Source organism: Brevibacillus sp. JB24b, assembly GCF_051713385.1.
GTDB lineage: Bacteria > Bacillota > Bacilli > Brevibacillales > Brevibacillaceae > Brevibacillus_B > Brevibacillus_B laterosporus.
Genome location: NZ_JBNVQV010000001.1, coordinates 2,031,201 through 2,953,946, shown reverse-complemented (window position 1 = coordinate 2,953,946; position 922,746 = coordinate 2,031,201). Strand labels below are relative to the sequence as shown.

At 39.5% G+C, this 922,746-nt stretch carries 752 protein-coding genes, 1 tRNA gene, 45 pseudogenes, 5 riboswitches and 2 other annotated features (2 of these 805 running past the window's edge); of the genes and pseudogenes, 238 read left to right on the top strand and 560 right to left on the bottom strand.

Annotated features, from left to right (window positions below; genetic code table 11):
* Positions 1 to 1,267 carry the 3' portion of a ribonuclease H-like domain-containing protein gene (locus ACQV1I_RS13860; RefSeq protein WP_236645770.1) on the top strand. It extends 83 nt beyond the left edge of the window, so 1,267 of the gene's 1,350 nt are visible here — the last part of the coding sequence; the start codon falls outside the window, past its left edge; its stop codon occupies positions 1,265 to 1,267.
* A gap of 234 nt (positions 1,268 to 1,501) precedes the next feature.
* Here ACQV1I_RS13860 and ACQV1I_RS13855 read toward each other — a convergent pair whose 3' ends face one another.
* A complete protein-coding gene (locus tag ACQV1I_RS13855; protein WP_116333944.1) occupies positions 1,502 to 1,981 on the bottom strand; it encodes a DinB family protein in 480 nt (159 codons plus the stop codon).
* Positions 1,982 to 2,298: 317 nt separating this feature from the next.
* Between ACQV1I_RS13855 and ACQV1I_RS13850 the strand changes: the two genes are divergently transcribed.
* The 5 genes from ACQV1I_RS13850 to ACQV1I_RS13830 all read left to right on the top strand — a co-directional run bounded on the left by ACQV1I_RS13850 (position 2,299) and on the right by ACQV1I_RS13830 (position 53,981).
* A complete protein-coding gene (locus ACQV1I_RS13850; protein WP_094700046.1) occupies positions 2,299 to 2,838 on the top strand; it encodes a GNAT family N-acetyltransferase in 540 nt (179 codons plus the stop codon).
* Positions 2,839 to 3,579: 741 nt separating this feature from the next.
* A complete protein-coding gene (locus tag ACQV1I_RS13845; RefSeq protein ID WP_116333943.1) occupies positions 3,580 to 5,376 on the top strand; it encodes an ABC transporter ATP-binding protein in 1,797 nt (598 codons plus the stop codon).
* A gap of 14 nt (positions 5,377 to 5,390) precedes the next feature.
* The gene (locus ACQV1I_RS13840) at positions 5,391 to 7,181 is read left to right on the top strand and encodes an ABC transporter ATP-binding protein (protein ID WP_116333942.1); all 1,791 of its coding nucleotides are present in this window, start codon (positions 5,391 to 5,393) and stop codon (positions 7,179 to 7,181) included.
* Positions 7,182 to 7,724: 543 nt separating this feature from the next.
* Positions 7,725 to 44,264, top strand: coding sequence for a non-ribosomal peptide synthase/polyketide synthase (locus ACQV1I_RS13835; protein WP_116333941.1), 36,540 nt, complete (start codon positions 7,725 to 7,727; stop codon positions 44,262 to 44,264).
* A 177-nt stretch (positions 44,265 to 44,441) separates the two neighbouring features.
* Positions 44,442 to 53,981, top strand: a complete 9,540-nt coding sequence (locus ACQV1I_RS13830; protein ID WP_116333940.1) for a non-ribosomal peptide synthetase — start codon at positions 44,442 to 44,444, stop codon at positions 53,979 to 53,981.
* 198 nt (positions 53,982 to 54,179) lie between these two features.
* Here the strand turns inward: ACQV1I_RS13830 and ACQV1I_RS13825 are convergent, their stop codons facing one another.
* Together ACQV1I_RS13825 and ACQV1I_RS13820 are read right to left on the bottom strand one after the other, a co-directional pair.
* Complete coding sequence (locus tag ACQV1I_RS13825; protein ID WP_094700051.1) at positions 54,180 to 55,631, bottom strand: MFS transporter; 1,452 nt, start codon at positions 55,629 to 55,631, stop codon at positions 54,180 to 54,182.
* Positions 55,632 to 55,661: 30 nt separating this feature from the next.
* Positions 55,662 to 56,054, bottom strand: a complete 393-nt coding sequence (locus ACQV1I_RS13820) for an AT hook motif family protein (RefSeq protein WP_094700052.1) — start codon at positions 56,052 to 56,054, stop codon at positions 55,662 to 55,664.
* A 414-nt stretch (positions 56,055 to 56,468) separates the two neighbouring features.
* On the opposite strand from ACQV1I_RS13820, the gene fdhF reads away from it, so the two are divergent.
* The 4 genes from fdhF to ACQV1I_RS13800 all read left to right on the top strand — a co-directional run bounded on the left by fdhF (position 56,469) and on the right by ACQV1I_RS13800 (position 62,753).
* Positions 56,469 to 59,414: a formate dehydrogenase subunit alpha gene (fdhF, locus tag ACQV1I_RS13815; protein WP_201747408.1), complete on the top strand. Its 2,946-nt coding sequence runs from the start codon at positions 56,469 to 56,471 to the stop codon at positions 59,412 to 59,414.
* Positions 59,414 to 59,908: a DUF1641 domain-containing protein gene (locus ACQV1I_RS13810; RefSeq protein ID WP_094700054.1), complete on the top strand. Its 495-nt coding sequence runs from the start codon at positions 59,414 to 59,416 to the stop codon at positions 59,906 to 59,908. The genes fdhF and ACQV1I_RS13810 overlap by 1 nt, the downstream gene beginning before the upstream one ends.
* A gap of 470 nt (positions 59,909 to 60,378) precedes the next feature.
* Positions 60,379 to 61,578 (top strand): dicarboxylate/amino acid:cation symporter, encoded by a 1,200-nt coding sequence (locus tag ACQV1I_RS13805; protein WP_116333938.1) that lies wholly within the window; start codon positions 60,379 to 60,381, stop codon positions 61,576 to 61,578.
* A gap of 185 nt (positions 61,579 to 61,763) precedes the next feature.
* Positions 61,764 to 62,753 (top strand): acrylyl-CoA reductase family protein, encoded by a 990-nt coding sequence (locus ACQV1I_RS13800; protein WP_094700056.1) that lies wholly within the window; start codon positions 61,764 to 61,766, stop codon positions 62,751 to 62,753.
* 163 nt (positions 62,754 to 62,916) lie between these two features.
* Here the strand turns inward: ACQV1I_RS13800 and ACQV1I_RS13795 are convergent, their stop codons facing one another.
* Both ACQV1I_RS13795 and ACQV1I_RS13790 read right to left on the bottom strand, forming a co-directional pair.
* On the bottom strand, positions 62,917 to 63,741 hold the full coding sequence (locus tag ACQV1I_RS13795) for an MBL fold metallo-hydrolase (protein WP_116333937.1): 825 nt from the start codon (positions 63,739 to 63,741) through the stop codon (positions 62,917 to 62,919).
* Between the two features lie 181 nt (positions 63,742 to 63,922).
* On the bottom strand, positions 63,923 to 64,723 hold the full coding sequence (locus ACQV1I_RS13790; RefSeq protein WP_116333936.1) for a DUF2785 domain-containing protein: 801 nt from the start codon (positions 64,721 to 64,723) through the stop codon (positions 63,923 to 63,925).
* 116 nt (positions 64,724 to 64,839) lie between these two features.
* Here ACQV1I_RS13790 and ACQV1I_RS13785 point away from each other — a divergent pair, with 116 nt between their 5' ends.
* Positions 64,840 to 65,022: a hypothetical protein gene (locus ACQV1I_RS13785; protein WP_116333935.1), complete on the top strand. Its 183-nt coding sequence runs from the start codon at positions 64,840 to 64,842 to the stop codon at positions 65,020 to 65,022.
* A 3-nt stretch (positions 65,023 to 65,025) separates the two neighbouring features.
* On the opposite strand, the gene ACQV1I_RS13780 is transcribed toward ACQV1I_RS13785, so the two are convergent.
* Positions 65,026 to 65,271, bottom strand: coding sequence for a hypothetical protein (locus tag ACQV1I_RS13780; protein WP_116333934.1), 246 nt, complete (start codon positions 65,269 to 65,271; stop codon positions 65,026 to 65,028).
* An 83-nt stretch (positions 65,272 to 65,354) separates the two neighbouring features.
* Between ACQV1I_RS13780 and ACQV1I_RS13775 the strand changes: the two genes are divergently transcribed.
* Positions 65,355 to 65,507: a DUF6877 family protein gene (locus ACQV1I_RS13775; RefSeq protein WP_201747406.1), complete on the top strand. Its 153-nt coding sequence runs from the start codon at positions 65,355 to 65,357 to the stop codon at positions 65,505 to 65,507.
* Positions 65,508 to 65,651: 144 nt separating this feature from the next.
* Here ACQV1I_RS13775 and ACQV1I_RS13770 read toward each other — a convergent pair whose 3' ends face one another.
* Entirely contained in the window at positions 65,652 to 66,062 is a 411-nt protein-coding gene (locus ACQV1I_RS13770; protein ID WP_236645769.1) for a hypothetical protein, read from the bottom strand.
* 165 nt (positions 66,063 to 66,227) lie between these two features.
* Positions 66,228 to 66,800: a histidine phosphatase family protein gene (locus ACQV1I_RS13765; RefSeq protein ID WP_116333933.1), complete on the bottom strand. Its 573-nt coding sequence runs from the start codon at positions 66,798 to 66,800 to the stop codon at positions 66,228 to 66,230.
* A gap of 512 nt (positions 66,801 to 67,312) precedes the next feature.
* Between ACQV1I_RS13765 and ACQV1I_RS13760 the strand changes: the two are divergent.
* A pseudogene (locus ACQV1I_RS13760) lies at positions 67,313 to 67,498 on the top strand (IS4 family transposase); the annotation flags it as partial.
* A gap of 48 nt (positions 67,499 to 67,546) precedes the next feature.
* Here the strand turns inward: ACQV1I_RS13760 and ACQV1I_RS13755 are convergent.
* The 3 genes and pseudogenes from ACQV1I_RS13755 to ACQV1I_RS13745 form a co-directional block, all read right to left on the bottom strand.
* Positions 67,547 to 67,738, bottom strand: a complete 192-nt coding sequence (locus ACQV1I_RS13755) for a hypothetical protein (protein ID WP_094700083.1) — start codon at positions 67,736 to 67,738, stop codon at positions 67,547 to 67,549.
* The gene (locus ACQV1I_RS13750; RefSeq protein WP_094700061.1) at positions 67,735 to 67,920 is read right to left on the bottom strand and encodes a hypothetical protein; all 186 of its coding nucleotides are present in this window, start codon (positions 67,918 to 67,920) and stop codon (positions 67,735 to 67,737) included. Before ACQV1I_RS13750 ends, ACQV1I_RS13755 begins: the two co-directional genes overlap by 4 nt.
* Before the next feature lie 36 nt (positions 67,921 to 67,956).
* Positions 67,957 to 68,067: pseudogene (locus tag ACQV1I_RS13745) on the bottom strand (binary toxin-like calcium binding domain-containing protein); the annotation flags it as partial.
* A 688-nt stretch (positions 68,068 to 68,755) separates the two neighbouring features.
* Between ACQV1I_RS13745 and ACQV1I_RS13740 the strand changes: the two are divergent.
* From ACQV1I_RS13740 to ACQV1I_RS13730, 3 genes are read left to right on the top strand one after another with little or no spacing between them, the layout of a single operon-like run.
* Complete coding sequence (locus ACQV1I_RS13740; protein ID WP_116333932.1) at positions 68,756 to 70,798, top strand: fibronectin type III domain-containing protein; 2,043 nt, start codon at positions 68,756 to 68,758, stop codon at positions 70,796 to 70,798.
* A 22-nt stretch (positions 70,799 to 70,820) separates the two neighbouring features.
* Positions 70,821 to 76,136, top strand: coding sequence for an RHS repeat-associated core domain-containing protein (locus tag ACQV1I_RS13735; RefSeq protein WP_438769382.1), 5,316 nt, complete (start codon positions 70,821 to 70,823; stop codon positions 76,134 to 76,136).
* A 26-nt stretch (positions 76,137 to 76,162) separates the two neighbouring features.
* Entirely contained in the window at positions 76,163 to 76,492 is a 330-nt protein-coding gene (locus ACQV1I_RS13730) for a hypothetical protein (protein WP_116333930.1), read from the top strand.
* Positions 76,493 to 76,868: 376 nt separating this feature from the next.
* On the opposite strand, the pseudogene ACQV1I_RS13725 reads toward ACQV1I_RS13730, so the two are convergent.
* A pseudogene (locus tag ACQV1I_RS13725) lies at positions 76,869 to 77,612 on the bottom strand (IS3 family transposase); the annotation flags it as partial.
* Here ACQV1I_RS13725 and ACQV1I_RS13720 point away from each other — a divergent pair.
* From ACQV1I_RS13720 to ACQV1I_RS13700, 5 genes and pseudogenes are all read left to right on the top strand, one after another.
* A pseudogene (locus tag ACQV1I_RS13720) lies at positions 77,586 to 78,539 on the top strand (RHS repeat-associated core domain-containing protein); the annotation flags it as partial. The pseudogenes ACQV1I_RS13725 and ACQV1I_RS13720 sit on opposite strands and share 27 nt — an antisense overlap.
* Entirely contained in the window at positions 78,536 to 79,129 is a 594-nt protein-coding gene (locus ACQV1I_RS13715) for a hypothetical protein (protein ID WP_116333928.1), read from the top strand. The pseudogene ACQV1I_RS13720 and the gene ACQV1I_RS13715, both read left to right, overlap by 4 nt.
* 511 nt (positions 79,130 to 79,640) lie before the next feature.
* Positions 79,641 to 79,889 carry a hypothetical protein gene (locus ACQV1I_RS13710; protein ID WP_236645768.1) on the top strand — a complete coding sequence of 83 codons (249 nt, stop codon included), beginning with the start codon at positions 79,641 to 79,643 and terminating at the stop codon, positions 79,887 to 79,889.
* Positions 79,890 to 79,940: 51 nt separating this feature from the next.
* Positions 79,941 to 80,303, top strand: a complete 363-nt coding sequence (locus tag ACQV1I_RS13705; RefSeq protein ID WP_236645767.1) for a hypothetical protein — start codon at positions 79,941 to 79,943, stop codon at positions 80,301 to 80,303.
* Between the two features lie 287 nt (positions 80,304 to 80,590).
* Complete coding sequence (locus ACQV1I_RS13700; protein WP_094700066.1) at positions 80,591 to 80,965, top strand: DUF423 domain-containing protein; 375 nt, start codon at positions 80,591 to 80,593, stop codon at positions 80,963 to 80,965.
* A gap of 196 nt (positions 80,966 to 81,161) precedes the next feature.
* Here ACQV1I_RS13700 and mgtA read toward each other — a convergent pair whose 3' ends face one another.
* Together mgtA and ACQV1I_RS13690 are read right to left on the bottom strand one after the other, a co-directional pair.
* Entirely contained in the window at positions 81,162 to 83,765 is a 2,604-nt protein-coding gene (mgtA, locus tag ACQV1I_RS13695) for a magnesium-translocating P-type ATPase (protein WP_116333927.1), read from the bottom strand.
* Positions 83,766 to 84,090: 325 nt separating this feature from the next.
* A riboswitch (M-box (ykoK) riboswitch) is annotated at positions 84,091 to 84,267 on the bottom strand.
* A gap of 110 nt (positions 84,268 to 84,377) precedes the next feature.
* Positions 84,378 to 85,535 (bottom strand): 1-propanol dehydrogenase PduQ, encoded by a 1,158-nt coding sequence (locus tag ACQV1I_RS13690; protein WP_094700068.1) that lies wholly within the window; start codon positions 85,533 to 85,535, stop codon positions 84,378 to 84,380.
* A gap of 204 nt (positions 85,536 to 85,739) precedes the next feature.
* Between ACQV1I_RS13690 and ACQV1I_RS13685 the strand changes: the two genes are divergently transcribed.
* The 17 genes from ACQV1I_RS13685 to ACQV1I_RS13605 all read left to right on the top strand — a co-directional run bounded on the left by ACQV1I_RS13685 (position 85,740) and on the right by ACQV1I_RS13605 (position 101,352).
* Positions 85,740 to 86,084, top strand: coding sequence for a BMC domain-containing protein (locus ACQV1I_RS13685; RefSeq protein WP_018669941.1), 345 nt, complete (start codon positions 85,740 to 85,742; stop codon positions 86,082 to 86,084).
* 2 nt (positions 86,085 to 86,086) lie between these two features.
* On the top strand, positions 86,087 to 86,527 hold the full coding sequence (locus ACQV1I_RS13680; protein ID WP_116333926.1) for a EutP/PduV family microcompartment system protein: 441 nt from the start codon (positions 86,087 to 86,089) through the stop codon (positions 86,525 to 86,527).
* Positions 86,528 to 86,539: 12 nt separating this feature from the next.
* Entirely contained in the window at positions 86,540 to 87,973 is a 1,434-nt protein-coding gene (eutA, locus tag ACQV1I_RS13675; RefSeq protein ID WP_116333925.1) for an ethanolamine ammonia-lyase reactivating factor EutA, read from the top strand.
* Between the two features lie 19 nt (positions 87,974 to 87,992).
* Entirely contained in the window at positions 87,993 to 89,357 is a 1,365-nt protein-coding gene (locus tag ACQV1I_RS13670) for an ethanolamine ammonia-lyase subunit EutB (RefSeq protein WP_094700070.1), read from the top strand.
* A gap of 17 nt (positions 89,358 to 89,374) precedes the next feature.
* Positions 89,375 to 90,307: an ethanolamine ammonia-lyase subunit EutC gene (gene eutC / locus ACQV1I_RS13665; RefSeq protein ID WP_018669945.1), complete on the top strand. Its 933-nt coding sequence runs from the start codon at positions 89,375 to 89,377 to the stop codon at positions 90,305 to 90,307.
* Between the two features lie 31 nt (positions 90,308 to 90,338).
* Positions 90,339 to 90,992, top strand: coding sequence for an ethanolamine utilization microcompartment protein EutL (gene eutL / locus ACQV1I_RS13660; protein ID WP_018669946.1), 654 nt, complete (start codon positions 90,339 to 90,341; stop codon positions 90,990 to 90,992).
* Positions 90,993 to 91,008: 16 nt separating this feature from the next.
* Positions 91,009 to 91,662, top strand: a complete 654-nt coding sequence (locus ACQV1I_RS13655) for a BMC domain-containing protein (protein ID WP_094700071.1) — start codon at positions 91,009 to 91,011, stop codon at positions 91,660 to 91,662.
* Positions 91,659 to 93,140, top strand: a complete 1,482-nt coding sequence (locus ACQV1I_RS13650; RefSeq protein ID WP_094700072.1) for an acetaldehyde dehydrogenase (acetylating) — start codon at positions 91,659 to 91,661, stop codon at positions 93,138 to 93,140. The genes ACQV1I_RS13655 and ACQV1I_RS13650 overlap by 4 nt, the downstream gene beginning before the upstream one ends.
* A gap of 43 nt (positions 93,141 to 93,183) precedes the next feature.
* Entirely contained in the window at positions 93,184 to 93,477 is a 294-nt protein-coding gene (eutM, locus tag ACQV1I_RS13645) for an ethanolamine utilization microcompartment protein EutM (protein WP_018669949.1), read from the top strand.
* A gap of 120 nt (positions 93,478 to 93,597) precedes the next feature.
* Complete coding sequence (gene pduL, locus ACQV1I_RS13640; RefSeq protein WP_018669950.1) at positions 93,598 to 94,224, top strand: phosphate propanoyltransferase; 627 nt, start codon at positions 93,598 to 93,600, stop codon at positions 94,222 to 94,224.
* 5 nt (positions 94,225 to 94,229) lie between these two features.
* A complete protein-coding gene (locus tag ACQV1I_RS13635) occupies positions 94,230 to 95,066 on the top strand; it encodes a hypothetical protein (RefSeq protein WP_116333924.1) in 837 nt (278 codons plus the stop codon).
* Entirely contained in the window at positions 95,063 to 95,353 is a 291-nt protein-coding gene (locus tag ACQV1I_RS13630; RefSeq protein ID WP_018669952.1) for a EutN/CcmL family microcompartment protein, read from the top strand. The genes ACQV1I_RS13635 and ACQV1I_RS13630 overlap by 4 nt, the downstream gene beginning before the upstream one ends.
* Complete coding sequence (gene eutH, locus ACQV1I_RS13625; RefSeq protein ID WP_018669953.1) at positions 95,350 to 96,450, top strand: ethanolamine utilization protein EutH; 1,101 nt, start codon at positions 95,350 to 95,352, stop codon at positions 96,448 to 96,450. Before ACQV1I_RS13630 ends, eutH begins: the two co-directional genes overlap by 4 nt.
* Entirely contained in the window at positions 96,451 to 96,909 is a 459-nt protein-coding gene (locus ACQV1I_RS13620; protein ID WP_018669954.1) for a cupin domain-containing protein, read from the top strand.
* A 514-nt stretch (positions 96,910 to 97,423) separates the two neighbouring features.
* The gene (locus ACQV1I_RS13615; RefSeq protein ID WP_116334013.1) at positions 97,424 to 98,647 is read left to right on the top strand and encodes a M20 metallopeptidase family protein; all 1,224 of its coding nucleotides are present in this window, start codon (positions 97,424 to 97,426) and stop codon (positions 98,645 to 98,647) included.
* 360 nt (positions 98,648 to 99,007) lie between these two features.
* Positions 99,008 to 100,207: an MFS transporter gene (locus ACQV1I_RS13610; RefSeq protein WP_116333923.1), complete on the top strand. Its 1,200-nt coding sequence runs from the start codon at positions 99,008 to 99,010 to the stop codon at positions 100,205 to 100,207.
* 416 nt (positions 100,208 to 100,623) lie between these two features.
* Entirely contained in the window at positions 100,624 to 101,352 is a 729-nt protein-coding gene (locus ACQV1I_RS13605; protein ID WP_116333922.1) for a YwiC-like family protein, read from the top strand.
* A 245-nt stretch (positions 101,353 to 101,597) separates the two neighbouring features.
* Here ACQV1I_RS13605 and ACQV1I_RS13600 read toward each other — a convergent pair whose 3' ends face one another.
* Positions 101,598 to 102,011: a hypothetical protein gene (locus ACQV1I_RS13600; protein WP_104031485.1), complete on the bottom strand. Its 414-nt coding sequence runs from the start codon at positions 102,009 to 102,011 to the stop codon at positions 101,598 to 101,600.
* A gap of 594 nt (positions 102,012 to 102,605) precedes the next feature.
* On the opposite strand from ACQV1I_RS13600, the gene ACQV1I_RS13595 reads away from it, so the two are divergent.
* The 6 genes from ACQV1I_RS13595 to ACQV1I_RS13570 all read left to right on the top strand — a co-directional run bounded on the left by ACQV1I_RS13595 (position 102,606) and on the right by ACQV1I_RS13570 (position 106,707).
* The gene (locus ACQV1I_RS13595) at positions 102,606 to 103,169 is read left to right on the top strand and encodes an NADAR family protein (RefSeq protein WP_094702425.1); all 564 of its coding nucleotides are present in this window, start codon (positions 102,606 to 102,608) and stop codon (positions 103,167 to 103,169) included.
* Between the two features lie 272 nt (positions 103,170 to 103,441).
* On the top strand, positions 103,442 to 104,365 hold the full coding sequence (locus ACQV1I_RS13590) for a DUF7638 domain-containing protein (RefSeq protein WP_116333921.1): 924 nt from the start codon (positions 103,442 to 103,444) through the stop codon (positions 104,363 to 104,365).
* Positions 104,366 to 104,501: 136 nt separating this feature from the next.
* Complete coding sequence (locus ACQV1I_RS13585) at positions 104,502 to 104,972, top strand: hypothetical protein (RefSeq protein WP_116333920.1); 471 nt, start codon at positions 104,502 to 104,504, stop codon at positions 104,970 to 104,972.
* Complete coding sequence (locus ACQV1I_RS13580; protein WP_116333919.1) at positions 104,965 to 105,489, top strand: hypothetical protein; 525 nt, start codon at positions 104,965 to 104,967, stop codon at positions 105,487 to 105,489. Before ACQV1I_RS13585 ends, ACQV1I_RS13580 begins: the two co-directional genes overlap by 8 nt.
* Positions 105,490 to 105,528: 39 nt before the next feature.
* Entirely contained in the window at positions 105,529 to 106,128 is a 600-nt protein-coding gene (locus ACQV1I_RS13575; RefSeq protein ID WP_161555080.1) for a DUF2625 family protein, read from the top strand.
* A gap of 282 nt (positions 106,129 to 106,410) precedes the next feature.
* The gene (locus ACQV1I_RS13570; RefSeq protein ID WP_236645766.1) at positions 106,411 to 106,707 is read left to right on the top strand and encodes a hypothetical protein; all 297 of its coding nucleotides are present in this window, start codon (positions 106,411 to 106,413) and stop codon (positions 106,705 to 106,707) included.
* Positions 106,708 to 106,930: 223 nt separating this feature from the next.
* Here the strand turns inward: ACQV1I_RS13570 and ACQV1I_RS13565 are convergent, their stop codons facing one another.
* Positions 106,931 to 107,410 (bottom strand): hypothetical protein, encoded by a 480-nt coding sequence (locus ACQV1I_RS13565; protein ID WP_094702415.1) that lies wholly within the window; start codon positions 107,408 to 107,410, stop codon positions 106,931 to 106,933.
* A 139-nt stretch (positions 107,411 to 107,549) separates the two neighbouring features.
* Positions 107,550 to 107,732 carry a cold-shock protein gene (locus ACQV1I_RS13560; protein ID WP_018669968.1) on the bottom strand — a complete coding sequence of 61 codons (183 nt, stop codon included), beginning with the start codon at positions 107,730 to 107,732 and terminating at the stop codon, positions 107,550 to 107,552.
* A 242-nt stretch (positions 107,733 to 107,974) separates the two neighbouring features.
* Here ACQV1I_RS13560 and fni point away from each other — a divergent pair, with 242 nt between their 5' ends.
* Entirely contained in the window at positions 107,975 to 109,036 is a 1,062-nt protein-coding gene (fni, locus tag ACQV1I_RS13555; protein ID WP_094702413.1) for a type 2 isopentenyl-diphosphate Delta-isomerase, read from the top strand.
* 99 nt (positions 109,037 to 109,135) lie between these two features.
* Positions 109,136 to 110,371: an MDR family MFS transporter gene (locus tag ACQV1I_RS13550; RefSeq protein WP_094702411.1), complete on the top strand. Its 1,236-nt coding sequence runs from the start codon at positions 109,136 to 109,138 to the stop codon at positions 110,369 to 110,371.
* A gap of 91 nt (positions 110,372 to 110,462) precedes the next feature.
* Here ACQV1I_RS13550 and ACQV1I_RS13545 read toward each other — a convergent pair whose 3' ends face one another.
* Positions 110,463 to 110,834 (bottom strand): YxeA family protein, encoded by a 372-nt coding sequence (locus ACQV1I_RS13545; RefSeq protein WP_094702409.1) that lies wholly within the window; start codon positions 110,832 to 110,834, stop codon positions 110,463 to 110,465.
* A 177-nt stretch (positions 110,835 to 111,011) separates the two neighbouring features.
* On the opposite strand from ACQV1I_RS13545, the gene ACQV1I_RS13540 reads away from it, so the two are divergent.
* A complete protein-coding gene (locus tag ACQV1I_RS13540) occupies positions 111,012 to 111,980 on the top strand; it encodes a YbgA family protein (RefSeq protein ID WP_018669972.1) in 969 nt (322 codons plus the stop codon).
* 366 nt (positions 111,981 to 112,346) lie between these two features.
* Here the strand turns inward: ACQV1I_RS13540 and ACQV1I_RS13535 are convergent, their stop codons facing one another.
* Entirely contained in the window at positions 112,347 to 112,502 is a 156-nt protein-coding gene (locus ACQV1I_RS13535) for a hypothetical protein (protein WP_161555079.1), read from the bottom strand.
* 392 nt (positions 112,503 to 112,894) lie between these two features.
* Here ACQV1I_RS13535 and ACQV1I_RS13530 point away from each other — a divergent pair, with 392 nt between their 5' ends.
* The 12 genes from ACQV1I_RS13530 (at position 112,895) to abc-f (ending at position 126,000) form a co-directional block, all read left to right on the top strand.
* Entirely contained in the window at positions 112,895 to 113,263 is a 369-nt protein-coding gene (locus ACQV1I_RS13530; protein ID WP_176452481.1) for a heterocycloanthracin/sonorensin family bacteriocin, read from the top strand.
* A gap of 179 nt (positions 113,264 to 113,442) precedes the next feature.
* The gene (locus ACQV1I_RS13525; RefSeq protein WP_438769362.1) at positions 113,443 to 115,380 is read left to right on the top strand and encodes a putative thiazole-containing bacteriocin maturation protein; all 1,938 of its coding nucleotides are present in this window, start codon (positions 113,443 to 113,445) and stop codon (positions 115,378 to 115,380) included.
* Entirely contained in the window at positions 115,377 to 117,320 is a 1,944-nt protein-coding gene (locus ACQV1I_RS13520; RefSeq protein ID WP_116333916.1) for a TOMM precursor leader peptide-binding protein, read from the top strand. Before ACQV1I_RS13525 ends, ACQV1I_RS13520 begins: the two co-directional genes overlap by 4 nt.
* A gap of 22 nt (positions 117,321 to 117,342) precedes the next feature.
* Complete coding sequence (locus ACQV1I_RS13515) at positions 117,343 to 118,923, top strand: SagB family peptide dehydrogenase (RefSeq protein ID WP_116333915.1); 1,581 nt, start codon at positions 117,343 to 117,345, stop codon at positions 118,921 to 118,923.
* Positions 118,924 to 119,302: 379 nt separating this feature from the next.
* Entirely contained in the window at positions 119,303 to 119,521 is a 219-nt protein-coding gene (locus ACQV1I_RS13510; RefSeq protein WP_438769358.1) for a hypothetical protein, read from the top strand.
* 351 nt (positions 119,522 to 119,872) lie between these two features.
* Positions 119,873 to 120,250: an IS200/IS605 family transposase gene (gene tnpA, locus ACQV1I_RS13505; RefSeq protein ID WP_116333913.1), complete on the top strand. Its 378-nt coding sequence runs from the start codon at positions 119,873 to 119,875 to the stop codon at positions 120,248 to 120,250.
* A 329-nt stretch (positions 120,251 to 120,579) separates the two neighbouring features.
* A complete protein-coding gene (locus tag ACQV1I_RS13500) occupies positions 120,580 to 121,017 on the top strand; it encodes a hypothetical protein (protein ID WP_236645765.1) in 438 nt (145 codons plus the stop codon).
* Positions 120,965 to 121,201, top strand: coding sequence for a transposase (locus ACQV1I_RS13495; protein ID WP_328588838.1), 237 nt, complete (start codon positions 120,965 to 120,967; stop codon positions 121,199 to 121,201). The genes ACQV1I_RS13500 and ACQV1I_RS13495 overlap by 53 nt, the downstream gene beginning before the upstream one ends.
* Positions 121,202 to 121,384: 183 nt before the next feature.
* On the top strand, positions 121,385 to 122,659 hold the full coding sequence (locus ACQV1I_RS13490; RefSeq protein ID WP_116333912.1) for a Zn-dependent hydrolase: 1,275 nt from the start codon (positions 121,385 to 121,387) through the stop codon (positions 122,657 to 122,659).
* A gap of 49 nt (positions 122,660 to 122,708) precedes the next feature.
* On the top strand, positions 122,709 to 123,506 hold the full coding sequence (locus ACQV1I_RS13485; RefSeq protein ID WP_116333911.1) for an EcsC family protein: 798 nt from the start codon (positions 122,709 to 122,711) through the stop codon (positions 123,504 to 123,506).
* Positions 123,507 to 123,607: 101 nt separating this feature from the next.
* Entirely contained in the window at positions 123,608 to 123,751 is a 144-nt protein-coding gene (locus ACQV1I_RS13480; RefSeq protein ID WP_176452480.1) for a hypothetical protein, read from the top strand.
* A gap of 197 nt (positions 123,752 to 123,948) precedes the next feature.
* On the top strand, positions 123,949 to 126,000 hold the full coding sequence (gene abc-f, locus ACQV1I_RS13475; RefSeq protein ID WP_116333910.1) for a ribosomal protection-like ABC-F family protein: 2,052 nt from the start codon (positions 123,949 to 123,951) through the stop codon (positions 125,998 to 126,000).
* Positions 126,001 to 126,160: 160 nt separating this feature from the next.
* Here abc-f and xerS read toward each other — a convergent pair whose 3' ends face one another.
* Positions 126,161 to 127,282 (bottom strand): tyrosine recombinase XerS, encoded by a 1,122-nt coding sequence (gene xerS, locus ACQV1I_RS13470; RefSeq protein ID WP_094702396.1) that lies wholly within the window; start codon positions 127,280 to 127,282, stop codon positions 126,161 to 126,163.
* Positions 127,283 to 127,784: 502 nt separating this feature from the next.
* Positions 127,785 to 127,980: riboswitch (cobalamin riboswitch) on the top strand.
* Positions 127,981 to 128,179: 199 nt separating this feature from the next.
* On the opposite strand from xerS, the gene nrdI reads away from it, so the two are divergent.
* The 5 genes from nrdI (at position 128,180) to ACQV1I_RS13445 (ending at position 133,514) form a co-directional block, all read left to right on the top strand.
* Complete coding sequence (nrdI, locus tag ACQV1I_RS13465; RefSeq protein WP_018674404.1) at positions 128,180 to 128,605, top strand: class Ib ribonucleoside-diphosphate reductase assembly flavoprotein NrdI; 426 nt, start codon at positions 128,180 to 128,182, stop codon at positions 128,603 to 128,605.
* The gene (gene nrdE / locus ACQV1I_RS13460; RefSeq protein ID WP_236645775.1) at positions 128,571 to 130,625 is read left to right on the top strand and encodes a class 1b ribonucleoside-diphosphate reductase subunit alpha; all 2,055 of its coding nucleotides are present in this window, start codon (positions 128,571 to 128,573) and stop codon (positions 130,623 to 130,625) included. Before nrdI ends, nrdE begins: the two co-directional genes overlap by 35 nt.
* A 15-nt stretch (positions 130,626 to 130,640) precedes the next feature.
* Positions 130,641 to 131,633 (top strand): class 1b ribonucleoside-diphosphate reductase subunit beta, encoded by a 993-nt coding sequence (gene nrdF / locus ACQV1I_RS13455; RefSeq protein WP_094702392.1) that lies wholly within the window; start codon positions 130,641 to 130,643, stop codon positions 131,631 to 131,633.
* 222 nt (positions 131,634 to 131,855) lie between these two features.
* On the top strand, positions 131,856 to 132,521 hold the full coding sequence (locus ACQV1I_RS13450; protein ID WP_116333908.1) for a GntR family transcriptional regulator: 666 nt from the start codon (positions 131,856 to 131,858) through the stop codon (positions 132,519 to 132,521).
* Between the two features lie 36 nt (positions 132,522 to 132,557).
* Complete coding sequence (locus ACQV1I_RS13445; RefSeq protein WP_116333907.1) at positions 132,558 to 133,514, top strand: bile acid:sodium symporter family protein; 957 nt, start codon at positions 132,558 to 132,560, stop codon at positions 133,512 to 133,514.
* On the opposite strand, the gene ACQV1I_RS13440 is transcribed toward ACQV1I_RS13445, so the two are convergent.
* Positions 133,395 to 133,667, bottom strand: a complete 273-nt coding sequence (locus ACQV1I_RS13440) for a LuxR C-terminal-related transcriptional regulator (protein WP_328588841.1) — start codon at positions 133,665 to 133,667, stop codon at positions 133,395 to 133,397. The genes ACQV1I_RS13445 and ACQV1I_RS13440 overlap by 120 nt on opposite strands.
* A 957-nt stretch (positions 133,668 to 134,624) precedes the next feature.
* On the opposite strand from ACQV1I_RS13440, the gene ACQV1I_RS13435 reads away from it, so the two are divergent.
* The 8 genes from ACQV1I_RS13435 (at position 134,625) to ACQV1I_RS13400 (ending at position 143,582) form a co-directional block, all read left to right on the top strand.
* Complete coding sequence (locus ACQV1I_RS13435) at positions 134,625 to 135,890, top strand: efflux RND transporter periplasmic adaptor subunit (protein ID WP_116335474.1); 1,266 nt, start codon at positions 134,625 to 134,627, stop codon at positions 135,888 to 135,890.
* A gap of 14 nt (positions 135,891 to 135,904) precedes the next feature.
* Complete coding sequence (locus ACQV1I_RS13430; RefSeq protein ID WP_438769063.1) at positions 135,905 to 136,627, top strand: ABC transporter ATP-binding protein; 723 nt, start codon at positions 135,905 to 135,907, stop codon at positions 136,625 to 136,627.
* A complete protein-coding gene (locus ACQV1I_RS13425; protein ID WP_438769348.1) occupies positions 136,624 to 137,814 on the top strand; it encodes an ABC transporter permease in 1,191 nt (396 codons plus the stop codon). Before ACQV1I_RS13430 ends, ACQV1I_RS13425 begins: the two co-directional genes overlap by 4 nt.
* A gap of 343 nt (positions 137,815 to 138,157) precedes the next feature.
* Positions 138,158 to 139,633 (top strand): spore germination protein, encoded by a 1,476-nt coding sequence (locus ACQV1I_RS13420; protein WP_116335198.1) that lies wholly within the window; start codon positions 138,158 to 138,160, stop codon positions 139,631 to 139,633.
* Entirely contained in the window at positions 139,630 to 140,733 is a 1,104-nt protein-coding gene (locus tag ACQV1I_RS13415; protein ID WP_116335199.1) for a GerAB/ArcD/ProY family transporter, read from the top strand. Before ACQV1I_RS13420 ends, ACQV1I_RS13415 begins: the two co-directional genes overlap by 4 nt.
* Entirely contained in the window at positions 140,733 to 141,851 is a 1,119-nt protein-coding gene (locus tag ACQV1I_RS13410; RefSeq protein ID WP_116335200.1) for a Ger(x)C family spore germination protein, read from the top strand. The genes ACQV1I_RS13415 and ACQV1I_RS13410 overlap by 1 nt, the downstream gene beginning before the upstream one ends.
* 467 nt (positions 141,852 to 142,318) lie before the next feature.
* The gene (locus ACQV1I_RS13405) at positions 142,319 to 142,711 is read left to right on the top strand and encodes an Rrf2 family transcriptional regulator (protein WP_116335201.1); all 393 of its coding nucleotides are present in this window, start codon (positions 142,319 to 142,321) and stop codon (positions 142,709 to 142,711) included.
* A gap of 268 nt (positions 142,712 to 142,979) precedes the next feature.
* Positions 142,980 to 143,582 carry a class I SAM-dependent methyltransferase gene (locus ACQV1I_RS13400; protein ID WP_116335202.1) on the top strand — a complete coding sequence of 201 codons (603 nt, stop codon included), beginning with the start codon at positions 142,980 to 142,982 and terminating at the stop codon, positions 143,580 to 143,582.
* A gap of 153 nt (positions 143,583 to 143,735) precedes the next feature.
* On the opposite strand, the gene ACQV1I_RS13395 is transcribed toward ACQV1I_RS13400, so the two are convergent.
* From ACQV1I_RS13395 to ACQV1I_RS13360, 8 genes are all read right to left on the bottom strand, one after another.
* Entirely contained in the window at positions 143,736 to 144,701 is a 966-nt protein-coding gene (locus ACQV1I_RS13395; protein ID WP_116335203.1) for an ABC transporter ATP-binding protein, read from the bottom strand.
* Positions 144,698 to 145,783, bottom strand: coding sequence for an ABC transporter ATP-binding protein (locus tag ACQV1I_RS13390; protein WP_236645915.1), 1,086 nt, complete (start codon positions 145,781 to 145,783; stop codon positions 144,698 to 144,700). The genes ACQV1I_RS13395 and ACQV1I_RS13390 overlap by 4 nt, the downstream gene beginning before the upstream one ends.
* An 11-nt stretch (positions 145,784 to 145,794) precedes the next feature.
* Positions 145,795 to 146,721: an oligopeptide ABC transporter permease gene (gene opp4C / locus ACQV1I_RS13385; protein WP_116335204.1), complete on the bottom strand. Its 927-nt coding sequence runs from the start codon at positions 146,719 to 146,721 to the stop codon at positions 145,795 to 145,797.
* 11 nt (positions 146,722 to 146,732) lie between these two features.
* Positions 146,733 to 147,689, bottom strand: coding sequence for an ABC transporter permease (locus ACQV1I_RS13380; protein WP_018672859.1), 957 nt, complete (start codon positions 147,687 to 147,689; stop codon positions 146,733 to 146,735).
* 117 nt (positions 147,690 to 147,806) lie between these two features.
* Positions 147,807 to 149,552, bottom strand: a complete 1,746-nt coding sequence (locus tag ACQV1I_RS13375; protein WP_116335205.1) for an ABC transporter substrate-binding protein — start codon at positions 149,550 to 149,552, stop codon at positions 147,807 to 147,809.
* A gap of 240 nt (positions 149,553 to 149,792) precedes the next feature.
* Complete coding sequence (locus ACQV1I_RS13370; protein ID WP_018672861.1) at positions 149,793 to 150,362, bottom strand: manganese catalase family protein; 570 nt, start codon at positions 150,360 to 150,362, stop codon at positions 149,793 to 149,795.
* A 16-nt stretch (positions 150,363 to 150,378) separates the two neighbouring features.
* Positions 150,379 to 150,660, bottom strand: a complete 282-nt coding sequence (locus ACQV1I_RS13365; RefSeq protein ID WP_018672862.1) for a spore coat protein CotJB — start codon at positions 150,658 to 150,660, stop codon at positions 150,379 to 150,381.
* A 2-nt stretch (positions 150,661 to 150,662) separates the two neighbouring features.
* The gene (locus tag ACQV1I_RS13360; protein ID WP_018672863.1) at positions 150,663 to 150,878 is read right to left on the bottom strand and encodes a spore coat associated protein CotJA; all 216 of its coding nucleotides are present in this window, start codon (positions 150,876 to 150,878) and stop codon (positions 150,663 to 150,665) included.
* 305 nt (positions 150,879 to 151,183) lie between these two features.
* Positions 151,184 to 151,379: riboswitch (cobalamin riboswitch) on the top strand.
* Positions 151,380 to 151,543: 164 nt separating this feature from the next.
* On the opposite strand from ACQV1I_RS13360, the gene metE reads away from it, so the two are divergent.
* From metE to ACQV1I_RS13295, 13 genes are all read left to right on the top strand, one after another.
* Positions 151,544 to 153,850 carry a 5-methyltetrahydropteroyltriglutamate--homocysteine S-methyltransferase gene (gene metE / locus ACQV1I_RS13355; RefSeq protein ID WP_116335206.1) on the top strand — a complete coding sequence of 769 codons (2,307 nt, stop codon included), beginning with the start codon at positions 151,544 to 151,546 and terminating at the stop codon, positions 153,848 to 153,850.
* A 536-nt stretch (positions 153,851 to 154,386) separates the two neighbouring features.
* A complete protein-coding gene (locus ACQV1I_RS13350) occupies positions 154,387 to 156,111 on the top strand; it encodes an ABC transporter ATP-binding protein (RefSeq protein ID WP_116335207.1) in 1,725 nt (574 codons plus the stop codon).
* A gap of 396 nt (positions 156,112 to 156,507) precedes the next feature.
* Positions 156,508 to 157,563, top strand: coding sequence for a FecCD family ABC transporter permease (locus ACQV1I_RS13345; protein WP_094701729.1), 1,056 nt, complete (start codon positions 156,508 to 156,510; stop codon positions 157,561 to 157,563).
* Positions 157,563 to 158,585, top strand: a complete 1,023-nt coding sequence (locus tag ACQV1I_RS13340; protein WP_116335208.1) for a FecCD family ABC transporter permease — start codon at positions 157,563 to 157,565, stop codon at positions 158,583 to 158,585. Before ACQV1I_RS13345 ends, ACQV1I_RS13340 begins: the two co-directional genes overlap by 1 nt.
* A gap of 1,057 nt (positions 158,586 to 159,642) precedes the next feature.
* On the top strand, positions 159,643 to 160,938 hold the full coding sequence (locus ACQV1I_RS13335; protein ID WP_094701727.1) for a hydroxymethylglutaryl-CoA reductase: 1,296 nt from the start codon (positions 159,643 to 159,645) through the stop codon (positions 160,936 to 160,938).
* Positions 160,931 to 161,857 carry a UbiA family prenyltransferase gene (locus ACQV1I_RS13330; RefSeq protein ID WP_116335209.1) on the top strand — a complete coding sequence of 309 codons (927 nt, stop codon included), beginning with the start codon at positions 160,931 to 160,933 and terminating at the stop codon, positions 161,855 to 161,857. The genes ACQV1I_RS13335 and ACQV1I_RS13330 overlap by 8 nt, the downstream gene beginning before the upstream one ends.
* Positions 161,858 to 161,878: 21 nt before the next feature.
* The gene (locus ACQV1I_RS13325) at positions 161,879 to 164,557 is read left to right on the top strand and encodes a PEP/pyruvate-binding domain-containing protein (RefSeq protein ID WP_116335210.1); all 2,679 of its coding nucleotides are present in this window, start codon (positions 161,879 to 161,881) and stop codon (positions 164,555 to 164,557) included.
* Positions 164,550 to 165,692: a DUF3419 family protein gene (locus tag ACQV1I_RS13320; protein WP_094701725.1), complete on the top strand. Its 1,143-nt coding sequence runs from the start codon at positions 164,550 to 164,552 to the stop codon at positions 165,690 to 165,692. The genes ACQV1I_RS13325 and ACQV1I_RS13320 overlap by 8 nt, the downstream gene beginning before the upstream one ends.
* On the top strand, positions 165,689 to 167,008 hold the full coding sequence (locus ACQV1I_RS13315) for a diacylglycerol/polyprenol kinase family protein (protein ID WP_438769333.1): 1,320 nt from the start codon (positions 165,689 to 165,691) through the stop codon (positions 167,006 to 167,008). The genes ACQV1I_RS13320 and ACQV1I_RS13315 overlap by 4 nt, the downstream gene beginning before the upstream one ends.
* Before the next feature lie 33 nt (positions 167,009 to 167,041).
* The gene (locus ACQV1I_RS13310) at positions 167,042 to 168,070 is read left to right on the top strand and encodes a GNAT family N-acetyltransferase (protein ID WP_116335212.1); all 1,029 of its coding nucleotides are present in this window, start codon (positions 167,042 to 167,044) and stop codon (positions 168,068 to 168,070) included.
* Complete coding sequence (locus ACQV1I_RS13305; protein ID WP_116335213.1) at positions 168,067 to 169,665, top strand: AMP-binding protein; 1,599 nt, start codon at positions 168,067 to 168,069, stop codon at positions 169,663 to 169,665. The genes ACQV1I_RS13310 and ACQV1I_RS13305 overlap by 4 nt, the downstream gene beginning before the upstream one ends.
* 10 nt (positions 169,666 to 169,675) lie before the next feature.
* Positions 169,676 to 169,834 carry a cytochrome P450 gene (locus tag ACQV1I_RS13300; RefSeq protein ID WP_236645916.1) on the top strand — a complete coding sequence of 53 codons (159 nt, stop codon included), beginning with the start codon at positions 169,676 to 169,678 and terminating at the stop codon, positions 169,832 to 169,834.
* A gap of 8 nt (positions 169,835 to 169,842) precedes the next feature.
* Entirely contained in the window at positions 169,843 to 170,007 is a 165-nt protein-coding gene (locus tag ACQV1I_RS13295) for a cytochrome P450 (protein ID WP_116335214.1), read from the top strand.
* 691 nt (positions 170,008 to 170,698) lie between these two features.
* Here the strand turns inward: ACQV1I_RS13295 and ACQV1I_RS13290 are convergent.
* Positions 170,699 to 171,361: a hypothetical protein gene (locus ACQV1I_RS13290; protein WP_116335215.1), complete on the bottom strand. Its 663-nt coding sequence runs from the start codon at positions 171,359 to 171,361 to the stop codon at positions 170,699 to 170,701.
* Positions 171,362 to 171,576: 215 nt separating this feature from the next.
* On the opposite strand from ACQV1I_RS13290, the gene ACQV1I_RS13285 reads away from it, so the two are divergent.
* The 7 genes from ACQV1I_RS13285 to ACQV1I_RS13255 all read left to right on the top strand — a co-directional run bounded on the left by ACQV1I_RS13285 (position 171,577) and on the right by ACQV1I_RS13255 (position 179,529).
* Positions 171,577 to 172,593 carry a helix-turn-helix transcriptional regulator gene (locus ACQV1I_RS13285; RefSeq protein ID WP_116335216.1) on the top strand — a complete coding sequence of 339 codons (1,017 nt, stop codon included), beginning with the start codon at positions 171,577 to 171,579 and terminating at the stop codon, positions 172,591 to 172,593.
* A 100-nt stretch (positions 172,594 to 172,693) separates the two neighbouring features.
* Complete coding sequence (locus tag ACQV1I_RS13280; RefSeq protein ID WP_116335217.1) at positions 172,694 to 173,182, top strand: DinB family protein; 489 nt, start codon at positions 172,694 to 172,696, stop codon at positions 173,180 to 173,182.
* Positions 173,183 to 173,414: 232 nt separating this feature from the next.
* Entirely contained in the window at positions 173,415 to 174,488 is a 1,074-nt protein-coding gene (locus ACQV1I_RS13275; RefSeq protein ID WP_094701717.1) for a DmpA family aminopeptidase, read from the top strand.
* Between the two features lie 282 nt (positions 174,489 to 174,770).
* Positions 174,771 to 175,199, top strand: coding sequence for an SRPBCC family protein (locus ACQV1I_RS13270; RefSeq protein ID WP_094701716.1), 429 nt, complete (start codon positions 174,771 to 174,773; stop codon positions 175,197 to 175,199).
* A 1-nt stretch (position 175,200) separates the two neighbouring features.
* Positions 175,201 to 175,524 carry an ArsR/SmtB family transcription factor gene (locus ACQV1I_RS13265; RefSeq protein WP_094701715.1) on the top strand — a complete coding sequence of 108 codons (324 nt, stop codon included), beginning with the start codon at positions 175,201 to 175,203 and terminating at the stop codon, positions 175,522 to 175,524.
* A gap of 644 nt (positions 175,525 to 176,168) precedes the next feature.
* Positions 176,169 to 176,738, top strand: a complete 570-nt coding sequence (locus ACQV1I_RS13260) for a TetR/AcrR family transcriptional regulator (protein ID WP_094701714.1) — start codon at positions 176,169 to 176,171, stop codon at positions 176,736 to 176,738.
* A 70-nt stretch (positions 176,739 to 176,808) separates the two neighbouring features.
* A complete protein-coding gene (locus tag ACQV1I_RS13255; protein WP_116335218.1) occupies positions 176,809 to 179,529 on the top strand; it encodes a bifunctional cytochrome P450/NADPH--P450 reductase in 2,721 nt (906 codons plus the stop codon).
* Positions 179,530 to 179,873: 344 nt separating this feature from the next.
* On the opposite strand, the gene ACQV1I_RS13250 is transcribed toward ACQV1I_RS13255, so the two are convergent.
* On the bottom strand, positions 179,874 to 180,551 hold the full coding sequence (locus ACQV1I_RS13250; protein WP_018672887.1) for a TetR/AcrR family transcriptional regulator: 678 nt from the start codon (positions 180,549 to 180,551) through the stop codon (positions 179,874 to 179,876).
* Positions 180,552 to 180,728: 177 nt separating this feature from the next.
* Here ACQV1I_RS13250 and ACQV1I_RS13245 point away from each other — a divergent pair, with 177 nt between their 5' ends.
* The 10 genes and pseudogenes from ACQV1I_RS13245 (at position 180,729) to ACQV1I_RS13200 (ending at position 227,144) form a co-directional block, all read left to right on the top strand.
* Positions 180,729 to 181,745, top strand: a complete 1,017-nt coding sequence (locus ACQV1I_RS13245) for an NADP-dependent oxidoreductase (RefSeq protein ID WP_116335219.1) — start codon at positions 180,729 to 180,731, stop codon at positions 181,743 to 181,745.
* 715 nt (positions 181,746 to 182,460) lie between these two features.
* A pseudogene (locus tag ACQV1I_RS13240) lies at positions 182,461 to 185,688 on the top strand (non-ribosomal peptide synthetase); the annotation flags it as partial.
* A gap of 103 nt (positions 185,689 to 185,791) precedes the next feature.
* Positions 185,792 to 196,558, top strand: coding sequence for a non-ribosomal peptide synthetase (locus ACQV1I_RS13235; protein ID WP_116335221.1), 10,767 nt, complete (start codon positions 185,792 to 185,794; stop codon positions 196,556 to 196,558).
* 103 nt (positions 196,559 to 196,661) lie between these two features.
* Positions 196,662 to 216,125: a non-ribosomal peptide synthase/polyketide synthase gene (locus ACQV1I_RS13230; RefSeq protein WP_116335222.1), complete on the top strand. Its 19,464-nt coding sequence runs from the start codon at positions 196,662 to 196,664 to the stop codon at positions 216,123 to 216,125.
* 98 nt (positions 216,126 to 216,223) lie between these two features.
* Positions 216,224 to 218,026 (top strand): ABC transporter ATP-binding protein, encoded by a 1,803-nt coding sequence (locus tag ACQV1I_RS13225; RefSeq protein ID WP_116335223.1) that lies wholly within the window; start codon positions 216,224 to 216,226, stop codon positions 218,024 to 218,026.
* Positions 218,017 to 219,795, top strand: coding sequence for an ABC transporter ATP-binding protein (locus ACQV1I_RS13220; protein ID WP_116335224.1), 1,779 nt, complete (start codon positions 218,017 to 218,019; stop codon positions 219,793 to 219,795). Before ACQV1I_RS13225 ends, ACQV1I_RS13220 begins: the two co-directional genes overlap by 10 nt.
* A gap of 107 nt (positions 219,796 to 219,902) precedes the next feature.
* Positions 219,903 to 220,153, top strand: a binding site (T-box leader).
* 390 nt (positions 220,154 to 220,543) lie between these two features.
* The gene (brnQ, locus tag ACQV1I_RS13215; protein ID WP_094701706.1) at positions 220,544 to 221,920 is read left to right on the top strand and encodes a branched-chain amino acid transport system II carrier protein; all 1,377 of its coding nucleotides are present in this window, start codon (positions 220,544 to 220,546) and stop codon (positions 221,918 to 221,920) included.
* Between the two features lie 118 nt (positions 221,921 to 222,038).
* Positions 222,039 to 222,443 carry a hypothetical protein gene (locus ACQV1I_RS13210; RefSeq protein ID WP_161555134.1) on the top strand — a complete coding sequence of 135 codons (405 nt, stop codon included), beginning with the start codon at positions 222,039 to 222,041 and terminating at the stop codon, positions 222,441 to 222,443.
* Positions 222,444 to 222,932: 489 nt separating this feature from the next.
* Positions 222,933 to 225,404 carry a binary toxin-like calcium binding domain-containing protein gene (locus ACQV1I_RS13205; RefSeq protein ID WP_438769323.1) on the top strand — a complete coding sequence of 824 codons (2,472 nt, stop codon included), beginning with the start codon at positions 222,933 to 222,935 and terminating at the stop codon, positions 225,402 to 225,404.
* A 237-nt stretch (positions 225,405 to 225,641) separates the two neighbouring features.
* Positions 225,642 to 227,144: an anthrax toxin lethal factor-related metalloendopeptidase gene (locus ACQV1I_RS13200; protein WP_116334608.1), complete on the top strand. Its 1,503-nt coding sequence runs from the start codon at positions 225,642 to 225,644 to the stop codon at positions 227,142 to 227,144.
* 101 nt (positions 227,145 to 227,245) lie between these two features.
* Here the strand turns inward: ACQV1I_RS13200 and ACQV1I_RS13195 are convergent, their stop codons facing one another.
* Both ACQV1I_RS13195 and ACQV1I_RS13190 read right to left on the bottom strand, forming a co-directional pair.
* A complete protein-coding gene (locus ACQV1I_RS13195) occupies positions 227,246 to 227,653 on the bottom strand; it encodes a DUF3221 domain-containing protein (RefSeq protein ID WP_116334609.1) in 408 nt (135 codons plus the stop codon).
* A gap of 277 nt (positions 227,654 to 227,930) precedes the next feature.
* Positions 227,931 to 228,527 (bottom strand): hypothetical protein, encoded by a 597-nt coding sequence (locus ACQV1I_RS13190; RefSeq protein WP_104068004.1) that lies wholly within the window; start codon positions 228,525 to 228,527, stop codon positions 227,931 to 227,933.
* Between the two features lie 198 nt (positions 228,528 to 228,725).
* On the opposite strand from ACQV1I_RS13190, the gene ACQV1I_RS13185 reads away from it, so the two are divergent.
* From ACQV1I_RS13185 to ACQV1I_RS13110, 16 genes and pseudogenes are all read left to right on the top strand, one after another.
* A complete protein-coding gene (locus ACQV1I_RS13185) occupies positions 228,726 to 229,400 on the top strand; it encodes a DUF1232 domain-containing protein (protein ID WP_116334610.1) in 675 nt (224 codons plus the stop codon).
* Between the two features lie 387 nt (positions 229,401 to 229,787).
* Complete coding sequence (locus ACQV1I_RS13180) at positions 229,788 to 230,165, top strand: helix-turn-helix transcriptional regulator (RefSeq protein WP_094701502.1); 378 nt, start codon at positions 229,788 to 229,790, stop codon at positions 230,163 to 230,165.
* A 73-nt stretch (positions 230,166 to 230,238) separates the two neighbouring features.
* Positions 230,239 to 230,685 (top strand): annotated as a pseudogene (locus ACQV1I_RS13175) (M24 family metallopeptidase); the annotation flags it as partial.
* Positions 230,686 to 230,865: 180 nt separating this feature from the next.
* Positions 230,866 to 232,401 (top strand): FAD-dependent oxidoreductase, encoded by a 1,536-nt coding sequence (locus ACQV1I_RS13170; RefSeq protein ID WP_116334611.1) that lies wholly within the window; start codon positions 230,866 to 230,868, stop codon positions 232,399 to 232,401.
* 755 nt (positions 232,402 to 233,156) lie between these two features.
* Positions 233,157 to 252,329, top strand: coding sequence for a non-ribosomal peptide synthase/polyketide synthase (locus tag ACQV1I_RS13165; RefSeq protein WP_116334612.1), 19,173 nt, complete (start codon positions 233,157 to 233,159; stop codon positions 252,327 to 252,329).
* 87 nt (positions 252,330 to 252,416) lie between these two features.
* The gene (locus tag ACQV1I_RS13160) at positions 252,417 to 253,718 is read left to right on the top strand and encodes an MFS transporter (RefSeq protein WP_116334613.1); all 1,302 of its coding nucleotides are present in this window, start codon (positions 252,417 to 252,419) and stop codon (positions 253,716 to 253,718) included.
* Positions 253,719 to 254,061: 343 nt separating this feature from the next.
* Positions 254,062 to 254,826: a YheC/YheD family protein gene (locus ACQV1I_RS13155; RefSeq protein ID WP_116334614.1), complete on the top strand. Its 765-nt coding sequence runs from the start codon at positions 254,062 to 254,064 to the stop codon at positions 254,824 to 254,826.
* Positions 254,827 to 255,222: 396 nt separating this feature from the next.
* Positions 255,223 to 255,678: a DUF6386 family protein gene (locus ACQV1I_RS13150; RefSeq protein ID WP_116334615.1), complete on the top strand. Its 456-nt coding sequence runs from the start codon at positions 255,223 to 255,225 to the stop codon at positions 255,676 to 255,678.
* A 363-nt stretch (positions 255,679 to 256,041) separates the two neighbouring features.
* Positions 256,042 to 256,527, top strand: coding sequence for a DUF6097 family protein (locus ACQV1I_RS13145; protein WP_116334616.1), 486 nt, complete (start codon positions 256,042 to 256,044; stop codon positions 256,525 to 256,527).
* A gap of 134 nt (positions 256,528 to 256,661) precedes the next feature.
* Positions 256,662 to 256,733: pseudogene (locus ACQV1I_RS13140) on the top strand (recombinase family protein); the annotation flags it as partial.
* Positions 256,734 to 256,850: 117 nt separating this feature from the next.
* A complete protein-coding gene (locus tag ACQV1I_RS13135) occupies positions 256,851 to 257,174 on the top strand; it encodes an ArsR/SmtB family transcription factor (protein ID WP_094701491.1) in 324 nt (107 codons plus the stop codon).
* A 38-nt stretch (positions 257,175 to 257,212) separates the two neighbouring features.
* Complete coding sequence (gene arsB, locus ACQV1I_RS13130) at positions 257,213 to 258,268, top strand: ACR3 family arsenite efflux transporter (protein WP_094701490.1); 1,056 nt, start codon at positions 257,213 to 257,215, stop codon at positions 258,266 to 258,268.
* A gap of 7 nt (positions 258,269 to 258,275) precedes the next feature.
* Positions 258,276 to 258,336: pseudogene (locus tag ACQV1I_RS13125) on the top strand (arsenate reductase); the annotation flags it as partial.
* A gap of 73 nt (positions 258,337 to 258,409) precedes the next feature.
* Positions 258,410 to 259,198, top strand: coding sequence for an arsenite methyltransferase (locus tag ACQV1I_RS13120; RefSeq protein ID WP_116334617.1), 789 nt, complete (start codon positions 258,410 to 258,412; stop codon positions 259,196 to 259,198).
* Positions 259,199 to 260,494: 1,296 nt separating this feature from the next.
* Positions 260,495 to 261,964: a BglG family transcription antiterminator gene (locus ACQV1I_RS13115; RefSeq protein ID WP_094701485.1), complete on the top strand. Its 1,470-nt coding sequence runs from the start codon at positions 260,495 to 260,497 to the stop codon at positions 261,962 to 261,964.
* 560 nt (positions 261,965 to 262,524) lie between these two features.
* Positions 262,525 to 263,382 carry an ETX/MTX2 family pore-forming toxin gene (locus ACQV1I_RS13110; RefSeq protein ID WP_438769967.1) on the top strand — a complete coding sequence of 286 codons (858 nt, stop codon included), beginning with the start codon at positions 262,525 to 262,527 and terminating at the stop codon, positions 263,380 to 263,382.
* 216 nt (positions 263,383 to 263,598) lie between these two features.
* On the opposite strand, the gene cyoE is transcribed toward ACQV1I_RS13110, so the two are convergent.
* The 6 genes from cyoE to ACQV1I_RS13080 form a co-directional block, all read right to left on the bottom strand.
* Complete coding sequence (gene cyoE / locus ACQV1I_RS13105) at positions 263,599 to 264,453, bottom strand: heme o synthase (protein WP_116334618.1); 855 nt, start codon at positions 264,451 to 264,453, stop codon at positions 263,599 to 263,601.
* Positions 264,454 to 264,712: 259 nt separating this feature from the next.
* Positions 264,713 to 265,723 (bottom strand): methyltransferase domain-containing protein, encoded by a 1,011-nt coding sequence (locus ACQV1I_RS13100; RefSeq protein WP_161555099.1) that lies wholly within the window; start codon positions 265,721 to 265,723, stop codon positions 264,713 to 264,715.
* Between the two features lie 16 nt (positions 265,724 to 265,739).
* Entirely contained in the window at positions 265,740 to 269,684 is a 3,945-nt protein-coding gene (locus ACQV1I_RS13095) for a non-ribosomal peptide synthetase (RefSeq protein ID WP_116334620.1), read from the bottom strand.
* Positions 269,681 to 270,919 carry a MupA/Atu3671 family FMN-dependent luciferase-like monooxygenase gene (locus tag ACQV1I_RS13090; RefSeq protein WP_116334662.1) on the bottom strand — a complete coding sequence of 413 codons (1,239 nt, stop codon included), beginning with the start codon at positions 270,917 to 270,919 and terminating at the stop codon, positions 269,681 to 269,683. Before ACQV1I_RS13090 ends, ACQV1I_RS13095 begins: the two co-directional genes overlap by 4 nt.
* A 15-nt stretch (positions 270,920 to 270,934) precedes the next feature.
* Entirely contained in the window at positions 270,935 to 275,596 is a 4,662-nt protein-coding gene (locus tag ACQV1I_RS13085; RefSeq protein WP_116334621.1) for a type I polyketide synthase, read from the bottom strand.
* Positions 275,597 to 275,602: 6 nt separating this feature from the next.
* Complete coding sequence (locus ACQV1I_RS13080; RefSeq protein WP_116334622.1) at positions 275,603 to 278,875, bottom strand: non-ribosomal peptide synthetase; 3,273 nt, start codon at positions 278,873 to 278,875, stop codon at positions 275,603 to 275,605.
* 379 nt (positions 278,876 to 279,254) lie between these two features.
* On the opposite strand from ACQV1I_RS13080, the gene ACQV1I_RS13075 reads away from it, so the two are divergent.
* From ACQV1I_RS13075 to ACQV1I_RS13060, 4 genes and pseudogenes are all read left to right on the top strand, one after another.
* Complete coding sequence (locus ACQV1I_RS13075; protein WP_018673015.1) at positions 279,255 to 279,773, top strand: hypothetical protein; 519 nt, start codon at positions 279,255 to 279,257, stop codon at positions 279,771 to 279,773.
* Positions 279,774 to 280,386: 613 nt separating this feature from the next.
* Complete coding sequence (ric, locus tag ACQV1I_RS13070; RefSeq protein WP_094701478.1) at positions 280,387 to 281,094, top strand: iron-sulfur cluster repair di-iron protein; 708 nt, start codon at positions 280,387 to 280,389, stop codon at positions 281,092 to 281,094.
* Positions 281,095 to 281,460: 366 nt separating this feature from the next.
* Positions 281,461 to 282,150, top strand: coding sequence for a Crp/Fnr family transcriptional regulator (locus tag ACQV1I_RS13065; RefSeq protein ID WP_094701477.1), 690 nt, complete (start codon positions 281,461 to 281,463; stop codon positions 282,148 to 282,150).
* 511 nt (positions 282,151 to 282,661) lie between these two features.
* Positions 282,662 to 283,890 (top strand): annotated as a pseudogene (locus ACQV1I_RS13060) (DUF438 domain-containing protein).
* Between the two features lie 245 nt (positions 283,891 to 284,135).
* Here ACQV1I_RS13060 and fabZ read toward each other — a convergent pair.
* Positions 284,136 to 284,561 carry a 3-hydroxyacyl-ACP dehydratase FabZ gene (gene fabZ / locus ACQV1I_RS13055; protein WP_018673011.1) on the bottom strand — a complete coding sequence of 142 codons (426 nt, stop codon included), beginning with the start codon at positions 284,559 to 284,561 and terminating at the stop codon, positions 284,136 to 284,138.
* A 303-nt stretch (positions 284,562 to 284,864) separates the two neighbouring features.
* Between fabZ and ACQV1I_RS13050 the strand changes: the two genes are divergently transcribed.
* Entirely contained in the window at positions 284,865 to 285,251 is a 387-nt protein-coding gene (locus ACQV1I_RS13050) for a YmaF family protein (protein WP_094701475.1), read from the top strand.
* Positions 285,252 to 285,375: 124 nt separating this feature from the next.
* On the opposite strand, the gene ACQV1I_RS13045 is transcribed toward ACQV1I_RS13050, so the two are convergent.
* The 13 genes from ACQV1I_RS13045 to ACQV1I_RS12985 all read right to left on the bottom strand — a co-directional run bounded on the left by ACQV1I_RS13045 (position 285,376) and on the right by ACQV1I_RS12985 (position 301,657).
* Positions 285,376 to 286,209, bottom strand: a complete 834-nt coding sequence (locus tag ACQV1I_RS13045) for a DUF2935 domain-containing protein (protein ID WP_116334623.1) — start codon at positions 286,207 to 286,209, stop codon at positions 285,376 to 285,378.
* Between the two features lie 154 nt (positions 286,210 to 286,363).
* Positions 286,364 to 287,353: a DUF2167 domain-containing protein gene (locus tag ACQV1I_RS13040; RefSeq protein WP_116334624.1), complete on the bottom strand. Its 990-nt coding sequence runs from the start codon at positions 287,351 to 287,353 to the stop codon at positions 286,364 to 286,366.
* 453 nt (positions 287,354 to 287,806) lie between these two features.
* The gene (locus tag ACQV1I_RS13035) at positions 287,807 to 288,787 is read right to left on the bottom strand and encodes a glycerophosphodiester phosphodiesterase family protein (protein ID WP_018673006.1); all 981 of its coding nucleotides are present in this window, start codon (positions 288,785 to 288,787) and stop codon (positions 287,807 to 287,809) included.
* 245 nt (positions 288,788 to 289,032) lie between these two features.
* Positions 289,033 to 289,992 carry a carbamate kinase gene (arcC, locus tag ACQV1I_RS13030; protein WP_018673005.1) on the bottom strand — a complete coding sequence of 320 codons (960 nt, stop codon included), beginning with the start codon at positions 289,990 to 289,992 and terminating at the stop codon, positions 289,033 to 289,035.
* On the bottom strand, positions 289,974 to 290,888 hold the full coding sequence (locus ACQV1I_RS13025; protein WP_116334625.1) for a DUF2877 domain-containing protein: 915 nt from the start codon (positions 290,886 to 290,888) through the stop codon (positions 289,974 to 289,976). The genes arcC and ACQV1I_RS13025 overlap by 19 nt, the downstream gene beginning before the upstream one ends.
* Before the next feature lie 26 nt (positions 290,889 to 290,914).
* The gene (locus ACQV1I_RS13020) at positions 290,915 to 292,180 is read right to left on the bottom strand and encodes a DUF1116 domain-containing protein (protein WP_094701470.1); all 1,266 of its coding nucleotides are present in this window, start codon (positions 292,178 to 292,180) and stop codon (positions 290,915 to 290,917) included.
* Positions 292,181 to 292,267: 87 nt separating this feature from the next.
* Entirely contained in the window at positions 292,268 to 294,010 is a 1,743-nt protein-coding gene (fdrA, locus tag ACQV1I_RS13015; protein ID WP_116334626.1) for an acyl-CoA synthetase FdrA, read from the bottom strand.
* A 121-nt stretch (positions 294,011 to 294,131) separates the two neighbouring features.
* The gene (allD, locus tag ACQV1I_RS13010; protein WP_094701468.1) at positions 294,132 to 295,181 is read right to left on the bottom strand and encodes an ureidoglycolate dehydrogenase; all 1,050 of its coding nucleotides are present in this window, start codon (positions 295,179 to 295,181) and stop codon (positions 294,132 to 294,134) included.
* 36 nt (positions 295,182 to 295,217) lie between these two features.
* A complete protein-coding gene (allD, locus tag ACQV1I_RS13005) occupies positions 295,218 to 296,267 on the bottom strand; it encodes an ureidoglycolate dehydrogenase (protein WP_116334663.1) in 1,050 nt (349 codons plus the stop codon).
* Between the two features lie 120 nt (positions 296,268 to 296,387).
* On the bottom strand, positions 296,388 to 297,152 hold the full coding sequence (allE, locus tag ACQV1I_RS13000) for a (S)-ureidoglycine aminohydrolase (RefSeq protein ID WP_116334627.1): 765 nt from the start codon (positions 297,150 to 297,152) through the stop codon (positions 296,388 to 296,390).
* A gap of 66 nt (positions 297,153 to 297,218) precedes the next feature.
* Positions 297,219 to 298,502, bottom strand: a complete 1,284-nt coding sequence (locus ACQV1I_RS12995; protein WP_018672998.1) for an MFS transporter — start codon at positions 298,500 to 298,502, stop codon at positions 297,219 to 297,221.
* A 56-nt stretch (positions 298,503 to 298,558) separates the two neighbouring features.
* Positions 298,559 to 299,791: an allantoate deiminase gene (allC, locus tag ACQV1I_RS12990; protein ID WP_094701466.1), complete on the bottom strand. Its 1,233-nt coding sequence runs from the start codon at positions 299,789 to 299,791 to the stop codon at positions 298,559 to 298,561.
* Between the two features lie 183 nt (positions 299,792 to 299,974).
* A complete protein-coding gene (locus ACQV1I_RS12985; RefSeq protein WP_236645849.1) occupies positions 299,975 to 301,657 on the bottom strand; it encodes a PucR family transcriptional regulator in 1,683 nt (560 codons plus the stop codon).
* Positions 301,658 to 301,859: 202 nt separating this feature from the next.
* On the opposite strand from ACQV1I_RS12985, the gene ACQV1I_RS12980 reads away from it, so the two are divergent.
* The gene (locus ACQV1I_RS12980) at positions 301,860 to 302,726 is read left to right on the top strand and encodes an alpha/beta hydrolase (RefSeq protein ID WP_116334629.1); all 867 of its coding nucleotides are present in this window, start codon (positions 301,860 to 301,862) and stop codon (positions 302,724 to 302,726) included.
* 511 nt (positions 302,727 to 303,237) lie between these two features.
* Here the strand turns inward: ACQV1I_RS12980 and ACQV1I_RS12975 are convergent.
* The 6 genes and pseudogenes from ACQV1I_RS12975 to ACQV1I_RS12950 all read right to left on the bottom strand — a co-directional run.
* A pseudogene (locus ACQV1I_RS12975) lies at positions 303,238 to 303,362 on the bottom strand (thioredoxin reductase); the annotation flags it as partial.
* Between the two features lie 13 nt (positions 303,363 to 303,375).
* Complete coding sequence (locus ACQV1I_RS12970; RefSeq protein ID WP_116334630.1) at positions 303,376 to 304,368, bottom strand: ABC transporter substrate-binding protein; 993 nt, start codon at positions 304,366 to 304,368, stop codon at positions 303,376 to 303,378.
* Positions 304,369 to 304,463: 95 nt separating this feature from the next.
* Positions 304,464 to 305,771, bottom strand: a complete 1,308-nt coding sequence (locus ACQV1I_RS12965) for an NtaA/DmoA family FMN-dependent monooxygenase (RefSeq protein ID WP_116334631.1) — start codon at positions 305,769 to 305,771, stop codon at positions 304,464 to 304,466.
* A 562-nt stretch (positions 305,772 to 306,333) separates the two neighbouring features.
* Complete coding sequence (locus tag ACQV1I_RS12960) at positions 306,334 to 307,164, bottom strand: helix-turn-helix domain-containing protein (protein WP_116334632.1); 831 nt, start codon at positions 307,162 to 307,164, stop codon at positions 306,334 to 306,336.
* Positions 307,165 to 307,727: 563 nt separating this feature from the next.
* Entirely contained in the window at positions 307,728 to 309,491 is a 1,764-nt protein-coding gene (gene dhaK, locus ACQV1I_RS12955; RefSeq protein ID WP_094701460.1) for a dihydroxyacetone kinase subunit DhaK, read from the bottom strand.
* Position 309,492: 1 nt separating this feature from the next.
* Positions 309,493 to 310,626 carry a glycerol dehydrogenase gene (locus ACQV1I_RS12950; RefSeq protein ID WP_104032559.1) on the bottom strand — a complete coding sequence of 378 codons (1,134 nt, stop codon included), beginning with the start codon at positions 310,624 to 310,626 and terminating at the stop codon, positions 309,493 to 309,495.
* Positions 310,627 to 310,824: 198 nt separating this feature from the next.
* Between ACQV1I_RS12950 and ACQV1I_RS12945 the strand changes: the two genes are divergently transcribed.
* Complete coding sequence (locus ACQV1I_RS12945; protein WP_116334633.1) at positions 310,825 to 311,847, top strand: PocR ligand-binding domain-containing protein; 1,023 nt, start codon at positions 310,825 to 310,827, stop codon at positions 311,845 to 311,847.
* 369 nt (positions 311,848 to 312,216) lie between these two features.
* On the opposite strand, the gene ACQV1I_RS12940 is transcribed toward ACQV1I_RS12945, so the two are convergent.
* Positions 312,217 to 312,771 (bottom strand): helix-turn-helix domain-containing protein, encoded by a 555-nt coding sequence (locus ACQV1I_RS12940; protein WP_094702528.1) that lies wholly within the window; start codon positions 312,769 to 312,771, stop codon positions 312,217 to 312,219.
* A gap of 113 nt (positions 312,772 to 312,884) precedes the next feature.
* On the opposite strand from ACQV1I_RS12940, the gene ACQV1I_RS12935 reads away from it, so the two are divergent.
* A complete protein-coding gene (locus ACQV1I_RS12935) occupies positions 312,885 to 313,469 on the top strand; it encodes a LysE family transporter (RefSeq protein WP_094702530.1) in 585 nt (194 codons plus the stop codon).
* Positions 313,470 to 314,235: 766 nt separating this feature from the next.
* On the opposite strand, the gene shc is transcribed toward ACQV1I_RS12935, so the two are convergent.
* Complete coding sequence (gene shc / locus ACQV1I_RS12930) at positions 314,236 to 316,128, bottom strand: squalene--hopene cyclase (RefSeq protein WP_116334634.1); 1,893 nt, start codon at positions 316,126 to 316,128, stop codon at positions 314,236 to 314,238.
* A gap of 93 nt (positions 316,129 to 316,221) precedes the next feature.
* On the opposite strand from shc, the gene ACQV1I_RS12925 reads away from it, so the two are divergent.
* Together ACQV1I_RS12925 and ACQV1I_RS12920 are read left to right on the top strand one after the other, a co-directional pair.
* On the top strand, positions 316,222 to 317,409 hold the full coding sequence (locus tag ACQV1I_RS12925) for a DUF2515 domain-containing protein (RefSeq protein WP_116334635.1): 1,188 nt from the start codon (positions 316,222 to 316,224) through the stop codon (positions 317,407 to 317,409).
* Positions 317,330 to 317,815 (top strand): CBO0543 family protein, encoded by a 486-nt coding sequence (locus ACQV1I_RS12920; protein WP_328588853.1) that lies wholly within the window; start codon positions 317,330 to 317,332, stop codon positions 317,813 to 317,815. Before ACQV1I_RS12925 ends, ACQV1I_RS12920 begins: the two co-directional genes overlap by 80 nt.
* Positions 317,816 to 318,213: 398 nt before the next feature.
* Here the strand turns inward: ACQV1I_RS12920 and ACQV1I_RS12915 are convergent.
* From ACQV1I_RS12915 to ACQV1I_RS12885, 7 genes and pseudogenes are all read right to left on the bottom strand, one after another.
* Positions 318,214 to 318,872: pseudogene (locus ACQV1I_RS12915) on the bottom strand (ankyrin repeat domain-containing protein).
* A 110-nt stretch (positions 318,873 to 318,982) separates the two neighbouring features.
* Entirely contained in the window at positions 318,983 to 320,464 is a 1,482-nt protein-coding gene (locus ACQV1I_RS12910) for an S-layer homology domain-containing protein (protein WP_116334636.1), read from the bottom strand.
* Between the two features lie 132 nt (positions 320,465 to 320,596).
* Complete coding sequence (locus ACQV1I_RS12905; protein ID WP_116334637.1) at positions 320,597 to 321,292, bottom strand: response regulator transcription factor; 696 nt, start codon at positions 321,290 to 321,292, stop codon at positions 320,597 to 320,599.
* Positions 321,289 to 322,770, bottom strand: coding sequence for a sensor histidine kinase (locus ACQV1I_RS12900; protein ID WP_116334638.1), 1,482 nt, complete (start codon positions 322,768 to 322,770; stop codon positions 321,289 to 321,291). The genes ACQV1I_RS12905 and ACQV1I_RS12900 overlap by 4 nt, the downstream gene beginning before the upstream one ends.
* A gap of 62 nt (positions 322,771 to 322,832) precedes the next feature.
* Positions 322,833 to 323,036 (bottom strand): LysR family transcriptional regulator substrate-binding protein, encoded by a 204-nt coding sequence (locus tag ACQV1I_RS12895; RefSeq protein ID WP_236645851.1) that lies wholly within the window; start codon positions 323,034 to 323,036, stop codon positions 322,833 to 322,835.
* 846 nt (positions 323,037 to 323,882) lie between these two features.
* Positions 323,883 to 324,242 carry a hypothetical protein gene (locus tag ACQV1I_RS12890; RefSeq protein ID WP_116334639.1) on the bottom strand — a complete coding sequence of 120 codons (360 nt, stop codon included), beginning with the start codon at positions 324,240 to 324,242 and terminating at the stop codon, positions 323,883 to 323,885.
* A gap of 628 nt (positions 324,243 to 324,870) precedes the next feature.
* Positions 324,871 to 325,137 (bottom strand): hypothetical protein, encoded by a 267-nt coding sequence (locus ACQV1I_RS12885; protein WP_094702549.1) that lies wholly within the window; start codon positions 325,135 to 325,137, stop codon positions 324,871 to 324,873.
* A 168-nt stretch (positions 325,138 to 325,305) separates the two neighbouring features.
* Here ACQV1I_RS12885 and ACQV1I_RS12880 point away from each other — a divergent pair, with 168 nt between their 5' ends.
* Both ACQV1I_RS12880 and ACQV1I_RS12875 read left to right on the top strand, forming a co-directional pair.
* Positions 325,306 to 325,572, top strand: a complete 267-nt coding sequence (locus ACQV1I_RS12880) for a uracil phosphoribosyltransferase (protein WP_236645852.1) — start codon at positions 325,306 to 325,308, stop codon at positions 325,570 to 325,572.
* Between the two features lie 154 nt (positions 325,573 to 325,726).
* Complete coding sequence (locus ACQV1I_RS12875) at positions 325,727 to 326,251, top strand: hypothetical protein (RefSeq protein ID WP_438769306.1); 525 nt, start codon at positions 325,727 to 325,729, stop codon at positions 326,249 to 326,251.
* An 83-nt stretch (positions 326,252 to 326,334) separates the two neighbouring features.
* Here ACQV1I_RS12875 and ACQV1I_RS12870 read toward each other — a convergent pair whose 3' ends face one another.
* The 8 genes and pseudogenes from ACQV1I_RS12870 to ACQV1I_RS12835 all read right to left on the bottom strand — a co-directional run bounded on the left by ACQV1I_RS12870 (position 326,335) and on the right by ACQV1I_RS12835 (position 335,697).
* On the bottom strand, positions 326,335 to 326,664 hold the full coding sequence (locus ACQV1I_RS12870) for a hypothetical protein (protein ID WP_236645853.1): 330 nt from the start codon (positions 326,662 to 326,664) through the stop codon (positions 326,335 to 326,337).
* Between the two features lie 688 nt (positions 326,665 to 327,352).
* Positions 327,353 to 328,705 carry a glycosyltransferase family 2 protein gene (locus ACQV1I_RS12865; protein ID WP_116334640.1) on the bottom strand — a complete coding sequence of 451 codons (1,353 nt, stop codon included), beginning with the start codon at positions 328,703 to 328,705 and terminating at the stop codon, positions 327,353 to 327,355.
* Between the two features lie 204 nt (positions 328,706 to 328,909).
* A pseudogene (locus ACQV1I_RS12860) lies at positions 328,910 to 329,508 on the bottom strand (transposase); the annotation flags it as partial.
* Positions 329,471 to 330,889: an RHS repeat domain-containing protein gene (locus ACQV1I_RS12855; RefSeq protein WP_438769966.1), complete on the bottom strand. Its 1,419-nt coding sequence runs from the start codon at positions 330,887 to 330,889 to the stop codon at positions 329,471 to 329,473. The gene ACQV1I_RS12855 and the pseudogene ACQV1I_RS12860, both read right to left, overlap by 38 nt.
* Before the next feature lie 767 nt (positions 330,890 to 331,656).
* Entirely contained in the window at positions 331,657 to 331,818 is a 162-nt protein-coding gene (locus tag ACQV1I_RS12850; protein ID WP_161555101.1) for a hypothetical protein, read from the bottom strand.
* Positions 331,819 to 332,355: 537 nt separating this feature from the next.
* The gene (locus ACQV1I_RS12845) at positions 332,356 to 333,834 is read right to left on the bottom strand and encodes an Lsa family ABC-F type ribosomal protection protein (protein ID WP_094702553.1); all 1,479 of its coding nucleotides are present in this window, start codon (positions 333,832 to 333,834) and stop codon (positions 332,356 to 332,358) included.
* A 488-nt stretch (positions 333,835 to 334,322) separates the two neighbouring features.
* Positions 334,323 to 335,378 carry a Cfr family 23S rRNA (adenine(2503)-C(8))-methyltransferase gene (locus tag ACQV1I_RS12840; protein ID WP_116334641.1) on the bottom strand — a complete coding sequence of 352 codons (1,056 nt, stop codon included), beginning with the start codon at positions 335,376 to 335,378 and terminating at the stop codon, positions 334,323 to 334,325.
* A 172-nt stretch (positions 335,379 to 335,550) separates the two neighbouring features.
* A complete protein-coding gene (locus ACQV1I_RS12835) occupies positions 335,551 to 335,697 on the bottom strand; it encodes a hypothetical protein (RefSeq protein WP_176452472.1) in 147 nt (48 codons plus the stop codon).
* Between the two features lie 161 nt (positions 335,698 to 335,858).
* On the opposite strand from ACQV1I_RS12835, the pseudogene ACQV1I_RS12830 reads away from it, so the two are divergent.
* Positions 335,859 to 336,539, top strand: a pseudogene (locus tag ACQV1I_RS12830) (Tn3 family transposase); the annotation flags it as partial.
* 105 nt (positions 336,540 to 336,644) lie between these two features.
* On the opposite strand, the gene ACQV1I_RS12825 reads toward ACQV1I_RS12830, so the two are convergent.
* The 7 genes and pseudogenes from ACQV1I_RS12825 to ACQV1I_RS12795 form a co-directional block, all read right to left on the bottom strand.
* The gene (locus ACQV1I_RS12825; protein ID WP_116334642.1) at positions 336,645 to 337,346 is read right to left on the bottom strand and encodes a DUF4367 domain-containing protein; all 702 of its coding nucleotides are present in this window, start codon (positions 337,344 to 337,346) and stop codon (positions 336,645 to 336,647) included.
* Positions 337,330 to 337,827: a sigma-70 family RNA polymerase sigma factor gene (locus ACQV1I_RS12820; RefSeq protein ID WP_094702174.1), complete on the bottom strand. Its 498-nt coding sequence runs from the start codon at positions 337,825 to 337,827 to the stop codon at positions 337,330 to 337,332. Before ACQV1I_RS12820 ends, ACQV1I_RS12825 begins: the two co-directional genes overlap by 17 nt.
* 99 nt (positions 337,828 to 337,926) lie before the next feature.
* Positions 337,927 to 338,844 (bottom strand): stalk domain-containing protein, encoded by a 918-nt coding sequence (locus ACQV1I_RS12815; RefSeq protein WP_116334643.1) that lies wholly within the window; start codon positions 338,842 to 338,844, stop codon positions 337,927 to 337,929.
* Positions 338,845 to 339,614: 770 nt separating this feature from the next.
* Positions 339,615 to 340,810 (bottom strand): annotated as a pseudogene (locus ACQV1I_RS12810) (IS4 family transposase).
* Positions 340,811 to 341,012: 202 nt separating this feature from the next.
* Positions 341,013 to 341,744 (bottom strand): annotated as a pseudogene (locus ACQV1I_RS12805) (NADPH-dependent F420 reductase).
* A 146-nt stretch (positions 341,745 to 341,890) separates the two neighbouring features.
* Positions 341,891 to 342,795 (bottom strand): annotated as a pseudogene (locus ACQV1I_RS12800) (MFS transporter); the annotation flags it as partial.
* A 129-nt stretch (positions 342,796 to 342,924) separates the two neighbouring features.
* Positions 342,925 to 343,353, bottom strand: coding sequence for a MarR family winged helix-turn-helix transcriptional regulator (locus ACQV1I_RS12795; protein WP_116334665.1), 429 nt, complete (start codon positions 343,351 to 343,353; stop codon positions 342,925 to 342,927).
* A 312-nt stretch (positions 343,354 to 343,665) separates the two neighbouring features.
* On the opposite strand from ACQV1I_RS12795, the gene ACQV1I_RS12790 reads away from it, so the two are divergent.
* Entirely contained in the window at positions 343,666 to 343,815 is a 150-nt protein-coding gene (locus ACQV1I_RS12790) for a hypothetical protein (RefSeq protein ID WP_161555102.1), read from the top strand.
* Positions 343,816 to 343,819: 4 nt separating this feature from the next.
* On the opposite strand, the gene ACQV1I_RS12785 is transcribed toward ACQV1I_RS12790, so the two are convergent.
* The 9 genes and pseudogenes from ACQV1I_RS12785 to ACQV1I_RS12745 all read right to left on the bottom strand — a co-directional run bounded on the left by ACQV1I_RS12785 (position 343,820) and on the right by ACQV1I_RS12745 (position 353,184).
* Complete coding sequence (locus tag ACQV1I_RS12785) at positions 343,820 to 344,005, bottom strand: hypothetical protein (protein WP_236645854.1); 186 nt, start codon at positions 344,003 to 344,005, stop codon at positions 343,820 to 343,822.
* Positions 344,006 to 344,400: 395 nt separating this feature from the next.
* On the bottom strand, positions 344,401 to 345,585 hold the full coding sequence (locus tag ACQV1I_RS12780) for an inositol-3-phosphate synthase (RefSeq protein WP_116334645.1): 1,185 nt from the start codon (positions 345,583 to 345,585) through the stop codon (positions 344,401 to 344,403).
* Positions 345,582 to 346,913, bottom strand: a complete 1,332-nt coding sequence (locus ACQV1I_RS12775) for an alkaline phosphatase family protein (protein WP_116334666.1) — start codon at positions 346,911 to 346,913, stop codon at positions 345,582 to 345,584. The genes ACQV1I_RS12780 and ACQV1I_RS12775 overlap by 4 nt, the downstream gene beginning before the upstream one ends.
* A 32-nt stretch (positions 346,914 to 346,945) precedes the next feature.
* Positions 346,946 to 347,824: a UbiA-like protein EboC gene (eboC, locus tag ACQV1I_RS12770; protein ID WP_094702128.1), complete on the bottom strand. Its 879-nt coding sequence runs from the start codon at positions 347,822 to 347,824 to the stop codon at positions 346,946 to 346,948.
* Complete coding sequence (locus ACQV1I_RS12765; RefSeq protein ID WP_116334646.1) at positions 347,821 to 348,651, bottom strand: sugar phosphate isomerase/epimerase family protein; 831 nt, start codon at positions 348,649 to 348,651, stop codon at positions 347,821 to 347,823. The genes eboC and ACQV1I_RS12765 overlap by 4 nt, the downstream gene beginning before the upstream one ends.
* A gap of 14 nt (positions 348,652 to 348,665) precedes the next feature.
* Positions 348,666 to 349,463, bottom strand: coding sequence for a TatD family hydrolase (locus ACQV1I_RS12760; RefSeq protein ID WP_116334647.1), 798 nt, complete (start codon positions 349,461 to 349,463; stop codon positions 348,666 to 348,668).
* 13 nt (positions 349,464 to 349,476) lie between these two features.
* Positions 349,477 to 350,328, bottom strand: a complete 852-nt coding sequence (locus ACQV1I_RS12755) for a sugar phosphate isomerase/epimerase family protein (RefSeq protein WP_094702134.1) — start codon at positions 350,326 to 350,328, stop codon at positions 349,477 to 349,479.
* A 73-nt stretch (positions 350,329 to 350,401) separates the two neighbouring features.
* Positions 350,402 to 350,874, bottom strand: a pseudogene (locus ACQV1I_RS12750) (hypothetical protein).
* An 879-nt stretch (positions 350,875 to 351,753) separates the two neighbouring features.
* Positions 351,754 to 353,184: a PQQ-dependent sugar dehydrogenase gene (locus tag ACQV1I_RS12745; RefSeq protein WP_116334648.1), complete on the bottom strand. Its 1,431-nt coding sequence runs from the start codon at positions 353,182 to 353,184 to the stop codon at positions 351,754 to 351,756.
* A gap of 814 nt (positions 353,185 to 353,998) precedes the next feature.
* Here ACQV1I_RS12745 and ACQV1I_RS12740 point away from each other — a divergent pair.
* The gene (locus ACQV1I_RS12740) at positions 353,999 to 354,136 is read left to right on the top strand and encodes a hypothetical protein (RefSeq protein ID WP_161555103.1); all 138 of its coding nucleotides are present in this window, start codon (positions 353,999 to 354,001) and stop codon (positions 354,134 to 354,136) included.
* A gap of 964 nt (positions 354,137 to 355,100) precedes the next feature.
* On the opposite strand, the gene ACQV1I_RS12735 is transcribed toward ACQV1I_RS12740, so the two are convergent.
* The 19 genes and pseudogenes from ACQV1I_RS12735 to ACQV1I_RS12645 all read right to left on the bottom strand — a co-directional run bounded on the left by ACQV1I_RS12735 (position 355,101) and on the right by ACQV1I_RS12645 (position 369,412).
* Positions 355,101 to 356,138, bottom strand: a complete 1,038-nt coding sequence (locus tag ACQV1I_RS12735) for a BclA C-terminal domain-containing protein (protein ID WP_438769298.1) — start codon at positions 356,136 to 356,138, stop codon at positions 355,101 to 355,103.
* Between the two features lie 474 nt (positions 356,139 to 356,612).
* Entirely contained in the window at positions 356,613 to 357,608 is a 996-nt protein-coding gene (locus ACQV1I_RS12730; RefSeq protein ID WP_116334650.1) for a BclA C-terminal domain-containing protein, read from the bottom strand.
* 364 nt (positions 357,609 to 357,972) lie between these two features.
* Positions 357,973 to 358,171: pseudogene (locus ACQV1I_RS12725) on the bottom strand (DUF2785 domain-containing protein); the annotation flags it as partial.
* Positions 358,172 to 358,495: 324 nt separating this feature from the next.
* Entirely contained in the window at positions 358,496 to 359,401 is a 906-nt protein-coding gene (locus tag ACQV1I_RS12720; protein WP_116334651.1) for a DUF3854 domain-containing protein, read from the bottom strand.
* The gene (locus tag ACQV1I_RS12715) at positions 359,379 to 359,849 is read right to left on the bottom strand and encodes a CHC2 zinc finger domain-containing protein (protein ID WP_116334652.1); all 471 of its coding nucleotides are present in this window, start codon (positions 359,847 to 359,849) and stop codon (positions 359,379 to 359,381) included. The genes ACQV1I_RS12720 and ACQV1I_RS12715 overlap by 23 nt, the downstream gene beginning before the upstream one ends.
* Positions 359,850 to 360,450: 601 nt before the next feature.
* Positions 360,451 to 360,594, bottom strand: a complete 144-nt coding sequence (locus ACQV1I_RS12710) for a hypothetical protein (RefSeq protein WP_201747423.1) — start codon at positions 360,592 to 360,594, stop codon at positions 360,451 to 360,453.
* A 30-nt stretch (positions 360,595 to 360,624) separates the two neighbouring features.
* The gene (locus ACQV1I_RS12705; RefSeq protein WP_116334653.1) at positions 360,625 to 361,080 is read right to left on the bottom strand and encodes a hypothetical protein; all 456 of its coding nucleotides are present in this window, start codon (positions 361,078 to 361,080) and stop codon (positions 360,625 to 360,627) included.
* A gap of 235 nt (positions 361,081 to 361,315) precedes the next feature.
* Positions 361,316 to 361,396: a hypothetical protein gene (locus tag ACQV1I_RS12700; RefSeq protein WP_328588856.1), complete on the bottom strand. Its 81-nt coding sequence runs from the start codon at positions 361,394 to 361,396 to the stop codon at positions 361,316 to 361,318.
* Positions 361,397 to 361,787: 391 nt separating this feature from the next.
* Positions 361,788 to 362,000, bottom strand: coding sequence for a hypothetical protein (locus tag ACQV1I_RS12695; protein ID WP_094702152.1), 213 nt, complete (start codon positions 361,998 to 362,000; stop codon positions 361,788 to 361,790).
* Between the two features lie 2 nt (positions 362,001 to 362,002).
* The gene (locus ACQV1I_RS12690; protein WP_116334655.1) at positions 362,003 to 363,403 is read right to left on the bottom strand and encodes a sensor histidine kinase; all 1,401 of its coding nucleotides are present in this window, start codon (positions 363,401 to 363,403) and stop codon (positions 362,003 to 362,005) included.
* The gene (locus tag ACQV1I_RS12685; protein WP_094702156.1) at positions 363,400 to 364,107 is read right to left on the bottom strand and encodes a response regulator transcription factor; all 708 of its coding nucleotides are present in this window, start codon (positions 364,105 to 364,107) and stop codon (positions 363,400 to 363,402) included. Before ACQV1I_RS12685 ends, ACQV1I_RS12690 begins: the two co-directional genes overlap by 4 nt.
* A gap of 59 nt (positions 364,108 to 364,166) precedes the next feature.
* A complete protein-coding gene (locus tag ACQV1I_RS12680) occupies positions 364,167 to 364,391 on the bottom strand; it encodes a hypothetical protein (RefSeq protein ID WP_094702158.1) in 225 nt (74 codons plus the stop codon).
* 5 nt (positions 364,392 to 364,396) lie between these two features.
* Positions 364,397 to 364,639: a hypothetical protein gene (locus ACQV1I_RS12675; RefSeq protein ID WP_116334656.1), complete on the bottom strand. Its 243-nt coding sequence runs from the start codon at positions 364,637 to 364,639 to the stop codon at positions 364,397 to 364,399.
* Between the two features lie 72 nt (positions 364,640 to 364,711).
* Complete coding sequence (locus ACQV1I_RS12670) at positions 364,712 to 364,978, bottom strand: hypothetical protein (protein ID WP_094702162.1); 267 nt, start codon at positions 364,976 to 364,978, stop codon at positions 364,712 to 364,714.
* A 3-nt stretch (positions 364,979 to 364,981) separates the two neighbouring features.
* A complete protein-coding gene (locus ACQV1I_RS12665; protein WP_094702164.1) occupies positions 364,982 to 365,188 on the bottom strand; it encodes a DUF2933 domain-containing protein in 207 nt (68 codons plus the stop codon).
* Positions 365,189 to 365,861: 673 nt separating this feature from the next.
* Positions 365,862 to 367,487: a multicopper oxidase family protein gene (locus ACQV1I_RS12660; protein ID WP_094702166.1), complete on the bottom strand. Its 1,626-nt coding sequence runs from the start codon at positions 367,485 to 367,487 to the stop codon at positions 365,862 to 365,864.
* Positions 367,488 to 368,105: 618 nt separating this feature from the next.
* On the bottom strand, positions 368,106 to 368,492 hold the full coding sequence (locus tag ACQV1I_RS12655) for a hypothetical protein (RefSeq protein ID WP_236645857.1): 387 nt from the start codon (positions 368,490 to 368,492) through the stop codon (positions 368,106 to 368,108).
* A gap of 138 nt (positions 368,493 to 368,630) precedes the next feature.
* Complete coding sequence (locus tag ACQV1I_RS12650; RefSeq protein WP_236645858.1) at positions 368,631 to 369,197, bottom strand: hypothetical protein; 567 nt, start codon at positions 369,195 to 369,197, stop codon at positions 368,631 to 368,633.
* The gene (locus ACQV1I_RS12645; RefSeq protein WP_236645859.1) at positions 369,176 to 369,412 is read right to left on the bottom strand and encodes a hypothetical protein; all 237 of its coding nucleotides are present in this window, start codon (positions 369,410 to 369,412) and stop codon (positions 369,176 to 369,178) included. The genes ACQV1I_RS12650 and ACQV1I_RS12645 overlap by 22 nt, the downstream gene beginning before the upstream one ends.
* Before the next feature lie 1,436 nt (positions 369,413 to 370,848).
* Here ACQV1I_RS12645 and ACQV1I_RS12640 point away from each other — a divergent pair.
* Genes ACQV1I_RS12640 through ACQV1I_RS12630 form a run of 3 tightly spaced genes read left to right on the top strand, consistent with a single transcriptional unit; the run spans position 370,849 to position 372,854 of the window.
* Positions 370,849 to 371,331 (top strand): DUF2975 domain-containing protein, encoded by a 483-nt coding sequence (locus tag ACQV1I_RS12640; protein ID WP_104031226.1) that lies wholly within the window; start codon positions 370,849 to 370,851, stop codon positions 371,329 to 371,331.
* Between the two features lie 11 nt (positions 371,332 to 371,342).
* Complete coding sequence (locus ACQV1I_RS12635) at positions 371,343 to 371,558, top strand: helix-turn-helix domain-containing protein (protein ID WP_017153334.1); 216 nt, start codon at positions 371,343 to 371,345, stop codon at positions 371,556 to 371,558.
* Positions 371,559 to 371,606: 48 nt separating this feature from the next.
* Entirely contained in the window at positions 371,607 to 372,854 is a 1,248-nt protein-coding gene (locus ACQV1I_RS12630) for a DUF4153 domain-containing protein (protein ID WP_116334657.1), read from the top strand.
* Positions 372,855 to 373,656: 802 nt separating this feature from the next.
* On the opposite strand, the gene ACQV1I_RS12625 is transcribed toward ACQV1I_RS12630, so the two are convergent.
* The 4 genes from ACQV1I_RS12625 to ACQV1I_RS12610 all read right to left on the bottom strand — a co-directional run bounded on the left by ACQV1I_RS12625 (position 373,657) and on the right by ACQV1I_RS12610 (position 377,009).
* The gene (locus tag ACQV1I_RS12625) at positions 373,657 to 373,923 is read right to left on the bottom strand and encodes a hypothetical protein (RefSeq protein ID WP_116334658.1); all 267 of its coding nucleotides are present in this window, start codon (positions 373,921 to 373,923) and stop codon (positions 373,657 to 373,659) included.
* The gene (locus tag ACQV1I_RS12620; protein WP_236645865.1) at positions 373,901 to 374,275 is read right to left on the bottom strand and encodes a GNAT family N-acetyltransferase; all 375 of its coding nucleotides are present in this window, start codon (positions 374,273 to 374,275) and stop codon (positions 373,901 to 373,903) included. The genes ACQV1I_RS12625 and ACQV1I_RS12620 overlap by 23 nt, the downstream gene beginning before the upstream one ends.
* 285 nt (positions 374,276 to 374,560) lie before the next feature.
* Positions 374,561 to 375,421 carry a PhzF family phenazine biosynthesis protein gene (locus ACQV1I_RS12615; RefSeq protein ID WP_116334659.1) on the bottom strand — a complete coding sequence of 287 codons (861 nt, stop codon included), beginning with the start codon at positions 375,419 to 375,421 and terminating at the stop codon, positions 374,561 to 374,563.
* 199 nt (positions 375,422 to 375,620) lie between these two features.
* Positions 375,621 to 377,009 (bottom strand): PLP-dependent aminotransferase family protein, encoded by a 1,389-nt coding sequence (locus ACQV1I_RS12610; protein WP_116334660.1) that lies wholly within the window; start codon positions 377,007 to 377,009, stop codon positions 375,621 to 375,623.
* A gap of 152 nt (positions 377,010 to 377,161) precedes the next feature.
* On the opposite strand from ACQV1I_RS12610, the pseudogene ACQV1I_RS12605 reads away from it, so the two are divergent.
* Positions 377,162 to 377,485: pseudogene (locus ACQV1I_RS12605) on the top strand (Tn3 family transposase); the annotation flags it as partial.
* A gap of 93 nt (positions 377,486 to 377,578) precedes the next feature.
* Here the strand turns inward: ACQV1I_RS12605 and ACQV1I_RS12600 are convergent.
* On the bottom strand, positions 377,579 to 378,343 hold the full coding sequence (locus ACQV1I_RS12600; RefSeq protein ID WP_116334661.1) for a hypothetical protein: 765 nt from the start codon (positions 378,341 to 378,343) through the stop codon (positions 377,579 to 377,581).
* Between the two features lie 205 nt (positions 378,344 to 378,548).
* Between ACQV1I_RS12600 and ACQV1I_RS12595 the strand changes: the two genes are divergently transcribed.
* Both ACQV1I_RS12595 and ACQV1I_RS12590 read left to right on the top strand, forming a co-directional pair.
* The gene (locus tag ACQV1I_RS12595) at positions 378,549 to 380,405 is read left to right on the top strand and encodes a serine hydrolase (RefSeq protein WP_236645860.1); all 1,857 of its coding nucleotides are present in this window, start codon (positions 378,549 to 378,551) and stop codon (positions 380,403 to 380,405) included.
* Positions 380,406 to 380,509: 104 nt separating this feature from the next.
* Positions 380,510 to 380,656, top strand: coding sequence for a hypothetical protein (locus ACQV1I_RS12590; protein WP_161555104.1), 147 nt, complete (start codon positions 380,510 to 380,512; stop codon positions 380,654 to 380,656).
* A 1,328-nt stretch (positions 380,657 to 381,984) separates the two neighbouring features.
* Here ACQV1I_RS12590 and ACQV1I_RS12585 read toward each other — a convergent pair.
* Complete coding sequence (locus tag ACQV1I_RS12585; protein WP_094702517.1) at positions 381,985 to 382,374, bottom strand: hypothetical protein; 390 nt, start codon at positions 382,372 to 382,374, stop codon at positions 381,985 to 381,987.
* 102 nt (positions 382,375 to 382,476) lie between these two features.
* On the opposite strand from ACQV1I_RS12585, the pseudogene ACQV1I_RS12580 reads away from it, so the two are divergent.
* From ACQV1I_RS12580 to ACQV1I_RS12570, 3 genes and pseudogenes are all read left to right on the top strand, one after another.
* A pseudogene (locus ACQV1I_RS12580) lies at positions 382,477 to 383,537 on the top strand (IS3 family transposase); the annotation flags it as partial.
* A 541-nt stretch (positions 383,538 to 384,078) separates the two neighbouring features.
* Positions 384,079 to 384,525: pseudogene (locus ACQV1I_RS12575) on the top strand (transposase); the annotation flags it as partial.
* A gap of 110 nt (positions 384,526 to 384,635) precedes the next feature.
* The gene (locus ACQV1I_RS12570; protein WP_094702520.1) at positions 384,636 to 385,589 is read left to right on the top strand and encodes an ETX/MTX2 family pore-forming toxin; all 954 of its coding nucleotides are present in this window, start codon (positions 384,636 to 384,638) and stop codon (positions 385,587 to 385,589) included.
* 281 nt (positions 385,590 to 385,870) lie between these two features.
* Here ACQV1I_RS12570 and ACQV1I_RS12565 read toward each other — a convergent pair.
* From ACQV1I_RS12565 to ACQV1I_RS12530, 8 genes and pseudogenes are all read right to left on the bottom strand, one after another.
* Positions 385,871 to 386,249 (bottom strand): annotated as a pseudogene (locus tag ACQV1I_RS12565) (glycerophosphodiester phosphodiesterase family protein); the annotation flags it as partial.
* Positions 386,239 to 386,343 (bottom strand): annotated as a pseudogene (locus tag ACQV1I_RS12560) (D-lactate dehydrogenase VanH-E); the annotation flags it as partial. The pseudogenes ACQV1I_RS12565 and ACQV1I_RS12560, both read right to left, overlap by 11 nt.
* A 99-nt stretch (positions 386,344 to 386,442) precedes the next feature.
* The gene (gene vanZ-F / locus ACQV1I_RS12555; protein ID WP_094702522.1) at positions 386,443 to 387,063 is read right to left on the bottom strand and encodes a glycopeptide resistance protein VanZ-F; all 621 of its coding nucleotides are present in this window, start codon (positions 387,061 to 387,063) and stop codon (positions 386,443 to 386,445) included.
* A 60-nt stretch (positions 387,064 to 387,123) separates the two neighbouring features.
* A pseudogene (locus ACQV1I_RS12550) lies at positions 387,124 to 387,373 on the bottom strand (D-Ala-D-Ala carboxypeptidase VanY); the annotation flags it as partial.
* Positions 387,363 to 387,671: pseudogene (locus ACQV1I_RS12545) on the bottom strand (D-lactate dehydrogenase VanH-E); the annotation flags it as partial. The pseudogenes ACQV1I_RS12550 and ACQV1I_RS12545, both read right to left, overlap by 11 nt.
* Before the next feature lie 314 nt (positions 387,672 to 387,985).
* Positions 387,986 to 388,120: pseudogene (locus ACQV1I_RS12540) on the bottom strand (VanW family protein); the annotation flags it as partial.
* Positions 388,121 to 388,312: 192 nt separating this feature from the next.
* Positions 388,313 to 388,697, bottom strand: a pseudogene (locus ACQV1I_RS12535) (ATP-binding protein); the annotation flags it as partial.
* Between the two features lie 945 nt (positions 388,698 to 389,642).
* Positions 389,643 to 389,867, bottom strand: a complete 225-nt coding sequence (locus ACQV1I_RS12530; RefSeq protein ID WP_116335396.1) for a helix-turn-helix domain-containing protein — start codon at positions 389,865 to 389,867, stop codon at positions 389,643 to 389,645.
* A 454-nt stretch (positions 389,868 to 390,321) separates the two neighbouring features.
* On the opposite strand from ACQV1I_RS12530, the gene ACQV1I_RS12525 reads away from it, so the two are divergent.
* Positions 390,322 to 390,852: a hypothetical protein gene (locus tag ACQV1I_RS12525; RefSeq protein WP_116335397.1), complete on the top strand. Its 531-nt coding sequence runs from the start codon at positions 390,322 to 390,324 to the stop codon at positions 390,850 to 390,852.
* Positions 390,853 to 391,524: 672 nt separating this feature from the next.
* Here ACQV1I_RS12525 and ACQV1I_RS12520 read toward each other — a convergent pair.
* From ACQV1I_RS12520 to ACQV1I_RS12505, 4 genes are all read right to left on the bottom strand, one after another.
* Positions 391,525 to 391,668, bottom strand: a complete 144-nt coding sequence (locus ACQV1I_RS12520; RefSeq protein WP_236645943.1) for a hypothetical protein — start codon at positions 391,666 to 391,668, stop codon at positions 391,525 to 391,527.
* A gap of 465 nt (positions 391,669 to 392,133) precedes the next feature.
* Complete coding sequence (locus tag ACQV1I_RS12515; RefSeq protein ID WP_161555166.1) at positions 392,134 to 392,691, bottom strand: N-acetylmuramoyl-L-alanine amidase family protein; 558 nt, start codon at positions 392,689 to 392,691, stop codon at positions 392,134 to 392,136.
* Positions 392,692 to 392,801: 110 nt separating this feature from the next.
* The gene (locus ACQV1I_RS12510) at positions 392,802 to 393,335 is read right to left on the bottom strand and encodes a hypothetical protein (RefSeq protein ID WP_116335399.1); all 534 of its coding nucleotides are present in this window, start codon (positions 393,333 to 393,335) and stop codon (positions 392,802 to 392,804) included.
* 113 nt (positions 393,336 to 393,448) lie between these two features.
* Positions 393,449 to 394,012 carry a YdcF family protein gene (locus ACQV1I_RS12505; protein ID WP_236645944.1) on the bottom strand — a complete coding sequence of 188 codons (564 nt, stop codon included), beginning with the start codon at positions 394,010 to 394,012 and terminating at the stop codon, positions 393,449 to 393,451.
* A 170-nt stretch (positions 394,013 to 394,182) separates the two neighbouring features.
* Here ACQV1I_RS12505 and ACQV1I_RS12500 point away from each other — a divergent pair, with 170 nt between their 5' ends.
* On the top strand, positions 394,183 to 394,554 hold the full coding sequence (locus tag ACQV1I_RS12500; RefSeq protein WP_116335400.1) for a hypothetical protein: 372 nt from the start codon (positions 394,183 to 394,185) through the stop codon (positions 394,552 to 394,554).
* A 205-nt stretch (positions 394,555 to 394,759) separates the two neighbouring features.
* On the opposite strand, the gene ACQV1I_RS12495 is transcribed toward ACQV1I_RS12500, so the two are convergent.
* From ACQV1I_RS12495 to ACQV1I_RS12450, 10 genes and pseudogenes are all read right to left on the bottom strand, one after another.
* Entirely contained in the window at positions 394,760 to 394,981 is a 222-nt protein-coding gene (locus tag ACQV1I_RS12495) for a hypothetical protein (RefSeq protein WP_116335401.1), read from the bottom strand.
* A gap of 170 nt (positions 394,982 to 395,151) precedes the next feature.
* Positions 395,152 to 396,300, bottom strand: a pseudogene (locus tag ACQV1I_RS12490) (IS3 family transposase).
* 415 nt (positions 396,301 to 396,715) lie between these two features.
* Positions 396,716 to 397,120, bottom strand: coding sequence for a DUF3021 domain-containing protein (locus ACQV1I_RS12485; RefSeq protein WP_268878094.1), 405 nt, complete (start codon positions 397,118 to 397,120; stop codon positions 396,716 to 396,718).
* Positions 397,117 to 397,635, bottom strand: coding sequence for a hypothetical protein (locus ACQV1I_RS12480; protein ID WP_116335466.1), 519 nt, complete (start codon positions 397,633 to 397,635; stop codon positions 397,117 to 397,119). Before ACQV1I_RS12480 ends, ACQV1I_RS12485 begins: the two co-directional genes overlap by 4 nt.
* An 86-nt stretch (positions 397,636 to 397,721) precedes the next feature.
* Entirely contained in the window at positions 397,722 to 398,189 is a 468-nt protein-coding gene (locus tag ACQV1I_RS12475) for a LytTR family DNA-binding domain-containing protein (RefSeq protein WP_116335467.1), read from the bottom strand.
* Between the two features lie 483 nt (positions 398,190 to 398,672).
* Positions 398,673 to 398,999, bottom strand: coding sequence for a hypothetical protein (locus ACQV1I_RS12470; protein ID WP_116335468.1), 327 nt, complete (start codon positions 398,997 to 398,999; stop codon positions 398,673 to 398,675).
* 5 nt (positions 399,000 to 399,004) lie between these two features.
* Positions 399,005 to 399,133 carry a hypothetical protein gene (locus ACQV1I_RS12465; RefSeq protein WP_255193860.1) on the bottom strand — a complete coding sequence of 43 codons (129 nt, stop codon included), beginning with the start codon at positions 399,131 to 399,133 and terminating at the stop codon, positions 399,005 to 399,007.
* Positions 399,134 to 399,769: 636 nt separating this feature from the next.
* A complete protein-coding gene (gene motB / locus ACQV1I_RS12460; RefSeq protein ID WP_438769284.1) occupies positions 399,770 to 400,564 on the bottom strand; it encodes a flagellar motor protein MotB in 795 nt (264 codons plus the stop codon).
* On the bottom strand, positions 400,557 to 401,360 hold the full coding sequence (gene motA / locus ACQV1I_RS12455) for a flagellar motor stator protein MotA (RefSeq protein ID WP_438769282.1): 804 nt from the start codon (positions 401,358 to 401,360) through the stop codon (positions 400,557 to 400,559). The genes motB and motA overlap by 8 nt, the downstream gene beginning before the upstream one ends.
* Before the next feature lie 292 nt (positions 401,361 to 401,652).
* Positions 401,653 to 401,933, bottom strand: a pseudogene (locus tag ACQV1I_RS12450) (proline dehydrogenase family protein); the annotation flags it as partial.
* A gap of 100 nt (positions 401,934 to 402,033) precedes the next feature.
* On the opposite strand from ACQV1I_RS12450, the pseudogene ACQV1I_RS12445 reads away from it, so the two are divergent.
* Positions 402,034 to 402,078: pseudogene (locus tag ACQV1I_RS12445) on the top strand (hypothetical protein); the annotation flags it as partial.
* Positions 402,079 to 402,108: 30 nt separating this feature from the next.
* Complete coding sequence (locus ACQV1I_RS12440) at positions 402,109 to 402,261, top strand: hypothetical protein (RefSeq protein WP_236645842.1); 153 nt, start codon at positions 402,109 to 402,111, stop codon at positions 402,259 to 402,261.
* A gap of 911 nt (positions 402,262 to 403,172) precedes the next feature.
* Here ACQV1I_RS12440 and ACQV1I_RS12435 read toward each other — a convergent pair.
* The 10 genes and pseudogenes from ACQV1I_RS12435 to blaOXA form a co-directional block, all read right to left on the bottom strand.
* Positions 403,173 to 403,760, bottom strand: coding sequence for a GrpB family protein (locus ACQV1I_RS12435; RefSeq protein WP_094702034.1), 588 nt, complete (start codon positions 403,758 to 403,760; stop codon positions 403,173 to 403,175).
* 748 nt (positions 403,761 to 404,508) lie between these two features.
* The gene (locus ACQV1I_RS12430; RefSeq protein WP_116334543.1) at positions 404,509 to 405,339 is read right to left on the bottom strand and encodes a GNAT family N-acetyltransferase; all 831 of its coding nucleotides are present in this window, start codon (positions 405,337 to 405,339) and stop codon (positions 404,509 to 404,511) included.
* 200 nt (positions 405,340 to 405,539) lie between these two features.
* Positions 405,540 to 406,001 carry a GNAT family N-acetyltransferase gene (locus ACQV1I_RS12425; RefSeq protein ID WP_116334456.1) on the bottom strand — a complete coding sequence of 154 codons (462 nt, stop codon included), beginning with the start codon at positions 405,999 to 406,001 and terminating at the stop codon, positions 405,540 to 405,542.
* 553 nt (positions 406,002 to 406,554) lie between these two features.
* Positions 406,555 to 407,784, bottom strand: a complete 1,230-nt coding sequence (locus ACQV1I_RS12420) for a hypothetical protein (RefSeq protein ID WP_236645825.1) — start codon at positions 407,782 to 407,784, stop codon at positions 406,555 to 406,557.
* A 6-nt stretch (positions 407,785 to 407,790) separates the two neighbouring features.
* Positions 407,791 to 407,994 (bottom strand): annotated as a pseudogene (locus tag ACQV1I_RS12415) (M56 family metallopeptidase); the annotation flags it as partial.
* A 584-nt stretch (positions 407,995 to 408,578) separates the two neighbouring features.
* The gene (locus ACQV1I_RS12410; protein ID WP_116334458.1) at positions 408,579 to 408,971 is read right to left on the bottom strand and encodes a hypothetical protein; all 393 of its coding nucleotides are present in this window, start codon (positions 408,969 to 408,971) and stop codon (positions 408,579 to 408,581) included.
* A gap of 251 nt (positions 408,972 to 409,222) precedes the next feature.
* On the bottom strand, positions 409,223 to 409,894 hold the full coding sequence (locus ACQV1I_RS12405) for a sigma-70 family RNA polymerase sigma factor (protein WP_116334459.1): 672 nt from the start codon (positions 409,892 to 409,894) through the stop codon (positions 409,223 to 409,225).
* Positions 409,895 to 410,181: 287 nt separating this feature from the next.
* Positions 410,182 to 410,499: an HAAS domain-containing protein gene (locus ACQV1I_RS12400; protein WP_116334460.1), complete on the bottom strand. Its 318-nt coding sequence runs from the start codon at positions 410,497 to 410,499 to the stop codon at positions 410,182 to 410,184.
* Positions 410,500 to 410,638: 139 nt separating this feature from the next.
* Positions 410,639 to 411,511, bottom strand: coding sequence for a MurR/RpiR family transcriptional regulator (locus tag ACQV1I_RS12395; RefSeq protein ID WP_236645826.1), 873 nt, complete (start codon positions 411,509 to 411,511; stop codon positions 410,639 to 410,641).
* A 1,981-nt stretch (positions 411,512 to 413,492) separates the two neighbouring features.
* Complete coding sequence (blaOXA, locus tag ACQV1I_RS12390; RefSeq protein WP_376786118.1) at positions 413,493 to 414,299, bottom strand: class D beta-lactamase; 807 nt, start codon at positions 414,297 to 414,299, stop codon at positions 413,493 to 413,495.
* A gap of 273 nt (positions 414,300 to 414,572) precedes the next feature.
* Between blaOXA and ACQV1I_RS12385 the strand changes: the two are divergent.
* Positions 414,573 to 414,752 (top strand): annotated as a pseudogene (locus ACQV1I_RS12385) (IS5/IS1182 family transposase); the annotation flags it as partial.
* A gap of 974 nt (positions 414,753 to 415,726) precedes the next feature.
* Here ACQV1I_RS12385 and ACQV1I_RS12380 read toward each other — a convergent pair.
* The 4 genes and pseudogenes from ACQV1I_RS12380 to ACQV1I_RS12365 all read right to left on the bottom strand — a co-directional run bounded on the left by ACQV1I_RS12380 (position 415,727) and on the right by ACQV1I_RS12365 (position 419,129).
* Positions 415,727 to 415,906, bottom strand: a complete 180-nt coding sequence (locus ACQV1I_RS12380; protein WP_116334462.1) for a hypothetical protein — start codon at positions 415,904 to 415,906, stop codon at positions 415,727 to 415,729.
* A gap of 318 nt (positions 415,907 to 416,224) precedes the next feature.
* Positions 416,225 to 416,410: pseudogene (locus ACQV1I_RS12375) on the bottom strand (MBL fold metallo-hydrolase); the annotation flags it as partial.
* A gap of 298 nt (positions 416,411 to 416,708) precedes the next feature.
* Positions 416,709 to 417,911: a macrolide family glycosyltransferase gene (locus ACQV1I_RS12370; protein WP_116334463.1), complete on the bottom strand. Its 1,203-nt coding sequence runs from the start codon at positions 417,909 to 417,911 to the stop codon at positions 416,709 to 416,711.
* Between the two features lie 345 nt (positions 417,912 to 418,256).
* Complete coding sequence (locus tag ACQV1I_RS12365; RefSeq protein WP_116334464.1) at positions 418,257 to 419,129, bottom strand: LysR family transcriptional regulator; 873 nt, start codon at positions 419,127 to 419,129, stop codon at positions 418,257 to 418,259.
* Between the two features lie 133 nt (positions 419,130 to 419,262).
* On the opposite strand from ACQV1I_RS12365, the gene ACQV1I_RS12360 reads away from it, so the two are divergent.
* Both ACQV1I_RS12360 and ACQV1I_RS12355 read left to right on the top strand, forming a co-directional pair.
* Positions 419,263 to 419,838, top strand: a complete 576-nt coding sequence (locus ACQV1I_RS12360; protein ID WP_116334465.1) for a LysE family transporter — start codon at positions 419,263 to 419,265, stop codon at positions 419,836 to 419,838.
* Positions 419,839 to 419,966: 128 nt separating this feature from the next.
* A pseudogene (locus tag ACQV1I_RS12355) lies at positions 419,967 to 420,427 on the top strand (transposase); the annotation flags it as partial.
* A 389-nt stretch (positions 420,428 to 420,816) separates the two neighbouring features.
* Here the strand turns inward: ACQV1I_RS12355 and ACQV1I_RS12350 are convergent.
* From ACQV1I_RS12350 to ACQV1I_RS12335, 4 genes are all read right to left on the bottom strand, one after another.
* Positions 420,817 to 421,158 (bottom strand): hypothetical protein, encoded by a 342-nt coding sequence (locus tag ACQV1I_RS12350; RefSeq protein ID WP_116334468.1) that lies wholly within the window; start codon positions 421,156 to 421,158, stop codon positions 420,817 to 420,819.
* A 337-nt stretch (positions 421,159 to 421,495) separates the two neighbouring features.
* Entirely contained in the window at positions 421,496 to 424,099 is a 2,604-nt protein-coding gene (mngB, locus tag ACQV1I_RS12345) for a mannosylglycerate hydrolase (protein WP_116334469.1), read from the bottom strand.
* 39 nt (positions 424,100 to 424,138) lie between these two features.
* A complete protein-coding gene (gene mngA / locus ACQV1I_RS12340) occupies positions 424,139 to 426,055 on the bottom strand; it encodes a PTS 2-O-a-mannosyl-D-glycerate transporter subunit IIABC (protein WP_116334470.1) in 1,917 nt (638 codons plus the stop codon).
* A 132-nt stretch (positions 426,056 to 426,187) separates the two neighbouring features.
* Positions 426,188 to 426,922: a MurR/RpiR family transcriptional regulator gene (locus tag ACQV1I_RS12335; protein ID WP_094702008.1), complete on the bottom strand. Its 735-nt coding sequence runs from the start codon at positions 426,920 to 426,922 to the stop codon at positions 426,188 to 426,190.
* A gap of 517 nt (positions 426,923 to 427,439) precedes the next feature.
* Here ACQV1I_RS12335 and ACQV1I_RS12330 point away from each other — a divergent pair.
* A complete protein-coding gene (locus ACQV1I_RS12330; protein ID WP_116334471.1) occupies positions 427,440 to 428,063 on the top strand; it encodes a class I SAM-dependent methyltransferase in 624 nt (207 codons plus the stop codon).
* Between the two features lie 141 nt (positions 428,064 to 428,204).
* Here ACQV1I_RS12330 and ACQV1I_RS12325 read toward each other — a convergent pair.
* The 7 genes and pseudogenes from ACQV1I_RS12325 to hutG all read right to left on the bottom strand — a co-directional run.
* Positions 428,205 to 428,366: pseudogene (locus ACQV1I_RS12325) on the bottom strand (FtsX-like permease family protein); the annotation flags it as partial.
* Between the two features lie 262 nt (positions 428,367 to 428,628).
* Positions 428,629 to 428,745: a hypothetical protein gene (locus tag ACQV1I_RS12320; RefSeq protein ID WP_236645839.1), complete on the bottom strand. Its 117-nt coding sequence runs from the start codon at positions 428,743 to 428,745 to the stop codon at positions 428,629 to 428,631.
* Between the two features lie 427 nt (positions 428,746 to 429,172).
* Positions 429,173 to 429,574 carry a hypothetical protein gene (locus tag ACQV1I_RS12315; protein ID WP_116334472.1) on the bottom strand — a complete coding sequence of 134 codons (402 nt, stop codon included), beginning with the start codon at positions 429,572 to 429,574 and terminating at the stop codon, positions 429,173 to 429,175.
* Positions 429,575 to 430,074: 500 nt separating this feature from the next.
* Entirely contained in the window at positions 430,075 to 430,182 is a 108-nt protein-coding gene (locus tag ACQV1I_RS12310) for an AbfB domain-containing protein (RefSeq protein WP_094702002.1), read from the bottom strand.
* Between the two features lie 373 nt (positions 430,183 to 430,555).
* Positions 430,556 to 432,034, bottom strand: coding sequence for an Lsa family ABC-F type ribosomal protection protein (locus ACQV1I_RS12305; RefSeq protein WP_116334545.1), 1,479 nt, complete (start codon positions 432,032 to 432,034; stop codon positions 430,556 to 430,558).
* A gap of 849 nt (positions 432,035 to 432,883) precedes the next feature.
* A complete protein-coding gene (gene gltS, locus ACQV1I_RS12300) occupies positions 432,884 to 434,071 on the bottom strand; it encodes a sodium/glutamate symporter (RefSeq protein WP_094702000.1) in 1,188 nt (395 codons plus the stop codon).
* Positions 434,055 to 435,041, bottom strand: a complete 987-nt coding sequence (gene hutG, locus ACQV1I_RS12295; RefSeq protein WP_116334474.1) for a formimidoylglutamase — start codon at positions 435,039 to 435,041, stop codon at positions 434,055 to 434,057. Before hutG ends, gltS begins: the two co-directional genes overlap by 17 nt.
* Before the next feature lie 117 nt (positions 435,042 to 435,158).
* Here hutG and ACQV1I_RS12290 point away from each other — a divergent pair, with 117 nt between their 5' ends.
* Positions 435,159 to 436,046 carry a LysR family transcriptional regulator gene (locus ACQV1I_RS12290; protein WP_094701996.1) on the top strand — a complete coding sequence of 296 codons (888 nt, stop codon included), beginning with the start codon at positions 435,159 to 435,161 and terminating at the stop codon, positions 436,044 to 436,046.
* Between the two features lie 389 nt (positions 436,047 to 436,435).
* On the opposite strand, the gene ACQV1I_RS12285 is transcribed toward ACQV1I_RS12290, so the two are convergent.
* The gene (locus ACQV1I_RS12285) at positions 436,436 to 439,078 is read right to left on the bottom strand and encodes an Ig-like domain-containing protein (RefSeq protein WP_094701994.1); all 2,643 of its coding nucleotides are present in this window, start codon (positions 439,076 to 439,078) and stop codon (positions 436,436 to 436,438) included.
* A gap of 645 nt (positions 439,079 to 439,723) precedes the next feature.
* Complete coding sequence (locus ACQV1I_RS12280) at positions 439,724 to 439,906, bottom strand: hypothetical protein (RefSeq protein ID WP_176452470.1); 183 nt, start codon at positions 439,904 to 439,906, stop codon at positions 439,724 to 439,726.
* 756 nt (positions 439,907 to 440,662) lie between these two features.
* Here ACQV1I_RS12280 and ACQV1I_RS12275 point away from each other — a divergent pair.
* Positions 440,663 to 441,220, top strand: coding sequence for a cysteine hydrolase family protein (locus ACQV1I_RS12275; RefSeq protein WP_116334475.1), 558 nt, complete (start codon positions 440,663 to 440,665; stop codon positions 441,218 to 441,220).
* A gap of 222 nt (positions 441,221 to 441,442) precedes the next feature.
* Positions 441,443 to 442,027 carry a GNAT family N-acetyltransferase gene (locus ACQV1I_RS12270; protein WP_201747421.1) on the top strand — a complete coding sequence of 195 codons (585 nt, stop codon included), beginning with the start codon at positions 441,443 to 441,445 and terminating at the stop codon, positions 442,025 to 442,027.
* Between the two features lie 59 nt (positions 442,028 to 442,086).
* Here the strand turns inward: ACQV1I_RS12270 and sdaAA are convergent, their stop codons facing one another.
* The 3 genes from sdaAA to ACQV1I_RS12255 are packed head-to-tail and all read right to left on the bottom strand — an operon-like array spanning position 442,087 to position 444,735.
* Entirely contained in the window at positions 442,087 to 442,965 is an 879-nt protein-coding gene (gene sdaAA / locus ACQV1I_RS12265) for an L-serine ammonia-lyase, iron-sulfur-dependent, subunit alpha (protein WP_116334477.1), read from the bottom strand.
* Between the two features lie 17 nt (positions 442,966 to 442,982).
* Entirely contained in the window at positions 442,983 to 443,642 is a 660-nt protein-coding gene (gene sdaAB / locus ACQV1I_RS12260; protein WP_018674213.1) for an L-serine ammonia-lyase, iron-sulfur-dependent subunit beta, read from the bottom strand.
* Between the two features lie 49 nt (positions 443,643 to 443,691).
* Positions 443,692 to 444,735 (bottom strand): PTS sugar transporter subunit IIC, encoded by a 1,044-nt coding sequence (locus ACQV1I_RS12255; RefSeq protein ID WP_094701990.1) that lies wholly within the window; start codon positions 444,733 to 444,735, stop codon positions 443,692 to 443,694.
* A gap of 379 nt (positions 444,736 to 445,114) precedes the next feature.
* Here ACQV1I_RS12255 and ACQV1I_RS12250 point away from each other — a divergent pair.
* Positions 445,115 to 446,263, top strand: a pseudogene (locus tag ACQV1I_RS12250) (IS3 family transposase).
* An 81-nt stretch (positions 446,264 to 446,344) separates the two neighbouring features.
* On the opposite strand, the gene ACQV1I_RS12245 reads toward ACQV1I_RS12250, so the two are convergent.
* A complete protein-coding gene (locus ACQV1I_RS12245; protein WP_094701986.1) occupies positions 446,345 to 446,722 on the bottom strand; it encodes a CDI toxin immunity protein in 378 nt (125 codons plus the stop codon).
* 18 nt (positions 446,723 to 446,740) lie between these two features.
* Positions 446,741 to 447,349: pseudogene (locus ACQV1I_RS12240) on the bottom strand (RHS repeat-associated core domain-containing protein); the annotation flags it as partial.
* Between the two features lie 475 nt (positions 447,350 to 447,824).
* Between ACQV1I_RS12240 and ACQV1I_RS12235 the strand changes: the two are divergent.
* Positions 447,825 to 448,005: pseudogene (locus ACQV1I_RS12235) on the top strand (IS256 family transposase); the annotation flags it as partial.
* A 156-nt stretch (positions 448,006 to 448,161) separates the two neighbouring features.
* Here the strand turns inward: ACQV1I_RS12235 and ACQV1I_RS12230 are convergent.
* From ACQV1I_RS12230 to ACQV1I_RS12210, 5 genes are all read right to left on the bottom strand, one after another.
* Complete coding sequence (locus ACQV1I_RS12230) at positions 448,162 to 448,704, bottom strand: hypothetical protein (RefSeq protein ID WP_116334479.1); 543 nt, start codon at positions 448,702 to 448,704, stop codon at positions 448,162 to 448,164.
* Positions 448,705 to 448,725: 21 nt separating this feature from the next.
* Positions 448,726 to 449,550, bottom strand: a complete 825-nt coding sequence (locus tag ACQV1I_RS12225; protein WP_236645828.1) for an RHS repeat domain-containing protein — start codon at positions 449,548 to 449,550, stop codon at positions 448,726 to 448,728.
* Between the two features lie 53 nt (positions 449,551 to 449,603).
* Positions 449,604 to 449,930 (bottom strand): hypothetical protein, encoded by a 327-nt coding sequence (locus tag ACQV1I_RS12220; protein WP_236645829.1) that lies wholly within the window; start codon positions 449,928 to 449,930, stop codon positions 449,604 to 449,606.
* 166 nt (positions 449,931 to 450,096) lie between these two features.
* Positions 450,097 to 450,663, bottom strand: a complete 567-nt coding sequence (locus ACQV1I_RS12215) for a hypothetical protein (protein WP_116334480.1) — start codon at positions 450,661 to 450,663, stop codon at positions 450,097 to 450,099.
* Positions 450,656 to 456,580 carry a toxin C-terminal domain-containing protein gene (locus ACQV1I_RS12210; protein WP_116334481.1) on the bottom strand — a complete coding sequence of 1,975 codons (5,925 nt, stop codon included), beginning with the start codon at positions 456,578 to 456,580 and terminating at the stop codon, positions 450,656 to 450,658. The genes ACQV1I_RS12215 and ACQV1I_RS12210 overlap by 8 nt, the downstream gene beginning before the upstream one ends.
* A 694-nt stretch (positions 456,581 to 457,274) precedes the next feature.
* Here ACQV1I_RS12210 and ACQV1I_RS12205 point away from each other — a divergent pair.
* Both ACQV1I_RS12205 and ACQV1I_RS12200 read left to right on the top strand, forming a co-directional pair.
* Positions 457,275 to 458,684, top strand: a complete 1,410-nt coding sequence (locus ACQV1I_RS12205) for a GH1 family beta-glucosidase (protein WP_116334482.1) — start codon at positions 457,275 to 457,277, stop codon at positions 458,682 to 458,684.
* 30 nt (positions 458,685 to 458,714) lie between these two features.
* Positions 458,715 to 459,422 (top strand): GntR family transcriptional regulator, encoded by a 708-nt coding sequence (locus ACQV1I_RS12200; protein ID WP_094702431.1) that lies wholly within the window; start codon positions 458,715 to 458,717, stop codon positions 459,420 to 459,422.
* Positions 459,423 to 459,870: 448 nt separating this feature from the next.
* Here the strand turns inward: ACQV1I_RS12200 and ACQV1I_RS12195 are convergent.
* Positions 459,871 to 460,362, bottom strand: a pseudogene (locus tag ACQV1I_RS12195) (PhzF family phenazine biosynthesis protein); the annotation flags it as partial.
* A gap of 99 nt (positions 460,363 to 460,461) precedes the next feature.
* Here ACQV1I_RS12195 and ACQV1I_RS12190 point away from each other — a divergent pair.
* On the top strand, positions 460,462 to 461,856 hold the full coding sequence (locus ACQV1I_RS12190) for a PLP-dependent aminotransferase family protein (RefSeq protein WP_328588852.1): 1,395 nt from the start codon (positions 460,462 to 460,464) through the stop codon (positions 461,854 to 461,856).
* 310 nt (positions 461,857 to 462,166) lie between these two features.
* On the opposite strand, the gene ACQV1I_RS12185 is transcribed toward ACQV1I_RS12190, so the two are convergent.
* The 6 genes from ACQV1I_RS12185 to ACQV1I_RS12160 all read right to left on the bottom strand — a co-directional run bounded on the left by ACQV1I_RS12185 (position 462,167) and on the right by ACQV1I_RS12160 (position 469,567).
* Entirely contained in the window at positions 462,167 to 463,507 is a 1,341-nt protein-coding gene (locus ACQV1I_RS12185; protein WP_094702433.1) for a sodium-dependent transporter, read from the bottom strand.
* A 114-nt stretch (positions 463,508 to 463,621) separates the two neighbouring features.
* Positions 463,622 to 463,871, bottom strand: a binding site (T-box leader).
* A 261-nt stretch (positions 463,872 to 464,132) separates the two neighbouring features.
* The gene (gene ribH / locus ACQV1I_RS12180) at positions 464,133 to 464,615 is read right to left on the bottom strand and encodes a 6,7-dimethyl-8-ribityllumazine synthase (protein WP_026315097.1); all 483 of its coding nucleotides are present in this window, start codon (positions 464,613 to 464,615) and stop codon (positions 464,133 to 464,135) included.
* 19 nt (positions 464,616 to 464,634) lie between these two features.
* Positions 464,635 to 465,831 (bottom strand): bifunctional 3,4-dihydroxy-2-butanone-4-phosphate synthase/GTP cyclohydrolase II, encoded by a 1,197-nt coding sequence (locus tag ACQV1I_RS12175; RefSeq protein WP_094702435.1) that lies wholly within the window; start codon positions 465,829 to 465,831, stop codon positions 464,635 to 464,637.
* A 27-nt stretch (positions 465,832 to 465,858) separates the two neighbouring features.
* On the bottom strand, positions 465,859 to 466,533 hold the full coding sequence (locus tag ACQV1I_RS12170) for a riboflavin synthase (RefSeq protein ID WP_116334484.1): 675 nt from the start codon (positions 466,531 to 466,533) through the stop codon (positions 465,859 to 465,861).
* 15 nt (positions 466,534 to 466,548) lie between these two features.
* The gene (gene ribD, locus ACQV1I_RS12165; protein ID WP_116334485.1) at positions 466,549 to 467,703 is read right to left on the bottom strand and encodes a bifunctional diaminohydroxyphosphoribosylaminopyrimidine deaminase/5-amino-6-(5-phosphoribosylamino)uracil reductase RibD; all 1,155 of its coding nucleotides are present in this window, start codon (positions 467,701 to 467,703) and stop codon (positions 466,549 to 466,551) included.
* Between the two features lie 319 nt (positions 467,704 to 468,022).
* Positions 468,023 to 468,162, bottom strand: a riboswitch (FMN riboswitch).
* A 193-nt stretch (positions 468,163 to 468,355) separates the two neighbouring features.
* On the bottom strand, positions 468,356 to 469,567 hold the full coding sequence (locus ACQV1I_RS12160) for an MFS transporter (protein WP_116334486.1): 1,212 nt from the start codon (positions 469,565 to 469,567) through the stop codon (positions 468,356 to 468,358).
* Between the two features lie 304 nt (positions 469,568 to 469,871).
* On the opposite strand from ACQV1I_RS12160, the gene ACQV1I_RS12155 reads away from it, so the two are divergent.
* On the top strand, positions 469,872 to 470,480 hold the full coding sequence (locus ACQV1I_RS12155; protein WP_116334487.1) for a TetR/AcrR family transcriptional regulator: 609 nt from the start codon (positions 469,872 to 469,874) through the stop codon (positions 470,478 to 470,480).
* 194 nt (positions 470,481 to 470,674) lie between these two features.
* Here ACQV1I_RS12155 and ACQV1I_RS12150 read toward each other — a convergent pair whose 3' ends face one another.
* Complete coding sequence (locus ACQV1I_RS12150) at positions 470,675 to 471,058, bottom strand: VOC family protein (RefSeq protein WP_104033091.1); 384 nt, start codon at positions 471,056 to 471,058, stop codon at positions 470,675 to 470,677.
* Between the two features lie 332 nt (positions 471,059 to 471,390).
* Here ACQV1I_RS12150 and ACQV1I_RS12145 point away from each other — a divergent pair, with 332 nt between their 5' ends.
* The 5 genes from ACQV1I_RS12145 (at position 471,391) to nadE (ending at position 475,964) form a co-directional block, all read left to right on the top strand.
* Positions 471,391 to 472,167 carry an NUDIX hydrolase gene (locus tag ACQV1I_RS12145; protein ID WP_116334488.1) on the top strand — a complete coding sequence of 259 codons (777 nt, stop codon included), beginning with the start codon at positions 471,391 to 471,393 and terminating at the stop codon, positions 472,165 to 472,167.
* Between the two features lie 76 nt (positions 472,168 to 472,243).
* Positions 472,244 to 472,798 (top strand): cysteine hydrolase family protein, encoded by a 555-nt coding sequence (locus ACQV1I_RS12140; protein WP_094702449.1) that lies wholly within the window; start codon positions 472,244 to 472,246, stop codon positions 472,796 to 472,798.
* Positions 472,799 to 472,854: 56 nt separating this feature from the next.
* A complete protein-coding gene (locus ACQV1I_RS12135; RefSeq protein WP_116334489.1) occupies positions 472,855 to 474,489 on the top strand; it encodes a nicotinate phosphoribosyltransferase in 1,635 nt (544 codons plus the stop codon).
* Between the two features lie 13 nt (positions 474,490 to 474,502).
* The gene (gene nadD, locus ACQV1I_RS12130; protein WP_094702453.1) at positions 474,503 to 475,141 is read left to right on the top strand and encodes a nicotinate (nicotinamide) nucleotide adenylyltransferase; all 639 of its coding nucleotides are present in this window, start codon (positions 474,503 to 474,505) and stop codon (positions 475,139 to 475,141) included.
* A 1-nt stretch (position 475,142) separates the two neighbouring features.
* Positions 475,143 to 475,964, top strand: a complete 822-nt coding sequence (gene nadE, locus ACQV1I_RS12125) for an ammonia-dependent NAD(+) synthetase (protein WP_116334490.1) — start codon at positions 475,143 to 475,145, stop codon at positions 475,962 to 475,964.
* Positions 475,965 to 476,235: 271 nt separating this feature from the next.
* On the opposite strand, the gene ACQV1I_RS12120 is transcribed toward nadE, so the two are convergent.
* The 22 genes from ACQV1I_RS12120 to ACQV1I_RS12015 form a co-directional block, all read right to left on the bottom strand.
* Positions 476,236 to 476,625 (bottom strand): DUF6941 family protein, encoded by a 390-nt coding sequence (locus ACQV1I_RS12120; protein WP_116334491.1) that lies wholly within the window; start codon positions 476,623 to 476,625, stop codon positions 476,236 to 476,238.
* A 26-nt stretch (positions 476,626 to 476,651) separates the two neighbouring features.
* Positions 476,652 to 477,068: a hypothetical protein gene (locus ACQV1I_RS12115; protein WP_116334492.1), complete on the bottom strand. Its 417-nt coding sequence runs from the start codon at positions 477,066 to 477,068 to the stop codon at positions 476,652 to 476,654.
* On the bottom strand, positions 477,065 to 477,595 hold the full coding sequence (locus tag ACQV1I_RS12110) for a MauE/DoxX family redox-associated membrane protein (protein ID WP_438769964.1): 531 nt from the start codon (positions 477,593 to 477,595) through the stop codon (positions 477,065 to 477,067). Before ACQV1I_RS12110 ends, ACQV1I_RS12115 begins: the two co-directional genes overlap by 4 nt.
* Positions 477,595 to 478,029 carry a peroxiredoxin family protein gene (locus tag ACQV1I_RS12105; RefSeq protein WP_116334493.1) on the bottom strand — a complete coding sequence of 145 codons (435 nt, stop codon included), beginning with the start codon at positions 478,027 to 478,029 and terminating at the stop codon, positions 477,595 to 477,597. The genes ACQV1I_RS12110 and ACQV1I_RS12105 overlap by 1 nt, the downstream gene beginning before the upstream one ends.
* Before the next feature lie 4 nt (positions 478,030 to 478,033).
* On the bottom strand, positions 478,034 to 479,815 hold the full coding sequence (locus ACQV1I_RS12100) for an ABC transporter ATP-binding protein (protein ID WP_236645831.1): 1,782 nt from the start codon (positions 479,813 to 479,815) through the stop codon (positions 478,034 to 478,036).
* A 71-nt stretch (positions 479,816 to 479,886) separates the two neighbouring features.
* The gene (locus tag ACQV1I_RS12095) at positions 479,887 to 480,372 is read right to left on the bottom strand and encodes a hypothetical protein (RefSeq protein WP_116334495.1); all 486 of its coding nucleotides are present in this window, start codon (positions 480,370 to 480,372) and stop codon (positions 479,887 to 479,889) included.
* Positions 480,373 to 480,464: 92 nt separating this feature from the next.
* Positions 480,465 to 480,623: a laterosporulin family class IId bacteriocin gene (locus ACQV1I_RS12090; protein ID WP_161555094.1), complete on the bottom strand. Its 159-nt coding sequence runs from the start codon at positions 480,621 to 480,623 to the stop codon at positions 480,465 to 480,467.
* Between the two features lie 252 nt (positions 480,624 to 480,875).
* On the bottom strand, positions 480,876 to 481,535 hold the full coding sequence (locus tag ACQV1I_RS12085; RefSeq protein ID WP_236645840.1) for a helix-turn-helix transcriptional regulator: 660 nt from the start codon (positions 481,533 to 481,535) through the stop codon (positions 480,876 to 480,878).
* Positions 481,536 to 482,150: 615 nt separating this feature from the next.
* Positions 482,151 to 483,083: a hypothetical protein gene (locus ACQV1I_RS12080; RefSeq protein ID WP_116334497.1), complete on the bottom strand. Its 933-nt coding sequence runs from the start codon at positions 483,081 to 483,083 to the stop codon at positions 482,151 to 482,153.
* Positions 483,084 to 483,223: 140 nt separating this feature from the next.
* Positions 483,224 to 483,772, bottom strand: a complete 549-nt coding sequence (locus tag ACQV1I_RS12075; protein WP_236645832.1) for a DUF4241 domain-containing protein — start codon at positions 483,770 to 483,772, stop codon at positions 483,224 to 483,226.
* 161 nt (positions 483,773 to 483,933) lie between these two features.
* The gene (locus ACQV1I_RS12070; protein ID WP_018670964.1) at positions 483,934 to 484,224 is read right to left on the bottom strand and encodes a hypothetical protein; all 291 of its coding nucleotides are present in this window, start codon (positions 484,222 to 484,224) and stop codon (positions 483,934 to 483,936) included.
* 245 nt (positions 484,225 to 484,469) lie between these two features.
* A complete protein-coding gene (locus tag ACQV1I_RS12065; protein WP_116334498.1) occupies positions 484,470 to 484,889 on the bottom strand; it encodes a MarR family winged helix-turn-helix transcriptional regulator in 420 nt (139 codons plus the stop codon).
* Between the two features lie 195 nt (positions 484,890 to 485,084).
* Complete coding sequence (locus ACQV1I_RS12060) at positions 485,085 to 485,570, bottom strand: GAF domain-containing protein (RefSeq protein ID WP_104065437.1); 486 nt, start codon at positions 485,568 to 485,570, stop codon at positions 485,085 to 485,087.
* A 244-nt stretch (positions 485,571 to 485,814) separates the two neighbouring features.
* Positions 485,815 to 486,684 carry a GNAT family N-acetyltransferase gene (locus ACQV1I_RS12055; RefSeq protein ID WP_116334499.1) on the bottom strand — a complete coding sequence of 290 codons (870 nt, stop codon included), beginning with the start codon at positions 486,682 to 486,684 and terminating at the stop codon, positions 485,815 to 485,817.
* Between the two features lie 12 nt (positions 486,685 to 486,696).
* Positions 486,697 to 487,119 carry a MarR family winged helix-turn-helix transcriptional regulator gene (locus ACQV1I_RS12050; RefSeq protein WP_094701588.1) on the bottom strand — a complete coding sequence of 141 codons (423 nt, stop codon included), beginning with the start codon at positions 487,117 to 487,119 and terminating at the stop codon, positions 486,697 to 486,699.
* Positions 487,120 to 487,141: 22 nt separating this feature from the next.
* Positions 487,142 to 487,681 carry a hypothetical protein gene (locus ACQV1I_RS12045; protein ID WP_236645833.1) on the bottom strand — a complete coding sequence of 180 codons (540 nt, stop codon included), beginning with the start codon at positions 487,679 to 487,681 and terminating at the stop codon, positions 487,142 to 487,144.
* Positions 487,675 to 487,899, bottom strand: coding sequence for a hypothetical protein (locus tag ACQV1I_RS12040; protein WP_236645834.1), 225 nt, complete (start codon positions 487,897 to 487,899; stop codon positions 487,675 to 487,677). Before ACQV1I_RS12040 ends, ACQV1I_RS12045 begins: the two co-directional genes overlap by 7 nt.
* A gap of 293 nt (positions 487,900 to 488,192) precedes the next feature.
* Positions 488,193 to 491,477, bottom strand: coding sequence for a collagenase (locus ACQV1I_RS12035; protein ID WP_116334500.1), 3,285 nt, complete (start codon positions 491,475 to 491,477; stop codon positions 488,193 to 488,195).
* A gap of 432 nt (positions 491,478 to 491,909) precedes the next feature.
* Positions 491,910 to 492,731: an SPL family radical SAM protein gene (locus tag ACQV1I_RS12030; RefSeq protein ID WP_116334501.1), complete on the bottom strand. Its 822-nt coding sequence runs from the start codon at positions 492,729 to 492,731 to the stop codon at positions 491,910 to 491,912.
* 64 nt (positions 492,732 to 492,795) lie between these two features.
* The gene (locus ACQV1I_RS12025; protein WP_116334502.1) at positions 492,796 to 493,509 is read right to left on the bottom strand and encodes a 2OG-Fe(II) oxygenase; all 714 of its coding nucleotides are present in this window, start codon (positions 493,507 to 493,509) and stop codon (positions 492,796 to 492,798) included.
* Complete coding sequence (locus ACQV1I_RS12020) at positions 493,502 to 494,050, bottom strand: methylated-DNA--[protein]-cysteine S-methyltransferase (RefSeq protein ID WP_116334503.1); 549 nt, start codon at positions 494,048 to 494,050, stop codon at positions 493,502 to 493,504. Before ACQV1I_RS12020 ends, ACQV1I_RS12025 begins: the two co-directional genes overlap by 8 nt.
* Entirely contained in the window at positions 494,034 to 494,654 is a 621-nt protein-coding gene (locus ACQV1I_RS12015; protein ID WP_116334548.1) for a bifunctional transcriptional activator/DNA repair enzyme AdaA, read from the bottom strand. The genes ACQV1I_RS12020 and ACQV1I_RS12015 overlap by 17 nt, the downstream gene beginning before the upstream one ends.
* A 144-nt stretch (positions 494,655 to 494,798) precedes the next feature.
* Here ACQV1I_RS12015 and ACQV1I_RS12010 point away from each other — a divergent pair, with 144 nt between their 5' ends.
* Positions 494,799 to 495,905, top strand: coding sequence for an Ada metal-binding domain-containing protein (locus ACQV1I_RS12010; RefSeq protein ID WP_116334504.1), 1,107 nt, complete (start codon positions 494,799 to 494,801; stop codon positions 495,903 to 495,905).
* A gap of 312 nt (positions 495,906 to 496,217) precedes the next feature.
* Here ACQV1I_RS12010 and ACQV1I_RS12005 read toward each other — a convergent pair whose 3' ends face one another.
* The 8 genes from ACQV1I_RS12005 to ACQV1I_RS11970 all read right to left on the bottom strand — a co-directional run bounded on the left by ACQV1I_RS12005 (position 496,218) and on the right by ACQV1I_RS11970 (position 502,840).
* Complete coding sequence (locus ACQV1I_RS12005) at positions 496,218 to 497,144, bottom strand: DMT family transporter (protein WP_116334505.1); 927 nt, start codon at positions 497,142 to 497,144, stop codon at positions 496,218 to 496,220.
* A 42-nt stretch (positions 497,145 to 497,186) separates the two neighbouring features.
* Entirely contained in the window at positions 497,187 to 497,855 is a 669-nt protein-coding gene (locus tag ACQV1I_RS12000; RefSeq protein WP_116334506.1) for a GntR family transcriptional regulator, read from the bottom strand.
* A 301-nt stretch (positions 497,856 to 498,156) separates the two neighbouring features.
* Complete coding sequence (namA, locus tag ACQV1I_RS11995) at positions 498,157 to 499,173, bottom strand: NADPH dehydrogenase NamA (protein WP_116334507.1); 1,017 nt, start codon at positions 499,171 to 499,173, stop codon at positions 498,157 to 498,159.
* A 48-nt stretch (positions 499,174 to 499,221) separates the two neighbouring features.
* Positions 499,222 to 499,545, bottom strand: coding sequence for a hypothetical protein (locus ACQV1I_RS11990; protein WP_116334508.1), 324 nt, complete (start codon positions 499,543 to 499,545; stop codon positions 499,222 to 499,224).
* A 117-nt stretch (positions 499,546 to 499,662) separates the two neighbouring features.
* Positions 499,663 to 499,968: an ArsR/SmtB family transcription factor gene (locus ACQV1I_RS11985; RefSeq protein ID WP_018670981.1), complete on the bottom strand. Its 306-nt coding sequence runs from the start codon at positions 499,966 to 499,968 to the stop codon at positions 499,663 to 499,665.
* Between the two features lie 54 nt (positions 499,969 to 500,022).
* Positions 500,023 to 500,574, bottom strand: coding sequence for a phosphodiesterase (yfcE, locus tag ACQV1I_RS11980; RefSeq protein WP_094701599.1), 552 nt, complete (start codon positions 500,572 to 500,574; stop codon positions 500,023 to 500,025).
* A gap of 51 nt (positions 500,575 to 500,625) precedes the next feature.
* Positions 500,626 to 501,462: a protein phosphatase 2C domain-containing protein gene (locus tag ACQV1I_RS11975; RefSeq protein WP_094701600.1), complete on the bottom strand. Its 837-nt coding sequence runs from the start codon at positions 501,460 to 501,462 to the stop codon at positions 500,626 to 500,628.
* 151 nt (positions 501,463 to 501,613) lie between these two features.
* Positions 501,614 to 502,840 (bottom strand): D-alanyl-D-alanine carboxypeptidase family protein, encoded by a 1,227-nt coding sequence (locus ACQV1I_RS11970; RefSeq protein WP_094701601.1) that lies wholly within the window; start codon positions 502,838 to 502,840, stop codon positions 501,614 to 501,616.
* Between the two features lie 187 nt (positions 502,841 to 503,027).
* Between ACQV1I_RS11970 and ACQV1I_RS11965 the strand changes: the two genes are divergently transcribed.
* Positions 503,028 to 504,407, top strand: a complete 1,380-nt coding sequence (locus ACQV1I_RS11965; RefSeq protein WP_116334509.1) for a class II fumarate hydratase — start codon at positions 503,028 to 503,030, stop codon at positions 504,405 to 504,407.
* A 92-nt stretch (positions 504,408 to 504,499) separates the two neighbouring features.
* Here ACQV1I_RS11965 and ACQV1I_RS11960 read toward each other — a convergent pair whose 3' ends face one another.
* The 9 genes from ACQV1I_RS11960 to ACQV1I_RS11920 all read right to left on the bottom strand — a co-directional run bounded on the left by ACQV1I_RS11960 (position 504,500) and on the right by ACQV1I_RS11920 (position 511,762).
* Positions 504,500 to 505,333, bottom strand: coding sequence for a GTP pyrophosphokinase (locus ACQV1I_RS11960; RefSeq protein WP_094701603.1), 834 nt, complete (start codon positions 505,331 to 505,333; stop codon positions 504,500 to 504,502).
* Positions 505,334 to 505,473: 140 nt separating this feature from the next.
* The gene (cbiB, locus tag ACQV1I_RS11955; protein WP_018670987.1) at positions 505,474 to 506,460 is read right to left on the bottom strand and encodes an adenosylcobinamide-phosphate synthase CbiB; all 987 of its coding nucleotides are present in this window, start codon (positions 506,458 to 506,460) and stop codon (positions 505,474 to 505,476) included.
* Between the two features lie 2 nt (positions 506,461 to 506,462).
* Complete coding sequence (locus tag ACQV1I_RS11950; protein ID WP_116334510.1) at positions 506,463 to 507,158, bottom strand: adenosylcobinamide amidohydrolase; 696 nt, start codon at positions 507,156 to 507,158, stop codon at positions 506,463 to 506,465.
* Complete coding sequence (locus ACQV1I_RS11945) at positions 507,146 to 507,766, bottom strand: histidine phosphatase family protein (protein WP_094701605.1); 621 nt, start codon at positions 507,764 to 507,766, stop codon at positions 507,146 to 507,148. Before ACQV1I_RS11945 ends, ACQV1I_RS11950 begins: the two co-directional genes overlap by 13 nt.
* Positions 507,760 to 508,530 (bottom strand): adenosylcobinamide-GDP ribazoletransferase, encoded by a 771-nt coding sequence (cobS, locus tag ACQV1I_RS11940; protein ID WP_094701606.1) that lies wholly within the window; start codon positions 508,528 to 508,530, stop codon positions 507,760 to 507,762. Before cobS ends, ACQV1I_RS11945 begins: the two co-directional genes overlap by 7 nt.
* Positions 508,527 to 509,123 carry a bifunctional adenosylcobinamide kinase/adenosylcobinamide-phosphate guanylyltransferase gene (gene cobU, locus ACQV1I_RS11935; protein ID WP_094701607.1) on the bottom strand — a complete coding sequence of 199 codons (597 nt, stop codon included), beginning with the start codon at positions 509,121 to 509,123 and terminating at the stop codon, positions 508,527 to 508,529. The genes cobS and cobU overlap by 4 nt, the downstream gene beginning before the upstream one ends.
* 16 nt (positions 509,124 to 509,139) lie before the next feature.
* Entirely contained in the window at positions 509,140 to 510,249 is a 1,110-nt protein-coding gene (cobD, locus tag ACQV1I_RS11930) for a threonine-phosphate decarboxylase CobD (RefSeq protein WP_236645835.1), read from the bottom strand.
* A 40-nt stretch (positions 510,250 to 510,289) separates the two neighbouring features.
* Positions 510,290 to 511,354: a nicotinate-nucleotide--dimethylbenzimidazole phosphoribosyltransferase gene (gene cobT, locus ACQV1I_RS11925; RefSeq protein WP_094701609.1), complete on the bottom strand. Its 1,065-nt coding sequence runs from the start codon at positions 511,352 to 511,354 to the stop codon at positions 510,290 to 510,292.
* A gap of 132 nt (positions 511,355 to 511,486) precedes the next feature.
* Positions 511,487 to 511,762 carry a hypothetical protein gene (locus ACQV1I_RS11920; protein WP_116334511.1) on the bottom strand — a complete coding sequence of 92 codons (276 nt, stop codon included), beginning with the start codon at positions 511,760 to 511,762 and terminating at the stop codon, positions 511,487 to 511,489.
* A 237-nt stretch (positions 511,763 to 511,999) separates the two neighbouring features.
* Here ACQV1I_RS11920 and ACQV1I_RS11915 point away from each other — a divergent pair, with 237 nt between their 5' ends.
* The gene (locus ACQV1I_RS11915; RefSeq protein WP_116334512.1) at positions 512,000 to 512,941 is read left to right on the top strand and encodes a hypothetical protein; all 942 of its coding nucleotides are present in this window, start codon (positions 512,000 to 512,002) and stop codon (positions 512,939 to 512,941) included.
* A 42-nt stretch (positions 512,942 to 512,983) separates the two neighbouring features.
* Positions 512,984 to 513,652 carry a DUF2642 domain-containing protein gene (locus ACQV1I_RS11910; protein ID WP_116334513.1) on the top strand — a complete coding sequence of 223 codons (669 nt, stop codon included), beginning with the start codon at positions 512,984 to 512,986 and terminating at the stop codon, positions 513,650 to 513,652.
* 105 nt (positions 513,653 to 513,757) lie between these two features.
* Here ACQV1I_RS11910 and ACQV1I_RS11905 read toward each other — a convergent pair whose 3' ends face one another.
* Positions 513,758 to 513,958: an alpha/beta-type small acid-soluble spore protein gene (locus ACQV1I_RS11905; protein WP_018670996.1), complete on the bottom strand. Its 201-nt coding sequence runs from the start codon at positions 513,956 to 513,958 to the stop codon at positions 513,758 to 513,760.
* Between the two features lie 263 nt (positions 513,959 to 514,221).
* Here ACQV1I_RS11905 and ACQV1I_RS11900 point away from each other — a divergent pair, with 263 nt between their 5' ends.
* Positions 514,222 to 515,094: a 5'-3' exonuclease gene (locus tag ACQV1I_RS11900; protein WP_094701660.1), complete on the top strand. Its 873-nt coding sequence runs from the start codon at positions 514,222 to 514,224 to the stop codon at positions 515,092 to 515,094.
* An 85-nt stretch (positions 515,095 to 515,179) separates the two neighbouring features.
* On the opposite strand, the gene ACQV1I_RS11895 is transcribed toward ACQV1I_RS11900, so the two are convergent.
* A complete protein-coding gene (locus ACQV1I_RS11895) occupies positions 515,180 to 516,934 on the bottom strand; it encodes a vWA domain-containing protein (protein WP_116334514.1) in 1,755 nt (584 codons plus the stop codon).
* Between the two features lie 15 nt (positions 516,935 to 516,949).
* A complete protein-coding gene (locus ACQV1I_RS11890) occupies positions 516,950 to 518,254 on the bottom strand; it encodes an AAA family ATPase (RefSeq protein WP_116334515.1) in 1,305 nt (434 codons plus the stop codon).
* A gap of 141 nt (positions 518,255 to 518,395) precedes the next feature.
* On the opposite strand from ACQV1I_RS11890, the gene ACQV1I_RS11885 reads away from it, so the two are divergent.
* Positions 518,396 to 518,581 (top strand): hypothetical protein, encoded by a 186-nt coding sequence (locus ACQV1I_RS11885; protein ID WP_094701615.1) that lies wholly within the window; start codon positions 518,396 to 518,398, stop codon positions 518,579 to 518,581.
* A 189-nt stretch (positions 518,582 to 518,770) separates the two neighbouring features.
* Here ACQV1I_RS11885 and ACQV1I_RS11880 read toward each other — a convergent pair whose 3' ends face one another.
* The 16 genes and pseudogenes from ACQV1I_RS11880 to ACQV1I_RS11805 form a co-directional block, all read right to left on the bottom strand.
* Positions 518,771 to 520,246 carry a protein adenylyltransferase SelO gene (locus tag ACQV1I_RS11880; RefSeq protein ID WP_094701616.1) on the bottom strand — a complete coding sequence of 492 codons (1,476 nt, stop codon included), beginning with the start codon at positions 520,244 to 520,246 and terminating at the stop codon, positions 518,771 to 518,773.
* Positions 520,247 to 520,764: 518 nt separating this feature from the next.
* Positions 520,765 to 522,183 carry a thioether cross-link-forming SCIFF peptide maturase gene (gene scfB, locus ACQV1I_RS11875; RefSeq protein ID WP_116334516.1) on the bottom strand — a complete coding sequence of 473 codons (1,419 nt, stop codon included), beginning with the start codon at positions 522,181 to 522,183 and terminating at the stop codon, positions 520,765 to 520,767.
* 78 nt (positions 522,184 to 522,261) lie between these two features.
* Positions 522,262 to 522,411: a six-cysteine ranthipeptide SCIFF gene (gene scfA, locus ACQV1I_RS11870; RefSeq protein WP_116334517.1), complete on the bottom strand. Its 150-nt coding sequence runs from the start codon at positions 522,409 to 522,411 to the stop codon at positions 522,262 to 522,264.
* 331 nt (positions 522,412 to 522,742) lie between these two features.
* Positions 522,743 to 522,894 (bottom strand): annotated as a pseudogene (locus tag ACQV1I_RS11865) (thioredoxin reductase); the annotation flags it as partial.
* Positions 522,895 to 522,962: 68 nt separating this feature from the next.
* A complete protein-coding gene (locus tag ACQV1I_RS11860; protein WP_161555095.1) occupies positions 522,963 to 523,103 on the bottom strand; it encodes a hypothetical protein in 141 nt (46 codons plus the stop codon).
* Between the two features lie 569 nt (positions 523,104 to 523,672).
* Complete coding sequence (locus ACQV1I_RS11855) at positions 523,673 to 524,371, bottom strand: hypothetical protein (protein ID WP_116334518.1); 699 nt, start codon at positions 524,369 to 524,371, stop codon at positions 523,673 to 523,675.
* Positions 524,372 to 525,051: 680 nt separating this feature from the next.
* Positions 525,052 to 526,338, bottom strand: a complete 1,287-nt coding sequence (locus tag ACQV1I_RS11850) for a helix-turn-helix domain-containing protein (protein ID WP_116334519.1) — start codon at positions 526,336 to 526,338, stop codon at positions 525,052 to 525,054.
* A gap of 485 nt (positions 526,339 to 526,823) precedes the next feature.
* A complete protein-coding gene (locus ACQV1I_RS11845; RefSeq protein WP_094701620.1) occupies positions 526,824 to 527,438 on the bottom strand; it encodes an NUDIX domain-containing protein in 615 nt (204 codons plus the stop codon).
* A gap of 35 nt (positions 527,439 to 527,473) precedes the next feature.
* Positions 527,474 to 527,659, bottom strand: coding sequence for a hypothetical protein (locus tag ACQV1I_RS11840; protein WP_094701621.1), 186 nt, complete (start codon positions 527,657 to 527,659; stop codon positions 527,474 to 527,476).
* Between the two features lie 533 nt (positions 527,660 to 528,192).
* A complete protein-coding gene (locus ACQV1I_RS11835; RefSeq protein ID WP_094701622.1) occupies positions 528,193 to 528,927 on the bottom strand; it encodes a hypothetical protein in 735 nt (244 codons plus the stop codon).
* A 368-nt stretch (positions 528,928 to 529,295) separates the two neighbouring features.
* On the bottom strand, positions 529,296 to 529,985 hold the full coding sequence (locus ACQV1I_RS11830) for a helix-turn-helix transcriptional regulator (RefSeq protein WP_116334520.1): 690 nt from the start codon (positions 529,983 to 529,985) through the stop codon (positions 529,296 to 529,298).
* 91 nt (positions 529,986 to 530,076) lie between these two features.
* Entirely contained in the window at positions 530,077 to 530,691 is a 615-nt protein-coding gene (locus tag ACQV1I_RS11825; RefSeq protein WP_018671012.1) for a superoxide dismutase, read from the bottom strand.
* Positions 530,692 to 531,223: 532 nt separating this feature from the next.
* Complete coding sequence (locus tag ACQV1I_RS11820; RefSeq protein ID WP_116334521.1) at positions 531,224 to 532,003, bottom strand: nucleotidyltransferase domain-containing protein; 780 nt, start codon at positions 532,001 to 532,003, stop codon at positions 531,224 to 531,226.
* 92 nt (positions 532,004 to 532,095) lie between these two features.
* The gene (locus ACQV1I_RS11815; RefSeq protein ID WP_116334522.1) at positions 532,096 to 532,707 is read right to left on the bottom strand and encodes a hypothetical protein; all 612 of its coding nucleotides are present in this window, start codon (positions 532,705 to 532,707) and stop codon (positions 532,096 to 532,098) included.
* A gap of 316 nt (positions 532,708 to 533,023) precedes the next feature.
* Positions 533,024 to 534,991, bottom strand: coding sequence for an AraC family transcriptional regulator (locus ACQV1I_RS11810; RefSeq protein ID WP_116334523.1), 1,968 nt, complete (start codon positions 534,989 to 534,991; stop codon positions 533,024 to 533,026).
* Between the two features lie 74 nt (positions 534,992 to 535,065).
* Positions 535,066 to 535,227, bottom strand: coding sequence for a hypothetical protein (locus tag ACQV1I_RS11805; protein WP_161555096.1), 162 nt, complete (start codon positions 535,225 to 535,227; stop codon positions 535,066 to 535,068).
* 259 nt (positions 535,228 to 535,486) lie between these two features.
* Between ACQV1I_RS11805 and ACQV1I_RS11800 the strand changes: the two genes are divergently transcribed.
* Complete coding sequence (locus ACQV1I_RS11800) at positions 535,487 to 536,311, top strand: CPBP family intramembrane glutamic endopeptidase (protein WP_116334524.1); 825 nt, start codon at positions 535,487 to 535,489, stop codon at positions 536,309 to 536,311.
* Between the two features lie 192 nt (positions 536,312 to 536,503).
* Here the strand turns inward: ACQV1I_RS11800 and ACQV1I_RS11795 are convergent, their stop codons facing one another.
* The 3 genes from ACQV1I_RS11795 to ACQV1I_RS11785 form a co-directional block, all read right to left on the bottom strand.
* Positions 536,504 to 537,091, bottom strand: coding sequence for a hypothetical protein (locus tag ACQV1I_RS11795; RefSeq protein ID WP_018671018.1), 588 nt, complete (start codon positions 537,089 to 537,091; stop codon positions 536,504 to 536,506).
* 272 nt (positions 537,092 to 537,363) lie between these two features.
* Positions 537,364 to 537,906 carry an RNA 2'-phosphotransferase gene (locus tag ACQV1I_RS11790; RefSeq protein ID WP_116334525.1) on the bottom strand — a complete coding sequence of 181 codons (543 nt, stop codon included), beginning with the start codon at positions 537,904 to 537,906 and terminating at the stop codon, positions 537,364 to 537,366.
* Positions 537,907 to 537,959: 53 nt separating this feature from the next.
* A complete protein-coding gene (locus ACQV1I_RS11785; RefSeq protein WP_116334526.1) occupies positions 537,960 to 538,427 on the bottom strand; it encodes a hypothetical protein in 468 nt (155 codons plus the stop codon).
* 348 nt (positions 538,428 to 538,775) lie between these two features.
* Here ACQV1I_RS11785 and ACQV1I_RS11780 point away from each other — a divergent pair, with 348 nt between their 5' ends.
* The 4 genes from ACQV1I_RS11780 to ACQV1I_RS11765 all read left to right on the top strand — a co-directional run bounded on the left by ACQV1I_RS11780 (position 538,776) and on the right by ACQV1I_RS11765 (position 542,108).
* On the top strand, positions 538,776 to 539,009 hold the full coding sequence (locus ACQV1I_RS11780; protein ID WP_236645836.1) for a hypothetical protein: 234 nt from the start codon (positions 538,776 to 538,778) through the stop codon (positions 539,007 to 539,009).
* A gap of 531 nt (positions 539,010 to 539,540) precedes the next feature.
* Positions 539,541 to 540,230, top strand: a complete 690-nt coding sequence (locus ACQV1I_RS11775) for a VOC family protein (protein ID WP_116334527.1) — start codon at positions 539,541 to 539,543, stop codon at positions 540,228 to 540,230.
* Positions 540,231 to 540,510: 280 nt separating this feature from the next.
* Positions 540,511 to 540,936: a VOC family protein gene (locus tag ACQV1I_RS11770; RefSeq protein ID WP_094701632.1), complete on the top strand. Its 426-nt coding sequence runs from the start codon at positions 540,511 to 540,513 to the stop codon at positions 540,934 to 540,936.
* Positions 540,937 to 541,589: 653 nt separating this feature from the next.
* Positions 541,590 to 542,108 carry a hypothetical protein gene (locus ACQV1I_RS11765; RefSeq protein ID WP_104032807.1) on the top strand — a complete coding sequence of 173 codons (519 nt, stop codon included), beginning with the start codon at positions 541,590 to 541,592 and terminating at the stop codon, positions 542,106 to 542,108.
* Between the two features lie 344 nt (positions 542,109 to 542,452).
* Here the strand turns inward: ACQV1I_RS11765 and ACQV1I_RS11760 are convergent.
* Positions 542,453 to 542,602, bottom strand: a pseudogene (locus tag ACQV1I_RS11760) (YolD-like family protein); the annotation flags it as partial.
* Positions 542,603 to 542,885: 283 nt separating this feature from the next.
* Between ACQV1I_RS11760 and ACQV1I_RS11755 the strand changes: the two are divergent.
* The gene (locus ACQV1I_RS11755) at positions 542,886 to 543,074 is read left to right on the top strand and encodes a hypothetical protein (RefSeq protein ID WP_236645837.1); all 189 of its coding nucleotides are present in this window, start codon (positions 542,886 to 542,888) and stop codon (positions 543,072 to 543,074) included.
* A gap of 567 nt (positions 543,075 to 543,641) precedes the next feature.
* Here the strand turns inward: ACQV1I_RS11755 and ACQV1I_RS11750 are convergent.
* The 41 genes from ACQV1I_RS11750 to ACQV1I_RS11550 all read right to left on the bottom strand — a co-directional run bounded on the left by ACQV1I_RS11750 (position 543,642) and on the right by ACQV1I_RS11550 (position 592,301).
* Positions 543,642 to 544,181 carry a GNAT family N-acetyltransferase gene (locus ACQV1I_RS11750; RefSeq protein WP_116334529.1) on the bottom strand — a complete coding sequence of 180 codons (540 nt, stop codon included), beginning with the start codon at positions 544,179 to 544,181 and terminating at the stop codon, positions 543,642 to 543,644.
* A 312-nt stretch (positions 544,182 to 544,493) separates the two neighbouring features.
* On the bottom strand, positions 544,494 to 545,678 hold the full coding sequence (locus ACQV1I_RS11745) for an MFS transporter (protein ID WP_438769242.1): 1,185 nt from the start codon (positions 545,676 to 545,678) through the stop codon (positions 544,494 to 544,496).
* A gap of 36 nt (positions 545,679 to 545,714) precedes the next feature.
* Positions 545,715 to 546,686 (bottom strand): ABC transporter substrate-binding protein, encoded by a 972-nt coding sequence (locus ACQV1I_RS11740; protein ID WP_116334530.1) that lies wholly within the window; start codon positions 546,684 to 546,686, stop codon positions 545,715 to 545,717.
* Between the two features lie 354 nt (positions 546,687 to 547,040).
* Positions 547,041 to 548,024 (bottom strand): helix-turn-helix transcriptional regulator, encoded by a 984-nt coding sequence (locus ACQV1I_RS11735; protein WP_116334531.1) that lies wholly within the window; start codon positions 548,022 to 548,024, stop codon positions 547,041 to 547,043.
* Between the two features lie 233 nt (positions 548,025 to 548,257).
* Entirely contained in the window at positions 548,258 to 549,310 is a 1,053-nt protein-coding gene (locus ACQV1I_RS11730; protein ID WP_116334532.1) for a sigma-70 family RNA polymerase sigma factor, read from the bottom strand.
* A 359-nt stretch (positions 549,311 to 549,669) separates the two neighbouring features.
* Entirely contained in the window at positions 549,670 to 550,167 is a 498-nt protein-coding gene (locus ACQV1I_RS11725; RefSeq protein WP_236645838.1) for a lytic transglycosylase domain-containing protein, read from the bottom strand.
* On the bottom strand, positions 550,148 to 550,309 hold the full coding sequence (locus ACQV1I_RS11720; RefSeq protein WP_161555097.1) for a hypothetical protein: 162 nt from the start codon (positions 550,307 to 550,309) through the stop codon (positions 550,148 to 550,150). Before ACQV1I_RS11720 ends, ACQV1I_RS11725 begins: the two co-directional genes overlap by 20 nt.
* Positions 550,310 to 550,390: 81 nt before the next feature.
* The gene (locus ACQV1I_RS11715; RefSeq protein WP_018671030.1) at positions 550,391 to 550,636 is read right to left on the bottom strand and encodes a hypothetical protein; all 246 of its coding nucleotides are present in this window, start codon (positions 550,634 to 550,636) and stop codon (positions 550,391 to 550,393) included.
* Complete coding sequence (locus ACQV1I_RS11710; RefSeq protein ID WP_116334533.1) at positions 550,633 to 550,920, bottom strand: hypothetical protein; 288 nt, start codon at positions 550,918 to 550,920, stop codon at positions 550,633 to 550,635. The genes ACQV1I_RS11715 and ACQV1I_RS11710 overlap by 4 nt, the downstream gene beginning before the upstream one ends.
* Before the next feature lie 39 nt (positions 550,921 to 550,959).
* Entirely contained in the window at positions 550,960 to 551,298 is a 339-nt protein-coding gene (locus tag ACQV1I_RS11705) for a hypothetical protein (RefSeq protein ID WP_104148515.1), read from the bottom strand.
* 110 nt (positions 551,299 to 551,408) lie between these two features.
* Positions 551,409 to 551,738 carry a hypothetical protein gene (locus tag ACQV1I_RS11700; RefSeq protein ID WP_116334534.1) on the bottom strand — a complete coding sequence of 110 codons (330 nt, stop codon included), beginning with the start codon at positions 551,736 to 551,738 and terminating at the stop codon, positions 551,409 to 551,411.
* Entirely contained in the window at positions 551,738 to 552,043 is a 306-nt protein-coding gene (locus ACQV1I_RS11695) for a hypothetical protein (protein WP_116334535.1), read from the bottom strand. Before ACQV1I_RS11695 ends, ACQV1I_RS11700 begins: the two co-directional genes overlap by 1 nt.
* Position 552,044: 1 nt before the next feature.
* On the bottom strand, positions 552,045 to 552,278 hold the full coding sequence (locus ACQV1I_RS11690) for a hypothetical protein (RefSeq protein WP_104032796.1): 234 nt from the start codon (positions 552,276 to 552,278) through the stop codon (positions 552,045 to 552,047).
* A gap of 31 nt (positions 552,279 to 552,309) precedes the next feature.
* Positions 552,310 to 552,528: a hypothetical protein gene (locus ACQV1I_RS11685; protein ID WP_094701643.1), complete on the bottom strand. Its 219-nt coding sequence runs from the start codon at positions 552,526 to 552,528 to the stop codon at positions 552,310 to 552,312.
* 5 nt (positions 552,529 to 552,533) lie between these two features.
* Positions 552,534 to 553,661, bottom strand: a complete 1,128-nt coding sequence (locus ACQV1I_RS11680) for a hypothetical protein (protein WP_116334536.1) — start codon at positions 553,659 to 553,661, stop codon at positions 552,534 to 552,536.
* A 374-nt stretch (positions 553,662 to 554,035) separates the two neighbouring features.
* The gene (locus ACQV1I_RS11675; protein ID WP_116334537.1) at positions 554,036 to 554,569 is read right to left on the bottom strand and encodes a sigma-70 family RNA polymerase sigma factor; all 534 of its coding nucleotides are present in this window, start codon (positions 554,567 to 554,569) and stop codon (positions 554,036 to 554,038) included.
* A gap of 717 nt (positions 554,570 to 555,286) precedes the next feature.
* The gene (locus tag ACQV1I_RS11670; protein ID WP_094701646.1) at positions 555,287 to 555,586 is read right to left on the bottom strand and encodes a hypothetical protein; all 300 of its coding nucleotides are present in this window, start codon (positions 555,584 to 555,586) and stop codon (positions 555,287 to 555,289) included.
* The gene (locus tag ACQV1I_RS11665) at positions 555,583 to 556,230 is read right to left on the bottom strand and encodes an N-acetylmuramoyl-L-alanine amidase (protein ID WP_116334538.1); all 648 of its coding nucleotides are present in this window, start codon (positions 556,228 to 556,230) and stop codon (positions 555,583 to 555,585) included. The genes ACQV1I_RS11670 and ACQV1I_RS11665 overlap by 4 nt, the downstream gene beginning before the upstream one ends.
* Positions 556,231 to 556,342: 112 nt before the next feature.
* The gene (locus tag ACQV1I_RS11660; RefSeq protein ID WP_094701648.1) at positions 556,343 to 556,654 is read right to left on the bottom strand and encodes a hypothetical protein; all 312 of its coding nucleotides are present in this window, start codon (positions 556,652 to 556,654) and stop codon (positions 556,343 to 556,345) included.
* A gap of 221 nt (positions 556,655 to 556,875) precedes the next feature.
* Complete coding sequence (locus ACQV1I_RS11655; RefSeq protein ID WP_116334539.1) at positions 556,876 to 560,676, bottom strand: DNRLRE domain-containing protein; 3,801 nt, start codon at positions 560,674 to 560,676, stop codon at positions 556,876 to 556,878.
* A 37-nt stretch (positions 560,677 to 560,713) separates the two neighbouring features.
* Positions 560,714 to 563,704: a filamentous hemagglutinin gene (locus tag ACQV1I_RS11650; protein ID WP_116334540.1), complete on the bottom strand. Its 2,991-nt coding sequence runs from the start codon at positions 563,702 to 563,704 to the stop codon at positions 560,714 to 560,716.
* Complete coding sequence (locus ACQV1I_RS11645) at positions 563,689 to 564,306, bottom strand: hypothetical protein (protein WP_094701651.1); 618 nt, start codon at positions 564,304 to 564,306, stop codon at positions 563,689 to 563,691. Before ACQV1I_RS11645 ends, ACQV1I_RS11650 begins: the two co-directional genes overlap by 16 nt.
* 42 nt (positions 564,307 to 564,348) lie before the next feature.
* Positions 564,349 to 564,840: a hypothetical protein gene (locus ACQV1I_RS11640; protein WP_003337268.1), complete on the bottom strand. Its 492-nt coding sequence runs from the start codon at positions 564,838 to 564,840 to the stop codon at positions 564,349 to 564,351.
* A gap of 250 nt (positions 564,841 to 565,090) precedes the next feature.
* Positions 565,091 to 566,323: a hypothetical protein gene (locus ACQV1I_RS11635; RefSeq protein WP_094701652.1), complete on the bottom strand. Its 1,233-nt coding sequence runs from the start codon at positions 566,321 to 566,323 to the stop codon at positions 565,091 to 565,093.
* Positions 566,324 to 566,397: 74 nt separating this feature from the next.
* Positions 566,398 to 567,231, bottom strand: coding sequence for a hypothetical protein (locus ACQV1I_RS11630; RefSeq protein WP_116334541.1), 834 nt, complete (start codon positions 567,229 to 567,231; stop codon positions 566,398 to 566,400).
* Between the two features lie 15 nt (positions 567,232 to 567,246).
* Complete coding sequence (locus tag ACQV1I_RS11625; RefSeq protein WP_116334542.1) at positions 567,247 to 568,365, bottom strand: cell adhesion protein; 1,119 nt, start codon at positions 568,363 to 568,365, stop codon at positions 567,247 to 567,249.
* On the bottom strand, positions 568,341 to 572,390 hold the full coding sequence (locus ACQV1I_RS11620) for a hypothetical protein (RefSeq protein WP_438769232.1): 4,050 nt from the start codon (positions 572,388 to 572,390) through the stop codon (positions 568,341 to 568,343). The genes ACQV1I_RS11625 and ACQV1I_RS11620 overlap by 25 nt, the downstream gene beginning before the upstream one ends.
* 21 nt (positions 572,391 to 572,411) lie before the next feature.
* The gene (locus ACQV1I_RS11615) at positions 572,412 to 574,247 is read right to left on the bottom strand and encodes a hypothetical protein (protein ID WP_116334358.1); all 1,836 of its coding nucleotides are present in this window, start codon (positions 574,245 to 574,247) and stop codon (positions 572,412 to 572,414) included.
* 34 nt (positions 574,248 to 574,281) lie between these two features.
* The gene (locus ACQV1I_RS11610) at positions 574,282 to 575,703 is read right to left on the bottom strand and encodes a hypothetical protein (RefSeq protein WP_116334359.1); all 1,422 of its coding nucleotides are present in this window, start codon (positions 575,701 to 575,703) and stop codon (positions 574,282 to 574,284) included.
* Between the two features lie 40 nt (positions 575,704 to 575,743).
* A complete protein-coding gene (locus ACQV1I_RS11605; RefSeq protein WP_116334360.1) occupies positions 575,744 to 578,404 on the bottom strand; it encodes a PKD domain-containing protein in 2,661 nt (886 codons plus the stop codon).
* A 16-nt stretch (positions 578,405 to 578,420) separates the two neighbouring features.
* Positions 578,421 to 578,807 carry a Low copy number virion structural protein gene (locus tag ACQV1I_RS11600; RefSeq protein WP_094702575.1) on the bottom strand — a complete coding sequence of 129 codons (387 nt, stop codon included), beginning with the start codon at positions 578,805 to 578,807 and terminating at the stop codon, positions 578,421 to 578,423.
* Positions 578,808 to 578,809: 2 nt separating this feature from the next.
* Positions 578,810 to 579,226 carry a hypothetical protein gene (locus ACQV1I_RS11595; protein WP_116334361.1) on the bottom strand — a complete coding sequence of 139 codons (417 nt, stop codon included), beginning with the start codon at positions 579,224 to 579,226 and terminating at the stop codon, positions 578,810 to 578,812.
* 127 nt (positions 579,227 to 579,353) lie between these two features.
* The gene (locus ACQV1I_RS11590) at positions 579,354 to 582,815 is read right to left on the bottom strand and encodes a peptidoglycan DD-metalloendopeptidase family protein (RefSeq protein ID WP_116334362.1); all 3,462 of its coding nucleotides are present in this window, start codon (positions 582,813 to 582,815) and stop codon (positions 579,354 to 579,356) included.
* Between the two features lie 10 nt (positions 582,816 to 582,825).
* Positions 582,826 to 583,878, bottom strand: a complete 1,053-nt coding sequence (locus ACQV1I_RS11585) for a hypothetical protein (protein WP_116334363.1) — start codon at positions 583,876 to 583,878, stop codon at positions 582,826 to 582,828.
* Complete coding sequence (locus ACQV1I_RS11580) at positions 583,878 to 584,495, bottom strand: S-layer homology domain-containing protein (protein WP_104033721.1); 618 nt, start codon at positions 584,493 to 584,495, stop codon at positions 583,878 to 583,880. Before ACQV1I_RS11580 ends, ACQV1I_RS11585 begins: the two co-directional genes overlap by 1 nt.
* Before the next feature lie 123 nt (positions 584,496 to 584,618).
* Complete coding sequence (locus ACQV1I_RS11575; protein ID WP_236645813.1) at positions 584,619 to 589,103, bottom strand: hypothetical protein; 4,485 nt, start codon at positions 589,101 to 589,103, stop codon at positions 584,619 to 584,621.
* Between the two features lie 65 nt (positions 589,104 to 589,168).
* The gene (locus ACQV1I_RS11570; RefSeq protein ID WP_018671057.1) at positions 589,169 to 589,324 is read right to left on the bottom strand and encodes a hypothetical protein; all 156 of its coding nucleotides are present in this window, start codon (positions 589,322 to 589,324) and stop codon (positions 589,169 to 589,171) included.
* 185 nt (positions 589,325 to 589,509) lie between these two features.
* The gene (locus tag ACQV1I_RS11565) at positions 589,510 to 589,995 is read right to left on the bottom strand and encodes a DNA polymerase III subunit gamma/tau (protein ID WP_236645814.1); all 486 of its coding nucleotides are present in this window, start codon (positions 589,993 to 589,995) and stop codon (positions 589,510 to 589,512) included.
* 160 nt (positions 589,996 to 590,155) lie between these two features.
* The gene (locus ACQV1I_RS11560) at positions 590,156 to 591,214 is read right to left on the bottom strand and encodes a hypothetical protein (RefSeq protein WP_094702591.1); all 1,059 of its coding nucleotides are present in this window, start codon (positions 591,212 to 591,214) and stop codon (positions 590,156 to 590,158) included.
* 368 nt (positions 591,215 to 591,582) lie between these two features.
* Positions 591,583 to 591,843, bottom strand: a complete 261-nt coding sequence (locus tag ACQV1I_RS11555) for a hypothetical protein (RefSeq protein ID WP_094702593.1) — start codon at positions 591,841 to 591,843, stop codon at positions 591,583 to 591,585.
* Between the two features lie 212 nt (positions 591,844 to 592,055).
* Entirely contained in the window at positions 592,056 to 592,301 is a 246-nt protein-coding gene (locus ACQV1I_RS11550) for a hypothetical protein (protein WP_438769227.1), read from the bottom strand.
* Between the two features lie 281 nt (positions 592,302 to 592,582).
* Here ACQV1I_RS11550 and ACQV1I_RS11545 point away from each other — a divergent pair, with 281 nt between their 5' ends.
* Positions 592,583 to 593,584 (top strand): DnaA N-terminal domain-containing protein, encoded by a 1,002-nt coding sequence (locus tag ACQV1I_RS11545; protein WP_116334367.1) that lies wholly within the window; start codon positions 592,583 to 592,585, stop codon positions 593,582 to 593,584.
* Positions 593,585 to 594,062: 478 nt separating this feature from the next.
* Here the strand turns inward: ACQV1I_RS11545 and ACQV1I_RS11540 are convergent, their stop codons facing one another.
* The 7 genes from ACQV1I_RS11540 to ACQV1I_RS11510 all read right to left on the bottom strand — a co-directional run bounded on the left by ACQV1I_RS11540 (position 594,063) and on the right by ACQV1I_RS11510 (position 602,243).
* Positions 594,063 to 594,827, bottom strand: coding sequence for a hypothetical protein (locus tag ACQV1I_RS11540; protein WP_201747415.1), 765 nt, complete (start codon positions 594,825 to 594,827; stop codon positions 594,063 to 594,065).
* A 195-nt stretch (positions 594,828 to 595,022) separates the two neighbouring features.
* On the bottom strand, positions 595,023 to 596,180 hold the full coding sequence (locus tag ACQV1I_RS11535; protein WP_116334368.1) for a flagellin: 1,158 nt from the start codon (positions 596,178 to 596,180) through the stop codon (positions 595,023 to 595,025).
* Between the two features lie 226 nt (positions 596,181 to 596,406).
* A complete protein-coding gene (locus ACQV1I_RS11530; RefSeq protein WP_116334369.1) occupies positions 596,407 to 597,603 on the bottom strand; it encodes a flagellin in 1,197 nt (398 codons plus the stop codon).
* Positions 597,604 to 598,056: 453 nt separating this feature from the next.
* Positions 598,057 to 599,190: a flagellin gene (locus ACQV1I_RS11525; protein WP_116334370.1), complete on the bottom strand. Its 1,134-nt coding sequence runs from the start codon at positions 599,188 to 599,190 to the stop codon at positions 598,057 to 598,059.
* 433 nt (positions 599,191 to 599,623) lie between these two features.
* Positions 599,624 to 599,797, bottom strand: coding sequence for a hypothetical protein (locus ACQV1I_RS11520; protein WP_161555090.1), 174 nt, complete (start codon positions 599,795 to 599,797; stop codon positions 599,624 to 599,626).
* A 348-nt stretch (positions 599,798 to 600,145) separates the two neighbouring features.
* Positions 600,146 to 600,772 (bottom strand): fumarylacetoacetate hydrolase family protein, encoded by a 627-nt coding sequence (locus ACQV1I_RS11515; protein WP_018671067.1) that lies wholly within the window; start codon positions 600,770 to 600,772, stop codon positions 600,146 to 600,148.
* A 1,321-nt stretch (positions 600,773 to 602,093) separates the two neighbouring features.
* On the bottom strand, positions 602,094 to 602,243 hold the full coding sequence (locus ACQV1I_RS11510; protein ID WP_438769223.1) for a DUF7667 family protein: 150 nt from the start codon (positions 602,241 to 602,243) through the stop codon (positions 602,094 to 602,096).
* Between the two features lie 29 nt (positions 602,244 to 602,272).
* On the opposite strand from ACQV1I_RS11510, the gene ACQV1I_RS11505 reads away from it, so the two are divergent.
* On the top strand, positions 602,273 to 602,416 hold the full coding sequence (locus ACQV1I_RS11505) for a helix-turn-helix domain-containing protein (RefSeq protein ID WP_116334372.1): 144 nt from the start codon (positions 602,273 to 602,275) through the stop codon (positions 602,414 to 602,416).
* A gap of 219 nt (positions 602,417 to 602,635) precedes the next feature.
* On the opposite strand, the gene ACQV1I_RS11500 is transcribed toward ACQV1I_RS11505, so the two are convergent.
* The gene (locus ACQV1I_RS11500) at positions 602,636 to 602,974 is read right to left on the bottom strand and encodes a hypothetical protein (protein WP_116334373.1); all 339 of its coding nucleotides are present in this window, start codon (positions 602,972 to 602,974) and stop codon (positions 602,636 to 602,638) included.
* A gap of 407 nt (positions 602,975 to 603,381) precedes the next feature.
* Here ACQV1I_RS11500 and ACQV1I_RS11495 point away from each other — a divergent pair, with 407 nt between their 5' ends.
* Positions 603,382 to 604,494, top strand: coding sequence for a Ger(x)C family spore germination protein (locus ACQV1I_RS11495; protein ID WP_116334374.1), 1,113 nt, complete (start codon positions 603,382 to 603,384; stop codon positions 604,492 to 604,494).
* A gap of 600 nt (positions 604,495 to 605,094) precedes the next feature.
* Here ACQV1I_RS11495 and ACQV1I_RS11490 read toward each other — a convergent pair.
* The 4 genes from ACQV1I_RS11490 to ACQV1I_RS11475 all read right to left on the bottom strand — a co-directional run bounded on the left by ACQV1I_RS11490 (position 605,095) and on the right by ACQV1I_RS11475 (position 607,215).
* Positions 605,095 to 605,247 (bottom strand): hypothetical protein, encoded by a 153-nt coding sequence (locus ACQV1I_RS11490; RefSeq protein WP_328588847.1) that lies wholly within the window; start codon positions 605,245 to 605,247, stop codon positions 605,095 to 605,097.
* Between the two features lie 81 nt (positions 605,248 to 605,328).
* Positions 605,329 to 605,565, bottom strand: a complete 237-nt coding sequence (locus ACQV1I_RS11485; RefSeq protein ID WP_328588848.1) for a phage terminase small subunit-related protein — start codon at positions 605,563 to 605,565, stop codon at positions 605,329 to 605,331.
* Between the two features lie 86 nt (positions 605,566 to 605,651).
* Positions 605,652 to 606,092 carry a hypothetical protein gene (locus ACQV1I_RS11480; protein WP_094701667.1) on the bottom strand — a complete coding sequence of 147 codons (441 nt, stop codon included), beginning with the start codon at positions 606,090 to 606,092 and terminating at the stop codon, positions 605,652 to 605,654.
* Between the two features lie 94 nt (positions 606,093 to 606,186).
* Positions 606,187 to 607,215: a DUF3238 domain-containing protein gene (locus ACQV1I_RS11475; RefSeq protein WP_116334375.1), complete on the bottom strand. Its 1,029-nt coding sequence runs from the start codon at positions 607,213 to 607,215 to the stop codon at positions 606,187 to 606,189.
* A gap of 300 nt (positions 607,216 to 607,515) precedes the next feature.
* Between ACQV1I_RS11475 and ACQV1I_RS11470 the strand changes: the two genes are divergently transcribed.
* Positions 607,516 to 608,124 (top strand): hypothetical protein, encoded by a 609-nt coding sequence (locus ACQV1I_RS11470; protein WP_116334376.1) that lies wholly within the window; start codon positions 607,516 to 607,518, stop codon positions 608,122 to 608,124.
* Between the two features lie 120 nt (positions 608,125 to 608,244).
* Here the strand turns inward: ACQV1I_RS11470 and ACQV1I_RS11465 are convergent, their stop codons facing one another.
* The 4 genes from ACQV1I_RS11465 to ACQV1I_RS11450 form a co-directional block, all read right to left on the bottom strand.
* Positions 608,245 to 608,907 carry a hypothetical protein gene (locus tag ACQV1I_RS11465; RefSeq protein WP_236645815.1) on the bottom strand — a complete coding sequence of 221 codons (663 nt, stop codon included), beginning with the start codon at positions 608,905 to 608,907 and terminating at the stop codon, positions 608,245 to 608,247.
* Positions 608,908 to 609,217: 310 nt separating this feature from the next.
* Positions 609,218 to 609,619: a hypothetical protein gene (locus ACQV1I_RS11460; protein WP_116334377.1), complete on the bottom strand. Its 402-nt coding sequence runs from the start codon at positions 609,617 to 609,619 to the stop codon at positions 609,218 to 609,220.
* 152 nt (positions 609,620 to 609,771) lie between these two features.
* Complete coding sequence (locus ACQV1I_RS11455; protein ID WP_116334378.1) at positions 609,772 to 610,269, bottom strand: hypothetical protein; 498 nt, start codon at positions 610,267 to 610,269, stop codon at positions 609,772 to 609,774.
* Positions 610,270 to 610,415: 146 nt separating this feature from the next.
* Positions 610,416 to 610,580: a hypothetical protein gene (locus ACQV1I_RS11450; protein ID WP_201747416.1), complete on the bottom strand. Its 165-nt coding sequence runs from the start codon at positions 610,578 to 610,580 to the stop codon at positions 610,416 to 610,418.
* A 504-nt stretch (positions 610,581 to 611,084) separates the two neighbouring features.
* Here ACQV1I_RS11450 and ACQV1I_RS11445 point away from each other — a divergent pair.
* Positions 611,085 to 611,681, top strand: a complete 597-nt coding sequence (locus tag ACQV1I_RS11445) for a hypothetical protein (protein ID WP_116334379.1) — start codon at positions 611,085 to 611,087, stop codon at positions 611,679 to 611,681.
* Positions 611,682 to 611,711: 30 nt separating this feature from the next.
* On the opposite strand, the gene ACQV1I_RS11440 is transcribed toward ACQV1I_RS11445, so the two are convergent.
* The 3 genes from ACQV1I_RS11440 to ACQV1I_RS11430 all read right to left on the bottom strand — a co-directional run bounded on the left by ACQV1I_RS11440 (position 611,712) and on the right by ACQV1I_RS11430 (position 613,135).
* On the bottom strand, positions 611,712 to 612,437 hold the full coding sequence (locus ACQV1I_RS11440) for a hypothetical protein (RefSeq protein ID WP_236645816.1): 726 nt from the start codon (positions 612,435 to 612,437) through the stop codon (positions 611,712 to 611,714).
* A 181-nt stretch (positions 612,438 to 612,618) separates the two neighbouring features.
* Positions 612,619 to 612,879 carry a sigma factor-like helix-turn-helix DNA-binding protein gene (locus tag ACQV1I_RS11435; protein WP_236645817.1) on the bottom strand — a complete coding sequence of 87 codons (261 nt, stop codon included), beginning with the start codon at positions 612,877 to 612,879 and terminating at the stop codon, positions 612,619 to 612,621.
* A gap of 91 nt (positions 612,880 to 612,970) precedes the next feature.
* A complete protein-coding gene (locus ACQV1I_RS11430; protein ID WP_236645818.1) occupies positions 612,971 to 613,135 on the bottom strand; it encodes a hypothetical protein in 165 nt (54 codons plus the stop codon).
* Between the two features lie 262 nt (positions 613,136 to 613,397).
* On the opposite strand from ACQV1I_RS11430, the gene ACQV1I_RS11425 reads away from it, so the two are divergent.
* The 3 genes from ACQV1I_RS11425 to ACQV1I_RS11415 all read left to right on the top strand — a co-directional run bounded on the left by ACQV1I_RS11425 (position 613,398) and on the right by ACQV1I_RS11415 (position 615,121).
* Positions 613,398 to 613,751, top strand: a complete 354-nt coding sequence (locus ACQV1I_RS11425) for a YmaF family protein (RefSeq protein WP_116334451.1) — start codon at positions 613,398 to 613,400, stop codon at positions 613,749 to 613,751.
* Positions 613,752 to 614,069: 318 nt separating this feature from the next.
* Positions 614,070 to 614,216, top strand: a complete 147-nt coding sequence (locus ACQV1I_RS11420; protein ID WP_201747417.1) for a hypothetical protein — start codon at positions 614,070 to 614,072, stop codon at positions 614,214 to 614,216.
* 470 nt (positions 614,217 to 614,686) lie between these two features.
* Positions 614,687 to 615,121 (top strand): DUF1259 domain-containing protein, encoded by a 435-nt coding sequence (locus tag ACQV1I_RS11415; RefSeq protein ID WP_116334380.1) that lies wholly within the window; start codon positions 614,687 to 614,689, stop codon positions 615,119 to 615,121.
* Between the two features lie 609 nt (positions 615,122 to 615,730).
* On the opposite strand, the gene ACQV1I_RS11410 is transcribed toward ACQV1I_RS11415, so the two are convergent.
* The 4 genes from ACQV1I_RS11410 to ACQV1I_RS11395 all read right to left on the bottom strand — a co-directional run bounded on the left by ACQV1I_RS11410 (position 615,731) and on the right by ACQV1I_RS11395 (position 619,259).
* Positions 615,731 to 616,339 (bottom strand): pentapeptide repeat-containing protein, encoded by a 609-nt coding sequence (locus tag ACQV1I_RS11410; RefSeq protein ID WP_018671083.1) that lies wholly within the window; start codon positions 616,337 to 616,339, stop codon positions 615,731 to 615,733.
* A gap of 209 nt (positions 616,340 to 616,548) precedes the next feature.
* Positions 616,549 to 617,079, bottom strand: a complete 531-nt coding sequence (locus tag ACQV1I_RS11405) for an NAD(P)H-dependent oxidoreductase (protein ID WP_018671084.1) — start codon at positions 617,077 to 617,079, stop codon at positions 616,549 to 616,551.
* A 60-nt stretch (positions 617,080 to 617,139) separates the two neighbouring features.
* Complete coding sequence (gene nfsA, locus ACQV1I_RS11400; protein WP_116334381.1) at positions 617,140 to 617,889, bottom strand: oxygen-insensitive NADPH nitroreductase; 750 nt, start codon at positions 617,887 to 617,889, stop codon at positions 617,140 to 617,142.
* A 146-nt stretch (positions 617,890 to 618,035) separates the two neighbouring features.
* On the bottom strand, positions 618,036 to 619,259 hold the full coding sequence (locus tag ACQV1I_RS11395; RefSeq protein ID WP_116334382.1) for an RtcB family protein: 1,224 nt from the start codon (positions 619,257 to 619,259) through the stop codon (positions 618,036 to 618,038).
* 236 nt (positions 619,260 to 619,495) lie between these two features.
* On the opposite strand from ACQV1I_RS11395, the gene ACQV1I_RS11390 reads away from it, so the two are divergent.
* Positions 619,496 to 620,056: a GNAT family N-acetyltransferase gene (locus ACQV1I_RS11390; RefSeq protein WP_116334383.1), complete on the top strand. Its 561-nt coding sequence runs from the start codon at positions 619,496 to 619,498 to the stop codon at positions 620,054 to 620,056.
* A 144-nt stretch (positions 620,057 to 620,200) separates the two neighbouring features.
* Here the strand turns inward: ACQV1I_RS11390 and ACQV1I_RS11385 are convergent, their stop codons facing one another.
* The 3 genes from ACQV1I_RS11385 to ACQV1I_RS11375 all read right to left on the bottom strand — a co-directional run bounded on the left by ACQV1I_RS11385 (position 620,201) and on the right by ACQV1I_RS11375 (position 625,565).
* A complete protein-coding gene (locus tag ACQV1I_RS11385; protein ID WP_236645819.1) occupies positions 620,201 to 622,846 on the bottom strand; it encodes a metallophosphoesterase in 2,646 nt (881 codons plus the stop codon).
* Between the two features lie 2 nt (positions 622,847 to 622,848).
* A complete protein-coding gene (locus tag ACQV1I_RS11380) occupies positions 622,849 to 624,123 on the bottom strand; it encodes a methyltransferase domain-containing protein (protein WP_116334384.1) in 1,275 nt (424 codons plus the stop codon).
* A 110-nt stretch (positions 624,124 to 624,233) separates the two neighbouring features.
* Positions 624,234 to 625,565 carry a PLP-dependent aminotransferase family protein gene (locus ACQV1I_RS11375; RefSeq protein ID WP_116334385.1) on the bottom strand — a complete coding sequence of 444 codons (1,332 nt, stop codon included), beginning with the start codon at positions 625,563 to 625,565 and terminating at the stop codon, positions 624,234 to 624,236.
* 121 nt (positions 625,566 to 625,686) lie between these two features.
* Here ACQV1I_RS11375 and ACQV1I_RS11370 point away from each other — a divergent pair, with 121 nt between their 5' ends.
* The 3 genes from ACQV1I_RS11370 to ACQV1I_RS11360 all read left to right on the top strand — a co-directional run bounded on the left by ACQV1I_RS11370 (position 625,687) and on the right by ACQV1I_RS11360 (position 629,121).
* On the top strand, positions 625,687 to 626,616 hold the full coding sequence (locus ACQV1I_RS11370) for a DMT family transporter (RefSeq protein WP_116334386.1): 930 nt from the start codon (positions 625,687 to 625,689) through the stop codon (positions 626,614 to 626,616).
* A 256-nt stretch (positions 626,617 to 626,872) separates the two neighbouring features.
* Entirely contained in the window at positions 626,873 to 628,045 is a 1,173-nt protein-coding gene (locus ACQV1I_RS11365; protein ID WP_116334387.1) for a VanZ family protein, read from the top strand.
* Between the two features lie 323 nt (positions 628,046 to 628,368).
* Complete coding sequence (locus tag ACQV1I_RS11360) at positions 628,369 to 629,121, top strand: metallophosphoesterase family protein (RefSeq protein ID WP_018671093.1); 753 nt, start codon at positions 628,369 to 628,371, stop codon at positions 629,119 to 629,121.
* Positions 629,122 to 629,182: 61 nt separating this feature from the next.
* On the opposite strand, the gene ACQV1I_RS11355 is transcribed toward ACQV1I_RS11360, so the two are convergent.
* From ACQV1I_RS11355 to ACQV1I_RS11280, 16 genes are all read right to left on the bottom strand, one after another.
* Positions 629,183 to 630,472, bottom strand: a complete 1,290-nt coding sequence (locus ACQV1I_RS11355; RefSeq protein WP_116334388.1) for an NAD(P)H-dependent oxidoreductase — start codon at positions 630,470 to 630,472, stop codon at positions 629,183 to 629,185.
* A 34-nt stretch (positions 630,473 to 630,506) separates the two neighbouring features.
* Positions 630,507 to 630,872 carry a PTS glucitol/sorbitol transporter subunit IIA gene (locus ACQV1I_RS11350; RefSeq protein ID WP_116334389.1) on the bottom strand — a complete coding sequence of 122 codons (366 nt, stop codon included), beginning with the start codon at positions 630,870 to 630,872 and terminating at the stop codon, positions 630,507 to 630,509.
* A 60-nt stretch (positions 630,873 to 630,932) separates the two neighbouring features.
* Positions 630,933 to 631,991 carry a PTS glucitol/sorbitol transporter subunit IIB gene (gene srlE / locus ACQV1I_RS11345; RefSeq protein ID WP_116334390.1) on the bottom strand — a complete coding sequence of 353 codons (1,059 nt, stop codon included), beginning with the start codon at positions 631,989 to 631,991 and terminating at the stop codon, positions 630,933 to 630,935.
* A gap of 21 nt (positions 631,992 to 632,012) precedes the next feature.
* Positions 632,013 to 632,546, bottom strand: a complete 534-nt coding sequence (gene srlA, locus ACQV1I_RS11340) for a PTS glucitol/sorbitol transporter subunit IIC (protein ID WP_018671097.1) — start codon at positions 632,544 to 632,546, stop codon at positions 632,013 to 632,015.
* 166 nt (positions 632,547 to 632,712) lie between these two features.
* A complete protein-coding gene (locus tag ACQV1I_RS11335) occupies positions 632,713 to 633,177 on the bottom strand; it encodes a transcriptional regulator GutM (RefSeq protein ID WP_236645820.1) in 465 nt (154 codons plus the stop codon).
* Between the two features lie 132 nt (positions 633,178 to 633,309).
* Positions 633,310 to 633,675 (bottom strand): VOC family protein, encoded by a 366-nt coding sequence (locus ACQV1I_RS11330; RefSeq protein WP_116334391.1) that lies wholly within the window; start codon positions 633,673 to 633,675, stop codon positions 633,310 to 633,312.
* A gap of 179 nt (positions 633,676 to 633,854) precedes the next feature.
* Positions 633,855 to 635,513, bottom strand: coding sequence for an aromatic amino acid ammonia-lyase (locus ACQV1I_RS11325; protein ID WP_116334392.1), 1,659 nt, complete (start codon positions 635,511 to 635,513; stop codon positions 633,855 to 633,857).
* Positions 635,514 to 635,551: 38 nt separating this feature from the next.
* Positions 635,552 to 636,931, bottom strand: coding sequence for a condensation domain-containing protein (locus tag ACQV1I_RS11320; RefSeq protein ID WP_116334393.1), 1,380 nt, complete (start codon positions 636,929 to 636,931; stop codon positions 635,552 to 635,554).
* A gap of 3 nt (positions 636,932 to 636,934) precedes the next feature.
* Entirely contained in the window at positions 636,935 to 640,735 is a 3,801-nt protein-coding gene (locus tag ACQV1I_RS11315) for a type I polyketide synthase (RefSeq protein ID WP_438769211.1), read from the bottom strand.
* A gap of 5 nt (positions 640,736 to 640,740) precedes the next feature.
* Positions 640,741 to 651,084 (bottom strand): SDR family NAD(P)-dependent oxidoreductase, encoded by a 10,344-nt coding sequence (locus ACQV1I_RS11310; RefSeq protein ID WP_116334395.1) that lies wholly within the window; start codon positions 651,082 to 651,084, stop codon positions 640,741 to 640,743.
* Positions 651,085 to 651,151: 67 nt separating this feature from the next.
* Positions 651,152 to 657,157 (bottom strand): SDR family NAD(P)-dependent oxidoreductase, encoded by a 6,006-nt coding sequence (locus ACQV1I_RS11305; protein ID WP_438769209.1) that lies wholly within the window; start codon positions 657,155 to 657,157, stop codon positions 651,152 to 651,154.
* Between the two features lie 44 nt (positions 657,158 to 657,201).
* The gene (locus ACQV1I_RS11300; protein ID WP_438769208.1) at positions 657,202 to 663,927 is read right to left on the bottom strand and encodes an SDR family NAD(P)-dependent oxidoreductase; all 6,726 of its coding nucleotides are present in this window, start codon (positions 663,925 to 663,927) and stop codon (positions 657,202 to 657,204) included.
* Positions 663,928 to 663,966: 39 nt separating this feature from the next.
* On the bottom strand, positions 663,967 to 667,299 hold the full coding sequence (gene fabD / locus ACQV1I_RS11295; protein WP_116334398.1) for an ACP S-malonyltransferase: 3,333 nt from the start codon (positions 667,297 to 667,299) through the stop codon (positions 663,967 to 663,969).
* A gap of 72 nt (positions 667,300 to 667,371) precedes the next feature.
* Positions 667,372 to 669,246 (bottom strand): asparagine synthase (glutamine-hydrolyzing), encoded by a 1,875-nt coding sequence (asnB, locus tag ACQV1I_RS11290; RefSeq protein WP_116334399.1) that lies wholly within the window; start codon positions 669,244 to 669,246, stop codon positions 667,372 to 667,374.
* A gap of 16 nt (positions 669,247 to 669,262) precedes the next feature.
* The gene (locus ACQV1I_RS11285) at positions 669,263 to 669,538 is read right to left on the bottom strand and encodes an acyl carrier protein (RefSeq protein WP_018673987.1); all 276 of its coding nucleotides are present in this window, start codon (positions 669,536 to 669,538) and stop codon (positions 669,263 to 669,265) included.
* Between the two features lie 25 nt (positions 669,539 to 669,563).
* Positions 669,564 to 671,030, bottom strand: coding sequence for a class I adenylate-forming enzyme family protein (locus ACQV1I_RS11280; RefSeq protein ID WP_116334400.1), 1,467 nt, complete (start codon positions 671,028 to 671,030; stop codon positions 669,564 to 669,566).
* An 867-nt stretch (positions 671,031 to 671,897) separates the two neighbouring features.
* On the opposite strand from ACQV1I_RS11280, the gene ACQV1I_RS11275 reads away from it, so the two are divergent.
* Positions 671,898 to 672,146, top strand: coding sequence for an aspartyl-phosphate phosphatase Spo0E family protein (locus tag ACQV1I_RS11275; RefSeq protein WP_018673989.1), 249 nt, complete (start codon positions 671,898 to 671,900; stop codon positions 672,144 to 672,146).
* Between the two features lie 266 nt (positions 672,147 to 672,412).
* On the opposite strand, the gene ACQV1I_RS11270 is transcribed toward ACQV1I_RS11275, so the two are convergent.
* On the bottom strand, positions 672,413 to 673,837 hold the full coding sequence (locus ACQV1I_RS11270) for a D-glucuronyl C5-epimerase family protein (RefSeq protein ID WP_236645821.1): 1,425 nt from the start codon (positions 673,835 to 673,837) through the stop codon (positions 672,413 to 672,415).
* A 457-nt stretch (positions 673,838 to 674,294) separates the two neighbouring features.
* Between ACQV1I_RS11270 and ACQV1I_RS11265 the strand changes: the two genes are divergently transcribed.
* On the top strand, positions 674,295 to 674,927 hold the full coding sequence (locus tag ACQV1I_RS11265) for a nitroreductase family protein (RefSeq protein WP_116334402.1): 633 nt from the start codon (positions 674,295 to 674,297) through the stop codon (positions 674,925 to 674,927).
* A gap of 225 nt (positions 674,928 to 675,152) precedes the next feature.
* On the opposite strand, the gene tyrS is transcribed toward ACQV1I_RS11265, so the two are convergent.
* The 3 genes from tyrS to ACQV1I_RS11250 form a co-directional block, all read right to left on the bottom strand.
* The gene (gene tyrS / locus ACQV1I_RS11260) at positions 675,153 to 676,436 is read right to left on the bottom strand and encodes a tyrosine--tRNA ligase (RefSeq protein ID WP_116334403.1); all 1,284 of its coding nucleotides are present in this window, start codon (positions 676,434 to 676,436) and stop codon (positions 675,153 to 675,155) included.
* 169 nt (positions 676,437 to 676,605) lie between these two features.
* Positions 676,606 to 677,286, bottom strand: coding sequence for a response regulator (locus ACQV1I_RS11255; RefSeq protein ID WP_018673993.1), 681 nt, complete (start codon positions 677,284 to 677,286; stop codon positions 676,606 to 676,608).
* Positions 677,287 to 677,288: 2 nt separating this feature from the next.
* Entirely contained in the window at positions 677,289 to 678,887 is a 1,599-nt protein-coding gene (locus ACQV1I_RS11250; protein WP_094701694.1) for an ATP-binding protein, read from the bottom strand.
* A gap of 79 nt (positions 678,888 to 678,966) precedes the next feature.
* On the opposite strand from ACQV1I_RS11250, the gene ACQV1I_RS11245 reads away from it, so the two are divergent.
* Complete coding sequence (locus tag ACQV1I_RS11245) at positions 678,967 to 680,019, top strand: DctP family TRAP transporter solute-binding subunit (protein ID WP_116334405.1); 1,053 nt, start codon at positions 678,967 to 678,969, stop codon at positions 680,017 to 680,019.
* Between the two features lie 4 nt (positions 680,020 to 680,023).
* On the opposite strand, the gene ACQV1I_RS11240 is transcribed toward ACQV1I_RS11245, so the two are convergent.
* The gene (locus ACQV1I_RS11240) at positions 680,024 to 681,262 is read right to left on the bottom strand and encodes a glutathionylspermidine synthase family protein (protein WP_116334406.1); all 1,239 of its coding nucleotides are present in this window, start codon (positions 681,260 to 681,262) and stop codon (positions 680,024 to 680,026) included.
* A 65-nt stretch (positions 681,263 to 681,327) separates the two neighbouring features.
* On the opposite strand from ACQV1I_RS11240, the gene ACQV1I_RS11235 reads away from it, so the two are divergent.
* Positions 681,328 to 681,777, top strand: a complete 450-nt coding sequence (locus ACQV1I_RS11235; RefSeq protein ID WP_094701697.1) for a hypothetical protein — start codon at positions 681,328 to 681,330, stop codon at positions 681,775 to 681,777.
* A gap of 106 nt (positions 681,778 to 681,883) precedes the next feature.
* Here the strand turns inward: ACQV1I_RS11235 and ACQV1I_RS11230 are convergent, their stop codons facing one another.
* Positions 681,884 to 682,282 carry a DUF350 domain-containing protein gene (locus ACQV1I_RS11230; RefSeq protein ID WP_094701698.1) on the bottom strand — a complete coding sequence of 133 codons (399 nt, stop codon included), beginning with the start codon at positions 682,280 to 682,282 and terminating at the stop codon, positions 681,884 to 681,886.
* A gap of 65 nt (positions 682,283 to 682,347) precedes the next feature.
* Entirely contained in the window at positions 682,348 to 682,677 is a 330-nt protein-coding gene (locus ACQV1I_RS11225) for a hypothetical protein (RefSeq protein ID WP_116334407.1), read from the bottom strand.
* A 692-nt stretch (positions 682,678 to 683,369) separates the two neighbouring features.
* Here ACQV1I_RS11225 and ACQV1I_RS11220 point away from each other — a divergent pair.
* A complete protein-coding gene (locus tag ACQV1I_RS11220) occupies positions 683,370 to 684,620 on the top strand; it encodes a dicarboxylate/amino acid:cation symporter (RefSeq protein WP_116334408.1) in 1,251 nt (416 codons plus the stop codon).
* Between the two features lie 130 nt (positions 684,621 to 684,750).
* Here ACQV1I_RS11220 and ACQV1I_RS11215 read toward each other — a convergent pair whose 3' ends face one another.
* The 3 genes from ACQV1I_RS11215 to ACQV1I_RS11205 form a co-directional block, all read right to left on the bottom strand.
* The gene (locus ACQV1I_RS11215; RefSeq protein WP_116334453.1) at positions 684,751 to 686,058 is read right to left on the bottom strand and encodes a D-arabinono-1,4-lactone oxidase; all 1,308 of its coding nucleotides are present in this window, start codon (positions 686,056 to 686,058) and stop codon (positions 684,751 to 684,753) included.
* Positions 686,055 to 687,275, bottom strand: a complete 1,221-nt coding sequence (locus ACQV1I_RS11210) for an amino acid deaminase/aldolase (RefSeq protein ID WP_328208404.1) — start codon at positions 687,273 to 687,275, stop codon at positions 686,055 to 686,057. The genes ACQV1I_RS11215 and ACQV1I_RS11210 overlap by 4 nt, the downstream gene beginning before the upstream one ends.
* A 200-nt stretch (positions 687,276 to 687,475) precedes the next feature.
* On the bottom strand, positions 687,476 to 688,765 hold the full coding sequence (locus tag ACQV1I_RS11205; protein ID WP_094701702.1) for an NCS2 family permease: 1,290 nt from the start codon (positions 688,763 to 688,765) through the stop codon (positions 687,476 to 687,478).
* 716 nt (positions 688,766 to 689,481) lie between these two features.
* Positions 689,482 to 689,589: riboswitch (SAM riboswitch) on the top strand.
* Between the two features lie 137 nt (positions 689,590 to 689,726).
* Here ACQV1I_RS11205 and ACQV1I_RS11200 point away from each other — a divergent pair.
* The gene (locus ACQV1I_RS11200) at positions 689,727 to 691,025 is read left to right on the top strand and encodes a homocysteine synthase (protein WP_094702720.1); all 1,299 of its coding nucleotides are present in this window, start codon (positions 689,727 to 689,729) and stop codon (positions 691,023 to 691,025) included.
* A gap of 189 nt (positions 691,026 to 691,214) precedes the next feature.
* Here ACQV1I_RS11200 and ACQV1I_RS11195 read toward each other — a convergent pair whose 3' ends face one another.
* Both ACQV1I_RS11195 and ACQV1I_RS11190 read right to left on the bottom strand, forming a co-directional pair.
* The gene (locus ACQV1I_RS11195; protein ID WP_094702718.1) at positions 691,215 to 691,556 is read right to left on the bottom strand and encodes a hypothetical protein; all 342 of its coding nucleotides are present in this window, start codon (positions 691,554 to 691,556) and stop codon (positions 691,215 to 691,217) included.
* 344 nt (positions 691,557 to 691,900) lie between these two features.
* Positions 691,901 to 692,260, bottom strand: coding sequence for a VOC family protein (locus ACQV1I_RS11190; protein WP_018674009.1), 360 nt, complete (start codon positions 692,258 to 692,260; stop codon positions 691,901 to 691,903).
* A 618-nt stretch (positions 692,261 to 692,878) separates the two neighbouring features.
* On the opposite strand from ACQV1I_RS11190, the gene ACQV1I_RS11185 reads away from it, so the two are divergent.
* The 4 genes from ACQV1I_RS11185 to ACQV1I_RS11170 all read left to right on the top strand — a co-directional run bounded on the left by ACQV1I_RS11185 (position 692,879) and on the right by ACQV1I_RS11170 (position 697,026).
* The gene (locus ACQV1I_RS11185; protein ID WP_094702714.1) at positions 692,879 to 693,205 is read left to right on the top strand and encodes an ArsR/SmtB family transcription factor; all 327 of its coding nucleotides are present in this window, start codon (positions 692,879 to 692,881) and stop codon (positions 693,203 to 693,205) included.
* Between the two features lie 176 nt (positions 693,206 to 693,381).
* The gene (locus tag ACQV1I_RS11180) at positions 693,382 to 695,163 is read left to right on the top strand and encodes a SulP family inorganic anion transporter (RefSeq protein WP_116334410.1); all 1,782 of its coding nucleotides are present in this window, start codon (positions 693,382 to 693,384) and stop codon (positions 695,161 to 695,163) included.
* Between the two features lie 395 nt (positions 695,164 to 695,558).
* The gene (locus ACQV1I_RS11175; RefSeq protein WP_094702710.1) at positions 695,559 to 695,993 is read left to right on the top strand and encodes a hypothetical protein; all 435 of its coding nucleotides are present in this window, start codon (positions 695,559 to 695,561) and stop codon (positions 695,991 to 695,993) included.
* Positions 695,983 to 697,026: a phosphodiester glycosidase family protein gene (locus ACQV1I_RS11170; RefSeq protein WP_116334411.1), complete on the top strand. Its 1,044-nt coding sequence runs from the start codon at positions 695,983 to 695,985 to the stop codon at positions 697,024 to 697,026. The genes ACQV1I_RS11175 and ACQV1I_RS11170 overlap by 11 nt, the downstream gene beginning before the upstream one ends.
* Before the next feature lie 98 nt (positions 697,027 to 697,124).
* Here ACQV1I_RS11170 and ACQV1I_RS11165 read toward each other — a convergent pair whose 3' ends face one another.
* Positions 697,125 to 698,207 carry a hypothetical protein gene (locus ACQV1I_RS11165; RefSeq protein WP_116334412.1) on the bottom strand — a complete coding sequence of 361 codons (1,083 nt, stop codon included), beginning with the start codon at positions 698,205 to 698,207 and terminating at the stop codon, positions 697,125 to 697,127.
* 288 nt (positions 698,208 to 698,495) lie between these two features.
* Here ACQV1I_RS11165 and ACQV1I_RS11160 point away from each other — a divergent pair, with 288 nt between their 5' ends.
* The 3 genes from ACQV1I_RS11160 to ACQV1I_RS11150 all read left to right on the top strand — a co-directional run bounded on the left by ACQV1I_RS11160 (position 698,496) and on the right by ACQV1I_RS11150 (position 704,470).
* Positions 698,496 to 698,945: a MarR family winged helix-turn-helix transcriptional regulator gene (locus ACQV1I_RS11160; protein WP_116334413.1), complete on the top strand. Its 450-nt coding sequence runs from the start codon at positions 698,496 to 698,498 to the stop codon at positions 698,943 to 698,945.
* A 564-nt stretch (positions 698,946 to 699,509) separates the two neighbouring features.
* Positions 699,510 to 703,391, top strand: coding sequence for an NTTRR-F1 domain (locus ACQV1I_RS11155; RefSeq protein WP_438769198.1), 3,882 nt, complete (start codon positions 699,510 to 699,512; stop codon positions 703,389 to 703,391).
* A 452-nt stretch (positions 703,392 to 703,843) separates the two neighbouring features.
* Positions 703,844 to 704,470, top strand: a complete 627-nt coding sequence (locus ACQV1I_RS11150; RefSeq protein WP_116334414.1) for a Vat family streptogramin A O-acetyltransferase — start codon at positions 703,844 to 703,846, stop codon at positions 704,468 to 704,470.
* A 328-nt stretch (positions 704,471 to 704,798) separates the two neighbouring features.
* Here ACQV1I_RS11150 and ACQV1I_RS11145 read toward each other — a convergent pair whose 3' ends face one another.
* The 5 genes from ACQV1I_RS11145 to ACQV1I_RS11125 form a co-directional block, all read right to left on the bottom strand.
* Entirely contained in the window at positions 704,799 to 705,662 is an 864-nt protein-coding gene (locus tag ACQV1I_RS11145) for a spore coat protein (protein WP_116334415.1), read from the bottom strand.
* A 96-nt stretch (positions 705,663 to 705,758) separates the two neighbouring features.
* The gene (gene kapB, locus ACQV1I_RS11140; RefSeq protein ID WP_018669983.1) at positions 705,759 to 706,148 is read right to left on the bottom strand and encodes a sporulation phosphorelay system protein KapB; all 390 of its coding nucleotides are present in this window, start codon (positions 706,146 to 706,148) and stop codon (positions 705,759 to 705,761) included.
* A 30-nt stretch (positions 706,149 to 706,178) separates the two neighbouring features.
* Positions 706,179 to 706,322, bottom strand: coding sequence for a hypothetical protein (locus ACQV1I_RS11135; RefSeq protein WP_018669984.1), 144 nt, complete (start codon positions 706,320 to 706,322; stop codon positions 706,179 to 706,181).
* A 142-nt stretch (positions 706,323 to 706,464) separates the two neighbouring features.
* Positions 706,465 to 706,707, bottom strand: a complete 243-nt coding sequence (locus ACQV1I_RS11130; RefSeq protein ID WP_094698783.1) for a hypothetical protein — start codon at positions 706,705 to 706,707, stop codon at positions 706,465 to 706,467.
* A 374-nt stretch (positions 706,708 to 707,081) separates the two neighbouring features.
* Positions 707,082 to 707,345 carry a hypothetical protein gene (locus ACQV1I_RS11125; RefSeq protein ID WP_116334416.1) on the bottom strand — a complete coding sequence of 88 codons (264 nt, stop codon included), beginning with the start codon at positions 707,343 to 707,345 and terminating at the stop codon, positions 707,082 to 707,084.
* A 292-nt stretch (positions 707,346 to 707,637) separates the two neighbouring features.
* On the opposite strand from ACQV1I_RS11125, the gene ACQV1I_RS11120 reads away from it, so the two are divergent.
* Complete coding sequence (locus ACQV1I_RS11120) at positions 707,638 to 708,246, top strand: nitroreductase family protein (protein ID WP_094698785.1); 609 nt, start codon at positions 707,638 to 707,640, stop codon at positions 708,244 to 708,246.
* 99 nt (positions 708,247 to 708,345) lie between these two features.
* On the opposite strand, the gene ACQV1I_RS11115 is transcribed toward ACQV1I_RS11120, so the two are convergent.
* From ACQV1I_RS11115 to ACQV1I_RS11085, 7 genes are all read right to left on the bottom strand, one after another.
* Entirely contained in the window at positions 708,346 to 709,782 is a 1,437-nt protein-coding gene (locus ACQV1I_RS11115; protein WP_116334417.1) for a hypothetical protein, read from the bottom strand.
* A gap of 69 nt (positions 709,783 to 709,851) precedes the next feature.
* Complete coding sequence (locus ACQV1I_RS11110; RefSeq protein WP_116334418.1) at positions 709,852 to 710,817, bottom strand: DMT family transporter; 966 nt, start codon at positions 710,815 to 710,817, stop codon at positions 709,852 to 709,854.
* A 201-nt stretch (positions 710,818 to 711,018) separates the two neighbouring features.
* Complete coding sequence (locus ACQV1I_RS11105) at positions 711,019 to 712,089, bottom strand: YheC/YheD family endospore coat-associated protein (protein ID WP_116334419.1); 1,071 nt, start codon at positions 712,087 to 712,089, stop codon at positions 711,019 to 711,021.
* A gap of 111 nt (positions 712,090 to 712,200) precedes the next feature.
* Positions 712,201 to 713,112 carry an RluA family pseudouridine synthase gene (locus ACQV1I_RS11100; protein WP_116334420.1) on the bottom strand — a complete coding sequence of 304 codons (912 nt, stop codon included), beginning with the start codon at positions 713,110 to 713,112 and terminating at the stop codon, positions 712,201 to 712,203.
* Positions 713,109 to 713,849, bottom strand: a complete 741-nt coding sequence (locus ACQV1I_RS11095; RefSeq protein WP_018669991.1) for a glycerophosphodiester phosphodiesterase — start codon at positions 713,847 to 713,849, stop codon at positions 713,109 to 713,111. The genes ACQV1I_RS11100 and ACQV1I_RS11095 overlap by 4 nt, the downstream gene beginning before the upstream one ends.
* 129 nt (positions 713,850 to 713,978) lie before the next feature.
* On the bottom strand, positions 713,979 to 714,365 hold the full coding sequence (locus tag ACQV1I_RS11090) for a thioredoxin family protein (RefSeq protein ID WP_255193548.1): 387 nt from the start codon (positions 714,363 to 714,365) through the stop codon (positions 713,979 to 713,981).
* Positions 714,366 to 714,382: 17 nt separating this feature from the next.
* Entirely contained in the window at positions 714,383 to 715,285 is a 903-nt protein-coding gene (locus ACQV1I_RS11085; RefSeq protein WP_116334421.1) for a LysR family transcriptional regulator, read from the bottom strand.
* Positions 715,286 to 715,429: 144 nt separating this feature from the next.
* Here ACQV1I_RS11085 and leuC point away from each other — a divergent pair, with 144 nt between their 5' ends.
* Positions 715,430 to 716,848 carry a 3-isopropylmalate dehydratase large subunit gene (gene leuC, locus ACQV1I_RS11080; RefSeq protein WP_116334422.1) on the top strand — a complete coding sequence of 473 codons (1,419 nt, stop codon included), beginning with the start codon at positions 715,430 to 715,432 and terminating at the stop codon, positions 716,846 to 716,848.
* Positions 716,849 to 716,987: 139 nt separating this feature from the next.
* A complete protein-coding gene (gene leuD / locus ACQV1I_RS11075; RefSeq protein WP_116334423.1) occupies positions 716,988 to 717,581 on the top strand; it encodes a 3-isopropylmalate dehydratase small subunit in 594 nt (197 codons plus the stop codon).
* A gap of 114 nt (positions 717,582 to 717,695) precedes the next feature.
* Here the strand turns inward: leuD and ACQV1I_RS11070 are convergent, their stop codons facing one another.
* Both ACQV1I_RS11070 and ACQV1I_RS11065 read right to left on the bottom strand, forming a co-directional pair.
* Positions 717,696 to 718,028 carry a hypothetical protein gene (locus ACQV1I_RS11070; protein WP_116334424.1) on the bottom strand — a complete coding sequence of 111 codons (333 nt, stop codon included), beginning with the start codon at positions 718,026 to 718,028 and terminating at the stop codon, positions 717,696 to 717,698.
* Between the two features lie 238 nt (positions 718,029 to 718,266).
* Complete coding sequence (locus ACQV1I_RS11065) at positions 718,267 to 718,806, bottom strand: cupin domain-containing protein (RefSeq protein ID WP_116334425.1); 540 nt, start codon at positions 718,804 to 718,806, stop codon at positions 718,267 to 718,269.
* An 805-nt stretch (positions 718,807 to 719,611) separates the two neighbouring features.
* On the opposite strand from ACQV1I_RS11065, the gene ACQV1I_RS11060 reads away from it, so the two are divergent.
* From ACQV1I_RS11060 to ACQV1I_RS11045, 4 genes are all read left to right on the top strand, one after another.
* The gene (locus tag ACQV1I_RS11060) at positions 719,612 to 720,253 is read left to right on the top strand and encodes a L,D-transpeptidase family protein (RefSeq protein ID WP_438769962.1); all 642 of its coding nucleotides are present in this window, start codon (positions 719,612 to 719,614) and stop codon (positions 720,251 to 720,253) included.
* A 257-nt stretch (positions 720,254 to 720,510) separates the two neighbouring features.
* A complete protein-coding gene (locus ACQV1I_RS11055) occupies positions 720,511 to 721,221 on the top strand; it encodes a YetF domain-containing protein (RefSeq protein WP_116334427.1) in 711 nt (236 codons plus the stop codon).
* A 426-nt stretch (positions 721,222 to 721,647) separates the two neighbouring features.
* Positions 721,648 to 722,454, top strand: a complete 807-nt coding sequence (locus ACQV1I_RS11050; protein ID WP_116334429.1) for a DUF2935 domain-containing protein — start codon at positions 721,648 to 721,650, stop codon at positions 722,452 to 722,454.
* 172 nt (positions 722,455 to 722,626) lie between these two features.
* Entirely contained in the window at positions 722,627 to 722,785 is a 159-nt protein-coding gene (locus ACQV1I_RS11045) for a hypothetical protein (RefSeq protein ID WP_176452319.1), read from the top strand.
* 26 nt (positions 722,786 to 722,811) lie between these two features.
* Here the strand turns inward: ACQV1I_RS11045 and ACQV1I_RS11040 are convergent, their stop codons facing one another.
* The 3 genes from ACQV1I_RS11040 to ACQV1I_RS11030 form a co-directional block, all read right to left on the bottom strand.
* Positions 722,812 to 723,171 carry a hypothetical protein gene (locus ACQV1I_RS11040; protein ID WP_236645822.1) on the bottom strand — a complete coding sequence of 120 codons (360 nt, stop codon included), beginning with the start codon at positions 723,169 to 723,171 and terminating at the stop codon, positions 722,812 to 722,814.
* Between the two features lie 78 nt (positions 723,172 to 723,249).
* Entirely contained in the window at positions 723,250 to 723,699 is a 450-nt protein-coding gene (locus ACQV1I_RS11035) for an N-acetylmuramoyl-L-alanine amidase (protein WP_236645823.1), read from the bottom strand.
* Between the two features lie 184 nt (positions 723,700 to 723,883).
* On the bottom strand, positions 723,884 to 724,222 hold the full coding sequence (locus tag ACQV1I_RS11030; RefSeq protein WP_116334430.1) for a YolD-like family protein: 339 nt from the start codon (positions 724,220 to 724,222) through the stop codon (positions 723,884 to 723,886).
* Between the two features lie 247 nt (positions 724,223 to 724,469).
* Between ACQV1I_RS11030 and ACQV1I_RS11025 the strand changes: the two genes are divergently transcribed.
* From ACQV1I_RS11025 to ACQV1I_RS11010, 4 genes and pseudogenes are all read left to right on the top strand, one after another.
* Entirely contained in the window at positions 724,470 to 725,129 is a 660-nt protein-coding gene (locus tag ACQV1I_RS11025; protein ID WP_116334431.1) for a hypothetical protein, read from the top strand.
* 12 nt (positions 725,130 to 725,141) lie between these two features.
* Positions 725,142 to 725,705, top strand: coding sequence for a hypothetical protein (locus ACQV1I_RS11020; RefSeq protein ID WP_116334432.1), 564 nt, complete (start codon positions 725,142 to 725,144; stop codon positions 725,703 to 725,705).
* A 419-nt stretch (positions 725,706 to 726,124) separates the two neighbouring features.
* Positions 726,125 to 727,333, top strand: coding sequence for a Kelch repeat-containing protein (locus ACQV1I_RS11015; RefSeq protein ID WP_116334433.1), 1,209 nt, complete (start codon positions 726,125 to 726,127; stop codon positions 727,331 to 727,333).
* A gap of 407 nt (positions 727,334 to 727,740) precedes the next feature.
* Positions 727,741 to 728,929, top strand: a pseudogene (locus ACQV1I_RS11010) (IS3 family transposase).
* Positions 728,930 to 729,054: 125 nt separating this feature from the next.
* Here the strand turns inward: ACQV1I_RS11010 and ACQV1I_RS11005 are convergent.
* From ACQV1I_RS11005 to ACQV1I_RS10915, 19 genes are all read right to left on the bottom strand, one after another.
* On the bottom strand, positions 729,055 to 730,353 hold the full coding sequence (locus ACQV1I_RS11005; RefSeq protein ID WP_116334434.1) for a hypothetical protein: 1,299 nt from the start codon (positions 730,351 to 730,353) through the stop codon (positions 729,055 to 729,057).
* 345 nt (positions 730,354 to 730,698) lie between these two features.
* Positions 730,699 to 731,850: a hypothetical protein gene (locus tag ACQV1I_RS11000; RefSeq protein ID WP_116334435.1), complete on the bottom strand. Its 1,152-nt coding sequence runs from the start codon at positions 731,848 to 731,850 to the stop codon at positions 730,699 to 730,701.
* A 431-nt stretch (positions 731,851 to 732,281) separates the two neighbouring features.
* Positions 732,282 to 732,905, bottom strand: a complete 624-nt coding sequence (locus ACQV1I_RS10995; protein ID WP_116334436.1) for a glycoside hydrolase family 73 protein — start codon at positions 732,903 to 732,905, stop codon at positions 732,282 to 732,284.
* Positions 732,902 to 733,147 (bottom strand): hypothetical protein, encoded by a 246-nt coding sequence (locus ACQV1I_RS10990; protein ID WP_116334437.1) that lies wholly within the window; start codon positions 733,145 to 733,147, stop codon positions 732,902 to 732,904. Before ACQV1I_RS10990 ends, ACQV1I_RS10995 begins: the two co-directional genes overlap by 4 nt.
* Entirely contained in the window at positions 733,144 to 733,614 is a 471-nt protein-coding gene (locus ACQV1I_RS10985; protein ID WP_116334438.1) for a phage holin family protein, read from the bottom strand. Before ACQV1I_RS10985 ends, ACQV1I_RS10990 begins: the two co-directional genes overlap by 4 nt.
* An 88-nt stretch (positions 733,615 to 733,702) precedes the next feature.
* Positions 733,703 to 733,834, bottom strand: coding sequence for a CD1375 family protein (locus ACQV1I_RS10980; protein WP_268878072.1), 132 nt, complete (start codon positions 733,832 to 733,834; stop codon positions 733,703 to 733,705).
* A gap of 61 nt (positions 733,835 to 733,895) precedes the next feature.
* On the bottom strand, positions 733,896 to 734,018 hold the full coding sequence (locus ACQV1I_RS10975) for a CD1375 family protein (protein ID WP_268878073.1): 123 nt from the start codon (positions 734,016 to 734,018) through the stop codon (positions 733,896 to 733,898).
* On the bottom strand, positions 734,018 to 734,263 hold the full coding sequence (locus ACQV1I_RS10970) for a hypothetical protein (RefSeq protein WP_236645824.1): 246 nt from the start codon (positions 734,261 to 734,263) through the stop codon (positions 734,018 to 734,020). The genes ACQV1I_RS10975 and ACQV1I_RS10970 overlap by 1 nt, the downstream gene beginning before the upstream one ends.
* Before the next feature lie 15 nt (positions 734,264 to 734,278).
* Positions 734,279 to 736,222, bottom strand: coding sequence for a hypothetical protein (locus ACQV1I_RS10965; RefSeq protein WP_116334439.1), 1,944 nt, complete (start codon positions 736,220 to 736,222; stop codon positions 734,279 to 734,281).
* A gap of 16 nt (positions 736,223 to 736,238) precedes the next feature.
* Complete coding sequence (locus tag ACQV1I_RS10960; RefSeq protein WP_116334440.1) at positions 736,239 to 736,619, bottom strand: hypothetical protein; 381 nt, start codon at positions 736,617 to 736,619, stop codon at positions 736,239 to 736,241.
* A 3-nt stretch (positions 736,620 to 736,622) separates the two neighbouring features.
* Positions 736,623 to 736,928 (bottom strand): hypothetical protein, encoded by a 306-nt coding sequence (locus ACQV1I_RS10955; protein ID WP_116334441.1) that lies wholly within the window; start codon positions 736,926 to 736,928, stop codon positions 736,623 to 736,625.
* Complete coding sequence (locus tag ACQV1I_RS10950; protein WP_116334442.1) at positions 736,925 to 737,479, bottom strand: putative phage tail protein; 555 nt, start codon at positions 737,477 to 737,479, stop codon at positions 736,925 to 736,927. Before ACQV1I_RS10950 ends, ACQV1I_RS10955 begins: the two co-directional genes overlap by 4 nt.
* Positions 737,472 to 738,578 (bottom strand): baseplate J/gp47 family protein, encoded by a 1,107-nt coding sequence (locus ACQV1I_RS10945; protein ID WP_116334443.1) that lies wholly within the window; start codon positions 738,576 to 738,578, stop codon positions 737,472 to 737,474. The genes ACQV1I_RS10950 and ACQV1I_RS10945 overlap by 8 nt, the downstream gene beginning before the upstream one ends.
* On the bottom strand, positions 738,571 to 738,939 hold the full coding sequence (locus ACQV1I_RS10940) for a hypothetical protein (RefSeq protein ID WP_116334444.1): 369 nt from the start codon (positions 738,937 to 738,939) through the stop codon (positions 738,571 to 738,573). Before ACQV1I_RS10940 ends, ACQV1I_RS10945 begins: the two co-directional genes overlap by 8 nt.
* Positions 738,936 to 739,451 (bottom strand): hypothetical protein, encoded by a 516-nt coding sequence (locus tag ACQV1I_RS10935; RefSeq protein ID WP_116334445.1) that lies wholly within the window; start codon positions 739,449 to 739,451, stop codon positions 738,936 to 738,938. Before ACQV1I_RS10935 ends, ACQV1I_RS10940 begins: the two co-directional genes overlap by 4 nt.
* Positions 739,451 to 740,467: a hypothetical protein gene (locus ACQV1I_RS10930; RefSeq protein ID WP_116334446.1), complete on the bottom strand. Its 1,017-nt coding sequence runs from the start codon at positions 740,465 to 740,467 to the stop codon at positions 739,451 to 739,453. The genes ACQV1I_RS10935 and ACQV1I_RS10930 overlap by 1 nt, the downstream gene beginning before the upstream one ends.
* The gene (locus ACQV1I_RS10925) at positions 740,467 to 741,120 is read right to left on the bottom strand and encodes a LysM peptidoglycan-binding domain-containing protein (protein ID WP_116334447.1); all 654 of its coding nucleotides are present in this window, start codon (positions 741,118 to 741,120) and stop codon (positions 740,467 to 740,469) included. Before ACQV1I_RS10925 ends, ACQV1I_RS10930 begins: the two co-directional genes overlap by 1 nt.
* Positions 741,121 to 741,134: 14 nt before the next feature.
* Positions 741,135 to 741,404 carry a hypothetical protein gene (locus tag ACQV1I_RS10920; protein WP_116334448.1) on the bottom strand — a complete coding sequence of 90 codons (270 nt, stop codon included), beginning with the start codon at positions 741,402 to 741,404 and terminating at the stop codon, positions 741,135 to 741,137.
* 65 nt (positions 741,405 to 741,469) lie between these two features.
* A complete protein-coding gene (locus ACQV1I_RS10915; RefSeq protein ID WP_116334449.1) occupies positions 741,470 to 741,718 on the bottom strand; it encodes a hypothetical protein in 249 nt (82 codons plus the stop codon).
* A 49-nt stretch (positions 741,719 to 741,767) separates the two neighbouring features.
* On the opposite strand from ACQV1I_RS10915, the gene ACQV1I_RS10910 reads away from it, so the two are divergent.
* Complete coding sequence (locus ACQV1I_RS10910) at positions 741,768 to 742,064, top strand: helix-turn-helix domain-containing protein (protein WP_094702890.1); 297 nt, start codon at positions 741,768 to 741,770, stop codon at positions 742,062 to 742,064.
* On the top strand, positions 742,034 to 742,927 hold the full coding sequence (locus ACQV1I_RS10905; protein WP_116335481.1) for an IS3 family transposase: 894 nt from the start codon (positions 742,034 to 742,036) through the stop codon (positions 742,925 to 742,927). The genes ACQV1I_RS10910 and ACQV1I_RS10905 overlap by 31 nt, the downstream gene beginning before the upstream one ends.
* Here the strand turns inward: ACQV1I_RS10905 and ACQV1I_RS10900 are convergent.
* The 16 genes from ACQV1I_RS10900 to ACQV1I_RS10825 all read right to left on the bottom strand — a co-directional run bounded on the left by ACQV1I_RS10900 (position 742,924) and on the right by ACQV1I_RS10825 (position 757,457).
* Positions 742,924 to 745,983 (bottom strand): phage tail tape measure protein, encoded by a 3,060-nt coding sequence (locus ACQV1I_RS10900; protein WP_161555077.1) that lies wholly within the window; start codon positions 745,981 to 745,983, stop codon positions 742,924 to 742,926. The two genes, ACQV1I_RS10905 and ACQV1I_RS10900, sit on opposite strands and share 4 nt — an antisense overlap.
* On the bottom strand, positions 745,970 to 746,236 hold the full coding sequence (locus ACQV1I_RS10895; RefSeq protein ID WP_116333892.1) for a hypothetical protein: 267 nt from the start codon (positions 746,234 to 746,236) through the stop codon (positions 745,970 to 745,972). Before ACQV1I_RS10895 ends, ACQV1I_RS10900 begins: the two co-directional genes overlap by 14 nt.
* A gap of 89 nt (positions 746,237 to 746,325) precedes the next feature.
* Positions 746,326 to 746,748 carry a hypothetical protein gene (locus ACQV1I_RS10890; protein ID WP_116333891.1) on the bottom strand — a complete coding sequence of 141 codons (423 nt, stop codon included), beginning with the start codon at positions 746,746 to 746,748 and terminating at the stop codon, positions 746,326 to 746,328.
* Positions 746,749 to 746,754: 6 nt separating this feature from the next.
* Positions 746,755 to 747,198, bottom strand: coding sequence for a hypothetical protein (locus ACQV1I_RS10885; RefSeq protein WP_116333890.1), 444 nt, complete (start codon positions 747,196 to 747,198; stop codon positions 746,755 to 746,757).
* Positions 747,199 to 747,211: 13 nt separating this feature from the next.
* Entirely contained in the window at positions 747,212 to 748,240 is a 1,029-nt protein-coding gene (locus ACQV1I_RS10880; protein WP_116333889.1) for a hypothetical protein, read from the bottom strand.
* A 15-nt stretch (positions 748,241 to 748,255) separates the two neighbouring features.
* Complete coding sequence (locus tag ACQV1I_RS10875; RefSeq protein WP_116333888.1) at positions 748,256 to 748,777, bottom strand: hypothetical protein; 522 nt, start codon at positions 748,775 to 748,777, stop codon at positions 748,256 to 748,258.
* 3 nt (positions 748,778 to 748,780) lie between these two features.
* Positions 748,781 to 749,314: a hypothetical protein gene (locus tag ACQV1I_RS10870; RefSeq protein WP_116333887.1), complete on the bottom strand. Its 534-nt coding sequence runs from the start codon at positions 749,312 to 749,314 to the stop codon at positions 748,781 to 748,783.
* Entirely contained in the window at positions 749,311 to 749,760 is a 450-nt protein-coding gene (locus tag ACQV1I_RS10865) for a hypothetical protein (RefSeq protein WP_116333886.1), read from the bottom strand. The genes ACQV1I_RS10870 and ACQV1I_RS10865 overlap by 4 nt, the downstream gene beginning before the upstream one ends.
* Complete coding sequence (locus ACQV1I_RS10860) at positions 749,757 to 750,149, bottom strand: hypothetical protein (protein ID WP_116333885.1); 393 nt, start codon at positions 750,147 to 750,149, stop codon at positions 749,757 to 749,759. Before ACQV1I_RS10860 ends, ACQV1I_RS10865 begins: the two co-directional genes overlap by 4 nt.
* Positions 750,149 to 750,505: a hypothetical protein gene (locus ACQV1I_RS10855; RefSeq protein WP_116333884.1), complete on the bottom strand. Its 357-nt coding sequence runs from the start codon at positions 750,503 to 750,505 to the stop codon at positions 750,149 to 750,151. Before ACQV1I_RS10855 ends, ACQV1I_RS10860 begins: the two co-directional genes overlap by 1 nt.
* A 49-nt stretch (positions 750,506 to 750,554) precedes the next feature.
* Entirely contained in the window at positions 750,555 to 751,604 is a 1,050-nt protein-coding gene (locus ACQV1I_RS10850) for a phage major capsid protein (protein WP_116333883.1), read from the bottom strand.
* A 14-nt stretch (positions 751,605 to 751,618) separates the two neighbouring features.
* Complete coding sequence (locus tag ACQV1I_RS10845; protein WP_116333882.1) at positions 751,619 to 751,972, bottom strand: hypothetical protein; 354 nt, start codon at positions 751,970 to 751,972, stop codon at positions 751,619 to 751,621.
* A 62-nt stretch (positions 751,973 to 752,034) separates the two neighbouring features.
* Positions 752,035 to 753,147 (bottom strand): HK97 family phage prohead protease, encoded by a 1,113-nt coding sequence (locus ACQV1I_RS10840; protein ID WP_116333881.1) that lies wholly within the window; start codon positions 753,145 to 753,147, stop codon positions 752,035 to 752,037.
* Positions 753,098 to 755,272 (bottom strand): hypothetical protein, encoded by a 2,175-nt coding sequence (locus tag ACQV1I_RS10835; RefSeq protein WP_116333880.1) that lies wholly within the window; start codon positions 755,270 to 755,272, stop codon positions 753,098 to 753,100. The genes ACQV1I_RS10840 and ACQV1I_RS10835 overlap by 50 nt, the downstream gene beginning before the upstream one ends.
* Positions 755,273 to 755,287: 15 nt before the next feature.
* Positions 755,288 to 756,700, bottom strand: coding sequence for a phage terminase large subunit (locus ACQV1I_RS10830; protein WP_116333879.1), 1,413 nt, complete (start codon positions 756,698 to 756,700; stop codon positions 755,288 to 755,290).
* Complete coding sequence (locus tag ACQV1I_RS10825; protein ID WP_236645754.1) at positions 756,693 to 757,457, bottom strand: hypothetical protein; 765 nt, start codon at positions 757,455 to 757,457, stop codon at positions 756,693 to 756,695. The genes ACQV1I_RS10830 and ACQV1I_RS10825 overlap by 8 nt, the downstream gene beginning before the upstream one ends.
* A gap of 157 nt (positions 757,458 to 757,614) precedes the next feature.
* Here ACQV1I_RS10825 and ACQV1I_RS10820 point away from each other — a divergent pair, with 157 nt between their 5' ends.
* The gene (locus ACQV1I_RS10820) at positions 757,615 to 758,010 is read left to right on the top strand and encodes a hypothetical protein (RefSeq protein WP_116333878.1); all 396 of its coding nucleotides are present in this window, start codon (positions 757,615 to 757,617) and stop codon (positions 758,008 to 758,010) included.
* A gap of 16 nt (positions 758,011 to 758,026) precedes the next feature.
* Here the strand turns inward: ACQV1I_RS10820 and ACQV1I_RS10815 are convergent, their stop codons facing one another.
* Positions 758,027 to 758,260 carry a hypothetical protein gene (locus tag ACQV1I_RS10815; RefSeq protein WP_116333877.1) on the bottom strand — a complete coding sequence of 78 codons (234 nt, stop codon included), beginning with the start codon at positions 758,258 to 758,260 and terminating at the stop codon, positions 758,027 to 758,029.
* 135 nt (positions 758,261 to 758,395) lie between these two features.
* Positions 758,396 to 759,691: a site-specific DNA-methyltransferase gene (locus ACQV1I_RS10810; RefSeq protein WP_116333876.1), complete on the bottom strand. Its 1,296-nt coding sequence runs from the start codon at positions 759,689 to 759,691 to the stop codon at positions 758,396 to 758,398.
* A gap of 202 nt (positions 759,692 to 759,893) precedes the next feature.
* Here ACQV1I_RS10810 and ACQV1I_RS10805 point away from each other — a divergent pair, with 202 nt between their 5' ends.
* Complete coding sequence (locus ACQV1I_RS10805; RefSeq protein ID WP_116333875.1) at positions 759,894 to 760,493, top strand: hypothetical protein; 600 nt, start codon at positions 759,894 to 759,896, stop codon at positions 760,491 to 760,493.
* Positions 760,494 to 760,528: 35 nt separating this feature from the next.
* Here the strand turns inward: ACQV1I_RS10805 and ACQV1I_RS10800 are convergent, their stop codons facing one another.
* The 7 genes from ACQV1I_RS10800 to ACQV1I_RS10770 all read right to left on the bottom strand — a co-directional run bounded on the left by ACQV1I_RS10800 (position 760,529) and on the right by ACQV1I_RS10770 (position 765,126).
* Positions 760,529 to 761,293, bottom strand: a complete 765-nt coding sequence (locus ACQV1I_RS10800; protein ID WP_236645753.1) for a hypothetical protein — start codon at positions 761,291 to 761,293, stop codon at positions 760,529 to 760,531.
* Positions 761,294 to 761,545: 252 nt separating this feature from the next.
* Positions 761,546 to 762,181: a hypothetical protein gene (locus ACQV1I_RS10795; RefSeq protein WP_116333873.1), complete on the bottom strand. Its 636-nt coding sequence runs from the start codon at positions 762,179 to 762,181 to the stop codon at positions 761,546 to 761,548.
* A gap of 38 nt (positions 762,182 to 762,219) precedes the next feature.
* The gene (locus ACQV1I_RS10790; RefSeq protein ID WP_116333872.1) at positions 762,220 to 762,702 is read right to left on the bottom strand and encodes a TIR domain-containing protein; all 483 of its coding nucleotides are present in this window, start codon (positions 762,700 to 762,702) and stop codon (positions 762,220 to 762,222) included.
* 99 nt (positions 762,703 to 762,801) lie between these two features.
* The gene (locus ACQV1I_RS10785; protein WP_236645752.1) at positions 762,802 to 763,137 is read right to left on the bottom strand and encodes a DUF2829 domain-containing protein; all 336 of its coding nucleotides are present in this window, start codon (positions 763,135 to 763,137) and stop codon (positions 762,802 to 762,804) included.
* Positions 763,138 to 763,326: 189 nt separating this feature from the next.
* Positions 763,327 to 763,656, bottom strand: a complete 330-nt coding sequence (locus tag ACQV1I_RS10780) for a hypothetical protein (RefSeq protein WP_116333871.1) — start codon at positions 763,654 to 763,656, stop codon at positions 763,327 to 763,329.
* 296 nt (positions 763,657 to 763,952) lie between these two features.
* Complete coding sequence (locus tag ACQV1I_RS10775) at positions 763,953 to 764,564, bottom strand: hypothetical protein (protein WP_116333869.1); 612 nt, start codon at positions 764,562 to 764,564, stop codon at positions 763,953 to 763,955.
* A gap of 55 nt (positions 764,565 to 764,619) precedes the next feature.
* Positions 764,620 to 765,126 (bottom strand): sigma factor-like helix-turn-helix DNA-binding protein, encoded by a 507-nt coding sequence (locus ACQV1I_RS10770; protein ID WP_116333868.1) that lies wholly within the window; start codon positions 765,124 to 765,126, stop codon positions 764,620 to 764,622.
* 184 nt (positions 765,127 to 765,310) lie between these two features.
* Between ACQV1I_RS10770 and ACQV1I_RS10765 the strand changes: the two genes are divergently transcribed.
* A complete protein-coding gene (locus ACQV1I_RS10765) occupies positions 765,311 to 765,445 on the top strand; it encodes a hypothetical protein (protein ID WP_268878066.1) in 135 nt (44 codons plus the stop codon).
* A 67-nt stretch (positions 765,446 to 765,512) separates the two neighbouring features.
* On the opposite strand, the gene ACQV1I_RS10760 is transcribed toward ACQV1I_RS10765, so the two are convergent.
* The 6 genes from ACQV1I_RS10760 to ACQV1I_RS10735 all read right to left on the bottom strand — a co-directional run bounded on the left by ACQV1I_RS10760 (position 765,513) and on the right by ACQV1I_RS10735 (position 768,462).
* Positions 765,513 to 765,704, bottom strand: coding sequence for a hypothetical protein (locus tag ACQV1I_RS10760; RefSeq protein WP_116333867.1), 192 nt, complete (start codon positions 765,702 to 765,704; stop codon positions 765,513 to 765,515).
* A 228-nt stretch (positions 765,705 to 765,932) separates the two neighbouring features.
* A complete protein-coding gene (locus ACQV1I_RS10755; RefSeq protein ID WP_268878065.1) occupies positions 765,933 to 766,067 on the bottom strand; it encodes a hypothetical protein in 135 nt (44 codons plus the stop codon).
* Positions 766,068 to 766,103: 36 nt separating this feature from the next.
* Positions 766,104 to 766,499 (bottom strand): hypothetical protein, encoded by a 396-nt coding sequence (locus tag ACQV1I_RS10750; RefSeq protein ID WP_116333866.1) that lies wholly within the window; start codon positions 766,497 to 766,499, stop codon positions 766,104 to 766,106.
* 191 nt (positions 766,500 to 766,690) lie between these two features.
* Positions 766,691 to 766,993, bottom strand: coding sequence for a BC1872 family protein (locus tag ACQV1I_RS10745; RefSeq protein WP_116333865.1), 303 nt, complete (start codon positions 766,991 to 766,993; stop codon positions 766,691 to 766,693).
* Positions 766,990 to 767,406 carry a hypothetical protein gene (locus ACQV1I_RS10740; protein ID WP_116333864.1) on the bottom strand — a complete coding sequence of 139 codons (417 nt, stop codon included), beginning with the start codon at positions 767,404 to 767,406 and terminating at the stop codon, positions 766,990 to 766,992. The genes ACQV1I_RS10745 and ACQV1I_RS10740 overlap by 4 nt, the downstream gene beginning before the upstream one ends.
* 48 nt (positions 767,407 to 767,454) lie before the next feature.
* Positions 767,455 to 768,462, bottom strand: coding sequence for a DNA cytosine methyltransferase (locus ACQV1I_RS10735; RefSeq protein ID WP_116333863.1), 1,008 nt, complete (start codon positions 768,460 to 768,462; stop codon positions 767,455 to 767,457).
* Between the two features lie 90 nt (positions 768,463 to 768,552).
* Here ACQV1I_RS10735 and ACQV1I_RS10730 point away from each other — a divergent pair, with 90 nt between their 5' ends.
* On the top strand, positions 768,553 to 768,753 hold the full coding sequence (locus tag ACQV1I_RS10730) for a hypothetical protein (protein WP_116333862.1): 201 nt from the start codon (positions 768,553 to 768,555) through the stop codon (positions 768,751 to 768,753).
* Here the strand turns inward: ACQV1I_RS10730 and ACQV1I_RS10725 are convergent.
* The 18 genes from ACQV1I_RS10725 to ACQV1I_RS10640 all read right to left on the bottom strand — a co-directional run bounded on the left by ACQV1I_RS10725 (position 768,750) and on the right by ACQV1I_RS10640 (position 777,405).
* Positions 768,750 to 769,769 (bottom strand): DNA-methyltransferase, encoded by a 1,020-nt coding sequence (locus ACQV1I_RS10725; protein WP_236645763.1) that lies wholly within the window; start codon positions 769,767 to 769,769, stop codon positions 768,750 to 768,752. The genes ACQV1I_RS10730 and ACQV1I_RS10725 overlap by 4 nt on opposite strands.
* A 431-nt stretch (positions 769,770 to 770,200) precedes the next feature.
* Positions 770,201 to 770,614, bottom strand: a complete 414-nt coding sequence (locus tag ACQV1I_RS10720; protein WP_116333860.1) for a YopX family protein — start codon at positions 770,612 to 770,614, stop codon at positions 770,201 to 770,203.
* Positions 770,583 to 770,792 (bottom strand): hypothetical protein, encoded by a 210-nt coding sequence (locus ACQV1I_RS10715; RefSeq protein ID WP_116333859.1) that lies wholly within the window; start codon positions 770,790 to 770,792, stop codon positions 770,583 to 770,585. The genes ACQV1I_RS10720 and ACQV1I_RS10715 overlap by 32 nt, the downstream gene beginning before the upstream one ends.
* 2 nt (positions 770,793 to 770,794) lie before the next feature.
* Entirely contained in the window at positions 770,795 to 771,520 is a 726-nt protein-coding gene (locus ACQV1I_RS10710) for a Rha family transcriptional regulator (protein ID WP_116333858.1), read from the bottom strand.
* A 12-nt stretch (positions 771,521 to 771,532) separates the two neighbouring features.
* On the bottom strand, positions 771,533 to 771,811 hold the full coding sequence (locus tag ACQV1I_RS10705) for a hypothetical protein (RefSeq protein WP_116333857.1): 279 nt from the start codon (positions 771,809 to 771,811) through the stop codon (positions 771,533 to 771,535).
* A complete protein-coding gene (gene dnaI / locus ACQV1I_RS10700) occupies positions 771,795 to 772,721 on the bottom strand; it encodes a primosomal protein DnaI (RefSeq protein ID WP_116333856.1) in 927 nt (308 codons plus the stop codon). The genes ACQV1I_RS10705 and dnaI overlap by 17 nt, the downstream gene beginning before the upstream one ends.
* A gap of 3 nt (positions 772,722 to 772,724) precedes the next feature.
* Complete coding sequence (locus ACQV1I_RS10695) at positions 772,725 to 773,750, bottom strand: replication protein (protein ID WP_438769178.1); 1,026 nt, start codon at positions 773,748 to 773,750, stop codon at positions 772,725 to 772,727.
* A 13-nt stretch (positions 773,751 to 773,763) separates the two neighbouring features.
* Positions 773,764 to 774,111 (bottom strand): HNH endonuclease, encoded by a 348-nt coding sequence (locus ACQV1I_RS10690; RefSeq protein ID WP_116333853.1) that lies wholly within the window; start codon positions 774,109 to 774,111, stop codon positions 773,764 to 773,766.
* A gap of 13 nt (positions 774,112 to 774,124) precedes the next feature.
* Positions 774,125 to 774,535, bottom strand: coding sequence for a single-stranded DNA-binding protein (locus tag ACQV1I_RS10685; protein ID WP_116333852.1), 411 nt, complete (start codon positions 774,533 to 774,535; stop codon positions 774,125 to 774,127).
* Complete coding sequence (locus tag ACQV1I_RS10680; RefSeq protein WP_116333851.1) at positions 774,528 to 775,124, bottom strand: ERF family protein; 597 nt, start codon at positions 775,122 to 775,124, stop codon at positions 774,528 to 774,530. Before ACQV1I_RS10680 ends, ACQV1I_RS10685 begins: the two co-directional genes overlap by 8 nt.
* Before the next feature lie 10 nt (positions 775,125 to 775,134).
* A complete protein-coding gene (locus tag ACQV1I_RS10675) occupies positions 775,135 to 775,620 on the bottom strand; it encodes a siphovirus Gp157 family protein (RefSeq protein ID WP_116333850.1) in 486 nt (161 codons plus the stop codon).
* The gene (locus ACQV1I_RS10670; protein ID WP_116333849.1) at positions 775,617 to 775,874 is read right to left on the bottom strand and encodes a hypothetical protein; all 258 of its coding nucleotides are present in this window, start codon (positions 775,872 to 775,874) and stop codon (positions 775,617 to 775,619) included. The genes ACQV1I_RS10675 and ACQV1I_RS10670 overlap by 4 nt, the downstream gene beginning before the upstream one ends.
* Complete coding sequence (locus tag ACQV1I_RS10665; RefSeq protein WP_116333848.1) at positions 775,858 to 776,106, bottom strand: hypothetical protein; 249 nt, start codon at positions 776,104 to 776,106, stop codon at positions 775,858 to 775,860. Before ACQV1I_RS10665 ends, ACQV1I_RS10670 begins: the two co-directional genes overlap by 17 nt.
* Positions 776,107 to 776,163: 57 nt before the next feature.
* Positions 776,164 to 776,334 (bottom strand): hypothetical protein, encoded by a 171-nt coding sequence (locus ACQV1I_RS10660; protein WP_161555076.1) that lies wholly within the window; start codon positions 776,332 to 776,334, stop codon positions 776,164 to 776,166.
* A 4-nt stretch (positions 776,335 to 776,338) separates the two neighbouring features.
* The gene (locus tag ACQV1I_RS10655; protein ID WP_116333904.1) at positions 776,339 to 776,527 is read right to left on the bottom strand and encodes a hypothetical protein; all 189 of its coding nucleotides are present in this window, start codon (positions 776,525 to 776,527) and stop codon (positions 776,339 to 776,341) included.
* A gap of 22 nt (positions 776,528 to 776,549) precedes the next feature.
* Positions 776,550 to 776,798: a helix-turn-helix domain-containing protein gene (locus ACQV1I_RS10650; protein WP_018673273.1), complete on the bottom strand. Its 249-nt coding sequence runs from the start codon at positions 776,796 to 776,798 to the stop codon at positions 776,550 to 776,552.
* A gap of 131 nt (positions 776,799 to 776,929) precedes the next feature.
* Positions 776,930 to 777,160, bottom strand: a complete 231-nt coding sequence (locus ACQV1I_RS10645) for a helix-turn-helix domain-containing protein (protein ID WP_116333847.1) — start codon at positions 777,158 to 777,160, stop codon at positions 776,930 to 776,932.
* A gap of 11 nt (positions 777,161 to 777,171) precedes the next feature.
* Positions 777,172 to 777,405, bottom strand: a complete 234-nt coding sequence (locus tag ACQV1I_RS10640) for a helix-turn-helix domain-containing protein (protein WP_161555075.1) — start codon at positions 777,403 to 777,405, stop codon at positions 777,172 to 777,174.
* 156 nt (positions 777,406 to 777,561) lie between these two features.
* On the opposite strand from ACQV1I_RS10640, the gene ACQV1I_RS10635 reads away from it, so the two are divergent.
* A complete protein-coding gene (locus ACQV1I_RS10635) occupies positions 777,562 to 777,924 on the top strand; it encodes a helix-turn-helix domain-containing protein (protein WP_116333845.1) in 363 nt (120 codons plus the stop codon).
* An 11-nt stretch (positions 777,925 to 777,935) separates the two neighbouring features.
* On the opposite strand, the gene ACQV1I_RS10630 is transcribed toward ACQV1I_RS10635, so the two are convergent.
* The gene (locus tag ACQV1I_RS10630) at positions 777,936 to 778,112 is read right to left on the bottom strand and encodes a hypothetical protein (protein WP_161555074.1); all 177 of its coding nucleotides are present in this window, start codon (positions 778,110 to 778,112) and stop codon (positions 777,936 to 777,938) included.
* Positions 778,113 to 778,135: 23 nt separating this feature from the next.
* Here ACQV1I_RS10630 and ACQV1I_RS10625 point away from each other — a divergent pair, with 23 nt between their 5' ends.
* Entirely contained in the window at positions 778,136 to 778,747 is a 612-nt protein-coding gene (locus ACQV1I_RS10625; protein WP_116333844.1) for a hypothetical protein, read from the top strand.
* Here the strand turns inward: ACQV1I_RS10625 and ACQV1I_RS10620 are convergent.
* The 4 genes from ACQV1I_RS10620 to ACQV1I_RS10605 form a co-directional block, all read right to left on the bottom strand.
* Entirely contained in the window at positions 778,742 to 778,897 is a 156-nt protein-coding gene (locus tag ACQV1I_RS10620) for a hypothetical protein (RefSeq protein ID WP_161555073.1), read from the bottom strand. The genes ACQV1I_RS10625 and ACQV1I_RS10620 overlap by 6 nt on opposite strands.
* A 341-nt stretch (positions 778,898 to 779,238) precedes the next feature.
* Positions 779,239 to 779,613 (bottom strand): LytTR family transcriptional regulator DNA-binding domain-containing protein, encoded by a 375-nt coding sequence (locus ACQV1I_RS10615; RefSeq protein WP_116333843.1) that lies wholly within the window; start codon positions 779,611 to 779,613, stop codon positions 779,239 to 779,241.
* A 139-nt stretch (positions 779,614 to 779,752) separates the two neighbouring features.
* The gene (locus ACQV1I_RS10610; RefSeq protein WP_116333842.1) at positions 779,753 to 780,268 is read right to left on the bottom strand and encodes an accessory gene regulator ArgB-like protein; all 516 of its coding nucleotides are present in this window, start codon (positions 780,266 to 780,268) and stop codon (positions 779,753 to 779,755) included.
* A complete protein-coding gene (locus ACQV1I_RS10605) occupies positions 780,265 to 780,930 on the bottom strand; it encodes a hypothetical protein (RefSeq protein ID WP_116333841.1) in 666 nt (221 codons plus the stop codon). The genes ACQV1I_RS10610 and ACQV1I_RS10605 overlap by 4 nt, the downstream gene beginning before the upstream one ends.
* Before the next feature lie 226 nt (positions 780,931 to 781,156).
* On the opposite strand from ACQV1I_RS10605, the gene ACQV1I_RS10600 reads away from it, so the two are divergent.
* Complete coding sequence (locus ACQV1I_RS10600; protein WP_116333840.1) at positions 781,157 to 782,314, top strand: site-specific integrase; 1,158 nt, start codon at positions 781,157 to 781,159, stop codon at positions 782,312 to 782,314.
* An 81-nt stretch (positions 782,315 to 782,395) separates the two neighbouring features.
* Here the strand turns inward: ACQV1I_RS10600 and ACQV1I_RS10595 are convergent, their stop codons facing one another.
* Positions 782,396 to 783,088 (bottom strand): lytic transglycosylase domain-containing protein, encoded by a 693-nt coding sequence (locus tag ACQV1I_RS10595; protein WP_236645751.1) that lies wholly within the window; start codon positions 783,086 to 783,088, stop codon positions 782,396 to 782,398.
* 777 nt (positions 783,089 to 783,865) lie between these two features.
* On the opposite strand from ACQV1I_RS10595, the gene ACQV1I_RS10590 reads away from it, so the two are divergent.
* Complete coding sequence (locus ACQV1I_RS10590; RefSeq protein ID WP_094698800.1) at positions 783,866 to 784,222, top strand: beta/gamma crystallin domain-containing protein; 357 nt, start codon at positions 783,866 to 783,868, stop codon at positions 784,220 to 784,222.
* A gap of 59 nt (positions 784,223 to 784,281) precedes the next feature.
* On the opposite strand, the gene ACQV1I_RS10585 is transcribed toward ACQV1I_RS10590, so the two are convergent.
* Complete coding sequence (locus tag ACQV1I_RS10585; protein WP_116333839.1) at positions 784,282 to 785,133, bottom strand: leucine-rich repeat domain-containing protein; 852 nt, start codon at positions 785,131 to 785,133, stop codon at positions 784,282 to 784,284.
* 182 nt (positions 785,134 to 785,315) lie between these two features.
* Between ACQV1I_RS10585 and ACQV1I_RS10580 the strand changes: the two genes are divergently transcribed.
* From ACQV1I_RS10580 to ACQV1I_RS10560, 5 genes are all read left to right on the top strand, one after another.
* Complete coding sequence (locus tag ACQV1I_RS10580) at positions 785,316 to 786,821, top strand: spore germination protein (RefSeq protein ID WP_412679132.1); 1,506 nt, start codon at positions 785,316 to 785,318, stop codon at positions 786,819 to 786,821.
* 26 nt (positions 786,822 to 786,847) lie between these two features.
* A complete protein-coding gene (locus ACQV1I_RS10575) occupies positions 786,848 to 787,951 on the top strand; it encodes a GerAB/ArcD/ProY family transporter (protein WP_116333837.1) in 1,104 nt (367 codons plus the stop codon).
* Positions 787,948 to 788,184, top strand: coding sequence for a hypothetical protein (locus ACQV1I_RS10570; RefSeq protein WP_116333836.1), 237 nt, complete (start codon positions 787,948 to 787,950; stop codon positions 788,182 to 788,184). Before ACQV1I_RS10575 ends, ACQV1I_RS10570 begins: the two co-directional genes overlap by 4 nt.
* 9 nt (positions 788,185 to 788,193) lie before the next feature.
* Positions 788,194 to 788,535 (top strand): Ger(x)C family spore germination C-terminal domain-containing protein, encoded by a 342-nt coding sequence (locus ACQV1I_RS10565; protein WP_116333835.1) that lies wholly within the window; start codon positions 788,194 to 788,196, stop codon positions 788,533 to 788,535.
* A gap of 91 nt (positions 788,536 to 788,626) precedes the next feature.
* The gene (locus ACQV1I_RS10560) at positions 788,627 to 789,457 is read left to right on the top strand and encodes a polysaccharide deacetylase family protein (protein WP_116333834.1); all 831 of its coding nucleotides are present in this window, start codon (positions 788,627 to 788,629) and stop codon (positions 789,455 to 789,457) included.
* 88 nt (positions 789,458 to 789,545) lie between these two features.
* Here ACQV1I_RS10560 and ACQV1I_RS10555 read toward each other — a convergent pair whose 3' ends face one another.
* The 6 genes from ACQV1I_RS10555 to ACQV1I_RS10530 all read right to left on the bottom strand — a co-directional run bounded on the left by ACQV1I_RS10555 (position 789,546) and on the right by ACQV1I_RS10530 (position 795,238).
* The gene (locus ACQV1I_RS10555) at positions 789,546 to 790,982 is read right to left on the bottom strand and encodes a glycoside hydrolase family 1 protein (protein WP_116333833.1); all 1,437 of its coding nucleotides are present in this window, start codon (positions 790,980 to 790,982) and stop codon (positions 789,546 to 789,548) included.
* 73 nt (positions 790,983 to 791,055) lie between these two features.
* On the bottom strand, positions 791,056 to 792,492 hold the full coding sequence (locus tag ACQV1I_RS10550) for a glycoside hydrolase family 1 protein (RefSeq protein WP_116333832.1): 1,437 nt from the start codon (positions 792,490 to 792,492) through the stop codon (positions 791,056 to 791,058).
* Positions 792,493 to 792,494: 2 nt separating this feature from the next.
* A complete protein-coding gene (locus ACQV1I_RS10545) occupies positions 792,495 to 792,848 on the bottom strand; it encodes a PTS lactose/cellobiose transporter subunit IIA (protein ID WP_018670021.1) in 354 nt (117 codons plus the stop codon).
* A 42-nt stretch (positions 792,849 to 792,890) separates the two neighbouring features.
* Positions 792,891 to 794,141, bottom strand: a complete 1,251-nt coding sequence (locus ACQV1I_RS10540; protein ID WP_201747401.1) for a PTS sugar transporter subunit IIC — start codon at positions 794,139 to 794,141, stop codon at positions 792,891 to 792,893.
* Between the two features lies 1 nt (position 794,142).
* Positions 794,143 to 794,457 (bottom strand): PTS sugar transporter subunit IIB, encoded by a 315-nt coding sequence (locus ACQV1I_RS10535; RefSeq protein WP_094698808.1) that lies wholly within the window; start codon positions 794,455 to 794,457, stop codon positions 794,143 to 794,145.
* Between the two features lie 169 nt (positions 794,458 to 794,626).
* A complete protein-coding gene (locus ACQV1I_RS10530) occupies positions 794,627 to 795,238 on the bottom strand; it encodes a YczE/YyaS/YitT family protein (RefSeq protein ID WP_236645749.1) in 612 nt (203 codons plus the stop codon).
* Positions 795,239 to 795,413: 175 nt separating this feature from the next.
* Between ACQV1I_RS10530 and ACQV1I_RS10525 the strand changes: the two genes are divergently transcribed.
* Complete coding sequence (locus tag ACQV1I_RS10525; RefSeq protein WP_018670025.1) at positions 795,414 to 797,315, top strand: BglG family transcription antiterminator; 1,902 nt, start codon at positions 795,414 to 795,416, stop codon at positions 797,313 to 797,315.
* Positions 797,316 to 797,579: 264 nt separating this feature from the next.
* Here ACQV1I_RS10525 and ACQV1I_RS10520 read toward each other — a convergent pair whose 3' ends face one another.
* From ACQV1I_RS10520 to ACQV1I_RS10390, 27 genes and pseudogenes are all read right to left on the bottom strand, one after another.
* On the bottom strand, positions 797,580 to 798,989 hold the full coding sequence (locus tag ACQV1I_RS10520) for a HAMP domain-containing sensor histidine kinase (protein WP_116333902.1): 1,410 nt from the start codon (positions 798,987 to 798,989) through the stop codon (positions 797,580 to 797,582).
* Between the two features lie 2 nt (positions 798,990 to 798,991).
* Positions 798,992 to 799,246, bottom strand: coding sequence for a hypothetical protein (locus ACQV1I_RS10515; RefSeq protein WP_116333830.1), 255 nt, complete (start codon positions 799,244 to 799,246; stop codon positions 798,992 to 798,994).
* A 398-nt stretch (positions 799,247 to 799,644) separates the two neighbouring features.
* Positions 799,645 to 800,073, bottom strand: a complete 429-nt coding sequence (locus tag ACQV1I_RS10510) for a hypothetical protein (RefSeq protein ID WP_236645748.1) — start codon at positions 800,071 to 800,073, stop codon at positions 799,645 to 799,647.
* A gap of 770 nt (positions 800,074 to 800,843) precedes the next feature.
* Positions 800,844 to 801,002, bottom strand: a pseudogene (locus ACQV1I_RS10505) (transposase); the annotation flags it as partial.
* 275 nt (positions 801,003 to 801,277) lie between these two features.
* Positions 801,278 to 802,915: an AMP-binding protein gene (locus tag ACQV1I_RS10500; RefSeq protein ID WP_201747404.1), complete on the bottom strand. Its 1,638-nt coding sequence runs from the start codon at positions 802,913 to 802,915 to the stop codon at positions 801,278 to 801,280.
* Positions 802,916 to 803,091: 176 nt separating this feature from the next.
* Positions 803,092 to 803,571 (bottom strand): hypothetical protein, encoded by a 480-nt coding sequence (locus ACQV1I_RS10495; protein WP_018670034.1) that lies wholly within the window; start codon positions 803,569 to 803,571, stop codon positions 803,092 to 803,094.
* Positions 803,572 to 803,737: 166 nt separating this feature from the next.
* The gene (locus ACQV1I_RS10490) at positions 803,738 to 804,754 is read right to left on the bottom strand and encodes a zinc-binding dehydrogenase (protein WP_116333828.1); all 1,017 of its coding nucleotides are present in this window, start codon (positions 804,752 to 804,754) and stop codon (positions 803,738 to 803,740) included.
* 42 nt (positions 804,755 to 804,796) lie between these two features.
* Entirely contained in the window at positions 804,797 to 805,495 is a 699-nt protein-coding gene (locus tag ACQV1I_RS10485; RefSeq protein ID WP_116333827.1) for a 4'-phosphopantetheinyl transferase family protein, read from the bottom strand.
* A 177-nt stretch (positions 805,496 to 805,672) separates the two neighbouring features.
* On the bottom strand, positions 805,673 to 808,768 hold the full coding sequence (locus ACQV1I_RS10480) for an efflux RND transporter permease subunit (RefSeq protein WP_116333826.1): 3,096 nt from the start codon (positions 808,766 to 808,768) through the stop codon (positions 805,673 to 805,675).
* Positions 808,765 to 809,997 carry an efflux RND transporter periplasmic adaptor subunit gene (locus tag ACQV1I_RS10475; RefSeq protein ID WP_104031014.1) on the bottom strand — a complete coding sequence of 411 codons (1,233 nt, stop codon included), beginning with the start codon at positions 809,995 to 809,997 and terminating at the stop codon, positions 808,765 to 808,767. Before ACQV1I_RS10475 ends, ACQV1I_RS10480 begins: the two co-directional genes overlap by 4 nt.
* Positions 809,998 to 810,290: 293 nt before the next feature.
* The gene (gene nagB / locus ACQV1I_RS10470) at positions 810,291 to 811,022 is read right to left on the bottom strand and encodes a glucosamine-6-phosphate deaminase (protein WP_026315010.1); all 732 of its coding nucleotides are present in this window, start codon (positions 811,020 to 811,022) and stop codon (positions 810,291 to 810,293) included.
* Positions 811,023 to 811,025: 3 nt separating this feature from the next.
* Entirely contained in the window at positions 811,026 to 812,195 is a 1,170-nt protein-coding gene (gene nagA / locus ACQV1I_RS10465) for an N-acetylglucosamine-6-phosphate deacetylase (RefSeq protein ID WP_116333825.1), read from the bottom strand.
* Positions 812,196 to 812,522: 327 nt separating this feature from the next.
* Positions 812,523 to 814,337: an oligoendopeptidase F gene (gene pepF / locus ACQV1I_RS10460; protein ID WP_116333824.1), complete on the bottom strand. Its 1,815-nt coding sequence runs from the start codon at positions 814,335 to 814,337 to the stop codon at positions 812,523 to 812,525.
* Between the two features lie 177 nt (positions 814,338 to 814,514).
* Entirely contained in the window at positions 814,515 to 815,825 is a 1,311-nt protein-coding gene (locus ACQV1I_RS10455; protein WP_094698819.1) for a UDP-glucose dehydrogenase family protein, read from the bottom strand.
* Between the two features lie 35 nt (positions 815,826 to 815,860).
* Positions 815,861 to 816,958, bottom strand: a complete 1,098-nt coding sequence (locus ACQV1I_RS10450) for a glycosyltransferase (RefSeq protein ID WP_116333823.1) — start codon at positions 816,956 to 816,958, stop codon at positions 815,861 to 815,863.
* A 4-nt stretch (positions 816,959 to 816,962) separates the two neighbouring features.
* A complete protein-coding gene (locus tag ACQV1I_RS10445) occupies positions 816,963 to 817,919 on the bottom strand; it encodes an NAD-dependent epimerase/dehydratase family protein (protein ID WP_094698821.1) in 957 nt (318 codons plus the stop codon).
* Positions 817,916 to 818,773, bottom strand: a complete 858-nt coding sequence (locus ACQV1I_RS10440; RefSeq protein ID WP_116333822.1) for a glycosyltransferase family 2 protein — start codon at positions 818,771 to 818,773, stop codon at positions 817,916 to 817,918. Before ACQV1I_RS10440 ends, ACQV1I_RS10445 begins: the two co-directional genes overlap by 4 nt.
* A complete protein-coding gene (locus ACQV1I_RS10435; RefSeq protein ID WP_018670046.1) occupies positions 818,770 to 819,831 on the bottom strand; it encodes a glucose-1-phosphate thymidylyltransferase in 1,062 nt (353 codons plus the stop codon). The genes ACQV1I_RS10440 and ACQV1I_RS10435 overlap by 4 nt, the downstream gene beginning before the upstream one ends.
* 30 nt (positions 819,832 to 819,861) lie before the next feature.
* Positions 819,862 to 821,127 (bottom strand): glycosyltransferase family 4 protein, encoded by a 1,266-nt coding sequence (locus ACQV1I_RS10430; RefSeq protein WP_116333821.1) that lies wholly within the window; start codon positions 821,125 to 821,127, stop codon positions 819,862 to 819,864.
* Entirely contained in the window at positions 821,124 to 821,564 is a 441-nt protein-coding gene (locus tag ACQV1I_RS10425; RefSeq protein WP_116333820.1) for a hypothetical protein, read from the bottom strand. Before ACQV1I_RS10425 ends, ACQV1I_RS10430 begins: the two co-directional genes overlap by 4 nt.
* A gap of 259 nt (positions 821,565 to 821,823) precedes the next feature.
* Positions 821,824 to 822,558, bottom strand: a complete 735-nt coding sequence (locus ACQV1I_RS10420) for a DnaD domain-containing protein (protein WP_018670049.1) — start codon at positions 822,556 to 822,558, stop codon at positions 821,824 to 821,826.
* A 168-nt stretch (positions 822,559 to 822,726) separates the two neighbouring features.
* Entirely contained in the window at positions 822,727 to 823,689 is a 963-nt protein-coding gene (locus ACQV1I_RS10415) for a siderophore ABC transporter substrate-binding protein (RefSeq protein WP_116333901.1), read from the bottom strand.
* A gap of 412 nt (positions 823,690 to 824,101) precedes the next feature.
* Entirely contained in the window at positions 824,102 to 824,860 is a 759-nt protein-coding gene (locus ACQV1I_RS10410) for an iron ABC transporter ATP-binding protein (protein ID WP_094698826.1), read from the bottom strand.
* The gene (locus ACQV1I_RS10405) at positions 824,854 to 825,810 is read right to left on the bottom strand and encodes an iron chelate uptake ABC transporter family permease subunit (RefSeq protein ID WP_094698827.1); all 957 of its coding nucleotides are present in this window, start codon (positions 825,808 to 825,810) and stop codon (positions 824,854 to 824,856) included. The genes ACQV1I_RS10410 and ACQV1I_RS10405 overlap by 7 nt, the downstream gene beginning before the upstream one ends.
* Positions 825,797 to 826,753: an ABC transporter permease gene (locus tag ACQV1I_RS10400; protein ID WP_094698828.1), complete on the bottom strand. Its 957-nt coding sequence runs from the start codon at positions 826,751 to 826,753 to the stop codon at positions 825,797 to 825,799. Before ACQV1I_RS10400 ends, ACQV1I_RS10405 begins: the two co-directional genes overlap by 14 nt.
* Positions 826,754 to 827,098: 345 nt before the next feature.
* Positions 827,099 to 828,391 carry an asparagine--tRNA ligase gene (gene asnS, locus ACQV1I_RS10395; RefSeq protein WP_094698829.1) on the bottom strand — a complete coding sequence of 431 codons (1,293 nt, stop codon included), beginning with the start codon at positions 828,389 to 828,391 and terminating at the stop codon, positions 827,099 to 827,101.
* A 112-nt stretch (positions 828,392 to 828,503) separates the two neighbouring features.
* Complete coding sequence (locus ACQV1I_RS10390) at positions 828,504 to 829,688, bottom strand: pyridoxal phosphate-dependent aminotransferase (RefSeq protein ID WP_094698830.1); 1,185 nt, start codon at positions 829,686 to 829,688, stop codon at positions 828,504 to 828,506.
* Positions 829,689 to 829,907: 219 nt separating this feature from the next.
* On the opposite strand from ACQV1I_RS10390, the gene ACQV1I_RS10385 reads away from it, so the two are divergent.
* Genes ACQV1I_RS10385 through ACQV1I_RS10375 form a run of 3 tightly spaced genes read left to right on the top strand, consistent with a single transcriptional unit; the run spans position 829,908 to position 832,799 of the window.
* The gene (locus ACQV1I_RS10385) at positions 829,908 to 830,894 is read left to right on the top strand and encodes a hypothetical protein (protein WP_116333819.1); all 987 of its coding nucleotides are present in this window, start codon (positions 829,908 to 829,910) and stop codon (positions 830,892 to 830,894) included.
* 40 nt (positions 830,895 to 830,934) lie between these two features.
* Positions 830,935 to 832,032 (top strand): glycosyltransferase family 4 protein, encoded by a 1,098-nt coding sequence (locus tag ACQV1I_RS10380; RefSeq protein WP_018670057.1) that lies wholly within the window; start codon positions 830,935 to 830,937, stop codon positions 832,030 to 832,032.
* Positions 832,029 to 832,799 (top strand): HipA family kinase, encoded by a 771-nt coding sequence (locus ACQV1I_RS10375; protein WP_094698832.1) that lies wholly within the window; start codon positions 832,029 to 832,031, stop codon positions 832,797 to 832,799. Before ACQV1I_RS10380 ends, ACQV1I_RS10375 begins: the two co-directional genes overlap by 4 nt.
* 79 nt (positions 832,800 to 832,878) lie before the next feature.
* Here ACQV1I_RS10375 and ACQV1I_RS10370 read toward each other — a convergent pair whose 3' ends face one another.
* The 5 genes from ACQV1I_RS10370 to ACQV1I_RS10350 all read right to left on the bottom strand — a co-directional run bounded on the left by ACQV1I_RS10370 (position 832,879) and on the right by ACQV1I_RS10350 (position 837,463).
* Positions 832,879 to 833,925 carry a WIAG-tail domain gene (locus ACQV1I_RS10370; protein ID WP_236645747.1) on the bottom strand — a complete coding sequence of 349 codons (1,047 nt, stop codon included), beginning with the start codon at positions 833,923 to 833,925 and terminating at the stop codon, positions 832,879 to 832,881.
* A gap of 114 nt (positions 833,926 to 834,039) precedes the next feature.
* Positions 834,040 to 835,536, bottom strand: a complete 1,497-nt coding sequence (locus ACQV1I_RS10365) for an AAA family ATPase (protein ID WP_094698834.1) — start codon at positions 835,534 to 835,536, stop codon at positions 834,040 to 834,042.
* Complete coding sequence (locus ACQV1I_RS10360; protein ID WP_094698835.1) at positions 835,529 to 836,059, bottom strand: hypothetical protein; 531 nt, start codon at positions 836,057 to 836,059, stop codon at positions 835,529 to 835,531. The genes ACQV1I_RS10365 and ACQV1I_RS10360 overlap by 8 nt, the downstream gene beginning before the upstream one ends.
* 198 nt (positions 836,060 to 836,257) lie before the next feature.
* Positions 836,258 to 836,740 carry a cell wall elongation regulator TseB-like domain-containing protein gene (locus ACQV1I_RS10355; protein ID WP_018670062.1) on the bottom strand — a complete coding sequence of 161 codons (483 nt, stop codon included), beginning with the start codon at positions 836,738 to 836,740 and terminating at the stop codon, positions 836,258 to 836,260.
* A gap of 18 nt (positions 836,741 to 836,758) precedes the next feature.
* Positions 836,759 to 837,463: a hypothetical protein gene (locus ACQV1I_RS10350; RefSeq protein ID WP_116333818.1), complete on the bottom strand. Its 705-nt coding sequence runs from the start codon at positions 837,461 to 837,463 to the stop codon at positions 836,759 to 836,761.
* A 132-nt stretch (positions 837,464 to 837,595) separates the two neighbouring features.
* On the opposite strand from ACQV1I_RS10350, the gene ACQV1I_RS10345 reads away from it, so the two are divergent.
* Entirely contained in the window at positions 837,596 to 837,775 is a 180-nt protein-coding gene (locus ACQV1I_RS10345) for a hypothetical protein (protein ID WP_018670064.1), read from the top strand.
* 96 nt (positions 837,776 to 837,871) lie between these two features.
* On the opposite strand, the gene ACQV1I_RS10340 is transcribed toward ACQV1I_RS10345, so the two are convergent.
* The 15 genes from ACQV1I_RS10340 to ACQV1I_RS10270 all read right to left on the bottom strand — a co-directional run bounded on the left by ACQV1I_RS10340 (position 837,872) and on the right by ACQV1I_RS10270 (position 853,779).
* The gene (locus ACQV1I_RS10340; RefSeq protein WP_094698837.1) at positions 837,872 to 839,164 is read right to left on the bottom strand and encodes an amidohydrolase; all 1,293 of its coding nucleotides are present in this window, start codon (positions 839,162 to 839,164) and stop codon (positions 837,872 to 837,874) included.
* Positions 839,165 to 839,202: 38 nt separating this feature from the next.
* Entirely contained in the window at positions 839,203 to 839,826 is a 624-nt protein-coding gene (locus tag ACQV1I_RS10335) for a redox-sensing transcriptional repressor Rex (RefSeq protein WP_018670066.1), read from the bottom strand.
* Between the two features lie 11 nt (positions 839,827 to 839,837).
* The gene (locus ACQV1I_RS10330; protein ID WP_116333817.1) at positions 839,838 to 840,779 is read right to left on the bottom strand and encodes a ComEC/Rec2 family competence protein; all 942 of its coding nucleotides are present in this window, start codon (positions 840,777 to 840,779) and stop codon (positions 839,838 to 839,840) included.
* A 59-nt stretch (positions 840,780 to 840,838) separates the two neighbouring features.
* On the bottom strand, positions 840,839 to 843,727 hold the full coding sequence (gene dinG, locus ACQV1I_RS10325) for an ATP-dependent DNA helicase DinG (protein WP_116333816.1): 2,889 nt from the start codon (positions 843,725 to 843,727) through the stop codon (positions 840,839 to 840,841).
* A 53-nt stretch (positions 843,728 to 843,780) separates the two neighbouring features.
* The gene (locus tag ACQV1I_RS10320) at positions 843,781 to 845,247 is read right to left on the bottom strand and encodes a tetratricopeptide repeat protein (RefSeq protein ID WP_116333815.1); all 1,467 of its coding nucleotides are present in this window, start codon (positions 845,245 to 845,247) and stop codon (positions 843,781 to 843,783) included.
* Between the two features lie 97 nt (positions 845,248 to 845,344).
* Positions 845,345 to 845,728 carry an aspartate 1-decarboxylase gene (gene panD / locus ACQV1I_RS10315; protein WP_116333814.1) on the bottom strand — a complete coding sequence of 128 codons (384 nt, stop codon included), beginning with the start codon at positions 845,726 to 845,728 and terminating at the stop codon, positions 845,345 to 845,347.
* A gap of 59 nt (positions 845,729 to 845,787) precedes the next feature.
* Positions 845,788 to 846,645 carry a pantoate--beta-alanine ligase gene (gene panC / locus ACQV1I_RS10310; RefSeq protein WP_116333813.1) on the bottom strand — a complete coding sequence of 286 codons (858 nt, stop codon included), beginning with the start codon at positions 846,643 to 846,645 and terminating at the stop codon, positions 845,788 to 845,790.
* The gene (gene panB, locus ACQV1I_RS10305; protein ID WP_018670072.1) at positions 846,642 to 847,508 is read right to left on the bottom strand and encodes a 3-methyl-2-oxobutanoate hydroxymethyltransferase; all 867 of its coding nucleotides are present in this window, start codon (positions 847,506 to 847,508) and stop codon (positions 846,642 to 846,644) included. Before panB ends, panC begins: the two co-directional genes overlap by 4 nt.
* A 268-nt stretch (positions 847,509 to 847,776) precedes the next feature.
* Complete coding sequence (locus tag ACQV1I_RS10300; RefSeq protein WP_094698843.1) at positions 847,777 to 848,754, bottom strand: biotin--[acetyl-CoA-carboxylase] ligase; 978 nt, start codon at positions 848,752 to 848,754, stop codon at positions 847,777 to 847,779.
* Between the two features lie 93 nt (positions 848,755 to 848,847).
* Positions 848,848 to 850,074: a CCA tRNA nucleotidyltransferase gene (locus ACQV1I_RS10295; protein ID WP_104030992.1), complete on the bottom strand. Its 1,227-nt coding sequence runs from the start codon at positions 850,072 to 850,074 to the stop codon at positions 848,848 to 848,850.
* A 208-nt stretch (positions 850,075 to 850,282) separates the two neighbouring features.
* Positions 850,283 to 851,401 (bottom strand): N-acetyl-alpha-D-glucosaminyl L-malate synthase BshA, encoded by a 1,119-nt coding sequence (gene bshA, locus ACQV1I_RS10290; RefSeq protein ID WP_116333812.1) that lies wholly within the window; start codon positions 851,399 to 851,401, stop codon positions 850,283 to 850,285.
* A gap of 70 nt (positions 851,402 to 851,471) precedes the next feature.
* The gene (gene bshB1 / locus ACQV1I_RS10285) at positions 851,472 to 852,173 is read right to left on the bottom strand and encodes a bacillithiol biosynthesis deacetylase BshB1 (RefSeq protein ID WP_018670076.1); all 702 of its coding nucleotides are present in this window, start codon (positions 852,171 to 852,173) and stop codon (positions 851,472 to 851,474) included.
* Between the two features lie 13 nt (positions 852,174 to 852,186).
* Positions 852,187 to 852,576, bottom strand: coding sequence for a methylglyoxal synthase (locus ACQV1I_RS10280; RefSeq protein WP_018670077.1), 390 nt, complete (start codon positions 852,574 to 852,576; stop codon positions 852,187 to 852,189).
* Positions 852,577 to 852,631: 55 nt separating this feature from the next.
* A complete protein-coding gene (gene dapB, locus ACQV1I_RS10275) occupies positions 852,632 to 853,435 on the bottom strand; it encodes a 4-hydroxy-tetrahydrodipicolinate reductase (protein ID WP_116333811.1) in 804 nt (267 codons plus the stop codon).
* A gap of 11 nt (positions 853,436 to 853,446) precedes the next feature.
* Positions 853,447 to 853,779 (bottom strand): nucleotide pyrophosphohydrolase, encoded by a 333-nt coding sequence (locus ACQV1I_RS10270; protein WP_003341666.1) that lies wholly within the window; start codon positions 853,777 to 853,779, stop codon positions 853,447 to 853,449.
* A 216-nt stretch (positions 853,780 to 853,995) separates the two neighbouring features.
* Between ACQV1I_RS10270 and ACQV1I_RS10265 the strand changes: the two genes are divergently transcribed.
* The gene (locus tag ACQV1I_RS10265) at positions 853,996 to 854,859 is read left to right on the top strand and encodes a YitT family protein (protein ID WP_094698848.1); all 864 of its coding nucleotides are present in this window, start codon (positions 853,996 to 853,998) and stop codon (positions 854,857 to 854,859) included.
* 175 nt (positions 854,860 to 855,034) lie between these two features.
* Here the strand turns inward: ACQV1I_RS10265 and ACQV1I_RS10260 are convergent, their stop codons facing one another.
* The 48 genes and pseudogenes from ACQV1I_RS10260 to ACQV1I_RS10025 all read right to left on the bottom strand — a co-directional run bounded on the left by ACQV1I_RS10260 (position 855,035) and on the right by ACQV1I_RS10025 (position 899,980).
* A complete protein-coding gene (locus tag ACQV1I_RS10260; RefSeq protein WP_018670080.1) occupies positions 855,035 to 855,853 on the bottom strand; it encodes a sporulation protein YpjB in 819 nt (272 codons plus the stop codon).
* Positions 855,854 to 855,901: 48 nt separating this feature from the next.
* Positions 855,902 to 856,513: a DUF1405 domain-containing protein gene (locus tag ACQV1I_RS10255; RefSeq protein WP_094698850.1), complete on the bottom strand. Its 612-nt coding sequence runs from the start codon at positions 856,511 to 856,513 to the stop codon at positions 855,902 to 855,904.
* Positions 856,514 to 856,704: 191 nt separating this feature from the next.
* Positions 856,705 to 857,490 (bottom strand): menaquinol-cytochrome c reductase cytochrome b/c subunit, encoded by a 786-nt coding sequence (locus ACQV1I_RS10250; RefSeq protein ID WP_094698851.1) that lies wholly within the window; start codon positions 857,488 to 857,490, stop codon positions 856,705 to 856,707.
* A 30-nt stretch (positions 857,491 to 857,520) separates the two neighbouring features.
* Positions 857,521 to 858,192 carry a menaquinol-cytochrome c reductase cytochrome b subunit gene (qcrB, locus tag ACQV1I_RS10245; RefSeq protein WP_018670083.1) on the bottom strand — a complete coding sequence of 224 codons (672 nt, stop codon included), beginning with the start codon at positions 858,190 to 858,192 and terminating at the stop codon, positions 857,521 to 857,523.
* 1 nt (position 858,193) lies between these two features.
* Entirely contained in the window at positions 858,194 to 858,709 is a 516-nt protein-coding gene (locus ACQV1I_RS10240; protein ID WP_094698852.1) for a ubiquinol-cytochrome c reductase iron-sulfur subunit, read from the bottom strand.
* A 339-nt stretch (positions 858,710 to 859,048) separates the two neighbouring features.
* Positions 859,049 to 859,486: a DUF2487 family protein gene (locus ACQV1I_RS10235; protein ID WP_094698853.1), complete on the bottom strand. Its 438-nt coding sequence runs from the start codon at positions 859,484 to 859,486 to the stop codon at positions 859,049 to 859,051.
* A 76-nt stretch (positions 859,487 to 859,562) separates the two neighbouring features.
* Complete coding sequence (locus ACQV1I_RS10230; protein ID WP_018670086.1) at positions 859,563 to 859,769, bottom strand: IDEAL domain-containing protein; 207 nt, start codon at positions 859,767 to 859,769, stop codon at positions 859,563 to 859,565.
* Between the two features lie 10 nt (positions 859,770 to 859,779).
* Complete coding sequence (locus ACQV1I_RS10225) at positions 859,780 to 860,895, bottom strand: hypothetical protein (RefSeq protein ID WP_094698854.1); 1,116 nt, start codon at positions 860,893 to 860,895, stop codon at positions 859,780 to 859,782.
* A 266-nt stretch (positions 860,896 to 861,161) separates the two neighbouring features.
* Positions 861,162 to 862,109: a tetratricopeptide repeat protein gene (locus ACQV1I_RS10220; RefSeq protein WP_094698855.1), complete on the bottom strand. Its 948-nt coding sequence runs from the start codon at positions 862,107 to 862,109 to the stop codon at positions 861,162 to 861,164.
* A gap of 76 nt (positions 862,110 to 862,185) precedes the next feature.
* Complete coding sequence (locus ACQV1I_RS10215; protein ID WP_094698856.1) at positions 862,186 to 862,836, bottom strand: anti-sigma factor family protein; 651 nt, start codon at positions 862,834 to 862,836, stop codon at positions 862,186 to 862,188.
* Complete coding sequence (locus ACQV1I_RS10210) at positions 862,833 to 863,426, bottom strand: RNA polymerase sigma factor (protein ID WP_003338575.1); 594 nt, start codon at positions 863,424 to 863,426, stop codon at positions 862,833 to 862,835. The genes ACQV1I_RS10215 and ACQV1I_RS10210 overlap by 4 nt, the downstream gene beginning before the upstream one ends.
* Positions 863,427 to 863,700: 274 nt before the next feature.
* A complete protein-coding gene (locus tag ACQV1I_RS10205; RefSeq protein WP_094698857.1) occupies positions 863,701 to 864,837 on the bottom strand; it encodes a hypothetical protein in 1,137 nt (378 codons plus the stop codon).
* A 352-nt stretch (positions 864,838 to 865,189) separates the two neighbouring features.
* The gene (locus tag ACQV1I_RS10200; RefSeq protein WP_094698858.1) at positions 865,190 to 866,338 is read right to left on the bottom strand and encodes a LiaF transmembrane domain-containing protein; all 1,149 of its coding nucleotides are present in this window, start codon (positions 866,336 to 866,338) and stop codon (positions 865,190 to 865,192) included.
* A gap of 218 nt (positions 866,339 to 866,556) precedes the next feature.
* The gene (gene aroA / locus ACQV1I_RS10195; protein WP_116333810.1) at positions 866,557 to 867,840 is read right to left on the bottom strand and encodes a 3-phosphoshikimate 1-carboxyvinyltransferase; all 1,284 of its coding nucleotides are present in this window, start codon (positions 867,838 to 867,840) and stop codon (positions 866,557 to 866,559) included.
* A 29-nt stretch (positions 867,841 to 867,869) separates the two neighbouring features.
* Positions 867,870 to 869,021, bottom strand: a pseudogene (locus ACQV1I_RS10190) (prephenate dehydrogenase); the annotation flags it as partial.
* Positions 869,022 to 869,135: 114 nt separating this feature from the next.
* Positions 869,136 to 870,233, bottom strand: a complete 1,098-nt coding sequence (hisC, locus tag ACQV1I_RS10185) for a histidinol-phosphate transaminase (protein ID WP_116333808.1) — start codon at positions 870,231 to 870,233, stop codon at positions 869,136 to 869,138.
* Between the two features lie 29 nt (positions 870,234 to 870,262).
* Positions 870,263 to 871,081 (bottom strand): tryptophan synthase subunit alpha, encoded by an 819-nt coding sequence (gene trpA, locus ACQV1I_RS10180; RefSeq protein WP_116333807.1) that lies wholly within the window; start codon positions 871,079 to 871,081, stop codon positions 870,263 to 870,265.
* Between the two features lies 1 nt (position 871,082).
* Positions 871,083 to 872,297, bottom strand: a complete 1,215-nt coding sequence (gene trpB / locus ACQV1I_RS10175) for a tryptophan synthase subunit beta (RefSeq protein ID WP_094698863.1) — start codon at positions 872,295 to 872,297, stop codon at positions 871,083 to 871,085.
* Complete coding sequence (locus ACQV1I_RS10170; protein ID WP_116333806.1) at positions 872,269 to 872,970, bottom strand: phosphoribosylanthranilate isomerase; 702 nt, start codon at positions 872,968 to 872,970, stop codon at positions 872,269 to 872,271. Before ACQV1I_RS10170 ends, trpB begins: the two co-directional genes overlap by 29 nt.
* The gene (gene trpC, locus ACQV1I_RS10165) at positions 872,967 to 873,788 is read right to left on the bottom strand and encodes an indole-3-glycerol phosphate synthase TrpC (RefSeq protein WP_116333805.1); all 822 of its coding nucleotides are present in this window, start codon (positions 873,786 to 873,788) and stop codon (positions 872,967 to 872,969) included. Before trpC ends, ACQV1I_RS10170 begins: the two co-directional genes overlap by 4 nt.
* The gene (gene trpD, locus ACQV1I_RS10160) at positions 873,778 to 874,803 is read right to left on the bottom strand and encodes an anthranilate phosphoribosyltransferase (RefSeq protein WP_116333804.1); all 1,026 of its coding nucleotides are present in this window, start codon (positions 874,801 to 874,803) and stop codon (positions 873,778 to 873,780) included. Before trpD ends, trpC begins: the two co-directional genes overlap by 11 nt.
* Positions 874,797 to 876,380 carry an anthranilate synthase component I gene (trpE, locus tag ACQV1I_RS10155; protein ID WP_116333803.1) on the bottom strand — a complete coding sequence of 528 codons (1,584 nt, stop codon included), beginning with the start codon at positions 876,378 to 876,380 and terminating at the stop codon, positions 874,797 to 874,799. The genes trpD and trpE overlap by 7 nt, the downstream gene beginning before the upstream one ends.
* Positions 876,381 to 876,649: 269 nt before the next feature.
* Positions 876,650 to 877,021: a chorismate mutase gene (gene aroH / locus ACQV1I_RS10150; RefSeq protein WP_018670102.1), complete on the bottom strand. Its 372-nt coding sequence runs from the start codon at positions 877,019 to 877,021 to the stop codon at positions 876,650 to 876,652.
* On the bottom strand, positions 877,018 to 878,127 hold the full coding sequence (aroB, locus tag ACQV1I_RS10145) for a 3-dehydroquinate synthase (protein ID WP_116333802.1): 1,110 nt from the start codon (positions 878,125 to 878,127) through the stop codon (positions 877,018 to 877,020). Before aroB ends, aroH begins: the two co-directional genes overlap by 4 nt.
* Complete coding sequence (gene aroC / locus ACQV1I_RS10140) at positions 878,127 to 879,290, bottom strand: chorismate synthase (protein ID WP_018670104.1); 1,164 nt, start codon at positions 879,288 to 879,290, stop codon at positions 878,127 to 878,129. Before aroC ends, aroB begins: the two co-directional genes overlap by 1 nt.
* A gap of 121 nt (positions 879,291 to 879,411) precedes the next feature.
* The gene (locus tag ACQV1I_RS10135) at positions 879,412 to 879,579 is read right to left on the bottom strand and encodes a hypothetical protein (RefSeq protein ID WP_018670105.1); all 168 of its coding nucleotides are present in this window, start codon (positions 879,577 to 879,579) and stop codon (positions 879,412 to 879,414) included.
* Positions 879,580 to 879,660: 81 nt separating this feature from the next.
* Complete coding sequence (locus ACQV1I_RS10130; RefSeq protein WP_018670106.1) at positions 879,661 to 880,446, bottom strand: CheR family methyltransferase; 786 nt, start codon at positions 880,444 to 880,446, stop codon at positions 879,661 to 879,663.
* 117 nt (positions 880,447 to 880,563) lie between these two features.
* A complete protein-coding gene (ndk, locus tag ACQV1I_RS10125; RefSeq protein WP_003338555.1) occupies positions 880,564 to 881,007 on the bottom strand; it encodes a nucleoside-diphosphate kinase in 444 nt (147 codons plus the stop codon).
* 234 nt (positions 881,008 to 881,241) lie between these two features.
* Positions 881,242 to 882,207, bottom strand: coding sequence for a polyprenyl synthetase family protein (locus ACQV1I_RS10120; RefSeq protein ID WP_116333801.1), 966 nt, complete (start codon positions 882,205 to 882,207; stop codon positions 881,242 to 881,244).
* A gap of 9 nt (positions 882,208 to 882,216) precedes the next feature.
* Positions 882,217 to 883,077, bottom strand: a complete 861-nt coding sequence (locus ACQV1I_RS10115) for a menaquinone biosynthesis protein (protein WP_116333800.1) — start codon at positions 883,075 to 883,077, stop codon at positions 882,217 to 882,219.
* Complete coding sequence (locus tag ACQV1I_RS10110) at positions 883,070 to 883,681, bottom strand: UbiX family flavin prenyltransferase (protein ID WP_018670110.1); 612 nt, start codon at positions 883,679 to 883,681, stop codon at positions 883,070 to 883,072. Before ACQV1I_RS10110 ends, ACQV1I_RS10115 begins: the two co-directional genes overlap by 8 nt.
* Positions 883,678 to 884,547, bottom strand: coding sequence for a UbiA-like polyprenyltransferase (locus ACQV1I_RS10105; RefSeq protein ID WP_116333799.1), 870 nt, complete (start codon positions 884,545 to 884,547; stop codon positions 883,678 to 883,680). Before ACQV1I_RS10105 ends, ACQV1I_RS10110 begins: the two co-directional genes overlap by 4 nt.
* Positions 884,548 to 884,581: 34 nt before the next feature.
* Positions 884,582 to 885,301: a demethylmenaquinone methyltransferase gene (locus ACQV1I_RS10100; protein ID WP_094698875.1), complete on the bottom strand. Its 720-nt coding sequence runs from the start codon at positions 885,299 to 885,301 to the stop codon at positions 884,582 to 884,584.
* A 3-nt stretch (positions 885,302 to 885,304) separates the two neighbouring features.
* Positions 885,305 to 886,135 carry a heptaprenyl diphosphate synthase component 1 gene (locus ACQV1I_RS10095; protein ID WP_116333798.1) on the bottom strand — a complete coding sequence of 277 codons (831 nt, stop codon included), beginning with the start codon at positions 886,133 to 886,135 and terminating at the stop codon, positions 885,305 to 885,307.
* A gap of 152 nt (positions 886,136 to 886,287) precedes the next feature.
* Positions 886,288 to 886,791, bottom strand: a complete 504-nt coding sequence (locus ACQV1I_RS10090; protein WP_094698879.1) for a hypothetical protein — start codon at positions 886,789 to 886,791, stop codon at positions 886,288 to 886,290.
* Between the two features lie 132 nt (positions 886,792 to 886,923).
* Positions 886,924 to 887,247, bottom strand: coding sequence for a hypothetical protein (locus tag ACQV1I_RS10085; protein ID WP_018670115.1), 324 nt, complete (start codon positions 887,245 to 887,247; stop codon positions 886,924 to 886,926).
* A 13-nt stretch (positions 887,248 to 887,260) separates the two neighbouring features.
* The gene (locus tag ACQV1I_RS10080; RefSeq protein ID WP_094698881.1) at positions 887,261 to 888,229 is read right to left on the bottom strand and encodes a sugar-binding transcriptional regulator; all 969 of its coding nucleotides are present in this window, start codon (positions 888,227 to 888,229) and stop codon (positions 887,261 to 887,263) included.
* 221 nt (positions 888,230 to 888,450) lie between these two features.
* Positions 888,451 to 889,830: a dihydrolipoyl dehydrogenase gene (gene lpdA / locus ACQV1I_RS10075; protein ID WP_116333797.1), complete on the bottom strand. Its 1,380-nt coding sequence runs from the start codon at positions 889,828 to 889,830 to the stop codon at positions 888,451 to 888,453.
* 11 nt (positions 889,831 to 889,841) lie between these two features.
* Positions 889,842 to 891,203 carry a 2-oxo acid dehydrogenase subunit E2 gene (locus tag ACQV1I_RS10070; RefSeq protein WP_116333796.1) on the bottom strand — a complete coding sequence of 454 codons (1,362 nt, stop codon included), beginning with the start codon at positions 891,201 to 891,203 and terminating at the stop codon, positions 889,842 to 889,844.
* Between the two features lie 15 nt (positions 891,204 to 891,218).
* A complete protein-coding gene (locus ACQV1I_RS10065) occupies positions 891,219 to 892,202 on the bottom strand; it encodes an alpha-ketoacid dehydrogenase subunit beta (RefSeq protein ID WP_116333795.1) in 984 nt (327 codons plus the stop codon).
* A 28-nt stretch (positions 892,203 to 892,230) separates the two neighbouring features.
* Positions 892,231 to 893,217, bottom strand: coding sequence for a thiamine pyrophosphate-dependent dehydrogenase E1 component subunit alpha (locus tag ACQV1I_RS10060; RefSeq protein ID WP_116333794.1), 987 nt, complete (start codon positions 893,215 to 893,217; stop codon positions 892,231 to 892,233).
* 176 nt (positions 893,218 to 893,393) lie between these two features.
* A complete protein-coding gene (locus ACQV1I_RS10055; RefSeq protein ID WP_176452321.1) occupies positions 893,394 to 893,564 on the bottom strand; it encodes a hypothetical protein in 171 nt (56 codons plus the stop codon).
* Positions 893,552 to 896,287, bottom strand: a complete 2,736-nt coding sequence (locus tag ACQV1I_RS10050; protein ID WP_116333793.1) for a PTS sugar transporter subunit IIA — start codon at positions 896,285 to 896,287, stop codon at positions 893,552 to 893,554. The genes ACQV1I_RS10055 and ACQV1I_RS10050 overlap by 13 nt, the downstream gene beginning before the upstream one ends.
* A 232-nt stretch (positions 896,288 to 896,519) precedes the next feature.
* Positions 896,520 to 897,863: a PTS galactitol transporter subunit IIC gene (locus ACQV1I_RS10045; protein WP_018670122.1), complete on the bottom strand. Its 1,344-nt coding sequence runs from the start codon at positions 897,861 to 897,863 to the stop codon at positions 896,520 to 896,522.
* A gap of 28 nt (positions 897,864 to 897,891) precedes the next feature.
* The gene (locus tag ACQV1I_RS10040) at positions 897,892 to 898,176 is read right to left on the bottom strand and encodes a PTS sugar transporter subunit IIB (protein WP_018670123.1); all 285 of its coding nucleotides are present in this window, start codon (positions 898,174 to 898,176) and stop codon (positions 897,892 to 897,894) included.
* An 18-nt stretch (positions 898,177 to 898,194) separates the two neighbouring features.
* A complete protein-coding gene (locus ACQV1I_RS10035) occupies positions 898,195 to 898,668 on the bottom strand; it encodes a PTS sugar transporter subunit IIA (RefSeq protein ID WP_018670124.1) in 474 nt (157 codons plus the stop codon).
* A 290-nt stretch (positions 898,669 to 898,958) separates the two neighbouring features.
* Positions 898,959 to 899,198: a trp RNA-binding attenuation protein MtrB gene (mtrB, locus tag ACQV1I_RS10030; protein WP_018670126.1), complete on the bottom strand. Its 240-nt coding sequence runs from the start codon at positions 899,196 to 899,198 to the stop codon at positions 898,959 to 898,961.
* Between the two features lie 44 nt (positions 899,199 to 899,242).
* Positions 899,243 to 899,980: a lytic transglycosylase domain-containing protein gene (locus ACQV1I_RS10025; protein ID WP_116333792.1), complete on the bottom strand. Its 738-nt coding sequence runs from the start codon at positions 899,978 to 899,980 to the stop codon at positions 899,243 to 899,245.
* Positions 899,981 to 900,103: 123 nt separating this feature from the next.
* On the opposite strand from ACQV1I_RS10025, the gene ACQV1I_RS10020 reads away from it, so the two are divergent.
* On the top strand, positions 900,104 to 900,421 hold the full coding sequence (locus ACQV1I_RS10020) for a DUF2651 family protein (RefSeq protein WP_236645744.1): 318 nt from the start codon (positions 900,104 to 900,106) through the stop codon (positions 900,419 to 900,421).
* A gap of 357 nt (positions 900,422 to 900,778) precedes the next feature.
* On the opposite strand, the gene ACQV1I_RS10015 is transcribed toward ACQV1I_RS10020, so the two are convergent.
* Positions 900,779 to 900,855: transfer RNA gene (locus ACQV1I_RS10015), tRNA-Pro, on the bottom strand.
* A gap of 445 nt (positions 900,856 to 901,300) precedes the next feature.
* Between ACQV1I_RS10015 and ACQV1I_RS10010 the strand changes: the two genes are divergently transcribed.
* Positions 901,301 to 901,711, top strand: coding sequence for a hypothetical protein (locus ACQV1I_RS10010; RefSeq protein ID WP_116333791.1), 411 nt, complete (start codon positions 901,301 to 901,303; stop codon positions 901,709 to 901,711).
* 1,297 nt (positions 901,712 to 903,008) lie between these two features.
* Here the strand turns inward: ACQV1I_RS10010 and ACQV1I_RS10005 are convergent.
* A complete protein-coding gene (locus ACQV1I_RS10005; RefSeq protein ID WP_116333790.1) occupies positions 903,009 to 903,275 on the bottom strand; it encodes a helix-turn-helix domain-containing protein in 267 nt (88 codons plus the stop codon).
* 288 nt (positions 903,276 to 903,563) lie between these two features.
* Positions 903,564 to 903,773, bottom strand: a complete 210-nt coding sequence (locus ACQV1I_RS10000) for a hypothetical protein (protein ID WP_161555072.1) — start codon at positions 903,771 to 903,773, stop codon at positions 903,564 to 903,566.
* Between the two features lie 248 nt (positions 903,774 to 904,021).
* On the opposite strand from ACQV1I_RS10000, the gene ACQV1I_RS09995 reads away from it, so the two are divergent.
* Complete coding sequence (locus tag ACQV1I_RS09995; protein WP_161555071.1) at positions 904,022 to 905,119, top strand: hypothetical protein; 1,098 nt, start codon at positions 904,022 to 904,024, stop codon at positions 905,117 to 905,119.
* A 212-nt stretch (positions 905,120 to 905,331) separates the two neighbouring features.
* Here ACQV1I_RS09995 and ACQV1I_RS09990 read toward each other — a convergent pair.
* Both ACQV1I_RS09990 and ACQV1I_RS09985 read right to left on the bottom strand, forming a co-directional pair.
* Positions 905,332 to 905,646, bottom strand: a pseudogene (locus tag ACQV1I_RS09990) (geobacillin-26 family protein); the annotation flags it as partial.
* Between the two features lie 249 nt (positions 905,647 to 905,895).
* Positions 905,896 to 906,039: a hypothetical protein gene (locus ACQV1I_RS09985; protein WP_161555070.1), complete on the bottom strand. Its 144-nt coding sequence runs from the start codon at positions 906,037 to 906,039 to the stop codon at positions 905,896 to 905,898.
* A gap of 525 nt (positions 906,040 to 906,564) precedes the next feature.
* On the opposite strand from ACQV1I_RS09985, the gene ACQV1I_RS09980 reads away from it, so the two are divergent.
* Positions 906,565 to 906,972 (top strand): mannose-binding lectin, encoded by a 408-nt coding sequence (locus tag ACQV1I_RS09980; protein ID WP_018670135.1) that lies wholly within the window; start codon positions 906,565 to 906,567, stop codon positions 906,970 to 906,972.
* Between the two features lie 281 nt (positions 906,973 to 907,253).
* On the opposite strand, the gene folE is transcribed toward ACQV1I_RS09980, so the two are convergent.
* The 7 genes from folE to ACQV1I_RS09945 form a co-directional block, all read right to left on the bottom strand.
* Complete coding sequence (gene folE, locus ACQV1I_RS09975; RefSeq protein WP_176452330.1) at positions 907,254 to 907,820, bottom strand: GTP cyclohydrolase I FolE; 567 nt, start codon at positions 907,818 to 907,820, stop codon at positions 907,254 to 907,256.
* A gap of 331 nt (positions 907,821 to 908,151) precedes the next feature.
* Positions 908,152 to 908,424, bottom strand: a complete 273-nt coding sequence (locus ACQV1I_RS09970) for an HU family DNA-binding protein (protein ID WP_003338529.1) — start codon at positions 908,422 to 908,424, stop codon at positions 908,152 to 908,154.
* Positions 908,425 to 908,905: 481 nt separating this feature from the next.
* Positions 908,906 to 910,384: a stage IV sporulation protein A gene (gene spoIVA, locus ACQV1I_RS09965; RefSeq protein WP_104033466.1), complete on the bottom strand. Its 1,479-nt coding sequence runs from the start codon at positions 910,382 to 910,384 to the stop codon at positions 908,906 to 908,908.
* A 208-nt stretch (positions 910,385 to 910,592) separates the two neighbouring features.
* Positions 910,593 to 911,309, bottom strand: coding sequence for a hypothetical protein (locus ACQV1I_RS09960; protein WP_116333788.1), 717 nt, complete (start codon positions 911,307 to 911,309; stop codon positions 910,593 to 910,595).
* Positions 911,310 to 911,319: 10 nt separating this feature from the next.
* Positions 911,320 to 911,664, bottom strand: a complete 345-nt coding sequence (locus ACQV1I_RS09955; RefSeq protein WP_116333787.1) for a 2Fe-2S iron-sulfur cluster-binding protein — start codon at positions 911,662 to 911,664, stop codon at positions 911,320 to 911,322.
* Between the two features lie 15 nt (positions 911,665 to 911,679).
* Positions 911,680 to 911,979, bottom strand: a complete 300-nt coding sequence (locus tag ACQV1I_RS09950; protein ID WP_094698904.1) for a 2Fe-2S iron-sulfur cluster-binding protein — start codon at positions 911,977 to 911,979, stop codon at positions 911,680 to 911,682.
* 11 nt (positions 911,980 to 911,990) lie between these two features.
* The gene (locus ACQV1I_RS09945; RefSeq protein WP_255193573.1) at positions 911,991 to 912,155 is read right to left on the bottom strand and encodes a DUF2768 family protein; all 165 of its coding nucleotides are present in this window, start codon (positions 912,153 to 912,155) and stop codon (positions 911,991 to 911,993) included.
* 149 nt (positions 912,156 to 912,304) lie between these two features.
* Here ACQV1I_RS09945 and ACQV1I_RS09940 point away from each other — a divergent pair, with 149 nt between their 5' ends.
* Positions 912,305 to 912,886, top strand: a complete 582-nt coding sequence (locus ACQV1I_RS09940; RefSeq protein WP_116333786.1) for a hypothetical protein — start codon at positions 912,305 to 912,307, stop codon at positions 912,884 to 912,886.
* Between the two features lie 131 nt (positions 912,887 to 913,017).
* Here the strand turns inward: ACQV1I_RS09940 and ACQV1I_RS09935 are convergent, their stop codons facing one another.
* The 13 genes from ACQV1I_RS09935 to ypeB all read right to left on the bottom strand — a co-directional run.
* Positions 913,018 to 913,281: a stage VI sporulation protein F gene (locus tag ACQV1I_RS09935; protein ID WP_018670143.1), complete on the bottom strand. Its 264-nt coding sequence runs from the start codon at positions 913,279 to 913,281 to the stop codon at positions 913,018 to 913,020.
* Between the two features lie 83 nt (positions 913,282 to 913,364).
* Positions 913,365 to 914,399 carry an NAD(P)H-dependent glycerol-3-phosphate dehydrogenase gene (locus ACQV1I_RS09930; protein WP_094698906.1) on the bottom strand — a complete coding sequence of 345 codons (1,035 nt, stop codon included), beginning with the start codon at positions 914,397 to 914,399 and terminating at the stop codon, positions 913,365 to 913,367.
* 12 nt (positions 914,400 to 914,411) lie between these two features.
* Positions 914,412 to 915,017 carry a glycerol-3-phosphate 1-O-acyltransferase PlsY gene (plsY, locus tag ACQV1I_RS09925; RefSeq protein ID WP_116333785.1) on the bottom strand — a complete coding sequence of 202 codons (606 nt, stop codon included), beginning with the start codon at positions 915,015 to 915,017 and terminating at the stop codon, positions 914,412 to 914,414.
* A gap of 18 nt (positions 915,018 to 915,035) precedes the next feature.
* Positions 915,036 to 916,349, bottom strand: coding sequence for a ribosome biogenesis GTPase Der (gene der, locus ACQV1I_RS09920; RefSeq protein ID WP_094698907.1), 1,314 nt, complete (start codon positions 916,347 to 916,349; stop codon positions 915,036 to 915,038).
* Between the two features lie 55 nt (positions 916,350 to 916,404).
* Positions 916,405 to 916,587 carry a capping complex subunit for YIEGIA gene (locus tag ACQV1I_RS09915; RefSeq protein ID WP_018670147.1) on the bottom strand — a complete coding sequence of 61 codons (183 nt, stop codon included), beginning with the start codon at positions 916,585 to 916,587 and terminating at the stop codon, positions 916,405 to 916,407.
* On the bottom strand, positions 916,584 to 917,498 hold the full coding sequence (locus ACQV1I_RS09910) for a YIEGIA family protein (protein WP_094698909.1): 915 nt from the start codon (positions 917,496 to 917,498) through the stop codon (positions 916,584 to 916,586). The genes ACQV1I_RS09915 and ACQV1I_RS09910 overlap by 4 nt, the downstream gene beginning before the upstream one ends.
* 7 nt (positions 917,499 to 917,505) lie before the next feature.
* Positions 917,506 to 918,162 (bottom strand): YphA family membrane protein, encoded by a 657-nt coding sequence (locus tag ACQV1I_RS09905; protein WP_116333784.1) that lies wholly within the window; start codon positions 918,160 to 918,162, stop codon positions 917,506 to 917,508.
* 178 nt (positions 918,163 to 918,340) lie between these two features.
* Positions 918,341 to 919,522, bottom strand: a complete 1,182-nt coding sequence (rpsA, locus tag ACQV1I_RS09900) for a 30S ribosomal protein S1 (RefSeq protein ID WP_104150053.1) — start codon at positions 919,520 to 919,522, stop codon at positions 918,341 to 918,343.
* 179 nt (positions 919,523 to 919,701) lie between these two features.
* Positions 919,702 to 920,295, bottom strand: a complete 594-nt coding sequence (locus ACQV1I_RS09895; protein WP_116333783.1) for a lysophospholipid acyltransferase family protein — start codon at positions 920,293 to 920,295, stop codon at positions 919,702 to 919,704.
* Positions 920,296 to 920,309: 14 nt separating this feature from the next.
* A complete protein-coding gene (gene cmk / locus ACQV1I_RS09890) occupies positions 920,310 to 920,960 on the bottom strand; it encodes a (d)CMP kinase (protein WP_018670152.1) in 651 nt (216 codons plus the stop codon).
* Between the two features lie 119 nt (positions 920,961 to 921,079).
* The gene (locus ACQV1I_RS09885; protein WP_116333782.1) at positions 921,080 to 921,265 is read right to left on the bottom strand and encodes a DUF5359 family protein; all 186 of its coding nucleotides are present in this window, start codon (positions 921,263 to 921,265) and stop codon (positions 921,080 to 921,082) included.
* A 34-nt stretch (positions 921,266 to 921,299) separates the two neighbouring features.
* A complete protein-coding gene (locus tag ACQV1I_RS09880; protein WP_094698916.1) occupies positions 921,300 to 921,983 on the bottom strand; it encodes a flagellar brake protein in 684 nt (227 codons plus the stop codon).
* A 113-nt stretch (positions 921,984 to 922,096) separates the two neighbouring features.
* Positions 922,097 to 922,746, bottom strand: the 3' end of a protein-coding gene (gene ypeB, locus ACQV1I_RS09875) for a germination protein YpeB (RefSeq protein WP_094698918.1). It continues 727 nt past the right edge of the window; the window shows 650 of its 1,377 coding nt (coding positions 728-1,377); its start codon lies beyond the right edge, outside the window; the stop codon is at positions 922,097 to 922,099.

Genomic DNA, 922,746 nt, shown 5'->3' with positions numbered 1-922,746 from the left:
ACGTGCTGAGCCAGAAAAACAGAGCGAAATATCAGTGTTCAATTCACATAAACCAGAGGAGTTCGAATGTAAGCAAAGTGTACATGAAACACCTCAATCGCAGATTCCCTATGCAGATACATGGCGACGGCTTCAAGCCAAACCATTCTTTGGCGAAGAGGAGTATGCTATGGTGCGAGAGGTTCGTTATCCCTTAGATATGATTCATGGGAACTACGAATTTTCGGCTTTACTTGACGTTATTCATAAATGGAACGAAAGCGGTTTGGAGCATCCTCTGTCTATCGCTAACAAACGCCCGGAGGATTTACTTTTTTTTGATACAGAAACAACTGGTTTACATGGTGGGGTGGGAAATACCATCTTTTTATTGGGCTATAGTAAACTGGAACAGGATGAAATAATCGTTCGTCAGCATTTTTTAACAGACCCTTTTTCTGAAATTACGCTGTATCAGTCATTTTTAGCTGATGTTAAGGAGTCCAAACAATTAGTTACCTATAATGGAAAATCGTTCGACTGGCCTCAAGTAAAAACTCGACATACGTTGGTACGTAAGGATGTACCAGCCTTGCCTGTGTTTGGACATATCGATTTGTTGCATGGTGCGAGAAGATTATGGAAGAATGAGCTCGTTTCATGTAGGTTGTCTATAGTAGAACAACAAAAGCTGGGGATCAGGCGCTTGGAAGACGTACCTGGTTCACTAGCTCCAATGCTTTATTTTGATTATGTTAGAGAGCGGAATCCAGAGCATATTGCTGGCGTGCTTCAGCATAACGAAGTAGATGTTCTATCCCTTATTACACTCTATATTCATATCTCGAATATGCTACTGTCTGTAGAGACTGTGACGATGTCTATGGAAGAGCGATATGAAGTGGCGCGTTGGTATGAAGCGGTCGGATCAGAGCATATGGCTCTGTCTCATTATAGGGAAGTGGCTCGTAGTAAACATCCCTATGCCGTGCGGGCAAAAGCTGCGCTGGGGCATATATTCAAGCGTCAAAAGGAGTGGAGTAAGGCTCTTTATTGCTATGATGCTTGTATGAAAGACAAGGAGTGGGGTACTGAGGAAATTTGTATCGAGGCAGCCAAGATTTGTGAGCATCAATTAAAAGAATATGATAAGGCATATGCATACACAAAAATGGCCTTCGAGCGCTGGCAAAAGAAAACGGCATATTTGCGGCAAAGGAATAAAGCAGAACGCGAAATGTACGAAAAAAGACTCTTGCGATTAGAGAAGAAACTAGGGCAGCTCTAGTGAGAGCTTGTTTGTTGAAGATGTTACAAAGTACATGTGAACTACAATTTAACCTTATCAATTTACATGGTTTGAAAAAAGACGTTTCCTCAGTAGGCTGTGACAGGTACGGAAGGGAATGTCTTTTTTATCTTTCATCAGATAGAAAGCTCAGACCCACAGCAATAAAGATTTGATTTCTTTATTTTCCTACTGAGTTATCATCTTTATGAGGAATAACTCTTTTCTTCCTTCTTAATGCGGTACTTCTTCTATTTTCAAACCGAATATTTGTGGAGGCTCGATATGATTTGCTTGCATGTACGAAGAAAGCTGACCTCGATGATGAATTTCATGTTCAGTCATTGCCATTATGATTCTCCAAGCACTGACTTCATAGCCTAAGAGATTTTTCACCTTCATCGTTAATTGCTCATGCTCTAACTGCTGAAGGCCTGTTAAAACGGTACCATGGCAATTCTGTAGATAATGTATAGCCTCTTTCATAGTCCTGCCTTTATCGGGATCATGCCCATAATACTTCCATTCATTTTGTCTGATCACATGGTAAAACATTAATTCTGTAGAGCCCAAATGTCGAACGATATCACCAATTGAAAATTTGTGTTCATCGGGACGCCAGTCGATGAATTGCTCGGGAATCACGGTCAAGTACTTCAAGGTTCGTTTTCGAACCCCTTCGAAATTTGATAGTAATTCTTCTTTCGTTATCATGTAATCTCCCCTTTACATGTAGCATTTCCTCTCCTACATCTTAAAGCTAAGACAGGACTTCTTCCATAAAAATTGCATACAAACTGCAATTTAATTCCAGTATATATAGATCTTTCAAATTGTTCATTAAGAGTGATTTTTACTGAGTCCTTTCATTACAGATCGTAGGGGGAATAAAATTACCCGGGGCACATCTGGCATTATCGCTGCTAACATTAACATTCAACAAATGATGAAAGACCAATTACAAATCATTTTGTAAATGAACATTTTCAAAGATATAAAAATGATATGATCTTGTGTGGGAGGGGATAAGAATGATTTTTCAAAACGGAAAAATAGTTGTTAGGAAACTAGCAGAGGAACATAAAGAATGGCTTGTAAGATGGCTCACAAACCCGATTGTATTAGAATACTATGAGGGAAGAGACAATCCTCATGATGTAAGTAAAGTATCGCAAAAGTTTTATGATGACAATGGAGAAGAGACCCGTTGTATCGTTGAATATGATGGACAAGCAATCGGATATATACAGTTTTACTTGGTAGATGAGGAAACCAAACTTGATTATGGCTACGCCGACACAGAAGTTGTTTATGGAACAGATCAATTTATTGGAGAGCCTGAGAGATGGAACAGTGGCATGGGCAGACTACTCGTTCGGGCAATGGTGGAATATTTACATAAGGAAAAAGGAGCAGATAGGGTAGTTATGGACCCTCAAACATGGAACGAGCGGGCGATCCGTTGCTATGTAAGGTGTGGTTTCGAAAAGGTGAAATTACTGCCGAAACACGAATGGCATGAAGGGGAATTAAGGGATTGCTGGCTACTCGAACACAAAAATCATGAATAACAAATAACAACAAAGCTTAATGAAGTGGATGGGCAAAATAAACGCAAAGTGGATGGTCTCTATTATTACCATCATGAGGTATGATAAATAAAACGGTAGAAAGAGTTGAAAATAATGACTTACCTCATACCTTTCATTTTTTTGATCGTTTTGGTAGCTGCTATTGGGACTATCATGGTAGGGATAAAGCCAAAAGATCAAAATTATGGTACGAAGACAAAAAGAAATCTGACAAGATTAACAATGTTTTATGTAATATGTACCGTTATTTTTTTGGGAATTTTCTTTTATTTCTTTTATAAGTAGAAGTATGATTTGAAGCGTGCATGATAAAACAATCCCCAGCAGGCTCGTGATGAAATGAAGGTTTAGTAACGTTGAGAAGCTTGGTATTGTCGCCGAGCTTTTTTTGAATGTCAAATTATTTTGTTAACATCCGATAGACTGCCCAGACACTATATCCATATAAAAGTGCACTTATATAAAATAAAGGAATCCTCTTTTTCATAGTCCTCTCCTTAACCTGAGTTGCCTAATTTACAACTATACAAGATTACTACCATATGGATTAGTATTTTCACTAATAATCCTGCCTTAAAAGGAATGAAATGTAAGTATAAAAAATTGCTTAAATTAAAAATTGAAGAAACTTTGTAAAAAATTAACTAAACAACAATTGAAAAATAGTGTACTCTTATTTATGGATAACAAAAATCAAGGGAATCTTGAGGAGAGAACAACTTGTTAAAACGAATACGTAGTCAAGTACAAGAATCAATGTGGGGAAAAATAGTAGCAACAATTTTTACATACTGGTATTTTCTACTTTTAATTGTGATCTGTAGCATTGTAGCTGTTCTTGTAGAAGTTGTGATTGGATACAATATTCAGCAGATGGTCTCTTATTCTATGAATGACACTCAGGATCGTATGAGCATCTTGTTGTATGTGTTTGGAATATGTGTCGTTATCGGAATGGTTTCACACTTCTTTGTGAAATGGATATCTACGAAATTCAGTTCCTCCATTATAAGAGATTTACGAAATCGTTTTGCTGAAAAATTAGAACATGCAGCCTTTTCCTCTGTAGAAAAATATAACACTGGTGATCTTTTATCCCGATTTTCTAACGATTTAACAATTGTGCAACGGTTTTTGACAGAACATTTTCCAAAGCTAATCATAGAGCCGCTAATGTTTATTGCTGCTTTTATATACCTCTTTTTGGTTAACTGGAAACTTATCCTTTTTAGCTTGTCTTTAGTTCCTTTTGCATTACTTTTTGCAGCTTTGATAAGTAAACCTCTAAATACCTACTCCTACGAACTACAACAACAGGTCGGTCGTACAGCCTCTATTATGAAGGACACTATCTCAGGAATTCCAATCATCAAGGTGTTTCATTTATATGAATCTTTCTTTCGGAAATTCAAAATGGCAATCGAACAAATGTTACAAAAGAGTCTACAGATTGAACGTAGACATGCTTGGCTAAATCCCCTTCATATTATATTTATGTCAAGTCCTTTGGTATTTTGTATTCTGTATGGAGCTTACCTAATCGCTCATCAAGAATTGAAAGCAGAGGAGTTAATTGCCTTTGTTTATTTCTTGGGACATATTATACAGCCTGTTTCGGTTATTCCTGACTTAATTATTCAATTTCAACAAGCACTCGGGTCGTATAGACGTACGGGGGAAATTCTATCGTTGCCTGAAGAGAAACTCCTTTCCATAGGTTCCGTACCAAAACATTACTTATCCAAAGCCCTTTGCTTGCAGTTTGAACGAATCTCCTTTACATATGATGGACAAAAACCTCCAGTTCTACATAATTTACATTTTGAATTAAAAACAGGTAGGCATATTGCGCTCGTTGGACCAAGTGGAGGTGGCAAATCAACAATTGTGAAACTACTTTGTGGCCTTTATGTTCCAAATACGGGCCATTTCCAGGTCAAAGACGATCCTTCCTATTCACAAGATTGGGATGCCGCTTTGTTACGATCTTTCATTGCTTATGTACCACAGGATGTCTTTCTTTTTTCTAAGTCAATTGCCGAAAATATTGCCTTCGGAAAAGAAGATGCAACCCTAGGTGAAATTGTAGAAGCTGCGAAATTGGCGAATGCACATGAATTTATTTCGGGGTTGTCTCAGGGCTATCAAACTGTGGTTGGTGAGGGAGGCTTCCAATTATCCGGTGGTCAAAAGCAACGGATAGCCATTGCGCGCGCCTTTATTAAGAATGCACCTTTTATTGTCATGGACGAGCCTACTTCAGCTTTGGATGCTCAGTCAGAGCTTTTGTTCCAAGAAGGACTTAAAAAGCTTTTAGAAAAAAAGACGGTTGTGATGGTAGCACATCGCTTTTCTTCCATTCGACATTGTGATGAAATCTGGGTGTTGGATCGTGGAAATATTGTAGAACGGGGAACCCATCGCGAATTAATGGACGTAAACGGATTGTATCGGAAGCTCTATAATCCACAGATTGAGCATCACCATCTCATACAACCTAGTTTTTCAGTGGAGTAAATGGGAGGAATACAATGGAATTACAAGGATTTCAAAAAGCCTATTCAGAATGGAAGGATATGCTAGTATTTCTAAAATCGCGACGTCGAGCCTATCTTTTCGCATTACTGGCCGACTGTACCATTATGGGAGCATTACCAGTAGCAATCAGTTTTGCGCTCAATGAATTAATTACAGCATCAGTCAATGGTAGCTTAGAGCAATTGATCCGGTCAGCTATCCTGATTAGTCTAACCTTTCTTTTATTTAGTGCAGTTGTTCCTATCATCCACTACAGTCTACAACGAATCATTAAGAAGACAATGGCTGATATAAGAGTAACACTGTACGAACATCTTACGAGGCTACCCGTTCCCTATTTTGAAGCTAATCACCCTGGGGAAATGGTATCTCGTATCATTAACGACGCACACAACATGGAAGAGGCATACGGAGAGAGTATGCGCAATATTTTACAAAATGCGATGACTTTGATTATGGTGACTACCACGATGTTGATCATGGATTGGCGATTTTCTTTAATCTTTATTGTGTTAGGTATTGGTATCACTTTTGTTAATGTGCGTTTTGTTCAGCCATTGAGGGAGACAAATGATCGGCTTCAGGCAAAATTAGGGGAAATAACTGCAAAAATTGCTGGATTCATAGAAGGATTGCCTATTATTAAAACATTCTCTGCTGGGAAAATAGTTAGAGAGGATATAGCTGATACAAATAAGGAGTTAACCCAAACCGCAAATAGTCAAGGTTTTAAGACTGGATTATTAGATGCTATCAATTTTTTGTTTAGTTTTGTTATGTTTGGCGGTATGTTAGTAGTTGGGCTGTTTATATATTCTAAAAATCAACTAGGTGTTTTAGGGCAATTGGTGCAGTTACAGACGACTATGGTGTTTATTTTTTTGGAGTTTGGCAGAATTATTGCTTCCCTACAGCATTCCTTATCAGGCTCAGCTAGAGTCTACGGATTGTTGACCCAACCAGTTGAAGAAATCGATCTGGTCATTACTGATAAAACACTTCAGCAACAGTTAGATTATGTGAAAAATTCCTCATCTATAGAAGCATTTTCGCTACAGGATGTTGTTTTACAACGTGGTATGGACCAGGTATTAAATCATGTCACTCTGTCAGTTAGGGTAGGTGAATTAGCTGCAGTTGTGGGAACAAGTGGTTCTGGGAAAAGTACGTTACTAAAAGCGCTATTAGGGTTTTATCCCCCTGCGAAAGGCGACATCTATTTCTTTGCTAAAAATGCAAAAACTCACACGCTTACACAGGTGAGAGAATTGATAGCATATGTTCCACAGGATCCGCATTTATTTGAAGGAACGATCGAAGAGAATATTAGATTCGGGAGGCCGGATACAGAGGAAGGGGAACTTATTGAAGCAGCAAAAGCTGCATTTGCTCACGAATTTATTCTGGAGCTACCTGATGGATACAAAACACGAATTGGAGAGGATAACGTACGTTTATCAGGAGGTCAACGCCAGAGAATCGCCATTGCGCGTGCTTTAGTATCGAAAGCTCCGATTGTTTTGTTTGATGAGCCTACGTCTGCTCTGGATTCACATTCAGAAACGTGTGTTCGTGATGCGATTCGTTCATTGAAGGATCAACGCACCGTCATGATCGTAACACATCAAATGCAAACAGCAGAAATAGCGGATGTCATTTTTGTTATGGAGCAGGGGTCTATTGTGGATCATGGGTCACCTAATGAGATGAAAGCGAAAGAGGGACCATACTTACGTTTATTTGCAGGGGAAACAAGTTCTAACAAAGCAATCTCTATCCATTAGTATAGTACGATCATTAATAGGGCACCTTGTACACTTCATTATGAAATTTACAGAAGTACATATTGACGTTCATAGAATTTACAAAAACTTCAATGGAAGAATAATACTGATATGGTATAATGAGTCGTAAATGTTCAATTTTCTTAAATAATATTTTTATGCAATATATGAATAAGGTTAAAGGTTTGCTGATGCAACAATATATCGTTCACTAAGGAAGGAGATCGAGTATGGTAGCATACAACCGTTTCAATTATCCTTGAGTAAAAGAGGTGATGGTACATATTTGGTAGATTTATAGATTCATGTACACAAAAATTTTTTCTCATATCCTATTGATTTATCTGCATAAATAACGCTCTTTCCATCCACAAGCAATTCCTACATCTCTAGACAGAAATCCCATAAATCATAGATTAACGCGCGTCATTTTTCCTAAACATACAGTCAAACACTGCAACATGCTGGTAGCATCTACATAAGTAAGCAATCATAGTATTTTTTATCCCTAAAACTATAATTTCTAACAAGAGGTGCAGCAATATGAATAAGGACTTGATTCAATTATTTCCGTTGACTCAGCCTCAACAAAGGATTTGGTACTCTGAGTTACTTTATCCAAACACGGGTGTGTCGACGATTTCATTGACAATTAAAATGAAAGGCAATATTAATCTGGGTGCCTTGCAACAAGCTTTAAATATGATTATTTGCCGGCACGATGTCTTTCGGATTAAAATAACAGCTCAGAATGGGTATCCACAACAATATCTGGAGGAGTATAGCGACAAAACATTCGAATGTTTTGATTTTTCTGGAGTTGATGGGGAAGCTCAGGCACTAAAATGGTTGGATCAGCACAGTCGTACACCGTTTGAACTTTTACATTCAGATTTGTATCAATTTGTCATTTGCAAGATTAGCGACCAAGAATATTGGTACAATGTCAAAATTCATCATATTGTTTGCGACGGTATCTCTGCAAGAATGTTCATTAATCAAGCAAACGAATACTATTCCCAGATTGCTAGTGGCCAGCTTCCAGAAATAGCAGAGAATCATTCTTATTTCGACTTTATACAAACGGAGCAAGAGTATGAGGAATCAGACCGCTATCAAAAGGATAAAACGTATTGGGTGGATAAATTTAGCACCTTACCTGAAGTGATAGGGTTTAAATCATATAATCCTTTTACCTTAAGCACAGCTGGAAAAAGAAAAAATATAATCTTAGAAGATAGCTTGTATCATAACCTGTACGAGTTTTGTAAACAGACTAAGAATAGTATGCTTACAGTCTTTATGACTGCGTTGTACATCTATATGCATAAAAAGACAACACAGAACGATGTTTCAATTGGTACATTCTATGCGAACAGAACTACCAAAAAGGAAAAAGAAATGTTAGGAATGTTTGTTAGTACAGTGCCAACACGAGTATACGTAGATCCTGACATGGACTTATCTTCTCTTTTACAAGTTGTATCAAAAGAGCAGGTTTCGATCCTACGCCATCAAAGATTCCCATACAATCGAATGATGGAAGACTTACGACAAACACATCAACATAAGGACCTGCAACGTCTTTTTGGTGCTTCCGTACAGTACCGCGCCATGAATTATTCGCAGTATGAAAATGTTGGAATTGAGGTTGACGAGAATTTTTGTGGAGACGTCATAAATGACTTTGAAATGAATGTTATTGAATTAGACGATCATAAGATTCTGTTTCAACTAAATTATCGAGCAGAGTTGTTTACAGAAGAGGAGATGGAACAACTAGTTCAACAGTTCTTTATCATTATTGAAACAATCATTCATCATCCTACTTCAAAAATTGCGGACATCTCGTTGCTTCGAGAAGAAGAGAAGAATTATATTTTATCAGTATTTAATAACACTCAAGCGGACTATCCACGTGAAAAACTGATTCATCAACTGTTTGAGGAACAAGCAGCACGTACACCAGAGCAAGTGGCTGTCATTTGGGAAGGGGAACAACTCACTTATCAGGAATTAAATGAAACCTCCAATCAACTAGCGTATTTTTTAAGAGAGAAAGGGGTTACTGCTGATAGTGTTGTTTCCATTATGGCAGAGCATTCCTTGGAATTGGTTGTAGGGATTCTCGCCATTTTAAAAGCCGGAGCTACCTATTTACCAATTGATCCTGATTATCCAGAAGATCGAATTCAGTATTTGCTAGAGGATAGTCAAACAACTATTTTGCTAACGCAGCAAAAATTTTCTACTAAATGTACTTTTAACAAAGAGATTTTTTACTTAGACAATCAAGAGCTATATCAGGGAAGTACTGCCAATCTTGAACATATAAACGACATGTATGATCTAGCTTATATCATTTATACCTCAGGTTCCACTGGAAATCCGAAGGGAGCTATGATCACTCATCAGGGGCTTGTCAATTATATTTGGTGGGCTAGAAAAGTGTATGTACAAAATGAGACTGTTCATTTCCCACTTTATTCGTCCATTTCGTTTGATTTGACCGTCACGTCTATATTTACCCCTCTTGTTTCTGGGAATACGATCTACATTTATAGTGGGGAAGACAAGGTACAGGTTATTCAAGACATTCTTACAGATAATAAAGTTGGAATCATAAAACTAACCCCTACACATCTAAAACTAATCGAAGAATTCGATGGTACGAACAGTAATGTTAGAAGATTTATTGTTGGTGGCGAAAGCTTACATACGCAGCTCGCTAGCAAAATAGATCGTAATTTCGGTGGGAATGTCCAAATTATGAATGAATATGGACCTACGGAAACAGTAGTAGGCTGCATGCTCTATGTATTTGATCCGAATAATACTTCACATAACTCTGTACCAATTGGTGTACCCGCCGACAATGTAAGGATCTATCTATTAGATACAGCATTGCAGCCAGTGCCAATTGGTTTCATTGGAGAGATGTACATTGCTGGGGATGGGGTTGCCAGAGGCTATTTAAATCGACCTGAGCTAACCGCGGAAAAATTTATAGAAAACCCCTTTAGACCTGGGGAAAGAATGTATCGAACAGGTGATCTTGCGAGATGGTTGCCAGATGGAAATATGGAATATGTCGGCCGAATTGATCACCAAGTAAAAATCCGTGGCTACCGTATTGAGCTTGGCGAAGTCGAAGTACAGTTATTGAAAATGGAAGCAATAGAAGAAGCAGTGGTAGTCGCTAGAGAAGATGCACACGGTCAGAATCAATTGTGCGCGTATTTCGTAGCAAACAAGCTATTGACAGTAAGCGAGCTAAGAGCCGAACTTTCACAAGAGCTACCTACGTATATGGTTCCATCCTATTTTGTACAATTGGATAAAATGCCACTGTCTCCAAATGGCAAGATTGATCGTAAAATGCTACCAGCACCAGAGGAGAGTATCCAAACGGGTGTAGAATATGTAGCACCTCGCACTGCTATGGAACAGACATTGGTATCTATTTGGCAAGCTGTATTAGGAGCTAAGAAAATTAGTGTATTAGATAATTTCTTTGATCTGGGAGGAGACTCCATTAAGTCTATCCAGATCTCTTCAAGGATGCTTCAGGCAGGCTTTAAGCTGGAAATGAAGGATTTGTTCAGCTATCCAACCATTGCACAATTGGGTCGACATATTCAGCTTATTACGAAAATTGCTGACCAGGGTGAGGTAGTGGGGGCTACCTTACTGACCCCGATTCAGCATTGGTTCTTTGAACAAAAACTAGTTGAACAACATCATTATAACCAAGCTTTCATGCTTTTCATGAATAAAGGTTTTGATGAAACAGTGCTTCGCTCAGTCATACAAAAGATTGCCATTCATCATGATGCATTACGAATGGTAGTTCGTGAAACAGGTAATGGATATGAGACTTGGCATCGAGGAGTAGAAGAGGGTGAGCTTTATAGTCTTGAAGTAATAGATTTGAGAGATGAAACAGACTGCACCCAAACGATAGAGACAAAAGTAAATGAAATTCAAAGTAGCATTTCTCTGACAGAAGGTCCATTTCTCAAATTGGGACTGTTCCAATGTCAAGAAGGGGATCACCTACTGATTGTCATTCACCATTTGGCGGTAGATGGAGTTTCGTGGCGAATTTTATTCGAAGATATCGCGAGTGGCTATGAACAAGCCCTAAAAGGTGAAGCAATTAGTCTCCCACAGAAAACGGATTCCTTCCAAACGTGGGCCGAGCAACTATCTCTTTATGCAGACAGCGAGGAATTACAAAACGAAGTATCATACTGGCAACAGATTGAACAAATAGATAAGACAGATTTGCCAAAGGATTTTAACCAAGAACAGTCAGTTGTTGGAGAAAGTCAAATCATAGCAGTACAGTGGACGGAGCAGGAAACAGAGCAGTTGCTAAAACAAGCAAACCGAGCCTACAACACAGAGGTTAACGATTTATTGCTTACAGCTTTGGGAATGGCTATACACGATTGGACTGGTACAGAGAAAGTGCTGGTGAATGTAGAGGGACACGGTCGTGAATCCATTATTCAAGATATTGACGTTACCCGTACAGTAGGTTGGTTTACAAGCATGTATCCTGTTGTTCTTCAGATAGGAATAGATCAAGATGTCTCTCAACGGATTAAACTAGTCAAAGAAATGATGCGTCAAATTCCACATAAGGGGATTGGTTATGGTATTTTACGCTACTTAACCGACTCTGAAGATAGAGACATAGGCAGAGCAGAGCCTGAGATCAGTTTTAACTATTTAGGTCAATTTGATCAGGATTTACAGCATAATGCTCTGCAACTGTCGAATCATTCAAGTGGAGCATTTGTAAGTGGACAGGCAGCGAGGAAATATACACTTGACTTGAATGCAATGGTCACTGGTGGATCGTTAAAACTTACAATTAGTTACAGCGCCACTGAATATCGCAAAGAAACAATGGAGCGATTAGGGGAACTATTACGTGTAAGCCTACATCAGGTGATTGTACACTGCGTAGCGAAAGAACAGGTAGAATTAACGCCAAGCGATCTGTTGTTAAAAGGACTGACTGTTGAGGAATTTGACCGGTTTGTTGCACAAACGAAGCATATTGGCGAGATTGAGAATATTTACTCCTTGACACCGATGCAGAAAGGTATGATGTTCCACAACCTGATGGATTCACAGTCAGGGGCGTATTTTGAACAATTAACGTTTGAAATACAGGGAAGCTTTGATGTCATTACTTTTGGTAAAAGTCTGGATTCCCTCACACAAAGACATGCAACATTGAGAACCAACTTCTACAGTGGATGGAAAGACGATCCTGTTCAGGTCGTTTATCGACAAAAGAGCAGTGAGCTATACTATGAAGATTTGCGCGAATTGGACGAGGTAGATCGTGAGTTGTACCTGACTACCTTTACCAGCAAGGACAAAGCAAGAGGATTTGACTTGGCTGAAGATTCTCTGATGCGTGTTTCGATTTTACGTACAACAGCAGAAACCTATCATTTCATTTGGAGCTTCCATCATATTGTGATGGATGGCTGGTGCTTGCCAATAATGACTAAAGAAGTGTTTGAGGGCTACTCTGCTATTCTGCAAAAAAGACAACCTGAGTTGGAGGACGTAACGCCATATAGCCAGTACATCGATTGGTTAGAGCGTCAAAATCAAGAGGATACAATCAAATATTGGAGCAATTTTTTGGCAGACTACGAGAGTCAAGCTCTCTTGCCAAAAGAGAAGCCCCAGAACAGAGAGGGCTACTCTGCTAAGAAGTTGACTAAGGTGCTTACTAAGACACTGGTTGCCCAAATGAATCAAGTCGCGAAGCAACATCAGGTGACAATCAATACGTTCATGCAGACTGCATGGGGCATTTTATTACAGAAATATAATGGTAATCAGGATGTTGTTTTTGGTAGTGTTGTTTCGGGAAGAAGCGCCGATATTCCAGGTATTGAAGGGATAATTGGCCTATTCATTAATACCATTCCGGTACGGATTCGTTGTGAAGGGGAAGAAACGTTAGGCGAAGTATTGCGAAAAGTGCAAGAGCAGGCTTTGGAATCGCATGCTCACGATACACATCCTCTCTATGACATTCAAGGTCTGACTACACAAAAACAGGATTTAATTAACCACATCATGGTGTTTGAGAATTATCCTGTGGAGAATGAGATGGGACAATTGGGAATTGGTAAACAAGCCAACTTCACGATTGTAGATGTAAAAGTAACAGAACAAACAAACTATGATTTCAATATAGCTGTAGTACCGGGCGAAGAGATGAAGCTTTTACTGGATTATAATGCGCATGTATATGATGAAGCAGGCATTGAGCGAATCGCGATGCACTTTGTTCATATGCTGGAGCAGATCATTGAAAATCCACATGCCCGCGTAAATGAATTAGAAGTTGTGACACCTATTGAGAAAGCGCAGCTTCTCGATGTGTTCAATGATACTCAGGCGACCTATCCGAGCGAGAAGACAGTGTACCAGATGTTTGAAGAGCATGTAGAGAGAACCCCTGATCAAGTAGCGGTCGTTTATGAAGAAAAACAATTGACTTATCGTGAATTAAACGCGAAAGCAAATCAACTAGCACGAACCCTGCGGGCAGAGGGAATTCAGGCAAACGATTTAGTCGGAATCATGGTAGAACGATCTTTAGAAATGATAATAGGTATCTTTGGGATATTAAAAGCTGGAGGAGCCTACGTGCCAATTGATCCAGAATATCCAGAAGAGCGTATTCGTTATATGCTGGAGGATTCCGGGGCAAAGCTGCTGCTCATCCAAAGTCATTTGCAGGAGCATATCGCATTCAATGGAACACTCCTAATGCTCGATGATGAGATAGTGTACAGCGCTGACGATACCAATGTTGAACCAATCACTGGACCTAATGATTTGGCTTATGTAATATACACATCTGGAACAACGGGCAAACCAAAAGGTGTCATGGTGGAACATCATGGGCTGTGCAATCTACAAACGTATTTTGAATACAATTTGGGACTGAGCGCCGATGATCGAACCGTGCAGTTTGCCAGCATGTCATTTGATGCAGCGTGCGCAGAGTTTTTTAAAGCATTTATTTGTGGCGGAACACTATATATACCTTCTACTTCCGTCATTATGAATTATCGTTTGTTTGAAGACTATATAACTACCAATCAAATTACTGTCGCGGCCTTGCCTCCTACTTATGCAATTTATCTGGAGCCAAGCAATATGCCTAGTTTAAAAACGTTGATCACTGCTGGATCCGCTTCCTCTGTTGAGTTAGTGCAGAAATGGAAGGATCATGTGTCGTATTTTAATGCCTATGGTCCGACTGAAGATACGATTTGCTCTTCCGTATGGTCTTATGACCAAGAGTCTATGTCTGAAAAAGTTGTACCTATCGGTCGACCTCTTAAGAACCATCGGATCTATATTGTTGATGCAGACGGTCATTTACTACCTATCGGTGTTCCAGGCGAGCTATGCATCGCTGGAGTAGGTCTAGCACGAGGTTATCTGAATCGACCAGAGCTTACAGAAGAAAAATTTGTTAATAGCCGTTTTAGAGAAGGCGAGCGAATGTACAGAACGGGCGATCTGGCTAGATGGATGTCAGATGGTACCATTGAATATTTGGGTCGAATTGATCATCAGGTAAAAATCCGTGGGTACCGTATTGAGCTTGGTGAGGTTGAAGCGCAGCTGTTGAAGATAGATTCGGTTCAAGAAGCGATTGTCATAGCCAGGGAAGACGAGGCAGGGCAAAAGCATTTATGCGCCTATTTTGTTGCTGAAACCCAGCTGAGTATGGCTGAACTCAGAAGCGAATTATCTCATGAATTACCTACTTACATGATACCGACCTACTTTGTGCAATTGGAGCAAATGCCACTTACTTCAAATGGAAAAATTGATCGCAAAGAGCTACCTGCACCTGAAGAAAACATGCACACCGGGGTGGAATATATTGCTCCTCGGACAGAAGTGGAGCAACTGTTGGTATCCATTTGGAAAACGGTTTTAGGAAGTCAGCAAATAGGTATCATGAATAATTTCTTTGATCTGGGAGGCGACTCAATAAAAGCAATCCAAGTCTCTTCTAGATTACTTCAATCAGGATACAAGTTGGAAATGAAGGATTTGTTTACATATCCAACTGTAGAAAAGCTAAGCCCACAGCTTCAACTGATTAGCAAAATAGCAGATCAAGGGGAAGTAAAGGGTCAAATAGATCTTACACCAATACAGCGGTGGTTCTTTGAACAGATGCCGGTTGAATCGCATCATTTCAATCAAGCATACATGTTATATCGGAAGCAAGGGTTTAAAGAGTCTGCACTTCGTGAGGTAATGCAAAAGCTTGCATCTCATCATGACGCTTTGCGAATGGTATTTAATCAGACTGAGAGTGGGTATGAGGCGCGAAATCGCGGCGTAGATGAAGGGGATTTATATACTTTAGAAGTGTTTGATTTCAAAGAGAAAGCAGATTGCTCTAAGCTGATTGAAAAGAAAGCAAACGAAATTCAAAGTAGCATCAACATAAATGAAGGGCCGCTCCTGAAACTTGGTTTGTTCCATTGCTCAGACGGAGACCATTTATTGATTGTTATTCATCACTTAGTAGTAGACGGAATTTCATGGCGAATTCTATTCGAAGATCTTGCTACAGGTTATGAACAAATAATGAATGGAGCAGCCATTCAATTACCACAAAAAACGGATTCATTCCAAACATGGGCCGAACAATTATCTTTCTATGCAAATAGTGAAGCTATGGAGAGGGAACAAAAGTATTGGCAACAAATTGAGCAAATAGAGATGCCACTATTTCCAAAGGATAGTCCACAGGCGAAGAAGCTGGTGCGAGATAGTGAAATTGTTACCGTTCAATGGACTGAGCAGGAAACGGAACAATTGCTAAAACAAGCGAATCGTGCGTACGGAACAGAAGTAAATGATCTGTTACTAACTGCACTTGGGATGACAATCCATGCATGGACGGGAATGGAGCAGGTCTTCGTTAATCTTGAAGGACATGGTAGAGAAGCTATCATTGAGGATATTGATATCACTCGTACAGTAGGGTGGTTTACAAGTCAGTACCCAGTAGTTGTAGAGGTACAAGCGGATAAGAACCTATCTCAAAAAATCAAGACAATAAAGGAAGGGCTACGCCAGATTCCTAACAAAGGGATTGGGTATGGCATCTTGAGATACTTATCTACACTGCAAGACAATCCTATATTCAAACTAGAACCTGAAATTAGCTTTAATTACTTAGGTCAGTTTGATCAGGACTACCAAAACAATGAGATGCAATTATCATCGTATTCAGTTGGAGACGTAGTAAGTGAGCAGTTAGAAATGAAAACCGCTTTGAATATAAACGGTATGATTTCTAATGGGCGCTTGGAGATGTCAATCAGATACAGTAGCAAAGAATACAAGAAGGAAACAATGGAAGAAGTAGCTATGCTGCTACAAGCATCGTTACAGAATGTGATTACACACTGCGTGACGAGAAAACGCACAGAACTTACTCCGAGTGATGTGTTGTTAGCTGATCTGAGCATTGAGGAACTTGATCAGATAGTGGAACAAACACAGGAAACAGGCGAAGTGGAGAACGTATATGAATTAACTCCGATGCAGAAAGGTATGTATTTCCACAGCCTGATGAATCCACATTCAGGTGCTTATTTTGAACAAACAACCTTTGATTTGACGGGAAGCTTTGATATCAATGCGTTTGCTAAAAGTTTAGATGCATGGGTACAAAGACACGAGGCATTACGAACAAATTTCTACAATGGCTTAAAAGACCAGCCAGTTCAAGTGGTGTACCGATATAAAAAAGGTGAACTTTACTACGAAGATTTACGTGAAATGGATACAGCTACACGTCAATCCTATGTCGCTACTTATACGAGTGAAGACAAAGCAAAAGGATTTGATTTAGCCAAAGATTCATTGATCCGCGTATCAATTCTTCGCACAGAGGAAGAAAAGTACCACTTTATTTGGAGCTTCCATCATATGGTGATGGACGGTTGGTGCGTGTCTATCATGGTCAAAGAAGTCTTTGGTGGCTACATTGCAATTCGGGAAAATAGACAACCTGAGTATGCTACTCTAACTCCGTATAGCCACTATATTGAATGGCTAGGACGTCAAGATCGAGAGAGTGCAGCTAGTTACTGGAGCGAGTATTTAGCCGGGTATGAACAGCAAACGTTGTTGATCAATGATAATAAGCAGGGTAAGGAAGACAATGCTGATGGTTATGCAGCAACCAAATTAAACTACACGTTTAGTAAAGAACTTACCAAGAGATTGGATCAAACAGCTAAGCAGAATCAAGTAACAATTAATACATTGATGCAGACGGCATGGGGAATTATGCTCCAGAAATATAATAATCACCATGATGCTGTGTTTGGTAGTGTCGTTTCTGGAAGACCAGCTGACATACCTGGTGTTGAAAATATCCTTGGTCTGTTTATCAATACAATCCCGGTCCGTATCCGTTGTGAAGCAGACGAAACGGCTGTACAGGTAATGAGAAGGATTCAGGAACAAGCATTGGCATCTAATGCGTTTGATACCTATCCGCTCTACGATATTCAGGCGCTTACAGAACAAAAACAGGATTTAATCAATCACATTATGGTGTTTGAGAATTATCCAATGGAACAGCAGATTGAGGAATTGGGAAGCACTGGACAGTCAAAATTTGCAATTGGCAATATCGATACGGTAGAACAAACGAACTATGACCTTAACCTGATCATCATGCCTGGCGAAGAATTGGGAATTTGCTACGGCTATAACACCTTAGTATATGATGAAACGAGCATTGAACAAATACAGGGTCATTTTGTTCACATTGTCGAACAAATCGCTTCCAACCCGCAACTACGTGTAAGTAAATTAGAATTGGTTACTGCAACTGAAAAAGAACAAATTTTATCTGTATTTAATGATACAAAAGAGATTTATCCGCAGGACATAATGCTTCATCAATTGTTTGAATGCCAGGTGGAACGTACACCAGACCAGATGGCGATTGTTTGCGAAGAAGAAAAGCTTACCTATCGTGAATTAAATGAACGGGCTAATCAATTAGCGAGAACATTGCGAAAGCAAGGTATAAAATCCGATCAATTAATAGGAATCATGGCTGAGCGGTCGCTAGAAATGATCGTCGGGATGTTAGGGATTTTAAAAGCTGGCGGGGCTTATGTGCCGATCGATCCTGAGTATCCTGAGGAACGCATCAGCTTCATGCTTGAGGATGCGCAAGCTGCATTGCTCCTGACACAACGTCATCTACAGGATCGAGTATCGTTTACAGGTACAATTCTATTGCTAGATGAGGAAACATCTTACCAGACAGAAGCTTCGAATCTGGAACCGATACATGGACCACAAGATTTGGCTTATGTCATCTATACTTCGGGGACAACAGGTAAGCCTAAGGGTGTTATGGTAGAGCATGCAAGCATTGTAAACACGATTCTTTGGAAGGCTGACTCTTATCAGTTTTCAACGGAAGATCGTGTGCTGATGGTAACTCCATTTGTATTCGATCCATTCCTTACACATTTATTCGGACCTTTGGTATCGGGATCAACCGTATATGTACTGCGTGACGAAGAAAGTAAGGATCCTGAAGCGATCAAAACAGCAATTACTCAGCATCAAATGACACACTTCCAAAGCTCACCTAGCTTTTTATGGGCGATTGTCGAGACAATGAAACCACAAGATTTACAGTCAGTAAAAAATATCGTAGTTGGTGGAGAGAAGATCGTTGCTTCACTTGTTAAAAAAGTGACGGAATTGAATCCGAACATTGAAATTTGCAACGAATATGGTCCGACAGAAAGTAGTGTAGTTACTACATCACTATCAATTACGAAACCAGAACAGGAACTGTCAATTGGAAGACCAATTGCAAACAAACGTGTTTATATCGTAGATCAACACAATCAGCTTCAACCAGTTGGCGTAGCCGGTGAGTTATGCATAGCTGGTGCAGGATTAGCTAGAGGTTATCTACATCTTCCAGAGCTTTCAAGAGAGAAATTCGTGGAGAATCCATTTGCACCAGAAGAGAAAATGTATAAGACTGGGGATTTGGCGAGATGGCTACCAGATGGAACCATTGAATATTTGGGACGTATCGACCATCAGGTAAAAATTCGTGGGTATCGTATCGAGCTTGGCGAGGTGGAAGCACATCTGTTACGAATCGATTCTGTGCAAGAGGCGATTGTGGTTGCACGGGAGGAGCAAGAGGGGCAGAAGCATCTATGCGCGTATTTCGTAGCAGATAAGCAGTTAACTGTAGGTGAGATTCGAAGCGTAATGTCTCAAGAATTACCTAGCTTTATGATTCCAGCTTTCTTTATGCAAATAGAACAGATGCCTCTAACTACAAATGGAAAGATTGATCGTAAAGCATTGCCTGCACCAGAGGGTGGCTTGCAAACAGGAGTAGAGTATGTAGAGCCGCGTACACCGGTTGAGCAAACACTGGTTTCGATTTGGCAGGCTGTATTGGGAAGCCAACAGATTGGTATTTTAGAGAATTTCCTAGATCTTGGGGGAGACTCTATCAAAGCCATTCAGGTTTCTTCCAGATTACTTCAAGCAGGATATAAGCTTGAGATAAAAGATTTGTTTAAATATCCAACAGTTGCTCAATTAAGCCCACATCTTCAATTGGTTAGCAAAATTGCAGACCAAAGGGAAGTGGTTGGTGCGACAAAATTAACACCAATTCATCACTGGCTTTTTGAACAAAAATCAGCTGAACCACACCATTTTAACCAAGCGGTTACCTTGTATCAGAAGCAAGGATTCGATGAAGTGGTACTGCGTCAAGTAATACAAAAGATTGTGGAACATCATGATGTTCTGCGGATGGTTTTCCGAGAAACCGGCGATGGGTATGAGGCTTGGAATCGCGGGGTGGATGAAGGGGAGCTATATAATCTTGAGATAATTGACCTGAGAAACGTGATTGAACTAGCACAGGTAATTGAGGCGAAAGCAAACGAGATTCAAAGTAGTATCAACATAACAGAAGGCCCATTAATGAAGCTCGGACTATTTAAATGTTCCGATGGCGATCATTTGCTGATAGTGATTCACCACTTAGCAGTAGATGGTGTCTCTTGGCGAATTCTGTTTGAGGACATTGCGGCAGGTTACGAACAAGCGTTGAATGGACAAGAAATTCGTCTACCTCAAAAAACCGATTCATTCCAAACTTGGGCTGAGCAGTTGTCTCACTATGCCAACGGTCAGACGATGGATGCTGAACGAGCATATTGGAATCAAATCGAACAGATGAAGATGATTCCATTGCCTAAAGATCAGATCCAGAAGGAGTCATTAGTACGAGATGGGGAAATCGTTACTATACGTTGGACAGAGCAAGAAACAGAGCAGCTCTTAAAGCAGGCAAATCGCGCCTACAATACAGAAGTTAACGATCTGTTACTAACAGCGCTTGGAATGGCTATTCATGCGTGGACAGGAACGGAACAAGTAGTAGTCAATTTAGAAGGTCATGGTCGGGAATCTATCCTTCCAGATGTTGATATTTCACGTACAGTGGGCTGGTTCACTAGCCAGTTCCCAGTTGTGTTGGAGACGGGCACGAACAAGAATATCGCTCAGCAGATTAAGACTGTTAAAGAGGGACTTCGTCAAATCCCGCAAAAGGGTATCGGCTACGGGATTCTCAGATACCTTTCTGAGCCCAAAGATGGTATTACATTTAAGGTTGAGCCTGAGATCACTTTTAACTACCTAGGACAATTCGATCAGGATTTGCAGCGCAATGATATGCAATTCTCACCTTATTCAAGTGGAGCAGCTGTTAGCCAAGATAAGGAACGTAGATATACTCTGGATATGAATGGTCTGATTTCCGGAGGAGTATTGGAACTTACGATTGGCTATAACGGTAAGGAATATCAACAGGAAACGATTAAGCATGTTGCTGATTTGTTACGTTCCGGCTTGCAAGAGGTAATTAGACACTGCGTAGCTAAGGAACGTACAGAATTGACACCAAGTGATATCTTGTTAAAAGGTCTGACTGTTGAAGAACTAGAACGTTTAGTGGAGGATACTCAGCAAATAGGTGAGATTGAGAATGTCTACCCGTTGACACCGATGCAAAAGGGTATGTATTTCCACAGTTTGATGAATCCATCGTCCGGAGCTTACTTTGAACAAACAACCTTTGATTTGATAGGAAGCTTTGATGTCGTTGCTTTTGGAAAGAGTTTAGATATCCTGACACAAAGGCATGTTGCATTGAGAACAAATTTCTACGATGGCTGGAAAGACCTACCGGTACAAGTAGCTTATCGAAATAAACGCAGTGAGCTTTATTATGAGGACCTGCGCCAAATGGATAAGGAAAAACAGGATGCTTATCTCACTACCTTCGCGGTTGAAGATAGAGCAAAAGGGTTTGATTTGGCCCAAGATTCACTCATTCGTATATCCATTTTACGTACAGGTGAAGAAGCGTATCACTTGATCTGGAGCTTCCATCATATCGTGATGGATGGCTGGTGCTTATCTCTCATGACAAAAGAAGTGTTTGGTAGCTACTTTGCCATTCGAGGAAATAGGCAGCCTGAGCTTGGAGATGTAACACCATATAGTAACTATATCGAGTGGCTGGCACATCAGGACGATGCTGAGGCATCCGATTACTGGAGTAACTATTTAACCGGTTATGATCAACAAACCTTGTTACCAAAAGGGAAGACGTTACACAAGTCTGAGGGTTATGTTGCTTCGAAGCTTACTCGTCAGCTTGGCAAAGAGCTAACCGAGCGTTTACATCAGGTAGCAAAACAAGCACAGGTGACAATTAATACGTTGGTACAATCAGCGTGGGGAGTTACCTTGCAAAAATATAATGATAGCCAAGATGTTGTTTTCGGAAGCGTCGTTTCTGGAAGGCCAACCGAAATTCCTGGAATTGAAAATATTATTGGTTTATTTATCAACACAGTTCCCGTCCGTATTCGTTGCGCAAAAGAGGAATCTTTTGCAGATGTAATGATACGTGGACAGGAGCAGGCTCTTGCGTCTCAAGCATTTGATACTTATCCGCTATACGATATCCAACGACTAACTGCACAAAAACAAGATTTGATTAACCATATTGTCGTGTTTGAAAATTATCCAATGGGGGAACAAATTGAGCAGTTGGGTGATGGCGATGGTGAAAGCTTTGAGATTGCAAATATCGAAATTATGGAGCAAACCAACTATGATTTCAACCTATCTATCATTCCAGGAGAAAATTTGGATGTTTGCTCAGAGTACAATGCAGTTGTCTATGATCAGGATAGCATTCAACAGATTTTAGGCCATTTTGTACACATTCTGGAGCAAATTGCGGACAATCCACAGATTCTTGTAAACGATCTGGAACTAATAACAGAAAGAGAAAAGACAGAAATCCTTGAAGTATTTAATGATACTGACATGCCTTATCCACGAACATTGACAATTCAACAGCTATTTGAGGCACAGGTAGAAAGTGCCCCAGATCAGGTAGCGGTTGTTTATGAAGGAAGTCAGCTAACATACCGTGAGTTAAATGAAAAAGCAAATCAGCTGGCTCGTACAGTAAGAGCTACTGGAGTACATGCTGATCAATTGATAGGGATCATGGTTGAGCGCTCATTAGAAATGATAGTCGGTATTCTAGGGATTTTAAAAGCCGGGGCCGCCTATGTACCGATTGACCCTGAGTATCCTGAGGAACGCATTAGCTATATGCTGGAGGATGCAGGAGCCAAGTTGCTCGTGACCCAAACTCATTTACAGGAGCGTGTAGCTTTTACAGGAAGAATCGTAATGCTTGATGATGCAGCAGCATATAGCAACGATGATTCCAATCTAGAACCAATCCAAGCTCCAAATCATTTAGCGTATGTGATTTATACATCAGGAACAACAGGTAAACCAAAAGGTGTCATGATTGAGCATCAACAGCTGACAGCAATGGCTCATGCATGGAAAGTAGCCTATGGGTTAGATGAAGAGCGGCCAAAAGTATTGCAGTGGGCAAGCTTCTCCTTCGATGTATTTACGGGAGATTATGTCCGTTCACTATTACATGGCGGAACCTTGATTATATGCCCAAGTCATTCAAGACTAGAACCTGCAAGTATTTATGAGCTAATCAGAGAACATAAGGTTTCTATTTTTGAATCGACACCAGCAATTGCTATACCGCTCATGGATTATGTTTATGACAACCAATTGGATGTTCTTTCATTGAAAACGCTAATTGTTGGTTCCGATCAATGTCCACCAGATGCGTTTGCGAACCTGATAACTAGATTTGGCTCACACATGCGTATTCTTAACAGCTATGGGGTAACAGAAGCGTGCATTGATTCTAGTTTCTTTGAGCAGACGGACTCTCTTCTCGTTATGAATATACCGATTGGTAAGCCGTTACCTAACGTAAAAATGTATGTTTTACATGAAAACAATGTGATGCAGCCAATTGGGGTACCAGGAGAATTATATATAGCTGGAAGCGGTGTGGGACGAGGATATTTGAACCGTCCAGAGTTAACAGCAGAGAAATTTGTAGAGAATCCGTTTGTTTCAGGAGAACGGATGTATCGAACAGGTGACTTGGTAAGATGGCTACCGAATGGCAATATTGAATACTTGGGTCGAATCGATCATCAAGTAAAAATTCGCGGGAACCGAATTGAGTTAGGAGAAGTAGAAACACAGCTCTTAAAAATTGCGAAGATAAAAGAAAATGTAGTCGTTGCCCAAGAAGATCAAGCCGGAAGAAAGTATTTGTGCGCTTACTTTGTAGCAGAACAAAAACTATCTTCGAGTGAGCTAAGAGGGGCATTGTCACAGGTGCTACCGAGTTTCATGGTTCCTTCGTATTTCATGCAAATGGAGCAATTACCGCTTACACCGAATGGGAAAATCGACCGTAAAGCGTTGCCTATCCCAGAAGGAAATGTAGAGAACGAAATCGAATACGTGGGACCTCGCACAGCGGCAGAGCGAATGCTTGTTTCCATTTGGGAAGCTGTTTTGGGTACAAAAGCAATCGGGATCATGGATAATTTCTTTGATCTTGGCGGCGACTCGATCAAATCTATTCAGGTTTCTTCACGCTTATTACAGGCAGGTTTTAAGCTGGAGATGAAAGATTTGTTCCGCTATCCGACTATAGCCGAGTTAAGCAAGCATATTCATTCGGTTACAAGAATAGCTGATCAAGGAGAGGTATTAGGGGAATCGTTGTTGACACCGATTCAACGTTGGTTCTTTGAGCAATCCTATGCAGATCCAGATCACTATAACCAAGCAATGATGTTATACCGGACAGAAGGCTTTAATGAAACAGCTCTTCATAAGGTAATGGACAAAATTACGGAACACCATGATGCGCTACGGATGGTAATTCGCGCTTCTGAAGGTGAGTATAAGGCATGGCACCGTGGAGTAGGTGAAGGAGAATCCTATAGCCTAGAAGTTTTTGATTTCAAAGGCATCGCCAACTGCGCTCAAGCGATAGAAGAGAAAGCAAATCAGTTGCAGGCGAGTATCAACATGAGTGAAGGACCACTTCTAAGGCTCGGTCTATTCCGATGCGAGGACGGAGATCATCTGCTTATCGTGATCCATCATTTAGTTGTAGATGGGGTTTCGTGGAGAATTTTGTTTGAGGATATTGCAAGTGGTTATGAACAAGCAGGTAAGGGAGAGGCCGTTAGCTTCCCGTATAAAACAGATTCGTTCCGTACATGGGCAGAGCAATTATCCCAATACGCAAACAGTGAAAAAATCGAGCTGGAACGAGAATATTGGCAGCAGATTGACCAAACAAAAGCCACTCCATTACCGAAAGATAACAGACAAGTAACTTCGTTGATGAAGGACGTTGAATCTGTCACTGTTCATTGGACAGAGCAGGAAACCGAGCAACTGTTAAAACAAGCAAACCGGGCATATAACACAGAAGTAAATGACTTATTGCTGGCAGCCTTAAGCTTAGCGCTTCATTCTTGGACAGGAATGGAACAAGTGCTGGTTAACATGGAGGGACATGGCAGAGAGGCTATTCTTTCGGATGTCGATATCACACGAACAGTAGGATGGTTTACGAGTCAGTATCCTGTCCTTCTACAGATGAACGCTGGCAAACAGCTGACTACATTAATTAAAACAGTTAAAGAAGGTCTCCGCCAAATCCCGCAAAAGGGAATAGGCTACGGAATCCTAAGGTATTTGTCTGACGGCCATCAGGAGCATACATTCACAGCTGAACCTGAAATTAGTTTTAATTATCTCGGTCAGTTTGATCAAGACTTACAAAACAACGCTATTGAGCTATCTCCTTACTCAAAAGGCTCAGACATGAGTGCAAATGCGACCATGCAATATGCCATGGATATGAATGGCGTGATTTCTAATGGTGCCTTGTCAATGACAATCCATTACAGTGGCAAAGAGTATCATCGCGAAACGATGGAGCAGTTTAGTAAGCTTTTACAAGAAAGCTTACGTGAAGTAATTGAGCACTGCGTATCGAAAGAACGTACAGAACTGACGCCAAGTGATGTTTTACTACGAGGTCTAACAGTAGAAGAGCTTGAACAGATTGAAGTTCAAACCAGACACATTGGTCAAATAGAAAACATATACGCAATGACGCCAATGCAGAAGGGGATGTGGTTCCATAGTCTCATGGATCCACAATCAGGAGCTTATTTTGAACAAACGACGTTTGATGTGCTTGGACGCTTTGATGCTACTGTTTTTGGACAGAGCTTACAAATGCTGTTCCAACGCCACGAGATTTTTAGAACAAACTTCTACAATGGCTGGAAGGACCAACCGGTTCAAGTTGTGTACCAAAATAGAACCCATGCACTTCATTATGAAGACTTGCTGGGAATGGATGAAGTTGAACGCGAATTGTACATGCAAGACTTTATCCAAAAGGACAGAGAAACTGGATTTGACCTTAGTCAGGATACATTGTTGCGGTTGTCCATTTTACGAACAGGTACAGAAGAATACAGAGTCATCTGGAGTTCCCATCATATTCTAATGGATGGCTGGTGCTTATCTCTGGTTGCTCAAGAGGTGTTTGAAAGCTACTTTGCCATTTTGCAAAATAGAGAACCGAAATTGGCAGAGGTACCTCCTTATAGTGCTTATATCGAATGGTTAGAACGCCAAGATACGCAGGAAGCATCTACCTATTGGAGCAGTTATTTGGCTGGGTATGACCAACAAACGACGGTGCCTAAGGAGAAGGTACAAAGGAAAGAAAATCCTGTATTCGACCATCGTTTCTGCGATTTGGGTCAAGAACTGACTGCGCAGATGAATGGGCTAACAAGACAACATCAGGTGACAATCTATACGTTAATGCAGACTGTGTGGGGGTTGATGCTTCAGAAGTACAACGGTAGTCAAGATGCTGTATTCGGAAGCGTGGTTTCAGGAAGACCGGCTGATATTCCAGATGTTGAGAGTATGATTGGTCTGTTCATTAATACCATTCCGATCCGTGTTCGTTCGGAGGCGGGTGATACTTTTACTGAAGTGATGAAACGAAGTCAAGAGCATGCATTAGCATCCCATGCGTATGACACGTATCCACTTTATGAAATCCAAGCCTTGTCTGAACAAAAACAGGATCTGATTAATCATATTATGGTGTTTGAGAACTATCCGATGGAACAGCAAATGGAGCAAGTTGGTGGTAATGATCCAGATGCCTTTAAGATTGCTAACGTTTCGATTGTAGAACAGACAAACTATGACTTTAATCTAAATGTTTTGCCTGGGGAAGAGATTAGAGTTCATATTGAGTACAATGCGACCGTGTTTGACCAAACAGGAATTGACAGGATTCTAGAGCATTTTGTTCATATGCTACAGCAAGTGGTCAAGGATCCATATGTACCTATAAATCAACTGGAACTGGTAACAGCTGAAGAAAAAGCACAAATCTTACATGGATCTCACAATATTGTAGCTGATTATCAAGAAGAGAAGACTGTCCAGCAATTGTTTGAGAGTCAGGTGGAACGTACACCAAATCAAGTAGCAATTGTATGCGAAGGTGAGCAGCTGACTTATCGTGAACTGAATGAGCGAGCAAATCAGTTAGCAAGAACCTTGAGAAGTAAGGGAATACAAGCGGATCAACTGATAGGGATCATGGTTGAGCGTTCTGCTGAGATGATGGTTGGGATTTTAGGAATTCTAAAGGCCGGTGCTGCTTATGTACCGATCGATCCTGAGTATCCTGAAGAACGTATCAGCTACATGCTAGAGGATGCGAGAGCAAACCTATTAGTTACGCAGAGTCACTTACAAGATCGTGTTTCCTTTACGGGAAGTATGGTGATGCTTGATGACTCAGAGGCCTATAGTGAAAATGCTTCAAATCTGGAACCGATACAAGATCCAAATCACTTAGCTTATGTCATCTATACGTCTGGAACAACAGGCAAACCAAAAGGGGTAATGATTGAGCACAAGCAATTGACTGCCATGTCCAACGCTTGGAAATTAGCCTATGGGTTACATGAACAAAATCCAAAAGTCTTGCAATGGGCTAGTTTCGCCTTTGACGTATTCACGGGAGATTATGTACGTGCTCTCTTGAATGGTGGGGAATTAGTGATTTGTCCGAGTCATGCTAGATTAGACCCTGCTAGCATTTATGAGCTAATTAGTAGACATCAGGTTACCATTTTTGAATCAACACCAGCTATAGCAATTCCACTTATGGATTACGTCTATGAGAACAAGCTAGATATCCACACCTTGAAAACGCTGATTGTGGGTTCAGACCAATGCCCTGTAGAAGCTTTTGCTCAGTTACTAAGTAGATTTGGTGACCATATGCGTATTCTTAACAGCTATGGTGTAACAGAAGCGTGCATTGATTCAAGCTTTTATGAGCAGACAAATTCTCTCTTGTCGTTGAATCTACCGATAGGAAAGCCATTGCCTAACGTAAAAATGTACATTTTAGATGAGAATCGTGCTATCCAGCCTGTAGGCATTCCAGGTGAGCTGTATATTTCTGGAATAGGTGTGGGGCGTGGTTATCTGAACCGTCCTGAATTGACATCTGAGAAATTTGTAGATAGTCCATTTGACGACAACGAAAGAATGTACAGAACAGGTGACTTGGTCAGATGGTTAACAGATGGAAACATCGAATATGTAGGTCGGATCGACGATCAAGTAAAGATTCGTGGAAACCGAATTGAGCTAGGTGAAATAGAAGCACAGCTGTTGAAAGTACATTCGATTGAAGAAGTTGTGGTTATAGCCCAAGAAGATTCTGGTGGACAAAAGCAGTTATGCGCCTATTTTGTAGCTGACAAGCATCTTACTGTAAGCGACCTCAGAGCAACATTGGTACAAGAACTGCCTGGATATATGATCCCGTCTTACTTTGTACAGCTTGAGGAGCTGCCTCTAACACCAAACGGAAAAATTGATCGAAAAGCATTGCCTGCTCCAGAGGGTAGCCTGCAAACAGGGGTAGAGCATGTAGCACCACGTACTGCATTAGAAGCTTCCTTAGCGCAAATTTGGGAAGAGGTACTGGGGATCTCAAACATTGGAATAAAGGACAACTTCTTTGAGGTTGGAGGTCACTCGTTACGTGCTACAACGTTAGTGGCCAAAATACACAAAGAGTTGGGGGTAAACGTAGCGTTACGGGACGTATTTAGTTCTCCAACGATTGAGCAAATGGCAGCAGGAATAACAGACATGGAATCTGAAGCTACGTATGCTTCTGTGCCTATTGCTGAGCCAAGAGATTTCTATCCTGTCTCATCCGCCCAAAAACGATTGTATATCTTAGGGCAGATGGAGGGTGGAGAGCTCAACTACAATATGCCGAGTGTCCTTTTGGTAGAGGGCCCGCTTAATCGAACATTTTTAGAGGAAGCCTTCAGAAAATTGATTGAACGTCATGAAGCACTGCGAACTGGATTTGAAATGATAAATGGAATGCCAATCCAGCGAGTGTATCAGGATGTGGAGTTTGAAGTAGAGTATGCACAGGCAACAGAAGCAGAAGCGGAAAATCTCATTCGCGCCTTTGTACGTGCATTTGATTTGGAAAAAGTGCCACTTCTGAGAGTAGGACTCATCGAGCTTGGTATAAATCGACATCTCCTCCTGTTTGATATTCACCACATCGTTTCTGATGGTGCATCATCAAGCATTTTGATACAGGAGTTCGTTCAATTATACAAAGGTGAGGAGCTGCCACCACTTCGAATTCAATACAAGGATTATGCAGTTTGGCAACAAGAGGAAGTACAAAGTAAACAAATGGAGAAACAAGAAAAATATTGGCTAGATGTTTTCCATGGAGAAATTCCAGTTTTGGATATGCCAACTGACTTTGTCAGACCTGCCGTACAAACGTATCAAGGAGACACATTTGAATTCTTTATTGATGAACAACGAAGTAAGGGATTAAAACAAATCGCAGCTCAGACCGGTTCCACTTTATTTATGGTCTTACTGGCTAGCTATTCAGCTATGCTTCACAAATATAGTGGACAAGAGGATGTCATCATTGGAACGCCAATTGCAGGTAGACCTCATGCTGATTTAGAAAACCTGATTGGTATGTTTGTTAATACACTAGCGATCCGGACGCAGCCGGCAGGAGAGAAATCCTTCTATGACTTTGTGCAGGAAGTCAAAGAACATGCGTTAAAAGCATTTGAGAATCAGGAGTATCCGTTTGAGGAACTGGTTGAAAAATTGCAAGTAGCGCGTGACTTCAGTCGAAATCCACTGTTTGACACAATGTTTATCATGCAAAACGTGGAGAATGAGGAACTTGCTATTGAAGGATTAAAATTTACTCCTTATGCAGATGAGCATGGTGTTGCCAAGTTTGATTTAACGTTAAATGCAATGGAAGAAGCAGAAGGCATCAGATGCGGAATGGAATATGCTACCTCACTATACAAACGTGAAACCATAGAACGGATGGCAGAGCATTTCCTACAGGTGATCGATGGTATTATAAGTGATCCACGTGAGAAGCTAGCTACTCTTGAGATGATAACAGCGAATGAGAAGGCATTCATTCTCGAAACATTGAATGATACAGCAGCAGAATATCCACGTGAACAAACGATCCACCAGTTATTTGAAGATCAGGTGGCACGTACACCAGAGCAGGTAGCGGTGGTTTACGAAGGACAACAGCTAACGTTCCGGGAACTAAATGAACGAGCTAACCAATTGGCTCGAACACTACGTGCTGAAGGTGTACAACCAGATCAACTAGTCGGTATTATGGTGGAGCGTTCTTTAGAAATGATGGTCGGTTTATTAGGTATCTTGAAAGCTGGAGGTGCTTACGTACCGATTGATCCAGAATATCCAGAAGAACGTATCCGTTACATGCTAGAGGATGCTGGGGCCAATCTGGTCGTTATGCAAAACCAATTGCATGATCGCTTAGCTTTTGTTGAAAGACGTATTTCCTTAGACGAGGAAGCTTCCTATCATCAAGACAGATCAAATCTAGATGTGCTGGGCAGTTCTAATGATTTGGCTTATGTCATCTATACGTCTGGGTCGACAGGTAAACCAAAAGGGGTTATGCTTCAGCATCAGTCGGTCGTGAACTTGATCCAAGGTATCACAGATCGAATTGATTTTGTCCAAGGAAAGTCCCTATTGTCTGTTACCACTATCTCGTTTGATATCTTCGTATTAGAAACGTTCCTGACATTAAGTAAAGGGGTAAGAGTCGTTCTGGCTAGTGAGGATCAACAAACAGATCCACAAGCATTGAGTGATGTGATCGTAGAACAACAAATCGATATGATTCAAATGACACCATCTCGTATGCAGATGCTGCTATCGTCTAACCATCTCGAGTGCTTACAACAGCTACATGTAATCATGCTAGGGGGAGAAGCACTACCTGCTTCCTTGCTGGAGATGTTGCGTAAGAATACATCAGCCCGTCTATACAATATGTATGGACCAACGGAAACCACTGTATGGTCGTCAGTCGCAGATGTGACAGGTGAAGAACAAATAACAATCGGTAAGCCGCTTGTAAATACCCGCTTCTATCTGTTAAGTGCTGAGGGTCAAGCTCAACCAATCGGGGTTGCAGGGGAGCTGTGCATCGCTGGTGAAGGACTGGCAAGAGGTTACTGGAATCGTCCTGAGCTTACGGAAGAAATGTTTGTTGAGAACCCACTTGTACCAGGAGAGAGAATTTATAAAACAGGAGATTTGGCCAAATGGCTTCCAGATGGGACGATCGAGTATCTAGGGCGGATTGACCATCAGGTAAAAATTAGAGGCCATCGAATCGAGCTTGGTGAAGTAGAGACACAGCTATTACAAGTAGGCTCGGTGCAGGAGGCAGTGGTAATCGCACGTGGAGATCAAGAGGGGCAGCAGCAGTTATGCGCTTATTTCGTAGCTGAGCAACAACTGACTGTCCATGATCTAAAAGCTCAATTGTCTCAGGGACTACCAAGCTATATGGTTCCGTCTTATTTCGTTCAACTGGAACAAATGCCACTTACACCAAATGGCAAGATTGATCGAAAGGCACTTCCTGCCCCAGAAGGCGGCATACTCACTGGATCAGAATACGTGGCACCTCGTACATGGATGGAAGCAAAGCTGGTGCAAATTTGGCAAGAGGTACTAGGATTAGAAACGATCGGCATAAGAGATAACTTCTTTGAAATCGGAGGGCATTCCTTACGAGCAACGAACTTGGTAGCGAAGATTTATAAAGAAATAAATAAAAATCTTCCTCTTCGGGATGCATTCCAATACCCGACTATAGAGCAAATGGCCAAAGTAATAGAAGGAATGGAACAAAGTACGTATACCTCGATTCCAGTTATTGAGGAAAGGGATTTCTATCCTGTATCCTCTGCCCAGAAACGCTTATACATTTTAAGTCAGTTCACAGGTGGCGAAATTAGCTACAATATGCCAGACATTGTGATGATCGAAGGCTCGTTGGATCGACAGCGGGTGGAGGAAGCCTTCCAAAAACTGATCGAACGTCACGATACTTTACGAACCAGCTTTGAAATGGTCAATGGAGAACCGGTACAACGAGTTCATCAGAGTGTTGACTTCACCATATCGTATGTGCAAGCAAGTCTTGAAGAAGCGGAAGAACTTGTACGTGGATTTATTCGCGAATTTGACTTGCAAAAAGCACCATTGCTACGTGTTGGTCTGATTGAAACAGAACCTAATCGCCATCTCTTACTATTTGATATGCACCATATCATTTCTGATGGAGTTTCCATGGGCATTCTAATTCAAGAATTTGCCCGACTATATGCTAAAGAAGAGCTATCACCGCTTCGCATCCAATACAAGGATTATGCTGCATGGCAACAAGCGGGAGTTAACAGTGAGCAAATGAAACAGCAGGAAGCATATTGGCTGGATGCATTCCGCGGAGAAATTCCTGTACTAGATCTGCCTACTGATTATGTTCGACCAGCTTTACAAAGCTTTGCTGGTGAAACCATTGAATTTGTAATAGAGGAAAATGACAGAGAAGGCCTAAAGAAACTTGCAGCCCAAACTGGTTCTACCTTGCACATGGTTATGCTTGCAGCCTATACAACGCTCTTGCATAAATATACTGGCCAAGAGGATGTAATCGTTGGAACTCCGATTGCTGGAAGACCACATGCTGATCTTGAGGATATGATTGGTGTATTCCTGAATACCTTAGCACTTCGCAACTATCCGTCTAAAGACAAATTCTTCTATGAATATCTGCAAGAAGTGAAGGTAAGTGCTCTCAAAGCATATGAGAATCAGGATTATCCGTTTGAAGAATTGGTAGAAAAGCTGAAAGTAAGCCGAGATTTAAGTCGAAATCCTCTGTTTGACACAATGTTTGAATTTATCAATTTGGAGCAAGGCGCGCTAGAGATGGAAGGTTTACGTGTTCAGCCTTATCCAAGTGAAAATACTGTGGCTAAATTCGATTTAACACTAGAAGCAATTGAGAGAGAAGAAGGCATCGTATGCACTTTGGAATACGCTACGTCTCTGTTCAAGAGAGAAACTGTGGAGCGTATCGCGGGGCATTTCAAACAAATTATTTCTGCTATTGTCCAGAATCCACAAGCTACGCTAGAGTCTCTAGAAATGATTACTTCGATAGAAAAAGGGACAATTTTAGAGGCATTTAATGCTACAAATATTGATTATGCACGTGAGAAAACGATCCATCTCTTATTTGAAGAGCAAGTGGAACGTACTCCAGATCAAGTAGCAGTTGTACATGAGGGCGATCAAGTAACCTATCGCGAACTCAACGAGCGAGCGAATCAATTAGCCCGAACATTGAGAGCTGAAGGCGTTCAAGCCGATCAGTTAGTCGGTATTATGGTTGATCGATCTGTGGAAATGATGGTTGGAATCCTGGGAATTCTCAAAGCTGGCGGTGCGTATGTGCCAATTGATCCGGAATATCCAGAAGAGCGTATCAGTTATATGCTGGAGGATGCTGAGGCAAAACTTTTGGTCATGCAGAGTCATTTAGTAGAGCGAGTATCCTTTACTGGAAAACTCGTAATGCTAGATGATCCAGATACCTATCATCAGGATGGAACGAATCTACAAACAGCATCAACTCCCGACCATCTTGCTTATGTCATCTATACATCAGGAACGACAGGTAAACCTAAAGGTGTCATGATCGAGCACAAGCAGGTTACTTCAATCGCTGCTGCTTGGAACAAAGCATACCGATTAGAAGAGGATTCTGTCAGATTGTTGCAATGGGCAAGTTTTTCATTTGACGTATTTACTGGGGATTATGTTCGAGCTTTGTTACATGGTGGAAAATTAGTGATTTGCCCGAGTCAGTCCAGATTAGATCCTGTTCGTATTTATGGATTGATGAAAGAGTATGGAATCACAATTTTTGAATCTACACCAGCCATCGTTATTCCACTGATGGAGTATGTGTATGAAAACAGCTTGGACATTCGTTCTTTGAAAACGTTAATTGTAGGGTCAGATCAATGTCCGTCAGATGCCTTTGCTCAACTGGTGAGCAGATTTGGTTCACAAATGCGGATTTTAAATAGCTATGGTGTAACGGAAGCATGCATTGATTCGAGTTATTTTGAACAAGTAATTACCGTGCCCGCAATAAGCTTACCTATTGGTAAACCGTTGCCTAACGTAAAAATGTACGTTTTAAATGAGAACCATGCTATTTTGCCGATAGGTGTGCTAGGTGAACTGTATATAGGCGGAAACGGAGTAGGGCGAGGATATTTAAACCGTCCAGAACTGACGGCAGAAAAATTCGTGGATAACCCGTTTGTTTCGGGAGAGAAAATGTACAGAACCGGGGATTTGGCAAGATGGTTGTCGGATGGAAACATTGAGTATGTTGGCCGGATTGACCACCAAGTAAAAATTCGTGGTAATCGGATTGAACTAGGTGAAGTCGAAACCAAGCTCTTACAGACACCATTCATGCAAGAGGCTATAGTGGTTGCTAAAGAAAATGAGGCTGGGGTTAAACAATTGTGCGCTTATTTTGTAGCGACCAAGGCACTGACCTTAAGCGAACTTCGAAGCACATTATCTCAAGAATTGCCTGGGTACATGATTCCGACCTACTTTGTTCAATTGGATGAAATGCCACTTACACCAAACGGTAAAATTGACCGCAAGGCTTTACCTGCCCCAGAAGGAAGCGTGCAAACAGGTGCAGATTACGTAGCTCCGCGTACATCGATTGAAAAGACGCTTGTGTCTATCTGGCAAGCAGTACTAGGAACGGATGCGATAGGGATCATGGATAAATTCTTTGATCTTGGTGGTGACTCTATTAAATCTATCCAGGTTTCATCACGCTTGTTCCAAGCAGGCTATAAGTTGGAGATGAAGGACTTGTTCCAATATCCAACCATTGCCGAATTGAGCAAACGTGTTCAATCGATTACGAGAATGGCGGATCAAGGTGAAGTGGTAGGCGAAGTGGAATTAACACCGATTCAGCGTTGGTTCTTTGAGCAAGCGTACACAGAACAACATCACTATAACCAGTCGGTTATGTTGTTTAAAGAACAAGGCTTTGATGAAGGAGCACTTCGCAAGGTGATGCAAAAGATTGCTGAGCACCATGATGTAGTGCGGACCGTGTATACACCAACGGAAAACGGATATAAAGCAAGGAACCGTGGTATTGAGGAAGGCGAACTGTACAGCTTAGAGGTAGTTGATTTCCGAGATGTATCCGATGGTGCGAAAGCGGTTGAGGCAAAAGCAAGTGAAATGCAAAGAAGCATTGACATAAGCGAAGGACCACTTATGAAGCTTGGTTTGTTCCATTGCACGAATGGTGATCATTTGTTGATCATTCTTCACCACTTAGTAGTAGATGGCGTCTCATGGCGCATTCTATTCGAAGATATTGCGACTGGATATGAGCAAGCGCAAAACGGAGAGGAAATTTGCTTCCCGCACAAAACAGATTCATTCCAGATGTGGGCTCACCAATTGGCTCTTTATGCTAATTCAGATGCGATTGATCGGGAATGCGAGTATTGGCAACAGCTTGAACAAATTCCGAAAACTCCGTTGCCAAAAGATAATGTCCAAGCTACTTCGATCATGAAAGACAGCCAGTCTATTATGGTGCATTGGACGGCAGAGGAAACCGAGCAACTGCTGAAACAAGCTAATCGTGCTTACAAGACAGAAGTAAACGATTTGTTGCTCACAGCACTTGGCATGGCTATACATTCTTGGACTGGAATCGAACAAATCCATGTGAACCTGGAAGGTCATGGTCGGGAGTCTATCATTTCAGACATGGATATCACCCGAACGGTAGGCTGGTTTACAAGTCAATATCCAGTAGTTCTCGAGATACATGAAGGAAAACATGTTTCCCAGCAAATCAAGAGTGTTAAAGAAGGACTTCGCCACATTCCTCAAAAGGGAATCGGTTATGGTATTCATAGATATTTGTCTGAGCGAAACGAGAGTATATCTTTTATAGAGCCAGAGATCAGCTTTAACTATCTAGGGCAGTTTGACCAAGACTTGCAAAACAATGATATTCAGCTATCTCCATATGCGAGTGGGGCAGAGACCAGTCCAAATGCATCTATGCCGTTTACACTTGACATGAATGGTTTGATCTCCGAAGGTGCTTTAACAATTGAAATGAATTACAGTGGCAAAGAGTACCAGAGGGAAACGATGGAGCAGCTAGCTGAATTGCTACAAGCAAGTCTCCGTGAAGTAGTAACACACTGCGTAGCCAAGGAACGTCCTGAATTAACACCAAGTGATGTCTTGTTACGTGGACTGACTGTTGGGGAACTTGAACAGATCGTCGAACAGACCAGCCGTGTAGGCGAAGTTGAAAATATTTATGCAATGACACCTATGCAAAAGGGAATGTGGTTCCATAGCTTAATGGACCCGCAGTCTGGTGCTTATTTTGAACAAACGACGTTTGACATCAGTGGAAACTTCCATGCAGAGATCTTTGAAACTAGCTTACGTATGCTGTTCCAAAGACATGAAATATTTAGAACGAATTTCTACAATGGATGGAAAGAACAGCCGCTACAAGTCGTCTATCGAGAAAAAGATAGCTCTCTTCACTATGAAGATTTGATGGCGATGCATGTGGAAGAGCGAAATGCTTACGTCAATTCCTTTATCAAGAAAGACAGGGAAACAGGGTTTGACTTAAGTCAAGATGCATTGATGCGTGTTTCTGTTCTTCGGATAGGAAAAGAAGATTACAAAATTATCTGGAGTTCCCACCATATTTTAATGGATGGCTGGTGCTTATCTTTAGTTGCATCAGAAGTGTTTGAATGCTACTTTGCCATTCTGCAACATAGAGCACCACAATTGGCTGAAGTCTCGCCATATAGTGCCTATATTGAATGGCTGGAACGCCAAGACAGTAGGGAAGCTTCTAGCTACTGGAGCACTTATTTGGCAGGTTACGATCAACAAACGATGGTTCCAAAAGCGAAGTCGCCAGTCAAAGAAGCTGAGCAAATATTTAGGACGAGCTTCTGCGATGTAAATAAAGAACTGACGGCACAAATGAACACACTAGCAAGACAACATCAGGTGACAATCAATACATTAATGCAGACCGTTTGGGGCATGATGCTTCAAAAGTACAATGGAACTGATGATGTGGTCTTTGGAAGTGTAGTTTCTGGTAGACCAGCGGACATTCGAGACGTTGAGAACATGATCGGTTTGTTTATCAATACAATTCCTGTACGTATCCATTGTGAGGGAACCATTTCTTTCTCTGAGCTATTAAAGCAAAATCAAGAAAAAGCCTTAGCATCTCATGCATATGACACACATCCACTATACGAGATTCAGGCTCTGACAGAACAAAAACAGGATTTGATTAACCATATCATGGTGTTTGAAAACTATCCTGTTGAAGAGCAGATGGAGCAGGTAGGAAAAGATGACGAAACGGCATTTGAGGTTACGAACGTCAAGATGGTAGAACAAACCAACTATGACTTTAATCTCATTGTCATTCCTGGTGAAGAGATTAGAATTCACGTTGAGTACAATGCCGCTATGTATGATCAAGCGGGTGTTGAGAGGATTCTGGGGCATTTTGTTCATGTTATGCAGCAGGTGATTAATAACCCAGCCATTGCTGTAAACACGGTGGAATTAGTAACGCATCAAGAAAAAGAGCAGATCGTTGAGGAATTCAACCATACAGCAGTTGCTTATCCACAGGAGTACATGATTCATCAATTGTTTGAGCAGCAAGCAAAACTCACACCAGCTCAATTGGCGATTGTATATCAAGATAAGCAAATAACCTATCTTGAATTAAATGAACGGGCAAATCAACTAGCGAGAACATTGCGAATGAAAGGTGTACATGCTGATCAATTGGTGGCCATTATGGCTGAACGCTCTACAGAAATGATCGTCGGCATGCTAGGAATCTTGAAGGCTGGCGGTGCATATGTACCGATTGACCCAGAATACCCAGAGGACCGGATCCGCTACATGCTAGAGGATGCAGGTGCGAAGTTGGTAGTTACGCAACAACATTTGCAAGAGTATCTTTCCTTCTTTGCTACTGATAGGCTTGTGCTTCTAGATGATTCTGCGAGTTATCAGGAAGAGAGCTCTAATTTGGAGCCAATCCATGGACAAAACGACTTGGCCTATGTCATCTATACCTCAGGAACAACTGGCAAGCCTAAAGGTGTTATGGTCGAACACACAAGTATTGCTAATACGATTCATTGGAAAGCAAATGCATATGGGTTTACGCGAAACGACCGCGTGCTGATGGTTACTCCATTTGTTTTCGATCCATTCCTTACACACTTATTTGGTCCATTAATATCTGGCTCAACGGTGTATTTGTTACCGGATGGAGAAAGCAAGGACCCTGTAGCTATTAAAAATGCTATTACAGAGCAAAGTATTACTCATCTGCAAAGCTCACCTAGTTTCTTATGGAGTATTGTGGATACGATGAGTCCAAAAGATCTGAAGTCTGTAAAAAATATCGTAGTTGGGGGAGAAAAGATCGTTTCGGCGCTAGTTAACAGAGTGATGGAAATGAATCCACACATTGAGATCTGCAATGAATACGGTCCAACAGAAAGCAGTGTAGTCACTACTTCTCTATCGATTACGAATGCAGAGCAGGAGCTTTCTATCGGATGCCCGATAGCAAATAAACAGGTCTATATCGTCGGTGCTCACAATCAGCTTCAGCCAATTGGGGTAGCAGGAGAGCTATGCATTGCGGGAAGTGGTTTAGCTAGAGGATACTTGCATCTTCCAGACCTTACAGCGGAGAAGTTCGTAGATAATCCGTTTGTAGCCGGTGAACGGATGTATAGAACAGGTGACTTGGCTAGATGGCTACCTAATGGCAAGATCGAATATGTAGGTCGTATGGATCATCAGGTGAAAATCCGCGGTTATCGGATTGAGCTTGGTGAGGTAGAAGCACAGATAATGAACGTAGCACCGATTCAGGAAGCCATCGTCATTGTAAAAGAGGGAGAGGCTGGACAAAATCAGCTGTGCGCCTACTTTGTTTCTGAAGATCAGCTGAAGGTAAGTGAACTTAAAAAAGCATTGAGCCAGGTCCTGCCTGAATTCATGGTTCCATCTTACTTTGTACAATTGGAGCAAATGCCTCTGACTCCAAATGGAAAAATTGATCGAAAAGCGTTGCCTGAGCCTGAAGAAAGCATTCAAACCGGAACCGAGTATGTCGCACCTCGAACAGCAGTGGAAGCAACATTGGCATCGATTTGGCAAGAAGTGCTTGGTCTCTCAACCGTTGGAGTGAAAGAGAATTTCTTTGATGTGGGAGGACATTCGTTACGTGCAACCACTTTAGTTGCCAAGATTCACAAAGAGATGGATGTTGCTGTACCACTAAGGGACATTTTCAAATATCCGACGATTGAACAGCTGGCTCAACTGATAGCTAGCATGGAGCAAATCACATACGCCTCGATTCCTGTTATAGAGGAAAGAGAGTACTACTTGGTTTCTTCCGCTCAAAAGAGACTGTACATTCTGAGCCATCTTGAAGGCGGAGAGCTTAGTTACAATATGCCAGGCATTATGATGGTAGAGGGCTCGTTAGATAAGGAACGTGTAGAAGCGGCGTTCCAAAGATTGACGCAGCGACATGAGTCATTACGTACAGGCTTTGAACTCGTCAATGGGGAACCTATGCAACGAGTACACGATGGAGTGTCATTTAAGCTGGAGTATTGGGAAACCAGTCTTGAAGAAGCAGAACCGATTATTGAAGGGTTCGTACGTTCGTTTGATCTCAAGCAGGCTCCATTATTGCGGGTGGGCTTACTTGCAGTCGATGTGAATCAATATATCTTGCTATTTGATATGCATCATATTATCTCTGACGGCGTTTCCATGGGCGTTCTGATGCAAGAATTTGTCCAGCTGTATCGGGGAGAAGAGCTATCGCCACTACGAATCCAATACAAGGATTATGCAGCTTGGCAGCAAGCAGGTATTCACAGCGAGTGGATGAGCAAGCAGGAAGCATATTGGATGGATGTCTTTGCGGGTGAAATCCCTGTTTTAGACATGCCAATTGATTATCAACGACCTGCATCCAGAAGCTTTGAGGGAGAAGCCGTCGAATTCGTAATTAACAAACAGAGAAGCGAAGGTTTGAAAAAACTAGCAGCCGACAATGAGTCTACCTTGTATATGGTGTTGCTTGCCGTTTATACAACACTGCTTTCTAAACAAAGCGGCCAGGAAGATATTATTGTAGGTACGCCGATTGCAGCAAGGCCGCACGCTGATCTTGAGTCTATCATCGGAATGTTCGTCAACACATTAGCCATTCGTAATTACCCAGAAGCTGATAAGTCCTTCTTGGCTTACTTGCAAGAGGTCAAAGACAGTTCGTTACAAGCTTTTGAAAATCAGGATTATCCATTTGAAGAACTAGTTGAGAAGCTCGATGTGAAACGGGATTTAAGCCGTAACCCGCTGTTTGACACAATGTTTGTGTTGCAAAACACGGAGCAAGGAGATCTGTTCATAGAAGGCTTGCAACTAAAACCTTACGGGGAACAACCAGTAGTAGCTAAGTTTGATTTGACTTTAAATGCAGAAGAGCTTGAAGACAGCATCGTTTGCAGCTTTGATTTTGCAAGCTCCCTGTACAAGCGCGAAACAATAGAACGACTGGTCGAACATTTCATGCAAGTGATCGATTCTGTTCTTGGAAATCCAGAGGAACAGCTTTCCTCCATTGAGATGATTACGTCGAATGAAAAAACTACAATTCTTGAGACATTTAATGATTCACAGGCTGATTATCCACGCGAGAAGGCAATTCATCAGCTATTTGAAGAGCAGGTAGCACTTGTGCCAGATCATATCGCGGTTGTATACGAGGGGGAACAGCTTTCTTATCGTGAACTAAACGAGAAGGCAAACCGACTTGCAAGATCATTAGTAGCTCAAGGTGTTCAAGCAGATGGGTTAGTAGGTATTATGGCTGAACGATCTTTGGATATGGTTGTGGGAATGCTTGCTATCTTAAAAGCAGGGGGAGCCTATGTACCGATTGATCCGGAGTATCCAGAAGAACGGATTGCCTATATGCTGGAGGATTCAAATGTGAATCTGTTATTGTTGCAGTCACATTTACTAGGACGCGTAGCTTTTGATAATAAAGTTATATTACTAGATGACGAACAATCCTATCAGACAGATCATTCTAATTTGGAACTGCGATCTGGACCAAGGCATCTAGCATACGTGATCTATACGTCAGGGACAACAGGTAAGCCAAAAGGCACCTTGATCGAACATAAGAACGTGGTTCGTCTGTTATTTAACAGCAAAAACTTGTTTGATTTTACTAATTCTGATACATGGACGTTATTCCATTCGTTCTGCTTTGATTTCTCCGTGTGGGAAATGTACGGAGCACTTTTATACGGTGGGAAATTGGTTATTGTGCCTCCGTTAACAGCCAAGAGTCCGAAGCAATTCCTTCAGCTGCTTCAGGATCAGCAAGTGACGATATTAAATCAAACACCAACTTATTTCTATCAATTGCTTCAGGAAGAAGCGAATGATAATAGAAAAGAGTTGGCCATACGAAATGTGATTTTCGGTGGAGAAGCGTTAAGTCCAGCCTTATTGAAAGATTGGAAGGCAAAGTACCCACAAATCAAGCTAATCAACATGTATGGAATAACAGAAACCACAGTACATGTCACGTACAAGGAAATTACAGAAGCAGAAATCTCTCAAGCGAAAAGTAATATCGGTAAAACAATACCAACCTTATCAGCTTACATTCTAGATGAACATTTGCGTCTGCAACCTGTAGGAGTTAAGGGAGAATTGTATATTGCTGGTGAGGGATTAGCCCGAGGCTACTTAAACCGTCCTGAGTTGACGAATGATCGATTTGTTTCTAATCCTTTTGTACCTGGTGAGCGCATGTATAAGACCGGGGATCTAGCGAGATGGCTTGCAGATGGCAATATTGAGTATTTAGGCCGAATTGATCATCAAGTAAAAATTCGTGGCTATCGTATCGAACTTGGAGAAGTGGAAACTCAGCTTCTAAACATCGAATCTGTGCAAGAGGCGATCGTGATAGCACATGAAGACCAAAGTGGCGAAAAATACCTATGCTCCTACTTTGTGGCAGATAGTGAGCTGACCGTAAGCGAGCTAAGAAGAGCATTATCGCAACAGTTGCCTGACTACATGATTCCAGCTTATTTCGTTCAATTGGAGCGGATGCCACTAACCGCAAACGGTAAACTAGATCGAAAAGCGTTACCAACACCAGAGGAAAGTCTGAAGACTGGAAGAGAATACGTTGCGCCTAGGACCCAGGTGGAAGAGAAGCTAGCCCAAATTTGGCAGGAAGTACTAGGACTATCCCAAGTAGGTATCACGGAGAATTTCTTCGAGATCGGAGGACATTCATTACGTGCTACGACCCTAGTTGCCAAAATACATCAGGCATTAGACACAAGCATTACACTCAGAGATGTATTCCAAATTCCGACGATTGAGCAGATGGCTGATCGAATTGCCAATACAGAGAAACACGCTTATATATCCATTCCTCTTGCAGAAGAAAAAGACTACTATCCAGTGTCTTCCGCCCAAAAACGTCTCTATATTTTGAGTCACGTTGAAGGTGGAGAGCTTAGCTATAATATGCCGGGTGTAATGACAATAGAAGGTCAGTTGGATTGGATGAAGCTAGAGACAGCATTCCGTCAATTGATTGATCGTCATGAGACATTACGCACAGGCTTTGAAATGGTAGATGGAGAGGTAGTTCAACGGATATCTAAAGACGTTGAGTTTACAGTAGAGAAAATCCAAGCGAGAGAAGAAGAAGTGGATGCACACATTAACGGTTTTGTGCGGAAATTTGATCTTCAACACGCACCGTTGATTAGAGTTGGCCTTATCGAAATAGAGCCAGATCGCCATATCTTGCTCTATGACATGCACCATATCATTTCTGATGGTGTTTCGATGAATATCCTAATGCAAGAAGTAACCGAACTGTATGAAGGCAAGGAATTGTCCCCATTGCGACTTCAGTACAAGGATTATGCGGTTTGGCAGCAGCAACGAGCCAAGAGCGAACTCTATGAACAACAAGAGAACTATTGGTTTGGTGAGTTCTTTGGTCCATTACCTGTCTTGGATTTAATGATTGCTTATCCGAGACCTGCGGTACGTAGTTTTGAAGGTGCCGAGTATGAATTTGTAATTGACCGTGCTTTGGCAGACCAAGTAAACCAATTGGCTGAAAATAGCGGAAGCACATTATACATGCTTCTCATGGCTACCTACACGATCTTGCTTTCTAAGTACAGCGGACAAGAGGATATCATTGTTGGTACCCCTGTAGCTGGAAGACTCTCGGCGGAATTGGAACCACTTATCGGTATGTTTGTTAACACGCTCGCAATCCGTAACTATCCGCAGAAGGATAAGACATTCCACGGATACCTAGAAGAAGTGAAAGAGCGTACGTTACAAGCATTTGAGAACCAAGAGTATCCTTTAGAGGAACTGGTGGAAAAACTGAATGTGAAGCGGGATGCAAGCAGAAATCCACTCTTTGACACAATGTTTGTCATGCAAAATACAGAGAATCAGGAGGCAACCATTGGATCGTTATCCGTTACTCCTTATGTGCAGGACCATACTGTAGCTAAATTTGACTTAACATTGTCAATGAGCACAGAAGAGGGAGAGATCAGAGGAGCATTCGAATATTGCACAAAACTTTTCAATAAAAACATGATTGAACAGTTAGCAAATGATTTCGTGCGGATACTATCAGAGGTTATTAGCACTCCAGACAAAAAGCTAGGGGAATTCGATTTAGTAGAGAATTCAGCTAGTAATCATGACCTAGTAGAATCCATTTCGTTTGATTTCTAAGGAAAAAAGAATATTTTTACGAGCATGTGCTATAGGCGAGTTCTATAGCACACGCTCACCCTTCATTTTTTTGCACTCATTCATTTTTTGCGAATTCGAGAAGGGGTGTGGATGTAGTAGTATGACACCTCGCGATTGTTTACGTTCATATGTGAATAAAAAGTTGGAGTGATGCAATTGAAAGCTCTATTTGAAAAAGAAAAGGCTTTTTGGAGTAGCAAGTTCGATACCGATGATCAAATCGTAATTCTCCCGTATAACAGAACGTCCACTACTAGTAGAAATACTGACAGCTACCATAGCATTTACAGTACATTACCACCTCAGATTTTCCAAAGAATTAGTTCCATAGCAGGCGGATCGCAGTTAGCCATCTTCATGGTCTTGTTAGCTGGTATAGAAACCTTGTTGTCTAAATATACTAGCCAAGAAACGATCATTGTGGGCGTACCAGGAATTCGAACTTCAAATGATGCCCAACCGCTTTCTAATCAGCTATTATTTTTGAAAAATGAAGTACATAGCAAGAATACTTTCAAATCTTTATTAAACCAAATGAAATCATCCATCAGTGAAGCGATGAAACATCAGAGTCTTCCCTTTTGGAATTTTATAGATAACCTGAATGTTCATTACGATTCAAATCGTGTCCCTATTATTAATACCATCGTGTCATTAAAAGAGATTCATCCACTAGATTTCGAGGAACACGCTGCTTTTGACATCCATTTTCAATTCGATTTGGAAAATGGCTCTCTTCAATTAAATACGATTTATAACGTAAATCGTTATGATCATGAACTGATTACCCAAGTTGGAAGGCACTTATCTCATATTTTATCCATTGTGTTATTTGATCTTGACCTTTCATTAGAACTAGTTGATCTCTTATCAGAAGATGAACAAGAACAGCTTCTACTTACGTTCAATAATACGACCACCACATATCCTAGAGAGAAAACGATTCAACAGTTGTTTGAGGAACAGGTAGAGCGTACACCAGATCAGGTGGCAATTGTCTTAGATGATAAGCAACTAACCTACAAAGAGCTAAATGAAAGGGCTAATCAATTAGCAAGAACCCTAAGAAACAAAGGGGTCACTACAGGACAATTAGTAGGGCTTATGGTTGAACGCTCTTTAGAAATGATCATCGGAATTTTCGGGATTTTAAAAGCAGGGGGAGCCTATGTACCGATTGATCCAGAATATCCGAATGATCGTATTCGCTACATGCTAGAAGATTCAGGAGCAAAGATATTTGTATTGCAAAGTCATTTACAACAGCGAGCAGATTTCGAGGGAACGTGCATTTTACTAGATGATTCAGAGGCTTACAGCGAAGATAGTTCCAACTTGGAGCCAGTAGCAGAAGCTACTGATGTAGCTTATGTCATTTATACCTCTGGATCTACTGGAACACCTAAAGGTACACAAATCAGACACCTCAGTGCTACAAGAGTGGTAATGAAGACAAATTACATCGAGATTAGCGAAGAAGATACGCTACTACAGCTTTCTAATTATGTGTTTGATGGCTCTGTATTTGATATCTACGGAGCTTTGTTACATGGTGCAAAGCTAATCCTCATTAAAAAAACAGATATGCTTGACCTCCATAAACTTAGTAGTGTGATTGAGCAACAGAATGTAACGGTCTTCTATATACCTACCGCATTCTTTAATACGCTGGTAGATAATCAGCTAACATGCTTTCAAAACATCCGAAAAGTTTTGTTTGGAGGAGAACGTGCATCTGTTAGTCATATAAGAAAGGCATTTCATTACTTGGGACCAGAAAGACTCATACATGTGTATGGTCCTACAGAGAGTACTGTCTTCACCACCTTCTATCCCATTAACTCTTCTATCGAGGAAGACGTTGCTACCGTACCGATTGGGAAACCCTTAGCCAATACATTGGTGTACGTAGTGGATCAGTTCAACAACCTCAAGCCAATCGGAGTTCCAGGTGAATTGTGTATAGCAGGAGAGGGGTTGTCGAAGGGATATCTCAACAGAGAAGAATTGACTGGAGAAAAATTTGTAGATAATCCTTTTGTACCAGGTACTCAAATGTATCGCACGGGCGATTTAGTTAAGATGCTACCAGATGGAAATATTGATTTTTTAGACCGGATAGATAAACAGGTAAAAATCAGAGGATTCCGTATTGAGCTGGGAGAAATTGAAAATGCCCTGTTAACATTCCCAGAGATCAACGAAGCAATTGTTGTGGATGGAATAAAGGATGGAAATAAATATTTAGCAGCGTATTACGTAGCAAAAGAGCCAATTGAGGCAAAAGAGCTACTCAAAAATCTGTCGGCGAAATTACCCGAATATATGGTACCTGATTATTGTATATCACTTGACCAGATGCCTCTTACTCCGAACGGGAAAATTGATCGAAAAATGCTCCCTGCTGTTGAGGAGAGCTTACCAATAGAAGAGTATGTAGCACCCCGTACCTTGTTGGAAGAAAAATTAGAGGATATCTGGAAAGGGATTTTAGGGTTAACTCAGGTTGGAATAAAAGATAACTTTTTTGAAAGAGGCGGCCATTCCTTACGAGCAACAGCCTTGGTGTCTACGATTCAGAAAGAGCTACAAAAGAATATACAGCTAAGAGACGTGTTTCAACATCCAACGATTGAACAGATGGCTCAGATCATTGAGAATATGGAGCAAACGGCTTATTCAATCATACCGATTATGGAGGAAAAACCTTATTATCCTGTCTCATCGGCTCAAAAACGACTCTATATTCTGGGGCAGTTAGCAGGTGGGGAAATAAGCTATAATATGCCGAGTGCTTTGATTTTGGATGGGGTGATAGACAGAGAACGTATAGAGAAAGCTTTTCAGCAATTAATTGCTCGTCATGAAATATTGCGAACTAGCTTTGAGCTTGTAAACGGTGAACCAATTCAACGTGTACATAAGGAAGTTCCTTTCACCATGGAGTATGTACAGGTTGCCAATGAAGAAGAAGCGGAAGGAATTATTCGTGATTTTACAAGAATGTTTGATCTACAAAGTGCTCCGTTGTTACGGGTGGGACTTGTCAAACTTGCCCAAGAACGCCATATCTTATTGTTTGACATGCATCATATCATCTCTGATGGAACCTCCATGAGCGTTCTTATTCAGGAGTTTGCTAAATTGTACAAGGGAGAGATATTGCCTAAGCAACGGATTCAGTACAAAGACTACGCTTCTTGGCAACAGCAGCAGATAAAAAGTGAGTGGTATCAGCAACAAGAGAATTATTGGCTCCAAGCATTTTCAGGTGAACTGCCTGTCATTCAACTTCCTACAGATTATCCCCGCCCCGCTGTGAGAAGCTTTGAAGGAAATCTTCTGGAGTTTAGAATCGACAAACAAACAAGTGAGGAATTAAAACAACTGGCATCCCAAACAGGATCGACCTTATATATGGTGTTACTAACTATCTACACGACGCTACTTGGCAAATATAGTGGACAAGAAGATATCATTGTTGGAACTCCGATAGCGGGAAGACCTCATGCAGATCTAGAAAGCATGATTGGTATGTTTGTAAACACACTGGCAATACGCAACTATCCAAGGGGCGAAAAAACATTTTACGAATATTTACAAGAAGTCAAAGAAACTTCTCTGAAGGCGTATGAGAATCAAGACTATTTATTCGAAGAGCTGGTAGATAAGCTGGATGTGAACAGGGATATGAGTCGTAATCCACTGTTTGATACGATGTTTGTACTGCAAAATTTAGAAAGTAAGGAGCAGGAGCTAGAAGGCCTGCGTATCACGTCATATGCAAGTGAACATACGATTTCCAAGTTTGATTTGACCTTATACGCAATGGAAGATGCAGATACAATCCTGTGTAGTTTCGAATATGCTACAACACTATACAAGAAAGAAACAATCGAGCGTATGGCGAAGCACTTTTTACAATTGATTGACGGGCTTTTGAGTAATCCACATGCGAAGCTGTCCACCATTGAGATGATGACAATGCAAGAGAAGACGTTGATTCTCGAAACGTTTAACAATACGACAGTGGAAGATGTAGGGGAGCAAACCATTCACCAATTATTTGAGACTCAGGTCGAACGTACACCGGATCAAGTAGCTGTGGTTTATGATGGTGAACAGCTGACATATCGTGAGGTAAACGAGCGAGCGAATCAACTGGCACGAACCCTGCAAGCTGAAGGCATAAGGTCAGATCAACTAGTCGGTATTTTGGTGGAGCGTTCTCTTGACATGATAATTGGATTGTTAGGCATCTTAAAGGCTGGTGGGGCTTACGTACCGATTGATCCAAGTTATCCAGAGGATCGAATCCGCTACATGCTAGAGGATGCGGGAGCTACGTTCGTAGTTGTGCATAGTCATTTACAAAATCAAATCATTTTCGATGGATTTAATGGAAAATGCATCGTTATGGAGGAGAAGGCTTCCTATCATAAGGATACGTCCAATCTTGAACCCTGCAATAGCCCATCTGATTTAGCCTATGTCATTTACACATCAGGCTCGACTGGTAAACCTAAAGGGGTCATGATTACTCATCAGGCGGTTGTCAACCTGATACATGGCATCACAAAGCGGATTGAGTTCGCTGAAGGGAAATCTCTTCTTTGTGTTACTACTATTTCGTTTGATATCTTTGTGTTAGAAACGCTCCTCTCGTTAAGTAAAGGGGTAAGAGTCGTACTTGCTACCGAAAGTCAACAGACGGATTCACAAGCTTTGATAAATGTAATTTCTGAGCAACAAATTGATATGATTCAAATGACTCCTTCTCGTATGCAGATGCTTTTGTCATCTGTAGATGGTACAAAGCAAGTCAAATGTTTACAGGATGTACGTGAAATTATGCTTGGCGGAGAAGCACTTCCCATCTCTTTAGTCAATGCTTTACATGAGCTTACATCGGCGCGCCTATACAATATGTACGGTCCGACTGAAACAACCGTATGGTCATCGATTGGGGAGGTGGCGGTGGGACAGCCTGTTACCATCGGGAAGCCATTGATGAATACACAATTCTATATATTAAGTACTGATGGTCATCCTCAACCTGTTGGGGTAGCTGGTGAGCTATGTATCGCTGGTAAGGGATTGGCAAGGGGCTACTGGAATCGTCCAGAATTAACGACCGACAAGTTTGTAGAAAACCCGTTTATACCAGAAAGTAAGATGTATAAAACAGGTGATTTGGCAAAATGGCTTCCTGATGGCACGATGGAGTATCTAGGTCGAATCGATCATCAGGTAAAGGTGAGGGGCTATCGTATTGAGCTTGGAGAAATAGAAGAACAGCTAAGGAATATGGAAGAGATCCGAGAAGCGGTGGTCATCGCACAGGAAGATCATGCTGGGGTGCAACACTTATGCGCCTATATTGTGGCAGAAAAGCAATTGACCATAAGTGAGCTAAAAATTAAATTGGCCTACCAACTTCCAAACTACATGGTACCGTCTTACTTCATACAGCTGGATAAAATGCCGCATACACCAAATGGGAAGCTTAATCGTAAGGCTTTACCTGCTCCAGAGGATAGTAGTATCCATTCGGGAGCAGAATATGTTCCAGCCCGTACATGGATGGAATCGAAGCTTGTGCAAATTTGGCAAGAGGTTCTGGGTCTTCCCAAAATCGGAGTGAAGGAGAATTTTTTTGATATTGGTGGACATTCCCTGCGTGCTACCCATTTGGTCGCTAAAATTTATAAAGAGTTAAATCAAAACGTTCCGTTGCGAGATGTTTTTCAAAATCCCACTATTGAGCAAATGGCTGAGATATTAAAAGGAAGAGAAAAAATCGCTTTCACTTCTATTCCAATTATTGAAAAGAGAGAATACTATCCAGTTTCCTCTGCCCAGAAGCGGTTGTATATTTTGAGTCAACTCACTGGTGGAGAAATTAGTTATAATATGCCGGATGTGATTCAGATTGAAGGAGAACTGGATAAAGAGCGATTAGAGATGGTCTTCCGAAAGCTGATTTCGCGTCATGAAACATTGCGAACTAGTTTTGAACTCGTCAACGGGGAACCTATGCAGCGAATACACCAGAATGTGGAGTTTTCCATAGAGTATACCAAAGCGAATGTGGCAGAGGTCAAGGGACATATTCAAAGCTTTGTTCGTACGTTCGACCTTGAGCAGGCTCCATTACTCCGAGTTGGGTTAATTGAAATAACGAAGGATCGTCATATTATGATGTTTGACATGCATCATATTATTTCAGATGGTGTCTCCTTAGGGATTTTGATACAAGAATTTATTAGCTTGTATAAAGGAGAAGAGTTATATCCACTTCGTATTCAATACAAAGATTATGCGGTATGGCAACGAGAAGGCGTTCTGAGTGAGGAAATGAAGCGACAAGAAGCATATTGGCTTGATGTCTTCAAAGGGGAGATTCCTGTACTCGATTTGCCAACCGATTATATCCGTCCAGCCATGCAAAGCTTTGAGGGAGATACGATAGAATTTGTTATTGATCAAAAAAGCAGAAATGGATTAAGGCAGATCGCAGCACAAACCGGTTCCACCTTGTATATGGTGTTACTAGCAGCTTATTCAACACTATTACATAAATATACAAGTCAAGAAGATGTGATTGTTGGAACGCCAATTGCTGGAAGATCTCACCCTGATTTAGAGCCAATTATCGGTATGTTTGTCAACACTTTATCTATTCGTACCTATCCTGTGGGTGAGAAATCCTTCTATGAATTTGTGCAAGAAGTGAAAGATACGGCATTAGGAGCGTATGAAAATCAGAATTATCCGTTTGAAGAACTAGTAGATAAGCTAGATGTCAATAGAGATTTGAGCCGGAATCCACTGTTTGATACAATGTTCGAGCTAAAGAACGTAGAGCAAGAAGAATTGAGTATCGAAGGATTGCAACTTTCCCCGTACGAAAATAACCATGCGGTATCTAAGTTTGATTTATCCTGGAACGCGGTGGAGGAATCCGAAAGAATCGTATGCTTGATTGAATATGCTACTTCCCTTTATAAGAAAGAAACAGTGGAGCGAATGGGACTGCATTTTGTCCAACTAATTGAGGACATTGTGAATGATCCACATGCACCACTGTCATCTCTTCAAATCATAACGAATCGAGAGAAAGAGCAAATTCTCGGGTTATTTAATGATACGACAACGGATTATGCCGAAGAGGGAACAATCCATCAGATGTTTGAGAATCAGGTGGAACGTACGCCAGATCAAGTAGCTGTCATTTATGAAAATAGTCAACTGACATATCGAGAGCTCAATGAACGTTCTAATCAATTGGCGAGAACCTTGCGAAATGAGGGGGTACAAGCTGGTCATTTAGTTGGTATCATGGCTGACCGTTCCTTGGAGATGCTGATTGGAATCTTCGCAATTTTGAAAGCTGGCGGTGCTTATGTGCCGATCGACCCAGGGTTTCCTGAGGAACGTATCAGCTACATGCTAAAGGATGCCAATATGAAGTTATTAGTGCTACAAAATCATTTACGTGATCGGATACCTTTTGATGGGAAACGAATTAATTTACAAGATGAACAAATGTATAGCGAGGACAAAACTAATCTCTTACCTGTAAATAGTTCGAGGGATGTAGCCTATGTCATCTACACATCTGGTTCAACAGGCAAGCCGAAAGGGGTTATGGTCGAGCACCATTCTGTTATTAATCGACTCATGTGGATGCAAAATCAATACCCTATCGATGAAACAGATATTATTTTGCAAAAAACCTCAATCACGTTTGATGTTTCGGTTTGGGAGCTGTTTTGGTGGTCCATGGTAGGTTCCAAAGTATGTCTATTAGCGGTCGGGGGGGAAAAGAACCCTGAGCAAATCGTTGAGACGATAGCTAAGCAAGGCATAACTACGATGCATTTTGTTCCAGCGATGTTGCATGCTTTTTTGGAGTACATCGAGCAATGTCCAAGAAAAGATGTAAGAAATAAGCTTCATTGCCTGCGACAGGTGTTTGCAAGTGGAGAGGCCTTAACCCCTTCGCAAGTGACAAAGTTTAATCAAATTGTTGCAACGGTGAATCAAGCGAAACTAACTAATTTGTACGGCCCGACGGAGGCTACTGTTGATGTATCGTATTTTGATTGCCATGCAGATCAAGAGCACGCTATTGTTCCAATAGGAAAGCCTATTTTTAATACGCAGCTCTACATTGTCCAAAATGAAACCAATAACCTCCAACCGATTGGGGTAGCAGGAGAGCTGTGTATAGCGGGAGTGGGGTTGGCGAGAGGATATTTAAATCGTCCTGAGCTTACAGCAGAGAAGTTTGTGATGAACCCGTTTACGGCCGGAAAAACGATGTATAAAACAGGAGATATGGCTAGATGGTTACCAGACGGTACCATTGAATACCTGGGAAGAATTGATCATCAGGTAAAAATTCGAGGCTATCGTATTGAGCTCGGTGAAATCGAAGCGCTACTTCTAAAAATAGCTTCTGTTGATGAAGCTGTGGTGACTGCAAGAGAGGACCATACCGGTCAGAAGCATTTGTGCGCTTATTTTGTGGCAAAACAGCAACTTACAGTAAGCGAATTAAGAAGTTCGCTATCACAGGATTTACCTACTTACATGATACCATCCTACTTTATACAGCTTGAGCAATTCCCTTTGACTTCAAATGGGAAAATCGACCGTAAAGTACTACCTTCACCAGAGGGTAAGCTTCATCTAGGGGTGGAATATGAAGCTCCGCAAACACCAATGGAAGCTCAATTGGTCGAGATATGGCAGGAAATACTCGGTGTATCCAAAATAGGTAGAAAAGATAACTTCTTTGAGCTAGGCGGGCATTCTTTAACCGTACTCGAATTAGTCAGGAAGATCTACATGAATATTCGAGTGGAGATTCCAATTCGGGTGGTGTTTGAAAAGCCTACGATTGAAGGAATGGCTCCAGAGATTTTAAGGCCCATATTCGAAAAAAATAACAGCAACCCAATCATGAAATTAAACGAGCATGGACACGTAAATGTGTTCTGCTTCCCTCCCGCAATCGGTCATGGCATGGCCTATATCGAGCTGGCGAAATTGCTTGAGAATCATTGTGTAACATACGGTATTGACTTCATCGATGAATATACAAATGATGAGGATTTAATGGAACAATATGTAAAGATAGTAACTGACGTACAGGACAAACAACCATATGTGTTTCTAGGCTATTCGCTGGGAGGAAATCTGGCATTTGAAGTAGCAAAAGCAATGGAGCTAAAAGGCTATGTGGTATCGGATATCATCATGCTTGACTCTATAAAAAGAAATGGGGCATCAGAATTCTCGGAGGATGAAGCAGTAAAACAAGTCGATGCTCTACTAGAAGACATGCCTGAACAGTATAAGCATTTTGTAACACCGACATTTACGCATAAAATTTACTCATACGCTAAGTATCGGGATAAGCTTGTAAATACAGGTTCAGTTCAAGCTAATATTCATGAATTAATTGCGAAAGACTCTACAAAGTTAAATTCTGAAGAAGGTAATTGCTTGTCATGGAGACAAGCTACACGTAGTAACTATTCTGAACATCAGGCGAAGGGAATTCATGAAGAGATGCTTGACCCTGAAATGATTGAGGAGAATGCCAAATTAGTACGCCATATTGTCCAGAAAATCATTGATGAAACGTATGCTGTTTCTTCTCATTCTACTGATCGTTTAAGATAGAAAGACTAGTGTAGACAAGAATGTGCACATGTTACGGGCATGATATTCACAAATGAGTATAGGTGATTAGATCGACCTATCTCTATTCGTGAACCATCATGCCCGTAGCTTTTTAAAGAAACATTTTTATTCGTTTTTCTTGATGAGTTCATGCAGCATAAACTATTTTTGCTAGAAAATCTAGGAATAAATGGTTTTCTATGCCACTTTCCTTTTCTGTCGTTGCGGTTTATCACGCATTGAAGAGAGAACGGCAGCGCATAAACAAATTACAGCGGCTACCCAAAAGACAGTATGAAGAGCTGTCATATAGGCTTCCACATTTAATATATCAGTACTACTAGAGTCGGGTTGATTGTCTGTTAGTCTATTTAATTGAAAGGAGAATAGTGAGATAGCAAATGTCGTCCCTAATACCATCCCGATATTTCGGACTAATGCATTTAAACCGCCTGCCGTACCCAATAGTTTAGGTGGAACTGATCCTAGGATACTTGCATTGTTTGGTGATAGAAAAAGACCAGTGCCGATTCCCAAAATACCCATATGCATTGCGACAAGCCAAGCAGGTTCATTAGTTGTAAGCTTAGTGAGCAAAACAAAGGAAATAGCATTAATCACCAAACCTGAAATCGTTAAATAATAAGTACCAATTTTATCAGATAGCCAACCAGAAAACGGAGCCACTATCGCCATCATCACAGCATTTGCCATCATGACGTACCCCACGATGTTGGGGGGAAATTCTAGCACCAGTTGCATATAAAACGGCATGAGAATTGTTATACAAAAAAGAGAGAGAAAAGACAGGAGAGTCGCAAAGCTTCCTGAACGGAATGTACGAATTCTAAATAGAGAGAAGTCTAGCATTGGATGTGAGATTCGTGTTTCACGTCGATAAAACAAGACGAAGATTACGAATGAAAAGAGAAGACCACCTAGTGTAATACCTGTTGTCCACCCATGTTCCTCTGCATTAGAAATGGTATATAGGAAGGTAATCATACTTGTCATATACATAATGGAACCAAGATAGTCAAAAGGCTCACCCACGCGTTTCTGGTGTTGTTTTGGCATGATACGTAGAGCTGCGATAAATCCGACTAAACCGATCGGCACGTTTATCCAAAAGATAGATTCCCAGCCAAACGAATCAACTAGAATTCCACCGATGGCGGGGCCTGACAATGAACCAAGCGATACCACCATTCCCGTTATTCCAAGAGCACGACCACGTTCCTCTTTGGGAAAGGTACTAGCTATGATAGCTTGACTATTAGCCATTAGCAATGCGGCACCAGCAGCCTGCAGGACACGCATACCAATTAACATCCAAATGGATTTCGACAAACCGCATAAAGCAGAGCCGATCAAAAAAATTAAAAACCCTAGATTATATAAGTTCCCACGCCCAAAAAGATCAGATAATTTTCCAATAATGGGTAGAAGGGAAGCGATTGCTAATAAATAGGCGGTTACAACCCATTGCACGATATGTAGGGGAACCTGCAATGTATTGGAAATACTAGGGAGAGCTACATTCGTGATGCTTCCATCCAATGTTGACATAAAGATGCCCAGAGATACATTAGCAAGTATCCACCAGCGAAGAGTAGTCCTTATAGTAGGTAACTGACCTTCCTGACTCATCTTAATTCCTCCTTTATATAACGAAACGGTTTATCCTTTTTTTATGAGCATACGAATAGTCTCAGAGAGGTCAAGGTTGCTTTTTTGACACAAGGATAGTAGCTTTTGGTATGTTTCCTCGTCTAATCTGACATGGATGGCATGCTGTAGTCGATTAAGCTCGTGTTTTCGTGGACGCCCCCGTCCTAGTTTTTTATAAAAAATTTCTTCCTCGCTGGGCTTTCTGTCAACAATGATATATCCTTGTTTTTCTATCCATTCATCCCCTTGATTTTTCTTCCAGACAAAAAGTGCGTTTTTGCGGACCTTAGCTAGATATATATCCATTTGTTCATCAACTAATCCATGTTCTATTGCTGTTTTTATCCATTTTTTCTCGAAAGCTTGGGCGAATTCTTGAAAGGAGCAGTATCGATTATCCATAAATGAATTCCACCTTTTTTGTTCTACAAAAAATATAAACCTGTTTCCAAAAATAGGCAACGTTTTTATTTTACAAAAAATGTAAAAAATATTTTTTTATTAGTAAACCAGCATAAACAGGAAAAAAATATGCTCTTCGCTTGCAATTTCTGAAAGTTTGGTTATTATTAAAAAGTAAGTTCATTGATGTCTAAGGCTGGCTGATTACAGTCATTCTATTCATCCTGTGCTTTCACGCATACGCGTACAGAGTATGGAGGGCTTGATAACTGGTATATACCACTGCTAAGTATTAACCCACCATAAAACAGCTTGGGCAACGTTTTTACGTTTGCGCTGGTTGTTTTGTGGTGGGTTATTTTTATTTTTTGAAGCAGATGGAAAAAGAAGAGGAGGAAATAACCCTTGAACAAAATGATTTCATTCACCATTAATGATACGTGGCACCAGGCAGAAGAGGGCACCAGAATTCTTGATTATCTGCTTGATCATGAGATAAAGCATCCCCATATTTGCTATTCACCTATTTTAGGTCCAATTCAAACATGTGATACTTGTACCTGCGAAATAAACGGACAACTGATGCGAGCTTGCTCTACTGTTGTAGAGGAAGGAATGAGTATTCAGACTACCTCTTCACGGGCTAAAGCAGCACAAAAAGAAGCGATGGATCGTGTACTTGAAAACCACATGTTGTACTGTACTGTGTGTGATAATAATAATGGAAATTGTCGTGTACATAATACTGTAGATCTGATGGAGGTGGAGCATCAGGAGCGACCGTTTCGTGAAAAGGGCTATGAGGTGGATATGTCTCATCCTTTCTACCGATATGATCCGAATCAATGTATATTGTGCGGGCGTTGTGTAGAAGCATGCCAGGATTTACAAGTCAATGAGACATTGACCATTGATTGGGAACGAGACATGCCTCGCGTAATTTGGGATCAGGATAAATCTATTAATGAATCCTCCTGTGTCTCCTGTGGGCATTGTGTCACTGTATGCCCATGCAATGCTTTAATGGAAAAAACTATGCTAGGTGAAGCTGGTTTCATGACAAATATTGGGGAAGATTTACTTGATCCAATGATTGAATTGGTGAAGGAAGTAGAGCCTGGTTACAGTGGAATATTGGCTATTTCTGAAGCAGAAGCAGCTATGCGTGAAGCTCGAACGAAGAAGACGAAAACAGTATGTACATTTTGTGGAGTAGGCTGTAGCTTTGAGGTGTGGACGAAAGGGCGCCAAATTTTAAAAATTGAACCATCTGAGGAAGCACCGGTCAACAGCATTTCGACCTGTATCAAAGGAAAATTCGGTTGGGATTTCGTCAATAGCAACGAACGATTGACAACACCGTTAATTCGTCGAGGAGATGAGTTCGTTCCAGCAACATGGGAGGAAGCGCTTACACTTATTACGTCTAAGTGGAAAGAGATGAAACAAAAGTATGGCGGTGACGCATTCGGCTTCGTTAGCTCATCAAAAACAACCAACGAAGAAGCTTACTTGGTCCAAAAATTAGCTCGACAGGTCTTTGAAACAAATAATGTAGACAACTGTTCGCGTTATTGTCAATCTCCAGCTACAGATGGGCTCTTGTCGACTGTTGGTTATGGTGGCGATTCCGGTGTGATTACAGATATTGCTACTGCAGGGTTGGTCATTATCATCGGAGCAAATCCGACAGAAGGTCATCCAGTTCTGGCGACTCGGGTGAAACGAGCAAAGAAATTACATGGTCAAAAACTGATTGTTTCAGATTTACGCAAACATGAAATGGCAGAACGTTCGGATTTGTATTTACATCCAAACCAAGGAACAGACTTTGTCTGGTTAACAGCGGTAGCTAAATATATCATCGATCAGGGCTGGCATGATGTAGACTTCTTAGCAGAACGTGTTAATTACTTAGAAGAGTATAAGAATGCAATTCAAATCTACACACTGGAATATGCAGAAGAAGTGACTGGAATTTCTCAAGAGCAACTAAAGGAAACAGCCAAAATGATTTGTGAGGCAGACGGTACATGCGTACTGTGGGGAATGGGTGTTACCCAGAACGTAGCAGGTTCTCATACATCAGCAGCAATCGCTAACCTTTTATTACTCACAGGAAATTTTGGACGACATGGTGCGGGAGCGTACCCACTACGTGGACATAATAACGTACAGGGCGCTTGTGATATGGGGTCATTGCCAAATTGGTTACCAGGTTATCAGTCCATCTCAGATGATGAGGCTCGCCAAAAATTTGAAAAGGCATATGACGTCAAGATTTCGAATAAACCAGGCTATACGAACATTCAGATGTTACAGGCAGTAGAGGAAGGTAAATTAAAAGCAATGTATTTGATTGGGGAAGATATGGCCTGGGTTGATTCCAATTCTAATCATGTACAGGAAACTTTAAGTAAACTTGATTTCTTTGTGGTACAGGATATTTTCTTTACACGGACAGCACAATTTGCAGATGTCATTTTGCCAGCAGCACCTTCTTTGGAAAAGGACGGTACGTTCACCAATACAGAAAGAAGAATACAACTGTTATATCAAGCATTGCCTTCATGGGAGGAATCTAAGCCGGATTGGTGGATCATTACCCAGCTTGCTAACCATCTTGGTGCCAATTGGGAATATACACACCCTGGTGATATTATGGACGAAATTGCAAGCCTAAGCCCGCTCTTCTCAGGAGTCAGCTACGAAAGATTGGCAGATTGGAACAGCTTGATATGGCCTGTATTGCCAGATGGTACAGATGAACCGTTACTTTATATCAATCGCTTTAATTTCCCAGATGGAAAGGCCCGTCTTTCCTTGGTAGAATATGTACCCCCTATTTCCTATCCAGCGGAATTTGATCTAGTGGTCAATAATGGGCGTTTATTAGAGCACTTCCATGAAGGGAATATGACGAATAAATCAAAAGGGATTCAATATAAAGTGCCAGAAGTATTTGTCGAGGTGCCACCAGATCTTGCTTGTGAGCGGGGGGTAAAGGATGGCTCTTTAGTACGCTTGGTATCCCCATATGGAGCCATCAAATTACGGGCGGTTGTAACCAATCGAGTACAAGGAAAAGAGCTGTATGTCCCGATGAACTCAGTCAGTTGCGACAATGCCATTAATATTTTAACAGGAAATATAGGAGATATTCGTACGCAAACACCAGCTTATAAACAAACCAAGGTGCGTTTGGAAGTACTTGAGCATAACGGCCAGAATCCGTTGCCCAAAAATAACCCACGCAATGCCAAACGAAACCCACAGCTGGGTGTGCAGGTAGACCGCAAGTGGGCACGGACTGATTACGAGCCTATTGCAGATGTGAATGTAGCAGGAGGGAAGCAATAATGGCCAAACCAATTACCAAAATAGCCGAACCAACCGTAACAAAAGAAGAAGACCAGGAGCTGCATCTTACTCAATTAAAAGAAGAGATTGCCATGCATGCCGAAAGTATTCGTCAATCCGTAAAACTGTTGGATGAGCTACATCAAGCAGGAGTCCTAGAAACGGTGCAGTCTATGGTTCAAAGTAAGGAAAAGATGGCTGGCATCGCAGTGAAGCAGTTGGTAAAGCCAAATGTAACCAAATCTATTAATAACGTCATGGCGTTAACAGAAGCCTTAGCTCAAATAGAACCAGAGATGACCAAGAAGCTGGTCTCAAGTCTAACACATGGTCTACAAAAAGCAGAAGAAGCCAGCGCTAAAGAGAGTAAAATTGGTATGTTTGATCTGTTTAGAGCACTACAAGACCCTGATATTAACCGTGCAATTTCTTTTGGCTTACATATGTTGAAAGGAATAGGAGAAAATCTAGGGGAGCAAGAGAGGCAAAAATAGAGGTAGGATTTCTATCGAGTGGTATGTAAAAGAGGCGGCGTGTAACCGCCTTTTTTACTATCAACATACATGAAATATGAAAAGGAATAGAAGTACTTGGTTACCAATTATTAGAAGAATAAGCCAGAAAAACATTGTCTCATAGAATCGTTGAAAAGTGACAAATATCCACCTCAGAAAAACAAACATACGTTCTAATTAACCGTGAAAGTCCTTACGGAAATTTATTTTTATTAAGAAATGCATCTTTTTTTTATAAAGATTGTGGAAGTGAAATTTTGTTACAGATAAAAAAGGCTTACTAACAACGTTTTTAGATTAATAACAGAAAATTCCTAACAGTTATATTATAAATCTTACGGATGACAAAACAAAGCTGGTGTGGTACGGTAGCAGTAATCCATACCTGGCGGAATAGTGTTCACCTGACGTGTACACTTCAACACCAAGAAACATAAGGAAGTGAAATGATGAAGAAATTAGGACTTTTACCCAAAATTATTCTAGGTATCATTTTAGGGGTAATTATTGGCTCCTTCTCGCCTGAATGGATCGTCAAAGGCACTGCAACATTTAGTGGTATGTTTAGTAATTTTCTTGACTTTATTATTCCATTGATTATCATCGGATTTATTGCTCCTGGTATTGGGGAGCTTGGAAAGGGTGCTGGAAAGCTCTTAGGATTAACGACAGCAATCGCATATGGTTCTACGATTGTAGCAGGATTGGCCGCCTATTTTGTAAGCACCAGCTTTTTCCCACATATTATAGAAGTTGGGACACTAACTAGTGCTTTCAAAAATCCAGAAGAAGCATTAACCCAGGCTTACTTTACGATTGAAATCCCTCCTATTATGGGAGTAATGAGTGCACTTATACTTGCTTTTACCTTGGGACTAGGATCTGCGGCCCTCAAGGGAGATACCCTCCTAAAAGTAATGGTTGATCTTAGGGGAATTGTTGAAAAAGTAATTTCCTCTGTTATCGTACCACTATTGCCTGTGCATATCATGTGTGTGTTTACGAATCTGACATATGCTGGACAAGTACAAATGATTATCTCTGTATTCTTTAAAGTCTTTATTATTATTATTGCCATGCATATTTTGTATCTCATCGTGCAGTATTTTATTGCTGGACAACTGGGACGTAAAAACTTTATCTCTTTAATTAAGAATATGCTTCCTGTCTATATGACAGCGATCGGAACACAATCTTCAGCGGCTACAATACCTGTAACCTTACGTCAAGTAAAGAAAAATAAGGTAAGTGACCAGATCGCAGACTTTGTAGTTCCCTTATGTGCAACTATTCATCTATCTGGAAGTACGATAACACTGGTCAGCTGTTCTATGGCTGTAATGATGTTGAATGGAATGCCTACTTCTTTCGGAACTCTATTTCCATTTATTCTAATGCTGGGCATTACCATGGTGGCTGCTCCAGGTGTTCCAGGTGGAGCCGTAATATCAGCACTTGGTTTATTGCAAACCATGCTTGGATTTAGCCCATCGTTGACATCACTAATGATTGCTCTTTACATTGCACAAGATAGTTTTGGAACAGCGTGCAACGTAACAGGTGATGGAGCCATTGCAATTATAGTGGATCGTATTAAAGGCGGGCGAAAAATACAGGAGTCTGCAGAACAGATGGAAGCTATCCTATAATAATGAAAAAGGACTCTACTCTTTGTTTGGGTAGAGTCCTTTTTACTTCAAAAAACGCGTTACTCTTTTTTACATAAATGAAAAACAATTGATTGATAAATAAAAGTTTGCTAGATGTTTTCTTTTCACAAAAGGGAATTCCATTTATACTTCTAGGGAAAGCAATCATGTAAGGAGTGGATTTCATGCAGGATATCTATCGCGCATTTGTGCTGGATGTTGTAAATGGTCAATCCAACATGCAGATACAAGAACAGACTATAGCTGATTTACCAGATGGAGAAGTGACGATTCGTGTTGCCTATTCCAGTGTTAATTTCAAGGATGGCATGGCGACAATCCCGAATCGCATCATTCGCAAATACCCAATGGTTCCAGGAATTGATTTGGCAGGAGTAGTAATCGCTTCTACGGATGAACGCTACCAAATAGGCGATCAGGTGATTGCTACGAGCTATGAAATAGGTGTATCTCACCCAGGTGGATTTAGCGAAATTGCTAGGGTTCCAGCTAAATGGGTTGTGCCTTTACCAGAAGGCTTGACGATGCAGGAAGCTATGATTCTGGGTACAGCCGGCTTTACAGCAGCCCTATCTATTATTCGGCTAGAGGAGAATGGTTTGTCGAATGATCAGGGGCCGGTTCTGGTAACTGGTTCCACAGGTGGTGTTGGTAGTGTTGCTGTTGATATTTTGGCGAAAAATGGATACGAGGTAACGGCCAGTACTGGAAAAGAAAGTGAGCATGCCTATTTAAAAGAACTGGGCGCCACAAATATTTTACATCGTAATGAGGTTATTGCTACGGATGAAAAACCAATACGCCAACAGCTTTGGGCAGGAGCAGTAGATCCAGTTGGGGGGAAAACATTAGAGTATCTCCTTTCTACCATCAAGTATGGGGGTTCTGTTGCTGTAAGCGGATTAACGGGGGGAGCGGATGTGTCTACAAGTGTATACCCCTTCATTTTACGTGGAGTGAATCTACTTGGAATCGATTCGGTCTATTGCCCGATGGATAAACGTAAAGTGGTATGGCAACGTCTAGCGTCTGATCTAAAACCACAGCATTTGACAGATCAGATGGTTAATGAAATTTCATTAGAAGAATTGCCGAAGACACTTTCTCAAATATTAGAGGGTCAAATACGTGGACGGACGATTGTAAGATTGTAGTTGATACCTAAATGGGAACGAAAATTTGAGGAATAAATAGCATCAAAACACTAGGTGTCATCTACGACAATCTGATATTACTTTGTTTTAATAAGAAACAAAGCAAACAAGGCTGGCATTCCAACCAGCCTTGTTTACTTTTGAAATTTACTAGGTTGGCTACTCATGTTTGAAACAACTGTCCTTCTAACGCCTTGATATATCGTTCAGCAGAATTTTGCACGGATTCATTAGCATGCTCAGCTACGGTTCCATGAAACGCGTTATATAGACGATTAAATGGCAAATCCTTTACTTTATCGGCCATTGCTCTTACTTTATTAGCAGGTAATGGAATCAAATTGGGATAGCTATACATAAAGCTTACCCAAGAATTGTCTGCCACCACTTGAATGATATCTCCTGTTAAAAGCACACCTTTTCCGTTATTTCCATCCTTCCAATGCAAGACAGACCCGCCTTTAAAATGTCCTCCTAAACGATGAATAGTCAATCGATCAGTCAAGGAATGAGATTCTCCTGACCAATACACGATATGTTTACTGGGACGAGTAATCCATTCTTTATCATCTTCATGAACATAGATAGGGGCGTTAAAGATTTCAGCCCATTCCACTTGAGTGGAGTAATAATGTGGATGGGAAAGGGCGATTGCTTGGATTCCACCCAGCTTCTCTATTTCCTCAATGGTTGATTGATCCAAAAAGGTTATACAATCCCACAAAAGCTGAAAACCATTACTCTGTAGGAGGTACGCATTTTGTCCTATAGCAAATTTGGGTTTCGTAGTAATACTGAATAATCCGTCTTCTTTTTGTACAATTTCATTCGTATAGTCTGCATTTTGCTGTAGCTCCTCTAGCGTTGTCCACGCTTGTCCAATAGGGTTCACAAATTGTCTTTCTTCCTTACAGATCAGGCAAAAAGGGGGAGCTTCCTTGCTTTTTGGATATTGAACTCCGCAGGTAGTGCAGATGAAATGGAACATATGTAGCCTCCTAAATAGTAGTATTTTTAATACTTTCTATATTATCATATATAGAAAGTAAACATAAGCTAATTATTTTTGGAGTTGAAGATGTTTTCATCATAAAATCAAGCTGATACGAAACCAGTAAACATTACCCCACCATCTCGTACAGAACTACTATAAAAATCAGAATTATCTATCAATATTTACTCAAATTAAAAAGAGTTTGGATTATTGTAGGGTACTTACCTTGCTCATGCAGGCGATAGTAGAGACTCCGAAAAAAATTTTTTACATTGATCTTCTGTGCATAAGAACCTATCGAAAAATCATCATCGAGCTGATCGAAAAAACTTTTGATCCACAGATTGATTTCATCGCTTGTAAAAACTTCTCGATTCAACACAGATAAAATTGCTGTTACCATTCGTTCATCTTCTTCATGTAAATAAGTCGTTTGTGTGACTGTGATTTTTACTCGTACAACATCAAGAATTTTTTGAAGATCAGCTTTTTCGATTTCTAGGCATTGCGCTAAATCATCGAGAGCATCTGCAGCATGAGCCGTTGCGTGGGCCCAGCCTTTTCCGGCGACATACCCACGAAGATCTATTTCCTGTGCTATGTATTTAAACACATTTTCTTTTATCTGATGAATTTCTTCTCCTTTCAGAAAAGGATTGTTTTTATGTGCGATCAGGATTAGGGGGATTAATAATACGGAAAAAGAACGTGTGAACACCGAATCAGTACCAGTTTCGCCAATACGGTAAAACAAGTGCTGATCGTTCAGAATGATGGTAAGTAGTTTGCTCATTTCTTTTGGAGAAAGCACGCCATCCAAGATCCATTTTGAAAACACTGAATAGATTAACTCATCGCGCAACTGGGGATCTGGTGAACCAATACTTGAGGTCATTTCCAGGGCTAACTCAAAAGCATTAGGCGGTGCTTCAAAGTCATTCGATTTGATAGAAAGTAATTTTTTCTTAAGCGACATGTTATCCCTTTTTACAAAGTAATGTAGTACAAATATTGAAACATTTTATCATGAGTTATCCTTTTTGAAAATAAAGAAAGGTAACATAATGTTGTGGGGAGATAAGGAGGGGGTATATGAGAGGGATTATACTGCAATTACTACAATGTACAGATTGCGGTTTTGAGGAAGCAGAGACGCTTTTTTGGAAAAGAAAGAAGTTTGACGACACCTTGTCAATTCAGTGTACATACAGAAATTGGCTGGTTAAGGATGGGGGACACGGGGAATACAAGCAAATAAAAGCTGATTTTACTTAATAGTTATTTTTTTACTAAAACATAAATCCAATCAATCAATACGAAAATTTGTAATGCAGAAACACAAAAAAACATAAAAGACATCGTACGGTTTTTTTTCAACTCAAATGACCCTAAAGAAGCCATGATAACAGCTAAGCCCAGCATAGTAAATATTCTTAAGAAAGGAGCATCTGTTATAAGGGAAGCTATTGTAATTACAATGGTTATTATTGAAATAACGTTAAACCAAAGAGGGTTCTTTTTCATTAGACTCACCAAGTTCCTTTTTTAGGAAATTATAACATACAAATTGACCTAATGTATGTAACAATACGATAATGGAGAAGGCAATGACTTATTTGGAGCAAATAAATAAAATCGTAGGACAACTCCCACTAGCTGTATTAAAAGACATTAATCAACGTGTAGGTGATTGGCCTGCAAGTGGAGGAAGAGAGGACGATCCGTATATACAACAGCAACTAAGAGCATGTTTTGAATAAAAATTGATCAATTCATGCTCTTTCTGTATGTAATTGAATCTTTTTTTATAAGGCCATGTTAAAGAATATTGTTGATATGTTTAACGAAATGTGTAACTTCTAATTCAAAGACGTAACTCTCTTCAATCAAATTCATCTTTATCTTTATTTTTTATATCTATTTGCTAACTTCATAGTGAGGAACTGAGGAATCAAATTCAAAAAACTAACCAACATGAATATTTGATATGGAGTTAGTGGCTTAAAATAGCCACCCCATTGTTCGTTTCCCATCATCTTACTGATGAAATAATATGAAATTATTCCAGATACTAGATTGCCAATAATGTGAGAAATTGAGTTACTAAAGAAATTAGCGAAGAACGCAAGAAACGAAGTCGCTACAATCATTATTAAATAGCCAAGCATTGAGCGGTTAGCAAAGTCTTGGTGCATCGAAAAATAGACAAATGGAAAACCGTATAAACAGACTATTAAGATGCTAATTCCTATTTTTTTAATATTTTCACCTCTTTTTGTAATTTTAAATAGAACAAATATCATTCTTTCAGCCATTTTTCCATAACCTCAGTCGCCCTCGGTTCGTTGCAGAGCAAATATCAGCGCATAGTAGGGGGATGAGGAGTTTGGGAATTTTTTGTTAATACAAATTGCAATATACAGTCAAGCCAGATGCATTAATGGGAATTGTATGAAAGCACAGCCTTCTTGGAATTACATTCAAGCCTTCCATAATCTCTTTGTTTCCATTAATTCTTCTTCATTGAATTCCATCCTGTAGATATCGGGTTTTGAAGTCTTTAATAAAAACTCCAAGTCGTATTGACGATCAAAGTACCCCATCATTAATGTCATAACAGCCCCATGAGTTCCTATTACAATTTTCTGTCCTGTATATTTCTTTAGAATTTTTTTAAAAGCTGTCACGGAACGATTCTGACAATTCGTAATAGACTCCCCTCCAGGTAACGAAAAGTCTGGATTAGAAAACATCTTCTTTACTAATGGATACAATTCCTTATCAGACAATATCTTATCGTCACTTATAAAAACCATTTCTCTAACATCTTCAACAACTAATATTTCTTTACCTAAGGACTGGGCTAATTCCTCGATTGTTAAAATTGACCTTCTATGCGGACTTGAAATGAACGTGTCTATTCCCTCATCTTTTAATAATTCAGTTATTATATGGGCATCTGACCTACCCTTGTCAGTCAGCTCACGTGTTCTCTCGTTTCCTTCTGTTTTCGGTGATTCGCCATGTCTCACCATGTAAATGAAAGTTTTCATAATATCCCTCCATGATTTTTAAAACCAAATAAATCTTTGTTTTACATCTAATATTAATCAACACAGTTTTACTAATCTTCAACAATCCTGATAGGTTCCTAATAGATTAATTTGCATAATCCTCTTAATAAGAACGTACATTTGTATTTCAAGGAGATGTTTTTGTGGCTAGCAAAATACTTGTCCACTTGTAACGAAATTTATTTTGCCAGAGTATGCAGAGATTTTACACCAGTTTCACGAGGATAAGACACTGAGTGAGAAGCCGATCATTGAAGAGGGTGAAGTTAGCCAAGTTTTACTACCGGATATCTGACTCACCTTAGTATGACTATGCGAAAACAATTAGCTGGTGAAAAGAAACAAAAGTAATTCGTGGAGTGATTGAATCTGCATGGGGATGGATGGAGAAGTTTGATTCAAGGTTTAAACAGATCCAAGCAAAAGAATGTTGAGGTTTTTGGTGGAGTGGGGGTCAATATATTTTCTTAGCCTGTTTATATCAGACCTTTCAACGAACAAGTAAGTATCAAGCAAAAGAATTAGTAGCTTTATGGGTATGGATTAGTCAAAATATCGCTAAAACCTTTTTAACTCAGTTATGTAGCTGTTTAGAAGCATCAACAGAAGTACTCATCAGTCCTGAAGTACTGAATCAACGATTTAATGCCGTAGCCGTGCAATTTCTACAACAAGTACAAATATTTGGGGACATTTAATAAGAATATTCATTCCAACTTTTAATTTCATATCATAAATGTTGTTGGAATCCGAGTTAGCGAATTGATCTTGAATGTCTGTAGCTGTAATACAAAGCTTGTAGTTGGTGTTACTTGGTAAATAGGGGTTGAGCCCGTATTATAATATCTTACATTGGCATTCAGATAAGCTGAATCGCCTTTGTTAATCTCTGTTGTACTTCCGCTGGAATCTTCTATTGTACTTTCGAGGTGGAGTTTGTATGTGAATAATTAGGTGTAATACCACCAAAGAAACCGTCTTTGCCTCTGCCCAAATTAAAACCTGCTTCTTCTGTGTTAGAATAAGTACTGCTGGTAGTAGTAGTATGATTCTCTGTTGTTGTAAAATTCTCAGTGGAAGATAGAATCAATTCTTCCATGCCAACACCTACAACAGGATATGTAGCAACTAAAGGATTACTTGCTTCTTTGGAAATGGCTCCATCAATTTGACCAGAGACTTTTTCAAAATCGGAATAGGGATCGCCAACTGTATGGAATCGGTATGGATTCGATACATATTTTGTGTATGTTCCCTCAGGCTGCCTAGTTTTTTTAAGCTGTTTACTTGATTTTAGCTAAATGCGTACTGAATTGTCCAATCTTGCATCCATCCTCTTCTTCTAATGGTTGTATCAACTGTAATTAGCGTATTCTCGGGTAATCTCCTTTTAAGGCTAATGAGGTATAATCGTACTAATAATATATTCTTGATGTTTGGATACTATTGCGAATAGAACTAATGCACATAGCTTCTACATGTATAGAGCATTTCGATAATGGTATCATTGTTGTTAAAACTTTGTTGTAATATCTAATTTAGGTTTAATAAGATGTGTTAGTCTCCCTGTTAAACCAGAACGACTAGCGATTCGATTTATCCAATCCTCATTGCTAATACTTATAATCTCATCCTCCAGTTACTGACGCAAAAGTATTAGGGTAATACCTGCAACGCTACTATTTATCATTTTCTAGAACGCTAAGTTAATAGCGTTCTTTTTTTGTCGAAAAATTTATGGCCGTTGCGAATAAAGTCTTTAAACGGAAATCGTAGAACAGCATGGTAAAATATTACTTCGAAGGGGGGATGGGAATGTCATTAGATTTTTACAATGAATAAATTAACTACAATAATTACCTTGTTACTATTAAGTTTTCATTATATTATAGCTATGTTTTGCCAATTTAGAAGGTTAGAGGTGATTGTCTCATATGTACAACAATTTTAGAAAGTGGACAGCAGGGGTATTGATAATCACGCTGTGTATCAGTATCTTGCCAGGAGGTGAAGTAATTGCTTTAGAGCAAACAGATCAAGCAATACCGTTAGGGCCAACGACAAGCCAGACGTTGGAACAGAGGGAAACAGTGGAAATTTTACAGCCTGCGAAGGAAAAGACGCTTAGCTCTGATCCTTCTTCTCTAGCTACACCAGAAACGACAGCACTTTCAGAAAACACGGATTCAACAGTTGAACAAAAACCTGAGAAAGAATCTGGGGTAGAACCGGATCAAGAAAACCAGCAAAAACAACAGACCCAAGAGCCTCAAACAAACTCCGATCTCATTTCTATACCGGAAGTTGAATCTTCCGTTTCCTCTCAGCTTACTCCAGAGAATGAGGTAACACTTGAAAAAGAAACCGTGGAGAAAATACTTCAAGAACAAGAGACAAAACAAGCCGTTACCATTTCTCTTACTTCTGAACGAACATTACCACGAGAAGAGCTTGATCCAAGTAAACTAGTAGAGCTGGAGAAATCGATGTATGCAGCAGCTGCACCAGAGGTTACTTATAACGACAATCAATATAGAGGTCAGCTAGTTAAAGGAGAATACTTCGCTACCGTACTAGATAAAGAAGATCAAAAAACAGTGATTCTTAGCATTGAATACAAGGGAAACATTGAGCGTTCCCCGCTTACCCTGGAGCATTTTGAACTGGGGGACGAGCAGTCTACGGAGAAGCCTACGGTCTCGGTTCGCAAAAAAAGACCAATTCTAGAAGATGAAGAACCACCAACAAAACCAGGTCTTTTAAAGGCATTTGAAACAGATGATCAAAAAATGGTCATTAACTGGACAGGCTCTAAAAGCAACGTTGCGTTAGCGGGCTATGAAATCTATCGAAATGGGAAGCGCATTGCGATTACAAAAACGACTACGTTTACGGATACAGATAAAGACCCCTTGGTTTATAGCTATGTGGTACGAGCGATTGATATAGCCGGTAGACGTTCCGAGCCAAGTAATGTCGCGGTTCCTATTCCCTATAAAAAATCGGTCCAAATCTATAAAAAAGAACGGTTTTATGATGATACATCCTGTGCAATCAGAGAGGAATCTGCTTTCAGAGAGGCACCTAGCCGAATTACCTATCAGGATAAGGATAACTATAGTGGGTATGTAAAGAAGGACAATTACATTCTCATCGGGTGTGGCGGAAAAAATGAGGACAAGTACGCTGATATCGACGTGATTTACAAGGGCGAGGTTCATCGAAGCTTACATGAACTTACCACGAAGCCGGTTAATCTCGTAGCATCAGCTGTTAGCTCGAACGAAGTTACCCTAACATGGGACCCTGTCATAAAACCAAACGATCCTATTCTATCGTATACCGTGATCCGAAATGGAGAGAATCCCAAAAATGTAAGCGAGAATAAGTATGTAGATAAGAATGTACAGCCTGGCATGCAATATCATTATCAGGTCGTCGTAATCTTTGAATCCTTAACCGTATCGCTACTTAGCGATGAATTGAAAGTTCAGATACCAGGTACCGTGACGAATCCGCAGCTAATCCTATCTACGAATGTACTCCAGGAATCAAGTCAAAACGATGGTAGCATAGCTACGCCTTTAAGCGTTTATCTCAAGCAGGGGGTTTTTGCAAAAGAACTCTCTAGCGGGATCACAATTGAAAATTTGCCAGAAGGTTTAACGCTATCGACAAAGCGTGATTCAGATAATCAGATAACGATTCAATTGAATGGGAAAGCAAAGGTCCATGATAAGCCAGTGGACAGCCTCATTCTGAAAATAGATAAGAATTGTATTGTTGGTGCGACTGCTGAAACAAAGAGCGGTGCCTTCACGATTGCTTTTCGTGAGAACAATATCGCAGCCTTGTATGAGTACGAATACAATGAGCAGAATCAATTAATCGCTATCAAAAAAGATGGAACGGTTATCATTCGCTATCTATACGATGAAAATGGAAATCTACTAACGAAAAAAATAGTACAGGAATAAAGTAAGGATTTGGGAGGAATTTATGTATAGAAAATGGGTTTCCCCTTTCTTATGTGTAGCCATTCTTTGGACCGGGTTGTTCACGAACGTAAATGTTGTGGGAGCAACAGATGCGCCAGTGAAAAACGAGGAAATAAGCAGAGACACAAATGAAAAGGATACAAAAGATTGGATCATAGAGGAACAGAAAAAAGTAGAAAAACAGAAAAAAGAACCAACATCTACTAAAGACGAGGTAACAAAAGAACAAATAGCCCAAATGACGTGGGAACAGCTTCCTCTTACATCCGTTCAAAAGCTTTTTGAGCACGGTGATCGTACCCTTTTACAAATCGTTGCCTATTTTTATACCGATTTGCATCAGCTTCTGACAGAAGAAGAGATGAATCAGCTGTACACGTGGAATGATGAACAGGTCATGGACCAGATTTCCACCTTATCAGTGGAGAAAATAAAGCTGTTAGAGCAAAATGCCCCTAGTGTCATTCACGCTCTGCAGGAGTGGAGAGACAAGGATAAACCAAAAGCTAGAGTAAAGCGTATGGCATTGGCTCCTGCCTCAAGCCCAAGCATGCACTTTACAGAAACGGAACAGCCTATTCGTTACTTTACCAATCAGGTGGAAAATCCCGTAGATGATATCTATCTAACCTCGAATATGCTGGAAACAGATTTGACACTTGAGGGAAAGCATGGAATGGATCTGGTAATCCAGCGACGATATAACTCGCTGTCTAGTAAGATAACGGCTCCAGGGTTTGAATATAGTGAAACAGCGAAAGAGAATCGAACCTACATTGTAAGAGAAGCCGGTACTTTACCGCATACGGTAGGTACGGGCTGGAGCTTTAATCTTCCAACCTTTGAAGAGATTACAAAGGAATTAGGGATTGCCGTACATGATTATAGTAACCAACAGTTTTATGAAGCGAAAAATACGAAACACCCTGTTTCCCAGTTTATTATGTCAGGGGACGATTGGAGTACGATTGATAGCAGTAAAAAACTTCCCTATCGTAATATAAAATTGCCTTCTATTATGACGAACAGAGATTTAGGTTTTGCAAAAGATGGCTATTCATACTCGATTGAATATCTGGAAAAAGAGAGTACGTATCTTGTTGTAAAGCAAAATATCTATGGAGATAAAATTACGTACAAGATTCCAGATTATAAAAATACGATCGAAATTACGGATACGGTTGGGAGAAGAGTGGAGATTGGTTATGGGAAGGAAAGAATGATTGATTCCCTTAAGGTGTATAACCAAAAAAATAGCCTGATCAAAGAGCTTAGATATCATTATAGAGATCCGAACAATACACAGCAGCTAGAGAGCGTAGAAGAAGTAAAAGACGGGAAATCAACTACGATTGCTAGATATACCTATAAAACAGCGACTGCGGAATACAACTACATCAAATCATACGAATTGCCAAAAGAAAATAACGCGGCCGTGAAGCCAGACCAGATTGAGTCGGAAGCTTATCTATCAAAGGACAAGCAAAAACGGGAATTTATTGAATATCTATTACTACAAAAGGTAGAGTATCCTACACAGGGAGTAACAGTAGATTATACCTACAGCACCTATAATCCCGAGCCTGCCAATCCTTTTGAACGGGGAGTCATTAGGCTTTATCAGGATAAACAAGCAATATCCTACTATACGTACCATCCGGTTACCTCTGTTCGATTTAGCTATGATCAAGCGTCCTCCCTATTTGGGGATGCCGAAAGAAAAAGCTTTATTTATTATTACAAATTCACCAATCAAGGAAAGCCGACAAAAGAGATTTGGAAGACTCCTAAGTCTGGTATTACTCGTTTGAGTAACCATCCGCTACGTCAGGGAGACGTAGTGACAATAGAAGAAACCAATAGCTTTTCTTCGCAATCGACGGAAAGAACCTATCGGATTAATGACAATGAACATTTTAATTTGGTTCTGGAGAAGAAGACAAATCCTAAAGAGCAATCCGAGCAGATAGCAGCAGATGGGAAAAACTATCGATATAACCCGGTGAGTTATACCAGCTACGCCTATGAAGGGATTAAAACGAAGCCATCGTATGTCTATCATTTTGTAGATAACCTACCAGATGGCGAAGCGAAGAAGTATTTATTTGAACCTCAGATTGATAAACGCGATAAGATTGAAAACCTTTCTTCCGTAGCAAATGAGACGATCTATGAGTATGACGAAAATGGGGATGTCACAGAGCAAAAGGATCCGAATGGTTTGATTACCAATTTTACCTATAAAGAAGTAGGTACATTGCGACTGCCTGTTCGTATGGAACAAGTTGCGGGAGATGGACATGCCAAGAAGCAAGAATACGTTTACAATCGGGACAATCTACTGGAATCGGAGACCATTACAGCCAAATATCCAGGTCAGGAATATGAAGATAAGCTTCTTCGTACCTACAAGTATGGGGACAAAAAGCTGCCTATTTCTTTCATAGAGGTTCAATTTGGAGCAAGTGATGAATTCTCGCATTTCTCGAAGGCTTTTACCTATGACAAGAATGATCTACATGTCTCGACGGAACAAATTACGGTCTATAACGGAGAAAACTCGTTAGAAACATATTCCTTTACCTATAGGTATGACGATTTAGATTTTGTAGTAACCAAACAATTTCCGGATGAGAGCATAGTAGGGTATTTCTACGATGAACTTGGCAGGATTCAAAAAGAAATGTTTATTTCGGCAGAGGGTGATAATCGGGAGAAAAAATATTCGTATACAAATAGCGACCGTAAAGTGATTACTACATTACCTAACAAAACGGGTCTGATCACGGCGTATACGCCTGCTGGAGAAGTAGTGTTTTCTGTAGAGGTGGATAGTCAAGGGAATCAACGTACTCTCGTAGAAAACAGCTATGCAGAGGATGGAAAACGATTAATAGCGACGTATCCGTATGGGAAAAAGGATAGAGGAACGACGTACAGCTATCACAGTGATGGAAGCTTAAAGGCTGTCATCGACGCACTGAAACGTACGACTAACATGCAATACGCCAATCAGGCTCAGGATGGCAGTCTTATCACACCTGTAGAAAAAACGATTGCTCCGAATGGATTAGAAACCACACAGCTTTATGATCGCTATGGACAAATGATCACCAACATGGTTCATACCGCAGACGGTACTTTATCAACTGAAACGCAGATGCAGTATGATCGATTTGGAAATCCAACTCACAAGCAGATCACAAACGAACAGGGGGAAAAACGTAGCTGGGACTATAAGTATGATTTACGTGGAGAACCCATCTATGTAAAAGACCCGGAAAAGAACGTATATAAATTCCAATACGATGCAAACGGGAACCTGATGAGTACCTTCGAAAATGACAAGGAGACGGCCCGTTACGTATACAATGGTCTCTCATGGAAGCTTCGCGAGATTGACCCAGCAACAGAAAAGATCAAAGAGAATTACGAATATGATCGGAGTGGGAATCTGGCAAGCTTTACAGATCAAAAGGGAAATACTCGGAAATATACCTATACGCCATTCTATGAGCTAGATACGATGCAGGTCTTATCGGGTAAAAAAGTAGTAGAAACGGAGAAGAATACCTACGATCAAACGACACGTCAGCTCCTAACGCAGCAAAACAACGATTCGAAGGTTTTCTATACGTATGACGGCTTTTTACGCCCAACCTCGATGACCACATTTGGACGTACGTACGAACAAAGATACGAGGATGAAGATGATACCCCCGACTCGATTGTGTATCCAGATGGAACTGCAACAGCATACACCTATGATGGGCTAGGACGTATCTTATCCGTCAAGCATCCAGGAATGGGCAAAATCACCTATGAGTACGATACATCCACAACAGGGGATACCGTGCATGTCCAGTATCCAAACGGTACCAAAATCGAGAAAGGCTTCAACTCATTTGGCCAGACAACAGAAGTGCAGCATATCCTATCCAATAATAAGGTGTGGGAAGAGCAAAACCAATATAATGGCTTTGGAAATATAGTAGAAACAACGGTGAACCAATCCTCTTCTACGTTCGGCTACGATAAACTAGATCGGATTCGCAAGGAGAAAACACCGACAAGAGAACAAACGTACACGTACGACGAACGCGGCAACCGTCAAAGCATTGTAACAGCCAAATCACCAACGATCGCAGACAGTTCGTACACCTACGATGTCCTCAACCGTCTTAAAACGTATACAAAAAACGGAAAAGAAAGCACCTACACATACTATCCGGATGAGCTTAGGGCAAGTAAAGAAATCGACGGCAAAACAACTCACTATGTCTATCTAAATGGCAACGTGATTGAGGAGCTGGATGAAAAGAACAACCTCCAAGCCTGCAACATCTGGGGGAATGAGCTTCTCTACCGCGATGATGTGAAAGGTGAAAAACAAGGCTATTACTATACAAATGCCCATGGTGACATCGTAGAAATAAAGGATAAGGCCGGGCAGACCCTTAATAAGTATGAGTACGATCTATGGGGAAATGTGGAAAGCAAGCAGGAAAAAATGTCCAATCCGTTCTTGTATGCAGGTGAGATGTATGATGAAGAATCGGGCTTGATTTATCTGCGTGCCAGATATTATGATCCAAATGATGGAAGGTTTATAACGGAGGATACCTATAAGGGGCAAGTGGATAATCCGCTTAGTTTGAATCGGTATACCTATGTCCATAACAATCCTGTGAGCAATGTTGACCCTACTGGGAATTGGTGCGAATCTAAGGATGGAAGGTGGGCACATCCTGGCTCATGTAATAACAAGGGCAGTAAATCCAGCTATGATAGTGATCACAATGGAAGTATTATTAAAGAAAACGGTAGAAAAATAGATATATTTGAGTATGAAATGTCTAATGATGGAGTAAGAGCGTTAGAAGGATTTGAAGATCCATTTACTTACATGACAGGTGTAGGGGGCTTAATAAAAGGAGCTGTAAAAACAGGAGCAAAAAAGGCTACACAGGGAGCTACCGAATTATTAATTAAGATGGACTTACAGTTTTTTGCTAAGGGAACTGGTAAATACACGGAACCTTGGATTCAAAAAAATGCTTATAAAGCTATTACAGACAAATTTGGTAAAAACGGGGCCCATAAATTTGCAGAGGCAATGAAAAAAGGTTTAGTAGGTCCAAAGGGACAAGAAGGGATAAAACAACTTAAAGGATCCCTTAAAAAAAATGAAATAATATATACACATGAAATAAAAGTTCTTGACAAACAATTGGGAGACTATCGAGTTTATGGACACTTCGATAAAGAACGTTCACAGTTTATATTTGATTGGTTTGATAAAGGATTGCATAAATAAAAATGTTAATTCGGGAGTGAAAGTATATGACTTTTGATGAATTACGAGAATGGTCGATACAACATAATGTTGAGAGAAGGACAAAGGAAGGGTTTTTAGATGTAATTACGAACATAGAAAAAGATTCTCATGATAGGATTAATGAATATTTTGGAGAAGGATTTAAGCCTGAATTTCTGAGAATCAATATTTATAAAGTTGCCTTTACAATAGCGAATTGGCCAGAATGTGATTTTAACTATATTGCATCTTATGCAAAAATTGAATATAAAGGAGAGGATAAGGGACTTTATAAGCTAATTTTTAATTATGATGGTGAAGTAGAAGATGATTACTGGTCTTCCAATGATGAGTAACATTTTTTGCAGTCTCCCTGAGCAACAAGGCTCAGGGAGGTATGCTAGATGAGGTGCTTTATAGAATTTTAATTAACTATTAGGTGAAAATAGTGATTTACATTGTCTAGCTTCATCCTTGTTAAGTTATCTATTATGTCATATTGATGGAGCGTATATGTCAGCTTCCCTCACAGTAGGGAAGCACTTGAGTTATCTCCTGACAATATTCGTTTAAAAGAAAATCCGTTTGTTCATGCCCCAAACGAATATCTCGTCAGGGGTTTCTTTTTTTGAGTTTTGTAGGAATGATAAAAGGGGCACATCTGGCTCGTAAGATCAGTAAGTTCAGCTGCGATAGTGCTCAAAATGAAAGTATTGGACTGTCAACACTAAACTAGACAGCTTTTTTAAGGCGTTCAAGTTTATATTGAATGGGGCACTTGTAACCAAGGGTCCCATGTATTCTAATAAGATTGTACCAATAGATATAATCCATTAATTCCAGTTCCGATTCTTTTAAACAATTAAAATGACGTCCTTTGACAAACTCGGTCTTAAAAATTTTAAAGGTTGCCTCTGCGACTGCGTTATCGTATGGACATCCTTTTACACGTAGCGATCGTTTGATTTTAAATGTCTCTAATGCTGCATCAATTAATTTGTTCTTGAACTCGTTTCCTCGATCTGTATGGAAAAGATTGATATGTTCTAAATTGCCGGGAATAGAAGACAATGCTCGATAGACTAATTGTGCATCTTTGTTTGGACTAGTACTATACCCAATGATTTCTCGATTTAACTCATTATGAATCGTTAATTCATTGCATATAGTCTTATAGGGCTTGAATTGAGCTATTGTATACGAAGATACCAATTCCTGCTCATTCATAATCCTACCGATACGGCGTCTTGATTCAGTATAGCCCTGTTTCCTCAGCTCTACTTTGATTTTACATGTACCATAATTCTGGCGACTAGAACGAAAGATTTCAATTATTTTGGAAGTGAATACATTCTCGGATACTCTTTCTTTTGCTTCGTAGTAATACGCGCTTCTGGAAAGTCGTAGGACATTGCACATTGCTGATACCAAGTATTTGTGTTGATTATTTTTGAAAATGCCCACGGTGACATTATAGAAATAAAGGATAAGGCCGGGCAGACCCTTAATAAGTATGAGTACGATCTATGGGGAAATGTAGAGAGCAAGCAGGAAAAGATGTCCAATCCGTTCTTGTATGCGGGAGAGCTATATGATGAAGAATCGGGCTTGATTTATCTACGTGCCAGGTATTATGATCCAAATGATGGAAGGTTTATAACGGAGGATACGTATAAGGGGCAAGTGGATAATCCGCTTAGTTTGAATCGGTATACCTATGTCCATAACAATCCTGTGAGCAATGCTGATCCGAGTGGACATTTTCCAACACCTATGGAAGCCGCTGAAATGGCAGGACATATTTATAGTCAATCGGGGGATCTTTCTGGAGGTTGGAAGTTCAACTATGCCATCACAGGTGGTGATAATATGGTGATGGGAGTATATTCAAGAGTAAAAGCTAATGGAACAACTGAATATGCGCTGGTTAATAAAGGGACAACGGCAACGAGTTTGAGTGACTGGAAAAATAATGCCGAACAGCTTTTCGGTTCATCAGAAGATATGAAGGCGTCAATTAAAAATTCGATAGAATTTGTAAAGAATCATTCAAACAACGAAATAACTATGGCTGGGCACTCGAAAGGAGGAGCAGAAGCAGCAGCAAATGCGGTGGCATCGAATAAAAACAGTATCATATTCAATCCTGCAACCGTCAATCTGAAGGCATATGGGCTAAGTTCTTCCAATTATAGCGCCAGTATGACTGCATTTATTGTAAAAGGTGATATTCTAAATTCTACAGAAGCGGGGTTCAGTAAACCTATAGACAAAGCGGTGTATTTGCCTCAACAGCACCGAGGACATTGGTATGAGCTTTGGCAAACAAGCACTGTTGATAGGATAAAAAATCATATGATGGACGCAGTCAAAAATGCGCTAAAGGAGGCAGGGTATAATTGAGGATTAACATTTTTTCAGTTTCAATTATGGTGTTGATAGCTGTTGTTGCAGTAATAGTATATTTTACTGTTTGGCCGTGGGTTATGATATCTTTGGGGATTTCCTTACTGTCAAATCCAACAAAACCCGAAATCACATCCGGTGAGTTTCCGTTTCGCTTAGTTTATATGATTAATGGAGAAACGAAAGTAATTGAAGACACTTTGATTTGTGAGTATGACGGAATTGAAATGGATGAAGGGCATGGAAAATACCGTAAATGGAAGGAACGCCTAGCTAGCGGAAATCAAAAAATACTTTTATTGAATGCCGATGGTGCTTCAGGGATAGCATTTAGTAACAATAAAACATTAAGTCAAGTAATATATTATGACCCAGGACCGGCTTGGTATTATATGGGCGAATATGAACGTGGTAACAAATATAAGCATGGTTTTCCAAATGCTTCGTTTTCAGAACAATATCAGGATGGGAGCGGTGCGAATGGTATTATACAAGCAGATGAATTGCTTGAAAAATATAATATCAAAATGATAAGTTGGGATTATACCCAACCAATAAAGAATAATTTTTCTGCAACCCCAAATTAGAGGAGATGATGAATTTAACCACAATGCGACTAATCATAGTGTTGTGGTTCCTTTTTAGTTGGAATATGTGTGCCACCTCGCACCTCTAATCTAGAAGGTGGGAGAGAACGAAGCAATAAAATTTTTGTATTCAAGCCTAATTTATTGAAACCCCAAACGAGCAATCAACTACTCGTCTGGGGTTCTTTTTGTTCGAATTTCGTACTGAAGATAAAATACTTCTTAGAAGCGGGATCATACAAATACAACCAACAAACAAAACACCAGAAATTAACAAATCCACTTGATAAACTTAGAAGGCTTATTCCAACTTGAATGATGAGAGGGAATGGCCTTTTTTTGCATGTTCATAATAAAGGAGGAAAAAGAAAAGGGTAAAACAAGCACAAGCAGAAATACGAGGCAATCTTAGAGGAAGTAAGCAAACGAACAAGGAGAAAAACGTAGCTGGGACTACAAGCATGATCTGCGAGGAACCTATTTATGTGAAAGACCCTGAAAAGAACGTATGATGCAAACGATGCAGGTCTTATCAGGCAAAAAAGTAGTAGAGACAGAGAAGAATACCTACGAGCAAACGACACGTCAGCTCCTAACGCAGCAAAACAACGATTCGAAGGTTTCCTATACGTATGACGGCTTTTTACGCCCGACTTCCATGACCACATTTGGACGTACGTACGAACAGAGGTTGATGAAACCCCCGACTCGATCGTGTATCCAGATGGAACTACAACAGCTTACACCTACAATGAGCTAGGACACAGAGCAAAACCAATATAATGGCTTTGGAAATCTAGTTGAAACAGTAGTGAACCAATCTGCGCAACATTTTGGCTACGATAAACTGGATCGGATTCGTAAGGAAACAACACCGACAAGAGAACAAACGTACACGTACGACGAACGGGGCAACCGCCAAAGCATTCTAATAGCAAAATCGCCAACAATTGCAGACGGTTCGTACACCTACGATGCTCTAAACCGTCTCAAAACCTATGCCAAAAATGGGCAAGAAAGCACCTATACGTACTATCCGGGTGAGCTTAGAGCAAGTAAAGAAACAGAAGGCAAAACAACTCACTGTGTCTATCTAAATGGCAATGTGATTGAGGAGTTAGATGAAAAGAATAACCTCCAAGCCCGCAACATTTGGGGCAATGAACTACTCTAAAACAAAGAAAATTAGTGACGTTCACCATGAGAGGTTAATTCTTATTTTCCCTGCTTTAAGTGGTGCTCTGAGGAGATTCTCATTTGAACACCCCCCATATATAGTTGTAAAGATAACTGCTTAGGTGTATAAAAACCAATGGGCAATAGGATATATTTTACGTCACGGTTTCTCCATGGGTTATGGGTCACTTCTGTTTTTTCCAAATGGTAATACATGCTATGATAGGGTCATACGTGTTTTTGACAAAAAATGATAAGAGAGTAGAGAAAAATTAGGGGGATTTTATGCTAAAACGTTACGTAACAGCGGGCGCCGTACTAGCATTGTTAGGTGTAGCCTTGGGAGCTTTTGGTGCTCATGTATTAGAAAAGATGCTAGATGCTAAAGGTTTAGCCACTTTTGAAACCGGAGTACGCTACCAAATGTACCATGCATTGGGCTTGTTATTCGTAGGGCTGTTAGGAAAACAAGTAGGGGAATCTGCTATGTTGAAATGGGCGGGTACCTTTTTATTAGCTGGTATTCTCATTTTCTCAGGTTCCTTGTATCTCTTATGTGTAACAGGAGTCAAAATGCTAGGTGCAATCACTCCGATCGGTGGTGTCTGTTTTTTATTAGGCTGGTTGTTTGTGGTTTTGGCAGTCAGACAAAAATCATAAGAGGAGCAACGGTGTAATTTGTCTTAGCTGACGTAGTTTACCGTTAACAAATGATGACAAGACCAGATGCTCCTCAAATGAGTGATCCATGGAAATCATTTACGAGTTTGCTAAAACCTCCTTTGGGTCCATATGAAATGGAACATATGGACCCGAACTCTTCATAAACAGCTTTCCCCAGAATTTGTAGGTTTGCTTACAGCCATTCATCAAAGGTACGAATGTACCATTTTTTTATGAAATGGGTGAGAAGAGCATAACTAAGTAGTATCCCTACTAGCCATGGGAAATATTCCAGTGGTAACGGCTGTAATCCAACACTTGCTCCAAATGCAGAGAAGGGAATATAGATTCCTGCTATTATAATGATACTGGTTAAAAGTAAAACCGGAAAACTAGCTCTACTTTGAATAAATGGTATTTTTTCCGTACGAATCATATGCACTATGAGAGTCTGAGACAATAATCCTTCGATAAACCAGCCAGATTGGAATAAGGATTGATCAGCAATGGTGTTGGCTGCAAATACATAATACATGACGAAATAGGTGGCATAATCGAAGATCGAGCTAATTGGACCAATGAAAATCATGAATCTCCCCACCGATTTCGCATCCCATTTTCTTGGAGTCTGTAAAAACTTTTTATCCATATTGTCCCATGGAATGGATAGCTGTGAAATATCGTAAAACAAATTTTGAATTAATAAATGAATGGGTAACATGGGAAGGAAAGGTAGAAATAAGCTTGAACCCAAAACACTAAACACGTTACCGAAATTAGAACTGGCTGTCATTTTGATATATTTAATGATGTTTCCGAACGTTCTACGTCCTTCCATAATTCCATCTTCTAATACCAGTAAGCTTTTCTCTAACAAAATGATGTCTGCTGATTCTTTTGCGATATCGACTGCTGAATCAACCGAAATTCCCACATCTGCCTCACGCAAAGATGCAGCATCATTGATTCCATCCCCCATAAACCCCACGGTGTGTCCTTTGTCTTGAAGTACGCGTACGATTCTTGCCTTTTGTAACGGATTTAGTTTGGCAAAGACTGTTGTCTTTTCGGCTAGATCAGCTAACATCTCATCCGTTACATCATCAATTTCTCCTCCAATGATAACTCGATCTACCTGTAAACCTAAATCTGTACAAACCTTACGAGCAACCACTGCATTATCACCTGTAAGCACTTTCACATCGACGCCGTTTGCATGCAGTTTTTGTATTGCACTCGCGGCACTTTCCTTTGGTGGATCTAAGAATCCAATATACCCTACAAGGATCATTTCACTTTCGTCTTTGACACTGTATATATGTTCGCGTGGATCAGAAGGCTTGATGGCAACGGCGATGACGCGCAGACCATCTGTATTTAAATCATGTACCACTTTATTTATGTTTTCCACAATTTCCGATGTAAGGGGCATGATCTGTCCATTACTAGATACTTGAGTACAATTACTCAGAATTTCTTCCACAGCTCCCTTACAAATGAGAAGACGTTCTTCGTTGTTTTTTAGTACCACTGACATACGGCGGCGATTAAAATCGAAGGGGATTTCATCTATTTTTTGCACATTTTTCTCGTCTTCCAGAAGGTTCATTCGTTGGGCATGCTCGACGATCGCAACATCTAACAAGTTTTTTAATCCTGTTTGATGGTAACTGTTCAAATAAGCATATCTCAACACGTTCACATTGGGATTACCGAGAATATCTACATGTTTTTCTACAACGATTTTATCTTCTGTAAGTGTTCCAGTCTTATCGGTGCATAGAATATTCATAGCTCCAAAATTTTGAATCGCATTCAGTTTTTTCACAACTACCTGTTTTCGTGCCATGCTGATTGCACCTTTAGCTAGATTAGCCGTTACAATAACGGGAAGCATTTCTGGTGTTAAGCCAACAGCGACGGATAATCCAAAGAAAAAAGCTTCCATCCAATCACCTTTTGTAAAACCGTTTATGAAAAAAATGATGGGGACCATAATCAACATAAAGCGAATAAGGACAAAGGTGATACTGTTCACGCCTTTATCAAAACTTGTCAACGGACGCTTATCTATCAATGCTTTTGCCATGGAACCGAAGTAGGTAGAAGAACCGGTTGAAATCACTAGGGCAGTGGCGGTTCCGCTTATCACGTTTGTTCCCATATAACAAAGATTGGAAAGCTCTAAGGCGTGAAGTGATTGATCAGCAGTAGCTTGTTTTTCTACGGGAAATGCTTCCCCAGTGAGAGCCGATTCGCTAATAAACAAATTTTTGGAATTGAGAATTCGAACGTCTGCTGGAACAAGATCTCCGGCGGACAGATGAATAATGTCACCAGGTACCAGCTTCTCCATGTCGATTTCTTGTTTTATAGATAGACGGGTTACGGTTACAGTTGTTTTGACCATCGCTTTCAATTTTTCTGCGGTTCGTTTGGAACGGAACTCCTGGGTAAAGGTAATAAGTACACTGATGGAAACCATTGTGCTAATGATGACGGATGCTTCTATATCATCTGAAAAATAGGAGAATATATCTAACCCAAGCAAAATTAGAATAAACGGATTCTTGAAGCATGAAAGAAGTTGTACATACCATGCTGGCTGTTTCTCTTGGGCAATTTGGTTTTGGCCGTATTGATTTAATCTCTTATTGACTTCGGATTCTGATAGTCCCGTCACAGTTGTGTTCAACGATTGCAGAAGATTATCAATATTCGAAGTCGATGCCTCAATTAGACGAGAAGAAATGTCGTGGTTCAACGATTTATTATTGAGATGTTTAGCTTGTTTCATGTTAGTAAGTACCTCCCGAGTGTGAAAAATAGACACAAAAAAACTCTCCCTGTAAGAGAGAGTGAGCTGACTATTTTTCTATGCACTCGCATGTCACATACGCATACTTAAATACACCCATGTTGTTGGTAAAGGAGGGCGAAAAAAAGAGCATAGCAAACATGTAAGAGCATAGAAAATATGCTTCTCTCTTGTTACAGAATGTTGATACAGCTGTTTATATTGACTACTAGGACTGCCTTCCATGTGGAAATCCCCCCTTTACAAAATGAAAAACCCTCTAGGATAACTAGAGGGTTTGAAGTATGCATACCAAAATAAGCATTTTCGTTCCCCCTAGTCGAGTTTTGGCACTATACAACGTAAAGAGACTAAACACGATCTCTTAGCCACCTTAAGAAAAGCCTTAATCCGACAGTTCCTGTTCTACCCATGGGCATCTTTCGATATTTCTGGGCAGTGGCCTATGTTTGTATAGGAGCCTCACCTAACGAGGACTTAATTGTTAAGTGAATCATACTGAAACAATTCGTAATTGTCAATAGCAAAATAAATTTTGATAGTAAATAGGTGAAAAAATGATTTTGTTAGGCAATAAACCTGTCGTTTTACTTAATTTCCTAGATAAGCTTGTTCAAATAGATTCTTTAGTTCTCCTTTACTAGGGGGACGTGGATTCGTAATTGTGCATTTATCCTGCATAGCCACCTCGGCCAAACTATCTAGCTCTCGATAAAAATCCTCTTTTTTTACCCCCGCTTCTTTTAGAGATGCGGGCATTCCTAGATCTTTTCGAAGTTTTTTCACTGCGATAATTAGATTCTTCACTCCGTTTCGTGTATCGGAGGAAGGTAAATTCAAAAGTTTAGCAATCTCTGCATATTTATTGGACGCGATACTAAAATTTCGATCCGTATATCCTTTAATGTGGGCGTTGTATTCAATAACGTATGGCAACACAATGCCATTGCTTCTTCCATGAGGGATATGAAACTTTGCACCAATGATATGTGCCATACTGTGGCTGATCCCAAGTGAGGCAGTATTAAAAGCGAGACCGGCTATACAGGAGGCATTATGCATTTTCTCACGTGCTAGACGATCTTCTCCATTCCGGAACGATTTTTCTAAATAGGCAAAAACAAGACGAATGGCTTTCTCTGAAAAAGCGTCTGTAAAGTCCGAAGCAAGTGTTGATACATAGGCTTCCAGCGCATGAGTTAACACATCGATCCCAGTATCAGCTGTTATGAAGGAAGGAACAGTTTTTACGAGCTCAGGGTCTAGGATCGCTTCAGTTGGCAGCATTTCATCAGAAACAAGGGGGTATTTTACATTTTTGTTACGATCCGTAACCACTGAAAAATTAGTTACCTCAGAACCAGTTCCACTCGTAGTTGGCACTGCGATGAATGTTACTTCTTTTGCAGTTGTTTCTTTCTGATTCATACGATTGTTAAAAAGACAAATTGCCTTTGCCGCATCAATAGCTGATCCACCACCTAAAGCTATCACGATATCGGGATCGGCTGCACTCATGACCTGTATGCCATTCACGATGTTTTCAAGTGGAGGATCTGGCACGATATTATGAAAAATAGTGATATGTTCGTTTTTTTCTTCGAGCTGTAGTTTTACTTTATCTATCATCCCCGATTTAATCATAAAAGGGTCTGTCACCACGAAAATACGTTTATTCTCTATACTTCGAAGGCTAGATAATGCGTCTGTCCCAAAATGAATGAGCGTTTTTATTTGAAAATGATTCATCACTTTCTCCTTTCAAATCAACAAATATCTATCACAAAGAATGTCTTTGTTTTCATCTCTTTCTCCTTTTACAGAAGGCATAGTGTTATTTTGGCTTTCATTAGCCTGATTTATTTCAACCATTTTTTCATAAAAGCATGTTTTACAAAAAAGCATACTTTGTCTAGCTAACAATCATAATAACTATGAAGTGGGTGATGAAGTATGGAAGAGAAACAACGTGTCATACAAGAATATGTTCCAGGAAAGCAGGTGACCCTAGCCCACTTGATTGCGAATCCCAATCCTGATCTGTATAAGAAACTGGGGCTTCTCTCTGAAAATATCAAGGCGATTGGAATCCTGACCATAACACCAAGCGAGGCATCCATCATTGCCGCAGATGTAGCCACAAAATCAGCAGATGTTTCCATTGGTTTCGTAGATAGATTCAGTGGATCGCTTGTCATTACCGGCGATATTTCAAGTGTGGAATCTGCGCTTCGAGAAGTGTTGAATATGCTCTCTGAAGTATTACATTTTTCAGCTACATCCATAACGAGGTCATAGCTATGGGAAAAATAATGATGCTAGTAGGTAGGACAGGCTGTGGAAAAACAACTCTCACTCAAGCCCTCATGAATACCGAACTTAGCTACCGCAAAACACAGATGATTGAAACGGTAGAAAATATTATTGATACACCTGGTGAGTATATCGAGAACCGAAATTATTACCGTGCACTTATTGTAACCTCAGCAGAGTGTGATTTGATTGGATTCGTACAAGCTTGCACGGATCAAGCTAGTTTGTTCCCAGTTCAATTTGCTAGTGCCTTTGCAAAACCGGTGATTGGGATTGTTACCAAAGTAGATCGGTGCAATCAAGCGGAAGAGCTGACGCGTGCTGAACGTTTTTTACGTGAAGCAGGGGCAGAACAGATCTTTCATGTGAGTAGCTATGAAAAACAAGGTCTCGAAAAAATCAAAGATTTGCTCGCAAGAAACACTTGAGGTGGTAACAGAATGAAAGAAGAAGTGCTTAGTGTCGGTATTGACATTGGGACATCAACCACACAGTTGGTATTTAGCAAGATTGGCATCGAAAATACAGCATCTGCCTTTGGTGTTCCTCGAATAAAAATCGTGGATAAAGAGATTATCTATCGAAGTGATATTCATTTTACTCCGCTACTTTCGCAAACCGAGATTGATAGTGACGAGGTTCGGAGGATTGTAGAAAAAGAGTATCAACTGGCGCATGTTCAGCCTGAAGACGTACAAACCGGGGCTGTCATTATCACAGGTGAGACTGCTCGAAAACAGAATGCAAGAGATGTTTTGCAACGTTTGAGTGGTTTTGCTGGAGATTTTGTTGTAGCAACGGCAGGCCCTGATTTAGAATCCATTATTTCAGCAAAGGGGGCTGGAATTGACAAGGTATCGGAAGAAAAGGGGGCTACTGTTGTCAATTTGGATATTGGTGGTGGTACCACCAATCTAGCTGTATTCAACGAGGGAGAGTTGGTGAATACGGGGTGTTTGGATATTGGCGGTAGACTCATAAAAATAGAACCTTCTTCACGAAAAATTACCTACATTGCCGATAAAATCAAACAGTTAATCAACGCGAGGAACATACAGGTGAAAGAAGGTGATACAGCTGATATCGAGCAGTTGCAAAAAGTAGTCATTGAAATGGTAAGCCTGTTGGAACAGTCCGTCAACCTGATACAGCGAACCCCATTTTATACAACCATTGTCACCCATCATGGAATTGACGATAGTATTCACCCGCAATACATCTCTTTTTCTGGTGGAGTGGCTGATTATGTCTATCATCCAGAAACAAATGATGTACTTTCATACGGGGATATAGGAATTTTGCTAGGACAGGCAATTCGCCAATCATCTCTTTGTGAAAAAATGAAATTGGTGCAAGCTGAAGAAACCATTCGGGCAACGGTCGTAGGAGCAGGTACGCATACAACCGAGATTAGTGGTAGCACGATTACATACACAGAAGAAAACTTTCCTATGAAAAATCTGCCTATTTTAAAGCTAACAGGAGAGGATGAGTCTCAAGGCTTTGCTCATCTACAGGATGTCTTACAAGAAAAATTACGCTGGTTCATATTAGAAAACGAGTGGCAACCTGTAGCCATTGCTATTCGTGGGAAAAAAAGTCCAAGCTTCACAGAGATTCAGGAGCTTGCAAAAGCATTAATCGGTGGTATGGAAGCATTAATAAAAGCAGATTTACCCTTGGTGGTAATTGTTGAAATGGATTTTGCCAAGGTGTTAGGTCAAACGATGCATAAGCAACTGCAATTTTCTAGAGAGGTCATATGCATTGATAGTATCCGCTTAGAAAACGGCGATTACATCGATATAGGAAAACCACTGGCAAACGGCCGTGTGCTACCTGTAATCATTAAAACTCTAGTATTTCATTCCTAACAGTTATGAGGTGACGGCGTTGAAGCTTAAAACATCCCTTTTCGGCAAGGCATATCAATTTAAAAATGTTATGGATGTCATGGCGAAAGCAAACGAAGAAAAATCAGGAGATAAATTGGCTGGTCTCGCTGCAGAAAGCTCCGAAGAGAGGGTAGCAGCTAAAATTGTGCTAAGTGAATTTACAATAGCAGATTTGCGTAATAATCCAGCAATCCCCTATGAAGAAGATGAAGTGACACGAATCATTCAAGATGGAGTCAACGAAAAAATTTATAACGAAATAAAGAACTGGACAGTTTCTGAGCTACGTGAATGGATTCTTGATGAAAATACCTCAGAAGAAAATATCAAGAGAATCAGTAGGGGTCTAACCAGTGAAATGGTTGCGGCAGTTGCTAAGCTTATGTCGAATTTGGATCTCATTTATGGAGCTCGGAAAATTCGTATTCAGGCCCACTGTAATACAACAATTGGCTATGAGGGCACCCTATCAGCACGATTACAACCTAACCATCCTACAGATGACCCAGATGGAATTACAGCTTCCTTAATGGAAGGGCTTACATTTGGCATTGGTGATGCTGTTATTGGGTTAAATCCTGTGGATGATTCTGTTGAAAGTGTAAGTCGGGTATTGAAGAGATTTGAGGATTTCAAGCAAAAGTGGTCAATTCCTACACAAAACTGTGTATTGGCACATGTAACTACCCAGATGGAAGCAATACGTAAGGGAGCTCCAGCCGACCTTATTTTCCAAAGTATTGCTGGCTCTCAAAAAGGAAATGAAGCCTTTGGAATTTCAGGAGACATGATTGAAGAGGCACGTCAGTTGGCACAAAGAGAAGGAACGGCAACAGGACCGAACGTCATGTATTTTGAGACAGGACAAGGCTCTGAACTGTCTTCTGAAGCTCATCATGGTGTGGATCAGGTAACGCTGGAAGCACGTTGCTATGGTTTTGCAAAAAAGTATGATCCATTCTTAGTAAATACAGTAGTTGGATTCATTGGACCTGAGTATCTGTACAACAGTACACAGGTAATTCGCGCAGGTTTGGAAGATCATTTCATGGGGAAACTAACCGGTATTTCCATGGGATGCGATGCTTGCTATACGAACCATATGAAAGCGGATCAAAACGATATTGAGAATTTGGCGGTTCTCTTGTCGACAGCTGGATGTAACTACTTTATGGGCATTCCTCATGGAGATGATGTGATGTTGAACTATCAAACAACCGGTTATCACGAAACAGCAACTCTGCGCGAGCTACTTCAATTAAGACCAATTACTGAGTTTGAAAAATGGATGGAAAAAATGGGATTCATCGAGAATGGAAAGCTGACAAAACGTGCTGGGGATGCATCTGTTTTTCTAGCATAAGGAATGGAGGTTAGAACATGCTTCAAGAAAATGACATCAGACAAGTAGTAGAACAGGTTTTAGCGGAAATGACCTCCAATACAGGTGTAGGGAGAACGGAAGGAAAAATTGAAATTAAATCGGCCAAGCCACGACCTGAATCCAATGTTGGGGGTGGATGGACCGTCCAGCAGCAGATGCCTTCCGATGGGGCTATCGATGACATTACGGAAATTGATCTGAAAAGCCAATTGTTAGTGCCTAATCCAGTAGATGCCAGAGGTTATTTGAAAATGAAAGAGCGGACACCCGCTCGCCTAGGAATTTGGCGTGCAGGCCCACGTTATAAGACAGAAACTACACTTCGCTTTCGGGCAGACCATGCTGCGGCACAGGATGCCGTGTTTTCAAATGTAGATGAGCAATTCTTACAAGATATGAATCTCTTTAGCGTACAGACACTTTGCAAGGATAAGGATGAATATTTAACGAGACCTGATTTAGGGCGAAAAGTATCAGAAGAAGGTTTACAAAAGATAAAGGAAAACTGCCAGAAGCAGCCGCAAGTTCAAATCTATGTGTCTGATGGGCTAAGCTCAGCTGCGGTAGAAGCGAATGCGAAAGATATTTTGCCAGCCATTATACAAGGATTAGAAGGTTATAAAATTCAGGTAGGAACACCATTTTTTGTTAAATTGGGTCGTGTCGGTGCCATGGATCAAATCTCCGAGGTACTTGGAGCCGATGTAACCTGTGTACTAATCGGTGAGCGTCCAGGTCTGGTCACAGCAGAGTCGATGAGTGCTTATATCGCCTACAAGGCCACAATTAACATGCCAGAAGCACGTCGCACAGTTATCTCCAATATTCATAAAGGCGGGACACCTCCTGTAGAAGCAGGTGCACATATTGCAGAATTGATTAAGACCATGTTGGAGAAAAAAGCAAGTGGAATCGATTTAAAACTATAAACTCCCCATTGTCCTTAGGAGGGAATTTTGAATGAAGAATGATGCACTTCGGGCGAATGTGTTGAGTGTAAAAATCATCCCAAATGTGGCTCCCGATATGGTAAAAGCATTTCAGTTGCAACCAAATCAAAAAAGTTTAGGGATTATCACGGCTGACAGCGATGATGTGACCTATACAGCTCTGGATGAAGCGACGAAAGAGGCAGCTGTTGATGTCGTGTACGCCAAATCAATGTACGCAGGGGCAGCTAATGCTAACTCAAAACTGGCTGGAGAAGTAATTGGAATATTGGCAGGTCCTAATCCAGCAGAAATTCGAAGTGGCTTACATACGGCGGTCGATTTCATCCAAAATGGAGCTCATTTTACTAGTGCTAATGACGATGATTCTATCGCTTACTTTGCCCATTGCGTTTCTCGACCAGGAACGTATCTTTCCAAGATGGCGAACTTACAGGATGCAGAAGCCATTGCCTACTTGATCGCACCGCCTCTGGAAGCGATGTATGCCCTTGATGCTGCTTTGAAAGCAGCGGATGTTAAGCTGGCTACATTTTATGGCCCACCCTCTGAGACCAACTTTGGTGGTGCGCTACTAACCGGAAGTCAATCAGCTTGTATAGCAGCTTGTGATGCATTTGCCGAGGCTGTCCAATACGTTGCTGAGAATCCACAGAGTTACTAACTAATAAGGTGATCCTATGATAAAAAATGCCTTAGGGCTCATTGAGGTAAAAGGTTTGTTAGCATCAATAGAAGCAGCAGATACCGCCATGAAGGCAGCTAATGTTACGTTGATTGGTTTCGAGAAAATAAAGAATGGTTTTGTTACCGTAAAAATTACTGGAGATGTATCAGCGGTTACTTCTGCTGTGGAAGCAGGGGCAGAAGCGGTGAACAGATTTGGCACATTAATTTCGAAACATGTGATCTCAAATCCAGATGATAGTTTGTATGGGATGGTTGATCAACCACATGTTCTACCATTCCACACAAAAGATAACAGGCAGAAAACACAAATGACTCAAGCTCCACCAAAGACTAAAGCGCTTGAAGTAGCGGACAATTCATTGACAATCGAAGAGGAACAACGCCTAGATAATGAAACGCCTTCCGCTCCTAAAGAGTCTATTCCTATTGCAATATCAGGACCATTGACTAACTCGGAAAACTCTCTAATTATATCTCCTAACAGCCCCGTGGAACAACTGGGGAGTATGACAGTAGGTGAGTTAAGAGAGGAAGCCAAACGGCTAGGAATCGCGACGATTAATAATAGACAAGTGAAACAGGCAAAAAAAGCTCAGCTTGTTCAGGAGATTACCAAATTGCATAAAAAAGGAGTAACAACATGACGCTTTCAGATAAAGATTTACTTTCTGTACAGGAAGTAAGAAATCTCATTAAAAGATCGAACACGGCTCAAAAAGCTTTGAGCAAGATGTCCCAGGAACAGATCGATACAATCGTAAAAGCAGTGGCAAATGCTGGTGTTGCTCATGCAAACCGTCTGGCAAAGCTAGCAGTAGAAGAGACTGGGTTTGGTATCTGGGAAGACAAGGTAATAAAAAATTTGTTTGGAAGCCAGGTCGTGTATGAGCATATCAAGGATTTGAAAACCATTGGAATTTTAAACGAGGACACAGTAAAAAAAGTTATCGAGGTAGGTGTGCCAGTAGGGGTGATTGCTGGATTAATTCCTTCTACAAACCCAACCTCTACTGTCCTATATAAATCTCTTATTTCCATCAAAGCAGGGAATTCCATTATTTTTTCCCCTCATCCAAATGCGAAGAAATGTATTTTGGAAACAATAAAGATTATTAGGGAAGCAATTACATCTGCTAGTGGTCCTGAAGATATCGTAACTTGTATGGAGATGCCTACTATTCAAGGAACCAACGAGTTGATGAAGCACAAAGACGTTCAATTAATTTTAGCAACAGGCGGCTCTGCAATGGTAAAAGCAGCCTACAGTTCTGGAACTCCAGCAATCGGTGTTGGATCAGGTAATGGGCCTGCTTACATTGATAAATCTGCAGATTTGCAGAATGCGGTCAAGCGTATTTTCGATAGTGCAACCTTTGATAATGGAACAATTTGTGCTTCCGAACAGTCAGTTGTCGTTGAAAGATGCATGAAAGAGAAAGTAATAGCAGAATTTAAAAAGCAGGGAGCTTATTTTCTAAACCCTGAGGAAAAGGAAAAAGTTGGGCGATTCATTATGCGTGAAAATGGTTCAATGAATCCGCAAATCGTTGGGAAAAGCGTACAACATATTGCCAATTTAGCTAAGATCACCGTTCCCGCTGGCACAAGACTTTTAATCGCAGAAGAAACAGAGGTGGGCTATAAAGTAGCTTTCTCACGGGAAAAACTGGCTCCTATTTTAGGCTTCTACACAGCCGACAGTATGGAGAAAGCGTGTGATTTATGTGTGGAAATTTTGTTACATGAGGGTGCAGGTCATACCTGCATTATTCACGCGCAAGATGAGGAAGTTATTCGTTATTTCGGTGTACGTCAACCTGTATCTCGCTTTTTAGTAAATACACCAGCAGCACTGGGTGGAATCGGGGGCACAACCAATTTAGTTCCTGCTTTAACATTGGGCTGTGGTGCAGTGGGCAACAATTCTACTTCAGATAACGTAGGACCTATGAATTTGATAAATATCCGTCGCATTGCTTATGGGGTTAGGGAACTAGAAGCCCTTCGTCCACATCAAGCGTCTTGTAACACACAAGGAGGATTTGGGGCCAATGATGATTTGGTGAATTCCATAATCCAGAAAATCCTGCTGGAATTGAGGCAGAGCAACTGCATCTCGTAGCATTTTGTTGTAATCAGATGACATGAAAAACGGAGGAATTGAAATGGCAAGTACAAATGCGTTAGGTATGATCGAGACAAAAGGACTTGTGAGCGCGATTGAAGCAGCAGATGCCATGGTGAAAGCAGCCAATGTAGAACTGGTTGGTAAAGAGCAGGTTGGAGGCGGCTTGGTAACCGTGATGGTTCGTGGGGATGTTGGGGCAGTAAAAGCAGCAACAGATGCTGGAGCAGCGGCAGCAGAACGAATTGGAGAATTGATTTCTGTACACGTTATTCCGCGTCCTCACACTGAGGTGGATAGCATTCTTCCCAAATCGAGGCAACAACAAGCCTAATTACAGGGAACATACTATCCCTTACAAGCTTTCATTTGATGGAAATGTTTGCTGAAGGCTACAGCGGATAGTATGCCCTCTTTACATAATCAAGCATATGACTGAAAAGAAGGTGTGGAATTGATACAAAATCAATTTGATCAAATCGCAGAAAAAGTAGTGGCTGGAATTAAACAAAAACTGTTCATTCCCGTTGAAGCTTCAGGAAGGCATGTGCATTTATCTCGAAAGATCATTGACATCCTATTTGGAGAAGGATATGCACTTACAAAAGCTAAGGAATTGTCCCAACCAGGGCAGTTTAGCTGCGTAGAGCGTGTAGATTTGATTGGTCCTAAAGGAACGATTAAAAATGTGGCTGTATTGGGGCCGGAAAGGCAAAATACCCAGGTGGAGGTTTCTTTAACGGATGCAGTTGCTCTAGGGATTAGACCACCTCTTCGCGAATCAGGGAATTTAGCAGAAAGCGCAGAGATTACGTTGGCTACACAGCTTGCATCCATTCCCGTCAAAGCTGCAATCATTGCCAAACGTCACATTCACATGTCGGCTGAAGATGCTCAATGGTTTGGTCTTTCCGATAAGCAAAATGTATGTGTGGAAGTACTTGGAACAAGACCGGTTATATTTCAAGATGTAACCATTCGGGTGAGTCCACATTTTCGTACATTTATGCATCTCGATTTTGATGAAGCTAACGCATGTGGTTATCACAAAGGTACAGTTGCTAGACTCGTTAGGAAGTGACGAGTTTGGAAAGACAGCAGCTCATCGAAGCTATTACCAATGAGGTTATTACTCGATTGGACACGCTTCGCTTGCAGAAAAAGCCTAAAATATTCGTTTTCTCTCCGAATGAAAGCGAATGGCTTGCGATAAAATCGTTCCTCACTGAAAAATTTGATGTTCATTCTGTTGTGGCTAATGATTTACCATGTGCACAAGAGTGGTCTGATGACCCCTTGGAATGTAATGTTCAATCCTTTTCCTTTATCCTGCTAACGGGATTGCATTGCTGTACATTAGCTTCAGTAGCATTAGGGCTAAATTCCTCTGATAACGTAATTACTCAAGCTTTGTTACAAGGTAAAAAGGTATACCTATTGCAAGAAGGCCTCGAATATCGGCAATATCGTCATACAGCTTCAGCTCATTTATATGAACTGTATCAATCATACGAACAGAAGCTTGTTACCTTTGGAGTGACTTTGATCAAAAAAACAGACATCCATCTTTTAGGTCAGGAAGGGTGTCATCTGGAGAAACAGCAGACACAGGTAATAGGCAAAATGTCTTCTGAACAACTTGATGATCACATATCTTCCTCCGTTAAAACAATACACTCAAATGGTGCAGGAGAGCATGATATTCATTTGAGTGGGGAACGAACACTTATGCATGCCCCAGAAGAGGTGTGGCATATTAAGCAGAGAGTGATATCTGAATCAGTATTAAAAAAGTTATTTTTACAAGGGGCTCAATCGTTTACCATTTTACCGAATGCCATCTTAACTCCACTGGCTAAAGATTTCGTACGTATGAATCAACTTATTGTCAAGAAAACAAAGCAGGAGGGCAAAAACGCATGATTATCGGAAAAGTCATTGGTAACGTTTGGGCCACAAGAAAAGACGCAAAATTAGATAGTCTTAAACTTATGATTGTTTCTCCCTCCGAAATTTTTGGTGGTGAACCAACGAAAACCTTTGTAGCCGCGGACGGTGCAGGCTCTGGTATTGGTGATTTGGTATTGGTAACGAAGGGTGGCTCGGCAAGAGCAGCTTTTGATCAAGTCAAAGCACCCATTGATGCAACGATCGTTGGTATTATTGATAGCTATGAGCTTAGAGACTCGTGTAAGGAGGACAGTGTATGAGTATTAATGAAATTATCATTTACATAATGGTAATCTTCATGACCTTGGGGGCAATTGACAAATGCTTGGATAATAAATTGAATTTGGGTGATAAGTTCGAGGAAGGAATTATGGCGATGGGATCGCTTACGCTCGCGATGGTGGGGGTTATCTCATTGGCACCTGTCCTGGCGACGCTGTTAAAACCCATCGTTGTGCCTCTTTATACGGCATTAGGTGCTGATCCTGCCATGTTTGCCACCACTTTACTAGCGAATGACATGGGAGGATATCCGTTAGCAATGCAGATGGCAAGCAATCCGGAAGCAGGACGCTTTGCGGGTATTATTCTTGGTTCCATGCTCGGACCCACTATTGTATTTACTATTCCTGTTGCACTTGGCATCATTAAAAAAGAAGATCGTAAATTTCTCGCTACGGGGGTTCTAGCTGGGATCATGACAATTCCCATCGGTTGCTTGGTAGGTGGATTGGTTGCTGGCTATGACCTTGGGATGATCTTACGTAATCTGGTCCCGATCATTCTGGTAGCACTAATCATTGGTGTTGGACTATGGCTAGCCCCGAATGGAATGATAAAAGGTTTTAGCGTCTTTGGCAAAGGAGTTGTCATTGTTATTACGCTGGCACTAGCGGCTATCATTATCGAAACCTTAACAGGTGTAGTAATTATTCCTGGAATGACTCCTATTTGGGATGGTATAGAAATCGTAGGCTCTATTGCTATCGTACTGGCTGGTGCATTTCCAATGGTGTATGTCATTACTAAATTTTTTCAAAAGCCATTACTGAAGCTAGGTTCATTACTTGGTATGAATGATAAAGCAGCCGCAGGACTAGTAGCATCCCTTGCCAATAACATACCAATGTTTGGCATGTTAAAAGAAATGGATACACGGGGAAAAATAATAAATATCGCCTTTGCGGTTAGCGCTTCGTTTACCTTTGGGGATCATCTAGGGTTTACAGCTGGTGTAGAAAAAGATCTTATTTTCCCAATGATCGTAGGGAAACTGGCGGGTGGAGTCACCGCAGTGCTAGTTGCCATCCTAATCGCTTCTAAATCAAAGCTAGCGGCGGAAAGTGAGGAGAAATAAATGCAACCAGATACAGCAACTCTTGAAGCGTTAGTTCGTAAGATCGTGTTGGAAAAGCTGAAACAACTTAACAAATCACCTGATGTAGTAGAAAAGAATATTGATCCGAGCGGCGTAATGTCAGTGAAAGTAAACACTATGAAACTGGAACCTTTTGATACGGGAAAAACAGGTGATCGCGTCTATTTGAAAGATGCACTACATTTACAAGAGAGTCCTCGGCTTGGGTGTGGACTGATGGAGATGAAAGAGACCACATTCGACTGGACTCTAAAATATGATGAAATCGATTATATCATAGAAGGAACACTAGAAATTGTAATAAATGGTCGTCGTATTATCGGAAACGCAGGTGATATTATCCTCATCCCCAAAAATACGAGCATTCAGTTCTCGGTACCAACCTATGCGAAGTTTTTATATGTTACGTATCCAGCAAATTGGCAAGAGCTTGATTGATTATAAGAAGAGGATCGATAGCCGTTTCAACAAGGCATTGATCCTCGTTGTTTAAAAACCGAATTTTCAGTTGATTTAAAAATACAAAACGTATAGTTATACAAAAGCAGGAATTGGGCATAAGTTTGGAGGGAGATATCGATGCTGATCCACCTAAACCTGGACACGTCATTTTCAACGCTTTGGTGAAGCTGTACAACAGAGTAACATTGGCTTAAACAGTCATAAGCATTGATGAATTATTAAAAGCTACATGGGTAGAGACAGCGAATGAAAAATATGATATTGCCATGCAGGTAATTAACGAGGATCTCCCGTATTTATACTTTTATCATGATTACAAATGTGTTTGATCTTTCTACGAAGCTGGATGGTTTTTGAGCATGTGCCAGACGGAATTTATTTTGACATCTACCATGCCGAAAAAGTAAGCGGTGATCTGTCAAAAAAGTACATTCAAAAGTATGAAAACAGAAAATATTCTGGTCAAATAACCAAAGGAGGTTGTTTTTTAATGTTACAGCCAATGTTCGAGAGCTTGGAACAGCTTTTTCCTGAGTTAATTGATTTTCGTCGAGATTTACACATGTATCCTGAGCTTTCCTTTCAAGAAGTAAATACACCTATTAAAATAGCAGAATATTTAAGCAAAATAGGACTGGAGGTAAAAACGGGGGTAGGCGGCAATGGTGTGCTTGGAGTGTTAAAAGGAGGCAAGCCAGGGAAAACTGTTGCTCTGCGTGCTGATTTCGATGCTCTTCCCATTCAAGACGAAAAGGATGTCATATATAAGTCCCGCGTACCAGGGGTTATGCATGCATGCGGCCATGATATTCACACAGCAGGGTTACTTGGTGTCGCTAAGGTTTTGAGCGAGTATCGTGAATACCTGCCAGGAACAGTAATCTTTATTCACCAGTTTGCAGAAGAGTTATTGCCTGGTGGTGCAGTCTCAATGATCGAAGCTGGATGTCTTGACGGGGTAGATGTTATTTACGGTGCTCATGTTTCTTCAGATCATCCTGTAGGAGTTATAGGTGTAAAAGCTGGCTATATGATGGCAGCAGCAGATTCATTTTACATTGAAATTACTGGTAAAGGGGGACATGGCGCTTATCCGCATAAAGCGATTGATCCGTTAGTGACTGGCAGTCAATTGGTACTAAACCTACAGCAAATTGTCAGTAGACGAGTTGATCCTCTTCAAGCGGCGGTGTTGACAGTAGGGGGCTTTCAAGCGGGTAAAGCGTTTAATGTAATTCCGCAAACCGTGACCCTCTCTGGAACCGTTCGTACCTTTGATGAGATTGTCCGACAAAAGATTGAAGTCTCCCTTGTACAAATTGCTAAAACCACCTGTGAGGGAGCGGGGGCAACGGTAACAGTTGACTATCAACGGGGCTATCCAGCCCTTTGTAATGACGAGACAGAAACAGAGCGAATTTATCAGCTTGCCAAGCGATTAGTAGGTGAGGAGCAAACAGAAGTGTTAGAGGCTCGAATGGGTGCGGAGGATTTTGCGTATTACCTACAACATGTTCCGGGGACGTTCTTCTATGTAGGAGGACGAAATCCGGAAATTCAGGCGATGTATCCACATCACCACCCCATGTTTGACGTGGATGAACGCTCGATGCTTGTGACTGGCAAGCTGTTTATTTCTGCGGTTATGAACTATCTGACTGAGGGGAAAATACTACCGGAGGCTCAGGAAGCGAAGGTGGGATTAGAGACGTAGTACAGGAATAGTAGGAAATAGGATAGGAAGAAAAAGGGAAAGTGAGAGGTTTTTGTATGCATTCTGTTCAGATAGACAGGATGATGCAGGACTTCTCGCTTTTTTATTATGAGCGATAAAAAAATAATCCGTTAAACGTCAAGAATCATCCGTTTACAGGCGGAACAGCATTCAAATTTTCTTGATAATAAATACAGATTTGAGGTAATAGGGAGGCGATCAGAGCTTATTGGAGTGGAAAATACTCTGAGGTGAACAAAAAATAGAAGCAAAAGGGTCGTTCTCTTTTGCTGTAGAGTTTCTTTGAATCAATTGTGACGATTGTTGCAAGAATTACAAATTACCAATGGAGGTGGTTATATGGAACCCAAACGTGTTATTTTCCTATCGTTAATGATTTGTTATATCGGCTTAGGTGTTATCAATCCGGATCTGGCCCCGTTGATCCGTGAGATGGGCCTCGACGAAATGCATGCAGGATGGATCATATCAGCTTCTGCCCTCATCTTGTTACTTGGTGCTCCGATATGGGGACAACAAAGTGATCGGTTCGGTCGTAAACCAATTATGATTGTTGGTTTGCTTGGGTTTTCGTTCAGTTTGGTTCTGTTTGCTTGGCTGGCTTGGATTGGTTTACAGGGAAAAATAGAACTTACTTTCCTTTTTATCCTATTGTTGCTTTCACGGACGCTGTTCGGTCTGTTTTTCCCCGCAATGACTTCCTCCGGGCAGGCTTTAATGGCCGATTTAACTCCGTTGAATGAGCGGGCGGCAGGAATGGCGATGATTGGTGCGGCGAGCGGGATTGGTTTTCTGATCGGTCCAGCCATGGGCGCAGCACTAGCAGGGATTCACCTCTTGTTTCCGATTGTCGTTGCTGCTGTTCTATCACTATTTGCGGCCCTTTTGGTGTATGCACGTATTCCACGTTTTACACCGAAGTCATCTGGTGAGAGAAACAAGCTGAACCTACGTAAGCCAGGCATACGACCTTATTTATTGATTGCTTTGTGTCTGATGAGCGCTCTCGTTATGCTACAGGTGACAGCAGGTTTTTATGTGCAGGATAAATTTGGACTAAATTCCAAATATACGGCGCTATGGGTTGGTATTAGTCTGTTTTGCGTTGGTTTTATGATGGCATTGGTCCAAATGGCAGTCATTCGGAAACGCTCCTTCATGCCTCGTACCTTGCTCCGTATTGGTCTCCCGATACTAGGGACAGGTCTATTACTTCTTGTTTATATTGATCATTTGTTCGGCTTCGTACTCTCTTTTTTACTGCTCGGTGTTGGAAGTGGGTTCGCAATACCGGGTTATACGGCAGGTGTTTCCATGGCGTCAGGAGAAGAGGAACAGGGAGCAGCAGCAGGATTGACTACGGCGGCAACAGGGGTGGGCTCCTTTGTAGCCCCAATCGTTGGAACGGCATTATACCGAATCCAGCCGGAAGCTCCTTATTGGTTAGCATTCCTTGTGATTGCTTTGCTGTCAATGTATGTCTGGAGCACGCATCGTGGGCTTGATATACAACAAATAGCTATAAAAAACAACTTGTGATGTTTACGAGGAAATGGTGGAAAGGTGGTTTTAGTGGAAACTACATTTTCCATCATTTTTTTATGGAAAGTCTTCCTATCTAATTATTAGTTATGTTGTGTAAGTAGGGCTTTTCATTTTTTAAGTCATATTCCCTTTGTTCTTATGCTTTTTTAGGGTGCATTCTACTAGAGAAAAATTGATTGTTTGCACATATTGGATTTCTATCCTAATACTTTACTATGTTTGGCTTTCTTGTGGCAGATTGGTCTAAGGAATGGAAAACTGCTCTTTGGAATGCTATACTTCGCTCTGTAGTCAGGAAGCATGTAAAATATTGATTTTTTTGTAGAATGCTTCAGATGAAAAAAGTTTTAAAAGATGGATGTTAAGAATAAAAATACGATTTGGTTCGGGTTGAAAGGAGTGATAACTCTGTGAAGAAGAGTAGTATTGTAATTCCCCATGAACATGGCGGTTGGGCAATGGTTAGCGTCCCGTTTCTTTTCGGAATGCTGGCTGGAAAACCTCAGTGGATGCATATCCTTTTATTTCTTGCTTGGTTGTTTCTCTATTTGTCGTCGTATCCGTTCCTTCAATATGTGAAAAGAAACACAAGGCTTGAACACTGGGTGAAATGGGGATTATTGTATGGTTTACTTGCCGTTATATGTTTGGTACCACCACTAATAAGCAATCCATTCCTTTTCTATTTTGGACTACCGCTGTTCATTTTGCTTTTGGTAAATGTATGGCATGCAAAACGTAAAAGCGAGAGGGCGATCATTAACGATTTATGTGCCATTCTTATTTTCTCAATGGGAGGAGCGGCTTCGTATCTTTTCGCTGGTGGGGAATTTGATTTAACAATGTCAGCTATTGTATTGTTCAGTTTTTTACATTTTATGGGTAGTGCATTCTTTGTAAAGTCAGTCTTTCGTGAACGAGAGAACAAACGTTGGACCGTGTATGCTCATGTCTATCATGGACTACTGCTATTTGTTCCTTGGATAACAGGCTTTCCCTGGATGACGATTGCTTATATTTTTTCAACTGTGCGAGCTTTTGTCTACGCTGGCAAGGCCATGCGTCCATGGAAGGCTGGAATTATTGAAATAATAGGTGCCGTACAGTTTTTGATATTATCTAGTAGTTTTATCTCATGAACGAATAACATTTCCATACATAAAAAAAACGTTAGTGCCTTATTAATGGCTTCAAGCCTCAACAACGTTATGCCTTGTCGTCAAAACTTTCTCACTAACTGAGCATTTCGGTACACGGTACTCGTTAATAAAACAATGTTTGCATAACGGTACACTTCTTTTGATAAAGCATATCTCTATTATGTGGGGCAAAAAAAAAAGAGACTGTCCGATCATAGAAGGAAAGTCTCTTTTTCTTTCTTTGCTTAATCGATGGAGATTTCAGTGGAGGCTTCGATGAAAATGCCATTGTGAGTACTACGATTGCTTATTTGTAAAAAATATTTTTTTCCTTTTTTTACATCCCATGTAGTTGAATCAGAACCATCTTTTTCTACCTTAAATACCTTACCTACCTGATTACCATTATCATCCCATAGAGTATATCTAAAATGTGTTCTAGAACCATCGGATGATTGATCTACAGTAAGAGTCAGACTATTGCTTGAAGCTGTGAATCTAGGTGTATCACGTCTTTCCTCTGGATCAAGAGTTAAGCTTTTGTTATAAATAGAAGCTATCACTACAGCGGCACTCTCAGGTTGGGCTTCTTTTGCGATAACAGGAGAAGCCGAAACTAGTAAAGCAAAAACGGAAGCAATTCCAATTAATTTTTTCATTTACAAATCACTCCTTAATATGCATTTTATTACAATTAAATATTATTAAAATATTCTATAATTGTCTATATTATTTTGAAAATTAGCAAAATACTACTGAAGCCTGCATCGGATGGTCATACCCCTGAAGATTGTCGGAGGCTCTGCGAAATTCATGATGCCTCACGTCTTGATGAATTGAGTTTGACCGTGAAGCGACGAAAAAACAATTTTAATTTGATTAAGTAAAAATGCTTCCTTTACGAAAGCGTGAATTTAACTTACACAATGAATAATAATTTATGCAGAACCGTTGGAGAGCTATCCTTGTTTGGAGTCAGCATTTATTAAAAATGTACATGGAGATTTAAAATAAAGTTGAACCGTATTTCCTCTTTGGATATGATGAACGAAAGAAATTTTTTATGTTAAAGAGGGAAAAAACAGCTGTTTATGATCAACAAAGGCTGAATAGCCTTATTATTAAATTGACAGCTGACTGAATTGCGTAAAACTCTAAGGTAAACCTGCATAAGAGATTACATGGGATGAGCATGTTGTAACAATTATTCTATGTTCTTGAATGTTCTAGGATTTTTGAAAGAGGTTGAATAGATGGAAATAATACAAGATGTACAGACACTGATCAGGGAATCACACAAAAAACAGCTAAAATATTTGTTTTTCTGGGGGAATACCCCGAAGAAGGATGGAATTGTAGATAAATCCTGCTTCAGCCAGTGGTATCCAGCTTCCTTTAAAGAGGATGGAATTATGTACGCAACCGCAGAGCATTATATGATGGCGAAAAAAGCGGAATTGTTTGGCGATACGGCGATGCGTGACCAGATTATACAGCAGAAGCATCCGAATCAAGCAAAAGCACTGGGGCGCAGGGTTCAAGCTTTTGATGATAGGGTGTGGAATGGACATAAGCTTGACATTGTTAGACAAGCCAATCTACTGAAATTTAGTCAACATCAGGAGTTGAAATCTTATCTACTACATACAGGTAATCGAGTTCTAGTGGAAGCAAGCCCTTATGACAGAGTTTGGGGGATTGGACTCGCACAGGATCATCCTGATGCTGAACGTCCACAGCACTGGAGAGGGGAGAATTTACTAGGCTTTGCACTTATGCTGGTAAGAGAACAATTCCGGGATTGTATAAATAAATAAATGCTAGAATATTCACAAGAGAGGCATACATAACGATGAAGTTGCACCCTTTGAGGATTTCCTCCAGAAGGACTGTGGGAAAATGTAATATTCGAAGTTGATCCATTACCTGAGGATATAAACTTAGTTTTATGGTTCTGTATTGTTTAAGGCTACTCAGAAGCAGATTAGAGCTTGTAGAATGGCTGGAGTACACAATGTTTCATCATCGGATGCCATCTTTGTGATATAGAGATGTTGCTTTCCAACGTGAATGTAGATAGGAGACGTATATGCAAAAAATCCGCAGAACGAAAACGATAGAAGGAACGAAGGTACCTGGCTTTATTTGCAATGGGGGGAGCTATTTTTTTATTTATGTAGACGTTTATGAGGATGGGATGGTCAATTGTTGGGAGCTGGTAGATTTAGATGGATTGGTTCATAAACTGAATAGCAATTGGCTTGTCCCTAGCGTCCCACAAGGTGGAGCGATCTCTATATTCGGCTTGGGTTCGTATGAGGTGGCGGATGCACAGTGGATTTTTGATCAAGATCAATACATTAACCTGATTCACGACACGGTCAAACAACTTAATCCTTCACACAGCAATATCTATCGTATCTCTGAGGAAGAGAAGGAGTTATGGGAGACCAGAAAGGTCCTACATTCTCCAACCCCCGAAGACTTCCGTGTCAATCATAAAATTGGTTATGACACTGTATCTGGTCAAGGATTCACAGCATTCATGAAGCATGAGGGGAAGAACTATCTGGTGCGAATTGTTGTGTATAAGGATGATATTGTGGTCTGTTACAATTCATTCTTTACATATGAATACAGCATCGAGAGTGTTAAGGTACTATGGGACAATAAAGTCTTATTCACTTCGTTTGAAGAACCAACTACCATCGTAATTGATCGTTTAGGCGAGGTTACATTCTCAACAACTCAGTATGCAAATGAAATCAATGATAAGTATGATGAATTGCAGGATATGCATAAGAAACTCAAAGGAGAAAAGACTTCAATTGATCTATGTAGACAGGCATACTATGCTTATTTGGAAGATCCGTCAGAGTTTAATCGAGCCAGGCTTCAAGAAAAGTATGAACTTGTACCCGAGCATCAGCGAATGTTTTTAGGAGATATGGATTCAAGGGATTCGGATTATATTCGAATTATCTATTACCCAGATGAGAAGAGAGAAGTCTAGTTATTTTAAGATACTCGGTTTGAAAGAATCAAGATTCTATAGAATAGAAGAATCGATTTTTTATGTAAACCATGTTCATGTACTCTCAGCACATAAACAAAGAATCGGTGATAAACACAATGAAGGAGAATAAACTATGAACAGTATCGATACCGTTCAAAAGAAACTATTGGATTATTTTCATGTTTATGTGGCTTCTGTCTTAGAAGAATTGGATGAAACTAACATTGATGCCCTACTAGATAAGCGGGATGATCCTGCCTTCTCAGAGGAATGGATGCGGGTTTATGCTGAAATTTCTCAGATCAAGAAAACGGAAAACCTGGCTTCTTTATATGCTTCCATGGAGGAAGGGCTGCGCAAGATCATATTTTTGAAGGTGCTAGAAATTACTTCGGCTGATGATTTGGCAGCATATATCTCAGATGATTTTGGATTGATCTTAGATAGTGTAGTGTTGGAATATAGGGATGAATGGCTAAACGGTCTATGGAGTGAGTATCAAAAGAAGAGAATTCCACAGGGTGAATTGCAACCCTCTAAACGTCAAATTGTTCTGGAAGAAGGCTATGATATACATAAAATAAGGAGCAATCCGTATGAATAGTCAAGGAATGAAGGCTTATCGATACAATCGGGAATCCAAAATTTATAAGCTCCACTATGTGTGTTTTACATGTCGAACAGCATTCAAGCAACCAAATCCATACGACTTAGCAAGGCAGTATGGCAAAACCGTGCTGCCTTCTCTTGGACATCAAGAAAAAACGAAAAAAGCAATAGAGACCTATCGTACATACTATAACCGGGTAGTGAAATGTCCTACTTGCAGTAGTTCTATGACAAGAGTGGGGCTACAGGTGAGAGTACCGGTGAAGAACGATCTCAAACGCTGGGAATCTTTACGTGTCTTGTGTTTATGTGGTTTCGATCAGACAAGTGTAGAAGAGTTACCTCAAAACAAGAGGCAGCTACTCTTATTTCTAGAGACCAACAAGACATATTTTGAGCAATTATTGTCTACTCGTCATGCTAAGATGCTAAGTGAAATGACATCTGACTATATTGCGAGAATCTCGGAGCGAATAAGTGCCATAAACCAGCAATTTAAGAACTTGTCTTAATCAGCATGAGGCTAATCAAAAATTTCCGGAGGTTTCACCGTGGACGAACAAAGAAAAGATAAGCTCGTAAGCGATTGGAAACAAGTCTTTACAGCATCTTCAAGAAAAATTCACATAATAGAGGCTCAAGAACAGAAAATAGAGAAAATCAAAGAAAAATACAATATTCCAAAGGATTCTTTCATTGGTAATATCGTTTATCAAACGGGTGGAATCCTGATTGATGATTGGATACGGGTTCTAGGTTCGGGTGAAAGGGATATCCTTACTTGGAACGAGAAGCTTGGGCTTCCTAATGCAATCATTGTAGCAGATGATGTATTAGGTGGCTTATTTGCGTTTCTGGACAAAGCTAGTACAATCCATTATTTTGCTCCTGATAGCCTTGAATGGGAGGATCTTGAAATCTCCTATGCAGAATTTATACAATGGCTAGCAGAAGGTAATCTTGACCTATTTTATGAGTTGTTCAGATGGGATTCTTGGAAGGAAGATGTGGAGCATTTGCAAATAACAGAAGGAATATCCTGTTTCCCATTCTTGTGGCTGGAGGAAACAACAATCGATCAAAGAAGTAAAAAAGTCGTATCACTTGAAGAGATTGTTCGAATAGAGCTTGAGATGAGCAACGTTATATGAGTAGCGGCTTGAGAAGGGCTGTGCATTTCAAAACAAACAGGCTTACTGTTTTTTCAAAGATACAACTATAGGAACCTTGAAGTGAATGAAAAATTGAGCGCCAGAAATCCTATTTATAGGAGGTCAGGCGCTTTTACTTATGTAATTTTTACAGCCATATTTCTGATTCAGACGGATAGAAGCCTGGGAAATAGATTCTATGATTAGCTTTTACGCTCTTCTGATGGGCCTCAACATTCTACAGAGTTTAGAACAATTAGTGATGATTTTTGATGATTTTTGATGATTTTCAACATTTTTTCACATTTTATATCAAAGGGTGATAAATCAAATAGCAGCCTTAGAGCAAGTAAGATAGATCATCAAGGAGATTCAGATGGCGTTTATGAAAGTAACGTGATTTTTCAAGAGGACGGCATCTATTACGTACAAGCCTATGTCAAAGCACATGGAGTAGATTTACTCCCTACAAAGCGTATAATTGTTGGAAGCATGTCAGAAGAAGAGCAACAAGGCATGGAAAAAGAAAGGGATCAGCAGGGAAATAAAGCCCAACATGAGCACTCACACCATCATTGATAAATATTGTCGTTTCGTTTTTTCTAAAAGGGGCAATCTACGGGGTATTTTCAGACAAATAGGTTGAGGTAAGTCTGAACGCTATGAGCGGAGTTATAGCTAAGATAAGTAAGGGCAAAAGGCTTTCCAGATAACCTTTCATGGAAAGCTTTTTGCTTTAGGAAAATCAAATTAGATAAAGTTATTCGTGAAAGAAAAGGCCCTTAATCAAGGGCCATCCATACTACTCTTGTCGTTTAAAATTCTCACTGTGCAAATACGTTACCGCACCTTTATACGAGTTGTAGGAATCCTCCAGATTGTTTCCCGTATATACGTTAAACAATTCATCCTCTTGTAGTAATCGTAGCGTATCACCTTTTTGATTTACCCAAATCTCTTCAATTGGATCAGCCGAATCCAGTGCATCCTCGTTTGCTACATATTCTGTTGATAAATGTGCGATAGAGTCAGCAACCAAGCTACGCAGTTGCTCTTCGGAATAATCGCGGATATTGACCATACCTTTTGGACCAGTCTTTTTTTTCGGAAGGTGGCCAGCATAGACAAAGCCATTTCCGTTTGGATGAAGATGGTTCACAACAATCTTTTTGTCACGTAGGCTTCCTTCAAAATGATAGTTCAGGCGCCCTAGAGAAACCTCTTTTTTTGTTAGTTCTGGGAACGATTCAATAATCGCTTTTTTTTGTTCAAAAGTTAGCATGCAATCCTCCGTGGTTCTATATCTTCGAGATATACTATACATATCATGAAAAAGTATACCATAAGCTTCCTGTGGATGAAATCATAGAGAAAAGGAAGCCTGCCTCTCTAGTAAGAGACACGCTTCCCATGTACTCATCTTAAGCAATAGGGGGGAGCATTTTTGAATCTTTAACCATAGAGGAGCTGCAAATCGGACAAACCGGTACTTCGTCAAAAGATAAATTTTCTCTCATCCAGCAGATACAATCATCTTTGGTACATGCCCAGATAGAGGTTTCAACATCTTCTACCGGCTCTTCTTGTTTGCGAGAATAGTACATTGCAAAACACCTCCAAGCTTCTTTGCGAAACTCTTATGCCTTTTATCCTAAACCTTCCAGAGGTCTTTTTATTCAAAAATGAAGAAAGAAGTATAAGTCTCACTTCGTTGAAAAGTTAGGCAACAAGCAAAAAGTTTTTTCTGTCAGTAACCTTATTTTTTTACAAGCAAGAATCAGAGTAGTAGAATAGAGTATGGTAATGCAGGAAAAGAAGAAGAATGACATGCAGGAAGGTGATTGTAGTGACGCATCAGTCAGAGATTGAAAAACGTAAATCAGAACATATTGAGATTTGTTTACATAAAGAGGTAGCCAACCGGTTGACCACAGGTCTAGAGCAGTATCATTTTTTACATGCGGCCCTTCCAGAGATTCATTTTGCTGATGTCTCGTTACATACCACTTTCTTAGGAAAACATATGGGGACTCCTTTTTTTGTAAGTTCCATGACAGGTGGAACGAAGAATGCTGAACAAATAAATACCAAACTAGCTATTGCCGCTGAGGCTAGAGGTTGGGCCATGGGGCTTGGTTCCGTACGTGCTGCATTGGAGAGTGAAGAGCTTGCTCAAACCTTTAGAGTGAGAGAACACGCTCCAACGATCCCAATAATCGCAAATTTAGGCGCTGTTCAACTAAATTATGGCTACACGGTCAAAGAATGTCTTCGCTGCGTAGAGCTGGTTGAAGCTGATGCGCTGGTATTACACGTAAATAGTATGCAGGAGATTTTTCAACCTGGCGGAGATCATGATTTTGGGCATCTACTACCAAAGATTGAGCAGGTTTGTAAGGCGAGTCAAATTCCAATCGGGGTGAAGGAAGTAGGGTTTGGCATTGATTCGCAAACAGCTAGACGCCTCGTGGATGCTGGAGTTTCTTTTATTGACGTAGCAGGGGCAGGGGGTACATCCTGGATCGAGGTTGAGAAGCACCGATCGAATGAACCAATGAAGCAAATTGCCGCAGAAGCGTTTCGGGATTGGGGTATTCCGACAGCTGTTTCCTTACAAACCATTCGAGAAGAGCTTCCTTTCTTCCCTTTAATCGGAAGTGGTGGTATTCATAACGGGGTTGAAGCGGCAAAAGCGATTGCTTTGGGAGCTGATTTAGTTGGATTTGGTCGTGCTCTACTTGAAGCGGCTACGACATCCGTTGAAGAAGTGGTGGCACTTATGGAACGAGTAGAGTTTGAGTGCCGTGCAGCGATGTTTGGAATTGGTGTGGCTACGATTGAAGGTCTGTCAGCTACAGATCGCTTATGGTCGATAGGTGAATTAAAAATCAATCGAGGTAAACGATGAAAAATGAATTGACCAAAATGAACTCTTCTGTTATTTTATTTGGTTGTATTCGTTAAATTGTTTCGGTAGATTTTTACAGCATGAGAGGAGAGTACGAGCGTGTTTTCCAAAATGTTATCCACCTATCCTCGAACCTTGTGGATTTTGGCGATAGGGGCCATTATTAATGTTACGGGGATGTCTTTTATTTGGCCTCTAAACAATATTTATATCACCCAGGTATTGGGTAAACCAGCTACGGTAGCTGGACTCGTCTTGATGCTTCATGCTGGTATGGGAATCATCGGAAGTATGGCAGGTGGCATTTTACATGACAAGATTGGCGGAATTAAAACCATCTTTGCTGGGGTACTTATCTCAGCTGCCTGCGTTACCTCGCTAGCTTTTTTCCGAGTATGGCCATTTTATGTTTGTATGATGGGCGTACTTGGCTTTAGTAATAGCATGGTATTCCCGGTCCTCAATGCGATGGCTGGAAGTGTCTGGCCAGAAGGGGGACGACGCGCATTTAACTTGTTATACTTGTCGCAAAATTTAGGTGTAGCGGTTGGTTCTGCGTTGGGTGGAGTGGTAGCTAGCGTATCGTTTATGTTTGTTTTTTTAGTGAATGGTGCAACTAATTTAATCTTTTTAGCCGTGATTGGCTTTGGATTAGATTTAAAGAAGATTGCGGCAGAGACAGCTACGCGAAATTTGCAAAGAAAGACAGAGAAAGCTAACAAAGCTTCCAAGGATGAACCCTCCATCTGGAAAACACCCTCTGGTTTATCCTTGATCATTCTTGGCTTAGGGTTTGCGATAACTTGGATTCCCTATGTGCAATGGTCGACCAATCTATCTTCTTACATGACGAAGTTAGGCTACTCGTTATCCCAATATAGTTTGTTGTGGACGATTAACGGAGCATTGATAATCCTAGCTCAGCCGCTGTGTGCTTATGTCACACGTCATTATTTATCTAATCTTCGTTCTCAGATGATCGGTGGCTTGTTTATCTTTGTTTGTGGAATGGGTGTTTTAGCGTTCGATCAAGCTTATAGTCATTTTGTGTGGGGTATGATAATCGTAACTTTAGGAGAAATGCTATTATGGCCAGCAGTGCCAGCCGCGGCAGCAGAACTTTCGATTCCCGGTAAAGAGGGATTATTCCAAGGAGCTGTGAGTGGTTCAGCAACTGCAGGGCGTATGATTGGTCCATTCATCGGGGGGCTTTTGTACGAAAGCTTCTCACCAGTCTTTATGCTGTACGTGATGATTGTAATTTGTGTGTTACCCCTCCTTTGTTATCTCTTTTATGATCGCCCGTTATATGGCAGTCTCAGAGATCGAATTTAATCAATAAAGGTAAAACTAACATTAATAAAAATAGGCTGTTTCGTGATAGGACTAAACCTGCAGAAAACAGCCTATTTTTTAAACTTTATTTTCAGGACTCTTTTGGAGTACTTAGTTTTATCTGTGCTTTTTCAGGAATACCTGCCGGAGTTACTTCCGTCCAGCCTTTTCCATTTAAGCCTTTCGCATAAACCTCTAAATATGCACCTTTACGCAGGTTTTTAGAAGCGGTCATGATAAAGGTATTTTTTTCTCCTTGATCATCGTATCCAACGAATTGATATTCCCACTGTGTATCATTTAGTTTTTTACCATCAGTCTCCACGACCGTATAGTAAGGCTTTACCGGAATAGTAGGGTTGAGACGATCAAGCATAACAGATTGACCTCTTAGAGCAAACAGAAGAAGGAGTATACCAGCTACGATGGCTGCTAGAATGATTACAAATTTGTTAATAGACACAAAATACCTCCCAAACATATTTCAAGTAGTGTTGAGTACAAGCCTACTCGGTTTATGGATATAACAAAATGCATCTAGCTTACAAGCAACTTACACTTCTGTAAGAAAGAGCTGTTCGTATAGCGTGGGAAAAAACGGATAAAATAAAGAAGATTTCCAACGGGTGGAGGGGCAAGTGTGGAGATAACAACCAAACCGATTGTTGTTGTAAGTAAATGCTTGGAATTTGCGGAGTGTCGTTACAACGGAGATGTGCTTTCGGATGTAACCGTTCGAAGCCTGGCTCCTTTTGTGACTTTTATTCCTGTATGTCCCGAGATTGAGATCGGTTTGGGGATCCCGCGTGAAACCATTCGAATCATTAAAGATGGTGAGCAGCACCGACTCGTCCAGCCTTCAACACGAGTAGATCTTAGCCAACAGATGGATGCCTTTGCCGATACCTTCTTACAAAATGTAGGAGAAGTGGATGGTTTTATTTTGAAAAATCGTTCTCCAAGCTGCGGAGTAAAAGATGTCAAAGTATATAGTGGTTGGGAAAAAGCACCTGTTGTCGAAAGTGCTCCTGGTTTCTTTGGTGCTAAGGTAAACGCGTATTTTCCTCATGCGGCTATTGAGGAAGAGGGCAGGTTAAAAAACTTTACCATTCGAGAACATTTCTTTACGAAGCTGTTTACGCAAGCGTATTTTCGTCAGCTAAGAATGGAACCTACTATTCGGAAGCTCATTCAATTTCATGCTGAAAATAAATATTTATTTATGGCATATAATCAAAAGCTAACCAAAGAATTAGGTAAGATTGTTGCAAATCACGACAAAAAAGCAGAGCAACAGGTCTGGGACGAGTATGCTACCTTATTACCTAACATGTTTAAGCGTACAGCCCGGTATACCTCCAACATTAATGTCTGTGAACATATTATGGGCTATTTTAGCAAGAGGCTTTCTACAAAGGAAAAGGAGCACTTTAAACATTTATTACATCGGTATCGAGAGCGAAAATTGCCACTAAGTAGTATGACCAGTCTTTTGAAATCCTGGGTATTTCGATATGAACAAGAATATTTGTTACAGCAACGCTTTTTTGAACCTTATCCGGAGGAATTAATTGATTTAGGAGACTCTGGGAAAGGAAGAGATTACTGATAAAGATGCATTTGTAGTAGTTGGTACACTTCGCCCTGGTATGAAAAGCTGGTCTAGGATACGTGTCGTGATCATGTGTTTAAGTTAAGCCACTTTTTTACATTTATAAACCAGAAGCATCCTAAATGGACTAATTTAGTTAATTTACAAAGAGAAGATGTAGAGAATTACATCTGCTATCTTCGCAGGATTCAAATTAAAGGTGAAACCCCACGAAACACCTTTATAGTTCAGGCCCTGAGTAAGATCAATACTTTTATTAACATTGTGCAGAGATTTGAAATGGAAGTAGACTTTTTGCTAGTATCAGAAATTTGTCACTTAACCATTTGTACACTAAAAACAAGGTTCTCCATAAAGATTAATTTACTTCGGTGAAGACATTTCCTCTTGTGTTTCTCTTCTAGAAGAAAGATTTAATTTGACTTGATCGCTAAATGCTCTCGCTAACAGTTCAGCTTCCTTTAAGACCGAATATCTCAAATTCACCAGTAAGTGTTTATCATCTATCAAATGCGCCAACGAGCCAAATCCTCCTGGGCTTCCGCCATTCGCTCTTGTAACCTGCCGATCATTGTGTACTTCGTTAAATTCTATTCCTATTACATAAATTTTAAAATTTTACCTAATAATTCCATAATATAAATTAAAACCGATTAATGAATTTCTGATTGATTACGACCTTGCGAGGGCGGCTTCATTTGCTCGAGCAACTGATGGACAAATTTGTAGATAAAATCGAACGACACATACAGGCGTAAAAACAAATCCCCACACACGTTAGCTGGGTATGGGGATTTCCACATCGGTGAGCAGTTTAAATGAAGGGCCACTTTCCACTCGGGAGGTGGCTCTTTTCTTGCGTTTTTTAAGGGCCCCCAAAAATAGGCTTTTGCAGGAGGATCCAATCAAGGATGATCTTTCATACATATAGTGTATATTCGCTGATGGGTATTCGTGTAGCGGATGGATGTCACCCGTTCGACAAAGGTGTTCCTAAGTATCATATTTTAATGCTGGAGGTAGTAATCATGGATGATTTCCAAAACGAACTTAAAAAGTTGAAGATTGACAAATTCAGCGGTGGAGATGTATCGCCTTGGGAAAATGAAAGTCAGCAAGATGCAATGCTAGTTCAGAGAAGATGCGGAGGGTGTCATCACCGCTGTTCGTGCAATTGCTCGTGTAGCTGTTCATGCAGTTGTTCATGCAGTTGTTCATGTAGCTGCTTTTGTATTTTCTTCAATTGCTCCCGATGTGGTCGTTGTTCCCGTTGCTTCTAAGATCTTAAAGGAAATATTGCTGCCGGAGAAAAAGAGAGCCCCTGCACAGTCAAGTAGTTTGGCTACCAGGGGCTTTGTTCACAAAAAGATCAGGTATGAGGGACAAATAGCCATACATAAGATTACGGTGAAAGTGCTGGCGCGTTATTTGGGGAACTGCGAACAGTAGGAGGAGTGACATGACAAAATTAGATTCTTCTATGCGTCTAAAAGTGAAAAGGGACACTTTTTTTCTTCCTGATCAAAAGGGAAATGTGTATTTTCGGAATAACGTAGGCTCATTTCGTATGGAAGGAAACGGGATTGATCAGTGGATTGAAAAATTATTGCCGGTGTTTAACGGGGAAACCACGTTGGGCGAGTTGACGGACAGATTGCCGAAAGAATATCAGGATCGTGTGTTTGAAATCGCAGAAAATTTATTCCGAAACGGTTTTGTTCAGGATGTAAGTCAAGATCGTCCACATCAGCTGACGGACAAGATTCTGAAAAAGTATGCTTCGCAAATTGAATTTTTAAGTAATTTGGCTGATTCTGGCGCTTATCGTTTCATGTCTTATCGTCAGGCTAAAGTGCTGGCGATAGGCTCTGGTCCGATCTTTGTCTCATTGGTTACAGCGTTGCTGGATTCCGGCTTGTCCAGGTTCCACATGCTGGTCAATCGTTCGCTGCCGACGGATCGACAGCGGATAGTGGAGCTGGCGTCTCATGCCCGCAAAGCGGACTCCGAGGTAGCCATAAAGGAACTTGCGCTACAGGTGGAGGGAGTAAATACTTGGCGCGAGGCTGTGCAGCCGTTTGATGCGATTTTGTACGTTTCTCAGGAGGGTGATGTAGAGGAACTGCGGGTTCTTCAAGCCGTTTGTAGGGAAGAGGGTAAAGTGCTGCTGCCCGCGATATGTCTGCAGCAGGTGGGGGTGGCGGGACCGCTTGTGCATCCAGACTCTGAGGAATGCTGGGAGTCGGCGTGGCGCCGTATACACCAATCCGCGCTCTGCAAAGACGAAAGGCTGCATGCGTTTTCTTCTACAGCAGGAGCGATGCTGGCAAATGTAATCGTGTTTGAATTGTTCAAGACCATTACGGCGGTGAACGAATCGGAACCGAAGAATAAGGTCTACCTTCTTGATCTGGAGACGTTGGAAGGAAACTGGCATTCGTTCATGTCTCACCCGTTGATGACAGGAAAAACGAAAGTCAAATGGATAGAAGATCTTGATGAACACCTCGAACAAAAAAAGGACTCAAGTGATTCGAACGGTCTGATCCCTTATTTCAGCACATTGACATCAGCAGAATCAGGGATTTTCCACATCTGGGAGGAGGGGGGCTTAAAGCAGCTTCCATTGGCCCAGTGCCGAATTCAGGCAACTGACCCGCTGTCGGAGGGACCGGCCGAGCTGTTGCCGGAGATGGTGTGCACAGGGATGACGCATGAGGAGGCTCGGAAGGATGCGGGGCTGACCGGAATAGAAGCGTATGTATCGCGTATGGTTCCCACGTTCTTGACGGGACAAATGCTAGAGCCACATGATTTTGTCGGGGTCGGAGCGGGGGAGACCGCAGCGGAGGGTGTCAGCCGCGGGTTGCAGAAGTGTTTGTTCCAAGAACTGAGCACGCAGCATATGGATCAAAAACCTCCTGTTAATCAGGTGCAATTGAGTACGGTAGAAGATGAGTATTGCCGGTTTTATTTGCAAGCATTGATCACCATGCTAGGAACACCGAGGATCGGAGTGGGAGCAGAAGTGTTCGGTTTCCCTGCAGTGTGGGTCGGTACAGGTGAACGCTGGTATGGCAGTGTAGGTTTAAATGTGACCATGGCGTTGCGTAATTCGTTGCAGTATGCCTTGCTAGTGGCACAAAATCAGGCGGAATTTCGCATGCCGCTTGCGTTGTCCCGTGCATCCGTTCTTTTGGAAGAACAGGAGCAAAACAGTCTTGCGATTCCCGGACTAGACGAAACAGCGCAAACAGAGATCTTGCAGTCCGCTCTACAGGTTTTGAAACGGAATCAGAAGCGGCTCTTCCTCTTGGATTTGGCGCAGGAGTCCTTTTTGAAAAAGGAACTGGCAGGAGTATATGGGGTTTTGCTGCGAGAGGAGGAGTCCCGGTGAGTTCAGTCGTTTTGGTTGTCGGAGAAGGGCTCTTGGCGGATCTCGTGTGCAAAGAATTGTCTGCTCCATACGAGGTCGTTCGTCAGACCGATTTGAAGGCCCAAATGCCGAAAACAGCGGAAATAGCTCTGGTGTTGCACGATGCTTGGAATCCTTTCGTACATCGCGAGGCGGAAGCGGTGTTGCAAACATCTGGCATCCCTTGGCTGCGCGGTTTCGTTTCGTTTGGTGAAGGCGTGGTTGGGCCGCTGGTGCGTCCTGGTACGCCGGGGTGTTCGCAGTGTGCTGATCTGCGATATCTGATGGCGGGACGTGAGCGTCAAGAGATATGGGAGCTGCAACAACGGCTGGGCGAGCAAGCGAATATCTCACGTGATGCATGGGCATCGCACACGGGGCTTTTGCAGATGACTCACGTGCTCGTGGCAGAGGTACAGCGGGTGCTAACAGGCGAGCAAGCCCACTTGGAAGGTCGGTTATTTTTGATCAACCTGAAAATGTTAAGGAGTTCTCGCCACTTCATTCTGCCTGACCCGTCATGTGAGGTTTGCGGTCAGATGCCCGAAGATTCGGCGCTTGCAGCTCGCATATCACTAAAACCTAATCCGAAGATCAGCGCCGACAGTTACCGCTCTCGCCCCATGGACGATCTCAAGAAGGTTTTGGGTAAAGAGTATCTGGATTACCGAACAGGCTTTTTGAATAAAAAACTGCGTGATCTGGTGTCGCCGTTTGCCGATGTAAGTGTTAGTCTGCCGTTGTTCACTGGGGACGAGGGGACAGCAGGGCGGACGCATTCGTATGAGGATAGCGAGATGACAGCCATATTGGAGGGCTTGGAGCGGTACTGCGGAATTGCACCTCGCGGCAAGCGGACCGTGATCCGCGACAGTTTCCACAATCTTGCGGGTCAAGCGCTCGATCCCGTCAAGGTAGGGCTACACACCGAGGAACAGCATGAGAGACCTGATTTTCCGTTCGTACGGTTTGATCCTGACCGACCAATGTATTGGGTATGGGGCTACTCGTTCTTGCAAGAGCGCTCGATTTTGGTTCCGGAGATGCTTGCCTATTACGGGATGGGTGATAAGGATTGCTTTGTGTTTGAAACTTCCAACGGATGCGCGTTGGGCGGCAGTCTGGAAGAGGCGATTTTCTACGCCATTTTGGAAGTGGTGGAGCGTGATTCATTCCTGATGACCTGGTATGGGGAGCTTCCTCTTCCTCGTATTGACCCCTTTTCGATTCACGATCAGGAATTGCACTTGATGCTCTACCGTTTGCAGGCGGTGGCCGGTTATGATGTCTATGTGTTTAACGCGACGATGGAGAATGGGATTCCCAGCGTTTGGACACTGGCGAAAAACAGAAAAGAAAAGGGAGTCAATCTGATCTGTGCGGGCGGCGCTCATCCGGACCCTGTGCGGGCGTTGAAAAGCTCAATCCACGAATTGGCCGCTATGCTACTGACATTGAACGAGAAGTTTGAGGCTAACCGTGAAGAGTATGTGCGTATGTTCCACGATCCGTTTCTGGTGAAAAAGATGGAGCATCATTCTATGCTGTACGCTTTGACGGAAGCGGAAGAGCGCCTGCAATTTTTGCTGAATGATCATCGTCCATTGCGAACGTTTGAAGAGGAATTCATACCGAAGCCAAAGTATGGCGACTTAACCGATGATTTGAAGTCCCTTCTCCAGACGTTCCGCCGATTGAATCTCGATGTGATCGTGGTGGATCAGACGACACCTGAAATCTTGCGGAACGGACTGCATTGCGTAAAAGTACTGATTCCGGAGATGTTGCCGATGACTTTCGGACATCACCTGACCCGCGTTAAAGGACTGGATCGGGTACTACAAGTGCCCATGGAGCTTGGGTATACGAAGCAGCCATTAACGTATGAACAGCTCAATCCACATCCGCATCCGTTTCCATAAATCGTGATAGGGAGGGAAAAGGATGAGACTGGATACTTTTCTGCACACACTTCATTTCGACACAGAAAAGGCACTACCACTTGACTTCGAGGTGGACTGGGAAGACGCACCCTTGCCATTTAAGCTCTACCGTGGCTTGCCTGTCATCCCGTTGTCTGCGGAAATACCGCTTATGCTGGAGGAGCGACAAGCGATCACGAAACCAGATCTGCGAGAAATGAGTCATTTTCTCTGGTACGTATACGGTCTGACTCAATTCAGCGAGTCTGTCTTTGATCTGAATACGATGGAACAAGCTTTTGGACCGATACAATCGTACCGACGGTTTGTTCCGTCTGGCGGTGCGAGGTATCCAAACGAAATATACGTATATCTGAAGCTGGAAGGTGCCCATACCGGTATCTACCATTATGATGTCGCTCACCAGCGATTGGTTTTATTGCGTAAAGGAAATTTCGATGATTATATGGCTCGTGCTCTCGGCAATCGCTGTGATCTATCGACTTGTTTTGCGACCGTTTTTGTGACGACCATGTTTTGGAAAAATTTCTTTAAATACAATAACTTCGCCTATCGCCTGCAAGGCCTGGATGCTGGCGTGCTGATAGGGCAATTACTCGAAGTTTCGAAACGGTTTGGCTATGAATCGGGGGTATATTTCCAGTTTCTCGATCGTGCGCTTAACCATCTGCTGGGGCTGTCAGAACAGGAGGAGAGCGTCTATGCGGTCATCCCGCTGTCGGTGGAGCCGGGGAGTACGTGGTTTGGGAAAGGGAATGGCGCAAATGGAAGCGTCACGGCCGCTGAATTGTGTCGGGAGTTGCGAACGGTAGAGCACGATCACTACGTACGGTCGCAACGGGTTCTGCCATTCCCGATGCTGATCCAAATGACCGAAGCGTCCCAACTGGAATCTCTACAATCGTTTCGGCGGTTTGAAGGAGAAAAGAACATTACTTATGAGGGTAACACAGTGGCACTCCCTCAAGTAGGGCGGTTCTTTTATGATCTGGGCTCGGCCTGCAGAAAACGGGTTTCGCCGGAATTGGGTTTTGTTTTAGGCAAGGTAAGCCAACAGCAATTGGCTACTTTATTACAAGAGGCGACTGCTTCCTTCCAATATCGAAACGATTTGGATGAGGACCAGGGGAACCGCCAACCCCGTGTCTTCCTGTATTGCTGTTTGTACAACGTAGAAGACATTCCGGATGGTGCCTACCGCTATGACAGTGAAGCTCATGCGTTGCGGCAGATACGTCTTGGCGATCATCGGCTTTACCTGCAACAAGGCATGAATCTGGACAATGTAAATCTGTTTCAGGTACCGCTCTGCTTTCATGTGGCAGGGGATAAAGATCACCTCAAAGCAGCACTGGGGTACAGAGGGTATCGCATCCAGCAGATGGAGGCGGGCATGCTCGTGCAACGTTTACTTTTGGCGGCTACTGCTCTCGGCATGGGCGGGCACCCACTGCTTGGCTATGACGTGGAGTCCTGTGATAATCTCAATCAGATGGATTCGCATGGAAAAACCAGCTTGATCCAGATTCCGGTTGGTCCCTATCGTCCGAGGTCCCGATTGGAGGGGAGTTTGCATGGCTAGGGGTGAATGAGAAGAAGCAAAAGGTTGTCGAGACATCACTCGGCAACCTTTTTTTATCCGCGTATAAAGGGTATAAGAAATTGTGAAGATTCTGGAATAGAAAGGGCTTACTACTCGCCCTTGATGTATATTGAGATTATGGGTGAATCAGCAACACGACAGTACATCCAAACGTAATTGAAGTAAGAGGTGGTTTTATTATGGAACAACTTTCACTCACTTTAGTAGGAAAACCGTCGGCTCGAATGGAAAAGATCTAAAATAGGATCACTACAAGAAGATGAAATTTTAATACGAACAATTGCTGGAGCTATTAGCATTGGTGCAGAAATACCTCAGTATAATGGTGGTCGTACTATTGTTGTGGTGGGTAAAACATTTGCTTAAAAAAGAACATGATAATTTAAAAGACGATATGCCAACATCTTTTTCTACGACCGATAATATATGGAGTCGATATAAAGAAGAGAATTTTGAAATTATTCGGGTTACTTGGCAAGAAAAGAAAGTCATTTATGCAGAAACAATCAAAAAAAATGACCCTAGTGTCCGACCGTCACTTGTTCCATATTATGAGGATTGCAAGGAAATTTTTTAAGGGTTTATGAGATTTTGAAAGGTAATCTTTATAATATTTTCTTTTAATTGTAAACATATAAATGAGGAATTGTTTTTTCACAACGTCGGAACATACGAACTACACCTAAAAAAGTATGTTGCATGTTCAACTAACGGGTTCGATAGTTGAAAAGTGGCAGACACAACAGAGGCAGTCTAGGACTTTATTTACTCTTCTTAGTCCGCCGTTGCGGTTATTGAAGGTTTAGAATAAAATAGGCTCCGTGAGGAACCTTTTCCTTTTTAAAGTACGCATTTTATACTTTATATACATGTATCCAACGTTTAAAGCGTTGGATACATGTAAGTTATTTTAAATTAGTCTTGATAAATGATGAACTATCATTTCGTTTTTTGTCCTCGATACAGAAGGAAAATATTCCTTCGTGCTGATGTAGAAGAACGCTTTAAACAGTTAGTACAAGAAATATGTGAAGAGTTGAAAATTGTCATAATCGCCTTAGAGTGCGATAAAGACCATACACATATGCTTTTGAATACTGCGCCCACACGTAGTCCTGCTAATATTATGGCAAAAATTAAAGGAGTGACTTCTAAAAAGGTAAGAGAGGAATTTCCTCATCTTCGACACTTACCAAGTCTATGGACACGTTCTTATTTCGCATCTACCGCAGGAAATGTATCGAGTGCGACTAGTAAGCGATATATCTCTACGATTAACGCACTGATTTCTGAAATGGTTGCGTAAAAGAAAACAACTAAAAAGACGACAAAAGATGTTCCTGCAAACCTTCCAAGTGCAGTCAAGAATCAAGCTATTAAGGATGCAAAAAGCGTATTTCAGAAAGTGAAGAAAAGCAAGTACGCAATGATTCCTATTCTCAAGAAGCCTGTTTGCGTGTGGAATAACCAAAACTATTCGTTTGATTTCACCCATATCCATCTGCTTTTGATGATAGATGGAAAAGAAAGAAAGTACCTGTTCGTGCATTGTTGGTTGATAAACACAACCGTAATCTAAATTTGCTGAAACACAAATTAGGTACGCTTCGCGTAACACAAAAAGCAAACAAATGGATGGTACAAATTTCCGTCACCATTCCTACAAGCGAAAAAACAGGAACAAAGATAATGGGTGTAGATGTAGGTCTGAAAGTTCCTGCTGTTGCAGTAACAGATGAGGATGTACTCGTTTCTTTGGCCATGGCAGACAAAAACAAATATGTCAGACGTAGGTTTAAGTCAAAACGTAAGAAGCTAGGGAAACAAAAGAAATGGAACGCTATTTGCAATCTTGATAATAAAGAACAGCGATATATGAAAGATCAAGACCACAAGGTGAGTCGTGCTATTGTGCAATTTGCGGTAGATCACAATGTTTCTGCCATTCGCTTAGAACAGTTAACGAATATCAGACAGACGACAAGAACAAGTCGTAAAAACGAAAAGAATTTGAAAATACATGGTCATTTTATCGTCTATCCCATTCATTGCGTACAAAGCAAATATGTTTAGAATTAAAGTAGAGTATGTGAACCCTGCCTATACTTCGCAAACGTGTCCTGTCTGTTCCGAAAGGAATAAAGCACAAGACCGCACATACAAGTGTACATGTGGATTTCATACTCATCGTGATAGAGTCGGTGCAATGAATATTCGATATGCACCTGTGATTGATGGTAACAGTCAATCAGCATAGGGAACTATATGTTCTGCCCTATGAGGGGTGATGGCACACCCTTATCTTGCACGTCAGCTATACTAGAAATAGACTTGGTTTTTGGTAGAAAGAATCCCACTGGCGTTAACCAGCTTTGCCCCTTTAGGGGTGGGAGTGTCAATACTGCATACTATTTCATCTAGATAGAGGAGATTTGATGCTATGGATACCTATAAAAAACAGAAACTTGTTCTGGATTCGCCCGTACAGATAAAAGAGCAAAGAATTGACAGTAGGTTACGACAATTAGGTCAAATTGGTAGGACGATGGAACAGGGCGTTACGAGATTGGCGTTGACAGCTGAAGATATGGCAGCACAATGTATAGTTGCTAGTTGGATGAAAGAAGCTGGAATGCGTGTTCGTAAAGATTGTTTTGGGAATATAATTGGTAGAAAAGAAGGCAACAATCCCCATGCTCCTGTCGTAATGCTTGGGTCCCATATCGATTCAGTTCCTAATGGTGGTAGATTCGATGGTACGGTTGGAGTAATTGGAGGAATTGAGGTTGTTCAGGTTTTACATGAAAATAATGTGCAACATGACCACCCTATTGAAGTAGTTGCTTTTTGTGATGAAGAAGGAGTTCGCTTTTCAGATGGCTTTTTTGGGAGTAGGGGGATGTGTGGCAAGCTTACCCCAGAGGATTTGGAAAGACACGACAATCAGGGTATGACCAGAATGGAAGCCTTACAGCAATGTGGCTTTCCTTCTCAACAATCAGGATCAGATGTGCGGAGTTCTGAGGGAATAAAGGCGTATCTAGAACTACATATCGAACAAGGTCCATATCTACAAGCAGTGAATGAGCCTGTTGGGATTGTTACCAGCATTATGGGAGTGAAATTGCTGTCCATCAAATTGATGGGGCAGTCAGGTCACGCAGGTACAGTACCAATGAACATGCGACACGACCCGATCATGGCTGCAGCCGAAGTAATTTTGGGAATAGAAAAAATATGTAGTGCTGATGCTAGCAAACCTACCGTGGGGACAGTGGGTACAATCGGGATAGAACCAGGTGCTTGCAATGTAATACCAGGCTCGGTTGAATTGACGGTTGATATTAGAGATATAGATGAGAGTCGGTTGTTACAGATTTTGACAGATATAGAGGACCTCCTCTCAGAAATTTCCTTGCGACGTGGGCTAGAATATCAGATTGAGAATGTGTTGGCGATAAAAAAGGCGGATGCCGCCGCTGAACTTGTACAGATGTTTCGAGAGATTGGCTTGAGAAGACAGAACGAACTGCCGGAGATGTATAGTGGTGCAGGTCACGATGCGATGATTCTGTCTGAGTTAACACAAATGGGGATGTTATTTGTTCGTTGCAAGGATGGGATTAGTCATCATCCTGAAGAGTGGTCCCATGCTTCAGATATTTGTCTCGGCGTAGAGTATTTGTATGAAGCGGTTTGTCGATTAGCTATCTAGTCTGATGAGTGTGAGACAAGAGGGCGGTGTAGTGAAAGGGGCATAATTCATGGAAAGCGTAGAGGAATTGCAACAACAGTTCCATAACATTGAAGTGTGGGAACAAGAGCAGAAAGATTTATGGTTCTGGGAGAAAATAGGGCGCCTTCCGTTTGTATGGTTAGATCGAGCTGTCCCAAAGGTTTTAAAAGAAAAGGTAGGAGATTTGTTAAACGAATTAGGTGCCTATATCCAGACGGGCGGGAAATATCTAATCAAGAATCAAGATGTTTGGAGCCGATTTAGCAACCCACCAAATACGATCGAGCAAGTGCAAATAAGACCTCTACAGGAAATGGATCAGGTAGCCCTTCAATTAACGGAATCGCGCACGAATGTTGCGATGGTTCAAGGCGCTACTACAGGCTTTGGCGGTATGTTTACACTTGCGATAGACATACCAGTTATTATAGGCCTTTCCTTAAAAGTATTGCAGGAGATGGCACTTACGTATGGCTATGACCCGCATGACAAGATAGAACGTATTTTTATTATTAAATGTTTGCAATTTACCTCTGCAGATGTTGTTGGCAAAAAGGCAATTTTAGAAGAGCTGGCTGTTTTTGATGAGGGAGAAAAGCATCAAGAAATGATTGCTCAGCTACAAGGCTGGCGCGAAGTGAGCTTGACATACATGGATAATATGGCGTGGAAGAAGTTATTCCAGCTAATCCCCATAGTTGGTATGTTTTTTGGTGCATATACGAATCGTACACAGATTGCAGACATAGCGATGACAGGGCAGATGCTCTACAAGAAGCGGAGAATCTTACAGAGATTAGCAGAACAAGACAGAGCGAACCTATAAATCAAATGTAAGCATTGCAGAGTATCAGCTGAAAATCTACTTTACAATTGCTAAACCGTTCTGTATACTATGGAAAAGTTTACAAAAGGAGGTGCAGGTACATGTCAGGAGCTGTTCAAGCGTGGTTTGTGGTAGAAATGTCCAGTCAGACACATGATTTCGTTAACAATGGGAGAAGTCTGTCCATTTTTCACTCTACTATCAAAATCGAACAGTTTCCATTAACGCGTACCATGCATTCATAACCTCCCTTTCATTCATTATTCGATCATCCTGATTGGATTCATTTAAGAGGAAAAAAGATGCTACAGGTGGTAGGTGCCTGTGGCTTTTTGTGTTCTCATAAAATGTACGAGGCACTAATGATATGAAATGATTCATGGGGTATGTTAACGCTTGTGTAGCGCTTGTGAGGGGCTGTTTTCCAAGGAGGAAATAGATCATGATCATTCTTGCTGCAAACTCTCTTTCAAAATCATTCGGAGCCAATATGGTATTAACCGATATCACTTGTGAAGTGGACCGGTTGTCACGTATTGGTATTGTTGGACCAAATGGGGCGGGAAAAAGCACACTTTGCACCTTGCTACTGGGCTTAGATACCCCAGATTCAGGAACTGTTTTTCGAGCAAAGGATGCTACCTTTGCTTATTTATCACAACAACCTTTATATCCTAAGGAATGGACGGCACGAAATGTCATTGAAAGTGCCTTTGCCAAGGTGCAAGAAATAGAGTTGTCCATGCAATCGTGCCAAGAACTCATGTCAAATATCGACGAGTATCAAAAATTATCAACTGAGGAACAGGAAAAATTATTATTTCGCTATCAACGATTGCAGGATACTTTCGAACAACTAGACGGATATATGGTGGAAGCTAGTATTCAAAAGGTAGTAGATGGTCTGCGATTGTCCACGTCGTTACTTGAAACCCCTTTTTCTTTGCTTAGTGGGGGAGAAAAAACAAAGATTGGCTTGGCAAAAATTTTATGCGAAAAAAGTGATGTACTCCTCTTGGATGAACCTACTAACCATTTGGATGTAGAATCAATGGAATGGTTAGAACAATTCTTACGTGAATATCCTGGCACTATTTTACTCATTTCCCATGATCGCTACTTTTTGGATGCAGTGGCTACAAGCATATGGGAGGTGGATAGTGGAGAACTACAAACCTATCAAGGGAATTACAGCGAGTTTGTAAAGGAAAAAGAGGAACGTTTATTACGGCAATTCGCGGATTATCAAGAACAACAAAAGAAATTCAAGAAAATGAAAGAAGCAATTAAGCGACTAAGGGAATGGGGAAACCAGGCTAATCCTCCCAACGATTCTTTTCATCGCCGGGCCAAGAGTATGGAGAAGGCATTGGAACGAATGGAGAAAATTGAACGTCCACGTCTCGAAGCTGATAAAATGGACTTGTTTTTCCGAAGAACAGATAGAAGTGGTCAAGATGTAATAAGAATGAATGCTGTGACGAAAGCTTTTGGGAATGTGTGTCTTTTACAGGAAGCGAATTTCTCTATGCGATATGGTGAGCGGAAAGCTTTGCTGGGTTCCAATGGGAGCGGTAAATCTACGTTTCTTAAAATGATTTTAGGGGAGCTAGAACCGGACGCAGGTAATATAATGCTAGGAAGCCAAGTAAGGGTTGGATATTTATCACAACAGGCGTTAGAGGGAGATCCTAAACGGCGTGTGATTGATGCGTTTCGAGAAGTCGCGATTGTAACAGAAGCACAAGCACGGCATATGCTGGCTCGGTTTTTGTTTTATGGTGAGCATGTATTTAAAAAAGTTGGTCAACTCAGTGGCGGAGAGCGGATGCGACTACGGCTGGCTCAGTTGATGAATCAAGACATTAATCTATTTATACTAGATGAGCCTACTAACCATTTAGATATTGAAGCGAGAGAAACATTGGAAGAAGCCCTACTTCAATACCAAGGCTCACTTTTCATCGTATCCCATGATCGATATTTTTTACAAAAGATGATTGAAGGTGTCTACTGGATTGATAATCAGCACTTGACCCATTATGAAGGAACCTATGAAGAAGCGAGAGAAAAGCGCAAAAAGCACCAATTAGCTCACAATCATACAATGGTAAAATACAAGCAAAAAAGCTTACATGTACAAGATGCACAAAACAAAGAACAGAGTAATAATGATCAGCTCCAAAAGGTACCTGATGACCAAGCTGAAACTGTAGAATTTGTACATCAAACTAGTCAAACAGAGAATAAGAAACAGGTACAATTAGCTCCTCTCAATAAAGCAAGAGTACCTAAAGTGAATCCTTTTAAACTTCAGCAATTAGAAACTGAGATTGCTCAAAAAGAAGCGCAATGTGAGCAGTGGCAGCGGGAAATGGAGCAAGTTAAGAACGACTATGTACAGCTTCTTCACTACCAGAATCAAATAGCAGAACAAGAACAAGAGATCAAGCAGCTTTATGAAAATTGGTACGCTATGCAAGGAGAAGAATAGTTTGAACCCAGTATGGTAAGCAAGAGCAGGCAGCAATCATTCGAAGGAAGGAAGCTGCCTGCTTTTTTATATACCTTAATATTATAGAGGTTTGCGTATGGGGGAGATAGTGTGTAGTTTTTGCGTTGTAGGTGTTCCACATGCAAAGAAGGGCTTTTCTCTATAATTTACGAGTTGTTCGATTTACCGCTTTACTCAAAGCATCATCTAGTACATGGGCATATTGCATCGTAGTATCTATTTTTGAATGACCTAATTGAGCTTGAAGCTGATGAGGATCAGGGTTTAATCGCAAAAACTGGGTAGCAAAGCTATGACGTAACTTATGTACAGAAATGTCTGGCATTCCAAATGCACTTCCATATTTTTTTACTAATTTCTGAACGGAACGTAGATCGATGCGGTGGCCGATTGGTTTTGTAGGTGATACCGTTAGAAATAAAGCATCCTCATTAGCAGGTGGCTGATACTTCTGACGTGTATTCAGATAACGGAGCAAATATTCCTTTCCCCAATCACTGAAGAATGGGGCATCTTCCTTTTTTCCTTTTCGAATCATTAGTACCTGATTTTTCTCCAGTACCACGTTTTGAAGGTTCAAATTAACAATTTCAGATACACGAAATCCTCCAGAAAGGACTAACGCGATAATGGCGACATCTCGATCCCGATTTCGATAATGAAAATGTAGCTTTTTCTTGGTATCACAGAACTGCAAGTAGCCATGGTACACAAAATCGACGAATTTTTGGATTTGATCATCTACTAAAATTTTAGAGCGGATAGCGTTTGCACGAGCGAGCGGTGTAACCTCTTCCACATGTAACTCAATTTTTGCCATCACGTTTCGCTGCAAGTAAGATTCACCATGTTCATCCTCTGAGAGTGCAGATAAATAGTAAAACAGGGACTTTAAGCTAGAAAGCTTGCGAGATATTGTCAAGTCACTGTATTCTTTTTTTGCACTTTTAGTGGGTTTAGTTAATAGTAACGAACGCTCAAATAGATGAGAGTCCTGTAAATAGAGAAGATAGGATTCTACTGTTTCTTTGCGTAGTCCCTCTAGCTCATTGAGTGTAATCTCGCTCATTGCTTGGGCAGTGGAGAGGCCCTCTGCCATTAGCCACCGAAAAAAGAATTCAAAATCACGTAGATAGCCGAGTAGAGTCGAGACGGAAGCGCGTTTCGATCTTTTATGATCCACATATTTTTCAACAAACCAAGGAAAAGAAGGGATTCTCTCAAGGAGTTGTAAGGAATCCCGTTGTTTAGTTGTAGACATGAGAATGACCACCTATCCTTTGCTCAACTTCGTATATCGAAATAAATACATATAAAAATTTCAATAATCCGTTATCAAAATGACTTTATACTGGTACAATGATATATCTGTAAGGGCTGTAGATAGCTTACTATTGATTATAGAACATTTGTTCTTGTTTAACAAGCTATATACGTGGGGTTTTGTTATCCTTTACGCTTATTGATTGGAGACTAGTTAGAAATTTTCAAGTGACAGTTACATTATTAGATAAGATGCAGCAACCTAAGTTAACGTTGCGTTTTACATGAGTAGAGATGTAATTATTAAGGAAAAACAGATAAAAGAGGCAATTTTTACATGAAGTGTAGCTGGTTGTCTTACCTATCAGTTCGTCGAGTTTTATTTTTGACTTGTAGGCATTTTGTAGCTTGCTCTTTTGATAGAAACATTGTATGCTAGGTGACAAGACTACATTTAGTGTCTCATATGAATGTTATATACTACATACTGATAAAAGTTACTTTACCGCCGAGAATTAGGTGTCATTTTGCGACTTAATAGGGAATCTGGTGAAATTCCAGAGCTGTCCCCGCAACTGTAAGTGTGGATGAAATGAGCAGACCACTGTATAAGCATGTCTCAGGCGACTTATATGGGAAGGGCTCAAAGTAAAGTGAAACACAAGTCAGTAGACCTGCCCATTCTCTTAGTTTCGCATCTTCGGGGAGTGGGAAGTTGGAACGGTACTGGGATTAAATAGTAGCGGCTATTTGCTTTGCTATTTTTTCTTTTGTTGTGCCGTTTTAAAGCTCACCCATGAAGGGATGAGCTTTTTATGTTGGCAAAAAGTAGCATTTATCAGCAGTCAGCTTACTACCATCTTATGTCCTTTATACATGAAAGGGGGGTGTATCGATGCTGATCGTATATGATTCCAAAACAGGAAATGTGAAGCGTTTCGTCCAAAAACTAGATTTCCGATGTATACAAATTTCCGATGATATCGTCATAAACGAACCTTTCATTCTGATTACATATACAACGGGATTTGGACAAGTTCCTGAAACGACACGACAATTTCTAACTCAACACTCTCAATGGATGAAGGGGGTTGCAACTAGCGGGAACATGAATTGGGGGACTCGCTACGGATTAGCAGCTGACCAGATTGCCGACCAATACAATGTGCCATTAATCATGAAATTTGAATTGAGCGGTACCAAAAGAGATGTAGAAACTTTTAAGCAGGAGGTATTTCACTTTGTCCACGCAACTACCACAATGGATCACGTTGAACAACGAAATTATGGTGAAGAAAGACGGGAAATTTCAGTTTCATAAAGATTTAGAGGCAGCGAAGAGTTATTTTGTTGATTACGTAAATCAGAATACAGTCTTTTTCCATAACTTACGTGAGAAGATTAACTACTTGATTGAAAATGACTACTATGAAGCTGAAGTGTTTGAAGGCTATGAATTTGCCGATATCGAACGGGTCTATCGCTATGTATATGATAAAAAATTCCGCTTCCCATCCTTCATGAGTGCGTTCAAGTTTTATCATAACTATGCGATGAAAACAAATGATGAAAGCAAATTTCTTGAGCGTTACGAGGATCGAATTGCTGTAGTTGCCCTATTCTTAGCAAAAGGGGACAGCGAAAAAGCACTGCAATATGCAGACTTATTAATTTCGCAAGAATACCAACCTGCTACTCCTACCTTCTTAAATGCAGGTAAGAAGAGACGTGGAGAGCTAGTTAGCTGTTTCTTACTTGAAGTAGATGATTCTATGAATTCGATTGGGTTCTCTATTAATTCGGCCTTGCAATTAAGCAAAATTGGTGGCGGTGTGAGCTTGAATCTAAGCAAAATCCGTGCGGCTGGAGAGCAGATCAAAGGATTAGATGGGAAGGCTAGTGGTGTTCTTCCTGTGATGAAGCTATTTGAAGATGCGTTCTCATACGCAAATCAGCTAGGTCAACGCGATGGTAGTGGAGTTGTTTATCTCAATATTTTCCATGCGGACATTCAAGAATTCCTAGATACAAAAAAAATCAACAGCGATGAGAAGATCAGGATTAAAACCTTGTCACTTGGCGTTGTTACTCCTAATAAATTCTTCGAGCTGGTAGAAAAAGATAAAGACATGTACTTGTTCTATCCTCATACTGTGTTCCAAGAGTATGGTCAGCACTTAGACGATATGGATATCACTAGTATATATGACGAGCTGGTAAATAACCCACGTGTCCGTAAGAAAAAAATCGGAGCACGTGATCTGATTATGAAATTAGCCCAAATCCAGATGGAATCTGGTTATCCATATATTATGTATGTTGATAATGTCAACGAATATCACGCATTAAAAGAGATTGGTCGAGTTAAATTCTCTAATTTGTGCAGTGAAATTGCCCAACTCAGCGAAGTTTCCTCCATTAATGATTATGGGGTGGACGATGTTATTAACCGGGACATCTCTTGTAACCTGGGTTCGCTTAATATTGTAAATGTAATGGCGAATAAGAGAATGAAAGAAACGATTCATTTAGCAATGGATGCTCTTACAGAAGTGAGTGACCGTACAAATATTTCGATCGTTCCATCTGTAGCAAAAGCAAACCGCGAGCTTCATTCTGTTGGCTTGGGAGCTATGAATCTACACGGATATTTGGCTAAAAATAAGATTCCTTATGAATCGAAAGAAGCGATTGATTTTGCACGTACATTCTTCATGATCTTGAATTTTTATTCATTAGAACGATCTATGCTTATTGCAAAAGAACGAGGAATTACTTTCCTAGATTTTGAGCGTAGTGAATATGCATCAGGTAGTTATTTTGAACGTTATCAGCAACATGATTACTCACCAAAAACAGAAAAAGTTCAACAATTATTCGAAGGTCACCATATTCCAACAAAGGAAGACTGGGCTCGTTTGCAGGATGAGGTACAAACCTATGGACTCTACCATGCCTATCGTTTAGCGATTGCTCCAACAGGCTCCATCTCTTATCTGCAATCCTCTACAGCATCAATCGCACCGATTACACAACGTATCGAGGAGCGCGAATATGGTGATTCCAAAACCATTTATCCAATGCCATTCTTAGATGATGATAATTTCTTCTACTATAAAGAGGCATATGATATGAACATGTTCAATGTAATTGACCTAGTAGCAGAAGTACAGGTGCATATAGACCAAGCGATTTCTACTATTTTGTATGTAAAAGATGACGCGACCACACGGGATCTGGCTATGTATTATATCTATGCCCAGAAAAAAGGTTTGAAGACGCTGTATTATACCCGTACAAAGAAAAAAACCATTGAGGAATGCGTTAGTTGCAGCGTATAAGAGAGGAGTATCGCAATGTCTAAATTTGAAGCAGTGAACTGGAATGAACCGGAAACCCAGTATACCGAGATGTTATGGACGCAAAATACATCTCAGTTCTGGTTAGATACAGAGATTCCAATTTCGAAGGATTTAAAATCATGGACGAACCTCACGGATAATGAACGGGATACGTACATGAAGGTATTAGGTGGATTAACATTGCTTGATACGGAACAAGGAAATGTTGGGATGCCAATGATTGCCCAGCATGTGAAAGAGAAGCAAAAGAAAGCCATTCTGATTTTCCAAGCGGCGATGGAAGAGATTCATGCTAAGAGCTATAGTACTATTTTTACAACAGTAGCTAGTTCAGAACGCATTCATGAAATCTTCCAATGGGTAAAAGAAGATAAACATCTACAATATAAAACAGCAGTGATTGATGAAATCTACAGAAATATCAAAGATGGCGACGATATGAGCCTATATAAAGCGATGGTAGCTTCTGTATTCTTAGAGAGCTTCCTGTTTTATTCCGGGTTCTTCTATCCACTGTTTTTAGCTGGTCAAGGGAAAATGGTAGCCAGTGGAGAAATTATCAAGCTGATCATTCGTGATGAGAGTGTGCATGGTGTATTTGTCGGGTTGTTAGCCCAAGAAGTTTTTGCAAGATTAACAGATGCTGAACAGAATGAAGCAACCTTGTTCGTTGATGAACTTCTTCAAGAACTATACAAGAATGAATTAGAGTATACGGAAACACTGTATGATTCAATTGGGTTAACACATGAAGTGAAAAAGTATATTCGTTATAATGCCAATAAAGCTCTTATGAACTTAGGGGTAGAGCCGATTTTTGATGAAGAAGAAGTTCACCCTGTTGTATTAAATGGTATTCGTACAGAAACAAGTACGCATGACTTCTTTTCCACAAAAGGAAGCGGCTATCAAAAAGGGAAAGTGGAGCCGTTACACGACCAAGACTTTGATTTCTTGAACCAGCGTGTTAAAGATACTTCTTATTAGTAAAGTTATGTGATGCTTGACGTCGAGTAACAAACCTCGCAAGTAGGCAGCGACTAGGTCGGTTACTTGCAAATGAAAGCTAACAAAAAGAACCATAGTTGGAAATAGAACCCAACTATGGTTCTTTTTGTATAATTTGGAAGTGTAAATAGATTGAAAATTCGGTTGAATGTACAAGCTGTATGCGATATATTACATATTGAATGAATAAGGAGGGAAGAGATGCCAATTCCTAGTGATTATGTAGCACCTATTAGAGTGTCCGCCAAAGACTGTGCCTTCTCTCACATTCAAAGATGGATCATAGATGGAACACTAAAGCCAGGAGAGAAATTAGTAGACATTCAACTGGCGGAAGCATTGAACGTGAGTAGAACACCTGTCAGAGAAGCTCTGCAATTACTTGAAGCACAGGGATTGGTTCACATGCTACCAGGAAAAGAGACGAGAGTGACCAATCTTGAGAAGGAGGATATCTTAAAAGTTTATCCTACACTTGCAACATTACACGCCTTAGCAGCCGAATTTGCTTCTGTACACATCTTGCCTCAACATATTGAACAGTTACAAGAATGGAATGCAAAATTTGCAGGGGCGATTTCCAGAGAACAGCCTTTTCAAGCGATGGAGTATGATGAACAATTTCATAATCTAATCACAGATATAGCAGACAATCCGTATCTGAGCTCATTTCATGTTTCGTTACAAAATCATATCCGCCGTTTTAAATATGTATTTTTAAAGCAACCGTATGAGATGAACCAAGCTTCCATTCATGAACATGAGGACATTATTCATGCGTTACATACTGGGGATAAAGAAAAACTTGAAATGAGCATTAAACAAAACATTCTCAGACCCATGCGAGAATTATATGCACTCATGTAGCAAATATAGATAGAGAAACAACAGGGAGGCTTTATGATGGGACTTGTGGAGAGAATCAGTTCTTTTGCAGGAAAGACATTTACAGTTTGGGTTTTGTTGTTTTCTGTCATCGCCTATGTATATCCTGAACATTTTACATGGATCGGGGCTTATGTGATTCCATTACTTGGAATTGTGATGTTTGGTATGGGTTTAACCATTTCTGCATCTGATTTTAAAGAAGTATTTCGCCGTCCAAAAGATGTTGCATTAGGTGTAATTGGACATTATCTTGTAATGCCACTACTAGCATTTTTATTAGCTTATTTCTTAGAATTACCTCCAGAAATTGCAGTTGGGGTTATTTTGGTAGGGTGCTGTCCAAGCGGTACCGCTTCCAATGTAATGGTGTTTTTATCAAGAGGGGATGTGGCTCTTGCAGTAGCAATCGCTTCTGTATCAACGCTACTTGCACCTGTTGTTACACCGTTTTTAATCTTATTGCTAGCAAGTAAATGGGTAGATATAAATATCTGGTCTTTATTTTATTCGATTATTCAGGTGGTTATCATTCCGTTAGCTCTAGGGCTTTTTGTGAAAAAATATTTTGGAAAGCAGGCAGCCGCCAGCGTGAAAGCATTACCATTGGTGTCGGTAGTGGCAATTGTGATGATTATCTGTGGTGTAGTGGCTGGTAATCAAGCAAAATTAGCTTCAGCAGGGTTGATCATTTTTGCTGTTGTAGTACTTCATAATGTACTTGGCTTTCTGTTGGGGTTTCTGTTTGCTCGCCTTTGTGGAATGGATCTAGCCAAACAAAAAGCTGTTGCTATGGAAGTAGGAATGCAGAACTCTGGTCTAGGAGTCGCGATTGCAACCGCGCATTTTTCTCCCTTAGCAGCAGTTCCAAGTGCTATTTTTAGCGTCTGGCATAATATATCGGGTTCTGTATTGGCATCTATCTTTAGTAGAATGAAAGAGAAGAATGAAGTGAATATGGATGAAATGACATAAAGGGAAAAGGGCCGATTGATCTCTTCTTATGGTTCCTTCACTCAAATGCAATTTTTGAGCGATGGCTTTATTGCGAAGACCTTGGTTCAAACCTTTTAAAATACCCAGCTTCCGTTCGGTTAATTCATAGGGATTATGAAAGTTGACTGCCATCATGGAGATGAGCAAATTTTCGTGAAGAGCTGTTCAAAGCGTTCATGGATCATTACTATCCAAAACCAGCAGAAGATAAAACTTATTTGAAGTCTACCAAAAAACAGCTAAAACGATTTGCGGGTGTTTATCAAGATTTGCGATCCCCTTTTGGGGTGTTTCGAACAACTGTAGCTGATGATTGGCAAAACAGATCCCTGGGCTATGGACGGCATTACATATGTGGTCTCAAAAGGCCTCTACGGCCCAGAAGTTAAACCAAATAATCGAGGAGAAATCGATTATAAATCCAAGCAGCCAATGCTTCGCCAGGAGGCGGCTGCACTGTTAAGTTTATTTTCACAACGATTTGTCTCGAATCAACAGTAAATGAAAGAAATAAAGTTTGCCACACCACAAGCTGGAAGAAGTATAATCCCTAGATTGTAGAGAAGCTGAAGGTATCCCGGAAGGATCAAATATTTGGGTTGGATTAAGAGGTACACTACATGTAAAACAAAAATGCCGTATAGATCGTAACGAAAATCTTCATGCAAGGGTGTAGTTTATGCTACATCCTTTTTTATTAACCAAAATTGGATAGAAGGATCTTTCTTAAGAAGGTCACCATTAAGGCAAATGGGGATGCAAATACCCCCACCTTACAAATTTGTAATACTAATGTCACCTTATTAAATAGTAAACATTTCCCCCTTATCTTAGAATACAAATTGTTCAAGTAAAATATGTAAAATCAAAACGAATGGTGAGGAAAGGAAGATTAAAAAATTTATTAATTTTGTGATTACCAGTATTGGCATTTCTATGGAGTATGTGAAATGTGTGCTTGACGTTGAGAAAAATGTGGCTCGTAATGACCAATGAAAAATTTCTGCAATTGTAAAATTGGAAGACGTGTAATCAGCTGAAAAACTTGTGTGTAATTTGTTTGTAAAGAAATTTTTTGAGGAGGCTATTATGAAGAAACGTTGGTGGGGTGTTATTGCAGCTGGAGTAGTAGTCGTCGGCGCCTATGGTTATTTGAAAATGACCGCTGTCGACGCAACGGGCCTTCCTGTTTCCGTCACTCCTGTTGTAAAAGGAAGCATTGAAAACAAAGTAATGGCATCAGGAATGGTTAAAGCGAAGCAAGAGGTTACGCTCTTTTCCCCAAATAATGGGACCTTGCTCCAATTTAACGTTCAAGAGGGTGACAATGTTACGGCAAATCAAGTTATTGCTAGTATAGATGTGACCGATCTATCAAGCGAAATCGCTTCTATTAATGCGCAAATCGCTTCGCAGCAGGCTGAACTAAATCGTGTAAAATCGGGCAAAGAGCCTGAAACGATTGCCCAACAAGAAGAACGCGTTCGTCAAGAGAGGGAAAAGGTTGCATCTGCACAGAAGGAATACAACCGTACCAAACAACTGGTCGAGGCTGGTGCTTCTCCAGCAACTGAATTGGACAAGGCTAAGGACTCTTTATCACAAGCGCAATCATCTCTTACAATGTCCCAAAGTGAACTAGCCCTAAATAAAAAAGGTCCAAAAAGCACAGATCTTGCTTCTGTTCAAGCACAAATTAATCAGCTAAACGTAAAAAAAGCAGAGCTAACGAAGCAAAGCTCTCAATCCACAGTGGTAGCTCCATTCACAGGTACCATTTTGAAAGTGGATGCTAAGAATGGTCAAGCCGTTACGAAGGGTACAGAAATGATTACGATGGGTGACCTATCAAAATTACAAGTAGTCGCAGATATTAACGAATCAGATGTAAAAGATATTCAAGTAGGGCAAAAAGCACTCGTAAGTGGTACTTCTATGGGCAAAGAAAAAGCAGAAGCTACCGTAACTCGTATTTCGCCACTGGCAACGAAGATTCAAAAAGGCGAAACGACAGGAAAAACAAAAGTAAATGTAACATTGGAATTAGATCAAGCCATTTCTGTGCTAAAACCTGGCTTTAATGTAGATGTGGATATTATGATCACCAATAAAAACAACATTCTTGTTGTCCCTTTCCAAGCCGTTGTGAATGATCCAAGCGGTTCATTTGTATGGGTAGTAGAAGACGGCATGGCAAAAAAACGTCCAGTAAAAACAGGTACAGAAAGCGACTTGAATGTAGAAATTACGAACGGTCTACGTGAAGGAGACAGCGTCATTAGCAGTCCTTCTGCTGATTTGATGGAAGGCATGCCGGTAATGGCAATGGAAGCAGGCGTACCTGGAGCCGTATAAAAGGAGGGTGACAGATGTTAACCGTTACTGATATTCGTAAAACCTTTATGAACGGTGATTCTGAACTTCCCATCCTAAAAGGAGTTAATTTTACCGTTACCAAAGGGGAATTCGTCGCGATCATGGGGCCCTCTGGTTCTGGTAAATCCACCTTTATGAACATGCTGGGTTGCCTGGATCGTCCCTCTTCCGGTTCTTATGTACTGGACGGAGTAGAGGTCACTACGTTAAACGAAAATCAACAAGCTGATCTTCGAAACCAAAAAATTGGGTTTGTCTTTCAGGCATTTAATCTATTACCACGTATTTCTGCGGTTCGCAATGTAGAATTACCTATGCTCTATGCAGGCATTTCTGCTAGTGAACGTAAAAAGCGTGCAGAAGAAGCTCTGATTAGTGTAGGTCTAAGAGAGCGGATGGATCACAAGCCGCCACAGATGTCTGGTGGTCAAAAGCAACGTGTAGCTATCGCACGCTCTCTCGTTAATCGACCCGCTATTTTACTAGCCGATGAGCCGACTGGAAACCTGGATAGCCGTTCTACAACAGAGGTTATGGCTATTTTTCAAAAATTACACGCTCAGGGAGTTACCATTATTCTTGTTACGCATGAATTGGATACAGCCCAACACGCAGAACGTATCGTTGTCTTTAAAGATGGTGTCATCATTAAGGATGAAAAAGTGAAAGAACGACTCTTCGCTGTCGCAGATGGAAACGAGGTGTTCACTACATGAACCTCATAGAGAGCTTTCGTATTGCCATTGATGGTATTTGGTCCAATAAATTACGTTCTATTTTAACCATGTTAGGTATTATTATCGGCATCGCTTCCGTCATTGCCATTATGACGATGGGTAAGGGCGGAAAAGAAATGATGACAAGTCAGTTCGGGAATGTAGCTGATGCAAAGTTTACCACAAGGATAAACTGGGAGAGCGATGAACCAGTTCAAGATGATGATTTGACCATCGATGATGCCATTACATTGGAAAGAATTAATCCTTACATAAAAAATGTCATGGCTCAAATCTATGGTAGTGGAACCATCAAGGATAAGAAAAAAGATATCAGTGCCCAAGTTTTTGGTACAACTGGTAACTTTTTAGAAGTAAATACGAGCTATAAGATTGATAAAGGTCGTTTCTACACCAGAGACGACGATAAAGAGCAACGTGATGTAGTTGTATTAGACAAAGGGTTAGCTGATAAATTGTTTCCTCAGGGAAATGCGGTAGGAAATCGTATTTACATGTCAGATGCCTCCTTTGTTGTTATTGGAATCCTCAAAAATGATATGCAGGGCTTTATGGGCGGTGGCATGCAGGATATCGTGTACATGCCTGCACGAACCTATCTCAATCATAATGAAAAAGCAACCGTGAACATGTTCCACATTCAAGCAAAATCAAATGCTACCATTCAATCGGCAATGGACTTTACCAAACAATATCAAAATCGTGTACATAAGCATAACGATCATTATATGGTAAAAAACAGCGCCGATGATTTAAAAGAAATCACGAAGATGCTTGACATGCTTACGATGGTCTTCTCTGTTATCGCCGGAATTTCTCTATTAGTTGGTGGTATCGGGGTGATGAACATCATGCTAGTCTCTGTGACAGAGCGTACGCGTGAAATAGGGATTCGGAAAGCATTAGGTGCTAAAAAACGGGATATCTTGACCCAATTTTTGATCGAATCCATTATTGTCTGCTTAATTGGTGGTGGTGTAGGGGTAGGTCTTGGTCTTGGACTAGCTTCTATTATTATCTCATTTGCAGGCATGCCTCCTGTTACATCTTGGGAAAGTATTCTTATCGCATTTGGCTTCTCTAGTGCAATCGGGATTTTCTTTGGAATCTACCCTGCAAACAAAGCCGCCAAGCTTGATCCAATTGAAGCATTGCGCTACGAATAATCTGGAGAAAAATTCGGAAAAGATGAAGATTATAGAAAATAGGATGCCGTGAAACCATTTGTGTGGGAGAGAACGGCATCCTATATTTTTTATATAACTTTTACTATATTGGGGAACTGTGGGAGGGTTAATTAATCTGTTAGATGTCATTATCAAACGAGTGAAGGCCCCCAACTTTTGCCACCGGCAGCCTTGGCATAACTAGTAATCACATCCATTGAAAAAAGACACCTCAAAAAGATTATCAGATAATTGCTTCTTGTCAACTTTCCTTCCATGAAGAATAAAATGGAAACTTGTGAGGCAGACTTCACTCATATGAACAATCGTGAGGGTGAAGAGGATGTCTGAACAGTACGGAAAAGTAAGTGAACGGATGTCAGATAATATTCAACTGCTGGAATCCATTTTCTCTGACGCTCCTGATCTGGTCTACCGGAGCATCGAATCGCCGCACGCACCTGAAACGATGCTTGTCTATTTCGAAGGCTTGATTGATATGAATTCAATTAATAATGATGTCCTTCGTCCGCTAATCGAATCCTTGTCTAATACAGAGGGAACCCTCCCTGTCAGCGTGGGTAAAATCAAAACGGAATCCAATATGACACAAGTCGAAAATTTGCTGTTGAATGGCAAGAGTGTGCTGTTTCTTTCCGGCTCCACAAAAGCTTACATCCTTGATACAAGCGGATGGCCGCAACGATCAATTACTGATCCGTCGATCGAAACGTCAATCCTCGGCTCTCATCAGGGATTCGTCGAAACGGCCTCTCAAAATATTGCCCTAATCCGGCGTTATATTCCAAACCGTGAACTCAAAATTAAGCAGGTTAAAGCAGGTGCGCGCTGCCCGATTAACCTGTCCATTATATATCTGAACGACGTGGCCGATCCAGAGGTTTTGCAGGAGCTTGTTCGACGCATCGAAGGACTAGATGTCGACTGTATCATTAATACGGGCGAACTGGTCGAGCTTATCGAGGATAGCGCATTCTCTCCGTTCCCGCAGCTATTGATAACAGAGCGAGCTGATTCTGCCGCCTCTCATATTTTGCAAAGTCGATATGTCGTCGTTGTGGACCGTTCGCCAAGTGTGCTTGTCGGGCCGGTGTCGTTCGTCTCGTTCTTTCAAAGCGTGGATGATTACAGCATGCGCTGGATCTATGCTTCCTTCATCCGCTTGCTACGTTTCTTTGCTTTTTTTATTGCTCTGTTTTTGCCAGCGATCTACATTTCTTTCATTACGTTCAATTACGAGGTCATTCCCATTCAGTTAATCCTATCCGTCGCAGAATCCAGGGAAAGGGTTCCGTTCCATCCGTTTCTGGAGGCTATCATTATGGAAGTAACATTGGAAATGATGCGGGAGGCGGGAATCCGGCTACCGGCCCCGATCGGACAAACTGTCGGACTCGTTGGCGGTATTATTATCGGGCAGACCGCCGTCCAAGCGGGAATTGTCAGCAATATCATGGTTATCGTCGTTGCCTCTACGGCAATCGCATCCTTCATCATGCCTAATTACGATATGGGAACTGCGATTCGCTTCCTGCGCTTTCCGATGATGCTGGTTGCCTTTCTATATGGTTTTATTGGCATCGTAAGCGGTGGCATGCTCCTCGTCTCTCATTTGACTTCGCTAACATCACTCGGTGTCTCCTACGGTACCCCGTTAGCTCCTATCCGTTTTGCCGATCTGAAGGATACGTTCATACGCCTCCCACTCTGGTTGATGAAGACGCGTCCTGCTGGAACGCATCCTCAACAGTTCCGGCGGCAAGGGGATAATAAACCGGAAGGAGGCAGTTCATCTTGAATGGAAACCGCATATACTCCATCAGTTTTATGCAGTACACCTTGTTGATTCACGGCATTCAAGTGGCGACCAGCGTCTTGTCCCTTCCACGTCAGCTTGCGGAGATTGCCTCGACCGACGGCTGGATTGCGCTGGTACTGTCGTGGCTGGTTAATCTGGTTTTCAGCATAATTATGGTTGCCGTAATGCGGCAATACCCGGAAGATAATTTTTTTAAATTGTTGGAGCGGCTCTTTGGTAAAGCTATCAGCAAGTTCATTATAGCGCTGATTGCTTTGCATTTTGCATTTTCGGCATGGTCCACATTCATCTCCACCATGTTGTATACAAAGGCATGGTTCCTGACTATGACGCCTATTCCGTTTATTTTACTGTTGGTCGTTATTCCAGTCTATATTACAGCGCGGAAGCATATTCTTGCTATCGCTAGATATTGTGAGATTGTGTTCTTCCTGACCATTTGGATGGTCCCGGTGCTGTTAATACCATTGCGTGAAGGCTATTTAATTCATCTGCTTCCGGTTATTAAAGAAGGCTGGGGACCTATTCTGCAGGCGATGCCGACAACGACGAAAGCTTATCTCGGATTTGAAATTTTATTTATCATCTATCCGTACCTGCGTCGCAAAGATCTGGCAGTCCACGGTATCGTACTGGGCAATACGTTGACTATGCTTATTTATGTGTTCAGCACGCTCGTCTGCTTTATTTTTTTCAGTCCGGATGAGATTCTTGATTACAATCAACCGGTTTTGAACTTGCTGAAGCTCATCGAATTCCGCTTTCTGGAGCGTTTTGACATCATTTTTCTGGCTATGTATCTATTTGTCATCTCCACCTCACTGATTCCATTTATATATGGCGCCTCCGTCAGCGGAGCAAGCCTGTTCGGTACAAAGAGCCATGGCCTGTATGTGCTCGTAATCTGCATCAGTACAATCTTGTTTGCCTCGTGGCTGAAGCCTTCCTGGTTTGAATCGTTACGCTGGAATCAGTGGGCAAGCTATTCCGGCCTGATAGTGTCTTATCTCCTGCCCGTTCTACTATACCTATCCATCAAGATTTACCAGAAGATAACGCCTAAGGAGGCGAGTCGTTAATGCGCCGGATAATCACAATCGCAATTCTGCTGATCGCCTTATTTCCGGTTTCTGGATGCAACTATACGACGATCGAGAATATGACTCTGTCGTTGCTTATCGGAATGGATCTGGATAATGACGGAAATCTGGTGTTCGGGATCTCCAGTCCGGTCTTCTCGAAGGAGGCGAAAGATAAAGAAGAAGAGTTCGAGGTCCACTCGACAACATTGCGCCATTCACGCGAAGGCTTCGATAAACGGTCGCTTGGCTTGAACACGGCAGGCAAGACACAGATCGTGGTTATCGGAAATAAACTCGCCAAGCAGAAAAATTGGTCAACGCTACTCGATCCGTTCTATCGGGATACAAAAAGCACTGTCTTGGCGCGTGTCGTCTATTATGATGGTCCGATTGACGAACTGATTCGTTTTACACCCAAAGACAAGCCGCGCTTGCCATTGTATTTGTCAAATCTCGTCGAAACAGGTCTGTTCCGGAATGCGACGACCAAGACCACATTACAGGAGTTCCATCGCCAAATGCAGGAAAATGGCATTACGCCAAGCATTACAGCCCTTCGTAAGGAAACAGAGCTTGTCTTGTCCGGGACTGCGTTATTGGATAAAGCTTCTCGCGTCAAAATGGTAGTTGATTCAGATGAAACCAAGCTGATTTATATATTGCGTAAAAGAACAAAGGGGGAATTTCCTTTTACGTTACATCTTCCGAATGCTCCGGGACAATACATTGATAAAGTGGACACGAAACAGATTAGCATCAATCTTCAGGGCATCGAGACAACAACGCGAGCCCGGTATGAAAAGGACCATTTCATATTTGATGTGAATGTTCGCTCCACCGCCTATGTTTCAGAACGGCTATTCCCGTTCAAAATTATGAAATCTCCGGAGGGATTGGAAAAAATGATTGAGGAAAATTTGGAACAGAAATTCGCCACCCTGATTCGCAAATTACAAAAGGCGAAACTTGATCCGGCTGGATTCGGCATGTACGCACGGGCCTACGCCTATCCGCATTGGAAAAAGGTGAAGAAGAACTGGCTGGACAATTTTCAGAAAGCAAGAGTTAATATAAAGGTAAATGTAAAAATCATTGGTGTGGGTTCCGTCACTTAATCAACGCCGGATAAGTTCCGTATTGCTCTGCCGTGGACAATGAACTGCCACCGTTTATGGACAGGGTGGGTGAGCGGATTTGAAAAAAGCCCCTAAGTGAAGTTATGAGGAAAAGCAAGTCATGAAATGAAAGAAATCAAGCCCTCTCGGTGAAGAGAGAGCTTGATTTTTATCCTTGTAATGTGTAGTTGGGTTTGCATATCGAAATAAGAAAAATAAGGCGATCACTCCAGCAACCTGTGCATAAGCGGCATGATGAAGCTCTTTAGTATATCCAAGCAATATATTTTAGACAAAATGAGTCTCACAAAGATCGATGTTCCATTTCTAAATGCAAATCTAGAACTTTATTATTTTTAATGAACGTTCTTAGTTAATGGGCAGATTTTTATAAAAAGGTACATGTTGACACATCAGCGATTTCAAGGATATTATAGACACAATAAATCTTTAATTGAGGTGCAACCATGAGATTCACAAAAGCAACAAATTATGCTCTGCACACCATGCTCATGCTGCTTGCCGCTTCTCCGGTCAAGCCGGTAGGCGTTCAGCAGTTGGCAGAATCCCAAGGCGTTTCACCGACCTATTTGTCCAAAATTTTAACGAGGCTCGTGAAAGCAGGTATGATCGAATCGATTTCAGGAGCCAACGGAGGCTATCGGTTATCCCGCAAAAAAGACGATATAACATTTTTGGATATTATCCATGCGATTGAAGGCACTAGCTCCTTATTTGAATGCGATTTTCTACATGGCGACGAATGCTTGATTCAAGCTGTAATGATGGAAGCGGAAGAGAAGATGGAGTCGCATCTCAAAAAAATGAAATTAGCGGATTTGGCCCAAAAGCAAATGTAAGACGAGCCACTTTATGTTGAAAGGAGGTGTACGGTTCGCTGTGTATAAATAGCTTTTTTTGTTTTATTATAGATATAAAATGTCTTTAATATCTTTATTAGAGGAGATGAGAGTCATGCTTTACGATTGCGCTATTATTGGCGGAGGACCCGCTGGTTGAATGCAGCTCTTGTGCAAGAATTGATTGAATGAATCCTTTAACAGAAGATGTAAGGAGAACTAGATAAGTATAGTGAAAGAATAAATGAATGACAGGAGGCTAGTGTGTATGGAAAATATATGGCACGAGCGTTTTAATTCGGAGGAATATATGTATGGGGAAGAACCTAACGTATTTATTCAACAACAAGCCTTTCGATTAGAAAAATGTCAAAAAGTTATAGCATTTGCAGAGGGTGAAGGTAGGAATGCTGTTTTTTTAGCAAAAAGAGATCATGAAGTGACAGCAATTGACTATGCTGAGAGTGGTCTACAAAAAACGAAAAAACTAGCTCAGAAGTACGCCGTTGATGTGCATACTAAAAAAATAGACCTATTGGTAGATAACGTATCAAACGAGGAATATGATGCGGCAATAATGGTATTTGGACATTTTCATAGGGATGATCAGAAAATGATTTTTAATAAAATGAAAAATGCTATAAGGTCTGAAGGGATTATTATGCTTGAGGTGTACTCCAAGGACCAATTACATTATGGTACAGGTGGACCCACAGATCTTACTATGCTTTACGAACCACAAGAAATTCTTACTTGGTGCGAAGGTCTTGAGGTGATCCATTTCTTCTATGGAGAACAAGAGCGAGTGGAAGGAAAAGCACACACCGGTTTAGCCCACGTCATTCAACTTGTAGTAAGAAAAAGAAGCTAACGGAAATGTCGTGAAGAGCCTTATTGGCAAATATAATCTTATAGAAACGTATAGCATCGCTTACGCCAGCAGGCCTGATGTCACCTCCTTTCAAATCAGTCCTGCTTTCGCTATGGTTGACTAGGACAGCACCTTTAGGTGATTATCGCGCTATTACACGAAATGGCACGCGACATAATGATTGGTTCCAATCTCCCGATAAAGGGGCGCTTGCTCGGAGCACAATGAGGTTGCATACGGGCATCTTGTATGAAATTTGCACCCAGATGGCGGATTTGCTGGACTGGGAATTTCACCTTGCAACACGATTCTCTCTCGTCTGACTGTGGGATTTGGAACAGGCACAGCCGATAGAAGTGCTTGAGTATAGGGATGTTGGGGATGTGCAAATAATTCGTCGCGCGGGGCCACTTCCATAAAGGAGCCTAAGTACATCACCCCAATCGTTGTACAAAGGTGTTCCACCACGCTTAAATCATGCGAAATAAATAGATAGGTAAGTGAGTGCTTTTCCTGTAAATCCTGAAATAAATTGATAATTTGCGCCTGGATGGAAACGTCGAGTGCTGATACAGGCTCATCCGCAACGATAAAATCAGGCTGTAAAATAATCGCGCGAGCAATGCCAATGCGTTGTCGTTGACCACCAGAAAACTCATGAGGAAATCGGTCATAGTGATAAGGGGCAAGACCGCACAAGTCCATTACTTGTTGTACACGTTCACGTAGGTTGCGCTTGGCTACCAATCCATGATCAAGCAACGCTTCTCCGATTGCATCTCCAATCCGAATACGAGGATTAAGTGAGCTGTATGGATCCTGAAAAATAAATTGCATCGCAGGGCGCATCTTTCTCAGCTCTTTAGGTGAGAGGGTAGATAGATCAATGCCATTATAGTAGACATCTCCTGAAGTCTTCTCGAGCATTCGCAGAATCGTTCGTCCCGCCGTGCTTTTTCCACTTCCCGATTCTCCGACCAGCCCGAATGTTTCCCCCTTTCTGATCGAAAAGGAGAGGCCATCAACTGCTTTTATTTGCCCTTTACTAGATGGAAAGGGACCGTCGGCTAAAGGAAAATATTTTTTTAAATGTTGTACATCAAGTAATAACTCTTTCATGCTTGCTCCTCCTCATACAACCAGCAGGCTACTTTCTGTCTATCGGATACGGGGGATAGATGAGGCTGTTTCTTTAGACATTGTGGCTTACGATGCTCACAACGCTCGGCAAAGTAACAGGAATCACCTAATCCAATTGGATTGGGAACTTGACCTGGTATTGAATAAAGTCGATTGGTCCGTTGGTTCATCACTGGTTTGGAACGTAATAATCCCTGTGTATAGGGATGCTTCGGTTGGAGAAATAAATCAATAACAGGACCTTCTTCTATCACTTTGCCTGCGTACATAACAATTACATAATCAGCCATTTCTGCAACGACGCCTAAATCATGCGTTATCAGGAGGATAGAGGTGTTTGATTGTTGTTTAATTTTACGTAATAAATCTAATATTTGGGCTTGAATCGTTACATCTAGTGCCGTAGTAGGCTCGTCAGCAATCAGTAGACGCGGATTACAGCTAAGAGCAATGGCAATCATGATTCGCTGGAGCATACCACCACTTAATTGATGGGGGTAAGAACGAGCAATTTCTTCTGGCCGTGCAATCCCTACTAAGGAAATCAAATCGATTGCTTTTTCGAACGCATCTTTTTTGCTAACATGAAGATGCTCGATTAATGGTTCCATGATTTGTTCTCCGATGGGTAATACAGGATTCAAAGAAGTCATAGGTTCCTGAAAAATCATCGCTAATTCATTTCCGCGTAACTGTTGCATGTCTTTAGCAGAAATTTTCAATAAATCCCTATGATCAAACCAGACTTCACCATTGACGATCGTACCCATAGGTCCAGATATAAGACCCATAAGAGACATCGCTGTAACACTCTTGCCGCATCCAGATTCACCAACAATACAGACGATTTGGCCCTCCTTCATTTGAAAGCTAACATCATGAACGGCTTTGACAATCCCTTCATCAGTATGAAAATAGGTAGACAGATGTTTGACATCTAAGACTGTCTCTTGTTCCTCACCAGTGTGTATATTTACATTTTCTGCTTCAGAAATATGGATTTGTTCTTCACGATGTTCCAGCGGATTGGAGTTAAAAGGCTGTTTATTTGAACCATTCATATGTCGGCCACCTACTTTTTCATTTTCGGGTCTAAAGCATCGCGCAATCCATCTCCTAGTAAATTAATGGAGATGACTGTTACAAAAATGGCTAAGCCAGGCGGAATCCAGAGCCACGGTCTTTTTTGAAAATCAATTAAGGTGTTAGCGGAATCAATCATGTTACCCCATGTTGCTGTAGGGGGGACGACGCCAAGTCCAAAATAACTAAGCGTTGACTCACTCAAGATTGCCCCACCAACCCGCAATGTTGCTACAACAATCAACAAAGGAAAAATGTTGGGAAGTAGGTGGCGAAATAAAATTCGACTATTGCGAAGACCTAAAACTTTAGCTGCTTGAATATATTCCTGTTCGCGTAGACTCAGAATTTGACTGCGAACGAGGCGCGCTAAACCGGCCCAGCCAACGATACTAAGCATAATCATGACAATATATAAGCGGTAATTAGAAGGAACCTTCCACTCAGATAATACAGCTGCTAAGATAAACAGCATCGGTAATTCAGGAATTGTCATCAGGATATCTGAGACACGCATGATGATTGTGTCGATCCACCCACGAAAATATCCAGCTAGAACACCAAGAAAGGTTCCAAGAAAGACAGAGAGAACCATGGAAGCGAGACCGACAGTTAAAGAAATTCGACCAGCTTGCATAAGCCGAGTTAAAATATCCCGACCCAGAGCATCCGTTCCTAGCCAATGGGACATGCTTGGTGGTTTGTTGATCATTGCTGCATTAATTTTTCCTAATGTATAAGGGGATAGCAGTGGTCCTAGAAAACAAAAAAGAAAGATGATGACGAGAAAACAAAGCCCTATAATCGCTATATTATTCTTCTGTAATTTTTTGAAGGATTGTCCCCATAGTGAGGACTTAGAATAAGAGGCAGTCTGGATGCCAGTCTCTAAGTCATTTTTAACAATAGTATTCATGCTTGCTCCTCCTATTTCAGTCTCACCCGCGGGTCGACAACACCATATAACAAATCAGCCAGCAAATTACTGATAATGGTAAGTAACGCGATGAACATGGTAAATCCCATTAGTAAGGGATAATCTCTAAGTGATAACGCTTGCATATACACCTGACCAACTCCGGGCCAGTTAAAAATTTTTTCCGTAATAATTGCTCCTCCAAAAAGGGCGGGCAGTTCAAAGCCGAGCAGGGTAATGGCAGGTAGCAAAGCATTGCGAAGAGCATGCTTGTAGGTAATCACTTTTTCTTTTAAGCCTTTAGCGCGAGCTGTTCGAATAAAGTCCTGACGAATCACTTCTAATATATTGGTACGGAAATACCGAGTTAGGGAGCCAACACTCAACATGGTTAATACTGTAACAGGCAAAATCATGTGTTTAGCAACCTCAATAACATAGGCCATACCCGTTGCATTGCTACCAGTTGTAAGAATTCCTCCAGGCGGCAATAATGCAAGGTCAACTGCAAATATTTTAATAGCAAGTAAACCTACGAAAAATGCTGGTAAGGCCATAGCGGCAAAAACGCCGATTGTTACAAGCGAATCAAACAAAGAATATTGTCTAGTTGCGGAAAAAACACCAATCGAGATGGCAATGATCCAAGTCAATGTAGTGGAGGTGAACGCGATTAAGAAAGAACTCCAAATATATTGTCCTAAAATGGTTGTTACAGGCTGCTGATATTGAAGGGAATATCCCAAATCTCCTTGTAATACATTCCCAGCCCAAACAAAATAACGCTCTATAATGGGTTTATCTAAACCGTATAACGCTTTTAGCTCAATTTTTCTCTCGGGACTTAGCTTAGGATTGGTATCCACATAATCACCCGGGGTAAGTGCAAAGAGAAAAAAGATTAAGAGAGAAGAGCCAATCAAAGTTGGAATCATAATCATCAGTCTCTTGAACATGTAGGTTTTCATTGACAGAGCGCCTCCTAGCAAAAACGTAGATGGAATGGTAACCCTCATCTGAAATGACTAAGGAAGATGCTCAGTCCCTACCTAGTACATAGGAACTGAGCATGTTCGATTGTCCTCTTATTCCACAATTTTCAGGGTAGGTAGGCTTGAGCTTATACCGGTGTAACCGTTGGGTTCAAATCCTTCCACTCGTGCATTATGACCTGATAAAATTTTTCGATAATTCAGGAAAATAAACGGAGGATCGTCGCTTAATGCTTGATAAAGTTCCTTATAAGCTTCTTTGCGTTTTTCAATATCAAGCGTACCTACACTTTTTGCAAGCAGTTCATCTACCTTAGGATTGGAATAACCATGTGTATTTGTAAAGCTACCTCCACCCGTAGAAGAGAACTGAATAACACCATCAGATGGATCTCCTAGCATCGTAGTAGAAAAGGAAGCAAGATCGTGATCACCTTTATCTGTTCTTGCTACAAGTGCTGGGTAATCCATTAATTCTGCTTCTAGTTGAATACCGATTAATTTGTAATTTTCCTTCGCGATGGGAATGAGAACATCACTTACTTTACTTTTCGTAGTCAAGTAGTGAAGAACTAGTTTTTTCCCGTCCTTTTCCCTGATGCCATCTGAGCCTTCTTTCCACCCAGCTTCATCCAGTAGTTGTTTAGCCTTATTCACATCATAAGCATAGGGATTCACATCTTCAGTAAACGCCCAGGATACAGGGGCTACAGGCACATTAGCTATTTGTGCATAACCCTGATAGGCAGCATCCACGATTTGTTGACGATCAAGCCCATAGATTAGCGCCTGTCTAACACGTTTGTCTTTTAAATAAGGCTTGCTATGGTTAAACGATAGATAACTATAGGCAGTCGAAGTATAAATATTGATGTTTGCAAAACCAAGACTTTTTAAAAGCTCCAGATTATCTGCATTAGCAGGGAAGGAGCCATAGTCAGTCTCGCCCGTTTGGAAAAACTGAGTTGTATCGCCATCGGTTGTTTTATAAATAAAATGGGTAATGGCAGGTTTACCCTCGTAATAATACTCATTGGCCACAAATCTCACTTCTTGACCGGGGATAAACTTTTCAAACTTGTAAGGGCCAGCTCCGACCGGTTTTGTATGCAATGTACGTAGGTAGTCAAGCTTACCTGGTTCATAACCTTTTCCATAATAGGCTTTGGACAAAACGTGACCACCAAGTAGGAGAAGAGAACGAGCGTTTACTTTCTCTGTGGTAATCTCGATTGTTTGTGGATCGATTACTTTAATTCCCTCAATGGTTTTTGTTTTACCTTCTTTATATGCACTCCCGCCTTTAATGTGTGCTTCAGCGATTTCTGTTTCCCCGTCATACGTTTTATCATGCAAAATAGTTAGAGTGAAGGCGACATCATTAGCAGTCAAGGGCTCTCCATTACTAAATTTCAGATTTTTACGTAGGTGAAAGGTATATGTAAGCTGATCGGTGGAAATGTCCCACTTTTCTGCTAATTTCGGAGCTGGTTTCCCATTCCTATCAATATCAACAAGTGGGGAAAACATCACGGAGGTAACGTTCCCATCATAACCATTGTGATAAAAATATGGATTAAAAACCCCACCTGGTTCTGTTAAAGCTACTACAACCGTGTCTTTTCTATTTTTAGCCGATTCAGGCGATTTTGATTTGTCTGTAGCAGCGATAACCACGTCACCTGCGTTTTGAACTTGCAATGTTTGAGCCTGGGCATCTGCCTGTTCACTGGTTGGAGCATTAGAGGTGGATGGGGGTGCTCCCTCGCTATTGCAACCGACTAATAAGAAAGCCCCTAACAGAAATGTGAAGAATGAATGTATAAAAGCTCTACTCATAATGATCCTCCTAATCAATTGTAAAATGTAGCCTCATTATATTCCTATAATTCCGATCTGTAAAGTATGAATTAAGATATTTCTGTTATTTCGAGAAATGAAAATTTTTTCATATGGTTGGATACGTGCATAAAGGAAATAGAGCGTAGAAAAACATTTGACCAAATCTCTAACTAGAAATTTGGTCAAGTCGCCTTTCGTATTCTTTTGTATAGCTTTCTCATATTGTTGGCTACTTAGTTAAAAAATCTTCTGTTGTTCACGATCTGCTTTTAAAATCTCCACTGCTTCACGGAACCGTTGAGAATGCACAATTTCACGTTCGCGAAGAAAAGAAAGGCTATCGATTAGGTCGACATCATCAGTCATATTAATCAACCATTGATATGTAGCCCTTGCCTTTTCTTCCGCAGCAATATCCTCATACAAGTCTGCAATTGGATCACCCTTTGCTTGAAAATATGTAGCCGTGAAAGGAACACCGGCTGCATCATGAAAAAACAGAGCCTTATCGTGGCTTGCGTAATGTGCGCCAAGACCTGCTTCTTCTAGTTGTTCAGGAGTAGCATCCTTCGTTAGCTTATATACCATTGTTGCAATCATTTCGAGGTGGGCAAATTCTTCTGTGGAAATATCGTTTAGTAGCCCAATGACCTTGTCAGGAACTGTATAGCGCTGATTCATATATCGTAGAGCAGCTGCTAATTCTCCATCAGCTCCACCATATTGTTCCATCAAATACTTTGCCATTTGAGGATCACATTTGCTTACGCGAACAGGATACTGTAACTTTTTCTCATAGATCCACATTCAAAATCCCCCTTTCTTACACCTGCCAAGGCCAAGGTACATCTTTCCACGACCATGGGTATTGGGCAAAGCTATTGCCAAAATTCATCAGAGGTCCGAATGAAGATTCGAATTGGCGCTTCAGTGTCATACTTTGCTGAGCAGTATCGTTGAATTGCTTAATGGCTGCCATGTCAGTAGGGTGGGTGTCAAGATATAAGTTTAATTCCACTAGAACAAAGTCTAGCACCTGAATTTGATGAAGCAGCTCATAAAATTGTTGCTGTTGTTCATCCGCTTGAGTACCATGATCGCTCACTTTTATTTTCCCCCTTTGTACGGATTTTCATATGGCGCATACAGAGCAGGCCAAAGGGTTCCTAGACAAAGAGCTTTGTACGGATCAAATTGGGGTAAATTCGGGGGTTGAAATCCCAAATAGAGTTGTGGCGGCGTCTCATAGGTTACAACCCTTTGTGGCGGACAAGGATCACATGGACCGATGAAAGGATAGTATGCCTTGCGGTTTCGACTCATATGATTGCCTCCTTTCCTGTAGATGTCCTTATATGCTTATCAATTGGACAAGAAGAGTAGAACTGGAAACATAGGTAAAAAGAGAATGAATTCATATCTTGCAGCCTAATTTTGGGCAAGATGGGGGGATGCTGGTACAAGGTGCGTGCGAATACGGTCAGCATGTAAGTAACACAAGTCCCCTAAGGTAAGAAAAAACGCAATTGAATAAAGATGTGGAATTTTGTGTGAAGTTGTATTATGATAGCAAACATACCTAGATAAAAGAGTATAGTTGTTTATGTTTTTCGTATTAATATTATTGAATTAAATATGTGGAAATAGGTTCTTTGAACGATCAGTATCAAGGATGAAAAGGGAAGCACGGTGTAAATCCGTCACGGTCCCGCCACTGTAAAAGAGGAGTTAGTGCAAAAAATACCACTGATCCATTAGGATTGGGAAGGTATGTGCTGATGATGATTCTTAAGTCAGGAGACCTGCCTATTTCGACAACACTGTGTGACCTACGGGAGATAGGGAGGTGTTAGGATAGCTGTGGCAGTTGTATACGTATATTCACTGCTTGTTCAAGCATCTCTAACCATCTTTTGATTGGAAGAGATGCTTTTTTGTTTGAGTTGGTTCTTTAACGAAAAATAACCTGTCTAGGAGGGCGAACAAGCATGAGCAAAGGAATAAGCAAAGGAATAAGCAGCAGTTTAGGATATCCACGCATTGGTGAGAATCGCGAATGGAAAAAGGGATTAGAAGCATTTTGGGCTGGAACAATTAAAGAGAAGGAGTTTCTTGCTCAAATGGAGCAAGGTAGACTCCAGCATTTACAAAAGCAGAAGGAAATAGGTATTGACCTGATACCGGTCAATGACTTCACCATGTATGATCACATGTTGGATATGGCTGTGATGTTCGGTTATGTTCCAAAACGCTATGAATATGCTGGTGGGGCAGTACCTTTGTCCACCTATTTTGCTATGGCTCGTGGTAACCAACAAGCGGTTGCTTGCGAAATGACCAAATGGTTTAATACCAATTATCACTACATTGTGCCGGAATTTCAGGATATCAAACCCGTTCTTACAGAAAATAAGCCGCTTCTTGCTTATAAAGAGGCGAAAGAGAAGCTGGGCATTAACGGAAAACCTGTCATGGTGGGACCTTATACTTTTATTAAGCTATCCAAAGGGTTTGATCCTTTGCAGATACCAGCTATTATCTTGCAGCTCATCCCTCTTTATGTGCAAGTACTGACTGAATTAGCGCAGGAAGGCGTGGAATGGGTTCAAATGGATGAGCCGATTCTCGTAACATCTTTATCCGAAGACGAAATGAAGACGATCTCCTACATCTATGAACAACTTCATGAGGCTGTTCCACAACTACAAATCATGCTACAAACCTATTTTGGTTCTGTTACATTCTACAAGGAAGTAATCCATTTACCTGTTGCAGGAATTGGGTTAGATTTTGTCCATGATGCGGGACGTAACTTTGAACAGATCACTACAAGTGGATTTCCACAAGACAAAGTACTTGGAGCCGGTATCATTGATGGCAGGAATATTTGGCGCGCCAATCTGACCCATAAGACAAATCTTCTCTCAAAAATCAGAAGTCACGTGGATGCATCACGTATCTGGATTCAGCCATCTAGTAGTTTGCTCCATGTTCCGATCAGTTTAAACCAAGAGACACAGCTTGATTCACTAGTTAAAGATTCATTGGCGTTTGCAGATGAAAAACTAATGGAAATCAAGCATGTTACAGATTGGTTGCACAACAAAGAGGAAAGCGTTAAAGAGATTTTCGCTCTGAATCAAGCAATTATAGAACGAGTAGCGAACTCTGTAGCTAGAAATCGCCCTCGTGTACATGAGGCTGTGGCCAGCTTGGATTTAGATCAGATAGAGCGTGCATCTGATTATGAACAACGGCGACAACAACAACAAAACCTCTTGCATTTACCGATTCTCCCGACTACAACGATTGGTAGTTTTCCACAAACAACAGAGGTTCGTCAGGCGAGAAATAAATGGCGGAAGGGCGAATGGTCGGCAGAACAATATGAACAATTTTTACAAGCAGAAATCCGTGAATGGATTGACATACAAGAGAAAGTTGGGCTTGATGTGTTGGTTCATGGGGAATTTGAACGGACGGATATGGTGGAATTTTTTGGTGAAAAACTAGGGGGATTTGCATTTACTAAGAATGGATGGGTGCAATCCTATGGTTCTCGTTGTGTGAAACCGCCTGTAATTTATGGAGATGTAGAGTTTATTGAACCAATGACAGTCAAGGAGAGCATCTATGCTCAATCTCTTACATCTAAACCGGTCAAAGGAATGATCACAGGTCCAGTCACTATATTAAATTGGTCCTTCGTACGTGACGATATTTCCAGACACCAGGTAACCTATCAGATCGCACTAGCCTTACAAAAGGAAGTAGAGGCGTTGGAAGCAAGTGGGATTACTATGATTCAAGTCGATGAACCAGCATTACGTGAAGGGCTACCGTTAAAGAAAACGGAGTGGGAAGCGTATTTAGATTGGGCAGTAAAAGCATTCCGGTTAACCACTTCTTCTGTAAAAGACACTACTCAAATTCATACTCATATGTGTTACTGCGAGTTTCATGACTTTATAGATTCTATTAGCGATCTGGATGCTGATGTTATTTCGATAGAAACATCGCGGAGCCATGGTGAACTAATCCATTCCTTCCATAATCACTCCTATCTAAAAGGTATTGGTCTAGGTGTCTATGATATTCATAGTCCCCGCGTTCCAACTGTGGAAGAGATAGTGAAAATGATTGAGAATGCTCTACAGGTCCTTGAATCCAGACAATTTTGGATTAATCCTGATTGCGGGTTAAAGACGAGAGGTCGTACGGAGACGATTGCTTCTTTAGAAAATATGGTGACAGCCACTCGGTTGGTCAGAAATACGATAACGGCTATTCCTTAGTACGTTGAAGTAGAATCTGAGAATTTAATAACGGGGGAAAGAAGAGTAACATCACGTGCTTAACTTACGCTTATTGCTCTAGATGATATGGGAAAACCTACGTTAGCTCCACCGATCATCCCGGAAACAGAAGAAGAGTAACGACAGTATGAGCAAGCATAGCAGCGTTATGAAGATCGGAAAAAACGTAGGATGGAAAAGGACAGACAAATGGGTTCTGCTGAAAAGACGTAAGAAAAGAGAAAGCAAGGAACTGAAACGAAACAGGTTAGACGACGGGCAGCATTTCTAGTTAGGGAGGGGGTTCCTAATTACTGGAATGCTGCCGTTCCTATTTAAACAGCACCGATTAAAAACCAATATGCTTTACCAGTTTTCAGTAAAATGCACAGGATAATAGAAGAAGGGAACAAAAGAAGTAAGAATTTTTACAGTACACTTCTAAATGAGAAAGATATTCACTTTCAGTTTTTGATCGTTTATACTTAGCAGTAATGTTTTCACTAGTAGACAAGAGAGAAAAGAGTGATAAATTCGTGTTACGTCGGTTTTTTTCCTATTATCGCCCTTATAAAGGTTTATTCATTTTAGATTTTACATGTGCCATTATTGCAGGATTGCTAGAATTAGTATTTCCATTAGCAGTCAATCAATTTGTCGATAAACTACTTCCTGGGCAAGATTGGTCGTTAATTGTTGGGGCTTGCTTTGCTTTGTTAGGTATTTATGTTCTAAACACAGCTCTTAATTATGTTGTTACGTATTGGGGACATATGCTTGGCATAAATATTGAAACGGATATGCGTAAAAAGCTGTTTGACCATATCCAGAAGCTGTCGTTCCGTTTTTTTGACAATAATAAGACGGGACACTTAATGTCTCGCATGTCGAATGATCTTATGGAAATTGGAGAAATCGCTCACCATGGACCAGAGGATTTGTTCATTGCTGTAATGACTCTATGCGGTGCATTTGGGGTAATGCTGTATATTAATTGGCAGTTAGCATTGCTCACATTTCTCGTTATTCCTTTTTTGATCTGGTTAACGGTATTCTTTAACAAAAAAATGACGTATGCTTTCAGAAGAATGTTTACCGATATCGCAGACTTTAATGCGAGAGTAGAGAATAACATTGGTGGCATTCGAGTGGTACAAGCATTTGGTAATGAAGAGTATGAGAAAGCACAATTTGCTATTAATAATGGACGTTTTCGTTTGACGAAATTACTTTCTTACAAGATCATGGCTATGAATATGTCAATTAGTTACTTACTTATGCGACTGGTGACACTGTTTGTATTGATCTGTGGAACTTGGTTTGTCCTTAAAGGTCATCTTACAGCAGGTGAATTTGTTGGGTTTGTGTTACTCACAAATATATTGTTTAAACCAATTGAAAAAATCAATGCAGTTATTGAACTTTATCCAAAAGGAATTGCTGGCTTCAAACGCTATGTGGAACTTTTAGATACTGCTCCAGACGTAGCTGACTCTACAAATGCAATCGCTGTAGATCATTTACAAGGAAACATTGAATACCATGATGTTACTTTTGGCTATCAAAATAAAGAAAATATCCTAAACAGTATCAATTTAACAATCCGTGCAGGTGAAACAGTAGCATTTGTCGGTCCATCTGGTGCTGGAAAAACAACATTGTGTAGCTTATTGCCGCGTTTTTATGATGTTACCGCAGGGCAAATTACCATTGATGGATTAGATATTCGAGATTTGAAGCTAGAAGCCTTACGTAAACAGATCGGGATTGTCCAGCAGGATGTTTTCTTGTTCTCAGGGACACTTCGAGAGAATATCAAGTACGGGAATTTACAAGCTAGCGATGAGGAAATCTGGAATGCTGCCCGACATGCTAAATTGGAAGAATTCATTCACTCTCAAAAGGATGGTTTGGAAACGATTATTGGTGAGAGAGGTGTCATGCTGTCAGGTGGGCAAAAACAACGTCTCGCTATTGCGCGCATGTTCTTAAAGAACCCACCTATCCTCATTTTGGATGAAGCGACATCTGCTTTGGATACAGAGACAGAACTGGCTATCCAGAAATCACTCGAAAAGCTATCTGAAGGAAGAACGACACTTGTAATCGCTCACCGTTTAGCAACGATTAAAAATGCTGATCGTATCGTGGTCGTGACAAAAGACGGAATTACAGAGCAGGGGAATCACCAGGAGTTACTTGCAGCCAAAGGGGTATATAGTAGATTGCATGAAGCGCAATTTTCTACACTGGTAAGATAGAATCATGTTTACGTGTCACTGAAAAAGCATTCCACGAATATCCCAATAAAATGGATAAAGTGGGATGCTTTTTTATATAGAAAGAATCCTACATTTTCTTGTCTTGAGGTTGTTTGACTTGAAAGGGGAATTGTCAAATCGTTTGTGGTCTTCGATTAGTCATCATTTTTTCTATGTAAAAGTAATAAAAGATATGATACTATCGTTTGAGAATGATAATCAGTTATGTAAAAAGAGGCACTTTTTCATGGATTCGGTACTGAAAAAGATGCTTGTTTATTTTTATAAGCAATCCATGATACATACGACTAGGGAGCAGATGCATCTTTTTTCAAGACAGATAATTCATAGAAATAGATGTTTAACAGGATGAATTTGACAAAGGAATGATAGAGAATGGTATCCCACGAATCACACAATGAGCAGGGTGGGGCAACGAAACAGTTGAAACAAAAATCGAGACCCGCAGTTGCTCTTATAATGATTATCGGTTTGTTAATAGCACTTGCCTTTGGAATGGTGGCTTCTATTTCTTTGGGAGCAGCAGATATTGATTTTTTGACGGTTTGGTCAAGCATTTTCTCTTTTGATCCAGACCTAACCTCCCATCAGATTATTCAAGAATTGCGCTTGCCTAGATCAATAGCAGCAGGTTTAGTAGGGGCTTTTTTAGCTGTATCGGGAGCTATTATGCAAGGTATGACTCGAAATCCGCTAGGGGATCCGTCCATTATGGGTGTAACGAATGGAGCGGGGTTTGCGATTGCGATTGCATTCGCTTTTTTTCCAGGTCTGTCAAACATGAGCATGATGGTATTTTCCTTCTTGGGAGCAGGATTAGGTGCTGGTCTCGTATTTGCTGTTGGAGCGTTGTCTAAGAGTGGACTAACTCCCGTAAAACTAGCACTCGCTGGGGCAGCAGTTGGAGCGTTACTTACTTCACTATCTTCTGCTATTGCCATTCATTTTAATGTAGCTAAGGATATTAGCTTTTGGTTTGCAGGTGGGGTAGCAAATACACCTTGGGCCAGTGTTGGTTTGTTATGTATCGTAGGTGCAATAGGATTTCCGATTGCTCTACTATTAGCACGTTCGATAACGATTCTTAGCCTAGGAGAAGATGTTTCTAAAGGCTTAGGTCAACGAAATTTTCTTATAAAAGTGATTTGTATATTGGTTGTGTTACTTCTTACGGGGGCATCTGTATCGGTGGCTGGTTTTATTGGATTTATTGGGCTTGTCATTCCACATGTAACACGTTCTTTAGTAGGCGTAGATTATCGATGGATTATTCCGTGCTCTGCTCTACTAGGTGCACTGTTACTCATCATATCCGATATTGGTGCTCGTTTAGTAAATGCACCTTTTGAAACACCAGTAGGAGCTGTCACTGCCATTCTGGGAGCGCCGTTCTTTCTGTATTTGGCTAGACGTGAAGGGAGGGGCCTATAATGCAAGTATTACACAAAGGAAGAAAAAGCCCCTGGTTAGTCCTTGGATTGATCACATCACTGATAATCGTAGCTTTTTTTGTCAGTTTACATTTAGGAGTCATTCGCATTGAGCCTTTGGATGTCATATCAACTTTGTTTGGATTTGGAACGGCGGATAACAATCTGATCTTATTTGAGTTCCGACTACCACGGATGGTTATTGCCTTGTTAATCGGAGCTGGTCTTGCTATTTCTGGAGCCATTTTACAAAGTGTCTCACAAAACGAACTGGCCGAACCAGGCATTATAGGGATAAACTCTGGGGCGGGCTTGTTTGTCGTCATCTATATTTATCTATTTAGTGGTTCGATGACAGCTATTAGTACCATGTCCATCTTTATTTTGCCATTAGTAGCATTAGCCGGAGCTTCTCTCTCTACCTTTCTGATTTATCTATTTGCCTGGAAAAATGGTGTAACCCCGACACGTCTCATTTTGGTTGGGATTGCTTTGAACGCTATACTGGGTGCATTATTAATTGTGTTTCAGCTTAAAATGAACGATACAGATTTTATGAAGGCTATGGTTTGGTTGTCGGGTAGCATTTGGAGTACAAATTGGACGTATGTATTAGCTACGATTCCGTGGATTGTTTTTCTTATTCCTTTTACCATGTATAAAGCACGCTATTTAAACGTGTTACACCTTGGCGATGATATTGCTGTGAGTTTAGGAACCGCTGTGGAGAGGGAACGTAGAGTATTGCTGTTAACGGCTGTTGCTTTAGCAGGTGCCTGCGTGGCAGTTGGAGGGGGGATTTCGTTCCTCGGATTGGTTGCTCCGCATCTGGCTAAAAAAATCGTGGGGCCGAAGCATCAGATTTTAATTCCAACGGCTGCTCTACTTGGGGCACTTCTTTTACTCACTGCAGATACGATTGGACGTAATATCTTGGCGCCTTCGGAATTACCAGTAGGGATTGTTGTTTCTGCTTTAGGAGCACCTTATTTTATCTATTTGTTAATGAAATCGAAGTCATAGTCATACTGACAGGTTATCGAGCAAAAGATAACCTGTTTTTTTGAACATATCAATCTCTATCCTCTATCTGTAATTCTTCAATTCCTTCTTCGCAACATCTTTTTCCATTCTATGTCAAGAATCTCTTCTAAGCCATCAACGAGTTTTTTACTAAAATAAGGTGTAAGCTCGAACGGTTGTACGTAATCTAACATCTTTGATTTTAAAGTGAAATAGTGGCGTCGGAGTTTCAGCCAAGATAGCTCAGCTGTTACATACATCTGCATTGATAGCACTGGTATTTGTTAATCGTAATCGATTTTTATCAAAAGTGGTAAAGAATGTTACTAAATGTCAATAAATTGTAAAAAAATATATATTATGTAAAAAGAAACTTGATTTACATTTAAGGTGTAACGTTTTTCTCAGAAACAAGAAATGAACTCTCACTATATTGAGCAACAGGTTATTTCAATAAGTTGTATTTTTTGACATATTGTGCTAATATTCAGCAAGGGTAATTTTAAGTATACAGGATAGATCACTATAGAGAGGAGGAGCAGTAGCATTTCTAATAAAAACAGCTTGTTTAATTTTTTTGAAAAACCTTTTCTTAGTAAGAAAAATGATTTTTGTTAGAATCGGATTTACCCATAGCTAGTAGATTAAGGTGTAATTTTTGGGTGAGTCAGGTCCGTTTAATAGGTTTAAATAGCAGAATGTTATCGGGTGAATTGATAGAAATTTCTTAATAGGGATTTCGAGGAATTTGCTAAGCTATGAGTCCACTTAGGAAAAAACATGTATTGATGGTAAGGCAGACAGTTATGAGAAAGACTAAGAAACCATTTTGAATATCATAAACACAAATAGACAAAAAGAATTTGCATTCATTTGGATAGTAGTACAAATTGTACTTGGTACTGGTAGATTCTTTTGGTAAAAAATTTTGCTAATATTAAAAATTTTAAGTCATCAAAAATCCAGCATTCTTCTCAGTCACAAAAAAAGATTGAGAAAGGCTTGTTTACATGATTCTTGAACTGTACCAGTACCATATTGCAAAGGAGATAAAACGATGAAGTTTACAACAAGTAAAGAAGTAGATAATCACATGCTACGAAGTGTTGATGACGATCGATATCAGGATTTTAGTTCCAAGGACACTCCTCTTCCAAAACGTGTACCTGGGGGAGCAAGAGTTTCGGCAAGGGCAATAGAGGCTAGGTGGGATTTACTGTCAGCTGGAGTTGATGCCAAAGAACAATTACTGGGTAGTCAAGCATTAAGCCAACTTGAATTGTATCAAAAAAATATTGAGAATCTTATCGGCACAATCAACATTCCGGTAGGATTGGCCGGCCCTCTACGGATCAAAGGTCTCTATGCACAAGGAGATTATTATATTCCTTTGGCAACTACAGAGGCTGCACTTGTTGCTTCTTATCACCGCGGTGCACAGGTTATTAGTGAAGCAGGTGGTTGCAGAGCCGTGATTCTGAAAGAAGCAGTTGGCCGTACTCCTGGTTTTATCTTTGAGAGCGTAGTGGAAGCAAGCCGCTTTGCAAACTGGGCAGTTTCCGAATTTGATAACTTACGAGTAGTGGCCGAGAGCACGACAAGCTTCGGGCAGTGCATCAGAATGGATCACATGATCGAAGGTAATTATGTATACCTCATTTTTGAATTTTCAACCGGCGACGCATCTGGACAAAACATGGTAACGATCGCAACGCAAGAAATCTGTAACTATATTCGACAACATTCACCAGTTCCGTTCCAGCATAGCTTTGTTGAAGCTAACTTTTCGGGAGACAAGAAGGCTTCAGCAAAATCCTTCATGACTGTGAGGGGGAAAAAAGTTTGTGCCGAAGTAGTGTTACCAGCGAAATTGGTTCGCTCACGCTTTCACACTACTCCTGAGCATATGGAAAAATATTGGAAAATGGCATTTGTAGGTGGAGTCCTGCAAGGCATGATAGGTTCCCAAGGTCATGTGGCTAATGGGTTGACAGCTCTATATCTAGCAACTGGACAAGACGTTGCTTGTGTATCAGAATCGGCCGTTGGAATTACACGATTTGAACTGACATCGAATGGAGACCTTTATGCATCGATAACTTTACCGAATGTTATTGTTGGTACAGTGGGTGGAGGTACGGGATTGCCGAGTCAGAAGGCATGCCTTGAAATCATGGGACTTTCAGGCGCTGGGCATGCACATGCGCTTGCGGAGATATGTGCCGGCCTGGTCTTAGCTGGCGAGCTGTCTATTATCGCTGCATTGGCTGCTGATGATTTTACTAGGGCCCACCATAAGCGATCTCGTGGCAATGATGGCACAATTCCTGGGATGGTGAAACAATATGTCTAATGTGACATATCAACAACTCTCTTGGTCGAAACGTTGGTGGATCTATCAGCGAGAGAGATTTCCCATTGTTCAAAATGGAATTGTGGTTGCTGTATTCAGCATTTCTACGATGCTATACTCTTCGATCCTAAGAAACGGGGCATTACCTAGTATCAAGTCGCTTGTTATTGGTTTCCTGTCGACTTTTTTGTTCTTTTTGCTATTGCGCATTGCAGACGAATTTAAGGACTTTGAAGAAGACTCCCGATTTCGTTCGTATCGGGCTGTTCCGCGTGGAGTTGTGACCCTGAAACAACTAGGGGTACTTGGCGTTTTAATAGGACTAGCTCAGTTAGGCATGGCATATTGGTTGTCTCCAAAGCTCATTCCTTGGTTAGTGCTTGCGTGGGGCTATCTGGCTCTGATGAGTAAGGAATTCTTTGTCAAGGAATGGTTGAAAGCTCATCCGATTATCTATTTGCTGTCCCATATGGTAATGATGCCGATGATCGTGATGTATATTGTGGCTTGTGATTGGGTTACAGCTTCGGTCTTAATTCCTTCTGGGCTTTCTTGGCTTTTACTAGCTAGCTACGGAAACGGAATCATTCTGGAGATCGGGCGCAAAATACGAATCCCAGAGGATGAGGAGTATGGTGTTGAGACTTATAGCTTCCTTTGGGGCTACAAAAAGGCAACTTGGATTTGGGTGTCTGTCGTCCTTCTCACGTCTTGCGTGGTTTTGATGGCTTCCGTACAGGTGGATGCTGGCCAAATTGTGATGTGGTGCACTCTGTTGAACGTGCTGATCGCAGTTCTGATGGCCTTGGCTTTTCTTAGGTCTATGACAACCAAAGTAGCACAGGCGATTGAAAAAGTTTCGGGGTTACTCATTATCTTACTGTATCTTAGTTTGGGACTTGTCCCACTTTTACTTTAATAGAAAAGGAGGTTAAAGCACATGACCTATATTCTTCAAATGAACCATATAGAGGCACATGAACTGCAAAAGATGGGCGGCAAAGCTCGTGCCCTCGCTCTGCTGGGACAGGCAGGAATGGTTATTCCCGAGTGGTTCGTTGTTACTCCAGATGCTTTTATTGCGAGTGTACCAAAAAGTCTTATGGAGGAGCTAAAGATAGCGGTCCTTCAATCCGAAGAAGCAGTCACGCGGGTTTTAAGAGATATCACTTTAGATTCCAATGTGGAGGCTATGCTAAAAAAAGAAGTTGAGTTACTCAGTGCAAATGGGGAACTGCTTGCCGTCCGCTCTTCGGCATTAGATGAGGATGGAGCTGAACACTCCTTTGCTGGTCAGCTAGAAAGTTACTTGTTTGTCAAACCTGAGGATGTGTCAGCTAAGGTTCTTCAGGTCTGGCGATCTGGCTTCAGCCAACGTATCTTGACCTATCGCAAAGAGAAGGGACTTAGCCTACTGCCTGAGCCACCAGCCGTCCTTGTACAACGAATGGTTGACTCGGAAACAGCAGGAGTTGCATTCAGTGCAGACTCCCTGACAGGGCAAAGAAAGATTGCCATTGTGGGAGCCTTGTATGGGCTTGGTACAGCGATGGTGTCAGGGGAATGCGATGCAGACACGTACAAAGTGAATCGTAGTGGGGAGATCGTGGAGCGTGAAATAGCCACCAAACTTATTGCTCATCGTTTCTCTATGGAATGTGATGAAGGAGTGGAGAGCGTAGATGTAGCAAAAGAGAAGGTGAATCAGCCAGCTCTTACGGATGAGTTGGTGCGTTCAGTTGCAGAGCTAGCTCACCGATGTGAACGTTATTTTGGACGCCCTCAGGATATTGAGTGGGCAATCCAGGATGGGAAGCTTTACCTACTGCAATCCCGTCCAATCACCAACCTAGCTGACATGATTGACCCTGATGATGAGTTTAACCTATGGGACAACAGCAATATTTCAGAAAGCTATGGCGGTATTACTACCCCTTTGACATTTTCATTTGCACGTCATGCTTATGCTGAGGTTTACAAGTCATTCTGCCGAATAATGGGGGTCTCTGGTGAGGAAATCGTTAATCGGGAATCTGTGTTCCGTTGCATGATTGGTCTTGTTAATGGACGGGTGTATTACAATCTGCTGAATTGGTACCGGTGTCTGGCATTGCTTCCTGGTTATCAGATGAATCGAAATTTTATGGAACAGATGATGGGCGTTAAGGAAGCTCTTCCTCAGCAACTTACTGATAATGTCCAGCAGCAGGTGAGCATGCAAGACAAGCTCAAGGACGCAATGCGCCTAGGTAAAACAATTGTCAAGTTGATAGGCAACTTCAGACGTTTGCCCAAGACGATTGATGTTTTTTACCAACGTTTAAACAATGCACTTGGTATTACTCGCCCAGATTTACATCAATACAGTACAGTCGAGCTTGCCAACTACTATCTGAAGCTACAAGGTCAACTCCTGACTCGCTGGGATGCCCCGTTGATCAATGACTTCGGAGCAATGATCTACTACGGCTTGCTGCGCAAGCTGACTACGAAATGGTGCAATGATGAGGATTCCACCTTACAGAATTCACTGCTCGCAGCAGAAGGGGGAATTATCAGCGCAGAACCAGCAATGCGTATGAAAAAGCTGATGAAGGTAACGAATCAGGATGCCAAATTCATCGACATACTCTGCAAAGGCTCTCTAGCAGAGATCATGAAGGAAATGGACAGGTTCCCGGAATTCAAAGAAGAGTACGAGGCTTATTTGGACAAGTTTGGAGATCGGTGTTTAGATGAACTCAAACTGGAAAGCATAAATCTGTTTGACAATCCACTGCCGTTGTTGCGCTCTATTGGATATCTTGCAGTGCGTTCCTCCCCAACTGAGATGGGACCGAGCGAAGAAGAAATACGTCGCATCGCAGAAGAGCAAGCATTCAAATCAATCGGCTTCAACCTGTTTCGTCGTGTTCTTTTTCGCTGGGTACTTAAAAATGCGCGGTTGCGCGTTCGTGATCGGGAAAACCTACGATTCGAACGAACACGGGTCTTTGGCCGCTGCCGTTCCATCTTTCTGGAGATGGGGCGTCGCTTTTATGCACTTGATCTACTTGACGATCCCCGCGATGTTTTCTATCTGGAGGTAGGGGAACTGCTAGGTATGGCAGACGGAACTGCGACATGCAGTAACCTAAAGGGTCTGGTAGCACTGCGAAAAGCTGAATTTGAGAAGTATCATGAAATGGATGTGCCTGAGGATCGATTTGAAACGTATGGCGTTATCTATAAGGGAAATACGTTTAAAGCGAAGGCTCCGAAAGAACCATTGACTGGCGATGTGATGAAAGGAATTGGATGTGCGGCAGGTGTTGTTCGCGGTCCGGTTCGTGTCGTTACCGATCCTCGTGAGGTGACGTTACTGCCAGGGGAAATCCTAGTAGCTGAGCGAACCGATCCAGGCTGGATCGTGCTTTTCTCTTCAGCAACTGGATTATTGGTTGAACGAGGAAGTCTTTTATCCCATGTATCAATTGTTTGCCGCGAAATTGGCATTCCTGGGATCGTTTCTGTAACCGGTCTGACTAGATGGCTGAAAACAGGAGATTGGGTTGAATTTGACGGTAGCACGGGGGTAATTCGTAAGATAACCCCGGAGGAGGGATCGATCAGTGCCTAATAGTGTTGGAAATCTCGCCCCACAAGTACCGATAGAAGTGCGTCCTGAACTAGCTAGCGAAGTTGATTTTTCCTTAATCCGTTATGCCCAGTGCTGGGAGGATGCTGACATCCTCCTGGATGCACTTGATATCCAGCGTGGAGATAACTGTCTGGCTATCTCTTCTTCTGGCGATAATGCTCTAGCGATGGTAAGCAAGTCGCCAGAGCGTGTTGTTGCCCTAGATTTGAGCCATGCACAGCTTGCCTGCTTAGAATTACGCGTCGCTGCCTATTCAGCTTTAACACATCCTGAGCTGTTGGAGCTAATGGGCTCAATCCCAAGTAACCGGCGCAATGAACTGTATCAAAAATGCCGTAATCAGCTCACACCAGCAGTAAAGAGCTATTGGGATTCTCAATCTGCTGCTATAGAATCTGGAATCGGAAGTATCGGGAAATTTGAACAATATTTTTCCATGTTTCGCAATTCGGTATTACCTTTTGTACACTCGCGCTATCGAGTGGAAAAACTTCTTCAGCATCGGACGCTAGAGGAGCGTCGAATGTTTTATCAAAAGGAATGGGATACACTACGATGGAGATGGATGTTCCAATTCTTTTTTTCACGTTTTGTCATGGGGAGGCTAGGTAGGGATACCCGTTTTTTCCGCTACGTAGAGGGTAGCGTGGCAACAAGGATTCTACAAAGAGCCCAATATGCCTTAACTGAGCTTGATCCCATGCAAAATCCTTATCTCCAATGGATTTTACTAGGCCACCATAGCAATGCACTACCTTATGCATTGAGACCTGAAAATTTTGATGCAATACGTAACAACCTACATCGTATTGAATGGCACTGCTTATCGGTCGAAGAATATTTAAATCATGTGGGCAAGAACGCAATTGACAAGTACAACCTTAGTGACATTTTTGAATACATGTCTGAAGACCAATATGAAAATTTACTGGAGCTTTTGGTACGAGCAGGGCGGAAAAAAGGACGATTGGCTTACTGGAATATGCTCGTTCCTCGAAGTCGTCCTACGCGCATGGAGGAGTCGCTTCGTCCACTAACGAACTTGAGCCAAGATCTTTTTAAGCAGGATAAAGCCTTCTTTTACAGTGCGTTTGTTCTGGAGGAAATCATATGAGTGGTGTTATTCCCTTACATCCTTGGTTTGGTATTGTGCTGCTGCTTGCCGCCATAGCATTGCTGATTGCTGGTCTGCGTTTTTACCAAGTCAGATTTCAACCTGAACCAGAATGGGTTCGGAAGCTTTTTCATATGAGTTGCGGTACTTTCGCATTAATTGCTCCGTGGCTTTTTGGTCAAGACTGGCCGGTGTTGGTTGTGTTAGGGCTAGTCGCAATTGTCCTACTTCTTTTCCGAGTTACTCGACTAAAGGATGGACCAGGAAAAATCTTATCCGATGTTTCGCGTTATTCATTTGGCGAGATGTATTTCGTTATGAGTATTGCCATTCTTCTCCTTTTTACAGAACCGGAAGAAAGGGTGCTGTACAGCATTTCTCTCATCATTCTCACATTAGCTGATGCGATCGCCGCTCTTGTCGGCGTTCGTTATGGTCAGGTGAGGTACGTGGTTCCCGAGGGAGTGAAAAGTATAGAAGGATCCTTTGCCTTCTTTTTAGTTGCCTTTTTGTCGACTCACATCACCTTATTTCTGTATTTTCCGATGGACGGAACGGCCAATTTAATGATCTCCATTACAGTGTCGCTGTTAGCCACCCTAGTTGAGTCTGTTTCCTGGGGTGGGAAGGATAATTTGGTGGTACCGATCGTCAGCTTCATGATGCTCAAGTTTCTCATTGCTAAAGACAATGCCCACTTACTGTTGGCGCTTTCCTTAGCTCTCTTACTGTTTATCTTACTGGAAGCATGCAGAAGAACTAAGGTGGTGTGTCCACAAGCAGTGCTGGGAATATCATTGATTTCGTATGTCAGCTGGGCTATTGGTGGAGCAGACTTTCTATTGGTCTTGCTATTACATTCTTTGTCATCGCCCATTATTTTGAAAAGTTCAAATGAACTGTTTTCTAGCAAAAAAATAGGATTATTCATCGCTACGTATACGATGAGCTTCGTATGGCTATTTTTGTATCAGCAGACTCAGAGTGAAGTTTTCTTCTTCGCCTTCTTGATCGGTCTGTTGGTTCAATCTGTATGTTTTAGTCTCACGGAAATCTTTCAGTCGTCTCAGAAAAAATATCTGTTAATTTACCTCCTTTTAAACATTCTGAAGAATTGGGCGCTGACATTGGCTGCCTTGGTGCTTCGTTCAGGTCTGTCCAGCGAAGTGGTTATCCATTCGATCTGGGCAGCTGTGAGTATGCTCATGGCTACTGGTATTTACTATCTCTTTGTTTTTAAAAGATCAAAGGCAGAGGTGTTAATTCAACCAATCTGTGCAACGGTTGGCTCTGTTGTTGGAATTCTGCTTTTTTAATTAACAATGAAAGAGTAGGGGGGAACACTCAATATGTTTAAAGCAGTACGGGTTACAAGTACCGAGATGAAGGAAGAGTTTTGCTCACTAGCTGGCCCTTCTGCAAATCGGATCGATGCTTTGGATGAATCGAATGCTGATGCTCACTGGATGATACTAGACAATGAAGGCGTAGCTGCACGTTGTTCCCTATGGTGGTCACACGTACCACCATATCAAGATCATCAAGTTGGTGTGATAGGACACTATGCAGCTCGAAATAGTGCTGCAGCTGTTGAATTACTTCAATTGTCTTCTAGAGAATTAGAAAAAAAGGGATGTACGATCGCTATTGGCCCAATGGATGGGAGCACTTGGAAAATGCACCGGTTGGTTACGAAAACAAAAGGAGATCTTCCATTCTTCCTTGAGCCGAATACACCAGTGGAATGGGCAGATCATTTTACACAAGATGGCTTTGATCCGCTAGCTCACTACATTTCTCGTATCGTTGATCTCGATCATAGAGATTTGGGGGAAGAGGAGCTGGAGTTTGAGAAAAAACGGTACAAGCAACTGACACAGCATATGAGTGGACTTGGTATTAGTGTCCGTCAGTTGGATTTGACCCGAATGGACGAGGAGTTAAAACGAATCTATGAACTTTCGACACGAGCTTTCCGGCAAAATTTTTTGTACACCGAGATCAGTGAAGATGAGTTCTTAAAACAATACAAAAGGATTGTTCCTTATATTCAACCGGAACTTGTTTTGTTGGCCGAACATGGCGATCGACTGGTTGGCTTTATGTTCACCTTACCAGATGTGATGCAATCCCAATTGGACAGAACAATCGATCAAGTAATTCTGAAGACGTTGGCCGTTGATCCAAAATATCAAGGGTATAAAATAGGTTCCTTCCTCGTAAAGGCAGTCTACGACTTAGCTCAGAAGCTAGGTTACAAACGTGCCATAAATGCGCTAATGATCGAAAAAAACCGATCAACTAGGTTCAACTCGAATGAAGGATACATCCTTCGCGATTATACCCTATTTGCTAAGAAATTGGAGAGGGAAGCATGAATATCTTTGAAATTGTGAAACCCCATATTCAAAATCGCCCAAATGCGATCGCGATACAGGATATGCCAGAAAGAGAGACCCGTCAACTAACTTTTGCCGACCTGGACAAACGCTCTGCTCAAGTGGCAGGTACTTTTAAAAAACAGGGGTTGAAGGCGGGTGATACGGTTCTACTTTTTTATCCAATGTCGATTGAGTTGTATATAACCTTGGTAGCGGTTTTTAGACTTGGGTTGATTGCGATGTTCCTTGATCCATCTGCTGGTAAAAATCATATCGAACGATGCTGTACACTGAACCCACCTAAAGCACTGATCGCAAGTCCAAAAGCCCAACTATTGAGGCTATTATCTCCAGCTATTCGAAAGATTCCACATAAATTTGTAATTGGAAAGAAATTGCCTGGAGCCATTTCTTTGACGACACAAACCAATGCAACACCGTACAGTGATTATCATACATGTTATCATGATACGCCCGCTCTCATCACCTTTACCAGCGGCAGTACCGGAGAGCCAAAGGCTACAGTGCGAACCCATGGTTTTTTAGTTGCCCAATACGAAGTACTTCGGCACAGTCTCGATATGCAATCTGGTGCAATCGATATGACAACGCTACCTATTTTTGCCCTGTGTAATCTCGGTGCTGGAATGATGAGTATTATTCCAAATGGGGATCTACGCCGACCGGGAGCAATTGAACCTGGTCCCGTCATCGCTCAGATCGAGAAATACCATGCCCAGAGAATTGTAGCTTCACCTGCGTTTTTTGAACAGCTGTTGGGGTACTGTGAAAAACATGGCATCGTTCTACCTGAGCTTACAAATATCTTCAGTGGTGGTGGACCAGTATTCCCACGACTCATGTCACGTTTACAAAGGATTGCGCCTAATGCTCGCATAATGGCTGTATATGGCTCAACCGAAGCCGAGCCCATTGCGGAAGTAGATTGGAACGAGATCCATACTTCTGACCTTACATCAATCAAATCAGGAAAAGGTCTTTTAGTAGGAACCCCTGTTCCAGAAATTCAAGTGCGTATTATTCGTCAGCAGTGGGGCAAGCCGATGGGATCTTTTTCTAGCGCCGATTTTGAAAATCTCTGCCTGACTCATGAGGAGGCTGGCGAAATTGTTGTTACAGGGCCACATGTACTTTCCGGGTATTTGCACGGAAGAGGAGATGATGAGACGAAATTTCGAGTAGATGGTGCAGTCTGGCATCGAACGGGGGATGCTGGGTATTTCGACCAATTGGGAAGGCTTTGGCTTTTGGGACGAGTAGCTGCACGTATTCGAGATGAAAGAGGGGTTTTGTACCCGTTTGCTGTGGAAAGTGTCCTGTCGTTTGACGAATCGATTGGGCGTACTGCATTAACCCAATATCGCGGTCGTCGTGTATTAATTGTTGAAAGGAGTAGCAAGAGGTATATGACCGCTGAATTGGCTAAATTGCTAGAATGGGCACAGATCGACTCCATTATCTATATGAATCAGATTCCGGTAGATAAGAGGCACAATGCAAAAATCGATTATAGTCTTTTGAACAAGGCATTGGAACAAGGAAAATTTGAGCAACAAACTATTTCCGTTTGAGGAGGACAATATGACTCTTACACTTCCACCTGGGCCAAACAAACCTCTTTACAATGTGTTCCGTACCCTGAACAATATCTTAGGAGACGTCGTGTACTATCCGTTGCTCAACGAACGTATTTATCAGTTGAACAAGCCGGAGCTCATAGAAGAGGTATCTTCTGTCTGAAAATCCTGATGCAACAGACAAAATGGTGGCTGAAATCCGTGAAGTGCTTCATGGTCGTTTGCCCGACATTGATTCCGAAGAATTCGATTGTGTTAGTTAGTCAGTATGTAATGCATCGTGATCCCCGTTATTTTGAAGACCCATTGGCATTTCGACCAAAGGTAATCATATAAAAACAGCGTGAAACGAACTCGATTAAAGAGTGGCTTCACGCTATTTTTTTGCTTAGACAAGTATGTACTTTTTATAGTTCAGAAGTCATTCATCTTATTCTTTCAATTGCGGAAACCTTGTCAACCACAATAGTATCCTGTGGGAAAAGAAACGGAAAGTATCTCAGGATTTCCGAAGTAACCGTTACTGTTTTGAATTCCACAGTTCCGATAGCCACTTCCTCATCATTATAGATAATATAGCAATTGCCAGAGAATAGAGAGATTCATTTCCTTGTCCAGAAAGAAAAAGAGTATCTAAAATTAACGGTAACAAGTCAGGATTACGAAGGGACGGAACTCCTAAAGATAGCTGGTTGATCCATACTCAGGTTAAAATTGCTCCGTTGTCACAACCAAATCATACTACACAATCAGATATGTTCTCCTATGCAACTGTTGCAGAAATGGCAAACTATATTGATTCTAAAAGAGGTATACCTGCTTAGACTGGAACTGCTTATGAAACAGAGAAAACGATAGCTCAAAGCGTACACAAAATATAAAAAAGCTATACCAACAGGAGATGATCTACCTGGGAATAGCTTTTTTACACGTATGTATAGAATTTTCCGTCTACTATAAATGTTTTTGTCTTAAACGTAGATGCGGTAGTATTCAATTTAATCTGACTGATCAAACGATGAATTTTTCAGATTTTCTCATTCTTTTTTGCAGGCTGCTTTGGGGAAAAGATATAAGAAGAAGTAATAAGACCATCAATAAATAGAATGGTTGACCAGATACCACTTGCAGCCTTTACTTGTTTCATACTTGTAAAAGTAGCGATCAGCCACTTTCCTTTATCTAATAAAGAAAGTTCAGATGGTATAACATCTCGGTTTACCACCCAGAGATAAATAAATACAGACAGATGAACAACTGCAAAAAGGATTCCATGTTTGGCGAAACCGATAAGTTCCTTCTTCGTGTGCTCCCAACCATAGAGCTGATTTTCAAGATAAGCAATATCCTCTGGTAGTGTTGGCCATGGTTGACCTTTCCATTTTGCTATTTTTTTTCGAATGAACATGTCAACCTTTCTTGCATCTTGTTTCCCGTATGTAACTGCATATAAAAGGAGGACTGCGATCACAATTTGGTAAATAGAAAATACACCAGTTTGCATGTAATCAATGATACCCAGTCCAATAATCCAAATTTCATTTAACAAAAGGAGGGTAAATGAAATCTTTGAAGCATACGTCTTTTGAAGCAAGTAACGAAATAATAAAAAAGAAAGAAATAGTAGCCAAAATGTTATTTCGGCAATAATGAGAAGCCCCCACCTGTTTTCTACGATAAGGTTAGTCATTATCATCACTCCTATACCAAATGATAAACAAATTTATGATTATTTTCAATTTTTATACGATATGAATATCATGATTCAACCATAATGAGTATCTTGGCAAACGAATACCAAGCAAGAAAGCGAAAAAGCAAATAAATTTCCCCTTACGTTTGCCTTTTAGGAAGTTTGATATACTCTAGAAAAAGAAATAGATATATCATACGGGGGAAAAAAGAATGTCAAAAACGCAACGTTTGATTGAAATCATGATGACAATTAATGCAAAACGAAAATTCACGGCTCGGGAATTGGCTGAGGAATTCAAAGTTTCGTATCGCACGATGTTACGTGACTTGAATGAATTAAGCGTGTTAGGAGTTCCTGTCTATTCAGAGGTAGGAGCAGGCGGTGGCTATTATTTATTACAGGATCGGATGCTCCCGCCTATTTTCTTTAAAGAAACCGAAGCAGTTGCTATGTTTTTTGCTTATCAATCGTTGCAATTTTTTGACTCTCTACCCTTTCAATCAGAAACGAAATCAGCATTAAAAAAGTTTTATCACTATTTACCAGAAGATGTAAAAGAACGGATTGATCAGATGCAAGACCGAATTGTCTTCTGGAATCCTACGTACGCTCAATCTGCTCTCCATTTAGAAGTTCTATTAGGAGCGGCTATTGACCAATCAATTCTTACCATTCAATACGATGGCAAAAAGGGTATCGCCGAGCGAAGGATTCAACCTATCGGCCTATATAGCTATAATGGATTTTGGTATTGCCCAGCTTATTGTTTTCAACGACAAGCGTATCGATTGTTTCGGGCAGATCGGATTAAATATGTGGAGAAAAGTTCTACAGAAGTAGGTGCTTTAAAACAGGGTCACTGGCAAATGGATTGTGAAAAGGAGGGTTCGGTTAAGCATAGCTTAGATAATGAAAAGCTGTTATATGGCTCCATCATGGATTGGCTTACATACAGTGAACAGAACGGGAGAAATCTCGTTCCTTTTATCGTTGAACTGACGAGAGATGGTACACGACAAGCAAAATCAATATTGGATTTGGTGCGTGTGGTTGAAGAGCGCACTGATGGGACAGGCTGGATAGATACAAGGATTCCACGTGCTGAAATTCCGTTCTTCGCTGAGCTTGTTTGGAATTTAGGCATGGAGGTGGTGGTCAAGGAGCCGCAAGAACTTATTTCTTATGTGAGGGAGAAGGCTAATAAAATGGTGGAGCATTATCGGTAAAAGCTACTTCCTTAATGTGTTAAACCATGACAGGATTTGTCACTATTAGCTGTTAGAATCGAGAAAGGAAGAATCAAAGAGTATGAGGGGATGAGGAAGCATGTCTAATGTCATAAAGTTACGCGATGAACTATTTCGTCAAATGAAAGTGGGTATGAGTAGTACGATTTTACTCCTACAGAAAGTGAAAGAGGAGGATTGGGTGTATAGACCTGCTTCAAACATGCGTACTCTACACGAATTAGCTTGTCATCTAGTAGCAATTCCGGAGGTAGACCTTTTAATCATGCAAGAGAAAGATGAAGATACGATTAGACAGGTTGAACAAAAGTACAACACATTGGATAAAGCGAATTCCTTAGCACAAGCCATGGAGCAAGGATACCAACTGTGTATTTCTTATCTGTTATCTATGTCAGAGGATGAGTTTTTAAACAAGAAGACAACACCTTTTTATCATGAGCATGCATCTACTCAGGCCCACTGGTTTACGGAGAGCGTCACGCATATTTTTCACCATCGTTCACAGCTATTTACTTATTTAAAATTACGTGGATACGAAGTGAACATGTTTGATCTGTATGTCTAATATTGTTTTGTAATGATTTTAGTAGATGTTTGCTAAGGTTCGTTGATGAAGGAGGGATTGATTACAAATATCCTGAACTCATAACGAACTTTTTTATGTGGAGTGGTTTCAAATTTTGAACCTTTATGAACTCGAGATGATCTAAACCTATCAATAATAGAGAGATTTATAATTATGTAGTAATCTGTATGAATAATGAAACATAATTGAATGATGGGGAGATGTTACATAAATGAACCAAGCGACAAGAAAAAAAGTCCGTGAGTTAGGAATACTGATTGGGACGTTACCAACTGGAAAGAAAAATTGCATAACGGATGTTAGAGGTGTAAGAGTCGGTCATGTAACTATAGATCGACATCTAGATGACGGGAAGCAAGACTATGCATGTACCGGTGTTACTGCTATTTTACCTCATGGGGGTAATCTATTTTTGGAAAAAGTGATAGCAGCTAGTTATGTGATCAACGGATTTGGCAAAACTACAGGTCTTGTTCAGGTAAATGAATTAGGAGTGCTGGAATCCCCAATCATGCTCACCAATACGTTTTCGGTACCGGCTGTTACGCAAGGTACCCTACAGGAAATGCTAGGACAAAATCCTGAGATTGGAGATACAACAGGAACGATCAACTTGGTCGTTGGCGAGTGTAATGATGGTTATCTAAATACAATCCGTAGATGTATTGTTCAACCAGAAGATGCTAGACATGCGATCAAGGTTGCGACTGAAGATCAGGCGGAAGAGGGAGCTATAGGGGCTGGAAAAGGTATGGTTTGCTTTGGATATAAAGGAGGGATAGGCAGTTCTTCGCGGTTCATCCAGGTAAATGGAAAAGACTATACAGTTGGGGTACTCGTGTTAAGCAATTTTGGAAAAAAAGATGAATTTCAAATAAATAAATATAAAGAACATCTAATAGATGAAGAGCTTCCATCCGAAGCCATTGAACATACGTCGGATGGATCAATCATCATTGTTCTTGCTACAGATGCTCCCGTTAATGAGCGTCAATTGTTGCGGATGGCCAAACGTTGTGCCATTGGACTTGGCAGAACGGGTAGCTATTATGGTCATGGTAGTGGAGATATAGTGATTGCCTTTTCAACCGCGCATAAGATTCCTCATCACAGTGAACACATTGTGGAGAATCGGATTCAGCTACGAGAAGATCATCCAGTGATGAATCAATTATTCACTGCTGCAAGTGATGCGACAGAGGAAGCAATTCTTAACTCACTGTCTAGAGCTGTAACAACGAAGGGACGTAATGGAAGAGTGGTTGAAGGATATTCATTCGCATAGTCAAGGTGAGCAATGGGGAAAGAAATCATGAGATACTGGGTTTCGTTTGACATGAAACCAAAAGGTGTCATATAATCATAAAGCGAAACCAAAAGGTGTCGTATTAACTGGTTATCTATTTGTCTCCTTGTGACTAGTAATTCGGGATAGTTTGGCACGAATGGAACAAAATAAGACATTATGTGGAAGCCCTTCGTCTTATGAGAAAAAACGGTTATAGTCATCTTTACGATTTCGTGTCGACTGATAGCATGTAAATAATTGATTGTTGGAGGGAAGCAGATGGGAACAAATCATTCAAACAAGATTCCGGATATTCACCAAACGATAGTTTGTAATGCATCAATTGAAAGAGTGTGGGATGCTGTTGCTACTTCAGAAGGAATTGCCGTGTGGTTTATGCCTAATGATTTTAAGCCGATCGAAGGCTATGAGTTCCAATTGAATGCGGGTCCTTTTGGCATGTCTCCTTGTAAAGTAGTGGAGCTTGAACCGCCTAATCGTCTTTCCTTTACATGGGGAAAAGATTGGACCGTTACTTTTGAACTAACTAAATTAGAGGATGACAAAACCGAATTTACGCTGATCCACAGTGGTTGGGACCCAGATACAATCACAGAGTTCGGTGAAACACATATGGTTGTACGAGACAGAATGGCAAATGGTTGGGTTGGTTTACTGAAAGCATTAAGCACGCACGTCGAGGCTTAATATGAGTGCACCAGCTCATAAGTATGATGTGTTTCAAGCAATTGCTGATCCAACGCGACGGCAGCTATTAGAATTGTTAGGTGATCAAGAGCTATCTGTCACTGCAATCAGTAGCCATTTCCCCATGACCCGAACAGCTGTTTCTAAACATTTACGTATTTTGACAGAAGCTGGGTTACTCACAGAAACAAAAGTGGGACGTGAAACAAGGTATCGACTTCAAGCAGATCCGTTACTTGAATTAAAGAAGTGGCTCGAATACTATGAACGATTTTGGGAAAATAAATTGTCTGCATTGAAGCGTTATGTGGAAGCAGATAAATGAGTTGTTGGTAAGGAAACAGGTCGCTAAAAAGCGGCCTGTTTTTATGTTTCTACATAGCTTTGCACTAAAGTTTTATAAGTGATGAAAGGATGATTTATAGATGTTGATCGAGCACATAAATTAGCAGACAAAGAGACTCATAATTATAAAAAAACAAGCGAAAGCAGAAAAAATCTTATAATTACAGGACGTGAGTAATTAAAGGGAACGTATGTTCTTGTGAGGTGAAAACAGCATTTTTCTAGCTTTTTTATAAGTGTTTTAATGGTTACGAAGAGAAAAAATGTAATTTAATAATTTTATTTCCAATGATTTGAGCGAAAATACTCATTTTGTTCTATTGTAAAAATGGTAAAATAAAACATTTTTTATATTCCGTGAATTTGCTGTAAGCAACCATAAATAACGCGAAAAGCCAATAGCTATAAGCTTAGAGGGAGTTAGTATGTCTGGATTGAGGAGTAGGAGTTAACAGATGATTATTGATAGGAACAAATGTTCCTGCATCGAGAAATTCGTCATTAGTACCTATTTTATTTGTCTGAAAAGTTGAATTTATTTCTTAATTGGTGTAGAATTCTATCAATTGATAGTTTTAACTATCAAAAATATGAACTGATGAAAGGAAAAGAGGGATGTAAACGATGAATAATGCCAGATCAGCAACAAAGGAAGCAAGGCTTCATGCCATTTTGGATGCTGCTACGGAATTACTAGTCGAAAGGCCGACAGCATCTTTGAATGAAATTGCCGACTACGCCGGTATCGGCATTGCCACCCTACACCGATACGTCGAAAATAGGGAACAGCTGATGCTACAACTGGGGTTAAGAGCTTCTCAGGTGGTAAGAGAGACGATAAGCCGAATCCCATTAGACGAGGAAAAAATCGAATTCTATATTCCAGAATTAGTTGAGGCGCTGATTCCCCTAGGGGATAAGATCTATTTTCTTGCTCATGAGTCTACGCTATATTACAGTCAAGAGATGATTGTGGCCGAGGAAAAGGTAAAAGAACCTGTACGGCATACAATCCAGTTATTGCAGCGCAAAGGGTATCTCCGTCAGGATACGAATAGCGAATGGATTTTGAATGTTCTGTACTCTCTTCTTTTTATGACCTGGCAGCAGGTTCAAGAAGGTAACATTGCCAAAAAATCGGCTGCGGCACTTCTTTTAGATACGCTATACCACGGTTTTAAAGCAGGGAAATAATAAGTAGGCTTGATGATGCATAGCAAGGCAATTAAACTTTCTCGTGAATTTATCTGAAAGGATGTTTGTAATGAGAGAAGTAGGATATATTCCGCAACCCAAAACGTATGGTCCGCTTGGTAATCTACCCTTAATAGACAAAGATAAACCGACCCTCTCGCTTTGTAAACTTGCAGAAGAGTTTGGTCCGATATATCGATTAACACTCCCTGGCAATTCTAGTTTAGTTGTTTCTGGGCATGAACTAGTGGCTGAGATTTGTGACGAGTCGCGTTTCTTTAAAAATATTACAGGTGATTTGGAAAATGTACGTGCCTTTGGTGGAGATGGATTATTTACAAGTAGGACTGACGAGCCAAATTGGCAAAAGGCTCATAATATCCTTCTTCCTACTTTTAGCCAACAAGCAATGAAAGGATACCATTCCATGATGGTGGACATTGCCTTGCAGCTGATTCAAAAATGGGCGCGTCTTAATCCTAATGAAAGTATTGATGTACCAGGCGACATGACCCGGCTTACATTGGATACTATTGGATTATGCGGTTTCAATTATCGCTTTAACAGTTTTTACAGAGAAACACATAGCCCTTTTATTGTCAGTATGGTCCGCGCTCTTGAGGAGGCTATGCATCAAAGTGGAAGATTGAAGATTCAAAACATGCTTATGGTGGGAACAAAACGTCAGTTTACCTACGATATTCAAACGATGTTTTCATTAGTAGACAAAATAATCGAGGAACGAAAGGCGAATGGCGATCAAGGTGAAATCGATTTGCTCTCTCGCATGCTCAACGGGAAGGACCCGCAAACAGGAGAGACACTGGATGATAAAAATATACGGTATCAAATCATCACGTTTTTAATTGCAGGGCATGAAACAACAAGCGGTTTATTGTCATTTGCTCTCTATTTTTTGTTAAAAAATCCAGTGGCACGAAAAAAAGCGTATCAGGAAGTGGATAAGGTATTAACCAGCTCATCTCCTTCGTATCAGCAAGTCCTACAGCTTACATACATTCGTATGATTTTGCAGGAATCGTTACGTTTATGGCCAACAGCCCCCGGATTTGAACTTACCGCTAAAGAAGATACGATCATTGGAGGGAAGTATCCAATAAAAAAAGGAGAAGTTCTTGCATTACTCTTGCCCCAGCTTCATCGAGATAAAGATGCATGGGGAGATGATGCTGATGAATTCCGTCCCGAGCGGTTTGAAGATCCTGATAAAGTTCCTCATCATGCCTATAAACCTTTTGGAAATGGGCAGCGAGCTTGCATTGGGATGCAATTTGCACTTCATGAAGCAACTTTAGTACTGGGAATGATTCTCCAGCATTTTGAATTAATTAATCATACCAACTATCAGTTGAACATCCAGCAAACGTTAACGCTAAAACCAGGCGAATTTCAAATATGTGTTAAACGGCGAAATAAACAAAAGCTAGACCAAGCTATTGAAGAGAATGAAGTAGGAGGTGCAAACACGAGAGGGACAACAAGGCGCTGGGATCAAATGAAAAAATCCATATCAAAGGTCAACCATGCATCTTTGCTGGTGCTTTATGGATCTAATCTAGGTACAGCAGAACGTACCGCACGAGAGCTTTCCAGTATCGCGGGTTTACTCGGTGTCAGTAGTGAGATTGCACCACTTGATGATTGGCTAGGGAAATTACCGAAGGAAGGGGCCGTACTCATCGTTACCGCTTCTTATAATGGAAAGCCTCCGAATAATGCACGTAAGTTCGTGCAATGGTTGGAGGGAGCAGAGGAAGGTGAACTTCAAGGTGTCAATTATGTAGTTTTCGGATGTGGGGACCGCAATTGGGCAAATACTTATCAAAACGTCCCAAGATTTATCGATGAGCAGCTTACTTTAAAGGGAGCTAGAAGACTCTCGTCGCGTGGTGAAGCTGACACCAGCGAAGACTTCGAAAATCAGCTAGAAGAATGGCAGGAACGTATGTGGCCTGACATCATGAAGGCTTTTACGCTACAAGGAAATGAGGAAAAAGGCCGAGACACCCTTACCATTCAGTTTGTCAACGGCTTGTTAGATGTTCCACTCGCTCTAGAGTACGATGCTGTCTACGCATATGTAAAAGAGAACCGTGAGCTTGAGAGGGCTGATTGTGGGCTGAGTACTCGACATGTAGAAATCACTCTACCAGATGGGCTTACCTATCAGGAAGGTGATTATATTGGTGTATTACCGAGAAATAGTAAAGAAAATGTCAATCGAATTCTGCGACGCTTTGGATTGAACGGGAACGATCACTTGATTTTGAAGGCAAACGGACGAAACACAACGCATCTTCCACTGGATCGGCCAGTAAGTCTTCATGATTTGCTCAGTCAAAATGTAGAAGTACAGGCAATCGCCACTCGTGAACAGTTACGTGAGCTTGCAGCTTACACGGTTTGTCCTCCACATAAACGTGAATTAGAGGCGTTGTTAGATGAGGCTATCTACGAAGAGCAGATAGGAAAGAAAGGCATTTCGATGCTAGAACTACTTGAAAAATATGAAGCTTGCGAGATGCCTTTCGAAAGGTTTTTGGAGCTGTTACCCCCTCTTAAGCCTAGATATTATGCGATTTCGAGTTCTCCTAGAATCAATCCCCATCAGGCTAGTATTACGGTAGGAGCCGGAGCTGGTTCTGCTGTTAGTGAATGTGGAGAACATCCCGGAATTGACTATAACTACTTGGCAGATTGCAGACCAAAAGAGAAAATCATGATGTTCATCCGTACATCAGAGGCCGATTTCAACTACCCGAAGGACTAACAACACCGATTATTATAGTGGTCTTTGGGTTAGGAGTGTAGTCTTTCGAGGCTTTTTACAGACACATGTGGACAAAAATTCTGAACGTTGATTACCTCTTCTAGTAGTCATATTCAAAACAGGAGAGAAACCTAACTAACTATGCTATTCAACAAATGAATAACAATACATATACACACAAAAACCAGTCCAATACGTTATCATTGTGCGTTTGACTGGTTTTTTGTGTATGTGAGAAGAATCGTTTCTACTATTGTAAAGGCCAACAAATATCCTATATAGAAAGAGTGTCACTTCAACATCGTTAGTCTGCCATGCCATTTAGCTCGAGCTATTTGCATATGCTACTCTGTCCACGTTATTTTTTGAATACATTGCCCTACCTGTATGGGAATGACTGAGTCATCTACATCAGGAATAACTTCGGGTTTGAGTAGCTGATGCTTTTTCATCTGATAGTAATCAAATAAGGCTTGTTCTAGTGTCATATGATTCTGTACCAAAAAAACGGGACTAAGTAAACTTGGCAATAGCAGTTCGTCCTGCGCAATTAATAATGAAGGATTAACCGAAAGAAACACACCTTCTCTATGACCCGCTTCATAAAACGTTTTGATATGATCGTTACGAACTTTTTGCGCCTCAACAATTCGCTGGTATAAATGGGGATACATACTTTTTAGATCTTGTAATAATAAATCTGATAAAAAAATAGCTAATACAACCGAGTTTTCAAAAACCTTTTGAAAACGGCGTACGAAAGAAGTTGATTGGTTATCAGATAACTCATTAAAGTTCTGAAGGATATATTCTACATAAACTTCTACTGTCGACTCCAAGATTTCGTTTCTAGAAGAAAAATATTTATACATTGTTGCTTTACTAATATCCATATATTTTGCTATATCTTCCATTTTCAAAGAGCTAATCCCTTGCTTTTTAAGAAAGGGAAGTAGCCTAATAATCAACTCTTTTTTCATCTCTTGCTCATTTTTTCGTGATCTGCCTCGGGTGTTTGTCACTACAATGCCTCCCAATCTAAAACATCAAACTACATTATAACTCAAACTCACAAAATAAACATACAACTAGCATTTAACTGAACGAAATAAACGAAAAAAGTTTAATTAATTTATTTTGTATGATAATATAGACTTGCAAAGATAAAGTTATAGTAAAAATTAGGGAGGATATTACAAATGAATGAGATAGTAAATAATCAGATTTTACTTTCTAGTAGACCAGTCGGCATTCCAACAAGAGATAATTTCACATTCATCAAATCCTCTATTCCTCACGTAAATGACAATCAGCTTTTGATACGTACGCTTTACCTATCTGTTGATCCTTACATGAGGGGGAGAATGAATGATCAAAAATCTTATATCCCACCATTCCCACTAAATGAAGTGATAACAGGTGGAGTGATTGGAGAAGTAATAGAAACCAAATCCCCAGACTTCCAAGTGGGGGATATTGTACTTGGTTTCTTAGGATGGCAAAATTACTCAGTAATTGATGCAGGGCAAGTACGAAAAATCGATACGAATGTAGCACCGATTACAACTGCTTTGGGTGTGCTCGGAATGCCTGGAATGACCGCTTATTTTGGTCTATTAGACATCGGTCAACCTAAGGAAGGAGAAACTGTTGTTGTTTCAGGTGCTGCCGGAGCAGTGGGAATGCTTGTCGGGCAAATAGCAAAAATCAAAGGGGCACACGTTGTAGGGATTGCTGGTTCAGATGAAAAAATTCGTTATTTAATTGAAGAGCTTGGATTTGATACAGCTATCAATTATAAAACAACACCAAATATTCAATTAGCATTAGAAAAAGCTTGCCCAAATGGTGTAGATGTTTACTTTGATAATGTGGGTGGTCCTATATCAGATGCTGTTTTAAGCTTGATTAATCAGGGAGCGCGTATCCCTCTCTGCGGGCAGATATCTCTCTACAATTTAGAAAAACAAGATGTTGGGCCTAGAATTCAAGTACAGCTTCTACGAAAAACAGCTACAATGAGAGGATTCTTGGTGAGTCAATATACAGATCGTTATGATGAAGGAATGACTCAAATCGCTCAGTGGATCAAGGAAGGAAAAATAAAGTACTCAGAAAATATTGTAGAAGGACTAGAGAGGGCACCAGAAGCTTTCCTTGGATTATTTACTGGAGAGAATACTGGCAAACAATTAGTGAAAGTAACTGATTGTTAGAAAAAAATTAAATGTATAAAACAAAAGCACTAAGTTTAATAAAGTAAAAACCAGCCCTTCTATGTGAAGGCCTGGTTTTTTTAGTAACTAGAGAAAAACTTGTTGTCCAACATGAAATTTGCGTCAATAGTAGTCGGAATATTATGAATTAAATTGCGTTTATTGTAATTTTGTGCAAGATATTGTAAATTTAATTCAAGGTAAATATTTGTAAAATGGGGTTAATCTGGTTGTTTTATATGTAATTTTTTATCGGATTAACATTTTTTTACATCTATTAACACTGAAACAGATGTGTTGTAAAGCTGTAGCTGATATTTTTTCGCAATATTCATTATTATTAAAATTAATGATAAAATTACAAAAAATTGATGAGTAATATTGATTTGACCGATATATTATAAGTAAGGCTGTTGCTTGATAATACATATGTTCCTTTTTGTTTATACGGCGAGTCCTCTCATAACCTCTTAGATAAATACTTCTGTTGCCTCCCTGATACACTCCTTGATTACTATATTTACGATTCGATTTCCTTTTGTGCTGCTTTTATAAAAAGTAAGATCCATGTAAAAAGCTAATAGACAAATCTTTTGTTTGGAGCATCTTATACCACTAATACAAGGAGGTGTTAGGTCTTGGATGTCCCCGGTACTGATATCTGAAAAAATAAAGTACATGTAGAATTTGTTCGAGCACAGGAGGTTAAACTGTAATGATGCATAGTCATTTGCAATCAACACCGTATCCATATGATAAGACAATTCATCAACTTTTTGAAAGTCAAGTTGAGAAGACCCCAAACAATCCTGCCATTATCCTGGAACCAGAAAAACTTACCTATCGAGAGCTTAACTGCAAAGCAAATCAACTCGCACGATTATTGATTGAAAAAGGGGTTCAAACTGATCAAATTGTTGGCATTTTCATGGAAAGATCAATAGAGATGGTTATTGGTATTTTAGCGATTTTAAAAGCTGGGGGAGCATATGTCCCGATCGACATCGAATATCCCCAAGAAAGAATTCAATACATGCTAAAAGATAGTCAAACCAAAATCGTGCTAACTCAAAAATCTCTTGTTGGTCTTATCCGCGAAGCTGATTTCCATGACCAAGTTATTACTTTTGAAGATCCAGCAATCATCATGCAAGATGATAGTAATCTTAATTTGGTCTACAAGAGTACTGATTTAGCTTATGTTATTTATACATCTGGCACAACTGGAAATCCCAAGGGAACGATGCTGGAGCATAAAGGAATTTCAAACCTAATCGACTACTTTCAGAAAATACTTGAAATCACACCTAACGATCGAGTTGGACAATTTGCCAGCATCTCTTTTGATGCATCTGTATCAGAGTTTTTTATGGCATTATTAACAGGCGCTAGCTTGTACATGATTCCTAAGGATACAATAAACGACTTTGTAAGCTTTGAAACATATCTGAACCGAAATGAAATTTCGATTATTACATTGCCGCCAACGTATCTTATTCATTTAGATCCAGAACGCATTTTATATTTACGTAAACTCATAACAGCAGGTTCAGCCACCTCTTTTCCCCTAGTGAATAAATGGAAAGATAAAGTAACATATATCAATGCATACGGTCCAACGGAATCAAGTATTTGTGCGTCCACATGGATTGCAAAATCAGAAGAAGGACAGAAGCATTCAGTTCCAATTGGTTCACCTATTCAAAATACACAGATTTATATTGTCAATCAAAATCTAGAAAAAGTACCCTTTGGAGAGGCTGGCGAACTATGCATTAGTGGGATTGGGCTAGCGAGAGGTTACTGGAATCGTCCTGAATTAACTTCTGAAAAATTTGTTTCTAATCCATTTTTACCTGGTGAAAAAATGTACAAAACAGGGGATTTAGCAAAATGGCTATCTAATGGTCTGATTGAATATATAGGGCGTATGGATCAACAAGTAAAAATCAGGGGACATAGGGTGGAATTAGGAGAAGTAGAAACTGTTTTATTGCGGCATCACAAGATACAAGAGGCCGCGGTCATTGCTAAGAAAGATACGCTTGAACAAGCATACTTATGTGCCTATTTTGTCGAAACTGAGCAAGTGTCAATTACTGAGTTAAGAGAGTACATTGCTAAAGAACTACCCATGTATATGATTCCTTCCTATTTTGTACGATTGGATAAAATGCCACTAACACCTAATGATAAAATCGATAGAAAAGCTTTACCTGAACCTGATACCTCTTCGCTTGAAACGACAGAATATGAAGCACCGACTACTGAAATAGAACAAATCCTTGCAGATATTTGGCAAAGTGTATTAGGGAATAATCGAGTTGGCATTAGTGATAACTTCTATGCTTTAGGAGGAGATTCAATTAAAGCGATCCAAGTAGCTGCTCGATTGTATGCTCATCAGCTAAAGCTGGAGACAAAGGATCTACTCAAGCATCCAACTATCAAAGAACTTGTTCCCCTATTAAAGCGAACCGTACAAAAAAGTGAGCAAGGAATCGTCGAGGGAGTAGTAGAATTAACCCCCATTCAACAATGGTTCTTTGATCAACAATTTACAAACATGCATCATTTTAACCAATCATATGTGCTTTCTCATTCGAATGGAATTGATGAAAAGCTCATCCAAGAGGTGTTTGATAAAATTATTGATCATCACGATGCTCTTCGGATGGTATATACGCAGGAAAACGGGAAGGTTAGTCAGATAAATCGTGGAAAAGTAGGTTCGTTATACGATTTTTTTTCATTCGACCTACGATCTAATCAGGATGTGCAACAAGCTATCTATGAGGAAACCTATCGTTTACAAAGCCAAATCAATGTAAATGAAGGTCCATTAGTAAAGCTTGCAGTATTTCATTCCCAAAATGGTGATCATCTATTTATTGCTATTCATCATTTGGTAGTAGATGGTATCTCATGGAGAATATTATTTGAAGATATTGGTACCGTTTATGCTCAACTGTTGGAATCGAAAGATATTTCTTTACCAGAAAAAACGGATTCGTTTAAGGACTGGTCCTTGCAGGTAAAGAAATATGCCAATAGTAAAGAACTACTACATGAAATTTCCTATTGGAAAGAGCTTGAATCCACCGCTAAGCATACTCCTCTGCCAAAAGATTTTGATAATTCCTATGTCAAACAAAATAGTATTCACTATATGAAAATGGAATTGTCAGTAGAAGAGACGGATCATCTGTTAAAAAATGTAAATCACGCCTATCAAACAGAAATTAATGATATTTTATTATCGGCGTTGGGTCTTACTCTTTTGGAATGGGCTAAAGTAGATCAAATCCTCATAAATTTAGAGGGTCATGGGCGAGAGGACATAAGCGAACAAGCTCATATAGCACGAACAGTGGGCTGGTTTACTTGTCAATATCCTGTTTTATTGAAAATGGATAAATCAGATGATTTGTCTTATCACATAAAGATGGTAAAAGAGAATCTGCGCAATATACCGAACAAAGGGATTGGCTATGAAATTTTAAAATATATAACTGATAAGGAAGTAAAGGCTTCGCTATCCTTTACTCTACAACCCGAAATCACTTTCAATTACTTGGGACAATTCGATTCTGATCTAGAGGGTCAGGGTTTTACCCGTTCACCTTATAGTCGGGGAAATTCTCTTGGTGCGGATGGGAAGAACAATATCAGTCCGGAAATGGAAAGTTATATGGTTTTAAACATCACTGGAGTAATTGAGAAAGGGAGATTGAATCTATCTTTTTCGTATAGTGACCAACAATATAAGGAAGAGTCAATTAAGCAACTTAGCGATAGCTATAAATATCATCTTCTTCGATTGATTACACATTGTGTGGAGAAGAAAGAAACAGAACGAACTCCGAGTGATTTTAGTATTAAAGGTCTTGAACTGGAAGATGTTGATGATATTTTCAATTTGCTAGAAGAATCAATGAAGTAATGCCTAAGAGCTTAGATGGCTAATACCGTAGCAATACTACTACCTTTGAAGTTCCCATATTTTTGTATAAAAGGCAAAAAAACGATGAAGTGAGGGGTGCTTGGTGAGTACTTTTAGGAGAGAACTGGTTCAGGATATGTATGTACTGTCTCCTATGCAAGAAGGGATGCTGTTTCATTCCTTACTAAACGGGGATAATAACTCGCATTTGGTACAAATGACAATCCACATTCAAGGAAAAATAGATGTTGAATTATTTTCGAAAAGCTTACAAATGCTGGTATCCAGATATGACGTATTTCGAACCACTTTTTTGCATGAGAAAATGAAGAAGCCAGTTCAGGTCGTATTGAAAGAACGGCCAATTTCAATCCAATTTTATAATATGAGCTCCTTTGATGAGCGGAAAAAGAACGAACAAGCAGAACAATATAAAAGAAAAGATCAGGAAGCTACCTTTGATATAACTAAAGATCCTCTTATGAGGGTGATCATCCTCCAAATGAATGCAGATGAGTATCAGATCATTTGGAGTTTTCATCATATTATTATGGATGGTTGGTGCTTCAGCATTATTTTTGATGAACTCATACAGATGTATTATTCTTTAGTAGAAAACCAGCCTTTGTTATTACAGCCGGTACAAGCATACAGTACTTTTATTAAATGGTTGGAAAAACAAGATCAAGAAGCATCACTCCAGTACTGGACGAAATATATGAAAGATTATGAGCATCAAGCTGTGTTACAAAAAGATGGAGCTACCAATGAGAAAATGGAATTTTTACCAAAGCAATATCATTTTTCATTTGATCGTACGCTCACACAGCAGTTACAGCAAATCGCTCAAAATAATCAGGTTACCCTACCTATCATTTTTCAAACCATTTGGGGACTAGCCCTTCAAAAGTATAATTCATCGAATGATGTAATCTTCGGCTCAGTTGTTTCAGGTCGTCCGTCTGAATTACTTGGCATCGAAAGAATGGTTGGATTATTCATTAATACTCTTCCTTTACGTATTCATACAAAAACAGATCAATCTTTTAGTGAAGTAGTAAAAGCTGTCCATCAAGGAACGCTTAGTTCACAGCAGTATGAGCATGTTCCGCTGTATGAGATACAAAATCATTCTGAATTAAAACAAGACTTATTCGATCATATTGTTGTTATTGAAAATTATCCATTAGTGGAAGAATTGAAAAAGAACAGTGTCATGCAAAAGGTAGGATTTTCGGTTCTTTCTGTCGAGATGTTTGAGCCAACTAATTATGATCTAACCATCATGGTTCAACCAAGAGAAGAAATCCATGTTCGATTAGATTATAATGCCGCTGTTTTTACTACAGCTCTTATGAAAAGAATCGAAGGACATTTAAAACAAATTGCAGTATGCGTGGCAAATAATCCGAATGCGGCGTTAAAGGATATTACGATGCTTACGCAAGAGGAATATCATCATGTAGTGGTTGAGTTAAATGACACTAAGACTGAGTATCCAGATAAAACAATTCATGAATTATTCGTAGAACAAGTAGAGAAAACCCCTGACCACATTGCAGTTGTTTTGGAAAATAAGCATCTCACATATAGACAGTTAGATGCCAAATCAAACCAACTAGCTAGATTCTTGAGAAACAAAGGAATTGGGCCAGACCGGCTTGTCGGACTTATGATGGATCGATCAATAGAAATGATTATAGGCATACTCGGAATTCTAAAGTCGGGTGGAGCATTTGTACCTATTGATCCGGCATATCCAGCAGAAAGAATTAGCTATATGTTGGAAAATAGTGATGTGCAAATCCTTCTGACACTGCAGCATCTAATGCATAAAAATCCTTCTCCAATAGAAATAGTGGATATTCAAGATAGTAGCATTATGTTAGAAAGCATGGATCATGTTGCAAACCAGAATACCTCCAATGACTTGTTTTATATTATCTACACATCAGGTACAACAGGTAAACCAAAAGGAGTCATGCTAGAACATAAGAATATGGTTAACTTGATGCAATTTACTTTTGCAAAAACCAATATTCAATATAAGGAGAAGGTCTTACAATATACGACTTGCAGTTTTGATGTATGCTATCAAGAAATATTTTCTACATTATTAAGTGGGGGAGAGTTGTATCTCATTACTGATGACACCAGACGTAATGTCGAGAAGCTATTCACCTTTATTGAAAGAGAAAAAATAAGTATTTTGTCTCTACCTGGAGCGTTTTTAAAATTTATTTTTAACGATGCAAGCTTTTCTAAGATTTTTCCAACGTGTGTGAAACATATTATTACAGCTGGTGAACAACTAGTGGTGACTCATGAGCTTAAACGCTATTTACAAAACAATCAAGTGTATTTGCATAATCATTATGGCCCATCGGAAACCCATGTTGTAACAACATTTACAATCGATCCGAATAATGAAATCCCGGAAATCCCGTCCATTGGTAAGCCGATCTCAAACACAAGCATTTATATTTTAGATAAAGAACAAAAGTTACAGCCACACGGTATTGCAGGAGAATTATTTATTTCAGGTGCCAATGTTGGTAGAGGATATATTTATAATGCAGAGATGACAGCCGAAAAATTTAGTACAAATCCTTTTATAGCAAATGAAAGAATGTATCGGACTGGTGATTTAGCTCGTTGGTTGCCAGATGGCACGATTGAATATTTAGGTCGAATCGATCATCAAGTAAAAATACGCGGTCATCGGATCGAGCTCGGCGAAATAGAGTCACACCTGCTCAATCATAAGAATATAAAAGAAGCGGTTGTAATCGACCGAATAGATGAAAACCAGACAAGGCATTTGGTTGCATACATTGTTCAGAGTAAGGAAGTAAGTGATATCGATCTACGCAATTATATGGGGAAAACTCTTCCTGATTATATGGTTCCTTCTTTCTTTGTGTCATTAGAACAAATCCCTCTAACGCCTAATGGAAAGATTGATAGAAGATCGTTACCCAAACCTGAAGGAACGATTGGAACAGGTGTAGCCTATGTAGCTCCAGCCACTGAATTGGAACAAAAGCTTGCTACTATTTGGCAAGGAGTACTAGGTGTTCCCAAGATCGGTATCCATGATCATTTCTTTTCACTTGGTGGCCATTCTTTGAAAGCAATGAGTCTTATTTCTCTCATACAGAAAGAGTTTGGGGTCGATATTCCATTACGAATTCTATTTAACACTCCAACGATCCAAGCCATTGCAAAATATTTGGAAAGTGGCGGTGGAGATGTAGACGAAACGTATGCATCTATACCAACGGTTCCAACTAAGGAATTTTATCCAGTATCATCTGCTCAAAAGCGAATGATCATTTTACATCAGCTTGCGAAAGAGGGTACGGGATACAATATCCCAACTGTGATGGTAATAGATGGTCCCCTTCAATATGATCGCTTTGAACTGGCAGTGGAGAGATTAGTTGATCGCCATGAAATTTTACGGACTTCTTTTCCTACCGTAAATGGAGAATCTGTCCAACGAGTGAATCAAAATGTCAACATAAAAATAAATTATTTGGACTCCAAAGAAGAACAAGTTGATCAGGTCATTGAGGAATTTATTCAGCCGTTTATTCTTGAATCAGCCCCGTTAATTCGAATAGGTCTAGTTAAGGTGAGTACAGAACGCCATTATCTACTTGTGGATATGCATCATGTTATTTCTGATGGTGTGTCTGCAAACATCTTTATAAACGAATTAACCAAGTTTTATCAAGCTGAAACACTTCCTGAGCTTCGAATCCAATACAAGGATTTTGCTGTTTGGGAACAAGAGTTCTTCCAATCTGAAGCCTTTAAAAAGCAAGAAGAGTATTGGGTGTCTGCATTTTCTGGAGAAGTGACACTCTTGAACCTGCCGACTGATTATCCGAGACCTACGATTCAAAGCTTTGAGGGTGACCGCTACACATTTGGAATGGAAAAAGATCTGGTAGATGGCTTATATCGAATTGCAAAAGAGACGCAGACAACGCTCTATATGGTTTTGCTAGCGATTTACAATATTTTGCTTTCGAAATATTCTGATCAAGAAGAGGTTATTATTGGGACACCAATAGCGGGGAGATCGCATGCAGATACAGAAAATCTATTAGGTATGTTTGTTAATACATTGGCAATGAGAAATCAGCCTGTAGGTAACAAAACATTCACTGAATTCCTAGCCGATGTAAAAAACAATGCTTTGCTTGCATTTGAACATGCTGATTATCCATTTGAACACCTAGTAGAAAAAATGAAGCTCCCAAGAGATTTAAGTCGAAATCCATTGTTTGACACCATGTTTATTCTACAAAACACGGAGCATAACTCTTTTGAACTGGACGAAATAAAATGTACGCCATTTGTGCCAAAAGGGAAACACGCTAAATTTGATTTTTCTTTAGAGGCAAGCGAAGAAAAAAATGAATTGAAGTTCTGCTTAGAGTACTCCACGAGTTTATACAGACAAGAAACAATAGAGAGAATGGCAAGCCATTGGCTTCAAATCATCCGTACAGTAGTGGAGAATTCAGATATTAGCTTATCTGAAATCGATATACTAACAGAAGCTGAGAAACAGCAAGTGATTAAGGAGTTCAATGATACACAAGCCGAGTTTTCATCAGACCAAACCATCCAACAACTATTTGAACACCAGGTTAAAAGGAGACCTGATGAAGTAGCTGTTGTGTTCGAGCAAGATCAGTTGACATATCAAGAATTAAATGAAAAAGCAAACCAGCTTGCGAGATTGTTACGTCAAAAAGGTGTTCTACCTAATCAACTAGTTGGCATCATGGTTGAGCGCTCACTGGATATGGTGATAGGCACGCTAGCCATTTTAAAATCAGGAGCAGCCTTCTTACCAATTGATCCTGAGTATCCAGAAGACCGTATTCGCTACATGATAGAGGATAGTCAGGCAAAATGGGTGGTTGCCCAACCTCATTTGATGGACAAGGTGGAATGCGATGCTGAATATATTAATGTCTCCGATCATATTTTATCTGGCATAGCTAGTACTAATCTTCTTCCTAACAGCCAATCAACTGATTTAGCGTATGTGATTTATACGTCTGGTACAACTGGGAAACCAAAAGGAGTTATGCTAGAGCACACTGGTATCACTAATCTAAAAGTATTCTTTGAAAATAGCTTTGGTATTATTGAACAGGATTGTATTGGCCAATTTGCTAGCAATTCATTTGATGCTTCTGTTTGGGAAATGTTTATGGCTCTAGCTACAGGAGCTAGACTAACGATCATTTCGAAAGAGAAGATTACTGATTTTATGAGATTTGAGAATTATGTTTCCAAGCAAGGTGTTACCGTACTTACTTTACCACCAACTTATGTCATTCATCTTGATCCTGAACGTCTTCCTACCTTACGTACCCTTATCACTGCAGGGTCTGCTACCTCATTTGGTTTAGTGGATAAATGGAAAGACAAGGTGACCTATATCAATGCATATGGTCCGACTGAAACCTCTATTTGTGCGACATATTGGAAGGCAGAAGAAGAGAGTATAGGAACATATGTTCCTATTGGTATTCCTATCCAAAATGCTCAAATTTATATCGTAGATCACAGTCTTCAGCTTCAGGGTATTGGCGAAGTAGGAGAGATGTGCGTTGGTGGGGTAGGGCTTGCGAGAGGATATTGGAATCGACCAGAACTAACTGCTGAAAAATTTGTGGATAACCCGTTTGTACCTGGTGAAAAAATATATAGAACAGGAGACTTAGCGCGATGGTTGCCTGATGGAAACATCGAATACCTAGGGAGAATTGACCATCAAGTGAAAATACGAGGACATCGGGTGGAGCTAGGTGAAATCGAGAGTCTTTTGTTACAACATCCTGGGATAAAAGAAGCTGCTGTTCTTGCACATGAGGACTATCAAGGACAATCATATTTATGTGCCTATATGGTTTCAGATAAAAATTTGTCTGTGTCTGAGGTAAGAGAATATGTAGCAAATGAATTGCCAAACTATATGATCCCGTCATATTTTGTGGAACTAGACAAAATGCCGTTAACTCCAAACGATAAGATTGATCGCAAAGCTCTACCTGAGCCAGATAAAAAACAGGATACGGGTAAAGCATATGATGCGCCCAGAAACAAACTGGAACAATCACTAGCAGAAATTTGGCAAGCTGTTTTAGGGATTGAAAAGATTGGAATTAAAGATAATTTCTTTGAATTGGGTGGCGATTCACTAAAAGCTATGTCGGTGATCACACAAGTCCATAAAGCGTTCCAAATTGAGCTACCTTTAAAAGTCTTGTTTGAAGCCCAGATAATTGAGACTCTTTCAGAATATATCACTTTATCTGATAAGCAGTTCTACACGCCTATTCCAACTGTTCCTCAACAAGAATACTATCCTGTATCGTCTGCTCAAAAACGAATGTACATTCTTCATCAGCTTGAGGGGGCAGGTATTAGTTACAATATGCCCGGAATGATGGTAATTGAAGGGGCTTTAGATAAGGATCGTTTCAAACAAGCATTGCAAGAAGTGATTAACCGACATGAGAGCTTGAGAACGAGTTATCGTGTGGTACAAGAACAAATCGTTCAGAGCATTCAGGAAAATGTGGAATTTGATATGGGATATATGCAAGCCCAAGAACAGGGATTGAACGAGATTTTCCATTCGTTTGTAAGGCCATTTGATCTTGCTGTGTCTCCACTATGCAGAAGCAGTCTGGTAAAACTAGAAGAGGAGCGACATGTTTTCCTTTTTGATGTTCATCATATCGCTTCAGATGGCACATCAATTGGAATTATTCTCAAAGAAGTTGCAGACATTTATGAGGGCAAAAAGCTGCCTCAACTGCCTATTTCGTATAAGGACTTCTCTGCATGGCAAAATGAAATGTTCCTAACAGATGCTATAAAAAAACAAGAAGAGTATTGGTTGAACCTGTTTACTGGTGAGATTCCTGTAGCGAACCTACCGACTGACTATCCTAGACCAGCTGTACAAAGCTTCGATGGCGATCAGTTCATGATGAGAACAGGAAAAGAGATATTTGATGGTCTACAAAGGGTAGCTGTTGAAGCGGGTACAACACGTTATATGGTTTTGTTAGCAGCGTATAATGTTCTACTTTCCAAGTATTCTGATCAAGAAGATATTATTGTTGGTGCTCCTATTGCGGGAAGGTCACATGCTGATTTAGAAAATGTAGTTGGAATGTTTGTTAATACACTAGCTATGAGAAATAAACCAGTAGGGAATATAACATTTAAGGACTTCCTTAAAGAAGTAAAACAGAATGCCCTACAGGCTTATGAAAATCAGGATTATCCATTTGAAGAGCTTGTAGAGAAACTACAATTGGAAAGAGACCCAAGTAGAAATCCACTTTTTGACACTATGTTTATTCTTCAAAATGGTGATGTAGAATCCAGAGACTTTGATCAGCTTGTGATGCGCCCATATGAACAAGGGGATAGCCTGGGTGTATCAAAATTTGATATGGCGTTTCATATGACTGAAGGACAGGAAGAAATTTTATTCCGTATTGAATATGGCACCAAGCTGTTCACACGAGCGACCATTGAGAGAATTGCAGGTCATTTTCTGAAAATCATACGTACAATTATTGCCAACACAGAAGTTACATTGTCTGAGATTGATATGCTAACAGAAACGGAAAAACAATTGTTGTTAGTACGATTTAATGACAATACAGCCGAATTCTCATCAGATCAAACCATCCATCAATTGTTTGAAGAACAAGTAGAAAACCATCCGCATGAAATAGCTGTTGTATATGAACAGTCCCAATTGACGTATCAGGAATTAAATGCTAAAGCGAATCAACTTGCTAGGCTACTCCGCGAAAAGGGCGTACAACCAAATCAATTAGTGGGCATCATGGTAGAACGATCGCTAGACATGGTGATAGGTACGTTAGCGATTTTAAAATCAGGAGCAGCCTTCTTACCGATAGACCCAGAATATCCGGAAGATCGGATACGGTACATGATAGAAGATAGCCAGACTAGATGGGTACTTGTGCAGTCTCATTTGATGAACAGTGTAGATTCGGACGCAGAATTCATCAATGTGTCTACTGAGCTTCCGGCTACCATTGCTACTACAAATCTTATTTCTATCAGCCAACCAGCCGATTTAGCCTATGTGATTTATACCTCTGGTACAACTGGAAGACCAAAAGGAGTGATGTTAGAGCATACTGGAATAGCAAACCTAAAAACGTTCTTTGAAGATAAGTTTGGTGTGAGTGAAGAAGATCATATCGGCCAGTTTGCTAGCCAATCATTTGATGCCTCCGTTTGGGAAATGTTCATGGCTTTATTAACTGGGGCAAGGCTCGATATTATTTCAAGAGACACCATTAACGATTTCGTGAAATTCGAGGAATATATGAATCAACAAAGGATTACAGTTCTTACTTTACCACCCACGTATGTCATTCATCTGGAACCAGAACATCTTTCTACGTTACGAATTCTTATTACTGCAGGTTCTGCTACATCAGTTGGATTGGTCAATAAATGGAAAGACAAGGTGACCTATATCAATGGATATGGTCCGACTGAAACCTCTATTTGTGCGACGTACTGGAAGGCATCAGTAGAACAAAGCATATCTCAGTCAGTCCCTATAGGTGTTCCTATTCAAAATGCACAGGTCTATATTCTAGATCAGCGCCACCAGCTACAGGGCATTGGTGAAGTAGGTGAATTGTGTGTAGCAGGTGTAGGTTTAGCCAGAGGGTATTTGAATCGACCGGAACTATCCGCTGAGAAATTTGTGGAAAATCCCTTCATTCCTGGTCAAAAGATGTATAAAACAGGGGATCTAGCACGATGGCTTCCTGACGGTACCATCGAGTATCTTGGTAGAGCTGATCATCAGGTGAAAATACGTGGTCATCGAGTAGAGCTTGGTGAAATCGAAAGTCTTCTATTACAACATCATCAGATCAATGAAGCAGCTGTATTGGCACGTGAGGATGAGCAAGGTCACTCTTATTTATGTGCTTACCTGGTCTCAGAAGAAGCATTGTCTGTAGCAGAGATAAGAGGGTACCTAACAGATGAATTACCAAATTATATGATTCCATCCTATTTTGTACAGCTGGATATAATGCCGTTAACACCAAACGATAAGATTGATCGTAAAGCATTGCCAGAACCAGATAAAAATCAAAATACAGGAAAAGAATATGACGCTCCTCGAAACGATTTAGAGCAATTGGTAACAGAGATTTGGCAAGACGTTTTAGGTATAGAGAAAATCGGAATAAGAGATAATTTTTTTGAATTAGGTGGAGACTCAATTAAGGCGATTCAAGTACTGACACGTCTTACTACTGCTGGATGGAAATTGGAAATGAAAGATTTATTCCAAAATCCAGCCATTGAGCACGTTATTCCTTACGTAACACCTAGCAATAAAATGAGTAATCAAGGTGTTGTAGAAGGTGAAATAGAGCTTACACCTATCCAGAGCTGGTTCTTCACAAGCCAATTTACTGATATGCATCAATGGAATCAAGCAGTCATGCTACATGGAGAAAATGGCTTTGACGAAGAGGCAGTAGCTCTCGCATTCCAAAAAATAATAGAACATCATGATGCTTTGCGTATGGTGTACAGACGTAAAGATGACAAAATCATTCAATGGAATCGAGGCATTGAGAATACATTATTTGATCTTTACAAATTTGACTTGAAAGAAGAAGTCAACCTAGAGGATAAAATTTTAGAATTATCAAATGACATCCAAAGTAGTATCGACCTTGCAGAAGGTCCATTGGTGAAACTAGCGATTTTTCAAACAAGCAAAGGGGATTATTTGTTAATTGCTATTCATCATTTAGTAATTGACGGTGTATCATGGAGAATTTTATTCGAAGACTTCTCTACCGCTTATTCTCAAGCCCTTTCAAATCAGGAAATTACGTTACCGGATAAAACAGATTCATTTAAAGACTGGTCTATTCAGATGCAAAAGTATGCCAATAGTGAATCAAGCATCAAAGAGATTGAATATTGGGAGAAGCTAGAGAAGACAGCAAGAGTTATGATGCTCCCAAGAGATTTTGAAGAAGCAGAAAATCAACAAAAGAACACTCGCATTTTAAAAACAGAGCTTACAATCGAACAAACTGAAAATCTATTAAGAAATGTAAATCATTCGTATCACACTGAGGTTAATGATATTTTATTGACAGCGGTAGGACTAGCCTTTAAAGACTGGGCTAAAACCAATCAATTGATTATTAACCTAGAGGGACACGGACGCGAAGATATTATGAATGATATGAATATTTCTAGAACAGTGGGCTGGTTTACCTCACAATACCCTGTTGTATTAGATCTGGACAATTCAGAAGATATTTCCCTTCAAATCAAGCAAGTTAAAGAAAACTTACGACATATACCAAATAAAGGGATCGGATATGACATCCTGCGTTATCTAACGATTAAAGAGTTGCGGCCTTCCCTATCGTTTGGTCTACAACCGGAAGTAAGCTTTAATTATTTAGGGCAATTTGATTCTGATGTAAAAACCGGTGTATTCACACTTTCGCAAACAAATACAGGAAATTTATTCAGTCCAGATTCTGAAAGACCATTTTTGTTAGATATTTCATCTGTTGTTGAAGGACGAAAATTGCAAATTAGTATTGGCTACAATAGCCTTCAATACAAAGAAGAGACAATTGCAACACTAGCAGAGACATATAAAAAACACTTGTTGCTAGTTATTGAACATTGCATGTCCAAAGAAGGAGCAGAATTAACCCCGAGCGATTTGGGTGATGATGATCTTTCGTTTGAGGATTTAGAAAACATACTTGAGCTAATTTAACGCACGATTCATTTAATGTTCCTCCAATAGAGGATCGCACGTAATGATTTCGTTGGAGGAACAACATTTTTCTCTTTTCATATCACGTAGCTGAGGTGCAAAAATGAAAAAACAAGATAATATTGCCAAAGTTTATCCCTTAACTCCATTGCAAGAAGGTATGTTATTTCATTCTATTAAGGATGAGCAGACGAGTGCCTACTATCTCCAGATGACCGCTACTATTCATGGCGATTTTGATCTTCCATTGTTTGAGCAGAGTATGAATACACTGATCGAAAACTACGAGGTTCTCCGTACAGCATTTGTTTACCAAAATTTACAACGTGCTAGACAAGTTGTGTTTAAAGAGAGAAGAATGCAGGTATACTTTGAGGATATCACGCGTTTTTCTGACGATGAACAAAAGAAATATATTGAAACTTATAAAAACAGTGGGAAAGAACAAGGCTTTGATCTAACTAAAGATGTGCTAATGAGAGCTGCTATCTTCCAAACCAATGATCAAACCTATCAATTTGTTTGGGCTCTTCATCATATCATCATCGATGGTTGGGGACTCGGGATTCTTATTCATAAGCTTCTCGGTTATTATGCTGCCTTAAAAGCAAATAAATCAATTCCACGCGAAGTAACTAAGCCATATAGCGAATATATAAAATGGTTGGAGAAACAAAATAGAGAAGAAGCATTGAAATATTGGAAAAATTATTTAGACAGCTATGAACTGCATTCTGAATTCCCCAAAGACAAGAAGCAGACTGGGAAGGAAAGCTATGAACTTAAGGAGATCCTCTTTACGTTAGATCAGGACACAACAAAAAATCTCCAACAGATCGCGAACCGTAATCAGGCCACGTTAAGTAATGTATTCCATGCGCTTTGGAGCATTTTGGTAAGTAAATATAAAAATACGGACGATGTTGTATTTGGATCAGTTGTCTCAGGTAGACCTCCAGAAATACAAGGAATTGAAAATATGGTAGGGTTGTTCATCAATACCATTCCCACTCGCTTACATTGCAATGGCTTACTGTCTATTGATGACGTAATAAAAAGAGCCCGAGAAAATTCGATTCAATCTACAAAATATGACTATGCACCTTTATATGAAATTCAAAGTCAATCATTGGTAAAACAGGAGCTCATTGACCATCTTGTCACGTTCGAAAATTATCCAGACAACAACATGGATTCTCTAGAGGAAGCTTTGGGTTTTCGTATACGTATAGATAATGGAGAAGAGCAAACTACCTATGATTTAAACGTAGTGGTTGCAGTAGCACCGTGGAACGAAATGATGATTAAATTTAGCTATAATGCTAAGGTTTATGATTCAGTTTTTGTTACTAGAATGCAAGATCATCTCAAAAATATTGTTGCACAGGTGATTAACCACTCTGATGTATTACTAAAGGATATTCCAATCCTGACGGAGCAGGAAAAACAACAGCTAGTAGTAGAGTATAATAACACGGCTTCTGACTATCCAAGAACCAAAACTATCTATGAGTTATTTGAAGAGCAGGCAGCCAAAACACCACACCAAGTAGCAGCAGTATGCCTAGAAAAACAACTCACTTATCAGGAATTAAACGAAAGCTCTAATCAACTAGCACATTTTTTAAGAGAGAAAGGAGTTACTGCTGATAGCGTTGTTTCCATTATGACAGAGCATTCCTTGGAATTGGTTGTAGGGATTCTCGCCATTTTAAAATCTGGAGCTACCTATTTACCGATTGATCCTGATTATCCAGAAGATCGAATTCAGTATTTACTAGAGGATAGTCAAACAACTATTTTGCTAACGCAGCAAAAGTTTTCCGATAAACTTGATGGTAATATAGAGATTCTATTCCTAGATAATCAAGAGCTATATCAGGGAAGCGCCGCTAATCTAATAAATGAAAGCAGCATGAATGATCTAGCTTATATCATCTATACCTCAGGTTCCACTGGAAATCCGAAGGGAGCTATGATCACTCATCAGGGGCTTGTCAATTATATTTGGTGGGCTAGAAAAGTGTATGTACAAAATGAGACCGTTCATTTCCCACTTTATTCGTCCATTTCGTTTGATTTGACTGTCACGTCTATATTTACCCCTCTTGTTTCTGGGAATACGATCTATATTTATAGAGGGGAAGACAAGGTACAGGTTATTCAGGACATCCTTACAGATAATAAAGTTGGAATTATTAAACTAACCCCTACACATCTAAAACTAATCGAAGAATTCGATGGCACGAATAGTAATATTAGAAGATTTATTGTTGGCGGCGAAAGCTTACATACGCAGCTCGCTAGCAAAATAGATCGTAATTTTGGTGGGAATGTCCAAATTTTGAATGAATATGGACCTACGGAAACAGTAGTAGGCTGCATGCTCTATGTATTTGATCCGAATAATACTTCACAAAACTCTGTACCAATTGGTGTACCCGCCGACAATGTAAATATCTATCTATTAGACACAGCCTTGCAGCCAGTGCCAATTGGCTCTATTGGAGAAATGTACATTGCCGGGGATGGAGTTGCCAGAGGCTATTTAAATCGACCTGAGCTAACCGCGGAAAAATTTATAGAAAACCCCTTTAGACCTGGGGAAAGAATGTATCGAACAGGTGACCTTGCGAGATGGTTGCCAGATGGAAATATGGAATATATGGGAAGGACAGATCATCAGGTAAAAATACGGGGTCATCGCATTGAGATGGGAGAAATAGAAGCAAAATTAGTACAGCATGAAATGATTAAAGAAGCTGTCGTTATTGTCGAGAAAGATGAATCCTCGCAAAATGTACTATATGCGTACATTGTTTCTGATTCTGACTTACCTGTATCTGAACTCCGTGAACATGTAGGGAGTACTTTGCCGTCTTATATGATCCCATCCTACTTTATCCGTCTGGAAGAAATCCCTTTGACATCCAATGGTAAAGTAGAGAGAAAAAAATTGCCAAAACCTGATGGCTCCATTCGTACAGGTGTTGAATTTGTAGCACCACGTACCCTCATTGAAGACCAACTGGCTACGATTTGGAAGGGCGTATTAAACGTAAATGAAGTTAGTGTCTTAGATAATTTTTTTGAATTAGGTGGCCATTCTCTAAAGGCAATGACGGTTATTTCTCAAATATCTAAGGCATTCAATGTTGATTTACCCTTAAAGGTATTATTTGACACACCTACAATTGCGGCCATTTCTCATTTTATTGCTAACACAGAAAACGGAATGTACTCGGCAATCGAACCAGTAGCACCTCAAGAGTACTATCCAGTCTCTTCAGCTCAAAAGAGGATGTATATCCTTCACCAACTCAATGAGGATAGCGTTAGCTATAATATGCCAGGTGCTCTAATCATTGAGGGAAATTTAGACACACAGCGCTTTGAAGATGCAATGAAAAGTATAGTAACTCGACATGAAGCCTTACAGACTTCTTTCCATTCAATAGATGGTGAACCGGTACAAAAGGTACATCAATCTGTTCAAGTAGAAATGATTCGGATGAATTCCAAGGAAGATCAAATCGAGCAGATTGTTACCGATTTTATTAAACCATTTGATTTATCTATTGCACCATTGCTTCGAGTTGGTTTGGTTGCATTAGAAGAGCAGAAGCATCTCTTCCTTTTGGATATACACCATATCATTTCTGATGGAGTATCTATCTCTGTGTTTGTCGAAGAGTTTATGAAGCTCTATCATGGTGAGAGCTTGCCTGAGCTACGCATCCAGTATAAGGATTTTGCAGTTTGGCAAAACGAGCTGTTCCAATCAGAGATATTTGAAAAGCAAGAAAACTACTGGATCAACACATTAAAAGGTGAAATACCGGTACTTCAGCTACCTACAGATTCACGTAGACCAGTTACTCAGAGTTTTGAAGGGGATGGAGTTGACTTTGTCATTCCAAAACAGTTAACTTCTGGACTCTATGATGTAACAACGAAATCAGGGGCTACCCTGTATATGGTATTGTTATCGGCTTATAGTGTTCTTTTATCAAAGTATGCTGGACAGGAAGAAATTATTATTGGTTCTCCCATTGCTGGAAGAAGGCATGCTGATGTTGAACGCATTATGGGAAGCTTTATTAATACGCTAGCGATGCGAACCTATCCTGAGGCAAGTAAGACATTAGGTGAGTTCATTGCTGAAGTGAAGCAAATGACATTAGGTGCATTCGAACATCAAGATTATCCATTTGAAGCTTTGGTAGATAAATTAGATTTACTTCGTGATTTTAGTCGGAATCCATTATTTGATACGATGCTCGTGCTACAAAACATGGATCAAACCACATTTGAGCTAGATCAGTTGAGAATAACACCATATGACTTTGTCCATTCCATTTCGAAAGTAGATATGACGCTCTTTGCTTCCGAGGTAGACGGCGAAATTCGTTGTAAATTACAGTACAGCACAGCCCTATTTAAGCGTGAAACCATTGAGCAATTCGTCAAGCATTTCCAAATGATCATACGTGCTTTTGTTGAAAATGTGGAGCAAAAGCTTGCCGAAATTCCATTATTAACTCAAGAAGAGCAAGCTGAACTCATTACAAGAACAACTGGGGTAGAAGCAGATATTCCTCATGATGTCACAATGTATGACTTGTTTGAATCATGCGTAATGAAATATCCCTTACAACATGCAGTCGTGTTCGGAGAAGAAAAACTGACTTATCAGGATCTACATGAAAAAGCAAACCATGTTGCAGCTCTGTTGCAAGAGAGGGGCGTAGGTGCGAATAAGATCGTGGGAATCATGACTCCTCCATCGTTAGAAATGATGGTTGGAATCATGGGGATATGGAGGGCAGGTGGAGCTTACCTACCAATCGATCCCGATGCTCCACAAGAGCGGATTAGTTATATGTTAGAAGACAGTGACGTAGATGTTGTTGTCACTTTGAGTGATTTGTCAAATACTCTTCCAACATCAGTAAGTACGCTTTCGTTGGATAGAGAAATGATAAATCAAGATTTGCAATTGCCTAAAGCAACGAAGGTGGACTCAGAGAATCTTGCTTATGTGATATATACATCAGGTACGACAGGGATGCCAAAAGGAGTTCAAATTGCTCATCGAAATGTAATAAATTACGTTTCTGCATTTTCGCGTCAAGCTAATGTAACATTTGAAGATAGAACAGTGCTCGTGTCGTCCTACGCATTTGACTTAGGCTATACAGGGATTTTCTCAGCTATTTTGTCAGGTAGCCAATTACATGTACTGACAAAAGATGAGTATATCAATACTGAGCGTTTACTAGCGTATATGAGTGAAAATCAGATCACTTATCTTAAAATGACTCCTTCCCTTTTTAGTGTAATTGTTCAAAGTGAGTCATTCATGATGACAAATCATTGCGATTCCCTCCGTTTAATTGTAATGGGTGGGGAACCAATTCGAGTGACTGATGTGATGACGTATTTTGCTAAGTATCCTGCTGCGCAGGTCATGAACCACTATGGTCCAACAGAGACGACCATTGGATGCATCACACATTTATTGACTACAGATAATAGTAATGAATTTGCCAATCGACCTTTTATTGGTAAGCCAATCGCTAATACGCAGGTATATGTTCTTGATGCAAGAGGCCAGTTAGTCCCACCTGGCATTGTCGGAGAGCTATGCATTAGTGGTGAAGGTGTATCTAAGGGATATCTGAACCAACCTAGTTTAACAGATGAAAAATTTGTCTCAAATCCATTTATCTCGGGCACGAGCATGTATCGAACAGGTGATTTAGCGAGATATTTCTTAAATGGAAATGTAGAATTTTTAGGAAGAGCAGATCATCAAGTAAAAATTGCCGGATATCGCATTGAGCTAGGTGAGATTGAAAAGCAGATCATACAGCATAAGTCAATTAAAGAGGCAGTTGTTATTGCTGAGCAAGAAGAACAGTCTCACTCGCTGTATGCTTACTTTGTATCTGAACAAGAAATCACGGTATCCGAGTTGCGAGAGCACGTAGGTAGTGTGCTGCCAACTTATATGATTCCTGCTTACTTTGTTCGGATGGATAAAATTCCACTTACACCGAATGGAAAGGTGGATCGTAAAGCTCTTCCGAAGCCTACGGGAACTATTGTTACAGGGGTAGAATATGTAGCTCCTAGAAATCAGATTGAAATGAAAGTAAGTGACATTTGGAATGAGGTTCTCTCTGTACACAAAATTGGGGTGGAAGATAACTTCTTTGAATTAGGCGGACATTCATTAAAAGCGATGAACATGATTTCTAAGTTAAACAAGGTATTTCAAGTAGAGGTACCGTTTAAAATGATTTTTGAAAATCCAACAATTGCTAAATTAGCTCAATACATTACACATGCTGAGAAAGGCAATTATTCGGATATTCACCCCGCTCAACTACAAGAGTATTATCCTGTATCTTCAGCTCAAAAGAGAATGTATATTCTGCGTCAGTTAGCCGGAGCTGATCTTGGCTATAATATGCCGGGTGTGATGTATATTGATGGGAAATTGGATGTTCAACGATTTGAGCTAGCAATGAAAGCACTGGTTCAACGCCATGAATCGTTACGAACTTCTTTCCACTCGATCAATGGAGAAATTGTGCAACGTATACATGAAGAGATTGATTTTTCCATTTCATACTCGACGTCAACAGAAGATCAAATCGATACGCTTATCACAAATTTTATTCAGCCATTCGACCTTTCGCTTGCACCACTTTTACGTGTTGGAGTTGTAAAAATAACAGAGGAGCGTCATCTCTTCTTAGTGGATATGCATCATATCATAGCGGATGGTGTTTCATTAGGAATTTTTATCAAGGAATTTGTTCAACTGTATCAAGGGAAGGAATTGTCTGAACTTCGTTTACAGTATAAAGATTTTGCTACATGGCAGAATGAATGGTTTGATACAGGTATATTAAATAAGCAGGAGACGTATTGGCTTACTGCATTTGCAGAAGAAGTCCCTCTTCTAAATCTGTCGACTGATTTCCCGCGTCCACTGACGAAGAGCTTTGAGGGAGACCGATTTATTTTTGGCACAGGAACTAACTTGATGCAGGAGTTATATCGAATTGCACATGAGACTGGGACAACTCTGTACATGGTTTTATTAGCAACCTATAATATTTTCCTTTCTAAATATTCGGGACAAGAAGACATTATTGTGGGTACACCAATCGCTGGCAGAACTCACGCAGATGTCGATCAAATTATGGGAATGTTCGTGAATACACTGGCCCTACGAAATTATCCTGTTGGAACAAAGACGTTTAAAGAGTTTATCGAGGAAGTAAAACAAAATACGTTACAGGCCTATGAAAATCAGGATTACCCATTTGAAGTGCTTGTTGAAAAATTGGATGTACACCGTGACCTGAGTCGAAACCCATTATTTGACACGATTTTCATTTTACAAAATACGGACAAGAAAGTCTTTGAGATTGAAAACTTAACATTTCATCCATATATTACAGAGGTTAAACAAGCAAAATTCGATCTCACTTTAGAAGCAACAGAAGAGAATATGGAGATTGTATTCTGCCTCGAATACTGCTCTAAGCTCTTTAAGAAGGAAACCATTGAACAAATGGCGTCTCATTTCTTACAAATTGTACGAGCAGTAACCGAGAATCCAGAGGTCGCTTTATCAGAAATCAATATGCTCACTTTAGAAGAAAGACAACAGATACTTGTTGATTTCAATAATAATCACGTTCCATATTCGATGGGAACAATTCATAGCTTTTTTGAAGAACAGGTAGAAAAAACACCTGACCATATAGCACTCAGTTATGCAGGTCAAACATTGACTTATCGCCAGTTAAATGAGAGAGCTAACCAACTAGCTGTGTTTTTGCGAAATATGGGAGTACAATCAGAACAAATTGTGGGGATTATGGCCGAACGATCATTTGAAATGATTGTAGGGATTTATGGGGTTTTAAAATCAGGGGCAGCTTATTTACCAATTGATCCGGCTTATCCACAAGAGCGTATTCAATATTTGCTTGAGGATAGTGGTGCTACTATACTGCTTACTCAAACACACCTGACCAAACAAATCACAACTGAAATTGAATGGATAGATCTTCAGAATGAACAAATTTATGTAGGAGATGGTAAAAACCTCTCAAATGTAAATCAAGCATCTGACCTTGCTTATATCATTTACACATCCGGTACAACAGGCAAACCAAAAGGAGTCATGATAGAACACCAGTCTATTATCAATTGCTTGCAGTATCGAAAAGAGGAATACGGTTTTTCCCCTAACGATAAGGTTCTGCAAATTTTCTCATTTGCCTTTGACGGATTCGTCGCTAGTCTATTCTCTCCAATGATGGGAGGAGCGATTTCTGTCTTGCCTAGAGAAGAAGAGGCTAAAGACCCATTTGCTCTTAGAAATGTAATTACGGCTGAAAGTATCACGCATTATCATGGCGTACCTAGCTTGTTTCATGCAATTCTTGATTGCTCAACAGCTGAGGATTTCCATCAGTTGCGTAACGTATCACTAGGGGGAGAAAAAATAACTCCTCAGCTTGTACAAAAGGTCAAACAAAAAAATCCTGCTATTGAAATTAATAATGAATACGGTCCAACTGAGAATAGTGTTCTCACAACGGTTAAGCGCTCAATGAAGGTAGGGGAAACGATCACAATCGGTCGTCCTATAGCAAATGTAGCGGTGTATATCCTTGACAGCAATCATCTGTTACAACCCGTTGGAGTAATTGGTGAACTGTGCATTGGTGGTCAAGGCTTAGCGAGAGGTTATTTACATCGACCAGAGCTTACAGAAGAGAAATTTGTTCCCAATCCGTTTGTACTAGGTGAACGCATGTATAAAACGGGTGATTATGCTAAATGGTTACCAGATGGCACGATTGAGTATATTGGTCGCGTTGATGAACAGGTCAAAATTAGGGGCTATCGAATCGAGATTGGTGAGATCGAAAATGCTACTCTAACATTTGATAAGATCAATGAGGTAGTTATTGTGGTTTCGGAGGATACAACCCAACAGCAGCTACTAACCGCCTACTTTACGGCAGAAGAAGAAGTCATATTACCTGAACTGAGAGCACATCTAGCGAAAGAATTACCTGAATACATGGTTCCAACATACTTTGTGCAGCTAGAAGCTTTCCCTACAACACCAAATGGAAAAATTGATCGTAAGGGATTGCCAAAGCCAGAAGGCGATCCGGTTCTAGGAACGGTATATGTAGCGGCTAAAAATGCAACTGAAGCTAAACTAGTCGAGATTTGGGAGAATGTGCTTGGACATAAGAAGATTGGCGTGAATGATAATTTCTTTGATTTAGGTGGTCATTCTTTGAGAGCCATGACGGTGATGTCTCACGTGCATAAGGAGTGTGGTGTTGAATTACCTCTGAAGTTGTTATTCGAAAAATCTACAATTGCAGAATTAGCTACATTCATTGACCAGGCTACAAAAAGCAAATATGTCTCTATTCAACCTGTATCGCCTAAAGAGCATTATCCAGTTTCGTCCGCACAAAAAAGGATGTATATCCTTCGTCAGTTTGATGGAGCAGGAACTATTTATAACATGCCAAGTGCACTATACATGGATGGCAAGCTAGACTATCCACGCTTTGAAGATGCACTACAACAAGTAATAAACCGACATGAAGCATTAAGAACCTCGTTCCATTCTATAAATGGAGAACCAGTGCAACGTGTACATCAGTCAGTTGAACTTGAAATTTTATATAAAGAAGCATCGATAGACCAAGTAGATCAACTTGTTCATGAGTTCATTCAAAATTTTGATCTTGAAGTAGCCCCTCTATTACGTGTTGGACTCATCAAAATAGAGGAAGAAAGACATCTTTTCTTGATGGATATGCACCATATTGTCTCAGATGGTGTATCAGCAGGAATCTTATTTGAGGAATTTGCGAAGCTATATCGTGGTGAAAGCCTGCCTGAACTTCGCATTCAATATAAGGACTTTGCTGTCTGGCAAAATGAACGATTCGCATCAGATGCTTTCAACAAACAGGAATCCTACTGGACAAACACATTTGCAGGAGAAATCCCTGTTCTCAATTTACCAACAGATCATTCAAGACCGACTGTGCAAAGCTTTGATGGGGACCAAGTTGTTTTTCATACCGGAAAGCAAGTCATGGAGGACTTATACAAGCTTGCCAATGAAACTTCAACAACGTTGTATATGGTACTACTGGCTGCTTTTAATGTGCTACTATCCAAATACTCTGGTCAAGAAGAGCTTGTGATCGGGTCACCTATTGCTGGTAGAGCACATCCTGATGTAGAAAAAGTAATGGGAATGTTTGTAAATACGTTAGCGTTGAAAAACAATCCAAGTGGTATGAAGTCTTTCAAAGCGTTTTTGGCAGAAGTACAACAAAATACTTTGGAAGCCTATGAAAACCAGGATTATCCGTTTGAATTACTCGTCGAAACATTAGAAATTCAAAGGGACTTAGGTAGAAATCCTTTGTTTGACATCATGTTTATTTTGCAAAATATGGAGAAAAAATCTTTTGTACTAGATGATCTACAGATCACACCTCATGTTGCACAAAGGGGCTATTCAAAGTTTGATTTGACGTTAGAAGCAAATGAAGAACAATCAGGCCTACAATTCTCTCTCGTATATAGTACGAGGTTGTTTAAGAAGGAAAGTATAGAAAGAATGGCAGGTCATTTCTTACAAATCATCGATATTATTGCGAAACAACCGGATATAGCTTTATCAGAGATCAGTTTGTTATCTGAAGCAGAAAGGCAACAAATTGTCGCTGAATTTAATGAAACATCAACAGATTATCCAAGAATATTAGCCATTCACCAATGGTTCGAGGAGCAAGTAGAAAAGAATCCAGATCATATAGCAGTTGTATCAGAAGGGAATACATTAACGTATCGGGAGTTAAATAATAGAGCAAATCAAGTCGCATGGATACTTCGTCAAAAGGGTGTAGAGTCAAATCATGTTGTCGGTCTTTTAGCTGATCGCACACATGAAATGATTGTAGGAATAATGGGGATTCTTAAAGCAGGAGGAGCCTATCTAGGAATTGATCCTGAGTATCCTTCCGAACGCCTCTCTTACATGATAGAAGATTGCGAAGTTAACATTGTTCTTTCGTTACGTCATCTGACTTCCCTACTAGTGGAAGAAGTGGACATCATTTTACTAGATGATGAAAGCTTGAATCAAGGTGATGTTACAAATCTTCCAAGTATTACTGATCCGAATGATATAGCTTATATCATGTACACGTCTGGTTCGACTGGTAAACCAAAAGGTGTAATGGTTGAACATCGAAATGTGGTCCGGTTGGTAATAAATACCAATTATGTTCAGGTAACACCAGAAGATCGAATGATTCAAACAGGTGCAATTGGCTTTGATGCAATGACATTTGAAATTTTTGGTGCATTGCTACATGGGGCACGTTTATACCTCGTCAATAAGAATATCTTGTTGGATTCAGAGTTATTAGGTAGCTTCTTACAAGCAAACCAAATTACAACGATGTGGCTAACATCACCATTATTTAATCAATTATCGCAAGACAATGAGAGTATGTTTGCTAGCCTTACCAACTTAATTGTCGGTGGAGATGTCCTATCGCCTAAACACATTAACAAGGTAAAACAAACAAATCCAAATCTAGTAATTTGGAATGGCTATGGACCAACTGAGAACACTACCTTCTCTACATGCTTTAGAATTGATGAGGAATTCATTGATAACATACCGATTGGTAAACCCATTAGTAACTCAACCGCTTATATCCTTGATCAATGTAATCACTTGCAACCAATCGGGGTTCCAGGAGAGCTATGTGTTGGCGGAGAAGGGGTTGCTAGAGGGTACATTAACAAACCTGAGCTAACTGCAGAAAAATTCGTGTCTAACCCATTTGTTCCAGGAGAGCAAATGTACCGTACAGGTGATTTGGCCAGATGGTTGCCTAATGGAACTATTGAATATTTAGGACGAATTGACCAACAGGTAAAAATTAGAGGATTCCGGATCGAAATCGGTGAGATTGAATCTGTCCTTGCTAGACAAGACAAGGTAAAGGAATCTGTCATAACGGTAGTGGAGGACAAGGGTGGTCAAAAAGCATTATGTGCGTATTACGTATCAGAGAATGCTACTCTTATACCAGAATTGCGTGAACAGCTAGCGGAGGAGCTTCCTTCCTATATGGTACCTACCTTCTTTGTCCAACTGGAGAAAATGCCACTTACACCAAATGGAAAAGTAGATCGTAGAGCATTACCAAAACCAGATGGAGAACTGATTGCAGGCACAGAATATGTAGCACCGAGCAATCAAATCGAAGAACAATTGGTTGATATTTGGAAAAGTGTATTAGGTATCTCCAAGATAGGTGTTAAGGACAATTTCTTTGAATTGGGAGGACATTCTTTAAAGGCAATGACCGTAATTTCCTCCGTGCATAAGGTGTTCCATGTTGAATTACCGTTAAAAATCCTTTTTGAATCGCCGACAATCTTTGCTCTAGCATCCTATATTTCGGGCTTAGAAAAAGGGAAGTACGTAGCCATTCAACAAGCTGTCAAAACTGATTTTTATCCGGTTTCTTCAGCACAAAAACGGATGTATATCCTTCATCAATTTGAAGGGACAGGTATCAGTTATAATGTTCCAGGTGTGATGTTCATTGAGGGCAACTTGGATTACAACCGTTTTGACTATGCAATGCAAGGTTTGGTCAACCGACATGAGGCACTGCGGACATCTTTTAAAACGGTCAATGGTGATCCTATTCAGATGATCCATGATACTGTGAATTTTGCTGTTACTTATCAAGAGGCGTCAGAGGATCAAGTCGAACAAATCGTGGATGAATTTATTCAACCATTTGATTTGGAAATAGCTCCATTATTTAGAATACGCCTTGTTACCCTATCAGAAAATCGTCATCTCTTCTTAATGGATATGCATCATATCATTTCTGACGGTGTATCTATGCAGATTATCATCAAAGAATTTGCCCAATTGTATAATGAGCAAAATCTGCCTGAATGTAACATCCAGTATAAAGATTTTGCTGTATGGCAAAATGAGCTGTTCCAATCTGAAGTGATTCAAAAGCAAGAAGAATTTTGGCTCAATACATTCGCAGGCGAATTACCAATTCTAAATCTGCAAACTGACTTCCCAAGACCTTCTGTGCAAAGTTTTGAAGGTGACCATATCATTTTTGGAACTGGAAAACAGCTAATGGCTGACCTGCTGAGTCTATCTAACGAGACAGGAGCAACCTTGTATATGCTTTTGTTGGCAGCATACAATCTGCTATTGTCCAAATACACTGGTCAGGAAGAGATTGTGATTGGTACTCCGATTGCTGGCAGATCACACGCAGATGTAGAAAATATCGTTGGTATGTTTGTAAATACACTAGCATTGAAAAATAGACCATTAAGTGAGCTAACATTCCGTGAATTTGTAGCTGAAGTGAAAAATAATGCACTAGAGGCTTTCCAAAATCAGGATTACCCGTTTGAAAATCTTGTAGAAAAGCTACAAATTCGACGTGATTTAAGTAGAAATCCGTTATTTGACACTATGTTTAGCTTGGGAAAAACCGATTCAACCGGATTTGAGATAGATGGCCTTCACTATATCCCTTACGAAATAAAAGGGCAAATAGCCAAATTTGATATCTCGTTGGATGCTTTTGAAAAGCAAGATGAGATTCAACTCCAATTTAGCTATTGCACCAAATTATTTAGCAAAGAAACCATCAAACGTTGGGCTATCCATTATTCTCAAATTTTACAGTCTATCGTAGCAAATCCAGATAAAAAGCTTTCAGAGATTAGCGTCTTGTCAGAGTCAGAGAAAAATCAAATTTTGTATGACTTTAATGCAACGAAAACGTCTTATCCAATGAATAAAATGTTCCACCAGTTATTCGAGGAACAAGTGGAGAAAACCCCTAACAATATTGCGGTTATTAGTGAACATGAACAGCTTACTTATCAGGAGTTAAATACGAAATCCAATCAGCTAGCACGAATACTTCGACATAAGGGAGTTCAGCCTGAACGTACCGTAGGCATTATCATAGATCGCTCTCTGCATATGGTTGTAAGTATGTTGGCCGTATTAAAAGCAGGTGGAGCCTATGTGCCGATTGACATGGATTATCCGCAAGATCGTAAGGAATTTATGCTCGAGGATAGCAATGCAATGCTGTTGCTTACCTTGCAAAATCTAGCAGAACAGCTTGTATTCGAACATGAGGTCTTGTACTTGGATCAAGATGAATATTACCAAGGTGATGGTACTAATTTACAGAATGTCTCAGAAAAGCATCATATGGCTTACATTATTTATACATCTGGGACAACTGGTAAACCAAAGGGTGTCGTGATAGAGCATCAGAGTTATATCAACATAGCATTTGCATGGAGAGAGGAGTATCACTTAGAGACCTTCCCTGTTCGGCTACTGCAGATGGCTAGCTTCTCTTTCGACGTTTCGGCTGGAGATTTTGCCAGAGCTTTACTTCATGGCGGACAATTGGTGATTTGCCCAAATGAGGTAAAACTTGATCCAGCTTCCCTTTATGACATGCTAAGCAGATACCAAATTACCATATTTGAATCAACACCAGCTTTAGTTGTTCCTCTAATGGAATACATTTTCGAACATAAGCTGGATATTAGTCAGATGAAACTCTTAATTATCGGAGCAGATAGTTGCTCAATGGATGATTACAGGGCGCTACTTGGTAAATTTGGAAAATCCATTCGAATCATTAACAGCTATGGGGTTACAGAAGCTTGCATTGATTCTAGTTATTACGAACAACCGTTTGAACTTCTACATGCAGTGGGAACCGCACCAATTGGAAAACCGCTTCCTAACACCACGATGTATATCATGGATCAATCTGGAGGGCTGGTACCAATCGGAGTCGTAGGAGAATTATGTATTGGAGGAGCGGGAGTTGCTCGTGAGTATCTAAATCGCCCAGAACTTACGGCTGAAAAGTTTGTTGATAATCCATTTGTACCGGGAGAAAAGCTATATCGGTCAGGAGATTTAGCAAAGTGGTTACCTGATGGAAATATAGAGTTTCTTGGTCGAACAGATCATCAAGTGAAGATCAGAGGAGTAAGGATCGAACTTGGTGAGATTGAGTCACAAATGCGTAAGCTTGATGGTCTAAGAGAAGTGGTCGTTATTGCGAAGGAAGATCAAACGAAGGAAAAATTCCTCTGCGCATATATGGTTACGGATAGAGAGGTAAGCATAGCGGAAATACGTGCACATTTAGCAGCTGAACTACCGATAGCGATGATTCCTACTACGTTTATTTCTCTTTACGCGATGCCATTAACAGCCAATGGAAAAATTGACAAGCGATCGTTACCAGATCCAGACAATTCGTTACTTTCTAACACAGACTATGTAGCCCCTCGAACACAATTGGAATCTCAGCTTGCTACTGTATGGCAACAGGTTTTAGGCATTGATCGAGTTGGAAGTAAGGACGACTTTTTCGCATTAGGTGGTCATTCTTTACGTGCTATGATGGTTATTTCTCACATGCATAAAGAGTATCAAATAGACATTCCTTTACGTGTCCTATTTGAAAAACCAACGATTGAAGAAATAGCGCAATACTTGGAGAGCGAGCGCACGAAGCGAATTATTTCTATTCGACCTGCTACAAAGCAAGATTACTATCCGGTTTCAGCAGCACAACGCAGAATGTTTATTCTCAACCAGTTTGATGGGGTAGATATCAGTTATAACATGCCTTCTATCATGCTACTGGAAGGAAAACTTGACCTGGTAAAACTAGAAACAGCCTTTAGGGATGTAATTAACCGTCATGAGAGCTTGCGTACATCCTTCGAGGTAGTAAATGGTTCTCCTGTGCAGAAAATCCATGCAGTAATTGATTTTACTGTCGACCATCAGGTAGCTGTTGAAGAGGAATTGGAAGAAATCATTGATGAATTTATTCAACCGTTCCAGTTAAATAAGGCGCCATTGCTTCGGGTCAAACTTGTTCAAACCCGATTGGATCGATATTTGTTACTAGTAGATACACATCATATTATTTCTGATGGAGTATCATCTGGGATCATCATTAGCGAACTGGTGGAATTGTATCAAGGAAATACGTTACCAGAACTTACGATTCAGTATAAGGATTTTTCTGTATGGCAACATGAACAGTATCAAACAGAAATGTATAAAAAACAGGAAGACCATTGGGTTCAAACATTTGCAGATGAAATTCCTGTTTTAAATCTACCTACAGATTTTCCAAGACCAACTACACAAAGCTTTGACGGCGATTTAATCACAATTGGAACGGGCAAAGAGCTTATGGAAGGCTTGTACAAGATAGCTACAGACACAGGTACCACTCTCTATATGGTCTTGTTAGCGACATATAATGTACTTCTTTCCAAATATTCGGGTCAAGAAGATCTGATTGTGGGTACACCGGTTACAGGGCGATCGCATGTTGATTTGGAGAACACTGTTGGAATGTTTGTCAATACATTAGCCATGCGAAATAAACCAGCTAGATCAAAATCATTTAGAGAATTTTTATTAGAAGTAAAACAAAATGCATTACGAGCCTATGAGAATCAGGATTATCCATTTGAAGAGCTAGTGGAGAAACTAAAGCTACAACGGGATGTAAGCAGAAATCCGATGTTTGATACCATGTTTACTCTCCAAAACAGAGGGGAAGACGCTATTGAATTAGATGAGCTACGATTTGTTGCCTATGAAGGAGAAAATAAATCGAAGCACTCTAAATTCGATCTAACCTTTATCGCTACAGAAGAAAGAGACCAAATCATGATTGGTGTGGAATACTGCACCAAATTGTACCGTCCGGAAACAATCAAACGTTTGACGACTAATTTCCTTCAGATTATGAACGCGATCATAGATAATCCTGATGTGAGATTAGCTGCTATCGAACTACTGACGAATGCAGAGAAAACTCAGCTTTTACAAGAGTTTAATAACACAGAAAGAGACTATCAGCAGGATACAACGGTTCATCAGCTTTTTGAAGAACAGGTAAGAAAAACACCGGATCAAGTAGCACTTATCTGGGACAAGAAGAAATTGACCTATCAAGAGCTAAATGAAAGTGCCAATCAATTAGCTCGTACACTACGTAATAAAGGGGTCGTTCCTAATCAACTAGTAGCTATTATGGCAGATCGTTCTGTAGAAATGATTATCGGTATCATGGGTATCTTGAAAGCTGGAGCAGCCTATGTTCCTATTGATCCAGCTTATCCTACGGAACGGATTGAATATGTCTTAGAGGATAGCGGTGCTATTCTTTTACTGACCCAGGCGCATTTGTTCAATGGATTATCAGCTAATATGATGAGGTTAGATTTAGATGAGGAGCAAAATTATGTAGTCGATGGAACTAATCTCACAGTTGTGAACCAACCAACTGACTTGGCATATGTAATCTATACTTCAGGCACAACTGGTAAACCAAAAGGGGTCATGATTGAACATCATTCCATCGTGAATTGCCTACAATGGAGAAGAGACGAGTATGCCTTTAATCCAAAGGATAAAGCTCTGCAGATTTTCTCATTTGCTTTTGATGGATTTGTAGCTAGTTTGTTTGCTCCTATGCTTGGAGGGGCCACTTCGATCTTGCCAAGAGAAGAAGAGGCAAAAGATCCATTTGCACTACGAAAATTGATCGCCTCTGAATCAATCACTCATTACTATGGTGTTCCAAGTCTGTTTCATGCCATCGTGGATAGTGCTACAGCTGAGGATCTACACCAGTTACGTTGTGTCACTCTTGGAGGAGAAAAATTATCTCCTCAAATTGTCCAAAAGATTAAACAGAAAAATCCTGCTATTGAGATTAACAATGAGTATGGACCTACAGAGAATAGTGTAGTTACGACTATTCAGAGAGCAATTGAAGTAGACCAAGAGATTACAATTGGTCGTCCGCTAGCCAATGTAGCTGTCTATATTGTTAATAGCGAGCATCATTTGCAGCCTATAGGAGTAGTAGGGGAGTTATGCATAGCGGGTCGTGGACTGGGCAGAGGTTATTTAAATCGACCAGAATTAACAGAGGAGAAGTTCGTTGCTAATCCATTTGTACCTGGGGAGCGCATGTATAAAACGGGGGATTTGGCCAAGTGGCGTCCAGATGGAACGATAGAATACGTTGGTCGGGTAGATGAGCAGGTCAAAGTACGAGGTTTCCGAATTGAGATAGGAGAGATCGAATCTACTATTCTTCACTATCATGGTGTTAAGGAGGTAGTGGTTACTGCTCAAGAGGATCAACATGCACAGCAATATTTATGTGCGTACTTTGTAGCTGAAAAGGAAGTTGTACTGGCTGATTTGAGAAAATTTGTTTCCAAGGAACTCCCTGCGTACATGGTTCCTACCTACTTCGTACAGCTTTTAGAACTACCTACTACTGCAAACGGAAAAGTAGATAAGAGAGCATTGCCAGAGCCTCAACACATCGGCGTTGCAGCAAAAGAATATGTTGCCCCTAGAAACATGATAGAGGAACAATTGGCTGCTATTTGGCAAGAAGTACTAGAGATAGATCCAATTGGCATTACCGATCATTTCTTTGAAATAGGCGGACACTCCTTAAAAGCAATGCATCTCATATCAAAGGTGTACGAGTATATGCAAGAAGAGTTGCCACTACATCTTGTATTCCAGCATCCAACGATTGAGAAAATGGCAGAGTTCATTTTGCATAAGCAGTACGAGCAAAACGCGGGTCACCCAATACTATTAAATAAGGAAACAATTCGACCTGTATTTAGCTTTACACCGATTGGTGCCCACAGTACCTTCTATCAAAAGCTTGCTGAAGAAATCCATGATATTTCTTTATATAGCTTTGACTTCATAGAAGAGGACAATCGCATTGAACAGTACGTCAATGCAATTATTCAGATTGATTCTGAGGGACCGTATACTTTGATGGGGTATTCCTCTGGCGGTAACTTAGCTTTTGAAGTAGCTAAAGAATTGGAAAACCAAGGAAGACAGGCGTCCAGCATTATTTTATTTGACTCCTATTGGAAGGATAAAGCAATCGAACAAACGGCTGCTGAAGCAAGAAAAGAAATCGAAGCCTTTTTCACAGAAATAGGGGTTCATAACGAGATGTTTAATATGACAAGAGAGGATCTCGAACTGTTCATAACCAATGATTTTGTCAAACAAGGTTTTATTCAAAACATGCTCAGTTATCTGTTGTTCCACAACCAATTAGTAAATGAAGGTACTATAAAGGCTACTATTCATCTCATCCAATCAGAGTGCGAACCAGGAAACGTAGCTGCCTATGAGGCTGAAAAATGGAATGAGGAAGTGTGGGCACGAGCATCTGAACAATTTATTACCTATCGTGGCTATGGAGATCATTCGAAGATGCTTAGTGGTGAACAAGTTCCTAAAAATGCTTCCATACTCCAAGAAATTCTCCAAGCGATTTTTGTTCTGAAGTAGATTTTCTACAAATGGTAGTGTAGTTTTCGTGATTTCCCCTATAAAGGATTCGTATTTGTAGGGGGAATCACTATTTATCTTTTCGAGAGGAGCAGCAGATGAATTTTCAAAAACAAGAGCAAACACCCCTAAAAAAACCTGTGTTCCAGTGGGTATTAACGCATGTCAGACCATATCGTTTTTGGGTTTTTCTCTGTATCGTTACTTCTCTGATCGTAGCGACAGTCGAAATTTGGATGGGAATCTTAATTAGAACGATGGTAGAAAATACAAATGACTATCAAAAGCTAGTAAGCTTCGCCACCTTGATTTTCGGATTAACGATTGTCGGTTTTATTTCAAAATATTTCATAAAATATTCAGCTGTAAAATTTAGCGCAAATGCTCTACGAGATTTAAAAAATAATGTTACCTATCACATAGAAAAAATGCCTATTTCTGCGGTTGAAAAATATCATACGGGAGATATTACTTCTCGTTTAACAAACGATGCCACGTTATTGCAGAATTTTTTGCAACAACATTTCTATCAAATTTTTTATATGCCTGTTATTTTTGTTGGTGCCCTTTGTTTGTTAGTTTCTACCAATTGGAAATTAGTTGTGTTAAGTATCTCTATTTTGCCAGTAGCAATTTTAATAATGGGTGTTTTGAGTAAACCGCTCCGAAAATATACAGAAGAACTACAACAGCACCTAGGAAAAGCTAACTCAATAGCCCAAGATACTGTGTCAGGTATACATATGGTAAAAGCTTTTAATTTAGCGGATGTGTTATTTGAGAAATATTCGTCTACTATGGCTAACATTTTGCAAAAAGGAATTTTGGTAGAAAAGAAGCGAGCATGGATGACTGCCCCTGGTATGTTGCTTTTCTCTGCTCCAATCGTCTTTTTTGTAGCATACGGAGGATACTTAATTCAAACTGGGGAATTAGATCTAGGAAATTTAGTCTTGTTCAGTTATTTGCTTAACTATATTATAGAGCCACTTTCTCTCATGCCTGTATTATTTGCACAAGTACAAGAGGTATCGGGCGCATCGAAACGTATGTTCGACATCTTAGAACAGCCGATTGAACAAGAGGATAAGCCTCGATTGGACATGGACCCACATACACAACCAGTTGTTTTTAAAAATGTATCATTCGCCTATGATGGTCATGAAAAAATATTGGATCGGGTTAGCTTTACCTTGTCTGAAAATAAAACAATCGCATTAGTAGGCGCTAGTGGTAGTGGAAAAAGCACAATCTTAAAACTATTATGTGGTTTTTACCCTATAACACATGAAAATGAAGACAGCAGCATTACTGTGTACGGGCACACTCTGCGGGAATGGAACCCTACCGACATGCGAAAGTATATTTCCTTGGTCTCTCAAGAAACATATCTTTTTCCAGTTACGATTGCCGAAAATATAGCATTCGGCAAACAAGATGCTACAAGAGATGAGATCATCGCCGCGGCAAAAGTAGCAAATGCTCATCAGTTCATCATGGAGCTTCCAGAAGGTTACGAAACGATCGTTGGGGAAAGAGGTTCACGATTATCAGGAGGACAAAAACAGCGCATTGCAATTGCTCGGGCTATCTTAAAAGATGCACCTATCCTACTACTAGATGAACCAACCTCCGCATTAGACACCCAATCTGAAGCAATGGTACAAGAAGCACTAGAACAGATGATGAGAAATCGTTCGGTTCTCGTTGTTGCTCATCGCCTCTCAACAATTAAAGATGCTGATGAGGTATTGGTAGTAGATAAAGGACATATTGTCGAGAGTGGGACACATAATGAGCTACTTTCAAAAAATGGAGTGTATGCGAGACTATACAAAAAGCAATTTATTGCTGAAGAGCATGGAAGGATGGCAGAAGAGGAGGTATACTCATGTTCATAAAAAAATGGCTGAACGAACTTGTATATCTGCTATCTTTTATGGGTGCTAGAAAGAAGAAATATATTTTTGGTATGTTAGGCGATGGTTTTATTCAAGCTGGTATCGTGATCGTTTTACCGTTTGTATTTAAGGATTTAACGGATTTTGCAAGCGGCAAGGATACTACTTTGTTAATTCGAGCAGTAATCATGGTGAGTGGGACACTACTTCTAGTAAGTATCTTGTCACCTACATTTAGTTATATATATCGTCGTACAGTCAAAGAAGTAATGGCTGATGTGAGACTTATGTTATTTAAACAAGTAGGGAGATTTCCATCCCGGTACTATGAACAGCATCATTCAGGAGATATTATGTCCAGATTGAGTAATGATTTACTGACAATGGAGCGAACGTATTCAGAGCATGTGAAGACGATTGCGATCGTTCTATTTTCTTTAGTAGGATCTTTGATAGGCATGTTTCTATTAGATTGGAGATTTGCCTCCGTACTGGTCGTTCTAAGTGGAGTAACTCTCTATATTAATACACGATTTGCTAAATCAGTGCGCAAGATAAGTGATAAAACGCAGCAACAACAAGGAGTTTTAACGGAACGATTGAATGATTTTTTAGCAGGACTCCCTATTGTTAAAATGTTCCATTTGCATCGTGTCGTAACGCGACGTTACACCGAAATGAATGACCAGGTAACAGCGTCTACCATTGAACAAGGACACAAAAATGCTTTGTTAGAAGGAACCAACTTTTTCATTAACTTTTTAAGCTTTGGTGGAATGCTGGTATTTGGGATCATTATGGTTGCACAGGATGTAATTGGTGTAGGATCTCTTGTAGCGATCATTCAACAGCAACTATTAGTAACATTAGGATTTCTTCACCTGGGACAGGTTTTATCTATCTTACAAAGCTCTCTTTCAGGTGCTTCTCGTGTAATCGAACTCCTTCAGGAACCAATTGAACCTGAACGTTATTCAGCCTTATCCGAAGATCTACCACATCAAAAGGACAAGGTATTAGAAATGAATCAGGTTGTTTTTGAATATGATCCCGACGCTAAAGTGTTAGATCATTTTTCGTTGTCGATTGAAGAGGGAGAAACGGCTGCTCTTGTAGGAGCAAGTGGAAGTGGAAAAAGCACAGTGATTAAATTATTACTGGGTTATTATCCAGCAAAAAGCGGCGCCATTTGCCTATTTGGCAAAACAATTGGAGAATATACACTTCAAGAAATGAGAAATCTGATATCTTATGTTCCACAGGATGCCTATTTATTTGAGGGAACAATTGAAGAGAATATTCGCTATGGAAAACTAGATGCCACTCATGAGCAAATCGTTGAAGCTACTAGAGCAGCATATGCACATGATTTTATTATGGATATGCCAGATGGCTATGAAACGCGTGTAGGGGAACGTGGTGCCCTGTTATCTGGTGGTCAGCGCCAACGAATAGCCATTGCTCGGGCAATTGTAAAAAATGCGCCCATTCTCTTATTGGATGAGGCGACATCAGCGTTGGATTCGGGATCGGAGTATTGGGTGCAAAGAGCCTTAGCGGAACTGATGAAGGATAGAACAACATTGATCGTCGCACATCGCCTTTCAACAGTAGAGGATGCTGATATGATTTACGTTGTAGATCAAGGAAACGTGGTTGAGCATGGGCGCCATGAAGAACTTCTTAAGCAAAATGGTTTCTACTCTCGCTTATATAAGATGCAAACAAGTCTTTCAGAGGAGCATGAGTATAAAGCATCTACTGTTTAACCATTTTCCTTTCGTTGCAGAAATAACAACATACAGCTTGACACCAGAAAAAAGCTGGCTATAATTAATAAAAAGTAACTAAGTTTGAATGTTTGTTACAATTCATATGAAAAGCATTGAGAAGGATAGTAGATAATCATGTATGTGATAGAGAGCCGCCCCTAGGCTGGAAGGGTGGTGACGGACTGATTATTGAATGTCACCTTTGAGCTTTACTCGCCAAAGAATGAGGAAGAACGAGTAGTGAGTAACGGTTAGTCTCGTTAAAAGACTTGAGTCATAATATTGACTTACAGAGCTTGTTTTTGTGAAAAAGCAAGAAAGCTGAGTGGTACCGTGTAAAATATACACCTCAGAATGAGATGATACATGTCATTTCGTTCTGAGGTTTTTTATTTTTTATAAATGATGCAAAATTTCATATTTTCATTACTTGCAATGAGTAGGAGTAGTAGGAAGAGGCCCTAGATGCACAGAAATCCGTTCCACGGCTGAGAGAACGGTCACTATCTTTTTTCCGAAGTCGCCTATGAGCTGTGTATGTGAAAAGCATGTAAAAAAGTAGATGCTCAAAGTAATATACACCGGATGATCCACGTTATCGGATGAAAGTCTCTGACTTCATAATGTCTAATCCTCGTGAGTGGATTAGAGAAACTGGGTGGTACCGCGAACCTCTCGCCTCAGTCATCATTTTTTTGATGATAAGGTGGGGGGTTTTATTTATTGATAAAAAGGAGAAGAAAAAATGAAAGAGTTATCATGGAAGGAACAGTTGTATATTGGACTTATGTTATTCGCTTTATTTTTTGGAGCAGGTAATCTAGTTTTCCCACCGGGACTTGGTTTTTCGGCAGGAGAGAATTTATGGCAGGCTATGCTTGGCTTTCTAATTACTGCTGTCGGTCTGCCTATCCTAGGGGTAACCGCGATTGCTAAAAGTGGGGGATTAGATGTTTTAACGAATCGAGTTCATCCTATTTTTGCTGTGATATTCACCTTGACAACTTACTTATGCTTGGGACCCTTTTTAGTTATACCTCGTGCAGGTAACGTTGCATTTGAAATGGGAGTTGTACCCTTTTTACCTGATTTTTTGCGCGCCAATTCTTTCACTTTATCTGTATATACGTTCATTTATTTTGCTATTAATTTTTGGCTTTGTCTCAATCCTTCCAAAATGTTTGCTCGGATTGGAAAAATTTTAACACCTATTTTACTTACCATGATTACAATAATTTTTATACAAAGCCAGTTTCACCCGATTGGCGATTTTGGAAAACCAGCTGAGGCATATCTACAGTCCGCTACATTTAAAGGCTTTATGGAAGGTTATATGACAATGGATACACTAGCTGCATTACTATTTGGAGGAGTTATCGTTGCAGCTTTTGAGAGAAAAAATATTTCTAATAAAAAACAAATTGCCCGTCTTACCATGAGAACAGGAGTATTTGCTGGTTTACTATTAGCTCTCATTTATCTCATGCTAGGTTACTTGGGATCGGTTAGCCAAAGCCTATTGCCTTCTTATCAAAATGGAGGAGAGATTTTGACGGCTGTTTCCACTTATTTATTTGGACAATATGGAACGATCTTATTAGGAACAGTATTTACACTCGCTTGTGTTACAACATCTGTTGGCCTGATAACCTCCTGCGGACAGTATTTTGCGAAGCTTATGCCACGTTTTTCTTATACCGTTTGGACAGGAATTGTGTGCTTTACGAGTATGGTTATTGCTAATTTAGGACTAAATCAAATTATTGTTTTTTCTGTACCAATTCTCTTAGTGATCTATCCATTAACAATTGTTTTAATCGTTTTATCATTTGGACATTCCCTTTTTAATGGATATAAATCAGTTTATAAAATGAGCTTGCTGGGTACGGCTATGATTAGTTTAGTAGACGCCCTGCAGCAAAGCCATATAGATGTCTCGTTCATTACAGATGTATATCGGTACCTTCCGTTGTATGAGCAAGGAATAGGATGGGTGTTACCAGCGTTAGTAGGGGCGTGTATCGGTTTTTTATGGGGAAAAGGAAAAGAAAATCGGTTACAGTCTGGACAAAAAGAGAATGTATCCCACTCGTCCCTATCACAAATAGAGGAAGGTCAGTAAATGACTAAAGCTTAGTGGACAAATCGCTTTTTATTAACAAGGCGAATATCAAGTTTATTTTGATAACGTTACGTAAAGGGACCCGTGTTAGAAAACAGTCGATTTCACGAGTAAGAAAGTGGAGTCGGCTGTTTTTTTTATTACTATAGGTTACCAAAGGGTGCGAAGATTATGGTATATACCAGGGAAACAATATCCAAGTATTCCTGATTATGACCATGATTTAGTCATGAAACCAGAAATAACTCTTTCAGATATCAACCATCAGTTAAATAAAAAATATGGCTATTACTATGGTAGTAGCGGTGAATATTTAATAAAAGAGCCTAAAGTAGAACGACTTCTAGCTACCATTAAAACATGGCTTAGAGATGGAACCCGTGGTTTTTTTGATGGTCAAACGTATTTTGGTGAAGGTATTTGCTGGCTTCTTTACTTTAACAAATATTCCTATTTATTCGCCCGCTCTGACGAATTTCATCTCTTATCAGAGACAAAAATAAATATAAAATTTATGGTTTAATAAAGAGGAGAGTCATTCAGTTGTGGTTAAATAGTTACTACTGGTTGTTTTATGAGTTTAAGTTAAGCAAAGGGACAGCATAAGTAGTGGAAAGACAAGGTTTTTTAAAATAGAGTAGTTCTATAAAATAAAAGAGAGCTAAGGTAAGTTATTTAGTAATTTAAATGGGGAATTTTTAAATCAGAAACAAAAAGTAGGGAATAAATTAACTTTAAAAAGGGCAGAACTCCATTTAAAAACTCAAATAATTTTATATTAACCTAGTATTCTCTGTACTCGTTTTAGATATTTTGTGCCGAAAATCACAATTATAATGGTTTGTAAATAGCAGAAAGTTCCTTAATCAAAGGAACTTTCTGCTATTTATTAAACAAAAAAACGAATGATAAAGTAATGTTACAAAAAAAATGAAATTTATTCCAACCATAAAGAAATATGCTTTATGTTGGTAAGATTTCATTACATCTACAATAGAAAAGAGTCGATACGATGAAATTACCTAAAATGTATACGTGTTTACTAGCAACCGCACTCCTCGGTCAATTCACCACCTATCCAGAACTATCACATGCGGCTTCAAGCGAGAAAGAAGTAATCAACGACCAAGACGCTAACTTTAAAGGCTTATTAGGCTACTACTTTACTGATAAGGAGTTAAAAGAAACCGCTCTGATTTCGAATTCAGAGTCTGGTGATCTATCCGTTGATAACGATCAAATCGATGATATGTTACCTGATGAATTAAAACAATTTCAATCTGCTATGTGGACAGGATTTGTAAAAGCAGGAAAATCAGGTGAATACACTTTCTCCACGTCAGATAATGACCACACCATATTATGGATAGATGATCAACAAGTCATCGATCAATCCTCCTCTACGCAAAAAATCTACCTAGAAAAAGGGAAGCTATATAAAGTAAAAATAACCTATAAGCCAGAATCCCCTACAGCTAACGAATTTGGCTTACAGCTAAAATGGATAACTCCTGCAGGAAAGGAAGAAATCATTCCAGAGGGAAATTTACTTCTACCTGATATAAAAAATCAACCCGAGAATGAATCCAGTAGAAAAAAAAGAAGTATTTCAGCAACTTCTGATGACGGAGTTGAAGATACTGATGGTGACGGCATCCCTGATTCATTAGAAATCGAAGGATATACCTTGGATGTCAAGAATAAAAAGCTTATTCTAATGCCGTGGATTGAAAAAGTCCATGGAAAAAAAGTAACGAAATTTGGAGAACCGTTAACAAAATATACATCCTCACCTTCTAAATGGAGCACGGCTTCTGATCCATATAGCGATTTCGCGAAAGTATCAGGAATCATTGATAAGAAGGTAAAAGTGAGACATCCGTTACTTGCTGCGTATCCTAATTTACAGGTCCATATGGACAAATTCATTATTTCGAAGAATAGAAATGAAGCGTTGGAAAATGGTGGGAATACAAATAGTACGATCAGTGGAAGTACGTCCACAAGCAATACTCATTCCACAGAAGCTTCTGTTGGAGCTGAACTTAAGGTTTCCTTACTTGACTTTGGAGGAAGTGTTTCCACTAATTTTAGCGAAAGCAATTCACAGACAGTAACCATCGATCGTTCGAGCTCTGAGGGTTTTGGGAAAAACTGGTCTAAATCCATAGGCCTACATACAGGAGAAGCTGCCTATTTCAATGCGAATATCCGATATGTTAATAATGGTACGGCCCCTATCTATGAAGTAGCACCTACTACTTCTCTCGTACTAGGTAAAAACGATACCATTGCAACGATAAAAGCAAAAGAAAACCAGTTAGCAAATGTAGTGTTACCAGACCGTTTTTATCCAAGTAAAGATCAAGCAGCCATTTCCCTACAAACAAAAGACGATTTTGGGTCTAGTCCCATCACAATCAACAAGGATCAACTTGATATTCTGGAGCAGACAAAACAAATGCGATTGGAAACAGACCAAGTTTCCGGTTATGTAGGTGTAATCGATCCTAAAACAAAATTAGTTGAGGTAGATAAAGATAAGCAGTGGAGTCATATCATCCCTCAAATTGAGGAAACAACTGCTCGATTGATCTTAAAAACACCAGACGATTCAGAAATAGAAAGACGAATAGCTGCCGTTGATCCTGATGACATGATCGAACAAACGAAACCAGATGTTACATTAGGAGAAGCGCTCAAATTAGCTTTTGAATTTGAAGACAAGAACGGAACACTATCTTACAAAAATACGAGTATAGATAATTTTAAATTGGTGTTTGATGAAGAAACAGCTGCAAATATTGAAAAACAATTAAAAGACATGGAAATAGAAAATATCTATGACGTCCAATTACACGCTCGCATGAATATACTAATCTCACCAAAAAAGGATGAACCTACTGTTGATGTTGAGGTATCTGGTTGGGAAACAATAGATGGGGAAGAGTATTACTATAGATTTGGTGAGATACAAACTGGTTGGCAAACGATAGATGGGAAAAAGTATTATTTTAATGAAAATGGTGCGTTAGTACCCAGCCGAATAATTGAGGATGGTACCTATCAAATAAAAACAGCAGTAAAAAATAACAGTCTAGTTGATTGGAATAGAAACGATAATAATAATATCACTGTGTGGGAAAAGCACAATGGCAGTAATCAAAAATGGAAATTAGAATATGATGCCTCTCATCAAGCGTATGTAATTAGAAGTTTAGAAGATAACAATAAAATTATGGCTTGGAATGCTTATCAGAATTCAACCAATGTATTTGCTACACCGTTTGAAGGGAAAGAAGAACATTTTTGGATTCCTGAATCGCTAGGTAATGGTTTCTATAAATTAAAAAACAAGAAAGATCCTACTAAAGTGTTAGATGTAGATGGTTCAGGTACTTCAAACGGGTCCAACATTCAGGTAAGTAATTATAAAGGCACTGATAATCAAAAGTGGGAATTAGAACAAGTTAAAAAAAATTAAGTTGTCAGTCAACGTATGTACAATGAAATGAACATGTAGTTGATAAATTAACCTCTCTCTATACCATAGATGTCAAAAACAGCCCTCTTTTACATAGTAATCACATATTAGATGTACTAAAAAAGAGGGTTGTTTTTCTTCTACTGTCGAGTACACGGACAGACGATGATCTATTTTTCGCTGTCTATTTAGACCCTACTATCTTCTAGGATTTACTACCTGTAAGGAGGAATTTAGATGCAACACAGAAATAAAATGCTGAAAGTCCTGAGTACAACTACGATGCTGTTGGCTTTAACAGCCACTTCTCCAACGTTTTCCTATATTACTCATGCGGCAAATGGAATACATGATGTAGAAGATAAAAAGAAAGAGGATAAACAAAAAAAAGAGAAAGAAGATAAAGAAAAGAAAGAACGAGAGAAAAAGTCCAGAGAAGAAAGAATGAAAGAAATTATGAAAGGAATCGTAACAACTGAGGTTAGAAGTGAAGAAGAACAGCGATTACAGGATACCCAAGCACTAGTAAACAAGCTTTCACCTGAAGTATTGGAGATGTATGAAAAGGTGGGAGGAAAAATTCATCTGACAGATAAAAGTATTGCAGAAAATCCTACTCTCCGGGATCTCAGTGAAAAAGATAAACAAATAAAAGATAGCGAAGGAAATGAAGTTTCCTTCGATTCTCATTTTGTCTTTTCAATAGGTGGTAAAAACCCAGCTCTGATTATCCATACAGAAGAGTATTCGGAAAGCCACAGCAAAAGTAAAGAGGTATATTATGAGATAGGAAGAGCAATCGCGCGTGACACGTTAGGTGAAAGTACCTTTGCAAATGAAGCGTTTTTAGATGCGCTACATCAAGCAAAAGCAGACGAAGATGCAAGCGCCTTACTTCTTTCACATCTACCTCCTCATGAAGGTGAGTTTGATGCCGCATATGTGAAAGAACACATCAATGAGTTTCGAGAGGTGTTTGCACAGGCCTTTGCGTATTATTATGAACCTAGTTATCAACCTGTGTTAAAAGCTTATTCACCGGAAATGTTTAGGTACATGGATGACATGAGCAAAAAAGGATTTGAGGAAATTAATACTCAAGTAAAGGAAAAGCAAATAACTCCATTAGACTTTAAAAGTGATATAGATGCTGCTAAAGAATTTGGAGCTAAAATAAAACTTTCGGATACTGTAGTGACAAAAGAAGACAAAAAATTTATGGATGGTTATGTAGCATATGGTCCAATGTTAAATAGGATTTTAAGAGGGGTTGACAAACATCCCGGAATTTCTGATATTGATATGTTCATTCATGGGATCGACAGTCTCTTTAAAAAAGAAGAAGCAAAGCTTCCTAATGATCTTATTGTATATCGAAGAACTGATGAGAGGGAATTTGCTCTTCCAGCTGGGTCTCTATTCACCAAGGATGGGAATGTTAATCACGATGCAATTAATAAACTGAAGAAATTAGAAGGTAAAATAAAAACGGATAAAGGGTTTATTAGCACATCATTAGCGCTTAATAATGTTCCATTAGGTGGAAATCAGGAATCAATCCTAATACAAATGAAACTCCCAAAAGGGACTCCTGCAATTTACATGGATAATAGCTGGCTCGAGTTATTATTAAAAAGAGATTCTTCTTATAAAATTATAAATGTTAAAGGTATTGTTTTAAATGATAAGATCGTCGTCAATATAGAAACTGAGTTAGTACCAGAAAAACAGAAAAAATAAATTATATCTCAAAGGAAGAGCCCCTTTCAAATTGAAAAGGGGCCTATCTTACGTTTACAACAAATTGGTCCTCAAAAGACAACTGAGCCTTACCAAAAACCCTATTTATCCGCTATTTTTTCAATCTTTGAGGCAAGTGCTATTGGTGGAATTGACCAAGTCCATGCTGTTGCAAATACATTTAACTTTTCACCCACAGCAAAATCGTCATTAGTAGATACAGGAACTCTTATAATTTTATTTTGAGAAGCTAATTTCCACCAATTATCTTTATAGGAAAGTGCTTCTTCTTGTGTAGAAGTATTTGCCACAACCATGTACATATCATCAATAGAAATAACGTAGCCGGTGAAAGGCTGTTGTTCCTCTTTCTCAATAGAAGAGATAGAAGCATGCTGTAATGCGGATTGGTTTGAATCAGCAAAAGCTGGTGCTATTCCTATCGTAAATCCGAATCCTAATGTAAGAGTAGTTACTGCCGCTATTAATTTGTTTTTTGACATTTTCATAATTATGTCTCCTCCTTATATTTTGTCCGTACATAGTAGAATTTCTTTTTCTGCTCCGGAAAACCTCTATATATTCAAATATTTAACATATATGTCAATAATTAAAGAAAATAAACTTGGCTGAATGGTTGACTAGTGAGAAAAAGGCATCGCATTGAAAATTGTTAGGATTCGAGCACATTTTTGAATCTGCTTGTTTTGAAATAGACCGTCTCCTGAACTTATCAGGAAGCCGGCCTATTTACGTTTGAATGATGAAAGAGACAGGCATATCTATTTACATAAACATTTCGATTATATTTAATATGATGATTGTACCGCTAATCAAGGTTCCAAATTTTCCAAGATGAAAGGAGCAAATTTTTATCTTTCTCACTTTTCGCCCCAAAGTCACACTCATCCATAATGTAAAAAAGCTTGAAAGGGATGCCGTGAAAGTGATCGTAATGGCAGATAGATTATGAAAACGAGCACGTATTTTATTTACTAAGGTATAAACCGAAAAAGCAAGTAGTAAGATTGTTGCGTGTATTACTTTAAATTGACCAGCTTGATGACAATAGGTACATTCAACAGGGTTTATTATATGCGAAAGCTGTTTTGAAAAAATGTTTTCAAGAACCATCACATTTTTTCGATCAATCGCTAATAAAATAATTTGACTAACAATCACACTTACTAAGAACCCAGCTATGACAAGTGAAACCCAGTGACTGAAATAAATGCTACCTAGACTAACAAGAAAGTATATAAGAGGAATCCATATAGCTGTTACGTTAGAATTATGAAGTTCTCTTATCCCATATGCTAAAGCAGCACCTACTTGATCAAGACTAGGAGACGAAGCAAGACCAACAATCAACAAAGTATTCATTGCAAGACACTCCTTTATTATGATGAACTTACTTGAGTTAATTACCTTTACTACTTGAGAATTATCTATATCATGAAAAAGCTTTTTCTTATTTGTATGTTACGAAAACGTTTAGAAAATGTGCGTATCGCCAGTGCCCAATGTTTACTTTATCTAAACAGATTAACATTCATAAATTGACATGAGGGAGGATGGGGAATGGGAAACGAGTCAAAAGAGGCACAATTAGGAATATTAATTAAAAAGTTGCTTCATGAACGGTCAATGTCCATGCGTAAACTAAGCAAGCTGTCAAAAATCAATGTCGCAACCATTTCCCGTATTATTAATGGGAAACAAGCAGCTCGTCCAAAGCATTTGGAGCAAATTGGAGTGTGTCTTGATGTATCGATAGATCGTTTATTTTTGGCTGCTGGTTATCCGATGTCAATCTCTAAAGAGCCCCTACCATCCGATATTCATACCTCGATTGATAACATTCAGAAAGTTCTAGAATCATCAGGTTTATTCGACTGGAAATATACAACAGAGCAAGTACAACAGGAATTAGAAAAATACGAAAAGCATGCACAGACTAAAGAGGGGAGCAGAATTATTACAGAAGAATTTCAAGAAAAAGTGAAGAATGTGAATGGAGAAGGACCATTTATTGATCAATTAAAAGAAATGTATGTCCAATTTTGTCATGATGAGATTCAACCACTAGAGAAGTCTGTGATTGGTAGTGCTCTTCTTTACTTTATTTTGTCAGTTGACATCATTCCTGATTATGTCTTTCCAATTGGATATTTGGATGATGCGATTGCGGTTCAATTGACGTTGCAAAAGCTAGGGAAGCTAGAGGGGCAGGTGAAAAGAGGTATGAAGGAATGAAGGGACTAAGGGACTAAGACTTGCCGAGAGGTCAATAAAAGAATTGTTCAAGTTAGAGGTCGGATTTTTCTTGAATGAGAACAAATGTTTGTGTTATGATGATAAGAAGGTTATTGTTCAATATAAATTATATAAATAGAATCGGGTAAGCATACAAAAGAGTATATAAAACAAATTGTACTATGTACTAATTGTACATTTAAAACAAGAAAAAGAGATTGGTTTGTATAAGCTCACTCTTCCCCTTTTAGCCCAATACTTATCAGTTTAAACAAGAATATATAATTCACTTGCTAATAAGGGAGAGGAAAATAAACCCTTGTATATTTTTTCCTTTTATGTACAATTAGTACATAGTACAAAAATGGGAAGAAGGTGAAATCCCCTATGTCAGAACGAGAAAGCACTGGGTTTCTGATCAAACAAAGAGCCTTTCTTAAACTATATTTGATTACTATGGTAGAAAAGAAAAGGGGTTATGCCTTACAAATACTCGATTTTTTACAGCATGACTTTAAAAATCTTGGTTATAGACCCAATCACGCGGAAATTTATCGTTCTCTTGATGATCTTGTTGATGATGGGATTTTGTATCGGGTAAAAAAACCTCAACCAAACCTGAATGCTAAGCATAAGGAAGTCGTTTATTATCATTTTGTTTCGAACGGCGGTTATGAAGCAGCCTTGCGCTATAAGGCAAACGTAAAAACCGATTTAGACAGATGTATTGGGATTTTACGAAAAGCAGTTGCAGATAATTATTAATATAAGCTTGTTAGGGATAACCCGATTTCTGGATAAGAAATTGGGTTTTTTGAGTTTTCAGTAACTGACATGGAATTTACATGGTGGTCTTGCGGATCCTGCTTGGACACATACAGTGGGTACTATTCCAGAAGAGGCGAGACATTTATTACAAGTTACCAAGGAACCATGTATAAGGGCATCGAACAAGAAACGAATTGGAAATCGCTTAGGTGATAATGGCCATGCCACCCAAATATTCGTTGCGACAACAGGATTGTCCGTTGTTAGAGATTTCTGTGGCCACGGCATTGGACCTTCCTTACATGAGGAGCCCCAAGTTGCGCATTTCGGTAGTCCAGGTAAAGGCCTCAGATTAAAAGAGGGGATGGTAACCCATGGTTAATGTAGGTTCATAGCGGGGAAAAATGGAAAAAATGGTTGTACAGCTCGCACCGTCGATGGTAAACTCTCCGCCCAATACGAGCATACTGTGGCGATAACCAAAAATGGCCCCCTGATTCTTACTGAACAAGACTAATTCTTCTCCTATATTTCCAAATAACTATTATTCTATTTTTTCCGTAAAAGAATAATCTAAAGAAATTCAATTCGTGTGAAAAGATTATCTACAGCTTCCCTGAGCAAGGTAGGTATAAGAACCCTTCGTTTTTGGAAACAACTGTTTTCAATAAGAGGTAAAAAAAACGGAGGATAGCTGATGACACATAATCACATTGGAAGTGAAGGACTACCACGCTTTCCCGAGCCTTACTGGAGAGATTCAGTTACACTACCGACATTTCAATCCTTACAAGAAGACCTAGAGGTAGATATCGTTATTATAGGTGGTGGAATAACTGGAATCACGACTGCCTATCTTCTTGTAAAAGAAGGCTTGAAAGTTGCTTTACTAGAAGCAGATACTTTATTAAATGGAACTACGGGGCATACAACAGCTAAAATTACAGCCCAACACGGTTTGATTTACGATGAATTAATCAGTCATATGGGGCGAACAAAAGCAAGACAGTATTACGAAGCCAATTCAGAAGCACTCCAATTTATTAAGCAGACTGTTGAGGAGCATCAAATCAATTGTGATTTTAGTCAGCAGGATGCCTATATTTATGCTACCACTAAAGAGTGCGTCCATAAGCTGGAACAAGAGTTTAGAGCCTATCAACAGCTACATATCCCTGGTGAGCTCATAAGTCACATCCCTTTTGATATAAAGATTCATAAAGCTTTATCGATGAAAAACCAAGCACAATTCCATCCTGTATCCTATTTAACCAAGCTCGTACAATTGATTGTTGAAAGTGGAGGACTTATTTTTGAAAATTCGATGGCCATCGATCTTGAAGAAGGCAATCAGCCAACTGTACTTACACGCGAAGGTCGACGTGTCACAGCAAATTATGTTCTTTCTTGTTCCCATTTTCCTTTTTACGACGGATTGGGGTTTTATTTTACACGATTGTATGCACAAAGATCATATGTGATTGCCGTCAAAACCGAAAAAGAATTTCCTGGTGGTATGTATATCAGTGCAGATCAGCCCACACGATCCCTACGTTCCACAACAATGGACGGTGAAAACATTGTGCTTATCGGAGGAGAGAGTCATAAAACCGGTCAAGGTAAAGACACACTCGAACATTATAAAGCTTTAGAAGCGTTTGGTCATGAAGTATTTGGCATGAATGAAATTCTCTATCGCTGGTCAGCTCAGGATTTGGTTACCTTAGATAAAGTCCCATATATTGGAGAGATTACTTCCAATCATCGCAACGTCCTTGTGGCAACTGGGTACAGAAAATGGGGAATGACAAATGGAACTGCCGCAGCACTACTTCTTCGAGATATCGTGTTAAAAAGAGAAAATCCTTATATTGATTTATATCGGCCTTCACGATTCTTTATTAATCCAAGTTTGAAAGAATTCTTTGTACAAAATCTTGATGTCGCTAAGCATTTAATTAGTGGGAAACTTGAAGTCCCTGATCGGAAAATAGAAGATTTAACGAATGGGGAAGGTAGTGTTGTGCTATATAATGGGGAACGTGCTGGTGCCTATAAGGATGACAACGGTCAATTACACATAGTAGATACAACTTGTACACACTTAGGATGTGAAACAGAGTGGAATCATGGCGATCGGACATGGGATTGCCCTTGCCATGGCTCAAGGTTTTCCTATACGGGCGAAATTATAGAAGGTCCAGCAGAATTACCGCTAAAAAGATTACAATAGGAAGTCTACTAGAAGAGAGTGAGCAAAGAAAAAGACCGTAAAACGTTTCCTGAATACCTATAACTTACATCAATATCATACGTAAGAAATTCAATAGAGTTACTAGAAAATTGGTAGGAATAAATGAATAATTAAGAAGACCTCAGGGGATAGACACCTCGTGAGGTCTTTTTTGCTATGTCTTAATTGCGTCTCGAATCTCTTTTAGAATCTGTTTATATGCTTTTTTTGGAACCTCTCGTTACATCTCTCTGTAATTTACGCGTCTCATAACTAATAAATAATGTATTTAAATCGAAGCGAGGGATCTTTTATTTTTAATCAACTATTCTGTAAAAGGTAGGCTTGATAAGCAATGTGATTATTGTAAAAAAGCTGTATGATTTATAAGTCAAGAAACAAAGAGAAGAGAATTTAATCTTTACCAGCTTCTAAGCTCTAAAATAGCATATACGTTTCATTGGGAATTTCATACTTTTATGTTCTAAAGTAGTAAATGACTATTTTAATAATTATAGAAATGAAATTTATCTATCTTCATCAATCTTCATTTTAAGCGTTTTTATCTTAATATTTTTTAACTTTTCTATCATATAAGATTTTAATTATTACTTTTAATCTCTTATTTGGCAATAAAAAACAGAATGAAAAGACAAAATATTAATAATTTCACTTTTAAAAATAATGATACAATTGTAAAAGCACAACTTATTAACAAATATTTACACTACATTCAATTAGGAGGAAAAATTGGGATGATCAACCACGAACAGATATACCCCCTCACTCACTCCCAGAAACGTATTTGGTTTACAGAGGAATTTTTTCCTAATACCAGTATTTCGAACATTGGAGGTCTAATTAGGTTACAAGCAGAAAGGCTAGACTATGCACTGTTGCAAAAAGCAATCCAAACATTTATTCAAATGAACGATTCTATTCGCCTGCGTATTATTTTGGATTCTCAGAGTAACGAACCAAGGCAGTATATTGAACCTTATCATCAAGAAGTACTGCCTATGTTAGATTTCAGCGAAAAAACGGATCAGGATGAGTTATACTCTTGGGCCAATGAAAAATTTCAAACCCCATTTGAACTTTTACACAAGCAATTATTTGAATGTTCTGTCATTAAATGCAGTGAACAAGAAGGGTATATTTACCTAAAAACGCATCACATCATTACGGATGGTATGGCTTACGTACAAATCGTGAATCATATTATTTCCATTTATACAGAATTACTTACTGGCACAGATGTTTTAGAATCGAAGAACATGGGTTTACCAGCTTCTTTTATAGAATTTATTCATGATGAGGAAAATTACACAAGCTCAGCACGATTCCAAAAAGACCGAGAATTTTGGCACGAAGAGTTTTCTACTTTACCAGAATTTACTGGTTTTAAGGCATATGACGCTTATTCAGTTAGTACGAAAGCAAGAAGGAAAAGAATCGTTGTACCACAAGATTTACGAAATCAAGCACAAAAATTTTGCACAGAAAATAATATCAGTATTTTCACCCTATTCATGTCGATGTTTCATGCATATGTTTATCGTTTGACAGGACAAACAGACATAACCATCGGAACAACTTGCAATAATCGGACACAGCGTAAAGAAAAAGATATGATTGGTATGCTAGTTAGCACGATGCCGTTTCGTTTTCAAGGAGATCCTGAACAAGATGTTCTCTCGTTTATCCGCAATGTAGCGAAGAAGCAGAATAAATTATTTCGTCACCAGAAATATCCATACGATCAAGTAATGCAAAAAGTTCGGGACAAGCATCCTCATGTAAATAGTCTATTTCGTCTATTTGCTGGGTATCAGATCCTTGATTTTGAACAAATAGCTGGAGTTCGTTATACGGTAGAACAATTGTTTGTGGGTCATATGACAGAAGAGATTGCTTTACATATTCAAGAGCATAAAGACAAGGACTTATTGACCATTGAAATAGATTATGTAGAAAAAATGTACACAGAAGATGAAATAAGTAGATTGGCTAAACATCTTTTACGTTTGGCTCAAGATACGATTTCATTTCCAGAGAAAAAGGTAGCTGAGCTACAAATGCTTTCAGAGGAGGAGCAACACGATCTTGTTGTCTTATCAAATCAGCTTGTGAAACCATTCCCGGAAGAGAAAACGATTCATCAGCTCTTTGAAGAGCAGGTGGCTATGAATCCTGATCAGATCGCCGTCTACTTTGAGGGTTCAAAGCTCACTTACCAAGAGCTAAATGAAAAGGCAAACCAGCTTTCCCATATCCTCCGAGATAAAGAAGTCACTACGGATCAGCTCGTAGCCATAATCGCAGACCGTTCTGTGGAAATGATCGTTTCCATCTTAGCTATTCTCAAAGCAGGTGGAGCCTATGTTGCCATAGATCCTGTGCATCCATCAGAGCGTATTTCTTATATGCTGCAAGATAGTGAAGCCAACATTCTGCTAGCCCAAAAACAATATGTGAAAGATATCTCGTTTGGCGGACACATCCTAGAAATAGATGATGAGAAGCTCTTTGTTGGCAATAAGACAAATCCTACTTGGACAGTGCAAGCGACAGATCTTGCTTATGTTATCTACACATCTGGAACAACAGGTAAACCAAAGGGGGTTATGGTTGAGCATCGTGGAATTATCAATTTGCAACAATTCCTCCGTACACAATACGGGCTCTGCAAACAAGATCGTATCGTCCAATATGCCAGCTCCTCTTTTGACGTATCTGTAAAAGAAATCTTCATGGGCTTATTACATGGCGCGACATTGTATGTCCCGACCAAGGAGACAACACAAGATCCGACCTTATATGAACACTATTTGAGTAGTCATCAGATCACAGTGGCCATACTACCGCCTGTTTTTGCTGTTCATTTACATGCAGACAAACTCCGTTCCTTACGTCTCTTATTTACAGGTGGTTCTTCAACCACATCAGAAATGGTTCGCACTTGGAAAGATCGTGTGATATATGTAAATGCTTATGGTCCTACAGAGGCCTCTGTTCAGGCAACAGCATGGATTGCCGAAGAGCGAGAAGACGGCATGATTTCTATCGGTAAACCAATTGATAATGTCCAGGTATATGTTATGAATACCGAACATCAACTGCAACCAATAGGCGCAGTCGGGGAACTATGCATAGGTGGGGTAGGACTAGCGCGTGGTTATCTTAACCGTCCTGAATTAACCCAAGAGAAATTTATCGCGCATCCTTTCATTACAGGTGAAAAAATCTATAGAACTGGTGACTTGGTAAGGTGGATGCCAGATGGCAATCTTGAATATCTGGGGCGTATGGACGATCAGGTAAAGATACGTGGCTATCGTATTGAATTACTAGAGATTGAAACTCAATTGCTAGAAATAGAAGAAGTTGTTCAAACCATCGTTATCCCGTTTACCAACGATAATGGGCAGACTGACTTATGCGCTTACTTTGTGGCTACACGAGAAATGAGCATCCTTGAACTGCGCCAATCCATTGGAAAAAATCTACCAGCTTACATGATTCCTTCTACATTTATGCAGCTCGACGAAATGCCACTTACGGTAAACGGCAAGATTGACAAGAAGGCTCTTCCAAAACCTGAAGGAACGGTGAACACTGGATTACCATATGTTGCGCCGAGAAATGAGGTCGAGGAGCTACTTGCAAGTGCATGGGAAAAAGTGCTAGGAATAGACCGCATCAGTATCATGGACAACTTTTTCGAGATCGGTGGAGACTCGATTAAAGCAATCCAAATTTCCGCATGTTTGCATAAAGACGGCTTGAAGGTAGAAATGCGGGATATATTTAAACATCTATCTATTTCCGAGCTCAGCAAATACGTCAAGGTAGTTAAAAACGCCTATGATCAAGGAATGGTGGTAGGTGATGTTCCACTTACTCCTATTCAGCATTGGTTCTTTGAGAATCAAAAAAGCAATAGACATCATTTTAATCAAGCGAATATGCTGTACCGTGCAGAGGGGTTTGAGGGTGAAATAATTCGGCAGGTGTTCGAGCATATCATTGAACACCACGATGCATTGCGAATGACCTACTCAACTCTAAAAAATGGAAGTATTCAGCAGGTAAACCAAGCGTTCACTAAAGATCATTTTGATTTTGACATTTTTGATTTAAGAGATGAAACAAATGAATCGGTCATCAGAAATCAGATCAAACAGGAAGCTGACCGTCTCCAAACAAGCTTCGAACTTGATAATTGGGGACCATTAGTCAAAATAGGTTTATTTAAAACAACTTCAGGAGATCATCTATTGATTGTAATTCATCACTTAGTTATTGATGGAGTTTCTTGGCGCATTTTATTAGAGGACTTATCAACAGGCTATAGCCAAGTAGTCAGAGGAGAAGCTCTTTCCTTTCCATCAAAAACAGTCTCGTTTAAAGAATGGTCGACCCAATTGCAATCCTATGCAGCAAGTAAGGCGTTTCTTAAAGAAATCCCCTATTGGAGACAATTGGAACAAACCACAATACAACCTTTACCAACTGATGGATCTATTACAAATAATCAAAAAAAGGATAGCTCGGATATACATGTTGAACTCACTCCACAACAGACGAAACAGCTATTACAAGATGTACATCATGCCTATCATACCGAAATTAATGACCTATTACTGACTGCATTAGGTCTTACCCTAAAAAACTGGACAGGAGAAGAAAACATTCTCCTATTACTCGAAGGTCATGGTCGTGAAGATATCATGGCGAATATGGATGTTACCCGTACGATTGGCTGGTTTACATCTGCGTATCCGGTTATTTTGCCCATCAAAGAACATGAATTGTCGAAACAAATTAAGCTTACGAAAGAAACATTGAGAAGCATCCCTACTAAAGGTATTGGTTACGGTATCTTACAATATATAACCCCTGTAGAGCAGGCTGAATCAATGTCATTCCAGTTACAACCACAAATCAGCTTTAACTATTTGGGGCAATTCGATCAAGATACTGCAACAGAGGTGTTCTCATCTTCACAGTTGTCTAGCGGTGATTCAATCAGTCCATACTTTGTGCGTGATCAATTACTAGAATGCAATGGTGGTATTTTCGATGGTAAACTACAAATGATATTTACCTACAACCATCACGCTTATCAAGAATCCACAATTCAACACATTGCGGACCAGTTTAAGACAAACCTACTCGATCTTGTTAAACATTGCGTAGCAAAAACAACCAGCGAGCTAACTCCGTCTGATGTAGGAGCGCTGAATCTCTCTATCGAGGAGTTTGAAGACATCCAATCAATCCTGCAAGAAGTGACTGGAAATACAAAAATTACTAAAGTATATCCTCTGTCGCCTATGCAGGAAGGCATTCTATTTCATTCAGAATTGCAGCCTGAAAGTCCAGCATATTTTGAGCAAAACAGTATCCCGCTCCATGGTACGCTCAATCTAGCTCTTCTGGAACAAAGTCTAAACATGGTAATAGCTCGTTATGATGTATTACGGACTGTGTTTGTCCATCAAGAACTGAAACGTCCGGTACAGGTTGTTCTACAAGATCGACAAACAAACATACACTTTGAAGACATTTCTCATTTAGACGCAGTAAGTCAGCAATCATATCTTGATTCCTACAAAGAGAGGGATAAGCAGGAAGGCTTTACAATAGCAAAAGACGTACTTCTGCGCCTTGCCGTTTTAAAAACAGGGGAAGACACCTATCAATTACTCGTAAGCTTCCATCATATTATTATGGATGGCTGGTGCTTTGTTATCGTATTAGATGAATTGATACGTACGTACCATTCCCTACTAAACAAGACGGAAATTCAACAGAATCCTGTCTATCCTTATAGCGACTATATTGAATGGTTGGAGAAACAGGACAGAGAAGAGGCTCTTACTTATTGGAAAAATGATCTACTCGGATATGAGCAGCTAGCCACACTTCCGAAATGGCGCTCGCAGAAAACAAGAAACTACGTTCAAGGTAACCATCTTTTCCATTTTGATAAAGAAACTACAATCGGACTAGAACGGTTAGCAAAGCAATACCATACTACATTAAACAATGTTTTCCAAAGCCTATGGGGCATTCTGTTGGGGCGTTATAACGGAGTAGATGATGTAGTTTTTGGGGCAGTTGTCTCTGGACGAAACGCAGATATACAAGGCATTGAACAAATCGTAGGTCTATTTATTAATACGATACCTGTTCGTGTGCAACCATTTGCAGAACAAAGCTTTATTGAATTATTGCAAAAGGTAAAAGAACGCGGAACTGCGTCGTCTCAGTTCGATTACTTATCACTTGCTGAAACACAGGCAATGAGCTCCTTAAAGCAAGGATTATTAGACCATCTCCTCATCTTTGAAAATTATCCGACGCCTGACAAAGAAGGAGCATCCTCCAATGAGAAGAGATTAGATTTTGAGTTTGCTAAAATGGAGGTTTTTGAGCAGACAAACTATGATTTCAATGTACTTGTAGCCCCATATGATCAGCTATATGTAAATTTTAGATACAATGAACAAATCTATGATCCACAGCTTGTAGAAAGCATAGCTTCCCATTTGACAGAATTGGCATGTGCGGTTGTTTCCAATCCAGAAATGAAGCTAGGCAATATCAACATCTTATCTGAGGCTGAGAAACATCATATTCTTCATGAATGTAATCAAACAACAGTAGATTTCCCGCGTCATAAGACGATTCATCAGCTATTTGAAGAGACTGCTACTAGAATACCCGACAATACTGCTGTTTATTTTGAGAATGAAGAATTAACCTATCGTATGTTGCATGAGCGCACCAACCAGCTAGCTAGAACATTACGAGCGAATGGCGTAACACCTAATAGTATTGTTGGAATTATGCTTGATCGTTCCTTTGAGATGATAATTGGCATTTTGGGGATTTTGAAAGCAGGAGGAGCATATCTACCACTAGACCCGAAGCATCCACAAGACCGTTTAGAATTTACGTTAGAAGACAGTAAGACAGAAATCCTATTAACCCAATCAGAATACAATGGACTAGTAGATTTTAATGGCTTTGTCATCGAGCTAGATCAACCAGGTGCTTATCACATAGACAGCACCGATTTAGAACATGTGAATCAATCGACAGATATGGCTTATGTTATCTATACGTCCGGCTCAACTGGTAAACCAAAAGGTGCCATGATTGAACATACGTCCGTACTTAATCGACTACTCTGGATGCAAAAAGCATATCCACTTACCGAAAATGACGTCATCTTGCAAAAGACTCCGTTTACCTTTGATGTCTCTGTATGGGAAATGTTCTGGTGGGCATTTGTAGGAGCAAAAGTGTGCTTCCTCATTCCAGAGGGAGAAAAAGATTCGTCTACAATCGTAGATGCCATTGAACGCCGGCGTGTAACTACAATGCATTTTGTACCATCCATGCTCCATGCCTTCTTAGAGCATATCGATCTAAACTCGTCGGAAATCGAAAGACTCGCAAGCTTACGCACAGTTTTTGCTTCTGGTGAGGCATTGCAGGTTGCACATGTCGAACGTTTTAATTCTCTTCTTCATGCTTCGTATCATACGAAATTAGTTAATTTATACGGGCCAACGGAGGCTACTGTAGACGTTTCGGTATTTGATTGCTCGATAGAAGAAAGAATGGATACAGTACCTATCGGAAAACCGATTGATAATACTCAGCTATACATCGTGAGTAAAGAGAATCAGCTCCAGCCTGTAGGAGTCGCAGGTGAACTTTGCATTGGCGGGGTGCAATTGGCTCGTGGTTATTTGAATCGACCAGAACTAACAGCTGAAAAATTCGTTCCTAATCCGTATGTAATGGGAGAACGGATGTATCGTACGGGTGACCTTGCACGTTGGATGCCAGATGGTAATATTGAATATCTTGGTCGTATCGATCATCAGGTCAAAATTCGTGGCTTCCGCATAGAGCTTGGTGAGATCGAAACCCAAATTTTAGCTTACGAAGGAATAAAGGAAACCGTTGTCATTGCAAGTGAAGATAATCAAGGGGAAAAATATCTGTGCGCATATTTTGTAGCTACGAAAGACATGACTTCCACTGACTTGCGAGACTTTTTAGCAAATGAATTACCTAGCTATTTTATTCCTGCGCAGTTTATTCAGCTTGAAAAAATGCCGCTTTCTCCAAACGGTAAAATCGACAGAAAGGCTCTACCAAAAGACGAATTCATAGGGAAAGCAACTGAGTATATGGCTCCCCGTACTAGACTAGAAGAAAAGCTAGTTGCTATTTGGCAGGAATTGCTTGGTATCAGTCCTATCGGTATTTATGATGACTTCTTTGAACTCGGAGGACATTCTCTCAAAGCTACCGTTCTCGCATCTAGATTGCATAAAGAATGTGACGTACAAATTGCATTGAGTGATCTTTTCCAATTTAAAACAATAGATGCATTGGCAACCCTCATTAATAGAACAAAGAAGACTCATTATTCAGAAATACAATCGATTGAGCCTAGCAATTATTATTCCGTGTCTTCTGCACAAAAGCGAGTGTTAATTATTGCCCAAATGCAAGGTGCACAATTAGCCTACAATATGCCTGTTGTATGCAAATTGAGTGGTTTTATCGACAAAGACCAATTGGAAGAAGCGTGCAAAAAACTAGTACAACGCCACGAGAGTCTACGTACTTCGTTTGATTGGATTGATGGAGAACCTGTTCAAATTATTCACCCTCATATTGATTTCAACATGTCTCGTAAAGAGTTATTCGTTGATATCTCAATTCGTGAAGAAGCCATAGCTACTACGGTACAAGCATTTATTAGACCGTTTGATCTAAATCGTGCTCCGTTATTCCGAGTAGAAATAGTCACCATGGAAGAAGATGAGCATATTCTCATGATAGATATGCACCATATCATCTCAGATGGTGTCTCCACAAACATTTTGCTTCATGAACTATCTAAGCTCTATGCAGATGAAGAGTTACCTAACCAACGAATTCAATACAAGGACTTCGCTGCATGGCAGCAAGAGATGTATCAAACGGATGTAATGCAAAAGCAAGAAGCCTTTTGGCTGAAAACATTTGAAGGGGAAATACCAACTCTCCAAATGCCAACAGATTATGCTAGACCATCTGTACAAAGCTTTGAAGGTGACATCGTCTCTTTTGGCATAGATGCTGATTTGACCCAAAACCTTCGTCAAATTACTTCACTAACGGGGACAACGATGTATATGGTTCTTCTTGCAGCATTCCAGGTCTTGCTTGCCAAATACAGTGGACAAGAGGAAATTATGGTGGGAAGCCCAGTTGCAGGTAGACAGCATGCTGATGTTGAGGAAACCGTCGGAATGTTTGTTGGAACACTCGTTATGAGAGGATTCCCAGCTCTTGAAAAGACTTTTACTAGCTATCTTAAAGAAGTAAAAGAGAGCACTTTGCAAGCGTTTGAGAATCAAGATTATCCGTTTGAAGAACTCGTAGAAAAGCTTGACGTTAATCGTGACATGAGCCGAAATCCATTATTTGACGTCATGTTTGCCTTGCAAAATGTAGGAAATGAAATATTGAAAATAGATGGGGTTAAAACAACTCCTTACGAAGCCATCTTCAATCTAGCTAAGTTTGATATTACACTAGCGGCTTTTGAAGTTGGAGAAGAGATCAATTGCTACTTTAACTATAGTACGAAGCTATTTAGAAAGGACACCATTCATCGTTTGGCAGGACATTTCGTACAAGTACTTCGTTCGATTGTCAACAATCTTGATATTCAAATTTCGCAAATTGACATGGTAACACCAGCAGAAAAAGAACAGCTTCTCGTTGCATTTAATGATACAGATAAAGAGTTTGACACCCAGGCAACGATACAGCAGCTCTTTGATAAACAAGCAGCCTTGACTCCAGAGCAAGTAGCAGTATTTTTCGAGGGGAAACAGCTTACGTATCAAGAATTAAATGAAAAAGCAAATCAACTGGCACGCTTGTTAATCAGAGAAGGGATTGTAAAGGACAATATCGTTGCTATCATGACAAGTCGATCACTAGAGATGATTGTATCGATTGTAGCCGTACTCAAGGCTGGCGGTGCATATGTACCAATAGATCCTGTCCATCCAGCTGATCGTATTCAATATATGCTAGAGGACAGCAATGCACAGGTACTACTCACACAGAAGCACCTTATGGATAAAGTACCTTTTAATGGTTATATCCTCGATATAGAAGACGAAATGCTCTACCAAGGTGAAGTAACTAATGTCGAAATACAAGCTTCATCAACAGACCTGGCTTATGTGATCTATACATCAGGGACTACTGGTAAACCAAAAGGGGTCATGGTTGAACACCGCGGAATTATTAGCTTGAAAACCTATTATCAGTCAGACTTTGGCATAGGTATTCACGATCGTATGGTACAATTTGCAAGCTCTTCCTTCGATGTATCAGTGTGGGAAATCATCGTTTGCTTACTAACAGGAGCATCGTTATACATTCCGACCCAAGATACAATATACGATCCAGTTGCTTTTGGAGAATTTATTGAAGCTCACCAAATCACAGTAGGCTTGATACCGCCTGTATATATCGTCAACGTGGAGCCAAGCAAATTATCATCGATGCGTCTTTTGCTCACGGGTGGCTCAGCATCGAATAGTGACATTGTAGCAACTTGGAAGGATCGGACAACCTATATGAATGCTTATGGACCGACTGAATCGTCTGTCATAGCGACTACATGGGTTGGTACAGATCGAGAAGATGAAGCATTACCGATTGGACGACCAATCCCAAATACGAAGGCCTATGTTCTAAATGGTCAGAACCAGTTGCAACCAATTGGTGTATTAGGTGAATTATGCATTAGCGGAGCAGGCCTAGCACGTGGTTATCTCAATAAACCCGAGCTAACCGAAAAAGTGTTTGTCGAGCATCCATTTGCAGAAGGCGAACGGATGTACAAGACAGGGGACTTAGTAAGATGGCTCCCAGACGGAATGATCGAATACTTTGGACGGATCGACGACCAGGTAAAAATACGTGGTTACCGTATAGAATTAGGAGAAATTGAAGCACACTTGCTTTCTCTTCATGAAATACATGCCACAGTGGTCGTAGCGTTTACTAATGAAGAAGGACAACCCGATTTATGTGCTTATATCGTTGCTGATCATGAAATCAATATAGCTGATATCCGGCAACAGATTGGCCAACATTTACCTTCTTACATGATTCCAGCATACTTTGTGCAGCTAGATAGCATACCGATATCGGTAAATGGAAAAGTTGACAAAAAGCGACTACCAAAGCCTTCTACATCTAATTCAGATGGTAGAGAATACGTGGCACCACGAAATGAAATAGAATCAACGCTTGCAAGTATCTGGAAAGCAGTCCTAGGAGTAGAGCAGATTAGTATTCACGATAACTTCTTTGAAATAGGTGGGGATTCAATCAAGGCTATTCAAATTTCTTCCCGTCTTCATAAAGAAGGACAAAGGCTAGTTATTAGCGATTTGTTTAAAAATCCGACGATTGGACAACTAAGTAAGTATGTAAAAGCGGGTACTCAAGCTTTTGACCAAGGATCAATTGAGGGAGACGTACCACTTACACCAATCCAACGCTGGTTATTTACGGAACACAGTACAAATCTTCATCATTTTAATCAAGCGAATTTCCTCTTCCGACCAGAAGGATTTAACGTAGAGTACGTTCGTCAGGTATTTACCCATATTATTCATCATCACGATGCATTACGTATGGCCTATTTCTTAACGTCAAACGATATGGCAAAGCAAGTAAATAGAGGAATAAATGAGACGGAAGCTTCTTTTACTGTAGAAGTTATCGATTTGATGCAGGAATTAAGCGAGGAGCACGTGGCAGAACGGATCGAACAAGAGGCAAACCGTATTCAAAGCAGTATGGGCCTGCTTCATCAAGGGCCACTGGTCAAATTAGGTCTATTCAAAACTACAGAAGGTGATCACCTTCTGATTGCCATTCATCATCTCGTTATTGATGGTGTATCGTGGCGTATCTTACTTGAGGATTTTACAACAGGCTATGAACAAGCACACAAAGGAGAGCCTATCGTTTTCCCAGCGAAAACTGTTTCGTTACAAGAATGGGCAAAGCGTTTGGAAACCTACTCTACAAGTAAGGAACTACTTAGAGAGAAAACATACTGGAAACAAATCGAAGAAACAAGACTTGATCCAATCCAGACAGATTTCATTGCTAGTCCTAACCGTATGAAAGATAGTTCATCTTTATCAATGGAGCTATCCGAAACCGAGACAGCCCTTTTATTAACAGATGTGCATCGTGCCTATCGTACTGAGATGAACGACATCTTGCTAACAGCGCTAGGAATAACGCTTAAAGAGTGGACGTCAAATGATAACATTGCTGTCTTACTTGAAGGACATGGGCGTGAGGATATTATTGAAGAGATGGACATCAATCGAACAATCGGCTGGTTCACATCTGCTTTCCCAGTCCTACTCCCGATGTCTAGGGTTTCAGATGTTTCATACGGAATAAAACAAGTCAAAGAAACCTTGCGCAAAATTCCTAATAAAGGGATTGGTTACGGTATACTTAAGTATTTGACCCCACTGGAGCACAAGCAAGATATTTCGTTTACGATACAGCCTGAGATTAGTTTTAATTACCTAGGCCAATTTGATCAAGAAGTAACAACAGAAGTATTCACGGTCTCAAATATGTCAAGAGGTTGCCTTGTAAATCCAGAGATGAATCGGGATCAATTAATCGATATAACTGGTGTTACTGTTGGAGGCAAACTACGATTGTCTTTCGTATATAACCATCTTGCATTTCAGAAGGAGAGTATTGAGAAGCTAATCGAAGGTTTTACATCTAACTTACTCTCAATCATCAAACATTGTATGAGCCAATCAACAAGTGAATCAACGCCTTCTGACTTGGGTTATGCAGGTCTACCTATTGAAGAATGGGATACCATTCGTACTTTTATACAGTCTGAATTAGATACCAATGAAATTAGCAAGCTATATCCACTTTCTCCCATGCAAGAGGGCATGTTATTCCATGCAAACCTAGATACGAATACATCTATGTATGTCGAACAATACAATTTACCTTTATCTGGAAGTATGGATATTTCTAAAATGGAACAGGCTTTCAACTCTATCATCCAACGCTACGATGTGTTACGTTCGATATTTGTACATCAAGATATGACACGTCCACTGCAAGTAGTTCTTAACGAGCGTATAGCTACTGTTCACTTTGAAGATATTTCTGCTTTAGCTCAAGAGGATCGAATTGAGTATATGGAAAGCTTTAAACAAAAGGATAAAGAACGTGGATTTAAGCTATCTAGTGATAGGTTGATTCGGTTGGCTGTTCTGCAAACAGGGTTGGAAGAATACCTCATGATTTTAAGCTTCCATCATATTCTTACAGATGGTTGGAGCATACCAATAATTATGGGGGAATTTATTCATACGTATCATTCGCTACTCAATGATATTCCTTTATCACTCGGTCCCGTCTATCCGTATAGCGACTATATCAATTGGTTGGAAAAACAAGATAGAGCAGAAGCCATCTCGTATTGGCAGGAATATGTGGCAGGGTATGAACAACTGGCTACTATACCAAAGGAAAGAAAAGGTCAAGGTGTAGAATACAAGACCGAGCTGTTTGAGTTTTGCTTCGATCAAGCTATGACAAGTGGTTTAGAGCAGTTAGCCAAGCAATACCAAACCACTTTAAACAGCGTATTCCAAACAATCTGGGGCATACTGTTAGCTCGATATAATCGTGCCAATGATGTGGTGTTCGGCGCTGTAGTCTCTGGTCGCAATGCAAACGTTACAGGCATTGAGCAAATGGTCGGTTTGTTTATCAATTCAATTCCTGTACGCATACAATTGGATGCAGAAACAAAGTTTATTCAGTTACTGCAACAAGTGCAAGCTGATGCCCTTACCTCGTCTGATTATGACTATCTCTCACTTGCCGATATTCAATCCACAAGTGAATTACGCCAGGGCTTACTTGATCATTTGATTGCTTTTGAGAATTATCCGACTCCAGCAGAGGATGGAAATATTCATTTAGCTAAAAAGGTAGTAATTGATTTTCAACAAATGGAGGTATATGAGCAAACCAACTACGATTTCAATGTAGCAGTGGGTCCAGGTGAAGAACTTTATATTAAGTTTATGTACAACGCGCATGTCTACAACAAACAAATGATGGAGAACATTGCAGCTAATCTCAAACAAATCGCACGGAGCATTCTTGCAAATCCATCTAGTAAAGTAAGTGATATAGACATTGTTCCTGCTGAAGAAAGACAAAAATTACTAGTTGAGTTTAACCATACACAGGCTCCATTTGAGAAAGAGAAGACCATTCCTCAGATTTTTGAAGAACTGGTAATGAGATATCCCAATCATCCTGCTGTCTATTTTGAAGGTGATCAATTAACGTACCAAGAACTGAATGAAAAAACAAATCAGTTGGCACGTGAACTACTTACACTTGGAGTGACGACCGATCAGATTGTTGCAGTTATGACAGACAAAAGCATCGAAATGATTGTTGCTATCATGGCTGTCCTAAAAGCTGGAGGTGCCTACTTACCAATTGATTCATCTTATCCAGATGAGAGAATTGCATATGTATTAGAAGATAGCCAAGCTACAATTCTTTTGACACAAAGTCATTTACTCGGATCAATTCGTAATGACTTCGCTACCTATCAAGGTAAAATTTTGGAGCTTACTGACGATAGACTGTATCAAGGCGATACAACTAATCTCAATGTATCAATCACACCAACCGATCTTGCATATGTTATCTATACGTCTGGAACAACAGGAAAACCAAAAGGTGTAATGCTTGAGCATCACGGAGTTGTTAAGTTAAAGCAGTATATCCATGATCACTACGGAATGTATAAAGAAGATCGCGTTTTGCAGTATGTTAGTCCTTCTTTTGATGCATCTGTAAAAGAAATTTTTGCTTGCTTGTTAAATGGAGCAACATTGTACGTACCTACGAAAGAGACAACTCAAGACCCTACTTTATTTGAAGATTACGTGAATCGTCATCATATTACGGTAGCGGCGTTACCACCTGTCTTTCTCGTACATGTAAATCCTGATAACATAACATCTTTGCGGCTTTTATTTACTGGTGGCTCTGCGATTACTACCGATCTGGTCCAAGCATGGAAGGACCGAACACTATACGTCAATGCTTACGGTCCAACTGAAGCGTCTATCCAAGCGACAGGCTGGATAACAGCAGAAAGAGCAGATGGAATCTTACCAATTGGGCGTCCAATAGACAATACCCAAATCTATATTGTTGGAGTTGATTATCAATTACAGCCGATTGGCATTCCAGGAGAACTTTGCATAAGTGGAGTAGGTCTGGCGCGAGGTTATCTCAATCGCCCTGATTTAACACGTGAAAAGTTTGTAGACAATCCATTTGTTTCTGGCGAAAAAATGTATAGAACAGGTGACTTGGCAAGATGGCTTCCTGATGGAAATATTGAGTATCTTGGTCGTGTGGACGATCAAGTAAAAGTCCGTGGTTTTAGAATTGAGCTAGGAGAAATTGAAACCCAATTGCTAACACACGATGCCATCACTGAAGCGGTTGTCCTAGCCCTCACGGATGAAGGGGGACAAACTGATTTATGCGCTTATTTTGTCAGCACGCGTAGTATAGCCGCTATTGAATTGCGACAATATCTTGAGCAAAGCCTGCCATCCTATATGATCCCAGCATTCTTCATCAATTTGGAAGAAATGCCTGTGACGATCAACGGAAAAATAGATAAGCGCAGTCTACCAAAGCCAGACAAAAATGTTGATACAGGAGCAGTTTATGTGGCACCACGCAATGCTATTGAATCCAAGCTGGTTTCTATTTGGCAAGAGGTACTGGGCGTAGAACGAATCAGTGTCCTTGATGACTTTTTCGCACTGGGAGGCCATTCATTAAAAGCCACCGTACTTCTATCGAAAATTCATAAAGAATTCGAAACAGGGACATCTCTTCGTGAGATTTTTAAACACACGAAGCTCGAAGAAATGGCCACTTTAATTGGTCATGGACAGAAGAATGCTTTTGAAGAAATAGAACCAGTGGAGATAGCAGAAAGTTACCCTGTCTCTTCCGCTCAAAAACGACTGCTTATCCTAACACAGTTGGAAGGAGCTGAACTTAGCTACAATATGCCAATGGCCCTGAAGCTTTCAGGTGATATCGTAGCTAATCTACTGGAAAGCTCATTCCAAGAGCTAATTAATCGTCATGAAAGCTTGCGGACATCTTTTGACTGGACAGATGGGCAAATGAGACAGATTGTTCATGAATCTGTAATGTTCCATATGGTTCATACAGTGGCTTCGGAGAGTGAGCGTAATCAAATCATCTCGACATTTACACAACCATTTGATTTGAATCAAGCACCGTTGATGAGAGCTCATCTTGTCACTTTTAAGGAGAAGGAACATCTCTTATTGCTTGATATGCACCATAGCATTTCTGACGGGGTTTCTATGAGTATCATACTCACGGAGTTAGCTAAAATCTATGCAGGAGAAGAACTCCCTGCATTATCAATTCAATATAAAGATTTTGCTATGTGGCAACAAAAAATGTATGAATCCGATGCAATGCAGAAGCAAGAGTGGTACTGGCTTGAGAATCTCTCAGGTGACTTGCCAGTTCTACAAATGCCAACTGATTATCCAAGACCAGCTGTTTATAGCTTTGATGGTGACAATCTTCCCTTTACTGTGGACAAGGAATTATCAAGCGCTCTAAGACAACTGGCAATGGAGACTGGAACGACCATGTATATGATATTACTGGCAGCATTACAGGTTACCCTTGCCAAATACAGTGGTCAAAATGACATTCTTATCGGAAGCCCGATTGCCGGACGTCCACATACTGATCTACAAAGAATCGTTGGGATGTTTGTAGGTACGCTAGTGATGCGTGGGTTCCCAGAAGCCCAAAAGAGTTTTTCAACCTTCTTATCTGAAGTGAAAGAAACAGCGCTTCATGCCTACGAGAATCAAGACTATCCATTTGAAGAGCTGATAGAAAAACTAGACCTCAAGCGTGACATGAGCCGTAATCAACTCTTTGATGTCATGTTCACTCTACAAAATATGGATGGTCCAGAAAATGGATTGACTTTTGGTGAAGCAAATGTCTCCCTATATGAAACTAGGCAGAATATGGCGACTTTTGATCTTACTGTGACTGCTCATGAATCAACAGAAGGGATTAGAGTTGATCTAAACTATTGCACGAAATTGTTTAAGCGTGAAAGTATTGAGCGTTTTTCTAATCATTTTACGCAGGTACTGCGTGCAATTGTTAGAGACCATCATGTTATTTTAGCTGAGATAGACATGGTGACAGATAGCGAAAAACATCAATTAGTAACAGAATTTAATGATACAAAGATGGATTTCCAGTCTGATAAGACTCTTCATCAACTCTTTGAAACGCAGGCAGAATTATACCCAAGTAATAGAGCTCTCTATTACGAAGGACAATCTTTGAGTTATCAAGAATTGAATGAAAAAGCAAATCAATTGGCTCGCTTACTCGTCGCAAAAGGGATAAAGGCGGAGGATAACGTAGCAATCCTAACAGACCGTTCTCTTGAAATGTACGTCGCTATTTTAGCCATTCTCAAAGCGAATGGCGTTTATGTACCAATCGATCCAGCTTATCCAATGGAGCGTATTCGCTTTATCCTAGAAGACAGTCAAACACAATTTCTGCTTACGCAAACAAACACTGACTTACGTGCCAATGTTTCAGACAACATTGAAGTTATTCAATTAAATGATCAATCTCTGTACCAAGGAGAACATGAAAACCTAGCATTGCCAGCCTCACCAAACAATCTTGCATACATTATATATACATCCGGTACGACAGGAAATCCAAAGGGCGTCATGCTAGAACATCGTGGAGTGGTTAACCTGATAGATCATATTCGATCAGAGTATGGCATTTGGGAGCAAGACCGAGTCATTCAATACACAAGCCAATCATTTGATCCATCTATCATGGAAATCTTCTTGGCATTACTCAATGGGGCAGAGCTATATATCCCAACCAAGGAGACAACTCAAGATCCTGCTTTGTATGAGAAATTTATCAATAAACACCTGATAACTGTAGCTGAAATTCCTGGAGCATTTGCTAGTGTAGTTAACCCGGAAAGACTCATTTCTCTTCGTTTTGTTTCAACAGGTGGCTCCGCTTTGACACCTGGAGTAGCCAAAGCATGGAGAGATTACGTTCGCTTCATCAATGCATATGGGCCGACAGAGACCACTATTCAATCAACAGAGTGGGTTGTAGAGGAACGAACCGATGGCGCTCTACCGATCGGACGCCCAATAGCAAATACACAAATCTACATCTTGAATCCATCAAATCAACTCCAATCCATTGGAGTACCAGGCGAATTATGCATTGGAGGTGTGGGGCTTGCGCGCGGTTATCTCAATCGTCCTGATTTGACAGAAGAGAAGTTCATTGATAACCCGTTTGTTACAGGTGAAAAGATATACAAAACAGGTGATTTAGCTAGATGGCTTCCTGATGGGAACATTGAGTTTTTAGGTAGAATTGATGATCAAGTAAAAGTACGTGGCTTCCGCATCGAGTTGCTCGAAGTAGAATCTCATATCCTAGGACTTGAAGATATTTCGGAAGCTGTATTGACTGTAATCCAGGATACAACAGGCCAAAATCAATTATGTGCCTATTTCGAAGCAAAACGCACAATTACCGTTTCCGAGCTACGAGAGCAACTAGCAAAAACGTTACCAGCATACATGATTCCTTCCTATTTTGTGCAATTGGAGAGCATGCCGCTCATGGTAAACGGTAAGATTGATAAAAAGGCTTTACCGGCAGCTGAAGCAAATATGGTTATCGGTAGTGAGTACATTGCTCCACAGACTGAGATGGAGGAGAAACTTGCGGATATCTGGGAAGAAGTGCTTGGTATGGTACAAATCAGCGTAGAAACGGATTTCTTTGAATTAGGTGGACATTCTCTCAAAGCAGTACAGCTTGTCTCAGCTATTAGTAGAGATATGGGGATAGAGATGCCACTTCAGTTTGTATTCCGCTACCGTACCATTCGTCAATTAGCCGAGAAGCTGACAGTACTGCAATATGTACAAGTGGATCAAGAGGCACCTGTTACCCTGCTTAATGAAGGAGGAAAGCCAATCGTTTTTGCCTTCCCGCCAATCGCAGGTTTAGGTGCTGCATTCAAAGAAATCGCAAGCGAGCTTCCGGAATACTCGATCTATTCATTTGATTTTATCACGAACGATCATCTTATTGATGAATACATCAATCACATAATGAACATCCAATCAGAGGGGCCATATCTACTGATGGGTTATTCAGCAGGGGGAAATGTGGCATTCGAGATTGCCAAAGTACTAGAAGAAAAAGGTCATCAGGTTCAAGGAATCATTCTTCTTGATACGATAAGGCAGACCGATTACCAGCTCGTAAACGATGAAGAAATTCGTGAAAATGTGGAACTGATCGATAAAGCTGCAGAAGAGAATGAAATATTCAAGGTGGCGAGTATACGGAACAAAATTGTCCAAAACATCGAGAATTATGGTGCATTACTCAATACCATAATCAATGACGGTATGGTTGAGGCAAGCATCCACCTCATTTTAGCGAAAGAGATTGAGCGTGAAGAGGAACTGAAATGGAAGAAGTCTACAACGGGCACCTATATGGAATATCAAGGATATTCTAAACACCATGAGATGGTTGACAAGCAATTTGCTAAACAACATGCTTATTTAATCAATGAAATTTTGGCATTGCTACATCAAGTTGAGATATCCCATTAAGAAGTAAAATTTACATGGAACTGGGTTGTTTCATAACATCGAATATTCCCAGTTCCTTTCTTCTATCTCATTGTAAGGAGAACAAGTATGGGAGAAATGAAGTCGTTATTTACGAATAAAAACTTTACCTTGCTCATGATTGGGCAAGTCATTTCGTTTACAGGCAGTATCATACAGCGTTTTGCTCTTTCCCTGTATGTCCTTGGAATCACTGGCTCTGGTACATTATTTGCTACCGTACTAGTTATGTCATTAATCCCAACCATTTTACTAGGTCCAATTGCAGGAGTATTCGCTGATCGGTTTAGTCGTCGAAATATTATGATTGTGCTGGATATACTTTGTGCGATTATCGTTGGTATGATGTTGCTCTTGTCTAAAAACGGAATGCTAGACTTACCAGCAATCTATCTGGGAGTGATTTTACTGTCGGTTTTCACTGCTTTTTATGAACCGGCTGTACAAGCATCTATACCATCATTGGTAGGGGAGAAGCAGCTTCTTAGCGCTAATTCACTTAACAGCTTGTTCATGACGTTAGCCAATATGACAGGTCCTATTCTAGCAGGAATATTATATGGGACATTGGGCTTGGATGCCTTACTGCTGATTAACGGAATTAGTTTTTTATTTGCGGCTATCCTTGAAATGTTTATGGTTATTCCACAAACAATACGTGAGAAATCTTCCAATGTCATTCAGGAATTTAAGAGCGATTTGAAGGAAGGGTTCAAATTTGTATATAAGAGCCAATATCTTGGGAAGCTGATATTTGCTACTCTAATTGCAAATGTATTCATATCGCCTATTTTTACAGTTGGGATTGCCTATATCACAAAAATGAGCTTAAAAATGTCGGATCAGATGTACGGACTGAGTGAAGGTGTAATCATGGCAGGTAGTCTCATGGCTCCAATCGCCTTGGGTCTATTAACTAAAAAACTAACAGTCAAAAATGCTTTTGTTTCCATGCTGTTGCTATCAGGTATTTTCCTGTTTGCTACTAGTGGCTCCATTCTTCCGTCCTTCACAGGAATCTTCCCAGATGCAACGATTCCGTTCTGGATATTTACCACGTGTGGATTTGGTATCATGGCTTCCATTACTATCCTTGCTATTGTTGGGATGACCATGCTACAAAATGATACGCCAAATGAAATGTTAGGACGTGTAATGTCACTTGTCACCTCCATGACAATGGCTGCAATACCGCTAGGCCAATTAATGTATGGTTTACTGTTTGATCGTTTTGCTGATAGTAGTTATATTCCCATGTTACTTTCAGCTATTGTCAGTGTAATCCTCAGTCTTTACATTAAAGTTTCACTGGCTGGATATAAAGAAAGAGATGAATCAGCACCTCAAAACCCCGATTCGACCTCTGCTTAAAGATTATTAGATGACAAGATGCTCTTCGGTAATCTCGCATAAACAAATTAGTTTAGTAGAGTGGAGAAGCGAACCTAAAAATAAGAAATGAAACGTAGAAATCATTTAAAAAGAGTCGTGCTTTAATAGCGACTCTTTTTACGTTCAGATCGAATTGAGATTGGGTTTTTTAACTGTGTACAATGATGGATCGAGACTTGGGAAGGTCATAGGCTTTTTTCTGCATTTCCGCTCATTTCTACGCACAAAAGAAAGTATTTTTTCAAATGTAGGTACACGCCGTGCTCTCAATAAATGTTGTTCCATAGAATGTTTAACATGTCAAAAAGAAAAGAGGATACCTGTGGGAATTGGAAAAATGAGAAAGCATAGGGAAATGTTACAGCATTCCATACTGCGGCACCATTTACCTGAAACGCACTGGCTTACAAATCAAAATGCTTTACAGATGCTCAAATCATATTCGACTATCTTTATTAAACCCGATCACGGTAGCGGAGGTTCTGGGATAATTAGAGCTAAAAGAATAAAAAACGGTTATGAGGTTCGATGTGGTTCTAAACAGACTCACGCCGGTTCAGGCTCGCTGTATAAGACGATTCAGTCTTATTGCCAACCATCTAAGCGGTACCTTGTGCAGAGAGGAATCCATTTAGCACCTTACAATGGCTCGATTTTTGATATCAGAATCTACATGCAGAAACCGAAAAAAAAGTGGATTATTTCCGGTATGGTTGCCCGTGTGGCAGCTCCAAATCTTTTTGTTACTAATTATCAAAAAGGAGGTTTTGGGGTACAGCTCAATCAGGTTCTATTGAACCTCTTTGCAGATAGAGAAAAAGTGAATACAATACGAAAAAAAATAACAAATCTATCCTATCTAATTGCTCGAACGATGAGCAAACATCATTCGTTTCGTGAATTGGGAATTGATATTGGAATCGAGAAAAGTGGCCGAATTTGGATTATTGAAGCTAATTCGAAGCCTGGCCATAAGCTGTTCACTCAACTTGCTGACAAAACTTCGTTGCGTAAAATTAAGAAAAACAAGCGTCTAATTAAAAGAGAAAAACTCCAAATCAAAAAACACCGACAACAAAGAATCTAACCATGATATAGTAACACATAAAATACTAGGGGCGAGATAGATCTATAAATTAATCACTATTTATGGCATTCGACAGTAGAAATGATGTCTAGTGACAAAAACTAGATGAACAAAAAACGAAAAGTGATTATCCCATATCTATAAGGTTTTAGCCGAAAAAGGTATACAGGTTTGTCCCATTGTTTTGGACACAACCTGTATACCCTTTTGATTTTGGACACAAACCTTATATACCATCGTAGCACTTCTAATAAAAAAGCGGTAGAATTAATATATAATGATAGAGTTAGGAAGGAGACATTAGGAAATAACGAATACCTTACATAAGGTTCCAATGCTTTCAATTGAGGTGAAAGAACATTGTAAAAATCAAGTAAACGTGAGAGGAGCAAAAGGATGCAGGGTTCATTTCGTTTTATAACTGATACGGCCACAATGTGTGTTTACGATCTCGGAGAGCTGCAACACCGCTTGGATGATACGCCAGACTGGTGGTCGAATCCGGAAGACGAGCTTGCAGAAGTGAATGCGGGTAACTGCTTATTTTTTAATCTGAGTCAAGACGGGGTCTATGAAGTCAATTGGATAAAAGCGGATGAGGACTTGGAGGCTGGTGGGCCTATGACAGAAGTGCTGTACTTTCGTGTGTCCGTCGGTAGCGTATTTGTTGGAGCCGCAGATGATGTAACGGGAGGCGGTCTGGAGCCAGACCATACATGCGAGGGAGTTATTATAGAACTAGAGCCTGGCAGTTATGCCTGTATGGCGCAGAGAGAAGGAAACCAAATCAGGTTGGCTTTAAGCAGAAGTGAAACAGACACTAATAGACGGGAAGACTTGATTCGAATATAATGATTACTCTAGCAGGTATCTGGGACTTCTACCTGAATCAAAAAGATAAACGATCAGCCATCCGAAATCGTATCCCTGGCTGCAAAAGCTAGAATTGCAAGCCTGGGCAAGCTTGGCAAGAACTCAGGGATATTCATTTCCACATAGAGTGACATTTCTATTATTAGTGCAAACCTCTTGACCGTACCATCAAGATCGCAACCGTTGAAACAAATTTCTATTATTTCACGTAAGAAGAATTATGGATTTAGAAGAAAAAGATTTGACCTATGAAAACGAACAGGCTGACATACTCCCTAATAGCATTGAAAGAAAAAGACCGAACAAACACCACTACATAAAGAAAGGAAGAACATATACAGAGTGAATATTTTTAAACAATTTGGCGACGCCATTACAAATAGTATTTTTTTACAGGAAGAGCTGCGAAAAGCTCATGCATTTATTCAAGAATACAATTTACCCATAGAAATGGTAGAAAACAACCTACATAAACAAATCATCTTAATGGAAAATTATGCAGGAACCCGCTTCTTTCAGCAGGGATTGGCCAAATATAAAACCGTGAACATCCTGTTGATGACTCTCTCTGTTATCGTAATGCTACTAACAGGTATTATCGCCGGACTGGAGTATCTGAAGCCGGAGCTAGGCGTGGTCGATTTCTTATTAACATTTATGTTTACACATTTTAATTTGTCGATAACTTTAATTAGTATTGTGTTTGCTGCAGTAATCATATTACCCATCATCAGATCTTATTACGCCAAAGCACTGCATGGCAAGGTGCTAAATCAAGCATGGCAAGCGGTTTGGCAACATGTAAATTCAGAACGTAACACGCTATAATTTAATCGAACTAATTCATCATAAAGCCTTTACCAAGCAGTAAAAAGAACCAATGCATACACCTTAAGTGGAATGACTATCTTGCGAGAGCTTGAATCTATTGGACATTGTACTCTAAGGTGTATTTTTGTGTTTTGCAGGCTGTTATGTTTATGGAAATGCTAGAACTAAAGAAAAACACGTTTTATAAAATAATGAAGGAATAAAATAAATTCGTGACACATTATTCAAGAATAAGAATAAGGTATAGTTGAGAATATGAAATTCAAATGATAATATAGCTATATGGCTATATTATCATTACAGAGGAGGTGAATACGGTAATGGATTTGATCCAACTATCTGCTGCCTTAAAAGCTTTAGGCGATCCAACTCGATTAAAAATTATTGCTCTTTTAAATCAAAGAGATTGTTGTGTGTGTGAATTAGTCCCGATTTTTGGCATTTCTCAACCATCCATTTCACGACATATGAGTCGACTAAAAACAGAGAACTTAGTAAAAGAAACAAGAAAAGGGCAGTGGGTCTTCTATTCATTAAACCGCACAACCATAGAGAAAATCGGAATTTCTTTATCTCAGTTACCAGATTGTAAACAAGACTTTGAGATGCTAAAAGAAGCTAATCTTTCCATTACATGTGAGTAATCTCGAAGAGATACAAAAGAGATAAGGAGGTACCTCTAATGGGTACTCTAAGTAAAAAACGGTTATCGTTTTTAGATCGATATTTAACAATATGGATCTTTTTAGCCATGGGAATTGGTATTGGGTTAGGTTTTATCTATCCTCAGTTTGTTTCAGGATTAAATAGTTTGCAAGTCGGGACAACATCAATACCATTGGCCATTGGTCTAATCTTAATGATGTATCCACCTCTTGCTAAAGTACGTTATGAAGAGATGGGGCGGGTTTTTAAAGATACGAAGGTATTACTACTCTCACTTGTCCAAAACTGGATTATTGGTCCCATTTTAATGTTTGGATTGGCAGTTATTTTCTTATACGATAAACCAGAATACATGGTCGGCTTGATTATGATTGGCCTTGCACGTTGCATTGCTATGGTAATCGTGTGGAATGATCTTGCAAAAGGTGATACCGAATATGCTGCGGGCCTTGTTGCCTTTAATTCAGTGTTTCAGATGCTCTTTTTCTCTGTATACGCATATTTGTTTGTAACAGTAATTCCGGAATGGTTAGGATTAGAAGGTGCTGTCGTAAACATAACCATGTTGGAAGTGGCGAAATCAGTTCTGGTTTACTTAGGAATTCCGTTTTTTGCTGGTATGCTCACTCGTTTTACGCTGATAAAAATAAAAGGTCGCCACTGGTATGAAAAAGTATTTATTCCAAAAATCAGTCCGATTACTCTAATTGCCTTACTTTTTACCATAATCGTGATGTTCTCCTTAAAAGGAGATACCATTGTGAGTCTGCCTTTTGATGTCATTCGCATTGCCATCCCACTTTTGATCTATTTTGTAGTAATGTTCTTCGTTTCGTTCTATCTGGGGAAAAAACTTGGAACAAATTATCCAGTCACTACAACACTTGCTTTTACAGCAGGTAGCAATAATTTTGAGCTTGCTATTGCTGTAGCTGTTGGTGTATTTGGTATCCATTCTGGTGCAGCTTTTGCAGCTGTAATTGGACCGTTAGTAGAAGTGCCTGTCATGATTGCCCTTGTAAACGTAGCCTTATGGTTTAAACGCAAATATTATTCGAATCAATTATTGTAAAGGTAGGATGCACCTGAAAAAAACGATTTACTTTTTGTGTACTGGGTAGAAGCCAAATGGCTGAAGGTTAATATCTAGGCGATTCATGGGAAGTATTTTCGGCTGGTATTGAAGCTCATAAAACATTTGGGAGGTCTTACTATGAATGAAGTAACAAAAGATCAAATCAGAGAATCGGTTCGAGATAATTATAAAAAGGTAGCACTTAGTACAACTGATAATTCAAGTTGCTGTGGTCCTACAACTTGTTGTTCACCAGATTCAGATGTATCACTTCAGTTTGGTTATTCAATTGAAGAAATTAAATCAGTACCTGCTGGCTCAAATCTTGGATTGGGTTGCGGAAACCCACAAACAATAGCCGAATTAAAAGAAAATGAAGTAGTTGTTGATCTAGGGAGTGGAGGAGGATTTGATTGTTTCCTAGCTTCAAAACAAGTGGGGAATAAAGGTAAAATAATTGGTGTTGATATGACTCCTGAAATGATATCGAAAGCAGGTGCAAACGCTCACAAGAATCAATATACAAATGTAGAGTTTAGACTTGGTGAAATCGAAAATTTACCAATTGCAAATGACACTGTGGACGTAATTATGTCAAATTGCGTTATTAACTTATCTCCCGATAAGGGAAAAGTGTTCCAGGAAGCATATCGTGTACTAAAATCAGGTGGTCGCTTGGCCATCTCAGACATTGTAATGACTAATGACTTACCTGATGAGATACGTAAAGATATTCAGCTTTATTCTGGTTGCATATCTGGTTCATCACCAATAAATGAACTAAAACAATATTTAATTAATGCCGGTTTTATAGATATTCAAATTGATCCGAAGGATGAATCAAAAGAATTTATAAAAGATTGGGCACCCGGTAAAAATATCGATGATTATATTGTATCAGCAGTTATTAAAGCCATTAAACCATAAGACAATACGGTATAATAAGGTAAAATTAACGATGTGTGCATTAAGATGAACTTAAATACTGTGACATAAATGTGGTTACCATTAAACAATGTGGTAACCACATTTATGTCAATTAATAAGAGCTTATTCGTGGGGTAACCAGATTTACGTCAATAAGGTAACCGAATTTGTGTCATTAGACAACAACAAGAAATGAAAGAAATTTGCAACCTTTTAAAAATACCTATTTCAGTTCTTAAAACAGCCATTTCATGAACTGAAATAAAGTAATGAAATTCATTCGTTTTACAGACATATATCCCTGGCTTCTCCAATTCATATTTCCAGTGTTAATATGAGCCGGATAGACTTACTCATTGTTTTTTGTTTACTGAAGCTTCATATCCAATTTTCTTATCGTATTTAGTATTTCCATCGCCAATTCTGAAAGTAAACACATTGTAGAAACATTACTCAATACCATTATACTAGTAGATGGTTCTATCAACTTTATATACGATGCATAAATCGGTAAATGCAATATTCCAACCATATTCATAATAATTGCTGGTTTTTTAACATCAAAGTTATCTGAAGGCAAACTTCTCATCTTTAATAGAAATCATCAACGTTACGGATAAATGAGATTTCTTTTTTTGTTTTATTTGTTTACATAATATATATTATCGGACTCAATAAAACAAACAAAAAATAACCAACCCGCTTTTGAGTTTTACATAGTAGCAGCGAGTTGGTTTGGTTATCGTAGCTATAATTCTTTTAGATTTAAATTCCTTTCCATTTACTTATATTTATAGTTAACAATCAGAATCCTCGGCTAATGATTTTTTATATTGGATTCTTCGTTTTTATCTCTTGTTCTTTCTTTTCTTGTTTTTCCTCATGAAATTCTTTTTGGACTAAAAGACCTAGACTCATGTGATCTACTTCGTCTTTTGTTAGCATCTTGTTCTGGAATTAGAGGAATCAGCTTTTCTACACACAGAGCTAATTTAATCTCGAATGAAAGTTTTGTTCGCTTAATCTCCTTATTTTGTAAGCACATACGCTTTTATTTTTCAAGTTCATTAAAGTCTTACATGTAATTCCCGATATATAAATTACAGGATCTCCCTACCCTACCTTACATATTTGTAATTTTTATGAAGTATGAATCGATTCTTTGTATTTGCTATTTATTTTAAGATAAATTATATCCTACGTTTTAGCCTACAACGTATAACCTGAAAGCTCTACTGCACATAACAGAAATGTATATAAATAAACGATATAAGATTAGGAGGAATATACAAAATAATGTTAACATTATACTTAGAAAAAGGAATTCTTCGCTGTATCCAACTTGCTAAACTAATAACAAGTGAAAATAGGTGGTTTACAATCTCAGAGCTAGTCCAAAAATTAGGAGGCTCAAATCAAACGATCCGGAAAGACATTTCATTCATAAAAGAAGTGTTACCACCAAACTGGGAGCTAACCTGTCAAAAAGGTAGAGGTATTCAATTAACAAAACCAACAAGCTCTTCAAATAATGAACTGTGTTGCTTGTTATATAGACGATCAGTTGCTTTTGAAATTTTTGAAGAGCTGCTACAAGGTAATGTAAAGGCAGTCTGTCATTTGACTGAAAAATTATTTTTACAACCCCGCTCTGTCTACTCTCATCTTAAAAAAATACAGAAGCATATCCAGCTATACGGATTACATTTAGAGACGAAACCTTTGAGGATTGTTGGTAATGAAGCACAAATCCTTTTAATGTTTTATGATCTTTACTTACAGGCATACTCAGATAATGAATGGCCCTTTACTGAAATACAACAAGAAGTAATTCTTCAGAATATCCGTCATTTCGAAAATCTGGCAGGAGTAAATTTTCACCAAAGTTCTAGGCGAAAATTATCTTTCTATCTAACCATTTTCTTTAAACGAAAGCTTCAGGGTCATGTAGTAGAGTTAGAAACGTGTAAAATAGATGCTTATGTTAATACAAGTATCTATCAGAAGGTGTCCTTAATAGGTGAAAAATTATCCAATGAACTCAATATTTCTTTAACCATTGATGACACCGTGCTGATAACCATCGCTATTAATGCTTCTCGATTTACGTTTAAAGATATAAATCTAGCTAAACAAACGTTTCTCCAATATTTCAAAGAAGGAAAAATAGCTATCTATCAATACGCTAGGGATTTTATCATCATGTTAGAACAAGAAACTGGACAACACTTAACGGATAATGAAGAATTCATATTTGACATTTGCAATTATTTAAGAAGAATTCCTTATCGATTTCAGCGCTTATCCATGATCAAAAGACCAGAAAAAATAACAACAAAATATATTAAAGAAAAGTATGGGGTAACGTTTGAACAGGTAAAAATAGCTTTTGATACTTTTGTTAAAAAATACGGGTTAGCCAGTAATGCTTATGAGGAAGAGGTTGCAAAGGTTACCCTACGTATAGAGGCCTCTAACATGTTGGCTTCAACTGCTCATAAGAAGGCATTGCTTGTTATTGCAGAAGGAGATAGCTGGAAGGCTTACATAAGGGCTGCACTAGTACAACGATTTGGTGGAAAGCTTCAGTGTGTTCAAAAAGATATCAATGACTTCACAAAAGACGAATTAGTAACTATGGGTATCGATTTGATTATTACGACAACCCCTCTGGAAATCGAAGGTATATCAACCATCTGTATAAACCCGATTATTTCCCAAAGTGATATTGATAACATAAGGGACTTTATAGATGACTGTTCATAACCTGAAGTTTCTCCTCTATCCCCTATCTCAATTCATACTTATACACCGTATAAAGATGCATGTGTGCAGTTATACAATGCCTTCTTAGTCAACCGCTTCTATCATGACTTACTTTCGTCAACTCTTCGGACTTTATCGTTTGTTCATCCGTATTGATTCCCCCCTAGATGAGCTTGTATGGTTCGCAATCTGGAAGTTAACAAGCTCATCTAGGGCGTTTTAAATTGTACATTTTTATACCATTACTTATAAAAAACAACATTTGTTAAAAATAGTTTTTGCTATAGTGAACAGCTACGTGTCTCTGGTACGATTTACTTGTAAGAAAAACTCTCAATTAACGGAGGATTAAAAAGAATCGTATCAACTTTGGGAATAAGGTGAATAAACTTTAACAACCTTCAAGAGTCTTACATTATTTCAAACCTTCATTTTTCCAAAATAATCTAGTGATATAGAATCGAAAGTATTTGATTTAGAATCATTGCTTTTGAAGCATACAAAAAACGAAATTTCCCTCTCCGCTCTAAGCACTTCTACTGGAACGGTACTAAATCTAGATACTGAAAGCAGATGTAGTCTTTGGTGAGCAAGAAGTCATTGCCGATTCATTAAAGAAAAAAACGAACTTTAAGACAGCGAATGTATTTATAAATGAAGATCCTGAGCCTCAAGCGTTCCCAACGAGAGAAATATCAGAAAATGTATCAGATACTCACTCTAAAATGATTACACAAGGCTTTAAAGCAGGAGCAAGCGTGAAGGCAGGCTTCGACCTAGGTTTTACCAAGGGAGACGTTACACTGAACACTGAGTACAATAAAAGTGATCAGGAAGGCAATACAACAGTCAAATCCAAAACGATTAAGTACCCATCGCAAACCATTACAGCTCCGGCGAAATCCGTAGTAGTATTAGAATATAGTCTAGAAGAGAATAAAGCAAAAGCCTACACGGACGTCAACGCCGTATTAGCAGGAAACTATGAGAAAAAGTACTTCTTTATCCCTGCCCATAGATATATTCCTGATCCGCTTGGTATTGGCATATTGACTGATCTAATAGAAACTGGTGATATTAAACCGGAAAGGGAAAAAACACAGAGGTTTAACTTATATGATGAATTAGCTAATAACGATTTACTTAAAGATGAAGCTCCGGTTACACTAGATGAAAAGAATAAAAAAGTAATTTTAAATGGTAAAATATTAACAGATTCATCTGTATATAGTGATAGATTTGTTATTAAAAAGAAAACATACTCCCTTGAGGAATATGAGCAGCTCCAGAAAAACGGAAAAAGTGGAAGAAGTAAGAGGGATGTTTCTAGCTTAGATGCTTCTAAAAAGGACTTTTCTGCTTTGACTCCGATCGATGAAGAAACATATACCGTTGAAGGCATCGTAACTGAAAAATAAGCTAGTGAAATCAAAAAAGTAATGATCCTCGCTCCCTGCATGTAGTCTCTAAATGTAAAAAGGGCTCATACCCAGTAGCCGTATGAGCCCTTTTTATTACATCTTCTATCCAAGTGTATCCTTTATCTGCGAAATAGCTGTTTTACGTCTACAATGTTATATGTTTGTGTCGCTTGAAAGCCTGTCCCCTTCTCTCCTGCTCTTTCAAAGCCTATACTACCATGTCGTGTTAACAATCATAAGAATAAAAACGATCGATAAATAATTAATAGAGATAAAAAAATTCGTTTTCGCCCAATTTTCATCATCTTTTACATATAGTCCCCTCAGGGTGTGAACCAACCAAATCACTCCACCCAAAACTGAAACTGCCAGGAATATGATACCTACATAGCCATAATAAAACATGAGTATAGCAGCTGGGATCAGCAACAGAACATAGGGAATCATTTGTAATTTCGTACGTTTGATCCCCTTTACGACCGGTAGTAGCGGAAATCCTGCTGCTCGGTACTCTTCTACTCTCCGAATACCAAGCGACCAGAAATGGGCAGGCTGCCAGAAGAATAAAAGAGCAAACAAGAGCCAAGCACCTATGTCAACTTGATTTGTTACTGCACAGTAACCGATTACAGGTGGCATAGCACCAGAAATACCACCGATCGATGTACTCCAGGTCGAGCTTCGCTTTAGCCACATCGTATAAATTACAATATAAACAAACCAGCCAAGAAGGGCCAGCCAACCTGCAACAGCATTAACGAACGTGAATAACAAGCCAGTTCCAAGAATACCGAGCAATATTCCATAGCTGAGAGCAAAGTTAGGCTTTAAGCGATCAGTAGCCATCACGCGGTTTTTCGTCCGTTCCATCTTCTGATCAAGCTCGCGATCCCAGTAATTATTAGTGACGCAGGCCGATGCAATCATAAGCGTAGAGCCTATTAGCACCCAAACCAGATCTACCCAGTCTACCCTCCATTTGGATGCTACCCAAAAACCAGCTACAACCGCAAATACATTAAGCAGAAGGAGCCGTGGTTTTGTCAATGCAATCATATCCTTAAACACGAAGTAAACCTCCTGAAATAAGACAAGGTGTCAAAATTACACCTAAGAATATTTTTAATAACGGAAAATTTCACTAAATTTATACCAATTACAATATCATACATAAAAGTAGTAGTAATTACAACCGAGCCTCTCTTTTGTTCATTATTACGCCACTTGGAATGTAACAATCGGTACAAAAATAATAGGTCTTTTCACAAAAAAATCTTTCCTTATAGCCTAATTGGCTAGTCAGGAAAGATATCTTTTGTCTATAAGCTTAGATTTTTAGTACGTACAGATATGTGCTTGTTGGACCGAACGGGATACACCTTTCGATTGTCAGCCCCGCTTTTTGGAAGGTAAGATCATATTCCTCTTTTGTCGGGATGTCTACATCCATAAATGCATGAACTAACTCAAATCCTACATTAAAAATTGGTAGTCTTTCTTTCAGATAAGAAATAGGTGTTCGTAACGTATCTGAAATTAGGAAATATTTAACTTTCGGAAAAACATTTTGAAGTCTATCAAAGAGAGTTTCTCTAATCTCCACTATATTAAAAAGATCATGCATCATCATAAAACTAGTAACTACCTCTACTTCCTTTAGTAATTCTATATCCTTATGAGATGGGTTCATATCCAAAATGTTTCCATGAAGAAGAGTAATACGGTTAGATAAGCCGTGTTGTTCTACATTTTTTCGAGCCAAACCAATAGCATCAGAGCTGATATCTATACCAATCCCTTGCCTTTCTGGGGAATGTTTTAGCATGTTGATTAATTTTCTTCCATTCCCACAACCGAAATCACAGATAGATTGGAATGGCAAGCTATCCAAAACCTCTGATAATAGGTTTTCTAGTATATTACTATTCATTAAATCTGAACCAAGTGCAACCTTGGCTTCATCTCGGAGCCCAGACCATTCTTGCTCTCCCGTATGCAAGTCCCCTAATCTACGGAGCATATCACCATAGGCACCAACGCTCCAAATGATATATCCAATCTGTTTTCGCATCTCCTCACCAAGTAAAGTTAGCTGAATGAATTCGTCCTGATAGTGGTTGATATAACCTAGGACCTCCCCAACCTGCAATAATGCTTTAAGCCGTCCTATCTCACTTCCCGTCTGAAGAGCAATATCTGCTATTGAAACTTTGCGGTTGCTGACTATGTCGAATAATCCTATTTGGTGAAAAGCATATAATAGATTTGCCCCCAGATAATGGTTAAAAAGCGTTTTGGGATCATGTGATACTTTAGTTTGGTCTAGTACCAAATTCATCTGATCTCCCACCATTTTATTTATTTTGACCTTTCAAAATTGTAGCTATGACTCGTGCGTTTTCGGTCAAATGTGTAGGATCAATAAGCATATTCATATGTTCACCCGATCCTTTGTGCACATAAACCTGATTGATAGTGGAATTTTCCCAAGACTGAATATCGTCTCTTGTAGTCTCATTAGAAGTGATGATATGAATGTTCGCAGACAGAACGCCTTCATTGATCACTTTATTGGTATAGTCGTAGTATTCCTTAATCAGATCGATGTTTTGATCTGCCACGGTGCGAATACTTTCACCCAAATGCTGTGCCATTAGGTTTACTAGTGCCTCTGCTTCTGATTGAATTTTTTCGATATCCAATTGTAAAGCTTCTACTCTTAGGGGAGCATCGACTATGATCAAATCGCTTACAGGTAGACCGTGTTCTTCTAATTTTTTAGCTACTTCAAAAGCCAGGTTACCTCCAGCTGAATACCCCAATACCACATACGGTCCTTCTGATTGAGCTTCTTTTATATAATGTACATACTGCTCAATTCGATCTGCCCCCCTAATAAAATCAAAAGCGTGTAGAATACAACCTGATAATTTTTGATGTAGGGCCTTATAAAGTACACCCTGACCTGTCATTGGTGGGAAACAAATGACTTCCTTTGTATGATCTGTATTGTCACGGAAGGAAATAAATGGTTTCTTTTGCACTAAACCCTTTTCGAGCAATTGAGCCATTTGTCGTACGGTTGGATATTCAAAGACATTTCGCAGCAAAAGTTCAACCTGGAACGTCTCTTTGATTTTGTCCACCAATTCAGCCGTCTTCAAGGAATGGCCACCCAGATCAAAAAAGTTTCCCACAACGCTTACTTGCTTAAGATTAAGCACTTGTCCCCAAATCCTTGCCAACTTACTCTCCCACTCATTCTTTGGAGGTACATACTCAATCATATGTTGTGAGAAGCTCTCCTCGGGTGCTGGTAAAAGATCTCGATTGATTTTACCATTCGTGGTTTTTGGTAGAGAATCCACAAAAATATAATAAGCCGGTACCATATAATCAGGCAGCTTTTGTTGCAAATAGGTGCGTAGTTCCGCGGAAGATATTTCCTGCCCTTCTTCAATCACTATATATGAGACAAGACGATCCTTATTCGTTGTATCGCTATGAACACTCACCTTAGCTTGATTAACGCTAGGGTGTTGAACTAAGACATTTCCAATTTCATCGAGTTCAATCCGATATCCTCTAATTTTTATTTGATTGTCTCGGCGTCCAAGATATTCTATTGTACCATCCACCAAAAAGCGCCCAAGATCTCCTGTTCGATATAAACGTGCAGACTGATCTTGCGCAAATCGATGGTGAACAAATTTGGCCGCTGTTAATTCAGGTTGATTCATATATCCTCTGGCTACTCCGACGCCACCAACATAGATCTCCCCTTTAACCCCAATTGGAACAGGGTTGAGAGAATCATCCAGTATATAAACCTGCATATTGGCAAACGGACGCCCTACTTGACCTGGTAGGCTCTCTTGTGTACATAAATGCACGATACTAATAATAGAGGTCTCCGTTTGACCATAGCCATTATATAGTTTGCGTGGTCCCTTACTCCATTCGGCCATGTCAACTGTGCAAAGCTCACCTGCGCTTAACACCGTCTGCAAGGATTCTGGTAGCTCATCCGGGTTAAGCGTTGCTAGAACAGAAGGTGTAATAAACATAGTCGTAATCTGATTTTCATGTAAAAATGCAAGAAGATTCTTCCCTCCCGCTCTTACATCTGGACTCGTTAGGCATAATGTAGCCCCTGCACATAGAGAGGAAAATATTTCGTGAGCTGACGCATCAAAACTGATAGAAAAAAATTGGATAAGCTTACTATCTGAAGTAATGTCGAATGTGTTAATGGTGTCTTCCGTTATGTTACATAAGCCCTGATGCTCAATCATGACACCTTTTGGGTCTCCAGTAGAGCCAGATGTATAAATAACATAAGCAAGACTGTGAGCATTCGCTTGTGTTGGAGGATTTTGAATATCCTCACATGCAATCGCTTCTTGTTCGCTATCTAGACAAATACACTCCCTTCCTTCCTTGCTCATCAATTCATTTAAATGTTGGCTTGTAAGGACGATTTGAAGACCAGAGTCCTCTAGGATATATCGAACTCTTTCTATTGGATAGATAGGATCAATCGGAATATACGCCCCTCCTGCTTTTAAAATCCCAAGCACACCAACAATCATTTCAATTGAACGTTCCATATACAAACCGACGAGCGTTTCACGTTCTACTCCTCTTTTTTTCAATAGATGAGCCACTTGATTAGCACGTTTGTTTAACTCCTCATAGGTAATGACTTGATCATTATGCTTGAGAGCAATTTGATCTGGTGTTTTCTCCACTTGGGCTTCAAATAATTCATGAATGCATGCATTATCAGAGAATGGCTGATTGGTTTTATTCCAGTCAATAAGTAACTGTCGTTCTTCTCCTTCTGTTAACATAGCCAAATCACTAATAGAGGAATGTGGGTTTTCTAAGATAGCATGAAGCAAGCGATGCCAATGCTCACGCATCCGCTCAATCGTGTCTTTGCGGAACAAATCAGGTGAATATTCAAAAAAACCTTCCAGCCCTTTTTCGGTTTCAGAAAAACCTGCTGTAATATCATACTTTGCTGTTTCAGCATCAATCATTTCGAATTCTACTGTAAGATCTGGCAACTGTAATTTTTCTTCTGGTACATCGACATACACGAATATAGCTTGAACTAACGGGTTGCGACTGACATCCATGGGTACTTTCAATTCATCAATTAATAAACCGATTGGCATATCCTGATGCTTGTATACCGCGAGAGCCGTTTCCCTTACACTATGTAATAATTGGATAAACGTCATATCTTTAGACATTCGAGTGCGGAGTGTACCCATCGTTAGGAAATACCCCATTACATCCTCCATCTCAACTCGGCTACGATTGGCAAGTGGAGTACCAACCAAAATGTCTGATTGACCTGTATATCTATATAAAAGCAATTTAAAGGCAGCAAGTATAATCATGAAAGCAGACGCATTCTCTTTTTGTCCGATCGCTTTTAGGCCATTTAATACTTCGAGTGGTGTTTGAATAAAGCATCTGGCACCACGGTAGGTAATAGCTGGTGGACGAGGAAAATCAGTACTGATATCCAAAACATAATCACAGTCCGCGAGCTGCTCTCTCCAAAATGTTAGTAATTTTTCTTTGGTCTCACCTTCAAAATAATTTCGTTGCCATTCAGCATAATCTGCATATTGGATGGGAAGCTCTGATAGCTGTACGGGTATACCTGTAAGCACCGCCTGATAATGCAAAGATAGTTCTTTGAAAAAAATGGAGAAAGTAATACGGTCGATTACAATATGATGAACAGTCATGACTAACATCGATTCTGAATTGCTTACGTGAAACAGTTTGAAGCGGATCAGCGGACCTTTTTTCAAATCAAAAAGGCGCTGTACCTCTTCTTTCATCTGTCTCTGTACTTCTTCATCCCGAATCTCATCTGGAACAAGACGAAGATCAACCTCTGGAACAGAGATATGGAGTTCTGGTAAGACAATTTGACGTGCTTGTCCATCCACACTGTCAAACACGGTACGCCATGCTTCATGACGCTTAACAATCTCATTGATGCTCTTCTCTAAAGCCCAGTGATGCACAGTGCCTGTTAATTTAGCCGCACCATAAACGTTATAGGTGTGACTTTCTGGATGCATTCGATTGAAGAACCACAAGCGTTCCTGATCATAAGTAAGTGGACTCGCATTCGAGTGCCCACGAGGATTAATCATTTCTTTATTGATACCGATTTTGTTCACGTCTACATTTTTCTTCTTCAATTGCTTTTCTAGTAATTCACGTTGTTTGTCAGAAAGTAAATTAATACGGTCCGTCAAGCTTTTCATAAGGACAGCTCCTTTTGATTAAATGATTTTTTTAGATCAGTCAACATTCTAATGCTATTCATGATCGTCTCGTTATCTATACCGAAGTCAACTAAGCAGGCCACCTCATCCACGCCAATATCAATGAGAGTCTCGATCAGCTTTTTACATTTGTCATAGCTTCCAAATAATGCACTTTCTTGAAAATAAGACTCAAAAGCATGATTTACAATGACATCGAAATCAGAGGCAGACATGGATGAATAATCTGTAAGAATATTCTTCTGTTGTTTCATAAAGGTTTTTAAATATTCCTTCATCGGCTTCTCCACCTTCACCTTGACCTCTTCATCACTTGTTCCTAAGCAAGTATGGAGCATCACAGCTACTTTGCGAGATTCGGGTAAAAAACCACTTTGGGACAAAGTCTTACGATATAAATCAATTTTCGCTTCTAAATCTGCTAAATCTCCACCCGTAATTCCTGTGAGAATATTAGCTCCAATTTGGGCCGCACGCTGATAGGTTTCTGGACTTCCGTTCGTCGCAATCCAAATATCTAGTTCATTTTGCAACGGTCTAGGGAGAGTACGTATTTCGTGAACAATTCCGTTGACATCTGTAAAAGGAATCTGCTCACCAGCCCATAGCCTCTTTACCAATTCTATAGAGTTGAACATCCCGTCTTTTCTAGATTCGTAGTAATCAGTAGCTTGTACAGGGGCAATCAAAAAATCAGCAGGATGCCATCCCGTAGCAAATGCAACTGAAACACGCCCCTTTGAAAGATTGTCCACCACAGACCATTCCTCTACAAAGCGAATTGGGTGATGTAATGGTAGTACTACGCTTCCTGCCCTAAGCTCAATACGTTCTGTAATCGTAGCTAGAGCTGCGCTTAACACCGAAGGATTTGGATATAACCCTCCAAAATCCTCAAAATGTCGTTCTGGTGTCCAAACTGCTGCAAACCCATTCTGATCAGCAAAAGCTGTCGTCTCCAAAAGTAAGGAGTATTTATTCCGATCCTGAGTAGAACCATCACCTGAGAAAAAGAAGAGACTAAATTCCATCTTATCCATATTTCTTTTTCTCTTTGGTACAAAGCTGCTAGAAGCGCCATTTCGATTTTTCGCTTCCTGCTTAGATAATCCCGCAGGAAGAGGAGTTTGGATACCTTTTTGTTTGAGTCGTTGTTCAAGTAAAACCCGTTGTTCAGGAGAAAGTGCTGCTAACCGTTTGTCTAACTCGTTCATCATTTGTTCTCTCCTTTATACCTCGCTAACAAGTTTATGTGATAGTTCCTCTGGTGACATCTTTTCTATTTCACTCAACATACGCTCGATTTCATCCATCTCCTCTTGTCCGATCTGAGACGTCGTTATCGCTTGAGCTAACTCTACAATAGATGGAAATTGGAAAAGAATATCCATCGGAATATCGTTATGGAACGTATTTCGCAAACGTGTAACAAGCTGAATGGATAATAGAGAGTTACCACCTAGTTCAAAAAAGTTAGCCTCAATACTGATTGCAGAAACACCAAATAACTCTTGCCAAATGTCAGCTATTTTCTTCTCCGTCTCATCACGTGGTGCGATATAGGCATCACCTTCTTGATTGTGATTTCGATCAGCACGGTGAGACTGAGCATTTGTTTGTAAGGAATCGTATTGAATCAATTCATGAATCGCAGAATGAATGTCTTGCGTAGAAACAATCACTTGAGAGTAGTCGCTTGTAAGAAGACTGTTCAAGACCTGTGCGCCTTCACTGGCTGTGATTCCGTATTTTTCTTGCAATTGTTCCATATGCATCTGCATTTCTGACGACATCCCTGTCTGACTATGAATCCAATTATCGTTTCTCCACATTCCCCAGTTAATTGCAATAGTAGGAATACCTTTTGCAGTATGATATCTAGCGAATGTATCCAAAAAGACATTTGCTACACAATTGTCCATCTGACCTACACCGCCTGTTAGAGAGAATGTACGCGAGAATAGGAGCATAAATTCAATATTCATTTGACCTATGATCTTTTCAAGGACGAGTGTGCCGTACACCTGCTGTGAAATGTTTTGATAGCAAGAATCTTTACTTTTTAATGGAATGAAACCAGAACCAAGTCGCTCTGCAGCAAAAACGATACCTGCAATCCTTCCCACGTTGTCTTCCGCTAAACGAATCACTTGTCTCATTGCCTCTTCATTTGTCAGATCAGCAGAATAATAAAGTAATTTTTCGCATTTTTGCGTAAGGAGAAGGAGTCTTCTGATTTTGTTCGCAATCTCATCATCTGCATCATGGGCTTGCAGGTAGCTATCCCATTGATCAACTGCTGGAAAACCAGGATCACCTATTAAAACCAGAGAAGCTTTTACTGATTTGGCTATCTCTTCACTTACTGACAACCCTATTTCCTGAGTCACACCTGTAATAAGATATACTCCTTCATCACGGAAAGAAGGCGAATATGTACGGTACTTCTCCTTTGGCAGCCTTATTTGTTCAAATTTTTGAATAAATCGGTGGGTACCGCGAATAGAGACCATAAAATCGGATGTAGCACTTAATATCTCATCAAACACTTGTTTTAGTAATCGATCTGATGTTTTGGAAGACATATCTGTCAGTTGAACGTCAATGCAGCGTGTTTTTATCTGCTGATATTCTTGTGATATAACACGTAGAGGTCCTATTATGGTTGATCGTATAGGAAGATGGATCTCCTCATTGGCTATTTCTTGTAGGTTATTTGAAAGAGCAATGATTTCTATTCTTTGCTGTAATGTATACATTCCTAATTGTTTAGCAATGTACATCATGCTATATAAACCATAATGCTCTAACTGTTCATCTTCCTGTCCTGGTTCTTGTTTGTCTATAGGCTGAATGCTCCACATGTGAACGATTTTGTCTGGCATAAAATCGTGCATATCCAATGTTGTAAACAGCTCATGATAAGATTCTTCACTTCTGATATCGATGGTATAAGCGTTCTCTCCAATTTTAGAAAACTCTCGCCCAGGAACCACAGTCACTACTTTAAACCCAAGCTTTTCAGCGTGCTCTCCTACTCGTTTCCCTAGCCCTTGCTCGTCTTGAAAAATCAACCATCTTTGATTTATATCAAAGGTTTCCGCGTCCTCGATAGACCAAGCTCTGCTCGATTGATTCCACACCGGAATATAGAACCAATCAGCCATATCCCTTCTCTTTTGATCCAATGTATCGAATTGATTACTTGTTGGTTTCTCCTTTTTCTCTAGGAAGTAGGTCTTTCTTTCAAAAGGATAGGTTGGAAGATGAATACGACGAGCATTTTCATGATTCCCTAAAGCATAACGATTCATCTCTACTCCATGGCACCACAAGTACCCCACCGCTAATCGTATACTAGCCACATCCGATTGTTCCTTTTTCGCAGATGGCAACGTAGTGATGGTAAATGATTGTTGAGCCTGTTGTGCTTCTCTATGCTGACGAACGAGAGAGACAAGCGACTGGCCCGGTCCTACTTCAACAAAAATACAATTGGGCTCCTCCATCAGAGTGCGAACTCCTGTAGAGAAGTGAACGGTTTCTCGAAGATGTCTTTGCCAATAAAGAGGGTCTGTTGCTTGCGCAGAGGTAATTTTTTCACCAGTATTGTTAGAAATATATGGAATTAGCGGTTCGTGGAAGGTCATATTCTGTAACGATTCATAAAACTCTCCTAACATTGGCTCCATCATCATCGAATGGTAAGCGTGAGAGGTAATCAACCGTTTATAAGTAATATCCTTTGCTTCCATCAATTGCTCTACGCTAAGAATATCTTCATATGTACCCGCAATGACAGTAGATATCGGACTATTCACAGCTGCTACACAAAGCTCCCCACCATGTTCTTGCAATAATTCACGTGCCTGTAATTCTCCTAGTGCTACCGCTAGCATTGCACCTTTATCCATCTTTTGCATCAAGCTACCTCGTTTTGAAACCATGCACAGAGCGTCTTCCAATGACATTACGCTGGCAAGGCAAGCTGCGACGTACTCACCTATGCTGTGACCGATCATAGCATGTGGACGAACACCCCATGATTCCAGCAATTTGGCTAAAGCGTATTCGATGATAAAAAGGGCTGGTTGGGCATAGATCGTTTGGTTTAATTGCTCTTTAGCTTGTTCTTCCAGCTCCTCAATTGGATACATCAGCTCACGAATATCAATACCAATGTGGTTCTTTACTCGCTCAGCACAATAATCCACTTGTTCTCTAAATATTCTCTCAGTCTCATATAGGTCTCGCCCCATATTCACATACTGTGAGCCTTGACCGGAAAACATGAATACAATAAAGGGGCTTGGGAGCGTTCTTCCTTCTACGATCAGCTCCTTTGGGCTACCCTGATAGTGAACGGAAGGAATATACTCGTCTCGTAAAGTCATTTTCGCGGATGTAGTATCACGAGCAATCACAGCACTTCGATGGGAAAATTCTTTTCTTCCTGCTTGTAGCGTATATGCTACATCCCCTAGATTTACTTCTGGATTTTTGTCCAAAAAATCTGCTAGATTTGCTTTTGCCTGATGAAGAGCAGTCTGTGTCTTGGAAGAAAGAGGTAATACTTTCCACTCGGTAGGTGCATCCTCTTCTCTCTTAGCATACACAGGCGCCTCTTCTAGGATCACATGTACATTTGTGCCTCCTATACCAAACGAGCTAACTCCTGCACGACGAGGATGATCACCTGTCTTCCACTCTGTAAGCTTAGTGTTTACATAAAAGGGACTTTGTTCAAAGTCGATCTGCCGATTCGATTCAGAAAAATGAAGGCTTGGAGGAATTTGTTTATTTGAAAGTGCCAGCACTGTTTTAATTAAACCCGTCACTCCAGATGCATTATCAAGATGTCCGATATTGGTTTTTACAGACCCAACCGCACAAAAGCCTGTCTTGGTCGTATGCTCAGAGTATGCTTCTGTCAGTGCCGCTATTTCAATCGGGTCTCCAAGTATTGTTCCTGTTCCATGTGCCTCTATGTAACTAATCGTTTCTGGATTAACATCAGCAATGGTAAGAGCATCTTTGATTACCTCTGCTTGATAAGTAATGCTTGGAGCAGTATAGCCCACTTTCTGCTTACCATCATTATTAATAGCTGTTCCCTTCACGACTGCGAGGATATGATCATTGTCAGCCAAAGCGTCCTCTAATCGTTTAAGCAAGACAACTCCAACCCCATTGCCGATTACTGTTCCTTGTGCTTTAGAATCAAAGGCACGACAATGACCATCTGGAGACAAAATACTGCCTTCTTGAAATTCGTGATTATTGCTTTGATCTGCCTTAACGGATACTCCACCAGCCAACGCCATGTCACATTCGTATGTCAACAAGCTTTGGCATGCCATATGTACGCTTACCAAGGAACTGGAGCATGCTGTCTGCACCGCTATACTAGGGCCTGTTAAGTCTAGCTTGTATGATACACGCGTGGAAAGAAAATCAGGTTGTGTACCAAGCATGATCTGAAAGCCTCCAAGGGCATCTACAATTTCGGGGTGACTATGTACATGGTCTAAATACCCGGATTGCCCACTGCCTGCATAAACCGCAATTCTCCCACTATATTTCGCCGGATCATATCCTGCCTGTTCCAAGGCCTCATAAGCAGTTTCGAGGAACAAGCGTTGTTGAGGGTCTGTGACTTCTGCTTCCCGTGGAGTCATTTCAAAAAATGCTGCATCGAATTCGGCCATATTTTCCAAAATTGCTATTGCTGGGATCTTTTTTTCACTTTTTGGCTTAAAGAAATGAATTGATTCTTTCCCTTGGCGAAGGTTATGCCAAAACTCTTCTATATTTCTAGCACCTGGAAATCTCCCTGACATACCGATAATGGCAACTGAGGATTGCATATCCTCGCTTATCAACTCATGCATCTTTTCTTACCTCCCACGTTTTCTTATCTGTTTTTGTTTCTGCATCGCTTCTTTACGTTTTAGAGCTATTTCCCTATTTAGAGTCAAAGTTGGCACAATACTCATCTCCTGACTAAGTCTCTGTGCCAATGTATGGATGGTGGGATAACGAAACATCTCAATAACCGGCAACTCTCTTCTGAATATTGCATTAATTTCTTGGTGAGCATAAAGTAACCGATAGGAATCCCCACCAATATGAAAAAAGTGATCGTGGATGCCTATTTGCTCAGTTCCTAATGCTTCCTGCCAAATTTTAGTCAAAGTGCTTTCTATTTCTGTGATAGGAGCTACAAATGCTGTATGTTCGGCCTTACTATTTGATTCCACACAAATTAATTTTTTTCGATCGATTTTGCCATTTGGGTTCAATGGAATATCTTCAAGTATCTTGATTGCATTTGGAATCATGAAAAATGGAAGCTTTCCCTGTAAAAATATTCGCAATTCTCTTGTTAGAGAAATAGAAGATTCTCCATCTGAAGAAATAAGCACAACATATGCGACTAGCTTCTTTCCATACTTCTCATCATCTTCTACTACTGTCACACATTGCTTTACTACTGGATGCTCGCATAGAACATGTTCGATTTCTTTTATTTCAATTCTATGTCCACGTATCTTCACCTGATCATCGATTCGACCTTCGTACGCAATACGTCCATTTGGTAAAAAACGAGCTAAATCTCCAGTGCGATAAAGTCGAATAGCCCCATCCCCAAGCTCTTTAAACTCAACATAGACGAACTTTTCCCTAGTCAAGTCCTCTCGATTCAAATATCCACGTGCTAAACCAGCACCACCGATATACACCTCACCTATCACTCCAACAGGAACCGGCTGTTGGTTCTCATCTAAAATAAATATTTTAGAATTTGAAATAGGGTGTCCAATATCAGGTGGTACTGGTTTGTCTAGCTCTTCTGGTATATTTGTTACTACATATTCGCCACTAGTTGAACATACTGTTGCTTCGGTAGGTCCGTAAGAATTAAAAAAACGACGACCTTTCCCCCAGCGAACTGCAACAGTAACAGGACAAACTTCTCCACCTACCTCCAAAGTTTGAAGGTAAGGTAGCTCGGCATCAGGAAGTATGGCCATGACGGAGGTTGGGACTACTGCCATATTAATTCTCTTCTCATGTAACCAATCAATCAATTGTTTGCCTGGAAATAAGCGTTCTTTCGTATCCATGCATACTGTACCGCCGCTAGCAAGTGTAGGAATGATTTCACGCACAGAGGCATCAAAGCTAAATGAACAGAATTGTAGTATCCTGGTGTCAGATGATATTTCATGCAAATCACGTGTTGCAAAAATTAAATTGCTAAGACTTCTGTGTTCAATCATGACACCTTTGGGCCTGCCAGTCGAACCAGAGGTATAGATGACGTAAGCCAAATCAGTAGGATGTGGGGAGCATAGTGTCTCCAACTGGCTATTTACGCTTGATGCACGCTTTATTTCCTCTATAGACTTTAGTACATCTATCTTCTCACCCAAAAAATCAATATCTGATAGATCAAGCTCTTCAGTTGTAAGTAAAATAGATGCAGCACTATCCTCCAGCATGTACGCAATTCGTTCCGGTGGGTAATCAGGGTCAATAGGTAGATAGGCAGCACCAGCTTTACTCACAGCTAGTATGCTTACAATCATCTCGATGCTACGTGGAAGCATGATCGCGATTATGCTTTCCCGCCCAGCTTTTTTTCGTAACGTATGTGCTATACCAGTAGATAGCTCATCTAATTCTAGATAGCTTAGCGTTTTCTCACCAAACTCTACCGCATGATGCTCAGGTATCTGACTCACTTGTTCTGTAAATAAATCAACGAAGGTTTTCTCTAGCGGATATTCTTTTTCTGTTAGATTCCAATCCACCAAAATTTTTGTTTTTTCTTCTAAAGAAAGCAAGTCCAACTCTTTCATGCACTTCATCGGGTTTTTCAGGGCGCTTTCGATAAGTGTTCGGTACCGCTCGCTCCATATCCCAATCTCTTCTTCAGTAAATATATCCAGATGGTGATCAAAATCTAGCTGATAGCTTTTAGTCTCGCGCCTGTCTTTAATATGTAGAATTAACTCCTGTGGCTCGTAACCACTGAATTGTATGTCAGATGTATAACTCAAATCATCATGCATATCGAATTCTAACACCTGAAATTCCATTGCAATTAAAAAGAGCTGCTGGACATTTGGGTGCTGCTCCCTCACCTTAGATAATAACGTTTGGTAGGGATATTTTTGATGTCGCAGCATTTGCCTTTGCTGTTTGGCGATCTCTAGACAATAGGTGACAAAATCCGCATCAGGATTTACCATATGACGAAATGGGATCGTGCTTGCAAACATGCCAAATGTATGTTTATCACGAGAACTTGATCGATTGCTAATAATATGTCCCACGATAATATCTCTCTTAGCTGTGATCCGATAGAGGTATAGGTAGAAGGTTCCAAGGAAAAATATATTAGGGCTAATCCCAAATTTTTCGCAAAAGGAATCAATTTGATCACGTAGATCATTTTGTATGAACAGACTATGGCGTCCACTAGCGATATTGCGAGACAGCCCATCATGATTAGTAAGACTAACTAATTCCGGAACCTTTTCGAATTGACTGCTCCAATAGTTTTCATCCGAAGTAAAGCGTCTAGACCCAAGATATTCCCTTTCTCTATCAAGTATTTCTATATAAGAAGGCTTTACTTGTTTCTCCCGCTCTTCCCCTCTGGCTAGATGCTGATAGCAAGCAACGATTTCTTTTATTGCATACAGCATAGCTACACCATCTGCAATCAGATGACTGAATTTCATATATAGCATTGTCTCTGTATCTGTTTTTTGTAATATGGCAAAGTAATACAACGGGCCCTCGGAGAACGAAAAAGGCTGTTTCGTCATTTGGCTTAGCCATTCTTGAATCGCTTGCTCTCTCTGATGATGAAAACGAAAATCAAATATGGGTATACTTGGATGGATGTCTTCGGAAATGATTTGCATTGGGAACTGATTGTTATCGGATTGACTGAAAATGGTGGTGAGGCGAATTGAGTCGTTTTCACTGATAAATTGATGGATGGCTTTAATCAAAATATCATGCTGTAGGCTCATAGAAAATGTAAACGAGGTAGCGAGATTCGTTGCCCCTAAATTTGGATAGATATTCTCCACAAACCAAATTCGCTTTTGTGCATTGGTCAATGAATAGGACGGAACTGCTTCTACATGCATAAAATGCTACCCTCCCTTATTTTTAGAGTTTTTAACTACACCAAACCTGCGACAGAACCTTACCTTCAACTTAGAAACCAATAATTGTATAAATTCTTATCGATTACAAAGTGAATGATAGATAAATCTTCTTTAACTATTGGCTAAAAATGGGCTAAAAGATTTTTTAGGCATTCCTCCTGGATACATAAAAGTGATTTTTGGGTATATATTCATTATTTAACAAATACTTCACTAATTATCCTAATTACCCTTTGAAATGTCAATAAAATCTGAATATTTTTATTAAATATAAATTAAAAAGCAATTAAAGGATTATATTCCAAAATATAGAAATAAGTAAGTGTTTCTAATTTTATAACAAGGAGAGTGTTTGAAAATGAAAAAAAGTCTTGCAGCCCTGATGGTTACCACAATTTTAGCCAGCATGTATATTTCCCCAGCTTATGCCTTAACAGATCAAGCAGGAATTGACTCAAAGTCTACTAAAAATGTAAAATCACTGGATGCAAGGGTTTCCGATCCTAATCGGTTCAACGGGTTACGTGTTAAGGTAGTCGATGATCCTACCGTATTTATCATTATGGATGGGAAGAAAAGAGGGATTGTAAGCGAGGCAGTATATTTCAGATTATTCCGTTCATGGGATGGCATCCAATCATTCTTATCCCTTGATGGTATCCCCGATGGACAGGTTATCAACGAAAACACACAATTGATAAAATATCAAAACAATCCGACGGTATATTTAGTAGATCATGAGAATGGAAGAACTGTAAAACGTGGCTTTGTCAGTGAGGCGGTATTTAACAAATACAGCTTTGATTGGAATAAAATAATTACGCTTCCAGCTTCCATGCAAAATACAATTCCAGACGGCACTCCAATCAGCAATTAAATGGTACTTTAAATAGTATAAAGAACACCTCTTAAAGTGCATGTTTGTCTTGTCTGTAAGATAAGTTGCCAACTTTAAGAGGTGTTTCTATGTCATTCATCATATTGATATCACGGTAATTATGTAGCATTTTCCTCTTGTAAAACCAGTTTGTTAACTGGCTACCGTATTTTAGCCCCCCTCACCCACATTCTAAAGCTTTGAGGATTCCTCAGCCTGTTCTCCAAGGTATCGTTAACAATTATGTGTCTATCTATCGAACAATGCCCCTCGATTTATTAACCCAAGTTTTCTTGGCCTCCTATTTATTTTTCAGCTACCACTTCATAAGAACCCCTCTGTTTTATAGATTATATCTCCAATCAATTGATCGATCATCTCCGATTGCTTCTATCTACCCTAACAATCTTCCAACTATGATACGTCTCACATCATAGCTTACAATTGTCCGATCTGAAAATGTTTTTTTATCTGCCTGTGTAGAATTATAGGAGTTCTAAAATAACTTATGATAAACTTAACACATTTTAAGTGATTGAGATCACGACGTAAATTTAAAATTATTCATATTCTTAATTCAGATACAAAATTTAAAAAATGTGGAGGCATTCATATGGAACATACATTTACCGAGTCTTCTATTATTGGTGATATCGTTACGAAATTTCCGAAGGCAAGCGACCTTTTTAAATTATATAGAATAGATTTTTGCTGCGGTGGTAATAGACCCCTTAGCGACGCTATTAAGGAGAAAAATTTAATAGCAGAAGAGGTTATAACAAATTTAAATACTCTTTATCACGATACTAAACTTTTACATGAATCTGAAATTGATTGGAAAAATGCCTCTTATAGTGAATTAATTGACTATATTGTGAATAAGCACCATCGCTATTTAAATGAAGAGTTGCCTCAGTTAAGCCCTTATGTAACAAAAGTGTTACGTGTTCATGGATCAGCACAACCACATTTAGCTAAAATCCACAAGCTATTCCATGAATTAAAAACAGAATTAGAGCAGCATTTAATTAAAGAAGAGACAGAAGACTTCCCGTTGATTTTAGCATATGAGCAAAATGCAACGGAAGAAAATTATACGAAATTATGCAAAGTGGTGGAAGCATTGGAGAGTGAGCATAGCCACGCCGGCAGTATTATAAAAGAACTTCGTACCATTACGAATGACTTTACTCCTCCAGAAGGAGCTTGCGGTACTTATCGTCTAGTCTATCAACGTCTTGAAGCACTTGAATCCGATTTGTTCCAGCATATTCACTTGGAAAATAATGTTTTGTTTCCGCGTGCAATTGCACAGACGTAAGTTAGATTAAGAAGCGGCATAATCATTATGTAACGATTATTGGCAATATCTTTGTCTTTGACTAATCATCTTATTTTGCATGAGATCAATCTTCAATTAGATTTTAATTAATATGAGACAAACGTATTTTTATTTAGGTAACTGCTTTTCATAAGAAATGGGACATGAGTCAAAAATCGCTCATATCTCATTTCTTATATATTTTATAAGTCGGCCTTATAGAAACAGTAACCTAGTAGAGTATTTTAATTTAGAAAACGATGAGAAAAAACCTCTAGCCTTCCTTATCGTCCAGTCACTGTTCCATGTAGCAGTTTAATATTTCTATGGAAAGAATATGCCGAGATTGGCTAAGGAGTTGTATGTATGAAAGAAGGAATGATCAAGAAGCATTTACGGAAGATCCCCCTTTTTACAAAACTTTTAGAAGAAGAGCTTCAATCCATTGTGGATATTTCTCAAATGCGAACTTACAAAGCAAGGTCTTTTGTATTTATGCAGGGCGATCCACTTGATCGTGTGTTTTTTATCCATTCAGGTAAGGTAAAAATTCAAAAAACGGATGCAACGGGAAGAGAACAAATTATTTCTGTGCTCCAAGCTGGAGAAATGTTTCCCCATGCCGGTTTTTTCCGAAAAGGTACTTTCCCAGCAAATGCCGAGATACTTGAGATTGCACAATTAATTGTTATTCCAATCGGTGATTTTGAGAATATTTTGCTTCAGTATCCTCAATTATGTATTACATTGTTTAAAGTTCTCGAAGAAAAAATTGTGGATCTCCAGAATAGATTAGAAGAAAAAATTCTTCATGATATGTATGAACAAATTATTATGTTATTACTTCGCCTATGTAAATCAAATGGCATACAGATACATGATAAATACAAATTAACCACTCAATTTACGAATCGAGAACTCGCTAATATGATTGGAACTTCACGGGAAACAATTAGCCGCACAATTAATCAGTTAAAAAGAAAGAAACTAATTGATATTGATGAAAACGGCTTTTTCATTATTATTCCAGAGAAATTACAAGAAGAAATCGCCTAATTGAAGTACCTACCTTCCTTCCTATCTTTGAATATAAACTTTATCGTTCAAAATTAGAGAAGGTCGTCTTTCAATGACCGTATTGGGTCTATACTACAACGCTTCCTTTCCACAGGTAACGTGACCTAGCCTGGTCAGCAATTTTTTCGATTTATTTTTTGTGCCTCATTCATTGTGACTTGATGTTTCAGTTTTGCAGTCATTGTTTATCTGTTTCCCTTAGCTGCTCTACTACGAGTGTTAACCTTTTTTAAAAGTACATTTGTGATTTCACTCACAATCTATTCATTCTCTTAACCCACATTGAGAATGACTATCATATATCCCGAGGTGCGGATGACGAAAAGATGCTTAGCTGTAGGCAAATAATTTGGACGTTCAACATATTACAAAACCCGATATGCTACACACGTCTTATCAAAGTGATGACTTGCCAAATAAAAAGTTGTTTACCGATGCAGGAAAAAAGCTCCCCTAGAAATGATAATTGGAAGAGTAAAGGAGAATTCTTATGAGTGAAATAATTAATAATCGTGAACAAGAAAGTATGAATACATTTGAAAGACAAGCTATCTTAAAACAAATTATTAAAAATCTTCATCAAGGAAAAAGTGTGGAAGATGTGAAAGCTCAATTTGAAGAAGCCGTTGGGAATATTACCGTTGCGGAAATTTCCCAGCTCGAACAGGCACTCATGGAGGAAGAAGGAATTCCAGTGGAAGAAGTACAGCGGTTATGCTCGGTGCATGCAGCCATCTTTAAAGGTTCCATTGAGGAAATCCACAGATCTGAAAAACCCGAAGATAAATCGGGTCATCCGATTCATACATTTAAGCTTGAGAATAAAGAAATAGATATGCTTGTTAACTTCAAACTTAAGCAGCACTATGACCATTTCGAAAAAGAAGATAGTGAAGAAAACGTCTATACGCTAATCGGAGACTTAAATCTGTTGTTGGATATTGATAAACATTACAGCCGTAAAGAAAATTTACTTTTCCCTTATTTAGAGAAATATGGTATTTACGGGCCAACAAAAGTAATGTGGGGAGTCGACGATGGCATTCGTAGTGCCATTAAAGATGTCAAACAAAAATTAACAAACTATAGTGGAGATAAAAAACAACTTTAGATGAGATTGCCTCTGTAATAAGTGAGGTAAATGAAATGATTTTTAAAGAGGAAAATATCTTATTTCCAATGGCACTTCAAACTCTTACGGAAGACGAATGGGTTAAAATTGCTCATGAAAGTGATGAAATTGGCTATTGCTTAACAGGCCCTGGCGGAGTGTGGAAACCTGAAAGAAAAGCGATGACAAAGCAGTCGATATCTGAAGGGTTCATTCACTTAGAAACAGGGATACTATCTTTAAAGCAATTAGAGCTGATGATGAACCACTTGCCCGTGGATATTACGTTCATTGACAAGGATGACATTGTACGCTACTACTCCCATGGAAAAGAGCGAATTTTTGCCCGCACAAAAGCAGTAATTGGCAGAACAGTCCAGAATTGCCATCCTCCGAAAAGCGTTCATATCGTTGAAAAACTATTGGAAGACTTCAAATCGGGAAATAAAGATTGTGAGGATTTCTGGATTAAGTTTCAGGACAAATATGTATACATTCGTTATTTCGCTATAAGAAGTGAAGATGGAGAATACATGGGCACCCTTGAATTTACTCAAAATATTAATCCTATTCAAGAAATTCAGGGCGAAAAACGCATCCTCTCATAAGTTTGAGATTGTCATGGGTCACTTGACCGTTTTCTAGGGAGGATGAATTCATAGCTAAGTAACGATTCATCCTCTTTAAGCGGACAACACACTTGATTTATTACCCCTGCTATCGTAGCTTACAATATAAATCTGAAACAAGTCTACTACTGATATAACAAAAACCAGTCCATCAGGAAATAAACTGTTAGACTGGTTATTACATAACACTACTTGTCCATTTAATACACCAATTTTTATGTGTGTTAATCACCAAATGCAAATATTATTTCCGCCTCGCAAACTAGCTCCCCATCAACTGTAGCAATACCTTTGCCTTTGCCGATTGCACCTTTTAATCGAGTAATATCAATCTCAAGACGAAGTTGGTCTCCTGGTTTTACCTGACGTTTAAAACGACAATTATCTATACCTGCTAAAAGCCCCAACCGTCCTTTGTTTTCTTCTTTAGTTAGCATCACAATTGCACTTACCTGTGCCAATGCCTCTATAATTAATACACCTGGCATAATCGGATAATTTGGAAAGTGTCCATTAAAAAAATCCTCATTTGCTGTAACATTTTTTATACCAACTGCCCTGCATCCTTCTTCTAACTCCAATACCCTATCCACTAAAAGAAATGGATAACGATGCCTAATAACATCCATAATTTGTTGAGCATCCAACATCACTATTCCCCCTGAATAATAATCTATTAACTCTATATTATCACCTGATACTAATAGTTGATACTATTAACGTTATCTTTTTCAACTTAACTTCTTATTCGTTTAGCTAGCTATTCCTTAGGCTAAGGTTTGTTATATGGATCATGTTTTGGATCATTCATAAGCAACTCTATATTCTCCCCTACCTTCCCGTTATAAATTGAAACCACAGTCAAGCCATATACCCTGTAAATGGTACTCATGCCTATATCAATCCCCATACACATTCATACAGTATAATAAATTAGGAAAAGGGGTTGTAAAATGAGAAAAATACCTGTTACAGGCTTTCTAGTCCAATCTAATGAATTCTCATCAGAACATTCACACGAATTGTATATTACGTCTTGGAATGGTATGCCTGTACACACACATCCATTTTCTGGTACTACATCATTCAATGATGGACATGATCATCAATACATTGGAGTAACCGAGCCTGCTCCAACGGGTGTTCCTCACGTTCATCGCTATTATACAGTTACTTCATTTGATGATGGTCACACTCATGTGATTGAAGGAACAACTGGCCCAGCAATCGGACTACCACGTGGAGGGCATGTTCATTACTTTGAAGGCTATACAACAGTTAACGGAAGACGCCCTCATTGCCATCATTACAAAGGAACCACAGAAAATGAGATTGATTAAATTGTAGGCATAATTTGCGTAACAGCATGGTATGTATTGACACTTGTATCCAATCAAGAGCAGGCAAAAGAGCTCGCAAATTAATGTGAGCTCTTCCTTATATAAGTCCAACATTTTATCTTGACTAACAATTGGATTCTGGAGTATTCCTTCTTTGTTTACTACTGTTTTTTGCCCCCTCTAATGCCATTTCAAATGCATCTAAAATTTCAAGAAAATGTGATGCCTCTCTAAAGACATGATCTGCAAGAAGTGGAGGAATAATGCTCTTGATGCGGCAAGCTTCGATTAAATCACGAGCTGTTTTTTTGAAATCACGGAGTTGACGAACAGACACTTTATTTTGATCGACAAACTGCGATAATAAAGGAACGGTTTGAGACTGGGGACTCATGGAATCTAAATCGATCGCTTGATATAGAAGCTGGTCAAAGTCATGGCTAAAATCACGAGCTTGCTCAACTAGTTTTCTTTCAGAAGGATCAAGTAAGTGATTAATGAATTTAGCATGATCAGCCATAATCTTAAGAAAGAAGACATTTTCATTAATAATAGCATCAGGCAATGGATCTAAGGTTCCGGTGTTAAGTTGTTCCAAACGTTTAGCAAAGTAAGCAGCTTCTCTGCTGACGTGATCCACTAATAACGGTAGGTTATTACCTCCAATTTGACAGGAGATGATCAGACCTAATACCCTTCGTTTAAAAGCCCAAATTTGATTAACAACAGGAAGAATTTGAGCATTAAACTCATATATATATTGAGGATCAACATCTTCTGTTAGAGAAAGAGCCTGGGCCTCTATATTTTCGAATATTCTGTAAAAATGATCAGCTTCATTTATTAACTGTGTATCGTCACAATTAAAACCTAGTTTCAAAAAAAGGGAATGTTCTTTCATTATCCTAGACCAAAAGCGGACTTCCTCAAGTGATCTAATTACGAATGCATTCGCCATCCCATGAATCCTCCTCAAATTATGTATTTTCCCAGAAGTTTATGCAGGAGCGATGTAACAAATGTCTGTTACCTCATTTTTACGTATTGAACACATACAGATTTTTCATAGAAAGAGTAAAAACCACCCTGGTTATCCAAGGTGGTTTCAAGATTTACATCGTTTTCGAATTATCGTTTGAAGAAGATGTAGAATCAGTCTGATTAGATGGTACCGATGATTCATTTGAGTCTACTGTTGGAGACTTCTCACTTGAAGAATTAGGATTAGTCTCCTCTTGCAAATCGTTGGATGTCTCCAACGTGTGATCCTTTTTCTTTTTAAAAATGTTCGAGACTACTTTAAAGATACCACCCAACACAAGAACGACAACAATCCATGCTTTTTTCAGAAAGATAAGAATAAGTGCAAGAAAACCTACTTTTTTGGCAACAGCCAAGCCTAATCCACCCAGAACAAGTCCAGTTAAGCCATAGTCAGCTAACTTGTCTGTGGAAGCATCATAGTCACTGTACCGATTTCCTTCTTTCAATTGGAACTGCGGCAAAATTTGTTCCGTCAAAATCTTTTTATCCTTCGCCAATGTGGCTGGATCAGATACAAGAATAAAAGAAACATACCCTTTTCGTGTTAACAATCGCAGGTTGTAGTTAATAATCGGGTTTTTTTGATTATCTTCGGCAAGCATCGACCATTGTAAGGTATGTGTCTTTGCGTCATAGGAAGGGGGCACGTCCCAGCCTACTACATGAATTTGCTCTTCGGGCTTGCGTTCTTTATTGTGTTCTTCTGTTCCCTCTTTGTAACTCTTCAAAATCGCATCTTTATCGATATCGTTTTGCTCATCATCCATGATGTGACCTACTTCATCATATTCCATGACTACGTACCAATTTTCTTGATCCGAAGTAGGATACACACTTGCAATTTCACGTGATGATGCGAACTGCTTTTGAACCGTTATCGTATCTTCCTTGTTCAAATAAACGAGTTGATCTGGGACTTTAAAAGTAGCTAAATGGTCACCTACATCAACTTTCGTCCCCCCACTCACCCACTTTAGATTCTCTACTGCATAGACCGAAGTAGTAAAAACGGTAATAAGTAAAATAAGAATGATTGAATAAATGCTTTTTGCTCTCACCTAGATGCCTCCGTTGTCAAATTAGTTATATGTACAAACGTAATCTTAACAATTGATCCAATAGTAGTAAATGATATATAAGTTGTAAATAATTAAGTAGAAAGTCATAGGAAATCAGTAGCTAACCACATTATTCAGATAAATATTTTTTTACATGAGTCTTTGGATACATTTTACAATTTATTCCCTAAAATAATCCTTTTTGTATGCTCTACTACTACTTATCCTTTTAGATAGGGGGCTGTACCCTGTAAGCCAACAACTATTTTAAAATGACCTACTAAATTGGATACTAGCCCCCTCAAAAAGCAGAACAATCTGGTTTACATAATAAATATTATGTTTATTATGTACTATCATGTCTTTTCTATTTAATTGTTATCTTGCTTCTTATTTTTGTATCAGTTTTCAAGAAATCCCCAAACAAAAAGGTTATTCCCATAAATGATTTCACTACTTATATAACGGTGCTATTTTATCAATCCGATTTGTCCATATCCCACCCGAATAATTGTTTGGAAGTCGTTTAATATCTTCATGAGAGTCAAATCCACTTGAAAATCCTCCCCCATCTCCTCCTACAATAATGACTCGTGCGTCCACTTCATCCATCCGATTCAGAAAACGATTCGGCCAACCCCATAGCCACGGAGCGACTTTATCCGGTATGTGTAACTCGCCATGCTTTAGACTAGAGGGAACATAACCAGTCCATCCTATTGCAATATAACTAAGAAGATCTTTTTTCATCGAAGCCTTTGACATGGTTCGTAAACTAGGAATACGTTCCTTTATCGCAGCAATTGGTTTATCTCCACCATACACCGTTAATTGGTCAAGACGGCTAGCTGGTAGTTTTTGAAGGTACGCAGCCATTTGAATTCCTTCATTGGTATCATTACTTTTGATATGAATCAAAAAAGAACGATCGGGAAAATGGTTCAGTACTTCATCTAATGTTGGCATTACATTAATTCCTTTACCTCGAAATGGATATGTTTTACCACCATCAGCCGTATACCCGTACCCGATATCAAGTCGTTGCAATTCTTGGGTTGTATAATCTCTTGTGACCCCCTTCCCATTTGTACGACACTCAAGGGTCCAATCATGGAAAACAACAAAATTGTTATCTTTTGTCCATTGAACATCAAATTCCACTATATCCGCACCAGCTTTAAAAGCAGCCTCCATAGAAGGAATTGTATTTTCCAAATAAGGATGCTCTGGAGTAGTAATCCGTTCAGCTGTACATGTTTCGTTAGTGATATCCTCCATACTAAAGGTCTGAGCAAGCCCTCGATGAGCAAGTAAAAGAGGAGAGCCCTCATGTCGATTCGCAAGCAAAGAGCTATTGTTACCATAAATAAATACGAATAGGACAAGAAGTATCCAGATAACTTTACGTTTAAGCAGTTTCTTTATCAGTTTCATTGTTTTCTCCTGTTCCACATATTGTTGAAATACCTTACATCATGTTCGTTTTTTAATACTTTTAACATACTATAACCCATCTGTTTTGTTTTACAATAGTGACGAGATGACATTTTACTCATATTAAAATGATAGATCGTTGCTTGATGGTTGGTTTGAGTTGACTCTTCCTTCAAATAAAAAAGAGCAGTCCTATTGTCATTTTCATGACTTTAGAACTGCTCCAGTCGAAAAACCATCTTCCATTATTTACATTGTGCCAGATTAACTTGAGTGATGCGAGTACCTGCTTTTCCTTCCAAAGCTAAATCCGCCTGGTCCAAGGAACAAATAACAGCAGTTCCTCCTTTTTCAGCGAAACCTATGGCTGATTCCATTTTAGGTCCCATGCTTCCTGCACTAAACTGTCCTTCATCCGCATACTGCTTGGCTTCTTCCAATGATATCGTCTCAAGTGATTTTTGATTTGGTTTGCCATAGTTCACATACACATTTTGAACGTCAGTCAAAATCATAAAGACATCAGCATTCACATCTTGGGCAAGCTGGTAACCACTTCGATCCTTATCGATAACCGCTTCCACGCCCTCAAGGGTTCCATCCGATTGACGGGATACAGGAATACCTCCTCCACCTGCAGCAATTACGATGGTCCCTTGATCAGTCAAAGATTGAATTAAATCAGCTCCGATGATGGATTTAGGCATTGGAGACGGTACCACCCGACGCCAGCCTCTTCCTGCATCTTCCTTAACAATCCAGCCTTTTTCTTCTGCAAGGCGCTGTGCTTCTTCTTCACTGTAGAAAACACCTATCGGCTTTGTTGGATTTTGGAATGCTGGATCTTCTTTTGATACTTCCGTTTGTGTCAGCATACTTACTACAGAATTGTTTAGTCCGAGCTTTTGAAGCTCATTTTGTAGGCATTGGTTCATTATATAGCCGATAAAGCCTTGAGATTCGGCACTACATACATGAAGTGGGAACGGCGGGACTACTTCTTTTGCTTCGTCCTGCTGACGCAATATATTTCCCACCTGCGGACCATTTCCATGTGTGATAATTACTTCATAGCCCTGCTTGACAATACGTGCGATTACCTCGCAGCTTTTCCGGATATTTTCTAGTTGATTCTCATAGGTTGCCTGCTGTTTAGGTTGTAAAATAGCATTGCCACCGAGTGCAATTACAACTTTTTGTGCCAATTTGAGTTCCTCCTTATTATCAGCAAACCGATCAGTATGCCAAATGCTGTATCCAGACCCGAGCTGTGTCCTACACGTAGCAGTTCTCTGGTCCTCTCATTCAAGCTGACTGAATTATTTTGTAGAAGAGAATGTAAAACATCTGTCACCACCGAACTGAAATCCCGCTTCAGCGCATACTTCAGGTATTCACGACTGATATCTGTTGTCAGGTCTTCTCTCTCCACTAGCCTTGATAAGTGCAAGCGGAACGAATCCGTGAGCACTTCCGTTACTGCATCCACAGCAAGCAGTCCCACCAGCATGTCATCTCCGGAAGGTGTGAGACCTTTCCCTCTTCCAATCCAGTACCTAAGAATTTCATCTATCTGTGGTAAGTTCTCAGTTAAAGCCACATCCATCAGTTGTAAAACCTTTTGTTCCCTTTCCGAACAGCACACAAAGGTTTCCATCATGTTGCATTGGATAAAATGCTCTACTGAAATATCAGCTCCTGTAGGCTGACTATGCATCACTAGCTCAGTTGCAAACGCATCCAAAAGATGGAGCAGTGATTGCGGATGCCTCGTAATCGGTCCAACACTAAGATGATACGCATGTTGCGGGTTCAATGTAATACAAAACTTGGAAAAGAGAAGAGCCGACATGCCGTTGTTATAGTGAACCATTTCATTTTGCTCGATCAACGAAACGAGCTTTGGCAAGAACCTATCCTCAAGATGGATGCCAAAAGGAAGCAGTCCGTTCTTCGCACTACCGATAAAAATAAGTCCATCTCCCATACCGATATTCCATCCATTCTGAAACACACTATGGATATAGCCCGGTTTGTCTGTCTGGAGGAGAGGGTGTACAGACTGGCTGTACATCCCGTTTATCTGTAGTAAATCTTTCATGTCGCTCTCCCCTGTCCTTCGTTTTGTTAAATCAATCCTAGTTTTTGGGCATAAGCTTCTAGAGCTTTTTCAAAGCAAGCGAGAGGTGCACGAACCGTACCTGCACCAATTTGACCTACCCCAGGTTCTTTGTGTGCAATTCCTGTATTAATTACTGGTGTAATGCCTGTTTCTACTACTTTTCTTGCATCGATGCCAAGGCAAATACCTTGGAAGTTCCACGTAGGGATCGTAAAGTTAGGGTTATGGTCAATGCAGATTTCCGTCATCTCATTGCTGGTTGCCAGCGCATCTTCAAATCCACCCGCACCCACAAAACGAGTAACACCAGGAGCTGCCACCATGGCCATACCGCCAACACCGAATGCTTCTGTAATAGCACTATCACCGATATCAGGATTTGCCATCTCTTGGGAGTAGCCTGTGAAGAACAAGCCCTGCGGCGTATTAACAGGGGCCGTAAACCATTCGTCTCCCATACCGCTGATACGAATGCCAAAGTTTTTTCCGTTTCTTGACATAGCTGTTACTACGGTACCGTGTTCAATCGTTCTTGCAGCATCTAAAACCGCTTTAGAGGTTGCCATAGCAACATTCAGGAAAAACTGATCAGTATCTGCTAGGAATTTCACCACATCGAATTTATCTTTTTCGGACGCATCCGTTTGTAGGATATACGGACTTATTTCTTTCAAAAACACAAGGGAAGCTGCGATATTCCGTTGATGGAATTCGTCTCCCATCGTAATTGCCTTTGCCATCATTACATTAATATTTAAGCCGTTTTCGGTTTGATATAAAGCTTTAGAAAGGGTAGGCCCCAATACATCTCTCATCCATCTCAGACGCTGGATAACCTCCTCAGAATAGGCTCCAAACCGTAGCACTTTTCCAATCCCTTCATTCATTGTGCAATAAGCACGGTTTCCATCTGTCTGATTTTCCACAACCAGAAGCGGCATATTGGCTGAAGTGATGCCGCCCATTGGCCCTACAGCTTTGACATGATGGCACGGAATGAATGTGATGTCCCCTTGTTTTAGCATGGTCATCGCTTCCTTCTCATTCGCCGCCCATCCTTCGAATAAGGATGCTCCGACGCATGCCCCTTGCATTGGGCCTGTCATGTCGTCGAATTGAATTGGCGGACCCGCGTGAAGAAGCACCCGCCCGTTTAATTCTTCCACTACGGATTTAGCAGGAACTACGTCCACTAGAAAAGGAGCACCGGCTATAATTTTTTGAATAACTGCCTGATTTGCTTCATCGATTGTTTGATATGGTCCGTACATGCTACATCCTCCTAATTGGATATTAATGTATTCATATGCTGTGTAAGCGCTTAGGTAAAACAAATTCCTCAGGATAAAAACAACAGTTTACTTGAGTAGGCTCAAAATCTTACGCATTCTTTCATTTCCTCCAGCTACCGGTCGCCAGTCAAAATGCACCGTACTTCCGCCGTAGCTAGTTACTGCATGTACAAATTTCTTGAGTCCTACATTCACTACTACCGGTTTTCCACTCAATAGCTTGATGATAGATTCAGAAACCTTACTACCTTCTTGTTCATACTGCTCACTAGGAATCAATGATTTCTCCTTGTCCTTAAGCTGGATGCCCATCATTGACAGAGCTGTCCGAACAGCCTGATTATTGCTCTCTTTAACAATAACGCCAGCTTGCTCAAGCTTGTTCTTTTGCTCGTGGTAATCTTGCGGATCTTTTTCAGTTCCGCACACCGTTGCCACGAAATACAGGTTTTTGCCTCTTGCCTTGGCGCTACCTTGTGCTTTCTCAATGACAGGCAGTAGTGCACCTGCCATATCGTCATGGGAACCGTATCCTAAAACGACATCCAGTAAAATAATCGCTGTGGATTCATCTGAAGCTGCCTGCTCGATGTAATGAATTCTCGTTTCCGGATCAATCATCGGGTGAGGTTTGCCTTGTGTATATTTGTCATCTCCTAGGTCGATTACTTCATGACCTTTAGCTTTTAGCATATACCCGTCTTCATGAATGAGTTGTCCCAATTCAAGCCCTTTTGACATAAGGATAGCGGTTTCATAAGCAAGCGTACCACCCGAGTACAGACCTTTAATTGCGGTTTGCTCTGGTTTCAGCTCAGCTTTCGGAGCTTCTATATTCAATATGTTGTAATTCACCTTGACTTCTTTGCCTTTAGACAGATCCACAGCAATCATGGCAGTCTCTTCCAGCGTATGGGCATAATATACACTACCTTCATGTGCTTCAGGCTCTTCGCCTACGAAAATAGCGACTACCGGTTTTGATATACGTTGCAAAAGCTGGACCACCTGGTTACGAACTTCTTTGGCAGGAGGTTTTGAAATGACTACGATCACTTCCGTAGCATGATGCTTTTCAAGTCCTCCAATAGCATCTAACATCGTAATTGCCCCGATTGTTTCAGAGAGGTCACGTCCGCCAGTTCCGATTGCATGGCTTACTCCTCCGCCCAAGCGGTCAATAAGCGTGGTTACCTCTTGAATGCCAGTTCCTGAGGCACCTACAACACCGATGTTCCCTTCTTTCACCACGTTAGCGAAAGCTACCGGAACACCGGATAGAATCCCAGTTCCGCAGTCAGGTCCCATGACCAGCAACCCTTTTTCATGCGCTTTTTGTTTCAGTCGTAGCTCATCCTCAATAGCAACGTTATCACTAAAAATAAAGGCATGTAGCCCGCGGTCAAGTGCCTTTTCTGCTTCTTCCGCCGCATATTGACCAGGTACAGAGATCAGGGCTAGATTAGCATTAGGCAGAGCCTGCATCGCCTTATCCCAAGTTCGAACGGACTCGAATTCCTGCTTACTACTGCTGACAGCTTGATTTTTCAATTCATCTTCAATGGTGGTCAGCACTTCAGCCACTTTTTCTTCATTGTCTGTATCAATCACGATGCACATATCGTTAGGTCCCGCTTTTTCTAGTTCATCCGTATACATGCCGGTATTTTGGAAAATTTCTTTATTCGCAGGGGTCCCCATCATAATGGATGCCTGTTTTACACCATCCATCGCAGAAATTTTGTTGGTTAGGAGCATGAGATTAACCGAATCTTGATAGGAATTTTGTTTAATGATGGAATATAGCATTAGTACGTGCACCTCTTCCGTCAGATAAGTTGTTATTTTCATTAAAGCGTCAAAGCGTCAATTTAATAAAGAATCAAGGTGCTGCTATAGGATGATATCTCCTTATAAGCTAGCTGTGAAATTACTTTGCAAAAGGATCCTTGTTGTCGTATTGGTTTTTATGAACAACGTCCGAAACCAAATAATCATACACGTCATCCACGATTTCGATCCCGTTCATCTCGCTCTCTTCCTCGCGAATTTTACTACGCTGTCCCGGATAAGATACTTCTTTAAAACCGGGGGCAGGTTTCATCTGGTTCAAATCTCCCATCGTATTCGTAATGTTTTGTAAAAATCCAGTTAGGCTTGTAAAATAAGTCGGATTAATTACGATATGAAGCTGTCCCAGATTTCGGTATTCTGTCAAGTCATGATACATAGAGGATACCTTATTCCCGAACGGCAGTCCGAGTAAAATGCCGGATAGTACATCGACCATCATCATTAGACCGTATCCTTTAGGTCCAGCGATTGGCAGCAACGCGTTCACTTGGAAAGGATCTGTCGTTGGGTGGCCTTCTTTATCTACTGCCCATGTATTTGGGATCATTTCATTTTTAGATCTGGCATGTAAAATTTTTCCCCAAGCCTGTACCGTTGTCGCCATATCAAAAGTAATCATTTCATCGTCACTACTAGGTGCAGCAAAGGCAATCGGATTTGTTCCATAATAAGGTTCTGAGCCACCAAATGGTACAACCATCGGATCAGACTGACAGAGCGAGATTCCAATCATCTTCTCTTTGGCTGCCTGCTGTACAAAATAAGATAGGGCTCCGCTATGACCGATTCTTCTAACACCAACTACCGCAAGTCCGTTTTCTCTTGCCATTGCGATAGCTTCATCCATCGCTACTTTCGCCGCTACATGCCCTGCTCCATTGTCACCGTCAAAAATAGCAGTGCAAGGACCTGTTTTTTCAAATGTAAAGGTAGGATACGTATTGGTACCGCCCTTAGCAATCCGTTCGGCGTAGTATTCTACACGCATGGCACCATGAGAATGAACACCTCTTGCATCGGCATGTACCAGAACGTCAGCTACTCCTTGTGCATGCTCCTCCGTCAATCCGGCTTTATGGAGTTTGCGGGTGATTAAACCCTTCAGTTCTTGCTTGCTTACTCTCATTTGTGCCACCATACCTTTCTAACCACAGCGCCTATTTTATTTGGCAAAAGGGTCTTTATGATCATAGGCGTTTCGATGAACGATGTCTGAAACCAGGAATTCATACACCTCATCTACAATTTCAATGCCGTTTTTCTCAAATTCTTCCTGAATCATGTCATTATTCTGTCCAGGGAAAAGCACCTGTTTAAAACCGGGTGCCGGCTTGATTTGGTTCAAATCGTCCATGGTAGTAGAAATATACTTTTTAAACATGTCTGGATCAGTAAAGAAGGCAGGGTTAATGACAAGATGAAGTTGACCAAGATTCCGATATTCAGTCAGATCATGGTACATCGAGGAGACTTTATCCCCAAATGGAAGACCGAGCAGAATACCTGAAAGCACGTCCACCATCATCATTAAGCCATATCCTTTTGGACCGGCAATCGGAAGCAGGGCATTTACCCTGAAAGGATCTGTTGTTGGATGGCCTTCTTTATCTACCGCCCATGTATCCGGGATAGATTCCTGCTTCGATCTGGCATGAAGAATTTTTCCCCAAGCCTGTACCGTTGTCGCCATGTCCAGTGTCATAATACGCTTATCATGGCTAGGTGCGGCAAAAGCAATCGGATTGGTACCGTAATATGGCTCAGAACCGCCGAAGGGAACAACCATCGGATCAGATTGGCACATAGAAATCCCAATCATTCCGGATTTTGCAGCCTGACGTACAAAGTAGGAAAGAGCTCCGCTATGTCCAATTCTTCTGACGCCAACAACGGCTACTCCGTTTTCTTTAGCCATCTTGATAGCCTCATCCATAGCTTGCTTAGAGGCCACATGACCTACTCCATTATCCCCGTCGAATACTGCTGTGCAGGGACCCGTTTTCTCGAATGTAAACTTCGGATCAGTATTTAAACCACCTTTTGCAATCCGTTCTGCATAGTATTCTACACGCATGGCACCATGGGAATGAATGCCTCTAATGTCGGCATGGACCAGAACATCCGCCACACCTTCAGCATGCTCTTCCGTTAAACCAGCTTTGTGCAGTTTATTTGTAATCAGGTCTTTTAAATTCTGTCTGGATACTCTCAATTCCCACACCTCTATTACATTGGATTTCAGTAACAATGTGATCGCTCTTAGCTATAACAAGGAGAATGGTAAAAAGTTGTCCACCTTTTACCATCGTCCTCGTCTGCTGAGGTCCTCCTCTTAGAGATCCGCGTCTCGGTTGCAGTCTTTAGAATAGACATAAGCAAGTTTCTCTCGACCGACAGCGTAGCAAGCCTGTTGAACATATGGACCCATGAAGATGTAATCGCCTTTTTTCACGGGAATCCACTCGTTATCAAGGTTGTACACACCTTCACCGGAAAGCAAGTATGCTCCATGCTCCTGAACATGCGTTTCGATGAATGGATGGCATGCCCCTGGATCAAAGGTCAATATATGAAAGTTCATATCAAAAGCTATTTCTTTTGGTAGGAGATCCTGAATTCGCATATCAGTCATGCCGTCATAGTCTTCTTCTGGAATATCATTTGAGTTACCGGTAACGACCCATGGTTTCAAATCTTTTAACGGTTTATATTTCTGCTTGTACAAGAACAGTCTGCTGTCACCGTCTTTGAGATTTTCCAGATACATTGTCGTTCCTGGTGGGCAGTATAGGTATCCGCCACTTGTCAACGTGTACACCTTATCATCAGCAGATGCCTTAACTTCTCCTTCAAGGACATATACGAAGGTTTCGATAAGTTCTTGTCCACCAAAGCCGTCCGTATTTTTGCCTCCCTTGTGCATCGTAACCACATAATCGACAAAGCTAGCTCCAAGCTTCGGAGTTGCCAGAATAGACATCGAGCAGTTGTCAAAACCTGGAACCACGTTATTAACTAGACCTTCCGGAGCAAGTAAAGCATATTTCCCATGTTTTATGATGGAACGGCTGGATAGTAAGTCAGTTGGATATCCCATGATATTTCTCTCCATTTCTCTCTACGATTTTTGTGAAAATGATTCCGTCAGTATGATACCTAGAAATCATTTGCTAAATTTGAATTCTTGCTCATCATCAGGTAACCTCTTACTGCGCGAGTTACTTCTCATATTTGCAAAGAACAGGAATACCGTACATACAATAATAATACCGATAGCAAGATAAAAGCCCAAGATTTTACTTCCCGTAGCGTCCGAAATCAAACCGGTTACGAACGGAGCGACTACAGATGACATCATCCCAAAAAAGTTAAACACGCCGAATGTAGTGCTATACCCTTGTTTAGGGGCAATGTCTGCCACGTAAGAGATCATAATCGGATCGACGGCTAGTTTACCGAAGAATCCATACATGATTAAAAACAAAATGAGTAATTCGTTATTTTGAATCGCTACTGTCAGATACAGTGTAACTGCGGCAATGACTTGTAACAAAATAACAACCATAATCTTTTTATTCTTAAACTTGTCAGACAAACGGCTGAACAATAGAGCACCTGGAACAGAAGCAAAGGCAACCAGAGCCGAGGCAAATCCGATAGCAGCACCCTGAAATCCTCTCTCCATTTGCAGGTAACTAGGAAGCCAGGTTACGATCATGTAATACCCGTAACAGACGGAAAAGTAAATGACGTAAGCTGAAATCATGCGGATATCGCCAAAAAGCGTTTTCATCGTTGCTTTATCATTTGGATCTTTTTCTTTGCTTCCTTCAACAGCATTTGCTGCCGGCTTTTCCTTAATAACTTTTGCAAAAGCAATAACGATAATAATAATCAAAGCACCTGTTACATAAATTAAAGGTCTCCAGTCCCAACCAAGCCCCTTCACCATGTACGAGGAACCGATATATCCAATGGCCATTCCGAGAGCCGAACCGCTGTTGATAATGGCAGTGGAGAAGCCTCGCTTTTCATTCGGAATTGCAGAGGATGAGATCGAGTAAGCCGGTCCATAATAGGTCCCTTGTCCAAGTCCTGCCAGAAAACTTCCCACAAGCAGGAAAACCAGAGATGGTGCGATCCCGACCGTAAAGGCTCCAAAAGCAAAGATCAAGAAGCCTGGAATCAGCATTATTTTTCTTCCAAATTTATCAGCAAGAAATCCGGATGGAATCTGCATAGAGGTATACGCCAGGAAAAACATACTGGAGATTAGACCCATGCTGGCATCTGATTCAACACCAAGCTGCACTTTAATTTCCGGTAAAATCGGGTTAAGTACAGTTCTGTAAATCCAGATGACAGTCCACCCAAGACAAAACAGAATGACGACCTTTTTCCAATACTCAAGACCACCTTGTTTAGCTGCTGGGGTATGTTCGTTCATCTCTTTTCTGCTCCTTATGATGAGAGTATGGGCAGACGATACGCCATGACGATCGCCTATTCTTTGTATGCCAGCTCATAAAGAGTTCCGATCAGAGCTTTCACGCCCTCTGCCAGATCATGTGGCTCGGTATACTCAGCTGGGTTGTGGCTAATTCCCTTTCTACTTGGTACAAAAATCATTGCCGCTGGAACAAATGGCGCTAGGATTTGGGCATCATGTCCCGCTCCGCTGTGCATCAGCTTATAATTCAAGCCGTTTTCCTTACACTGACTTTCGATTACTTCGACCACGCGTTTATCCATAGGAACTGGGTCTGCATCCATCCACATATCGACCTTTAATCCTACGCCCATTTCTTCTGCAATAGCATTCATAGAAGCCATAATCTCTTCAGTAAATTGGACAAGCGCTTTTTTCTCAGTATGGCGAATATCCATTGTAAATAGGGTATAGCCCGGAACCACGTTAACCACGTTTGGCTTGACTTCAATTTTGCCCACCGTCGCTACTAACGGATCTCCGTGTTTTTTCGTTCTATTCATCACGTCACAGATCATGGTGCTAGCTGCATGAACGGTATCCTTGCGGTAACCCATCGGAGTCGTACCAGCATGGTTGGCTTCCCCTGTCACTTCTACGGTAAATCTGCGCTGGCCTACAATACTATGGACTACGCCTACAGATTTTTTCTCGTTTTCCAGTACACTACCTTGCTCGATATGGATTTCTACAAATGTTTTCAGATCTTTGCGAAGCTCTGTGGATTCCTTGCGAAAATCAAATCCGCACTCTCTCATCGCATCCACGAAAGCTATGCCATCAAAGTCTGCGATGTTTTCCACTTCTTCACGCTTTGCTGTACATACGATATTTTTGGAACCCCAGAATGCATAAGGGAAACGACTTCCTTCTTCCTCAGCCATGGATACCACTTGTAGATTACGTAGCGGGTTCCCGTATTTTTCCTTTAGGTATTTAATCGCAAGCAATCCTGCGATAATACCGTACTGACCATCGTACAATCCACCATTACCTACCGTATCCACATGAGAACCGGTCAAAATGGTTTCATCTTGGTACTTGGTTCCCTGTAGGCCTCCAAATAAATTACCTACCTCATCAAAGTGAAAGTCAAAACCTTCTTTATTCATCCAATCCTCTAAAGCTTTTTGAGCCTCCAGCCACTCTTTGGAGTAGAGAAATCGGGAAATGCCCCCTTCAGGTTCTTTCCCAAAATGACCCAGCCACTCCAAATGCTGTACGATCTCTTTACTTAACTCTCCCATACTCACTGTTCCTTTCTATGATGATGAATTTGATTCAAATGACGTTACCTTACTTGCATCCTTATTGTAAGCGCTTACTAATATAGAGTCATTAACAGTAGTGGATAAAAGTCGAGCTAATTCTTTATCCAACTTGGGTAAAAAAAAGACGGGCACAAGCCCGTCAATCATACATTTCTAGTTTTATTTATCAGTTTTTACCAAATTTAGAATCTTGAGGCCTACACGGACTCCTAACATCTCTTCTGAGTCTTCAAAATCCATGCCAGTTATTTCTCTGATCCGCTCCAGTCTATACATGACCGTTTTGTAATGAACAAATAGGTCATGAGCTGCTTTTGCAGCATTTTGGTTATGCTCTAAAAATACTTCTAGTGTATGTAGCAAATCATTTTTGATAGCATTCTTGCTTTCGACTAATCTACTTAAAGAAGGTGGGATAAAAGAGGTTAGTACGGCAGGGTCTGGAAATTGGCAAAGCAGTCGGAAAAGACCAAGCTCAGCAAAGGCGGTAATCGATTCTTTACCATAGAGCTTCTCCCCTAGATCCAATGCATCCTGCGCCTCTTGATATCTTCCGGAAATATCCATTACGGTTTCTGCCACATTACCGATGCCAACTTGTACCACAATGTCTTTGGCTTTCTCACGAATATTCTCCTGAATCTCACGTGCTTTCTCTTTCACAGTGGGTAGCCAGTTTTTCCCCTTCCCTTCCTGCTGGTTAACCGGTAAAAGTAGAATAATCGTATCTCCCCGTCTGCGCAGAATACCATCCGCAAAATGGGAACGTACAACTTCGTGTAAATAGCTAAAGGTTTTTGTTTGTAATCTGCGTGAACTTCTGGGCTTGTTCATTTCGTTTTGACTCAGAGAAGTAAACTCTTCTTTCACATGAAACAAAAGCACAGCATATGAACGGTCTAAATCCCAACCGATCAAATTAGCCCGATGATACACCGTCTCTAGCATTTGGCTTTTTCCCGCTAAAAGGTCGTCAATAATGTCGTTTTTAAATTCCCGCTCCACTTCTGCTACGGCAAATTGTTTGACTAGTTCAAGGGAAAGAGCTGTAGCGGCATTTTCGATCGCAATAAAATCCAGCTCTTCCAGTTGCTTACGAACTTCTGTGATGACGAGATGTACCTTAATATGATTGATCGTCCGAATTGGCACGACTAACTGCTCGACTAATTTAGTTTCTGATTCAAATTCAGTAACCTGCGCCGTTAACCAATAATAAGGGAATTTGGTTTCGACTGTTTTCCCACGTTCTACAATACTCTCCTGTTGTTCTGTTGGCATCGTGTATGAGGATGTCGCCGTCATACAAATAAAATTCCGATCATAAATAGCGGCAGGGTTCCCAATCAATTCCCCTAATGTAGTGATAATGGATTCCAGACCAGCATCCGTTAGAGAAAGCGCTGTGAAACGGTCATGCACTTCTATAAAGTATTTAAGCTTCATCACCTGATTATTAAACAGCTCTTCCATAACCGGATAAAGCACGTCCACATAAGGAATGTCTTGGGGAATCTGAATAATAGGCAAATCTGATTTCTCGCCTGCTTCCACGATAGCATCCGGGATTTTTTTGACGAATCGGTGGTTTTTGATCATCAAAGCACTAACTCCCTTGTCAGCAAGACGAGAGACAAATTCTCGCTGTTCCTCCTCCGTATAATTACGGATTGGATATAAGCTGGTCAGTAGCATCTCCCCACCCTTCAGCCAATCTGCAATATCGGGAGCTTCCATTATTGTGATCCCTTTAATCACATTGGAAAGCCCTTTTTTTCCTCCTAATACCACCGCATCCTGTAATCTATCCATTTTCAGTAGATGTTCTATCCTAAACTCCATATCCTCAACCTCAACCCCTTCAGTAGAAATAATCTCAGCTGTCTTATTATGTAGAGAAAAGGCCCCATTTTCTAATGTGTTCCCATACCAGCTATTGAGTCTTGCGTCGGAAGACAGTACTATAAGCATACCAATACTAACAGTAGAAGTCTTCGTTAAGATACATAGTAACAGAAAAGTCGGACTCAAAAGGAGAAACGAAATGAGAACAATTTGTTATAAAACGGTTAACGGAATCAACCTGCTCGGAGATTTTTACAGCGCCAGCAACACCAACTCCCCTGTAATCGTCTATATCCATGGGGGTGGTTTTATTTTTGGATCGAGAAAAGAAATTTTGCAGGAGCAGGTCAAGCAGTATAATCAAGCTGGATTCCATGTTTTCTCTATCGATTATCGATTGGCTCCGGAAACCAAGCTCCCAGCTATAATCGAAGATGTTCGGGATGCACTTCGGTGGGTTTGTGACCAAGCCCCGAGCATGCTTGATATCGAGCCATCAGCTATAGCTGTAATAGGTTCTTCTGCGGGAGGTTATCTCGCGTTACTTGCAGGCTCTAAAGAGTCATATGTGAAAGCAGTCGTCTCTTTTTACGGTTATGGGGATATTCGAGGGGAATGGGTGTCAGAGCCTAGTCCCTTTTACTTACAAAAAACAATCGTCCCAAAGAAGTTAGCCGATCAATTAATCACGAAAGAAATACTCACAGAAAGCTCCATCCAGCAAAGATTCGGTCTTTATTTATATTACCGTCAGCAAGGTAGCTGGATTCGGGAGACTACGGGACTGGACCCCATCCAAAATAAGGAGGAGCTAAGACCGCTCTGTCCGATTGAGTGCGTGGACCATTCGTCTCCCCCTATTATGCTCCTACATGGGGAAACAGATCATGATGTTCCCTGTGAAGAATCTATATGTATGGCGGAGCGGTTAAAACGTGCTGGAATCGAGCATACGCTTCTTACCCTTCCTGGTGAAGACCACTTGTTTGATCGACAGCTGGATAAAGAAAACGTCCAGCAGGCATTTGCCCAAGTGCTTGACTTTCTGCATCGTCATTTGACTTAAAATACTACGAAGAAACCTATTTTTCTTGTAATTGCCACCACTCTTTGATCGTTCCTGCTTCCAGCGAGCATGACTATCTACTTATTCGTCCTATTCTTTCCTAAAATAAACAAAACCAGTTAAAAACACAAAAATATAGTGTTTCTGTAGTTCTTTATTACAAATGTTAAGAACTACATGTAATCGCATATGTACCTAGATATCAAAATTAAAGAGGCAGTCAGGAACAAAAAAACACGTTTCTGACTGCCTCTTTTTATTTACCTATCGAATCCGTTAGTTCAACAACTTTTCCGTTACTTGTGATACGGCTCAAATTAGTAGGTTTAAAGTAAAGACCACCATTAGTTGGTAGGATAATAGAGGTATGTTTATTCAAGTAAAGTTTTTAGCGTTTCTAAATCGTCGTATTCAAATAAAACCCTCTACGTTTTTCAACTTTGCCCTACTTATGATAAGACTCCCTGCTTAACTTGATGACCGGCTCCTAGCGGACCAACTGGTCTGGCTTTTATTTCGTATACAAATTCTTCATCAGCTCGCGGTTTTTTTCTTGAACAAGTCATTGTGCGAGGAAACCATTCCGTACGTGTTTGCATCAGGCGTCACGTATTGCATCGCTTTGTTCACAGCATCGCGGCATCTTCCATTACTTATCTAGGTGCTTTTGCACACCTTCTAGAAACTTGATTCGACTATAAGCGGGACCTCCTTCCATAAGAGGATCAACCACGTTGACATATACGTGATCTTGTTTAAAGGCATTCAGGTTTTGTATAACGGGATTCTTTTTCAAGTCTTCAAATGCATGTTTCGCATCTTGCGTTTCACTCGTAGAGAATTGTACAAATAAATAATCCGGGTTCATTTCCGCCAGCTGCTCGATAGAGATCGCTTCTTGCGTTTTCGCCATGCTTATCTGTTGCGGAACCTCCAAACCAATTTCGTCGTATAAGACAGGGTTAAAGTAAACATCTTTCGGGTAAACGAAAACTTGTGACCCACGAATGCGAACAGCGGCTACTTTTTTGCCTTGAAGCTTTTCTTTTAATAATGCTTTTACTGCTTGTGTATCTGTTTCATATTGGGATAGAATCTTGTCTGCCTCTGCTTGCTTTCCCGTTAATTCTGCCATTAGCTTCAAATTAGATTCCCAGTCTGTAGCAATATGCGATACCAAAATAGTGGGAGCGATTTTTTGCAATTTCTCCACCGCTTCTTTTTGGAACTTGGATGAACCTAAAATAACGTCTGGCTTTAATAGCAATATTTTCTCAAAATTGGGTTCCTGTTTTTCACCGATTGATTCCGACTTGCCCGTTACCGAAGCAAACATTTCCGGAAACTTTCCACCTATCGATATTGCCCCTACTGGATGAACGTCAAGCACTACCGCATCCTCCATCGCTTCCATAGCTCCAGTAATCACAATTTTTTCTACCTTTTGCAAAACGGTATACTTTTCACCGAGATACTCAATCGTTCTTGTTTTGCTCGCTCCTGCATTGTCCACTTCGGCTCGTGCTGTTTCTTTATTGTTGCTAGAGGTTGAACTTGCTTCATTCGGTTTTTCTCCTCCACATGCAGCCAAAACCAGCATGAATAATGCTATCAACCCAACCAGCATAAGCTTTTTATTCATTTTTCACCTGAACCCCTTTTTAAAAAAATCTCGAAATAGAAATTTTGATTATCCATATCTAGTTCCATTCTTGAACCTTGTCTCCGAGCGATGGCTTATGTAATCCCCAAATGCTCACGCAAGGTGACACCTGTATATTGGCTTCTGAACAAGCCTCGTTCAACCAATTGTGGCATCAGTTTTTCAAAAAATATTTCCATTGATTTTTCTGAACCGCCCGGAAGAGCTATAAATCCGTCAATCGCTCCAGCCTCAAACCGCTCAATAATATCGCTTACCACGTCATCAACCGTTCCAACGGAAACCCAGTGAGCAGATCCGACAACCTCCGGCCTTGCCAACACCTCTTCGACTGTAGGCTGATGGTTTGTAATATACCGGCGCAACAGCTCAGCATGAGTTCGGCTGCGGACTGGCTGATTCGGATCAGGCAGCATATCGGCAGTTACGCGATGATCCAAAGCAAAGCTGCTTAAATCAAGGCCGAGCACTGATTTGAGCGATGCATGTCTGCGATCCATACTCAAATGTGCGTGTGCAGCCTTATGTAATTCATTCGCTTCCTCGCGAGTATCGGCCAAGAAAAAATATAATCCAGGCAAAACTTTAATGGCGTCCGGATTTCGTCCATGTTCTTTGGCTCTTTTTCTCAGATCATTTCGCAATTCCACTCCGGATTCAAGGTCTGGCATCGCCGCAAAAATAGCATCCGCTACTGTTGAGGCAAAATTCCGTCCTGTATCCGACGCGCCTGCTTGAAAAAAAGGAATGGATCCCGATTTATGGGTGGGCATAGTAAGCGGTCCCTTGACACTGAAAAACTCACCTGAATGATTAATTGAGGAAACCTTATCCCTATCAGAAAACATGCCTGACTCGCGGTCCATTACAATTGCTTCATTCGGAAAACTTCCCCAGAGCTTGCGTACGACATCCGTAAATTCCATTGCTTTCGCATATCTTTCTTGCGCTGAAGGCATGGGGGAATCACCGAAATTTTCGGCGCCTTCTATAGAAGTGACAATATTCCAGCCAGCTCGTCCATTGCTCAGCCAATGCAAAGACTGAAGCTGCCTGGCAACAACATACGGCGGATTAAAAGTCGTAGAAATAGTCGTAACCAGCCCGATCCGCTCGGTTTCACGAGCAATCGCTGCAAATATCATCGTAGGGTCAGGGCTACCGAAATTAGCGGAATCACCCAACATCTGTGGGCTCACATAAAGATAATCCGCCCTGAAAAGAAAATCGAGCTTTGCCTTCTCCGCTATTTTTGCCAAATCAATGTAATAGTCTATAGAATCCATTTTTTCCACACCGCTGTCTGGGCGCCGCCATCCGTCTCCTTTCATCCAAGTTGCAGACAGGGACAATCCGATACACAATTGTCTATTTTCAGTCATTTTTTACCACCCTTTCCTTCTAAATAATCCGATCAGAGGCATGCTTAAGAAGGCGAAGTCGACCGATTGAACATTCAGCAACAACGCCGCTCCATGGCAACAACGCTCCGACGATCATGATGAGAACCGCCTGTATTTGAGCCAGGATCGGCAAAAACGTTATCGGTGCCGAACCTTGCCCCGGTATTCTCGGTCAAATCGACCATTGACGAGCCACACCCTTACATTTACTTATTCACCCCCAAAAACCTAACAATGATTCTCATTATCAATTAATAGTGTAGCAAGGACTGAAACAAAAGCAAATGCACAAATCACGAATGTTATATGCATCATTATCTAATCTAGGTCTTTCTGAGTGATTAAGTAGCTGATATTCAGGACAGGGCAACGACGGTACAGGAAGGAAATACTGAGGTAAACAGGAAGCAACCTGCGCTCCAGATTCATCACCAGCCGTTGCAGCGTGATGACGCACTCGCTCGTTCGTCGAGGGGGGCTCGAATACAGCCCAGCCCATATTTGTGCTTGCCTTCTTCAATGGAATACATAAATCAGAATCTCAATATATAGGATTATCTAATTTATGTGTGTACGCGGAGGGAGACACACCGAATTTCTTTTTAAATACTCTACTGAAATATAGCGGATTGGCATAGCCGACACTCACAGCAATATCGCAGATGGGATAATTGCCTGCTTTAAGTAATTCACTCGCTCTTTCCATACGATAATTGATGACATAGTCGATTGGACGGAACCCCGTATATTTGTGAAAGAAGTATGAAAAGCGTTTGGGACTCATTGCATGCAACTCAGCTAACTCGTCGAGTGTCAACAGATTCATATAATGCCCGTTAATGTATGTAATGGCTTCCTCTATCACCTTTTTACTTGGAGAACTGCCACTCTCTTTATGCCTGCAACCTACCAGAACTTGATGCATGATGCTTAAGAATAATTCCTTGACACGAAGTTTCCCAATCCCGCCAAGAGTATGGGCATTCTGATGGATCATGATCAGTAATTCTATCACTCTCGGATTTGCTCCCGGTTCCAGCTTGAAATGAGAGTCGCATACATGACCGCTATTTTCATCACCTAGCTTGTCAAATCTATAAAAAAGCAAATAGTACTCGTACTCTGATTGGCCTATAACTTGCGATTCAAGTTGCATGCCTGGAGCCGCATGAAATACTGATCCTGGATGTAATTCGTAGGCAGTCCCATTCACACACATTCTAGCTTCTCCACGAATGGTAAAAAGAAATCCATCCCTTACAGTCCTAAATTCACGCAATATACTTTTCGGCTGGATGACTAAACGGTAGACACCTTCTATATCATAGGAACCACTAGCAAATATCTCGGCTAATTTATCCACATCTATCATTGTACTGCACCTGCTCCCTATCCAAATATTGTACACCTAAGCTACTTTCAATAATGTCAAACAAGAGTTTTATCCCTCGCGGTGTCAGCCTGGCCGCTATTTGTTGGGGACGGCCGGGCTATACGCAAGATTAAGCCATTCACTTAACAGAGCATCAAGTCATTTTTTAAATGGCATTTTCACAGTATTAGTCTATCATAAGACCAAGCGTAGAAAACCTACTAACAACGCAAAAAAGCCCACGGGAGCCTTTACCCAAGAGCATTACTTCATCGTTGGTACCGATGAGAGGACTAGAACCTCAACGGGTCTGCCTATTTGATTTTGAGCACGGCGTATATAGCCAAATAGTGGCGTGTCTGGAAAAGAGGGCAGACTTTTACCGATTTTCAACCCGTAGTGGTGTATAGGTTTACCGTTGCTTTACCGCTATTTATGATAGGTTCAGCTTAACGAAAAGTAGGCAACTCAGAGTTGCATAAATAACAATAGGGCTGTCTTTTGTCATCTTTTACGACTTCTGGGACAGCCCCATTTTAATATAGGAAGCAGCTATGATCGGTTTATTCTATGACTTGAGCTAGCTGGGTGAAAATGACTCCCAATGCAAAAGCTCCTGCGTCTGGATATCCGATGCTTCTTTCACCGACTGTACCTGCTCGGCCCATTCTAGCAACAATGGACTCCGTTTGCTTAGCCCCTTGTACTGCGGCCTCTGCCGCTTTGATAGCTGCCATCTTGACATCAGCGCCCTCTGTGGCACTTTGCTCCCAGGAATCGGAAAATGGAACAAGTGCATCAATTAAAGTCTTATCACCGACCACCGCTCCTCTTCCAAAGGATCTTTCTCCCGTGTCTTGGATGCCTTTGACAACAGCCTTCATCATGCCAGCAAAATCTGTGACGGATAATTCGGTCTTGTCTTTGACAAATTTACTTGCAGCTCGGAATGCCGATCCCCAGATGGGTCCGGAAGCCCCTCCGCAATGCTCCATTATGACCATGGAGCACGCATGTAGAAAATCCCCTATATTGGCTACATTGTGTTCAGTAATTTCCGACCACTCATTTTTCAATTGTTTAAAGCCTTTTGCCACGCTCATGCCAAAGTCTCCATCACCGGCATGGGAATCCAGTTCACAAAAAGCAATTTCATTCTCTATAATAACCTCACTCATCTTATCAATCAGATATATCAGGTTGTGTAAAGAGAAAGTATTCTTATCGATCTTTGCATATTGCTTATCTGTCTCGCATTGATAAGAAATGGTTTGATTCACTTGTTGCGACTCCAATACTGCTTCATCAACACGCAGCTGGGTGAACGGTTGGTTAATTTGCAGCGCAGGAGTGTCACAGCTTGCCTCCAAATAATGCTTTAATTGATCGTCTAATGAAATAATCGATACCGAAGCACCTTCCATGTCGATACTTGTCATGTAGTTGCCAACAAATACTTTAAAGATGGATACGTTGCTATTGTTGATTTCACGAACAACCGCGTTTGCAAACAAATATAGTTCTTGTAATGGCGATCCACCGAATCCATTAATCAATACACCGATTTCTTGTTGTGAACCATCGCTTATTTTCATGTCGCGGAACAAATCTGTTACCATTTTCTTAGCCAGTTCATTGGCAGAAACAAGCTTTTCTCTACGGATTCCAGGCTCCCCGTGAATGCCTACTCCATACTCGATCTCATCATCACTCAGTTCGAAGGTAGGCGTCCCTTTAGCCGGAACAGTACAAGAAGTAAGAGCAAAACCAATGCTTCTTGTACGATCTATTGCCTTTTGAGCAATTTCCTTTACTTCTCTTAATTCTTTTCCTTCTTCCGCGGCAGCGCCGGCAATCTTATGAACTAATACTGTTCCGGCAACGCCCCTTCTTCCGACCGTGTACAGACTGTCTTCCACTGCGATATCATCATCGACTTTGACATAATCGATAAGCACACCATCTTCGCCTGCAAGATGTGCCGCATTTTTAAAATTCATAATATCTCCGCTGTAATTTTTGATGATCAACAAGGTACCTTTCTTACTAGCAGAAGCTTTGATTGCTTGATAAATCTGAATCTGGGATGGCGAAGCAAATACATCCCCGCAAACCGCAACATCTAACATTCCTTTCCCAACAAATCCTGCATGTGCAGGTTCGTGTCCACTGCCTCCACCGCTAATAAGCGTGACTTTGTCATCATTAATTTCCTTTTTCTTGATAATTTTATATTTACTATTAAATTCTAGATCCGGATGTGCAAGAACGATTCCACTGCACATTTCTCTTACTAGCGTTTCCGGCTTATTCATAATTTTCTTCATATTACTCACCCTTTTTCTTAAATTCCTGCCCGATTTGATCCGCCACCATAATAGCTGCTACTACATCTTCTTCAGTCACCGGAAAAGGCATGGAATGAATAGACTCTTCCAGTATACAAGCTTTCTGGGCGACATTGAGCAACTCGGATCTTGTGACATTCGTTACGCCAATATCAGCGAGACATACTGGAAGACCCACACTTACACAGAAATTCAATACCTCGTTTATTTCTCCCTTGTTTGCATTTTCAAGGACTAATTGAACTAGCGTAGAAAATGCGACTTTCTCACCATGATAATACGAATGGGTTCCTTCCAACGCGGTTAAGCCATTGTGAATGGCATGCGCTGCTGCCAGACCACCGCTTTCAAATCCTAAACCTGATAACAGAATGTTTGTTTCGATAATATTTTCAAGCGCTGGAGTGACGATATTGGAATCACAGGATATTTTAGCTTTTAGACCGTCTTCAAGCAGTGTTTCATAGCAAAGCTTGGCAAGGGCAAGAGCAGCTCTTGTTCCTTTAGTTGGCTGACCAACTCCTGCATTTGCTCCACAAGGAAGTCCTGCATTCACATTCGAATAAGAGTTAGCGGTCGCTCTTGCTTCAAAGTAAGTAGAAAGCGCGTCCCCCATACCCGCAACTAGAAAGCGTGTAGGAGCATTAGCGATAACGTTTGTATCTATCAATACTACACTTGGACTTTGCTTAAAGTAGGCATAATCATCAAACTCTCCTTCTGGCGTATAAAGAACCGCAGAGTGGCTTGTTGGCGCGTCCGTCGCCGCAATTGTCGGCACAATAATTAACGCTTCTCCTTCTGCTACACATTTCGCAGTATCAATTGCTTTACCCCCACCTAATCCAATGGTGCAAGAGCAAGCATGTTCCTTCGCAAGCTGTTTCAATCTATGGACTTCATTTCGAGAACACTCTCCATTGAAACCGCTCTCAATTATCGTTACGCCAAATTGTGCAATGGTATGTTCAAGCTTGTCTTTTACACGTGTTATATCATCTTGATGAGCAATAAGTAGAGCCGAATCACCAAATGTCTTGATGAAATATCCCAGATTGACTAATTCATTCTCACCCTGAACATACTTAGTTGGACTAATAAAAGCTTTTCTCATTTAAATAATCCTCCTCTGTGCTATTGTATCCCCATTATAGAGCTACCTTGTACAAAGATCATTGGACGATTCACTACAATTAAAGCGCTTTCACGTCGTATTATCTTATCCTGCAAGCACCAAAATGGTATTATCTTGTCCTGCCATCCGACTATTATGCTATAATAATACGAGGGTGCAAAAGGAGAATTGATCATCATGACTACGCATTTTAAATTGGAAAAAATTATTGATTTGGAAAAGTGGCAGAAACTCCAGGACTCACTCTCTCTGGTCACTAAAATGGCCATTATTACAATCGACTATAAAGGCGTTCCTGTAACGGGGCACAGCCAATGCCAGAGCTTCTGTCAGACGATACGAAAAGATGCTGCATTGTCCGAATACTGCCAAAAATGCGATGCAAGGGGTGGACTGGAGGCTGTGCGACTCAATCAACCCTATATCTATCTTTGCCATTTTCATATTGTTGATATTGCCATTCCTATTATTGTCAACAATCAGTACATTGGTGCTATTATGGCGGGACAAGTAAAATTGGGCGACAATCCGCTGGAGCTGGAACAAATAGTAACTCGGCCAACAAATGCCGATACCCATAAAAAGCTCCTCGGCTTGGACCAAGACTATGCTTCACTACCTGTCTTGTCCTATGACGAAATAACAACTATTTCTGAAATGCTATATCATTTATGCAATTATATTGTAGAAGAAGCCATAAATAAAAATTCAACGATCGATATGTACCGGCATGCGTTAACTACGAACAAGCCTGTTATTGATTCTATTGCCGATCACTCGTATCGTAATATCCAAACCATAAAAAAAGAGCTGGAAAATACACTTATTGATAGCCAGATCATAAAAATGTCTACCCATAAAAGGATTTCTTCTAGTGCCATTCTTCAACCGGCCTTTGATTATATTTATGCTCATAAAAATGAGAACTTCAAATTAGCGGACATGGCTGATATCTGCCATGTTAGCCCAAGCTATTTCAGTCGTATGTTTACCAAGGAAACCGGGGAGAATTTTTCTGTGTTTATTCCACGCCTGAAAATGGAATGGGCTAAACAAATTTTAGAGACAACCGATCTGTCCATTTCTCAAATCAGCAATGAATTAGGATTCAATGAGCCTAGCTACTTTATCAAAACGTTCAAGAAATTCGAGCGGATAACACCTTCTGTTTATCGTAATGTGTATAGCAAAAGAGAGTAAGCTAGCGAAATAAGGGGTTAGAACAAGGGCATGTCGCTGTGGAAAGGACGCTCGTTCTTTTTTCAATTGTTGCCTATTGGATAAGGCGACGAACAAAGATTAGGACAGTGTATACCACATAAAGAGGAGTAACCGGCTATTTTTTTATCCTCTGTATCAGAGTCCAAACTCCAAACTCTTATTTTAGAGCACACCTCCCCTTTATCTATTTCAGTCATCGTAATATTGAGAATTATGACATGGAAAGTGTACTGTTTTGTACGTATGCGATGTTTATTAAAACGCAGTTTTCATAAAAGGGAATGATGCAACAAAAAATAAAAGCTCTAAAAAAATAGAGGCAATCCCCTGTTTGTAGGACAGGGGATATTAAGATGGATAATATAAAACCATACTTAATCGAGTTAATGTTATCCCAGAATTATGATAGGTATGGGGGCTGTCAGCCTTAAATCTAATAGAATCACCATTTCTTATTGTATAGTCATTGTTATTCACTCGTACAGTTAGTTCCCCCTCAAAAACAGTTAAGAACTCTTCCGTTCCCTCCCTATGCGGATCAGAACTTAGAAAGCCTCCTTCTTCGATCTCGACTGAATAAACCTCAAAGCGTCTATCATCTTCGAAGGGAAAGTAAGGATAGACTCGATATTTTCCATTGTCTTCAGATAATGTTTTACTTTCACTTCTTAAAACAACTTTTGTATCTGGCTGTGGATTATTTATTAGTGAAGTAAAAGAAATCTTTAATCCGTTTGCTATTTTCCAAATCGTTGTAATAGTAGGGCTCGATTCCCCTCTTTCAATTTGACCTATCATCGTTTTACTTACTCCAGTTAATTCTGCAACTCTTTCAAGACTTAATTTCTTCCTTTCTCTAAAAGCCTTTAAGTTTTTCGCAATAATAAGATGTATCTCCTCCATAAACACACTCCTTTCCCTCTGTACAATATAACGTTTATTTCATACAATAAAAAATAAGACGTTATATTGCCCGTTTTGTACATTATAACATACATCACAGAGGGGGTTCTTATATGCCTTTATTATCAATGTTGTTATATGCTTTTGTTTCTAGTTTTACCCCAGGCCCGAATAACATTATGGCAATGTTATTTGCTAATAAATACGGCTTTAAAAAAACATTTAGATTTTGTTTAGGAGTAGGTGCTGGTTTTTTTGTTATAATCATATTAAGTTGTTATTTTAACCTGGTCCTTAAAAACTTTATTCCAAAAATTGAATTTATTATGTCTATTATAGGTGCAACCTATATGATGTATCTAGCTATAAAAATTATTACTAGTAAAAATAATGATCAAGACAATGACGGGGGCAAGAATAACAGTTTTTTCGCAGGTATGCTTTTACAATTCGTAAATCCCAAAGGCATTTTATATGGTATTACAGTAATATCAACCTTCATCATTCCATATCATACTGAACATCTCAGCTTATTATTTTATTCAGTACTTCTAGCTTTTATTGGTTTTATGGGAACTTTTAGTTGGAATGTATTTGGTTCAATTTTTAAAAAGTTCTTATCAAAGTATAGAAATCAGTTTAATGTAGCTATGGCTTTATTATTGATATATAGTGCAATTTCAATACTTTTTATATAGGGATGAGAATCTCAAAAATATGTATTTTCTGTTTGATTTACGGAACGGAAAACCTAACAGCCACCTGCAAAGTGGGCTTCACTGCACGGCTTTCATACCAATAAACAAAAACCACAACACGATGATTAGCCAAATTGCTGTTAGTTGCTCATAGATTAGCGTATGCTTTTTTTAATTCTTTGTTGTTTCTTGTACTCTTTTAAAAGTTCTTTCATTGTGTTCATCTTCCGATACCCCCTCCTGGCAAGCCCAAGATATAATTGTTTTGCCGAACATATATACGGGCTCCCATTTGGGGGCTTATTTTTTTGTCTTAAGTCTCTAGTTTTTTTGTCCTACACCCCTTTTGCTACGTTTAGGTGTGGAAGGAGGTGATTACCATGACTAAGCATCTGTATTTCTACGTAAGTTTTTGAAGATGCATTGAACGGTTCAATCGGGAACTAACTTAGCTCAGCTATACGAATTACTACCTGAAGCCACACGACATTGTTTTTGTTTTCGAGCGTGTAACCGATTTGAATCACGCCCATTTTGAGACATCTGTTTGGACTAGACGTATAATCATATTAAACGACGATTGCTCGAATAAGCAGAATGTTACTTATATGTGGGAGGGATCTCTAAGTGAACCGTTGATTCTCCCATCAAGATTGAATTTCATTAGTGGTATAAGCCTCGGCAAAACCATAAGATGTCCATTTTCCTCCAGAGTGTAAACCTTATCCATTGACCCTTGTGAACCATAAAAAACATAAAGAGATATTTAATATTTCTTTTTATAATTACCTAAAGCAAGCAGAGGCCAAATGTACCGGTAGCTGTGGTAGTGAAAGTAAAAACCGCCGGGTAATCCGGCTCCTGTCGGATAGGAGAGCCTCCAGTCCTGATTTTTTTCGGAATCAATTAAAAATTGAATTCCACGTTCAATCGCCGGAATTGGCTTTTGGAACACTGAAATGAGGGCATCCACTCCCCACGCGGTTTGAGAAGGTGTACTGACACCTAAAGAAACATATGTTTTAACAATATCGCTCTTACATGACTCTCCCCACCCCCCGTCTTCATTCTGGATTTTTAATAACCACTGTACAGCTTTCTGAATTGCAGGATGTTCAGAAGAGACTCCGACAGCAATTAGGCCGGTAGCAGCGGCCCATGTGCCGTAAATGTAAGAAATGCCCCAACGTCCGTACCAAGAGCCGTTGGCTTCTTGGTTGCTTAGAAGCCACTTCACCCCTCTTTGAATCTGGGGATGGCCGATGGTAAATCCTGCACTGTTGCCGAGAAACTCCAAAGTCCTACCTGTTAAATCTGCCGTAGAAGGGTCTGTACTAACTGCGTCTGCCGCATCGAAGGGAAGCCAGTTTAATATTCTTTTATCCGTATTTTTCTCAAATGCTGGCCAGCCTCCATCGGCGTTTTGCATCGATAACAGCCAATTGAGACCTCGATCCCATGAATGGTGGAAGGTCGGGTCTGTTTCTCTTAATTTGCTTATTGCTTTTAATGCAGCCGTTGTGTCATCGACGTCGGGATTGATGGTATTGATATTGGAAAAACCCCATCCCCCTGGTAAAACAAAAAGATTTTTCATCATCCAATCACCATATTTATGATGCTGGCGAGAGAGTAAATAGCGGCCAGCGTTTTGAACTACAGGGTCAGATGCAGAAACCCCGGTTCCTTGCATAGCATGAGCCAATAAAGCGGTATTCCAGACCGTTGATGTCGCAATCTGAATATGGAAATGTCCATTGGTCCGGCAAGTCATTGCTTTCAGCCCTGAAATCGCACGGGTGATCACTGGATGATTGGTCGAATATCCAAGGGACAGTAGAGCGAATATCATAAGAAACGTGGAAGTGAAATAGCTGTACAAGGTTCCATCCGGTTCAATTCTTTCCAGTATAAAGCGTTCAGCCTGACGTAGCGCCATATTATGGATTTGCGACGGAAGGTAAGGAAGATTCTTGAAACCATCCAAGATCGTGTTAAGAAGCGCACGGTATTCATGGGATCGTTGATTTGTCAGATATGGATGGTTGCCCAATGCTGTTGGAAGGTCGTTTTTTCGAAGATCGGATATGTCTGGTGTTCTTTTTGTTTTCATTACGAACTTACGGTCTGCAACGACCAATATCGGTGCGATATGTACTCTTGCATATCCGACAAAATCGAAGAAATTGATGGGGAACCAGTGCGGCAGCAGGATGATTTCAACCGGGATTTGAAAGTATCCCTGCCAAGGATACTGCCCTGTCAATGCAAGAAGGATTTTTGTTAGCATACTTGCCTCCGAAATTCCGCCTTTGGTTAATATAAACTTCTTTGCTAATTGCATGTGCTCATCCGTTTTCCGGCTGTGCCCTGAAAAAAGCAGGGCATAGTATGCTTCAATGGTTGCAGACAAATTTCCTTCCTCTTCATCATGAAACAGCTTCCAGGCTCCGTTTTTCTCCTGCCTTATGGTAATGCGATCAGCCAAACTTCTAATTAACTCCTCGTCATCAATCATCAAGGTCCGTAATAGGATTATCATATATGCATCGGTTAGTACTCCGCTTTCCGAACAATAACGCCAGGCGCCGTCAGCTGATTGAGCTTTTTGCAATAGATGAATTATACGTTTAATTTCTAATTCAATTTTTTCTTTCATATTTCAAACATACCTTTCTAAAACCCAAGTGTAATGCCTATATCCACTCTATTCATTTTCAGACGAGGGGTTCTTAAAAGGAGAGGAGAAAGCATGGGAATCCGGATCCTGAAGAAGAAATTTGACTGGTTTAAACAAAGTCAATTTCCACCCTTTCTTAAAATAAACAAAGAATTGCAGAAGAGATTGAAAGATGTCAACAAGCCTCTCAAGAAAGAAGCGGAATTACCCGAACAAGATCAAATATTGATTCGTCAAATTAAAGAATCTACACGCCGGCTAAACTTGAACAATGTAACGCGGACTACGGCGTATTTTGACTACTATCGAAAACATCCAGAGATACACTGGGCCTTGTTGGGTCACATGGTGTCGCGAAATGGCGGCTGGAATATGACGGATTTGAAGGGAGAGCTTCTGTCCAAATTACTTTCCGACGCGGAACAGAAGGATTATTTTCTGTTTTTGGAGCGCGGCAATTGGTTGATTTTCCAAGATATCTATCCTCAATTTTTGCTGTATGAGGAAAGTTTGAAAAGAGAAGCGAGCTTGTTCTATCTGCTTTCTTTTTTTCATGTATCCGTCTTTATGGAGGTTATGTGGAATCATTTCTGGAAAAATGGAGACCGCTATCTTCTGGCGATTGCCCTAGTCATCAACGAGCAGAGCTATCTGGAAAAAAGGGTGATACAGAATCCCCATTATCAAAAAACGGTTCTGGAAACGAAAGAGTTCAAAGTTCAGGATTTATTGAGTTTAAATCAAATTCTTTTCCCGTGTTGTAACAATATGAACAAGATTCCCGGGCAGGTACCTGACCTTATCGGTCAAACGCTTCATCATTTTGCTTCCCTTCAAGAACGCATATTAATGGGTAAACGATTATATTCAGTGCTATTTGGCTCTTCTGAAATTCTACAGGGCGTAATAAACTGGGCGGCGGATCATCCGCATACGGGTTCCCGTAAAGATTACTGGCCCCATCTGTTTAACGACGTAAACGAATCTGTGCCATCTATGCCTGGAACTCCCTATAAGAGGCGAACGGATGATTGTCAATTGAAAGCTGGTGCCAATCGATTATTCAGTCCAAAATTACAGTACGCTTGGAAAAATATAGAGCAAGATGAAGCGGAAATCTGGGATTGGTTTGAGGATTGGAAAATCTTAACCTACTTTATCAACCAAGAAAAAAATGTAAATGGGGAGATCTATCATAAATACTGTAAAACACTGGAGAAAATCGAACTTGCGGTCATGGCCAAAACAGCCATCTTTTAGAAAGAAACTTAAATCTTATGTTCCAACAATGATATTTGTTTCTTGGTTGGGAACTTATCTGGATCTCATCTTTGTGGAGAAGCAATTGTATTCTTTTCCTATGAGGCCGTTTCCCGATATTTTTAAAATCAATATTATGTTTACTCTGTGTATATTGCCGATTGTTACAGCTATCTTTCTGAATTGCTTACAGTCGATGAACTCATGGCAAAGAAAGGGAATCGTCCTGTTTTCCGGCATAATAGAAGCTGGAATTGAACAGATATCTGAAAAACTGGGATGGTTTGCCCACAGCAGCGAATGGCGGCATTTTTATTCCTTTTTCGGCTATATACTATTTATGTGGCTTGTTTGGAAATTTCATCTATGGATAATTCATTTATCAAAAGAAGCCCCTCAACAATAATGGGGTTCAAACCAAATATTTAATGATACCAAATCTTTCTTCTCCGTGATGCGTACTCCTGACCAATTGTCCGAGCCGACATATGCGATCGGACTTGCTGTCAGGGGAAGCGGTATCAATCGTAATGAGCGGAATTCCTTAATCGACCGTCTTGTCAATCAAGCGGCTGTATGTAGTGCTGCGTACGCCCTGCAGAAGAATATACAATCGAATCAGCTATCTCCAAGGTGAGGTATGGATTCAGCCATTGATCTATTGTTGATGCAAGTTCCCCAGAAAACCACTTCTGTCACAAGATGAAGATCTTTGGATTTAATTTGACGGAAGCAAATAAAACTGATATCCAAGAAGGATAGAACCACACTGAGATCATCAGGGCTCTATCCTTTTTGGATTGATTATTTCCCGCCAGCGCTCGTCAAAACGTCAACCATTTCCTGATAGCCGTGTTTTTTGCATGCTGCAAAGGTGTTACTCCACTTCTGTCAGCCAGATTCACATCGGCTCCGTGCTCAACCAGCAGATTTACGATCTCCTGATGATTTTTGCCGCCATTTCCAAGAATAATGGCTTCCAGCAGAGCGGTCCAGCCCAGGTTGTTGACATGATTCACATCTACATCGGAGTTCATGAGCAGCTCTCGAACAATCTCAACATGCCCGCGATCAGCCGCCGGAATAAGGGCGGTACCTCCATAACGGTTGGTAATCGTCGTGTCAGCGCCTGCTGCAATGGCTGCTTTCAAAAAATCCAACTTACCTTCCGCTCCTGCATAGAGTAGAGGATTGTCAAGTTGATTGTCCCTGATGTTGATATTGGCCCCCTGCTCGACTAGAAACGTAAACAGCTCTAATTGGTTCGTGTGTACGGCAATCATAACAGAGGTTCGGCCTCTTTCATCCGTAGCGTCAATATTAGCGCCATCCGCCAGAAGTTTCGAAATGGCTTCTTTGTCTCCCTGATTTGCAGCTTTCAACAGAGCACGATTCAACTTGTCCATTTCTTCGTTCACCACTTGGGTTGTTTGCTGATCTCCGCTTGATAACAAGGAGTCCATATGTATCTTGCCCCCCGCAAGAGCGATAACCAAGATCAAAAGACTAATTCCGCGTAGCACAGCGAACCCACACCTTTCCATTGATTTCTAAAGCTTCATCTACAGATTTGTTATTTGACCGTCAGCTCAACCTTGGACTGGCCGGCCCAGTCGCCAACGGGAGTAACGGTATAAGCTGCTCCTTTAGTCAGTTTGCTGCCCTGCACAAGATCGAACATGCCCACTGCACCCTTGCGGCTGGAATATTTATAAGTACCGGTCAGTTTATTACCCTCTGCATCGGTCAATTCCACACTGCGGCCGGAGAACAGCTCATCTCCCGGGTCCTCCGCCAAAGTAACGGCAATGGATGTTTCACTGATTGCCTCCGCTTTGACGATTTTCAGCGGTGCGATATCCTCGGCTACGAATGTCGGATTGGCGATTTCCGTCCAATCCGAGGTAACGGTATACTTAACTCCGGGTGTCAGCACCTGACCTTTCGGCAAACGGAATTTTGGTTCTTGCCTGCCATCCGTTGATTGGGTGAACGGGACGTATTTGGCTACGATCGGTTGACCGCCTTCCGGTGTGATCATGACTTCTCTGCCTTGACCGGAGGAGATGATCTGATAGGTTCTTCCATCCGCTCTGTTGTCCTCATCCAGGACGAATGCATTCGCTCCGCGGCCGCCGCTGTATGCGCTGATAACATATCCGTAGTCTACGACTCCGTTAGCCTTGAGAGCTTCCAACTCGAAAGTATCGTTCGTAACCTGTCTAGCTTCTGTCATGTCAAGTTTCGTTTCGTTTCCTGTAAATGTACCCGCTTTTTGGTCTCTGTAGGTCAGGGTATGCGTCGTGCCTGGTTTTTGTACGGTTGTTGGTACGATATACGTAGCAATCGAACCCGTTTTTAACCGCGGCATATTATTCAAGGTCAGTCCATCGTTAAATACAAAGTCTTCTTTTGCCTTGGCAAAGACTTCATTCTCGTCTGTCAAAGGAGCGTCAAAAGTCACAATCAAGGTAATGGCATTCAGCGGACGAACGCTCGTAATTTTCGCATTTGCTGAAGGAATCGCCTGACGAGCGATATTCAGCAGGTACGCTGTTTCGCCGCGAGTGGCATTGTTATCGGCTCCATAAAAACGCTCCATCCAGTAATTCACAGATTTCATATCACGTTTCAACGCTTTGGACACGATTTGTACTAACTCCGCATGTGTCACAGTTCCATGTGGATTAAAGCGTCCTTCTTCCGCCTGCATGATTTCTTGTGCTACCAGTTCAGCGGCATAATTGTAGTACAAATCATTCTGATTTACATCTGTGAAGCTTGGCAACTTGCCCCCTTTCCCTTGAAGACCAAACGTAAGGACGACCATTTTCGCCAGTTCGGCGCGAGTGATCTGGTTCTCAATCCCCATGGAGCCTTTTTCGTAGCTATGCATCACGCGAAGCTCAGCCAGCTTGTTGACTGCTTGTTGAATTTCCTGTGATGAGAGACTCGTTGATGCAGCTTCTACATGCAGAGCGGTAAATGGAACGGATGCCGTTCCCAAGGTAGCTGCCAGCATCAAGACAGCCAGTTTATTAGAATATTTCTTCATCGGTAACTCCTCCTTAAGATAATAGGCATGGTAGTAGTTCGTCATAACTGTATGATAAAGGAGGGATATAAACCCCAAAGAAACAAGGGATAAACCGATTCTAAAATTTTTCTTAACAAATTATAAAATTGATCACACGGAAAATCGGTATCCGGCCCCCCAGACAGTTTCGATATACTGCGGGTTGGAAGGATTGACTTCTATCTTTTCTCTCAACTTGCGAACATGTACGGTAACGGTTGCAATATCCCCACTGGAATCCATGCCCCATATTCGTTCAAATAACTCATTTTTGCTAAAGACACGATTGGGATGGCTTGCCAAAAACTCAAGCAGGTTAAATTCACGGGTGGTAAATATCACTTCTTGATTTCTTACGTAGACTCTGTGGGCAACTTTATCAATGACCAGGCCACGAATATGAATTTCGGACTTATGATCAGTCTCCTGTTTGCCCAATAGCCGTTCATATCTCGCTAGATGTGCCCTGGCTCTCGCCACTAGCTCGCTAGGACTGAATGGTTTGGTAATGTAATCGTCGGCGCCAAGATTAAAGGCGCGAATTTTATCAATCTCTTCTTTTTTCGCAGAGACAATCAGAATCGGCACTTCCCTGCTTTGTCTGATTTGATTGCATAATTCAAAGCCGTTCATCACAGGAAGCAGCAAGTCCACAATAATAAGTTTGTAATCCCCATGAAGCGCAAGCTGTAAACCCTCATTGCCTGAATGACATAAATCAACGAGAAAACCATTTAGTTCAAAATAATCCCGCTGCAGCTCAGCGATCGTAATTTCATCTTCAATGATGAGGATTCGTGTCGTCATAGGTTTGGTATACCTCCTTGGTTCGTCAATCGTTTCAGGGTAAAGAACAGGCTCGTGCTGATGCCTAGCTCGCTGCTTACCCAGATGGAGCCTCCGTGTCCTACTATGATTTGATTCGCAATGGCAAGCCCCAGTCCGCTGCCGCCTGTTGAAGAATTGCGGGATTGCTCTGCACGATAAAATCGTTCGAAAACATGGGGTATGGCTTCAGGTGGGATGCCCTTCCCATTATCCCGTATTTCAATAGTGACCCATACTAGGGAAACTTGTACGGAGACGCGAATCATTTTTTGTTCTTTGTCCATAAAATTCTGAGCATTACAAATAATATTAAGTACTATACGTTTTAATTTCTCCACATCGGCAAGTACTTCAATGCTCTGATCTGGACGCTTCCCCCACTCAAGCAGGATTCCTTTTTTCTCCAATTCATAATACAGTTCATCAATACACTCATCTAAAAAACTAACAATATCTACATGCTCAAAGAAGAACGGGACTTGCTTTAAATCGAGCCTGGAGTAGAGAAATAGTTCGTCTACGAGTTTATCCAGATCGACGGCTTTTGAATGAATGATGTTCACGTACTTGTTCATTTTCTCAGGAGTATCTGCGACCCCATCCCGTATTCCTTCGATATAGCCTTTTATATTAGTAATAGGCGTACGCAAATCATGAGAGATGTTGGAGATTAGTTCTTTCCGATTCTCCTCGTCTTTCAATCGAAGCTGAACCGATTCAAGCAGTCTCTTTCGCATATTTTCAAACGCCTCGTTCAATTGACCGATTTCGTCCTTTGAGCGCAGATCAAGTGAAAATTGGAGATTGCCCTCCTTGATGTGATCAGCCGAGGTCCGAAGCAAATCAAGGGGTTTGACGACGCTTCTGGTAATCCAGCGGTATAACAACATATTCGTAACCACGACGACGCCGATGAGAATCAGAATGAGGATGGGTAGCAGTCTGCGTATCACTTCACCAAAAGGGCTTCGCTCGCGTATTACGAAGACGCCACCTTTGACGCCATCCGAAAAGCGGAAGTCGTATTTAGCGTAGGCATAAAATCTTTCGCCAATGTTAAAGGTATTGCGAATCTGATTGTTGTCCAGATCATAGGGAGGCAAATTCTGCTCCAATGCAGGCTGGTTAAAGGTACGCGACGCAAAGACCTGATTGCTTTCCCGGCGGACGTAGAGACCGGCCCTCACGGTTTTAAGCTTGAAATCGTAGTCCAGCAAAAGCTCTTCATTTTGCAATTGATCCGGTTCGTTTTTGGCGAGATATTTTAATTCGAGAAAGATCGATTCTTCTTGTTCAGTCAGCGGATTAAGCTGGTAGTGGACTTTATAGAAATCCCGAATACTGTGAATGTCGCCTGTCGCTGCGATCGTGAACAGACTGGCAGTTAAGAAAAAGACCGAAAGGCTAATGATAAGCATACCTGTATAAGACAGCAATAGTTTAACTCTAATGGACATAGCTCACCTCGTTCGAATAGGGGAATAGAAAATACCATCGTTTTTTGACTATAACTCCTGGACTAGCTTTGAAAGTACTCTTGTATTTGTTCAATAAATGCTTTGGCTGCCCGGCTCAGATAATGGTCGGAGCGGTAAATGATTGACAAGTTACGGCTGGGCGCTCCATCCTTGATTGGTATCGTGTGCAAAACCGGATCACAAATTTGCCGTATTAACGGATGTGGCTGTACGGTTGAACCAATATTGGCTTTTACCAGATTCATAATCGAAGTAACTGAGCTGGTTTAAAGAACGGAATGGAGCTTAAATCCACGTTGGTAGACAATCTCCTCAACGATATCACGCCACAGAAAACCTTCGGGATACAGGACCATGGGAAGGTCTCTCAGCTCATCCAAATCAATGAAGGTCCGGGTTGGCCAGCGGATGCCTCTTAGATACTACCTGAACAAAAAATAGTTCATGTGGAGAAACGGATTCGGACCGTCGCCCGTATTGTAAACCCCAAGAAGCTGGATCTTTGTAAAATGGAAGCGACGAGCAGGAGGATGAGCTTAATATACCGCTGCTTGATCGAATCGGCAAAAAATAGTGCTTAAACGAGGCGGGCTCACTACTGTTAAGCTATGGTGGGGTAGTTATGTAACTTATTCATAATAGAAATGGCAACAGATAAAGTTTTATTATTCGGAATATAACGAATAATTTATAGAAAATAATTTTAGATATCAATCCATGCTAGTAGTTTAAAGTGAAGCTTAACAATGCACTAGAATCTCCGCTAGCATCATAATCCCATGAATAATCAAATCTTCCATCACCGTCACTGAAGGGCAAGGCTATCATCTTAAGTTCATGATTGACATGCGTTCTCCAGTTCTTAAGACCAAAATTATCATTATAATAATTAGCATAACCTTTATAGGTAATTTTTGAGTTGTTTTTGTTTGCTTTTGGAGGAGTATCACCTGAAGAATCAATATACCAATGAGTATCAAATTTTGTTGGATTTGCAGCCCAAGGTTTTAATTTATGGCTAGTTTCTTCGATAAGCCCATCTATATCTTCTTCCCATTTTAATGTAAGTTTAGTTGTGCATACAGGTAACCTTACAGGATCTTCAGTTGTAATTTCATCCAGCCAATATAATAATTTTTTCTTTCATTCGGAGATATTCTCAAAGGTTTAGTACTCAATTCTTTGAGTTCTTTTAGGTCTTCTTCATTCAATATGTCTTCCTCAATCTCTTTCTTTGTTAACTCAGTAGTTTTGTATATTTTAGTATCCGTGTCTATTTCTAATTTATAGCTCTGTATTCCTTTACTACGAGCCCTCCCTTCAACTTTAACATGAATTTCATCGTTATTAATACTATAGGTAATGTCATCTAATATAATATCTGATCCTTTTACCGATTTAAGGTTGTATGTTCTTACATCGGCATCCTTTGCAAAAATAGAGGTACTCATTAAAAATGGAATAACTAATGATTCAACTAGAACTTTTTTCGTTGCTATTAACGCTCCCTTAGTAAATTAAAATAAAAAATATTAAAATATCCTCCTTTTCAAACTATTTATATATAGACAGAATCGATTATATAATCCGAACTAATAAATATCAATATTTGCCAATATTTCCTGCTATTTTTGGATTAGTATCCTCATTCGTTTCTCCACCAGTAATCATTATTTCCTTCGTCTGGTCACTACCATTAAGCATCTACTATATGTTTTCAAGTACTGGTATCTGGTTTGCTTTATGTTGTTTCCTATATTTAGTCTCAGCAATATTAAAATTTAAAGGGGTAAACAAATTATCAAGTAGTTAATAACATGTTGTTTGATTAGAATAATGTTTTGTTTTTCATATATCAAAAACTAAATTGAAGATTTATTAGCACAAACACCCCATCATTTAATAGTGGACGCATCATCCAGCTTTTTCAACGTATCATAACATTTTGTCCTTCTTAGAGGCCTCTGCTACGGTTATTCGCGATTGACTTCAGCCAGCACGACTAGCTATCCGTCCATATGGAAGAAGCCCTGCTCTCCCACAAAGGTATAAGCAGGACCATTTTCTTTTACATTCTACCTACAAATCCTTGGCTATATGCGGCTTGCTGTAATGGCTCGTTCCGCCGCCGCCAACCAATACTCGTCCGCCTTTGTTGAAAATGAGCAGCTTGCTCGAACCGTTAGTTAACAAGACGGTCACTTTCGCACGATTGGCTGTTGCAATATAGATCACGTAGCCACTTTTTGACACAATGGTTCGCCATTTCCGGTCGAACTCGGATCTAACGACACGGTTGGAATAGACTTGGTTCTCGACTTTGCGGGCTGCTGTTTTTTTGAGCATGCAGAATGTCACCTCCCGTCAGTATCATCGTATGCATGCCCTGTAGATTGGAATGGACAATTATCAAGGCTTGGAAAGCCTGTTTTGTTTGCATTGGCTCTCAAACCGGATTATGATATCAGTAAACAAAGCACTACCGAAGCCGTACATCCCAAAGGAGTGAATTAAATGGCAAAAAGCAGCGCACGCAAGCACCGGGATAAAATGATCCGGGAAGGGAAACGGAATCCCGAACTTCACAGGAGCATTTTTGCTCTTGTCGATATGACCCAGCGTCGAACGAAAACGAAAGCGGAAAAACTGAAACAGCAAAAGCATAAAAGACCGTTATCCTTTCAAAGTGATGATGGTCTTTTTTTCTGCGGTTTGATCTTCGCAATCCGCTCTTCTAATCTTGTAGCTAACGCATCTGCGGTGAGGAGCAGTCCTAACTGACCGTAAAAAAACGAGCTAAGTGACCACGTTGAAGAATTAGATGCGAGAGCGGACGATTAAATCGTGAAGTTGCATGATATGATGAGATTATCGCCTGATTTATATTCTGCCTCCTTTAGCGCATTTTTGACTGAGTTCTTATCACCTAGAAAAAATGGTAACAGAGGGTCGCTTTCGGGAGGATTTATATTATCGATTAAACGTTTTTTCGCTAGAGCTACCATCGTTACGTGAACGTTTAGAAGATATTATAGAATTGATTCCCCTTTTCTTGCATGAGTATTCTCTTGCTAACGATCAAGCAGTACCTCGGATTATGCCGGATGTGATGCAAGCACTCCTTGATTATTATTGGCCTGGCAACGTTCGTCAGCTCCGTAACATTATTGAGCGTTTATCTATCTTACAAGAGAATGGAGTTATTACCTGGGATCATCTCCCTGCGGCATTAAAGATCGCTCATGAACGAAATACAGATAGTCACACGAAATCACATAGCCCATCAACAGAGCTATCTTCAGCATATGTAGCATCCACTGCATCTCCTTCAGCCAGTAATCAAACAAAATCAGACACGCATGGCATGCACAATGAATATGTGCCAGCCCGGTACGGAAGAGAAGGCGATGTGGAAAAAAACAAAAATAATGCAGGCATTAGAGCGCACATATGGAAATAAAAAAGCAGCCGTGCAACTATTAGGAAGTGGTATACCCATTCCAATCTAGCTTATGACAACAAGGCTATCCTTTTACATGTAAACTACATACGAATGCGTGCCCTACGTAAATAGTAAGATCCAATCGCTGCTAAAATCCCTAGAGTAATAAATCCTGCATAATACGTGAATAAATCCCTCTCAATGACAGTTGAGGAAAAAAGACCATCAAGCAAGGCAAAGCACAGAATAGCCCCTCCATAAAAAACAGGCTCTAACGCTGGAAACATAATAACTTTGCCATTCTTCTCTAATCGATTACGCTGATATAGGAAGATACCAAGCCCTAATGTAACAAGTAAATGAATACTCGGAATTAATAAAGGTGATGATAGCTTTCCAAACAGATTTAGTAATACTACGGGACTTATCAATAACGAGATTTATTGGAAATACATCAAAATTCAATTTGAGGCACCCATTAATTAAGAAGACAATTCCAATAGGAAAGATACTAAAAATGAAGGACAGCATAGCTTGAACCATTGTTCCCCAGCCAATTTTGAAAATGCCTGAAGAGACTTTCTGCTTAATATGGCTAAATAAACATGTCGTCGATTCCTTGCTTTTTAACTAGGTCAGTAGAAAGTGACGGAGCTTGTGTAATGATAATTTTGAGTGAGTCCGGCTACTCTGGAATATTTAGAAAAATATTGATGTTTCATTTGTTTACGTTTATGTTTGCAATCGTGTTATCCAAATTACTAATCATTAGCTTCTAATCGTTGTTTATGCGCTCGTATGTTAATCATATCTTCTTTTATTAAAAAAGTTTTCTTAGATTCAATATACCGCTTACTTTCTATACCAAGTAAATCTACATATTTTTTAATTTCTTTTTGAGTTACCTTTTAGCAGAGATTTTTATTGCATCTTGCTTGGTGTAATTTAAATCAGTCATACGTTTACATGCAGATAAGATAGATTTGAACAAATTACTATCCAGAAACTCGTTACGTTCTATTAAAATTTTATGTAGACGGGAATACAAATATTTGACTGCTACTTTAGCTTGCTGAACTAATACACCCTAAGCTAATGGTTCATTCTTCGATAACTCTCTTACTTCCAGTTTCTTTTAAATTTAAAAAATTCTTGTATATAACCATACACAGAGATAGGTGACATAATCATTTGATAGCCAAGAATAAAGAAAATAAAGCCTATAAAGTTTTTTCTAATTCTAAGATTTAAAGGTTTAAATACAAAATTTCTTTGATAAAAATAAAGAATACTATAACTGATTAGGGTTAAAGGTAAAACAAGAAGTGTTATTGGGCCAACAATCCAGTAATAACCGAAAAAAGTCAATATCAGCCCAGGAAGCCAACATAGTGTATAAGTAAGATCTAAATAAGGCATGATTAAATTAATTCCAGTTAAGTATTTAACAAATACTTGAGGCTGGTTCCATGGCTTTATTTCATTTAAACCTTCTATCATACCTCTTGCCCATCTTGCTCTCTGTCTGACAAAGTGCTTAAGGGAACTAGGTACTTCAGTAAATGAAACTGCCAATGGCTCAAAATAAACTTTCCACTTTTTCTCAAGTAAACGCCATGTTAAAACAATATCTTCACCTATAGCATCTGGCCAACCACCGACTTCTTTTACACATTGTGTCTTATATATACTAAAGGCTCCTTGAGCAACTAAAGTTCCTTGATATAGGCCTTGAAGTCTTTTAACGGACGCAATACCTAAAAAGTAATCCCATTCTTGAATTTTTGTCCAAAAGTTTTCTCTGCTGTTTTTGGTCAAAACCGAGCCAGCAACAGCACAAACATTTTCTGGGCTAGATTTCATACGTGCTACAAGATAACGTATAGAGGATTTAGGAAGCAGTGTATCTGCATCGATCGTAATGACATAAGGAGTTTCAACAAATTTTAGAGCATGGTTCAAGGCATGGAATTTTCCCGGCATTTCTTCATGAAGTAATGCAATTTCAATATCTAATTCTTTTTTTGCTTTTATGATTTCGTGAACTGTTTGATCTGTAGAACAATTATTAATAACAAATACCTTAATTTTCCCTTGATAATCTTGTTTATTTATATATTGCAAAGTTTGATAGATTTGTCTCTCTTCGTTATAGGCAGCTATAAGAACGATAATCTCATCATTAGGAAATTCATTTTTGAAAGCAGGCTGACGATCAAGAATTAAACTTATTACTAAAAAGGCATTCATATAGCCAGGAATGTATGATATACCTCCGATAATTAATAAAGCTAAAGGAAAGGATACAATATGCGCAAGGTCTTCTAACCATGGAAGCGCCAAGTAAATAGAAAAGCACATCCAAAGCAAAGCACCTGCATGACTGATCCAGAATTTTGTTATTACTGGGATATAAGTTTTCTTATAGGTATGTCCTGTATGGGGGTTAATGGGATTCAATTCAGGTTTCATGAGCTTATCCCCTCTTTTAGATATAAGATGCAGTAATAAATACCTATAAAAAATACTATACATACAATTGAAAGTAAAAATGTATTTTTTGGAAATTTAACAATTTAATAGCAGGTTGTCGAGAAACCCAATTTATTAGTTAACCTCAAGCAGTATTTGATTGTCCTGTTGCACCAAGTGCATAAAAAAAGATCGTTCTCTACCTTAGCTACTCTTAGCGAGGTGAAGAGCGATCTTTTTTATATTCTGTACAGTTGCCATCAGTAGCATCTGCGCCTGTTAATTTGTTTTTCCCCGTAAACGGCTGTAGCGAAGTCCATGCAGTTCTTTCGAATCTGCAAAACTTCGCTCTATCGTTTGATATCGCAGTCTATATGGATATCTTCCTGGCTACTAAGTCAGTTCTGACGAACCCATTCTTTTCTGTTTTCCCAACATTTCTAGTAATTACTTTTTGGCAACTTTTTGATCGGGTACATTCACGTAATACAGGACATGTCTTGCAATGATCAGCATTTGATTTATACATTCTGAAGTCAGTACGATCTGTTGTAGTGTACGCTAGCTCATGTTTTTGTGGACATATGTATGCATTATTATCTGGATTGAAAGTAAAACGCTTTTTTAAATAGCCCTTTAACGGGAGTAAATGAACGATGACTAATGACTGCAAAAATATTCTTGTCATGTAAAGCCTTACATATTGGAGCCGTTAAGTAGCCAACATCTCATGCAACAGCTTCTAGAGAATGGTTAAAATGAGACTTATTGATCTGATGTTCCAAACGATTTATATAAGGAACGGGGCCAAACTGTTAAATCCTTTGACCACCAATACCTTCCATCAAAATAAGCTTTTACTTTCTGACCAGCGAAATTGTAACTTATTGGTTCAGCTTTTGAGAAAGATTTTATATCCCATTTTGTAGTAATATTTTTAGTTGGATTGAACTTGAGAGATCCCGTCTGCAAAGGCAAACTTTCAAAATCAGGAACTAATAAAGCATATGTGTCTGTGTATAATCTTAAACCTAGTGGATCGTTTTCGATTTTTAGCAAAGTCTCAATTTTATCAATCATCATTACTTTAGTCTCTGGTATCATTGCATCTGAGCCTTGCATTATATCCTTTTCAGAAATTCCTGCTTTTCTCATCCGATCTCGAAGCATTTTTGCTCCTTGTTCAGCATCTTTACGTTCGGCTATTGTGGTAGCATTGGCCCATTTGTTTTTATATTCATTTAGTGTCCAATTGGCTGTTATTTGAGTGCTCCAATTCCCAGTAGGATCAACATTGCTCAAAGGATTGTTATGCACATACGTATACCGTTTCAAACTAAGCGGATTATCCACTTGCCCCTTATAGGTATCCTCTGTTATAAACCTTCCATCATTTGGATCATAATACCTGGCACGCAGATAAATCAAGCCCAATTGTTCATCATACATCTCACCCGCATACAAGAACGGATTGGACATTGTTTCCTGCTTGCTCTCTACATTTCCCCAGAGGTCGTACTCATACTTATTCAGGGTCTGCCCAGCCTTATCCTTTATTTCTACGATGTCACCATGGGCATTTGTATAGTAATAGCCTTGTTTTTCACCTTTCACATCATCGCGGTAGAGAAGCTCATTCCCCCAGATGTTGCAGGCTTGGAGGTTGTTCTTTTCATCCAGCTCCTCAATCACGTTGCCATTTAGATAGACATAGTGAGTTGTTTTGCCGTCGATTTCTTTACTTGCCCTAAGCTCATCCGGATAGTATGTGTAGGTGCTTTCTTTTCCGTTTTTTGTATACGTTTTAAGACGGTTGAGGACATCGTAGGTGTACGAACTGTCTGCGATCGTTGGTGATTTGGCTGTTACAATGCTTTGACGGTTGCCGCGTTCGTCGTACGTGTACGTTTGTTCTCTTGTCGGTGTTTTCTCCTTGCGAATCCGATCTAGTTTATCGTAGCCGAACGTGGACGCAGATTGGTTCACTGCTGTTTCAACTAGATTTCCAAAACCATTATATTGGTTTTGCTCTTCCCACGCCTTGTTGTTGGACAGGAAATGCTGCACGTCCGTTGTCTGGCCAAATGAGTTGAAGCCTTTCTCAATTTTAGTACCGTTTGGATACTGGGCATGAACGGTATCCCCTGTTGTTGACGTGTCGTACTCATAAGTGATTTTGCCCATTCCTGGATGTTTGACAGACAATATTCGTCCTAGCCCATCATAGGTGTAAGCTGTTGCAGTTCCATCTGGATACACAATCGAGTCGGGGGTGTCATCTTCATCCTCGTATCTTTGTTCGTACGTACGTCCAAATGTGGTCATGGAAGTTGGGCGTAAAAAGCCGTCATACGTATAGGAAACCTTCGTATCATTGTTTTGCTGTGTGAGGAGCTGACGTGTCGTTTGATCGTAGGTATTCTTCTCCGTTTCTACTACTTTTTTACCCGATAAGACCTGCATCGTATCTAGCTCATAGAATGGCGTATAGGCATATTTACGAATATTTCCCTTTTGATCCGTAAAGCTTGCCAGATTCCCACTCTTGTCATATTCGTAATTCTCTTTGACCTTTTCGGTAGCGGGGTCAATTTCGCGCAGCTTCCATGAGAGACCATTGTATATGTAACGGGCTGTCTCCTTGTCATTTTCAAAAGTACTCATCAGGTTCCCGTTTGCGTCATATTGGAATTTGTACACGTTCTTTTCCGGGTCTTTCACATAGATAGGTTCTCCTCGCAAATCATGCTTGTAGTCCCAGCTACGTTTTTCTCCCTGTTCGTTTGTGATCTGCTTGTGCGTTGGATTGCCAAAGCGGTCATATTGCATCTGAGTTTCCGTTGATAAAGTGCCATCCGCAGTATGAACCATATTGGTGATCATTCGTCCATAGCGATCATAAAGCTGTGTGGTTTCTAGTCCATTCGGAGTAATTGTTTTTTCTACAGGGGTTATAAGACTGCCATTACATCTGAACTTATTCCAACGCTGTCTTGCTGTATCCCTATTTTCCCTTCATTTACTATTGACGAACCTTCAATTTTAGGGATAGTTGATAGCTTAGTCGTTTTCATGTTATAAGGATTAGTTCGGAATGAATTGGTGATATTCATATTAACCTCCTAATTTATGTAAATAATTAAATATTATATTAACTTTTATTGAAAATGAAATCAATATTTAAATTTTTGAAAAATATTTCTTCACTAGAGATTCTCATCCGTTGAATGATTTTTCCCATATCCCTGTATCTACAGGCAATGAAGTGCCTTTTATTGTGTCTGTAATACCTTTAATTTATTTCGTAACAAACGAAGAAATTCTGGTTTGACAATACAAAATAGCTCCATTCAACCTATCTAAGGTGAGGAGCTATTTTGTATGACAGGTAAGATCTTATCGATTCCCATCCAACGTTGCAAATGTTGCTTTAAAATAAAGTTTGTCAAAAACACCTCATAAACCAGTATTTTACAATAAATAAAAGAATCCATTTTGAAAAAAGTTTGATCAAAATGGATTCTTCTCTAACAGATTTATGTTTAGTCTTCATAAAAAAGTTTGATCATTTTAGCTACGTTCTTCAACTAAAGCACCATATAGTTTAATAACCTGATTTACTGATTATATCTTCAACTTTTCATATTTAACTACATAGATATAGTTTTTGTTGCAACTGTTTGTTGAAATGCCTGATCATGCTCAACAATAACCATTGTGGAATTAAATCTTTGAATAAGCTCTTCAATCTGCATGCGCGAATAAATATCAATAAAATTTAACGGTTCATCCCAAATATATAAATGAGCTTTTTCACATAAACTTTTGGCTATAAGCAGCTTTTTCTTTTGTCCACCAGAATAATGAGATATGTCTTTCTCAAATTGAATTCGGTCAAAATCCATCTTACGTAGGATGGATTTAAATAACGTTTCATCAATCTCATGCTCTTCAATAAAGTCAGATAACAGTCCCTTCAAATGAGAAGTATCTTGTTGGACATAGGAAATAATGAGGCCTGACCCTAAATTCATTGAGCCTGTATGATGTATCGGATTTCCTAGAATTAGTTTTAGGATACTACTTTTTCCGCTTCCATTCTTTCCATCAAGTACAATTCGGTCACCTTGTTCAACTTTAAAGCTAATTGGCTTATTCACTATTTGGTCATCGTACTTAACAGACACATCAGCCAAAACAATCAATTCATTTGACTGAAATTCCAATGGTTCTAATTTTAATGACTCAGTTTTTTCCACATTTTTTAGCAGTTTTGACTTTTCCTCAATAGCTTTTTGTTGCCTTGATTCAAGGTTCTTTGCTCTCTTCATCATCTTTGCCGCTTTATGTCCTACAAAACCCTTGTCCAACTTAGAACCCGAATTCGTTGTCCCATTTTTGGAAGCTTCCACTTGATTAGACCAATCTGCTGAACGCTTTGAAGACTGTTTTAATCTCCCTATGTCTTTTTGTAGACGCTGATTTGTTGCCTCTTCGTGTTCCTGCTGTCTATCAAAATTTAACTTCCAAGAAGAATAGTTACCACTTTGAACTTCAATATTTGCCTTATTTATGGATAAGATATGGTCAACGCATCCATCTAAAAAGACTCTGTCATGTGAAATTAAAATAAACCCTTTTTTCTTCCTTAGATAATCAGAGACCATCTTTCGTGCATCAGTGTCTAGATGATTGGTTGGCTCATCAATTAATAGAAATTGACCCTCAGTCAAAAAAAGTGCAGCAAGCAACACCTTTGTTTGTTCTCCATTTGATAATGTTTTAAATGGTCGGTACATGACCTCGGCATCAACATTTAGATAGGATATTTCACGAAGAAATTCCCAATCTTCTGCTTGGGGGCAAATTTCTTCAAAGATTTCATGAGTATACTTGTTTTTATCCGAAACTGGATAAGGGAAATAATTAAATTCTACCGAAGAAATGATTTTCCCACTATACTCATAATTCCCTAATAATAAATTAAAGAATGTTGTTTTACCTCGTCCATTTCTACCGATAAATCCAAGTTTCCAATCCGTATCTATTTGAAAGTTTACACCTTCAAAAATATTGTCAAAGCTACCTGGATAAGAAAAAGTTAAGTCTTGAACTTGTATCATTGACATGATAATTCCTCCTTTGTATATCAACACTTTTTACTTTTTATACAAAGTCGGCACATCCATCTATTCTAAATTTCTCCGTATAAGTTTGATGGATATTAACGACTTATACGGAGTATTACATGCGTAACAATAGTGTCTGAATTGCTTATTTCCCTCTCTCCTTTATTTATTAGATTAAAGTTACAGATAAAAAATATCAATCTTAACTATGAGAGAATAAAAAATCCTCCCAATTTGTAATTGGAAGGATTAGTCTTTCACTTATATTAAATAAGTTCTTTTTTGCCATTGGAATCATGACAAATAAAGTGTAAACTGATTTATAAAAATGGATAGACTAACCCTATATTTTGTAGTTTGAAGTTATTCATTTCAAATAAAAATATAGATTAGTTAATCATTGTCCATCCATCAGTCCTCTCATAATTGTATTTTTATATTAACAAATTTTTTTATGGAATACAATTCAGCATCATCTTCACCTCAAATTACTGCTTGTTGCTCTTTTGATAATTTCCATACAATTGACCACAAGCAGCATCTATATCAATTCCAAATTGACTTCTAATGGTCACATTAATACCTGATGATTTTAATTTTTTGTAAAAATTAACAACATGACCTTCATCAACTTCACCGAACCTTAAAGGAGAACTGACGGTTGGGTTATATCTGATTAAATTTACATGATATAAACGTCCTTCTTTATATCGACCTTTTAATAGACTTACTACTTCTTTAGCATGGTCAATAGAATCATTCACACCAGGTAACATAATATAAGCAATATATACTTTTCTTGATGTTATTCGTATATGCTCATCTAATGTGTCCATTACATCTAATAATGGATACCTATCATTAATCGGCATCAACTTACTTCGTTGTTCATTAAAAGGAGAATGTAACGAAAACGTCAAATTGACTTGCGGATAATTCAGAGTCATTTTTTTTATACTTGGTATAATACCAATAGTTGAAATAGATAACCTACGAGGGCTTAAAGCAAACAGCGTAGGATCAGTGAGTACATCTAAGGCATCAAAAACTTGTACATTGGCTAACGCTTCTCCCATCCCCATAAAAGAAATACTATCAATTGAGTGACCTTGTAAGTAAAAATGGAGGATTTGGTCAGTTATTTCATCTGAGGTCAAATTTCTTTTTAATCCAATGTCACCTGTTGCACAAAATTTACACCCAAAATTACATCCGCACTGAGAAGATATACAAAATGATTCCCACCCAGCTTTATATTTCATATTTACCGTTTCTATTTTTTCATTTCCTGAAATTTCAAATAAGACTTTAGTGACTTGCTCAGAATGTTGTTCCTTTAAAGGAACAACATCTAAAATAGACTCTCCAAATTCCTTAACTAAAATTTCTCTTAACGATTTTGGAAGTGCATTAATTTCGTTGAATTTATTTATTCTTTTTTTAAAAATGGCATTCAATATTTGTTTCATTCTAAAATTAGGGTAATTATGTTCCCTTAAGAATTCTTTTATTCTTCTATACTTATTGTTTAGTTTTAATTGCATCTTTCTCATCCTTCCATAAGACTCTCTAGTTTTATAGGAGTAAATAGAAAGGAGTTGTCTATCCCTTAAGTTAAAAATAAACGCAAAAAAAGCACGGATAGAATTATCGGTGCTAAACTTTAAATAAAAAATATGCACAAATAAATAAACAAGGACACTAAGTCATTGCTTTCTAATTTATTTGCCATAGAGGCAAAGCTCCGATAACTGTTTTTGTATGGTTGTATAGCATAAAAAAGGACAGACTACTCCCTTTGTCTGCTAAACCATTACCAATTTTTACATTTTTACCAAATAGAATTCTAAAAACAGTTAACATTGCTTGCACCTCCCTTTGTCAAATTTATTATTGAGTAATCTAACATAAAAGTGAGTATATGTAAAGTGTAATTTGAGAATTATTGTAAAACTAACCTCCCTCTATAGTTAAAGAAAAAAATTCTGCAAAAAAGAATCTTTGATAAAATTAAAGCCGGTTAAACGGATCAGGTCTTTGGCTTGAGTCATTTACTTGGTTTTCGATTTGCCCCGCGTCTTTGAGATTTGTCTGACGCGAAACTTTATACGATCAGAAAACCTAGTGATTTCCAGAAACTTGAGAATCCTCTCCGGGGCCAAATTGATATGAAAGTGATACGTGAAAATTGCGAAGATGTTTTACGATTGGCCCATTCAATTCGAGAGGGAAAGGTGTCTGGTGCGCTTATAATGGGTAAGCTTGCTCCTATGCTCGCCAGAACAAGGTTGCCAAGCCCTTCGAGAGATGGGACGAATTGAAAAGACAATCTTTATCCTAGACTATATCTCAAGCGAATCGATGCGACGCCGTATCCAACGCGGATTAAACAAAGGAGAAGCAATGAACGCCCTGGCACGAGCCATTTTCTTCGGGAAACATGGAGAGTTGAGAGAGCGTGCTTTGCAAGATCAACTGCAGCGTGCAAGTGCTTTAAACATCCTGATAAATGCAATTAGCGTTTGGAATACAGTTTATTTAGGCAAAGCTACGGATCTATTTCGAAGTAAAGGGATATTACGAGAGGAATTATTAAAGCATATGTCTCCGCAGGGATGGGAACATGTCAACTTCCTTGGAAGTATCGCTTTGATCCGTGAGGAGTTATAACATTAGAATCATTGCGGCCGTTAAACCAGGGATAGCAATAAAGCCGGTTACACCTTAGCGTAGTGAAAACCGACTTTATTGCTTTTCAAAATTCCTTAGCGTAGGGAAAAATCGGCTTTTTGCATAGACCCCTGTATCGGTCATGCTTTTTCCATACTTTCTATAATCAAAGTCACAGCATTTTTTTCTATTCCTCTTGAAAAAGACAAGGAATAGGAACAGCCATCCTTTATCCAAGTGGCGAGGTTGATAATCGAGTTACTTCCCTTGAGTGTTACCTCAATATCACCAATTTTTACAACATCGGTTTTTTCATAGGATGTATAGTCACCACTGATATCCTCTGCTCCCTTTGCTACTCTATATTTGATTTTTTTACTTCCGTCGGAATAAATAATTTGTGCTAGTTTTCCTGAAATAACTGAAGAGTTATCCATTTTATACCCGGTTGGGAGTTTTCCCGGTACAATCAGTTCAAAGGGAACAGCTTTTTTAACCTCGTCAACCCCTTTCATATTCTTAATCGGGCTAGTAACTAAAACCCGATCCGTTCCCGGTTGGGGGCTCATTCCTTCCTCATTGTCTGCATGTGGAGATGTTTGAATCTGTTTATTGACCCCGTTGTTATTTATCAATGTTGGATAAATAGCCATAGCACCTAGTACAACGGCACAACAGGCAGCAATAGTGCTCGCAGGCCTGATCCATTTGAGGTATTGTTGTTTTTTTATCACGGTACTCGCTTCTCTTTTCCTTGACACATTACTTAGAATTCTTTCCTCCATTTGAGGAGTAACTTCGATTTTTTCCATTGCGGAACGATATTTATTCTTCAAAATCATATGCTCCTTTCAGGGTTTTTTTGAGCATATCTCTTGCCCTATACAGAAGGGAACGTACCGTAGACTCTTTCTTTTGGAGAAGAGAAGATATTTCAAATGTGGAATAACCCTCGTAATAATAGAGGTGGACGACTTCGCGGTACTTTACCGGCAGGGTATGAACTGCTTCCAACACCTCTGATTCTTTTTCCGTAATACTTTCTATTTGAAGATTTTCGGGAATTGCAATGGTTTTAAACCATGAAGATTTTAGTTTATTTTTACATAAGTTGATAGCGACGCGCATCAGCCAAGCTTTTTCATGTTCAGGACTGGAAAAAGCAGGCTTATTCCTCATCAAACTGAGCAAAGTATCCTGCAGAACATCCTCTGCATCAGAAAGATTATGTAAATACGAATAAGATAATCTTACTATCGTATTGCCGTAGAATTTCAATGCGTGTGCGACTGTCTCATCCGTACACAATGAAACATCGGGCACCTTGCTTACACTCCTTTCGCCTACAAGAATAAAATCTATGGAATCTAAGAAAGGAGCAAAGAGAAACACCCTAAGCTCCTTTCTCATTAGATAAACCTATTAATTGATCCCGTCAATGATTGTTGATAGTGTTTTCTCATTGACAGGTACGTCAAAGGATAGAGAGAAGCTGGTTCCGTCTTTTGTCCATGTAGCAAGATTGATACTGTCACCTTTACCTTTTACAGTAATTTGGGTATTTCCAACAGTAATCGTTTTAACTTTATCATAAACATTATAATCACCGCTGATATCAGCATTTCCCTTGGCAGTGCGGTATGTAATTTGATTGTCACCTTTCAAGTAGGAGATTTCTGCCAGGTTGTTGCTTATCACAATAATGTCTTTCATTTGATAACCATCCGGCAGGGTTGCAGGTACCGCAAACGTAAATCCTACCGCTTTTCGCGCTTCATCCAACGTGCTGTAGTTTACCAAAGGGTTGGGTAGTCCGATGGAAGCTGGTTTTTTCGGTTTCATCGAGTCGTTTGATATGTTGATAACATGATCTGTTATACTAACACAATTCGGATTGGTCAATAATACCTTGTAGAGGTCAACAGGTACATAGATTGATCCTTCAATGATTGCCGGAGCCACACCCAAGCTTAGAGGTGCTGTCATTCCGATTGCTTTGCTACTGTATGCAAAATAGGTAGCATTACCCATGGATAAATCAGTTTGCATGGTACCATTATCCATATGGATGGTTTGCTTCTGTTCATCCAACGTCAAGGTGAATCCAAGTGCTTCTGACGTAATTTTGAGCGGAACCATAATTTGGTCTTCCATTAGAACAATTTTTTCCGTTCCAAGCTCAACCGTCTTGTTATTGATTGTAAGAGTATATTGCACTACAGGAGATTTCTGCGACACAACAGCAGTGTGTTTCGGAGATAACACATTGGTGGTCTCAGCGGCAAAAGCAGGAACTGACATCATTGTTGCAGCACATAAACAGACAAGTATTTTTTTCATTTTTAAAACAGTCCTTTCTTTGTATGAATTGTTTTGAATGTGAACTTCTATCCTAAATACAAATGAGCAGTGAAAAATGTTGCAAGCTAAAAAAATTATTTATAATTTTAATTATGAACTCAACTTTCGCACCATAAAATTCGATGCAATCTCTTGAGACTCATGAGATTAACGCGAAAATTCAGCAGATTGACAAAGAAACACCTTTCTTGTTTGATATCATGTAAGTGACGAGCAACCATGCAAACAAGGAATTATGTGTACCCCTATGCTACACATAATTCCTTGTTTGAACAGGCATTAACTGGCTTTTCCAAGGCGTTCTCTACCCTCCAAATCGGCCTTTTTCTTCGCAAGGCTGGTATTTCCAAAACATTCGGCCACTCGAGCCTAGCCGTGTTTCAGCTTCGACCGAGGTACCATAATTTCAAAACATCTATTGTTACAATAAAACATATGTCTCCACTGTGGTGGGAACATATCAACTTCCTTGGTGAGTATCGCTTTGCCGAAAGGAGTTACTATCTTAGAATAATTGAACTAAGTATAGCAATATAGCCGGTTACACCTCTTAGCGTAGTGAAAACCGGCTGTATTTGTGTACATGGAATGCTTGGCGTTGTTAATTCGCTTTTTGCCGGCGATACCCCATCGCCATCAAGTTAAGGGTGCTAAGAGGGTATATGTGAGAGTTATTTTTTAAAATTTCTACGACTGTACTAAAGATGAGCATAACAAATAAACCTATTAAATAGGTATTTTAAGAAATATTATGCAACTTTGAAACTTTGTGACAACGTATAATCATACACAACACCTAAGATATCAAAGACGGTTTTCTTTTCGTACCGGTGAGATTTTCTCCCGTTTTTCTCTACAAGATAAAACAAACGCAGTAAAACTTTTAATAATTCATGGATGTCCTTTTGTAATCCTTCATAAAACAATAGATAATAATTCTTTATCATATAGATGGATTTGTATTCACTTAGCTCTTTCTTTTTCTTATCCAAGAGTAACTGACGCATTTTGAACATCGTCGATGAACAGAGTAAAATACTAATGAGTTGCCCATATAAATGACATTCTAAGCGTTCTTTCTTGATTCCTTTGCACTTGTCAATTTGAAAGAAAGATTTCCATGTTTTAAATAAAATTTCAATTTGCCAACGTAATGAATAGAAGTCATGGATATGTTCCGTTGGAACATTTTCTGCAGAAAGGTTCGTAATATACACGTTGAATTCCACTCAACCGTTTACTCCGTTCTTTGTAGATAATACCTTTCTTTTTTTCCTTTTTGGCTTGTTCTTTCAACCTTTTTTCTGTTTGTTCCTTTGTTAATCGATGAATAATAACACAGCTGGCAATTTTTGATACTGTCCAATGTATGCCTCTGAAACCTCCATTGTTTGACCAGGGGGCAATTGATTCATGAGTTCTTCCATATCTAACTGAATATAGAGCGTTCCTTTCTTCACGGTCCCATTTCGAAAATACTCTGGCTCATCATTCTTACGATAGATTCGAGAATTTAATTTCAAACGTGAGACATAGTAAGCTCCTTTATCATGGATCTTCTGTAAGTCATGTAAGTCAAAATAGCCTAAATCTCTTATGTACAAGTCTTTTGGTTGAATGGTTTGTAGGCTTGTTGAACCAAAGGTTTTATCATTTTCTCTTCCTTCTCCTACATAAACGTGCAGGAACTTTCCACTCAATAAGTCATACTCCAATTGAATTTTAACTCCTGCTGTATGGCTACTTCCACCCGAACCTTGATAATGTGAAGAAAACTTATCTGGAAGCCCGAATGTGCTTAAAAGTCGTGGTATATTGATGAATTTATTTCTTGTGACTGAACGAATCCTTTTTCTTTGGCTAGGTGTTCTAGAACATGAGAAGACATATGTCGTTGTAATTCTTCAGCAATCGGTTGAAGTTCGTCAAGAATCGAAAGATTCATAAAGGAAACGCCATCCTTTCCTACTACAGAAAGGATAACGTCTTTTTTGCTTTATTGATAGTGCAAAACCTTACCTATTGTCATCTACTCACGAGGCTCAGCCTTTTTTTTAAAAGTGTAATGCTGGGTCTATTTTCTTATGCTCTTTTACTGGTTTTCATGGGAGTTTAACCAACCTATCAAGACAATCAGGGTTCCTAATTTAGGAATTATATATTTCTCTATTTATTCTAACAATATCTTTGCTTGATAATTCGGCTGGGGTAGCTAAAAATTTCTCTATCACCTTATCCCGTAGGAAAGGCGCTTTTTCTTTATTTGCCTTTTTCAAAGCTTTCGTTAGTTCATCTTTTGTTAGCTCTGTGCAGTATGCAGGAGTTCCAGGCTGTTGTCTCCAAGAATCACTTAAATAACCGCTATCTACAGTGTCAAAGCCTAGCTCGTTTACTATATCCATAATTATTTTTTTTGAGATAAGGTCATCGCCAGCAACTGATATAGCAATTCGTCCACTAGTACCTTCGGGAGTTCCTTTATTTTTTAAAGTAAAGGCTAATAAATTGTTGAAAGCCTTAATTATAGGTCTACCTAATTGATTTGAAACCCACAAACTTTCAACCATCCCGTTCTCAATTTCTTCAATTTTATTGTCTCTTTGAGGATAATAATTTGAAGTGTCTACAACGATCACTTCCTCCCCAACGTTATCTACAACATGGCGAATACTTGGCAGTACGTACAGGGGGATTGATATTATAAGTACATTAATATTTCTAATTACATCTTCTACACTCACACGTATTCATGCGAGGTCTTTTCCTTCCAATCGTTCAATTCCTCGAGCATCTGCAATTTTGACATCATGTCCATTCTTAACTAATTTTTCAGAAATAATTGACCCTATATTTCCTACACCTATTATTCCAAATTTCATTTTTATTTCTCCTAATTTAGTTTTTTAATACTTTTTTAAATGTGTCGATTTTAACCCCTCGCGTTTAACTACGGCGCGGCGGATAAAGAACCCATGACCAAGCTAATCATTCTATGATCATCACGAACAAGAACACGTTTTGGCTGCATGGCGTTTGCAATTTCGCCTAGATTAGTCGGAGCAGAGGAGCCGTGCAAGTATTTATCCATGCCAACTGTAAGGATACTGATTGCGACCGCTGTTCCAATCGCGCCTACAACCTGCTGCAGTGTGTTCATGACTGCCGTGCCGTGCGGGTATAACTCCGGCGGCAATTGATTTAACCCGTTCGTTTGAGCAGGCATCCATATCATGGCCATCCCAACCATGCCATGCTTCCCCAACCTTCAGATCCTTCGCCCGCCTTACTGAAGCCGAAGACAACTCCTCCGAAACCGATCGTTGACAATACGACAGATAGTAGATCTATCCGAAGCTTTTTGACTTCGGTAATATTTTCCAAATATTTCAAACCAATCAACAAACCTATGACCAAAAGCGGCAGCGATAACCAGAAGATGTAGTGCCATGATAAATATTCTATTAATAGACCGGCTACGGTCGGTCCGGTCGCTGGCGCGAACATGATAACAAGTCCCACGAATCCCATCGCCGCCCCCCGCTTTTCCGGTGGAAATATGACAAGAATGGTATTAAACATGAGTGGAAGCAACAACGCCATGCCTACCGCCTGTAGAACTCGGGCGAACATTAACATTTCAAAATTAAATGAGAGTGCCGCAATCAATGTACCTACAATTAAACTTATGAGCGAACTTGTGAACAGCGTCCTTGTCGTAAACATTTGCAACAACAACCCGCTTATTGGCATTATTATGCCTAGAGTCAGCAAGAACCCTGTTGTTAACCATTGTGCGGTTGCGGCCGGAATTTGGAACACATCCATTAAATTAATCATTGCTATGCTTAAAGCAGTCTCACTAAACATGCCAATAAAACCGCAGATAAGCAGGGATGCCAAGATGGCACGCGTATTGTACTGTCCCTTCATCTCTATATCTCCTCTTAATTAAAATAAATTTTTCACAAAACATTGTTTGACCAATATGTACACCGCTAAGGTACGTAGAAGCGTACAGTGAAATTATTTAGTATGCTAAATATAAATGCAAGAGACGACTTATAATAAGTCACTCTCCATTTGCTTCAATAGTTGCCTTAGAAGTAAGCGATCGGCCGGTAAAATTGAATGCAGTAATTTTTCTTGCTGCTGTTTCCATTTGAAATTAACCGGTTCCTCTAATTCTTTGCCTTTGTCTGTTAGAAAAATCCGCATTACCCTAGCATCATGTTTATCCCTTGTACGGTAAATAAAATCGTTTTGCTCCAGTGATCTAACCATATTTGTTACCGTAGGCGGTTCACACTTTAAATATTCACATAACTGCATTTGTGTTATTCCATCGCCGCCTATCCACAAACGAGCAAGTAAATTATCTTGGCCTACATAAAGGTTAAGTTCCCTTAGAGATTCGCTATAATCTCGGCGCATTTTGGAAGAAATCCTATCTAACGTCTGACGAATATCACAACCCACATTATCTGTCATTAATAACTCCTCTTCTGTTATATTTAGCTTACTAAATATATCACGGTAAAATCCTTGTATCAACATGGGGTAGTACTTAAGGGCTTGCTGCCCGTTAAAATGAAGCATCAACAATCCAACACTTCATTTTCTCAGTCTACAACTTTATTTTCTCTGGACATGTGTAACAGATGAATTTCAATTTTTGGGTACAGGGCCGATGGTAGTGGAGTTAGAGGACTTTGAGGGCTGGGTGAATGCAAAGCTCCCTAAAAAAATATCGACAACGGCTATGTAGTTCGATGAGATTTGAGATCAGGGGAGTCTATCGGAATGGGTGAACATATTCAAGTCAAAGTAATTGGATTCGACGAAAACCCGGAAGAATGCATAGCATCAATGAACGGGCTGGAGATACGGATCGATCCGTTCGTCACTGACATTTGGAAGTGGGATGAACGAGAAAAAATGAAAGGAGAATGATCGTTCAGCGGCGCTTGGCACGAACATTGTTTTCTGCCATAGCGATCCGAAAGAATAGACCGACATTGATACATATTTTCTCATGGAATTCATCTGCAGGTATAATACCATCTTTAGTGCTTCCATCCGCATTTTTTTCGAAATATCTTGCATTAGGAAAACCATGTATATACGTTACTCCTTCATTCATACCACCCATATAATATTGAGCAGGACCGGATCATAATATATTTCTTTCGAATCATCAATCTCAACAACAATATTTGTGTTTTCCGCTGGCTAAATGCTCCTTCCATTCCCGATATTTACCCTGTCCCTCGTTAATTCCAATACCATCATATTCACATATTAAAGTATCTTGAATAACACTCCGTTTCCCTTTAATTTCATATTCCAAACAAAATGGAAATTCACCTTCCATTTACGGTATTTCCCATGCCCTTCATCTAAAGGAATATTCTTTGCAAAGAGTATTGGATGTTTTATCGGTTAAGTTCTTACAATGAACTTATAGGAGATGAGTACGGATGATTGAAAACAGCTTATTTGCTGTGACTTCCAAAATAGTCAAGGCCACCAAGGAGATTAAGCATTGTATTCAAAATGTTTCACATACTCCAATAACATTTGGTATTGCTGATCAAGGGCATATTCATCTGTTCCAATTGGGGATTTAAAGAAAAGTGATAGATGTTCCATTATTCCTGTCTTCCCCTTCTGAAGTGCATGATCCATAAACCGGGAAAGGTCAATTATAAGAGGAGCAGCTAAAATAGAATCAATGCCTAGCCAATTGATTTTCATTGTCATCCTCTCACCTAACCACCCTTCAAAGTCAACCGTATCCCATGCTTCTTTTCTATCTCCTCGGACAGGAAAATAATCAATCCTAACTTTATGATCAAAATGACTGTACCCTAATATACGTTCTAATCCAATGGACTTTGAATCAATCTTTGTTGAAGAATGCCTCGGATGATCCAAAATTGCACCATCTTGATTCCCTAGGATATTCGTGCTGTACCAACCAACAATATTCAACCCTCGCTGTTTGAACATTTTCCCTAAAACATGTTTATATAAAGTCTGTCCTGTCCTTCCATCTTTCCCTGCTGTCGGGACACCCTGAGTTTCTGCAAGCTTTTGCAGCGCCGGTATCTCAGCCGTCACACTCGGCGTAAAGTTCACATAAGCACATTTTGCCTTCATTGCTGCATAAGCATAAAGCATACCTGGTCGAATATCCGGTGAATTTTCCCTTAACCCGGTCTCAAATGCTTTTAATGATTGATATAATGAATGAGTTTTTGTTTTTTCTTCTGTTGAAGCGGTGTTTATCACAACAATTCTCTCAAGATCATATTTTTTCCTAAATGCCTCGATGTCTTCTTGGATCTTATCCACTGCACTCTCTAAAGTCTCAGGCTCTCCTTTCAATCTATATACTCCTTTGACAAAATCATTTACATTAGCCAGTGGCGCTTGCCAAACAGGAACATCATTGAGATTCATTTCAATCTTCTGCAAAATAGGTTCCTGAATGATGCCATGTCTTTTTACCGCTTCTATCAATGAATCTTTTTGTATATCCCATCCACCAAAAGCAATCTGGTCAAGCGGGGGTAGCTGCAGCATCTCAAATTCCTTCTCTGAAGAAATAACTCCCCTTAATGGAGCTAGATTTTGATTGACTGCAAAGAGTCCGGAAATCGTTGTTGTTGCAACTGCCCCTAGCATCCCCACAAATAACACACCCGTTTGATATGTCACTTTTTCACCTCTTCTTTTTTTCTTGAAAGTTGTAACAATAAGTCATGGACTTCGGTCGCTTCTAATGTTTCTGGAAGTTCAAAATCTTTCCCTGTTACTACAAGTGATACATAGTCCCCTTCGTCCTTTGGCGGTAAACCGTGAGATCCTTTGATTCGCTCCGGTTCTAGTGGGATTTGGAATGTTTTTGGATTTACAAACAGCTCAACTGGATCATAACCGGGCTTCCTATGAATATCCACATTGTATGCAAATTCTGGTGCCTGTTCGTTGTTTAGCCACCAGTAGTACACAAACCAACTGTCGGGTTCTGCAATTGCAACTAACTGACCCGAAAGTTCATGATCAATCTTATGAGCTCGTTTCTCCTCTTCTCCCCATACCTCGGCTATACCTGGGATTTTTTCGAGAATTGCTTTAACTGCCCCAATATCATGTGTGTCTTGAATATACACGTGGGCCAATTGATGGTCTGCCAAAGCAAAGGCTCTCGACATCTCTAAATCGAGAAAATCCATATTTTCAACATGCTTGATAGCCACATAGCCCTCTTTATTCAACGTTTGATTGATAAGGATAGGTCTATTAACTGACTTAAAGTTATATTCTGACAAAATAACAAGACGTGTGTGCTCCCTCAATCCGCGCTCTTCCAGTTGCCCGATAAAGTTTCCAATCAAATTATCAATTTCTTTAATCGATCTCCTTGCTGCTTCACTTTCAGGTCCGAACCTTTGCGCGTTATAATCTATATTGGGTAAATATACAAGTGATAATCTTGGTTTGTATTCTTCTAAAACATCTATTGCTGCATCTAAGATCCATTCACTGGACTTGACAGAAGAGAGTGGACCCCAGAAATATTTCAGATCAAATTCCCCATATTTCTCCCTCAGTTTTCCGTATAAGTCCCTCGGCTTCGAATCACACCACAAAATCATTTTTTTATCGAGATGGATAGGGGCAGGTGTAACTACATAGTCCGCTGTGCTCAGCTTGCTGAACTGCCAAAATAGCACTGCTGTTTCAGCTGTCGGGTCTTCTTTCTTCAGCTTCTCCCAGATTTTTTCGCCTTGAATTGGAACCATAGTCTGATTCCACATTGTAATCTCTTTAGTATCCAAATTGGGGAGTCCGTTACAAATAACTCCATGTTCAGCTGGCGGAATTCCAGTGATATAAGTAGCCTGTATTGATCCAGTTACAGCGGGAAATACAGGCTTAATTCTTGCGTGTTGCCCACTTTCTAATAATTTTCGAATATTCGGAGTTAATTCAGCATCGTTCAGATGTTCTGTTGTTAAACTGATAATATCTAATACAACCACGTTTTTTTTCTCCAAAGATACCATCCTTTCATCTATGTGACCGGAAAGATACGAGACATGATATAACTCAGAATTAGGAAAGAGGATACGGAAAAAAAAGCTGGCCATCCTCCGAATGAAGCGGCAACCGCCCCATCCAATAATGGAAGACCTAGTATACATGTTCCGACAGCCTTTCTAATGTTAGGTGATGTCGGCTTTGCTAGTGCCGGTAAAATTCCTGAAAAAGTCCATAACAAAAAAAAGATTACTGCAATAACTGTTGCTCCCCATGTACCGTCGAATTGCAAGAACAGAATAACAATAGCACACGTTAAAACCGCCCCTGCCATAATTTTTACTCGATTCGGATGAATGCCGTTTCCAACCTCGCCTTTGGACATCACAGTAACAGTGAAAATATATAAAAATCCTAATCCCGCTATCCACCAAAATTGCGCTAATTTATCTGGTGCCACACTCAACCCTAATAACAAATTGACTCCTCTACAAATTCCCATTGTCAACGGTCCGAAAACGTCATGATGCTTTGAATAGCGATTATAAACGAATACTAAAACAATGAGAATGCACGCAATCAAAAAACTTATTTTGGACACAAAGCTTACAGATACAATACCAGCCGTAAGGAGTACAAGACCAAAACGGAGCGCTGAACGAAGTGAGATACGGCCAGATGTCAAGGGTCTCTCAGGCCGCTCTTTTTTATCTATTTCAAAATCAAAAAAGTCATTTAAAATAATTCCTGTCGCATATATACATGCACTTGCAAATATGAGAAGGATAATCTGAATGAAGTGACTCTGATCCAAAACTACCCCTGCAATCCAAGTACCTGCCAATATATCTGCCATAGCTGTAAAGGTATTCGGAAATCGTATGAGCTCAAAATAGGTGCGAATCTTTCTCATAGGCTGTTAAGGATACTTTTCACATAGTCATAAGATTCTTTGGCAGCCTGTATCGCCTGACTTTCATAGGGGTATAATTCAATGGTAACAAAACCATCATAACCCGTTTTCTTTATAGATTGTAAAACTTCTAGAATAGGAATAGCACCATGCCCTGGTATGAGATGTTCGTGAACACGGTCCCCGGCAATATCCTCCAGATGATAATGCTTTGTATAGGGTAGCAACTTATGAACTAATGTAGCTGGATCCTCTCCGACACAAAAGAAATGTCCTATGTCAAAATTTAATCCAATCGCCTGGGAAGGAACAGCCTTCTTGAATTCAATAAATTGATCAGATGTTTCAATCAGTAAGTCCGGCTCCGGTTCAACAAGAATTGTCACACCAGATTTTTCGGCATGGTCAGCCAATTCCTCCATTGCCAAAATAAAAACTTTATTTGCCCATTCTCTTCCTACATTGATGAGTGGTCCCCCTGGTTCGGTAGACAATGTCTTTGCACCGAGTTTTTGAGCCAAGTCAATGCAGTTATGCGTATGTTCTATACGCTGTCTTCTTTCTACTTCATCTGCCTCAACAAAAGACGGGTGCCAATTATCTTTTATTCCATACAGCATGAACGCATTCAAATTTGATATAGTCATGTTTCGTCGTTTCAACCTGTCTTTAATCATTTCTAACTTCTCATTGGTCACTTCAGGTGGAAAAGCATGCGGGATATCTAGTAAGATTTCTATTCCTTCATATCCGATTTCAGCCAATAAGTCGATTGTTTTTAACAGGTCATATCTTTTAAATCCATTACTGCTATATGCGAGTTTCATGATCTTTTCACCCCTTATGAATCTAGTTTCAATTTTCCAGATTGCTCATAAAAACGGACCGGATTATTCCAAACTAGCTCTTGAATGATATTTTCCGCATACCCTTTCTTTCGAATCTCAAGCGCAGTTTTGACTACATTAAGGGGATTAGACGGGCCCCAGTCTGCTGCCGTATTGATCATGACCTTATTTGTGCTGTAATGTTCGATTATTTCAATTGCTTCGCCAGTTGAAACTTTCGTCGGATAAATTGTCATCCCGCTCCAGCCGCCATATTCGACGGAAAGATCAATAGTATCTGAATTATTATGATCTATTAATACCCTGTCAGGTTCAAGCCCTTCTTCCCTTAGGATTTCTATCGTTCTTCTTGTTCCCTCCCGCTTATTTTGGTGAGGAGTATGTACCATAACCAACATATGGAGATTCTTAGCCAATTTCAGTTGTCTGCGCATCACGTCTTCTTCCTCTACAGTGATTCTATCAAATCCAATCTCCCCAATCCCAAGACACCGCTCATGTTGCAAGTACTCGGACAGTCCATCGATTACTTGATAGGCAATATCAACGTTATTTGCTTCTTTTGGATTCATAGCTAAACAACAATAATGATCGATTCCATATTGCTTAGCACGCTGCGGCTCAAAGGTAAGCAAATGTTGGAAGTAATCAAAATAGGTCTCAGGATATCGGCGTTCACTTCCAAGCCAAAATGCTGGTTCCACAACAGCGCGTACACCAGCCAGACTCATATTTTCATAATCATCTGTTGTGCGAGAGTAACAATGGATGTGCGGATCAAAATATTTCATAGGTTTTCTCCCCTCATAAATGGCTATTCTTAAAGTATGGTGTAAGGAATTCGATAGACTCCTTTGCTGCCATAACCGGATTGTCACTGTAGGTATATAATTCTACTGTAATGAATCCTGTATATTCGATTTGTTTTACATGATTAAACAATTGATTGAAGTCAATGTTTCCCTTACCAGGTATAAGATGATAGTGTTTGTGATCTGCAATATCTTCTAAATGGATATTCCATATTCGTGACGTTAGACTTGATAACAGAGTGGGAATATCTTCTCCTATTACGTCTGCATGCCCGAGATCTAGGTTTGCTCCCAGCCTATTTGACCCTACTATTTGAATCAGTTCATTTAATTCCTTGCCGTTTTCTATTAGAAGACCAGGTTCGTATTCAATCCCTACGTTGATTTCACGTCGTTCCGCATAGTCCATAATTTCCATTAATGAGTTTATCAGGTGGTTAATTGCCTGATTTGGTGGGTTTTCAGAAAGACACCTACCACTTGTAATACTGATGTTTTTTGCATTTACTTTTGCAGCTAAATCTATTAATTGCTTCGTGTATCTAATTCTCTGATTTCTCACCTCTTCTCTCGCGTTACATAGGGACGGCTCAAATGTAGGTTCTCCAGTAGAATGTGAAAAAAATCCGGCTGCCGTATTTCCGTTTATATTTGATATTTCGAGATCATATTGTTCTATTTTTTTTTGCACATCACTTACCCAAGGGGCAGTATGCAAAGGTGGGAAAGCATGCGGAACATCCGCTAGAATTTCCACACCCTTATACCCCAAACGTCCAATCTCTGAAATAGATTCGGGCAATGTGTATCTAGTAAATGCATTTGTACTAAATGCCAGCTTCATCTAGTCTCCTCCTTCTTTTGAAATATATGTGGCACTACAACGCTTATTTGTTCAAAAAGATTTCACTCAACTGTTAAGGCAATGCCCGACATAATCTATTCATGAGTATTCTGCAAAGTTCCGCGAAGATCCAGCAGTAAAGAAAACTCAATATAAATATTATTGCAATATCCTTTGAATCCATAGTTGTATCAACAGTAGGGCCTAGCACTGGAAAACGGAATACGGAATACATACAGAATCACCATAATACCCAGATTAGTTCACTCGGCTGAATAATAAATAAAAGGAAAATTGTAAGGAGATAAGAGAGGATTCCTTGGCGGATAGAAAGCAAATAACTAAAAAGATTGGTAATGTCGCTAGAAAACTAATCAGATAGCCTATACCAGGCATAAAGCCCCCTGCTGATTGAAACATAGTGGCAAATGTACTCAGTAAGGCTGTAATAACCAACTTGGCTGCAAGAGACATCTTTTTCAAATGAACATAGTCTCCATCTATCTCTATCATCAATTGATACCAATAACGAACAAACCGTTTTATTAAAACAACCTCCTGAAAATATCCAATTAGTCACTTTCTATACTATTCATTCCCTTGTAATTTTATGCGGTATTGCCTATTATAATCAATTGAAATGACGAATGCTCCTCTATGAATATTTAAAAATAGCAGCTTTTTCTAGGGGGATTACAATGTATCGTACAGATACAAATAAAATAATTTTAATGCCAGAAAATATCTTGGTTCCATTAGGATATATAATTGAGGTATTTGCTGTAATGTTTACAACTCCCATTAACTTAACGTTATAGATTGATGGGAAATGCTAATAAGATGCTGGAATTGCTTCAGGAAATGGTAAGGTGTTAATACTTACTCCAATCGTAACAAAAGTAATATCTATGTTGCGCACCGTAGATTTATTACTACCGTAAGACCAGATAACTCCAAGAAGAATATTATTTCAGCATTACCTAGCTTTAGAGATCATCATAACTCTTATTTTTGTTCCTGATGAAAAAATGTATTTTGGGCAAGAAACCGCTACAAATTTCGGTGTGGTTGGTAAAGATAATAGCCGTTGGATGAAGCAATATCCTTTTTTCATGACCATTCCTGCTCCTTTATTCTGCTAGTTGGACAAAACTTTAGAACAAAAAATTATTTATCCGGTGTTTCAAGTGAGCAAGTATGGACAGGCGCATTCCCTCCCTTTGGTGTTCCTTCCTATTTTTCATTTTAAGGAACAAAGAATTCCATAAGTTGATGGGCATAGGGTTTGCAAGGTATTGTTGAACAAACCTTATTTCAAAGCTACAATTAGCCCTATTTTGAAATTTTCTCCTTCTTTGGATTTATCGTCATAAATGTAGTAAATGTACGATAAATACTCCAACCGTCGAATTCTATAGTTATAAATCATGGAACAATTTCAAAAATAGTACCTTGGTTAAAATCAGTCACCTTCATAGAGCCATAAACCCCTAAATATAATCTGGTTTGATCCAGATTCGTTCCCAAATTAACATAATAAGCTGATTGAGATCCAAAATTATAATCGGTTTCAATAACACTAAAATCATTTAGTTTACCATCTGTACTTGCCCTAGTATAAGCTAAAACCCCTCTAACCGGAGGTCGAGATTCTTCCTTCTGGGCAAGATCGGTAAACACAACGCTTCCCGTTAAATTTGGGATTCCATTCCCCATATATGGCTGGACTCCTGTAAGTGCAGTTCCTCCAAACTTATCGGGTCGTGGATCTTTATGAAAATAACTAGTTAAAGGCTGAAGACGCCTCACTGAAGTTTTGACTGTTTCATTGTAATAAGCCATTGTTTTCTCATCCAAAGTCGAATTCTCAGAACAGCCCCTTATAAACGAAGTAGGAAAATCACCTTCCCACCCTCGCCAACCAAAGTTAATAAATTCTTCTTGGTCAGGATTAGATCTCATTAAAGAAGCTTGAATAAGCTGAGTAACCGATATTGGTTTATAATGAACGAATGAAAAAATCGACTCTACCAAATCCTGTCCGACATTTCCCACATATTTGATATACTGATTATAAAACCTTTGAAATGAAATGCCTGTTATATTGCGAACTCCTTTAGCAATTACCGTAAGCGTTTCCTGAATAGATGAGGGAAGTTCATTAAAACGCGTGACTACGGGTGGATTATTGATAAATGTATTCTTAACTACATCAATTTCAATTATTTTACCAGCTATCTCCATATCATCCTGACTTAAATTAAATGGATCATAGCCTGATCCACCATCTCCAGTTGTTAAAACAAGTTTTCCTGTTTCAGGTGAAAAGTTTAAGCTATTAACACCGTTATGATTAAAAAATGGTCTTCTTATATTAAGTAATGTCCGTCGCTTTTGAGGTTGACCATTCGATTGTAAAATCCATTCTTCAACTGTATCTATATGATCATATTGAGTTTCTCTATTTATCCATCTTAGGTTTAAAGTTCTGGGATCACACGGATTAGGCTTAAAAGATTCAGAAAGGGCCCCTGGCCCCTGTGTTCCCGCTACTGAATAATGAAGATAAAACAAACCGTTATAATAAAATTCTGGATGAAACGCTAGCCCTAGCAATCCCCGTTCGTCATATCCAATACCAGAAACACCTTGTTCAGACTTACCTAATTTTATAATTCGCGGGCGAATATCTAAAAAAGTCCTTATAACTCCGTTTCCTATGTAAAAGATCTCTCCTACCTGGGTTGCAATAAATAATCTTTCAATTGAGTCACCTGGAAGTAAAGTTGTTTTCAAAACGGTGGGTAAATTTATTTTACTTACAATGGGTCGTAAACTAACCTTTACTTTTATCACCTAACTTTACACCCCTTTTTATTGTTTTCTATTATAAGAATATGATTAGAACTGTTCTATTAGTATCAAATTAGGGCCAGGGAGTTGGGGAATTTTCCGTTTAATATTGGTCCGTTTTTGGTAAGTTCTATGCGGATATTGAAATGGACAAATGGAAATTTAAAATTATTTAAATTACTCAATGCATTTGTAGGTGGTGTTTTTGTATTTATATTGACTGGTTTTATTAAAAAGATAAAACTATTTGCATTAGTTCGGTTAAATAAGTTTCAATTTTCTGTTCATTTGTTTTGTAAGGAGTTTTTACTGTATGGCTTTTAGTACATTACTGATAGTAAAAGGGAATTTACTTAATAATATTATGAATTAATTATTTAAAGTAACGGAGGCTTATCTTCAATAAGATATTCTAATCGGGTGCTTTAATTGAGCAACATTACATAGAGTAAATGAGTTAATCGAAGCGATACTTAGAATTAATGATTTAGATTCACTCCAACATATCTTAGAGCAAGAGGAGAAAAATACTAAGTTATAATAAATACTCCTTATAAGTACTCTGAACTAGGTAAATACTTCAAACACAAAGGAACGTTCCTAGTAGAACGTGGCTTCTTCAATGAGGGAATGGAAGCATATCTTACAAGTATGAAGTTCTATAGTGCGATTCATTCGTTGAGTGGCCTTTCGGAATGCTCTGAGGAAATATACATTCATCATTGTGAACAAAATAAAGATATGCACTTAGGGCTTCTGAATAAACTACGCGAGGTGTATAATGTGGTAAATAAAGGATGTAAAAGAGGTATATAAAATGAAAAAATATTTGGCTATATTCGTAACTGTTTCATTTGTAATTTGCTCTCTTGTTCCTATGACTAATTTATTTGATTTTAAAAGCGAGCAGGAATATGCAGCTATAAAACCAACCCGAGATGATCCACAAGGATAAAAATCTTTCTAAAAAATACTGATATGAAATATTCAAACCAAGCCCGCTCAATTGATTGCTGATATTCAGTGAGCGGGTTTTTCCTTATATAAGCACTAATATTTTTCATACGTCGACACTGATTTTTTGTCGAATTATGTAAAACGTTTCATCTGTTTGTTAATATATGGATTAAATGAAACGATATGGTATTATAAAGCAGGGAAAGGAGGAAATTTAATTTAGTAGGAGGAAATACGCAAAATAAGTATTCAATATTTATATTTTTTGTCTCAATCAGCCTTTTTATAAAACTTACTTCTTTGGTAGATTCACTAGTGGATAATAGATATCTTGCATCAGTGATTGAACTATTACTTATTGTAGTATTAATTGCACTACTTGATACATTTCTAACGAATTGGGTTAGAAGACTCTGCAAAAATTTAACATTAAACTCCCCTATCTCTATGGGATTTACATATTCCTGTATTTAATTGTCTTTAGAATAGTATGATTACCAACCTAGAAAAGCCAGAAAGCTTTATCAAGGTTTCGAATAACAATTAGAGCTGTGTAACATCTATGAGTTTTCTGTGCTACCTTTACATGTACAAAACGTTGTAATCTAGCTCTCAGAAGTGCTTCCAATTGGCTAGGCTTATGAGATAGCTACTAAAAATGAGTATATATCTTGATTCATTGAACTAGTTCATTGAAACGAAAAAATACTTGTCTTTGCCCTATAGTTAGAAGTGTTCCTTCACATTCTTTGAAGTCGGTTATAAAAGAAAAAGTCATTTCCTAAATTTAAGGAGACGACTTTCTTCATTTTATTACGTACTTGTATTTTTTCTATAATTGCACTAAATCGTAAAGAGATAGGCACATGTTTAGCCTCCCTGACAAGCTTATAACGGGTATGCTCCAAACTAGTAGTTATTTAGTGATCCGAAATGCTAAAGTGGTTTTTAAAATTTTTTTATTATTCTAGACGTTGGATGGTTAGAAAAGCCCCTTCTATACCGTTTCCTAAAAAACTCAGAGCGACATTATCACCAATTAGCTGAAGAGTAATTTTATCTCCTTTCATTAAATTGTCCTGAGTTTCAGCACCAAATGTATCAGTCTGTTTCCCTCCACTTTTAGAGGTATTAATTTCAACTGTTTTATTTCTTACTAATCTGGTAATAAGAGTAAAAGAACCGAATGTGGTGATGTTATATCTGAGTATATAACGTCCATCTTCTGGAACTATGAAAACTCTGTTCTCGTCCTCAACTGTAAAACTATTCAATCTTTGAGTGTCCGGTAGAGGGAGATTTATCCCTTCTGGTGGTACAACAATAACAAAAGGACTAGTAGGGGGTGTTAAAGTTGCAGTCATAGTGTTGATGTTTAGATTTGGACCTCTTGCTCCTGTTGGACCTGTTTCTCCTGTTTGCCCCATTGGTCCTATAATTCCTATCGCCCCTGTTGCTCCTGTCGCTCCTGTTTCTCCAGTGGGTCCTGTTTCTCCCGTTGCTCCTGTTTCTCCGGTAGGTCCCGTTGCCCCTGTTGCTCCTGTTGGTCCAGTAGGACTAAAAATTCCTAAATTTGTTGGACCCTTTTCTCCTGTTGCTCCTGTTTCTCCGGTAGAGCCCGTTGTCCCTGTTGCTCCTGTTTCTCCGGTAGGTCCCGTTGCCCCTGTTGCTCCTGTTTCTCCGGTAGGTCCCGTTGCCCCTGTTGCTCCTGTTTCTCCGGTAGGTCCCGTTGCCCCTGTTGCTCCTGTTTCTCCGGTAGGTCCCGTTGCCCCTGTTGCTCCTGTTTCTCCGGTAGAGCCCGTTGCCCCCGTTGGTCCCGTTGCTCCGGTAGGTCCCGTTTCTCCTGTTTTTCCACGTATAAATGTGCAACAAAATGTAGACGATGAAGAGGATATATAACATGAACGCTTCATGAGCATTGGATTTTTCTTAGTAAACTCATCGAGATCAGTATGTTTAATTTCATCCCATATTCTTTTTATATCGTTTAATTCTTTCACGATCCACACCTCACTTTTTATCTCAAGATATTCTACACATAAGGAATACTCTTGTACAAAAAGAGCTCTACCTTAAAATTGGTGTTTTATACAGTAAATGGTGAAAATCACCTGCAAATTGAAAGAAATGTTTTTCGCAAAATTATGAACTGTCTCATATATAACTACTAAGACTAAATAGTTTGCTGCTTTTGTTCAATGGTATTCGTGATAAATATATCATTTTAATTCTTTTATAATGGAGTTTGATTCCTCTTATGAAATAATAGGTGATAGTAGAAAAATCGTTTCCTCATTTCTCAGGAGACGATTTTTCTTCTTGTTTTAATACATGTTGCCCCTGTTGCCAATCTTGCCATTTACTAAGCTAGTAACTGATATTTTTTTTTTGAGATTTCCAATATCTCAAGCTCTTTAGCGTGTTTACTAGAATCATATAACGGGATATGCTAAAATATCGTCTGAAATTTTTGGTTATTCTAGACGTTGAATGGTTAGAAAAGCTCCTTGTATACCGTTTCCAGCAAAATTAAGAATGACATTTTCACCCATTACCTGAAGGGAAATCTTATCTCCTTTTATTAAGTTTTCCTGAGTTTCAGCAGCAAACTTATCAGACAATTTCCCTCCACTTTTAGAGGCATTAATTTCAACTGTGTTATTCCTTAATAATCTGGTAATAAGAGTAAAAGAATCGATTGTGGTGATGCTATATCTGAGTGTATAACGTCCATCTTCTGGAACTATGAAAGCTCTGTTCTCATCCACAGCGATAAAACCATCTAACTTTTGATTGTTAGGCAAAGGGAGATTTATCCCTTCCGGCGGTACAAAGATAACAAAAAGACTAGTAGGGGGTGTTAAAGTAGCAGTCATGGAATTGGCGCTTATATTTGTACCTGTTGCTCCAGTTAAACCTGTTGCTCCCGTTGGTCCACAAGGGCCTTTAACTCCTGTTATTCCTGTGGCACCCGTTGCTCCTGTCTCTCCTGTCGCACCAGTAGGTCCCGTAGATCCCGTGGCTCCCGTGGCTCCTGTTGGCCCAGTTTCCCCCATTGGCCCTGTATTTCCTGTTGCTCCAATAGGTCCCGTTGCTCCTGTTTCTCCGGTAGGTCCCGTTGCCCCTGTTTCTCCGGTAGGTCCCGTTGCCCCTGTTTCTCCAGCAGATCCTGTTGCTCCCGTTGCTCCAGCAGGTCCCGTGGCTCCTGTTTCTCCGGTAGGCCCCGTTACTCCTGTTTCTCCAGTGGGTCCCGTTGCTCCTGTTTCTCCGGTAGGCCCCGTTGCTCCTGTTCCTCCCGTGGGTCCCGTTGCTCCTGTTTTTCCACGTATAAATGTCCAACAAAACGTAAACGATGAAGAGGAAATACCATTTGAACTCTTCATGTATATTGGATTTTTCCTAGTAAACTCTTCAAGATCGGTATTTGCAACTTCGTCCCATATTCTTTTTATATCGTGTAGTTCTTTCACTATTCACACCTCGCTTTTAGTATCAAGATATTCTAGGCATAAGGAATTTTCTTGTACAAAAAGTACCTTACCTTAAAATTGGCGTATTATAACATTAGTAGAGTAAAAAACATCTACAAATTTGAAGTAAAACTTCACTCTACAAACAACTACACCCCTATCCTATATACAATTTAGTCTAGGTAGGTCTTGAGCTTTAGAATTGATAAAACGTGTTAAGATAGTAACATTACTTGGTCAATCTATAGAAAAAGTTTGTATAATCCTTGTCCTATAAGTAATACATTATTTATAAATAAAAGATACTGTCTATCTACTGGTTTTTTGACTGTTCGAGTTTAACTTTTTGCCTCACTTCTATATTTTAAAAAATTGTATAATACTCTAATGCAAATTTGTTCAATTTAGCCTCGGCAATCAGTTAGAGCTGTAAGACCATTTCCGCAGTTATCCTGCCCCTTTCTAAGACTACGTAGAAAGTTCTTGCTGTTCACCCTGGCGATTATTTGACCACGACTTCTCGACCACCAGAGCTGTGCCAAGCCACTTATCCAGTTAGCAATCAAAGCCCTTTGTCGATCATGGTATCTACATTACTGGGTAATCCGATCAGCCTTGGACTAATCTGTGCTTTACCCCATGATGTTTTGCTGGTAAGAACTCAAAGCAGGATTTAAAAAAATAAAAAAACCCCCGCCTCAATCAGCAGGGGTAAAAAAGTAGGAAAGGGGATTCAATCCTACATAATTGAAAGCCTTTAGAATATTTCTGTAATTAGTCATCTTATTCCTTTATTTAGAAAAGAGTTTAGTTTTAGAAAGTAATAATTCTCTATTCATTCAGATGTTCTCATAGCTTCTTCCTGAACCTCCACAACGTAATAAAATCTATCGTTCAAATAGTGTCCTGACTTCTGGATAAAATCCTCTAATTAAAATGTCGTCTATTCCTTTTCCATGCTGTTCCTTATTCCACAAAGCTACCTCACATTTCTTAATTTGAAACAACTTATACAATTCTTCTTTGAAGTTTTTAATAGAGTTTCGTAATTCTTCCTTTTTATAATCGGCAATATCCATATCAAATGCTAAAACAATTTCCTCTATTCCCATGTTATTTATGATCTCCATACAATATTTCCAAGATTGAATACCTGGGACTCCTAAAAATACTTCTCCAATTCTTTCTGAAGATATATCAGATTTAAAAGGACCCTCTGTTATCCATGCCCGTTGTGCCCTTTGTAATAAAACACCTGGTGTTCTTTTCTGTTGCCACTCACACGGAACTGAAACGTGTACGGGCAAAGGATTCCCCGCCTCCGTCCCTTTATATTTATTACCGCTTGTCAACCACAAGTATTTATTACCATCCGTTATACTTACTTGACCAATTGTCGTTTTTTCATTTCCTCCCATCATTGTAATGATACTTTTGTATTCATTCTTCCTTAGTTCGTTAATCGGGAAAGCTGCTATGATTTTATTTAACCATGTGACTTTCATCTCATTATTTTCTATATATGCGCTGAATTTGTCTCGGTAATCTGTTTTTATTGCTGCTTTTTTAGGTATCTCGTCTAATCTTATTTGCCAACCAACAATATATCCATATTCATTGAAAAATGGGATGAGGATACCACCTCCTGGATATTTACTTAAACTCCAATACTCATGCAGTTTCCCATCCCTTTCTACTTGAACCAGATAAGCACCTGGAAACCCCTCATAGTTCATTTTCTTCATTTTAGAAAAAGGCTGCCATGGTTTATCAGGAAACGAACGATAAGCCACGAATTTCAATCTCCTTTTCAGACATACCTCTGTTTGGAGACATTAAATGAGTTTTGTGTTTATCTAAAAGTACTAGGTTTTGAGCCAAGGAAGTTGATATCTGATGAAGCTCTTTATCAGGTAATTTTTTTGTACTCTTCTTTATTGATCCTTCTGTTACTCTTTTTATTCCATTCTCTTGTCGTTCACGTAACATCTTTAAAACTACTGCAAATGGCTCTGATGTTATTTTCATTAGGAACGTAAAAACATCTCCACCTTCTCCACAACCAAAACATTTAAAAAATTGTTCTTGTTGATTAACATTGAATGAACCTGTTTTTTCTGAATGAAACGGGCATAACCCTACATAATTCCGCCCACTTTTTCGTAAAATTACATACTCTTGAATGACATCTAAAATATCCACATTCATTTTGACATCCTCTACTGACAATTGATCTCTCATAGTTCTACCCCTTATATATCAGCTTTTTATGTTGCAATACAGTCCAGAAATTGTTCTCGTGATAAAAAGCAGCAACAGATTCAAACTAGTACAAATAATTAACAACTCTTTTTTTGCTTCTGTAACATCCCGAATTGCCCATGTAAATGGATTACAAGAAAATAGCATATAGAAACTTAATAAGATGACGATTACACTTCGTAGTAATGAAGAAATCTTTATAGGCGAAGATACCCAGTTTACATACTTCTCACACAAATCCAATAGTGTCCAAAAGGTAAAGGCTGCTCCCTCTAATACTTTCTTCATTTTTATCAGTCCTTTCTAAAATGAAAAAAGGACAGAAAAAATCCATTCTTAGAAATACGGCCAAAAATAACCGTTTCCAAAAATGGATTTTTTCTGTCCTTTAAAACTCATTCCAATAGGAACGAAACTAAAACAATCAAGTATATATACTTTTATTATAACTCTATTTCTTTATTACACGAAACCTATTTTTTATTTCTATAGCCTTTAGTTTACTTAGTCGAGATACAAGTGATGATTATTAATACCGATTTCTTTACTTGCATTAAAATAATGTAGATGCAAATGGGAATCATAAAGATTCGGATGCATTTCTTTCATGAATGGAAGCATGTCTCTGAAGGTAGAAGGGCCTACATCCACAAGCATAAGGAGCCGTTCCAATACCACGTGTCAGAACCTTAGCCCCTACGATTGCGATGATTTTGGTTTTCATGATGTTTTCCTCCCTTCCTTTCCATGGCGTTTAAGATGGTATCTTACTTAGAGTCATCCACTTTCCGTCTTCTGATGGAATGATCTTGACCTTTTCGCCTGGATTAAAGCAAGCGTAATTCATCATGTTATGGATGTTTATAACAGTGATGGTTTGACCACTATCTAGCTCGATCTGATTATGGCATTGGCTGATTCGCTTCTCATCTGCCTCACAGTCCGTATCGGTTTGAATCACACCTATGCTCTCCCAAGCTAATTCTCCTTCAAGTAATTTGGTGGTGTAGAGATTCTCTTTACCGTTTTGCTGCCAGTCTTTCTCTACTCCAAACCGTTCCTCTACTAAAGATGTAATGGCTTCAGGTGGATTCGCCTGTACTTCATTGATAGGTTCATCCTTTTGCAAGTAAAACGAAATGAGAATAGCACATGCGACAACAATGATAGATAATACCGAAGCCTTTATCCAATAAACTGATTTTTTCAAAAAAATCTCCCTCCCTATCTTTCAAATCTATGAAGTTACTTCAAGGGTTAGCTATGGATTTTAGATAATGTTAATCAGATAGTACACGGCGAGCTGTGACATAGCGTTTCGCATAATAAGACTCTGAAAATTTACTGACCTCTGCGCCTTTACCTACAGAAGTGTGTCCAAACATTCCATCGCCCATATAGATCCCTGGGATGTTAAATCCCTTTACCTTCGGTGTTAAAGAAGACTAAATCGCCTGCACGAAGTTTTTTTTCTCCACCTTGTTTCTGACTTTTACTTGTTCCTTCGTGGTTTGAGGCAGTTTCACTCCTAAGTCTTTAAATATGTACTGGATGAACCCTGAACCAGTCAAATCCTTTTATAGTTGTTCCTCCCCATAGATATGGAGTCCCAACGACCTTATCAACAGAAGCGCTCAGTGTCACATCACTAACAGCATATGTACTGCCTGAATAAGATAAGAGCCAAGTAGAGCAGCAATGATGACAACGGATAATATAATTTTCTTCAAATCTCCCTTCTCCATAAGATAGGTTTATTGTAGAGAAAAAATATATAGAAACGATGAAGAAAATGTGTAGAGCCAAGAGAAAATGGCTTCGCAGTTGTTAGACAGAGGCGTTTCTTAAGGTTACTCAAAGAAAATAGAGTGAAACTTTTATTTTCTGAATAACAAAAAAAGTGACTCCACACCGAAGTCACCCTTTCTTTCCTTTCCCTTGTTTGAACCGAACAAATCGATATATGAGATAAATGATTATACCCATAATCGCCATCCAAATACACGCTGAATTGAAAATACGGAATCCACTCGAAAACGAGTCGGTTCGATAATAAGAAGCTGAAACAGTTAAACACATCAATCCAATTGCCATAAAAAACAAGGCAATGAGCCAGTCCGATTTTTTCATGTTTATTCCTCCTGCATCGTCGGGAGAACGAATTGAACCGTAAAACTAGTCCCAATGCCCCTCTTACTTCTAACCTCAATGGAGCCACCTTGCAGTTCGACTAATTTCTTCACGATCGACAAGCCGAGCCCCGTACCGCCCGTTTGCCGTGATCTTGACTTCTCTACCCGATAGAAGCGGTCAAAGATATAAGGGCGCTCATCCTCAGGTATCCCAATGCCTGTGTCCTCTATCGAAAGAGAGAGCGTGCTAGATGTACAATGAAGATGAACATCAATATGACCTTTTTCGGTATAACGGACCGCATTCTCCAACAGATTGAGAATAATTTGCTCCATGCGCATTCCGTCGCCACGAATCAACGGAACAGATTCAGAGGGATGAACAACGAGTTCTAAACCTTTTTCCTTCGCTTTCAGCGAAACCGTCTGTACTGCTTGATCTACAACATCCTTCAAGTCCACCCATTCCATGGACAGACTGACCTTTCCTTCTTCCATCTTGGCGAGTTCAAATAAATCATCCACCAAGTGCTGAATACGTACACCTTCTTGATAAATAATGTCCAGGTAGCGATCTTTCTCTTCCTCGGTCGTATACAAACGGTTCTTCACGACCTTCGCATAACCTTCCAAGTAAGTGATTGGTGTTCGTAGCTCATGAGAGATATTTGCGAAAAACTCTTGTCGTGTATCTCGATACCGCTGCAGGTCAGCGGCTAAATTATTGATCGCTGCTGCCAGATCACCGATTTCATCTTTACTATGGATGTCTAGTCGGGTTTCTAACTCTCCTATAGCAATTTTCTTCGTCGCTTGTTGCATCAAGATAAGCGGTCGTGAAAAGAGTAATGCCATAATCCAAGTGATCCCCATCGCAAGCAAGAAAGCTCCGACGCCTGAGAGGATCAACAGATTTCGCACCGCAGCAAGAGATTTATCCATGCTTTGCGTAGATGCCATCACATAAATGGCAGAAGATATCTGATTATCTTGATAGATCGGTTGACCAATCACCATATAGCGATTGCCTAATAGATCTTCATGTTCTAAGTTAATGGTCTTTCCTGAAAAAATTTGTTTTAGATCTTTTGGCCGGATAAACGACCGATCCGCAGCGTTGTGGCCGCCTGAATGAAGCGTAATCTCACCTGTTGCATCGATATAAAACATGCTTACATTTGAAAAGTCTGCGAAAGTCAGGATCATTTCCTCCGAAGAGGTTTCCGTAGTCTCCGCCATGGTAGTGAAATGAGAGGTCATCTCTGTAACCTCTGTTCTCATTTCCGTGTGATAAAAGTTTGAAAACATCTGATAAAGGCTTATGCCAAGAAAGAGGAGAACGATAAAAAAAATCGCAGCGATGACTGATCCTAATTTCATCCCAATCCGATTGCGTCTCATCCTTCTCCTCCCTGTGCTGAAAATTTATAGCCTACTCCCCAAACGGTTTGAATAGGATCATAGCCAAGTCCTGCGCGTTGTAACTTTTCGCGAATATTCTTGATGTGGGTATCCACGACACGAGTATCACCCGTATACTCATACCCCCATAATCGTTCAACCAATTCTTCTCGAGTAAACGTGCGCTGACTATTTTTTGCTAGATAGAGAAGCAAATCAAACTCTTTCGGTGTAAAATCAATGCTTACTTCATGAATATGAACTTCACGAGCTTCTGCATGTATTTTAAGATGTTGAAATACCATGAGCGTTTCTTGAAGCCTTTGTGCTTGATTGATCATAGAGCGTCTTAACAACGAAAATACACGTGCCAACAATTCCTCAGGTTCAAAAGGTTTCGTCAAGTAATCATCGGCTCCAATGCCAAGCCCATGTACTTTATCCTTGGTTTCCGAACGGGCTGTAAGCATGAGGATCGGCATGGTTTCGGTTTCCCGAATGGTTTTACAAACCTGCCAACCATCCATACCTGGCATCATCACATCCAATATCAGAAGATCAAACGTATGCTGCTTCATCATCGACAACGCCTCATAACCAGACGAAGCCTCCTTGACCTTAAAGCCCTCTTTCAGCAGATAAATGCGAAGCAGATTCCGCATATTCCATTCATCATCAACCACAAGCACCTGAATCTTCGCCATTGTAATCACCTTCTTTATGTGTAAATTCTATCCCAAATGTAAATGATACAACCATCCATTCAACGTGTAACGTTTATTATCTCGATAACTCTCTTTTGCTTGACCTGTTCTAAGATTTTACTCATGGTATTGTTTTGATCTTTCAACATTTCGAGTTCCATTTTCATCTTTGTCTGCTGCTCATCAGATGCCGACTGCTCCGATTTATTCTCCTTCATCATTAATAAAATCATCGGCAGCATCATCAATGAGCACATAAGTGCAATTAACCACGACCAATCCAATGGTTTCAATCCCTTTTACGTTGTGATTTTTTTGTGCCTATTAGAAGGCAAGTGTGGTCTTTTTTAGTTCTTCCCATTTTATCACTATAGCTTTTCCTCACCATTCCACTTGGAGTCTCGGTAGAAGGTCCTGAAGAACCTAATAGCGTATAGGTAAAATGCTCCATAGACTCGAAATTGATAAGAATCCCTATTTCTATCGGGATAATGGGAATCGAGATCACGAAAAGCCAGATTACCTTTTTCATTTCTGGACCTCCTTCTATCCCTACAAACGAAATGTTGTCAGCATCATTCTTAAGCAAATGGCAATTTACCCGTTAATTTGATGGTTTCCGATTATTTATCTTGTTCATGAGTGGCATAAGAATCATATTAGAAAGTGGGCAAATCAATAGGATTCCACTAAGTAGATAGTTCGTTGGTTCGCCTCGATACACATTAATCAAGACAATAAGGACAACAAGTGCAATGGGAAGCACACAGCATAGTGTCATCATCCAATTGTGTGTGTTTGAACCGTGTCCATCATGTGAAGCATGCTTCGGATTATTGTTTCCTTGATTATGATTTCCGCAACAATTCAACGTTCATTCCTCCTTTTGGTGACCAAACTCATCTGTATCTCTCATTCTCTCATTCTGTGCCTTTAATTCATCTATCTCTCTCTGCATCCTTTGCATATCATCAGGAGTCCCTTTCCCGTGATTATCATGTCCGTGACCTCCACGCATACCAAACATCATCACAAACATCATGAGGGGGCACGCGAGTAGTAATAACCATGTCCAATCCATCTTTAACTCCTCCATATCCAACAAAGCTTTGTATATTTGTATTGTAGATCAAGAATGTGTGGAAACCATGGAGGATCGATGTGTCTGAAATCAGATTACAACGCAAACCAGATCTCTGGGCTGGAATCGACGAAAGAAAAAGGGATTGCCGATTGCCCCTACGGTGCTTCTATACCATTAGGGCAACCTCTTAAACCTTATTTCTTGGGTAAGTCCTGTGTTTGTGAAGGAAAAGTAGCTATCCTTCGATAAAGAACGCTTCAATCAATGGTCAGTGGAAGGCAAAATGGTCGTCTGTACCCTCGTAGACGACAGGTTGCGATGAAATCTTCGACGAAGTTCTCCCTCATCAAAAGTCAGATAAAATTGAGCAGATCCAAAAGTAAGAGGGTTTACGAACGACGGTGATGGTGACAATGATGTGCTAGCATTGGAAAAAGCAACTTATCGAAAAGTGATGCAGAACCTCTGGTGGGCAACGGGCTATAATATCGTTGCTTTCCACATGCTGCAGGAATTCTGTTTCCATTTGGAATCGTCCTTAACCCTGAGGTTGGGGCTATCTTGATATCCTTAAGTACCGTAATCGTGCACATCAGTTGCTGCGCCTTAAATAATTTATAAAAAGAAAAACTCCTGAAGGTGTACGAAACACCCAAGGAGTTTATTCATGTTATTCTGGTTTATTGTCAACACTCGGGTCAGGGGTATAGTTGCTCTGATAATCATTATACTTTACATCCGTAACCATACCTGCAGACGCGTGATGCAGATCGTGACAATGGAACATCCAATCTCCTGGATTATCCGCTTCAAATGCGATCACATATTTTTCTCCTGGCTTCACGTTGAGGGTATCCTTAATAACAGGTGCTCCATCAAGCGGTTGTCCGTTTTTGCTTAAAACTTGGAAGAAATGTCCGTGTAGGTGCATCGGATGATCATCGGTCTTCGATTGGTTCACAAAGGTGACCTTTACTTTTTTACCTTTATCAACCTTAATAGAATCGGTATTTGGGAATACCTTTCCGTTTATGGTATAAACCATCTCTCCGTCCTTCATTTCGGTATTCAGATTCAGAAGAACATCCTGATCAAAGGATTGATTCAAGGAGAACTTGGTCTCAGCTTGTTTACCGTATTTCATGAGATTGAATTGTGGTAATTGTTCAGATGCGTTGGATTCATCAGTCTGTACGGTAGATCCTTCGTATGCAATGACAGCTCTCATGTTTTTCACTCTATCTTCTCTACCATGCTCTTCAAACAGCCAAGAACCAGGATTGTTCGCTGTAAACTCTATGTCATAACGCTCGCCTGGAGCGATGGCAATCCCTTGATCCGTAATGACAGCAGGGCTATTTACAGGTTGACCATCGGAGGCAACCACTTTAAATTCATGTCCATGTAAATGCATCGTATGCGTGAGATACCCCGCATTGATCAGGCGAATTCTCACCTTCTCACCTTCTTTAACCACTAGCTTATCAATGGCACCGCCTGTCTTCCCGTTGATGGTATACAGATTATACATGCTCATATCGTGACCTTTCATAGCTTCCATGTCACTCATGTTCATTTGACTGTGATCCATACCGCTCATGTCGCCCATGTTCATCTTGCTATGGTCCATGCCTTCCATACTTTTATTCGTTTGGCTGGAATCATTCGTATTGGTTTCCATATCCATGCTGCCAGAACTCATCCATTCGTCAAGTACAAGCGTGTAATCCCGATCGTAGCTATCATTTGGATCTTCCACAATCAATGAACCATAGAGCCCTTTATCGAGCTGATTAACGCTATCTTGATGCGAATGATACCAGTACGTACCTGCGACAGTAGCCTCAAACTCATACGTAAACGTTTTGCCTGGAACGACAGCATCTTGCGTGACCCCTGGGATACCATCCATATCGTTGGGGACTGGGTAACCGTGCCAATGAATGGAGACGGGTTCCTCGAGTTCATTTTTTAAGTTAATCTTGACCGTATCTCCGACTTTGACACGAATCTCTGGACCGGGCACAGAATTGTTAAATGTCCAGACAGGCAAAGTCAATTCATTAGACACCTTCAAATTGCTCGCTTGTGCCGTGATGGTAAATTCTTTGCCATCCACTCTTTGTGTTTCTTTTGTGAGAACAATGTTACCTGATTGATTGGAATTAGAAGGGCTCTCTGTGGTCTTCTGGGTGCTATTCATTTCCAACTCGTCTTTACCACTAAAATTAGCACAACCTGCTACCACGATGCCTATCGCACCGATCGCAAGTAATAGTTTTAATTTTCCTTTCATTTATCGTGAACCTCCACTTCATTTTCTGATTCGTAATAATTATAAATAAAAAATGTGTGGAAACCATGGAGAAATCTAAATTTTTAATTATTTCCATCTGGACGTTTCAGTTTACACTAAAAAACAGGGCTTTCTATACGATTACTCTGTTCAAATCCTATCCTGCAAACAAGTAGCATTAGTGATTCATCTCGGAGGAATTCCCAATGTTGCCATGCCCCATATCTTCATGACCTTTTCCAGAAGCTGACTCGATTTCTAACATCGTATCAATCTCCCTTTGAACCTTTTCCGAAATGTGCTCTGTTGAAGAGAAATTCTTTAAAACAAGTTAGGATTTGTTTTGATATCTTAAGATTTTTTGCGTAATTCTTCTTTCCAGGATAATCAATCACATCATGAAGGATTGAGAATCGTCAAATAAAAAGGGAGAAGATATGGATTAGTTAAAAATATCTCCTCCCTTTTTATTTAATTAATATGGACACATACATAGTCTGACAGATAATGAATGCAGTCTGGTTGGTAGCAGAACGATGGCCGAAGCTAACCCTAAATCTTGAATAAATTTCTTTAAATGAATTGAGTACAGATGATTACAGAAAGTGGTTCCAATTATTACATTCTAAATCTGTTAAAAAGTAGTTTCTTTTCTCTTTTACCCTCGATTGCTGAAATATATTTCTCTACATATTTTTCTTTTACCATCCTTTTAATTAGAGGAATAAATGGCTGAATAAGAATTTCCTGTGCAGTTTTATCTAAGTATGCAAAAGGATTGAATGTACCACCTTTTAGAAATTCCACCGAAAAGGGGATGATACATAGTGGTTCTGGATCAACGTACTGCTCAAACCTTTGTAATTGATGTTTTAAATTCTTTAGTTCTACGTAAGGATGACTCTTATTGATAATCGTATATAGATGAGTTGTCCTGGTTAATTTAGAAATATATTTTAGCCTGTCACTCATAAACCCTAACTGAATTAAGTCTGGTTCGAGCACAATCCATACCTCGTCAGCTTCCTCTAGAACAAGTTTAGAAAAACCAGAATCTATGTCATGAGAAAGATCCACGAATAACAAGGGCAATTCATCAGCCGTATAGTATAGAGTTAAAGATTCTGCAACACCAAGAGCATACTATTTATTAGCGGTTTGTGGAATGAATGGAATCCAATTAACATTTTCATAAACCCAATTTATATCTTTCTGAATAAAAGGGAGTATATACTCTTGATCCCAATACTTACATACTTTTCTCGTACTTTTTACTTCATGATACCAACACTTCCAGACAGGTGGTTCTTTTTCCTTACCACCAAGAAAAGTATAGAGTTTGGGCATTGGTTGAATTCCTTCTAACACACCTACGGGTAAATCAAATTGTCCCAATGCAATAGCTAAGTTGTTAACCACAAATGAGGACCCTGCCCGATTATAAAGGCTCACTACTGCTATGGTTTTATGATTGATCGTACTTATCAGTGACTGTTTCCTTCGAATATGGCTTTCTTGTGCTGCAACAGCATATTGAATCAGCTGCTTCATACTCTCTTTTTTTTCGTGCTCCAGATCGTCATAGACATTTACTTTTTTGATAGGACTTTCATCATTTTCATGATTTACATTTTCATTAGGCTGTTGTTTCTCATCAACTTGTTTAGGGCATCGATTGGCACAATGGTTTATTTCTCCGCAATCTTCCAAGGTATATCATTAAATCTACTAATAAGCAATTGGTGGAATACCTTGCTATTCCATACCAGATAGCGCAATTCATCCATAGAGTGGTCATTTTCTTTAAGTGGAACCTCAGCTCTATCTCCAGTTGCTCCTTCTGGGTAACGGTAATTTGTTAATTCTTGAATGACCTCTTTCAGATGGTCAGAAATGAAGATGTTCGGCCTGTTGTTATTTGACATTCCACATTTACAATCCTCATCAGGATCAGCATATCTTTAAGTTGACGGAGTTTTCTGAACCCAGAAATTTGTTTCGGATCAATTTAGAGATTTAGTTTTTAACGTATCAAATACAGTACTTTACTCTCTCGTCCTATTCATTAATCATATCAGTTCGAACCACCTTCTTACGCTCCATTAGCCTTGTCCCTCTCTTTTATTCAAATAACGACATCTCACGTTATCGTCTGCAATACACTCCGTACTCTCAACATCAGCATGCTTGGTGGCTTCTGATTTCAACTTCTACCCCAGGACAATTTGCTTCATCAAATAAATACGGCTATCTTGATTTTTTTCTAATTTGACCATGTATCCTTCATGATCCTGAACTTTTGCCAGAGTAACTAATCTCTCCTCAAAATCTTGCTCTGACATCGTCACTATTAATAAAAGCTAATAAAAATCTACTAATTTTACCAATACTTAATGTTTGCCAATACTAGACATCGAAAATGGTCTTCCATATTCCAATGTTGCTGTTTACGGATATTTTCGCGATCTACAAAGACTTCCTTAATATAGACAAAGCCTCCAGAAATGGAGACTTTGCTATCGTGGTTGATCTTTGAACGGTTAATGTCCAAGATTGTCCATCCAAATTGGTTCGGCCATATCGCACGCTCCTTCACTTAGTGACCGGTATCAACAATCTAATTGGGGTCACTTTCATTGCAAGTGTGTTGGACAATCAATCGGTGTTATTAGCTACTTTAGATATTTCATCACAGGAAGAACAGGAAAACCTTCACCATCCAATAACATGTATCTCCTACTGTTATCCTCTAAAATTACTTCTTGCACCTTCATTACCTTCATCTCCAAGAACAATTCTTTTTGACGCTCGGTCTAACGACCTCACTACTTCTCCCGCTGTGGGCTACGTCCTCCAACAATAACGATATTTAATTCTTTAATAATTATAATAGACATACTATACACCTTTTTTAATATCCATATAACAAATCAACTATGTACAAAAAAGAGGATATATGCACATATATTGAACATATTGTCCTCTCATTATTATAGTATAGTTAAAAAATAATAGAGTCATTTAAAAAATAAAAAAGTTTTTTAACATACGAGTCATTCTATTCAACAATCGGGCCAGATTGTTGAATAGAATGACTCGTATTGAAAATTGGATATTTGTGTTTGAAATACAGAAGAGATTGTGAAGGTTTGCACTTAAACTAACGGGCAGGTTAGCTGTACAAGTTATAAATTTAATGGTTTAAAGTTATAGAGCATTTCTTTGAATGAGGAATGCTTTTTATTTTTGCTTAAAACAAAAACCTACAATAAAAATGTTATTCAAATTAATAAAAATTTATTGTAAAACAATAAAACTTATATTAAAATCAAAATCAGAATAAATAAGTGAGGTGCTTTTTATGGAAAAAGTAATAACGTTGTTTTTAAAAATAGCTGTTATTCTTTTAGGAGTCCCAGTTCTTGCTCTGTGCATCTTTTTGGTGCCAGAGATGGCGAATCTTGTAGCAAAATTGCTTCCACAGTTTGCTTTTATAAAATATCTCGTTTTCATCGCTTTTGATGCATCGGCTATACCTTTTTACTTTGCTTTGTATCAGGCTTTCAAACTCTTATGCTATATTGACAAAAATAAAGCTTTCTCCGATTTATCTGTAAAAGCTTTAAAGAAAATCAAATACTGTGCCATCACAATCAGTATTTTGCATGTGCTAGTTTGGCCGCTCTTCTATATCTTTGCGGAAGTAGACGACGCACCAGGAGTTATCTTTGTCGGATTGGTTGTTCCTTTTGCTTCGATGGTTATTGCAGTCTTTGCGGCTGTTCTCCAAAAACTTTTACAAGATGCAATTAATATCAAATCAGAAAATGATTTAACGGTCTGAGGTGAATAACAATGGCAATTATAATTAATATTGATGTGATGTTAGCAAAAAGGAAAATGAGCGTAACAGAACTTTCGGAGAAGGTTGGAATAACAATGGCGAACCTTTCTATATTGAAAAATGGAAAGGCAAAAGCGATTCGATTATCCACTTTAGAGGCAATTTGTAAGGCTTTAGAATGTCAGCCAGGAGATATTTTAGAATACAAAAGTGACGAAGACAGTTAAACATTGTGGAGGAAACTTAATATAACAATTATTAGGGGAGGTATAACTATGGATATTAACAATTTGATTATTGAAAATATTGTTAACCCTCATGAGCTGGAGAGAATGTATAGAAAAGACCCGAAAGCTTTTAAAAAGTCATTCTCACACGCATGGGAACAAAATCCTGATTCTCAGGTTCTTGGTGTTTGGTATGAAAGATTGCATTTCAAGGAGACGGCAAATACAGAAAAAACTTCCTTGCTTCAAAAAGGTTTCTTATTCATGGGCATTTTAGCCATTCTGGCCGGGATAAGCACCAGGGTCATTTTCCATTTTGTCGAACAGGAAGCAATTGCTCCAATTAACCTGGCTTTTGGTATAATTCCCTTTATTGCTGCCTATTTTGTTTACAATAATACTCCGAAAAAAAGTGTTATTTATTCCCTTGCAGCGTTGTTCCTAATTTCCGGGTTTTATCTTAATATGCTGCCATTAAATTATAAAGACAGTATTATCCTTGCTTATTTACACCTTCCCATATTCTTATGGGTATTGGTAGGGCTTGCATTTACAGGAAATGAATATTCAAAAGGCAGTACAAGATTAGCCTATATTAAATTTAATTTGGAATATTGTATTCTCTACGCCAGCATGGCAGTTAGCGGAATGGTACTAGCAGCATTAACCATGCAGTTATTTAGCCTTGTTGACTTGGATATAGAAGACTTCTATTTTAGTAATGTCGTTTTATTTGGTGCTGCCGCTCTCGCTATTGTGGCTGCATACCTGGTATCAATGAATCTTAAACTTGCTAAGAATATTACACCATATATAGCTAAAATTTTTAGTCCTCTTGTCCTGGTCACATTGTTGATCTATCTTATAACGGTTATATGGGTCGGAAAAAATCCATTCTTGGACCGCAATTTCCTGATAGCCTTCAACGGAATACTCCTTGGTGTATTGGCCGTTACCATATTTTCCATTATCGAGAGCGACTCAGACGAGAAAAAGAACATTTCAGATTATATAAATTTTGCCTTAATTGTTCTTGCGCTTATCATTGACAGTGTGGCTTTGTCAGCCATTGTGTTCAGACTTTCTTCTTATGGGATTACGCCTAATAGACTTGCTGTTTTAGGAGTAAACATACTTATCTGGGCAAATCTAATTTGGATTATGCTCTCCTATATGCGTTTTCTACAAAACAAATCCGGACCTTCAACTATCCAAGATGCCGTTACTAAGTATTTGCCGGTCTACGGACTTTGGGCAGCTTTCGTTACATTTACTTTTCCTATAATTTTTAATTAGAAAGGCTCTGTTAATGTAACGAAAAGTTAATCTTCTATAACGTATAAAATCCTTAGAGCCGATATTATGCAGCTTTTTATACAGAGTTGCATAGTTTTGGCTTATTTTCATTACTAAAGTTAAAAAGAGGGTATTCAAACTAGAAGACATAATATATTGTTGCAACTGGATTCTTTAAAATATGTCCAGTTTCATGTGCCCAACGAAAAAGGACTACATGAAACGTATTTGATAAGCTAAACTTGCAGGTTTTAAGTTTGAGTTTGATTTAGATTAAATGTGAAAAGATGTACTTACACTAAAGGGGGCGTTAGTTAAAGAAGAATTAAGTAATATTCTTAGTTATTCAATTAAGGGCTGATCTATACAGGTGCTTATTTTGCTAAACGTAACCTTGATAAAGCTCTATCTAGCTTTACGTATAATAACAAGGGATTAGCTCTCAAATAACAGAAAAAAGCAACATAAATGGTAAAGATGTTCATTGAACAAAAAAAGGGCCCTCAATAATTTGGGGCTTTTTTGTTTGAATAGTAACTGAACTATAACAATTTATCATTTACAAAAATAAAAAGGTATAGCTTAATAAAATAAAAATGCAAAGCATAAGAAAAGCTAGAATTTTTTCCTTTCTTTTATAGTAACTGCTCATTGATAATAGAGCTGTGATTATAAAGAATACATTCAATAAAAAAGAATCAGACTTAATAAGAAATTGGTTCGACAAGATACCATATGAAATTCCAATTACACTAATAGCCAACAGAACCATAAGCACTATTCTGGACATCATATTCATATTTTAGATAACACCTTTCTGTTCTTTCATATGAAAGAAAGTAAATACCATGCCAAATGACATGGTATTTACTCCTAGTATTTTACTCGTCTTTTGTGCAACATTAAAATATGGTTTTTCAGCAAAAAACCAATCTCCTACATCATTAAACTGATGATCGAACGGTTTAAAATTGAAAAGTTTAAAATAAACTGAAGTATCTTGGAAGCGATATTGATAGAGTTCTTTCCCACTTTTTCTATATTGATTAAATTGAATATATCCATCCATTGTTTTTCCTGCTATTAAAGTGACGAATCCAACTCCAGTAGCCCAGTCTGAAACTTTGCTCAATATTTTTTTCATATGGGATTTTAATTGCTAATTTACTTAAAACTTTAGCTCCATATTTATAAAATCCTAGCGAATGGTAGAGTGAAATCGCCGGTTTCATTGTAGGAAGAGTATCTAATCTAATATAACGATACCCGATATTTTTAGCTTCCTCAATTATTGCCGAAGCTAAATCCCTTCCTATTCCTTTTCCCTTAAAGTCTGGTTTTACATGCAACCTTTTCATTTCACAAGTTTTTTCATCTATCTTTCTTAAAGCGACACATCCTGCTGGCTGTTCATCATACATAGCCAAAAGGATACATCCTTCAGGAGACGCGTATTCCCCCGGTATATTTTGCAATTCACTTTCGATATTTTGAAAACTTAAATCGATACCGAGAGAATCTACATATTCTAAAATAGTTCACGTACTTGTTGGTGTTGATATTCTTCTATTGCTTTAACTATATCTAGCAACTCTACCCCTCCCTGATTGTAACTGAGCTTTGATTCATATTCTCACACCGATAGCCCCTTGAAAAGCCCTTCTTATGATAATTACGCAATCCTGCCCGTTCATTAAGTGTCCACACTATATTTTTAGTGTACCTTCGATACAAGTTACAGCATGACCGCCGATTAAGATTTTACCGTTATCCGTAAATCGAACTTCTACCCTGCCGTTTCGTCCTACACAATGACCCTGACTAGCAACGTAATTCGGCTTTCCAATAAGTTCAAGCTCTTTTACAAGTGTTGCTACGCAACCGTTACCGCTACCACACACTGGATCTTCATCTACTCCCTCGGTTGGGGCAAATGAACGCACCTCAAGATTAGATTCTGTATTTTCAGAAGTTAGTCCAAATACGGTGACACCTGTTACACCTGATGGAATTAATGTAGCGAGTTTCGCCATATCGGGACGCAAGCTTCGTACTTCATCTGCATTAGATAGTTGTAAAGTCATCCATACTGCTCCTACATCAATCGTTGCACTTGCTTTAATACTATTGGAATCTACCCCCAAAGCACTTGCTAGTTTAGCCGCATCAGCAGATTGTATGCTTTTTACATGTGGCTCAGGCAACGTAAGGAATAGTTTATCCTCATCAATAAAAATAGAGACTAACCCGCTACCACATTCCTGCATCAAGCATCCTTCTGTCTTTGGTTTAAGACCATGTTTAAGTAAAGCAAAAGCTGACCCTATCGTAGGATGTCCTGCAAAAGGAAGTTCACTGTTTGGGGTAAAAATGCGCAATTTATAGTCAGCCCGTGGGTCTATTGGCGTGCATACAAAGGTGGTTTCGGATAAGTTCGTCCAATTTGCGATAGCCTGCATCTGCTCCGTTGACAGTTCATTGCCATTGAGTACCACGGCAACGGGATTGCCCTTGAATGGAATGTCTGTAAATACATCTACTTGTTGGAATGGAACTTGGTGATTCATTATTTACTCCCCTTTCGAAATAGAAGTTTTTATTTTCCTTTGAAAAATGTAATCAGAATATAACTTGTACCAGAAGCATGTAAACGACACTTTATTTCATATGTCTGCTTAAGCATCGTCTATTCTCCCCAATTTGATTGGTATTATCTTATCACCCTTTTAAAAAACCACACAATAAAATAATTGTGTGGCGAACAATTTAATGAAGGCTACTTAAAAGTTGATGTAATATCATTAAGCCTTTCTCTAATTCTTCATCCGTTTTTGGAGCACAAATGGATAGACGAACTGCTTTTTCAGGAATACTGTTCCCAACCGTAAATCGTTCGGCAGCATATACCTGGATACCATGCTCTAAGGCGAGGGCTTCAAAATCTGCTCCAGTAATATTGGTTGGTAGCTGTAACCAGCGAAAAATACCTGTTTCATCATCGTGACAAACATAGTCTGATAAGTATTCACTTACTAATTGGTTTCGATAAACTGTGTTTTTTCGATTGTTTTCAATAATCGTATCGAGATTATTGGAGACAATGATTCGAGCAGCAAGTTCTGCTAACAATGGTGAAACGGAAATATTCATGTTGTAAAGTGCATTGGAAAGCGACTTTTTATATAGTTCAGGCGCGGATACATAAGCAATTCTAAGTCCTGGTGCAACGGCTTTCGATAAGCTAGCTATATAAATTGTTTGTTCTGGGGCAAATGTGGCTATAGCCTGTATAGACTCCTTGCACAATAGATGGTAAGTAGCATCCTCAATGATGAAAATATTATGTTCTTTTGCCACTCTTGCAATAGCTTTCCTGCGAGCAAGCGACATTCTGTCAGTAGTCGGATTATGATAATCCGGTATAAGATATATGCCTTTTAAATTCTCATTTTTACAAGCATAAGTAAGTGCTTCTTCGCTCATTTCTCCGTCTTTGTTTTTGATGGGTACTAATTGAATACCTAGCATAGCGGCTGTTGTTTTTATACCAGAGTAAGTATGGGGATTCGTACCAATTTTATCACCATGTTTGCAAAGGCTAGCTAGAACTGCTGTTATAGCGTTTTGCCCACCGTTAGCAAATAAGATGCTGTCAGCATCCGCACTATAACCGCCCTTACTCATAAGTCTTAAAGCTGCGTCCTTCTGCCAAAGCATATCATCCGGTCTACTATAACTGAACCATTTTCCAAAGTCCGATTCATTCACCATGTTTTTAAGTTGTAACATTAGCGGCTCATAAGAATTAGATTCCGGAACGGTTGCCCCCATTTCAATGACATTCTTTTGCTTGTCGGTGCTAAGCAAATAGGAATTGGATAATGCATCAAAGGAAACAAACGTGCCACTGCCTACTGTTGCACTTAATAAACCTTTCAATTCACATACTTTAAAAGCCTTCGATACAGTGCTCACATTGATATCCAAAAAATCCGCTAGTTCTCTTTGCGGAGGTAATTTTGTTCCTGGAAGTAAAGAACCGGTTATAATGTCTTCTTCAAGTTGATTAGCTAACGTTAGATATAGCGGTTTCAGCGTTCTATCTATGACAGGTTTCCAGCTCATCGGATAATTTTCAAATGAATTTACAGGCATCGCTTTACATCCTTTTTTCACACAATTATATGATTGTGTGGTTATTTTAACAAGTACATTAACTTTGATAAATGTGATTCACTTCCTAAGCTAACCTCCCGATAGTTATATCCCCGGTTATTCTTCGCCCTAGTGCCTCACTTGAAAGGTATAAAGGAGAGGCCATGTATGCATTGGCCAGGGCAATTTTTTTTGGTAAACATGGCGAACTACGAGATCGTGCTTTGCAAGATCAGCTCCAACGCGCTAGCGCATTGAACATTATCATCAATGCGATTAGTGTCTGGAATACTGTATATCTGCTGCAAACAATAGAATATCGAAAAAAGCAAGACAAGATTCAGGATGAACTTCTACATCATATTTCGCCCCTTGGGTGGGAGCATTTCAACTTTTTGGGCGAATACACATTCAATTTCAGGCAGAATACTTCTCTTAATTCATTGCGGCCACTTAGACTACAGGGGGATGAATGATCTATGGTCCGGGTACCACGCCCCGGTCCTGCTTAGAGTAAGAAAAAACGCCATGCCGTTCATGTGTGAGGGCTTAGCGTATATTTTTTAGCGTTAAAATGTTGGCGGTACCCCTATTAACGATATGGAGATGTTTATTTTATTTATCGGTACCCCTTCAGCCTTACTTCTATAGAATTCCATTAGTTCTAGATCATCTGGTGTAACTTTCTCCTTAAGCGGTATTAATATTAGAGCACTTTGATTAGGAGGAATCATTAATCTTTGAACTGGTATAGGTTTGCTCCTAATGACCGCATATGGAGCTTTTTTATCCCCTACCTTAATATATTGAGTATTGTTCTTGTTCAATAGCGTAATAGCTAAATAATGGCCAGTGGTATCTTCCTGTTTTTCAATGGTTCCTATATGAATTGAGCTATCATCCGTTGTAATTTTGTAATCAAGCTTTGTATTTTCTAAGATATTGTCTTCTTTTATTTCCCAATTCTTTTCATTTTTCTTTTCTACTAGGAGAATTTCTTCTGATTTTACATGTTGATTCTCTCTGAGATAAGTAAGAGTAACAGACGCTTTATATAGATTATTCTTTAATGGAGTAATACCGTTGACTTTATAAGATTTAATCTTGGAGTTTGCTTTACTCATCTCGGTTTGTATCCTTCTTGATAGAGTTTCTTTCGTTTTATGTGAGCTTATAAAGGACGCTGCGTCATTGTATCTATCTGCAATAAGAGCATCATAGTAATCCTTAGTTATTTCTTCTACCTCTTTCTTTTCTTTCTTAATTGGAGAAATGGTTGTCTCCTTGGTACTCGTTAAGTAATTCGAATTATTTCCATTAGCACTTTCCTTCATGTAAAAATATACTCCTACTGTTCCAATAAGCAAAAATAATAGAATAAATTTTTTCATATAGCTATACTAGCTCCAGAGTAATAAAGCATAATTATAACTATTGAAAATAAACGTAATTATAAGCCAACCTATTTCCAACCCAGATACCCGCATCACTTACTCTAATACTTTATTTTATCAGACAATGTTACGAGGAGTGTGTTTTATGGCATATGCATGGCAGGTCCGGCACGGACTTACATCCCCCCAATTTCAAGCTGAATACAACTCACTAGTATCCCAAGGATATCGACTCATCGATATTAGTGGTTACGGAGTAGGTGGAGTCGATCGTTATGCTGCTGTCTGGGAACAGTCGCCAGGTCCGGAGTGGCAGGCTCGGCACGGACTATCCTCCGCGGATCATCAAGCCTTATTTAGGACCATGACTGCTCAAGGATACCGTCCAGTACGCGTCAGCGGTTATGAAGTAGCCGGCAGAGATCGCTACGCATCCCTCTGGGAAAAAACGACCGGTCCGGAGTGGCGCGCTCACCATGGCTTGACCGCGGATCAATATCAAGCCGAATTTAACAACCTTATTTCGCAAGGGTTTCGACTAATAGACCTGTGCGGGTATACCGTAGCTGGTCAGCCTCGATTCGCAGTAATTTGGGATAAATCTCCAATCGTCAATTGGGTCGCTCGCCATGGCCTAAGCTCTGCTCAGTACCAGGCTGAGTTCAACCACTGGAGCAACCAAGGATTTATACTGTGGCGCGTAAGTGGATACGAGGTTGCCAACCAAAACTATTATGCGGCGATTTGGATCAAAGGACCAGCTCTCACATGTTCAGCCCGCCACGGCCTGAGTCCTGCTGAGTATCAAGCTGAGTTTAATTCCATGCTGTCCAGAGGATTCCGTCTTGTTCAGGTTAATGGAAATCCATTGCGCGGAGAAGTGCGATATGCAGCAATATGGCACAAGCCTTACTTATCCGATAGTGACCTAGCGTTCATCCAGCAGACTGTGACGACCTTCATGAACAATCACAGGATCCCAGGAGTATCCCTAGCTCTCACCTACCAAGAGCGATTAGTTTTCGCTCAAGGATTTGGCCTTGCCAATCAGGCAACCAACGAACCAGTTAGAACCAATCACCTCTTTAGAATAGCCAGCGTCTCGAAACCGATTACTTCGGTAGCGGTGTTTAAATTGATCGAAGCTGGACGGCTAAATCTTGGCGATAGAGTGTTTGGTCCAAACTCTATCCTCGGTACCACTTACGGGAAACAGCCATATAGCAAAAATATCCACCAAATAACGGTACAACATCTTCTAGAACATACCAGCGGCTGGGCGCAAAAACAGGATCCGATGTTTAGCCATTTCAACTTAAATCAAGACGAGCTTATCACAAGGATGATTGATGACGATAACGCACCATTGACTTATGTGCCGGGACGGACTTTCGATTATCTCAACTTTGGTTACTTGCTGCTCGGCCGAGTGATTGAACGCGTTTCAGGTATGCCCTATGCTGACTATGTTCGACAGCACGTCCTCGCGCCCTGCGGTATTACGGATATGCATATTGCCGGTGACACTCTCGCGGATCGTCGAACGAACGAAGTTGTATATTACCCCCAAAGCAGATGGAATCCTTACACGATCCGGGTTTCTCGCATGGACGCACATGGAGGTTGGATTGCGTCTGCAACGGATCTCGTTCGTTTCCTCGTTCGCGTGGATCGTTTCGCCTCTAAGCCGGACATCCTGAACAGAGGATCCCTAGCGACAATGTATACAACCACGACTGCACCAAGAATAGATGGAAGCCCTTCAAATTACGCAAAGGGATGGGCCATTCATCCTTCAGGTAATTATTTTCATGACGGAGACATACCAGGTTCGACTTCTATCGTTGTGCGGGCACATCACGGATATTGTTGGGCCGTGTTAGTCAACTCTCGTAACGACACACAATTGGAAAGAATGCGCACCGACCTTGACAACCTGGTGTGGACGATTATTGGGCGCATCAAAGATTGGCCGGCTTATGATTTGTTCAGAAACCGATGACAAGGCAAAGTAGAGCATCACGACTGTAGCACTCCAAATGCTAATAACCAGTATCGGTTGGCAGTCGCAGTAGCCGCAGAACGTTGGAAGAAAAGGAGATTAAAGTGAGAACCACGGATCCAAATAGAGTACATGTATTAGAAAATAAGCCAGAAGGATTCTTCTATCTTGATTATCGCACGACAAATCTCAAGTTTAACATCATTATAGAGTCCTTATGCTGTGGTTCCGTTGGTACCGAAGACGGTTGACACCGTCCGTTGCAGGTGCCACCTGAAAACTAAGAATAAGTAACTCAGTGGGTCTGATAAAGTTGATGATACCAAAACAAGCCAGTTACTGGTGGCGAGAGGATGATGCAGGACGATTGCTCGCATCAGTTGATGACGAGCACCACACCAATGCAACTTAGTCAAAAACATGCAATGACTTACGTATGTAAGTGGGAAACTCCATTGATTCGTACAAAAAGCACGCCTTAAGTTCTGTTAACTTATACGTATACTAAAAAAATGGTTGGTATTTCCAGTCGGATTTACTAGGTCACCCCACCATTTTTGGAAAACTGATGGTGCTACTCCACTAAGGGAAAGATAGCACCAATTGCTTTAAGAGATTGTGCAGCCTCCATTTCATCAAATGAAGCGAACTTACGCCTTACTCTATTCTAATCTGTAGGTCAAAAAAGGTACTCGGTGTGCTTTCTACATTAGAACAAGTTGCCTTGCTCAGGAGAAGCGCTGTGGTAAAAGGTCCAAGCTTATGCCTATCTTGTCCTCTAGGATTTTTCCGTTTATGTTCCACATGTAAAGATCTTGACGATTGTTCCAGAACAGTAAGCATATTGTTTTAGTTTCCGTGAAGACCCTTTGTATAACCGCTTGTTCTCTAATAAAATTGAAAATGTGTCTGCCCTCAAATCTGCAGGAGGGCAAGCTTAACTTTTAAGAAATCTAAACAGGCAAAAGTAAGGATCTATATCAATAACTTCGAATGTAATTAAAGAATCAATAAAGGTTTATTAGCAGTAAGAAAACAAAACAGTTCGGCTGAAGCCTCTTGAACGACGTTTTCGTCGAGCATGAGAAATCTTGAGGACGTTAGTGTTACGTTACATAATGCTAGGTAAGAAATTTTTCTTCCAGAAGTCGATGGCCCCTCATCAGGAGGGCACTGAAAAAGTCGGTTCTGTATCCTTTTTGTTTTAAAAACCAATTGTATCTTCTTCGGATCGACTACGATAAAGAGATATTGACTTTTTACTTTGATATATCTTTCATCGACTCTTCAAGATTGTTGTAAGAAGACATCATACTCTCTCACCTAGCTCCGATCTATGTTAATGAACTATGTAGGGCTATCGATATACATAGTTCATCCATCATCTCTAAGGTCCTCTCTGTGAAATGTTTAGAATTCATTATTTTGGGTGGATGCTCTCAATGTAAGGTCTTGTTCAACAAATAATAAATTCAGGCGTAAACTTTATTGTTACTTTGTAGTCGAACAAAAATGTTTCGGAACCCTGATTCCAGTCTGAAGTCTGTAGACTTTGGCCAGCGGTATGGAGCTTTGTATGTTAATCAAAAAACACGATGGAACGGAGGATAGTTAAAGTTTCATTAAGCATTCCACGAGCTTGATTAATAGTTGGACAAGAGCTCATTACCACTTGCCAATATTGCGTTCCTGTTCTGTGAAGATGGATGATTGATACTCTACATCCGCCTTTGTTTCCTGCAACTTCTGATCTAGTAACCACTACATTGGAAAAACCATTTTGCCTAAATTTTTGCTCTATAGCCCTTTTTAGGTCTGCAAGAGTATGTTGACCCATATCCGTTATACTAGAATTAGCCATAAGTGCAGAACCCTGATTAGAAAAAGGGCGACTATCCCACATATATGGGTAATTATATTGATAATGATAAGGACTATATTGGTATTGTCCATTTGATTGTAGATACAAAATAAATCTCCCCTTTTTTAACTGTATTCCTGGAGTTAGTATAGTTTCATGGACACCTCTTAGTTAAGTCCTTACAATGAAAACAAGAGGAGATGAGTCCGGATGGAACACAAAAAAACGAACAAGAGATACAATGAAGATTTTAAAAGAACAGTGGTAGATCTTTATCACTCTGGTTACTCTGTAAAGGAATTATCTAGCGAATATGGTATTTCAGAAGTCACCATTTATAAATGGATCAAAGAATTTACTCCTCTCGGAGAAGCAGGACAATCTATAGCACCTAAAGAGATTGCTGCTATGCAGAAGGAAATGCTGCGATTGAAACAGGAAAATGAAATTCTAAAAAAGGCTATGGCCATATTCGCAAAAAAGTAGAAATTGCAGAATGGAATCAATTTATTGAAGCAAACAGAGAAAAGTACTCTGTACAGACCATGTGTGAGGTACTCAATCTTTCCAGAAGTACATACTATCAATTCCAAAAGAAAGAGCCCTCTCTACGTCATAAAGAGAATCAACTGATTACAAAGAGAATGATTGAAATTCATCAGGATAGCAAGGGACGTTATGGTGCTCCCAAGATCCACTATCTTTTGAATAGAGAAGGCTTTTCTATTAGCCAGAAAAAAGTGCAACGATTAATGAATAAGGCTGATATTCGATCCATTACGCGTAAAAAATTCCGCCCACAAGGAAGCAAAGACAGAGTGATAGAGAGACCTAATCTACTTCAGCAAGATTTTAAAACAACATCTATTAACGAGAAATGGGTAGCAGATATTACGTATATTCATACTCTTCGAGATGGTTGGTGTTATTTGGCATCCGTTCTTGACCTACATTCTAAAAAAATCATAGGGTACTCTTTTTCACGTCATGTGACAGTGGATGTAGTTTTGCATGCATTAAAAAATGCCTATGATACTCAAAAACCCGCAAGGGATTTGGTACTTCATACCGATTTAGGTGCCCAATATACAAGCAAGGATTTCACGCAATATGTTAAGCAACTTCACATTGTTCACTCATTTAGCAGAAAGGGCTGTCCCTATGACAATGCCTGTATCGAATCGTTCCATGCCATTCTGAAGAAAGAAGAAGTAAACCATGTGACTTACATTGATTATGAATCCGCAAAGCTTGCGCTTTTGGAGTTAGTATAGTTTCATGGACACTTCTTAGTTAAGTCCTTACAATGAAAACAAGAGGGGATGAGTCCGGATGGAACACAAAAAAAACGAACATCATGATAGTAAAAATATTACCCATGATGTTCGTTTAAAACGTCTTTATTATTTAAATTCTGCACAGTTATCCTTAGGCCAATCTTGTTTACTGTCCCCAAATTAAAACGCGAATAAACGATTTCTTTTCCGTATACTTATCTATTTTTCTAGATGGATTGAATATTGTCTCTATACCATCATCTTTTACTGTTTCCCCCCCATTTTATACCACTAAATCGGTCTCAGAGAGCAAGTATACGGGGTGTTTGGTTGTAAAAAAACTTTCAGGAGTATTTTTCTTTACATCTTATGGGGTGCTGATTCAAAAAATCGTTAAGGGTGTAACCGAATGAAAACCTGAGCATACAGCTTTATGGCGGCACCCCATGCCCATCAACTTAAAATAATTTAGTACCCCCAAAGCGAAAAATACGCTATTCTTTCCGTAGATTCATAGGAGAGGATGGCGTTTTTTATGGAAATCTTAGACGAGCTGCAGCTTTTTTCTCAAAAGCTCCTGCAGTCTCAGGAGTTAGTTGCACTTTGTGTATGGTTAAGTCAAAAGGTTGCGAGCACATCTTTAATGAAATTATGTAGTCGTTTAGAGGCATACACTGGGATATTAATGAGTCCGGAAGGACTAAATAAGCGATTTAATAGGCAAGCCGTACAATTTCTTCAACGACTATTTTCACACCTTCTTATTCAAAAGCTATACGCTGCCGATACATTACCTCATGGTTACGCGACTTTGTTTCATAGAATCCGCATACTAGACTCCACTACTTTTCAGCTTCCGGATATCTTTGCTTCTTCTTATAAAGGATCTGGGGGAAGTAGCCATACAGACGGTGTTAAAATTCAGTTAGAATATGACCTTCTTAGTGGACAGTTCCTACACGTTGAAGCAGGACCAGGAAAATGGAGAATTTATGAACATATCTGATTACATAATGAAAATAGTGGAATTTAATTATATAATTTTATTATGTGAATATATTCACATAATAAAATATTAACGGGAGGGTTTTTATGAAAAAATTTGCAAGTTTAATTCTTATAAGTGTGTTCCTTTTTTCGAGTACGCAATTTGTTCATGCGTCATCCACAGATGTTCAAGAAAGATTACGGGACTTAGCAAGAGAAAATGAAGCTGGAACCCTTAATGAAGCATGGCATACTAACTTCAAACCCAGTGATGAACAACAATTCTCTTATAGTCCAACTGAAGGAATTGTTTTCTTAACACCACCTAAAAATGTTATTGGCGAAAGAAGAATTTCACAGTATAAAGTAAATAATGCATGGGCTACATTAGAAGGAAGTCCAACCGAAGTATCGGGGACACCTTTATATGCGGGAAAAAACGTATTAGATAACTCAAAAGGAACAATGGATCAAGAGCTGTTAACACCCGAGTTTAACTATACCTATACGGAAAGCACTTCAAATACAATAACTCATGGATTAAAATTAGGAGTCAAAACCACTGCTACCATGAAATTCCCGATTGCTCAGGGTAGCATGGAAGCTTCTACTGAATATAACTTTCAAAATTCTTCCACTGATACTAAAACTAAACAAGTATCATATAAAAGCCCATCACAAAAAATTAAAGTACCAGCAGGTAAAACCTTTAGAGTTTTAGCATACCTAAATACTGGATCTATTTCAGGTGAAGCTAACCTTTACGCAAATGTTGGGGGTATAGCTTGGGGGGTTTTACCAGGTTATCCCAATGGCGGAGGAGTAAATATAGGTGCTGTACTTACCAAATGCCAACAAAAAGGATGGGGAGATTTCAGAAACTTTCAACCTAGTGGAAGAGATGTAATCGTTAAAGGCCAAGGTACTTTCGAATCTAATTATGGAACGGACTTCATTTTAAAAATTGAAGACATCACAGATTCAAAGTTACGAAACAATAACGGGAGTGGAACTGTCGTTCAAGAGATTAAAGTTCCACTAATTAGAACTGAAATATAGTAAGTCACTTTTTGATTATCCGTCCTAGGGGTAGCACCACATGCCCATCAACCTAAGAGTTTGAAAGTACCCCCAAACGAAAAATTTACTTCTCTACAGTTAGTTATTTATGCGGATTCAGCTCATTTTTTACATCTAGCGGGTTATTCTTTGATCGTTGTCGTACTTCTGTTTGAATATAAATAAAGTAACTTCCTTTCATCCAAAAACACCCCAAATTTCCTATACATAATGGAAATCAGGGGTGTTTATCGGTATATGAAACTTCAACATTATTAATCTTTGTCTGGTATATGTAACTCTCCATGCTTCAGGCTTGAAGGTATGTAGCCAGTCCACCCTAAGGCAATATAAGTAAGAAGATCCTTTTTCATGGTTGCTTTTGACATTGTTCGTCCGCTCTTTTATCGCAGTAATTGGTTTATCGCCACCATATACAGTTAGTTGATCAAGGCGTTTCGCTGGTAATTTCTTGAGGTGAGTAGCCAATTGGATTCCTTCATTTTCATCATCCCTTTTAATATGAATAAGAAAAGAACGATCTGGAAAATGGTTAAGTACTTCATCAAGTATTGGCATAAGATTAATCCCTTTACCACGAAATGGGAATGTTTTCCCCCCATCAGCTGTATAACCGTAAGCAATATCAAGTGCTTGTAATGGCAGGTATGACACCAAAGCGTGGCGAAAGTTCATTGAACACTTCAGCCTCGTCCCTCTCACATCCATAAATGGTACTGCCGATATTTTTCATACTATCAACCTCTCTCTTGTCAAATAATTTTTGTTCCCTCAGGCAGCTGATAACCTAACCCCTTTCCTCGTTATATATACAGACAATCATAATGTTCATTTAGATAATTTTTCGAAGAAAAAATGGATAATAAAGTAATATCATACCTATAAACGAGCAAACTAAATAAAAAACAGCCTCGTATTTTACTACTAGAGAGGATTTAATATCAAGCTTTTTTTCACCTCTTTTATGTACCATTACAAATAAAGCACTATATATTAAATACCCAATAATCGCCCCTAGGGTGTTCATAAATAAATCATCAATATCTGTAATCCTATGATTTAGCAATTGACTTAGCTCAATAGCCAATGAAAAAAATAATCCAGTATATGCAACATTTTTAATTGATCTAAACTGCGGCCAAATAGTTGGTAATAAAAAACCTAACGGCATAAATAAAATAATGTTCAAAATATACGTAGTAATGCCTTCAGAAGCAAAAGGGAGCAAGTTGATTTCACCTATACGAATTAATGTTTCATATCTTCCTATTACCCATATATTCCCTATCCCCGTCACCATATACACTAGCGCGAGGTAGAAAAGAAAAACATACACCCATAGAAAATGCTTAATAGATAATTTTTTTTGCGCCTTTACTAAAAATCCAATTTGAAACACAATACAAAAAATAATAGTACAAAAATAAGTATACAAAACTATAAGTGTAAGCATATAGAATACGTCTCCTAACTTTACATTTAAACCTATGACTTTATCATTTTAGAACCTAATTCAAGAAAATGTGGTCAAAATCACTCCATCAATATTATTACCAGATATTTCATACTGTCCATTCGCTGGTACTTCAACTTCAATTGTCTGGTCTTGAGAAATGGGATAATATGAAATTGTATATTTTTTCCCATCAACACTAGCAGAAATGCTCTTTTCTTCTTTTAAATAATCCAAATATTCTTCCAAATCTAAATTCATTTCCTGCATAATCGCACTGTGAGGCAAAGCCGACATAGCGAATATGCCACGTTCCCGACAGCAATACCCATACTTTCCGCGGCCTTCATGTCTATGTGATTGTAACCAATACTTCGAGTAGAGATATATTTGACGCTGGATTCCTTCAACGCAAGTAGAATGGATTCGGAAATCTTAGATTTGTGCCCCACGCTGATACATTGATTTCCAGGAGCTAACATTACGTTGGTTTCTGATACGGCAGAGCTTGTAATGGCAGGTATAACGCCAAAGTGAGGCGAAAGTTCCTTGAACACATCAGCCTCATCCTGCTCACTTCCATAAATGGTAATGCCGATGTTTTTCATAATTAAGACCATTCCTTTCTGCGAAAGGCACCAAAACGGGGATGTCGATCGGTGGTAAATTGAAGCATATCTACAACATTCTCAAAAAGAATGAACCTTACAATCCTGGCCTCTGCCGCAAGGCGGACAAGCCGCCCGCTCACCGTGAGGTTTCTGTGGATGACGCCATCTCTATCCTTCAGCGGCAGGGTTATTTAATTACAGCTCCTGCCACTTGATTCCAGGCCTTTTTTCAAGGCCGCTGTCCGGCGGTCTGCTTTGTTGTACCGTTTTTCGATTCCGGCCAATTCGTAATTGTTTCAAACTTTTAAAGGAAGCTGCTTCCCGTCAATGGTTTCCGCGTAGCGGCGGCCATCAAACCGCATCCCGGCATAAAAACACATTTTCCGCTGCATTACCCTGACCGGCAACAGGAAAGGGAATATTTGTGTCACTCTTTTTCTACCTATGTGAACCACCTGCCTTGTATTTTAATCCACGCATAACTTGTCATATCCTTCTCTGGCGAAACGAAAAAAGCTCGTTCTTACGGTTTTAAGTCTACCGCGTAAGAACGAGCCGTTTTTTAATATTAAATTGTTAATTTCCTAAGAAAAAGTAAAGATAACCTTGAGATTTTCCTAAGAAACGATATTCATTTCTTAGGAACTCCTTTTATCAACCAAGTCTGGCAAGGCCGGAAGCTCTACCGTAAACGTCGTGTAGTTATCATTGCTTTCCGCGTAAATCTGCCCGCCATGCTGAACAATGATTTCTTTTGCAATCGCCAATCCAAGTCCCGCGCCGCCCGTATCGGAAGAACGGGCATCGTCCAGCCTGTAAAACTTTTCAAATATGGCAGCGAGCTTATCTTTGGGGATGCTTCCGGCGTTCTTGAAAACGATGGACACCACATCCCCGGAGAGGCCCGCCGTAATGTCAATGACGCTGTTGTCCTCGCTGTATGCAGCGGCGTTTTTCAAAATGTTGTTAAAGCTTATCGGGATCGCCGGTTACGGTCAAATCCTCGGAAGCATGGATAACCGCCACTATACGAACTTGCCGTTCCCACTTCTCCAAAGTACTTAATAGGTTCTGAGCCCTTCGACTGCTGCAAAGTACCTTCAAAGTAATTATCCACATATCCCTTTGAGGTTGGGGTTGTAATCCTATCAAACGTAATGTTACCAGCGGTAGAATTGCCAGCACTAGACCAGCGTTTCTGATTTTCATCATAAGAAAAAATTTTTTAATTCACACCATCTAAAGTAACCCATGTATTGCTGATAACCTTAAGTTCAGGTCCTTGAGAACTCTTGTTATCTGAATCAGTCAGCACTGTTTGACCATAAACACCAATTTTTTAAATAAAGGCTTATTTGGAAAACCTCGCTCCTGTGCAAGGAGCAATAGTATCAGGAAAAACTAGCAAGTCGTCGTGGATTATGTTCTCGCGTTATAAAACATTAAAAGCTGCCTTTGTCCGGATGGGAAACTGTTAATTGCCTTCCTGATAAAGTGATCGTTAGATGACACCTTCCATTCTCCACTACTGGCAAGATCCGCATGGGATGATCCCCTGTACTTGATATTTGTTTTGTATCTAGGTGATAAGTTCCTGAGTATTTACGACATGACGTAAAAAATCCTCAGCCACATCATGAATTGATACCTTTGATTTTTTGGTAATGATGCCTTTATGAATTAAATCTAAACACCCTCTCCCCCACTTCAAGAAACCAAATTTCTCATCGTATTTTCTGGCTAGTATACAAACCTGCTTGTATGCTGCAATAATACTGACCAAAATTGATGTCAGAGCCTTTGCATATCCTAAAAAAGTGTCAAAGAAACCGATTTATCCCATTAACTTAAAAAGACCCCCTTATTGGGAAGTCTTACAAATTCGTGAAATAAGGAGGAAAAATAAGGTAGTTGTCGAATGTTTGTGATAAGGATTAAAATCCTTCTATTTCATGTATGTTTATATAATTATAAATGTCCATCATTTTTTAAAATTTCTATAAATTTTACCTTCATTTCTTGAATAGAATCTTCTCGTGGCATATTGATGTAATTTGCTAAGTATTTCATATATGGTTCAAGATGTTCAAGGACTTGTTCAAGTGCAGCTGTATCTCCTTGTTTAGCTTGTTCCAATATTACATAAAATGGCCTTTCCTCTGTCGTAATAGTGCTAGATATTTCTTTTTGCATTTGTGTACCCCCTGTTGAGTCATATTCAACTCGTTAGCTAATTCTCTCTCTGTATACCCATCAATAATTATCTTGCGGATTATATATTTTCCTTTATCTGATGGTATATGTTGGAAAATCCCTTCAAGATAAAGGGCTGAATATTCCTTTTCATCACATGATGAGAGGACTATTTCTTCAGATAAAAGTAGTTCCTTGGAGTTTCTTTTTCTTGCTCGATATTGTAAATTCCAGGCTATCCTTTTCAGTATTTTTTGGCATTTAGTAATTTGAATTTCATCTGCGTCTATATTCATCTTATCCCCCATCCACCATTTGGATATAGTACCTTCTACTTACAAGGTAAAATATGACAACTTTAGACAACTGTTTTTGAAAAAAAGAATAAACAATGGCTAATAAATCCATATCTACAAAAAATGGCGTATGTTTCTAAAAATACGGAGGTTTTTGTATGAACAAAACACTTATCGTCCTCGCACTGTTTCTTAGTTTTTCAGTCATGTTAATGGGCTGTGGAAACAAACAAATGTCCAGTAACCAAGCTAAGGAGTTTATCACGGGATACCAAAAGACTAAATATGAAATGGAACAAGTAGAAATTAAAACACCTGATGATAAAGATGAATACATGAAAAAAATGATAGAAAAAGCAAAACCCTATCTAACAGAATCTGAGTTCAATGCATTTTTCAATGAACGCAGAGCTTTGCATGCAGTTTTTGCTGCTGAATCTCAGTCTCAAATAAAAGTAAAAGACATAGTAATTGACAAAATAGAAGTTGATAAAGATAACTTAGAAAAAGTTACAGTAAATTATAAAATTACACTACAGCTGGTTTCTTATGATGGGAAAGAACAAAATGAAAAAACACACAACGGAATAATGACCATTATTAAAGTAGGAGACGCTGCTAAGATTAGTTCGGATAAAGAAGAGATCAAGGATAGTTTATTATTTGATCTAATAAAAACAACGAACTAGATAACTCTATATAGAATGAAAAAAGGCGCCAAATTCATGACGCCTTTTTTGTCTTATTCTTGGTAAAAATGCATGTTACTTCGTGTTAAATCACTCAATTTCGAATTCTACTTTCTTTTCCTCCCCAAATACCAGATGATCTAGTAATATCCATTAAAGTGTTTTTTTACATCAACATTAAGATATGAATTGAAAAAGGACAGGGAGGCGCTTCTAAGGGTTACTTTAATGTAAGGGTAGGTTATCCACATATTTTGTACCCTTACATAGTTTAAGGACATTAATAATTACAAGTTTTTAATCTTTCATTTAAATATTTATTATAAGAATGGAACCAAGCTGTTTACATTATAGTCATCTTGGTAATCCTTTTAACAACCAGATGTTTGAGAAAGGACTGAATCTTATGGCTAAATGTAATGGTGTGGAAATAAAACAATCGAGAAAGGATTAAGTAAACGAGAAAATCACTGTGCCTCATGTTATAAGCAATGGAAAGCAATAGGAAAAAATATCGCTAAATATGATGCCTTATTGCGTTAATCGAAGTACATGTACTCTACTCTCTTGTTTACAATGACTGGGTTAACTTGATATCGTGGATTCCTGTTGTATTTCATTTGCAAATACCTTACAATATCCGGACTGTTAAGAGATAGTTTTATTATTTCCTCAAGCTAATTTTGTCTTTGTCATCTCGCAGCTTAAAGCAAGCTTTTTAAGTTTTCCGTGAGTATCTATATTCAGAGATGGATTCACTCGAATTTTTTTATCTGAACGAACCTTGCGAATAGGAACACACTGTTTTGTATCCATTTTTTCTTACTCCCCCACTATGTTTTGGATTTTTTTAAGTAAAATCAACAAATATCTCAGTAACACATTTACAGAGTTACCTAGTTACACTGTTACAATGTCACATTTACGGCGTAACACTGTAACACATTACAAAAATATATGTCCAATCATTAGTGCCTATTCATTGATTTGTTATCAACCGTGCCGTAAAACCTCTTACTTTGTTGCAACAGTTGGGACTGCTCAGGTAATTTTCTGACGATTTTACTCTCGTTTTAGGATACGACTTTTACTTGGGTCGCTTAGTTATAGATAAAATAATAACCTAAACTTCTATTTGGATGTTCTATGGTTGTTGCTATTACAGTCTTTTATAGCCATTTTATATCTAACAACATTAGTATGTTAAACGTTTCTATAAAGAATTTTCGTAAAATAAAAAAGGACAAGCAATTTTTAGTATGCTCGTCCTTTTTTGTTGTTTTAGATACCCATTTCGCGGAAGTAGTCATAAAGTCCGGCTACAATTAAAAATGCTGCGCGGTCTAGATCCTCTTCATCATCTAGCCAATTTTTATGGATCTGGTCAAGTTCAATTAATACTTTTGCCCCTGCACGATTTGTATCTCTCAATATTGCAAAGTCTGCTTCCCAAGCTCCTGCACTAGCAATAAAGGTTCCATACTTTTTTGCAAGATTATGAGCCAAAGTCTTGGAGGCTTTTCCATTTATAGGATAAAACATACCAGCTCTTCCACGTTCAGTATTTACATGAATACTAAGTAATACATCAACACTCGGGAATTCTTCATTAATGTATTTTACTCGTTTGTTAATGTCATTGTCCGCATTTCTACCACCAAAATCTTCATCAGAGGTACGTGTCATATATACTTTTGCACCTTCATCTCTAAGTAGACGTCGGAGAATTTTACTCATTTTTAAAGTAACATCCTTCTCCATGCGGTTTTTGTAAGTTTTTCCTGGAAAATCGCCACCATGCCCTGGGTCAATAAGAATTTTTTTGCCTGTCAAATCCACTAGAATTCCACCTTTATATATATTGGAGTATTCTGGCCAGAATTTCCTCTCATATATAAAGGTAAAAATCTAATTGATAATACAACGGGAATTATAATTTTTTTACTAATTTAATGCATAGTTATAATTTTCTTAGAGAATTCGTCCATTTGCTTTTGATATGCTTCGATTTTGTTGAAGTCATTTATATTCATTTCAGCTTTTCCGCCTTCAACATTATCTTTAACATAGTAGGTTTCATAAATGATACTTTCTAGTTCGTCTATCATACTCTTTATCTCATTTAGTTCTTGAATTTTATCCTCGTTTGATCCAGTTAAACTATAGTTTTTTCCAAGTTTAGAAAAAACCGCTTGCCAACTGTTTGTAATTGATTTCAGAGAATCATTACTTACAATACTATCAATTATTGTAGAATACTCCTTTATTTTTACAAGTTTATCCTCAATATCATTTATACTCTCAATATTAAATTTGTCTGAATTAAGTATCTTCTCTATTTCGTCGTATGTAGTTAAGAGAAGAAATAAATTATGTCCCGCCATAGCTTCTAGCTTTAATTCTGCATCTTTTTTTTCGTGTTGAAGACTATACACATACATACCAACCAATAACAAAATCACTAATATTACGATTTTTTTCATTATGCAATCCTCCTGGTTTTTAGTGAATAACACTTCTGTTAAACTAATGGTGTATAATTTTTTCTCTGGCTAGTTATGATTTTCAGACAAGAGAGTTATCAAATATGGTATTATCACTCAAAAAGTAGATACTTATAGTAAGCAAAAAACTCTCTGAAAAGCGAATAGAAATCCCTTAATTCAAAATATTCCGCATGAACTGAATAAACATTTTCGAATCCAAACTTATAAAAGGCTAGCTTAGTTCTGCTAATATGATAAAACTGAGTTATCACCATGATGGATTTTATTTCCATATATTCCGAAATTCCCCTAGTGTTCTGAGCAGTCATTATTGTATTTAATCCCATGCTATCTGTTATTATCTTATCACTAGGTATATCTTTTTGAACTAAGTATTGTTTCATTATTTGTGCTTCATCAAAACCTTCTTTACCAACTCCTCCACTAACAAGTACGTATTTAAAATAACCTTTGTTATAAAGATCTACCGCTTTATCTAATCGATATCTTAATCTATCTGATGGTCTTCCGTCATTTTCAACCTTATTACCTAATATAACAGCAAGATCCACCTGTTGTTTTTCATCAATTAAACCATCAAGGCTTATGATTAGAACATGTATCACAAACCAAGCAACCATAATGGAAATTACTTTTATAACGATTCTTTTCACAGTAATCAATCCTTTAATTTACCTTTTAAGGTATGATTCCATTGATTAGCCAAACGGTGGCCCTTGAATGGGCTTACCATTCTTTCATTTTATCATTTTTTTGGATATTTATGTTAAAATAGACATTATCGAGGGATTTTTAAGCATAAAATAACATTATAGTGGATAGGATGAAGTATACATCCTTTAAAGAGGTAATATTAAATACAGTTAATAAAGATGATGTAGTTACGATTGATATTGAAAGACATAGTGATAATGCCAAAATATCAATAGAAGATCAGGCTATTGTAGAGAAACTATTAAAAGAATTTTCAAGTATGGAACTTAAAAAAACAAATGATTCCATGCCTAAAATTGGGGATTATGCAGTAAGGATATTTGTAAATGGTACAGGTACCCGTGGTATGCAATTTATTAAAGACAGTAATTATATATGGATTCATAATGATAAAAAAGGAGAAGTCTATAATATTGTTAATGAAATTTCTCCCTTAAAAATAATTGAAGGTGAAAACTTTGATTGGAAGTATCCACAATGAATATTTTCTTCAACAAAGCCAATTGAAAAAGATACGAAAAAAGAATGTCCAGATTTTTTATTCCAGACATTCTTTTTTTATTTATTATAGAACAATCCAACCGTTATCGGTATGGACTCGTTTAACTACACCTTTCCCTGTTATAAATCAAATATATTTGCCATTTACGTAATATTCGATAAATGGTAGTTCGATTTCTATTCGATCATACTCCGGATTTTACGTAACCATCTTTTTCATAACTTAATGCCCAAAAACCATCGTAAACCATTTCTTTAAGTACTGCTTTTTCATTAGGTGTTATACTTGCTAAAATTCCTGTAATTCCTGTTACAATTCCTGCTGGAGTACCTGTAACGAATGCAAGTCCTAATACAGACGCTACACTACCTAAACCACTAAGCAAACGGTTTGAATTCAGTTTCATAAAATACCTGAATCGTACATTACCTGTTGTGCTTCTTGAATGTCTTGTATTTGTCTTAAATTAACAATAATTTCAACAGAATATTCTTTTACTCTCATAATATATCTTCCTCCAAAAAATTAGTAACAAGTGGATCTGAGTCAATATCTTGGACACAAAAAAGTTAAGTGCTAGGATACGTTTCTCAGCAAATCTTCTACTGCTTGTGGTGTTTTGTAGCCTAAACCTCCATGTATCCGTTTGCGATTGTACCAGCCTTCTAGATATGTAAAAAGCGCAAGCTTTGCTGACTTATAATCTATGTACGTCACATGGTTTACTTCTTCTTTTTTCAGTATGGCATGAAATAACTCCGTGCAGGCATTATCATAGGGGCACCCCTTTTTGCTACATAAGTGAATGATGTGGTATTCCTCAACACGCTGTGCGAAATCTTGACTTGTGTACTGTGTACCTAAATCGGTATGAAGCACTAAACCCTTTGCGGGTTTTTGAGTGACGTATGCATTTTCTAACGCATGTAAAACTAACCCTACTGTCATATTCTGAGAAAAAGAGTATCCAACAATTTTCTTTGAATGTAGATCATGAACGGATGCCAAATAGCACCATCCATCTCGAAGAGTATGGATATAGGTAATATCTGCTACCCATTTCTCGTTAATAGATGTTGTTGTAAAGTCTTGATCTAGTATATTAGGTCTTTCTATTACTCTATCTTTACTAGATTGCGGGCGGAATTTCTTCCTTGTAATTGATCGAATGTCTGCCTTTTTCATAAGTCGCTGAGTTCTTTTCAAACTAATAGAAACACCTTTACTTCTTAGCAGAAAGTGAATTTTTGGAGCACCATAACGTCCCTTACTTTCCAGGTGAATTTGCATGATTCTTTTCGTAATCTGCTGGTTTTCATTTTCACGAGGGGAAGCTTCTTTCTTATAGGAGTAGTAAGTGCTCCTTGGTATATTTAGTACCTCACACATAATCTGGATAGGATGCTTTTCTTTATTCGTCTCAATGAATTGGTTTAACTCAGCTACGTCTATTTTTTCGCGAATATGGCCATAGCCTTTTTTAGAATTTCATTTTCTTGCTTCAATCGGAGCATTTCTTTCTGCATAGCAGCGACTTCTTTTGGTGTAATGGCTTTTTCTCCTTCTCCGAAAGGAGTAAATTCTTTCACCCATTTATAAATGGTTACTTCTGAATATGCCATATTGGCTAGATAAACTCTTTACCTTGTGACCAGAATGATAAAGGTCTACAATTGTTCTTTTAAAATCTTCATTGTATTTCTTGTTTGTACTATTTTGTTTCATCCGTACTCATCTCCTATAAGTTCATTGTAAGAACTTAACTAAGAGGTGTCCATGAAACTATACTAACTCCAAAGGGTAAAAAATACCCAAAAGCTAAATATTTTAATATTCCAGGTTTAAAACCAAAGCCCTTAATGTTCTTGTCATGTATGAGTTTTGTGAGAAATGCTGCTATAGCTGGGGCCCACATAATCTCAAATACATAACCCTCATTTCCTTTCATGGTTCCTTTTGAGATTACTGCATAATATGAGTATCCAGTTAGTAATACGATCAATGCCAAATACGTGAAAATTTTTTTGTGCTTTTCGTCAATAAATTTCCCTCCTTGTGCTTTTTTCGTCTAAAATTTATTCCTTTTAAAACATGATTCTTTTTAAACTCCTTAATGTAAACTTTTATTTAAAAGAAGTATTTACAATGTCTTTTTATTTTTCAGTAACATATTTAATTCTTTTGCATCTTTTTTGGTTTTCAAAAATGATATTAACCAAGAGAATATATATATCAAAAGTATACTTTTGATAAAATCTGCCGTTGGGAATTTTTCTATCCAATTGTTATATATAGCTGTAAGGTATACGACCAGAATCATCAAGAAAAAATGAATTGTTAAAGCAAAAAAATAGCTAATTCTTTCGATATTAAAAATGTATGTGAAAATTCCTGCACATGCTGAGATTATAAGAACACTTATAATTTCAGCATGTGTAATAGATATATTATTTCTACACAATAAGATTATCATATATACAAATGATCCAGTTCCCAAACCATTGTATAGCCGACCTTTTAAATTCAATACAGTCCTTCTCTTCATATTTTTTGTAGTTTAGAGATAGAATTATTTAATTTTGATTGTATATAAAATGTATAGAGGATTCCTCCAAAAAACAAACCTACAGATATCCCGCTTATAGCAGAATAAATTATGTTAAAAGAGATATTATCATAAAATGATGGTGAAATTTCTAAAGCTATATTTAGAATATATTTTGCAAAGAAATTAACTAAAATAATTACTAGCGGAAGATAACATTTCTTTCTAAAAATCAATGCCTCTTTTTTGAAGAAAATTTGATATTTTTTATACATTAAATATCCGATTAAAATACCTGGGAAAATGAAAATTGTATAGCTTATAAAACAATATCCTAAGTGAGAGAATTGGGTGATAATTTTATCAAATCCCCATATCATGAAAATTACGGGAACAATAAACATTTTAGACAAATTAACTGGTCTTTCTTGAGAAATAGCAATACCTCTTTTTATTAATAAGAATAATAATATCCATACCCAAAAGGGTGTTCGCATAAGTACTTCTTTAATCATTGTATTTTCTCCTTTGATTTTGATTTAATTTAATATTTACCTCAAAAGAGAAATAAATAAATACTTTTAAGCATAAGTGGTAAAAATCAATACATAAGTGGAGAATTAGAATATTTTATTAGAATTTTTTTTAAAGAAGCAACATATTTTCTTGAAACAATTACTTTTTCCCCATTTAACAGTAGTGCTACTAGATTTCCATTTGGTATAACGGAGAATTTATTTAAACAATGAATATTAATAATTATAGTTTTTGAAATCCGAATGAAGTTATCTGGAAGATCACGTTCTAATTGGTATAAAGGTTTTTTTGTTTCGAAGATATTTTCTTTTGTATAAATAAATACTTTTCTTTCAAGATATTCTAAATAAAAAATGGTTGAATAGAAAATTTTTTCTTGCTCATTTTTTTGAGTAGACTTTGCGGTCAAATAGTTATCGGAATTATTTTCTATTATTGATACTATATCCAAAATATAAGATGTTATTTTGTGAATGTAAAAAGTACAAGATTCTTCTTTAAGCTTTTCAATAAGTTTAATGTTTACTTTCATTTAATATCTATCTTCTTTCTTTAATATGGATTTAGATATTACTTCAAAAATTTATTCAACAAGAAAAAATCAAACAGAATAATTAAAATAATTATTTCAATGGTTTGGAATGCTCTCTAAAGAAGGAAAAGTTAAGAAATAAATGTATCTGTATCGTTCGGATCAATGACTTTTAAGGAATTTATGCAAATATACATTTTCCGTAAGGGAAGTATACATTCAAGAACTGAAATAAAGGGATTTATACAACCGACCTGATGTTAGTTTTGCTAACAACACTTCCAATGTGAATTACTTGTTCAATATATTGGTTCCCGAGTATGTATTTCAACAGTTTTTTTTGTAAATACCAATCTTTCCATATTGGGTTATGTTCTTTTAATATAACCAGAAACAGTTCCCATAATTCTTCTAGTGACATTTTTGATCAAGACTATATATTTTTATCAAAATTGACCATGACATCAAGGTATTTAAATGTTACTAGAATTGTTTTGTGTTTTTTCTTGTTCCTTTAGAAATCAATATTCCTATAAAAATACTTTCATCAACACTCCTGATAATTTCCAATTCATCTATGGAATAACCATTCTTAAGACTATTGCACAAGTCACAAATATCGTAATCCATGATTTGATATAAAGCGATTGAACTACTCCCATTCAACAAAGGCAATCCATTCGTTACCTTTCCTAGTACGGTACAAAACGGTGTTGATTGTGTCAGTAATAGTCTTATTGCAACATTTACCTTTAACAGAGCCAATAACTTAAAAGTGTTTGTATAACCAGATATTAATACTGATTGCATTCTATTTACTCTTTGTTTTGTTTATTTTCTAAATCCTGAACTCTCTTTTCTAATTTTTTTATCTCATCTTGAGAATAAAACCAAAAAGTTAACGCGACTAGTGCTAATATAAAACCAATTGATCCATTTCCCATTATGCTCACCTCTTATATATTTGGTTTTCACTTAACATAAAAGTAGCTCCAATAAGTTTTGATTTTTTATCTTTTTATTTATGTAGAAAAAACATACATAATTGGAGTCGCGATTGTAGAAAGTATTAAAGTTGTCCTGTAATTCATAATTATCCCTTCATTAATCGTTTGTATTAACGTTTTCAAATTCATTTTAACATATTATATTTTTTTACCTTTTTTAAAATATAAACTTTTTGTTAAGGATAAATTGATATTATCCCCTTTGAGTAGACAGTGTGAAAAACCACTTTACGGTGGGTGCTACACTCTAATTGAAGGGGAATTTTTATGGTTATAAAAGGACAAACCTTTCAACGATATTCGGAGGAATGTAAGCGAATGGCCGTGGAAAGGGATACGCAAGTATTGCAAAAGAATTAGGAGTGTTAAACCCAACAAAGATTAAAAATTGGTTTAAAAAGAGCCGTAACGGAATTGCAGAATTAGGCATAAAAGGTAGCCACTCTCGCACAGGAAATTGCCTCGAGTGCCTGCATATTAAACCAGTGTGCTCCAGTTGAATACCGAAACACACTGGCTGCTTAGGCTTTTTTAATACTGTCTACTTGACAGGGGTAAGACCATTGCATATGCTTATTTTTTTATTTCACTGCTTTTTTCTTTCTCGAAATTACGCAGAATCGCCACTTCTACACGACGGTTCGTTGCACGACCATCATTCCTCTTATTGGAAGCTACTGGCTGGAATTCACCATAAGCGCGTGCGCTAAACTTACTTGGATCTAGCTTTTTGTTTTCCAATAGGATAGTCATAAAATTCATAGCACGCTCAGAACTGAGCTGCCAGTTAGATTCGAATCGACTGTTTCTGATCGGTACATTATCTGTGTGACCAGACACTGTTACTCGTCTTCCATCTGGTTCCAGCAGCTTAGAAATCTCAAACGCCAAATTCCTTGCTTCCGGTTTCACCTTTGCACTACCTGATGCAAAAAGGGCATTGTCCATAATCGTAATTAATAATCCTTCATCGGTTACCTTCGTATGCAATTTGCCTGTAAGATTATTCGCTTTCAAATAACCATCCAACTGTTTTTTTAGTTGGTCAAGCTTCTCGGTTTCCTGCAGATATTTCATTTGTTGTTCATACTGATTCTTGTCAACAATCTGCTCATTCCCTCCAGGCTTCATGAGGGATTGCTCTTCTGAATCGATTGGCTCAACCGGTGAAGGGAAATCTAGTACACTGGCTCCACCATTTAGAGCTACGTTAAACGATGCAGCCATTTGGCTAAACTTCTTAGCATCTACGGAGCTAGCCGCAAACAGTACGATAAAGAGGGCTAATAGCAAGGTTAGCAAATCCGAATAAGGAATGAGCCATGTTTCATCAATATGCTCTTCATGCTTCTTTTTGCGTTTAGCCATTAATGCCGACTCCCTCCTCGCTAGATCCCTCTTTCACTGCTTGGCGTTCAACAACTGGGATGTATACCATTAGTTTTTGCTCGATAGCAGTTGGAGAAACCCCCGCCTGAATGGATAGTAATCCTTCAATCATGATTCGTCTTACTTCAACTTCTCGTTGTGATTTACGTTTTAATTTGTTAGCAAAGGGATGCCAAATAACGTAACCTGTGAAAATACCTAGCAAGGTTGCTACAAAGGCAGCCGCGATAGAGTGTCCCAATGCCTCTACGTCAGCAAGATTTCCCAAAGCCGCGATCAAACCAATAACCGCCCCTAGAACCCCTAGCGTTGGAGCATATGTACCTGCTTGGGTAAAGATAAGCGCACCGCTATGATGACGCTCTTCCATAGCACTGATTTCTTCATCAAGTACATCGCGAACAAATTCAGGCTCTCCACCATCAATAATCATCTTCATTCCATTACGTAAAAACGGGTCCTGAATCTCATCAGCTGTATTTTCCAAAGCTAGCAATCCTTCACGTCTGGCAATACCTGCCCACGTCATGAATTGGCTTATCAGTTCACGCTTATCAGGTTCCTGTTGATTGGTAAAAAGGACTTTCATGATTTTGGGAATCCTTTTTATCTCTACCATAGGAAAGCCTACAAAAATAGTAGCAACCGTTCCAGCAATAATGATTAGAAAAGCAGCCTCGTTAACTAGAACACTAAGACTGGCTTCTTTTAAGTACATCCCAACAAAGACAGCTATAAACCCAAGAATAATTCCGATTACAGAAGACTTATCCATCAAGACACTCCCTATTCCTCGAAAATAATATTCCTATTTCTTATTTCGGTAAGCAAGCCGGTATGGTCTTACCCCGTCAAGTAGACAGTATTAAAAAAGCCTAAGCAGCCAATTTGAACTCATACCTGCTATTCCTTTCCCAAAAAAGTATCCTTATCTTAACAAACGGTGTTTTTTATATCAATATTTATCATTAAAAGAAGTTCAAACTTCTTTTTGGTGTTTAAGCCTCTTTTACGAGGTAGAATACATCGTTTTTTGAGAAATCTTAAGCTCTGGTTTGAAAATAGAATTAATACGATGTTATATCTGTATGGTTAGGTTGTACCATATCAGAGATTGCAGTATAAATGTTCGGTGGATATTCAGCTAGTCGATGGCATAAATACAAATACCACTCTTCCCCATATGTTAAATATATTTTTGCTTGAAATCCCTTTCTTTTAGCACGCGTATCAAATCTGGACGGACTCCATACAGCATTTCAAATTCTACATTAGGTTGTTCAGTATATTTACGACGTAGTACTTCTTGAATGATTATTTCATCATGTGTTGCAATAGATACAAGATGTTTTGCTGCTACCTTTGATTAGGCAAGTTTACAAACAAATACGTATGCAAATCTTACAGAAGATCTACGAGCAGGTGAACGTCTCCCTTCTACTCGTGAGTTGGCTTCAAATTTAGAAGTATCACGCAATGTAATCTTAGAGGCCTATGAACAATTATTAGCTGAAGGATATATTGTGGGACATCAAGGGGCGGGTACATATGTTGCTGAAGGTGCTTATTTAGGTCAAGAACAGAAAGAGGAACACTCTCCTTCTTTTAAAACAATAGATTTCTTACAAGAGGAAAAAGAAGATATTATTGATTTTCGTTCTGGTATTCCGGTATAAATATGTTTCCTAGAAAAACATGGGGACAAATAGCAAAACAAATCTATATTGATACTCCTCCCTACTCTATATTCGGTTATGACCACCCCGAAGGTCGTGCTGAGTTGAGACATGTATTATCTCGATACTTGAAGAGAACCAGAGGGGTTCATTGTCATCCTAATCAATTAATAATTACAACCGGTGCAACTCATGCTCTATATCTTATAGCCAATCTACTCATAAAGACAAAATTATTTTAGCTTATGGTAATTTGTCAAAAGAAGAAATAAAAGAAGGAATTCGTAGGTTGAAATATGCCTTAATCTATATGAGGTAAAAACAAAGAAAGAATTATTTGTACGTTAAAAGATTCTGTTTCATACCCATTAACATAAAAATAAAGGATATCCCCCTAGAACGAAACGTTTATGTGAATTTCTCACTTTGATCGTTTTTTAGGGGGATATTTAGGTTGATATCAATTTGATGAGACCCCAATGTTAAATAGAGTATTTTAAAATAAAATAATTTTTCTTTTACAAATTTTGTTTAGTATACGAAATTTTCATTAGTTTTTTTCATAAAATCATTTTTAATTAACAAGTATGTAAAAAATAAAGGCACCTTGAAGCAATATTCTATAAAATCCAAACTTCAGTTTCTAATTTTCAAACATTGCATAAGGCAATTACATAAATACCTATAAATACGGGACCATGTAAATCAAAAACAAAACCTATCATATTTGACCTTTCCCCTAGAATAGAAAATACGAAAAAGCACCCTACCCCTAATAATATGACTTCACCGAAAACCCGAACTGCGGATCTCCCGAATAAAAAACGTTCGGGTTTTCAGGCGCTTTCCCGGCTGCAACTCGCCCTGATCCGGCCGGGCCGGGATGACACTTCCCGAAAAAAATAAAAGGCCTATTTATTTTGTGAGTATTTGTTTTCAAATTCTGTTTTTGCAATTTTAGTATATTTGTTGACAAATTCTGTTTTTGCTTCCGTATATCCATCTCTGTCGTGTTCATATCTGTCTATTAAGCTCATTTTTAAGTTACTATATTCTTGGGCAACGTCTTTATGCAGTCGTAAAAAATCTCTAAAATATAATTCATTCCAATTGCCTATATATCTAACATGAAGATGAAATACTTTTTCAGCAAATCCTTTCTCTGTATAGCCTTTCATAAACATCAAATGAGGTGCTGGCTTTTGTGGTTGCTTTTCAAAAATATATCCGTTTTTCTCTAATACACTCATTAAAAACTTCAAATCACAGGCTTCTTTTATTTCAAGCAATATATCTATCGTTGGCTTTGCTAATAACCCATAAACAGAAGTACTTCCTATGTGATTTATTCGCTCAATATATTGATCACCGATTATGTTGTTAAGTAGTTTTTCCTCTTGTACATACCAATCTTTCCATACTGGATTATGTTCTTTCAGTATAATTGGAAACAGTTCCCACAATTCATCAAGTGACATTTCTGATAAACTCTTACCCATAATAGCAAACCTCCATTTTACTTAATAAATCGTTTTTATCAAACTTCACGGAATAGTCTATGGTTCAGTTTCATTCAATAATATTATCGTTCAGTTTAACGTATCAATATAATGCTTCAATGATAGCACAGTGTTGCTAGCGTATCCTTGACGAGTCGACGCCGATACTATCCGATGCCATGCCTCCTTAGAGGGCGGAGGGGAGGCGTGGCAGTTTCCCGGATTTCAATTCTTACATGCCTGAACAATTTGCCGTCGTCTCGTCTCTTACTTGGGCAACAGTCCGAATAAGATTTGTTGCAATATTAAAGTATATCACGCCTAATAAAACGGAGTAACAATCACGCAGACCAAAAGGCGAGCCATGTGATGCTTGGCGAGGTATTATACAGGTTGCAAAGGGATCATATATAATTATAATGACAAGGATCGGAATTGATTCGAAATAAGAGTCCTCGCCGGAAAGTTGAAAAATTCTTTAAATCATTAGAATCGAAACCTTTATTTAAAGTCATGTAATTTCATTTTTTCTAATTCTTTATTTCTTTTCTTCTTCAAAGATGCTCTTCCGTTAGCCCAGATCCCTAATAAAGCAACTAATCCTGCAAAAGCAGTAAGAAGTAAAAACGTCTTAAAAAACCATAAATATATAAGAGTAACTACATACACAATCGGTAAGATAGCGCCCCAATAAACATTATTTCTTCACCTTATATATTTCATATTAGTGTAAATGAATATTCATGCTTTAAAATTCAAACTCAAGTGTTTTGTATTTCGATTTAAACTCAAATCCTAGTTTTTTTCCTAATTGATTCGACTCCGCATTCGTTTCAAGCGTTGACCAATGTGGTGTTATCCCGTTTTCCATACAATTTTCCAAATACGCTGCACATACCAACGTTGCTAGCCCTTTATTCATTTCTTCTTCTTCGTATGTTTCCACACTAATCTCATGATTCTTTCCGTTTACGCAACAGGACAGGCAAGCACTGATTATTTTATTGCCTTTCAGTACACAGTACCCCAAGCCTTGTTGAAGAAAATCATCCACTGAATACCAAAATTCATCTAAAACATCATAAATCATTTTATCTGGGTCGTTACTAATAACTTCAATATCAATTTTTTTAATGGTATACCCATTCGGTAGAGGTTTATAGTTGCTTTTTAGGATATTGAATTTCTCACGATTAAACTGGTAGTAATGCTCATAATCCGATTCATACTCTCTATGCGAAATAACCTTTTCCATGACTCTTTCCCAGGTTTCATCAGGTACAAGCGTAAGAAAATAAGTGCCGCCACATGACTCATAGGTATCTATTTTTAATTGATTATCAATAAACTCACGTAGATGATAGATAAATTTTTCATTGGTAGCATCCCCGATTAAAATGCTAATTACTCCCGTTACATCTATCAACGCCGTTTGGGGTTGCTCGATATTATCTACGTAAATCGTTCCTCTGTTTGTACCGTTAATGATCGCATTTAGCGTTAAATCATTTTTTTGCTCTGGTGTTCGTAACAATGTTCTTATTTTTTGATAATCTTTCTTATCAAGTTTATAAATCATGGGTATAAGCTCCTTCTCTTTTAAAATATTGATTCCCTTATATAACTGCTTAGACATTTTAAAACCAATTTGTTCAATTATTGGAGATATCGAACGAACATTTCTTTCCCGAAGCAATTCATCCATTTATAAAAACATTCTATATTTATGACGAATACATTAAACAATATCGTCTAGTACTAACTCGGGAAATAGCTGCATTAAAACCTGAGTGTTAGCCCGATCTCCTCTCCAAAGGTCTCACCATTCGGTGTAAATCCTAATTGAGTATAAAAACTCATAGGGCTCCCCTCCCCACTCTCACAACTTGTCGTTATTTCATTTATCCCTTTCCCTTTTAAGTGCTTTACAAGTACTTCAATTGCTTGTTTTCCATATCCTTTTCCTTGATAGGGGCCCGCAATCATAAAACGCCATACATACACTCCATGGACATCTATCTCATCATCATAGTCCGATCCCTGATGTAACATGATAAAGCCGATCGCATTATCATCAGCATAAATAGCTCTAAACCATACACTTTCAGAGAAATAAGCTTGAGCTATAGATACGGCATTATCTGCAACCATTGCTCGTTGAGCCTGAGAAAGGGTATCACTCATATTACATATCTCAAGAACAGTTTTAGCGTTAATTCTTCGAAAATGAACATCCGGCATTCTATCACTCCTGTATACTCCTTAGTAATTACCTGTTGATAATTGATTGTGGGACTCATTTGGAAAACAAGTAACAAAACTGAACCTAATCTTTTTTACAGAATAAAATGGAATTAAGACTCAGGACATGCTCCAGTGTCCCGTTGACAATCCGCGTCCCCCTTCAGGAATATACGAGCCAAGTCATATAGGTTGCATTAGTAGATTTGAATAGACCTACCAAAGGTCTCACCGTCTCCACGCTTAGCCAAGCCGGATATCCTGATCAATCCTGTGTTTGGTAATCGTATTGTTAGGCCTCCTTATATTCTCTTTTTTTGTTACATAAGTTTAGATGTCGGGAAGGATGCCTAGGTTCATGTTAATTTTTTTGTATGAAGTGATTTCATACTTCCATATTTGTTTTTGTTAGTTGGTAAATCAGATTTTATATGGTAGGACGTAACTTCACTTTCTTAAACAAATGGCGCCTTCACACTATGAATGAGCCCCCATTGGTCTATGTCCAAACAATGGGGGCTCATTCTCCAGACGTAAGAGTGCCAGGTAGCTATTACTCTGTTTTTTCCTTCATCAAGGAAGCGACGATGCTTTCCTGCTGCGGTTCGTCTTCCTGAAAGGAAACTTCATAGCAGATATCGTTCTCCTTCCAAAAATAGCTGATGAAACCCGGATTTAATTTCCCGTTTATTTTATAGATCTCCGTTTTGAGTACTTCTTTTCCATCCACTTGGGATGGGCTGACCTTGACCACATCGAAGCCTTTAACGCCAACATTTCCGTTCTTCTTGATCTCCTCATAAATACCATCGTTTTTGTTTTGCATAAAATAAAAGTTATGCTCATCTCCTCTTCCCGCTTTTTTAACATAGGAAACGGATAAAAACTGGGTCTTCCAATCGTTGTCGTTGGCAGGATAACTACTGAATGGGGTTTTTTCTGAACCTACACTGGCTCCAACAGCTTTAAAAGAATCAACCTGAATAGGGAGCTTCGGGGCAAATCCGATGGCCTCTGAGGCCGAACGCAAATCGTCGGTATCATAAATTTCCATGCTTAACAGGTCATTGTTTACATAACGTTTAAATGTCTCTTGATCCGGATACTTCATGGAGGATATCATCGCCGAGATTTCGTCTTCGCTGTTCCCTTCTACTTTTACTTTTACTTGATAAAGAAGATCGTCATCCTTCCATAGATAATACGAGATCCCCTTTCCTGCCGTCATCTTTAATACAGGTAATCCTGCAATGGTCAGAGACTGCCTCTTGATCTCTACGTCTTTTCCACTCTTCCTTTTTTCATCCTGTTCAATCTCCGCACAAACGTCTTCCAACCTGGCTCCACCATAAAACACACTCAAATCACTAAATCCAACTTTTCCTATACTCTTTTCATAACGTATGAACATTTCCGTTACCAGCAGATTGCCCAATTCTTCCTCTAGAAAAAGATTGATGTGATCAAACGTATAACCTTCTGGCAATTCGTCGGGGACTTTAACTTTGAAATTGGCGGCCTTTACTGCTCGTTCCAAATTGTTATAGCTCTGCTTCAAAGGGGAAAACAAAACTGCTCGTTCCAAATTGTTATAGCTCTGGTTCAAAGAGATAAATAAAATCTGCTTCTTTGTCGTTGCTTCTTTAGCTACAGTCGGTTTTTCAATGGAACTTCCCGTAGCCTGCTCTGTTGAATTGGTCAATGTCGCTACCCCCAAACATGTAATGCATACAACGGCTAAAGCGGATAGTTTATAAGATCCTTTTTTAAACAATTTGATCATCTCAATTCTCCTTATGATTTGATTTCGATTATTTGACCCATCAAAATACAGTAAATTTGGCTGATTTTGTTGGGTAGAAAAACGTTTTAGAAAGGTAATGATTGTCATCCCATAAGGAATGGCTTCAGTTTCTCCCAGGACTTCCAATACAAGAGCGTCACAGGCGAGTTCCCTGTCTTCTCTCATTTTCCGGATAGAGTACCAAATCAACGGAGTAATCTACTAGCAGCATAGGCTTGTATATTTCTAAACTTGAAACACAACAAGGGGTTCCCATCCTTTTAGAAAACCAATACTTGCTTCCTTATTCCTAGAAAACTCTTGTTAATTCCCTAATAAGTAAACTCTACTGCATCTTTTGGTGAAACCAATGCAATATCATTACTTTCATAAAGCTATTTCCTTATTTATCTTTTGGAAGATTTGGAATAAGGGTCATAGCTACTGTTTCTACGGATCGTCTTTCCAAGGTGAATAATCACCCGTTTTATGACAACTGATATTTTGTGAATTACTGGATATCGCCTTTTATATAATAGCCAATTTTGGTTACTTGTTGATTCAATGTATGATCCGACAAGGAGTAAAGAAGAAGTGGTTGCGTATTTAATCTTTGCTGTGTAACCGAAGAGAAACTTGTTGGGCTCGATGCTATAGATTGATTTACACATGCAAACAATAATGCCAAATGTAAGAAGGAATACTGGGAGGATAAACTTCAATTTTCTAACCATACGTACACCACCTCTTTCTTGGTACTTTTCTCTATAATATCTGATCTGATAGACATTCTTTTATTGTGGGAAATAAGACAAAAAGGAGTCCATCAGAAAGCAAGAAAAATATGCTTTTTTTCTGTTGGGGTATAAGACACTTTCAATCTTTTCTTTTTTTAGTAGGCCAGCCTGCTGAAAATTTCTCAACAGGCTGGGGAACGCGCTAAATACACTCTTTTCTCTTATTTTTATTGATGAGCATCTATCGAAAAAGACGCAGGCTTGAGTGTAGCCAGACTCGCAACAAATATTGTCGCCGTGCACTAGCACCATGTCCGGTTTTTCAGTTTTCATCACGTCATCCAGCCCTTCCAGTATGCAGATTGTAATCTGGGTCAGCGTCTGACGATCCTTCATTACATTCAAATCATCAAATAGTGTAATGGAAAAGATTTCAAAGATTTCAAGCATCAGCCATCTCGGAATTACTTAGTTCTGTACAAACGGCCCCAACAACACAGTCCTGATACAATGTAGTCGTGATCATCGAGCTTTTCGTCCATCACAAATCCTATTGTGGCGAGCATCGGAGCAATAATAATTAGCTTATACTCATTAATATCGCTCGGCAGCATTACTTAATTTCTATCGACTCCATTGTTTTCAGGTTACTTATTGCTCTATCACTGCTAAATAGCAAGGTAGTCATACCTGCTACATTCCTACGACATAAAAATTCGATTGGGTACTATCTGCTTCCGCAAGAATGCAAAGAATCTTTCACTGACTCGTCTGCATACAACGAAAAACAGCGGAGCAAAGTCATCAAGACAAAGCTCCGGCGTTAATTTCGGGTCATAGTCCACTTTCCTTTTCTGGGAGGATTCAAGTTCTTCAGCCAAGAATGTACGGGCCCGGTGCAACCGGGATTTTACCGTACCTTCCGGGATACCTACAAGCTCAGCAATTTGCTTAATCGGTACATCCTCGTAATAGTGAAGCAGGATGACGACGCGTAAATCGTTATCCAAATGCATAACAGCTTCCTTTAATTCAATGGCTTCGTGCGGAACATTCACCGATCTAACGTCCCGTTCAGATTGTTTAACAATTCCGGTCCGTTTCTGTACCCTCAGTAATTGAATACATTCATTAATAAGAATGCGGAACAGCCAGGTTTTAAAATAGGCAGGCTCTTTTAAAGTATATATGGCCCTGAATGCTTTAAAAATCGTTTCCTGTACCGCATCAGCACAATCCTCGTCTCGCTTCAGGTACGTACGAGCCAAGCCATATAGGTTTCGTTCATATGTTCTAATCAACCTACTGAAGGCATCACCGTCCACATGTTTAGCAAGCCGAACATCCTGCTCAACATTTTGCTTAATTATCACATTGTAAGACCTCCTTTTTTCCTTATTACTTGTGTTACATAAGCTTAGATGACAAAAAGAGCGCTTAGGTTCATAAATAGATTAATTTTTTTATATGAAGAGATTTCATAACTTATCTGGTTTCATTTTTCCATTTTCTATGTAATTAAGAAGTATGAAAATAAGAAGGTAAATCCCTACACATAGTGGAATAAAAATACTATTCAGTATTAACTTTGTACTTTCCTGAAGATTAATCATATTTATAAGGATCTCTGGTAAAAATAAAATAATTGGAAGAATAATAGTTACCATGCTTTGCTCCATATTGCTATTCCGATACAAACTAGACTCGAAACAACAATTGCAATAACATTTCCTACCGCTCCAAACTGAATAACAGATGCCTTATAATAGTTATTTAAATAGATTAAAAGAAAAGATAGAATCATTGGAGTAATTACAAGAATACTGACAATTAACCATCCTTGTATTTTTGAGGTTTTATTGCTTGCTACATACTTAAATAAAACCATGGCTAGAGACAATGAAAATATAAAAATAAACGGATAGCCAATCAAATCAAGTAATGAGTACTCTAATTCTCCACGTATTTCATATCCCATTAAAAAAAATGCTAAAGTTGCTAGTCTTTCATATGTTCCTCATCATAAGTTCCAACACTAATTTCAAGTCTATTTTCATCCACGCAGCAAGAAAAACATCCACATATAAATTCTTCCTCTTTTTTTATAGGTAACGTTTTTAATCTTCAATAAAAGAATAAAATTGACTGCCGAATTTATCGAAATTCTCTAATTTTTTCGAAACATCCTCTGCATCCAGAATCATATAACCGTTTACGAGTACTTCCAGAATAGAAAAAATGGTAGTCATCCCTCTTACATATGCTGGTTCAGGTGGGGTTACTTTAAGCATTACATCAGCTTCAGAAGCAATGGGAGAAAGTTCTCCTTCTGTTATAGAAATGATTTTAGCACCAATCGATTTCACTGCTTTTACAAACTTGAGTTCTGCTTTTGGATGGCGCGGGAAGGATATGATAATAACTAGCCATTCTGATTCTCTATCCGTAAAGAAATAGTTAGTACAATCTGTGCCACCTGTATACAAATAAGTATTTCCTTTGATTGTATTTAAAATCATAGAGAACCATCTTGCCGGAACATGAGCCTCCATAAATCCGACAACCAATATCTTCTCTGCTTTAATAATCTTTTCTAAAGCTTTCAGACAACTTTCTTCATTAATTTCGTATGACAGTTGTTGTATAGCACTCATTTGTTTATTAAATGTTTCCTCAATAAATTTTTGAGAATAATTCTTATTTATTGTAGAATCTTGGTATTTTTGAAAGGGACCTTTTTGATGAATATCTAAAAGTAAGGATTGTTTAATTTCTTCTTGAAATTTACTATATCCCGAATAACCAAGAGCATAACAAAATCTAATTACCGTAGTTTCACTTGTATCTGTTAGCTTTCCAATTTCTTTTGCTGTATGGAGAGCTACAAGGTTAGGGTGGTCTAATACAAATTTCGTAATCATTTTTTGACTAGTTGTAAGTGTGGCATACTGTTTTCGAATTTTTTCTCTGAAATTAGAACTCATACTCATAATTTCCTTTCCTTTAAAATTGTTTTAAGTTTAACAAACGAAGTTTTTAATCTCAATAACTACACAAAATAAAGTTTAAACTTCATCTTTGTGTGGGGGTTTGTAGCATAAATTAAAAATCCCTTATTATTTTGTTACTATCAAATACAACATGTTGTAATTTCTGTTAAACAAATTTTTTGTATTTATTTAATTTAACTCTTGAATAAAATCAAAAAAGTTTCATTGATTAGTGGCTAAAATGAAACTTTGTAAAAGCACAAACTATTCTGGTATCGCTTCGTTTAAAGCAAGCGACCAAAGTTTGGATTGTTCTAAAGAACATGGATGCCATTCGATTTACGGAAATGATCTAATATTGTATGAGGAGCAACGTATACAGCAAGATAAGAGCGACGTCCTGTTCCAATGTATTCGATCCTCAGTAGGCTATATTAAACGTTTCACGACAAACATCGTCCCACGTTGGCTTCCTGCCGGAACGGATCAACAACCGACGAAAATAAACGCGGCTGATCCACTCGAACCGGCGGACCAGGTCAGTATACATTCTCATATAAGGAGCAATTTTTCAATCCGCGCTTCTGTAAGAAGCGATACTATCAGGAAAAATTAGCATACTAGAAGGGCTCATTATCCATTCATTACGAACCAGGATGAAAAACTGATATACTTTTAGTTTTGCTATCCCCCTCTCTATTAACATTTGCACCTTAATTTCAGTGTCATCACCTCCAAAGGATAATTCATTATTTATCCTTGTGGAATCCTTTGACGAGTATATGGAGTTTTTGACGTGAAGCAGCCCCGATATCATCTTATAGCAGGGCTGTTTTTATCCTATTCCCACTGGCCAATACCTTCTATGTAAATATAAGAAATCTGAGAAGTGAGGAAAGTGAATATTAAATTTGTACTCGGTATTGAAAAGAAACTGTGCAGCTGATTAATTCCTGGATATTATTGTTGTTCAAAAAGGCGAACAGTTTCTATCTGGTTTATTGGCCATCATATCAAAAGGCAAGTTACATGGAATGTGGGCGAGATCATATTCTTAAAAAACGTTGATCGCTGTATACAGCAACAAACGTCCAAGGGATTCGGACACTTACATAATGCTTATATTGCTCAATTTATTAGGCCTGTTAATAACGGTTTCCGCGTTAGTACGTCAGATGATTTAACAGAATACTACCATGCTCTTTCATTTCATAGCATACCCACCGGCTGGGAGTCCTTTCGAGAAGCGATTCCCCGTTTTCCTTGCGTAATTATGGGTATATTCGGGCTTGTGGTCCGATCTCTTCGCGTGCCATTTACCAAATACGAATCTACCTGCACCGATGGGAGGAAGTTCAACTCCCTAAGGATAGAGTACCACATCTTTGCGACACCAGGTTCTCAGCAAACGGACGCTCTTTTGCTGGTGCTATCCCTCTTTATTCCATCACTCTGCACGTTGAAAAATCAGATAGTTATATTTTTAAGCTTACTAATACAAAGTGACTAGCTGAAATTTATTGTCTCTAAATATTTCTTCAAAGGCTTTTCCATTAGGTTTCACTTTCTCTAAAAGTTCGTTTGCATTGTCAAAACAAACGCTATCTTCATTAAATTTGCTAAAGCAAAATCCGGTTGGTGTATTTGTTATTTAGTACAAACTACCTTCGTATTTAAACTCTACTTCCCTACCTTGTAATATGTCCTGCTTAAATATAGGGAAAGTATAATCTATGAGAACCCCTCCAATCGTCGTCAGTATATTTTACAAAAAAAAACACCATATCGGGTTGTTTTTTTATTGTTTTTTTAATACCAAGGTCCTCTAGTTGATGGACCTACAGGAGGCCAAGTCCAGTCATGTCTATGTGGTACCTTGGGCGCTGTTTTGAGTTTCCATGATCGTTATAGTCGATGTCAAGTTCAACTTTCATTTACCGCTTCCTGTAATCTATAACCCGATGCGGCACATTATGGAAACCTATTCTGTTAGTCCGATCGATTTCAAAATACGTAGCGTCGTTTCCTTTGCCTGTTGATTCGGGTTTGATCCTATACCATCCATGTTCGTTGCGAAAATATAGGTTCGGTCCTTCTTGACGACAAAACCAACGAACCAGCCAAACGGCGGTTCGATGCTGCCCCCCATCTTGCCGTATAACGCATGGTCACCAGATTCCTCCAGAAAAATTAGCTGTTTAACCGTTCGCATGACGCCTTTGTCGAAAGGCAGCGTCTCATTAACCAACTTGCTAAGAAACTCGACCTCCTCCAGAGGAGAAATGCGCAGCGAACTGTTAATCCAGAACTGGTCGATGCCCCCGGATATATCTTTATTACCGTAACCGATTTTATCCAACCACTCCTGCATTCGATTCTTTCCGATATCCCGGGCCATCGCTTGATAATACCACACAACGGACTCGCGCATGGCAGAGGCCAGTGTATGATCTTGATTCCAGCTCGTCCTGGACCATTTTTTTCCGTTCCACTGTTTCACTGTATTTTCGTCCTCCACGGCACCAGTTTGCAGTCCGATTAGGGCATTGGCGATTTTAAACGTCGATTGCGGCGCCTGCTGGGTCTTGGCTCTCTCCTCGTTGAATACATATGTTCGCAACGTCTTGACCTCCCGCAAAATAAACGTACCATTGCTTTCTTGCGTAAAAAAGGACGACACATTCAGTGTATCCCAAGCAATCAGATCTTGTTCACTTGCTTTAGTAGCCGGTTCCGCGTATGAGGAATCATTCGAAGCACTCAAGCAACCTCCCGTAAAAACACCCATAAGGAGCAAGACCAGAAGCATCTTGCACTTAGCGATGGCAGAGACGATAGACATGAAAAACCCCCCCTCCTTATCATAGAAAAATTCCAAGTCATCCTTACTTCTTTTGTTTAACAGAAACGGCAATATACGATTGGTCAGATTTATAAGAACATGACCATAATCAGGGAGAAGGTTAACACTTGCATCGGGCAATAATCTGGACAACCTCTCTACTGATTTTCTTGAATCAAGCATCACATCATTTTCGCCGACAATTAGCTTGACAGACATGTGGCGATACCCCAAGGCCGTTACCAACTGTCCTTTGTTTCGTTAGATGAACTTGTTTCTTCTGATCATTTAGTTCGTAAAATTAAGAAAGCAATTGATTTTACTTTTATATATGATCTTGTAAAAGACAAATATTCGGAAGATAATGGGAGACCGAGTATCGACCCTAACGTTATTCTACACAATTCTGGCTTTCCATCAGGAAAAGCAATATCAATAATATCTCCCTCTCTTAGAGGTGGTTTAATTCTTGAAATTTCAAAATCAGGTATACAAATAGATTGTGGAACCCCATCTATTCGTATATCTAAATCAGTTTCTGAACTTTTTCGTACAACCAAAATTGATCCATCCAATTCAATCGGACAATATTTATATTCAATCCGATCGGTTGGAATTGCGATATCCACTTTTTTAGCAAGTTCATAATGATATTTTTTAAAATGATAAAAAGAGGCTACTTCAGTTGCATAAACATAATCGTGGTGTTCAAGACCCAATCTTCTTACGAGTCCCTCTGGAACAATTGCATCAATTTTTGGAAGGTATCCTCCTAAAATTTTTCGTTCAAAGAGATATATTGGCCTTTCAATTGTTTGTATCTGATTATCAATATTTTCAAATACAGATGATACGGTGGAATCAATGGTATTCTCTTGATTCTCATCCTCTAATTCAACTTGTTTATCAGTGATTAGTATTTCCGCATCTGTAGAAAGCGTCCTCTTTTCTCCAGTTTCATCCAAATGAGTTATCCAATTAGACATGTTTTTCTTTTTTGTTTCGATTAAGTTTTCTACTGATTTTAATAGTTCAAAATAAGATTCAAATAAATCCTTATTTTTAGATAAATGTTCTGGCATTGTATATTCTAATGTCTTAATCATATCCTCTTTTATTTTCTGAAGGACCTCATCTAGCTTTATCACGTCCTTTCTCCCTTTCCATATTTATACAACGATGATAGCATCTATGAATGTTAACAGTGTACACTTATAAAAGAATAGGCTCACAATATCACCTGGTGTTAGCTAATTATAAAGTCAGTCATTTTAATGACTCCTTCTGTTTTCGTTCTATCATTGGTTAATCTTTCTATCCAAATAACATCATAAACAATAATTTACTTCCACATACACTAATTCCTCTCAAGTTTAAATCTCAGCTATACAATCAGAAATATCATATCTAATATTACCAACCATTTTTGAAACAGGATATGCTTTCATTAGATTTTCATCATACGGCAATAATAAGGATTCCAATAATTTTCCATCTTGCACATCTATATCTAACCGCAATGCTTCATCTTCTCGCTTGATTATTACAGGCATCCGATCATTATACTAAATGTCAACATACCTAAGAAATCAATCAGCTTTTGTAGAATCTTAATATAATGTGTCACATTTTTTCTTGATTGCGAAAATAATAGAGCATTCAGAATGGTTTATTGAGATTCGCTGAGTATCATTACGCTAACGGGCAGTATAGTGCAGATCAATAGACATCAATTAAGCGGCAGGGAACCGTTTTGTTATATCGAGCGATTTATAGAGAAGATGTCGACAACAACTAAACCTACAGAATAATATTATTTTACGTAAAAATTTTGTTTTACGGAGGCCCGATATTATGGAATTTTCAAAGGGCGTCAAAATCACAACTTTTAGTTTGTCGAACGACACTTCTACCTTTTCCATTGCCACGCGTAAATCTTCAATTTGCCCTGGGAATCCTGTATCTATTAAAACAGCCATTTCTTGATCCCACAAAAGAATTGGGTGAATAATATTCCCATGAAAATCTAGATGAAGTATTTCTGCTGACTTAGCCAAGGATTATAAAGTTAAAGTTTCAGCGGATTATCTTTTGGTGAAACGATGTTGTTACGCTAACGGGTATCGATAGTTCAATCATTTATCTATTGACTTGTTGCCTGCCATTTAGCACAGCAAAGCTGCCGAATATCTCTGCAGCAGCTTCTTGGTTGCGCTCTTGATCCCGTGTTACTTTAAGTATTTAAGTATACAATCTTTTTTTATAATAGAACCTGTTCCATTACTTAGTTACAAAAGAAGTTGCAGTAACCACTGGGAAAAAGTCAACAATATAGTAGCCAAAAAATTTTTATATTTAGATATGATATTGACTTTTAAATTCGAAAATCTCATCAACAGCTTGATGATACCCACCTGATTTTCGAAAGGATTCCCTAATATTCACAGCAGCTTTCTTGAAAGATGAGAGGCTTAACACATGATCTACGGCTTCACGTAGTTGATTTGCAGTCAAGCTTTGCATTTGTAATTTAATGCCTGCTCCGATATTGGCGACTTGTTGAGCAATTATCGGCTGATCCGCGCTTTGTGGGATTACAATTAGCGGAACCCCGTAATAGAGACCTTCATTGGTACTGTTCATTCCACCATGTGTAATAAATAATTTAGTGTATTGCAGTACATCAGTTTGTGGAACATAATTTTTTACGATGAAGTTTTTAGGAATTTCCCCTAAATCAGAAATTTGGACTTTATTCCCAATAGACATGACAATAGTATGATCAGTGTTCCCAAATGCCTCAAAACAAAGCTTATAGAAATCAATTGCTTGGTTTAAGACTGTACCCAGTGAAATGTAAATTGGGTTTTTCCCCTTGATTGCAGTAAAGTCGAAGTTTTCTTGAGTTAATCGTGAAGAGATGGATGGACCTACAAATTTATAAGTTTGGTCGAATGCTTCTCCATAAGGTTGAAACTCCCTTGTTGTATAAACGATTGTAAGTGGTGCAGGATTACAAAACACTTCGTAATGAGAATGGATCTCCACATCATATTTTTCCTTCACCATTACCGTCAGGCTTTGAAATTTATCGTTTATAGGTTTATCTATTTCTGTAGGGACTTTTATAGAAATTTGTTCCAACATTTTATCGAATGATACTTTTGTCTGCGCAAAAGAAGTACAAGAGTTGATTGCAGGAAGCTTAAGAATTTGAGCAAGTAAACGTCCACAACCAAACATGGAATCATGGATGATGTAATCAAAACGCTCTCCTTTGATCTGTTCAAGAACGCTTGGTATGACTATATCTGCCGTAAGTAAAAGACCGTTGATTCTTTCGAGTAAATAATCTCTTCCACCTGAGATAAAGGCTTTTATAAATTTTTGATCGTCAAATGTTCGTACTGAAGCTCCCGTATTCTCAATACGCTCCCGAAAAGCTTCTATAGAAAAGTACACTACCTCTTCTCCACGCGAAATAAGCTCTTGCACAACTCCAATAGTTGGATTGATATGTCCCTCTGATCCACCATTAATAAATAAAACACGCGCCATTTCTACCACTCCTTAGGTATACTGTTCTCTAAACTGTGTAAGAGTAAGGGGCACTGTCCCATACCATCGCTCGAATCAAATAATGGAATCAAGTTTATCATAGTACAATACTTGAAAATCTCAAACTTTAATCACCATATTTTTCCGCTATTCTGCCCGTTAGTTTAACGCAGCTAGCAGTCTTTATTATGAGGTACCTATTCTGGTACTGTAAACGACCATTTTCGGTTCTATTTTATAAAAAGATAAAATGAATATTTACGTTAGCATTGAGAAGGAATTGTGAGGAAATTTCAAGCTAACTGGTGCGTTTATTGAAAAAATAATAAGAAAAAAAGTCGATGGCTATATAGATTCTAATGTTAACTCAATTAACTTTTTAACTGCAGGGGATTGCCACTTCTTTGACTTAACAAGTACATATGAGTAAAAGGGCTCAAATTCTTCATTGTGTTCCATAATTTTTAATAATCCCTTCTCAACCTCATGTTTTACCGTGATATAGGGTAATGCCGCAAATCCTAAACCGCTCATTACAGCTTGTTTGATTGCCTCCAAACTCCACAGTTCCATTATTTGGAATTTCGGCAGTTTATGATTAGCTAAATATCTCTCAAACATGGAACGATAGCTGCATCCCTCTTCATTGGTAATAAAGTAGTCGGTAGTCCCATTATTTTTATAATCATCAAAGTATTGACTTTTGTTCGGAGCAGTAATTAAAACAATCTCTTCCTTGTGGAATTGATGGTAAATGCAATGATCTAACTCTAACCTTGTCCAAACCATAAAAGCAACATCGACATGTCCACTCATAAGGTCTTTTTGGTTTTGCCCACAGGTTCCATTACTCAGAATGATTTTCACATCTGGATATCTAGTCAAATACTCTTTCAAGATCGGTCCTAATCTAGAGATCGTTAACGATTCAGGTGCAGCAATTCTTATCTCTCCACTTACTTTGTCATGACTTTTCAATTGGGATATACGGTTATAAGAGTGTAACAATTCATCAACCAGAGGAAGTAATTCTTTTCCTAAGGAGGTCAAATTTAATTCTCGTTTGACATAAGTGAATAATTCTCCTCCAAGTCCTTCTTCCAATGCTTGAATATGAGAAGTAATGGTTGACTGAGTATATCCCAATTTTATAGCAGCCTTTGTGTAGCTCCCAGTATCGACAATTGTTCGGAACGTAATAAATTGTCTCATTTCCATTCGAAATATCCTCCTCTGATGCATTCAAAAAAATGATGATGACTATTTATGATTTCAATTTTACCGATAGATAGACCTATATTACAATGAAACTCATCCAAATATTTTTGATTCAGAGGAGAGATTAAACTAAATGAATTTCACAGCATTCCTTTCATACGTCATTATTACATCCATTACACCAGGACCAAGTAATATTTTAATGATGAATGAAGCAAAAAGATTTGGATTTAAAGGATCGCTACGCTTCCAGATTGGAATTATTTCAGGGTTTATTACTCTTGGTGTAGTAACCTCGTTGTTAACTACGAGTCTTTATCAGTGGATACCAATAGTAGAACCCTATTTTAGGGTCGTCGGTGCGGCATATTTATTGTATCTGGCATGGCAAATTGCCTTTTCTAAGAAAAGTAATAACGATGATACTTATAGTAAGTCTTCTTTTTTCTCAGGGCTACTTTTCCAAATTCTAAATATAAAAAGTATCTTGTATTTCTTAACGGCAATGTCAGCTTTCGTACTTCCTTATCATGATTCAAATGCGTCTACACTCTTTTTTATGAGTTTAACAATACTAATAGGTTGCACAGCATTATTATTATGGGCTGCATTTGGTTCAGCCTTTAAAAAGATATTTATAAAATACGATAAAATAGTAAATACGATCATGTGTTTTTTACTCATATATTCTGCGATTACAATTTTTTAAAAAGAAAACCCACCCCAAAAATCCTTCTAAAAAAAGATTTTGGAAATGAAGTGTGCTGGAGTTAGTATAGTTTCATGGACACCTCTTAGTTAAGTTCTTACAATGAAATCAAGAGGAGATGAGTCCGGATGGAACACAAAAAAACGAATAAGAGATACAATGAAGATTTTAAAAGAACAGTGGTAGATCTTTATCACTCTGGTTACTCTGTAAAGGAATTATCTAGCGAATATGGTATTTCAGAAGTCACCATTTATAAATGAATCAAAGAATGTACTCCTCTCGGAGAAGCAGGACAATTTATTGCACCTAAAAAGATTGCTGCAATGCAGAAGGAAATGCTGCGATTGAAACAGGAAAATGAAATTCTAAAAAAGGCTATAAAGAAGGCTTTTCTATTAGCCAGAAAAAAGTGCAACGATTAATGAATAAGGCCGGTATTCGATCCATTACGCGTAAGAAATTCCGCCCACAAGGTAGCAAAGACAGAGTTATGGAGAGACCTAATCTACTCCAGCAAGATTTTAAAACAACATCGATTAACGAGAAATGGGTAGCAGATATTACGTATATTCATATTCTTCGAGATGATAGCTATGAAACGTTTTATCGATATTCTATTGCGCATAACATAAACAGATAAAATAATAGATTCACAGGATATCCTAACAATCCACGGTTACAACTGACATACTAACAAGCTTTTTGACATATACACAGTTTGATCTGCACAAAAATTTGGCATAAAAAAAATCCATATCTATAAAATAAGGATTTTTGATCAATGAATCGTATGAGATTTGAAGGTAAAGATACTTTCCTGATTAAGAAAATGAGATAGGAATAAAATAAGGGAACCCAAACAAGCACTCGTCTTTACCATCAGTGCTGTATAGTTAGCCTACTTTTTTGTAAATATGAGCATAACTAAATTCTATTGTCTTTTTATAGGACTTGAGTAAATTTAGAGTAACCTCATTAAATTGATAAGGATGTTTTTCTTCTTTCGTTTCCTTTTCTATCTTCTAATGTATTTATCTCTTTTTTTCTTAAATCCGTCAGATTTTTCCTAGCATCTTCTTTTGAAATTCTAGTTTTTTTTTGACCTGGCAAATCAAACATATCGAAAACTGAGAAGTTTACTAGGGTTTGAGAAATCTTAGCCTCAAACCACTTGTGACAAACTCCTGTTAGTAGATCGAAAATGAATTGATAGCGTTTCGTAGCATAAAAAATAGTATCTTGATTTCCAGATAACTTATCATTGATCTGACGAATTGATAAGGAAAAGCCTTCATTTGTCCAGTGGTAATTTACCAAATGGTATTGTTTACTTTCTGCCCGGCCTCATCAAAAAACTCAAACCAGTGTAGAAATGTAGGCTAAGATATTTATTGATCATCTACCATGAGCACAAAAACAGGCTGCCTTGGCAGCAACCTGTTAATGTTTAATAGAATTTTACTTATGGAATTGTTCGAGGGTCCCCGCCAAAACCCTGACGTCGTACAGTATGACTGACGTCTCGACTTCCGTTCCGGTATATTCCAATTTTTTGAAGCAAGTTCCTCTCTCGTCCGCATTTACAAGACCAAAGCCATTCATCACCGAGATTTACACGCTGAAGGCACTCTAAGAAGTGCCTTTTTAAAACTGCTTAAAACAAAATTGACTTTACTTGATTTGTTTTTACACCTAGTTGAACTTGATTGTTGTTTACTGAAAGATTTTCTATAGCCTTTTCATTTAGATTAGCTGAATATGCATTATCAATCTCACGGTTGAACTTGAATACTACAGTTTCTTCTACATCTGATGGATTATAGAAACGTAGTACAAATTTACTTTCTTTCTCAGCCTTTTTCAACGTACTCATTACAATGTTTGACTGAACCTCTTTAAAAAAGCTAAAGTCTATAGGTGTTTTTACAGCTACCCTGTTAAGTTTCATAGCATCATGTGGTATTTTATTATAAGTTTTTACTGGAGTAAGGTACTCTTTTGTGATACGTGCGACGTTTGATTGTTGATTATGTGTTGTGATCGCAAAATCTAATGTTAGTTTTCCGAGCATTTGGGAATCTGGTGTTGGTAATTTAATCCCAGATGGCCGACCTGGTCTGCGTAGCATCTCCTCTTTTCCAAGGAAACCTACACTTCGGAATAAGGTGATCGCAATTGTGTCAAATCTCTCACCGACAATTTCATACTCTCTCGTGCTATTTGTTAAAATACTTACGCCATAGTTGTCGTTTGACAAGCCTACAAAGTTTAACATAGGATAGATGGAATCAGGGCGCTCATCCCACCCCTCTTTCTCCCACACATGTATAGCAGAATCAACGACATCACGTCTAATGGAACCGAATTGATTATCAGAAATCGAAAACGAAGATGAAATGTTTGTTGGAATCAGTGCTCTTAGACGATGATCCTTCGCATAGTTGTTTACTTCTAATTTTACTTCAATCACCGGCTTATGATTTGGAACAGTAACGACGATATGGACTTCAACTTCTCCATCCACTATTTGGGCTTTACGTTTTTCTATATTAGATGGTACTTCAAAAGTATATTTAATATCAATTGTTCCACCATATTGATTTTGGCAAATTTCTGTTTTTACATCTTTAGCATTATCACTGTATATTAGCTCTTCGTTTGGTAATGGTGAGTAGTCGTATTCATCCCCGTCATCCCCCCCATTTTCTAGCAGAAGAACATTTTCAAATCTTTGATTTAATTTTTTATCGAAAATATTTAATGTTCCATTTGGATTTACAATAATTTCGTAAAAATCTGTTTCAACCTTATTCGTTGACACATATGAATTTGTAGCTTTCTCATCGCACTGTAGGACAAAATATGTTTTATAGCCCATTGCTGGAAGTGTATCTTTAAATTGAATTGTATACTTTATGAATGGATCATAATTTCCATAATGAACTATTTGGCGGTCGATTAAACCAGGATCAGTAATTTCACTTCCAATTATCTCAAAATCAAGTTCATTTAGATCTTTATCAACAAGCTTGAAAGATTTTAGTTTTGTCATAACACTTGATGTAACAACCTCTGTCCGCTCATATGGAAGTAAATTAAATGCGGTTAGTCGATCATCCTGTTTATCTGTATCCATTGAATCGACTATTTTACGTTTATAAAAATGGATTAACTGATCGACTTTTTCCTCCGCTAGGAAGAATCGGTTGCATATTTCACGATGTACTTTATCGGAACAACAACAACCAATACTGTCATGCGCGTGGTTCTTCATAATTTCTTTCCAAATAAGTTCAATTAAACCATGATGGTATTCAAAGCCTAAGCTATATGCAATGGAAGCAAGCGGTTCTAATATATTTGTGATCTTGTTCTCTATTCTGGCATTAGCCGCTTTAATATCCATGCGAGTAGAAAAAATACTGCGATGAACACGCATATATTTGCCATCTAAAAACTCACCCTGCAATGTAGGAAGATCCTTATGTTTTTCAAGTTCAATAAAGACATTTTCATATTTGCTTAAGAAAAATTCACGTTCTGGATAGAGCTTGCGTAGTTTTTGCATAACCGTAAAAATGTTCTTTTGAATCGGCATTTGGTCATGTCCGTTCGGTAAAATGATATGGTCTGTTGTCGCCCCATTATCAAGCACAGTGAAGTATTTATCGATTCGTTTTTGAAGTTCTTTCTCATCTTCTGGCAGATATTTCCCAATCGCATATCCTAATGGAAATAATTGTACAAGAACCTTTGAACCATCATCCGTTTTCCAATAAAACTCCGTTTTATCGGTCCCATGACGTTCAGAAGTACCCCGCCAAAATATTGAATACTTAATATCAAAACCGTTCAAAATCATCGGCATCTGGGCTGATTGTCCAAATGAATCCGGGAGATATCCAATTCTCATGTATCCCCCATATTCTTCACTATCTCTTATGCCGTATAAAAGGTTACGTACAATTGATTCTCCACCTACCACCATTTCATCAGTCTGTGTATACCAAGGTCCGATAATTAATCGTCCTTCTTGAACAAGTTTTTTTAAGCGCTCTTTATTTTCTGGCTTTACAGAGAAGTAATCTTCTAAAATTGAAGTTTGTCCATCTAGTACATAGTATGGATAATCTGGATTGTTTTCTAACATCTCCATGATTTCTTCCATGTTATTAACTAATAAAATTCTAGATTCTTCTGTAGAAAAATACCATTCTCTGTCCCAATGCATATGGGGAACTATATGAACGTTTTTCATTTTATTCTCTCCATTCTATACTAAGTCTTGTTGCATTTTTTATTTCATTCTCTCTTTATCTATTTTATTTTTACGAGTCACTATCAATAACATCATTGATATTACGGCACCTATTAATGCTGCACCAAACCAAATACTTGCTGCTAGTAATAATGGTTGTCCTTGTAATAATGCAAGTGAGAAAATACCAGCACCAGGGACATTTAAACCAATATCAAAGTAAGCTACAATTCCACCAGTTATCGCAGATCCCACGATTAATGATGGGATAACACGAAGTGGATCGTTTATCATGAACGGGATTGCACCTTCAGTTATTCCCGCTAATCCAAGTAACCAGGTTTGTTTCCCTATTTCTTGTTCTTGCTTTGTAAAATACTTTTTACCGACGATTGTTGCACCTGTTACCGAGAATGCCGATACCATTTTTACAGATGCAAATGTTGCGTAAGGAACAAAGTTCCCACTTGCCATTGCACCGATACAGAACGTATATGCTGCTTTGTTCACTGGTCCACCTAGGTCAAATGAAACCATTGCACCCAGTACTACACCCAGAATGATTGCATTTACTCCACTCATTCCGTTAAGCCACTGAATTAACCCCTCATTTAAGAATGCTAATGGCTTACCAATCACAAATAACATGATTGAACCAACAACAAGTGTTCCAATTACAGGATAAAACCAGAAGCTAACAAATCCAGCGAATGTACCTTTTGGTTTTACTATCCTTTTTAAGGATTTCAAAAAATAACCTGCTAATAGACCACCAAGCATCCCGCCTAAGAATCCACTGCCAATCAAGTTTGCTGCTATTCCTGCCGCGAAACCAGGAGCCAATGCAGGTTTATCAGCAATTGAATATGCCATGTATGCTGATAGAATAGGAATCATTAACTGACCTAGAAGCGATCCGCCAAGTTGTCGTAATAGCCACAACCATGTACCTTCTTCTGCGTACAATTCTTGCAGACCAAATGCTTGTGAAATAAAGACGGCCGCGGCTAACGTCATACCACCTGCAACAATAACTGGAATGATATATGAAATACCTGTTAATAAAGAGTCTTTGATTTCTGTTCTAATAGATTTACCTTCTGTTTCGTCAGTAGAATTATTAGAATTGACAAACTCTGATTTCGGTGAATTCTCAGCTATTTGTAACGCTTGTTTTAAAATGTTTTGAGCATCTCTTAGTGGTGCTGCCACTGTTGTTTTTACCTTTGGGAGGTGGTCAAATCGATCTGCGTCTTTTACAGCTACATCGACTGCGTAAACAATCGCGTCTGCTTTTTTTATAAGTGCTTCTGTGTGTCGGTCTTCAATACCGTTTGCGCCTTGCTTTTCGACAAACACGTCGATACCAAGTTCTTTTCCTGCCTTTATTAAGGCCTCAGCTGCCATATAAGTATGTGCAATACCTGCTGGACAAGCAGTAATCGCTACTATTGTTTTATCAAGCTTTTTCACATCGCTTGTATTTGGTGCTTCTTGTTGGGATTTATCCAGACATTCGTATAGGTCTGTATTTGTCTTTGCCTGTAGTAAGTTGTTTTTATATTCCTCGTTTGATAATTTTGTCACAAGCTCTGATAATAAGGAAAGATGTAATGAACCTTCCTCCACTTTTGGAATCGCTAACAAAAAAACTAATTCAACTTTATTATTTGGATCGACGCTTTCCCATGAACCAATAGGCTTTTCAAGTGTTGCAACAGCGAAGGCTGCTTCTTTTACTGCCTGTGATTTACCATGAGGTATTGCAAGACCACCCTCGAATCCAGTAGGGGATAATGCTTCTCTATGCATTACAGCTTTATAAAACTCTTCTTCAGAGTGTATTTTCCCTTCAGCCGCTAATTTCTTTATTAGGTACCTTATTACTTCCTCTTTAGAGGAGAAAGATTGCTTGGTACTAATTAAGGATGGGGAAGTCAAATTCCTTAACAACATAGCTGTAACCCCTTTCATAAATGTGTAGATCAATATGGTTACATCTTAGCAAATAAAAAAAAAGAAGCTGGATTCTTCTTTAATTTACACAGATATCTATTTCTGATTCTCTTTCGTGTGTATTTCTACACATCATTTTTCTATAGCCCAATAAATTTCAGCTAATGCCCGTAGTACTATCATTACTGGCGTTTTATCCGTGATATTATACTCTTTAAACTTTCTATTAGGAGAATAACAATACAAATTTGCATCTGCCATTTGCTGCAAGGAATTTTTGTAAAAATGTGTAAGGCTTATTAAACGAACTCCTCTTTTCTTAGCTAACTCAGCAATGTCTAATACTTGAGACGTTTCACCCGACAAGCTAATGAGAAAAAGAACATCGGTTGCTTCAAGGTGATTGACCTCATGAATCATATCGTGGCGATGATAATAATGTTCCGCCTGCTTTCCAGCAATTTTAAGGTACTTCACTATAATTTCACAAAAAGGAGTCGTATCTCCAACTGCGAAACATAGCACCCGATTCGCCTCATGAATCATTTTTGTAACGATCACTAATTTATCTCGATCAATAATAGTAAGTGTTTTATGTAAGTTAAAAGAAAGACTATCTTTCATAGGTTCTTTTTTCTGATTAATTTCTTCCTTCAAACTAATTTTCATTTGGGAGTACCCTTCATAACCCAATTTCTTTGATAATCTTGTAATCGTATTCGGTACAGTAAAATGCTTTGCTGCTAAATTCTGTATCGAAAGATTAACAGCTTCTTCTTTATTTTTAAGGATATATTCAATGATTTGTTCATCAGTGTCATTTAACTTATATTCATATTTTTTAATTTGTTCTTCGAATAGCATCATTGGATAACACCTTCTATTCTGAGATTATGTATAGAATACGTGGGAGGAAATCCACCTGTATTTGAGAAAAGTCTACACTCATCTTAATTGAAATGAGACCTTGAAACAAGGATAGGCTGGGGTATTTTGGAGTAAGGAGCTTTCCCTTTTCGTAAATATGTTAGTTACAATTTAAGCTGTTTAAAATTGTTAGAAATAAAAGTGCGTTAGGTCGATAACTTATTTGATAACATTTTTATACAAAAAATGAAATATTAAAGTATATTATTCCTATTTTTTGCCTTACATCATCAGCTTATGTCTTAAATCCTTTGGCAACATCTAACGTATCATGTTTCTCGATGCTTTCCTTTACACGGTTCACTCTCTCTTTGTCATAACTATAAAGATCTCAGCTATCTTTTGGTTTTATCTTCTTCATTTTTCACCTCATTTAAACAATAAAATGATTGTTTGAATATTATTTATACCCTATAATAAAAACAATCAAATGAATGTTTGAATGTGGAGGTAGAGAATGAACAACGTATGGAACAAAATCATTTATAAATTAGGGGCGCCTTTTTATGATGTCTTTTTTAACTCTGGTATCTTTCTGAACGCAAGAAAAAAGGTGTTTGAAGGCCTTGTCCTACACAAAGGGCAACATATTCTTTTTGTTGGTATCGGTACAGGAGCTGACTTGTGCTTTTTTACTGAACAGGACATTCAAATAACTGCCATTGACATATCTCCTTCTATGCTGACTCAAGCCAAGGAAAAAGCAAACAAAAAAATGAATATTCAATTTTTAGAAATGGATGCCCAACACCTAGCATTCTCTGACCAATCATTTGATATGATTGTAGCCAATCTTATTCTTTCCGTTGTGCCTGATGCAAACCAATGCATGAAGGAGATTATACGGGTAACAAAAAAGAAAGGTACGATCGTAATTTTTGATAAATTTGAACCTATAAACAAAAAACTTTCTTTTAGTAAAAGACTACTCCGTCCAGTCATCTCTGTACTTGGCACTGATATTGGGCGTAACTTTGAAACAATTATTAAGCCGTACAATGAGCAAATTATAGTACAAGGAGATGTTCCGATCTTATTTAATGGTATGTACCGAAAAATTACCATGCAAAAGATATACTAAGTTCCCCTATTCCTTCTATACAGTGAAAGCTAAAAGGCTTTTTAAGGAGATGAAAAGTTGCCTCATTTCACTGTTACTATATTGGAGGATGAAGTCAAAAGTTACTTAGAAGTTCCTGTTTACCAAAGGTTCTGTATTTGACGTAATTCCAACGGATTTTAGCATTGCAAATTCTCGTTTTCGAAGGGATATGCTCGTTGAGATTGTATTAAAAATATTCGCAATCGAAATCACTGAAATTAATGCGATAAAACCATAAGAAAATACTGACATTAACATAAACTTCTGTTCATTTTGTTTTCGATATTTACACAAGATAATGCTTCCTCATCCTTTAAAAATAAAAACCAAGTAGCTCCCAAAGTGAAAAATAAAAATTGCAAAAAGAATGTAGTCTCAACAGGAAATCGAAGAAATGAGAGAGAAATCTGGCCATTTTTCCTGATGAATATCTTCTGCTAATCTACTTAGTGTCTTGTATTTAAAAGGATATAAATTCTCAACCGAATAAATCCGTCATCGGTGTAACAGATAAATTATTATGATGGGCTTTAGGATTGCTTCTCTAGCGAAGCATAGCCGCTCTAAACTCAGCTAAAATTTTTGGCCAAACCTCAGTTAGGGTGTTTTGATAGGCAAAATGTTTAATCGCGTAATCACGTCCAGCTTTTGCGATTCGAATCCGTTGATTGTCATGGTTCAGATAATATTTAATTTTCTCTACTGTCTCTTCGGCAGAAACTGGAGACTACACAATTTACTTCATGAATAAGGTTTATACGAACAGCTGGTGAGTGCTTTCGCATAAAAACCCCTCCTGTTTTAGGACGGTTAAGATGAAATCTAAAAAATTATTACTATAGGATAATGATTTTGGGAGCAAGGGTGATTGGATGTTTTACCCAAGTAATAAGTATATTTTTAGAAAGAGGAATGACCAAGTGGATTGGTTATAAAAAATCTCTCAACCATCTATGTAAGCTTCGCGGATTTATAATCAATATAAGTCACATGGTTACCTCTTCTTGCTTCATAATGGCATGAAACGTCTATACACAGGCGCTATCATTGGGACTGTTTTAACTAGGTACTCACTCGAATGATGAATGCTACACCCTAACAATCAAAAAAAGCTCCAAACTGAAGTGTCTATCCGAATTATTTTTGAGTGTTGTAATCCAACCATGCGGTCCGCTAGGAAAATTCTGAACCGCATATACGTCTCCCATTGGATGAGTTGTGAATCCTCCACTAATAACCGTTTCAGAGGATTTCACAAACATTCGACACACCAAGTATTCGTGAGTGAGCATTAAAAATGGCCACCTGTAAAGTTTAAAGCCTGGTCCATGATCATCCGTATCTACATCTGCTCGTTCGGGATTAAACACTTCCTCCCTTGTGGAATAACTATACATCGTCTCCCGCATTTGTTGAACAGAGTAATTCACAGTTGGATGTGTCCATCCATTATATAGAGGATACACAGTAACAGGAATAAAATTATTCATTCGATCAACTCCTGATATCCTAATAATATTGATGATGTATCTTATTATAGTAATGGGTTGAATGTGAAATCGTTCTGTAGGATATAGGGGAAACGCTGTAAAAACCTTGGACACACGGCATTTCGTACCGAGGTTGGTACTATATCACAATTATGGTTTCATTGTATTACTTCCATTGTGAAGGGCATGTTCATTAGTGTTAAGTTGTTACGTCAATAAACTTTTACATGAATCTTGTGCTATTTTATTTTTTATGGTAGTTGAACAATTTAAATAGACCTAGGGGTATCTTTCCTTAGGCTCACTTTTACTATTTGGACCACTTAGTTCATTTAATCGATTGGTCCAAATCCTACTCTATTTTTCTTTAGTTTGAACCACATTTTTCGGTAAAAAACACATCTCAAAATCTTACTATTTTTATTAAATCGGGGCTTAGTTTCTCACTAATGGTCCGGTGTTCCGACCACAGAAGTACCGCCCACTGTATATTTACAAAGCTATCCTTGATTGTCCCACCGTTGGACTGAAGTGAGCTCCCCAAGATAGTTAGCATGACGGATGAATCTATTCGGATAGTTTACGGATTCCAGAGAGATGTAAGCCATACTATTCCTCCTTACTGAGATAAATTTTTATCGTAACACCTTTATCTATCCTGATTGCATGTGCATAGTTGTGGTTGTTTCATCTGTCAAAAACCTACATTGGTGTTAATGGTAATTTTTATTCAATAAAACCTACTTTGGTGAGGAAATATTGTACGTATTGGATGGTTTAATTAAAAAGTCTCTTAACCGCCTAATTAAATTGGGAGGTTTTTTCGGCAGAACCTACACTTTGTTCAATGCGGTAAACTCATTCCATCAAGATGTTCGAGAAAAATAGTTAGACTGATCTCAAATAAAAAGGCAGTGGCAGCTTCGGACGCGAAAATAAAGTCCTAGACTACCGCTGCCTATATTAAGCTATCGATCTCCGTTAGAGTTCAATGATCTTTGTAGCAATATTTTTGCAAAATTCCCTGTCATGCTCCACAAAAAGAATGGTTGGTGAGTATTCAAGCAGTAACTCTTCAATTTGCATGCGAGACATAATATCAATAAAATTAAGCGGTTCATCCCAAATATGCAAATGAACTTTCTCACAAAGACTTTTTGCAATCAGCACTTTTTTCTTTTGGCCGCCGCTAAAAGCTGAAATATCCTTTTCAAATTGAACTCTGGAAAAATCAAGTTTTCTTAAAATAGATTTGAAAAGGCTTTCATCAATCCCATTGTTTCTAGCGTAGTCCGTTAAATTGCCCTGTAAATGTGAGGTGTCCTGTGAAACATAGGATATTTTAAGCTGACTTCCCTTTCTGAAAGTGCCAGTATAGTTTACATTCTCACCGCAAATAAGTTTGATAATACTTGATTTTCCGGAGCCGTTTTTACCTGAAAGCGCAATTCGTTCACCTTGCCCAATAGTAAAACTTATATCTGTGCAAACCATCTTTGCACCGTAATAAATCGATACATTTTCAAGTTCAGCAAGTTGGTTTTTATGAAAATCAAGTTGTGAAATCTTTAAGCTATCAGGGTTTTCAATATTTTTAAGGAGCTTAGACCGTTCATCAATAGCAGATTGTTGTCTTTGCTCCATTGCTTTAGAGCGTTTCATCATTTTAGCAGCCTTATGACCAATATAGCCTTTATCTACCTTGGAACCGGAATTTCTTGTGCCATTTTTCGTTTTTTCCACTTCGTGTGACCAGTTGCTCGTTCGTTTAGCAGAATCCGACAAGCGTTTAATGTCTTTTCTTAGCTTTTCGTTCTCTGCAAGCTCAAAGTTATCTTGTCTCTTTTTATTTTCCCACCAATCGGAGAAATTACCTTTTTGAATTTCGATGTTGGTCTTATTGATTGAAAGTATGTGATCTACGGAGTTATCAAGAAATGATCTGTCGTGAGACACAAGAATAAATCCGCTTTTGGTATTGAGATAATCACTGACAAGTTTTCTTGCATTCATGTCAAGATGATTGGTTGGTTCATCAATTAACAGAAAACTATTTTCCTTAAGAAATAATGTAGCCAACAACACTTTCGTTTGCTCTCCGTTGGACAATGAATCAAAGGGCCGATATAAAACATCCTCAGAAACCTTTAACAATGAAAGCTCACGCATTAATTTCCAGTGAAGATAGTCTGGAAAAATGTCGTTGATTACATCAAGGGTATTATGCTCCTTGTTTTCGACAAGGAAAGGAAAATATTCAAACCTGACATTAGCAGAAATATTTCCGCTGTATTCATATTTACCAAGCAACAAGTTGAGAAATGTTGTCTTACCTCTACCGTTTCTTCCCGTAAATCCTAATTTCCAATCGGTATCTATTTGGAAACTTACGTTTTCAAATATGTTATCGAAGCTACCATCATAGGCAAACGTCAGGTTTGTAACATTTATTAATGACATGAAATTATCCTCCTGTATGATAAATATAAAAGCTACAAGAAAGTTACTTTCTTGTAGCTCAAATAAATACAGCAAATCCAACCCCCTATAGAGTTAGATAAGGATATATTGTTTGAGTGAAAAGATGTAGTAACTTTCTTGCATATAAAGAATAAAACATGCGAAAAATATCGCTTTTCTTGTTTTATTAATTTATATATTCGCAAGAAAAATTACATGATGCTTTTCAACTCCAATCATTAAATTAAACGTATCTTATCATATCCATTTTTAAATTTCAACAAATAAATCCTGGACAATCGAGGTTACAACCACAAGACCAATCAAGAAGAACGACAAGAATAGGCAAATCTGTATATTCGAAAATAAGTTATAAGGAAAAAGCATGTGTGAAAAAAGTACGAACGCACAAATAAAAAAGACTGGTTTTCAATAACCAGCCACAATCGAACATTTAGTAAAAATTACATACACCAACCAAATAACAAATGATAAAGGAATATAGAAAAGCATAAGTGTAATTGATGTAGCAACGTTTAGCCGGTTGTCACCTTCTAAAGTCAGAGGTATTGAAAAAAAGTCAATATTGTCTGAGTCAGTGATTCTTACCTTTTCGTACAACTCGCGGAACACTTTTTCTTGTCTTAAGAAACACCCGTCCAAGAGCCAACAGGTTAAAACAAGTATAAAAGATAAAAACAAATTACTGTTTGTATCTTTTGCGGCTAGAGCCATCAACTCAGATACTACGGTAACAGATCACCTCTTTATATAAAGGAGTTTCTCTCCATTCAATTATTACAGACTGAGCCATTTTTTAAATGATTCAGTTTCGAGTTTTTCGTCATCTTATTTAAATAAATTTATCGTTGCAATTATTATCGGCATGCCGAATACATCAATGAGAAAAGCACCTACAACTGGAACGACCAGGTAAGCTTTTCGTGAAGGTCCAAAACGCCCAGTCACTGCAGCCATATTCGCTATTGCATTTGGTGTAGCGCCAAGGCCATGTCCTGTAAAACCTGCGACCATTACTGCGGCGTCATAGTCTTTGCCAAGCAACCGAAACAAAATGAAAATACCGAACAGGACAATAAATACAACTTGTACAAACACGATCAATAGCATTGGAAGCGCAAGATCAGCTACTTCCCATAATTTTATACTCATGAGTGCCATGGATAGGAAGATTCCAAGTGTCACGTCACTAATCAGGTTGATGCTCTTCATGTCAATTGCATTGGGATTTAGTTTATCTACGACGTTACGGACGATGACCGCCACAAACATGGCTCCTACATAATTAGGTAGAACAAATCCCGTTACTGATGAGAACAGCTCTCCTAAATACGTTCCTAATGCCATACAGAATGTGATGAGCAGTACTTGGATGAAGAAGGTATTTGTCGTAATCGGTTGTACTTTTTCTTCAACTATCTCTACCTCATCTTCTGTTTCAGTCGGCTTTAGATCGTATTTTGAAATTAAATATTTTACAGTCGGTCCGCCAACTAAGCCCCCGGCTACGAGGCCAAAGGTAGCTGCAGCGATCCCAATGGCTAACGCTGATTGAATTCCCATGTCTTCAAGGGTTTGTCCAAATGCACCTGCCGCTCCATGTCCACCTTCCATGGAAACTGACCCTGCCATCATCCCAATTAATGGATGAATGCCGAACAATGAAGCCATGGAGACGCCAATCACGTTTTGTGCTAAAGCCAAGAATCCGCATGCGAGCCAGTATATGACGAGCAGCTTACCACCTAATTTGATGAGTTTAAAGCTTGCTCCCAACCCTACAGTTGTGAAGAACGTGAGCATGAACAGGCTTTGAAGTGAGGTATCCAATGTAATTTCCAAAATTCCCGTCGCTTTCAGGGTCGTTACAATGGTTGCAAACAATAGCCCTCCAACAACTGGTGCCGGAATACAAAACTTTTGTAAAAATCCCGCTTTTTTTACTAGGACTGTTCCTAAAACTAGTAGTGCTACTGCGAGAAATATCGTATTTACTTGATTAAGTGCTAAAGTCATAGTTGTTTCCCCCTAAAAATCTCATGATAGCTTCATTCGTCAAATAAGCACCTAATTTTACTGTTCTTCCATTTTCATCTAAGACAGGATTCACTTCACAAATATCGAAAGAAAGCGTTTTCTCATGAGCTGCAACTCTACGCATCAAGGTTCGGACAACCATTGGTGTTAATCCAAAAGGAGATGGAGCACTAACTCCCGGGGCAAATGCTGCATTTAAAACATCTGTACAAAGTGTGAGCATGACATAATCTTGTTTTTCTATGAATTCATTTAATGCAGAAATGATGTTATCCATCCGTTCATCAGTCATATCTTCTTCATAAATATACTGGGTACCGAGTTCGTCCGCTTTATCAAATAGTTCCTGTGTATTACCGAAACGCTGGATCCCAAGCACAAAATAACGGCTATTTTTGTCATTTTCTAATATTTGCCTAAACATCGTCCCAGATGAAGGCTGATTTTCATAGGAACGTAAATCGAAATGAGCATCTATATTGATGATTCCAAGCGTAGCATCTTTTCCTATATGTTTTCGAACACCTAAGTAATGTCCATACAGCGTTTCATGTCCTCCGCCTAAAATAATGGGAGTCGCTGACTTTGAAAAGATTTTAAAAACTGCCAAACCCAATTCTTTCTGGGCATCTTCGAGTTTTTCGTTTTGACAAAGAATATTCCCTACATCGATAATACGTTTACCTTCCTCCAGTTTCCAAGGAAGACCTGCAAGTGCTTGCCTAATAGCATTCGGAGCTTTGGCTGCACCTAATCGGCCTTGATTGCGCCTAACTCCTTCTTCACATTCAAACCCGATAATTGCACAGGTGTTATCCTTGGAAGTCTGCAATCTATCTAAGTCAATCAATTCCACAATTTGATGGTAGCGAAAACTGCTTCTTCTTTCCGTATGATCAATCCTACCGGTCCATAAATCAGCTGAAACATTCGTTGGCACTTTGTTCATCCTTTCTGAAATTTCTGAAGTAGATTTGTTTTTGATTATATAATGACAAACTTATTATTTCTAATATATAATTCAAATAAATTGATAGTTTGAAGCTATAAATAAGGAGGGGATTTTTTGGACATAAAACAATTGCATTATTTTGTGACGGTTTCCAATCAGTTGAGCTACTCTAAAGCCGCACAAAAACTGCATATATCACAGCCTTCTTTAAGCAACGCTATTAAAAATTTGGAGCAAGAGGTCGGATCACCACTGCTTGATAGAAATACGAGAAAAATGGAACTGACTGACGCTGGTAAAATTTTATATAAAAAATCGATTCTCCTCCTTTCCCAAATGAACATGTTGAAAAAAGAGATGGAAGAAGTAAAGCTGACCGGCAGTGGGGATCTCATTATTGGCATCATTGAGTCAGTAAAGCATTGGATTCCAAAAGTGATCCGTGAATATCAAGATCGTTTTCCTTCCATTAACATCAAGCTAATTGAAGTGCTGAGTGGAAAAGCCGTGAAGGAATCATTGAGGAAATACGATACACATTTACTCATTACAAACCAATATATAAACGAAGCGGATATCGAATCATTCCCGTTATACGATGAAAGATTAGTACTTGTGCTGCACAGGGATCACCCTCTGGCCCAGAAAAAGGAATCCATTCTTTTACAAGAGTTAGAAAGCGAACCTTTCATAATTAGTACGGAAGGATTTCAAACGAGAGAAGATATTTTAACAGCCTTTACACTTGAACAAACGACTCCGAAAATAAAATTTGAAATTGAACGTTTTGAAACAGCTTTGACATTAGTAAGAGAAAATCTGGGAATTACGATTATTCCCGAAAATTATTTATCTGAACCAATGGATGCATCCATTGTCCAGAAAACAATTGATTCATCAGCATTGGAGAGGACTGTTTATTTAACGTTTATGAAAAATCGTTATTTGGCTCCCGCAGTCCAAACCTTTTTGGAAAATATTCGACGGAACTTTGCTCATTGATAAAAATTAATGATTCAAAAAATCAACCTACTACTCATGATCAATAAATCATATTTTGTTTAATAGAAAATTTTTTACCTTTCTTTTGTTAATTCTGCTTAATATAAACTAACATGTATAAAAGCCTAATTTTCTTCTCATAGTAAAAACAAAAAGAACTTGTAACTAATTATACAAGTTCTTTTTGCGATAATGTTTTTCGTACAATGCCATATGGCTCAAATGACAAGTTTGTTTCGCTTTGACGATGGTATTGTCAAAAGGCTTGCTTTTTGACACGCCAAAAGCACAATATTTCCATTTATTGGAATATCGTGACCCATTCTTTCTTCTCATCATTTACAGTAGCAATTAGAAACATCTGGTTTAGTCCATTACATGTCTTACTATCATTTTGTAACATTGACTATCACCTGAGTCTTTTTATCGCCATAGCTTACAGTAATAACTGTGCGACCCACACCAGTTGCTTTAATTATGCCATCCTTCACATCAGCAATTGTAACTTTTGGAGTTGTCCACAATGCAGGCTTCGTTACATCTCGATCTATTCCATCTAAATAGGTTGCAGTCGCATTTACTTGCTTTGTTTCCCCAACCTTCATATTTAATTGGACGTGATTCGTTTTAAGATACTTTAGCTGATCCACTTCAACATAGACTGTAACTGATTTCCCACCATATCTAGCAGTTACTGTTGTTTTACCATATCCAATAGCTTTAATAGTTCCTTTGTTTGCCTCGGCAACTTTATAAGATGAAACTTTCCATTCTGCTTGATCTGTCATGTCTACAGTACGTCCACCCGATAAAGTAGCCATCAGTGTTACTTTCGTCTGAATATCCTTTACATCGCCTAGAGTTTTTAATCTTACGAGGCGTGTATTCGCTACCAATCCTTGAAGAACATCAACTTCCACTAGTATAGAAACAGATTTCCCACCATATCTAGCTGTGATTGTTGTCTTACCATTACTGTAAGCTCGAATTTCACCTTTCGTAACTTCAGCAACTTTCGACGAACTTGATGACCATTCTGCTTGTTCAGTAATATAATTACTGTCTGCTGCATCTGGGTTAAGTTTAATTTGGACTTTTTCTCCCACACTCATGAAAACATTTTTTGTATTCGAAGTTAAAGAAGCTGTAATATCAACCTCTACAGGAATCTTTACTGTTTTATTACCAAAACTAGCTGAAATATCCACTTTACCTGATCCCTTGGCTTTTACCATACCGTTAGCATCTACCTGTGCAATAGTAGAGGACTCAGGAGACCAGATTGCAAGATCAGTTACATCTTTTGTTGAGCCGTCCATGTATTCAGCATTCAATGTAAGTTGAACAGAATTATCTTTTTGCATGACAAGCTTATCAATAGCAGCATCCGCTTTTTTTATTGTTATTTTTTTCACAACACCAACAGATACTGGTATAGTAGTAGTTCGATTACCATACTTAGCAGAAATCGTTGCTGATCCGTCTTTCAAGCCTGTTACGTTACCTCTTCGTACCTCTGCAATCGCTTCTGCACTAGATGACCATTCTGCTTTATCGGTAATGATCTCTTCTCGCCCTTCATAGATTGCTTTTAACACTAGTTGCTGGGATCCTCCTACTTGCAGATTAAGAGACTTTACGTCCACAACAATTTGTTGGGAGTAATCGACATCTACACCAACAGTAACTGTTTTATCAGCGTATTTGGCAGTAATGGTAGCTTCACCAGATTTGAGAGCTTTAATTTTTCCCTTGTAAACAGTTGCTACATTTTCATTACTAGAAGTCCAAGTAGCCTTCTCTGTGACACTCTGGTGTGTATTATTTGCATAATAAGCGATTAACTCAACAGATGTCTCATCCGAGTCTTTTGTACTAAGTGATACATAATCTTGATCTACTTCAAGACGTCTAGGTACTTCTACATCCACTGCCGCTTTGACTTCATTATCTCCGTACTTTGCTGTAATAATGGCTTCTCCCGATGAATGTGCAACAATAGTACCTTTATTTACTGTCGCAACCGCTTTATTACTTGTAGTCCATTCTGCTCTATCTGTAATATCTTCTTCCTCACCATTAATAAAAGAAGCTGTCAATTTTAGCTTTTTCGGACTATCTTTCAGAAGCATAAATACATCTTGTTGATCTAATTCTATGACCATAGCTGAGTCAACATCAACTTTAATCGTAGCAGTTTTCGTCCCATATTTCGCTGAAATGGTTGCTTCACCCACTCCATATGCCTTGATTGTACCGTTAATTACATCAGCTACACTTTCATTATCCGAAGACCACACTGCCTTGCTAGATACCTCTTCTTTGCTTCCATCAGGAAATATTGCTTGCAATTCAATTGTTTCAGTATTTTTACCAGAACGAAGAAGCAGAGAAACATTTGATTTACTAGGTTCTAATCTTTTTATAATCTCAACGTTAACAGGAATAGAAACGGAGTGTTTCCCAAATTTCGCCGTTACGGTAGTGCTACCAGAACTTTGTCCCACAATTTTCCCATCGAAAACGGTTGCAACAGACTGATCTTCAACCGTCCACATTGCTTTTGTAGTAACGTCCTCTGTGGATCCATCTTCATAGACAGCAGATACGTTAACTTGTTCACTATGTACCTCTCCAGTCCGAATAGTAACCGTTTGTTTGTTTTTTGTTAATGTTCGAATCTTTTTTGATACATCTACTTGTACTGGTACAGTTTTATTCAGATACGTTGCGACGATTGTAGCTTTTCCTTCTTTTATCCCTCTAATCGTACCCGCATATACAGAGGCTATATCACTATTTGAACTTGACCAAGTAGTTTTGATAGTGACATTCTCAGATTTTCCATCTACATAAATTGCCGTTGCCGTTAACGAATTTGAATCTCCCGTTTCCATGGAGACTTCATTTTCTGATAGAACCAACTGTGAGATCTCTGTGCTATCTGCAGCTACTACTGTTTCAGAACTACCTATCACTCCATTCGAAAATAGTAACATTGTGCATAATAAAATTGTTAGCAATCTCTTCATCTCTGACCTCCATGAATGTTTTTAAAAAAATATAAAATATTTCATTATTCTATTTTCTGCTTTCTATGGATTTTGTCACTATAGCCATGTCAGCATTAATGGTAAAATGGCTTCCCCAGCCCTTGCCGCGGAAAAAAACAGGCCATTAAACACGAAAATGAAAACTCGATGGGACGAACAATACTACTATTTAATATGCGACTACATACATACCTTAAAGTCAGTCATATCAATGGATCAGAAGCAGGATAAGAAAAAATGGTATTCATTTTTTGGAAAAATATAGTAAACAACAAAAAAACCACCTTCACCAGCAGGGGTTACAAAATGTAGGAAAGGGAATTTCCTACCTCGATGTCATAAGGCATGGCTTCCCCTGATAACGGGAGGGGCATGCCTGCAAAACATAAGGCTACTGCTAATTTCACTGTTTTCTGCCACATTTCCGCTCTGCCTCTAGGCTCACCTGTAGCTTACTTATTGACTATTTGATAGTCTCTATTTTGAGCCTTTCCAACTACTTACACGTTTCAATTACTCAGCCTTTGCTTACTTCATAGTGTTTCTTGTTTTACATTTACTCTAACCACTCTTGTAGCAGTTTGTTCACTGTATCAGTATCATCCGCATCATCCGCATCATCCACTACATAATCTGTTCCATGATATTTTCTTTGTCTAGGTAAAAGCCTTTCACACCAAGCTTCTCATTGGCTTGTTCTTGAGTTAACGTACCATTCTTCACTGGTTCACGAATTTCATCTAACTCTTTCTTAGCTGCTTCATCCAATTCTACTTTCCCTTTTTCGTGCCGGTCAGATAGCTTCATGAAATCGTCAGCTAGATCGGGATTGTATTTGTTGACTTAATCTTCATTAATTCCTAGTGAATGGCTTGTCTATCCTCAAGTGAATAGTATACGTGTTTTGACGGAAGGTTTGCTCTACTTTTCATCTAAAGCAAAAGCCGCAGTTGGTGCAAAGATTGCTAGTGCTAACACCCCAATCATCCATTTGATACTTTTTCTTCATTAGAATCAAACTCCTTCATAGTTAGTTTTGTAAAAGTACTTATTTACAGTACTAATTACAGGTACCAGTATACTAGAGTAGTATGTCAGATGAATGTCCACCTTAAGAAAAAGCAGAGGAGGAGAAAAATACATATAGAAGTAATCCCGCCTTAGCTTTCGAGGACACAACCGATTCAGGTCCCAAAATGTACATGATCTCTTTGCTATCACATTTTTTAACGCCCACTTATACTCTCAAGCCCACTTCTACGCTCCTTTGGGCTTTTTCTTTTTTAAAATACATTACACGTAACTAAAATACTCATCAACTCGTACTGATGAGTACCTTATACACGTACTTGTGAGTACTGAATTGGTTAGGAGCGTTTTTAAGGAAAATGTGTTAAGATTAAATCGTCTAAAAATTATAAACACTAATTTATAGACAATATTGGTTTAGGGGGTAGATATTATGACAAACAAAAAACATGTTAGCGTGCAAAATTATAAGGGGAAAACGACTAACTAATTAAACTATATAGCGTTTCCCCACATTTGAAAGGGGAAAATCATTTGAATCAAACATTATTAATTATTGATGCTCAACAAGAATTAATTGATGGGAATCAAGAAGAAAGTGCGGTTTTTAATAAAGAGCAGCTTATTAGAAATATCAATAAAGTAATTGAAAAAGCAAGAGAATCCGATGTTCCAGTTGTGTTTGTGAGGGATCTCGATGTTGCCGAAGGTAAAGGTGGAGGATTTCAAGTTCACAATGAAATTCATGTACCTACGGAGGCAAAGTTTTTCGATAAATCTGCAACGAATTCCTTTTATGGGACAGGTCTTCTAAATCATTTACGATCTCAACAAATTGAACATATTGTTGTTATGGGCTGTAAAACACAACATTGTATAGATAGTATAGTCAGAACAGCCACTATTAGTGGTTTGGATGTAACATTAGTCGGTGATGGGCATTCAACAACGGACAATGATGTTTTAAGTGCAGAACAAATCATAAAGCATCATAATAGTACTCTTCATGGGCATTACAATGTCGAACACTTTTCAGTTGTCAGAAATGTAAAGGAAGACTTGTTTCGTCCAACTCATGACTCATATAGGTAATATAAATCTAAAAGCGGTACTAAAATGTGCCGCTTCGATTCAACAACAATCGGGCGCTTTTATGAAGTAACCAAAGCCCAATTTCTCACTTACAACACCGAGAAATTGGGCTTTTTTATATTCGGATTTTCTTAACGTTGTAAACCCGCCTTTTCCTGATATTACCCCAAATAGCATATGTACAATGGAGGAACAGTAATGAATCGAAAGAAGAATGAACTGATGATAACTGATACCATACAATCAATTTACTATAATCAAGCATCTGACACATTACGCCGTGAGATCGCTTTAATGCTACATCTAGTTTGGCCAGATGTTTGTCCAATACCGGGAGAGACGATTCCGGCTGCTCACGATGCTGTACTCGATGCTCGTTCTTTCTATTCCTATATAGATGGACGATTGGTCAGCTATGCAGGTGTAGTTCGTAAGACCATAAAACACAACGATCAGACATTCAACATAGCTGGACTTAGTTGTGTCGCAACCCACCCAGATTATCAAAATCGAGGGTTGGGATTGCGAACAGTTGCTGCCGCTACTCGATGGATCGAACAGAGTGATACAGATTTTGGCATATTCACATGCAAACCTACTTTGGCCTATTTCTATAATCATGCCGGTGATTGGTCGGTCGTGTCGGATGTGGAGCTAATTGGTAGTCGTGATGAAGGCGCTTTATCCAGTGAATCCTTACAGGTTGTCGTTTTGATGCGCCTATTTTCAGCGAAAGCCCGTGCCTATGAGTCGATGCTACGCCATACTACCATTGATCTTGCCCTTCCGATCGGCGATTTCCTGTAGTGATTGGAAAAGGAGCCCAAGTTTATTTGAGCTCCTTTTTTTATCACAATCATATTTTCTTATTTGCTACTCTTCCCAAAAATCTCTTCTTGCAGACGACGACCTGTCGGTGTTGCTGCAAGTCCACCTTCAGCTGTTTCACGAAGTGCTACTGGCATTGTTTGTCCGATTCTAAACATCGCTTCAATAACTTCATCACATGGAATTGTACTAGTCACACCAGCTAGCGATAAATCAGCTGCAATCATAGCATTTGATGCCCCCGCTGCATTACGTTTTACACAAGGTACTTCTACAAGCCCAGCAACTGGGTCACATACTAAACCAAGCATATTCTTTAAGGCAATTGCCATAGCTGTAGCTGCTTGATCTGGCGTTCCACCAGCCATTTCAACAGCAGCTGCTGCTGCCATTCCACTTGCTGAACCAACTTCAGCTTGACATCCTCCAGACGCGCCAGAAATACAAGCATTGTTTGCAACAACCATACCAAAAGCTCCTGCTGTAAATAAAAATTCAATCATTTCTTCACGTGTTGGCTGCAATTTTTCTTTCAGTGCAAACAGTACACCTGGTACTGTTCCAGCTGATCCTGCTGTTGGTGTTGCACAAATGATTCCCATCGCTGTATTTACTTCATTTGTTGCAACTGCTTTACTCACCGCATCCAAAATTGTATGTCCAGATAAGCCATTTCCGCTCTTCATGTACTCTTGAACTTTCACAGCATCACCGCCTGTTAAACCTGTCGGTGACTTCACTCCTCGAATACCACGTTCTACGGCTTGCCCCATCACGATTAAGTTCTTTTCCATTCCGGCAAGCACTTCTTCACGCGTAATACTTCTTGTCTCTATTTCACATTTAATCATAATTTCTGCAATTTTTACGTTTTGTTCTTTAGCTTGCGCCACTAGTTCCGCTGCGTTCCGAAACATGTGTGTTCCCCCTGTAATTAATCCATAATGGTTACTTGACAAATATTTGATTGCTCTTTTATTTCCTCAATTATTTCGTCTGCTAATAATTCATCTGTTTCAATTACCATAAGCGCTCTTCTGCCTTTTTCCTTACGTGAAACACTCATCGTACTGATATTAATTTCATGTTTCGCAAGTATAGAAGATACAGCTGCAATTGCTCCAAAGCGATCGTTATTTACAATAAGAAGTGCCGGACTTGTTCCTGATAGTTGAAGATCAAATCCATTTAACTCCACAACTTCAATCTTGCCGCCACCTATTGAACAAGCAACGACTTCGATTTCTTCTTCTCCTTTATACAGACGAACTCTCGCTGTATTTGGATGTGGAGCATTTGCTTCTTCTTCAATAAATTCCACTTCAATTTCGCGCTCTTTTGCAATTTCTAACGCATTTGGAATTCGTGTATCATCCGTTTCAAACCCTAATATTCCACCAATTAACGCTACATCAGTCCCGTGACCACGATATGTTTTTGCAAACGATCCATATAACGAAATCTTAACTCTCTCCGGTTCGTGACGGAACAGTTGACGAGCAACTTGCCCCATTCTTGCCGCACCTGCTGTATGTGAACTTGACGGGCCAATCATAACCGGACCAATAATATCAAATACTGTGCGATATTTCATCATAATTCCCACCTAAACCTTTATAAAAAAATTACTTACTACTATTCTATTAAGCTACCGTATCTATTGCTTTTCCAGCCGTACCACGAATTTGCTCCGCTGTACGAATTGGATAGTTTTTAAATAACAGTGAGCCAATATATCCTGAAATAATACCAGATACCATAATACATAAGAAACATAATGTTACTTTCATTGGATCATTGAACCCGTACATAACCATAAGTCCTGCAATTGGCGTTGCTGTTCCTGTTGCATTATTAATAAGATCAAACATTGAAATAATAACTCCCGCTGTTGCTCCACCAATAAAGTTTGTTACATACACCGGAATTGGATTTGCTGAAATTAGATCCGCTTGCGTTAATGGTTCAATCGCAACTGCAATGGTCGTACGCTTATCTCCAAACTTCATTCGTTTAAAGAATACGTAGTTCATAAAGGACGAACTGGTTACCGCTAATGCACCAATTGCCATCGGTAACCCTGTTAATCCAAGCAATGCTGTTAATGCCATTGAGCTTAACGGTGCAGTTGCAACGACTGTAATAATACCACCTAGTATAATTCCCATAATAATTGGACTTGCATCAGTTGATGATGTAATAACTCCACCGATTTGCTTCAATGTTGCTGTTACAATCGGATCCATTCCTTTTGCAATTAATCTTGTTAATGGTGCTGCAATTACAATACAAGCAATTAAATCTAATCCTTCTGGTACGCGTTTTTCAATTTGTTTTACTAAAAATGATATAAGATAACCAGCAATAAACCCTGGAAGCAATCCAAATTTTAATACAGAAGCCCCTACAAGCATAGCATAAACAGGTGATACGCCCATCGCTAATGCAACTAAAGTTGCACCAGCTACGCCGCCTAGACTACCGGCAGATTCCCCAACCTCTTTTAAAAATGGTATACCAATTAAATCACCACCAACGTATAGCTGAAAAGCTTCAACTAAGAAACTAGCAACTGCTGCACTTGCTAAAGCTCCCATTGCTTTCATACCGTTTGGTGCTTTAAAACTAAAGAGTGAAAAAAGACTTAGTACAAATAATAGCAATATCGTTCCCTTAAGAATCTCCATGATATCATCTTCCTTTTAATCAATTTTGTTACGAAAAATGACTAAAATACACTATAAATTATGATGAATTGTAATACGCTCTCATTATATCTTGTTTTTTAGAGAACGCTTACTTTTAGTGAATTTTAAAACTTCTGAATTAAAAACCCTCTACCTTTCTTATATTAATGATATATAATTTTTTATACATCACATAATTTTTGGCATAAAAAAAAGACTCATTCCTCCTCATCGTTTGGTCTTACCCCTGTCAAGTAGACAGTATTAAAAAAGCCTAAGCAGCCAGTGTGCTTGGTATTATCCCCTTACGGTAGACAGTAAAAAAAGAGTTCATGATATAATGGACGGATTCATTACTGTTGACCGGAGGAGTTTTTTCATGCCACCAAAAAAGGGACAAGTCTTTACTCGCTATAGTGAAGAAATTAAAAAGGAAGCTGTACCCCTACGGGTCGAAGAACAGTGGAGCTATGCCACGATCAGAAAAAAACTGGGAATTAAAAGTGATGCCCAAATCATCGCGTGGGTTCAGAAATACCAAAACGGAGAATCGTTTGTGGACTATCGGGACGCTGGAATAAGAAGCACTTCAGCAGCGTAGAAGAGGAAAACTCCTACCTGAAAGCGCTGGTGGAATATCTAAAAAAGCTTAATCCGAATCTTCATGGGGAGGGAAGTTGGATAGGCAAGCCCGATTTAGGACCATCGAAAAAATGAGTCAGACCTACTCCATCACGACACTATGTAAAATTGCGGAAGTATCACGTGCTGGTTTCTACAAGTAGAAATCAGCCTTAGGATCTCGACAGATCCAATTTGAGCTGGAACCAATCTAAAAGAACATATTATTGCTATTCATCGACTTCGTCCTATTTTCGGCTATAAACGCATGCGAACATCCCTTCTCAAAAAAGGGTTCTTAGTTAACCACAAAAAGGTGCGTATGCTCATGCGAGAGCTGGGGATTCGCTCTGTCATCCGTAAGAGACGCCCCTTTGTGGGGCGAAAACCATCCGTTGTCTTTCCGAATGTTCTCAACCGAGAATTTACAGCAGAAACGATTTTGAAGAAATTTGTAACGGACATTACCTATATCCGAATTGGTCATGATTTGTCTTTTTATCGGTCGTTTTAGACGTTTGCAACAACGAAGTTGTCGCATGGGACATGTCATCTTGTAACGATCTACAACTCGTTTTGGACACGGTAAAGCATTTGAATGCACAAAGGGCCATTTTGCATTCTGATCAGGGATTCCAATACACAACAAAGTCTTACAAGAGATTGCTTGAAGAGAAACAGCTCATTGGAAGCCATTCAAGAAGGGGAAACTGTTTTGTAACGCCTGCGTGGAGTCCGTTCTTCTCACATTTGAAAACAGAAAAACCTTACCTTGAAAAACAAAGCAAGTCAAATGGAGGCTCGAAAACTGATCACGGAATATATCAATTATTACAACCAAGAACGTTTCCAGAATAAGCTTGGCGATCTCTCCCCGGTAGAGTACCGTGAAGCGATCGCCGCATAACAAACTTACTCTTTTTTCATTGTCTACTTGACGGGGCTACAACCAATCTTGACTTCTCTTTTTTGTGTTGCTTGCCATTAGTTAGTTCTTCAGTTTCCCCAAGGTAACTTCACCTTCATGGTAAAACTCTATAATAATTTTTTTATCCTCTGACAGCAACCAAGTGTCAAAGCTTACGGCTGTCACATCGTCAATTTTATTCAGAATATCATTTATATTTGACTTTAAGATAGGATCATTAACACTCCAAATAATATAAAAATTTGATTCGTTGCATAAATTTAATATATCCTCTACTTGTGTTATCTCAATCTTACTATCAAATTTATCCCAATCTATTCTTCCCCAATTAGTCAAAGGTACTAGTGAATAAAAATTGTTTTCAACTTGTTTTTTCTCGTCTTCATTTAGTATATAGCAGTTATCAAGCGCTTCAATGCATTCATCTAGTAAGTTCATAACATACCTCTTCTATTGTTATTTATTTAAGTGCTTTAGTAACGAAACAAATTTATTTTCGTCTCCTGTAAATGGTATTGCTATCTTTGTAGCATTTGCCCCTTTTCCATTCCTAAAGTCTTCAACGTTAATATGGGTTCCTTTTTTCGGATCAAAGTCTAGCCTCCATCTTACTTTACCATTTGCGGATTCTCTACCTATAACTTTTCCATATCCTTTGCTGGATGGAAGCCTACCAAACGTTGGTTTAGAATCAGCCCCTAAATCTCCAATAATATCAAATGCCTGATTTCTAGCTTGTTCATATGTGTCGCGTTTTGGAAGAACTACTTCACCAGCTCCACTAATCCCCTTAGCATTCCCCTTCTGACACTGCCCAGTCCCAAGCCCTGCCAGCCCCAGCGGATCAATAAACCCTACTGGATCGCCATTCACATAGGCAAATCGGTTAAAGGTCTGCCCTTCTGTCACGTCTCCTGCTAAAATGTCTCGATTCAGGAATCGCTTCAGTCCGGGATGATAGTATCTCGCCCTCATGTAATACAAGCCATTCGGGTCGGTCATGACACCATCTCTTCCATTATAACAAAACGGTTGGGAAGTTGTACCATCGTGCTGTTCTAATTGATACTGCTCTTTAGCTTACGCGAGGCGGTATAGACCTTTCCAACTACTGCTAGGTAACGCTATAGCCGTCAGGGTTGGTTATTTTCGTGCACAACTGATCCGCGTTATATTCATACACCGTCGTATTGCCGAGGCTGTTCGTCGCTTCATTGTACCCGTCGTAATAGGCGATCCGGCCTTCCAGTAGACCGTCACACCACTTATAAATATTACCAATAAAATTTTATTTCTTGAATAAAAAGCCCTGCTAGGAAAACCAGACCTAGCAAGGCATTCAGGCTATTTGAGTTCAACACCATCGTAAGCATCACCTAATGGGATAAAATCATTTTTCTGAAGATACCAATACTCCCCCTGGTTTTCTAACAGGTAGGTATTGTTATAAATCCACAAATGAATTTGCCACAATAGGAGTCACTTGATAACTGCGTAACTATCCTAGAAAGTTTGGTAACAACATCCCAAACGATTCCTGCTCGCTTCATTTTTCAAGTACCGGTCAGAGATCCGCAAGCTCTTCCCTACCGATGAGATCTAATATCTCGTTACGGTGGGCGTCACGCGCAAATGGACGGGTCCGCGTATAAAATTGATATCAATTGCTACTGCAGTTCTCCGTCTTCTTTCCGGAACGCATCGGCCAGCACTTGCCGTGAGGGGCTTCCTCCCCTCGAAGGGGAGAGATTCGTATGAATGAGTTTTACACAAAATCCTTGACAGCACCTCTGAATCCTCCATAAATACCCAGTTCACAAGACCAAACTTGCTCACCATCCCATCGTACAACTTTCTCCCATAATTATTTACAAACCTTAAACTTCCAAAACATAGATTCCTTCTAATTTTGAACTATCTATATACTCCTGAGAGAAATAGTCTTGTTCAATATCATTTCGAACTCTAAACATTCTTAATAGAACCGTATCATCAATATCATCATATTCAATTCCAAGTTCTTTGAATATTTTACTACTTGCTTCATCATCAGAACAAGTTAATACTAATTTAAACTTAGAATTATTGTTTAATTTTTTAAATCGTTTAGCCCAACCTTCAAGTACAATAATACCCAATTTAATCAATTCAAATTTACTTTTCTTTTCAAAATAGCTATTCAAACATAATTCATTATGATTATACTCTAATTCAGCTTTTGATGATGAATTGGCTGAACTAGTTAACAACCCAAAATCTTTAACGCCATCATCAACTTTCAGAAACAGACATTCCTCTGTCTCTAAATAGGATAAATTAATTATTCTGTCTATCACTGTTAAGTCATGACTTGATAATGTAAATTCATTAATTTTACCAAGCATATTCTCCATGATGTTATTTTTTATTATCATCACCATTACACTTCCTTCTTTATAATCCTAGTATCCTAGGAATTTCAAGCCTTTATCAATTGCTTTTTTTACAAGTGGGTCATTTAACATTTTTTGTATTTTAGGTGATGCAACTTGTTCGAATTGATGATCTGCATAAAACTTTTTATCTTCAGGATTGTAATACCATTTTGTATTTTTGGGTTCATGATAATGGATATTGCCTGGATTTTTACCTGGAGCTTGGTTTTCTATATCTACTCGTTCAGTTTTACCCCGTTGCCACATAGTTTTACTACTTATCTGAGGAGCTTTTTCTCCAAGCATTTTAATTCCATTACCACCCGTACCCTTAGCCTTCCCCTTCGGACAATCATCAGTCCCAAGCCCTGCCAATCCCAACGGATCAATAAACCCTACTGGATCGCCATTCACATAGGCAAATCGGTTAAAGGTCTGCCCTTCTGTCACGTCTCCTGCTAAAATGTCTCGATTCAGGAATCGCTTCAGTCCGGGATGATAGTATCTCGCCCTCATGTAATACAAGCCATTCGGGTCGGTCATGACACCATCTCTTCCATTATAACAAAACGGTTGGGAAGTTGTACCATCGTGTTGTTCTAATTCGCCATACACGCCGTAGCTGTAGCGGTCAGTGACTCGTCCGCTCCAATCACTCAGCATCGTGGTACTACCACGCATATCTGTATGATACGACAAATAATTTCCTTGTGCATCCTCTCGACCGATTAGGCCTTGTCCGTACACATAATAGGCTTTCGGCCTACCGTCTTCTCCTAACTCCATAAGAACACGGCTAAGCTCCTCCACTTGGTCGACTACATAGCGTGTTGTCTTTCCCTTCCACGTCATCGAAGTACGTACGTACTCGGCATCATAGGTGTAGTGCGCTTGACCTGTGCGAACTAAGCGATTGCGGGCATCGTAGCATAGGTATGGGTTTGCTCATTCTCTGTCCATGTGAGTAGATTGCCGTCTGCATCCATCTCTACTGGCTGTTCATTTACGAGGGAAAGTCGGTTGTCCTTCCCATATCCCATGACCTTCTTCGGTGTTGCCTCTACCGTCCCAATTCCTGTGACGTTCCCACCTTGGTCGTAGCTATACCAGACGCGACCACCCGGCCATTCACCGCTTACGAGTCGTTTAAGAGAGTCGTAGGTATACTGCTTTTCCTCTTCCTGCACAATTTGTCCTAGCGCATTGTACACGTAGCGATATTTCTGGAGCATGACCCCTTGGCGGTTTTGATCCCACAGACTAATGACGAAATCTTCATATGGATATTACATGAGTTATATTTGTTATTTAGAATTCATTCGGTACTGGGTAGTCCCATTATAAAAAGAAACCTTGAAAGGCACAAAGCCAATCAAGGTTAATTCCGGGTTAATCCCTCTAATTAGTAGATGGGTCAAATGGATAAGGTTCATCCCATTGGTTTATAGTGAGTCCCCATTCACGTATTTTTGTTATAGCCTCTTCACATATTCCTATACTTCCAATGTCGATGTAATAATCATAATCAAATCTTAAAAACATTGATTCACATTGTAACTGAGCCCATAAATTTTCTCTGAGAGCTAATCGACTGAGATATTCTACTTCATGTGTACCAACCACCGCCCCCTCTGTGGCTAATTGGTAAAAATCATAAAGTTCATTAGGATCACTGTCATTAAGCCCTTTTTGTTTGTTACTTTCTTTTATTACTTCCAAACTAAATGGTTTCTCCAGTTGCTCAATGATTAATGCATTTGTATTTGAACACATCATAAAAACCTTAATAGCTTGAATATACAAATTCTCAACAGTTAAATATTCATTAACAGTTAGGACTTTACCATTTATTACTTTCCCAATATCGGAAACTGATGTCCAAGATGGAATTGCCCCTTCCCCATATAGAGGAAGTTCTTGTTCTTTATACTTACTAACCTGCCAATAATATCTAATATCAATCACCTATCCTATTTAGGTATTTATCATAAGTTCCTAATCTGGTATCTTTACTAATCAAATCTTGCGGAGATTTTGCCTTTTTCCAAACCCCACCGTTATCTGTAGAACCAGTTGTTTTTCTTGGCGTATCTGGAGAGATATATTCCTTGCCGTTACTATACACTGCTCTACCATGTGACTTTTCTGGAACTCGTTTATAACCTAATATTTCAGCAGCAATATCTGCCTCTTTATCAGTCCGATACGGTCCATTAGGAGGTGTTGTCTTTTTCGCTGGGCTCCATTTCCCTGTTTTATTATTGTAATCACTAGTTCTTTGTTGCTTACGTTTATAATATCCACCATAAGCATCATTACCCGTCCCCTTATTCCCCTTCGGACAATCATCAGTCCCAAGCCCTGCCAATCCCAGCGGATCAATAAACCCTACTGGGTCGCCATTCACATAGGCAAATCGGTTAAAGGTCTGCCCTTCTGTCACGTCTCCTGCTAAAATGTCTCGATTCAGGAATCGCTTCAGTCCGGGATGATAGTATCTCGCCCTCATGTAATACAAGCCATTCGGGTCGGTCATGACACCATCTCTTCCATTATAACAAAACGGTTGGGAAGTTGTACCATCGTGTTGTTCTAATTCGCCATACACGCCGTAGCTGTAGCGGTCAGTGACTCGTCCGCTCCAATCACTCAGCATCGTGGTACTACCACGCATATCTGTATGATACGACAAATAATTTCCTTGTGCATCCTCTCGACCGATTAGGCCTTGTCCGTACACATAATAGGCTTTCGGCCTACCGTCTTCTCCTAACTCCATAAGAACACGGCTAAGCTCCTCCACTTGGTCGACTACATAGCGTGTTGTCTTTCCCTTCCAAGTCATCGAAGTACGTACGTACTCGGCATCATAGGTGTAGTGCGCTTGACCTGTGCGAACTAAGCGATTACGTGCATCGTACACATAGGTATGAGTTTCCTCATTCTCTGTCCATGTGAGTAGATTGCCGTCTGCATCCATCTCTACGGGCTGTTCATTTACATGGGAAAGTTGGTTGTCCTTTCCATACCCCATAGCCTTCTGGGATGCGGCCTCTATTGTCTTGATTCCTGTGACGTTTCCGCCTTTATCGTAGCTGTACCAGACACGACCGCCGGGCCATTCACCGCTTACTAAACGTTTTAAAGCGTCATAGGTGTACTGCTTTTCCTCTTCCTGTACAATTTGCCCTAGCTCATTGTACACGTAGCGGTATTTCTGAAGCATCACGCCTTGGCGGTTTTGATCCCACAGACGCAGCATTTGTCCAGCGGCATCGTAACTGCGTTGCTCGATGGTTCCATTTGGTCTGACAGTCTTGATCAGTCGCCCATTTTCGTCGTAGACGTAGGTAGTACGACGTCCTGCCCAGTCTTTTACCTCCGTGAGCTGTCCAGCCAAATCGTAAGTATATTGAACAATCTTCCCATCTGGATAGATGAGATGGGTCAGTTGACTATTTTCGTCATAACGGTATCGGATGGTATTTCCGTAGCTATCTGTACAAGCAGTGACACGTCCCAACAGGTCATACTCCCGATGCTTCGCGCCCGCTCCTTCTTCCTGTATCGTAACGAGATTGCCGTCTGTATCGTATTCTCTACGAACTGTGCTAACCTCGTCCTTTTGCTCGATCAGCTGACCTGCGGCATCGTAGCGATAGTGGGTTTCCTGTCCTCTGGCATTGGTACGTTTGTGCATCCAGCCTCGTTCATCATAGGCAAAATGGGTAGCTTCCCCGGTGGCATTTTGTTCCTCCACCACCAATCCACTTTGATCGTACCGAAGCGTCGTTTCGTTTTCATTGGCATCGGTATAGCTGATGAGATGACCTTCCTTGTCATATTGCTGACGATAGATCGCGGCATCGTTTTCCATAACCTCGATTAGACGAGCAACAGTATCGTAGGCATAGGTCGTGTTTTGTCCGAGAGCATTTGTCTTCTTGGTGCACTGATACAATTTATTAAAACCGTACAGCGTTGTATGACCTAGGGCATCTGTAGCGGAAATGAGATTGCCTCCTGCATCATAGCTAACGTCCTGTACCTTATTCCCCAGCGCATCCCAAACCTGAAGGAGGCGTCCGGTTTCATCATAGGCTGCTTTCTCGGTTCGACCTAATGGATCGGTAATGGAGACAATGCGCCCCATTTGATCCCGCTCATAGTGAATTTCTGCTTCATTTGGCTGGATAACGGCAATCAACTGGCCCTCTGTGTCATACCGATAGGTGGTGGTCTGTCCGAGAGCATCGGTTACGCTTTCCATCGATCCCAACACATGATAACGATAACGGGTGATTGCTCCTGAAGGCATCCTTTCTTCCACACGATGATCGAAGGCATCATAGGCAAAGGAATACTGGCGTCCAAGCGGATCGATTACCTGTACGATGTTATCGTTAGCATCATAGGTGCGGCGTACTTTGCCACCTCGTCCATCTTGGAACGAAGCAATACGCCCTACTTCGTCGTAGCCTACTTGTATGACACGACCTTCTCCGTCATAGACACCAGTGAGTAGGCCTTTATCATCGTACTGATAACGGCTCCTCACACCATTCGAATCTGTATAGCTTACGCGTTGTCCGTGCTCGTTGTAGCCAATCTCTGAGCGACTCTCGTCGGAACGGGTAATGCTTACCAAACGTTCACGCTCATCATACGTGTAGCTCGTGATGCCACCCTCCGCATTGATTTCGGACAACAGCAAATCATTCTCGCTGTATACATAGCTGGTTTGGTTCCCTAGTGGATCGACTACTTGAATCAGATTGCCTCGCTCATCGTACTGGTAGGTGGTCGTTTCTCCTTTCCCTACTGTTTCGGCAATCATTTGACCTCGGTCATTATATTCATACGACACACGGCTACCATCTTTTTCTTGTTTCTCTAGAAGTAGCATCCGCTCGTCATGAACCAAGACCTCGGTTACACCCAAGCTGTCTGTGAAAGTCGTAATCATGGAACCAGGCATGCTTTGTGTGTCGTAGCTAAAGTGAGAAGCTAGGCCCAAAGCATTCGTTTGTGCAATGACCCGTCCCTCATGGTCATAGGTATTCTGGTACTGCATGATTCCGTTAACGGTAAGAGACTCGATCTGTCCTTGATCGGTGTATATTAGTTCGCTGACCGTTCCATTCGGATCAATGAATTGGCTAAGACGACGCGACTCATTATAGTCGAATTGTACACTGCGAGAGGCATCATAAACGCTATATAATAGCCCGTCTTGTCCATATGTTAAGGATAGAGAGCGACCTGTAATCACATCTGTCATTTTGACAAGACGATTAGAGGAATCATGGATAAAGGTTAACGCTTGCCCCAAGGCATTCGTTTGTTTACTTACCTGTCCATTTCGTTTAAAGTAGTAGGTTTCCCGCGTATTTCGATTGAACAGCTCAAAACCATTCTCCAGACGGCGAAGCTCGTAGAACATCATGTCTACATCTTCTGAAGAAAACAATGGATTCTCTGCTTCCATCTGCATAAACACATTTCTTCTGCCTGTGTTCCACCAGATGGTAATCTCACCCTGGTCAATACGCTCTATGTCGGCATGCATCTCATAATTATGCGTCCAAGCTTTACCGAGTACGCCTTGTTGAAGAAGCAACGAATTGTAGTGTAGCTCAAACGTCCATGTCTCAGCTCCATACAGCTTCAGAGTAGGATGAATGATAAATTGCGCTCCACAACCAGCATGAATCGGATCGCCTATACAGCTTTTTTTATTGGCCTTCTGCATATCCGCATTTTTTGCCCTTTGAGCGGCTTTTTTGCGCTCTTTTTTAGATAATTTCTTCTTCCCTTTATATTTATTCTTTTTACCACCTATTACTCCCAAAACAGAGGATGCTACATCACCAGCCACTTCTTCTAGCACTTGGTATCCTGCTTCTGTCGCGACTTCTTTTGTAACGGCTTTTCCAATTTTGCCAACACGACTGTTTGCCATTGCCTTGAGCTTCATACTGCTTTTTATCTTTTTAACAGCTGCTAATTGATTGACAGTGCTCTTTAGCTTACGCGAGGCGGTATAGACCTTTCCAACTACTACATCAGCTACCTTTGTGACCACTTTGGCTACATCGGCGGCTTTATCAGCTACTTTGGCTACTGTTTTTCCCATTTTTAACGCCTTCGCGGCTTTCATGCCGAGCTTAGCACCGGTCGCGGCTGCTCCCGCAAATGGAATACACGCCGCCAATGAAAGAGCCGCTCCTGCATAATCTCCACGAGCTACCGAGATGCCCGCATTAGCAACATCGGCAACGATCCCAACTACTGGAATCATCCCCACCACATCTAATGCCAACTGCACGCCATCCAATAAGCTTCCCCAGAAGCCCTTTTCCTCCTCCGGCGGCGGTGGAGGCGGCGCGGGGTCCTCTGGTTCTGGCTCCGGTTCTAGGTCAGCCACTGAGACAGGAGATTTAATTAAGCCATCTACTTTTAGCACCGTTCCCTGAATATCCGTCTCCCCATCTAGCACAATACTGCTTTCCTTACACAGCAGATAAATTGCTTCCTGCGCTTTAATCTCGAACTTAGTATCTGTCTCAATCTCCAAGTCCTTTTCCGCGGAAAACATAATCGCCTTATCGCTATGTATCTCGATGCCGTCTTCTACATCCAGCTTAATAAACATCTTGCCTTCTTTACTGTCCTTAGCAGTAAGTACAAAATCAGAGCCGCCCAGCTTCATCTCCTTGCCAAAGTTCGTGCCCCAGTATTTTTCGCTTGGATTGCCCATCTTCGGAGAATCCTGTCCTGTTTTGCGGACGGAGCTCATCGCTACCGCTCCGTCCTCCTGGCTGGTTGCGAAATAAACCTGGACAGCATCTCCCTCTTGTGGCATACAGTGAAAGCCATCGGCACCTTCTGTTGAGTAGACGGAGGAATACGGAAACCACCAGGCCTTGCTCTTGTCTTGGGTTTTATCGATATCGAGGTGAACCTTGACAGTATCTCTGCGAATCTCAATAATCTTTCCTTCGAGCGAGACACCTGTTAGCTGTTCATTTCGAATCGGGTTCTGCAAAACGCCTTCCTCTTGGCAAAGGGTGTAGGTATATAACAAGCCGCCTTCAGTAAAGCGCGCTGTAGATGCCGCTACCGTCAGCTCCTTCTCCTGAAATAGCACCTTGTCCCCTAATGCAAAATACTGACCGCTTTCCGTCGTATAGTGAGTGAAGGCTGTCTCGTCTAGCTCGCTACCATGTCCCGTGGTGGCTTCCGTGTACCTGTCTAGTGATCTTGCCACACCGTAGTGATAGTCTTGTAGTTGTCCTAATTTTCCATCTGGCACACCAAGTGAGAACTTTGGTGTCTTGGAGCTTGTTTCTGGTAACAAAACCGCACCAAAGCGTGACGCCATTCGCTTGATGAACGCCCAATCTGTCTCTTTATATTGCAGCGTAAAGCCTTCTAACTTGGCACCGTTTGTAGCATAGTCGAGATAGTCTGATCCTGGATAATCCTTTAGAATCAAATCTAGTAGAGCTGTGTACGTCATGTTCTTATCTTGAAAGGATCTGGTCTTCTCTTTTATATCTAGCCGGCTTGTCAGCGAGATGCCTTCTAGCTCGATATAGTAGATGCCACGGACAGCTCGAACGCCGATATTTTCTATGAGTCCCGTAAATAGATTCCGGACCACTCTTCCGTCCTCTACCTCGTTGACCTCGATGATATCGCTACTCGTGGCCATCGCGATGTAGCTATCCTTCTTCTCTTCCGGAATGATTCCGGTTAGATAGAGCTTGGCGTGGTCGGTTGCTTTTTTGACTAGCTGTAGCTCCTGCAATGTTTGGATATCGTAGGGAGATACGACTTGAAGGTTTCCGTATCCCGCTACGTTAGCTGTCGTTTTCACACACAAGCCCCCCCTCCCAATGGGTGGTATGGTATTTCGTCAATATTGCTAGGCTTCTTTTTCCGGTTGTTTGTCCAGTTTGTTTCTTGCTCGTCCTCATTTTCATTTTTTTCCTCCTTTTATACTTATTCGGAGGTTAGTCATTCAATTGTGAATTCCCACAAGATAATTCCAAAATTATTCCATATATAAAAGCCGCACAAACAAAAAAATAAAAAACCTCCAACAGTTCATTTTTTCTGTCAGAGGGCGTAGACTTCTATTGCCATGTTTATCATTATTTCATTCTAGGTTTTACGTAGAAAAAATCGATGAAGCAAGCTTTTATTAATGTAGCAAGACAAAGATAACGCGGCGCGAGATCATTCCTAGATACCTAAGAGCAAATTTTCCCAGTATGTGTGTGAAAATCAGCAAAGATTTTTCTTTTGAAGCGTCTAAATCTACGTATTTTATACCATGCTTCATATATACTAGCACGTTCGTAATGTAGCTCTGACTTGGTTTGATTTTTGTAGTAATTCAGTTTAACCAAATTAACCCGCGAAATTACGAGTAAGGACCTTGTTTCATTCATGGTCTCTAATATAGAAAAAAGCTGTAGTTTAGAGTATAATTAACTTGTTTATTTGTACCTACAAATCAAATAAGTAGATATAAATTATATTCATTATACAAAATGGAGGTATGTAAATTGAAGTTTCCATATGATTTTTTATTTGGAGCTGCTTCAGCTTCTTATCAAGTAGAAGGTGCATGGAATGAAGATGGAAAAGGCGTTACGAATTGGGATGTTTTTTCTAAAATTCCTGGTAAAACATACAATCAGACAAATGGAGATGTGGCTATTGATCATTATCATCGATACAAAGAAGATATTCGATTAATGGCTGAAATGGGATTAGAATCGTATCGTTTTTCCATTTCGTGGGCACGTATTCTACCAACTGGTGATGGAGAGATAAACGAAAAAGGCATAGAATTTTATAACCGAGTCATCGATGAATGTTTACAATATGGGATTGTTCCGTTTGTTACTTTGTACCATTGGGATTTACCATTGACACTTGAAAAAGATGGTGGATGGACGAATAAGCGAACTGCAGAGGCTTTTGTAAAATATGCAGAAATTTGTTTTAAAGCATTTGGCAATCGAGTGAAGCATTGGATTACATTTAATGAGACAGTTATGTTTTGTGGATTAGGGTATTTAAAAGGAGCACATCCACCAGGCGTTCAAAATGATGTTCCAAATTACTTTCAGGCTACTCACCATGTGTTTTATGCACATGCTAAAACAGTTAAAATGTACAAACAGTTAAAGCAATATGGGGAAATCGGCATTACACATGTTTTCTTACCTGCCTATAGTATAGATGATCAGCCGGATAATATATTAGCGGAACGTCATGCGAATGAATATGAGACATTTTGGTTTTATGATCCAATTCTGAAAGGAGAGTATCCATCTTATGTTATACAGCAATTAAAAGTAAAGGGATGGATGCCTAACTGGACTACTGAAGAATTAGAGATTATAAAACAAAACGCTGAGAAAAACGATTTTATCGGTTTGAACTATTACCAACCCATGCGAGTGGAACGATATCATAAGGATACTACGAATGAGATGCATTCTAGAGAAACATCTACTCTTGCCCCAGGTAATCCTTCTTTTGATGGTTTTTATCGAACAGTGCGTATGCAAGACAAAACATATACAAAATGGGGATGGGAAATATCGCCGAAAGGTTTTTTAGATGGCTTGCATATGTTAAAAGAGCGATATGGTAACATTAAAATGTATGTGACGGAAAACGGGCTTGGTGATGAAGATCCAATTATTGATGGAGAAATTGTAGATGTTCCACGAATTAAATATATTGAAGAACATTTAAAAGTTATAAAGCGTGCGATCCAGGAAGGAATTCATGTAAAAGGATATTATGCATGGTCTGTTATTGACCTGTTAAGTTGGTTAAATGGTTATAAAAAGCAATATGGTTTTATTTTTGTAGATCATAATGATAATTTAAAGCGTAAAAAGAAGCTTTCATTTCACTGGTATAAGCATATCATTGAAACAAGGGGTCAAGAGCTGTAAAAGAGAAAAGTTCGTTTTAGGAGACGGAATATGAATGTAAAATATAAAAAAATTGCCGATATTTTAGAGAAAGATATTCGCGATGGAAAATTCAATGACACAAAAAAGTTACCAACTGAAGAAGAGTTAATGAATATATTCCAAGTTAGTCGAAATACGATACGTAAAGTTGTTAGTCAGCTTGTCAACCGAGGTTATATTTTTCAAGTGCAAGGAAGTGGGATGTTTTTACGTGAAGCCCCTATAACAGATTATATTCATTTAGGAAGTCTACGTGGTTTAACGAAAAATCTTGTTTCTCAAAATATCGAAACCAAAGTATTAGAGTTACATGTAATGGAAGCCGACGACACATTAGCAGAACGGATGCAATGTCAGGTAGGAACGAAACTATATTTTGTGAAGCGAGTACGAATTGTAGACGGTAAACCATTTTCAATTGAAATAAGCTTCTTTAAAAAAGACGTTGTGCCCTATTTACATGAAGATATCGCATCGAGTTCCATATATAGTTATTTAATTGAAGACTTGCAGCTCAACATCGGTTTTGCAGATAAAGTGATTAGTTGTGAAAAAATAGATAAAGAAAGTGCACAATTATTAGAAGTAAATGAACACGATCCAACGCTTCTTATTGAAAATACGGTATATCTTGTAAATGGAACGATATTCGAGTTATCTCAATCCATGTTTCATTATCAGAAGACAAAGCTTTTAAATCGAATTAATTTTAAATAAAAGGGCAAGGACAAGCACAGTATATATCCAAACATTTTCAAGCATATACCAAGGAAAAAGGCATTATCATAAGCATGTCTCGTACAGGAAACTGCCATGATAATGCCTTTAAGATAATCTTTTGATTCTCATTTAAAATCAACATACTATACCCACAAAATCTAAAGCAATTACATAATGCTAGTTTTTCAATAAATCATTGATACGGTCCAAACTGGAAGTAAGTTAAAATATGCTGCTGCACTCCCTACACCAACAATTTTTACACTAGCATTCCACGCAAAATACGCAACTACTGACGCAAAGCTACTCACATATCCTGATACAAATAAAGCATTTCCCAATTGTTTTACCGGTACATACATTGCCTTTGGAAAGAGCTTTCAGGTAGTTTAATACCCAGCTCTTCAATTTTTCGTCCTATTTTCAAAATACGACACCTCATTCCTTAACATTTTAATTGAATATCAGCGATAGCATACACAACTGCTGTACCGCTGATTTTTACTCTGTCTCCTAAAGATTTGCAATATAGCGTTCCACCACGCTTAGAGAGCTGTCTCGCTACCATTTCGTCCTTACCTAAGCGTTTTGCCCAGTAGGGAATAAAACTGCAATGCCCAGAACCGCACACGGGATCTTCATTTACATTCAACTTTGGGAAAAAGCATCTAGAAACAAAATCATAATGTTCACTTTTTGCTGTAATTAAAACCCCCAAACCATCTGACAATTTTTCCAGCTTAGAAAAATCAGGAGATGCATTTTGAACATCCTCTTCCGTTTCTAATACAAACATTAAATCTCTGCCCAAATAGGTTTCGATAGGCTTTACCCCAAGAGCTTCGACCATTTGCTTTGTCAACGTATGTTTTTCAGGCATTCTGCTAGGTAAATCCATTTCATAAAGTTCATCTTTTTTTAATACAACAAGCTCCCCGGGGGAGAGATTGATCTCTGTGGCCATGCTACTTTGGCAACAGCCTATGTAATTGCCAACTATTATGAAAATAATGTGGACAGAATTAAGTTTCAGACAATGAGTGAAGAAGGTGTACAATTACCGTCAGTACGTGAACTATCTAAACAGCTCGAAGTAAGTTTAGTTACAGTAGTAAAGGCATACACCAAACTGGAACAAGAGAATTTTGTCACTTCTATCCAAGGAAAGGGAACATTCGTAAAGGCGGACAGAAAAGAAATAGTGGATAGACAAAAGGAGGTTCACTCTTATAATTGGCAACTATCTGTTCAAGATTATTTACCTAGATCTCAGTTTGCTCAGTTTCATCATGCCCCTGAGAAGATTCACCTTTCATCCTCTATGATTGATCCGGGACTTCTACCTAATCGATATTTAGAGCGAGAGATATACCAAATGTTTTCTGAAAACCCAAGAATTTTATCACAATATGGAGAAATTCAAGGTGATGAACAACTTAGAAACGCAATGTATGAGTATGTAAAAGAATTTGAAGCTCCTACTACACCTGAGAACATTTTAGTTACAAGTGGTTCACAGCAAGGAATAGATCTTGTTGCACGCACATTTGTTGGACCAGGTGATGTAGTTGTAATGGAAGCCCCTACGTATCCAGGAGCTATTGATGTTTTTAGAGGTAGAGGAGCTACAATACTTACTGTTCCTGTTGATCAAGATGGGATGCGAGTAGATATACTTCAAAATTTATGTGACAAATATAAACCCAAAGTTATTTATACGATTCCAACTTTTCATAATCCAACAGGTGCTGTTATGACGTTTAAACGGCGAAAACAAATTCTTAATTTAGCTCAAAGTATCCAAAGTATTATTATAGAGGATGATCCATGGAGTGAAATTTACTTTGATAAGAAACCACCGGCCTCCATTAAAAGTATGGATCAGTATGGCCATGTAGTTTATGTAAAAGGTTTAAGTAAAACACTAGCGCCAGGTTGTAGAATTGGAATAGTAGCTGCTTCTGGTTCCATATTCAAACGTCTATTGGCAGCCAAAGCAAATACTGATTTAGGAAGTCCTTTGCTCACACAAAAATCAATATTACCATTTATCAAATCTAAAAAAATGATTGATCATACAAAAAAACTACGAACTGCTCTAAAGATAAGACGAGATTTGGTTCTTGAGTTACTTTCCAAACATGCGCCTTTTGAGGTATCGTGGATAATCCCGAAAGGAGGATTAAACGTATGGATTAGTCTTCCCTCTTGGATAGATACGAATCACCTCCTATTAGAAGCAAAGAAACAGCAACTAACATTCTTACCTGGATCAGCATGCTACCCTGTGGAGTTAGAAAATCATCACTTACGATTGAGCTACTCTTATATGAGTGAACAACTATTACATGAAGGAGTTACAACATTATGTAGCATTTTTCATTCAGTCATTTCATCAAAAAAACAGCATGACAACTCGCTGTTTTTTTGATGCCCGATTTTCCTTTGATCCTGAAGGAAAATCGTTTTTTAGATTGTTTGTGTAACCTCTTCAACAACCTTGATTGAATAGTTTCTCCTTTTGTAAGGGTGGATCCCCCCCTAAGCGACACTCTTCGGCCACTCCAAACAAATTAACAGCAAAAAGTCGATCCCTGAGCATACAGGAAATCGACTTTTTGTTTTTATAAGTTTACTTAGCGATTTTTTTCGAAATGTTGATGTACCCCTTTCTTATTTTAAGAGAAGGATTAGACATATACATAACATCCGAAATTTAACTGAATATTACAACATTTCAGTTAAATAATTCCAATCACATTCAAAAAGACAATAATAATCGCAATCGGAGCGACAAATCGAAGCAAAAATACCCAGCAAGTAAACAAGGACTTCCCGTAGTTTCCACCTACGAAAAATTCAGCCTCCAATATCTTTTTCTCCATTTTAAACGATACGAAAATACTAATAAACAAAGCTCCAAGTGGCATTAAAATATTAAGTGATAAAAAATCTACTGCATCAAAAATATTTTTACCAAAGATTGTAACATCACTCCATATACCAAATGAAAGTGCTGACGGAATACCTACTAAGAAAATACATAGACCAATTGTCCATGACAATTTTTTTCTTCTTTCTTGCTGACCATTTGCTATGGCTGAAACAACTGTTTCAAGTAAAGAAAATGCAGATGTTAAAGTTGCAAAGGCGAATAGTGCAAGAAATACTGTTAAGAAGAAACTTCCAAATGGAATTTGACTAAACACGGATGGTAAAACGATAAATAGCAACCCTGGTCCCTCTGTTGGCTCCATTCCCAATGAAAATACTGCTGGAAAAATAGCAAGGCCGGCAAATAGAGAAACAAATAAATTCAATGCTACAATCGTTACTGCTGATCGTGGTAAACTTTCTTTTTTATTTAAATAAGAACTATACGTAATCATAATGGAAATCCCAATACTAATCGCAAAGAATGATTGACCCATTGCGAATAAAATACTTTCTGAAGTGATTTTTGAGAAGTCAGGTTGTAAGAAAAACGTAACACCCCTCATGGCATCATCAAGTGTTAATGAACGAATAATAAGAGCGATAAACAGAATGAACAATGCTGGTAACATGTATTTACTCGCTTTTTCAATTCCATTTTGTACACCTTTTGATACAACATATATCGTAATAAACATAAAAGCAAAATGCCCGACAATGGCCCAAACTGGATTCCCAATTGTTTCGGTAAATACCGCGCTATAATTTTGCTGTGGTGTAATAAGTTGTCCTGTTACTCCTCTGAATAAATAAATTAATACCCAACCACCAACAACACTGTAGAATGATAGCAAAATAAAGCAAGTACCAACGCCAAGACGTCCAATCCAGTGCCACCCTGTATTTGGTGCAATACTTTTAAATGCTCCAATTGCTTGTTTTTGTGTACTACGCCCTATCATAAATTCAGCTAATAATAGCGGAAGACCAATTAATACAGTAAACAATATAAAGATTAAAAAGAATGCTCCTCCCCCGCTCTTTCCAGCGATATAAGGAAATTTCCATATTGCGCCAAGGCCAATTGCAGATCCTGCTGCGGCCATTATAAATCCTAATTTCGAAGTCCATTGCTCCGTCTGTTTCATCAAATTTTCCTCCTAATTAAATGACTTTATATTAATAAACAAATATTATTGACCAATCCATAAAACCTCCATTTCTTCCTGTATAAATAAAAAATGGCCTAGCATCCCTTTATATAAAGAGACGCTAAGCCATTTACTTAACGCGGTACCACTCTTATTGATTCCATAATGAATCCACCTTAGCAGTAATCGTTTGATTACGAACCTGATATCGAAGGTTAGTCGTTAAGATTTACTAAGAATTAGACTTCCGTTCCACCTTACTGCTCCTAGGCGAGTTCAAGATGTCATTTGACTATGTCGCACCAACCCATAGCTCTCTGCACAAATACATGACCTTACTACTCCTATTCATCGCATTCCAATATTCCGAATATATTTTCCTTTGAAATTACTAAGAATTATATAGGGTATATTTGCGACTGTCAAGCAAGATATTAATTTTTTTATCAAAAAAAGAAACTATAAAAATAGAAAAGAATATTTTCACAAATTTAAAACATTAGGGGCGATCCTTGTTATTTTCAAAGTTTCAATACGCGCTCCTTGTATAGAAGCAATCTACAATACACTTTTGTACGTATACTCTGCGGATTCGCTTGCTTACTCTACCGTCAGAGGGCACCTATCCTAATCTAGCAGATTCCTCAAAGCTACGCGCCAAATTAGCCATTTCAATAGCGGAGGTAGCCGCTTCACATCCTTTGTTACCAGCCTTTGTCCCAGCACGTTCAATAGCTTGTTCAATATTATCAGTTGTCAGGACACCAAAAATAACAGGTACTCCACTGGTCATAGAAAGAGCTGCTACCCCTTTTGCACATTCATTACATACATAATCAAAATGAGGAGTTGATCCGCGAATCACCGCTCCTAACGTAATAATCGCATCAAAACGCGCTGTTTCAGCCATTTTTTTTGCCATAAGTGGAATCTCAAAGGCTCCCGGAACCCATGCGATTTCAATCTGTTTTTCTTCCACGCCATGTCGTTTTAGTGTATCTATAGCCCCACTTACCAGCTTACTGACAATTAACTCATTAAATCGACCAGCAACAACTCCGATACGTAATCCTGAACCTACGAGATTGCCTTCCCAGATTTTCATAGCCATCCTCATTTCCTCATTATAGTAAAGTTAGCATATGCCCTAATTTTTGTTGCTTGGTATGCAGATATCTTTGATTGTGCTTATGACTTTTTATTTGGAGTGGTACACGCTCTACTACTTCCAAACCATAACCATTGAGCGCAACGATTTTTCTAGGATTATTGGTTAACAGGCGCAATTTCTTGGCACCCAAGTCGCGCAATATTTGTGCACCAATTCCGTATTCACGCAAATCAGCAGGGAAGCCTAGCCGTTCATTGGCTTCAACAGTATCTAAGCCTTCTTCTTGCAACTGATATGCTTTTAATTTGTTTATTAAACCAATCCCACGCCCTTCTTGCCTCATATATAGAAGAATTCCCGTTCCTGCTTCATCGATTTGTTGTAAGGCCGCATGCAATTGAGGTCCGCAGTCGCAACGAAGAGACCCAAATATATCACCTGTTAAACATTCAGAATGTACCCGCACTAAAACAGGATGTGCAGTACAAATATCTCCCTTAACAAGGGCTACATGCTCCTTTCCGTCCAACGTATTAGAGTAGGCAAAAATACGAAAATCTCCGTATTCCGTAGGCAAAGTTGTCTTTGCTTCCTTTTTCACCAACGATTCACTTTGCATGCGATAATGAATCAATTGTTCGATCGAAACAATCTTTAAGTCTAAACGTTTCGCTATTTCTAATAAAGCAGGTAAACGGGCCATGCTTCCGTCCTCTTGCATGATTTCGCAAATCACACCAGCTGGATAACCACCAGCAAGCTTTGCCAGATCTACTGCCGCTTCTGTATGTCCTGCTCTTTTTAATACTCCACCCTCCTTGGCAACCAACGGAAAGATATGTCCAGGACGTCGGAAACGATCAGCTACTGCTTGCGGATCGAGCATCGCCATGATCGTTTGCGAACGTTCATGCGCTGATATACCAGTATGCGTGTCCCTTTCATCAATTGAAACTGTAAAAGCTGTTCCATGATGATCTGTATTATTTTCTACCATCTGTCTTAACTGCAACTCGCGAGCTCTTTTGTCCTCAATCGAAACGCAAACCAACCCTCTCCCATGAGTAACCATGAAATTGATCATTTCAGGTGTTGCCTTCTCCGCCATACATAGAAAGTCTCCCTCATTTTCCCGATTCTCGTCATCAACAACAATGATGGGCTTTCCTTGACGCAATGATTCCAAGGCCTCTTCTATCGTGTGAAGCATGTAGATTCCTCCCCTACCCTATTGGTATTACACAAACCCATTGTCACGTAAAAAGCTTTCTGTTACAGATTGTTGCTTGGCACCAGCAGGATGCAAAGAATTGAACAAATCTCCCTGAGGAGCTAGTAGCCTTTCCACGTACTTTCCGATTACATCATTTTCAAGGTTTACGTAATCTCCCACCTGTTTCTTTCCGAGCGTTGTAACTGTTGCTGTATGCGGAATGATCGAGATGGAAAAGGAGTTGGCTTTGATGTCAACCACTGTTAGGCTTATTCCATCTACTGTAATGGAGCCTCGGGGAATGAGATAACGTTTTATATCTGCTCCCGCTTCGATTTCAAATAGAATGGCATTTTCATTTTGTCTTTTAGATAAAATTCTCCCTGTACCATCAACATGCCCTGATACCAGATGTCCACCTAGTCTATCTCCTAAAGACATTGCCCGTTCCAAATTTACTAGATCACCATTACGGAGCTCGCTTAGAGTCGTCCTCTTCAGCGTCTCTGGCATGACATCGACGACAAAACCGTTTCCTGTAAACTCGGTAACCGTCAAACAAACCCCATTCACTGCAATGGAATCACCTAGTTTACTCTCCTCTACCACCAAACTAGCTTTTATATGCAGACTTCCAGCTTTTTGACTGGTTAAAATTCCATTGATCGTTCCCATTTCCTCGATAATTCCCGTGAACATGATCGTCTTCACTCCTTATGAATTGATTGGATCTGTCCAAAGTGGGTAACCCGTTATCCTCAGTTCCTGTTCACTCACGGTCTCTACTGCTACATCCCTCAGCCTGATTGCATCTTTCATAAAGGGGATGCCGAATCCCCCATAGGCAACGGGAGCCTGCTCTCCACCCACGAGTGTAAAAGCGACATAGGCGATTACTTTTTGTATTGCTTTTGCTTCTAAAAAAGCCCCACTTATCTTGCTACCACCCTCCACAAGTACCGAGACAATTTGAGCCTCTCCCAAGGTTTGTAGAACAAAAGGTATCGTTAGTTGATCTTCCTGCTGCACCGTAATCCGGATTCCTTTTGCGCGCAGAAACGCTGCTTTTTGTTGAGAAGCTCTTCTTGTGGTAAAAATCCAGACCAAAGATGTAGAATCATTCAAAATAGTAGCTGTCTTTGGAATACGAAGTGTTTGATCAAGAATGACACGTATCGGCTGCTTTCCATTTTCATACAACCGAGCTGTAAGTAAAGGATCATCTTGTATTACTGTGCTGATGCCCACTAAAATAGCGTCAGATTTGGCTCTTTCCTCATGAACTTCTCTTCGTGCAACTTCACTTGTAATCCATTTGCTATCGCCTGTTGTTGTGGCCAACTTCCCATCTAATGTACTAGCTGTCTTCAACGTAACAAACGGCCTTCTCGTGTTGATATAATGAAAAAATGACTCATTACATTGTCGGGCTTCTTTCTCCATTACACCGGTTTGTACATCAACACCCGCATTTTTTAGTACTGCTAATCCTTTACCTGCCACCAGCGGATTGGAATCTACTATAGCGATGACAACCCGCGCAACTCCTGCCTCCAGTAGCGCTTGCACACATGGTGGTGTTTTCCCATAATGACTGCATGGCTCTAGGGTTACGTACACAGTCGCCCCCTTTGCCTTTTCCCCAGCCATTCGTAAGGCGTGAATTTCAGCGTGGGATTCACCTGCTCGCAGATGTGCGCCCATTCCTACGATGCTCCCGTGTTTAACAATAACAGCACCCACTGTAGGATTAGGGGATGTCTGATGCCTTGCTCCCTCTGCCAATTGGATTGCTATCTTCATAAAAGATTGATCCAAAAGTGCTTGATTCTCACGTTCGCTCCTCTCGTGTTTTTGATACTCACTCATAAAGCGTTCCTCCTTTCGGTGTTTTTTCCCGTACTTTTATACTTCTTTTACTCTTGCAAACGCACCTTGGTTACTTACATAACCTATTTTTTTACAATAAAAAATGCCCTTTTCAGTAAAAGGGCATAGAGAAATACAGCCTATCATGTCATTTTTCCAAAAAAAGGCTACAAAAAAGAGTTACTCACCGCTTACGCGTAACGCCTTCAAAAAATATTTTTGAACACGTCTAAATAAACTGTCTTCTCATTTTTGAAAAAACAGTCTGCGGTGGCCGCCACAATCTAATCTTGTGCCTCACTGAAAAATGTGATAAGCCTTGTACCTTCTCCCATCCGGACTATACCGTCGGCCTTGGATTTTCACCAAGTCAGTCGCAAAAACGGTTTGCGAGTCGCGGGCTCAGACATAATTGTCATTACCGCCGGTCGGGAATTTCACCCTGCCCTGAAGGTGGTTATGCAATTGCCAGTAGTATAACACAAGTATCCATACATGGGAACGGATACTTTTCTATCTTCTTGTCCAATGTTTTTGCCTTCTATTCATAATCAGCTACAGCCTGATCCCTATATCAAAAAAACGCGATTCTTTTTGTAGGAGTATACAGAAAGGATGGCGTTTTTGTATGAGTTTAATCATTTCAAATCTACTACATTTTCTCCATGCTCATGATCGCTTGATTGTATGCTGATCGGAGGGCTCTGTAGCCAAGAATAATGATAACTAGAGCAAGCACACCTGCCACTACGGCCACGAAAAACCCCGACCGTGCGCCAAATCTATCCACAAACCATCCAGCTACAGCTGATCCTAGAGCAACCCCGATGCCCAAGCCTGTGATTGCCCAGGTCATTCCTTCCGTAATCTGGGACTCCGGAACAATTTTTTCCACCAATCCCATCGTGATGATCATAGTGGGAGCCACAGACATTCCAGCGAAAAAAACAGCGACTGCTAACGTGGCAATTCTATCTACGAACAGAAGTGGAAGCATCGTCATCGTCGATATTGCAACGGCTCCCAGAAACTGACGATAAAGTGGAGCGTTCAACGTAAGAGTTCCGAAAATCAATCCGGCTAGACATGAACCGATAGCATAGACGGAAAGCACCATGCTGGCGGCTACCGTATTACCCTGATTTTCAGAAAAAGCTACACTTACTACATCCACTGTCCCAAATATGGTTCCTATGGCTGCGAGTGTGTACACCAGCACTCTCAAAGAACCAATCTTGATCACCGCTCCCTTGCTTCTAGTGCTAAGGGGACCCACAGCAGGTTCGGTACTCTTTTGTGCCGTGAATAGCAATACCCCTATTGCTAGAAATACGCACGACAGAAGAGGACCCGCTTCTGGGAAAACCATAACGCTTAAACCAACAGAAATGACCGGGCCGATGATAAAGCAAATTTCGTCAACAACCGACTCGAAGGAAAAAGCGGTATGCAGCTTTGGCGAGCCTCGGTAAAGCTCGGTCCATCGGGCACGTACCATCGCTGGCATACTAGGCATGCATCCTGCCAATAATGCGAAAAGGAATAACGTCCAATCTGGCGCTTGATATCTTGTACACAGTAGTAAGGCGATAATAGATAGCACGCTAACCACTGTGGCTGGTAGCAAAACACGGGATTGCCCTAATCGATCCACCAAACGGGAAATTTGAGGGGCCATCAAAGCTGCCGCTAACGCAAAGGTAGCGGCAACAGTACCCGCAAGCCAATACTCGCCGCGTAACTGAGACAACATAGTTACAAGACCGATGCCAGTCATAGATATAGGCATCCGCGCAATAAAACCAGCAGCCGAGAAACCCTTTGCGCCAGGGGCATCGAATAACTCACGATATGGATTAGGCATAATCTCCCTCCAAATAAATACCGTTTCGCAATGCAATCTTCATTCCTTACAACCTCCTTGTTGGATTCGTCAGTCAGATTAAACAACTTTACATACGTCATGTATGTGAATACCATAATACACATACATGACGTATGTCAATGCTCATTTTAAACATCCCACCAGCTTCTTCACATGAATAACACCTGTACAATCGCTTATTTTCAAAGGATTATTCCTTTGTGTGTCGAACAATAATAAACATGGGATTGAGTCAGAAAAGAGGACAATTCATTATGTACAACGTGTGAAAACAGGAGGAAAAATGGCTCGAAAAGCGCGGACGGAAATGATTGCAGAAACAAGCGCCAAGTTAGTGGGCGCGGCAAGGAAGGCTTTTGGCACGATTGGGTATGCAGACACATCCATGGATGAACTCACAGCTTCTGTGGGGCTAACGCGCGGTGCTCTCTATCATCATTTTGGTGACAAAAAGGGCTTATTGGCAGCCGTTGTTCAAGAAATCGATGTGGAAATGGATGACAGATTGGCAAAGATCTCAGAGACAGCAGAAGGAAATTGGGAAGGCTTCGTCAGTCGCTGTCGTGCTTATCTCGCTATGGCGCTTGAGCCAGAGATCCAGCGAATCGTGCTAAGAGACGCGCCATCAGTGCTAGGCAATGATTATTCTCGATCATCACAGTCTCATTGCCTAGCAACAATGGCTCACATGCTTGAACAATTGATGGAGGACCAACTAATTGCAACGACTGACTGTGAAGCCTTAGCGCGTCTATTGAATGGAGGACTCGTAGACGCTGCTTTATGGATCGCAAACTCCGAGAATGCCGAGTCTGACTTAGCCAAGGCTTTAAAGAGCCTCTCTGTCATACTGAATGGCTTGCTTTTAAAGAAGGATTATAGAGCGGAATAAAAGACACTTCCACTCCTGTACGGAAGAACATCATTACGCACTACGTCCCTCCATCTTATCGTCACTAATTTTTCAACATAAATGCCGGTATCCTTATCATAGAGGATACCGGCATTTATGTTGTCAGATAGGGATCACTTAGAATATAGTCTATCAGCTAACATTCCAAACTGATATTGCTTCGTGCATATTTATCATCCCTGAAAGAGTTGTATGAGATTACCACATGTATCATTAAACACAGCAATGGAGGTCTCATTCATGTCTATAGGCTTTGTCTTAAACACCACACCTAGCCCGATCATCCTTTCGTACTCTTTGTGAATATCCTCAACAGCAAACGCCGTTACAGGTATGCCTGCCTCAAACATTTCCTTTTGGAATGTCTTGGCAGCAGGATGGCCTAGTGGCTCAAGAAGCAATTCAATATCGTCCGGTCCTTCTGGCGAGACAACCGTTAACCATTTAAAATCTCCAGCTGGCAATTCTCTTTTTTTCACAAAGCCCAAAACATCCGTATAAAATGTGAGGGCCTTATCCTGGTCATTGACAAATATACTAGTTAGTTTAATCTTCATTGGAATCCTCCTTTCCTACAAGATGGAATTCAAGCTGAATATCTTGCATAAACCGAGTTGATGAGAGTTCGTGCTTTGATCCATTTTTATTATTATCTATCAAACTCTATTTTCCATTCCTGCTTCTTTAAACCGCTGATTGACCTACTTCTTTCTTGAAGCTTCCCTTGACAGCCATATAATCCCTGAGCTACATACAAGTGAAATGCGGTTTCTTTGTCATAAGAAAAGAATATATGTAAAAACTTCTAGTTTTTTATTTAGTTATATTGACAACATTAAAATGACTATGTAAAATAATCTCAAGAACTTGTAGAAAGGAGCTGTCTACTTTGCAAATTCCTCCAAAGGAAAAGCCAGTCTATCGCTCTCCTGATGGCTTACCTACCGACATTTGTATTTTTACGATTACATCGGAGTCCAGAAAAGATACCAACCACAAATCACTCCCCGATCGTAAGCTAAAAATATTGCTGATTCAGCGTGATCCTCAAAGTGATCGCTTTCCAGGATATTGGGCTTTTCCAGGCGGTTTTCTCAATGAACACGAAACGCTTGATCAATGTGCTGAACGTGAATTACGTGAGGAAACACATATCTTAAATGAGAAAGTACATATTAAACAGCTAAAAGCATACTACACTCCAGGACGTGATCCTGGTGGATGGATTCCAACAGTTGTTTATTATGCCCTTGTTAATGAGCAGGCATTGACTGGATATAAAGCTGATGACGATGCTGTAGATGCACGTTTGTTCACAGTTGAGGAAGCAATGTCTATGAATTTGGCGTTTGACCACAACGAAATTTTGAAGGATGCTCTACAAAAAATTCAAGAGATTATGGTTCAAACAAATATTGCAAAAGAATTTCTACCAGAAGAGTTTACATTATCTGAATTACTTCAGGTCATTGAAACGGTGGTACCCGATTTCAAAGTGGATCGCTCTAATTTTAGCAGACGATTGGTGTCAACAATAAATAGAAAAGGGATTGTTGAAGAAGTCAGAGATGCTGAAGGTTCCGCTAAATACTCGACTAAATACTCACAAAACCGAGCCAAACTATATAAATTTACAAATTATGTGCCATTTGTGAGCATCTATTAATCCCTCTTTTTTTTATTCTTTAATATGGTCATTTTAACAATGTTAAATCGAATTCATAAAATGGAGGTATTTATTTATGAACCAAAAAGCTATCCTGATCATCGATTACACTAATGATTTCGTTGCAACCAATGGTGCTTTGACGTGCGGAGAACCTGCCCAAAAAATTGAAGAGCGCATTGTTCATCTCACCAATCACTTTCTTCAAGAGGGAGAATTCGTGGTGATGGCTGTAGATGCACATGAAGAAAGAGATCCCTTTCATCCTGAATCGAAGCTCTATCCCCCCCACAATATACTTGGGAGTGAGGGGCGCCAATTATATGGCGAACTGCAAAACCTCTATAAACAAAAGGAAGTGTTTATTTATTGGATGGATAAAACCAGATATAGCGCATTTGAAGGAACTGATTTAGCGTTACAGCTTTATACGCGCGGTATTCGTCAAATTCATCTTGTTGGTACATGCACTGATATATGTATACTCCATACGGCGGTATCTGCTTGGTACCTAGGCTTTGAAGTTATCATTCATGAGGACGCAGTTGCAAGCTTTAACTCTGTTGGACACGATTGGGCATTACAGCATTGTAAAAACCAAATGGGAATGCAGGTTGTAACTAACTATTGATCGATCATGCATGATTTTCTCTCAAAAGATGCTGTAAAAGAAAGGACTGACCGAAGATGACAAAAACAATCTTTGATATTATTGATCCAAAAATATATCGCTATATTCATGTGTGCCATTTTTGTAAACAACCTACTTTTAGAATGTCACCTGAAGAAACGCCCTGCCCTATTTGTGGAGAACAAGAATTTGAAATCCTCCCATTCTACGATCCTTCTAAAGATTATGGCCTAGATGTGGATGAATACGCGATTACAATGATGTATGCTTTATACAAAAAGAACCTTCACCACACGGAAGTTGTATTTGATGATTTTTATCGTAAAGCTCCATTTGTTAAGCCAGGCAGTGATTTTACTGGCGACTTAGGGGGGTATGTTGCTTTTGGAGGTTTAGAACAACTCATTGATATTGTCGAGAATCTTTACTTTAATGAAAGTGACATTGAATATCTGCGTTCCAAAAACTTGTATGAGGAAGCTTTTCTAGTAGAACTTCGCACACTACGTTTTACTGGAAGCTTACATGCAATGAAAGAAGGCCAAATCGTGTTTCCAAACACTCCCTACATACGAATTGTTGCCCCTATCATGGAGTGTATCTGGATAGAAGCCCAGTTGCTTAATACAGTGAACAGCGAATCCCTGCTCATGACAAAAGCATCTCGAATTGTGACAGCAGCAGATGGGCAAAGTGTTATTGAAATGGGAAAAAGACGTGCTCAGGGACGAGACGCATCAGTACAAGGAGCTAGATCCGCCTATATTGCAGGATTTGACTACTCCTCTAATATGAAAGCAGGGAAAAAATATGGTGTTCCAACTACAGGTACACATGCTCATTTATTTGTTCAATTTTTCCCAACTGAGCTTGACGCCTTTCTCGCCTTTTCAGAGGTTTTCCCTGCTAAAAGTATCCTTCTTGTTGATACATTTGATGTCTTAGGTTCAGGTATCCCGAATGCGATTAAAGTAGCTAAACGAATGCAAGAGTATGGACAAAAGCTTACTGGCATTCGTTTAGATAGTGGAGATTTAGCCTTTTTATCCAAGAGAGCGCGAAAAATGCTAGACAATGCAGGGTTCCCATATGTAAAAATTGCTGCATCCAGTGATCTCGATGAGCATACGATTACCTCTCTCAAACATCAAGGGGCTAAAATTGATATTTGGGGAATTGGAACCAAATTTATCACTGCATATGATACTCCTGCACTAGGGGGAGTACACAAAATTGTTGCTCGACGAACCGAAAAGGATTGGGTGGCTCTTATTAAAATCTCTGAAAATATAGATAAGATTAGTAATCCGGGTTGCAAGAAAACCTACCGGTTATACGATCAAGATGGTATGGCAAAAGGTGATTATATTTGCCTCGATCATGAGAATATTCAAGGCCTGAAGGAAATTCAACTGAAACATCCGTTGAATCCATTGAAAATGAAGCGAGTAAGTCATTTTAGAGCAGTCGAGTTATTAGTTCCTATCTTTGAAGAAGGAAAGCTGGTCTATGATAAGCCTTCCCTTGAAGAAATCAAAAAGTTCCATCAAGCTCAAAAAAATACATTCTGGGAGGAATATCTTCGCTTAGACAATCCAGAAGTATATCCTGTTACGTTGTCTGACGAATTACGAGAACTGAAAAATACGATGATTAACGAAATACGCGAGCTTGCCTTGATAGAATCTTAAAGGAGGAACCTTCATGCGTTACGGTATTTATGGAAGTAGTTTTGATCCGATCACCTATTCTCACCTTTTTACAGCTGCTGCTGTGGCTAAACGTAAACGTCTGGACAAAGTATTTTTTATTCCCTGCTCCTCTCTACGCAGAGATAAAATACTTCAAACAGAAGATCAGCACCGATTAAACATGCTTCAGATTGCCTTAGAAACGAGCAAAAACAAGAAAAATCACTTGGGAGAACCTCTATTTGAAATCTCTACTGTTGAAATGAACGCCTTACCAGGTGAGACATACACGTACGATACGATGAATCATTTCAAGAAATTGTATCCCCAAGATGAGATTTTTTTCATCATGGGAGCTGATTTATTAGAAGGTATATCAACTTGGGGGAACGCTGAAAAATTGGTGAAGAACAACAAGTTCATCGTCATGGCAAGAGAAGGCTATCACTCCGATGATCTAATTGCTAAGGACCCCTTATTACGCAATAACGATGAAAATTTCCTTACTATGTCGAAAGGGATTAGTATGGGAATCAGCTCTAGCTATATTCGTGGGGAGCTTCGCAATGATGGTGAAGCTAGTTTTCTCTTACCTGAGGAGGTATTGGACTATATCAAGGAACATCAATTATATGTAAGAGAGGTCCGCTAAGATGACAAAACAAGCAGAAATCATCAGAAAGCTACATGTTCACATAAATACACAGCCAGAACGAGAATTTCGTAACAGGGTAGATTTTTTAAAGAAATACCTGCTTACGTCTGCTGCTAACGGCTACATTATTGGAATAAGCGGCGGTATTGACTCTACTTTAACTGGTATCATGGCTCGTGTTGCTTGCGATGAGCTTACTCAAGAAACGAGTAAACAGTATCATTTTGTGGCTGTTCGTCTCCCCTATGGAACTCAAGTTGACGAAGATGATGCTCAAAGTGCACTTCAATTCATCAAACCACATAAAAATTTGCTGGTTAACATCAAACCTGCTGTTGATACCTCTCTTGAACAGCTCAAACGATCAACTGGATATGAGCTGTCAGATTTTCTCAAGGGTAATACGAAAGCAAGAGAGCGCATGAAGGTTCAATATGATATAGCCGGACATTTAGGATTATTGGTTCTCGGAACTGATCAAGCAGTCGAAGCAACTACCGGTTTTTTCACAAAATATGGAGATGGAGGCACTGACGTTGTTCCCCTTTCCGGTCTGACAAAAGGACAAGTCAGGCAAATCCTGCAATATCTTGGAGCACCAGACTTTTTATATTTGAAAATTCCTACAGCCGATCTAGAAGATGACCATCCTCAGCTACCTGATGAAACCGCTCTTGGCTTTTCTTATGACGATTTAGATCATTATTTAACCCTTCAGCCTGTACCGGATGAAATCGAGAAAAAAATTGAAGAAAAATATAATGAAACCGAGCACAAACGTCATTTACCTGTGACTCCATTTGATGACTGGTGGCAGTAAAAAAGAGCCCTCCGGGACTTACTTTTCCGGAGGGCAAGATTTTCAAGCAATAAATCCCATTCTAACAACCTGTTCTCATCCTATCAATTACCTATACTCCAAGCACTTGTCTAGCCATCTCTTTGTACTCTTCTAACCCAGATTTTCGAGCAAATTCAGCAATGCCAACAGGTGGGCGGGCTTTTTACACTGTCTACTCAAAGGGGATAATACCATAGCTCCATTAATACGATTGTTCTATTTATTTACGATAAGAGTAACCTTACAATTACTACGGCACTTGCTCCATCTGTACATGGACTGGATGAGTCGTTACCACTTCTCCATCATAATATAGCTCTGCTGTATACGTTCCTTCTAAACTAAGTACCATAGACATTTTTAATGATGTTTCCATTTCAGAGGATTGGTCATCCTTACGCTCATGATACATTGTTATGGGACTCGAAATTCCAACGTCTTTGCCATTCCGATCCTTTATCTTCAATTGAAGTTCAAAAGTTGTCCGATCAGGTAACTCTTTTAAAGCGATAAACATGTGAAAAGTACATACAAAAGGCAATGCTGGAACCGTGATATCTTCAAGGATATGGCCTATGATATGTTTTTTATGTTCGTTGCTAAAATTGACTTTATCTACAACTAGTAATTGACTATTCATGTATGAACAACACCTCGCATCTGATCTTAATACGTATGAAAGCGTACGATCGGTATTTTCTTAAAAATCTCTTGATAGGTAAGATAAGCAGGAAAGGCTGAAATCCCTAAATCGTCAGACATCCTCCCCTGTTCATCAACCCGTAGCTTTGCATGATCGTTTATTTGACGGGACAATACCCTTGCTTTCCATTCAGGTGCCTTATAGATGATATAAATCTGATATTCAGGGAAACGGCGGCTGATTTCCGCAAGATACTCAGCGTTTCCAGGATCTGTATAAGATAGAAAGAGAAAGACACTCTTATCATGCAATTCCGTTATTTCCTCACTACCAGATACATAGATTTGAAAATACCTTTTATAATAGAAGGCTTTTGTTATCTTCATCCCGATAATCAAAACAAGTATGATGCCCCAAATACTTAGCATGAAGTTCATCATGGTACAATCATCCTTATTTTTTTCTTCATATTATACAAAATATGTAATTCCTTATAAGCATGTATGAAAAAAGCTACTGCAATAAGATAAGACATGATATTCTCTTGAGCGTATGGTAACCTCTCTAGCTGATTGGCTATACATGCTCCCCATATTGCTCCAAGTAACAACAAACTATTACGTAGGATGGCAAGTTTCATGTTTGTCTTATTTGTACTGACCCCAAAGCAGCTACAGGCAAAACTCTTTTTCTGCTTACTAGCTCGTATAAAAAGGGCAGTAAAAAAAATCATCAACAAGCCAGACAGGATAAAAGCCACATGTAAAAAAACGAGTTGGGAAAAACAAATTGCTAGAACAAATTCCATTAAAAGAACCAAAAAGGAGCTGATCATCACATATTTTCTGGATATAACATCAAAGTGTACAATAGACTGCCTAAATTCAAACATAGAAAAACACTTTGTAACGGCTGAAACAAAAAACATGAACGCAAAACCATATGGGAGTAAGAAGAGATATGACATCATTGTAATGATACACTTTCTAGAATTCTATGGAAATCTACTGCATTATAGATATCCCCTTTGCTAACAATCACACCCTTCGAATCCGCGAACAGGAGAAACGGATGGTAGGTAACCTCAAAGATTTCGATCATCTCATTATGTTTTAGTTGAATAACGGGGAACTCCCATTCAAAATAATCAACCATTTCTGCATGATCCTCGATCTCTCCATCAGAAAAAAGATAAAGCTGCATATTCTGACGCTGACTTATCGATCGAAGGTGAGGCAATAAATCGATACAATACGAGCAAAATACAGAGACGAAAACCAAAGCTGCTCCCTTAGGCAAAAAATTCAGCTCTAGTTTTGAGGAATCCCAATTTTTGAAGTGAATTTGTGAAATCGTTGTACCTATCTCTAAACCGGTATCACGAACTAGTTTTTTTGACATCGTATTATGACCCCCTATTTTCGTAAACTAATTCTGAATTATACCACTCACTTTGACATTCCCAGGTTTGATAATATTCACCCTTTGCATCCATTAATTGCTGATGACTTCCTTGCTCGATAATACTTCCTTGCCTCATATAATAGATGCGATCTACCTTTTTACCGATTCCAATTCGATGAGAAATGATAAACAGTGTTTTATCCTTCGCTAACTCTAGGATATCGTCAAATACTTTCACTTCACTGTTCGGATCTAAGGCAGAAGTAGGTTCATCTAATACCATCAAATCCAGATTTCGATATAATAGTCTAGCTAGTGCGATTCTTTGCCATTGACCACCGGATAAGTCTACCGAATCCTCATGAATGTCTCCAAGCTTGGTAGACAAACCGTTTTTTAACCGATAGAAATCTTGAATATTCAGATGTTCGAGCAGATGATATAGCTCCTGATCGTCCTTCCTTTCATTTCCCAAGCAGATATTATCCTGAATAGATACCTTGTACTTCATAAAATCCTGAAAGATTGCCCCGCAGCTTTTCCATAAGCCAGCAACATCTAGTTGTTTTTGTTCCACCCCATCATAAAAAATGGTGTTATCTGGAGCCTGGTATAAGCCTAGCAATAGCTTTATCAACGTAGATTTACCTGCTGCATTATCCCCGATAATAGCAATCTTCTCCCCTTTTTTTACCGATAGATTGATATTATGAAGCGCAGGCTCTTGTCTATTCGGATAGGTGAAGGTTAAATCGATTACCTCTATACCTTGCTTTAGCTGAAAATCTGTTATCGCCGTTTGTTTATCCTCCTTGCTCGGAGTAATCAGATCCAATTTCTTATACTCATCTACATAGCGCAGATTTTCTAATAGATTTTTGCATTGGAGAAACAGAGAGAGGATATTTCTTTCAGCCAAAGAGGCAGCCAAGGATACCGCAACGAAATCTCCAATGGTCATCCTCTTATCTGCAACAAGAAAGACCATCATCACCATAATAAGCAATCTGCTACATACAGATAACAAACTACTGATCAGTTCTGGTCTTACATTTAATTTCGTGATTTCTATATTCATGTTCATGATGTTTGTTTTCGCATCTAGCCATTTCTCTTTAAAAAAGGAGAAGGCCTGAAATAAGAGAAATTCCTTTTGTGCTTCTTTTCGAACTAAAAGGTCTCGAAAATACGTAGTTAGGTTATGAGCGCGTGCCATTTGTAAATTCATACTGACAAGTGGATCGATAACCTTAAACACAAATATGCTTTTTATAAGGGAAAACCCAATAATAATAGCACCTATGAGCCAATACCCACTTACCAGCACATAAATGGAAAGTCCTCCTGTGAGTAATGCCTTTACACATTGTATCCCTGTTTGAAAGGTCGCTTGTATTTTCATAAGTCCAAGCGACCATACCTGTATCTTTCCTAAAAAACTAGGATGCTCACGTTCTAACAATTGCATACCTGCTAGCTTGTCAATTAGTTGTTGCTCCCTGTAAATCCCAAACTGTTCATCGCATTTCGAATTATAGAATCGCAGGAAAAGATCAAACGCCTCCTGAAGCAATTCGAGGAATAGCATCAATCCAATTCCAAGTAACGCAAGATATATTTGTGAACTCACAAGATTGTCGATTGTATATTTATTCGCAATAATAATTGCATTTGATTGTAGTGCAAGAATAATACTTAAGGAACCTACCAAAAGCATGTAGGTTTTATTAAATCTCCAGACGATTTTACACGCATACAGAAATAAATGTTTCCTGTGTCGCATCCTTTGAAAAAATCCCAAATGCTCTCGGTTGCTCGTGCTATGTACAGAATCACTGCCATTGAGGTTCATTTTTAACAACTCTCCAAGGAGTAATAGACATTCAGAAACGGTTCCATTCTCATTTCAAGTGACTCCACTTCATTACGAAAACTACCACAAGTGATAATTTGACCGACACGATTCATTGCAATCATAGTAGGAACCAGCTCTATAAATAATTTTTCTCCTATTTCTTTCAGATCCGTCAACTCGATCGGAATGGAAATCTCATACTCTTCTCTTATCTGTTCCTTAGATTCCTCTGAACCATATAAGAAAATCAAATGAGAAAATTTATTGTATTTGTCAGCAAACTCTTTTATGGCATCAAATCTGCAAAACCTGCATGATTCACTCATTATGTAGATAACTGTTCCACAAGTCTCCTTATGAACCCATGTAAAATCTATGGATGGCCCATCTTTCATTAGGCTCATTTCTTCCGGGAAAAAACTACCAATCTTTTCTAAAAAACGATCTGGGTTTTTGAGGAACTTTTTGTGATTATCTGCTTCCATTTTTTAGCCTCCTCTTTGATAAAGGACTAGGAACACTCTATCTTAGACAGAGTGTTCCCTTCCCTACTGTATTTCCTATCTATGTGTAAAATCTAGCATTTTGTGCTCCATTCTGTTTTGCAATACAAATTTAGACCATTCATGCACACAGCATAAACTTGTCTATAATATTTTCTCTCTACTGGGTGACACTGATAATCTGTGTAAGCCCAACTTTTAACTGCATCTGGACATTGATTTGCGCATGCCATACCTTTCATCCTCCATTCAAATGTTAGAATTTTTAAGAATTAACTTACACATACTCTTTCATCTGTGGTGCACGGGATTACACTCTATTCCATGGAAAAGCGCGCTAGAGATATAAGAACCCTCGAACCACATTGAAAAATCACCATTTTCGACTGCTATGATAAAAATATCATTCATTTTTAAAATGGTAATATTTTCTATTTTTATTATATTATAACCAAATGAATTTGAAATCACCTTCAAGGGGGATTTTATCCGTGGTAGACAAATGTTCTAATTAAGTCTACTCTGTTGTTTACTCCAACCTTATTGTAAATATTTTTTACATGTGTTCTTACAGTCTCTACCGATATAAAATGATGCTTTGAAATATCTTTGATCGAGATATTTTCAAGAAGACAATAGGTTATCTCACACTCTTTCTTGGTTAGCTGAAAAACTTTGAATTTCTTCTCCAGTTCCTGCTCTTTGTGGGAAGTATCTACATTGTTTAACTGCCACTCTACTGTTTTTATGATGTAGCAAAAAATATTGACTATGTAGGAGATATGTTCTTCTGATTGATAATTTAAACTGACATATCCCTTTCTTTTATTATTTATATAAATAGGACTTCCAAGACTGATCCATCCTGGCAGTGCATTTGGAAACATTTCATCTCCGTATCGAATAGCAGGAGTTTTTGAAAAGCTTGCCTCTTGGATCGTCTCCATTGAGAACGCTATCATTCTCTTTTGAAAAGAATCATCCATTTCTTCATTCTTCAACTTTCCATGTGAGCACATGAAATCAATGCTCTTAGCATCCTTATTAGTTACTATGAAAAAATGAGGATTATGAAAAAAGGGCTGGACAAAGTGAATTTCTTCTTTAAGATAAGTGAGCAAATGGTTTATTGTCACTACCGGCATCTCTGTGTGCTGTTGCAACGATAACACCTCTCTACTTTCTATATTTTAATAAAATTTAACATATATTGGAAATTAACTCAAAAATTTATTGCATATTTCCCTTTAAAAAATACATTTTTTAGAAAAATGTCACAATTACACTTTCGAATAGAGTACGAAAATGCTGATGCTGGGATGTAATAACCAAAGGATTTTGATTTATAGCTGAGATATTGGGGACTAATGAATAGGGTGAAAAAACGAAGTGGAGAAATCATTTTGAACTAGTGAGGAACAGCAATATAAGTAGGTCTTCTTTTAAGGGACGCCCAGTGCATTGTTGGACTAGGAAAGGAATTACTTGAAGGACACAGGTAGATTACCTAAAAAGCAATCCAAATCTGTACAATGCAGACAGATTTGGAAGATAAAAAATGAGTTTAGACTTATTTTAGACACTGTAGAATAAGTGGCAAAAGAAAGAGACGTTCAAGAAGGATATCTGACTCAGATCAGGGCTTCCTAAACGTCTAAACAGTACAATAAGCAATATGAAAAACTTAGCACAAAAAACAAATACTAGATAAAACAAAGATAGGAACCCCCGTATATATGACAAATATTCCTCCCTTGTAATCAAACTTGATTTACAAGCTCATGTAAATGAACTTTATATAAGAAATCTCCTTCTCTCAGAATCAAAACATCTTCCCTAAAATCTCGATCATATGACTGAATCGCCTTTCCTTCTTGATTGATAAACCTTACTTCACATTTTTGTATAAACTTCCCAGAGTTATTATTTTTCAGTAAGATATATTCATCATGTTTACCATATCCTTTATCAAATAAAAAGTAACTGTTATAGGTAATAAAACCTGATGATCCTGAAATTTTAGGATTAAAAAACTCCATTTGATCATTAGCTATTTTCACTAAATGAAAGTCGGTATAGTAATAGAACCAAATCTCTTGATCATTAACCACATTTAATGCATAACAATCACATATATCTGCCTTATGATTTGAGAATACTTGTTTTCCATTTCGATCCCAACCAATCAGGCCTGAAGCTCCGATCGGTTCGACCCATCCGTAATTCCCGAACACTCCTTCATCAAAAAACCCCGTCCAAATAGTCCCGTTAGCAGATACTTGTACATTTTGAATCCCATCTCCTAGTAGCAACTCCTTGATTAGATTCCCATCCAAATCAAAAATTTTGCCGTTAAGCTCATAATTGTCAGGACCAAAATATCTTGTTCTTGCACCAACGACCAACAGGTTATCGTCATTGATAGGCTGTATAAAATGATAGTTGTATCGCTGCTTAGATAGCGACGTTTCACAGATTTTACCATCCTCAGCAATCGTTAGTACTTTATAGGTAAACAGGCTTGACGTTTTTGATTGAACAAACATTCCATCCATTCTTTCTGGTGTTTTATTCACTAGTAAGATGTATATCTTTTTGTCATAACCCAATGCTGAAGTTACTACCTCATAATCCTCTGTATATGGGCTAATATCTATAAACCTGCGTAACTCGTATGTAATTTTTTTCTTCATCGGTTTCTCCCTTCATTAAGATAGCCATAAAATACTACTATAAAAGCTTACTTTACTAGAATTAATCAATCGTTATCATAATTAGATAAGTTAAAAAATAATGTAAAAAAGGAACCGCTCAGGTCCCTATGGGTGTAGGATTACACTTCGTCTTCTTCATCTTCCTCCTCTTCAAGTAAATCCTCTTCTGTAATAAATACGATTTGCACTGCAATCACTTTACCTTCAGCATTTTTCGCGATAAATGCCTCATAACCCCCATCGCCAAATCCCGAGCTAGATACGACCCCTCCATTAATCACTCCTGCTTTTGGCTCACCCAAAGTCTGATCGCAGCAGGAAGAGTACCATCTATCCTCAGGCATGAATTTCGTTTCTCCGATTACAGAATCATCTACTCTATATATTTGATGCTCAAAGATTCCCGCTTGACCGCTGTCTACCCCTACAATAAAGTCACATGCTTCCCAATTCGTCACTTGTTCAATGTCAATTGACTTGTGATAAGCACAAACATAGGCACATCGCTCTCCCCAATCTCCTGTGTCAATTTGATCGATTAGACCTATCCATGTGCCGATTGTCGCTTCTTCTACAATTCCTGAAATACCTTGTTGACATTCATAACAAGGATCTGATACCACTAATGTCCCAGATGTAATTTGAAATGTCCCTAGATTTACGATCACTTTTTCATTTCCTCCTCACATGTAATACATATGCTAGTAAAAAAAGAACGTACACTCATACTGGATTGGAGATAAATGCTAATCTCAGCAAAATAATATTGAATTTCTGATATTAATTATACATGTTCTTTTTTCTTACAACATGAATCCTTCGTTATATTTCAGCCTTTCTTAACATAGTGACAAGATACTTGTAACAGCCTCCAACTACCGAAAGCTACTAGTAATAAAATCCCACCAAACATCACAGAGATAAAAAAATTAGACAGCTGTGATACTTGACCAAACTTCCAAATGCTCAAATGAATGTCAAACCCCACTATATATAGCACCCCGCCAATCACAGAGACAAAGGAGCAAATACACATTCCTATAGAAAAGACGCTGAGTACAGGAACCGCAAACAGACCTACTACTCCTCTACATAAATATTGAATATACCTATTTTCCATCATATATTTCTCCCTTTCATCTACATAGAACTATTTCAGAAATAAATAAGGTAGGTTTTATTCATCTAAGCCCCACCATCCTCGTTCTCACATAATTTAATATGTATATATTTTAATAACTAAAATATATTTCATTTATAACTTAATATACATATATTTTTCTGTCAACAAAATAAAATAAAAAATAAGCTACCCCATGATTGGAGTAGCCCGCTTTTGTCTTACATTTTAATCATTCTTCCATATTAATCAATAATTGTGGACAACAATTCATTTACCTGCTTAAATACATTAGCAAAATCATGTAGCTTTTCCTTAGAAAAGCCTTTAAATACTTGGTTTATTTTTTCTTCTCCTTTTTCTGTAAGAGCAACCAAAACCACTCTACGATCCTCTTTCGTACGAATTCTACACACTAGACCAAGCTCTTCTAATTTGTCACACATGGCAGTTGCAGCACCTGCTGTAATGAGGAATCTTTCGGAGATTTCAGTGATTCTCATACTATTTGCTAGTTTTAAGTCGATTAGTAACATAACATGATTTTGTGATAAAACCACATCTTTTGTAAAAATATCCATAAAAGCCTTCGATTTTTGTTGCACACGGCTCATTTCGATCATTACTGTTTGGATATCATGGTCAACGGAATGATTATCTTCCAAAATGCTTACCACCTTATTTTGCTTACTAAAAATTTAATTGACTAAAATATATAAAAGAGCACTGTTATTGTCAAGAATTAGTGATATTTCCTAGAAGACCTCATTACCTATTAATCTTACGCATAAAAAACCAGGCGCCTTTTATTCGTTTGACGCCTGGTTGTTAGTTATTTCTCTTCTGTTATATGTTCTATACTACACACACTTTGCTACACGTAGGACAAACTCTTTCAAATACTTCTCATCTAATTCGTCAAAACGATCTGTAATCGGGCTATCTATATCTAGCACCCCATAGATTTCTTCCTCTTTGAAGATCGGAATAACAATTTCGGAGCGAGATGCCGCATCGCAAGCAATATGTCCAGGGAATGCATGTACATCTGCTACTCTCATCGTGCGTCGCTCGGAAACTGCTGTTCCGCACACACCCCTACCTGCTGGAATACGTGTGCATGCTGGCAGACCTTGGAATGGACCAAGAGTTAATACGGCTTGTTCCTTGTCATATAAATAGAACCCTACCCAGTTAACTTCTGTCAGAAATTGATTTAATAGAGCAGCTGCATTACTTAGATTAGCCAGCACATTAGGTTCTCCATCTACTAATGCATCTAGTTGTTTTACAAGAAGCTCATAATTCTCTTGTTTATTACCTGTATATCCCTCTGCTTGAAACATGGATGCCGTCACCTCACGATTTTAATAGCGAAATGAGATCGTCAGTTTAATAATACTCTCTCTTTTTCCTATTATAACGCTTTGTAATGCAATAGAGGATTCAATTTACATATCTTCTTACACTTTTGTCTATTGATACACGATCTCTTCAGTACCGTCTATTATGATCAGAGAACTAGCTTTTATAACTTTTCCTTCATAGGTGAAATCATCATACAAGTAGTTTCATTGGGATCGGAATCATTCATCCAAATATCTGTGCAGCAATCCCGAATAATGTTTTGTTTCGGGGAGGTAATTCAATTGTATTTGTAATCATGATAGGAGGCTGACTTACCTTGTCAAACCCGCACGTTTCTACATAAGACATAAAAATTTCATTCCCTGAGGGGACATCAATTCTTAAATTCCCTTGATGCTGCTTGGCTAATTGATCAAATATTGCATATGCTAGATCAGCATTCGGAGCGACGATAGGACCTAGTATGAGATTAACAGGACCCAGTACGGAAAAACCATAGCCTACTACCTGACCGTCTGGATTTTTCACAACCACTGCCTCTTTTGCCTGATTATATCTATGGAGAAGAAAAACTTCTCTCTTTGCACCAAAGGCATCTTTATCTATCTCTATCACGTGTGATAGATCTTCCTTGTACATTGGCATGATAGTAACATCTATATTCTTACTAAAATCGATGGATTGATAGTTTGAACAAAGATATTTGTGAACATAATCTGTACAATGAAAGCCCATTTTTTCATACATTGGTTTTCCATCCTCTGTAGCAATAAGCATAACTGGTAGATAATCAGGAATCGATTCTACGCATTTTTGGGTAGCTTTTCTTCCTAATCCCAGTCCTCTATATTCTTGGTTAACAATCACCATGCCAATAGAAGCTAGATGTAAACCATATGGGATAATGGCTGCACTTGAGATGATTCTTCCTTCTTGATTTCTATGTCCATATACGTTGCCAGAGGACATAATTGTGTTGATCTCATTTTGATCATAGTCCCAGCCTACAGAAGACGAGAGTTCAATTAATTCAGGAATATCAGACTCATCGAATTTGGTTATCGGGGATAGTAAATTCGCTAGCTCATTCATATCGTCAGTCTCCTACTTTGATTTATGATCAGTCAAAAATATGTTCAACTTCGAACAAATACGGGTAAAAGCTTCGATTTCATCCTTTGAAAGTGCTTTTCCAATTAATTGAATAATCTCCTTGCGTGATTTTTCAGCTTTCATCAGGAATTTCTCTCCTGACACTGTTAAGACAATATGATAATAACGCCTATCTGCCTCACTCCGCTGTTGTTCAATAAGTTCTTTATGTAAAAGTTTTTTGGTTAATTTTGAGATAGCTGATACTGTTATGCCAAGTGCGCTAGCCAGTTCATTTGTTGTCTTTGGACCTTTTTGAATAAGCTCAAGAACATTGTACTGAGCCGACGTGATTCCTTCGATATTAAATTTATTATGACGGCTCACAATTTCACATTGAAACGGAATAAAGCTATCTTCCAATAATTTTGTCAAAAAAGCACCTTCTTTCAGAACCCTATAAAAATTGTTTTATAATAGAATTTGCATTAGCTTTGATCTGTTGAGGAGTTCCTTCGGCAATTACGCTTCCCCCGTCTTCTCCACCCCCTGGTCCCATTTCAATAATCCAATCAGCCTGACGGATGTCATCGAACACTTTGGTGTAAGTAGCTACATTAGAACGTGCGATTCTGCCCATTGAAGATTGATCTACTACTACGATCCGATTAATTTTTGAGGTCCCCTTTATTTGGCTATCCCACTTCTCAAGCAATTCATCAAAAACAAGCGTCGACTTCCCGGAACCTGAGACACCAACAATAGCTGTCAGGACATGTAATGGGATGTGTACATCCACATTTTTTAAGTTATGGCTATTCGCTTGTTTGATATGTAGTCCAGCATGACATTCCCTACTAGATTGCTTGGTTCCTGCTCTATTCTGTCTCAAGCATGCACCCGTTATGGAGTCTTTTGTATTCCGTACTTCTTCAGGTGATCCTTGTGCAACTAGGTAACCTCCTTTACTCCCCGCTTCAGGACCGGATATCAACAATATTCACTGAACGTCCCAACCGTTGATCGCGGATTTTTATTATAGTGCTGTTGACTGACACTTACAATTGGAGATAAGCCATAGATCTCATCATAATCAGGTCTCTGTACATTATCTGGCACTTTACCTGTAGCTCCTACAAACCTCCGTTCCCCCTCTTGGCACAAAATATCAAACAGCAAGGTAGATTTACCTGAGCCTGATACACCTGTTTCCACCGATAACTATTCCTTGGAAATTTCACGCAAATATCCTTTAAATTATTCTGTCTTGCTCCTCTAATTTCAATCCATTTCGGGTTGTTGTTCATATGATCACTACACTTGAGTTAGTTAATAGTTGACACACTCAATTATATGGCTCGTGGTCTCGGATGTAAAGTATCCCCTTTGCTATGTAATGTCAAAACCCCCTACAGTAATACATTGGATATCTTTAAGGGGGCGATATCAATGTTTACTGTAAGGGGTGCCTAGTAATGAATATGATTGCTGCTTACTACTTTATCATTCTACTCTTTTACGAATAGCGTATATGGAATAACCTCATCTTTGTATTTATAGACATACAAATAGTATAGGCCCGGTTCGGCTGTATAAGTAGCACTCATCTGATCCTTATCGATCGATACTGGATAAGAAACTGGGTTCTTCAAATCATCCTCATGGTAGAGCATCCAGTTAATTCCCGCTTTTTTCGTATGCTTCAGAATAATTTCTAAATCACTCTCTTTTTTCAGTTCAAAACGGTAGACATCTGCATTATCGTCCTCATCTAGTATCCCTTTAACAGGTTCACCTAGTGGTAACGGGCCATTTGCATCCTCAAATTTATCGTTTGGCTCACTTTCAGTAAAATCCTGTGATCCGCCAGCCAGATCTACTTGATACTTGTAGGAAACAGGCTCTTCTGTTGTTGGATACACATAAAGATAATATCGACCTGCTTTTGCCTCATGGGTCGCCATCAACCGATCGTCTTCGTCCTCATTTGGATAGGCAATGTAATTTTTCAGATCATCCTCGTGGAATAATAGCCACGCAACTCCTTTTCCATCCTTCACTTCTACTGATACATCTAATTTCCCTGGTTTTTTTACATCAAAATAGAATACATCAGCTTGATCCTTCGGGTTTATCTCATCCTTTAATTGCTTACCAAACGCTTCTAGCTTGCTAGCATTTTCAAAGGAATCATTAGAGCTATCGGACGGCTTGCTATCCTTTTGGCTAATGGTTACGGTGGTCTTTTTCGTCACTTTTTGTCCAGAATCATCAGTTACCTGCAAGCTCACCTCGTAGGTTCCAGCTTCAGCAAACACGTGTGTCGGATTCTCTTCTTGGCTTGTCTGTCCATCGCCAAAATCCCATTGGTAAGACATAATCTTCCCGTCTTTATCGTGAGTTCCTTTGCTGCTAAACAAAACTGCCTCACGCGCGATTCCCGAATACGGACCATTCATTTCTACGACAGGCGCAAGGTTCCCACTATTGCTACCTTCTGGCAATTTGCCGTGGAACACTACATCATAGGAGAATCTTCCATCCTTTGTTACCTTATAATTCACAAAGTAAGCGGTTACGGTCCGATACCCATCCCAAGATTTTTTACCTAATTCCTTTAAGTAGTCATCTGTTACTTGGTTCATTTTTTTCCAATCTTGCTCTTCCCCTGCTGACCTGTCACCGACATACGTTCCATGTAAGGTAAAGGTAGTAAAAAATTCAGATTCATGCTCTACAGTCTCTATGTCACGCAAGCCTGTAACTTCAGAGATTTCAGCATAAATATCTGCTTTCTGCTTCGGCTCCAATACCTTTAGGTAATCATCTGATACAAGTGGTACATCCCAATTTTCGTAATTCTGTACCAGTTCATCAATGGTTTGTTGATATTCGTCATTTACACGCTTGTCTTTACTCAACTGCTCGATATATCGATCAAATTGAGCTACATCATTTTTCATAATCGCGTTATGAATGCTATCCAACATTGGAAAATCGTTTTGGAATAAATGATACTGCATAGCGAATCCATAGTTGTAGAAATTCCACGAGCCATACTGGGCGTGTAGGGTATCGGACACAGACATACGACTAGATGGATCATCATATCTCATATTACCAACGACAGATTTACGTGGATGAATGCCATCTGTTCTGGTAGAGCCGGCAAAAAACTCTGCCCCACCTTCTTCAAACCAAGGCAATCGTCCATTTTGATACATCTCTCCTCGACCGAACATTCCTGGAACCACGTATCGAGCTTGTAGATAATGGGTGAACTCATGACGGAACAATTCTTCTAGTGAATAAATGCTTTGTTCAGGGGTTCTGTCATAGGTAAAGAACGTTCCATCTCCCTCAATGTAAATCCCACCATTTTCCGTTTCGTAACCATATAAAGATTTATTCATTCGGTATTCGTCAGGATTATTGTAGATAACGACAGTAAGCACATCATCAGGATTGCCCTTTTCCAGCTCTTGGTCATTACCTACAACACGGTGAAACTGAGCTTTTACCTCTTTTGCTGCCCAATAAAGTCGCTGTAGCTGTTCCTCAGTCAGTTGATCTCCTGTGCGGAAGATAAAGCTTCCTCCGTCGAACTCATATCGATTTGGAAGATATTGCTTTTTCCCTTCTTCTTTTAATTGCTTCATATCAATTTGCTCGCCGTAATAATTCTTTTCATCATAATGATAAGAAATTTGCTCGGCTGCTACATAATACAACTCGCTAAGCTTTGGATATAAATTCATTGCCTCAGTAAGAATTTTATTCCCTTTCTCTGGGGTGCTGTGGTAGTGCCCCAAAGAACCGGTGTAATACAAGCCGTTGCTTACTAGCCACGAAAGATCACTGGATGCTTGATCCTTATGAGCGACACGGAACATCTGTTCCAAATATTCATCAATTCTACCCATGAACACTTTTTGATCCTCTGGCTCACGCACTTGCCACATAAGTACATACCCAATTCCTTGAATTACGGAGTGAAACGAGGTGCTCATTTCTCGATCTTTTCCATACTCATCAAAATGATCTATAAAGTCTGAAACTAATCCAGTCATACGAGTTATCGTTTCAACATCTACCGTTGTATTTGAGATGAGTTTCCCCGTAGCACCGATTACTTCCTGTTGAGTATTGCTTCCCCATGCAAAATACTTGTTGGCCATAATGGTTTTGACAGCCGGCAGTACCTTTTCTTTATAATCTGAGTGGTCGAGGTATTTTAATTCATCATGGTAGTATCCAAGATAATAACCTGAGCGCAAAACTTCAACGAGTGTCGAAATTCCACGTGCATCACGATCGGTAAAGGAGCTGCCACTTTCCTCAAGGGCATTAATAATGGCCTGAACCCGAGCGCGATCTGAATAGAATTCAACCGAATCTGAATTAAACTTAAACAGATCAGGTATATCCTTCCATTCTATCTTGCGTAGAACCTCTACTAGCTCTGCATAGCTAAGTCTGTTTAGGTGCGACATACTGTACGTCTGCTGTTCCGTATCAGTAGCTTGAAGGGCTTGGCGTTTGACTTTTTTGCTCTTTTTCTCTAGTTGGGAAAAGGGTTCAGTACGAAGGTCCTCTTCTCCCAGTGGAGTTAGCTCGGCTCCAAGAACACCAGGACTTGTTTTGAACTGAGGCAAAGGAGGTTGCTTACTTAGTGAGAATACTGATTTGTTTACTGTGTTTGTTGCTGCATTGGCAGGTGTAGGAAGCCATATTGCACCATTTGAAAGTAAAACTGCACCTGCTGTCATCATACTTAACCACTTATAACTCATCTCTTTGATCGACTCCTTTTTTAGTTGGAATTTTATTTCCATATCATAGTTATCGGCTGAAAACCCAAAACTGGAAATATTGCCTAATACCTATTTTTTGCTAAATTGTGTCTAAATATAGAATGTTGTTAACTAATTAAGTATTTTATATAAATTGTTTATTGAAAATTCAAAAAATAAACTAAACTTCATTCTTACTTCCTTACCAAGTTTGTTAACAAAAAAATTGCTCTCACATCCTTCAAGACACAATGAACATCATAAAACTCTCAAATGGAACCAAGGGTGAATTGCGCTAGTGGGATTGTCCCCCTACTATGACATCTATTTCAGATACCGTTAAATAGTTTCTCTATTGAATTCTCATTTTTGCATAAAAAAATAGCCTCCAATACCGGACGCTACAAGCTCATCATCGTTTTTAAATTTTTTTCAGTACGGCGCGAATCCCTTCTGACTTAGCAAAACCTGATCGCCAGGAAAAACCCGTTTAAATCGATCATAAACCAATTGATAGGCAATCGGATCATACCATTCCCTTACATTTAACTCTTGATACAACGATTCAATTCCTAAGTTCCTGGTTCGTCTTCCTCCACTACCATCCCCCATAAAATAATCATCAATACAGATACGATCTACCAGCTTTATTAACTTTTTCGGAAATTCTTCACTGCTTGGTAATAATGGAGCAATGGTTGCCTGAGTAGGTACACCTGCATCTGCTAATAGCTGTAGTGTCTGTAATCTGGCCTGAATTGGTGGTGCATGAGGTGTGAAATGCTTGCGGATATCCTCACGATCCGTCTCTATGGTCATACTTACCCGAACCCTCTCCTCTAAGGACAATAATAAATCAATGTCTCGACCAACAAGGGGGCTTCTGGTTTGGATAAATAAAAAATCAGGAGGTTCTTCCACCATGACCTCCAAAAGGGATCTTGTCACCTTTTCTTTATGCTCGATTGGCTGGTAAGGGTCTGTACTCGATGACATGAAAATCGTTACCTTCCATTTACTTTTTGCCCTTTTGAGCTCTTTATGCAATAAGTCTGCCGCCTCCTTTTTGATGTCAACCCAAGTTCCCCATTCCTTCATACGAAATGTCGATACCGGCATTTGTCGTACATAGCAATAGGAACACGCAAAGGAACAACCTGTATAAGGATTCAAAGAATGAGTGTAATCGGCTAGAAATCCTGTTCCTTTATTAAGAAGTGTCTTGGGATACTTGTAAAAAAACTCACTCTTCATATTTATCGCCCCCTTCTGTATGACTTGCTATATATAAGCTTGATTATACTTATTAAGCGTACAATCACTTCGCATCATGAAAAATAATACCAAGCGTATATCTCGTTCCTGAAGTAATAGTGCTGACACCGTGCCGAATCGTTGTCTTATAATAACCGCGCGAGCCTAGTACAGGGCGATAATTCGTTGGAAAGATTAGTCCTGAACCTTGATCCAAGGTTATCACTTGCCCTCTGCTTTGCGCCCTTGGCCGTTGTTCCATCAGTAGAAACTCACCGCCTGTATAATCCATCTCTTTTTGGGATAGGGCAAATACTACTTGAAATGGAAAGGAGACATCTCCGTACAAATCCTGATGCAAACAGTTGTATCCCCCAGCTTCATATTTAAGGATTAAGGGTGTTGAGCGTGTCTGCCCTTGTTCATGGCATTGAGCAAGAAAGTCTGACAACAATGCTGGGTAAACTTCTTCACGATCAAGCTGTTTTAGCCATCGATTCGCAGTTGTAGCAAGTTGGGGATAGAAACCTTCACGAAGCTGTTGCACCAAATCTGGAAGGGGAGCTTGATAATATTTATACTCCCCAATGCCGAATCGAAATCTAGCCATATCAATCGTGTTTCGAAAATACACTTCTTTCTCATACGTGCTGATCATTTCATTACATTCATTTTTATCTAATAAAGTTGGAATTGTAGCATAGCCCTGCTCATCTAAAGTCTGTTGTAGTGCAGTCCAATCTAAGGCGGCAATCCGGTCTGTGAGGTGTTCAGGCATATTGCTTGCTCCCCTCTGTCAAACTATTTTCGTTTTCCAATTGCAGGAGCTTCGTTTTCATTTCCAAACCACCTCGATAGCCGGTTAGGGAACCATTTTTACCAATTACTCGATGGCATGGTACCGCAATTAAAACTGGATTAGCACCAATTGCAGTCCCAACAGCACGTACTGAATTCGGTTTTTGTATATAATAAGCAATATCTGAGTAGGACTGGGTTTGTCCATATGGGATTTCACAGAGCTCGTTCCATACAGCGAGCTGAAATGGTGTACCATAAAAATCAAAGTCAATAGAGAAGCTTTTACGTGTTCCTTGAAAATACTCAACTAATTCTGCTACATACTTTTCTAATTTTTCATCATCATGCACCAATTCACCATTCGTAAACCGTCTATTTACCCAATTTAATAATTCTTCAAACGGTTTATTTTGCGGGCCTACGTAACAAAGTCCCTTCGCTGTTGTAGCAATGTATAGGTACCATTCCTGATAAACCAACACCGAATAGTAAATCGTCTGTTTATTTTTTGCTACCACTTTGCAACACCTCCATGGTTTGTGTATTTTTATTTAATTGGCGAAATTTTTTAGGTGTATACCCTGTTACTTTCTTAAACAGCGTGATGAAATACGGTGTGTTGGGCATCCCAACAGTCATTGCGATATCGGCAATCATTTTATCAGATTGAATTAAATAAACCATAGCTTTATTTATTCTCGTCTGTTGGATATATTCGATGGGAGTCATACCCATAATTCGTTTGAATGTCCGATGCATATGATAAGGACTCCCATGGCATATATCAGCTAAGGATTCAAGCGTTAAGGTTTCACTGTAATTCTTCTTGATGTAATCCGTAATCTGTGCCACCCACTCAACATCAGGCAAACGTTGTCCAGTGGGTTTGCACCGCTTGCAGGGGCGGAAATTTTCTGACAGCGCCTCTTCTGCCGTAAGAAATATTCGAACATTTTCCTTTTTGGGCTCTCTAGACCTACAAGAAGGTCTGCAAAAAATACCTGTAGTTTTAACCGCATAAAAAAATTTATCATTATAAGATGCATCGTTGCTTATGATCGCTTGCCACTTCTCGTCCGTTAGATAACCATGCTCCTTCCCATGCCTTTGGATATCTTTCATTTGGTTCACCTCCATCCACAGTATACCCTCCACAACGAACCTATGTACGATTTTATGATTGTAATAGCAAGATATTGAAATTTTGTAGAAGCCTTTTATGTTAAAACTAAGAGTGTGTTTGTTTGTAATGAATGGAGGATATTTATGGAAAAGAGAGCGGTTTATCCAGAGTGGGATGCTTCTTATTTCACTGGTAAAAAAACAGAAAAAATATATTGTTTCCCTTGGTGTACGGAACTGCTTGATCTGGAAAATACGGTTCGGTTTGAAACACGAGCAAATGCTGAACAGGCAGGCTATCGCTCATGTAAAACATGCTGTTCTACTCTTCCAGTAGGCGCTTGGGAGGATCAACAGAAAGAGTTAACTCTGGTTGTGCCAAAAGAATTCAGCTTTACCGAAAATATGAAATACTTGTCCAAAGAGCCTAACGAATGCTTATTTTATAGTAAGAATCAACGAATTTATAGAGCCATACCCATTGAGGAAGAAACGCCCGTTGTTGAAATTCGTGCAGGTCAGGATAACGTGATACACATTCGATTTTTAGGAGATACAATGCCATCCCGCAAATGGGTACGGGCGGAGGTGGCCCGTTATGTAAGAGATTGGTTTGATTTGGACACAGATTTGCTACCATTTTATGATTTAGCTAGAACAGATGTATTGTTACAAAGAGCAGTTACTGAATTTACTGGATTGCGTAATATTGGAATTCCTGATCTATTCGAAGCAATCTGCTGGGGAATTATCGGTCAGCAAATCAACCTACCCTTCGCCTATACGTTGAAAAGGCGGATGGTGGAATCGTTTGGTCGAAGCGTTGAATGTGATGGTGAAAAGTACTGGATATTCCCCACTCCACATGATATCTCAGCTCTGAGCGTTGAAGACTTGAATGGATTGCGAATGACGGTTAAGAAATGTGAGTATCTAATTGGCGTAGCTCAGCTTATTGTGGAGGGCAAATTAACCAAAGAACAGTTATGGAACTGCGGAGATTATAAAAAAGCAGAAAACATGCTTGTAAAAATCCGTGGCATTGGACCGTGGACCGCTAATTACGTTTTAATGCGTTGCTTGAGGATTCCCTCAGCTTTTCCTATTGATGATGTGGGCCTACACAATGCAATTAAATATCTCCAGGGCACTCCACAAAAGCCGACGAAAGAAGAAATTTTAAAACTCTCGACGACATGGACAAATTGGGAAGCCTATGCCACCTTTTATTTGTGGAGATTTCTCTACTGACAATAGCGTAAAAGACCAAGTTTCAGTGAAATCCTTTCAACAGTAAATATCATCTTCAAGGACACACAAATGAACGATTTGAGAAAAATTTATTTGCTCGGACAGGTAAAACGATTCCTCCCTTTTTCATTTATAAAAAACGAAGCCAGTATTCCATATCGGGATACCGGCCTTTTTTATTTGATAACCAATATTTAATGTTAAATTATAGTTTTCATGTAATATCAAGGCCCTCCTGAATTAGACCACCACAGACCACTGGTTACATATTACAGCTTTAATGATCTTTCACGTTCAGAAGGAGGGTAAAACCTAATTTGTCTTTACAGTCTCCTTATTCCCACCCAGGGAGAGTATAGCAATGGTAACAAGAATACACAAAGTACCTCCCCAATCTGTAAAGCCAAAGGATACATGTAGCCAGATCACTGATAAGACAGCTGCCGAAACAGGCTCGACACAAGCTAATAAACTAGTTTCTGAGGCACTAAGATACTTGAGACTTTCCAAATAGCAATAAAAAGCAATTAGTGTTCCAAATAACACAATAAAAATTACGGCTAAAGAGGAAGACATCGACCACTGCCCCTCCAATCTCCATGGTGGATGGACCAAACTAAAACCAATACCTCCTATTAGCATTGCCCAACCTACTACGATTGCTGCTCCCCATTTGGCAAGAAGTTTATGTGGATGTAATGTGTAGAAAGCCAATGCTACAGCTGAGGCAATCCCCCAGAATAATGCCCATCCAGAAATAGATAAGCTATTAATGCTTCCATGTGTAACCAGTAAAAATGTTCCCAAAAGTGCCAGAATGACAGCAAGTAGCTCTTTTAAAGTAGGTAATCTTCTAAACCGAATAGCCACGTAGCACGTAATAAGCACAGGTGCCAAGTATTGAAGGATCGTAGCTGTTGCGGCATTCCCATGCTTAATAGCTGCAAAATACGTATATTGAACCGCTAGCATTCCTAGGATACCAAATAAGATGAGACTGAATCGCTCCCGGGTGCTTTTCCAAATTCCCCAAATATTTTGCTTCTCCTTTCGATAGGCAACTGCTAATAAAATAATCCCTGACAGTAATAGGCGTATAACAACTAACCACTCGGGACTAAAGCCTTGATGCTGAAACAGATATTGAGCAACAGTACCTGATATCCCCCACAACACGGCTCCTGTAAGTACCAAGGCAACGCCGGTTTTTCTAGGCAACACAATCTTTTCAGTTTTCATATGGTCTCCTCACTGATCTACTATTCTTCACGGTTATTTATTTCATTGCATCAGTTGATAAACTTCTTTCATCGGACGTAGCCAATTTTGCTCCATAATCTCTGCAGCTAGCTTTTCATTTTTCTCTATAAAAGCTTGAACGATTCTCTCATGTTCACCAATTGAATCTTCCTTAGGAATGTGTTGTTGCTTAAAAAAGATATATTCTAAGCGTTGAATATGTAGCTGAAGGACAGATGTAAAATTAATAATATAGGGATTGTCCACAATTTCTAAAATAAAGGTATGAAATTGACTATCCATTTCTACAATTTTAGGTACGTCCTTATCGTGGATGGCTTGTCTATAGCTAACATTTATGTCGTTTAATTTTGCAATTTGTTCTTCTGTAATCGTAGTCGCAGCTAATTTGGCTGCCAATGCTTGCAGGGAAGCAAGGGGTAAATACATCGTCTGTACATCTTCTTTTGAAACAGTAGTAACTCTTGTATCTCGCCCTCGATAGGTTTCAATAAAGCCTTGGACTTCGAGTAGCTGAAAGGCTTCCCTTACAGGAGTCCTGCTTACTCCTATCGCTTCTGCAATTTCAGCATCATATAACTTTTCCCCAGGCTCTAAGGTTCCATCAATAATCCAGATCTGTAGCTGTCGAAACGCTTTTTCTTTTGCCGTTAAGCGAATAGAAGAAGTGTAATTCTTAGGAATTGGCATAGTAACCCCTCTTTTAATGTATTGTAAGCTTTATTTAAATTGTCAGAAATATATTTCATATATATACTATAACTTATACCATTTTATCCATAAGGTCAAACCAATTACTGTATTTATGTACATTCACAAATATCTCAGCTTTCTTGCAATAATCGCCTAACACAAGAAAAGCTAGAATCCTATACGTTCAAAGGATCACTAGCTTCTCATAGTCAATTTGTGTAATTTCTACAAACAATTTTTTTAAAAGGATTACCTGCAATCCATTCAAGAATGAATGTTGTCACGCATACGCATACGTTTACCAGCCCAATCGATACTGTCTTGGTGCTTCAATCTCCACTTGCAATTCATCTGCAGCACCTCTAGCCCAGTATGGATTGCGTAACAGCTCGCGGCCCAAAATGATTACATCTGCACGATTATTTTGTAAAATCTCTTCTGCTTGTATTGGAGATGTAATTAATCCTACTGCACCAGTTGGAATGTTCGCTTCTTCTTTAATTTGCTCTGATAATTTTACTTGATAGCCTGGATACACATTAATAGTAGCCCGAACGAGCGCACCAGAACTAACGTCAATAAGATCCACGCCCTGTTCTCTCATCCAAGCTGCGAATTGTACGTGATCCTCAATGGTTAAGCCCCCTTCTGTGTAGTCAGTAGCGGAGACACGCACCAACAACGGTCCTTCCCAAACACTCTTCACTTCTGTTATTACTTCTGATAATATACGGTATCTCTTTTCTTGAGAGCCCCCATATTCATCTGTTCGTTGATTAGAGAGCGGGGATAAAAATTCATGCAATAAATATCCATGAGCAGCATGAATTTCAATGACATCAAAGCCTGCTTGTTTGGCTCGAATTGCTGCTTGCTTAAATGCTTCTACTGTCTGTTTGATTTTCTCAACTGACATTTCTTCTGGAACACGACTACCCTCGTCGAATGCAATTGCAGATGGCCCATAGATGGTACCAGGAACCTCTGCTTTTCGGCCAGCATGTGCTAATTGAATCCCCATTTTTGCACCATATTGATGTGCTTGGTCGACTATTTTTTGTAATCCAGCAATGTGTTCATCATTCCATATCCCTAGGTCAAATTCAGAAATGCGTCCCTGAGCTTCAACAGCAGTAGCTTCCACGATTATAAGACCTACCTGTCCTACAGCGCGTGTTGTGTAGTGCGTAATATGAAAGCCAGTAACTTTTCCGTCTTTTTCAGTTGCAGAATACATGCACATGGGAGCCATGACAATACGATTTTTTAATGTAACCTCTTTTACTTGATAGGGTTGAAATAATTTCACAGTCATCTTTCTTCCTCCTTAGTTTTGTTTCCTGCATTTGATTTGAATGATTTTTTAGCTGTATGTATAACCCGAACTTGCTTCATCCACAGCCTGCTTTAATAAGGCATAGGATCGTTTACGGGCACTTACATCATAAATAGGTGAAACTGCCATCAACTCTTCAATCGGATATCGCTCTTGTAGTTCTCTGATTTTTAGGGCAAGAACTTCTGGAGATGAACCTGCTAGCGCTTCGGAATGATGATGCTCAGACACCCAATACCTGTGATACCCAATTTCATCCACGTATTGCGCTAGCTCAGTCGTTTGCTCCAAGGCTAGCTCTGGGGTTCCCTCGTATATTACATACGATTGATCCAGTACACTAATTTTCATGGGACTCTCCTTTTGAAGGTATATCATGTGTAGTCACTGCAATATGATAAATCGGAATATCGGAAATTTCCGATATTAGGTTAAAAAAGAAAAATGAAACGGTGTTCCACTCTTCTTTTACAACTCCTTTTCGAAATATGTAGCCAGTTTCTGCAACATTTCCTCATTTCTGCGATAGTACGTCCATTGACCAAAGCGCCTAGCTTCTAATAACCCCGCACGTTGCATAATTGCTAGATACTGTGACGTGGTCGATTGGGATAGACCTGCTTTTTCTTGAATTTGTCCTACACAGATTCCTCCTGGAAAATGCTCATAGTTGCAAGAGGATGGCGGAAAGTGTAGCTCTGGCTCCTTTAACCAATGTAACATTTGCAATCTGGTTTCATTCGATAAAGCTTTAAAAATCATGACATAATCCATAATGATGATTATATCGATATTTCCCGATATGTCAATAGCAGTATGAATTCCCGATCAATTCAATACGAGTGAAGACTCTATATACACCTCGCCATCCAATTTTTTAATCAAAAACTGATCATCCTCAATCACCCCATATGTATGCGGATGATTCTCTTTCGGTATAGCTATGGAACCAGGGTTTAGGATAAATAGATCACCCTTTTTCTTGGCCATCGGGATATGTGTGTGACCATGAATCAACACATCTCCAACCGATAATGCCGGATGATGATCCTCATGATAAATATGTCCATGCGTAACAAAAATACGACGTTTGTCCGTAATGATCGTATTAGAATCGCTCATAATCGGAAAATGAAGGAGCATCTGATCTACTTCTGAATCACAATTTCCACGTACAGCTGTAATGCTGTTAGAATACCTATTTAGCAGAGTGGCTACTTCAGACGGACTATATCCGTCTGGGAGGGCATTGCGTGGTCCGTGATACATCACATCTCCTAATAGGATTAAATGAGTTGCCTGTTCTCGTTCAAATGCTTCTAGGGCTACTTGGGCATAGGTTAAAGAACCGTGGATGTCTGAGAGAAAAAATAACTTCATGCTGATTACCACCTTTTTATTTGGTTCAATCCCTATTATACCAATCTTTGCTTATAGTGTAAGGATGATACCCGTTTTGTCATCAGAGATTTTAAATCGTGGGTATTTCACACATTCTGGATCGCTTTCTTCTACCTTTGTTAGCGCTTGAGCATAGTTTTCTAGACCCATATCCATTATTTTATGAACCATCGATGACCAATCCTGCTTTTTTTGATTGCCTAATGGCCAGAACAATCCATCTGTAATCATGATCACGTGCTTTACTCCAACACGATTAATTCTGCCATATTCCACAAAATCTATGGCTTGTTCCTCTCCATTTAATACTCCATAGCCATTTGGTTCATTTTGTAATTTACGATTTTGAATAATTAAATCTCGAATGAGTAGACTTAATTCCGTACGTGATAGTAGACCATTCTCAATACCTTCCTGCCATTTTTGCAATGTACGTTCTTCTAACATCTCCACTTGTGGACGAGTTAATATACGTACATTACCATTTTCATATACAGCAAAAATCATACAGTCTCCTGTTTGTGCATACGATATACCGTTCTTCTCGATTGCCACAATTCCAACTGCGGCTCCCCAAAGATTTTGTTTAAAAGACAGATCAATTCCGGCTTCCTGCATGTGTAGACGAACAAGCAAATTAGCAGTCGCTATGTGGTCTGGTAACGAGATCAGCCTATGTATCTGTGTAAAATAACGAGCAATAGCTGTTGAAGCCAGGTATCCACCGGTTTGTTTATTTTCATTAACGAATCCATGTAGTGAAGTAACACCATCAACCACACCATAAATAGGGAGGGTTGGATGAACAATCAACGAATCTTCGTTTAAACAGCCTATACCCTTGCTAGTAAACGTTTCTATTCTCATTGCAATGCCCTCCTACATTCTTCTACGTGTCTGTCTATATTTTCAATAATCTTACATCTTTTTCTATTATAACTTTTTCCTGCAAAAAAAGAACAACCGGCTTGTCCGATTGTTCTTTCGCATATATAGCTCATAGTAAGCTTGCTTATTTTTAATTTGCTCGTTTTCTCAACACAATATTCGTACGCCTCGTACGCCGTTTCGCGCGTAATAAACGAATGAAGAAAAGGATGAAAAACAAGTTAAGTAACGCCCAAAATACGACAATACCATATAGAGCAATTGGATTATGAGTAATCACCTGTTCGCTCTCCTCTGAAGTAGAAACAGCCGTCGGAAGTACTTCAGGTTGTAGATGTAGCTTCCTCACTTCTCCATTGGATAAAGTCACCTCAAGGTCCCCGTTGTTCAGTAGCTTTTGTTCGTATGTAGTCTGTTTGGGAACCGTGATAAATAAATCTTTATCCGTATAAAAGTTTGCTGCCTTCTCGGTATCAGTCTGGGGTTGGTATACCAGGTACTGTCCTGCATTTACGATCTTTTTCGTTTCATAATGGGTAAAGCCAAAATCGAGCATTTTGTTTACATCCTGATAACTAACCACATTAGATGGTGCCTTCATGGTAACCGCAATCAGTTCTGTATCTCCCCGTTTAGCTGTAACCACCAAAGTATTTCGCGCTTGATCCGTAAAGCCATTTTTTAAACCTGTGGTTCCTTCATAAGTAGTAAGCATTTTATTATGATTGACCAGCACGGTATCCCATTCTTTTTGGTGCCATTCATAACGTTTGGTACCGGCAATTTCACGTAAGAAGGGATTTTTCATGGCATACTGCGCAATCTTAGCCATGTCAGCAGCAGTTGTGTAGTGATTCTCATCATGCAATCCATGAGGATTCGTAAAATGAGTATTTTTTACTCCGACTTTTTCTTTTAAATAAGCATTAACCTTTTCAGCAAAAGCTTCTGTGGAACCAGCCATGTGTTCGGCAATCACAATGGCAGCATCATTACCTGAATTTAAAATCAGCCCAAAGAGTAAATTTCGCATGGATACTTGTTCACCCTCAGCCAGATAGACGCGGGATCCTTCTACCGTTCTCGCCTTATTAGAAACGGTGGCCATATCGTTTATATTTCCGTTTTCTATAGCATAAATAGCAGTGGCGATTTTGGTAATACTAGCAGGAAATAAATACTGTTGGGGATTTTTTTCAAATAGAACGGTTCCTGACGAGCCATCAATGAGAATCGCACCCTCCCCTTTTACTTCTTCTAGTGGTAGGGCTGGTGGTTGCGCAGCGTAACTTGGCTGAATTCCAAACGTAATCAGAGAAAAACCAATTGCCAAGAACGTTTTCATCCATTTTTTCATGCTTGTAAAATCCTTTCTACGAACAAGTTACCTCACCACTCTATCAAATGGAAAAGGCATTGAACAAGTGCCTATTTGGACATTTTGTCGATTAAATGCTGGGGGAAATGGGTAAAAATGTTGTATTAGCGGTATTTATCGCTTGTCATTATTTACGTAAAATTTTTTTATGGAAAGGATGTTACAGATGGATGAACGCATCAGCAAAGACACGTTAGGCGAGGTGTATATCCCTCGATCCGTATATTACGATGCACAAACCACACGCGCTATCCATAACTTTCCCATTAGCGGTCTTCGTTTACCACGAGCATTCATTAAAGCACAAGGAATCATCAAAGCCTCTGCGGCTGTTGCAAATAGAGAAGTGGGCAATTTATCCGAACCTATTGCTAGAGCTATTGTAGCAGCCGCAGAAGAAGTGATTAATGGCAAATGGGACGATCAATTCGTAGTAGATGCCTATCAAGCTGGTGCGGGTACCTCTCAAAATATGAATGCAAATGAGGTTATCGCAAACCGCGCAATTGAAATATTAGGTGGTGAAAAAGGAGATTTTTCGCTTGTCCACCCCAACGATCATGTAAATATGGCTCAATCAACCAATGATACGATACATGTAGCCATTAATATTAGTGCTGTCGAAATGATAAAAAAAGAATTGCTACCATCTCTTCAGCGACTTCACTACGCCCTAAAACAAAAATCCAAACAATTTGACCCTATCATCAAATCAGGAAGAACCCATTTACAAGACGCCGTTCCCATCCGACTGGGACAAGAATTCGGAGGCTATGCAGCGTCCCTAGTATCGGCTGAAAAAAGTATTCGGCATGCTCTCTTGGAGCTATACGTGATCGGTATTGGGGGTAACGCGGTAGGTACTGGAATTAACGCTCATCCTGAGTACGCAGAACGAACATTACGTGAGATTATACTTCGAACAGACCAACCTTTTAAGCAGCCTCGTGATCGTTTCGCTTTTATGCAAAATACCATGGGTGCTATTCAAGCAAGCCATGCTGTAAAGGAGCTAGCGATTCACCTATTAAAAATATCAAGCGACCTACGCTTACTTGGTTCAGGGCCACGCACTGGACTTGGCGAGCTGATACTTCCCGCTGTTCAGCCTGGGTCATCCATCATGCCAGGAAAAGTAAATCCTGTGATGGCTGAGATGATGTACATGGTTTGTGCGCAAGTCATCGGCAATGATGCCACAATCACTGCGGCTACGATGGGTGCTCAATTGGAGATTAATGTTATGATGCCCGTTATCGCTTATAACCTGTTACATTCCATTCATATTTTGACAAATGCTATGCAAGTATTCCGTGAAAAATGTATAGAAGGACTCCAAGCTGATGCAGAGCGTTGTCAGTACTATGTTGAGCAAAGTACTGCACTTGCTACATCCCTTAATCCTGTAATTGGCTATGAAAAAGCCGCCAAACTTGCTAAGACTGCTTATCAGGAGAAAAAAACCGTTAGAGAAATCGTTGCGAGAGACACCGAATTGACGACAATAGAAATCAACGAGTTATTAAATCCTGCACGGCTCGTCTAACCGAATCTTATATGAAGGAATCTAATTCCTACTATGTTGATAGTAAAATAGCCTCGTCACGTAGACTGAGGCTATTTTTTGTTATACATCAGTTATTTTCCAAACCGTTTACTTAACAGTTCATTAATCATACGGAATTTTGGATTATCCAGAAAAGCTTCTTCATACCCAATAAAGTGTTCCTTGTATAGCGCTTCAGCAGATTCAAAATCTTGTTTAACATAAAGTGAGAAGATTTCTTCCAATCTTTCTTCCATATCAGTGTCAAGCTCTGGTGGCGTCATAATTTCCTGACGTAAACTGTTCATCAACTCATCTAATTGATTGGTGACAGTCGAAGCAATATGCAGCTGTTCTAATACGTCTGAAGGAATATTTCCGTCATATTTATAACGCAATTCATGCTCATTGGTTGCCCAAAAATTCATGCCTAACGTCCGGATTTGTACTTCACAAGGCAAGATTTTCTTTTCACTTCCATGATACACCGTATAATCCCCAATCATATGAATGCTACGATAGCCAGATTCTTTTGGATTGGTAATATAATCTTTAACGTCATGTACCACAAAGTCTTCCCGTTCCATCAGCAGATTCTGCACTTCCCGGACATCATCAATATAGCGGCAAACAACACGGATACCAGCGATGTCGGTAATCTCTTCACACAATCTATTTTCCCAATCATCTTGAGCAAAATCAATTCCTCTAAGAAGAGCTTTTCGTAATAGACTATCTGTTTTCTTGACTCGCCCGACTACAAATTCAATCGGAGAATAGCGTCCACCTTTTAGAAACCCGTATTTTATTCCTTTTACCTTTAGCTTTAATTCGTCAACAACTTGCTCATACGGATTTAAAATTGTGACGAGACGGTTTAGTACTTTTTTGGGTATGCGAGCTTTTATGTTTTTAATTTCGCTCATAGGTTTAGAACCCCCATCAATCTCGGATGACACGATAGTCTAGCATTTCTTTTATTGTATTTCGACGTAACAACAAAAAATCCTGCCGTTTTCGAGTCAAAATCATACAAACTCCAGCCTTATTCGGACCGTTCCTTCTTTTAGTATAAAAGCAACCCTCTTAAAATGAAAGCGCATAAGGTATAGCAAAAAGTGGTTGCATATAGAAGCTGTATGGTTTGTTTAATGTGCACAGCATGAAGCTCGGTCTTTGGTATCCCCATGAGAGCACGGTGAGAAACCACCCCTTGATAGGTATTGGTTCCTCCTAATTGAATGTGTAGGGCACCAGCAACAGCCGCTTCACTCCACCCACTGTTTGGACTTGGATGCTTACTTGCATCACGAATTCCTGCTTTCCAGGCATCTCGCCAATCTTTTCCCAAAAAGAACGATGCTAGAATCAGAAAAACAAAGGTGATTCGTGCGGGAAGATAGTTACAGAGATCATCTAAACGTGCGGAAGCCCAGCCAAGGTGTAAGTACTTCTCATTTTTATAGCCTACCATTGAATCTAACGTATTAACCGCCCGATAGGCCATAGCAAGCGGTGCTCCACCTAGCATGGCAAAAAATAAAGGAGAAGTAACTGCATCCACAATGTTTTCTGCTACTGTTTCCACAGTGCCACGTGAAATTTCCTTCTCATCCAGCTGTTCTGTATCACGTCCAACTACCATCGACAATTGAAAGCGGGCTTCCCCTAGATCGCCCTTCTGTAAAGCCGCATATATTTTTTGTCCAGCTTGAGCAAGTCCTTTTGTAGCAATTGTGGTAGCAATCAATACAACCTCAGCTGTGAAAGCAAGCCATGGATGAATGCTAGCTAGCCCCTTCAATAAAAAATATGGAACCAAAAAAGCCAAACTGACTAATACCACTGGAAATAAAAGACCTAACAAACGACCTGAGAGTACAGCCGAACGCCCGCGGCTAACAAGTGTCTGATATATCGGTCGAATATGACGATCCAGCCATGTAATCACTTTTCCCATGCCAATCACCGGGTGTGGAATCCAGCGTGGATCCCCAATAATAAGATCCAATAGATAGGCACATAACAAGCTAGTTCCTAGCATTATTTCCATAATTATTCTGCACTCCTACGCTCTTTTCGATTTTGCTCATGGGTAAGCGCCATGCGAGTAGCATCACGTACTGCACAAGCGATTGCATGGCCCAAGTTCGTAGCAGTTCCAGCATAAGGATGGACGGACTGATAACGTGATTGGTTACAAGTAGCCGCCACTACAATGGCATCAGTAGTAGTTCCTGTTGCACATCTTCCCTCTCCATCGCTAATTCCCATTTCTGCTAACGCAATCGTTTTAGCTTCTGTTGCCGTAATGACAGCATTTATTAGAGCCCCGTCTGTCAGATTTCCATCAATGAATACGACGGTATTAATCGTACCAGCTGCATAGGCATTATAGCGCTGTTCTACGGTACCTGCTCGAACCGCATTACCAATGCCAGTGGTCACAACTGCACAGAGTTCAAATTCGTCTCCTTTTAATGTAGAAATCCCTAATTCCTCCACACAGGCTGCTGTCAACAATCCTATTGTTTGCTCAGGTATTGCTCGATTTTGCAGGACAAACTCTCTGATATCTTCCTGAGGATTATCTGATAAGTAGCCCTTTCCCACATACTGGTTTAATATCCACTTCGCCTCGCTAATTCCACCACCAAAAACAGCACTAGAGCAAGCACGAAACCCTTTAGGATAACTAATAAGCACACGTTCTTTGTTTACATCTAAATACCAATCTTCTATAAATTGCATGTTTCCCACTCTCCGTCTTCCCTACAACACGTAATCAGAAATTGCCCATGCCCAATGGACGAATCAAAATAACGACCTGGATCATTTTCTAATAAAAGAGCAGAAACCAAGCGTAGCATTCCACCATGAGTAACCACCAATAAAATAGGATTGGGGTCACTCGAATAACCTTTTGTCTTCTTGCAGTAAGGACTGATTTCTTGGTTCACGAATCGCTCTAGCCGTTTTTGTAATTCTAGTAATTTTTCCCCACCAGGAGGGGCTACATTCCACGGATCATCGTAAAATTGATAAATTCGTTTCCGATCTATTCGCTCAATCTCTTGGTACGTCAACCCTTCCCACTCACCAAAAAACACTTCACGTAAGTCACTACTGGTCTGCACAGGAAGATTTGGATGGTATTCTGACACAATAGCCGCCGTTTCCTTAGCTCGCATTAAATCACTTGTAAAGATTGCTGTAAGGGGCTGATTAGCTAAGAATTTTGCGACCTGCTGGGCCTGTGCTACTCCTTTGTTCGATAAAGGAACATCATAGTGCCCAATATATTGTTTAGCCAGATTTTCGGCTGTTATAGCATGTCGTAACCAAATAACTTTTACCATCCAATCAAACCTCCGTGATGTAGGTAGCTGACCGCCCCAAGAAGCAATACCATCTCAATACATTCAATTTGTGCCCCATAGGTATCGCCCGTTAAGCCGCCCAGCTGTTTGACAATCATTCGATTAAACAGATAATGCGTGACCGTCGTAAGTACGAAAAAAATGAACGCTAATTGGTATCCAACTAATAAGAAAGCGACAAGGCTTGAGATAACAATTGAAATGATAATGTGCTTCATATGCAGATGCTCCCTAAAACCAGAAGCCATTCCCTTCCCTTTATGCACATAAGGCCAAAAATAAATGCATCCAAGTAAGGAAACGCGAGCTGCAAACGGGATAATAATCAATACGTAACTGACTGATAGTAAAGGTAAGTTAGTCGTAATCCAATACAATGATACCACCTTTACCGCTAATAAGAGAAAACAAGCAAGTACACCCATTGCTCCGACTCGACTATCCTTCATGATTTCTAGCATGCGTTCACGTGAACGAGCAGATCCAAGTCCATCAGCGGTATCCATCCAACCATCTAAATGCAGGCCGCCAGTTATATAAACCCAAAATGCAACCACTGCAAGGGAATGTAAGACATCTGGAAACAGCCACTGGGTAATCCCTGCGATTCCCGCTAAAAAGATTCCGATAACCATCCCCACATAGGGATAATGTTTTACGCTATGATACCAATCTTGCTCTGTTGCTTGAAAGCGTACCGGAATGCGCGTAAGAAAGGTTAGTGCGCTCCAAAACGCATTCATTTATCACTCGCCTCGCTCCCTTTAATCTTCATCGGGATACCAGCCACCACTACATATACTTCGTCAGCATATTGTGCTACTATCTGATTAGCAAAACCAGTAATATCCTGAAATGCTCTGCCCAACTTAGATAGCGCTACTCCACCTAGTCCAACCTCATCACTTACCACTATCCATGTCCGATCTAAGGAACGCATAGCAGATACACAAGAGATTATTTGCTGTTGACAAGCTTGACGGACAGCGGAATTACTTAGTTGATCTTCAGGCAGCTGCATTAATAAGTTCGCAATCCAGCCTGAGAATGTATCCAATAAAATAATCGGTGACTCAGAAGATCCTTCACGCTTATCGGCTTCGACCATAGCTTGGATCGCCATCTGTAATTCATATGGCTCTTCCACCGTCTCCCAATTATTCTCTCTTCGTTCTCTGTGTAAATGAATCCGATTTTGCATTTCTTCATCCCAAGCTTGCCCTGTTGCAAGATACACTAAAGCGCCGCCATGTTCCTGCTTCTGTTGTTCCGCTAGCTTTTCGGCAAAAGTACTTTTCCCCGATCGAACGCCACCTGTAATAAGAATGATCTTCATGATACCTTCTCTCCTTTTATCTCCTAGTTGACAGGATTTGTAGGGATTCACGGAACACGCTTACCATTCGTTCGTTCTCTTCTTTTGTTTTTATCGCAAGTCGTATATATCCTTCACCTAAACCTGGATACATACTACAATTTCGAATTAAGATGCCTCTTTTAGCCATCTCTTCTTGAAGTAGTTGAGATTGAGTAGAATCTACATGAACTAATAAGTAATTGGTTTCGCTCCTAAAAGTTGTGATGCCTGGCAGTGTTTCAAGAGATGTAAGCAAGCTTGCTCTTTGTGTAGCAACATATTCCTGAGTTCGTAACACATAATCATGCTGTTGAAGTAGGAATTCACCTGCCACTTGCGCTAAATGATTCACACTCCAGGATATCTGTTTAGATTTTAGACGTCTGATCACTTGCTCTTGTCCCATTACGTAACCGAGCCGCAGCCCTGCAATCGCGTACATTTTAGTCATTGAACGAAATAAAAGCACATGGGGAAGCTTATGAAGATCAGTTACTAAAGAATGCTTCTCAGATTGATTCACAAAGTCCAGAAATGCTTCATCCACACAAAGATAGGTTTTGTGTTGTTCACAAGCTTCAGCCACCTTTTGTAATTCGTTACGTGGCAGAAAATTACCCGTTGGATTGTTAGGATGTCCAATGAACAGCATATCCACCTGTTTCACGAAGGCACATAACTCTTCGACGTCAGGTAAAAACTGCTCCTCTTTTTTCGTAAATAGCATGCGAATCTCACAGTCAGCTTGTCTTGCAATCGCTTCATATTCTGAGAAAGAGGGACAAATAATCCCTACGATTTGTGGCTTGAGAGCGGAAACCGCCAAGTGCAAGCACTCAGCAGCTCCATTCCCTACCAAGATATTTTCTGGTTGAATATGTGATCCAAGCGAGTTTGCAACTGCTTTGCGAAGATTACGGCATGTGGGATCAGGATATCTAAGGACCTGTGGTAATGCTTGTTTCAGTATAGAAAAAAGCTGCTCAGGAGGTCCAAACGGATTAATATTTGAACTATAATCAAGAATACGATCCGCCTCTAGGCCAAAGGACTCTGCAGCAGTCCATATGTCCCCACCATGTCCAAAACGCTCTATCATAATCATGCCCCTCTTCCTGTTGCCTCACCTAATCTCAGTTTATTTGTTACTCTGGATCAGGTAGACCTAGATCAGAGTAGGTAGCCATCTCTTGCAATGCACGACAAGCTGAATCCATCATTGGCATAAATAGCGTAGCACCAGTTCCTTCCCCTAAACGCATGTTTAAGTGAAGGGATGGTTGAATACCTAAATCTTCCAGAATATATTGATGAGCAGGTTCAACTGATAAATGAGTGGCCATGAGGTAAGGAATAATTGCTGGTTGAAGACGTGCAGCTACCAATGCGGCCGCTGAAGCAATCACTCCATCTAATAGTACAGGAACACGAGAAAGAGCAGCACCAAGCGTTACCCCAGCCATTCCGGCAATCTCTAAGCCACCTACCTTAGCAAGTACATCCAACGCATCGTCTGCCTGAGGCTTATTTACCTCAATACCGCGTTGAATTACTTCACGTTTGATTAAAAGAGATTTGTCATTTATACCCGAACCTCGTCCTACCAAACCATCTCCCAGCGGACGGCCTAATAATACACTGGTAATCGCTGCACTAGGCGTTGTATTTCCGATTCCCATCTCACCAAGAGCAATGACATTACTGCCTTTTTTCGCCAGCTCCTGCGCTGTTTCAATTCCCACCAAGATCGCTTGTGCAGCTTCTTCTCTGCTCATTGCTGGGCCTTTAGCAAAGTTGTTTGTTCCTGCTTTCACTTTCCTATTTATGACATTCTCAGGTACTTCCGATGCTTTAGAGCCAATGTCAACTACCGTTACTTCAGCACCAACTTGTCTAGCTAACACGTTTACTGCTGCTCCAGCATTAATAAAGTTAACCATCATAAGTTGAGTTACTTCCTGAGGGCAGGCGCTTACACCCTCATCCACAATCCCATGGTCGCCACACATAACAACGACATCTTTTCGCTCGATTCGCGGCTTAGCTTGTCCTGTAATGCCAGCCAACTGAACAACTATATCTTCTAAAACGCCTAGACTTCCAACAGGTTTGGTCAAACGTTTCAGTTCTTTTTTTGCCTGTTCGGCTGCTACCAGATCTATGGCTGGTATCGTATGTATCATACTAGATAATTTATCGCTAAAGCTCATGTCAAAATCCTCCTCAGATGTCTAGGTCCATTGCCCGTTTAGTATAAATATTTTACTTTTCTAGTATAGCAGAATAAAAGAAAAAAGGGTTGGCTTCTGACCACCACCCCACAAAATCCACAAATTATTCACTTATATTTTTTTGTTATCAGAAATAACGTCCAATATACTTTGCAAACTAGTTAGCTTCTCGTTTACTTTACGTGTTTTCTCTGAAATATTCTCTAAATTAACAAAGGAAGCGAAAGAGGTACGTTCCTTTCTTTTTTCCTTTTCCCATTGCTCTAAATATTTGTCCATCTGGGCAGGATTGCTTAGCACTTTGGCAACACGCGTTGGCTTTTGCTTTAGCCACGATTCAAATTCAGGATAATCACGCAAAATTCGTTTTGCCGTACTTTTTTTCACTGATTATTTCCCCTCTCCTGTGCGTTATTGATAAGCACATGGTTTCTTTACTACCATATGACTAGTCCGCTCATGCCGTTTGTGTGAATAACCAGTGCAACAAGAAAGGGCTGGAATCTAGGGCAAATGTGGAATTATTCAAGAAAAGGGCTCTTGTTTACAGCAAGAATGTCGGGGGATACATATACATGCATAGTAAATATCTTGATTGGTCAAATGAAAGGGGCTATGTATAACATGTTCGATATTACCACTTTACAGTCTCTGGTCGGCAAGACTGTACGCCTCTATAGAGGTGGAGCTGAATCACTGCGTGGAATCTTGCTGGCTGTCAAATCAAACTACCTCGTTCAATTATCAGAAGATAGCCAAGTCTTGTATTATTATTTGCCACCACTTACTAGTATTGAAGAGGATTTTCGACACCCGCCATTTGAAATTAAGGAAGGAATCCCTCAGGAAGTAATCGATGCCGCATCATTCCAACAACTGTTAGGATTTCTGGTCAATAAAAGAGTGAAAATTGAACAAAATGGGAATGATTCTCGCACAGGACTACTTCGTTTCGTTGGCACTGACTATGCTGTTTTGCAAACCAATAAAGAGACATTTGTGTATTATCAATCAAATGAAATCAAGTCCATAGGTATTCAAGAAAGACCACCTAAACATCATAAAAAAGATCGAAATGATGATAAAATTAGAACTACCAGCCCTTTGGATAAGTTTCATGATGCTCCCAATTTCTCCTCTTTATTAACCAAATTACAAAATACATTTGTTCACATCCATTTCGCATGTCATGAAACTATATCAGGTATTTTGACGCAAGCGGATCAGAATCAAATTGCATTGGTCCATGATAAGGAACTCATCTGGATTTCCCAAGCAACGATTGCTAGTGTAATAACAACAGCTCGCGATGCAACTCCTGTAGCTAATCAGAATACCAAAAATGTAGGTAATCGAGAAATATTCAGCTTACGTGTGAAAAAACGCGATAAGCATAAACGGAAAACGTTCTTTCCTGCACCACCAGCAATAAAAATCCGTCCAAAAAGGAACTCCTCAAAGCAAGTTGCGATAAGAACAGAATATCCTTTCAGACAAAAAGGGAATTCCATCCAAAGGGTTACGATAAAACTGCCAGGTGCGTTTATTCCGAGAGGGAAAAAGTAGACCGTTACTCTCCCATTAGCCTTGGAAAGGAGGCAGCCTCTCTTGGAACCCATCTCTCCCTTCATAAATCAGTTTGTTGAAGTAGCATTACCTGAAGAGAAGCAAATAATGGGTAAGGTTATGGATCAGGGGATTGATATCCTCGTCTTATATGATGGTACGCGATACATTTATGTACCTTGGATACATGTAAAATCAATCAGACAGGTAACTACAGATCTAGTCAATGCTCTTGAGATACAAGATAGTCCCATCTTTTTAAATAAAGAAGCTCTTTCCTATCGTAATATACTAAATAACGCAAAAGGTTTGTTCATAGAGATCCATGTGACAGGTAAACACTCTTTACACGGTTACGTGACGACAATTCTAAACAATTACCTGGTGTTCTATTCCCCGATCTTTAAGACTATGTTTATTTCCCTCCATCATTTGAAATGGCTAATCCCTTACAGCCGAAGCATTACCCCTTTCTCCCTTAGTAGTCATCATCTACCAATTAAACCATCTCAGTTTCCGCTTTCTCGTTCTTTTGAAGAACAGATGAAACGACTAGAAGGAGAGCTAACTATACTTGATACAGGTGATGATCCTCATAAGATTGGAATAGTCAGCCGTCTAGAAAACAATTTATTGGAGCTTACCAATGCTAACGGAGATCGAACCAGTTGGAATGTACAGCATATTAAAACGATTCATCTTCCTTCCTAATAACTCTGCATAAGTAAAGGAGGATCGGTGCTTAAAAGCAAACCGACCCTCCTTTTCGTTATGAGGGTGTTTCATCCCTCATCATCCACGTATGCTGTTGTTTAATTAGCGAGCTAATTGTTGCTCAGCGAAAGAAACAAGGCGCTTCGTGATTTCTCCACCAACAGATCCGTTTTGGCGAGAAGTAGTGTCTGGTCCCAATTGTACGCCGAATTCAGTAGCGATTTCGTATTTCAATTGGTCAAGAGCTTGGTTAGCTTGAGGAACTAAAAGGTTGTTGCTAGAACCATTGTTGTTAGCTGCCATAACCTTTCATCTCCATTCTGTTTGGATTTTTGCTGAGGCTATTGTGGCCTTCAGCATTCAACCTATCTGCTTTAGATAAGCTCAATGCTAGCGGCTACACTATTTCTTTGCTATTGTGTGGGGTGTATCTATATCATGTATCATTTCATTTATTTCATTCCTGCTTTTTTTTACTATTTTCTAGAAATCAGCTAATCCCTGTCTTTCGTGCTATAATCAAGGAATAGAGAAAGTTGGCTTTATTATGGGAGGAGTTACTTGCTTTGAAGAATAAAATTTTACTATTGGATGGCATGAGCTTTCTATTCCGTGCATTCTATGCCTCCTCTTGGACAGGCAGTATTCGGCAGACAAAAAGCGGTTTGTACACGAATGCTGTCTATGGTTTTACCAAAATGATGCTTGATTATGCAGACTTGATTCAACCAACTCATTTGATCGTTGCTTGGGATGTTGCTTCTCGCGAGTCCTTATTGCGAAGCCAGTGGTACGATGGGTATAAATCGAACCGAGTTGAACCACCTGCTGAGTTAATTCCTCAGTTCTCGCTGGTAAAGGAAGTTACTCAAGCTTTTTCTATACCTAATATAGGCTTGTCTGGTTATGAAGGGGACGATATCTTAGGTACGTTATCCAGACGATTTGCTGAAGAAGGACACGAAGTAATTATTTGCTCTGGTGATTATGACAATTTGCAGCTTGTCTCCGATCAGGTACATGTTAAAATTTTAAAAAACGGGGGTAAGCATGAACATTACTGCCCGCAGTCTTTACTCGAACAAAAAGGAATTACTCCTGCTCAAGTCATTGATGTAAAGGCCTTGCAAGGGGATACTTCCGACTGCATCCCAGGTTGCCCTGGTATTGGTGAAAAAACAGCAGTGAAGTTAATAAAGGAGCATGATTCCTTGGACAATCTCTATGCCAATTTAGACTCCCTAACACCTAAAATGCGCGCCAAATTGGTTGAGAATAAGGAACAGGTATATATGAGTCAAAAATTAGCGACCATTCTCTCTAATGTACCCGTGGAGTTGGTATTAGAAGAGGCGAGCTGGCAATACGATCCCCTATTGGTTTTAGAAAAAATGAATGAATTAGAATTTAGCAAAACAATGCTTGCACGGATTGGATAAAACAAGAAACAGACAAACAAAAAGAGCTGTAAAACCTCAATGGTCTACAGCTCTTTTATATTTACAGGGTTTCATTTTGGGCATACTAATCCAAACAGCATTGTTCACAAGCAAGATATTCTCTACTCAATTCAATTACGTAGCTTTTCTCCGGGTCATTGGTCTCCCATGAAGTGGCGAAGCGTACATGGTGAGAAATGCCGATTAGGTCATAGGTCTGCACGAGATGCTGCCGCGCCGTTCCCATAATTAATGAATGTAATTGAACCTGTTTTTCTTTAGCTACCTGCCCTAATAACTGGCGCACTGGTGGAGATATTTCTCCAATACCATCTGTAATCATGACAAAATCAGCAGCCTCGAACTTTGGATTCTCATCCAGAATATGTATGCCACGCTTTATTGGTTCATCGAAATTAGTGCCTCCACCAAAAGCCTGTTGAGCTAGCTGATAAAATCCAGTCCAATCCGGCTTTTTATAATACAAAGGGCGTTCGACAACCTCACCCTTTGTCCCAAATAGCATTAGCATAAAGTCACGTTTTTCCAATAAAGAGATAGCTGCGAAAGTCATAACAAAAATTTGGGCTAGCCGAAGTTTAGCACCTCGCATAGAATGAGAACTGTCTAACATGCAAAGAACAGGTCCACTAGGAGGGTCATCGCGCCATCCAATCGTATCATAAGTAAGTAATTTTTGTTCTAGTGCCTTGACCATGAAGTAGGTTTCTAAATCAGGATCAGCGAGTAATACCGCTTCGCTTGCCAATAAATGGGACAAATTCCCAGATTGTCTTAAATCATCATATTCTTCCGGTATCCGTCGCTCTTTACGCTTTTTTTTACGCATGGAGAATTCATGAACGTTACGTCCCACTTCCTGCAAAAAGTGTATCAGGTCTGGATGCTTTGTAAGCTGTTCTACCCATTTTAAATATTTTTCATATGTTTCTCGTCTTAATTTCCCTAGTTCACTTCCCCAACGCCGATTCGAAAAACGTTGACTCGCCTCTAATAAGGCGTGCAAGTATGAGGTATCCTTCTCTTCTGCCTCTAATGACTTCTTTAATGATTGATGTAACCAATCACCCAATTCTTGTTCTAGGTGATGTATTGCCGATTTTTCTTGCTTCATGAGGCGGTCTATTTGCTTCTGTTTTTGCACTACTTCCTCTTCTAGCTTTTTTATTTTCTGCAACAGCTTGGGACGCTTTATATAATTCGTTTTCATCTCTTCTTGCAACTCTTCGATTCGACTACGCAATAACCGCACTTCTTCTTCTACCAACGGACGAGTAGATTGAGATTCTTCTTTTTCCTCAACCATCCGCTTGCCCTGCTGTAAGGTGTAGCCTACCAATCGCAATTGCTCCTGTTGTTTTGGAGTCAGACGCTCTAGTAGTTGATCCGTTTGCTCAGGTTGGTTCGATTGCTCATCGCCTTTCTGACCCTGCTGTGGTTGATCTCCAACACCTAGCATCCTGTCCATTTTTCTACGCTTCTCCACCTCTTCTTCAAAGCTAGAAACCAGCCACATAAGTGCCTTACTCGCTGTTTTAAAAGAGGCGCTCTCTCTGGCTATTGTTCTTGGATGAATACTTTGGTAAAAATGCTGACGCAACAAGGAACGTATCATCCAACGATGAAAAGGAGAAACATCACTAGCTTCATTTACCTCCGGTTGTTTCAAATAAAAAGCTAAGAAAAAATCAAACAAGAGTGGCTCACTAAACCATGGCGATTTACGCTTCGTTTCCTCCACCCATTCCTTTGCCATACGAGAAGAACGAAAATAAGCATCAAACACATAGCGATCTACACGCTGGTGTCGTATAAACATATCCGTTCACCACCACTACAAGGTATAGTCATACTCAACTCCAGGAAGCTCACGGTCAAACAATGTACGATACAAGCCCTGCAGGATTTGTAATTGTCGTTCACCCTCCAGACGCAAGTGAGCAAACTTCACCGTATAGGACTCTACATGTAGCAGCATGAAATTTTTCTCCAAAAGATAACCAGGCAGGTCCCCTTCATGTTTAAGCCATTCCGTCAGCTTTTGTTGTAAATGGCGTGCTGTTTCCTCCAATTCTATTTGGCATTGCTCTAGCATTATTTTTGCTTGTTCTGAAGCTTCCTTGGTCATTTTCGAGCCAATTTCCTTTTTAAATTGGAAAGCATGGAGTTCTTCTTCTTTTTCCATCCATTTGCTTGAAACTTGTTCGTAGTAGCGCAATGGTAGCTCCTTTTCTAGCTCTGCCTTCAAAGACTCGATAAATCGTTCTTGGTAAAGCTCAATCAGTGTCGGCAAATCTTCGGGCACGTCCCATAGCATATGTGGGGTGAACACCGTATCCCATAGAGAAACTTCTTCCCGCCCATTTAACACAGCGGAGGTCTGCCATACCAATGCAATTTTACGCAAACGACGATCAGAGATAATGAACTCTTTATCTTCCATCTGCTGCTTTAATCTATATAAGAAATAAACAAGTGATTCCGGTATATGTACTTTAGAAGCAGCCTGTTGTACATCTTTTACTTCGTACATGTTAAATAAGGTGGGAAGTGGCTCCGATTCGAGTTGGAACATTTTTTCGTAACTGGAGGCAAGCTTCAAATAGCCAACCTCATAACGAATCAGAAACCGATCATATAACGCTGCTAATTGCTCCTGATCGTCAGGTAGTTCGTTAGAGGCCGCCATCACAAACATTAACGGCACTTCCTCCTTCTCTTGACCATTAAAGAAGATACGTTCATTTAATATAGACAGTAAGGCGTTTAAAATCGCACTATTAGCCTTAAAAATTTCATCCAAAAATGCAAATTGTGCCGTAGGTAGATATCCATTTGTTTTGCGCACATATTGATCCTGCTTTAATTGTTGTAAGGAGATGGGTCCAAATAATTCATCCGGTGTGCTAAAGCGTGTCAATAAATATTCAAACCAATGATTGGTACCAAATAATTGTGAGAAGGCACGAGCTAGCTGTGATTTTGCAGTTCCTGGCGGTCCAACCAACAAAGCATTCTCACCGCTCATGACCGCTAAAAACAGCAGACGAATCAATTCCTCTCGCTCTAAGAAACGCCCTTCCAATTGCTTAATAGCGCTTTGTATGCCACGTTGCATAGCTTTCGTATTTGGCTTCATACATCTGCTGCTCCTCTCTGATACAAATCTGCTTCCATGATGACATATGAGAGTAAAAAAAGAAAGTTGAGCACTGATTAAAACCGCAGGTATTAAGGTGACAATAAGGATACAAACCATAAATTGGAAGGTGAATGTGACATGCCTCACGTGCATTTAAGCGAAGAAGAGTATCAGGCCATGATGGACCGAATTTACAAAATTATTTCCCGTACGGAAGAATTAGACCAAGTGACCCATCATCTAATTTTTGAAGTCTGGAGAATCCTACATTTCGGAAAAGTGGACAGTCCTCCCCCCATCCAAGTATTACCAAAAGCTGAGTAGTCCAAAAGATGAATCGAATCATAACACAAAAAAGCTCGGTTTTCCAAAAGAAAGCACGAGCTTTTTGTATCATGAATTTTAGATTAACCATCCGTTTCTTCGTAAGTGAACATTTTACATAACCATATAGAAGAATTATTGTCATCGTTTTTCTTGACATCAATAAGTTTGTCTAACGCTTCTATATGATCAAGTACCGCAAAAGGTTCGGTAAGGACCGGTTGATAGCGGAGGCAGTTTGGAGTATTCCGCCTGCTCAGAAGAGTGCGCGTAGGGGTTTGAAAGAGCAACAAGAAGCCGCTCCATCACGCTGTAGTCTCCTTGGTTCACTGCGCTTTCTAAAGCGTCTTCTACCCGGTGGTTCCGAGGAATTAGCGCAGGATTGCTGTTTTGCATCAACTGATGTGCGGAGGCTTTCGATCCCTGCTGCCTGCTTAGTCTCGCCTGCCAGAGCTCATGCCACTGAGTAAATTCTGGAGTCCCAAACAGTACCGTGTCCTCCAGTGTATCAAAAGTTAAGGCGCGGAAGGTATTGGTATAGTCCGCACGATACTTCTGCATCATACTGAGGAGGTCTTTAATAAGGGATTCATCCTGTATCTCTTCGTTGCTTATTCCTAGCTTTGCTCTCATTCCCGTGAGCCAATTACTGTGATACAACTCAGTAAAATCTGAAATCGCATCCTGAGCCAGTTTGACTGCCTGCTCATAATCGACATGTAGCAGAGGCAATAGGGTTTCAGCCAATCGGGCAAGATTCCAACCAGCTATATATGGCTGATTGCCATAGGCATAGCGGCCTTGAATGTCAATGGAACTGAATACCGTTGCCGGATCATAGGCATCCATGAAGGCGCAAGGACCATAATCAATGGTTTCTCCACTAATGGCCATATTGTCAGTGTTCATTACCCCGTGAATAAAGCCAACCAGCTGCCATTTAGCAATCAGCAAGGCCTGACGCTTGATCACTTCCTGAAGTAGTAAAAGATAGCGATTCTCACCAGCTTCAACTTCTGGAAAATGTCGTTGTAATGTATAATCGGCTAGTACTCGGAGTTCCTCTTCAGTCCCCCATTTTGAAACGTATTGAAAAGTGCCGACGCGCAGATGGCTGTCAGCCACGCGTGTCAAAACTGCACCAGGCAGGTCGGTTTCACGAATGACTGACTCACCGGTTGTCACCACCGCTAGACTGCGAGTAGTAGGAATACCAAGCCCATGCATTGCTTCGCTGATGATGTATTCGCGTAGCATCGGTCCAAGTGCCGCTCGACCATCACCCCGTCGAGAGTATGGCGTTTTCCCTGAACCCTTAAGCTGAATATCAAAGCGTTCACCTAGGGGCGTAATTTGCTCGCCAAGCAGCAGAGCGCGGCCATCTCCTAACCTCGTAAAATGCCCAAATTGATGCCCCGCATAAGCCTGAGCAAGAGGAAAAGCACCTTTGGGAATCCGGTTACCAGCAAGCACTTCTACCCCATTTTCACTTTGCAGCTCCTGTACGTTCAACCCCAGAGATGTTGCCAACGGATCATTAAGAATGATCAACTTTGGTGAAGATACAGGGTTTAGATTGAGACTGGCAAAAAATGATTTCGGCAGTTGTGCATAACTGTTGTCAAAATTCCATCCTGTTTCTATTATTGCTTTTTCCTTTGTCATCGTATCTCCATTCCCCTTTTCTTGTTTATGTCGTTTATTATGCTAGTTTTTTCTGTTCCATTGAACAAAAATCATAAGTATTCTTTGGTATTTTTGGTTATCTATTTTCTATCCCCCACAAGGCAATCCCTGTTAGTGTCTACTTCTGCCAATTTATTATACTCTTTCGGCACATAGATGGCGCCCATTATCATATTTTTGGTTTTTTTGACACCAAAACAATTCTTGTAGAACCAGAACTAAGAGGGCAATCAACTTTAGAAAAAAATAAATAGGAGGGCTACTACTCCCCTCCTTCAAACCTAATCTTACTTATTTATTAGAAAACTTGGCTGTCGAGAAAGACTTCGTGCGACGATAAAGGAAAGATTTCTCCCTCCATCCTGTGTACCTTCGTTTTTAGTCCCTAGTAACCTCCTATTAATTCCCATAAATAGTATATACGAAAAAAGAGCCCCTTACTTATAGAAGGAACTCTTCTGTACTTGAAAACAAAATGGTTACTCGTTATGAAAACATTACTCAGGAGAAATCCCAGCCACAGCTTGGTTACCTTCTCCCATAACTCTGATAGATTCGGCTACCTTAACCATCATGGAACATTCGATTCTCTTACGAAAGATGTCACAACTAAAGTCGTAAGTTCCCTTGAGGGAGCCAGTTGCGTGAAGTGCATTGGCAGGACAACCGCCGCTACAGTATAGTTTCGCCCAGCAGTTCTGGCATTCAGGCTTCGAGTAGCAGTTGCTCTCTTTAAATTGGCATTGCATCTCTGGTTTTGTGATTCCATCCCAGATGTTTCCCATGCTGTATTCTTCATCCCCGACGAACTGGTGACAAGGAAAAAGCTCTCCCCATGGTGTGACAGCGAGATATTCAGTTCCTGAACCGCAGCCAGAAATTCTCTTTTGAATGCAGGGGCCTTCTGAGAGGTCAAGCATGTAATGATAGAAGGTAAAACCATTGCCATTTTCCTCGCGCTTGAGCATTTCCTTGGCGAGAATCTCGTATTGGTTATAAATCTCTGGGAGGTCATCCTCAGTGAGCGCATATGGTTCCCGTGGATCACAGATGACAGGTTCCATCGAAAGTTTATCAAAACCAAGGTCTGCGATGTGAAAAATGTCATTAGTGAAATCGACATTATTGTGGGTGAAGGTTCCACGTACATAGTATTCTTTGTCTCCGCGTTTTTCAACGAATTCCTGGAACTTCCGAACAATAAGATCGTAGCTCCCCTCTCCAGTGACTGTTTTGCGAAGTCGATCATGGACCTCTCTTCTTCCATCAAGACTCAATACGACATTATACATTTCCTGATTCAAAAAATCGGTGATCTCATCATTGAGCAGCATGCCATTCGTAGTAAAGGTGAAACGAAAAGTCTTTTTGTACTCTTTTTCTTTACTTCTTGCGTAAGCGACAATCTGCTTGACAACCTTCCAAGCCATGAGCGGTTCTCCACCGAAGAAATCGACGTCAAGGTTTCGGTGATGACCAGAGTTTTCCAATAGGTAATCAATCGCTTTTTGTCCAACCTCATAGCTCATGATTGCTCTGTCTCCGTTGTATTTTCCCTGACTGGCGAAGCAGTATTCACACGACAGGTTACAGGTATGCGCAACATTGAAGCAAAGAGCCTTTACATAAGTCGGACGATTTCTCAAATCAATAGATAGAGCCTTATATTCATCCTCTGTAAAGAGTTGCCCATCATTTTTTAGCTCCCCCACATCCGCGATTGTTTCTCGAATGTCTTCCTCGGAAATGTCAGATTCATGTGCGTACTTCTCCAACATTATCGCCACTATTTTTTCCGTAGGTGTATTTTCATAAAGCGCGATGATTTCATAGGCGAGGTCATCGACAACATGCACCGATCCACTATAGGTGTCGAGCACAATGTTGTATCCGTTTAGTTTATATTGATGAATCATACTTGATAATCAAGCTCCTTTTGCCCATAAAAATTGCCGCCCATCCGCATAGCAGCTGGGCGGTACATTTCCTGTTTCCTATCTGTTCATTGTGTTTTCACACTGCTGATTTGCAACTCCACAGGAAGTTTTGCAGGCTGACTGACAAGATGTCTGACAGGCGCCACATCCACCGTATTTTGCGGTATCCTTCAGTTTACGAAAGCTCAATGTTACGATTCTTTTCATCATGCACGACTCCTTTTAAAGATACTTTTTTGAAGAAATAAGACATACACATCGTGATTTTTTTCACATTATTCCCATGATAATTTTAGCAACACCTCTGGTCCACGTCAATCCGTACCGATGTCTTATCTGTGAAATATAATTGATTTCGCTTCCTCAAATGCCTCATCTACTTACGAGGACTAATCTTTTCATAAGTATGTAATTGCTATAGTTGATTTGTTCAACAGGATTTATCGATATAGCCAAAGAAACAGACGATTTTTACACCGTCTGTCTCCTCCGATTCACCTAGCGTAGGCCTTGCTTTTTTCTGTAAAATGCTCGCTGTGCGACGGTGCACGCCCGTAATCTCAGAGGCAATATCCCCCAGTTCATTCGCCCAGTCAACCGCGGAATTTTCCGCCACCAGAATTTAGCATCCGCTTGCCCCTGAATTGTATAATAGGGATTGGTTACCTCGTAGCGATCTGCCCCTTCCAATATCCAGTCGCTGCAAAGCACTTCTCACCCCTTTATCATTTTGTATGTCAAACAAGGCTTTAACTGAGTCACTCTGCTTCTCTTGGCTGCTCGAGACTAATCATCTGCCCGGTTGGCAACTGATGAGCACACTCTCTTACGTCTGTTTCATGACCAGTCTCACTGATATTGCAATACGTCCGAAAAGCCTTCCACACCGAAGCTTTCAAAGTCGTTCAGCTCCAGAATTCCAACTCCCTGCTCCCATTTATTAGAACTCTTTCTTCCTATTCCAGTTCAATCATTTGCAACTTAGCAAGAATTGCGGAGTTTTCGAATTAGCAATGTCTTAGTGGAAACAGTTCTGGGACTGAATCATACATTAGAGGACAGACATTTAATATGGAGGATGGCCAGTAAAGCGATATCTCTTTGCATCAGCAAATAACAATAAGCTTCATCAAACTTCATGCTTTCGATGTGATTTGTGACACTTTGACGCCTGCCAGCATAATGAACTATGACGGATTGTGCTGACCTTAACATTCACCAATTCCGAGGAAACTTATTGTAGCATGATTTATTTCTTGATAAATCAGAAAGAAAAACGTCCGAATCTTCAAGATTCAGACGTTAATTTACACACATGAAATTATAGGCACTCAGAAAAACTCCTAAGTTGTCTAACCGGTCAATTAAATTTAAAAGTTAAATAACCGATAACACCAAGGACAACAGCGGCTCCTAAAACTGACCACAAAATAATTTTTGTTGATTTATGCAATCTTTTGTCAACTCCTTATTCTGTCCAACCACGCCCGCCTGTTTTCCCATTCTTATCTCCGTAGACTTTTACATATGCTGAACCTATTTGAACGGATAAATCTTTAATTGGACCTATTTTATAATCAAAAACAACTGTAGCAGCATACTCCTTACCATTAATTTCGTCTGAACTAGAGGTTTTGGAAGTTTGCACTAGAGGATTTAGATTTCTTTTTACATATCCATTTGCTCCAAGTTTCTTAGTTACACCTTTTGAATTATATTCATATTCGCCTTCGACACGATAAATTGTCCAATCAATACCTAGTAAAGACATTGTATAGTCGTGGCTGATTGAGCGAGAAGAAGCTGCTATATCTAATGCTGGTGCAGATTTCTGAATCTCCTCAGAGCTGACGAAAGAATTTTGTATTACAGATATTGATTGCATATCATGTAACAATTTAGTTTGTTCATTTGAGGTTAATTCATTATATTTTCCTAAAATTTCTTTAGAATCCCTGACTGCCTGATCTAAAAATCGTGGGTCAACGCCAAGTCTTAATGCTTCTTTTTGGTCATAACTTTCTAAATACTGAGCGTATGATTGTGGACTTTCTAAAGGATTAGCATACTCCTTAGCATATGATGTACCGTTTGGTAAAACTAGCCCTGCCATTAATGCGCAAGTTAAGGATAGTTTTTTTAGAAAACTAGAAATTTTTTTGTTCATAAAGAATATCTCCTACTTTCCATTATATCATATTTTTCCAAGTAATAAGCTAATTTACCTACCTAGCTCAAAAAACAACATCTGTGTTGTTTTTTTGAAATGCAACAATGTATTTATCTAGTTGCTGATTCATTTGTAAAAACTGCTGAATTTGAAAATGAACTTCTTTTGAAATTAAATGGTTCTGTTCGGAGGATTTTTATATTTTTAAAAGTCGTGATATAAATTTTAATTTTCAGTTTTCATTTTTGGTAAGTGAGTGATAAAATGAACCTGAGTAACTGTTTTTGTTGCTTAAGGTGGGGGCGTTCCTATGGTCTTCAAACTAACAGGAACGCCCTTTTATTTGATAAGCAACATAGACTGATAGCGGCACCTCCTTCCTTCCTCCTGTGTATTACTTTACCATCAGTTACTGAAACTACCTTTAAAAATCTTGAGAGTGAAACGTTCTTAAAATTCCGACAAAATATTGCATATTTCCAATAAAAAAAAACGCTCCTCAAGTTATAGCCTTCTTTAGATTCGTTTTAGATGAGTTAATGACCAGGATCATCATGATTTTGCTTCACGGCTTTAAACATTACGTAATTTCCTGAATTAGAATAATGGATTACAGTAAAAAAAGATAATAATACCAACGAAACAGTTGCAATAATAGTAAAATATTTCTTCATTAGTTATCTCTCCTTTTCATTACCTTTATTTACCTTATTATATACTTCCGTTATTCTTTCCAGAAGAGATAATTCAATTTGTTTCCCTATGTCACAATGGGAGGAATAAATATATTCGGAGCACTCCATAATGTTATGTCGAGCGTTTATCTCGCTGTAAAAATACATACTTTTTAGATATGCCTCCATTCCATCATCAAATAGGCCATGTTTTACAAGAAATCTGCCCTTATATCTAAAATATTTACCTAATTCTAAATACTTATATGGCGAAATTTTACTATTGGTATTTCTTTCTTCTTGTCCTAAAATCTGCTGAATAGCAACAGTGTCATTGATTTTAAATAAGACCTCTAATAAGTCATTTACTCTATGTAAGCGATTATCTACTGTTGCTTCCTCTATACAATCTTTCAGTAATGGAATTGCTTCATAGTATTGCCCGGTTTTAGAAAGAATAATTGCACGAAAATACTTCACTTTTTCTATTATTAGACGATAGCCCAGTCTGGCATACATCTCAAGATGTTTTTCTAACTCTATATATTTTCCTAATCGTGAATGAGAATTCAAAATAGCTAAAGCTACTCGTTCTTTTAGCTTATTGTTCGTTGTGTCCTCTTCATGCCCCTTTTCTCCATATTCAATACACTTCTCATACCTCTCAATATTGTGTGCATTCAAAGAGATTTTATAGTAAAAATGAACTTTCTCATCCTTTCTCATAAAGTCAGTGTAATTTAGTACCTCCTCACCTACTTTAAACGACTCCTCTAAGTATTTTAGATCTTCTCGCTCAATAAGATATTTTTGGTATAAGCCTTTAGTTATGTAGTTAGGTAGTCCATGTACTCTGGCGTACTTAATAATAGAATTATAAAGTGCCACCTTGACATCATTATTCGTACCAATACTTGCAAGTTTATACACTTGCTCTAATGTTGTGTATGTATCTTTATTAGAATTTTCTAGGAATTTGATTACCACTTTAGTGATCAAAGAAGGATTAGAAATCTCAATAGCTTCTGTAATAAAATCATCATATATTCCATGTCGGTGTTCTATCTCAATATACCGTTCAATCATCTCTTCATAAGGGATGCTTAAAACTTCTGCGATTGGTTTTAAAGTCTTTAACTCTGGACGCTTCGTTTCCCCAGATTCAATCTTCGACAAAACCCCTTTACTGATTCCTGACAATCTTCCCAACTCCGATAAGCTAATTCCTAATTCTAATCTTTTTATTTTTATCAGTTCCCCCAATGTTGTGAAAGTTAAACTTTCAGACATATTAATCCCCTTCCATAAGTTATCATAGTAGCATTGAAGCCTTTATTATTTTTAACCTGATTCTAACCTTTATGTATAATTTTGTAAATAACAATAAAAATTATTGGATTAAATAATTCTTTTTTACAAATAAGAATTTTTGAAATATGAAAGATGGGTTCCATATATTCTGCTCTTGTTTAATAATTTAAATTCAGATCACAGCAAATAAAGTCAAAATAAAAAAGGAGTACGATTAACATTCCGCCTCCCTTTTAAGCTGTTATTATATTCTGTAAATAACCTTTTATGTTCTACCCTTTCATCACATTGTGAATCAAGTTATACATATGTATTTGTAATATCAATCCCATCTTTTATTAATAGTAGTAGGTTTCTTAAGCCGTTTTTTCTTTAGCAAAAAATACGGAAACATATCAAGTTTAAAGTATAAAAAACTTCCTAATGAACTTTACATTTGGGGGAGCTATCTCCCCCACTACGGTTTACTTCAATACATCTACTACAAATTTAGACCAGCTTTCTAGTCTTTCATATGTATCAGGTTGTAACAGCTCCTCGATGGTTGTCCATTTACCTTCAAGCTGTTCTATTTCTCTTACATTCACAATTGCATTCTCATCTAAATCAAGTGTTACAAGTAGCCCAATATGTACTTTACCCACTTCTTCAAGATCGTCATTGATAAAGCCAATCGTGTTAAATTCTCTCTCCGCTGCTTGAATGTCTAGCTCTTCTTCAAGCTCTCTGAGTAAATTCATCTCTAAGACTTCCTCAAAGCTATTAGTATCTTCATCATTCATGTGACCACCTGTGCCTAACGATAACTTATCATGGAGACGTGCTTCTCCCCCACCTGATAGACGTTTATACATGAACAGCTCATTACCCTTGCGGATCACAACATAAGGAATTGGTTGCTTAAAGCTTGGATCTTCCTCGGCATCTCCACGTCTCATAGCAGTGTAATGAGTTGAGATATTACTCATTAACTTCGTGATTCTATCAGGTTCTTTGTCAATCCCTTGGAAAACTAACTTCTCATTATCAAATAGGTTCGTTCGTTTTACTACTAGAATTTGTTCATCCATTTTACTCATTGCTATTCTCCCTTAGTCTAAATAATGTTCCCTCATCACAAATTGGGGGTTACTCTTGCCTTACCGTACCCATTTATTGAGAAGAAGTTAATAGGCTTCTCTCTTGGATTTAATCCATAAAGTACAAATCGAGTTATGTCACCTTCTTCACAATAGGGATCAGACGCTAGAATCATCCAAGCCTTCTCAGCGTTATCACGAAAGAAAATACTCTGCATCATGGACAAGCCCCATTTTGATTATAGAGGTCTTTAGTATACAGTAAATTTGTTGAGAGATGTTTGTTTAGCAAATCATAGGAACTTTTTGAAGAATTTCTAAGCTTGTAGAAACGATTGCTTCTTCCAAAACAACTGAAATGCACAACCTTCTTTCTCGTATCAATTTGAAATAGCTATATCTGACTGATTATAACGAATTTATTAATGAGAACATCAAAGGGATATTCCTTACAGATGAAGTTGTTAATCTATTAAAAGGGTATCTTTAAAAGCCTTGGGGCATTAGTAAGAAACGAAAACAATAATAGCTATTTGCAAAAGTTGTCCAAATAACTATTATTGTTTTCTATAGTAGGTGGGCCATATCATTTTCAACAATGTATCTCGCTACATAAAAAGACAAAAGGCAATATGCCCAATTAATGCCTACATTCATGGTATAAGGTATAATGTATGTATGAATATGTATGTTTCATGCTGAGGAGCCATTCTCTGTGAGATTTGGCTCCTCAACACTTTGACAGATTGAATTGTTATTTTTTCGTTTTTACATCGACTAAAGGTACTCCGCCGTATTCTTCAAATATATAACTATTAGAAGCACTTAACGTATCAAACATAAAAATTCTCACAATCATTGGTACTTTTTCATTTTCTGCATATATTTCTTCTTTTACTGGTAATCCCGTTTCAGGGTCAAGATATGCTATGACTCTTTCTCCCGTTCTTTCTCCTGCGTATAAACCAAACTCAACGTTGACTGTCATTTGAACCTTATTGACTTTTTTTCCGACAAATTCAACGGTTCCGAGTTGCTTCCAAGAGTTTTCTTTTACTGACTCTTTGTACTTCGATTTATAGTATTCAAACAATGAATCATAGGATAAATTCGAACCTTTTACATTTGCTACTTCTCCTTTTACTCTCCCATCCTCATCTAATTCTATCTTTACACGTTTAGAAGAGTCCTTAGCATTATTATAAAATTCCTTGGTATAAGTAACATACTCTGTCACACTAGTTGATTGAGGTGTTGGATATGAATAAGTAAAATAATCTGTACGCTTATTTGCCGAATTACGCCATTGTTCCTCAATACTAAAAGTCATGTCGTCATTGAAATCATCGCCATACTTAAGTATTTTTACATGCTCAATAGCTTGTTTTTGATTGTCGCTTTTATTCGATTCTTTTGCGACAACAACATTGCACACGGTTAAACTCATCGTTAAAGCTAAAGCTACAAACTGATACACACTCTTCTTCATTACAAAACCTCTCCTTTATAATATATATTCTCTTCTAGTTGTAATATCTAATATTATCTCAATTTGGATTATAAAGGAAAAAACTGATTACAAAAAGCTATTATTTTGCTTAATTCATTCGATCAAATACTCGTCTTATCATATGACCTTATAAAAGTAATTGTAAGCAGCTATTGACTTATACTTTATCCTACATGTGAAAAATATAATTCATGCTTCGATCATGAAAAGGCTAATAAGGTTGGGAATTTATAGAGGTTTGGGATTCTGAAAGATAGGCTATAGTAGCGAAAGACCCTTAGTATAATCAAAAGGGTCTCTGCATTCGAATTATGCTTAATAAATTCCAAATATTACTCCCCCCATATTCATTGTTCATATGAGTTCGATTCACCTCCTTCCGTTCCACTAGCCTTGCCCCTCTCTTTTATCAAATAACGACATCTCACGTTCCCGTCTGCAATGCATTCTGTACGTTCAACATCAGCGTCAAGCAAAGCTGCGAACAGGGCAACCTCACATTTGCATGCTTGGCGGTTGCGGATTGCAACTTCTACAACAGGACAATTTGCTTCGTCAAATAAATATGTACCATCTTGATTTTTTTCTAACTTGACCATGTATCCTTCATGATCCTGAAATTTTGCCAGAGTTGCGACCCTTTCCTCAAAACTTTGTCCAGACATCTCCTCTCGGTACTTTTGCTCAATTTTTTCCATTCTCCGTACAAATAAGCTAGTAACTAACGATTCCCCGAACATGTCATTGATCTCCTCAATCAATTCCATGGCCAGATTATCGTATTCATTCGGAAATAATTCTTCGGATAAAACCGTAAGACGATAAGAAAAAGTCGGTCTTCCTACATGCTGACGCAGAATGCTGGATTGGATATAACTGTCCTTTTCTAAAGCGTATAAATGCTTACGAACAGACATACGGGTCACTCCCAAATGTTCCGATATTTCCTGGACACTTACTGAACCACGCTTCTTGAGAAACAGCAATATTTCTTTTCTTGTTGATTGTTCCCGTAATCGAGCCGCGTGTCTGTTCATGGATACCCTTCCTTCCTGAGCAAGATAAGAGTTTATAGTATAAAACTTTGCAGAAGCGATCTGTCTCTTCTGCAAAGTTAGATGAGTGAGGTTAACGAATCGCTTCGTTATAGCGACGATTGACCTCCTCCCAGTTAACTACATTCCACCAGGAGGATACAAAATCGGGCCGTTTGTTCTGATACTGTAAATAATAAGCATGCTCCCAAACATCGACGACCAGAATCGGTGTTTTCTTATCCATTAAAGGAGTATCTTGATTTGGGGTACTGATTACTTCCAACTTGTCCCCATTAACAACAAGCCATCCCCAGCCCGCTCCGAAACGACTGACAGCAGCTTTCGTCAAGTCGTCCTTCATCTGTTCAAAGCTACCGAAATGCTTTTCAATTCCCTTCGCTATATCACCATCAGGATTCCCACCCCCAGTCGGACTCATAATGGACCAATACAAGCTATGACTATAATGTCCACCTCCATGGTTTCGAACAGCTGTGCGAATTTCTTCAGGTACATCGTCCAAATGACTGATCAATTCTTCTACAGTAGCATTCTTGAACTGGGGATGGTTTTCGATTGCCTTGTTTAAATTCGTCACATAAGTTGCATGATGTTTGCCATGATGGATTTCCATGGTTCTGGCATCCAGGTAAGGTTCCAACTCGTCGTAATCGTATTGCAGTTTTGGTAAAGAAAATGGTTCCATTCAATTATTTCCTCCCATCTTGGTTGATTACATCCTCAGTTTACACGATATAAAATATTTTGTACACAACCAAATATTTTTACTTAGTGCAACTTATTTGGTATATATTTCATAATGATATATCTCATCGAATATTGTTACATCCAAAAAACTTTTCGATTGTCCCTTCTTACTTGAAAGTAGACTGCATAATTTGCGTCTGCCGAAAAGATGATGATTCATTTAAATATTCCATCTACTAAAGGTATAGAATTCCAACAAAAAAGAACGCTATATAATGAATAGCGTTCCTTTAGAGAAAACTGATCAATACCTCGGATCAGCGTTATTTGTTCGTATATTGAACAATATTTGTTCGTTCGAAGCTGCTAAGTTATCTACCTAAACAATTCCAACAGTAATAATCATGCATAATGACAATACCAGCATAATCATTTATTTTCATCCAATCCAGCTCAATCCTCTTATTTCATATTTTCCCTTTTGTCTGTAAAACCTTCCGATTGATGCCAGTTTATAAGGTGTGTGCGGATCATTTTGTAAAGTCCCATACCAACCTCAGGTATTTGCGATACAGTTCATCAAGCTCCGCAGTTGGATCTATCATGTCACAACTATAAGTAGAGGAAATTTCAGTAAGATGTGCAAACCCCTCTTCAATGAACTGATTTAACACATCAATACGTTTTTCAAAGTTAAATTCTTCACCAGCTATCTTACTTCTAAGTAGCTCCTCAATTTCTCTTTTCACCTCGGAATCAACTATCATCTTATTCACCATGTCTTGAAGCAAAATGGGTGGATTCATATTGTATTTCTCAATCCACATGCAAGCTAGCAAAGGGCGAAGAACATAGAAGTACTTTTTAATTTTTACCTGTTCTCCCTGTAGATAGTCTCTATAATTTCCTTTCGCCATGTTAAGATAGTGATGGATAGAAGCCTTTGGAGAAAATACACGCTCCCTCAGCTTTACTAGCTCATGCTTAAATCCATAAGCATCGTGGTAAACGATTTCCGAACTCAACCATTCCATCAATGAAGGATTTGACTTTCTAAATAGCTTGAGCGCCTTTCTAATATCCCATCCGTTTATGTCAAGCAAATTATTAATTGGGACTTCAATCACATCTCGCTTATCATCAATTGAAAGATACCATTCAGGATGCCTGATATAAACAAATCGCACATCGTAATCACTATCTTGTGATGAGAAGCCCCATGCTCGGCTTCCTGATTCCACGGCAAAAAGAATTTTTATATTGTGTTTTTGCTCCATTTTTTTGATTTCATATTGTATAATTTCTTTCATCTTTCTCTCCCATTATGAAGGATTATCCGTAAATGGTTCACGCTCTATTTTGTCATAATATAAAACACATTCTGTCCGTTTAGAGAGATATATTAGCTAGAGTAGTCATAATAATCTCCTGCTCGATAAAAATTTCCGTGAGAATCTCTGTTGGGAAATCCCTCTTTATGAGCTGATTTTATTGGCATCTTACTCCCACATGCATGACACCACGTCTCGGTCGAATTTTTGTAAATATAATGAACACCCTTATTCATACATATCGGACATTCATATCTTAATTTGTAACGTTTTGTTCCATTTGAATCTTCTTTAATTCCTGTTGTTAGATAATCTGAAACATGGACAACATTTACTTGATTATCATTTGACTCTTTAGCTTCCTGCGAAACCTTACTCGATTGTTCTTGAATTTCATTGTTATTGTTTTGATGCTGTTCTTCCTGTTGTTCTATTTCCTGCTGTTCTTCCTGTTGTTCTATTTCTTGCTCCTCTTCCTGCTTCATATTGTCAAAGAAATTACTATACGCCTTACCTATCTTTTCGAATTCGTTTACTGTTTTAAGGATATCCTTGTCCACACCGAAAAGATTAAATACATTCTGAATAATCACTAATTTAGATAGATAGTCATTTTCTTGTAGTTCGATCCCTGCTTCTTTACCCTTATTGTCCTTAATGGAAATTTTAACTATTAATGACATTTTTTAACCACCCCGCAAATGATTATAAGCAATAAATCTACATAAAGCAATGCAGAATAGCATATTATGAACCCTATTACTCCAGCAAAAGGCAATTGCTTTCCATTGTTCACCTTAACCTAGATAGCTTATGAAAAGATAAACGGGAAATCATAAAAGTAAAATCTATAAAAAACAGTGAAGTACCCTCTTACATAGACTCGGAAAAGCTCAAAGGCTACCGGATGAAAAGTCTAAGGGGACACTTCACTGCACGATCTGGTATTGTTTTTCTCAAGTTTTCATCTTTATATAGACTGTTTCTAGCATAACACCTTTAGTGCTGGCCTGCCAGCCAAGCAGCGATTTCCTCTGTCTGCGACAATACTGCAATCGGATCAAAGTACCAGGAACGTTCTTCTTTCCATATGTATACACGATTGTTTTTTACTGCATCAAGGGAAGACCAAATCGGATCTGCTTTCAAATCTTCCAAGGTGCGGTCGTTAGACGTCAGGATGATATAATCACCTGCATACTTTGGCAATAACTCATCGGACAACTTAGCCCACTGCTTTTCAAGTATTTCTGCTGCTATAGGAGCAGGAGGCTTGAATCCAAGGGCTTGATAAACGGCTTGACCACCTCGTCCAAAATTGTCACCGTAAACATGGATCGACTTGGTTGTTAGCTCAAATATAGAAAAGGTAGCATCAGCCGGAACTGCTTTCCTTGCCTTTTCTCTTGCAGCAGCAATACGACGGTCATACTCCGCAAGCCATATTTCTGCTTCTTTTTCTTTACCCAGTAGCTTACCAAAATAGGTCAGCTCTTCATGCGCATTCTTCAATTTGCCATAGGGAACTGATATTGTAGGGGCAATCTTGGATAATTGCTGGTACCTGTTATGATCGCTTGCCGACCCTGTCACGATCAGGTCTGGTTGTAAATCGATTACCTTTTCTAAAGAACCATCCACATCACCAATATCCTCCACATCCTTGAGTGCTTCAGCAAAATACGGATTTTGTCGGTGCAGTCCGGGTGTACCAATCGGAGTAATACCCAGCGCGATGAAACTGCCCAGATATTGATCGGCTATAATCTTTTTAGGATTAACTGGAATTTGTATGTCACCAATGACCGTCGATATTACTTTGGTTTGCACGGTTTCAGAAGTCTGACCGGAATTCGATTGAGTAGAGCTTTGTGACACTGAGACCGCAGATGACGTCTGACTCCCCGCATTTGCTGTATTCGTGTTTGAAGTGCCAACAGAGCATGCACTAAGAAGCAATGCTATGCAAAGGAATAATGTTGCCGTAGTAGTTGACTTGGATTGTTTGTACATCGGTATAAGTCCCTCTTTCTTATATTGATAACGAATATCATCATCAATATAGCGCCGACCCTTTTGAACTGCAATGGAGGATCGAATGGTGTTAAAAGGACGATCTTCTGTTTTACGCTGCTCTAACTCTCTGACTCTAAACCGGGCCGGCGAAACACCCTTGTACTTTTTGAAAAGACGACCAAAATAATATGGATCCTCATAGCCCACACTTACAGCTATTTCGCGTAAAGTCGCATCCGTTTCCACTAGCAGGCTTGCTGCCTTATCCATCCTTATCTGAATGAGATAATGAATCACGCTGTGTCCGGTCTCCTTTTTGAATAGAGCTGATAAATGTGGAACACTGTAGCTCAAGGTCTCTGCAAGCGATTCCAAAGTAATCGATTCGAAATAATGCTTTTGCATGTACAAAATCACTTGTGCAGCAATTCCTGGTTCTTTCCTATGAATCTTTTGGCTTTGGAGCTGTCGCAAAATACTGTAGACGAATTGATAAAACACCGATTTTACGTGGAAACGTTCAATTGACCCAAGCTGTCTCCATTCTTGATTCATTACTTTAACTTTATGGAAAAGTGAGACAGGGTCGTTCGGAGAAAAGCTGTATTGTAATTGAAACGGATTACTATTTTCCATCAGATCCAAAACGTCCTGACTACATAGATGCGGGAGAGTAGCCTTATAAAGAATTAAATAGTATTCGAGCTCGTCTTCTATCCCTATAATCTCCAAGCATGCACCCTTCCCGCTATGCAGCACATGGAATCTCTCTGATCGATAAACTTCCCCATCAAGCAGAATTTGGGCAACACCGCGAGTCGCATACACAAAACTGCTTGCGGGGAGTCGATAAGAGCAAAGCTCCTCTCCTGCCCTCAGGATCGTATGGCGGATATCCAACACTCGTATGGAAGCATGATTCCATAACACAAAATAGTCGTTTACAGGCATAACTGTAAATCACCTCCTTAAAGTACAACATATCACGGTACCACTTACCCCTTGCAACCATACAAAATATGAAATCATTTTACTTGATGCTGTGTCTCATCAAGTTGTAATGTAGCACTGCCGCGTACCGCATACATAAATCCACTCGCTGGTAGCCGATAGAATCGAGGCTCCTCGTCTAGTGCCAAGATTAGATAGCGAATATTCATTATTTTAATGGAAGCTTGATTTTCCATTGGATAAGCTGTTCATCTAACCGTACTTGTCTGTTCGACTCCTCAGCAGTCATTGTGACCCGTGTATCAATTGCATCATTCATTATACATGATAATAGTTATCATTATCAATGAATGTACTGTACTTTCAGTCGATATCTATTATTCATATAGATAGAGTAGACTACTTGTGAAAATAAGGAAAAAAACCTTTCGTATAATAATTCATTAGATTAAAATGGAAGAATATGATAGGTAAAAGGTATAGGAGGCTTCTCTTGTGAAAACGATAGTCATCTCTCTACAAGTCATCGCGAAAATAGCACTCACAATCCTGGCGGGGTTCCTCATTTCGTTTTTCCTTCATGCGATTTTCCCTACTTCACTCAAAAATTTTTCTCAAATAGGGATGCTTATCGGGGTATGCATTACCTATTGGCTATTTGAACGACAAAGTCGTTGGCCTCTAGGGTTTGAAGTAAAAGGAAGCTGGAAGCAGTTTGTTATGGGTATAGGAATAGGAGCCTGTACGATTATTCTTTCCTGTGTACTCATCTGGTTATTTGGTGGAGTACAGCTTACAAGCGTACCAATAGATACCTATTTACTGGTGGCTGTTCTTTTTACCATTCCCAAGTGGATAATAGTTGCCGTCGTTGAAGAAGGACTAGTGAGAGGATATATTCAGGGACTCATAAAGGAGTCATTCGGCACCAATGTTTCAATTCTTTTCTCTTCTCTTTTGTTTGCATCGATTCATTTGTTCAACACTGGTTCTACCGAGTCACTACTCCCGATGTTATGTCTTTTTCTTGACGGGTTGTTTTTCGCTATGATCAGGGAGATGACGGGCAAACTATGGCTGCCTATTGGTGCTCACTTTATCTGGAATTTCTTACAATCTGCTCTTGGATTTGCAGTTTCAGGTGGTGAATCAGGGGCGCCTGCTCTTGTACAAGTTCAACCAACGGGGGATACCATGCTCTCTGGAGGAGCTTTTGGTGCTGAGGGAAGCTATCTAACAGCCAGTATATTACTGATTACTTTGATTATTGCATGGAGAATATATCGAAAACAGAATGTGAAGGCTGTTGGCAGTCTGTAGAACTCTTTACATGATATTTATCTATTTGTAATACTTTACTCGTTCAAATAAACTGCTATTACCTACAAGCGGTAGAAAGCAAATCTCTTCATTAAAACCCCAGAATCCTTCTGCGGGTTTTAATGAAGAAGATTCACTACACCTTGGTACATCTCATCAAAGTAGCTTCAATTCAGATATGAGTGTTCCCTACTAACAGGTGTAATCATAATAATCTCCTGCTCGATAAAAATTCCCATGTGAATCTCTATTAGGAAATCCATCCTTATGTGCTGCTTTGATAGGCATCTTACTTCCGCACGCATGGCACCACGTTTCAGTCGAGTTTTTATAAATATAATGAACTCCCTTATTCATACAGATTGGGCATTCATATCTTAATTTATATCTCTTTTTACCATTTGAGTCTTCCTTGATGCCAGTTGTTAAATAATCTGATTGATCAATCGTTTTTGTTTCAACTTCTTTAGACTCTTCTATCTCCTGAAAGCTTTTTATCATCTGTTCCCTAATTTGTTCATTATTAACAATGCGTTTTTCTTTCATCTGCTTCTCTTCTAATTGCTCTTCTTCTGGTTTCATATTGTCAAAAAAATGGCTGTAAGCCTTGCCAATCTTTTCAAATTCGTTTACTGTCTCCAGTATATCTTTATCTACGCCAAATAAGTTGAATACATTTTGAACAATTACTAATTTAGCCAGATTATCGGTTTCTTGAAGCTCTATTTCAGCTTCTTTCCCTTTGTCGTCCTTTATGGTAATTTTAACTGTTAATGACATATATTAACCACCTCGCTGATGATTATAAGCAATAAAAGGACTCAACGCAATGTAGAATTGCATATTTATACAACTAGTCCATTACTTGAAGCATACTAGACTACCATTTCCCTATTTATGGAGGTTATTCTACTTATCTGCTCCTCATATTGTCTTAGAGTAAAAGCTTCTTTGTAGTATATCGAAGCCTTACATCAAAATTAATTACTTAGCATTATGATTTCTCCACAAGTTCAAAATACTCTGAATAACGTTATACTAAAATCTAACCCTTATTCAAGTATAGAAATATACTGCTTATCTATTTTGTCAGCTAGCCAAACCATTTCATTACCATGATAAAAGGTAACATTATCGATCCAAGCTTTTTTTGCTTCTATCTTTAGAATAGCTGGTTGCTTATCCCTTCTTTTTCCCACTTGTGTTGCAGTTTCAATTTCTTCCGATAAGTGAACATATTGTCTTCCTTTAGGTAAAAGCCCTTGCTCCATAATCAATGCAACGAATCTTTTTGGTGTGCCATGATAAAGAAACTCTGGGGGCTCACTTTCCTCTTTCAGAACTTTTTTAGCCGTAGAATGGCCATACAACGCTCTAATTTTTCCATTATGAATCTCGTGGCGTTTCTTATCAGATTGTGAAATCATGATATGTAGGTCATTTTCATGAACATTACGCCATACCGGTTGCTCATGTAAGGAATGCAATAATTGCTCAATATGGACCCACCCATATTCATCTAACTCTAATTCATATTCATGTGGTGCATGACGCAGGGCATACGAAATTTCTTTACTCAATTTTTGATAATTCATGTTCTACACTTCCCTCTGAATTTTTGTCCCGGTTATGAATAGCATTTTCTTTTCTACCATTTTCTATATCCAGTTTCTTCTTCTATAATGTCACAATCAAAAACCCTGAGTAAAAAACGAAGACTGTCAGCACTTCCATACGGGAATGCCCATGCGTCGTATTCTAATCTCCCTAAATTTTGATCGACGCTTTCACAGCTTACAAGGGTATATTCAGCACTTGCGATAGCGTCCAACCATGATTCAAAATCCCATGGTACTTTTAATCTAGGATCTGTATCTCTTTCCTCAGCTGGTAACGAATAGTACAAACTCCAATACTCATCTAATTCCTGCTGAGAGGGGTTCCAAAATTTTGACCATTTTTCTTCCGTAAAAAACGACTTCCAAAGTACATAGTCTCCGTCATGCAATTTACCTGCTTCTTTTGCTGTTTTTAGTTTATTGAACAAGCTTTTTAATTCGTTAAACGAATCATTATTATTAATTTTACATGTAAAATAGAGTAATTCTTCTGCCATATAATCTCCCTACTAATAGACTTTGACATGTCGGTAAAGTATAGCTATCACCTATGCATGCTACATGTAAGCATATTATATCAGTTGAAGCAGATATTCAGATAGCGATTATTTAGAGAAATCTCTATTCTGATGCAAGAAACGATAAGAGGTATTTTATTGATTATGTTCATGTTATTCCTGTTATTAGTCGTCTAAAATTAATTGTTTGTTCGCTCCTGTTCTGGATGTGCGTATGGTAAAAAATGTATACAATTCAAACATACCCCTTTTCCGATAGTATACATATCCAAAAACACATCTAGTTGATTATCAAGCTGGGTGTCTAATATGAAGGAGATGGTAATGATGAAGAAAGTAAAATTCCTTGCTTCCTCACTAATGGCGGTTTCTTTAATGTTTGGAGCACAAGCTGCTAGTGCGCACACTACTCTTGAACGTTCCTCTGCCCCATCACATTCGATTCAACCTAGCTTTGACTATCCTGGTTATAAAATCGTTCAGAAGAACCTTGTGGTTGATGGTCATTTTTATATTGCAAATCTAGACTTTTTTGTAGAAGGAGCACCAGGTACGATTTGACTTGAAAATGATTTTGCAAATAACAGAACAAAAGTCATAGCTATTAATCCTACTCCATTTGATCCTGCAATCATTCATGACCACAAAAGTAAAACGACTTACAAAGTCTATATCACTTGGTATTAATTTATTTACAAGCCGTGGGACTTCCTCCCACGGTCTCTTTTATGATCGAAAAGCTGGAAGCTCCTTTATTACACCTAAAGTAGAATTCATTTTTTATGACCTAGTTGTTTAACTAGGTCTTTTCTATTACATCTTACCGTTTCATGAACGAAGTAAAATTGAAGTATCTTAGGCTGTCAGTTAGCCTGTGTAAGCCGTTGCTTTATGTTTCATAAGAAAAAATGTTTTTTGCGAGATCCATCCTTCTTTCATGGTGCTACCTTCACGAACACAGTAATCCAAAATTATCTTCTTACAACCATAAACTTATGGATTGGAAAAATATATGAATAATGATACAAATGTATTAAACTAGAATTCAGATGATCCTTACCACCACACTAACTTTAGGAGGGATGTGTCTGCATGCGAATAATAGAAATCGTACTACAAACGAATCGTTTAGACGAAATGAAGTCATTTTATGGAGAATTGTTAGGTTTTCCTATTGAACAAGAATCTGTTGAGTCATTTACTATTATAACTGGAGAGTCAAAAATAACATTCCAAAAACCCGTTTGTGATCTAAGTGCTTATTATCATTTTGCTTTTACAATCCCTTCGAATAAGCTGGCAGAATCAAAGCAATGGCTCCAAAAAAAGGGGATTTCTTGCTTTTCAAATGACAATCAGGATCAATTCTTTTTTCCTGACTGGAATGCAACTGCCTCCTATTTTTACGATCCAGATGGTAATCTGCTCGAATTTATTGTACATCACTCTTTACACAATCCCTCGGAGGCTCCATTCAGCCAGAGCAGTATCCTATACATCAGCGAAATTGGACTACCTGTTCCGAATGTTGCAGAAGGCTCAAAACATATTTACGAGATATGTGAACAGGAAATATGGAGAAAAGACGAAAAACAATTTGCTGCCGTTGGTGATGTAGAAGGATTATTTATTCTCATTGAAACGAGCCGTCCGTGGTTTCCAGATGTAAGAATGCCTGGTGTGTTTCCAACTCTCGTAAAAATTCAAGGCGACCTAGATAAACAAGTACAGCTCTATGATTTGCCGTATCAGATAATGTGTACTACAAAGGTGCATATGTAGGAAAATGTAGTGTACACCAATAACTGATATTCTCCTCTCTGTTTGATAAGGATTTATTTCTGAATTTTCCGGTAAGTCCCAAACAAAAAATCATGACTTCTCCTGTCTAATTCGAAATTTACAAACATATGTTCTTTGTTTTATAATGACATTAATGTTAATAATGAAATATAGGGCTGATTTCACTGGATAGTAGCAACCAGAAATAAGCCTAAACGATTTAGAAATCTGCATAGTAGAAACGATTAAAAAATGTAAGACCAAAGGAGCTGATTAGACAATGACATTGAAGTTGATCCCCTACTTAGTGATGGACGGGAATGCCAAGGAAGCTATCCAGTTTTACGAAAAAGCTTTAGATGCCAAAGTCCTTTTTAACCAAACATTTGGTGAGATGCCCGAAAACCCCGAATTCCCTCTACCAGCAAATGCAAGAGATCGTGTGGCACACGCAATGGTTAAAGTCGGCGAAACGGACCTGATGTTTTCTGATACATTTCCAGGTCAACCCCATCAAAAAGGCAATCAAGTCACAATCTGTATTGCAACAAGCGATAAGGAAAAATCTACACAAATTTATGATGCCTTGCAGGAAAGCGGTCAAGTGAATATGCCCCTGCAAGAAACTCATTTTAGTCCTGCGTACGGGATTGTAACAGACAAGTTTGGAGTAACCTTCCAAATCTATACGGAGGGTCAACAATAAATTCTTGTTAGTAGCGCTCCCTCGTTTGATACAAAACTTCGTGACAGTTCCACTTATTACACATATGTAACGTAATAAATCGTGTCTACATGAATCTCTTCAAACCGATTTTTTATTTTCAACTACGCTATCCATATTTACCTATATAGAACAATGAAAAAAACGGCTCTGTTTACATCAGAACCGTTTTTTTTCTTCGATATTCTCGGAGGAACAGTGGGGGGCTTTATCAGGCCCAAGACAAATATGCTCAAACTGCTCCGATATCTTCTTTTGACAACATAAACGCCCCTATTAGAGTGTTAATACATACTAAACATCCCTTCGTTCCTCCAATATCTCTTTCAATTTAAGGGCGGTTTTCCCGCCACTATCTTCCTTGCGTGGTGAACTGTATCCCTGTTCCCACAGGCAATACATTCTATGTAAATGAAAAAGATATTGTCAGGCTTACACATTAACGACATCCTCTACTGGTACCTATCAAAAATCTTCATCATTTTTTACGTAATCAGCTTAAACGATTAATGAAGTGTACCAAATCATGTCTATTATTATATGATTTTTTAATACAACATAAATAAAATTGACGATATTTTCTAAAAAATGTATATTATAGGTAAATTTAAAATTTTAAGGAGATGTCTTAAATTATGAAAAAAAATTTCATTAGTGCCTTAGCCCTTACTCTAGCATTATCTTCAGTTACTCCAGTATTTGCTCAGTCACAAAGTAATGATTCTGGTACATTAGTTACTCCGGTATTTCCTCAGTTACAAAGTAATAACTCTGATTCAAAGATTTATGCAAAAGCATCTTGGGATGGCTCTTTCAAGCACAGCTATGTAATCGAAAAAAAATATATTTCAGGTCTAGTAGGTCTTTCAATTGGGGCCTTAACTTCCTGGGTAGAGTCCAGATTTAAGATAGATAGTAAATATTCTGCTCCAGTTGCTGCAGCAATTTCGGCTTATTTAACAGACTCAGTCGCGGGTGATATTGAAGTAACCGGAACTACATACTATAGATGGATTAAGTTCCCTATATCAGCTCACTATAGAGCGGAATCCAAAATTAAAATTGGTGGTAAAGAGGTAAATACATTCTCGCATGAGTGGGATGCTACCGCTGACCATGGAGGAGATTTTGCACCAGATCCGGTAATTGAATAACTTTATAAACTAACAATTAAGACCCCTCGTTATTATTTATAACGTGGGGTCTTTGGTAATCATTTTTTAAAATACTGGTAGACTATATTCACCAACAAATAGCCCAATAAAAGATAGATAGTTTGTTCGTTAAAAATATTTGTGATATTAAATTGGCCATAGTTCTTATATTGCAAAAATAATCCAACGATGATTAATACTACTGTAAATATTAATATGTTTTGCACCAATTGTTTGAGTTTTGTTTTATTCATATATAGAGCACCTCTTATAACCATTATAATCTGTATTTACAAATTTTTGTATAAATATTTCATCAAATTCTAGGGGTATTTATTTGACCTCCATCCCCAAGCAGATTCCATCACGCCTCGATCTTCTTTTATCACTTTCCACCAGCTAATTGTTAGCGCATAGTCATACTGACGTGAGTCAGATATTCTATAGCAAAACTCGGCTAGCTCATCCTCTTCAAGGATCGGCTTCTCAATCAATCTCTTTCATTCAATACTAAATATTACCATTAAATCTCCTGATATATTATTTGGATATATTTGTATATCCGCTATTAACTATATAAATATTGGGAGGATCAACATATTATCAGTTTCCAATATATGGATAGAATCAGGAGTTTGTGAAGCAGAGTTTAATCCATACGATGATAATACTGATGTCATCGTGTCCTTTCCAGATAGAACAAGGTATATTGCATCATTCTTTACTTATAAAAATATTGAAACACTTACAAAAAAGAATCAAATATCTAGGGAAAATATGAGTGGACTCTATTTTTGGGCTAGTGACATGGTTCTAGTCGAAAACGTCAAGCCTGAGACAATTGAAGCTATTATAGACCACTTAATTGCAGAAGATAACTTTGATACTTTATTTACTAAGATTACAGATGTATCTCCTGGATCTGATCATCTATATCCTGCAAGATTTTTTGATTTATCAAATTAAAATCTTCAATTAAAAAACACTCGCCAGATAGTGTCTTGCAAGTCAGAGTGTTGAAAAAGTCCCCTTTTTTGGGGTGGTCGTTTTAGGAGTACAATATGTCTCCCCACCCTCGAAAAACGTAAGCGTAAAATACTGCCCACCTACACTCAACACAATTTCGATGAGAGGAATTTTGTGATTACAAATGATTAAAAGCCCCATCTCACTTACAAAAATACAAACTGAAAACGAAAGTGATTACATTCTTTCCTAATAATAATTAAAAAAATATTTTTTTAAAAATATACAAAACACACCATAATTAATTATATATTTTTAATTCATGTTTTGTTTTATGAAATTTAATCTCGTAAAATGCAAATGTGTCGGCCGACATAGCTAATATTTGGATCTGAGTCAATATCTAGTTATGATGTAAGTACTAAAAAAATAGTTACATACTCCGTAGCCCCTTTAAATACAATTGTTGTGCTTTTGGCACTACAAACGGCAAACTGTATGTTATTGATATTTTAGACATATCAACTTTTGAAAGGACTGCCTCATTTACCTCACTTGCTCCATCATTTAATCCAAGGATTGAGCTAATTCAATCCTGACCTCCTTTTTCTCAATGTCCTGGTTTGAATAGCTCATGACATTAATCCCAATGAAGGTAAATCCACAGGCTAAATAAAATTGAATAGCTGGAAAATTAGAGGTCTGCGTTTCAAGAGTAATCATACGACTACCGAGTTCTTTTGCGCGTTTACATGCAAAATGGATTAATTTTCGACCTATTCCCTGTCGCTTACAATCTTCATGTACATATAAATCCCATATGACGCAGCTCTGATTCCAACTTGAATAAGCAATTGTAATAATCCCTACTTCTTTGTTATCTACTAGCGCAGCATAGCACTCAAGCTCATCTCTATCTTCATCAAAGAGGTTGCCGATATCCCTCTTATGAAATGTTTGCTCGAATTTTTCTATGATGAGATCTACACTCCATCCCCTCTTACTAGATTTCATCTGCACATCATAATAATAATCTGATTGATATTCATATGTAATATTTTTTCCGTTAGGATAATCATCTCTATTCAATTTTACAATGTTAAGCATACGGCCACCTCTTTGTTATTGTATCAGATAATTTAGATAACTAAACCTTATCGCCTGGTCTGTCAACACGGTCTTCGCTAGTCGTTGATCTGATTTTTTTTTAAGCTACAAATTCCTGACTTTGCGAGTAAAGTATATAATTCAAGTTCTTTTAGACTTTAAATATTTTGAATCATAGCATAAATTCAGGTTATAAAAAATAGGTTTTGCAATTTTTACCGATGCACGAAAAAACTCCGAGAGACATGAAAATATTCAAGTCTCCCGAAGCTCTTTCATTTATTATCCATCTCTCTTTTAGATTCTTTCCTACTATGCAGAAAGCTTTACACTACGTCTTTTTCCAAACACAGAAATACCCGACAAACAAATCAAAAGTACACAAAACGAAAATGGTAGCACCTTGTTACTCGTATAGAGTATCGTACCGATAACGGGCCCAAAAAACGAGCCTCCCCCTTGAAGTGCAGCAATAAAAGAAGCAACACTTCTTTGTTCATGATCCTCAACAGCTAGGGAAGCACCCGAACTATAGCCTAATAAGGTAAACCCTATCCCAATTCCCAAAATAGCAAAATCAATGTAAGCGAAGCGTATGAACAGTAAAAATCCTAGTAACCCTAAAGTGACACAAGATAGCCCTACGCGTAACACTATTGCAGGTTTCCATTTCAAATACTTACTGATCAGAATTTGGGAAGCAACAACCATAACACCCGAAATGGCTAACCCAAGCCCTATAAGCTGTGTAGCTTTTTGAGCATTGTAGCCCAAATTATCTTGGATATAAAATCCGATGGTAACCTGAACGATATTAAGAGCAACAGATAGAACGAATCCAATCCAAAGATAAAGACGGATACGTGAATCATATGGTGAGATAGTGGCTGTTGTTCGGCAAATCTCACTTTCCTTTTCATCTGGAATGGATAACAGAAAAATAACGGCAATAACCAACAGGAGCACACCTACCGCATACATAGGTACGGTAAGACTAATCACTGCCAATCCTCCACTCATCGCTGGTCCCAACACAAATCCAAGACCATTTGCTGCTCCGAATAACGCCATCCCCCATGTGCGAGTTTCCTGCGTTGTCCAGCCCATTACATATGCTTGAGCTTTAGCAGGAATACCTCCAAAGAAAAAGCCTGCAATGGCTCGTAAAATCAAGAATATCCAAAATAAACCAGCAGAACCAATGCCCAGCGTATTACTCGCGGCATTGTCGGCCAGCAAGGCAAATCCGATCAGAGTAACTACATAGACAAACATAATAGAGGTTAGCAATTTTTTTCTACTCTTGGCTGATTTTCGTTCCCAATAATAGCCACCTAATAACCAACAAATTCCTGTGATTGAAACCAGACAACCTGATTGCACCTCACTTAGTCCTAAGTTGCGTGAAAGAGGACCAATGATCGGGTTAAAAGCGGCTATTGAAATCATTCCAGATAGCACAATCAAGAACATAACCGCGAATTTGAATTTCATCATAAATCCCCTTCCTTATTGGTTTTTATCTCGGGTTCCCTATTTTTTTCCCATTGCTTGCATGATTTCTTCCAAACCGTCGATCTTAGCTAAAGCCATCGGTCCAGGTAGTGAAGGATCCTCTAAAAAATACACCTGATTATTTTTCACTGCCTTCAAACTATTCCATACCTGATTACCTTTCAACGCTTCTTTAACTCCCCCTGGAATTGGATCTTGCCAATTATTAATCACAAACAGATGATCAGGATTTAATTGAGCTAAGCTCTCCAATGATAATTGACCACCCTTTTCAGCTCCTTGCACCGGCTTTAGTCCTAATTCCTTATAAAAAGGCTCAAATCGTTTTTCCTCCCAGGTTACAAATTGATCCTTACTCCGTGACATAGTAAACAGCACAGATTCTTGGCTTCTAAAAGCCAGCTTCTTTTTATAATCTGCTGACTTTTGGTCAAAATCAGCTAATATCTTAGTCGCTACATCTTCTTTACCAATTACAGCAGCAATCTGCTCTAATGTCTCCCGCCAATCACCTGCCTGAGGCAAAATAACGGTTGGGGCAATCTGACTCAATTGTTCGTACTGCCCAATCATGTCATCCGCTGCAATGATCAGGTCAGGCTTCGAGCTTAGTAATTTTTCCATACTTGCCTCTGTGCCCAAATCAATGATAGCTTTCCCTTCTAGTCGTTTGCTAAGATTAGGAAAATTTTGTTTAATGGTTGAAATTCCTGATGCGGCATAAGGATATTCATCCAATACAGCTAAATAGTCCACAAAAGCAATGTAAGGGGAAGCGATTTTAATTGGCTTATTCTGAATTACTGTTTCCCCCTTCATATGTTTCATCGTTTTAGGGAAGGCGTGTGATGAAGTTATTTCATTAGTTGTGGCAGATGTTATTTGTTCCTCAGTCACTCCCGTATTTGGTTTGCCTGCTCCTGTGCATCCTGTAACAAGCCACATCATAGCCAACACTACGATAATAGAAAGTATTTTTGTTCCCCACATATTCTTCTACTTCTCCTTTTTTACCGCTTCCTGAGGCGGTTTTGTTTCATTAACGTATAGTAACCTAGCTAATGAGATTAATTATCAATGCATACATCTTATAATGTACGTTTGCTTGTTATCTACCAGTAGAGGAAATGAGATAGCGGTTTGCGGGATATTTACCGATTCAGTCATTTCCTACTCCATGGAAGGGTTTCCTTGTTCTTATCTATTGATTAGAAATTCCTAATGCAATAAAAAAACTGCCCTCACTAGGCAGTTTAGGTCAAAAAATTACATGTTTTTATTTTTATGAGACCAGTACTACGGCTGACCTCCTATCCTCTACTACGACAACAAATCCTAATTTCACTATCGTAAAGAGGAAGTGGAACGGCGGACAAACTCACTAGGATTAACCCCATACCTTTCCCGAAAAGCTTCTGCAAAATAGCTAGGATTCGAGTAACCGACTGTGCACGATACTTCGTTTACATTCATTTTGCCACCTTGTAGCAATAAAAGGGCTGTTTCCATTCGTTTATTCCGTAAGTATCCAAACACCGTAGTCCCGTACATTTCTTTAAAGCCGTTTTTTAGCTTGTAGTCATTTAGACCAATCATACGAGACAATTCGATTAATGTTGGCGGCTCTGCCATACACTCAAGCATGATAGCACGTGCCTGACGAATTTTTTCCATATCATCCTTGGTCAGCTGTGTCGATTCTGAATTCCCATCTAATAAAAAGTTTCGGAAGGTTGCTGATAGAATTTCCATAATAGTACATTCTATCTCGAATTTTTTCGTCCTTGGTGAGTCTACTAGCTTTATCAATCGATGTAAGATAATAGAAGAAAGAGGATCGATTGTTTGTTGAAAAGCTCGGAAGGATCGTTTTCCCAGGATATCAGAAAAATGAATCGATCTTGTACCATCTGCCTCTTCCATAAAATGATGGAAGCTAGAAACGGGAATACCAATACCAAGCATATAAAAGGGCTGCTTTCCCATAAACTCAAAACGAGTTTGCTCCTGTTTCATGAATTGTAATGTACATGTTCCCGAAACAATTTCCTGACGAACCCCCTGAAGACTAACTTCTCTTGCTCCTTTAAAGCAATAACTCAGCTCAACCATTTCTTCTCTAGGGGCAAAGCTCATCGCATGCTTGTCATGGAAGGTGTAATCGGAAATGACGACCTCCATATCCGGACGAGGGACAAAACGACGGATGGAGCCCTCTCCCATCGAAGAACGTAGCGTCATCTGTTCTGTACGATCTACATTCTGTCGAGCCAGCCCAAGCCCGTCAAAGAAAAGATTAAAGTTCTGGTGAAAGCCAGCGTTGCTCATTTGTCCATCACTCCGGTTGTGTTTCTCTACCTCATTTACTTCTCCATAGGTTTAAAAACCAATTATGATAATAATTCTCATTTATATTGTAACGAATTTTTGTTCATTTGACTATCTCTCTTTCTCTATTGCTAATACGTCTCCCAAGTGTCACGTCTATGTCAGCAGGTATCGTGCGCATCGTAAGCTTTCTTCCTCAATAATCAGATTAATTCCATCGTATATTCTCCGTTTTACCTTGCGTTTTGTTTTAGCTGAACTGGCTTTTTACTTCTAACTGAATCAGTCTTTTTGCTCAGTTTCCCTACTTCATCCGGCTGATCCTTCCACTTTTTGCTTACCTTTTGACGGATGTAGTATAAAATCCGATTAGAGTATGCTTGCTTGTCAAATCCATATCCCTCAAGGAGTTCTGATATTTCACTAACACACATCAGCTTGTTGCGTGATCTGCTCTCTTCTTCTATCAACTTGATTTCTCGATCATATTTAGAAGTTACATTATTTTGCAAGCCTGATTTATTTGATTGAAAATTCAGAACTTTATTTCTAATACGCATTATCGCTCTGTTAATCGTCATGGGATATACCTGTAGACGTTCAGCAATTTGAGTATTATTTATACCTTCCATGATAAGCTTCATAATCGTCTTCTCAAAATCGTTACATATTGAACTACCTAGTAAATGTTCTACATATACTTTATCCACCACATGCTCCTCAATATTATGGCAGTTATGATCTATTACCTCGAAGTTCTCATAAGCATGATAATGTTCAATTTCATCACTAAATCGGGCAATCTCCTTATATCTTTCCAATGGGATAGCAAGAAGCTTTGCCATTTCTTCTTCGCCGGGTCGATATCCTAGCTTTTCCTCAATGGCTATCATACGTTTAATTTGTTCAACTGCCCCCCTACTTAATCTTACAAATCGTGAATCGTTGTAAAGCAGTTGATTGATCTCCCAAATAATCGGTCTGACCACAAAGGTTGTAAACTTGATTCCTCGATGAAAATCGAATTCCTGTAGAGCACTAATAACACCAATATAAGCATGCTGTAACAATTCTTCTTCTGTTACTCTAAACTTAAAACACAATTCTTCAATGTTGCCTTTATAATGTTTGATAATCGAGAAAAGAAACTCCTTGTTTTCTTCCAAAAACTCTCCCAACAACTCTTTATCTTCTTTACATGCACGAATAAGGTCTGTATTATGCATGTCTTTTATGTTTTCTTTCCGTAAATGGAGATATCGTTGACTTAACAATCTTTCTTTCACTCCTAGTCATCTCTTTCGTTCCGTCTCCCTATAATAGTCGAGCTATCCTGTCTAAAAGATGCAGATACGCGTGGGATTGTTTTGTTTCATGAGATCACTATTTTTCCATGCAGAAGCTTTAGAAGAAAACCCTCGAAATGATTTGATGTAGCTACTACACATATTCATGACATCTCTATCCTTTTATCATAAAAAATACACCCCTTACCAATACCTTGGATATTGCCCACTCAAGGGTAATCCCAATGTCTACTGGAAGGAGTGCCTGTGATTCATTTATTTAAGCTCGTCAAACAATTCTAAAATTCCTTAGTAGGATGTCCTATTTTTCATAGTTGACCATACTTTTTTAACTTTCATCAGGTAAGTTGTTTTAAATGTACCACGTGCGAATTGCCCTCTCCTTGGTTATAAGCAACGATCCCTAAATCTGGTCCGAACCTGCTTTGTGTGTAAGCCAAATATTTGCATCCAACATGAATATTCACTTCTGGATCTGTAAGCTCTCCTTTTATACCCATATACCGCTGTGTAGAAGGTAAGATTTGCATAAGGCCTGTATCACCGTGTTTGCCAATCCGATTAGGCTGATAATAACTTTCCACCTCTATCATAGCTACTATTAGGGTAGGATCTACGTTGTACTTATCAGAAAAAGTAAGAATATAGTTTGATATTTTTGTTGCCTCTGTGATTGAAATATTTTTGGAGGTCATATGCTGTATGATCGTCGCGTGAACTTGTTTGTGCTGAGCAAAAATTGATGCTGTTAGGGCTATCGAAGCCGCATTCCTTTGACTTGCTGGCATACTGTCCAAATGTGAAATCAGATTTGAATTAGATAGATTTGTTATCATCAGCAACATCACCATGATGGGTTTCATTCCAATTATCATGCAACCATCCTTTATCTGAAATTATCATACTATAGTTGTCGATCCAACCTCCTGGATCGTTGCGAATGATAGGTGCCATCACATGCGTTCTTACAAATATCAATTCTATCTATCCTCCCTCTTAAGACGGTACTTATCAGTTCTACACATCAAAGCAAAAAAGACGGGGGTACTTCCTCCCGTCTTAAAAGGTTACACATTCTCGCATACAAGCAGCTATTTGTTTTTGTATTTCATCAAGGTCTACTTCCTTCATGGATACATCTGCATTGTAGAGCTCCATGTAACTCTCTTTTAACCTTAGATGTTCATAAGTAACTAAGCAATTGGCTGTACTACAACCAATATTTTCGATATCTAATCCCATATCCGTAAGAGACTTATTTGTTTGATGTAACGCTTCATATAGATCCTTACATTTTATTTTCATGGCGTATAGTCCCTGCTCCTCTCTGTATAGGGCCCTTTGTTGCTATACGATGATTCCATACATTCTCGCAAGCATTTTTTATGTTTTATCAGCATGCCTTCCAAATCGAGAGAGGACGAAATTTCTTGTTCCATCATATATTCTACAATCTCTTCAAATTGCTCTTTATGTCTACGAAGCACTTCTACAGAGGCAGATGAAGTATGTCTCATTGCTCTGTTGATTTGATGAATAACGTTTTGAATCTCATCAATCTTCTCGATAAGTATACCTAAAGTGTACACTTCTTCCCTCCCATCTGGCGTCCCCATTTCCTTTGTAATTTATTCTCTATTGTCAAAAAAGCCCCAGAAAAACGGATCGTGCTTCATTAAGAATTCATTTTGATCTTTTTTTCTACTTTCCTTATCAGTTTGATTTTTATGATAAGTAGCTAACTCAGTCTGTAGCATTTTGATTTGTTGGTATAAGACTTGTAATTCCTTACAAAGCTGTTCATTGTTAACTGTCAAAACTTTGTTTTTTTTCAATAGTTGCTTGGTTTCTTCTCGCATGGTTGCATACCCACTCAGAATTTTCACAAGTAAATGAAGATCAATGGTTGCTTTCGTATCAACAATCTCTTGATCTGAGATAATGGTATGCGCATCAAGGTTTATCATCTTCTCACTCCAAAACGAATAGGTTCGTGTATTTTATTCTATTTATTATTCAGGCTCCAATTACCGGACAGGATAGAGTGATGAATGGATAACTAACTTATTTCATCGATCTACTCCCTATCATTCTTATATACGTAATCAGTAAAATCTTTCAAATGTATTTCTACTCTGTTCAAATTACAGGAGGAATCAAGTGCAATAGCTTTCTCTAACATTTTTAACTTTTCCAACATTTCTTTTTTGATTGGAGGTTCGATCTTTTCCTCTCCCTGCTGGTATCTCTCCCACCACTTGCGAAAAGTCTCTAACGTAAAAGTTTGATTGATGTAGTTCCCGCAAGAACGACACCAAGCAATCAATGATTTATCGCATTCTAATTCTTCCAATACAAAGGATGCCTCTTCCTTGCAATGTGGACATTTATTTAAATAACCTATCATTACAACACAACCCGCTTCCTTTTATCTTGCTTTTTAACATGTGATAGCTGATGGAACTGCTTGAAATTATCACTGGATCGTTGCGTAAAAGGGGATTGTTTCTGCGCAAATCTTCTTGCTCTTGTAATCGTTTCTGGGATCGTCGCTTTTCCGATATAATCTTGCATAAAAGATTCCATGTTACTAAAATCTAGTTTGTCGATAAGCCGCCAATAGTAAGAGAGTAGTAATTTATCATTGGTACGTGTTTCCGGATAAAGAATCAACAGTTTTCTAACGTTTCTTACAACGGTCTCTTTTTTCATATTACCCTTTTCCATCCTTAGTCTTTTGTTCAGTTACATAGGAAAATTGATTGTCAAAATCCTCTGCTGCAATATGCATTTGTATATCCGCTACTTTTACTATTACATAGTCTCGAAGACCACTGCTTCCTTTCAGAGTACCTTCGATGATACCTACTGTACCGGTTTTAATCATTCGATCCATAAACTCCAGATCCTTACATACTTTGATCTTTTGTCCTGACTTTTTTTTCATTTGATCTACCCCCTATCTGTTGTTCATTACGTTACTCTCTAACCTCTCCCGAAAAATAAAGAAAATAGTCTATTGTTTCATGTAAAGGCTCATAAACTATTCCGTTGTCACCTTCAAATGGAGTTGTGTGAATAACCCTTAATTCTTGTATTTGTTTGGGAATGCCATTAGGAAAGGCCATACAACTCATTTTTGACCTGCTGTCACGATTTAAATATTTACAAAAAACACAAGGTATCGTAAAATCCATTGCTATCACCCCTTCCAGTTATTACATTCATACCCACCGTATTGCTGGTACCATTCCTGTATCTTGGGATCGATGGGGATATCCGTCACTTTCGCTGTAAATGTCTCCGGAATTAATTCGATTGGATACCAACTGGTCGCATAGCTACATAGATGAGTAGCAATATATGTAGCTTCTGAGTAGGACAAGATCGTTTTAGGCCCATAATTGTCAGGATCAAGCGCTGAAAATCGGTAGAATTGATCAGCCCCTACATTATGAAAATGCAACCAATGACCTATTTCATGGATAATGGTTCGCAATTTATGTGGAGACGATTTTTGGCCCGCTTGATATTCTGCTAGTGCAATCTTATCTGCATTGGCAAAATCGTATTTTTTGTTCACAACAACCTCTCCCGTTGGAGGATTAAAGTATCCGTTTGCTCCTTTTGCATCCTTGATATTTATGGTGAGTTTATGTTTTGTAATCATTGTTTTGAAACCACAACAATGATTCAAAAGATGAACAAGTCCTTCCGTTACATAGTTAGCTGCGTGGACATTACGTTGAAAATTAGCATCAATATTTATGCTATTACACCAATTCTCAGCTTCCGTAGCTGTTGCATAAGGCTTCCATACAATTGGATTTTTACACGTATCATCGTCATCCGGAATTGGTACGGGAACTGGATCAGGAGGTAGCGGATCGGGATAATTTCCATTATCAATCGTTCCAGTCAAAATTGGTTCGACTTCTGGATCACTAAGAAGATGGAACATGACCTCTATTTGCTTCCTGTCACCATCCTCGGTAGAGAACTCTAGTTTACAAATAGTCCCTGCTTTGATAGGGTGGGCAACCTGGAAATAGAGCCCCTCCTCAAAATTTTTACAATAAATATTTTTTGCAATCAATTTGTTATCAATGAGAAGATTCCAATGATCTGAGGGAGTAATAATATCAGATCTTATGGAAATAGCATAAAATTCTACATCATGTGATAAGTGAAAAGTATCGGTAATGACTCTTTTAGTACCCGAGCTTCTTATACCTTTTACATAAATATCTCGTCCAATAAAATGAGCTCTTGTTTTAGTTGGGTAATAAGGGGGATCCAATCTCCCACCTACTACATATCTAGCTAACATTCAATTAACTCTCCTTCATGCTTTTTCTTTGTGTAATAGTGTGTAAGATAAACCAATCCGGTCGCTTATAAATGTGATTAGGGTCAGAACATCAATAATCTCTGTAATAGATCACATATCCATTGTCCGATCCTATTCAATATTCATGCTAAAAGTAGTCGGTCTATGTCTTTGAAAAGGTGCAATAAGTCCAAATATTTGATGTGCTTTTGATATATGTGTTTAATAGTACTTCATGTTTTTTGCTTTTTTGCAAAATATTGTCGTTTTATGTCTTTAAAAAGTTGCGAAAATTCTTCTAGTTGGATTGCAGATTTATGAGCATGATGATATATTTATTATGAAATGGATTTCGGCTCCTCTTTTTATCAGAATTACACCAAACATACGTGCTTAAGTTTGTTCATTGCTCGTGAAGCATGGGACTTATTTAAACCTAGTTGATTGGAAATTTGCGTAGGTTTCATATCTATTCCGTCTTCGGTAAACAGCATATAGCTAATAATTTTCTGTTCCTGATTTGTAAAAAGGTGTTTATGAAACAGATAATCATTGCGTACATCGGCCAATCCATAGCCAACTTCATAATCTACGCCATAGAAATGATCAGTAGTTGATCCTTTTTCATCGTCGGCCCCATCACAAAAATGAACCATTGTACTTTTCTGTATAATCATCCGTCTTTTTTTCCGATAATAATCCATGACAGTTCTTCTAATTACCGTATGAGAAAAAGTAAACAGATCCTTTTTAATGGCTCCTCTGTTCATTGCAGTTAATATTCGGACAATAGAATCATGCTTTACATCCTCTCTGTCTGCTATGTGGACCCCCGACAACACAAAATCAAATATTGGATTTAAGATTCCAATATCCAGGATTTCTGTAGTACCTTTGGCTTTTTCCATATAATAAATCCTCCTAACGACTACAAATATTATGAGAGATAATCAACTTTGATAATTGTTTACTAGAGAAACTTATATTTGTGCATATAGGTAGTAGAAGAATAGGGAAATCTATTAACGATAGATTGTATGTTACGTGTTGTCATTAATGGGTAGTTGATACCAAAGGATTTCACTTCTATATATAAGTAACTGCTGACATGATCTAACTAACCTTAGTAATTTTTTCTTAGGAAGTATATGTAAAAGTTAGAAAATCCCTTAATTCTCTATATTTATATCTAGTTGTCAATTCTTCATTTTTATTTCCCCTTGCTATTTTTGTGTTTGATATAAATCCTCCTGGCATACTTTCAAATCAGAAAATCGTATAGTCAGGACTTACCGACTAATGTATTTCAGGACTAAAAACAGATAATATGTTTAAGACCTAAGGTATCAACTATATTTTTACATCTAAAGTAATAGTCCTTCAGTAGCAAATACTATAGTAGTCGATGCAACCTTTTGAAAAGTTGCACGATATTTCCACTTATAAATTCTTAGAAACAGGAATGTGTGTTCCTAATCTAATTCTTAAAATCATCTCTTTACATACATAAAAAGAGCCATTAGCGAATCATTCGCCATTAGCTCTTTTCCTTTTTCTATCGATCATAGTTTTGGGAAAGTAACATGATACTTTCCTAATATACATCGCAAATATTCCGTTAGTATTTATTGACGTCCTTTTGATAACATCCCTAAATTCTTGACAAAGCTATGCACATAATTAGCGCCTCGACTCACGATTAGTCCAGCTGAAACGATAGAGACATGCTTCCACATTTGTTGCATGCCAAATAGATTCATTCCAAAAGCATAGCAGAGGATAATCCCTATTAAGATGGAAATAAAATAAGTCATTTGATCTTTCATCCACTTTGAAAACATTCCTTTAATAATTTCTGTAAGTGATTCTGTTAAAAAGGCTAATAGGATGAGCAGTTGAGCTTTTTCTAATATAAAATCTGTCATTTGGTTTCACCCGTTAGATTACGCTGTAATACCATCGTCGTAATAAAGCTAAGCTCACTCTGTTTTGATGTTCTAGATTTTGCTTTTTCTGCCCAAGTATTATCCGTTAAAGAACCGTTACGAGTAAGATCGACCAAGGCTTGGGTCAGCATATCGAATTGCCACTCATTTAGTTTCAAGTCCTCTTCATTCCCCTCTGCTGGTTTTGTATCTATCGAAGATATTATGCTGGATTTTGGTGTACATAGCTTATATTCTTTGATAACATCCCGAATGAATTGGTTCCATGTGATGTTCATCCTCTTAAAGGCGTTTTCTGTGAGGTCTAATTTACGATTGGTATCACCATTAAACCATTGATTATCCTGGGGAATTTCGTAGAGAACATGCCATGCTTTGTCTGGCTTGCCTGTAGTAGCAGGAATACATTCCCAGACTCCTGTGTCATCGATAAAAGTGTGGGCTGAAGCACTCATGCTGTCACAGGTATTTTGATAATAACGAATATTGGAAAGAGCTGTTGATCCAGGGTTTCCTGTGTCGTGAGCCACGTTAAAACCGATTCGCTTCATAGGAATTCCTGAACGTCTTTTGGTTCTTGGAGTTACATATTTTGTTTGAATGGGATATTTCATTACAAACATGAATGATGCTCACCTACTTTTTCATTTGATATGCATAGCCTGCTGCGTTAATCTAAAAAGAGTTCCGATTTTAATACGGTTTTATGCATAATGAATAAGTATACAGTTCTACTCATTGGTCCCCATCTAAACGCAGCATTAAAGATTCTACTTTTGTATTAAGTGATCTGTTTTCCGTCAGAAGTTTGAAGTTTTCTTGCCGTAATACTTCAATCTCTTGTTTTAATGCCTTGATTTCTTCTTTGTAGATTCTCAATTCCTCTCGTAATTCTGCTCGAAATGTCTGTTCAGCTTGAGACAATAACTGACGATCTGAAATACTTACTTCTTTTTGATTGTTATTTCGGCCGGATATATAACCGATAATACCTGTACTAAGGGATACTGCTCCCCCAATAATGGCGATCATTACATTCGCATCCACGCTTATTTCACCTTCTTTTTTGTCTGTAAAATTACGTAATGTTTAAGGTCGTGATCCTCGTATAAGCTAGAGAAGTCGTATCGTCTTCAATACTTTAAACTGGGCTTACATGAAACGATTTTTGGACTGTATCAAGCATCACATCTGTTGTCAACAATCTTTAATATAAGTAAAAAGAGTAAAAAATTAACCTCTGCCACGGAGGACAGAGGTTACTATTCTTACATAATAAAGACATATCCATATTCAGCCACAACATCAATATGACTTTCAATGTCACTACACACCTTGATGATGCATGAGCATGAGAGATCAGTATGAATGTTCTTCCTAACGTTAATACTTCCGTTCAGTAATGATTTTTCCCATATTTCCATAAATGACGGAAAATCGACGGTATTTTGTACCCGAATAGCAATCCTTCCTAAAAGATTACTATGCTCTTTTAGAAGTAGTAAGGAAAGCAATTCAGAAAAATCTTCTCGTCTAACGGCTGTATGACTTGGAAGATTGACATTTGACCTTACTCTAATGGAAAGCATTGAATGTAAATCATTGCCATCTGTTACTTGAACAATCAAATTACTGTCTAATGAAGTAGAATCCGATAATCGAACGGCAAAGAAACACCACAAAAAGGCATAGCGCATCTTGCGGGCACTGATTTGGGCTTCTAAATCGTCTTTACCTAAGGCGTTTACAACCAGATGGCCAGAACGTTCCGATCGGTCTTGTAATTGAACGGCTAATTTAGTAGAAAGATCGTGATGTGTACTAGTGCGAATATGAATACTTGACCCTAAATATCCTGATCGAACCTGATTTGTAGTCTCCAAATCTGACACAGCTTTTACCCTAATGGTGATATAGGAAGGTACATCCTTCCCTTTATTATAGGGGATAGCTAAGTGCCCCGATATATATCCGGAAAGAACAAAAATATTCGAAGGAACATCCAATCTAGGATAAATATATAGATTTGATAAAAGATTGTTTCTTGATTTCAACACTAGTCTTGCTTGTAACTGCACGACTTCAGCTATCCGTACATGAAGAGACGCTGCAAGATGGGACGCATACACCACATTCAAGCTACCATGCATGTGGTTTTTATTGACTAACAGCATACTTGATATGCTGTCATGGAATTTTACAAATCCATTTGCTGGTACATCAACTTGATTTCCTACCATAACTGATAAAAATCCTGGGGTGTCAAAGCCAGTATAGACCGATAGGCAAGCATGTAAATCGCTTCTATTTACAGTCATATAGGAAGAGAAATCTATTTCCGAAGATCGCCGTACAATCACTTCTCCATCTATTACATCCCGATTAATGCACAGAGTAGAGTTGATTTCAGGATATGGAAAGCCCTCACGTCTTACTGCTAGCTGAGAGTCTATATCTTTTCTATTTAAGATATAGATGTGAGAAGGTCTATCTGGCGCACTTACAAATAGACTGCATTCTATCCAGAAAGAATCTTTTGTAAAAACCTTCATATGGCCTTCGCGATCATGGTGAGTTGACTGTCTTACAGATATACTACTTTTCAATTGGTCTCTACTTACGGTCATCTCTGAAAAAAGATCCCGAGGACTGACTAGGAATAAGCGAGCTGACAAATCCTTATAATCCTGGAATTGTCTAATCCGTAAAGATGATTTTACATCTAATGACTTGCTTTGTCTGACTATTAGTTCAGACCAGCAGCTATCTCTACCTAGACTATATATTCGCGTGTCATAATACGTTATTTCTAAGATAGGTCTATGTGATTTTTGTTCTCTGGTAAAGAAAGTAAGCGCCGAATTTTCAAACTCGTTGAAAGCTTTAACGATAAATCCAAAATTGTCTTTACTTTTCTCATGCCAATTTTTAATTGAGTCTGTTACATCGAAAGAAATATATCTGGAATTCCCCTCGATACTCTCTATCACATTAATCCCATCATACGACGATGTAGGTGAATCAAACCCAAACGGATAAGGCTGATTTTTCCAGGTGATACCATATTCGGTCCAATCTGTGACTGGTTCAATCATTTGGACCTGCTTAGTTGGTATATTTCTACCGTCAACGTATAGCTTTACGACCGCTTTCTTAATAGTAACATTACTAGTTGGGATGGAAGCAGATGCTAAATCAAACCCTATATACGAACGGAATGTATCCTTCAGTGTAGAATCGTGTCCGATATACATTTGTTGTTCAATACCATAGTTCAATCTTGGAACGGCTTCTCGAACAAAAGCATCCTTATTCGCATACAAGATCGCAGTAAATTCAGGTGGTGACAAAATTTCATACTTACTTCTCATATGACTGTACGGAGAAATACGTAGTAGCGCTGGAAGATTGCTACTCACCTTAATGGATATATCAGCTGGAATATCAGAAGCATAGTTTGCAATGATTCTGTATTTTGCTATTGCCTTTGCATACGGAGCAATGCCAAGAGACGAAGGCACATCATTTGTTTCTTTAATAGACATGTTAGAGGCAAGATCGGAGTAATCGCCTCTTTTCATTCCATACTTGGCCTTTAGGAATCCACGCGTAGCTATCTTCAATCGACTGTTCAGATCGGCGTTGCTAGTTATGTTTAGAGAAGAAACTAAATCACTACCTTCAACCGGTACAATGTCATACCTACCGATAAGCTGAGTCTTTGTATTAATTCCCATTCTAGAAGATAGCTGGGAAGTAGCTGTGACGTGTAGCTGCGAAATGAGATTATCTACTGATGTCTCGATAATCTTGTATCGAGCCACAAGTTTTTGTCTGGACGTAACACCTAGTTTTCCTGCAAGATTCGAGGTGTTTATAACTGAGAGAGAGGACAAGAGTTCGTTACTAGTTATACCTTTCACTGCATATCGGCCCGTTATCTGTCCCTTTAGCAAAATGGAAAGGTGAGAAACTAATGTATCTCTTTGAATTATCTGAATGGAACTGTGTACATTATATCTAAACAGCTCTGTAATTTGATATTTACCCGAAAGAATAGCCTCAGATCGAACAGAAAGTACAGCTTCTAGGTGATTCGTATGGTTGATACATACAGAAGATGGGATATCGCAAGTAGTCTGTCGCTGAATATCGTATACCCCATGCATGATTGTATGTGGATTAACGTAAAGACTACCTGCTAGTCCAACTGTTCTGTTAATCTTGATGTTGGATGGTATATCCTGCACATCAGATGGAATAATTCGGTAATTCCCTTTCACAATGCCACTGGTACCTATTTTCAATGAACAATGAACATCCTGGCGGTTTGGGACTAGGATATGTGAGGGTATCTGGGTCTCTTTTTTATATAACAGATACCCAGCCAAGTAGTTCTGAGCTACTTCATCCATAGACAACGCCCTGTTATAAATTCGGACTACGGGGATTGTTCCTCGAAACCATTTTGACATCTCTTTATGATGACGCCCTATAATCAAGTCGGCTAAAGGGTCTGTAAACGTTCCAGATGTTGCCTTTATCCTTCCTTGTGGGGCTCCATTAAGATAAGCACTCAAGAATCCCGTATGTTCGTCAAAAGAGCCAACCACGTGATACCATTCGCTTTTGGATTGGTATCCAAGATTAAACATGGTCTGGTATTCAGGAGTTGTTACGTGTAATTCCAATTCACCCAGTTCGTTAAATAAGAGAGCAATTCCTTGTGTACCCTCAATGTGTCCCCCTGAAGACAGAACAATACTTCCGCCAATAAAATAGAACCAGGCTTCGAATGTAATACTTGCGGTAGGCTTCAGTTGAGAAGCACTACCGCAAGTGACATAGTTGCCATATCCATCAAAATAAAGGGTATACGGATGAAAGCCCGTATTGTTCCCTACCCATCCACTTTGAGAATTATATTGAAACCCGTGTAAGGTACCGTGATTGTTGTTACCACTAAGATCATGCCATTTGGTGGTAGGTGTGGCATTATTACCTCTTGTCAGACCATTTTCAGCAAGAGAAGCGTGAAGGGAAAGGACCAATCCTTTTTTAATAAACATGTAATATCACGCCCTGTTCCATTGTATTGGAAGCTCGTTATGCTGGACTAGCCTTGGCCTTAAGATCAAAGGTACCACCCTGCTTCACCGTAATATCTGAACCAACTCTGACATAAAATTTAGATGCTGCACCCGGTGCATAGGTACCGCTAAACTCTAATTCTGAAATTCCAATAAATGGTGTTTCGCTTATACTGAGTTTGACATCCATCCCTGCTTCGACCGTTGCTTTATCGACCCACACCTGCATTCGATTGACAGGAAACTCTGCATTATTCTGTAACCATACTGCCTTTGGCAAAGAGGTCTGGCTTGCGATCAGGGTTCCAAAATCCAGATAGCGTAATACCCCGCCTGCATTGTCTGTATAATATTTTCCAAATTCATTACGGAAACCTAAAATTGGCGGATCAATGGGAAGTAGATTTCGCAAAGCTGGATAGCCGTCATTGTATTTTGTATCTAGAATCCAGGTAGCAGTCAAATCCCAAGTAAGATAGAGAGATGGGTGTTTAAGTTCTGCAGTATATTTTGGAATGCCACCGTATCCACCGCTGGTTGTTTTGTAGGTTTGGCGGTCAAAATAGCATTCGGTTAGGGTTTTACTGCCACCACTATAATGATTATACGTAAAGCCTGAACCTGATCCATAGATAGTACCTATTGCATTACATCTTTTAAAAATTCCTGATGTAATATAACCAACAAATCCTCCAACAGTACTACCAATTACATTACATGAAGTAAAGCAGTCTTCAATGATAGAAGTACCAGAGTTCATATGTCCAATAAATCCTGCAACATTAGTAGACCCCTCTATCCTTCCTCTAGAATAACTTCTTATCACGCTGATTCGACTGTCTGTAATAGTCCCTATGAATCCACCGATATTATCGACTCCAATCATATTGGCATTTGCAGAGCAATCTTCAATAATTGTATTTGAGGAAGCTTGACCAATAAGGGAACCTGCATTACTGCCTTTACTAGTTATTCGACATGATGAAAACGTATCAACATGACAATTTTTAATCAGCGAATTAATACTATATCCTATTAATGAACCAGTAGAAGCGGCCCCCGTAACATTACAGTCTATAATGTCTAGATTCTGGATAGTTGCTCCTGTTATTTGACCAAATAATCCGACAAAGCTATTTCCTGGTAGATTGATAAACAAATTCGCAATGCATCGTCCACCACCATCGAAGTTCCCTTGAAAGTGATTATCTTGACCAACTAAAGAAAAACCTACAGGATAAAAGCCACTATTGGTTTGATGATCAACCATTTTAATATCATCTTCTAATTTAAATCTACTATGTCGAAACCATCGCATCTGATTGAGTTCATATTCTGTGGTAATAATATATGGTTCTGCCTGTGTCCCTTTTCCAGTTTTGTATCGAATAAATTGTCGATGCTCAGGATACCCTTGATTTACATCTTTCTTTACATCCCAATACAGATCAAAATCCCAAGAATACATATCCTTATTCATCAAATCTGAGGTTGCTTTTCCAATGCCTGCTCCACTTGTAGGTGCACTTGAGGTTTCCAAGTCCCAAAAACAGTTGGTAGCATAAGTTTTATCTCCATAAGAGCCTGTTACTCCTCCAATATTAGTTCTGTCCTTGGCAACAGTAATATCTTCGACCTTTCCTGTGGAGTAACAATTATCCATATAAACGCCCTTATTATCCCAATATACATTTCCTACTAATCCACCAGCAATATTTCCACCTGTTTTAACGTTACATTTATAGTTATAACAAAATCTTATTTCTGTAGTCCAATCACTTTGGCCAGAATAAGCATAGGCATCACCAATCAGCCCCCCAACCTTGCCACCCTGACCTTCTACTGATCCTCCAATAACATTGCAATTAAATATTTTACATCCAACGATATATCCTATGAGGGTACCTGTTATTTGTTTTTCATTTGTAATATTAGGATCAATAAGACGCAAATTCCGAATGATTGCTGAGCGACCAGTACCAAACAGGCCTACGTGAGCCCTGTTCTGGTTCATAAAGAGACCCTTGATGAAATGACCTCGACCATCATAGTTTCCAGTGAAGGGTGCATTGGAAGCCCCTATCGGTTCAAACCCTTCCCCAGATTGAAAGCTCCCCATCACAATATCCTGATCCTGCACATACCAGGCCCCTAGATTTTTCCTTACATTATTCAAATCCTGTTCATTTGAAACAATGTAAGGGTCAGCTTGCGTTCCACCGCCCCCAGAAAAGTGATTCACATAAAGATATGTTTTTCCATTTTTCTTTTCAAAGTATGGTCTCACACCATTTCTCTCTTCTTTGCTTTGAAGAAACGTAATCTCATTTTTCCCATCATGATCAGCATCACTTACAACAAATACCTTGTCATAATCATCATAGGGTAGCACGATAATTCCCTTGGTATCCTTGGCACCATCCACCCAAACAAATTCACGTGAGAATGGAATCTCTTCATGCTGTTCAATCGCGTCAGAAATAGATGGTAGGTTATCTTTTCCCTTTATATCTATCTCTGACAAATCAGTAGTCTCTAAAATGACCTTTGCTTCCAGATGTCTAGTTCCAAACATACTAGCAAAGGCTTGATACTCTTCGTAGATGCTTTGTTCTTCTTTTGTTCGCTCGTTTGCTGCCTTGGCTAAAAGCATATCGACTAAATAAATGTCCTGGACAGATACCCATCCATGTGGAGTAAGTACCTCCACAGGTATAGGGGAAGCCTCTAAGGTCGTTTGTCCTTTGCCTTCATGGACATGTGATGAAAAAAATCTGACCTGCAAGGACTCCGGTTTTGCTCTCCTCTCTTCTGACACTGAAAGTAGATTTTGAGACGAAGTATCCTTTACTTTTCCCTTAGACAAACTTCTCTTTTTAGAAGCAACCTGCTTCTGAGAGGAATTATTCGTCTCTTCTTGAACAACGGGATTTTGTCCACGATTCATAGCATTCTTTATAAATTGGCGGATTTCTCTTGCCAACTGTTCATTTATAACACTTGCCAATTCAGCTCACCTCCTACATTTGGTCGTAATGGAGAATGAAACTCGTTAGCTATAAGTCCATTCACCCTAATTTGCAATTTTCCGTCTAATTTTTTATTACTAACTAACCAGAAGTTCATATAAAAGGGAGACTGAAATGGAATGCAGCAAATCGCCTTAAAATGGATTGTCACATCATCTGCTATAAAAGTAGATTTGTATCCAAAATTATATTGAGTAATTGTACTACTAAGATTGCCTCCACTACTAAGAGCCATAGGACTAAAGTTGGCCAAGCCCCTTGCTTCTGCATCTTTGTACGAAATAATATCTGTGTAGGTATTCTGAATGTTTCCGGTTAGATAAAAATCTTTGTCAGGTGTTGCATAGGTAACTTCAATTAATCTACCTGCTAGATTAAACGTTCCATCCTTTTCAAAAAAAAGCTTCTGCCCATGACCAACTAGCCCGAAGCGTATTAACTTGCTTCTTTGAATCTCATAGAAGCTATTCTCTTGTTTCGTAGTATAATCAAACTCAGCTAGGTGAGTACCATCTACGTACTCACCTAACCATATGAAATCCTGTGTGACAGGCGAATAGCCGTTACAACGAGAAAACACGGTAAAAGTCCCCCTCCATTGTATTGGATGTAAGCATCCTCACTAAATATAGCGATAAGCTACCCGGGTCAAGAAATTGACGTTACCTGCTGTAGCAAGAGGAGGCACATTCGCACGTAGAGTAACCTCTACAAAATTTCCCTTCGAATTCACAGTGGAGCCATCATTTTGGACACCTAGTATCTCTTGATTATTTGGTGAATAGGTTCCTGTTGGGTTGGTTGTATTACCACCTGGCTGAATAGCTTTCGTTACAGGTCCACCAATTTTGGAGAAATTACTTTCTTTCATACTATCGACACGAACCTCAATCCATGTGCCGATAACCAAATCTCCTGTGTCGCCCCCTGCACTATCTTTCGTTGTAATGGTACAATCCGTCATGGTCGAGACGTCTGCAGTACCCCCACGGTTATTCCAGATTAATACCCCGAGAGCCGGTGAAATTGAACCGGCATCAATTGTGCCAATCTCCCATTTTGTTAATTGGGTTACATTATCAGTCTTATACCACGATACTGCTGGTGCTGGCATGTGAAAACCTCCTTGAAAGTGCTTTAAAACACACTTGTTATACTTTCAATATAAGATAGCCACACGAAACCTTAACACAAACGAAGAAACAAAAAACAAGCGATTGCCAAGGTCACAATTGATGATTTAGTAATAACGAATACATAATAGAATCAGTACCACCTCTCTTTGATCTAACAAAAAAGAGACCCTCTAGAGAGAGAGTCTTTTCATTACAGTGATGTTTCTCTATATAGCGAAACGAATGCGCCTATACGGATTTTTTGTACCTGATATAAAGTAGATCAGGAATTCCGTCAGTTACTTTTAAAACATCTGGAGCAAAATCAATACCAATAATTCTATTAGAAGCATCTCTTTTACATTCAAAGTTGATCGTGGGCACTTGAATTTGGCCATTAATAGCTACTAAAACTGATTTGTCTTTTGCCATACCTTTTGTGAGAGAATAGCTTGTTTCGCCACCCTTTGCCTCGTAAAACTCTTCTTCCTCTTCTGTTTCAAGCAGAAGGATGCGATCATCTAGCTCTTTCGTACGAATATCTGTCTTATTTTCAATCTCAACAAGACGTTCTTTCAGACTAGTAAAGTTAGCTTTTGGAAACAAACCATTTTTCGATGCCACATCACGAATGTGGGCATCTACAACCTCTTTATCAGAACCATGCTCTACGGTTTTTATACGTTTAGCAAGGTCAGTAAGCACTGTCTGAACAGTAAGGCCTGTATAGTTTGGATCGCTAACAACTCCTACAAGAGAGGCACCAGTGGTTGCAGCAAAATCATCGCGAATAGCCTTATCAGCATTTTGACGCATGCTTTCCTCGTCAGCGATTTGTTGGACAATGGATGTAGCTAGATTGGCATTACCATCGTTATCAAGCGTACCACCCTTACCATAGATGTCCTTCATAAGCTGTACAAGGTTCATGTATGCTCTAGCATCTGTGGCACCCTCTACAAAGCCTGCACCGCCTTTAACAATGGCATCCACTGGTATAACAGATAGATTCGTACGAATAACAAAGCGATAATCAATATTTTCTGCTTTTTTATCAAACGTATATAACTGCTCTGCTCCATTTTCCATACTAAAGAATGTAAGAGTAAATACTCCTCCTGCTTCTTCCAGTCGACCATAGACTACATCAGAATCAGCATCCCCGATAGGTGTATCGCTCCCAGTCAGTCGAAGTTGAACCTTTTCAGTTAGTACAACTCCTTCTACATCCACGCCCGTCGAGATACTACGAGCACCAACGTCAGCCGTAACGTCAATCTGAGAAACTCCTTTTACTTCTTTATTGTTTGCTTGTACAAACACATCAATCTTTGTGTCTTCTAGAATTTCCCGGTGATTGTGAAATTGAATATCTAAATATGTTTCACTAATTTTGTTAGCAGAATCAAAATGATTATTTCGCATAATCTTATTATGAAACTGCTCACCGCGTAATCTAGCAATACCTCTTGTTCCAGCCATTATTATCACCTCTTTTAAAATATTCACAATCATTATAGGTATAAAGGACTAGATATTCTCCGAAGATGGTAAAATTAGATTATAACCTTTATTTCAATTGTTACGCCTTCAATACCTTCGCCTAACTCCTTAACATGAATGCGAAAATGATCATCTTTTAAGATTGTATCTTCTGCTAATTTATAGCTGGGATTAGCTGTATTTGAGGATTTTTCATTTTTGTCTATGACAAGCTTATCCTGGAAAATATTTTTCCAGGATGGGGTGCTATCATAATTAGCTTGCGAGCATTTTTCGATTTGAAATACGGTTTTTCCGATGCCTGATTTAGCGCAAGAAGCGTATACTTCCTGAATCTTCCCATCGAAAGGGAAACGTATCTCAAGCTTTGCTACCCCTAAAAATACACGATTTAAAACGAACACCATCGTTTTTACATGAGCTCTTTCCTGTATATGATCAAGTCTGTCGTCTATAGAAAAGAAAGGCAAGTCGCTTGTTTTATATCTTCTTGCTGAAATGACTTCTTCTTCCAGTCTTTTAAATCTAAGATCATCGATACCACTCCCACTTCCTTGGCGATATTCAGGTTTCCAGGTACGTATAAATATCTCATCGCCAAGCACCAGTGGTACAGCTTGTCCCATCAATGGATGGAATTCTGGATAAACACCTAAATCGAGACGAATTATATATTCATTTATTTCTTCATAGCCACCATCTGCAAGTAAGTGTTGACCATTGAAATATACATCTAACATTTTCGTACCCATTTGATAAGGATGTGTTAAATGAATAAATAAACCTCGATTGAGATCCAGATAAGCCTGGTCTACAATGATCTCTTGTTCCTTCCAATATAGATATTCGTTTCCATATCGACGTAGAGTCATTTTAGTTCCTGCCATCCCCAAACACCCTCCTTACAAATGATTAATATCCAGAATGAAGTGCAATGGTTTTAATCCAATGCGTTCACTTTTTTTCTCTACCTTCATCCAAAACTTCCTACTAGTGAGTGGAGCTAAGTCTCCCATATCAAGGGTTTGAGAATAATTGTTCGTCGGCATATTTGGTCCGTCATCATGACAAATATCAGCCCACTCATATCCAAATTCCTCTAGGTATTTTAAAATACGCATGGAAATACTTGTTGCTGTTTTATTGGAAGACGGATTGTGCAGCTCCATCTGAACGATAATTGTTTTTTCGTACATGGTGCCCAGATAGGTTTCTCCTGTAGAGCTTAGTTCAACGCCTTTCCAAAGTACCCGCAGGTCTGTCCCGTATAAAAAGACATCACCACCATACATTTCAAAAGGTCCCAGACTGGACAAGAGTGTACCTGTGGAATCATAGATTCGAATCATGCCGTGGTAGGACAAGGTCGGGAGCTCTAATTCAACTCCTGTCCAATTTTCTTCTAAGGTCGAAGAAGCAACGGTATAGCCATCCGTATCACACAAAAATACAGAAAATCCTGGTGGTAGATTTCCAATTGTGATTTTGCTATCCTTACATACGATTAGCCGATCAATATTTAGATTCATATAGCCTGATGATGAGGGATTCTTGACAACAACCCCCATCTTCTCAGCCACTATATCATCTGTATCAAATAACTCCCAGCCATATCCTCGGTTAGCAAAAAAAGTCCATTTATTCCCTTTTTTATAGGCTCGCCATCTACTGTATTCCTTTACTGTCGTATCTCTGCTCTCAAGAAACTCTAGTCGATGATACCCATCTTGCCAAATGAGAATACCACCTTCATCACCAAGCTCCGTTGGGACATAATCAGCTGTTACCTCAAACATTAGGGTATGTTCATCATCTGGTACATTGAACAACACCGATGTTTCCAGATCTGTATGGGTCATAACCAGCTGATTCTTACTACGATCAAGTGAGCAGGCGTTGCTTGGAGATAAGTTGTAACGAGAGTGAATACTCCCGTTATCAAACTTATCATCAAAAATCAAACCACTCCATTTCTTGTAAATTCCCATAAATTCCCCTACCTTGTTTTCTTCCAGTTCCATATGCTCCAAGAAGCAAGCTTACCAAGAATCATCCAAATTTTACGTTTTGTTGAAGAAGGGATGGTTTCATTGGTAGCTCTAGATCCGTGTTCTAGAACTGTATTAATCTTTTTATTAGGTCTTCTTGCTTTTTCAGGCTGAATCAGATCTGTTTTTATTACATTTTTCATACGCTTACCCTTTAAAGCATGAGACAAGAGTATTGGATAAACACGTTTACGTCTGTTTGACTGTTCTACTATTTGAAGATGAGTTACAATTCGTTTCTTCTTCCTTACACCATCTGTATTGATGTGAACTTGGCTGTCCTGAGTCATTGTAATGGAATTGGCCTTCGTATCTTGATTAATAGTGGTTTGAATGGATCCACCGTCATCTGTTGCATGTACTTGATCTTGTAAAACTCCCAACTTGTTCCTTCCATCCATATATGACATTTCAAACTTTTGAGTAACACTTACAGAAATGGTATCCGCCCCAGAGCTCTCGGCGTTTTCCACATGTGCATCATAGATGGTTTCTCCTACTTGTTGCATCGTCATTTCCTCTATTACAGTGGACAAACCTTTATCATAGGAAGCAAACTCCATGTTCTGGAGGTTCGCGTTGTCACGTTTATTGATTTCTCCTGATTCCTGACTATTTGAAATGGCATCCATAGTAAGCTGTTGTCTATCGCCACTATTCCATTCCACGAAGATAGAATCATAGGAGCATTGTTGTACAAATGCTGTATCATTTACAGAAGTAAAGGTATCCAGGATTTTTTCTTTATAGGTGCCCAATTCTATGTCACCCGTGTTAGCATCATAATTAACTTCATATGAGCCTGATTCTGGTTTATCTACAGCTATATGATTGTAATCTATTACATAGTCGGCTGCTTCTGGGCGTTGCTCTACTGCTTCGTAGCTCGTTACATAGTCGGCTGTTTCTGGCTGTTGCTCTACTGCTTCGTAGTTCGTTACATAGTCGGCTGTTTCTGGCTGTTGCTCTACTGCTTCGTAGCTCGTTACATAGTCGGCTGTTTCTGGCTGTTGCTCTACTGCTTCGTAGCTCGTTACATAGTCGGCTGTTTCTGGCTGTTGCTCTACTGCTTCGTAGTTCGTTACATAGTCGGCTGTTTCTGGCTGTTGCTCTACTGCTTCGTAGCTCGTTACATAGTCGGCTGTTTCTGGCTGTTGCTCTACTGCTTCGTAGCTCGTTACATAGTCGGCTGTTTCTGGCTGTTGCTCTACTGCTTCGTAGTTCGTTACATAGTCGGCTGTTTCTGGCTGTTGCTCTACTGCTTCGTAGCTCGTTACATAGTCGGCTGTTTCTGGCTGTTGCTCTACTGCTTCGTGGTTCGTTACATAGTCGGCTGTTTCTGGCTGTTGCTCTACTGCTTCGTAGCTCGTTACATAGTCGGCTGTTTCTGGGCGTTGCTCTACTGCTTCGTAGTTCATTCCATAGTCCGCTATTTCTGGGCGTTGCTCTACTGTTTCATAATTGATTACATAATCTGCTGTTTCTGTCGAATCTACTTCACTCGAATCCTCTTCCATCGAAGAAGTGCTTTCTGTTAGGAAAATAAGCAATCCATTATTGGTATACTCTCGTTTGGATTGTTTTGTATAATCAAGAATACTATCTACATGGGAAGCCATTGTCCCTAGCTCCTTGTTCTCAAGCGTAGCAATAGGCAAATCTGTTCCCTTGCGGACCTTTTCGCTTTCTTCTACTACAGCATGTACGCTTCCACTTGAATGCGCGGTATACTGAGGCTCATATTCACTTTCTTGATCCATCCATTTGTCTATCCATCGTATGGTTTCTTGCTGCGTATCTTCAGTAAAACCAACAAAGCTTACATCAATTTTCTGTGTATCTGCATTAGCAAAATCATTTTTAAAGACAGATACTCCATTATGAGATATCGCATCACTACGAGAATGAATACCACTACCACATGTTTCTTCGAGCATGAAAGCTTCTGCTTCCTTCTTCTTATTTCCAATATCTAATTTCAATGAATTTCCTACATCTACATCATTTATAACTTTTACCTTTGTACTGTTTATCGGATTTTCAGAAGCTATGTCTTTTCTTACTTCTGCTATCAGTAGTTGATGATGATCTATTTCACGAGTAAACCCACTATTCGACAAAATCAGCTCTTCCATGTCACCCAAACAATTTTGGTTTTTCGTTACAAAGACAGTATGATCTACATCTAAAAAGATAGGGTTTTCTACTGAACCTTGGATTATGTTTCCTGGTGAATCTGAGTATTGCGCTCGTGCAGACTGACCAGATATAAATATAGAGTTATTTACTAGGTGCTTAAAGTTGCTATGCGCTGTAGATACAAAACAGTTAACAGAAGCCTGTTTTCCACTAGTACTTACAAACGCATCTATTTTTTTATCTTCAAAGCCATCCGCTTTAATCTGGTTTTGTCCAAGCTCTTCACTCTCTATCTGGACATCGCTGGTATAAGTATCCAGACCTTGTACAAATTTTTGTATTTTTGAATCTGAGGAATGACTGCTATTACCCTCCAGTAAATGCTGTATTACTGTTTGAGAGATAGAGTGAATATCTACATCTGTAGTAGTTTGCATCACTGTATGCTTAATCACGTTTTCCATGCCTGCTTCGATCATCTTACATGCTTTGTCACCATACATAATTTCTAATAAGCGGCTCATTCTACTAATTTCGGGAGTTTGGACGAACAGGCTCTTTAATCCCTCTACAGCAACGGAGGTTTGATGATCAATATCCCAATCAGTTCCCAAATTTGAGATAGAGAATTTTTCTATCGTTACCCCACTATCTCGTTTTAAATAGCTTTGTATTGAACCAGAAACATTTCCAGGCACATATTCAGAAGCTAGTCCATTGATTAAATTCTGAGGTTCTTTTGTATCTGCTTGCATCGATAAAGAGTCACTGTCAGAAAAAGGAACGATAGAATATACATCATGGGTATCTTTTTTTATAGGATTACGTAAGGTTTCAATCACAATTTGTTCTTTATAATCAAAAACGGGCTTAGCTGCTTTCTTATCCGTACAATCCGCTAGATAAGAGGCTTGTCTAGCCGTATCAGTTACATCATGTAATGCATCTACATCATAGATGGACTCCCTATATCCAAGCGCATTCTGTTCCCATTCCGTGTCAAATATATCACCCTTAATACGAAGAGCAGCTTTACTGGCTTGATTTTCTACGTCGTAATCAATCTTGTTGAACAGACATGTATCCTGTAGCTCTCCCACCTCTTCAGAAAGAGTATTTTGTGACGAGAGCACTTCTTTACCCTCATAGGTTATCTTCTTCATTTTACTTTTCGTCAGTTGATCAGGTTGAGAAGTATCTAGCCTCTTGCTTGTGGATGCAAGCTCCTGATTTTCCAACAATGCTTTATAAGTATTCAAGATTTTATCTGCAAAAGAATTAGTAGCTGTATGAGTATCTTGTTCATACCCTACAGCACTAATAGTAAGCTGATTCTTGACCTCCAGACTTGTTAATCCATAGGTAAAAGTTGACTGATAAACAGGAACGAATGTCTCTGCTAAGACCGTTTGTTCGCTTTTAGCGTGTAAAGTAGAATCAGCTTTTGTACTTCTGTCGATCTGTTTCTGGACATTTAAAAATGGTGTTACTTCTTGCAAACAATGATTGTTACTGTCCATCACTGCATGTTCCCCGTTACTGTATCTATAGATGTCCGTAAGATAGGATACGACATTACCAAAGACTGACTCTACTTCTACTCCCTCCACTTCTGTCACGTTAGAAGCCAACTTCATGTTTTTTCCAAGCAGACCGGTAGCGGAATAAGAGACTTTATTTGCTGTCTTGTAGGTATCCAATTTAAGGCTTCTATAAGTACTGTAAACAGGGGCTGTTAAATGGTATTTAGTATTTCTAATCCCATCAAAAACTGTGTCTATACCAAACGCCAGTTCATAGCCCTTTTTAGAAAAAAGGGCGGTGAAACTGATTAGGTAAGATTTTTTACCATTCAGCACACCGCCAACCTCCCCGCCTTATTAGCTGTTTTTAACAAGTGTGTCTTTTAGGATACCAAGACCGATAGGTGCAAACGGGCTTATGGTTGCTAACGTTAAAGGACATACAGGTGTATCTGCCAATGAATAGCGATACAGCTGCTTATAGTCATAAGTAGCAAGTATTTCTGCATCTTTCGCAGGTTCTTTTCCATCCAAGAACACAATTCTCTTTGTTTCAAAATCAAGCGTATAATCCGTGCCAAGCACCATCAACGTACAATCTACTTTTACCTCCAGCTTGAAAGGGGTCCCATCATCTTTTAGTGAAGGTTGGTGGGAGAGATGGAAGGTTTTCTTCACGCCATCTCCTTTACCCAGATCTTCATTTTCAGAAGTCTCAATTACTTCTAGCTCGTCCAACTGAGAGATATTTTTTGGATGGATCGCATAGCACTCATCCAGCTTACCAACAAAACCATCGTTTGGATGTACTACATACATTGGCGAAATATGATATTTCCCACTATAAACAGATGGATTGAAGCGTGACTCACCTTCATCAACCATTTTGTCATGTGTAATAAAAGCTAGATAATGCTCTTGGTAATACGTACCACCAATAGATTGTTGCAATTGTACACTACTATTACCATTGGAGGTATGGTTACCATAGTCAACAAACAGAGCTCCTAGTTTCATATCCTTCTTCCATTTAATCTCATCTTTTGGACGACACCCTGACATAATCACATGATTTTTACGTGGAGACTTACCAAGCGTGGTCATACGTCCAATATATAAGGGAGCATAATAGGTGTTCTCAGGACCCGCTGTTGGATCAGGACGCAGGAATAAAACGACTCGATCCTTTGTCATATTTCCCCAATAAAACATAGTAGAGTCACGTTGCCAACCTCGATCAAAATGATCTAAAGGAGTAAAGGACAAGGCAGTTGGCATGGATGGATAAATATAAGTAATGGCAGAATATACACCATCCATCATAGATTTACCATCATCTGGATCAAATTTTTTCACTAAGATATCGCCATAGTTAATTGTTTTTGTTCCAGTTCCAACTAACACACGTACATAGGAAGCATGTAACTCTGCCCCCAAATCAGGAGCTGGACGAGTGGAGAGAATTTTGATTGTGTTCGTCGTGTAATCGACCTCGTACTCCTCAGGCGAAATTTCAATCTGGTTTATATAAAGACGTACCGTTCCTTCCTTAATTGTAGTTACTGTTGGAATCGGAAAGCTTCGTTTGGAGCCATCTCCATCAGGCAAAATAGATTCAGGATCACCTACTTTTACATTGCCATCCATTCCTTGAACAATCTTCTCACTTCGAACATCATCATAGGTAAAGAAATACAATCTTTTGGGCATATCAGGTGCATTTGGTGCGGGGGCATAGGAAACTGTGAATTTATCATTAGGTTCTGCTGGAGAATTGAGAGTAATAACTCCAGTAAAGTCCTCCACCTTATACTCTGCTTTATCAACAAATACTCCATTTTTGTAAAGCATTAGTGATCCTTTTTCGATAGGGTAAACAATGACTTGCAATTGGGTTGTTGAACCCGTAAGCAAAGTAGCTTCACCTAACACTGAATTTTGTGAAATATAATCTACTTCACCAGGCTTCTTGAATTTCCCACCGTAGCCATATACCATACCAAAATTTCGAACTTGACCATCACTTCCAACGGATCGAAACAATCGTACATCTGCAAATTTTGTTGTGATTCTTCTTGCATGATCTGTTAGCGCACGATATTTTACATAAGTTTGCCACCCATGATCATTAAATAATTTTTCAAGTTTATCAGGAAACAACTGAATGGTAGAATCTCCATCAAACCATGCCATTACGCATTCACCTCTCTACGTGTTTTACCTAATCCTAAGGAGTAGGGATTTCTTTTCCTTCTTTATCAACCGTGTTCAGGTACAAGCCAATCCCAGCAGGACGGAATTGAGTCCCTGGCTTCTTGGTAAGAGGAGAAACACCTTCTACCATGAAATAGCGGTACACGTCAAATTCATCTGGGCAATGAGCTTTTTTGACTCGTAATTTATTTGCATGAAAGGAGAACGCAGCCAAAGCAATGGTATCTTTAAGCGTTCCACGCACACCTTCCTCAGGATGGATTACGTATACTTTGGAGGTATGAACCTTGCTACTGTATCGAGACGGATTAAAATTGTATTTATATAAAGGATTCTCTGCGTTATTCCAAGCTCGCGGGTAATCTCGTTTTCCATCGGCTGAAGATCGTTCTGGTGGCATCTGATTTGGTGGTGCATTCCAGGACAAATAGTGTGCCTGATAGCGAGCACCCAGCTTACCACGATGTACACATACGTTATCCAGTCCGTTAGCAGGGAATTTTGGATACGATTTGAGCAACGGCATAATATTGGGTTGACGAGTTGCTGTATTGTCGTAATCATATTCCGTAATATCCTTGAGATTTTTCTCAATAGGTACACTACCAACAAACAAGGCGTAAGCATTGTCGCCTTCTTCAATTGGATCCAGCTTGCCAAAGTAAAACGGAATACTTGGTACTAAGTTCCCTTCAGGTGCAGGCACATTATCGCATTGCATAACAAAAAATGCATTCGTTTTTGAAAGAGTCCCTTTGATTGATATCTCAGAATCAGCCCACCAGTTCGTAAACTGAACAGCAGAATTGTAAGATGGTTCAAAATATTTTTCTAATAAATTAGTACGAAGACCAGCCTGCATTACAGGTGATTGCATTCGGCCTCCCTCAGCCTTGTCAATTGTGAATACAACATTCGACGATCCAGAATCACTCCATTTACTGGATTCAACCTCAATATCGACTGCTGCGCGCAATTGTTCCTTTTCTAGACTTGTATCCCAAGCTAAAACAACATCTGAATAATTTAGAGTCAATCCCTTTAGGTCTTCAACCATGTAGACAAATAGTGTTTGAGGAGACCGATATTTTCTAAACTCATTTGTTGTCCAATCAGCAAAATCAGCAATCGCATCTTTATCAGGTCTGAATTTATACTCCAGTAGTTTTGGACTCCAAGAGCCAGTAATCGCAATTCCAAACATCTTATTTTCTTGATTTGCATAAATAAAATGCTCAGCAACCGTTATTCGATACACATTACTGGGGGTTTTGGTCGATCTTGGATTTATTAAGCTTGCATCAAAAATGACCTTCTTAAAGTTAGCCGCAACGCTCCAGCCTGCTGTCGCGAGCAGATCACCTAATCGTGCTTGTAAATCAGACTCTGTTACTTTCGGTGAAAAAGTAGCAGCAGTCGTGTCAATGAAAGGCATATCATACACCCCTTATATGTTTTATTTAAATCCCCTACTCCTATGGACTAGGGCAATGCACCAAGTATTCCCATTGAGTACCCGAACTGCTTGATGATACGACGACCTTAATCTGGGTTATTCCACCAAATGGATTATATTGAAACGACAAGCTCCCTTTGTTACTTACTTCTCCATGAGTACTAGCCACTAGATTATCCTGATAAAAGACATCCATGCGATCAGGCACTCCGTACATGTCGTAGTCAATAACAACATTCCCTCCATTTGAACCGAGCTCATGATATTTTTCCGTCCGCTGTCCTCCGCCCGATTCTGCAAGTTTGCCACATTTTTGCGTGTTTGGAGGTGGTGGCGGTGGCGGCGGAGGTGGAGGTGGTGGCGGCTCTATAACTTCAATCGTTGCCGACGCTTTTCCTTTTTGCCCCTGTTCATTTACAATCGTTAATGTTACCGTGTAGGTTCCGCTCTGCTTGAATGTAAATTGAGCCTGGTCTACTGAATAGCTCCCCTTATGGTGGTCTTCCGATCCATTCCATTCAAAATGCAGAACGGGCGAATGCCTACTATAACTTGATGTAAAGTTAACGGATTCTCCAGTCTTTATTTTCGAAAAGGATGGTGAAATGGATACCACGAATGGCAGTGGCGGCGGTGGATCGGGGGGAATTGGAGGAAGCGTAATGTTTCCTTCCTTTAGAATCCCGAGCCCTGCTGGACGAAAAGGAGTTCCAGGTCGTTTCGTCATGGGAGAAATCCCCTCCACTAGATAGTAGGAATAGATTAAATGTTTATGCATTCCGTCTATATCGCAGTATTGATCGGCTACAGTTAATTCATCACCATTCATTATAGTTAAGGGAGATACAAAAATAACATGTCGTAGCGTTCCATGAGCTCCATCTTCTGGATGAATCAGCATAGCTTTGGATGCATGTGCTTTTTCACTATATCTGGAAGGGCTGAATTGATATTTGTATAGCTCGTGCATATAGTTGTTCCAAGCTCTTGGATGTTTTTCTTTCTTTTTGGTTTCACACAAGGGAGGCATGTTATTAGGCGGAACATTCCAAGAAAAATAATAGGATTGATAACGTGCGCCGTATTTCGTTCTTTTTACCATGACAGAATCGATCCCGTTACTGGCATGGACTGGATATTCCTTTAAAATGGGTAACAAGGTATCTTGCCAGTTGTCTGCGTCGTAATCATCATAATCAAATGTGGCAGAAGCCCTTAATGCGTTGTCTACATTTGCCCCTTTTTTATTTAAAGCAGAACCAGAGAACAAAGCTGCTGGCTTACCACCCTTATCTGTATAAATAGTAAAATCAAGCCATATGCGGGCTGATACAGGAGGATATGCGTTTACCCCAGCAGTACTCTGAACCTCAATCGTAATAGTGCTCTTATCGTCTATTCCAAAAACATCAAACTCTCCTAGGTACTCTGCATCCGTTTTTATATCAACTGGACTCTGATAGTCAATTGTATGAAAAACTCCTACCTCTACCCCTTCTACAGAGACCTTTACAAGCTCACCTTCATCCCCATTTACATCCCCAGATAACCAGACTTTGACTTTTGATCCCTTTGATTTCATTGGATTATTGGACACGATAGTTATTTTTTTCCGAGATGCTTGGTCAAGATCAAAGACAAGATCTCTCTTCAGAACTTCCTCTATCTCGCCCTCTATATCAAAATCTCCCATATAAAGAGGAATAGCCGGTACCGCATTACTATTCCATACAGGTGCAGTATCTGAGATAATGATAAACATGAGCGATTTACCATCTATAAAGCCTCTAACAAACACATTGCTATCGCTCCACCAGTTGGTGTATTTTACGTGTAAACCTCCGATAGTATCAATGCTTTCTAGCTGTGGAATTCGGGTTCTTGAAGTAACGATTGGAGATTGGTAAAATTGCGGAAACTGCTCTGTGACTTTGAATTGCAATGCTTGGGACTTGGATTGTAATCCCCACATCGACGATTGAACCTCTACGTCTAACGCAACTCGTTGAAACTCTTTCGGATCTTGCCAGCCTACGATCATATTGCCGCTTACTATAAATTTATCCAGTTGGTAGAAATATAACGTATGTCGTTCATACAGGTCTTCTTCCTCCACTTTTTTAATTGCCCAAGAAAAAATGCCTGTGTCATGCGGCATAAGCTGTGTACCCCAATCTGCAGCTGGATGATAAACAGAAAAGGGTACTCTTTCACTTGTGTTATAAATCTGTTCCTTTACCTTTCCAAGCACGGCCATTCCAAACAAGTTTCCCGAGATGTTCCGTAGGATATAGTGTTTGGCAACGTAAAACTCAAACTCCTCTGTACCCTCTATCTCGCTATAGTAAATCGCAGCTTGTCCCTGCACACCTGGCTCGAATTCAATTCGTAAGCCTCCATTTGCCTTCTCCATTACGCTATAATACGTACTAGGCATTAATTTGCCATCCAAATAAATATAAAAATCATCTGGATATGCTAGCTTGGGAATATCAACATAGGGGCGAGCCAAGGGTAAAAAAAACCGAACAATGGTTGGTTTGGTCAGTCGAGATGCATACACTACTTTGTGAAATTCAGCTTCCTTTCTCCAACCATTCGCTATACATAGATCAGCTAAACCTTCAAGCAAATGTTTTTCAGTCAGCATGACATCAAGCCAAGGGTGAGCATCAGACATACAATCTTTTCCCTCCCTATCTCAACATTTGGTAATTAACCCAAATATATTTATTTTTTCCACCTTCATTAAAAAATTCAAAATAGAATGTACTTCCCGCCGAACACGGTATAAGAGCTGTTAAATACATCCCCTCAGGTAAATCCTTTGTATAAATGTTCTTGCAAATCAATTGATTGTTTACATAAAAATTCCAAAAATCCTTTGCTTCATAATGGGAAACTCCAACTGCAACGGAAAGTAATTCACTATCCTCAGCAATCGATAATGTATGATCTGTCTTTCCAAGCCCCTTGGATGTAAGAATGATTCCCTCAATATACGGGGCTGTTTTCGTTGGCATAAAAGGTGGATCGAACCTTCCGCCAACAACATAACTAGCAAAATTAGCACCACTAGACACGCCTACACCGCCCTTACATAGTCAAGTTGAAGACTTTTAAACAGACCATTTTCTCGAATAATGCTTCCTTGTATTGCTTTGAATGCTTGCATGTCTGTCTCTTCCTCCAACTCCTCATTTACGATGGAGGAAAGCTCTACCTCGATTAAAAAACCAGTGATCATTAAGCTTTCATCTCTTTCAAGACTAAGCTTTTCAATTGCTCCATTGTCATATGTATAAATAACGGTAGTAACCAGTGACGGATGTGATGTCATTTCTCGCAGTACTTCTACACTCACAACCTCAGGCTCTCTCCGGCTCTGAACAATGGTAAGGTCGTCCCCCCGGGCGTATAACCCTCCTTTTTTCATCTCTCTTCTAATCAGGTCTATAATGGGGAAAACTTCATTAGCGTTTGTAAAGTTACGATTGAACATACTTAACACCTCAGCTTCTATTTCAATATAAGAAAAAGCAAGGAACAGTTATCGTTTGATACGTAAACATTCCTTGCTTTTTTATTGAAATGTAGAAAGAAGTATATAAGTAAGCTAAAATTTTTGGCTACCTCGGCTGTGGTAATGAATGCCAGGTCAGTTCCAAAAAGTTAACCATACCGCTTTCATTACCAACAAGCCTGTTTCCTTTAATCAGATAGTAGCCTGCTGTGTAGGTATTTTCGTCATAGACGTAACAACCGTCTAGCAATTCAATAAATGGATTGCCTTTGACTACTACGTTTTTTGTTCGAGCTTGGCGTTTCATATCAAAGAAAATCTTATTGGCAATCTCTTCTTTAAGCCCACGCATGGTAGCCCCATCCTTTTCCTCAATCCAAGGCATATGCATACCTGCTGTTCGAATACTTCCTTTTGTGGCCACTAATAAACCCTTATCAAAAAAATGCTCCACTGAACCTGCTGAACCCGAAATCATCAAGTGATTCCGAATACGTGAATAATCCGTAGAGGAGGTCATTTCTAGTAAGTTGTTATTATTGGCAAACTCCCATTTTGCTGAATCTATCATTTGCCATTGGGGGACATCCAGAAAGGAGAGACGTTTCACATGAAAGGTTCCATATCGATCACAGTAGGCTCTATAGGGCATATCTTGTAGCAATGACTGAATAGCATCTGCCGCTCTGGTCCCTGCTTGGAAGGTGACAGACGCAACAAATGGATTTTGCCATCCCCCCACTGTTTTCACGCTTTCTTGAGTTACTGCCTCTAATTCACTTGTCTCCCTGTTAAATTTCATAAAGGTGTTCTTACCTTTATTGACATCAATGTAGACCGTATCCTCAATTTCATAATCGGGATATTTCGTATCTTCATAATAAATACGCCAATTGCTTAATCCAGCTGTAACAGCGATATCTTCTACAATACTAGATTTTAACCATGCAAATGCTCCTCCATCACCTGCATATGCTTCTTCTGGTGGATAGGACATCGGTTTATAAAATACAAATTCTTCTAAGACATCGTATCTATCAACACAATGAAAGGTGATGGTTTTAGCCTCGGCGTCCTCTTCAATTTCTCCCTTAATCAGTCCTGTAAAAACACGAACCACATCTTCCCCATAGCCAGCATAGATTCGGATAGGCGTCCCTTCACTAATCAAATGGCGCATTTCTCCTTCCTCCCAATAAGAATAGGGAGACGGAAGATTTTTATAGGTATCAGGAAAAAGGGTATTTCTCTCAAATGTAGGAGAATATTGGCCTGTTGCGTTATTAAGCGTGATAGCAGCAGTCGTAGAGGAGGTATCTAGATGAGAGTTCACTTCCCATGACATGATGTCATTCTCTAATAGGAACGAATCCTCATATTGAAAACTCCCTACCTCATACCATTTTTCTTTGTACATATTCTCAATGTGGGTAGCAAACTGTTCAATAGCATAATTATTAAATGCATACTTCACATCAGTCAGGTGAAGTGCTCCTTTTGTAACAGCAAACAAAATACGGTTTGTCCCATATGGAACAGCCGTTCCACGCACTCCCGTATTTTCCCACTTTTCTTTATCATCAGGGAGTAGCTTCTTAACGTACACATCCATATCTGTTTCATTGTGACAAACGACAACATACTCCACAAAATCCTTTTTGTTGTCTATTTTATACGTTCCACCATTGGTGCCGATCCCTTCATCGGTAATATCCATCTGATATACTTTTTTTCCATCGGAGATATATACCCTCCCTTGGGAATTTGTGTCAAGCTTGACCTTAAATTGCATTGTAAATGGGAAGCTTTTCACTCGTCCCACTCGCTCTAGACCTGCTTCCTTACCCTTGGTCGTGATGGTTTGATAATCACCATTATCTTTAACATCTGCTTGTTGATAGGTAAGCCAGTTCTTCGCGGAGCTCATCGTATCTTCGTAATCCCAAACCGTTTTCCTGTTAATAGATTCCACATCGAACTCACGTGCTTTTAAGAAAAGAATGCCGAAACGACCTGTAGAAGCTTTGGAAGGATTTGATAAGGAAAACTCGATTTTGTGTTTTCCTTTTGGAACGGGGATAGATGGTGGATATGCTATCCCATACTTGGCATTCATCCCCTTAATCGTAACTACTACGACTCCATCTACCTTGACCTGAACCACATCTTCTAATTCCATATTAGCCATGTACGCCCAGCCTAAACTACCCGCTTTAAACCAGTCGTGCTCAAAGGTGAATTTTTTAACCTGTCCAGCTGCATTCGTTTTCTTAAATCCAAAGAGATGACAGGATTTATTGTGAGAATCGTAATCGATATACTGCTCAGCACCCACTACCTCTGTATACTTAGTAGGATCTAATGCCGTCTTTTTCACGGTAAAGTCCTTATGATAAGAAATCTTTTCTGTTGTCCGATTAAATTGATAGGTGGAAATGGTGTGATTAATCTGTCCATCTGAATTGCGTACCCTACCATCTCCCCAGCTCTTTACCCGAACCAGAACTTGTTTTCTTCCAAATGTCCTGCACTTTTGATCGTTCTCCATTAAAATATCAATCTTGTTACCCTTGATCGCTCCTCCAATGTCATCTGCAAGGTATTCTCCCCAGCTAACACCATCGACAATAACTTCTACTTTACTCTTAAGAGGTATGATAGAGGGATCAACAGCGATGATTTTATCATTTTTCCAGACACTAACATCTGTTCCCCCTTTTGTGGTACCTGTACACCCCGTACATTTTGCATGATACGCAGTCGCTTCCATCGAATACTCGACAGATGAGCCTGCTGATTGCAAGTTTTTTTGTGTTGTTGAATGAATACGTGCTGGTGCCTGAATCACCTTTTCCCCTCGTAGGAATGGCTCTGGATTTAGATCATGACCATTCTGTCGCACCTCAAAGTGGAGATGGGAACCGTCACCTCCCCCTCCTTTAATCACGAGTCCCGAATTCCAGCCAATCCCAATAGGTTGACCTGCATGAACCGTTTCCCCTTTCGTAACTAACAAATGTTTCGGTTTCATATGAGCATAACGAGTAGACCAACCGTTTCCGTGATCAATGTACACAGCGGCACCGTAACCATTTAACCATCCAGCTTGAACAACACGACCTCCCCATACCGCATGTATATAGTCTCCTTTTTCACAGTCCAAATCGATCCCTTTATGCCTTTTTCGGGAACACCTTGGATCGGAGTCATGCCAATCTGTAATCAGCATCCCATTTATATGAGTATTGTCATTCGTCTTACCTTTCATCGTTCTGCTTGACAAAATCGGCATTGACATACTTGTATTAATCAGTTCGGTCGGGGCGTTAATTGGTGTACCATCTGTTTCGTTAGTCAATTGGGTAATCCCATCGATGGACAGCATATTTCCTACAACTGAATCATACACGTACTGTACGGCATCATATTTTTGCCGAAATCCAGGCACGTATGACATCTTATCTAGCTCAATAATTACACGTGGTTGTGTACCATACGCACTTACCCGTCTCATAATAGATTCCAGTATTCTGGAGGAAGGATAGTTCACATCACTTACAAAAGCCATTTTGCATCACCTACCTAAACCTTTCTATTGCCCATTCAATGAAACGATTGAGAAAAACGATTGCTTCGGCACGAGTTATACATTCTTCGGGTTCAAAACGTTCATCCTCATATAATGGAAATGCATAGCATCCGTCCAAAAATCTTTCCTCTAAAATATCAATCACATCCGTCTCGTACCACTTTCCAGAAAAGGTATCCCGATCGGTGATGTAACGAGTTGGAGATGGATTAGGCTTGTACTCCTTATCTGTAAATCGATTGTAAAAGCTTCTTCTCATTCGCTGTAGAAAAACCATAAATTCAAATCTTCTCAATTGGACTTTTGGAAAAAATCGATCATTATAACGTACACATCCTGACTCTACAATCACTGTGTCTGTCGTGGTTTTGAATTTCCCACCTACCTTGTAGTTATACGTCACTTTTGCTGGATAGCCATTATACATGTATGGTAGATAAACTCGTCCTGCATGTATAACAAATACATCCCGATTAAATCCAATAACTTCTTTAATTTTCTGTTCTGGATTGTCGCCTGATTGAATATCTACTAGCTTGCGTTTTAGCTTCACACCTAGTACCGTACAAGCTTCCGGCTTTAAGCGTAAGCTAAACGTATATTGGGATTTTTTCATTAGATCCGCAGATGGCATGTGAACATCATTTTCTCCGCAGGTACTAAAAGGGGTATTTACACAGCCTACTTGTTTATATTTAGGCTTTCCAAAAGCAATGCAGACGACCTCAATTCCCCCTGACATCGGATTCGACATCGTGATTTTTCCATTTTCCACCTTCTCTGGCTCAACCTCAATACCATGTACGATCACAAAAATAGGGTTATCATCATGTACCTTATAATCAGGTACGAGAAACTCCTGTTGCCCATCCACGGTAACAAAGCGCTTGACCATGCGCTCATAGCCCTTCTCGAAAGCATCATAATACATCCCATCGATAAAGCTTTGTGTGCCCTCACCATCCAAATGAAGACGAGTAGCTTCCAATAAGTCTCGATAAAACCAATCTAGTGGATCAATATCAATCCAACGCCGCACCATTAATACCCCCTTAGAATCCGATCAATATGACGGTATGTCCTCATCAAAAAGGTGATTCCTTCTGCTCGTGTACATACTTTGTCAGGTCGGAAATAAGAAACCGCTTCACCATCATCTTCATAGTTAGCGATTAATCCTCTCTGTTGCATTTCGTCAACATATGTTTTTGCCCAATGCTTCTCCATATCAATAAATTGATTTATATATCGGTACTCATGCTCTTGTTTACGGATAAGAGAGAGTCCAATTGTCACAATATACTTCGTTTCCATTTCAGCTGTGTTAATGTCTGGTTCCCCTGTAAGAATCCCGACATAAATCGTTCCTTTTTCATCATAGTAACGATGCTTAGCTCCACTAAACTGTAACCAGTCAGCAAATTCCTTTTTACTGTAAAACAATAAAGTAAGCGTCGTCGTATAATGAGAGGTTCCATGACTGATCAATCCAGCAGAAGACGACAGTGTCTGATTTACATGTGTTTTTAGACTAGGAGAAGGTGGTTTGTAATCATTGATAAGCTTTGCTTTTACCTCGGTAAAACGTATGCCATTATCATAAAAGAGACGCTTTTTATATATGTAATCTTCTGAATGAAAGCTGTTTTGTTGGGTCACGTTACTACCTCCTTGTTAGAGCTTTTAGACTTGGATTAGGATTAGAATTCAGGAAACTCGTTCCATACGAAAAGAAATACCCTACCTCAATATAAGGTAGGGCGTCATTTTCATAACGAAATATTACGGATAACTTGAACGATAAGCAGCAGTCCCCATCAGCATTTGATCTCGAATGCTACCTACTCGACCAGAGAATAATCCACGGCCTATTCCATTGCCAATCGCTGTTAATTGTGCCTCAGTAGTATTGTTGGATACATTAGGCAATGCGATATTTACCGTTACATCACCTGAACCAACTGTAAAGGACTGGTGCGTATTTCCTCGAGTCAAATATTCATAACGACTCATGGCTGTTACACCGTCTGGCAAATTAAAGGTGCCTACAGGCGATTTCACTTCATCAAGAATACCTAGCTGAGCCTGTAGTGATTGTTTCGTCAAATCTCGAATTTCTTGCATATACTTCTTCTGTTCTTCCGGACTCTTTCCAACCATATCCTTCTTGTATTGCCCAATTAGCTTATTTATGTCCTGAACTTCTTGTTTAGCAGAAGCAATACGTAGCGCCCTCATTCCAGGGGAATCATCTGATGCACCTCCCCGTCTTAGCTTTTCAGCCAGATAAGTATTTTCACGATCTCCTGCTTTCTCTTCTAAATCAATACGCTCAATTCCAATTTTTGATAATGATAGGTCCTTATAGCGAAGTTGCTCACTAGAAATACTATTTTCCACGTCACGAATAGCAGAGGCTATCTCGTCCTTTTGATCACCCTTTGCCTCGATCGCCTTTAATTCGGCAAGTCTTACTCTCAAGTCGCTAATTTTTGAATTTGTAATTTTTTGTAATGCACCAATATAAGCCTTCGACTGTCTGTCCATGTTAATGGCAACCATCAATTCTTTGGCTTGAGCGACTTGTTCTGCCTGCTGTAGCCCTTTTTGTACAGAAGAAAACTTCGTTTGAAATTGTCTCTGCTGTTCAGCTTTTCTGTCTATATCTACCTGCCTTTTACCTTCTCTCTCTGTACTTTTTCGATCATCTACTAATTGTTTATAGCGCTTTTCTTCTTCCTTGTATTCGTCAGAATTTTTATCCTGTATGCTTTGCAAGTGCTTCTTAGATTCCTCAATATACCTATCAAAGATTCCCAATTCACGTTGTAATACCTCTTCTAATCTTTTTATCTGTCCTTCCTTCATATCAATGAAGGCTTTGCTATCGGTAGCCACACCATCCAATTCGGCCTGTAAGCTCTCTTCCTCGTTTTTTTTCTGAGCCTCTGAGAAGCCTTCTTTTAGCCTAGTCTTCGCTTCATCTGCCGTAATGTTGGATAAAAGTCCATTTTTGTACTTTTCATCGTAGCTTTTTTTGGCATCTTCTTGAAGCAAAGCTTTTTCTTTATTTTCAAGCTGTGTCCGTTCATATTGTTTTATAAAAGCTTGTTTTTTCTTTTCCTGAATTTCCTTTTTCCTTCCACTCTCTTCAGACCAAGCATTCACGGCTTCCTCTTGGGAAATATCATTATCTCTTAGGTAGTTGGCTAGATCTTCATTATTTTTGAGGTTCGCTCCCCGTTTATTGTACATTTCGCGGACCCCATCCATCATTTCTTTCGCATGTCCTACTCCTAGATGTGTATCTTCTCCCCCAAAGAATCGACTAACACCGTTCATAAAGCTTCCATACATGAGATAAAGAGTATTACCAATGTTAGGCAAACTCCAAATCCCATTATCTCCAGCCACTCTTAATGTGTTCGCCACACCTACCATGTCTTGCTCTTGTTTTTCAGCACTCATTAATTGACGCTGATCCTCTGTTGTCGTCATGTTCATGGCTACTGTCTTGGCAGCTTGTGCTAGAGCCAGCATGGCTACAAGCTGAGCACCCATCTTGAAAATGTTAGCTGTTAAACCACCGATTGCTCCCCCTGCTCCCCTAGCTAGATCGGATGTTTCACTTAGGAAGTTCTTAAACTTGTCACCCATTTTGTTTTGATTAGCTTGTTCATTCATACTACGCATCGCATGGGATAGTTCTAAATATGTGGCAGACGAGTTGCGCGTAACTGCTGAGCTTTGCCTTAATGAATTCTGATAACTATCTAACGCTTGATTTAGGCTCGTAATGCTATTTATCGCTGGAGAACCATTCCTGCGCAATTCCTGAAGATGTTTCTCAAAACCATCAAATTCAGTTTGACTCATTGCACCCATGCGTGAAGCAACGCTTTTAAACCCTGTATTTGAACTCATTTTTTGCACATAGGTAGTACGATCCGTTGTACTTGTTAGCAAGGTATTCAAGAACGTAGGCTGAATAAGTTTATTAGAATCAGGGTTCGTTTTCAATCGATTGGCATAAGTCCGATTCCGATTAAATCTTTCTTGATACGAAACCTTCCCTTTTTCTTTCCAGTTTTTTGATTCCTCCATCATTGTAAAAAAAGTAGGAAAATCATTTACCCTATGTCCTGAGTTGGCTACATATTTTTTAAAATGCTCGTGCTGGGCTTTACTCATGGAATTAAATTCTTGCATTCGTTTTAAAAAGGTTTCATTCCCTTGTAAATCTGTTGCTTGCTGGCGCAGTTTACTATTATTTCCCTTTAAGTCATTACCAATAATACTCGTTAATACAGGATCTGACGCCATTCCTTTCATACGATTGGAAAAAGCAGTACGCTCTCTTTGCTCTTCCCAGTTCTCAGGAATTCCTGATTTTTGCCATCCCCACTTGATGCCTTTCATAAGTGTAAGACCAAGCAATGCGTTAGACAGAACATCTGCTAGACTAGCAAAAATATGAATATTCTTTGAAACCCCATCCGCCATATTCATGAGCATATAAGAAACCTTATTGATAGATGGAGTCAACTCGGTAACTAATGCATCCAAGGCTACTTCTAAACTTGAATTAACCCGATTCATATTAACAGAAGGATTTTGCAAGGACTGTTGAAGCATTCCTTCAAATTTAGACTGATCAAAGCCTTGCATCTTACTAATAAACTCTGCATGTGTTTTAGCTAAAAGGGCTTCCTGACTGGCGCCACCTTTTCCGCCTTCTTTTGTACCAAAAAAAGAATCGATAAGCTTATCTCGTTCAGCACTATTACGTAAGGAAGAGAGCATATCCGCAAAATCCTTATACATTGACTCTGCACTTCTTTTTTTAGTTCCACCAGTTGTTGGATCCATCTCTTCTGTTTTGACGCCCAACTCTTTCGCTTTATCCCTTCCTTTGTCACTTTCAAAGCGCTTCAGGATTTTTTCATAGGTTCCGAGATTTGTATTTGTTTGAATCGACGCAGCAGAGAGCCCTACGAGCATATCTGCGTCTGTTTTCGATCTAAAAGTATTACCAGATTTATTGATTATCTGCAAAATTTGTTCACTGTTTGCCGCTCCCATTTGGGTTACGGAAGCAATGGAACGAACGATCTTATCATCCATTTCTTGCATGGATATCCCGAGCTTATCTTTAGTCGCCAACAAACCGCTAGCTACTGCTTTCGTATCAGTAGAAGGGTCTATTGTCTTGATTTGTGCTACCTGTTGCACTAGCTTCTTGATTTCGGCTGGTTCATTAAGTGATTTACCGCCAATGGAGGCTACTTCAAAAAGCTGCTTAAAGGGCAGACCATAAAAAGCAGATTGTTCACGAACAAAGCCTTTAATACCTTCAATAGCACTCGATACTTTTCCCTGATCAACCGGGCTTTGAGAGTTTGTGGGATCGACTCGATAATCTTTGAGTAAAGATAGACTGCGGTATAACTTGATCTCTTCCTGTTGAATATGATTAAAAATATCGATAGCTTGGTAGAGAAGTGAGGAAGGGTCTTTAGCTCCACTTACCGCTAAGTTATTACGAATAGAAGTAATAGCAGCATTTTGAGCACTGATAGCCGTCACTACACTAGCAGCGGTCCCCTTCTCATCTGATGCTGGAGAAACGCTAGCTTTCTTACCTGATGCTGTTATACCTGAGCCTGTTACACCATTCTCTGCTGAACGTAACATTACAGGAGAAGAGAGGAAAGGTGGCAAAGCGCGATTATGGCTCTGTATGCGCCCAGCGCTTGTCCCAAATTCTTGCAGTAGATGCTCCACTTGGAGATCGAATTGTTCCCTGATCTTTTTGATCAGCCTTTTGTTGATTAAATTGATTTGACTAATGAGGTGTTTTTTTAGCCTAGGGCTCGATTTAATATCTAGAGTTTCAATGCTTTCTACTAACTCCTGCAATTGATGCTGAATGCCTCGTTTTACTTTTCCTTGAACCTCGTCTGAGACTCTTTGCATCAGTGATTGTATTTCTGGCATCCTCTGAGTGATTGTTCCAGTCCTCTGTCCAACACCCTTGATAATGGGCATGGAGTTACCTCCTTGATTCAGCTGTTGGTCTAGTTTTCTTCCGCTGTCTCTGTTTACTTCTTTGTGAAAGGAACGTATTGAATTATGTGCGGTACTTATCCGAGTCACCAATTTTCCATATCGTGAGTCAAGTTTCTCTAACTCCTTCCCATATTGAATGGAGCTTTGGATGGAAGTGCGTAACTCAGATGCAAAGGTAGCTCTCATCTCATTATTCATCGTCTCACCTGCCTTATAAAATAAAACTCCTGCCCCTCCATACAGGAGCAGAGCAGGAGTATGTATTAACCCAAAACGTTGGCAAGCCATTCCATATCTGTTTCATCTGCTACTTTATAGCCATCCATGTAAGTCCCAGTCCCATCTGGTCTAGTCTCGATCTGTCCTTGTGATTGATCCTTAGAAGATAAACCTCCTCCAAACAGGCTTCCAAAGGACATGGTTGAAACTTTCACAGTGAATTCGATATGTTCATTGCATTGCTCTAAATAAAACCCCAACTGAGGCAATGTCAGCTGCCAAACCTGATATTTATCCAGATGACAATAATGGGCCAGCTTGAAAAAAATATCAGCCCAATTGATAGGAGCTCGTTTCTTATACTCCTCATCTTCTTCCTCAGTGGTTACATTGACTTTTTTAATCCATTTAATCCAATCATTGCATCAATGATCCTCTTGGCAGTCTCTAGGTCTACATAATCAGCCAAGTACTCCGTATCCACGTGTTTATAATAGGGTTTAAACGCCATTAAGAGTACCTTTAATAATTCCTCATAGCGATCATCGTCTAGCTCTGACTCTGGAATTAAATTGGCAATAATGATTCCTGAATCAATTGTATTTAACAATTTCATCAGCTTTCTGGCATCCCTAATACCAAGGGGAGGTATAGAATACGTCTTACCATCTCGCAACCTAACCTTTTCGTCCTCCTCAAAAAAAACCTTTTCACGTATGGACGCCTCTTCTTCACTTAGTACCTTGGATGACTCTTCCTCAGATATTGGATTTCCTTGTTGCTCTTGGACTTGACTTGCGACCTCTTGTTGAATTGCTTGTTCCGTTGTCATCTCATTATTTTTTGGAATCGCAAAATTTCGATCACTCAAAACAGTGACACCCCCACTTGTAATTTCCCCCATTTGATGTAAGACATAGGTAAGCTAAATGGCGGGGGTAACCAGATAGCTACCTATGCTGTCATTCTAAGTACTTATGAGCGATTTCGAACATGATTATGGAAAGAACCCCTCCTAGAGGGGTCCCTTTCTAGCAAAGATTTTTAGCATTAGCACTTTGGGCTTCGTATCGTTTGATAGTTCCGAGCTTTCCGTCTACACGATCAGGATCAATAACAGTCAAGGTTACACTATGTGTAGAAGCCTGTTGACGTTGTGCATCCACCGTAAAGTTTGATTTCACGCGGCACAAGTATAATTCTGTTTGATAGCCCTGGATAGACCCGTCTTTTTGTTCAAATTGACCATCATGAATAACATGAACAGTAAGTGGCATATCCTTCGTACTAATATCCAACACATCTACTACTTCGTTACGTTTGTAGTTTACGTAAATATCTACATCTTTTAAGGAAGAATGGAAAGATAACGTGCCGCCATTTACTGTGTACTGATTTTCTTTTGGAGCAGCACTTGTCGTTTTCTTTAAAAGTTTGTTTCCTTTCAATGTACGAACAGAAATTTGTGGATCTTTATGCAGGGCAGCTCCAAAAACAAGATCAACTTCGAATTTACCAGCTGTCTCTTTTACCGTATTCTTCTCTTCTAATACCCAAACAAAACCATCCTCATCATAAGAAACTCCACTCAATGCAACTGGATACACGATCACCACGGTTTTACCTGCAAGAGAGTCATCAAAAGTGATTGTTTTACCTGCAAGTGTTACATTCGATGTTAGGTCAGTTCCGTTAATGGTGCTCTCATACGCTTTATGGCCGGGACTCGATACGGAGGATTCAGAAAGTGTACCCTGATAAGGTGCGGAAGAAGGAACCTGTACGGTCTCTGTCACCATTTTATATGTGGCGCCACTTACACCTTCTCGTAATTTGGAACCAAGGGCCAAACGCACAAGGTTCAAGTCAAATTTTGCATCCTCGGCAGTGATATCGATAGTCTTTTTCCGTAAAAGGGTATCCAGAGCAACGCTGGAATCTCCACCTTCAATATCTTGCATGTCAAGTTGAATATCTAAGCGCATGTTGTTCAACGTACCAATTGTGATTAATTCATCACAATTGGGTATTTTTGCCATAAATTTACCTGCACCCTTAATTAACATTTTCTTATTCTTCGTTGTACTCATGTATAAAACCCTCCTCTAATCTTCTCAAAACAATGGTTGTAGTAATTACGTGTTCCTTTACGCTTTTTGAATAACCGTAACTCTTGAAAATTTCTGATTTCATCAATTCTTAGCCAAATCATGAAAATCATAGTTCACTGACGAGTAACTCGTAACATATGCGTATAGATACGAAACACTTTGATACTACTAAACCCCATCATCTTTTTCATGGTTCGTATCACAATATAAGTTAAAGCAGTCCAGCGTTTAACTAACCTGCGTATTGAAACAGAGCTTTTTTCTATTTGTCTTTTCTATCATATCTAACTGATAACGTTGTTAACGAAACTCCCACTCCAAACGATCTATTATACAACGGAGAAATCCTAAAGAAGTCCTCTTCTTTTCATGCAAGGTCGACATCCCTCAATAACCGTTTTAGGAATATACATTTGTTTATTAGATGACTCAACTTCATGAGGAAATACAAGATTTCCATGAACATTCATTACTTTTCCTGTTCTCTCCCCCAAACAATGCAAGCATGTTTGGGGTTGCCCTGAAAATCCTTCTGCTAGATAATTTTGTTTTGCCTTTTCCGTTACATAGCGAAAACCACACTGTACACATCTCATTAATTCTTGCATTTGTTATCCACCCAATTCTACTAACAATCTTCTAATCCTAATTTCTTTTCTATCATATCTACTTACGGGTGTTCATCAAATCTGACATTCTCCTATACTCGTTTGGCTGTTGCCACTCCTCTTACAAAACGAAAATGAAAAGTTTCGCAACCTTTCTTGAAGATAGGACCACTACTATAAAAGTAAGGAACAAAACGTAATAAATAAAAAGGTTACAAAGCAAGTTCTTGGATAACGATATAAAGCTCCTTTTTGCTTTTTACGATTACAAATACTGGCGGTTCATGTTCTATAAAACTAACAAATTCTATTGTGTATCCCTCTTCTTGTTGACTATTTTCGTATATATCTATCACCACAATACCTTTTTTGAATCGGAAAGCCAGTCCCATGAAATAGGTATCTCGTCCGAAGCTGGACGTAATTTGTGTAAACAGGTTGTCTAACAATATGCTCATCTCCTATTCTCAAAGATGGTTTCCAAATCAATATAAGTGAATAGCAGGCATTGATAACAACAATCTGTGTTCAAATAAATAGACTGCCTATTCCAATTAGTACATTCACAACAGACAGTATGCTCAGCAAATACAAAACCCTCTCTTTCCAAGTTAAAAGAGAGGGACATTCTTTATATAAAAGATTTCATTAGCAAGTAAATTTATTCAATGAAACACAAACTCAGTCATCGTCTATTCAATATGACTGCTACTTCTTTTCTATAGAGAGGATTCATTCTATGAAAAAAAAGAAACATCTTAATCTGAAACAATTAACGTATTATCGAATTGAAAAAACAGGAATAAAAAAACCTGTCTCACGGATAAGAATGGTCAAAGGAAAGCCTGTTGAGCAGACGTATGATCAAGAAGTTTTACAACGGGTCTATTACACCTATCAAGATTTTCAGACTCTTCGCCTGGAAAAACTAGGGGTAAATCTACCAATTGATAACAAAGGATTTACTACGATAAGTAATTATTTTTTGGACTTCTGGGGTGCTGTGATGGGAGCAACAGCTACTTCTCTTTATATTCATCTTACAAGATATTGCTATGGAGACAAGGATTACTGCTTTCCTGATTTACCTACTATCGCCTTAAAAATGCAGATTACAACCACGACATTAAATAAATATATGGACGTTCTTGAACAACACGGCTTTATATTTAGATTTTGGTTACAAAATCCTGAGGAAAATAATAATGATTGTGGGATTATCTATAAAGTAAGACGTACAATTCCCATTCTAAGTAAAGAGTTAGTTGAAAATTTACCCAAGCCCTTTCAAACCATGCACGATCAATACATTGAACAAGTAATGGAGGTTGCTCATATTGAGCTTGCTGAAAGTTATGATTACACCAATGATTTCGAGAAATTACGTGAAAAAGGCAAGCTTGGTAGGCTCCCCATTAACTTCTCACCTGCTGAACGTATCTTGTATGCTAAAAAGAAGATTACAACTATTATGGATCAAAGGAGTATAGCAGATGAAAAACTATGGATTAGCGTCCTGACTTATATCCAGCAACGGCTAACGATTAACTCTTTTAAAACCTGGTATGCCGATACATTCTGTATCACAAGAGAAAAGGAGCTTATCATCTACGCCAAAAACACCTTTCATCGGGATTGGTTATCCAGTCGTTATCGGGAATTAATTATGGAGGCTCTCCACAATGTGTCTCATTTCTATGAAAAAATAACTTTTGTGGCATGTATAGATGAAAATGAGTAATGATTCTCTACTTACTTTTGTTTTTTTCAATAAACAAATTTTTATGGGTAGCCCATTAAATTCCTATGGGCAACATCCTAACTCATTAAAAAAGGCTAATAGAATTTTTATGGGTAGGTTATCCACAGATTTTAGGCCCATCAAAAAATGATCTGGTAGGGGCAGATAAAAAAGAGATCGGCATCTGCCCATAAAAAAGCTATGGACATTAATAAAACAAAGTTTTTATCTTTTCCTTACTATTAATATAAAGAGGAATTGTATTTTTTGATGTAGACATATTAGGGATCTTAAATGGTGGGAAAATGTGACAATGGCGTACTCATATGAGTGATCTAGTGGAATTACCAATTTTTATTCACTACCACAGAAAGATTTTTCCTTGAAGTATCAGGGTATTTCCCCCAAAAAGTTTACATAATTTCAAAAAAGTAGCCGGGCTGTTTTACTACACACCCGGCTTTTATTCCTAATTTTTTTACTTATCAAAATCAAGGGGGGTTCTAACCGAAATAGTACTTACGCTGCGATCTGGAGAATTATTGTCTACTTTTATGAAAATTTGATATTTTCCTACATTATAATACATATCATAACCGCCATAGGCTTCATTATCATAAGCATTAGTTGGTTCACCTAAGCCTTTTCTAATATCATTTTCTGTAAGCTTGACATCGTAATAGGCTGATTCGACAGTTATTCGGTTCAATTTGGTAGTTGGCTTGACCTGATTTAATTCTTCTCCGCAAGAATCATGGTCATAATAGAAATCGGCTGTGGTCTTGGGGTGGTCATAACTATAAGTCCAGCATTCATCATTTGAAATGCTTTTAGGCTTTCCGTAGGTTTTCTCTATCTCTTTGTAAGCAGTTCCTAATGAAGTCGTAATACCTTTCAGTTTACCTTTCTCAGCCTGTTCTTTTATAGCGAGGAGTAGCTTGTGTTTTTTCGGATCGAGAGGTTGTGTGGGCTTATCTGTGGATTTATCCGAAGTTTTCTCTGTAGAATTTTCTGTAGATTCGTCTGAGGTTGATTCACTTGTTGTCTCTAAAGCAAGTGTCTTCTCATTTTTTGTTTTGCTTGCGCTTTCCTTTTCTGGCTTCATTCCTTCCGACGTGTCTTTTCCTTTTTCAGCTTCTGTAACTGGGATGGTAGCTTCCTTGCTTGCTTGTTTGGATGTACTACAGCCTATTACTAATAGTGAGACGGCAATGAATACTACAAATACATGTATTGCTTTCATAATGTGCCCCCTTCTTACAAGAGAAATCTGTATCTTTTTGGATGATGTAAAATTACACCACCTTCTCAATTGTAAGATATTGGACATTCGACTTTCAATGAAAGTTTGATGATAACTCAATGGAGGACTTTGGTCTTATAAACAAAAAAAGACCCAGCGCGAGGCCAGGTCTCTTTTGTCTATATAGACGATCAATTAACGAAGTAATTGAAGTACGCCTTGAGGTTGTTGGTTAGCTTGTGCAAGCATTGCTTGAGCTGCTTGAGTCAAGATGTTGTTTTTCGTGAAGTCCATCATTTCTTTCGCCATATCAACGTCACGGATACGGGATTCTGCTGCTGTCAGGTTCTCAGCAGTTGCTCCCAAGTTGTTGATGGTATGCTCTAGACGGTTTTGGTTTGCACCTAGTTTAGAGCGCTCTTCAGATACTTTGTTAAGAGCGTTGTTGATAGTTGTGATTGCTTTGTCTGCTGCTTTTTGAGTGGAGATGTTAACACCTTTTGTGTCATCAACCTGAGCTGGTTTAGTTGGATCTGCTTTTGCTGATGTATACGTTTTTCCAAAAGCAGCAGCTGGAATTGTACCAGCAGCAGTATCATCATCCTCAACTTCTAATCCAACTTTCTTTAATGCCTCTAATACATCGGCTTTCGTAGCTGTAACTGCACCGGCTGCATCTTGTGCTAAAGTTAATTTGACATTTCCATCTTTATCAATGGAAGCAGTGGTTTCTGCAACCGCAACGGCTGCTTTAGCAGTAACATCAATCACAATGTCTGTTTCGCCATCACGATTCGTAACCTTAACACCAAGTTCAGCATGTGTTGTTTCATTTTTAAGTCCGTTTACACCAAGGTCTTTGTTGCTCATGTTGTTGATGCTCAATTTAATGTTTTGTCCTTGGTTAGCACCGATATGGAAAGTTTTATCTTCAAAAGATCCATCCAATACTTTTTGGTTGTTGAACTCTGTGTCTGTAGAAATACGTTTGATTTCTTTGGACAATTCATCAACCTCTGCTTGTAGCTTTTGACGGTCAACGCCTTCGTTTGTGTCAGAAGATGCTTGAACTGCTAGTTCACGCATACGTTGTAGGATGCTGTGTGTTTCAGTCAATGCACCCTCTGCTGTTTGGATCAAAGAGATACCATCTTGAGCATTCTTAGAAGCCATTTCTAGACCGCGGATTTGTCCACGCATTTTTTCGGAGATTGCTAGACCAGCTGCGTCATCACCTGCACGGTTGATGCGAAGACCAGAAGACAATTTTTCTAGGTTTTTACCAGATGCGCCACTGTTTACACCTAGTTGACGGTGTGTGTTTAATGCTGATACGTTGTGATTGATTCTCATGATATATTACCTCCGTGTTTTGGTTTTGTAGTCTTGAGCCATCCTATGCTCAGACTTATATATAATAATCACTCTTCCTGGCATAGTAATTTTAGATAATCATCCTAAATGACTACTTTCAGTCGAATGTTATTATCAAAGGGAATGTAACTATAAAAAAAATTAATTTAGGGAGAAGAAACCTATAATATCTAGGTTTCTTCTCATTGAACTAATAGCTACTCAATTAACGAAGTAATTGAAGTACGCCTTGAGGTTGTTGGTTAGCTTGTGCAAGCATTGCTTGAGCTGCTTGAGTAAGAATGTTATTTTTTGTGAAATCCATCATTTCTTTCGCCATATCAACGTCGCGGATACGAGATTCTGCTGCTGTCAGGTTCTCAGCAGTTGCTCCCAAGTTGTTGATGGTGTGCTCTAGACGGTTTTGGTTTGCACCTAGTTTAGAGCGCTCTTCGGATACTTTGTTTAGAGCGTTGTTGATAGTTGTGATCGCTTTGTCTGCTGCTTTTTGAGTGGAAATGTTAACACCGGTAGTATCATCAGCAGTACCTTTTTTCAAAGCATCAGCAGCAGGAGCTGTTGGCAAAGCAGTAAGCTTTGCAGAAAGGTCTGAATCTTTACCTGTTCCATCCTTTTTAGCTGATGCAAATACTACTCCAGTTTCTTTCAAAGCGTTCAATACATCTTGTTTAGTAGCAGTAATTGCTCCTGGATTTGCTTTATCACCAGCAGCTTGTGCTAATGTAATAACAATTTTCTTGCTGGCTTCATCGTATGTAGCCGTTGTTTTATTAACTTCAGCCGCATCTTTGTCACCCAAAGCTTTATATTCAATAGAAATATCGTTTTCTGCAACTTTGCTGTTAAGGATAATGTCCGTACCAGTCAATTCTAAGTCTGCACCTTTGTTACCATTTACACCTAAGTCTTTGTTGCTCATGTTGTTAATGCTCAACTTGATATTTTGTCCTTGGTTAGCACCGATATGGAACGTTTTGTCTTCAAAAGATCCATCCAATACTTTTTGGTTGTTGAACTCTGTGTCCGTAGAAATACGTTTGATTTCTTTAGACAATTCATCAACCTCTGCTTGTAGCTTTTGACGGTCAACGCCTTCATTAGTGTCAGAAGAAGCTTGAACTGCTAGTTCACGCATACGTTGTAGAATGCTGTGTGTTTCAGTCAATGCACCCTCAGCTGTTTGGATCAAAGAAATACCATCTTGAGCATTTTTAGAAGCCATTTCTAGACCGCGGATTTGTCCACGCATTTTTTCGGAGATTGCTAGACCAGCTGCGTCATCACCTGCACGGTTGATGCGAAGACCAGAAGACAATTTCTCCAGGTTTTTACCAGATGCACCAGTGTTTACACCTAGTTGACGGTGTGTGTTTAATGCTGATACGTTGTGATTGATTCTCATGATTCTTACCTCCGTGTTTTTTACTTCTTGAACCATCCATTTGTTCAAGATTATGTTGTGTTGCTTCATTTTGAAATAATGTTGTTTCAAAATGGCAACTTCTTCAGTCAGCCCAAATGTTGCTAGTAGTAACTCTACCATTAGCATCCGTGGTTTAGGTGACTACTATTATTATCGGAAACTCCATATAAAAGTTTACAGTTTATAAAAAAGTTTTTTAAAACTTTATGTACAGTCAATTGTAGATATTGATTTGGTTGGTAGGAAGTAAATGTAAGCATTATTATGAAACCTCGGAGATCATTCTGAGACTTAAAAAATCTTGTACAGAATATCCTTACTTGTAAATTAATATCTCTTACTACATTTACCTATTTTAAAGCTATAAATTTCTTAATTAAAAGAAGAGACCTAGCGATTAGCCAGGTCTCTTCTTTGAGTTATCATTGTTAATTAACGAAGTAATTGAATTACGCCTTGAGGTTGTTGGTTAGCTTGTGCAAGCATTGCTTGAGCTGCTTGAGTAAGAATGTTATTTTTTGTGAAATCCATCATTTCTTTCGCCATATCTACGTCGCGGATACGAGATTCTGCTGCTGTCAAGTTCTCAGCAGTTGCTCCCAAGTTGTTGATGGTATGCTCTAGACGATTTTGGTTTGCACCTAGTTTAGAGCGCTCTTCCGATACTTTGTTCAGAGCATTGTTGATTGTTGTGATTGCTTTGTCTGCTGCTTTTTGAGTGGAGATGTTAACACCGGTAGTATTATCAACATCTGTAGCAGCAGCTTTGGCAATCGTCTTCTCTGCTAATACGGCTGCAGCATCTGTTCCATTTTTACCAGTAGCAATTTCTGCTTCAATTCCTGCACCTTTTAATGCTCCTAAGACATCGTCAAGTTTTGCATCTACTTTTGCACCATCTGCAGATGCTAAAGTCACAGTTACTTTTCCATCCTTATCTACTGTAGCAGATGTACTGGAGCCTGCTGCCCCTACTACGAATTCAACTTTGAAATCGTCGTCTGCACTTCTGTTAGTAAACGTGATATCACCTTCAGTTGTTTCTTTTGCAACACCATTTACCCCAAGCTTCTCGTTGCTCATATCATTGATGCTTATTTTAATATTTTGTCCTTGGTTAGAACCGATATGGAACGTTTTGTCATCAAAAGTTCCATCTAATACTTTTTGGTTGTTGAACTCTGTGTCTGTAGAAATACGTTTGATTTCTTTGGACAATTCATCAACCTCTGCTTGTAGCTTTTGACGGTCAACGCCTTCGTTTGTGTCAGAAGATGCCTGAACTGCTAGTTCACGCATACGTTGTAGAATGCTGTGTGTTTCAGTCAAAGCACCCTCAGCTGTTTGGATCAAAGAGATACCATCTTGAGCATTTTTAGAAGCCATTTCTAGACCGCGGATTTGTCCACGCATTTTTTCGGAGATTGCTAGACCAGCTGCGTCATCACCTGCACGGTTGATGCGAAGACCAGAAGACAATTTCTCCAAGTTTTTACCAGATGCGCCAGTGTTTACACCTAGTAGACGGTGTGTGTTTAATGCTGATACGTTGTGATTGATTCTCATGATTCTTTACCTCCGTGTTTTGGTTTTTTTGGTTTTTAGCCTTCCTCTGCTTAGGTTAATATAATAATCACTCTTCTCGAAGTAGCACATGTTCAGAGAACGTTTGAAAGTGTTTTCATCTTCTAATGAACTTCTTCCCCATGCTTACTTCTTTAAGATAGAATGTTATTACTGGTGAAAAAGTTTCGCTCTTTTTTGTAGCCAGCTAAGTTTATTATTCCTTTATTGTAGTTCAAAATTTACTTAACTATTATTACTATCGGAATTAGTAATAAAGTTTTTAACAGTTTATAAAAAAGTTTTCCTAAAAACTTATAATTTATTAAATTACAAGGGTGTAACTACTAAAAAATGTTATTTAACTACTACATAACGGTCTATCTAAACGTTTTTAACAAAATTTACTAACAGTTTCATTTCCTACTTCCACACCTCAATCCTCTCCATCCTCAGGAATCATTACCTGATCCAGCAATTTTTCTTCTTCTAATCGACTCCGTAAATCTGCTCGTGTCACCAAACAGAAATTAATCGTGTCCATATGCACCGCAATTATTGTAGCTTTTGGGGCAAATTTACAGCAGTTGTAAACATCCTGTTCGTTCATTGTGATGTGATCGCCGACTACAAATTTTGCTCCTCCCGCATTTACAATGCTTTCGTCTGGCTGATGCTCCTCTATAGCTTGTTGAATCTCATCACACCAGATTGTGTCACCTGTTACGTATATTGTTACAAATGTTGATTTGGTAATCCATTATGGTAGAATACTTCCCTACTTCTTTACCCATTCTCTCCACAAAAAATCCCGTTGCACGATTAAAAAGTGAACGGGATCTCATCATTTGCTATAAAGGATTTTTATTTAAAAGATACACAGCTGACTACACAAAGCAAATGTCTATATCTTTTTACATGCTGTTCGAGGTTCGTTATTATCTTCTTACCTTATCCATTAACTAAGTTTAATCACACAGCTTCCTAACACCTTATCCCCAAAAACCAGCTCCAAGTGGTCACCATTGGAAATCGCACCCACTCCTGCCGGTGTGCCTGTGAATAGGACATCTCCTTTTCCTAGACCAAAATGCTCCCCTGTAAAATCAACCAGAGCCTGAATGTCAAAGATCATATCTGTGATATTGCCACGTTGCACTTCCTGGCCATTTATCAACAGGCCGAAATCAACCTTTTCTAGCTCGGTAATACTACTAATTGGTTCGCTCGCAGTAAGGATAGCTGAGTTACGGAAGCCTTTTGCCAATAGCCAAGGAAGCTTTTTTTCTTTCAATTGGTCCTGTAAATCTCGCATGGTAAAATCAATACCTAGTGAAACGCGATCGATTAATTCGTCAGCTTTCATTCCCTTTTTATAAGCTTGATTTATATGTACGACAAGCTCCACTTCATAGTGAATAGCCCCCTGATCACTTGGCAATTGGATATCTTGACCATCTGCAATCACCTGAGCATGAGTTGGTTTCATAAAAAGAAATGGAGATGTTGGCACCTGATTACCTAGTTCTGCCGCATGTAAACGATAATTACGACCTACACAAAAGATGTTTTGCACTTGTTCCATGTCTTCTACCTCTTTTCTGCTAGTTAAGGAATGCGTCAGCAACGACTACTCATTGATTGACTTCCTTGCTTTATAGATGATGTCATTACTCTCTTATTGTAACACTGATCATAAAAATTTGGTCACACTTCTGAAATTTTCGGAAGCCACTACTGCACACTGGATTGAGATTGGGTAAGACAGTGGCGGTACTCCTAATCAACTTTTGCCCCGTATGACGGAAGCGTAGTTTATTTGGTTCTATCTGTTATAGTAGTGTAATTATTTGTGATTACATTTGAGTTTCTAAGTTTGCTTTTAGATTTATTGTGATGATTTGTAATGCTTATTGACTATTTTGTTAACAATTCGTCAACACCCCCCTTCCCCGAACAAGACCATTAGCGATACTTTTAACGCATGAGAACTTCCCTTCACGTGACAGATAGCGCATATTTTATAGGTTTTCCCATCAATCAAAAGGTTGTTTTCAAAATCAGATTCTGATTCAACGACACTGAGAAGTTCCATTCCATCGTAATCATTCGCCCAAAATTTTTAGCTGTCATAAAGTCGTAACTTCCACATCTCAATTCCTCCCCATTTACAAATTGTGTGTTATGTTCTATTGCTTGTAACAGCGATGCTTTCACATGTACGTTTCCGACATTAACCCATTTTTGTTTTCAGGATAAACAATTCTAAAGCTGCCCTCATACCATAACTATCATGGTTAGGAAGGGGGATGGATTTATGGATCCTATTGAATACCATCGGGGGAGAATGCACCATCATTTAAGGCATGCCGATCACTTTCGCTCTTTAAGTATGGCACATCGGCATCACCCAATGAGGCATCACGAGTTTGCCCACAGAGAACATTTCCATCGCATGAGAGCTCATCACCATAGAATGATGATGCATCACCATAGGAGGATGATGCATTCACATCAACATTAATTTCACCATAGGCTCCTTTATTGAGGGGCTTGCATGAATATCTGAAAATCTGTCCGTTCTCTCCTTTTTGTCCCAGCTCCTCGCGCTACAATGGCGTCAATGAGTGTGATATCATGCAAAAATTGTTTTATTATCTAGTGCCGTGTTGCCGATCTGCTGGTTTGATTAGAAAGTTCCGACGACACGGCATCCCTTTTGAAGTTGAAGCTATCCGAAACAGCGATAAATGTCCGATTTGCGCTCCCTGATCTACCAGTGAGGCAGTATCATGTCGTGTATATCATTTTAATTCTTCTATAATATACAGTTTGATTAGCCTGTTTGTTTTCAAAAGAAAAAATCGTTTCCTCATTTCTTAGGAGACGATTTTCTTCATTTTATATCAGCTCTGTATTTTTTCTAACTTTGCACATAGCTCATGTTGCCACTCTTTGTCATTTGTTAAACTAGCAACTAGAGATAGGTTTTTGAGTTTTGCAATCTCCCAAGCTCTTTTAGCGTTTGCACTTAGACAATGACTCATTTCTGCCATTTCAGGTAGATTACTTAGGTTAGGGATAATTGATAGAAGAGTTAGAAATTTCCAGCGTTGCGAATTCTACTTTAAGCAATATTGTAAATGGGACAATTCCTAAATTAGAGACAGCATCAGATATAGCTCAAGCCTTAGAGATGAAAGTTGAGGGTATATGGATATTTGAATAAGAATACTGTTCACAAGAGCACTGCACCATTAAGATTAAGGAGCTGGTGCAGATGTGGATCGCACACCAACGCATGGCAGGGCTTTGGGTTATAAATAAGACGAGAGAACTTACTGACTAGATATACCCTTGTACTCACACCTAGCTAATCGTAACAGTAATAGGAGATTACGACTTAAGAACAGATAGGAAACATTGTCACTACCCCAATTATTTAACATTAAGTCACCTTATATTTATGACCATCTTTCAAACTTAACTCTAATGCTTCCCTTAAATTCTCAACACTTGTTGCTTTTTCATTTACAAGCACTAAAGAAACGGTAGCTTTTCCTTGGCCTGGTTGCGGGTTTTTATACTGAATTTCAACTTTATATTGATGTTCATCCTTAAGATACTTAGAATCTAAATGGAAATTTGGAGATGTTTTAATGCTATCATCCGTTCTCTTAACCTCAGTAATATCCTGAATTTGGTTTATAATGTCATTTTTTATTTCCTTTCTTAGAGTAGCATTTGTGTTCCCCAAATTACCTTTACCATCATCAATAACCGCCACTATTAATCATCCTTTCAATTATTATTTCCATGGCTACGGTGTAAGGCTTAAACCTACCCTTGTCCTAATAACAAATATACCGTACACATTTACAAAATAATACCTTTTTTCAAAAAAATACATATTTATTTTCCCCGAGCGGATTCTCTCACGCCTCTATCCTCTTTTATCTCTTTCCACCAGCTAATTGTTCTCGTTTCCAAACTATAGCACCTCATCCGGAATGCTATTTATTTAACAAGGCAGACTCATGATCTTCATACTGCTTTTATCAACTTCCTGCATAGAAATGAGAATTCAGGTGAAAATTATAGTAAATATTAGCAAATACTTAGGTATGTGTTTCCAGTATTGCTGGGGTTTTATATCATCCTCTACCACTTTTTTAAGAGAAGGAAGCCTATTTAATGAGACAAATCATATATAAATTTTTCATGGGGATGTTGATTGTTGTTTTAACAGGCTGTACTGACAGGATTGAACTAGAAGATGCCACCTTGATTGTTACATTAGGGCTTGATTTAGATGAACATAATAATCTAATCGTATTTGAAAGAAGCCCTATCTTTAGTCGAGAGGTAAAAAAAAACACGGAACATCATGATGTGCAATCTTCTACTGTTGAACGTTCTTATACAAATTTGGATTCAGTCGTTGCTGGGTCAACACGTACTGGCAAAACACAACTCCTTTTAATTAGCAAACGTTTGTTGCAACGTAAAGAGATACTTCCCTATTTGGATGCTTTATACCGAGATCCTAAAAATTCAACAAACCTAAGAATAATCGCTATTGATGGCCCAGTTAGTGAAGTGGTTAATTTTGAGCTAAAGAATAAGCCACGTCTTTCCATTTATCTATCAAAACTTATTGATTCTTCTTCATTACGACATATTACATCCAAAGTTACTCTGCGAAAATTCCACTACATGATGGTTGAGCCAGGCATTACCCCCTTTATCTCAGAAGTAAAAAAAGAGAATGAAGAATTGAGAGTTTTAGGTATTACACTTTTAAACGATAAAGGATATTATCGTACATCCCTCAACCTACAAGAAACAGAGCTGTTAGATTTATTAAGAAACAACCAAAAAGCATCGTATTCTTTTACTATTCCAGTGAAGATGTTAGGGTCCAACAAAAAAAACATCTCAATATTAGTTAAACCCCAAAAGCGAAATATAACTACAAATTATCAACATGGGTTACCGCAGTTTGATATTGAAATAAAAGTAGTAGGGAATATAACGGAACGTACATTCCAGATGAATCTAGAGAAGAAGGGGAATAAAAGGAAGCTTGAAGCAATGATTGAGAATGAAATTAACAAACTAATGGCAGCACTAATTAAAAAGCTACAGCGACATCAAGTAGATCCAATTGGTCTTGGTCTTTACGTCAGAGCTTATCACTATAACAAATGGAAGGCGATGAATCAGCCTTGGCCAGAAATCTTTGCAAAATCCTCCATTCGTTTTCAATCACAAGTTGAAATTAAAAATATAGGTGTAATTAAATAGGTTAACTATTAATTGACATAGGTAAGAAACATCTTTTTGTTTCACCCCGTTATGTCCTTTACGTACCTTGGTGTCAGCCCAAAAGTCACTTCTTACATTTTTTAGATACCGTTATGTCTTCTACGTAACTTGAAGTTGGTTTGCAAAAGAAAAAGTCGTTTCCTAAATTTAAGGAGACGACTTTCTTTATTATAAATTACGTTTATTACTGTTGAAATCGATACATAAAGATAGAGAGAAGAAGAATGAAACGACTCTTTACCAGATTGATAGTTTTCTTTTTGATGGTATACACTTTGCAACCGCAATCGTCCCAAGCCACGGGACCACCTCCGCACAATAATCTCTTTCTCAGTGCCTCCGCCATTGCTTAGTAACTGAGCTTTTAACTGTATAGCTTTCAACTTTTTGTCTTGTACTCTGGTCAAGGCTTCTTCAAGGGAAAGGATATCCTCTATCGCCCGATACTCTGTCTCTTCAATCTCGGTTGTGAACTAACTCGTTACGTGAGAGAATAACTGTCTTGGATACACCCGACTTTTCATCATGTATTTGCACAGGTTCCTTGGTAGTAACTCTCTGCTGAGGGACACGACGCTGTTATTCCGTTAATCCTTCCTGTACATTACGAATGCGATGCATCATTTCACGCTCACGCCATGTAAACAGACGAATTTCCTCGTCCGATTGCTGTATTGGATCAAGGTTAATCCTATCAAGTATCTCCGCTTCTTCTGATGTAAGAGCATCCATCCAAAGAGTTTGATACTCTCCTGTTTTTACTGCATTGGTTTCCGAGATGGGGCGCCACCACCAGCATTACCCTGACCGTTCTTATTGCCCTTTGGTGCACCATGCCCCAAAACCATTCTGATTACCTTTGGGCGCTCCCTTTCTTTTGGTAACGTTACTATTGAGTTTTGACTCCCATTTATCTTGATTTTTCCACTTTCGTATTTGTGAATCACTTACTCCAAGTTGTTCCGCAATGTCTTTCAAAAGCATGTTTCCGCCACTTTCGAGATACATTGTTTCGGCTTTTTCTCTATTTGGACTTCTTGCTCTAGCCATTTACATTATCACCACCACCTATTGAGTTTGTTTTGTAAAAGAAAAAAACACCTTTGTAGGTGCTGATCTAATTAATACTCAGAACTTCAGTTTGTGTCCTTAGTCATTTTTTTAAAAATAATCATTGTGACAAGAGATATATGATAAAAAAGTAGCGATCCAACTATATATATAATATAAGCTTTATAGTTAAATATTTTTTGTAGAATATCCCCTCTAGTTAATCCGAAGAAAACCCAAGCTATAGAAATACCCGCTAAAGAATATAATCCTAAATTTAAAAAATAAAGCTTACTTTTAGTCGATATTTCCATTCTATTAGTAATAAAATCGATTAAGATAGTGCAGGGAATTCCAATAAACAAAAATATCGGGATGGAGTACATTAGATAGATTATCATTAGAGTTATAAAAGGAAAATAATAAATATTTGGCTGACGAGCTGTCATTGGTGTATATTCTGACACTGCAAGAACTAAGCAAAAAAGTATTGCGGTAACAACCCCAACAAAGATTCTGTGTAACATTGCCTTCCCCCTTTATTTTCTAGTTAATAGTTCACATACATTAATTTCACTAAGGTGAAAAAACCGGAAGCTTAAGGGCCCCCAGTCTTCCAGTTTAATTAGAGATATTAAAATAATGTTTTGGAGTCAGTTCGAATAAATAAAAGAAATCATAAAGATCGTGTTGAAATAATTCTTCGTATGGACCATCATCAAAAGATATGTAGAACTCATGACTTGGTGCCCCATCATGCCAACCCTTAATTTTATAATCACCGTCTTCTCTATAAAGACTTGCAGTAAAAGCGTAATCAATTCCTGGCGGAGTAAATTTTAAAGATCCTTCTAAATATGGAATTCCAACTGAATGTTCGATATCAAATTTAATATTATCCATATTTACAACTCTTTCATCTAAGCTAATTCCACTACTACCTGCCTTTTTGGTATTTAGTAATTTTTTATTAGAGTCATAAAAAGTTGAGCTATTCACTTTTTTTGATAGAGTTGTATCTTCATCTGAAAAATCCGATTCAATATTTACTTGGGTTCTAAAACGAGAATGGGCAACTGCAAAATTTCTATTATCTCCACCAAAATATTCAACGTCTCTCTCCCATTTGTCTCCAGTTAATCTTAACCAATTCGGTACTGGATTTTCCACATATTTGTCACCTATAAAAGTTGTATATCTTAACTTTACGTTATCTACATCATTATTTGAAGAAATACCTAACGGAGATACTTTTTCTTTCTCTACAATTTTAATAATTGAAACATAATTATAGAGGAGTTCTTCGCCTTTTGAAACCATTTCGGAATCATTAGCTTCTCCACTTTTCAAAAGATGCTGTATTTTCTCTTTTCTCTTTTCCTTTTCTTCTTTATCTAGTGGAATTTTACCAAGAAACTCATAGATAACCTTCTCTTCTCCTCCGTCCAATTCATCACTATATTCACTTGTCTGGACAGTATCAATTATTTTTCCGTTTTTCTTAATTTGATACTCCTCTACCTGTCCGTTATCATCCCAGTCAAATTTTATATTTTTTCCATCGGAAATCGTTGAAACAACAGTATCATTTATTTCGTTATCATTGGAAGATAGCGAAATTAGACCTGCATTTTTTATTTCTGATTCCAAAGTCTCAGTATTTAATTTTGTGCTTATAATCTCAGAATTGTCAGAATTAAAAGCTGCTAACTTATACTTATAGCTTTTTCCTGATTTTAAATTATTATGTATAAAGGAGTTTTCTAAGCCACTGTATAACTCAGTGTCCCCCTGATAAACCTTATATTGAGCTGTATTGGGTATATCTCCCCATTTAAGGATAATTTGATCTTGATGAGGCTCAATAGTAATACCTAAGGATATTTACCCTTTATCATGTTATACTTGTAAAAATTGGTATATTTGGTATATATGGAGGGTGAACCACAGATGAAAGTAAGATCAGTTGGGTTATTTACGCTTATTCTTTTAGGTCTTCTTAATTACTTTGTAGCTTCTCCATCTATAGAAGAACCTACCGTTGGAACAGGTGCACCTCCTGAATATTTATCCATACAAGATTTAGATAATATTACGTTTGAAGACTATAACAGCACAACAAAGACCATGAAAATACCAATCAAATCTATACCAGAATTTAATGAGATTTACTCAGAATTAGAAGATGATAAACAAAAAAAAGCTGAACTGGGTGTTGCTACCCGTGGGATGATCCTCTCAGAAAATAAGGATGCAACCTATTTACTCCTAAAATATCAATGTGGAGTTAAGCTTTGTGACTCTCTTTTACTAAAAAAAGAGAATGAAAAAATCACAACACTACCCATAAATGAAAAATTCCTTTTTGCAGATTATCAATTTTCATCAGATAAAAAATCTTTAGCTCTTTCCTATATTACTATTCATTATGTAGACTTCCATAATAGTGACAAGGTATATAAAACATACACTGTCTATATAGTTGATCTGCCCACTTTCAAAATTAAGAAAACCTTAGAGATGAAGCAGGAACCAGATTTTACTAAACTTTTAAAATAAAAAATGGGGGATTATTCCCCCATTCTCACTTTTAAAATGAACTACTGTAATTTAATGACCCATACCCAAAATCACTGATATCATAACGTTTATCTCCATAATATCCGTAGCCTTGTTTGATTAGAGATCGTCTTTTAAATTGGTGAGATGCATCTCTAAAATAATACTCAAGCGATCTTCATCTGGCATAGACCTATTATCATGCGCTTTACGATACTTGTCTTCTTTTTCTCGAATTTCATGCAAAATTCGTTGCATATTATTAAAACTCCATCTTTGAACCACGTGATCAAAAACAAAAGCAAGACCTTGTGTTGAAATAATACCAAATGAATCACAAAAACCTTCAGCTCGATTAACAAAATCCATCGCCACATCTTCCTGGCACTTTTGATTATTTCTACTTCTTCCCATCTCCATGAATGGCTTCTCCCATTCCTTTATAACTACTCCACGATTGGAAATACTCGCTCCCCATTGAACTTGTTGTCTAAAGTCGTACTCAAAAACTACTTTTTTAAGGATATCTCCTTTTTCTTTTCCGAAAATAGAGTAGAATTCTTTTTCATGGTTTGAAATATATTGTTTTAAAACTGGTTGGAGAGTTCTCTGTCCGAAGTTAAATTGAATGATTCCAAAAGAGATACCCTGACCATCAAAGTTACCAGCCAAGTTTGAGTAGCCATAATGACCCTCAAAAAACCCTGAATGTTGCAGTAAGTCACGTACTAAATAACTTGGAATTGACATTACTTCACGCCCTTTATCATATTTTGGTAGCAAAAAAGCCCACCATACAAGGAGTGAGTTAGTCATGACCTCACCGAGAAACTTCCCTGTGTGCTGAGCATAAAAAGGTTATCCGATTTATCGAGCAACCTATTTATATTTAATTTAGTAGATTAATTTTCAAGTATGTATCCCACTTATTTCGGCAGGGGACTCCGCCGTGATCCACTCCTTTAGCCATTACGGTCACGGCCAGGAGGAGTATAAAATTGTTGCACGTAATGCCCCATACAACAATCAGGAGTGGCGTATACAAAAAGCCACCTGTAAATATACGGATGGCTCGGTCTACTAATCTATCTATTTATCTCACACTATCGCCGATCTTTGTTCCTTTCCAAGTATAATGTTCTTCTGAGTTCGGAAAACGATACAATCTTACCTCAACCTTAACCTTTTTCTCATGCTCATCAAAATAAAAATCTGCTTCAGCTTTTGGATTCACATGACTACCTTTAAAGTACCAAATGCCATGCCGTAAATACGCTAATAAAGGCCCGGCTTGTAACCACTCTCCGGAGATGATAATTGTCGGGGATTCTTTTTTAGGATTTTGATGCCTAAACCACGCAAAACCATTAACTCTATACTGATGCGGTTGTACATTTGTGTATATATGAGTTTCGAATTTTAGAATGTCTCCCCCTCCTGTTTTGTAGAATCCATCAATGTTCAATTGATTTGGATTGGATGCAAATCGATACATATCTACTCTCCTTCATAACAGGCGTGAATAAATTTATCCATTCCAAAATATGCGAAATGAAAAGAGTAGGAGTTTGTCTATTTGCTGAAAGTGTCGCCTATTTAAAACAAAAAGCTACCCGGTTATCGAGTAGCTCTGTTCGTTTATTTAGTTTAATTTATATACTCTGTATATACATTGTAATCATGTTTAAAATCCGAGTCTCTTGCCCCAGCGCTGACACATATATAGTATGTTTCCCCTTCTTTAACATCAAATTGTAAAACCTCTCCTGGATCTTCTGTTGTTACTCCAGGTAACCTACTTGGGCCGCGTTTCCCTTCATCATACACTCGTACTCGAAAAATATTCTCATCCCCTTTGCTATAAGCAAAGACTAAACTAACTTTACCCGAGCGCGTAGGGGTAAATGTATACCAGTCATCTCTATCTCTAACCTTACCCATAGGCAATTCCCCATTTATTTGCCCACCTATCATATATGGATTGGCTTGTTCCGGGTCATCATTTGGTTCACGATCATAGAATATCGCTGCCAACGTATTTACTGCTGTTGCTTCTGTTGCTCCAATTTTTTCTGTAGCAAATGCGGATGAGAAAATACTTGTAACTAGAGCTAATGTTAAAAGACTAAAAATTACTTTTTTCAATTAAAGCACCTCCAAGTATTTTATATGTAAACATACCAAATATATTCTTCTTTACAATATTTTTCAATACATTGATATTTTTTAATATATTTTAATTTTTTATATCTTTCATGCATCAATCTACAACATTTGATGGATATAGGTAGCTACTGTGTTTGATTAAGGCGTTGCTCTAGCTTTAATTTAAGGCCGTAATGACCTGAATCATCCTCACAGGTTGCAAATTCGTAGTTTTGATAGTCAAGAGCGCTAATGATTAATTCGATTTCTTTATCACTTAAAGAAACACTTTTCAATTCAGCACCTCCCATCGTTTTACCCTTCTATATATAGGTGGCTTTTGCATGACAAAAAAAGCCACTCATCAAGAGTGACTTTTTCCTTATATGACATACTTAAAACAAAAGTAAATACCGCCAAAGATGCTTATTCTTATAGCGATCCTGCCAATGTTATCAGGAAACCGCGAGGTTAGGATAGATACTATAAAAACTGGTATAACCACGCATAATATCACTTTAACAAACATCCCGAATACAGGCCACACGTTTACGCTAAAATCCAAATCTTCCACAACCTTTCGTCCCTGTTAAAGTACAAAAGGCTAAAATATTTGTCAAGTATGAATAGAAAAATCCACCCGATTTATAAGGTAGCCGTTTTACTTCTCTACTTATAGGTGGCTTTTGCATGACAAAAAGCCTATCCGGCAACAAATAGGCTCGATTTCAAAGTATATTTCACATACATAAGGATATTTCCCCTTTACCATGCTATACTTGAAAAAATTGGTATAAACGAAGGGTGGATCATAGATGAAAGTAAGATCAGTTGGGTTATTTTCGCTTATTCTTTTAGGTCTTCTTAATTACTTTACAGCTTCTCCATCTATAGAAGAACCTACCGTTGGAACAGGTGCACCTCCTGAATATTTATCCATACAAGATTTAGATAATATTAAGTTTGAAGACTATAACAGCAAAACAAAGACCGTAAAAATACCAATCAAATCTATACCAGAATTTAATAAGATTTACTCAGCGTTAGATAATGATGAACAAAAAAAATTAGAATTAAGTGCTACCTCTGGAGTTATTTTGTCAGAAGATAATAATCAGGCATTTTTACTATTAAATTACTCTTGCGGTACTAAACTTTGTAAAACTCTTTTAATCAAAAAAGATAAAAATGAAATTACTACACTTCCTCTACACAAGGAATCTGAGATATATGTAAAACATCAATTCTCACCTAACAAAAAAACATTAGGCTTACTATTCATTTCTGATATTCTTGATGACAATAGCTACGAGTACACAGTCTATGTTATAGATTTACCCTCGTTCAAAAAAACTAAGACTATCTCTCCCTTAAAACAAAGTCCTGACATGAGTAAGCTTTTACAAAACTAATACGGAAGGAGGCTAATTAGCCCCCTTCCTTTAAAAATATGAATAATACGATAAAATCCCATAACCAAAATCAGTAATATCGTAGTACTTACCTAGATAATTTCCTACACCCTCTTTAATTGTGGCACGGCGCAAGCGCTGATGAGCTCGTTCAGGAATATAATCTAATATGATACTCAACCTGTCCTCGTCTGGTAGCTCACGCCCTTCAGCCTTTCGATATTTATCCTCACTCTCACGAATTTTGTATTGAATCTCTCTTACATCTGGAAAATCCCACGTTTGTACAATGTGATCAAAAATAAAAGCTAATCCTTGAGTAGTTTTAATACCAAATTTCTCACAAAACAACTCAGCGCGGTTAACATAAGGTTGTGCAGCTTCTTGTTGATACCCTTGGTTTTTTCTACTCTGTCCCATTTCTTGAAATGGCTTTTTCCACTCTTCTAAAATTTCTCCACGTGGAGAAATACTCTCAGCCCAACGTACTTGATTTGGAGCAGAATATTTAAAAATTACATCGCTAAGGATGTCTCCTTTTTCTTTCCCAAAAATACTATAAAGCTCTTTATTCTCAAATTTAATGTATTTTTCCAATATGGGTTGAAGAGTTTTCTTTCCAAAATTAAATTGAAGGATTCCGAAAGATAAGCCCATTCCATCTGCTCTACCAGCAATATTTGAATATCCATCGTGCCCTTCAAAAAATCCCGTATTATTTAATAGATGACGTTGCAAAGTACTTTCAATTCCCATACACTACACATCCTCTTCTTTGTATTGGGTAGCAAAAAAGCCCACCATACAGGGAGTGAGTTAGTTATGAACTCACCAAAATTATTTCCCTATGTGCTGGAGATAAACAAACTACCCGATTTATCGAGTAGCTTGTTTTGCCCCTTCTACTTCTAGGTGGCTTTTGCATGACAAAAAAAGCCTATCCAACAAGGAATAGGCTTGAAACTACACGATTTGCAATTTTATTTTGTGCGCGCGTTACCAGTGTTTGTACACTACTTCTCGAAATACACAAAAATCTAGCCGTTTCCTCAAGTGAAAATCCTTCACCGTGAGTTAGGATATAACACTCTTTTTCTCTTGGTGACAGGCAACATAACGCGTCCTCTAGCTGTTCTTTTTCCCACTCTGTAAGATTGCAGGGACTGCCTGCTGTTCCTCTGAAAACAAAAGCCTGCATTCTAATAGGATCTACTAATTATTCTCGTTGATAGGCTGCTCTTCTTTCGATACCTCGTTTAATCTCTGGTCTACGTCCTGTTTCCAGCCATTCAATTACCATACTCTACATCGCTAATCATTTCAGAGAGGTAATTTCTTTCTGATTCTGTCACGTCATCAAGAACTGTCTCTGTTGCTCTTAGATCAGCGTATGCTTTTTTCAAACTCTTTCTTGTCTCTTTATACTCTTTTAAAAGTTCTTGCATTGTGTTCATCAATCATTCCCCCTCACCATCTGCTCATGGTATACTTTAGTTGTCTAGACTAAATCCATGGCTCCCTGACGAGGGGGCTTTTTTGTTTATATGTCTATCATTTTTATAATCGCTCTTATTCTGTAGTGCCTTTTTTCATATATCCGTTCCCAGAATGATAAAAATAGGGCAAGTATCTAACACTTGTCCATGCCTGTATTAATAAAATGGCAGTATCTCTTGACAGAAAGCAGGGATAATTGTGGATAAAAGAAAAGGAAAAATCAAAAAAGCAGAGAGTACGAAAAAAAAGAAAAGTAGAACAACGACAGTACAAACACATGTACATGAGTTCTTAGGTAGTACACAACTTGCAGAAGAAGGTGATGATAGACATAACCACCGTTTTGCAGGAGTAACTAGCGAAGTCATACCTTTTGGTGACAGCCACGTACATGCAATACTTTCAAATACCGACTTCTTAAATCATCATCATGAAGTCGGTATAGTAACTGGTCCTGCTATACCTGTCGGAAACGGAAAACATATACATTTTGTTAAAGGGTCTACTACCTTAGATGATGGGCATGTACATCAATTTGAGTTTGCTACTTTAATTCAAAAACCCCTCGTATAAAAGATATACGAAATCTCGTTTGATTTTTAATGCTCCCGCACACGGAAGCATTGTATAGATGCCTCCTAACGGGGGCTTCTTTCATGCCATTCCCCCCACATACGACGTAATATCCACACCTTTTTGTTGTAACCAGGAAAACCACAATGGTCGGTAAACGGTTTATTTCTCCATGATGAAACATAAGGCCTTGATTAAAGGAAATTGTAAGATTAGCCAATAATCGCATAAACAGACGTATTACCATGAGGGTTCGTCCAATCATTTTCAGCTATTTTCGATTATATATACAGTATGAAATAAAGAGGGGGTGGAGTAATGTCTTGTAGCTGTCGTCGCTGTCGTCGCCGTCGCCGTCGTGATCGTGATCGCGATCGCGATTGTGGTTGCTTCCGTAGACGCCGTCGTGACCGTGACCGTGATCGCGATTGCGGTTGCTTCCGTAGACGCCGTCGTTGTTGCTAGGATTAACCCGATACCGTCCGAATTTAGCTTTTGGACGGTATCATTTTTTCCTCTCTTTCGCGTCAATCTCTCTACTCATCGGCTTCCTCCTTTAACGCATTGGAGTAATTTTCTCTTAACTTGTTCAGTATGATCAGGGCAAACCTCACAATTAGCCCAAAGGCTAACAGCACATTCTTTGTACATTCTTTGCACATTTTTTTATCACACGTTATCGTCAATTCTTAAAAATCCACACTCGTTACAATCCCTGTACCTGTTGCATAATCGCAAAGGCTTGTATGCTCACGTTTATTGCAAACTTCACAAATAGCAGTCATGTTCTTCCGACTTTCTCCCCTATACTTCTGAAATATTGTGTTACATAAATCTTCTCAAGAATTAGGTTTTTCTCTCACACGTAATGCCTATAGGTTTAATCCTCGACTCCCATATCTTGATAGTGATCATAAGGAAAGGAGGTATGTAATATGAAAATTAGCCCTCTTTGTCGTAGATTTGCTGAAATTCTTAAAGCCGAGCCCACAGTCATCAATGGTGTTTGTACTGCCCAGACCCTCCGTACCAACATAAAACCTACAATTTTAGGCAGAAGGTCGAAATCTGCCTTAACGATCCCACAATTTCATTCTTTTGAGAACATTAAGAAGAATGATAGGGCCCTGTGTCTTGGTGAGACAGTCATTCTCACTGAGGAGATCAATCCGTATATTTCAAGACTTCGAGAACATGGCATAAAGGTGACTGCCCTTCATAACCACTGGCTATTTACCAACCCTAATCTAGGGTATATCCACTATGAAAAGATTGAGAAACCTTTGGTCTTCGCTAAAAGTGTACGTGATGCCCTGAAAGTGTTAACGAAAAGAAGTGTACGCCCGTGTAAATGTAGAACAAAAAGATAAGAAAAGCGATGACGGTCGGTCGAAACCCGGCCGTCTTCCTTTTAGACAAGCGTAAAGTAGTAATTTGTAACACAATTTCTCTTTTGTTAAATGTTGATCCCCTTCGCTTTAGAAACACCTTGCAGACCACAATCGGACCTGTAGCAGCATTATCACGGTATTCCTTAAGTGTTCTGGCGCAAAAAGCAGTTGCTCCATAAAATCCTAATGGGCTGGGGCCTACTTTTATAAATATCTCCTGTTTCAATGCTTCTTCCACCAACAAGCCCATACCGTTCCATGGAGTAATGTTCTACTGGATCTGCAGTTTTGTTATCAACGGGAACGTACCTACATCGTGTATTACTTAGATTTCTGCTTAATCAGGGTGTACGCTGATTAAGCTACTTTGCGTATCCAATCCGTATTCATTTCAATCTCCGCATCCGTCCAGATCAATTTCCGGTGTCTTTAATCCTTTTATGTTATAGTTTAATGAATTTGGTCAACAATCCGTCAACACCCCATCATTCCTATACCTGTTACACTCAAATCTAAATCACTGTTATACAGCTAAAATCATTGTTATATCAACGTTTTAAGATACCTGTTCCTTTTTTAGTAAGCAAATCAACACTCTACACATGCCCCGTATGAGCGAGTAAACGCTACCGCCTGCACAAAATCGAGGCGAACACCTTGAACATTAAACGATTTCCAATCAATTCCTTCCAGCTTGGCCCCACGTAAATCTGCCCCTTTTAAAGTAGTGTTACCAAAGCTTGCGTAAGATAAATCAGCGTTTGTTAGGTCTGCCTTCTCCAGACGGGCGAATGCCAAATCTGCCTCTACTAATTTGATATCTTGTAGCTTTTGTTTGGACCAATTCGCATACCGTAGATTTGTATAAGACCAATCGCCACCTTGAATAGTAATACCATCCCACACCACGTTGGCAAAATCAGAACCTACCATTTTGCATTCTTCAAACCTACTTGAAAATAAATTTGCCCCAAAGAAACGGCAATTGGTAAAAGCAGAACGCACATGTATAGAGGCATTAAAGCTGGCACCAGAAAAATCACAGTCAATAAACTGGCACCCCGTAGTCATCACCTCATGTAACTGTGTACCAATAAATAAGCATTTGGTAAAAACAGAATTACGGATTTCTGTTTCACGTAAATCCAGATGATTATAGTTAATTTCTTCATAATTTCCATTCTCAAAAGACGGCATATCACATTCACTTCCTACCTATTCGGCTATTTCCATAGTGTATCAAAAGGGAAAGACTTACTCAACGAACGAGCCAACTATTATAAAAAAAAAGAAACGGATTGATAGTAGCTTGCTCCCGTATTCGAGCTACTTTATACCGTTATAAATAAGAAGCATGAAAAAGATCCAAGATACCTAAATATAGGACGTCTTGGATCTCACAAGCTTTACACCTGATGTTCTGCTACAATATATTTCACATACTCTTCTGCACTCTTTTGTACAGCATGCTCATCCGCTTGATATACCCCATGGAAAAGATAAGCAGGCAAAAATGTCGTACCAATTAAATTACTTGTTGCTTGGAAAGGCTTCAATAATTCGCTCATGGAGTACTGATTCAGGCCACCAGCACGATATTTTTCCTCCACACTTCCTGTTGTTATCGCAAGGATTAATTCTTTATTGTGTAATTTGTTTCCATTTGTACCGTACGCCCATCCATGGGTCAGAACTACATCTTGCCACTTTTTAAGTAACGAAGGCGAGCTATACCAGTAGAACGGAAACTGCAAAACAATTCGGTCGTGCTGCTCACATAATTTTTGTTCTGCTTCCACATGAATTTGTTCGTCAGGATATTCTTTATAAAGCTCATGTACCGTAATCGCTACATGTTTCTTTGCTTCCTCTATCCATGCGCGATTAACAACTGACTCCTCGATAGTAGGATGAGCAGCGATAACTAACACCTTCATAAGAGATTACCTCCAAATTACCGTAGTAATGCTTACCTAGTTACGTGCTTTCCTAACAACCTACTTTTTGTTCAGTCCTTGCTTCTCTACAAATTCCTTCATATACATACGAGCAGGTTTGGACAGCATATTGGCCATCTGCGCTGTCCATGTATCTGAGCGTTCGCCTTGTGTACGTTCTTGATAGTAGCTAGAGATCGTCTCGTTATACTCCTGCAATTGCTGTTGGTAGCTGTGTGCATCCTGATTATATTTCTCCTGATGGTACACATGTGCAAGTGGCAAACGTGGCTTCTGACTCGATTCGTGTAACGGATAGCCTACTGTCATTGCAAAGAGTGGCATGACGTGAGTAGGGATGTGTAAAAGCTCTGTGACAGCCTGCAATTGATTGCGCAAACCACCAATATAGCAAATGCCAAGCCCCATAGATTCTGCTGCAAGGGCCGCATTCTGTGCTGCAAGTGTCGCATCGATCACTGCTACCATAAATTTTTCTGTGCTTTCAATGGCTGGAGTAAGCTCTTTTCCTTCCATATCTGCAATCACTTGATGACGGTGTAAATCAGCACAAAAAACAAACAGGTGACCATTGGTTTCTACATACGGTTGATTACCACAAAGCTCAGCCAACTGACGTTTTGTCTCTTTATCTGTAATTCCGATGATTGAATAAGCTTGTATGTAACTGGAGGTTGAGGCCGCTTGTGCACATTTGACAATCGTAGTAATTTGTTCTTCTGATAACGGACGGTCCTCATACTGTCGAATAGAACGATGGTTTAGCATGGTTTCAATGATGTTATTCATAGATATCTCCTCCCATTTCCTGCTACTGGAAAACAAGGAACCAAGTAAATCTGTTCCCCCCTCTATTAAATATCCAAATGAGAGAAGAAGCAAACGCTTTGGGAAAAGAAAGTGTAACAAGAAAAATCAGTCTTTTCTTTTACCTGTTAATCCTTATATGGGTCATGCTCGTCTGAGCCTGCCATACATACCCCTACAGGCTTTAACACATGTAAAACATCTAGTGTGTCGGTGTGAGCTTGCAGGACATCTTGTAGCTTTTTATATACAAAGGGGCTTTCATCTGGGCCTGCACCTCGAAGCTCTACACCGAAATCTTGCACGGCTTTTTGCATTTGCTCTTCCGTAATCTTTCCTCCACTACGCTTACGAGTTTTCCAATTAAGACGACCTGCCGCTTCTGTTCGGCTCATTACTCTACCTGCTCCATGCACCGTACTGTAAAAAGCATCTTTGTTTTCCTGGGAATCCTTTCCTTGAACAATTACAGAAATATCCCCCATACTACCGCCGATAAATCCAAGCTGACCAGGTGCAGAAGGAGTTGCCCCTTTACGTACGACAACATACTCTTTCTCGTCATGTATTTCCTTCCACGCAAAATTATGATGATTGTGCACCTCAAACGTGCTAGAGGCTCCTAAAATTTTTAATACTTGATCAATCACATAATCGCGCCCTGCATAAGCATACTTACCGGCTAAGCTCATAGCTCGCAGATACATATCACCAATTTCTGTATGCAAATCTAGCAAGGTCGGAGCTTGATCCATGCTTTCTCCTGGTGCCTTATCGGAAAAACCACGACCGTGAGCCAAATTGAGGAATCCACTCGCTGTCTTATGACCAAAACCACGACTGCCAAAGTGATTTGCAATCCAAACAGCGTCCGTAGCCTCTTCCACAAAAATGTCCACAAAATGGTTACCGCTCCCTACCGTCCCTAATTGATTGTGCGCCAATGAATAGAGAGACTGGTATTCTTTTTTGCCCAATTGCTTATACACGTGCCAATTATCATCGTCAAATAGCTCATGATCTACCCTCTCATTATTCACGCGTCCCATTCCAAAGGAGATTCGTTTGGCAATTTTGTTCATAATAGCAGGCATTTTTTGTTTGATATCCTGATACAGTAAATTAGTACGGACCGCCTTATTTCCACATGCTATATCATAACCTACTCCAGATGGAGAGATTTGCCCATCGTAGACGACAACTCCCCCAACCGGTTGAGAGTACCCTTTATGATGATCAGCCATCAATAGCACCTGCACAACATTTCCATGCTGGGCACAGGTTACAGCTTGCGAGACAGCATTGTCTAGTGGAGTTCCCCAGACACGTACGTTTTGAATGGTTTGGTACATATTTCACTCTCCTAGTTGCTTATTATTTCTAAATCCTTCGATTTCACCTTTTGCCAGTGGTCTTATGACCTGATTGTAACAAATCTTCCTCAATTTTTGCATCTTTCACCCAATTAGATTGTATATTTTTCCTCTTATGTTAAAATAGTTCCAACTATCTGATAGTAATAGCTACTTAGATGAGTTGATTTGTAATGATAAACGAATAAACGATGATCAAGAGAGGAACAGGTAGAATGAATACAGTACAAATCTTTCCGAAACTTGAAACAACGAGACTTATTCTTCGTCAGTTGCACTCCTCTGATGCACCTGCCATATTTCATTATTTCTCAAAGGATGAAGTAATGAAATATTATGACCTAGAAACGTTCACAGAACTAGAACAAGCAGAAAACATCATTTCTTTATTTAACGAACGCTTTTTGGCAAAGCAAGGGATTCGTTGGGGTATTACACACAAAGCCGACGATGTAGTGATTGGAACCTGCGGATATCATAATGTGAACAAAGAGCATTCAAAGGCAGAAATTGGATACGAGCTATCTCCTGAGTATTGGCAGCAGGGAATCATGTCTGAAGCAATTCAAGCGATTGTTGCTTTTGGTTTTTCTCAATGGAATTTGAATCGGATTGAAGCTTTTATTAACCCAGAGAACGAGGGATCAAGAAAACTTTTAACCAAAACGGGGCTCCGAGAAGAAGGTTTCCTGAAGGAATATTTTTTCGAAAAAGGCTGTTTTGTTGACGCTGTTATTTTTGCTATTTTGCGAAGCGAGTTCGACAATAAAAGATAAAAAAAGGGAGACCTTTCTCCTTATAGATAAAGGTCTCCCCTTTTCAGACTACAGTTTTGATGTTCTCTGTTTCTACTAAGCAATTCCTATTGTTTATTCCTCATTAGTAAGTGAACTTATCCATTCTCGTAGGTTCACCTACTATCACAATCTGGGATCAAGCTCCTTCTCTTTTTTCTCCTCAAACAGCAAATTAGCTACCACTTGCTTGTAAGCCTCATTTTCGAGGGAAATTTCTGCGTTAGTAACATGTAGCATTTGTTGCCCCAGTTCAAATTCTGCAATCGATGTCTGCAATTTTTTACGTGTTTGTTTTTGATTAATCAGCTTCTGATAACGATACGGAAATTGATAATCGTAGCCATAAATCAGCGTCAGATAATCTGGATTACGAACCTTGATAAACGGAGCTATTCCAGCATGTAATTTCTCCGGTTTAATCACAACACCCTCCATCCTCTGCTTGGTTGTAAGCTTCGTAAAGTAGTCTGTTGCCTTCTCTAGGTAGTGATCCTCCGTCAAATCAAGTAATAGATATTCATCAGAAGATACAAATCCAAATAACTGGGAAGTAGGCCAAGCGGGGATTTCTTCCGTACCATCCTGATAGATCATTTTCAGAATCGTAAAAGGCTTATAAGTTAATTCTCCCGATTCTCCGTACAACTGCAACTGCTCATGATAGGTTTGCCAAGCTTTTTTCTGTTCTTCCAAGGCTATTTGTGTATCCTTGACGTGAGAAATCCATTTATAAGATTGATATGTGGCATCCCCATATAGCTTTGCTAATTCCTTTTTGCCCAAATGCTGGCGCTCTGTTTCAAATGCAGTAGAATCATACTTATCGATCAATTCTTTTAGAGCTTCTGCAAATCCGTTCTCTTGTAAGAAATCTAGCTCTAGCCCTACCGCTGTATCAATAACCTTATATTCCTTTTCAATTAACCCTTCTCCAAGCGCCTTCCACGGCAATAGTTCCCCATCTAGGATTATGGTTGAGATATGTTTATCAAGCATATAAGGAGAAAACTTTTGATGAAGCTGCTCATACATTTCCGTTACGTCAACTTGCTTAATTTTATAGCCATTTCGAGACACAGCAAAGCATTGTTCAATATCCTGATGCAAATAAATATTGCAGCGTGACCCCATATATTTAGGCTGTAAAACGACCTGCTCTACACCATGCTTGCGAAAATACGAAAGTCCCTTCTGTAACGATTCCAATTCATTCTGTTGAATGTCTTTATCCGCAGGTGCCATTGTACCCGAGATATAATTGATTTTATGCTCCAAAACATACTCGATTCTGCGTTTGTCCCACTCCTCCAGCGAATCAAGCTGTACGTCCGAATGGCTTGATTGGAACAGATGTGGTAAAGCCTCTTTGAGAAGTAGTCTGTCATCCATTTTACTTTGCTTACATATGGGCCTATTACGATCCAACCAAACGGAGCTTAGAGCGTGTCCATGCCCTGCACCACTATCTAGGCCAATCTTATTTTTCAGACGGTAGTAGCTCTGAGACGCTACGTGACCAAATACATGATAAGGATGGTTGCTAGCGCTCTCTGCTTGTAGGAAATCAAGCTGTTGTTCGATATCCCGATCACGATCTACATAAAAATTACGTTGGCGTTTTTTCGCATAGGCATCTAGTTTGCCAATATATTTGTTTTTGCACGGCGCATGAGTCAAGAAAAAAGATGCGCTCCTGGACCCAATAAAGCGATAAAAATCCTTTGATTGCTCTACTAGCTGAAAGAACATCGAGCATAGCTGCTCATCATCGCTTAAATCAGCAGCCGAAGTGAAGTATTTTTCCAGTAAAGAAGGCTCAATTTCCTTTTGTTTAATATCTCCACGTAATAGTTTATAGACAAAATTTTCATGATTTCCTTTGATCAGGTAAAACCAGTTCCGATTTTCCAAAATAAACTCTACTATTTCACGCGTGTTCCCACCCTTGTCTATCCAGTCCCCAAGTAGAACGATGCGCCAATGGCTGGTTTTATCAGTAGCAAAAATTTTATTTTCATTTAAAGAAAAACCATTAGCGGCTAACAGTTCTTTTAAAGCATGAACCTGCTCATGCACGTCCCCTACTACTAGATATCGGTACTCCTGTGGCAAGAGATGGGTCAGGTATTCTTTGTCGTTTCCAATCTGTACAACATACTTTGGATTAGCTTCTCCTGTGCTCGGAACAATGAAATCTTTTGTTCGGATACGGTGAATCGCATTCGCTTTCAATTTGGACAATGACCCTAATACTTCTTGACGTAAGCGTTTTACGTGATTTGCAATAACACTTCTATTGAGATCAGTTGTATTGTAATATTCTTGCACATTTTTATAGTCAAACAAAATAATCTCTACATGATAATGTTGTTCACGAGCAATCGTGGCTACTTGTTCACGAAACTCTTCAGACAAGCCAATCGTGTCCACAATGACAAATTCCACTTGAATAGGAAAGCTTGTGACAGCTTGTAGTTTAGAAAATAAAACATCAAAAGCTTGTTTACTACTCTCTAGCATCCTTTGATCATATTTATGATAAGGTGCCCCAAGAATTTCTTGTCGGATTTCATCTGAAGAAATGTACTGGACATTTGCCCGATAATTTTTTGATTCATCCTGGCGTTGAAGCTGCGGTATTAGAATATGTTTCGCAAACGTCGTTTTTCCACATTCAGAAGGACCTACCAACAAAAAGATGGTGTGTAGCTTGGTTGTCATACATATGTTGGCATTGTTGCTAGTGTTCATCTTCATGTCTGTGTTCATATTCAAGCCCCTTCCTCTCCCTTACGCAAAATATGTACGCCTTGCGTGATAGAGATACCATCCACTAAGTCGCCTATTTGGAAAAAGTGATATATGTATTGATCCCCTAACAGAGGTTCTATAAAGCACTGGAACTCCTCTGTGCTCATTTCCCACTTATGATCATCGTGTCTATATTTATCCAAGGCATAAAACTGATTAAAGTCAGCATTGGGTGTGGTAATAATGCAGGTTTCAAAGGCAATCTGAGTAAGCATCTGCTGGAGGAAAACCTCTGCTTCTTCTTTTGACATATGTTCAATCACTTCGGTACAAATGACATCAACAGGCTCATCTTCATACGTCATTAAAAAAGAGTCTAAAGATGGATAGGTTAACACATTTGCTAGTTCAGCCTGCTGTGCTTTTTTATCTATAATTGACAAAGCATGCTCCGAAATATCAATCGCACAGTAGAATTGTGGCTCAATTTTTTTAGCAAATGGAATGGCATAGAAACCCTCTCCCGACCCAATATCAACAATTGCTCTTGTAAAAGACAGCTTGCCTTTGATCGCATCTCGACGTTGAATTGCAGTTCCACCATACTGTAGCTTCAATTGATGGCGGTTGGATTTCTCTAATTCTTTCCCATATTTTTGAAACAATTTGCGGTCGGTTACTACGTTTCGTGCAAATAAATAACGAATAAAATATGGAGCATCAAGTTTATTAATATAATCAATATATTTTACGATAATACTATCTGTTACATCCATATACTCGTCGCTTAATAGGCTTAAAAATAAAAATAATAAGCTAGCAAACATCAACAGCTCATGTAGACTATAAGAAGTGCGAATCGTCAATTGATAGCTTTTGTGAACAAGTGGCTCTATTTCGATGCTGAACCCTTCAAAATACTGGTCAAAAAAGGATACATAGTGTGCCATATCGATATGAATCAACGAAACCTTGCATTCGTGTTGATAGCCTTCTCGATCTTTTTCATGACGATTTTTAACCACTGTACCAAAATATTCGTTAATTGCATTGAGTGGAAATACTGGACTATTGTAGCGGGATACATTTACATATCCATACGAGTTTTCTTTTGCTTTGCGATAGGATACCTCGTGATCTGCATCCTGAAAATAGATTGCATATGTGGTTGGGCTTGCATACCAGCCATAGCTTATGCCTTTTCGCATACTCCTGATCTGCATACCAGATGCTGGATTCTTTTTTAAAATGAAGGATAGGTCTGGGTTAGATGATGTAAGTTGTATAATGGCCATGTCTTAGTCTCCTTCCATAAGCTTCATTTTTGAATAAGTTTTTGAGAAAATGAGGGCTACATCTGAAGCTATCAGTAACCTCAAGACACCTTGTTATCATTATTTCACCTCTATAATTGAAGAACCTCCGCAACCTCGCCTAGCGCCTTCTCTATCCGAGTTTCCTCAACATAAGAAACGTTGATTCGCCATAATAGCTCTTTTTCGGAAAATTTCATATAGTAACGATCCATGGTGTCTATGATAATTCCTCGTTTGAGCAGATTCGTTTTCACATTGGTTTCTGACATTCGCGCCCTTGTCTTGATATACGTGTGTACACCACCATTTAGCGGGGCTTCAACCACACCCTGATGTTGTTGCCATTTGCGAAAAACCTTATTTACTTGCTCCATTTTCCCTGTATAGGACAGACGAATTTTTTCCCGATGTCTATCAAACATGCCGCTTTTTACATAAATTTCTAGTGCGGCTTGGGACAGCATAGAGCTATCAATATCCATTAGTTTTTTATAAGCATAAAAGGCCTCCTGCAACGGTGCGGGAATAACCGCTACGCCCACTCGTAAACCGGGAAATAAGATTTTAGAATAGCTTTTGAGGTAGATAACATGGGAATGCGCATAAGTATGGATCGGGTCAGCCTTCGTGTCATGTTCGAGATCTGCAAGATAATCGTCCTCAATGATATACACATCATACTTTTGTGCCAAATAGGCGATTTGCTTTTTCTCCTTCTGCGAATATGACGTGCCTAATGGGTTATGAAAGCGTGGCATCGTATAGAAAAACTTGATTGATTCCTGCTGAAAAAGCCTCTCTAGTTCTTGAAAATCGATACCTGACGCAGTTCTTTTAATGGTGAGCGTAGGGATATGATGTAATTCTAATAATTGAATCAGCAAATGGTATGTAGGCTGTTCGACCAATACTTTTTGTTTGTGATTCGGAAAGCTCATCAGACCCAAAATGGCAAGCGCTTGTTGAACTCCAGAGGTGATACATAGGTGCTGAACGTCTGTAAAAACCTGATAGGACTGTAGTTGCTTTTGCAATAATCGCAACAAAGTGGGTAATCCTTGTGCCGTTCCATACCTAAAAAGATCGTCTTGATAGGTATCTACCGCTTTGTTAATACAATGCTGAAAATCAAGATAAGGAAACACGCTTGGATCAGGTGCAGCAGACGAAAAATCCACGAATGATTTAGAGTCTGCTATTGAAGCGGGATCTTTTCGTCCAACCGCATAATAGCCACTTTGTGGGACGGAATAAATAAGGTGTCTTCTTTTTAAATCGGCAAAACCTCGGATAATCGTACTCTTACTACATTGATAGGTCTCTGACAGCTGTCGGATAGAAGGTAGTCTTTGACCAGGCTTTATTTCTCCCCCAAGGATACGTTCTTCTAGGTCAGCTACAATCTCTATATATTTGCGCAAAAGGGACACCTTCCTTACTAAACTGTACCGGTACAGTTGCGGGTTCTTTCCATTGTGACGATTTTTCTCCTTCGCTATAGTGTAGATATCGGCCGAGAATTATTTTCAGGAGATGATTGTCATGCAAACCCAGTCAGTATTCAGCGCTTATATAGCGGCTATCGTATACAGCATCATTATCGGCTTTTCATTTCTTTTTGTAAAATTGGCCTTGCAGATTTCCACACCGTTAGATGTAATTGCTCATCGCTTTACAATCTCATTTGTCGTTATGTTAATTCCAGTATTATGCGGCTGGATACCTGTTCGATTCAAATGGACTGATTTAAAACGGATTATACCACTGGCCTTATTTTATCCAGCGATTTTCTTTGTTCTCCAGGTATTCGGATTGCAATACACCTCTTCTTCAGAGGCAGGCATTATCCAAGCAACTGTTCCCATTTTTACGTTACTGATCGCATCCCTATTTTTACAGGAGCGATCTAGCGGTTGGCAAAAAGCTTCCCTTTTTCTATCTGTTGCTGGGGTCATTTTTATCTTTGTAATGAAAGGAAGCTCCTCTGTTCACTTTTCTGGAATGGGAACCTTGCTAATCATGCTATCGTGCCTTTCATTTTCAGCATACAGTGTACTAGCACGTTCTTTAACAAAAATCTGGGGGCCCTTAGAGCTAACTTTTATCATGATGTCATTGGGTTTTGTTTGTTTTAACGTACTTTCTCTGTCCCAGCACTTGAGCAATGGCACAATTTCAGCTTTTTTTACACCTTGGGCTGATATGCGGTTTTTATTGGCTACACTATATCTCAGTATCCTGTCTTCTGTCGGCACTGCCTTTTTATCCAATTACGTACTATCTAAAATCGAAGCTACCAAGATGAGCGTATTTAACAATCTTTCAACACTTATCTCTATGCTAGCTGGGGTCATTTTTCTACACGAGGAGCTTGGGTATTACCACTATGTAGGAGCAGTCATGATTGTAGCCGGTGTTATTGGTACTTCCTTTTTAGGACAAAAAAGACAAAAAACACAAAGCATTCCATAATCCTAAAAATGAAATATGTGATAGAGCAATCGATATGTACCAGCCTTGAATCTCTCCAAGACTTCAAGGCTTTTTTATTTGAATTAGTATTTATTTTTATATCATTTCCGAAGATTACTTACACAAAAGCTGACTAACACTTTTTTCTCTGGAGTTGCAAAAGTATACGATTCAAATATTGTTTTTTTTGTTAAAATGAGAATTGGGAGTACCTACCTACAAACTTCCTCTATCAAATCATCTAAGGAGTGTCAAAATGGGAGCCTATCTCGTACCAATTCAAACTGCATTATTTATTTTTCTCTTTGTAGCCTTCATCTTGACTGTTCCTTATATGATCTTTAGCTATAGACGCTATGGCTACATCAATAAGTATCGCGTCATTTTCCTGTCATCCTTTTTATTTTATGCACTATGTGCCTATTTTCTGGTGATTCTTCCTTTACCGAACATCATCGATACTTGTTCGATTCAATCACCGGGAACGGTTTATTACAATTTACGGCCATTTTCCTTTGTACAAGACTTTCTCAAGGAAACCAACCTCGTATGGTCCAAACCAGCTACCTATTTGTCAGCTTTACGAGAACGTGCCTTCTTGCAAGCAGCCTTTAATTTTCTATTATTGTTGCCATTAGGTGTCTATGTACGTTATTTCTTTAAAAAAGGTTGGAAGTTTGCATTAGGTGTAGGCTTTATAACATCACTCTTTTTTGAATTAACGCAGCTAACTGCCCTCTATGGCTTTTATACTTGTCCATATCGTCTATTTGATATTGATGATTTGATGCTTAATACCACTGGTGCCGTAACAGGATTTTTCCTTGCACCATTCTTACTAATCATGTTTCCACCTAAAGACCAATTAGATCAAGGGATTAATTTGGACGAAAAACCTGTTGGCTACATACATCGTTTGCTTGCCTTTTTGATTGATTCCCTGATCGTAGAACAGCTAACATCACTGTTTACAGCCTTGTTTATAAAGGATACATCTTCTACGAACTGGAGCAATTCGACATTTCAGTATCCATTGATTACATTTACTTGCTTCATCGTTTACTTTATTGGAATAACCTATCTATGCAAAGGACAAACCATTGGACTATGGCTATTGCGTCTACGTCTTGTATCTACCGCGCGAGAGAAGTTAACAATAAAAGATATCGCAAAACGAAACGTTACCCTGTATATCGGGAACATCGCGATTACTTCCGTGGGCTATTTTATACTCAATGGATTGCCAACTAGCTTATCCTATTATCCACTACTCTACATTATGATTTTTGTCGTGGTCTTCTTGTACCAGACCTTGTTGGTACTTCATTTCTTGCTGATCATACTACGAAAAAAGCGACAATTTTACTATGAAACAATCAGTCAAACAAGGATAGTTCGTAAAATAAAAAGGCACAAAACAACGGATTAAAAATATAGCTAGCCCACATCCAAAAGCTTGGAGTTTCCATTCTCCAAGCTTTTATATTTACTCACACATGATCTAGCAACATTATATTACAAGAAATAGAAATGACATGTTAGGCAAATTTTGATGGAGCAGATCCTCCACTATACACGGTTTACGAGTTTGATAATAAGGGAAATAAAATCAAGAAATGGTATGAGACATCACCCAGAGCATTTATAAACAACTTCACTTTAATGGAAAAATAGTTATCAAAAGGAGAAAGCAGACGGAGCATTATTGCCGTCTGCTTTATTATGCAGTATGGTAAAGGATGAGGTGATTGTATGCTAGAACAAACAAAACTTGCCATCCTAGCAGATATACACGGAAATGCATGGGCATTGGACGCCGTTCTGACTGATTTGGACCAACGTCAAGTAGATGCTATTGTTAATTTAGGAGATACATTGCTAGGACCTCTAGACCCACAGCGTACCTACGATCTATTACAAAATCGTGATATGATCCATATTTCTGGAAATCAGGATCGAATTTTATGGGAATCACTTGAAGATCATACGTTATCAACCCATGCACCTTCTATATTAAAAGAAATCACTCCTAAGCAAATTAGCTGGTTACAGAGTCTTCCTGCAACGAATATTTGGCGTGATTCCATCTTATTATGTCATGGTACTCCCTTTTCAGATGAGACCTATTTAGTAGAGGAAATAAGAAAAGATGGCAGCGTGGGCACCAGGTCGTCAGAAGAATTAGAAAGTTCACTCGCTTCCATTCATTATTCTGTCCTCCTATGTGGTCATAGCCATATTCCACGTACCGTAATGCTACCAAGTGGAAAACTAATCGTAAACCCAGGAAGTGTAGGGTTACCTGCATATACCGACGAATCACCTGTCCCACATGCGATGGAATCATGCTCTCCTCACGCCAAATACGCTATCCTGACCCATCAAGCAAGAGGCTGGTCCGTCGAGCATATTGAAGTACCATATGATTGGGACCGTGCAGCCAGAGCAGCTAGCCAGCATGGACGAGATGATTGGGCTAAATGGCTTAAAACTGGCAGAGTGTAATGCTCTTAGATACAAAAATGCCCGCTATCTCACTTGACAGCGGGCATTTTATAAGCACTCCTTACATCTGTGCGTCCATCATGTTACGTAGGTGTAAGATCATGTTTTCTTCCATAAACTCTACGTCGTCATACGTAATATATTCGCCTTGTTTCACGATTTTTTTAAGACGGATATGAGGGCCAATTAAGCCGATCGGTAATGCACCCATCCGCTGTTTATCTGTAGCTGTTACGATCCGGCCAAATGCAGTGAATCCCCCAATACTATCCAATGCATCACCAGGCATCAAATCTTTTTTAGCTACTGCCACCGTTTCAGCTACGGAACCATAATAAGGGATAATCGTTGGCTCTTGATCTAAATAAGCTTTGGCAACAGAAAGCGGGGTTTCTAAACTACATAGATGATACGGGCGATATAATACATAATGGGGACCATTACCCATTTTTAGATATTTCATCTCATGGTGTACTTCTTCTTTATCAGAGGTAATGATGGCAAACACACCTGGAGCAATTCCATCAACATACTCAACAATCTTATGTTGATGCAAAATTCCTCCATGTTCTTGTAAGCGGAAGAGATCTGGTAGCTCTCTCACACCTGATTTTACCCCATGCATGCCTGGGATATCTGGAATAAATCCAGTTGCATTTGCTACACATGTCATCTCTACCATCGTCTTTGTCCCGTCCTGGAAAGAAGCAATCATCTTCGGACTGGAGCCTTTTTGTAATGCTTCTTCACGTGCCGTATCTGGGTTTGCAAAGTAGTTCACTTTATTGTTTTTTCCTTTTCCTAGCGCAACAATCTCAAATCCCAATGCATCTGCAAAATCATGTAATTCCATAATACATCCAGGCTCGTCCCCTGCTGTACCTGTGTAGACCAGCCCTGCCGCTCTAGCCACTTTTGAAAGGAGCGGTCCAACAGTCACGTCTGCCTCTGCATTTAACATCACGACGTGTTTGCGGTTCATAATACCATCCCATGCAATTTTAGCACCGATATTAGGAACACCTGTAGCATCAACTATCACATCTACTTCCTGAAGACTGGTAATAAGAGAGGCATCCTTCGTTACCACTACACTCCCTTGACTGATGGCCTGATCTGCTCTGTCGTTATCTTCCGTTTCATAAATCTCGGTACTTTTCACCCCTGCCTTTGTGTAGGCATTCACTGCGTTTTCTGGTGCAATATCAGCTGTAGCAACCACTCGCATACCCCTCATAGACTCAATTTGAGAAATCAACCCACGCCCCATCTGCCCTGCTCCAACCAAACCTACCTTGATAGAGCCTCCATCTTTTGCCAACTGTGCTAGTTTTCTATTGATGTTTAGCATAATACTTCTCCTCCTTGGTTTTGGGAACGGATTTTTAGTAACGTACAAATGCAATGACTATATCAATAACAGGAACCGGCAACTCATTTGCTTCCACATGAATGGTACCTGGTAACTCTGGGGTTGACTCTCCATCAAACTTAATCGTGCAGTGACCCATGCTTTGTAGCGTTTCATTAGCTGTTGTTCCTACTGCTGTAATCCTATACTTTCTATCTCCAACAACCAGCGAATCGCCTACTTGTACGGGTGCAAACAATTCAGCTCTGGTGTGTAGGACAGCGATATCATGTAATTCGTCTGGAACATTGTCATTAAAAATAATCAGCGTACTTTCTGTTAAAAAGCTTTCAACCAATTCTCCAATTTTTGTAGCTTTCGCTTCTAGTAATGTTGTCATTGGTTTCTCCCCTTCACGTCATTATCTGTGTAGTTTTCTATCTGTTCACAATCGATCTTTTTATTCTGAATAAAGACCAAAACTGAATAAATAAGCAATAATAACAGCAAGTGGACCCGTAAATAAGCGGGAAATTAAGACGGCTGGCACCCCAACCTCGATCGTTTCTGGCTCCGCTTCACCTAAAGTAAGTCCTACTGGCACGAAATCACACCCTACTTGAGGATTAATAGCGAATAACGCTGGCAAAGCAAGTTGTGGAGGAATATTTCCTCTACCGATCTCGACCCCAATGAGAACCCCAACCACTTGGGCAATCACTGCACCTGGTCCTAAGACTGGGGATAAAAATGGTAAAGCCGCGATGATCGACAATAACAATAGCCCAACAAGGTTTCCAGCAAGCGGGGAAACAAACCTTGCAATCACATCCCCAATGCCGGAATAGGTGATAATGCCGATGAGTGTACTCACAAATGCCATAAACGGTAATATATTTTTGATAACCTGTTCAATCGTTTCGCGACCAGCTTGATAGAAAACATTAACGATTCCACCCATTACACGACCAATTTTTTCAATAAAATTCGGTTGTTTGCCGGCTTTCATTTGGGCTACTTTTGCTCTGGCTTCATCTTTTAATTCTTTAGCACTTTTATCTGTTTGAGACAACGAAGCCTGAGTCTTATTCGTATCTATATTTCCTATCTCTGCTGCTGAAGCCACTTCAGCTTCGTGCGTTGCTGTTTCGGCTTCCATGATATGCTGTTCGCGTACACCAGAAACGAAAATCTCTTCTTTAATGAATTGAATGAGCGGTCCAGATGGAGAGGTTGCCGTGATGTCAACAGTCATTACGTTTAAGCGAGGATATACACCACAACGAGCCGTTCCACCACAGTCAATGACCACGCAAGCCATTTCATCTGGTTCCACTTTATTGTTAAAAGCATCTACAGCAATACCACCAGTCAATTGAGCAATCTTGTTCGCTACAGGATGAATTCCTCCCCCTGTTACACTAGCGATATATTTCTTTTCATCGGTTGGTAGAATGGTAAGTGGACCTCCCCATCCGCCAGAGCCCTTGACAATACGTACGGCACGGTATTTTTTCATTGACCCTTCCCCTTTCCTCTTCTATACGCCTGCTTGTTGAGCTTTGCGTTTCAGCATCATCTTTGTGATATACTCTGTCAGCACACCTCGAATCAGGATAACGATTGCACCAACAATAAAAAAACGGATAGCGATTGGCCCTAACGTGTAGCCTAGCTGTTGAATGCCTGTAGCAATTCCCATGTAAACAAATAATTCAGCAGGATTTGCATGTGGAAACATACCGGTGATTGGATGACACATCGAGACGGCGGAATCGTAAAAGGCTGGTTTTTGTTCCTCTTTTAAGAACCGTCCAAAGGTATACGCCATCGGATTGGTTAAAAAGAACATCGCCATGATGGGAAATACGGTGTACCGTAACACAATATTGCCTGTACACTTTTGAGCAAAGCGTGCAATTCGTTCCTCACCGCAAAATTTGATTAATGCATTTACTGCTGTAATCAGGCAAACTAGCGTAGGAATAATACCTGTTACTAAACCAACAAATGTTTTCCCTCCTTCATTAAACATTCCAATAAACCCTTCAGCCAGATGGATAAAGAAATCCATAGCCATACCCCCTAACAAGTTATATTAGTTACTCGGAATAACCGAGCTTCTACCTTTGTTGATGAATAAAAAAGGCCGAGTCATGCATCTTCTGCATGTACTCGGCCCATGACCCAAGTAATGATCTCTAGTTTATTTTTTTACTTTTCCGTTGCGTAAAAGCTATTTATGAGTTATAGGTGTAATCTAATGTAGGTATTGACTGAGCGTCGCCCTCCATGTCTTTCGTGGAAGGGAGTGAGGTCTGAGGTATCTGTAGCTTTTTTCGTTGTAGGTCAATCTGTTGAATAGCTATTTCTAATGCTTTTTCTTCTGCTTTAACAGGAGTAGTAGGGTAGCAATCTTCTAGCTGCTTCCCGATCAGCTCAGGTATTTCTTTAAAAGTAGCAAAAACAGTTACTCCCGTCATTCTCTTACATCTAGTAATAATTCCATTCTGATCCGTAGTAAGTATGACAACGGAGCCAATCGAAAATCTGCTTTTCTGTACTCCAACACCCAGAAAACCAGTGCTTTGCTGTCTCATCTCATGTATGCTTTGACGATAATGTTTCATCTGACGGAGTGTTAAGTAAATTTGGCAGAGCCACATTCCAATGAAAAATAGTATGAGTGCTTCCCACAAGCTCATTATCGCTCACCTCATTACATTTGTTCTGATTGCTTACAATTGTAATTTGAAAGCGTTTACTTGTCAAAGGATTTTTACTAAAGAAAAAAAGAACCCTCTTTTTCGTTGGGTTCGCTTTGGTACAAGCAGAACTTATTTTGACTGCTTTAAACCGAATTGATTGCCATCCTCGTCTCTGAAAAAACCAAAGATACCAAATTCCATTTCATTCGGTTTGTCAACGTCTACTCCTTTTGCTTGCAGGTTTTCACACACTTTATAAATATCATCACACTCAAACACGATGGAGGGTTTTAATTCTGCCCAGTTTTTCATCATTGCTTTTGGATAAAGAACGAGACGCGTCTGGGCTTTTTCTGGTCCTACTTCCATCCATGTCGCTTTAGGTCCCATAGGAAAGTTAGCATACACGGTAAATCCCACTTTCTCTGTCCAGAAGGCTAATGCTTTTTGTTGGTCTTCCACGTATACGCCAACTGTTGAAATGTGCCTGAACATAAATATTCACCTAATTTCTATTTGTTAAAAAATATAATGCCCTTGTATCATATGAGAAATTCAATTCACTTTGCAAGTCCTGCTGTAAATAAAAGACTCCCCAAACCTGCTGGGAAGTCTTACAAATACGCTTATAATAACTAGCTTCAAAAAATATTCTCTGTACCTCATCATTACCTTTATTCAAGTGAAGTTACGTTTTGATCTTGAATTTCTTTTTTTAGATTTCCAGAGCGGATAAGCTGAACAACTTTCTCAATGTCTCCATCTAATGCTCTATCACGTTCCACAAAAGGCACATGCATTCGAATCATGTTATAAATCTTTGTGGTTTTTGGTGACATTTTTTTCGTGCCTCGTAAATCTAACGCCTGACAAAGTGCAATGAGATGAATCGCCGCTACATGTTGAGTCAATTCTACAATTGTACGTGCATCACGTGATGAAATTGTACCCATACTCACTTTATCTTGATTGTGAGCCTCAGTAGAACGTGAAAACACACTGACTGGATTGCTCATTTTCAAAGCTTCAGCTGTTAGGGCAGAACTTGCAATTTGCATCCCTTTAAATCCATGATGCAATCCTAATTCATAATGATCACTGTTAAAACGCTGAATTAAATTTGGGGTCAAATTCTTATTAAACTTTTCATCGACCACCAGCTGCAATTGTCGATCTAGCAAATCTGCAATATTGGCAACCGCTACTTTTAACGAATCCATAGCTTGTACGACATGACCGCCATAAAAATTTCCACCATTGTAAACTTCACGCGTCTCCACATCAAAGATCGGGTTATCGTTTGTTGAATTAATTTCTACTTCTAGCCATTTTTTCACCCAATCTAATGTGTCATACAGTACGCCCGTAACATGAGGTGCGCAGCGGATTGAATAACGATCCTGGATACTCTCTGTTAATTCCAAATAAGCTTTCGAATCCAACTTTTCATTATTCCCTACAATTTGCGAATATTCTTTGGATAATTGAGAGCCTTCTAGCATGGTGTAAATATTTTTTGCACTTGCCATTTGACCTAGGTGCGGTTTTTGTTCATGAATGAATGAATAAAAATGTCCCCGGTTCCCTAGCAATGCTTCTGAAGCCATAGCCGTACAAATATCGGCTATGAATGCGATTTCTTCTGCATCCGAGTAAGCTAAACAAGCAAAGGCAGACATAAAAGAGGTCCCATTTACTAAAGCAAGTCCTTCCTTGGCTTCCAATGTTAAAGGCATAAGTCCCTCAGCTTCCAGTGCTTCCGCTACCTCGCACTCCTTCCCTTTATACAGGACTTTTCCTTCTCCAACTAGTATAGAGGCAATATAGCTTAATGGAACTAAATCACCACTCGCTCCAACTGAGCCACGCTCAGGAATAATTGGAGTAAGTCCTCGTTCCATATAGGCTATTAATTGGTGAATCAAATCCATGCGTACAGCTGAATTACCTTTCACCAAGCAATTCGTGCGTATGAGCATAGTTGCCCTTGCCACAACCTCATCTGCTACTGGACCAACTCCGCACGATAGGAATCTGATTAAATTTCGTTGCAAATCCCAGGTTTTCTCACCAGAAATTTGTCTGTGCACACTGTCGCCAAAGCCAGTCGTAACACCATATATGGGATACTGTTTATTAATAATTTCATGTTTTAATTCATTGCATTCTTCAATTCGCTTTATGGCTTCTTCTGAAATGAGGAAAGTAGATGATTCAGAGGCACCTTTTGCTACATGAACAACATCTGCTATGGTCAAATCGTTACCTGTTAATGTAATTTTTTGTTGATTATGCTGTTTTTGATCTATTTCTAAAAGGGTTGTTTGACTCATTTTCAACCTATCCTCTCTATGTGCGTATGCTTCCTCATCTATCTCTCAATCGCTTGAAGGAATGAACATAAGGTGGAAATTTTCACCTGATCATCATCAATGACAGTCGTAATGAATTTCATGAAAATACGACTTACCTTCTCTATCGTTTCTTTATCAAAAATATCGGCATTGTATTCAAATATGGGTAAAATCCCATTCTTCCGATCTTCCTCCACATACAGAGCAAGATCAAATTTCGAAATTTTCTTTTCTGTATAGTAGTGATTCATTTGTAATCCATGTAAGTTGATCTCATGTGTGGAATCCCCAAAATGAAACGTCGTATTTTGCCTAGGCCACTTTTGAATGGAGAAGCAAGTTTGGAACAGAGGTGTTAGACCGGTTTTTATATCCTGATCCTCCATCATAAGTGTCATAGGAAAATCTTGATAGTCAAGACACTGATTAATTTGTTCATCAACAAAACGTACCAGCTCAGCATATGTTGCATCTTTTGGCATTTTCATTCGCAATGGGATTAAGTTGATAAACACTCCACACGTATTATAATAACTTGTCGATGCACGCCCATATCTAGGTGTTCCAATTACGATTTCTTCCTGCTGTGAATAACCATGTAAAAAAGCAAAATATAGAGACAGAAGAACCCGATCCAGAGTGGTATCTTTTTGTTGACAATAAGTAAAAACGTTATCGCTCAATGTTTTCTCAAGACGAAACGATACAGTTCCTCCTTTATAGGTCCGAATCTCAGGAAAATCTCGATCAGCCGGAAGCTTCAGAACAGGTAGCTCCCCTGCCAGCTTTTCTTTCCAAAATAAACGCTGTTTTTGTCCTTCTGAACTTTCTAGCATTTCGTTTTGCGCTGCAACAAAGTCTGAAAACTGTCTTCTGATCGGAGTAAGTTCAAACTCATTTTTTTCCAATAAATTCTTGTATAATAATCCAAAATCATCGATTGTAAGAGAAGCCGACCATCCATCTACAGCAACATGATGCCACACTAAAAGTAAAATAAAATCATCATCTGAAAATCGGAACAATCTAATTCGAAAGGGAGGGTTTTCATCTAACTGAAAGGGACGATAGGTTTCTTCACTCAAAAACTGTGCTACTGCCTCTTCCGGCCAGTTGCTAGCATCCACCACCTCAAAATCCAAAATCGCTTCTTCGTACACTTTATGTACCGGCTCATCTTCCATAATAAAATTGGTGCGGTACATCTCATGTCGCTTGATCACTTGTAAGAAGGCTTCCTTCATTACATCTATATTTATCTGAGAATGTATACGATAAAGCACTTTTTCGTTGTTTCCATAGGAATCAGGAAGCAAGGCATAATGTTGATAAAAAACACTCTGCACTTTTGACAAAGGATACGTTTTAACCACAGTTTTTTTCACCAATGTAACCATCCCCTATTCTTGTTCTTGTAAATAATGGCGCAAAATGCGATTAAACTCCTCATAATGAGTGATATTGCATCCATGACCACCGTTTATCTCGACTAATGTAGCACGTGGTATTTTCGTTACTAATTGATTCGTTTGATAATAAAAGCCCATGATGTCTTTTTTAGCTGACACGATTAATGTTGGTACAGAAATATTTTCTAGGATACCGTGTGTATTCAATTTACCTTGTTTTTCAATATCGTTATATTGTAGGACAACAGGATTTACAAATTCGCTATCTTGAATCAGCTCATACGCACCTTGTCGATAATTAACATAATAATCAAGTTTGAATGCATCTTTTAAGGATTGTTCATCCCATAATTGGTTCATGTCACAGAAACTTGTTACTAGTGTTAAGGAAACAACCTTTTCTGGGAAATTCGCTACAAAGGTTTGGGCAATCATTCCTCCCCAAGAAGTTCCTATCACATAAAGAGGTAAAGAGATTTGTAGGATATCTAATACTTCATGTACCGTATTGGAAATACCGTGAAAAGAAAGATCCCCATTATCTTCACTTAATCCTACCCCTGGCGGGTGGATAATAATGAATTGATAGTCCTCTCTTAACTCCTTAATTTGGTAGTACCATTGGGAGGCGGTTAAACCGAAACCGCAGAATAATAGAACAATTTTTTTGCCTTTTCCACAGATAACAACTTCAATCTGCCTTGAGGTTTGGGTACGAATGAGTAAATGCTGTATATCGTTTCCTTGTTCCATCCATAACCGAACCTCGTCCACATTCGATTTATGTCTAATGATTCGTTGTCCAGCCTTTATGTTACTCCAATACGTTTTCAGATCTTCAGGAAAAGTAAAATGATCTAAGCAAATTCTCGTTATTGTACTAGCCGTTTCATCCTCTTGTTCTCTCCTTACTGCGTTCAGCTTTTGTATCTGGTTCCTAATGGTACGTTCCTCACCATATAACACGATGCTTTGAGTGCTTTTTTGTGATAATAAATGATCCAATGCTGCTAATCCTTCTTCACTTGGCAATACAGACAGCCCTGTCGAAGCGGTAGTCATTTGTAACAAGTCTTCTTCGAGCCGCATACCCCCATCTGCCCAGAGTGGCCAGTTAATTGTAAAGGTTTGACCACATCTCTTGCCGATGTTTACCTGTTCTTGCCGTTCGAAAGCAAACAAATCCATAGCTGCGTTGGCGCAAGCATAATCAGCCTGACCTACATTTCCCATAATGGCTGAAACGGATGAAAAGAGAACGAAAAATTCCAGTTCATCATCCTGAGTGGCCTGATCTAGATTCCACGTCCCTCTCCATTTAGGTGACAGCACAGCTTGTAATTCACTGGTAGTTTTGTGAATGAGCAATCGGTCTTTAATCACGCCAGCACAATGGAAAATACCTGTGATCGGTCCTAACTCTTCTCTAATGGACTGAAAAGCTTGATCTGTTTCTGTGCTCTCACATAAGTCAACCTCCAGATAACGTACATCCGCTCCCATTTCCAGTAAGCGATATACTTGTTGCTGTTTCTTCTCATCCAGCTTAGAACGTCCTAATAAAGCCAGCTTACAATTCGCCTGCTCCGCAAGATGACTTGCAATCAAATATCCTAAGCCACCTAGACCGCCCGTAATTACGTATACACCATGCTCCATCACAGAATGAGGAAGGCGGTTACCTGTGGTATTCATTTCTTTTAGCTGATGAACATACCGAACGAAGTCCTTACCTCGATACTGAATGCTGGCCATCCCTTTCTCATGACAACGTGCCTCTTTTTCAAGCAAGGCAGTGATTTCATGTGTAGGGGTTTCAATCAGATGCTCAATATATATGATCTGGCTGTGTATTTTTGGTTGCTCTAGGTAAGCTGTCCTGAGCATTCCTTCTAAAGCATTAGCGTATTTATCTTCCTCACTTGAACCGGTTACAATCTGAAGCAGAATTTCCGTTGCAGGTTTGCTCTGTAACAGTGCTTGAATGTGTCCTAAACATTGCTTGCATTTGTCTTCAAATTGATCGACACTCTCGACCTTATCTGATTTCAAAACCAACACTGTCTCTACATACAATTGCCGTTTCAATTCAGCTTGTAAGTCCATATCATGAAAGAGGAGTACAATATGCTGGCGGCTCATCTCGGCAGGTTTATTTTTCTTCAGCCCAAGCTTTTCCCAGAATCGTTCAAAATAAAGCACAGTAGCTTGCTTGTCTTGTAGCTTGCTCGTCACAGACGACACAGCTGTTACTTCTGTATCTATACCAGTGCCAGCTAAAAAAGATGCCCCCCAGTTTTCTAGCAAATATTCAGATAGACTAGCAACAGTTGAATATTCAAATAACAGTGTTGGATACAGGGGTGCCTCTACTTTTTTCTCTAGGACTTTAACAAAGCTTATTAAATGTGTGGAGTCTAATCCCAATTCATAAAAGCCTGTATGCAACTGGATGTCTGTAGGATTTGTTTTTAATACAGAGGCAATTTCTTGTTGTAAGTATGAATGAATCAAATCCACCCGTGATTGATAAGGTTTATTTGTACTAGGTTCTGTTACAAAAGCCTGTTCAAAATGGTCGAGCAAATATTGAGATAAGCTTTCCACAGTCGAGTATTCGAATAACAGTGTTGGATACAGTGCTGTCTTTACTTGGCTCTCCAAGACCTTTACAAGTGCTAGCAATTGTGTAGAATCTAGTCCCAGCTCATAAAAGCCTGTGTTTGTTTGCACGTTATTTGTATTTATTTTCAATACGTTTGCTATTTCTTGTTTCAAGTACATTTGAATAGAGGCTAGGTGCGGACTATCTCTTCCTTGGTGGATGATCTCCTCTTGCTGGATTACCTCAATCTGCTCGTGTGAACGCTCAATTGGACGAGCTGTATCGGTATGAATGGGTTGCGTTTCGATTAATTTTTTTATGAGATGTGGTTCCCTAACTCGTTTTACAGTAAATCTATTATATTCGACAAGTACATCACCCCCTTCATTAAAAATAGTAATATCACGAGACACAACATCTGGCGCAGTTGATATCTTTCCATGAGTTGCGGTTTGCTCTGTATACGTATAAACCTTGTTGGGAAGAGGCTTATAGATACAAAACCGTTCAAGCATAAATGGAATATAAGGCGTATTCTCCTGAAAAATATTGTATTGCATGCCGGTGACCATAAAAGATGCTCCAGATAAACATGATCCATCTAAAAAAGCGGCATGGGCATAAAATTTATCTAGGTAGGATTCTGCTAGGCTACTGAGCTTAAGCTCCATTAATTCCTTATGCCCCCATTGATACACCGTACCTTCCGTTTTCATGAATGTATCATGGTGAATTTTCGTTTTTCGCACTAAATCATACATTTGATCCATATCCCACTGCTTGTTTGATTGACTCATAAAGGATTGTACATCAAGTGTTTGAGGTTTATTTCCATCTTGCATGACATACAAGAAGCATTCCATATTCACTTCCATTTGCTGATCAATAACCACATCATCTTTTATTTTCTGACTGGTAATCGTTACTTTCCAGTAAGAATCCAAAGGTGAAAACGTAACATAAATATTTTTGTCAAAATGTTCAGATGTCACTATGGGCTGTTTGAACAAGACCTGTCTCAACTCAATTAGCTGTTTATCTAAATAAATAGCAGCTACACGATAAATCATATCCATTAGAGCTAAACCTGGAACAGCACAAACGCCATGAACACGGTGGTCCTGTACTATATAGTGACTATGATATAATCGCTGTAAAAAAGTCTCCTGTGTTTGTGTTTGATTCATGTCATTTATTCTCCCCTATGCTCAACTCGAATCGGCTCATAATAAGCAAGGTTTTCTGCGATTCTTCTGTTATCTTGTTCTCTTTTCTGTAGTTTAGTTGAATCTTGCTTTCCTTCTGGCCAGTACCTTTTTCTTTGGAATGAAATGTTTGGATTTATACTTTCCAGAGGTACTCGATGTGTTAGAGGGATTCCTTCATTACTCACAATAATATGAGCATTGTTTCCGCCCAATCCAAACGCACTAATTCCTGCTCGTAAAACAGCGTATTTACTCACCCATTTCATTGGCTCCTGCACAATAAAAAATGGTGATTCTTCAAAATGAAAACGCGGATTAGGATGTTCACAATGCAATGTCGCAGGAAGCTCCTCATGAACAAGCGATAGCAATACCTTAATAAAACTGGCTACTCCTGCTGCACTCATCAAATGTCCGATATTACTTTTTACACTGCCCACACCGCAATATTGTTTTTGTAAGGTGTGTTTCTTACATACTTGGGTCAAAGCTTTCAATTCAATTGGATCACCAATCAAAGTACCAGTTCCGTGTGTTTCCACATAACTTATTGTTTCTGGGTTTATTTTTGCGTCTACAATCGCTTTTTCAATTAACTCCCTCTGCGCCTCTGGATTCGGAGTGGTAATTCCCATTGTGTTCCCATCATTATTAATCGATGATCCCTCAATTACGCCATAAATTTTGTTTTGGTCCCGAATTGCTTGTTGTAGAGGCTTTAAAATAAGGACTCCACATCCTTCACCGAGGCCTATTCCATTAGCTTCAGCGCTAAAGGTTTTACAACGCCCATCCCGCGATAATACATTAGCTGCGCTCATTGCAACATACGGTGATTCATCTAATAGGATATCTACTCCCCCTGCTAAAGCAAGTTCGCTTTCTCCATTTTGAATGCTCCTTACAGCTAGATGAATGGCTGTTAGCGAGCTAGAGCAAGCCGTATCAATCACCATGTTAGGCCCTTTAAAGTTGTATACATGAGCTAAATGCGCTGCAATGAAATTTTGCCCTGTCCCAACGATGGTATCCTTAGTGCTTTGATCTAACTTTTGTGAAAAAGTGCTAGCTCGGGAGCCTACAAAAACCCCAACCTGTTTATTCCACAGGTCTTTTTCCTTATATCCTGCATCAAGGATCGCTTCTGCACTCACCTCTAACAGTTGTCGTTGAAGCGGATCAATTTGGTAGGCTAAGGATTCTGGTATATGAAAATAATCAGGATCAAAATCTTCAATTGAATCTAAGAAGCCCCCCCATTTACTTATGCTTTTTCCTTCCGTGTAATCATTTGAAGTGTAGAGCTTTTCAATATCCCAACGCGATTTTGGTATTTCTCGAATACTGTCCTTGCCTATCTTTAGATTTCCCCAATATTCTCGTGCATTCCTTGCATCTGGAAAATGACAAGCTATTCCGATTACAGCGATTTTATCTTTATCATTAAGCTGATGTTCATGCTCTTTATTACCATGTGGTACTTCAGGTACTGTGTTATGGTCATTATCAAATATTGCTCTCCGTGGGGTCTTATTCTCTTCAATAGAAAATAATGATTCTAATACGTCTGGGTATGTCTCGATCAAATAAGTAGCTAGACGCCCTATTGACGGATGTTCCAACAAAATAGATGGATCTAATGCTACAATTTTTAATTCACGGTCCATTTTTGTAATAATTTGTGCCAATAATATAGAATCCATACCATATTCTTGAAATAAGCTGTCAGCATCAACCAGGGAAGAATCTAGCATTAATTCTTTTGAAAATAATGCAAGTAACCATGATTGAGTTCTCTCCATAAGCTCATCGTGAACAACATCCTCATGATTGACGACTTCTTGTCTCGTGTGAGCATGCTGTACACCTGCAACACCAGCTTGTCTCTTTGTTTGCATGAGCATTTCTGGCTTCCAAATCGGGGCTTGAATAATAGCAGGAAGAACAACAGGCCCCAGCTTCTTGGCTAAAATACGATCTAAAAACGAGAGTCCTTCTTGATTTGTCATACTGAGCATTCCTGATTGCTCATAGGAACTGCTTTTCACTTCTCCCATACCGGTCTCTTTCCAGCTAGGCCATTGTATGCTCACAATTGGGCAAGAATGAGCTACTGACTCACTAAAATAGTCCATATAAGCATTAGCCATCGCATAGTCACTTTGACCCGCTCCTAAGCTTGGGACAATCGCAGAAACGGATGAAAACAATACAAAGAATTGTAATGGCTCTTCTTTTAAGACTCTGTACAGTACGCGTAAACCTTGAATCTTAGGTTCCATGACTTGATTGATTGTTTCAGAGGATTTCCGTATAAATGCCGGATTTTCCATATCTACAGAACCCGCACAATGAATGACTCCACCAATTGAACCCATGGAAAGCTTCACTTGCTCCACGCACTTGCGTACTTCCTCCTCATCTGATAAAGCTAAGGAGAATACTTGGATTTCGGCACCAAGACTTTCCAATTGTTCAATAGCTCTGATTTTTTGCGCTGTAGATGAATGATGTTCCTTATATAAATCCCATTCTTCACGTGAAGGCAGTGACTCTCGTCCAGTTAGAACAATTCGTTTAACACCATAATTTTTCACAAAATGTTTCGCACATAATAATCCGAGTCCTCTTGTTCCTCCTGTAATCCATAATACATGGGATGAAGGAAATTCCTGCTTTTGACCTGTAGTATCTATTTCGTCCTGCACTACATCAAGATAAGCACGATATCGTTGCCCATCTCGGTAACAAACTTCGACATCTTGACTTTCTGCAAATAACTCCTCGATGATTTGTTCTGCAAGGACATGATCTCCAAGATGCCCTTCTACATCCATGTGTCTTGAACAAACATAGCTGTATTCACTTTGTAACGTACGGTACAACCCAACCCGTGTGGCTCCTGCTACATTTATCGAGCCATTTTTGAAGGCTTCTAATCCTTTTGTGACACATAAAAGCATTACATCTTCTTTTTTTCCTAGTCCGATTAGGGTTTGAAGAGTGAATATCCAACTAGTATCAGTCTGATCTTTAGAACCACATCCAGCTAGATCAATAATACCCGCATACTTTTTCCACTCCTCTTGTGAATGGCTTAGCTGTGCTGGTATTTCGTGCATTTTCATAATTTTAGTATTTCGCATACGTTCGGAAATTCGCTTCGCTAACGGCTCTGTTTCATTCGTTGTCAAAATCGCAATGGTCCCATGTAATTCCTTGGCTTTATTCACATTGGCTAACTTCCAATATTTTTTGACAAAGCAATCCGTGCGTGATTTTATTTTGCTGTGATGACTTGACTCGTTTAATGTATTAACAAAGGTAGATGTTGAGCCATTCCGAGATGGAGAAATCCAATATTGTTCTTTGGTGAAGGGATAGGTAGGCAAACTCATTTTCTGAGGCTTGTTTTCCCCATATAATTTGTTCCAGTCTATATGTAATCCCTTGACCCATAAGCGCAGTAATTTTGCATATTTTTTACGCTTGATCCATTTTTGAATAGCCTCTTGTAATTCTTCATCCTGAAGGAAGATAGATACTGTCTCTTTATTTTGTTTTACTTTCCCTTGGTACACATTTTCCAGATTTGCTTGCTTATTACGATAGCCTTTAAGCTTTTCTTCAAGGTCAGCTATAGATTCGACAATCATTCCAAGGCGTTCTTCCATTGCCTCTCTTCCTACTTGTAAGGTATATGCCATTTTTGGCAAATCGTGATCTGTGTATCTCTGTTCCTGGAGTGCAGCTAACAGCTGATTTACTTGCTCCTGTAAACAATCCTCATTTTTGGCAGAGAGAACAAGGATGACAGGGTTGTTTTGGTGTGGACTAGTAGATTGGGCTACTTCGCTTGGAATAAATTCTTCTACGATTACATGTGCATTTGCTCCTCCTGCACCGAAGGATGATATTCCTGCAATTCTTGTGCATTCTGTTTTTACTCCATTTATCTCTATTTCAGGTCTCATCCATTCACTGAGCTCCTGCTGTACGGTAAAGGGAGTTTTGGCAAAATTGATATTCGGATTTAATTCCTTAGCGTGTAAACTTGGAACAAGTTTTTGGTGCTTCATTTGAAGAATAATTTTCGTTAATCCTGCTATACCTGCTGCCGCCTCTAAATGGCCAATATTACTCTTCACAGAACCAATCGCACAAAAATTGGTATCTTGAGTATCTTTGCTAAAGGCCTGATGAAGACCTGTGATTTCAATCGGATCACCTAACTCTGTCCCTGTTCCATGCGCCTCAATATAACTGATGGTTCGGGCATTTATTCCGGCTTTCTCCATTGCTTCTCGGACAAGTTCACCTTGTGCTACTGGATTTGGAACTGTGTACCCATTTGTTTTCCCTCCATGATTAATACTCGTTGCACGGATTAATGCATGAACCTGATCACCATCTTCAAGGGCTTTTGAAAGAGGTTTTAATAAAAATGCCCCTACACCCTCTCCAGGAACAAACCCATCAGCAGCTTGTCCAAAGCTTTTACATTTTCCTTCAGCAGAAAGCATTTGCTGTCCACATAATTGAATATAATTTGACGGATGTACATATAGGTTAACTCCGCCAACTATAGCCATTTCACATGCTCCATGGCGGATATGTTCACATGCTTCATGTATAGCTGTTAGAGAAGATGAACACATCGTATCGATTGGCATACTTGGACCTTTTAGGTTAAGTAAATACGATACTCGATTCGCAATCGAACTAAATGAGGTATATGGGAATAACTCCTCCCCCTCTTCCCATAGCTGTGGACCGTATAACTGAAACCCGGTTTTTGTAATGCCAGCAAAAACGCCGACTCGTCCCTTATGTCGCATTGCGAGTTGCTCCCTAGTGTATCCTGCATCCTCTAGGGCTTCCCAACAAGTCTGAATGAATAAACGTTCCTGTGGGTCCATATTCATCGCTTCACGAGGTGAGATCGAAAAGAACAGAGGATCAAAGCTTGCAAAATCTTGGAGAAACCCACCCCATTTGCTATAACTTTTCCCTTTAGCAAAAGCGTCTTTTCGATTCGCATCATAGAAATTTTCCGTTGACCAGCGTTCCTCCGGGATTTCTATAATACAATCCTTTCCTTGTGCAAGATTATTCCAATATTGTTGCAGGGTGTTTGCTTGTGGATAATGACCGCTCATTCCAATAATCGCAATGGGTTCAAGCTGTGGCTGTGGCTTCTGCTCCATTGGTACATCGACATGGCTAGGGAATCGTTTTGTTCCTTTGCTAGATACCTGACTAGGTAATTCTTTTTCTACACTATGATTTGAAACTGATATCTTTGCTTCTACGCTCATTTCCTGAGCTAGCCCTGTCCATTCCATACACTGTTCTAGATGATGGAGAGTAAAATATTTCGTTACTTCCTCCACTGTTTGATATTCATAAAAAATGGTTTTAGAACATTCCCCAAAAATCCCTTCAAGCTTTTGATTCAGTTCGATGATGACCAGTGAATCAATTCCATATTGATCTAAAGTCTCCGAAGCATCAATTTGATCAACGCTTATCTTTAATTGTTCCCCCAATAGAGTTTTCAATTTAGTCTGGGTTCTTTCTTCTACAATAGCCTTGTCGATCTGGAGAACGGTTTGTTCAGTGGAAGGCTCCATTTTATTTACTTGCTTCGTTAGGAAATAAGCTCTGAGCTTCGGCAAGTCTCCCTCCATAAGCACCAATCTATTCTTTCTAGCTGTAAACATTTGATAGATATTTTCAATGCCTGTTTTCGTGTCAATTCCGATCATACCGGTATTTTTCAGTAACATTTTTTCCGTTTCTAGAGGAACGTGCATACCGCCTTCTTTCCAAAGCGGCCAGTTAATAGAAAATGTTAGACCTTTACGTTCATTCGCATCAGCTAACTGATTCCGATACTCAGCATAGTAGTCCATAAATGCATTACCCATCGCATAATCTGCTTGCCCAGGATTGCCTATGGCTCCTGACATAGATGAAAATAAAAGGAAGAAATCCAATGGTATGTCTTTGGTAACTTCATCTAAGTAAATGGTCCCAGCAACTTTAGGAGAGAGGACGTTGATTACCTCGGCAGTATTTTTCTTCAGGATATAATTATCTTGAATGATTCCTGCACTATGAATGATCCCATTTAGACTTCCAAACTCTTCTTGAATTTGTTTAACTATATGCTCCACTTCTTGTTTCTTCGTAATATCAATCTGTCTATAGATGACTCTAGCACCTACTGATTGCAGTTCTCGTAACCTTGCTGTCTTCTCTTCCCTCAGTTCAGATCTCCCCGTGAGAATTACGGTTACATTTTTACTTTTCTGCACAATTTCTTTCGCAAAAATAAGCCCTAATCCGCCAGCTCCGCCTGTAATTAGATAAACGCCCCGGTCTTTCCAAGGAATCGTATCAGCTTCCGCTACGCCTTCTCTTTCATTCCAACAAGCTACCCAACGGCTTCCTTGTTCATATCGAATATGTCTATCCTCAGGACATTGCTTGTTGTTTATCATTTTTTCAATCAGCTCGGTTTGTTTGACTCCTTGCTCTACCTCAATCATTTGCCCAATGATTTTTGGATTTTCCAGTCTTGCTGTTTGTAATAATCCTACCAGTCCTGAAAAAACTTGCTGTTCTCCTTGATAAAAACCAACTATTTGAATCAAAACATTTCCTTCTGGTTTAGATTGAACAATCTGTTGTACGGTTTCAAAAGCTTGCACTGCATAGCTTTCGAATCTTTGTTCGAGCCTAGTATTTTCTGAGTGTAGAGATATAAAGGTTATTCCATTTGTTTGTGCTACCAATTGATCCCGTACATGTACAAACGGTTCGCATAGCATAACAATGTGTTGATGGTAATTTGGCACGCGCTCTCTCTGAGTGATTTCTTGTTCCTTCCAGACCGGCTCAAGGGTTATCTTGCCTATATGCTTACGATTATCAGACTGATCGTCTTCTTCTGGTATCCAATATCGTTCCTTTGCGAATGGATAGGTTGGAAGAGATATTCTCGAATAATGATTTTGTAAAAACATTTGGTCAAATTCCAGTTCATAGCCTTGTGTATACAAAGCCGCTAAGGTAGACAAATGACCTATATATGCGCTACCATCTGTTTCAATAGTTAGTTTTCGAATATACTCATTCCCATATTGCTTCATTGCTATTTGTTCTTGTTGCTCTTTTTTATCTAAAACAGAAGCATATACCTCAGACGCTTCCCCATTTTCTATCCACTTTTTCAGAGCGTCCACAAGCTCATTCTGCTCATGAACGACACAAGCTAATCGATGATTACAGTGTTTTCTTCCCATTAGTAATGTATAACTCATATTGCCATAATCAATCTGTTCCTTATGTTCACAATACTGGATTAATCGTTTCACTTGCTGTTGTAGTTGATCTTGTGTACGAGCAGATAACGTGATTAAATAACCTGGTTTGCGTTCAGAAGCCTTCTCCACATAGGGTGCTTCTTCAATAACCATGTGTGCATTCGTACCGCTAAATCCAAAGGAGCTAATGGCCGCACAACGCTTCATGTTTGGTTCCACAGACCATTCCGTAAGTTTAGTATTTACATAAAAAGGACTATCTTCAAAATTAATATTCGTATTACCCTTCTCATAATGCAGGGTTGGTGGAATTTGTTTTTGCTGTAAGGACAATAGAATTTTAATAAGCCCTGCCACCCCTGCGGCAAATGTCAAATGTCCGATATTACTTTTTATCGATCCGATTGCACAATAATTTTTCTCGTTCGTATAATTACTGAAAGCCCGCGTTAAAGCCTTATACTCAATTGGGTCACCAAGCTTGGTTCCTGTCCCATGAGCTTCAACCATTTGAATGTGCTGTGGATCAATGTGAAACGTATCATACACTTCTCGCTCTAATCGTTCTTGCGATTTCGCGCTCGGTGCTGTAATTCCATTGGTAGTCCCATCCTGATTAATAGCTGAGCCGCGAATGACACCATAAATATGATCTCCATCTGCTATTGCATCTGAAAGTCGCTTAAGTACAACCACCCCTGCTCCTTCACCAAGTACAAACCCATCCGCACGCTCGTCAAATGTATAGCAGCGACCTGTAGGAGATAACATTCCCGCACGATTTGTAAATTGATAGATTCCCGGAGTTGATTGAATGAATACACCACCAGCTAGGGCCATCTCTGTTTCTTTCGTCCATAAGCCTTGACATGCTAGATGAATGGCTACGAGGGAGCTTGAGCATGCTGTATCTACAGCAATGGCCGGACCTTGTAAATTCAAATAATAGGCAATGCGTGCAGGAATGATTGAATTTGCAGTACCCCAGAAAGCTTGCGGTGGTGGATTATGTCCAAGTAACTGTTGGTAATCGTTCGCACCACACCCTACGTAAATACCGCATTTTTTCCCCTGAACACCCGCGCCAGCATATCCCGCATCCTCTAAGGCCTTCCACGTTTCTTCTAAAAAGATTCGTTGCTGTGGGTCCATATATTCAGCCTCAGAGCCCGAAATATTGAAAAAGAGTGGGTCAAACCGATCAATATCATCTACAAAGCTACCTTGCTGTGGGAAGCTCATACCATTCTTGTCATACCTAGATAAATCCCAGCGAGACACTTCCCCAACTAAATCGTTACCACCAGCAAGATGCTCCCATAATTCATAGACTGTTTCTGATTTTGCGAAACGTCCACTCATCCCAATGATAGCTATGTCTGTTTTATTATTCTTTTCAACACTGATAGTAGATTCAATCCTGTCAAGCAAAGCAGGCTGAGAAGTCATGCCCTCTTGATTTTTTGATTCTTTCGTCAGCGTCATGATTGGCGGTACATTCTGTTCTACATTTTGAAATAACTGTTGCATAATGGTCGTTCTATACTCAGATATAATATGCGATGCTAATAAATTGACGGAGCTATAATCAAATATAGTAGTCGTGTCTAATGTAATATTCATCGCTTGATTAATAACTTGGACGAGCTTTACTCCTGTAATGGAATCTACTCCGTAATCAGAAAACGATTCATGATGATTGATCATTTGAATATCGACTAGTAGCGATTCTGAAATCTTTTGAATGATCATGTTCATAACATAATCAAGCATTTTTGGTTCAATGCCCTGTTGATCTGTAGAAGCCAAAATCTGTTGATTTGATGTTACATGCTTCCTCTCGTCTCTTTTCTGATCATTGCTTGGTTGTTTTTGAATGTCTTGTTTGTGACGTATAAGTCCGTCACTTTTGGCAACAAAGATTTGCTGACCTAACTCCTCGGCATCTATTGCTGGAAATAAGACGGATGTAAAGCCTTCTACTGTTAATACTTTCTTCCATCCTTTTGCGCATAACCCTGGGCAGCCTGGGATGCGAAGTGCCGTATCTTCATACAACCACCACCCCTCTAGTAGCCCAAATGTAAGATGATTAAACAATGTCTTCTCCGTGATTTCATTTATGACAATGATTCCGTTTCTCTTTAACAGGGCTTTAGCATGTCTTATTGTCTGATGAATGTTAGGAGTTGCATGTAGAACATTTGCTGCAATGACCACATCATAAGTACCTATATCTATATTTTGCTTCATGATCGATTCATTGATATTTAACATCTTATAGGTTAAAAAAGGATTGCTAGGACCATACTCCTTGGCTCCGTGCATAAGAAATGCTTTAGAAATATCCGTATAGCAGTATTCTTGAATACGGTCGTGATAGGGCGTCAATTTTTGCAATACTGTAGCACTTGTACCTCCCGTTCCCGCTCCGATCTCCAGTATCCTGATTTTCGCATTCGAATTACGATCTATCTGCTCCTGTACATAGGAAATTACTGTCTGAGCTAGCACATTATTAAAATAATCTGCAATCTTATTATGTTTGTAAATTCCCTCAACCAGTTGCATAGAAGAATGAGGAAACATAATGTCGGTAGCTTTGCTTGTTCCATTCAAAATATCTGGCAATGCACGTAGCATTGTTTCAACTAACATTACTTTAGCCTTCGTATTACTATCCTCAAGCCATTCATGCTTCTTACTATCCCACTCTTCCCATAGTAATTCTTGAGCTATTAGAGCTTGATCACATAGGTGAAATGTTTCTCCAACTTGTTTGATATAGTGTTCCTGTTCCAAAAAATCTAAGCTTACCTCTAACCATTTATTATAAAAATCCGGTAATTTGGTTTGCGCTTGAAAACGGGAGAGAGAGTTACTTGATATCAATCCCATAGATGATAATTGAGCCAACAATAGCTTCATCAATAATTCATTCATTATTTCCATTTGTTTCTTTTCTTCATATATCTCATTACGCTTATACGCTTGCATGTTCATCTCTCCACACATCTAGATTCTATAAGTCAGAAACCCTTCGTTTTACTTTATAGTAATTTTATTACATCATGACGAAAGAATGTCCCCTGTTTACATGTATCCACGTAGAAGATGTAGTCATTTTTGCGAACGCTAATTGGTTCATCGGTCCGATCAAGAGAGCTTCTAATGCTTCCATTGCCTCTGGAGGTTCAATCGAACCAACTCCTCTATTATGCATCCGTCTTTGATATTCTTCGGATGCCACTGTACCTACCGTTCCCCAGTACCCCCAGTTCATAACTTTCACGGCACACGGCCACTCCAGAGCGAGCTGGCTTGCAAAAGCATCTTTAAACGTACATCCTGCTACATAGTTGCTTTGTCCCGCTGCTTTTACAAACGAATTCATCGAGGAGAAAAATAAAACAAAATCAAGCGGCTCCTGCTCAAATACTTCTGCTATATTCACACTCACATCTACCTTGACACGGAGTCCCGCCCGGAATCTTTCCTCATCCATATTAGCTAGACTTTTATCCAGCAAAACGATGGCAGAATGTACGATGCCATGTATGTGACCATATTGCTGTTTGATTTCTTCGTAGGCTCGGTACAGCTCTTCTTGATCTGTTGCATCTGCCACGATATAGCTCGGTGTGGGGCCTATCGATGCTAGTCGATCTATTTTTGCTTGAATATTGGCATCTTTTTCTCTTCTTCCGATCCAAATCACCTTGGCTTCGTACATTCGAATCACATATTCACTCCATACTTCGCCAATTCCCCCAGCTCCGCCAATCACCACATACACGCCACCGTTCTTATACAGCGTCTCATCCTGCTTGTTATAACGTACAGGAACCAGCTCTTGATGATGCCATTGCTGTTCTCGATAGACGTAAGCGTTTCCTTCTACATGACTTGGTAGGGTGAATAGCTCCGGCATAGGCCAGGTAGCTGCTGACTCCAGATCGATGACTCGGATTTTCCAATGACTATATTCCTTTGCCAACGTCCCCATTAATCCATGAATACTGGCATGGGTCGGATTTACTTCATCGTATTTATGAATGGGCTGAGCTTGTATGGTAATGACAGTCCAGCCTATTGGTCTGCTATCGTATCCAAGAGCGAGCAGACTTTTGATGATTTTAAATAGATAGATCACACCTGCTTCTTGCCCCTCGATAATGGCATCGTCTGTTATCGATGAATTGTGCTCCTCTGGTGCGATCCATAAAATATGGTCGATTGGGGCATGCTGTCTCAATTCTCGGATGATTTCCTCGACCGTATTCCCACTATGAATAGGTAGCACACGAGCATGAGGGTACTGTTTTCGGATTTCACTCCAATTTGTTTCATTGCCTCCAATAATGACGAGGTTTTCATTTAACGAAGGAGTAATTTGTTGTTTCTCATAACGTAGAGGTTCCCAAACCGGCGCTATCATAATTGGTTCTTCATCAATTGCTGGTAACCTATCACACTGGTTTAATTCTCCTTGTACATCAGAAGTATGTTGTAGCGATACTGGATGCATTTCATTTAATGCTCCTTGCCCTTCATTATTATCATTTCTATTGGAATCCTTATCACTTTCAGGCACCCAGTAAAACTCTTTTGCAAACGGATAAGTAGGAAGAGAGATTTTAGCATAGTAATCATCTTCAAATAGGTGCTCAAAATCTAATTCATACCCTTGGGTATACAAGAATGCCAGCATAGACAGCTGTTCAATATAAACATTGGCAGTCATATCCGCATTTATATTTCGTATACATTCATTTCCGTAGCGCTTTAATTCCATTTGCTCTCGTTGCTCATTTTTATTCACGATAGACGTATATACTTCTGGTGCTTTTCCTCTTTCTAGCCACCTTTTCAAGACAGGTACGAGTTCATTCCGTTCGTGAACCACAAAGGCTAACCGGTGATTAAAGTGTTTTCTTCCCATCAGTAAGGTATAACACATGTCCCCATAGTGAACCTGATCTGCTTTCTCACAATACTGAATGATTTGTTCTACTTGTTGTTTTAACTGGTCTTGGGTACGAGCAGATAATGTGAGTAAATAGCCTGGTTTTAGTGTAGATGTTATCTGTCTTCTCGGAGCTTCTTCAATAACCATATGTGCATTCGTTCCACTAAAGCCAAACGAGCTAATCGCAGCACAGCGTTTCTTATCTGGTTCAACCGTCCACTCTGTAAGCGAGGTATTCACATAAAAAGGACTGTCTTCAAATTCGATATTTGAATTACCCTTCTGGAAATGTAGGGTTGGCGGCATTTGTTTATGCTGTAAAGACAATAAAATTTTAATGATTCCTGTGACTCCAGCCGCAAAGGCTAGATGCCCAAGATTACTTTTTATTGACCCGATTGCACAATAATGTTTCTCATCTGTATATTTGGTAAATGATCGCGTCAAAGCCTGAAATTCGATCGGATCCCCAAGCTTCGTACCGGTTCCATGCGCTTCGATCATTTGAATGTTTCGAGGCTGAATGTGAAAAGTATCATATACCTCTTGTTCCAGTCGTTCTTGCGATTTGGCACTAGGTGCTGTAATACCATTTGTACTGCCATCCTGATTAACTCCTGAGCCACGAATCACGCCATAAATATGATCCCTATCCGCGATTGCATCAGACAAACGTTTAAGTATGATTGCCCCAGCTCCTTCACCAGGAACAAAACCATCCGCACGTTCGTCAAAGGTATGACACCGGCCAGTGGGAGATAACATCCCAGCTCGATTCGATTCCAGATAAAAAGCAGGAGTAGATTGCAGGAATACACCGCCTGCTAATGCCATCTCTGTTTCTTTCGTCCAAAGACTTTGACAAGCAAGATGTATCGCTACTAAAGAACTTGAGCACGCGGTATCTACAGCTATGGCCGGTCCCTGCAAATCTAAATAGTAAGCAATACGTGCAGCAATGATGGAGGCGGCATTTCCCCAAAACGAAGTCGCAGGGGGCTCTGTATCGAATAAATTTTGATAGTCTTTGCCGCTACAGCCTACATAAACTCCACACTTCTTGCCCTCAACTCCCGCTCCCGCATATCCAGCGTCCTCTAATGCCTTCCAGGATTCCTCTAAAAAGATTCGTTGCTGCGGATCCATATAAATCGCCTCAGCACCTGAAATATTAAAGAAAAGCGGATCAAATTGATCGATTTGCTCAACAAAACTGCCCTGATTACAATAAGATGTGCCTTCTTTGTAATACTGTGAAAGATCCCAACGCGATACTTCTTCCACTAGGTCATTGCCCTTTGATAGATGCTCCCATAACTCATGGACTGTTCTTGACTTCGCAAATCTTCCGCTCATCCCAATGATCGCAATTGGTTCTTTTTGGATAGCTGGTGCTACTTTATATTGATATCGTTCTGGGATCTGCACGACTATTTTTCCGATATTTTCTCGATTTTCCATGCATTGATAGGCTTCTTTAATGTCATCAAATGAAAATACTTTATAGATAGTCGGCTGAATCACATTTTCCTTTATTAATCGAAGCATCTCTTTTCGATAATCTCGTAGTACATTAGGTTGTTCCAAGCCCAATTTTCTCAGATCAATGCTATAAAAAGAATGGTTGTTGTTTAAAATGGATAAATCAATTGTCCGGGCGCTTTTAAGTGCTGTCATCGCAATTTCAATGTATCTACCACCTCTTGCTAGACATCCTAACCCTTTTTGAATGGCATCTCCTGCTAACGTATTGATGACGACATCAACGCCTTTACCATCCGTCAGTCGATAGATTTCTTGTTCAAAATCAGAATCAATGTAATTGATAGCATGTGACACACCAATTTGTCTTACATACTCTAGCTTGTGATCAGAACCTGCAGTAGCATAAATTTCAGCTCCATAATACTTGGCTAGCTGGACAGCAATAAGTCCAACTCCGCCGGTTGCTGTTTGAATGAGGATTTTTTCACCCTTCTTTACTTGTGCTTTCCGAAAAGCAGCTATAACCGTCATCGATACAATGGGTAAAGAGCAAGCTTCTTCAAAGGATAACGAAGAAGGCTTAGGAAAAACATCGGCTGCCTTACAGGTAAGTAAGCTGGCCTGCCCTGCCAAATGTTCTCCCCCGCAATAAACAACCTCATCTCCAGGACGGATTGAGCTTACTGCATTCCCCACTTCTACTACTACACCACTAGACTCAAATCCAGGAGTAAATGGGTATGGGGGCATAGTCGGATATAAACCTTGCAAACATAATAAATCTCCAAAATTTAAGGAAAAAGCACGAACTGAAATTCTCACTTCATCTGCTTTTAATTCGAGAATGTCGGACTCTACTATCTGAATATCATCTGTACTCCCTGGGGATTCAATTAGTACTCTATGAAACATCGCTCGTTCCTTTATAATGGGTGAATGTACATCTGATTGATCAACAGCTACTTTTAAAGAGTCGCTTTTTTTGATATTTTTTTCGCTAGAAGCTTTCACTTTTCGTTGACCGTTTTGCATGGCCTCTACTTTACTCCACTTTGATGAACTTGCGACTTCTACAGGTGTTTTTTCTTCCAATAAAGCTACTACAGTCGATCTATATTCCCTAATCATGTAATGAACCAATTGATTCACGTTATTGTAGTCAAACACAACAGTCGTTTGTAGCCTTGTATGGCATCTTTTATTAATGAGTTGAATGAGTTGAATACCGATAATTGAATCTACACCATACTCCGAAAAACTCCGATCGTTTTGAATCATTGCTTCACTGATCTTCAATTCTTCACAAATACTTTCTCTAATTATCTGTATAAGATGTTCCTCGATCATTTGATCTGTAACATTGATGTGCTCCATCCTGTCCTCAGGATTCTCCATTGAAGACGACTTTTGATGGTGTTCCTTATGTGCAAATTGTGTATCACTCTCGTCTTGTCTATTGTTATAGTCTAGTGTAGATGCAGTAGGAACGGGGTCTTGCAATTGCATGGTGACTCCATCACTTTTTGCACAGATAATCTGTTGCTTATAGTCGTTTTTTTCATCTACTGGGAAGGAAATAGAATGGAACCCTTCCGTTTTTAATACCTTTTTCCAGCTATCTGGATATAATCCTGGACAACCTGGAATACGTAGTGCCGTATCTTCATACATCCACCAGCCTTGTAAAAAACCAAAGGTAAGATGTGTAAACACTGAACGATCTGCTATTTCATTTAATAGCAATAAACCATTATTTTTCATTGCAGCTTTCACATTACGAAGTGTATGTCGTATATTTTTCGTAGCATGCACTACATTTGTCGCAATGACCAGATCATAGCTATTCGGTTCAATGTCCTGATTGGCAACAGGTTGTTCAATATTAAAAATCTTATAGGTTAAAAATGGATAATCTGGTCCATATGCCTTCTCTCCATGTCTAAGAAAAGCTAACGAAAGATCCGTATAGCAATATTCCTCGATATACTTCTGATAAGGCTTTAGCTTGGGAAGAACGCTAGCACTGGTTCCTCCCGTACCTGCTCCAATCTCTAAAATTCGGATTGGTTTACTTGCAATCGTGCTTTGATTACTACGCTCCTGCATAAAAGTAACTATTTTTTCAGAAAGTACTTCATTAAAGTAATCTGCAAGTAGATTATGTTTATATACCCCTTCCACTAAAACCATCGATGACTGGGGAAACATTACATCCGTGGCAGGTTGTTTTCCTTTAAGTATCTCAGGTAGCGCAGCTAGCATCGTCTCTACCAATAAGACCTGAGATTTTAGGTTAGCATCTCCTAGCCATTCCTTCTTTCGCTGTTCCCACTCTTTCCACGAGTCGGTCAATTCAATAGAAGTGTTTTTCATGACCGTACACATTTCTTTGTCAAATGACAAATAACCATACTCTATGAATATAGCGATCGTCTCATCTACCCATTTTTCATATAAATCGATGATTCCCATTCTTGTTATGACAGTTGCTGGATCGAAGGTGTTAGATATAAACATTCCCATCCCTCTACATTGTTCCCACAATAACTTGACTAGAAGCTTATCCATATCGTCCAATTGCTTAGTCACATAAATGAATTGGTCATCATTTTTCATGTTTTATCTCTCCAATGATTGATTTCTGACGAACACGAATTTTTTTATTGATAAATGGTAATACATTTTCTCCGATTGACATTAACCCAAGCAGAGGATGTAGTCATTTTTGCGAACGCTAATTGGTTCATCGGTCCGATCAAGAGAGCTTCTAATGCTTCCATTGCCTCTGGAGGTTCAATCGAACCAACTCCTCTATTATGCATCCGTCTTTGATATTCTTCGGATGCCACTGTACCTACCGTTCCCCAGTACCCCCAGTTCATAACTTTCACGGCACACGGCCACTCCAGAGCGAGCTGGCTTGCAAAAGCATCTTTAAACGTACATCCTGCTACATAGTTGCTTTGTCCCGCTGCTTTTACAAACGAATTCATCGAGGAGAAAAATAAAACAAAATCAAGCGGCTCCTGCTCAAATACTTCTGCTATATTCACACTCACATCTACCTTGACACGGAGTCCCGCCCGGAATCTTTCCTCATCCATATTAGCTAGACTTTTATCCAGCAAAACGATGGCAGAATGTACGATGCCATGTATGTGACCATATTGCTGTTTGATTTCTTCGTAGGCTCGGTACAGCTCTTCTTGATCTGTTGCATCTGCCACGATATAGCTCGGTGTGGGGCCTATCGATGCTAGTCGATCTATTTTTGCTTGAATATTGGCATCTTTTTCTCTTCTTCCGATCCAAATCACCTTGGCTTCGTACATTCGAATCACATATTCACTCCATACTTCGCCAATTCCCCCAGCTCCGCCAATCACCACATACACGCCACCGTTCTTATACAGCGTCTCATCCTGCTTGTTATAACGTACAGGAACCAGCTCTTGATGATGCCATTGCTGTTCTCGATAGACGTAAGCGTTTCCTTCTACATGACTTGGTAGGGTGAATAGCTCCGGCATAGGCCAGGTAGCTGCTGACTCCAGATCGATGACTCGGATTTTCCAATGACTATATTCCTTTGCCAACGTCCCCATTAATCCATGAATACTGGCATGGGTCGGATTTACTTCATCGTATTTATGAATGGGCTGAGCTTGTATGGTAATGACAGTCCAGCCTATTGGTCTGCTATCGTATCCAAGAGCGAGCAGACTTTTGATGATTTTAAATAGATAGATCACACCTGCTTCTTGCCCCTCGATAATGGCATCGTCTGTTATCGATGAATTGTGCTCCTCTGGTGCGATCCATAAAATATGGTCGATTGGGGCATGCTGTCTCAATTCTCGGATGATTTCCTCGACCGTATTCCCACTATGAATAGGTAGCACACGAGCATGGGGGTACTGTTTTCGGATTTCACTCCAATTTGTTTCATTGCCTCCAACTATGACGAGGTTGTCATCAATTGAAGGAATCCTTTGTCCTGTTTCATGAGGAATTACTTCCCAAATAGGGGATACCAGCATGGGTTCAAATGGAGGTGTGATTATAGCTTCTCTCGACGTAGAATCCATAGAGAAATCAGTCGAAATATCCCCCTCTAATACCCTAGACGAAAATCCAGACATTCGTACACAAACTGTACCCCTGTCGTCACAAAGGTCAATATCATACTTCTGAGTCTCATTCCCGCTGATATAATCTTCACTATGACGTACATGAGCCCACATTTTGGGTGTATACGGTCGAATAATCTCCATCGTCTCCAAAGCAAAAGGTAACGATGGCTTTACAGACCTGTTGAAGGTATTATTCAATTGCATCTGAAATACAAGCGATGCTTGCAAAGCAGCATCCATTAGACTAGGATGTAGGACATATTGTTCTTGAGTATCCTCTAAGTAAGAAGGTAAGACTAGCTCTGCCAGTACCTGATCCTTCCCTACATGCACACTTTGTATTCCCTGATGACTTTTCCCATAAGCAATCCCCACTTTATGAAAAGCTTGATAACATTCTCTACCTGTCAGGACACGTTGATTACATTCGGATAGTAAAGTGGGGACATCCAAGGGTAATGTTTTCTTTTCTTCCCAACGTACTGCTACGCCTTGACTATACACAATAGGGTTGCCGCTTCCTGGAATTTCCTCACTGTAAATCTCATAGTTGATCTCATCATGATTTCCTGAAAAAACTCGTATATGCACTTTTTTTGATTGTTCCTCTAGGAGGATGGGCTTCTTCCAAATTACGTTATGAAGCTGAAAAACCCCGTGATCACCCCCCCTATCTTCCAGCACTTGCTCCATAGCCTTACGCGCCATTTCCAGATGAGCAACACCTGGTAGAACTTTACAGCCATTCACTACATGATCTTTTAGAAAAAACTCTTTGCCTGTAAAAGTGGAACTAAATCGAGTCGTCGATAAATATGATGTATTTTGCTGTAATAGCGGATGAATCACATTTTGTGTACCTGAAGTTATTTTCTTTGGCTTACTGGTGAGGGTGCGGGATTCTATCTCTGATAGCCAATAATGTTCTCTTGCAAACGGATAGGTTGGAAGTGAAATTCTTCGATTATCTGTCTCAGATCTGTACAGCTCTTGCCAATCGATATCTAGCCCCGAAACCCATAAATAAGCAAGTTGATGCAAATCATTATTATGAATAAAGTGATTGACCATCTCATTCTTTTCTTCATGTCCAATCGATAAACTAGAAATCGAGTTATTCTTATTCACATTTCCTTGATAATTGTTTTTCAGAGTCCCTTTATTATCGAGATAATCAAGTAATGATTTTTCTAATTCTTCAATATGACTGATGACGGTAGCAAATCTCTCTTCCATCGACTCTCTACCTACATGTAGGGTATAAGCCATATCTTTCAGATGAAAATCTGTCAGGTTTTGCTTTTTGATTGTTTGTAATAATTGTCTCACATGCTCCTCTAAGCGTTCATCGTTCTTTGCCGACAACACGATCATGACAGGATTGCTACTACTGGTGTCCCTTTTTGTATCTATCTTATTAGTAGAGGGATATTCCTCAATCACAATATGAGCATTTGAACCACCTGAACCAAAACTGCTAACTCCCGCTCTGCGTAAGCCCCCTCTATGAGGTGGCATCCACTCTTGATTACTGTTTACGATATAAAATGGAGAATTCTCAATAGATATGTGCGAGTTTAATACCTGAAAATGCAAGGATGCTGGTATCATACGATGACGTAAACTTACTAAAACCTTAGCCAAGCCTGCCAAGCCTGCGGCAGCTTCCAAGTGTCCGATATTTGTTTTAATAGAGCCTAACCCACAATACGGTTCCCATTTATTGTCATTTTGTTGTGAAAGCTCTAAAAACGCATCTTTCAGGGCTGCAAACTCAATAGGGTCACCTAATGAAGTACCTGTACCATGGGCTTCCATATAACCTACTGACTCGGGTGCAATATCAGCTGAACGGAAGGCCTCCTTGATTAAAGTAGCTTGCTTCGCTGGATTCGGCACAGTTAAACCGTTTGCCTGCCCTCCATGATTAGTAGCGGTTCCTTTAATGACAGCCATGATAGAATCGCCATCGAGCTTTGCCTGTTTCACAGGTTTTAACAGTAATACAACTCCACCTTCTCCACGAACATATCCATTGGCATCTTTATCAAACGTTTTACATTTCCCATCTCTGGATAGCATTCCGGCTTTATAGTATGCAATGCTGTTAGCAGGATGACACATTAGATGAACTCCGCCTACTAAAGCCTGCTCACACTCTCCTGCTTGCAGAGATTTTACAGCTTGATGAACGGCAACCAAAGAACTTGAGCAAGCCGTATCTATTTGAATACTAGGACCATGAAGGTTATAAAAATATGAGATCCGATTAGGGAGAATCGCCATGGATGTACCTATTCCATACTTAGCTTGAACATCATCACTGTAACGATCCAAGAGTTTACTATAATCGGAGCCACTCGCACCAATAAATACACCTGTATTACTACCTGAAATGGCGGTAGCAGAATAATTAGCTCCTTCTATACACTCCCAGCTTAACTCCATGAGCAAGCGTTGCTGAGGGTCTAAAATCTCTGCCTCCGTAGGGGAAATTCTAAAAAACAATGGATCAAATTCAGCAATATTATCTAGGAATCCACCTTGATCTATCCCTTTATGTTCCGAATCAGGATGAATTGTATCGGGCCAATCCCATCTATGTTCAGGCATCGGTCTAATAGCATTGCGATTGTTAATTAACAATTCCCATAATTCTTCGAGATTGCTCACCCCTCCTGGAAGACGACAGGAAGCACCGATAATTGCAATGTCATCCTTTTGTACATAAGGATTAGTCCTTGCAACTATTTCATTTTCTGAGACAGATTCTTCTGCTACAGACACTTGTTCTACTTCATCCAAACTCTCTATGAGATACGAAATAATTTTTCTAGCGGTATTGTATGTAAAAAAGAACGTTGTTTTAAGTTCGATTTGAAACCTTGTACCTAACTGATCGTTTAATTCTAGTAAATCACCTGAATCCAAGCCAAGCTCCATTAGTGGACGATCTACATAAGCTAGAACATCCTTCCTCTCTTTATCCAAAAGAGAACCTATACTATCTAACACAAAATCTGTAATAGCCTTTGAAAGATCACTGTTCCCCGTTTGAATCGAAATGCATTTTTTTTCAAGACATTCCTGATTACGTACTTTATCAAGAGACTCACAATAGCCTCGATTTAAAATATCGTATTCAACAAGTACTCCATAGCCAAGATTTGCAACATCTAATGGACGATAATTCGGAATTAATTCTTTAATCTTTGCTCCATGCATTTCGTGAAATCGCAACGTTTTGTCGACTAATTTATTATTTTTATTACGAAGGGTGATATATTTGTCCTTATCTATCGTTGAATACCGCTGATAATCCTTACATTTTGTAATACCAATGACAGACCTGACCTCGCTTATCAAACTGCAACGCTGTAGCATAAATTCCAAAAGCTGATCTCCCAGCTTGCGATCCTGCATTTCAGGCAAGATATTGATAGCTAACAATTGAATAAGAGTCCCTTCTGGATGGTGAAACTGTTCAACAGTATTGCTTTGAGATGTCTTTATATCCTTAATATCTCTAATTTTTTGTGAATAAATAACACCTACTACTCTATTATCTACCTCAAGGACTAGTTGCCCTTCTGGATATTTCTTTATTCTGTGCAAAATTTTTTCAGCTGGAGCAGCGAGATCCTCCCCCCAACATTGCAACTCAAGTTGTCTTAACACCGAAATATCATGCTCGTGTGCCAATCTGATCTTGTAATCTCTCTGCTCAAAATAATTTAACGTGATTCGTGAAAACGGCATAGCTTTTGGATATTTACGAAAATATTGTTTATGAGGAAATAATCCTATCTCTGCGGCAGCTAAAATAAAAGTATCTGCTTCTACTAATAACTTTTGCGAGAATCTATGAATCGTATCAAAATGAAAGCTCTCACATTTATCAATATGCTGACTAATCGTCTTCGGCTCCAAGCAGTGCGCTTCTAAAAGGATGAAACCATGTTTATTTACTAGATGTGACCAGAGTTGTAAGTGTTCAATCAGTTTCTTTTTCACTAATTTAGAAGAACATTCGCGTCCAGTTTCATCTACAAAGGCCGTTTTTGTAGGGATGAAAGAATTACAATTCGTTTCATCAATATCCTCTGGTACGATGAAAGGTCGATCATGATCAAGAAATGACCGCACATATAAAATATTTTCTGTATCAGGAACTCCGCCTTCTCTAATAGTAGTTATAAGCTCATTAGGATTCCCGATCGTTCCTTTCAGCAAAACATGTTTGATATCCTTTAGGGTTGTAGCGGTTTCTATAAGAGATTCTTCCTTGTTGTCAATTCCGATTAACGTCAAGGGATATTGATCAATTCTCTTACCTCGCAGTGACTTCATTTTAATAATCTCGTATATTTTTTTTAAAAGCGCTCCATTGCCACATCCCATATTTGCTATATACTTCGGCTGCTCCTCAAGCGGTTCTCTGTCAAAAATAGAAATTACTATTTGCTCCATATCTCTTACATATTCTTCCTGATGAAATCCGTATTTTAGCCCCTGTAGCATACGATCCATATATGCTCCATACTCTTGACTGTCTCTAGTAAGAACAGCTTGGCAATCACCAAAAAGTAGCCCATCTATATTTTTTAATATTGGATGATAGGAATAAATAGCTGCCGTATTCAAAATTCCATCTAACATATACATGCCGGTTTCTGTTAAGGTGCCAATCTTTTTTGTTTGATCCAACCAATTTTTTTGCAGGAATAGCTGCGTAATTTCTTGCTTAGCGACACCAGATAGATTATGGAACAGTAATTCGTTTTGTTGAGAAGGATACTGCAAAATGAATCCTTGTTCATTTAATGAGAACAGCAAAGGAATCATTACCATCCCATCCAGAAACTGCGAATACATCACATTGTCAATATTCCATTGTTTAGCAGACAGCTCAATCCACTTTTGCAGACGATATTTTCTCTGGGATTTTTTAAAGTATTCCTTCATCTGAAAATCGAATAGCTCAACGACTTCTTCCGGTATTTTTTCTACCACATTCCATCCTGTCAGTAACGCATACCCATCCTCACTGTCTCGACATAAGATTTGTAGGGACTCTAACATATGAAGAGCACTGCGCAAGTGACCACTATTAGCATGTAGCTCATGTACAATTTGACTAAACGGAGTAGATTGATTTTGTTGTAAAAGATCAAATAAACCTCGTTTTTTGCACGATAAAAGCACTGGAATTGCCAAATACCCATGAGAATAATGATGTAAGATGGATAACATGAAATATACCTCGTTTCAGTAACGAATTTTCCTTTCCGACTATCTCATAACAAAACTTCGTAATTTTGCATCTAAAATTTTTATAGTTTCTTCCATTAGCTTTACACCGATTTCATCTACATGACGATTTTTCCAGCTTTCCAAGCTTGTTCCTCTTACCCAACGATTAAACGCCCCTAACGCAGGGCCACAGTAAATTTGATAATCTACTTGTTGTTCTGGAATACCGTCTATTGCTAAATTTATAGAGTGAGCTAGGTACCATTTAAAAATCAAAGCCATTTTATACTTCTGATTTTTTTCTGCCTTATCTATTTCTACCTGTGAGGCATTCTGTTTACATTTCTCATAAACTTCCTCAAAACTGCGTTTAAAGTATTTTACCTGGATGAGTTTTTTATCTTTTTCATTGATCTCTTCCAGTGAATTATATTGAGAATACAATTCAAACAGCTTATTCGCCCTAGCAGGGAAGAACACACCTCTTTTTAACACTTGAACCTTAGCTCCTATTTCAAATCGATCTCCTGCTGGCGCATATGCGGTATCTTGAATTTGCACCTGTTGTAACAAGTCTTTAACTGCATCACTTGTGCCTGCTTCCACTGTACATTGATTAATAGAACCTGTTAGTATAAAATCTGCTCCTAACATAAAAGCTGCCGCTGCTGCCTCAGGAGTCCCAATTCCTCCAGCTGCTCCAATCCTAACCTTCTTAGGGTATTTATATTTTCGCATCATCTCATCACGTAGCAGTATCATGGCTGGCAATAAAACATAAGATGCTACCCCATCTGTAGGTCCGCCTGAATCAGCTACTATACACAAGTCATCTGCCATAGGAATTGTACTAAGCATATGAGCTTGGTCTCTGGTAATTTTATTTTCTCTCACCATTTTCTCGACTAAGTACTCTGGTGCCGGACGTAAAAATTGTTCAGCCATTTCAGGTCTTGATACCTTGCCAATGATTCGATTCGTACTCGATACGGTTCCATCAGGTAGCTTTTTTACTCCATGCGCACGATATTTAATTAATGCCGATGTTATACTCATGTAAGCAGATACTTCTACTGCTTTAATCCCATATTGAATATATAAATCGACCAGTTGATCTTCTCTTTCTTGTTTATCGGGAGTATGTAGGAGGTTCATCCCATACGCTTGTCCGGCATGTAGTTCTTTTTGAATGTATTGAATCGAGTTCTCGATTTGAGAAAGATGTAAGTCTCCAGTACCTAAAAAACCCATCATGCCAGCCTTGCCCAGCTTTACAACTAATTCTTTAGATGCGATGCCCTTATACATACCACCAGCAAGATAGGGATACTGCAATTGATAATCTTGCATAAATTGCTTGCATCCAACAGTTGTAATCACACTAGCTTCGGGTTGTTGAACGAAAGGTTTTTCTTCAATTTCTTCTACGCCCTCTCTTCTGTTTTCATCCCTATTGAATTGCTGAGACATAGGCTGAGATATAGTAGGAATTGCAAACTCATATTTTGCTTCAGTAGGCAAGTAGATTGGGGTTGCTTCTGCTGTTATTTTCCTCATCAGCCCAGTTAACACTTTTCCCGGTCCAATTTCTTTGACTTCTATTCCTTCAAATCCCATCAGCACTTGAACTGTCTCACACCAACGAACTGACTCTGTTATTTGTCTAATCAAATTCATTTTCATATCGTTTTTTTGATATAATCTCGCATGGACGTTAGACAAAACAGGGATGGTACATTCAGAAAGCACGAAAGAATTGATATAAATCTCAAACTGCTCTCTTGCCTCCAACATATGTCTCGAATGAAAGGCTCCACTTACACGTAACGGAATATAAGTGATACCTTCAATCGCCTCAAATACTAGCTTGGCCCGAGCTATATCCGATTGTAATCCTGAAATAACCAACTGCTTAGGGGAATTCAAATTAGCAATATCGATTCTGTCTAATTGATTTTGAAGTAAGATCTGCTTCATCTTATCCTCAACTATTCCTATAACTGCTGCCATCCCCCCTCCAACAGCTCGACTCATTAATTCTCCCCTTTTTTTTACCAGTTTTAATCCAGTCACAAAGTCAAAAGCTCCTGCTGCAAACAATGCATTATATTCACCTAAGCTGTGCCCAGCCAGAATATCTGGTTTTCTTCCGGTTTCGTTAATGGTATCCAAATACATCAGCGCATTTACCGTATATAAGGCAGGCTGTGTGTACTCGGTCTGTTGTAATCTCCCTAATGGATCTTCTAGACACAATTCTTTAATGGAATATCCTAAAACCGAATCTGCTTGACTCGTGATATCAGGATACTGATCAAACAAGTCTCCTCCCATTCCTTCTTTTTGCGATCCTTGTCCAGGAAATACAAAAGCAAGCATACTTTTATTCTCCTTTTTCACTGTAGTTGCACTTTTTTGAGCATAATTGCGTAGGATGTAATCCAAATTTTGTATATCTGTTTTATATGGAGTAAGAATCGGCAGCACGATTTGATTCTTTCTTAAAATAGACATTGATTTACACATAGTAAAAAGCGTTCCTGAAGGACCGACATCCAAATAAATCCGATCGTTACCCTCCTCTTGTAAGAAGGCGATCCCCTCAGTAAATTGAATTGGCTTTCGAATAACCTTCCAAAAATAATCTGTATTCCATTCTCTAAGCGGTTTTCCGTACACACTTGATATATACGTTATTTTAGGATCAAGAAAAAGTTGCTTTTGTAAAAAAGCAACGTATTCATCTGATGCAGGATCAATGCTAGAAGAATGGAATCCTTGAGTAACAGGTAATTTACTACACATGATTCCTTTTTTCTTTGCATGCTGTTCAACCATAGCCATATGTTCTTTTTTACCTGATACAATAAAATGATTTTCGCTATGAATAGAGACCAACTCGCTATTTTCATTTAGAACCGGATCAGACGAGAATAGGGATGGATGATGTAGCATAGCCAACATACCGCCTTCTTCACACCGACTCTCTACTAATTGGGCTTGTTTCACAACGGATTGGAGTGCAGTATCAACACTACATACACCTGCTGTTACAGCTGCTGCAAATTCCCCCAGACTAACACCAATAACAGCGCCTGGAACTATGCCATTTTCTAATAAAACCATTGTCATGGCGTATTCCACCATAAAAATAGAAACATGAGTATAAAGCGTACGAGTAAAAGGCTCTGTCATTTTTTTATTGATCTCATACAACTCACTGCGTACAGATACTCCGATCAATTCGCGGACTTTTGCATCTATTTCATACATGTATGATCTAAAAATGTTATTTTGCTCAAATAAGGCCCTTCCCATCTGATAATACTGTGATCCCTGACCTGAATACATAAATACAATCGATGGATTCACCTGGAAACACCTCTGAGTAGAATGTAATCGTGATTCGTTTTATCTGCACAATGTATGCTGGCTTCTCCTATATTACATAAAGCCGTGTAGATTCCTGTTAGTGGATTTTACCGTAATTCTATATTCGCTTAGCCACATATTTACCTGTATAAAGTACTCCATTAGCTTAAGTAACAAGCCTTGACTAGAGTGCATTTTTCCTTGAAGGAGTGAGGAACTGCCATCTACAACATGCATCAATTTCTTTTTATCCAGTAAATCATGAATTGGTGCATTTGAATTAGACATCATCTCTTGAAAGATAGACTGAACACCTGCGAAATAGACTGGGTCTTGTGTAGATGGATAAGCACTCTTTCTACGAAGTCGTACTTCTTCTGGTATATAACCTTGGAAGGCTTGACGCAGTATACCTTTTTCGATATTCCCAATGGTCTTCATCTCAAATGGGATATTAAATGCATACTCCACTAATCGATAATCACAAAATGGAACACGTACTTCAAAGCCTGCATACATACTTGCGCGATCCTTACGCTCCAATAAACCGATTAAAAATCGAGTGATGAATAAATAAGACATTCTACGTTGACGCATCTGTGTCATCGTTTCATTTTCAAGCAAAGGTACTTCCCTTGTTGCTTCAGCATATCTCATTGCCGCATAATCGTTTGGTTGAATGCTTTCTATTACATCCTGCTGTAATAAAGAAGCAAATTTATCCCATGTGTTAATCAGCCATGGATATCTACTAGAATCCAAATACTCTTCTTGGTGAAACCATGGATATCCACTAAATATTTCGTCTGCTGATTCACCTGAAATAGCTACCGTAGCATCCTGCTTCATCTCTTTACACAATAAATGTAAGGATGTTTCCATATCGCCATACCCAGGTAAATCACGCATACGCATTGGAATAAGTAAATTTTCAAGCAGCTGTTCAGAGGTAAGTGTTATAACATGGTGCTTCGTTCCCACATGCTCAGACAGCATTTTTGCATACGGTGCATCTAAACTAGGACGAGCTCCATCTGCTACAAAATCTTGATCACTCCCTACAAAGTCGACGGAGTATGTAGACAACTGTTGACCTTTATCAAAAAATTGACGCCCTGCAATCGAAACTAAACCGCTTGAATCCAAACCACCCGATAGCATGGATACAACCGGAACATCAGCAATTAATTGGCGTTTTACTGTATCTTCTAACAAGTGCGTAATATGTTCAGCCGTTTCTTCAGCCGTTTCAGTATGTGATCTACTCTGGAGCTGCCAATAGCGGGTCTCTCTTGTTCTTTCTTTTGTAAACAGTATCGAATGAGCTGGCTTTACTTCAAAAATATTTGTGAAAATCCCATTGCCCGGCGTACGTATTCCTCCAAGAGCAATTAGTTCGGATAATCCTTGAAAATCAACTTCCCGTTTCACATCTGGGTGAGCAAGGATTGCCTTTATTTCCGAGCCAAACAAAATCGAACTTCCTTGTTGATAATAAAATAAAGGCTTAACCCCTAAATGATCTCGTGCTAAAAACAAACTTTGCTTCATTCGGTCCCAAATCGCAAAGGCAAAAATACCATTCAGATGCTTAACACAGTCTTCTGACCATTCCATATAAGCGTGAAGTAATACTTCCGTGTCAGAATTTGTTTTAAATTGATGGCCTCGTTCTATTAATTCACGACGTAGTTCAAGATAATTATAAATTTCTCCATTATAAGTCATGGCATATAATCGATCAGACTCGTGATAGATAAAGGGTTGAACACCACCTTCAGGGTCAATAACAATTAAACGTCGGTGCGCCAAAGCTACGTGCTCCGTAATCCAATATCCTTCAGCATCCGGTCCTCGATGACGAATAGAATCAGACATCCGCTGTAAAATAGGTTTTTGATTCAACAAGTTATGTTCCCAATCGATCCAGCCTGTTATCCCGCACATGTTCAAGGACTCCTCTTTATCTTTTTTTGGACTGAATATAAGCCACTACCTTATGAATTGTCCGTACTAATTCTGAGCTAAGCTCTTCATCTGCTATCTGAATATCAAATCGTTTTTCAATTTGTACCAACAACTCCATAATAACAATGGAGTCTAAATTATATTGTTTGATAATATCTAAATCGTCTGGAATACTATTAGGATCAATCTCTTGACCATAATGTGATTTTATAATTTCCGCCAGATCATTTTTAATAACTAGTCCGTAGTCTGCTGAATTTGTAGTTCCCATCTTGTTCTCCCCTTCTTTGATTAAGCTATCTCACTTCTTTTCGACGTACCTTACCCGCCGCCGTTTTAGGTAAATCCTCTCTAAATTCGATTCTTCTTGGCACTTTGAAATCAGATAGTTTTTCACGACAATATTCTAGTAGCTCTACTTCCGTAATCTGATTTTTAGCTACTACATAGGCTACCGCCATTTCCCCACGGATAGGATCATGTTCGCCAACCACTACTGCATCTGCTATTGCTGGGTGCTGACTAAGCACTTCCTCAATTTCATACGGATTAACTTTTTTACCATTCACATTTATCGTAATATTTAGACGACCAACTATATGTAGCTCACCCTCTTCACTTAGATAGGCCAAATCTCCGGTTCGCCACCACCCATCTTGCACTACATATCCACTTTCATCCGAATCTCCCTTGCGTAAGTACCCTTTAGCAAGTGACTCGCTTTTTATGAGTAGTTCATAGACTGTTTTTCCATCAAATTCAAATGGGTTTGTATCATCAAGCTTTACCTGTACTCCATCAATAGGAGTGCCTACGCTAGTAGACTCTCTAGAAGAGAAACGATTTTGTTGAATGGACACGACACCTGCTTCTGAGGACCCGTATATGTTTTGAATGAATAGATTCAATTTTTTCTTACAGGATAAAAGCAGCTCATCTGATAATGGTGAAGTTGCTGATAAAGCAATCCTAATTTGATCAAGTGGCTTATCAACATGTTCAACCAGCATTTTATAGTGGGCTGGAACAGCCATTAGTATGTTACAAGCTTGCTTGTATATTTTCTTTTCCAAACTAGACGGCAAAACATATGCCCCAGTAAAAGATACAGATGCCCCACATAAGAAAGGAACAAAACACCCACAAATTGTGCCATAAATATGATATGTGGGTGCTGCGCATAAGATACGATCTTCAGGGACAATCCCAAGGGTTTGACCTATCCGTTTCCCATCAGACATAAGGCTCTCCATTGGTTTAACCACTGCAGACGGTAGCTTAGTTGAACCCGATGTTAAAAACACAAGATTACTTTGATTTGTTGTTGGTTTTAGATATTCGCTCCAACACGTCGCATACTTTCCTATATTTCCTATCGAGAAGACATGCTCAAAGCAGGAAAGCTCGTACCATTCCTTGTATTCAAGCGAATCTATTGACTTACTATTTATTTCACGTAATACATACTGAGTCTTATACATCGTCATGATCTTTTGCATTTCCTCTTCTTTCAATAGAGGATCAACTAACATGACGGAAATATTTAGATGGCTTGCAGCTACTATCGCGGCCCAAATAACCTCACTTTTTTGAAGAACAATTGCTAAAGGCGTTTCTGCATGTAAGCCAAACTTTTGAAAAATTTGCATCAAATGATCCGCTTCACTTACTACAGCCTGATAAGGAATTTCTTCCGTTTCTTTAATAATGGCTGTTAACCGAGGGTTGTGTTCAATTAGTTGCTTCAAATGTTTATAAATCATGAGGATCACCTGCTTTCAAATCTAAATACTATTCACTCTAATGCAAATGAGTGTAACAGCCACAATTTTCATGAAACCTTGGTTCATACTTATTTTATCCTGATTGATAAAATGTTAATTTTTACTTCAATTTCTATTTGCAAACTAACGTTACCATAAAATTACATGCTAGTAAATATAAATAAATCCATATAATGAAACACCAATATTAGCACCAAAGGAAAGGTACAGACCGCCCTTACTCTTATTATTGTATGGCACTTTCATTTTCCATATAATAGGAAATCCGATGTGTCTGCCCCCGCTATCTACCTCTACAAACATCCCAAAAAATACATTCGTAAGTAATTCGTAAGTAATTCGTAAAACTTTGACAGGATAACAACATATTTTTCCGACATTCTTACTTTATAAGCTGAAAACGAAGTAGAAAAAAGCAGAATTACCTATACTCTCGACATTTTCTCATTTCGGACTTTCGGTCTTCTCTTCATATTGTAAAAAAAAGGGCCTGTTTTTTTATTTACTTTTTTAGAATATTAACACCAATTAACTAGAGCTACATGGGAAAGCAAGGGTAACCAGGAGCCACATTCTGGTTTACCTGTGTAATAATCAGATAAAATTGGGTACTTTCGGATTGCAAACTAAATCGTATCAAGTTTTCATTTTTTAACTTTTTTATCTTAAATAAATGTTATTTGAAATAATAATATTAACAATGAACATCTGTAGAATTATGTCTGAAAGAAACCAGACGATGACTGTCGAAGGCTGTAAAACGTTTCTAATTACCGAATAAGCCATTTTCCTTTGATACGCTAGATATAGTAAGAGTAAGAAAAAGATGAGAGGAGAAAAAATTTGATGGAACCAAAACAGCTAAAAATTCGGACAGATATCCCTGAACCTGTAGAGGATGAAATCGAGCTACAAAAAGTAATTAATCAATTAAAAAATGAGTTGGTTCAACTAGTTTCAGAAAAGGGTAGCTTTTTAGATCACTCGGTTATTCACCTAAGTCAAACTCTCGATACCTACATCCTGCAGATGCAAAAAAGAAAAATTCACTCAAACCCATTTTTCTCACCCAGCCTCCTTTGGCAATATGCTTAATAAGTAACAAAACTCTATTCTCTAAAAAATGAACTAGCTGCCCATGATAGATGGAGGAAAAAATGAACAAACACACGAAACACTGACGAAGTGCTCCTCATTTGGTCATCATCCCCAAATAAGCATTTCGTCTTTTATTTGTTAGAACAAAAAAATACAAAAAAAAAGCAAGAGCCTACGCCCTTGCTTCGCACCATATTTTTCAGTTTTCATTCCGCTTCTCACAACGCTATTCATGATTCCTACGCTTACCTTACAGATGCTTATTATTTTCTATAGCCTGTTACATTATTTGCATCCATCCATTGTTTTTTCATCTGCATCAGATAAGCTAAATCTGGATCTTCCCAACCTTGTATAATTAGAAGAACCCTTTGAACGACAACTAGGTCATTATACGTTAAGTATGGGTAATCTTTGAGCCCCATCGTACCATCTGGCATATACGCATAATGTAAGTTAGAATCTGGCATGACCCAAGCATCCCTCGTCAGTTTAATCCCCCATAGCATTTTCTCTGCAAGTTCTTTGAAGCGATCATCTTTAGTCTGGATATATAGCTCATACAAATAATTTATCTCTTGTAATTGATGGTTCAAGGAGGTATGAGTTATTTGATGTGGCTTTTCATGAGAATAATCACTTACCAATATGCCTACTTGACCATCTCGCTCAATCTGGAAATGATTTTGCTTACTATGCTGTAAGAAAAACTCTGCATACCGCATACTTGCTTGTAAAAAGCGTTCATCATGATAAGACTGGTACGCTTTTAGTAATAAAAATGCAATATCAGTATTAAATCGTGTGTCATAAAATCCGGCATCGATTTGGTAATCATCCCATAACCATGTTGATTTAGGAGCTGTCGGCCAGTACCCCTTAGCATTTTGATTTGGCAAAATTGTGTGGAGCATCATCCAGCCAAGATCCTGTGCTGCCCTACTTCCTTCCGTAATCACAAAAGAGGTAGCAAAATAGTTATCTGGATTACGCCAGAAATAATTGGGTCCTGTTGGAACATATGTAGTTGGTGTCCGGTCATAAAAACCATCCCAGCTCCAGCGTAGACGGTCTTCAAAATCAATACTTCGCCAGATTAGCTCCATATTTGGTGTATTCCAGTCAATTAATGGTTGAAAAGATTCCAATGCCCAAACTTCTCCATACATATGAGATTCAACAGGCATTTCAATACTCACGTTGTAACCGCCATATGTCTTTTTCGCAATTATCTTAATTTGATTCATATTTTTAGGTACAACCTCGATGGAATTATGTGTCCTAGGTATATAAATGTGCGGTTTACTTAAAATGATTGAATACTGATCTGTCATAATATACCCGGTATGTACAGGTAAGTTTCCCTGTAAAGCTGTTTTCGTCCATTTGGGTACGGCCCCATTGCTTGCAAGATAGCGGAATTCTCCGCGCGTTCCGGGAATAAACAAGGAAATCTTTTGCTTGGTTTGCTTTGCGCCTGGTTTAGATTGTATTCGTTCGATCCAATAACGATCTTGGTTGGGGAACATTATTTGTTTTTTCTGTAAATTATACTGATTCGTACGCTGTTCTGTATAGGTTGCGTGTAAGCCTTGCTGTTGATCTACCCCTTTTACATGATGAGACGGGGCTAAACATGTAAGTAGAAGCATACCAGAAAGCGCCTGTATCCATTTTTTCTTTGTCAACAAACGTTCACCTCAATCTCCCCTCAATTTAGAGCAATGTTTCTTCTTTTCTTTGAGTACATATAAGCATTATCCATCCTACCCGAATCTAAGCTATACATCATGTAAATACTTGTCACCAATCACTTGCCTGTTCCCCTAATTACTAGACGTTACAAATCACACTTTGTTATTCTATTTTTAAAAAATCTAACTTTTGTCTTACTGATTTTTCATCTACCTATATGATAAACAGGACTTTTTTCCTATTATTATTTCTTAGCACAAAATAATTATTGAAAGCTTTTTAATTGATTGAGTCATATCGTAACATTTACTTTATATACTTTACGGTTACAATATAACCAGTAGATGAATAAACAATCAAAAAACATCCGAAGCACACTATATTATTGTAAGTAACTTCGATTTATGTTACAGTTATCCTACTTTATTTAATGATTGGAGAGATTTTCCTATGAATACTGCAACATTTGAAACACTTGTTGAGGTAATGAAAGCACGTCATAGTGTTCGCAAATACGAAACTGGTGTGGAAATTCCCCGTTCCGAGCTTAATGAAATTCTGGAACTAGCTGCATCCGCTCCTTCCTCTTGGAACCTGCAACATTGGCGTTTCCTAGTGGTTACAAATCAAGAGAGAAAAGAAAAGTTGCTCCCACTTGCTTATAATCAACAACAAGTAGTAGATGCTTCTGCGGTCATTATCGTTCTAGGTGATGTTAAAGCAGATCTAGCTGTTCGCGATATCTACGGAAAAGCTCTACAGGATGGTTTAATCAACCAACAAGTGTTTGATATCATGGTTAACCAAGTAGAAGGCGCTTATGCAAGCAACGCTGAGATTGGTATGAAGGAAGCTATTTTGAATGCCTCTCTTGCTTCCATGCAATTAATGCTTGCAGCAAAAGCAAAAGGCTATGATACATGCCCAATGGGTGGAATTGATCGTGATGGTATTGTGAAAGAATGCAACATTCCAGAGCGCTATTACCCGGTCATGATGCTTACACTGGGAAAAGCCAGCACTCCTGCCCATCCTACTGGTCGCTTGCCTCTTAGTGAAGTCGTTATTAATGAAAGCTTTTAAGTTATAGAACAAATCAAAGGCCTGGAAAGAGAAACTACTCTGACCAAGCCTTTTTTCTGGTGTAAAAATGAGCACGGGATGTACCTACATTTTTACAAAGTAAATGCTATAGTACGTAGAATATTGATTTTAATCTAACTTTTACTCATTTTAAGAAAGGGCTGTTGTCATAATCGACAACAGCCCTACGCTTGCCCTCAGGTAAGGAGGTCTAGAAAGCAGTTTCTATCCTTTGTATTCAACGAGGTAGTAGTTTTTCTTACCGCGGCGAATGACCAAGTATTGACTGCCCAGACGCTCGATATCAGCTAGTTTAGTTTCTAAATCTGTGAAGCGAACATCATTTACCGTAATGGCATTGTTGTTCAGATATTCGCGAGATTCACGTTTAGATTTAGCTGCGCCTACTTGGACAAGTACATCTACCATTGTTAGCTCTCCATCCTCTAGAGTAGTAGATGGCACATCGCTAAAGCTATCAGCAATTTCAGCTGGGGTTAGCTCTTTTAGTCCCCCGTTAAACAAAGAAACAGAGATTTCTTCCGCACGTTTCATTGCTGCTTCCCCATGAACCAAACTGGTTACTTCACGAGCCAAGGTACGTTGTGCTTCACGTTTTTCTGGTTCAGTAGCTACAGCATTTTCTAACGCATTCAACTCTTCCATGCTTAGGAACGTAAAGTATTTTAAGAACTTCACAACATCACGATCATCAGTATTCAACCAGAATTGATAGAATTTATATGGAGAGGTCTTGCTAGCATCTAACCATACTGCTCCACCTGCTGTTTTACCAAATTTGGTACCATCGCTCTTAAGAACCAATGGGAGCGTCAAACCAAATACTTTTTTAGCTTCCGTCTGATTTTCATCATCCTGGTTCGCACGTCGAATGAATTCTGTACCAGCTGTGATATTTCCCCACTGGTCACTACCACCCATTTGCAATTCACAATTATGAGTTTGGTTTAATTTCCAGAAATCGTACGCTTGCATAATCATATAGCTAAACTCAGTGAAAGAGATTCCGTTTTCCAAACGCGCACTTACAGAATCCTTTGCGAGCATATAATTAATCGAAAAATGTTTCCCAATATCACGTAGGAATTCAATTAGAGTCAGCTGCCCTAACCAATCATAGTTGTTAGCCATGATCGCTGGATTACCATCACGATCAAAATCTAAAAAACGTTCTAATTGGCTTTTTAGTTTGTCAGAATAGCCTTTTACAACCTCTTCTGTGTTCAATGAACGCTCTGTAGAACGACCGCTCGGATCACCAATCATACCTGTGCCCCCACCTACAAGGGCTATTGGTTGATGACCTGCCTGTTGAAAACGGCGTAAGGTGAGAATGGGAAGTAGGTGCCCAATATGTAAGCTATCAGCAGTTGGGTCAAAGCCCGTATACAGTGTGAGCTTACCTTGTTGAAGACGCTTTGTGAGCTCTTCTTTATCTGTTGATTGGTAGATCAGCCCTCTGCTTTCCAGCTCTTGAATAATATCCATTGCTACCTAATTCTCCTTTGCAATAAATTGTGTAATTTGTATATCATAGCATAAGTTCGCACATATTTTTATATTGTACCAAAAAAAATATTCTCTAGCGATAATGACTCCATATAATTGTGTTTGACTACAGGAATACAAGATACAAGCTTTTGTCCACTCATGCTTCCTATTTCTTAATTAAATAGCGATTAACAGGTCTGCCAACCCCACCATATTGCACATCACGTTCCACCATTTGTATACGTTCTAAATGCTCGAGGTAACGCCTTGCTGTGACACGTGCAAGGCCAACATGCTCCGCTACCTCCTCAGCTGACATGGACTGCTTTTGCTCAACCATGAATTGTTTAATTTGTTGCATTGTAAGCGTATTTAAGCCTTTTGGTAATTCTTGCTGCTGATGCTCCTGTCTAGTGGTTTGCCCAAATAGAAGTGAATCTAGTTCCGATTGCGACATTGTGGATTGTTCGCCTGTCTGTTTCGCATATTTACGAAAATTATCCAGCGCTTGCTTTATACGTTCAAATTTAAACGGTTTCATAATATAGTCAAATGCACCATGGCGAATCATGGTCTGGATGGTCTCCATGTCTTTAGCGGCAGTAATTACGATTATCTCTACTGGATTATCGCCACTTCGCAATTGTTTTATCGTCTCTATACCATTTTGGGAAGGCATGAAAATATCCATGATAGCCAAATCTGGCTGTAGCTCTTTAATCATGGAAAGTCCTTCTGATCCATTAGAAGCTACCCCTATAACCGTAAATCCCTCTACTTGCTGGATAAATAGGCGATGCAATTCCTGAACCATGGGATCGTCCTCGATAATAATGACTCGAAACATACTTACTTTTCTCCTTTCATAGGAAGCTGAATCAAAAAGGTAGTTCCATATCCCGGTGCAGAGTCAATTGAAATGTCGCCGCGCCCTTTTGTGACTAGTGTTTTTACCAAATATAGTCCTAATCCCTGATTGTGCTCAAATTTGGTAGTAAATCCTCGTTCAAACACACGGGCTTGGGTACTCTCATCCATTCCAAATCCATTGTCTTCTACCATTAAAGATAGGCTCTCCTCGTCTTGGTGTAAGCTGATAAATAAATTCTTGTCTCCCCTCTCTGACATGGCTAAAGCATCAAAAGCATTTTCTACTAGATTGCCGATGATCAGCACAAAATCATGGTGATCCATCCTGTTTGGAAAAGCATAGAATCTACTTTGACGATCGATTTCCACCTGTATGCCCAACTCTTTACCACGCCCCACTTTACTAAGTAATAATCCTGAGAGATTATCATCATAAATATTTTCAGTTAGGAAGCTACTAAGCTCCTCATGTTTTTCTGAAACATCAAAAACGTATTGCAAAGCTTTATCTGCTTGATTTAGTTGGAGCAATCCTGCAATGGTATGCATTTTATTTCGATGCTCATGATTTTGTACCCGCAAGGCTTCTACAAACGCTTTTACCCCTGTTAGTTCTTCAGCAATTTTGGCAAACTCTGTTCGATCCTGAAAGATAGCCAGTGCACCTACCGTTTTGTTATTCACTTTAATCGGAACACGATTGGACCAAATGATGGCATGTTGCATTTGCAATTCCTGATTATAGATGGGTTGATCCAAGCGTAAAATTTCCGGTAGTCTGGAATCAGGGATTACATCATTAATTTTTTTACCAATGACATCACCCGTAACTTGAAAGATTCGTTTGGCGTGTTCATTAAAAATGGTAATGGTTAAAGCGTTATCAATTGCAATGACACCTTCATGCATGGCTTGAAAGGTTGCAGTGCGTTCAATTAGTAACCGGGCAATCTCCTGAGGTTCCAGATTTAACAACTGCTTTTTCATATGACGAGCCAACTGCCATGAGCCCATCACGCCAAACAAGAGAGATAGAAACAATGTAATGGTGATACTCTCCTTTTGATTCGCAAGCATTTCATATAAGGTAGGTAGTATATGCCCTGTCATAACAACACCAATCTGACGGTGCTCCGCATTCATAATTGGTACGTAAGCACGTAAAGCCATCCCTAGTTCCCCTTTTACCTTATGGACAAAAGTATGTTCAGCAAAGGCTGGCCCCGCCTCTTTCCCGGTAAATACTGTGCCAATTCGCTCTTCCCTAACATCAGACAAACGAATTCGATTCATCGATAACACAACGATATAACTTACATCATTTACAATCTGAATACGTTTAGTCGTTGATTGAATCGATTTCCAACCATCTGATTTTACTATATTTTCTCCAATCGCAGGTATTTCGGCTACGGTACGCGCCGTAACCAATAACCGTTGGCCTAACTCTGACTCTATCTCCATTGACATTTTTCCGATAATAATAATTCCCCCAATTAAGAGAGAAAATAGTACAATACCAAAGGAGAGAATCGTAATTTTCCAATGAAGTTGCAAGTTTTTGAGCAGAATCTTCACAATCCTTCCGCTATCATCTTTATTTTTCTATTTTGAAATAGATTGATAGATTCTTCAACTAGGAAAGCAGGTGAATTTCTTGAAATCATTGATTGGCATTTTTTCATTTATCATGATCGGACTTTTAACAGCCCTGTTTATTGGCTTTGGTACGGAGTTGACCCCCGAGCCAAAACCTCTTGACGAGGAACAAAGCGGATTAAAACATCGAGTTGTCATAAAATTTAGTCATGTAGTTGCAGAAAATACACCAAAAGGCTTGGCCGCTGAGAAATTTGCCCAATTAGTCAAGGAGAAAACGAACGATCAAGTTGAGGTACAAGTATTTCCAAATGGAATTCTCTATACAGACAAGGATGAGTTCCAAGCTTTAGCCAGGGGTGAGATTCAGATGATCGCTCCAGCATTTTCTAATCTCTCCAATGTGATACCACAATGGCTTGCTTTGGATTTACCGTTCGCTTACCCCGATCAGAATTCCATTCATCAAGTCTTTGACGGAGAGATTGGTCGTCTCCTTTTTCAAACACTAGAGCCAAAAAACATGCGTGGTCTGGCCTTTTGGAGTAATGGCTTTAAACAAATCAGTAGTAATCAACATCCCTTGCTGCGTCCTGCTGATTTTGCTGGACATACCTTTCGTATTCTACCTAGTAAAGCCCTTGAGAGCCAATTTAAACTTTTAGGGGCCAAAACCATAGCAATGCCCTTTACAGAGGTTTACCGCAGTATTGAATCGGGTTACGTAAATGGACAAGAAAATACGATTTCTAACATTTTTACTAAGCATCTGGATCAAGTTCAGCCTTATATTACAATCAGTAACCATGGATATTTGGGTTATGCAGTCATTGTAAATAAAGACTTTTGGGAGGAGCTTGACCCACATACCCGAGAGCTGTTAACAGAAGCTTTAGCAGAAACAACAGCGTGGAATCGACAGCGAGCGATTGAGATGAACAGACAACAATTAGCTTTATTGCGCCGAAAAAAGTCCGTTTTTATTCAAACCCTGACACCTGCACAAAAAGAAGCTTGGATTGCTACACTACAGCCCATTTACAAACAATTTGAGGCAACGATCGGTAAGGATCTCATGCAAAAAATAGCGGATTTGAAGATACAAAAATAAGTTCTCATCGCTGGTATCCACATGGTAGAAAATACGCCATGTTATCTGTAATAGGTCCACCTAACCGATACCCAAAAGCAGAAGCCTGACCATTGATAAGAAAGCTCCCCACCATGAGATGTCCCTTAACGACTTTTTCAACGGTCTGAACATAAGTAGTCGGAAGTGGTACATATCGCTGATAAACAGACAAGTAATCGGTATATGACTTGTTGATGTCTTCATGGAGAATGGCATCACCCTTAATAATTTGCACGGTATCCCCCTCTCTTCCAAAGGCAGGCTTTCGAACATAGGCTGTCCCCTGTTCTTGGAAAAGATCGGGTTCTAAATAAGTAGGTAAAAAGTGCTCGGCAATCCAAGCATGTTCCTCACTTGAATAAAAAGGGTGCTGCTCCTCATGTAGACCCCAAATGACAGCCTGAATCGCTTTACTTTGCAACAAAAAAGCTGAGATTGGATTAAGCATAGCCAACCTGCGACGTGCTACTAATTCAAGTAGCATCTCTCCCACGGGATCTTTGGTATTCGGATCATAATCAGCTAACATTTGCTCAATGGGGTACGTTTGACGGTATAAAAGATCAATACGTTTACCACCCGCATCATATAACCCCTCTCCATCGACGATTTGTAGCTCATGAAGGGGTATGTAGCAGCTCGGTACCTGTGCCAATTCACGTAAATATTCGACTGTATACCGATCTTCCTGGTTATCTGCATGTGAGGTAAACACGATATGAGGCGAGTCTACATTGTTTGGCACTATACTTTGTAAACTAATAAAAATAGCAGCTTGAACAGCTTGTTGAAGCCTTTTTTCTTCCCCTTCATTGGGGTTTTTATAACCAAATTCCTTACATATCCGATCATTTACAAAGAATAACTCCTTCAAAAATGTGGGCGTATCACTGTTGATTTCGAGGACAACATACCGATCATCGACCTGTACGAGATCTAACCTTGCAATGACACTCTCCAAATTGGTTTGACGAATTCGCAAAAAACGTAATGAGCTAGCGGGAAAACCTAAAGAAAGCAATAGATCATCATCAATTTGACGCAATAACCCTGCTGTTTTAAAAAATAAATGTCCTACTCGAGTGGTAGTTGTTCGAATGGTAGACGCTTCTTGTTCTGTCACCGGATGCACGTCGTATAAGCTATACTCTTGCCCATAGAGATCTGCCCAATAATGTGGGATCTTCTGATAAAATTGCTTTCTTTTCTCTTTATGATTCATGTAGGAGAGTCGCATCCTTTTCTATAGTAAAAGCGTATGTCATAATCAATCTATCAGATGAAAGGGTGATTTATATCCATACGTGTACGTGTTATATCAAACAAAAGGACGAGCAGTTTACGGCCTTTGCCGAATACCATTCTACAGAAATTGGAGAGGATGGTATTTTAGCTCGTCACTTATGCCACTATCTAATTAAAGATGGGAAACAATATCAGCTTCTGTCCAATGAAATGGAAGAAAATAGAGAAATCCTCATTTATGAATATCAAGGAAGTGCAGAATGTTTTCACGACGAGCTGTTTAACAGTAATAAAGGAGTTCTTATTGAGTTTCGGAGACTGCTAGCCGCTGGCGATACAGAGCTTCTAAGCCACTTGATTGTCCCCCATCATATGGATGTGGTGCGTTATTTATTGAAGGATTATATCCATATAGCCGAGCTAGGACATTTCGAGGTGGATTCTACAGAAATTGATGAAGATCGTGGTGTCTACGTTATTTATGTGGTGTAACATTTAGAATCGTTTTGACGCTTTCCCACCTTTTTTTATTCTGGGCAATTCATCACCCGGGAAAGCGCAAAAGCTGATTCGCTTCGACATCATTTTTCGTATCAGCCTAATAGGTCAAGCATTGCCCTATTATCCAGCCAATTGATATCGACACCATCATTAAAAGTATTCCGACAGCGGTATTATTCTTTTCAATTGCTTCCCGAATGCTAAATCGAATCGTAATGAGTTCAGCTAGAAAAAAGAAAATAATTTGAGCTACAATTCCAACTCCGCTCCAAATCACCATATCGACCAAAGATACAGAGTTGGCCACAGCAGAACCAAGCACAAAAGCAAGACCAAGCATTTTTCCACCAAGGGTCATTGCTGCTGCCTGATTATTATTCGCAATTAATTGAAACTCTTTTACCTTTGTTGTGCTGACAACAAATAAAACCAACCCAAGCAGCATCATGGCAAAAGCAGTACCAGCATAAATCAAAAAATTTATGATCAAAGACATGTTACATCACTCCTGTATGTTATATCTTTATGATTGTTCTACAACAACTATCTCTACAATTAGCTTCAGCCACCCGAAGAATGAGAACCGCTACCAAATCCGCTTCGAGAAGAGCTTTTAAAGCTGGAGCTATTTCTGTAGCTTTTATATGATTTACTATCGTAGAGCTGGTTTTTATTACTGTAATACGCTCCTGCATGATAGTAGCTACCATGATAGGACGAGCTCCTATCTGAACATTTGTATACATCGTCATCCCCGTCATAATCCCATGCGCCACAGTTCCGATCCTCTGGTACCGGTGGTTGAGACTCGGAGGAGGAACATCCTGCTACACCCATCGACATGAGAGCGATGGCTGCCACTTTGGAAACCACTTTTTTTGTTTGATTCATGGTGATCCTCCTAATTCTTCCTTTTACTGCTTTCTGGTGTTTTACTATTACCCTCCCGAATGAAAATCTACCGCTAAAAGCCCGTTGCGTACTACTAGCTAAGCTTTTGTCTCCAAATCCGTTACTTCCTGAGAAGGAAGAAGAATTGCTTCGAAATCTCGAACTGTTTTTATCCTTATAAAAATTGATTATTGCAATAAAGCTGACGCATAGAACATGCCTCCATACATCAGTTGATTATAATCGGAGGAGGAGTTGTCTGTACAGCCATAAACTTCCTGTATATCCGTAAATTACAAATATTCGTATTTTGTATCTTCTGAAATGCTCAAATCTCCATTTTCACCCTCAAACGGGTATCTTGAAAGGCAAAAACTAGTTTCGGACTCAGCATCTGAGTTTGATTCATCTTATTTCCCCCTCATTAATTCCATCCAACTACCTTAAAAATCATACCAAAAAGCACCTTTCCAAATCAAACGCTACAACCTCAAGGTCTGCCATTCTCTAAGTAGTTAAAAAATCACACGCCAACTAGCTCTCTTCCGTTATAACTCTAAATTAGTCATGATTGTTCAAGACCAAAAAAACCAAAAAGAACAATAAGACCATATTCTTTTATAACTTTCTAAAAACTCTTACAATAATCTCAGATAAGTAAAGCGCTTACAAACAAAGGAAGTGAACTATCCATGAAAATATTGAAAAATTTAACGTTTCAGGTTATCACAGGGGTTATTTTAGGAATTATTGTTGGTTTTATCTTCCCCGAATTTGGAGCTAAGCTAAAGGTACTAGCAGATGTCTTTATTAAAATGATCAAAATGGTGATTCCACCAATTGTATTCTTCACAATCGTTCATGGTATCGCTGGTATGGGTGACATGAAAAAGGTAGGTAAAATAGGCGGAAAAGCCTTGCTCTACTTTGAAATCGTAACAACATTAGCATTAACAATCGGAATTTGTGTCGTTAACGTAATAAAACCAGGTGTAGGTATTGATACATCGAAAGCTGCTAGTACAGATATTTCCAAGTACACTTCATCTGCATCGGAAAGTAGTAGTTTTCTGGACTTCCTTGTTAATATCGTGCCAGACAATGTAGTAGGTGCAATGGCAAAAGGTGAATTACTTCCTATTTTGTTCTTTGCTGTCCTGTTTGGTATTTCACTAACGGCAATGGGGTCGCAGGCGAAGCCCGTTCTACAATTATTTGAGAAGCTGGCCCAAGGATTCTTCGGGGTTGTTAACATGATCATGCGTCTCTCCCCAATCGCAGCTTTTGGAGCGATGGCCTACACTATCGGTAATTTCGGAATCAAATCATTGATTAATTTAGGTCTTCTGATGAGCTCTGTTTATCTTACTATGTTTTGTTTTATCATTGTAGTATTAGGTCTTATCGCAAGAGCTTATAAATTTAACATCTTCTCTTTTATCCGTTACATTAAGGAAGAAATTTTATTGGTTGTTGGTACTTCGTCTTCTGAATCTGCCCTACCTGGCATGATGCGTAAGCTTGAAGCTTATGGCTGCTCCAAGTCAGTAGTAGGCTTGGTTGTCCCAACTGGTTATTCCTTTAACCTAGATGGAACCTCCATATACTTGTCAATGGGTGCCATCTTCATTGCTCAAGCTTATGGAATTGATTTAACAATTTGGCAAGAAATTACCTTATTAGCTGTGCTCATGCTCACTTCAAAAGGTGCCGCTGGAGTTACCGGTTCAGGTTTGATTACACTTGCTGCCACATTGGCTGCTTTCCCGATGATCCCAGTTGAAGGAATCGCATTATTGATCGGTGTAGACCGCTTCATGTCTGAAGCCCGTGCTGTCACTAATCTAATTGGTAACGGTGTTGCTACTGTAGTAGTTTCCAAATCGGAAAAAGAATTCCATCCAATGGTGACTACAAATTCAGAATCTACTATCGCCTCGTAATACGATTGTTCAAACCTAGAGAATATATCCTATGATTCACTTTCAAATCAAAAAGCGTTCTCGCCTGTACAGGATAGAGAACGCTTTTTGCTACGGAGTCAGAAGGAATGTCACATCATCATCCTAATTACTATACTCCAAACAACCGTGACAAGTACGGATTAAGAAACAATCCATTCGGGTCCATCTGTTTTTGAATAGCTTTAAACTGATTCCACATGGGAAACCGTTCTTGTAAATCAGCAGTTGTTAATTCATGCAATTTCCCCCAATGTGGTCTTCCATCATATTTAAGAAAAATACGTTCCATTGCTTGAAAATAAGCCTTGTATGGCATTCCTTTGTACATATGCACCGCAATATACGCAGAATCTCGTTTGTAAGCCGGGCTGAGCCAGATATCATCTCCTTTTACATACCTGCATTCAATAGGAAAATGGACAGCAAAACGATGCTCTTGTAAGCATTCTCTGATCTCTTCCATCACCTCTTTCATTTTATCAGCAGGTACACTATACTCCATCTCACTAAATCGAACCCAGCGTGGTGTAGCAAACAGTTTATGACTAGCGCCCACTTCTTCAATATCAGGAACCGCTTTTGCAGAAAGTTTACTTATCGGGACACACAAATGCGGAAATAAACGACACCCCTCCGATAAAAACCAGAATAGGCCATTTTCAATACCAATTTTTTTAAACTGATTCCAAAAACTATTTTTAGAAGCCGGTTCTTGAGTGATTTGCATAAATTTTGCTTGTACCACATTCGTATGAACAAACCAGTAAAATTCGAAATGACGATGGCTATCAGTAAAGGTTGTCAAATTATTTAAACAATCGTTTAAATTCATTCGCTTACTTTTATAATGAATGTTGTATGCAGGTAGCACACGTAGCCTTACTTTGACAATGATCCCTAGTAATCCAAGAGAGACTTGCAACGCACGAAAAAGTTCAGGATGATATGTTTCGGAGCATTCCAGTATATCGCCCTGAGCCGTTACTACAGTTAAACCGACTACTTGCGTAGAAACACTCCCGAACTGAATACCAGTCCCATGTGTTCCAGTACTAATCGCTCCCCCAATGGACTGGGCATTAATGTCTCCTAAATTCTCTTGCGAATAGCCTCGTTCGTACAGTGATTCCCCCAAAAGCTTGAGTTTTGTCCCTGCCCAAACGGTGGCTGTTTGCTCCTCATCATCGATTGTTATCACACCCTGTAAATCATCCAATGATAAAAGAATTTGATCTGTTTCAACAAGTGCAGTAAAAGAATGCCCAGACCCGACTACACGAATTGTTTTCCCCTGTTGACTAGCTTCTTTTACAACTTGTACCACTTCCTCTAAGCTGGATGGATAAACCACTTGTTGTGGTGTACTAGTAACTAACCCTGCCCAATTCTTCCATGATTGCATTGCCACTGCTCTCATAGAAAACACCTGCCCTCTCCCCGATACGTTATTGCTTCTCCTATCCTTTTCCCTTCGCGCAGCAAATGGAGAGTTGGAAAGCGTTCACATAATTCTCCTGCCTTACTATGCCGAAAAAAGATAGGATCTCCGATTGTAAGCTTTTGTACCCCTTCAAAACGTACAGGTGTTTGCACCTCTCCTGCTCCTTCTAAAAGTAATAACTTAGCTTGTGGTGGTAAGTAAGGAAGGGGGAGCTTTTCTTTCCCTACGGCCCCAGAGGCCACATACCCTCCCCCCATACAAGTATAGATATTGGGCTTAGGCTGTCGCACAATCTCAATAGCAAATCCAGCCGCTGGTTGTAAATGAAATTCTCTGTAGTAGTCAAATAGGGCAGGAGCGTAAAAACCAGAACCTACCGTTATTTCTGTCACTGCGTCTTCGTGGCAAGTGGAGGTCATACTTCCGGTACCGCCTCCATTATGAAAGCGAATCGAAATATTACGTCGCTGCAACTCGTCATGTACACGGGTCCGCTTTTCACTGATAGAGCGAATCGAACGTTTTTTTAGATAAGAGATGAAACCATTTTTGATACCTTGCCTAGGCATGTTATCACCAACTCCAGCAATTTGAGCTTCATAACTCATCATTCCATCCAAGACAATCCAAGGGCTGGTTACAATTCTTTCAACCAGCTGTATCACTTGCTCGAACGTACGCAAAGGAGATCGATACACACCAAAATGCAGGCTAAAAAAAGAGTCAGAGGCATCCATATCCACACAAAGCAACAAGGTGGTATGTAATTGTTTTGCCACCTCTTCCACCAAACAAACATGCTCCAAGGAGTCAACCATTAGAGTAATTTGTGCACCTTGCTGTACAGCTCGTGTAATCCGGAGTAACGAAGATTTGTCCACCACAGGATAACCAAGTAACAAATCATTAAACCCGTTCTCCCACAAAAACAATGCTTCTGAAGCGGTAAAACACATGATTCCTTGGATCAAAGGGTCATAATCCAAAATATAGCGTAGCATAGGGATAGAACGAATTGACTTACTGGCAATTCGAATACGTTTCACATTGCTCCTAGCTACAATTGCGGCAATATTTTGATCCAATAAATCAAGATCAATATAGGCATATGGCATAGATATGTTAGCGAAAGCGTTTCGGTAATGTAGATATCTACTTGTCGTCTCGTACAGAAATCTCACTTCCTTTATCATTTATATGAAAATGTATTTCTATTCAGTATATTCAACTGCTAAAAGATCTAAAACTAGTGGACTAAAGAAACGAAAAAGGTTTGATTTTTCTTGAGCTCCATAGACTATCCTTCCATTACTCCAATCATCAGCTACACTTTTCTGCCCCAACATACAAAAAGCAGCCATCCTCTCAAAAGAGAAAATGACTGCCTTTTACCTTAATGAAGCTGTAGCGCTAGCAATACAAAATATAGGAAAAACATAAGCGAGATGATCAAAAGAGGCAAAGGAATTTCTTTTCTTCTGCCCATCGCCAGTTTAACAATTGGATACGCCATAAATCCGAAAGCAATTCCATCCGCTATACTCGCTGTAAATGGAATCAGCACAATGATCAAGAACGCTGGCAAGCCTTCTGACATGTCAGTGAACTTGATTTGATTGACGCTTTGCATCATTAGGCTACCAACTAGAATTAAGATGGGAGCAATCGCCGTATCCGGCACGTAACGAATGACAGGAATGCAGAAGATCGAGATCAAGAATAGAATCCCTACCGTAATGGCTGTAATTCCTGTTTTCCCACCAGCAGCAATTCCTGCAGAGCTTTCGGCTGAAGATACGGTTGGACTCGTACCAAACAATCCGGATAGCATAGCTGAAATTGAATTTGCTTGGAAAGTCCGAGCAAATTTACTTTCTGGAACCATGCTGTGCAAAAGCCCCATATTTTCAAAAACAATGACCATCGTTAATGGAAACACAGCCAACCAAAATCCAGTGGTGACTATGCCATCAAACGAAAGGGCTCCGAAGACAGTTAGGTAAGTTGAGAAGGAGAAATCGTTCCCCTGACTGGTACCACCTACTGTCCCAAGTGCAATAGCAATCAGCGTATTAATAATGATACTGATTAAAAAGCTTCCTTTTACATTGCGTAAAAATAGCACGACGGCAATTACCAAGCTGACTAATCCCAGTACTACCTTGGTATCCCCTAAATCACCTAGAGCAATAAACGTAGATGGATTAGGTACGATTAAGCCGCCTTTTTGCAAACCAATAAAGGTAAGAAACAACCCGATTCCAACCGTCATTCCTTCTTTTAGAGACAGTGGGATGCTCTTCGCTAAGATTTTGGCAACTGGAGTAAAAGCAATCACGATAAACAAAACACCTGACATAAATACAACTGCCAAAGCGCTATCCCATGACAATCCCATAGATTTAACGATCGTGTAAGAGAAAAACGCATTAATGCCCATACCAGGAACAAGTGCTACAGGTGCATTCGCCCAAAAACCCATGATCAAGCATCCAATGAAGGAGATTAGGATCGTGGCTACAATACCTGCTTCCAATGGAATACCTGCATCCGATAGGATCATCGAATTAACGGCAATAATGTAGACAGCGGTGAAAAACGTGGTTAAACCAGCCAAAATTTCGTTGCGAACCGTTGTTTGATGACCTTTTACATCAAATCTTTTACGAAAAAATGAGTACAAAATAGGTTCCCTTCTTTAAGCAAAACAACCCCTCGGCCCACCCGTGCCAATTTACCCTAAAAATCTGGGCAAGACACCTTTCCCTATAGTAGCAAAAAGAGCGAAAAAGAGTAAATAGGAAAATGTAAAAATGTGCACGAAGGTGAAGGAATTGATGCTTATTTTATGTGTAATTGAAAAACATATCTCGCTCATGTTATAAAAATTTCCATTTCCCTACCCCTCAGAGACAGATACTCCCTTTAGCATTTGTTGTTCACCCTTATAAAACCCACACTTTTATCTCCCTAGCTTTTCTTTTTCTAAATTATCGTCTTTCTCTATTCATGTATCCATCCAAGACGGACAAGGTCAGACTTTCGACTACTTACTTTCATAAAGGATTTATATGATGTATGCATGTTTTCACCTTTTTACAGCTATATAACCCATTTCAACCCCCAAAAAGCAAGCTACGATACGATTTATACATTACATTATGTATAATTATACTTATTTGTATTTTTATACATCCTTATTCACTTCTTGTATAATACAAGTAAAACCTCTTTATTCCGATATCCACCTTATTATTTTGATGTTTAATCAAGATAAAACCATACCGATTATAATGTTTACTATTAATAAAAAACCGAATTTGTTCTATTCTTTTTTCAGAATGTACAAAATTTTATTGACTTATCACTTTGAGCTTCTTACAATAAAACAAACTTTCATTTTCATCAAGAGTGGTGGAGGGACTGGCCCGACGAAGCCCGGCAACCGGAACGTAGTGTTCTAGGTGCTAAATCCTGCAGAATCCGAAAGGTTCTGAGAGATGAATGTATGCGAATTTGTAAACGCAGCCTTCCTCTACTCAGAGGAGGGCTTTTTGTTGTAGGAGCCTACCTTCTCTGCCTGTACTGCAAACCTTTTTACCCAAAGAATCACCGTACTTTACATTGAAAAGGAGTGGTTTTTAATGTCAAATCTACATTGGAAAAGAGAAACGCTAGCCCTTCACGGAGGTCAAGAGGCAGACCCGACTACTGGAGCTCTCGCAGTCCCCATCTATCAAACATCATCCTATGAGTTTCGCGATACCAGCCATGCCGCCAATCTATTTTCGTTGCAGGAGCCTGGGAACATATACACCCGCATCATGAATCCTACACAGGATGTTTTTGAGAAGCGTGTTGCTCTCTTAGAAGGTGGTATCGGTGCATTGGCTACTGCATCTGGTCAAGCCGCCATTACATTTGCCCTGTTAAATATCGTTCAAGCTGGTGATGAAATCATCTCTTCGAACAGTTTATATGGAGGAACCTACAACCTATTTGCCCACACATTTGCTAAGCTAGGTATTACGGTTCATTTTGTTGATCAATCCAACCCAGATCATTTCCGTTCAAAGATTACGGACAAAACCAAAGCCTTCTTCTGCGAAACGATTGGTAATCCCCAGATGCACGTTGCTGATCTATCCGCCATTGCTACCATAGCTCATGAATATGGCTTACCTCTTCTGGTTGACAATACCTTTGCCTCCCCTATCTTGTGCCGACCTATTGAACACGGAGCAGATATCGTTATTCATTCTGCTACCAAATTCATTGGTGGTCACGGCACATCTATCGGGGGAATTATTGTCGACTCCGGTAATTTTGATTGGAGTAATGGCAAATTCCCTGGGCTTTCTACGCCAGACCCTACCTACAATGGAATCGTTTATACAGAGGCTGTTGGCAATGCTGCTTATATAGTAAAAGCTCGTGTACAGCTACAGCGAGATGTGGGAGCTACCTTATCTCCTTTTAACTCCTTTTTATTCTTACAAGGCTTAGAAACTCTCCATTTACGTATGGAACGGCATAGTCAAAATGCTCTTGCTGTCGCTCAATATTTAGAAAAACATACCGATGTCGAGTGGGTTAGCTATCCAGGACTTGCTAGCTCCCCTACCTACGAACTTAATCAGCACTATTTACCAGATGGTCATGGAGCTCTTTTGACCTTTGGAATCAAAGGCGGAGTAGAAGCTGGCAAAAAATTAATTGAATCTGTTCAGTTGTTCTCTCATTTGGCTAATGTAGGAGACTCCAAATCATTGATCATTCATCCAGCTAGTACCACACATCTACAACTCTCTCTGGAAGAACAAGCTAAGGCGGGTGTGACTCCTGGGATGATCCGTCTTTCCGTAGGTACAGAATCAATTGATGATATCTTGCACGATTTAGAGCAGGCAATTCAAAAAGCTGTGGAAACGGTACAAGTATAAGCTTGTTTACAAGGTCCAGCACAATTGAAAGGTAAAACCCAAAGGTCACAATACTGAAAAAACCCTTCTAAAGCTTTGTTATTCAAAGACATCTCTGCTCTTTTCTTCATGCAAAAAGGCGTGCTTCCCTGTTGAGAGCTGCACGCCTTTTTCTATATGTAAGATGATATTTTGACTTTCGGTCCTATCTTACTTTTTAGATACCTGAACATAAGAGGTTTGTTTCACCGTGTACGTATCTTCTAGCGTTTTTTCTTTTATGACGCCTAGCTTGATCAAACTATTTACTTTTGCCACATCCACTTTGGATATCAGCCGCCATATTTGCGGGTCTTCCACAGCTTTAAGTAGGTTCTCCTCATTAAATTCTTTCTTCTCTTGTCGACTAATTCTCAGACGATACTCTCCTACCTCAACCACACACGGTTCAGGGTAAACTGCCAACAGTATGCGTCTTACCTCTTCCAGTTCCTCTTCTAGCTCTTTTTGCTGTTGTTTGATCGCAAAATACCGAGCAATTGTAGCTTCCATGTGCCCCTCTCCTTTCATTCTGACAACAATGTATGTAGAAAGGTCGCACATAAGAACTGAACAAGAGAAAGTTATCATACCTTTGCTTTTATTTCGAATATTTCTTCCAATATCTTCTTCCGCACATTACGACAACTAACACCAGAAAGAAACTAACGATACTAATAATATTTTTTGCAAAGCCTTCTTTAATAAATAGATTCAGGATAAATGTAGACCCAACAATCAGCAACAATAAATTTTGCGAGTGTTTCCCAATAAAGTTCAATCACTCTCTCCTCCATGTTTATAATTATCAGTACGCTTACACTAGCCTATCTCCTTATTGTACCATAATTATCATGTTACTTCCCGATCAAGACAAATACATTGCCATCCGGCGCTTCCATAATAGCCACATGACCACCTAATGAGTTGGAGAATGGTGTGCGAATCCACTGAATGGATGGCTCGTCTTTCCACTGTTCATAAAATGCACTGACATCCTCCACAATAATTTCTGGCTCTATGAAATTTAATTCAGGATTATTTTTTAAAACAAGTTCTGCATGACCTTCTCCAAATCCCATACCTACTAGCTTCCATGGTTTACCTGGAATTTGCTCGACCTCCCATTTCTTTACTAACCCCATTTTCTCATAGAAAATAATGGATGATTCCAAGTCCTTCGTATAAATTGCAAGGCATTGTAATTTCTTAAACATTTTTTCTCCTCCTTTCTGAGTCAATTCTAGCCTTGAATAGTGACATTTCCTGACACTGTTTATGAAACGGTTGAGTTTTTTTATAAAACGAGTACTAAAAATGGTTGCTTATCAAAAAATGCCAAAAAGCCAACCCGTAAGAAGTTGGCTTTTTAGCAAAAGTGTTAAAAATAAGGACGTTAAAAAAATTGAAAATGATAGTACTAGGCGATCGCCTTTAGGAGATCAATTACTAAAGGGACTATTGCGCCAATGAATTGTAGTACAGCGATTGCGATGCTCATAATATCTCCCCCTTGGGTAAAATAGAAAATCACTTTCTACTATGATAATAACCCATATTTTGAAAAAAATCTAGCAAAATTTCCCTAATTCGATAAAAATGTGTACACAAATTGAACAGTTTGAATATTTATATATATATGATCATTATATGAATATCATAAAATAGTATGGTAATCCCTCTCCTAATACAAATAGAATCGGTATAGACAGCATTGATTATTAGAATCAACAAATATTATAGTAGCAATGTACTCTTTTACAACTTACCTACCATCTGTGTTATCTTATTCATATATTCTTATCTTTCAAATTGTTTGTAAGGAGTTTAGATAAATGAACCGAGAAATTCAACAGTTTAAAGCAGAGTTTTTTAAAGCGTTGGCCCATCCGTTGCGTATTCGAATCCTTGAAGTACTATGTGAAGGTGATAAAAACGTTAATGAACTTCAGGCTATTTTAGGAACGGAAGGTTCTGCTGTGTCACAACAGTTAGCTGTCCTTAGAAACAAGAATGTGGTTAGTGGCACGAAGGAAGGCACCTCTGTAATCTACTCCCTGCGAGATCCCCTTATTAAAGATCTTCTTAAGGTTTCCAAACAGATTTTTGATAATCATTTAGTAGACGCCATTTCACTACTGGAAAACATGCGAAATGAATAAACATCAAAAAAACAAGAGAATCTTACATACAACAAAGATTTTCTTGTTTTTTTGTTTGTAGACTAAATGTTTATGAAATAAATGGGCTCTTTTCCTACATTGACAAGAACGGATCAGCAGGTGTATATTCCCCTTATATTCAAATAATCAAATATATAAAAAAAGAAGGGTTCGAAATGAAGTTGTCGGGAAGATTTGAGAACTACAACGGTACTTATTTTCGACATGATCTCATATCAGGGTTAATTGTAGGTGTCATCGCCATTCCTTTAGGAATGGCTTTTGCTATTGCTGCTGGAGTTAATCCTCAATATGGAATTTACACAACAATTATTGCAGGTTTTTTTATTTCTTTATTTGGTGGGTCTAAGTTTCAGATCGGGGGTCCTACAGGAGCCTTTATTCCTATTTTATTTGCAATTGTCATGCAGTACGGGTATGAGAACTTACTAATTGCCGGTTTATTAGCTGGGGTAATGCTCATCCTGATGGGAATTTTTAGGCTAGGGGCACTTATCACGTTTATTCCACGTCCGGTCACCATTGGTTTTACCTCTGGCATAGCTGTCATTATTTTTACTGGGCAAATCTCAAATTTTTTGGGGTTAACAGAAATCCAAAGGCATCAAGACTTTCTTTCAAATATGAAGGAGCTCGGTATTCATCTGTCTACTATAAATCCATACAGCATTGTTACGGCGCTTCTTTGTTTCGCTATTCTTTTCATAACACCTAAGCTTTTTCCAAAGGTACCTGGATCACTCATCGGTCTGATCGTATCCAGCTTACTAGCAGCGTGGTTTTTTGAAGGGAAAGTAGCCACAATAGGTTCCACATATGGGGAAATTCCCAGTACCCTTCCCAGTTTTCATATACCTGATATCACCTGGGATCGAATTGTCCAGCTACTTCAGCCTGCCTTCGTAATTGCCCTACTCGGAGGGATTGAATCCCTCTTATCTGCGGTGGTCGCTGATGGAATGACTGGAAACCGCCATAAAAGCAATCGTGAGTTAATAGGGCAAGGGATTGCGAATATGATTACCCCTTTGTTTGGCGGAATTCCTGCAACCGGAGCCATCGCTCGTACAGCTACCAACATAAAAAGTGGTGCCAAGAGCCCGATTTCAGGGATGATTCATAGTCTAGTCGTGTTAATCGTGCTCATGTTGTTTGCTCCATGGGCTTCTTCAATTCCTTTAGCCAGCATGGCACCTATCTTAATGGTTGTCGCTTGGAACATGAGCGAGCGCAGGGCATTTATCCATATCGTAAAAACAAAAACAAGTGATTCTCTTGTATTAGTAATCACTTTCTTTCTGACTGTACTAACCGATTTAGTAACTGCGGTCGAAGTAGGATTAATATTGGCAGTTATTCTGTTTGTGAAGCGAATGAGGGACATATTAACCGTCGCAAAGGTGTTACCTGATCCTACGGTAAAACACGAAAAAATGTCTCCTCATATGGTAAAGGAAGGACACGACTGTCCCCAAATAGCTATTTTTACCATAGAAGGAGCTCTATTCTTTGGTGCAGCTGCCATGTTTGAATCATCGATTATGGAAACCATACATTATCGCCCTAAGGTACTACTCCTTAAAATGGCAAAGGTTCCTTTTATGGATACCACTGGTGAGTCTAACCTTGCGAATGTAGTCAACGATTTTGCAAAAAATGGTGGAAAGGTTCTCATATCTGGCATTCAAACTCAGCCTAAAGAAGTTTTAACAAAAACAGGCTTGGCACAGGTAATTGGTAAAGAGAACTTTTTTGAACATACAGGTGAAGCTATTGAGTACGCCTTAACTCAATTAGAACGTCAAAAATGCTTAGGATGTAAACATTTTAGCTTTCGTGAATGTACTGTATTATCAGACCCGAATGTAGGGAAGCAACAATCAGTTCTACCATCAAACAATTTTCGGAACAATAAATTAGGAATGAAAGAACAGTAATTTTAGTTAAAGGACAGTTTTATGAAATCAAAAAACTGTCCTTTTCCATTTATAACATGAACTTTTCAGTCTAGATTTATGATTGAAAGCAAAAATTTATAAATATATCTACACCCTATACAGATCGAAAAACGGCGAAATTCCACGGATCTAGTAGATAACTGCCGAAAATAACGTCATTCCTTGGTTCTTCCATTTGATTGGTAAAATACACGTGATTCATTCCATGTTATAATAGAGCGTCATGTAAAAAATGTCGTACTGACGCTAAATTACGCGAATGGTGTCTTGTTGAGATACCTTTTGTTTGGACAAGCTTTTTCGAAAAAGATAACAAGTAAAAAGCTCCCTAACTACAAGGGACTGTCCTGATTTCTTGAATGGGAGGGAATGAAATGAATCAAAGCTATATGGAGCAAACAAAATCTGCTTCGGCAGCCGTGCGGCCATCAAAACAAAAACGACTAAGTGCACCCAAACGTAAAGGAATATTAGTCGCCGGTACTGTGCTACTCTGGGGTGGATTATGCTTTGGCGGCTTTCAGCTCGCGCATAGTTATATCACTACTTCACAGAGTTATCTGGACCAGCGCATTAGCATGGTGGAAGCCAAAAATGATGAGTTGATTAAGATGATTGAAACACAAATGGGAAATGTACAGTCAGAGATGAATGGAATTAAAGAAGAATTAGCATTAACTGGTGAGACCATCTCTGGAACAGACAAAACGAAGCAAGCCCTGTCACAACGGATTACAACATTGGATAAACAATTGGCAGAACTGAAGGGCTCTCTGAAAAAACTGGAGGATGCTGCTCGTGCTTTCTAAGCTGAATCTGTTTTTTGCTTTATTGCTGGCTCCCCTTTGTGGGATTCTGCTTGCTTTTGCCGAGCCCTCACCCTTGGAAGCCAATATGGACAAGCTATCGTTAAAGAGCGCTCAACTCGCTGCTCATATTTCGGAGCTGGAAAAAGCCTCTAATGAAACGAAAGACATCTTGGCAAGTCTACGTAAAACGGCTGATCAGGATAAAAAAGAAGCAGAGCATTATCAGAAGCAACTTGATAACCTTGTAGCAGCTAGCAAAAATCAGACGAAGCAATCTACTGGATTAGTAGATGAAATCCTCGCTAATCTGTTAGGCGATCCGATTGGTCAAAACTTCGGTAAAAATTCACGAATTAAGGTGTATTCGCTTAAAGAGGCAGGATATAGCGGTTATATGGCAAAAGTCCATCTGTTTAACCCCAATGCGCTGAAAATGGTATTGGCAAACGATAGCATCTATAGTAGTGGGGAAACGACTAGTCATGCAGCGAAACGAAAAGGTGCCGTTTTAGCAGTTAATGCAGGTGGTTTTGATAAACGTAATGGCAAGCTTGCTCCACTCGGTATTACAGTGGTAGATGGTCAGGTCAAGACATTTTCCAATAATCCGAATCTGAGTTTTGTCGGCTTTAACAAAAACGGTCGCTTGCACAGTGGACGTCTTACATCACAGGAGCAAGTGAAAAAGAACGGTATCATGCAGGGAGCCAGTTTCTTGCCAATCCTTCTGGAAAATGGTCAGAAAAAAACAATTCCAAAAGCATGGGCAAACCGTCGTGAACCGCGTACACTGATCGGAAACTTTGAAAATGGAGACCTGTTATTTATTGTAATTGACGGACGAAATAAAGGCGGTAGCAAAGGCGTTACCTTAGAAGAAGCACAACGTAAATTGCTTGAATTCAAGGTGCGTGACGCATACAACCTAGATGGTGGAAGTTCCAGTGTCTTTTACTATAATGGTAAAGTTTTAAACCACCCTTCTAGCGGACGTGAATTACCTTTGACTACTCATTTTGTGGTTCTTCCTTAACTTTTTCATTTTTGTAACTTGACGATTCATTAGAAAAACGCGTTCCTGGGCCCGATACCAAGCAGGAACGCGTTTTATTTCCACTTGTAGACCATCAATTATGCCCCGATAATCTGTTTTAGTAGTCGATCTGTGATTAATTGTAGTTTTTCAAAATCAACAGCCTGTTTATTCTCATTAACGATTTGATCACGTAACGATTTAGCTTGAATTAAATGGTCCTTTGCTTGTTTGACTGTCTGATTATATTTATCCAATATGGAACGTAATTGAAAAGCGTATTTTTCGTCCGTAAATGGAGTAATCGCTCGCTCATACATATCAATAACTTGATCGGAGGATCGGCTTGGAAGATACTCATGTGGAGCTGTACTATCAAAGATCGCTACATTAGCTTCCGGTAAAATGACCATGTCTAGGCTATTTGGGTCGAGTGCACAATGATAAATTTCCATATTAAATCCACGCTGTTTTGCCATCTGTACCACTTTTTTTAACATCGTAGACTTCCCTGATCCTGGACGTCCTTTAATAAAGTACCGCACTACCTCTTCCGTTAAGCTCATAATATAATCGACATTGCCTCCTGGTGTAGCTGCACCAAAATAACATTCTTGCACACGCGATTCCTTCTCTAAAAAAATATCTCCAAAGATCGTTTGGCAGACTTCTTCTGCTGCCATATTGGCTTTTTCGAAATCTAGATTACTAATATAAATTCTCTCCCAATCATCATGGACAAACAAAGCATCACGATAGCAAGCATACGCTTCCTCTAATTCAGCCTCCATCTGCTTTTCGTATTCCTTATTCTTGTTTTCCGATTGGGTAAGTCGTGATGTATCACAAGCTTCTTTTATGTCAATAAGAGATAGTTTATAGGTTGTTTTGTTGGCAACTGCCTTTTCATAAATGTTTCCATCCATAATGGCGATTTGTTGGGTTGGTAATAGTAGAGCATCTATATCTTTTTGGTCCCATGGAGAATGAACTACTTGTATCTTACTTCCTTGTTCAGCCAATCTCTCTTGGATCGAATCAAGAACAGCCGACTTCCCAGTGCCGATTGGGCCGTCTATCAGGTACAGGTAATTTATATCTTGTAAAATGGAATCGTAAAAACTGTAATACCCTTTGGAGGTATAGACTGCTGCGAAAATATGGCGCACATGGTTTGGCATATGAAATCCCCCTCGTTCCTTGTCATAGACGAACAACACCCATACGTAACACACGGTTAGATGTCAGATAAATCCATCCCGTCAACCTCCCGATCACTTTTCTTAGTCGTATCGGTTACTATACTATATGCAGGCTCATGCCTATGTGTGTTGAAAACATCCTTTACAATTTATAAATGATCGACTAAACTTATGCATACATTCGTTCAATATTGAACAATTCAAACATAAACTATTTGTCAGATACGATAGAAATGGAGAATGAATACATAAAATGGGAGGTTAGGTATGAAACAATCCATTGAATTTCTGCAATCATTTTGGGCTATCAATCGTATCACATCCAAATTGACCCAACTAGATGCTGCCAACGCTGGCCTTACTTTACAACAATTAGCGATATTAAATGTCATTCGCTTTCATCCAGAGTTAAAAACACTAAAACAATTAACAGATCGTTTGTTAACAGCCAAAAGTACGTTGAGTATCTCTATAGATGGGCTAGTAGCGCTTGGTTATCTTACTAGAGAACCTTCTACCGAAGATAGACGTGAAATCATTTTGTCGTTAACACCCCAAGGGGACAAGTTATCTCAAACTATCAATAACCATTCTTCAGCTCATCATGTTATGGAAACTGCTTTAGAAAGCATGAACCCTGAAGATGTGGAAACCTTGCTCAGATTGCTTAAAACCTTACACACTCAACTGTATAGTTTGAAAGCAGAAGTACATTAGTCTAGATAGTACCAGCGTAGTATCAGCTACGCCGGTACTATCTCATATGAAATGATAAGATAAAAATTAGAATCGCTTATCATTAACCGAATATTATAATAGTGAACCTCTTCTGTTGTTCTTCACGTTATGTAGGTTTCAAAAGTGAAGCCTTAAAAAAATTGCCCTCTGCTCTCTTCTTGAGTCAAGCCCCTATCAGCTTTAAACCTTTTCATTAACCCATTATTTTTTTGCTTCCTTAATTATATAGCTTGAAGATTTTACTTTGTCTCTCTTGCTCTATCCAAGAAACTCAACATTCGTGAAACGATCCTAGCAGTAAAATTATTTTTCTAATATAAATTCTTTTGTAATCTCTGCTTTTTTATATTCTATAAGTTTTGATGAGATTGAGCTTTTTCATCTTTTTTTGTGGTATTTATTTTCATACATTCTATTATTTCAGGTAATCCTTTTCTTTCGAAATTGGGAGTTCAATCTAATGATACTTACCGTTCCCTTAATAGAAAGGGCAACATAAGATGTACTAGCACCAAGACCTTTTTCATGAAAGTGGTGGTTTAGTTGCCTTTTAGTAACAAAATTGTAAATGGTGATTTTGAAACGGGAACCCTGATCCCGTGGAGCTCTATAAACGTAGCCATTACAAATCTACAGAGTCATACCGGTTTTTTTAGTGCACGATTATTTGGAAATATAGCTAATAGCTTATTGTTTCAAGCAGTGCCTGTAACACCTGGAGATAGTTTTGAATTTTTACTATCCATCGCAAAATTAGGGAATTTAGTAAGCCCTCAAGTAAATATTGCCCTTCTCTATTTAGATGTAACAGCTACCCCTGTTGGGATTGGACTCAATCTTACAATTCCTGTAGGTCACCTTCCGGATAACACAGCTAATATTTGGACTACCATCTATGAAACAACTTCTGTTGTACCAGCAACAGCGATTCAAGCTTTGCTTATTATTGAAAAAGTTGCTTCCCTAACTACTGCTGATGTAGTTGTTGATGACATCGAATTATTACAGACTAGTGGTGGCGCTACTGGTCCTACTGGTCCTACTGGTGCTACTGGTGCTACTGGCGCTACTGGCGCTACTGGTGCTACTGGTGCTACTGGAGACACTGGCGCTACTGGCGCTACTGGCGCTACTGGCGCTACCGGAGACACCGGCCCTACTGGCGCTACCGGAGACACTGGTGCTACTGGAGCAACTGGGGACACCGGCCCTACTGGCGCTACCGGAGACACCGGCCCTACTGGTGCTACTGGGGACACCGGCGCTACCGGCGCTACTGGTGACACTGGTGCTACTGGTGCTACTGGTGCTACTGGTGACACCGGCCCTACTGGCGCTACCGGAGACACTGGTGCTACTGGAGACACCGGCCCTACTGGCGCTACCGGAGACACCGGCCCTACTGGTGCTACTGGAGACACCGGCGCTACCGGCGCTACTGGTGACACTGGTCCTACTGGTGCTACTGGAGACACCGGCCCTACTGGTGCTACTGGAGACACCGGCGCTACCGGAGACACTGGCCCTACTGGAGACACCGGCCCTACTGGTGCTACTGGAGACACCGGCGATACCGGCGCTACTGGTGACACTGGCCCTACTGGCGCTACCGGAGACACTGGTGCTACTGGCGCTACTGGAGACACCGGCCCTACTGGTGCTACTGGTGACACCGGTGCTACTGGTGCTACTGGAGACACCGGCGATACCGGCGCTACTGGAGACACCGGCGCTACCGGCGCTACTGGAGACACCGGCGCTACCGGAGCTACTGGAGACACTGGTCCTACTGGAGCGACTGGAGACACTGGTCCTACTGGTGACACCGGCCCTACTGGCGCTACCGGAGACACTGGTGCTACTGGCGCTACAGGTGACACCGGCCCTACTGGTGCTACTGGAGACACCGGCGCTACTGGCGCTACCGGAGACACTGGTGCTACTGGCGCTACTGGGGACACCGGCCCTACTGGTGCTACTGGAGACACCGGCGCTACTGGCGCTACCGGAGACACTGGTGCTACTGGCGCTACTGGGGACACCGGCCCTACTGGTGCTACTGGTGACACCGGCGCTACTGGTGCTACTGGAGACACCGGTGCTACTGGTGCTACTGGAGACACCGGTGCTACTGGTGCTACTGGAGACACCGGCGCTACCGGCGATACTGGAGACACCGGCCCTACCGGCGCTACTGGTGACACCGGCGCTACCGGCGCTACTGGAGACACCGGCGCTACCGGCGATACTGGAGACACCGGCCCTACTGGTGCTACTGGTGACACCGGCGCTACTGGCGCTACCGGAGACACCGGCCCTACTGGCGCTACTGGAGACACCGGCGCTACCGGAGACATTGGTGCTACTGGCGCTACCGGAGACACCGGCCCTACTGGCGCTACTGGTGACACCGGCGCTACTGGAGACACTGGCCCTACTGGAGACACCGGCCCTACTGGTGCTACTGGTGACACCGGCCCTACTGGTGCTACTGGTGACACCGGCCCTACTGGAGACACCGGCGCTACTGGAGACACCGGTGCTACTGGCGCTACCGGAGACACTGGTGCTACTGGTGCTACTGGGGACACCGGCGCTACTGGTGCTACTGGTGACACCGGCGCTACCGGCGCTACCGGCGCTACTGGTGACACCGGCGCTACTGGCGCTACTGGAGACACCGGCGCTACCGGCGCTACTGGAGACACCGGCGCTACCGGCGCTACTGGAGACATTGGTGCTACTGGCGCTACTGGAGACACTGGTGCTACTGGCGCTACTGGAGACACCGGCCCTACTGGTGCTACTGGAGACACTGGCGCTACCGGAGACACCGGCGCTACCGGAGACACCGGCGCTACCGGCGCTACTGGAGACACCGGCCCTACTGGTGCTACTGGTGACACCGGCGCTACCGGCGCTACTGGTGACACCGGCGCTACCGGCGCTACTGGAGACATTGGTGCTACTGGTGCTACTGGAGACACTGGTGCTACTGGCGCTACTGGAGACACCGGCCCTACTGGTGCTACTGGTGACACTGGTGCTACCGGAGACATTGGTGCTACTGGCGCTACTGGCGCTACCGGAGACACTGGTGCTACTGGTGACACCGGCCCTACTGGAGACACCGGTGCTACTGGCGCTACCGGAGACACTGGTGCTACTGGTGCTACTGGTGACACCGGTCCTACTGGTGCTACTGGTGACACCGGCCCTACTGGTGACACCGGCGCTACTGGTGCTACTGGTGACACCGGCGCTACCGGAGACACTGGCGCTACTGGTGACACCGGTGCTACTGGAGACACCGGCGCTACCGGCGCTACTGGAGACACCGGCGCTACCGGCGCTACTGGTGACATTGGTGCTACTGGAGACACTGGTGCTACTGGCGCTACTGGAGACACCGGCGCTACCGGAGACACTGGCGCTACTGGTGACACCGGCGCTACTGGTGACACCGGCGCTACTGGTGACACCGGCGCTACTGGTGACACCGGCGCTACTGGTGCTACTGGTGACACCGGCGCTACTGGTGACACCGGCGCTACTGGTGCTACTGGTGACACCGGCGCTACTGGTGCTACTGGAGACACCGGCGCTACCGGCGCTACTGGAGACACCGGCGCTACTGGTGACACCGGCGCTACTGGTGACACCGGCGCTACTGGTGCTACTGGTGCTACTGGAGACACTGGCGCTACCGGAGACACCGGCCCTACCGGCGCTACTGGTGACACTGGTCCTACTGGAGCGACTGGAGACATCGGCGCTACTGGCGCTACCGGAGACACCGGCGCTACTGGAGACACTGGTTCTACTGGAGCGACTGGAGACACCGGCGCTACCGGCGCTACCGGAGACACTGGCCCTACTGGTGCTACTGGTGACACCGGCGCTACTGGCGCTACCGGAGACACTGGTCCTACTGGTGCTACTGGAGACACTGGCCCTACCGGTCCTACTGGTCCTACTGGCCCAGCTGGAGTATTCTCTCCTGCGTACGGTTTCTTCCAGCTAAGCAAGACTATGTTAATACCTTCAAATGAAGCTATACCTTTTGACACTATTGGTCCTGCTATTGGAGGAGTTTCACTAGTTAATTCAGATTCTATCCACATTGCTCAAGGAGGAGACTATTCCATTTACTTCGTCGTAGCAGTGATGCCAATCAGCACATTGAAACCAGAGTATATTGAAGTTGGCTTAATGATAAATAACAAGGAAATCCCTGATTTTAAAACATCTACCGTAACTACCAATAGTGATTCTGCAAATTCTGCTATACAAATTTCAAGAGAAGCTATTATTTCAATCCCAGCTAACACAACACTTCAACTTAGAAATTTACAGAATAATGCTTTCACTATCAATAGTAGTAGCGTAAGTGGAGTTACAATTAAAATCATTAAATTAAACTAATCATTTGAATTGGAAAGGCGATTATGTCGCCTTTCCTTTTTGTTATAAACTAGAAATTCATTGATGTTATAATTTATTCCTTCAAAGAGGAAACCCCACCATCTGAATTTACCTCTCTTTCCTTTTCAGATTGGCTCATGAATCAATTTAACATTTCTTGACAAGACACATCTGCTCAACTATATTAAGGAGAATGTAATTCGAAAGGGTGAACAAAAGTCCAATGATCAACTAATCCTATTTGAAAAAGAAAATTTCGTACAATACGAAACACTTTCTAGTTAGGATTAGTGCGGGCTTTTTTATATAGCTGGAATAATTACACCCTGTATCAGGTGTATTATTTCTGTCCATGATTAGTCAACCTCCTCCTATCCAGAAAGTGGATTAGGAGTTTTTATGTTGTTATTAAAATTTTTGGCCTTTTATTTCTAATCAAAAAGGAGTAAATCATGACAGGACCAAACCCAGATGTAAAATATCCGATCGAGGGATATCAGGGCTTACAATATATTAAAAATACCATCACAAAGCCAAATATTATTGTGGGGGACTATTCGTACTATGACTGTCGAAATGGAAATTTTGAAGATCAAGTTCTACACCACTATGAAATATATGGTGACCAACTGATTATAGGTAAATTTTGTTCGATCGCTTCTGGCGTAACCTTTATCATGAATGGGGCTAATCATAAGATGGATGGCTTCTCCACCTATCCCTTTAGCATTTTTGGTCATGGATGGGAAAGGTTTACACCATCTTTAGAAGAACTTCCATTTAAAGGAGACACCGTGATTGGAAACGATGTTTGGATAGGTATGGATGCTTGCCTCATGCCAGGGGTGAAAATTGGAGATGGCGCCATTATTGCGGCTAAATCAGTTGTAACAAAAGACGTTCAACCATACACGATTGTAGGAGGAAATCCTTCCAAAGAATTGAAGAAGCGATTTTCAGACGACATCGTTGCAACCCTGCTCAATGTGGCATGGTGGGAATGGGACATTGAAAAGATTTCAAATCACATTGACATCATTGTAAATGGAGATAGTAAGGCATTACTACAGGTAAAATAGGACGCCCATATACACTCTTATAAAATATAAAAACGCTAATCTCTCCCTGTTACTTGGTAAGATTAGCGTTCTTCTCATTTCCATTTTTTAATATAGTAAACCATAGCTCCAAAGAGAACCAGAGCAACTATTCCAAAAAGTATTGCATCTATGACAACCTGAGACATTAAAAACTCTCCTTTTATATAAACACTTCCCTATTATAGTACAAAACAAGTAACATGAACATTGCCAAACTTTCGATGATACCTGAGTTCACAAAAACATCCCGAGTAAAAGCCTCATATAAATAAGGATGGTGGCTTTTATCGGGATGTATTGTGCTTGCTTATTCAGCTGGATGTGGAGCATGTCCTACATGATTACTAAAAATACTAGCAGCAGATGGTTGTTGCTCCCCGTGAGAAATGTTATGATCCGGTGTTTGAGGTTGCAAAGGTTGATTCCCTACTCCGGTTGTTACATTTTGATTATTGTGTTGCAAATCAATACTAGCTGTAGTTCCAGAGTAATTAGCATACGTATGATGAGGTAAAATCGATGCGTTTGTTTGATTCATGTGTTGGACTTGTGAAACCAGTTGTGGAGATGGCTTCGCAATTGATTGATTCATGACGGGAGAATGTAGACCAAATGATTGGTTCATCGTCGGCTGATACGTATTGATCATGGTCTGCGTAGTTACTTCCTTCAAAGTAGCCACCTGATAATAGCCTCTCTGGTTCATGTATTGCCACACTTCATATGCCATATCTGCACAGTTAACGGCAGCTTGTGATAGAGCCCGACGCAAGGTCGGATCTGCACATTCCAATGTCGCCATCATTTTAATAGTAGCAGCAGATTTATGTAGACCGAGCATACAACTAGCGATGTCTCGATCATCTATTTCCTGTGTTGAAGTAGAAGGTGCCACCGGAGCAGGTTGACGCAATCCATATGTAGGTTGTCCATACCCCAGCCTTTTCATATGACGCTCTTGAACGGAGCTTTGATAATTCGTCTTTTGCAAAATAGAAATGAGCATATTGTAAGATTGCAAATGAAATTGCAATTGATTTTCCAGTATACTCATTAATTGTGGGTCTCTAACATAAGCACGATACATCTGCATATTGTTGCTAGTGTTAATCATGCCATCTAAGACCTCATGTAAATCTAGCACCTCATGTGCACCTAATCCTGCTGCCATACATAAAAACCCCCTTTGGTTTAATAAAATTCAGAGTCTTACCTTCTACTAGGGTTCCCTGTTTTTTTAAGTTTTATGACCAAAGAGGGGTTTCTTTTATAAAAAATATTCGTCGCGCAGTTGAGTCAATTGATGTAGTGCAAGATTAGCATACTCATCGTCTCGCTCTCGCAATTGTTCTTCTATCTTATGCAAAGCTTGGTGTAAAGACTCGAGGTAGGTTGGCACGCTTTCCCCAAGATAGGGACGCAAAACGGCTGTTGGAACATATACTTTTTCAAGAAACGCCATTGCTTTGCGCTGGTGAAACAAAGGCACATTGGTTTCGTACAAATTATGTAAATCACCTTGTGTAGGGTGTGTGATTACTGCTAACGTTTTGACCAACGCTTTACTCGGCGTCAGCTCAATGATCTCACTGATATACTCCCCCGTTCGATGCCTTACTGTAACGATGTCACCTAATTGTAGAGATCGTTCTGTCATACTGCTACACCTGCTTTCTTCGTTTGTATCCTAGCGGAGAAACATAAACCAGCCAATAATAAACACACAAACGACCATTAAACCAATAAAAGTAAAAATTACCACCTTAGCTTCCTTATTGACTTTAGGCTCTGTAAGTTGATTTTGTGGTTGTTGATCCTGGTTTTGTGACATGTGATTCTCCCTCCGTTATCTTTTTATCGCTGATGCTCCTATTGTAGCAGATGTGGATAGGATACGAACAGGTGACAACTTGTTATGTAGTAATCTGGGTACTAACTACGAAAAAGGAACCCCATCTGGGGAGATGAGGTTCTTAGGAAGCATATTCTTTTACTCGTAAAAGCTTTATCTTAAAGTCAATATAAGAAATTAATTTTTGTAAGGTCTCTACTTCCGATTCGGTGGCTTGCAGAAGTTTAATAGTTTCTGCGCAATGAGTGTCTCCCTCTGTCATGGTAAGTTGCGAGAGAGATTTTTTACTTTGTTCTAAGTAATGTACATATCGTTGTTTGTCTTCATGTAGCTCCTCTAGCATTTCAAGTAAATCTTTTGACATATAGGTTACCTCCTCTTGCTTCCAGTTCCGATTTGAATTCTTATCTATAGGATAGAGTGAAACAGTGGCATGTACAAGTTAATTTATTTGCACATTTTCTACAAGAATAGACATGGGTTTATTTTTATGTATGAAAGAAGGGTTGCTATGTTTACTCTCACAAAACATTGTGAAGCAAAAAATAGCAACCCTTCCTAGTGTTCGGTTCTCTTATTTACATGAAGCCTTTACTATCTTATCGTATCCACTATTTGTTTAATCAACCTACAATTACTTGAAACAGATTTAGATACAGATGATGTACTTTTTGTGGGCTTTTGTCGACTTTTTTTCATTCTTTTTAACTGAAAGCACGCAAATCTATCTATGCTATTTTAACTAAGAACGAGAACTCGTTGCTCATCTGGTTCCATCATCCCTGTACGTGGCACTCCAAGCAGTGTCCTGCGTTGTATTTGCAAACGCTCCATACTACGTCGCTTCATCTGAATTTCCCAGTAAAAACTACACTGGGTCGTACAGAACTGATTGTTCCGTTTTTTTTGACCAGGACGGCGATGAAGCAGAGGCAAATTGCAAGACTGACACTGATTTAACATGGCACATATTTCTAAGCGTGCTGCTTTTAATTCTTGCATACTCTTCCCGCCTTTCTATGCTTATCTTAGCGAGTAGATAAAGCAAGAGTATGGAGGAAATGTGGAAATGATGTAGGAAAAGGTTGCTCATAATCTTATTATGTAAACAAAATCAGTACCCCTCTGAATATACATTTGTAAGCTATTTATACCCTAAAAGCACATGAAATGATCACAAATAAATTTTTAGAAGTGCCAAAAAGTAAGAGCGTTGCTATACTTAAAGTATGTATTTGTTCCAGAAAATTCAGTCAACGGTTCTTGCTTCAACAAAAAAAGGAGGGATTATCCAATGGAACGTAGTGAAAAATCTGCATGGGGACAATTTTATCGGGAAAGTAAACATGCTATCGATCCTATTTACTTAAATCGCTGGTCTCCTCGCTCATTTGCAGAAAAACCTGTAGAAGCTGAAGTATTATATCGCATATTTGAAGCAGCACGTTGGGCTCCATCAGGCAGTAATGAACAGCCATGGCGTTATATTTTGGCACGCACACCAGAAGATCGAGCTACCTTCCTAAAATTCATTATGCCGGGTAATACCGCTTGGTGTGACAAGGCTCCTGTTCTTGCCCTTCTCTTATCTCGCAAGCTTTCCTCACGTGGTGAACCGCTTCGTTCTCATTCCTTTGATGCTGGCACCTCATGGGGGTATTTAGCTTTAGAATGTGTTCGCCAAGGGCTCGTCACTCACGCTATGGGTGGCTTCTATCCTGACAAAGCCCGTGAGCTATTGAATATTCCAGAAGAGTACGAGGCTGAAGTTGTTATTGCTATTGGTTATCAAGGAGAAAAAGAGGCTTTATCAGAAGCATTCCAAGAACGTGAGATCCCTAATAATAGACGAGAATTAGAAGAAACCATTTTTGAAGGAAAGTTTGGAGATTCACTTTCCTAATGAAGCGCAGTGTGGAAAGAGATCAAGTTTTAGCTAACGAAAACCATACGTAAATCAAGAAGACCAGAGTATCTGTCCACTTTTCTCTGGTCTTTTCTTTCATAGGAGAAAAACAGCAACAATTGTCGTCACAACTAGTCCAATTAAAACGGGAATCAAGTTGCGTCTTGCTAGCTCGAACGGGCTTACACCACAAATTGCTGCTGCTGGGATTAAGGCCCAAGGAACTAGCGTACCACCACCAACCCAAATTGCTGCCACTTGACCTAAAGCTGTAAGAGTAGCAACCCCATCGTACATTGAGGAAGCAAAAAGATGGGACACCGACCCAGCCAAAGTAATACCAGAGAATCCAGAGCCATCTAAACCAGTTATTATTCCTACTCCCATAACAGTCGCTGCTGCTAGTTCTTTGGTTAACGGAATCATCTGAGCCAAAGCAACCCCAAGGTCATTAACTATTCCTTGGGAACCAGCAGGTAATATTTCACCAAATACCTTGGTAAAACCACTATCTCCCATATAAAAAAAGGCTGCTATCGGAATGACGGGTCCGAAAACTCTGAAACCGAATTGGAAACCCTGAATCAGATACTCTGTAGTCTTCTCTAACCCTCTATTTTTGTGTGTAGATAAAGTGACTAGTAACGTAATTGACATTGCCGTTCCACCAATTAAAGCTGTAGCATCCCCTCCTCTTAGATCAAAAAGCCACATAGCTACAACATCTAAGGCAAACAATAAAGGGACAAGAATGGAAAAGAAAATACGAAATGGCTTTGAAAGCGAGGAAGTATTTGTTGTACCATCCTCTTTTATTATCGTTCCTATATCTCCATTATCCTCTACAAAAGTTTTATTTGGTAAAAAATCTGGATCGACTTGTAACTTTCCATTTTTCATATCTCGACGTAACAAATAAAACGCAACACTTGTTGAAACAAGTCCCATGACCATAATTAAAGGAACGCTCGCACGTATGACATCCTCCACCGCTATCCCGGCAGCCCCCGCTGTAAGAGATGGGGCACCTTGAATGATGAAATCACTCGATAGTGCAATCCCATGGCCAAATAAGTTCATCGCTATGGCAACACCTATCGCAGGTAAGCCTATACGGACAGCAACAGGAAGCACAACAGCACCAATTAAAGCCACTGCTGGTGATGGCCAGAAAAACCATGAAATAACCATCATGGAAATCCCAATGATCCAGTAAGCTGGGCCTGGAGCTTTGATAAAAAATGTCATAGGTGTAATCATTGTTTCATTTACTCCAGAAGCCGATAATACCAGACTCATGCCAACAATTACGCAAATAATCAGAATGGTAGGTAACAGCTCGTTGATTGCATAAATAAAACTGTTAAAGATTCCTTCTACTGCTGTATACATAGAGCCACTTGCCACAAAACCCAGCACAGCAATACCTACTATACTGACAAGACTCGTATCTCTCCTTAGTGCCATAAGCAAAATAATGAAAAGGATAAAAAGAACATATATCCCATGAAGCCAGCCAAATTCAACCTGCATCTGTTGCAACACCCCTCCCCTTTTGTACCATATGCCTTAGAGAGAGGGTGGGTGAATGCACATATTTATTTAGTTGATTGGTTTTCCTGCTTTTTGTACAGCGTTTTTAACAGATGTTGCTGACTTTTGTTTATTCACAATGATAATACCCCCTGCTACACAAACTAGAGCAATTATTACCACGAGATGGATTGCTTCTTGTAGCATAACAGAAGAGAGTAGCACTCCAAACACGGGAATCAAGAATAAATACATGGAAACATTCCCTACTTTGTTGTATTTCATGATGTTGTTCCATAGTACAAAACCAGCGCCTGAAATGAATGCCAAATAGAACAGCATCAAGGTGGTGTTCCAATCAAATTGAAAAGGCATTATCCCTACCTGACTAGCTCCAACCGCAAGTAAACCTAATCCCCCCAGTAGCATTTGATAAGAAGTCAGATATAGAATATCGAGATGTGCTGCTTCTTGCTTTGATAAGATATTTCCTAATCCACCGCAAAACATAGCGGCCAATAAACAAATCTCTCCTATTCCAAATGTGATTCCCATCGAACCACCACTTGGTAAATTAACAATAATAACACCTAGGAATCCAATTGCTAATCCCACACATTTTCGTATACTTAATGAATCATTCTTGTACATAAAATGGGCCAGGATAATTTGAAAAAAGGAGGTAGTCCCCGCAATAATAGAGCCCTGGATCCCTGAACTGTAGCTAAGACCAATATAAAAAAAGATATATTGCAAAAATGTTTGAAAAGCTCCCACCTTCACTAATCGCTTCAAGGAGCCTGTTTGGTACCCTAACTGTTTACGCAGCAATAGCATCACCAATAAGATCCCCAGAGCAGCCAGCACAAAACGATATCCAGCAAACAGCATTTGTTCAAAGATGTCTGACTTGCCGATTTGTAAATGTTCATAGCTTTTTTTAATAAAGGGAAAAGAACTCCCCCATAAAAAAGTAGTTACTGTGGCTGCAACAGCTATACCAACAGGATGTGTAAAAAATTTCTCAGCTTTCATAAACTCGTTTCTCCTTCTACTCCTATCGGCTTTTAAAACGTATAGTTTTTCTTGTCCATCCTCGAAACGAAAAAAAGCAGGCGGTAGCCGTTCATTTCATTAGGACACGGGCGCCTGAATATTTTATTCCTATATTTACTTTCGTGATCGATTTCTTTCCAATACAAAATGAAGTTGTTTATTTACTATACCTAATTTGTATTACTGGACTGAAGCCAAATACTTTGCATATAGAATCGGACGTTCAATCGATTGCTGATAGGTTTGTATTTGTCCTAATTCCCGGAAAATTTCCCGGCCAGGCTTGGGATTTACCTCAATAAGCCAGATATATCCATTTACATCAATGCCAATATCAAGTGCAAGCTCCAACATCCGACCAAAATGTCGTTCGACTGTGAGAGCCGTTCGTCTTGCTAATTGATGACACTCTTCTATAATTATATGTGCTCCTTCTGCTCCAAATAACGATTCTAAAAACGGAGCCAGCTCTTTTGCCTGTCCCCCACCATGTAGATTAGAGGTAGCTGAGTGAAGTGGACCGATTCGAACTCCCATACCGGTCACGTCCCAAACTCCTGTTTGTTCCTTCTGAATGAGCAAACGGACATCTACTGATCTCTTTGGTATCAGGTCTAATTGCAAGCCTTGCTGTACAATCCATTTATCCTTTTTTCTCCATTTAGTAAGCCATTTGTTTGTCTCAAGAAGTGTTTTACACGTCGTTCTGATTTTCTTTCGCTGATCATCTCTTCCTACCAGGTGATAATGATTCTCTGCACGTTCTACCTTTACGATCCCCCTGCCACCTGTACCATTGCTTGGCTTAATATAGACATGGGAGTACCTTTCTAGTAGTTGCTTTAATCTCTTTTCTGTATACAAATAGGTTTCTGGTAGCCACTGCTCCATAGTAGGCTCTGTGGACAAGATCTGGTGTACCTTCCATTTGTTAGCCAGTCGGTGATTTGCATAATACATATGATTTCGTTTACGAAAATCTACATACTTCTTAAAAGCTTGATCAGATCGATAACGATAACGATCAATAACTACATCCGGCCAAGGAAAGCGCTTGGAGAGCCAGCCTTTTTCACGGGACCAAAAAAATCCTTGCACTAGTTTGGCTTTATCATCTACATCTTGTGGGGAAAACAGATAAAGAACCACTCCCAGTCGCTTTGAAGCACGGAGTAGCCTTTTAAAATAGCCAGGTTCTGCAAACGTCCGTCCAGATCGCCAGGTTAACACACCGATGATGGGTTTTGTCATACCATCGCCCTTTCATGTGATTTCTAGGCATTGTATTCACTATACGGACATTCGTTTCCTGGCTTACAGCTTTTCCTAATCTTTGTCGTAAAAAGGACGGCTTTATTTGGTTTACAATCGTTTCTTTAGTTCCTGTAAATCCTGTGGTAATTTTGCTGTGACCTCCACATGCTGCTCCCCGAATGGATGGATAAATTGAAGTTTGGCTGCATGTAATGCTTGTCTGTTTTGAAGGGCCTGTTTTTTTCTAGCTCCATACAAAATATCTCCGAGCAATGGATATCCCATATAAGCTAAATGAACACGAATCTGATGCGTCCGTCCTGTTTCAAGACGACAGGATACTTGAGTAGCATCACGATAGCGTTCAATCACATTAAAATGAGTAACAGCCCGGTCACCCTGTGGAGAAACTCGCCTTCTCGTTGCATGATGGCGATCTTTTCCTATAGGCGCCTCTATTTTTCCTTGCTCTTCTTGCATAATCCCTTCTACAAAAGCGATGTACTGGCGAGAAATATCCCGTCTTTCCAGTCTCTCAGCAAGCATAGCTCCAGCGAGTGGATGTTTAGCATACATCACCAATCCGGAAGTATCTTGATCCAATCGATGAATATGCCGAACCTTGTTCTTGATGTTCTGTTCTTTAAAATAACCAGCTACCCAATGGTCCAATGTCTCATGGTGAGTAGGTTCAGTAGGATGTAAAAGCAACCCGGCTGGTTTATCTACAATCAGTACATGATCGTCTTCATACGCAATTTGTAACCGTCCCTTGACTGGCTCAAGCCCCAACTCCTCTTCTTGACAAACGCGCATAGCAATCAGTTGCCCGCTTATTGTTTTTTGGACTTGAGTTGCTGGCTGGCCGTTGACTACAATCTCTTTGTTTTGAAATAAAAGATGCGCCGTTTTTTTCGGAAATCCCCATCTTTTTCGAAGTAAGTCTCCAAAAGAAAAAGCAGCCTCTTGTTCACCTAGCGTGCCAAGCAGCCACTCTCCCTCTCTATTCATTGAAATCATGTCGTACTTCCTTTCCATGAAAACCATCTATCGGGATGATTCGTGCATATATGTACATGCGATCCTAATTGAGCTAACTCTCGCATATGCTCTGGATCATCTACTGTCCAAGCTATGATATGATAACCCCAATCCTTTGCTTGTTGCACAATCTCCTGGGTCAAATAAGGATACGCGAGCGATAATACATCGGCTCCTATATGCTGGGCTTGTTCGTGTAATAAAAGTGGCATACCATAAATCAACGGTCCCACCTGCAAACGTGGTGCCAATCTTTTTACATGATAGACGCTCTGATGCTGAAATGAAGTAATGATCACATGTTCTTCCATATCATACTGTTCAATTAAACGGATCACTTTTTCTTCCAGCACCTGTTCCTTGCTTGCCATCATCTGCTTTAGCTCAATATTAAGCCATTTTTTCTCGCGATTGGCAATGAGCACTTCTTCCAAGGAGGGGATCGTCTCGCCGACAAATTGATCGTTGAACCAACTGCCCGCATCCAGAGAACGCAACTCAGCAAACGTATGATCTTTAACCCATCCAGTTCCATTTGTGGTACGTTCCAACGAATAATCGTGAATAACCACAGGAATTAGGTCCCTCGTTAGCTGAACGTCAAATTCGATCCCATCTATCTCCGGGTGTTCCAGTGCCATTCGGATAGACGCCAATGTATTTTCTGGAGCAATTCCTGACCAACCTCGATGCGCGATGCATACATTGCTTCGCAAGCTGAACCCTCCTTGAAAGAACTCCCAGTTGTTCTTTATTTGTTTATAGATATGAGCGTTTCCAACAAAATCTGCTCAGAATGTTTTCAGAAGTTATGTGTCTGTACGTTTTGAAGAGCGATTCTTTCATTAAAGTTCCGCACTAATTTGTACAGAACGATCTAAAAATTGCTCGATCTCTTCACGACTTTTAGCTAGTTTGCTTACAAAACGTATGACTTCCTTGCCGTTCTTGAACGTAACAAAGCTAGGGATACCCATGATCTCTAGTTGTTGGGACAGTTCAGGAAGGTCATCACGGTTAACTGCTATCATATCCACTTTCTCTTTATACGCTTCCTCTAATTCGGGCATAAACGGATCAATCCGAAAGCAGTCAGGGCACCAAGTTGTATAAAATTTAACAACAACCGGTTTGGAAGAACGGATGGCTTCTTGGAATGCTTCTTCTGTTTTAATCTCTCTCATGTGTGTATCCTTCCTTTCCATGCATGTTTTGTTGTTAGTGTAACACACCTGCCACTTTTTTGTCTCTACATGAGGTTTAGTGAGTACTGCTTCCCTGCTAAAGCTATCTCTTCACGTAATGCTAGCATGGGGGTAGATAAATGCTTATCTTTATGGGATGCAACTACCAAGGTTCGATTAGGGTGCGTTGATAGATGCACATAGGTTGGACAGACGTTACCGTTCATCGCTCCTGTAATCATATGAGGAGCGAAAGAAACCCCCATACCCGATGCTACCAATGCTTGCACCGTCTGGATATTTGAGCTTTCAAACACGACCTTAGGCATAAATCCAGCCTGCTCGCACAATGACAGTGAGATCGTGCGAAATCCTTGCCCTTCTTTTAATAAAATAAATGGTTCATCTGCCAATGCCTTTAAATCGACAACCTGCTCCTTCGCAAATGGATGTTGAGGTGGTAAAGACAAATAAATTTCCTCTTGTAATACCGTAGTTGTTAATAATGCAGGATGTTGTATAGGCATTGTTAGCAGGCTCATATCTAACTTACCATGAACCAGCATCTGTTCTAGATTACTCGATGTTTCTTCTATTAAAGTAACCTCGATGCGAGGATAGCGCTTGGTAAAGGCTGAAAAAGCTTCGGGTAACACAAATGCCCCTGTGATCGGTAGGCTACCCACGACGATTCTCCCAGCATTCCCTTCTGCAAATTGATACATTTCACGTTCTAAGGCATCTGCTTTCACAATAAGTTCAGTGGCTAACTGTATAAATCGATTACCTGCATCCGTTAACTCAACTCGTTGTGGCAATCGGTGAAACAAAAGAATTCCCCACTCACGCTCTAATTTTGCAATTTGTTGACTAAGCGATGGTTGTGCTAAATGGAGTTTCTCCGCTGCACGGGAGAAACTTTTTTCTTGAGCTACCATCATCACGTAACGTATTTGTCGCAATTCCATCTATATCTCCGCCTGTTCTTTGTTTCTATGCTTATAGGTAATTCCTATCGATTCTATAATCATTATATCTTTGTGCTATTTCTTTATCCATGGTACAACTAACAAAAGCAGGAACGCGATAAAATGTGAAGGAGCGGAAGTCCGATGAAAGCACGCACACTATTTGAAAAAATCTGGGATCAGCACGTCATTTACGAAGAAACTGGAAAACCTAGCTTATTATATATCGATCTACATCTAGTTCATGAAGTAACATCCCCTCAGGCTTTTGAAGGATTACGTCTGGCTAATCGAAAAGTGCGCCGCCCCGATCTTACTTTTGCAACAATGGATCACAACGTACCTACGAAGAACCGCTACCTTGTAGAAGATCCAATCTCACTTACACAGATGGAGACCTTAACAAATAACTGTCGAGATTTTGGCGTACCACTTGCAGATTTAGACAGCCCTGATCAAGGAATTGTGCACGTTATTGGACCAGAACTTGGATTAACTCATCCTGGGAAAACAATCGTTTGTGGAGATAGTCATACCTCTACACATGGAGCTTTTGGTGCTCTTGCTTTTGGAATCGGAACTAGTGAGGTAGAACATGTGTTAGCAACACAATGCTTACAGCAAGCAAAACCAAAAACAATGGAAGTACATGTAAAAGGTCCAATGCCGCTAGGTGTCTCTGCAAAAGATTTAATTTTAGCTATTATCGCAAAATTCGGCACTGACTTTGCCACAGGTTATGTTGTTGAATATACGGGGGAAGCTATCCGTCATTTAACTATGGAAGAACGGATGACAGTTTGTAATATGTCCATTGAAGCAGGTGCACGTGCTGGCTTAATCGCTCCAGATGACACTACTTTTGCTTACCTGAAAGGTCGACGTCATGTCCCTCAGGGAGAGGCTTTCGAACAAGCTGTTGCTGCATGGAAAGAGTTAGTAACGGATGAAGGTGCCGTATATGATGCTTACGTTGACCTCCAAGCGAGCGATATTGAGCCACAGGTAACCTGGGGAACTAGTCCAGGAATGGGTACTGGTATTACTAGAAACGTCCCTCATCCCGAAGAATTTGTTAGCCAAACCGATCAAAAGGCAGCACGAGACGCCCTTACTTATATGGGGTTATCTGCAGGTACTCCCATGACCGACATCCCTATCGATCGTGTGTTTATTGGCTCCTGTACAAACGGACGGATTGAAGATTTGCGCCGTGCCGCTGCTGTAGCTAAAGGTCGCAAGGTATCTTCTCAAGTCAATGCCATGGTTGTACCGGGGTCACAAGCAGTTAAGGAACGTGCTGAACAGGAAGGGTTACACCATATTTTTACCGAGGCTGGCTTTGAGTGGCGAGAATCAGGTTGTTCCATGTGTCTTGCGATGAACCCAGATATTTTGTCACCAGGTGAGCGTTGCGCCTCCACTTCTAACCGTAACTTTGAAGGACGTCAAGGACGTGATGGACGAACCCATTTAGTTAGTCCTGAAATGGCTGTTGCCGCTGCTGTCGCAGGTAGGTTCGTTGATGTCCGAGAGTGGCTGAACACTGCTGCTGTGGTGTAAGTATGCATAGCAAGACTTAGGGGCTTTTGCAATCTATCAGATTGTATTTGGATAAGGATGATTACATGTACTCAGCACATGTAATCTCTTGTCAAAAAAGCATGGGCACTACCCCTACATTTAAAAGGAGGCACTATCTATGGAACCCTTTGTAAAAGTGACTGGCTTGGCCGCTCCTGTCGATCGGGCCAATATCGATACAGATGCTATTATCCCCAAACAATTTTTAAAACGCATTGAACGTACAGGCTTTGGACAATTCTTGTTTTATGAATGGCGCTTTACGATTGAAGGCGAGCGAATTGATTCATTTGTCCTCCATCAGCCGCGTTATGAAGGAGCAACTATCCTCCTTGCACGTAATAACTTTGGGTGTGGTTCCTCACGCGAGCATGCACCTTGGGCTTTATTAGATTTTGGATTTCGAGTAATCATTGCCCCTTCCTTTGCAGATATCTTTTATAATAACTGCTTTAAGAATGGAATTTTGCCAATTAAACTGACAGAGGTACAAGTAGAGGAATTATTTACACGTACGGAGTCTACGGAGGGGTATACATTAACAATTGATCTAGAACGTCAAGTAGTGGAGGATGGCAACGGTCTCTCCTATCCTTTCGAAGTAGATACTTATCGCAGGTATTGCCTGTTACATGGTTTAGACGACATTGGAATTACCCTACAACAAGAAGATAAGATTGTGGATTATGAACAGAAAATGACAGTATGGTAAGAGGAATATAATTGGAATAAAGAGGAAAGGGATTCACTATCAGGTGACCCCTTTTTTTCTTTACTATAAGTTTTATTATCGTATCAAGAATCTAATATTTTTTTCATGCCATCATTAATTTTTCAATATACCTAAATATTCTTTCCAAGGCCCAACGTCCGCCCTGTATCTCTCGGCCATTACCCGTACAATTTGAGCAATGTGTGTTAAATCATGAACAACCCAAGTAGAAAGCATTTCATTTAAGTGAGAATAACGATCAAATGGAGGAAATACTTTACTTTCCCCTTCACGAAGAATAATTTCTAACCTTGGAATCCATGCTATAAGCTCATTTTTTGTATCTCTGAGTCCAGCCCAAAAGTTGCAACACTCAATTAAAGTTGGGTAATCAGAATACCTTCCGTCCCAAACTAACGCGTTCAGGCTCAGAATGCCCCTCAGCATTCCTCAACATCCATAGATTGCTTGAGTACGTCGTTGATAAGGGGTAGGCGCTTCTCCCAAGGACACGTGTTCGAGTTCTTACTACAAGAGTACCGATTTCGCCTTTTAAAAACGTCCAGCATTCTCTCTATTTTTATCCATGTTTTTGTCCTGCTTTTTGTCGGGTTTTTAATTTTTTGACCTTCGAACCAACAACAAAAACCACCTTCAAGGCGGTTTTTGTTACTACAGTATTCAGCTATCGAACCCGTTCAGCAGCCATAGCATTTGCTTTTGTTTCATGAACAGTACCATATGGATGCTCAGGTGGCGCATAGATAACGTAAATTTTTAGTGGTTTATTACCGGTATTGGTCACATTGTGCCATGTTCCAGCAGGTATCATAATTGCATAGCCATCATAGGCCATTTCTTGAAAATCTAATTTGTCTTTGCTATCACCCATTTGAACAAGTCCCTGACCTTCCTCAATACGTATGAATTGATCAGTTGTCGGATGGACTTCTAACCCGATGTCATCTCCAACATTTATACTCATCAGAGTCACTTGAAAGTGTTTCCCTGTCCATATAGCGGTGCGGTAAGTATTGTTTTGCTTAGTAGCTTGGTCAATATTTACTACAAATGGTCTTTGTCCATAATCTTTTAAAATGATGTTTTTATAATAAGGATTCCAGTTGTTATTCCAATTGTAATAATGAGGATTCCAATTATAACTCCAATTGTTGTTATGCATTGTATTATGCCATTGATAGTGATGGCATGATCTAGGGTACATTTTCATTCTCCTCCCATGATTTCATGATTTACCTTTTATCCTATGCAGTTGCCTATTTATAGGAATATAAAATGGGCAATAATGGGCAGGAGCCTGTAGCCTAATAAAACGATGACAATACAAAATGTCAAACAATGATATCCACTTTATTCCCCGCATGTCTTCATAGTTATTGAAGCAAAAGCGTAACAACTTAAATTTTTTCGATGGCTTTAGGAGCACAACATAACACTCTGAAATAATAAGGGCAACAGCGTCTGGTATAATGAAATAAAAATCGGCACTCAAATGATACCGAGTGCCGTAGCAATTTGAGAGGTTGCCTCTCCTTTTTTGATGTAGTATTGATTCTTTGTTAGCCCTAAATCTAAGTAAACATTTAAGTCATTTGCCATCTTTGTTGGATTAAGATGCGGAAACAGTTGTACAATCCCGTTTTCGGCTTGCTTCTTCTGATCCTTTACAGCAACCCGTAGTGCTTTATACTCTTTTACTCTCTAGCAACACTTTTCTAACTGCTTTCTCATGTATAGGTGGAAACATAGCTAATTGCTCGTGTATTGTGTTCATCAATCATTCCCCCTCACCATCTGCTCATAGGTATAACAGCTTCACAAACACACGTATCTCATGATGAAGGGACTTTTTTTATTTCTCCACATAATGCTTAAATAAATTTTTAAAAGATGACACATGTTAAATGATATCGAGTGGATCAGATAACTATTGGATAAAGTAGTGATTAATGATGAATCGAATTTCCCCTCTTTTTAGAGCCATTGCAACTATTTTTCTCATTTTGATCATGTTTGAACTAAATGGTTACCAGCCTGTTTATGCCGATCTATCGCTACCGATTGTAGTTGATCAAGGAATCTATTGCATTGACATTCACCCTCTGCAACACCAATTAATTGTTCGGAAACATGGTCAAAAAATAAAAATATATCCTATCTCTGTTGGTAATCCGTCCACCCCTACACCTGTTGGTGAGTACAAGGTTATATACAAAGGAAAAAACTGGGGACCCTCTTTTGGACCGCGGTGGCTAGGTTTAAACGTTCCTTGGGGAATTTATGGCATACATGGCACGAACAAGCCATATTCCATTGGACAGCATCTGAGCCACGGTTGTATCCGAATGCGCAACAGAGACATTCTAGAATTATTCGATATAATTCCACTCGGAACAAAAGTTACGATTTACGGGCATATATTAGGGGACCCGAATCAAAATCCAAGAGATTTAGCCGAAGGTGATGTTGGTGGCGATGTACAACTGATTCAATCCCGTTTGAAAAGCGCCGGATACTTTAATGGGAAATGTGATGGCAAGTTTCGCTCAAATACCACTGCTGCACTAAAAAAGTTTCAACGCGACCGTCATTTGACACAGAACGGTGTCGTCTCAATTAAAGTTTACGAAGAACTGGGATTGCTGGAGTAATGAACAAGGGAGAGGTCATTACTCCAGCTTGTCTTTAACTTTTACCTAAACCCTTTTAATATGGTGTGTCGATATCCCTCCCCATTACCTCAGTTACCAGTGTTGCAATGATCTGTTGTTCTTCCTTTCACCCCAGGCACTCTGCAACTTTCTCGTCAATCTTTCTGTTCATTGGCTTCCTTCTCTTAACTATCAAGATCACTGCATAGATTATTTTTTAAATAATCGAAGGTCAACAGCCAATCGGAGGTTTTTTTATGGTTAACAATGTTGCTTTACTTGACATAGCTGGTAGAACATTCTTTAGCTTTTTGACTCTGTTACTGTTAACGAGAATTTTAGGTAAAAAACAACTTAGTCATCTTACTTTCTTTAATTACGTTACTGGAATTACAATTGGATCAATGGCAGCATCTTCTGCATTCGACAAACACATCAACTTTATTGAAGCTATTTTTTCACTTATCATGTGGTCCTTACTAACTATTCTTGTTGAGTACATTAGTCTAAAATCGAACAAAGCAAGAGTTATACTTGATGGTCAACCCACAATCCTTATTAAAAAAGGAAAAATTATGGCAGACGCTTTAGCCCGGGTTCGAATGAACATGGATGACCTGAGCATGTTGTTGCGTGAAGAACATGTATTTACAATTAAGGATGTTGCATATGCCATTTTAGAACCTAACGGTCGTCTAAGTGTAATGAAAACAAAGGGTGCTACTAGTGTAACGAGAGAAGATTTGAAGATAAATAAGGCAGAAGTAACCATTTTCCCTTCAGAATTAATCGTAGATGGTCAGATTGTGGAGAAGAATCTGAAAGAATTTAACCTCAATAAAAAATGGCTACTTCAAGAATTAGACAAGCAAGGCATTACCTCATTAAAGGATGTGTTTTTTGCTGAACTCCAAGAAGATGGTTCAGTAATTATTGATAAAAAAGGAAACACTCATGAGTATAATTAGTTTTGTTTAGTAGTCTTTTATTGGATAAACCTTATCTGAATTTCTGTTCAAACCACCCCATCACCTTGGTTCCCAATGTTTCCATGATCTGATGTACGATCACTGTGCCTCCTCCCTGAGAAATTCAAGGTTTACTTTTTGTAAAATCACTGTTGAAAAATAACCACTAAAACCTTCTAAAAACACCACTTGTGTCCCACTTTTCGCTGTAAATCCATCATCCGTTTGACAAGACCAGATTTTACCGTAATTATTTGAAAATCTCAGCTTCTGTGCATGTGTGCATGCCACTTGGTCACCTTTTTTTAGACATTGATCTCCCTCCACATACGGCGTAATATCCCCACCTTTAGATTATCTAGAGACCCCCATAACATACCTCTAGCTTTACATACATATTCTGGACTATATAAGGGAGGGGACAACGTGAATAACAATACTCGAGAGAATATTTTGTTTGAGCACCGATTCTGGCTACAAATTCTGGGGGATCATTCCCGGTTTATTTTTGAATCATTAGCTCCGAAAGAGCAAGCAGAGATCGAGCGAGCTAACTACTTTATCCACACATTTGACAGATTATTGGAATATGCACGCAATAATCTGTCTGCTGAAGAAATCAATACGCTCAACCAACAGGCAAACAGTGAAACGCAAAACTTACGCCAGTTTAAGCTTCATCTTCTAGAACGACATCTTATTGGTAAAATTTCCATCAGTCTTCCTCCAACTTTTATAAACCATATGGTTAATGAACTGGAAGAATATCAACGAATCCTTGAGGCTTGTCTATCCGATAATTGGCCTCTTACATCTCATCCCCTTTACTATCATCTGGTTTGGCTCTTGGATGCTGTGGGGCATGCTGATACCATCACTTCACACCTAGATATGGTGGAACATGACTACAAGCAAAAAAGCAAGCACTTTACAAAACAATTTGAACATTTTCATCTCAAAGCAATCGAATTAGCCGGTTACCTACGGACAAATTTATCAGACTTCCCAGCGCTACATCGTTTTAATCATGAGACTGAAATGGAAATTCAACTATTTCAGGCCTTTTTGCATGAATTGGAGGAGCTACGATTGAAGGATGAGATATTAGGAACGTTGTCTCCACTTATGGCCGATCATATGTCAAGAGAAGAGTGTTATTATTTGATGAAGCTATCCGAAGTGTCTGAGGTCAAATCACCTGACTGTTATCCAACCAGACCCCGAATTGAATAAAAATTAGGGAGGACAGCCTTTTAAAAATAACTCTAAGTCTATCGAATCTCCCTTTTGACCAATAATGTGTGTTTTTAAATCACTTTGGATAAATTTTAAAAAATTAGTGAAACCTAGAACATAAAATAGCTAAACGTTAGAAAGAATCAAATCCATTAGGGTGGTGATTATAATGGACTCAAAACAACGTTCCGCAAAGGAAGAACCAACGATAGCTCCAAGTATGAACGGTCATGATCCACTTGAAGAAAAAGCGAGCACTGATGAAGTAGAAAAAGGGGAATATACTTCAGTCACTAAGCTTTTTCTTGACCGCACTCCAGAAGATTAGAAACGGGTAACCTATCCGTTTCTTTTTTAGTCCCAATTCGCCACGTTACAATGGCACCAAGGAGTATCATACAAAATACTTAGTTCTTGTTTATCAGCTGCTTTTGTTTTTAACGTTACTACACCAATTTTTTGATTATCCCAATAGGTTAAAAACTCTAGAACCTCATTACCAAATGTATAAATATAATTTTCACACGTAGCTGATTCATAGCAATCTTTTACTTCCATTTTATACTCTGTACCATACGTTTTGAAAACCTCTTCCTTTGTTCTTGGCAATTTTTCTCCCTCAAGATACTCCATATAAGAGATGCTTTTTATTACTTTATCGTTTTGCAAAATCAGCGTATTTGACAGTCCCTTTTTACTTCGATATGCTAGCAATTTTGTCTCTCCCTTTTCATCTTCTGATACAGATTCTTCAATTTGTGATCCTCCTTATTTGATGGCAGTTACATTTCATTATCTACCATCATTTACAAATTTATCGTGATATATCTTTACCTTTTTCATGTAGTAATCCCAATCCCAATATTTCCCTGGATCAGTATGTGTTTGATTCGGGTACTCGCTATGTCCCTTAATGTGTTTTCTGTTAACTGGGATATCATAGGTGTAAGCTAACTTCGCTGCTAGTTTTGCAGATTCTCTATACATAATATTTGTAAACCATTTTGGATCATCAACATACCCTTCATGTTCAATGCCAATAGTGTATGAATTTGCACTTCTTGCGTGATAAGCTGCATTCTTATCATTTACCATTTGAGTTATATCACCGTCATCACTTACATAGTAATGCGCAGAAGAAGCCCCACTACTATCATGGTCTTTTTGTGCCCAATCAATAGATCCAGTATATGTGCCTTCCATAACATGAATGACTAGATGAGTAATATCTTTTTGTTTCATTCCGTTACGTTCCTTCGCGTTCCTTCGTGTCAGCATAAACGCAACTTCTTACATATTTTTGATACCGTTGCGTTCCTTCACGTTCCTTTGCGTTCCTTGAAGTCGGTTTGCAAAATGGTTTGCAATGTTTGCAAAAGAAAAAGTCGTTTCCTAAATGTAAGGAGACGACTTTCCTCATTATAGATTACATATCTACCTTCACTACATCTTCTACAGGTATCCACCAAAAATCTTCATCATTCTTTAGCTTAATCTGTTTAAACGTTGAATCAAACTTCTCTACCCATCCCCAAGCAGATTCAATTACTCCTCTACCCTCTTTTGTTTCTTTCCACCAGCTAATCGTTAATGCATAGTCATACTGACGTGAGTCAGATATCCTGTAGCAAAACTCGGCTAACTCATCCTCTTCAATGATCGGTTTCTCGATCAGTTTCTTATCCTCGTGATACTGGCGTAAAATCTCTACATGCTCTGGCAAAATAAATTTCGTTACAAGTGGATCAAGAATTTTGCTAGCCATCAAAACATCTCCTTGAATACGAATGTATGTTCTTATTTTATTAGATGATGAGGAGATTATGCAATGGTTATAAATGGTATTTAAACCGAATGTAAATGAAAGAAGTACTACCAAGCCTACACACGGTCACATTCTCGCAGGTGTCCTCTATATACCTTTCATACATAGCTTTAATATTAATATTTACATATTTGGATTTAATTGGTAATATAATTGGAAATTAATAGAAAATAGGAGGAACAAAAAAATGGCCTTTAAAAAGCTTTCTATTGCCGTAGGAATTTGTTTAGTAGTATCTGGAGGGAGTTCTGTGTTCGCAAAATCTCAGGATATGAATGAACCTACTATTACACATGAAACAATAGGTGATTTGGAAATCGTTGAAAAAGTCTGGGATACTCCTGTGAATTATGATTATGAGGATGCTCTTGAAGAAGATAGGGAATCGAAATATACTCCCAAGGGTATTAGTCCTCAGTATGTCGATTTCAATGAAACCGTTTATGAAATGAGCAAAAAGGATTTATATAAATCAAAAAGTTTTGAAACAGAAGTAACAAATAGGGGTTCGGAAAATGACTCTGTTACAAGATCAGTCTCAAGAAAAACATTTGTTACCGGAAAAGTAGGCGCATCAGCTGAAACAGCAGTTAATTGGAAGCTAATTCAAGGGAAAGTAGGAATAAATGCAGAGGTTGCATTTGGAAAGGAAACTGTTGAGACTACAACTTACACTTGGACCATCCCTGCAAATACTGTTACAACTATTGAGTACGGATCAAAAGCAGTGAGCACAAGTGGGAGTATAGTGAAGTACTTCCATGGGGAGCCAAAGAAAACCACTTATGTATACACCGATTACTCATATTCCGAGTATGCTGATAAAAATCCCAAAAAATTGAGGTAGCAAAAAAACTACATGAAAAGAACACCAGTCATTCCAGCCGTTCTCATTGCTTTATTATTTCTATTTAGTGGTTGTGCAGTAGATAAATCTTCGGGAAAAGTAGACAAAATATCAGAGGAAACGATTCAGAGAGTATCCACAGAAAGCAAGACCTATCAATCGATTAATGAGTACAGTAAAGAAATTGCTGGACAGCACCTGAAAACATCTGTACTTCAAATATCCCAAAAAGATACCTTAGCTGATCTTAAACTTGAAATTTCTATATCGGAATATTTAAGGGAAAAGATGGTGGATACTGAAAAACCTATTTATTTTACATTTGGGGACGTATTGGGTAGCAAAAAAATAGGGCAGTTACTTGTTGAATCTCCTCCAGTTATTCAAATTGATTTGAGTAAAGGTAAAGAAAACACCTATACTCTCTCACAACAACTCAAATTAAAAGAGAAACCGTCAGAGGAAGAGAAAAAAACACTTTTAACTCCGGAGAATTATGAGCTACAAGTACTAAATGAGGAAAAGCTAGCTGTAGCTGTTTTCATTGGATTGGAAACGCCAACTATTCAGAAATAAAGCATGAAAAACACAAAAGTCCTCCAACGGTTTATTTTTTCCGTCAGAGGGCTTTTGCGTATTAAAAATAGATAACCCCCTCCTCTTCCAATACTCCTTTAGGTCCGCAAGCACTCAAACAATAGAGCCAAAAAATCTTTTGACCACAAAATAAGAACTCCTATCATGATTACATTTCTTTCCTATCATAATTAAAAAAGAAAATATTTATTTAAAAATATACAAAATACACCATAATTAATTACATATTTTTCAATTTATGTTTTGTTTTATGAAAATTAATCTCGTATAATGCAAATGTGTCGGCCGACATAGCTAATTTTTTTACAAAGCTTTTTATTCGTTATTCTTACATACACTCATAAAGGAGGTAAGCACTTTTCTCTTTCTATAACAGATAGAGTAAAAGTGTTAAACAAATGAACCTAAAGAAAATAGGATTATTCGCTATTGCGATGATTATGACTTTGTTTAGTTTTCAAACGTCTTCGTTTGCAGCAGAAGAAATGGAATGGGTTAAAAAAGCACCAATGCCGACAGCTAGATGGGGCGTTGGTGGAATAGTATACGATGATAAAATTTACGTATATGGGGGATCTATTGGACATGGTAACTTCTCTAATCTTGAAGTATATGATCCAGCAAAAGATGAGTGGGAAACTTTACCTAGCTCTTCCCAGGCTAGACACGGTATGGCATTTGTAGAAAATCAAGGGAATTTTTATGCCATTGGGGGAGAGAGTGATGGTAAGTCATCCAACATTGTTGAAGTGTTCGATCCTGTTTCAAACAAATGGACATCAGCACAGTCTATGCCAACACCTCTTCGTTATCTTAATGCTATTTCTCTAGATAATACTATCTATACTTTTGGTGGAATTGAAAGAAACGTTGATTACACTAATTTGGTATACTCATTTAATCCTGAAACAAATTCTTGGGTTTCTAAAAATCCGATGCCTTTTAAAGGATACTCTGTATCATTCATAAAAGACAATTCAATATATGTAATTCACAATGGTGATAATAAAAATACAATTTACCTTTATAACCATTTACAAGATACCTGGACAAAAGTAGATGAAATTCCCTCAGAATTAGGAATGGTCATAGGAACATTAGAATTTGATGGCAAAATGATATTTGTAACTCCCTCAACATTATCGAGTTATGATGTTAATAATAATAAATTAGTTACATACCCTGTACCCCCGTTTTATAGACATGGTGGTGCTTACGGTATTATAAACGGCAAACTATACATTATTGGCGGGAAAGCCCCTGATACTACTTCCGAAGTAGTTGAGTTAAATTTTTCTGATTTAGTTAATCCGGAACCGAACCCTAATCCAGATCCTAATCCTAACCCAGACCCGAACCCGAACCCAAATCCAACTGGAAATGCACTCTTAGTTATTTACATGGATAGTGGTTTAATCAAAGAATTTGAAATGACAAATGAAGAAATCAGAAACTTTACCGAATGGTATGAAGGTAGAGCAAAAGGAAACGGTAGAGAAGCATACATCGTGAATAAGAAATACAACATCGGACCTTTCAATTCTAGAAAAGACTTCATTAGCTACAGTCATATTGAGAGTTTTGAAGTTCAAGAATACAGTAGATAATAAGATACCCCCTCTTACACTATGTGTGGAGGGGGTTCTCATGTTTTTTAAGGTGATCAGTAAGTTTTTTAAATAGCTAATGTTTGGTTGCAAATTTTCATGAAAATAAGCAAAATGGTTGCAAAGATGATTGTCAAGAAAAAGAATGAAAACCCTCCCGATTAAGGAGGGTTAAATTTCGTTACAAGGGGATCAAGAATTTTACTAGCCATAAAAACATCTCCTCGGAATACGAATGTGTGTTCTTATTTTATTAAATCTTGAAGAGACTATGCAATGGGTAAAATTACATGTTTACCAATAAAAAAAAGTCCTCCAACGTTGGTATTATCCCCTTTGAGTAGACAGTGTAAAAAGCCCGCCCACCTGACGGTGGGTGGTACACTCTACTTGGAGGGGATTTTCCTATGGCTAAAAAAGGTCAAAAATTCAAACGTTATTCCGAGGAGTTTAAGCTGAAAGCTGTAAATTTGTATCAAGAAAGAGGGATGTCCTATAAAGCGATAACTAAAGCATTAGGAATACCAAGTTCAACTCAGGTTAAGCAGTGGGTTCGAAAGTTCAATAGCGGAGAAGGGGTTATGGATAAACGAGGGAAGAGCCGTTCTTGTGACCACCCTTTTATTGGTCGTCCACGCACCAAATTTGCTACTGTGGAAGAAGAAAGAGATTATCTTAAAGCGCAGGTAGAATACCTAAAAAAGCGCAATCCGAATCTGCATCTGGGGGGAAGGTATGGAAAGTAAATCGGTTTTTAATCATAAATGAGCTGCGTAAAAAATATCCCCTTACTTGGTTAGTGGAAATTGCGAGAGTGTCTCGATCCGGTTACTACAAATGGCTCAACGCAAAAGGAAGACCATCATTCAGACAAGAGCAGAATCAAAATCTGAAGGAACATCTAATAGCGATCCACCAAGCTCATCCATACTTCGGATATCCAAGAATGCAAATTGCATTAAGAAAGAAAGGATGGAATGTTAATCACAAACGAGTATACCGGTTGATGAAGGAGCTAAACCTTCGGTCTATTATCCGAAAGAAGAGACGTTATTTTGGTAAAACAGTATCTGTTATTAATCCTAATTTACTTAACCGTAAGTTTAAAACGGACAAGCCAAATCATTTGTATGTAACAGATATCACCTTTGTATCGTTTCAAAGTCGCTTTTACTACCTCTCAGTCATCCAGGATCTCTATAACAACGAAGTTGTTAGTTGGAAGGTTTCTCATCGAAATGACTTACAGCTCGTACTAGATACGGTGGAACAACTGAGCGAAAAAAGAGACGTGCAGGAAGCGATCCTGCATTCTGATCAGGGCTTCCAGTACACGTCTAAGCAGTACAATAAGCTAATAAAGGAACTTGGCATAAAAGGCAGCCACTCTCGCAAAGGAAACTGCCTCGATAACGCCTGCATTGAATCCTTTTTTTCGCATCTCAAAACCGAGACATTGTACTTTTCTGAGTGTAAAACAGAAGAAGAACTCTTTCAAGCCATAAAAAATACATATGGTTTTATAACCATGAACGATTCCAGAAAAAATTAAACCAGTGTGCTCCGGTGGAATACCGAAACACACTGTCTGCTTAGGCTTTTTTAATACTGTCTACTTGACAGGGGTAAGACCAGGCTTTTTTTGTTTTTGTTAAAAGAAGTACCTAGAAAAAGTCAATTAAGACACGAAAATAAAGTATTGATTTTAAGATAATTTCATATCATAAATTTTTATACGGACTCATATCGATACGCTTTTGAAGATATTTCTCAGCTTCAGATTGAATTTGTTCTATAAGGTCAGCTATAGTATGTAAATGATATATTTGTGAATTAGTATTCATAGTATGTAGTAAATTGTTGAATTGATCGTCTGAGAAGTATTTGAGTGAAGGTCGAACCTGCAGTCGAAAAAGTTCGTATGATTCAGTATAACTACTGCTTCTCGAATAGTTACGAATAATAAAGTCTGGATACTCTGCAGAACGCCCTACGCTGGTTGCTAGTTCTTTTATATCATAAAGCAGACCATTTGGCATAGATGATTTTAATTTATTAAATTTCTCAATTACCTTCTCATAATGCATTTCTTGAGTTTCAGATATAAACCATGAAGAAACAAAGCAAGAGATATCATTTGACAAAATAGATTTCAATTGTTCCTGAGTTTCTTCATCAAGAAACGGATAAAGCCTCGGTGCTTTTCTGAAAAAATATATAAGATTATGTACGATTCGTTTTTCAAATGAAATATTACTATAATATGCTTTCTCTTCTGAAAAAGCAGTGTATACAATCTCTGGATACTTACTGAGTATGACCATAAGTGTTTCATGGGTTGCCCAACGATGTTCGATAGCCTCAGGGCTATTTGTACGATAAGCCAATTTGTATAAAGATCGAAACAATTTCTTAATGGCTTTATCTGTGAAGTAGATCAGATACTTTTTATGAATAATGTGATCATAATCCACTTGATAAACTGAAAAAGGGTCTCCCCATTGCTCATGCAAGGCTGGGAACTTCATAATGAAGTGATCTACAATTTGATGTGTAAACATAGATGGCTTATTTAATATTCCTTCCAGCATGTTACGAATGTGCGCGCGAACGGTCTCTTTATTTGGAGTGAAAAGCAAGTCTTCCGATGTAATAGCTGGATGAGCTGAAAGATTCCGATGAGCCTTTAAAGCATCAATATTCGCTAAATCATGTGCCTCAATTAATTTTGTTTGCTCATATACCTTTTTTACTAACGAAGTTTCCCATTTGGAAAGTGATGTGTCCTTTAGGCGTTCTTCATCTATTTCATCAAGAATCTTCTTAGCACCTACATCTTCTTCTCGATCCACAAGATCTTTCAATTTATTAATCAAGTCAGTGATTACGACGGTATATAAACTCACGATCGCGGAACGGTAGTTCCCTATTTGATATGAGGAGAGTACCTCTTTGAAATATTCTTTCGTTAGAGGGTGCTTTATTTGTTCTGCGGCAAGCTCAAGTGAAAAATCATTCATCGTTTAGTATCCTCCCATTTTCTATCCCTATTAAAACTCACCTTCAGTTTATCATAATATTTTTAATAATACTTCCGGATAGTTTTGTAGAGAAAGTGCCAGTTTTGAACCAGCACTTTTTAAAGGATTATTTATTCTGCGGTTCCTGTCCACTAGCAATCCTCAGCTCATCAGCCAATTGCCCGATCCTCACAGCTTCATCCTTCATCCCCATTTGATTATAGAAAGCCCATTGCCCTTGTAAATGGCTAATAATTTCATTCGCTACCTCCGTTTGGAATTTGTTCCAGTTATCTATGTCGAAGAATAATTTAGGAAGGCAGTTCCCCTTACTGTACTAAATATTTAATAAGAACTTGGCGGGTCATTTAAATAGTAAGTATCAGCAATTTCACCTAAGGTTTGATTACAACGCCAAGAATCCGCAATTGGTATCGAATCATTTTCCATACGACTTCCAGGAGCTAGTTTCATTGGTATACCGCCGTAATCACTATGCACTTTATCAAGACCCAGCTTGTAGATACCTATATGGTTAATAGCGGCCCCGACAAATATTTGGTATACACCAGGTCTAGTATTAGTAGTGGTTTTTGAAAGGACTAGCGATTCTGGCTGATTTGCTCCTCCTGACATTTCGGGGGAAGTAATCCTTCCAAGCAGGATAAGAGCAGCACGATATTGCCGAACGAAAATAGACTCTGCAGCCAAAGATGCATTGGGTCCTATTAAATTAGTACCTGGGTGAACTGCTTTTGCACCGAAATCTCCAAACGCTTCATAAGCATCTATATTCTTACGGAAAGTATCAAACTGTGGATGCCAGATAGCTGCTTTAATATCCTCAATTCCTTTATCTATTTCAACGGACTTAATTGATCTACTCAGCGATAATATGGTATGAGGGGTTTCTTTTGTTTTAATTTCATTGTTTATTAATTCGATTGAAGGTCCAATATCTTCAAGAGCGATCGACAAATCGGGTAGACTTGGGTTAATTTTTGATATTTGCCCTAAAAGAGGAGAAAGAATTGGCTCACGCTTGATATTTGGATCAGCTTTTCGTAGATCATACTTAATGTCGTAACCCTTTGGGTTACCATTAGGTGCAGCAGTCACATGAATGACTGAACCATACGTGGTACTTTTTGAATCTAAGTCACGGATACGAATATCCCAACTTCCATCTGGCATTCCTGGTGGATTGAACTCTTCGCGCCCTTCTAATAGTATGGGAAGATTTGCCTTATGTGTATTATTATCTCCAACAGAAAACATGTATCGAAACACCCGGTTACTATGAGGCGTTTGAAAATCTTTCCCGCAAATATCCTCAACACGACTTCCAGAAAGAGTAACTCCATAACCACCACTAGGTTGACTGGCACGGTATACTTCAATTCTATAATACACACCGCCGGGGGATTGATCTGCTACATCCAATTGTGAAACATTACCGTCATTGCAGACACTAATTGCGACTTGTCTAAGGCTCATTTTTTAACACCCTCCATTATTTCTTATACTAAAGTAATTCTCAAGTGAGCTTTAAACTATACGGACATAAAGCATTTTTTCCGGCATGCCAGAAAAGGGCTTGTTTCATTGGCCAAAATGCAAAATAAAACGAGTTTAGGTGATTTGCCACCTTATGATGTGGCAATTTGGCACGTTATATGGGGGAGTGCTTTATGATATTGCCTTGCTGTAAGGTTTCGTCTAAAGATCAGAATCCATAACGATAGCTTGTTAAAGTTCCAGGAACTGGGGGGTGAGGATTAGCGATAAACAGGATTGAGATTGCTAAGTCGTTCTAATCTACGATGAATCTGAAGAGAAATATCCGATTCCTATAGGGTTTAAGGAGGTAATTTTTTATACATAAGGGAAAAGAAAAGTGTAAGTTCTGAACCGACACTTTCCAAGGATTATTTATTTTGAGATGTTTGTCCACTAGCAATCCTTACCCGATCAGCAAGCTCACCAAGGTATTTCGCTTGCTCCTTCATCCCCATTGCGTCACTTACTTTCCATTGTGTTTTCAATACTAAAATGATCTCATCTGCAAGCATTCTATCCATAGTTGTTTCCTCCTTGTCATATTTAGCTAACCCATACTTTTCAATCAATCCAATTAGCTTACCTGGATAACCGGGGTCAGTGGCATATCCGCCTTTGTGGATAGCATGGCAAGCAGTCTTATAAACAGCACCTAGTACGCCATGATAGCGTGTAGGCTTGTCTCTGGTACCGTTTAAGATTAGCTTCGAATGATCTGAAATAGACTCGCCCCAGTTGTTATAAGCTCTGAAATTAGCTGTGATAGTTGTCCATTGACCGTTGTAATTTTCCTTTGTGGGCATGGCGCAAACACCTGCTGGTCCTGTACCTTTGATACCAAAGAGGTTGTTTCCTCTCTTAGTTAGTCCACTTTCTCCCCAAGCTGATTCAAGGATTGCTTGAGCAATTGTAAGAGATGCAGGTATCTTTGTTTTCTTCATGTCAGCTACAGCACTAGGTGCTATCTTATTAATAAAATCCTGTGGTTTCATTGCTTGTTCCCTCCGTTGTCCGGTTTTACATAGCTATAAGCTCCTGCAGCCGTTAATCCAACTACCACCGCTGTTAGTAAATTGGTTTTTAATTCTCCGTTTGGAAGAAATACAAATAGAGCTGAAAAAGCCATAGCGACTAATGGAGCGAATTTGTTAGGGACCCCAAACCCTTTAGCCACACCAGTAAGCGCCGCAACAATTGCGGCTAACGTAGCGATATCAGCAGTCATCTCCATCATTTCCCCTCCTTGTGTCTCTGTGATCTCTCAGCTTTTGCCTTTAGTTCTGAGCCTACGAACTTCAAAATGGATGAGGGAATAAGCCTTTCAAATCCAGCTCTAGCAACGTTGGCCGTAAAGCTCACCCATGTGTGATAAATCAACCCAAATGTAACACCGTAGAAAAGAAAACCAGGTGTTTGCATTGCTTCATCCATAAGGTTAGCGGCTATAGGAAGGAGTAAAACAATTAAAGTACGTGGTATCCCTTTCCTTATCCCGTAGTCAGAGGAAAAGGTTTGATCCCTCATAGCGGCCGCAATACCTGATATCCAATCGAGTGTAATTAAGAAAAATAGAGCAAAAAGTATTTTGTGACGATCGGAACCATATAGAAAGTCTACATACGGGAGGATCGCGGCCCCTAGCACAGCCATGACACCGTTCTCCGCTTTTATAAAAGATGGTAGCTCCCAAGTAAATCTCATGTGTCATGCCTCCTCACCCCTTAGGGTAATTAAAATAGGGAGCCTCTCAGCTCCCCACGAAAAAACGCCTCTCCGATTGGAAAAGGCGCTATTTAGTTAGGTCTTCATATCCCAGTACAGTAAGTTGTCGCTTAACTTCAGGTCGTATTTTGGCTGGTACTTGCGTATAGGTTTTGTCGCCATCCAAGATCAGATATACGTATATAGTCGCAATAGCCATGATTGATTCACCCCCTTTCACAAGAACCAGAAGCCAAAAGAAAAACGCCTCTAAAGCTACTTTAATCAGCTTCATTGGCGTTCAATTGACTTTCAACTTTATCTCTAAGTTGCTTAGGTACTTGCTCCAACGTTTTGTCACCTGATTCGATTAAAGAACAGTAAATCGGAATCATTGAATCCATTAGTCATTACCTCCTGATTGTAATTCTAAAAATTGTTCATAGAGTTCTGTCATAGCAATCATGGTATCTGTAACCAACTTGTCCGACTTTACGATATGCTCGTACATGTCTGTGACAGTGAGCATTAGATCACGCTTTTCTTTTTCGAGTTGGTCTACCTGGTCTAGCAATTTCTTTTTTTCTTGCTCCAATTTCTCTTTATCAGCACGCAATTTTTCTAAATCCGATGATTTTGCAATTTCCAATCTATATCACCTCTCTTAGTCAAAAGAAAAACCAAACGCATCAAATTCGATTGGACCTAAACTGTCATTAGCAAAGACAGTAATCCTCACATTTAGCCCCCATTTATCCGCTTGCTTCACCCGATTTTGTAACTCAAGGTAATCCCTGTTTAAAAACGCTTGTGTCATGTCTTCCCATGTGGGCGACTCGTCCGCAGCATTATTACTTACCTCCACCAGTAGTTTCGCTGGAGTAGTTCCATCCTCAGCTATTTTGTACACGGCATTCATCACAAGTCTATGAGCTTCTACCTTATCGAAGATAGGCTCTTTTAGTTGAAATTGAAGAACATTCCCTACTCGGATTGATTGAGTAGTAGACCAGTTGCCAAATGCTCCTGTTGTTCCGTCTACAGCAGCCATGCTCCAATAATAGGTTTTATTTTTTAGTAGAGGTTCGCTGTCGCGCATATCGAACCGTATCTTTTTCCCTTTAACGATATCGTTACTTAATTTGTGATCGTCAAACGCCTTCCACTCATGGCCATCATAATAGCTCCAGTTTTTATAATTGAATTCGCCGTTGTAATAACGGATATCTTGAGTAAATTGCTCATCTGATGCAATCCTGATAACAAAGCTTTGTCTATCATTCTCAGGATCGTTACCAGCTAAAGCCTCGAAGATCGGGTTTGTATTCGTCCTATAGGTGTTGACGGGTAAAGTCAGTGTCGGGGCAGACGGTGGCGTATTCGTGATGAAATATTGTATTGGCGTGTGTACGCTGAATATATGTTCTTGTGAGCATACCCGAACTGTCCAATTATATAACTCTCCTGCCTTCAATATTCCTGGATGCACCTCGTATTGGTTCTGAGATGTTATCACAAAGGGGATAGGTATTACCAAAGAATTCTCACTATCAGATTTTCTTATTACTATCTCAAAAGCATATTTTTCGATTCCTTGGGGGTCATAGTAATCCCATTTTAGGGTAGGAGCTAAGCTGGCTCCCCCTGGCTTGTCCTTACTTCCTAGAGGTGATACCGGAGTAACTATTGGAACTTTATATGTTTTAATATACTGCCTGTCACTTTCTGGGCTAGGATTGTCGTATTGGTCCCAGACTTTTACTGTATAGTAGTATTCCGTGTCCGGTGTCATAAAGTATAACGGTGTTTTTTTCGTACTACTACTATTAGCCACTTTGCCTGTGTCGTAAAATAGACTATTATCTATCTTCTTTTTGATAACTAATTGATAGGCCTTTTGAATGCTCCCGACATCGGGGCTACTGTATGACCATGCGAATGTAGGGTCTGAACCTACCATAGCTGGGGAACTGCTTGACCCTGAAGGGCTGAGGTTAGTTGGTTTATAAGGACCTTTTACAGCTGTAGCTAATAGAAAGGCCACAATTGCTGAATAGTTACCTCCCCCATCAGAAATAGAAGCAGGTTGTGCATCTTGTTTCCGTATGTTATCTATTACAAACATATGAGCTGAATTTAACGTAGGTCCTGCTTGGACTATTGGAGTATATGATGGTAACGATGCACCAGTGCTTAAACGATTTACTAATAAAATTCCCATACCATTATGTTTATTTTCAGGTAATGTCTGTTGAGGTGTTCCTCGACCATGAGGAAGATTATTATGTCCAACTAATTCTGCATTACGAAAAACAGCAGCAATTGTATACTCTTTCATAGAAGTAGCAAAAGTAAGAGTTGTAGTCATGTCAGACATAGCCGTATATATAACTGCCGAGATAGAGTCAGGCTGAACTCCTCCTGTGTTGTATGCAACATTTTTAGTATACGCAAGACTCCCATTAGTAGAAGTGATTTGTAAACTTACATCAGTATTTGGCGACCTAGCGAATCCTATGATCATATCGCCTTTTTTTAAAGTTACATCTTGACTAATTGGGTCTTTATCAAAGCTCCATTTGTACGGTATTGTAATTTTCGAATCCATGGTTGCCCTCCTTGTATCACGGCAAATAGACCTTTTGGTTCACTGAATCAAAGGCCCCTTCTAATAGGTTGATATCGTCCAGATTTCGAAACGTTTCGATCACAATATTTGCATCCACACCAGTTAAGTTAGCGTTGTTTTTCGTTTCCTGCTCAATGGTTGCCGCGATAAAATTCAATTGGAAACGCCTAATGGTATCGTAAGTACCCATCAACTGGTTTATTTCCTCTACTATCCTGTTTAGTATGGCAGCGTTAATCCGACTGCCTTCTTGAACGATTCCTAGTTTCACTAAATCTACTATCTCTCTTCTTCCATCTGACCAAACAATTTCATACTGTTGTTCCTCACCATAGTTATATCTTCTATCAATGAAATAAGGTAGCTTGTCTTTCATACTTTAAATACCCTCTTTCCACAAAAGTGAAATTGGTATTTCTATTCTAAGCTCCACATCGGGCTTGACGATGTTAATCTTCCCCGTTGGATCAGACCAGCACACTCTTCCCTGCTTATCTTTAATAACTCGACGCGTAATCACTCCAGCTTCATTAGCTGGTACATCAATAAAAAAACTTACCTTACTACCATCTATTTCACTGGTGAGCGGCATGGGTTTTGATATGCCGTTGATTTCTATTTCAGCCGTGTTAAATAGAGATTGCAAGTGTTTCGCTTGCTCTTGGAGCGCAAATTGATTAATCACAGTTCATACTCACCACCTGATGAAAATGTATTACAAATTTGATAACTTGCTACGTTGATGATTGGTTTCTTCTCGGTGATAAATTGGATGTTGCATGTTTTGTCTTCCATTCCATAATCATGTGCTTGGTGTGACGGTTCCGCTTTATTTAACAGAGCATTAAACCTAAGTAAATCAAAGTGCTTGTTTCCAACAATTTTAATCCGATAACGAAAAGGTCTAACTTTTTTGATGATTTTCGGTGTGAAACCATAATCATTTGCAAAAGCTATTATCTTACTTGCTGTAAGAGCTCCTTTTGCTCGTTCCTTGTTGAGTAGGGCTAATTGCCTCTCACGTTTTGTACTAATACCCGGTAACAAGTCATAAATTTCTTCCCATCGTGGCAACAACCAATCTGTTGTATCTAGTGCTAACTCGTTTTTTAACTGCTCTTGCCATTCAAGCACGTCTTGCAGTTGTTTTTCATAAGCCTGTAGCTCTCCAGTCGATAAGACATCTGAATCATGATAAAGCCCCGTATCGGTGAGCTGTCTTACTAAATTAAACAATAGTAATCACCCCAGGGAATGGAAGTTGCTGTTCTGTTAAATAGATTGGTTCTGCTGGTTGCTGGATAATTGGGTTTTCCGCTCCTTCCGCAATCAAAGCGGCAGCAATGTGTAAAGGGTAAATCGTACGTTTTCCAGTAAGCGATTTAAGATATTTTTTAAACGTATCCTCCACTTTTTCTTGGGTTAAATCTGGTGCATGGACAGTTAGAGGAACGAATACTTCCTCAGGTGCAATGACTTGTAAGTCGATATTGATAGGTTCAATACTTGGATCAGTGAGCATATCATAGACTGCCTTTATTTTTTCTGGACTTGGTATTGTCCAGCCGCTTGTTATCAATAGATCGGTTGTTCCTTCCCCTCGTGCGTGTTTTAATGCCTTTGCAGAAGTGATACCTGGTATCTTCATCGCCTGATGCTCTAACCAAGCTGGTGATCCGTGCCAGTCTTCCATTCGAGTAGCCTCGAAATACCGCTCACGTAAGGAGTCATCGTCTTCTTGATCTGACCCATCTTTAGTCGCGTCTAAATTGGCAACGTATGATATTCCAGATGGCGGTTGCTCATAAAAGCTGATGATTTCCCCTGCATAAATATTGCCATCCTCACCAGGAACGACAGCTTCATAGGGAACAGATACCTCAAGTACATTAGGGGCCATATAGATAGTGGCTGAGTTCTGGAACACAATCTCCTTTTTACTTATGACTTTGACTTCGCCAGCGGGGATATTTATTTCAGAATCAACCGCTGTAAGGTTAGGGTCACGTTTGAATTGAAGGAGCTTTCCCGTAGACACCGTAGCTGGTTTCCGTTCTAAGGACTGACTTTTCGCATGTGCCTCTAAATAAATTCCTTTAGCAGTATCAGGCATGTATTGATCTACGCACATGGCTCCATTCAGATAAAGCGTATATATTTGTTGAGCGACAGCTGATGCCCTTATATGTGCATCACTAAATGGCATGATGTCTAGCTCTATTCCCTTCTTTAGAGCTGTTTGTTGCCAGTCGTATAAGATTTCATCAAGGATTTGTTCAAATGACTTAATAGGTATGCCGTTGAACTCCTCGGAATACTCAATGCTATCAGTCATACGGCACCTCCAAATCAAGAATTTCTCCACTAGGAAGACTAACAGCCACGATAAGCTGACCACTATCTTCTAACAAACGAACATCAGTAACTCCACTAATTTCCTCTTGATCTATTTCATGCTGAAGTGCTTCTTTCGCAAATAAAGTAGCTTGTTCTAATCGCTCAGATGGGGGGATTTTTTTAAGCGAATGTATCTTACTCCCTGCGTTTTCATATCCCGGAATGGAAACGACTCCTGATCGCATCAATAGTGCGTTTAGGAGCCGTTGTCGAAGTAATTGCTTTTCAGTTTTCCATTTGGCAAAGTTACCTGAACTATCTAAGCTATAGCCACTAGGATACTTCATTATTGGATTCATAACCGTACACCACTCTCATCCTTGATACTGACAGACTCAGCTACCACAGAATAAGACTTTGTTTTAATAGCAATACCGTTTGCTGTCCATGTTTCCTCTGAAATAGGTTTACCGCTTGCATCCAGCATACACAGGGTAACGGTTCCGTCAGCTTTGAAATGTTGATAAGTCAGTGTTCCTTTGTTAAGCATTGTACCAGCTGCAAAGATAATAATATCACCAGGATTATATTGTGGGAGTAGTGTGGATCGGCTGGATACCATTTCAAGTGCTTCCTCTGGCCAACTTGTCATTGCTCCAGCAAAAGTACCATCCTCTGTATGTGTAAAAGCCACCTGAGAGCCAAGGGGAGGCAAAACATAAATACCAGGTGTTAACATGATAGGCGCATCAATTGGCGCTCCTGGACCATCTCCCGACACTCTTGGACCATACGCATGTCGTTCTGCTTGTTCGATATGAGCTACTTCTATATTTTTTTCAGATTGACTGAGTTGATAGCCTTTGTTCATTACCCAAGCACCTCCTCTAATGGTCTACAAGTAATCGTTGTGATCTCTCCGTTTTGCACAGAGCAAGAATAACGCACAGAACTGATTACCCATTGTAAATTGAAGCCTCGTACACCTAACCTCTTTATAATGTTAGCCTTTCGCCCTGGTCGTACTACTCGTGTGCCTTTCAGAACAATTTCAACCTCATTTGTCCCGATCTTATTCCTTGCAAATTGGCGCTTTATCATTTTTTTCGTTTCCCCTACAGTCTTGGCGCCGCTCATAACCATTCGTCTTTTTAATTTGTCTGGTACTGTCTTATCAACCTCTTTAACCAGACCTTTTTTCTTACCTGTTCGATAAGCCCAAATTTCACTTTTCCGGTTAGCTCCGGATGTTTTTTTTCTAATAGACAAAATGGGAATTTCTTTTGGCCCTGTAGGTTTATCAGCAAAAGTGTAAACAACGTCAGGCCATGGTTGGAACTTGCCCAGAAAGTACGTGTTGTCTATACGCCATATACGTAAATCATTTTCTAGTGCATGTTCCTCGATCGTATCCCATCCGTTTTCACCTATTCTAATTTGTTTCTTGTCAATCATTATGGTGGGGGCTTTATAGTTGATTGCTAACCCACATTCCTTAAAAATCTTTGTTGCTAAATCCTTTAGAGAGATTTTTTTATGCGTGATTGGAATAGCATCATTTTCAATGAGAAGTAAACCGCTGTCTCTACAGTCAATCCGGATGCCTCCCCCTTCGCTTACAGAATAAACCTCTTCGATATCATCAATGTATCCCGTTTGTATGACTTCTCTTCCGCTGCCATTTGAGAACTCGGAGACTAGTTCGATCTTATCTCCCCATCCTAGAAGCTCTGTGTAATTACCTGTTGGATTAGCTATGTCTACAACAAAGCGATTAGCTGGAGTCGCAATATCAATAGTGACATCCCACTCTGTTAATCGATTAATTTCCCATCGAGGCCCTTTTAAGTTTGTAGCAATAATTCGAAGTATTTTCTGGTCAGCCATTACTTTTGGGGCACCCCTTTTAGCGTAAGTTTCAAACCAGGTTTCATATCTTTCACAGTAACCTTGTTATCTGACATGATCTTTTTATGTTTCAATGGGTCCTTATAGTATTTAGATGCAATATCCCACAACGTATCTCCCTTCTTTACAACATAAACCATATCTTTTGTAGTAGGTTTATTTTTAGAAGCTTTGTTCTGTGCCTTGGGCGTGTAGGGTTTTGTGTTCGCTCCCTGTTTCTTCTCTTGCTGACTCCATTTTGGTTCATAGTGTTCGACCAACGAAAAAGAGTACGGTATATCTCCAACCGTACCCTCTTCACGTTCACCTTTTAAATTTTCTATACGGAACTCTCGACCTTCAACCGGCTTTCCCAATTCACTACCGTACATTTTTAGGATTGTACCACTCTCTTGAAATGCCCATAATTGCTCAATCAACTGGATAGGCGACATGGACGGTACGAAAGGTTTTGATAGAAATATCCCCCTCACCTCAACCGTTACTGAATCACGCCCCATATCTTGGGTTTCCGCTCCTCTACGGAAGGGATATTTATGTTTAACCAGCAACATGCTACTGTTGAAATTTATGCTTTGGGGGTTGTACGGGAAGACAAAATTCCCGTTTTTTGATTCAAAACGAAGAGGCAAGGCTATTCTCCTCCTTATGCTTCATCTTGCATGTCTTGGCTTGGATATCTCTTGTCTTTAAATTTATAAACAGTGATACCCAAAAATACGATCATAATAGCAAAGAAGATAATGATTCTGGTATCGTCACTAAAATTTTCAAACAATGCTGTTTGAGTGATTACAAAATCAGACAGGCAAACAATTAAAAAAGTCTTTATGGCCTCCCAAACATTATGTTTTACTTTGTTCTTAAAAAAGAATAGACCTGCGACTAAAACGATAGCTTCAAATATAAGAATCATAAGAATCCTCCTAAATATATAGATAGGAATATTATGGTTTAAAAAATTTTTTTATTCAAATTATATTATTCTGGCACTTGCATTGCTCTTCTAGGTGTTAATAGACGGTTTGGAGTATTATCAACTAATTGTGTTGGAGATTGAATAAACCCTAAGTTAAAAGGAGTATTATTATGTACCTCCAACCTATTTACAGTATTTACTTGAATAGGGTCTTTAGGTTGAGTAAACCATCTATTAAATTCGCCAATTAAATTAATAAACCCCTGATTAATTGTATCGTTTTGCTGAAGTGCACCCCTTAAAGTAGACATTGGAAAAAGCCCCAAGGTTATCCGATGACTTTAGGGGGTGTATTTTTTTATGGCGGTTAAAGGACAAAAATTTAAAAGTTATCCAGAATCATTGAAAATGGAAGCTATTCGTTTACACATTGAGGAAAAGTGGACGTATAAACAAATTGTAGAGCATTTGGAAATTCAGGACAAAGATCGCTTAAAAAAGTGGATGAGAAAGTACAGACAACAGGGTGAGTTTGGACTTCTAGATCGACGCGGACGTCGTCAGGCCTATATTGATCAGGATAGGTATGTCCAAAAACTGAAGCGCGAGAATGAAATCCTAAAAAAGTGTTTGGAAATCTGGATGCGGGGGGTGTAAGGAAGAAGTATCGAATTGTGGAGAGTTTGTCTACAATATATCCAATTACTGAGGTTTGTAAGGTGTTAGGAGTTTCGAGAAGTGGCTATTACAAGTACCTCTCTACTAGAAACTTGTATAGGGATAAATCGATGAAAAAACGGATCAGAACGATCTATGAACAAAGAAAAGGAATATATGGATATCGCCGAATTCAGGCCGAACTGTTACGCCAATTTGGTTGTAGGGTTAATCATAAGAAAGTATTACGCATCATGCAAAATCTGGGACTCAAAGCCATCATTCGCCGTAAACGTGCCTATATGACTGCCCATCAAGCAAAGGTATCGGATGGACGTGTTGCAGATAATTTACTCAAACGTGATTTTACCGCTCAAGAGCCTAATCAAAAATGGGTAACTGACGTTACCCAATATCGCATCGGTGAAGAACGTATCTACCTTTCTGCAATCAAAGATTTATGTACGCATGAGATTATCGCTTATCATATCAGTACTCGAAATGACAATGCGCTTGTTCTAGAGACTTTTAGGAAAGCATTTGAAATGCAAAAAGACGTGACTGGTTTGATCGTTCACAGCGACCAAGGTTCCCAGTACACGTCCCATGCATACCACGACATGCTGCCTACGGTTGGCGCCCAAATCAGCATGTCCCGACGGGGCAATTGCCTAGACAATGCCTCGATAGAAAGCTTCTTTTCTCATTTGAAAACCGAAGCCCTATATCCCTATGATATACGAGATCTTCAAGATGCTCAAAGGAGAATTGAAAATTACATTTATTTTTACAACGAAGAACGTCTTCAACTGAAGTTAAATAAACTGACGCCTAGTGAATTTAGGCGTCAGTTAGCGGCCTAACGGCCGGGGTTTTTCTTACTGTCTACAAAACGGGGGCTTGACCATTGCTGTGAAACGGGTTTTAATATTTCATCAAGCATTTGAGCTTTAAAACTTCCTTTCACGAAAGGATCATCTTCAGTTTCTTTAGTTTGCTGGACTCTGTTTCTCGCTGTTGGTTCGTTTGATGCACCTTTCCGCCACATTCCCTCCTTGGGCAAATAGTGTTGTGCTGTAGCAAACTCTTCATTCGTTAAACGACTCATCCGTATACTATCAACATTTTTGTGTACCACTAATTTCTTCTTCATCTTCTCGTCGATGTACGTCGCCGGATCGTCAACATTATTTCCAAATAAATCAGTAGTATTGTTCTTTACGTTTTGTACCGCTTCTTCCCATAATTCTTGGGATAGTTGGTTAATTACTTCTGTAGGCGCTTGATTTCGATAGCCCATTAACATGTTACCAACCGTTTTCATTTGTTGCTGATAAATATATGTTTGGTCTCCAGTTTCCCCTCTTAGCTTATCTTTTGCCTCATTTGTAAACCAAAAGCCTGCCCCTATTTCATTCATGATTTTCTCTTCTTTTGCATTTCCGCTTAGATGATTTACTGTTGTCCCTACAGCGGAGCCTACACCAGCAGATAGCAATAATGCACCTGCTGTTCCACCCATTGTTACGGCGCCCTCAGCTATAACTGCTCCAGCCCCTGTTGATTGCGCCACATGACCTACCGGGTTTCCAAGCCAGCTATTTATTGCGGCCCCAATTGCTACATTATCAACAACAGATTTTACATCCTCAGGAATAAATTCATTAGCTCCAAACATATTAGCTACGAACCATGCACCGGCACCTAAACCAGCAGCTCGTCCAACACTGCCCTTTCCCATTTTCTTTTTCTTTTCTACTTCAGGTTTCTCATTTGAAACAGGTACAACTCCACCATTACTTCCACCCTTGCCGCCACCATTTACCTTGTCACCATATACATGAACTACATTTGCACGTATAGTCTTGTCATTATCAATTGCTGGTACGTTGGAAGGATTTTTTCTTTTGCTCGTCATGTCTTTTACTTTCTCACCAAACTTTTGACCAGCCTTCCATACTTTCGTACCTTTCTCCCCAATATCTATAGCTTTTGATACACCCCAGATCAAAGCTAAACCAATTGCGGCGTTTTCTGCCATCTTAGCCAGCCCTTGAAGTTCACCAGGTAGGTTTTCAATTTTCAAATCAGTGGCATCTATGGCAAGTACAATATCTTTACTGGCCCCAGCAACATCACCATTTAGTAGCTTTAGAATAGCGCTACCTGCCCCTTCTGCAAGGGGTGTCATTGCCTCCCCAATTTGAAATCCGTTCACAGCTAAGTTCATAACTTTAGAATAGGTCTCACCTATTTCCACATTTAGCTTATCTTTCAACTCTTTAGATGAGTCCTCAACACCGCGTCTAATCGTGTCAAAACTGAACTTACCTTTTGTTGCAAGGTTTGTTAGTTCTTCAGTGGTTGCTTTTAACATCGGGTTAAGGGCTTCACCAACCTTGACTTGGATTGCATCAATAGATTTTCCAAGAGCAACAAGTTCCCCCTTAGAGGTATTCGCTCTATCATCTGCATATCGTTTGGTTATTCCTTTGCTGTTATGAAGCCCCTCAATCGTCTCTAGCATTTGTTTATAGCCCGAATCAGTGAATAGGGTAGTAACAGATGCCGCTTCCTTCCCAAACAGCGTAGAGCCTACCTCTAGTTGCTCATCTTTTGATAGTTTCTGCATGTGTTTATTCAAAATAGCAGATTTCCGTAGGATTTTTTCATTTCCTTTTTGATCGGTTGGAACAGATCGGTCAGCCTCTACTTGTTTATTTACGCTGTTAACCTCTTTTACAATGGTTTTTACAACATTCGCTACACTTGCTGATGAGATTCTACCCATGGCCGCGTCTGACACATCAAGCTGTGTACTCTCTAGGAAAAGAGTTCGTAGGGCAGTACCAGCCTTTTCACCTTCAACACTAATCTTTGATAAAACCACCTGCATGGCTTGGGATATAGCAAAATCTACGTCCCCAATAGCATTGGTGAAATCCGTGTACTTTTCGGCATACAACAAGTCACGTGGATCTAACGAGGACATATCTACCGTCATTGTGAACTGGTCAGCGACTCTTTCGAAATTCTCAGGTGTGTAATCCTGTGCTGCTGCTTCTAGTTTATTAGCTAGATATTTTGATGCCTCATCTGGTGCAATCTCACTATTAGCTTGCGCAAAATCAGCTACTACCGGAAGGGCTGCCTTTATTGCTTTTGCATCCATGTTGTTCTTACCGAGTTCCTTTGCCATGCCAATATAGCCGAGAATATCCGTTTCTCGATCAGTGCGAAGCCCTTGCTCAATGACATATTTGTTGAGGTCTGCCATGTCTTTATCAAATGATTTTTTGTCAAAGACTCCTTTGTTGATGTAATTTTGCTTCAAAGGAGAGTTCATTTTCGTTAGCTCATACTCATAGTTCACATCTTTCATAACAGAGTGAGTAGCAAAGCCAGTGACAGCCAGTGTACCCACCATGGCACCTCTTCTGAGGTGATCGCCTACAAATCCTTGAAAGCCTGCTGTGGCACCATTAATCTCTGACATTAAGTTTTTAGCAGAGCTAGCTGTTTCTTGTATTTTCTTTTTCAAATGATCTGTTTGCCGTTCCAAGCGTTTAGCTGCTTTCTCACCAGCGTTAAAACCTGTTTCTAACTTTCGACCAGTACTTTGCGCTTCGTTACCAGCGCTCGAAATCTTTTGCCTGGTATTCTCAATGCTTTTTGATAGTTGTTTAATTTCTGTTTGCTTGCGCCCTACCTCTTCTAAGCGCTTCTCCAAGGTCTTCACATCAGAGGTAGTCTTTTTCGTTTCACCGCCTGCATCTTTCATACTCCGATCGATTGCATTACCTGTTTGCTTAGACTGCTGTTCGAGACGATCGTATTCATGGGCAAGTCCTTTGAGGATTTTGGACATATGATCTTCGCCACTTATGATAAATTCAATGTCGTCCTTATTCCCTGACATTTTGTTCATCCTCTCTCGCAATTTCAGCATCTAGTTCCGCTTCAATCTGCTTTTGTTGGTCTTTATTAGGTAAAAGACTCTTTCGGTATGCAATGAATGCTTTCAAATGTTCTTCTCGGTCTTCGCGGTAATAGCTACTAACTTCTTTTCCGCATTGAACACAACTAGGCGGTTTCATGATTCCTAAAGCTCTGTTTGTTCGGCATCCATCACACATTTGCTTCTCTTCGTCCAATCGCTCAGCCGAACGCATCACGTACAACCAAAGCAATTGCGGTTCATTGAGAGTACCCGATCCATTCAGTGGTCGATAATCACCGATATCCTTAATTAATCTGTATATCAGGTACTCTCCACGAGCTTTCCCGCATGGACACCTTCTACCAATTGCTTTAGGTCGTCTTGGGTAATCGTCTCTATCGTTTTATAGTGAATCATCAAGCCCTTATAAGCCCCTATAATTGTCCCTATTTCTTCCTCGGTATGTTTGCTACGTAATTCCGTACCGTTTACATAGATTCTTTTACCGCTACCTGTTTTAAGAGCAATGGCTACCCGTTCAGTTTCGTAAATGAGCGGTGTTAAATATTCGGGTATGTCCTTCTTGTTCATGTAGGTTTGTGTACTTATCTGTGCTTCCAGCTCTTCTTCCGCTGATAATACACGCAAAAGAAAAACAGGGGAGTCAACTTCTTCCCCTGTTTTAAAACGCATAGATGGCCGCTTTCCTAGACGTAGTACCTTTAATTCTTGTGTGAAGTCCATCGTTTATTACCTCCCAATTGCACTCATTGCTTTACTGGTATCAACTGGTCTTCCTTTATAAAAATCCCGACGACTACGCGCTGTTAGGCTAATACTCTCTTGAAAAGAGTCAAGGCTACCTTTCTCGCTATAGTTGGAAAAGGTCAATCCCGAGAGTACCGTCTTCCAATGTCCACAATAACGAACAATTTCCGTTTCTGGTCGCCGAAGCTGTAAATACAGAGGCATAGCATCGTCTGGTCCATCTAATGGTACCGCTGTTTCAAGCGATATAGAGTATTCGCGTGCCCCTTCTGTCTGTCCAATTGCCTCTTGGTCACCATATCCATGTACCAGTTTGACATTGGTATTCTCATCTATACCGTGAGTTTGAACAGCATAAATTTGTTTCCCATATGCCTCGATAAAGACTTTATCATTAGCACCTACAGCAAATTGTTGTGTACCCAAGTATTAACACCTCCTATGAGTTTTGGGCTGTTACTTCGCCCGTCACACTTACTTCTAGTTCTTTTAAGCCTGGTACGACATTGAAGTGATAACGTAGGTTCGCCTTCCCTCTCTTCTCAGGATCAGGCACTGCAACAATCCGTTCTGCATCCGGTGGATAAATTTTTTCCTGTTTGGCAAATGTGTCTGATAAAACGGTATACACCGTATCCTTAATGTCCGGGAGACGCGAGATTTTCGTCCGATTGTGTTTAGAAAAGATGACTTTTTCAACCGTCTGTACCACCTCATCTACCGTACACACAACCTCTGGGTCTTTGAGTGCATCCTCGTTAGGAGCAGGGTCTACGTAGCTTGTTGTCCCCTGATAAACTTGCAGGTCTGTTCCTACCTGCTGGAAGCACAAGACACCTGCCTCCGTGGTTGTACGTATGCTATCAAGATGTTTAAATTCCTTTAGCGTATATCCGCGCACTACAATTCCACCAAACGGTAATGACAAATCAGACTCATTCGTCAGTGCACCAGCTAAAGCAGCCGCTGATACGCAAGCAGGAAGTGGATTGCCACCACGATCAGCAAGATTATCCTCTGTAATCCAAATCCGATAGTGATTCGCTTTTTCTACTTCTTTTGTACCTCCACCAGCAAGCACAACTCCTCTAATGGCGTTGGCAAAGCAGAAATCAAGGTATTCCTTAATCTCAGGAAGAATAGCTTCCGAAGCATCGTCAACGACTGCAAAATAAGCGCCTTCCTTGGAACCCTCTATCAATGCCTTTTTATAGGGCTTGTCTGATGGGATGGCAGTTCCTAGCCCAATGAAATAAACGGTTTTGCATCGTTGTAGCATAGCGGCTTCAATCATTCGTCCTAAATTGCTTTCAGCTCCAACACTAGCAAGGGATTCACTTAATACACTGGCTCTCTGCAAAGGAACAGCCTTGCTAGATTTACCGATCAACAAGACACTTTTTCCGATCCCAAATGCTAACTGAGAACTGACCATTTTAAAACTTGAGTTAATAACTAATCCAGCCATGAAGTGCCTCCTCTATTATTCAAACGAAAAAGAGAGGTCGATGTCAGTTACACCAGCCTCCCTCTGTTCTTTTGTAATGGTTCCCTTATGGGTAAGCTCATATATTACTTGAATAGCCCTCTCATCCGGAGGTAATTCTATCTCTCTTTCGAATTTCAAGGTGTTCCTATCTTCGAAAGCAAATGTATCAAACAACGCTCTATTAATCCGTAGTTTTGTTAGTTCTCCACCGTATTTTCCATAAAGGGGCAGCCATACATACACCCAATAAACATGGATCATTTCAGTGCTCTTTTCATGGACATACTCAGCTCTCTCCAGATCGACACCCTTCAATCTTTTGTTATGGCCATAACCTGTTGGATTATCAAAAGCTGATGAAAGTTCAAAGAACACAACCGGTATTTCCAATGGTATCTTAATCTTCTTATCGTCTATAAAAATCTCATCATCTTTTACAGGAGGTCTCCCGATATTGAGTAAGCAATAAGGTGGCAAGCTAGCACGTAACATATCTTTTATCTGTATCTCAACCACTCACTACCACCCCATTCCTCTTAATTTCTTTTGGAAGACCTGTTTACCAACGTGGATGATCCTATTCGATTCTCGAAACTCCTGAAATGCCTTACCGATTGTTGGACGCCCTCTCATGCGAATTGTCCCGTTATGAACGTGTGCAAAGTAATTGGCTACCTGACTGTCTCCCCAAACCTTCCATACACCTCTACGTACTCTAGTTACCTTATGAGCTCGTCGGAAAGAGCCAGTATTCACAGAAACAGGCCATGGAGCGTTTTTTCCCTCTGTCATGACTTCTTTATACCACTTGTATTCAGAGTCATTCGTAAATGTATGTTTGATTTTTTTCTTACCTGTGTTTCGAACCGCTGTACGCTGACTCGTTCTAGCTTGTTGCTGTTTCCATTCTGGATTCATAGGACCTGATGCATATTCCACAGCTTTCTCATGAATTTCTCTAGCGGCATGTTCGGCAACTTCGTCTACTCCGTTTGACATTACACTCTGTAGTTGCTTGATCCTTTGCAGAAATCTTGTGCCGTTCACTCTCACGTTGATGATCCACCCCTTACAAGGGCAATCAAATAGGCAATCTCGTCTCCATCATATACAGGAATCGGATTGAGAATTGACCATACTTTCCCCTGCCATTCTAAGCTTTTAACATGTTCCGGTAGCTCAGGGGCAATTAACATGTAATCGTTAAGCTCTATAGGACCTAACTTCTCAATATAATGAGCATATTGAGGAATATTTCGTGACGAGTTTACTTGAAAATGTTGTAGAAAGACTTTTGTTGCTTGTCTCTCATTTACTACGAGAAAGCCCTCTGTGTTACACAAAGGAGCATCTGGATTGTCATTATGCCAGTCTGAGTCTGGTTGTTGAAAGTCTTCATTCCAGCAAGAACACCTTACAGAATCTGTAGTCGATAAATAGACGACACTTTGCCCCATTCTTTTAGCGCTATGCCGTAAACGTTCATTGAAACGGCTCATCCATCAACGCCCCCAAAATAACCATAAAACGGAGCAGGTTCCTCTGGCTTCAACCATTTCGCCAACTTATCCCATCCTTGATTTCTGTATTCTCGACCGACTTCTACTTGTTTTTTTAGGTCAATGTCTTCTTTGACGATACCAATTGTTTGAGACCCTGACATAACATTAGCCCCTGCCTCAGAAAGCAAAAACTCCCCATAACAAATTTCTTCAGCTGCTATGGGGAGAATCAGTTGTAAATCTGGGTCCTCATCAGGCAATGATTTTAACTGCACATGAATCAAAATGCTTTGTTGCTCGATAATCTTCATAAGTCGGTTATCAGAAGTACTCCCGAAAATTTCGTATCGTGTCTTTATTCCTTCCAGAGTACAATACTGTTGCATTATTCTGTCCCCTGCAAATGCTTTTGAAATGCATCTAGGCGCTTAGCGCTGTTTGAAAGATTATCTCCACTATCAACTATTCCTAACGTAGCTAATTCCGCTTTTTGTTCATCAGCTGACAGCTTAGAAAATCGTTCCATCTCATCCTTATGAATATCCTTGGTTGTAGTAGGCTCTGAAAACTCAGTTGAATTGCCCTCTATCTCATCCTCTACTATACGTAAATCGCCAAGCCTAAGCTTAGCTTTTACCCATGGTGTTTCCTGTGTCGAGGTATTGACCCCTGATGGATATTCCTGCCCTGTATCAAAGTCAATGTAAAGCTTATTTTCCATAGTTGGCGTTACTTTAATCATCGCTTTCCAACTCCTTTTAGGGATAAAAAATAGCCCGTACCCTCTAGGGTTACGCGCCTGTATTTAAAACTTTACGGGATTCCTTATTTAGTAGCTCAAATCCGCCTTCGTAAGATATAGCGGTTTGTTTGACCTGCGTATCAATCAGCTTGTCATATTCAAACATCAATGGAGCCGCTACAATGCGATTTAATGCGTACCGAGTATCGAGACCAATGAGTAAATTCTCTGGTACATCATCACAACGTTCTAGTTCTGCACCAATAATTTTGTCTGGTTGACCTGTCTTAGCGTACATGAATCCTAACAGGGCATTATTAAATTCTGGTAGGGTGATAATGTCCGTATAAAGGTCTTCTTTAGCTAAGAAAATATTAGGCTTGTAAGCTTGTTTGAACTTGTTTTTGAACTTCACATAAGGCTTGTATGTGATCTCATTAGCTTTCCCACCCAGTTCAGAAAGTTTGAATGTATCTGCACCTGGTACTCCACCGTCACCGTTGATTAACACTTCTACAGCCGCTAGCACTTCATCCAATGCAAGCTGAGCACCAAATTGTTGTAACTGGAGACCGTATACATTTAGCTTCGAATTACGAACAGCCTGATAGGTAGCTTCTAACATGCGTGCATATCTGTATATCGTAATCTCTTTGTCACCTAGACTAATCTTAGTACGAGGCATTGGAGCGCCTTCAGTAACGCGTTGTAAGCGTACATCTTTCTCATCATGCTCCCATACGGCTGTTTTGTAGGTATCAGTACCAGTAAGCTTGGTGGTTGTAGCCACCAATTTGTTGATGATGGAATTTTCATCAATTCCTTTACGGATATTGGCTTCTACGTATGCAGGAAACAAGATGGTGTGTTCTGTTGTTTCAAAAAACTTATGAACGGTATCAGCATACAGACCTGAGGACTTAATCCCACGAGCCGCCATTTGACGTTGCAGAGCTGTCGTATTCTCTAAACTTGAACCTTTATACTCAATTGTTGGGTCTAAGTCTTCTAAGATGTCACAAAGATTTTTTCTGTTGGAAGATGCTTCTTGATAGATACCTTTATCAAGGTCAAGTTTTTTCAATTCTGCTTTCTTCATCCAATTATGCCTCCTTATAGTTCAACCTGTACTTTTTCTGTTGTTGAGCTGATGAAAGATACAAAACCTCGCCCATTCACTTCTGTTGTCACAGCTTTGACAGCTCCTTTGCCATCAACGACGACAGGGCTTCCCAGTGCTGCCTTTCCGCTAGATGGTGCTTCTACATTACCAAAGCACCGAACACGAGATGCACCATCCTTATCAACGCGCTCTAACACGCCTACAAATGTGTTACCTTCCTCACCAAGACCTACTTTGTTCGGACCAATCATTGTAACCGCCTTACCGACATCTTTCTTTGTTAGATCAGTATAAAAAGTACGGCATGCATCAAATACTTGCTGATTACCAATAGCTCCTAACATAATCACTACTCCCTTACATATTTTTCTTTACTACAGCGTTCGACTTATCAGCCCTAAGTTACTTAAATGCTGTATTGTTTGAGGTCGTCCACATCAGTCGGCGCTTTCTCATCGTTGTATGTCTTACTTTGAGAAACGGGAGGGAATTTCTTATCAATGCGTTCCTGGTATTCCTTTTTCAATTCAAGCAATGTATCAATACCGGTTACACCCTTCACAATAATTTCTAAGGCCTTGGTGCTTTCCTCCAAAATGCCACCCATTTTCAAAATTTCATTGCGTGTTTCTTCGAAGAATTTTTGACCAACAGCCGCCATGTTTGCATCCGGAGACTTTTCTAAATCCTCCTTAGCTGTTTTCAGATCCTCTTTCACACCTTTTAGTTCTTCTTCTTTCTCTTTTAGCGTCTTTTCTAACTTGTCTGCGCCATCTTTCTTTTCTTTCCACTCCTTCACAATAGAAAGAGCGTGTTCGTCATCTTTGACTTCCACGCCCAACGATTTAAGGTATTCAATTAATTTTTCCACTTGGTTGCCTCCGATCTGTTTTTGCTTTTCTTCATCTACCTGCTTACTATAGCTTTTTTCTACTCCTGCACCTGGTTGAGCTGGTATCGCAACAAAGCTAACCTCATACCACTCTTTAACACCGGTGATCCATGTAAAAACGGTGTGCCCGTCTACTTCTCTACCACGTAGATGAGGACAATCACCGCCTAAATAATCTTGTTTGCAGGCTGAACACTGAAGTTGCTTATGTCTGAAACCTACAGAAACCTCTTTTAAAATTCCTGCATCAATATCATCGATAATAGGCTGCGTCTTCTCATTCTTTGGCATGTATGCCCAAGCTAGGAGGCCGTGTTCACCATCTGTCTCTTGTCGTACATTCGCTTTATAGATACGGGCGGTCTGTCCAGCGGCACTCCATATATGGTCAAATATGACCGTTACACCTTTCGCTAGTTCCGTCATTTCCTGAAGAGCGTCCACAGAGAACCTATCGAAGTCACGATCTAGTCTTGTATGGCAGCACAGAATCGGGAAAACGTAAATCTCATCCAATGAAAATTCGCGTCTAGTCATTGTATTGATAATGGTTAAATCGTCATCCGACACACTTTTTTCAGTGACATCTGCAAGTTTTCCCATGTTTTTGCGAAATATCTGTTCCAAGTATGTTCACCCCCTTTCGATCAAACGTTTCGAGCTTACCATTTTCTCTTGCTTCCTCTGCTTTTAAGTCCGTAACTACCATTTTTCTGCACCGACAGTGAGGATGAGTGTCTTTCACTATCCGCGGAGACTCTCGCAAAGGATACACCTTACCTGCCTTTGCCCGACATATTAAACATGCATCAGGAGCATTCACCCACGTAACATAGGAATGCCCTTGTAATGCATATTCCTCTTCAGTTGATCGATCAAACATCATTGCCGCTTCTGATTTGGCTAGTCTTCTCCAGTACCATCGCTTTTCGTCCAGCGTTTCACCTAGCTCACGTTGTAAAGAATTTGCCCAAGAGCTAGGATTGTCACCCACCGTAGCATGTCGCTCCATAATTGCTAGGCATTGCTCTTTCATTTCTATTGCTCGTGTAACTACAATATCCATGCCTTCTGACCGCAACGATTGAACGTATTCAGCCGAAAAGTCGAACTGGCTACGTACAACAGCATCTGGATCAACCTCTCGTTGTATGTCCTCTACAGCGGCCTCAAAGCCTGCTATACCAGCTGACCGCAGTAAGAAATCATAGATAGATAACTGACGCCCTTCTGAAAGAGTCATTTCCGTAAGAAAGCTACTCAATTCCTCTTCAATGCCTCCCCTCAAATCTTCAATATCGCTAGGAGACAATGACTTTAAAGCCCGCTCTTCGACTTGATAGAACAGATTCTCGCGTATTTGTTTCAGCTTCTGGAGTGTCTTTCGCTCGAATCTCTTTGCAATCTGTTCGATCTTCTTGCTGTCTTTTTCCTTTTGCGAGAGACGGGCAGGATCAACCTCTCCATCATCATCGTTACCCTTGGAATAACGCTTTGTTTTAGCCTGCCGGTTGCCTTTCCTTCGCTCGATAATCTCTTGGGAAGCACCTTCCTCCAGATACCCCTGTTCTTCAAGGTCTTTCGCTAACATGATGTTTTGCATGCGCTGATTTTCTGCACGAGCTGCTGTTAATTCGGCATTTGCTTCCCCTTGTACGTCTTGAAGACTTGCTTCCGGCCATTCCACTTCAACATCAACAGGGTAACCACGTAGCCGACACCACCATTCAGCTATTTGATGAATAGCAGGGGTAACCATTTGTCTCCAGTCCCATATAAGAGTTGTTAAAATGTCCGCTTGGGTCTTTGTCATTGATTCACGCGAAGACCAGGAGAACCCAAACACAAAAGGGGGAAGCCCTGTCTTGGCTACAAGTTGCTCTAAAATGACACGTACTGGTACTTCTAACTCTAATGGTTTTAAGTCTGAACCAATAACAGATACTTTTACATTAGTCCCGATAAAGTCTTGAACCTTACCCTTTCGATTCTTCGCCATAACCTTTTCCCATGCTTTTTCTGTTAGCTCAATGAATGATTTAACTTCAGTTCCTTTGATACCATCAGGTAATTGAAGATCAACGTTGTATTTCAGGTCTCCAAATCGTTCCCAGTTACGTCCTGTAGCATCGAATACTGTAATAATAATGTTCACTAAAAAAGGCAACCCAGTTAGAATGCCGCGACCGTACGGATTCTTTGGTGTTGCCTCATATGCTGTATAGACTATCCATTCAGGAATAGGATAAGGAACAGGTTCCAGTTCCATTGGTTGGTGTTCTGCTAGGATCAGCTCTGTAGGGTCTTCTGTACTTTTTATAACTAAGCTTTCACATTCAATTGGTATCAAGGCATAAATGTCTGTTTTGCTGTTGAGCGGTAGTATCTCGCATGTACTATAACCATTTTGGATAAGTGCATCTGTAAAAGCTGATATGAAAGTAGGGAACCCTATCCCAGTCTTTCCTACCCTCACAGACCGCTCCCATCTATTCCATTCCTTCTGTCTTCTACTATTTTCTGGACCGACTTTAATGATTGGCGTACCTATTAAACGGCGTAAGTTCTGTATGCCGACATCCAGCACAGGCAGCGCCTCACGCATTTGTTTATATAGGAATACATTGACCTCATTAGGAACGTATTGATCAAGCTGTGTAAATGGATGAGCGGCACCGCTACGTGTTTGTATGCCGACATGCCTTGATGGATTACTAAATACCTTGCCTTTTATCCAATTCCAAGCACCCAAAAGTCACACCTCCTTCTATCGTTCTACTGTTCCTGAATAGAAGAACGTTCCTTTCTCTTCTATCTCTACAAATGCTAAAACGACTGCATCCGCCCTGTCAGGTGAATCCAGCCCACGCTTTTTCATATCTTCTTTACGTTCTAATGCTATTTTTCCTTTACTGGTCATTTTGTATTTTCTTGTTGTAAGTTGACTGATCAATTTATCGTCATTCGGTAATTGAATATTAGACTCGGAACCTTGCAAATGATTCGATAGGTTTTCTTCCAAAGTCTCTTTTAACTTGGCCCATATTTCAGTACCTAAGTTTTCGAAATGATTGTCTTCTGGCTTACTTCCATTCCGTACAGGAATGATATCGAAAGGGAGATTCTCTTCTCTAACCACTTCTTTTAGTCGATCAGTAACTCCACCACCGACCCCATCATCATCAACCTTTATTTTTGCTTTGATAAGCTCTGGTTGTTCTTTCATCATACGTTTAGCGATGTTAATGACCCAACCAACTGTAACCATGGTGTCTTGTTTATTGTAAATATGAAGCGGAAAACCTTTATTTCCGATTCTAGTAGCAATGACTGTTTCATCATCTCCAAAACGCGCAACGTCCACTCCAAGGTGCAGAACATCTCCCTCTGGTTCAACGATACTGTTGCAAGCTAATTCTACAACCTCTAGGGCTATGAACGTATCCGCTTCTTTTTTCGGAAACTCTCCAAGAACTCGAATGCGGTATACATCGCTATCCTCTCGATACTTACGTTTAAGCATCTCGATGTTTTCTTTACTAGTTCGGGAGCTATCAAGGCTTGATACCTTATGCGTTTTGTAATCAGCACGATCTTTGTTATGGCTGTCAAAAAAAACGCCGCTAGTACGTGTCGGGTTTCCACACATCAACAACTTGTTCTCTGGACCCGATAACGTACCCAATATTGCTCCCATGATAGGATCAGCGATACCAGACGCCTCATCAGCAATAAAGAGCATACAATCCTCATGGAACCCTTGCATATTTTCTGGTCTAGTTGCTGTTTTTGCTGTAGCAAACCATCGTCCGCTATATCCCTTCATGTAGACTTTTGTTTTCGTCCATTCTAGTAGCCTACTCACTTTGGATGATGTAAGCCACTTATCTATTTCTGCCCACAACACATCATAAAGCTGTTGGCGTGTAGGCGCAGTACAAACAACCCGTGGGAATGGGCGACAGCATAGAAACCAAATAATAGCCCATGACTCCAAAGCAGTCTTCCCCACACCTTGCCCTGATCGAACGGAAACCCGTTTATTGTTTGCTAAGTCTGTTAAGACTTCCTTTTGCCATTCGTCAGGCTCTACGTTAAGTATATCTTCAACGAAAGCAACTGGATCGTCCCAATATATCTCCAGCAAGTCAACAACTACGTTAAATGGCTTCTTACTCATTTTTCATAGTCTCTTTTCTACGTCGTCTAGCAGCTATCGTTTGAATAGCTGTAACCCAGTCCTCTACTGTCTCCCCTCCATCGTCGTTACCTTTGATCTTAGCCTTTTCGATTTCCACTCGTTCTTTTTCAAGTTGTAGTTTGGCTTTTTCGGTCTCCATACTTTGGATAATCTTATCAAGCTGTGCTTGCCTCATATCATCGGTTAATCTAGCAAGAAGGTCTATTGCCTTAATCTTTTTGTCTGTTACTCTCGTTAGGGCTTCTTGTAAGTTAAGAATATCCTCAATTGCTCGATATTCCGTCTCTTCGATTTCAGTCGTAACCAATTCATTTTTGGTAAGTATAACCGTCTTTGATTGTCCAGACTTTTCATCATGAACCTGCACAGGTTCCTTTATAGTGACTCTCTCTTGAAGGACACGACGTTGCTTTTCTGTTAGCCCTTTTTCTAAGCTGGCAATCTTCATCATAATTTCTCGTTCTCGCCAAGCGTACAACGTGATAGATTGATTTATCTGCTCTAAAGGGTCCAGATTGACTCTCTCTACTATTTCCTGCTGTTCTGGTGTAAGAGCATCCATCCAAAGGGTTTGATGTTCTCCTGTTTTTACTGCGTTGGTATTTCGAGATGGGGCGCCACCACCAGCCCCATGGAACCGGCACACATCCCATCCGGGCTTTGCCCAGTTTTTACACTGTTCGTTTCGTTGCTTGCTCTTTGCCTTGCACCTTTGCTTTTTCGGGTTTCGCGCCATTACATATACACCACCTCACCGTTTCATGGGGTTGTTTTTAAAAAAAGTACACTGAACTTAAAATCTTAGAACTTATCATTTGTTTGTGGTTTTTAACTTTAACTCCTCTTTTATTAAAATGTTATACTGTACTTACAAAATTATGAGGTGATTCAATTTGTCAAATAGCCGCTTAGATTATCTGGAAATCAATGTTTTGACAAAGAATATTGAGGATTTGGATTCTTTTACTAAAAAAATAGAGGAGCTTATTACCTCATTTTTTGGTGAGCACAGAGTTGCACATGGAATTAGGTTACTAGAGACGACTACTTTTGAAGACGACGAAATAATATCTTGTCCCAATTGTGGTTTTCATATGAATTATTACGATGTACTTAATCTCGAAGTTCATATCCTTTCACGCAATGGAAAGAGTCTCTATAAAGTTAAAAGAGCTGAATTCAGCCCACGTATGCTTGAAAGTCATGGACAGGTAAAATGTTTAAATCGAGAATGTAAATACACCATCCCTTTGGCAGAAATACTAAAAAACAATTTAGTATCAGAGTGAATTTTTTGATAAGAACCTATAATTCATCTCTTTGCAATTCAATGTCCAACTCTATAAGCTTTTTCAAATCATCCACTGTCTTGATCTCAATGTGACCTGATTGGAAGTCCTTAACCCATTTGCCAATGGCGGCTTTCACAACTTTCCTGTATTGAGCCTTTGACTCCAATATGCTCTCTATAAGCTCTATCTCATGTTGTAATAGTAGTTCATCTTTATTGGATTCAAAGTGTTCGCATGTTGTTTGCATTGTGACACCCTCGGCTTTCTTGTATTATGAAGACGAGATAGTGGCTATTGCATTCCGTGGCCACGGGTTTCCACTATCTCAGCCGGGGATGACTCGGTTGCATCGGGGGACGTTCACGCGTCTCCCTTTTGCTTTTTAAGCCGCTTCTTGATGATTGCTGACCAATACTGGTTCGATTCCTGTCGCCTCATAAAAACGTCTCTTGATGACATCGCAGAATTTCGGATCAAGTTCCATGGTTCTGCAAACGCGGCCCATCTGTTCGCAAGTCATAAGCGTGGACCCGCTACCTCCGAACAAATCAGCAACAGTATCACCCTTTTGGCTGCTGTTGCTGATCGGGATAGCTAGAAGATCAAGAGGCTTCTGTGTGGGGTGAACGTACTTACTAACATCACCTCTGGAAACCTCCCAAACCGTTTCAGGCTCCTCGGCTTCAACCAGTAATCCAGACCGCCAAATCGTTGTTTGTTTACGATCTCCGTACCACATAGGAGCTTGGCCCTTCAAATGGGCATAGAACACAGGCTCATGCTTGAACTTGTATTGTGCAAACCCAAAGGTAGCTGCATTCTTCACCCAGACACACTGCGTTCGGACTACAATGCCAGAATCGTTCATTCTGTTCTCAAACTCCCGCTGGTAACTGGACGGATGAAAAACATAGATGGCTGCTTTTTTATCCATGAGCGTCGCATAATTCCGAAATACAAGCTCCAGAAACTCCTCGAATTTTTCCATTGGCATATCATCGTTCAAGATTCTCTCCCTGCCATCTGCAGCAAGCTCAGTTGAATCACTCTTAAACGCCACATTGTATGGTGGGTCCGTTACCACCAACGCTGCCTTTTTACCTTCCATGAGAGTCTGCACATCCTTCTTGCTTGTAGAATCTCCACACATCAACAGATGCCTTCCAAGCCTCCAGATATCTCCATGTTTCGTTTCAGGTTCCTTGATTTTCTCAAAAATCTTCTGGACATTGAAACCATCATCAATAACTGGTTCATTCACTTCGATGACTTGATATTCACTGAGTAGTTCAGTAACTTCGCAATCGTCAAACCCCGAAAGCGTAATATCCAAATCACTATCTTGTAGATCAGCAAGTACCTGGGCTAGCTTTTCTTCGTCCCAATCTCCGCTAATTTTATTCATTGCTATGTTGAGAGTCTTTTCCTTTTGCTCATCAAGATCAACAACAGAAACCTCTACTTTCCTTCGCCCCTGCTCATTGACTAAGATTTTATAGCGCTGGTGACCTCCTACTAGATTCCCTGTCCGCTGATTCCAGACAAGCGGCTCCACATAACCGAAATCTTCAATGGAGCGTTTCAGCTTCTCGTATTCCACATCTCCTGGTTGTAGATCGACACGCGGATTATATGGAGCTGGGTTAATTTTGTCGATGGGTAACAATCGAATATCCAATGTATGTCCTCCTTGATGTTGAAAGCATCGATAAATGAATAATTGCTCGTTTGCCCGCTAATATGTGGCTTTTCACATGAGAAAAAGCCTATCCGAAAACGAATAGGTTTGACTTCAATGTATATTCCACATTCATAGAGAAATTTACCATTTGCCATGTTATACTTGAAAAAATTGGTTATATATGGAGGATGTGTTCTATATGAAAGTAAGATCAGTTGGGTTATTTACGCTTATTCTTTTAGGTCTTCTTAATTACTTTACAGCTTCTCCATCTATAGAAGAACCTACCGTTGGAACAGGTGCACCTCCTGAATATTTATCCATTCAAGATTTAGATAATGTTACGTTTAAAGACGACAACAGCAAAACAAGGACCATAAAAATACCAATCAAATCTATACCAGAATTTAATGAGATTTACTCAGAATTAGAAAACGATAACCAAAAAAGAATGGAACTATTTGCTACCCGTGGAATCATCCTCTCAGAAGATAAGGATACAACCTATCTACTCCTAAGGTATCAATGTGGAACTAAACTATGTAATGCAGCTCTAATAAAAAAAGAACACGAAAAAATTACAACAACCCCTGTTATCCCAGAATCCCAAATATATGTAGAACACAAATTTTCACCAAATAAAAAGTTATTAGCATTATCTTTTATTGCCGATATTCGAAATGACTATATGGAATATGCTGTATACCTTATAGATACTTCTACGCTAAAAAAACGAAAGACAATCCCCTTGATACAACAAACTCCTGATTTAAACAAAATCATACGTGAAAACTCATAAAATTTTAGAGGGGCATGTATGGCCCCTCTTTTTAATTAGAAATATGAGTAATAGGACAATGAACCATAACCAAAATCAGAAATATCATATCTCTTTCCTAGATAATTACCATAACCATCTTTAATTAAACCACGACGTAATTTTTGATTAGCGCTCTCTGAAATATAGTCTAAAATGACACTTAAACGATCTTGGTCTGGTAAACGTTCCCGATCATGAGACTTACGATATTCGTCTTCTAGTTCTCTTATTTTAACGAACATTGATCTCTCATCTACAAACCTGTAGGTCTGCACTATATGATCGAACATAAAAGCTAGACCTTGAGTTGTAATGATGCCGAACCTTTTGCAGTAATCTTCAGCACGGCCAACATAACGCATACCAGCATTTTCTTGGTACTTTTGATTGTTTCTACTTCTACCCATTTCGTGAAAAGGAATTTTCCACTCTTGTACGACTCCACCGCCTCGCAAGGAAATACTCATCCCCCAGCTAACTTGATCCTCTTTTCTATAGTCAAAAACTACTTTCTTTAATATGGCTGCCTTTTCTTTACCAAAAATAGATGTGAACTCTGATTCATGATATTTAATATAATCTTTTAGGACAGGTTGTAGAGTTTCTTGGCCAAAGTTAAACTGAAGAATTCCGAAAGACAGTCCTTGCCGATCAAAATTACCAGTCACAGTAGAAAAACCATCGTGTCCCTCAAAAAAACCAGTGTGTACTAAAAGGTCCCTGACTAATGAACTTGCAATTGCCATTACTTCACGCCCTTTATCATATTTTGGTAGCAAAAAAGCCCACCATACAAGGAGTGAGTTAGTCATGACCTCACCAAGGCAGTTCCCTGTGTGCTGAGCATAAAAAGGTTATCCAATCGAGTAACCCATTTATTAGTAGTTTGGTTTCCAAGTATGTATCCCACCTGATGTAAAAGAAAAAAGCACCGCGTGGGTGCTTGCCTAATCTTGCTTATTTTCCGGTTATCCTCATTTTATTGAAAAAACTTACAACTAATTTTGAAACGCTTTTTCTTCCAAACGATTTCACTTCAATTTATTCCAAATATTATCAAACCAAGCAACTGCCTTCGTGGAGAAATTCGGAGGTTTCTCATAACTGAATCTTTTTAACTCTTCGGCATATTTAATAAGTTCAATATTAACACGTTTTATATCAGCTATTAATTCCTTGTAATGAGGGTATCTAACTTGGATTTCTTGGGGTGAAACGTTTTTATTGGCAGGATCTTGAGCTTGTGAATCATACCATCTACGATATTTGCCTTGCCATTTTGTTAAGTGAGGCCGTAGGCCCTGATTTAATACTTCCGTGGATAAGTTTACTATACTTTGTGCATTTTCATTACCTTCTAGAACTTGTGCGGGAAGTGCAACTAAATATTCTCTTGTTGATTTAAAAAGCTCATACCATGAGTCATATATCTCAATAATGATATCATCCTCACTCACTGGTATAGCAGCTTTTCGAGTAGTTAATTGAACATATAATTTCCAAGCAATATCCATTTCCTCTCCTGTAAGAGAAGCCCGATCAAATTCATATGACCCTATTTCAAACGGAGCTGATATAACTAATTTTCCTGGATTATACGACGCGAACCAATAGTTTAAAAAAAGTACAATGGACACAACCAAAAAAATAACAGCTAATACTAACACTTTACGTCTTCCTCCTTGACGCCTTTTCCCACGGGTCATTAGCTGTTTCTTGTTCTACGTACACGAGAATTTTTTACTAACTCTACCTTAGTTCTATTTTGGAAGGCTTCTTCAATTTTTGACGAGAGCTGCCATGATATATTCTCCCATTTCATTGTGACTGCATACCCACTATTGATATTATCTTGTAATCGATCCGGTGTCCGAGTAGCTGTTGGTAAATATATACCCAGTAATCCATTTCTAGTTCTACTTCCATATGGCCTTAACGAAGAATAAATTTCCCAATCTACCCATTTTCGATTCGCTGTGTCACTCCCTATTAAAACTATCGTTACCGTCGAATCGTTTAAATGATAAGTCCTAACAAGTTTTAATATTTCATCATTATCTACAGTATCATAAGCATCTTTTAGAGATCGATCAATTAAGGTGTTATCTGCACCATAAGTAGTTCGTAGATAGTCAGCCTTAGTTTGATCATTTGCATGATGATAACTCACAAAAACTTTTCGTGCCAAATCAACTACCTCCCTATATTTTGTAATAAGTAAGGTTTCTACACGAAAAATGGGAAATCCTGCTTATTTTTGTCGAATATACTCCTTTAATCTTTATTACTATTTAACTATCCAATCAGTAGATAATAGATCAGTTTGTGAAGCACCCCAAGGAACAAAACTACCATCAGTAGTCTTCATCATGATGTACGGTTGAAACTTGCAAACTGTTCCTTCTTGTATTCCAGTTGCTTCGGTTGTGTTCTTGTTAATCGGAATGCCATCTGGATAACCTGCTTGATAAACAAGGAACATATCTTTTCCATTCCATCCTTTACGTGCTACTCGAATGCGTTCTTCTTTCATCAAATAAATTGCTAAACCAACTCCAAATGTAACGCCCAACATTTTCATTTCTTCCAAAGTTATCCCGTTTAGTTCATGAGAAATTTTCATTTTACATCTCCTTTATATTTATTCATAACCCTCAATTATCGAATATCTCGTTTTACCCTTCTACTTATAGGTGGCTTTTGCATGACAAAAAAACCTATCCCACAAGGAACAGGCTCGTCATTCACATACTAAAGCACACCATGCAGGAGTGAGTCACTCTAATATTTTAGCTGGTCTCTTCATGAACTTTTATTTGTACTTTTGGTAGCTACCTACTAGTTTTTGTCTTGCACTTATAATTTTACTCTCAAAAATAATCATCTGATCTTTAGAAGGATGTGAACGATTGTCTAACATGATTTCTTTTAAACTTCCTATCACTTCCCAAGCACATGATCGTGCTTCTCTAGTCTTGGAATCTTTTATCTGATCATCCAGTAAATCTAGAGTTATTTCATAAGGCTCGTTTACTAGTAAATCACGGAGTTTTTCTAAATGTTGCTTGTAAAATTCCTCATCAACATCATAATGTTCTTTATGTAAGATAAGAATGTCTTGAATTATTATTTTAAGCTTCAATAAATACTTCTGTAAGCCATATAACGAATATGGATATTTTCTGTTTACGGTCTTTCTTTCTATAGTAAGCAGTTATGACCCATCCAGTAAAAACACCTGTGGTTACACTTATTAATACGTCTCTAGCTATAGTTACCCCCATTAAATACAATGAGATTCCAAAGTAAGTTATTGAACTTAGAACCACACTACCTACAATTATTCTTAAACTCATTTGGATTTCCTTTTCTAATTTCTTCAGAATCTTCTTCCTTTCCTTTTATTGAAATATTGATAGCCTTCGTATAACAAGGATTTCATTCTTTCACCCTGTCGTTTAAAACCTCATCCACAATAGCTTGTAATAATATTGATTTTTTCACTCGTAGATCATTTGCTAAATAAAATATATAAATAAATAGCGCTAACACCAAGATCAATAAAACCATATTTTCAAGAGTAAAATTTACTAACCCATCCAAAGCGGTTTTTACCGAATCTATTTTTTCTTGGTGTTCCTTTTTTTGAAACTCTGCAACCTTCGTCAAAATAAGATTAGAATAGTTGCTGAATATTGAGCTAATTGTGGATCCGAATAATACGGAAAACACCATTACTATAACGGAAGCAATAACACTATAAATGACAGTTGTAATTTGAATCGAGTGATTATTTCTAGAACTTTCTTTCTTTATAATCAAACTAAGCTTTTTTAATTCTTTTTCTTCCAATCGCAAGCTCTTTAAGTAATACAAAGCATTATCGTAGTTATCTCCGTTGATGCTTCCATAAAACCCAGCCATCCCTAAATTAGTTTTTAATTTCCGATGAACTTCGTATAATTCCCCCCTAAAATAGCTTCTATCACTTAACTTTTGTAAACATAAAATAATTAATAGAATTACTGGTATGACATATGCCCAAATCATAGGATCCCTCTCGTCTAAACAATTATGGTTTACCCATATTTTACAAATAAAAAGCCTATCCAACAAGGAATAGGCTTGAAACTACACGATTTGCAATTTTATTTTGTGCCCGTGTTACCAGTGTTTGTACACTACTTCTCGAAATACACAAAAATCTAGCCGTTTCCTCAAATGAAAATCCTTCACCGTGAGTTAGGATATAGCACTCTTTTTCTCTTGGTGACAGGCAGCATAACGCGTCCTCTAGTTGTTCTTTTTCCCACTCTGTAAGATTGCAGGGACTACCTGCTGTTCCTCTAAAAACAAAAGCCTGCATTCTGATAGGATCTACTGACTTTTCTCTTTGGTAGTCTGCTCTTCTCTCAATTCCACGTTTACTCTCTGGTCTGCGCCCTGTCTCCAGCCATTCAATTACATACTCTACATCGCTAATCATTTCAGAGAGGTAGCGTCTTTCTGGATCATCAAGAACTGTCTCTGTTGCTCTTAGATCAGCGTATGCTTTTTTCAAACTCTTTCTTGTCTCTTTGTACTCTTTTAAAAGTTCTTGCATTGTGTTCATCAATCATTCCCCCTCACCATCTGCTCATGGTATAATAGTTTTGACGAACGTATATTCCATGGCTTCCGATGAGGGAGCTTTTTTGTTTCTAATGATTGCCAAATATATACAGGTATGGTAATATGTTGTCAGAACGTTCCATTATCAGAACTTTCTATTATCTTTTGTATTTGGAGGTGAGAATATGAAAAAGTTTCTAGCTATCACTTTTGCTGTTGCAATGATTATGTCTGTTGCTGGTGTTGCAAGTGCTGCTCAACCTGATGGAACATGTTATGGCTGTTATTGTAATTCATGGGGAGAGATCGTTGGTTGCTAATTCCGCATTAATTACATATCATTTTAAAGAATCGCCTCCTAACGGGGGCTTTTCTTATGTCTTAGCATCAATCTCTCTGCTCATTGGCTTCCTCCCTAGCTTTTTCTATTACCTTTGCCGCATCAAACAGTGGCTGAACAACTGTTTGTAGTTCCGCATAATCTGCCTTGGTCATACGAACCGACTTTAACCCTAAAGCCCACCATGATAATTTATCTGTTACGGAGACAATAATATCTTGCATTTCTTTTTCGTTCATTTTGCATCCTCCCTTATCACAAGTAATGGTTTGTTAAATAGTTGCATTTCCACTTACTAAAACTAATCTGTTAGATACGTACTCTACCTTTTTAATCTTTGAAACTATCAGCATTTTCCCATCTTGTTTTATTCCGGAACCGATTTCTATTTGCTGTGGACATCTAATCACGATACTAAACTTGACTGTTTTAGCCACTTGAAAACTCCCATTTATCGTGTGTTGTGTTTACTTAGATTTCTGCTTAATCAACGTGTAAGCAGATAGAGCTACTTTGCGTATCCAATCTGGATTCATTTGAATTTCTGCATCCGTCATTTCTCTTATTCTGTCTAAAGCAGATAAGACTTCATGTTTTTTCATCGTTCCCGCCACCCCATTTATAAATCGTGTGTTGTGTTAAATCAGCCCTTCATCAGAGAGCGCTACCTCAAAGCAATAAGCTATATCGTCCTGGTATGACTTATGTTCGTCGTAAAAATCTTTAGCGAGTTGAAACACCCTTTTAAGAGAGGCCCCTTCATCAATTACTGCATAACTAACATCTTCCTTAATTGCATCAATGGTATGTTGGCATGGCTCAAAGCCAAAGGTTCGTGTAAATAGCTCATATAGACCAACTTCCTCCTCGATTACCTCTGCACTTATGCATTGTGTAGTGATTGATCTAGCCCTGTCTTCAATTTCCTTATAAGCCTCCGTATCGCTCACCGCATCTACTACATTCACATCAAGGCCGTGATACGTAGATTCATCAATATCAATTTCTACTTCTAAAATCGCCTTTATCTTCATCGTTTGTCCTCTCTCCCATTCATCACAATTTCCATTTCTTTAACCTGCTAGCTAATCGCTTTAAATTTTGGTACGGAACAAAAACTAAAAACCAGATGAATAACAAGGTATAGGCGAAAAAAGGGAACCATAAGACGTGATACCATCTGGTGTAAGATCGGTAATCCCATATATCTTCAAATGTATTGATATTAAGCATTATTCCGACTCCATGAACTTTGCGTGACTGCTTCCATAGCAGCCTTGCAAATGTCTTTTGGTTCAATCTCGTAGATGAGAACAGGCAAAAGCACTGCAAACTTTGCCCGAAGTATCGGATCACCGTTTTTGAATTTCTCAACAATCATCCACGCATCAGCTATGTTTTCTAGTGGGTTCCAAAGACTAGAATTAAACAAATTGCCGTTGTCGCCAAACCAAAAGTCTGTTTCTTGATACCGTTCCCACCCCATTACCTTAGTTGCCAGTGTTACAATGATCTGTTGTTCGGTCATTGTGCTTCCTCCAATTTCGATACAACCGATATTGAAATCATGGGTTCGGGGCAGATTACTTTTGCTTCGCGATAGTATCGTTTACCATCAGCTACAATAGACGTTGGCTTTGCATCACTGTATAAATCCGGATAACGATCAACTCTACCCTTTGGAATTAACTTCCACACCTTAATGTCATCCATACAACCATCCAATCTGCTACATTCCCAATAGCCCCAATCGTAAAACTTTTTTTGCAGCCAGTCGGTCAATTCTGTATCAGAAAGGAAAATGTATGCTTCTTCCGCGTTGTCTTCACAGTAAACATAAAAGTATTCGTCAAGCAGACTACTTTGTTTTTCGATCACAGCTTTTAATTCACGCCAATTTGATACTGAGCTTCCAACTAAATCTATCTGGTATTTACTCATAAGCGCCTCCTATTTTTGTCCCAAATGATCTGCTGGCCGTTGAATAGCTTAACAAACCAATTCCAGTTGACCGGATCTGTTAATATTGATTTCTATTTGCCCGTGGTTTCCTGTCAGCAACACTTCAAAAATTGCTTCTAGCACATCTACCACGATGCTGTTACCAGCTAGAGCATAAAGAGTTGCATTACGCTTCCCTTTCTTGCTTGGAAATTCTTTTAACATAAGCTCATAATCTTCATCATCAAAACCTAATAATCGCCAACACTCTCGCTCTGTCAAATAACGATATTGCGGTTTGTTTAGTCGAATAATTCCAGCGTTTGGGCATCTATCTTGCCGTTCGGTTATGGTGTAACAATAATCATTAATAACGTCTAATTGTCGTTTATAGCTTCCTAATGGTTTAGGATTAAATTCTTTAATTTTACTTAACATCGATGGAATATTTATTAGGTATTGCGACGGAATTTCATCGTCTGGTCCATACTCCAAAAACTCTTTTATTTTCCTCGTTGGCTTGAATTTTAACTTACTAAAATCGAATGCTATATTTCCTAATAACGAGATGCAAAACACTCTTTCTCTCGCATGTGGAATACCGAAATTTCTAGCATCTAATACATCAAAGGAGTTTGTATAACCTAACATTTTCAATTCTTGAAGATAATAATTAAAAACTGGCACTACATTACGATCAAGTACACCTTTCACGTTCTCCCAAATAACAACTTTCGGTCGCCATTCACCCATTTCTTTGATTATCCGCAGCGTTTCAAGCATTAATTGTGAACGTGAATCTTCAGCAGTGCCTTTGCGTTTTTTATTTGCTCTACTGTTATCTTGACAAGGTGACCCATGAACTAGAATGTCAGGCTTTAAATTCCATCCTTTAACATCTTGTGGTTTGTGTAGGTGGTCATAAAGAGCGTTATATGCCTTTACTCTGTTCGCTTGCCATTCCACGTAGTCGATAGCTTTATGGTCTATCCCGAGGTTTATAAGGGCTTTCCTCGGTGCTCCGATACCTCCAAACAATTCAAGTATTTTTATCACTGTGTTCACCTCTCGCTACTAACCATCGTCATTTGTTTTCTTTTTTTGTTCCGAATGATAGAGATATGCTCTATCAAAAGGAGTGATATCATGCAAAAATCGTTTTATTATCTAGTGCCGTGTAGCCGATCTGCTGGATTGATTAGAAAGTTTCGACGACACGGCATAGTGTTTGATGTAGAAGCTATCCGGAACAGCGATAACGTCCGGTTCGTGTTTCCTGATCTGCCTGTGAATCAGTATCATGTCGTGCATTTGGTGTTTGGCCATTCCGGATATGGGTTTAATTAAGTGCCAAATTCAAAAATGTTCATTTGAGCCGTTTCTCTCTTAATCCGATCTTCTGCAATTTTGATATAGTCAGGATTTAACTCTATCCCTAAATACTTTCGGCCTAAATTTCTGGCCACAACTGGAGTTGTTCCGGATCCCGTGAATGGATCAAGTACTATTCCACCTTGAGGGCAACCTGCTAATATACAAGGTTCTATTAACTTTGGTGGAAACACAGCAAAATGCGCTCCTGTTGTTTTTGCTGTCGCTACTGTCCAAACTGATCTTTTATTTCTTGTTGAACCCTCCCGTGGGATACTACTTCCTGGGTTCGATTCAGGACGCCCTCTGTCTCCACCATGTTTACGTTCTTTGTTTCCATTTCTTTTTCGTGATTGCAGTGGGCCAAATGCTCCTTTAGAGCCGCCCACTGCTTTCATGTTTCCATTCGTTTTGCCTCCAGCATTAGCTCGATACGAACCCTCTTGGTTCTCAATATTCTGAGAGAGTCGCTCTAAACTTGATTGAGCCATTTTCTCCTTAATAATTTCAGCATCGTAAAAGTATCTTTCTGATTTAGACAATAAAAAAATGTATTCATGTGCCTTAGTAGGTCGATCCCCTACACTCTCAGGCATAGGATTTGGTTTGCTCCAGATAATGTCAGACCGTAAATACCAACCATCTGCTTGTAGAGCTAATGCTACTCGCCACGGTATTCCAACTAGGTCCTTGGGTTTTAAGTATTCATGAGATTTACCACCTGCACGGATCATATGATTTTTGTGCTTATCACTATCTTTCCAAGGTAAACCGTTTTGGCTCCTATTAGCCCAATAACTGTCCCCTAGATTAAGCCAGAGCGTACCATCGTCTTTGAGAACCCGTCTAACTTCTCTAAAGACTCTAACCATATTGGCCACAAATTCTTCTGGTGTAGGCTCCAAACCTAATTGGCCATCTACTCCATAATCACGTAGTCCCCAGTACGGGGGGGAAGTTACACAACAGTTGATGCTTTGATCTGGAAGCATCTTGAGAACTTCTAAGCTATTACCTTGAAGGATTTTGTCCACTTGCTCTATACTTTCATCCATCAATCCCCACTCGCTTTCTCCGCCCACTCTCGCAACGCCTGAGCCTCGTCAATCTCTATCCATGTAAAGCCGTAATTCATTCGGTTTCCATCTCCTCTCGAATGACTTGTTTCTGCCAATCTAGTTGCTCTTTGTTAAATATTTCTTTAACTATTTGATTGTCCTGTGTATTCATCTTGGATCGCTCCCCTATTTTTATTTACCGAACGCTCTACCGGTGCCTTTTCTGTAGTTGTTTACTCTGGCGTTTGTACTACTGTTCCTTGCCCATTCGCTTATATGTTTTGGTACATGAATATATGGTTTGCCTTTCTTATGGCCTTTGCTCTGGTCAAGCTTGTGTTCGTTCATGCTCTCCCTCCGTTTGCTCACTCTTGATTTAACAGATGTGGATGCTCATAGATGTTGCCGATGATTTCAATTGATTCATCTATAAACTCCCAAAGACCATCTGCCATACCGTCTGAAATACCTCGTACATCTGAGCCAGCTTTAACTCTCTTTACGCCCCAAAATCTATCATGGTCATATTCAACTACACCCACGTAATCATCTTCTTTAGTTAGTGGATAGCTGCCTGCTTGGAAAATATCCCCTTCATATATCTCTTTGCCGTTGCAGTCTTTGAGTCCGGTGTATTGCATGAGGATAACACTCTCAGAAATATCTAAGTCATCGTTTACACCAATGACATCTCCATCTGCTGTAATATAAAAATGCCCGTCGTCTTGAATGATGATTTCATTTACTTTATCCCAAATTCTGAACTTTATCTCTCGCATCTAGTGCCTCCCATCTAGCTTGAACTTCTGCCAAGCCCTTCTGATAGTCTTTAAGACTGCCCTCTAGGATTCTTTTGGAGTAGACATATTGCACGTTTTTGATATCTTCTTCTAACTCATGGATGTAATTTTTAAAGTAGGTAATTTGTAGAGCTAATACTGCTTTCTGGCTGTTCATTTCTACGCTCCTTTGAATCCATCGAACATGTTCATTTGACCATTCGCCTCTTCAATTTCTCGAAGCAACTTGCCACGTGGCGTCCATCTCTGTAAAAATTCTTTTGCCTTTTCGAAATCTTTAGTTGCAGTGTTCCGATAAGAGTTAACTGCAAAATATTCCTGGTACTCATTCCATGCTGCTTTAAACACTTTGAACACGATTTGTTTATATGCTGGACTTTGTTTACCACCGATAATCTCCATTACTCTGCGCTTGCAAAGCGAATTTAAAACTTGCTGCTGGCTGTAATCTACTGTCTTGGTTTGCTCAAGGTTGAACAATCTATTTTCGATTTCTACCGTCCGTTTATCAATCATCACAATGGCTTGAAGCTCTTTACTCATTCCAGCTAGAGGGTTATTTATTTGCTCCTTCATCTGCTTGAACTGGTCCAGGAACTTCACTTTCATTTTCATTGCTTCTGGTGTTACATAACTCATAGCTATTAGAGCAAAGGCATCCTCGGTAAGGTCATATTTTGGATACCATTGTTTGTTTTGTTGGTGCTGGTACTGGGTGTGTGCAAAGTTGCGTAGACCCCATTCACTTTCTCCTGCTTGGTCTAATTTCTCGATTTGACCGTCGATATCTCTCAATACATCCGCATGACGCTTATCGAATACCTCAGCGATTGTCAAACTATCAGTAACTACCTGGTTGTTTTGAATAAAGACTAATTGATTCATGCTTGATTCCTCCTAAACAGCCTGATTTAGTGAAGGCTCATATTTTTCCAACCGTTGTTTAAGTTCCTTAATTTGTTCTTCCAATTGACTCTGAATCTCTAGGACTGTTAGAAACTCATTGATTCGTTGTTGCCCTGCCTCTTGCTGTTTCACCATAAATTCAAATGCATCTCGTTCGTTTACTAGGCGCTGTAGATCATGTGTTGTCACTCTGTCTGGACGCCCTCGAAAAATGTCACTACGCATTTCGCTAAGCTCATCTTGTGTAAGTCGTTTAAACGATATTGTCATGTCTTCTGTTTCTCCCCTTTACCTCGCATACTTCTACAAAAGGTTTTATCCGATCCATTAAACGCTTTGCTTTTATCACATTCGGTCTTGGTTCATCCTTGGTCTGCGAAAGATGGGCTTCGAGTTGTTCCAGTGTTAAATTAGATGTGTAGATGGTCGGATATTTCTCCATTCGACTTTGTAAAATAGGGCCAATAATCTCATCCCGAACCCACGAACTTAATTGTTCAGCTCCGATATCATCGAGAATCAACACAGAAACATCTTTTAGCGCTTTTAACTTCTCTTCTACTTCCCCAGTTCGAATAGCTGCTTTTACTTCGCTGACGTAATCAGGAACATAGACCATAATTACATCTACACCTCTCTTGGCTAACTCTTGTGTAATCGCTCCAGCCATCGCGCTTTTACCGACTCCAAAGTCTCCATGTATGTACAAGCCTCTGGTTGTTTTTCCTTTATCGAGATTTAGACAAAAGGTAAGGATGCGTTTAATCGCATGAATTCTTCCTTGGTCTTTGTCCAATTTCTCAAATGTGGTATTAAGAATGTGGTCAGGAACACAATGACTTTTAACATGCTTTTTTATCGTTTGTTGCATCTCATATCCCTGTTGAAGCTTACAAGGTGACATCCTGAATTGTGAGCCGTATCCACCGTTTGCATGAGGCTCTAAACGATAACCTCTTAACGTATTTGGGCATTTTTCTAATCCTGGACACTTGTTGCAATTGTTGTACTCCGTCAAATACTGGTGTAGGTCACCTATCGAAAAATGGTTATGTTCATGCTCGTTCTTCAGCAAATCAGCTATTACAGGATGGGCTTTTAATTCTTTTTCTGCTTGGTCAAAAAGGGATATTCGTTTTTTTAAGTCATCAGATCCCAATGCTTCTCCAACCGATTGCATGCCTTACCCTCCTTGAGCTGTTTTCAACTGACTGAGCAACTCTTGTAGTTCTTGATCTTCTTCTGGATTAAAGTTACCTTCCGGCTCTGTAATAGCAGCTTTTCCAGTCGATGGAGGCAAGGTATTTTGTCCACCTGGTAACACTTGTAGGCCACGTTGACGTGCCCAAAGCTCTTCAATGATTGGTACACAATACCTTACCGAGTTAATGGCCCCATACTTCCCTTTAGCTGAAAAATCATCGAATGCCTTATCAATACCTCGTTTGATTACCTCAGTAGTGATCCCCTTACTCAAAAGACGTTGAATGGCTTCTAAATCAAGAGGGCTTACCATCGTTCCTTTTCCACGTCTCATCAGAAAATGCTGTTCTAACTCTTCCACCGGGTTACTGTTTTGAATTTCCTCCTCATCAAGAGGGATGGTGTCATTATCAGTAATAACAATATTATTTAATGGTTTTAAAAGAATGGTTTTAGGCACCACTTCATCCTTAGATCCGCAAGGGTTTTCGTCACTTTCCAGTTGCCTTTTTTGTAACTGAGTAACTCTTTTTTTGTAGTAACTGAGTTTCTTTTTTGGTAACTGAGTTACTGATTTAGTAACTGAGTTACTGTTTTGGTTTGGTTGCTGATTCGGTAAGCCGGTTACCGTTTCAGTAACTTTGTTACCTAAATTCATTGAGATCAGTTCATTAAATCTTTCTTCTGACCATCCCTTCACAGGGGTTACTTTCCATTGATCGAAGTCTTTATTGAACCAATATTCATTTCTATTTGAGTCCCACATAAGTACATTCATGGCTACTAAATGTTCTAGCTCGATCCTTATATGTTCTTTTCGAACTCCACACAATTCAAAGTCTTTAAGCATTGGGATTACGGCACTTTTTTTACGACAGCCCCAACTCATCCGAAGGATAAAATCTAAGATGTTTCGTTGACGTAGCGTAAATTTGCGCTTGATTATAGCTACCCATATATCATTAGCTATTCGCATATGCCCCTTTTCTGTTTGTGGGTTTGCCATCTTACTCCCTCCTTTACGATGCGCCTTGATACAACGGAAGCAGCACCTTTTCTCGATAATCCCGAAACGCTTGCCGACCTTCCTTCGTGTGATGAGCCTTCCAATGGCATGTCCCTTTCTGGCCGACAGGTCCGCAAGCTAAAGCAATGTTATGCGCCTCTCCAGTGCCTCCCTCGCTTCTAAAGATGATGTGGTGTGCTTGTAACCATGTAGTCTTGCCACATAGCACACAACGCCCCTGATCTCGCTCCATTACTTCTTTGTAGACCTCCGGGGAAATTCTTCCCCGGGCTATACGCTTTTTCGTTCTACGCTTGAAATTCGGCTTTTGTACGGCTCTTACTTCATCAAAAATTCCCATGTTTATCACCATCCTAGAAAGGTAAGTCATCATCTGAAATATTGATTGGTTTGTTACTAGAGAAAGGATCATCAAATTTATTTGTAGATTGATCAGCTTGTCCATCTTTGTAGCTTAGGAAATGTGTACTTTCAGCCACTACCTCAGTGACAAAGACTCTTTTACCTTCTTTGTTGTCATAGCTTCTAGTTTGCAATCGACCTTCTACAGCGCATTTCTTACCTTTAGCCAAGTATTGAGCGCATAGATCAGCTAGTTGTCGCCACGCCACAATATTGATGTAGTCAACTTCCTTTTCTTTTCCTGCCCCCGAATAAGGACGATTGATTGCTAGAGTGAAAGTGGTTACTGCAACACCGTTTGAGGTATAGCGCAACTCAGGGTCCTTTGTTAAGTTGCCGATCAGGATTACTCGGTTAAGCACTTTGCTGTACTCCTTTCTCTTTTAGCTTTTCTGTTAAGAACTGTTCAATATCTTGGTCAGTATGATCATCACTTCGCTTCTTCTGATACCAATCATCAAATCCATTTAGCGATCCAGCGAGTAACTGCCATTTAGCTTTTAACGTAGCTTCTTTACCGTTGCTAACATTCGGTTGAGCTTTTGGTTTTTCATCTAGTTCAGCAGAACTTACTTTGTCTGGGTCCTCTCCTGTAGGAATTGCAAAGGTTCTTAGAAGCAGATATTTATAGGCGTATGTCATAGCCTTACCTACACCTTTATCTTGTGTGTCTACTCCTGTTCCACTTGAAACGGCTTCTATGTTGTCCCCTGTATCTACATCAACAATCCGGTACCGAACATTCACTGTGGTAAGCTGATCCACTTTGGAATGCTCTTGATGAATAGGAATTATCACAAGCCCATGTTCCCGCATTGCTTTTCCTACAGCAGACGTTACTTTCTCTTCTGAGATAGCCTTATATTTCGTGGTTTTAAACTCCACTTGGTCGTCTTTCTGGAGATACGAGACATCATTCATGACAGCGAGAATCTTTTTGTATACACTCATGTTCTCACTCCTATTTGATCTGTAAGGAAGTACCTTTTACTAGCGTTACTCCTGGTATTTCCTCACCTGATTTCAAACGTTCTGACATCGACTTTTTATCAAGAATCGGTGGTGGCGTTACCCAGAACATTTGTGGGATTTCAATTTCGTTTACCACTTGTACTGAACCGGGGCTTTTTCTTACGGAAATAGTGAAGATTGGCGTTTTTACCTTTTGTAATCCGGCAATCTCTAGTTGCTCTTTAAGATAGAGTTTTAAGCCCTCCTGCTTCTTTTCTAGGCGCCTCCTACGTTCAGCTAGACGAACCTCTTCAAGCTTAATCATGTCTACTTCAGCCGCGATATTACGCACCATTTTTGCAATGTTATCAGCCTTGTTTTCGATAGCACCCTCTAGGGATTGGAGGGTGTCGCCTAGAGCCTCTATTTGCGTCTCATCATCCATTATGATTTGTGCAACCTCTGCGTAAGCGCCAGCTAGATCATACAGCCTCACAGTCCAACACCTCCGTAGAGCTTCATCACTTGGTCAAAGTGTTTTTTCACATCCATTAGATATTCAAAATTTTGTTCTGATGAAAACTCTTCCCAAGATAAAAGTAGGTATTTTAAATCCTCGTTAATGCTTTCTACCTTTTCCCTTAGCTCATCCCCCGGTTCATTAAAGGATTTAATGCCATGAAGGAGATACCCTTGCCGATCTGGTTCAACACGCTCTGTATACTCTGGAAAGTCAAGCAATGTTGGCATGACGTTTTCCCTCCCGTACTAAGGCTGCTGCATGATCTTCACAGCGCCATAATTCTGTTTGTAATCCACTTCTTGTTGATTCCATTTCAGCTAGCTCTCTGCCGATCTTGTTGAACTTTTCTTCTAAGGCACGCATTTCTTCATCCATCGATCTAATTTCTGTATTTAAGCGCTCGATAGCACGATTTTGTTCGTTTAGTTCCATTTGAACGGTTCTGATATTTCTTTCCATGCTTGTCCAACCTCCAATTATTTGTTATGGTAGAGGTACAACTTTTTGCTAGGTTCTTTAAGCCGTCTGTTCGTTGCAGGCGGTTTTTCCATGTTCTCTTATCGTTTTTTCAATCTCACGAGTGATCTGCCTATAAATCTCGTAAGCAATGGTGTCTCCATCTGTTTTGGCTACGACCATCATTCTCTGATAGAACAAGAGCTTTCTTTCAGCAGTCTCGATGCTCACATTTTCACCTCCCTTTCAGGATTCTTTCAATTTGTTCAGCTTGTCTTGATAACTTAATGTTTAAAACCTTTTCTGCTATGATTTGCTTCTTTTTAGCGTCAATAGGATCGCCATTCTGGAGGCTTATCGTAGATTGATCGAGCATCCCATTTACAATGTGATATAGCTCCTCTTCATCCAAACCATCCAGCATTTCTTTCAACTTCTCACCTCCTTTACACCATTACTGATAGAACATTTTGCATGATGGACATCCCATCCATTCCACAGAAGAACGCTACAGCCACCTCCTTCGCTCCTGTGGCTTCTATCCACGCTAGTCCCGTTTGGAAATCCAACGTTTTCTTATCTGTCTCCAGCTTGCTTATGCAACTTCTTGAACGATTGAGCTTTTCGGCTAATTGCTCTTGGCTTAACCCTGCTCTTTCTCTGCAAGCGTGCAGTATCGCTCCAAACTTCTTCACTTTTCTCTCTCCTTCTTCAAATTCGTTCCAATTTGTTCCAAATAAGAACAGCTATATTTGATAAATAGTTTTACAATTAAAGTGTGTTCATCTTTCATGCTTTCCCTCGGCTGCTCACCGGGGGAATTTTTCTAGGCAGTGAACTTCTGCCCATAAATTTTTTCAATCCAATTTGCTAATTCATATTTCAAAACCCTTAACATAGGTCTCTTTTCAGTTCCGATATTAGTCACTGGGAAATCTTTTCTTTTAGCTAATTCATATGCGTATTTTTTATCTACCCTAAGAACCTTTGCAACTTCAGGTATCTTTAATAATGGCGGTAGACTTTCGAATGATAGGAAATCGTTTTGTTTGTTCATTTTTTCAACTCCTATGCTGGTTTTTTATTAGTTTCATTCTTAGTTTCTAAGAACTTGTTTTCAAAAAAATATGCCGGACTTACTTCTAGAGATAAACGGCAAATACGCTCGTATTCTTCAAGAGTCAAAGTGGTTTGACCATTTATCAATCTATAAAACTTTTTTCTTTCTATTCCTGCTTTATCAGCTACATAGTTAAATTTTAATCCTTTTTTCTTTACGTAAGCTCTAATTAGATTGTGCACTGTTTTCTGCACCTCCATTCTTAAAATCTAAGAACTTATACTCTTATTTTAATTCTTAGTTTCCAAGAAATCAAGCTTTTTTTCTAAGATTTTAAGAAAAAATTCTATGAGGCTAAGAAAAATGATACTATTTTCTTAAATGTGGGGTGTTATTATATGAGACCAGAACGATTAAGAATGGCACGGGATCAGAAAAATTTAAAACAAACTCAAGTGATGACTTATACAGGTATTAACAACAAGACTTTAAGTGGTTATGAAAAAGGGGTCAGTGAACCTGATACAGAGACATTGAAAACTTTAGCTAATCTATATGAAGTCTCAGTAGATTGGTTAGTTGGCAATACTGACGATCCAACACCAAGAAAAGAAACAAAAGACTTTACTCCAGATGCAGAAGAAATAAAAAAAATATTAGCGTCACTCCCAAGTGATAAACGCAAATATTTTCTGGAACAAATATCTATTATCGCTGCTGGGATCAGAGCTATGGAGAAAGATGGCACAGATAACAAATAAAAAACCGTTCCTTATGAACGGTTTTGTTGTTTTATCTTTATGTCTATTGGTTTACTTGTATCAGCTTTTCTTTTTAATAAGTAGATAACTTCTTCAATTCCACAAGTCCAAGATTCCTCAACTATAGTTTCACTTATCCCTAGTCCTTCTTTATTTGTATAAGAACACTCGATATTATAATTCGTCATGAATTCCTCCAGGAGGTTATCTAATGAAAATATTGACTGAAAGTAAAAAGATTAAGTACTATCTTACCAATCCAATGTTATCTGATGAAGAGCAGTTAGACAATATAGGAAAAGCTCTTCATTATTTTGAGTTTTACATTAACCTAGCAACTATACAAATGGACAGAATTCTTTCAGATAAGAAACAGCTCCAGTATTTCGATAACAACAATAGAGCATCCATAGAAAATAAAGTAATAGTAACCAAATTTTTTGGAGACATTTACTTTTGTATCTGTAGTTTAGATAAGGCTTATAAACTAGCTGAAAAAATTTCTGACGAATACACGGACCTGCAATTAAGGGAAATAACAGATGAATACAAACACCTAAATAAATATCGTAAAGTAAGAAATGCGATTGAACATACTGAAGAAAAAATTTTTGAAACAGATTGGTTTTCTCAACAAATCGGTTCATTCACAAACGATATGTTCTCTTTAAATGGTACTAATTTTCACGTGTCCCACAATACCTTATTACCATTTTATAATATGTACCAAAAAATTATTCGTAGATTAGATGAATTAATTAAAGATAGAAAAGAAAAAGTGGATGCCCTAGAAATATTACATAATAGACCAAACCGTTCATAAGGAACGGTTTTTTATTAATGCATCAATTACTATTTTCGCCTGAGGGTTATCGTGATAATTTTTACAAAGTAGTGTTATGTCCTGTTTAGCCTGCTCACTAAAGACAAAATTAAGGATGTTTCCTTCTGTGTAATCTACAACAGCCGACATATTCCTTCCCCCTAAGAAACGAACATTAGTTCTTATTATACTACACTCTCATCTTGTTATGGAACTTATATTTGAGCAATGCTCAACTTCATATTTAGATAATGTTAACTTACCTCAGAACACTTCTCCTTGATTGCCTACCTCGATAACTTCAAGAACTTGTACCTACGCTTTTTCTAGGTAATAGTTCAAATAATTCTTCTTGATAAAATGGTATCATCTATTTAGTGAAAATTATGTCGAATTTTGCGTTTTTTGTACAACAATTGTCCGCGGACGATTTTTCTTGACTTTTATAATATGTTGTTTTATAATTCCTCACCAAAAAAGGATCGCCCGTTTTACTCTGGACGATCCTTTTTTGGTATTCCTAAGTGTTCTATTTTCTTGTATTTAGGTCTTGAAATTGCGGCAAATGAACCGTCTTCGAAATACGCTCGGATTGAAAAAAAATCATCTACTATATATTTTATTGCGTTTATGTTTACAACATTTACAGGGTCTAATTGCATAAAACCGAACTTTTCCCACTTTTGGGCAACATCCTCAAGAGTCGTTAGTCCAAGAAATACCCCTTTGTTGGTATAGTATCTTAGTACACCATTTTTCGAGTTTTTAGGTTTGTAGAGGTCAACTTTATTGACCTCTACAATGTCAAAATCTTCAATGTCAGTGATGTCAGTACCTTCTAAGCGAGCACCTGAAAACATTGTCATATTGTACACTCACTTACTTTTTTAATTCTGCTGGCACTTCAGGACTACCGATTGTGAATTTGAAACTAACTACATATAGGCTTGCAAGTGCAGCAAAAAATTTAGAAAGTGTAATTGCCATTTTGTTTGTCATGATGTCTCACCTCCTTTTAGGGAGTAATAGAACAGATTGAACAAAGAAAGACAATGATAGTATCGGAGATATAAACACAAAGTTAGAGCAAACGATCAGAACCGATACCATTTTAAGTAATAAATACTTTGCCTTTGGCACCCTCACCTCGTCATAGACATTGTTGGGAGCTTGTATCAGTACCAAGAGAGCTGAAATAGCAGTTAATACAACGGCGGGCATAGAAGTCATTGGAATATGCGGAATAATTGACATGATACCTATAGTAACCACTGCACATCCATCTAATGACTTTAGGTGATATCCACCCGAAAACGCTCTCAGCAACATAAACGAAAACAAGGCTATTATTGTTTCAATCAGTTTCCCGAATATAGACCCAAATAGAAATGAAAATATCAAGACCACCAAAAAATTGATGGTCACAGATATAGAATAGGTTAAAACAGCAATGCTACTTGTTTGATCAGGATTTGCCTTATTAATTTGTGTAGCAATTTTCTTTGAAATTTTCTCAATCATAAGTAATCCCGTTTCCTCAAAAGCCAAAGTAGAATAGCAAGTGGAATTAAGACATATGCAAGTATAATTACTGTATTGGCTTGGCTCATAATAAGTACATATAAAACCGTTGTTAGAACAAAGAAGGTCAATCCAATTGCTAAAATTAAAAAGAACGTTAATTTATTCTTCTCTGGTTTATAGGTCATACTGTGCGGAGGCTGAGAAATAAAACTATAGCCTAAGTTTAGAGATTTCAAGAGCCATGCAACAAAAACCACCAAAGCATCGGCAACAAACTGTATGATGAAAGTTCCTAGCTCTGTAACTTGCCCTAGGTCATTTAGATTTACTAGACTAGTTTTTAGCAACAAGGAAAGTGCCACAAATTGAATACCTGTAAAAGCTATACAGCCAGTAGCTGCAACTAAAGTAGCCTCGTATAATCTAAACTCTAACATATGTCTAAAAAATAAAACCAACGCTATGTACTGTATGCCGGTGTCATATTGAGGTATATCAAGCACAACCCTATTAAAGTAAGAAATTAACGATAATATACTTGCGATTAGCAAAAATTCCCTCAAATAGTTTGTAACAGGAAATCGGAACATTTTAAACGCAATGATCATAATAGCCATCTGGTCTAGTACGCCAAATACAAGGTATAACAAAATATCCATCTTCATACCCCAATACTGATTTTTTTACTTCAATTAACATTTTACTCTTCCTTTTCGTTTCTTTCCACCTATAGATTATTAATTTTTTATAATCATCAAAGTTTTACTGTATAATATTTTTTAGGAGCATATATTTCATATCTTTAGCTATTCATTTCCATCGTTTGTGTGAATAGGTTTGCAAAATTTTATAGATGAACTTTATTCAGCGTAAGGGGGAAGAACGATGAAAGGGCATGTTAGAAAACGCGGTGACAAATGGTGCTTTGTAGTCGAATTGCCACGAGACGAGTCAACAGGTAAACGAAAACAAAAATGGTTTTCTGGCTACATCACAAAAAAAGAAGCCCAACAAGCTTTGACCCAAAAACTTCATGAACTTCAAACTGGCCTAACCGTTGATACTAGTGATATGACAGTAAACCAATACATGGAATATTGGCTAGAAAATTACGCTAAGACATCCACAAGAGCCACCACGCATTATACATATGAGCAACGTGTAAAACGGTACATTATACCAAGAATCGGTCATATTAAGTTAAAAAACTTAAAGACTATACACTTACAGAAGATGTACAGTGATTTATTAAAAGATGGGGCAAAGTTTCAAGATGGCGGAGTATCCCCTATTACAATTCGACACATCCACGGATTAGTACACAAAGCTCTTCAAAATGCTGAACGCTGGCAAATGGTTAGTCGGAATGTAGCACAGCTAGTAGAATTACCACGAGTAGAAAAGAAAGAAACAATCGTTCTTACTAGAGAGGGAGTTCAAAAATTAGTAGAAAGTGTAAGAGGAAAGGAAATTTGTATTCCCGTTCTAGTGGCTGTAACAACTGGTATGCGCTATGCGGAAGTGTTTGGATTAGCATGGAAAGATATTGATTTTGAGAAAAAGACTATTCACGTAAGACAACAGCTTATTAGAATTAACGGAGTACATCAATTAACTCCTCCAAAAACAAAAAGTAGCGAGAGAATTATTTCTCTGTCAGAAAGCCTTATCGGCCCCTTGAAACAGCACAAAGCTGAACAAGCACAAAGTAAATTATTATTTGGACCTTCTTACAATATAGACGGTCTAGTATGTTGTCGTCCTGAAGATGGGCTGCCTTACATTCCTGCATCTGTACGCCGGAAATTTAGAAGGGTTTTAGAAGGGGCTGAGTTGCCATGCATACGTTTCCACGATCTACGACACACAGTGGCAACACTTCTACTCGAAACTGGCGTACATCCTAAAATCGTTTCCGAATTGTTAGGACATACAAACATAGGAATTACATTAGACAGATATAGTCACGTTAGTATGACGATGCAACAAGAAGCAATTGCATCTCTTGAAAATGCGATTTTTTTCCCGAAAAATGCGCTTTAGTGTAATAAAGGTTTGCATTCCGTTTGCAAAGGGCGGTATAATTCCGCCTAAAACGTTGTTAAATCAACATTTATTTCTTATTTAAAAAGGATGAGTAATATCTTTAGCAGATCGTCGCGTAGAATCATAGTTAGATATGTGGGCTGGGACCCATTTAATATCAAGTTCTGGTAGGCTTGCCGTTACTTTATTTTTGTTTGAATTTTCTGGCGACGATAACTTTATCAATGTTTCACTAGATAAATCAATTAAGCCTTCGTTTATTAAGCTAAAAACATCTTCAGCATAACTGGTTCTTATATCATCAGAATCAGCACCACTATATAATTTTACTGCTTCAAACCAATCTTTATAATCATTTGAATTATCCTTGTTTTTTGTAATTTCATGTTGATATTTAGATAATATGGCAGCGCCTCCTTTGATATTAGACTGAGTTGATGTTTTTAACTCGCCTATACTAATTCCAGTTATTTCTGATGCCTCTTCAAGTGTTTTTCTTTCTGGATTGGATACTAAATTCATAAGTCCATACCCATTAATGTTATTAGGCTCTCCGTCGTGATCATGTAACATTGATTCAATCCAACCTATGGAAACAAGTAACTCAATGGGAACATTGTATTCATTAGCCGCTTCTTTAAACCACTTAACCAATTCTTGTTGATCTTGTGTAGAAGCATATACTGCTGTTGGACTTGAGGTCAGTGAAGGTATGCTTATACTCGATAATATAGTGCATAAAATAGTAAGTTTAATAACTTTCTTTTTCAAAAAAATAATATCCTTTCTAGTATTCCAAAGAAAATCCTCCATTTTTTCAACGAGTCAGACTTTCATTATGATCTTACGCAGCCTTGATTTCTTGTTGTAAAGTCGCAATATTTCCCTTGAATTATTAAAACTCTCATGATTTTGATATCTTTACTGTACAGTAGAATTTAGACTTAATAACATGTGGATTCAATTTTTCAAGAATATAGCTAGTCAATTACCATCAATGTCATAACCATAAACACTTGGAAGTACTTCTAAAAGTTGTTTGTTTCGTGATGTCTAGATCATCGCTACCAAATGTTAATATCGATTGCATAAAATAGAAATATTTAAAAATACTGTTATAAACGGTATTTTTAAATATTTCTATTCCGTATCATATGGAGACATGGCATAAGGTGTTGGTTTGTGATATGTAACGTGGAAGCAACCTTGCTTTAATCAAACTAAAACTTGCTACTAGGGACGCCATTTACAATCTATTTTCAGTAGAGTAAGTAGTGTTTCATCGAACAACATTGAATATTATTAAGGATTACACAATATAAAGCCCATCATCAGTGATATTACCGCCTACATATTATCTAAAAACTCCACGTGGTTTTCGTTATCTTCAGGAGCTAGCTGAGTTGTAGAACCCTTTAGCAACGATAGAATGATTAGTTCTCCTTATTGGACACCCATATACCCTGTAAAAAATGACTTGCGACTTTGCACATAAATTACAGATAGGCATACATTGTATGAAGCAAAAAAAGTATTGGAGAGGTGTTCATGATTTATAATCCGTATCATTATAGTCCGCATTATGAAAATCCGTATTATGATAACCCATATAATTATTTAGACGTTCAGCATCGTGTCAACCGGTTCTTTGAACATATAGACGGAACTGGTAGCTCTTTCACTATGAATTCGGGAGATAGATTATCGTACGTGGGAGATCCCTGGAACGACAGGATTTCTTCTGTACGTGTCGCACCTAATACTCTTGTCATTTTATACGAGCACATAAACTTCAGAGGTAGGAAAAAAATACTTGAAAATTTAAGTAACAGATCCCATCTCTTCAACATTCACAAGGATTTTAATGACATTACTTCATCAATTAAAACGTATCGACTGTGCTAAATAATAAAGAAAGTGCCCCCAGTATCCAGAGACTGAGGGCACTTTCTTACTTGTGTTTTCTATTTATAAACAACGCATCCTTTTTTCTCTAAATCATCCAAGCATTTCGTTAATTTTAAGTTCTTATTCCATCTTAGATCCAGTTTCTCCAGGCATTCAAGATTCATCACTGAGCTTGGAATTTCTTGTATATCATTGTCTCTTAAATCTAGTTCGATGAGATTGCTTAATCCACCTATTTCGTCTGGAATTTCTTCTATCTTGTTTTTTCTCAGATTTAATCTTCTTAATTTTTTGAGCTTGCCGATTGATTTCGGTATCCTTTTTAGTTTATTGTCAGCTAATTCTAATATACGAATTTCTTTTAAATCTCCTAAGCTTTCTGGTAAGCTCCTTATATTATTCCCATATAAATGAATTTCTCGTAAACATCCTATAGTAGTTATTGATTCTGGGATATGTTCAAGTTGATTATTATATAACCGCAATTCAATAAGACTTTTTAATCTACCTATATTAGAGGGTAACTTTTTTAATTGATTATCTGTCACGTTTAAATATTTTAGTTGTTGAAGATCACAGATTTGCTCTGGAAGAATTTCAATTTCATTATTACTCAGATAGAGAAAAGAATCCAAATTTCTCAACATTCCTATTTCCTTTGGTAATTCTTTTAATTGATTATGACCTAAGTCAAGCATTTTTAAATTTAATAAGGCTTTAATCCCCTCAGGAAATACTTTAATATTGTTCCCTGCATAATTTAATACTTCTAATTTTTGTTGACTAAAGAGCCTTTCCGGTATTTCGTTAATTTTGTTTTCATACATACTTAACTCAATAAGATTTTCAGTTTCAAAAACTACTTCTGGTGTTTCAGATAATCCTTTACCATTAAAGTTTAATCTCATTCAACTCTCTCCTATTACTTGTCTCTCTTATAGAATATTCTGGATCACTTTTTTTGCACAAGTCTTAATGAACATTAATGATAACACAAGTTGTAGATCATCTTCACTACTCCTGCATAGAAATGAGAATTCAGGTGCAAATTATAGTAAATATTAACAAAGAAACGAATGCAGGTGTTACAATGAATGGTCGTAAATGGTTTATAAAAAGTAAAAATAAAGCTATCAAGGAGACGATTTATGAGAAGACAGATAGCCCAATAACAAAAGACCTAAAAATAAATGAAAGTCACCTCTATTCGCTTTTTGATGAAGCACCTGATCTTAAAGTACACTACATTAAACTAAGTGGAGAAACCAATACAATACTTACCTACTTAGAAGGATTAGCTGACAAAAGAACCATTCAATTAAATATTATTAGACCTCTTGTGACTGAAATGAAATCTATTGATCAGCTTTGGTCTTCTAATGTGATTTATAGCCACTTAACTTATACTTTCTCATGGTCAGAAATTGAAGCTGCTATCCTTGAGGGTAATAGTATTTTATTTGTTGACGGTGAAGAGAAAGCAATTGTTATAGACTCTCAAGGTTGGCCACAACGTTCTGTGGAAGAACCCCACTCTGAAACGATGCTAAAAGCTAGCCATGAAGGATTTCTTGAAACGGCTTCTCAAAATATTGCTCTAATTCGTCGCTTTTTGCCCAACCGAGAACTAAAAATCAAACAATATAAAATAGGAGAAAGGGCAAATATTAAAATTCATCTCGTATATCTAGGTGATGTTACCAATCCTACAATTATAGAAGAACTAGAAAAACGCATTAATAGTTTCACAGTAGATACTTTACTTACTACAGGTGAACTAGAACAATATATTGAAGATGCAACTTTTACCCCGTTTCCACAATCAATACTTACTGAAAGACCGGATGTTACAGCTATGCATGTTCTTGAAGGAAGAGTAGCCGTTATAGTTGATCGTTCTCCTCGGGTATTAATTACACCAGTCAACTTTCTCTCTTTTTTTCAAACAATTGATGATTACAGCTTACGTTGGTCCCTTGCCCTTTTTGTACGGTTACTACGATTGTTAAGCTTTTTCATCGCAGTTTTTCTACCAGCCTTATATATCGTAGTTATTGCTTTTCATTACGAGGTTCTCCCAATGAATTTGATTTTGTCGATAGGTGAAACAAGAGAACGGGTTCCTGTATCTCCCTTTTTGGAAGCTATACTTATGGAATTAACACTTGAAATGTTAAGAGAAGCCGGGATCAGACTCCCTTCCACTATTGGACAAACAGTAAGTATCGTAGGGGGAATCGTCATTGGTCAAGCAGCAGTTCAAGCGGGGTTAGTAAGTAACGTTATGGTAATCGTCGTGTCATTAACAGCGATTGCATCCTTTATCATTCCAGTCTTTGATATGGCTTACTCCATTCGTTTAATTCGATTTCCCATGATGATGATTGCCTGGATGTTTGGAATGGTTGGCATCGCTATGGGCTTCATGATTATTCTAGCACATTTAATTACAATGGAATCGATGGGAACTTCTTATGGAACCCCCCTGGCTCCTCTGAAATTTTCTGATTGGAAAGATTCTGTGATACGGAGCCCTCTTCGTTATTTAAACAAGAGGCAGAGCGGCCCTCGTCCCATTCAACGTAACAAAAAATGATGGCATATATCCCATAAGGAGTAGTTATGAGAGCGTACCCAATAACAAACATTTCCCTTATGCAATACATATTTATCATTCATGGGACACAAGTAGGTATTGGTATTCTTACTCTCCCACGTGAATTGACAGAGATTGCGGGAACAGATGGGTGGATCTCCATTTTGCTTGGTGGGGTATGCTCAGTTCTTGCAAGCATACTGATTACGAGTATCATGAAAAAACATCCTGATAAAACCTTATATGAATTACTTCCTATCTATTTTGGACCTTATCTTGGTACTCTTGGAAACGTCCTTGTGTGTTTATATGGTGCATTAGCTACTTTTACGGTTATTTTTACAACCCTTTTTGTTATTAATGTCTGGATTCTAGTTGAAACTCCTAGTTACTTAATTTTGGCTGGGTACCTCATTCCTGCTTATATTATTGGTAGTAACGGCATAAAGGCATTAGGGAGATATTCGGAAATTACTTTCTATCTTGCCATCTGGATGCCGATCCTACTTTTAGTTCCTTTGAAAGAAGCAAATGTGTTGCATCTTTTACCAGTATTAAAAGAGGGATGGTGGCCTGTGTTTTCTGCCGTAAAAAATACAATCATATCTTTTTTAGGATTTGAGATGGCATTCTTTTTTTATCCTTATTTAAAATGTAAAAAACAAGCAACAAAAGGCATTATACTTGCAAACCTGATGTCGGTAGTTATGTTTTTACTAATAACCCTGATTAGTTATCTTTTTTTCAGTCCTAACGAAATTAACCAGTATCAGTGGCCTACTTTAACTTTATTAAAGGAGGTAGAATTCCCCTTTCTAGAAAGGTTTGAGATTATTTACTTATCCTTTTATATGTATGTTCTCTCAACCACCTGGTTGCCGTACATCTATGTCATGATCTTAGGTAGCCAAGCTATATTAAAAAGAGGAAATCACAAAAAACACCTTCTCATCGTTCTTTTCCTATTGTTGTTTGCATCTATTTTTTTCCAACCCTCCTATATGCAAGTATCCCTGTTAGCCAAAGTATGGGGTGACGCTGGACTTATCATTAGTTATGTGTTTCCAGTACTGCTTGGATTTTATATCATACTCCACCATTTTTTTAAGAGAAGAAAACCAACTTCATGAGACAATTACTCTATCATTTTTTCATTGTAATTCTTATTGTTGTTTTAACAGGTTGTACTGACAGGATTGATCTAGAAAATGCTACCTTAATTGTAACATTGGAGCTTGATTTAGATGAAGATAATCATTTAATGGTGTTTGAGAGAAGTCCTATCTTTAGTCGAGAGGCAAAAAGTATCAAAAAGCACGTATGCTTTTACTATTCCAGTGAGAATGTTAGAAGACAACAATAGAAAAAAAACATCTCCGTATTAATTAAACCTAAAAAACGTAATATAACTACAAATTATCAATTTGGGGTGCCGCAGTTTGATATTGAGATGAAAGTAGTTGGGAATATAACTGAACGTACATTCCATATGGAACTAGAGAAAGAAGAAAACAAAAGGAAGATTGAAACAATGATTGAGAACGAAAGTAATAAAAAGATGGCAACACTAATTAAAAAGCTACAGCGACATCAAGTAGATCCGATAGGTCTTGGTCTTTACGTCAGAGCTTATCACTATAACAAATGGAAAGCCATAAATAAATATTGGACAGATATCTTTGCAAAATCCCCATTCGTTTCACTTCACATGTAGAAATAAAGAATATAGGTGTAGTTAAATAGGCTTCCAAAACGGGAAGACTACATGTAGATGGTAAATAAGCTCAACAAGGAGTCATTACGTGATGAAAGTAATTTGGATCATTCCTTTATTGGTATTAATGATTTTATCTGGCTGTACTCAATCTAAAAACAACACATTACCGCCGAAGTCGGAAGGAATTAACAGTAGCGCTATACAATCCTCCCGTACGCCAAATTTAACGGATGGTAGTGAAGGGGAAACACGTAATCCCCATCCATTAACATTAGCGGATTTACGTAAAAAGTACAAAAGCACCTTTTTGCTGAGAGGATCAGCCTCGAAACGCGAGGTCGCTTTAACCTTCGACGACGCACCAGATGACTGTTTTACCCCTCAGATCCTCGATATATTGAAACAAGAAGGCGTGAGAGCGACATTTTTCGTGGTGGGAAATCGAATCGAAGCCCATCCCGAAATCGTACAAAGAATGGTCAAGGAAGGTCATATCTTAGGGAACCATTCATACAACCATCCAAATTTCCCTACATTAAGCGATGCAGATTTCCGCAATCAAGTCATCAAAACGGATGAATTGATTTCTTCGTTTACAGGATATAAGCCAACGTTCATCAGAGCTCCTTATGGAAATATAAACGAAGACCAAATTCTATGGTTGGCAAGCCAATATAAAAAAATCATAAATTGGGATGTCGATTCCTTAGACTGGAAGGGATTAAGTGCGGAGCAGGTCAAAACTAATGTTTTAGCACATGTACATCCGGGTTCTATTGTCCTACAGCACGCGGGTGGAGGAATCGGAGAAGATTTATCGGGCACTGTTCATGCACTACCCGAAATCATTAAGAAACTTAGAAACGACGGCGTTAAGCTAGTTACGATCCCCGAGTTACTGGATCTTCCTGCTGGATAAATGAGGAAAATTTGAAACACCATGTAGGAAAACTATATTTCCTACATGGTGTTGAGGGGTTCCCCTACTGTTTGGTAAGATTCTTTTTTTACAACTCTTCTCCGTTCGACTGGACAACCTTCTGATACCAATAAAAGCTGTCTTTTCTCTTTCTTTCAAGCGTTCCATTTCCATAATCGTCTTTTTCAACGTAGATGAAGCCGTAGCGTTTTGACATCTCGGATGATGAGCAGCTGACAATATCAATTGGTCCCCACGGATAGTAGCCGATTACTTCCACACCATCTTTAATTGCTTCTTTTATTTGTTCAATGTGGCGTTTAAGGAATTCAATGCGGTACGGGTCATGAATTTCGCCATTTTCATCGACCTTGTCATACGCTCCAATACCGTTTTCAGTAATCATGATTGGTTTTTGGTAACGATCATAGTACAAATTTAAAGCAGTTCTTAAACCGATCGGATCAATGGACCAGCCCCAATCGCTTGCTTTCAGCTCCGGATTTACATATGCAGAGTTAGGCTTCTTTACACTTTCTGCATCAGAAATTCGTGTGTAGTAATAAGAGAAGCTAAAGAAATCGGCTGTATTTTTGAAATCTTCCTCATCATTTTCTCCGAATTGAATCATAATATTGTTCTCCTCAAAAAAGCGGAACGCATAATTTGGATATTTACCACGCATGAGAATATCAGAGAAATAGTACTCCATTTGGTTGCGTTTTACTGTTGCCAGTACATCTTCTGGCTTACATGTTGCAGGATGTGAAATTGCATCAAACAGCATCATTCCGATTTGCATCTTAGGATTGATTTCTTTCGCTATTTTTGTTGCTCTCGCACATGCAACAAGCTCATTGTGTGCACCTTGGTATTTGGCTTCCAGTAAGTTTTCCACACGATCTGCTGGAATGCCTAGGTGATTAAAAGATTCAAACGTAATTAAGTTAATCTGGTTTACGAGAATCCAGTATTTCACTTTGTCTTTATATCGTTTAAATAATACTTCACAGTAGTGAACAAAGAAATCAATCGTTTTCCGGTTATACCATCCATTATATTCGATTGCCAAATGCAACGGCATTTCATAATGGGAAACCGTAATAAGTGGCTCCATTCCATTTTTAATAATCTCATCAATCAGCTTATCGTAGTATCTCAGCCCTTCTTCATTCGGCTCTGTCTCATCGCCTTTCGGAAAAATACGCGACCAGTTGATAGAAGTACGGAACGAATTCATTTTCGTTTCTGCAAGCATGTTTAAATCTTCTTTATAACGGTGATAGAAATCAATCGATGTACGTTTTGGATAGTGACCTTCCTTATCTTCGAGAGCAAACTGAATGTCTTTTGTTGTCAATTCATAATTGCCTTTTTCCTTAATACTCACTTCATCATTAAACTTATTGATATCTGCTACACAGAGTCCTTTTCCGCCTTCCAAATAAGCACCCTCTGCTTGGTTTGCCGCAATCGCGCCTCCCCATAAAAAATTTTTAGGAAATAAATCCGGATTTTTTCTCAAGTTGCTTGCCTCCTTTATTGGCTCTGTTCATTCATTTTGCTGATGTAACAGTTTTTTCAGCTTGAATATTCCGTTAAATAGTTTCTCCATTCGTTTCAATCACTTTTTTATACCAGTAAAAGCTGTCTTTTTTAATACGTTTTCGCGAGCCATTCCCATCATTGTCAATATCAACATAGATGAAACCATAGCGTTTTTCCATTTCAGCCGAAGAACAGCTGACGATATCAATCGGTCCCCAAGCACAATATGCGAAAATTTCCACACCGTCTTTAACAGCTTCCTTTACTTGGGCGATATGCTCAGATAGATACGATATACGGTAATCATCATGGACCATCCCATCTTCTGGCTTGTCATACATACCAAAACCGTTTTCAGCGATCATGATCGGCACTTGATAGCGATCATAGTATTGGCATAATGCGTTATATAAGCCTTTAGGATCGACAGCCCAACCCCATGGATTAGCTTTAAGATGCGGGTTTTTACTTAAATCAACAGGGCTCATCCCATTCCTTTTTGCTGAAACCATGGAAGAATAGTAGTATGAGATTGCCAGAAAGTCCATTGTGTTTGCTTTTAAAATAGTGGCGTCCTCTGGCTGTTCATTTATTGAAATATCGTTTTCATGAAAGAAACGTCTCATATAACCAGGGTATTCGCCTCTAAATTGAACATCGGTAAAGTAATACTGTAGACGATTTCTCTTCAGCGCTAGTACAATATCATCTGGATGGCAGCTCTCTGGATAGGCTGTGCAATCAGCCAGCATTGTGCCCATATGAAGTGCAGAATTCAATTCTCGCGCCTTTTTAACAATTCGAGCCGATGCAACCATTTGATTGTGAATAGCTTGATACTTAGCTTCGTCTACATTTTCCACCTGGTCTTTGCAGATCGCAACCGAGTTAAAGGATTCATGATACATTAAATTGATTTGATTGATCACAATCCAATATTTCACTTTGTCTTTGTAACGTTCAAGCAATACTTCTCCATACCGAACGAAAAAATCAATTACTTTACGATTATTCCATCCCCCATATTGAAGGGTAATGTTTAACGGAGTTTCATAGTGAAGCATCGTAATAATTGGCTCCATACCAAGGCCTCTGATCTCATCAATTAACTTATCGTAGAAAGCAAGTCCTTCTTCGTTTGGCTCTTGGTCGTCACCATTAGGAAAAATGCGAGACCAATCAATAGATGTTCGAAATGTTTTAAAGCCCATTTCAGCAAGAAGCTGTAGATCTTCTTTATATGTGTGATAAAAGTCGATCCCATGTCTTTTCGGATAATAACCGACTTTGTCTTCAATTGCTTCTTTCACTTGTGCAAGAGTCATATCAGAATCATGACTTGTAATATCTTGATCACAATGATAACGGTGAACGTCTGCAAGGCTAATTCCTTTTCCGCCAACCCCAAAAGCACCTTCGCATTGATTAGCTGCAACCGCTCCACCCCATAGAAAATCTTTTGGAAAAGTGCCTTCATACGTTCTCATGCTTACGCCTTCTTTCCATCAATTTTTTCATCTATTCTTCTAAAAACGCGAACTAACCGTTTAGCTATTTCATATTCGCTCTTTACTGTCATTAGTGTATCTTGGGCATGAGCAAACAGCAGTGAGAAAATGGCTTCCTCTCCCTGTGCTTCTTTTTGTACGGTTTCTGTTTGTAGCTTATGAGATGCAACGATATCTTTATTTGCATTTTCTAATATTTTCTCAGCGCGGTCGTATTCCTCGTCTTCACAGCATTTTAACGCTTCCATAACATCATTGCGTGCATCACCTGCATGTAAAATCATTTGCATTGATATTAAATACAGCGCTTCTAGTTCTTGTTCTCTGTCAATCATGGTACAATCTCCTTTACTGTTGTTTTGGAATGCTATTCCGAATTACATTTCAGGTTCACTTACTTCTAATTCTTTCTTCCTCTCTTGAATATCGTAGGCTTTAAAGAAAGGGAAGAAGATGATAAATGCTACGACGAATAATATCATTGCTAAAACAATAGCTCTCCAATCTTGAGTTGCCAAATATGATGAAATCGGCATTGGCACATACCAAAGCATGAATGTCTTCGTCGGGATACTTACCCAGCCAACATGTAGCACCCAGTACGTAATACTCGGAATAACAATTGCAGTGATCCACATCGGTATCATCAAAAATGGGTTAAAGACAATTGGCGCCCCAAACATTAATGGTTCATTGATGTTAAAGATAGATGGAACGATCGTTGCCTTTCCAATAGCTTTCATTCGCATCGACTTTCCTAGGAAGAACATCATGATAACGAGAGGCAAAGTCGTTCCGATTCCACCCATGCTTGTAAAGGCATAAAGCGTTTCCATAACTGCAATATTGGATGGAGTTCCTCCAGATGCTACTACTTGTGCATTTTCTGCAAGACCTGATAAATAGACGGGATAAATAACCGGCATCATTACCCAGCCGCTAATACCAAAAGTGTACAGGAACGCTGGAATGAAGACAGATAAAACAAATCCAGGATAGCTTTGAACAATACTTGATAATGGTTTAAAGATAGCTAGGATTACTCCAAAGAAATCAATTTTTGCTTGAACACCAATCAGCCATCCCGTCAGCATAATCAGCGTGATCGGTATAAGTGTGTCAAACCAAACAATGATAAAATCCGGAATGGATGAATCCTCCGAGAAAAACGAGAATTTGGAGAATTGAACAAGTACAAATCCAACAAACAAGCCGACAATCAATGACAGGAACATACCAGTTGCTCCAAATCGATCTAGCATGAACTGAATTTGTCCGTTCTCTAAGATGACTGGCGACAATAAGAACAGATAAAGAGCCAGTCCTGTTGCGCCTGCTATTAGCTTTTTATTATCGAGTTTCTTTTTCTCCATAATGAAATATGGGATTAAGAAGGAAACGAATAAGCCTAGCAGACCGAATGTAAATGTATTAATTAAAGAAAAATCAGGGAGCCACGAAAATACACTATTTAATAGACTGACAATCGTAATTAGCGAACCGACAAGGATTAGCGGCAGAATGGTCATAACCGCATCCTGGATCGATGATACCCACGGGTTTTTCGTGATTTTATTAACCCTTGGACTAAACGATTCGTTCATAAAAGTCATTATTTTCTCCATCATGTTATTCACCCGATTCAAGTAGGTTAGTAATAAGGTCGCACGCTTTATTGCCATCTAATGTGCCATAAATGATTTGCGGAATTACAGATACTTTAATCTGATAGTCTCTTACTTTTTCTTTCACTTCATCTTCCATATATTTCAAATGAGGACCAATTAACAAAACATCGATTTCGTTTAGATACTCTGATAATTGTGACTCGCTTCGAGCTTGTACAGACATTTCCATTCCTCTTTTTTTGCCTGCTTTACGAATAGCGTTTGCCATAAAGCCACTAGAAGCACCTGCTCCACAGATTAACAATACTCTGGTCATTTGAAATTCCCCCTGAATCATTTTTTTGGTTTCGCTTACATGCTTAGTATTGCATTGGTCGAATTTTAAAACCAACAATAAAAGTTCCTATCCATAGGAACGATAATTGACCTCATGTTCCTATTCTCTATCGTTTAAAAAAGCAAATATACTATCCTTTCTACAAAAATCAATTTCTAACTTTTTTGGATAACGATGTGAAAACCTTTAATGAAAGTTCAATAACAGGCCCAACTAAAAAGATACAAAGAATGGTTCCGATACCGTATAAACCACCTAATAAAATACCAGTAACGACTAAAATCCCATCGATGGTCATTCTTGTTACCTTTATGGTCACGTTTAATCGCGTGGAGAAAAAGAACATAAGGCCTTCTAACGGTCCCATTCCTGTTTTTGTAAATAAAAAAAGACCTGTTCCACACCCATAAATCAAGATGCCAATCAGTGCAATACATATACTGGGTATCGATTGCAGAGATAATGTAGCCTTCACGTCCATTGCGAGAAACAAGTTAATGCAATAACCACATCCAATACTGAAAATAAGACTACCCACACCAAAAAACTTGCGATTTAGAAAATAATTGATGACTAAAAAGGTCAGACTAAAGATCTGACTTGCTGTTCCAAACCGAATCGGAATAAAATGTAGTCCACCCAATAAGAACGTACTAATCGGATCTACTCCTAATTCCGCCAGCAAAACCAGTGAAATCCCGAAAGCTGTCACAACTGTGCTAATGACAACAAGTGTATAATTCATTACTTTTTTACTCATTTTCATAGTTCCCTCATTTGAACGTTCATTTGTATGAAAGTATTTCATCTTTCCTATGAAGGAACCAACTAAAAAAAGTTCCTATCTGTAGGAACTTTTTTTAGTCGAATGCATATTATTCTTTTTTTATAATAAAAATGAGGAACCCTATATCTTTCATATAAGGAGCTCTGTTATGAAAAATGATCGTAAAGAAGCCTTCATTCAATACCTAGCATCTAAAAATGATTGGTGCACAGCCACAAGCTTGGCAAATTATTTTAAAGTGTCCACAAGAACCATTAGAAAATATGCTAACGAAATTAACCAAGATCAAATCATTATCGCTTCCTCTCCGCAAGGGTATCAGCTAGTAAGCAGAAATACAGTAAAAACAGAGGATAATCACACTTCCCCTATGGACCGTATGAAAGTCATATTGAAAGAATTAATTCTACACTCGGAAGGACTAAATATCTTTGATCTTGGTGAAAGACTTTTTTTAAGTGTTTCTTCAATTGAAAATGACATCGTTCATGCAAATAAAATTATTAAGCCTTATCAATTAAAAATCCGCCATAAGAAAGACATTCTCATTTTAACAGGCGAAGAGAGAAATAAGCGAAGATTGATGAGCTTTATTATCTCACAAGAAACTTCCAATGAATTTTTAAGCTTAAAAGCTGTTCAAGATTCTTTTCCAGATTATGATGTTTCTTTACTAAAAAATGAAATCGTTTCCACCCTTGGAGAACATAATTTGTATGTAAACGATTACATTATGAATAATATTCTCCTCCACCTTGTTATTACCGTGGACCGAATAAAAAATAACAACTCAGTTCTTCAAACAACTGATCTCCACAAATTAAAAAGCAATCTTGAAACAAAAGCAGCCAATAAAATCGCTGACTTTCTGGAGACAAAATATAGTATCCGCTTTAATGAATCGGAACGCTATAATTTTATTTTGCTTTTATCAAGTAAAACGACATTGCTTAATTATCAATCATTAACGCCTAGCTCTTTAAATCATTACGTCGATGAGCATTATGTGAACCTCTCTAAGAAATTGTTAGAGAAAGTTCATGAACGCTACTTTATTGAAATCTTTGATGATGAATTTTTTGTCAATTTTACGCTTCATATACGTAATTTAATTTTTCGGGCAAAGAATGAGCAAATGGCTAAAAATCCTCTAACGCATAAATTAAAGCATTCCTATCCACTCATTTATGAACTGGCTGTCTTTATATCGAATCAAATTCAATTGATGGAGAGCATTCATATTAATGAGGATGAAATTTCTTACATTGCCTTTCATATCGGTTCTTACTTTGAACGAAAGGTAAACTTAGAAAAGAAGATTTTATGTGCAGTTATTTGCCCGAGTTACTATGATATGCAAGTACAGCTCATCCAAAAGCTTGAAAAGAAATTTCATGATTCTTTAGAGATAATTAAAGTTTCATCTGACTCAAGTGAGCTTTCTTTACTCGAGGAAATAGACTTAATCATTAGCACACTGCCTTTACAGAAGGAACAAATTCCGTCTGTATTTGTTCATCCTTACCTGACAGAAGAGGATTATGAATACATTCAAAGTCAAATAAACAAACTAAATAAGCAAAAAAAAATACGCAAAGTAAAACAATATCTTGATTTATATTTCGACGAAGAATTATTTATGAAGAATGTGTATCTTGACAGCGATGAAGCCTATATCGCATTCATGTCAAAACTGCTTTATGAGAAAGGCTATGTGTCCCAAGACTATGGAAAGTCTGTGCTTGAGAGAGAACGAATGTCCTCCACTGCCTTTAATAACAACGTAGCTGTTCCTCATTCCATGCATATGGATGCTGCAAAGACAGGCATATGCATTATCATTCTAGACCGCCCGGTAAGTTGGGGAAAAGAGAAAGTGCAAGCCATTGTGATGATTTCAATTAATAAACAGCAGCGAGAATTATTCAGTCCCTTTTTCGAAGGCGTTATCAACATTCTATCGGAATGGAAAAACGTCAATGAGCTAATTAAAGCCAAGGATTATGATGATTTTATGGACAAGATGACGAGGCTATTAAATGAGAGCTAACGAAACGTTAGTGGTCAAGTAGATAATCTCTTTACCTTGGGCTAATTTCCACTTTGTTTTCTATGTAATCAGTTCAAACGGTTTTATTCTTTTACCATTTTATTGGGTCATTTTAGGAGTGGTAACATCCTAAGAAAACCTCTGCTACTATGAAAAGAACCGTTCTTCTAAAAAAGAAATGTCCACTACTACCTGTTTATCAGGATTTTGTGGACATTTCTGTTGAATGCAATCATATAGCCGTGGATACGTTTTTATTTCCACTCATTTTTTTAGTGATAGTGTAAAAACCGTCTTCTTTCTAACACTCTCAGTCAACCGGAGATCGCCACCAAGTGCCCTTGCCAGCATTTTGCTAAAAGGTAATCCTAGTCCGAGTCCCCTTACCTTATGTTTTTTCTCTTCCCCGCGATAAAATCGTTCGAAAATATTTGCCTTCTCTGTTTCTGGTATACCAATGCCGTTATCTTGCACATTAATATGAAAATCTTCTTCTTGGTGTAATAGAGTGACTTGAATGATTCCACTTGGTCCCGTCGCTTGTTTTGCGTTATTTAATAGGTTGTATAAAATTTGCTGAATTCGTAGTGGGTCCGTGTCAATCCAAATCTCTTGTTCAGGAGTATACGTTTGAAGCGAAAGTGCATTTCCTTCTTGTCCTATCAACCATTGATGCGTGATCTCTTGCACGAGATGATTCAAATTCTGTGGTTGTTTCGTAACATTGATACCTCCAACCGAAAAAGAATTGAAATCTAATAAATCCTCCACCATTTTTTGCAAACGAAAAATCTCTTTTGAACAAACCTCCAGAAATTCTTTGGCTACTTCACCTGTGACTACTTCATCCTTGACTGCTTGTAGTAATCCACTAATGGATGTGACTGGCGTCTTTAGCTCATGAGTAACTCCCGCAAGCAGTTCCGTTCGCATCATTTCTAACTGCCGAAGCCGATCCGCCATATCTTTGAATGACTGAATAAGTTCGTAGATTTCCTTTTCTTTGATATCCTTTTTCAGATTAATATCATAGTGTCCCGTCACAATCTCTTTTGCTGCATCTGCAACATCCTTCACAGGTTCCGATAATTTTTTAGTCAAATAATAAATAACAATCCACCCTAGCACTCCAAGACCTGTTAACATAATAAATAATTGTTGCATCGCTTCTTCACTATGATCCATTTCTTTTTTCGGGGAAAAGAGAAGTATCCAGCCCAGCGTTTTGTCCCCGCTCTCTATCTTCTGGGTAAGAAAGAATACTTTTTCTCCCGAACGCATCTGCATTTCTTGCACAGATTGACTTTTCTCCCAATCAGGTGAGAGTCGTGGGAGGTCAATAAAAGGACTTGGTGCGGTTGTGGATGTGTGGAGGATGACACGCTTCTGTTCATCTAAGATGAGCACCATGGGCTTAAATCCTTTCATGAAGCGTTGACGATTATCTAATATTTGTGGCAAGAAAGAGGGTATCGATACTTTTCCGTCCGCTGTAACAATCTGCTCAGAAATGTCTATTGCCAGATATTTCATGACGTCAAGCCGTTTTTGCGTTTCATTGTAGCGTATCCACATACTAGATAAGAGGCCAATGACGATAAGGCCAACACATATAGTTAGTACATAACGAGTTGTCCAATAGGTTAATAGCGTCTTACGCTCTTTATTTTTCATTGTCACAGAATCGATACCCCAATTCCCGTAGTGTCCGAATCTCGCTTGTACCGATCACTACCCTCATAATAATCATCAGTCCCCTGATGGAATCCAGTTATTTTCTGGTTCAGTCGTCTACACACTGTTAATATGATGACGCAACGACTACTTATGGTACGTATATACTTCAGTACCTTCCACTCACTCTTCCCTGATAGCATATCGTCCAACAAGATCAGAAAAGGTGACATACATTTGAAGATTGTTTGCATCATATGTTCACTTCCAACTATATAACGTTAGGGATCTATCAAAAACCAAATCGAAGGGAACATGAAAGTGCATTTTGGCAGTTGCATCACTTTTCAACTAAACGCAGGCATGACTTTCCCATTATCAGGAAAAGTCATGCCATATGACATCACACATTTATAAGAATGTAGGAGGGTAGTTAAAAGGCAGGTCAACTGTTACTTCTACTGTTCTATTTCCACATTTCCGCTCTATTACTAAGCTCACCTGTAGCTTGTGTTAACCTCTTCGAACTTTTCAACTACTTACACGTTTCAATCACTCAGCCTTTGCTTCAAAGGTTTTTTTACTTTTCATTTTCTCTAACAACTCCTGTAGCAGTTTGTTCACTGTATCAGCATCATCCGCATCAGCGGCTATTTTAATCTGTTCCATGATATTTTCTTTTACCTTCAAATTCCTTACCTTTGAACGTAAACTTGTCAAAGCCTTTCACACCAAGCTTCTCATTGGCTTGTTCTTGAGTTAACGTACCATTCTTCACTTGTTCACGAATTTCATCTAGCTTTTTCTTCGTTGCTTCATCCACTTCTACTTTTATTTTTTCCTGCTGCTCAAAAAGCTGCTGGAAATCATCAGCTAGATCAGGATTGTATTTGTTGATAATTTGCATTAATTCTTGCTGATTGGTTTGTCTATACTCAGGTGAATAGTATACGAGTTTTTGATGAATGGCTTGCTCTACATTTGTTGCTTCTACGTTTGTATTCGTTGCCGCAAAGGCTGCTGTTGGTGAAAAGACTGCTAGTGCTAAAGCTCCAATCAACCATTTTGATACTTCTTTATTCATTCGAATCAATCTCCTTCGTAGCTTGTTTTGCAAGAATGCTTCTTACAAGTACTAATCTACTAGGGGCGTATGTCAGAAGAATGTCCACCTCAAGAAAAAGTTGTGGGAAAGATAAGGAAATCCAATCACTGAATGCTTAACATTCCTAATGAAAAATAATTGAATGGCATATTGAAATACAGATATGGCATTTTAAATGACTTTTTAATGGAAGTCACTGCAATTACCAAACTATATGCCCGTTGTCCTCGTCAATTTGACATCATCTCCAGTTTCTTCTTTTACTTCTCTATGTCTAGCATATAGTTCTTTAAATAAATGAACTACGCACTAAGAAAATACTTTGTTTTCTTGAGGTTGTAGAGCTTGAACTCTTTGAAACCTGCGAACAACATACAAAAGAGACGATTGAAGAACAAGCTGATTTTGACCGCCAACATTCGAAGCATTGCAAAGAATATAAAGGATGGGGCTACGTTTAGGATTACAACAAGCATTTCGGTTTAGGGAAAGATCTTGCAGATTTTGCATTGAAAAAGAGACGTGTCCTAAATGGGGGGAGAATTCGCGATGGGTAAAGATTATGTGATTGATAAACATGGTCAGTCATACGGTTTTGATGAAAAGCAAACAGCCACCTAATCTAAACAATAGGTGACTGACTGTTTTTACTTACTTGACTGCTTGATATAAAGATTTGGGTTTATAGCAAGCCTGTTTTGCTGTTGGAAGCAGTTTAACTTTAACTCTTATCGTTTGTGCCATACGTTTCACCCCCTTTGCTGTTCGACATATCGTTTACTAGTCGCACTCGATACATTTCCTGCGGTAGATGCGAAATAAGAACGTGTCCATAGACTTGGCAAGTGTCGAAGATGAGGAAATTCCTCTCTTACCTTTTTAGAAGTCACTCCTTTAATTTTTGCCATAAAGGCAGCATATATTACCAAATTATGATAAAATGAAAATATCATAAAAGTTTGGCAAATGGTTGATTGCTAGTCCCCTATGACTAGAAGGTCAAAGTACGGTAACATTGAAATGGTTAGTTACTGACTATATTGATCATATGAACTATCATTTGAAACAAATATTTGTTGAGTAAGAAAATTAAACAACTAATGTAAAGCTGCCCTAGAACCGGGGCAGCTTTTTATTTGCTAATCGACATTACGTGTAATGCAAGTGCATTGATTCCTTCGGGTTACTCATTAGTTGCGGCAGATTGATTCAAGCCAAAAATCTCAATGGCTTGCTCTCTCAGCTTATATTTTTGAATTTTACCTGAGGCTGTCATTGGGTACTCATTGACAATCTGTACATAATACGGAACCTTAAAGCGAGCAATTTTCCCCTGGCAGAAGTCTATTAGCTCATTTGATGGTAAGTGTTCTCCCTCCCGTACTTTGACGCATGCCAATACTTGTTCTCCATAGCGGGGATCGGGAACACCAATAACTTGTACATCCAGCACTTTAGGATGAGTATACAAAAACTCTTCAATCTCACGAGGATAAATATTCTCTCCTCCGCGAATGATCATATCCTTCAGACGCCCAGTGATCCGATAGTATCCGAATTCATCAACGGTGGCTAAGTCTCCTGTATGAAGCCAGCCTTCAGAATCTATCACCTGAGCTGTCTGTTCGGGCATCTTATAATACCCTTTCATAACTTGATAGCCTCGCGTACATAATTCACCCTGTTCGCCTCTAGCCACTTCTTCTCCTGTTCCCGGCTTCATTAGCTTAATTTCTACTGGATCATGCTTACGACCTACTGTTGAAACACGAAGCTCGATGCTATCATCTACTCTAGTCTGAGTTACGACTGGCGATGATTCAGTCTGCCCATATGCAATAGTAATATCACGAATACCCATGTTATCTACTACATTTTTCATTACTTCTTCTGGACATGGAGAGCCAGCCATGATCCCCGTGCGTAATGAGCTTACATCATATTGCGAAAAAGTGGGGTCATTCAGCTCAGCAATAAACATAGTTGGCACTCCATATAGAGCGGTACACCTCACCTTAGAAACCACTTCCAAGACTACCTTGGGCTGAAAGGTAATAACTGGCACCATTGTAGCTCCCGTAGCTACGCAGGCTAATGTTCCCATTACACAGCCGAAGCAATGGAAAAATGGCACTGGAATGCAAACTCGATCTTGTTGTTGCAAATTTTGACAACTAGCTACTTGAATTGCATTGTTAATAATATTGTTATGGCTAAGCATGACACCTTTTGGAAAGCCTGTCGTACCTGAAGTGTACTGCATATTAACTACATGGTCGGGATGAATAGTCTTCTGACGTGCTATCTGTTCGTCTTCCGTCACCCGTTTTGCTAATTCATAGAGGTCTGTAAATAAATACATGCCTGGCTGACGCTTTTCTCCCAGATAAATGACCCGGCGTAATTGAGGAAGACGCTCCGCTTGTAGTTCTCCAGGTGTAGCATCTTGTATTTCCGGACAAATTTCGTGCAACATGTCAACATAGGAAACATCCTTAAACTGATCGATTAATAGTAAGGTTGTAGCATCTGATTGATGCAACAAATATTCCAGCTCATGTGTACGGTAGCTTGTATTTACGGTCACGAGCACACCACCCATTTTAGCAGTGGCAAACTGAGTTAATACCCACTCTGGAACATTATTAGCCCAAATTGCTATATGTTCACCTGGCTGTATACCCAAGGCCATAAATCCCCTGGCTACTTGATTGCATACCAGCTGAAACTCCCGATATGTATAGGTAAGTCCAAGCTCATGATAAATAATGGCTTCCTTGTCAGGAAACATGCCTACTGTCTCATCTAATAAATCCCCCATCGTAATGGAACGTAGATCAGCCACTTTATCGACCTCCTAGTTGTATTAATTCAGAATATTCCATTAAGACATCGATTTTCCTGCCACATATTCATACACATTTATATACAATGGTGGTTATATATAGCAAAAAGCCCCCGATAAGGTATCAACCATCGAGGTACTTCTTTCTCAATCTATTTAATTTGGAGTATTTTTACTGTTTCTACCTTGTAAGATAGATGATTTGGGTAAGCTAATTCTATCTTTAATTCGTGTTCCCCTTTTGGCATATTCTTAATAGTAAATTGGGGATTATAAATCTTCTGAATCATTTTTCCATCCACATACAGATGTGCATGTCCCTTTCCATGCATGGACTCCAGTTTTTGATCTGCGTTGGACTGTTCTTCCGTAAAGGTAAAGCCAGTTGTGATGAGGTTGACAGATATCTCATTATCCTCCACCTGTACATCCATAGCCACCTGAGGCTTTTCGGAGGCAAACGGGTTGTCTGCTACTTTTGCTGTTGTCTCCATGCTTTCCCGATCAAATTGGAACAGGGTTGCAACATGTAATGGATCTTTCCATATTACCAGTACGATGGCAAGTACTAGGCCAACCCCTACAGCAGAGCCATAAAGCAACTTGCGCAAACTAATTACAAATACTCTCATTCGTAACTCTCCCTTTCCGCCCTATTTGTACATGCATACGCGAGAATGGAGAGAGTTAGAAGTAATTCTTGTAGAAAACTGCTACAAGAAAATGTAACTTGCATTTTTTTCCAAGTCATACATGAAAGATTCCTTACTTATTTTTCCCGATTATCCAAAAGTCTCATCACTTATGATCCACTCCAGTTTCACTTCTACGTAATACAATTTTGCCAAACTGTTCTGAATCCTGAAGTCGTTGAAGGGCAGCTACTCCTTGTTCTAAATCATAGACGTGATCTATAATCGGGCGGATTTGATGTTGTTCCATAAAGCCTAGCATTTCAATAAATTCTTCCTTACTACCTAGAGTGGTTCCTAGAATATTACACTGGCTGTAAAAAAAGCTTCTGAGATTAAACTCTATGATATCACCGGTAGTGGCACCAAATGTAACGCATGTCCCCCCGGGGCGTAGTTGATGTAATGATTTCTGAAAAGTGGCAGGACCCACACTATCAAACACGATGTCGACCTTCTCACCCTGTAACGCTTCATTCCAATCCGTTGTTGTATCAATTGCAACATCAGCACCTAGCTGCAAAGCCCTTTCTTGTTTAGCTTTGCTTCGGGAAGTAACAATGACACGACATTCCATGGCCTTACTCATTTGAAGTAAAAAAGTAGCTACTCCACTGCCAATTCCAGGAATTAACACCGTATTTCCCTCTTTGACCTGTCCTTTTGTACGTATTGCTCGATAGGCTGTCAGTGCGGCAACAGATAGGACCCCAGCTTCTTCCCATGTTAGATAGGTAGGTTTTTTTACGAGAAGGGAAGCAGGAACAACGATATACTGAGCATGAGTTCCATCGAAGGAAGAACCTAAAATTTCAAAAGAGGCAGGAGGAGCGTCGCTTTTTGTTAACCAGTTCACACCTGCATGCAAGATTACTTCGTCACCTACATGCCATTCCTCCACATCACTGCCTACTTCTTCAATTTTTCCAGCACCATCAGCACCAAGAACGAGTGGAGCATCTTGTTCATTTCGCCACATCATATTGAGTAAATCCCGACGATTTAAACCAGATGCTTTCAACCGAACTAGCACTTCATCAGTAGCCAAATTTCGTTTCGCTCGTCCTGCTATTTTTACCCCTTTTAAACCAGATGGACCATGATGCAATAATGCTTGGTACATGTCCGTTCCTCCTTTTCGTTACTACTTACCTTCTCATTATATTCACAATATAAAATATTGGATCAGTTCGTCCAATCGGATCATTTTTACCTCTTCTGCAAACTGATTACTAGCACTACACACAGACACTGGATATCCTGGAGCTAGTTGATACTGCTTAAAAACCCAATTCGTCTTTGACGGTGTCTCTTCGCTAAAATCGATCGTTCCATTCAGATTTTTTCTTATGGAAAAAGAGGCAAGGGGAATGGATAGTCCCTTCCCAACTGCCTTCATGTAGCTCTCCTTCAACGTCCAAAGGTCATAAAAATACGACAGCTGTTCTTCTCCTTCTGATTTCATTTCTAAATCCGTGTATTCTTGTGTTGAAAAGTAATGCTTAGCAATTTCCATGTCTATGGGCTTTTGCTGTTCTACATCTACTCCTATAGGTTCAACACTTGTTCCACACACTACCCAATCACCAGAGTGGGACAAATTAACGTTGCAATTTGTATAGTTGGGCAAGTAGGGTTTACCATACTCATTGTATTGAAATTGAATCTCATCTAGAGGAATGAAGTGATGTGTGCATAAAATATAGCGAACAAGTAAATCAGCCAGTAGTCCCCTATAGGCATCTTCCCGTATTCGGAATCGAAGGATTTTATCACGTTTTTCTGGGGATACATGATCTAGTAAATGATTAAATGTATCCTCTTCTAGTTCTGCTGGTATATGTAGAGCAAATACGTTTGTCATGTAATTCCCCTCTCTCTTTTCCATATTTTAGAGGATATTAGTAAACAAATCTACTATGTCACATAGAATTTTCGAATTAGTATTTTGTTCTAAATAAAAGAAGGGCTACTCATCGCTACTAATGCCGTTGCGAAAGCCCTTCCCTCTGTTAGATTATTTTATTTCTATTACAACTATCTATTTTTCTTCTACTACGGTACCTTCCGACGTGGCCACTATTGATCTCTTCAATCGCTTTTGCATACGTTTTTCCCTCTTATTGTTCCACCAATTATCAATTCCTTCAAATACGGAATACAGCACGGGCACCAAAACCAGTGTAACTAACGTGTGAAAAATAAGTCCAGCTATCACTACGGTTGCCAGTGGAGCTTCTAAACTAGCACCATCCCCAAATGCCAAAGCCATTGGTACCATACCTAGGATTGCTGTAATTTTGGTCATCAGAACGGGGCGTACTCGGTCATGAGTTCCTTTAATAATAGCTTCTTGTAACGGTATTCCTCGCTTTCTAAGTAAATTTATACGGTCAATTAACAGAATCGCATTGGAAACGACAATTCCGATTAGCATAATTACGCCAATGATGGACATGGCTGTCATCATGCGCTGTGTCAAAACTAGCCCCATAACAACACCTACACCTGCCATAGGTAGCGTAAGCATAATAATAAATGGATGCGACAAACGTCCGAATTGGGTAACCATAATTAGATAGATGCAAGCAATGGCACCTAAAAAGACAAACAATGCACTGGACATATTGTTTTCTTGGTCTTTAAGACTACCTGCTAACTCCACTTGCAAGCCAGCAGGAACAACCAGTTGATCCAACTTCGTTTGTAACAAACGGGTCGCATTACCTGGATCGATTCCAACAAGATCAGCTGACACTTTAATTACTCGTTCTCCATTTCGGTGATTAATTTTTTGTGGAGTCTTACCATACTTCCATTCGACGACATCTACTAACGGTATCATGGTTTGATTTTGAGTGGGAATCAACATTTTCTTGAGTTGCTCAGGATGTTTCATTTCTTGCTCAGGAAATCGAGCCATTACATCCACATTTGTACTGTCTGTTGTAAGTTCAGCCACTTTTTGCTCACCCATCATACTGGATAAATGCTGAGCTAGTACCCGTTCGTCAACCTGTAATCGATTCATGGCTTCCTTTATAGGCACTAGTGTAATCTTTTCTTTTCCTTCACTAAAATCATTGCGAACACTCGAAATACCCTCTATTCCAACTAGCATTGCTGATACTTGCTCACTCAGTTCTTTCGCTTTCTCTAAATCTTTACCTGAAATCTCTACTTCGACAGTTACTGCACCACCATCTGGACTATCCGTGCTGAAAGAAAATCGTTCTACACCTGTTACTTCTTTTGTTTTTTCCATCACTTGCTTGCCAATTTCTTCTTTGCCCAATGAGCGTTCTGCTCTCGGTAATAACGCGATTTGTAACTGTAGACGTTCAAGATTACCCCCAATATAAGCATCTTTTACTTCTTTTATCGTAGCCAATTTCTCTTCCGTTTGAGAAATGACTTGTTTTGCACCTTCCAAAGAGGTTCCATGTGGCAACGTAATATCCGCAAAGATAAAGTTTTCATTCACATCAATCCCCAAATTGGTTTTAACATGGGGAGCCAGCACAAAGATACTGCAAAACATGAGAAAGGCAAGCCCAAGTGTTACAAATCGTCGACGTAGACAAAGATGCAAGACACGGTCGAACCAGCGTACCATGAGATTATCCTTGTGATTTTCTCCATTCACTTTTTGTTTATCATTTTTTAAAAAACTATCTGAGAAAATGGGTACAAAGAAAATCGAAACAATCGTAGCTGATACAATAGCCGCCGTCACTGTAAAAGCAATCGTAGTGAAAATAGGCGTCAGCGCTTCATCAAAGCCTGCTAGTACTAAAGGTAAGAATACAACTACCATAGTGATCTGTGACGATAATACTGGTGTAAGTACCTCTTTTGTTCCTAGCAAAATTGATTCTCGCAATGCTTTTCCTTGCTCGCGATAGTGATAGATACTCTCCAATACCACGATCGCTGCGTCAACAATTAAACCAACTGACAAACTAAGAGAAATAAGGGTTACCATATCGAAATTATAGCCAAATAATTTCAAAGCAATAAATGTCATTAAAATAGAAAGTGGTAACGTTGTAGCAATGACCATCGTGACCCGCCAGTTGCGTAAAAAGACGAATAATATCAAAATAGCGAGAGCTCCACCGATCATAACATCTCTACTCAAATTACTAATCGAATGTTCAATAAAAGAGGCCGCTTCAAAAATAGATGTAAGATGATAAATTCCATTTGCATCTTGATTAATTTGGGCGATAAGCTGTTCAACCCTTGTTTGGGTTGGTATGATTTCACTTCCCTCTGTACGTTTTATTGATATACCAATATAGGGTTTTCCTTTATAGATAGCAAGTGATTGATCACTCTCGCTTCCGCGTAAATCTTTTACGGTTGCCAATTGGCTGAGTAATGTCATTCCCCTTGGTGTTGGGATCATTACAGATTTTAATTCCTCTACATGATGTAGCGTCTTATCCAATTCAATTACCGTCTGATAGCCAGCGTTATCAAGTGTCCCTAGTGCTTGTTTCCAATTTTGTTTTTGTAGTTCCTGATAAATCTGTGCTGGTGTCACCTGATAAGCGGAGAGTCGCTCTGGCAATAAGGTAATTGCAATTTTATTTTCAAAGCTTCCTTTACTAATCTCTACGCCTTTTACTCCAGCTACCGCCTCAATTCTTTCTTTAAGCGTATCTTGAGCATAATTATATAATGATTGCGGATCGTTACCTGTTAAAGCTAACACCATCAGAGTTTCGTCGCCATAATTGGCCTGATAAATATTACTATGTTCAACTTCTTTCGGAAAATTGGTTCGTTCACGGTTGATAATGCTCTCCAGCTTCTGTTTCGCTACTTCACCTTTTCCCTCCTTGGCTACCAAAGTGATTTGAACGTTACCACTAGAAGAGGATGAAAAATAATCCTTTACTTCCTCCATTCCCTTCACTTCTTTTTCTACACGCTCAGCCACTTTTTTCTCCATCTCTTCGGGAGGAAGTGATCCGCCAGAAATATTAGCAATAATCCAAGGTAAATTTGTTTTTGGCACAAGAAATACTTTAAAGGAAGCAAGTGAAGCAAGGCCTGTGAATAAAATCATCAGAGTCAAAAGATACACAATAAGCTTTCGTTGAAGAAAGAATGATAGGAGTTTACTCATTGTTTTACTCCCTTCACCGCTACGTTTTCACCGTCAACGATATAGGTGATTCCACTTTTCACCACTTGTTCCCCTACAGAAACACCCTTTACAATTTCAATATTGCCATTAATAATCTGTCCGACTTCCACAGGTTGTTTTTTGACAACTCCATTCTCGACTTTCATGACGAAATGGGTCTCGTTTGTAAGTCCTACACATTCTAGAGGTAATAAAAATCCTTGCAATGGGCGAGGAACCTTAACATTCGCAACCATACCGCTCCGCCATTTTTTCTCTGAATTAGCCATGTTAATCTCCACTCGATATTTACCGTTCGCAGGGTCAATTACAGGCGAAACAAATTGAATTGTACCCTTGCTTCCTACACCAGAAGCACCCTGTACCTCTACCTGCTTACCCTCAGTAAAAAATCCCACTTCGTCGCTCTCAACGGACAAGACTACCTTAACCGTTTTCAAATCAACCAACTCAATTATGCTTTGTCCCCCAGCTACAACCTTCCCTTGCTGTTCATGCAACGCTATGATCGTTCCAGAGAATGGGGCAATAATTTTGGTTTGCTGTAAACTCTCCTGCGCTCGTACAGCCTCGCTGTTTGCCTGTGTAATGGCGGCACTTGCTCGAGCTAATTGATCTGGGTTTGCCCCTCTTTGAAGCTCCTGAAGTGCAATCTGTTCATTTTTTACACTCATCTCTGCTTGCTTTGCTTTGAGAAGAAGAGCCTCATAATCATTTTTTGAAAGCGCACCACCTTGAAACAAAACTTCTCCTTGCTTCGCAGCTTTTTTTGCCTCTGTGGCATTTTGTTGCTCTCGATCCAGTTTGATTTTTTGCTGGGCCAGTGCTTCTTGAGAAGCCCCTTTCCGTGTTTCCTGAGCGGCAACAGCTGCGGATTGTACTTGCCCTGCGGCAGCCTGAGCAGCTACCTGATATACTTTTGCGTCTAAAGAGGCCAAGACCTGACCTTGCTGTACCTGGGCCCCTTTCTCTGTATTCAATTGTGCAATTTTTCCTGAACTCCCGAAGCCTAGCATTACCTGTTTATTTGCTTCAACTACTCCTGAATATCCTAGTAAAGTTGAAGCTGGTGCTTGTTCAATTTTATAGGTCTCCACCCATTTGTTATTTTTCTCCTCTTGCACACTAGCTACTGGCTCCACATTACCCGCACAGCCGCTAACTAACAAGATAGAGGCACTCAAAACCGACACGACAACACGTCTCACATCTGTTCCTCCCAGCTCTTTCCTTTTTTATTCTATTGTCTCTAATTTTCTGAAATAACAGAACGGCCAGCGGGTGGAACTTGTATCCAACTTAAGACGGAGATTGAAAGCATAAGGTAAATATAGTAAAATATAATTTTATCCAAAAATAATCACAAAAACCTTTTTAGATAAAAAAAGGAAATATATCATCTTCCTTTTGAACAAGAATATGATCAACCTTCACTTTCATAAAATAGAAAAAGACTGTCTACTTTGATATAGACAGTCTTTGCTGAGTTACTCCTTGCTAGTTATGATTGCAACAGAGAAGCTGCTTCCTTATCTAGAAGGAAGGTGACATCAGGATGCTTTTGTAAAATAGAAGCTGGCAGCTCTTCGGTTATTTCACCTTGAACCGCTTTCGCCACTGCCTCTGCCTTTTTCACACCGGCTGCGAGAATTACAATTTTTTTACTTTGCATAATGCTAGCAATCCCCATCGTAATAGCATGGCGCGGTACATCCTCCACACTATCAAAATAGCGAGAGTTAGCTTGAATCGTGTTCTTTGTCAGCTCTACCATACGAGTCCGAGAATCGAACGAAGCCCCTGGTTCATTAAAGCCAATATGACCATTTTCACCTATCCCTAGAATTTGGATATCTACTCCCCCGATTAGTCCTATTTCTTCTTCATATCGGTTGCACTCTGCATCCACATTGGTGGTTTCGCCATTAGGAAGGTGAATATTTTTTGTTGGTATATTAACATAGGCAAATAGACAATCATTCATAAATGTCCAATAGCTTTGTGGATGCTCACGCTTGATCGGATAATATTCGTCTAGGTTAAATGTACGTAGTGTCGAAAAGTCCAGCTTTTTATCTTGATAACTAGCAATCAGGTGTTTATAGAATCCTTCAGGTGTTCCGCCCGTAGCTAATCCAAGAACTGAATCCGACTTTTTTTCAATCTGTTCTAAAAAAATATCTGCTGCATAACGGCTAAGTGTATCATAATCCTCAAAAACTTTTACCTGCATCATCTAGTCCTCCGCCTTTTCAAATACGATTTTTCCTTCTACCCAAGTAGCCATAACCTGATACTCATTGGATAACAGTACAAGGTCCGCATCTTTGCCTACTTCGATACTACCTTTTGTATCACTGATTCCTAATTTTTTTGCTTGGTTCATTGTAAGCAAGTAAATTGCTTTTTCTAAAGGAATCTTTGTAAACTGCATAAAGTTAGACAATGCTTTATCTAAGGTAAGGACACTACCCGCTAATGTACCATCAGCAAGGCGAGCTTCGTCTCCACGAACGGTCACATTTTGTCCGCCCAGATCATATTGGCCATCATCTAGGCCTGCTGCACGCATCGCATCGGTAATTAACATCATCTGATTTAATTCGCATGCTTTTGCCAGAATACGGATGAAGTTTGGGGATAGGTGAATACCATCACAGATAAAATCAAATGTCATTTCTGGATTCTGCATTGCTAATCCGATAATACCAACATCACGATGGTGCAAACCTTTCATCGCATTTCCCAAATGGGTTGCGTGATTTACCCCTTTACGTAAACATTGGCACGCGCCATCATAATCTTGTAAGGAATGGCCAACAGAAGCGACAACCTTTTGTTCACGTAATAGATCAAAAACCTCTTCTTCAGTAACCAACTCAGGAGCTAATGTCATAAGCTTAACTAATCCTGGTCGAGCAACAGAGAAGACTCTTTGCATATTAGCAAGCGTTGGAGGCTCAATCCACTCTCCATTTTGGGCACCTTTTAAAACTGGATTTATGAAAGGTCCTTCCATATGGACACCAACTACTTTGGCACCTTTGTTCTCCTTTATATTCGAATAAAATTCTAATATTTCAAGATTACGTTCGATAGGAGCTGTCATAGTAGTAGCCAATAGACCAGTCGTACCGTGCTGAGCATGGAAGCTACAAATACCATCAACTGCTTCCTGTGTGCTATCCATAAAGTCAAAACCTGCCCCACCGTGCACATGTAAATCAATGAATCCTGGTGCTAGAGTTGCACCTTTTCCATCATATACATGCTCTGCTTCTTGTCCATTTTCAGGTCCTACATAGATAATTTTTCCGTTTTCCATAAGGAGAATGGCCTGTTCAAGAATGCCTTTTTCTGTGACAATATTCACATTTATGATTTTTTGTGTTTGACCAACAGTCATGGTTTACTCCTCCTATTTTTCGAACTACGGGAAGCCTCTGTCTATCTTTTGTTAGGCATCCGATTTATACGCATCCCCTACAATTATTATGTAGAAAGCGTTTGTAAGAAAGTCTACGTAAGCGATTTCTCACTTATTATTGTAACAGAAAACGATGCTGTTACCCAAGAATCTTCTTACTCTTCAAGAAACAGACACACAACTGAAGCATTGACATACCGGCATTCTTGCTTACTTTGAGCTAGTTCTTCTATATGCGAACTGTAATAGTTAGCAAACAAAAAAGAGGGTTACACACCCTCCATTTTGTGATCTTCTACAGCGCCTCTATTTAGATAACACTAATTGCTCCAATTCATCTAACAAGCCTTTAAAGACATCCATTGCTTCTTCAATCGGTTCTGGTTTTGCCATATCGACTCCTGCTTTTTTCAACAATTCAATCGGGTAATCGGAACCACCACTCGATAAGAAGTTCAAATAGCGCTCTACTGCCGGTTCACCCTCCTCCAAGATTTGTTTCGACAGGGAAGTAGCAGCTGAGAATCCAGTGGCATATTTGTACACGTAGAAATTGTTATAGAAATGAGGAATCCTTGCCCATTCAAGATCAATATCTTCGTCGATCACAACAGAGTCTCCGAAATATTTCACATTTAACTCGCGATACATACTGGAAAGAGAGTCTACTGTCAGTGCTTGCCCTTCTTCAATGGTAGCATGAATCATCTTCTCAAATTCTGCAAACATGGTCTGACGGAAAACAGTCGCTCTAAACTGCTCTAAGTAGTAGTTTAGCAAGTACATGCGTTTTTCTTTTTCAGTCGTCTGTTCAAGTAAATGCTGCATTAATAGTGCTTCATTTAATGTAGAAGCTACTTCTGCAACAAAGATCTGATATTGCGAATACGTATATGGCTGATTTTGATGCGAGTAATAGCTGTGCAACGCGTGACCCATTTCGTGTGCTAACGTAAACATGTTATTTAGGTTATCTTGATAATTCATTAACACGTAAGGATGAACAGAATATGTTCCCCACGAATAAGCACCGCTCGTTTTTCCTTGATTTTCATATACATCTACCCAACCGGAAGTGAATCCTTCATGTAAAACTTTCCCATATTCCTCACCAAGTGGAGCTAGTGAGTCCTCCACCGTTTTAACAGCCTCTTCATAAGGAATTTCCATATTGGCTTCCGCTACAATCGGAACATATAAGTCATACATATGAAGCTCATCTACACCCAACATTTTTTTGCGTAAATCTAAATAACGTTGTAGCTCAGGCAAATTCTTATGGATAGTAGCAATGAGGTTGTCGTATACAGATTGATCTACATTATCGTTAAATAGAGACGCCTGTAATGCAGACGAATGTTTCCGGGTACGTGCATAAAATACATCACGTTTCACGCTTGCAATCAGTGTAGCTGCAATCGTATTTTTATGATTTCGGTATGTTTCATACATAGCCTTAAAAGCATCGTGGCGCACTCGTCGATCCTTGCTCTCCATATATTGGGAATACCGACCTTTTGTCAGCTCAACCTCTTCTCCATTTTCATCCGTAACCATTGGAAATTTAATATCTGCATTGTTTAACATTGTGAAGATGTTAGAAGGTGCACCTGAAATCTCACGCATTTCTGCAAGCAAGACTTCTTCCTCAGCTGACAACGTATGCGGCTTATAACGAATAATCTCAACCTCTAAAAATTTTCTGTAATGATCTAAACCACTTTCTTCGTTAAGTAAGGCTTCAAGACGTTCATCTTCTATTGCTAGAATTTCTGGTTGAATATATGCAAGTGCACTGGAAACCTGCGTAGATAGAGAAGTAGCCCGATCAGTTAAAGCCTGGTATGTAGAGTTTCCATTATCTTCATCTCTTCTCATGCGAGCGTACACGTACAGTTTTTCAATCAATTGAGATATCTCATCCATTAAAGTTAGCACTTCTAACAATTGCTTCCCAGAATCAGCCAATTTCCCCTTAAAGCTTTGTACTTTCTGGATCAAGGTTTTTGCTAGCTCTGCGTCTTTTTCCCAATCGTTATTGGAAGGATAAATGTCTTCCAGCTTCCATTTGAATTGGTCAGGTACTTCGTTTCGTTTAGGTAATGTTTTAGTTTTGTTCACATTGATACACTCCTTTTTATGGAAAATAGGCAGAGCCATCAGAAAAACTGGTACTATTCTCCATCGTACACTAAGCGAAGCTCTGATTCAATTAGTTGCAAACTTCTCCCCTCTGGTGATTGATAAAGCGAATCGTGGTAGAAAAAATGGGGTTTCCTAATAAAAAAAACCTGGCTTCTACACCAGGCTCCCCACTTGATTTCCAATCCCTACATATTCAAATCCAATTTTTCTCAAATCAGAATGTGCTAATGCATTGCGACCATCAAAGATTAATGGTTGCTTCATAATATGGTACACATGCTCATAATCTAATTGAAGAAGCTCTCTCCACTCTGTGCAAAGGATGACAGCATCCGCTCCGGTCACAGCCTCATAAGCTGTTCTGGTGTAAGTCACCTGCTCGGGTGAAAATACGCATTGCATGTTGGGCATAGCAACAGGATCATAAGCAGTGATGATTGCTTCTTTTTTTTGTAAGATAGTTAGTAGTTTCTGTGCAGGAGCTTCTCGAATATCATCGGTATCTGGTTTAAAGGATAGACCTAATAAAGCAATTCGTTTCCCCGCAAGTCCTCCTAAGCGTTGCTCTACTTTATGCAAAAACCAAGCAGGTTGTTGTTCATTAACCTTAATTACTTGGTACAAAATATTCAGTTGCTCATTTTTCTCTTGTGCTATTGAGAGTAAGGCAGAAGTATCCTTTGGGAAACAAGAGCCACCATATCCCAAACCTGCTCGTAAAAAATCTGAACCAATCCTAGAATCAAGGCCCATTCCTGTAGCGATGATCGATATATCTGTTCCCAGTTTATCACTTAGTCGAGCTAGTTCATTCATAAAAGAAATTCGCATGGATAAAAAAGCATTAGAAGCATATTTTATCATCTCTGCATTTAACCGACTCGTCTTAATCCGTGGTGCATCAATAGTTACGTATAAATCTTCTAGTATATGAAATGCTTTTGTAGACGAGGCCCCCATTACGATACGAGCTGGTTCTAATGAATCATGTAAAGCACTTCCCTCCCGTAGGAATTCTGGGTTAGAGGCGACGTGTATCTGTGGGCAATCGGAGAAAAGTTGTGCTACTTGATCGTTGCTTCCTACAGGTACTGTACTCTTAATGACCAACACACGCTCCGAAACATCGTGACGAAGCATGTAGTGAACCTGATCTATTACATCCTTAAAAACGCGTAAATCAGCCCTTCCCTCCTGATCGGAAGGGGTGCCTACACAGATAAATATAACCTGAGCTGGAAGTAGTGCCACTGTAAGATCAGTGGTAAATTCCAGCTTTCCTCTAGTTATTACGTCCGTCAGAGCTTCGTCTAAACCTGGTTCATAAATGGGTGATCTGCCAGCTTGCAATAGGCGTATCTTTTCTTCGTCTACATCCACCCCCGTCACTTCATGTCCTGCCATCGCTAATGCGACTCCTGTTGTAACTCCTACATATCCGGTTCCAATGACGGCTACTTTCATGCTGACACCTCCGCCATGATTTGGTGATACTCATCTTACTTGGTCTTTATCCGTCTACTGTTTTCTTTTATAAGTCGTACATATACATTTTCCAGCAGCTTGCGTTGCTTTTTAATATCATGTTGTTTTTCCACTTTCACACGTGCATTCAAGGTGTATTCTGTCCACCGCTGTTCTTCCTTGATCATACGAATCATCATTTCAGCAAATGTACGGGGCGATTTCTCAGGAGCAAGTAGTCCGCTTACCCCATGCTCCACCAGCTCTGGAATACCTGCGTGACTTGTAGAAATAACTGGCCTTCCTGTAGCCATGGCTTCCATTAGCACGTTGGGAATCCCTTCTTGATTGCCATCTTTCGCTGTTTTGCAAGCAAGTACAAACACATGACAACGCGCCAATTCCTCGGCTACTTTTAGATGGCTGACACCGCCCTTTAGTATCACGCAGTTCTGTAACTTGTAGCGTTTAATCAACTTTTCCAGTTTCTTTTGCTGATCCCCTTCCCCGACAATTGTTAGCGTAGCTTTTGGATAAACCTTGTGTACATATCGAAAAGCGCGAATGAGAGTATCCATACCTTTTTTCTCTACCAGTCGACCTACACTTAAAAATCCATAGGCATTATTCCAAACAGGTTCCATAGCTTGATAAGTAAACTTTTGGAGGTCAATCCCTGACCGTAACAACGTTATTTTTTGTTTAGGGCATCCTAGTTTGATTACCTTTTTTTTCATGTGCTTGCTTACTACTGTGAACGCGCTTCCTCTTCCAAATAATTTTTTTAATTGACGTCTATATTCCGGATCAACATTGGGCCGACGTGATACATCCGTTCCGTGAAATGACACAAGTAAAGGTAATTTAGAACGTTTGGCAACAGGTAATAATTCTAAACCACCTGTTCCAAATCTAGCATGCAATACCTTGATTTGTTTTTTCTTCACCCAATGATGAAGATTTTTAAACTTTTTTTTCACATAGATTGACTGATGAGGAAATTGATCCACATTAATCGGTTTACTTCTGGTCACTACCAAAGGTTCCACCTGTGTATGTCCAATCAATTGTTCATAAATGAAGGTTTCACTTCTTGGAAGATAAATTCGCCGATACAAAAGAACGCGATGCATACTTTCATCCTCCTTGGTACAGCTTCTTAATATCCTGAAATTGCTGGTAGAGCCCCTGTTCCAATGAGGTATGCGGACGATAGCCAATCTGTTGAGCTGCTAGGGATATATCAGCACAGGTACGCCTCGAATCACCTTTCTCTGCTATTGTGAAGGTAATATCTGGACTCACTTGCATGATCTTTGCCATAAGGGACACGGCCTCTAACAAGCTAATTTCTCGTTCTCCACCGATGTTATAAATCTTGCCCGCCTGACCGTACTCACTCGCCAACAGATTGGCTTCCACCACATCATGTACGTAGCTAAAGTTACGGCTTTGACTACCATCCCCGTAAATTTGTATGGGCTTTTTTTGCATCATTGCTCGAAAAAATCGATGAAAGGCCATGTCAGGACGCTGTCTCGGTCCATATACGGTGAAATAGCGAAGTGCAACCACTGGTAGTTGATAGGCTTTCACATAAGCTTGCATCAAATACTCCATAGAAACCTTGGTTACACCATAAGGGGAAAGCGGTACAAGCGGAGCTGATTCCTCTGTTAAACCCTCTTGCATTGTGCCATAAACAGACGAGGAGGAGGCAAGCACAATTTTTCGCAACGAATCATGAGTAAGACTAGCTTCTAACAAGATCTGTGTAGCAGTCACATTGTGGTTCACATACTCCTGAAAAGCATCCCCCCAGCTTGCACGTACTCCAGGTAAGGCAGCCAGGTGAAAAATATAATGGACCCCCTTTAACACATAAGACCAGTCAACATCCTGTATAGATTTTGTGATGTACTGAAACCGGGAATCTTGTAGACTATATTTGATATTGCGCTCTTTATAACACAATGGGTAGTTCAAGAGCATACTATCTACACCAATTACTTCATAATCGTCTGCCAGCAATCGCTCGGTCAAATGAGAACCAATAAATCCTGCACAACCAGTCACCACAGCTTTTTTCCTCATTTGCGATGACCTCTTTTCTTTTTCCGCTTCACTAGCTGTTTAATGACCAGAAAATACCCTCTCTTTCCAAAAATTGCGCGATATTTATTCCCCCACCTTTTTAAACAACTTTCATATGTCTGCCTCCGTAGATAATTACGTTTTTGAATCGATCCTGGCTCTGTCAATTGGTTTCGATGCTTTGTTCTGTTATATAACGTTTTATCTATATGTTGAACAGGAAACTTTTCAATCAAGCGTAAAATCATACGACGATCTTCCATAATTCTTCCACCATATCTGTCAGAGGTATCCCAGCCACCTACCTCTTTCAAAGCATTAACACGATAACAACGCGGGGCTACCATCCAACCATCATATCTTAAGAAATCATACTTCCCTTTTATTTGCCGGTGTTTAATGACCTTACGCTTACGGTATATACTTTTATAAACACGCCAAACATTCATATTTCCGTAGTATAGAGCACATTTTTCCTTTTTCTTACTCCGTTGATTCTTATTAATTGTATTTTTAAAACGTTCCAACGTACGTTTGGTTAACCAATCATCGGAATCCAATTGAATAAGATAAGGGGTGCGAGTAAGTGACAATGCCATATTCATAACCTTAGATATCCCTGAATTCTTCTGCATACGATAATATCGAATGTTTGAATGAGTAAGAAGGACAGAGACAATTTCTTCCGTATCATCCGTTGAAGCATCATCCATAATGAGTATTTCCCAATCATCGCAGGTCTGTTTCAAGACACTATTTATCGCCTTTGGTAACATATCCGATCTATTATAGGTAGGTATTACGACAGTAAACATGGGGATAGCTACATCTACATTCTCTTCCATCTCAGTCATGAAGTCTCGATTCTCCTTGTCGCTGGTAGTGTTATCGTAGAATGATCACTCATAATAAAAATCCCCATGTGCTGTCGTGAAACATTTGGTACTCCCCCAACTAAATAAGAAGAACGTCCAAAAATACTGTCATGAATATAACAATCCAAATTTACTAATTTCGTGTCCTCTAATAAAATACTGTTTTCAATTCTTTGGCAATTTCTTACCTCCGCTCCATTTTGAATACTTACATAAGGTCCAATTGTGCAGTTAGACAATACACAATCTTCACCTATCATTACGGGACCAATAATCTTACAATTATCGATCAGACTTCCCTCTCCTACTTGCACCTCAGTTCCAACAGATTTGTCTAGCATCCAGCGATTAGCCTCCAACCATCTCTCCATCGTTCCTACATCGGAATAAGGTAGCTTGGTTGTAGAATGTACTACCTTTTTGCCTTGTTGTAAAAGTACTGCAATGGCATCAGTAATTTCATATTCCCCCCGCTTAGATGGTTGCAATCCAGCAATCACTTGGAAAATAGCAGGAGTAAAAAAATAGGCTCCGATTACAGCTAAATTGCTTTTGGGATACTGTGGTTTTTCAACAATTGACAGAATTTGTTTTCCTTGTATTTCAGCTATGCCAAAATCCTGTGGTTTCTTTACCTCACTCAATAAAACGGCAGCTGAGGCATCTGTTTTGACGAAGCTGTCATGTAAACTGTGCAAGGATTCCATCATTAAGTTATCCCCTAAAAACAAAGCAAACTTATCTCCATCGATAAAGGATTTGGCTAATGAAACAGCATGGGCAATACCCAATGGCTCTTGCTGTTCAATATACCTAATCACTGCGCCACATTTTCTTCCATCCCCAACGTAGGATGGAATTTGCAATTGATTTGGACTAATCACGATACCTATTTCCCTTATACCGACATCAAGTAACTTTTGCAAACAATGCTGGATCACCGGTAGATTAGCTACAGGTAGGAGTGTCTTGGGCTGTGAATAGGAAAGTGGATATAGTCGTGTGCCACGGCCAGCGCATAAAATTAACCCTTTCAAATGACATTCACCCCTGTTCCATAGAGATATCTATACTTTATGCACAGGGATAGTAACGGTTTGGGTGATTGGCCCTACTAACCCAAATAGTGGCGAATGCCTATGTAAAAAGCGCCTACGTTTTTTTCGTGGGCGCTGTCTTTTCTGTTCACGGATTTGAGAAGCCTTAGAGAAAATTTTCAAATATTCATTAGCTGTTTTTTCCCATGTAAACTCACTTGCTCGTGATATGGAGCGATTAGCAAAGGGTGTAAAGAAAGAGACAGAATTCCATATTTGTTCCCAAATGTCCGGTATTGTTTTCATCCACTCCTTAGGAGGAATGAGATAGCCGGTCTTATCGTGTTCAACCACCTCTCCTATTCCTCCCCGTGTTGAAGTTAAGATAGGCTTTCCTGCTGCCATTCCTTCTATATTAACCCGGCAAAACGGCTCGTTCCAAACTGATGGGGTAGCTACAATATCACAGATATGATACCACTCTGGCATCTCTTTTGAAGGAATAAAATTAACGAAACGTACCTTCTCTTTTAATGGTCTAGCTAGTTTTTTTAAATAGCGCACATATTTATTTTTTCTATTGTTTCCATATCCTTTTCCACCAACTATGAGAAGACGTGCATGCTGATCACGCTTGGCGATTTGTTTGAAGGTGCGAATTAACAGGTGTATCCCTTTTTCGCGCATCAATCGCCCTGCATACATCATCACGCGATGGTGCTTTTCAAAACCCAAAGATTCTCGTTTTTCGGAAATAATCTTCCGCCCTTCCTCAGACAGTGAATATGCAGCAACATCTACTCCAAGGTGAACTGCATGTATCTTACGTTTTGATATGCCATGTTTCTTGATGAAATATTGTCGCAGATAGTTACTATTGGTAATGAAACCATCAACCTGCTTTTTCACTTTTTTCATACGAAGAGGCGAAATAACCCTTCGTGAAGCAAATACATGAGAATGCATATTAAGTACGATAGGTATATCTTTACAAGCCTTGCGCACGATAGAAACAAAACTTGGACGATTCTCTATCAAAATTACATCAGGCTTGTTTTTTTTTATCCGACTTGTCACTTGCTTAATAAATGACTTTTGTCCATGATAAGATAACCGAATGTACTTGATTCTCCCATCCTGTTCTGACCGAGGGTATTCTTTACATGTCCTTGTGTAGATGTCGATATCATGAGATTTTGCTAGCCTTTTACTTACCTCATCAATATCCAGCTCAACGGAACTACCTCGTAAAGGTGGAACAGAAAAAGGCCCGGGGCTTACTATTGCAATCCTCATGCTCTGCCCGATTCCCATTCCTTTTTAATGGTAAGCACGATCTGATAAATTTGTTCTCGTTCCTTGTTCCATTGAAGAACTACTTTCTCCACTTGTTGTTTCCATTTTTCGCTATTGAGTTGTAACGTCTCCCATCGATTTATCATAGCCGCCATTTTGGATTCCATTGTAGCCATTACCTGCTGATATTCTTTGATTTGTTCCTGCCATTCGGTTCGCTCCTTCTCCAAGTGATCCAATCGTTGCTGCATTTCTTTCCACTGATTAAGTAATTCTTGTTTTTCTTTAGCTTTTTTGGGATATAGTCCTTCCAATAACACGGCATCAGGGATCACACGGCAGTCATTTTGGCCCCCTGAGGCTTGCAAATCAAACATGGCCGAAAAGACAAATGGCCCCCCCTCAGTATTCAGTTCTAGCTGTTTTCGATTATCCATTAGTTCTCCCTCCTTTACTTGTTATATTCTATGTACTTAACAGGCCGATAGGTGCATACCTACTAGGTTGTTCTCCTTCAAATCATGTATTGCTCTCATCAGGCAATCCTATTTGTTGGCTACAATAAGACCAAGGAATACAAAAACCCCTTTGCGCATCGATAAACGGCGGCACTACTAAATGCCTTTTATCGATTGCGTAAAGGGGTTTTTCGTTATATATTTTTTATCCTTTAGTATGGATATCCTTATTGTTTACCTACCGTCCCTCTTTTACTGCTACTGGGTGACGGAATCGCTGACTATACTCGCGTGCTTCCTCAACAGAGTTGACTTGATTGCGTTGCCACTCCAATAAGATACGATCAATATAACGGATAAATAGCTTGCCAACAGACTGTGCCTCTCGTAAGGCAGCTATAATTAGCTCTTCTGCATAGCCATCCTCTTCCGCCCATATTTGTAACGTTTCTACCTCAATGGGAGATAGTGGTCGACCAAATGTTTGTTCAAACTGAGTGTACAAACTATCTGGCTGCTGTTCCTCATCTAATGAAAATAACATTGTATCAGCAGGTCCACCTGATATATCCATGTGGGAAGTAACTGCTACTTCCTGTCTGGAATCGCTAAATGCTTCACGTTGCACTTGATAGCTTTGCTTCAAGCAGTCATACAAGCGGTCATAGACAACAGAAAGATTGTAGCTTTCCGAACGGAACCCCGTTTGTTCATCAACATTCTCATCAATGCCGATCCATTGATCCTTCATCATTTTCTGCAACAATTGTATTAAACGCAATCCAGACATGGAGAGCCGATCCTCAAGCTGCGATAAGGTGGGAAATTGATTCCCTTCTTGTTGAAATGACAAGAGGTGGATAATTAACATCATTTCTTCGTCCGCTAAAGACATACGTTTATAATTCTTTAATAATAAATTAGAAACGGACGTAGAACCCTCTTGTATCAGTTGTCTTATTTGTCGATCCATGTCGTGCTTTCACCTCTCCCCTATTATAACAAGGACAGGCAAATTCACCTAGTAAAAAAAAGATAAACCTTTGGAGGATCTTTCTTTTCTATACAAATACCGGAAAAAGAAAACAGCTAGTAGAAAGGGGGATCTCTACTAGCTGTAACTTTTATTCAATTTTACTTTTTATTTATAAACAGAAGCTGTTTCTTTTACCATTTCAGATATAGACTCTAATCCACCACCAGATAGGTACCAGTATCCTGGGTCTAGGTAAATGACCTTATTGTTTTTAGCTGCATTGGTTTTCTTAACAATATCATTTTCTACTACTTGTTTCGCAGAAGATTGACCTTTATTAATAGCCGCAGTACGGTCAACTACGAAAATGTAATCTGGGTTTTTCTCCAAGATGTACTCGAAGGAAACGCTTTGTCCGTGTGTAGATGCGTCGATTTTCTCATCTGCTTGTTTAAAGCCAAATACATCATGAATAATACCAAAACGGGAAGTGGAACCATAAGCACTAACTTTACCATCATTAGCAAGAATAACTAATGCTTTTTTCTCGTCAGCTTTTACTTTTTCATTTAGGTCTTTAATTTCTTTTTCGATTTTAGCTAGTTCTTCATCAGCTTTTGCTTCTTTATCAAAGATTTGAGCTAATGTTTTTACATTCGAAGTGAAAGATTCCATATATTTCTTATAATCGACATCCATGTAGATTGTTGGAGCAATCTTTTTAAACTCTTCATACTTATCGGATTGACGACCAGAAATGATAATTAAATCAGGTTTTGCTTCATGAATTTTCTCAAAGTCAGGCTCTTTCAAGCCACCAACATTGATATATTTTTCATCTTTGTATTTATCTAGATAGCTAGGTAGACTTTTTTGTGGAACACCAACCGCTTCTACACCTAATGCATCCATAGTGTCAAGTGAACCAAAGTCAAATACAACGACTTTTTGTGGATTTTTCTTTACTACTGTCTCACCCAACTCGTGTTTTACAGTAATTTCTGCAGGGGCAGCCGCTTCTTTTGCTGGTTGAGCACCAGATGTTTTATCTGTAGCATTATTTGACCCGCAAGCTGCAGTAACCAATGCTAGCATAAATGTAGCAAATACCATTGCTAATTTCTTCAACATTCTCACCTCTATAAATTTTTTGAAACAAGATGTAGAACAGATCATTTACTCGCTAGGAGTATCTGCTCTTCCTTCAGCTAGTGAAACAAAGTGTCAAACTTATCTGTGCCTGCTTTGTACCTTCTTTATCTTCCTCCAAGCGTCCTGTGTCAATTCACGTATCTACATAACTACATAGTCCGTGATCCCCCTTGCTTGAGTGACGACAGTGTGCTTGTTACTATAGGTATTACCCCATCATGGAATCACCCCGTAGGTCTCTTCCGTACGTTAAAAAGGAAGAAAAGAAGGTTTCCCACATCGGCAGGCCAGTTTTACGATCGTTCTGGTTCTTTGTTTCCTGAATTGAACTACATCCGTTTGTGTTCTTAGTTCTAAATCGTATGTGATTTTTACCTAAACTCTTTTATTATGCAAAATAGACACAGATGTCGTTACCCTCGATGTTTTGGATATTGAAATCCATGTCATACAAGTCCTGTAAGACCTTCGGGTTAATGATTTCTTGGGTCGAGCCCTCTTTGATTACTTTGCCGTCTTTTAGTGCAACGATATAATCTGAGTAACAGGAAGCAAAGTTAATATCATGAATGACAATAATGATCGTCTTGCCTAATTCGGCTACCAAACGTCGTAATGTTTTCATGATTTGCACCGAGTGCTTCATATCCAAGTTATTGAGTGGCTCATCCAACAATATATAATCTGTGTTCTGGGCAATAACCATTGCAATGTAAGCCCGTTGTCTTTGTCCACCACTTAATTGGTCTAAATACTTATCCTGCATCTCTTCCAGTTCCATATAAGAAATCGCTTCTTCGACATATTTCCAATCTTCTCCTGATAAATTACCTTGCGAATAAGGAAAGCGGCCGAAACTAACCAATTCTTTCACGGTTAGACGTATGTTAATATGGTTGGATTGTTTTAATATCGAGATTTTCTTTGCCAAATCGCCGCTGTTCCACGTACCTATTTCTTGCCCTTCAATATAAACTTCGCCTTCATCCTTCTTGAGTAAACGGCTAATCATGGACAACAATGTACTTTTTCCAGCACCATTTGGACCGATAAAGGAAGTAATACTTCCTTTTTCAATCGTCACCGATATATTTTCAACAACAGGCTTATTCCCATAGAATTTTGTGACGTTTTTAACTTCTACCATGCTTTATTCTCCTTTAACAGCAGATATAAGAAGTACATACCACCAATAAAATTGATGATGACACTGAGCGGTGTCGAGAATTGAAAGACCCGCTCCACGATGAACTGTCCGCCAACTAAAGCAATGGTACTAATCAGCATAGAACCAATAAGCAAATACTTGTGCTGATACACCTTTAAGAATTCTCGTGTCAAATTGGCTACCAATAATCCTAAAAAAGTAATCGGACCAACTAATGCGGTTGAAATGGAAACCAACACCGCAATCACTATCAGTAATCTTTTAACGACTCGCTCGTAGTCAATTCCTAAATTAATCGCTTGATCTCTTCCCAATGATAAGACATCAAGGAATTTCAACTGTTTAAAGACATAACCACCAGCTAAGGCAATTCCGATCACAGATAAAATCAAGATATCTGTGTTTATACTGTTAAAACTAGCAAACATTTTATCTTGAATGATCTGGAATTCATTTGGATCAATTAACATTTGCATAAAAGAGGATAAACTGGAGAAAAAGGTTCCAAAGATAATCCCCACTAAAAGCAAGAAAAATATATTCCTGCCCTCACCTCTAAACAATGTTTTAAATAGAATGCTTGAGAACACAATCATGAGACCCACTGAAAGAATAAAGTTAACGTTTTTATTCATGATTGTAATGTGCATAGAACCAAATATGAAAACAATCACTGTCTGAATAAACATATAGAGCGAATCCAATCCGATGACGCTAGGAGTTAAGATTCGATTATTCGTTATGGTTTGAAACACAACAGATGAGAACGCAATCGCTCCCCCAGTCAATATGATGGCAAGTACATTTTTACTACGTTTGGGAAGAACATAATCCCAATTATTCGCATTCATCTTGTAGAAGATAAATAAACCGATCAAGACGAGTGCGATCATCGCAAGGACGCTCAACATTCTTCTACATTGTTGCATATGCATTTCTCCTCATGAGTAAGTACAGGAAGATTCCACTGCCGATAACTCCGACCATAAGTCCAATCGAGAGCTCATAAGGAAAAATCACGATACGCCCTAATATATCACATGCTAGGACAAAAACGGCTCCGAGTAAGGCTGTATGCGGTAAACTGTTCCGTAGATTGTCCCCACGATAGATGGAAACGATATTAGGAATAATTAAACCAAGGAATGGAATCATTCCGACTGTGAGCAACACCAAGGAAGAAATCATAGCGACGATGATTAATCCAATATTGATCACACGCTGATAGTTGAGTCCTAAATTAACCGCGAATTCTTCCCCCATCCCAGCGACCGTGAACTTATTCGCATAGATAAAGGCAATAATTACAAGCGGAATACTAATATACAAAAGTTCATATCTTCCTCTCATGATCATGGAGAAGTCACCTTGTAGCCAAGAGGATATATTTTGTATCAGATCATATTTATAAGCAAAGAAAGTGCTTATAGAGCTGATGATATTACCAAACATGATACCTACTAATGGAATAAAGATATTGTCTTTGAACTTAATTTTTTTAAGGATTTTCATAAAAATAAAGGTGCCACCTAGGGCAAATATGAACGCGACGATCATTTTTACGATAGGACTCTCTGTAGTAAATACCATGAGTGATACCAGCACGCCTAATCTAGCACAGTCCATAGTTCCAGCAGTAGTGGGAGAAACGAATTTGTTACGAGTAATTTGCTGCATGATTAAGCCACAAATACTTAGACTAATTCCAGCCACAATAATACTAATTAATCGTGGAACACGGCTGATTAAGAAAATTTCAACTTGCTCATTTTTAAAATTTAGAATGTCAAGCGGAGTAATGTTTTTGACCCCGATAAACAAGGAACACATGGATAGAATGATTAATGCTAAAAATAAGTATCTCTTTTTCATAGTTCCCCCCGTATGACATTAGCAACTGATGTGTGTTTCTCTAGGATTTAATACTTCTAGTTTCGTGTTATCGATCAATTATGTATTTATTTATATTACATATTATTACAAATGAGATTGATTTTCATTAACCATCATCCAATGAGTATTATAAATGATTTTCATTCTCATATTCAACTGTTTTTTCATATTTTCTACATTTACAGCCGTTTTTTCGTTACACAAAGTAGTTTTAAACATTAAAAAACAGGAAAAAACCCCTTGTTCATACTCTAAACAAGAGGTTTTTATACTATTTTAGCATGTAAAGAAATTGATCAAATTCATTTATAGATAAATAATCTATTACGGATATAGTCTGTACAATAAACGTGGGAATGGTATTGTTTCACGAACGTGATCCAATCCACAGATCCATGCCACTGTTCTCTCTAAACCCAAACCGAATCCAGAGTGAGGCGCTGTTCCATATTTACGTAGGTCCATATACCATTTATAAGTTTCTTCAGAGAGGCTATGCTCTTGGAAACGTGCTTCTAGTAATTCTGGATCATCAATACGCTGGCTACCACCAATAATCTCTCCATAGCCCTCTGGAGCAATCAAGTCTGCACAAAGAACCACTTCTGGACGATCTGGGTGTGGCTTCATATAAAATGCCTTGATTTCAGTAGGATAATGCGTAATGAAGACAGGCATATCATAGTGTTCAGCAATCGCTGTTTCATCTGGTGCACCAAAATCATCGCCCCATTTAATCTCACTACCTTTTTCTTGTAGGAGCTTGATCGCATCATCATAAGTGATACGTGGGAATGGTGCTTTTACTTTTTCTAATTTCGTAGTATCGCGGTCTAGCGCTTTTAATTCAAGTTGACAGTTCTTTAATACTGACTGAACAACATGCGATACAAAATTTTCTTGAATGCGTAAGCTCTCTTCATGATCAACGAATGCCATCTCCGGCTCAATCATCCAGAACTCAATTAAGTGACGACGTGTTTTGGATTTCTCAGCACGGAATGTAGGACCAAAGGAAAACACACGTCCTAAAGCCATCGCAGCTGCTTCCATGTACAACTGACCACTTTGAGAGAGATAAGCATCTTCCTCAAAGTATTTCGTATGGAACAGGTTAGTCGTTCCCTCAGCAGATGTAGGTGTCAAAATTGGCGGATCAACTTTATAAAATCCGTTGATTTGGAAGAACTCGTACACTGAACGAATAATTTCCGAACGGACAGCCATCGCGGCACGTTGGCGTGGAGAGCGCAGCCATAGATGACGGTTATCCATCAAGAAATCTACCCCATGCTCCTTAAGAGAAATCGGGTAGTCTTGTGCAACTTGAATGATTTCTACTCCTGTTACAGTTAATTCGTAACCGCTTGGAGCACGATCATCTGCGCGTACCATTCCAGTTATGTACAAAGAACTTTCTTGCGTAAGTTCCTTCGCATTGTTCCAAGCCTCGTCGCTTACTTCTGCTTTTACTACAACCCCTTGAATAAATCCGGAGCCGTCACGCAGTTGGAGAAATTGGATTTTACCACTGCTTCGCTTGTTGTATAGCCAGCAACCTATCTTAACTTCTTGTCCGACATGTTGCCCGACCTGACCAATTGTAATTAATGACATAATAAGACCTCCATTTATCTGTACCAGATAACCCTTACAATTATACTATCCTCTCTCTACTAATTTCAACGATTGTTATTGCTTCTTTTTCACTATGGAAAAAAGCCCCTCCTTAGAGGGACTTTCCTTCCACAAATTGCTTGATTCGACCAATGCCCTTTTCCAATTGTTCCATGGATGTTGCATATGAAATACGAATATTCTCAGGGGATCCAAAACCACTGCCCGGGATTAAAGCTACCTTTTCTTGCTCCAGTAACGCTTTACTCCAGTCATCTATATTAGCAAAGCCCTGTTTTTCCATTGCTTTAGCTACATTTGGGAAAACATAGAAGGCTCCCTCTGGTTTTAAGCATGTCACACCTTCAATTTCATTTAATAGATCGACTACACGATCACGACGCTTAACAAACTCGCCCCGCATCATTTCCAAAGAGGCTTGAGATCCTGTTAATGCCGCCAGTGCACCATATTGGGCAAATGAAGTCGGATTAGAAGTACTATGACTCGACAAATCAACCATGGCACGAATCAAATTCTCATTACCTAAAGCGTAACCCATCCGCCATCCTGTCATGGAGTATGGTTTTGACATTCCATTAATAATCACTGTGTTTTCATAGGCTTCTTTGCCAAAAGAGGCTACAGTAACCGCTTCATGCCCATCATAGATCAACTTTTCATAAATTTCATCAGAAACCATTAACACATTATGTGACAAGCAAACATCTACAATCTCTTCCAGTTCCTTACGTGTATAAATACTACCGGTAGGATTGCTTGGAGAATTAATAATGAGTGCACGTGTTCGAGGAGTGATAGCTTGTTTTACTTGCTCCGCTGTCACCTTGAAATTGTTTGATTCCTTGCCCTCAACAAAAACAGGAACACCCTCTGCTACCCTCACCATCTCTGGATAGCTCACCCAATAAGGGATAGGAACAATCACTTCATCACCAGGGTTTAACAACGCCATGAACAAGTTGAACAAGGCATGTTTTCCCCCATTGGTCACGATGACTTGCTTGGTGCTGTAAGTCAAATTATATTCTTGTTGATACTTGTGGCTGATCGCTTGTAACAACTCAGGAATACCAGCTGTTGCAGTATACTTGGTTTTTCCTTCACGCATCGCCTTTTCAGCTGCTTCAATGATATGTTCCGGGGTATTAAAGTCAGGCTCCCCCGCTCCGAAGCTGACAACGTCAATGCCTTGTCGCTTCATTTCGTTCGCTTTCGCTGTAATAGCCAAAGTAGAAGATGGAGAAAGAACTGTGACTCGATTTGCAAGTTTCATGGAAAACCTGGACCTCCTGGTAACGTCATGATATAAAAAACTGCCAAATACTTAATGATAGCCTATCACACATAGATTTGGATGTATAGTTCTTCGTTATAGAATCTACAAGGACTATTATCAAACGTACAAGCGACTATTTTATGAACGACTATTGAAGTTGGTGCATCTAATAAAGGTATCAAATATACTATAGTTTGTAGGTAAGGAGGGAAGCTTTTGGAGTATACCAATCTTCTTAAATACCTTGCTCAAATTTGGGTAACCCCAAAAGAAAATCAAGATGTGGAAGTAATAAATCCGACTCCGTTACAATTATTAGGTAAGGGTAGACAAGGAGCTGTCTTCCAATTAACTGATAACATTTGTGTCAAGATTTATGGAGAAATACAGGATTGTGAGCGTGAATATTACGCACTGTCACTTGGTCAACATACAGAGTTACTGCCAATCGTCTATGAACGCGGAAGAAATTACATTGTGATGGAAAAGATTACTGGAATTAATTTGCGTGAATATTTACAGTCGGAGACATTAACCAAAGAACTATCGCTAAAGCTAATTCAAATGCTTGTCACCTTTAAAGAAATTGGTTATGAACGAATTGATCATCATAAGAGACAGATATACTTACTCCCATCTGGGCAACTGAAGGTAATAGATGTAGGTAGGACCGTTTGGCGAGATCGAACCTATCCCTATCCGCGAAAATTACTTACCAGTCTTGGTACTAAAATTTCTATTCTTTTTCTTACCCACGTAAAAAAAATGGCACCTGAGCTTTATAAAGAGTGGAAGCAATATCGCGAAATGGACAATTTGGCTCGTTATATTCATGGAGTCATTTCCCAAGAGCAACTACAAAATGTCGAAAATATCGCAAGTGAAGCAACTCGTTCTCTACTATCCATTCATGATCCAGCCGTTTTTGAATGGAAGCTTGAAAGTATGGTGCGTAAAATTCACAAAGAAGAAACAGAAAAAATAAGATTGGATCAACATATTCGATCGAAACGTTTTGCTTTCTTCCATGAACCATCTTACCTAGAGCAAAAAGAACAACCCTCTACGGGCAAAAAGCATGGTTCTCAAAATAAGTATGTCTTTACCATCCAAAATAACAGACCATCAAAACAATCTTATTCCAAACCAATCATAGAGAACCAGAACCAGAGCAATGTTGTGGTCTTATTTACAAAGCTTTAATCTTTTTACGGAATACGTACACACCAAGGTGGGTCAGAATATGAAAATATTAGTCATTTGGCGCCTTTTGACCGTTGGTGGCGTAAATGCTGGCTGGCGCAATCGTGCTATGTTTTTCAAGAAATATGGTATCGAAACTGAATTCTTATACACATCCGATCTCGGTGGCATGCACATGATGCAGGATGTTGCTCGAGTATATCTTACAGCAGACAGTAACGAAAGCATTAAAATTATCAGAGACAATCATTATGACGCGATTGTTGTTGTTGATACCAAGGAAGCATATCGTTGGTTAAAAACGGCACAGTATACTGGACCAGTTATTGTAGAAGCACGTACTCCCGAGATTATTAAGCTATCTCCCCATCTTTCTAACTTCCAAGGTATTCAGCCAGTTCAAATTATCGTGCCCTCCTCCTACCAAAAAAGAGTGGTTTCCATTCTATGTAACTCAGCTCCCATTACCGTAATCCATAATGGCGTTGATACCGATTTGTTTCAGCCAGTTTCTTCAGAAGCTAGCACCAAGCTCCCCTTTCTTACTCGACCTAATTTTAAAAAAATCGTGGGTTGGATCGGCCGTTTAGACAAACGGAAAAATTGGCATATGTTGCTTAAAATCGCCAAATTAGTGAAAACAGAGAGAAACGACATCGAATTCTGGATTATCGGTGGTAATAAAAGTGTGCAGAAGGAAAAATTTTGGACTAAATGGTACGAAAAAGAGCTAACTGACATCGTAAGGTGGTTCCCTATTGTTCCTTATCAACACATGCCTTATGTGTATTCACGCATTCTGGAATCTGGAGGTTGTACGCTTGCAACAACAAGAGCAGAGTCCTTTGGAAATACCTTTATTGAATCCATGGCTTGTGGTGTACCTGTTATAGCTGCTAGTGTTTCTTCCATACCTGAAATTATCAAACATGGGGAGAATGGTCGGCTCTATCAAGAAAATCATGTTCGTGGCGCTGTCAATCAATTGTATCGCTTGCTCGATTCACATGAAATGTATCAAGCCATGTCTCAAGCATGTATCGAACGTGTAGCTACTCATTTTGATATCACGATCTGTGCAAAACAATATGTTGATTTCCTACATCGAGTGGTGAAAAAGGAGGGGAGCGATTCATGAGCCAATTGCGTTTCCATCGTCAGTTGGAAGGTAAATCGCTTGCTCATCTTATCACAGGCGAAGACGGACAGAAGTACGTAGTCAAAGCAGTGACACCCGGCTTTGATAAAACGTTACTTAATGAGTGGATCGGTTATTGTTTTGCTCGTTTTTTACAACTACCTGTTCCTAGATCTTCAATTATTCATCTTCCTCAACCTTTTTATGAACAACAAGCATCTCTAGATCCGCTCCTCTACACACCTGAACAGTTTGCAACTAGCTACATTCCTAACGCTGTGAATGTGATGCATCAACCTTTACCAGAGAAGCTATTTAATCCGGAAGTCATTGCTCCGCTCATTGTGTTTGATTACTGGCTATGCAATGTTGACAGGACAAAAAAAAACGTACTCCTTACAGATGAAGCAGATGGTTTTGCTAAGCTGTGGTTTATCGATCAAGCAGAAATCTTAGGGTCTCCTAATTGGAATACCAATACTTTGCAACGATTACCCATTCGGTTATTAAAAAGTTCGATTCATATGATGCTTGCAAAGCATGTCAGTAATGAGCGAGAATTCTGGGACGCTTTGGAGATAGTTCATTCCATTCCATCCATGCTAATCGAAGAAGTTGTTCATACGCTACCTGCTTCGTGGCCCGTAACAGATGCGGAAAAAAAAGAGCTGGTAAACACTCTGGTTAAAAGAAAACAAAAGCACCTTCAGACATTAATGCGCTTGTTTTATCATGAAATTTATCTTCCTAGTAGAAACCAATTGTAAAAATAGATGAGAAACACCATGGATCCATGGTGTTTCTGTTGTTCATATCTTCAAATTCTTCGTTTTCCTTATCTATTTCTTATCCAATATCTTGAACTACCTGATTTTCCACCTTTTCACCAACCGCGATCCATTCTACCTGTCCAGATATCTCTCGATTAGCAATTTGGCGAATTATTTCAATGGTCACTTTATTTGACTCTTTCTTCTCTACAACAGCAAAACAAAACGGTACGTTAGTGGTTGCCATAAATACATACTTCATCTCTTGAAATGGTTCTGTTAAATCGATTGTCAATTTTGTTCTCACACGACCTTGTTGTAACGTAAAGCTCTCTTTTCCAACTTGTTGTAATTTTATAGTTTCCAGCTGATTTGGTGTAGGAACCAACGATACCTGAGAATGATTACTTTGATTATTGTTAGCTTGTTTATCTTCTATAATGGAAACGTCTGTTTTATTTGATTCCATTTGCTCATCAATTTTTTTCTCAGTGATTAAAAAATCTTGCAAATGTCGAGTGAGTGCGGACAATGGTTGCAAATGCTGATCGGTCAATCCGAAAACACCTGGCATTGTACATATAAATTGGGCAACATGATGGGGAAGATCGGGATAAAATTCATCACTTTCTCTAGCTTCTAAAGCAACAGACCTGCTACCGCTCTCTTCATAGTAGGATGGTACTCCAGAATATCCAGTCTCTTCATTAGGACTTTTTTCTTCTTCTGTCCATTTTGTAATAAAATGCCGCTGACTTTGTGGAATGTTTGTTGACCCTACTAATTTAAGTGCTGGATATGTCGATTTTCGCTTGGAGGAGGGGGAAGAAGATCGTTTTGGCTTCCGACGACTTCGTTGTTTTCGCTTTTTTGGCTGGGGGCGGTTAGGTTTACTGATTTCCATTTCCTGTTGGGAAGACTCCTGTAACAACGTTTCCACCTCATTTGCTGACTGAGGTATAGAAGTCTCTTCTTCCTGGATGTAAAAATCGGAACTATCATCAATCCAATTATTAACTAATGCTGTTTCCAACGCATCTAGATCTTGCAGAGCTTGGTTTTTCTTTTTCGACTTTTTTTGCCTATTTTTAATATTTTGCTTTTGTAGGTTTTGTTTAGCCATATTCTTTTCCTTTCCTTTTGTCTTCAATACGATATTGTATGTAGGAAAGAGAAACATGACTATTCTTTTTTTGTTGTCAACAAAAGAAAAACCGATAGAACACTCCATCGGTCGTTACGCTACTACCATATCTATTTCGGCCAGCTTTTCACGAAATTGATCACCACTTAACACTTCAGCCTCCAACAGCACCTGTAGACTATAGCGATAAACGGTATCATGTTCGCTCAACAAAGACCGCGTTTTTTCAAGCAATCCTTCAATAATAGCATGTACTTCTTGATGCACTGCATTTTTATCTACATATTGCATATTAATAATCCCTAGTTTCGACATACCACTTTGAACAATTTCTTGGGCCATTTGTAGTGCTTGTTCAAAATCATTTTTAGATCCTGTACTACGTCCACCATAATAAATTTCTTCTGAAACTGCGCCCGCAAGGCAAACCATAATCTGCCCTTCCATATACTCACGCGTATAAAGATAGTGATCATCCATCGGGTTTTGACGAACATAGCCTAATGCTTGTCCACGAGGTGTTAAGGTTACCTGAGACACGGAACCAGGACGTACTCGTTCACTCACGATAGCATGTCCCAATTCGTGAATCGCTACCCGTTCTTTTTCAGTCTGAGGGGCTTCACGATCGGTCATTTCCCCCATCATAACCTTGTCTATAGCAAGTGAAAAGTGACTTTGCATCACTTTTTCAGTTTTGTCACGCATCGCATAAATAGCAGCTTCATTGCAAACACTTTCTAGTTGGGCACCAGAGAAACCAAATGTTTCTTGTGCCACTTTTTCCAATTTTACATCAAGTGCAAGTGGTTTATTTTCTGTGTGTATGGTTAAAATTTGTTCACGAGCTGGTTTATCTGGTAAATCAACCTGAATGTGTCGATCAAAACGACCAGGTCGCAATAATGCCGCATCCAGTATATCTTTCCGGTTCGTTGCCGCCATAATGAGTATGCGTGGTTTTTCACTTGTTGCCATACCGTCCATTTCGGTTAACAGTTGGTTTAAGGTTTGATCATATTCTCGTTGTTGTTGACCATCGCGTTTTCCTCCGATAACGTCGATTTCGTCAATAAAAATAATCCCACTATCTTGATTGTTTTTCTCAGCTAATGCGCGTACTTCTTTAAATAATTCACGTACACGCTGCGCCCCAACCCCTACGTACATCTCCACAAATTGTGAGCCAGATGCAGCAACAAACGCAGAGTTCGTGTAATTAGCGGCAGCTTTTGCCATTAATGTTTTACCTGTTCCAGGTGGTCCCGTTAACAGTACACCCTTTAAGGGACGAATTCCGTATTGGGCAATCGCATCCTTATGCAACAAAAAATCTAAAGCTTCCTTTATTTCTTTTTTTGCACGTTGCTGTCCTCCGATATCGGCAAATGTAATATTGGATTTCTTCACAACTTGACTGCCACTTTTGCTTTTACCAGAACCAATCTGCATGCCACCTTGTTTGGAAAACAACAAGTATGTACCTGCTAAAATGGCCCCAAACAGCAAAAATGGCCCAATATTAATGCCCAAAAACAACAAGAATACGATAACCGCTGGTACTACACCATACAATATTTCTCTACCCACGGTTTTCCACCTCGCTTGTTGACTGGTTGCGAGGAATAATTTGGTAGTACTCATCATTTCCCCGCTTCAAAAAAATATAAACATTCGCATCATCAATACGACCATAAGCTGCATCAAGTTTATAACGATCTTTCATCTGAGCTAAAATGGTAGGAATTTTGCTATAAGCTTTACCTTCAATTGCTTCAGTTAGTCCAAACAACCCCTCATTCCAGACTGGCTTGAGTGAATCAGCCTGATTGGTAAGCATTATATCAAAAGCCTTCCCTCGTGCATAGGCTTGAAGTGTTTTTAAAAGCTCTGGGTACTCTTCTACAAACTTGTCTGGCTTTGTAACTTGCAACTTCATATCAACGCGGTCTTTATTGATCTTGAAATCGACCAATGTAGCCGATGTTAGTTGTTCTGCCTTTTCTCGTAACGGGCTTTCTATTTGCATCTTTTGGTATAAAAACCAACCACCGAAGAGGAGTGTAAGTGCGGCAAGCAATGAGAGTAACATAGGTACTTTACGTAATTTCACTAATAACTCCCCTTTCTTTACTCATAAAAACCTTTATCTGTTCGTTCATTGCGTCTTGGTTATCAGTTACGAAACCAAGTATAGCATTTTTATGGTACCATTTTGCTATGTATTTGTTGGAACTGCGACCAATTCCATTCTTATAGAAGAAATCCGATGATAAAGTAAGAAAACCCTTTCCAAAAGGAACGGGTCGTCTTATGATTTCGGAATATTTAACGTATACGCCCTTATTTTTTGACCGGTCAAAAAATCATAATATACGTAGTTGTAACGATTTTGCTTGTCCACTAAAGTAACTTCCCATAGTCTTTTCTCTCCCTCTAAACCAGGTACGATGCGTTCGATTTGCGCTCCTGGATAGGAGGCCTCCGCTAATTGTTTTACTTTCGTGCGTGGGAGAGCTTTTTCCAGTAAATCAAATGTGACGTGTTCTTTGCTAAACCAAGCCACCACTGGGGTTCCTACCTTATTTTTTCCGGTAACAACAATATAGGCTTCCCGTCCTCGATATTCTTCTATCGTATCAATCTCAGCAATGTTTGTTTTTTCTGCTACTAATGCTCTGGCCTCTGCTTCTAACGTGTGACGCTCAGACAATAAGCTGGAAAGTAGCTGATACAGAGATGCGCCTAACACAACAAGCGCACATGCTGAAATGATCAAGATGCGTTTCCACACTATGATTCTCCTACTTCCCTAAAAATTAAAAATCAGTTGATCTGATCTATCGCCCTTTTGGTTCTTCAACTGAAGCAAGACGACCATACGCTTCAACTGTTTTCTGTCATCATCATACCACAATTGATATTTAATTGTGGTTGATTGCTGTAATTGAACAAGTTCATTTTCTGCCGGAAAACTAGGTCCCAACCATTCTCTTAAAAGCTCGTTTACCTTATCTGGCTGGAGTGTAACACTAAACCCCTGCAAACCCGCTTCATCTCTTGAAACGAGAGGGACTGGTTGTAGCTGTGGAAATTGATCCTTCAATAGCGAAGCATGCTCAGATGGTGTAAACAAGGCATAAGGTAGTACGTTTAATTCCTGTTGTTCATTATCTATGACGAGCGAAGCACCTCGATTGTTACGTTCCATCTTCACTTTTTTCCCCTGTAATGTTCCTGTAAGCTGAAAATGATTGCCTCGATAACTTCCTACAAAAGATTGATTTTGTATCTTGACTCCAAAGGGAGTTGCCTTCTCCACAAATAGTTGATCGATCAATTGTTTCAGATTGGCATTATTTTGATCGGTATTCCGGCTACCTCTGCCAATAGATTCATTAGCGCTCTCCTGTGCTACAGGTAACTTGTCTGTTGCTTGTCCCAGTAAAGCTCCCAAACCAAATAAGCATACTAATATTGGCAACAACAACCAAAGATACCGTTGCTTCACGTACATGGGTACCCCTCCCTTACGTATCTCCTAACATTTATGAGATACAAGAAGGTTTTAGAACCACGTGGAAAACTTACTAATTATAGAGTCATGATAAGTAGCCATACTATCAGTACACCACAAGGAGGTGAGCGTGTGAATCAAACCGACAGGAGCCCTTCCTTACCTAAACAGGGTTGGGAACAACATGATTTATATGAATCCTGGGTAGGTCTGGCCTCACCGCTTCGTACCTTGCCACCTACCGCTACTCTCTCTGTTCGCCATACCTCACTTACAGATTTGTGGCAAACAGAGATGCAACGGACGGACTAAATTTTTTTCTCTATCTACACACCTACACTACTCTCTCCTGCCGCCTGAAGCTCTTGGCAGGAGCCTTTGTCATATGAATGAGCGTCCTTTTTTATCTTATTGCTTTAATAATGCAAACACACGGTTCACTTCGGTGATTGCTTTTTGTTCATCCATTGTGATTAACTCTTTATCTTTCATCAAGAAATGCCCATCAACAATTGTATCTGTTACATCATAGCCATTTGCCGCATAAACAACATGGGAAATAGGGTCATTCGCCGGTTGGAAATGCGCTTGAGCCGCATTTAGCATGATCATATCTGCTTTTTTACCCACTTCTAAAGATCCTAAGCTATCTTTTTGGAACACCGCATCTGCCGCATAACGAGTTGCCATACGAAGTGCTTCTTCTGCTGGTACCACTTCAGGATCATAGGATACACCTTTATGAAGGATAGCTGCTAATTTTAGCTCTTCAAATAGGTTCAAGTTATTGTTACTTGCTGAACTATCAGTTGCTAAACTTACACATACACCTTTTGCAAGCATCTCAGGAACCCTAGCTACACCACTAGCCAATTTTAAGTTACTAATTGGATTATGAGCTACTTTAACATCATATTTAGCCAACGTATCAATCTCTTCATCTGTTAAGTGAACCGCATGAGCAACTAATGTTGGGTGATTAAATACACCTAGATTCTCTAGGTGAGCAACTGGTCGTACACCATAATCCTGAACGTTTTGTTCCACTTCTGCTTTTGATTCAGACATATGAATATGTAATGGTACGTTTAATTCAATAGCCTTCTCAAGGATTTGCTGGATATACTCAGGAGAGCACGTATAAGGAGCATGCGGTGACATCATTGTATGGATACGACCGTTAGCTGCACCGTTCCAACGTGATGCGAATGATGCTGCTTCTTGTAATTTCTGTTGACGTTCTTCTTCTGAGCAAAACCCAATCACTCCACGGCAAAGTACGCCACGCATCCCAGATGCTTCCACCTCTTGAGCTACTGTATCCATATGATCATACATGTCTACAAAGGTAGTTGTACCCGTACGGATCATTTCGATAATAGAAATAGCTGTACCCCATTTCACATGCTCTGCTGTAAATTGACCTTCCATTGGCCACATTTTATCTTCCAGCCATTGTTTCAAAGGTAGGTCATCCGCAAATCCACGTAGTAGGGACATGCCTACGTGACCATGTGTATTAATTAATCCTGGCATTACATATTTATTTGTTCCATCAATGATCTCGTCATATGCTGATAAATCTTCAGGTGTTTTACCTACATATGTAATTTTTCCCCCGTCAAAGCCAACCGCTCCATTATAAATAACCTCATTTTGTTCATTAACAGTAATTACGGTTGCATTGGTAATGATTTTCATCAACGTAGACACTCTCCTCTTTTTCTGTTTTTGATTCCTTAATTTAAATAATAGGCTAAACTTTGTAAGCTGGAAGTCAAATCGTTATGATCAATTTTCACTTCTTTTTCAGTTCGAATCGTTGTTGGTGCAAAATTTAGGATCGCTTCTATTCCAGCTTCAATCAGTTTATTTGCCACCTCTTGTGCTGCGGAAGCAGGCGTCGTAATAATCGCCATACGAATTTGTTTTTCTTTAATAATTTCTTCCATTTGATCAATCGGTTCAATGACCAATCCACCTAAATCTTTGCCTATTTTCTGTGGGTCCGCATCAAAAATGGAAACAATTTTCATATTATCTTTTAAATAGACATTGTAATTTGAAATCGCTTGGCCTAAATTACCGGCTCCCACCAATGCTACATGAATCACTTGGTCCAATTTTAAGATATGACGAATCTTTTCAATCAAGTAATCTACGTCATAGCCAATACCTTTTTTTCCAAAGTCACCAAATGCAGATAGGTCCTTTCGAATTTGGGCTGGGTTAATATCCATTGTTTTGCCCATCTGTTGGGAAGAAACCGTTTTTACTTGTAACTCCTGTAGATTTGTTAAATATCGCAAATAGATCGGCAGACGGCGAACGACCGCTTCAGAAATTTTTGGTACTTTCCCCATAAATTGCACTCCTAACTTCGTTGTCTATCATGTATAGAGGTCTTGACTGCCTTTAAAACCTTATAATCTTGTCCATTAGAGAGAATGGTAATTGATCCATCCCGGCTAGTGACATACGTATCTGCCCATGATTCCTCCAAACGCTCCACCACTTCACGCATGGAGTCTTTCCACTGCTCCCGAGGAATGCCGGTTTGCACAACGGCAATCTGAGGATCCACCTTCGTTAAAAAGGCTTGAATAGAGGCTTGATTGCTACCCTGTGCCGCAACCTTTATGATCTCAGCAGGCAATAGAGAAGGATATTTTACAAGCAACCGCTCCTCTGCTTTTTCATTAATGGCACTGGTGAACAAAAATTGGAGTTTTCCTTGGGTCAGACAAAACACAAGCGAATTATCCTGTGGTGATAAAAACAGGTTCTCGCTGGGATGTAAAAATGTGATCTCCACATCTTTTCCCTCTAGTAATTGATCCTTTTCCTTTACATACACAACTTGCTTTTCCCTAGATATATGGATATTACTGTGAATTGCGAAGGCTGTCAATTTCGGCATGTAAATCTTATCAAATTGAATTTTCTCCGCTAACTTATCATAGCCACCAATATGAGTAGGTAAATCGTTTGTCAATAACAGGTAATCCACTTTTGTAACATGACGTTCAAGTAGCAAGGAAACCAGTTTTTCGGTATCCTTTTCGCTACCAGTGTCAACTAGCATGGTTTTTCCCGTTGGAAATCGAATGAGCGTACTCTCCCCTTCTGGTAAGGAGAAAAAAGTCGTGGTAAGTCCAACAAAATCTTCCTCCTGTTCAACAGCATCAGGATCCTCGATGTGCTGTAGCTGATGTGTAATCGCAATAGGTCGACTTGCTTCAACTGTTTGGGATAATCCAAGGATCATCATGCCTATACAAGTAACTAGCAATAGGTAATATCGGATTGTAGTCATGGAGCTGCCTCCCTCCTACTATATAGCGTAGATCAATTCATAACGAGCTTAACATTGTTTTATTGTAAAAATGGAGCTATACGCTCACGTAACGTAGTCCATGGACCTGTCTCTACCTGATATGGAGGCAAAGATTGCAAGAACATCCGGCCATATTTAGATTCTATAATTCGCGTATCAAATACAATAACAACACCGCGATCTGTTTGTTGACGTATTAATCGACCTACTCCCTGCTTAAAACGAATAACAGCATGGGGCAAGGAAAGCGTCATAAAAGGATTCTTTTTCTCTGCCTTCAGTCTTTCCGAACGTCCTTCCAATAGTGGGTGATTAGGAGGTTGAAAAGGGAGACGAACAATGATAAGGCAACTCAGTACATTCCCAGGTAAATCTACACCCTCCCAGAAACTATTCGTTCCCAAAAGTACTGTTTTTGTCCCTGTTTGAAAGCGACGTACCAGCTTACTTCTATTACTTGAATCAACGCCATGACCTAATAGTTCAAACTCTTCCCCTTCTAATAAGCTCTTCATTCCTTCATAAACAGCTCTAAGCATACTATATGAGGTAAATAGGATCATCGTCCGACCCTCACTTGCTCGAACAGCATCAACACAGCCAGCAATGACGGCTTCTACAAAACGGTGTTCTCCTTCCTTTGTTACAGAAGGGAAATCAGAAGGAATTACTATGAGTCCTTGTTGACCATAGTCAAAAGGGGATGGAAGTGAGAGCATTTCAACTCGTTCTTCAGGTAAATTTGTAAAACCCATTCTCTCCATAAAGTAGGTAAACCTATTCTTTACGGTTAGTGTAGCAGAGGTCATAATGATACTTCGTTTTGGTTCTAATAAAGTCGTGCGCAAGGTATCTGCTATATCTAGCGGTGTTTTAAAGAAAAAGAGTTGTTTGCGAGACGTTCTTGTCTCTATTTCCATCCAGCTTACGTGCCCATCCTGTTCTTCTACTAACAAAAAATGAAGTTTCACAGCCACTTGGCCGATTTCCTCTACTAAACCAGTAACATCCGTTTGCAAACGCTGTAAGGAATATGGAATTTCTGCCTTATACTGCAACAAAATGTTCAGTAACTGTTCGACTTCCTTAGCTACATTTCCTAACTTCTGTAAAATTAGATTGCTGGATTTTCCAAGCTTTTTATATTTTTTCTTAAAGTCTTCTGTTTTATATCGAAGTGTGGCTCTTTGTGATTCCCCTGTATCCATACTTCGTTCAGTTCCCCAATGATAAAAGAGTTGTAGCCAGTTCGTAACCGCCTCTTTTAGCATTTGCTGCTCGATCTTTACTTGTTGTAGATGCTGTTCTATTCTTGCCTTTTCAGCCGGTTGCCACACCTTCAATTCATTGGCTAACAGGAGTAGCATCTGCTTTTCCCCTTCAGTACCAAGCTGCTCTACCAATTGAAACAATTCTATACTGGAGAACTGCGTTCCAAAATGTTGACTTGCTACTTCATCAAGTTGATGGGCTTCATCAATAATCGCAACCTCAAAGGATGGCAGTACACCGTTCTCTTTATCAAGATCACCAATTAATAAAGCATGGTTAACAATAATCACATCAGCTTCTTTTGCTTGTTGTTTCGCCTGAAAGTAAAAGCAACGGCTAAACCACGGACACTCCCGATTTAGACAGGAGGCTGTGTCACTCTTGACTGATTGCCAAAATGACTGTCCACTAGGACTTAGACTAAGCTCTTCTACATCACCTGTAGTTGTTTCAGTAAGCCATGTTAAAACCTGCGCTTTGGCTAGCTGTATGTCTTGTGTTGCCCCTTCTTGGCTTTCAATGCTTTGTTCAAATTTTCGCAAGCACAGATAATTTCCTCGTCCCTTCAATTGGGCAGCTCGAAAGGAAAATGGCAACGCTTTTTGTAATAAAGGAATATCTTTGTCGAAAAGCTGGTCCTGCAAATGTATCGTATGCGTACTCACAATTACTGGCTGCTTATGCATACGGGCCCATAATATACTTGGTAACAAATATCCCAGCGATTTCCCCGTTCCTGTTCCTGCTTCTACCAACAAATGCTTCTGATCAGTAAAAGCCTGGTATACAGCATACATCATTGCTTCCTGTGGTTCACGTCTTTCATAGTGTTCATGATGAAGTGCAAAACCGTCGCCATCTAATGCAACCATACGTTCGAAAAAGGGTTCTAAAGAAAAATGGATCGGTGGTTGTTCCGATTGTTTCTCCGTCCATTTCTTACGTCGTTTCAATCCAAGATTCCGAAAGAGATCATACTTGCTTGCTTCCTCTGGTGTAGAAGTTGCAGTTACAAAGGGGTTTGCTTCGTCTACAGGAAAGCTCTGCATTAGCTTCTCCATCTCAATTTCTCTTAATAAGGTAGCAACATCGAAACGGAAAGAGGAGATCATCATCTGCAACCCTTGAATTGTAATAAGAGGTAGCTTATGAAGAATATCTAACAATCGTAACAATAAATGTGCAGTAGCAATAGCGTCACTGTCAGCCTGATGTGGATTTTCATGCTGAATATCAAAATCAGATGCTAGCTCTACTAGCCGGTATCCACTTTGCATTGGCAATAATACCCGTGCTAATTCAACTGTATCCAAAATAGGCCCATCAAATGGATAATAGCCCTGACTTAGCAGGGCTTCTTGTAAAAAATTCAAGTCAAACGCTGCATTATGTGCCACAAAAACACGCCCGTCTAAAAGGCGCAATAAATCAGGAAGCACATCTTCTATAGAAGGAGCATCACTGACCATCTCATTCGTTATACCCGTTAATTGTGTAATAAATGGCGGGATTGTTTTATCTGGTTTTACAAATGTGGAGTAACTTTCAATTATTTGTCCATTCTCGACCACGACAGCTCCGATTTGTATAATAGAATCTCCCTGACGTGGCTGATTACCCGTAGTTTCAAAATCTACGACGATGAACTGCTTCATTATCGTCACCTCTATTGACACTCACAACACATGCTGCTACTGTTTTTTTCTTTTTACCATTCGGCAGTTGATGTCGAAATTCCTGCTATCTGACTATTAACCTGCACATGGTCCTCCGTATTCTTACATTTCTCCCACCATTGATTAACCTCTGGAATCACATCGCTATAGGAGCGTGCTTTCTCTAAATATTGGCTTGCTTCTAGCTGATTCCCTTGTTGAAGAGATAATTTTCCCAGTTGATAATGCCCTAGCATCTGCGAGTACTGATCCTGTTTTTGAATAAGTGTAGTAGCTATATCTTTGGCTTGATCATAAGCTCCTTCTCCTTCATGAGCGTAAATTAATCCCAGCAAGCCAAGATGATGATTCTCAGTTGCATGTAATATTTTTGAAAAAGCGATCCGAGCTGAAGTAATTTCACCTGTTGCGAGTTGCATCCAACCGTATGAAAATAAATAATCAGGATGTTCAGGTGCCAGCGTTAGTGCTTTTTTTAATGCAGGCATCGCTTGCTTTGGTCCATCTAATAACCACTTGTTCCAAGCAATCGCATGCCAAAGCCCTGCATCTAATGGTTGACGTTCCAAAAGAAACTTGTAGCAACTGAGTGCGTGCTTATAGAATCCAGCATGTTCTGCTAGCATAGCCAATTCCCATAAAGTTGGCGTATCCAGATTTCGATTCGGATCATACATTTTTAGCATTCGCTCTATATCTTTTTGTGGATAATGAGCAAATAATTGACGAACAGCACGTAAATAGAGAACTTGTACTTCCCAATCCTGATCATGTTCGGCTAATAGCTGCTCGCATATTTTCATTGTTTTTTCCGTGTCACCCTGCTCCAAATAACAGATAGCTAGATTGTATCTACTCTCCGTATATTCAGGACGAACGGATAGTGCCATCTCAAACGCCTGTATGGCTTCTAACCACTTTTGTTCCTGTACATACATGCACCCTAAAGCATTGTAACTGATGGAAACAACTTTAGGGGAAACAGCCGTTCGTGTCAACAATCGAAATTCTTTTAAAGCGAGTTCATGATCACAACAGTAGTATAGACTGTAGGCATAATAGAGACGTCCACTTTCCCAATCAGGCGCTTGTTCCAAGAAAGAGGCGAAGTGCTGTTTGGATTGCTCATATAATCGTAGATGGTAAAATCCTTCTGCCTTTACAAATAACTCGCTCTGTTGCTCTTTTTGTGGCTGCTCTTCTTCAAGCAGAGTAGAGAATAAAAGTGGTTGCTGTACTTTTGACAGCTTTTGATTCTCTTCATCCAAACTTTCTTCAGTAGAAATGGTTACATCGCTTGCTTGCTTAATCATCCGAATTGCTTCGTTTAGCTTTTCTTCATATTTTAGCCACAGATCAATAACCTGGTCACTACATGTTCGGAGTTCTTTTAGTTGTCGTATTAGATGTTCTTGCTTTTCCGTTGAAGCCGTAGCCCATTCTTTTTCAATGCGATCCACTTTTTGATATAAGTCCTCAAACCAATCCTCAATAAACACAAGAGCCACCCCCTTTGTCAGAGTGAGTAGTCTCATTGTCTCACAAGTGGGATGGCTCTATGCAAAAATGGCGCTGGTAGTACTTCCTGCTCTTGTTCTATAGAATAGTAGCGTGAACTTCTTCCGCTAATAATTTAGCGATTTTATTATGCTCGTCCATAATGGCTACCTTAGGCTTATGCTTGCGTGCCTGTTCATCTGTCATCATCGCATATGCAATGATGATAACCACATCCCCTGGTTGGACAAGTCTTGCTGCTGCTCCATTTAAGCAAATAACACCACTGCCTGGTTCACCTTCAATAATGTACGTTTCTAAACGTGCGCCATTATTATTATTTACAATCTGAACTTTCTCATTTGGTAATAAATCAAGTGCGTCCAGAATATCTTTATCAATTGTTATGCTACCTACATAATTTAAATTCGCTTCCGTCACAGTAGCACGGTGAATTTTAGCAGTCATCATTGTACGAAACATTTCCAATTCGCTCCCTTGAATGTGAATCTTTCTATATCTAATAGCTTTCGTTCACACTTTTAATCGACCACCGTAAGTATTACGTTATCAATTAAACGAGTACGACCAAATTTTACTGCGAGAGCAATTAAAATTCTATCCCCAGTTTTTAGAATTTCTATGTCACTCATCTCAGGATAACGTTTCACTTCTACATAATCTATTTCTGCCAAAGGTTGACTTTGGATGAGATTGCGAACTTCGTTACTAAGAACTGCTACGTCTCTTTGCTGATTCGCAATCATCTCTTCTACACGAGACAAGCTTTTGTAGAGTATTAATGCTTGTGATCGCTCCTCTTTTGAAAGAAACACATTACGTGAACTCATTGCCAACCCATCTTTTTCTCGATAAATGGGACATGGAACGATCTGTACAGGTATTTGTAAATCAGCAACCATTTGTTCAACGACAGCTACCTGTTGAGCATCTTTTTGGCCAAAGAAGGCTTTATCAGCACCCACAATATTAAATAGCTTCGTGACTACTGTCGCAACCCCATCAAAATGTCCCGGTCGCGATAACCCACACAGGGCTTCCGTAATGTTTTGCACAGAAACATTTGTCAGCATAGGGCGTGGGTACATTTCCTCTACAGAAGGAGTGAATAGATAGTGCACTCCTGCATCCTGTGCTAATTTCTGATCACGGGCTAAATCGCGCGGATAAACGGAAAAATCCTCATTTGGACCAAATTGAAGTGGGTTAACAAAAATGCTCATAACTACTACATCTAATTCGTTTTTTGCTTGCTCTACCAAACTGAGGTGTCCATCATGTAAATAACCCATCGTTGGTACAAATCCAATTGTTTTCCCTGCACTCTTATGCACAGAAAGCGCTTCACGTAGTTCTTTGATGGTGCTAATCGTGATCATACTCGTACCTCTTCTCCATATAATTGCTGAATGGTTTCTTCAGAAGCGGCAAAGGAATGTCGTTGTTCAGGGAATTGTCTACTTCTTACTTCTACTACGTATTGAGAAATCGCTGATTGAATCATGTCTCCAATCTGAGCGTATGATTTTACAAATTTAGGAGTAAGACTGGAAGCATAAGAAAGTACATCGTGGAACACTAGAACCTGTCCATCGCACTCTGCTCCAGCTCCAATGCCAATCACAGGAATTTCTACTGCTTCCGTTACTTTCGCTGCTACTTCTGCTGGTACGCATTCCAAAACAATACCAAATGCGCCAGCTTCTTCTAGAGCCTTTGCATCCGTGATTAATTGCTTTGCAGATTCAAGATCTTTGCCTTGTACTTTATACCCACCTAATTGATGGACAGACTGTGGTGTTAACCCTAAATGGCCCATAACCGGAATTCCAGCCTTTGTACATCTCTTGACAATAGGAAGAATCTCTTCTCCCCCTTCAATCTTCACGGCTTTTGCATTTCCTTCCTGAATTAACCGACCCGCATGATGAATGGCTTCATCTACAGAGCCATGACATGTCAAAAAGGGCATGTCCGCTACAACAAAGGCTGTTTTTGCTGCACGCGTAACAGCTTTTGTGTGATGAATCATGTCATCCATGGTAACAGACACCGTAGATTCATAGCCTAACACAACCATGCCTAGGGAATCTCCCACCAGCAGGATGTCTATTCCTGCTTCTTCTGCCAATTTCGCAGAGGGATAATCATAAGCGGTAAGCATGGTAATTGGCTCTTTTTTTTCTTTCATTTGACGTAGCTTGGACGTCGTTAGCGGTTTCTTTTCCTGCACATTAGACACTCCCGTTGTCTCCTACACCCAATACCGTTTTGAAATTATTCCAATGTGTACCCTAGTGCGCTTCGTACATACCAAAAAACCTCCGCACCGCAGGCGAAGGTTGTGTTTACGCAATAAAGCACGTAGTCCATTAGAATTTCTTCCTTCTGTCTCGGTCCCTTTAGGCTTAGAGCAGATTTTTTGTTTCAGTTGTTTTTCTAGCATACTTCTTAACAGGAAGTGCTATTCCAATAGGATATAGCCTTCAGAAGCAGTATAACAAAATTTCCTAGATATCGCTATACTCAATATCAGCAGAGTACACCTTGTGCATGACTCCCTCATCATCGCGTAATAAGAGAACTCCCTCTTCATTTAAGCCTGTTGCTTCACCTTCTAATACTGCTTGTAGGGTACGGACTGTAACACGACGATGTAAAGACATCGACAAGGCTTCCCATTCTATCTTGATTTGACCAAATCCATCGCTCAAATATGCCAGATAGAGTTGTTCAAATATACGGCAAAATACTTGAATAAATTGAGATCTTTTCAATGGCTCCCCCAACGCTAGGCGTAATGAGGTTGCAACCTCTTGGAGGACCGGATCAAAATCTGACTCTTGATTATTTACATTAATTCCAATTCCAATAATTAAATAGTTAACACGATCAGCCTCTGCGTGTAGCTCTGTTAGAATTCCGCACACTTTTTTGCCATTTACAAAGATATCATTAGGCCATTTAATTTTAACCGGAATTTGAAACTCTTGGATTGCTTTAGCCATAGCAACTGCTGTTAGCAACGTCATTTGGGGAGTACGCCCAATCGGGATGACGGGACGTAACACTAAACTCATCCATATGCCCGTCCCTTTTGGTGAATGCCAGACTCGACCTAACCGACCTTTACCACCTGTTTGTTGATCAGCCACCACTAAGGTCCCTTCAGGTGCTCCCTTAGAAGCTAATTCATGGGCTAATGCCTGTGTTGTTGGAACCGTTTCGTAAGCTACAATATTTTTTCCAATTCGTTCTGTTTGCATTGCAGACAGAATCTCTTCAGCCGATAGCGAATCTGGTGAGGAAACAAGCCGATAACCTGATTTGCGTACCGCTTCAAATTCATAGCCCTCTTGTCGCAGCTCTTCAATATGTTTCCATACTGCTGCTCGTGTGCAGTTACAATTTTGACTTAGATATTCACCCGAAATAAATTCTTGTGGATGATTACGAAAAGCGCGTAATATTTCCTGCTTAATATTCATAGGTCTCCTCCGTCATAGCCGCAAAAAATAACGATTCCATTCCTTTTTTCGTACATCCATCGAACGATCATGTAGCACCACAAGTCATTTCATTCACCCTGATGTGCTTTTGTCACAACGCATAAAATCTTTAGCCGCCATCAGCAAAGTCTCCGATTCGTTAGTAAGTCCTCCAGTTACTGTGCGCTCCCACAGATATTCCAGGGTTTGTTGAATCCAAGGACCTTGTTTTTGATCACTTATCTTTCTGATATCTGATCCATCTACAGCTAATTCTTTCAAGGTTTTCACTGCCATGTTATCAAAAGCAGATTGAAGTGTGCCCTGCTTTTTGGATAGATCATTCCACCATAAAGCATCCAACACTTTTTCCAAGTCATAGCAGCGTTCCAGGCCAAACTTCATAATGAATCGAGTCCAGTCAATAGACTGACATTGATCCCATGTTGGCTGAAGGAACATGATTTGTTGCATAAGATAAGTGATTGTTTCTTCTTCTTTACGTGACATCTTCAGGTATTGACATAACTCACGCGACTGCTCCCAACTGAAATCAGCAGCAAAAAGTAACACAACCCATTTATGCATTACACTCTCTACAGTTTGTAATCTCCACAAATGAATTGTTGATTGATCAAATAATTGCTGCAAAACAGGAATGGCCTGAAATAGCTTCGTTTGTTGAGCATATTGAAAGCCTTTATCCGGATGCTTGCTATCAATAAGTTTGTTGCATTCATCGCGGACCCTCTCTACTGCAATATGAATCAACAATGGGGCGTTATCCCTCATAGCGTTTCTTGTTTCATCTTCAATCTGGAATCCCAGCTGAGAAGCGAAGCGAACTCCCCGAACAAGTCGTAGCGCATCTTCCTGAAACCTACGACTAGCATCACCCACTGCTCGGATTACATGATCATTTACATCCTCTAATCCAAAAAAAGGATCAATTAATTCTTTGTTATATTTCATCGCCATTGCATTAATTGTAAAATCACGACGGGCCAAGTCCTCCACTACTTCATTAACATAGTGAACTTCACTTGGTCGACGAAAATCTTCATATGTTCCCTCTGTTCGAAATGTCGTTACTTCAAACAAATAGCCATCCTGCTTAACAGTTATTGTTCCGTGCTGTAAGCCCGTAGGAATATGGTCGGGGAACAAATTCATAATGTCTCCTGGATGGGCATTTGTACATATATCTATATCATGAACAGGACGGTGAAGAAGCCAATCACGGACGCAACCACCGACAAAATAAGCCTCGTAGCCGTGCTCTTCTAATTTTTTAAGTACCTTTTTCGCCTCTTCTTTCATTTACACGCCTCCTGTCCTTTCTTTCTTATATATTGTCTTTCAAAATCCTACTTTTCATATAGGGGTGCTAAAATATGCGTATTTTAATAGGAGTTGCTGTGCTTCTCTCTCAATTTTTCACTTCATTTCGTAGCAAAGCCTAACCATACGTTAGGCTTTGCTTACTTACATCGATCATTTGGCTTTGATGCAAATAAAAGTTGGTTTTTTATGTAGAGAGTAGTTGCTGATATAATGATTCATATTGGGAAGTAATATTGTCATAGCTAAATTTATCCTGAGAACGACGTAGTCCTTCTACGCGAAAGCTTTCGTACAGCATATCATCCTGTAACAATTTACGAGCATATATAGCCATCTGTTTGGTGTCGCCAATTTCGCATAGATATCCTGATTCACCATGTGAAACCACTTCAGGTAATCCCCCAGCACAAGAGGCAACAACTGGCACACCGCATGCCATTGCTTCTAATGCCACTAGCCCAAAGCTCTCCTTTTCGGATGGGAGGAGCATCAGATCAGCTAATGAAATGACTTCTGCTACGTCATCTTGTTTCCCTAAAAAGAAAACATCATCACATAGCTCTTCATCCTGAATTAATTTCCTTATATTACACTGCTCAGGGCCTTCACCAATTAAAATTAATTTAGCAGGCATTTCATCGCGAACATAACGGAAAGCTGCTACTACATCTTGCACACGTTTGACCGGACGGAAATTGGAAATGTGCATGATGATTTTTTCTCCGTTAGGTGCAAATTTAGCTCGCCATTCGGTTACATCCTTACGTGAATACCTGCGCTTATCTACAAAGTTGTATACAAGCTCAATGTTTTTGTCTACTTGGAGTGAATCATGCGTTTCGCGGATTAAATCTGCTGAAACAGCAGTTACCATATCGCTCTTTTCAATTCCAAAGCGAATCATATCTCGTAAGCTCGGCTCGTAACCAAGGACTGTGATATCTGTGCCATGCAAAGTGGTGATGATTTTCAAATGATCGCCAACCATTTGCTTGGCTAGATAAGCACATAGCGCGTGAGGTACTGCATAATGAACATGCAAAATATCGAGATTCTCATTCTGAGCAACCTGCGCCATACGATTCGCTAATGTTAAATCGTAAGGTGGATACCTAAATACATCATATTGATTTACTTCTACTTCATGAAAAAATATATTGGGGTGAAACTTCCCTAAACGAAACGGCATGCCAGCTGTAATAAAATGCACGTTATGTCCACGCTCAGCCAACAATTTGCCTAACTCTGTGGCCACCACACCGGAACCGCCCAAGGAAGGATAACACGTAATACCAATATTCATTTTAATTCCTCCCTTTTTTACACAGGAAATGGCCTGTCATCGGCTGACAGGCACTCGGGCGCTCCCACTGTTACAAGGATGAAAGTACCAACGGTGTGGCACTGACAAAACCTTCTGCATATGTCACTCCTGCTTGTTGCCCAAATAAACGCTCACGATATTCTACCAATTCAATGTATCCATTATTTAACGGAGTGCTTACACTCCCTTCTTCTTGCTCAAACTGACTTCGATACGACTCTAGCACCTGTATCTTTTGCGGATACAGATCCGTGATATCTACAAAAAAACTAGGAGAAGCAGTACTATTGATGAAGTAATAAAAAAATTGCTCAGGACGATATGCAGGTAATTCACGTTCTCCTACGAACTTTTTTATACCTGCTGAAAAAATCGCCTCTTTTACGATCCGACTTACACTCTCATGATCGGGATGCCGATCATGAAAATAAGGAGCTAACACTACTTTAGGTCGAGTTTTTCGAATAAGATCGACAACCTTCTTGACAGCCAGTTCCCGGTTTGCTTCCAATCCACGATCAGGCAATCCAAAATTATAACGTGCAGTCAAATTCATATGCTCAGAAGCAACAGCTGCCTCCTCTTGACGGCGCACTACTGTCCCGTTTGAAGAAAGCTCTGCATACGTTAAATCAAGAATACCCGTTCGTTTTCCTTGCTGATTTGCTCGTAGCAAGACCCCTGCTGCTCCAATCTCCACGTCATCAGGATGAGCACCAATGGCTAATATATCTAAGTGATTTTCTTCCATAATATTCCTCCTGTTAGACTTCCCGCCAAGCCATGTTACCCTGCTCCACAGCTTTTAGCAGGATTTCTGCTGTAGCTAGATTAGTCGCAACTGGTATACGGTGAACATCGCACAATCGTAATAAAGCTTGAATATCAGGTTCATGTGGTTGAGAAGTGAGTGGGTCGCGTAGGAACACGATAACATCCATTTCGTTCTTAGCAATCATGGCACCAATTTGCTGATCGCCACCTAAGGGTCCCGATAAAAAACGCGTTACCTGTAATCTCGTATTTTCCATAATGCGCAACCCTGTGGTACCTGTTGTGAATAATTGGTGCTTTTGTAAAATACCCTCATAGGCCATAGCCAACTGAACCATCTCTTCTTTTTTCTGATCATGTGCAATCAATGCGATGTTCATGTAAAATCCCCTCTCAGTCACTCATTCTGTCTGTTTACCACTACTCTTTTGTATATTAATCAATGAGGTGCTCTAGTCCATATACTAACGTCTGTAAAGAGACAACTGCCTTAATGGCCATTTGAACACCTGGCATAAACGATTCACGATTTATGGAGTCATGACGGATAGATAAGGTTTGTCCAATTGCTCCAAATAATACTTCCTGATGTGCTACCATACCTGGCAAACGCACACTATGGATTCGGAAGCCCATATAATCAGCTCCTCGTGCTCCAGTAAGGATCTCTTTCTCATCTGGATGACCTTGCTGTATGTCATTACGAGCTGATGCAATCATTTCAGCTGTTTTAATCGCAGTTCCACTTGGGGCATCAAGCTTTTGATCATGATGTAGTTCAATAATCTCTACATGTGGCATATATTTAGCTGCCATGCTAGCGAATTTCATTAAGAGGATAGCCCCGATAGCAAAGTTAGGCGCTATTATAGCCCCAAGCTCATTGTCTACACATATTTGATTTAATTCTGCTATTTCTTCAGGACTAAGACCAGTCGTACCTACAACTGGTCTCACACCATGTTGCAGACACAGGAGCATGTTTTGGTAAACCTGTGAAGGCGTAGTAAAGTCTACGACAACATCTGGTTTAAAAGCTAGTAAGGCTTCTTCCAAGGAATTAATCATTGGTACGCCTATTGGCTTTCCTCCTAGTACCTCACCCACATCTACACCTGTCAACTGTGAATCAATCCCAGCAACAAACTCCAGAGAGGGATCTTGTTCAAGCATTTTAACCACTTCGCGCCCCATTCTTCCTTTGGCGCCAGCTACGGCAACGCGAATTATCTTTTCCATCCTACCCTCTCCTACTCTTCAATTCTGGTCCATCTATCCTTGTCACGAGTATTAAATTTGTGCATAATGCGATCAAATGCTTCCTGCAAATCTATACCAAGAGAATTGGCAAAACATAAGACAATAAAGAAAACGTCCCCCAGTTCATCTTCAACTGTTTTTTCTGCTTCAGTTGATTTCTTAGGTTTTTCTCCATAATAATGATTGATTTCACGAGCGAGCTCTCCTACTTCCTCAGTCATGCGAGCCAACATAGCTAATGGAGAAAAATATCCTTCTTTAAACTGAGAGATATACTGATCTACTTCTTCTTGAATTTCCTGTAATGTTTTTTTATTATCCATTTTTTCCTCCCTCATACTAGACCCAAAACCGAGCAAACTATGTAAGCAAGCAAATTAATCAAAAAACCTATTGGCTAAAGTGTATCATAAATAGACAAGGCAAAAAACCTCCTTTATAATGACTCTGATTAGGGTTACAGGCAAGTTTTTCCTACCTGTGTACAGTCAGCATGTTTGCTACCTTTTGATTTACCGGAAAAGGAGAGATTTCCCTTCATGAAATTGCATTTGAAAAACATATTAGCAATTATCATCGGTTCTATCATCATGGGTTTTGGCATTAACGCTTTTAACATTCCAAACGGACTGGCAGAAGGCGGTATCACAGGGATCAGCATTCTGATCAAACTAGCCTTTCCAGCTATTGATCAGGGAATTGTTTATCTATTACTCAATCTTCCTTTATTTTTTATTGGGTATCGTTTGTTAGGGAAAGTCAGCTTTTTTTACACCGTCGTTGGAACGGTTTCTTTATCAGTTTCGCTTTCATTATTTGGCATGATTTTACATTATGAAAAATTGGGCGACACTTTGCTTGCCACTTTATTTGCCGGAGTTGCAATCGGTAGCGGTCTAGGTATCATTTTTCGTTATGGTGGAACGACAGGGGGCGTCGATATTATCGCCCGTTTATTAAACAAGATGTTCGGAATCAGTATGGGCCGTACCTTACTCATGGGTGATATCCTAGTAGTCGGTGCATCTCTGATCTACTTATCTATTCAAAACGCTATGTATACGTTAGTCTGTGTGTATATTGCTGCACGGGTTATAGACTTTTTCCAAGACGGTGCGTATGCTGGCAAAGCTTTAATGATCGTATCGGAGAACCCCCAAAAAATAGCTCAGGAAATTTTGACCACAGGACGGGGTGTCACGATTTTAAATGGAAAAGGTGCCTTCTCCGGTATGGAAAAGGAGATTGTCTACTGTGTTGTCAGCAGAAATGAAGTCCCTCGCCTCAAAAATCTTATGAATGAAATTGACCCTCATGCTTTTGTTATTGTGAGCGAGGTTCACGAAGTTTTAGGTGAAGGTTTTACATTTGATGAAAATAAAAAGCCCTTGCGACAAACATAAAAAGCTACTTTTCCTATATTAACTAGACTTTTGTATGCTTCATGTTATACCTGTGATTCTCTATACAGGTAATGACTAATATAAGAAGTATGGATGCATGGGTACTTCAAAAAGACCTACTCTCAACATGAGTAGGCCTTTTCCATCATTAATCTTATATATCTCAATCCTGGATTCAGATCCTTCGTTGCTTCATCGCAGAGTATTTTATCCATGCTACATAAGCTAGTGAAACAGTCACCAATGTAGATATCCACACCATCAGACGATACGTTGATTCTGGATTGTCCATGAATGAACCCACAGCAGTCTGGTCTTCCCCAACAAACGCTTCCTGCATCGTACTACTCAGTTCTCTGATAGAGGAACGCATCATCTGCCAATCCAGCTTCTGATTAAGTAGATGTTTCGCTATCTCTTCATATTTTCGTGTAACCTTATCCATTGCCTGTTCTTTTAACTGGATTGTCATTGCAGGCCGTAGCGCTAAATATAATTGGTAATTTTCCTCATATTGTGCTCGAAGGGTTTCAGTATCTCGTTCGACAGCGGCTTGCAATAAGTTCTGCATCTGCTTTGAGTAGGAGTTATAGTAGGTGCGCCACATAGGACTCCGTTGATGACTCAGCGCATCTACAGCTACTCTCACCTGCGTCGCATGCCACAACAACCGATTTTCTGTCGTTTTTGGACTTGCATAAGCTTTTTTGGCTGATAAAATGGACTGTGTTACAGCATTGAGACTTTCAATCCGTAAAGATATAGGAAGGGTTTCGTTGGGAAATTGAGAAGCTAACCTCTCTATTTTTAGTTTGGCCGTGTCATAATCTCCTTTTTCAGTTGCTCGTAGCATTTCCCCTGCCACCTTATCTAATTCAGCCAAATGTTTTTCTTCTGGCGGCTGGTTCATTTTTGTCACAAAGTAACTAATCGGCATGGCTAATAGAAATCCCATTACCAATAAGAGTAGCAACATTCTGATGTTTTTTGGCACAAAAAAACCTCCTTTCCCATAGTACAGACTATGGAATGGAGGACAAGATTAGACCTGATTTTTATTCGCTCGTGTATGTAAATAATAAATAATAGCAATGGAGAGCAAGCTTAAAACAACCGTACATAAGCCCACAATGCCGGTATATGGAACCAGTGGTGTTGGTAGATACGGGTGAATTTCCATTACGTAATCGAGAAAATCGTTATTTAACACCCAAAGCGCTGCTATTCCAAGCCCCAACCAAGTTATTTGATAGTAGCGAGCATACAGCATAGACTCCACTGCCATGCCCAAATGGGACGCTAAAAGCATCAGATCTTGCCAATGAACCTCGTTACCAAGAGACCAGCCTGCAATAATAACTCCAACTGCCCACATCCCGTACTTAAAGTTCGTAACTGATGCGACCGCTTCCAATATTGGAACGTTTCGACCCAAAATGTACATTAAGATAACCAGAGTAAATAGTCCGCTCCCAGTAGGGCTATCTGGGACAAATAACAGCAAATAGGGCGCATTATAGGCAGCTACATCTGCAAGTTGGTCCTTATACCAGTAAAAACCGTAGATTGTCCCTAAAAAGTTAATGAAGAACAAGGTCCAGAGAAACCACGATTTTTTTAATGATCCTAGAAACCAGAGCCACATCCATTTCATTTCCTTACGTCACCCCTATTAGCTGTAAAAAGATACCTCTCTAGTTTACATGTACCAACATACATCTGCAACCAATGTCCACACGTTTGTAAGAATTGTGTTACAGTTGAGTGTCGAACTGTCTCATATGTATAACCCCCCCTACAAATAGGAAAAGCTGACCGAGATCATCAGCCAGCTTTGGTCCTTTGTTATTTCAAACTTGCGAGGTAATCTACCAGTTTTTTCAGATCTTCATCCGATCCTTTAAACATACCACCTGGCATACCACCTTTACCTTCTACAATCGTCTTGTGGATATCTTCAGCACCTAGAGTCGAACCAATCTTTTGTAGATTAGGTCCCATCCCGCCTTCAAGATTTCCACCATGACACCCAATACAAGACTGATTTGCTGCCCATAGTGGATCAGCTTTAAAGCTTGGATCAGCCTTTGCTGCAGCAGCAGGAGCTCCTCCTCCACCGCCGCCACCTAGCTTAGCTACCTGTTTTTCATGTTCGTCATGAGCTGCCCAAGTCAAGAAGAAGATGGAGAACAAGGACAGTAGCATAAGTCCAGTTGCAATAGGACGACGAATTGGACGTCGATCTTTACCTGTATCTAAGAATGGCGCTAGAATCATGGCACCAAAAGCAATACCAGGAATACCAATTACGCCAAGCAGTACGTGATCACCTGCTGCCCATGGATATTTCAATAATTGGTACAGGAACAAGAAATACCAGTCCGGTACTGGAATAAAAGAAGTATCATTTGGGTCAGCTTTCGCTGTTAGAGGTGATTCATGTGAAACCGTTAACACCAAGAAACCAAGCAAACAAACCGCAGCAACCATCCACTCTTTTAACAGAAAGTTTGGCCAAAACGGTTCAGTGGTTCCTGGATAGTCAGAATACGAAGGTGACACATTTGGCATGCGCTTCGCTGAGATCCGAGAGTCTCCAACGAAGGTAGCATTCTTATCTTGTTTTGCCATGCTAATTCCTCCTATTGTTGAAGACTAGTTTTATAGAGGTCCAGAAATACCTTGTACACGTATCATAATAAAGTGAGCACCCAATAATCCCAACAAGCCAGCTGGCAAGAAGAATACATGGATAGCAAAGAAACGAGTAAGCGTTTGCGCTCCTACAATTTCTCCACCTGTTAACAAACTTTTCGCATAAGGTCCAATTATCGGAATAGAGTCAGCGATTTGAAGCCCTACTTTTGTAGCAAAGTACGCTGTGTTATCCCAAGGTAACAGATACCCAGTAAAACCAAGACCAAGCATTACGAAGAAGATTAACATCCCTACAATCCAGTTTAATTCTCGTGGTTTTTTATAAGATCCTGTGAAGAAGACACGTAAGGTATGTAGGAACATCATGACAATTACTAAACTTGCGCCCCAATGGTGCATACCACGAACGATTACACCAAAAGCAACCTCAGTTTGTAAGTATTTTACGGACTCATAAGCATTAATGATGTCTGGAACATAATACATGGTCAAAAACATTCCAGATAGAATTTGAATTACAGTAATAAAAAAAGTAAGGCCCCCAAAACAGTAAACGAACGCTGAAAAGTGATGTGCGGGATTTACGTGTTCAGGTACTTCATGGTCAGCCAGATCACGCCACATAGGAGTGATATTTAGGCGCTCATCCACCCAATCATACATTTTTTGTATCATTTTATCCGCTCACCCCTGGACGTGGATTTGGTACAATTTTACCTAAGTAAACTTTACCATCTTTAATTTCTACTTCGTACTCATCGAGCGATTTAGTTGGCGGAGTATTCAGAATGTACTCTCCGTTAATTGCATACCTACCAAAGTGACATGGGCAAAAGTACTCGTTTTTAAAATCTTCACTAGAATTCCAGCTCACGGTACAGCCCAAGTGCTTACAGATAGGGGACAATGCCAAAAGCTTGCCATCTTCCAGTTTACGAATCCAGGCAGACATTGGCGTTTCCGATTCATACCAACCGTCTTTGGTATGAAGAGAAAAGTTCACGTTCTTTGGTTCCGGCCCAAAATCGCTTACATTTCCAACCGCAACTTTATCTCCAGCAGCCGAAGTTTTCAGCACAGGATCAATGGCAAAGCGGATCATCGGTGTGATCATACCTGCAGCCAAGAAACCACCAGTTCCCATGAGTGCATAGTTTAGAAACGTACGTCTGGAAATTTCTTTTTTGCTCATCTATTTCCCTCCTTATCCTGTTAGATTTCTTTCAAATTTCGACTACATGCATATAGGAAACACTAGGTCAAGACCAATAATAGCTAACCCCTCAAGTAATGTCAATAATATGACTCTTTGGAGTAACCATTGCTTTGCGAAAATACTGATAATGTTAAGATTTTGTCAAAAATTCAACACAATTCACACAAATCAGGGTTAAAAAGGAATAATTATCCAAAAACTCTTGCGTTTCAGTCCCTTTTCTACCCTGATATTGGAAAGAAAGGGATTACTCACCCAAAATCTTTCATGCCTGAATAAAAGCAAGTTCCCTTTCTAACATTTCTATAAGCTGGTCTATTTTTTATGATTTTGCCAAATTTGCAAAATCTCTTGGTATAAAACATCAATTGTAATTTGAAAACGAATCTCTGACTCCAAATCTTCATCACTGATCGTTAGGAATTCTACATGTGTGTCTGGATCTGGGTACACTGGTATATGAACATCAATTCCAGAAAAACGTAAAATAAAATTGTAACCGAATTCATTTGGTAATTGAATCTCATTGGGTCCTGTTGTATCCTCTTTAATTTGATACATGAGGGGAAACAACAGGACTCTTCCCTTTAAGCGTTGTTCCACAGCCATAGCTAGGCTAGAGAGGTATCCCATACGTGCAGCATTTGTAGCGATTGATAGCTTCTTGTCAAATATGTAATGCGGCAAAATTGCTGAATCATAATAAGGTCTAACTGCCTCAAATCCTTGCAGTTCTTCTACATTCCATTGCATAGTGCGTATCGCCCTCTCCCCGTTCTATTAAGCCAAAACGAGGAAAAACGCCCGCTGACAAGCGAGCTCCTCATTTTTAACCTGTTTCAGTTATCTCATATGTTAGTAATTCTTTCAATTCATTTGTCAGCATCAAAAACTTTTCCTTATTTTTTACAGCCAATGCTTCATCTATCTCTTTATATAGTGTGCGCTTGCGAAATTGTCGCACCTGCTGATCAATCATGATCTCCGATAGCAATCCCGACATAAAACCATTGCCCAAGTACTTGGACTGTTCCATGACTAGTCCCTCATTTCATTAATATGGTGGTATCGACAAAACCGTTATAATCTCGCAGCCAAACCTCGCAAACGTCCGTTCTTTCATAAACCCACTCGCCTGCCTTCGATTGTCCTACCTTAAGTAATCCAACATGGACCATCATCTTTAAGATGCGGTTCGATAGGATTTCCTCGCGTTTGTCATAATAGAAAGGCTTCATCCAAGGAAGTAGCAAATCGGATAGCTGTTGTGAAGAATACCATTGATTAGAAGTCAACATTGCTATCAACTGGACCAACAAGGGGAGATTAGGAATCGCTCGTTTATATAAACGAAACCAAAAACGGATGCATTCATGGTGAGTAAGCGGGCTAATTCCTTGTTGGAGTAGCTCTAAACCACTTGAGGTGATATAAACTTGCTTTCCATCCTCAGCAATCCATCCTTTATGGTAACAAAAATCGTAAAGAAGCGAGAATCGATCTGGATATAGGTCAAAATGCAATCCATATCCAAAACGCCATTTCTGTGGGGCAAGCGGTTCCTCTTTTACGCTTAAAAAATTAAATAGCTGCACCTGATAGCGCCGATACATGCCTCCATCCTGAGTAAGAGGAACAGGCTCATTTTGCAAGAAACGGAGCAGAATCAGCATATCATCTAATAAAGCCGTTCCTTCATCACGATAAGCGCTAGGCACCTCACTCTGGACATTTACTCCAGGCAAGTACCGTATCCATGTTTGTACATACAGCTCTCGAATATCAACAGGGATTTCGAACTGTCCTTGCAACCTGCCCTTCGCTGGAAAAATCCATCCTCTTTTCAAGGCAAACGCTACTTTTTTACGTGCCTCTTCCTTCTTTTCCTCACACTCCTCCACTTGTGCAATTGCTGCTTTTGCCAATAAATCTTCGAGTGTAAAACGCTCGCGTTTATCCAGAAATAACAGCAACAGGAAGTGCAGATCAGCCGAAGAAAGCTGCTCTAGTTCCGTTCGTATTGTCTTTTGATGTCGCAGCCCGGTCATTAAAGTAGTGACCAACTCGTTTTTCGAATGCGGATCGCACTGATAACCATAATGTCTCGCAATCTGATGTAATTGGTTAATATCAGCGTAAACGAGTACTTCAGCTAATTTCATTGCGCATCCCTTCTTACTTTGCAGATTTATTTCCATTGTTGCCCAGTTCATTCTAGGCTTAAACCTGTTGAAACAATTTTGGTAAGAAAACTTGGGATACACATGAAATAGTTACTCGAAAGCAAATAACCTTTTGGAGGGTGTACCACAAATAAAAAAGCACAAGCTTTCGCTGTGCTTTTTTATATAAAATGGCATAAGAAATGGAGGACTACTGCTTAAAGCAGACATTTATCTTACGTGCTTTCAAAATAAAACTGCTTTTTTTATTCTTCACTTGTCTCTTCTTGTAAATCCCATTGCTCCAGTAACTTCTGATATTCTTTCGATTCTTCATAGCGACCAGCTTGCATTAAAAGAGCTGTTAAGCGGCGGATATGTTCTACATCAAAACCAGATAGGTCTACATACTTTTTCAGTGCGTCAATGGCTGCTTCTGTCTTTCCTTGGGATAGCAAAATATCACTATGAAGCGGATATGCAGTCACATATTCTTCGTCAATTGCTATCAATAACTGAATATATTGCTCCGCTTCTTCCCATTTGTCGGTATAAAAAGACATCAACGCACAGCCATATACAACTTCTGGCAATTGCTCGTACTGTACTGCCTTTGTATATAGCTGATAGGCTTCTTCAAATTGACCCTGCTGTGCAAATGTGCGTGCTTTTAATACAAGCGCATGGAATGTGGTTTCAGAAATCTCATCCAACAGGTTTATCGCTTCCTGTACTTCACCTGTTTTCATATGCATTTCACTTAAAGCAGCTCGTAATTCTTCATTATCTGGATCACGTTCATGAGCTACTTTCAAATATTTAACAGCAACTTCTTCTAAATCCTGCATAGCATACAAATCAGCCAGTAGTAGATACAATTGAATCTCATCATAGCCATCTTCTTTAAGAGCATACAGATATTCGTGGGCAGCATCGTAATCTGCTTCGTCTAAAGCAATCTCCGCAGCCATAATCTTGGCTTCTTGACCCATCTCTTTTGGTATAGTGGGATTTGCTAGCAAGTCTTGAATGATCTTAATTGCTTCCTGATTGTGTCCAAGCCCGTACCAGACATCTGCCAAACAGAACATTACTTCTGGAATTTCCTTGCCGTGTTCACCTATTTTATGTAAAACTTGCAGTCCAAGTTCCATTTCATCATTTTCAATTTTATTAACAGCTTCCTCAATGATATGCAGCCATTTTTTCGGCATGCGAAACACCCCATTTCTATACTAAGCGATAAAAGACCGTCAAATTGACGGTCCTCATCCTATATTTTATATGATTTTAGGCTCTTGTAAACCAACTCATTGTCAAAACCGTAATTAAAATTCCAAAAAAGCTTAAAATGACACTATAATTCGGCTTATTTGACGACGGTTCCATATCAGAGGTGATCACATTAACACGCATCTCTTTTTGTTGTTTTAATAAAGGAGCAGCTGTTTCACCGCCAGAATCAATTGTTTGAACCGCCACATCTTGATCTGTTTCAGACGCTGTACTTACTTCAGATTTAACGTTATCTGAGGAAAGTGCTTCTGCTTTTGCAGTATAAGGTATAAATGAATTTAGATTGTCGTCTGAATTATGATAAAGAGTGAAAGAACAAATCATTAAAAGTACCATTGCCACACTAAGTCCAATACGTCGCATACGCACGGTTAAAGTAAACACCTTTTTCCCAATAGGAATGGCCCATTTCTCTTCCGATAAAATGCGCGCCATGACAGCATCTACAATCGAAGTGGCAGGTGGATTAGCTATGTAGTCATCTTTATGCATTTGTATGAACTTGTCACTGTCTAGCAGTACATCATATTTTGAATGACAGGAATCACAACAGGCCAGATGATTCTGAAGCCTACGCTCCGATAACTCTGGCAAATCACCCTGTGCATAGTCATGTAACATTTCTTGTGCCTCATCGCACCTCATCGCTTACTCATCCCTTCGGCTTCTTCCAATTGAGAATCGATAAAATAAGATTCCAATTGTAATTTAATGCTTTGTCTAGCCCGAAATAAAAGAGATTTAACCGAACTAACCGTAAGATCGAGGATTTTGGCAATTTCATTGTAATCCAGTTGCTCGTACTCACGTAAAATAAGCGCCGATCGCTGTTTTTCAGGAAGATTATTAATCGCTTGTCTCACCAGGTCTTCACGCTCTGTTTGCAACAATTGTTGCTCAGGGAGCCGTTCGAAGGAAATGCTCGGAACCTGGACACTGTCTTCCAAATAAACGTCAGCGTTACGACTTTTACGTAGCTCACTCAATACTGTATTACGAGCAATGGTATACAACCATGTTGAAAATGTAGCTTCCACATCTCGGAAAGAATGAAGGCTTTTATACGCTTTATAAAAGGTTTCTTGACAAATGTCTTCTGCTATATGCTCCAAATGCGCTTGACGCAGCATATGAGCAACAAAGGTCAAGATCTTCCTTTCATACCGACGTATCAGCTCGGCATAACTCTCAATATTGCCCTCTTTTATTTCGCGAATTAACTGGGAATCGGTCATTGACTAGGTTTACCTCCTAAGCGATTCCAAACTCCCCAGTGACCTATGCACTAAATTAGACCACGCAGATCACCAAAAGTTGCGGAAAAGGCATAAACTTTTTCAGCGATGAAGAACCTACCTTCAGACACAGCATAGCTCTTGAAGGAATGAGTTCTACAACTCACCATTTTCATATGTAAAAGTAGCCTACGTAGAGTAACTAAGAAGAAAAACAGGGGACTACACTTTTTTATCATAGTGTGGAACAGTATGAAAAAACCCCATGACGGGGTTACATCGCGTAGTTATATGGCCGTAACGGCCTCAGATGTCTTCCTGCACCAATTGTCGAATGATGGGTACCATTCTGATAAATAAAGACGCCTTTCGACATAACTCTCACAGGATTACATACTTCGCTAAGAATGAGCATAGTGGAAATAGAATGATTTGTCAACCATTTGTCTTTTTTTAGGAACAATAAGTCAGCATCTGCACCTGGCAACAAACTTCCTTTAATAGGATAGCATCCCGCCAGCTTTGCAACGTTCGTGGAAGCTAGTCGTACCGTTAAGGACAGGATTCGCTCTGCTTCCCCACGCGCCCATAGTTGTGATGGAACAGTTAACTCCTTTATAGAAGCAAATAGCGAATGGTGTAAATACCAATTTTTCAGTTGCCTCAATAGCCATCCATGCTCTTTCTGTTTCTCTTCAAGTTTCCCAACCGGCTGGAGATGATAAAAAGAAATCGCTTCTTTTATTACGTCTTTTGTTTGATTTTCATTTATGCAGGTGCGAATCTTTCCATAGTGGCAATATTGCAACCATGCTTCTATGATAGTCTGACGATCTTCTCGGGAAATGGTTTCACCTAAAATGTGCAAATGCAGTGACACTCGTCCCTGCAAAAGAAGCGGATACAGGCTATTCCAGTTAATTCGGTGCACTTCTTCTAATGTGCATACCATAATTTGGATGATCCGAAATCCCTGTTTAATCAATTGACGAATCCTATCATACTGACATTCAGCAGCCATTATTTCTATTCGAACAGCATAATCAAGGGGGCTATTGTAATGGGGTGATAGCTGATACATGCATTGTGACTCATCCATCCAATTACCTATTTTAATGGTATCAATAAATGTTGTGATTCCCTGTTCAACCAACATTTGGATCTGTTGAACATATGAATGGGTAGGCCTATAACTCAATGAATTAGTTCTCAATACTTGTAAAAATCCTGGCAAAATATAATATTCGGAAGCATCAATTTCTACTATAGCTTGTCCACTACTCCATTTTCTGCATAATGTATCCGGATGAGTGCGTACAATTTTACCTTTTTGAATCCAAATATCCGCTTGTTTCACCGCATGCTGTGTGACAACCGACGCATTACGAATTATCGTGAGAACTTCATCCATGCTCGTCCCCCTCTTAATCTTTTCGTCATCAAGAATATCTTTACTACCAACATATGAGCAATTTTCTTGATTATTCCCAAGATTCTAGGTTTCAAACAATTGGTTTCAAAAACAAAAAAGCCGTTGATCGAATGAAAGCGCATTCAACCAACGGTAGCACAATTGTGCTATATATTTGGATAGGAGTGGAGAGAAACCATACTGTACTTCTAATTATACCCATATTTAGTAACTTGTCAAACTATTTTTATCGTAAGTATATTTTCGAAAAATAACATTTTCTATTCCAAAATAGAACCCCAGCAAGGAGAGCCTGACTTGCAGGACCTCTTTCCATTGCTGGGATTTTCCTTTAAAGCGTAGTATCAAAGTTGATACTTCCTAGATCAGTTGATATTTGGACAGGAAAGGTACCATCCCCCAAGGTTTTCATCGCCTTGACACTTGCCCCGTTACGTTCAACTTGTAACTCATTGCCAGAGATACTCCCCAATTTGGTACTCGCTGTTAACGACACCTGGCTCGTTTTTGGTATATGTACCATAACAGCCCCTAGATCAGAATGTAGCTGCCAAGGTCCATTAAGAACTACATTACTTGAAACATTAATTTTACCTGCATCATTACCTACATACAATGTTCCTTGTACCGATCCGTTGACAGTAATCATTCCTACATTTGAACGGAGAGTTGCATTCGAAATGTTTGTCGCTTCAATAGCACCCGCATTAGAACTAACTTTTAGTTGTTCTGTAATGTCAGAAACCGTAACCTTGCCTGCATCTGATTTTATATCTGCTTTTCTTACCTTTTTAATGTCTGTTAGACCTGCTTTTACATCAGAGGTAATCTCTGTATTTTCTGGGACCATCACATACAATGTTAAATCACGGGCCTTATTGTAGTTATCCCTGATCTCTATACTGGTTTCTTGGCCTTGTTCTATTCTTACTTCTATATCTTTCGCTCTTTGTTCTGCCTCTTCCTTGGAATCAGCTTTAACATTTCCATCAACACGGATATGAAAACGACCATCTGAAGAACCTTCTACCATAACTTTACCAAAATCATTTGTAATCCGAAGCGCTTGCATACCAGCTACTTCCAAATCGTTTTCCATGACTGTAACAAATTGCACAGGCCCCTTGTAAAGACGATTCGTTACTAGCTCCATGATGTTTCCATTAGAAAAAGCTTGGTAAACGTTTGCCCCCATAAGAATCACAACCATTAAAATCAAGCTACTAGCATCTAATTTCCAGCCTGGACTATTTTCAGATGTTTGAAATAATTGGCGTAAAATTAATTCAACTCCAATGATAATAAGTAGCAACGGCCAAAACTTTAAGACGGTTGCTAAAAAGTTCGTATAAAAAAGTTGATCTACTAAAATGCCAATCCCTATCGCTAAAACAGTAATGGCTAATTGCCAAGGACCGATCCGCTTGTAACGCGAGCGTTGGGGATTTAAAGTTGATTGTTTTTCTTCTGGCTGACGCATGAACTTCTCCTCTCTCACTACATCCGTTTATACGTTGAGCTAATTGTAGCATATCACATTTGATATCGGCTCAGTCCTTGGACGTATCTTGGACTAAGACCCTCGGTTGTTTTGGATAAGAGTATACATAAACAGGAAATAGCTTCTACCAATGATGATAGAAGCTACTCTACTAGACCCTTATGAACTTAAGCTTTGTTTGATCCAATCCTCTAAACTTAGCGCTGACAAATGGATGCGAGTAAATTAGCAAAACCGGGGAACGATACATCGATTGCTTCTGCTTGTCGAACAATTGTCTCACCTTGTGATGCCAATCCAGCAATAGCCATTGCCATACCGATACGATGGTCACCCATGCTGTTGATTTCCGTACCGTGTAAGACGCATTCTCCGGTAATGATCATACCATCGTCAGTAGGTTGAACCTTTGCACCAAACTTACCTAGCTGGCTTACCACAGTTGTGATTCGATCCGTTTCCTTCACCTTTAATTCTGCAGCGTCACGGATAATCGTTTCACCTACCGCTTGTGTAGCCATAACAGCAATAACAGGAATTTCGTCAATTAAACGCGGAATAAGATCACCTTCAATGACAGTACCATGTAGTTTTGTATAAGCTACATAGATATCTGCTACTGGTTCCTCGTTTACTATTCGTTCATTTCGTAATTCGATAGTCCCCCCCATAGCACGAACTACATCAATAATTCCTGTACGTGTTGGATTAATCCCAACGTTTGCAATCAAAAGCTCACTTTCAGGTAGCATCATAACAGCTGCTATTAAGAAAGCTGCAGAAGAAATGTCCCCTGGTACACTAATCTCTCTACCAATCAGTTTTTGCCCACCTTGCACGCTGACACTCTTCCCAGCTTGTCCTACTTCTACACCAAAAGCACGCAGCATACGTTCAGTATGATCGCGCGATACGCTTGGTTCCTCTACAATTGTCGTTCCAGCTGCTTGCAAACCAGCCAATAAAATAGCAGACTTTATTTGGGCACTAGCCACTGGAGAAACATAGGTTATGCCTTTCAAATCCCCTCCACGTATAGATAGTGGGGTGAACTCGCCATTTTTTCGGCCATCTATCTTAGCACCCATTTCACGTAAAGGACCTACCACTCGTCGCATTGGACGTTTCGCAATAGATTCATCTCCTTCTACTACACAATGAAATGGTTGCGTAGCTAAAATACCACTCATTAAACGGATGGTAGTACCAGAGTTACCTACATCAAGCTTTTGATTCGGCTCTTGTAACCCAAACCAGCCTTTTCCGTGGACAGTTACGTGATCACCTTCTCGCTCTATTGAAACACCCATGCGCGAAAAACAATCAATCGTACTCAAGCAATCTGCTCCTTGTAAAAAACCACTTATTCGTGTGGTTCCCTCTGCCAGTGCCCCAAACATGACAGCCCGATGCGAAATCGACTTATCTCCAGGTACTTGTGTTTCCCCTTGTATTCTCTTAGCTGGTTGAATGGTTAACATGACTATACCCCTCTCTCAATCTACCTCTTTTAATCTCTACGATACACATTGTAATCAAAATAACGAAGGAGTTCTATGCCTTTTGCCAGCTCTGTTTCATTGCGGAAGCTGATCCGCAGCGCGCCATATTCGTCCTCACGTGTTTCCCTGATTTGTAGGTTAGTAATACTTATCTCCTTACTTCCTAGTAAAGTGGTAATTCTACCAATCTCACCTGGATGGTCAGGAATATCGATATATAAATCGTGTAGAGGTGGAAGAGCTCCTAGACGTCGTTCCGGTATAGAGTCACGGAATTCACGCGCATCTTGAAAGAAGGACTCAATCTCGTTCGCATCATCCTGTTCCAAAGCATGGATAATCGCAGTAAAATCCTCTTGCCAATCGCGAGCGATCTGTAACAGATATGTTTTATTGCTTAGTAAAACATCTCTCCAGAGTTTTGGATTACTAGAGGCAATACGAGTAATATCACGAAATCCACCTGCTGCTAATCGATGATACCATGGTTTTTGAGTGTTATATTTCGATACTTGATTGACTAATAGAGCAGCGATCAAATGAGGAAAGTGACTGATCGCTCCAACGATTTCATCATGTTCGTCAGGCTGTAACACAATGACTTTAGCACGCAGTGGGTCTAGTACCTCCTGTAAAAGCTCTACTTGCTCAAAGGGTGTCTCTTCATCTGGTGTTAGCACGTAAAAAGCATTTTCAAATAAACGTTCATTTCCTGCTTCTACCCCTGATTTATGTGACCCTGCCATGGGATGACCCCCGATAAAAGTAACACCTTTCTCACGTAAAATGTGCGCACTTTGTACTACCTGATATTTTGTGCTCCCTACATCCGTAATAATTGTTCCTTCTTTTAAACACAATTGAGCTAGTGATTGCATAAGATGATGGATTTGCTCTACAGGAGCTGCAATAAAAATAATATCCGCTTCCTTCACAGCAAGTTGCAAGTCCGTGCTTCCTGAATGGATAACTTCTTTATTGATCGCCTTGTCCAGTTGTTCCTGATGTAAGTCAAACCCGATAATTCTGTTATCAGGATTCTGACGCAATGCAAGTCCAATGGAAGCCCCTATTAATCCTACTCCCAGAATGGCAATTGTTCTATTCATATTCTCCGCTCCACTCCACAGAATCTCTCTATTATTTTCTCCTTTACCTGTCTCATATCTTGCATGAGAACGAAGTAGAACATATAGATAGTAGAAAAAGCCGGTGTTGACCGGCCTACTCCACTACTTATATTACTATTTTTGCCTTATCATTTTTCTATTTGGTTATTTTTTAGCAGCTTCCGTCACTAGACTTTCCAAAGCTACTAACAGCTTATCGTTTTGCTCGCTATCTCCAATCGTAACACGCAGATAACCGGGATGACCGAGCGCATTGCCTGATCGAGTGATAATTCCTTTTTGCAACAAGGATTGGAAAGCCTCGTCAGAATCTCTCTTTACTTCTAATAGAACAAAGTTCGTTTGAGAAGGGAAATAGTGTAAACCTAGTTCATCACATTTGTCAGTGATACGCTTCATCTGCTGACGATTTTTTTGACTACATTGTTTAACGAATTCTTGATCCGAGATCGCTGCACGTGCTGCTATTTGAGAAAGAGAGCCTGTATTAAACGGCCCACGCACATGATTAAGATGTTGTACGACATCTGGATTAGCTATACCATACCCGATACGCAGGGCTGCTAATCCATAGATTTTAGAGAATGTACGTAAAATAATGATATTTTTGTATTTATCAAGGAGCGGTATGGTTTGTGGGTAATTCTCGTCTACTACATATTCATAATAGGCTTCGTCCAGTACAACTAATACGTTAGCTGGTACTTTTTCTAAAAAGGCAAGTAACTCATTTGATGTATTCATTGTTCCAGATGGATTGTTAGGATTGCATACCCATATCACCCGAGTCTGTTCATTCATTGCAGCTAACATCGCCTCTAAATCGTGGACGCCATCTTTTAGCGGTATTTCAAGTAAATCAGCACCCTCTACCGTCACATTTGATCTGTATTGAGAAAATGTCGGAGTCGCCATAACGCTATTTGTGCCCTTTTCCAGATAAGCACGGGAGATCATCAGTACAATTTCGTCAGAACCATTGCCGAAAATCAATTGTTCAGGTTGTACGTTTAAAAATTCTGCAAGTTCCCATCGCAGTTGCATACTTGCACCATCTGGATAGATAGCCAGATCATTCATTGCAGCTAGCATCGCTTCTTTTACTACAGGGGAATAACCGTATGGATTTTCATTAGAAGCTAATTTAATTACTTCTGTAAGGCCCAATTCACGCTTTACATCCTCGATAGGTTTTCCTGGTTTGTACACCGGAACACTTAAAATTCGCTCTTTTGGTAGCACTTGTCCTCACCCCATGCTTTTTGTTTCTGTTATTTTAACTCATTGGATAAGGAATTTACAAACTTTTTCACACGTTCTAATCCACTGTTTCGCGTTTCCTCACTAGAGAGAGCTTCTAGATTTTTCTCAACCTCTCTGACAATTGCACTTCCAACAATCACAGCATCAGCATAATCTGCAACGGCCCGAACTTGTTCAGGGGATGAAATTCCAAAGCCAACAGCTATAGGTATACTGCTATTTTCACGAGCATTTTTTATTAAATCATCCAATTCGGGCGGTAGATTGTCTCGAACTCCTGTAACCCCCAATGAGGATACGCAATATAGAAAACCATCTGCTGCTTTGCCAATCATCGCGATTCGTTCCTTTGATGTTGGGGCAATCAATTGAATCAAATGTACCCCATTTTTCTTTGCCGCTACACGAGCCGCTGTACTCTCCTCAAATGGTAAGTCTGGGATAATGGCCCCATCAAGTCCAAAAGCCTGTAAATCAGCAAAGAAACGCTCCACACCATATTGTATGACTGGATTACAATATGTAAAGATCACCAGTGGAATGTTCACCCCTGATGCACGTAACCTTTCTCCCAGTAAAATAGCATCCTTCAGTTTCACACCCTGAGCCAAGGCTCGCTGTGAAGCACGTTGAATAATCGGCCCATCCGCCAGAGGATCAGAATATGGCACACCAAGTTCAATGATGTCGGCTCCTGCTTCAATTAGCTTGTGTACCAGATCAAATGTTACATCCAAAGAAGGATCTCCTACAGTAATGAAGGGAATAAATCGTTTTATTGTTCGATCAGCAAACAGCTCTTCCATTCTTGTCATCGTATGTTGCATGTTAATTCCCCTCCTTGCTCAGATGGTTTTGTAATGTGTGAACGTCTTTATCCCCTCGACCAGAAAGGCACACAGCAATGATTTGATCCGAACTCATTCGTGGAGCACGCTTTACGACTTCCGCTATGGCATGAGAGCTTTCCAAAGCAGGCAATATTCCTTCCAATTTAGTGAGCAATTGGCAAGCTTCTAAAGCTTCCTGATCAGTAATTGCCACATACTCCACTCTGCCGCAATCTTTTAAATAAGAATGTTCGGGACCTACACCTGGGTAATCAAGTCCAGCTGAGATTGAGTGAGCTTCCTTCACCTGTCCATCATCATCCTGCAACAGATACGTAAGAGATCCATGAATGACACCTGGACTCCCTTTCGTCAATGTTGCTGCATGCTTATCTGTCTCCACTCCCTCTCCGGCTGCTTCTACCGCAGTCAATCTCACCTGATCTTTCACAAACGGATAGAAGAAGCCAATCGCATTGCTCCCTCCTCCAATGCATGCGATAAGTTCATCAGGCAAACGCCCTAGCTGTTCCAAGGATTGTGCACGTGTCTCTATTCCAATAATTTTTTGGAACTCCCGAACCATATAAGGATACGGATGCGGTCCCATCGCCGAACCAATAACATAGTAAGTTTCTTCTACATTGCTCACCCAATAGCGAATCGCTTCATTGGTAGCATCCTTTAAAGTAGCCGTTCCTGATGATACTGGAATGACTTCTGCTCCTAAGAGCTTCATCCGAAACACATTTAACTCCTGTCGTTTAATATCCTCTGCGCCCATAAAAACCTTGCACGAAAGTCCCAGACGTGCTGCTACAGTCGCACTTGCTACCCCATGCTGACCGGCTCCTGTTTCCGCGATAATTGCTTGCTTACCCATTCGCTTAGCTAGTAACGCTTGCGCTAAGGCATTATTTAATTTGTGAGCGCCAGTGTGATTTAAATCTTCTCGTTTTAAGTAAATTTTGGCCCCTCCCAGATGCTCACTCAAACGTTGCGCATAATAAAAGGGAGTCGGTCTGCCTGAATAGTAGCGAAGAAACTGATTTAATTCTGCATGAAAGGACTCATCCTCCAACGCTTCCACTAAGCTTTTCTCCAATTCGATTAAAGCTTTCATTAGGGTTTCAGGAACAAATCTGCCCCCATATTCACCAAATCTGCCTGATTGCAGGACAGACTCATCTCGTACATTCGTAGCTTGTGCCATACTGCTTCACCCTTTCTACTAATTTTGTTATTTTGTGAGCATCCTTCACACCATTTGTCTCTACCCCACTGGAAAGATCAATTAAATCTGGTGCATATTTGTTAAGTAAAGTTTCTACATTCTCTATTGAAATACCACCTGCAATGATTGCGGGCAAGGGAGATATCATTCGTTGCAGATCGGGAATGTGCGTCCACGTAAATTTTTTCCCCGTACCTCCTGCTTGTTTCTGGTCATGCGTGTCAAACAAGTAGGCTTGCACACTATTTTGGTAGGAGGCAAGCTTTTCTGATAGAGAGTTTTCCTCTGCCCCTATTCCGATCGCTTTCCATACAGGCTTGCCATAACGTTTTCGTACCATTTGGCAGAATTCTGGCGTTTCTTGACCATGCAATTGGATAACATCCAACAGTACCTGATTTACAGTAAGATCTAGTTCAGATAAACTCGGATTAACAAAAACACCTACTAGTCGAGGAAAAGACCTTGCCTTGTTTTCAGTTTGGTTTGAGTCCACTATATTCCTAGCTTCTTCAACCAAAGTCCTTGCCTGCTGTACTGTCACCTGACGCTTACTTTCAGCAAAAACAAAGCCCGCATATTCCACTCTTAGCTGTTGTAACAAGACCAATGTATTTGAATCCTTAATCCCACAAATTTTTAAAGCGGTCATATCGTTTCACCTCGTGAAATCATCTGCGGTTTCATCTGTTGATCTTGCATTAGGTCACGAACGGCACTAACCACGTCCAGCTGACGCATAAACTGCTCACCTACTAAAATGGAGCGTGCTCCTGCCGTCCCAACTGCCTTCACATCTGCTGCTGTCGCTAAACCACTCTCACTTACTACAGGAATTTTTGTAGGGATCAGTTTTAAAAGCTCTACTGATGTGTTTAGATTCGTGGTAAAGGAACGCAAATCACGATTATTTATGCCAAGTAGCATGGGATCGACTACAGACAAAACCTGCTCTAATTCCGCGTGGTCATGAACTTCTATTAAAACATCTAGTCCAACCTCTACTGCCATTTGATAAAAGTGCTTGATTTGTTCACGATCCAGAATGGCTGCAATCAATAAGATAGCATCCGCACCACTCGCTCTCGCTTGAACAATCTGGTATTCATCAATAGTAAAATCTTTACGTAACAGCGGCTGGAGAACCAATTCTCTTATGATGTGTAGATACTTCAAATCACCTTGAAAAAATGTTTCGTCCGTTAAAACCGATATCGCATCTACACCAGCTTCCTGATAGGACTTTGCAATAGCAGCAGGATCAAAATCAGCGCGAATGATGCCTTTTGACGGAGAAGCTTTTTTTACCTCAGCAATTAGACTTACCTTCCTGGGACTTGTGGTTAGAGCTTTGACAAAACCACGAGTACCTGGCAGTGCTTGAATCTCCGTAAGCATCTGTTGAAGAGTTGTTTCTTGACGAAGGGCAGCCACCTCCACTTTTTTTTGCTCAACAATTTTACGAAGCATGATGAACCCTCCCCATTACCTGACGTAGTTGTTCAAGCTTACGCATTGCATTGCCATTGTCGATCAATTCTGCCGCTCTGATGACACCCTTTTGCAAACTACTTACTTTATCTGTGAGATACAGAATTGCACCTGCATTGAGTAGCACAATATCTCTTTTAGCACCCCGTTCTCCTTTAAAAATTTTCTCGAGGATTAGTGCGTTCTCTGCTGCGTCACCACCTACAAGCTCTGCGGAGGTCCCGAGCTTCAATCCAAAACGCTCTGGGTCAATTCGATACGCGGATACCTCACCATCTCTTAATTCAGCTACTTCGCTTTCCCCCGTAATCGTTAATTCATCTAAACCGTCCAGTCCAGCTACGACCATTGCTTTCGATACTCCTAACTGACTTAATGTCTGGGCGATTGGGACCAGCAGCTCACGATCGTACAAACCTAATAACTGACGATCAGCCCGAGCAGGATTCGTTAATGGACCTAGTAAGTTAAAAACCGTTCGAATTGCCAGCTCTTTTCTCGGTACAGCCGCATGGCGCATCGCTTCATGGTAAAGTGGTGCGAATAAAAAACAAAGATTGGTTTCTTCCAAACATTCGGCCGCTTGCTCAGGCGTCAGTTGAATCGGAATACCTAGTGCTTCTAACACATCAGCGCTACCGCACTTACTAGAAACAGCCCGATTTCCGTGTTTGGCGACGATGACACCCCCACTAGCAGCTACAATGGCTGAGGCTGTCGAAATATTAAAGGTAGAAGCACCATCTCCCCCAGTGCCACATGTATCAATGACATTCTGTTTAGCAATCGGAAATGTTTTGACCCGTTCACGCATCGCTTCTGCAAAACCGATCAATTCTTCAACCTGTTCACCTTTTACCCTTAGAGCCGCTAGAAAAGCACCGATCTGGGCATGTGTTGCTTTTCCATCCATGATTTCACCCATCGCTAATCGAGCTGTCGTACGATCTAGGTGTTGCTTACGGCTAATCTTATCCAAGGAGGTCGTTAGCATAACGCTACCCCCTTTGGTTGAAAGAGTTGCTCTGCTTTTTCTAGCGCTTTGACCATGGCTGCTGCCTTATTCATCGCTTCTTGATATTCTAGTTCTGCTACCGAATCAGCGACGATGCCACCCCCTGCTTGTATATGCACCTGATCCTGTGTAAACAGCAGGGTACGAATCGTGATGCAGCTATCCAAATTGCCTGTAAAGCTAAAGTAGCAAATGGAACCTGCATAGGTGTGCCTGGCATCACGCTCCAATTCGGCAATGATTTCCATCGCTCGCAATTTAGGAGCACCAGACACGGTACCAGCAGGGAAAGCGGCCAGAAGAGCATCAAAACAATTCAAATCTTCACGCATCTCTCCAGACACATCTGTGACAATATGCATCACATGCGAGTAACGATCCACATGTAAGGGATTTTCCACCTTTACGGTACCGTACTTGGAAACTCTCCCTACATCATTTCGGGCCAAATCTACTAACATATGATGTTCAGCCAATTCTTTAGGATCGGCCAACAATTCTTGCTCTAACGCCAAATCTTCCTCGTTAGTTGCTCCGCGTTTGCGAGTACCAGCTATCGGACGAACTTCAACCTTGTTGTTCTGAACTTTTACCAGAACTTCCGGTGATGCCCCGACCAGAGTCGCTGATCCCAATGGTAGGTAATACAGGTAAGGAGAAGGATTAGTTGTTCTCAGCATTCGATAAACAGCAAACGGGTCCACATTCGTCTTCATCGTCATGCGCTGAGAAAGAACAACCTGAAAGATATCACCACTGGCAATATACTCTTTTGCTTTGGAGATCATCGTCTCATACTCTGAGAGAGTCATGTTACTTTGCAAACTGCTTGTCTTTGGCTTCTTGGCTACTTCGCCTACCTGACTTGGCTTGCTCGATGACTCCAAATTCTCCATCTGACTTATTTTATTTAATTGCTGTAGCCTTAAATCACTCGGGATAGCTGTATGCATGATGTGATCACGTAGAGCAACCAAACGAGCTCCAGCCTTTGCATACTTGATCTGTAGCGATTCTTCTGTGTCCTCCTCAGAAACCCTGAGATGAACCATGCATTGAATCTCTTGCTTTACATGATCATAAACAAGCATTTCATCTACAAAGACGACGTGCATATCCGGGATATCGAGGGGGTGGTTCTGGTGCTTAGGCAATTGCGTCTCTACATAGCGCAATGTATTGTATCCTAAATATCCGATTGCTCCACCTGTCAACGGCGGAAAATCATGAATGGAAGGTGCTCTATACTGCTGACATAGTTCTCGTAGCACTTCCATGGGATTTCGGTTACACTGCTCTCGCTCCCCCGACTCTTTGAGAAGCGTCACCTTCTGATCAATAGCTTCTAACCGCAAAAAGGGGCGTAGTCCTATAAAGGAGTACCTAGACCAATGTCCCCCTCCTTCCACACTTTCTAGTAGGAAAGCTGCTTCTTCCGTACATTTTTGATACAAACTGATCGGCGTTTCCTGATCAGCTAAAAGGGTAAGACGAATCGGAATAAAATTGTGTGTAGATGCATAGTGCTGCACCTCTTGAAATGTAGGTTCTAACATGGATAACACACCTCTCTTCTTTAGATAGAAAGAGGATGGTCATATAGGAGATGGGATATTGTGTACGACAAAAAACACCCAGGAAAGAGTCCTGGGTGTTGGTTTTTAGCATAACGAAACCAGTCTCAGCTCTCCTCGTCTCATACAACCTATCTCTTCTCAACTCTACTCAGCTCTCAACTAACCTGCTAACTTGCTCTTGACTGCCTTCTCATTCTTAACTAGTAAAACTTGCTCTTACTTTACAAAACCTTCGACCCTACTGTCAACTATTCTTTTACTAAATCTGGACGTAAGCGAACTGCTTCCCGAAGAAAAATATGTTTAATTTCATGTGGAGACTTATCGGTATTGATGTGTAGCATAACACGGATACAGTTCTTTAAACTACCCGCCACAGGAATTTCTTTTGCACACATAAGTGGAACATGCTCCCAATTCAGAAATTCACGGGCAGCCTGAGCGGGAAATACAACATCCAAATCCTCTGTCATAGTTATAATAACGCTCGCTATATCGTCGGTTTCAATTTCATTTTTTTGCACCATCTCACGCAAAAGCTCTGCTGTTGCCTCTAAAATTTCGCTTTTATCATTTAGGATGACCGTTGTCGCACCACGGACCCCTCTAACCTTACTCATTGTTGTGATTCCTCCCACTGTTCGCTCATAAACCGTAGTACATCTTTTTCTTCTACCCTAGGCACAATCTCTACATGCTCCATAGATGTTGGTAAAATAAGTGTAAGTGTACCTGCTACGCCCTTTTTATCCAGATGCATTGCCCTCAAAACATCTTCTGGATGTAATTCTTTTGGCCATTGAGTTGGGAGTCCAAAGGCTGCAAGTACTCTTTGTGTACACTCTGCTACACCTTCTGGCGCCATTCCAATAGATTCTGCATAACGGGCAGCTAAAACCATCCCGATCGAGATTGCTTCACCATGATTGAGCTGATCATAACCAGTTAATGCTTCAAAGGCATGGCCAAAGGTATGACCTAAATTTAAGGTCATGCGAATATCTTGCTCAGTCTCGTCTTTGGCTACCACCGCCGCTTTTACTGTGCAGCCACGATAGATTGCTTCACTAACCAGTTCAGCATCCAGCTCCATCAGACCTTTCGCATGCTCCTCCAGCCATCGCACAAATCCTTCATCTGAGATCAGGCCATGCTTAACCACTTCTGCAAAACCTGCCGAGATTTCTCTAGGTGGTAATGTTTGTAGAGTGGCCACATCGTAAATTACCATCAGGGGTTGGTGAAAAGCTCCAATTAAATTCTTACCTAGTCGATGATTAATCGCTACCTTGCCACCTACCGAGCTATCATGAGCCAATAAGCTTGTGGGAATTTGCACAAAATCAATTCCACGCATGTATGTAGCCGCTACAAAGCCAGCCAAATCACCTACAACTCCACCGCCTAACGCAAGCACAACAGATTTGCGATCAAGTCCTGCCTCAATAGCAGCTGTCATTACCTCTTCATAGACAGCAAACTGTTTCGCTTTTTCACCAGCTAAAACAATGTGGGAAAAAACCTGGTAACCCGCTTGTTCTAAGTCAAGTTGTAATGGCTTCAAATAATGTTGCGCTACATGAGCATCTGTAATTAGGAATAACTTTTGCGTAGCTTTGATGTTTGCCTCCTGCAATAGGGCAGGTGTCTGGCTCAACAAACCCGCCCCAATATGAATCGGATAAGCTCTTTCATTCAAGTCAACTACTAACGTACGTTTTTCCATTAGAATCTCTCCGTATAAGCTCGATATTCTTCTACATTTGCCACCATATCGTCTAAAGCATCTGATGGGAATTTCTCACACATTGCACGAGCAATTTCCCAAGCAACGACCGCTTCAGCGACTACACTTGCAGCTGGTACAGCACAGCTATCTGAACGTTCAATAGTGGCTGCAAATGGCTCTTTGGTATCGATATCTACACTCATTAACGGTTTATATAAAGTAGGGATAGGCTTCATTATTCCACGCACCACGATTGGCATTCCAGTGGTCATACTTCCCTCCAAACCACCTGCCCGATTCGTTTTACGACTGTAGCCTTTACCTTCCGTCCATTCAATCTCATCGTGTACCTGGGAACCCGGCAAGCCTGCCGCTTCAAAACCAATTCCGATCTCTACTCCCTTAAACGCTTGAATACTCATAATGGCTTGAGCTAATCTTGCATCCAGCTTGCGATCCCATTGCACATAACTACCTAAACCAATAGGTACACCTTCCACAATCACTTCTACAATTCCACCTAAAGAATCGCCTTCTTCTTTAGCGCGATCAATAAGCTCCATCATTTTTTTCTCTGCAACAGGGTCAATGCAGCGTACAGGCGAATCCTCAGTAATTTGCATTAGCTCATCTAAGGATACTTCACGTTCTTCGGCCACCACCTGCCCGATTCTCTTAACATGACCAGCTACACGAATTCCAAATTGGGATAATAATTGACGTGCCACAGCACCTACGGCTACCCGCATTGTTGTTTCCCTCGCACTAGAGCGCTCTAGGATATTTCTCATATCCCTCTGGTGATATTTAATAGCCCCATTCAAGTCAGCATGACCAGGACGTGGACGCGATACACGACGACGTGCTTCATCCTCTTCTGGCACAGGTGCAGCACTCATAATCTTTTGCCAGTGGGTCCAGTCATTATTCTCAACAATCAACGTAACAGGAGCCCCCGTTGTGTAACCATGACGAACACCAGATACGACCTGAACAGTATCTTTCTCGATCTGCATCCGGCGACCTCGACCATGACCTTTTTGACGACGATGTAATTGTTTGTTTATTTCGTCAAATGAAAAGGGGAGATTGCTGGGAATTCCTTCAATAATTGCTGTTAATTGTGGTCCGTGTGACTCTCCTGCGGTTATATATCTCACTCTTCTCTCCTCCAGTCAAATCCTTTAACACTTTTAAGCGATATAATATCATACATAGCCTAAGATGAAAACAAAAATAGACAAAATGCTTCTCACAATAAGGAGAAGCATTCTGCCATCTCTATAGATGATCGATTGTTATCAGTCGATCAGCCTGCTCACGATAGTAGAGTCGCTTCTGCATCACTAAGTTTTCCAGCTGGCGAGTTTCCGCTCCTAGAATTTGTCCACACTCTTGCAAATTGATGAGCCCATGTCGATACGCTTCAATCACCTTTGATTTATCCATTGACTCGTTGCCTCCATCTGGAAATGTTTGTCTTCCTAGTAGCTATTGTTCAATAAATAAATCATTGGTATACATCTTTCGTTATGATTTTATAACCTTTTTATAAAAAAACGTATCTTCTACCTCAAACTGATATTGCTGTGGTTGGAAAATTTGCTCTGTACTGCCTACGAACAATACGCCACCAGGGCGAAGGGCACGACTAAACTTTTGATATAGCTCATGTTTCGCTTCTTCTGTAAAGTAAATCAAGACATTTCGGCAGATAATTAAATCAAAGCCTGTATCAAACGACTCGGCTAGCAGATTATGCTTTTTAAAGTGCACGGCATTTTTGATTTCTTGATCCAGACGATAGGTGATCTGGTCTTTATGAAAATATTTTTGTAATAAATCTTTCGGGCAATCTTGTAGGGAACGCTCAAGATATATTCCCTGCTTCGCTTTCGCCAGCGCTCCCTCATCAATATCACTAGCCAAAATGCTAGAGGACGCCAGTAATTGCTTTCTTTTTAACACAAGTGACAGTGTATACGGTTCTTCTCCTGTAGAGCACGCTGCACTCCACAGCTTCAAACGGCGGGATTCCTCATATAATCTTGGCAAAATTTTATTTTCGAGCGTCTCCCATCTGCCTGGATTTCGGAAAAACTCTGAAACATTTATCGTCATCCGATCCAAAAATTCGTAAAATAAATCCTGATCTTTATTCAGGCCCTCAAAATACGAGACAAAGCTATTAAACCCCCGCTTTAATCGTAACGAAGTTAATCTGCGCTTCATTTGTGCCTCTTTATATAGCGCTAGATCTATCCCTGTTTTCTTTTTGATGAGTGCAATAAATTGCAAGAAGTCTTTATCCTCCACTATGTATAATCCCCCTTTTGCCTTACTCCAAGCCATTCGTTACACAATTCGCCAAATCCTGCTACGATACGAAAAAAAGACCTTCAAAAGAAGGCCCTTTTTACGAAATTTGTCATATTAGATCCAACGAGCGATCGTTTTTTCTACGGAAACGATTTCATCCTTCGAGAACCAAAGACCAATTTCACGTTCTGCACTTTCAGCAGAATCAGAACCGTGAATGATATTCATGCCTACAGATACTGCATAATCACCACGGATTGTACCAGGTGCTGCATCAGCTGGGTTTGTTTTTCCCATCATGTTACGAGCAGTGCTAATAACCTTGTCGCCTTCCCATACCATTGCAAATACTGGACCGGAAGTGATGAAATCTACCAATTCACCAAAGAAAGGACGCTCTTTATGTTCAGCATAATGCTCCTCCGCTTTTTCACGGCTCACATTCATTAGTTTAGCGCCAACCAAAGCAAAGCCTTTTTTCTCAAAACGGGCAACGATCTCTCCTACTAGATTACGTTGTACGCCGTCTGGCTTTACCATGATAAAAGTTTTTTCCATTCGAATGCCCCTCCATACCTCTATGTAGAGAATATTTGTACCATCAAAAATTTTATCAGAAGTAGACCGTACAAGCAACCGCTCAGTTGCAGAAACTTCAATAAATTTGGTCGATATGGAAAAGTTGTTATTTTCACATAGTTAAGAGGTATACATCTTTTCATCCATGTAGTTCTACCCTTATACAAAAAGCCCCTTTCCAACAAGAAAGGGGCTTCTCTCATCCATTTTTTACTAAAATTTACGTCCACCAATATAATCAGCAATTTGCATCAATGATTTTTTTGTCGATGATGCAGGCAAATCTGCTAATGCTTGTTTAGCTCTATCGATGTAGCGTTCAGCCAACGCTTGTGAATAAGCAATCCCTTCTCCTTGATGGATCAGAGGAATTGCCTGTTCAATACGGGAGTTGATTTCACCCGTACGCATCCACTCTTGAAAGATATCCTTTGTACTGCCCTGATAAGCACTAAAAAGAGCTGGCAAAGTGACATTTCCTTGACGTAAGTCACTTCCTGCCGGCTTGCCTAGTTGTTTTTCTGTTCCTGTAAAATCTAAGATATCATCTGTGATTTGAAAAGCCATTCCTACATTATAGCCAAAATGATACATACGACGCACCACATCTGCCGAAGCATTTGTTGCAACAGCACCAAGTTGACAGCTAATTGCAATTAAAAGAGCGGTTTTGCGTTTGATCCGACGCAAATAATTACGCAATCCCTGATTCCAATTTCCTAAATCGCGGACTTGCTCAATCTCCCCTTTACACATCTCCACAATTGCTTTAGAGAGAATTTGATGAATCTCTGGATTAGATAATTGCGTCACAATACTTAATGCCCTTGCTAGTATGTAGTTCCCGGAATACATCGCCACCCGGTTGTCCCATTTCGTACGTACGGTGTCTTTGCCTCGACGTTTGTTTGCATCATCCACCACATCGTCGTGAACAAGTGTGGCCATATGAATAAGCTCAAGCGGTACAGCTATTTGAGATAAATTTTGCACATTATAATCTCCAAATTTACCCGCTAGCAACACAAAGACAGGGCGGATTCGCTTTCCACCTGCCTTTAGAAGGTGGGTAGAAGATTGGTAGAGTTCACGAGACTCTGGTTTAATGGCCCGTTCCAGTTCTCGTTCGATATATGTTACATCACTTTTTACTTGCATATAGATATCGACCAGATTCATTTCATCCACCTAACTCGTTGACATAGTAGTAATGTTGTCTGTTGCCCAAAATGCTACCTTCACCGGCTTGGGCAATAGACCAAGATCAGCCGTGCAAGCATAGTAATGTTCCAATCCTATTATTTGTTCCTGTGTAAAATCATGAATTAATCCAGTAAAATAACCTTCCCAGAAAGTTACATCGCCACCAAAATGCTTATGAGCGTACTGAACTATTTCACTACAATCGGCATGACTCTTGTTCTTGCTATGAACAAATTCTTCATGAAGTTGATGTAACAATTTAGCATGTGTTTCAACAGCTTCTCTACGAATAGCCCATACAGCAAACGTCATAGGGTACCCTGTATGCTCATACCAAAGCTGCCCTAAATCATACACATAATATCCCAAATCCTGCTGACGAGCTAGAATCGCTTCATCTCCAATTAACAAGGAAGCATCGTATTCTTGCATCATCACCTTGATATCAGGACGCATCGTGGTATATTCGGGAGTCATCCCCTTAAATTTTTCCAATATAACTCGTAGCAAATTGACAGACGTAGCAGAGGTATTCGTTAACGCAATATGTGCTCGATCCAGTTGATCAATCGGGCGTTTACTAAATAAGAAAATAGAACCTACAGGACCTTTAGCACCAACACATACATCTGGCATCAATACATATTTATCTACATGTTCAGCGTAACTGAAGGAAGATATAGGACCTACGTCGATGATTCCCTCCGCCATTGCTCTATTTAATTGTGCAGGATATTGCTGGATAAAATCAGCTTTCCCCAAAAAGCGGTCTAAATTTACATAAAAATAGACAGGAAGCGTATTTGTATATAAGATCTGTCCGACCTGTAGTTGTGTTTTACTCATGGCCCTCTCCCCATCTCGTAAACAAATGATTTTCTACATCAAGCTGGTCAAGTGCTTTGCCAACCACGAAATTCACTAGGTCATCAAGTGTTTGCGGGCGTTGATAGAAACCAGGCATCGCAGGGAGAATCTTTACCCCGATACGGCTTAGTTTCAGCATATTTTCTAGATGCAGCGCGTTAAAGGGTGTTTCACGCGGGACCAGCACCAGCTTACGTCCCTCTTTAATCATTACATCTGCACAACGTTCTAATAAATTGCCAGAAGCCCCGTGAGCAATACCAGAGAGCGTCCCCATCGAACATGGAACAATGATCATCCCATCGCTTTTGTAAGAACCACTCGCCATTGGACAATTAAAATCTCGTAACGTCCAATAATGTAGCTCACCTTCGGAATATTTCTCAAAATACTCCAGTAAAAACGTCTCACGTTCATCTACAGTAGGTGCAAAATCCAATTCATCATGAAAGACCTGCCAACCAGCTTCTGTTATCATCAAATGAACCGTATGCCCAGCTCTCAGCAATTCTTCAACTAGTCGAATCCCATATTTGGCACCACTTGCTCCTGTTATGCCTACTCCTAGCTTCATCTTTTTCATAGAATCACCAGATCCAGAACAGTGAAGCAACAAATGACTACGCTAAAAATTCCATTCATTGCAAAGAAAGCAATTTCAATTTTAGACAGGTCATTATGTTTAACTTGACTGTGTTCATAGAATAAAATCGCTGCCCCAGCAATAATCCCTATGAGAAACCATACGGATAGGTTAGTCGTCATATACATCAGTAGGAGACCAAGAATGGTCAATAAATGACAGGAGCGAGCAATTATTAGTGCATTCTTAATTCCGAACCGACTAGGGATTGAGTACAGCCCTTCCTTGACATCAAACTCTGTATCCTGACAAGCATAGATAATATCAAAACCAGCTGTCCAGATCATTACTGTAAAGAACAGTAGCATCGCAGTCCAATTTACTTGACCTGTGGTTGCTATCCAACCACCCAATGGTCCAAATCCAAGCGCTATGCCTAAGATAAAATGGCAAAGCCATGTAAAGCGTTTGCAATAGGAATATAAGACTAATACAAAGACCGCAAGTGGTAAAAGCTTAACCGCTAAAGGATTTAATTGCGATGCAGCAACGAATAGGACCAAGAAAGAAACAATGATAAAAACAAGAACTTCAGCAACAGATAACAGACCTGCCGGAATGGCACGCTTCGCAGTTCGTGGATTTTTGGCATCAATGACACGGTCAATCAAACGATTTAGTGACATAGCTGCGCTTCTTGCCGCTACCATCGCTATCGTAACCCAGAAAATTTCCCCCCAGGTAGGCCATGTACCTTCTATAATTATATTTCCTAGTACTGCCCCAATAAAAGCAAAAGGCAGCGCAAAAATACTATGTTCAAATTTAATCATTTCGAGAATGATTTTCACTTTACTAAACACCATTTGACTTGCACTTCCATTCTATTTTGCGGATAAGCTATGCATTTTTTGTACCGATATGCAGGGCAGATACACCACCCATAAACAATTTTACCTGTACATGATCAAGCCCCGCTCTTTTAAACATCTCAGCCAGTTCTTTACTATCAGGGAAATTCGTGAGGGACTGAGGTAACCAAGCGTATTCTTCATACTTATTCACTACCATTTTAGCAATAATTGGTAGCATTTTATAGAAATAAAGATAAAATAGCTGACGATATGGCATAAATGGTGGCTTTGATACTTCTAAAGACACAACCTTGCCCCCTGGCTTTACCACGCGCGTCATTTCGTTGAGCACCGTTTGTACATCTGGCACGTTACGTAAAGCAAACCCAATCGTAACAAAATCAAATGTATTATCTTCAAAGGGCATTTTCATCGCATCGGCATTAACTAATTGAACCTGGCTTATCCCTTCCTTTTCAACCTTGTACGCTCCTACATTTAACATATTTTGGCTGAAATCAAGCCCAACCACTTTCCCATTAGGACCTACTGTTTTGGCCAAGCTTATTGTCCAATCGCAAGTCCCACAAGCAACATCCAGGCAAGTATCACCTGGCTTCACTTGCATTTGGTTCATCGTATACTTGCGCCATGATGCATGGCTACCAAAACTGATGACATTATTCATACGATCATATTCATCCGCGATGCTTTCAAAAACGGAATGTACATATTCCGCTTTCGATGGTTGTCCATGTGTGTTCAAAGCCTACATCTCCTCTGCCCGCTTTAACCGTTGTACTCGATTCGTATAGCGAGAAGTCACCCACGCTAACTCGCTTTGTGTTTCGCCCGATTTTAATGTAACGATCAATTGCTCACAGATATGCAATAACTCCATGACTTTCCCTTCAATCATTTCTACCACATTGGTGATTGTAGAACCTGGTTTCTGTAGCAAAAATTGAGTCAAACCACTAGGTGCTTGCTCTTGCCACTGTAACTGCTCCCATTCCCCGATCAGTTGTTCAAAAGCTGAGGTCTGTTCAAACAAGCTAGTCCAAAATTCGCGTACAGAGTCACTTGTTGCATATTTGTCTACAAAAGCTACATAAAGAGCCGTATCAATCTTTTTGCGCAAGCTAAGATACGTCTCCTGTGTTAATTTATTGTCTTTTTGAGCAATATATAGCTTCATTTTCATTTCGTGAGCAAGTTGGTTACCGACAGACAAAATCTGGATAGCTTCAATTTCATTAGCGTCTGCGAGCATATTATAATAAAGACTACTGTAATAATCCCCCGCTAGAACAGTCAACTGTCTATTACGTTCGGAAACCAGAGTTTTTTCATAATGATTCCGTACTGTTTCATGTGTATCAATGCCTAATTGTACTAACCCAGTCGCTACCGAGAGCAGATGAGCTCGTTCTTTGGTGAAGCCGTTCTCATGTAAAAAGAAGAATAAGAGAGCGAGTCGATTTTCAGCCATGGCTGGGACATCCACATATTGTTGAATATATGTTTGTTGTATTCGACCTTGAATTTCTTCGATGATAGCTTTTAATTCCTGTGAATATACATTTCGATCTGTGCCCATTATGCCTCCTCCATCTAAAGCGTTGAAGCTCCATCACTGTCCCCATTTTTTACAAAGAATGTAATGTTTTTGAACACAAAAAATGGTACGCAGTAATCCATCGCCATACAGTATATCACACTTTTAAAGGAAGGAATAATTTTCTGCTGTAATCAGGTTGCTTCTTTTACAAAAAAATGCTGTTTTACATACTGCTTTACATCGACCAGTTCAGTTGGGCTTTTCCATTTATCTTCTTGTCCGATTTGCGTTCGATCAACTTCGATTAGAAGCAAAGCTGAACTCTTTGTATTTGGTTCATTGGGTCTAGCGAATTGAAGGGTGACATGCTTAACATTCGTCGTTTTGTTCATCAGAACATACACAATTGAATAGGCATCATGAAACATGAGGTCATTTACTTTCTTGTGGTCTTCAGGTAAGGTCAACGTGAGCATGATAGCAGGTTGGTCCCACTCTACATGACTTATCTTATAATGAGTTTCCAGTAAAGTAAATAAATCCACAAGATTGTGTGAACTTACCGTGAGTTTAGGAATTTCCTGAAAGGTAGGTACATCCGTTATGGGTCCTTTTTTCGTAAAAACCGGCAAAACTGACAACAACAGGGATAATCCTACTGAAATCATCATCGCGAATAAAAATCGTCGTGGCATTTCTGCATTCCTCCTTCTTCTCCATTCTACATAAGAAAAAAGCAGGCTATGCCTGCCAAGGAGAAAAATGCTGATATAACCCTTCGAAAGGAATAAAGAATATTTTTCTACTTGTCTATCTCCGACGAATCGTTATACCTTTTTTCTATAACGAAAAATACCCTTTAGCTCCCTATAAGTACGAAATGGCTTACTGATGACACGGTAGGGCATGGTCGAGATAAAATGGCTCAAATCTTCTCTGAATTCCTGAGTAATCCGTTGTGGCTTCGAAATAATTCGATCAACATACTGCGTATAAATTTCTTTCAATAAATCTGGTTCCATAACGCTCTCTTTTCCACATTGCTCACATTTGACCATATATAAAATATCATGTACATACGTGACAGTGTGAGGTGCTTGACCAAGACAAGTTATACAGTAGAGTTCCGTTTCAATCACTGTCTCTTCCAAACCCGTTCCCTCCTTACTCCTCAATCTTGCCTTTCTCATCATTTCTAGCAAGTAATTCTCTGGCTGTGCGCTCATCTATAAATAATTTATGGAAATAGCCACCACGTAGGGCAGCCGTAATTGCTGTCACCTTTGCTAAACCAGTCGCTACCGCAATTACGGTTGGAATCTGAAACAGGTCTGGTAAGTCAATACCAATAACACGATTGTTCAATGGTATATTAATCTGCTTACCATCTCTGTCTATAAAGCGGGAACCTATATCTCCCACGGCCTGATTTTGTTTTAACTCTTCCATTTCATCTTCTTTCAAATATCCCATGTTAAACAATGTTGATTCTTCTAAAAAGCCGATTCCTAACAACGCAATCTCTACCTTACGAATTTGATCTAGTAAAACGCGAATAGATTCCGATTGCAGTATCTGTTCTTTTAGTTCCACTGTTTCTACCAACGCTGGCGCATACAAAAACTCACAGTTTGCCCCCATTCGTTTTGAAAGTTCATAGGCTAATTGATTAGAATGGATTTCCACGTATTTGCGTCCCGTTCCCCCAACAAGAGGGTATACCATCATTTCTGGATTTCTTTCGTACGGGTACTCATTTACCATATGATACAGGGTGGTCCCCCATGATAATCCGATACTCTTGACATTTTTAGCTAATTTAGATAGGTGCATGGCTGCTTCCTTAGCTACTAGTTGCTTTATTAATTCCTGATTCTCAATTCCGTTCACAGGAACAACAATTGCCTCATCTAAAGAGAACATCTCTTCTAGCTTTTGTTCAATCTCCACTACGTTTACAGTTTCATCTTTAATAATGATCTCTACAATTCCAGCATCTTTTGCTTTTTGTAGGAGTTTGGATATAACAGGGCGGGAAACCCCGATCTTTTTAGAGATTTCTGCTTGTGTTAGTCCTTGAAAATAATATAGTTTAGCGACGCGTACGAGTTCCCTTTTTTCTGCCCAATCCATTGTCTCACCTCTCTTACATCTATCTTCCTTCCTCTATTATAAACGTAAACTCATAGTAGCGCTAAATAGAAAACAAATTCCTATCCCAAATGAATCGCTGAAAAAATCACTCCAAGAGATAAGGAGCAAAAAAGAACTGAGGAAGGGCGTCCCCAGTTCTTCTTTTGTACGTTGTGTCCCATGTAAGAGACTAAACGGCTAAATCTACAGATATCAAGTTCTTACGAATGTATACCTTTATCTAGCCAGTCACTTGCTGCTTCAAGTAATGTTTCCGATACAGTTGGATGTGGAAAAATCAAATTTGCCATTTCTTCAACCGTACCTTCCAACTGCATGTACGCAGAGATTTGTGAAATCATCTCTGTAACATGCGGCCCAACCATCACAGCCCCCAGTATTTCCCCATAGACCTCATCTGCAATCAGTTTTACAAATCCCTCTGTATGGTCGCTTGCTAAAGCCTTGCCGTTTACCGCAAGTTGGTAAACAGACGTTTTTACCTGAAAACCCTTTTCTATTGCTTCACGCTCGCTTAGCCCTACACTTGCTATCTCAGGATAGGTGTACATGCATCGAGGTACGATACGGTAATCCATGTCTCTAGTTTGCCCCGTCGCATTCATTGCCGCTACAATTCCTTCAGCACTTGCTACATGGGCCAGCTGCCAATTTCCAATTACGTCACCTACTGCATATAGACCTGGAACACTCGTTTCCATACGAGTATTTACTTTAATAAATGGACCCTCCGTATCAAGTGACAGATTAACAGAAGCCGACAAATTTGGTCGACGCCCAATCGCTACTAAAATCTGGTCTGCTACAACATCCTGCTTTGCTCCAGCTTCATTATAGATAATAAGCTGTTTTTGCGAGTCATGGGCTTTAACCGCTGTTACCTTTGCTTTCGTTATAATCGTAACCCCAATTTTGTGCAAATGTTTGGTTAATAACTGGGAAGCCATTTCATCCTCTGTAGCCAAAATGCGATCTGCCATTTCAATGATTGTTACTTTTGTTCCCAAACTCTCAAAGATGCTGGCAAACTCTACACCAATGACACCACCGCCAACAATTGCAAGTGACGCAGGAATTTCCTCTATATCAAAAATGGTATCGCTTGTGTGATAAAGTACCTGATCTAAGCCCTCAATTGGAGGTACAGTCGGAGAGGAGCCCGTCGCAATAACAATTGACCTCGCTTTGATACTCTCTGGTTTATCACCCGTAATTACCACGGTTTTATCTGGTTGAATCTCACCCTTACCTTGGTATACATCGATTTTTCCGGTTCGTAATAGATGAGCGATTCCCCCACGAAGCTGATTGATAACCTGATTTTTTCTCTGAATCATTTTTGGCAAGGAGAGCGTCATTTCCCCTACCTCAACCCCGTATTTGGAAGCATCCCTAATGGCATGAATAATTTCAGCATGCTTTAGTAATGCTTTGGATGGAATGCATCCTCGGTTCAAGCAGGTTCCTCCTAGATGCCCCTGCTCCACAAGTGCCACCTTCTTGCCTTCTTTTGACGCGCGAATGGCTGCTACATATCCGCCCGGCCCTCCTCCGATGACAATGATATCGTAGGTATTCATAGCTGTTCCTCCTAGACTAGTAGCTGATATGGTTCTTCAAGAGAACGTTTTATGCTTTGTAGGAATTCCGCTGCTGGTGCTCCATCCACGATTCGATGGTCAAAAGAGAGGCTCAAAGTCATCAACGGACGAAGTTGCAGCTCTCCATTAATACCAACTGCTTTCTCAGTAATACGGCCAACCCCCAAAATGGCGATCTCTGGCTGATTAATGATTGGTGTAAAGGCATCAATGTCATACATTCCAAGGTTGCTAATCGTAAATGACCCACCCTGCATCTGATCAGGCATCAATCTGCTTTCTCTAGCTAATCGTCCTAGCTCTTTACACTCTGCTGTTAATGTCGCCAAGCCTTTCTGATCTGCATGTTTGACAACTGGCACCATCAGACCGTTTGGTACTGAAACAGCAAGACCGGTGTTCACTTCCTGTTTATAGACAATATAGTCACCTTCAATGGAAGCGTTCATGTTTGGATGTTGTCGCAATGCCATCGCAACCGCTTTCATAATGATCTCTGTATAAGACAACCGATATCCCGTCTGACTCTCAATCAACAGGAGTAAGCTTTTACGAAGTTTGATTGCATTACTCATATCTACTTCTGTTACAAGTGTGACATGTGGAGCTGTGGTAACACTTTTGACCATTCGTTCAGAGATAACTTTACGCATGCCCTCCAATTTTACACGTGTTGGCTCGACGGTTGTTTGTGTACCATTTGTTTCACCATGGTTTATAGTTGTTTGTAAACGAGTAGGCGTTGCTTTTAGGACATCATTTTTAGTAATTTTCCCATTTGCTCCCGACCCCTGAATCCTGTCTAGCTGAACCCCTGTGTTCGATGCAATTTTTTTCGCGAGAGGAGTTGCCCTTCGACCTTGATTTTCTTTAACATATGCTTCTACATCTTCTGCATGAATGCGGCCATTTGCCCCACGACCTTCAATCTCGTGTAAGACGACATCGTTTTCTCTGGAAAGGCGTCGAGCTGCCGGTGTAGCACGCACTTTATCCGCTTCCTCTCCAGAGTCGAAATCATCTACTCTAGCTACGGTCTCGTCGCCAGCTTTACTTACACCAGAAGGAGTTTCTTCTCCCTCTATAGCTGGTGGTGTCTCTGGGACTTTTTCTCCCTGTTCTCCAATATAGCCGATGATTTTTTGTACAGGTACAACCGCGTTCACATCATCATAAATTTTTAATAACCTACCCGTTGCATAAGCCTCTACTTCAATGTTAATTTTGTCTGTCATTACCTCTAGTAGCAGATCACCCTCTTCTACCAGATCTCCCTCTTTTTTAAACCATTGCAAAATGGTTCCCGTCTCCATTGTCATACTAAGTTTAGGCATGAAGATTCCCGTTGCCATGTTCCTCTCCCCCTCCTAACGATGTGCCACTGTGTCTTTTACTGCTTGTATAATATCAGGCACTTGCGGGATTGCCGCTTTTTCTAGAATTGGATTATAAGGCATAGGTATCCATTTACCACCCAGACGTCTGATAGGAGCATCTAAATAGTCAAATGCTTCACTCTCTGCGATCATACTTGCAATCTCTCCACCGAATCCGCCAAACTTAACCGCTTCATGCACCACAATCAGCTTCCCTGTTTTCTTCACTGATCGAATAATGGTGTCGGTATCCAAAGGTACTAATGTACGTGGATCGATGACTTCAACAGAGATACCTTCCTTCTCTAATTCTGCGGCGGCTTCTAACGCTTTGTGTACCATAATGGCAGTGGCTACGATTGTTACGTCCGTTCCTTCTCGTTTCACATCAGCCACACCAAGTGGAATACTGTACGATTCTTCTGGTACATCCCCCGATATTTTATATAGAAGCTTGTGTTCATAAAAAATAACTGGGTTATTATCATCAATTGCTGCTTTTAATAAACCCTTTACATCATAAGCAGTTGAGGGCTGGACAACTTTTAACCCTGGAATGTGGGCCATCCATGCTTCTAGACTTTGCGTATGCTGTGCCGCGGCACCCGTTCCCGAACCAGATGGTGTACGTACGACCATTGGCACCTTCCCCTTACCACCAAACATGTAGCGATTTTTCGCAGCCTGATTAACCAGCTGATCCATTGCAATGGTTACAAAGTCAGAGAATTGGAGTTCCATGATTGGTCGCATGCCAGTCATAGCTGCTCCAACAGCTGCTCCTGCAATCGCTGCTTCGGAAATCGGAGTGTTGCGAATTCGCTCTGGCCCAAATTCTTCAATCATCCCACGCGACACCCCAAACGCTCCCCCATATATTCCGATGTCTTCCCCCATCAAAAAAACATCTGGATTGACACGCATCTCCTGACTCATCGCTTCTCGGACTGCTTCCAAATACGTAATCTCTCTCATGTGGTTCCCTTCCTTCTTTGTTTATCCGTTATGCGTAGACATCTTCTTCCAACGTATCTAGTGAAGGCATTGGGCTTTCTTCAGCAAACACCACTGCTTCTTCTATCTCTTTCTTTGCCTGCTGTTCGATTTCTTTCGCTTGTTCTTGTGTAAGTAAGCCTTTCTCTATCAATACTTCTTGTAATTTCTTGATACAATCGCGATTTTTTCTCCAATCCATCTCTTCTTCGCGTGTCCGATATTTTTTCGCATCGCTCTTTGAATGACCTTTGTATCGATATGTTTTGGCTTCAATTAAAGTAGGCCCTTCGCCACGCCGAGCTCGTTCTGTCGCTTCAGCTACAGCATTCATGACTGCGAAAAGATCATTTCCATCTACTACGACTCCAGGAATACCATATGCTTTTGACCGATCCGCGATATGTTCGATATTCACCATCTCCGTTACAGGACCAGACATTCCATATTGATTATTTTCACAGAAGAAGATAACGGGTAATTTCCAAATGGAAGCCATATTAACTGACTCATGAAAGCTACCTTCATTACTCGCTCCATCGCCAAAAAAGCTGATTGTAACATAGCCTAACTTCCTCATTTGTGAGGTAAGCGCCGCTCCAACTGCAATAGGAATACCACCACCGACAATACCATTCGCTCCCAAATTCCCTTTATCTACATCCGCGATATGCATCGATCCGCCTTTTCCTTTGCAATATCCCGTTTCACGTCCAAATAATTCAGCCATCATTTTATTAACATCAGCACCTTTTGCTATGCAGTGACCATGACCACGATGCGTACTTGTGATTTTATCCTCTGGTTGAAGCACAGCGATTGCACCTGCCGCTGTTGCTTCTTGTCCAACACATAGATGGGTAGTTCCGTGAATTAACCCTTTTGCAAAAAATTCATCCACCTTTTCATCAAAAAAGCGGATCACCCACATTTGATGTAGTAATTCAACCAACTTTTGCTCCGTAATCATCTCAGGCAATTGCCAAGCAGTAGTCATGTTGTACCCTCCTTTGCTCTTTAGAAAAAGACAAAAGGCCGAACACCTCCACACAGGGAAGCATTCGGCCCGAGGCCCTTTTACATTTGTTCTGATCAATTACATTTGTTCTACATCTTTATTTTACCTCTTTTTTTATATCCGTCAACCATTACTTCAATGGTTTTCTTATCTTTTTATTCTTCTAACAACTTTGGATTTTCTTCCAAGCGTTTTTTAAATTCCTCTTTGGTTACTTTTTCAATGGAAATGAGAAAAACTTCTTCCGTGCCCTCGCATACAAATTTATCGTGTTCAAACAATTTATATATTTTTGTGCCAGGAGTTACTCTTTTCATTGATTCCATTTCTCTTCCTCCCCACCTCTGGTTGTAATCTTCTGGATATTCGCTGGTTCTTCCAATGCTTCCATTAATTCTTCCACAGCAAATTGGCATGTATCATTAACTGCCAACATGATTACCCAGTCTACCTGAATACCCGGTCCCCACTCCAGAGGATGAGCCAATTGCATAATGGCAACGGCAGGCTTGATAGTCTGAGCAGGCTCTGCATGCGGGATCGCAATACCACCTGCGAGTGATGTTGCCCCAAGCTTTTCGCGTTCCCACACCTTCTGTACGAATTCGGGTTTTACGTAGCCTTTTTCTACTAGCTTGTGAGCAAGAAAAAGAATTGCTTCTTGTTTATTAGAAATGTTGCAATCTGAAAAAATAAGATCCGTCACAAATAAATCCTGCATGTGTAATGGTGTCCGTTGATCAATATCTGCTTGTCCACCCGTCCAATCACCCACCATTAATAAGCGATCTAAAAACGAAAATCCACTTCCCTCAATTAAATTCTGTAAGGAGATAAATGGTAGCCCCTCTACCAATGGATCAATCGTGCCTACAACCGCTAAAATATGATATTCCTCTTTCCACTTTGTATAGGAGGAGCGTACCGTATGAGTATTTGCAAACAAATAATGTAGATCCCCACCACGATCTCCCACATGCTCGCTCACAATTTGTCCCAGTTGACGTGCTGCCCCTTCCCCAGTCAAACAAACCAACATCAATGCTTTGGGCTTGGCTATTTTCCACTCATCTAAAAAAGGGGAAACTGGCATACGCCATTGAACAATTTCCTGTGCCACATGAGACAATGACTTTGGTGCGTACAAGCAGCGACGCATAACCTCCATAGCAAATGGCAAGCTCAGAGGTGCAAATATTAACGTTTCTACCTGAACATGTTCCCGCCAAATCTCTTCACTGCCTACCATCCGTCCAGCATCTGCCAAGACGACAACTCCCATACCATGGTCTGCCCGTTTAATAGCAGAGCTAACTTTAGACAAAAAACGCTCCTCCGAATCATCTACAGAGAGTCTAACTGCTTGAATATGATGTTGCCCAAATAAAGAATGTAGTTGTTCTGCCATACTCTCAGCAATACTACCGTATGAAACCAAAACCATACCGACAGTTGGTGAATTTTTTTCAATAAGGGTGCAATGCTTCACATATCGAGCCAGCATTTCTGTTTCTGCCTTCGTAATGCTAATTCCCCAAGTGCTTTTTATTACCTCTGCCATCTCTTCGGCAACAATCCATTCCATTGACAAGTAGGTAGTAGTTGCCTCGTTTTTTCGATCCCCATGATAAATCTGATTTGGCTCTGTAACCTGATAACGTTCTAACATCCCTTTCACATGCAAAGCAAGAGCCATTAATAGCTTTTCATGATCGAGCACGAGGTGCCTTTCTGCAATCCATAGCATTTGCTCTACCATTTGCATGACCTTTTCTCCGACAAAAATACTTAGACTGCGAGCACGCTCTGCATCTGACTTACGTTTTCCACTGTCATCTCTCAATCGTTCTCGGCATTCATGTTGCAATTGGAGTCGAATTAGTTCAGGCTGAACCCCTTGTTGATTCATTTGTGCAAAACGGATGTGTAGCCAATGATAGATTGAGTCAGGCGCTACAGTCGTCGGAGAGCTTTGTTTCGTTCTTTCATCACTTTGCGGAGTAGAAATGGTTTCAAATAACCAATCTATTAATTCATTGCAAACAAAAGCGCGGATTTCTGCTCGTAACTGCGTAATGTTAGCCGTATACCCATTCATCAGTTTTTTACTTTCTCCGCATTTATCCATACGAATCGGACAACCAGCTTGTTGTGCTTGCTGTTGAATCATATCCTCAAGAAAACGGAGCTGTGACTCTCTCGGCCATGATGCTAAGGCTGGCAAGTGTATCTGAATGGGAAACAAGCGATGCATGAAGTCAGGATTATCCCAGCCTGCTGTATTCGTGCTTGACGCGAAAACGAATATGGATGAGTCCATCTCTCGTACACGCTTGAGCACCCCTTCTATAGACTTCAGGGATAAAAGCTGAATTTCCCGAATATACAGTGCACCACCTACACCTTTATAGCTACAAAGTGTATCGTGAATCCGTTGCTCAAATAACGGCCCTTCCGGTATCTCTCGTATATCTATCTCTATAAAGATAGCTTCTGATGTAAGTTGTTTCTCTTGTTTTGCAAAGGAAAAGGCTGCTTCTGCAATAGCTCGCTTACCTGTGCCCTTTTCTCCCTGAAATAAAATTGGTAGCTTTTGATATGGGTATAAAATGACTGCCTTCACCTGTTGTACAAATGGTAATAAGAAACCATCACTCTCGATCAAATCAGCAAACTGCCGTAGTCTTCGTGGTGCTGACTGTTCCTTGTTTTGAGAAACAAGTGTTTCTGTGGCCAAAGACATCTCTAGCCAATTTTCTTGCTGTTCTTTCCGCAAATTCATCACAGTAAATTTTGATATTTCAAACCCTATTTTGCGTAGCTCTCCTGTTAGTTTGCGATCCGATATCTGTGAATGCTCCTTTAGAATCCGGTTCATTTCTGCTGTCAGCAATGGTAACCGTCTTTTACGGGAATCAGGGATATGAAACTGTTGGCGCAATAACGTACATTTATCTCTCCTAATTCCTAATTTTGCGGCAATCTCTTCGTCAGTCAGCGGATTTTTGGGATCTTCCTCCTGTACAATCCGCAGTAGCTGTGCCTTCATTTGCCACCATTCCTTCCCTTTTTAGCAGAATCCCTGATAACTACTCACAATTTCTTTCAATCCCTGAGTCTCCTACATACCGGCCACTCATTATATACCAGTGGTAGAAATTGTTCTTCATAAGCACAAAAGTGCGATACAAACGTAGACGAACCAGGAGATACATGCTCTCCTGGTTATACCTACTTGTAATCGTTAAAGGAACAAGTGATCTTTCGTTATTTTATTTTTATCACATCTCGCGTTGTTGTAGCATCTTTCTTTTGTCCCGTCGTCTCAAATAAATAGCTGTACCTATGGCAATAGCACCAATCCCAATGATACCGACGTACCCCAGCTTAGCACCAAAAACGAATAATGCTGTCGTAGGAACCGCACCATCCACTAAGGAAGAGATTGCCGCAGCCCCCTCAGGGAATTTGAACCCTGCCATAGTTGCCGCAGTAGTAATAAGCGGAGATACGTAGGTGGCTAATAATAAGCCCAGTCCCAGAGCGATCGTTGACCCGAGAACAGTACGTACCACGTTTCCTTTAAACACAGGAACCATTAAGCAGACAATAAACGGAATGGTTGCTAAATCTCCGAAAGGTAACACCTTGTTACCAGGAAGCAGTACTGCCAATGCCAAAACAATAGGGATCATAATTAACGATGAGGCTATAGCGGCTGGATGTCCTACTGCGAGCGCAGAGTCCATCCCAATATTTACTTCACGATCTGGGAACTTACTGCGAACAAATTCCGAAGCCGCTTCCGATACTGGTAATAATCCTTCCATAAGAACAGCTACCATTCGAGGTAACAGGAGCATAACAGCAGCTGTATTTACCCCAAGGGTCAAGACATCCTTCACACTCCACCCAGCTAAAAGACCGATAATAATACCTAGAATAAGACCTAGCACGGTTGATTCACCCAACACGCCCATCCGTTTTTGAATGGAATCTGGGTCAGCTTTTAAGCTACGCAACCCTGGAATCATATTAAATAATTTTTCGAGCGGCATGGCGATCACATAAAAAGCAGTAGAAGTACCATGCGGGAATGTAACTCCTTGATAACCATAAAATTCAGACACATGCTTAGAAGACATGTCCGCTAGTACAAGTAATACGATTGCATGAACAATCGCTGTCAATAAACCCATCGGTACACTATCGGTCATAACTGTCACCAATGATCCAGTAAATGCGATATGCCATAGGTTCCATACGTCTACATTTAATGTCTTAGTGAGTCCGAATACTAGCATTGCTAGGTTGACCCCAAGACCAATCGGGATAGCAAGAGCTCCTATCGTTGTACCAAACGCAATGGCTGAACTAGCTGGCCAGCCTACATCGATAATCGTTAGCTCCACTCCTAGATTTTTGACCATATCTTGAGCTGCAGGACCAAGTGAACTGCTAAGTAATCCAATAATCAGATTGACCCCAACAAATCCAATCCCGATAGTGAGTCCAGCCCGGAACGCCTGTCCGGGCTTCGTTTTTAAGAGAATCGCAAAAATGAAGATGATAATGGGCAATACGACAGTTGGCCCTAAATTAACAATCTTTTGTAAGTACTCCATTCCCTCATCCCCTAACTCAGTAAAATGGCTATTCGTTCATCCGTTTCTCAATTTCGGCAAACACTTTTTCTTTACCGATTCCTGTTAACAACGGAACAGCGTTAATCACCTTTTCCTGTAAATTAGTTGGTACTGCTGTAGTGGAAATAATCAGGTCGTATTGATCACCCTTATTTAAAACATCGCTTACTTTTGATTGCTCTAAATTAGCCTCTAATCCTTTTTCTTGGAAGAACGTTTTTAATTTCTGCATAACCACTGTAGAAGTTGCTACCCCTGTACCACAAATCACCATAACTTTTTTCTTTGCCATAATGAATTCCTCCTAAAATTAGTGGTTGTAACTGTTAGCTGGCTGGATAACTGAAAAAAATTCTACCGGAGTACTAGCCTGACTAAGTGCCTCCAAGCGTGAAGCATCCTGGATGAACGTCATAATCTCTTCCAACATTTCCAAATGAGCCTCACTTTTTTCAATCGCTAGCATGATAATAAGCTTGACTGAAATCGTTTTGCTTGCATCAGCCATACAGTGAAATTTTGTACCTTGTTTCACTACACCCAATGCAATGGTTTGCTGTTTAACGTGACACGCATCCGTATGTGGAATAGCCACATGTACATCAGCCAACTCTAAACCAGTGGGATAATGCTTTTCACGATCCTTGACAGCGTTTACATAACTTTCATGCACAAAGCCCTTACTCCATAACGATTTTGCCATGATTTCTAGGATAACGTCTTGACGGGTCTCATCTGGAAATATAAACAAATGATCCGTTTGCACCATCTCAAAAAATGACATGTGGATTCTCCCTCCTATCTAAGCTGTCTCTGTCTTTTTTGTGCAAAAAGCCAACATTTCTATACAAAAAGGGCCAGATCGTATGACATTCATACAAATCTAGCCCGCGGCTCTTTTCACAAATTATTCCATTATTTCCTGTTACATTTGTTCTTACTTTTATCATTTGTTCCTTACAGCTTTATCATACTATCCTTGCAAACAAACGTCAACAACATTTTCTTCACTTTTTATACCGAAAAAGAAAAGAAAGCGACCCATGGTCACTTTCTTTTCTACATTTTCTACCATTATTCCTCTGTATCAATAACTCCATGTCTGGTTTGAATAATCGCCTTACCACGTACCTTAATAGCAGATGTATGCTCCGTAAATTGGGCTAACATTACTTCGCCTTTATCTAGTTTTTCTGTATGGTGAAAACGTGTATCTGTACCACGGGTCAATCCGATCACATGTACTCCGTTTTCTTTTGCTTTAATAACAAAAAAGTCTTGGTTGCCATTGCTTCGTTGTTGATGTTGGTCCATCTTTTTGTCCCCCTAAGAGAATTTCTCTCTTTACTATACCCTACCTAATCTTCCGCTTGCAATTTCGTCGTTATCTTGGCGACATAACGCTGTGTCTCTTGAGGAAGATTAGCTGCTAGACGGTCAAAATCTTCATCTGTCTCAATTCCAGCCCTTCTGACTCGACCAGATCCTGCATTATAAGCAGCCAATGCAACCTTTACATTGCCATCATATCGGTCGAGTAATTTGCCCAGATATTGAGTACCGCCTGTCAAATTTTGATCCGGATCATAAGAATTGCGTACCCCTACACTACGAGCAGTATCATCCATTAATTGCATGAGACCTTTTGCTCCAGCATGAGAAGTAGCAACAGGATTAAAATTAGACTCGGCTCGTACCACCTCTCTGACCAAGTCAGAGTTTACGCCAAAACGATTGCTCACCTGCTCAATTTTATCCACGATCTGCTGACGGCTCCATGTCATAGATTCGCCCCTACTAGAGGAAAGGTCGGGAGAGGTTGAAGAATAGTTCATCGAAGAATTCCAATTATCTTGCTGCTTTGTCCCATCTAACTCAGCTAGGACCTGCTCTTTAGAGATTACATGTTGATATTTTTGCAGCTCACTATCAAATACATCCGAAAACAAGGGATCTTGTCCATTTGAGTTCGCCTGATTATCCAGCAGCTCTTGAATTTGTGCTACCTGACTAACATCACCTGATGCCCATTGCCCATTAGATGCAAGGTTCCTAACGAACTGATTACTATCTATTTTCACGTTTAGATCATCCATTCTCCTCTGTCTTTTATGTTCTATTATAAGGGAAAGCTTTCCAAAGAGCCAAGAGAAAAAAGACCTGGGTGCGGAGAAAAATCTTTACTTGAATTTTTAAAAAAACGAAAATGATGAAACATTTTGGATCAGTATACGTATAACCGAACAGGTACATTCTTTCCTAATTTATCTAGTAAGGAAGTGGTGCGATACGTGAGTGAGTTTTTGTTAGTCTTATTTTATTTTCCAATAGCAGTGGGGATTTTAACGATTATTGGTACGTTAATCTGGAAACGATTTTATGTCATGCCTGTTGGGACTTTCCTTTTCTTTACGATCTTAACCTATACTTATTTTGGTGATACATTTTTTATGTGGTCCGTTGTGTATGCTGGTCTATCCTTGTTTGTTTCTCTTATGACTTCTTGGGTGTATCATGTGTTTCTACGAAATAAATAACTCGTCTGTACTGAACGTAAGAATGATCAGCCTTCGACCTGTTGCGTATTAAATGAAAAGAATCCATTTTGCAAAAAATTTGCAACAAAATGGATTCTTCCCTATAACACCTTTATAAAAAAGTTTGAGCAATTTCAGAGTAATTTGGCTTCCTACAGAATAGAACCAACATGTGTCTAGCCCAGTTATCCTGTCCGCCTTCTTGCGGCCTTTTTACATTACTAAAAATTTGCAAGCTCTTCCGAATAGATCATAGTTTTCCGCAAAGGACGAATATAGGTAGCCGTATACATAAAGCTTTCTTTTCTAAAAAACACCTCTTCGCATAGTAATGCTGAAGAAGTGTTAGATTCTAAATGGTCGGAATGCAGGGATTCGAACCCTGGACCTCACCCACCCCAAGGGTGCGCGCTACCTGGCTGCGCCACATCCCGATGTTTTAATTTGGATAAACTTCGTAAAGCGTTGATTTAGCGGGGATTTTTCACCTGTTAACAGTCGCGCCTAATTGTTCGATTATTCAAAGTATATCATACAGCCCCGTACCCCCGCAATACCTAATAGCGCACCCTCGTTAATGTTTATATGACTCTCAAACGAACAATATTTCTTTTTCGGGTTAAATTATTCGGTATCTTAACGCGGTCAGATCGTACACATCATCGGTTTGATTACACTATCTGACATGATTATGACTTAAAGAAGTAAAATTACGCTAGCCTTCCGGGGCTGTTGCTTCTATTTCTATCAAGTGGAATAACAAGTCTTTAATCTAGTATTTACACCTCTTACTAATAAACTTATGAAGCCCCTAGAACACCGTCTGTAGAGAAAACACTTACTTCTACTGAACAAATAGCGATCGAATATATAACTGTTATGCAGAACTGGCAAGATACGGAATTAAAAAAGAAATTTGTAGCCGAAAAGATCACTCCGGAAGTGCGTCCTATATTTGAAATGGCAACGAAATCTCCGTCAGCAAAATCAGTTATACTTGATAATGCCACGGTTGTTAAATCTGTGGATTACGAAATGGGTGGCAAAAAAGCAACCGCGGTCCTTATTGTTGGTGATAAAGAAAGTGAAAAGTCAGTGGAAGAAATCGTCCTCGTCTCTGATGGTAAAGTTGGATGGGTACATACAAAAGCAGATTCCCCTGAGCAGTTCGATAAGTTCCGAGGGATATTTAACGGTATCATACAACTTGCCTACACCCCTCACCGTCAGAAACTCGCCTCCGTTCTCGGATACCTCGCGCCATACTTGACGGCTAATTCGATGTTATAACGTTTACTTTCCGTTGGCCTATAGTTAATCGCCATGATTTCGTCATGATCGAGGTCAGGCTTTGACAATAACAATAATCCTCTTCGGTATTTAAGGTACCCTTCACGTTGCTCAGGCAATACGAGACGCATGGAGCCGAATAGGTCGTTAATCTTTGTTCGTTTTTGCATAGTAGAACTCGTCCTCCGTCCACAGCCAATCTATCAAGACTAGGTTAGATGGTACGATGATGTCAACGATTTGATCGACGTGAATCGTATAAGAGTCCGCCGAATTTTAAAACAGCTCAATTCCTTTCATCGAGCCTTGCATGTCCAAATGTTTCTCCATGATGTGCGGAAGGTGTGACATTAAACACGTCTGCCGATAGTTCATTCGCGTACGCAATAAAGTCGCGATTGTGATGACGCCATTTATAAAGCGCACTAACTGAATACTTCGCCTGCTCCGAAATCTCGACCTTGTTCGCCATCATCTGGATTGTGGTAAGAAGTTGTTGACCGCGGGTAATTGGGCGGCATCAATTTCTTTGCGTGTTAATTTCGCTTTCTAATTTTCGTAAATCTTTCGCCATGATATCGTTCTCCTTTCGCTAGGATGCATTGTAACATTCAAAACGTTCACGCTTTCTCGGTAAGTAAAGACGACCACAATCGTTATAGAGCTTATTTTCATAGTAAGGGATTAACGCAAAAAAAACCCGGAAGAAATCCGAGGTTCATTTTTCTTATTTCACAATATCATAGGTAAAAAAAATTTTATAAAAGAAAAGAATTATACCAATTGAAATGTAAATAAGAAGAAAAGAACTAATATAATAGAATATTTTTCTTATCCTTGGTAATTTTTTATTGTTATAAAAAATCAATAAAATAAGTGTAAGTACAAGAAAAGTTATATAAAAAAGAATAACCCATTTATTAAACATGATATTTAATAGTATCATTCCGAATCATACGCGTCTCTGAATGCGCGTTTAACCTTTCTTTCCTGTAGGAAAATATCAAGCAAATTTGAACCAGCCCACCCAGTAAAACCTAATGCTGCAAAGTGGCTAAGATTTTTTGATCTGGCCAACTAGATTTAGCACTCGATAAGACAATTTTCTTCAAAAATAATCATCTCCATTTAGGTATTTTTTGTAAAACGAGACTTGATTGTACTAAACTTTTTAAAAAAATACAAATCATACCATAAATAGATTTTTGCTTATTTTCTTTCATATAAAAACAAAATTTACTTCTCCTACTAACACCGATTTACCCATACAATTAATACCGGCCGAATTGTTCGATTGTTAATCGTTTAACCATCGGTGTTTACCGTCTCCTTTCCGTTGTTTATCAAACTCCTCTACACTTGATACGGGATCGACCGGAACAAATAGCTTCTTCGCGCCGTCCATTTGCGTACGTAGTAAACCGTATTCTTCGAGGACATCCAAGTGTTCCCCCGTAGTCTTTGCGGTCTTCCCGTAATGGAAAGCGAGCGTGTCCACGTTAGGCCATGCGTAACCTTCATCGACGTTGTAATAATGCGTCAATATCCCGTAAAGTGCGGTCATCTCGGCCTTATACTTGGCAGTAACGTGTAATAAAATAACATGCTATGCGGTATCTTTACGAATCTTCCTCCGTTCACTTAACGTCACATCCCTATATAATTTTCGACTTATCCTTGTGGCTTATTACGCTTGTACACCGCCAGACATCCGTCTAGCTTTTCGTCGCGTCTGTATTGCCAGAACTTACGGAGTGTTTTCTCGTGAAGGCACGAGAAAATATACTGAATTTTCAGACGTTTAAAGAACTCGTACAGATTCAGGGAATCGCAACAAAAATACTCACGGGAATTATCCTCGTGAGCTTTCGTTAGTGATCCGTTCATTTACCGTCACCTGATTTAATGTATCAAGAACCATCGCGCCAATTTGATAGTGCGTTCTGTATATAAATAAATTTCGAAGCCATTCGCAAATCTGAGGCGTAATAATGTCTGCAAATTCCTTTCGCCAGTCATCCGGCTTTCCTCGTAAGTAATCGACACTATAAACGCTAGCCACTGTGACTCGCGCACTTCTCAAACGAGATCGGCGTATTTTTACTCAGAAAGACGAGCCCGAGACAGACTACGCGAACAAAACACCATCAAAAAGTGATAGATTTGAGGGAAAAATATTCTAATCTTACCTTCCCTATTTCCAATAATTTACTCAAATCCAATTAGCTGTTTAAATAAAGGTGCTACCCAATTGAACTTTTGGTAGGTAATTATAGATTAAATCTTTTATAAATAACAAAGGGTGTTTTTTTGAAAAAGTATTTTTTAATTACTTTAACCTTGTCAATTGTTATATTTAGTTCTTTCTTTTTTCCTAACGCAGACGTCCATTCAAAGAACAGTGAATATGAGTTACATACTACAAAAAAAGATTTTGAAAAAGCTTTAACAAAGAATGGTGTGGCCTTCATAGATACTGAACTAGTTCCACTTGAAACTATAGACAGTTCTTATGATAGTGAAGATGAGGGAGTGAAAAAGTTTCAATCTTTTAAATCAAATGAAAATCCTTCTTTACACGTTGATGAAAAGCCTACTTCTAAGATTGATGCGTACGGGTTAATTCAAGATGGAGATAAAGAAATACCTGTTTATATCATAAGTCCAATTGATACGGTAATGCCGAAAAATATGAATAAACAAGATATCATTGAAAAAGTAATTAAAGCTGCTTTAAATAATTATTATGCTAAAGAGAAGGAAGAGAAGACAGATAATCCTCCTAATAGTCTAGTTCCGTTTGCTATGGGAACCTATGAACCAAAAGCTTCATTACTTAAAGTAAATCATGCTTGGTCTACTAATGATTCTTATTGGTTAACTATATATAGAGTATATGAAGCTCCACGTTCAGGTTCAAATGTTTATACATTTATGCAAGCTGATCATGAGTATCTGGGCCCGACTAAAGGGAATAACAGAATTATACCATGGACATTTAAAACTCAATGGATAGCTAGATATGATGGATCGATGCATAAGCCACAGCCTCAGAGTATGAATGGGGAAAGTGGTATGTCTATAGCTATTAATAAATATATTACTTTATCAGCCGATTTCATTACATCGTTGACTCTGAAACATGAGTTTTCCATGTCAACTAATCACGCTGTATGGACCCAGTTAGGGTCGGTACAACACTTCCACTTTGGAAAGCTCTCGAAAGTAACCTCCATTCTATCTACCTCCTTGCCTACACCTTTCGATAAGAAGATTTCAAAATCCTTCCAAATATACAAAAAGCCGCCGGATGTCCGCCGACTAATTGCGTTTTTTCACGGCTTGTACCAACGCGGCGATCGAGATGACCAGAGCTACCACCACAATTACCAATGTAATCGTTTATAAAACGGAAAAAGACATTACATAATAAAAAAAGTATATAAGCATGATAAACGAGTATGCCGTTACTACAATACTTATAATATAGAGTACTTTTCGTAACCTTTCGAATTTACCCTTTGAAAGAAAAGGAAGGGTTGCTAGATTGAGCAATATATACAAAGGTAAAAGCAGTAAAACCCACTTGTTTTAAAAAATAATTGCTATCATTTCACTCACTATTTTTCTCCATCCATAATAACATCAAATGCATGTGCTGCTTTTCTCTCAGCTTGAACCACATCCACAGCGTTAACGGCTGCTGCCATACCAAAACCAGCGCCTGCAAAAAAAGCGACCATTCTATCAGCACCCCAACCTGATTTAATACCTTTTACACTTGCCATAAATGAAGAAAATGAAACAGATGTGTTCACTAATAACAGAGCCTCAGCTTTCATTAACTCATCAACTTTATCCTCATAATGAAACAAAACGTCTCTATTACTTGAAGTTTGTTTTACATAGGTTCCTTCTTTGCCATTCCCGATATCCCAGTACCTATTTCCATTACATCATTTGGTATAATAGTTATTTTTTCGAATATCAATAACCTATTGGTAACATAAATAACATGCGAAACAATGAAACTTTGCGTCTGCACTCGATAACTTATCAAAAATATGCGAAATGCAAGGCATGAATATCACCGACATACTTGATCTAAAAAAAGACAGCTAACGGAGTAGTCCGTCAGATGTCTTTTTGGCTACATGTTAGATTAATCGATACTTAATAAATAACTAATAATTACAAAACCACCCCCCACCTTTTTGTGGGATGCAAATTAAATCGGAGGGCTGTGAAGCGTGTGCAAGCGTAGGAGTAAATCCAGCTACTCCAATAACCAAACCAAGAGCAAGTGAGAATGCTATAACTTTTTTCATGATTTTAACCTCCTTCCTTACATTTTTATTATATCTATTCAGAATATTATGAAATAAAGTTCTTATATATAACAACGATGGGAATGTGGTCATTTACAAAGATCAAACAGCCCTATGGTCCACTGGTACGGGCCAGTAGTTCTCGCACACTGCCTTTATAGGCGGTGTTTTTTTTAATTGCGATCCATCAATTATTCACAATGAGTGATCCTACCAAAGCGTTGAGCATCCGATCCATCTCCATCGCCTTCGTAGTAAGCGGCAATACTCATCCATTGTGTGACAAATAGGAATCTATGATGCTCATCCTGATTTATTCCATCCACTCTACTGCTTATCGTTTCTATTATTCTATCTTTAGCATAAATATATCGTAGAATTAGAGTTACAAAAAAACTGAAAAAGTCACACGGCAAAAGGAATATCTTAGTTAATTATTTATTAATAAAAATTATATTGGTAATTTTTAGAAATATATGATATTATTTCCACGTAACAGCATTTCATATGAAAGGAAGTGTTCATGTGGTAAAAAAAGTTACTGCTTCATTTTTTCTCTTTGCCATGATGTTGCTGTTAAGCATCCCAGCCTTCGCGGCTTCAGGAGAAGACCACCTAGATCCGGGTGAAAAACTTGTCAAAGGACAGTATCTAAAGTCAACAAATGGTGAGTATCAATTGGTCTTGCAAGATGATGGAAATTTCGTACTTTATGGAAGAGGTAGAGCTTTATGGTCCTCTAACACACATGGTCACGCTGCTAGTAACGTAATTATGCAAGGAGACGGCAATCTAGTAATATACGGATACCCTAATGCAATTTGGCATTCCGGAACCCACAATAATCCCGGCGCTAGATTGGTTGTTCAAAACGATGGTAACGTGGTTATATACTTAGCTCAAAAAGCTATCTGGTGGACAGGTACAAACTAGTTTTCTTTAAAAGCGCACCTCCATTTAGGGGGGTGCTTTTCCATTTATGTCAATCAATCTATTTTGCTATTAAATAATGACTATATCTTAATGAATTTGAGTTATGCAAAAAAGCCCACGATTCCTATAAATAAGGATTTGTGGGCTTTAGCTTTGCATTGATATCATATTAAAAGTGGTTCGTGATAACACACTAAAACCCGCCTTTCAAAGGAAAGCGCGGGTTTTCATTTTCTTGTTATCATAGGAAGTAAAATCGGCTCGCTCTTCGCGACAGGACACTAAGCTTTGATGTATTGTAAAACCTCTGCACGTGCATTAGCATCTTTTTCAAATACTCCACGAACAGCTGTAGTTACAGTAGAAGATCCAGGCTTTTTCACACCGCGCATCGTCATGCACATATGCTCTGCTTCTACCATCACCATAACACCATGTGGCTCTAGTTTCTTCATAATCGCGTTAGCCACAGTGGAAGTAATACGTTCTTGCAATTGTGGACGACGTGCTACAGTTTCCACAGCTCGTGCTAATTTGCTCAAACCTACAACTCGTCCACCTTTTGGTATATAAGCTACATGCGCTTTTCCAAAAAATGGTACCAAGTGATGTTCACACATAGAATAAAAAGGAATATCTTTAACAAGTACAATTTCTTCATGATCTTCGCTGAATATGGTTTCGAAGTAAGTCTCTTCGTCAACATTCATGCCTTCAAAGGCTTCTGCGTACATTTTTGCTACACGTTTTGGTGTATCCAATAAGCCTTCGCGGTCTGGATTTTCACCGACAGCTTCTAGGATCATTCGAACAGCTTGTTTTATTTTTTCGTGATCTACATTCATAATGACAGCCTCCTCAAACCCTTCGCAACAAGAACAAGCCAATTTTATCATACCCTATATAAAAATACAAAACACTAATGTGTAGAAACTTACTTATTACTATATCCTAATTAGATTGCTTTTTCATCCCTTATGATAAGATTTTACAGATTAGAGGAGAGAAAACGCTACAATGACGAGTCCCTGACTCTACTAGTATCTGGGTTACAATGCGAAAAAATGAGATGCTTTATCTATTTGTTGTAATCACCAAAAAAGGCCCCTAAAAGAAGTTAGCTAATAACCCGCTACTTCTCTTGGGGACCTTTTATATGTAAGATCTTGGAGCTTCAATCTATTTGATTGAATCCTTCAGCTGTTTACCAGGTTTGAAGGCAGGAATCTTACTGGAAGCGATCTCGATCTCTTCCCCTGTTTGTGGGTTGCGGCCTTTACGAGCAGCACGTTCGCGCACTTCGAAGTTTCCAAAGCCGATTAGTTGAACTTTGTCTCCCTCTTTTAGCGCATCAGAAATCGCATCAAGTACAGCGTCAACTGCTTTTGTAGCATCTTTCTTAGTTAGTTCAGACGTTTCAGCTACCTTTGCAATGAGTTCTGTTTTATTCATTACGTTCACCTCCCCTCAAAACTTGGAGTTGCATGTATGGTATTACATGTCTTAACAGATTCAGCTAATTTTATACGCAGAATGGCGTAATTATGCCTTCTGACAAGCTTATAGTAATACAGAGATTTTATTTTTACAAGACTTTTCCACTTGAAATGCGAAAAACAGTTCTCTAGCAGGAGAACACTCGTAAAAAAACCACTTTAATGCCTAAAAAAACATTCATTACTCATCTTTTCATAAATGAAAAAATGTGTTTCTTTTTCAATCAAAATTAAAAAAAGGTTTATAGGAATCTCTATCTCGCTCACTTCTATGCAAGGGGGAAGCTTTATTATACAGCCCAGTTTTGTTTGATGGAGTGGGTGTATTCCTTCTATATGTTATTTTATATTTTCTTCTCTTCCATAACAAAAAACCCTGTTCTCTTCCTTTTGGTCCTACAAAGAAAGAAACAGGGTTTTATTTAGTGAATTCACCTTTATAAGATGATGGCAATGAGTCCCCCTGAACCTTCGTTAATAATGCGTCCAAGAGTCTCTTGCAATTTATAGCGAGCATTATCAGGCATCATCAAAATCTTGGCCTGGATACCTTCACGTACAATGGAATGCAGAGATCGACCAAAAATATCAGAGTTCCAAATAGCCAACGGATCTTTATCAAAGTCTTGCATCAGGTATCGCACCAATTCTTCGCTCTGTTTCTCAGTACCAATAATCGGTGCAAACTCAGATTCCACATCAACACGAATCATGTGAATAGATGGTGCTGTAGCTTTTAGACGCACACCGAAACGTGGTCCTTGCCGAATCATCTCTGGCTCATCCAAAGTCATTTCATGCAGGGATGGGGCCGCAATTCCATAGCCCGTGGAACGTACCATATGCAGTGCCTCTGCTACCTGATCGTATTCGCGTTTTGCATGGGCAAATTCTTGCATAATTCGTAGTAAATGATCCTTGCCACTGATTTCCTCGCCAACAATTTCCATCAGGATTTGATCGTACAGATGATCAGGAGCTATTAAATCAATCTCTGCGACACCGTGTCCCATATCCATACCGGCTAATGCGGCTTTTTCAATAAACTCATATTCATTAAATTGTCCTACTACACGGTCCACATCGCGTAGACGACGAATATCTTTAACGGTCTCACCAACTGCTTCTTCATAGTTTTGGCGCAACCAATGGCCGCTCTCAAGCACCATGACCCAGCTTGGCAGATTTACGTTTACCTCATGCACAGGGAATTCAAATAATACTTCTTTTAAGATCAAGAGAACTTCCGACTCTGTCATTGAATCAACAGAGAGAGCCACAACCGGAACATCATATTTCTCTTGAAGTTCAAGGCGTAATGCTTGTGTTTCGTCAGAGCGAGGACGGGTTGAATTAATTAAGATGACGAAAGGCTTGCCTACTTCCTTCAATTCAGCTACTACTCGTTCTTCTGCATTCACATAGCCTTCACGAGGTATTTCAGCAATGCTACCATCTGTGGTAACAACAATTCCGATGGTGGAATGCTCCTGGATGACTTTCCGCGTTCCTACTTCCGCAGCCTCTTCAAACGGGACTGGTTCTTCATACCAAGGTGTATTGACCATACGAGGCCCATTTTCATCCTCAAAGCCTTTTGCTCCAGCTACCGTATATCCTACGCAATCCACAAGGCGTACATTTATATTAAGGCCTTCTGTTACGTTTATTTGTACAGCTTGGTTTGGAACAAATTTAGGCTCGGTCGTCATGATGGTTTTGCCAGAAGCACTCTGCGGTAGTTCATCCGTGGCACGAATACGATCTGCCTCGGATGGAATATTAGGAATGACCGCTTGCTCCATAAAACGTTTGATAAACGTTGACTTACCAGTACGGACAGGACCCACAATCCCAAGATAAATATCACCGCCCGTACGCTCTGCTATGTCTTTAAAGATATCGATTCGTTCCACCATCGAAAACCTCCTTGTGATTGTCTATTTAAATCTATGGCTCTTTTTCTCATTTATCCCTGATTTTGAACATTTTATATAATCTTTTTTGTACAAGTGTTGTGGACAATATCAATATATGAATAGATGCTATTTTTAGAACTAAAAAAAGACGCCTGCAATATGCAGACGCCCATTTCATTATTCCCGTTTATTTCCTACTATTTAGTTATAATTTTAACAATTCAGGTTCATGATTAACCAGTTTGTACGGAAAGGATTTCACAGGCACAAAAAATGTTTCCCGTGCTAATACATAGCGTGGATCTGTTCCCTTTGGTACATTCCATTTCTTTTCACGTAATAGCGTAGCGATATCAATGGCGTAATCAATCCCTACTTCACCTTTAGCATTCATAATTAATGAGAGAGTATTTTGTGTATACGGACTACTAATCACGGGCTCCTTCATGCCTAAAAGATCATAGCGAATTGAAAAATACCCATTGCTAATGTGCTCCTTAATAGGTAGCTTATCATTAGAAATTTGATAGCGAATGACAGCTTGTTGCACATCTGCTACCGTGCTAACTGTAGGTAAATTGATGAGTTTTACCTGTGGCTTCTCTTCCACATCAACCAAAACGTACTTAAAGTTTCCTCCTTTTTCAAAAGCATTAGCTGGGGCATCAGGTAAGTACTTTGGGACCAACTTAGTAAAATCCACTTCATACTTTTCAAAATAAGGCGTTGACGCATCCTTAGTGACAATAGGTAAAATACCAGATTGTTCTTGAAGTTGCTCTACTGCCTTTTGTGTTTGTTCTACATACATCGGATGGGGCACCTGATTCTCCGATTTACGATCTGCTGGGTATAAGCAACCGCTTACGAAACTTGATACCAACAGTAAAAGAGTGAATAATTGAACCTTTTTCTGAATCATGCTGTTCCTCCTACCATTCTTCCTCCTCGAGGCGTTGACGCTCCAAGGCTTTCTCCACAACTGATTTCAATCTGGACTCAGGAACACGAACAATAAGGTCTTCTTCAAGCACACGTGCTTGACAAGCTAAACGTATTCCCCTCGCTCGATCACACTCTGATAGTTTACGTTCTTCACTAGCTGATAATGATGAGACTGTGCCCTTCTCAATCGTTACTTTGCATAACAAACAAGCTGCATTTCCATCACAACGGGTAGGTATAGCTACACGAGCTACTCGGGAGAGCTGCAGAACTGTTTGTCCAGGACGAGCTTTTATGGTTTTTTTACTTGGAAAAAATGTTACTTTTGGCATTCTTGCTCCCTCACTTTAGTATGGGACATGCCACAACCGAATGGCTCCCTCTTCCTGCACTTGGATTTGGCACCCCAAACGATAATGCTCCTGACGCTCTGCTTTTTTCAGACGTAGCTTCTCTTCTTTTGTGACCTCATTAAGAAATTCTGCCCCCTCCAAAACTTTGGTGCGGCATTGTGCGCAGATACCTCGTTCGCATGCATGACCCCATTGAATTTTATTTTTTTTTGCCAATTTTACAACAGTCATATTTTTTTCGATTATTACATCATGAGAGGTCCCCAGCTTAGTAATTAATGTCAACTCTTTCATTCTATCATCTCCTAGACTAGCAATACGATTAAAATCATACCAAACACAATCAACAGCATGAGAAATGCCAAGATTTTAAGAATAATACCTAGGAATGTCCCCGCTTTTTTCCGTGAGAATAACAAGAGTAAATTGCACACAAACATAAGAAAAATCGCAAGAAGCGAAATATTCATTTTAGTCATGGGGTCAATGTACATATTCTTCTGCGTCCTTTACTTTTTCTTTTTAGCCTGATTATAGCATAATTATCCGGGGCACGAACCTATTTAAGAGCAGTGGCATATGATATTGAGATAATCCACGCCCATTTGGAGGGAGCTACATGAGTAAGCAAAAATGGCGAAATCCTTACGTCACCATTAATAAAAAACCTTCTCGTCCGAGTGCCAATAAAGCCAAAACAAAAGCAAAAGGAAATGTAAATATTGCTGTACAAGAACCTGTAGTGAAAGAAATTTCTCAGAAAAAGGGGCTCTTATCAAAGCTGCCATCTCTGGACATCCTCAGTAATCTTGACCTGCGTACTTCTGTCACCAAGGTGAGAAGTAACATTAAAGGAATTAGTACAACAATTCGCCAAATGGAAGATACAATGGAATCGATCTTTGGTGCGATGGAAATGTTGGATTCATTCAGGAAGGTAAATAAAACAGAGAACGTAAAAACAGAGAACGTAAAAACAGCGAGTGAAATACCTCCTCAGAAAAAACAACAACATGAGTCTGCCTTCCTTTTTGAGGACGAGGAGGAGATTGAAGAGGAAGCCCCTGTTCAGGAAAATACGTCAAACCCTTTTAGCGGACTAGACATCGGACAATTGTTGGGCTTGTTGCAATCACCGTTAGTGCAAAGTCTTCTAACTCAATCATCGAACGATTCTGGTAAACGAAAAAAAGAGGGGTAATATCCCCTCTTTTTTTCTTAATTGGATAGAGCAGCCATGTCCCTGTAGAGCCATGATTGTTCCTATTTTACTCTATGTGATTGTAGAAGGCTGGGAACTGACGCAATGGCCCATTTATGAGTAAAAGGGGCCTATTTCATTTTATCAAGCATTCCAGAGAGATCATCCGGATTAAAGGAACCATTTTGAACCATTCCCATAATCTCTTCTTCCTTTTCTGGACTAATTGCTACTCCACTCATCATGGAAACCATTTTGATTAACTGACGTAGCTTCTTCTCGTCTTGTATATCCTCTTTATTAAAAGAACTAGCGAGTTGAAACAACTGTGATTGATCAACGTTAGTCTTGCCCGTTAACTTGCTCAACAAACTTCTAGATATACGCTTATTCATGTGTAACTCCTCCTCATACGTCCCATTCATAACAATGGGTACTCTCTTTAGAGTATGAAGCAGGAGCAAAAATGGTGTAATGCCTATTTATCTTTATAGCGAACGATATCTTCTAGTTCAAGCCTACGTCCTCGCCCCATCAGCTCTTCTACCGCCTGACGTGGGGAACAGTCTCCAAAGAACACCTGAAAAAACACCTTGGTAATTGGCATGTCTACGCCTTCTCTCTCAGCTAGTGCTTTTGCAGCCTTAGTGGTGCGCACACCTTCGACAACCATTCCCATATGAGCAAGTACTTCATCAAGATTTTTTCCTTGACCCAGCATATAGCCAGCTCGCCAGTTACGACTGTGCTTACTGGTACACGTCACCACCAAGTCTCCTACTCCTGCAAGCCCCGCAAACGTTAACGGATTAGCACCCAATTTTACGCCTAAACGCCCTATTTCGGCCAAACCACGGGTTAACAATGCAGCTTTTGCATTGTCCCCATAACCTAATCCATCGCTAAGACCTGCTCCGAGCGCAATAATATTTTTTAATGCACCCGCAATTTCAGCACCAATCATGTCAGGGTTTGTATAGACACGGAAGTAAGAATTCATCAATATATCTTGGGCTTTTAGCATGCTTTCTTCACATTCAGAAGCTACAACGACTGTTGTTGGTGATTTTTGAATCACTTCTTCAGCATGACTTGGTCCTGTTAATACAACAACGCGATCGCCAATCTCTTTAGGTACCTCTTCTCTGATCACCTCTGACATGCGTTTTAAGCTCTCTAGCTCAAAGCCTTTCGTTGCATGGATAATCGTCACATCTGAGTTTAGCCACGGAGATATTTGCTTTACTACCTCTCGCATCGCTTTTGAAGGCAATGCCAGAATAATGGCAGTCTGCCCTGTAACAACTTGTTGTAGGTTCGTTTCTGCCACGATCGTGTCAGGCAATGTAATGCCTGGTAAGTATTTTTCGTTGGTATGGTTTATGTTGATTTCATGTGCATTCTTTTGATCACGAACCCATAATGTCACCTGAAAATCATTCGCTGCACAGACTGAAGCTAGGGCGGTACCCCAACTGCCTGCTCCAATCACTGCTATGCGCTTGGTCAACATTCTTCCCTCCACTCAGCTTAGTTTCCTATTCGATTTATCACCAAGTTTACGCTCTGTTCCGTTCCATAGATTAACCAGATTGGAATAATGCCGATAATAAGCCAATGCAGGAATGGCTAAGGTAATCCAGAAAACATAAATGTCCTGATTAAAAAACCAAATCAATATAGGAAATAATGTAACAAAAAGCAACGATCCTACAGAGACATACTTGGTAATAGCAATACAGATAATAGTCAGAATCGTACAAATCAAAAATGCTAGTGGCGATAAGGCCAGTGCTACCCCAACAGTTGTAGCAATGCCTTTGCCGCCACGGAATCCATAAAAAATGGGCCAATTGTGGCCAACGATCGCTAATATTCCAGAAAAAGCATACGCCACAGCATCTCCATCAGTAAGCCAATGAGTTACGTACATGGCTAGCACGCCTTTTAATAGATCCAATAGTAGAACCAGAATCGCGGGGCCTTTACCAAGTACACGAAGCGTATTAGTCGCTCCAGCATTCCCACTACCATGGCTTCGGATGTCAATACCCGCTACTTTTTTTGCAACTAAATAACTAAAACTAACGGAACCGAGCAAATAACTGATGACTAGAGAAATCAACACCATCATTGCATTCTCCACTCCCTATGTTTTCTTACGGGTTAAAATACGGATTGGCGTTCCTTCAAATTCAAACGCTCCGCGAATTTTATTTTCTAAATATCTTTCATAGGAGAAATGCATTAACTCAGGATCATTTACAAACACAATAAACGTTGGGGGTTTGACAGCAACCTGTGTCGTATAATTGATTTTAAGGCGTTTTCCTCTGTCTGTTGGCGGAGGTGCCATGATAGTAGCATCCGTAATCAAATCATTTAAGACTGAAGTATTCACACGCATCGATTGTGAATCTGCCACAGCATTTACTTTAGGTAAAATGGTATGAACACGTTGTTTTGTCTTCGCAGAAACATAGAGAATTGGTGCATACGACAAGTACTTGAACTCTTCACGGATCAATTCCGTAAAACGTTGCATGGTTTTATCGTCTTTTTCCAAAGCGTCCCATTTGTTCACTACAATGATAACTCCGCGACCAGCTTCATGTGCATATCCAGCAATCTTCTTATCTTGCTCGATGATGCCTTCTTCCCCATTAATTACCACCAGTACAACGTCAGAATCCTCTATCGCTTTAAGTGCACGCATTACGCTATACTTCTCTGTACCCTCGTACACTTTGCCTTTTTTACGCATGCCAGCTGTATCTACCAGCACGTACTCCTGACCATCACGTTCAAACGGCGTATCGATGGCATCACGTGTTGTTCCTGCTATTTCACTGACAATAACACGCTCTTCACCTAAGATTGCATTGGTTAGAGAAGATTTCCCTACATTAGGACGACCAATGATAGACACACGAATCACATCATCGCGTTTCTCCTCTTCATCCACAGGAGGCAGGTGATGGAAAACTTCATCTAGCATATCACCTAAGCCAAGACCATGTGATCCTGAGATCGGGAATGGCTCACCTACGCCCAGCTGATAAAACTCATAAATATCATTACGCATCTCGAAATTATCTACTTTGTTAACAGCTAATACAATTGGCTTACCTGTCCGGTTTAACATACGAGCTACATTCAAATCAGCATCCGTCACTCCAGCACGTACATCAACGATCAAAATGATAACATCCGCCTCATCAATAGCCAACTCTGCTTGATAGCGCATTTGCGTTAAAATTTGATCTGTCTCAGCAAACTCTATTCCGCCTGTATCAATCACGTGAAATTCACGATTTAGCCATTCACCTTTTGCATATAAACGGTCACGTGTAACACCTGGCTTGTCTTCTACTATAGCAACTCTTTCGCCGATCAATCGATTAAAGATCGTTGACTTACCCACATTTGGGCGGCCTACGATTGCAACTACTGGTAATCCCATACTACACAACACTCTCTCTCTGCTAGCTTATTTCATCTATTAATCATACCATATTCTACTTGTGCCTAACAATGACCAGGATTTCTGGTGTAATTTGATGAATCATTGCATCTGTTATTTTTTCTAGTGTAAACGCGATATCTTGCATCTCCTTACTATCCTTAGCAAAAAAGATAGGGGCTCCACCTGCTATATCCCCTTTTCTTGTTGAAATGATCGCCAGAATACCAGCACTCATGATGAACTCCCCTTTGGCTGATTTACCTTTGCTTCACTCGGCATGCGAATGGCACTTTCAATAACAGGCGTATTTTCAAGTACACTTTTACCTTTTTCAATTCCTTGCTCATATGGTAACAGGAAAATCCCCATGCGTCCCGTTTTCAGATCTCGTTTTACAAGTGGAGTAAGAGAGGGCTCACCTTCGTCTGAATAAATGCCTAGAATAGTTGAGGCATCATGAATAATTGCCTGGCGTTGTCCTGGATGTGCAATAGTTACCTTTGCATTGGCATTCTTAGGAATTAGTATATAACCTACACCTCGTTCCCTTATGATAGCCTGAGCCTCGGGGGAGCCCACATTCATCATATAGATGTCGTCTACATATAAATGCACGTCATCGAGACGAATGGCTGACGGTACTACATCTGCTATGTATTTCAATGACTTTCCCGATTTGAATAAACGAGAAATCATCAAAACCAAGATACCTACCAATACCCCTCCGTACCAATTGAACAGCACAGTTGCAAACGTAGTACAAAATGCAGAGAAAATAACCAAGTAATTACGCCCTTCGAAGACCATCGCAATTCCTTCAATATAACTCCCACCTCGTGGAACAAGCTCGTGCTTATCGATTTCTGTCAAAGTTGCTCGTTCCATGTTACGAACATCCCTAAACTGTTGAGCAGCAAGTGCCAAAAACGTAATAGCCGTGTAATCCTCTTTTAAAAAGGAAGGTACCGCAACCGCCCCCAATCCGGAGGCAATAATCCCTAATGCTACATGAATGAGCTTCCCATGAGGATAGGTAGGATATTGCCGATAATCAGTCTGAAGTAAATACAGGCGTGTGACAATCCCAGCAGCAATTCCAATCAAAAGAGGAACGACATACTCATTTGAAAGCAATTCTTTGATCATAAGTTGTTCACCTGTTCGTAGGAGATTTTGATTTAAACCGAATCAAAGGGGCAATTCGTGTACGCAAGACCAAACCGGTCTTTTGGAGCAATTGAATAACCAGATAACAGCCTGATAACAAAGTAAATGACGCCCAAAATAAATCTTGCTGGTATTCTCCACCAATTACGCAACGCTCTGTTAGAGAAAGAAAGGAAGCCTGATAGAACGCATCTGATAATGGAAAAGCGACACACAGTAAAAACCAATGATAGGTAGCATGCCTTGTCACAATAAAGCACAAAATTACACAAAGTACTGGTAAAATCATCACCTCATCGATGAATAAAAGTACAGGGTCCCAAAAAAACAATTTACGCAACAAAATCAGAGCAAATGCCATCAATATAGCACTAGTCATCATATACTTCCGGCGCTTCTTTTTGAGATGGTACCATAAGCCCCCCCCTATCAATAATGGGAGAAGCATTCCGCTCACATTTACTTCTACAGGTAGAATAAAAAGCCGCCACTCACTGTAACTTGTAATAAGAAAAGCTGTTAGAACCAGCAATGCAGTTGAGCGCTTCCATCCCATGTGATATAAAAACCGATCAGTAAGTCCCATCCATACCACACATAGTAGCGTCCACTCTACTATCATGGCCATTGTTCCATCATTCATCTGACAACACCTTCATTAGTTAACATAGGCTTAATAGGTAAGTAATCCTAGTATGACTCAGATGTTGGACTAGTAACCCCATTTGACAAAATCTACTAAAAAAGAGGCAAGCCACTCCATTAATCGTAATGATTAACGAGCGCTTGCCTCTTCCTACTATATAACGGTATTTACGAGTTTATTTTAACTTGTCTCGTAGGTCGCCGAATAAGTCTCCCAGCGTCACACCCATACCCTGTTGATTGTTATCTTGTGTATATTGTTGGAGTTCCTTACGAGATAGACGTTCTGCTTCCTCGTCACGATCTTCTTCAACCGCACGAATACTTAAGCTTACACGTTGCTCAGCAGGATTGATTTCAAGGACTTTTACATTTACTTCTTGCCCTTCTTTTAATACTTCGCTAGGCGATTTCACACGGCGATTCGCGATTTGTGAGATATGCACCAAGCCTTCTACGTGAGGAGCAATCTCTACAAATGCACCAAAGCCAGTTAAACGCTTCACCGTACCAGAAACCACGTCACCTTTTTTGAACTTCTCAGCAATATCATGGTAAGGACCTGGTTGCGCTTCTTTCATACTCAAGCTGATGCGCTCATTTTCCTTATCCACCTTCAGAACCTTCACTTTAACCTTGTCGCCTTCTTTTACTACATCAGCAGGTTTATCTACATGCTTCCAAGCTAATTCAGACACATGAACAAGCCCGTCTACGCCACCAATATCAACAAATACGCCAAAATCAGTCAAGCGTTGTACAGTACCATCGAGGATATTTCCTGCTTCGATGCTGTCCAATACTTTACCTTTGCTTGCTTTGGATTCTTCTTCTAAAACAGCTTTATGAGAAAGGATCACCTTGTTCTTTTCTTGATCCAATTCCATAACTTTTAGAGTAAGCGTACGTCCTTTGTAGTCGCTAAAATCCTCTACGAAATGACGCTCTACCATAGAAGCAGGGATAAATCCACGTAGACCTACATCAACTACAAGTCCACCTTTTACGACGTCTTTAACTTCTGCTTCGATCGTTTCATTGTTTTCTTGCTTCTTAGCCAGTTCTTCCCATGCAATTTGAGCATCAATTGCTTTTTTAGAAACAACCAGCTCTTCTTTTTCTTCATTCAGTTTTGTTACTTTTACAGTAAACTCGTCGCCTTCTGAAACGATATCAGAAGTTTTTTCTACATGAAGACCAGAAAGCTCACTGATTGGGATAAGACCATCATATTTGTAGCCTACATCGACCAATACTTGTTTTTCTTCTACCTTTGTCACTTTTGCCTTCACAATGTCCCCTACGGACAGAGTTTGAACATCTGTTAGACTTACGTTGTTATCTGTGCCATCGACCATTGAACAAACCTCCTCGAATGCCAACATTGACATGTAAGTGTTATTGAAGCCAACCTGTGAACAAAATATATTAAACCCCGCCAATGGCGTGTGGTCTTCCAAAATTCAAGCAGGTGAGAGTAGCTATTAGTATATGATGATACTGGAAAAACCATACAAATTCCAAGTATTCAACTGTGCTACTGTTGATGAGTATCTTTTAATTTTTGAATCTCGCTCATAATCACCTGCGTTACCTCGCGCATAGTATCACTACTGCTTTTAGCTTCTCGGTACTTTGAGATATCAATTGGCTTTCCATACACAACTTTTACTTTATGAAACAAACGGTATGGTCCAATTATTGCTACAGGTACGATAGTTGCCTCTGATTTGAGAGCAAACATTGCTACTCCCGTCTTTCCTTCGCCCAATTCTCCTGATTTGCTTCGCGTTCCCTCCGGAAAGATACCAAAGACCCTTCCCTGTTCCAGGACCTGTAGTGTAGTACGAATAGCCCCACGATCATTCCCACCACGCTTAACAGGAATTGCGTTAAAGCTTTTCATAACGTGAGACAAAACGGGAAACCTAAACAATTCTTCTTTTGCCATATAACTGACTTGTCGGTCTATTCCACATCCTAGTAAGGGCGGATCCCAATTACTAATATGATTGCAGCATAGAATGACTGGACCTTCATTTGGTACATTCTCATATCCTATGGACTCATATCGATACAATCCCTTAAGAACAATACGGAATATACCTCTAAAAAATTTATAAAGAATCAATGTATTTCACCCAATCATTTGCAGAGCGCAAGAATTTTACTAACAACCTCATCAAGCGGCATTCCTGTGGTGTCTAATAAGATAGCATCCTCAGCCTGCTTGAGTGGCGCTGTTTCTCGCTCACGATCGCGTTTGTCGCGCTCAGCAATTTCCTTTTGTAATTCGGTTATATCAGGTTGTTCCCCTTTTGCAAGAAGATCACCAAAACGACGTGTAGCTCTCTCTTCAATGGAAGCTGTCAGAAAAACTTTCACTTCCGCTTCAGGTAACACGTGCGTACCTATATCGCGCCCATCCATCACTACATTTCCTTGCTGAGCCATATCACGTTGCAGAATTAGCATCGTAGCACGAACTTCTGGGTAACTCGCCACTACTGAAGCATAATTACTTACTTCCTGTGTGCGAATTTGGTGAGTGATATCCTCATGATCCCAATACACGCGTTGTCCTTCCTCTGTACGCTTCAACTCAATCTTGGCTTGTTGTAACAGGCTTGCAACAGATTCTTGATCTTCAATTGCAGTGCCATTCTTTAAAACAGCCCAAGCTAAAGCCCGATACATCGCTCCCGTATCAATATAAACGTACTGTAATGCAGCAGCAACTAGTTGTGCCACGGTACTCTTCCCTGCACCAGCAGGTCCATCAATTGCAATATTCATTATGTAAATTCACCTACTAGAGTTTAAATACGTTAATAATGAAGAAAAGCCTCGAGCGAAGACAGTTCGTCGAAGCCAAGCTATGGTATATTGTACCACAGTAGCGAATATGAAGCAAATTAACGGATAGCAGAAATGCCTTCCAATCTCTCAACGCGAACAAAATAAGGGCGTATTGAACTCCAAGTTAAAATGGTTTGAGCCAACAATAAAGAAGCAATAAAAATAATGATAGCTTTTATAAGATATCTCTCTAAACGATTGGACAGCATTACAAAACGAGCATCAAACGTTGATTTTCTCATGGAGGTAACGCTCCTTCTTGTTGTTAGTCAACCATTACTCAACTATTCCTTTTTGTCTTATTTCCAATTGACGTTCATAACATACACGCACAATTTTAGCTCGATCTGCTTCTGATATAGTTGTAAACTGCAAAGATATCCAATTAAAATCACTCAGTTCTTGTTCTTGGACACGTGTTATTTGTGCTTTGGCAAAAGCATGACTAACTGTTCCCGTTTTGGATGGAAGACTAATCCACATATCTATTTCCAGCTCTTCTTGTAAGATGTGGTTCTTGGGGCATGCAAATGCCAGACCTCCACCACTAATATCCAAAGTCTTCGCCAGGATCTTTTGTTTTCCTCGGATGTCTGGATAGCTAACAGAGATCTCAAAGCTAGCAGGAACTCGCAGATAACCTCTGCGTTGCGTACGAATGATCTGTTCTTTTGCCACTTTTTCCATCAAAAGCATAGAAATGTTTTCTTGTTTCGTACCAATAATTTTTGTTTCAAAATCAAATCGTGAACCATCTTGTCCAACATACCATACTGAACAGGTCGTTCCAATTGGAAGAGACTTCGTTCTGCCCGTTTCTTCATCGATGGGTAGTTCAATTGCAAAGTTTTTTTCAGAATAATCTGCTACTCTTGTCTTATACACTTTCTTGCTTTGCTCTTCTGACAGGGACGCGAGAGATAGACGCATCACTTGTCCTACTTGAGGTAGCACACTCACTCTTATTTCCTCCCCTTCTCACCCTCTTCCAATATTATACACACGCGGATATCCATACAGCAAACAAAGAAGTTTGCCCTTAGACAAACTCCTTTGTACTCTCTCTTAACCTCTTATGCATTTTCGCCTTTATTTGGCATTTTTTGCTCGCCTACATTCATTTTTATTACATCTTCTTCTTCACCTGTCTGCGCATTGATATAAATCATATAAATATCATTTTCAAATTGTCCAGTGAACTCATAAGCTAAAACTTCTTTCCCGTTATTCTTTCCTTGAATCATGGCAAGTCTAGAATCAGTAACCTTAACATGTGGATTGATCATAGTTCTTGCTCGCTGGGCAGAGACTTTTGCTTTTGGAATCATTCGTTGTTTATGGTTAAATAAATATTCAACAGCATGAAAACCATTCACATCTCCATTATCAAGCGCCACTTTGACCGTTACGGAATCAGGATAGATTAGTACGTCTTCCACTTTTGGTACAAACGTAAATACCCCTATCCCTCCGTATGTATCTCGTTCCGTTGCTACCATATCGCCGTAACCCTTTTCTTTCAGGAACTTCTTAGCGCTTTTTTCTGCTTGATCTAAGTTTATCTTTGCTTGTTTGACTTCTCTTTCGTTTAATAACCAGACAACCTTTCCACCATTTTTGGTTATATCCATATTGATTGGACTAGCATTTTTACTAGTTATACGGACACTGTATGCATTATATTGCATACCTTTTCCGTTTTTTTCTACAGAAATCTTGTCTT

Bases quoted from the DNA above. Each gene is read 5' to 3' on its own strand.
- ACQV1I_RS10935 (WP_116334445.1), bottom strand. From the start codon at position 739,451: ATGAACAAAGGCTATCAACTCAGTCAATCTGAAAAAAATATAGAAGTA.
- ACQV1I_RS10725 (WP_236645763.1), bottom strand. From the start codon at position 769,769: ATGCTTCCAGATCAAAGCATCAACTGTTGTGTAACTTCCCCCCCGTAC.
- ACQV1I_RS09960 (WP_116333788.1), bottom strand. From the start codon at position 911,309: ATGATTCAGAAAAAGGTTCAATTATTCACTCTTTTACTGTTGGTATCA.
- ACQV1I_RS13095 (WP_116334620.1), bottom strand. From the start codon at position 269,684: ATGAAAAGCTTGACGGACCGTATTAATTTACTTTCTGACAAACAACGT.
- ACQV1I_RS11165 (WP_116334412.1), bottom strand. From the start codon at position 698,207: ATGCCAAACCATGTGCGCCATATTTTCGCAGCAGTCTATACCTCCAAA.
- ACQV1I_RS12465 (WP_255193860.1), bottom strand. From the start codon at position 399,133: ATGGGAAATGGATCAATTGGTTTTATATTAGCACTAGTCGCGTTAACT.
- ACQV1I_RS12330 (WP_116334471.1), top strand. From the start codon at position 427,440: ATGAACAACGTATGGAACAAAATCATTTATAAATTAGGGGCGCCTTTT.
- ACQV1I_RS12315 (WP_116334472.1), bottom strand. From the start codon at position 429,574: ATGAATAATTTTATTCCTGTTACTGTGTATCCTCTATATAATGGATGG.
- ACQV1I_RS11200 (WP_094702720.1), top strand. From the start codon at position 689,727: ATGTCAAATCTACATTGGAAAAGAGAAACGCTAGCCCTTCACGGAGGT.
- ACQV1I_RS13255 (WP_116335218.1), top strand. From the start codon at position 176,809: ATGAGAGAAGTAGGATATATTCCGCAACCCAAAACGTATGGTCCGCTT.
- ACQV1I_RS13435 (WP_116335474.1), top strand. From the start codon at position 134,625: ATGAAGAAACGTTGGTGGGGTGTTATTGCAGCTGGAGTAGTAGTCGTC.
- nadD (WP_094702453.1), top strand. From the start codon at position 474,503: ATGCGTTACGGTATTTATGGAAGTAGTTTTGATCCGATCACCTATTCT.
- ACQV1I_RS10965 (WP_116334439.1), bottom strand. From the start codon at position 736,222: ATGGATTCGAAAATTACAATACCGTACAAATGGAGCTTTGATAAAGAC.
- ACQV1I_RS11210 (WP_328208404.1), bottom strand. From the start codon at position 687,275: ATGATAAAGGAAGTGAGATTTCTGTACGAGACGACAAGTAGATATCTA.
- ACQV1I_RS10930 (WP_116334446.1), bottom strand. From the start codon at position 740,467: ATGGCTGACCAGAAAATACTTCGAATTATTGCTACAAACTTAAAAGGG.
- ACQV1I_RS10480 (WP_116333826.1), bottom strand. From the start codon at position 808,768: ATGAGTAAACTCCTATCATTCTTTCTTCAACGAAAGCTTATTGTGTAT.
- ACQV1I_RS11605 (WP_116334360.1), bottom strand. From the start codon at position 578,404: ATGTCTGATGCTCACCCTTGGCTTGATGTCATGCTGACTGAAAAACAT.
- ACQV1I_RS10115 (WP_116333800.1), bottom strand. From the start codon at position 883,077: ATGAGTAAAACACAACTACAGGTCGGACAGATCTTATATACAAATACG.
- dnaI (WP_116333856.1), bottom strand. From the start codon at position 772,721: ATGCAATCGGTTGGAGAAGCATTGGGATCTGATGACTTAAAAAAACGA.
- ACQV1I_RS10665 (WP_116333848.1), bottom strand. From the start codon at position 776,106: ATGGAAAGAAATATCAGAACCGTTCAAATGGAACTAAACGAACAAAAT.
- ACQV1I_RS09905 (WP_116333784.1), bottom strand. From the start codon at position 918,162: ATGAATGATGGAACAATGGCCATGATAGTAGAGTGGACGCTACTATGT.
- yfcE (WP_094701599.1), bottom strand. From the start codon at position 500,574: ATGAAGTTATTTTTTCTCTCAGACATCCACGGTTCTTTAACCTATGCC.
- ACQV1I_RS13135 (WP_094701491.1), top strand. From the start codon at position 256,851: ATGGATTTGATCCAACTATCTGCTGCCTTAAAAGCTTTAGGCGATCCA.
- ACQV1I_RS13315 (WP_438769333.1), top strand. From the start codon at position 165,689: ATGAGTGGTGTTATTCCCTTACATCCTTGGTTTGGTATTGTGCTGCTG.
- ACQV1I_RS11390 (WP_116334383.1), top strand. From the start codon at position 619,496: ATGAATACAGTACAAATCTTTCCGAAACTTGAAACAACGAGACTTATT.
- ACQV1I_RS13340 (WP_116335208.1), top strand. From the start codon at position 157,563: ATGCAAGTATTACACAAAGGAAGAAAAAGCCCCTGGTTAGTCCTTGGA.
- ACQV1I_RS11810 (WP_116334523.1), bottom strand. From the start codon at position 534,991: ATGCCTGTAAACGACTATTTTGTGTTATGGAATCATGCTTCCATACGA.
- ACQV1I_RS11550 (WP_438769227.1), bottom strand. From the start codon at position 592,301: ATGAGCATATTGTTAGACAACCTGTTTACACAAATTACGTCCAGCTTC.
- ACQV1I_RS10070 (WP_116333796.1), bottom strand. From the start codon at position 891,203: ATGGCAACGGGAATCTTCATGCCTAAACTTAGTATGACAATGGAGACG.
- ACQV1I_RS11430 (WP_236645818.1), bottom strand. From the start codon at position 613,135: ATGAACACAATGCAAGAACTTTTAAAAGAGTATAAAGAGACAAGAAAG.
- ACQV1I_RS13740 (WP_116333932.1), top strand. From the start codon at position 68,756: ATGTACAACAATTTTAGAAAGTGGACAGCAGGGGTATTGATAATCACG.
- ACQV1I_RS13025 (WP_116334625.1), bottom strand. From the start codon at position 290,888: ATGAAAGATTTACTACAGATAAACGGGATGTACAGCCAGTCTGTACAC.
- ACQV1I_RS11740 (WP_116334530.1), bottom strand. From the start codon at position 546,686: ATGTGGGGAACAAAAATACTTTCTATTATCGTAGTGTTGGCTATGATG.
- ACQV1I_RS13485 (WP_116333911.1), top strand. From the start codon at position 122,709: ATGGAAAGCGTAGAGGAATTGCAACAACAGTTCCATAACATTGAAGTG.
- ACQV1I_RS11335 (WP_236645820.1), bottom strand. From the start codon at position 633,177: ATGAGCTTGTGGGAAGCACTCATACTATTTTTCATTGGAATGTGGCTC.
- asnB (WP_116334399.1), bottom strand. From the start codon at position 669,246: ATGTGCGGGATAACAGGCTGGATCGATTGGGAACATAACTTGTTGAAT.
- ACQV1I_RS11965 (WP_116334509.1), top strand. From the start codon at position 503,028: ATGGATGAACGCATCAGCAAAGACACGTTAGGCGAGGTGTATATCCCT.
- ACQV1I_RS11945 (WP_094701605.1), bottom strand. From the start codon at position 507,766: ATGGTAAAAGTTATTTGGTTACGACATGCTATAACAGCCGAAAATCTG.
- ACQV1I_RS11415 (WP_116334380.1), top strand. From the start codon at position 614,687: ATGAAAATTAGCCCTCTTTGTCGTAGATTTGCTGAAATTCTTAAAGCC.
- ACQV1I_RS11735 (WP_116334531.1), bottom strand. From the start codon at position 548,024: ATGAGCAACGCTGGCTTTCACCAGAACTTTAATCTTTTCTTTGACGGG.
- ACQV1I_RS10240 (WP_094698852.1), bottom strand. From the start codon at position 858,709: ATGAGCAAAAAAGAAATTTCCAGACGTACGTTTCTAAACTATGCACTC.
- ACQV1I_RS13225 (WP_116335223.1), top strand. From the start codon at position 216,224: ATGAATTTTCAAAAACAAGAGCAAACACCCCTAAAAAAACCTGTGTTC.
- ACQV1I_RS12085 (WP_236645840.1), bottom strand. From the start codon at position 481,535: ATGCCGGTAGTGACAATAAACCATTTGCTCACTTATCTTAAAGAAGAA.
- ACQV1I_RS13420 (WP_116335198.1), top strand. From the start codon at position 138,158: ATGTCTGAACAGTACGGAAAAGTAAGTGAACGGATGTCAGATAATATT.
- ACQV1I_RS11905 (WP_018670996.1), bottom strand. From the start codon at position 513,958: ATGGCAGCTAACAACAATGGTTCTAGCAACAACCTTTTAGTTCCTCAA.
- ACQV1I_RS11990 (WP_116334508.1), bottom strand. From the start codon at position 499,545: ATGAAAATTAGTGTACTGGATCAATCGTATGTAATATACGAGGGAACC.
- namA (WP_116334507.1), bottom strand. From the start codon at position 499,173: ATGACTGTGAAATTATTTCAACCCTATCAAGTAAAAGAGGTTACATTA.
- panD (WP_116333814.1), bottom strand. From the start codon at position 845,728: ATGTTTCGTACAATGATGACTGCTAAAATTCACCGTGCTACTGTGACG.
- ACQV1I_RS10865 (WP_116333886.1), bottom strand. From the start codon at position 749,760: ATGAGCCGTTTCAATGAACGTTTACGGCATAGCGCTAAAAGAATGGGG.
- ACQV1I_RS12945 (WP_116334633.1), top strand. From the start codon at position 310,825: ATGACTACGCATTTTAAATTGGAAAAAATTATTGATTTGGAAAAGTGG.
- ACQV1I_RS10895 (WP_116333892.1), bottom strand. From the start codon at position 746,236: ATGCGTTCGGCTGAGCGATTGGACGAAGAGAAGCAAATGTGTGATGGA.
- ACQV1I_RS13700 (WP_094700066.1), top strand. From the start codon at position 80,591: ATGCTAAAACGTTACGTAACAGCGGGCGCCGTACTAGCATTGTTAGGT.
- ACQV1I_RS13410 (WP_116335200.1), top strand. From the start codon at position 140,733: ATGCGCCGGATAATCACAATCGCAATTCTGCTGATCGCCTTATTTCCG.
- ACQV1I_RS11420 (WP_201747417.1), top strand. From the start codon at position 614,070: ATGTCTTGTAGCTGTCGTCGCTGTCGTCGCCGTCGCCGTCGTGATCGT.
- ACQV1I_RS10620 (WP_161555073.1), bottom strand. From the start codon at position 778,897: ATGTCGGCTGTTGTAGATTACACAGAAGGAAACATCCTTAATTTTGTC.
- ACQV1I_RS12660 (WP_094702166.1), bottom strand. From the start codon at position 367,487: ATGAAAGGAAAATTAAAACTATTACTTGCGATCGGTGCGATAGGCATC.
- ACQV1I_RS11615 (WP_116334358.1), bottom strand. From the start codon at position 574,247: ATGGCATGGTTTGATGGAGATTCTACCATTCAGTTGTTTCCTGATAAA.
- srlE (WP_116334390.1), bottom strand. From the start codon at position 631,991: ATGAAAAAATACCGTGCCGTACGTATTGTCAAGGGCTCTGGCGGATGG.
- ACQV1I_RS11685 (WP_094701643.1), bottom strand. From the start codon at position 552,528: ATGGATTTTACGATACCTTGTGTTTTTTGTAAATATTTAAATCGTGAC.
- ACQV1I_RS13065 (WP_094701477.1), top strand. From the start codon at position 281,461: ATGAAAGAAGGAATGATCAAGAAGCATTTACGGAAGATCCCCCTTTTT.
- rpsA (WP_104150053.1), bottom strand. From the start codon at position 919,522: ATGGTCGATGGCACAGATAACAACGTAAGTCTAACAGATGTTCAAACT.
- ACQV1I_RS12995 (WP_018672998.1), bottom strand. From the start codon at position 298,502: ATGAACGAACATACCCCAGCAGCTAAACAAGGTGGTCTTGAGTATTGG.
- eutH (WP_018669953.1), top strand. From the start codon at position 95,350: ATGAGTATTAATGAAATTATCATTTACATAATGGTAATCTTCATGACC.
- ACQV1I_RS12875 (WP_438769306.1), top strand. From the start codon at position 325,727: ATGGTAACAGAGGGTCGCTTTCGGGAGGATTTATATTATCGATTAAAC.
- ACQV1I_RS10715 (WP_116333859.1), bottom strand. From the start codon at position 770,792: ATGAACAGCCAGAAAGCAGTATTAGCTCTACAAATTACCTACTTTAAA.
- ACQV1I_RS13425 (WP_438769348.1), top strand. From the start codon at position 136,624: ATGAACCTCATAGAGAGCTTTCGTATTGCCATTGATGGTATTTGGTCC.
- nadE (WP_116334490.1), top strand. From the start codon at position 475,143: ATGACAAAACAAGCAGAAATCATCAGAAAGCTACATGTTCACATAAAT.
- ACQV1I_RS11435 (WP_236645817.1), bottom strand. From the start codon at position 612,879: ATGCAGGCTTTTGTTTTCAGAGGAACAGCAGGCAGTCCCTGCAATCTT.
- ACQV1I_RS11690 (WP_104032796.1), bottom strand. From the start codon at position 552,278: ATGAAAAAAAAGTCAGGACAAAAGATCAAAGTATGTAAGGATCTGGAG.
- ACQV1I_RS13200 (WP_116334608.1), top strand. From the start codon at position 225,642: ATGCAACACAGAAATAAAATGCTGAAAGTCCTGAGTACAACTACGATG.
- ACQV1I_RS12525 (WP_116335397.1), top strand. From the start codon at position 390,322: ATGAACAAAACACTTATCGTCCTCGCACTGTTTCTTAGTTTTTCAGTC.
- ACQV1I_RS13045 (WP_116334623.1), bottom strand. From the start codon at position 286,209: ATGGCGAATGCATTCGTAATTAGATCACTTGAGGAAGTCCGCTTTTGG.
- ACQV1I_RS10750 (WP_116333866.1), bottom strand. From the start codon at position 766,499: ATGAAGATAAAGGCGATTTTAGAAGTAGAAATTGATATTGATGAATCT.
- ACQV1I_RS10540 (WP_201747401.1), bottom strand. From the start codon at position 794,141: ATGATGGAGAAAATAATGACTTTTATGAACGAATCGTTTAGTCCAAGG.
- ACQV1I_RS10815 (WP_116333877.1), bottom strand. From the start codon at position 758,260: ATGCAAACAACATGCGAACACTTTGAATCCAATAAAGATGAACTACTA.
- ACQV1I_RS13430 (WP_438769063.1), top strand. From the start codon at position 135,905: ATGTTAACCGTTACTGATATTCGTAAAACCTTTATGAACGGTGATTCT.
- fdhF (WP_201747408.1), top strand. From the start codon at position 56,469: ATGATTTCATTCACCATTAATGATACGTGGCACCAGGCAGAAGAGGGC.
- cobS (WP_094701606.1), bottom strand. From the start codon at position 508,530: ATGAATGCGTTTTGGAGCGCACTAACCTTTCTTACGCGCATTCCGGTA.
- ACQV1I_RS12305 (WP_116334545.1), bottom strand. From the start codon at position 432,034: ATGTCATTAATAAATGTTACAAACCTGACGTTTGCCTATGATGGTAGC.
- arsB (WP_094701490.1), top strand. From the start codon at position 257,213: ATGGGTACTCTAAGTAAAAAACGGTTATCGTTTTTAGATCGATATTTA.
- ACQV1I_RS12170 (WP_116334484.1), bottom strand. From the start codon at position 466,533: ATGTTCACGGGAATTATCGAGGAAATGGGAACGATCAATGGAATTTTA.
- ACQV1I_RS13690 (WP_094700068.1), bottom strand. From the start codon at position 85,535: ATGAATCATTTTCAAATAAAAACGCTCATTCATTTTGGGACAGACGCA.
- ACQV1I_RS12095 (WP_116334495.1), bottom strand. From the start codon at position 480,372: ATGGAAGCAGATAATCACAAAAAGTTCCTCAAAAACCCAGATCGTTTT.
- ACQV1I_RS11525 (WP_116334370.1), bottom strand. From the start codon at position 599,190: ATGAGAATCAATCACAACGTATCAGCATTAAACACACACCGTCTACTA.
- ACQV1I_RS10890 (WP_116333891.1), bottom strand. From the start codon at position 746,748: ATGGACTTCACACAAGAATTAAAGGTACTACGTCTAGGAAAGCGGCCA.
- ACQV1I_RS13245 (WP_116335219.1), top strand. From the start codon at position 180,729: ATGAATGAGATAGTAAATAATCAGATTTTACTTTCTAGTAGACCAGTC.
- ACQV1I_RS12610 (WP_116334660.1), bottom strand. From the start codon at position 377,009: ATGCCTGTAAATTCATTTGAAAATTATCCGATGAGCTGGAAACCTGTC.
- ACQV1I_RS11595 (WP_116334361.1), bottom strand. From the start codon at position 579,226: ATGTTCAATCGTAACTTTACAAACGCTAATGAAGTTTTCCCCATTATA.
- ACQV1I_RS11195 (WP_094702718.1), bottom strand. From the start codon at position 691,556: ATGGAAGCTACAATTGCTCGGTATTTTGCGATCAAACAACAGCAAAAA.
- ACQV1I_RS11895 (WP_116334514.1), bottom strand. From the start codon at position 516,934: ATGTTTATACGACACCAGCGTGTAGATCGCTATGTGTTTGATGCTTAT.
- ACQV1I_RS10575 (WP_116333837.1), top strand. From the start codon at position 786,848: ATGAGAGCGTACCCAATAACAAACATTTCCCTTATGCAATACATATTT.
- bshB1 (WP_018670076.1), bottom strand. From the start codon at position 852,173: ATGGAAGAAAATCACTTAGATATATTAGCCATTGGTGCTCATCCTGAT.
- ACQV1I_RS12420 (WP_236645825.1), bottom strand. From the start codon at position 407,784: ATGATCAAATTGTTTAAAAAAGGATCTTATAAACTATCCGCTTTAGCC.
- ACQV1I_RS11445 (WP_116334379.1), top strand. From the start codon at position 611,085: ATGAAAGTAAGATCAGTTGGGTTATTTTCGCTTATTCTTTTAGGTCTT.
- ACQV1I_RS12715 (WP_116334652.1), bottom strand. From the start codon at position 359,849: ATGAGAGATCAATTGTCAGTAGAGGATGTCAAAATGAATGTGGATATT.
- ACQV1I_RS10915 (WP_116334449.1), bottom strand. From the start codon at position 741,718: ATGTCTACTTTAAGGGGTGCACTTCAGCAAAACGATACAATTAATCAG.
- srlA (WP_018671097.1), bottom strand. From the start codon at position 632,546: ATGGATTTCTTTATCCATCTGGCTGAAGGGTTTATTGGAATGTTTAAT.
- ACQV1I_RS13525 (WP_438769362.1), top strand. From the start codon at position 113,443: ATGACAAAATTAGATTCTTCTATGCGTCTAAAAGTGAAAAGGGACACT.
- ACQV1I_RS11175 (WP_094702710.1), top strand. From the start codon at position 695,559: ATGAATCAAAGCTATATGGAGCAAACAAAATCTGCTTCGGCAGCCGTG.
- ACQV1I_RS10860 (WP_116333885.1), bottom strand. From the start codon at position 750,149: ATGCAACAGTATTGTACTCTGGAAGGAATAAAGACACGATACGAAATT.
- ACQV1I_RS10295 (WP_104030992.1), bottom strand. From the start codon at position 850,074: ATGAAAGAAGAGGCGAAAAAGGTACTTAAAAAATTAGAAGAGCACGGC.
- ACQV1I_RS13050 (WP_094701475.1), top strand. From the start codon at position 284,865: ATGAGAAAAATACCTGTTACAGGCTTTCTAGTCCAATCTAATGAATTC.
- ACQV1I_RS11145 (WP_116334415.1), bottom strand. From the start codon at position 705,662: ATGGCAGCAGGATTAGGTGCACATGAGGTGCTAGATTTACATGAGGTC.
- ACQV1I_RS11845 (WP_094701620.1), bottom strand. From the start codon at position 527,438: ATGAGTAAAATGGATGAACAAATTCTAGTAGTAAAACGAACGAACCTA.
- ACQV1I_RS10090 (WP_094698879.1), bottom strand. From the start codon at position 886,791: ATGCCACGACGATTTTTATTCGCGATGATGATTTCAGTAGGATTATCC.
- ACQV1I_RS10845 (WP_116333882.1), bottom strand. From the start codon at position 751,972: ATGTTAGGAGCTATTGGTAATCAGCAAGTATTTGATGCATGCCGTACT.
- ACQV1I_RS12920 (WP_328588853.1), top strand. From the start codon at position 317,330: ATGGGGAGATCTATCATAAATACTGTAAAACACTGGAGAAAATCGAAC.
- ACQV1I_RS10900 (WP_161555077.1), bottom strand. From the start codon at position 745,983: ATGTCAGGGAATAAGGACGACATTGAATTTATCATAAGTGGCGAAGAT.
- ACQV1I_RS13655 (WP_094700071.1), top strand. From the start codon at position 91,009: ATGATAAAAAATGCCTTAGGGCTCATTGAGGTAAAAGGTTTGTTAGCA.
- ACQV1I_RS13185 (WP_116334610.1), top strand. From the start codon at position 228,726: ATGGGAAACGAGTCAAAAGAGGCACAATTAGGAATATTAATTAAAAAG.
- ACQV1I_RS12620 (WP_236645865.1), bottom strand. From the start codon at position 374,275: ATGTATGATGAACAGCCAGCAGGATGTGTCGCTTTAAGAAAGATAGAT.
- ACQV1I_RS12225 (WP_236645828.1), bottom strand. From the start codon at position 449,550: ATGACGTGGAAGGGAAAGACAACACGCTATGTAGTCGACCAAGTGGAG.
- ACQV1I_RS13190 (WP_104068004.1), bottom strand. From the start codon at position 228,527: ATGAATACTTTGTTGATTGTTGGTCTTGCTTCGTCTCCTAGTCTTGAT.
- ACQV1I_RS10035 (WP_018670124.1), bottom strand. From the start codon at position 898,668: ATGTCATTTTTTGAGATGGTGCAAACGGATCATTTGTTTATATTTCCA.
- ACQV1I_RS11725 (WP_236645838.1), bottom strand. From the start codon at position 550,167: ATGATAACAAATCTATCTAATTCAAATCTGATTTCACATTTGGACAGT.
- ACQV1I_RS13120 (WP_116334617.1), top strand. From the start codon at position 258,410: ATGAATGAAGTAACAAAAGATCAAATCAGAGAATCGGTTCGAGATAAT.
- ACQV1I_RS11880 (WP_094701616.1), bottom strand. From the start codon at position 520,246: ATGACAAAGGAAAAAGCAATAATAGAAACAGGATGGAATTTTGACAAC.
- ACQV1I_RS13610 (WP_116333923.1), top strand. From the start codon at position 99,008: ATGGAACCCAAACGTGTTATTTTCCTATCGTTAATGATTTGTTATATC.
- ACQV1I_RS13580 (WP_116333919.1), top strand. From the start codon at position 104,965: ATGAATAGTCAAGGAATGAAGGCTTATCGATACAATCGGGAATCCAAA.
- ACQV1I_RS12030 (WP_116334501.1), bottom strand. From the start codon at position 492,731: ATGAAGAGTGAGTTTTTTTACAAGTATCCCAAGACACTTCTTAATAAA.
- ACQV1I_RS10695 (WP_438769178.1), bottom strand. From the start codon at position 773,750: ATGGCAAACCCACAAACAGAAAAGGGGCATATGCGAATAGCTAATGAT.
- ACQV1I_RS11570 (WP_018671057.1), bottom strand. From the start codon at position 589,324: ATGTCCTTTGGAAGCCTGTTTGGAGGAGGTTTATCTTCTAAGGATCAA.
- ACQV1I_RS12755 (WP_094702134.1), bottom strand. From the start codon at position 350,328: ATGAAGCTGGCATTTAGTACAAATGCATTTACTAGATACACATTGCCC.
- ACQV1I_RS13650 (WP_094700072.1), top strand. From the start codon at position 91,659: ATGACGCTTTCAGATAAAGATTTACTTTCTGTACAGGAAGTAAGAAAT.
- metE (WP_116335206.1), top strand. From the start codon at position 151,544: ATGAGCAAAGGAATAAGCAAAGGAATAAGCAGCAGTTTAGGATATCCA.
- ACQV1I_RS12155 (WP_116334487.1), top strand. From the start codon at position 469,872: ATGGCTCGAAAAGCGCGGACGGAAATGATTGCAGAAACAAGCGCCAAG.
- ACQV1I_RS10485 (WP_116333827.1), bottom strand. From the start codon at position 805,495: ATGACAAACGTATTTGCTCTACATATACCAGCAGAACTAGAAGAGGAT.
- ACQV1I_RS12850 (WP_161555101.1), bottom strand. From the start codon at position 331,818: ATGAATATCACCAATTCATTCCGAACTAATCCTTATAACATGAAAACG.
- ACQV1I_RS11850 (WP_116334519.1), bottom strand. From the start codon at position 526,338: ATGTCTGAAAGTTTAACTTTCACAACATTGGGGGAACTGATAAAAATA.
- ribH (WP_026315097.1), bottom strand. From the start codon at position 464,615: ATGAAAATCTGGGAAGGCAATCTCGTAGGTTCAGGATTACGTATCGGA.
- ACQV1I_RS10585 (WP_116333839.1), bottom strand. From the start codon at position 785,133: ATGAGATTAAACTTTAATGGTAAAGGATTATCTGAAACACCAGAAGTA.
- ACQV1I_RS11715 (WP_018671030.1), bottom strand. From the start codon at position 550,636: ATGAAAATAAAATGTAAGGATCTATATGAAGCGTTACATCAAACAAAT.
- ACQV1I_RS12940 (WP_094702528.1), bottom strand. From the start codon at position 312,771: ATGGAGGAGATACATCTTATTATTGCGAAAAACTTAAAGGCTTTTAGA.
- ACQV1I_RS11640 (WP_003337268.1), bottom strand. From the start codon at position 564,840: ATGCCAGCACCAGCAGTATCGTGGTATAAGACTGATAATGTAACCCAA.
- scfB (WP_116334516.1), bottom strand. From the start codon at position 522,183: ATGATTCATCAATATAAACTAAACGGATACAACATTGTGCTCGACACC.
- ACQV1I_RS11060 (WP_438769962.1), top strand. From the start codon at position 719,612: ATGTTTGAACTAAATGGTTACCAGCCTGTTTATGCCGATCTATCGCTA.
- ACQV1I_RS10940 (WP_116334444.1), bottom strand. From the start codon at position 738,939: ATGAATCCAATAATGAAGTATCCTAGTGGCTATAGCTTAGATAGTTCA.
- ACQV1I_RS13840 (WP_116333942.1), top strand. From the start codon at position 5,391: ATGGAATTACAAGGATTTCAAAAAGCCTATTCAGAATGGAAGGATATG.
- trpE (WP_116333803.1), bottom strand. From the start codon at position 876,380: ATGTTAGAACCTACATTTCAAGAGGTGCAGCACTATGCATCTACACAC.
- nagA (WP_116333825.1), bottom strand. From the start codon at position 812,195: ATGACTGTTGGTCAAACACAAAAAATCATAAATGTGAATATTGTCACA.
- ACQV1I_RS13380 (WP_018672859.1), bottom strand. From the start codon at position 147,689: ATGAAAACCTACATGTTCAAGAGACTGATGATTATGATTCCAACTTTG.
- ACQV1I_RS12530 (WP_116335396.1), bottom strand. From the start codon at position 389,867: ATGCAAAAAGAAATATCTAGCACTATTACGACAGAGGAAAGGCCATTT.
- ACQV1I_RS11160 (WP_116334413.1), top strand. From the start codon at position 698,496: ATGAAACAATCCATTGAATTTCTGCAATCATTTTGGGCTATCAATCGT.
- ACQV1I_RS10785 (WP_236645752.1), bottom strand. From the start codon at position 763,137: ATGAAAATTTCTCATGAACTAAACGGGATAACTTTGGAAGAAATGAAA.
- shc (WP_116334634.1), bottom strand. From the start codon at position 316,128: ATGAAAGAAAAAATTGAATTAGAAATTAAACGTATAATTCATCTATTG.
- ACQV1I_RS11560 (WP_094702591.1), bottom strand. From the start codon at position 591,214: ATGAGTACAACGAAGAATAAGAAAATGTTAATTAAGGGTGCAGGTAAA.
- ACQV1I_RS13160 (WP_116334613.1), top strand. From the start codon at position 252,417: ATGGGAGAAATGAAGTCGTTATTTACGAATAAAAACTTTACCTTGCTC.
- ACQV1I_RS11275 (WP_018673989.1), top strand. From the start codon at position 671,898: ATGGAACCAAAACAGCTAAAAATTCGGACAGATATCCCTGAACCTGTA.
- ACQV1I_RS13290 (WP_116335215.1), bottom strand. From the start codon at position 171,361: ATGACTAACCTTATCGTAGAAAACAGGTGGGGGCTTCTCATTATTGCC.
- ACQV1I_RS12645 (WP_236645859.1), bottom strand. From the start codon at position 369,412: ATGTCAAATAACAACAGGCCGAACATCTTCATTTCTGACCATCTGAAA.
- eutC (WP_018669945.1), top strand. From the start codon at position 89,375: ATGCTTCAAGAAAATGACATCAGACAAGTAGTAGAACAGGTTTTAGCG.
- ACQV1I_RS13020 (WP_094701470.1), bottom strand. From the start codon at position 292,180: ATGTACGGACCATATCAAACAATCGATGAAGCAAATCAGGCAGTTATT.
- ACQV1I_RS10430 (WP_116333821.1), bottom strand. From the start codon at position 821,127: ATGAGGATTGCAATAGTAAGCCCCGGGCCTTTTTCTGTTCCACCTTTA.
- ACQV1I_RS12430 (WP_116334543.1), bottom strand. From the start codon at position 405,339: ATGATTTATAAACTTGATAAGAAAGATTATCAAAAAATAAGAACATTG.
- ACQV1I_RS11490 (WP_328588847.1), bottom strand. From the start codon at position 605,247: ATGGATGCTCTTACATCAGAAGAAGCGGAGATACTTGATAGGATTAAC.
- ACQV1I_RS13530 (WP_176452481.1), top strand. From the start codon at position 112,895: ATGATCTTTCATACATATAGTGTATATTCGCTGATGGGTATTCGTGTA.
- ACQV1I_RS12785 (WP_236645854.1), bottom strand. From the start codon at position 344,005: ATGAATGAAGGAGTAACGTATATACATGGTTTTCCTAATGCAAGATAT.
- ACQV1I_RS10445 (WP_094698821.1), bottom strand. From the start codon at position 817,919: ATGAGGAAAAAAGCTGTGGTGACTGGTTGTGCAGGATTTATTGGTTCT.
- ACQV1I_RS11395 (WP_116334382.1), bottom strand. From the start codon at position 619,259: ATGTACCAAACCATTCAAAACGTACGTGTCTGGGGAACTCCACTAGAC.
- ACQV1I_RS11830 (WP_116334520.1), bottom strand. From the start codon at position 529,985: ATGAACAGACACGCGGCTCGATTACGGGAACAATCAACAAGAAAAGAA.
- ACQV1I_RS11120 (WP_094698785.1), top strand. From the start codon at position 707,638: ATGGAACGTAGTGAAAAATCTGCATGGGGACAATTTTATCGGGAAAGT.
- ACQV1I_RS12230 (WP_116334479.1), bottom strand. From the start codon at position 448,704: ATGGTGATGATAATAAAAAATAACATCATGGAGAATATGCTTGGTAAA.
- ACQV1I_RS12220 (WP_236645829.1), bottom strand. From the start codon at position 449,930: ATGCTCCAGAAATATCGCTACGTGTACAATGCGCTAGGACAAATTGTG.
- ACQV1I_RS11025 (WP_116334431.1), top strand. From the start codon at position 724,470: ATGGCCTTTAAAAAGCTTTCTATTGCCGTAGGAATTTGTTTAGTAGTA.
- ACQV1I_RS13680 (WP_116333926.1), top strand. From the start codon at position 86,087: ATGGGAAAAATAATGATGCTAGTAGGTAGGACAGGCTGTGGAAAAACA.
- ACQV1I_RS12685 (WP_094702156.1), bottom strand. From the start codon at position 364,107: ATGGCGAAGATTCAGGTGCTTGTGGTTGATGATGAATGGAATATGCGG.
- ACQV1I_RS10400 (WP_094698828.1), bottom strand. From the start codon at position 826,753: ATGAAAAAGAGATACTTATTTTTAGCATTAATCATTCTATCCATGTGT.
- ACQV1I_RS10550 (WP_116333832.1), bottom strand. From the start codon at position 792,492: ATGAGAACGTATGAAGGCACTTTTCCAAAAGATTTTCTATGGGGTGGA.
- kapB (WP_018669983.1), bottom strand. From the start codon at position 706,148: ATGACAGAACGATCTCTACAATTAGGTGACATCGTTACAGTAAGGCAT.
- eutA (WP_116333925.1), top strand. From the start codon at position 86,540: ATGAAAGAAGAAGTGCTTAGTGTCGGTATTGACATTGGGACATCAACC.
- tnpA (WP_116333913.1), top strand. From the start codon at position 119,873: ATGATGAACTATCATTTCGTTTTTTGTCCTCGATACAGAAGGAAAATA.
- ACQV1I_RS11310 (WP_116334395.1), bottom strand. From the start codon at position 651,084: ATGCAAGCGTATAAGCGTAATGAGATATATGAAGAAAAGAAACAAATG.
- ACQV1I_RS09930 (WP_094698906.1), bottom strand. From the start codon at position 914,399: ATGTTGACCAAGCGCATAGCAGTGATTGGAGCAGGCAGTTGGGGTACC.
- ACQV1I_RS10410 (WP_094698826.1), bottom strand. From the start codon at position 824,860: ATGGTAGAAGTTAAAAACGTCACAAAATTCTATGGGAATAAGCCTGTT.
- ACQV1I_RS11630 (WP_116334541.1), bottom strand. From the start codon at position 567,231: ATGGCAGGAACTAAAATGACTCTACGTCGATATGGAAACGAATATCTA.
- ACQV1I_RS11545 (WP_116334367.1), top strand. From the start codon at position 592,583: ATGAAAAAAAAGAAACATCTTAATCTGAAACAATTAACGTATTATCGA.
- ACQV1I_RS09945 (WP_255193573.1), bottom strand. From the start codon at position 912,155: ATGAATATTTCGCTTCTTGCGATTTTTCTTATGTTTGTGTGCAATTTA.
- leuC (WP_116334422.1), top strand. From the start codon at position 715,430: ATGAAAGCACGCACACTATTTGAAAAAATCTGGGATCAGCACGTCATT.
- ACQV1I_RS13405 (WP_116335201.1), top strand. From the start codon at position 142,319: ATGAGATTCACAAAAGCAACAAATTATGCTCTGCACACCATGCTCATG.
- ACQV1I_RS12010 (WP_116334504.1), top strand. From the start codon at position 494,799: ATGGAAAAGAGAGCGGTTTATCCAGAGTGGGATGCTTCTTATTTCACT.
- ACQV1I_RS11125 (WP_116334416.1), bottom strand. From the start codon at position 707,345: ATGCAAGAATTAAAAGCAGCACGCTTAGAAATATGTGCCATGTTAAAT.
- eutL (WP_018669946.1), top strand. From the start codon at position 90,339: ATGAAGAATGATGCACTTCGGGCGAATGTGTTGAGTGTAAAAATCATC.
- ACQV1I_RS12120 (WP_116334491.1), bottom strand. From the start codon at position 476,625: ATGAATAGTCAATTACTAGTTGTAGATAAAGTCAATTTTAGCAACGAA.
- fabZ (WP_018673011.1), bottom strand. From the start codon at position 284,561: ATGTTGGATGCTCAACAAATTATGGATGTTATTAGGCATCGTTATCCA.
- ACQV1I_RS11485 (WP_328588848.1), bottom strand. From the start codon at position 605,565: ATGGCTAGAGCAAGAAGTCCAAATAGAGAAAAAGCCGAAACAATGTAT.
- sdaAB (WP_018674213.1), bottom strand. From the start codon at position 443,642: ATGAAATATCGCACAGTATTTGATATTATTGGTCCGGTTATGATTGGC.
- ACQV1I_RS13775 (WP_201747406.1), top strand. From the start codon at position 65,355: ATGACTTATTTGGAGCAAATAAATAAAATCGTAGGACAACTCCCACTA.
- ACQV1I_RS12980 (WP_116334629.1), top strand. From the start codon at position 301,860: ATGAGAACAATTTGTTATAAAACGGTTAACGGAATCAACCTGCTCGGA.
- ACQV1I_RS12055 (WP_116334499.1), bottom strand. From the start codon at position 486,684: ATGAATGAGCTAGCGAATTTACTATCCCCGATAACCAAATTCGATGAG.
- ACQV1I_RS13275 (WP_094701717.1), top strand. From the start codon at position 173,415: ATGAACCAAGCGACAAGAAAAAAAGTCCGTGAGTTAGGAATACTGATT.
- ACQV1I_RS13270 (WP_094701716.1), top strand. From the start codon at position 174,771: ATGGGAACAAATCATTCAAACAAGATTCCGGATATTCACCAAACGATA.
- ACQV1I_RS12360 (WP_116334465.1), top strand. From the start codon at position 419,263: ATGAATTTCACAGCATTCCTTTCATACGTCATTATTACATCCATTACA.
- ACQV1I_RS13480 (WP_176452480.1), top strand. From the start codon at position 123,608: ATGTCAGGAGCTGTTCAAGCGTGGTTTGTGGTAGAAATGTCCAGTCAG.
- cobT (WP_094701609.1), bottom strand. From the start codon at position 511,354: ATGAGCTTTAGCGATAAATTATCTAGTATGATACATACGATACCAGCC.
- tyrS (WP_116334403.1), bottom strand. From the start codon at position 676,436: ATGGATATTATTCAAGAGCTGGAAAGCAGAGGGCTGATCTACCAATCA.
- ACQV1I_RS11285 (WP_018673987.1), bottom strand. From the start codon at position 669,538: ATGGGAACTACAAATTCAGCAGACTACGGACTAGTTATTAAAAATGAT.
- ACQV1I_RS13495 (WP_328588838.1), top strand. From the start codon at position 120,965: ATGGTCATTTTATCGTCTATCCCATTCATTGCGTACAAAGCAAATATG.
- ACQV1I_RS12960 (WP_116334632.1), bottom strand. From the start codon at position 307,164: ATGATAGATGTGGATAAATTAGCCGAGATATTTGCTAGTGGTTCCTAT.
- ACQV1I_RS10065 (WP_116333795.1), bottom strand. From the start codon at position 892,202: ATGAGAGAGATTACGTATTTGGAAGCAGTCCGAGAAGCGATGAGTCAG.
- ACQV1I_RS10690 (WP_116333853.1), bottom strand. From the start codon at position 774,111: ATGGGAATTTTTGATGAAGTAAGAGCCGTACAAAAGCCGAATTTCAAG.
- ACQV1I_RS10720 (WP_116333860.1), bottom strand. From the start codon at position 770,614: ATGCGAGAGATAAAGTTCAGAATTTGGGATAAAGTAAATGAAATCATC.
- ACQV1I_RS12480 (WP_116335466.1), bottom strand. From the start codon at position 397,635: ATGATTAAAGAAGTACTTATGCGAACACCCTTTTGGGTATGGATATTA.
- ACQV1I_RS10250 (WP_094698851.1), bottom strand. From the start codon at position 857,490: ATGGCAAAACAAGATAAGAATGCTACCTTCGTTGGAGACTCTCGGATC.
- ACQV1I_RS11215 (WP_116334453.1), bottom strand. From the start codon at position 686,058: ATGAGAGCAGTGGCAATGCAATCATGGAAGAATTGGGCAGGGTTAGTT.
- ACQV1I_RS12185 (WP_094702433.1), bottom strand. From the start codon at position 463,507: ATGAAACAGACGGAGCAATGGACTTCGAAATTAGGATTTATAATGGCC.
- ACQV1I_RS13810 (WP_094700054.1), top strand. From the start codon at position 59,414: ATGGCCAAACCAATTACCAAAATAGCCGAACCAACCGTAACAAAAGAA.
- ACQV1I_RS13195 (WP_116334609.1), bottom strand. From the start codon at position 227,653: ATGAAAATGTCAAAAAACAAATTAATAGCGGCAGTAACTACTCTTACA.
- ACQV1I_RS10880 (WP_116333889.1), bottom strand. From the start codon at position 748,240: ATGGCTGGATTAGTTATTAACTCAAGTTTTAAAATGGTCAGTTCTCAG.
- ACQV1I_RS13855 (WP_116333944.1), bottom strand. From the start codon at position 1,981: ATGATAACGAAAGAAGAATTACTATCAAATTTCGAAGGGGTTCGAAAA.
- ACQV1I_RS13500 (WP_236645765.1), top strand. From the start codon at position 120,580: ATGGTACAAATTTCCGTCACCATTCCTACAAGCGAAAAAACAGGAACA.
- ACQV1I_RS11410 (WP_018671083.1), bottom strand. From the start codon at position 616,339: ATGCCGTCTTTTGAGAATGGAAATTATGAAGAAATTAACTATAATCAT.
- ACQV1I_RS09885 (WP_116333782.1), bottom strand. From the start codon at position 921,265: ATGAGAAAATCAACGTTTGATGCTCGTTTTGTAATGCTGTCCAATCGT.
- ACQV1I_RS12310 (WP_094702002.1), bottom strand. From the start codon at position 430,182: ATGGCTTACATCTCTCTGGAATCCGTAAACTATCCGAATAGATTCATC.
- ndk (WP_003338555.1), bottom strand. From the start codon at position 881,007: ATGGAAAAAACTTTTATCATGGTAAAGCCAGACGGCGTACAACGTAAT.
- ACQV1I_RS13345 (WP_094701729.1), top strand. From the start codon at position 156,508: ATGGTATCCCACGAATCACACAATGAGCAGGGTGGGGCAACGAAACAG.
- ACQV1I_RS12905 (WP_116334637.1), bottom strand. From the start codon at position 321,292: ATGACGACACGAATCCTCATCATTGAAGATGAAATTACGATCGCTGAG.
- ACQV1I_RS10210 (WP_003338575.1), bottom strand. From the start codon at position 863,426: ATGACCGATTCCCAGTTAATTCGCGAAATAAAAGAGGGCAATATTGAG.
- ACQV1I_RS10980 (WP_268878072.1), bottom strand. From the start codon at position 733,834: ATGGCTATTGCGACTATATACGTATATCTGATCTTGGATGGCGACAAA.
- ACQV1I_RS10850 (WP_116333883.1), bottom strand. From the start codon at position 751,604: ATGAAGAAAGCAGAATTGAAAAAACTTGACCTTGATAAAGGTATCTAT.
- ACQV1I_RS11795 (WP_018671018.1), bottom strand. From the start codon at position 537,091: ATGTCATTAACAGTTAAAATTACCATAAAGGACGACAAAGGGAAAGAA.
- ACQV1I_RS13590 (WP_116333921.1), top strand. From the start codon at position 103,442: ATGCAAAAAATCCGCAGAACGAAAACGATAGAAGGAACGAAGGTACCT.
- ACQV1I_RS11220 (WP_116334408.1), top strand. From the start codon at position 683,370: ATGAAAATATTGAAAAATTTAACGTTTCAGGTTATCACAGGGGTTATT.
- ACQV1I_RS10370 (WP_236645747.1), bottom strand. From the start codon at position 833,925: ATGGCTAAACAAAACCTACAAAAGCAAAATATTAAAAATAGGCAAAAA.
- ACQV1I_RS10225 (WP_094698854.1), bottom strand. From the start codon at position 860,895: ATGAAATTAGCTGAAGTACTCGTTTACGCTGATATTAACCAATTACAT.
- ACQV1I_RS12880 (WP_236645852.1), top strand. From the start codon at position 325,306: ATGGCAAAAAGCAGCGCACGCAAGCACCGGGATAAAATGATCCGGGAA.
- ACQV1I_RS10080 (WP_094698881.1), bottom strand. From the start codon at position 888,229: ATGGATTGGGCAGAAAAAAGGGAACTCGTACGCGTCGCTAAACTATAT.
- ACQV1I_RS12365 (WP_116334464.1), bottom strand. From the start codon at position 419,129: ATGGAAATGAGACAATTTATTACGTTCCGAACAATTGTCGATACTGGG.
- ACQV1I_RS10765 (WP_268878066.1), top strand. From the start codon at position 765,311: ATGAAAAAGTTTCTAGCTATCACTTTTGCTGTTGCAATGATTATGTCT.
- ACQV1I_RS12175 (WP_094702435.1), bottom strand. From the start codon at position 465,831: ATGCTTCACACGATAGAAGAGGCCTTGGAATCATTGCGTCAAGGAAAG.
- ACQV1I_RS12570 (WP_094702520.1), top strand. From the start codon at position 384,636: ATGAAAAAATTTGCAAGTTTAATTCTTATAAGTGTGTTCCTTTTTTCG.
- ACQV1I_RS10510 (WP_236645748.1), bottom strand. From the start codon at position 800,073: ATGAATAAAGAAGTATCAAAATGGTTGATTGGAGCTTTAGCACTAGCA.
- ACQV1I_RS11510 (WP_438769223.1), bottom strand. From the start codon at position 602,243: ATGGCAGAAATGAGTCATTGTCTAAGTGCAAACGCTAAAAGAGCTTGG.
- ACQV1I_RS11100 (WP_116334420.1), bottom strand. From the start codon at position 713,112: ATGATTTCAATGAATAGAGAGGGAGAGTGGCTGCTTGGCACGCTAGGT.
- vanZ-F (WP_094702522.1), bottom strand. From the start codon at position 387,063: ATGCTTACACTTATAGTTTTGTATACTTATTTTTGTACTATTATTTTT.
- ACQV1I_RS10770 (WP_116333868.1), bottom strand. From the start codon at position 765,126: ATGAACACAATGCAAGAACTTTTAAAAGAGTACAAAGAGACAAGAAAG.
- ACQV1I_RS13850 (WP_094700046.1), top strand. From the start codon at position 2,299: ATGATTTTTCAAAACGGAAAAATAGTTGTTAGGAAACTAGCAGAGGAA.
- ACQV1I_RS10380 (WP_018670057.1), top strand. From the start codon at position 830,935: ATGAAAATATTAGTCATTTGGCGCCTTTTGACCGTTGGTGGCGTAAAT.
- ACQV1I_RS12160 (WP_116334486.1), bottom strand. From the start codon at position 469,567: ATGCCTAATCCATATCGTGAGTTATTCGATGCCCCTGGCGCAAAGGGT.
- ACQV1I_RS10040 (WP_018670123.1), bottom strand. From the start codon at position 898,176: ATGGCAAAGAAAAAAGTTATGGTGATTTGTGGTACAGGGGTAGCAACT.
- ACQV1I_RS09910 (WP_094698909.1), bottom strand. From the start codon at position 917,498: ATGATCAAAGAATTGCTTTCAAATGAGTATGTCGTTCCTCTTTTGATT.
- ACQV1I_RS13615 (WP_116334013.1), top strand. From the start codon at position 97,424: ATGTTACAGCCAATGTTCGAGAGCTTGGAACAGCTTTTTCCTGAGTTA.
- ACQV1I_RS09970 (WP_003338529.1), bottom strand. From the start codon at position 908,424: ATGAATAAAACAGAACTCATTGCAAAGGTAGCTGAAACGTCTGAACTA.
- ACQV1I_RS12865 (WP_116334640.1), bottom strand. From the start codon at position 328,705: ATGAAACCTGAATTGAATCCCATTAACCCCCATACAGGACATACCTAT.
- allD (WP_094701468.1), bottom strand. From the start codon at position 295,181: ATGAGAGTAAGCAAGCAAGAACTGAAGGGTTTAATCACCCGCAAACTC.
- ACQV1I_RS10825 (WP_236645754.1), bottom strand. From the start codon at position 757,457: ATGGCGCGAAACCCGAAAAAGCAAAGGTGCAAGGCAAAGAGCAAGCAA.
- ACQV1I_RS11655 (WP_116334539.1), bottom strand. From the start codon at position 560,676: ATGTTTATTAAAAAAGGATTGGTCCTTTCCCTTCACGCTTCTCTTGCT.
- ACQV1I_RS13115 (WP_094701485.1), top strand. From the start codon at position 260,495: ATGTTAACATTATACTTAGAAAAAGGAATTCTTCGCTGTATCCAACTT.
- ACQV1I_RS10525 (WP_018670025.1), top strand. From the start codon at position 795,414: ATGAAAAATGATCGTAAAGAAGCCTTCATTCAATACCTAGCATCTAAA.
- ACQV1I_RS11085 (WP_116334421.1), bottom strand. From the start codon at position 715,285: ATGGAATTGCGACAAATACGTTACGTGATGATGGTAGCTCAAGAAAAA.
- ACQV1I_RS12280 (WP_176452470.1), bottom strand. From the start codon at position 439,906: ATGAAGCTATCTGACCGGCACGAAAAAGGGAAAGTAGAATTGGATGAA.
- ACQV1I_RS12840 (WP_116334641.1), bottom strand. From the start codon at position 335,378: ATGCAATTAAAACTAAACAATAAGTATAGAAGAATAAAAGAATTCTTA.
- ACQV1I_RS12510 (WP_116335399.1), bottom strand. From the start codon at position 393,335: ATGAAAAAAATCGTAATATTAGTGATTTTGTTATTGGTTGGTATGTAT.
- ACQV1I_RS12520 (WP_236645943.1), bottom strand. From the start codon at position 391,668: ATGGATACAAAACAGTGTGTTCCTATTCGCAAGGTTCGTTCAGATAAA.
- ACQV1I_RS13170 (WP_116334611.1), top strand. From the start codon at position 230,866: ATGACACATAATCACATTGGAAGTGAAGGACTACCACGCTTTCCCGAG.
- ACQV1I_RS11970 (WP_094701601.1), bottom strand. From the start codon at position 502,840: ATGAAAAAATGGATGAAAACGTTCTTGGCAATTGGTTTTTCTCTGATT.
- cbiB (WP_018670987.1), bottom strand. From the start codon at position 506,460: ATGGAAATAATGCTAGGAACTAGCTTGTTATGTGCCTATCTATTGGAT.
- dhaK (WP_094701460.1), bottom strand. From the start codon at position 309,491: ATGAAGAAAATTATGAATAAGCCGGAAACGCTAGTAAGAGAAATGTGC.
- ACQV1I_RS13450 (WP_116333908.1), top strand. From the start codon at position 131,856: ATGCCAATTCCTAGTGATTATGTAGCACCTATTAGAGTGTCCGCCAAA.
- ACQV1I_RS10060 (WP_116333794.1), bottom strand. From the start codon at position 893,217: ATGACTACTGCTTGGCAATTGCCTGAGATGATTACGGAGCAAAAGTTG.
- ACQV1I_RS11185 (WP_094702714.1), top strand. From the start codon at position 692,879: ATGAACCGAGAAATTCAACAGTTTAAAGCAGAGTTTTTTAAAGCGTTG.
- ACQV1I_RS13085 (WP_116334621.1), bottom strand. From the start codon at position 275,596: ATGCATGAGTTGATAAGCGAGGATATGCAATCCTCAGTTGCCATTATC.
- ACQV1I_RS11575 (WP_236645813.1), bottom strand. From the start codon at position 589,103: ATGAATAATGAGATGAGAGCTACCTTTGCATCTGAGTTACGCACTTCC.
- panC (WP_116333813.1), bottom strand. From the start codon at position 846,645: ATGATCACGATTAGCACCATCAAAGAACTACGTGAAGCGCTTTCTGTG.
- ACQV1I_RS10605 (WP_116333841.1), bottom strand. From the start codon at position 780,930: ATGGATATTTTGTTATACCTTGTATTTGGCGTACTAGACCAGATGGCT.
- ACQV1I_RS10680 (WP_116333851.1), bottom strand. From the start codon at position 775,124: ATGAGTGTATACAAAAAGATTCTCGCTGTCATGAATGATGTCTCGTAT.
- ACQV1I_RS12015 (WP_116334548.1), bottom strand. From the start codon at position 494,654: ATGAAAGATATCCAAAGGCATGGGAAGGAGCATGGTTATCTAACGGAC.
- ACQV1I_RS10055 (WP_176452321.1), bottom strand. From the start codon at position 893,564: ATGGAATCAATGAAAAGAGTAACTCCTGGCACAAAAATATATAAATTG.
- ACQV1I_RS10455 (WP_094698819.1), bottom strand. From the start codon at position 815,825: ATGAAAGTAGCCGTCATTGGAACCGGATATGTAGGAGTTACAACAGGA.
- ACQV1I_RS11150 (WP_116334414.1), top strand. From the start codon at position 703,844: ATGACAGGACCAAACCCAGATGTAAAATATCCGATCGAGGGATATCAG.
- ACQV1I_RS10135 (WP_018670105.1), bottom strand. From the start codon at position 879,579: ATGGATAAATCAAAGGTGATTGAAGCGTATCGACATGGGCTCATCAAT.
- ACQV1I_RS10220 (WP_094698855.1), bottom strand. From the start codon at position 862,109: ATGCCGAAAAAATGGCTGCATATCATTGAGGAAGCTGTTAATAAAATT.
- ACQV1I_RS11320 (WP_116334393.1), bottom strand. From the start codon at position 636,931: ATGGTTACATTGGTGAAAAAAACTGTGGTTAAAACGTATCCTTTGTCA.
- ACQV1I_RS12410 (WP_116334458.1), bottom strand. From the start codon at position 408,971: ATGCTTGAAATCTTTGAAATCTTTTCCATTACACTATTTGATGATTTG.
- ACQV1I_RS12885 (WP_094702549.1), bottom strand. From the start codon at position 325,137: ATGCTCAAAAAAACAGCAGCCCGCAAAGTCGAGAACCAAGTCTATTCC.
- ACQV1I_RS10300 (WP_094698843.1), bottom strand. From the start codon at position 848,754: ATGAATATTAAGCAGGAAATATTACGCGCTTTTCGTAATCATCCACAA.
- ACQV1I_RS11780 (WP_236645836.1), top strand. From the start codon at position 538,776: ATGAAGAAAGTAAAATTCCTTGCTTCCTCACTAATGGCGGTTTCTTTA.
- ACQV1I_RS12090 (WP_161555094.1), bottom strand. From the start codon at position 480,623: ATGGCATGCGCAAATCAATGTCCAGATGCAGTTAAAAGTTGGGCTTAC.
- ACQV1I_RS12710 (WP_201747423.1), bottom strand. From the start codon at position 360,594: ATGAAAACCAAAATCATCGCAATCGTAGGGGCTAAGGTTCTGACACGT.
- ACQV1I_RS10350 (WP_116333818.1), bottom strand. From the start codon at position 837,463: ATGTACGTGAAGCAACGGTATCTTTGGTTGTTGTTGCCAATATTAGTA.
- ACQV1I_RS13305 (WP_116335213.1), top strand. From the start codon at position 168,067: ATGAATATCTTTGAAATTGTGAAACCCCATATTCAAAATCGCCCAAAT.
- ACQV1I_RS11225 (WP_116334407.1), bottom strand. From the start codon at position 682,677: ATGAATCAAACAAAAAAAGTGGTTTCCAAAGTGGCAGCCATCGCTCTC.
- ACQV1I_RS12135 (WP_116334489.1), top strand. From the start codon at position 472,855: ATGACAAAAACAATCTTTGATATTATTGATCCAAAAATATATCGCTAT.
- ACQV1I_RS10050 (WP_116333793.1), bottom strand. From the start codon at position 896,287: ATGAAGGCACAGCTACTGCGGATTGTACAGGAGGAAGATCCCAAAAAT.
- eutM (WP_018669949.1), top strand. From the start codon at position 93,184: ATGGCAAGTACAAATGCGTTAGGTATGATCGAGACAAAAGGACTTGTG.
- trpA (WP_116333807.1), bottom strand. From the start codon at position 871,081: ATGCAACATACGATGACAAGAATGGAAGAGCTGTTTGCTGATCGAACA.
- ACQV1I_RS13490 (WP_116333912.1), top strand. From the start codon at position 121,385: ATGGATACCTATAAAAAACAGAAACTTGTTCTGGATTCGCCCGTACAG.
- ACQV1I_RS10205 (WP_094698857.1), bottom strand. From the start codon at position 864,837: ATGGATGAAGTTCTCACGATAATTCGTAATGCGTCGGTTGTCACACAG.
- mngA (WP_116334470.1), bottom strand. From the start codon at position 426,055: ATGTTGTTAAGGAATTTGACTTCCCCATCCTTAATTAGTACCAAGCAA.
- ACQV1I_RS10805 (WP_116333875.1), top strand. From the start codon at position 759,894: ATGAAAGTAAGATCAGTTGGGTTATTTACGCTTATTCTTTTAGGTCTT.
- ACQV1I_RS13620 (WP_018669954.1), top strand. From the start codon at position 96,451: ATGCAACCAGATACAGCAACTCTTGAAGCGTTAGTTCGTAAGATCGTG.
- ACQV1I_RS10560 (WP_116333834.1), top strand. From the start codon at position 788,627: ATGAAAGTAATTTGGATCATTCCTTTATTGGTATTAATGATTTTATCT.
- ACQV1I_RS10990 (WP_116334437.1), bottom strand. From the start codon at position 733,147: ATGATGGAGATGACTGCTGATATCGCTACGTTAGCCGCAATTGTTGCG.
- ACQV1I_RS12665 (WP_094702164.1), bottom strand. From the start codon at position 365,188: ATGGATTGGACATGGTTATTACTACTCGCGTGCCCCCTCATGATGTTT.
- scfA (WP_116334517.1), bottom strand. From the start codon at position 522,411: ATGAAAAGAATCGTAACATTGAGCTTTCGTAAACTGAAGGATACCGCA.
- ACQV1I_RS12000 (WP_116334506.1), bottom strand. From the start codon at position 497,855: ATGCCAATTCCTAAGAATTACACTTCTTCTATTCGCTTAACGGCAAAA.
- ACQV1I_RS13260 (WP_094701714.1), top strand. From the start codon at position 176,169: ATGAATAATGCCAGATCAGCAACAAAGGAAGCAAGGCTTCATGCCATT.
- ACQV1I_RS10335 (WP_018670066.1), bottom strand. From the start codon at position 839,826: ATGGGGAAAGTACCAAAAATTTCTGAAGCGGTCGTTCGCCGTCTGCCG.
- ACQV1I_RS10645 (WP_116333847.1), bottom strand. From the start codon at position 777,160: ATGAACAAACAAAACGATTTCCTATCATTCGAAAGTCTACCGCCATTA.
- ACQV1I_RS11000 (WP_116334435.1), bottom strand. From the start codon at position 731,850: ATGAGCCTTAGACAAGTCGCAATTAGTGTCTGCAATGACGGTAATGTT.
- ACQV1I_RS11105 (WP_116334419.1), bottom strand. From the start codon at position 712,089: ATGACAAAACCCATCATCGGTGTGTTAACCTGGCGATCTGGACGGACG.
- ACQV1I_RS10425 (WP_116333820.1), bottom strand. From the start codon at position 821,564: ATGGATAATCGAAAACAGCTAGAACTGAATACTGAGGGGGGGCCATTT.
- ACQV1I_RS11405 (WP_018671084.1), bottom strand. From the start codon at position 617,079: ATGAAGGTGTTAGTTATCGCTGCTCATCCTACTATCGAGGAGTCAGTT.
- ACQV1I_RS12845 (WP_094702553.1), bottom strand. From the start codon at position 333,834: ATGTCAATGATACAAGTTCAAGACTTAACTTTTTCTTATCCAGGTAGC.
- ACQV1I_RS12815 (WP_116334643.1), bottom strand. From the start codon at position 338,844: ATGAAAAAAATACTTGTCTGTTTATGTGCTGCAACAATGATGTCAGTT.
- ACQV1I_RS12435 (WP_094702034.1), bottom strand. From the start codon at position 403,760: ATGGGTAAGAGTTTATCAGAAATGTCACTTGATGAATTGTGGGAACTG.
- ACQV1I_RS13335 (WP_094701727.1), top strand. From the start codon at position 159,643: ATGAAGTTTACAACAAGTAAAGAAGTAGATAATCACATGCTACGAAGT.
- ACQV1I_RS12625 (WP_116334658.1), bottom strand. From the start codon at position 373,923: ATGGATGGATATATTCAATTTAATCAATATAGAAAAAGTGGGAAAGAA.
- trpC (WP_116333805.1), bottom strand. From the start codon at position 873,788: ATGCTTCGTAAAATTGTTGAGCAAAAAAAAGTGGAGGTGGCTGCCCTT.
- ACQV1I_RS11785 (WP_116334526.1), bottom strand. From the start codon at position 538,427: ATGGCAGAAGAATTACTCTATTTTACATGTAAAATTAATAATAATGAT.
- ACQV1I_RS10995 (WP_116334436.1), bottom strand. From the start codon at position 732,905: ATGAAACCACAGGATTTTATTAATAAGATAGCACCTAGTGCTGTAGCT.
- ACQV1I_RS10610 (WP_116333842.1), bottom strand. From the start codon at position 780,268: ATGATTGAGAAAATTTCAAAGAAAATTGCTACACAAATTAATAAGGCA.
- ACQV1I_RS11115 (WP_116334417.1), bottom strand. From the start codon at position 709,782: ATGCAGGTTGAATTTGGCTGGCTTCATGGGATATATGTTCTTTTTATC.
- ACQV1I_RS11385 (WP_236645819.1), bottom strand. From the start codon at position 622,846: ATGAACACAGACATGAAGATGAACACTAGCAACAATGCCAACATATGT.
- aroB (WP_116333802.1), bottom strand. From the start codon at position 878,127: ATGGAAAAACGTACGTTAGTAGTTGACTTGAATGAAAGAGCTTATCCG.
- ACQV1I_RS10010 (WP_116333791.1), top strand. From the start codon at position 901,301: ATGCAGAACTGGCAAGATACGGAATTAAAAAAGAAATTTGTAGCCGAA.
- qcrB (WP_018670083.1), bottom strand. From the start codon at position 858,192: ATGATACAAAAAATGTATGATTGGGTGGATGAGCGCCTAAATATCACT.
- ACQV1I_RS12080 (WP_116334497.1), bottom strand. From the start codon at position 483,083: ATGAAGAAAAAAATTACATACGAGTTACGCAGGTTTATAGATATTAGC.
- ACQV1I_RS12640 (WP_104031226.1), top strand. From the start codon at position 370,849: ATGGAAAAAGTAATAACGTTGTTTTTAAAAATAGCTGTTATTCTTTTA.
- ACQV1I_RS11460 (WP_116334377.1), bottom strand. From the start codon at position 609,619: ATGTATCGATTTGCATCCAATCCAAATCAATTGAACATTGATGGATTC.
- motA (WP_438769282.1), bottom strand. From the start codon at position 401,360: ATGGATAAGTCTTCTGTAATCGGAATTATTCTTGGGTTTATAGCTGTC.
- ACQV1I_RS09935 (WP_018670143.1), bottom strand. From the start codon at position 913,281: ATGAATAAGCGTATATCTAGAAGTTTGTTGAGCAAGTTAACGGGCAAG.
- ACQV1I_RS11535 (WP_116334368.1), bottom strand. From the start codon at position 596,180: ATGAGAATCAATCACAACGTATCAGCATTAAACACACACCGTCAACTA.
- ACQV1I_RS10830 (WP_116333879.1), bottom strand. From the start codon at position 756,700: ATGAGTAAGAAGCCATTTAACGTAGTTGTTGACTTGCTGGAGATATAT.
- ACQV1I_RS10520 (WP_116333902.1), bottom strand. From the start codon at position 798,989: ATGAAAAATAAAGAGCGTAAGACGCTATTAACCTATTGGACAACTCGT.
- ACQV1I_RS10920 (WP_116334448.1), bottom strand. From the start codon at position 741,404: ATGATTCTTATATTTGAAGCTATCGTTTTAGTCGCAGGTCTATTCTTT.
- ACQV1I_RS13440 (WP_328588841.1), bottom strand. From the start codon at position 133,667: ATGGCAGTCAACTTTCATAATCCCTATGAATTAACCGAACGGAAGCTG.
- ACQV1I_RS12615 (WP_116334659.1), bottom strand. From the start codon at position 375,421: ATGAATCACCAAGTTCCATTCCAACAAGTAGATGTATTTACAGACATT.
- ACQV1I_RS11035 (WP_236645823.1), bottom strand. From the start codon at position 723,699: ATGAAACAAAAAGATATTACTCATCTAGTCATTCATGTTATGGAAGGC.
- leuD (WP_116334423.1), top strand. From the start codon at position 716,988: ATGGAACCCTTTGTAAAAGTGACTGGCTTGGCCGCTCCTGTCGATCGG.
- ACQV1I_RS13795 (WP_116333937.1), bottom strand. From the start codon at position 63,741: ATGTTCCATTTCATCTGCACTACCTGCGGAGTTCAATATCCAAAAAGC.
- ACQV1I_RS11365 (WP_116334387.1), top strand. From the start codon at position 626,873: ATGGGAGCCTATCTCGTACCAATTCAAACTGCATTATTTATTTTTCTC.
- ACQV1I_RS11695 (WP_116334535.1), bottom strand. From the start codon at position 552,043: ATGAAAAAAGAGACCGTTGTAAGAAACGTTAGAAAACTGTTGATTCTT.
- ACQV1I_RS10710 (WP_116333858.1), bottom strand. From the start codon at position 771,520: ATGAATCAATTAGTCTTTATTCAAAACAACCAGGTAGTTACTGATAGT.
- ACQV1I_RS10545 (WP_018670021.1), bottom strand. From the start codon at position 792,848: ATGATTGACAGAGAACAAGAACTAGAAGCGCTGTATTTAATATCAATG.
- ACQV1I_RS11515 (WP_018671067.1), bottom strand. From the start codon at position 600,772: ATGGAACAAGTGCAAAACATCTTTTGTGTAGGTCGTAATTATCGTTTA.
- ACQV1I_RS10255 (WP_094698850.1), bottom strand. From the start codon at position 856,513: ATGAAATGGATGTGGCTCTGGTTTCTAGGATCATTAAAAAAATCGTGG.
- ACQV1I_RS11840 (WP_094701621.1), bottom strand. From the start codon at position 527,659: ATGATGCAGAGTATTTTCTTTCGTGATAACGCTGAGAAGGCTTGGATG.
- ACQV1I_RS11670 (WP_094701646.1), bottom strand. From the start codon at position 555,586: ATGACAGATTTTATATTAGAAAAAGCTCAACTGCTCATCCTATTAGCC.
- ACQV1I_RS11765 (WP_104032807.1), top strand. From the start codon at position 541,590: ATGAAAAAAAATTTCATTAGTGCCTTAGCCCTTACTCTAGCATTATCT.
- ACQV1I_RS13820 (WP_094700052.1), bottom strand. From the start codon at position 56,054: ATGGATAATCGATACTGCTCCTTTCAAGAATTCGCCCAAGCTTTCGAG.
- ACQV1I_RS10570 (WP_116333836.1), top strand. From the start codon at position 787,948: ATGAGACAATTACTCTATCATTTTTTCATTGTAATTCTTATTGTTGTT.
- ACQV1I_RS13090 (WP_116334662.1), bottom strand. From the start codon at position 270,919: ATGAACGAGTTAGACAAACGGTTAGCAGCACTTTCTCCTGAACAACGG.
- ACQV1I_RS12425 (WP_116334456.1), bottom strand. From the start codon at position 406,001: ATGCCGGATGTTCATTTTCGAAGAATTAACGCTAAAACTGTTCTTGAG.
- ACQV1I_RS12855 (WP_438769966.1), bottom strand. From the start codon at position 330,889: ATGGGCAAAATCACTTATGAGTACGACACGTCAACAACAGGGGATACC.
- ACQV1I_RS10405 (WP_094698827.1), bottom strand. From the start codon at position 825,810: ATGCAACAATGTAGAAGAATGTTGAGCGTCCTTGCGATGATCGCACTC.
- ACQV1I_RS12200 (WP_094702431.1), top strand. From the start codon at position 458,715: ATGAATGTAAAATATAAAAAAATTGCCGATATTTTAGAGAAAGATATT.
- aroH (WP_018670102.1), bottom strand. From the start codon at position 877,021: ATGAGTAAGGTTAGAGGGGTCCGTGGTGCGACAACGGTCATCCTAAAT.
- ACQV1I_RS12025 (WP_116334502.1), bottom strand. From the start codon at position 493,509: ATGCCTGAACACCTCACAGACCGGATTGCCGCCTTAGATTGGACTGCA.
- ACQV1I_RS10740 (WP_116333864.1), bottom strand. From the start codon at position 767,406: ATGAGTAAATACCAGATAGATTTAGTTGGAAGCTCAGTATCAAATTGG.
- fdrA (WP_116334626.1), bottom strand. From the start codon at position 294,010: ATGCTATATTCCATCATTAAACAAAATTCCTATCAAGATTCGGTTAAT.
- ACQV1I_RS12115 (WP_116334492.1), bottom strand. From the start codon at position 477,068: ATGATGAACTTCATGCTAAGTATTTGGGGCATCATACTTGTTTTGATT.
- ACQV1I_RS11470 (WP_116334376.1), top strand. From the start codon at position 607,516: ATGAAAGTAAGATCAGTTGGGTTATTTACGCTTATTCTTTTAGGTCTT.
- ACQV1I_RS12105 (WP_116334493.1), bottom strand. From the start codon at position 478,029: ATGTCAAAAAAACTAGTTCGTGATACCGGTTTAGAGATAGGTACAACG.
- ACQV1I_RS13595 (WP_094702425.1), top strand. From the start codon at position 102,606: ATGGAAATAATACAAGATGTACAGACACTGATCAGGGAATCACACAAA.
- ACQV1I_RS12935 (WP_094702530.1), top strand. From the start codon at position 312,885: ATGCCTTTATTATCAATGTTGTTATATGCTTTTGTTTCTAGTTTTACC.
- ACQV1I_RS13630 (WP_018669952.1), top strand. From the start codon at position 95,063: ATGATTATCGGAAAAGTCATTGGTAACGTTTGGGCCACAAGAAAAGAC.
- ACQV1I_RS10600 (WP_116333840.1), top strand. From the start codon at position 781,157: ATGAAAGGGCATGTTAGAAAACGCGGTGACAAATGGTGCTTTGTAGTC.
- ACQV1I_RS13100 (WP_161555099.1), bottom strand. From the start codon at position 265,723: ATGAATTTGGTACTAGACCAAACTAAAGTATCACATGATCCCAAAACG.
- aroA (WP_116333810.1), bottom strand. From the start codon at position 867,840: ATGTTAACCATTCAACCAGCTAAGAGAATACAAGGGGAAACACAAGTA.
- trpD (WP_116333804.1), bottom strand. From the start codon at position 874,803: ATGCTAACGACCTCCTTGGATAAGATTAGCCGTAAGCAACACCTAGAT.
- ACQV1I_RS10775 (WP_116333869.1), bottom strand. From the start codon at position 764,564: ATGATTTGGGCATATGTCATACCAGTAATTCTATTAATTATTTTATGT.
- allC (WP_094701466.1), bottom strand. From the start codon at position 299,791: ATGGGAGAGTTAAGTAAAGAGATCGTACAGCATTTGGAGTGGCTGGGT.
- ACQV1I_RS11985 (WP_018670981.1), bottom strand. From the start codon at position 499,968: ATGGATTATGTCATGATTTTTAAAGCTTTATCGAATGAAACCAGATTG.
- ACQV1I_RS10630 (WP_161555074.1), bottom strand. From the start codon at position 778,112: ATGACGAATTATAATATCGAGTGTTCTTATACAAATAAAGAAGGACTA.
- cmk (WP_018670152.1), bottom strand. From the start codon at position 920,960: ATGAATATTGCAATTGATGGACCTGCTGGTGCAGGGAAGAGTACCGTG.
- trpB (WP_094698863.1), bottom strand. From the start codon at position 872,297: ATGGCACAAGCTACGAATGTACGAGATGAGTCTGTCCTGCAATCAGGC.
- ACQV1I_RS12825 (WP_116334642.1), bottom strand. From the start codon at position 337,346: ATGATTTTGAAGAATAAATATCGTTCCGCAATGGAAAAAATCGAAGTT.
- ACQV1I_RS10495 (WP_018670034.1), bottom strand. From the start codon at position 803,571: ATGAGAGTATTTGTAATTAGTTTGCGCAAGTTGCTTTATGGCTCTGCT.
- ACQV1I_RS10025 (WP_116333792.1), bottom strand. From the start codon at position 899,980: ATGGATGATCTAAACGTGAAAATAGATAGTAATCAGTTCGTTAGGAAC.
- ACQV1I_RS10755 (WP_268878065.1), bottom strand. From the start codon at position 766,067: ATGAAAAAACATGAAGTCTTATCTGCTTTAGACAGAATAAGAGAAATG.
- ACQV1I_RS11825 (WP_018671012.1), bottom strand. From the start codon at position 530,691: ATGGAACCATTTTCTTTACCAAAACTGCAATACGATTACGACGAGTTG.
- ACQV1I_RS12395 (WP_236645826.1), bottom strand. From the start codon at position 411,511: ATGAGTATGAGTTCTAATTTCAGAGAAAAAATTCGAAAACAGTATGCC.
- ACQV1I_RS11675 (WP_116334537.1), bottom strand. From the start codon at position 554,569: ATGGAAAAAGCCAAAGGTACTACAGAAATCCTGGATATTGGAATCTTA.
- ACQV1I_RS12475 (WP_116335467.1), bottom strand. From the start codon at position 398,189: ATGAAAGTAAACATTAAACTTATTGAAAAGCTTAAAGAAGAATCTTGT.
- opp4C (WP_116335204.1), bottom strand. From the start codon at position 146,721: ATGAATACTATTGTTAAAAATGACTTAGAGACTGGCATCCAGACTGCC.
- ACQV1I_RS11625 (WP_116334542.1), bottom strand. From the start codon at position 568,365: ATGGAACTGGAAGAAAACAAGGTAGGGGAATTTATGGGAATTTACAAG.
- ACQV1I_RS12035 (WP_116334500.1), bottom strand. From the start codon at position 491,477: ATGAGTTATAAGTGGTTAAGTATGATGACAGCAGGTGCAGTTTTACTT.
- ACQV1I_RS10975 (WP_268878073.1), bottom strand. From the start codon at position 734,018: ATGGATTCAATGATTCCGATTTACTGTTCTTTAATCGAATCAGGTGAC.
- ACQV1I_RS12795 (WP_116334665.1), bottom strand. From the start codon at position 343,353: ATGACAGATAATGTGGGTTGTGATATTCGTCAGACGTTAGATAGGATT.
- ACQV1I_RS12070 (WP_018670964.1), bottom strand. From the start codon at position 484,224: ATGGAAAATAGGTATATTCAATATTTATGTAGAGGAGTAGTAGGTCTG.
- ACQV1I_RS13825 (WP_094700051.1), bottom strand. From the start codon at position 55,631: ATGAGTCAGGAAGGTCAGTTACCTACTATAAGGACTACTCTTCGCTGG.
- dapB (WP_116333811.1), bottom strand. From the start codon at position 853,435: ATGGAAAAGATAATTCGCGTTGCCGTAGCTGGCGCCAAAGGAAGAATG.
- ACQV1I_RS11480 (WP_094701667.1), bottom strand. From the start codon at position 606,092: ATGTTACACAGAATCTTTGTTGGGGTTGTTACCGCAATACTTTTTTGC.
- ACQV1I_RS12630 (WP_116334657.1), top strand. From the start codon at position 371,607: ATGGATATTAACAATTTGATTATTGAAAATATTGTTAACCCTCATGAG.
- ACQV1I_RS13585 (WP_116333920.1), top strand. From the start codon at position 104,502: ATGAACAGTATCGATACCGTTCAAAAGAAACTATTGGATTATTTTCAT.
- ACQV1I_RS12970 (WP_116334630.1), bottom strand. From the start codon at position 304,368: ATGAATAAAAAGCTTATGCTGGTTGGGTTGATAGCATTATTCATGCTG.
- ACQV1I_RS13310 (WP_116335212.1), top strand. From the start codon at position 167,042: ATGTTTAAAGCAGTACGGGTTACAAGTACCGAGATGAAGGAAGAGTTT.
- ACQV1I_RS12335 (WP_094702008.1), bottom strand. From the start codon at position 426,922: ATGATGCTATTCGAAGAACAAATTAAAAAATATGAATATAAGTTAAAT.
- ACQV1I_RS09915 (WP_018670147.1), bottom strand. From the start codon at position 916,587: ATGAGTGCTGGTATTCTGGCGATCATTTCAACAAGAAAAGGGGATATA.
- ACQV1I_RS10945 (WP_116334443.1), bottom strand. From the start codon at position 738,578: ATGACTGATAGCATTGAGTATTCCGAGGAGTTCAACGGCATACCTATT.
- ACQV1I_RS11610 (WP_116334359.1), bottom strand. From the start codon at position 575,703: ATGCCTTTCATTGACACGACTGCTGCTACTTTTTCACCGAAAGTAACA.
- ACQV1I_RS13785 (WP_116333935.1), top strand. From the start codon at position 64,840: ATGAGAGGGATTATACTGCAATTACTACAATGTACAGATTGCGGTTTT.
- brnQ (WP_094701706.1), top strand. From the start codon at position 220,544: ATGAAAGAGTTATCATGGAAGGAACAGTTGTATATTGGACTTATGTTA.
- nrdI (WP_018674404.1), top strand. From the start codon at position 128,180: ATGCTGATCGTATATGATTCCAAAACAGGAAATGTGAAGCGTTTCGTC.
- ACQV1I_RS11815 (WP_116334522.1), bottom strand. From the start codon at position 532,707: ATGTCATTAATAGTTAAAATTTCCATTAAGGACAATAAGGGTAAAGAA.
- ACQV1I_RS11280 (WP_116334400.1), bottom strand. From the start codon at position 671,030: ATGATTTATAAACATTTGAAGCAACTAATTGAACACAACCCTCGGTTA.
- ACQV1I_RS10095 (WP_116333798.1), bottom strand. From the start codon at position 886,135: ATGGGCACAGATCGAAATGTATATTCACAGGAATTAAAAGCTATCATC.
- ACQV1I_RS12790 (WP_161555102.1), top strand. From the start codon at position 343,666: ATGGGTGAACATATTCAAGTCAAAGTAATTGGATTCGACGAAAACCCG.
- ACQV1I_RS10535 (WP_094698808.1), bottom strand. From the start codon at position 794,457: ATGACCAGAGTATTGTTAATCTGTGGAGCAGGTGCTTCTAGTGGCTTT.
- lpdA (WP_116333797.1), bottom strand. From the start codon at position 889,830: ATGAATACCTACGATATCATTGTCATCGGAGGAGGGCCGGGCGGATAT.
- ACQV1I_RS11110 (WP_116334418.1), bottom strand. From the start codon at position 710,817: ATGAAAGCTGAGAAATTTTTTACACATCCTGTTGGTATAGCTGTTGCA.
- ACQV1I_RS12500 (WP_116335400.1), top strand. From the start codon at position 394,183: ATGAAGTATACATCCTTTAAAGAGGTAATATTAAATACAGTTAATAAA.
- ACQV1I_RS11005 (WP_116334434.1), bottom strand. From the start codon at position 730,353: ATGAATGATTTTTCACTTGAGCTTGCCGCAGAACAAATAAAGCACCCT.
- ACQV1I_RS11030 (WP_116334430.1), bottom strand. From the start codon at position 724,222: ATGGCTAGCAAAATTCTTGATCCACTTGTAACGAAATTTATTTTGCCA.
- ACQV1I_RS10375 (WP_094698832.1), top strand. From the start codon at position 832,029: ATGAGCCAATTGCGTTTCCATCGTCAGTTGGAAGGTAAATCGCTTGCT.
- ACQV1I_RS12635 (WP_017153334.1), top strand. From the start codon at position 371,343: ATGGCAATTATAATTAATATTGATGTGATGTTAGCAAAAAGGAAAATG.
- ACQV1I_RS11750 (WP_116334529.1), bottom strand. From the start codon at position 544,181: ATGCTTAACATTGTAAAATTGAATAGAGATGATTATCCTAACGGAAAA.
- ACQV1I_RS10730 (WP_116333862.1), top strand. From the start codon at position 768,553: ATGCAAAAATCGTTTTATTATCTAGTGCCGTGTAGCCGATCTGCTGGA.
- ACQV1I_RS12695 (WP_094702152.1), bottom strand. From the start codon at position 362,000: ATGAAAAAATCGGACTGGCTCATTGCCTTGTTTTTTATGGCAATTGGA.
- ACQV1I_RS10670 (WP_116333849.1), bottom strand. From the start codon at position 775,874: ATGCCAACATTGCTTGACTTTCCAGAGTATACAGAGCGTGTTGAACCA.
- ACQV1I_RS10500 (WP_201747404.1), bottom strand. From the start codon at position 802,915: ATGGGGGATTTATTAGATGAGACAGTAGGCATGTTTCCTGACAAGGAA.
- ACQV1I_RS12760 (WP_116334647.1), bottom strand. From the start codon at position 349,463: ATGAAATATTTTGATCCGCACATCCATTGTTACTCTCGCACAACAGAT.
- nagB (WP_026315010.1), bottom strand. From the start codon at position 811,022: ATGCAGGTAAAAGTTTTTGAGGATTATGATACACTTAGCCGTTATGCA.
- ACQV1I_RS13780 (WP_116333934.1), bottom strand. From the start codon at position 65,271: ATGAAAAAGAACCCTCTTTGGTTTAACGTTATTTCAATAATAACCATT.
- ACQV1I_RS11130 (WP_094698783.1), bottom strand. From the start codon at position 706,707: ATGTCAAAAGATTTACTTGAAATGCTAGAGGAGCTACATGAAGACAAA.
- ACQV1I_RS11540 (WP_201747415.1), bottom strand. From the start codon at position 594,827: ATGAAAGCAATACATGTATTTGTAGTATTCATTGCCGTCTCACTATTA.
- ACQV1I_RS10960 (WP_116334440.1), bottom strand. From the start codon at position 736,619: ATGAAAGACAAGCTACCTTATTTCATTGATAGAAGATATAACTATGGT.
- ACQV1I_RS12400 (WP_116334460.1), bottom strand. From the start codon at position 410,499: ATGGGATATGAAATACGTGGAGAATTAGAGTACTCATTACTTGATTTG.
- ACQV1I_RS12190 (WP_328588852.1), top strand. From the start codon at position 460,462: ATGAGTGAAGAAGGTGTACAATTACCGTCAGTACGTGAACTATCTAAA.
- ACQV1I_RS12140 (WP_094702449.1), top strand. From the start codon at position 472,244: ATGAACCAAAAAGCTATCCTGATCATCGATTACACTAATGATTTCGTT.
- ACQV1I_RS11325 (WP_116334392.1), bottom strand. From the start codon at position 635,513: ATGAGTCAAACAACCCTTTTAGAAATAGATCAAAAACAGCATAATCAA.
- ACQV1I_RS11635 (WP_094701652.1), bottom strand. From the start codon at position 566,323: ATGGCTGGAACAAGAGGTATTGCTAGATTACGCGGTGAGCAGTTTCAT.
- ACQV1I_RS11950 (WP_116334510.1), bottom strand. From the start codon at position 507,158: ATGCAATTTATAGAAGATTGGTATTTAGATGTAAACAAAGAACGTGTG.
- ACQV1I_RS11705 (WP_104148515.1), bottom strand. From the start codon at position 551,298: ATGATAAACCTTGATGCGCATACCATTATCTCAGATCAAGAGATTGTT.
- ACQV1I_RS11355 (WP_116334388.1), bottom strand. From the start codon at position 630,472: ATGCTAAACATCAATAGAAAACTAGCACAGTTGGCAAAAGATGGAGGC.
- ACQV1I_RS13565 (WP_094702415.1), bottom strand. From the start codon at position 107,410: ATGCTAACTTTTGAACAAAAAAAAGCGATTATTGAATCGTTCCCAGAA.
- ACQV1I_RS13180 (WP_094701502.1), top strand. From the start codon at position 229,788: ATGTCAGAACGAGAAAGCACTGGGTTTCTGATCAAACAAAGAGCCTTT.
- ACQV1I_RS13300 (WP_236645916.1), top strand. From the start codon at position 169,676: ATGACTCTTACACTTCCACCTGGGCCAAACAAACCTCTTTACAATGTG.
- ACQV1I_RS11240 (WP_116334406.1), bottom strand. From the start codon at position 681,262: ATGAATCATAAAGAGAAAAGAAAGCAATTTTATCAGAAGATCCCACAT.
- ACQV1I_RS11855 (WP_116334518.1), bottom strand. From the start codon at position 524,371: ATGAACAAAAAAATTTCTAGTTTTCTAAAAAAACTATCCTTAACTTGC.
- ACQV1I_RS11915 (WP_116334512.1), top strand. From the start codon at position 512,000: ATGTTCGATATTACCACTTTACAGTCTCTGGTCGGCAAGACTGTACGC.
- ACQV1I_RS12150 (WP_104033091.1), bottom strand. From the start codon at position 471,058: ATGAAGATTAAACTAACTAGTATATTTGTCAATGACCAGGATAAGGCC.
- ACQV1I_RS13600 (WP_104031485.1), bottom strand. From the start codon at position 102,011: ATGAAAAAATTAATTGGAATTGCTTCCGTTTTTGCTTTACTAGTTTCG.
- ACQV1I_RS11745 (WP_438769242.1), bottom strand. From the start codon at position 545,678: ATGATGAAATTCAAATTCGCGGTTATGTTCTTGATTGTGCTATCTGGA.
- ACQV1I_RS11790 (WP_116334525.1), bottom strand. From the start codon at position 537,906: ATGAATTATCAAAAATTGAGTAAAGAAATTTCGTATGCCCTGCGTCAT.
- ACQV1I_RS10200 (WP_094698858.1), bottom strand. From the start codon at position 866,338: ATGCGTCAGCCAGAAGAAAAACAATCAACTTTAAATCCCCAACGCTCG.
- ACQV1I_RS11520 (WP_161555090.1), bottom strand. From the start codon at position 599,797: ATGAACGAACAGGATGTTTACAACTGCTGTAAATTTGCCCCAAAAGCT.
- ACQV1I_RS11440 (WP_236645816.1), bottom strand. From the start codon at position 612,437: ATGGGAATTGAAAGTACTTTGCAACGTCATCTATTAAATAATACGGGA.
- ACQV1I_RS11065 (WP_116334425.1), bottom strand. From the start codon at position 718,806: ATGTACCCTAGATCATGCCATCACTATCAATGGCATAATACAATGCAT.
- ACQV1I_RS11190 (WP_018674009.1), bottom strand. From the start codon at position 692,260: ATGTTTAAGAAATTACAATGCCTTGCAATTTATACGAAGGACTTGGAA.
- ACQV1I_RS13360 (WP_018672863.1), bottom strand. From the start codon at position 150,878: ATGAGTCGAAACCGCAAGGCATACTATCCTTTCATCGGTCCATGTGAT.
- ACQV1I_RS10450 (WP_116333823.1), bottom strand. From the start codon at position 816,958: ATGCATCGCGTTCTTTTGTATCGGCGAATTTATCTTCCAAGAAGTGAA.
- ACQV1I_RS13400 (WP_116335202.1), top strand. From the start codon at position 142,980: ATGGAAAATATATGGCACGAGCGTTTTAATTCGGAGGAATATATGTAT.
- cobD (WP_236645835.1), bottom strand. From the start codon at position 510,249: ATGATTATGATAGAGCGTTTTGGACATGGTGGGGACATATGGACTGCT.
- sdaAA (WP_116334477.1), bottom strand. From the start codon at position 442,965: ATGTTTCGGAACGCAGCGGAACTAGTGGCGCAAGCTAAAGAACAAAAC.
- ACQV1I_RS11590 (WP_116334362.1), bottom strand. From the start codon at position 582,815: ATGGCTTTTGTAAGTGATGTGAACTATCCTTCCTCCAGAATACTGGAA.
- ACQV1I_RS13375 (WP_116335205.1), bottom strand. From the start codon at position 149,552: ATGAGTAGAGCTTTTATACATTCATTCTTCACATTTCTGTTAGGGGCT.
- ACQV1I_RS13770 (WP_236645769.1), bottom strand. From the start codon at position 66,062: ATGGCTGAAAGAATGATATTTGTTCTATTTAAAATTACAAAAAGAGGT.
- ACQV1I_RS10045 (WP_018670122.1), bottom strand. From the start codon at position 897,863: ATGGAGTACTTACAAAAGATTGTTAATTTAGGGCCAACTGTCGTATTG.
- ACQV1I_RS10590 (WP_094698800.1), top strand. From the start codon at position 783,866: ATGATTTATAATCCGTATCATTATAGTCCGCATTATGAAAATCCGTAT.
- ACQV1I_RS13390 (WP_236645915.1), bottom strand. From the start codon at position 145,783: ATGAATGGTTCAAATAAACAGCCTTTTAACTCCAATCCGCTGGAACAT.
- ACQV1I_RS09940 (WP_116333786.1), top strand. From the start codon at position 912,305: ATGAGTAAGCAAAAATGGCGAAATCCTTACGTCACCATTAATAAAAAA.
- gltS (WP_094702000.1), bottom strand. From the start codon at position 434,071: ATGACTTTAGCACTTAATCAAGTAAATACGATATTTCTCGCAGTAGCA.
- ACQV1I_RS13750 (WP_094700061.1), bottom strand. From the start codon at position 67,920: ATGGAAGAATTGATTCTATCTTCCACTGAGAATTTTACAACAACAGAG.
- ACQV1I_RS12895 (WP_236645851.1), bottom strand. From the start codon at position 323,036: ATGAATCTGGTAAAAGCCAATATTGGTTCAACCGTACAGCCACATCCG.
- nfsA (WP_116334381.1), bottom strand. From the start codon at position 617,889: ATGAATAACATCATTGAAACCATGCTAAACCATCGTTCTATTCGACAG.
- ACQV1I_RS12245 (WP_094701986.1), bottom strand. From the start codon at position 446,722: ATGAACTTACTAGATGAATGCATTGAAGCGCTTGATAACTGCTATATA.
- ACQV1I_RS12740 (WP_161555103.1), top strand. From the start codon at position 353,999: ATGAAAAAATATTTGGCTATATTCGTAACTGTTTCATTTGTAATTTGC.
- ACQV1I_RS10390 (WP_094698830.1), bottom strand. From the start codon at position 829,688: ATGAAACTTGCAAATCGAGTCACAGTTCTTTCTCCATCTTCTACTTTG.
- ACQV1I_RS10440 (WP_116333822.1), bottom strand. From the start codon at position 818,773: ATGACTGAGATGGAAGAGAATGTAGATGTAGCTATCCCCATGTTTACT.
- ACQV1I_RS11315 (WP_438769211.1), bottom strand. From the start codon at position 640,735: ATGAATCAAACACAAACACAGGAGACTTTTTTACAGCGATTATATCAT.
- ACQV1I_RS11330 (WP_116334391.1), bottom strand. From the start codon at position 633,675: ATGTTCAGGCACATTTCAACAGTTGGCGTATACGTGGAAGACCAACAA.
- ACQV1I_RS11450 (WP_201747416.1), bottom strand. From the start codon at position 610,580: ATGGGAGGTGCTGAATTGAAAAGTGTTTCTTTAAGTGATAAAGAAATC.
- ACQV1I_RS10235 (WP_094698853.1), bottom strand. From the start codon at position 859,486: ATGCAATGGAATGTAGAAGAACTGCAAGGATTTGAGGCAGTTAGACCT.
- ACQV1I_RS11530 (WP_116334369.1), bottom strand. From the start codon at position 597,603: ATGAGAATCAATCACAACGTATCAGCATTAAACACACACCGTCAACTA.
- ACQV1I_RS11255 (WP_018673993.1), bottom strand. From the start codon at position 677,286: ATGTTTCGAGTCATTATTATCGAGGACGATCCCATGGTTCAGGAATTG.
- eboC (WP_094702128.1), bottom strand. From the start codon at position 347,824: ATGAGAAAGATTCGCACCTATTTTGAGCTCATACGATTTCCGAATACC.
- ric (WP_094701478.1), top strand. From the start codon at position 280,387: ATGGAACATACATTTACCGAGTCTTCTATTATTGGTGATATCGTTACG.
- ACQV1I_RS11370 (WP_116334386.1), top strand. From the start codon at position 625,687: ATGCAAACCCAGTCAGTATTCAGCGCTTATATAGCGGCTATCGTATAC.
- ACQV1I_RS12985 (WP_236645849.1), bottom strand. From the start codon at position 301,657: ATGGAGTTTAGGATAGAACATCTACTGAAAATGGATAGATTACAGGAT.
- ACQV1I_RS10230 (WP_018670086.1), bottom strand. From the start codon at position 859,769: ATGGAACAGTCCAAGTACTTGGGCAATGGTTTTATGTCGGGATTGCTA.
- ACQV1I_RS12675 (WP_116334656.1), bottom strand. From the start codon at position 364,639: ATGAAAAAGGTAATCTGGCTTTTCGTGATCTCGATTCCCATTATCCCG.
- mtrB (WP_018670126.1), bottom strand. From the start codon at position 899,198: ATGGACCAACATCAACAACGAAGCAATGGCAACCAAGACTTTTTTGTT.
- ACQV1I_RS10170 (WP_116333806.1), bottom strand. From the start codon at position 872,970: ATGACCGCTTTAAAAATTTGTGGGATTAAGGATTCAAATACATTGGTC.
- ACQV1I_RS10110 (WP_018670110.1), bottom strand. From the start codon at position 883,681: ATGAAAAAGATGAAGCTAGGAGTAGGCATAACAGGAGCAAGTGGTGCC.
- ACQV1I_RS10490 (WP_116333828.1), bottom strand. From the start codon at position 804,754: ATGTACCAAGCATTATTGCATCATGGTCCATCTGGTTTAAAAGGGGTA.
- ACQV1I_RS11700 (WP_116334534.1), bottom strand. From the start codon at position 551,738: ATGATAGGTTATTTAAATAAATGTCCACATTGCAAGGAAGAGGCATCC.
- asnS (WP_094698829.1), bottom strand. From the start codon at position 828,391: ATGTCATTAATTACAATTGGTCAGGTCGGGCAACATGTCGGACAAGAA.
- ACQV1I_RS11885 (WP_094701615.1), top strand. From the start codon at position 518,396: ATGCCTCACGTGCATTTAAGCGAAGAAGAGTATCAGGCCATGATGGAC.
- ACQV1I_RS10580 (WP_412679132.1), top strand. From the start codon at position 785,316: ATGAATGGTCGTAAATGGTTTATAAAAAGTAAAAATAAAGCTATCAAG.
- ACQV1I_RS13080 (WP_116334622.1), bottom strand. From the start codon at position 278,875: ATGCATGTAGAAGCAGTTCCGTCCTATTCATTGACCAATGCACAAAAG.
- ACQV1I_RS10615 (WP_116333843.1), bottom strand. From the start codon at position 779,613: ATGACAATGTTTTCAGGTGCTCGCTTAGAAGGTACTGACATCACTGAC.
- ACQV1I_RS12060 (WP_104065437.1), bottom strand. From the start codon at position 485,570: ATGTTTCAAGCAGAGGGATATACAGGTAATAAACAAGAGAATTATGAG.
- ACQV1I_RS11135 (WP_018669984.1), bottom strand. From the start codon at position 706,322: ATGTCACAAAACCAGGATCAACAACCACAAAATCAACTTACAGAGCCT.
- ACQV1I_RS13570 (WP_236645766.1), top strand. From the start codon at position 106,411: ATGATTTTCAACATTTTTTCACATTTTATATCAAAGGGTGATAAATCA.
- ACQV1I_RS12255 (WP_094701990.1), bottom strand. From the start codon at position 444,735: ATGGAGATTCTTAAGGGAACGATATTGCTATTATTTGTACTAAGTCTT.
- ACQV1I_RS11300 (WP_438769208.1), bottom strand. From the start codon at position 663,927: ATGTTATCCATCTTACATCATTATTCTCATGGGTATTTGGCAATTCCA.
- ACQV1I_RS11835 (WP_094701622.1), bottom strand. From the start codon at position 528,927: ATGAAGAAGAGTGTGTATCAGTTTGTAGCTTTAGCTTTAACGATGAGT.
- ACQV1I_RS13835 (WP_116333941.1), top strand. From the start codon at position 7,725: ATGAATAAGGACTTGATTCAATTATTTCCGTTGACTCAGCCTCAACAA.
- ACQV1I_RS10760 (WP_116333867.1), bottom strand. From the start codon at position 765,704: ATGAACGAAAAAGAAATGCAAGATATTATTGTCTCCGTAACAGATAAA.
- ACQV1I_RS12900 (WP_116334638.1), bottom strand. From the start codon at position 322,770: ATGTCCATTAGAGTTAAACTATTGCTGTCTTATACAGGTATGCTTATC.
- ACQV1I_RS12100 (WP_236645831.1), bottom strand. From the start codon at position 479,815: ATGCGACACAGGAAACATTTATTTCTGTATGCGTGTAAAATCGTCTGG.
- ACQV1I_RS12965 (WP_116334631.1), bottom strand. From the start codon at position 305,771: ATGACTGAAAATAGACAATTGTGTATCGGATTGTCCCTGTCTGCAACT.
- ACQV1I_RS10625 (WP_116333844.1), top strand. From the start codon at position 778,136: ATGAAAATATTGACTGAAAGTAAAAAGATTAAGTACTATCTTACCAAT.
- ACQV1I_RS11805 (WP_161555096.1), bottom strand. From the start codon at position 535,227: ATGGAAAATCAAGCTTCCATTAAAATAATGAATATTCGCTATCTAATC.
- ACQV1I_RS13735 (WP_438769382.1), top strand. From the start codon at position 70,821: ATGTATAGAAAATGGGTTTCCCCTTTCTTATGTGTAGCCATTCTTTGG.
- ACQV1I_RS13220 (WP_116335224.1), top strand. From the start codon at position 218,017: ATGTTCATAAAAAAATGGCTGAACGAACTTGTATATCTGCTATCTTTT.
- ACQV1I_RS12890 (WP_116334639.1), bottom strand. From the start codon at position 324,242: ATGAGTACCTCTATTTTTGCAAAGGATGCCGATGTAAGAACATACAAC.
- ACQV1I_RS12470 (WP_116335468.1), bottom strand. From the start codon at position 398,999: ATGCAATCAGTATTAATATCTGGTTATACAAACACTTTTAAGTTATTG.
- blaOXA (WP_376786118.1), bottom strand. From the start codon at position 414,299: ATGGGTGTTTTTACGGGAGGTTGCTTGAGTGCTTCGAATGATTCCTCA.
- ACQV1I_RS12910 (WP_116334636.1), bottom strand. From the start codon at position 320,464: ATGAAGAAATATTCTAATAAACTGGCTGTCTTGATGCTGGCAGCTACC.
- ACQV1I_RS13285 (WP_116335216.1), top strand. From the start codon at position 171,577: ATGTCAAAAACGCAACGTTTGATTGAAATCATGATGACAATTAATGCA.
- ACQV1I_RS13790 (WP_116333936.1), bottom strand. From the start codon at position 64,723: ATGTCGCTTAAGAAAAAATTACTTTCTATCAAATCGAATGACTTTGAA.
- ACQV1I_RS10910 (WP_094702890.1), top strand. From the start codon at position 741,768: ATGGCGGTTAAAGGACAAAAATTTAAAAGTTATCCAGAATCATTGAAA.
- ACQV1I_RS12285 (WP_094701994.1), bottom strand. From the start codon at position 439,078: ATGAAGAGATTGCTAACAATTTTATTATGCACAATGTTACTATTTTCG.
- ACQV1I_RS12925 (WP_116334635.1), top strand. From the start codon at position 316,222: ATGGGAATCCGGATCCTGAAGAAGAAATTTGACTGGTTTAAACAAAGT.
- ACQV1I_RS13800 (WP_094700056.1), top strand. From the start codon at position 61,764: ATGCAGGATATCTATCGCGCATTTGTGCTGGATGTTGTAAATGGTCAA.
- ACQV1I_RS09955 (WP_116333787.1), bottom strand. From the start codon at position 911,664: ATGCCAAAAGTAACATTTTTTCCAAGTAAAAAAACCATAAAAGCTCGT.
- ACQV1I_RS13280 (WP_116335217.1), top strand. From the start codon at position 172,694: ATGTCTAATGTCATAAAGTTACGCGATGAACTATTTCGTCAAATGAAA.
- mngB (WP_116334469.1), bottom strand. From the start codon at position 424,099: ATGAAAAACGTTCATATAGTTCCCCATATGCATTGGGACAGAGAATGG.
- dinG (WP_116333816.1), bottom strand. From the start codon at position 843,727: ATGAAGCAGTTCATCGTCGTAGATTTTGAAACTACGGGTAATCAGCCA.
- ACQV1I_RS09950 (WP_094698904.1), bottom strand. From the start codon at position 911,979: ATGAAAGAGTTGACATTAATTACTAAGCTGGGGACCTCTCATGATGTA.
- ACQV1I_RS10105 (WP_116333799.1), bottom strand. From the start codon at position 884,547: ATGGTGTTTAGTAAAGTGAAAATCATTCTCGAAATGATTAAATTTGAA.
- ACQV1I_RS11350 (WP_116334389.1), bottom strand. From the start codon at position 630,872: ATGACAACATTACTAGAAGCGAAAGCTACAAAAATTGGAGAATTGGTT.
- ACQV1I_RS11775 (WP_116334527.1), top strand. From the start codon at position 539,541: ATGCGAATAATAGAAATCGTACTACAAACGAATCGTTTAGACGAAATG.
- ACQV1I_RS10265 (WP_094698848.1), top strand. From the start codon at position 853,996: ATGAAATTGCATTTGAAAAACATATTAGCAATTATCATCGGTTCTATC.
- plsY (WP_116333785.1), bottom strand. From the start codon at position 915,017: ATGGTGTTGATTTCTCTAGTCATCAGTTATTTGCTCGGTTCCGTTAGT.
- ACQV1I_RS12110 (WP_438769964.1), bottom strand. From the start codon at position 477,595: ATGTCATATCTCTTCTTACTCCCATATGGTTTTGCGTTCATGTTTTTT.
- ACQV1I_RS11960 (WP_094701603.1), bottom strand. From the start codon at position 505,333: ATGAGCGAAATTAAAAACATAAAAGCTCGCATACCCAAAAAAGTACTA.
- ACQV1I_RS13765 (WP_116333933.1), bottom strand. From the start codon at position 66,800: ATGAAAACTTTCATTTACATGGTGAGACATGGCGAATCACCGAAAACA.
- ACQV1I_RS10270 (WP_003341666.1), bottom strand. From the start codon at position 853,779: ATGGATAATAAAAAAACATTACAGGAAATTCAAGAAGAAGTAGATCAG.
- bshA (WP_116333812.1), bottom strand. From the start codon at position 851,401: ATGAATATTGGTATTACGTGTTATCCTTCCTTGGGCGGTTCCGGTGTG.
- ACQV1I_RS13560 (WP_018669968.1), bottom strand. From the start codon at position 107,732: ATGTACTATTCTCGCAAACAAGAAGAGCCGGTAGAAGATGTTGAAACC.
- motB (WP_438769284.1), bottom strand. From the start codon at position 400,564: ATGGCTAAACGCAAAAAGAAGCATGAAGAGCATATTGATGAAACATGG.
- ACQV1I_RS11070 (WP_116334424.1), bottom strand. From the start codon at position 718,028: ATGCTGAGGGGCATTCTGAGCCTGAACGCGTTAGTTTGGGACGGAAGG.
- ACQV1I_RS11975 (WP_094701600.1), bottom strand. From the start codon at position 501,462: ATGAGAATAGAAACGTTTACTAGCAAGGGTATAGGCTGTTTAAACGAA.
- ACQV1I_RS12600 (WP_116334661.1), bottom strand. From the start codon at position 378,343: ATGAAGGAAAGTGCTAATGGAAATAATTCGAATTACTTAACGAGTACC.
- ACQV1I_RS13685 (WP_018669941.1), top strand. From the start codon at position 85,740: ATGGAAGAGAAACAACGTGTCATACAAGAATATGTTCCAGGAAAGCAG.
- ACQV1I_RS13730 (WP_116333930.1), top strand. From the start codon at position 76,163: ATGACTTTTGATGAATTACGAGAATGGTCGATACAACATAATGTTGAG.
- ACQV1I_RS13295 (WP_116335214.1), top strand. From the start codon at position 169,843: ATGCAACAGACAAAATGGTGGCTGAAATCCGTGAAGTGCTTCATGGTC.
- ACQV1I_RS10530 (WP_236645749.1), bottom strand. From the start codon at position 795,238: ATGAGTAAAAAAGTAATGAATTATACACTTGTTGTCATTAGCACAGTT.
- ACQV1I_RS10120 (WP_116333801.1), bottom strand. From the start codon at position 882,207: ATGAATCTGGTCGATATCTATATGCAAGTAAAAAGTGATGTAACATAT.
- ACQV1I_RS10855 (WP_116333884.1), bottom strand. From the start codon at position 750,505: ATGATTAAAGTAACGCCAACTATGGAAAATAAGCTTTACATTGACTTT.
- ACQV1I_RS11585 (WP_116334363.1), bottom strand. From the start codon at position 583,878: ATGGTGCGGCGTTGGATTGATATTGATCCACTAGATTGGTTTTATCGA.
- ACQV1I_RS13325 (WP_116335210.1), top strand. From the start codon at position 161,879: ATGACCTATATTCTTCAAATGAACCATATAGAGGCACATGAACTGCAA.
- ACQV1I_RS13395 (WP_116335203.1), bottom strand. From the start codon at position 144,701: ATGAAAGAGTTATTACTTGATGTACAACATTTAAAAAAATATTTTCCT.
- ACQV1I_RS11755 (WP_236645837.1), top strand. From the start codon at position 542,886: ATGAGTGGACTCTATTTTTGGGCTAGTGACATGGTTCTAGTCGAAAAC.
- ACQV1I_RS10705 (WP_116333857.1), bottom strand. From the start codon at position 771,811: ATGACAATATCGTTTAAACGACTTACACAAGATGAGCTTAGCGAAATG.
- ACQV1I_RS10340 (WP_094698837.1), bottom strand. From the start codon at position 839,164: ATGAAAATCATTACCAATGCAACCGTAATTACTGTTAATGAACAAAAT.
- ACQV1I_RS13150 (WP_116334615.1), top strand. From the start codon at position 255,223: ATGCAGGGTTCATTTCGTTTTATAACTGATACGGCCACAATGTGTGTT.
- ACQV1I_RS13710 (WP_236645768.1), top strand. From the start codon at position 79,641: ATGCAAACGATGCAGGTCTTATCAGGCAAAAAAGTAGTAGAGACAGAG.
- ACQV1I_RS10745 (WP_116333865.1), bottom strand. From the start codon at position 766,993: ATGACCGAACAACAGATCATTGTAACACTGGCAACTAAGGTAATGGGG.
- ACQV1I_RS13805 (WP_116333938.1), top strand. From the start codon at position 60,379: ATGAAGAAATTAGGACTTTTACCCAAAATTATTCTAGGTATCATTTTA.
- ACQV1I_RS12270 (WP_201747421.1), top strand. From the start codon at position 441,443: ATGATAACTGATACCATACAATCAATTTACTATAATCAAGCATCTGAC.
- ACQV1I_RS11380 (WP_116334384.1), bottom strand. From the start codon at position 624,123: ATGGCCATTATACAACTTACATCATCTAACCCAGACCTATCCTTCATT.
- ACQV1I_RS10280 (WP_018670077.1), bottom strand. From the start codon at position 852,576: ATGAACATCGCATTGATTGCACATGATCAGAAAAAAGAAGAGATGGTT.
- ACQV1I_RS11305 (WP_438769209.1), bottom strand. From the start codon at position 657,157: ATGAAAAATGATGACCAATTCATTTATGTGACTAAGCAATTGGACGAT.
- ACQV1I_RS11020 (WP_116334432.1), top strand. From the start codon at position 725,142: ATGAAAAGAACACCAGTCATTCCAGCCGTTCTCATTGCTTTATTATTT.
- ACQV1I_RS09985 (WP_161555070.1), bottom strand. From the start codon at position 906,039: ATGAAAAAAGTTATAGCATTCTCACTTGCTCTTGGTTTGGTTATTGGA.
- ACQV1I_RS11180 (WP_116334410.1), top strand. From the start codon at position 693,382: ATGAAGTTGTCGGGAAGATTTGAGAACTACAACGGTACTTATTTTCGA.
- ACQV1I_RS10420 (WP_018670049.1), bottom strand. From the start codon at position 822,558: ATGGATCGACAAATAAGACAACTGATACAAGAGGGTTCTACGTCCGTT.
- ACQV1I_RS11055 (WP_116334427.1), top strand. From the start codon at position 720,511: ATGGTTAACAATGTTGCTTTACTTGACATAGCTGGTAGAACATTCTTT.
- ACQV1I_RS13230 (WP_116335222.1), top strand. From the start codon at position 196,662: ATGAAAAAACAAGATAATATTGCCAAAGTTTATCCCTTAACTCCATTG.
- ACQV1I_RS12370 (WP_116334463.1), bottom strand. From the start codon at position 417,911: ATGGCGCGTGTTTTATTTATTAATGGTGGATCAGAGGGACATATCAAT.
- ACQV1I_RS10005 (WP_116333790.1), bottom strand. From the start codon at position 903,275: ATGACCGCACTTTACGGGATATTGACGCATTATTACAACGTCGATGAA.
- ACQV1I_RS11360 (WP_018671093.1), top strand. From the start codon at position 628,369: ATGCTAGAACAAACAAAACTTGCCATCCTAGCAGATATACACGGAAAT.
- ACQV1I_RS12485 (WP_268878094.1), bottom strand. From the start codon at position 397,120: ATGAAGAGAAGGACTGTATTGAATTTAAAAGGTCGGCTATACAATGGT.
- ACQV1I_RS12595 (WP_236645860.1), top strand. From the start codon at position 378,549: ATGGCATATGCATGGCAGGTCCGGCACGGACTTACATCCCCCCAATTT.
- allE (WP_116334627.1), bottom strand. From the start codon at position 297,152: ATGGGATATCCAACTGACTTACTATCCAGCCGTTCCATCATAAAACAT.
- ACQV1I_RS11555 (WP_094702593.1), bottom strand. From the start codon at position 591,843: ATGCAAGAATTAATGAGATGTGTACAGTGTGGTTTTCGCTATGTAACG.
- ACQV1I_RS11680 (WP_116334536.1), bottom strand. From the start codon at position 553,661: ATGTTAGCTAGATATGTAGTAGGTGGGAGATTGGATCCCCCTTATTAC.
- ACQV1I_RS13035 (WP_018673006.1), bottom strand. From the start codon at position 288,787: ATGAAACTGATAAAGAAACTGCTTAAACGTAAAGTTATCTGGATACTT.
- ribD (WP_116334485.1), bottom strand. From the start codon at position 467,703: ATGAGTGAGTATCAAAAACACGAGAGGAGCGAACGTGAGAATCAAGCA.
- ACQV1I_RS13515 (WP_116333915.1), top strand. From the start codon at position 117,343: ATGAGACTGGATACTTTTCTGCACACACTTCATTTCGACACAGAAAAG.
- ACQV1I_RS13075 (WP_018673015.1), top strand. From the start codon at position 279,255: ATGAAAAAAAGTCTTGCAGCCCTGATGGTTACCACAATTTTAGCCAGC.
- ACQV1I_RS10985 (WP_116334438.1), bottom strand. From the start codon at position 733,614: ATGAGATTTACTTGGGAGCTACCATCTTTTATAAAAGCGGAGAACGGT.
- der (WP_094698907.1), bottom strand. From the start codon at position 916,349: ATGGGATTACCAGTAGTTGCAATCGTAGGCCGCCCAAATGTGGGTAAG.
- ACQV1I_RS12765 (WP_116334646.1), bottom strand. From the start codon at position 348,651: ATGAAACTCGCATATAGCAGTAATGGATTTAAAAGATATGACCTGTTA.
- ACQV1I_RS11015 (WP_116334433.1), top strand. From the start codon at position 726,125: ATGAACCTAAAGAAAATAGGATTATTCGCTATTGCGATGATTATGACT.
- ACQV1I_RS13165 (WP_116334612.1), top strand. From the start codon at position 233,157: ATGATCAACCACGAACAGATATACCCCCTCACTCACTCCCAGAAACGT.
- ACQV1I_RS12835 (WP_176452472.1), bottom strand. From the start codon at position 335,697: ATGTTAACTGTTTTTAGAATTCTATTTGGTAAAAATGTAAAAATTGGT.
- ACQV1I_RS10655 (WP_116333904.1), bottom strand. From the start codon at position 776,527: ATGCTGGATGGTTTGGATGAAGAGGAGCTATATCACATTGTAAATGGG.
- ACQV1I_RS11890 (WP_116334515.1), bottom strand. From the start codon at position 518,254: ATGAAGCCAAATACGAAAGCTATGCAACGTGGCATACAAAGCGCTATT.
- xerS (WP_094702396.1), bottom strand. From the start codon at position 127,282: ATGTCTACAACTAAACAACGGGATTCCTTACAACTCCTTGAGAGAATC.
- ACQV1I_RS11820 (WP_116334521.1), bottom strand. From the start codon at position 532,003: ATGAAAGAAATTATACAATATGAAATCAAAAAAATGGAGCAAAAACAC.
- ACQV1I_RS12950 (WP_104032559.1), bottom strand. From the start codon at position 310,626: ATGAGAAAAGCTTTTATTAGTCCAACTAAGTATGTTCAGGGTGAGAAT.
- abc-f (WP_116333910.1), top strand. From the start codon at position 123,949: ATGATCATTCTTGCTGCAAACTCTCTTTCAAAATCATTCGGAGCCAAT.
- ACQV1I_RS10215 (WP_094698856.1), bottom strand. From the start codon at position 862,836: ATGAGGTGCGATGAGGCACAAGAAATGTTACATGACTATGCACAGGGT.
- ACQV1I_RS12690 (WP_116334655.1), bottom strand. From the start codon at position 363,403: ATGAGACGCAATCGGATTGGGATGAAATTAGGATCAGTCATCGCTGCG.
- ACQV1I_RS12495 (WP_116335401.1), bottom strand. From the start codon at position 394,981: ATGAAACTGAATTCAAACCGTTTGCTTAGTGGTTTAGGTAGTGTAGCG.
- hutG (WP_116334474.1), bottom strand. From the start codon at position 435,041: ATGAACAAAGTGCCAACGAATGTTTCAGCTGATTTATGGACCGGTAGG.
- ACQV1I_RS13370 (WP_018672861.1), bottom strand. From the start codon at position 150,362: ATGTGGATCTATGAGAAAAAGTTACAGTATCCTGTTCGCGTAAGCAAA.
- ACQV1I_RS10635 (WP_116333845.1), top strand. From the start codon at position 777,562: ATGAGACCAGAACGATTAAGAATGGCACGGGATCAGAAAAATTTAAAA.
- cobU (WP_094701607.1), bottom strand. From the start codon at position 509,123: ATGAAGATCATTCTTATTACAGGTGGCGTTCGATCGGGGAAAAGTACT.
- mgtA (WP_116333927.1), bottom strand. From the start codon at position 83,765: ATGAAACAAGCTAAACATCTCAATAATAAATCGTTGAACCACGACATT.
- ACQV1I_RS11045 (WP_176452319.1), top strand. From the start codon at position 722,627: ATGGACTCAAAACAACGTTCCGCAAAGGAAGAACCAACGATAGCTCCA.
- ACQV1I_RS13265 (WP_094701715.1), top strand. From the start codon at position 175,201: ATGAGTGCACCAGCTCATAAGTATGATGTGTTTCAAGCAATTGCTGAT.
- ACQV1I_RS11770 (WP_094701632.1), top strand. From the start codon at position 540,511: ATGACATTGAAGTTGATCCCCTACTTAGTGATGGACGGGAATGCCAAG.
- ACQV1I_RS12380 (WP_116334462.1), bottom strand. From the start codon at position 415,906: ATGCCTGTAATAATCAAGCGAGAAGATGAAGCATTGCGGTTAGATATA.
- ACQV1I_RS11230 (WP_094701698.1), bottom strand. From the start codon at position 682,282: ATGTCTTTGATCATAAATTTTTTGATTTATGCTGGTACTGCTTTTGCC.
- nrdF (WP_094702392.1), top strand. From the start codon at position 130,641: ATGTCTAAATTTGAAGCAGTGAACTGGAATGAACCGGAAACCCAGTAT.
- ACQV1I_RS13330 (WP_116335209.1), top strand. From the start codon at position 160,931: ATGTCTAATGTGACATATCAACAACTCTCTTGGTCGAAACGTTGGTGG.
- ACQV1I_RS11495 (WP_116334374.1), top strand. From the start codon at position 603,382: ATGAGACAAATCATATATAAATTTTTCATGGGGATGTTGATTGTTGTT.
- ACQV1I_RS13445 (WP_116333907.1), top strand. From the start codon at position 132,558: ATGGGACTTGTGGAGAGAATCAGTTCTTTTGCAGGAAAGACATTTACA.
- ACQV1I_RS13205 (WP_438769323.1), top strand. From the start codon at position 222,933: ATGAAATTACCTAAAATGTATACGTGTTTACTAGCAACCGCACTCCTC.
- ACQV1I_RS12005 (WP_116334505.1), bottom strand. From the start codon at position 497,144: ATGAAAACTGAAAAGATTGTGTTGCCTAGAAAAACCGGCGTTGCCTTG.
- ACQV1I_RS11665 (WP_116334538.1), bottom strand. From the start codon at position 556,230: ATGTTTGTAATGAAATATCCCATTCAAACAAAATATGTAACTCCAAGA.
- ACQV1I_RS11265 (WP_116334402.1), top strand. From the start codon at position 674,295: ATGAATACTGCAACATTTGAAACACTTGTTGAGGTAATGAAAGCACGT.
- ACQV1I_RS10330 (WP_116333817.1), bottom strand. From the start codon at position 840,779: ATGACTACAATCCGATATTACCTATTGCTAGTTACTTGTATAGGCATG.
- nrdE (WP_236645775.1), top strand. From the start codon at position 128,571: ATGGTGAAGAAAGACGGGAAATTTCAGTTTCATAAAGATTTAGAGGCA.
- ACQV1I_RS10515 (WP_116333830.1), bottom strand. From the start codon at position 799,246: ATGATGCAAACAATCTTCAAATGTATGTCACCTTTTCTGATCTTGTTG.